Here is a 906,269-nt window from a genome sequence, read left to right on the forward strand (position 1 = left end):
GAGACGCGCGACGGCTCTCTTGCGTTCGCTTGCCGGCAGAAGCGGGATGAGACGCTTCGCAAGCGCGGCGCGGTCCTTGCGGTTTCCCGCGTAGCGCACGTCATCGGTGATGAGGCGGTCGAAGCGCCATTTGTGATCGGCTGGCGTCAGCAGGTTGCCGAAGCGATCGAGAAAGCCATTTTCGAGCGTCGGCGGAATGGACATCTCGCGCCAGGCTTTAGAGGCGTACTTGCGAGCCGCCGTCGTGTTGCCCTCGGCCAACTCGGCCGAGGCGAGAGCGGCATAGCCTGCGCCGGTCTCGGGCGTGTTGTTGGCGAAATAGGCCTTGATGGCGTCGGCGCTGCCGCCATTCATGAACACGGCTTCTTCGAAGCCCTCCCGGATCGTCGAGCGATCCGGCCAATTGGGATGCTCGCGGAGGAAATCGCGAAATTCCTGGGGGTCGCCGAGACCGGCGCGCAGGCGCATCCAGACGACCAGCGTTCGGCCGACGGAGTCGCTGATCTTGCTTTTCGCAGTCGCAAAGTCGTCGAGGTTCTTCGAGCGGATGGCCGAGGCCGCATCGCGTAGGGCGGACAGGTCGCCAGGATCAGGCGAGAGCGACAGCAAAGGGCTCAGCGCCGAATCAAGTTTGCGCTCTTGCGCCTTCTCGGACGGCAGCAGCAGCGGCGCGGGAACCGCCTTCACCCCAGATTCGGCGGGGGAAGGCGCGCCCGTTAACGTGACGCCAACCAAGAAAAGGGACGGCGACAGACCGCAGAGAACGCGGGTGAGGGAGCGAATTCGCGTTCTGGAATTGAGGCTTAGTCGCATTGCTCCCCATTGGGTAAAACGCCCTACTCGCCCCGACCTTGCGGCAAGCTTTACGAGCGCCTAATGTTACAGCGCTTGCGTCGCTAGCAACGATACACCGTATTAAGCGGAATTATGCATGCTGAGGCAAGCGGTTCAGGCCGGACGCATGGCACATACGTACGGCAAGACCGTGGCCCCTGGCCGTATGGCTCGAGTCCCTAATGACGTTGAATTCCTGATCGAGACAGGGGTGCCGCACCGCAGGGTGCCGGTCTCGGTTTTTTCAATCTAAGGCGAACGCATGTTCAGAGGTTCAATTACGGCGCTCATTACGCCGTTCCGCAATGGCAAGGTGGATGAAGCCGCCTTTACGCGGTTCATCGAGTGGCAGATTTCCGAAGGTACGCATGGTCTGGTCCCCGTCGGAACGACGGGCGAGAGCCCGACGCTCGATTATGACGAACACAAGCGCGTCATCGAGCTTGCGGTCGGGACCGCCAAGAAGCGCGTCCCTGTGATCGCAGGCACGGGTTCGAATTCGACCGATGAAGCGGTCGAGCTGTCGCAATACGCTGAGAAAACCGGCGCTGATGCGGTGCTGATCGTGACACCGTATTACAACAAGCCGAACCAGGAAGGGCTTTATCAGCACTTCAAGGCGATCAATGACGCCATCAATATTCCGATCGTCATCTACAACATTCCGGGTCGTTCGGTTGTCGACATGTCGGTCGCGACGATGGCTCGCTGCTACGAGTTGAAGAATGTCGTCGGCGTCAAGGATGCGACTGCCAATCTTGCGCGTCCCTCGCAGGTGCGGTCGGCGCTTGGGCCGGATTTCTGTCAGCTCTCGGGCGAAGACGCGACGGCGCTGGGCTTCATGGCTCATGGCGGCGCGGGCTGCATCTCGGTCGCGTCGAACGTGGCGCCGCGGCTGTGCGCGGATCTCCAGAACGCGTGCATGGCGGGCGACTTCAAGAAGGCGCTTGCCATCCAGGACCGGCTTACGCCGCTGCACGAAGTGATGTTCATCGAGACCAATCCGGCGCCGGTCAAATATGCTGTCTCGCGGCTCGGTTTCGGCACGGCGGACATGCGTTTGCCGATGGTGCCGCTCACCGACGCGTCGAAGCGGGCGATCGATCAGGTGCTGAGCGACCTCGACCTCGTGAGCGCGAAAGCGGCCGAGTGACGACTGTCGGAAAGCGCTGAGTCATGGCATCCAAACGCGACGACGGCACCACGCTTGTCGCCGAAAATCGCAAAGCGCGGCATGAGTACTTCATCACCGATAGCTGGGAAGCGGGTATCGAGCTTCTCGGCTCCGAGGTGAAGTCTCTGCGGCGTGGCCAATCGAATATCGCGGAAAGCTATGCCTCGGTCGAGGACGGCGGGATCTGGCTGATCAACAGCTACATCGCCGAATATCCGGGCGCAGCGCTGTTCCCGCATGAGCCGAAGCGCAAGCGCCGGCTGCTGATGCATGCCACCGAAATTCATAAGATCGGTATTGCGATCGAGCGCAAGGGCATGACGCTGGTGCCCTTGGAGCTTTATTTCAACGAGAAAGGCCGCGCCAAGATCAAGCTGGGCTTAGCGCAGGGCAAGAACCACGCGGACAAGCGGCAGGACGCCGCGAAACGCGATTGGAATCGGCAAAAAGCGCGCCTCATGCGCGAAAAGGGCTGACCTTGTGAGCGGCTGGAACGCGGGCCGCTTCGCTCGCGCTAGCGAAAGGGAAACGCGTTATGGAAGCATATTCGCCCTGGCCCATGCCGACCGATGATGGCGCAGCGAAACATCTGATTGCGGGAACGCGCCTTCCGGATGTGGCGCTGCCTGCCACGCGTGGTGCGATGGTCAACCTCGCGCGCTTTCAAGAGAAAGCGATTGTATTCGTCTATCCGATGACGGGGACGCCGGGCGTTCCCAATCCGCCGGACTGGAATACGATTCCCGGCGCGCACGGTTCGACGCCTGAAGCCGAAGGGTTTCGTGACGCTTATGCAGAATTCGAGCTGGCGGGTTACGAGGTGTTCGGCGTGAGCGGGCAATCTTCGGAGGCGCAGCACGCTTTTGCTGCGCGCGCCGGTATTCCGTATCTGCTGCTGAGCGATGAGAAGCTGGCGTTTGCCGATGCGCTCAATCTGCCACGCTTTGAAACCGGCGGCGTTGCGTATTTTTCGCGGCTGACGATGATTGTCCGCGACGGCATCATTTATCGCGTGATCTATCCGGTCACCAACCCCGCCGGGCATGCGCGGACCCTACTGGAGTCCCTTACGGCAGTTCGTGCCTGATCGCTTCGAAGACAGCGTGAAACATCTCCGTCGTCAGCCGGCCGGTGTTGGTATTGTAGCGTGAGCAGTGGAAGCTGTCGTAAAGGGCGAGACCCGGCGCGAGTTCGTGACGGGCGCCGTGTGCGAACGGAAAAAGCGCCTTTCTTTTTGCAAGCGTAGTGAGTGTCTGATCGTGCGCGATCCGGCCTAGGGCGAGGATGACTTTCAGTTTTGGCAGACTTTCAAGCCGTGCTGCAAAGTAGGGACGGCAGTTTGCAATTTCTGACGGCTCAGGCTTGTTCTGGGGAGGCACGCAGCGTACGGCGTTGGTGATCATGCAGTTGCGCAGGCGAAGACCGTCATCGACGCGAGCGTGATACTCGCCGGTCGCGAAGCCATAGCGGATCAGCGTGCCATAAAGCAGATCGCCAGCGTAATCGCCGGTAAACGGCCGTCCAGTGCGATTGGCGCCGTTGCGACCCGGCGCCAGGCCGACGATCAGGAGGCTGCAGTTTGGCGTTCCAAATGAAGCGACCGCGCCGTTGAACCAGTCCGGCTCCTGGCGCTCGTTTTCAGCTCTGTAGGCAACGAGGCGCGGGCAGCGCGTGCATTTAGGCGGAGCTTCGGGGCCCAATGCCGTTTCGACTAAGGCCGCGCCCATCTTACCTTCGCTCAATTATCGTCTGTCGCTCAGACTTCCTCTTCAGCCAAGTCGTCGTCGCCCAGGTAATTGGTGTCGCGCGGAGACGAAACCTGTCCGCGTGCAGACGGGCCACGTCCACCTTCGCGCGACGTACGGCCGCCGTTGGAGCCGCCACCGGTCTGTGAGCGGCCGACCTGTTCTTCGAGATCGGCGAGGTCGATAAATTGATCGGCCTGACGGCGCAATTCGTCGGCGACCATCGGCGGCTGAGTCTGCAGCGTTGACACGACGCTGACGCGCTTGCCCTTCTGCTGAAGAGCGGCAACGAGACTGCGGAAATCACCGTCGCCTGAGAAAATGACGATGTGATCGAGGTTATCGGCTAGACGCATTGCGTCGACGGCCAGCTCGATGTCCATGTTGCCTTTGACCTTGCGGCGGCCGGTCGCGTCGGTGAATTCCTTGGTCGGCTTCGTCACCATTGAGAAGCCGTTATAATCGAGCCAGTCGATGAGAGGACGAATGGAGGAATATTCCTGTTCCTCTGCCAGGGCCGTATAATAAAGTGCGCGGACGAGGTGCCCTTTTTGCCGGAAAAACCCAAGCAAACGCTTGTAGTCGATGTCAAACCCCAGCGACTTAGCGGTGGCATAAAGGTTTGCGCCATCGATGAAAAGAGCGATACGTTCCGTGGGGTAGAAATGCATTGGTGGTTCCTGAGTAAAATTCCCAACTAAACAATGTTAAAAAATAACGTTGGGATTTTCTACTTCGCTATAGGCTACAGGGACTTGACTGTGGAGCATCGGGACTTGACCGAAGGCTCGAAGTCCACAAGTTTCTACGGCGTAGAATACTATCATTGCTAGGACTAACAGAAGTGCGCCGCAGTCAACAATTGTGACAAATAGTCTACTAAGAGCGTATATTTCCTTCGATGTGCCTATAGAACGTTCGGCCGCGGTTTTTCCTTCTCAGCGCTTGATTAATTCTTTTCGACGTGGCACAGAGGCATCAGCGCGGCGCCGAAAGGCTGTCTCGAACGGCTGTTTGCGCCCAATACGCCCAAAAGAGTGCGGCTGAATTTCACCAAGGGAAGGTTTGCCCCATGGCTCGCGTCACCGTCGAAGATTGCGTCGACAAAATTCCTAACCGGTTTGAGCTGGTGCTTCTCGCCGCTCACAGGGCTCGCGCGATCACGAACGGAAGTGCGATTACGATTGCGCCTGATGACGACAAGAATCCGGTCATCGCCCTGCGCGAGATTGCAGAGCGCACGCTTTCTCCCGACGACATGCGCGAGACGCTGATCTCTTCCATCCAGAAGAATACTGAGGTCGATGAGCCGGAAGCGGTTGCAGCACCGTTGCTGCCGCCGGAGCGTCGCGCGCCGATGCTCGGCCGCGATGACCTTTCGTCCGACACGCAAGTCGACGTCATGACGGAAGAGCAGCTTTTGCGCGGCCTTGAAAGCATGACGCCACTTGAGCCGTCGGCCAACATCGGATCCGGCTCGGGTCCGCGCGAGCGGGATCGCGATCCGCGCGACCGCGGCCGCTGAGCCGGCCAGGAAAGCCTGCTCGCGACAACAGGCTCGCGTCGTTCGACTTTAATCCGTCCTGCGTCTTCGGTTACGCTTGCGCCCAGAAGGAGTGCGGCGGGTCATGATGCGGCAATACGAACTCGTCGAGCGGGTTCTCAAATACGATCCTAGTGCAGACGAGGCTCTGCTCAATCGCGCCTACGTCTATGCGATGAAGGCGCACGGCAACCAGAAACGTGCGTCGGGTGCGCCGTATTTCTCGCATCCGCTGGAAGTCGCGGCCATTCTCACTGATCTCAAGCTCGACGACGCGACGATCGCGACGGCCCTGCTGCATGACGTGATCGAGGATACGGACGCGACACGCTCCGAGATCGACCAGATGTTCGGGCCGGAGATCGGCGGTCTCGTCGACGGGCTGACGAAGATCAAGCGGCTCGACCTCGTTTCCAAGAAAGCCGAGCAGGCGGAAAACTTCCGCAAGCTTCTGATCGCCATTTCGAGCGACATCCGGGTGCTGCTGGTCAAGCTCGCCGACCGCTTGCACAACATGCGGACGCTCGAGCACATGAAGCCCGAGAGCCGCAAGCGGAACTCGGAAGAAACGCTCGACATCTACGCGCCTCTCGCTGGCATGATGGGCATGCAGGCGCTTCGTGAAGAGCTTGAGGATCATGCTTTTCGCTGGCTGCATCCGGAAGCCTATGAAGCGCTGACCGAGCGGCTCGCGGATATGCGCGAGCGCAACGAGGGTCTTGTCGAGGAAATCCGGCAGGCCATTGCACGTAAATGCGCGGATGCCGGGATTAAGGCGGAGACGTTCGGACGCGAGAAGAAGCCGTATTCCATCTGGAGCAAGATGGAGCACAAACAGATCAGCCTCGAACAGCTTTCCGACATCTACGCATTCCGCGTGATGGTCGACACGATCGAGGATTGCTACCGCGTGCTTGGCATCGTTCATACGACTTGGAGCACAGTGCCTGGACGTTTCAAGGACTACATTTCAGCTCCGAAGCGAAATAACTATCAGTCCATTCACACCACGGTTTACGGACCGCGGCACCAGCGCGTGGAACTGCAGATCCGGACGCGTGAGATGCAGCATATCGCCGAATACGGCATTGCGGCTCATGCACTCTACAAGGCTCAGCAGAGCGGCCACATGAATGGGCATGCAGTCGGCGAGGGCGAAGAAGTCGACGACAGCCCGTATGGACGGCTGCGGACGATGATTACATCGCTTCTCGAAGCGGCAAATCCGGAAGAGTTTCTTGAGCATACCAAGCTCGAGTTGTTTCACGATCAGGTCTTCTGCTTCACGCCGAAGGGGCGTCTCATTGCTCTGCCGCGCGGGGCGACGCCGCTCGACTTCGCTTATGCCGTTCACACGGATATCGGTAATGAAGCGGTCGCCGCTTATATCAACGGGCGGCATGTGCCGATTGATACGCACCTGCGCAACGGCGACGAAGTCGTGATCGAAACTCAGAAGGGGCATGTTCGCCCTGCGGCGTGGGAAGCGTTTGCCGTCACCGGACGGGCGCGGGCTGCGATAAGGCGAGCGGCGCGTGAAGCGGAGCGCAAGCGTTTCGTCGAACTCGGGCGGCAGCTCGTGCAATCGACGCTGGCCGGTGTCGAGGTTGATTATTCGGATGAGAAAGTCAGGGCGGCCGCTCCGAAAATCGGCTTCAAGACCGCAGACGAACTGCTTGCTGCCGTCGGGCGCAATGATGTGCAATTGCCCGATGTTCTTTCGGCCGTGCTCCCGCAAGGGCAGACCTTGGGCGATGGCTATAAACCGACGCGGCGGTTTGGACGCGCCCGGGAGCAGGACGGCTGGTTCAATATCGACAAGGTAAACAGCCTTAAGTTCCGGACATCAGAAATCGACAGCATGACAGCGATTTCGATCGGTGGGCCGAGCCAGGAGCTGCCGGTCGCGTTCGAACCGGGCGGCGCGGTGCCCGGTGACCGGATTGTCGGTGTGATGGCGCCAGGCGAGGGGATACGCGTTTTTCAGATCCATTCGCCTCGTCTTAAGGAATACGAGGAAGAGCACTGGATTGATGTCACATGGGACGTCGATCCTGATCGGCCGCAACGTTTTCCCGCGCGAATCAGCGTTACAGCAGTTAATGCTCCCGGGTCGCTTGCCGAGATTGCCAAGGTGATCGGCGAGACCGGCGGCAATATCGACAATATCAAAATGGCTCGCCGCGCGGCAGACTTTACGGTGATGCACATCGAGCTTGAGGTTTTTGATTTGGTGCATTTAAACCACATCATTGCCGGGCTCAGAGCGAAGTCATCCGTCGCAAAGGTGGAACGGCTTTTCGAGTAAGCTAATGTGCGCACGGAATGGGTCGCATAATGGCGCCTAGGAACATAATCGTTTGAACGCAAAGCAACTGGCATTGGTGGACCGCGCAACGTCGTGGTGGAATTCCACGCGGCTGTGGTCGCGTCTGCGCTATTTCTGGCGGCAGGTGCTTCGATTGCGTGCAACGCCCCATGAGGTGGCTCTGGGATTTGCCATCGGCGTATTCACAGCATGCACGCCGTTCCTTGGTGTCCAGACGATTCTTGCCTGCGCTCTTGCGTTGGTGCTGCGCGTCAGCATGCCGGCGGCCCTCCTTGGGACGTTCGTCGGCAACCCGCTAAGCTGGCCGGCAATCTGGAGCGCCTCGTACGTCTCCGGCGCTCTGCTTCTCGGACAAGATCCGACCTATGCCGCCAACCATCTGGGTGAAACGGCCAACGTGCTCGGCGCCACCTTGATGACGCCTTCGCTGCAGACGTTTGACGCCGCCATCGATAATCTCTTGCCGATTGCAGAGCCGATGGTAGTCGGGGGACTTCTCGTCGGCTTGATCGCAGCTATCTTCAGCTATTACCCTACGCGTCGCGCAGTCCGCGTTTTTCAGCGTCATCGCAGCGTCAGTTAGGCAGATCGCAGCTCTTCTTTCGGTCCTTAGGCCAATTTCCCAACAATCGGTGGCACAGCCCGTGGCAACGATACGCAAAGCCTCTGACACAAACACGGCCATGATGCCGGTTCGCGCCCTGCGCCTTGGCGTCAATATCGATCACGTCGCTACGCTCAGGAATGCACGTGGCGGCATTCATCCCGATCCTTTGCGCGCCGCTCATCTGGCGATCGAAGGTGGTGCCGACGGTATCACTGCGCATTTGCGGGAAGATCGCCGCCATATCTCCGATTCCGATATCACGCGGCTCAAGAACGAGCTGACGCGACCGCTCAATCTCGAAATGGCCGCGACGAAAGAAATGCAGCAGATCGCGTTGCGGCACGTGCCGAACGCGTGCTGTCTCGTGCCCGAGCGGCGCGAAGAGCGCACGACCGAGGGTGGATTGGATGTCGTCGGCGCGGCGAAGACGCTGAAGCCGTTTATCGCAAAGCTCAAGGATGCAGGTATCCGGGTCTCCCTGTTTATTGAGCCCGACTTGAAGACGATCGAGTCAGCGGCGAGCGTCGGTGCCGATATCGTTGAGTTGCACACCGGCCGCTATTGCCATCTGGCGCTCGATCACGATGCGACCGGTATGGCGCGCGAATTGGAGCGTCACCGGAAAGCCGCCGCTGCGGCTGCTGCAGCCGGTCTTGAAGTTCATGCCGGACACGGACTGACCTACAACACCGTCAAGCCGATTGCGGCGCTGCCTGAGATCGTCGAGCTCAATATCGGTCACTTCCTGATCGGGGAAGCCATCTTTGGCGGCCTGTCGATGGCAGTCCGGCGAATGCGCGTGCTGATGGACGAGGCACGAGAAGCGATGACAACAGCGCCCCAAGCACGGCGCGCGAAATGATTATCGGCATCGGCAACGATCTTTGTGACATTCGTCGGATCGAGAAGACGCTCGCGCGTTTCGGCGACCGTTTTATTGAGCGGGTATTCACAGCAGAAGAGCGTCGCAAAGCGTTTTCGCGGGCACATGCTGCGCGTACGTTCGCCAAACGCTTTGCGGCCAAGGAAGCGGCCAGCAAGGCGCTCGGCACAGGGTTTCGCGCCGGGGTCTACCTTAAAGATATCGGGGTCGTGAATGCTCCGTCGGGACGGCCGACGCTGGCGCTGACGGGCGGAGCGGCGCGCCGTCTGGCCCATCTCATTCCGACCGGTTTCAAGGCCCGGATCGACGTTACGCTCACCGACGAGTATCCGATGGCGGAGGCGATCGTCATCATTTCGGCTGTGCCGGAAGGTATCGATCTTCCAGGTTGAGCTTTGGGGTTGCGGCAGATTGGTTCCCCAACGGCGATTTTGCTGATGCCAAACGACATCGAGTCGCTGTTTTCCTTACCTTTTAGTCAGATTAGCGCCCGTCATTGCGGCGTTAGACCAAACTCGCTATAGCGGTCCGCTAAAACGAAGCGAGCCCCGGCCAATGCCGCTCGGCGGCGCAAAGGGAGCCCTTTGAATGAGCGTTGGTACGAAGACGTCGAGATCGAGCTGGTCGGAAACCCTCATCATCGTCGTCGAAGCACTCGCTATTGCGATGTTCGTGCGGATTTTCTTTTATCAGCCCTTCAACATCCCGTCCGGCTCGATGAAAGAGACGCTTCTGATCGGCGACTATCTGTTCGTCTCGAAGCTTTCGTACGGATACAGCCGCTTCTCGTTCCCCTTCAGCCCGAACCTTTTTTCAGGTCGCATTTGGGGCGCTGAGCCGAAGCGCGGCGACGTCGCGGTGTTCAAGCTGCCGCGTGATAACTCGACCGACTACATTAAACGCGTGATCGGTCTGCCGGGCGACGAAATCCAGATGCGGAACGGGCAGGTCTTCATCAATGGGCAGGGCGTGCCCAAGGAGCCTGCAGGATCTTTCACGACTTGGGAAGATGGCCGCGAACGGACAATCCCGGTCTTTCAGGAAACGCTTCCCAACGGCGTGAAGTACAACGTCCTCGATAGCGATCCGGATGGCCCGTACGACAACACCGGCGTCTACAAAGTTCCGCCGGGCCATTATTTCATGATGGGCGACAATCGCGACAACTCTACGGACAGTCGCGTGCGGAGCGCTGTGGGCTTCGTTCCTTATGAGAATTTCATCGGGCGTGCAGAGATCATCTTCTTCTCTGCGAAGGTCGACGGGCCGGACGCCATGCATTGGTGGGCACCCTGGAACTGGCCGTTTGACATTCGTTGGAACAGGTTCTTCACTCTCGTGCGGTGACCGCGAAGCGGCATTTGCGCCATGTTGAGACCACGCAAGTTCAAAGAACTGGAAACGAAGCTGGGGTATAAATTCAAGGACCCCGGCCTTCTTGAGCGCGCACTTACACATGCCAGCGTGCGTGGCGGCAAGGTCGCCCGCTCCGATAACGAGCGCCTGGAATTCATCGGTGATCGGGTTCTCGGTCTCGCCATCGCGGAAGCCCTGAACAAGCAATATCCGGAAGCGAACGAAGGCGAGCTTGCCCGTCGCTACAATCGGCTCGTTCGCGGCGAGGCTTGTGCCAAGGTCGCGCGCAACATCGATCTCGGCGTTCATCTTATTCTGTCCGAGAGCGAGGCTGATAGTGGCGGCCGCAACAAGACAACGATTTTGGCCGATGCGGCCGAGGCGCTGCTCGGCGCAGTCTTTATTGACGGTGGTTTTGACAAGGCGCGTGCCGTCGTCACCAAGCTCTGGCAGGATCAATCTGAGCCGGTGCCGGAAGTGACGGTCGATGCCAAGTCTGCGCTGCAGGAATGGGCGCAGGGGCAGGGGCTTGCGCTGCCGCGTTATACCGTGGTGGCGCGCAACGGTCCGGATCACGCGCCGCGTTTTACAGCTGAGGTCTTGATTGCAGGGCGCGCTCCGGCGCAGGGTGAGGGCGCGTCTAAGCGAATTGCGGAGCAGGCGGCTGCCAGCGCGCTTCTGACGCGCGAAGGCGTGGGAGCGCGTGTCGGAGATGTCTGAGAACAACGTATCGACAGAGGCCGGTCGGCGGTGCGGCTTTGTTGCCGTCATCGGTCCGACGAACGCGGGCAAGTCGACCCTCGTCAACGCATTGGTGGGGGCGAAGGTCGCCATCGTCTCACACAAGGTGCAAACCACGCGCGCCCCGATCCGTGGCATCGCGATGGAAGGTAACAGCCAGATCGTCTTCATCGATACGGCGGGTATCTTCAACCCGAAGCGGCGGCTCGACCGTGCCATGGTCGACGCAGCGTGGGGCGGTCTCGAAGACGCCGACGCGGTGCTTCTGGTGCTCGACGCCGCGGCGAGTCTCGGAGAGGATGTCGAAGGCATCGTCGAGCGGCTCAAGTCCGTGCGGATGCCCAAGATCGTCGTGTTGAACAAGATCGACCGGGTCGAGGACAAGCCGAAACTGCTTGAGCTTGCAAAAACGCTCGATGAGCGTTTGTCGCCGGATCGGATCTTTATGATTTCCGCGCTCGAAGGAAAGGGCGTCAAGGATCTGCTGACCTATCTCGCGGGCGTCGTGCCGGAGGGACCGTGGCATTACTCGGAAGACGATGTCACCGACGTGCCGATGCGGACGCAGGCCGCCGAGATGACGCGCGAGAGTATCTACCGCTTCCTGCACCAGGAACTTCCCTACACGACGACCGTTGAAACGACGGATTGGAAGACGCTGAAGGACGGTTCTGCGCGCGTCGAGCAGACGATCTACGTCGAGCGCGATGGGCAGAAAAAGATCGTGCTCGGCAAAGGCGGCGAGACGATCAAGAAGATTTCGAGCGCAGCGCGGCACGGAATCGAGGAAATGGCTGGGCATCGCATTCATTTGTTCCTGTTCGTCAAGGTGCGCGAGAACTGGGAAAGCGATCCGGAGCGCTACCGGGAAATGGGCCTGCCTTTTCCCAAATCCTGAGCAGCCTGCTATGAAGCCCGCATGCAGTGGACGGATGAAGGCATCGTTCTATCGGTAAGGCCGCATGGCGAAACGGCGGCGGTCGTCGATCTTTGGACGCGTGCCCACGGACGGCATATGGGACTGGTCCATGGCGGCCGTTCGCGGCGGCTGCGTCCCATTCTTCAACCTGGCAATCACGTCGATGCCGTTTGGAAGGCGCGGCTTGCCGATCAGCTCGGCTCGATGAGCGTCGAGATGCGACGCGCCTTTGCGGCGGAGACGATGGACGACAGCCAAGCGCTGATGGCGCTGTCATCCATCACGACGCTGACAGCGCTGCTGCCCGAGCGCGATCCGCATCCCAATCTCTATGAGATCACGCTGTTCGTTCTTGGCTTCCTGAACGATCCCACCGTATGGCCGGCTCTGCTCGTCAGGTGGGAGCTGGCGCTGCTCGATGAACTCGGTTTCGGTTTGGATCTTAGCCAGTGCGCGGCGACGGGCGCGAACGATCAGCTGATTTACGTGTCGCCGAAATCGGGCCGCGCCGTTTCGGCGTCGGCGGGTGAACCTTATCGCGACAAGCTGCTGGCGCTGCCGCAATTTTTAACGAAGCAGCGATCGAGCCCGGTAACGGCGCAAGACGTCCATCTCGGTTTTGCGCTGACTGGGCATTTCATCGAAAAGCATCTGTTGCTGCCGAAGGGACAGACATTACCAGCGTCGCGCATGCGGCTTGTGGCGCAGCTCGCGGCCTAGAATTCGAAATCCTTCGGTTTTTTAATGCGGATTTACGCGGTGAGGGCGACGGAATGTCTGCAGCGTAGTCGTTCTTCTTATCGACTGCGGGCAAACGGAAGAGCTTTCGTTTTGGCCTCCAGCCATGAGCGCACCGTCGGGCTTCTTTCTCCATTGGTCAGCCCGGGGTGCCCTGCAACTGGCCTCGCGTGCGACCCACACCGCCCGCCCGGCTAGCGACCGCCCGTTCGGATCCCCCCTCCGAACGGGCTCTCTTGCATCAGGATCCGGAAAGTTTCGGACTTGCTGCCGTTCAAGGACAGAAAAACGCTTTTCTTCAGCAACCGTTCATGCTGATGCGTAGACAACTATTAAAAGCGTTATTGTCTTTCTCACTGTGCATGCGGGAGTACGGTGGGAATTAACGGGACCGCGGTGCGAACTGCGGTCCCGATAGTTTTATGACAGCCTGATGCGGCGCGCGGAGCCCACGCCGCAGAAATCGCAGGCATTTTCCTTCCATTTTCCGACGCCGCTTAAGACGCGATTAAACATCGTTGCTTACGCTTCATGAGCATAGGTCGTGGCGTGGGGGCTTTCGATGGGTGGGTTAAGGTCGCTGCCGATTGACGACATTCTGGAGCGGCAAACGATCGAGTTTGACGACATTCTCCTTTTGAAGCGCGTCTTCTATGAGGACGGCGTCGTCTCGTCGGATGAAGCAAATCTGTTGTTTTCGCTGCAGCAGGGATGCTCGGTGCAGCATGCCGATTGGCCGGATTTTTTCGTCGAGGCCATCGCCGATTACCTCATCATTCAGGAACAGCCGCGCGGGTATCTGACGGCCGCCAACGCGAATTGGCTGATAAGCAGGGTTTCGCGTGACGGCAAGATCCGGTCCAAGACGGAACTCGATCTTGTTCTGAGCGTGCTCGAAAAAGCCCGCTGGGCGCCTGCAAGCCTTTCCAGGTTTGCACTCGAACAGGTCAAGCACGCGGTGCTGACCGGTGGCGGCCCGCTGCGTCGAGGCAAGTCGCTGGTTGCGGGCAAGATCAGCGAGAGCGAAGTCGATCTCCTTCGCCGCATTCTTTACGCCTTTGGCGGCGACGGGCATGTGGCTGTGACGCGCTCCGAGGCTGACGTTCTGTTCGATATCGACGAAGCGGTCGCGGGTTCGCCGCCGAATGCGGTCTGGACGGACCTTTTCGTCAAAGCCATCGCCAATGTGATGATGTCGGCGTCCGGCTACGCGGTCCCATCGCGTGAGGAGGCGCTGCGGCAGGAGGCGAAGCTCGACGAAGATGACGACGAGCAGACGTCTATTCTGTTCTCGCTGCTGTCGATGGTGCACGCGAATCTGTCGTCGATGCAGGATTCCTATCACGACCAGAGCGTGGAAGAGCGGGCGCTTGCGCGGCTGGAGCATCAGCGCATTGAAATCATTACCAACGAGAAGATCGCAGAAGCCGATCCGTCGTGGCTCGTGGGACGCCTCGGCCGCGACGGTCGCCTGACGCCGAGCGAGCGGGCGCTCGTCTCCTACCTTAATCACGAAAGTCCGCGGATACACCCGACCTTTACCGAAGCCGTCTGCCGGCTGGGGGAGGCCGCCTAACAGCCCGATCCGCTATAGTTACTTCGAGACCGCCGGTGAGCCCTCTCGCCGGCGGTTTTGCTATGCGGCAGCGGATCGCACAGGTCCTGGCATTCGGGGTGCCAACGGCGTGTTTACGCGGCGTTGCACACGCTCTAGAACGGCGTGTTGTCTTGCGACAAGCTGAGGCAGCCAAAATATTCACGGGAAGGACCGGGAAGCGCTGATGTTCAAGAAAATTCTGATTGCCAACCGCGGTGAAATCGCGTGCCGCGTGATCAAGACGGCTCGCAAGATGGGCATCAAGACCGTTGCCGTCTATTCCGATGCCGACCGGGATGCGCTCCACGTCGAGATGGCGGACGAGGCGGTCTATATCGGCGCAGCGCCGGCGGCCGAGTCCTATCTGGTCATGGATAAGATCATCGAGGCCTGCAAGGCGACGGGCGCCGAGGCGGTCCATCCGGGGTATGGCTTCCTGTCCGAGCGCGAGGCGTTCCCGCTGGCGCTCCAGAAGAACGGCATCGTCTTCATTGGCCCCAATCCCAAGGCGATTGCCGCCATGGGCGATAAGATCGAGAGCAAGAAGGCGGCTGCTGCCGCGAAGGTTTCGACCGTTCCGGGCTACATGGGCGAAATCAGCGACGCCAAGCATGCCGTCAAGATCGCCGACGAGATCGGCTATCCCGTCATGATCAAGGCCTCTGCCGGTGGCGGCGGCAAGGGTATGCGCATCGCCTACAACGCCCGGGAAGCGGCTGAGGGTTTCGAGCTTGCCCGCTCGGAAGCCAAGTCGTCGTTCGGCGACGACCGCTGCTTCGTCGAAAAGTTCATCGAAAATCCGCGTCACATCGAAATCCAGGTGCTGGGCGACAAGCATGGCAACGTCGTCTATCTCGGCGAGCGCGAATGCTCTATTCAGCGGCGCAACCAGAAGGTTCTGGAAGAAGCGCCGTCGCCGCTGCTCGATGAGAAGACCCGCAAGGCGATGGGTGAGCAGTCGGTCGCGTTGGCCAAGGCGGTTGGTTACGACAGCGCCGGCACGGTGGAATTCGTTGCCGGACAGGACCGCTCGTTCTACTTCCTCGAAATGAACACGCGTCTGCAGGTCGAGCATCCGGTGACGGAACTCGTGACCGGCATCGACCTTGTCGAACAGATGATCCGCGTTGCGGCGGGCGAGAAGCTGCCGTTCAAGCAGTCGGACATCAAGCTGACGGGATGGTCGGTTGAAAGCCGCGTCTATGCCGAAGATCCGTACCGGAACTTCCTGCCGTCGATCGGCCGCCTCGTTAAGTATCGCCCGCCAGAGGAAGGCACGAAGGACGGCGTGACGGTGCGCAACGATACCGGCGTCTTCGAAGGCGGCGAGATCTCGATGTATTACGATCCGATGATCGCCAAGCTCGTCACTCATGCGCCGTCTCGGCTCGAAGCCATCGACGCGCAGTCGACGGCGCTCGACGCATTCTATATCGACGGCATTCAGCACAACGTGCCGTTCGTTTCGGCCGTGATGCAGCATCCGCGCTGGCGGGAAGGCAACCTTTCGACCGGGTTCATCAAGGAAGAGTTCCCCGAAGGTTTCGTCCCACGCGAACCCGAGGGGAAGGATCTCATCACGTTGGCCGCCGTGGCCGGCGCCATCGACCATCTCAGCAATGCGCGCCGTCGTGACATCACCCATCAGATGTCGGGGCAGGCCGTGAGCTTTGCCAAGCGGCGAATCGTCAAAATCGGCTCGGCAACGGTGGAACTGGAGGCGCTGGGCGTCATTCCCGGACCCTATTACGTGTCGATCCTAGGCAAGGACGGACACCCCTCGAAGACGATGGAGATCACATCGGAATGGTGGCCGGGCGAGCCGGTTTGGATCGGAACGGTCGATGGAGCCGACGTCGCCGTCCAGGTCCGTCCAATTCCGAATGGCTTGACGCTGTCGTATCGCGGTATTCAGGCCCCGACGTATGTTTACACGCAGCGGGAGGCCGAGCTTGCCGCGCTGATGCCTGTGAAGGTTCCGGCCGACATGTCGAAGTTCCTACTGTGCCCGATGCCGGGGCTGGTCAAGGCAGTGAACGTGACCGAGGGGCAGGACGTCAAAGCCGGAGATAACTTGGCGGTCGTCGAAGCCATGAAGATGGAAAACATCTTGCGAGCCGAGCGTGACGGCAAGGTCAAGAAGATCGCGGCCAAGCCCGGCGATAGCCTCGCCGTCGACGCAGTGATCATCGAGTTCGCTTAAGATCAAAGACGCGGGCGGCGCTGAAATAAGCCGTTACGTTTGTGAACCGGCCTCAGCCGAGCTTCGCCGCCGCCCGCCTCAGACCTCGCAGAATTGGCTCGTAAGCCTCTTCGTTGCGCGTCTCCGGATAGACCATATAGACCGGATAGACGAATTTCCGAGCCCGCTTCGGCTCTCTCACCCGCCCACGGCTGATCAGTCCCCGCACCATACGCGCGGGGAAATAGCCGGAGCATTCGTTTGCCAGAAGATAGTCGAGGCCCATCGGGCCGAGGTCGAGACTGAGCGCCGGATTGGCATGCTCGGGAAACGCGGCGGCGTGATCCTGAACAAAATCCGTCCCCCAATCGATGAGCAGATAATCGTTCACGCCACGCCGGGCTGAGGGCTTAGCTGAGGAAACGAGCACGAACTCTTCGTCGAACAGATGCTCGATCGTCAGGCCCGGAGGTGGCGACGGACGATACATGATTGCAAGATCGAGCGTGCCTTCGATCAGCCGCTGGCCCAACACTGTGGAAGCTCCTGCTGTTGCCGAGACGGCGATTCCCGGGATCTGAACGCGTAGACCGGCGGCCCATTTCAGCAAAAAACCGCTCCAAAGACTGAGCGGCGCACCAACAGAAATGTGTTCGGGATGCTGATCGGCAAGCGAAACCTGGAGCTGCGCTTGTTGCCAGACGCGCACCATGGCGAGGGCATGTTTCTGGAAGAGCTCGCCCGCTCCCGTCAGTTCTGCTCCTGATTTCGAACGCGTGAAGAGCGGTCGGCCGAGCAAATCTTCGAGGCCTTTGATGCGTGCGGAGACCGTCGATTGGGTGATGTTGAGCTTGCGAGCGGCGTCGACGAAGCTTCCCGTCTCGGCAACAACGAGGAAAGTACGCGCGAGATTGACGTCCATCCGTTGAGATCCTCATCGATGAGGTGTGAAACTCATCTATCGAAATTTCCGATATCACCAAACATCAAATTTCGTTTGTGCATCGCTTTGAATTTCATCAATGTCGAAAACGACCTGACTTGAAGTCTGGTCGACAGATTCTTGTGTCTGTCAACGTTCAAACGGAAGGACGATCGAAAATGGCTAAAGCTGCAAAGAAAGCCGCCAAGAAGGCCCCTGCCAAAAAGGCAGCGAAGAAGAAGAAGTAATGACTTTCTGCCGCGATCGCAGGAGCGGCCGTTTCGACCTTTTGGTTATAGCGGCAGGCGCGATCGCAGTTCTTCTTATGACCTCGGCTGCTCCAGCAGCCACGATTGCCAACCGAGGTGACAAAGAGGTCAAGCTTACCATCACCGAGGACACGTCGATCAAGGACGAAGTTCTCCCAGTAGGTAAGGTGATCGGCGGGGTCTGTCAGAAGAGCTGTATCATCCGCCTCAACGACAATGCGAATGACGAGTACGAACTCGATGGTTCGGAAAGCGTTTCTGTCGAAGGGGGTCTTCTCTACTACGATTCACCCGCAAATGGGGGCGCGCCGCCGGTTGGCAGCGCCTCGGACGAGCGGCAAGGAAAATGACGTAGAGATAAGGTTGCGGCAACGGTAATCGGGCGCTTGTATCCCCCTCGGATGCAGGCGCCTTTTTAGTTTGGCGGACGTTCAGCCGACGTTTGTGCCGGTCCCGGGCTGGGGTGAGATGACAGGCAGATCGACGACCTTCGTCGGTCCGAAGATTTTCTGAAAACTGGTTCGAAGCGCGACGTCCATATCGTACATGGAAACCGGAAGGCCCAAGTCAGCGAGGCTCGTCACGCCGTGATCGCGGATGCCGCACGGGACGATACCGCCGAACTGCGAGAGGTCGGGGTCGACGTTGAGGGCGACGCCGTGGCTCGACACCCAACGGCTGACGTGAAGGCCGATGGCGGCGATCTTGTCCTCGACCTGTTCCCCTTTCGACGATCGGCGAACCCAGATCCCGACTCGATTGCGCCGAATCTCGCCGGTGACGTTGAATTCCGCGAGGGCGTTGATCAGCCACAATTCCAGGCGGGTGATGAAATCGCGGATGTCGCGACCGCGCGTTTCGAGGTCGAGCATGACGTAAGCCACACGCTGGCCCGGTCCGTGATACGTGAACTGGCCGCCTCGGGCGGTGCGGAACACCGGCAAAGCATTCGGGTTCAGCAGGTCTTCATCTTTGGCACTGGTGCCGGCGGTGTAGAGCGGGGGATGCTCAAGAAGCCAAACAAGCTCCCTAGCTGTTCCATCGCGGATTTCGCTCGTGCGTCGGCGCATGACCTCCAGCGCGAAATCGTAATCGACGTAGCCTTCGCTGATGGCCCACTCGACTCGGGCAGGCGTGCCGGCATTCGGAAGTTTCGATGTGAGCGTCTTCACCGTTGACCGCCTGTGACCGTCAAGTCGCGCGTGCCGTGCTAGGCTTTTAAGTAGGTCCAGCAACCTTGCGGCATTCTGTTCTCCATGCCGCATATATAATAATGAGTCTCGACATTTGCGCCTTCAGTGCTTTTCAGGCCAATCTGCCGCTTGCGTTCCGGCAGGGGCTCTGATACGTCGGCGTCTTCGCGGATTTGGGCAGCGCCAATGCCTTTCGCGATTTCCCAGATTTCAGGTCTGGACTGCGGTTGTGGCGGAATTGGTAGACGCACTACCTTGAGGTGGTAGCGCTGGAAACGGCGTGGAGGTTCGAGTCCTCTCAACCGCACCAATAACTTAGCTCATTCCCCTTGAGCTTCGTTTCTGTCAATAGTTGACGTCAACTTGCGTTTTCGGGGTCTCTGCGCCTTCCTCAAGAGGCTCTTTGATGGCAATTCGGGTAGTGCGTCAAACGTCGCGTCGATGACTTCGACAGCCGGTCGGGTCGATTCCGCATCCGCGTGCTCGTAGATCTTCTTCGTCGTCTCCTCGTCCTCGTGGCCGAGCAGGTTCGCCGTGAACATGGTCTGCACCTTGCCGCGCAGCCAAGTCGCAACGGTATGGCGCACGGTGTGCGGCGTCACCTTGGACGAAGGGCGCACCTTGTCCGGGTTGCTTTTGCAGGGAGACGCGATCGTCTCGCCAAGTCCGGCCCGAACGCAGGCCCACGCAAATCCTTCTCGGCATGTCTTCAGCCGCCGGCCGCCGTGCTCAATCACGTGACCGCTCTTGCCCCGGCCTGGGCGGATCTCCTCCAACGCCTCGCGCGCCATCTTCGACATGACGACGTAGCCGCGGCCTTTGCGCCAGGACTTCGACATGGGGTCGTACAACTCTTCGTCGTCAGAAAACTTAATCGTGCCGGCATCGAAGTTCACGCGGTCCCATTCGAGTTCGAGCACCGCGGTATGCCGGGCGCCAGTGGCGAACAAAAGGACGATGAACACATAGATGTGAGGATCGCCGTAGTCTCGCGCCGCCCGAATGAGCGTCCAAGCTTCATCGGGGGATAGAACGCGATTGCGAGGCTTTCCGCCCGATGGAACCCAGACCTTCGGGAGCTTTCCGATCAGGTCGTGTTCGAACGACCATCGGATGCAGGCGCGCAGGCGGGAAAGCTCCGTGTGAACCGTAGCCGGCCGTCGGCCTTTGTCGAACCGGCTCTGCGCATAGGAGCGGCAGTCATCGGTTGTGAGCAGGATGGCCGTTCGGCTTTCAAAGTGGGGCTTCATCGCTACCCACTGGAATTCATAAATGTCGTTGGACAAACCGTCTTTCTTCCGGTCGGCGAGCCACATGTCCCAAAGTTCGCCAATCGTGTAGGCGGCCTGCTGTTTAATGAGTGCGCGGCGCCGCTCGACGAGTGCATCAAGCTCTTTGCGCGCTTCCGCCTCGGGCCGTTCGCCTGCGACTAGCCGCGCCCGCCGCCGCTTGCCAGTGACCGCATCATCCCATTCCGCAATCCACCAAACTCGTTTCTTGGAGTCGGATTGCCGTCGGAGGGTGACGCCGTCGTTTGTGTAAGGTTGCTCTGGCTTTTTTCCCATCGCTCGACTTCCCCCTCGGAAATGCGAGTTCCGCGCCGTTTCCCAATGTAGAATGGATGGAGCTGTCCGGCGTCAATCAAGTTATAGACGTGCTTCGGAGAGCAGCTCCAATGCTCTGCGAGCGCTTTGACCGTGTAGGCCATTTGTCTCTACCTCCTTTCCTTCTTCAGATAGTCAGGCCACATAGAGGGCTACTCTGATGGATTAAGTGAAGTGGTTTGGTTCAAGCTGACAGCGTCGCTTACTGACTCGTTCGAGAAATTCACCTTGGCTTGGTCAAGCGCAGCATCAATCTGGTTGCGAATATTGCGAAGCGCTTCGGCAATAATATTTCGTTGTGCAATGGCATTGCTGACATGATCATCAATGAACGCCGCCACAGGGACGCCATTTCTTGTCAAAAGATCTCTTATTAAACCAATGGCATCGGACGAAATGCACGAGCACACTTCGGGCAGTTGCTCATCTGCGCGGGTGACTTTCTCGGAAGAGTCCGTTGCTCCGCTGTCAGCTTGAACCACATCTTCACTTTCCATCTCACCTATCCTTCTTGCTATGAGACTGGGTCACCAAAGCTCTAATAGCCGCATCAATCGCACCATTCAGAGCATCGGCACATGTTGCAGGTTGTCTAAGGTCGCAATCAAATCCTGCATCGAAAGATTTGTCGTCGAGCAAGTGAGCGGCTGGACCATCGCTGTCAGGTCCAATGCTGGCATGAGCCCACGGGCGCGGCGGAGGTCCAACGGATGCGTCAGCCGAGACGTGACAAGCGCCGACGCTCCACCACCAACCGGGCAGCTCTTTTTCCAATCGTCGGATCGCAGCGAACAGATCGACGAGATTTTCCGGCTGCCATTCCATCCCTCTACTCCCCCTTCGCTTTCAGATAGGCTTCCACGGTATCGTTTTCCCTCTTCGCCAAAGAAGCACCGCGTCCGGCATCAGCTTGACCCATTTGGTATGACGCCGGCAGGCGCAGCAGATGACGCGGCATACCTTTCCGCGCTCAGTCTCTTTGATCTCTCCGGTCAGGACTGCGCTTCCACACCTGCACCCGTGACGTCTCATGATGTCTCCGAAGTGGCTTTCAGATAGGCTTCCCTTACACGGCGGAGATCGCCGAATGTGATTTGGGCAGTAGCGCCAGATATAATCTCGAATGCTCGCTCATCCGGATCATCAGGATCATTGGCGTCGAGTGCTTGAGAGAAATCCGCAAACGGTTCCACTGCTCTTACAAGGTCTTCGAGAAGAGTACGGAGACGGTCAATCTCATCGTCTCGGGCACGACATTTTGCGTTCAGCTCGTCGCGTCCGCCTTGATAGATGACCGGACCCACTCCGAGCGTTCCGCCAAGCCTCTCAAGGATCGTCGTTGTTTCTTCCGTCACGCCGCTTCTCCTTTCGAGGTTTCTGAAGCCTGCTCGACGGCCGTCAAGGCGCATGCAAGAGCGGCCTCTGGCGTTTGGTGCATAAGATCTGGGTCAAGCCCAAACGCGATCCAGCCGCCCGGCGTGCGTTTTCTCTCCATCCCCGGCATGATCCCGACCATGATGCAGCGATAAGTGCCGTCGTCATTCACGTCCTGAATGTGGCCAGCGCGGATTTCGGGATAATACGTTTGTCCGCTGTCCCACGATCGCGCGTACCCTCGCCAGAACGCATCACCCTTCTTCCACGCGGTTGTTTCTTCTGCCATTGGGGATCAGTCCTTATGAGGTGGGGTTGTCGGAGGTAAGACCCTTGCGCTCTGTCATCAGGCGCACGATGTCAGCCTCCAGAGCCCGGCTTTCGTCGAATGAAAGAGAGCGAATGTCGGTGCGGATCGTCTCACTGGAATTGTTCCAGCGCCACTCATCCGTTACCCAGTAACCGCCAGCGCCGTTGTAGCCGTTGATCGTGGTGAAGACGTTCCACCAACGGTCCTCGCCATCCCATTTCCAGCCGTTGCTTTGCTTCGACAAATGCGTGGTGCCAAGGTCGAAACACTCAGGCCGTTCCGTTCGTAGATCGAGCATCATCTCTCCCTGTCGTGGGGTTGGAGGGGATTGGATCATGGGGTGTCGTCTGCGTTTGCGATTTCAAGAAGAACGTCAGCATGACATGGCGCTCCAGGTCGGCACCAGCAGGCGAGGTTCTTGCCGCGTAGCTCCTTTTGAGCGTCGTCTAAAAGGTCCATACCGAACTGCGAATTGATATAATTCTTGTAGCAATAAACGGCCTCGGCATCGCTAGCGCACACGTATTCTTTGAGTCTTGCGCCATCGTCATCGACCATTAAAAACTTGTCACCGACCTTAAACTGATTTCCCCACTTGCCCGGCCGCGTGACCTTCACAGTATTGGGCGGCATCTTCCATCCCTTCGTGCGCTTCAATTGGATACGCCGCGGAGATTCCGTCTCAGGCTTCACTTCATCCCTGCTCATGGCGAGGGGTTCTCCTTGTTGGATGCTCTCTGGGCTAAACCCTCTCGAACGAATGACACTAGGAAGTCACGATATTCTGCTTTGAGATTATGCCACTGTCCGCGACACCACTTCGGAGGTTCGCCAACGCCAATGTATTTATGGCGCGCAGAGATGTAGGCACGAGACGCAATATCCGATGGCTCATCTGCTATAGATTCAAGCCAGCGATTAATTTCCTCAAGAGAGATCTCGTGGCTCATCCCACAGTCTCCTGTGCTTCTATCTGGAGCCTCATTCAATTATCTCGTTTTCATAATCGCGGCTGAGCGGATCGTATTGACGTGGTGCCACAGTCTCCTGTGCTTCTAGCTCCGATAGTTTCGCAGACACGATGGCGTCGAGCAGGGCCAAGCACGCGTTTCCTGCTGGTCGCCGGTCTATGTCGATGCCGGTATCCCAGATGCTGCCCCACGCGATGGGACCGAACTGCTTGAGCAGGCGCTCGCCGTGAACCGGGCAATTGAAATCCGGAACGACCCACGCATCATCTGAGACGCAGCACGTTCCCGTCTTCCATGCCCAGCCCGGAAGAACTTCCATGCAAAGCCCAACGCAAGCACCAAGCCCCTCGGGGAAGGTGGTGAAGCGGGGAAGGTCATTGTCGTCGATGCCGGTTCTTGCCGCGTTCGGAAAAGAGAACAGCCAGCAATCATCGATGCTCAAATATCCGAGAGACGTTCCCCCAATCCGCCAAGCGTGCAACTCAGCATCAAGCTCCCGGCTCGGTCCTTTGGCTTCTCTCAGTCTCCCTTGGAGGGAGCGTAAAGATTCAATGGTGGTCATGCTGCTTTCCTCAAGCTTTCGATATGAGCAATTGCGGCCCGTCCGATGTGCTCTGCATATGCTGAAGTGGCCAGCCTCTCCAGGATCGTCGTTGTTTCTTCCGTCATTATCTCTTTATCCCTCAGTCCGTGTGTTGGTCCCCTTGGGGAAGGGAAGATGAGGACGAGACACAGATCCCGTCCTCATGACTCTGTCAGAGCGCCTCGCCAATGATTTCCCGCTCCAGCGCGCCGAGCTTGCTTCCTTCCTCGATGACGTCTCCGATGAGTGCGACGATCCACCAGCGCTCGCCCCGCCATTCTGGCGGCATCAGCGTGGCGTGAAGAGCCCCAGAACCGCAGAGACGAAGAGGCCCCGGAATTTTCTGGACCATGCCCGGTTCAACAGGACCCCCATCACCGCCATTGCACGGGCGTCCATCGGCGTCCGATCGCCAATAGGCGATCGTCGCCCCGGCCGCCTGCAACACCGAAAGCCTGTCGCGCTGGGCATCCGTCCACTTTTGCGAGAAATACGGAATGCAGGCGCGCCAGTAGTAGCCGTCGCCGGAGCCGGAGCCGTCGCCGGAGCCGTCGCCGTCGCCGTAGCCGGAGCCGTCGCCGTCGCCGTAGCCGTAGCCGTCGACGGCTCCGGCTCCGGCTCCGGAGCTGTCGCCGTCGCCGTCGCCGGAGCCGGAGCCGTCGACGTAGCCGTAGCCGTAGCCGTAGCCGGAGCCGGAGCCGGAGCCGTCGCCCTTCGGGGCTTCGCCCCTCAGTATGGTCACGCCTGCCATCATGGGCTCACCTCACCGCGACCAGGGGGCTTGTTCCCAAGCCTTTACCGATTCATCGGGGCATTCGACGACAGAGGTGATGTCGCGAAGTTCGATATCGGCGCTGGGTCCGACGCGCGCACCTCTCACAGGTCCAATAGCGGCGAGGCCCATGAAACCCTTGTTCTCTGCCGGCCAGTAGAGGCAATTGCGTGCCGCGCGAAGCTTGATCGTCTGGCCTGCGGTCTCTTCGGCATACCCAAAGAACACGCCGCGATGAGATGTCGTGACGAGCACGGCCCGCTCTTTGCCGTTCTTTGCACGATTATGATGGTTGACCATTGTCTGTTTCCTTGCCCCAGAAGATCCGCGAGGCGCCGGCACGCATGGTTACAAAATTAATTTTCAGTGTGCTGAGCCGTTCCCCTAACTTCCTGTCATTGGGAGGTCTCTCCCGTCTTTCCTCTCTGACGTCATCATGGGGTTTCTCCGAGGGCTTTGGAGAGAGCGTTGATCGCGTGTTCGGTCGCATCCCAGCAGCACTTCCGACCGGGAGCAGGAGACAGATTGTTCACGCGCTCGTAATCAAGAACTGTAGCGACGAGGTTATTCAGAGCCTCATAGAGATCAGGCGCTGCTGCTATGAGTTTTGCGTCGTGAAATCCTAAGCCAGTTCTCGGGTCAAAACCGACACAGGCAATGTTTTCATCTTTCAACTTTTCGTCGTTGTAGCGGTTGATAGAATGCCAATCATTTCCGTTCATACGAAAGCGAACGCCACTGACGAACCAGGGCCCCGGCGTAAATCTCGTCTCTTTCTCTGGCATTCCTATAGGTCCCGATCTGGATTTCTTGATCCGAAATACGCAAGCACATCATCAAACTCGTAGAGGTCGCTGGCGTGTCCGCGCTCGACGACGGCGAGAACAACTTTGCGCAGCAGATCATGTGCGCTGACATTGGGCCTGATCGGGCTCGGTTCGAGGTTCTGCAATCCTGCAGATTGCATCGTCTCTCCGGCCAAAAGTGCAGCTTTCCATCCTTTAGGTGCAGGCCAAGGAACACCCCATTTCGCAAGCTGCTCTTTGGTAAAGCCGCCTTTCGCGCTTCGACCGGCTTCAATTTCTTCTTCGGTCATTCCTATAGGTCCTTCTAGCGCTCTAACTTCTTATGGTTTGCAATGATGATCTTCGTCATTGCAGTGACCGCCATCTTCATTGCTTTTGCTGATCCATCTGTTGGGCGAACAGCCCAGAGAGCTGCAGCGAGTTCGTGAGGTTCGGAAATTCCGTTCTCAGCAAACCAGCGCATTTCATTGCGAGACCCAACCCTCTCAACGGAGTCGTGATAAACGCGCGTAATCGGGAGTGCCCAACGGTCGCTCGACCGCATGCCAACACCACGTTCGCCGGTATGGGCCTTGATATGATGAGCTTCACCGGCCGGGGTGCGCAGAGAAATCACGCAGGGGCAAAGCCTCAAAGCGGCAAGGTGATGGCTTGAGTTGCCATCGCGGTCATCGTGCTTGTCGCGAAGCTTCGCCTTCAGCTTGTCGGCTTTCTTGGGCTTCCAGTTGCCGTATTCGTGCTTTTGAAGCGTCATGCGCTCAGAGCCTTCTGTAGAAGGTCTCTCGCGCCGTTGACCTGCACCCTTACGCGCTCGTGGCGACAATCCGAAGATGCTGCTTTGAGAGCCGCTAGAGCGGATGCCATGACGACCTCAAGCTCAAGCTTTGAAATCTCTCCATCGAGCTTCGCAGCTCTTTGCATCTCTCCGTCCATTAAGAGTTCGAGACGTTCTTTGATGGCCTGGAGACGATCAATAGGGTCGGTCATTCCCAGCCTCTCTTCGTTTCGATCTCAGCATCTGTATCGATCATGATGGTACGCACGAGACGCGGTCTGATGGATTGCTCTCTGTCCATTTGATGAGCCCATTCTGAGATCAGAATTGCTGCGATAACGAAGAGAAGGAACAGAGCGAGTAAGCTGGCGTGATGGGTCATTCGGCGGCCTCACGATGTGATCCGAAGCTCTCCATGCGGTCTTCGTATTCGTGTTCGAGAAGTTCGACCCAGGCGCGCGGCATGGCGTTCCATTCGTCGGCGCGCGTCTCGCGGATATGCATCAGCATTTCCCGATTGATCGCGGTCTGGATGTCGTTCTTGATTTCGTTGAAGACCTTGTCAGTGCCGTCCTTCTTCGCCGACGATGAGGACTTGCGCTTGCCGCCGCCGACGAGCGCGATTTGGCCTTCCTCGGTTTCTGACTGAGGCATGCCGTCGAGGTCCATGTCTCCCGTCGGAAGCTTTAGGACGCCGCGAAGAAACTGCTTCTGGCAATAGCTCTCCGCTGCATTAAACGTTTGCGGTCCGAGGATCTGAATGAAAATTGCGCGGCTCAGACGTTCATCGAACCAGGTGTCGTCTTCCGTGGCGAGAACGAATCCGAAATGGAACTTTCCCCATTGCGATACCTTCAACTCGCCGTTGCTGTCCGTCTTCTCGACGCGCTGAATCTCTGGCTGTGACAGTTCCAGCGGAAGGATCGTAAGACCGACCTCGCCGAACTTCCGCGCCACTGCAGCGTAGATGTCGTCTGTAGAGGCGAACTTATAGCCGCCCTGCTTATTGTACTGGGTCTTTGCAACTGCATCGACTGACGCCTGTACGGCGCAAAGCGCGCGCACGATCGATTGCGGAATTTTCTCAATGCCTGTTCCGAATGTCATTTGCCGTCGCCCTTCGATTGCTCTTCAATTGCCGCAAGGAAGCTCAGCAACGGTCCAGTTCGCTCAAGCGCTCCGGCTTCCTTTGCTTCGTTCATGAAGTTCAGTTGCGCTTTGACTAGGTCTTCGTTTGCTTCTTCCAAAGCCTTCTCTCGATTGACGAGATAGGCTTGATGAGTTGACAGACGCTCGGCGTTCTCTGCGATCACTTGCTCGAGTGCGATCTTGGCGCGTTCCACATCGCCTTCAGCAACAACGACACGGTCGTTTGCGCGCTTCGCAGCTTTTGCAGCCGTATCGATTGGAAGACGTTTGACGACCGAAGCAATGAGCCCAGACGGCGGCTCTGTCTTCGGAACAGATGAGAGAACGTCTTTGAAGCTCCAGGAAGGCTTGGTCATTGTCAGCCCTCAACAGGTTCATAGGTCGCCTCGAAAATGTCAGGCTTGCATGGGTAAAGCTCACCCTTGACGCCGCGAATTATCCAATCGTTGAGATCGGCTCTATGATCACCCTCAAGCGTTCTGATGATCATGCATGTTTGATTGTTGTCACCGCGCTGACCAAGCCACGCGCGCTGATTCTCCATAGCCGCAGCTAGCCAACTCGGCAGCGACCCGACGGGTGCAGGAAAGGTGAATTGCCATGCCTCTATAACAACAGGCTTCTTGCGATATTTCATTTTCATCCCCCGAGATACATTGCCAACGCGATCAGAAGTACGAAGCCATTTGCTGCAAAAGCGATTGCGAGTGCTGTTCTGAAGGGTCGCCGTTCCATTCTTCCAGTCCGCTCGGTAAGACGTAAATCACCACGCAAACAACGAATGCGACGGCAGCCGTGAACCACATCAAGTTGCGATCAGAGCGCTCCTGATACGTGAGAAGGCGCTTGTTCTTCCGCATGCACAAAACTCCGAAACTGAAAGGGTTAGTCGTCGCGTCCTGCAGGTCCGTACAGACGATCAAGAATGTAAGTGGCCGCAATGAACACGACGCAGGCGAAGGCAATGCCGACGATGAATGCAGCGATGAGGCTCATTCCGCAGCCTCATCGCGGTTCCATTCCTGCTCACGCGATGAGACGTCAATGTCCCACATCGCGTCTTTGATCTCGCGATCGTAAGCAGCGCGGATTTGGTTTCCGAGATTGTAGGCAAAGAGCATGTCGCCCGTGAAAGGCCCGTTCCCAACCGGCATGATGAAGCGGCGATCTTTCTGGCCATGTGCCAGAGCTTCAACCGTGAACTCGATGATGTCGCCGTTACGGTCAAAATCGAACGACCCTTGGAAGGCGCCACACTCACCGAGTTCAGTCGGATACCCGACGTCATAGAATTCCATTGTTCCGCCGGAGGCGTTCATGACACGTCTCCATTTTGGCGCGTATCTTCGCGCAACACCTGATCGTTGAGAAAGATCAGAAGGTCATCGACGGATGAGAATGCCCAGCGATCTTGGCTCCAGCCTTCGTAACCTTCGCGGCTTGTGAAGCCTTTGTATTCGCTGCCAAGCGTCACGATGAAACCTCCATCTAGCGCAGGCAGAACGTGAAATTCATGTTTGAAAAATTGCCCCTTATCCACCGTGTGCGTCCTTCTTTTGAAGATCAGCCAGACGAGAGCGAGACCCGCGACCCATACACGTCCCTCAATCTCGTTCCCGTCTGGCGTTGTGCTGGCGGTCTGAACCCCCGCTGCCAGCATTCCGAATTTCAAGGGCGCTGCTGCCGAGAGAGGGTAATCAGCATCATTGCGAGCCGCTTGGGGCTCTCGGCAGCAGCATCGACAAGGTTCCGAGTGAGACGGGAGGAAGTGTCAGACATCCGGACTGAGGTCGATGTCAAAATCATTAGCGCAAGATTTACTTGCACGCAAGAATTTCTTGCGGGTGTGGACGAATTTTTTTGAGGGTAGTTGTTGTCCACTGATTTGATGGGGGCGAAAATGGCAGACGATGGCTTTGGGTGTCTGGCAATGGCGGCGCTGTTGGCGGCCGGAGCGTACTTCGCTTATGACAACTATTTTGCCAGCAATAAAGGCGATTACATCACGATTTACGATCAGACGTGCAGCCCGCTGAGCACTCAGCCGAAGCCCCAAACCTTCCGTCAATGCAAGGACGGAGGCGGCTCGATTTTAATATCGTCAGCCTCTTATCGGATAGATTTTGAACATCAGCGCGTGTTTGCGCTCGGCCTATTTCCGATCAGGTACGACAATTGCCAAGTTGCCGACAGGCTCAATTGGGTCTGCCAGTTTAATGATGGGTCAGGATATGTGCAGGTCGGCGATGGACAATACTTGCGAAGCTCTAATCTTTTGACGGAGCAAACGAACTGGTTGCAATACCAGCTCTCGGGAAAATGATCAGCGCAGCTTGCGCCTGTATTCGACCACCACGCCAAGCAGATCGGCAGGATGCGAAGAATTGACTGTCAGCGTCTTATAGTCGGCGTTGGGCGTCTGAAGGTCATATGCGGTGGCGCCAGAACTGTCGGCGCCCCGAGGCACATAAGTTCTTAGGACAAGCGCCTTTCCGGGGAAGCTTACTACGACAGCGTCGTTTTCGTTTGGACCGATTGACGGGTCAACAATGCAAATATCTCCCTCTTGATATAGAGGTTTCATAGAGTTGTCGCCAATAGATACCGCAAAGCATTCCTTTAAAGACTCTGGTACAGCAAGCATATCCACCGCATACGCGCGCAAACTACTTTGGAGATCGAGCGCGGCCCCCGTTTTTAAAATGGTTTTTTCTATGCGTAACAGAGGAATTTTATGCGACTCCGAAGTAACAGTGTCAATGATCTTTGCAGCTTGAGCAAATGGATCTAGAAGTCCGACATCAATTTTCAAAATCTTCGCAACTGCAACAGCGCGCGCTCTTTTCGGGCCGTTCTTGCCGTTGATCCACGCGCTGACTGCCTGACGCGACACCTTCAGCCTACGTGCCAAATCCTCGTGGCTCATCTTCTGAGCGTCGAGGGCGTCGCTGATGATCTTTGCGATGGAAACCATACTCCGCGAATAAAGTTCACGGGGCAAGTGCACAACGCAAGATAATATTGCTCAGTCGTGGACAAGCCGCAAGAAATTCTTGCGGGCAAGAAAATTTCGTGGCATATCGGTTTGCCATGAACGCAATCGCATCAGCAATTTCGAAGGCAGGCGGCTCGACGAAACTCGCGCGGGCCCTCGGCATCACGCGCCAGGCCGTAGAGCAATGGAAGGGACGCGTCGTCCCCCCTGAACACGTTCTCGCAATTGAGAAGCTGACCGGCATCACTCGATACGAGCTTCGCCCTGACATTTACGGACCGCCCCCCACAAACCCTAAGCATCGACCTTCGGAGCGGGCGGCATGACCGAGACAGCTAAGCGAGAGGGTCCTTACGAATGGTGTTCTCGACTTCATCGAGAACTAGATGAATCCATCCGGCAACTGGATCGGCAAATTGCGGCTCAACAGGAGCCTCGTCAGCGTTTTTCCGGATTAGCTCGTGCCGCTTCGAGATTTCTGCCCGGCTCATCCCTGTTCGTTCGTAAACCAGCGCCGTCAGATCCCGGATGAGAATGTCGTGCGCGGTAAGTTTTGCGAGCACCTGCTGCATCGCGTCGTTGAGTGCGTGAATTGCTGTTTGTTCCGGCGTCATAGGTCCCTCCAGTTGAGGGCCTGACCTTACACGAGTTTCTAGTTCAGTTCGCGTTGCGTGAGTTGGCTGGCGGTTACCGCCGGGACGATGCGTTGTGCCTAAGGCTAGCCGCTGGAAACTGGCGGTAGGGTCACCCGCTCCTTGGAGCCTAAGGGCATGCGTTCGACGTCGTCCCTGCCGTAAGCGTTTTGCCGGTGATCTCATACCTCAGGGGGCCGCCGTGGGTCCTACTAACGCAGAGAGACGTGATCGGGGAGATCATCGGTTCCCTTTCGGGGGAGTGACTCATTGGCCCGCAAATCACGTCGCCACGGCACAAAAACTGAGAGCCTCAAACCGGCAGGCTGAGGCTCTCAAACTCACATGGGGGTTTTACTTAGATGACAGAACAGACGCTACACGAAGATGCTGTCAACGGCAACACAGTCAGTGATTTGCATGTCAAGATAAAGGCAATTCTCAACAGCGATCTTTCCGACGGTGGAAAATTTGCGGCCATCGCAGAAGCGATCGGAGCGCGCGGCGCGGAAGAGATCGCAGCCGTCGTCAAGAAGCCGGTGCGCACCGTTGAACGTCACTACGCAGAACTGCGTAAATATCGCCAACTACGCAAATCTGCGGGTACGCAAAACTGCGGTACGCACGACTGCGTAGTCCCGCAAATCTGCGTAGAAAAACCCGCAAATCTGCGTACTGAAACCACGCAAAATTGCGTACCGGACTCTCACGCGCACACGGATATAACTACACGCGCCACTAAGGAACTTCCTTCGGAAGTAGTTATTCTAGAAAATATTACCCCCCTACTTCGTAGGCCCCCATCATCGAAAACCAAGCCTGCAAACGTCGGATCACGAGGATCTCGTTTGCCGAACGATTGGGAGTTGCCGGAGGACTGGCGGCAATGGACCCTCGTCAACTGCCCGTGCTCGACGCCTGAGACGGTCCAGCGCGAAGCCCTGATCTTCGCAAACTACTGGCAATCGCTGGCCGGCCAGAAGGCCACGAAGGTCGATTGGCGGAAGACCTGGCAGAACTGGACGCTGAAAACCTTCGCAACCGCTCCGATCCGTCCGCAACGCGCTCAGGTCGTCAATGCCAGGGTCGCCGCCGGCCAAGCGGAATTGGCGCGTCTCAACGCGAGGATCGCGGAGATGAGCGCATGAGCCAAGTCGTCTTCACGAAGGTCGTAAAACGGCTTCTCAACGTCTTCGGACCGCCAAGCGTTCCCGACCCGGACGCCCTGTACGAAGAATTCGGAAAGGCGCTGAAGGGCTTCTCGGAATCGATCCTCGACGAAGCGATTGACCGCGTGATGCGCGAGCACGTCTACGCCTCCTGGCCATCGCTTGGTGAGTGCGTGAAGCACTGCCGGAACGTCGCCTACGAGCGCTCGCCGCGGTCGGCGCCAGAGCACCAGAAACTTTCCGAAGACCTCGACAAGCCTTCCGTGGACGAGGCAACGGCGAAGCAGTTGATGGCGTCGTTCAATTCATCGCTTCTCGTCGGAAACAGCTTCGATGCCATCGTTGATCGCTGCCCGATTGGTGGGACGGTTGATGTCTCGGCGCCTTGGGGAATGGAAGTCACGGACAAGGATGGAAAGATTGTTCCGATCCGTAAACGCAAAGGGGAAGCAGCATGACGAAAGATCAGGCAATGCAGGTCATCACCGAAAAGATGACGTCGAAGGGCATTTCACAATCGTGCTGGGCATTAGAAAGTTCGCCAGCGCGCCTTGTTTATTTGGCGCCAGACCCGCGCGGCGGAAAGAAAATCGCAGAACTTCCTCTGAAGCGCTCGCTTGAAAAGCGCACAATTGAGCAGCGGATCGATGATCAGGTGACGCCATGACTCAGATCGTCGCTTACGCAAGAGAGCTTGCAGATAATCTCCGCGAGCTGGCGAGCGTCCAGGAACGGGTGAAAGATCTCATCGGATCTGCCAAAGACGCGGGCATTAACGTCCGTGCACTTCGTAAGGTGGCTCGCGAAATGGTTATGGAATCCGACAAGCGCGAAAAGCTCTACGAAGACGAGGAACAGCTTTGTCTTTTCAGAACTGAGGTCGGGTTGACGACGAGATACGCGGAGGCTGCGGAGTAATGGCAATCACCGCACATCAAGCCTCAAACATCCGTATTCTCTGCATCATGGCTTCGATACGTTTGCGATCGCTGCCGAGTTCAATCTCAGCGAGGCGGACGTTTACGGTTACGTGGCAGCTTGGATTGAGAGGAAGGCAAACAGATGCCGGGACATAAGATCAAGCTTCGCGGCTTTAGACTCAAAGACGGAAAACTTGAACGCATACCAGGCTACGGCCTCGATAGCTCAGCCCGCATAAGGCAGAAGAAATCTAAGCGTACGCGTCCAGTGAAAAGGAAACCATGATGGAAGACGCAGCGCTCAGCCCGACACGGGAACAAATCCGACGCGACACATACGAGCCGCCGCGTGTGGACCAGAATACGAACCGGCGCGCATGGCGCAAGATCTCGGTCTTCGAAAACCTCTACAGCCGAGGTGAGATCGATTGGTGCCATCTGAAGGCGGCAGAGAAGCTCGAAAAGACCTGGCATGGCGCTCAGGGCGCCGACGTTCGCATGGGAACGGATGAGGGCGGTGGACATCCCGACTGCGAATATCCTCGCACCTACTATGCCCAGAAGCTCGCACAGGCCCAGCAGATGCTTCGCCCAAGGGAATGGCTGGCCTTGGTAGACATCATCATGGGGGCGTCATTGGAAGACGTCGGCAGGAAGTGGCGCTCTGTAGGGACTGCGAAGATCGCCCGGGCCCAGGGTCTTGTCCTGGTCTATGAAGGGCTCGACGTGCTGGCGGAGTTCTGGGGGCTCACCAATGAAAAAGGGCGAGCCCGGAGACCCGCCCTCTGATTTGCCTAAGCCCTGAGAGCTATCCTCAGTTGCTTGCCGACCTTGGTCAGTTGCAAGTGTGGTTCGATCTCTTGCCGCAACCGGCTCGCCGCTCCTTCGTCTATGCCCAGCAACTGAGACAGTTCCCGGTGTGAGTTGACAGAACCGCCGTTTGCTTCGATTGAATGGAAAAGGCGACAAGAGGAGTCGTGATCCTCAAGTCGCCTGGTGAGCCGTTGTTACGGGCCCATGCGTCAGTTCCTGGCGTATCCCGATCCCTGGACAGGACAAAGGAGGAAGCAAAGAAGATGACGCAGAAAAAATAACCCTGCTCTAGCGAGCATAGGGGAACGGGTGCCAAAAGGCTGCCCGTTCCCATCTTTCTACTACAAACCGGAGGACTCAGCCATGGGCACAGAGTCAATTTCAACAGCCAATTATGCTGCTGTCATCGCGGACCTGCGCGCGAAGCGGGATGAACTTGACCGCACAATCAATATGCTAGAGGCAATGGCTCAAGTTTCTTCACCTGCCGCGCCAGCGTGGAATCTCCTATGATTCCAATCTACTCCATCCGTTGGGTTTGTCAAATGGATAATTGCCAATTTTCGCGGCTCAACTCAGTGACAGAAAAGACTCTGCCTAAATTTGCCTGAACATTCCTTTGCTTGCTGCCTATTGACGTTCGGGCCCAAATCACCGAGACGTTGTGCTATGTTGTGCGTCTTGCGCGAAGAGATCGCTTTGCGACGCACGCTTTCCTGACAATCTGAATCCCCGCTCCGCTCGCGTGATCCTTCACGGGATAGCAACGACACGCGCTCTTGCACCCGAACACGCCCTGTTGGCGAGCGGAGCGGGGCTCCCCAAACCTGTAGCCGCGTCGCGCCGGGCTGCTTCCCTCGCTTAAGCGCGATGTTTTGCCGTGTCTGTCCTCCACTGCCGCGAGGTCGATGCGGAAGGCGCAGGTCCCTCATTCGTAACCAGTCCGAAACTTCACCCTTCCCCCAGGGAGATCGACGCATGGAAAACCCCTCACTTTGGAAGCTGGTCACAGCCATTCCCCGCGGTCTCGCCTTTGTGATCGTGGGCCTGGGATCGTTTCTCGCAACCCAGTGGAAGCAGTACACGCCGTTCGGCCAGATGCTGTGGGTGCTCGCGCTCATCGCCATCTCGGTTGACGCCGGTATCGCCTATCAGTTCGGCTCGACGCTCTCGGTCCTGCACGCGGCAGGCTTTGCGCTTGTCGCACTGGCGTTCTGCATCCTGCCGGACGTCTCGGCTATGGAATTCCGCAAGGGCCGCAAGACTACTGGCGGATGGATCGCGCTTGCCTGCGTTCCGCTCGGCATGGTCGCCTTCCTGACGCATCTGGGCTACTCGGCATCGATCCGCGTCGGTGACTTCCAGCAGTCAGACGTTCACAACGCCAAATACGAAGACACCCGCGATGCTGTGAAGGACGCGGAAGGCCGGATCAAGCAGTTCAGCGACCGCATTTCAGAACTCAAAGCGGCTAACCCGTGGATCACCACGGTATCGGCTGATGGTCTTAAAGCTCAGGAGCCTGCTCTTGAGGAAGCCATTGCGCAGGAATCGCGTCGCGGCGGCTGCGGTCCTAAGTGCCTTGCTCTAAAGCAGAAACTTGCTGACGTCATGGAACAGGCCGGTAAGGCTGAAGAACTCGCCTCACATGAAGCCATGCTGGTTGCTGCCCAGCGTGGCCTCGATAAGGCCCGTGCCTCGGCCCATGACGCAACCTATGTCTCATCGACGGCAGTCAACCACACCGACACCCTGTTCAAAGCCATCAGCTTCGTTCGTGGCCAGTTCACTGAGAACGTGACCATGACGGACCGTGACGTCACGAACACCGGCATCATGGGCGCATCCTCGATTGCGTTCCTCTTGCTGGCGCCGCTCTTCTACCTCGCAGCTGGCCTTAACCGGCGTCCTGGTGTCCTTGATGCCTGGATCCATGGAAAGGAAGAGCCGCAAGACATTTGGCAGCTCCAAGTCAAGCGGAATGAAGCTGCGACGGCTGGCGGCGTTCTTCGAGAGGAATACACGATCAACGATCATCGCGGCGTGAACGAGCTTGCGAGCCGCCTCACGACCAATCGTGATCGAGCTCTCGCAATCCTCAACGGGGGTGCTGCATGAACCTCAACCAGATCGACATCCGACAACTGACGCAGTTCGCGGGCAAGGTTCTTATCGGAATCGGACTGGCAATGTTCTTCTTCAATCTCAACATCGGGTTGGAGATGTTCCGCCATTCCGGTCTTGAGATCGCCGTCGCCGGCTTTCTTTTGAAAGCGATCTGACTTGGCTACTCTCCAGCTTTCGACCGCGGTCAGAAACGCTCGTCTCGACAGCATAGAAGCGACAATCGGCACGAGCCCGGTTCTGAAGATCCTGACCGGCTCGGCGCCGGCCAACTGCGCAGCGGCTGAAACCGGGACGGTCCTCGCGACGCTTGCTTTGCCATCGGATTGGATGGCGGCGGCATCGGCAGGTAGCAAGGCCAAATCCGGGACTTGGCAGGATCTCTCTGCCGATGCCACCGGAACGGCTGGGTATTTCAGGGTCTATGACAATTCCGGAGCGGTTTGCGGCATCCAGGGCGATGTGACGGCGACGGGCGGCGGTGGGGCCATGACGGTCGACAATACGTCATTCGCAGTGGGTCAGAGCTTCACGGTGACGGCGTTTTCTCTGACGGATGGCAATGCCTAATGGCGATCTCAAACCTCATCCATCAGCAAACAACGACGACAGGAACCGGACCTTATACCCTGACTTCTGTCAATGGACGGCAGACATTCAATAATGCGTTTGGAAATGGCTCGGCGACGAACCGCTTCCCGGTCTTCATGCAGAACCAAGCCGCCGCGGAATGGATGCATGCGAAAGGTCATCTCTCAGCAGCAAATACCCTTGTCATCGACACGGTCAAGGGAGGGTCAAACGGTACGAGTGCAGTCAGCTTCTCTGCCGGAACGATTGATGTAACCAGCGCGGTTCCAGCAGAGCATCTGAGTTCCGCAACGGTCAACATCGAAGCTTTTGGCGCCATTCCTGATGGAACGACGGCATGCGATACAGCGTTTGCAGCGGCCTATGCATGGCTTGGATCGTCAGGCGGTGTCATCGAGTTTGGTCCCGGTGACTATCTTTTCGGGTCGCGGATCGCTATTACGCTCCCGAACTCAAGGTATTGCCTAGGCTTAAAAGGTGCGGGTTCCAATCTCACGCGATTGGTCTGGTCAATCAGCAGTGGCGGCATTTCGCTGACGCAAGGCAATGCGCACAATTCCTTCCGTGTGGAAGGGTTTTCGATCGTCACGAAGGCAGCCAATGGGGGAACCGGTTTTGAGGCCAAAGGCAAGACGCAGGTCGCCTCCGAGCCATCACTACTTTGCGATGTTGTCTTCGCTCCAGATGACTATGCGGTCAATACGACAGGTAGCCATTATTGGTCAATTTGCATTCATCTGCAGGGTTGGGGAAACATTTCATTCTATCATTGCTACACGTATGGGCAATGGAAGGTTCCAACGAATAGCGTAACATCCGCTCTGGGACAGGGAATCCGCATCGAAGGCGATGCGACCATGACGGGAAGCGGCAGTGGCTATATCACGATCATCAACTTCTTCGATTGCTCGTTCAGCTATCACGACTACGCGGTTGTCCTCGGTGACTACTGGCAAGGAATTACGTTCAACACCTGCAATTTCAACGGACAGATCGGGACTTCCGGTATATTCCAGAGCGGTAGTACGAGCGGTGTGCTTGCTCTCCTGTGCTGCATTGGATGCCAGTTCAATACGGGAGGATCTCAGATTGATCTCTCAAACGCAGGTGTCAATAATCTCGTCCTCAATGGAAATACGATTGGCGCCTATAATACGAGCACAGTGGGAGCCGCGATCGGACCTGGCTTGAATGCCACGATCGTAGGAAACTTCTTCCTCAACTACGGTTCCAATACAGGCATCGTCGGCGCATCCGGATCCGGTTCCGGTCATGTCATTACCGGGAACATGTTCAAGGGACTGAATACGGGCGTCGTTGCGGCATCTGGGTCATCGGGATGGGTCGTTGGGCTCAATAAGTATCCATCGACAACGACAAAAACCGTGGATTCCGGATCAGCAAATTCATTCGGAACAGCGGCTGCTGGCGCCATGACAGGCGTTGTGCCCTAACTTTATCGCGAAGACATTTCAGTGATCATAGCGTCGCGATCTTCGGCGTCTTCTGCCTCTCTCATGGCAATATAGACATCGCTAACAACGCCCTGCAGATTATTAAGAGGAATAGACGAGAGAGAAATGCCGCTATGCGTGCAGCCGCCTATCAGCTTTTCAAGGCCTGCATTCAAAGCCTCTGTTCCAATTTTCCTATGAATTGATCGCATCAGTAATTTCCCCATGACATGTTCTTTAAATGACAAAGAAATTCATCAATTTTTCTAATGATGTATGGGCGTGAGGAATATAGATCGTTGGCTTTCACCAGGACGAGAATGAACGTCGCTGTTTCTGTGGGTCCATAAATCTTTTCCGCCCTCGAAACATAAGGTGCAAGGCGGCAATCAGTAATGTCCAACATGGCAGAGTACCCCTATTTCGAAAACTGATTATGCATCCTGAAATCGAACGTTTATAGGGCAAATAAATGATCGGCGCACCTATTGGTTTCGCGATTGGCGCGCCGTTGGGGGTTACAACAGGCCTAACTGCCAGCCTTAACGTCACGCTCGGAAATGCCACGCTGGCGTCTACCGGCACGCTTGCTCTTGCAGGCGAAGTCGGAATTGTCCTTGCAGACGCGGTTCTTACCTCAACCGCCGAGATCGACATCATCGGCCAGGAGGGAACGGTCCTTGAAGATTGCGTTCTCTTTGGGCGGTCGCACATAAGGCCGCGCATTCGGCTCGCCTCGGGTCGCTCTCACGGCTACCGCCGCGAAGGAACATCGAGCGGCTCACCTATCAGCCGCATAACATCGACTGGACATCAGCTTTCACGTCTTGCTTCAGGAGGGAGCACATAACCATGATGACGCCCTCCAAATACTTCGTCGGCGGCGCGATCACGCTCACGGCCCAGTTCACCGGCAGCGATGGCAACCTCGCAGACCCGACAACAGTCGTGCTGAAGCTCAAAGCCCCACATGGCAAGCTGCTCACCTACACCTATGGGACAGACGCCAACGTCTCAAAGGCATCGACCGGCAACTATGAGGCCATCGTGACGCCAGATTGTGCCGGACGCTGGTTCACCCGCTGGGAAGGCACCGATGCTCTCGGGAATGTCCTGCCCATTGAAGACTTCATCGCCGTGCAGAGGTCTCGCTTCCTGCATGGCCCAGACTGCTATTGGGATTACTTGTGACAGATCGCAAAGTTGGGCGCCCATCCAAGTACAAACCTGAGTTTGCTGAGCAGGCCAAAAAGCTTGCTGCGCATGGGTTCACTGATGAGGAAATGGCTGACTTCTTCAGCGTTGCTGTCTCAACTCTCTATAAATGGAAGGCGGAACATACAACATTTTCGGAGGCCATAAAAATAGGTGGCGCTCCTTGTGATGATCGTGTTGAGCGTTCGCTCTATCAGCGCGCCAATGGTTATACGATCAAAACTGAGAAGGTATTCAACGACAAGGGCACGATTGTCAGGGCCGATACCTACGAGCATATCCCGCCTGACACCGGTGCTGCGATCTTCTGGCTGAAGAACCGTCGTAAGGATCAGTGGCGCGACAAGACCGAGACCGGGTTTACAGACCCTGATGGTAAGCCGATGGCTCCGATGTTGAATGTCTCTCTCTCCCGAAATCAATCTTGAGCTGCATCCGAAACAGGCCTTAGCGCTTGAGACGGATGCGACAGAGGTTCTTTACGGAGGGGCGGCGGGCGGCGGCAAATCGCATCTCATGCGTGTTGCGGCTCTGTTGTGGTGCTCGGCCATCCCAGGCCTGCAGGTTTACCTGTTTCGCCGGGTTCGTGAAGACCTGATCAAGAACCATATGGAAGGCCCGAAAGGCTTTCGCTCTTTGCTGGCTCCGTGGGTTCTATGCGGCTTCGTTCGTATTGTCGATGACGAGATAAGATTCTGGAACGGATCGAAAATCTATCTCTGTCACTGCAAGGATGAGAAGGACATCTACAAGTATCAGGGCGCCGAAATCCACGTCCTGCTGCTCGATGAGCTGACGCATTTCACCGAGAGCATGTACCGCTTTCTGCGCTCTCGCGTTCGCATGGTCGGCTTGAAGGTTCGTGACGATTGGAAGCGCAGATTCCCGCGCATTCTCGCCGGCGCCAACCCTGGCAACGTCGGCCACCTTTGGGTGAAATCCACGTTCGTCGATGGCACTGAGAGTTACAGCGTTCGGGACATGAGCCCTGAAGATGGCGGCATGAAGCGCCAGTTCATCAGGGCCGTTCTCGACGACAATCCGTCGATGGCCTCCGACGACCCCGGCTATGAGATGAAGCTGCATGGTCTGGGCTCGTCAACTCTGGTCAAGGCCATGCGCTTCGGTGATTGGGACATCATCGAGGGTGCGTTCTTCGATTGCTGGTCAGGCGAGAAGCATATCGTCCGGCCATTCACGATCCCGCCAGACTGGACCAAGTTCATGTCCGGCGACTGGGGCTCGGCTAAGCCGTTCTCGTTCGGATGGTGGGCTGTTGTCGGTGATGACTTTGTCGCTGAGACAAACTTGGGAGCCAAGATCACGCTGCCCCGCGGCTGCATTGTTCGCTACCGGGAATGGTACGGCATGATGCCGGGCAAGCCCAACGTCGGTTTGAAGCTGACGGCAGATCAGGTCGCTCTCGGCCTTCTTGAGCGTGAGCCTGAGAATGAGAAGATCGACTATCGCGTGCTCGATCCGGCGGCGTTTACGCAGGACGGCGGCCCCTCCATTCATGATCGCATGCGGGACGCAGCCCATACGAAGCGCAGGCACTTGGTATTCCGTCGCGCCGACAATGCCCGTGTCTCGACCCGCGGTGCCATGGGCGGATGGGATCAGATGCGCCAGCGCCTGCAGGGGGATGAGGATGGTCGGCCAATGCTGGTGACGTTCTCGAACTGCGTGGACTTCATCCGGACAGTCCCGGCGTTGCAGCATGACCAGTCTCGGCCGGAAGATATCGACACGGATGGCGAAGACCATGCCGGAGACGAGGGCAGATATGCCTGCATGTCGCGGCCGTGGGTGAAGAAAGCGCCGACGCCGACCATGACAAAAGACAAGAGCTACAAATCACTGGCAGATAGCGAGGACGCAGGCGGATGGCGGACGTTGTAACGGCGACAGATGGAGCGGTGGCGCAAGCGCGGCCGTCCTATACGCCCGATCTCGGTCGCATGCGCAAATGGTTCACGGCTTACGAGACCAACAAGGATTTCGAGATCAAGGAGCGCCAGGAAGCGCTGGCCTATTATCACGGTATCGGACAGTGGTCGGAAGCTGAACGCAAGAAGCTGAAGAAGCGTGGCCAAGCGCCGATCTTCGACAACAGGATTGGCCGCAAGATCGATTTCCTCGTCGGCGTCGAGCAGCGCATGCGCCGCGACCCGAAAGGCTATCCCCGGACGCCGAACGATGAGCAGAGCGCGGATGTCGCCACGGCCGGCATGCGGTATGCCTGCGACATCAACCGCTGGGAGTTCATCGGTTCATCAGGCACGCATGATGGCTTGGTCGAAGGCATCGGTGTGATGTTCGTCGGCATCAAGCCATGTGCCGGTGGCCTTGAGCCTGAGATGAAGCACGTCCAGGCCGATCGCTACTTCTATGACCCGCGGTCTATGCGCCCCGACTTCGAAGATGCCAAATACATGGGCCTCTATCTGTGGATGGACATCGACGACGCCAAGGAGAAATGGCCTGCGAAGGCTGATCTGCTCGAAAGCATGATGGACAGCAGCATTGGCAATTCATTGTCGATCTCGGATCAGAACCATCAAACGGCTTGGGCCGACTTTGAACAGCGCCGAGTTCGTGTCGTCGAGTTCTGGGAAAAGCGCATGGTGCCTGCGCCGATGAGCCATCCGGCGTTGATGAATTCCACGGCCATGACGGGTAGCCGCATGGTGATGGGCTGGGCCTACTGCAACTTCGTCAATGAGGTCGATCTAGAAAGTGGCGTGTCGCCTTATATCGACGAGGAAGGCAAGCCCGATTGCCCCTATGTGGCGTGGTCGCCTTACATCGACGAGCGCGGCAATCGTTACGGTCCGATCCGCAACATGAAACCGATGCAGGACGAGATCAACCATCGACGCTCGAAGTTCCTGCACCTCAACTCGACGAAGCAGATGCACACCCGCAAAGGTGCGCTGTCGGATGTCGACGAGGCACGACGCCAGTTCGCCCGTCCAGATGGCATCATTGAGCATGACGGCGCCGAATGGGGCAAAGATGTCGGCATTATTGATCACTCGGCCGATATTCAGGGCCAGTCTGCTTTGCTTGAGCAGGCGCAGTCGGCGCTAGAGAACCTCGGTCCAAACCCAGGGCTCATCGGCAAGGGCGGCGGCATCGCAGATCAGTCTGGCCGCGCGATCCTTGCGCAGCGTGACAGCGGAATGACTGAGTTGTCCCCGGTGTTCGAGCGCAATAGAGACTGGAAGCTGCGGGTCTATCGCAAGCTCTGGGCACGCTGCAAGCAGGCATGGACGGCAGAGAAGTGGATCCGGATCACGGATGAGAACGACGCGCCGCAGTTCATCGGCCTTAACCAGTACGGCATGGACCCGCAGTCTGGCCAGATGATAAGCCAGAACGTCGTCGCCAGGATCGACGTCGACATCATCATGGAAGAAGGCCCCGACGTCATCACCATGAACGAGGAATTGCTGCAGACGCTATCGCAGCTTGGCCCGAATGCCGTTCCTCCCAAGGTGCTGATAGAACTCTCGAACGCCCCGAACAAAGATCGTCTGTTCAAGATGATCGACGAGGCAACGCAGCCAGACCCGATGGTCGCGCAGATGCAGCAGCGCATGGCACGTCTCGAACAGTTGGTACAGGCATCGACGGTCGACAAGAACGTGGCGCAGAGCGAGCTATGGCGTGCTCAGGCCGCGGCCGCCTTGATGAAAGCATCAACGCCTGAAGCACCAAAGCCTGCTGGGACAGATCCGATGGGCAATCCGTTGCCATCGGCACCGCCGCAGATGCCCAATCTGGCGATGGCCGATCAGTTCCTCAGAATGTTCCCGTTCCACTATTCACAGCCGACCATCGAACAGTTCGCGGAAGGCGCCCCCCCGCCGCAGCCGCCTGTCGATCCAGAAGACCAGCAGCAATCGCCCATGCAAGGCGCTCCTGCTCAGCCACAACTCCCGCCGCCAGGTCCGCCCGGTGGCCTACCCGTCAACCCGCAACTCGCAGGAATGTAAATGGATTACGAAGAGATGAAGCTCGAATGCCTGCGTCTTGCCGTTGGGAGCGGGGCGAAGGGCGACGAGGCCGTGACGTTAGCGACGAAGTTCTATGAGCATTGCCGCGGTCGCAATCAGAATGATCTCGTCGGCGGCGGAAAAGCTCGTGTCGTTGGCAAGAATGGCAACGTTCCCGATGCACTCAAGGATTACAAGCCGGAATAAGGCTTGCTGTAGACGTGCGTAAGACTCGCCGGCTCAAGCGGCGTATCGCGACTGTCCGCGCGTAATCGGACAGACCTCGCACCAGCCGGGCGATATCGGCTGCTTTCGTGACCAGCTACGACAAAGCGGAGAGTGACCATGACGACTGAGAAGTCGGCAGATGATGCCGTATTGACTGACGTATTCTCTTCAGGCCGCGACAGGGGAGGCAATGACGCGCCGCCCGCTGCGCCCGAAGCTACAGCTCAATCGGAAACGGTTGCCGAACCGGCAGAGCAAGCATCGGACGCTGAGCCAAAGGGGTACCGAGATCCTTCAACAGGACGTTTTGTCCCTCTCAAAGAGCTGACGACCGAGCGCGAAAAACGCCAAGCGGCGGAAAAAGCGCGTGAGGAAGAAGCTCGCCTGCGCAAGGAATCTGACGAGCGCATCGCTCAGATGGAGCGGCGTTTCCAGGAGATCGAGCGCAATCAGCGGCAGGCCCAAAACCCGCCCCAACCACAGCAGCCACCGCCTGATCCGTTTGTCGATCCGGCCGGTGCCTTGGCATTCGAACGGCAGAACTTCCAGCAAGCTCTGCTCAATCAACGTCTCAACTTCTCCGAGATGATGGCCCGCAACAAGTTCGGCGATCAGGCTGTTGACCAAGCCCTGCAAGCCGCACAGCAGGCAGGCGTCATCAACGAGCAATGGGTAGCGCGCTCGCGCGACTTCTACGGCGATCTCATGAACTGGAAGAAACGCCAGGACGTCTTGAGCCGCGTCGGCGAAGACCCGGAAGCTTACGAGAAGTCGATCGAGGAACGTGTTCGCGCCAAGGTGCTGGAAGAATTGAAGACGGGCAACAGGTCGGTGATGCCGGGACAGGCGCCAGCCGCACAGCCCCAGCCGCAGTTTCCAGGCTCGCTCGCAGATGCGACGGCGTCCGGACCGTCAGCTGGGCATCCACAAAATGACGAAGCCTTGATGGGCACCGTCTTCGGTTCAGGCCGAAAGCGAAAGTAAGCCGCGTTCGCGGGCTTCGTGATCCGCAACCCCTGATCACGAAAGATCACACACATGTCAACGACCACCGTTCTGTCAGGCTTGGAACTGACGAAATGGCGCTCGAAGTTCATCATGGAATACATCCGTGATACCGGCTTCGAGCCCTACATGGGCGACTCGGCGATGGATATCATTTCCGTCGTCAACGATCTCCAGACCGACGGCTACACGATCCGCATTCCGCTGCTCGGCAAGCTGAATGGCGCTGGCGTGACCGGCAATACGTCGCTCACCGGCAACGAACAGCAGATGGATCAGTACTACCAGGATTTGTCCTGGGAATTCCGCCGTCAGGCTGTTCTGGCGACGAAAAAGGACCGCGCCAAGTCTGCTGTCGATTTCATGGCGCAGGCTCGTCCGTCGCTCAAAGACTGGTCAACCGAGAACGTCAAATATCGGCTGATCGAAGCCTTCCACAAGATGTCGGACGGCACGCCGTTCTCGTCGGCCAATGCCACGCAGCGCAACGCTTTTGCTGCCGGCAACTCTGATCGCATCCTGTTCGGGGCCACGCGGGCAAACTATTCCGCAACGCATGCCACGGGACTGACCGCGATCGACAACACGGCGGACAAGCTCAGCACGGCGGTTGGCTCGCTGGCGAAGTTCATGGCGCGCCAGGCACGTCCAATGATCCGGCCGTTTAAGACCGGAACGCAGGGACGCGAATACTACGTCATGTTCTGCCATCCGCTCGGCTTCCGCGATTTGAAAGCCGATACGGTGATGCAACAAGCCAACCGCGACGCCCGCGCTCGTGATGTGGATAGCAACCCGCTCTTCCAGGATGGCGATCTCATCTATGACGGCGTGATCTATCGCGAAATCCCTGAGTTCTATCAGGGCAAGGACGCCGATAGCGGGCTCAATGCCGACACCACGTTCTCGAACGGCTCGATCCAATGCGGCGTGTCGTTCCTGTGTGGTGCGCAGGCGATTGGCTTCGTCAACAAACAGGCAGCTATTCCGACGTCGCGCGCCGACGACGATTACGGCTTCCTGAAGGGCGTCGGCATCGAGTTTGCCGACGGCATCGACAAGCTGCGCTGGAACAACAATCCAGGCGGCATCAACAACGGCAAGGACGTTGGCATGGTCACCGTCTATCACGCGGCCGTGGAATAAGGAGACTGACACATGGCTATCTATACGACATCGCAGTCTCGTGTGAGCGGCAAGGCCAAAGCGCAGGGATCAGCCACCCAGGAGGTTGTCATCCCGTTCATCGTGGCAGTAACCACGGGCATGATCGACAACGCGAATGACGAAGTCGGATTGGCATGGGTGCCGAAAGGCTTCGTTCCGACCGGCATCGTCTTCAATGTCACGGATATGGATACCTCGACGGGTCTCCTGTTCGACGTTGGCGACGACAGCGACGAAAATCGTTGGCTGGCGGCTGTGTCCGGCCAGGCAGCGGCGACCTTCGCTACGCTTGATCCTGCGGCTCTTCTCTACAAGTACACGGATCGCACCCTGATCAAAGCCTACGTCAACACGGCGGCGACGTCAGGTGCAGCCGGTACCATCAAGGGCGTTCTGAAGGGCCTCGTCAACGAAGAGTTCGACACCACGCCGCTTGTGGCGGCCTGATGAACCATAGAGCGGCGGGAAACTGCCGCTCTTTCTTTAGGCAACAGGAGACGAGATGAAGTTCAAATTCATCGGTGAAGAGCAGTCCGAGTTCATGGGGTTCAAATGGTATCCCGGCACGGAACATGATGTCACTGACCCGCATGCGGTCAACAAGCTTTCGAACTCGATTCTGTTTGAGAAGCTTGGTGAGAAACCCGGCCGCAAGGCCAAGCAGGTGAGCGAGAATGGCGACGACAAGAACGCCGACTGAGCTTGCGAAAAACGCACTGCTGGCTCTCAACATCATTGCCGCGGAAGAAACGCCGTCGGCGGCCGACAGCCAGTACGTCATCAACCGCTATACCGATCTCTTCGAAGAGATGATGGTGAATGATGAATTCTACTGGCCTGTCTCTGAAATCCCGGCTGCCGTGTTCGAGCCGCTCACCCAGATCATGGCGCTGATCATCATGCCGGCATTCGGAGAGCCCGTTGATCCGGACTCGATGGATGAGGGGCTGCGCATTCTCCGGCGCCGGCTGCGCCGCACGGTCAACGTCAAGTCCGACGAACTCGCAACGCATTTCGAAGACTTCTGATGGCAATCATTCCTTTCCAGCTCCCGACCGGATCGACCAAAGGCAAGTTCCTGCAGGGCGGCGCCTGCCGGCTGATCAACTGCTACGCCTCTGAGATCGGTCCAGAGGGAAAAGTTCCGCGCGCGATTTATTCCTCCGACGGCTTGCAGGGCTTCTGTCTTTTGCAAGGTGTCCCATCGACGATCGGGTGTCGCGCGGCTCTGAACCTTGACGACGTCGCTCTTTATGTCGTCGCTGGAACGGCGCTCTACAAAGTCTCGCAGAACGGCAATCAGACGCTGATCGGCTCGATGAACATCTCGACCACGGCGCCGGTGTTCATGGTGCGCAACCGCCGCGTTCCGGCCGACGTGACGATTGTCTGCGACGGCCTGATGTACAATTGCCGGAACGACGTGCTGTCCCAGGTCACGGACCCTGATCTTTCCGGTCCGACGTCGCTCGATTACAGCGACGGCTACATGCTGATTACGACGGCGCTCAGCAAGTTTCAGATCAGCGCTATAGATGATGCCACGAGCTGGGATGGATTGGATTTCGCGACGGCAGACGGAAGTCCAGATGCCCTCGTGCGCGTGATCACCTATCAGGCCTATGCCTACCTGATGGGAGCGGAGACCACAGAGGTTTGGCAGGATACCGGTGGGTCGGACTTTGCGTATTCGCGCGCCTACGTCATTCCTGTGGGCATTTTTGGTGCAGCATCGGCGCAGAAGGTCTCTGATTCAATCTTCTGGATTGGACATGACAAAACGGTCCGTCGTCTTTCTGGCGGAGATGGAGCCGTTGTGATCTCGGAACCTGACGTCGAGAACGACATTCAGGCTACAGAGGATGCTTCGACGATCAGGTCTGCGGCTTGGATCGCGAACGGCCGCATGTTTTACATGATCTCCACGCCGGATTGGACGTGGGTTTATGATACGTCCATGAAGCGCTGGCACGAGCGTCAGACCTACGGGCAGAAGAACTGGCAGGTATCCTTCGTTGTCGGGTTCGGCACCAAGATCATAGCCGGTGATGTGGCGTCCGGCGCGCTTTACGAGATGAGTGCGAAGTTCACCGACGATGCGGGCAAGCCTCTAATCTCGAGCGTCGTTCTTCCGCGCGTGCATGCCTTTCCGTATCGCCTGAGATACTATTCGCTCTATCTCGATGTTCAGAAAGGCGTCGGCGTCGGCCAGGGCGCATCGCAGGACGTTGACCCTGAGATCATGGTGGAATGGTCTGACGACGGGGGAGCGACATATAAAGGGCAACGGACGCTGAAAATCGGCCAGCAAGGCAAGCCGATGGTTCGGGTTCGTACGCATCGCCTCGGTCAAGCCGGAGAAAATGGCAGAGACTTCAGAATCTCGTGGTCGGCTAAAGTTGATCGCGCGCTCTATCAGGCTGCGGCCAACGTGCGGCAGGTCGCGGCCTAATGGGTCTGTTCGATCCGCCGCCGCCCGGCAACATGACGACGAGCACGGGAAAGATCAGTGACGCGGCCTATGCCTGGTTCCGATCGTTGGGACAGAGCCTTTCCGGGGCTGTCTCAGGTTTGTCGACTGTGCAGGGTCAAACAGAATCTGGAACGTTCTCTATCTCATTCCCAGTCAATCAAAGCTATCGGGCAAAGATCAACTCGGCTTTTGGATTTACGATCACATCGATCACGTCGCGCTGCGCAAGCGGGACGTGTACTGCGACATGGAATATCAGTGGCACAGACATTACAGCGACACCGAATTCCGTCTCGACATCAGCGAATATCCAAACGCCGACGGGAAACAATGTCGTCGCTGTCGGTCAGAATTTGAATTGTGTTATTAGCGCGAACTCGTCGTGCCAGTATGCGATCTTTGAGATCGCCTATACGAGAACGTGATGGGAATGTTCGCGCGTTGGGACGGCGGACCTGTGACGGTTTCCTACATTGGAACGCAGACCATCTTCACCGGAAGTTCCGGGTCGGTTTCCTTCACGGTTCCAGCGCTAGGTGGCAACCAGTGGGTTGTTGTCACCTGCCAGTTTCTAGGGTCTTCGCGAACTCTGTCGTCAATTGGCGGCGCTGCTGCGACGAAGCTTGTCGAGAGTGCAAATACCGGTGGCTTGGCAGACACGCGATCTCAAATCTGGATCGCAAAACCGGCTGCCGGAACGACAATCGTAACAATCCCCACATCTACCGGCACGGAGGCCTATTCTCTCTATGTCGTGAGCAACCTGATTAATGGTGGAGCAGCAAGCTCTACCGCTGTGACGACGGGTTCTGGGACAAGCCTGTCGTCGCTGTCTGCCCCCGCCGGCTCTGCCGTGATCAGCATCGCCATGCTGTTCTGTGCCGATACTCCAGCGACGGCCTGCACCTGGAGCGGCGGCGTCACCCAGGATGCATTTGGCGGGGCAACAGCTGGGATCAGTGATCTGCGATGGTCGCCGGCGCATGCGTTGCCATCGGTGGCGACGACTTACGGGCTTTCCTTCTCATTCAACGGCGGCGGCTTCACGACCGGTAGCGCCGTTGCCTTGCGGTAAGCACTTCCTCACATAGGACAACAGACCATGGCCTTTTTTGACTGGAACGGATCGCAGGCGCGGTCCGACATCAACAGCGCTTACAAAAAAGCAAACGCGGCGCTCGATCAGGGCTATCAGACGTCTCAGGGCTATTATGATCAGGCGGCATCGAATTATCAGCCATGGGTGACGTCGGGCCAGCAAGGCCAGCAGATGTATGCCGATCTGCTTGGTCTCAATGGCACGGATGCAAGATCCAATGCACAGGGTGTCATTACCTCTGATCCGCTGTGGACCGGGCAGCTTGCATCGGATCAAAATGCGGCTCTGAAAGCGCTCAATGCGCGCGGCCTTGGAGCATCTGGAACGGCTGCCTTAGCCGGCCAGCGCGTTCTTTACCAGAATTATAACAACATCCTGTCCGATTACGCCAACCTCGGCAACCAAGGCCTGTCCGCAGCAGGAAGTCAGTCAAACGTTTATACGGGTCAAGGTGACAATGCCTATGGCTATGGCGCGACGAAGGCCAATAACGCGATAGGGCAAGGGAGTGCGATCAGTCAGACGCGGAACACTGGTCTCAACAATGTGCTCGGCATCCTTGGCACGGGCGCGAAGGCTGCAACCGCGTTTGGAGCACTCTAATGGCCAATTATTACGCTCCAATATCTCAGTTTCGCACCGGACCCGGTGTCAACTTCGAGCCGGTCAATCAGGCGCTCGACGTGATCATTCAACAGCAGAATCAGAACCGACAGTTCGGCTTTCAGCAGAAGGCCTCAGACCGGGCTGACCAGCAGTTGGCATTCGAGCAGCAGCAGGCGAAGCAGGCAACACAACGACAGCGCGTCGCTGATTTTGGCAAGCAGGCCACGGCTGTCGATCAATTGACAGATCCAACGCAGCGGGCCGCCGCATGGCAATCGATCATTCGATCTCACGGCACGCAAGGTCTTTCTCCGGAAGAACTCGACCCGGTTACAGGCCCGAAACTGATGGCGGCTCAGGCTGGTATGTATCTCGATCCCAGAGACAGTCAGGCTAAGGATCTGGAACTTCAGAAAACCAGAGCCGAGATCGGAAAGCTCAATGCGCAGGCGGCTAACGGCGGCAGTGAGTACGGGAAGGCAGGAACGATTGTTCAGGATTCGAACAGGCGGTTTTATTCTGTCCAGTTCGGCGCGAATGGGCAACCCAAGGTCAAACCTCTCGAGTTCGGCGGAGCGCCTGGAACGCAGCCGGGTCAGCCTGGAGCACCACCCGTCGCTCTGACACCGTCGCGCGGCGTCGCTGTCCAAGGCGATCTGATGTACGACAAGGCCACGGGCGGATCTGTTCGCAATGTCGGCACCAACGTCGCCGCAGGCAAGTCGGCTCTAGTCCAGGGCGAGGCGCAGGGCAAGGCTGCTGCGAACCTGCCATTGGCAGAAAATGCAGCATCGCGTGTACTCGGCGCGATTGGCGGGCTTCTGGCTAACCGCCGAGGATTGGACCGCGTCACGGGTACGGTTTATGGGCGGCTTCCAGAGGTAACGAACACATCCAACGAAGCGAAAAATGCCCAAGCATCAATCGACTTCATCAACAGCAACACATTCCTTCAGGCCTATAATGATCTCAGGGGCGCTGGTGCGATCACGGAGAAAGAAGGCGAAGCGGCCCAGGCCGCCTACAACAAACTTCGGTCTCAACAGCTCGGGACAGACGATTATATCAAGGCCGTTCAAGACTATCGTGATCAAGTGATCAGTCTCCTAAACATCGCGCGAGCCCGCGCCCAGGGCGGCAACGTCGTCGGCGTCAGCCAAGGGCAACCAGCCCCACAAGCTCCGGCCAACGGCGGATGGTCTATTAAGAGGCTCGACTGATGGCGACTTACGAGATCACCGGGCCTGACGGATCGCGCTATCAGATCAGCGCACCTGATACTGCGTCGCATGACGAGATCATGGCCTACGTGCAGCAGAATGCGGCGCAGGACCCAAAAGCGGCCGCGGCAGCACCTGATGTCCCTAAGCTTGACGATCTTGCCCAACGGGCGGATGCGCGCGTTGCCAAGGAAGCGGCCGGTGGCCTCGTTCCGCAACCGAGCGTGGCAAGCTATCTGCCGTTCGGTTCCTGGCTCGATGAGGCCTCGGCCGGCATCGATGCAGGCCTGAATGCCGTCACGGGCGGCCGCGTTGGCCAGCCATACGCCGAGGCGAAAGCCTACCAGGATGCACGCCAACGCTATATCGACAAAAACGCCAGTGGCGTCTCCAAAGGTGCGGCCGTCGCAGGCGGTATCGTTGCCAGTGCGCCGTTTGGTGCCCTCAGATTGATGCGTGGAACATCTCTTGTTCCTGAGATCGTCAACGCGGCTGGGACAGGCGCGGTTTACGGCGGAATTTATGGTTCCGGTGAAGGTGAGGGAGAAGACCGGCTCAAGAACGCAGCCATCGGCGCCGGCGTCGGCGCGATAACCGGTGGCGTCGCGGCTCCGATTGCCAGGGGCGTCGGAAATGCAGCAAACTACATCGCAAACCGTGGCGCGCCGCTTCCCGCTCCGCTGCAACCATTCGAGCGTGGCGCCGTCAATCGCGTGGCCGATGATATTGCATCCTCGAACCTGACGCCTGGGGCCTACGCCCGTCAGGCGCGCGAACTCGGCCCGCAAGGCATGCTGCTCGACATGGGCGAGGACCTCAGAGGATCGGCTGAGACGCTCGCAAACACCTACGGGCCGCAGTTGCCCGTCGTTCGGGGCGAACTCAATGCTCGCCGCGCCGATGCGCCGGCACGCATCATATCGGGCGTTGATACCGCGCTCGGACCGCGGACCAATCTCGGCCAAGTCGTCGACCAGAACCTCAGGACCTCCAGAGCGGCCGCGGCACCCTATTATGACGCGTTCCACAATACTTCTATCCCTGTCACGCCCGATATTCGAACGGTGCTCGACAACATTCCTCCGTCCGCATTCAACCGGGCCCAGACCTTGGCGCGCGCCGACGGCTACCGGCAGCAGTTCCGCTTACGCCCGGTCAACGATCCCATGCAGGCCATGACCGGCGTGCAGCGGTTCCATCCCGAACAGGTTCCGACCGGGTTAGAATATGACTATCTGAAACGCGCGGTCGACGATCTGGCGCGCAATGCCGACCGGGGCAGCAATGAAGCCCGCATCTATGGCAACCTTGCCCGTCAGTTGCGGACAACGATTGACGAGCATTTGAGCCCGAATGACCCGACGCAAAGCCCGTGGGCGCTGGCCCGGTCGATTTCCGGCGAAGGCCTGGAAGGGCGAGAGGCTGCGCAGCTCGGTTCCGGTGTTTTTTCAGGAAAGAGAGACCCGAACATTGTCGAGGACGAACTTGCGAACCTGTCGCAAGCTGGCAGGGACATGTATCGCTACGGCGCCAGAAATGATCTCCGGCAGATCATGGGGCGTGCGGCGACGAACTTCGGCACTAATGGCGACGCTCAGGCGCGTCGGGCGCTCAACAGCCAGTTTGCCCGCACGAATCTCGATCAGATTGCCGGGACAGGGCCAGCCAATAATCTCAACAGGCTGATCGACGCCGAAAACCGCATGGCTGAGAGCTTTAATCAGATCATGACGAACTCGGCGACGGCGCGGCGCCAAGCTGGCCAGACGCGCCTTCCGATGGGAGCTGGAGCACCAATCCGGACTGAGGCACCAAGGACGCTCAACGAGGCCGCATTCGCCATCGCGCGCCGGGGTGTCAACGCTCTGATGAACGGGGCGCTAGGCGAGAGGGCAGGGCGGATCATGGCCGATCAGGCGCGGTTGCTCACCGCTCGGGGCGTTGATCGCGATACCTATGTCCAGGCTTTGATGCAGCTTGCGAACCATCGCGCCACGACGGCCGCACAACGCGATACGATTGTTCGGATTCTGAATGCAGTTGCGGGTGGCGCTCGCCAGCCCTTGATTGAAAGCGCAATCGCCGCCCAACCCAATTGAAGAACTTGTGATAGTCGGCGCGGTCCCGTTCATCGCCGACGATATATCCGAGCACGAACGGAAACAGTCCCATCAACACGAATATGAGCCAAGAGCCCGACGTGATCGCGTCTCGGGCCCAGCCTGCATAGAAGTAGCAAAACGTCAGCGTACCGACGACAACGATCAGAGCGGCTATGCCGCCCGGACTAAAGAACGGCTCACGCATCTAGGAAGTTCCCCCATATGGCAGACTCCGTCGCAGTATTTCCTGCAGGCTTTCGCATCACTGACGATTCTACCGGTGAACCGGTTTCCGGCGCTATTCTCTATTTCTACGATGCCGGTACGACGGCGCCGAAGACTGTTTATAGCGATGAGGATCTGATTGTCGAGATCGGGACGGAAATCGTCTGCGATACGCTCGGCTACCCGACGTCCGATGGAGTGAGCACGAAGACTCTGATCTACGTCGGGACAGCACCTTACAAGATCGTCTGCAAAGATGCCGATGATGTGACGCTGTGGGAGCACGATAACGTCAAAGGCGCGATCGTTTCGGCATCGTCTCTCGATATCTCAGTGACGGCAACGTTTCCCGTCGTAACCAAGTCTCTCGATTATTCTGCGGTCGAGGCCGATCAGAACACCACGTTCGCTATCAACTGTAGTGGTGGCGATGTTACGCTGACGCTTCCCTCTGCGGTCACTGTCGGCACGGGATGGAAGATCAAGGTTCAGCATGCCGGGTCAGCCAATCAGGCACTGATCGCCGTGGCGACAGGATCTGGTCAGTTGATTTCCGAGGGCTCAAAATCCTTCGGCGGCGCCTATGCATTGGCGCTCAACGGCGAAGACTGCGAGATCACGTCAGATGGTGGAAATTGGCGGGTTTCCTCGCATACCACTCCCTTTGTTAAGGTCGGGCAGGGTATTATTCCGATAACGGATAGAGTATCGGCAGCTCCATCATCACCTGTCCAGGGGGCGATCTATCTCTCAACATCATCTGCGACTTGGGATGGCGTTTCAGTCTCTAATGGTGATGTTGTCCAATGGTCAGGAGCGGCGTGGGTTCCTTCAACGCCATATGCCGATTGCGGCTGGATCGCATATGTAGCCGATGAGAACCTCTATTATCATTTCGTCGATTCAGCGTGGGTTGCGGGCGCTCTTGTTCCTCCAGCAGATCAAGCGGCAATGGAGGCACTTACTGCAAATCGCCTCGTCACGGCTGACGTTCAGAAGTTCCATCCCGGTCATCCTAAGGCATGGGTAAGCGGGGGCGGAAATCCAGGGAGCATTTCCGTATCGCACAACGTCGCGAGTATTACTCGAAATGGCGTTGGAGATTATAGCTTTACGTTCACAACGCCAATGTCATCAGCAAATTATTGCGTGTTGGCGTGTCTCGGATCCCAAAATCTCATGACTTATGTCGCTGGACTTTCGACAGGCGGCTTTTCGATCATAACAAAAATACCAGGCGGAGTCGCCTCCGACGCGGTTATTCACGTCGCTGTTTTTGGAGATCAATAATGAGAGATCAGGAAAAGTGGGGTTATTTCGCGGTTTTAAATGATAACGGCCACATTGTTGCATGCCACGCACACATGGACCATGCACCGGCTGGATCAAAACCTATTTCTGATGCGGAACGCTCCGAGATCGAAGCAGCTACGACACAGAGAACGACGTCATTACCGGCAATTGTCCAGACATTATCAGAGCCGCCAGATTTAAAGCCCTTGCTCGACAGGATCGATGCTCTGTCGAAAGAGGTCCTGGCGCAGGCTCAGGCCCTTGATGAGGCCAACAGCAAGATTTCCGGGCAGGCCAGTGACATCGCGAAAGTCCGAGAGAATACGGCTAAAGCCATTGCGCAGATGACGGAAGGTATTGGGGAGCAGAAGGCATGAATTTTGCTCGGTTCAAAGCACTGACGGGGGTAGGGGGATGAGCGTGAACGACGAGACGGTCCGCCTAAACAAGTCATTCGAGGGATACCACAAGAAGCTCGATAACGGAGATTGCACTGCCTACCAGACCTATCTCGGCGGCGGTAAATATGACATTCCGACCATCGGTTACGGCACGACCAAAGGCGTCAAGATGGGCATGGTCATGACCGAAGCCGAGGCCACGTCGCGTATGATGGACGACCTGAAGGAAGCCGAGGGATACGTTCAGCAATACGTCACGGTGCCGATCAATGAAAATGAAAAGGGCGCTCTCACGCTGTTCTGCAACAACTGCGGCCCTGCCAACCTCAAGAAGCTCATCGTTCCTTTGAACAAAGGGGACAGAATGGGAACGGCAAACAAGTTCCCTCTGTATGTCAAGGCTCAGGGCCGGACATTGGCAGGACTCGTATCGCGGCGCGCGCGTGAGCAGGCGCTGTTTCTCAAGCCGGTCGAAGCGACGGAAGAACCGGCCATGCCGCAGACGGTCTCCAAAGCGCCCGAGCCTCCGTCTCGGAAATCCGTCGCCGCAGCGGTTATCGCGGCCGGGGCCGGTGTGCAGCAACTGATCCCCGCCGATCCGCTGGGAACCGCTGAAGGCTTCTTGTCGACCGGAACCCGAATTCGCGGCGTCGCGCAGCAGTCTCACGACCTTGGAGGCTGGGCGGTTGGTTTGCCCGGCTGGCCGTACATCCTCGGAGCCTGTGCCCTTGGAGGCGGGCTCTACTGGGCTGTTTGTCATTGGCTCCCATCGAAGCAGGAAACATCATGATCGGACTGATCACATTCGCTGGCACGCTCTGGGGCCGCGTTGCGGTCGCTGGCGGAATCTTCGCTGCGCTCGTTACAGCGTGGCTCGCGTTCGCAGCCCATTACAAAGCCATTGGGGAGTCTCGCGTCCTGGCAAAGATCGAACAGAGGACGAATGAGAATGTCGATAAAGCCCAACGCGCCCGCGCATCGGTTGAAAACCTTCCTGCTGACCAGCTTCGCGATCGCTACCGCCGCGATTGAAGGCGGCTGCTCAAGCATCCCGGTGGATTCTGGCTGCAAGTCGTTCAAGCCGCTCTCGTGGTCAAAGCAGGATACCGTCCAGACGCAGCGGGGCATCGTCGCTCACAATCGCGTCTGGGACACCCTTTGCAAGTGAGGATCTGAATCATGGTTGGAGTTCCGCGCAATCCCAACGGCTATGATCCATATGCCGGATGGGATCTCACAACGCGCCCTGCGATGTTTCCGTTCCTTGCCGAATATACCAACAAGGATACGGGAGAAAAAGCAGGCGGCCTCGCCGTTCCTTCCATGGTCACAGAGCCGTTGAATGCGCTCCTCAGGCTCATCGGTACTCCGAACCATCCAGGGACATTTGCAGCCGGCCCAGATGCAGGAATCGAATGGGACAATCCTGTTCGGAGCCAATATCCCGCACAGGAAGACATGCGGACGCTCCTGGAAACGTTTACAGGAGGGAATGCAACAAGAGGAATGGGGGCAGTCGAGAGAGGGGCGGTGGAAGCCGCTGCGCCGCGTGCGGCAACGTCCATTCTTCCAGACATCGCGCCAGCTATATCGAGGGCCGAGCCGAAACAGCTTCCATTGTTTGGGGACAATATGTTTCCGGCCGATGATACGCCAGGCGGGATTACGCTTTGGCACGGGTCGCCGCATGACTTCGATAAGTTCTCCTTGAACAAGATCGGCAGCGGAGAAGGCAACCAAGCGTTCGGCCACGGTCTATATTTTGCCGAAGACCCTGAAATATCGAAATGGTATGCGCGCAATCTTGCGAGCGACAGCCCGGTTGATCGCGTGATGCTGGACGGCCAAAATCTCTACAACAGCGGCTCTCCGAACAAGGACCTGGCATGGTATTTCAATGACAATGCGTCGCCAGCGCAGGCGCTTAAAAATGCACAATCGGCGGCGGATAGAGCCCGTTCGGATGGGCAATCGCTTACGGCTGCCGCCAATGAGAAAGCCAACCGGAGCAGCAAGGGCTTCATCCTGAGCAACGCACAAAGCAAGCTCCAGGAAGCAGATCGGCACGCTGCCGCGGCGGATCAAATTCAATCTCTTTTGGGCAGCGGTCGCCTCGATACGAAACCGACCGATTACCTATATCAGGTCAAGGTCAACGCCGAGCCCCATCAGTTTTTAGATTGGGAAACGCTCTCGCCGGAAACCCGTCAGCAACTCAAGTCGCCGGAAGGTGCGCAGTCCTATCGAGATCAAGGCTATGCTGGCATCCGCTACAAGGATGCAAATTCACGCGGTATAGAGGGCGGCAATTACAACTATGTGGTCATCGACGATAATCTCGTAAACGTCGTCCACAAGTGGAACGGCAACAATCAGCTCTTCTCCGACAATCTCCCCTCCCTCCCTGGAGCTGTTATAGCAGGGGCGGAGAAGGGACAGCCAAGCATTTTCAACAGGCTGCGCAGCCTATTCCAAAAAAACGCGCCCGACTCCGATGTGACCCGCGCGCAAGAACTTTATCATCAGTACCCAGGAGAAATGTCGGCGCTCCCACCGGACATCCCGAACTGGGTTTTTGTTCCCAAGAACGAATATAACTGGAACAATTACCCAAACCGTTTTTTCGGTGACGACAATGCAATCAAGAAATCTGCGGTCAACATCGGCGATGACCAAGCGCCTATCGGTCCCAATGACCAAAGCTATCTGAATGCGCTCCTGCGCCAACGAAAGGTTGATGACGGATCGCTGTATTCCGATCAGCTACCCTCCATTTGGGGCGCGGCCCTCGCTGGATCTCAGCAGCCCAAGTCTCCCTCCCTTTTCAACTTCTAGTGCTGCGCCTTAAACCCCGGATGAAAGACGCCATGCAAAATGACTTCGACAGAGCCGCCCGACTGGCAGTGGAAACTTCAGATCGAGCGCAGATTGATATGGCTAGAATTCGCTCTCAAAGATCTTCGTGGGAAGAAGACTACGGACGAACGCGCCGATTATCGCTCTTGGTCCCCCAGGGACATACTGATCGCTTCAGCGGGGATAGCCACGGTGATCGGAACCCTGTGCGAAAAGACCGGCCTGACCGGAGTTGGCTCCGCCGTGCTCAAAGCCGTTGCAAAAGCCTATGGCGAGAAATGATGATTTCGCTCTGCCCAGGGACACGGGTGTTCGTGATCTGCGCCGGCATATCGGCGTTCATTCTGATGCGATGAGGTGTTTGCAAGTGCCTCCTTACTTGTGAAAGTTCTTCACGAGAAAGCGCACGGCCTTTTCAAGCTCAGCGCCGTCGTAAACTGTCGGACTACCATCGATAACGCGTAGACGGCGACGGGCTTCCGCTTCATCAATCAGACCTTGCCGACGATCAGAAGCAATCTTCTGCACCGCAATTGTTTTCTCGCGCTCCCGGTCTAGGCTTGCGAACCAGCGCTCGCATTCCGCCTTTGCTTGATCGTATGTCATCCCTCGCACGACAAGCTCCTATCTAGTGACGGCCCGAAGGCCCAAGTGCGCGCATCATGCGCTCTGAAATTCCATGTTCCTTTGCTTCGCGGATAACCGCCGCGTCGCTCTTGTAGTTCTTCGACTTCCAACGCTTGAGCCATGCGTCTTTGACTTCATCGCTCGGCCACTCGCGCTGCTTCCGGCCCACCTTGCGCTTCCCCGGAAGGCGTTTGCCGCCTTGCCTCAGAAGCCGCATTACGTCCTCCGACAAGTCACGCAACTGCTTTACGTTAGTCGATTTGCGGCCCGTCATCACTTCAACAAATGACGCTTGCCGCCCGTGTATCTCTGCAATGAACGCGGACCATTGGGCCGGTTGCCCCATGCCGGTTTTCTTCCGGCTTGCTGGCACCATGTTACCGGCTAGGGCGTACACTGTATCACCTGGACGCACTGCTGATATCGCTTCCCGCCATGTCGCGGGAGACTTGCCCACATGAACGATCCAGGACGCCCCGGCCTTACGCAAATCTCTTTCTTGGGACTCAACTGTCGCTCGCGGATGCGTGAAGACGAGACCCAAATGTGACTTATCCACCTTCATTACGAAATTCGTACAGGAATGCTTGTATTTCGTCAAACGATTTGTTAGTTTATGCACTCCCGGTTGGGCCTACAGTAACGGTGCTGGAACAAGAGGTAGGTTGATACACCCAGCACGACGCGGGATAATTTTTGGAAGGAATACGCCACGATGAGCGAGACTGAGATATTCAAGAAGCTTTCTGGCGGTGCGATTGATACGCTGCGGGCACTCGCTCGTGGGCCAAAGTTTGACGGCGATGTTCCGTCCAAGGCGGGCAGAAACGAACTTGTTGAACTTGGTCTGGCCCGGCGTGATCGGCAGTTCCCCGATGGCCCGTACAAGGGTTGCCAGATGAACGAGCTGACCGAAGACGGGAAACGAGTAGCACTTCGCAATCCTCAGCCACAAAGCTACGCGAGGCACTGATGGCGACGCTAAAGGAGAAGGCCGCTCGGATGCGGCTGGCGATCAACGATATGGAATTGGCTCTCTGCGGAGCGACGTCGCTGATCGACCTTCCCGAGAAATGGGGTGAGCCGCGCCATCGCCCTGAACTCGGCGTCAAACCTCAAATGACGGCCGGCGAAATCTATCAGATTGTTGACGCCTGGCGCGAGCTGAACGCCATCATGAATGACCCCGAATTTCACCCTTCGAACTTTGTCTAGGAAACCCCGGCCATGCCGCTCAATGAACCCGTAGGAAAGCTATGTCGGTGCTGCGGAGAGGGCGAGTATGAATGGCGAGAGAACCCGCAATTACGGATCACCAATGCGGGTGATGAGATAATAGAATGCAACGTCTGCGGCGAACCGCCGATGACATTTGAGGAAGCCGATGAAACTGACGGACAAGCAAGTGAACATCATGCGGTTAGTCCGCAGAAGCACGCCGATAGATGGCTGGTACAAAGTCAGCGAACCCGTGTGGCCTGTCGTCGAGGCCGCACACATGCCATCCGATCTCGTCGAAGCCCGGCAGACAGATGGGGAACACTTCGTTCGCCTAACTGAGAAGGGCGAAACGGTTATGGAATATCTTGTCTAGGAAGCCCCAGCATGACCGATATTGCCGACAAGGTTCAGGAGATGCGCGACAACACGGTCTATGTCGTGCGCAAAATGATGTACGACGATGATGCGTGCAGCCGTATCGTCCCGAGCGATCTGAGGTTGCTCATAGGCGAGATCGACAGGTTGCGCGCGAAGCTTGCCGAGTACGATGAATTGAAGCAATGCATAAAAACGTAAGAAAGGCCGCTTTCCCGTTTGGCAGTACCGGAACGACATAGAGGAATAAGGGTGAAGGATAAGCTGCGATGACCGATGCTTGGTTGCCAATCAGTGAGTTGCCAGAACCTGGCAAGCGTCCAGGTCGCGTGTTCGTTGTCGTCGAGGGCTTGAAAGAGCATAGCGGCAATCTTTGGAAGAGACAGCATGCGGGCATCGCATCAACGCACAATGAAGGATTTGGCGAGCGGGATATGGCCTATATCGAGGAAGCCGGTGACATGGATCAGGGAACCGGCGTCGTGACGCACTGGCTTCCCATTACTTTTCCGCCATTCCCGCAAACTTTATAAATGAAGTATTCAGTTTGGCAGTACCGGAACGTTCTCAAGTCTTTTCAATGCTGATGATCGGGTGACCTCAGTACCCCCATTTAATTGGGTTGTCGTTCCGCCGAAATCGTAGCTTCGTCCAGTCTGCTGCCTTTCTTGCGGTCCGATGCCGACCAAAAAACTCCGGAACAAAATGACCTAAAGGTTCCGAGACAAGGATCTCTTCGCCATAAATGGCCGCCTCCCAGTCGCAAGACGCATCTGGGATCATCATTTCACAGCGACGATACTCCTCCATTTGGAAAGCCCCATCCCGCGGATTTCGAAGAGGGGAGACAAGTGCGATCTTTCCATCTGCCAGAAGTGCCCGCACCGCTTCGTGAACGGCCTGCGGTTTACGATCAATGCTCTTTGTTATGTCGCTCATTGAGAGCGTCTCACCCAATTCGGCAGCGTGATAGAATCTATCCATAACCAACTCGTGGGTAGGAATCTCATTCCTCGCCTGCGCTTTGGCCAAATCCATTTCGAAGGCTCTTAGGCGTTCGACGGCATGGGGGTTATAGGCACTTCCAAACTTGGCGAGCTCGCGCTTGGTGCGCCGGATAGGTGTTTTCGCTGCGTCCTTAATGGCATCAGCAAGATCGAGAACGTCCTGAGAGGTGAGTGCGAACCATTCACCCTTAACGCGACGTGCCGCGAACCTCTCATGCAGAGAGGCTTCAATCTGATGGACATCGAAATCCGGAACAATGGCAACATACAGCGGCCAGCATGTTACGGGGCATTCCGTGCGATAGGTCGGAAAACGGATCTTAAAATCCACAGAAAGCCCGATCTTGAAGAGGCCCAATCCGTCGGCTTCGATCACGTAGATGTGGGCCGTTTTAACAAGGCGTCCCTTGTCCGTCGCTTCGACCTGCACGTCAGACATGAGGTCGAGAAGGATCGGGTCCGGTCTTGCCTCGTCAACTCGCCTTTCGTCAACAGTTGACAGACTGAGCAATCTATCCCCCTCTTGTTCCCTTAATATCCTTGTATTGTACGCTGATTTCCCCTGTTTTCACACCAAAAAACTACCTTGAGGTGGTAGCGCTGGAAACGGCGTGGAGGTTCGAGTCCTCTCAACCGCACCATTTTTATTTGCGCGATGCCGCCCGCCAACCCATCGCGCGGGTTCTGGTTCGAGGAAAGTCCTCGAACCTACACCATATTTATTTGCGCGAAGCGGGCACGCCAGCCCTGTGCGGCGATTTCGGTTCGAGGATGATCTCTCTGAAGCCGCGCCAATGAAGTTCAACTATTTCCGCTTCTGAGCCGCCTTGAGCTTAAGGCGCTGGCCGGGGCGACGTTCGCCCCCTTGGCTCATTTGTATCTCTCTATGTCGCATTTCTCGATTGCCTACCATTGAGACGAGCATGCGCTGTTGCTGCCCTCTACGCCGGAGCAACGGCCCCGGCGCTTCGTCATTCTTGTGGAGAAAAGACGGCAGGCGTCGCAGTGCCTACCAACGGCAAATGCGACGACCATTCCGCCACCAGCAGTGACGGGGACCGCGCCATCCGCCCACCCAACGGCAGTGTCTGCGTCCGTTCCGCCACCAGCACCGATAACGCACATTCTCAACGATGCTCGATTTTGAGGGCTTGATAATCTGAACGCTAGAAACGAGCGCGGCAGCGTTTGCCCGTGGCGCTGCAATGCCGATGAGTCCGGTCATCGCAATGCACAACGAAATTGCCAAAAGCCATTTCCTTTGCATTAGCCATCTCCCTTTTTTGTCGATTTGTTCAATTTTGACTTCGTTGAGTAGTATGTATGCTGAAATTCTTCGTGGCGATTTAATTCGCGCTTTTGGTTTTCGATCAAATCGATTTCGCTGAGGGACGCAGATTTAGATCCCCGGGGGCCATTGCCATGAATGCAGTACGATGCAGCTTGCTCGGCATGACGATCTGTCTGTCAGCGTGTGCTGTTCTGGCTACGGGGTGTGGGGAACAGGCACAGGTTGAAGATCAGCAGCCGCGCCCCGTTCGAACGGTCACCGTTGAAAAGAGTGAACTGGGTGAACTTGTTACGTTGACCGGCCAGGTTCAGGCGGAAAACGAGGCTGCTCTTTCCTTTCGGATCGGCGGCAGGATTATCGAGAGGTTGGCCGGCGTGGGCGACCATGTCGTGCCCGATCAAGTGCTTGCAAAGCTTGATCCTCAGGACGAACTCAACGCGCTTAGATCGGCGAGGGCGGCTCTTTCCGCGGCCGAGGGCCAACTCGTTGAGGCGCGGAACAATTATGATCGTCAGACCCAGCTTTTAACCCGCGGGCATACCACGCGGGTGCTATTCGATCAGGCGCAGCAGAATTTACGCACCGCACAGTCGCGAGAGGACGACGCCCAGGCGCAATTGGAAATCGCGGAGGATCGCGTCAGCTTCACTCAACTTAAGGCGAATGTCACGGGGACCATCACCTCGCGGTCTGCCGAAGCGGGTGAGGTCGTACAGCCTGGCCAAGCGGTCTTTCGAGTTGCGCGCATCGAGGGTCGGGACGCGGTTTTCGATGTTCCAGCGCAAGTCATCCACTCTGCGCCGCCCAATCCCGAAATTACGGTGGCGTTGACGGACAACCCGTCTGTGAAAGTGAAAGGATGGGTGCGGCAGGTCGATCCGCAGGCCGATCCGGTGACGCGCACATTTCGGGTCAGAGTCAGTCTCGTTGATCCTCCGGCCACGATGCGGCTCGGTGCAACCGTCACCGGGAGCATGCGCCAGAAGGCTTCTCCTGGCATGACGATACCGGCGAGTGCGCTGACCCGCAGCAATGGCCAGCCTGCGGTCTGGATCGTCGATCCGGCGAAATTCACTGTATCGCTGCGGAATATCGAGGTTCAGCGCTTCGATCCGGCAACAGTGGTCGTATCGAATGGACTAAGTGCGGGTGACATCGTGGTGACGGCGGGTGTTCAGGCGTTGCACCCCGACCAAAAGGTCAGGCTGCTCGGAGCATCTTCGTGAGTGGACTCAATCTGTCCGAATGGGCGCTGAAGCATCGCTCCTTCACCGTATTCATCATGATTGCGGTGACGTTCGCGGGCCTTTCGTCCTATCTCCGGTTGGGGCGGGCCGAGGACCCGCCTTTTACCTTCAGGACGATGATCGTACAGGCGTCATGGCCCGGCGCCACGATGGAGGACACGCTACAACAGATTACCGAACGTCTCGAACGCAAGCTTCAAGAGACGCGCGACCTCGATTTTCTTCGTAGCTACACAAAGCCCGGCGTAACAACGATTTTCGTTACGCTGAAGGGCTCGACGAAGCCCGCGGACGTTCCTGACATCTGGTATCAGGTAAGAAAGAACATTGGCGATATACGCCATACGTTGCCGGCGGGGGTCGTCGGTCCTGGATTCAATGATGATTTCGGCGACACATTCGGACTGATCTACGGCTTCACGGCCGATGGCTTCAGCCATCGCGAGTTGCGCGATTACGTTGAAGATATCCGCTCGCGCTTGCTGCAGGTTCCGGATGTCTCGAAGATCGAAGTTCTCGGCGCGCAGGACGAGCAGATCTATGTCGAGTTCTCAACGCAGCAACTCGCAGGGCTCGGGATCGACAGGGCGGCTCTGATCGCGGCTCTGCAGGCGCAAAATTCGGTCAGTCCGGCGGGCGTTCTTCAGACCGGAAACGAGAAGCTCATTTTGCGGGTGTCAGGGTCTTTCCGGTCGGAAAAAGACATTCTGGACGTCAATTTCTACGCCAATGGGCGGCTGATCCGGTTGCGCGACATTGCGGAAGTGCGGCGCGCCTATTCCGATCCGCCGCAGCCGATGTTTCGCGTCAACGGCAAGCCTGCGATCGGACTTGCGATAGCCATGCGCGATGGCGGCGATATTCTGAACCTCGGAACAAACGTGAAAAAAGCGGTCGCAGAGAGCATGGCCGATCTGCCGATCGGGATCGATGCGACGCTTGTTTCCGATCAGCCGATGGTGGTGAAAACGGCCATCAACGAATTCACGGAATCGCTGTGGCAGGCCATCGCCATCATCATGGCGGTCAGCATCATCAGCCTCGGCTTTCGACCCGGCGCGGTCGTCGCGCTGTCGATACCCCTGACCATGGCGATCGTCTTTCCGATCATGGAATGGCTGAGCATTGATCTGCAACGAATTTCGCTGGGCGCTCTGATCATTGCTTTGGGTCTTCTCGTCGACGATGCGATGACGACGGTCGACGTCATGACTTCTCGTCTGGCTGCCGGGGACAGCAAAGAGCAGTCAGCAACGTTTGCCTACAAGTCGCTGGCATTTCCAATGCTGACAGGCTCGTTCGTTACGGCTGCGGGGTTCGTACCGATCGGCTTCGCTCAAAGCGCGGCGGGGGAATATACGTTTTCGATCTTCGCGGTCGTGACGATCGCGCTCATCGTATCATGGTTCGTCGCGGTTCTGTTTGCACCATTGCTTGGCGTTTGGCTTTTGAAAAAGCCAGATCCGAATGCGTCTAAAAAGCAAAGCATGGTTCTTCGCATTTTCCACGACGTCCTCATCGGCGCTATGCGCAGACGCTGGCTGACGATCGGGGCGACGCTGGTATGCTTTGTCCTTTCGCTGCTGGCGCTTCCGCTGGTACCCCGTCAGTTCTTTCCGGCATCGGACCGGCCGGAACTTGTCGTCGATCTGGCACTCCCGCAAAACGCGTCGATCTTCGCGAGCGAGCAGGCTGCGACGAAACTGGAGGCGATCCTCAAAGGTAATCCGGACGTTGCGAGCTGGAGCCTCTATATCGGGCGCGGAGCCGTCCGCTTCTATCTGCCGCTCGACGTGCAATTGGCCAACGACTTCTTTTCGCAGGCCGTCGTCATCGCCAAAGATGTGCCGGCTAGAGAGCGTCTCCAGGCTACGCTTGAAAAGAAGCTCGCGGAACAATTGCCGAGTGTGGTAGCTCGCGTCTCGCCGCTGGAACTGGGGCCGCCCGTCGGCTGGCCGGTTCAATATCGCGTGACCGGCCCCGACGTCGAAAAGGTTCGCACGGCCGCTTTGCAACTCGGCGAGATCATGGGAGACGACCCGAATGTGCGGCACATTAATTTCGATTGGATGGAGCCTGCGAGAAAGGTGCGCATCCAGATCGATCAGGATCAAGCCCGGCTTCTGGGTCTCAGCTCGCAGACCTTGGCTGAAGTCCTGAATACGGTCACGACCGGCACGCCGATCACCCAGCTGCGAGACGACATATATCTCGTCAACGTCGTCACTCGCGCCATCGATGAGCAACGGGTGTCGCTATCAACATTGCGCGCATTGCAGTTGCCGGTCGCCAACGGGAGAACTGTACCGCTTGGACAGGTCGCTACTTTTGATTTCGAGCAAGAATATCCCTTGATCTGGCGGCGACAGCGTCTGCCGACGCTCACAGTTCAGGCGGATGTGGCGTCAGGCGTGACACCGGAAGCGGCCGTTGCGGCTTTGGCTCCGGCCGTCAAAAAGCTTAGTGAGGCCCTTCCGAGGGGATATCGGATCGATGTGGGTGGCACCGTAGAGGAGAGCGCGAACTCGCAAGCCTCAGTCTTTGCCAAGGTGCCGTTGATGCTGTTCCTGATGTTGTTGTTCCTGATGGCGCAGCTACATAGTTTCAGTCGCCTGATCCTGGTTTTGTGCATCGTCCCGATGGGGCTGATCGGCATCGTCGCCGCGCTTCTGATGTCGGGGCGGCCGCTCGGCTTCGTCGCGATCCTCGGGATCTTGGCGTTGATGGGCATGATCGCTCGCAATGCCGTCATCCTGATCGAGCAAATCGAAGCGGAACGTGAGGGCGGATGCGACACCTGGGACGCGGTCGTGCAGGGGACGGTCTCGCGCTTCCGCCCCATTATGTTGACGGCGATTTCCACGGTTCTCGGTTTCATACCGATTGCGCCGACCGTTTTCTGGGGCCCAATGGCTTTTGCGATCATGGGCGGTTTGTTCGTGGCGACGATGCTCACATTGATCGTTTTGCCGGCGCTCTACGTTGCGTGGTTCGGCATCAAAGAGCCCGAGCGTGAGGCCGCGGTCTAGAAAGATCCGAACGCCGTGCCGAGAACAATCACGGCCACCAATGCTATGAGCGCGCCGACAATCGCTACCATCACGATATCCAGATAGCTTTCCTTATGCGTCGATCCGCAAACGGCGAGCAACGTGACGACAGCGCCGTTGTGGGGCAGGCTGTCGAGTGTGCCGGCGCCGATGACGGCGACACGATGCAAGAGATCCGGGTTGATGCCCTGCTCATGGGCGATCTTGAGATATGTCGTCCCTAAGGCATCGAGCGCGATGGTGAGGCCGCCCGATGCTGATCCGGTTAGCGACGCCAGGACGTTGGTCGCTACAGCAAGCGAGACGAGGGGGCCGCCTTCGATTCCGAGCACCCAGTCGCGCACCACCGCGAAAGCAGGCAGCGCTGCAACGACGGCACCAAAGCCGACCAAACTGGCGACGCTGAGAACGGGCAGCGCTGAGGCGTTCGCACCGGCGTCCATGGTTTCGCGCAGCTTCGGCAAACGCTTGAGATTCAGGGCGATGAGAACTGCGATGGCGACAGTGAGCGCCGTCACGACGGCCCAAATGCCGCCTACGGCGGACAGAGAGGTCGATCCCCACGCGGGTTCGGCGAGATAGGAGGTGTCGAGGCGCGGCAGCACAAGCATCGACATCAGAAGATTGACGCCGACGACGATGGCCAACGGTAAGACCGCGATGGTAATCGGCGGCGCGTCGGCGCTTTGCGCGCCGTGCTCGACCTCGACGGGATCGAAGGTGCCCGAGGTCGTGGCGCGTTCGCGGATCTTTTCGTCTTTTGCCGCGACCATAGCAGCGGCCGCGGTACCATCATAACCTTCGCCGTTCTTGCGCGCGCGGGCTTCGACCAAAGCCAGCCACCACAGGCCGAAGCCGAGCGTGATGGCTGAGGCGAGGATTCCAAGTCCCGGCGCTGCGAACGGCGTTGTGCCGAAGAACGGCATGGGGATGGCGTTCTGGATGGCAGGCGTTCCGGGCAACATCGACATGGTGAACGTAGACGTTCCGAGCGCGATGGCGGCGGGCATCAGCCGCTTCGGAATAGCGGCGGCGCGGAAGAGAGCGTGCGCCATCGGCGCGAGCACGAAGAAAGCGACGAACAGGCTGACGCCGCCGTAGGTGACAAGCGCGCCAGCCAGAACGACGGCGAGGACGGCCCGCTTAGCTCCCAATCGTTCCGTCATGAAGTCGGCAATTGCGGATACTGAGCCGCTATCTTCCATCAATTTTCCGAACAAGGCACCGAGAAGGAAAATTGGAAAAAACTGCATCACGAACTGTGCTGCGCTGCGCATAAAGGTCTGAGTCCAATGCGCCAACAGCGGTTCTCCGGAAAGGCCGGCAGCAATGATTGCGGCAGCGGGGGCAAGCAGCAGGATGCTCCAGCCGCGATAGGCGAGGTAGATCAGAAGCCCTAGCGCGATCAGAATGCCAAGCAACCCCATCTTTCAGATTCCTTCGAGCAGGACGTCGAGGTTGAGCGTCGAGCGACGACCGAGATCGTGCACGTGGGCTTCAAGGAAGGCTTGCGCCGCTTTGCGTCCTTCATCGCGAAGATATTCGAAGAAAGCCCATTCGGCGTTGAGTTTGGAAGAGGCACCCAGCTCCGCCATGATGTCGTTGCGGACAACGTGCAATCGCATGCGCGCCCATCGCTGGCCCTCACCGTCGCCGGGATCGGCAACCTTGCGGAGGAGCGCCATCATCTTCAACTCCTTGAGTGCCGCCGAATTGAATGAAATTTCGTTCAAGCGGTTGAGGATGTCGCTGGCCGTGCGAGGCACTCCAGGACGTTCGATCGGGTTGATCGGGACAAGGATCGTGTCCTCGGATTCACACTCTTGCACCAACGTCGAGAGTGTCGGGTTGCCTGAGTAGCCGCCGTCCCAATACGCTTCACCATCTATTTCAATCGCTTGAAACAACGTTGGCAGACAGGCAGAAGCGAGCAGGACGTCGGGGGTCACAGCGGCGTTTTTGAAAACCCTGCCGCGTCCTGTGCGCACGTTGGTTGCGGTGACGAAAAGATGAATCGGGGCCTCTGCCAGCACATCAAAATCGATGACCTCGGCAAGGATGTCGCGAAGCGGATTGGCGCCGTGCGGATTGACGTCGTAAGGTGAAACAAGCCGGGACATCAGATCCATGGCGATGTACATGGGCGAGGAATCGAGCGTCCAGCGGCCGAGGAGAACGTCAAGCGGTCCTCGTTGAAATGGGCTGAAGCGTGCTGCCTCGGCCACGCGCCGCCAAAACTGTGCAAGTGCTTCACGAGCGCCGAGCGCGCCGCCTTTATGATGACCATAGACGAGAATGGCGGCGTTCATTGCGCCGGCCGATGTGCCCGACACGCCATCGATCCGGAGCCAGGGCTCTTCCAGCAAGCGATCGAGAACGCCCCACGTGAATGCGCCGTGGGATCCGCCGCCCTGAAGCGCAAGATCTACGAGCACCGGATCACGTTCGAAAACATTGCTGGTCGGCATTGCACCCCCACCATGGTCGTTCGTGATGAACCGGTTTTAATTCGTCCCACAATTCTCGTGCCGAAGCCGAAGCGTTCGGCAATTAACGTGAATGAGTTGCTAGCTTTCGGTGAAGCTTGTGCGGAAGGCAGCCTCCCGGTCAACGATCATGTCACCGACAGGAATGGATGGAGAGAAATTCTTGAAAGTGATATCGCCGCACAAGTAGGAGGCCGACTATGGCTGCCTCACAGAACTCTTATTCAGCCAACGGATGGTGGGTGCTTCTTGAGGCCGATTGCTTCTCGTCGCATTCGCGGATCGAACGCCACAATTTAATTGATTATTTCGCCAAATTTTGCGTCGCCGAAAGCTTGGTGTCGCTGGGAAAAGATGCAGAATTCGTGAAGGAAAGTCTCGTCCTCGATCGACGCGTTCAAATCGCTATCGAAAAAATCGCCTGTCCATTTTGTGCATTCGACATGAACTCTTGCTATAGTCCGCAAACGGGTCTGGGACACTTTGGGGGCAAAAACGCCTATAACCAAGGAGTTCAATGTGATGAAAGTTATTTTGGCAGCGGCTTTTTCCGCGTTCGTCCTCGCTCTCGCCCCTCTTCCTGCATTCTCCGAAGATCAGCAGCCTTCAAACGATCCTACGCGACACAGAATGGGTGATGAAGGAAAACTTCCGGCGACCAACTCCGGAACGACCCGCGTTCCCGAAATGGGCGCAGGAACCGGAGCGAGCAGCGGAACGTCGGGCTCTCACACGATGGGCGATGAAGGCAAACTGCCTGCGACGGGGAATATGAGCACACGAGTGCCCGAGCAGGGTGCCGGTACTCAAAATCAGAAATAGAAATGTGTAATCCGCGCGGGCGGACCAATCGGCCCCAATGTGCCCGGCTAGCTGCGAAGAAAGATCTCGCGGTTTAACTCGGATAAGTCGATGGCCTTTTTGAACCGCGCAATGAGGACTACCTGAGCGGGATCACCGCTCAGGCCTGCTGTTCGCGCCGCCAGCGAAGCGGCGTGTTGCCAGCGATTTTCTTGAAGATCGTCGTGAAATGCGCTTGCGTCTGGAAGCCGACGCTGAGGGCGATTTCGACGAGCGATTCCGATGTTGTGCACAACAGGTGCTGGGCACGTTCGATGCGCTTGTGCAGCACGTAGTCGTGCGGCCGCATGCCGGTTGCGACGCGGAACTGGCTAGCAAAGTACATCCGGCTCATCCCCGCCGCTGAGGCGAGGTCGGCCAGCGTGATCTGCTCCGAGATGTGCGAGTCGACGTACTCAACCACCCGCTTCATGCGCCACTTCGGGAGTGCCGACGGCGCCCTGCGAGCTCGCTGGTCCTGCTCTAATTTGGCGTTAGGCGAGATCGGAAGTTCGAAGAGGCGCGCGACGATCGCCAGGCGCTTTTCATTTTCGGCGTGACGGTCGAGCTTCTCGGGATTGACGCCGGCTTCCACCAATGCCTTGGCCAAGCGATCCAAAATGGCCGGATCGACGTGCTGATGCTGTGCTGTGTTGCCGTGGAAGTCTGAGGTCAATTGGAGCGACATCGCGTAAGACCTTCCCTTTTTCTGACCGCTTCGGTGGCCGGTGTGATTTGGATCAATGCAGATCCGTGTCTGGCCTAGCGTCATGGGAAGGTACGGAAGCGGGCCGTGGCGCTCCATTCTACGAGCGTTTGGGATCCTACATCGTCAGATTAGTCGGCTCATACTTTCGTATGGATATTACGGTTGGGAGTTTAGTGCGAACCGCGCTCGCTGCATGCTGGAGCTTGCTCGCGCCTTTGTTGGGCAAAGGCTTTTAGCGTCGAGGCGGGGTTGTGCGTTTTAGGAATCTATTGTGCGGAGAGAGAATATTCTTTGTCGCGACCATGGCAATGTCGTTTGCATTGGGGGTCGCCCTGGGCTCCCATCCTCGTTAACCGCTTAAAATAAAGGGTTTGTCAGAAGCATCTCTGCCCCGTTGTCCCCCACGGGGCTGTCCCCACCCCCCGGAAGATGTTCTGACGCCCAAGCGCGCCGGCCTAAACGCAGCCGGCGCGCTTTTCGTTTCGAGGGCGCAGTCCGAAAGGCCGATCCGTTACAAACCAGCGTATAATTTAAAACCGAGCGCAAAAGCGGCACGTTGAGTCGGCAAATGCGGTTCAATCCGCGTTAATCTTTCGAAAGGACTGCCGAAGTGTCCCAAAATCCCCTGATCAGCATCATCGATGACGATGAGGCGGTTCGCGTGGCAACCGAGAGCCTTGTGCGGTCTCTCGGCTTCGGGGCAACTACGTTCGCTTCAGCGGAAGAATTCTTGAATTCTGCCCGGTTGCAGGAAATTTCGTGCGTCATCACTGATGTCAACATGCCGGGCATGACCGGCGTGGAGTTGCAGTCGTATCTTCAGGCGCAGGGCCATAATGTGCCGATGATCTTTATTACAGCGTTTCCGGAAGAGCGGACGCGGCAGCGCGTAAATGCTGCCGGCGCGATCGGCTTTTTAAGCAAGCCATTTGACGGCGGCGCTATGATTCAATGCATCGATAAGGCTCTCGGGCGGGACTGCGAACCCACGCGTCACTGACTGTACGTCACTCATGATGCTTCATACTCAATCGGCAGCGGATAGAGATATCCGCTGCCGATTGCATTTCGATCTCTTAGCCCTGGCTTGTGGTCGGAACGGCGACGAAGCGATCGCCCTGTGCCGTCTTCAACTGCATGAGAACGGCGCGCTTGTTCGCGTTCCTAGCCGCACGCAGGGCTTCCTTGACATCGGCTGGCCCGGAGACCGACTTGCCGCCAACGGACAGGATGACGTCGCCCTGCTGGATGCCTTTCTCGGCGGCCTTACCTTCCGGATCGACATTCATCACGACCGCACCATGCGTACCGGCGCCGTCCACCTGATCGGCCGGAGCCAGCGTCATGCCGAGTTTGAAGTCGCTCTCGGAGCCTTGGTCGTTCTGGGCGGTCTTGCCATCCGGATATTTGCCGACGTGAAGGTCGACGCTGTGCTTTTCGCCGTTACGGATGTAGGCGATCTTGATCTCCGAGCCTGGCGATACCGCAGCGATGGTCCGAGCGAGATCGCGGCCGTCTTTGATCTCGTGATCGTTGACGGAAACAATCACGTCTTGCGACTTCAATCCGGCGCGAGCCGCGGGGCCGCCATCCTGCGGTTCATCGACGAGAGCGCCTTTGGCTTCCTTCAGGCCCAGACTGTCGGCGATGTCGGCCGTGACAGGCTGAATGGAGACGCCGATCCAACCGCGGGTAACGTGACCGCTCGAGCGAAGTTGCTCGGCAACGTATTTCACCGTTTCGGCGGGAATGTCGAATGCGATGCCGACCGAACCGCCGGACGGCGAAAAGATCGCCGTGTTCACGCCGACGACTTCGCCGTTCTGATTGAACGTCGGGCCGCCTGAGTTGCCCTTGTTGATCGGGGCGTCGATCTGAATGAAATCGTCGTAAGGGCCGGAGCCGATGTCACGTCCGTTTGCCGAGACGATACCCGCCGTGACCGTGCCGCCGAGGCCGAACGGGTTGCCCATCGCGACGACCCAGTCGCCGATTCGCGGAGATTGGGTTGCGAGGCGGACGTAGGGGAAGTCTCCGGAGCTATCGACCTTCAGAAGCGCAAGGTCGGTCTTAGGATCCGTGCCGGCGACCTTGGCTTTGTAGCGCTTGCCGTCGGTGGTCATGATCTCGACGCTCTTGGCGTGATCGACAACGTGGTTGTTGGTGATCAGGTAGCCGTCTGCCGAGATAAAGAAGCCTGAACCCTGTGCCTGCATCAGGTGCGGTTTTCCGCTATCCTGAGACTGCGGTCCGAACTGGAACGGAAGGCCCTGGAAAGGCGTGCCTTCAAAGGGATTCTGACCTTGTCCAGACTGGCCGGAGTCGGCGACCTGATCGACTTCTTCAGCTTTCACGAACACGGAAACAACGGCTGGTTTCACGCGTTCGACCAGATTCGCAAAGCTCGGAACGGCCTGCTGCGGCGCATTTGATGTGCTGACATCGGCGACCGGCGTCAGTAAGGAACTCGGGGCGGGTTTCTCTGCCGCGAAAACAGCGCCGGCGCCGAGAACGGCAATCATTGCGGCGCAGGCTGCCAATTTCGCCTTGTGGCGCGCAATCACGCGGCCGACACCTGAATGTTGCGGCGCGTTCATGTTGGTCTCATCCATTCGTAGTCTTCCTGATTTTACGAGGTGCAGTGCGGGGGATCGGCACTGGCCCCGGGCTGGGGTTGACGCGAATGTGCCAAAGCCAAGCTTTCCGGAATCCGTCCAATGGCTTAAAAATCAGAAAGTAAAAGCCCTATTCCATTCGGCGCAATTGTTCCGGCAAAATGCGCTGTATATCGTGCAATCGGACAATTTCAGATCGTTTGAGAAAGAAAGCGACCCTCCAGAGCCGCTAGTTTCAACCCATACAGGCGTCGTCCGCAGCGGCGGACGCTCAGGAGAGACGGCAATGGCAAATCGAGTTTATTCGTACAACGAAGCAGCCGAGCACGATCCGATCGTTCTGGCTGACGTCGACGAAGCCGCGGCGGTTTATCCGGATCACGACATCGTTACGCGCCATTTCGACAGGCCGTTGACGATCGGGGATTTCGTCAGCTCGATCGCGGACGGTGCGGATGGACATGGTGGATTGCCGACCTATCTGCGGATCACGCTGCAAGGCGACGCCGCTAAAATTCGCCGGCTGATGGTGGATGAGCCGCGCAAGGCTCGCACATCCAAGCGGGCGTCGCACTAAACCGTTTGCGGTCGAAGCGGTGGTTCTAACCGGGCATTTACCGCTTCGAGATTTCTCGCGCTCGAGCATTCGTCAATTTGATCTATTTCGTTGGCAAATATGCTGCGATGCCCGATGAAAGGGCTGCCAGGAACCCAACAGGTGGAGTGAGCCCCCATGTCTGATCTCGTCGTCATCGTCTATCCGTCCGAGGCAAAGGCCGAGGAAATGCGCACGAAGCTGTTCGATCTTCAAAAAGAGTATCTGATCGAGATCAAGGATGCCGTGATTGCGGTCAAGCACGACGACGGCAAAGTGAAGCTCAATCAGCTCATCAACACGACCGCGGCCGGTGCGCTTTCGGGCGGCTTCTGGGGCACGCTGGTCGGCATGATTTTCCTGATGCCGCTGCTTGGTGCTGCTGTGGGCGCGGCGTCCGGCGCGCTTGGCGGCGCGCTTTCCGATTACGGCATCAACGATGATTTCATGAAGGATCTCTCGGCAAGCCTGCAGCCTGGAAGCGCTGCGCTGTTCGTCGAGATCAAGAAGATGACGGAAGACAAGGTGTTCGAAGCGATCAAGGGCACCGGCGGCGTCGTACTCAAGACGTCTCTAGATCATACGAAGGAACAGGCCCTGCGCGACGCGATCGCGACGCATGCCCCAGCGATGGCTGCAGCGCAGCCTCCGGCAGCCTGACCGGCGGCAGGTACGGCCGCATTGCTGGCATCCTGGTTATTGATAGAAATTCATGATGCGCCGTCCGGATATCTTCGGGCGGCGTATTTGTTTACGCGAAGTGACTAAAGTCCCGCGAGGAGTCGGTAAACTTCCTAATTGAAGATGCTCCAGGGCGAGCTGACGTCCTCATCCTTGGGTTTGGCGCCTTTTCTATATTTCGACGCCGGCATTTTAACGGGCCGGCTATCCTCCACCACGCCATCGATGAGCGTCGGTTTGGTTGCGACCCTTTTATAGCGGGAGGGCGATTTGCGGCGCGGCGCTGCTGCCGAAGCGTTCGCATTTCCCGTTCCCGGTGCGGCTGCCATCGGCCACATGATCGAGCGGGCGACCATAGGGTTGGCTGCTTTTGCTGCGGCTTTGGCGGCCAGCGCCTTCTCGGCCGCGGCGTCATAGGAGGCGATTGTGTCGACCTGGCTCTTCGGCACGAGGTGGACGACCTTATACCCACGGTCGTGCAGTTCTTTCAGCAGGTCAGGAAGCTGTGCCGCCGTCCAGGGATGAATGTCGTGCATCAGGATGATGCCCTTCTTCTGCTTGGCGAGCTGCGAAAGAATATTCTGCTCGACGACCTTTGGGCTGCGTGTCCGATAGTCTTTGGAGTCGACGTCGATCCAAACCGCGCCGATGTTGCGCGATTTCAGATAGGCTTCCGTCTGTTTGGTGGCGTTGAGATAGGGAAAGCGAAAAAGCGGCGCGGCCGGGGTGCCGTTGGCTTTCGAGACGGTCGAGACCGCAGCTTCGATCTCCTGCTTCGCCTTTTCAAACGAGATGGCGCGGATATTCTTGTGAGACCACGTGTGCGTGCCGACGGTGTTGTCGCCCGCCGCGACTTCCTTCACCATATCGGGGTTGGCAAGCGCCATCTGACCGACCATGAAGAATGTCGCCTTCGTGCATTGATCGGCAAGCGCCTTGAGAATTGGTCCGGTGACAGACTTTAGCGGGCCGTCGTCGAATGTCAGGACGACTTCGCCATCGTTGAGAAATTGCTTGGCGCCGGATTTATCACCGCCGATGTCACCGCCACCCGCGGTGTCGATTTCAACGATACGCGACACGCCAAGCTTGGTGGTGTCGCCCGCACATGCGTCGGCCTTGACGGCGGCGCCGGGCTCGATTTCGGCCGACAGCTGATCGTGCGTGGCAAATGCCAACAGCGACGCAACAGCCAGGATATAGACGGAAACGTACCGCATCTCTCTCGCTTCGTTCAGGGAGCCGAAGCGGACTATTATGAGGGCGAATATGAATGATCAAGCAACGGCGATTATCCTCCGCCGATCCTCGGCGCGCTGTTACTGAAGTGCCGCTTTTAGCTGTATTTCTTACGTTTTTGTAAAGCCAAATATGAACGAATGCTGACGATCTGACCTTGCGGGCGCGATTTTGGGCTGACTGGCGATGCGCTGGAGCCCGCTGACAACCTCCGTGATTTGCGTCATAGAGCAGCCCTCTCAAGATCAGGAGGTGGAACGATCGATGGTCAGTGTCAGGCCTGTGGTTGCGAGCGACGAAGATGCGTGGCTCAAACTCTTTCGGGATTATATTGTTTTCTACAAAGCCAGCGTGCCGGACGAGATCATCGCACTGACGTGGCGCCGTCTTCTTAATCAGGAAGACAACATGATGGCGCTGGCTGCCGTCGACGATAGCGGAAACATGCTCGGAATCGCCACGCTGGTCTTCCACCGTTCGACGTGGGCGTCGAGCTGGTATTGTTATCTTGAAGACCTATTCGTCGCACCGGAGGCGCGTGGGCTGGGCGTCGGGCGGGCGCTTATTGAAGCCGTCTACGCGGAAGCGGATCGTCGCGGCGCTGGGCGGACCTATTGGGCGACGCAAGATCACAATGCGACGGCGCGCAAACTCTATGATCGCATCGGAACGCTCACGGAGTTCGTGCAGTATCGGCGATGAGCTGTCGATCGGCGCGTGTTCGCTCGCGCGCCGCTCTCCAAGCGGAGAGGAATCCGCGTGTCTAGACTAGACTGTTGATGTGATCGAAAAGCTCGACCGCTTGCGGATAGGCTCCGAGGATCTGGGACATTTCTCCGGAGAGCTCGCGCAAGCGGGTCTTTTGCGAGATCGTGGGCGTTCCGGCGCGCATCAGAAGTTCGAGTTCCGACAAGCGTTGCTCCAAATGCTGCGTGCCGGATTGGCGCGCATAGAAGCGATGCATTTCGACGATGGCCGGTAGCACGCCGCTATAATCGACAAAGCTTTCGGTCGGTGCCGGACTGGGTGAAGCGGCGCCATTCATCGCACCCGACAACGTCGGCTGCATGCGTTGCTGCGGATGCTGGCGTGATGGCGGCACGGTGTTTTCGGCCGGGTTTTGACGCGGCCTACCACCTGCCGTCTGAGGACTGCGATCGGACGCGCCGACATTGGCGGGGCGACCTGATGGGCCGGCATGTTGCGAGGTATGATCAGGCGCGGGGAGAGCTGCTGGCTGCATCGCGCCGCCGAGATTCTCGATGTGCCCACGATCGAAGTTGACGTTGAACGTCATCGACTCGTCGCCGCGATTGATCTTGTCGGTGAGAATCGTGCGGACCTCTTCGAGAATCGTTCGGTCCGGAGCGGAGAAACGAGACAACACGCCATCCGTCGAAGAGATCAGCAGGTAATGCGTCTTGTCGTCGGGGCGCAGCGCAAGCGCGGCAAAGACGACGGCCAGAAAGCCGAGCAAGACCGTGCCGCCATTAGGAGCCAGCGGCCCCCATGTGAAGTCCGGCCGCATGGAACCCAACGCCATCAGCACAAATAGAAGCGTCAACAGCCAATAGATTGCGGTCGGCCGGTGCGCGACATGCGTGCCCGTGCTGACCGTCGCGATATTGGCGATGGCGATCGTGCGCGTCGGCGTCGATAGCACGCGGCGGTCAATGCGCAGCGAACCGAAAGTTTTGGTCGCAGCCGCGCTCTCTCTGATACGTCCCGAAAATACCATCGAAAACCTGCTCATGGGACTACGTTAATAGTCCGAGCAGAAACATAGTCGATGCGGCAAGGAAACAGAAGCCTTGCACAGATGTCACACACGCGATCAGCCGGCAGGAACATCAAGTTTCCTGGTGAGATCTTCGAATTCTCTACGCAACTCATCGCTTTTGAAGATCTGCTCAAAGCTCGGTGCTTCGAGTTTCTGGATCGCTTCGAAGGATGTCGAGCTTTCGCGAATCAAATTGCGAAGCTGGACGCTGGCTTCGACAGTCTCGTAAGTGTTGTCTGCAATCTTCAGATCGTGAGTCGCTTTGAGACGGGCACCGGCGATCTGTTCGCGTTGCTGCTGGAGATAGCGGCGATACGCCTTTGCTGCTTCATCGGCGACTTGCTGGCTGTCGCGATTCGATTGCAGCGCGCGTGTCTGATCGGGCCGATTGTCGGCCTTGAGCAGTTCGGACGTGCGCTTACGGGCGGCGGCGATGTCGGCGATGATGGTGTCGAGTTTCGGCAGATATTGCGTATCGATCTTGGCGATGGTCGCATCCTGGGCCTGTACCAGCATCGCAAACAGCGCCGCATGCATCGCAAAGTAGCGGCGCGCAGCTTCCATGTTATCGCCCGTGGTGCCAATGAGCTTGGCAAGCTGGCCGTCAATCAGCTTGGCGGCATTGAACACGGCGACGAGCCGGACGAGATCGCCGGAGAGCACGCTATCGAGAAGCAGATCGACCTGTTCTTGCGACAGCTCCACGCCTGCTGATTTCAACGCGGCTGCGATTTCGGCCTTCACGCTTTTGATTTCGGTGCGGTTCGCCTCGATGCGCTTGTTGTTCTCGGTGATCTGATCCTGGAGCGACGAGACGGTATCGGTCAGGATGCCGGGGAAGTCCGCGTCTTTCGGCGCGAGGAGCTGCTTTTCCTTGAGCTTTACGTTCGCGTCTTCAAGCTCGCGAATGTTGTGGCGGAGAAGTTCGACCCGCTTCTGCATTTCAACGACCGGCGCGTTCGTTACGATGCCGAGGGCGGCATCGAGCAGGCCGCGGACCTTGGTGTTGCGGTCCTCGCGGGTTTCCTTCCAGAACGGCGGAATAATGTAGTCGTCGCGGCTCGGCAGCTTTTCGGCGCCTGCGCGCGTGTCGGCTGCGTCGCGCAAGACGTTGTCGATGGCGGCCATCAGCGATTTGGCCTGCTCGTATTGCGGATCGCCATCGCGCGGATCGGAGGCTGCGGCCTTGGCAGCTTCTTCGGCGGCGCTAGGCTTCGATGGCTTTTTTGTTGGATCGAGAGCGTTCGTGGCACCCTCGGCGGCGGTCTTGCCTTCGACGGATTTCAGCCAGTCGGCGATCGCGTCGCGTTTGGCCGCTTGCGCGTGGGCGCCGCTGGAAAATCCCAGCAGAACAACGAGTGCAAGATACCCGGCCGATTTCACAACGAAACTGGGCCTCCGCTCAACCGACATAGCGCCTCCGGCGCGACAATGGCGATGAAAAATCCGGCAAATCAATGGTGCTGGGCTGATGTGGTTGATGCAATCTATGCCGGCAGGAGGTTATCGCCGGGTTAGCGGGCAGCTGCGGCGCGGATCAGGCGGTAAAAGTCTTCGTCGATGCTGCGGGCGTCATCGAGGACGAGCATCTCGGCGAACGGCGGCGCGCTTTTGTTTATCGCCTCCGCCGGCTTGCTGCGATTGCCGCCGGCCGTTCCGAAATTAGCGTAAAGCCGTAACTTTCTCGGTGAAGGGTGGAGCGCAGCGTAGGGCTGCGGCGCGGACATCGTAACCAGCTGCCCGGAGGTTGCAAACACGGTCGCCGGTACGGCGCGCCCGACTTCGCGGAGAATGTGCTCAGCCAGCGGTCGCAGCCCTTTGGCTTCACGCAGCAGAGACTGAATGTCGGTTGCGGACGTCTTGGCCGGCGGTTGAATAGGCGGACGGAGCTTCGGCGCCCGCGGGGGCGGCTCGTCGGTCTGCACGGCGTGAAGATCGCCAGCGTAAATGAGGCGGCCGCCGTTATGATGGATGCGTTCAAGCCAGGACGCCCACGCGAACTGGAAGCCTTGCAGGCGCAGCCAGTCGATGATGTCGTTGCGCTCGGTGTGTCCGCTCTGGGCGATTGCGGTCATCCAGCCCGCGAGATCGCGGCCCGTGTCTTCGGCGAGATTGGCGACGAATTCGCGTTCTTTTTCGGCGTAAGCGGAACTCATGGCGATCTGATATCAGATCCAGCGGCGTGAGCGAGCCTTGTAAGCCAGATATTCATCGCCGAAGACCGCTTCCAGGTGCCGCTCCTCGGGAATGATCTGCAGAATTGTGACAAGAAGGCCAAAAAGCAATGCTGCCGCGACGAACCAGACCGACTTGGTGGTTTCCGCTCCATAGAGAAGAAGCATGACTTCGCCAAGGTAAATCGGGTTTCGGAAGCGGATGAACGGTCCTGACGTGACGAGCTTGGTCGACGCTTTGTGCGGCAGGTAGGTCGTCCGGTGCCAGGCAAGCGTCGCGAAGCCCGACACGATCAAGAGCAGGCCGAAGACGCCGAATGCGACGCCTACCCAATGGCCCGCCCTATCGTCAAGGCCCGGCCAGGGAACGGGGGCGAATACCGTCAGCAGCCAAGCCGCCGCAATGGCGAGTGCGAACAGTACCGGCGGCCAAGGGAACCGTGTCGCTGGCGTCGAGGGGAGGGAGTTGGGCGTCTCGTCGATCATTCGGGGAGATTATCGCCAAATGGCGAGGCGGTCAGCTCGGTCGATCAGTTCTTTGCCTTGGCTTTTTTCGGCGGCAGTATCGTTGGGGCCGGGACATCGTCGATGTCGCGTTTGTTAAGCTCGGCCTCGAGGTCGTAGCTCTTGCACCCCAGTGTCACCAGGCGCTGATTGTACTGGTGGAGCATGTTGAGCTCGGCCTGATATTCGCCGTTGGGATCGACACCGTGCGAGAGGTTGCCGAGTGTCGCCGAAAAGCCCGATTGAATGCCGCGTGCCAGCGCCGACGCTTGTTTGCGGTCGCTGAAGCCGCGCATTTCCATGATTTTTATCTGTATGCGGCCGGTTAGCTGCTTGCAGTTCAGCTTATCCTCGGGCGTGTCCGGCTTCTTCGTCTTGGCGTCGGCAGAGGACGGCGCAGCGACGGCCAGACCAATAAGGAGGGGGAGAACAAAAGATCGCATCGTGCCTCGCAGGGGTTCAATGTGAGAACCATATCATTTCCTGGGCAGCCTCAAGGCAAACTCCCGGTACCCCGGACGAACGGGCGGCATTGACGGCGGCCATGGCGTCGTGTTGCTTCGCGGGTCGGTGTTGGGGGCGCGGGTGCCTCCGTTGCGAGGCGGGGCGTTGCAATGCTGGATATTCGAAAATCGGTTGTGCTCATCGCCGCCGTTGTTGGTGGGCAAGCGGCTCTGGCCCAGGAGGATTTTCCGACGCATTTCGCCTGCGATTTCAACCAAGGTTATGCGTGGACGTATGAAGCCGGAAAATACAAAGCCGTTCCGCCCGCCGATCTCGCTTTCGAAGTCGCGCGTATCGACCTCGAACATCAGACGGCGTCGCTCATTCTTGGCGGTAAGCCCGCCAAAGACCTGAAAGTCGTGCGCGCGATCAACGCCAACCATTTCATCGAAGTCGTCAACGAGGGGTTTCTGAACCTCACGACGATCTACGATCTGGATCCGGCGACCGGCAAATATCCGGCCATACATTCACGGCATTTCGGGCTATTTGGGCAGCCTGTGTTTGCACAGTATGCAGGTGAATGCGTTCCTAAGCCCTGAGCCATGTGGACGGCTCAGTTGCTCTCGCCGTTCGGCTAAGGCAAAAGGCTCGCCATGACATTGAACCTCGTCAAGCTGTGTGTCGGCGTTTCGACGATCGAAGATCTTGCGGCCTGGCAGACCGAGCACCGGCGGCGCAAGAGCCAGGACGGCGTCGATTGTGCCTATCACCGGACATTCCAGACGCCGAAGAGGCAGGCCGAGCTGCTCGACGGTGGCTCGATCTATTGGGTTATCCGCGGCATCATCATGGTTCGCCAGAAGCTCGTCGGTTTCGAAGAAGGAACGAAGGAGGACGGATCGGCATGCTGTACCTTGATGCTGGACCGGACGCTCGTTCCGGTGCGACCAACGCCGCGGCGCGCGTTTCAAGGTTGGCGTTATCTTGATGCTGCCGATGCTCCGCCTGATCTTCGCAAAGGCAAGAAGGATCAGATTGCGGCGATGCCTGCCGAGATGCGCAAAAAGCTTGCCGATCTCGGATTGATTTGAACGCGGAACTTATTCGAGTGATCCATGTCCCGTCCTCCGTTTACGCCGACAATCGAAGCCTTGCCGAAGCTCGTGCCATTCGTCGGGCCGGAAGCGATGGAACGGGCTCGAGGGCGGCCGTTCAAGGCGCGCCTTGGCGCGAATGAGAGCATTTTCGGGCCGTCGCCAAAGGCCATTGCCGTCATGCGCGAGGCGGCGGCAGGCAACTGGATGTACGCCGATCCCGAGAACTACGAATTGCGTGCCGCCATTGCGGCGTATCACAGCGTCCCGATCGAGTGTGTCGTGGTCGGCGAGGGCATAGACGGGCTGCTTGGCCTGACATGTTCGCTGTTACTGACGCCCGGCAGCAATGTCGTTACGACTGATGGTGCGTATCCGACGTTCAACTTTCACGTCAAAGCACATGGCAGCAATGTGCACGCTCTTCCCATGCGCGATTTTCGCGAAGATGTTCCACGCCTGATCGAGACGGCGGCGGCGATCTCAGCGCCGTTAATCTATGTGTCCAACCCGAACAGTCCGATGGGGACATGGTGGACGGCGGATCAGATCGACGCGTTTATCACAGAGTTGCCGCCACGGACGTTGCTCGTTCTTGATGAAGCTTATTGCGATACCGCGCCGATCGGAACCGCACCGGCCATCGATGTCTCCAATCCGCAGGTCGTGCGGTATCGGACGTTTTCGAAGGCGTACGGGCTTGCAGGTGCGCGGATCGGGTATGCCCTCGGTGAGCGCAGCACTATCGAAGCGTTCGACAAAGTGCGCAATCACTACGGTATCAATCGCGTTGGCCAGCTTGGCGCGCGAGCCGCACTGCTCGATCAGGACTATCTCAGGACAGCAGTCTCGCAGATTGCTACGGCCCGCGAGAGGATCGCCGCGATCGCTATCGAAAATGGCTTGAGACCTCTGGCGTCGGCGGCGAGTTTCGTCGCCATCGACTGTGGCGGCGATGGCGCCTTTGCGACGCGCGTCTTGAACGGACTTCTGGAGCGGGACGTCTTCGTTCGTAAACCCGTCGCGAAGGGGCTCGATCCGTTCATCCGCGTTTCGTGCGGGCGAGACGAAGATCTCGATATTTTTGCAGGTGCAATCGCTGATGTCCTCGCGCGTGTGAACGCGTAGCGGCGAGCGCCGCCCTTAATCCTGGGGGACTGTGGATGACGGTGTCCGTTGTTTTGCGACCTGCGCTTCGATGCCAAATATTAAATTGGATATTGCGGCATCGAAGACATCGTCGTCTTTCAAACGCGCGAATATGGGCAGCAGTTTTTTCGTCAACGGCAAACCACTTTGCTCTTCGACTTCGCGCAATGCCTCGGCGCTAGGCTTTTGCAAAAGGCCTCCGATTTCGCCGGCGCAAATGCCGAGAATTGCGGCGTAGGTGGCGAAGCTTAGGGCCGGAATTTCTGCTTCAGGGACGCCGGCATCGAGGAGGGTCTGATAGCATTCCTCGGCCAATTGCAGATCGATCGGCCCACTGGTCCAAAATCTCAAAAGCAGGGGGAAGGCGTTCGGAAATTGTCTCGCGAGATTGCGATAGGCCTTTGCCGTTTCGATGAAGCGAATTTGCCAGGGGAGTTCTCGTTCCGGTGCCTCGACACTGCCTTGAAGACGGTCGGCGACGGCGCGTTCGAGACCTTCCTTGGAGCCAAAATGGTAGCTCAAAGTCGCGACGTCACAGCCGACGGCGCGCGCGGCACAGCGCAGGCTGAAGCCCTCAAGCCCGGTTCGCTCGATTTCCAAAAGCGCAGCCTGGACCAGATCGGCTGCGATCAGCCCCCTTTGCCCTCGTGTGTGAGGTGTTTTCATCAGTGTTGAAATTGTCCCTTGCAGGTGATCAAGTCAAGCGCTATTCCAACACTGTTGAAATGTGGGGATGGGCATGTCGGCCGTCACGGAACGCGAGTTTAGTTCGCGCGAAAGGATATTAAGCCTTGCTGCGATCATCTCTACGTCATTTGGCGTGGGGATCTCGTTTGGCGTCGGTTTTCCGCTAACGGCGCTGACGTTCGAACTTTGGGGCCAGCCGAACTGGCTGATCGGCTTGGCTGGTGCGGTGCCCGGTTTGGCGATCCTGTTGGTGCTGCCGATCGCGCCGCGGCTTATCACCAAGATCGGGCCAGTGAATGCGATCGCGAGCGGCTGCATCATCGGCGCGCTTGGCTTCCTAGCGCTGGGTCTGTTTCAATCGCCGTGGGCTTGGATAGCCACCCGGCTCATCATGAGTGCGGGCTTTGCCGTTCCGTGGCTCGCGGGCGAAACATGGATCAATTCTGTTTCGAAGGAGGAGACGCGAGGGCGCGTGATCGCGGTCTACGCCATCGGCTTCTTTTCCGGTTACGCGATCGGTCCGATCTTTCTGCAGGTGCTTGGTCTCGTCGGTCCGGGACCTTTCATCGCCGGAGCCGCGCTCACGATTTTATCGGGATTGCCGATCGTCTTCGGGCGAAAGCTCGCCCCGGATTTCATTCATGACGACGCGCATAATATCGTCACGGCATTCTGGTCGGCTCCGGGTGTCATGATCTCCGGATTCATCGGTGGTTTTTCGGAGGTGACCATCCTGTCGCTCATTCCGAACGTGGCCTTGGCGGCGGGCTGGAGCCAAGATGCGGCCCTTGCGCTGGTCACGGTTACGACTGTCGGCGGTGTGGCGTTGCAGTTTCCGCTCGGCTGGCTGTCAGACAAGACGTCTCGCTTTGCGCTGACGATTTCTTCCGTAGGCATCTTCATTCTGCTGGCGTTAGCGTTGCCGCTGGCCCTGCAAAACACGATTGCAGCCGTCGTGACGGCTTTTCTGATCGGAGGTGTCATCCTTGGCTTTTATGCGCTTGGACTGGCGACTATTGGCGAGCGAGACGGCGAGGGCGACCTTGCGGCCGTAAACGCTGCTTACATCGTCATGTACCAGTGCGGTTCTCTCGTTGGACCGATCTTTGCGGGCATCGCCATGACCGACCATCCCATCCAGGGATTCGTCGTGATCGTCATCGCGGTCATGGCGATCGCGGGCGCCTTGATGATAAGGGTGGAGTGCAAGGACCGGCGCAACCAGCGGCGATAGCCGTCTGCTGGCGTCCCGATCATGGTTAATTGTTTGTTTGCGTACTGACGCTAGTCTCGCTCAAGCTTCACAATCATGCGTTTTTAGCGAGATTGCCCATGTTCGTGCGATCCGTCCTGTCGTTCTTTTCCGTGCTTGCCTTCGGCGTGATGGCTGCGGCGGCCTTTTTTGCGTTGACTCCTTGGCTGTCGGCCCATGTTCCCGACAGCGTGCGTTCGCTGACCGAAGGTCTGCAATTTGGGTCTTTGGCCGTGGGGCTGGGTCTAGGCTTGACGCTCGGCGCCATCGGCCGCTTCAACTGGTCGGATATCCCGCGCCGGATCGTGACATGGTTTTTGATCCGCGAGCAGAAGTTCTTCTACTATGCGCTCATCGCGATCTGCGCTGGCGTTCTGGTTTTCTATTGAGTTCAAAATGCAAAGAGGCGGCCCGACAGACCGCCTCTCGAAGCATTGAAATGTGGCTCGATCCTCAGACCGAGTAGTACATGTCGAACTCGACCGGATGCGGCGTCATCTCGTAACGCATGTTCTCTTCCATGCGCAGCGCGATGTAGGCGTCGATCATGTCGTCGTTCATGACTCCGCCCGCTTTCAGGAAGTCGCGGTCCTTGTCGAGGCTGTCGAGCGCTTCGCGGAGCGAAGCCGATACCGTCGGGATCTTCGCCAGCTCAGCCGGCGGCAGATCGTAGAGGTTCTTGTCCATGGCGGGACCCGGATCGATCTTGTTCTGGATGCCGTCGAGGCCAGCCATCAACATCGCCGTGAATGCGAAGTAGGGGTTGGCGCCCGGATCCGGGAAGCGGATTTCGATGCGCTTGGCCTTGGGGCTTGAAACGTGCGGAATGCGGCACGAAGCCGAGCGGTTGCGCGCCGAATAGGCCAGCAACACAGGCGCCTCGAAGCCCGGCACCAAGCGCTTGTATGAGTTGGTCAGCGGATTGGTGAAAGCGTTGATCGCCTTCGCGTGCTTCAGGATGCCGCCGATGTAGTTGAGGCACATCTGCGAGAGGTCGGCGTACTTGTCGCCGGCGAACATCGGCTGGCCGCCCTTCCAGATCGACTGGTGAACGTGCATGCCCGAGCCGTTGTCGCCGAAGACCGGCTTCGGCATGAACGTCGCCGTTTTGCCGTAGGCCTGGGCCACGTTGTGCACGACGTACTTATAGATCTGCATGTGATCGGCCATCGTGATCATCGGGCCGAACTTCACGCCGAGCTCATGCTGGGCAGCAGCGACTTCGTGGTGGTGCTTTTCGACGGTGACGCCCATTTCCGAAAGGACTGAGAGCATCTCGGAGCGGATGTCTTGAGCGCTGTCGATCGGCGGGACCGGGAAATAGCCGCCCTTCACGCGCGGACGGTGGCCGAGGTTGCCGGATTCAACGATCGTACCGGTGTTCGAGGGCAGCTCGCTGGAGTCGATCTGATAGCCCATCGAATACATGTCAGTGGTGAAGCGGACGTCGTCGAAGATGAAGAATTCGGCTTCCGGTCCGAAATAGACTTTGTCGCCGATGCCGAGCGACATCATGTAGGCCTCGGCCTTCTTGGCGACCGAACGCGGGTCGCGCTCATAGGGTTGGCCGGTTGAGGGTTCGAGAACGTCGCAGAAGATCGCGACGGTCGTCTGGGCGAAGAACGGATCGACGTGAGCCGTTGCCGGATCCGGCATCAGCGTCATGTCGGAGGCTTCGATCGATTTCCACCCGGCGATCGAAGACCCGTCGAAGGCATAACCATCAGAGAAGACGCCTTCATCGACGCAGCTGACGTCGGCCGTGACGTGCTGCATCTTGCCCTTGGTGTCCGTGAATCGGAAATCCACGAACTTCGCTTCCTTGTCCTTGATGAATTTCAGGACGTCATTTGCATTTTTCATAGACACTCCCATGCCTAGGCATTCCGTTAAAGTTCACGCGTGCCAAATCGTTTAGCCGGTTGAGGCCGGTTCAAGCGTGACAGTCTTTTTTATAGTTCGTTTATCGATCAAATGGCATCGCGACCGGATTCGCCGGTCCGGATGCGAATAGCGTCTTCGATGGACGAGATAAAGATCTTGCCGTCACCGATCCGGCCGGTCTTCGCGGCCTTTTGAATGGACTCGATGGCCTTTTCCAGCATGTCGTCGCTCAAGACGACTTCGATCTTCACTTTCGGCAGGAAATCGACCACGTATTCCGCCCCTCGATACAGCTCGGTGTGACCCTTCTGCCGTCCGAAGCCCTTCGCCTCGATAACTGTGATGCCTTGCAAGCCGATTTCTTGTAGCGCTTCTTTTACTTCATCGAGCTTGAAGGGCTTTATAATCGCTTCAATCTTTTTCATTTTCGCCCCTTAGATCTTGGACAGCATGTCGGTCGTACCCCACGCCTGCCCAGCGGCCCGAAGGCTAGCAGAGGCCGTGCCACCTGCGACGTTCTCGAGAAACATTACATATGTCATTGGCTTAGCGTGTCGTGATGGCTTCTTAGATGGTCAGCCGCTGTTTAGTAAGCCTTAAATGCATGCTGGCTGCACATTTTTTATGCTGATTTTTCTCAACGACGGTGAGTGGCTTTTAGGCGCTGAATTTCCAGGCAGTCGCCGGAGGCGGAGCAACAGCAGGGGTTCAGGTAGCGGATATGAATGAATTGCTGACGACGTCGGAGGCGGGACAAGCCGACCGTCTGGCGGCCGAGGCCGGTGTCGCCACGATCAGCCTCATGGAGCGTGCTGGGCAGGCGGTGGCCGAGGCGGCGCTTGGCATGGTCTGGGGTCCGGACCGGCGCGTGGCGGTGCTTTGCGGCCCGGGAAACAATGGCGGTGACGGGTTCGTTGCAGCCCGGCACCTACGTGACAAGGGTTGGGACGTCCGGCTTTTTCTGCTCGGGGACAGAGATGCGCTCAAAGGTGACGCGGCCGAGATGGCTCGGCGTTGGCCGCTCGTCGTTCGCCCGGCAACCCCGGATGCCCTGCAAAGCATGCATCTGGTCATCGACGCCCTTTTTGGTGCGGGCCTGTCGAGGCCTCTTGAAGGGGAGGCGGCGGAACTCGTTCGCGCCGTCAACGCCAGCGGTCTGCCTGTCCTTTCCGTCGACGTGCCGAGCGGGCTCGATGGGACGAGCGGCGAGGTGCGCGGCGTTGCTGTTCAAGCGCGCCGGACGGTGACATTCTTCCGCAAGAAGCCGGGGCATGTGCTGATGCCAGGGCGGCAGCTCTGCGGTGAGGTTATCGTTGCGGATATAGGCATTCCGGAGCGCGTGCTCGAGACGTTGAAGCCGAAGCTGCACGAGAACGGCCTGCCGCTTTGGGTCGATCATTTCAACTGGCCGAAGGATGGCGGCCATAAGTACGACCGTGGACATGCGGTCGTCGTCTCGGGACCGGCATTGCAAACGGGGGCAGCGCGTCTTGGTGCGCGCGCGGCGCTGCGGGTCGGCGCTGGGCTCGTCACGCTCGTCGGCAACGCTGCTGCAACGGCAATCATCGCGACGCAGATCACCTCGATCATGGTGCGATCGGTTTCAGGCGCCACGGCGTTGTCGGAATTTCTTCGCGATACCCGTCGCAACGCGGTGTTGATCGGTCCAGGCGCGTCTGTTGGGCCAGAGACGGCAGATGACGTTTTGGCCGTGCTTCGATCATCGGCTTCAGTCGTGCTCGATGCGGACGCGCTGACCTCATTCTCGGATACAGGAGAAAAGCCGCGCAGCGAAGCCAGCATGGGATTTCTGGCACGGAACGGCGATAATCCGCATGGTCGCGAGACGCTATTTGCCGCCATCAAGAAACGGCCGGCACCCGTCGCGATGACGCCGCATGAGGGTGAATTCAAGCGTTTGTTCGGAGAGCTTCCGGGTTCGAAGATTGATCGCGCTCGCGAGGCGGCGAAGCTCTCAGGCGCGTTCGTCATTCTGAAAGGCGCCGATACCGTCATCGCCGCGCCGGACGGTCGCGCCGCCGTCAATTCCAATGCGCCGCCTTGGCTTGCCACGGCCGGGTCTGGTGACGTTCTCGGCGGCCTCGTGACGGGGCTTTTGGCCCAGCACATGCCGCCTTTCGAAGCCGCCTGTGCTGCCGTCTGGTTGCACGGAGAGGCAGCCAACGCGTTTGGCATGGGCTTGATCGCCGAGGACTTGCCTGACGTTCTGCCTAAGGTGCTGCAGCGATTGTTTACGGAGCGCGTCTGACCGGATCGGTTGCGTCAGGCGCTGGAACTCATGGCGGTTCGTCCGGCCTGCTTGAGCTGATCGTCGGCATGTAGGAATGCTTCGACTTCCGGCGTAGCGGGTGGGCTGACCTCCGAGACGCCGAGGAGGGACATCAGCCGGGAGATCTCGACGAACTTCTTTTCTTTGCGGTCGTAAAGGCCGCCTTTGAATAAGGCGCGCGTTGCGGGCTGTCCGTCGCGCGGGCCGCCATGGATAACGAAGACCTGCTCCATGACGACAAGTGCCGCGTCCCAGCAGAGAAGCCGCGTTTCGAGGCGGAATTTTTGAAAAGGCCGCAGCTCGCGTTGAAAGCGGATGGTGATTGCGCTGGCGATCGGTGTCCAACGATGGCGCAAAACCAGCCGCCAAAGGCCGGACCGGACGAGCACATCAAGGCGACCGAGATCCATCAGCGTCAGATAGCGGCCGTTGTTCATATGGATCGAAATATCGAGATCGTGCGGCCAGACGCGAAACCACAACTTGGATGTTTCGCTGGGCAGCGAGAGAGGCCCTCGGCGGCGTGCCGTCATTAAGACCCATATCAGTCTGAACCAAAGGTTCATGCGCCGGTTTCCGAAATGTAGGCATTGAGACCTAAGCAGCCTTTACCTATACGTCAACTGCGCGGTCTGCCGCGATCTCATTTGGCGATTGCCCGTCGGCGGGCCACAATGGCACGATATCGCCTGTGCAATTATGAATCGCGAATCTGACGAACCAAAGAGGGTTTGGCTCGGCGCATGAAAAGCTTTCGGGCATTTCCGGTGTGGCTGCTCATGGCTTCGCCTCTGGCGGGGGCACCTGCGCTCGCGGCTGATGCCATCACCGCGCCTTCGCCGGTCGAGGAAGGCGCGACGTTGCTCATTCGGGGCGACGCGGAGAAGGCTGTTGCAACTTATACGGCAGCGCTCAAGGATACAGGGCTGCCCAACGACCGGCGCGCGACGATTCTCAATGATCGCGCTGTCGCCAACGTGCGTCTTGGCGAGACCAAGGCTGCGCTTGAGGACTACAATCGCGCCGTCGAGCTTTTCCCCGAGTATCCGGTCGCATACAACAATAGAGGCAATCTTCTTCTGGCGCTCGGCCAGTTGAAAGAGGCGATGAAGGATTTCGATCGTGCTCTGCTTCTGGCGCCGAGCTTTGCCGCCGCCTATTCGAACCGCGGCAATGCGAGGATGAAGCTCGGCCAGTCGGCTGCAGCGCTGGCGGATTTCACCAAGGCGATCGAGTTGATGCCCGCGAGCGCGCCGCCGCTATCGGGACGCGGACTTGCCTATCTCTCTGTCGGCAAGCCACACGCTGCCATTCGCGATTTCTCGCGCGCCGTCAGCGCCGATGCGCGTTTTGCGGCGGCCTATCGCAATCGAGCAGAGGCGCGCATGGCCGTTGGGCAACGTGACGATGCGATCGAAGATCTGTCTCGCGCCATCGCCTTTGATCCTAATAATGGCGAGCTTTATGTGGTGCGAGGATACGCTTATCTGATCAGCGGCAATGCGGCGTCGGCCATCAAGGATTTTTCGCGCGCCATCGAACTCGATCCCAAATCGAGCGCGGGATACGAAGGGCGCGGGCTTGCCAACGGTGTGGCGGAAGCCTTTGACGACGCGAATTCTGACCTCAATCGCGCGATCGAACTCGATCCGCGCTCGCCGGTGGCGTTCGCGTTCCGGGCGTACATCTATAAGCAGAACGGCCAGCCGGATATCGGCGCCAAGGACGTCGAGACGGCAATCAAACTCGATACCAATTCGCCTGAAGCGCTCTGGGCGCGTGGCGAAATCGAAGAAGCCAATGGCCAGGCCGATACGGCCATTACGGATTTGCGCCACGCCTTGCAGCTTCGTCCGAGCTGGCAATTTGCGTCGGATGCGCTGCAGCGACTGGGTGCGGCGCCAGACGATGTCGAGGACAAGCCGGTGCCATCGCTGGATATCGATAAATGGCATGTCGTGCTGCACGGCAAAGATTATTTCGCAACCAGCGTCGACTATCCGCAAATACGCGTGCCGCTGGAGATGACAGGTGAAGGGCTGCCGAGGCTGTTGTCGTGGGAAGTGCAAAAGCCGCCTTACGCGGGTTACGGCATCCTGCGTTTTTCAGGCGGCACGGTTCACGGGAAAAACGGCCCGGAAGACACCGAGCTTGCCGCGATCATCTATATCGGCGGCGGCAAGGTTTTGGCAATCGAGCCGCATCGGCAGGGTTCGCGCGTCGCGTCGTGGACGTGGGATGGCGATCGTCTGCAGATCGCAAGCGTGGATGGAGTCACCGACGAATATCAACTTCATCCGGTGAATGTTGCGGTCGTCGGCAATCGCGATCAGACGTACGCAGACGGGGCGCGAGCGGAGCGGCAGCAGCGACGCTCCAAGCCGAAATCTTTCTTCCAATTGCTCTTCGGGTTCTGATAGCCAGCGCGTCGCCGCAATGACGGCGGCGCAATGGGGATGCTGCTGATGACCGAGAGCGCGACGATCGTCTGGTTTCGTAATGATCTCCGGCTTTGCGATCACCCCGCGTTGACCGCTGCGGTAAAGCGGGGTGGACCGGTCATTGCGCTGTTCGTTCTCGATGATGCGGCTGCGGGGTGTTGGAAGCTGGGCGGTGCATCGCGGTGGTGGCTGGCGAAAAGTCTGGAAGCGTTGAGCCACGACATTGCGCAGCGTGGCGCACGCCTGATTTTGCGTCGAGGCGATACGGAAAGTATTTTGAAACGTCTCGTCGATGAGAGCGGTGCAACGGCAGTTTACGTCACTCGCGGTTATGAGCCCTGGGCCAAGGGGTTGGAGGAAAAGCTCCATAAGTCGTTCGGTGGATCGGGTGTGGTCTTCAAACGCTTCGGCGGTCGTTTGCTGAGGGAACCGGAAGATTTGCGCACATCGTCCGGCGCAGCCTATCAGGTCTTCACGCCGTTCTGGCGCGTCTTCAGGAAAGAGTTTTCAGCGCCAAAAGCACTGGCGGCGCCACGTCATCTTGGCCCGGTGCCGGACGCGATTGCATCGGACGATATTTCCGACTGGAAGCTCGCGCCGACGAAACCGGATTGGTCGGGAGGTTTGGCTGAGGCGTGGCGGCCCGGCGAGCGTGGCGCGCAGTTGCGTCTTAAAAATTTCGTCAGCGAGGGTCTTTCAAATTACGATGACGGACGCGATCGGCTTAATGCGGAGGGGACGTCGCGACTTTCGCCGCATCTTGCATTCGGTGAAATTTCTCCGGCGGCGTGCTGGCGCGCAGCAGCGGAGGCATCGCATCAAACTCACAGCAGCGATGGCGCCGTCGAAACATTTCTCAAAGAGCTTGCATGGCGCGAGTTCAGTTACGCGCTGCTCTTTCAATTTCCGCAGATGCCGGATGAACCATTGCGCGATGAGTTTGCGGCGTTTCCCTGGGCGAAGTCGTCGGCTAACCTCAAGGCGTGGCAGCGCGGTTTAACGGGATATCCCGTCGTCGATGCCGGAATGCGCGAACTCTGGGCTACGGGATATATGCACAACCGGGCGCGCATGATTGCGGCGTCTTTTTTGACCAAGCACCTGCTTCTACCGTGGACATCAGGCGAGGCGTGGTTCTGGGACACGCTCGTCGACGCCGATCTCGCAAACAACGCTGCGAATTGGCAGTGGGTTGCCGGTTGCGGTGCAGATGCGGCGCCTTACTTCCGTATTTTCAATCCTGTCTTGCAGGGCGAGAAATTCGATCCTGATGGCGACTATGTTCGCCGCTGGGTTCCGGAGCTTCAACGCTTACCCTCTGCCGATATTCACAAGCCATGGGCGGCCGATGCGACGACGCTGAAACGCGCGGGAGTCGCTATCGGGAAAAATTATCCGTTTCCGATCGTGGACCATAAAGAGGCGCGCGCTCGCGCGCTGACGGCGTATGACCGCGTGAAATCGAGCAAGCGAGGTTGAAAATACGAGGCGACTTCCGACATTTAACGTCGTTGCACATGAATCCTTGAAGAGAAGCTTTGCAGGTGCGTGATTTTGAAATGCTCACGACGAACCTCGAAACCGTTTCGTAAGCTAGATGAGCCGCAGTCCTGTACGGGGGGCGATTTATTGGTAATTCCCATTAACGTTGGGGCGTTTTCGCCGTATTATGCGGGCAATAAGCGTATTGCGTAGGGAGCTATCATGTTGCGTAGGATGATGTTGGCGGCAATTTTGTTTGCCGCTCCGTCGGTTGCGGCCATGGCCGCGCCGAGTGAAGCACCGGCGAACGGGGCATCGACGACCACCGAGACGCAGTCGGGCACGACGACATACTTTGGCAAGGCCGAAGGAGCGAAAGAGCCTGTGACCGTCGAGGCGAAGAAGGAGCCGGTCGCCAAGCCGCGGCCGCTTCCGCCGACACTCACCGCATCCATTGATCTTTCTCGGCAAACGATGAGCGTTTCGGTCAATGGCGAGCCGCGCTATCGCTGGCGTATCTCGTCCGGGACACAGCAGTATGCGACGCCGACGGGCAACTTCTACCCGCAATGGACGTCGCGAATGTGGTATTCGAAGAAATACGACAATGCGCCCATGCCGAACGCTGTTTTTATCAACGGCGGCGTTGCCGTTCATGGAACATATCATATGGCTGCGCTCGGCCGTCCGGCGTCGCACGGCTGCATTCGCTTGGCGCCGTCGAATGCCAAAATTTTCTACGATCTCGTTCAGCGCCACGGAATGATGCGCACGCGCGTCAGCGTGCATGGACGCCCGAATTGGGGTGATAACGCCGTCGCGCGTCGCGACTCGCACGATGACGATGATTACGCGAGCAATGGCGGCAGCAGCTCGTTCTGGGGCAACATCTTTGGCGGTCCGCAGTCCGCCAAGGCGAACGGCAAGAAAACACGCTATGTCTATATCGATGGCGTTCGCACGAAGGTCTATCAGGCGAAGGACGGCACGTATTACTACAAGAGGCCGAAAGGGAAGAAGTATTCGGGCTACGCCTACGGCGCAAACTGATACGTCAAACCGTTCCATAATTGAAAAGGCCCGCGATTTGCGGGCCTTTTTTGTTGTCGGCGATTAGAACGGGTTCCAAGTCGGCTGTTCGGTGAACCGAAGGTAGCCGATATTGGCGCCCAGACGCATGCCAACGCCGGATCGAATTGGTGCCATGATAACGGGGCCGCCCTTCAGCAAGGTCACGCCGACGCCGCCGACAAAATATGCCGATCCGTCGACGCCTGTGAAATTCCGATAGATATCGTTCGCATTATCCATGCGGTAGATGAGGAAAAGTGTGCGCGAGCCAGAGGCGCCTAAGTCGGTGCCAACCGAAGGCCCGTGCCAATAAACTTCCCGCGTTCCAGGTTGGGAACGCATAAACAAGGTGCCTTTGCCGAAGCGAAGACCCGCGAGAAACGCGCCGCCGCCTTCGACGCCGAGGACGTAGGCCGTCGGGCGTCCCGACTGTTTGAAGGCATGCTCGATGACGGCAGCCAAGTTCGTCGAAATCGATCCGAAGAACCCGCGCGTGACGTCGCGGATTTCTTCGATCGAATAGCCTTCCTCTTCCGGTGGCGGCAGATTGGGAATGGGTGTCGGCTCTCGCATTGCAACAGCCGGCGGCGGCGTGGCCTCATCCGGGTGTGTGCGCGTGGCCCAGCCTTGAGATGTGTGTGGCGTGGCTTTGACGGCCGGCTTCTTGGCCACAACGGCGGGCGGGGAAGGTTTCTTTGCGGCGGATGCCGCTGGCGGCGTTGCGGGAGAGGGCGCTGGAACGGGAGGGGTGGCCTGCGCTGTCGCCGGTGGCGGAGCGTTGCGCTTTGCTGCGGCGATCTTCTCATCGAGGCGCTTCAGCATATAATCCGACTTCGCCTTGATGACGGTATTGAGTTCGGCCGCCGCCATTTTCAGTTCTTCGAGCTTGGCGCAGTCGGGTTCTTCGCCGTCGGGTATGCGGCCGAGAGAATCGACGGTAAGCAGCAGCTGGCTGCTCTTCTTGTCGAATTCTTCGAGCTTCGGGTCGTCGATGGCGTTGAGAGCCAGATTCTCGTCATCGGTGTCGGGCAACTGCAACGCCTGCTTATAGCGTTTGAGGCGCTCCTGCAGCTTGGGTTGCACTTCGAGCGTCAAGGTTCGCAGACTTGCGCCCGACTGATCGACGGCTGCGGCGAAGTCATTTGCCGTGCAGGTTGCGGCGACGGCGCGCGGCACGTTTGTCAGCAATGCCGCCATCATGGCAATGAATGCAAGCGTCGATCGCATGGCTTTGCAGCTCCAATATCAGTCGCCAGTGCCGGGCGATCGTCGGTCTTGCGAAAACGAGCAGAAGCCGTTGTTACGGTCGTGACGCAGATTTTGCGGCAATGCGCGCCATGAACCGGGCGGTGTCAACGATAATCCGAGTGTGCGTTCCCGATCCTATTCGATCAATGCCATCGGTTGCCGAAACGTCGAACGTGATTTTTCGGCCATCGACAGATTTGACCGTTGCGGTCGCGGTTACCGTATAGCCAATCGGCGTCGGCGAAGTGTGTGTCACATCCAGGTGTACGCCGAGGCTTTCGTGGCCTTGCGGCAGGAAACCATCAAGGCAGTCGACCGCTGCCGCTTCGATCGCGGCGATCAGCATCGGGCTCGCGAAGACAGGCACATTTCCACTTCCGACACGCGTTGCGAGGCGCTCATCAGTGACAAGCATGCTTGCCGTGCCGCTTAGTCCAGCGCGCAACTGCGAAAGATCGGCCATCCGTTACGCTCCTTCTCGTCTGGAACGGCCATTAAGGGGCGTCGCTCGAATGATCAATAGGATTGGTGACGCTCGTAAACAGGGCTAGCGTTAACCAGCTTTTCGGAACGCGCTGCCCAAAGCCGCAGGAGCACGTCTAGCTAATTATGACGTTCGCTCGGTAGAGTTATTCAGGCGATATTCAGGATGGCTGCGTGCTGCTTCGCTTTCGCTCGTTCATGATCGCGTTTTCGATTGTGCTCGCTCTTGCGCCGTTTTCGGGGATTGCGGCGGCGGCGCTTTTGGCCTCGACGCTCGGCTGCGAGATCAATGATGCTGCGATGGAACCGTGCACAGCGCATGGCATCGACTTTGGTCCACTGCTCACGGATTTGTTGCTGACCGCGAGCCTCGGGCAGATCGCATTCCTGATCCTGACGGCCGTGCTGGTCGTCTGGACCGTAATAGAAGTCTTCGCCCTGCTGGCACGGACGTGGCAGCGGGATCGCGGCGCAGTAGTTAAGCGCTAGGGACGGGTGATTTCGAACAGGCCAGGGAAGGCTGATCCCGATGGGCCGATTTCGGAAACCGCAGCGGCGCAGCTTTCGTCAATGACCAGCTTGCATTGGTTCGAGGGATCATCTTGGGCGCAGTGCTTGGCGCGCATCCAGGCGTCGTAAATCTTCTTTTCCTGGGCGTTGAAAACATCGAGTTCGGGGCCGTTGTAAACGGACGGAAGAACGGCCGCTTTGTCCGTCAGCTTGCCGCCGGGGCAGGTTTCAGATGCGCCCAGGGCCTGGGCGTAGCGGGAACCGATGTCGTAAGGCGTCAGATTGGTGGCGGCTATGGCGGTGCGCGTGGCCGTCAGAAGATCCTTGGGCGGATCAGCCGCCGTGGCAGAGTTATCGTCGGCCAGCAGTCCGGCCAGAGCCAGAAAGAGCAGCATGGAAAGGCTTTTTGGCCGCCTCAAGCCCATCGGGATCCTCCAGGCCTTGTTGATTGCCCCGGCAACTTATCGTCGAATTGCAGCGCGTGCGGATGGTGCCGGATGGAAGTCCGCGCGGGCGACGATGCGAAGAATGCCATCAAATGCATATACTTTTTTGTAAGTCGAAGCGATTTGCATTTCGGCAAATCCATCAACCTCATATACCCTATCTTCGCAATTGGCGATCGAAGGCGCTATCCTGTCTTTGAGCTTGCCGGCTGGCGGCGATATCATCGTATTATGGGTTGAGCTTGCCCGTGCGCCGTCCCTAGGAGAGAGACATCACATGACCTCACGCATTGCTTTATATGCGGCTGCGTTCGCCGCTCTTGCCGTCACCGGCGCCAGCCCAAGCTTCGCTCTTTCGACCAAGGAATGCAGCGTGAAATATCAGGCTGCGAAGTCCGCTGGAACGTTGAACGGACAGACCTGGGCGGAATTCCGCAAAAAGGAATGCGCTGGAGCTGCGACGACGACGGAAGAAAAGCCGGCTGCGAAAGTCGAGACGACGAAAGCTGCTTCCGGCGCCATTTTTCCGAAGGCGGTCGATACGAAGTATGCCAAGGAAAGCGCGGGCCGGGCTCGGATGCATACGTGCCTTGATCAGTACAAGGCTAACAAGGCGAACGGCGGCAATGGCGGCCTCAAGTGGATTCAAAAGGGCGGCGGTTACTACAGTCAGTGTAACGCGGCCCTGAAGAAGTAACTTTGCCCGTTCTGCTGCAGACATGACAACGGCGAGATTTTCATCTCGCCGTTTTTCGTTTCGGAGAAGGTATCAGCCCCGTCTCAGCGTTTCATTTCGCGCTCGCGCTGCCAGGACAAAAACAGCACCGTTACGAGTGATGTCAAAAGCATGGTGCCGAGAATAGCGGGCTGGCGCATGAAGGACTGCCAGACGTTGAAGCCTTCAATCCATCCGCCGCGGTTCGTCAGGACGTTATTGAGAACGAGAACCACGAACGCGACGAGCGACGTCAGGGCGGTGGCGATAACGGCTTCGACCAGCCGTTTGGTCAGCCGTGGTACGGATATGGAATTGCGGCCAATAGCGAGTTGTGTCCGGTCCGACATGGTTTGCTCCCGTATTGCTTAGGCGAAGGGGCACGGCGATCGCCACGGAGCCCCGGATTTATTCTCCCTTTCTATCAGATTCGCATCGGCAACGTGGCAGGGGCGAGGCGTTCGCGCATCGTTAGCTTATCAACGAGGTGAGCTTTTCTAGCGCCCGATCCTCAAAGCAAGTTGATCACTATGTTCGCAGCTTCGGCAACATCGTTCAGTGAAGCCGGGATATAATGAGCGGACGTCGCCCATGCTGCGGCTAGCTAGCGACGAACGGGACCGGCGGATTTAAGGCGCGGTTCCAGATCGGAGAGCGTTCATGCTTCGCTTCGTACATCTGCTTGCTAGCACTTTGCTGGTGGCAATCGTCGGTATGTCGGGTGCCGCGACCGCGGCGCCTGGCGGGTTAGCTGCGGTCGCGTTTGGCAAGCCAACCGGTATTGTCCTGACGCATGGCGGAGGTGGCGGCCACTGGGGCGGTGGCGGCGGAGGTCACTGGGGCGGAGGTGGCGGCCACTGGGGCGGCGGCGGCCGCCACTGGCGCGGCGGATACTGGCGCGGTAGGGGCTGGGGTTACGGCTTCTACGGCGGGTATCCCTACTATGGCGGCTATTACCCGTATTATGACGACTATTATTACGATGATTACTACTATCCGGATTATCCGACCTGCTACTACAGCCGCAGGTATCGCGCGCGCATCTGTCCAGGTTATTGATACTTCAGGCCGTGGTGCCCAAATTGTCCGAATGAGTCGGCGGCTTAACTGCCGACCGCAGGAGCATTTAGAAGTTACATGAAACCGATTGCGCGTGCTGTTCTTATCGCTCTGTCGCCGTTGGCATTCGTCGCCACCGAGGCGAAAGCGCAATCGATCTTCGATGTCGAACATGCGCGCGCCATGTACCGTGCCGGCGTCGCCAGCCGGTACGATATGGAGCAGTTGAGACGCTACGGTGCGCCCAGCGGCTTTTACCCACAGTACGGGCCGCCGCCGCCCCGCCGGATTGATCTGCGCCGGCTCTGGTTACGAGAGCGCTATCGCGATCGCTATTACGACTGAGCGGCGGTCTTGAAGGGCGGCCGCAGTTGGCCGATATATGCGGCATGGATAAAAAATCGATGCCGGCCGACGAGGCCGAGTGGCGGAAACTCTTGACGCCGGAGCAATATCGGATCTTGCGCGAAAAGGGCACTGAACCGCCCTTTACCGGCGAGTACCTGCATTCCGAGAGCGATGGAACGTTCACCTGCGCGGCTTGCGGTAACCCGCTATTTTCCTCCGATGCCAAGTTCGATTCCGGTTCGGGCTGGCCTTCGTTTGATGAAGCGCTGCCGGGCGCTATCGAATATCACACCGATACATCTCACGGGATGGTGCGCACCGAGATCACATGTGCGCGGTGCGGATCGCACCTTGGTCACGTTTTCGACGACGGTCCGACGGATAGCGGCAAGCGCTATTGCATCAATTCGGTTTGCCTCAATCTCGATGAAGAGGCACCCAAGCCCGAAAGTAAGTAGTGAGCCTTTTTAAGACGGCTCGCGTGATAGGCAGGCTGTCAGGACTTGCCGTCCGGTGTCACGCGTTTCTGAAAAGCCATCGCGGCAGCGGGAGCGCGTATCTTTCCCTCGTGAATGAAATAGACAAACACGTCGCGTGGCGTTTTCGGGGCCTTGTCCTTTGGCGCCATGACCGGCAGGTCGTCGGGCGTGCCACCGTCGGCCCATATTTTTGCGCGCGCCGCCCACTGATCGAGAGCTTTCGGCTTGTAGGCGGTGGGCACCGTGTCTTGTCCCGTCTGAAGCCGAGCATAAACGAAGTCGGCCGTCACGTCGGCGATGGCCGGATAAGTCGCGTGATCGGCGAAGACGATGCCGACCGCATGCTCGCGGGTCAAGGTAACGAACGACGGCGTGCAAAACGAAGCATGCCGCACTTCGACGGCGTGCTTCAGTGGTCGCTTGCCGACTTTTTTCGGTAAAAGTTCGAGGAAGGCGCCGAAGTCGCTTTCATCGAATTTCTTTGTCGGGGCAAACTGCCAAAGGAGCGGTCCGAGCTTGCCTCCCAGCTCGGCGACGCCGGAATCGATGAAACGAGAGACCGAATCTCCAGCTTCCGCAAGAATGCGGCGGTTCGTGGCGTAACGCGGACCCTTCAATGTGAAAATGAAATCGGGTGGCGTCGCCTTTGCCCAGCTTGCGAACGTCGAGGGTTTTTGCGTCCGATAGTATGTGCCGTTCACTTCAATCGTGGCGAGATGGCGGCTGGCGTATTCCAGTTCTTTCGCGTGCGCCAAGCCGTCGGGATAGAAAACGCCGCGCCAGGGCTCGAATGTCCAGCCTCCGATACCGGCCCGGATCGTGCCGTTGCGGGCTGTTTCGGCTTTGCGCGCCATAGCTGGCCTTCCATATATCGAGGACGGAATCGCCGTGTTCAGCGAATCGCCATAATTCTGGGCAAGTTCTTGTTTTTCCCGCGACCTCGGGGCGCATGCACGGATAATCGCGGGCACGGCATCTCGGCGTTTTTTCGCCGATCATTTATCATTGGTGACAGCGCTTGGGGCAAGCGTTGTAATCTTGCGCCGTTGGGATCAGCATTAGGCACATGACTGCCGAGAACGTGGGGCAAACGGCCGGTCTTTCCATTGCGGGCTTCGTACCTTGGGGTGCGGGCGCGTCGAAGCGCGAGCGGAATTTTTATATCGCGCTGGGCGTCGCGCTTCTGCTGCACGCTTCGTTTTTGATCAGCGCGGTTAGCAGCGGAGGCGCCAAGCGTCTTGGCGCCGAAAATGGAGCGGATGACGCGATCAGCGTTTCTCTTGTAACCGAGCAAGATCTCAAGAGCCGGGCGACGGTCGCCGACGAAGTTTCGCCGCCGCCGGGGCCGATTGCGCCGACGCAGCAGGAGCAGAAGGCCAAGCCCGAGCCTCAGCAGCCGCCGGAGAAGCAGCAACCTCCGACTCCGCCTCAGCAGGAGCAGGCTAAGCAAGAGCCGCAGCCGCCCGAACCGCAGCAGCCTCCGCCGGAGCCGCAGGCTCAAGATACGCCGCAGCCGCCGGATCAGCCGCAACCGGACGTTCCTCAGGATACGGACCCGGCCAAGCCAGACCAGGTCGCCAAGCAGGACGATACGAGCCCGGATAGCCAGCCGCCGGACCTCTTCTCGCTCGACGATCAGGATCCGTCGAAACTGCAAAGCGCGAACGAGCCGAAGCCGAAACCGCAACCCAAAGAAGATACGAAGCGCGCGAACAAGAAGCCGAGTACGAGTAAGGCAGCGAAAAAGTCTTCTTCGAAGGCTCAGAAGAAGGTGGCTGCGCTCGATTTATCGACGCAGGCCCTGGCTCCGAGTTTCAGCGGCGGCGGTGGCGCGGCTGCATTCCAGCGCCCTCCGGGCATCACTCGCTCGGGCCTCAACGATGCTTTCGCGAGGGCGGTGATTCGGGCGCTCCAGCAGACCATGCCGCAGCTCTCGAATACGCTCGGCCGTGTGACCGTTCGAATTTTTCTGTCCGACAGCGGCAACGTGATTTTCGTGAAGATGCTCGCTGGATCCAAGGATCCATCGCTTAATCAGGATGTCGTCTTTGCGGCCAAGCAGACGAGCTATCCTATTCCGCCGGCGGGCTCGAATGAGGCCGACCGCACATTCATCGTGACTTACATCTACGATTGAAGCCGCCGAACTCGATGGTTCGTGGCCATCGCTCGGCTTGCGACAGACCCGCGGAATTTGTCCGCTGTCTTGGTATTACGCGAAATCAGGCAGGCAGCGTCGCGGCAAGCAGTTCTTCGGCGTGTGTGGCCGACGAAATGACCAGTCCGACGACTGTCAGGATGAGGAGAGCTAAGAGGAAGGTCACGTCGGTCTTCTCGCTCATGATCGCTCCAACAGGTTGTTGCGATGGCAGACAAACTGCCAATCGTACGGTCCTGGGCGATCCCGAAGAAGTTTCTTATGACGTTGCCATGAGGCTAAGTTCGACTCAGGCTCGGCCACAATAGCCAAAGTGAAGCAGCGTCACCGACACCCGCTGAGAGTGGCCGTGACGCTGCAGAGCTTCTTTTCGTTATGTGTTTTGGAGAAGGGGGACGGACACTTATTGCTGCTGCACGGCATCCGAAGCCGTATTCGTGCCTCCGAGCTTCATTGGCGCATATTCCGGCGTTTCCCTGCGGCAAGCTCCGAGCGCGAGTGCGGCAATGCATATTCCAAGCGCGACGACTTTCATGATCATCTCCCGTGGTCGATTGCGATTTGTCTGGATACGCATGTGAATGCGGAAGCAACGCCGGAAACGTCGAGCTTGTTCCGTGCTGGGCTGAAGGCAACTGGCGCCAATGGCCTAGCGAATCTTAGCCGTTCGGAAGCCGCTTTGACCGGCATGATTTGAAACGGGCAAATCTTAATGTTCAGGCAAGCATGCTTTCCAATTTAATTGGCATTCTCACAAAGTACGATCGCGAGCATTAAGCGCCAGGCTGTTGTTGCCGATCGTGGAGCTGGTAACGCGCTGATATGTTTCGGATATTTTTTGCGTCTCATGTGCATGTGGCTTGCGCGGCGAAGAGGGAGAACAGATGCTTGTTTTCCTATCGAGAATAATTGCTTTCATCTTCACGCGTTCTGTGTACCTCGCATTAAGGAGGCCGATAGTAGCGTCCGGGCCGTAGCCTCCGCTCATGAGGAGCGGGGAAAATGCTTGTGATGGAACGAGTGACGGGCGAATCCATTCCGGCCGGCGTCGAACGCTCGACGCTTGAAAAGGCAATTGCATCTGGCTTTCCGCTGCTGAAATTTCCTCAGCAGCTCGAAGCGGCCTTTGAACAAGAAGTTGCGGTTCAGCGATGCCGACAGCTCGCGCTGGGCGGGTTGTTCGGGATCTTGCTGTACGACCTGTTTCTCATTCCCGACTGGCTGGTTTCACCGCAGACGTTTTTGACGGCCCTTTGGGTGCGTCTTGGTATGGTGACGCCAATCGCGCTGCTTATGATTGCGTCGCTCTATCTCAATCCGCCGGTGGCGATCCGCGAATTTCTGGTGGCGGCCGGTGGCGTCGTGCTCGGGGCCGGCAGCATTCTATATCTCATGCTCGTCGGCGATGGTGGGCCACTGGATGCACAGCATCAATCGCTCATTCTCATCATCCTCTTCATAACAATGGTGCAGCGGGTGCGATTCTGGTGGGCCATGGCGGCGTGCCTGGCCTGCTTTGCGATGCACGCGGTTGGATTGTCTTTGCTGCCGGCATACACATTCGAGTTTCAGATTTCTGCCAACACCGTGTTTGGATGCGCCGTCGTTCTGACCCTCTTCGCCTCATACGTGCTGGAGCGAGAGACCCGGATGAATTATCTGCTGTCGCTCAGAGGCCGGTTGCAGCGCCAGGATCTCGATGCCAAGAGCCGCCGGGACGCGCTGACAGGGCTTCGCAACCGGCTCTCTCTCGACGAAGCGATTGAGGACTGTGACAGTGCGGATGGCCTCGACAATGAACTGGCGGTCATTCTGCTTGATATCGATCATTTCAAATCGTTCAACGATACGGCCGGTCATCAGGCCGGAGACGTCTGCCTGAAGCGCGTTGCGGGGATCGTGCAGAGCGAGTTGCGGGACTATTCCGACGACGTCTTCCGCTTCGGCGGTGAGGAGTTCGTCGTCCTTTTGCATGGCGTCGATCTGCCGAGGGCGATCAGGATTTCGGAGCGGATTCGAAAAGCAGTGGAGGATGCATCGATCCCGCATCCGGCGCTTGACCTAGGTGAGGTCGTGACCGTCAGTATGGGTGTCGCGTCGGTGGTCCTGAGTCGGGATATCCGCGTAGGGCAGGTAATCGCTGCGGCAGATACGGCGCTTTATTTGGCGAAGCGAAATGGTCGCAACCAAGTGGCGCCGCGGATGCCGGTCGTCGAATTCGTCGAAATGGCTGATCGCAGGCTCTACGCCCACTGAAGTTGTCAGCAAGAGTATTTCGAAAACGCACGAAATGCGCGTGTTTGCGCGCATGCAGGATCAGCTTCCTGATATGCAAGGCTGGCACGAGTTTCGTGCGACATCTCTCTTGCCATGTTGCGTTTGTGTTTGTCGCTCTTGACCAGGGAACAACGCCGCTGCATTTGCGTTTGGGGACGGGATCTCACTTAGAAGGAACACGGATATGAAGAGGGTCGCGGTTTTGGCTGCGGTGGCGCTTGCCTTTTCGTCGGGTTGTGCATTCGCGGTCAGTCAGGCCGTGAAAGACGCATGCAGCGCTGATTATGCTGCTTATTGCAGCCAGCATAAGGTCGGCACGTCGGCGGCAAAGTCCTGTATGCGCGAGCATCGCAAGATGTTGACCGACTCATGCATCCATGCGCTTGGACATTCGAGCGAAGTTACGCAGGCTGATATCGAGCAGTATCACCGCGAGCACGGCAAGTAAGTTTGCCTGCGCGGCCAGGGGTCTTTCGGACAAGCTTTGCGCCCGTCACTGCATCTCGCGGTGGCGGGTTTTCTTTTGGTCTACCGCTTCGTCACCAGCGTACGCGGCTAAGTCCCAGATAACGGCCGATCAGCTTTCTGACGACGGTGCTTGGCAGCTTGCCGCGCGCGAAGTGGTTGAACTTGGCCGTCGGGCCAACCGCATAGCGGAACCGAGGGCGCGGCGCCGCCAGAGCTTTCGCGACGGCCTTGCCGACGTCTGCAGGATCGCCCGCCGACTTGGCGACAAGGGCCTCGACCGTTACCTCGAGGTGCCGCAGGAGCGGCAGGTAGACGCTATCCTTCGGGAGGATTCGCGGCGAGTTCTCCCAGATGCTCGTGCGGTAGGGGCCGGGTTCGATTAGGATGATGTCGATGCCGAAGTGCTCTACTTCGTAGGCGAGTGATTCGGCCCATCCTTCGACGGCCCATTTCGAGGCACAGTAAGGGGAATTGGCGGGCTGGCCAGCAAATGCCGATTCGCTTGAGATGATGACGATACGTCCACGGCGCTGCGCGCGAAAAGTCGGCAGCAGGCGTTTCGTTAGCGCCAAGACGCCGAAGTAATTGACCTCCATGATGCGGCGGACGTCGGTCTCGGGGAGATCTTCGAAGGCACCGCCTGCCGCGACGCCCGCATTGTGCACGACGGCATCGAGTTGCCGATTGGGAAGATCCAATTCGGCGACGGCGCGTTCGATCGACGTTGGGTCGGTTACGTCGAGCTGTCCGACCGTTACCGCTTGGTGCACGCCTGCCGCGACTAGCGTCCTGTCGAGTTCTTCGCGCTTGGCGAGGTCACGCATCGTGGCGACGACGTCCCAGCCCTGCTTTGCGAGTTCGACCGTTATGGCTAGTCCGAAGCCGGACGACGTCCCGGTGACGAGAACTCTTGGCATGGGGCAGGGGCTCCGCGAATTTTTGGTATTGGCGTTTTACGCGACTGCCGGCGTTGAATCGAGGCCGGGCTGTTCCCTGGGGAACAGCGAGGTGGGAGCGGCGCCGGTTATTCCATTCCCCACGACGCCGCCTCGCGGTGTCGGCCGCGAAACGACAAGTCCTGTGTTCCCGCCGGCTCACAGGGGCGTCGTGATGCGGCCGACTCCCCGAGGCGGTTGCGATTGGGCTGGAACTAGTCGAGGAAGGTAACGCGTCCGGTTGCGACGTCGTGCATAGCCGAGACGATCTTGAGCTGTTGGGCTGAGACGAGATCGCGGAGGACGCTGCTGAGGGCGGTCAGCCGCTCCGCGCCTAGGTGGGCATTGGCTGTTGCGACGGCCTGGACGAAAGCCTTGTTCTTCGACGTGCGATCGTCCGGAAAGTCTTTGCTTGCTTCTGCGACCGCGGGCTTGATCCGCGCCAGGACGCCGGTCAGCAGACCGAACTCGACATCGTCGACGGCGCCTTTGATAGCGCCGCATTCGCTATGGCCGAGCACTACGATAAGCTTGGCGCCTGCCAGCTTCGTTGCGAATTCAGCGCTCCCGGCAATATCGTCGTTGATGACGTTGCCGGCCACGCGGGCGCTGAATATGTCGCCGATACGTTGATCGAAAACGAGTTCGGGCGGCACGCGGGCGTCAATGCACCCGATCACGACTGCCGAGGGGAATTGTCCGCCCGCTGTCGCACGGACTTGTTCGATCAGGTCGCAATTGCGCATGTTCTGTGTGGCGAAGCGTTCGTTTCCGGCCTTGAGCTTAGCCAAAGCGTCGTCCGGGCTGGTCGCTGACTGGCGCTCGGAGGTCATGACGGAGCACTGATCGGCGGCGAAAGCCCGATCGACCGCCAGCAGACCGGCGGCTAAGGCGCTACTGCAACAAAAATGGCGGCGCGACAGCATCGAAGCCTCCCTGAAATCAACGGCCGAATCTAACCGGGAAATGCTTAAACGGACACGTCCAAACCGGGCGCAAATTCTCGCTTATTGTCGGCGAGTTGGGCGGCCCGTCTATTTTTGGCGGGATTTCCGTCTCGCGTCTAAGCCAATTCCAGCGGATTAGGGTGTCTGCGGGATTTGCCTTCAAAAAAGGAGCCGGTTTCGAGCAGCAGTTTCTTATGAACGATGTTGGCGTTGACCACGCAGGCGGATTTCAGCGTCAAATCGTTGGCGAAAATCTCGCCGGTGACTTCGCCCACGACAGTGACGGTTTCCGATTTGATCCGGCCTTCGATCACGCCGCGCGCGGCGACCGTGAGGGAGAGACAATTGACTTCGCCGAGGACCGTGCCCTCGATGACGAGGGGGCCGGGATAGTCGATGCCACCTTCGATGGTGGCGGTGCGCGGAATAGTGAGTGTGCGGCCGACGCTCGTGGTCGTCTTGAGCTCACGCATAAAACTCGTACCTGTCCGTAGCTGACACAACTCCCGCTAGCGTCAGCCTGACGGATATTTTCGGCAAATTTCAGGCTTTTCGCACCGGGTACAGGTATCTTGCGTCCGCGGCAGCGGCAACTCATGTGGCAGCGCGCGTCGTTGCCACCGACGTCCTCTTGCGCTCTTTCCGATGCGGTATTAGCAAACGGCCGTAAAGTCGGCGCTCGAAGGGAGAATGGGCTAATGGCGGAGACGACGGATACGAACGCGGCAATCGCCGAACTGAAACGCGAAATCGCCGAGCTTTCGGGATTGTCGCTCGCCACGGGGGTTATTCTTACGCAGCTTCTGCAGAAGATCGTGAGCCGCGAGATGAGCCCGCAGAATGCTGCGACGCAGATCGTCGGCAACGCCCGCGAGGCAATCGAGGGCTTTACATCGCATGTGGAGGTCGATCCGGCGATGAAGAAGCGGGCACTGGAAGCGGTCAAGCAGTACGAAGACCAGATCCGTTCGGTTCTGCCCATCTAGCTTCATTGGCGCGCGGTGACGTGCGGCCTGCGCCCCGGCCGCCGCGCGCTGACACACTTTCTGCCGTCACGTTCTGGCGGGGACTGCCGCCGGAGTGGCAAGCGGTGGTCAGGGACTGCCCGGCCGGATGCGTTTCAAAAAATCCCAAAGCGGTAGTGCTGCCAAGCCGCCGACCATGCCGCCGATGTAGCTCGGCAGCGGGAAGCGGAAGACGGCTTGCCAGATCAGGCCGGCGACCCAACTCGCCACCAGCATGGCGACGATCGTGACGAGCAGGCGTTGCCAGAAGGGAAGAAAGAGAGACATGGGCGGTTCTCAAACGGCTGCGGATCGCTATTTCTCGAATTCTTTGTACAGTGTTTTCATGACTTCCAGCGTGGCCTCGTCCACTTTCTGGCCGCCGATATTGCTCGTCACCACGATGGCGAGATCGTGATCTGGGTCGACTGCGATGGACGCAAAGTTCAGACCGTTAGAGCCATTGTGCGTGAGGATCGGTTTTTCCGTCCAGTCGAATTTTGAAAGTCCCCAGCCGAGCGCGTAGGCTCCAGATTTCGGCGTGCCGGGCTTTGGATTCTTTATCTCCATCGTGACGGCCGGCGCCTCCAAGATTTTCAGCGTCTCGGGTGTCACCAGGGCCGGGCCGCGCTTGCCGCCGCCTGCAATCCATCCAGCCCAGGTCGCGAAGTCCTTGATGCTCATATGTGCCAGCCCGGCTGGACCGAGAGAAGCCGGCAGATCTGCGCTTTCGCCCCATGCCATCGGTGTGATCTCGCCATCGGCCTCGATGCGATGGCCGACCGGCGCGTCGTAGAGGCCAAATGTTGCTTGAGCGCCGAGGCCCGCCGTCGACAGTCCGAGCGGTTCGTAAATCCGCTCGTACATCAGACGCTCCCAAGGTTTGCCCGCCGCTTTTTCGATCATCGCTCCGGCGGTGATGTAGCCGAGGTTCGAATATTGAAACTTGCCGGATGCCGGAAAGCTCGGGTCGTGCTTCGAACCCCAGGCGTCGATCATGTGTAGACGCCAGTCCTTGAGCGTGTGCTCGTAGGCGTCAGCGCTGAAATAAAGTTTGCCGATTTCTTCATTGTCAGTCGGTATGCCGCTCGTATGCGAGAGCAACTCTTTCAGCGTGATGGCAGCGAACTTCGGCTTGAGATTGGGAAGATCGGAGCCCAGAACCTCTCCAATGGTCGAATTCCAACTCAGTTTGCCTTCTTCTACCATCATCGCCGCGAGGGTTGCGGTCATGGCCTTGGTGTCGGATCCGAGGTGATAGCGGTCATCGATCGTGACCGGAATTGTCGTCTCCGCCACACGCACGCCTACCGCGCCAACTGCTACGAGCTTTCCATCTTTAACGACCGCTGCCGCGAGCGACGGGAGTGCATATTTTGTACGGATCGGGTCAAGCAGCGCATCGAGTGAAGTTTCGGCACGGGCGGTTACTGCAAACAGAAGGGAGGCAGCAAGAAAGACGAACGGCATACGCATCAGGGCACTCCAGCTTTCGGTGAAACATAGCCCGTTTCAGGACGGAGTGTCTCAACGGCCGGCTGTTCGTGACGGATTTGGTTGAGCTGCCGTTAAATTTTTGGCCGCCGACGTACTTACCGGGTGGATGGTACAACTCTAATTCGCCGACGGTTTCAGTACCTCAGTTTGGCGACATGGTTTTTGAATGCAGATGATTGCAATAACACGATTTTTCGATCGTCTTTGTTTGGATCGGCATTTTGCCAAAGATGCGTCTGGCGACACCGTGCTATTTCCCTTTGCTCGAACAGGGCGCGGCTATGTATTGACTGCAGACAAAGAAACCGGCGTCCGATGGGCACTGCGCGTTCAGATTATTGCCTCGTGGATTGCCATGCTTTCGTTCTGCATTCTCGGCGTGTGGATGACGATATCCAGCGAGAAGCAGGCATGGCACGATTGGCTTACGATCATGTCGTGGTTTGCCTTTATCACGGCGTACTTGATCTATTCGCGTTTCAGCCTTGTTCGCGGTCTTGCGCGGGCGTGATGAGGTGCGCTGCGCCGACACGCCTCACCGAATGTAGACATAGTATTTCGCTGCCCTATCTCTATTTAGGCGGCGGACGATTTTTCAGACTCATGATGTAGGCGATAACGTCGTTACGGTCGTCCGCATGCAGTACGAAATTCGGCATCGTGGGATGAGATGTGTCCAGCCACACAGCGAGTGCACGTCCGCTCATGCCAGACGTTTGAGCGACACTCGTGAAAGAGGGGGCATCGGCATTGGGTGATTTCGGATTTCCGAAGTCTATCGCATGACACTCAGTGCAGTGCTTCGCGGCGAAATTGTATCCCTGTCGCGCGTCGCCGATCTCCTGGCTGTCGACAGCCGATGGCGTTGAGACTGCGGCGAGCATTGCAGCCGTGGCGAGCCCTCGCATCGTTTTGGAATGCAACTGATGCATGCGGCTTCTCCTCCGTCCATGTTCTCTTATTTCTCGGTTCGAAGTGACATGATGTAGCCGGTGAGATCTCGGATCTCGATGCGCGTCAAATTAAGATTGGGCATCGGCGGGTGTGGCCGCGTAAGCCACGTAGCGAGATGGTCCAGTGTTTGTCCCGGTTGATTGGCGATACCGGCAAACGTCGGAACATCGCTAGGGACCGGAGCGTTCGCCGGTTCTCCAATCAAATGACAGGACGTGCACAGCTTGCGCGCGAGATTGTTTCCGTTCTCGATGTCGGGATGTTTAGATTCCGCTTTGCCGGGCTCTTCTTTCAAGTTCGGCGGCGCATCCATCTGCTGTGCCAAAGCTGAAATCGACAGCGGAGCCGTACAGCCAAACGCAATGACCGCAAATGCCAAAGCTTTAGTCGCAAAAGTTCGCGTCGTACGTATCGCCGATTTCGCCGTCATCTTGCCCCTCAAAATCCATTGTTCGAAATCAATACGATTGTGACATCGGTGCGCTAGGTCATGAATTGACGAAGCGCAAATTGGCCGGGTGGGCAGAGATGATTTATTTGAGTGCGGATTGTCGTGCATTGATGCTGGCGCTGGGCTTCGTCTTTGTAGTGTCGAGCGGCGCAAGCGCAAGCGCGGATGAGCAAGAGGCGGCTAAGGGCTTGGCGATCCTGCAAAAGAACTGCGCGCGTTGTCATGCGCTGGGATTGACGGAAAAGAGCCCGCACGCTCAAGCGCCGCCGTTTCGCGATATCGTCAATCGCTATCCTGTTGAGGATCTCGAGGAATCGCTGGCGGAAGGCATTATGTCGGGTCATCCCGATATGCCCGAGTTCAGCTTCGATCCGGACCAGATTGGGTGGATCATCGCCTACCTCAATAGCCTGAAAGCCAAGGAAAAAGGTAACTAGACGGCTTTTTTTAACGCTGCATCCGTAAGCAGAAGGCCGCCGTGGCCTTCGGTCGCCGATCGGTGTGGAACAGCCCCGCATGTGGGCGCGTTGGCCTTTGTAGTTAGGGCGCGCAAAAAAAAAGCCAGCGCGCCCAGGACATGGAGGACTTCGATGAAGAGGACATTTGTCGCTATCATCGGCGCGGTTTCCATCGCGGCGTTCGCGGCGCCTATTGCGCACGCGGATTCCATTAGTGGTGTCGAAGGCGCCCGCGCCAAAGAGCGCCAGGGCCGCTATCTCAATCGCAGCGACCGCGAGCATCTTCGCCGTTACGGTAACAACGACGACTACGGTTGGCGCGGACGCTATCGCTACTATGATGATGGCTATGACGACTATGATGACGGCCCCGGTGGCGTGAGCGTTTATGTCGGCCCTGGTGGCGTTGGCGTTTACGGTTACTGATCGCTGACGATAGAATCTCAAAACGCGTGAGGCGAGCGGGTAGACAATCCTGCGACGCCTTGCGCGCCTTTGCAAAAGGCGGGGACAATTTTCTTAAATCGTTGTTGGAGCCAACTGGCGTCTGCCGGGGCCTATAAGCACGTCCCCCAAAAAAGTTCCGCCCACAGCGCTGAAAATATCGGCTTTTGACGCGAAAATACGCAGTTTTTCGCTGCTTTATTGCGGCGGATATTTCCTCTGAGATCGTTTCAAAACGTATGCGGCGAGTATCTCTGTATCGCCGTGCAATCGCAGCGGCTTGGTGGGTGTCAAGCTGCGTCATTCGCAATCAAACCGAAGGAGAGACCTCGGGATGAAACGTCTCGCACTTATTTGTTTAATGGCAATCGGAACGGCCATCGGCGGCACGGCAGTGTCAGCCGCGCCTGCATCGACTAGCCTTGCCGGCATCGGAAAAGCACAGAGCGGCGTTGAGCTTGTTCGGCATAAACGCGGACACTGGAAACGCAATCGCCATTATCGCCACAACAATTGGCACCATCGGAGTCACTGGCGGCACAATCGCTATCGTGGTTGGCATCGCTATCATCGCCGTCCGTGGAACTGGCGTTCGCGCGGTTGTGTGATCATCGGACCGGTTTGGATGTGCCCATAAGAGACGCTTGCGTCGCAATGATCGACTGCGTTTTTGTGGAAGAGCCGGGCGCCCGTCCGGCTCTTTTTTATGCGAGTTCTCTCGGTGCCTGCCGTGATTGGTCTAGTTTGTGAGCAGGTGCGCACCGATGTCCTCGATACGCTCGAACATCATATCTGGTTGGAGTGTGCGTAGCTTTTCGGGCGCGGTGTAGCCCCAGGTCACGGCGGCGAAGTCGATGCCGGCAGCGCGGGCGGCATTAAGGTCGCGGGCTTCATCGCCGATCGCCAGAACCTGATGCGGGGCGACACCCGCGCGTTTCATCACGCGGCGGAATTTTCCGGACTTGCCGAAGAGGGCCGCGCTGCAATTGTAATCCGAGAAGAGGGCGGTGTTCTCGGGGCCGAGAACGACTTTCGCATTCTCTTCGTTGTCGGATGAGACCAGCGTCAGCGTGACGCCTCCGCTCTTCAGCGTGCGCAGCATGTCGTCTGCGCCGGGAAAAAGCGAGATGGTGTCGAGCTGCGTCGATTTCAGCTTGCGCATGTAGCGGGCGATCATCGGCAGTTTCCAGCGCGGTACGCCGAGGTGTTTCAGAATTTCGGGGACATCGGCACGGCGCAGCGGTTCGATCTCGTCTTCGCTGACGCGGCGCAGGCGGAACGCATCCGCCACGTCGTTCAGACTACCGATGAACCAGGGGAAGCTGTCGGCGAGGGTGCCGTCGAGATCGAAAATAACCAGCGAATAGCGCATGTGCTAATGACGGCTCCTCTAGCTCCGACCCTGTCTCGGAACGGAGAGGGAGTCAATCGCGCATCACTTGCAGGGTTTTGCGTACGGACCGTGACAGCACCGGCTGCGTATTGTCGCTGAGTGCGAGGGGGCGGGATCTGTCTTTCGTCGGCGTCTTTTGATGGCGCACAGCAAGTCCCCAGCAGGGAGACGGCCGCCATGCGCGTGGGCTCGGAAATGTCGGTTGGCGACAACCAAGCTTCGTGGCGATGCTTAGCTTTTCGATGCCGTAGGGCTCTGGCTGCCAGATATAGCGTTCGCCCGCCGCCTGACGGATGGTCTCAAGCGTTCGCGAAGCGCCTGGAACGTCACGTATAGTGACGGGATCGCGAAAATCCCGATGAACGATGCGAAAATCATTCCGCCGAATACTGGCGTGCCGACATTCCGGCGCGCGAGTTCGGCAGCTCCAACGGCAATGACAAGCGGCAGCAATCCGAGGATGAAAGCGAATGACGTCATCATCACCGGCCGGAACCGCAATCGGCTGCCTTCGGTCGCTGCTTCATGCAATTCGATACCGCGCTCACGCTGCTCTTTGGCAAATTCGACAATGAGAATGCCGTTCTTCGCCGCGAGACCGATCAGCACGACCATGCCGATTTGGCCATAAAGGTCGAGAGTCAGGCCGCCCAACACGATGGCCGCGAATGCGCCGAACACGCCGACGCTGACCGATAACAGAACGGGGACCGGAATGGTCCAGCTCTCATAGAGTGCGACGAGGAACAGATAGGCGAAGAGCAAGGCAAATCCCAAGATGATCGCCGTCTTGCCTTCGGCGCGCTTTTCCTGGAAAGCCGTATCGGTCCATTCCCCCGCGTATCCGTCAGGCAGAGTGCGTGCGGCGACGGCTTCCATCGAGTTGAGAGCTTGACCGGAGGACACACCAGCCGCCGGGCTGCCTTGAATGGTCACCGCGCGGAGATTGTTATAGCGAATGATCGCGGATGGACCGATGACGGGTCGCACTTCCACCAAGCTACGCAACGAAATCATCTCGCCTTTGTCGTTTCGCACATTGATCCGAAAGATATCGTCCACGCTCGTGCGATCGGCAGCGTCGGCCTGCACCTGGACCTGCCACGTTCGGCCGAAAAGGTTCATGTTATTGACGAAGTAGCCGCCAAGGGATGCCTGTAGGTCTTGAAAGACGTCGCTCAGTTTTACGCCCTGGACTTGAACTTTATCGCGATCGATATCGAGGTAGATCGACGGGTTCGTGGCGGAATACGTGCTGAAGACGCGCGAGAGCTTCGGGTCCTGGTTGGCGGCAACGAGAAGCCCTCGTAATACCTGTGCCAAGGCTTTTGGATCGCCGCCGCGGAGATCTTTCAGAACGTATGCGAAACCGCCACCCGACCCGAGACCGATGATCGGCGGCGGCGCCAACGGTACGACAATTCCGCCCACGATCTCGCGGAATTTTGGCCCCAACCGCGCGATCAATGCATTGACACCTTGCGAGCGGTCCTTCCTCTCTGCAAAAGGTTTCAGCGTCACAACCATGAACGCGCCGTTGGCCTGGGAATAGTTATCGATGAAATTGAGGCCGATGACGGACGTAACATCCTGAACGGCGGACTCACTTTGCAAAATTTTTTCGGCCTGCTTCACGACATTGGTGGTGCGCACGACGGATGCGCCTCCGGGAAGCTGCGCGATAACGAATAGCGCGCCCTGATCGTCTTCCGGCAGGAAGCCGGTCGGCGTCACTTTTGACAGTGCGTAAATTCCGACGCCCGAGATCGCCACGAGAGCAAGGCCGGCCAACGAGAACCGAAGCATCCGCGCCACTGCGGCGCCGTACGCATCCCGAATGTAATCGATGCTTCTCATGACGATGCCGATCAATCCTCTGCGCGGCCCATGATGCGGTTTCAGAAAAATGCCGCACAGAGCCGGCGAAAGCGTAAGGGCGTTGACGGCGGAGAGGAACATCGACACTGCGATCGTAACGGCGAACTGACGAAACAGCTCTCCCGAAATCCCGGGAATGAATGCGACCGGCACGAACACGGAAAGAAGGACGAGGGTAATGGCAATGATCGGCGCGGTAATTTCTTGCATGGCGAGTTTGGTCGCCTCTGCTGGAGATAGCTCCGGTCGCTCCTCCATGACGCGCTCGACATTTTCGACCACGACGATGGCGTCGTCGACCACGATGCCGATCGCCAGAACGATTGCGAGCAGTGATACCGTATTCGCCGAATAGCCGATGGCGAGCAGTCCGACGAAAGTGCCGATGAGGCTGACCGGCACGGCGAGCGTCGGGATCAACGTCGCGCGAACGCTGCCGAGGAAGAGATAGACAACGATAACGACGAGAATGAAAGCTTCTATGAGCGTCTTTTGAACTTCGTGAATGGTGTCGGTGACGAACTCTGTTGGATCGTAGGTTACCTTCCAAGCGAGGCCCTTCGGGAACCGCTTCTCTGCAGCCTCGAGTTTGGCCTTGACCTCTTTCAGCGTCGCAATGGCGTTGGCACCGGGGACCTGATAGATCGCGATGACGGCGGCAGGACCGCCGTTGAAAAGCGTTTCGCGGTCGAGATTGGCGGCGCCGAGTTCGAGGCGCGCAACATCGCCGAGGCGTAGAATGGAGCCGTCGGGATTTGTCCGCAGCACGATCTTTTCGAAATCTGAGACGGTATTGAGACGGCCCTTGGTTTGAAGATTGAGCTGGAGCTGCTGCTCGTTCGATATCGGGCGCGCGCCGATGCGTCCCACGGCGGCTTGAATGTTCTGCGCTTGGATCGCGCTGATAATGTCACCCGTTGTGAGGTTAAGCCCTGTGAGCCGGTCGGTCCGGATCCAGGCGCGCATGGCGTAGTCTTGCGGTCCCCACAACGTCGCGTCGCCAACACCTGGCGTGCTTTTGATTTGATCCAGAAGGTTGATCGTCACGTAATTGGAGAGAAAGAGCGGATCGTGCGTGTGCTTCGGCGAGTAAAGCGCGATGACGCCCAGCAACGCTGACGATTTCTTTTTCACCGATACGCCCTGTCGTTGCACTTCGGGCGGCAGGCTCGACAATGCGACCTGGACTCTGTTGTTGACGTTGACGGTGTTAATGTCAGGATTTGTGCCGAGTTCGAAGGAGCAGATGAGCGTATAGCTGCCATCGTCGCCGCTGACGCTCTTCATGTAGATCATCTTGTCAACGCCGACGACCTGCGCCTCGATGGGCTGCGCGACGGTCGCATCGACGACCGCGGAATTCGCACCGGGATAGGTCGTCGTAACCTGCACCTGCGGGGGAACAATGTCCGGGTATTGTGCCAGGGGAATTGCGTAGAGTGCTAGCGCACCCGCAATCGTCGTGACGATGGCGATGACGATTGCGAGCCTCGGGCGGTCGACGAAAATGGCAGAGAGCATTGATCAGCTCCGATCCGTCGTGGACGGCACGGGCGTTGCGATCACCGGCGCTCCAGGTCGAACCCCCTGCAATCCTTCGACGATGACCTGTTCGCCTGCGGAAAGGCCATCTTCGACGACGACGCCGTTTCCGAAATCTCCACCGGTTTTGATCCTGCGAACCGCTGCTTTTCCATCATCGACGACGAAGACGTAAATGCCCTCCTGATCGGCAATGAGCGCAGCTTGCGGAACGACGACTTTATCTTGGGGCGTTCCAGTCTCGACGCCAACGCGCACGAATTGCCCGTCGATCAAAGCACCATTCGGATTGGGGAAACTCGCGCGCACAAGAACGGTATCGGTCGATCGGTTGACCGTGACGTCGACGAAATTGATGGTGCCGATTTGATTGTAAGTGCTCAGATCCGCGAACCGCAGCGTCGCCTTAAGTTTCGTTACATCCAGAGCTTTGCCACTTTGTTGAAGACGCAGAAATTCCCGCTGGCTGACGGGAAATGTCACGTACATCGGGTCCTGGCTAACGATAACGGTCAGCGGCCCGGTGTCCGGACCGACGACATTGCCTTTAGTGATAGTCGACCGCCCGACCTTTCCTGCTATCGGAGCAGTAATAACGGTATATCCGAGGTTGATCTTTGCCGTCTGCAAGTTGGCTTCGTTGATGAGTATCGTGCCTTTGGCTTGCTCATCCGCGGCAAGAGCCTGATCGCGGGCGACAGCGGTGCCGACGTTGCGTTCAAGCAGATCTTTTGCGCGATCGAGCTGGACCTCGGTCAGCACTTTCGCGGATTTGCTGCGCTCCAATGCGCCTTGCGCTTCGCTGACGGCCGCTTTGAAGAGGCCGTCTTCTATTCGAAAGAGCGGAGCGCCAGCGGAGACCATCTCGCCTTCCTTGAATTCGATGGCGTCTAGAAAGCCCGTGACCCGGGCGCGGACGTCAACCCGTTCGATCGCCTCCACTCGGCCGACGAAATCGAGAGCATTGGAGATCGGCTTAAGATCGGCACGAACGACGCCGACGGAAATTTTTGGCGCCTCAGCCTGTTGAGCGAGTGCCAGAGGCGGTGCAATGAAGAGCGCAAGGATGGCGAACGAAGCAAGGCGCATTTCGGCCTCCTGGTTCATGTCGTCAATGCGGTTCAGGGACGAGCTTGAACGCGGGGGCGTTATGCTTCTTGGGTTTGCTGACTTCCCTTTTCGGCAGCTTGATCCTGTCGCGCTTGATGTCCTCATACGGAATGAGACTGAGAAGGTGCTCGATGATATTGAGCCGTGCCTTCCGCTTGTCGTCCGAGTACGCCACATACCAGGGCGCCCATGCTGTGTCGGAGGCTGAAAACATCTCGTCGCGCGCGTGCGTATAGTCGTCCCAGCGGGTATAGGACTTCAGATCCATATTCGAGAGCTTCCAGATCTTGCGGCCATCGTCGATGCGCGCCTCAAGGCGACGCGTTTGCTCATCGGGACTGACCTCGAGCCAGTATTTGACCAGGATGACGCCGGAATCGATGATGGCCTTCTCGACCGAAGGCACGATTCTGAGAAAGCGTTCGACCTGCTTTTCCGAGCAGAAACCCATGACGCGCTCGACGCCTGCGCGATTGTACCAGCTGCGATCGAAGATCACGATCTCGCCGCCCGCCGGAAGATGGGGCAGATAGCGCTGAATATACATTTGAGATTTTTCGCGTTCAGTCGGAGCCGGAAGCGCAACGACGCGAAACACGCGCGGACTGACACGCGCCGTAATGGCTTTTATCGTGCCGCCCTTCCCGGCACCGTCCCTGCCTTCGAACACGATGCAAACTTTTTTCTGCTCGTGGCGAACCCATTCCTGCAGTTTGACGAGCTCGGTATGCAGACGCTTCAGTTCGCGCTCATAATCCTTGCGTTTCAGCTTGAAGTGATTGCGGGGGCGTTCGCTTTCCAAGGTGGGAGCGTCAGCGCTCTTACTGTCTTCCATGTCATTGCCTCAGCAAACCGCGTGCCCCGCCGTCCTTAATGCAATGTAGTGCCCACTGTTGCCGATATTGCGTGCGTTAGAAAGATCCGAACACGGTCTGTTTGGGTAAATTCGTTATTGCGATGCGAACGACTGAACACTGCGGGAGCGCAAACTAGACTTGCGGAGTCAGGAAGAAAGCGATCCCCAGTATGAAGTAGACGGCCAAAAGTTGAACGCCCTTCAACCAATCCGACCGGCCGTCTCCGGCAACTTGTCCTGTTGCGACGACTGCGAGGAACACCGCGAGCACCAAGCCCTTGCCAAACAGCAAGTTCATAGGGGATGGGCCGACGAAAAAGCTTAAAAGAACCAGGACGGGAGCGACAAACAACGCGACCTGAACGCTCGACCCAATGGCAATCGATAGGCTGAGATCCATTCGGTCCTTCAACGCGGCCGTCACCGCAGTCGCGTGCTCGGCAGCATTGCCGAGAATGGCAACGACGAACACGCCGACGAAGAGATCGCTGAAACCGAACGCATGTGCCGTTGGCTCGATCGCACCGACCAGGATTTCGCTGAGCCACGCAATTGCCGCGGTACACGCGGCAAGAACGCCAATCGCCTGGCCGAGTGGCCAGTTTTTTCTATGTTCGCTGTTATTTGATGTGGTCAAGGCCAGAAAGAAGTTGGGGTGAGTCCGCACGGAAAATATGAGAAACAGCCCATAGAGAACGAGAAGCACAATAGAAATAGCGATGCTCAGTGTGCTCTCGCCTCCGCTATAGCGTTCACCGACAAGCGCGCCGTAAGCAGCGGGAATGACGAGCGCTATCGCCGCCAGTGTCAGCATGGTCGCTTGCGCTCGCGCTCCCGCAGCGTTGAAGCGCTGCTCATGATGGCGCAAACCGCCGGCCAGCATGGCGGCACCGAGCACGAGAAGAATGTTGCCGACGATCGAGCCGACGATGGTGGCTTTTACGATATCGTGCAATCCGGCGCGCAACGCTGCGAGGGCGATGATCAGTTCCGCGGCGTTGCCGAAAGTCGCATTGAGCAGGCCGCCCACACCCTCGCCGGCGCGGTCTGCGAGTTGTTCTGTCGCTCGTCCGAGCCAGGCTGCTAACGGTAGAATGGCGAGGGCAGACGCGAGAAATATATATGTGTGCTGATTTGGAGCAAGATACTCAAGCGCCACAGCGACAGGGGCGAAGCACAGCAGCCAATTCCACATCGCTTACTCCTGATGCCGCGCGCGCTATGGCAGCCTATCTTCCCAGTCGACCCAATCGACTGGGATTTCTTTCAGATAGGCGCTGACGGCTGCGCCGATCGTCGGAAAAAACGCTTGTTCGCCGAGTTGTTTCGCCAGACCAAAGCGCTTCAACTTATCTTTTACCGGGTCTTTCAATTCGGCAAAGCACAGCGCGATTCCCGCTTTCTGCAGCGTGCGGTCGAGTTCCGCCACCGTGTCGGCTGCGGTGACGTCGACATTCGTTATAGGTTCGGAGGCGACGACAACCCATCGCGCTGGCGTTGGCGCGGTTTCAACCGCCGTGATCACGCAATCCTGGAACAGTTCTGCGTTCGCAAAAAAAAGAGGCGCGTCCCAACGGAAAAGCACAAGACCCGGAATGCGGCGCGCATCGGGATATCGGCTGATGTCGTGATAGCCTTTGATGCCTTCGGCGCGGCCGAGAACCGCATAATGAGGCCGCCATGCATCCCAGAGGAATTGCCCGAGGGCGATGATGACCGCGAGCGCGATGCCCTGAATTGCGCCAAACACGGCGACGCCGGCGAAGCATACGATAGAAAGCCAGAATTCCCACTTCTGCATCCGATAGATGCGCTTCAGGTCTTGAATTTCAAACAGCCCGATTGCCGAAGCTATGACGACGGCCGCAAGCGCGCTCGTGGGCAAGTTCTGCAATAAGTTGGGTGCGGCGATGATAAGTAAGGCAACTGCCAGCGCGCCAGTGATGCCCGTCATCTGGGTCATTGCGCCCGCGGCCTCCGCGACGGGGGTCCGCGATGAGCTGCTGCTGATCGGAAAGCCCTGAAAAAATCCCGCCGCGAGATTGGCCGCGCCTAATCCGACAAGTTCTTGGTTCGGATCGACATATGTCCTCGTTCGGGCAGCGTATGCCCGCGAAAGAACGCTCGTGTCAGCGAAGGAGATCAAGGCCACGGCGAGGCCACCCGACAGGACCGTCGCGAAATCTGTCGAATAAATCCAGGGAATGCTAAACGACGGCAAACCCTCGGGTAGCGGCCCGAGGACTGAAACGCCGGCACTCTTCGCCAGACCCAGCGTGCCGACGACGGCGGTCGCCCCAATGACTGCTATCAAGATGCCCGGGACAACCTTGCAGCGCTTGAGAAGCAGGATGACAGCCAACGTTGCGGCGCCGATCGCGAACGCGGTCCAATTCGTCTTGCCGCTGGTAACACCATTACCGATCGCAACGATGTCGCGCAGGGGGCCCTGGCTTTCAATCGAAAATCCGAGCAGCTTCGGCACTTGGCTCAGCAATACCGTCAGGGCGATGCCGTTCATGTAGCCATAGCGGATGGGCTTCGACAAAAGTTCGGTGACGAAGCCTAACTTCGCAAGACCTGCCGCGACGCAGACGACGCCGGATACGATCGCCATTGCTCCTGCGAGCGCGACTGCCCGCATTGGATCGCCGCCCGAGAGGGGCAACACTACAGCGAGGATGACGGCAGCAAGGGATGAATCCGGACCAAGAACGAGGATGCGGCTCGGACCAAAAAGGGCATAGACGATCAACGGCACAATCGTCGCGTAGAGACCGTAAATCCCCGGCAAACCAGATGCGACTGCATATGCGATCCCCGCCGGTACAAGCATCGTCGCAAGAACCAAGCCCGCAACGACATCATGCTTTATCCAGCTCGGCTGATAGTGCTTAAGCGTATTCAGGCCCGGAAGCCAACGCTCCGCTGCGCCGCGATTACCTGCCATTTGGGGGCGCAAGATCTGGCGTTGGGTCGGGCTTCGTGTCGCCGTGGGGTCAACGGTCATTCAAGGCCCCGTATGGAGACTGAGCATGCGCTCCAAAATAGGGTACGCCGCTTAAATTTTGCTGCAATAGGTGTGCTGTGCCGTTGCGAAGTCCTTGATTGCCGTCAAGTGCGCGATGGTAGATTGGCGTTAAAAGTTTCATGCAGCGCGCTGGCGATCCGTATGCTGCCCCGTTTTCCATTGTTGATTTTCTTCGGCGTCGGAATATCCTGAACAAACATAGTATGCAGGCTGATCTTTTCGTGAGTTGCCGCATATTTCTTGACGTTCTCAGTCAAAGAAGCGCTCGGTATCACGAGCATGAATCCAAAAAAACATCGGATGTTCGAAACACCATTGAAGTCGGGGGGAATTGAAAAGATCCAAGGAGAAAAGCAATGCCTGGGCTCTTGCGACCGGAAGACCTGAAGATGATTTCGCTCGATGCGGAAACGGAAGAATACAATCGAGAGCGAGACCTCAAGAAAAAGAAAGCGCAGCAAGATAAGGAGCTGCGCGAAGCGTTCATGTCGCGCAAAGTCGCAGAAAAAGCCCTGGCGATTGATCGCGTCAACAATGCCATTCGAATTGCCGCTCAAAATGGCCAGCATCATCTGCAGGTCATCACGTTCCCGTCGAGCTACTGCAGCGACGGCGGCCGCCGCATCAACATTGCCGATCCGGAATGGCCGACGACGCTTACGGGTTTCGCAAAAGATGCGTACGAATTCTACGATACGGAGCTACGCCCCCTGGGGTACAAGCTCCGTGCGGAAATCATAAGTTTTCCCGGCGGGATGCCCGGCGAGGTGGCAATGTCGCTGGCGTGGTAAGCGACGGGCGATACTCTTTTTGTTGGCGCTTTGCGACACGCGTTCCGCGAGCCGGCCGCAAAGCGCGGGGATGTTTCGCGTGCAGGACTACGCCTTCTTGACGAATTCGGACTTGAGGCTCATCTGGCCGATGCCCTCGATCTTGCAGTCGATATCGTGATCGCTGTCGACAAGGCGGATGTTCTTCACCTTGGTGCCCATCTTCACGACATTGCTTGAGCCCTTCAGCTTCAGATCCTTGATGACGATGACCGTATCGCCGTCCTGCAAGGTGTTGCCCGCCGAGTCCCGGTAAACCTTCACGTCTTCATCATCGGACGCGGCGGCCGTTTGCGGGTTCCACTCGTACGCGCACTCCGGACAGACGTAGAGGTTGCCGTCCTCGTAGGTGTATTGCGAGGAGCATTTCGGGCAGGCTGGGAGAGTGCTCATTAAGGTTTGCCTTATTGATTGCGCGTTCCGACTCGCCTGCGGCGAGCCGGCCGGAACGCGCATTTGATGTTGCTTCGTTCCCGCTGGAATAAGGTGTGAAGGACGACGCTGCAAGTATGCGCGTCCGGCCGGCTCTGCGGAGCGGGGCCGGATGGCGCAAATAAAAAACTCTCTCACCCCCGTCTCGCTTTCTCGATTGCCGCGACGTCGATCTTCTTCATCGTCATCATGGCTGAGAATGCGCGCTTGGCTTCGTCGCCGCCAATGGCGAGAGCGTCGGTCAAGACGCGCGGGGTGATCTGCCAGTTGACGCCCCATTTGTCCTTGCACCAGCCGCATTCGCTCTCGCGGCCGCCATTGCCGACGATGGCATTCCAATAGCGGTCGGTTTCTTCCTGATCTTCGGTTGAGATCGAAAACGAGAGCGCTTCGCTGTGCTTGATCCCCGGTCCGCCGTTGAGGCCCATGCATGGAATGCCGACGACGGTGAATTCGACGACGATGACGTCGCCCTCATGGCCTGAGGGATAGTCGCCCGGCGCGCGGATGACGGCGTCGAGGGAGCTGTCGGGGAACACGCTCGCGTAGAAGCGGGCGGCGGCTTCGGCCTCCTTGTCGTACCAGACGCAGATCCGGCTCTTGGACATGACTAGGGCTCCTTTTTGTTTGCGGCTTCCGACTCCGCTTCGCGGAGCCGGCCGGAAGCCGCGACTGATGCTGCGCGACCGGTGCCTTCTTAAGACGGTCTCGGCATTCCCGTTCCGACACATAGATGCGCTTTTTCTTGATTGCGCCGGTGCGACAGTTTTTGATTTGCGCATGGCGACTCCCCTGCGGGTAGCCAGCCGCCATGCGCGAATTTTTCGGCGCGCCGGCCGCCCGGCGCGTCGCGATGGAAGAAACTCCAGGCATGCGCCAACGGCCGGCTCCGCGGAGCGGAGTCGTTTGGCGCCAATCAAAAAGCACGAAGCGGACGGGTTCCGCGGCGTAGGGTCTTCGCAATGTTGGTCTCGGAACCGGTCCGCTCCGTGACAGCCAGAGATCAGGGTTCCGGCAGGCCACTTAATGAAGCGGGATATTCCGCACACGGTTTCTCTCATGCCGTGCGGACCTGCTTTCCGCCTTGACCGCATCGCGCGCGTGACGCGAGCGGGTGAGGCTGCCCCACCCGAGCGCCACGCGACGCCTCGCGCGATGCCCTTGCCGGATGGGTGAGGGGATTATGAGGTGTGCAGCAATACCGGGGATTACTTTTTTAGGAGGGGTCGCAGCGCATTCGGTGTTCCGCGCCCGGCGGCCGGCTCGACGAAGGAGAGTCGCCGGGCGCAATCAAAAGAGAGGGCGGGGATAAGTTTTTTTCTGGGGACCGGCGCGATCAAGGAATGCCGATAGCCGAGCGCAGCGCTTAACGTGTCCGCTCAGCTCTTTGTGCACACAATTCTAGCGTCTAAGCGAAGCGCGATTTGAAATGCAATTAATGTGTAACTTAGTTTTGGGTAGCATGTTGTGAAACCGCTTGTCGTTTATCTCGATACATCGGATCTTATTGCGATGAGGGAGGCCGATCCTGAAGCAATTCCATCTGCCGTATTTCGACGCTTGATGGGATTTAAGAACGACGGAGCGGTAATCTTTCCGATCTCTTTTTTTCAATATTTTGAATATATGCAGGCCGCTGATGCAAAATTCACGGACGATAGATATCAGCGGGCGAGATTTCTATTGGAAGTCAGCGGGGGCTGGTCATTCCCTTACTATGAAGACCTGTTAGATGACTCAGTGCCCCAGCAAGGACCGTATTGGATACCTCAAGAATCTTTAAATATGTTCGACGTTGATGGACTGGCGCGCGATCTGCGCGCACGGGTAATCAAGTTGGTCGCAGAGCGCAACTTAGCCAACCGTCGTGATCGTCGGAAGCTTGCTTCACCAACGGGGTTTCAGGAATTTTTGAGGAATAACCCGTCCACGACGGCGCATGTGCAGGATGATTACAGCGACAAGCTATATTCAGACGTTGTCGCGCGCGATGTCGTGATAAAATACCTTCTGGGCGAGATCGATCGAAATTCGGCAAACGAGATTATCCGTTCACGATCGCTGACTTTCGGATCGGTGTATCATTGGTTTTTTGAGCATGGCAGAAATGATAATCCAATGACCGACAAACTTCGGGAGCTAAAACGTAGGTGGGAGGACAGATTTGAGGAACTACGTTCGGCAATGATGCGGGCAAAGGAGATTGCTCAGGAAGTAGCGGTACTTGAGAAATCGATTGCAAGTGGAGCCGCCGGTCAATTGAAAAGCGACCTCAGACAGGAACTTCTGATCGAGCTTAAGCGCCAAAAAGCATCTGCCAAGAATTTTGCTTCTCGGCCCATACGGTCTCCCCTTGTTGACACCATGCGAAAAGCTCCTGGTGCAAGTGAGCGGTTTCAACTGATTGCGGTTGAGGTATTAAACGCAATAGCATGTGAAAAAGTGCAATTCAAACCATCGCTTCTTGGTGATCTTCTTCATTCTGTTTACCTGCCATTCTGTGACCTATGGCGCGGAGATAGAAGTTTCAGCCACATTTTGTTTACAGGTAAGGTCCCTAATGCAGAGAAAGTTGTTTCGAAATTGCAAGACTTGCCTAGTGAGATCGAAAAGAAACTCGGACGGAACTCCCCGCGTTGACTTAGGCGTTATAGGGCTTAGACGCTAGTGCTTTGCCTCCCCGCATCACGACGTCAGTGCCCTGCACGCCGCCTCAATACCCACTCCCGTCCTTCCGCGTAAACTGCCACTTCCCGTTCGGGCCGAGTGAGGCTTTGAGGTCGTCGCTCGGATAGCTGCCTTCGTCGCCGGGCGTGCGGTCGCCGATCTCGAGATAGACGACGTCACGCGTCGTCCGGTTACGGATGCGACATCAGCCACCTCAACGTCATGCCGACGGAGGTCGGCACCCAGACAAGCAGCAACATAGCGATTGTCGAGGGTTGACTGGATCCCGGCCTACGCCGGGATGACGGTGTGGAGAAGTCTAGGCTCAAGCGGAGAGGGGGTTACTCCGCCGCCTGGCGTTTTTTGTTTGCGCCCGGCGACTCCCGTCCCGGGGGCCGGCCGCCGGGCGCGGCTTTGCTGCGCGCCAGTACCGGCTTCAAATACTGTCCGGTGTAGCTTTCCTTGACCTTCACGATGTCTTCGGGCGTGCCGGCCGCAACGATCGTGCCGCCGCCGTCGCCGCCTTCGGGGCCGAGGTCGATGATCCAGTCGGCGGTCTTGATGACTTCGAGATTGTGCTCGATGACGACGACGGTGTTGCCCGCGTCCGCCAGCTCGTGCAGCACCTCGAGCAGCTTGGCGACGTCGTGGAAGTGCAGGCCCGTCGTCGGCTCATCAAGAATATAGAGCGTGCGGCCGGTCGCGCGGCGGCTCAATTCCTTCGACAGCTTGATGCGCTGCGCCTCGCCGCCCGAGAGCGTCGTCGCCTGCTGGCCGATGTGGATGTAACCCAAGCCGACGCGCGCGAGCGTTTCGAGCTTGTCGCGGATCGACGGCACGGCCTTGAAGAACTCGGCGCCTTCCTCGACCGTCATGTCGAGCACGTCGGCGATCGACTTCTCCTTGAAGGTGACGGCGAGCGTCTCGCGATTGTAGCGCTTGCCCTTGCATTCCTCGCACGTGACGTAGACGTCGGGCAGGAAGTGCATCTCGATCTTGATGACGCCGTCGCCCTGGCAGACCTCGCAGCGGCCGCCTTTGACGTTGAACGAAAAGCGCCCCGGTTCGTAGCCCCGCGTTTTGGCTTCGGGGAGGCCCGCGAACCATTCGCGGATCGGTGTGAAGGCGCCGGTGTAGGTTGCGGGGTTGGAGCGCGGCGTGCGGCCGATCGGCGACTGGTCGATGTCGATGATCTTGTCGAAGTGCTCGATGCCGGTGATCTTGTCGTGCTCGCCGGGGTGGTCCTTGGCGTTGTTCAGCTTGCGCGCGACGGCCTTGAAGAGCGTGTCGATCAGCAGCGTCGATTTTCCGCCGCCGCTGACGCCCGTGATGCAGGTGAAGAGGCCGACGGGGACGGACGCGGTGACGTTCTTCAGGTTGTTCTCGCGCGCGCCGGTGACGGTGAGCATGCGTTTGGGGTCGGGCGCGCGGCGGTTTTTCGGGACGGGGACAAAGCGGGTGCCGGAGAGGTATTCGCCGGTGATGCTTTGGGGTGAGTCCATAATATCTTGCGGCGTGCCTTGGGCGATGACCTTGCCGCCGTGGACACCGGCGCCGGGGCCGATGTCGACAACGTGGTCGGCGGTCATGATCGCGTCCTCGTCGTGCTCGACGACGATGACGGTGTTGCCGATGTCGCGCAGGTGTTTCAGCGTTTCGAGCAGGCGGTCGTTGTCTTTCTGGTGCAGGCCGATGGAGGGTTCGTCGAGCACGTAGAGCACGCCGGTCAGGCCTGAGCCGATCTGCGAGGCAAGGCGGATGCGTTGGGACTCGCCGCCGCTCAGCGTGCCGGACGAGCGCGAGAGGGTCAGGTATTCGAGGCCGACGTCATTCAGGAACTTCAGGCGGTCGCGGATTTCCTTCAGGATGCGCGTCGCGATTTCGGACTGCTGCTTGGTGAAGGTTTTCGGGATCTCGCTGAACCAGACGTTGGCGGCCTTGATCGAGAGGTCGCAGACCTCGCCGATGTGTTTGCCGCCGATTTTCACGGCGAGCGCTTGCGGTTTCAGACGGAAGCCGTTGCAGCCTTCGCATGGGTGCGCCGCCTGATAGCGCGACAGCTCCTCGCGGACCCAGTCGCTGTCGGTTTCCTTGAAGCGGCGGGCGATGTTGCCGATGACGCCTTCGAACGGCTTTTCGGTGGAATAATTGCGCGTGCCGTCCCAGTAGGTGAACGTCACGTCTTCGTCGCCGGAGCCGAACAGGAGCGCGAGCTGGACGTGCTTCGGCAGCTTCTCCCACGGCGTCTTCATCGAGATCTTGTAGTGCTTGGCGAGGCTTTCGAGGGTCTGCTCGTAATAGGGCGATGAGACGCCGGTTTTCGCCCACGGGAAGATCGCGCCTTTTTCGAGCGAGAGCGAGCCGTCGGGCACGACGAGGTCCGGCTCGAAGCGGAGTTCGGAGCCGAGGCCGTCGCAGACCGGGCAGGCGCCGGCGGGGGCGTTGAACGAGAACAAGCGCGGCTCGATTTCGTCGATCGTGAAGCCCGACACGGGGCACGCGAAGCGCGATGAAAACAGAATGCGCTCGTGCGTGTCGTTCTTCGATTTGTTCGCGCCCTCGGTTTCGGCTTTCGACAGTGGCTTGTCGACGTATTCGGCGATGGCGAGGCCGTCGGACAGTTTCAGCGCCTGTTCGAATGAGTCCGCGAGCCGGGTGCCGATGTCTTTCTTCACGACGATACGGTCGATGACGACGTCGATGTCGTGCTTGTATTTTTTGTCGAGCTTCGGCGCGTCTTCAATCGCGTAGACGGTGCCGTTGATCTTGAGGCGCTGGTAGCCCTTCTTCTGCCACTCGGCGATTTCCTTGCGGTATTCGCCTTTGCGGCCGCGAACGACGGGCGCGAGAAGCAGAAGGCGCGTGCCGTCGGGCAGCGCCAGCACGCGGTCGACCATCTGCGCCACGGTCTGGCTTTCGATCGGCAGGCCGGTCGCGGGCGAATAAGGAACGCCGACACGGGCGAACAGCAGGCGGAGGTAGTCGTAGATCTCCGTCACGGTGCCGACAGTCGAGCGCGGGTTCTTGCTCGTCGTCTTCTGCTCGATGGAGATGGCAGGCGACAGGCCGTCGATGTGATCGACGTCCGGCTTCTGCATCATCTCCAGGAACTGGCGGGCGTATGCCGACAAGCTCTCGACGTAGCGGCGCTGGCCTTCAGCGTAGATCGTGTCGAAGGCGAGGGACGACTTGCCGGACCCCGACAATCCCGTGAACACGACGAGCGCGTCACGCGGGATCTCGATGTCGACGTTTTTCAGGTTGTGTTCGCGCGCACCCCGGACGTGGATGGTCTTCATCAGCTCGGAGGCGGGGCGGGAATTGGGTTTTGTCGATTTGGCCATGAGAACCGTCTAGCCGAGGGGTGGCGGGACTGGCAATGGAACCCGACGGCGCGGGGGCAATATGGGGGCGGGGTGCGGCATAAAACAGTCCCGCGACCGTGACGCTTGGCTGTCCGGCTGGTTATTCGGTGGCGTTCTAGGCGGCGTCTGGGGGATTGTCCGGCTTGCTGGCCGGGTCTGGGTCGACGATCGGGGCTGGAGAAGGCGTGTCGAGAGCTACGATCATGGCTCCAGCCGTTTCCCGTGAGCCCTGGACGACGTCGGAGGCTCCGTATTGCTTCAGGTAGGCTTCCTCGGCGTCCGAATGAGCGCGGGCGATGATCTGCAGGCCGGGATTGGCGGCGCGGCCCTGGGCGACGATCTGTCCAGCCTCGAAGCAGTCGGGAATGGCGACGATCAGCGCCCGGGCGTCCTTCAGGTTGGCCGACGCCAGATCGGTGACGGCGTTGGCGGCCACGGCGTCAAGACCGCGAGCTTTCAGCGTTTGGGCAGTGTCGTCCCGGTCGTCCATGACGAACAGCGGGGTGCCGCGTTGGATCAGGCTCTCGCCGATCAAGCTGCCGACCCGACCGAAGCCGACCAGCACGGTGTGACCGGTTTTCGACGTGACGTGCTCCAGCTCCGACGCCGGTTTGGCGGCCAGGGGAACTTGCCCTGGGGCTGGTCCCGCGGGCGCCGGTTCTTTCGGCTTTGGAGGCTCAGCCGCGATGGCAGGCCCGTAGCGTTCGACGGCCAGGAACAGCAGCGGGTTGAGCATGATCGACAGCAGCGCGCCCGCCAGGATCAGTTCACGCCCCTCGACCGGGAGCAATTTCAGCGTCACGCCTAGTCCGGCGAGAATGAACGAGAATTCGCCGATCTGGGCGAGGCTGGCGGCAATCAGCAGCGCGGTGCGCATGCCGTGGCCGAAGGCGAGGACGATCAGCCATGCTGCAAGCGATTTTCCGACAATGATAATCGCGATAACAGCCACGACGCGCAGCGGATTTTCGACGATGATATTGGGATAAAAGAGCATCCCGACCGACACGAAGAACAGCACCGCGAAGGCGTCGCGCAGCGGCAGCGTTTCGTTGGCGGCGCGCTGGCTCAATTCGGATTCGCTCAAGATCATGCCGGCGAAGAAGGCGCCGAGCGCCAGCGACACGCCGAACAGGTTTGCGGCTGCAAAAGCGACGCCGAGCGCGATCGTCAGCACGCCGAGGCGGAACAGCTCGCGCGAACCCGTGTGCGCGATGTGGTGCAGGATCGCCGGAATGAGCTTGCGTCCGCCGAGCAGCATGACGGCAACGAATGCGGCGACTTTCAAAAGCGTGACGGCGAGCGTCATCGCCAGTTCGTTCGGCGAGTGGGCTCCCGCCGCGTTGGCGCTCTCGGTGCTCAGCAGCGGGGCAACGGCGGGCAGGATCACGAGTGTCAGGACCATGACGAGGTCCTCGACGATCAGCCAGCCGACCGCGATGCGGCCCTGATCGGATTTGACGAGACGTCGTTCCTGGAGTGCACGCAGCAGCACGACTGTGCTGGCGACGGAGAGTGCGAGACCGAAGACGAGGCCTGCGCCCAACGACCATCCGAATGTCGTCGCGAGGCCGACGCCCATCGCGGTTGCGACGGCGATCTGAACGAGAGCCCCGGGCACGGCGATGGCGCGCACCGCCAGCAGCTCCGACATGGAGAAATGCAGCCCGACGCCGAACATCAAAAGAATGATGCCGATTTCCGCCAGTTCGTTAGCGAGGCCTTGGTCGGCCACGAAACCCGGTGTGAAAGGGCCGACGGCAACTCCGGCGAGCAGATAGCCGACGATAGGAGAGATGCGAAATCTCTGGGCGATGGCACCGAAAATGAAGGCCAGTGATAGGCCGACGACGATCGTAGCGATGAGCGGGGTATCGTGCGCCATTCCAGATGCGGCACCTCCTGAAGGCCGTTCCTCCAGTTTGCCCGGCTCAAGGCGAAACAATCAAGCCCCGCGGGAATTTAGGCTGGAGATTTCAAAGATGAGGGAGTTGGTTTTAGGGACCAGGTTCTGATGCCAAGGGTGCGGCTTCGTGGGTTCCCCTGTTCATCTCGGCTTTGCCTCGGGGATGACGGTGTTTCCGCGACACCCGTCCCCCCAAACGTCATCCCGGCGAAGGCCGGGATCCAGTCAAACCTCGACACCGAAGATACGGATACTTGCCTGGGTGCCGACCTTCGTCGGCATGACGGTGGTTGATCAGCCCGCGCGATTACAATGAGGACACCCGCCCCCGCGGGGAACGGTGTTCATGCGATGATATTCACGTGGTTGTCAGGATACCGTCAGCATTCAGCCTTGACGGCACGTTAAGCGTCGCGGAAATGAACCGCGGATCGTTATCGATGGGGGCATCACGTGAGCGACGCGCCGTCTCTTCTCAACTTTTCGCATCCGGCTCATCCGGTGAACCGAACGCTGACGGTGGTCAAGCTGCTGGTGCTTGCCGTATCCGTCGCCGCGGCCGTACCGACCGCGCGCAATCTGTATTTCTCCTGGAAGAACGACGTGCCGTTCAGCCAGGTCGATCACCGCCTGGCGCAAGCAGCGTTGCTGGAGAAGAATTTCGACTGCCGGATCGCGTATCGTTCGCTGACGACGCAGGGCAATGCGCAGGTTGAGGTCGGATCGTGTGCGAAGACCGGTGACATCTCGATCCGCGTGAAGAGCGCGGACGGTCAGGTCAACTACGAATGGATTGCATTCGATCAGTTGCCGAAGCCGATTTCGAAAACGGCGAGCCTGTGGGACTTGATTGTATCGCGCGCGGTGGCGGATGAAGCCGCACGGCGGGATGAGCCGTTCAATGTTGCGCAGGATGTGACGGTGCTGTGCCAGGCAAAGTCAGGCGACAACATCATTCGCGTCGTGCAATCCGGCGGACAGTGCACGCGCGAAACCGTTTCGATTTTCCGCGGCTCCGTCGAGAAAAGCGCGAGCGTGCCTTGCGATAAGGCGTGTCCTATTAAGTAAGCGCGTGCGACTCCCCTCCGGGGAGCCGGCCGCACGCGCAGGAGTTTTTTTATTGTGCTCGGGGACACGCATTCCGCGCGCCGGCCGCCGAGCACGGCAGTTTTTTATTTTCGCTTCCGACTCCGCTTCGCGGAGCCGGCCGGAAGCGACGGGACGTTTCACCATTCATCTTTCTGCGGCAGGCCGTCGGCGATGTCGTAGTAATCGGACTTCGAGCCGACAAAGATGTGCTCCTTGATCTTGAGGCCCGTCGGTCTGTCGAGCGTTCCGGCGGTGACATAAATTTCTTCGCTGCCGGGGGACTGCCAAAAGAGATTGCTACCGCAGCGCATGCAGAAGCCGCGGTTGCCGGCATCCGACGACGGATACCAGCGCAGCGTCTCGTCATTCAGCAATTTTAGGTCTGCGGCGGCGCAGCTCGTCATCGCAGCGTAATTTCCACTCGTCTTCGCGCATATCGAACAGTGACACGCGAGGATCGGGTTGAGTTCGCCGCCGATTTCATAGCGGACACCTCGGCAATGGCAGCTTCCTGTGGCGTGAACGGTCATTAGCAACGAATATCCTTCGAACGGCGATGCGGCTCGCAGTAAGATCACTGATATTGCGCGCATTTCAAACATTACCGATGAGAATTGTGATCGCTTTCTCCCTGATGACAACTTGACGACCGGGGTTTTGAGGCACACATTTCTCTTTGTGACGGTGCCGCTCTCGCTAGCTGTTCCGGTAATTGCGTCTCGGCCGAGGGGTCGATGAGCTGCGGAATGGAGACGCGAGCCGCAAGGGCTTCACGTGGTGCGTATGGGTCCCGTGAGGCGCATGTGGAACGTGGTAGGCGTGACGTTGAAACAGATCGAGGAGAGGAGATGACTCCACCGGGTTATCAATCAGGACCTCGAGACTTGTTCACGGGGTCAGCAGCTTGACAAGCGCTCTCGAGATTGTGGCCACGCTTGGCTCAGCTGCACTCGCTGCTACAATTTGGATATCTCACACGAGGGAGGCGGTCCGTGCGGCCGCTAGAGCCTCGCATTCAAAGGCCCGGTTTTAGTCTGGGCGAACCATCGAAGGTAAAAAACACAGCCCCGCGCGAATCCGAGGATTCGGCGGGGTTAGTTTTTGTGTGGTGCTTGGTGAAGTTTTTTGTTGTCGCTTCCGACTCCGCTCCGCGGAGCCGGCCGGAAGCGACGGGCTTGGCGAAACAGTCTTTGCACTTCACGGCGACACGTCACTACTGTCATCCTCGGCGTCAGGCCGAGGATCTATCAGGCAGCTATGCGAGATGAGCTATGGATCCCCGGGACGAGCCCGAGGATGACAGTAGATTGCGCTGCGCTTGGCCGTGGATGACCAGACGCATCAGTCCTTGTGGTTCGTGATCGCGACGAATTTGTCGTCGTTCTGGGCACGGCGTTCGTGCATCAGGAAGTCGTAGTAGCCGCAGCGACCGGAGCCCGGGTATGCGCGGCAGGCGGCGGGGCGCGCCTTATAGATTGTGCAGCAGCGCTTCTTGGTGTCGAAGAACTGGCAGATGCGGCCGTAGTGCTTATCGCGCTGGCGGCGCATGATGTACTTGTGGCCGTGGGCTTCGCGCGTAAAGCGGCGCTTCGCGGTTTCGTATTTCAGGTCGAAATGCTTGGCGAGGCGTTCCACGTCGCGCTTGTTCAGCGCAATGACCGGATACGAACAGCAGTATCCTGGGCAATTCAAACAATTGTACTGAGCCATTGCGGCTTTGGTGCTCCCGCGTGCGCACGCCATCCTCTGGGTAACGGCCTTAGATCATGCGGCGCGGCAGTCAAGACGGCATTCGCGGCGAACGCGACATTCCGGTGAGACCGTGGCGCGATGGGTTAATTTTGCTTGCGCCTAGTGGGGTGGGCGCTATACAGAACAATGAGAGAACATTGCTGTCCCCGCCCGGTCGATTAGGCCGTGGAGAACGATAAATGAAGTGAAGAAGGTGGCGGGGAGAGCCTTTAAAGTCAGAACGATTCCGCGCTATCCGAATGGCGCGTCTATGCAACTATTCATGTCGGCTGGCGAGCATGCCGCCGGTCGTCGCGAGGGGACGCCGTGGCGTTCCTCGCGTTCAGTCACGTTCAGTCAAGGAGACGAGTGAAATGGCAGGGTCGGTCAACAAAGTCATTCTGGTCGGCAATGTCGGCAAGGATCCGGAGATCCGCCGCACGCAGGATGGCCGCCCGATCGCCAACTTGAGCATCGCGACGAGCGATACCTGGCGCGACAAGCAGACGGGTGAGCGCAAGGAAAAGACCGAGTGGCATCGCGTCGTCGTCTTCAGTGAGCCGTTGTGCAAGATCATCGAGCAGTACGTGAAGAAGGGCGCGAAGCTCTACATCGAAGGCGCACTGCAGACGCGTAAGTGGACGGATCAGTCCGGCGCGGAGAAGTATTCGACCGAGGTCGTCATCCAGGGCTACAACGGCACGCTGACGATGCTCGATGGCGCAGGCGGCGGACGCGGCGCGTCGATCGGTATGCAGGAGAGCGGTCCGGATTACGCATCCGACGGCGGTTTCGGTTCGAGTTCGGGTGGCGAATCCCGGCGCGCGTCGGGTTCCAGGAGCGGCGGTTCGAAGCCAAGCTTCGACAAAGCGCTCGACGACGAGATTCCTTTCTGATGGTCGCTTCCGACTCCGCTTCGCGGAGCCGGCCGGAAGCAATGGGCTTGGTGGGGCAGTTTTCGGACGTCGACGCGACACGCGTTCCGCGCGCCGGCCGCCACGCACGGAAGTTCTGAGTTGTCGTTTCCTACTCCGCTTCGGGGAGCCGGCCGTCGACGCGGGCTTGGTGAGGCAGTCTTCAGACAAATGCGCCGGTTACAGAATGGATCCTCGGCCTGAAGCCGAGGATGACATTTTGATAGCGGGAACGCGCCCAACACCGCCATGGCCCGTGATGGCGGCACGTGACGCTTAATGCGTCGCGCCTGCCGCGATCGGCGGCTTGGTTTTGTTGAACTGGAAGGCTTTCTCCGACTGCACCTCGATGAAGAGGTGCTGCACCTCTGGGAAGCGCGTCTTGATGGCCTGCTGCAATCGTGCCGTTACGTCTTCGACCGTTCGTGCGCTGACCCAATCCTCGAAATCGACGCTGGCCGTAACGAGCACATCTTGCGGTCCCAGATGCATCGTCCGGATTTCGTTGATGGTGCGGATCGGTTTGTCAGGTCCGATTTCCTTGGCGATGATTTCATTCAACCCGGCTTGGACTGCGCGCGACGCCGACTCGCCGACGATCAACGAGCGAATTTCGCCCGACATGAAAATGGCAACGAAGCCCAGCACGCAGCCGATCAGAATCGAGGCGATGCCGTCAGCCTGCTCGTAGCCGCCGAAGTCGGCTGCCATCGTTCCGATCAAGGCGATGCTCAGTCCAATCATTGCGGCGCTGTCTTCCAGCACGATCGCGAACAGCGTCGGATCTTTCGATGCGCGTAGCGCGGCAATGAAGCCCAAGCCTGACGGGCCGCGTCGCGTGTTGAATTCTCCAACGGCCTTCCACGTCGAAAATCCTTCAAGCGCCATGGCGACGAGCAGCACGATGTAGACCACGAAGACGTCGTGTATCGGGTGCGGATGGAGCATCTTTTCGATGCCTTCGTAGATCGCGACGCCGGCGCCGAGTGCGAACAGCACCATCGCGACGATGAAGCTCCAGAAATAGATCTCCTTGCCGTAGCCGAATGGGTGGTGCGCGTCGGCGGGTTTTTCGGCGCGTTTGATGCCGAAGAACAGTAGCAGCTGGTTCGAGGTATCGACCAGCGAGTGAATGGCTTCCGAAAGCATTGCCGAGGATTGCGTCCACGCCGCCGCCGCGAATTTTGCGGCGGCGATGCCTAGATTACAGGCAAAAGCGACGACGATAACGGCTTTCGATCCGCCGGTGTCCACGGTTGTTGTCTCCCTCTACGGCACCCTCATGCGTACCCGATAGCAGGGGAATGCGTCCACCCGCGCGCATTGAAGGCCGCGCCACGCGAGCAATAACGGTCAGCCGAAACGTCGTCAGCGGCTGAGGACGTTGCGCTTATTCCAAAGAAAAACGGCCTGTTTCAAACGATCTTTGACAGCGCAACCGAAGCGTGTCTGAGACCATGGGAGAAGCCGAGCGCTACGATCGGTCGCCACATAGTAGCGGCTGATAAGCGGGTAAATGGCCCACGCCATCGCGACACCAACGATCACGTCCGTCACGTAATGCGAGCCGATTGGGACGCACGAGACGAGCATCAGCAGATTAAGCGGCACGAAGAGCCAGCGTAAAATCGGGACCGCCATCCAACCATACGCGAGCAGCACAGCCACAACGGCGTGATAGCTTGGGAACGTCACCAGTCCGGCAAAGTGCAGTTGATGATCGCCGTTGCGCAGCCCGTCCGTAATGCCCGGAGCAACCCATGCGGCAGGCACAATGACGCTCGGAAAATCGGATGATTTGAAATTGAAATGTGCATAGGGGCCGATCGCGGGAGCAACGAGAAAGATGGCGATGGTTGCGGCGAGTACCACGGTGGATGTTGTCATGACGCTGCGGAGACGCTCCGGATCAGCCCAGGCGAGCGTCAGCACCAGAATGATCGGCTGCCATTCGATGCTTGCGTAAGCGTGGCTCAAAATTCTGGTCAGTTCGGGATGGTCACGGAACCAGAATGCCAGCGCCACCCAGTCTATTCCGAGACCGGCGTCGGCAGCGACAAGAATCTTGTCCTGAAACGGAAATGCTGCCGAGGCAAAAATGGCTTCTAACGGCGGCATGATAAGAACGGTTGAAATTGAAAGCGCGGTCGCTTCAACCGCTATAGCGGCCCGCAGGTGGCCGCAGTGTATGAGATAGGCCGTGGCCGCAGCCATTGCCGCCAAACACGCCCCTTGGCGAAGAAAAAAGGCCGGAGGCGGGAACGCGAAATCCGTAATGGAGCAGAGCAGCGCAAGAAGTGCGGCACTTAGAGCTATCAAGATCCAGGCTGGGCGCATGGCGCGCGCCCATACTTTGCTAGCGGAGGGACGAAGTCCGGGAATGCCTTGTTTCAAAGGGCGAGCTGCTGCGGAAATGCGCAATGAATTGGCCATCATCAGCTCAGCAAGTAACGTATCGCTCGGAAACGCGCTCTATACAGGCAAAAATATAAAAGTCGCGTTAAACGCAGATACGCCGGAACGAAGCAATTAATAAAATCGAACGTATTTTTGAGCGTGCAGGTGGGCGCTACCGGCTCTAATTAGACCGCCGCAGTTTCCGTTCTGTGATGTGATTGCTCGCCGCGTACGCGTTTGTGGTCGCCGATTAACCGTGCAAGCCTGAGCGTCGTGTCCGGATCGGTTGCGGGGGAAGAGAATGCAGAAGGGCCCTTATGGTGGCGGCGGGATATTCTTTAAGATATGTCAGCCTTGATGCTCAAAGGCCCGGAAAACTCCGGGCCTTTGTTGGTCTCGCTGTCGGTTTTAGTGGGGCGTTTATTTCAGCGGCACGGGCTCGCTGCTGCGGCCGCTGAGGAGATCGGCAAGGTTGAAGCGATAGCCAACGCCGGCTGAGACGATGAGGGGGTCGACGTCGACCTTGGCGGTGATGCCCGTTCCGCGCCAGTTTGCATCGGTATCCAGCCAGATCTTTTTGACGTCGGCGTTCAAGTACCAGCCGTTTCCGATCTCATAGTCGACGCCGCCCTGGAGGGCGAAGCCGAAGGAGTCGCTCAGGTGCAGATTGCCGCCGAGGTCGCCACTATTGGTATTGAAGTAATGGATGTATTGGAAACCAACGCCACCATACGGCTTGAAGCCCATGATCGGGTCCATATGGTATTGCAGCGTGACCACTGGCGGGAAAGCCCAGAAGTTTCCGAGGTTGGTGCCGTTGATGGCGCCCTTGCCCTCGGCGCTGAACTTGGCGAAGCAACAGAAAAGTTCAGCCGCAATGTTCTTGGTAAAGAAATGGGTGATCGTGAGTGACGGGATCGTTTCCGTGCTGATCTCGGCGTCGGCGCCCGACAATGTGGTGCCGCCGCTATAGACGTGCGCGCCGGAGTCCGGAACGACAACAGAGCCCTCGACACGAACCAAAGTGTCGCCGCTGTAGTCGCCAGCCCGCGCCGATGCCGACGCCGATATCAACGCAAGCACCGTCAACGTCCCTATCCCAAGCCGCCGCATTCTCAATTCCCCTTCTTCAAATTTTCCTGCCATCGCAAAGTCGCATTCGACTCGATGGCTCCCCTTCGAGTTATCGTAGCGTTGTGGAGGAAGGCACAGAGCGCTTTAAGCCTCTCTCCTGATGGGAGTCAGAGTGGCGGCGTGATTGGGTTCGCTGTGACACGAGCGACACGGCATTTATTGATTCACATCAAATGCTACGTCTCGTGACGGTTGGATAACACTAACCGAATGGCCGGATATGCCGGCGCGAGTCGGGCCACATGCTCCCATGACATATGACGTTGCCGCACGATTGACGCCACGCAGTGAAGACCGCGTGCAGTTGGAACCGGGATTAGCGGGGATTGGCAGGCTTCGAAGCCGCGCGCAGTTCGTTCGCCTTGGCAATCGATATGCGCTTTCCTCTCTCGGATCGGGAAATGTCTACGTGGCGGCGAAAGGTGTCGTCGGCATGGAAGGCGGAGCGCCGGGATCGGATGTTCGCGTCATTACCGCGTTATTTTATCCGGGGGACGTTCTCGTTCCCGAGCTGCAGCCGCCGTTGTCGAATTTGGCGCTGGTCTCGCAGCGGCCAGCGGAGTTCTGGAAGCTGACGGCATCGGCATTCGCCGAGGAGGCGGCGCGCGACAGTCAGCTTTGGCAGACGATCTTTGCGCGCATCAACGATCAGAATGCGCGGGCGCAGATGCACGCCGCGGAGATGTCTATTCTCAATTCCGAAGAGCGCGTTGCGGCGTTTCTGATCGAGGCGGGGACGCGGCTCGGCATTTCGTCGGGCGGGATGATCGCGTATGAGCTGCCGCTGTCGCGTTATAGCATTGCCGATTACCTGTCGCTCAATGCCGATACGATCTCGCGGACGTTCTCGGCTTTCAATACGGCGCGGATCATCGAGCGCCGCGGGCGCTTCCAGATCGTCGTGCGCGACTGGCGGGCGCTGATGGAACGCTGCCCGATGAGCGAAGCCATCGTCGCCGCTCATGGCAACGGACGGTTGCCGGTTATCCGCTGACGGGCTTTCTTTCAGCAACGCGATGATTGTTGTCTTTGGTCGCTGGCTGAGATGACCGGTGTGGAGGGCGTTCCACTTCCAAAATCGTTATGCCCGTGGAAGCGACCGTCTACGACGGCCTTCGCCGGGACGACGTTGTGCCTGGGGTGTCGTTGTGCTTTCCGCTCAGTCATGCTCGGGACAAGCCCGAGCATGACATTTGTGGCGTGAAGCGATTACTCGCTGACGGCTTCCTGCGATTCTTCGGCTTCTTCCTCGGTGATGCGCTCGACTGAGACGACCTTTTCATCCGCGTCGGTCTTGAAGATGCGGACGCCCTGCGTGTTGCGGCCGGCGATGCGGATGTCGTGCACCGGGCAGCGGATCAGCTGGCCGCCGTCCGTCACCAGCATGATCTGGTCGTTTTCACCGATCGGGAACGAGGCGAGCAGACGGCCGTTGCGCTCGTTCGCGACCATCGCGACGATGCCTTTGCCGCCGCGGCCCGAGGTGCGGAACTCGTATGACGACGAGCGCTTGCCGAAGCCCCTGTTCGACACCGTCAACACGAACTGCTCGGCAGCCTGCATTTCGGCGAAGCGCTCCGGCGTGAGCGTGATGGCGTCGCCGCTGGCTTCCTCGCCGTCGCTCTCTGCCGGAACGGTTTCGGCATCCTCGGCATCTTCCGAGCGGCGAAGTGCGTTCGCCTGCTTCAGATAGGCGGCGCGTTCTTCGGCGGGCGCCTCGAAGTGATTGAGGATCGCCATCGAGATCACTTCGTCGCCGTCATCGAGCCTGATGCCGCGAACGCCGGTCGAGTCACGCCCTTTGAAGAGGCGAATTTCGTCGGAGATCAGGAAGCGGATGCACTGGCCTTCCGCGCTGGTCAGCAGCACATCCTGGTTCGGTGTCGAGATGCCGACCTGCACGATGCGGTCGCCCTCGTCGAGCTTCATCGCGATCTTGCCGTTACGATTGATGCTCTCGAAGTCCGCCAGAGCGTTGCGGCGGACGTTGCCGGAACGGGTGGCGAAGATCAGCTCAAGGTCGCCCCAGGTGGAGGAATCCTCCGGCAGCGGCAGGATCGAGGTGATGGCTTCGCCTTCTTCCAGCGGCAGCAGGTTGACGAGTGCCTTGCCCGGCGACTGCGGCGACGCAGCCGGCAAGCGCCAGACCTTCATGCGATAGCACATGCCGCGCGAGGAGAAGAACAGCACGGGCGTGTGCGTCGAGGTCACGAACAACTGCGTGACGAAATCCTCGTCGCGCGTCGACATGCCGGAGCGACCTTTGCCGCCGCGGCGCTGGGCGCGATAGGCGGCGAGCGGCACGCGCTTGATGTAGCCCTTGTGGCTGACGGTCACGACGCAGTCTTCGCGCTGAATGAGGTCTTCGTCTTCGACGTCGCCGTCGAAATCCATGATCTCGGTTTTGCGCGGTGTCGCGAATTCGTCCTTGATCGACTGCAGCTCGCCCTTGACGATGTCGACGACGCGGGCGCGCGAAGCGAGGATCGTGAGGTATTCTTTGATCTCGGTCGCGATCTTGTTCAACTCGTCGGAAATTTCGTCCCGGCCGAGGGCGGTGAGGCGGGCGAGGCGCAGTTCGAGGATCGACTTGGCCTGCTCTTCCGAGAGGCGATACGTGCCTTCGGCCGAAACCTTGTGGCGCGGATCGGCAATGAGTTCGATCAGCGGCGTCATATCTTTGGCGGGCCAGTCGCGCGCCATCAACTGCTCTTTGGCTTCGGCGGGCGATGCCGAATAGCGGATGAGCTTGATGACTTCGTCGATGTTGGCGACGGCGATGGCCAGGCCGACGAGGACGTGAGCGCGGGCGCGGGCCTTGTTCAACAAGTGCTTGATGCGGCGCGTCACGACTTCCTGGCGGAAGCTCGTGAAGGCCGAGATGAAGTCCTTGAGGTTCAGGCTTTCCGGGCGGCCACCGTTGATCGCCAGCATGTTGGCGCCGAACGTCGTCTGCAGGTCCGAATATTTATAGAGGTTGTTGAGCACCACGTCGGCGACGGCATCGCGCTTCAATTCGATGACGATGCGGATGCCTTCGCGGTTTGATTCATCCCAAAGGTCGGAGATGCCTTCGATCTTCTTGTCGCGCACGAGATCGGCGATCTTTTCGATCAGCGTGCGCTTGTTGACCTGATAGGGGATCTCGGTGACGACGAGCGCCTCACGGTCCTTGCGGATGTTCTCGACCTTGACGCGGGCGCGCATGATGATCGAGCCGCGGCCCTTGTGGTAGGCATTGAGAATGCCGCCGCGGCCGAGGATGATGCCAGCCGTCGGGAAGTCCGGGCCCTGGATAATTTGCGTCAGGTCTTCGAGACTGACCTCGGGATTGTCGAGGTCGGCGATGCAGGCGTCGATGACTTCGCCGAGGTTGTGCGGCGGGATGTTGGTCGCCATGCCGACCGCGATGCCGCCTGCGCCGTTGACGAGCAGGTTCGGGAATTTCGAGGGCAGAACGGTCGGCTCTTGAATCGTGCCGTCATAGTTGTCGCGATAATCGACGGTGTCGTTGTCGAGGTCATCGAGCATGAAGCCCGCGACCTTGGCGAGACGCGATTCCGTGTAGCGTTCGGCTGCAGGCGGATCGCCGTCGATCGAGCCGAAGTTGCCCTGGCCGTCGACGAGGGGCACGCGCATGGAGAAATCCTGCGCGAGGCGCACAAGCGCGTCGTAGATCGCAAGGTTGCCGTGCGGGTGATATTTGCCCATCACTTCGCCGACGATGCGCGCCGACTTGACGTATTTCTTGTTCCAGTCGAGCCCGAGCTCGTGCATCGCGAAGAGAATGCGGCGGTGGACGGGCTTTAAGCCATCGCGCACGTCAGGAAGCGCGCGGGAGATGATGACGCTCATCGCGTAGTCGAGATAGGAGCGTTTCATCTCGTCCGAGATGGAGATCGGGCGGATGTCGCTCGGCTCGCGGCCGGACGGATTTTCTTCGTCGTTATTGTCGGTCAAAGTCAGCTCTTTCCGGGATGAGATCGGCGGGGGTGATACGCACCAGCGGCCGACGGGAAACCAGTGCTTATACTGTAGCTGAAACGGAAACCGAATGCCACCTGCGCGGCGTCGTGCCACGGCTCCACAGAATTTGAAAAATCTATTTTATATCAAACGGTTATAGAGTCGTGTTTGGCCGTATTGCGATTGCCGCCCTGACGTGCCGGCGAGATCGCGGCGAACGGCGTGGAATGGTGGCAGAATCGGTGCGCCGAAGACTGCGCGGCGCACGCCTCCGCGGACCGCCTGCGGGCGTTTTCGCGATGGCTGACGGCCCCGGCTTTTCACGCGGAACGGCATTTCGTTCATTGCGTTGGCGAAGCAGGAACAAGTTGCAAAAAGCAAAACATCCGGCGCACAGCGTCGGAGGGAGGACTGTCATGCGCGCGATATTTGCTGGCTGTGCAATCGCATTGTCGCCGATGCTGATCGAGACGGCGTTTGCGGCGGAAGAGGTTGGGCCGGAAGCGTTCAATAACAATTGCCGGACCTGCCATTCGTGGAAGGAGGGCGACAATCGCCTCGGCCCGACCTTGCACGGCATTATCGGCCGTAAGGCTGGAACGGCTGAGGGCTTCAATTATTCGAGTGCGATGAAGTCGTCAGGCATCACGTGGGATGAGGCGACGCTCGACAAATTCATCACCAACCCGAATGCGGTCGTTCCCAATAACAACATGAAGCCGTTCAGCGGCGTCGGCGATGCGGCGACGCGCAAACAGATCATCGATTTTCTGAAAAGCAATCCGAAGTGAGGCACCCTTGTCATCCTCGAACGGCGAGCTAGCGAGGCCGTTCGAGGATCCAGCGTGATGTGTGCCGAAGGCCCGATATTGGGTCTCCGACGACTCTTGCGCGGAGGGAACGGCGCCCAGCGGACAATTTTCATCGTATTGTGCGATGTTCGACAGAGCCCTCTGGGCAAGGGGAGGGGCAGAGGCTATTCAGGACATTCCTGAATGGTGAAGGCACATATGGCTCGCATCGGTTTTTATTCCGGCTCGTTTGATCCCGTGACGCTCGGGCATACTGACGTCATCCGGCGGGCTGCGGGGCTGCTCGACAGACTCGTCATCGGCATCGGCGTCAATCCGGGCAAAGCGCCGATGTTCGACGACAACGAGCGCGTTGCTATGCTCGAAGACGAAGTGCGGCCCATCGCCGAGGCGACGAAGACCGAGATTGCGGTCGTGACGTTTTCGGGGCTGGCGGTCGATGCGGCGCAGATGCACAAAGCGTCGATCATCATTCGCGGCCTGCGCGATGGCACCGATTTCGACTACGAGATGCAGATGGCTGGGATGAACGGCGAAATGGCGCCGGAAATCCAGACGGTCTATGTTGCGGCGTCTCCTGCCGTGCGGCACATCGCGGCGAACCTCGTGCGGGCGGTGGCGACGATGGGCGGCGATCCCTCGCCGTTCGTTTCGAAAGGCGTGCTGAAGCGCCTCAAGGCGAAGGCCGCGAAACCTCGCTAAGGCACTCATATGGTGCTGCCGGTCAAAGCCGAACTTTTGAAATTGTTGCGAAAAATTCCGCTCGGCCGCGTAGCCTCATCCGACAGGCTTGCGAGTGAACTCGGAGTTCCCGCTCCACTCGTCGTCATGCTCATGGGGCAGCTTTCCGAAGACGAACGCGATCTTGTGCCTTGGCATCGCGTGGTCGCCAAAGGCGGCGCCATCGGCCGCGGACCGCATCGTGATCAGCAGTTTGCCCGGCTGGTACGAGAGGGCGTGATGGTTTCGCCCGCGGGGATCGTTCAGGACCTCGAACGGCACATGATCTCGGGGTTCGACGACAAGTCTTTGCTTGCAAAGGCACCTGAAGAGCCGTCGAAGATGGGCGGGCGATCGCGCGGCATGAAAGATCGGCCTTAAGGCTAGGCACCGGCGCCGGCACCCAGGCAGCGTAAGGATGCTCTGCTGAAGCTTGTCTGGATCCCGGCCTGCGCCGGGATGACGTTTGGTGTATTGCGCAAATTTATCATTCTCGGGCTCGTCCCGAGGATGACATGAAAAGCGCGGTTGCTCCCAACCACCGTCATGCCGACGGAGGTCGGCACCCAGACAACGGCCAACATGACCGATATTTCGGTTTACCAGCATCCCGGCCTTCGCCTTGTTCGAGAGGCGTCGAATACGTAATTCCGCCTTGTGGGTTGCGGCTTAGCCGTCAAATCGCCATAAGGGCGGCAACACTGCCCGCCGCGGCGCTAGGCGGCCGGGATTGGCCCGGAAAAAGCCTGGCGAAATCATTCATCCACGAGGAACGCCATGGTTCGGTTTTTATCGTTCGTTCTCGCTTCGCTGCTGATGGCGAGCGTGTTTACAGGTTCGACGGCACGCGCCGACGGCGACAAGCTGGTTATCGAGCTCAAGAACGGCAAGGTGGTCATTCAGCTTCGGCCGGATCTTGCGCCCAAGACGGTCGAACAGATCAAGACGCTCGCCAACCAGGGCTTCTACAACGGCATCAAGTGGCATCGCGTCATCGACGACTTCATGGCGCAGACCGGCGATCCGACCGGCACGGGCATGGGTGGCTCGAAGCTGCCCGACCTTCCGGCAGAATTTTCCGATGAGGAGTTCAAGCGCGGCACGGTTGCGATGGCCCGGTCGTCGGACCCGAACTCAGCGAACAGCCAGTTTTTCATCTGCTTCAATAGCATCGGCTGCGCAGGCCTGAAGGGCCAATACACCATCTTCGGACAGGTCATCGATGGCATGCAGTATGTCGACATGATCAAGCGCGGTGAGCCTGGCTCGGGCACAGTGACCAATCCCGACGTGATGCAGAAGGTCTACGTTCAGTAGTTGAATCGCCTTCTCCCTATTGCCACTTGGCAGATTGACGAGGGGCGGCTCGTTATTTCGTGTCGCCGCCACCCCTCAGCTTAGCCCTCTCGCCTTGGACGGGAGAGGGGAAGAAAAGAAAGGAACTTTCCGAAATGGCCGAATACAAAGATCCCGAAAACACGCTTCTGATCGAGACGAGCAAGGGGCCTGTCGTCATCGAGCTTCGTCCGGACTTGGCGCCGAAGCATGTCGAGCGCATCAAGACGCTGGCGCGTGAGGGGTTCTATGACGGGATCGTGTTCCATCGCGTGATCGATGGGTTCATGGCGCAGACGGGTTGCCCGCAGGGTCGCGGCACCGGCGGATCGTCGTATGAGAACCTGCCCGCAGAGTTCAATGCCGAGCCGCATGTGCGTGGCGTCTGCTCGATGGCGCGGTCTTCGAACCCGAATTCGGCCAACAGCCAGTTCTTCATCTGCTTCGACGACGCGCGCTTTCTCGACAAGCAGTACACCGTCTGGGGCAAGGTGATCGAGGGCATGGATAATGTCGATCAGATCAACAAGGGCGAGCCGCCCAAGAGCCCGGACAAGATGATTAAGGTCCGCGTCGCGGCGGACGCTGCCTGATGGCGGTCCCCGGCGATAACGGCGAAGGCGCGCCAGCGGGTGCGCCTTTTCTCATTCCGGTATGGGCTGGGCTTGCGGGTGCTGCAGGCGTCGCGCTTTCGGCCGCGGCGGCGCATAAGGTCGATAGCCCTGTGCTGGCGACGGCCGCGACGGTTCTGACGCTTCACGCGGCGGCGGCTGTCGGGATTTTTGCGGTCGCCATTCGCAGCGCATGTCCGAAGCTTTGGTCGGCGGCGGCGCTGCTGATGCTGCTTGCGGCCTCGGTGTTTACCGGCGAGATCGCGTTTCACACGTTTACAGACAACGCGTCGTTCCGGTTCCTGGCGCCAATCGGCGGCTCGGGGATGATCCTGAGCTGGGTGCTCGTCGCCGTTGCGGGCTTTTGCAGCCGCGGGCGGAATTGATGCGCGCGTGCTCTCCCCAAGAGAGAGACTGAGAGAGCAAATAACTTGCTCCCTCAGGTGTCGCTGCCTGATGGATCCTCGGGACAAGCCGAGGATGCCACGCAAGGATAGGCTGTCGCCTTCAACACCGTCATGCCGACGAAGGTCGGCACCCAGGCAATGGTCAGCCAATGACCTGTTTCTGTTTGGCTGGATCCCGGCCTGCGCCGGGATGACGTTGCAGGGATAATGGTCGCCCGCGACCTTCGTGGACCCGATATTAATGGTGGGGTGTTTCGCGCCTTCCGCCAGGGCCGATGATCGGGTAAGTCGCGCGCATGCGTACCGATCTTTTCGATTTCGTCTTACCAGATGCCTCCATCGCGCTGTATCCGGCCGAGCCGCGGGATAGCGCGCGGCTGCTCGTCGTGCATCCGGTGAAGGGCAGTTGCGCGCGCGACGACGCCGACCTCGAAGACAAAGCCATTCGCGATCTGCCGAGCCTGTTGCAGCCGGGCGATGCGCTCGTCTTCAACGATACGAAGGTCATCCCGGCGGCGCTGTCAGGGGTGCGGGCGCGTGGCGACGTTCGCGCCAAGGTCGATTTCAATCTGACGAAGCGTGTGAGCGACAACACGTGGCGTGCGTTTGCGCGGCCGGCGAAACGGCTCGAAGCCGGCGATCGGGTTCGCTTCGGGCATGGCGAAGATACGTGCATGCTCGGTGCGTTAGATGCCACGGTTGCAGCGAAAGGCGAGGCGGGCGAAGTCGAACTGGCGTTCGATCTGTCGGGCGCGGTGCTCGATGAAGCGATTGCCGCCATCGGTGCGATGCCGTTGCCGCCCTACATTGCGCTGAAGCGTGAGCCCGATGCGCGCGATCGCGACACCTATCAGACGATCTATGCCGACAAGGACGGAGCGGTTGCGGCGCCGACCGCTGGTTTGCATTTCACGCCGGAGCTGTTCGCAGCACTCGATGCGCGCGGCATCTCGCGCCATTTCGTGACGCTGCATGTCGGCGCGGGCACGTTCCTGCCGGTGAAGGCGGACGATACCGATGGCCATAAGATGCATTCGGAGTGGGGCGAGGTTTCGCCTGAGACTGCGGCTGCGTTGAATGAAGTGCGCGCGCGGGGCGGCCGGATCGTGGCCGTCGGCACGACATCGCTTCGGCTGCTCGAGAGCGCCGCGCGTGAGGATGGCACGATCATGCCGTGGTCGGGCGAGACTGCGATTTTCATTACGCCCGGCTATCGCTTCAAGGCGATCGACGTGCTGATGACGAACTTCCATCTGCCGCGTTCGACGTTGTTCATGCTGGTCTCGGCGTTCTCCGGCCTCGGCACGATGCGCGCAGCCTACGGACACGCGATCCACTCTGGCTACCGGTTCTATTCCTATGGCGACGCGAGCCTGCTGTTTCGCGACACGGGCGGTTAATATTGCATCGTCGGCGCTACTTCTCTTGCACAAATCGCATTGCTAAGCTTGGGAGTGCCAATCCCGGCAATCCGCCTCGTTCCTGTGAGCCTCGATGACATCTCATATGCGTGCCCTTCTGCTCCGACTTAGCGCGATCGCAATTCTGACGACGGGCATGTTCTTGTGTGCCGGCGAAAACGCTCGGGCGGAAAGCGCGGCATGTACGTCCGTCGATACGCCACGCTGCGTCGAGAAGCTGCCGACGGGGATCGACATGGCCTACATCGAAGTCGGCCCCGCGGATGGCAAACCTGTTCTTCTCATTCACGGACTGACCGATAGTGTCCGTTCGTGGTCACTGTCGATGGATGATCTTCACAAGATCGACCCTAGCTTTCACATCATCGCCGTTGATTTGCGCGGGCATGGCCAAAGCAGCATGCCGGACGCCAAAGCGTGCGCGCCCGACCCTGAAAAATGCTATCGCATGTCGGATCTGGCAGGCGATGTCGTTGCCTTCATGAAGGCGAAGGGAATTGCCAAGGCCGATATGGCCGGGCATTCGATGGGATCGTTCGTCGTCCAGGAAATCGCGCTCAGCCATCCGGAGATGGTGGGGCATGCCATTCTTGTTGCGACGGGAGCGAAGAGCGTCGGCAATGCGGCGCTTAGCGATTTCGTGCTGAAGCAGACGGTCGAAGGCGCCTGGAAAAAAGCGCTGGAAGCAAAAGGATTGGCGTTTCCTGCCGGCGTTTATGAGTTGACGCCGCTCGATGCCGATCCCAAAGCCATGGAATGGATCGCGGCCAACTGGACGCTCGATCCGGCGGCGCAGCCCACGTTTCTGAAGCCCTATACGCCTGAGACTGCAAAGACCCGTCTGGGAACGTGGATCGGCGCAACGCGCGGGCTACTGGCCCAGGATAATACCGAGCGCCTGAAGAGCATGTCGGTGCAGACACTCGTGCTGTGGGCGACGCAAGACAGCATCTACCTTGCGAAAGACCAGGACGAGATCAAAGCGTCGCTCAAGGAGGCCGCTGCGAAGACGGGGTTGACGTTCTATTGGAAGGAATTCGGTAAGCTGCCGCTGCCTGCTTCAGGGGCGCAGGAGAGCGACATCGGTCACAACATTCAATGGTCGGCGTCGGAAACGGTGGCGAAGGATATCGATTCTTTCATCAAGACCGGCGCGCCGACATCCGATCTAGCGCATAGCGATAAGGCTCCGAATTTCAGCACCATCATCGTCGAGCCCGGCAAGGCCATAGTCGACAAAATCGAAAAATAAAAACGTCCGGACGAGAGCCGGCGCATGAAGAGATTTGAATGCAAACGACTAAGGTTGATACGCCTTCTTCCGAGGTGCCGGAAGGTACTTCGGCTTTCGAATTCCGGAAGCTGGCGCAAGACGGCAAGGCGCGGCTTGGCGAGATTCATACGCCGCGGGGTGTGATCCGCACACCGGCGTTCATGCCGGTCGGCACGGTTGCCACAGTGAAGGCGCTGTACCCTGAGCAGGTGCGCGATGCCGGCGCCGACATTCTGCTCGGCAACACGTATCACCTGATGCTGCGGCCGGGCGCGGAGCGCGTGGCGAAGCTCGGCGGACTGCACAAGTTCATGCGCTGGGAAAAGCCGATCCTGACGGACTCGGGTGGTTTCCAGGTGATGAGCCTCGGCAAGATCCGCAAGATCACGGAAGAGGGCGTGGCGTTCCAATCGCATATCGACGGCTCGCGGCACATGCTGTCGCCGGAGCGTTCGATCGAGATCCAGTGTCTGCTCGGTTCCGACATTCAGATGCAGTTCGACGAATGCATCGAGCTTCCGGCGGAGCGCAAAGAAGTCGAGCGCGCGATGAAATTGTCGCTGCGCTGGGCCGAGCGCTCAAAGCGCGCCTTCGAGATGCAACTTGCGTCAGGCGGTGCGGGGCCGGGGCAGGCGCTGTTCGCGATCGTGCAGGGCGGCACCGATATTCCGCTTCGCCATCGCTCGGCCGATGCGCTCGTTGCGATGGATTTTCCGGGTTACGCGGTCGGTGGTCTCGCGGTCGGCGAGGGTCATGAGGCGATGATCGCTACGCTCGGCGAAACGCTGCCACATCTGCCGTCCGAGAAGCCACGCTACCTGATGGGCGTCGGCACGCCGCTCGATCTGATCGAAAGCGTGCGGCTTGGCGTTGATATGTTCGATTGCGTGATGCCGACGCGGAACGGACGGCACGGCTATGCCTTCACCTGGGGCGGTCCGCTTAACCTTCGGAATGCGAAGTTCGCGGAGGATATGGCGCCGCTCGATGAATTCAGTTCGTGTCCGGCAGCGAAGGATTTTTCGCGTGCCTATGTCCACCATCTGATCAAGTCGGGCGAATTTCTTGGCGCGATGATCCTGTCGTGGGTCAACACCGTGTTCTATCAGGACCTGATGGCTGCGATGCGCGCGGCAATCGCCGAAGGCCGCTTCGACGACTGGGCGGCAGAGACGAAGGCGCGGATCATCGCTTCTCCTCAATCGGCTCCAGCGCCATGAGGTTTTCCTTATGCGCGATGCGCTCGCGATGGATCAGGTAAAGCCCTGAGCCAACGATGACGAGCGAGCCGATAAAACTCCATTGATCGGGCTTGTCTCCGAACACGAAGTAGCTCAGCGCGATCATGCTGATGAGTTCGACATAGATGAAGGGCGTCACCGCCGAGACCGGCGCGAACCGGTAGGCTTGGATCAGCAGGAAGTGACCGCCGCCGCCAAGGGCGCCGAGCAGGAGCAACATCGTCCATATCTCGACGCTCGGGAACCAGATCCAGTCGTGAAAGGCGAACGGAGCTGAGGCAACGAGGCCGACGATCGAGCCGTAGTTGAGCGTGACCAGAGGCGGATCGAACATCGAAAGCTTGCGCGTGACGATCAAGAGCAGCGAATAGGCAAACATCGATCCGAACGCGAAAGCGAATGCCGGTTGAATCGCGGTGAAGCCGGGGCGCACAACGATCAGGATGCCGATGAAGCCGACGGCAATCGCCATCATGCGGCGCCAGCCAACATGCTCGCCGAGCAATGGCACGGCGAGCGCTGCGACGACGAGCGGCGTCAGGAACGTGATCGACAGCGTCTGGTCGAGGCGCAGGTATTTCACGGCCACGAAGTTCAAAAGCGTCGTCAGCACCATCAAGGTCGAACGGGTGAGCTGAAGCTTTACGCTCGCTGTTTTGAAGAGGCTCAGCATTCCCGCGGGGCCGAGCAGAGCGGTGATCCAGAAGATCTGGCTGAAGAAGCGCATCCATACGATCTGCGAGACCGGAACGCCGAGCCGCGTGCCGAGGTACTTCGCGGTCGTATCGAGAACCGAGAATAGGATGACCCCGGCGCAGACGAGGAGGATGGCCTTCAGGCGATCGGGCATCGGAAGATTGCTTCTGCGATAAAGGGTGCACGGCTCAGCCACGCCGGGTAACCGGCGAGCGCCACCATTCGGTTCCGTGTTCGAGGCCCCGCGTCAGCGCGTCGGCGGACGCAGGGAAAGCGTGGCTTATGCGATGCCCGTTAGGACTTGGTCATTGCATCGCGTTTTTTGAGAAGTTCGTCGAGTTCGGCTTGCTGCTCATTGATGCGGTCGGCGGTCAGTTCCTCGTTGGCCGCTCCGGAAAATCCGGCAGCCTGCTCGACGAGTTCGCGAAGGTTGTCGCGGAGGATGGCGATGCGCTGCTCGATTTCGGCAAGGGTCTCGGTGTCGGCCATAGTCATTTCCAATCGTTAGAGGTGGCGCGCATCTCAGGCGCCTAGTTCGTCGGTGATATAGCGCGCCGCAACTTCGGGAGCCACCCGCGTTTCTTGCGGGGCTGCGACCATCCGCCAGAAGGGCTGATAGAATGAGGGTTGCGGGTTCCGAAGGTCGTTTCTATAAGCACGCTTCGGCGCGCGACGTGCCCATCCCCATCCGGTGGATGCGGTGTGGCTTGGGGCCGGGATCAAGCTTGGCAGTGCATTCTGTCTAAGTCATTGATTTGGTGTGATAAAGGGCCCGTAGCTCAGCGGTAGAGCATCTGACTTTTAATCAGAGGGTCGTTGGTTCGATCCCAACCGGGCTCACCACCAGAATCAATGGGTTAGTCTTTTCGAGGCGAGTGCGATCCAGGGGCAGATCCGAGGGGCCGCCGTACCAAGAGTGCTTCAGCGACAGTAATCGCTTATTTCGCAAATCCGGGGCTGTGCCCAACCTAGCCTCGCAGCATGTCGGGCTACAATGCTGAGAAAGCTGCTTTCGGTCAGCGGGTTTACGCTCTTGTCGCGCATGACCGGGTTCGCGCGCGACGTGCTCATGGCGTGGATCCTGGGCAAAGGCATGCTCTCGGATGCGTTCCTGTTCGCGTTTCTTTTTCCGAATTATTTCCGCGCCATTTTTGGAGAAGGGACGCTCAATCCTGCTTTCCTTCCGCGCTATGCAGCGCTTCACGCAAAAGGCGACTTGAACGCGGCTCAGCGTTTCGCCAATCAAGTCTTCACGTGGCAGATCGCTGCTCAGGCGGTGCTGCTGGTGGGCGCGATCATTGCCATGCCGCTGCTCGTGCACTTTCTCGTGCCTGGTTATACAACCGAACAGCTTGCGCTGACGGCCAGTCTCGCGCGCATCACCTTTCCGTACCTTATTCTGACGGTCGTCGCGATTCAGCTATCGGCGATGCTCAACGCGATCGGAAAGTTCTGGGCGGCTGCAGCATGGTCGAACTTTCTGAACTTATCGATGATCGCGACACTGCTCGCATCGAGCTGGTTTCCTAATGCCGCGTACGCTGCAGCGTGGGGCGTTCTGATCGGCGGGTTTTGCCAGCTGGTGTTCATTCTCTGGGCGGCGAGACACGACGGGCTTTCCGTCAGGCTCGCGATACCGCGATGGACGCCGGAGGTCGCTGAATTCTTCAAGGCTCTCGGGATCGTCACGGTCGGGGCGGCCAGCGTGGTTGTGGCGCCGCTCATCGACTTCGTCATCGCCAGCTATCTCGCGACAGGAAGCCGGACTGCCCTTTATTATGCGGATCGTATCAATCAGTTGCCGCTCGGTGTTCTCGGCATCGCTCTCGGGACCGTCCTGCTGCCCGAAATGTCGGTGCGATTGGCGCGAAACGACCGTGCCGGATCCGACAATGCTCAAAATCGTTCCGCAGCGCTAACGTTGCTGCTGACGTTGCCGTTCGCATTTGTGTTCATCGCGATCCCCGACACGATCATGCGGGCGGTGTTCGCGCATGGGGCGTTCGACACGCGGTCGGCGGAGCTTGCGGGATCTGCGCTCGCGGCGTACGGCGCCGGGCTTCCGGCAATGGCACTCGTGCGCATCGTGTCTTCGACTTTTTATGCGCGGCACGACACGCTTACGCCTGCGCGGGCAACCGTGACGTCGATCGTGCTCAATATCATCCTCAAGGTCGTGTTTGTCTGGGGCTTCGGTCTCGGCGTGGCAGGCGTCGCGCTTGGAACTGCGTTAGGCGCTTGGATGAATGTCGCCATACTCACATGGCTTGGCCGGAGCCGCGCACTGTTAGCGATCGAAGAGATTTTCGTCAGAGCGCTGGGGCCTGCACTGTTAGCGGCTGTGGCGGCCGGAGGAGGCGCGTGGTTCGGCGCTCGAATTGGCGCCACCCTTGTTCCGGGGCATTTCGTGGACATCGCTGCGCTGGCCGCTGCTATCGGTTGCTCGGGGCTCGCATACGTTATCGCGGTCGTGATGTTTCGGACGCGTCTTCCGCTCGGAAAATTTGCCGGAGAAGTGCCGGCTGCCGGTCGATCCGAATGATCGAGCATCGCTAGGTGTGGCTTCGTTCGTGCTGATCGACCTCAGCGCAGTCCGGTGGCTGAATTGCCTGCGCGGAAGGCGCGGCTGGAATGTTGCGTGACGCAATCGGACAATTTTTAGGTAAGTCTTCAGTGTAAAGATTAATATGATGGCGCGTCTCGTCCATTCCCTCAGACGCGAAAGCTGGTTTCGCACTCCCCCCGTGCCACCAGCTCAGGCGTCGGCCGTCCCCCCCCCGAAGGCCGACGCCCCCCAGTCCCCCGGTATTACAATCACTTTGCCCCTAGGCGCCGCTCGTCTATTTGCGGCGCGCAAACCCTTTGACAGAAAATCGCGAGTGGCAGATTGTTAGTCCGCGCTGGACGGGGACCCATAACGTCTGGGAGTGTTCCATGCGTAAAGTGATCTTGGCAGCAAGTGTGTTTGCTGGCGTCCTTACTGCTCTTGGAAGTTTCGCTTCGGTCAGTTCTGTTGCGGCTGCGAATTTCGTAGCGCCGATACCTAAACATCAGAGTGTCGCGATGAAGGTCACCCATCGCCGCTACTGGTATCCCGGCTATTACGCGTACTATCCATCTTATCCGGCTTATCCTGCTTACGGGCCCTACTATTACGCGCCGCCGCCGCCGGTCGCGTATGCGCCTCCCGTCGTCTATTATCCTGGCCCTCGCTACTATCCTGGCCCGGCCGTCTATCCACCCTATGGAGCCGTCAGGTATGGGCGTCCGTATGACTCGTTATATGTGGGATGGTGAAGGCGTGTTGAGGCGTCGGCCGAACGGACCAATGGCCGACGCTCTCCATTCGTTTGCTAGTTTGGCCGTTGGTCGCGTTTGGCCTGCGCTCTGGCATTCGCTTTGAGGATGCTGCCGATCTTGGCGCCGGGCGTGCGAACACGTTTTGGCGCGCCACCCTTGTCTTTTTGACCGGCACCCGCCGTTTGTCCGCCAGAGGGATGGTGAGCAAATTTGTTTTCCCGGTGAAGCGCCAGCGCCCGATGTGCCGCTTCGACGTGGTCGGCTTTGACTTCGAGCGCATAGATAAGAGCGCGTTCTTTTTTTACGCGCTTCAGAGCATGGGCGAAGACCTGCTTTCGTCTTGCGGGATGCTCCGCCGTACCTGGAAAGCTCTTGCCGCGTTTGTCCGCGGTGCCTTTGGTCTCGCGACGCTTTTGGCGCGTGAAGGTTTTTTCTTTGTCGCGAAATCCTTCAAGACGCTGCGCCAAGTTCCGAAGCCCGTCTTTGTCGAGATCATAAATTGCCGGGTGATGCGACGACTTAACGACTTCGTATTCGTCGTGGCTGAGAAGGCTTCTTTCGTCCTTGTTTGAGAATGACATGACGCTCACACCCTATTGGTTATAATGCGTGTTCGTATGATAGGTGATCATCAGCATAGCCATGATGATGGCCGAGAAGAGCCCCGCCAGCGCGCCGAGCAAAACGGGCATTTGGCCAAGAACGTCGCCATAAAGGTCGTGTGCCGCCAGGCTTCCGGCAATTGAGGCGATGGCCGAATACGTGACGACAAGACCCGGCACGCGCGTGTCGTCAGCGCCAAATCCGGCGCCAAGAAAAATCACTTTATAGCGGATGATGCTGGCCACCGTGGTTGCAACCAAGCCGGCAATGATCGCAATTGTGCGGGAACTCAATTCTGTGCCGCTCAGCACCAAACCGATGAGCGCGCCGATAGCTGTCGCGACGAGGATAACAATTATGAGGCTGGCGGAGATTGTACCGGGTTTTCGTACTGGCATGACCGCTCCCTATATTTTTTTATTTGAAAAGGCGCAGTCTGATTGGTTTCCAGGCTAGTCAAGGAAGCAGCGCGCGAGCGGACGTGATCCATTCAGGGCGTTGGTAAAGGAAAAGGAAGCGAGTTTCCCATCGCGGCGAAAGCACACGCGTGCTTCGCTATGGTCGACATACAGCCCATTTGGGCATGGGCTTTGCGAGCGGTTAGCGCGCAATTTTAATCAGTTGTCGTCAGTTCGGTGCGGCTCGGACCAACCGGCAAATGCAATGTGGACCAATCAATTAGCATTTGCGGGCGGCGAAAACCGACGTTCGGCTTGTCGTCTGAGTTGGTCGGCTGGGCCGACGAACGTTTACCGGCAGTCCTGCCTTGGGCCGCATTCCCGTGAGATCAGCCATGCAATCCCGTGCATGGACAACTTGCTGGCTGCGCTGCATGACCCGCCGCTCAAATTTCATGAGGCCGCGCGAGCTGCGCGTTTAGCGTTATGGCACTTTGCACGTACAGTTCCGATGAACTCGCCGAGGTTCAGCGCATCCTCCAAGAGATCATTGCTGAGGCTCAGGCGTCCCCGGATAGCCCTGATGTCGAAGAAATCATCGAGCGGCTGTTCGACTTGGCCGATCACGGCGAGCGCGATCCGGAAAAGCTGCGGGCGTCGGTGCTTCGCAAGGCCGCCTAAACCGCTCGTGATGCGCTGTGGCGCAAATCGAATTTCCAACTCGTAGATTAACAGCAGCAGCCGGACGACGCGATCGTCGCCCGGGTCAGACGCCGTCACAGTCGTGGTGCGTGGTGGAGGGGTAACGACGCCTGTTCCATTTGCGGATCATTCGCGGGGCGCCTGCGGCCCTTGATGCGCCGGTTGCGATTGCGTCGGCTGATCCAGCGAGCGGTCGGCCAGCGTCGTCGGGCGTTCGGGATGTCCGAGACCGATGAGGGTTGCCAAAAGGACGACGCCGAATGCCGCGCCTGCGAACATCATGAACCCCGGACCGATACCGGCTTTATCGAACGGATCTTCTATTCGCTGTTGCTGATTGCGCTTCTCAGTGTCGGAAAAGCGCGGGTCTGACCACAGAGCCATGTTTTCCTCCATCGTTTTTATTTTGATACAGAGGATCAACGTGTCGTGGCTGACGGGGTTCCAGCCCTGGCTCTGTGTGCAATGCAAAATCGAAATTAGCGAAGGAAATTGCGCTGAACCGGCATAATGTCCGGTATTCGACGAAAACTTGATTGCGCCCTGCCATACGAAATGCACGATCATTCATCGACGACATCCACTCAAGAATGGTGCGTCGATATACATGCGGTGCGTTTGTTTCTTACTAGGGAGAAAGTTTCATGCGTTGTACCATTTTCATTTTGTCATTCGCCACTTTGTTCGTTGCAGCTTCAGCGCAGGCGCAAACGCCATTGAGCGACGCCGATTGCGAAGCGACGTGGAAAGCAGCAGGCGGAGTTGATCTCACGGCAGACACAGCGAAACCTTTTATCGCAAGTTTCGATCAGGTCGACCTCGACCACAACGGCGCGATCAACTGGGAAGAGTTCAAGGCGGGTTGCGCGAAAGGATTGATCACGAAGTGACCGGCGACGTGCAATATGTTGACCCAATGGCTTTCTGATTTTCTCATAGCCATTGCTCGGAACGAACGCCTTGCGCCGACGGCGTGAAAGGCGTCAATAGACGTCAGCCTTGCTGGGGGAGCTTTTCCTGCCAGCAAGGCTTTCCGGTGCGGTTTCATTTTTATGAGGCACCCATGCCCTACGCCGTGAATGACGACCTGCCGCCGTCGGTGCGCGATCATCTGCCGGACCATGCGCAAGACATTTTTCGTGCCGCTTTCAATTCGGCTTTCGAAGAATACGCCGGCGATGAAGAGCGGGCTTTTCGCGTGGCTTGGGGGGCGGTGAAGCGCATGTACGTCAAGGAAGGCGGTCAGTGGGTTCCGCGCGGCGTTCCGGGATGATCCGGCTTTATAATGGGCAACCGAACTGAAGCTCATGGCGACTGATAATGGCGGCCGCTTTTGCTCACAGAGGTCGAGGATTTAAAATCTGATACTCGCCAGGGCAGCGCTTCCGGTTGTTGCAAGCTAGGCACTACAAAAAAGCCGAACTGAATTTCCCTGGCTGAGATATAAGTCTGGCATTATCCAATCCAGCAGAAACGAGGTTGAGGAAATGCCGACGTATAAAGGTGAGTGCTTTTGCGGAGCTGTAAAGGTAGAGGCGACAGGCGCGCCTGATGCGATGGGCTATTGCCATTGCAATTCGTGTCGCGCGTGGTCGGCGGGGCCCGTCAATGCATTCACGCTGTGGAAGCCGGATGCGGTCCAGGTGACGGAAGGCGCCGAATTCATCGGCATGTATCAGAAGACACCGGTGAGCGAGCGACAGTACTGCACGAAATGCGGCGGTCACGTGATGACCAATCATCCGCCGCTTGGGCTTGTCGACGTTTACGCGGCGATATTGCCGACGTTGGCTTTCAAACCCGAAGTTCATGTGAACTATGCTGAGACGGTTTTGCCGATGAAGGACGGACTTCCCAAGCTCAAGGATTTCCCGAAGGAGTTCGGCGGCTCGGGCGAGGTTATCGCTGAGTGAGGCTCGGCCTTTGCGGCTCGCACTTTAGATGATGAGCGCTCGCTTCGGCGGGCGCTTTTTCTTTTGCGGATGTCGGCTGCAAGCTGCGCGTCGCGATGACGTTCGAAGCGGTGTGTCAGCAAGTCGAGAGAGGCGGCAATCCGCAATACGGCCGCAATGAACATGCGATGAATGTAAGGCGGCGAAACCGGTTCGTGCCGCGGCGGCGCACGGTCTCATAGCATTTCGTTCACGTTGCCCCATTTACGAAACGAAACGCAGCGGCGCCCGAGTGAAACAAATTCCGGGGTGTCTGCGTTCTGCGCTCAGAAGACGGCGGGCCACCCGCCGAAGGAGGAAGAAATGAGAAAATATATCGGGCTCGCCGCCGCGTTGGTTTCGGCTCTGCCGCTCATGACGTTCGCGACCAGCGCTGACGCGGGCGGCCGGCATTATCATGGCGGCTATCACAACGGCTGGCATGGCCGCTATGGACGTGGCTATGGCCGCCATTGGCATCGCGGACGCGGGTATTGGCACAACGGGCGCTGGATTGCGCTCGGCGTCGGTGCGGCGATTGCCGGCGCTGCTGCCGCAAGCGCTTACGATGACTGCTATTGGCGTCACGGCCGCCGCTACTGCTACTAAAGTCTCGGTCTTTTCCGTTCAGACTAATGCCCCGGACCGTCAAGGCCGGGGCATCTTTTTGCCCGACTGCTGCCATCAGGTGCGTATAGCCAGCTTCCTGACGCTGGGTTTTGCACAGCCCGCCTGTGCAATACTCGATTTATGTGGACTTCGTGGCTGTCGACGTTGGCCTAAGGTTCCGCCTTATGCTGGGTTGCCCTCAGTTGTGGGAGGTTGCGTTATGTTTAGCACGAAGTTGGTTGCGTCCGCGTTCATCGTTCTGGCGTCTGCCAGCGGTATCGCGGGAGTCAGCACGTCCGCGCCGGACGCGCTCAAGCCCCAAAACATCCCGATAGCACTCGACAACAATTCTTTGCTTGTTGCGACACTGGCGAACGGCGAAATCCAGACGCATTGGATGCCGCGCACCGCGTGCGAGCAGGTCGAGGCGGCGGTCGCGTCCGGAGACGCTGTAGCCGGTATCAGACCCGACGGCGTGAGCGTCTACATCGCGAAGGCCAACTGCAGCACGCGCCGGATCGAGGTCGATCCTGCCGCTGTCACGCTCAGCAGCGCGTCTCCAATCGAGCAGTGAGCGCTCGGTCGTCGGCTTCATGCAGGGATCAAAGCCGGTTTGCCGGTTAGGCAGGCAATGAGTTCGGCTTCGTCGTGAATACCCGTCCGCCGCAGGATGCGAGCAAGACCGTCACGCGCAGCGGGCATCGAGATGGCAAGCGCTTGGGCTGCGCGGTCAAGCGAGAGACCTTGCGCCAGCAGCGAGAGCAGCCAACTCTCGGCGATGCTCACCGGATGATGGCGCAGGAGCGTTTCGGCGGGTGAACGCTCCGCTGTATCGAACGCTTTGACGAAGACTGCAACGCGCGCGCAGCAAGAGACGCCGACCGGCAGCCTTACGTGCTCGTCGATATGCGCAACCCACACGGCCAAAGATTTCGTTCCGCATCCCTTGATGATGATCGGCGGCCCGCGGCGCGAACAGGTCGAGCGGCCGCGGCCAGCATCGGCTATGGCTTGGCGCAGCAGACTGTTGCCGTGATTTTCGCGGGCGGCGAGTTCGTCTTCGAGACAAAGCAGGGCGCAGCCGTCGAGTAATTTTTCTCCCGCGGTATTCGCGTGCAGGATTTTGCCGGAGCGGTCTGTGAGGATGATGCCGACGCGCATCGGGTCGAACGCCGCCGACTTACAATGGTGCGCGAGCGGCATGTAATCTAGAAGCTGTGCGATTGCGGTCGCGCGGCGAATGTACGGCGCGAGGGCAGAAAATATTGCGATGTCCTGCGGGACGTAGGGGCCGGTAGCGTCCGGGCGCGCAATCATCAGCACGGAGAATGATCTGGCGGACTTCGAGATCGGGACGATGGCGACGTCATCGAGTCCTTCGGGGCGAAGGGTTCTTTTGTGCCAGAGCGAGTTACCCACCTCCTTGCTGCCGAAGAGTGCTCTCGTCGTAAATGCCCTCTCGACTCCAAGCAGCCAGACAGCGGGAAGCGCAGGGCTCAAGGGCGCCGTCGCGACCATTGCCCGTTCAAGACGTGTGCTGACGTTCCAGCTCGCTTCCATGCGTGCGCTGTCGCCGGGTGTCTGGGAAACGATTGCGGCTGCGCAGCCGCGGATCAATCGGGCGGCGCTACTGAGGGCAGTGGCCCAGCGGCTCGGGTCCATCGAGCAATCGTAGATGTTGTTGAGGAAATTGAGGGGGGCGCGAGTAGTAGCGCAATCGACCTCTACCAAAGGCCCCCCCCTGTGATGAAAACATAAACGCTAGAAATCAATAGGTGGCTGCAATGCAGCAATTCTCAAACGGTGCTGCGCTGACCTGCATCACCCATTTGGATAATGAGAAAGAAACTTTTGTCTGATCGTTACCGGAAGTCCACCAATTAATCAGTGTGCAGTCTTTTTTCCGTGCACAGCGCGGATTTGATCGCCGTTTATTGATTTCTTGACATACAAAGTACGGATTGGGATCAGGCGGCCGTACGGCTGGCGTTGTCTGGTCCGTTCAGGATTTTGCGGATGACGTTGGCAGGCTCGGGGCGATTGAAGAGGAAACCTTGCACGGACGTGCATCCGTATTCCTTGACGATGTCGAGCTGCTCGTTGGTCTCGACACCTTCGGCGGTGGTGAGCATGCCGAGCGTTCGGGCGAGATCGACGATCGTGCCCAAGATGGCGCGGGCCTCCATCGAGACGGCGAGGTCGCGCACGAACGAACGGTCGATCTTAATTTTCTGGAATGGCACTTTCGTTAGCGAACTGAGAGATGAATAGCCCGTGCCGAAATCGTCCATCGCGATTTCGACACCCAGATCGCAGACCTGATGGAGGACGTGAGTTGCGCGCTGGATATCCTTCATGATCATCGATTCCGTAACTTCGATGGTCAGACGGTGGCTGGAGAGTCCAGATTCCGCCAGCGCGGCTTTGACGGTTTCGACGAAGCTTTCGGATTCGAGTTCGACCACGCTGATGTTAACGGACACGCTCATATGCTCGGGCCACGACATGGCCTCGATGCACGCCTGACGCAGCACTTTCGCGCCGAGTTCGGCGATCATGCCGATTTCCTCGGCAATCGGAATGAAGTCTGCGGGGGAGGCGAGCCCAAGGCGCGGATGCTGCCAGCGAAGCAGCGCTTCGGCGCCGATAGGCATCATTGTCGTGACGCCGTAGATCGGCTGGTAATGCAGCTCGAATTCGTTGTTGGTGATGGCCTCGCGGATTTCTGCTTCGAGTAAATTGCGGGCTTTGACCTTCGCATCGAGTTCGCGCTCGAACAGGCGGAATGTGCCGCGCTGATCTTCCTTGGCGGCATAAAGGGCGAGGTCGGCCAGCCGGAACAGCTCGTTGGGATCGCAGCTGTCATCGGGGGCCATCGCGATGCCGATGCTGCCGCCGCAGATGACGTCCTTACGGCCGAGGCGGATCGGCTCGTTCAGGATCGTGATCAGGCGCTGGGCGAGCTTGGTGACGCTGGAGGGATGGTCGAGGTCGATCACGAGCACGGCGAATTCATCGCCGCCGAGACGGGCGACCGTATCGCTTTCGCGCAGCGCACCGGTCAAACGGTCGGCAACGACTTGCAAGAGTTCGTCGCCCGCGGCATGGCCGAGGGTGTCGTTGACGACCTTGAAGTTATCGAGATCGAGCAGCAGCAGCGCCATGCGATCGCCGCGCTTGGCACGCGCCATTGCAAGCTGCATGCGCTCGGCGAGGAGGTGACGGTTTGGAAGCGACGTCAGCGCGTCGTGGCGCGCCATGTAGGCGGCTTTGCGGTCAGCCTTGCGGCGTTCCGTGACGTCGATCGCCGCGATCAGGAGGGCGTCGCCGCCCTCGTGAATGAGCGGGCGAACGTAGACTTCGACTTCCATCGAGCGGCCGTCGCGACGATAGTGCTTGAACAGCTGTGCTTCTTCAGTGGGCAGAATGTGCGGGATGCCGTGATCGTGCGGCAGGTTCAGATCGCCGTTTTGAATGTCACGGAGCGATAGCAGCGAGAAATCCTTGCGGGAATAGCCGTAGTGCGCAATCGCGGCGGTGTTGACGGCGAGGATCGCCTGCTTATCGCGACTGACGACGAACATCGGCAGCGGGTTGTTTTCGAATAGCAGCCGGATCGAGGCCTCGCGCTGCTTCATCTCCGTGATGTCGATACGCAGACTGATCAAGCCGCCCTCGCTGGTGCGGCATTCTTCGATCAGATAACAGCGGCCGTTGTCGAGAAGCTGCTCATGCGAGGCCGCTGGGATTTCGAGGTTTTTGATGCGCTCGGCGAGCCAGGCTTCTTCGCGGCCGAACGCCTCCGGGTACATCTGCCGTTCGAGGCCGATCCTCAGCGCTTCCTCAAGGCTGCGGCCGACGGCAATCGTGTCGCGAGCGCGCTGGTAAATCTCAGCGTAGCGCTTATTCCAGGCGACGTAGCGGTTCTCGGCGTCGAGGATGACGATGCCTTCGGGAAGGATATCGATTGCTTCCTTGAGCCGGTGGTGGGCTTTCTCGATTTCGGCATTTTGAGCCGACATCGTATGCTCCTGGGCTCGCAGGTGGTCGTTCAGTTCGTCGCGCAGGGCGATCTCAGCGGACAGACGTTCCTGCAGGCGGGACTGAGAGTCGATCGCTTCGGCAAGCAGCATCACGATCATGAAGACCGTCAGCGTCCTGAGCTGCATGAGCTGAGTGTCGGTCAGCCAGGATACGTCATTAAACTGGATGCCGACGCGAATGCCGGCTGCCGTCGCAACGAAGAGCATCGTCGACATCATTAGCGCTGCGGCCGAGGTCGCGTTGGGGCCGAGCCGGCAGGCGATCAAGACGAGCACCGGCAGAACCACAAAGCCAAGGGGCTTTAATGCGATGACGATGACCATTGCACAGGCGAGCGCAGCGAACAGGGCATAGGCTTCCCATGCTGCGGTGGAGGACGGCGGCCCCTGACTTTCCTGGCGCAAGCGCACGAGCGCCGGCGTTACCAGCAGTAGGCCAAGGAGATCCGCAAACAGCCACGAGCTGAAGACGCGCCAGCTTATAGCCCCCGTCGTCAAGTTCGAGACGATCGAGGCCGCGATGGATGACAAAAGCGCGCCTGCGGCGGCGGCGATCGAGAAGGAGATCAGAAAGCGGACACTGCGGAATTCGAAAGGCTCAGACTCCCTGAGCCGCAGAACGTGGAAAGCCGTACAGAGTTCGATGGTGTTCGTCAGCGCAAAGCCGACATTGGCCGCCGCTCCGCGCAGAGCGAAGTAATTCGCGATGATGTTTGCGACGAGGACGGCCGATAAAATCTGCTGCCGCCGCCACGGACGTTTCGCAAGAACGAGCGCAGCAAGCACGATGCCGTTCGCAGGCCAGATGGTGGCGACGCCGTTGCTGTCCTGGGTGAATGCGGCCGAGAGATAAGCAACAATTCCGAAGATGACGGCCACGGCAACCGCATTGGTGAGGCCTTCGCCATCGGTGATGTGCAGAGTTCTCAATCGAGAGAATGTCCGGACCCCGCTAACCGACATCAGAAATGCTTTCGTTCCCCAACGGACCTATCGTCCGCCTATTCCGATTTTCTCAATTGTTCCGGAATTGCGTTGGAGAGAGAGTTTCCAAAAATAAACGAAGACACTCTCGTTCCATATCACCCGACTTGCGGTCAGGCTGAGGCTTTTAGATTAATTTTGGGTCAAGGGCATGATTGTAGGAGCGCGTGCGGATAAATTTTTGGCGCGAATTTGGAAGGTGTTAGCGCCTACGGCGAGACAAAAGTAAAGAATTGATTCACGAAAGTCGGATGGAGCGCGGCGGGCTGCGGACCGGAGCACTGAGGAGGGCGGCAGGGGCTTTGTCGCCACCCACCCGGGATTGTCGGCGGCGGCCGAACAAACCCTGTTCCTCAAGTTCGATCTTGTAAATCAGCACAGAATACCAGATCGCGCCGATAATGACGCCCAAGGCCAATTGGCCGAACACGATCGGCAAAAGGAACGTCTCGGCGATTGTCACGGCGTAATTCGGATGCCGGATCAGCCGGTAGGGACCGCGGTCGACTACGGGGGCATTGTCGAGCGTAATGATGCGGTGGGTCCAATATCGGCCGAGCGAGCCGATAACCCAATATCGGATGATTTGCAGAATGCCGTAGAGAATTGCGAGCGAGATATAGATTTCCGCGTTCGGCGCAATCAGGAAGAATATGGCTGCAATCCAAGCTAAATGCGTCGTCGCCACGACGGGATAATAGGAGCGGCCGATTTCGCGTGCTCCGGCGGAGAGTAGTCGGCTGGTATTTCGCTGCGAATAAAGTTCTTCGAGACCGCGCTGCGCGAGCAGAAGTAGGGCAGCGATCTGCGGCCAGCCGAGAGAGTCGATGATCATGACGAAATCTCCGAAATGAAAAGCTAGAGGTCGAGCGCTGCGAAATACGCGGAGAAGCCGGGTCCGAACGCGGCGAGAAGATGCAAGCCTTTGTCGTTCTGGCGGATCGCGCGAGCGAGAATGAAGAGCGCGGTTGCCGACGACATATTGCCGAAGTCGCGGAGCACGGCCCAGGAATGAGCAAGATCGGATCGGTCAAGGGTCAGCACATCTTCCGCCGTTTCGAGAACCTTCCGGCCGCCGGGATGAAACAGATAGCCTTTGAAATCGGAGAGTTTCAGGTCATGGCGTTCAAGGAAGGCGTTCGCGACGGGCGCGAGGTTGGCGCGCATCAGGGCGGGCAGTTCGGGGCTCAGCACCACGCCGAAGCCGTCCTCTTTCACGTCCCAGCCCATGATGTGGCGAGTGTCGCGCCAGAGATGTTCGCCGGATGCAATGAGCGCGGGTCGCTGCATACCTGTTCGACCCGAGGGCGCGCGACTTCCGTCGTCGGATGCACGCAAAACGACCGCTGCGGCGCCATCGCCGAATAGCGCTGAGGCAACGAACATCGTCGCGCTGGCGTCATTCGGGCGGATGCACAGGCTGCAAAGGTCGACGGTGATGAAAAGAACATTCCGGCCGGGTTGGGCTTGCGCGAGGCGGGCCGCGCGCGAAAGTCCGGCGACGCCACCGCCGCAGCCAAGACCGAAGATCGGCAAACGTTCGACCGTGGGAGAAAAGTCCAGCCGGTTCATCAGCAATGCGTCGAGGCTCGGGATCGCCAGGCCCGTGATCGTGTTGGTCACAAGGGCGTCGATGTCGGAGAGCTTCAGACCGGCGCGAGAAATCGCTTCGAGAGCCACGCGCTCCATGAGGTCGAGTGCACTGCTTTGATAAGCAGCGGTGCGTTCTTCCCACGAATGCCGCTCGCGATACCATGACATCGGCTGGCACATGTAGCGGTGTGCGACGCCGGTATGAGCGAAGAGGCTGTTCAGGCGCGAGAACTGCGGAAAGACCTCGGCCGCGTTGGCGAGCACATCCTCTTGAGCGTAGCGCCGCGACGGATTGGCCGTGGCAATCGACAGGATCTCGACGGGCAGGGCTGCGGAAGCGCGCGGGAGGCCGAGGCGGAGTTCAGGCTTGTTGATTGGTAGAAGTGTCATGAGCAGACTTTTTCTATGCCGGCACTAAGGCCGAGCGCTGAATGTCCGGCGGCGGGCAACCGGCCCACGCGGGCTGAACGACTGCGGCCGTCGATAGAATTGCGAACAGAAGGATGAGAAACGTCGGTCGCTTCGTTTGCATGACCGTCTCCATCTCTTTGGCAGGAGAAGCCCGGGCCGGCAGCGGGTTCGTGGGCGTTTGTCGATCCGGCGGTCCATCGCGGCTGTTCCCTGGGGAACAGCCTGGCGCGCTCGAAGGGGGGCGTTCGGCCGCAGCACGCGTAAAAAGCCCAAAGTATCGGCGCTAAACCGCGAGCTATGAGCGTGAGACAGTTCGCACTTGCAAAATCCGGGCGCGTGACATCTCGACTTGGAACGATTTCCGTAAGATACGCGGTTACTCCAGTTGCTGCAGCGCACGTTGCGCGATGCAGCGAAGCGAGAGGGGAGGCTTCCGCGTGGAGGCAAACGCCAACGGATTCGACAATGTGAATGCCGCTCCGGCGACGTTGACGCGCGGACAGGTGCGCCTCGTGCTGTTCGCGCTGGCGATGGGCGGCTTTGCGATCGGGACGACTGAATTCGCGGCGATGAGTCTATTGCCGTATTTCGCCGCCACGTTCGGCATTACCGAACCGATGGCTGGGCATGCGATCAGTTCCTATGCGCTCGGGGTTGTCGTCGGGGCGCCGGTGATCGCGGTGCTGGCGGCGAAGTGGCCGCGGCGGAAACTGCTGCTGGCGCTGATGGCCTGCTTTGCCGTCTTCAATGTCATGACCGCGCTTTCGCCGACCTACGGAATGATGGTTGTGTTCCGCTTTCTGAGCGGCCTGCCGCATGGCGCTTATTTCGGCGTGGCGATGCTGGTTGCTGCTTCGCTCGTGCCGCCCAATGCGCGGGCGCAGGCGGCGTCACGCGTGCTGATCGGCCTGACGATTGCAACGATCATTGGCGTACCGGTTGCGACCTGGATGGGGCAGGCACTCGGGTGGCGCGTCGGCTTCGGGATCGTCGGTGTGTTGGCACTGCTGACGGTGCTGCTCGTCTCAATCTTCGTACCGCGCGATGAGCCGATCGTGGGCGCGAGCATGATGCGCGAACTCGGCGCGCTGAAACGGCCGCAAGTCTGGCTGACGCTCGGGATCGGTGCGATTGGTTTCGGCGGTATGTTCGCAGTCTACTCGTATCTGGCGACCACGCTGGTTGACGTGACGCACGTCGAGCCTGGCGTCGTGCCGATCGTGCTGATGGTCTTCGGGCTTGGTATGACGATCGGGACGTTCGTCGCCGCGTGGCTCGCAGACAGGGCGCTGATGGCGACGGCGGGCGGCCTGCTGGTGTGGAGTGCGTTCTGGCTGGCGGTCTTTCCGTTCGCCACCGGGAATATCTACGCCGTATCGTTCGTCGTGTTTATGATCGGCTGCGGCGGTGCATTAGGCGTTCCGTTGCAGACGCGGCTGATGGATGTCGCCGACGATGCTCAGACACTTGCAGCATCGCTCAATCATAGCGCGTTCAACACGGCGAATGCGATCGGGCCGTGGCTTGGAGGATTAGCGATCTCGTACGGGTACGGCTGGAGTTCGACCGGCTGGGTCGGCGCAGTGCTTGCTGTCGGCGGGATGGTGTTCTGGGTGATTTCGGTGGTAACCGACCCCAAACACGGTCAGCACGTCCGGCATCATCTACCCCAGGCCGCGCCCGGGGAGTAGCACAAGGCCGTCATGCCGACGGAGGTCGGCACCCAGACAACGATCCACACATGCAATGTTGCGGGATGTATGGATCCCGGCCTGCGCTGGGATGACGTCATTGTGCGTTTTTTTTTGTCGGGTCAGTTCATGTGCCAGCCGTGGCTGACGATGATGCTTTCGCCGGTCATGGCGTTGGTCTTGAAGGCGGCGAGGAAGAGGGCGACCTCGGCGATGTCGGTCACCATCGTGAATTCCTTGTCGACGGTTTCGCCGAGCATCACTTCCTTGATGACACGTTCTTCCGTGATGCCAAGCTCGTGCGCCTGCTGCGGGATCTGCTTGTCGACGAGCGGCGTGCGCACGAAGCCGGGGCAGATGACGTTTGAGCGGACGCCGTGCTGCGCCCCTTCCTTCGCCATGACGCGGCCGAGACCGAGGATGGCGTGCTTGGCCGCAACGTAGGCCGACTTCAGGGGTGAGGCCTCGTGACTGTGGACCGAGCCCATGTAGATCAGCGCGCCGGACTTCTGCGGATACATGTATTTCACGCAGGCTTTAGTCGTGAGGAACGCGCCATCGACGTGGATGGCCATGATCTTCTTCCAATCGGAGAACGGGAATTCCTCGATCGGGTGCACGATCTGGATGCCGGCGTTCGAGACGAGAATGTCGATGGTGCCGAAGGCTTTCGCGGTTTTCTCGGCACCGGCGTTCACCTGATCTTCGTTCGAGACGTCCATGGCGACTGCGATGGCTTCCTTCTCGCCGCCGAGTTCCTTCGCGGCGGCAGTGGCAGCATCGAGGTTCAAGTCGGCGATGGCGACGCGGCCGCCCGCTTCGACGTAACGCCGAGCGATCTGATGGCCGATGCCGCTTGCGGCGCCCGTGATGAGCGCGACTTTGCCGTCAAGTTTCATTGGGGGCGTCTCCTTATTTCTCTTCGAGGTAGTCGTAGACGACCTTGCCAAGGCCGAGGGTCAGGTCGGCGAGGATGTGTGTCGCGGATATGATTTCGCGCACAGGCAGGTCAGCAATCGGCGCGAGGGCATGGGGGTGCAGATCGAGCGCGCCGGGGCCGCTCCATGCGCCTTTGATGGTCACGTCTTCGAGGCGGTAATCGACGAGTTCGAGAATGCGAGAGCTGCCGTCGACGTGCGGAATGATTTTCAAAAGATAGTTCGGCACGGCGAGCGATTTGGCGACGGTGGCAGGATCGAGCGCCTTGTGCTTGAAGCCCATCGTACCCGTCGCGATGCGAACGCTGCCGTAATCGAGCGTGCCGACGAGTGTGTCGATGTCGGGGCCGAGCGTGGGCTTGGCGAATTTCTTCGGGAAGCCCCACAGCTCGCGGCCGCCATAGATTGGCGGGCCGTCGTTCAGGAACATGGCGTGCGTATAGCCGCCTTCGACGCCGTTGAATTTGACCGGAATGACCTGGCCGGATTCGGTGTAGTCGCCGAAGCCGGTCGAGTCCGGCATGCGGATGAATTCGTATTTAACGATGGGTTCGTCGAAGGTGAGGGGCTCGGGCACAACCTTTTCGAGGGCTTCGCGGTCGGTGCGGTAGGTGATGATGAGATATTCGCGATTGATGAAACGATAGGGGCCGGGAGGGAAGGCAGGACTTGTCAAAGGCATCGCAAAGGCGCGTTTCTTGACGTCCGCAATTTTCATCTGTGTGTCTCCGAAGGCGGTGGCGGGCTGAGTTCTTTCGTAAGATCGAGCACCATCACGCCGTCTTCCGGTTTTTCCCGATTGATCCAAGCGGGGTTGCTGAGCGTGCGCTCGACGTCGTCGATGCCGGCGCGCCAATGCTCGTTCACGGTGTAGCGCGAGAACTCGTAGTCGTTCGACTGCGTGGAATAGACGGCGCGGCGATGAATGAGATGGACGATCGTGATCGCGGCGTTGCAGCTGTGGCGCGTCAAAAGTTTCCAGTCGAACGTTGATTTTATGTCGTCCGGCAGTACGCCGTCGAGGCGGCGCACGGCGCGGCGTAGCTCTTGCAGAAGCTTCGAATAGTCGGTGTTCAAGCGCGTCCGGCTCGAATAGCGGATTTCCTTTTCGCGGGTCTGAACGTCAAAGAGCGTTTCGGGGACGGTACCCTGGGCGCTGAACAGATCGACCTGGAAAATGCACATGTCGGAGCGCGGGAGGCTGCCGTCGAGAACGTATTGCAGAGGCGTGTTCGAGACGATGCCGCCGTCCCAATAGAGCATACCGTCAATAGATACGGGCGGGAATCCTGGCGGCAGCGCGCCGCTCGCCATGATGTGCTCGGGAATGATTTTCGTGGTGGCGCTGTCGAAATAGACCTGATTTCCGGTTGCGACCTCGACCGCACCAACGCTGATGCGCATTTTTCCCGAGTTCAGCAGGTCGAAGTCGACAAGTTCGAGAAGCGTTTTCTTCAGCGGGCTGGTGTCGTAGATGCTGATCGCCTGCACCGTGCCGGGCGGCATGATGACGGCGGGCGGATAGCGCGGATCGAAGAAGCCCGGCGCGCCGGTCGATGCGACGAGCGCGGCGGCGGTCTCGTTGAAGATCTTGCGTGAGGCGTTGTCGGTTGCGAGGGGTGGCAGCAGAAGATGGCTGGAAACCCGGTCCCAGAATTCGCGAAGCCGCTTCACGCGGCGTTCAGGAGGATTTCCTGCGATAATCGCAGAGTTGATGGCGCCGATCGAAATGCCAGCGACCCATTCGGGCTCGAGTCCGGCGGCACATAGCGCTTCGAATGCTCCGCCCTGATAAGCGCCGAGGGCGCCGCCGCCTTGTAATACGAGCACGGTCTTTTCGGTGTTCTTTGCCGCGCTGCCGTTGGGCTGGGCCATGTTTTCTATCTACCAAGCTTGGGGTGGCTATGGAGACGGAGAGGTTGTGAAACCTCGGGTATTTCTCAGGCTCTGCTGCAATGCAGTAGATTGGCCGCAAAGGCAAGGGGGCGAATGTTCGATCTTGCTAAACGTCTCGTAACTCGCGACGTGAAATTTATGAACGATTTGCGTCGCCGTTTAGTGACCGCCGGCACCAGCAGGAACGGGAGCGGGCTTGCGCATCAGAAGCGTGAAGAACCCGGCGGTGACGAACAGCACCGTCAGTGCGAGGAAGAGATCGGCGAACGACAGCACGTTTGCTTGATTGCGGACGATCATCGCCAGCTTTTTCAATGCAGCCATGTCGCCGTCCGCATGCATGGCTTGTGAAAAGCTCTGCTGCATCATCGCCAGCCGTTCTTCCGCGACCTGATGGCCCCATGCGACCTGTTCGTGCAAACGTGCGAGATGCAAGTCGAGCCGCTTGTTCAGCAGCGTGTTGATCATCGCAAGGCCGACAGCGCCGCCGAGGTTGCGCGTGAGATTGAAAAGGCCGGACGCGTTCTTGATCTGCTCCGGGGGGAGCGTGCCGAGCGACAAGTTCGTGATCGGAATCATGCACAGCATCAACGACGAACCGCGCAGGATCTGCGGAACGAGAAGCTCCCAGAAATCCCAATCGGGGGTGATGTAGGACGCGATATAGGTGCCGAGCGCGAAACCCATGAAGCCGGTGAACATCATGACGCGCGGATCGAGAATGCCGGCGAGACGGCCACTGATCGGCGCGGTCAAGAACATCGCGACGCCGGTGACGAACATCGTCTGGCCGATCATCAAGGAGTCGTAGCCGCGGACCTGGCCGAGGTAGACCGGATAGACGTAGGTCAAACCGTAGAGGCCGATGCCCATCGTGAAGCTGAAGGCCGATCCGAACGCGAAGTTGCGATCTTTGAAGGCGCGGAGCTGGACGATTGGTTCTTTCGCGAAGGCGGCGCGCAGAAAAAAGATGACGGCGCCTACGACGGTCAGCACCGCAAACGTCGCGATGGTCTGGTCGTCAAGCCAATCATAGCGCGGGCCTTCTTCGAGCACGTATTCGAGCGAGCCTAAGAACATCGCCATGCCGAACAGACCCATGAAATCGAAGTGATTGAGCAGGGCGTAATTCGGCTTGTCGAAATCGACGAGGAAGAACACGGCCGTCGCGACCATGATGCCGGGCACGACGTTGATCAGGAACAGCCAGTGCCAGGAATAGGTGTCCGTCAGGTACCCGCCCACGGTCGGGCCGATGGTCGGCGCGAGCGTGGCGACGAGGCCGATGATCGGCGAGACGATGTTCTGCTTCGAGCGCGGAAAGAGCGAGAACGCGACTGCGAAGACGCTGGGGATCATGCCGCCACCGATGAAGCCTTGAATGGCGCGGTAGACGATCATCTCGTTGATGGTCGTCGCGGTGGCACATAGTGCGCTTGCTGCCGTGAAGCCGACGGCCGCTGAGAAAAACAGCGCACGCGTCGAGAACACCCGGCCGAGGAAGCCCGACAGCGGGATCATCACGACTTCGGCGATCAGATAAGACGTCTGAACCCACGGGATTTCGTCGGAACTCGCCGAGATGCCGGCCTGGATTTCCTGCAGCGACGCCGACACGATCTGAATGTCGAGGATCGCCATGAACATGCCGAAGACCATGGCGATGAAGCCCGCGAGCTGCCGCGGCGTAACGCCGATCCATTCGAGCTTCTGCGGTTCATCCGCAAATGTGATTGCGTCGGTCATGAGCGATTGCCGGATTGTTTCCGAATAGGTTTGCGGACGGCGCTATTTCTGCGCCGTCTTTTCGGTCTTTGGCGTCGTGCGCGTATCGATGCTAACGACGACCGAGAGGCCGGGGCGCAATCTGCCCCTTGCTTCGGAGGCAGGGATCGCGATGCGGACCGGCACGCGCTGCACGATCTTCGTGAAGTTGCCCGTCGCGTTCTCCGGGGGGAGCAGGGAGAACTGTGATCCCGATGCGGGCGATACGCTTTGCACCGTGCCCTTTAAGTCTTCGCCATCGAGCGCATCAACGGAGATCGTCGCCGTCTGGCCGGCCGCGATCGGCGGCAACTGGGTTTCTTTGTAGTTCGCGTCAACGAAGACCTTGTCGAGTGGCACGACGGCCATCAGCCGCTTGCCGGGCGTGACGTAGTCGCCGACCTGGACGCCGCCGCGATTGCCGATGACGCCGTCAAACGGGGCGCGGATGGTGGTGAACGAGAGATCGCGCTTGGCCTGATCGACTGCGACCTGCAGTTCCTTCGCCGTCTTTTCCGCCTGAATGCGCTGGGCGTGGAGCAGAGCGACGTTGGCATCCGCCGACTGGATGGCGGCTTCGTTCGCGTTCACTTGCGCAATAGCCGAGTCGCGCGAGGCGACCGCGGCATCGAGCGCGGCTTGCGTCGCATAATCCTTGGCGGTCAGGGCCTGAGTGCGCTCATAGTCTGCCTTGGTCTTGATGACGTTGGCTTTCGCCGCATCGAGCTGGGCGCGCTCTTGCGCGGCGTTGGCTTCGGCTGCTTTGATCTGTGCGTCGAAAGTCTTGATGACAGCCATCTGTGTGGCGAGCTTCGATTGCGCCTGATCGAGGGCAAGCTGATAGTCACCTTCATCGAGGTGGACGAGCACTTGGCCTTCCTTCACCGCCTCGTTGTCGACGACGGGGACCTCGGTAACGATGGCGGAGACCTTCGGCGAAATGATCGACATGTAGGCGCCGACATAGGCGTCGTCGGTCGAGATCATGAAACGACCGACGGTGATGTATTGATAGGCGAAGTAGGCAGCGGCCAGCAGAGCAACCGCGCCTAGCCCCATGAAGATCGGCTTGCGGCGTGAGCTTTTGGCGGGTGCTGCGCCTTTGACCGGGGCCTCAGAGCCTTTCTCGCGCGCGGCAGGTGCTTCGGCGGAACGCTCAAATGGCGTCTGCTCGGATTTTTCTGCGGTTGTGGATTGCTGTTCAGCAGGCTTTTGTACGCCGGACACGCCGGGTTGACCGTGCTCTGCCACGGTCGTCGTCGCTTCCGCGTCGTCAGAACCGTTACGCCGAATTGTCAAAACGCTGTTCAAATTATTCCTGGCCATCACGCCCGCCTCGTTCAACGACCAAACGTCACCGCACTGAACCGTTTGGTTCAATTTGTGCTTGACATACAGCGTTCAAAAGTGGATAGCAAGTAGAAACTGAACCGTTTGGTTCGTTTGTTAATATAAATTTACTGAACTTAAGGTTCGGTTTGGGCAGGGTGTGATCGATGGAAGGTTCTCAGTTCGCAAAGTCGGAACGGAAAGAGGAACGGCGCGGCGGCCGTCCGGCGGCGGGCACGGACCCGGCGAAGCGGCGTCAAATCTTGGAGGGGGCGGGCCGGATCTTTTCGGAGCTGGGGTTCGATGCCACCAGCATGAGTGACGTGGCGCGCGTCGCGCAGGTTTCGAAGGCGACGCTGTACGTTTATTTTCAGGACAAAGAACACCTCTTCACCGCGATTTGCGCGGAGCAACGTGATCGCAAGATTGCTGAGAAGATCGCTCTGCTTGACGTCAATCTACCGATCGTCGCTGTGCTGCACCGTTTTGGCGTGGAAATTCTGACGACGATGTCCCAGCCGTTTGTCGTCGCCGCACATCGCATCGTGATCGGCGTGGCGGAACGGATGCCGGAAATTGGATCGGAATTCTATGAGGCCGGTCCGGTGCGCGTCATCGGAGCGTTGGCGGATTACCTCGATCATCACGTCAAAGCCGGTCATCTGGACATTCCTGACACGCGGCTTGCTGCGGCGCAGCTTCTTGAAGTGATCCCAGGTTCGCTGTTCAAGGCGCGGCTCTACGGCGTGCTGAAAGAACCGCCGGCCATCGAGGAAGTCGAGAAGAACGTCGCGTCTGGTGTGGCGCTGTTTATGAAGGGTTACGCGGCAAACAACGCCGCGTAACTAAATTTGGCTGAGGCCTACGGTGGAAGAGGCGGAGCGTCCGCCGCTTCACGCGACGCTTTCTTCAACTCCGCTCGTCTCGGCGAAATCGAGATCGCTCCATTCCGACGGCACACCCGCGATCGAGCGCCAGTCGGGAAGGTTGGCGAGCGTCGGGTCGATATAGGTGTGATGCCAAAGCTGGGTCGCGAGAACGGCAACGAGCCCAAGCTCACCCGATTGGCGCTGATAGCCCCACCAGGAGAGATCCTTGTATTCGTTGCGCCACTTTGCGACGGCTTTCGGATCGAAGTATCCGGCCTTCTTGATCGACTCATCGCTGAGCAGCTCATCGACGTAGGGCAGGCGCTGTTCGAGGAAGAAGCCATCGAGCGGGGCGCGGAACATACCCTTCGGCCGCCATGCGACGGACTTCGGCAACCACTTCTCGGCGACGCGGCGGAGCAGATATTTCTCCGTCAGGCCTTTGAGCTTCCATTTCGGATCGATGCCCGCAAGGAAGTCGAAGACATTATTGTCGAGGAACGGATAGCGCATTTCGACCGATTGGCTCATCGCGATGCGGTCGCCCTTGAGGCTCAGGAGCTGGCCGGGAAGATGGATCTTACCTGCCCAGTACACGCCGCGGTTCACCGGATGCCACTTCGCCGCCCGGCTGCTGTCGGGGTCGATTGCCAGATAAGGATCGTGGTCCGACAGGCCGGCCATCATGCCGGTGCTGTAGAAGCGGAAGCGCGAGGCACCGAGAAGATCGTAGAAACGCTGGAACGGATGCATGCCGCCCGAAGACGTGGCGCACTTGTCGAGATAGGCCATCGCCTCGTCGTTGCAGCCAAGCCAGCGATGGAAATAGCGCTGCATCTTCGGCGGCAGAGTGCCGCCTGAGACCTTGCCCATCATTTCGATGATGCGATCGAATTTGTACCACGGGTAGCCGGCGAGCCATTCGTCGGAACCTTCGCCGGTCAGCGCGACCTTGAAGCCGGTGTCCTTTACTTTTGCGGCGAGCATCATCAAGGCGGTGCACGACGTATCGGTGACGGGTGCTTCAGTGGCGACGAGCAAGCGCTGATAGTTCGAGACGATCTCTTCCGATCCGCAGGCGACGACATACGGGTCGGCGGACAAATGCTTGGAGATGATTGCTGCCTGCTCGGTTTCGTCGAGCTTCGGGTCGCGGATCTTGACGGTGAACGTCGTCGGTGCGGCGCCGAGAATGTCTTTCGCCATCGCGACGACAGTGCTCGAGTCGACGCCGCCCGAGAGATACGAGGCGACCGGAACATCGGCGCGCAGACGACGCTTCACAGCATCGTAGAGGACGCGTTCGAAATCGTTGACGAGCTTTTCCTCATCGGCAAAGCGCGTTTCTTTCCCCATGTCGGGGAAGTCCATCCGCCAGTAGGTGCGCTCGTCGATCGTCGCCTCTTCGCCGACGCGGCCGCGCGAAATGGTCAGGAACTTTCCCGGAGGCAGGATGTTGATCCCTTCGAAGCAGCTCGCCGGTCCTGGAATGGCGAGATAGTTGAAGAGAGCATCGATGCCGCGCGGGTCGGGCTTCGCCTCGACGAGGCCGGTGGCGAGGATCGTTTTGATTTCGGAACCGAAGACGAGCCAGTCGGTACCGAAGCGCGTCGTGCGCGTCCAGTAAAGCGGGCAAATACCGAAACGATCGCGGGCAAGAATGAACTTCTGCTTGCGCTCGTCGAACAGTGCGACGGCAAACTGGCCGTTGAACTTTTCGAACATGTCCTCGCCGTACTGCTCCCACATGTGCGGGAAGAGTTCAGTATCGCAGTGGGTCGTCAGCGTGTGGCCAAGACTGCGAAGCTGCTGACGCCAATCGTCATGATCGAAGATTTCGCCGTTGAAGACGGCAGCGATGGATTTGTCTTCGTTGAAGACAGGCTGCTGGCCGTCGGCAAGGCCGACGATGCTCAAGCGGCGCGAGGCGAACCCGAAGCCGGGGCGCTGAAGATAACCGTCTTCGTCCGGGCCACGATGCAGCATGGCATCGGCGGCGCGCTTCAATACCGATAGCGGTACCGAGCGTCGGCTCTTGAGGTCGATAATTCCAAAAATGCCACACATGGGATCGTCCAAGGTCCTGCAGATGGTCTGGCGGCTTGCTGCTGCCGTCGGGCAGATATAGGGATCTTCGCGTTATCCCAAACCGCCGGATCGGAAGACGCGCTGCAATTCTAAGGCGCCGACGTTAATCAGTTGCCGCGCCGGAAGCTATATTGCCAGTCCGGCGCTCAATGGTGGTTACCATTCGCGACAAATACGCGCGTCGCGAGACTTTCCTAGGCTAGGCGGCCTAATGCAAAGTGTTAGCATACAGGCCGTGGGGTGAAAGAAAGCGGCGGTTGCAATTGTCCCGCGCGCGATTTGTGCAGCAGATACGCTGCTTTTTCCCACTATCGTCCGTTCGTGCTGCTCCGTGATCGCGGTTCATGGTTAGCGCGGAGCGCGTCAGGGTTGCACGAAACACTGTCCGCCATGTGTTCACCGCGGCGATCGCCGAAAAATTCCTGATCATTGGGAGTTATTCGCCGCGGCGGCGGGTCATGAATGCCAGACGTTCGAGCAGGTGCGCGTCTTGCTCATTCTTTATCAGTGCTCCGGCCAGCGGCGGCACGAGCTTTCTGGGATCGCTTTCGCGCAGCAGGGACGGGTCAATGTCCTCGTGCAGAAGCAACTTCAGCCAGTCGAGAAGCTCCGACGTCGACGGCTTTTTCTTCAGGCCCGGCACGTCGCGTAGTTCGTAGAAAACGCGCAGCGCATCGTTGACGAGTTGGTTTTTCAGCCCCGGAAAATGCACCTCCACGATCTGGCGCATGGTGTCGGCGTCGGGGAATTTGATGAAGTGGAAGAAGCAGCGGCGCAGGAAAGCGTCGGGAAGCTCTTTCTCGTTGTTCGACGTGATGAGCACGACCGGGCGGGTTTCAGCCTTCACCGTTTGGCCCGTTTCGTAGACGAAGAACTCCATGCGATCGAGTTCCTGCAGGAGGTCGTTAGGAAACTCGATATCGGCCTTGTCGATTTCATCAATCAGCAGCACGGACCGCTTCGACGCAGCGAACGCGTCCCAGAGCTTGCCGCGCTTGATGTAGTTGGCGATGTCCCTGACGCGTTCGTCACCGAGCTGACCATCGCGCAGGCGCGAAACAGCGTCGTATTCGTAAAGGCCCTGCTGGGCTTTCGTCGTCGATTTGATGTGCCACTCGATCAGCGGCGCATCGAGCGCCTTCGCGACTTCGGCGGCGAGGACCGATTTGCCCGTTCCCGGTTCGCCCTTGATGAGGAGGGGCCGTTCGAGACGGATGGCGGCGTTGACGGCGACCTTGAGGTCGGGCGTTGCGACGTATGCGGAGGTGCCTTCGAAGTTCATGATCCTGTCTTGGCGGGGTTCGGGCGCGTGGGCAAGGTGACCGAAGCGCACTCCTCGGCATCAGACTGTGGGGAGAGGGTGACAGTCGGGCGTCTGCTGATGTGACATAACAATATGTTTTTACTGGAAAAAGTCGGACATATCAAAATTTATCAAGGCTTCGTCTCGTGCTTGACTCGGAGGCCTTCGCGCATAGATAAGGGTCGGCCGGATGAGGCCGACTCAGGTCAGACCTTCGGCGGAGGATGATCGGCTCGAGCGAACGCAGCCTCTGGAGAGGCGGACGATGAGCAAGGCAATCGGAACGAGGGCCGCGAAGTCGAAAGCGGCCGCAAAGAAATCCGCAGCCAAGAGCAGCGGGCCGCCCAAGAATGGGGCCAAGAACAAGGCTTCCCCAGCCGGCGCGTCCACGCCGGCCAAGGCCGCAAAGCCGGCTGCAGCAAAAATTAAGGTGGCAAAGACCGCTACAAAGGGTACGCCGACGAAAGCCGCGACGGGGAAGATCGCCCAGATCGTTCATAAGGCGGCCGTTGGCAAGGTACCGCCGCAGAAAGCTACTCCGGCGAAAGTACCGGCGCGAACATTGGCTGTTGCTAAGTCGACAGCGTCGAAAAAGTCAGAGGGTACGATTAAGAAGATGGCTGCCCGCGTAAAGATTGCAGATATCGTTCTTCCGCCGGATTATAAGCCTTCGGAAAACGAGCCTTTCATGAACGACATGCACAAGGCTTATTTCCGCAAGCGTCTTCTGGATTGGAAGGATGAGATCCTGCGCCAGACGCGTGAGACGCTGGCGATCCTGCACGAAGATTCTGCGCAACATGCCGATCTCGCTGATCGTGCGACGTCCGAAACGGACCGCGCGACGGAGCTGAGAACGCGCGACCGTCAGCGCAAGTTGATCGCCAAGATCGATGCGGCGCTGGGCCGGATCGAAGACGGCTCCTACGGGTACTGCGAAGACACCGGCGAGCCGATCGGTCTGAAGCGGCTCGATGCCCGACCCATCGCAACCCTGTCGGTCGAAGCGCAGGAGCGTCACGAGCGTCGCGAACGCGTCTATCGCGAGGAATAAGACACGCTTTGGCTTTCCGGGATGCGTTGCCTTAGACGCGTTCCGGGACAACCCTTCATTGCTTCTTAAGACTTTGCTCCGACACTCTCGTGCGTTCGCCTATCGGCGTCGCTGACGAGGGTCCCGTCGTGAGAGTTGGAGCACATTTTTTCGGATTGGCATGTATTGCCGTCGCTGCCGTCGGATTTGGCAGCCGCGAGAGCAGCTCCGAGATGCTCAACCGCGCGGGCTTCGTGCACACCGGTTTCACGTATAATCAGGCGAAACCGGCTTCTGCCGCGGCGGCGCAACGCCGCCGTTTGCTGCGGCCTTCGGCTGAGGTCGCCAGCGCGACGCGGCAACTCGACCTCAGCAAGTTGACATTGGCCGATTTCGGCGACGTCGAACGCTAGGCACCAAGGCGTTGCTCGGCCTGACTCGCAAGCTTCCCAATTTGTTTTTGTGCGTGCGCTGAGCGTAGCGCTTCTAAACGTTGCGCTCGCGTGGGACGAGGGCGGGCGCTACCTCGGGGCCGTGACCGAACACCGGCGCGCGGCGGACGGGCGGCGGGACTTCGTTCTGCGCTACGGAGACTGGGCGCGCGGCGGTCGCCTTTATTCCCGTTTCGACCACGACATCGACCGGTCCGCCCGTCAGCAGCAGGTGCTCGACGTCGTCGCGTCTGATGAGGATCAGTTTTCGGCGGCCATCGATGCTGGCGTGGTCGATGACTTCGAGGCGACGCTCGCCCTTCGGCTTAAAAAGAAGGGCGGATGGCGACGTGCCGGTCAAATAGGCCCGCACGAATACGACGGCGCCGGCACTCAGGACGGCCAGTACCGCCAGCATGAAGGTCCAGAAGAAATAGCTTTCCATGTTTTCCCCGCGGCCGGACTTGCCGGCTGTGCCGATAACTCTCGCACGTCAACCAATCGATAGCTTCGAGTTGACTGCATGTTAACTCTCTTAAGCGAAGTCTTATCCAATCGAGTCTCGCCGCACCGTTGCGGCACAGTTGCAGTTGCGTTTGAGTTCCACATCCATGCCCCAATCCCCCGCTTCGATTTTCGAGAATCAGCTAGATTCTCGGCCCATGAAGGATCGCGAGGCGTTGAGGATCGATGCCGCCCCGATCGATCCGCTGAACTCAGCGGAAGGGTTCGGCGGCCTCCTCCCCATGATCATAATCGCGGCTGCGGGCGGCGCAGTTTTGTTCGGGCTGCTCGCGAGCGGATCCGGCGAACCCTTGCTTTTGACCGTCATCGCGCTGCTCGCCATGTTCGGCGCCTTTATGCTCTTTGCGATTGCTGCCGGGCATTTGCGGTTTGGCGCTCGCGTGGTGCCGGGGGATCTTCTCAAGGCGTCTCTGGATTCCGACGATGAGCCGCAGATCATCGCCGAGGATGACGGCACGATTTTGTACGCCAACGCGGCTGTGGATAAAGTTCTGGGCCAGCACGAGGCGGGGCCATTCTCAGCGCTCGAAGCGTCGCTTGCAGGCGACTCGGAGGGCACGCAGGCGTTCTTCCGCCTGATGAAGGCGGCCGAGCGCGGCGAGCCGAGATCGGAAGATGTGCGGTTGCGGCTCGGGTCGGATCGCAACGTCTCCTGGGCAAGGATCACGGTGCGGCCCTTCGCTGGTCCGGAAGGCTTGCTGGAAGGTGGCTTGCGGCAATCGCGGCTCGTCTCGTGGCAGATCGTCGATGTTACGAATGAGAAGAGCCAGGAGACCGAACGCATCGGCCGGCTCGAAGCATCGCTTGCCGCATTCGATGCCATGCCCGCCGGTTTCATGTGGGTCTCGGGCGAGGGCGCGATCGTGCATGTCAACGCCGCGTTCGAGCAGTGGCTCGGCTATCCGGCAGGTGCGTTGAGAGCGCGATCGCTCGGGCTTGCAGAACTCGCCGGCGCGGAAGGCCTGCGTCTATTGAAGCATATGGCGGCCATTCCTGAAGCCGATCAGCGCATCATCGATCTCGATCTGACGCGCAGAGACAGTCGCATCGTGGCGCTGACACTCCTCGTCGAGCCCGTCGCTGGAAACGCCGAGCAGGGCTTTACGATCACGGCGATCAACCGGCAGACGACCGGGCTCGTCGAGCGTGGTCACCAGGACGTCAGAGCATCGCAATTCTTCCAATCGGCTCCGTTCGGCATTGCAGCGCTCGACGCGGAGGGCCGCATCGCCAACTGCAACACCGCCTTCATGCAGATGGTGCTCGACGGCAAGCCGGCGCAGGACGTGCTGGCATCGGAAGCCTTGAGCCGCACGGCGGAGGCGGATGAGCGCTACAAGATCGAAGCGGGTCTTGCGGAAGTTCTTGCCGGACGCGGCAACATTCAGCCGATCGAGATCACAGCGGGCGACAACAAACAGTTCACGCGCCGCCTTTACATGTCGCCGCTGGCAGCGGTGCAAGGCGGCGCAGCTGCTGCGCTCTATGTGATGGACGCGACCGAGCAGAAGACGCTCGAAAGCCGCGTGGCGCAGGCGCAGAAGATGGAAGCGGTCGGCAACCTTGCGGGCGGCATCGCACACGACTTCAACAACGTGCTGACGGCGATCATCGGGTTCTCGGATTTGCTGCTGCAGACGCATCGCCCGAGCGATCCGGCTTATCGCGACATCAAGAACATTCAGTCGGCGGCCAATCGCGCGGCTGGTCTGGTCAAGGGGCTGCTCGGTTTCTCGCGTAAGCAGACGCAGCGGGTCTCGGTCTTCAATGTCGGCGAATTGACGTCCGACATGCTGCCGGTGCTGAAAACGCAGTGCGGCGAGAAGATCGAGCTCAAGACGCATTCCGAGCGCGACCTGTGGTACGTGCGGGCCGACAGCGACCAGCTTTACCAGGTCATTCTCAATCTCGTTCGCAACGCGCGTGACGCGATGCCGAACGGCGGCAAGCTGACGATCAACACGCGCAACGTCACGGAACGCGAAAGCCAGAAGATGCGCGACGTCGTCGGCTTTACACCGGGCGAATACGTGCTGGTCGAAGTGGCCGATACCGGCACCGGCATGAGCCCGGAAGTTATGGCCAAGATCTTCGAGCCGTTCTTCACGACGAAGGGTGTCGGCAAGGGCACGGGTCTTGGTCTCGCGTCGGTCTACGGTATCGTCAAGCAGTCGGGCGGCTTCATCCAACCGGAAAGCGAGATCGGCAAAGGCACGGCCTTCAAGATTTTCCTGCCGCGGCATTTCGTGGAAGAAGGCGAGGAAGTCGCGAATGCAATGCCGGAGTCGATTGCTGCCGCGAAGAAGCAGCTTAAGGCAACGGACCTGACCGGCACCGGCCGCGTGCTGCTGGTCGAGGACGAAGTCGAGGTTCGCCAGTTTGCAGTTCGCGCGCTGAAGCGGCAGGGCTATCAGGTGTTGGAAGCGACCGATGGCGTCGAGGCGCTGGAGATCATGGCCGAGAACGAAGGCATGATCGACATCGTGGTGTCTGACGTCGTCATGCCGGAAATGGATGGGCCGTCGCTCTTCAAGGAGCTGCGCAAGCGCAATCCGTCGATCAAGGTGATCTTCGTGTCGGGCTATCCGAACGAAGCATTCCGCGAGTCGATGGGCTCGGACGATTTTGCGTTCTTACCGAAGCCGTTCTCGCTGCCTCAGCTCGCCGCGAAGGTGAAGGAAGAACTCGCGAAGTAGTTTTCGATGGCGCCGGGCGACTCTCCTCCGGAGAGCCGGCCGCCCGGCGCGAGGCTTGGATTACACCTCGCCCTTGAGGCCCTTCTCGAAGTATTTGTGAATGATCTTGTCCTGGTTTTCGAGCAGCCAGTCGATGTCGGGCTTGAAGTTCATCGCCTTGTGAATGGCGAGCGCGGTCGCCTTGCGATGGATGTCGAACAGGATCTTGTGATCAAGCTTGTCGATCGTCGAGACGACGGGGTTCAGCCACACCGAAACGATGATGCCGAGATCATCGACTTTGTCTTTCGGCAGGTCGCCGGCGCGTACGGCGTCGAGGACGCCCATCGCGGTCGCGTATTGCACGGTGCCCATCAGGATGTTGGTGTAGCGCTCGTTGTCGACCGTCACCTTGCTGACGCACAGCGTCGGCGGACGCACCATCACGTCGGTGTTCAGAAGCGACAGCACGCGGCTGTGGCCCTTTACCTGGTCGCCGAGAAGCGTCGCGAAGGCGGTGCCGAAGGGGCCGTCCATTTCGCCGATCGCGACTTCGGGTTCCGCTGCCGTTCCCGGAGGGCCGCCTGCGACCAGGGCCTCGCCGACGCGAATGCCAAAACGCCCCGACGGGCGCGATGCAATGCTCATATGTCACCACCTTGTGCTCGGTTATCAATTGAGCGCCGAAGCCGACGCACGGGGTGGGCTTAAACCAGAGTGGCCAGAGACGCGCCATAAGTTCTGGTTATGGCGCGTCTCACGGTCGCGATGCGATGGGGGGGCAATCGCACGCGCTAGTCGCAGGGAATTTCGATGACGCTGTCGGCAGCGGCGGAATAGCGGCGGCAGACTTGCGGTGCGGCTGCTGCTGTTTTCGTTGCGGTCGCGGTTGCGTTTGAGGCCGTCGAGACAGGCAGCAGATCGCTTTTCTTGGCGATGTTCGTGGCGTCCGTCGATGCCGTTTGCTGCGCGATCGTTTTCGTTCGTGTGGCTGCAAGCGTCTGAGCCTGCTTTGCGGCTGCAGCTTTCTTTTGGGCGAGCGCTGCGAGACGGGCGCGTTTTGAGGCAAGGGCCGCAGCCTGTGCGCGTTCGGCGCGTAATTCGGCGAGCCGCTTTTCACGCGCTCTCGCAAAGGCTTCTTCGAGATTGCGGCGCTTGTCCTTCTCGCAGGGCTGGGCCGGCTGGCGGCCCTGGTTGCGGAAGAACGGGCTGGCATAGAACGAGCCCATGCCGTGTGCTTCCGCGTTCGATGCGACGGTGCTGGCGACGACCAGAACGGCGATGAGTGTCGAGATCTTGAGCATGGGTGCCTCCCACGAATTTGCGATGGAGGCATCTTGGAGCAGCGCGATTTTTCCCGCTGTTTCGGACGGAACACGTCTGCAAATCGTGCTGGGGTGTTGAAAATAAAAACGCGGCCCGGCCGAAGGACGGCGAGCCGCGTTTTATGAGTGAAGGCGAATGCGAATTACTGGCAGGGCGCCTCGATCACACTGTCGGCTGCTGCCGAATATTTGCGGCAGGTGACGGTCGTGGCGGCCGGAGCGCTCGGTGTCGTCGATGACGTTTCGATAGCGTTCGACGGTGTCTTTTCAACTGTCGTTGTCTGCGCTGAGCTGTCGGTCGTTGTGGCTGCAGGCGTACTGTCGCCCGGGGTCAGCCGGTCGCCCTTTTTGAGCGCGGGCTTGTCGTCGCTCGTCGTGGATTGGGATGCAGTCTCGGCAGCGGCGATCTGGGCCGCTTTCTGTTTCTGCAGCGCGATCTGGCGGGCGCGTTCGCGTTTGACGGCCGCGGCGGCGATGGCGCGCTGGCGGGCACGTTCGCGGGCGGCGATTTCCCGGCGGGCGCGCATTCTCTCGTAAGCTTCCTCACGACGGCGCTCCTCGGCGGCGTGCGCGAGCATGCTGGCGGCCGCCATGCCGCCAAGAAAGAAGCCGAGGCGGCGGCCGGGGCCAGCTTCGGCGGCTGATGTGAACGACGCGGCGACGACGGCGATGGAAATCAGAACTGCGAGCAACTTGGACACGGGCTGTCTCCTTCGGCTTGGGTTGCCAGGAGAGTGCCGCGAGTGGCCGCGACGCGCTGTCCCTAAGGAAACATGTGCGCAAGAGTGAGAAAATTCGGCGCGAGGACTCCACAATGAGAACAAAACGTGATTGACAGATGTGGAACAAAAAGTGTACGTTTATCCTTAATTGATGGCGCGCGGCGCTTGCCATAAGGGATTGAGGGTGACGACATGGAACGGCCGGACTTGACTGTGCTCGAAGGGGGCAAGATGGACAAGAAGCAGGCGCTGGAGCAGGCACTCGCGCAGATCGACAAGACCTTTGGCAAGGGGTCGATCATGCGGCTCGGCGCCAATGAGAAGCTGGATATCGAAGCGATCTCCACGGGATCGCTCGGGCTCGATATTGCGCTCGGCATCGGGGGATTACCGAAGGGACGCATCATCGAAGTCTATGGACCTGAGTCCTCGGGCAAGACGACGTTGGCGCTGCAAGTTATCGCAGAGTCTCAGAAGAAGGGCGGCGTTTGCGCTTTCGTCGACGCAGAACATGCAATTGATCCAGGCTACGCCAAGAAGCTCGGTGTCAAGGTCGAGGATCTTTTGATTTCGCAGCCGGATACCGGCGAGCAGGCGCTGGAAATCGCCGATACGCTGGTGCGTTCTGGTGCCATCGATGTTCTCGTGGTTGACTCGGTCGCTGCGCTGACACCGAAGGCCGAACTCGAAGGCGAGATGGGTGAGGCTACGATGGGCGCTCAGGCACGGCTAATGAGCCAAGCGCTCAGAAAGCTGACAGCCTCGATCTCGAGAGCCAATACGATGGTGATCTTCATCAACCAGATCCGCATGAAGATCGGCATCATGTTCGGCAACCCTGAGACGACGACGGGTGGTAACGCCCTGAAGTTCTATGCCTCCGTTCGCCTCGATATTCGCCGCATCGGCCAGATCAAGGAGCGCGAAGAGACGGTCGGCAACCAGACCCGCGTCAAGGTCGTCAAGAACAAGGTGGCGCCGCCCTTCAAGCAGGTCGAATTCGATATTATGTATGGCGAAGGCATCTCGAAGGTCGGTGAGCTGATCGATCTTGGCGTTAAAGCCGGTCTCGTCGAAAAGTCGGGTGCGTGGCTGTCCTATAACGGCGATCGCATCGGGCAGGGCCGGGAAAACGCCAAGACGTACTTGAAGGAAAATCCCCGCGTCGCGGCGGAGATCGAGCGGGCGATCCGGGCCAATGCCGGCCTCATCGTAGAGAAGATGCTGGCCAATCCGGAAGTCGGCGAGGATGACGGCGAAGAACCCGACGAGGACGGGGTTCTCCCCGACGAATCGGGCAAGAAAGTCGCCAAGGCGAAGCGGTAGAGTTTTGAGTGGCGCCATCCGACTTCCCTTCGGGAAGCCGGCCGTCAGCGCCTGTCGTTCCGCCGCAGGCGGACGGCCTGCCGCAAGGACCGCCCCTTCCTAGACATGCCTCAGGGCCGCCGCTACAACGGCGGCCTTAACCCGTTTCGGGGCTGTGTCCCGGAACATGTTTTTTATCCAGATCAGGCCGAAAGCACCACATGGCTGGCGTCAGCGAAATCCGCGCTTCGTTTCTCGATTTCTTTGGCAAGAACGGACACGAGATCGTGCCGTCGTCGCCGCTCATTCCGCGCAACGACCCGACGCTGATGTTCACGAACGCGGGCATGGTGCAGTTCAAGAACGTTTTCACAGGGCAGGAGACGCGGGCCATTCCGCGGGCGACGACGTCGCAGAAGTGCGTCCGCGCCGGCGGCAAGCACAACGACCTCGACAACGTCGGCTATACGGCGCGCCACCACACGTTCTTCGAGATGCTCGGCAACTTCTCGTTCGGCGACTATTTCAAAGAGCGCGCGATCGAGCTTGCCTGGAACCTGCTGACGAAGGACTTCGGCCTCAAGAAAGACAAGCTGCTCGTCACGATCTATCACACCGACGACGAAGCCTATCGCATCTGGAAGAAGATCTCCGGCTTCTCCGACGACAAGATCATTCGCATCGCGACGTCCGACAACTTCTGGCAGATGGGCGATACGGGGCCGTGCGGTCCGTGCTCGGAAATCTTCTTCGATCACGGAGACAAGATTCCCGGCGGGCCTCCGGGCTCGGCGGACGCGGACGGCGACCGCTTCATCGAAATCTGGAACCTCGTGTTCATGCAATTCGAGCAGATCGCGCCGGGCAACCGCGTTGACCTGCCTCGGCCGTCGATCGACACGGGCATGGGGCTCGAGCGCATCGCAGCGGTGCTGCAAGGCAAGCACGACAACTACGACATCGATCTGTTTCAGCATCTCATCCAGGCGATCCGCCAGGAAGCGACGAAAGTCGGCGCGAAGGAAAGCGCGGCGACGAAGGATTTCGATCACGTCGCGCGGCGCGTTATCGCCGACCATTTGCGTTCGACCAGCTTCCTGATCGCCGACGGCGTGCTGCCGTCGAACGAAGGCCGTGGCTACGTGCTTCGCCGCATCATGCGCCGCGCCATGCGCTATGCGCACCAGATGGGCTGCACCGATCCACTGATGTATCTGCTCGTGCCGTCGCTCGTCCGCGAGATGGGTGACGCCTATCCGGAACTCGTCCGCGCGCAGCCGCTCATCACTGAGACGCTGAAGCTCGAAGAGACGAAGTTCAAGCGCACGCTCGACAACGGCCTAAAGCTGTTGGGCGAAAGCTCGGCGGGTCTCACGAAGGGCGCGGTATTCCCCGGCGACGTCGCGTTCAAGCTCTACGATACGTACGGCTTCCCGCTCGATCTCACCGAGGACGCGCTGAAGCCGCGCGGCATCACCGTCGATACTGGCGCGTTCGATGCAGCGATGAAGAAGCAGAAGGATGCCGCCAAGGCCGCCTGGAAGGGTTCGGGCGAAGCGGCGACGGAAGGCCTCTGGTTCGAAATCAAGGACAAGACCGGCGCGACCGAGTTCCTCGGCTATGACACCGAGAGTGCGGAAGGCATCGTCGCGGCCGTCGTGGCAGGTGGCAAAGAGGCCTCCGAACTTAAAGCCGGTGAGGAAGGCGCGATCATCGTTAACCAAACGCCGTTTTACGGGGAGAGCGGCGGTCAGGTCGGCGACCGGGGCGTCATCAAAGGTCCGAAAGGCACGCTGTTCCGCGTGACCGATACGCAGAAGAAGCTCGGCGATCTGTTCGTGCATTTCGGCAAAGTCGAGAGCGGAGCGTTCAAGGTCGGCGAAGCGGTCGAGCTCGAAGTCGATCATGGGCGGCGCTCGGCGACGCGCGCCAACCATTCCGCGACGCATCTTCTGCATGAGGCGCTGCGGCAGGTGCTCGGCACACACGTCGCGCAGAAGGGCTCGCTGGTTTCGCCCGATCGTCTGCGCTTCGACTTCTCGCATACGAAGCCGATGTCAGCAGACGAGATCAAGCAGGTCGAGGACATGGCGAACGCCGTGCTGCTCGAAAACACGCCGGTCGTCACGCGGCTGATGGCGCTTGACGATGCGCGCGCGACGGGCGCGATGGCGCTGTTCGGCGAGAAGTACGGCGATGAAGTGCGCGTCGTGTCGATGGGTGCGACGCGGCCCGGCGCCAACAAGGCGTGGTCGGTCGAGTTGTGCGGCGGCACGCACGTATCGCGCACGGGCGATATCGGTCTCATTCGCGTCGTCGCCGAAAGCGGTAGCTCGGCGGGCGTCCGCCGTCTCGAAGCGCTGACGGGTGAGGGCGCGCGCGCCTATCTCGATGAGCAGGATGCACGCGTGAAGGAAGCGGCGAGCGTGCTCAAGACACGGCCGGAAGATCTCGTCGATCGCTTGAAGCATCTCGTGGAAGAGCGCCGCAATCTTGAAAAGCAGCTTGCCGATGCGAAGCGCCAGATCGCGCTTGGCGGTGGTGCGGGCGCGGATGGCGCGGCAACGAATGGCGAAGCGATCCGCAATGTCGGCAACGTCAAGCTGCTCGCGCGTACGGTGCAGGGGCTCAATCCGAAGGACCTGCGCGGCCTCATTGATGACGGCAAGAAGCAGGTCGGCTCGGGCATCGTCGCCGTCGTTGGCGTGACGGAGGACGGCAAGGCGGGCCTCGCGGTCGGCGTCACGGACGATCTCGTCAAGACGTGGAGCGCGGTCGATCTCGTCAAGGCCGGTGCGGAAGCACTCGGCGGCAAAGGCGGCGGCGGGCGTCCCGACATGGCGCAGGCGGGGGGACCGGACGGCGCAAAAGCGGGCGATGCGCTAAAGGCCATCGAAGAACGGCTCGCGAGCTGACACTGTCGTCATTTTCGGTCGAGCGCGGCGAAGCGTAATGCTGCGGTGCGGAAGCTTTTTCCCGTTACCTTGCAGGCATTTCACTAATGACCGTCGGAAAAATTGGGTATATACGGCCCGCTTTCGCCAACGAGGAATTTGAAATGTTTCGCATAGGTTCGCTGGCTTTTGCCGCTCTTTTGATCGCCGCCACTTCGGCTTTGGCCGATGATTCAATCGTGAAGCTTCCGGTAACTCCGGCACCTTCCGCGGGGCCGACGATGACGGCTGCGCAGGAATTCTGTGGCGAGGCTTCGGGCAAGGCGGAAGATCTGATTTCGCGCTACACGTCGAAGGCTGGCCTGCAGAAAGTGTACGAGAGCGATCAATACCTCGCGTATTCGGACGATCCGAAGAACGCGACGGTGATGTATACGTTCACGACCAAGAAGAATCCGGCGTATCCGGCTGCTGTCTGCCGCAAGATCGAACACAAGGGCGACAACCTTGTGATCGCGATGAAAGTCGTCTGCGATGGCAACGGCGAGGCCTGCGCGAAACTTCAGAACGACTTCAACGTGATGAATGCGCAAATGCAGGCGCAGGTCGATCAGCAGATCGCGGGCCAGAAGAAATAGTTTTACGTTTGCGCTTGGCGACTCCCCTCTGGGGAGCCGGCCGTCGAGTGCGGGGCTAGACCTGCTTGCTACGGGCGAGCCAGATCGTGTGGCCGCCGGCAGTCGGGTCGTTCTCGACGTAAGTGACGACCTCGAACCCCTGTGCATCGAGTAAAGCGCGGTATTCCTCCGGCGCGAGGCTCGCGTGATAGAGCGGTTCGCCGCCGAATGTGCCCATCGCCACGCCATTCTCCGTTCCGCTCGTGAACATCAGAGCCGCGCCCGGTGCTGCGTGCGCGCTGAAAATCGTGAACATGCGGCGTTGATCGTCCTGGGTCAGATGGAAAAAACTGTCCCAAGCAAGAATGCCGTCGAACGTTTGGCCGAGCGCGAGGGTGCGCATGTCGGCGACGCGCCAGTCGCTTTGTGGAAAGCGGGCTTTGCAGCGCGCGATCATCGCCTGCGAACTGTCGACGCCGTGAACGCGATAGCCTGCGCGAACGAAGAAGCCTGCGATCGGTTCGCCTGATCCGCAGCCGATGTCGAGAATGGAGCCGCCGGCAGCGATCGACGCAAGGAAGCGGTCGAGCCATTCTTTTTCGAACAGGCTTCGCGATCGGACCTCGTCCCAGGTGTGGGCGTGTCTTTCGTAAAGAGCGATGATGTTCGCCGCGTCCGACGTCATGGCGTTGGATGTTTCTCCAATGGCGTCGTCAGCGTTTCACCTTTTCCCAGTCGATAATGGCGAAGTCGGTGATGAGGGCGACGACGCGCCCGTCTTTGTCGTAGCCGAAATAGGACGCGTAAAAGCCGTCACCCCAGCCGCTGGCGAACATCGCAACGTTCGTCTCGCCAGCAGGGAGCATCAGGAAGAAGTTCGGTTTGAGGTGCGCGGCCTTACCGTTGGCCTCGCCCTTGTCCTGCCACTCCTCCCAGGCGTCGGGGTTCGCTTTAAGGACGGATGTCAGCGTCTCGCCGGCTTTTGGATCGTAGAAGGCGCCGGTTCCGGCATCGACCGGATAGCCGAAGATTTCGCCGGCAGCGAGCGTGGACGCGTCTTGGCCGTCGGTCACGGCCATTTTCCATTTCACTGCCGGAGTGTCTGCGAAGTCGATGCGAGCGAATGCGATGCGGCCATCGTTAATGCCGCCGACCGCGATCGCGAGGCGGACCGGAAACGACCCGTTCGGCACCGGCTCGGAAAACGGCAGCCGCGCGTCGATCGAAACGAACGGATCGCAAGCGGCGATCCGGCCGCTCACGATCTTTAGATTGCCGAGTTCGAGGGTGCGAAAGGACGTCGGATGAAGACGTGGCGGCTTGCCTTCATCGGCCTCGTCGACCGTCAAGCGGTACGTCGCGTCGAAGGCGCGGGTGAAGGCCTCTGCGTAGTCGGGAACAGCCGCGGAAGCTCCATGTCCGGCGAGCAGCGTGAACACGGACGAGAGAAACGAGCGGACGCCGGCCACTTTGCTCTCCTCCTTTTCGACGCATCATCGTATCCCGCGCGTTACCATTATGTTGACTTTGCCATCGCTGCCTTCAGGTTTTCATCGACCTTGTCGAGGAAGCCCGTCGTCGACAACCATTTCTGCTCCGGTCCGACGAGAAGCGCCAGGTCTTTCGTCATGTAGCCTGCTTCGACCGTTGCGATGCAGACCTTCTCGAGCGTCTGACAGAATTTCAGAAGAGCATCGTTGTCGTCAAGCTTAGCACGATGGCCGAGGCCGCGCGTCCACGCAAAGATCGATGCGATCGAGTTCGTCGACGTCTCCTTACCCTTCTGATGTTCGCGGTAATGGCGCGTGACCGTTCCGTGCGCGGCTTCGGCTTCAACCGTCTTGCCGTCCGGTGTCATCAGAACGCTGGTCATCAGGCCAAGCGATCCGAAGCCCTGCGCAACCGTATCCGACTGCACGTCGCCGTCGTAGTTCTTGCAGGCCCAAACGTAACCGCCCGACCACTTGAGTGCGGAAGCCACCATGTCGTCGATCAAGCGGTGCTCGTAGGTCAGCTTGCGCTTCTGAAATTCTTCCTTGAACTCAGCGTCGTAAACCTCCTGGAAAAGATCCTTAAAGCGGCCGTCATAGGCCTTCAGGATCGTGTTCTTGGTGGAGAGATAGACGGGATAATTGCGCGAAAGGCCGTAGTTCAGCGAGGCGCGTGCGAATTCGCGGATCGATTCATCGAGGTTATACATCGCCATCGCGACACCGGCGCCGGGGGCTTTGTATACTTCCTTCTCGATGACATTGCCGTCTTCGCCGACGAACTTGATCGTCAGCACGCCCTTGCCGGGGAACTTGAAATCGGTCGCCTTATACTGGTCGCCGAAGGCATGGCGGCCGACGATGATGGGCTGCGTCCAGCCAGGGACGAGGCGAGGGACGTTTTTGCAAATGATCGGTTCGCGGAAGATGACGCCGCCAAGGATGTTGCGGATGGTGCCGTTCGGGCTTTTCCACATTTCCTTCAAATTGAATTCTTTTACGCGTGCTTCGTCGGGCGTGATCGTTGCGCACTTGATGCCGACGCCATGCTTCTTGATGGCGTTGCCGGCATCGATCGTCACTTGGTCCGCGGTCTTGTCGCGATTTTCGACGCTCAGGTCGTAGTATTCCAGGTTAACGTCGAGGTAGGGATGAATGAGCTTGTCCTTGATCAGCTTCCAGATGATGCGGGTCATCTCGTCGCCGTCGAGTTCAACGACGGTGCCTTCAACTTTGATTTTCTGCATTGGATGTCTCGCGGAGCGATTTGAGGACGGTGGATCTTGTTCTATGACGCAGGTGCGCAAAGCTTAATCGCTCATCACGCACTTGCGAAGAGAACCTTCGGCGAAGTGGTGCGTCAGATCAAGACGCGTTTCAAGTCTTGCTCGGCGGCGCCAAGTTCGTTCCACCTGCGCGGCGTGGTTTGTGCTGGGGAACGCCGGAGCGTTCTTGCCTGTCCGCAGGCGTGTCGCGCTGGGCCCTTGACGTGCGCTCCGGAATGACACCCTGTCCTGGCATATGGACGATGCGGGACGCCGGTCGAGTTACCGAGACCCACCTGGAGGAAACGATTGAACGTCGAGACTGAGACTTCGGCAGGCGATGCGCTCCGCATCATGGTCGGCAGCGGCGAGCCTGTGCTCGGACCGCGGGCGACGCGCGTTTGCGAAGTCGTTCACGCCTGTCACGCCGGCTCGATCGATCAAGGGCTTGAAAAGCTCGCCATTCCAGGGCTGACGCGCGATACGCTCGAACCCGTCTTGCAATACTGCGCCAGCCTCACGTGCATCTCGGACGAGGTGACGTGTCCGGGCTGCAAGCGGCGCACGGAAGTTCAGGGCATCGAGACGCTCGATCAATTCGTTCTCAGCAAGAAAGAAGTGATCGTCGGGCATGGGCGCGTGCGCCTGAAGGGGGAGGGGACGGAAACGGTCTCGACGCCATGTCTCGAAACGCTCGCCAAGCAATGGTCGGGTGAGAATTATTGGTTCTGGGCGCGGCGTGTCATTCGCAAGCTGCGTCACGGTTTGCGGCGGGCAAATATGCGCGGCGAGCCGGTGGCGGGCGAGGGCGAGACGCCGTCGGTCATTCTCATGGAGCCGCAGCTTGCCGACAACATCGGCATGGTGGCGCGCGCCTGCGCGAATTTCGGTCTCGACGATCTTCGACTCGTCAGTCCGCGCGACGGCTGGCCGAACGAGAAAGCGCGCATTGCGGCCTCGGGCGCCAATTACATCATTGACGACGCGCGCGCCTATTCCAGTCTCGACGAGAGTATTTCGGATCTCAACTGGATCGCGGCGACGACGGCGCGGCAACGGGATCTGCGAAAGCCGGTCCTGACACCGGAGCAGGCGATCGCCGAGATGCGCACCCGGATCGGCCGAGGGGAGCGGTGCGGGATTTTATTCGGGCGTGAGCGTAATGGGCTGGAGACCAGCGAAGTTGCCCATGCAGACGCTTTGATCATGATTCCTGTCAATTCCCGGTTCGCGTCGCTTAACCTTGCCCAGGCTGTGCTGCTAACGGGATACGAGTGGATGCGGGGGGATTCTGGGCGAAGCCTCGGCCGTGTCACAACCTATGAAAAGCCCCTGACCGAGGGGCTTTACATGGGCCGGGACAGGCCGGCGACGAAAGAGGAACTTATTGGACTATTTGAACATTTAGAACGGGAGCTGGAAGCGAGCGGGTTTTTCAATCCAGCCCACCGCAAGACGGTCGTGTCGCAAAATCTTCGCACACTGCTGACCAGAATGAACGCGACGGAGCAAGAAGTCCGCACCCTTCGTGGCATAGTTGCAACGCTCGCACAGGGCAAAGGAAAGGCCCGAAAAGGGGGGGATTAAGTGCCTTCATATGGCCAAGTTTTGGGCCGAGCGATGCCAAGCCGAGAGGCATACTCGCGATATGCAACGCGGCTGCCCATTGGGTCGCGCCCGAAACGTATTTTTGCAACGAGATAAAAAACGCAGAGGCTCAACTGGAGATGTGGATGAACACGAGGGCGGGGGTTGTGTTGGCGGGCGTGGCAGCGCTGTCGCTGTGGGGATCCACAGTGTCGGCTGGCGCGCAGGAACTCAGTGAGCATGCCGTAAGATCATTCATGGAGTATGCGTGGTCGCTTACCCCGCAGCAGTTCTCCAAGCCGGATGGATCGGTCATCGTTATCGACAAGAACAAGAAGGCGCAGGTCGAGGTCCCGCTCGATGTTGCGCGCCGGGTGATTATGGCTGGCCGCCTTTCGGCCCATGCTCAGATTTGCGACTTGCGCGACGAGCAGGTTCAGAACCACCGTGCCCTGATGCGCCGGGAAGAGGCGACACGGAAGTGGACGCAGCAGCAACTCGTTTACATCAGCCAGTTGCATCTGACGACGCTGATGCTGATGACCGGCCGTATCAAGCTGGTCGAGCAGGAAGGCGACAAGCAAGTCGTTGTCGACGAAAAGAAATCGCCGCCGCAGACGTGTACGCCCGAGCAAAAGGAAAAGGTTAAGGAGCTGATCGAGGCGTACGTCGCCAGCAGCCCGCCGCCGAATTTCGCTCAGGCGGGCCAGAAGCCGCCGGCCGGGGCTCCTCCTGCAGCCGGTGCGCCCGTTTCGACCGGGTCGACGTCCGTCAGCGAGACGACGATCGAGAAGAAATAAGCTTTCGAGGCGGTTCGGGGGCGGTTGACGCGGCTCTCGATGACCGTTATCAAGCACAACCTTCGCGGGCCTTCGGGCCCGCGTTTGATTTCTGCGCACCCGTGGCGGGACTGTCGAAGGTCCATGCCTGTCAAATCCCGAGAGGGGTTAGAGGAGGGGGCGCTCCAATCGGCTCCGGCTCTTCGGCCGGACCATAACTCATGGAGTGCTAGAAGATGACGAAGCGCATTCGCGCCAAGCATAAGATCGACCGCCGCCTTGGCGAGAACATCTGGGGCCGTCCGAAGAGCCCGCTCAACCGCCGCGAGAGCCGTCCGGGCCAGCACGGCGAGCGCCGTTCGGGCAAACTGTCCGACTTCGGCCAGCAGCTCAAAGCCAAGCAGAAGCTCAAAGGTTATTACGGTTCGATCTCCGAGCGGCAGTTCCGCGCCGCTTACGATGAGGCTTCGCGCCTCAAGGGCTCGACGTCCGAGCACCTGATCGGCCTACTGGAGCGCCGTCTCGACGCGCTCGTCTATCGCGCGAAGTTCGTGCCGACCGTGTTCGCTGCGCGCCAGTTCGTCAGCCACGGCCACGTTTCGGTCAACGGCCAGCGCGTCACCGTTCCGAGCTACCGCCTGAAGGTTGGCGACGTCATCGAAGTTCGCGAGAAGGCGAAGCAGATGACGCTCGTGCTCGAAGCGATCAAGAGCGCCGAGCGTGATGTTCCCGATTACGTCAACGCTGACCACGGCAAGCTGACGGCGTCTCTGACGCGCGTTCCTGCTCTGTCGGACGTGCCGTATCCGGTTCAGATGGAACCGAACCTCGTGGTCGAATTTTATTCGCGCTAGTTTTTTGTTTGTCGCTTCCGACTCCGCTTCGCGGAGCCGGCCGGAAGCGACGGACGTATTTCACCACGGCCCTTGGCCGAAGTGGATCGAGTTTCAAAAAGGCCGCCTTTCAGGGCGGCCTTTTTCATGGCCGGTGGCGATGCCGCCTATCGGTTCCGTCATGCCGACGAAGGTCGGCACCCAGACAACGATCCTCAATCAATCTGTTGATGCTTGGCTGGATCCCGGCCTGCGCCGGGATGACGGCAGGTTGCGTTAGGCGGCTGTGCGGCGGCGGGGTTTTGGGCCGGGCGCAATGGAGATGCCGGGGTTGGGCGTGATGGCTGGGCCGCCGCCGTCGCGGCGCTTGCGGCGACGCCGGGATGGCGTTTCAGCGTTGGCCCAGGCGTAGGCGAGCATCGTCATCAGCGCGGATGCGGCAAAGAAATAGACGCCCGGCAGCACTCGCGCTTCGGTGTAGCCCGACGAGTTCACGTAGAAGATCATCAGCGCCAGCACCATGACATCGGTCATCGAATAGCGGCCGATCCATTCCATCGTCGCGAACGATTTGCGGCGAAACTCCTGCGGCATGTCGTGCGCGGTAATGAGCGTCAACAGATAGAAGAGCTTCAGGAACGGGAAGAACACCGACACCGCAAACACAACTGAGCAGAGGAAGTATTCGTTGTTCTCGAACAGCGCGTAGATGATCGTCAGGATCGAGTGCTCGTTGGTCCAGACGTAGACGGTCGTAAAGCGGATCGACGGCATGATCAGGCCGAGCGCGAAGAACACCGTTGCGAGAATAATCAGGAAGCTCAGCGCGAAGTTACGCCACGCGGGCCGCGTTTCCTTCTGGCCGACGTCGGGCTGCGGCAGCACGGGGACGAGTTCGGGCGCGGCGGCCATGCCGTCTGTTCTGATCCAGGCATAGGCGAGGATCATCAGCACGACGGCGGCGGTGAAGAAATAGACGCCGTTGAGGCTCGATGCGTCATAGACCTCCTGGCTCTTGATGAAGAAGATCGTCAGCGCCAGCACGAGCACGTCATGCATCGACCATTTGCCGAGCCATTCGAGGGCGCGCAGCCGCGTCTGGTGGCGGACAATTTCGGCGGGCGGCAATGTCGAGACGAGCAGCAGGTAAAGTAGCTTGGTGACGGGCAGGAGGATCGAGAAGACGAGTACGATGAGGCCGAGGAAGGTCTGGTTGTCCTTCAGCAGTACGTCGACGGTCGAGAGCAGCGAATGCTCGGTCGTCCAGATGCCGAAGCTCGTCAGTTTCAGGATCGGCAGCGTGATGCCGAGCGCGAGGCAGACGCTGGCTGTCAGGATGGTCAGCGAAAGAAAGAAGCGCCTGCCGCTCAGCCACATGACCTGCACGATCGGTCTCCTTTCGCGGCGAAGCGGGCCATGCTCTGCCATGCCATCGAGGCATCATCCGGTTAGGGCAAAATTGAGACACTGCGGGTCAAGTCGCAAGCGCATTTGGAGGCTAGGGATGGGAGAGCAGAACAGGTGAGAGCATGACGGACAGCAGTACGACGCGTGATCCCGCGAAATTCGGTTCCACAGGCAAGCCGCGGGCGCGGGGGCTCGGATTGCCGATGCCAGGTGTAACGGGGCCGTTGAACGCGATCACGGACGTCGGCGGCGTGACGGTCGGCTTCACGACGCTGCGCAATGACGGCGGAAACGTGCACACGGGCGTGACGGCGATCCTGCCGCGTGCGCCGGAAAATCTGGCGCATCCGCTGTGGTCGGGCGTGTTTTCGATGAATGGCAACGGCGAGATGACGGGCGCGCACTGGATCCGCGATGCGGGCTGGTTTACAGGGCCGATCACGATCACGAATACATTCTCAGTCGGGCTTGCACATCATGCGACGCTGAAGTGGATGGCCAAGCGCTTCTCGGCGCTGGGGGAGGATCTTTGGGCATTGCCGGTCGCAGCCGAAACCTATGACGGGTTTCTGAGCGACATCTCGGGGTTTCATGTCACCGAAGCGCATGTGATGGCGGCGATTGATGGTGCGCAGCCGGGACCGGTGGCGGAGGGCTGTGTCGGCGGCGGCACGGGCATGATCGCCTATGAATTCAAGGGCGGAACGGGGACGGCGTCGCGGATCGCGAAGACGCGGCTCGGCGAACACACCATCGGCGCGCTGGTGCAGGCGAACCACGGCATTAAGCCGTGGCTGACGGTGTGCGGGAAGCCGGTCGGCGATCTGCTGCCGGGCGAGCGGGTCTATTCGATGGAGAAGGGCTCGATCATCGTCATTATCGCGACGGATGCGCCGCTGCTGCCGGGACAGCTCGAACGCCTGGCGCGGCGGGCGTCGATCGGCATTGGACGTGGCGGCACGCCGTCGGGCAATTCATCGGGCGATATCTTCATGGCATTTTCGACGGCGAACGATCCGGGGCAATTGCCGGAGCCTGCGGCGTTGACGTTCACGGCCGTCAGCAACGACGATCTCGATGCGGTTTATCTGGCCGTGGTCGAAAGCGTGGAGGAAGCGGTGTTGAATGCGATGCTCGCGGCCGAGACGACCACGGGCAAGCACGGTCGCGTCGTCAAGGCGATCGACACCGAGAAGCTGAAGGCGCTGGTCGTCGGATGAGTTTCGATTTGCGGAGCGATCCAGCGTTCTTCGAACTGCTGACAGGCAGTTATGCGCGGCTCGTCGGCGCGTCGCTGGTGCCGGAGGGCGCAAACGCGCAGTGGCTTTACGAGGACGCGCCGTTCGTCGTCGTGGCGCATAACACGGATGCCGATCCGCGCTTCGTCTATGCCAACAAGCGGGCGCAGGCGTGTTTCGAATATCCGTGGGACGAGTTCATCACGTTGCCGTCGCGGCTGTCGGCGGAAGCGCCGAACCGCGAGGAGCGGGCGCGGATTTTGGAAGCTGTTGCGCGCGACGGGTTCGTGCGCGGCTATCGCGGCGTGCGGATTTCGAAGTCGGGCCGCCGGTTCTGGATCGACGACGGGATCGTCTGGCAGTTGATCGACGCCGACGGGGCAAATCGCGGGCAGGCGGCGACGTTTGCATCGTGGACGGACGTTTGAATTTTGTTCGCAGCCGCGCTCCTTACCGCGCCATAAGGGGAGCGAGTGTCCAGTCGTCTCGCATCGTCATCCCGGCGCAGGCCGGTATCCAGTCAGACAGAAACAGTTTCTGTGCCGATGCTTGTCTGGGTGCCGGCCTCCGTCGGCATGACGGAGTGTATGTTTTGTTTTTGGAGACGTTCGACGAGGATGACGGGACCGCCAAAAACAAAAGCGGAGCTGAAACAGCTCCGCTTGGAATTTCACACTTGATTGCGAAAACTCAGCCGTGGTGGTGGCTGTGGGCGATGCCCTTTTCGCAGATAAGGTCGTGCAGCTCGCCGGCCGAATACATCTCGCGCATGATATCGCAGCCGCCGACGAATTCGCCTTTGACGTAAAGCTGCGGGATCGTCGGCCAGTTCGAAAACGTCTTGATGCCTTCGCGGATGCCTTGGTCTTCGAGCACGTTCACATCTTTGAACGGCACGCCGAGGTGCTCAAGGATCTTCACGGCGGTAGCGGAGAAACCGCACTGCGGGAACTGTTTCGTTCCCTTCATGAACAGGACGACGTCGTTGTCGGCGATCGTCTTGGCAATCACGTCATTGGCGGTGGTGGTGTCAGAGGCCATTCCGGGGCTCCTATCGTGCCGGGGCGGCCGTAGCGGCGCACCCGTGAAAGGTTGAGATGTGGGCGAGAGTTGTCCGATAGTCAATCGGGCGCTTTAGCTGGCGCGCCGGTCATTCGGCCGGCAGGGCGGTTGTCAGCTGCAGGGCATGCAAAACGCCACCCATGCGGCCGCCAAGCGCGTCGTAGACCATCTGATGCTGCTGGACGCGGCTCTTGCCCTTAAAGGCCGCCGAGACGACGTGCGCCGCCCAGTGGTCGTTGTCGCCCGCTAGATCCTTCAAGTGGATTTCGGCGTCGGGAAAACGGGCTTTGATCATCTTCTCGATATCGGCCGCGGCCATCGGCATTGGTGGTGAACTCCCGGTTTGATCGTGATCTGGAAGGTTTTCTGATCTATGGCGCTTCCGATCAGCTCCGGCAAGGGCTTCGATCAGGCAATCTTATGGAATTCTCACGTGATTGCGATTGGACGTTATCGGAGATCAGGTCTATCCCATACGCTATGTGGAGTGAGAAACTCCCTCAAAGTCTAATGGAGGACACCATGAAGACCTGGACAAAGCCTGAAGTTCGCGAGCAGGAAGTCGGCCTCGAAGTGACGTCGTACCTTCCGGCTGAGATCGACCTCATCTAAGGCGATCCGAGCGATTTGAATTTGGACGCGGTGGCAGGAAACCCTGCCGCCGCGTTTTCTTTTGTTAGCTTTTCAGGGTTTTCAAAGGGGTGAGACGCTCGCCACCTGCAGGTGTAGCGAGCGTCTCTGAAACGCCGAGAACGGGGGGAGGCCTCGGCGCAAGCGGACTTTCTTCGATCAGCGGTCGCAGTCGAGCGTGACCTTCACCCATGGAAGGTCGAGCTTGCATTTGCCGTCCTTCGTCTTCGTGAAGACCTTGTCCAGCTCCGTGCCGCCGATCTTCATTTTGCCGAGGTCGCTGCCGCTTGTGTCGCTGTCTTTCGCGGGTGGCGGCTCGTCAGCCTTGGCAGTTTCCTTGGGCGGTGTCTTACCCTGATCGGGTGATGCCGAAGGTTCTTTTGCTTTGGCTGTTGTGTTGGTCGCCGGTGCAGCGGCGTTGGCGTCAATGCCTGTGCCTGGCGACGGAACCGCGCTCTTGCCTGAAGTATTGGCGTTCGGTGTGATCGTAGGTGGGGCGGATGCGTTGGTCGCGCCGCCGTTGTCGGCATTGTTCGGCGATGTGTCGGTGCAAAGCTGAAGGTCGGTCGGCGCCGGCGTCCAGATCATCGTCCGCGACAGGAATTTGAGGCCGGCATAGCCGACAACTTTGAGATTGCCGTTGGAAAGCGGCGTCAGCTCGACATCGTACTTGCGGCCCTTTTCCGGCGAGTAGATCCAGCCGTTGTCCCAGTGGCCGCTGCCCGCGGGCGTGACGTTGCCTATGATCTGCTTGCCGCAGCCATCGTTATCCGTCGACGATTTCACCCAAACGACGTTGCCGCACAGCGCGTTGCCGCACGGCTTGATCTCGACGGCGCCGCGGCCGGTGTCGTCCAACCAGACGCCGACCGGATCGGAGCCGGCAAATGCGTTAGCGAACGTGGCCGGCGCCAGCGACAGGGCGATCGCGGCAGGGGCAATCAACTTTATGATCCGCATGACAAGATCCTTTTCGTAAGATCAGGTTTGCTCTGGATGACCGATGTTGCTGCCGTTGTGCCCTGGATCGTCGGAACCGGAAGTTCCTCCCGGAACACACTGATCGAAACGGCTATCGGCACGGTCGTGGGCTCCTCGCATTCCTTAACGTCCGCCGCGGAAACTTTCGCTGAAACTTTCTCCGCCAGCGCCTGAAACGAACCTCAAAAGCCCGACGTACCGATCATGCAAGAGCGAGAAACAGTCGCAGCTCGATGCGGCGGTCGAGCGTTTCACCGTACTGCGTTCCGGTCGCGCTCTGGACTGAACAATTTTTAACTTTTGAGATCAGGAGCTTGTACGATGAAAACGACGATTTTTGCAGCTTTGCTGTTGGCCCTTTCCGGTTCGGTTGCGCTCGCAGAGGACGGCAATCTCACCACCAAAGCGATGAAAGATCTTCCCGGCACGCATGGCGGTTCGACCGCTACGCCGACGGCCAAGCCGAACTCCGGCAGCCTGTCCGAAGCCCAGATGCAGCGTCAGCCGGGCGTCAACAGCGATAAAACCGGCAAGACCGCGACGCCGAACGCCAAGCCCGAGGACGGCTCTCTTGCTGGCGCTGAGATGGAGCAGAACGTCGGCGCCCATAAATAACATTCGATCTATATTCAAATTTCCACGGGAGCGACGACCTCGGCTGTGTGCTGACGGTCGTCGTTCCCGTTTACGAGGGTGTCTGGGAAGTATCTTCACGCGTTCGCGAGCGTAATCTCAAATTTTAATCACCAATGTTCACCTCCGGTTGCCGTCGGGTGGGCGTGTTTCATGACGATTGCGCGCAATCTCGAATGTTCCAGCCGCGGAGCGAAATATTTTTTTGGGGAAGGTGGCGATACGTAAACAGGCTCGGCCGCATGTCGCCCGAGGCTGCTAAGCGGAAGCGACAGAAAGCAGAATGCCGATTGCGACAATCTTAAGCTTCCATCGCGCCATGCAGTCCTTATGGGACGGCTATATCTTTGCGCCGGACCTCCCGTCGAAACTTTATGGGTAGGTGCCTACGTTTCTGTCGTGTGCCGATAACGCACATAGAAACGGTTAGAACCATGTCCAGCGATTTACTCAAATCCAAACAGCGCATCGGGCAAGCGGTACAGATGGTCCCGGCCAAGAAGCGCGATAAAAGCGAAGGGCCGCTTATTCTTGCGCTTCTGATCGGCGCTTGTGCGGCGCTCGGAATTATCATCGCCGCCAACAGCGAACCTGACGAGACTGTTTCCAATGCCGCGCCGACGCAACAGCTCGATGGCATCCGCCACTAGCAGGGAGGCCTTGTGCCATGCTCGCGATCAGGCATCACGCGCATATCCTGGAATATTGCGTGCTTCACAATACGACGCCGGAAGGCCCGGTGATTGGCCGGCTCGATGGGAGCGATTTTTCGGAATTCGTGTTGGATGAGTTCGGGCGGCGATTTGCCTATTCGGGCGTTGCGCCGCGCCTCAGCAACGGTCAATTCGACGATGCGGCCCTGAAAGACGGCGAATTTATCGTGCCGCCGGGGCTGATCTACAAGTATCGCGGCTACGCCGACAAGAGACGGCGCCTGCTGGGCTTTGCGACGACGACGTCGGCCTAGACCAAGTGAACGTGAGCCAGTCTGTCTGCTTCAGCGATTGATCGAATCGCAGCATATCTTTCCACCGGGATCAAACGCATGGCGCCTGATGGCTGTGGATGCCGCAGCGCGGGGCGGTGCTTGTTCGCTTGGGGGCTGAGATGCGGACGGTTGTTTGCCACTTCTTCAACGAGGAATATCTGCTGCCTTGGTGGCTCGCCCATCATCGCCGGATTTTCGATCACGGCATCATGATCGACTACAATTCGACGGATGCGAGCCGAGACATCATCAAGAAGATGTGCCCGGAGTGGGAGATCTATCCGACGCGGAATGCCTACTTCGACAGCGCCTGCATCGACCGCGAAGTGGAAGACTATGAGCGGACCTGCAGCGGCTGGCGGATGGCGCTGAATGTGACCGAGTTCCTTTATGGCAACGTGGCGCAGCTCGATAAAATCACGGTGCCGGCGCAGCACTTCATCGGCAACTATGTTTTCGTCGAGCCGCAGGGCGGCTATCCGGCGCCGCTCGATCACAGCAGGCCGCTGCACGAGCAGGTGCGCTTCGGCTATTACGAAACGGATCCGCGTCCGTGCGATAAGCTGAATTTCGGGTTGCGGGCCAGCCGCAGCATCCACAATTACCCCATCGCGTATGCGCGCGAGGGCGGCCGGCACTGGTATCAGATGCCGACGCTCGGCGATCTGGCGATCTTCTATTACGGCTATGCGGTGCTCAACGAGAAGGGCATTTCCCGCAAGATGCAGATCAAGACCAAGATGAGCCCGGAAGAACGGCAGGCTCGCGGCGCTGAGCATCCGAACATGGTCACGCCGGAGCGCTTCCTGACCAACATCGAACGCTTCCACCGGCCGCGCTGCTCGGACCTTTCCGGCGTCGTTTCGCGGGTGGCCCGGCATCAATATCCGGCGGAGGCCCCGGTGTTGGCGACCTCCGCCGCATAAGGTTATTTCACGCCGAGCAATTCGACGTCGAAGATCAGCGTGGCGTTCGGAGGGATGACGCCGCCAGCGCCGCGTGCGCCGTAGCCGAGCTGCGGCGGAATGATGAGCGTGCGCTTGCCGCCGACTTTCATGCCAGCAACGCCTTCGTCCCAGCCCTTGATGACACGGCCGGTTCCGATCGGGAATTCGAACGGCTGGCCGCGATCGACAGACGAGTCGAACTTCGAGCCTTTCTTGCCGTCAACATAGAGCCAGCCGGTGTAGTGCATGACGCAGATCTGCCCGGTCTCGGGCGTCGCGCCGGTGCCGACGACGGTGTCTTCGTATTGGAGGCCGGACGGTGTGGTGGTCATTTTCGATCCTTGCGTTTGTGCGATTGCCTGGTTGTTGGGAAGGATGGCGCTCACGATAGCGAGCGTGGCGGCGATGGCCATCATGGTGGGGAAGCGGGCGTAGCGCATGTTGGTTCCTCTATGGGTGCGGCGCCCTTTGGCGGGCATTCGTCTTGTTTTTTCGTTATCCCGGCAAAGGCCGAAGTCTCGACAAACTTCAAAATTCGTTTGCAGGTCGGTGTCGTGGCTGGTCGCCTCCCCGGCCATGACGATTAAGAGATCGTTTTGCCGCGGAGATCGCGTGTTGCGCACGCCCGATTAGGATTGTGCCGCGGCCTTTTTCTGCAGCTCGGCGAGGCGACGCTGGTATTCTTCCTCCATGGCGAGGACGTGCTGATAGACGTTGTCGAGTTCTTCTTTGCGCACCCCGTCTTGGGCTTCCTCGACCCATGTCGCGAACTCTTCGCGCAGCGTAAAGAGTACGTCGAGGGCGCCCTTGATTTCGCTGAGTTCCTGCTGGGATTGCGGATTATCGCCGGTCGCCATGGTCCGTACTTTCCTTCCGTGTCAGCTAGCCAACTCACCCTGCATCAGCTTCGGCAGGAAGCCTTCGTTGGCGCTGCGGAGTTCGGAGAGCGGTAGTGCGCCTTCGCCTTTCAATGCAATGGTGTTGCCAGCGACGCGACCGATGATGCGGGCCGGGAGTTCAAGCAGTCGCGCGCGTTCAAGCACTTCCTCGGCTTTCTGCGGCGTTACCTCGACAACGTAGCGGCCCTGATCCTCGCCGAACCAGACGGCGTGCGCGGGAAGTTTGCCCTCGTAGGCGAACAGTTCGACACCAAGGCCTGATGCTTCGCGCGAAAGACCGTTCTTGCCGCCCGCAAGCGCCATTTCGGCGATGGCGACGAGCAGTCCGCCATCGGCGCAGTCGTGCACCGAGAGTGCGCGGCCTTCGCGGATCAGCGTGCGGATCAAACGTCCGGCCTTAATCTCATCTTCGAGGTTGACCGGTGGGGGTGCGCCTTCGAACTTGCCAGACGCGTATTGCTGATAGAGCGATTGACCGAGGTGGCCTTCCTCCCGGCCGATGACGATCAGCACATCGCCTTCGTTCTTGAGGCGAATGTCGGCGAGCTTCGCTGAATCGGGCACGAGACCGACGCCGCCGATGGCAGGCGTGGGCGGAATGCCGACGCCGTTCGTCTCATTGTAAAGCGAGACGTTGCCGGAGACGACCGGATAGCCGAGCGCGTTGCAGGCTTCCGCCATGCCGCGGCAGCTTGCAACGAACTGACCCATGATCTCTGGGCGTTCGGGATTGGCGAAGTTCATATTGTCGGTGATGGCGAGCGGATCGGCGCCGACGGCGGTCAGGTTGCGCCAAGTTTCGACGACGGCCTGCTTCGTGCCTTCTTCCGGATCGGCGGTGACGTAGCGGGGCGTCACATCGCAGGCGACCGCGATGGCTTTCTTCGTGCCGTGCACGCGGACAACGCCCGCGTCGCCGCCCGGCCGGCCGACGGTGTCGCCCATAACCATGTGATCGTACTGTTCCCAGATCCAGCGGCGCGACGCGAGGTGATGTCCTGCCATCAGATCCTTCAGCGTGCCGAGGATTGCGTTCGGCGCGGGCACCCATTCGGGTAAAATCTTCGCGGGCTTCTTCGGCTCGACATGCGGGCGCGTATACATCGGCGCGGAGTTCGCGAGCACCGGCACGGGCAGATCGGCTTCGACCTCGCCCTTGTGCTTGATGATCATGCGCTGGGTATCGGTCGTGTGACCGATGACTGCGAAGTCGAGGCCCCATTTCTCGAAGATCGCTTTCGCGTCGGCCTCGCGCTCGGGCTTCAGGATCATCAGCATGCGTTCCTGGCTTTCCGAGAGCATCATCTCGTAAGCGGTCATGCCGGTTTCGCGCTGGGGTACGAGGTCGAGGTTCAACTCGATTCCGACGCCGCCCTTGTCGGCCATTTCCGAAGTCGATGACGTGAGGCCCGCGGCGCCCATGTCCTGAATGGCGATGATGCTATCGGTCGCCATTAGTTCGAGGCAGGCTTCGATCAGAAGCTTTTCCGTGAAAGGATCGCCGACCTGCACGGTCGGGCGTTTCTCATCGGACTTCTCGTCGAACTCGGCCGACGCCATCGTCGCGCCGTGGATGCCGTCGCGGCCCGTTTTCGATCCGACATAGACGACGGGAAGGCCGACGCCCTTGGCGGCGGAATAGAAAATCTTGTCCGTCCGCGCGAGGCCGACGCACATGGCGTTGACGAGGATGTTGTTGTTGTAGCCTTCGTCGAAATTCGTTTCCCCGCCGATAGTGGGCACGCCGGTGCAGTTGCCGTAATGCGCGATGCCGGCGACGACGCCTGAAACCAGGTGGCGGGTCTTTGCATGATCGGGGGCGCCAAAGCGTAGCGCGTTCATGTTGGCGACGGGGCGTGCGCCCATCGTGAAGACATCGCGCATGATGCCGCCGACGCCGGTCGCCGCGCCCTGGAATGGCTCGATGTAGGAGGGGTGGTTGTGGCTCTCCATCTTGAAGACGACGGCGTCGCCGTCTCCGAGGTCAACCACGCCCGCGTTCTCGCCCGGTCCCTGGATGACCTGGGGGCCGGACGTCGGCAGCGTTTTCAGCCAGACGCGGGAGGATTTGTACGAGCAGTGCTCGCTCCACATGACCGAGAAGATGCCGAGTTCACAAATCGACGGCTCGCGGCCGAGGATTTCGAGTAGCCGCTCGTATTCATCGGGCTTCAGGCCGTGCTCGGCAACGATTTGCGGGGTGATCTTGCGGGTGGTGGTCGTCTCGGTCATTCAGGATCTCGGGCAAATCTCTTGGGGCGCGCTTGATTTGCGACCGCTTATATGGGGTCGAGGCCGGTTTGTCGCCCTTTGGTTGGCACCTTGCGACTCCGCTTCGCGGAGCTGGCCGCAAGTCGCGGGTTTGCGGCTTCTTTCTTCGCTGGCGGGCGGTTGCGAGCCCTTGTGCGCGACCCGGGACTTAGAATGCTTGGCCTCGATATGGCCCTGGGCCCCAGCCCTTCGCTACGCCCCGGCCGGTATGGCAACCGCCATAGGGTTCACTTCGCGTTCTTGGCGAGCCAGGTTTTCATGAACGCGATTTCGGTTTCTTGGGCTTTGATGATGTCCTCTGCGAGCTTTCGAAGCTCGGGGTCCTTGCCGTATTGAAGCTCGATCTTGGCCATGTCGACGGCACCCTGGTGGTGCGGGAGCATGCCCTTCACGAAGTCAACATCGGCGTTGCCGGTATATCCGACCATCATTGCCTGATGCATCTTCTGCATTGCAGCCTCGAAAGCCTTGGACGACGGCGCGGCGTCGGCGGACGTGCCCATGTCCATCTTCATTTGGCCGCCCATGTTCATGTGGTCCATGGACTTCATGTCCATGTCTTCCGCCAGGGCAGGCGTCACGAGGAAGAAACCGAGGCATAGCAGTCCGGCAATGGTTTTCACGGGGTAAGTGTCCTCCTCGTTTGGATTGAAGTCGGGCCGAATATGGGCGAGCCCGGCGATAAAATAACTGTCGTAGTCGGACGCACTTTATAGCGGCGCATCGCGGTGTTGTCGCGGCCGCCGGCTTCGAGAAATGCTCCGTGCGGATCGCTTCAAAATTTCTGAATGCGATATGAACCGGCTGCACCCTATGCCGCGGCGGCTCAGCGCTGCTGACGGCGCATTTCAGTATTGCGGCGAGATGCCATTTTATTTGGCAGATTCTGCATCCTATATGCTCGTCAAATCGGCAGTGCAGGGAGCGACTGGATCTCCCTCAGCTGCGCATATGATGGGTTAGAAGGTCTACACACATGTCGTCGGGGAAGTTCGAGAGGCGCGCATCGTTGCTCGCGGGTGTTTCGTTCGCAGATGTTTGGCGAGCGGCCAGGTATCACCAACTCGGCGGCCATGGAGAGCATCCGTCGTCGCTCGAAATCGCGCACGCATCGCGCTTTGCGGCGCCGGGGCAGCCTTTTGCCTCTGAGGCAAGTGTTGCCGGTGAGCTCGGACGGGCAGCCGACATCCGGCGTTATCGTCAGGCCGCTTGAGCGATTTCGTCACGTGGAATCGTCCGGCGTTTTTGCCGGCTCGGGGCATTTTGGGGCTGACGGACTATTTTGCGTCGCAAATCAGCCTTCGGCCAAGGTCCGTTGCCCAGTTATGGGGCAGGTTGGCACTTTCCGTCCTACCCGTTCGTACTGTGACCGTTTCGCGCTGCAAAAGGCGCAACACGGACTTGCGGGTATGGGGTATTTTGCTAATCAGCTCAGATGGTTATGTAGTTTCGTGAAACGTGGCGCTACGTCTATCAGCCGTAGTGCGGACTTGAACATCGATCAATGCCGACGGCCCGCGAACTCGCAGTTGAGGATTGTCGGAAGGAATTGAGGGTTCGTTCGCAGAGTAGCGCCTTCGCGGTTGCGAAATCCGGCAGCGGGTTTGTCTCGGCGCTTCCAAGTCCACGCTTGCAAGCCTTCGAGCAAGGGAGGGAGTTACAACTCTCTCCCTTTTTTTATTTACGCTTTAGTTGCTGTAATCATTGAGTTTTCGCGACGGCCCCCGCGACAGAGGCGCGCTGCTGGGCGTGCATGATAGAGCTGCTCGGCGCCCCCTGGCGCAACGCACACGGATCACCTATCTACACTGTAGAAGAAAGCGGCCCGGGGGCTAATCCCGGGAGTTAGGCGGGGTTCTCCTGCCGGCTAGCTCAAAACAGGTGATACTATGAAGGCCATCGTGTTCGCTGTGTTCAACTCGCTGTCGTTCGGCTCTCAGCCGACGCGCAAAAACCAGCGGCGCGGGAACAGCCGCTAATCGAGCGGACTGTTTGACTGCACGGAAAAGGGGCCAGAGGGCCCCTTTTTTGTTTGTGCGCGACGACTCGCGTTCCGCGAGTCGGCCGTCGCGCACGGGGATGTTGCGAAAGCCGTTGCTGAGCCCAGGCGACTCCCCTGCGGGAGCCGGCCGAAGTTTTTTTGGAGGTGCTCGGCGACACGCGTTCCGCGCGCCGGCCGCCGAGCACAGGCTCGGTATCTCACCAATGGCCCGAGAGGGCGGGGGCGGAGCGGACGTTGCGGAAGACGACGTCCGGGCGCAGACGGGGGGCGGACGCCATCGCGATGATCCGTTTCTCCGTCAGGCTTCTGAGCCGACGTGAAATCATCAAATAGACCTGCTTCATACGCATCAGCCGGATGGCGTTTGGCGCCGATGACTGCTGTTCGCGGTCGATCAACTCGCGAATGCGGGCGGCTCGTTCGAGAAGGACCAAGAAGCGACGGGACATAGCTTTCCTCCGGTTCGGAATGTTGGAGGTATGTCCGGTGGAAAAAGTCGAAGCACCGGGCACACCCGATGCGGTCCGACATCGCAGCACCGTTTTGGTGCATGCCAGAGGGGCCCGGCCCCGCAATCTTCCAATGATTTAGGTGCGCTTGTGTGAGGCGCAAGTGGCCGCCCGCAAATGCCACCGAAAGATCACAATTGTGCGGCGACCGCGGCTTTTCGGGCGGCAGCAGCCTTCGGCGCGTGTCATGTTTTGGCGGGGGTCAGAGCGAGCAAATTCCGCAGGGCCGGATTGAGATTGCCGGGCCGCCAGACAAGGACATGCTCGACGGCGGGGGCGTTCTTAAGCGACAGGAACGAGACGCTGGGCACCGTCAGCTTGCGCATGGAATCGGGGACGAGTGCGACGCCGAGATTTTCCGCAACGAGATTGACGATCGTGTTCTGCAACTGCGCTTCAAGGCGAATTGCGGGGACGTAGCCGCCGCTGCGGCAGTAGTCCTCGACGGCTGTGCGCGTCGTCGTTGCAGAATCGGCGGACGTGACGATCAGCGGCTCGCCTTCGAGATCGGAGGCGTTCGCCGTCTTGCGCTGCGCGAGCGGGTGGCTGTCGTGAACAGCGAGGCAGAGCTTCTCGTGAAAGATCGGACGGGTTTCGAGGCCGTGCACGGGACCGGGTGAAAACATGATACCGGCGTCGTAACGCGCGGCCAGCACGTCTTCGACGAGAGCATTCGGCACTACTTCGCGCAGTTTTAGGTCGACGTCGGGATAGGCAGCCAGAAAGCGGCGCGCGAGCGAGGGCAAGACCGTATAGGCGGCGTGCATCATGAAGCCGATGGAGAGGCTGCCGGTCTCGCCGCGGTCGGCGCGTTTGGCGTTATTGCAGGCCTGATCGAAGGCGGCCAGCACAGCGCGTGAATCTTCGAGAAAGCCTTGGCCTGCGCGCGTCAGTGATGCGTGACGCGAACTGCGGTCGATGAGCTTGACGCCCAGTTCCTTCTCAAGTGCCGCGATCTGTCGGCTGAGCGGCGGCTGCGTCAGGTGCAGGCGCTCGGCGGCGCGTCCGAAGTGCAGCGTTTCGGCGAGCGTCACGAAATAACGCATCTGGCGAATGTCGATCATGATACTGAAAAGGTATGAATGGGTTCCAGAAACGGCATTGGATTATATCGAAGCCAAACCGTACGTATAGCGGCCTTTGTTTTCCTCAGAGCCGCATTCGATGCTGTCGACACTTCTGATCGTGCTGCCGATTTTCGCGCTGGTGCTCGCCGGGTGGCTCGCGCGGCGGATCGGCGTGCTCGGCCCGAACGCGACGACGGAGCTCAACCGGTTCGTTGTCTATCTGGCGTTGCCTGCGCTGCTGTTCGACATCACGAGCCACGCGCATTGGAGCGATCTCTGGCAGCCGGGCTTCATCGCTGTATTTGGGATCAGCACGCTGCTGATCTTTACGGTGACGGTTGCCGCGCGTCTGCGATCGCCGCGGCATCTGGCCGATGCGGCGATCGATGGGCTCAATGCCGGATATGCGAATACGGCCTACATGGGCTTTCCGATCACGCTTGCAGTGCTCGGCCAGCAGGCGTTGGCGCCGACGACGATCGCGTCGATCATTACGGTCTGCGTGGTGTTCGCCATTGCGATCGTGCTGATCGAGGTGGGGCTGCAGAGCGAGGCGCGGGCTCTGCATCTCGCGCGCAAGGTCGGCCTGTCGTTGATGCGCAATCCGCTGCTGGTGGCGCCGGTGCTCGGCGCGCTTTTTCCGGCGAGCGGATTGACGGTTCCGGTACCCGTCGAAACGTTCCTGAAGATGCTCGGAGGCGCGGCGTCGCCGTGTGCATTGGTGGCGCTCGGCTTGTTCCTCGCCGCCAAGACCGAGCAGGAAGCCGACATAACGCGCTCGACCGCAATGCTCGTCGGATTGAAGCTTGTGCTGCATCCGATCATTGCGTGGGTCTTGGCGAGCATGGTCTTTCATCTGTCGCCGACGCTGACGCGGACCGTCGTTTTGCTCGCGGCGCTGCCGACGGGAACGGGGCCTTTTATGCTCGCGGAATTTTATGCGCGCGAGGCGGCCGTTACGTCGCGCGTGATTCTCGTTTCGACAATGATCTCTGTTCTAACTGTTTCAGCATATCTCGCGATGTCGGCTTGAAGCTCGCCCGCTGCCAGAAATCATTGAGTTTTTAACTTATTCGCAAATTGTTTCAGATCACAGAATTACCCCGAAGCTGGCTTACAAGCCGTTCAAGCGCGGTTCATTGATCAAAGATCAGAATTGCGCTTCGAGGGACGAAGGGGAACTTCGATCATGAAACGCATTTTTGGCGCGGCTGTTGCCGCAGTCGCGATGACGGGGCTGGTGGCTCCCGCACACGCCGGTGGTGGTGACTTTGCTGCCGGGCTTTTTGGTGGTCTCGCAGCCGGGGCTATCATCGGCTCGACGGCGCGGCCCTATTACTACGATCCGCCGCCGCCTCCGCCGCCTGCATACTACTACGGCGGTGGTTATGGCGGTCCGTGCCATTGGGAACGCGGCCGTCGCTACTGGGATGACTATGAGGGCAGGTGGCGCTGGTCGCGCGTCCGCGTCTGCGACTAGGTTTGTCATTTGAATAACGCCTCTCCCTTAGGGAGAGGCGGACGCGGAGCGTCGGTGAGGGCGCTTCGCGACGATGAGCCTTGGTCCACGCCCATCCCCCCACTTTGGCCCTCTCCCCAACCAAGGTGAGAGAGGAATAAAAAATCAAGCAGCTTCGAGGGTCGAGAGCAGGATGCTTTCGAACACGCGGCGGCCATCGGTGCCGCCGAGAGCGCTTTCGTAAAGACGCTCGGGGTGGGGCATCATGCCGAGCACGCGGCCGGTTTCGTTGGTGATGCCGGCGATGTTGCGCTGGGCGCCGTTCGGGCAGGTCTCGGCGCTGACGGTGCCCTCGCTATCGGAATAGCGGAACGCGACGCGGCCTTCGCCTTCGAGTCGGTCCAGCGTCTCGCTGTCGGCGAAATAGTTGCCTTCGCCGTGCGCGACCGGAACCTTGATGACTTCGTCCTTGCGGTAGCACTTCGTGAAGAACGAGGTGTCGTTCTCGACCTTCAGGAACACGTCGCGGCAGATGAAGTGCAGCGAGGCGTTGCGCAGAAGCGCGCCAGGAAGCAGGCCCGACTCGCACAGGATCTGGAAGCCGTTGCAGATGCCGATGACGGGCGTTCCGGCGTTGGCCTTGGCGACGACGTCTTTCATGATCGGCGAATGCGCCGCCATCGCGCCGCAGCGCAGGTAGTCGCCGTAGGAGAAGCCGCCCGGCAGCACGATGACGTCCGAGGAGGGCACGCTGGCATCGCCATGCCAGACCATCTTCGGCGCAAAGCCCGTAACCCGCGTGATCGCGGTTTCGACGTCGCGGTCGCAGTTGGAGCCGGGAAAGACGATGACGGAAGCGCGGAGCATCCTGGATAGCCTCGGTTGGCGATTTCGATCGCTGGCAGGTGTCGTTGATTGACAGGCTTCAAGTAATGCGACTCCGGCCGCAAGTCCACTTGCGGGGCTGTCACAGTCCTTGAGGCGTTTAAGGCCCGCCGAGCGGCGACTGCTCGCGCTTTTGCTTTTCTACTTCGGCGCGGGAGGCGTTGGTCAGCCGCGTGTCCTCGGCTTTCATCGCATCGACAAGGGCCATGTATTCGGCCTGATTGCCGTAGCCGCATTCCTTGCTTTGCGCCGTCCAGACGCCGGTGACCTGTTTTATGAACTTGCGCAGGACAACGGCGGGGTGGGCGGGTTGGCCCGGTTCGGTGAAGGTGATTTCGACGCGCCAGACGTCCGGGTTTTCAACCGTGACAACATTCGGATTGGCGGCTTCCTGTTTGGCGCCCGGCAGCCATGCGGACCAGTTGCGCAGCGCCTTGAAGCCCATTTGGCAATCGAGATCGGGTGCGGCCGCAGGCTGGGAGAGCGCCGGGCTGGACCCGAGCGCTGCGATGGCCAGCGCGATCCCGAGCGTTGCCCGCATCGTCAGCCGATTTCGTAGCTGTAGTTTTCGATGACCGTGTTGGCGAGCAGGTCCTTGCACATCTGCTCGACGAGGACTTTCGCCTTGGCAGGGTCGGTTTCGGACAGATCGACTTCGATATACTTGCCCTGGCGCACGTCGCCGACGCCGGAGATGCCGAGGCCCTTGATGGCGCCTTCGATGGCTTTGCCCTGAGGATCGAGCACGCCGTTCTTCAGTGTGATTTTGATTTTGGCTTTCATCGTTGTTCCAAATTGTCATTCCGGCCGAGCGTAGCGAAGAGCCGGGACCCAGACGATGAACTCTCGCACTTTTTGATTGAGTGAGCCTGGCTCCCGGATCGGCCTTTCGGCCGTCCGGGATGACAGGTGTGTTTAGTTCGGCTTGCCGTTGATGGGCGCGACCGGGCCGTTCGACGTTGCATTCGAGGCGACAAGCACGGGGCCTGCACCACGCGGACGCGGCGTTTCGGTCAGAACGCCGAGGCGGCGGGCAACTTCCTGATAGGCTTCGAGAACGCCGCCGAGATCGCGACGGAAGCGATCCTTGTCGAGCTTGTCGCCCGACTGCGCATCCCAGAGGCGGCAGCAATCAGGACTGATCTCGTCGGCAAGAACGATCCGCACCTGCTCGTTGTCGTAGAAGCGGCCGAACTCAACCTTGAAGTCGACGAGGCGGATGCCGATGCCGAGGAAGAGGCCGACGAGGAAATCATTGATGCGCAGCGCGAGCTGCATGATCTCGTCGATTTCCTGCGGCGTGGCCCAGCCGAACGCCGTGATGTGCTCTTCCGAGACCATCGGGTCGTTCAATTCGTCCTTCTTGAAGTAGAACTCGATGATCGAGCGCGGCAGCTGCGTGCCTTCTTCGAGACCGAGGCGCGTTGCGAGCGAACCGGCTGCAACGTTGCGCACGACAACTTCGAGCGGCACGATTTCAACTTCGCGGATCAACTGCTCGCGCATGTTGAGACGCTTGATGAAATGCGTCGGCACGCCGATCTCACCGAGCTTCATGAAGATGTATTCGGAGATACGATTGTTGAGTACGCCTTTGCCTTCGATCAACGCGTGCTTCTTCGCATTGAAGGCCGTTGCGTCGTCCTTGAAATGTTGAATAAGGGTGCCGGGCTCCGGACCTTCGTAAAGGACCTTCGCCTTGCCCTCGTAGATGCGCCGACGCTTGTTCATTCCTGGACCTCTGAGGATCAACAGATTGCTCTCACTCATTGCGGTATACAGATCTTCTCACGAGTTCGTACGCTGACGCTGACGCCTTGATTTTCCAACGTGTTTTCTTCATGTCGGGAAAGGAAGGGCGCACCTTTTTCGCGCTCGGATGTCTTGGGCGGACACTAGCCGAACGAGGGGGGCGACACAATGTAGACCATGAGCCGCAGCGGTGCTTATGGTGACTAAACGCCAAGCCGTTGATTTAGCTCAGGGCGCGCGGTAACGCTGCCGTAGATATGCGTTTTGCGGGCAGCTGAAATGCTCGTAGTGCTTGCGGAAATAGAGTTAATACAACCAAGGGTCAGGCGCCGCGGGGCGCTCGGGAGATCAGGGAGCAAACGGACATGACGACCTTCAACGAGCGCGAAAAGGGCTTCGAGAATAAATTCGCTTACGACGAAGAGCTGCGCTTCAAGGCGGAAGCGCGCCGCAATCGTGCTGTCGCGGAATGGGCGGGCGCGAAGCTCGGTCTGACCGGTGATGCGCTCGACGCGTACGTCAAAGAGGTGCGCAAGGCCGACCTTCTCGAGAAGGGCGACGACGATGTCTTCCGTAAGGTCAAGGCCGACCTTACGGCGAAGGGCATCGCGGTCGACGACACCGAGCTTCGCTCGATGATGTCGGAAGCTTTGGCGAAAGCTGTTTCCGATCTCGAGTCGGCGAAGGGTTGAAGTCTTAGTTTGCGCCCGGCGACTCCCGTTCCGGGAGCCTGCCGCCGGGCGCGGACGCTAGCCTAGCTTTTTCAAGAATTGTCCGAACTGCAAAAGACCTTCCGGCCAGGGACCGTGGCCGGAGGCGATGTTGATGTGACCGCTTTCGCCCGCATCGCTGATGGTTGCGCCCCATTTGTTTGCGAGGTGCTCGGCGCGGGCGTAGCTGCAATAGAGATCGTTGTTGGCAACGACGACGTGCGCGGGAAACGGTAATTTCCGTTCGGGCATCGTCTCGAAGCCGCGCGTGCCTTTTTCCGGCGGCCAGCGCTTGCCGCCGGTGTCGGGCCAGAAATCGGCGTGATCGACGTCGGCGGGCGCCACCAGAAAGGCGCCGATGACGCCGTTTTTTCTGAGCTTGTCGGCTGCAAAGACGACGGCCGGCACACCCACGGAATGGGCAACGACGACAACCGGCTGCGTGGCGCCGCCAGCGAATTTCGCGATCCTGTCACCCCAGCTTTCGACGTCCGGGTTCTCCCAGTCATGCTGGATGACGCGGCGCGCCGTCTTGAGATTGCGCTCCCAACGGCTTTGCCAGTGATCGGGGCCGGAATCCTGCCAGCCGGGTACGATAAGAATGTCGATTTCTGATGTTTTCATGGGCGGCTCTGATTAACCGAGAGCGCCGCCGGAGGGAAGAGTGGCGGAGAGGCCGAAAACGGGTTCCCGCGGTGCAGCGGGAATGCGCGGAATTTTTTCCGCGTGATCGGGCAATCGGAAGGCACTCGCGCTGGGAACCGGACGGCAGGCATGACGTTGCCCGGTGACACATAGTCCGTACCGTGAGGAGACGCCCCCCATGAAAGTCGAAAACCTCGAAGACCTATTCAATCATACGCTCGAAGACATTTACTTCGCCGAAACGAAGCTGGTGAAGGCGCTGCCGAAGATGGCCAAGGCAGCGGATTCCGCGCAGCTTGCCAAAGCCTTCATGGGACATCTCGAAGAGACGAAAGAGCATGTCACGCGTCTGGAAGAGGTGTTCACGAAGCTCGGCCGCAAGCCGAAGGCGACGGAGTGCCCGGCGATCAAGGGTATTCTGACGGAAGGCGAGGAGCTGATGTCGGAGATCAAGGATGCCGATACGCGCGACGCGGCGATGATCGCGGCGGGGCAGGCGGCGGAGCATTACGAGATCACACGCTACGGCACGCTCGTGTCGTGGGCGAAGCTGCTCGGCCACAAAGACCTCGCAACCATTCTCGAAAAAACGCTGAAGGAAGAATACGCAGCCGACGACAAGCTGACGAAGCTTGCCGAAAGCAAACTCAACAAGGAAGCGGCGTAAATTCTTTTTCTTTCCGGTCGTTTTTGAGTTGGCAGCATCGGCATCGTAACCATTCGACGTGCCGATGCTGACACATGCGAAAAGCGCATATACTCTGCCCACATATTCCGATTGATGTTTTGAGTTGATGTTGGGCAGGGGCAATATGCGCGAAATTTTCGCGTTGGCGGCGTGCGCCTTTGTGTTGTTGCTCGGCGCAAGAGACGCGCACGCACAATCCGCATCGGTGGTTGAACGCGAGGATGCAGAGCGTTTTTGCCCTCTCGTCTCTAAGCAACTGGCGGCAAAAGCGGCTGAAGCCGTCAAGACGATGAGCCATTGCGAAGTCTACTGTAGCGGATGCGGCTGCAAGGGTGGTCCTGGGTATCGCAGTAACAGCACGGGGCACTGTGTCGGCTGGAAAGACATCGTCTCGGTGTGCGGTCCGCCCCCTCATGCGCGGTGCACGCGAGAATGCGCGCCGGTTGTGGCGGGTTGCGTCGGGCGCGCATGGGTGAAGGTGCTTGCCGCCAAGATGGGTCTTGCAGCTCCGCTGTTTCTTCCTGGAACGAAGAAAGCAGATTCCGCGGATCGTCAGAGTGGAAATCCGGATACAAAGCATAGCGCCCCGGAAACGCTCATGGACCAAAAGGCGGGTGCTGCAACGTCATCTCAGCCTTGCGGCACGAAGAGAACGTGCCGCGAAATGTCGAGCTGTGAGGAAGCGCGCCACTATCTTCGCGACTGCGGCTTGAGGCGTCTTGATGGAGATGGCGACGGCGTTCCCTGCAACAGCCTGTGCCGAGGGCGCTAGAACTTATCGTCCATGGCGAGCGGCGGGGCGATGGGGGCGGAGACGAGATAGAGAACGTAGGTCGCGCCGCCGCTGCCGTTGTGGCGGGTCAGCGTGCCGATCTTCTCGATCTTACCGAACTTGCTCTTGAGCAGCGGAAGATCGACGCGGCGTTCAAGCTCGACGTAGAGCGCGGGCCGGTTGACGACGGTTTCGGGTAGCGAAGGTAGAAAGGCGTAGCGGATGCGCTCGTCGAGCTGCGCGACGGGACTGCGGACTTTGATGGCGGACATGAGCTGGCCTGTCGTGGCGTAGCTGGATGTTGCCAGCCACGCTGCGCCGGTTTCCTCACGTTTCTTTTCGATGGCGTCAGCGAGCGCGGGCCAGCCGCGCATCTGTTCTGTCGGGTCTTTGGGAGAACTGAATAACGGGTGCAGCGCGTGGATGTAGATCACGGAGGTCATCGCAAAACCGAGCGCGAGTGCCGAGATAAACGCGGTGCGGCGCCACGCGACGGGAAGCGCTGCCACACCGAGCGCCGCGCAGATGGCGAATGATGGATAGAGCGGTCCGGGCCAATTGCCCTGCACACGATCGTGCAGCGCGTGAATACAAAAATAGAGCAGCATCGGCACGATGGCCGCGGCCAGCAGAACATCGCTTCGGCTGCGATCCGATATCGCTCGGCGCAGGACGCCGATGAAGCCGCCGAGCGCGAGAAGAGCGATCAGCGGGCTTTCCAGGAGCGCGAAGCCCCCGATCAGTTCGACGAGGTAGCCGACACCCGCTTTACCTTCGCGGCCGACGCGGCCGAACTGCTTGATGAAGGAGACCCAGCCGTGCTCGGCGTTCCAGATCACGACCGGGCTCGCGATCAGTGCCGCCATGATGCCGCCGACCCAAAGTTCAGGCGCACGAAACCATTTCCGATTGTCGGGCGTGGCGAGAAGCCAGAGCAGGATCGTCGCGCCGAGAAAGAGGTTGGTGTATTTCGAGACAAGGCCAAGTCCGGCGAACAGGCCGATGGCAAGCCACCACCTGGCGTTACGGCTGCGGTCGAGTTCGGCTAAACCCCAGACGACGAGACCGGCGAAAAGAACGCTAGGCAAATCCGGCGTGACGATGATGCCGCCGACGGCGAGCAGGGGCATCGCGAGCAGGAACCAGACGGCGCGGCGGCCGATGTCGGGGCCGTAGAGAAGATAGGCCGTTCGCCAGAGTACCGCGGTGCCCAGAAGCAGGATGATCGGTGCGAGCAGGCGGACACCCAACGTGCTGTCGCCTGCGATGGCGCGTCCGGCCCCGATGACCCAGGCGATCATCGGCGGGTGATCGAGATAAGAGAGCGACGGGGCGAGCGACCAGATCCGATAGTAGGCCTCATCGTCGACGAGGCCCGTGAAGCTTGCGATAGCGAAGCGCACCGCCGTCAAGCCGAGCAGGACGGCCAGCAAGACATTGTTCGCGGCGAGACCGTTGCGCGGTCCTGCGGCCGGATGAATTCTGCTCGGCGCTGGCGATGCCGCGACGTCCATCAGCGCCGCCACGTCAACGCTGAGCTTGCTGCGTAATTGAAGACGGCGGCCATCAGTGCACCAGCGATGCCTGCGCGCCACCAGTTCGGATCGTGATTGTAGACGAGATCGGCGACGCCGATGTTCGCCAGCGTGCCGACGCTGCAAACGACATAGAACGTCAGCAGGCCGCTTATTATGTCGACACCTGAAAGGCGGCGATCACGGAACGTCAGGGCATTGTTCAAGAAGAAGTTGAAGGTCATGGCAACGAACGCGGCGAAGATCTGCGCCTCATTGAATGAGGCACGGGCCAAGACGATAGCGCTGCGCAGCGCCGCGAGGTGAATGATGAGGCCCGTTGCGCCGACCAGCGCGAACAGGAAGAAGCGCGGGGGAACGAGGTTGCCGGTCGTTTTTGTAAGCAGGAGGCCGAGGAAGTCGGCGATGACCAGACCGTCGAGCTTCGACTGGCCGACCTTGCGCGGACGGAACACGTAGGGCTTTTCGGAGACGCGAACGCCTGAGGGAGCGGACGCCAGAATATCGAGCAGCAGCTTGAAGCCGCCGGGAGAGAGTTTTGGAGCGATGGTATCGATAATGCTGCGCTTCAACATGAAGAAGCCGCTCATCGGATCGCTGACGTTGGTCTTGAGCAGCATGTTTGTCAGCGTGGTCGCGAGCATGCTCGATACGCGACGCGTCGCCGAGAAGCCTTCGCTGGCATCGCCGGTCTGATCGTAGCGTGTGCCGATGACGATGTCGGATTTGCCCGTCTCGATATCGCGCAGCATGTCGGGCAGGAGCTTTTCGTCATGCTGAAGGTCGGCATCGACCACGGCGACGATGTCGGCGCCGGACGCCAGCATGCCTTCGATCACCGCACCCGCCAGTCCTCGGCGGCCGACGCGACGCAGGGCACGGACGCGGCCATCGTGGGCGCCGATTGAGCGGATGGTGCTCATCGTGCCGTCGGGACTGTCATCGTCGACGAAGATGACTTCCCAGTTGATGCCGGCAAGCGCGGCATCGAGCGCCGAAATCATCGACGCGATATTGCCGGCTTCGCAGTATGTCGGCACAACGACCGACAGCTGTAGGCGCGCGGGTAAATTCGCTGCGCGAGGCGGGCGTTCTGTCTGCGTTTCAGTCATTACCACAGGCGCTGTCCCGTCAAAGGATCTTGTATTTTCTCGCCACGCCGGGCGTCGCGCTTTCGTGCGATCGTCCGAAAGACAAGATAAATGGCTACTACCGTCAGCGCCATCGTTACGCCGGCGAAGATCACGTCGGACAGAAAATGTGCGCCTTGCGATATGCGAATGAAGCCCGCGAGCAGTCCGAAGGCGACGCCGGCTGCGACGAGGGCGCCACCGATAGCAGGAAAAATAAAGGCGGAAGCGAAGAATGTTGCGTACATCATCGATGCTTCACCCGCGACGAACGAGCAATTGCGGCGGCATTGATCCGACCGAACGATGGGCAGGGAATACTTTTTCGAGCCGCCGAACTCTTTGATTTGAACGGGGCGAGCGCGGCCCCAGCCATCCTTCAGCATTACATTGCCGACGAGGCCCGGTCCGAGCGCGAGGCAGGCGGCGAGGAAAAGCCATCGCACGAAGCCGAGGCCAAACACGTCAGACTTCAGAACGGAGGAGGCGATCAAGCCGATCACGTTCACGACGCAGACGGCGATAAAGGAAAAATAGAGGGTGAGGCGGACGTAGTCGGCCAACGTCCTGGGTGCGCCACCGGCGAAGACACCGCCGCCTTTGCCGGAAAAGACGCCGTTGCCGAGGTAGAAATATCCGGATGTTGCGAGATCGAGCTGCGGGTACAGGCAAAACAGCAGACCCGCTACAATGGCGACGATCAGCGCACCCCAGAGCAGGATGGAGACGATATTGCCGTGGGCGTCTCGCTCCTGTCGTCCCAATCCGGATTGTGCCGTCATGATCCTCATCGGGTTCCCCGCCCCTCCGTCAGAGGTTCGCTTAGACTTTCGGTCTCAAGATGTCACGCGGAAGCGTTTCAAAGGCGAATTGGCCTAGGCCGTGCCTTGCTCGATCGGTCGTAGGCGTTCGGCGTCGAGCGCCTCAAAAACGATTTGAACACAGGCGGCTGTGATCGCCATTAGAACTCCGGCGAAGACGACGTCGGACAGGAAATGGCCGCCTTGTGCCATTCGCGTCAGGCCGGAGAGACTGCCGAAGACGATGCCCAGCGTGGCAAATTTTCGCGAACGCGATTTGAACAGAAGGGCGGCAGCGAACATGACGATGTAGATCGAGGAAGCCTCTCCCGAGACGAACGAGCAGTTATAGTCACATTGACCAGAGGGCTGGAACGGCGGCGTGAAGGCCTTCGAGCCGGCAAATTCAACGATCTGGCGCGGGCGGGCGCGGCCCCAATGATCCTTGAAGCCCAGATTGGTGACGACAAGCGGTCCGGTGACCAGACAGAGCGCGACGAACAGCCAGTTCCGCATTGAAAGGTCGAGCCACGGTCTGGCGTGGCGAGCGGCCATCACCAGGCCGACGACCGTCAGTGTGCAAACCAGATAGAAGAAGATCTGGAATGCCAAGCGGAGCAGCAGAAACACGTCGAGCTCATTGCCGATGAAGTGGCGATCGCCGACGTAGAATAAGCGAGCGACGACGAGATCGATGTCGGGTGCGAATACGAACAGTATCATCGCGAGTGCGCCGACCGTCAGCGCGCCGCGGAGCATAGCCGTTGCCGTTACGGGCGGCCGGGCAACGGCTTCGTCACTGTCATCGCCACGCTCATGCCAATCGAACGCAAAGTTCGGCGCCCACATCCCCGACTGTCCTGATTTTCCCCCAAAACTGCGGGTACCGTTATCAGTCGGCGTGTCAGAGGCATGTCGGTTTGATTACGGATTGGTGACAATAGCGAGTGCGCGGCTAGCCGTGTCTCAGGTCACCTCTCCCTTATTAGGGAGAGGTGCTTTTCTTGCCACTTCAAGCCGATCCGAACACGCGCTTGAAGATCGTGTCGACGTGGGCGGTGTGGTAGTCGAGGTCGAACATGGCATCGAGGTCGGCGGGCGAGATTTTCGTCGTCACGTCCTTGTCCGCCTTCAACTCGGCCAGGAAGTCCTTGCCTTGCTCCCAGGTCTTCATGGCGTTGCGCTGAACGAGGGCGTAGGAGTCTTCGCGGCTGAGGCCAGCCTGCGTCAAAGCTAGCAGTACGCGCTGCGAATTGTGCAGGCCGCCGAGCTTGTCGAGATTCTTCTTCATGTTCTCGGGGTAGACGACGAGCTTCTCGATGACGCCGGCCAAACGGGCGAGCGCGAAGTCGAGCGTCACCGTTGCGTCGGGGCCGATCATGCGTTCGACGCTCGAATGCGAGATGTCGCGCTCGTGCCAGAGGGCAACGTTCTCCATTGCCGGAATGGCGTAGGCGCGGACCATGCGGGCAAGACCCGTCAGGTTTTCCGACAACACGGGATTGCGCTTGTGGGGCATGGCCGACGAGCCCTTCTGGCCCGGCGAGAAATACTCTTCGGCTTCGAGCACCTCGGTACGCTGCAGGTGGCGGACCTCGATTGCGAGGCGCTCCATGCTGGAGGCAATGACGCCGAGGGTGGCGAAATACATCGCGTGGCGGTCACGCGGGATGATCTGCGTCGAGACGGGCTCTGGAACGAGGCCCATCTGCTCGGCCACGTATTCCTCGATGCGCGGATCGACGTTGGCGAAGGTACCGACGGCTCCGGAGATGGCGCAGGTCGCGACTTCCTTCCGGGCGGCGACGAGACGTTCACGCGCGCGCTGGAATTCCGCATAGGCGAAGGCGAGCTTGATGCCGAATGTGGTCGGCTCCGCGTGGATGCCGTGGCTGCGGCCGATCGTGATCGTGTTCTTGTGCTCGAAGGCGCGGGTCTTCAGCGCAGCGAGCAGCCGGTCCAGATCGGCGAGCAGCAGATCGGCGGCGCGGACCAATTGCACGTTGAGGCAGGTATCGAGGACGTCCGACGACGTCATGCCCTGGTGGACAAACCGGGCTTCCGGACCGACGTGCTCGGCGAGATGGGTCAGGAAGGCGATCACGTCATGTTTCGTGACTGCTTCGATTTCGTCGATGCGCTTCACGTCGAAGACGGCGGCCGAACCTTTTTCCCAGATTTTTTTTGCCGCGGCCTCGGGAATGATGCCGAGCTTGGCGCTGGCGGTCGCGGCGTGGGCCTCGATTTCGAACCAGATACGGAAACGGGTTTCGGGCTCCCAGATGCGGGTCATCTCGGGGCGGGAGTAGCGGGGAATCATTGAGCTAAATCCTTGATGCAACGCGGGAGGCGTAGCAGACGTGCAACGGCGCATCAATCTCAAGGCTGCCCAATGCCGCCGTCTGGGGGTGAGGGCCGCGCCATTCATGCTGAGATCTCGCGTGCTGCTTCGCAGCTAACGCTTTGCAACAATTCGTGAAGAGTTATCCAAAAGTCGCCCGCGTGCCGCCACGAATTGCTGGGCTAATCGACAGATTACGAGGGTGGCAATTCTGTTTCTTGTTCAGGCTGTATTCAGGGCAGATTAGTCACACTCGCAGAAATCGTCGGTGCACGTTCGAATCTGCCGTTCTTTTCGGAGATGGGTGCGCCTACATTCGAAGACCCAAGGAAGTAATGAGTCGAGGCGTTTTCAGGCGGGCTGGAAAAGCCCCCTGCGCTTCAGAAAGAATCAAAAGCGGGAGACTAAACGGATATGTCGGAACAGATGGGCAGCGGGGATCTTGCTGAATTGGTCCATCAGATGGAGCAATCGGAAGACGATCCGCGCCAGTGCTACGCGCTTGTCAAAGAGAGAATTAGCGAATTCCGGGATTCAGGTCGTGCCGTTCCGGACGAATTGAAGAAGCTCGAAAGGCGCTTCATGACGGAATGCATGCTGGCCTCGCAAGGCCGGTGAGGGACGTCGCATCGCAGGTCCGAGAGAACCTGCTCTCAATTTCATTTGGTCAATACATTTGGAAATGATCGAGGCTGACTGGCGCGAGTGTTCGCGCGAGGCGGCCTCTTTTCTTATGGCTCCTTTTGCGGGCTGACCTTGGCCGCGGCGCGGTCCCGATGGTGGCCGAGCTCTTCTGTTCGATAAAAGTGGGCAAGGCCCGCGGGCGACGCCAGCCTGATCTTCGGCAGGTTGATAGCATCGAACGTCGCGCGGTTGCGTTGGCGGTTCTTTCGGGTGGTGACCGCGATATGGCGGATCATCTCCCATTTCACGCTGTCCTGGCCGCCCTCCAGCGCTCCCACGCGTTCGCGCTCGAACCATGAGCGGCGCAAGTAGCGAAACAGGCTCGTGAGGGTGGAGGCGTCGAGCTGGATGACGCCTGTCGCCCGCGCGAGGCGCTGCGGCAGCAAGCGGGAATAGTTGCCATCCATGACCCAACGCTCCTGCAGGATGGCGGCGTCATGCAGGACTTTGAATTCCTCGTCGGGCCGTTCCTGCCAATCCGTTTGGGGCAGATGGCGAAGCTGGTCCAGATGGACGGGGACAAGGCCGCGCGCTCGCGCGATCGCGGCCGTGAGGGAGGACTTGCCGCTGTTGGACGGACCCATGATGCAGATGCGGGGTCCGAGATCGTCGAGCGTCACTGCCAGGCCTCCGTGATTGCGGTGATACCGCAGCGGTCTGCGCCTGCAAGGAGACGGGCCCGTCAGCTAAAAGATGCTGAGATCACAAGACGTTATGCGTGCCGTCGCAATAGGGTTCGTCGTCGGTGGCCTTGCAGCCGCAGAGATTGAATGTGCCGGTCCGGTCCGGGACGAAACGCAAGGGCTCGAAAGACGTCCCCTCATGCGAGCCGTCGCAGAACGGCTGCGTCTTCGAGCGACCGCAACGGCAATACCAATATTCCTGCCCTTCCGTCAGCTCGACTTGGAAAGGACTCGTTTGGGCGACGACGGCCTCGTCGGACATGGCATGCTCCATTATTGGCTCGGGGGCTCAGGCCCCCTGGCTCGTTCGAAGTTTAGACTCGCTATAAGGTTTGAGCGTGCGGGGCAAGGCTACAGCTGGACGCGGAATAAGCTGAATTTCTGACATCGGTCGTCGGCGCTGCCTAACATCTGGGCGGGCAAAATTATTCGGCAGCCCGGTTGTAGACATCGGCAAAGGCCTGGGCGAAGCTCGGCGCGAGCGGGAGACTCTGTTCATCGGCGCGACGGGGGGGCTTTGCGGCCTGCAGGTGCACGGAGGACCCTCACGATGGCGGCCGCAAGGCCATAGCAGCCCGGACCTCTTACTGCGCGGGGGGACGTTCACATGAGGGGACCATTTCAGATGTCAGATCTGTTTCGGAAGAAACCTGTCGGCTATGACGGTGCCGACTACGGGCTGAAGCGCGTCTTGAGCGCCTTCGATCTGACGCTGCTTGGGATCGGCGCGATCATCGGTACCGGTATTTTCGTGCTGACCGGGCATGCTGCCGCAACTCAGTCGGGGCCTGCGGTCGTGTTGTCGTTCATCGTGGCAGGCGTCGCCTGCGCCTTTGCGGCGTTGTCCTATTCGGAACTCGCGGCTTCGGTGGGTGGCAGCGGAAGCGCCTATGGCTACAGTTATGCGGCGTTCGGTGAACTCATCGCCTGGATCATCGCGTGGGACCTGATCCTCGAATATGGCGTTTCGGTTGCGACAGTCGCTAACGGCTGGTCGGGCTATTTCAATAATGCGTTGACGGCAATCGGGATCGGATTGCCCGAGCAATTCACCAAGGGACCGTTCGACGGGGGCGTGGTCAATATACCGGCGATCATCGTCATCCTTATTTTGATGGTTCTGCTGATCATCGGTGTGAAGGAGACCGCACGGATCAATGCGGCTGCCGTGGGAATTAAGCTTTTAGCCGTTGCGATCTTTGTCGGGGTCGCAGCCTTTAACGTGCATCCGGCGAACTGGTCGCCGTTCCTGCCGTTCGGCTGGTTCAGTCATAATGGGGAGGGGCAGCCGGTGGGCGTTCTCGCCGGGGCTTCGCTCGTTTTCTTCGCATATGTCGGCTTCGACGCCGTTTCGACGGCCGTCGAGGAGGCGCGTGATCCGCAGCGCGACGTTCCGATCGGAATTCTCTCGGCCCTGGCCTTTTGCACGATCATTTACATTATCGTCTCGGCGTTGATGACAGGGATCGTGCCGTATCAATCGCTTAACGTGCCTTCGCCGGCGTCGTCGGCGCTCCTTCAAATCGGGCACGATGCCGCTGCAGGTCTGGTCGCCGCCGGGGTTATTTTCGGACTGACGACCGTGATGCTCGTGCTCTATTACGGGCTGACGCGGATCATCACCAACGTGTCTCGCGATGGGTTGTTGCCGCCCTATTTTGGTGTCGTCCATCCTCGGACACAGACCCCTGTCCGCACGACGGTGTTGACGGGCATCGTGATGGCCGTCATGGCGGGTCTCATCCCGCTTGGCGTACTGGCAGAACTCGTCAATATCGGAACGTTGGCAGCGTTTGTGCTGGTCTGCGCGGGCGTTATTACGCTGCGCACCTCCCACCCCAATCTGCATCGTCCGTTCAAGACGCCGGGGGGCATTATTCTGCCCGCGCTCGGCGTGCTCTCGTGCGGAGCATTGATCGCGTTCCTGCCGTTTGAAACGCACCTGCGCTTTATCGTTTGGCTGGCGCTGGGTCTGATCATCTACTTCGTCTATTCGGTCAAGCACAGTCGCCTCGCGACCGCATAGGGTTAAGGCGTCATCGAATAGTCATATAAAAACCCTTCCGCCGCAGGCGGCGCCGACTGGAAAAACGTCGGCGCCGGGGTTAGGGTCGCGCCGACTCGGCTGCCGGGAGGCCGTTTCGCGCCACCCGGGCCGATACCAAGGACAATCGACAATGGACTGCGACAGTCGCAGTGATGCTTCGCTTTCGCCAGCATCCTCCAGGCGCACCTGATGGCATAGGTGGCTCGGTCGGCTGCGCGGTGGCCGTCAACCGAAAGAGAGCCCGATGCTGCGCAGCTATCGTCGCGAAAACTCACACATCGTCCTGCAGCACGAAGGTATTCCGGCCGACGGTGTAGCTCCCATTCCGGGGCAAGCGGTCTGGATCGATCTTTACAATCCGGCGCCGCAGGACAATCGTTTCGTCGAGCAGCTTTTGTCGATCGATCTGCCGACGCGCGAGGAGATGCAGGAGATCGAGGTTTCGGCGCGTCTCTATCAGGAGGACGGCGCGGAGTTCATGACGCTGACGGCCGCGTCGCAGCTCGAAACTGACGAGCCGATGACGTCGCCGATTACGTTCGTGCTGAAGGGCAGCACTCTGGTGACGATGCGCTACGCCGAGCCCAAGGCGTTCGCCAATTTTGTGACGCGCGCGCAGCGTCCCAACAACGTGCCGGTCGCCAACGGCGAGCAGATCATGATGGGCCTGATCGAGGCGCTGCTCGACCGCATGGCGGACGCGCTGGAGCGGGTCGGCACGAATATCGATCAGGTTTCGCGGCAGGTCTTCCGCAAAGGCAAGATGAAGGCGGCGCCGTCGAGCGACGATCTGCAGCTTGCGATCGAGCGCATCGGCCAGGACGGCGACCTGCTGACGAAGGTTCGCGAAAGTCTCGTCAGCATCAACCGCGTGCTGACGTATCACACCAATGTCGATCAGCAGGTCGACAAGAAGGTGACGAAGGAAGCGAAGGCGCGCACCAAGGTGCTCTATCGCGATGTCGTCGCCTTGACCGATCAGGCGACGTTCCTGTCGAGCAAGGTGAACTTCCTGCTCGACGCGACGCTGGGGCTCATCAACCTGCAGCAGAACCAGATCATCAAGATTTTCTCGGTGGCTGCCGTAGTGTTTCTGCCGCCGACGCTGGTTGCGTCGATCTACGGCATGAACTTCGAGGACATGCCGGAATTGAAATGGCTGTTCGGGTATCCGTGGGCGCTGGCGATGATGGTCGTCTCAGCGATCCTGCCGTACCTCTACTTCAAGCGGCGCAGGTGGCTTTAATGATTGGCATCGGGGACACGCGTTCCGCGCGCCGGCTGCCGATGCCGACGAAATGTCTGAAGGGGAGCCGGCCGGAAGCGCCGGCTGTGTTTCGTCGTCCTTAAGCTGGACAGCGGCGATAACCATCCGCGCGCGAGCCGCTGATCGGGGCACAGCATTATCGACCCTGTCATGCCGACGCAGGTCGGTACCCAGACAAGCATCCAAATTCTCATTGTGAATGGCTGACGGGATCCCGGCCTGCGCCGGGATGACGGAGTGTTTGTAAACTTGTGAGCAGCGGGCGTCCTGGCAGTGTGAGCTAGGACTCGAGCAAGCGGCGCGCGGCTTTGTCGGGGGACATGGTGCCGGAGAGAACGGCGTCGGCGAGAGGGTCGAGGCCGTCCTTGCCGCCGGCTTTGATGCGAGCGGCGACGATGTCGGCGGCGGCGCGGGCGATGAGGTAGCGCGCGCGGCGGCGGCGGCGATGCAGGGCGCCACCCGCAACGACGCGCTTGCCGATGGTATCGAAGGCGTCGACAAGCTGGCCCACTCCGTCGCCGTTGATGGCGCTCGTCTTCAGTACCGGCACCTTCTCGTTTGGCATCGCGCGGATCGACAGCGCGCCGATCAACTGCTGCATCGTCTGTTCGGCGCCCGGGCGGTCGGCCTTGTTGACGACGATGATATCGGCGATTTCGAGCAGGCCCGACTTCATCGCCTGGATATCGTCGCCCAGGCCTGGCGCTGCGATGACGACGCGAATGTCGGCGACCTCCGCGACGTCGATTTCGTTCTGACCGGTGCCCACGGTTTCAAGAAGTACGATGTCGAAGCCCGCGCCGTCGAGGGCGTCGACGATACGGACCGCAGCCGGCGACAGGCCGCCGAGATAGCCGCGTGAGGCGAGCGAGCGGACGAAGACGCCGTCATCATCGAGTGCGGCGGTCATGCGGATGCGGTCACCGAGAATGGCGCCCCCCGAGATCGGGCTCGATGGATCGACGGCGATGACGCCGACGCTGCGACCCTGCTGTCTCAGATGCGCGATGACGGCGTTGACAAGGGTCGATTTGCCGGCGCCCGGCGGTCCGGTGAAGCCGACGACGAGGGCGTGGCCGAGGTGCGGCTGCAAAGCCTGAAGCAGGCCCGGCGCGGCTGCCGATAGGCGTTCGAGCTCGGTGATTACGGTCGCAATGGCGCGGCGCTCGCCGGCCCGCATGCGGTTAACGTAACCGGCGATATCGGCGTCGCTGATGCGGGCGGCTGGGGGAGGTGTTTCTGCGGTCGTCTTGGCCATAAGCGCTGATAAAAGGGAAGCGGCCGGAAGGCAACGGTTAGGATGTTTTGGCAGGCGGTAGTGCACTTCCTCCACAGGCCGGGGCGTGCATTCCCGGACGTCCTATGCAACGCTCGCTTCCAACGGGGGAATGGGGGAGTGAGACGGGTGTTAAACGTCAACCGGGCAGCCGCACCGGCACATGCCGGGTCGGCATCTCATTATCGGACCTGTTCCGGAGAATGTTTTCAATGCCAGCCTAGCGTTTGCTCGTCATCGCGCTTGGAACGAGCCTCTGCCGCAGAAGACAGCATTATCCGATTTCTTCGAACGCGAGCGGCACGTTTTGCCGGTGTTGGCCAAGCTCGACGCGATGCCGAATGTTCGAGTCCTCTATCTGCATCTGCTTCTCTGTGATGAGCTGGTCTGCCGCTACGGCAAGAGCGGACGTCCGCTCTATCGGGACGCAAATCACCTCAACGCTGATGGGCTCGCCGAGCTTGCGAGCTTCTATCCGAAGCTGTTTGCGTCCGATGCGATGGGTTTTGATCGAACAGTCGACAGCGCCTTTTCTTCCGAGATGGCAAGTCGCGGCCTCTAGAACTTCCGCAGCAGCTCCTGCTCTTTGCTCTCCGACGTCGGGGCGGCCTTGCCGAGGATGGTGGGCAGGATCTCTTCCGCCGTATCGACGACTGAGAAATGGACATCCAGTCCGGCGCGAATGAAGGTTTCGGCCTTCATGTGATCGAGCAGGTTCAGGAATGGATTCCAGAAGCCGTTGATGTTGGCAACGACGATGGGCTTGGAATGGCGTCCGAGCTGCGACCACGTCAACTGCTCGACGAGTTCTTCAAGCGTGCCGACGCCGCCGGGAAGCGCCACAAAGGCGTCTGCGCGGTCGAACATCAGCTGCTTACGGACGTGCATGTTCTCGACGACGATCAATTCGTCGACATCCTGCAGCATGTGCTCGCGGCTGCCGAGAAATTCCGGGATGATCCCCGTTACCTTGCCGCCCGCTCCGAGCGCGGCGCGCGCGACTTCGCCCATCAGGCCGAGACTGCCGCCGCCATAGATCAAGCGGATGCCGTTATCGGCGAGCGTCTTGCCGAGCTTTCGCGCTGCGATGGTATAGGCGGTATCGAGGCCTTTGCCAGAGCCGCAGTAGACGCAGACGCCTTCAATCCTGGCGGGCGTTTCAGATTTCAGAGCTGAATTTTGGATGGTCTTGCTGTCGGCCGGTTTCGTGACCGGCATTTTTGTCATTTCGTTCATAAGTATTCCGATCTCAGACGATCTGTCTGCATTATTTAGTGTCGCCGCGCCGCTCTGCCCAGGTGCGCCGGAGGGTGCCACCCTCAGATGTCTCATGTGACCGTTGTGAGCATCCGGTCACGCTTCCGAATCAATCCACGGTCATTACGCCGGGAAGCATGGCGCCGCTACAAGACGTGTGCTTAGGTCCCTTAATATAGGGGCTACAAGGCGATGTTATGAAGGACGGGGAACCTTCAGAAACGGCAGTGAAAACGGCGTTTCGTTACGCTCGAACGGGCGCTGCTGCGGGCCTTCTCGTCTCCGCGGCGCTGTTGGCGTTGCCGCTCGATGCTGCCAGTGACCGGCCGGACGCAGAGCGGGGGCTATCGCTGCCGGTTATCGACCGAAATTTTCGCGCTGTGGTCGCTCTCAATGACGAGGACACGCTGGAGTCTGCGCAGGCCTCGCAGCGCGTGGTGGCGCAGGATGCTCCGGATGAGATACAGGCCCAGGCGGACACTCCGGCGCAGCCCGATCCGAGCGACAAGCAAACGCCGTGGCAAACGCGCGAGCTAGGATTGGTCGATCGCCTGCAGGATTGGCTGGCGCGTGCCAATCGCGAGTTTCAGGGCGTCATCATCCGGCGATTGTCGGTCGCGCCTCCAGGCGGGGGCGGCGACGACATCGCGCGCAAGCTGGAACAGGTAAAAGAGGAAGACGCCGAAACGGCGCGGCAGCATGCAGAGGAGGCCATCCTCGCGGCACAGGCGAAGCGGGCAGCCGACATCAAGCATAGCCAGGAGCTGGCGGACGAAGCGAAACGCAAGGCTGACGCAGCCGAGGCCGAACTGAAGGCCGAGGACGAGGCGGCGAAACGCAAAGCGGCGGCGCTGGCGGAAGCGCAGCGTCGCGAGAGCGAGCGTCTCGAGGCCGAAGCAAAACGTATCGAAGACCAGCAGCGACAGGCGGAAGAGCAGCGCAAGGCCGACGAGCAGAAGCGTCTCGAAGCGGCACGTCTGGCAGCACAGGCGCAGCATGACGCCGAGGAAAAAGCTGCCGCCGAAAAGAAGGCCGCTGACGAAGCGGCGCGCGAGGCGGCTGCGAAAGCCGAAGCTGAGCGTCAGACTCAGGAAGCGAAAGCCCGCGAACTCGCCGACGAGCAGCGCCGTCGTGAGGAAGAAGAGCATCGGCGCGCTTTGGCCGAGGCCGCGTCTGCGAAGGCTGCAGAGGAGAAAGCCAAGCAGGAAGCCGCCGCCCGTGCCGCCGCTGAAAGGCAGCGGGTTGCCGAAGAAGAAGCGCAGAAAGCGCGGATCGCGAAAGAGGCCGAGGAAAAAGCTCAGGCGGAAGCCGCTGCGAAGGAAGCCGCCGAGAAGCAGCGCCTCGCCCAAGAGGAAGCTGCTGCCGCCAAAGTAGCGGCAGAAAAAGCCCAGCAGGAAAAGCAACGGCTCGCAGACGAGGAAGCGGCGAAGGCGGTTGCCGCGAAGGTTGCGGCGGAACAGCAGCGTCTCGCTGAGGAAGAGGCAGCAAAAGCTGCTGCTGCAAAGGCCGCCGAGGACAAGGCCAAACAGGAGGCTGCGGCAAAGGAAGCGGCGGACCGTCAGCGCATTGCCGAAGAAGAAGCCGCGAAAGTGGCTGCGGCGAAGACCGCCCAGGCGAAGACTGCCGCGGCTTCACCGCCTGTCGCCGACCGCCAAACGCCCGCCATCGAGGCGAAGACGCCTAAGGCGCATGCCATCCGGGAGGCCCGAAACACGCACGTTGCGCACGGCCCGGTCGTCAAGCGCTGGGTGCGTCGGGCGCGCGTCCGCCGTGCCGCGCCGAGCCAATGCCGATATGCCGGGCGCAAGGCGTTCGTGCCGGGCCGTTACGTCGTCGCGCGCGGCGATACGCTGTGGCGGATCGCGCTCCGCCACTACCGCAACGGCCTCTATTACATCCGCATCTATCGCGCCAATCGCGACACGATTCGCAATCCGAACCGGATCTATCCGTGCCAGACCATTTATCTGCCGCGAAAGCGGGGGTGATGGACTTTCCAGCCGGTTGACCCTATTTCAGGCCGAATGCAGAGAACTTCCGTCAGCGTGCGCGCGCCCCGAAGCGGGCTTTTGGCGCGCCTTATTCCGTCCACCGAAACATCTCGGGTTTTGAGGGCCTTGTGGCCCTATGTCTGGCCGCAGGACCGGCCGGATCTGCGGCGCACTGTGGTCTGGTCGTTCGTCATCGTCGTCATTGCGAAAGCGGTGACGGTCGGCGTGCCGTTTACGTTGAAGTGGGCGACGGACGCTCTGGTCGCTGCGTCGGGCGGCCATGTCGCATCGAACCAGACGCTGCCGTGGCTCGTCGGTGCGCCAGTGCTGGCTGTGCTGTTCTACGGCATCGCCCGCATCGTGATGGCGCTGTTGGTGCAGATCCGTGAAGGCATGTTCGCGCGCGTCGCGATGCATGCAGTACGCAAGCTCGCCTTGTCGACATTCGAGCACATGCACCGGCTGTCGCTGCGGTTCCATCTCGAACGCAAGACGGGCGGTCTGACGCGTGTGCTCGAACGCGGACGCACCGGCATCGAAAACATCAGCCGTATGGCGCTGATGACGCTGATCCCGACGATCGTCGAGTTCTTCATGATCATCGCAGTGTGTGCGTATGAATTCGACTGGCGCTACATTGTGACCATCGTCGGCATGATCGCTGCGTATCTGTGGTTCACGATCCGAGCGACCGATTGGCGGCTGTCGATCCGCCGCGTGATGAACGAGAGCGACACTGACGCCAACACCAAGGCGATCGACAGTCTGCTGAATTACGAGACGGTGAAATATTTCGGCGCCGAGGGCCGCGAAGCCGGGCGCTACGACAAGTCGATGGCTGCTTACGAGAAGGCGAGCATCAAGACCTACACGTCGCTCGCGGTGTTGAACTCAGGGCAAGCGGTCATCTTCACGATTGCGCTGACGATCTGCCTCGTGATGGCGGCGAACGATGTCGTCGCCGGCAAGGATACCGTCGGGCATTTCGCGATGGTGAACCTGCTGATGTTGCAGCTCTTCATGCCGCTGAACTTCATGGGCATGGTCTATCGCGAGATCAAGCAGGGGCTGACCGACATCGAACGCATGATGGAGGTGCTGGAGCAGAATCCGGAAGTTGCGGATCGGCCGGGCGCGAAGCGGCTCGATGTTTCGGGCGGCGCGATCCGGTTCGATCATGTTCGCTTCGGCTACGATCCTGAGCGCATTATTCTGAAAGACGTATCGTTCGAAGTGCCGGCGGGACAGATGGTCGCCATCGTTGGGCCGTCGGGTGCGGGCAAGTCGACGGTCGGGCGGCTGCTGTTGCGTTTCTATGATGTAACGAGCGGGCGTATTCTGATCGACGGGCAGGACTTGCGCGACGTGACGCAAGCCTCGCTGCGGGCGGCGATCGGCGTGGTGCCGCAGGATACGGTGTTGTTCAACGATACGATTTTCTACAACATCAAGTATGGCCGCGCCGACGCCACGGACGAAGAGGTTTACGCAGCGGCGAAGCTGGCGCAGATCGACGATTTCGTGCGGGCGCTTCCCGACGGCTACGAAACGATGGTCGGCGAGCGCGGGTTGAAACTCTCGGGCGGCGAAAAGCAGCGTGTTGCGATTGCGCGGACGATTTTGAAGTCGCCGCCGATCCTGCTGCTGGACGAGGCAACGAGCGCGCTCGACAGCCATACGGAAAAGGAAATTCAGGACGCGCTCGACCGTGTGTCGAAGGACCGGACGACGGTGGTCATCGCGCACCGTCTATCGACCATCGTGCATGCGGACATGATTTTGGTGTTCGAAGATGGACGCGTTGCGGAGCAGGGAACGCACGTCGAGTTGATCGCCAAGAACGGGCTTTATGCGAGCCTGTGGGCGCGTCAGCGGCAGGCGGAGAAAGCGCGTGAGGATCTCGTGCATGCGCTGGAAGAGGCTGGCGAGCTGCCGCGGCGCTCCGATGTCAACGACGCGTCGTTACTGGAGCGCGCCGAGCAAGAGTAGGCGCTCGGGCAATCGTACTGGCGGAGGAATGGATCCTCGGCATAAGCCGAGGATGACATTTTGGGGTTGGACGGAGATCAGTCTTCGACGACGATCCAGTTGTCGGGATTTGGAAGTTTCGCGCGTTTCGTTTCGGCTTCGTCGCGGGTGGCGAAACGGATAGCGAGCGGGCGGCCGACGAAGACATCGCCGTTTCCGAGATAGGTGTGGCGATTGCCCGGCGCGACCAAGTCGCGCCGCTTCTCTTCAAGCAAATAAGCCATGGGCAATCATCCTCGCGTTTCAGCAGAGGCAGAATAACGCAAAGCCTGCAAAAGTCGCATTGCGTTTGATCATTGCGAGGCCCTGAAATGAAAAAGCTAACCCCGAGATCTGGGGCCGGGAGACCCATCTCGGGGTTAGCACGAGCTTAGCCTTCGGCCCTTCCAGGACAACCTCGGGCTCTACTCGATTCCGTTACGGCGTCACCTTCGCGACTTCGGCGTCGAGACGCTGTTTCGCCTTGCCCGTTGCGACGAATGACTTCACCGCGTCGAGGTTGACGGGCTTGCCGATCTGGACGAGGGCGACCATGCCCATGCCGTAGTGGGGCAGGCATTTGAAAACGTAGAGGCCATCTTTCTCGGCCTTGAAGACGACTTCCTTGCTAAACGGGCCTTTCACTTCCGGTACGTCTGCCGGCCAGATGTTCGGCACGCTCTGAGCGTTGTGGCCCTTGTCGGTCGGGACGAACTTAATGGTGTCGCCGACTTCGGCCTTCACGAAGCCTGGAACGAAGACCATGAGATTGCCGGCGTCGTCCTTGTTGCGCATTTCAATGATGTGCTCGGTAGCGCTGGCGACATGCGGAGTGGAGACTGCAGACAGGGTGATGGCCCCCGCCATCAGAATTTGATGGGTTAGCTTCATGTGTTTCCTCACCCCGGCTTTTTGTTTACGAAAAACGTATAGAATAGGATCGCCGACTTCTCAAGCGCCGTTTTGCCGCGCTCTTTAGGTTGCGCGTCTGACTCCCGGCCGGAACGCGCATATCGGGCGCTGCCAAAAAGACGCGCGGCGCACGGGGGGCGGAAACACTTATCCCCGGTTCAGCAGCGGATGATACAATTCGCTTCAGTCGCCAGCATGGTTTTGAAAGAGCGAGAAACGGTTGAGTACGGATCAATTTCGGCAGACGGTTAAAACGATTCTCGGCGCTCTCTGGCGCGGTACGGTCATTGCGATCTGGACACTTCGCGAGCTTCTGCGGACGGCCTGGAGCATCGTGCGCGGGCCGCTGATAACGGCGCTTAATATTACTGCAGCGCTGATCATCCTTTTCGAAGAGTGGGGATGGCGGCCGCTTTCGAACCTGCTCGGGAGGCTCGCAGCGTTCGCGCCGATCGCGGCGATCGAGCGGTTGCTGGCGCGTCTGCCGCCTTATGCGGCGCTCATTGCGCTGGCCTTGCCAACCTCGCTGTTGCTGCCGCTGAAGTTCGTGGCGATCTGGCTGCTCGCGAATGAGCATTTTCTGTCGGCGACCTTGCTGTTCGTCGGGGCCAAGATCGCGTCGACGGCGCTTATCGCGCGCGTCTTTCTGTTGGTGAAACCGGCGCTGATGCGGATCGGCTGGTTTGCTGCGCTCTTCAACTGGTTCATGCCCTGGAAGGATGCTCTTTATGCGCAGATCCGGGCATCGTGGGTCTGGCGCTACGGTCGTGTCGTCAAGGCGCGGGCGATGGCGGAGGTCCGGAAGGCCTGGGCGGCCGCACGTCCGCAAGTTGCGGCGGTCTGGCGGCGGTGGACGGGGCGGGAGCTGCCCTTTTCTGACGCGGCGCGCAAAAGCGCTGATCTTTCTTCGAAGTGATTCGTGCTTCGCCTGCGCCGGAAGATGAGACGCCTACTGACGGATGGAAAAGTTCCCGCTCTGCGACATGTCGGACCTGATCGGCATCCCCAATGATTGCAAAATGGCAACAGCTCCTCGGCAGGCAGTGGGCAACGATGCTGTTTTTGAATTCCAATGTTGACTGGTTGCGTCAAGTATCTTCTGTTCAGTTCATTGGGCCGGGAGGCAACAGGTTCAATAGCCGGGACGTCGAGGTGCGGGGTCCGGCGTTTGGGGGAATGACGATGGGATCGAAACTCGTGGCCGGCATCTTGCCGGTCTTTGCGCTGGGCACTCTCGTGTCCACCGTCGCCGCAAAGGCTGACGACGCTTCTGCCAACGGCGTGCCGGAGGATTCGATTGCTCACGATTGGGATGATCCGATGCGGGCCTCATTGGCGAAGCAGGGCATCCTCTACGGTGTGGGGTACATCGGCGAGTACTGGAATGTCGCTAAGGGCGGCAACTCGCAGGGCTCGAACTACGACGGCTTGGTTTCCGCGTTTACGGATTTCGATCTCGACAAGATGTTCGGCTGGAAGGGCGGGGCTATTCACGCCAGCGCCTATTACCTGAACGGTGTCGGTCCGGCGACGCAGCGCATCGGCAACATCTTCCCACCGAGCAACATCGAAGGCGACGAGCGGTTGCGCTTGTTCGAGTTGTGGTTCGAGCAGTCGCTGCTGGATGACAAGGTGAAGGTGCGTATCGGTTCGCTGGCAGCCGATAGCGAATTCTTTATCAGCGATACGGCTGCTGTGTTTCTCAACAGCACGTTCGGGTGGTCGGCAGCGACAGCCAACAACATGGCTGCCGGTGGTCCTGGATATCCGCTGGCGTCGCTCGGCGTGCGTGTCCAGTATCAGCCGACGGATAATCTCAACATTCTCGCTGCGGTGTTCAACGGCAGCCCGGCGGATCCGTTTGCGGATGATCCGCAGGCCGACAACCCGCATGGCGTGAACTTCCGTCTGCAGGATGCGCCGCTGCTGATGGTCGAAGCGCAGTATAAATATAACATCGGCATGCCCGGCACGTTCAAGTTCGGCGGCTGGAAGCAGTTCAATCATTACGCGCCGGAATTTCTCAATCCGAACGAGCTGGATACCAGCTCCGGCGTCTATGGCATCATCGACCAGCAGATCTGGAAGGGTGCGCATGATGACGCGGTCAGCGCATTCGTTCGCCTCGGTGGTTCGCCGGATAAGCAGAACCTGATCAACACCTACGTCGATACCGGCATCGTGTTCACTGGCTTCGTGCCGGGGCGCAAGGATGATTCATTCGGCGCCGCCTTTGCCTATGGCCATGTCTCGAACAAGCTGCAGCAGGCTCAGATCGATGATGGCCAGACGGTCATCTCCGACTACGAGTCGGTGGTCGAACTGAACTATACTGCGAAGATCTCGCCCGGCTTCTCGGTTGCGCCTGATTTCCAGTATATCTGGAACCCCGGTGGTCGGGTGCCAAGCGAGAACAATCCGGCCGTGCCGGAGAAAGACGCGGCCGTGTTCGGCGTCCGGACCACGCTCAATTATTAATCTGACTTCTACCGTCTGACTTGCGCCTCCTAGTGCCACAGCGCTAGGAGGCCTTTTCATGAGTAGCACAGAAACAGACCTGCGCCCCATTTTGATTGCCGGCCCGACGGCCAGCGGCAAGTCGGCGCTCGCAATGGCGATTGCGGAGCAGGTTGGCGGCACGATCATCAATGCCGACAGCATGCAGGTCTATCGGGAGCTGCGCATTCTGACGGCGCGTCCGACGCCGGCCGACGAAGCGCGGGTGCCGCATGCGCTCTATGGCTTCGTGCCGGCGCAAGAAGCGTATTCGGCCGGCCGTTTCGTCCGCGATGCGGCAGAGGCGATTGCAAGCGCCCAGGCGCAAGGACGGCGGCCTATCGTCGTCGGGGGCACCGGGCTTTACTTCAAGGCACTGCTCGAAGGGCTCTCACCTGTTCCCGAGATCGATGAAGACGTGCGCGCGCATTGGCGAGCGGAGGCGGCACGGCGCGGTGCAGAGGCGATGCATGCAGAGCTTGCGGAGCGGGATGAAGTCATGGCGGGGCGGCTTCAATCCGCGGATACGCAGCGGATCGTGCGTGCGCTCGAAGTTCTGGAGTCTACGGGGCGGTCGCTGGCCGAGTGGCAAACCCTGAAGGGCGCGCCCGTCTTGAACGAAGCGGAGACTGTGCGTCTGGTGGTTCGCGTCGACCGGGCTGAGCTTCACGCTCGTGCGGATACGCGTTTCGCCGCGATGATGCGCCAAGGGGCGGGCGAGGAGGCTCAAGCTTTGTCCGAGATGCAACTCGATGCCGGGTTACCGGCGATGCGGGCAATCGGCGTTCGGCCGCTGATCGGAGTTTGGCGAGGCGAGATAAGCGTCGAGGAGGCGGTGGCGGCCTCGCAGGCGGAGACCCGTCAGTACATCAAACGGCAGGAAACTTGGCTCAAAAGTCATATGATTTCTTGGATGCCTGTCCATACGAAATATATGGAAAGTTCACTGCGTGAAATTTTCGCATTTATTCACCGTTAGCGTTGACCAAATAGGATCGTGCGCCTAGGTTCCCCGCAATTTCGAAATGTTGGCAGGCGGCAAGCCTGTAGAGGAGTTTGACGATGGCACGCACGATGACCGGCGCGGAAATGGTGTTGACTGCGCTGGCTGACCAAGGCGTCGAGTTCGTTTTCGGGTATCCGGGCGGCGCCGTTCTTCCGATCTATGATGAGCTTTTCCAGCAGGAGAAGGTTCGTCACATCCTGGTTCGCCAGGAAGGCGGGGCGCTGCATGCGGCTGAAGGCTATGCGCGCTCAACGGGGAAGGTCGGCGTCTGCCTCGTGACGTCGGGGCCCGGCGCAACCAATGCGGTGACGGGCCTTGCCGATGCGCTGATGGATTCCATTCCGCTCGTCTGCATCACCGGCCAGGTGCCGACGCACCTCATTGGCAACGACGCGTTCCAGGAATGCGATACGGTCGGCATTACGCGGCCGTGCACGAAGCACAACGTGTTGGTGAAGAACATCAACGACCTCGCTCGTGTTCTGCACGAAGCCTTCCACATCGCGCGTACGGGCCGTCCGGGTCCGGTGGTGGTCGATATCCCGAAGGATGTGCAATTTGCGACGGGCAACTACGTTGGGCCCTCCAACATCCAGCACAAGACCTACCGCCCGAAGCTGAAGCCGGAACAGCAGTCCGTGCGCGAAGCGGTCGATCTGATCGCGAATGCGAAGCGCCCAGTGTTCTATACGGGCGGCGGCGTCATCAACTCCGGACCGAAGGCGAGCCAGCTGTTGCGCGAGTTCGTGCGGCTGACAGGGTATCCGATCACGTCGACGCTGATGGGGCTTGGCGCTTATCCGGCCTCGGATAAGCAGTGGCTCGGCATGCTCGGCATGCATGGCACCTACGAAGCGAATCTGGCGATGCACGACTGCGACGTGATGATCAACATCGGTGCGCGCTTCGACGATCGCATCACCGGCCGTGTGGATGCATTCTCGCCGAACTCGAAGAAGATCCATGTCGATATCGACCCGTCGTCGATCAACAAGAACATCATGGTCGATATTCCGATTATCGGCGATTGCGCCTACGTGCTCGAAGACATGCTGCGTGTGTGGAAGGCGAAGGCGCCGATCCTCGACAAGGCTGCGCACAAGGCGTGGTGGAAGCAGATCGACGGGTGGCGGACGAAAAAATCGCTGTCTTATAAGAACTCCAAAGACATCATCATGCCGCAATATGCGTGTCAGCGGCTCAACGAACTGACGAAGAATCGCGACACCTATTTCACGACGGAGGTCGGGCAGCATCAGATGTGGGCGGCGCAGTTCCTCCACTTCGATGAGCCGAACCACTGGATGACGTCGGGAGGCCTCGGTACGATGGGCTATGGATTGCCCGCCGCGATCGGCGTACAGCTTGCGCATCCGAAGTCGCTCGTCATTGACGTTGCGGGCGATGCGTCGATCCTGATGAACATTCAGGAGTGCTCGACGGCGGTGCAGTACCGTTTGCCGGTCAAGGTGTTCATCATGAACAACGAGTACATGGGCATGGTGCGGCAGTGGCAGCAGCTTCTGCACGGCAATCGCCTATCGGAAAGCTACACCGAAGCCTTGCCGGATTTCGTGAAGCTTGCCGAAGCCTACGGGTGGACAGGCATGCGTTGCGAGCATCCCGCCGATCTCGATGATGCTATAAACGAGATGATCAACACGAAAGGCCCCGTGATCTTTGATTGCCGGGTTGCAAAGCTTGCGAACTGTTTCCCGATGATCCCGTCGGGGAAGGCCCACAACGAAATGCTTCTCGGCGAGAACATCACGGACGACGAAGTCGAGAATGCGATCGGCGAAGCAGGAAAGGTGCTGGTTTGACAAAGCACGGGGGAACAGGTTTCGGAATTTTTGGCGCCGTCATCGCGGTTTTCGCGATGGCACTCCTCGTCATGCCGGGGACGTTGGCTGCCAAACAAACCTGGGACCACGTCGCCAACATCAAAGATGCAGCGCGGCGGCTTGGGGCGCTGCATCAGCGTGAAGGCTCGGCAGGCGTTCTGAAGTTTCTCGACGCCTGCTACCGGACGCAGATGCTTGCCAGCGAGTATTCGCCGGGGCTCGAGTCGTGCTTGGCGCAGGACTACATGCACAGCCAGGTGCTGGCGCAGATCTATGCGCGTATTCCACAAGCAGACCGCGTGCGCATGGGAACTCCGGCGCCGGAAGACATCGCGCGCGGTATGGGCGCCCGCTTCGTCGCGGCGTTCCGGCAATACAAGATTTCGACGAAGCAAGCCGAGGCTCTCAAGAAGATGATCGACAAGGACGGCATGCCGATCTTTCTGAAGGCTGTGTTTCCGCCGAGGAAGCCGGGCGAGGCCGACAGTGACGACACGACGGGCAGCGGCAAATAACGATGTTGAAGCTCGTCATTGGCAATAAGCTCTATTCGTCGTGGTCGCTCAGGCCGTGGCTTGTGCTGTCCCACTTTGACATTCCGTTCGAGGAAGAAATCATTCCGCTGCGGATGCCGGAGAGCCGCGGGCGGATGCTGGAGTTTTCGCCCTCGGGTAAAGTTCCCACGCTTGTCGACGGCGATGTGGCTGTCTGGGAAAGCCTCGCGATCATCGAGTATCTCGCAGAGAAATTTCCGGACTTTGCGATCTGGCCGCGGAACGGCAACGCGCGGGCGCATGCGCGTGCGGTTTCCAATGAGATGCACTCGGGCTTTCAGGCCTTGCGGCAAGCGTGCCCGATGCACCTCGGCGCGCGCTTTGCAACACCACCGATCACCGAGGCTTTGCAGGCCAATATTGATCGGGTCGAAGACATTTGGTCGGAGGCCCGCAATCGCTTCGGCGGCGGACAGCCATTCCTTTATGGGGCGTTCTCGGCGGCGGACGCCATGTATGCGCCGGTCGTCACGCGCTTCGACAGTTATCAAATTCCGGTCCGCGAAGCGACGCGAACGTATATGGATGCGATGCTGGTGCATCCATCGTTCGTTGCTTGGCGCGACGCAGCCCTCGCCGAGCCGTGGAGCATTCCCGATTATGCTGCCGGCCACACCCTCGTTGAAAGTTTTGTTTGAGAACGCAGAGACCGACGATGTCCGAACCTTTAAAGCAGTCGCACTATCCGAGCCCCTCCCGTTCGCAGGAGATCGTGTCGCGGACGCTGTCCGTCGTCGTCGACAACGAGCCGGGCGTGCTGGCGCGCGTCATCGGTCTGTTCGCTGGGCGCGGCTACAATATCGAGTCGCTGACGGTGACCGAGGTCGAGCATGAGCGGCATCTGTCGCGCATCACCATCGTGACCAACGGCACGCCGGCGGTGATCCAGCAGATCAAAACGCAACTTGAACGCCTCGTGCCGGTGCATCGCGTCCGCGATCTGACGGAAGAGGGCGCTTCGATCGAGCGAGAGCTGGCACTCGTGAAAGTCGGCGGCAAAGGCGAGAAGCGCATCGAGGCGCTGCGGCTGGCCGAGATTTTCCGGGCGAAGGTCGTTGATACGTCGACGGAGCATTTCGTTTTCGAGGTCACCGGTAAGTCCTCGAAAATCGAGACGTTCATTCAACTGATGTCGGAGCTGGGCCTCGTCGAGGTTTCCCGTACCGGCATCGCAGCGATCGGCCGTGGCGCCGCAAGCTGAGTTCTTTCCTTCGGCGGCAGTTTCCTTTCTAGATCGGGACGCGCAGCCGGTTCACCGTGCTGGTGAAGAGACATGTCTCACGAACTTTTCCTCTCACTCGTTGCGTTTGCGTTCGTATCGGCGATGACGCCGGGACCGAACAATACGATGTTGCTCGCGTCCGGTGTGAACTTCGGTTTTTTCCGAACGCGCGCGCACATTCTCGGCGTCGTGATCGGCTTTACCGTTCTGCTGCTGGCGATTGCGCTCGGCGTGGGGCGGTTGCTCGTTCTGGTTCCCGGTCTTTATTCCGTTCTTCGCATCGTCAGCGTTGCTTATCTTCTCTGGCTGGCTTGGCGTATTGGAACCGCCGGCGCGACCGATCCGATCGCCAGCGAGGATGCGCGGCCTATGACCTTTCTGGAAGCGGCCTTATTCCAATGGGTCAATCCGAAAGGATGGATGGTTTGCCTCAGCATTGCAGCCAATTACATCACGCCGGATAACCCATGGGCGGATATCGCGACGCTTGCGACCGTCATTACGATCATGTCGACCGTTTCGGCGTCGAGCTGGGCGTTCTTCGGCACATCGCTGCGTCCGCTTCTCAAGGATGAGCGGTCGATGCGTATTTTCAACGTCGTCATGGCCGTCGCGCTCGTCGCGTCGCTATGGCCTATCGTGAAGGAGATGATCTGAAGGTTCGAGGACGCATTTTGGGTTAATTTCGCTATGCAGCATGGGCGAAAGGCTGCGGTGAAATATCCGAGTTTCGGCCTGCCGCCAGTGTCCGCGGGCCGTTGAATCCTCGATCCGATGTCTGTAGGTTCCGCCCAGATTTCAGGGCGCCCGGTTTCAGAACCATCCGGGCCGCCATTGCTTTCAACCCAGCCCGAACGTCGATTTCGACCGGGGAACCCGAGAGGCCGCCCATGCGCGTCTATTACGATCGTGATGCCGACATCAACCTCATCAAATCAAAGAAGGTCGCTATTGTCGGCTATGGCAGCCAGGGCCATGCGCACGCGCTGAACCTCAAAGACTCCGGCGTGAAAGACATCGTCATCGCGCTGCGCAAGGGATCGCCTTCGGCGAAGAAGGCAGAGCAGGCCGGTCTCAAGGTCATGGAAGTCGCGGACGCTGCGAAGTGGGCAGACGTCATCATGATGCTGACGCCTGACGAATTGCAGGCCGATATCTACAAAGAGCATCTTGAAGCCAACATGAAGAAGGGCGCGGCGCTGCTGTTCGCGCACGGCCTCAACGTGCACTTTAACCTGATCGAGCCACGCGAAGACCTCGACGTCGGCATGGTCGCGCCGAAGGGCCCGGGCCACACGGTGCGCGGCGAATACCAGAAGGGCGGCGGCGTGCCGTGCCTCGTCGCGGTGCATCAGGACAAGAGCAGCAACGCGCTCGACCTGTTCCTCTCGTATGCGTCGGCGATCGGCGGCGGCCGTTCGGGCGTGATCGAGACGACCTTCAAGGAAGAATGCGAAACGGACTTGTTCGGCGAGCAGGCCGTGCTGTGCGGCGGTCTCGTCGAGATGATCCGCGCCGGTTTCGAGACGCTGGTCGAAGCGGGCTATGCGCCGGAGATGGCGTATTTCGAGTGCTTGCACGAAGTGAAGCTGATCGTCGACCTCATCTACGAGGGCGGCATCGCCAACATGAACTACTCGATCTCGAACACGGCGGAGTACGGTGAATACAAGACCGGTCCGCGGATCGTGACGCCGGAGACGAAGGCGGAGATGAAGCGCGTGCTCGCCGACATTCAGACGGGCCGTTTCGTGCGCGATTGGATGCTCGAGTGCAAGGCAGGCCAGCCGAACTTCAAGGCGACGCGCCGTATCAACGATGCGCACCAGATCGAGGAAGTCGGCGCGAAGCTGCGCGGCATGATGCCTTGGATCGGCAAGAACAAGCTTGTCGACAAAGGCAAGAACTGATCCGCGACGCGCTTTGGCGCGCAGGAAGGTTTCGTTCGACAGACACACGGCGGCCTTTCGAGGCCGCCGTTTTTTTTCTGTTCTTAGATCCTCGTGGTCTGAACAGGCGAACGCCGTGCATCACAACTGTCGCCTATGTGTCACTTCGTGACGATGGAGTGCCCACGATGCGGCGATGACGGCTTGTTCTATACAAATTTGGTATATAATTGGGCATCGCGGGCTTGTTTTCGCGGGGGATGCACCGGCTGACGCCACAGACTTACAGGATACGTATATGTCTCGATCTAAGTACGTAAGTGTTGCCGCGTCCGTCGTTTTCAGCTCCGTCGCTTCTTCATGGCCGGTCTTCGCACAGACGGCGGAAACCGATCCTTCAGCCGCTGCCGGATCGCCTTCAGTCGGCGCGCCCGATAGTCCCCCTTCCGATTCGCCTCCGACCCCGGACGTGCTGCCGAGCATGGTCGTAGAGGGAAAGGTACAGAAGAAAAAGATTTCGAAAGCCAAAGCGAAGACCAAGCCGGTTCAGGCGGTGACGACGTCACAGCCATCCGCCGCCCCAAAGCCAGCGGGCATCATCAATTCAAGAGCGGGACGGAATACGCCGTACGGTCCCGTCACAGATTATCTTGCTGCGGCTACCGAAACCGGCATGAAGACCGACACGCCGCTTAACGAAATACCGCAATCGATTTCAGTGGTCGGTGCCGAACAGATCCGGGATCAGGATGCGCAGAGCGTGCAGGATGCCTTGCGCTACGTTCCCGGCGTGGTGGCAGATGGCTACGGCCTCGATAGCCGCACCGACGGTCCCATTATCCGCGGCAGCACCGAAGTTCCCGAATATCTCGATGGCTTGCGCCGCACCTTCAGCTATTACACCTACAATTACCGGCTTGAGCCCTATTTCCTCGAACGCATTGAAGTGCTTCGAGGCCCGGCATCCGTGCTTTACGGACAAGCGGCGGTTGGCGGCATCATCAATTCCGTCTCGAAGCGACCGCAGTCCGAAACCGCGGGCGAGATCGGCGTGCAATACGGTTCGTTCGATTTCAAGCAGGTCAATTTCGATCTGACCGGACCGATGACCACGGACGGCAAGTGGTCGTATCGACTAACTGGCGTTGCGCGCGATGCTGATACCCAGGTGAAGTACGTTCCCAACGATCGCTACGCCCTGGCCCCGGCCATCAGCTATCGTCCGGATAACAACACCACCATCACCGTCATTGGAGACTTTCAGCGCGATCGCACGGGCTCCACCGCGCAATTCTTCCCGCACATCGGCACCATCTTCCCCAACGTGAACGGGAAGCACATCAGTTGGGACACGTTCGCCGGGGAGCCGGGCGACCACTACGACACCGACGCCATGGCAGGCACAGTGCTCGTCGAGCACAAGTTCAACTCGTGGCTGAAGTTGCAGCATGCCTCGCGCTACGCCGATATTCACAATGACTACAGCGCCGTCGCTGTTAATTGGGACTATCTCGATGCGGCGCAGGAGGAGCTATCGCGGTATCGCTGGATGTCGATCACCGATACTCAGGTCTTCAACCAGGATACTAACCTCGAAGCTAAGTTCGGAACCGGTCCGCTGGAGCACAAGGTGCTGGCCGGTGTCGACTTCACACACTTCCATGCGACCCAGGGTTGGGATTATGCGTACGACGCGAACCCCGATTTTTCCGAGAGGCCGTTCAATATCTATCACCCTGTTTACGGCCAGGCGAATTGGGTGGGAGCCAATTGCGCGGGTGAAGCGTATGCTTTTACGGCAGCGCCTAAGACACCAGCTTGCGACCGGCAGTCGGTTGTCCAGACCGGGCTCTATGGTCAGGACCAAATTCGTCTTGGGAACTGGCTCGCGGTGCTTGGTTTGCGCCACGACTGGGTGGACAACACGACAAACGGCTCAAGCCAAGCGGACGAGGCGACGACATATCGTGCCGGGCTGATGTATGAGTTTTCGAATGGCTTCACGCCATATTTCAGCTATGCCGAGTCGTTCATACCGGTCGTTGGCTTCGCCCGAACAGGCGCTGCATTCAATCCGCAAGAAGGCCGCCAATATGAGGTCGGCTTCAAGTATCAGCCAGTCGGTTCAAATTTTTCCATCAACAGCGCGATCTACGACATCAACGATACCGGCCGCCTTGTCGCGGACCCGATCAATCCTAACTATTCTGCCCAGATCGGCAAGGCCGAAGTCAAAGGCTTCGAAATCGAGTTGGTTGGCAGGCTGACGAAAAATCTCAAGAGCGTTCTCGGCTATTCGTATACGCAAGCTGAATACGCTGGCGATTACGAGTACGCGGGCAACCAGATCGAATCGATCCCCAAAAATGTTGCGTCGCTTTGGGCGGTCTGGGATTTCGATCAGCCTGGTCTTAAGGGCTGGTCCATGGGCGGCGGCGTTCGTTACATCGGCGCATCGTGGGACGAAACGAACACGATACAAGTTCCGGATGTGACGCTCTTTGATGCCATGATCGCTTATGAAACCGAACATTGGCGCTGGCAGCTCAACGGCAAGAACCTCGAAAACAAGCTGTATTACAGCACTTGTCTCGCTCGTGGCGACTGCTTCATCGGCGAGGCCCGTACGATTACGACCAGCCTGACCTACAAATATTGAGCATTCATCGCGGGTTTTTCCTCTCGCACGATGCGCACCAGGTCGAGGAGGTCGGCGCGAAGCTGCGCGGTATGATGCCTTGGATCGGCAAGAGCAAGCTTGTGGACAAGGGCAAAAACTGATCCGCGACGCGCTTTGGCGCGCAGGAGGGTTTCAAAAAAGCGCGGTGGCCGTCCCGGCTGCCGCGTTTTTTGTTGCGCATTTGATTTCAGATGAAAGTGTCATCCTGGGGCTCGGCCCAAGACTCCGTTTCCATTGAGCGGCAAAGCTTGCGGCCGCCAGCAAATCGTCGAGCGGGCCGCGGCGTGATCTCGGGAGAGCTATGCGGCTGCATCCCGCCTGCGCCGCCCGATGACGTTAGGTCCAAAGTACAGGGATGGAGCGGGAGACTGTCAGCGATAACGCGGAACCAACCCGCACTGCCGCGCTCTTGGGGAGGGTTTACGTGCGGCAGCGCGGGCGGTCCACGTCATTTCCAGCCTTGGCCCTTGCGGGCGCAGGCCGGGACTAACGCGGGCGGCAGAGGAGCGGGGACCTCTGCCGCCCGTTTCCGAATACTGCCGCATACACGGCATCTTCGGATTTGAAGGGGCTCTGACGCAGCGCGACCGCTGCGTGAGCCCGATGGAGTTTCCATCGGGCGGCAGATGATCCCATGGGCACCTCACCGCTCTACAACCCTGGCGCAACACCAGGATTTGAAACCGGCTCAGAGGTGCTGGGAGATCTTGACTGTCGCCCCCCAGCGACGCTGTCGTTAACGGTATATGGCTGTCGAATCTTGGCCGCGTCATGACCAAACTTGGCTCAACAAAAGGCTGACGTGAAAATCTGCGAAAAGAGTCCGGAGCCGAAATCGATCCGAATATCGGCATGTTGAGCATTTGAATTTGCATGGAAGTGGCGCTTTTCGGTTTTAATCAAACCGAGACTTAATTGTGGCTGATGCGGCGGGGATTTTTTCTCCGCGCTGCCTATAAAGAAGGGTGAGAATGCAAGATATGTCCGAAGGCGGCTTTCCGCACGAAAATGGCGTGAAAGTCGTATCGAATTGCATGCTGAAGGTGATCGACGCGCCTTGGCCATTTGCCGAAGAGTATGCAGCGGAGATCAAGGCCAATTGGGAAAAGGCGAAAGCCTTCAATTCGAATTATTTCAACGGCATCGTTTATCTGACGAAAGACGCACGCTCTGTCGGCAGCGAAATTCACGCTACGCTCATTCGGACCGATTTCAAAAGCTATCTCTATTGGCGCGGGCAGGGATTTCCAGAATCCGGCGTTATCGACGGCTTTGGTTCGGCGCTGATTCGCTCGTCCGACGGGAATTTCATGCTGATCATGCAGCGGCCGGGGAACGTCAATCACGGTTTCGCCTATCTGCCGTCGGGCTTCATTGATCAGAACGATGTTCTTCCCGATGGAACGATTGATATCGGCCGCAGCGTCGAGCGCGAGGTCGATGAGGAAATCGGGGAAGCCGGAAGCAGCTTGAAGCGCGAAGAAGGCTTCATCGTTGCGCGGGCAGGCGTACACCTGTGCTTTGCGGTGCCGTTCTATCTTCCGATGACGTCGGAAGAGTTCGTCTCGCGGGTTGCGCGCCACAATGCGACGACGGACGATCCCGAAATCGAGAGCGTCATTCCGGTCGGCCACCTCGACGATCTCGCAAATCTCAAGGTTCTTCCGCATGCGCGTGTGTTACTCGAAGCACTTTTGGTCGGGCGCTAAAGAGCTTTCGAATGGGAAAAAAGGGCTTGGCGCAGGCAAAACCTTGCCGCATGGTGCCGCCGCTCGCGCGGGGTTTGGCTGCGCAGCCGACAGCGGGGAGACCGGCGCGTGGCGCTTAACTATCACGTTCTTGATGTTTTCACGGAGCGGCCGTTCGGCGGCAATCCGGTTGCGGTGGTTCTTGGCGCCGATCATTTGAGCGCCACGGAAATGCAGACCATTGCGCGCGAGTTTAATCTCTCCGAAACGGTCTTCGTGTTGACCTCGACGAGTCCCGGTCACACGGCGCGCATTCGCATCTTTACGCCAACGCGTGAGCTGCCGTTCGCCGGTCATCCGACGATCGGAACGGCGATCCTGTTGGCCGAGTTGCGTGCGCCGCTTGGCAACGGCCATGGCGATGCGATCATCGCGCTCGAAGAGGAAGTCGGCAGCATTCGCGTCGGCGTGCGGATGCGGGGCGGTGGGGCATCGTTCGGCGAGTTCGACGCGCCGAAGATAACGAACCCGATCGAATCGCTTTCCGAACCGGAGCAGATCGCGGCATCGGTCGGGCTCATTCCGGCGGAGATCGGGTTTGAAAATCACAAGCCGACGCTGATCCGCGGCGTTCCAGCGTTTGCCTACATTCCCGTGGCCAATCTCGAAGCGATGGCGAAGGTTCGCGTCGCGCCGCAGCACTGGGCGAGAGCGTTCGGCGACCGCGGGATTTTGGGCGTCTATCTCTACACGCGTCAGTGCGTGCGCACGCAATCGGCGTTTCATGCGCGGATGTTCGCGCCCGACATCGGCGTGCCGGAAGATCCGGCGACGGGGTCGGCGGCTGCAAGCTTTGCCTATGTTGTCCAAGGCTTCGACGCGCTTCCCGACGGCATGCACAAGCGCCCGATCGAGCAGGGCTTCGAGATGGGCCGGCCAAGCGCCATTTCGCTGACGATGTCGATTGTGCGTGGCAAGCTCGACGGCGTTCGCATCGGCGGCTACGCGGTGCGCGTGGCCGAGGGCGTGCTCAAGCTCTGAGCGCCTTGTCATCCTCGGCTTTATGCTGAGGACCCATTTTGATGGGGGTGGCGATGCCCGAGGGATCCTCGGGACAAGCCCGAGGATGACAGTGGTAAGCGGCGATATCTGACATCACAATCTCCTCTCTCCAGTGGGAGAGGAGATCACTTCAGCGCGCCGGCCGCACCATCCGTATCAGCGTGTTGTCCCTCAGCACGTAGTGGTGGAACAACGCGCCAACGGCGTGGAGGCCGATTACATAGTAAAGAGCGTTGCCGATGAACTCGTGGATTTCTTCCAGATTGTGGGAGAGGGCTTTATCCTCACCAACTATTGGCGGAAGTGAAAGCCCGTAGAAGGGCACGGAGTGACCGGCCGCGCTTACCATGATCCAGCCAAGCAGAGGCATACCGATCATTGCGGCGTAGAGGATGAAATGGGTCAGGTGTGCGATGGCGGTCTGCCATACTGCCGGGCGAGGAATGATCGGCGGCGTGCCGTTGTGCGAGCGAATGCCGATGCGGATGATGACCAGCAGCAACACCGTGATGCCTAGCATCATATGAATTGAAGCAAGAAGAGCTCGTGTCTCGCTGCCCTTCGGATAGTAGCCCTTCAGTTCGATGGCGGTGAATACAGCCGCGATCAATACTGCCATGATCCAGTGCAGCGCGATCGCTGACGGAGGGTAGCTGCTAGAGTTGACAGATGAATTTGTGGCGACGGTCACGAAAAATTCTCCACGAAACCTATTGGACTACACCGGCATATAAGCGCTCGGGCCGAATTGAGGCTGATCAATGTTGGCAATGTTTCAAAATTGGATGGCTTGAGGTTATGAAACGGCAAAGCCTGTAAAATCCGTCTCGGCGCCAGTTTGGCCCCCCGCAGCGGCGCGACGGTAGGACAGCTTGATTTTCGGGGGGCAGATCGGCTATTGACGCCAGACTGGACCTTTGGCCGGTTTTCTTGGATTAATTGCCGTTATGGCTTGCGCGACCGACATCGCCGTTTCTTTTGCGCCGCTTTCGAGCACGCGCGGCGGATCTTTTGCGCCCAAGCTCCTGCTTTCGCTTCTCCTTACCGGCCCCTGGGCCGCATGACGCCCGGCTGTCCGCCGGGTTGGTGCCCAGGGGATTGGACGGCCAGGACTTCGAGATTGAGAGCGATCGGTGGCGAGCCCCAGAGGTCGCCCGGCAAAGGATGAATACAATGACGTCCCCAAGCAAAGGCGCTGCGCCCGAACAGCAGCGCGACGACGATAAGATCATCATTTTTGATACAACTCTGCGCGACGGTGAGCAGTGCCCCGGCGCTACGATGACGTTCGAGGAGAAGCTGCAAGTCGCCGAGCTTCTCGATTCCATGGGTGTCGACATCATCGAAGCGGGCTTTCCGATCGCGTCGGAAGGCGACTTCGAGGCGGTGACGGAAATCGCCAAGCTCGCCAAGCAGTCGGTCATCTGTGGCCTGGCGCGAGCGAACTTCAACGACATCGATCGGGCGGGCGAAGCGATCAAGCCAGCGAAGCGTGGCCGCATTCACACATTTATCGGCACGTCGCCGCTGCATCGCCAGCACCAACTCCAGCTCAGCCAAGAACAGGTCTATGAGCGCGTCGTCGCTTCGGTGACGCGGGCGCGCGGCTACACCGACGACGTCGAGTGGAGCGCGATGGACGCCACGCGGACCGAGCACGATTATCTGTGTCGTGTGGTCGAAGCAGCGATCAAAGCCGGTGCGACGACGATCAATATTCCCGACACTGTCGGCTACGCGCTGCCGGAGGAATATTTCGACCTCATCACGATGCTGAAGACGCGCGTTCCGGGCATGGACAAGGTTGTGATCTCGACCCATTGCCACGACGACCTCGGCCTCGCGGTGGCGAACTCGCTGGCAGGTATTCGCGCGGGTGCGCGACAGATCGAGTGCACGATCAACGGTCTCGGCGAGCGTGCAGGCAACGCGGCGCTGGAAGAGATCGTCATGGCGATCCGCACGCGCCACGATCTGCTCTCCTATCACACCGGCATCAAGTCGGAGATGCTGTCGCGGGCCTCGAAGCTCGTGTCGGCAGTCACGAATTTCCCGGTGCAGTACAACAAGGCCATCGTCGGCCGGAACGCCTTCGCGCACGAGAGCGGCATCCACCAGGATGGCGTTTTGAAGAATACCGAGACGTACGAAATCATGACGCCCGAGTCCGTCGGCGTCATGAAGTCGTCGCTCGTCATGGGCAAGCACTCGGGTCGCGCAGCGTTTAAGTCGAAGCTCAAGGAACTGGGCTACAATCTCGGCGATAACGCTATGGAAGACGCCTTCAATCGCTTCAAGGCGCTCGCCGACCGAAAAAAGCACATCTATGACGAGGACATTGAAGCGCTGGTCGATGAGGGCGTCGCGCACATGAACGATGCCGTGAAGGTGACGGCGTTGACGGTCATTGCCGGAACGATGGGACCCCAGACGGCGACGCTGACGCTCGATATCGACGGCCAGTCGAAGACGGTGCAGGCTGTCGGCAACGGACCTGTTGATGCAACTTTCAACGCCATCAAGCAACTGTTGCCGAATAACGCGCGCTTGGCACTCTATCAGGTGCACGCGGTGACCGAGGGGACGGACGCCCAAGCTGAAGTTTCGGTGCGGCTCGAAGAAGAGGGCCGGGCTGTAACGGGGCGGTCGGCCGATCCCGATACGCTCGTCGCCTCGGCGCGGGCCTACGTCGCAGCGCTCAATAAGCTCGTCGTCAAACGCCAGAAAACGGCGCAGGCACAGCAGGCGTTCTAAGCAAAAAGCCCGAATTTCGTCGGACTTTGGTCGGGGCAGCGTGCCACATTCGTAGCATGCTACCCCGCCGGCGCTTGCCTGTGTATGAACATGCTGTGACCGGTAACCATTCGGGCACTCAAGTCGTTCTCGATGGTGGGCGACCTTGATTAACGCCGTACGTCCCATAAGCTGGGCGACATGAAGTGGGCCGGATTCACGGGATGTTTGGTTTAGGTGTCAAAAGAGCTTTCTCCGACAGCATTGCCATCGATCTCGGCACGGCCAACACGCTCGTTTTCGTCGCCGGACGCGGTGTGATCCTGAACGAGCCTTCGGTGGTCGCCATTCGCTCGCGCGGCGGCGTTCGCGAAGTTCTGGCCGTCGGCGAGAAGGCGAAACAGATGCTAGGGCGGACGCCGGAAAGCATCGAGACGATTCGGCCGCTGCGCGATGGCGTCATCGCCGATTTCGTCGCCACGGAAGAAATGCTGCGGCAATTCATCGGCCGCACCAAGTCCCTCGTTGAGTTCATTCGGCCGCGCATCCTGATCTGCGTGCCTGCCGGCGCGACGCCCGTCGAGCGGCGCGCGGTCTATGAAACCGCGATGCTGGCGGGGGCGCGGAAGGTCTACCTGGTCGAAGAACCTGTGGCGGCCGCTATCGGCGCTGGGCTGCCGATTGACGAGCCTAAGGGCTCGATGGTGGTCGATATCGGCGGCGGTACGACGGACGTTGCGGTGCTGTCGCTAGGTGGCGTCGTGCAGGCCAGCTCGATCCGCTGCGGCGGCAATGCGATGGACGAAGCCATCGTGCGCTATGTCCGTCGCCGTCATCAACTGCTGATCGGCGAAGCGAACGCTGAGCGCATCAAGATCGAGGCAGGGTCGGCGTCGCGCGTCGTCAACGGCGAGACGGCCGAGATCGTCATTCGCGGCCGCGAGATTCGCGAGGGTAAGCCCAAGACGGTCACGCTGAGCCCGCAAGATATCGCGGAGGCGCTTGAGCCGCCGATCGAGAAAATTGCCGAGTTCATACAACACACCATCGAGGACCTTCCGCCCGAGATTTCGACCGATATTTGCGAGCGCGGCATTCACCTGTCGGGAGGCGGATCGAAGCTTGCAAAGCTCGATCAGGAACTCGAACGGCGGATCGGCGTCAAAGTTCATGTACCCGAACAGCCGGAGCAGTGTGTGATCTCCGGATCGGCCGCTATTCTGGAAGCGCTCAAGGAGCGCGAGCATCTTTTGATCAAGCCTTGAGTTTGATCGACGTTCGAATTTGAGAGCAGCGGAACCCCTTTATGACGCGCCTCAAGGAAGGTCATGTTTACTTCGGGCGCGGCGATGGCACGGCGTCGCGACGGCGTTTGCGTCCGCTGCTGCTTTTGCTCATTTTCATTTCAACAGCATTGATGCTGCTGAGCCGGCTCGATCACAGCATGCTCGGCGATGTGCGCTGGCAGATCGCGTCGTGGATGACGCCCGTATTCAAGACCGCGATGATACCGGTCGAGCCGATCCGCGAGATGGGGCACGCGATCTCGACGCAAGTGTCGCTGCAAGACGAAGTCGACCGGCTGCGGAAAGAGAACCAGAAACTCGGCAGTTGGGAGTGGCGGGCGCGCCAGCTTGAAGCGAAGCTTGCCGGTCTCGAGGCGATTGCGAAAGTTGTCCCGGAGCAGAAGCTCGATTTCATCACCAGCCGGGTGATCGCCGACTCGAGCGGCGCGTTCGTGCATAACGTCACCATCGACGCCGGGCGCGCGCGCAAAGTGAAATGCGGCTATCCGGTCGTCAATGCCGACGGGCTGATCGGACGCGTCGTCGATATCGGCCCCAATGCGGCGCGCGTGCTGCTGGCGACCGATCTTAATAGCCGCATTCCTGTGGTCGTCGGGCCGAAGGCGGTGCGCGCGATCATGGCGGGCGACAACAACTCGCAGCCGCGGCTGATCTACATTCCAGACGGCGCGAAGATTTCGCCAGGCGATGACGTTTCCACCTCAGGGCAGGGCGGGCTATTTCCAATCGGGCTGCGTCTCGGCGTTGTTGCTGACGGTGCGAAGCCGCGCGTCGCACTGCGCGCCAATCTTGATCGTCTCGATTACGTTAGCGTGCTTTTCTACGACGATCCGTCTGCGCATCTGACCGACGATCTCATGGGCGGCAAGGCTGCAAGCGACGCCGCGGGCACGGTGCCGAAATCATTCGAGAGAGCGGGCCCATGAGGTGGCTGCGGTTCCTGATGCCGGTCGCTTCCGTCGCAGCGCTGACGATCGTTGCGATCCTGCCGTGGGGCCTGCCGACAGTGGATCGCTTCGTGCTCCCGCTGCTGCCGGTCGTCGCCATTTATTATTGGACGCTCGATCGCGACGCATGGCTGCCGGAATGGAGCATTTTTCTAGCCGGGCTTTTGCTCGATGTGCTGACCCAGGGGCCACTCGGCTATTGGGCGCTCGTCTATCTCGTCGCTTATGTCATTGCGGTTTACTGCTCGCGCTTCGCGGTTGATACCACGGCGCTGAGGCTGGCGCTTTTCACCGGCGCGATCATCACCGTAACGCTCTTTGCGTGGCTTGCTGCTTCGGCGTATTTCCTTGCGTTTCTCGATGCTGAACCCTATGTGCGCGGCGCTGGCGTCGCGGTGCTGGCTGCCTCTCTTATCACGCTGTTGCGCCGCGTTGCCCGATCCGCAGGAGCACCCGCCCGTCCCGTTCGACTGACGCGGGGGGATTGATGGCGGACAAGCCTGACGACGATCTGAGGCGAAAGAACCAGTTCACGCGGCGGTCGGTGCTGCTGGGCTGCGCGCAGGCGGCGGGGTTTGGGTTGATCGGCTGGCGTCTCTATGACCTGCAGGTGGCGAATGCACGCCGTTACGCGCCGATGGCGGAAGAAAATCGCCTTAACGTGCAGGTGCTGACGCCGAAACGCGGTCGTATTCTCGATGCATTCGGACGCGTGCTGGCCGACAACGAAGAACTGTTTCGCGTGACGATCACGCCGGCGCTGGCGAAGGACGTCGGCGGCGTCCTGCAGCGCGTCGGACAGATCGTGCCGCTGACGGACGATCGTATCGCGCGGATCATTGCCCGCGCGCGCAAGCAAAACCGCAATCTGCCGACAACCGTCGCGTCGGATTTGTCATTCGATCAGGTGGCGAAGATCAACCTTTATGCGCCGAGCCTTCCCGGCATCAAGACCGATTTCGCCTGGCGCAGGCGCTATCGCGACGGCGCGGCGCTGAGCCATGTCGTCGGCTTCGTCGGTAGCGTCGAGCGCTTCGGCATCGATGATGATGCCGTGATCCGCATTCCGGATATTCGCATCGGCAAGAGCGGCGCAGAGCTCGGTTTCGACGCCGATCTTCGCGGCACGGCAGGTACGCAGAAATCCGAAGTCGATGCTCGCGGACGCGTGGTGCGGAATATCGAGACTGTCGATCCGGTTGCCGGGAGCGATGTGCATCTCACGCTCGACAGCGAATTGCAGCGGCGCGTCGTCGATCGCATGCAGCGCGATGGACTGGCTTCTGTCGTTGTGCTGGACATCGCAACGGGTGCGATCCCGATCATGGCCTCGGTGCCGGGCTTTGATCCGGCGCAAATCGCGGGCGGCATCTCGGAAGCCGATTGGACGAAGCTTTCAGCGTCGGACGACAAGCCGCTGCTCAACCGGGCGGTCGCCGGTCTTTATACGCCGGGTTCTACATTCCTCATCGTAACGGCTTTGGCGGCGCTCGAAGCCGGCGTCGTTTCGCTCGACGAGCCCGTGTCATGCAGCGGTCGATACGAATATGGCGGGCAAATCTTTCGTTGTTCCAATCCGAACGGACACGGCAAGATCACCTTGCAGGAGGCCATCAGCGCGTCATGTGAGGTGTTCTTTTGCGAGATGTCGGCGCGGCTCGGCATCAAGCGCATCGCGCGTGCTGCGCGTGCGATGGGTTTGGGCGCGACGAACAACATCGGACTGCCTGACGAAAAGCCCGGCATCGTTCCGGATCGCGATTGGAAGCGCGGCAATCTCAATGCTGGTTGGCTCGGCGGTGAGACGCTGCTGACAGGCATCGGCCGCGGTTATCTGCAAGTCACTCCGCTGCAACTTGCCGTCGTCGCGGCGCGGATGGCGAGCGGACGTGCCGTCGTTCCGGTTCTGCGCAAGCCTGACAATCCGGCGGCGACGCAAGCGGTTGCGTTTGCCGACCTGCCTTTCCGATCCGCAGATTTCGACGCGGTGCGTGGCGGCATGTCGGCTGCCGTCAACGACACGAAGGGTTCGGCGACGGCGGCGCGGCTTGGTGACGGCAAAGGACCCGTTGCGGGCAAGTCAGGCGTTTCCGAGATCGGCGCGCGCGGGACGGATAGCGCCGACCGATCGAGACGCAATCACGCATTGTTCGTCGGCTACGAGCCCGCAAATGCGCCGCGCTATGCGCTTGCTACTGTCATCGAGCATGCCGGTGACGGCGCGGTAGCCGCGGTTCTTGCGCGCGATGTCCTTGCGCTTGTCATCGACCGTGACGATCACGATCGCAGCAAATCGGGTGCCGATGGCAGCGAGGTTCCGCCGTTGAGTAAGCGCGCGGAGGAGGCGGGGTAATGGAGACGATCTATTCCGCGTGGAATACCGGCCAGCCGCTTCGCATCGGCGCCAAGCTGTTGCGTATCCATTGGCCCGTGATTGCCACGGTGTGCCTGCTTGCGGGAATCGGCACGGCGACGCTTTATTCCGTGTCGGGCGGCTCGTTTGTCCCGTGGGCGGAGCGGCATACGCTGCGTTTTCTCGTCATGCTCGCCGTCGTCGTCATCATGGCGACGGTACGTCTCGAAGTCTGGATGAAACTCGCCTATCCGGTTTATGCGGTGGCCCTGCTGACGCTGGCCCTCGTGCCGTTCGTCGGTGTCGAGGCGCTCGGCGCGAAACGCTGGATCGGGGCGGGCGCGATCTCGTTTCAACCCTCAGAGTTGATGAAGCTCGCTTTGGTGGCGGCGCTCGCGCGCTACTATATGTGGCTGCCGCAGGAAGACGTGCGCCGCGTGCGTTATATTCTCATTCCTCTGGCAATGATCGGCATTCCGGTGCTGCTGACGCTGCAGCAGCCGGATCTCGGCTCGGCAGCGTTGTTTCTGGTGTTGGGGCTGTCGCTGATGTTTCTCGCAGGTGTGCCGCTGCGCTATTTCGCGCTGGGCGCGATCCTGGCCGTTGCGGCGATGCCGGCGATCTGGTCGGGCATGCACGGCTATCAGAAGCGTCGCATCGAGGTCTTTCTCAATCCAGGGATGGACCCACTCGGCGCCGGCTATCACATCATGCAGTCGAAAATCGCACTTGGCGCAGGCGGGATCGCTGGCTCGGGCTTCATGCACGGCACGCAGAGTCAGCTCGATTTCGTGCCGGAGAAGCACACGGATTTCATCGCCAGTATCATCGGCGAGGAGTGGGGTTTCACGGGCATGATGCTGCTCATCGCCATCTATGCGGCGCTCATTCTGATGATGATGCTGATGGCGCGCCGGTGCGATAACCGTTTTGCGCGCTTGGCCATCGCAGGCTCGGCGATGACGTTCTTCATATACGTCTTTATCAATCTGGCGATGGTGACAGGCCTCGTGCCCGTCGTCGGCATTCCACTGCCACTCGTGTCTTATGGCGGGACGTCGATGACGACGCTGATGATCGGGCTCGGCATTGCCATGTCGGCCTATGTGCACGGGCGCGACGGACGGCGCTGAAAGCCGCGGAACTTGCCCGTCCGGTCGTCCGGCGGGTGGTCAAAAAGCCCCATTTTCTCAATCGCGTGGCGAATGTGAGGGAGGGGGGTGGACAGAGCCCGCCAGCGATGCTATGCGCTCCGGTCTCGGGGCCCGTTCGGGCCCCTTCGCCGTCCTTGGAGGCTTCGCGCCTTCGATATTCAGGCGGTGTTGGTACGGGTGATTAGCTCAGTTGGTAGAGCAGCTGACTCTTAATCAGCGGGTCGAAGGTTCGAGTCCTTCATCACCCACCAATCAAAGATATTTCGCGTGAATTCAGCAAGCTAAGTCTTACAATTGCAGCTGATTAAAAAAATTCGCTGATTTTCTCGAGCTTAGGCGAACCGCTCCGGGTTACGAATTGTCCGTGAGGACAGGTCGCCCCTTCGAAGCGGAGCCGACAGCTTTAATCGTGCCCGCGTGTCTCGGGTCTGCTTGCTCTGTAGTCCCGCAAGCGTTCTCGCTGGAACAGGTCAATTTTGACAGCATGTTCAAGTACAGATGACTTAGACCAGCGATGTCCCCCTAGAAGCGTTGTCGGGCCTGCGGTTGTTTTGCTTGTCTGTCTCGATTGCGCACAGAATTTTCTGTAGCGGACGTAGTGTCACGGACATCCATCTTTTAGAGTAGCCGTAAGTCGGAGGTGGCGGCGAATAGTTTGTTTCGAGGTCACGGGGACAGGTGTCATGGCCGCTTTGCAGACTCAAAGTGTTTGCGGTGTCTCGGTCGTGATGCCCGTTTATAACAGTGCACGTTATCTCGACGCCGCAATCGACAGCATTCTGCGCCAGACATTTTCGGATTTTGAATTTCTTATCATCGACGACGGGTCCACGGACGGCTCCTACGAACGTCTTCTGGAATGGCAAAGGCGCGATGAGCGCATCCATTTGATTGGTCGTCCACATCGGGGTATTGTCGCTTGTCTGAACGAGGGACTCGCGGCTGCACAAGGCGCGATCATCTCGCGCATGGATGCAGACGATGTGTCTTTCCCCCAACGCCTCGAGCGACAAGTCGCGTTTCTGAAAGACAATCCCGGCATCGCTGTCGTGGGTTCGGCAATTCGCTTTATCGACATCGACGGAAATCCGCTTTCGACCGCCGCATATCCCACAACGCCGGATGAGGCGATGGTGGCGCTCGATCGGGGAAACGCGCCTGTAGCGCATCCCGCGATTGCGATGCGCCGCGATGCGGCACTCGCCGTTGGGGGATATCGGCCTCTCTTCGATTTTGCTGAAGATTTCGACTTGTGGCTCCGGCTCGTCGAGCACCATCAGATCAGCAATCTGCCGGACGTGCTGCTCGAGTTTCGCGTGCATGGTAAGAACGTCTCGACCACGCGACGTTGGGAGCAGGCACTGGCGGCACATATCGCCAGATTTTCTGCGAAGCGCCGACGAGCCGGGTTTCCGGACCCGGTCGAGGGCGTATCGAATTTAAAGTTGGAGCATCTTGAAGAATTACATCTTTCGGCTGCGGAACGTTCTTCTGTTCTTGCTGATCTGGCCGAAGCCGCGCTGGTTTCGTATGAGGCTGGGAAACGGCATAGCTATCTTCTGCATGCGTTCGATAGTCTCATGGCCAAAGATGAGCTAAAATCCTCACGAGACCGCCGTTCCGCACGAAAGCTCATCGCACGATTGTGGATGACGAGCGCACCATCAGATGCAGCTCGCCTTACGGCGCAGATTACGAGAAAACTCGCAACAGGGCGGGATTTGCGAGCCATGTCAAATCAGGACGCTGTCCATCGCTGGCTTCTGCACGGTTCTGATCCGACAGGGCCGCTGACAGGCGCCCCGCGGGACCTGCTGTCGGCCCAAGGGATGCAGCAGCTCGTGATTGAGGGAGACGCACACGGCGTTCTTCCTATCCTGATGGACAACATCCCCGGCCTCAAAGACAACGACGATTATGAGCTTGCCCGGAACGACGCGCTATCGAGAAGGCGCATCGGTACGACATTCTCCGCAATGCTGCGCATCCACTGCGATGCGATACTCCGTGCGGCCAAAGATCTTCCGCTGACTGTCGTTAAGGGACAAACCTTCGCGCGAGTGCTTTACCCGAAGCCTTCTTTCCGGCCGTTCACCGATATCGATCTGCTTGTTGCGCCGGATGCTGTTCCGGCTATCAGCGAAATTCTCGCAGGCCACGGATTCGTAATGGTCGAGGACGGTCATGATCCCGTACGGCTGGAAACGAAATGGCTCCATCGCGACAACGCGACGTTGATGGTCGAAGTGCACACGAACCTGGTCCATCATCCGAAGTTGAGGTCAGCTCTTTCGCTAGCTTACGAGGACATCGCCGATGGACCGGAGTCGGCCGCTGCTTTAATGACAATTGCGGCCCTCCATGGAGCGTTACATCGGTTCGAACGCCTCCGGCAAGTCGTCGATATCTGCCAAGCCGCCAGGCATCTTTCGACACCTAAAGACGAAGCTCTGTTCGCGCGGATGCTGGACAAGAGCGGGGCAAGATTTGCGGCGGTCGCTGGACTGGAACTAGCTTACAGCATTTTCGGTGAACCGCGTTGCCGGGAAATCGCGCGTGAGATCGGTCCGACGAGATATACTTTTTTTGCGCGGGCACTCGTTGGGCGATCGGCAGTCGTCTCGACAATGAGCAGCGCTCGCTTGTATCATTCCTGGCGACGGCAGTTATTCCGGATGATGCTCATGAAAAGTCGGACCTTCCAAGGGAGGCGTAACATTGCACACCCGGAAGGGGCCTTCGACCCGGCAGACACGTTGGTGCAAAATCGTTTAGAGTGAGGGTATCTCATGCTCCATCGAACTGTTCCCAGGCAAGCCTTCGGGTTCTTTACCGAAGAGATGGACGGCGAAAGCGTTCTGTTTCGTCTCGGCAGGCCTAAGGCCATTCACCTGAACGAGACCGCCGCTTTGATCTGGAAACTGAGCGATGGTACACGGTCGGTCCAGGATCTGATTGATTTTCTGAAAGCCGAATATCCGGATGCGCAGTCCGACGTGGAGGTCGATGTCGAGCGCGCGGTCGCCGACCTGATGCGGGTAGGCGCGCTTCTTTCAACGGAAGCAAAAAGCGCAACGCCTTAGAGAACGAGAGAAGCCGGCGATGACCGCTACAGGACGGAGATGGAGAACTCGCGTTCGATGTCATCGAAAATGCGGTCGGCCGGTCCAGCGCCTAGAAGCTCGCGAAAATGTTCTTTGATCTCGGCGGTCGGTAAGCCGAGCTCGTGAAATCCAAGCATGTAGTTTCTTATCCGGTCTTCCCAGATGTTTCGGTAGGGCGTGCCCATGGGCCGCTGAAAGCGATGGAGCCATCTGAGAAAAGGCAGACAGAGCGTACGTCCTCCGCGTTGCCTGAATTTCTCGTGGATATAGCCTTCCTCACCTCCGAACCCACGGAACAGCGGATTGAAGCCGGGCCAAACAGTGCGTCGGCACGCGAATAAGCCGAGCCCTTGCATGGGAATGTCAAAAGGTGGCGCGTCCACATGGACGGCGCGCTCGTCCGTCCCCCAATAACCGTACATTCCTCCGCGCCAAGCAGGCTCGAAATGTGTCGCCAGTTTTGTTAAGTCATCATAGACGAGGGGGCCTTGGACGAGGTCGCGGGTGTCTGGATTGGTGTCGAAGTAGTCGAGGAGCTTGGCGATCGCGCCCGGCTCGAGGAATACATGACAGTCCATGCACATGACAAACTTGCCGGTTGCTTCTTCGAATACCGCATCCCTGATGGCGGTTCCGGCGCGCGTGTTCGAAGGGACGTAGCGATAGTTTGAAATATGCGTCTCGAGCAGCTTCAGAGATTCCGAGCAGGGGCCGTCCGGGTGATTGTCAACGACCAGAAAGTCCGTCCGGTCGAGGATTTCCGGATGATACATCCGTAGAGCCTGCAGAGAAAAATAGACCCCGTCATAGTCGTCATAGGTCGCCATGCCGATCGTCAGCTTGCGCGGCTCCTTGCGCGGTGTCGGCGCTGGAATGGGGAAAGTCTTTTCCTTCTGGGCCGGTTCGGCGGCTGCGCCTTCGCGTCTTGGAAAAATAGACAGGAAGCGTCGCTTTTGATCGGCATTTTGATTGCCCTCGAGAAGCAGCCTGGCCAGCTCGTCGACTGTTCCGTCGAGCTGGCCAAATTCGCCGTAGCGCAGACCTATAGCCGGAGCTTTCCGTGCTAGTTGCGCGATGGCTCGGAATCCTCCGTCGGGGAGATTGCGGGCATTGAGATTGCATCCAACCAAGCGTGCCAGTGTTTCTGCTGAACTCAGGCTATGGATTTTAAGATCGGATCCCCGCTTGAACTCGGGGAAGATGATAAGCCCGCATTGACTTCTTTCCGTCGGCGATCTGGTCGCCGACTGAGGTCGCATCAGCGTGTGTTCACCGGCTGCGAACGTGATCTCGTTCCGAAAGTTCGGAAACTCCGCGACGCGTTCGGCCGCGCCGGGCTTGAGAACGAGTGCTCGCGGAAATCCCAATAACTTTGCGGTGTCGTCGGTTAAGAGGACGACTTCGTCTGTGAGGTAGTCGAAGCCACGTGCCGAAAACCAAGAAGTCAGGGACGATTTGCCGGCGCCGCTCTCACCGGCCAACAAAATCGCTTTATCGCCCCAGGCTACGGCACCGGCGTGAAGCGCGACCGCGCTTGCTAGGTCCGTCACGAGATCACGGACAACTGCTTCCATCACGAACGTGAGAAGATCGCCTTCGGTCAGGTCCGAAACGGTCTCCGCATTCCTGCTGCTCAGGGAAAAGAGCCCGTCGTCTTGCACAGAAACATCGATAGTACACGCGCGAGCTGATGGCTCGCCCGTGAGGTTATCTTTGAAGATCCATTTGACGGTCGAAGAGATCGCAGGGACACAACGGACCCCGACGATCTGATCATGCAGCTTGACCCATAAGGTCTTTGAAGCAACGGCATCCATAACCGCACCGCAGAACTAAAACTCATGGCATTTTGTTCAGAGGGCCCAGCCGCGTTACGGTATCGGCGCCGCTGTCGTCGTAGTAGTCACTGTCGTTGTTGGAGTGGGTGTGGTTGTTGGAGCGGCTGTCGTCGTCGCAGGTGCAGACGCCGCTGCGTGGGCCGGGACGATCACGCTGTTGACCAGCGGTTTGGTCCATTTCGAGGGCATCATGATGGTCGCGAGAACGCCACCAATGAGCACTGTTCGCATAACCTGTCGTCGATCAAATTTCTTGTCTTCGCTGTCCATAATGGCCCCGCGTTTTTGCCCAAAAAATTTCGACAAATGCATTACGAATTTGTAAATTATAGCCGATTCCGAATGTATAAATGTTGCGTAAAATCTACTTTCCACATTTTTTGAATCGACCTGCTGTCAGAAACAAAGGGGCTATGGCCTAAGAGCGAGGGCTTATATCGGCGGACCCACGTAAATGCTGCGTTGGCGACTGCCCGCAGACGTCGGCTCCCCAGAGCATAGCGGCACAGCGGAAATAAGTCGTCCGGGTTCGGATTTTGCTTCGGCAGCGGCTTTGGTGCTCTGGGCTTTGTAAACGTGCGGCACCCGTGATCACTCTTGACGCCCGCTGACTTCTCTTGACGATATCGAAGTGCAAAACCCAATTGAATTCGTTCGAAATTACGTTGTCTCTTAATCAGCGGGTCGAAGGTTCGAGTGCTTCATCGCCCACCATTTGATTCAACCGCTTAGCCCAAATGCTGCCTTTCATTCCGACTCTGTAGTCAACGTTCCATTCCGACTCTTGTCCGCCGATTGTTCTCGATTTCGGTTGCTTCCGATCCACGCACGGCGGCCTCTTGCAGGGGCGATGCGCTGGGTCTCGGTCCGCTTCACGTAGAGCCTGACTGCTTCCGGAGTTTTGCGCCCGGAAAGCGCCATTACACCTTGTTCGGTGAGTTCGGCATTCGCGAGTTCCGTGAGACCGCAAGCAAATCAATGGGACCGCGGCGAGATGTAGTTCGCCTGCTGTGACGAGCGCCTTGTGGAGTGCATCGGCTTCTTCGCGTGACGCCGGTCGCGTAGCTTGAGCATAGCTCTTGCCGAGGGATTGGCGATGAATTGGGCACCCCTGCTTTTAGATCACGAGTGGCAGGGGCCCAATTCTTCCTTGGCGCGGTTACCGGGCGACGATTTTGACCCTAAGCGGACGTCGCCTATCGCTCACCTGAGATATGCAGTGTCTGTAACTCCAACTCCAATCTGCGCATGGTTCTGCGCTTTTGTGGGCAGTCGCCAACCTTTCACCAATCCATAGATCGCCGGTATCACGATCAACGTCAGTAACGTGGATGAGACCATACCGCCGATCATTGGCACGGCGATACGCTGCATGACCTCAGAACCTGTGCCGGTGCTCCACATGATGGGCAGCAATCCAGCCATGATAGCAACAACCGTCATCATCTTCGGTCGGACGCGTTCAACTGCGCCGACCATGATGGCACGGTAGAGGTCTTCACGCGTGAATTGCCGTCCTTGAAGCAGACATTCCGCCTGGACTTCGCGCTTGGCGTTATCGAGATAAATCAGCATCACGACGCCGGTCTCGGCCGCAACGCCGGCAAGAGCGATGAAGCCAACGGCAACTGCTACCGACAGATTGAAGCCCAGCCACCATATCAGCCAGAAGCCGCCGGCGAGTGCGAATGGCAGAGACAGCATGACGATGAGCGTTTCAGTCAGTCGCTGAAAGTTCAGGTAAAGAAGTAAGAAGATGATCATCAGCGTTACCGGCACGACCATCTGCAAGCGTGCCTCGGCGCGCTCCAGGTATTCGAACTGTCCCGACCACACAAGATAGGTGCCGGGCGGCATCTTCACCTGTGCGTCCACCGCCTTCTTGGCATCGGCGATGTAGCCGCCGAGGTCACGGTCGCGGATGTCGACGTAAACGTAGGTTGCGAGCTTGGCGTTCTCGGTGCGGATCGTGGTGGGGCCGCGGGTAAGTTTAATATCGGCGACTTCCCCTATCGGAACCGTACCATTGCCGCCGGGCAACGAGACCACGACATCCTTCGCGATCGCCTGCGGATCGGAGCGCAGATCGCGTGGGTAGCGGATCGCAACCGTATAGCGCTCGCGGCCTTCGACAGTTGTCGTTATTGGCTCGGCGCCAAGCGCCATCGCCACGACATTTTGCACGTCGGCGACCATCAAACCATAACGGGCTAGCCGCTCTCGGTTCGGAATGATCTCCAGGTAATAGCCGCCCAACGTGCGCTCGGCATAGGCGCTTGAAGTGCCTGGTACAGACTTAACAGCCGCTTCGACCTGTCTTGCGACGTTGTCGATTTCGTCGAGATTATTGCCGATCACCTTAATCCCGACCGGCGTGCGAATGCCGGTCGAGAGCATATCGATCCGCGCCTTGATCGGCATCGTCCAGGCATTGGACACGCCGGGAAACTGCAGTGCTTTGTCCATTTCAGAGATGAGACTGTCCGTCGTGACACCCGGTCGCCATTCTTCCTTTGGCTTGAGATTGATGATGGTCTCGAACATCTCCGTCGGTGCGGGATCGGTGGCCGTTTGCGCGCGGCCCGCCTTGCCATAAACAGACGCCACTTCTGGAAAGGACTTGATGATACGATCCTGCGTCTGCAACAAATCAGCCGACTTCGTGATCGAGAGACCCGGTAATGTCGTCGGCATGTAGAGCAGCGTTCCTTCATTGAGATTCGGCATGAATTCGGTGCCGACCCTGCTCAGCGGCCATATCGAGATCGCGAGAAGGATTGCCGCCAGCGCAATGGTCAGCGTCTTCGCCTTCAGAACACCCTTGATGATGGGACGATAGACCGCGATCAGTGCGCGGTTGATGGGGTTCTTTTCTTCGGGAATGATCCGGCCGCGTACGAAGATGACCATCAACGCCGGCACCAACGTCACCGACAGAAGTGCAGCAGATGCCATTGCAAAAGTTTTGGTGAAGGCTAGCGGCCCGAACATCCGCCCTTCCTGTGCTTCAAGCGTGAAGATCGGAAGGAATGAGACTGTGATGATTAGCAGCGAGAAGAACAAGGCCGGTCCCACCTCGGCAGCGGCCTCGGTGAGGATTTGAATTCTCGGCTTGTCCTTTGGCGCTCGTTCCAAATGCTTGTGGGCATTCTCGATCATGACGATAGCTGCATCGATCATTGCGCCGATGGCAATAGCGATACCGCCAAGACTCATGATGTTGGAGCCTATGCCGAGTACCCGCATCGCAACAAACGCCATCAGGATGCCGACCGGCAACATCAGAATGGCGACTAGCGCACTTCGAAAATGCAGCAGGAACACGATGCATACGGCAGCAACGACGAGACTTTCTTCGAAAAGCGTATGTTTGAGCGTTTCGATGGCCCGGTGGATCAGCTCGGAACGGTCGTAGACCGGCACAACTTTCGTTCCCGCCGGTAGCGAAGGCGCGATCTCCTTCAGTCGCTCTTTGATATTGTCGATAACGGTGAGCGCATTGGCACCATAGCGTTGCAAGGCGATTCCGCTTGCCACCTCGCCGTTGCCGTTAAGTTCGGCAATGCCGCGGCGTTCGTCACCGGTTGTTTCGACGTGCGCGACGTCCTTCAAGAGAACAGGCGTACCGCCGTCAGACTTGACGACGATGTTCTGAAGGTCTTTGACGCCTTTGAGATAACCGCGCCCGCGCACCATGAACTCGTGCTCGGCCAACTCCAGTGTCCGTCCGCCGACATCCATGTTGTTGTCTCGAATGGCATCGCGGACTTTGTCTAAAGGAATATTGAAGCTTCGGAGCCGGCTTGGATCGACGACAACGCTATACTGTTTAACGAAGCCACCGACACTTGCGACCTCGGCGACTCCTTCAGCCTTCGACAATCCGTAGCGAACTTCCCAATCCTGCATCGAGCGCAAATCTGCGAGCGACTTATTCTTGGATTGCAAGGCATACTGATAGACCCAGCCGACCCCGGTAGCATCCGGCCCGAGCGTCGGAGTGACGCCGCTCGGCAGACTCTTTGCTGCGGTATTCAGGTATTCAAGGACACGCGAACGCGCCCAATAGATGTCGGTACCGTCTTCGAAAATGACGTAGACGAACGAGACGCCGAAGAAGGAAAATCCTCGCACCACTTTGGAACGGGGAACTGTCAGCATTGCGGTCGTCAGAGGGTAGGTGACCTGATCCTCGACTACTTGCGGCGCTTGACCCGGGAACTCGGTATAGACGATGACTTGCGTATCGGAGAGGTCGGGGATGGCGTCGAGCGGAAGTGTCTTTACCGCCCAGATCCCTGCCACCACGGCAAATGCGGCTGCGATGAACACCAGCATAAGATTCTTCGCCGACCAGGCGATGAGGCGCGCGATCATTGGCTGGCCTCCGTCGTTTGGTGCGTTTCGAAGCCCTTCAATGCCGATTGCAAATTACTTTCGGCGTCGATGAGGAAGTTGCCGTTGGAGACGACACGATCCCCTTCCACAACGCCGCTCATGACCTCGATATAGCCGTCGCCGCGCCGACCGAGCTTCACTTCTCGGGGCTCATAGCGACCGTTACCGAGATCAACGAGAACGACCTGTCGATTTCCGCTGTCGATCACTGCACTCGACGGCACGGTTAGCGTGGTAGCATTACCGGTGGAGATATCGACGTCGCCGTACATGTCCGGAAGCAGTGCCAGGTCCGAGTTTGGCAGTTCGATCCGCACTGGAATTGTACGCGTCTCCTTGTTCAATTGCGGATAGATGACTGTGACTTTGCCTTTGAATGTGCGGCCTGGACGCGCGCGCGCCGTGACCGTCACGGGTTCTCCTGGCTTCACGCCGTTTATGTCGCCTTCGGCAACATCAGCCATCATCCACACGACCGAAACATCGGCGATCCGGAAGCCAACATCGCCGGCTTTGAAGCCTTGTCCATCGCTCCAGTTCCGTTCGAGGACATATCCGTCAATGGGGGAGCGATACGTGAATGTGTCTGGCACGCTCCGCTCACGCTTCACCTCGTCCATGAATTCTTCCGGCACGCCGAGATTCTGCAGTCGACGTGTGGCTCCGACGACGCCGGCAGGTCCTTTGAGTCCTGGGAGCTCGGATGCTTCGTCAATTTTCGTCCAAGTCTGCTCGATCAACAGGCGCGCGGCTTGGTTCAAGACTTCTTGGCCGAACACCTTAGCCAACGCGTCACCTTTCATGACATGTGTGCCTGTCGTTACCGGTCCAACCGACACGACGTACCCGTCGAACCGCGGCGCCAACACGGCAATGCGTTGCTCATCAAGCTGCACCACACCAGGTGCCTGGATGGTTCTGACCAGCGGTCGTCTCGTTACCGCGACGGTCTCAACGCCCGTACGTTGAATTTTGCCGGCTGAAACCTTGATGGAGCCGTCGTCGCTATCCTCGCCTTCGTAGACGGGAATGTAGTCCATCCCCATCGAATCCTTTTTCGGCACGGGCGATGTGTCTGGCAGGCCCATGGGGTTGCGGTAGAATTTGATTTTCCTGGTGCCGCCGCTGTCGACAGGTTTCGTTTCCGGCTTTGCTGTCGGTGAAGACGATGTCCCGTCTTCACCGACATGAACAGCAATGTAAGGCCTGCCGTCATCGGTCGTTTTGGGTGTCGGCGAATAGAGCGGCTTGCCGTCGGGATCGCGGTAATAAATGACAGGCCGCGATTCCTCGGCGCGCGCTTCGGTAATGACCGCTGCGGGAGTCAGCGGAAGTTTGAGCAGGTTTGTTTGACCCGCCCAAATACCAGCTCCCGTCGCAGCCGCTAGCGCTGCGACGGGAGCCGTTCCCCTTATCAAGGCGTTCATTGGACGGCCTTGACGACGAGCTTGTTTTCGACTGTGCCAGTCTCGCCTTGCACCTTCGCGCCAAGTGAGAGCGCCCATTGGCCGGCCATGCCGAGATCGGTCTTGAACTTGTAGACACCGGGTTCCGTCGACGAAACCGCCTCGATTGGCGCGGTCATCGCTTCCATACCGTCAGGACCCATATCGATACGCTTGGCAAAGATCACAGCGTCAGCGACTGCGCGGCCGGACGGCTTGTGCACGAGCTTCACCGAAATGACGGCAGCGCCCTGCTTCACTTCCTTGTCCAGGAGCTGGAATTCGTAGTCCTTAGTGTCGGCAAGGGCCGAAGCGGCCATGCCCATGAGAAGCGCGACGCCGAGGGCAGCCGCACGCAATGAACGACGTTGCATATTGGTTGTCTCCGATTGTCATTGAGCCCGCACAGGCCGTCATGGCCATGCGTATGAGGGGCACGGCGACGAGCCGCGACCGCACAATCACGCTGACTGCGTGGGCTCAGACGCTCGGAGGTCGAAGTAAGGGCGGGATTTGAGAACCAGCGGTGACCGGCGTAGGCGCAGGCGCCACTCCGCGGCTGACAACATCACGATGAAAATGGGCATCAGAAATCGGTGCCGACAACGGCTGAAAACATTTAACGAGGCAGTTCGCCATCTCGGGGCAGAACTTCTGCGGGCAATGAGGGCAGGACTTGCCGGTTTTGTGGCAAGGCATCGCGTCAGATTGACCGGACATCGTCGTGTCGGCAGAGGCTGTCGCACCGCTTGAGATGGCGAAGGCATAGGTCGCCGTAAGCGGCATGGCAATGAGAGCGCTCAGTATGGCAAGCATACCGAGAATCCCAAACCAGCGCTGAAACAGACGCATCCTCATGGGGTGCAGAGTGCCATACCTCGTCGTGCGCCGCAATAAGGGGAGTGAGGCCGTTCAGTGGCTTTTGCTGACGCAATGCTTATGCTGCGACAGCACGTCGATGATGCGGCATTCCGCGATGCGGCCCTTCGCACAGCTACGGATCATCGTCTCCAGCTCGTTCTTCAAGGCCTGCGCCGAGTTACGGCACGCTCATCATAAAGCCGCCATTTGCCCTCGGGCCTTGGCGCCTCCGGCATCCGGCACTTTTAAAGCCTGTTGCCGCAATGAACCGACCGCTGGAAATATCCTTGGGAGCGCACCTCGATTACATTTTTGCATTAGTGCAGACGGCGGCCAAGGAACATGAGTGCTTTCATGGTGGCGTGTTGCCCCAACACCGACGTATCGCGATGGCCCGCATTGTAGTCATCGATAATTGCTTGAGCGATAATTTCGAAAAGTGATGCAAGCTCTTCATCTTCGACACGGTGTATTTCGATAAGTTCGGTACACGCGAGCCGTATTGCGGCCTTGAGTTCGATCGTTTCGAGATCGCCGCTCATCAGGCGGGAGCAAACGAGCTTCACGACAACACTCCCGTGCAGTTGAAGGCGGGAGCGTATCGATAATCACTCTCAGTCAGCAGAGCCCTTGCTGTGTAACTGCCGATGGTTTCGTTTATCAGAGTGCAGATGGAATGTCAGCTGCAACTCGCAAGTCTCAGCCAACCTGGGGCGACGTATTATTTTTCGCTCTTGTAATGCGATGATTACTACTTACATTGCATTGATCGAGCTTCGCTGAAACCGACTTGGCCTCGCCCGCGGAGCGCGCTTGACCGACGACCTTCCAAAAGAGTCTCGACCAACTCTTCCTGACTTCGTCGGGGGGCAAACGCGTTCATCTAATGAGAAATTTTATCTATGCAAACTGGAACCGTGAAGTGGTTCAATAGCCAAAAAGGCTTTGGCTTCATCCAACCTGAAGACGGCGGCAACGACGTATTCGTCCATATCAGCGCGGTAGAGCGTGCAGGTCTGGGAAACCTAAGCGAAGGGCAAAAAGTCTCTTTTGACGTTGTTGCCGATCGCCGTAGCGGCAAGTCTTCCGCAGATAACCTTCGCGCCGTGTAATGGCATGCCGGAGAAATAGATCGGGCTCGACCACGGATGTACTGGCGATAAGTTCGATCGAATGGACCCGCGCCTGGCTTAGCCGCCAGTTGCGGGTTTTTTGTTTTTTTCGAGCGCGTAGGAGACAAGCTGAATGGCAATGACGCCGAGAAATCCGACCAACACTGCCGCTACAAAGTTGCGCCGGGCTCAAGAAGCGTCGAAGGCAATGAAAGACCATGAAGCGGAGCGGCACGCTGTACGGGCGAAAACGGAACGTCTCCGTGCAGAGCGATTGGCGCGAGAGGCCATCGCCCCGACCAATAAGAAGAAGTCAAAAAGATAACCGCGCCATCAATAAGGAATATCGCGGTAATACACACCTTCCCGTTTCATTTTCCACCAATGCCGCATCTGAAGTGGGCCTATGTAGACACAGTCGCCCATCGCTATGCTAATTTCCAGCTTGTCGCCGCGCGCATCAAATTCGCTTGCCGCCATCGCGAACGCCTCGGCCTCGATATCAAACGACACTTCGCGACCGTCTATTGTAAGCGTGTAGGAAGGAAGCGCCATTTAGCAATCTGCCTTTCAATATGCTTCGTGACCCAATCAAAACTTGATGGCGCCGTAGGATCGGCCGCAACCGGTTGTGGTTAGCTGGATCCTCGGTGATGCTTCGGCAAAGTTCGCGTATCTTCGACCGGGCGAGCAACGTGATAGCCGTAGGACCTCAAGTCCGAGAGTGCTGTCATTGAATCGATGCGGAAAACATCTAGCGCGGCATCCGACATTCGAACTTCATAAGCGCGGCTCCAGTTCTCTTGATACGATGCGGCTGGCGGCAGATCTGATCCACACTTTTGGAGCGAAAAGCCAAGCACGCCGGAATTCCCGCTCGTGAATACGTAGACCATCGGTGCCAGCTCCATATTTCGACAATCCTCAGAAGAGCAACGACGTTCTAGTTGACAGATTTGGAAGTTGCAGACAGGTGGCGTGGTCGACCGGCTCTTGCGAACCCAATTGCGGCCGCAAGAGAATTCAGGGCTTTTTCTTTCCGCTGGTGCTCATCGTCGAGCCAAGTGCGGCGCTCTGGAACCTCGGCACGCCCGGACCTGGCTTCGGTTTGTCCGCCTTCGGTTTCCTAATTTCACGATTGCTTCTTCGCTGACCTTTGGGCATTCGTTCCACACCGGTTTTGAGAAAAAATCACATGGGTTAAACTTAACCGAGGCGGGGCCACCGATAGCCACGGTCCAAAAGCGACAAGTAATGTTCCATTGCCGGTCTGATGTCGGACAAGCGATCAGCACGATAGTCTTTGACCAGATGCTCGACTTCCTCCCAGCTGAAGAGCTGAGAGGGTTTCGATGCCGTGACATTTGCCGATCGGGTTTCTACAACTGCATCATTGTATGCTCTGATGAGGCAAACACTGCGCTCCCGCTCTTCGCTGGAGAGCAGTGCGAAGGATGCTAAACAACTGCTGATATCCGGCATTTGCGCGCTCCAAAATTCCTTGAGCTAAGCCATATCGTCGGTGGAGGCTTGTGGTGCTTCCACCTCGTCGTCATCTTCGATCTCAATTAAAAGATCTTCAGAAGGCGACGGGATTTCTGATTCCTTCTCGGCGCTCTCATCGGCCATTCCCGACTCATCGACGTCGTTTATTGGGACTTTGGCCTGAGGTTTTGTTGGCTCTGGCGGACGTTTGAACCTACCTGGCCGTTGTTTTCCGAGCGTCTCGAAATCGACCCGAACGATCGACGAGGTGTTGGAAATCGTGCCGCAGTGCGGACAAGCTGGCTGCAGGCTCATCAGATCATAGTATCGGCTGCCACAGGTTTCGTTTCCGCAAGTCTGCTTTGTCCCGCGCTTAGTCTGCAGGGCGGATCTTGTGACGACGTGACTTGGGAGCATATTCGTTACCTCTCGCCGGCGTTGGAGCGACGTGCACATGACGGCGGCGAAATGCACGGGGTCTTGAATTCATTCTGCTAGTTGAGAATCCTCGGGTAGGTGAGACTTGAAGACGACTGCCGAACTCCAATTCCAAATTTATCGTCGACAAAAAGCGCCAGCTTACGCGAAAACGAAATCGCACGTGCGTAAGCCACCGCGTGGGCTTTCACTCTGAATGCAAGCAGCGCGAGACCCTGGGAGCCGCGAAATACGGCCCAAGCGCCGTCACTGCGTCGCGTGACGCGAATAAAATCATTTTTCATAGCAGGGCTCCTTACGCGCTCCGGAACAAACAATCCGGAACGGGCTAATGATCAAAGCGATTCAAGCCAATAGCTGTCAGCCTGAGAAAGGCAGCATTGGCAGAGGCCCGAATTCGGGACGGAGCAGAATAATGCCAATGCTTAAGGCGCTGTTGAAGCTCGTGCGCCATATATCAAAATCACAGTAGACCTTTGGCATCGGGATGTCCAACCTTTAATCCCTTCGCCGAACGAGACTACTTCTAACAGTTCGATATGTCGTCAGCAGCTCGCTTGTCAGGCGGAATATCAGGTGATGGCCCGATGTTCAGAAGGCCGGAAGGTTCGAGTCCAAATCCCAATCTTGAAGTGTCCGCTTCGCGTTGGCGGGCGACTATAAAAATCTTGAGTACTAGTTGTCCGCTGGCGGGTGGCACCGTTACTCGGGATAGGATTTTTCAGTGTCGGCATGAACGCCTTCGTGCTGTGGTGCGCCCGGCTGACTAAATAGTATGAACGCCAGCACGTTGCCGGGATCTGACGAGGCGTCGGTGCGATAGGCGGCCAATTTGCCATTCACCGCGGTGGTATACTCGGCGACCACTTCGCCAAACATATTCCGCTGCACGGCGATGGTCTGACCAGCTTTGACGTCCTCGTCGAGCTTTGCGTGAAATTCGACTAAGCCCCCATGCGTAGCAATGATTGGAAACGCGGCGTTGCCAATGAGCATTTTTGCGTCTGCCGCGGTTCGGCCGATAGGCCCGCTAACGACGCCATAATGTTTGAGGACGTTCAAGGTCCCTTCGACGAACAGGGCGATCATATCCCGATCGAGGATGCGCGCCGCTCCGACTTCCGGCGTGAAGCATGGAATGCCGACGTCGACGAACGCGTTGTGCAAGACGCCCGGATAAGCCGCGTCATCCCACATCAAGCCGACGGGATAGAGGTCGGCCATGGTCTTCACGTCGGGGAGGTGGCGATCCCCGATGAGGAAAGCAGCGACTTCCAGACCGGTCGTGCCGGTGTGGAAATCAATCGCCAAGTCGGAGTTCGGTTTCAGGAGGCGATTGAACAAAAGGCCCGCGTGACGGCTTGTGGCGCTTGCGCCGTTCTCGTCTCCCGGCCATTCCCGGTTCATGTCGATGAGATCGGTCCCGCGCCCCGAATTGGGCCAGCGGCGCTGCATGCTTTCGACGGCCGGGCGTGCAATGTCGAGAACGGCCATGACTGTGCCTGACATCTGCGCCGGATCCAGCCGGTCGATCACCGTCTGGACCGTTTGGATCGAGCTCATCTCGTCGCCGTGCACGCCGCTGGTCAGGGTGAAGCGCTTGCCGGGCCGAACGCCCTTGGCAACGACAACGGAGACGTACCAGTGCTGGCCGCCAGGCGTCTCAACGCCTTGGAAATAGAGAAAATGTTTTCGACCCGGTTCGAGGTCGTCGACGTTCAGCCGACTGACAACTTTCTTGCCTTGGATAGACTCGCCCGTGAAAACGGTTTCCGAGTTTGAGCCAACAGTCTTCGCAGTTTCTTCAGAAGCCGCCGCGACAGCGTCGCTGGCGATGATTGCAGAGGTGCCGGCGAGGGCAATCGAATGGGTCATGAAATCGCGACGATCAATCTTGTTAGGCGACATGACAGAGGCCTTTCGTCAGATGGATCCGATAGCTACTGGCAGACCATTTTCGTGTAGCGGCAGGAGAGCGCTGGGAACGGCGGGCGTCAAACGAATTCGCGACGCGACCGTTGCAAAGATTAACCGGCTGTGAAGCTTGGACCCTTCATGAGATCATTGAGACAATGGCTATCGGCCCAGAGTTTAGACCTCGGCAGGTTGGACATGTTGGAGGCAACCTAAAGACATCCTTTGCAATAGGTCTCGCCGAGGCGATCGTCCGTTTCACTTTGTTGCGGGCCGACTTCCGAGTGAAGCCCACGCTCTCAAGGCGTCCAGCGCCGGGCAAAGATCTTGTCCCCACTGCGTCAGTGCGTATTCGACCTTAGGCGGGACTTCCTGATGAATCGTTCGCGCGACCAGACCGTCGCGCTCGAGTTCCCGCAACTGTTGAGCGAGCATCTTCTGGGTGACCTCGGGAATTGCGCGTTCGAGTTCCGAGAAGCGCATCACGGGAGTGGCGTTGAGGTTGAAAAGGATGCGCAGCTTCCACCGGCCATCAATCGCCCTCAGCGCATCTTCGGCAGTGCGCGAAGCATTATCTGTTGGGGCAACGGTATTGCGGCGGGTAAGGGACCTTACTTTTTTGTGCGTACTTGTCATGGAGAAACGATCATCGCTAAGAGGTCCATCGTTAAGCGTTGCGTGCTGTCGATAGGGTCGAAATCCGGCTTATTCGATGCGCGCAATTGGAGGAAGCTTCAGATTGGAGACAATATCCCAAAAATCGACGAACCAACAATGTGACGTCAATCACTCATTCCAAGATGAGGGCGATCGGCTGCACATCGCGGGCAGTATCTGCCGAACAATACGCAGATGGACCTGAAGACGCGATGAGACACGCGGCTATCGAATAATGAGCCGTGGCCTGGAAACGGGAATAACCGGCCGGATCAAGTCAGCAGTACCAACATTTAAATAACGTTCGCCGTCGCGGCGCGCGACTGCGGGCGATTGGCAACCCTCATGGAGGTCTAATGAGCGCCAAAGCCGTTTTCTTAAGTAGCGTTTGCGGTCTGTATCTGATGATCGGTTCCGCCTACGCTGCCGGTCCAACGCAAGAACAGCTGAACAATGCGGAGAATGACGGAGCCAATTGGCTCTATGCCGACCATGACTATCCCGGCCATCGGTATTCGCCGCTCGGTCAGATCAATACGAAAAATGCCGCGGACTTGGCTCAGGTCTGCAGCTACCGCTTCCCTGAGAAGATGCCCGCGCAGACTGCGCCCATCGTGTATAATGGCGTCATCTTCGCAACGACGGCACACTACACGGTGGCGCTCGATGGTGCGACTTGCAAGCCAATCTGGCAGTATCAGTGGAAGCCGCGGGATCACGAAACATTCGTCACGCAGCGTGGTGCTGCGATCAAAGACGGCAAGATCGTGCGCGGCACGGCGGATGGCTATCTCATCGCGTTAGACGCAGAAACCGGCAAGGAAGTCTGGGTCAGGCAGGTCGTCAAACCGACCGACGGCTATTTCTTCAGCATGCCTCCGCTGATTTATGACGACCTCGTACTCATCGGTCCTGCAGGTTCGGAATTTGCCAGCAAGGGCTGGGTCGGTGCGTTCAAGCTGAGCGATGGCGAGCAAGTTTGGAAATTCAACAATGTGCCGGATCCGGGCGAACCCGGTGCCGAAACGTGGGGACCGGATCCAAGCATATTGAAGCACGGTGGCGGCAATCTCTGGACTCCGATGTCGCTGGATGTCGAGAAGGGCTGGCTTTATGTACCCGTCGGTAACCCGGCGCCGGACTTCTTCGATCGGCATCGTCCGGGCGACAATCTCTATACCGGCTCGGTCGTTGCGTTGGATGTCCACACCGGCAAGCTTGCCTGGTATTATCAGGCCGTCCCGCATGACGTGCGTGACTACGATCTAAGTCACGCGTCGCCGGTTTTCACGACGAACATTGATGGCAAGGCGCACACGCTCCTGGCTCTCAACGGCAAGGATGGTCTGCTGCGCGGGTTGGATCGCGACACGCGCACGATTGTCTACAGTGTGCCGTTCACCACGCGCGAGAATGCCGAGGGTGACTTGAAGCCCGAACTTGGACGCGTTTGTCCGGGTCTTCTTGGTGGCCATGAATGGAATGGCGGCGCCTATAGTCCACGTCTGCATGCCTTGTTCATGCCCGCGACCGACTGGTGCAACCACATCGTTCCGGATAAGGAGGCGCCGAGTCCCAAAGGCCAAAACAAGCAAGGTCAGTTCTTCGGCGGAAAGTTCGAGTTTGAGCCTTGGGACAAAGCGCGAGGCTGGGTCGGTGCCTTCGACGATGCGACGGGCAAAAAGCTCTGGCAGTATCAATCTGCGAAGCCGGTGATCGCCAGCGTTGCCGCGACAGGTGGCGATCTGGTTTTTGTTGGCGAGTTGACCGGTGATTTCCTGGCCTTCGACGCCAAGGACGGCAAAGTCCTGTTCAAGCACGATCTCGGCGGACCTGCTGCAGGCGGCGTTGTAAGTTACGCGGTCGGCGGCAAACAATACGTCGGCGTCGTCTCAGGTTTTGTGGGCGGCTATTATCATCAGTTGGCGCCCGCCATCGAGGGCGGCAACCCGACGATTACAGTTTTCACGCTGAAACCGTAACGAAAATCGCTCGGCGCTTCCCTCGGATGCCAAGGTACTTGGAGCGCGGCCGGAGATTTTTCGGCCGCGCTGTTTTTGGGTAGAGATAAAGAAACCTGCGTCGTTGCCTTTGATTAAAGCTCTAGCTTGCTCTTCGTCTTCCAGATTTCACTTCTTATTCGCGCAAGCTTGTAGGCGTCGGGGATCGACAAAGCCCAGACGAAAAGTCCCGCCGCCGCGCGACCGACGAATGATTGGGCCGGCGTCGAGAAATGCCACGTCAGAGCCGCGAGCAGCATCGTGAAGAAGGCAAAGCGCAGTCCTCGTTGCGGTTCGCCGATCGCAACGTGACCGGCGCCTGGTGCTAGGATCGCAAGAGCCAACACAAGATAGGGGTTAAGCGGTCGACGCTCGATCGCAGCAATCATGCGGCCTGCGCCTCATCTGGTGTGTCTAACGAAGAACTGAGATCGCCCAGAGCTGAGAGGAGGCTCTCGAAGATCTTGGGATCGACGCCGGAGCTGTCAAAGCGGCATTGGCGAAAGAGCAGATGTTCGCCGCGTGCGCCTTCGGCGGCCTGCCAGACGAGGCGAAGTCCCCGGGCTGTCACTGCTGCTTCTTTCATCCGAGGATCGGCGAAAATGCGCCGAAGCGCAGGCGCGGAACCGTCGAGCGAGTTTTGCGACGCGTGAGCGCTGCCCTTTGCGAGAATTTCAGCGGCGATGCCGGTCGGTGGATCGAGGACGACGGCATGCGCAGCCGTCAGCGAATAGAATTCGGTGCCGCAAGGTCGAATGAGCAATGAAAATTCCGGAAAATGCGGGCGGGGTTCGATCCGCGTCAATTTCAGCCACAACTGAGGCAATCGACGAATGGTCATCGTATCGGGGACCAGCTCGGCGCGGAGATAGTGTCCGCGGTGAAGTCCTTCAAGCGTCGGGAAGCCGTCGCCGCCGTGTGTGATCTTCGCTTCGGATAGCGCTGCAGCACAACCGTCCAGCAGCGGGCGTCGGGCCGCGATAATCCTTCGGTGCTCCCGCATCGCGACGTTGACGACGATCACGAGGCCGATGAGGGCGAATGTCAGAGATAAGGTCAAGGAATGTCTCCAGCCTGAAAGAGAATGGCGGCGCCGACCGCCATTCCCTTTTTCACCTTCAATAGCCCTGTGGTCGGGGCCATTGCATCGTGAACTGATCTCCACGCCGCACATATTGATAGCGGTGGAAGTGGAACCAGAGCGACGCGACCATGAAGAAGACGAGCATCGCGATGAGCTGGGTTCCATATCCGAGGAACACCGCGAAATATGTTGCCGAGCATAGGATCAGCAACACCAACGCGGGCAATGGGTGGAAGGGATGGATGTAGCCCCGCTTGATCGTTCCGAGTGGCCATTTTCTGCGGAACAGGATCACGTTGAGCGACATGTATGTGTAGCCAAGTAGGCCCGACAGGATCGAGAACGTGATGACTTGGTCGAGCGGCGCGAAGTAGGCAAACACCAGTGCTACCGGAACGAGGAACACGATCGATCGATAGGGTGTCCGGTTCTTCGGATGTACAGCACCAAACCAGGTCGGAAGATAGCGATCGCGCCCCATCGAGAACCACGCGCGGGATGCGTCGTTGATGCAGCCATTCGCCGAGGCGAGTGTCGAAAATACGGTTCCGACGAACAGCAGCACCATCAGCGGCATCGAGCTTGTAAGCCGTGCGGCATCGAACAACGGCGTGACGGCTTGGCCGAGATATTCCCACGGCATCAAGCCCGAGCAGATGTACCACGTCATCGTCGCCGCGATCAGGAGCGTGATGATTCCGGTCATGGTGCCGAGAGGCAATGAGCGCGCTGGTGAGCGAACCTCCTCTGCGGCCTGACAGGTTCCTTCGATGCCGAGGTAATACCACAGGCCAAAATGCAGCGATGCGATGACGCCAAGCCAGCCGTAAGGAAGACCGTTCAACAGGTCCTGATGATGCAGCAGGTCGTTTGTCCAAGGCTTCACCGCTGTAAACAAGATCAGGATCGCGATGAAGGCCACGGCGGTCAGCACCAAGTTCACGGTCAGCGTCGCGTAAACGCCGCGATAGTTGAGCCATGCGAGGAACATGATCGTCAGCACGATGAAGGGCTTATCGTGCACGTCGGCAAACCCGGCCATCGTCCCGACCGTCTGCACGAGATACCCGAGCGTAATAGCATTCGCCGCTTCGAGCATCGTGTAGGCAAACACCAGATAGAGTCCGACGTTGAACGCCATAAGCGGTCCAACGATATGTTTCGCCTGGGCGTACTGCCCGCCGGCTGCTGCGACAGTCGATGTCACTTCGGAATCGATCATCGCGACGCAGGTGTATAGCAAGCCGGCAACCCAACATGCGATAAGCGCCGCGATCATGCCGCCCTTGCCGACGGCGAAGTTCCAACCCATGTATTCGCCGACCAACACGATGCCGACGCCAAGTGCCCAGACATGGCCCGGGCCGAGCACACGCAGCAGAGAGATTTTCTCGCCGTGAACCGCAGTAGACTGTGTCATCGATGGCCCCCTTGGTGCGGCGGATCAATGACAAGCGTGTCGTCGATTTCACCTTCTCTGGATGAGGTCAGAAGCTCTTCATCGTAGGACCTGTCGGTGCTGATCATATCGAAGAGCATCCATAGCCCGAGGATCGCAGACAGAGCCCAGGCCGCGTATTCCAAAAGTACGAAACTATTCATGAGATGCCTCACTTTTTGCCGAAGCGTTCTTCGATGACGTCGCGGTATTCAGTCCGTGAGAAAATGAAGAGCAGGACGAAATACCCGATGATTACGACGGCAGTGACGGCAAGCTCGGCGGTGTTGAAGCTGTAGTCGAAGCGCGATGTGATGAGCGAGGCTGCTGTGTCAGGCGTGAAGCCCAACTTTTCCCATTGAGCCTGTTGCACGGCATTCTGGCCGAGTCCGGCCCATGTCGATTTGTCGGCAACGGGGAGATCAATCTTTCCGCCGCCGGCAAGTTTCAGATAGAGCGGCGTGAACAATGCCGCGAGAACGAGCACGAGAAGAAACAGACTGTCGACGAGCTGGCCGAAGGCAGATTGCTTCGGAGGCTCGTAGTGTGAGTTGGCCACGTTTCCACCTATCAATTCGAATTTGTTATTTTTTCTTGAGGTCGAGGTAGTGCAGGTCGAGACCGTAGATCTCGTCGCGCTCTTCGCTCAGGTGGAAGAGCATCGCGAGGATGGCTGCGGTATTGAAAAGGATGACCAACGCCCCCGCGACGAGGAGCGCGCCGACAACTTCCGATGAGCCCGCGTAATCTTTGATCTCGTAAAAGACGAATGCGTAGAGAAGCCAGAGCACGATAATCGCGGACAGAGACCACATGCGATCGCCGGAGAACTTCCCGGTGATACGAGGGTCTGAATTCGTTTTTTGCATTTTTTCTCCCTTCGCCTCACAGTGCTGCTCGGGTGCAAGGCCGTTGGCGCGCTCTCCCAAACGTTGCGATTTGAGCGTTGCTCCCTGCGACATAAGTGGCGCAGGGGGGCGGCGTTTCGTCAATATTTTTTCGTGATAAGAAACAAATATTCGATGCTGCGATGCGCATGTTCGTGCCGCAGAGCACCAAGCAACTTTAGCCAAAATCAAAATGTTACGCTGCGTGCGCTGCAATGACGTGCCCGGTATTTGAGCAAGATGTTTTATTGAGCGGGCGTCAGCGAGCGTTCATTGGGCGTTTGCGAAGTTATCGGGATGCGAATTTCGCAAGTGCAGGACGGCGGCGGATTTGGGCCTTGCGCTTCTTAGTCAGCCGCTTGATTGGCGTCGGTCGGATAGGAATGAGATGATGATCGCTCGTGCGATCAGTCCGACGGGATAGCGCTTTCTGTTGGCGTTGGGACAGACGCCGACCTGATGAATAAAGAGCGTCAAGTTTTCGTGCGGCTCATTTCCAAGCCTGCAACAAATTCTTTGTTCGGGCATGGGTGCGCTGGGCCCAACGCACCGGCTGTCGGAAGCATCCGTCCATTGTTATCTTCATGCATCGTTGCCTTCTATGCATCGGGTGCTGAGTGCCTCACGCGTATCGCAGCATGAGGCGGAGAGCGCGCGGCGTGCCGATCCACAATCGATTTTTTGACGAGCCGACAGTCGCCGTTGAACGAGCGCTGGCGTCCTCAGTGTTTCTACGGAGGTGTCCAACCGGGGTCTTATCGTTACACGCCTGTTAACGCCCACTGATGACCTGCTCGTACCGGGCAATCGAACAAGGATGCACGTCAGCACACTGCTGTCTTGCTCGCTTCGACAACCGGGGCCGCGCTGCTGAGCGCGGTGAGGGGGTTTCTTCAGGGGAGAATTCAACTTATGAGCTACCGCATCGGCAGAGCGCAATTGGCTCTTTGCACTATGTTTGGTACTGCGGCTTGTGCATCGACTGGTGCCTTCGCCGCGGATCTTTCAATTCCGAACGTTCCCGATGACGAGCAAGTCGTGACGGTCATGCCGAACGGCACTATTCGTCTCGGTGCGATCAAATTGAAGTTCGGGGGCTTCAGCGAATTCGCAACGTTCTGGCGCTCTCGCAACGAAACGGCGGACGTCGGTAGCTCGTTCGGTGGAATTCCATTCGGCAATAGTCCGTTGGCGCATGAGCATGAGACCCGCTTCAGCGCCCGTCAAAGCCGTATTTCGGCGTTGGCCACGGGTGATCTCGACCAATACACGCATCTGTCGATGTATGTTGAGTCGGACTTCCTGGCTGCCGGTACGACGTCCAATTCCAACGAGAGCAACAGCTATACGCCGCGCATTCGCCATTTCTACGGTGCCTACGATAACGACCTGACGGGCTGGCACGTTCTCGCTGGTCAGACGTGGAGCCTGCTGACGACGAATACGAAGGGAATTCAAGCGCGCAACGAAGACATCCCGCTGACGATCGATGCGCAGTACGTCGTCGGCTTCAATTGGACACGAAATCCGCAGTTCCGCGTGGTGAAGGATATTGCTCCGTGGCTTGCGGCCGGCGTTTCTATCGAAAGCCCGTCGACGCAAATCGCCGGTTCGCCTCCTTCGGGCGTCGATGCAAACCATCCGGGCGGATCGCTGCTTAACAGCACGGCGAACTACAGCAACGACATCATGCCTGACGTTGTCGGTAAGTTGGCGTTCGATCCCGGCTGGGGGCACTATGAAATCAAGGGTATCGTTCGTGGGTTTACGGATCGCGTGAACCATAGCAACAACACGATCCTTGCAGGCGGTGGCGGCGCCTCAGCATCGCTGCCGATCATTCCGAAGGCGCTGGAACTGCAGGCGAGCTTCATGGCCGGCAACGGCATCGGCCGCTATGGCGCGGGGCAACAGCCGGACGTCACCTTCAACAGTGATGGAGACTTCGTCGCAATTCCTGCGGTGCAATTGCTGACGGGTCTGGTTGCGCATCCGTTCAAGGGCGACACCATGTATGCCTATGGCGGCCTCGAGCAGAACTTCAAGAAGGTCGATGGCGACGTCGGCTATGGCCTCGATACCGTCAACAACTCAGGTTGCGATATCGAAGGGGGAACGTGCCAAGCGCAAACTAAACGCCTCTGGGAAGTCACGGGCGGCGTCTGGCAGGATATCTATAAGGGCTCGTTCGGGCGTGCCGCTGTTGGTGCGCAGGCCGAGTACATCAAGCGTGAGGCTTTCGATAGCACAGATGGCGGCGCGCCGACGACCGATGACATGATCGTGCTCGGATCGTTCCGCTACTATCCCTTCCAGTAAAGACACTCACCGTCTCTACACTCCAGGCGCTGCTTCGGCAGCGCCTCTTTTTTGAGGGGCTGAGACACACGTCAACTTCCCAAGCGCGAAAACATGCAGCTGCTCGTGCATGTTTCGGAGAACACACGCCGTCAGTATTTACGCGGATGTACGTCTGCGTTCGTCATCTGTCGGACGGCATCGAGCGGAATAACGCTCCATCGGCGATCAAACTAAATTTGTCTGCACGCAATCGAATTGCGCCGGTGGCTACGTTCGCGCTCATGCATTTGCGGCTTGCGAGCACCGAACTTTCAAACTCCCGGATGGAGTGTTCGCAATGCATAAATTTTCACTCGCAGTCTCTGTTTCTTTGCTTGCTCTTGGTTTCGCCACGGCTGCCAGCGCTCATGCCCGGTGCGACGGCGATTTTCAATTCATAAATGGCAGTTGGATCGCAACGCGATATTGCCAACGAGCGGAAGCTGAGCATGTCGCAAGAGCTGAGCACACGCATATCACCCATCATACGGTGAGTTCACGCGACGAGACGCCGGAGGAGTTCTGCCGGTGGCACAACGGTCAAATCGAGACCGATACCTATTGCTCCAGCTACAACGACTGATCCTGTCTCGGAGGGCATCACCGGCGTTGTTTGCAGTTGCAAACGGCGCCGGTCATGCTGAAGCATTCGGTTGCGTCGTAAGGATCAGGCGCTTTCGGTGTTGCCCTGATGCCGATTTTTTTCTGCTCGCATCGGAAGCAACATCTCTTCGAAGCGTACGGCAATCCGCACGAGATCGGCGATGTTGCGAGCGCCCGTCTTTTCCATCACCCAGGCGCGATATGTTTCGACGGTACGTGGGCTGATTTTTAGTGTCAGAGCGATTTCCTTGTTCGAAAGGCCCTTGACGGCAAGATCCATCACTTGCCGTTGACGGTCCGAGAGCTCGTTGACACGGGTCGCGAGCTTGACGGCCTCCTGGTCGTGGTTGCGCTGATTTTCGGTCTCATTAATTGCCGACGAAATGCTTGCGATCAGGCGGTCGGGTGAGAAGGGCTTTTCAATGAAGTCGCGGGCACCCGCTTTTAGCGCTGCGACCGCCATCGCGACGTCGCCGTGTCCGGTAATGAGCACTAGCGGAATCATGGGCCATTTTTTTGCGAGTTCTTTCTGAAGTTCCAGGCCGGACATTCCGGGCATGCGGATGTCGCAGACGACGCATGAAGGAATCTCATTCGCTTGCAAGGCAGAGAGAAACTGTTCGGCCGATGCGAACGAGCATACGCCGAAGCCGTGATTGCTGAGCATCAGAGACAAAGAATCTCGGACGGGTTCGTCGTCATCGATAATCGCGACTGCTGATGCGAGTGTCATGATACAGTACCCCTTGGGAATGAATTTAATCGAATGCGAACGAGGGCACCTTTGCCTTCGTTTTCGAGGATGAGCTCGCCTCCGTGTCCTTCGACAATCGTTTGGCTGAGCGAAAGGCCAACTCCGAGGCCGTCTTTCTTGCTGGACGAACGAATTCCGGATTTTTTCAGATTGAAACCCGGGGGAAAGCCGGGGCCGCTGTCACGAACCTCGATTTCAATGCGGTTGCCGTCGATGTTGTTGGCGCTGATGCTAATCAGTCGATCCTTCGAGGGATCATTTTCGCTCATCGCGTCGATGGCATTGGAAATGATATTCATAAGGACCTGCTCGATCTGCAGCCGATCAACGGCGGCGTTGCGGATATCGCGTGCAACGGTGACCTTTACCGAGGCGCCGGTCCGTTGAAGGTTGGGTTCTAAGAGATCAAGCGCCTCTCGAATTAAAAGATGCGGAGATTGCTCGCCGATCTGCCTGCGTCCCAATCTGATGAAATCGCGAAGGTTGCGGACGACGGCTGCGGTGCGATCCACCTGGCTTGCGACTTTCGAGGCGGCTTCGATAGCGATCTTCCGATCGCCTTCGCCCTTCACGAGATATTCCTGCACCAGCTGAGTATAGTTCGAGATGGCGGTCAAAGGCTGGTTGATTTCATGCGCGATGGCAGTCGTGACTTCGCCGGCGCTGCCCAGGCGGAAGATCTGCGAGACCGAATCCTGGTTGAGGCGCAAGTCCTGTTCGAAGCGGCGACGGTCGGTCACGAGACCGCCGATGGCCAGTCCGGTAAAGGCCAGCACAAGCATCAGCGACTGGTACGTTGTCACGCCCGCAACCTGCGGTCCTGAAATCAGAAGCGCAATGATCAACCCGACCTCTGTCACCACAAGGGCGTAGGTTGCGCCTTTCAGGCCATGGCGCAGCGCAATCCAGATGATGGGGAAGAACATCACGTTGAAGAGCCGAAAATGGGGAAGGCTGCTGAAGCCGAATGCAAAGACGAGCGCGGCGACGATCGCCAATCCTTGGATGCAGGCTTCGAAATTCGGCTTCGGAATTCCGCCGGTGCCTGCGACGATAAGAATGAAGGGTGTGATGATCGAGACACCGATCAGGTCGCTAACGGCGTACCTAAAAATATTGTAAGGAATTCCGGAAGCCGTAAGAACTCCTGAGGCGTAAAGGAGCATTACCGATGCGGTGGCCACGAGGGCAGAACTGATAATCGCGGTCGCCTCGAGGAGCAAAACGTCGCGCAGCGTTCCGAGTCGGATGTCGAATTGCCATCGCGAATGCTGGACCCAGTTCAGCGCGACCGCGTATCCCCCGCCTACGATGATCGGTGAGAGAAGTTGCGCAAGAAGCGGGAGATCGCGGCGCAGAATTATGTCTGAGGCTGCAACGGCAAGTAAGAGGTAAGGCCAGAATCGCCTTCCGAACATAAGGAACGCGGCGAAGGTCAGGCCGATTTCAGGGCTCCACGGCACGATATCGAATGACCGGGTGGATGAGATGATGCTCAGCCATTCCAGTACGACGTAGGCAATGATGTAGGCGGGGCCAATCAGCCAAATCGGGGCAGCTTGCATTCGAGCCATACGATTCGCATGCGTTCTTTCTGTCACCACTACTTGCGACATCGTTCTTTTCCTACGCTGCCTAGCGTCCCGCCACTCCGTACGGGAACGGAGGCTTAGTCACGGACGGTGCGCCACGCAAGCGGACGGCCGGAATTTCCCTCGGTGATAATGGCTCGAATATAGGTTGCTGTCGCGGCGCATTTCGTGCGGCGCGTCGCAACATGACATGATTGTAATCGAGTGCGCGTCTCTGCAATCGGCGAGGTCCAGCACACGGGAAGACTTCCACCGATCGAACGGCGACGAAGCTTGGATTGTGTGCGAGCGAGAGAGCGTCGGGTCGGACGAAATTAGCCGCAGAAACTTCGAGCATCGAACGCAACGCTCGGGGCGGTCGGCTGCAGAAGGTCTGTAACGGCGGAATGAGCCGCCTAGGAACATAGAACGCATGTCGCTGCCAAAATTTTCTTTAACTCATCCGCATTCGGTGGCGGCGATCATCATTCTTATTTGCCTGCTCGGGTTCGGCGCGGTGTCGCGCATGCCGACGGACATTTTTCCGGAAATCAACATTCCAGTCGTCAGCGTCGTGTGGACGTACAGCGGAATGAGTGCGGAAGAAATGCAGGACCGCATTCTCATCAAGCACGAGCGGCAGATGGCGTCGCTCGTTGATGATATCGATCGGATCGAGGCCAACAGCTATACCGGCGTCGGCGTCATCAAGGTCTATCTGCATGAGGGGGCCGACGTCAGCCGCGCCATTACGCAGCTGTCGAGTTGCGCGCAGACTGTGCTCAAGAGCATGCCGCGCAATATCACGCCGCCGCTCATCGTCCGTTATAGTGCTACGGACGTTTCGGTTATTCAGCTCAGCCTCGCGAGTAAATACCTGCCCGACTCGCGCCTGACCGATCTCGGTCAGCAGGTGCTCAGACCCAATCTTGCGGTCGTGCATGGCGCACAGGTTCCCTATCCCTATGGCGGCAAAATCCGCGTCATCATGGTCGATCTCGATCCGCATGCGCTGCAGGCGCGCGGGCTGACGCCGGCGGAAGTTTCCGATGCGCTGGCGAAGCAGAACATCATCGTTCCGTCGGGCGATGTGAAAGTCGGCCAGAATGACTATCCGGTCGCGATGAACAACACGCCCAACGCCATCGCGACGATCGAGAATTTTCCGCTGAAGCAGATCGACGGAAAGACGATCTTCGTCCGTGACGTCGCGCACGTGCATGACGGACATCAGGTGCAGACCAATTCGGTCAGCCAGAACGGCGCGCCGGGTGCGCTGATGCTCGTGCGAAAGACGGGTGGAACATCAACGCTGGACGTTATCAACGGCGTCAAAGCGGCATTGCCTGGCCTGCAGCGGATGATGCCGAAGGGCGTGACAATCAAGGCGATCTTCGATCAGTCAATTTTCGTCAAAGCGGCGTTGAATAGCGTCGTGATGGGCGGCTTGATGGCAGCCGGACTGACAGCGTTGATGATTCTGCTATTCCTCGGCAACTGGCGGCTGACCATCATCATTCTGGCATCGATCCCGCTGTCCATCATCACTGCGCTGTTGATGCTCTGCCTCGCCGGACAGACGCTCAATACCATGACGCTCGGCGGTTTCGCGCTGGCGGTGGGCATTCTCGTCGACAACGCGACGGTGGTGATCGAGAACATCGAGCGTCACGTTGGACTGGGCGAGGAGATCGAAGAGGCAATTCTCAATGGCACCTCGGAAGTCGGCATTCCGACACTCCTTTCAACTCTGTCGATCAGCGTCGTCTTCGTGCCGGTTTTTCTTCTGACCGGCACCGCCAAGTATCTGTTCTCGCCACTCTCGCTGTCGGTGATCCTGTCGTTGTTTGCGAGCTTGTTGCTGTCGTTCACGCTCGTACCCGTGCTCTTCATGTATTTGATGCGGTCGCAGGTCGGAAAGCATGGCGGAGGACACGGCGAAGAGCACAAGCCGTCGCGCTTCAATCCGTTCAGCATAATTCATCGCGGTTTCGAAACCGGCTTCGGCGCTTTCCGCGAGAGGTATCGCAACGCTGTGTCGTGGTCCGTGAACCATCCTATTCCAACGATAGTTTTCTTCGCGGTTCTGCTCGGCGCGACCGTTCTGCCGTTAATGAACCTCGGAATGGATTTCTTCCCGCAGATCGATGCCGGACAGATGCGGCTGCATGTTCGCGCACCGCCTGGGACGCGCATCGAGGATACGCAGAAGGACTTCAGCGAAGTCGAGCAGGCTATCCGCAAGATCGTCGGCAACGATCAGATCGATGTCATTCTCGACAACATCGGCCTGCCGTACAGCGGCATCAATATCGCCCTTAGCGATACGGCTACCGTCGGTCCGATGGATGGCGAAATTCTCGTGTCGCTGAAGGAGAAGCATACTTCGACACCTGCTCATATTGCAGAACTTCGCCGTAAGTTGCCGCGGATGTTCCCTGAGCTTCAGTTCTTTTTCCAGCCGGCTGATATCGTCAATCAGGTCTTGAATTTCGGGCAGCCTGCACCGATCGACGTTCGTATTTCCAGCCGGAACGCGGATAAGGCGTATGCGCTCGCATCCAAGATTGCGCACGATTTAAAGTCGGTGCCGGGCATCGTCGATTCGCATGTCTTCCAGGTGCCCGATGCGCCTGCCATCAAAGTGGACGTCGATCGCACAAAGGCGAGGGATCTCGATCTCGATCAGCATGGTCTGGCAAACGACGTGCTTGTCACGCTCAATTCCAGCGCGCAGGTCTCTCCGAATTTCTGGCTCAATCCGCATAATAACGTCAGCTATCCGCTGGTCGTGCAAACGCCGACATATCGCGTCAAATCAACGAAGGATTTGTGGACGCTTCCCGTTACGGCGCCGAACGGCAAACATTCCCAGCTTTTGATGAATGTCGCCAAGTTCGGCCGAACGAAAGTGCCGATGGTGGTGTCGCAGTTGAATATTGCGCCGGTGTTCGACGTCGACGCCGACGTTCAAGGCCGGGATCTCGCATCGGCAGCCGATGCGATCGACAAGGTGCTTGCGAAAGATCGCCCGCCGGTGACGAGCGGCATCAAGGTGAAGCTTAGCGGACAGATTGAAACAATGCGTCAGAGCTTTGCAGGATTGTTCGGCGGCATGGGCCTCGCCGTCGTCCTGGTGTTTCTGCTGCTGGTCATCAATTTTCAAAGCTGGCTCGATCCGATCATCATTTTGCTGGCGGTACCTTTTGCTCTCGCCGGCATCGTCTGGATGCTCTTCCTCACCGGAACGCACATCAGCGTTCCGGCACTGATGGGCAGCCTGATGTGTATCGGTTTGACGACCGCAAACGGCATTCTTGTTCTGACATTTGCTAATCAGCAGGTCGCGCTTGGGATTGATCCGATGCATGCGGCAATCGAAGCGGGCTACACGCGACTTCGGCCAGTTTTGATGACTGCGGGCGCGATGATCCTCGGTATGATCCCGATGGCTCTGGGCGTGGGCGAAGGCGGAGAGCAGAACGCGCCTTTGGCTCGCGCGGTCATCGGCGGCCTTTTGCTAGCAACGGTCGCGACACTCATTGTTGTCCCGACGATGTATCGGCTTTTGCGCCGTGACACTTCTCGAAAAACCGCAGACGGGAGGATGCCCCTTGCGCACGCTTAAGAAGAGCGAGACTGACGTGAACGCCCTGCAGACGGAGCCTTGCGAGGCTGATCCACTTGCGCCTTCGGACTTTCCGGCGAAGGAAGGGCTCGGCGACGTCGCGAAAGAAGATTATCCGAAATCAACAGGGCGCTGGATGACGATGATCGCGATCGTTGTCGGGCTCGGATTGACTGCCGGCTTTGTCGAGGTTAGCCGAATTAAGGCTCAGGAAGCTGAGAACCTAGCGCAGGAAACGCAAAAGAACGTCGCGATGCTTCCGCTGGTCGACGTTGCTGTCGCCCAGTCGGGACCAGCATTCAAATCCCTTATTCTCCCGGGCGATACTGCGTCCTGGTATCGGACGATACTGTATTCGCGCGTGAACGGTTACCTGGCAGACTGGAAGGTCGATATTGGGGACAAGGTGAAGAAGGGGCAATTGCTCGCCACGATCGACACACCTGACCTAGATTCGCAGTTGGTAGCGGCGCGCGCGGAACTGGAAGCGGCAAAAGCTGAGGCCAAGGTCCGGCAAGCGGATGCCGATTTTGCGAAAAGCAGTTACGATCGCTGGCGTGATTCGCCAAAGGGCGTCGTTTCTGATCAAGAGCGAGAAGAAAAGAAAGCCGCTAACGACAGCAGTCTTGCGAAGCTCAATGCCGCGATTGCGCAGGTGGCGGTCGATCAGGCCAAGGTTGATGGGTTGATGACGCTCACGCAATTCAAAAATGTGACCGCGCCGTTCGACGGTATTATCACGGATCGCCGCATCGATCCCGGCGATCTGGTGACGGCGGGCAGCTCCGCTAATACATCACCGCTTTTCGTTATTCAGCAAACCGATCAAATCCGTATTTTCTCGCGCGTTCCTCAGGGCGTGGCTGAGCGGCTTACGATCGGCTCTCCCGTGAAGGTTATGACCGCAGACGGCTCCGGCCGCGTTTATGAGGGCAAGATCGTGCGCACGACCGGATCGGTCGACCCGCATGCGCGCACGATGCTGGTGGAGGTCGTTCTGCCAAACAAGGCTTATGCGCTTTCACCGGGCATGTACGTCCGCGCCGAATTTCAGGTCGCGCAGTCGAAGAGCGTTGTTGTGCCGGCTGCCGCGATTTTGTTCCGGGGCAAGGGCGCTCAGGTCGCGGTGATCGAAGACGGCCGGGTTGCGTTTAAGAATGTTTCCATCGCGACTGACGATGGCGACAGCGTTGAACTGGCATCAGGCATAAAGGTCGGAGATCACGTGGCGCTCAATATCAACAACCAGATTTCCGACGGCGACAAAGTCGAGGTCAACGGCTCCGGGAAGGCCCAAAGCTGATGATGAGACGGGGGGGACTGAAATTTCTCCTGCCAATCCTAGCCGGGGGGCTTACGGGTTGTGCAGTCGGGCCGGACTATCTGATGCCGCATATCGGCACGCCGGCGATGTTTACGACCGGTAGCCTCGGCGGCAGCTCGGGCGGTGCTGTGTCGGTGGCGCAATCGCAGTCGCCCGCGATCGCCAGGTGGTGGTCGTTGCTTCGGGATCCGCAACTTGAAACGCTGATCCAGCAGGCTGTCGTCGCGAATCCGGATATCGAAGTTGCTGCCAATCACATCCGCGCAGCCCGCGCCAATGAGGTCGCGGTTCGTGGATTGGCGCTGCCGATCGTAGAAGCGAATGCCGCGGCAGGCCGAGGTACCGGTACAAATTCGACGAAGGGACGCGTCGCTGGTCCGTTGAACGCCGGGACGAACACCAACGGGCTCGAAGAGATTACACACGTCGCTGGCTTTGACGCCGCATGGGAGCTGGATCTCTTCGGCAAGAACAGGCGCGCATACGAAGCAGCCCAATATTCGACGGATGTTGCCATCGAACAGAGGCGTGCGGTTCTAGTCTCAGTCGTTGCGGAAGTCGCGAGAGCTTACGTCGAGACGCGTGGCATTCAAGCCAAGATAAAAGCATCGAAAGAGAACGTCGCGCGGGCGCAGAAGATCTTCGATCTGATGAAGACGCGTTTCGATCGGGGCCTGACGAACGAACTCGACGTCAAGCTCGCATCGCGCCAGCTTGCGACGCTCAAGGCGGAACTCGCACCGCTTGCGAGCGAAGAATATGCTGGGTGCGCACGCATTGCGGTTCTGCTTGGAACCTATTCCGGCGGTGTTTGCCAGGAGCTCAGTGCTTACCGGCAGATTCCCACAACGCCGAGCCGTTTGAAAACGGGATTGCCGGCGAGCGTGATCCGCCGTCGCCCGGACGTTCGCGCGGCGGAACGCCAGCTTGCGGTCGAGACGGCGAGGATTGGCGTTGCTGTCGCGGATCTCTTTCCGCGCGTCGAGATTACGGCGGGTGGCGGCTTACAGGGACAGGGTATCGGTGTTGTGCCTGTGGTCACCAAGAGTATCTATTCGGTGGGACCTTCGGTCTATTGGCCGCTGCTCGACTTCGGGACGCTCGATTCGCTCGTGCACATTCAGCAGCTGCAGGCGGATTCGCAGTTCCTCACATATAAGCGCGTCGTTATTTCGAGCGTCGAAGAAGCGAACGTTGCGCTGTCGCGTTATCGCGCGGCGATGGCCACTCTCAGGTCTCTGGGCATCGCTGTCAAGGAGAGCAAGGGCGCGGTCGATCTCGCAACAGAGCGTTATGATCGCGGCGTAACGGACTCGCTCAATGTGCTGGATGCCGAGCGGCAGGATGACGAACTTCAGCTGCAGTATGTCCAGGCGAAGGCCGACGCGGCCACGGCGTTCATTGCGCTCTACAAAGCTCTAGGCGGCGGCTGGGAAATGTTCGAGCAGGATCTTCCTGCGCCGCGTGCAAGGCCCGCTGTTCTTGCCGCGTTCGATCACTTGCACGATCACTGAAAAATGCAGCGATAAATCCTGCAGGCGCCGTGGATGCGCCTGCGGGAGGTTTGCGTCCCTGTTTTTATTTGGTCGTTGTCGCGATTGATTGACCAAGCGGTGCGCGAGACTGACTTTCGCGCAATTTCTCAATCGCGAGCTTATTGGTAATCGCTGCATTGTTCATCGGATCGATGGTGAGAACGCGATCGAAGTCAGCCTCGGCATTTTTCAAGTCGTGGCCGGCGGCGCGCGTATTTCCGCGGGCGATGTAGGCGTTCAAAAACTTGCCGTTAAGTGTGATGGCATAATCGTAATCGTGGATTGCATCCTTCGCGCGACCGAGCGCGCGTAGTGTATTTCCCCGATTGAAATAAAGGGTCGGTTCATTTGGGGACAGCTCAATGGCGCGATCATAGCTTGCTAGCGCGTCCTGCAGATGCCCCTCAGCCTTATATGCGTTCGCTAGGTTGTTGTACGCCCGCGTGCTTAGCGGATCGATATCGATAGCTTTGCGGTCATCTGCAATTGCATGTGTGTAGTCGCGCTCCGAGGCGAAGACGATGGCACGCGCTTCATAAGCGCCGACATCTCGCGGAGCTAACGCGACGGCCTGATCGAAGTCGGCAACGGCCTTCGGAAAGTCCTTCGTGGCAAAATAGGCGAGACCGCGATTGACATACGCAATCTCGACTTTCTGAGAGTCCAATGCGTTACCTTCGATGGTCGCGGTGCATGCAAAGATGTGCAGTGCAGGCGTCGCCGCATCGGCACATTGGTCGCCGCCCGCCGCCCATGCAGATGACGCTGCCGATAGCGACGAGACGGCTATCGCGAGGGCGAACATGTTGATTGATGTGCGCGAGAAGAGCATGGCGTTCGGTCTCCGACGTGTTGGCAATCGGGACAGCGCAGCGGCGATAGAGGATGCCGCTATTGGTTCTCGAACAGCCCCGGAATAATCCCCACGAATGGTCTCCTGCCCACCTGCATCCGGCTTTCCTAGATCCGTATGAATACGGACCAGCTATTACCGATGTGATGTTCCCGGCGCGACGGTTGTGAGACTCTCGCGATATAGCTTTGAGGATATATGCCTCTGGGGGACTGCAATGGGGATAGCTAAAGCGCTTGGGACGACGCTCGTGTTCATGGGAGTCGGCGTCGCTCCGGCTACTGCAGGCGATTTGCTGCAAACATCGGCGAACGGCAGTTCATCTCTTCACGATTTGAATATTCCGTCACCCAGCTATCTCGGCGCGACGTCGTCCGATGAGGACGCAGGGGACGCCATCCAGGACTTCTTTCAGCGTTGGCAGGAAATTGCGCACGCCGCAAAAGCCTCACAGCCGGATTGGATGACACCGCTCGCGACCGTGACGCCGCGGTTAGAACAAGAGTTTCGGTCCGACCAGTTTTTTGAGCAGATGGGAAATGGGGCGCATCAGAATGTCTACGACGGCGGCAAGGGCTTCGAATTCATTCCGACGATGACCAATGAAGTACTGATCAACCTGCCACCCTATGAAGAGCGGACGCATGCCAAACAGGCGTCCGGTTGGGGGGACTGGCCCGCTGTCACCATCAAGCAGCGGCTTATCAGCGCCAACAAAGAAAATGGCGATTACATCGTGTCGGCGTTTTTCGGCGTGCAGGCTCCGACCGGCGACGATCCTTTTACGAACGATGCGTGGGTCGTGACGCCGACGTTGGCGGCGGGCAAAGGCTGGGGCGATTTCGATATTCAGGCGACGGTCAGCGTTCCCATTCCGTTGGAACGCGAAAGTGAAATCGGGACGTCCGTCGTTACCAACGTCGCGTTTCAATATCATCTTGCGAAATATTTCTGGCCCGAATTCGAAGTCAACTATACGCATTGGGCCGACGGCGAGCGAAGCGGCAAAGACCAAGTCTTTTTGACGCCCGGTCTCATTCTTGGTCGTTTCAAACTGTGTGACGACAGCAATCTGATCGTCGGCGCAGGCTATCAGTTTGCGGTTTCGCCGAAGACGACATCCCCGGTTCTCACGCCGACTTACGATAGCAACTGGATCGTCACGACACGGCTTTCGTTCTGACGACGTAGAACTACGGAGGGGCTTGCCGGGTGTTTAATGCCATGCCGGTTTGCTTAATAGTCCCAGCGTTACAGACCTCAACTTTGGCCCCGGCTTTTACCCGAAGTCCGGGGCCTTTTTCTTTTTGAGTTGTCTCAATCGATGTAAAAATTGAGATGCAAGGGCGCCAAGAAAAGACGAGTTGCCGTCAAGGCGGTGCTGCAGCGATTAGCGCGGATACGGGATCGTCGTTTGCAGCCGGCTTTTGCTTGCCTCGGAGGGCGAGCGCTGGTCCCGCGCGGATGGAGAGCGATCCGAATGCGGCGGCCAATTGCGCGGCAGATTATCGGAGACATGGCAATAGGCACGTCTCGCCATATGATGGCAATGGCGGTAGTCGCGCGCATCGACAGGGTTGAGAGTCGCTGCCTTGTCGCCGACAAAAAATGCCGGAGCGTATGAGTTCGCCGCCGCCGATACCGTACCTGCAAAGATGAATGCGAATGCCGCGCAAGCGGCGAGCGAGCGGTTTTGTTTGTGGTTCAGTGTCATTGTCAAAGATCCTTTCGAATGGGTTCACATTTCGGCGGGACGCTTATTTCCATGCGTCATGCGCACCGTGAGGCGATTGTCTTTAGTGGAATTCAGGATGACGGTGTGGACGTCACAGCCGTGGTGATGCGGCGTCCAATATTCGAGATGTTCTGAACCGGCTCCGTCAGCGGTCTCCACGGTGGCTGTTTTGGTCGCCGCCGTCTCGGTGTGTTCGTTAAAAGCCGCTCTAAAATCCTTGAACAGATGAGGCGTGATGCCTTCGATCGTAATGGAACAGACAGTCCGTCCCGGTTGCTGGACAGATTGTGCAAGGACAAGACGTGCTTTGCCAAAGCTTGTCTTGCCGGTCCAGGTTTTCAGTCCAGCCGATGTCATTGTCGGTTGGCCCCGCCAAGGCGTGGCTTCAACAGCGCGGCCTAGAGCACGGGTGTCCTCGCCGTTGGTGAAGCATGTCTCGTCGATGTCCCGAATGAGGTCCGCGATCAGTTTGGCGTGTACAACTTCTCTCGAGAGACGATCGGCGGCGGCTGTATTATCATCGAGCCTCTTTAGTCCAGCTTCGGCGCGTGCGTTTGCGGGCTGGTATTTAAGCGTGGTCTCGAATTGGGTTCTGGCTTTGTCGCTGTCACCTTGTTGCAGAGAGAGAAAGCCTTTCTCGGCGTAGGCGGGTGCATAGGTCGATGATACCTCAAGCACGCGGTCGAAGGCTTTGTTCGCTTCTTCCAACCGCCCTTGCTGCGCCAGGATCAAGCCGCGATTGTAGGCGATGAAGCGATCGTCGGGTCGTATCTTGGCCGCGGTGTCGTAATCCGAAAGTGCTTCGTCGAAGCGCTTGGCTCGAAAATGAAGGCTTCCGCGATTAACTAGAGCGGCTGCGAAATCCGGCGCGCGGGCGATGGCAGCGGTATAGTCAGCGAGCGCCCTATCGAACTCATCCAGCTTGGAATAGCTGTTCGCCCGATTATAGAAGACGCGCGCGTCGTTCGGTTGGAGCTGAAGAAGCACGGAATAGAGCTCCACTGCAGTTTTGTATTCGCCACTGCCGTAGGCACGGTTTGCCTTGTCAGCGAGGTGTTGTGCGCGTTGCGTTTCGATAGCTGCTGTCGACGCCGGTGCGTCATCAGGCGTTGCGCCGAGCGCGATGTGTGAGCTGAAAGCGGTTGCAGTGAGTGCAATTGCTGTGCTCAGCGCCGCAGTCAGGAGTGTCGTCGGCGATATGGCTGGGATCGTCGTTGCGATCTTGGACGCTTGGCGAGCCAAGGCAGCAGAACACGACCTCTCCCTGCCAACAAAAATTGGCATGAGTTTTTCTCCAATAAAGCAAGATGGATTTGCCCGCGCCAGCGGCGCGGAGCGCAATCAATGCACTGGGGGCCGCGCTCTAAATCTGGAGAACAATCGTGCGGCGGTCGCTAAGCGTGGACCGCAGATGGAGCGGATCATCAAACGTTGCGTGTGAGATGGCGCAGTGAAAGCGCGCGGCAAGCAGCTCGCCGGACGTGGGTAGAAGAGCCGGTGCGTAACCACCTAAATTCGCGCCATTCCGGTCAGACGGCTTGGACTGATGCGGTTGTTTGAAAAACGATGCATGCTGAAGCCGGTAATCTGTGCAGGGCTCGGATTCGGCTTGCGCGTGGGAATTCGAGAAGAGAACGAAGTGATCGTTCGATCCGGATTGCGTGTCGTGGTGAAGACGCTCGATCTCGACCGCAACGCTATGGGTGCTGCTCACACACAGAACCAGCGGCAAGCCTGCGACGGATGTCGCGAGCAGGACCGCTGATGTGATCAGATATCTGACGAAGCGAGTGAGCATGCGCTATTTAAACATCTTCCAACTCATATTGCCGCTGGAAAGTGTTTGTAAGATGTCGCATTGGCAATCCCGTCGCGACATATCTTTCGATATGTTGTGAGCTTGCAACAAAATCAATCCCGATACTGCGCAGTACTCTTTCGGTTTGGCCGAAACATTTGGAGGCAGAGTCCATGTGACGGTTCGCTGTCGGCGGTTCAGGGTCTTGACTAAGTAGAGTTTGGACATAAACCTAATCGCGATGCACCATTCGGCAAACCACACCTCAAAATCGTCTCTCGCTGCCACACGCAGCGGACGGTCGGTCGTGTGTGCGTTGCTTGCATTACTTATGATGGCTCTCAGCGGTCCCTTCAGTCTGTCGCATGCGATTGCCGAGCATGGGCATGAGAATTGTGCAGGCCATGGCATCGACGCGAAAAAAACATCGCAAGATTCGGAGGTTCCTCAGGGGCTCTCAGGGCAGCATTGCGTCCTTTGTTTTTCCGTTCAGCATCTGATTTCGAAACCGAGTCTCCCCACCCGCACCGAGGCTATGGCGCCGGTCACCTATACAGCATGGGAAACGCTCGATGGGCCGTTGGAAGGTCCGGGGCCGCTGTTCAAGCCGCCGCGCGTTTAAAGCGCTTTTCAATCGCGATGACGTGGCTGCGCAGTCTCTTTCTGCGCGCCGCGATCGCGTGAACCTCCGTCAAAATCGCAACGCGGCGCCCTAAGCGGTCTCCGCAACACGTGGATTGTTTCGACATGCAGCGAATGCTGATCGCTGGTGGCGGGCGCTTGTGCGCCGCTGCTCTGGCACTGGCCGTGCTTTGCGCGGCTACTTTCGCACCTGGCCTTTCCAGGTTTTTCACCATCTCAAGCGACGCCAAGGCGCACGCGCCAGCGGAGACCAAGGGTCATTCGGAAAGCGGACATCAGCATGACGAGGGGCATGCACATGACGCCGGTGGAGAGGCCGTAAACGAGGAAAACGGATCGGATGCTGCGCACGGCGAAGAAGCCGGTCACGAGCATCATGAGGGCCTCGAAGTCTCGCAGGATCGGATCGATGCCGAAGGCATTGCGTTGACGGAAGCCGGAGCGGGTGTGCTCGATCGGAGCCTGACAGTGCCGGGAACGGTGATCGCAGACCGCAATCGCGTGGGGCGCGTTGCAGCCCAGGTTGTCGGCACAGTGGCCGAGTTGAAGAAGCGCCTTGGCGATGTCGTCGCGAAGAATGAAGTCGTCGCCATCCTGGACAGCCGGGAAGTGGCCGATGCGAAGAGCGAATACATCAACGCGCTTGTCAACGCGAACCTGCAAGAGACGCTCTTCGATCGCGAAAAAACGCTCTACGAGAAGCAGATTTCGGCGGAGCAGCGCTATTTGCGGGCGCAGGCTACCGATACCGAAGCGAAAGTCCGACGAGGCCTCGCGCATCAGAAGCTTGCTGCTCTGGGCGTCAGCGAATTGGACATCCAAACGTTAAAGCAGCGCGGCCAATCCGCAACGAACCTGCAACGTTACGAAATTCGCGCGCCGATCGGCGGGCGCATTGTCGAGCAGCTTGTCGATCTCGGAACACCCGTCGGGCGCGAGGGCGAAGCCAAGGAGCTTTATGCCATTGCCGATCTTTCGGTGGTGTGGATCGAGCTTGCCGTTTCGATCAGTCACCTTCCCGATATCAAAGAGGGACAGAGCGTGCTGGTCAGCGGCAGCCAACCGGCCGAGACGACATCGGGAAAAATCATCTTTACGAGCCCGATGATCAATGAGGAGACGCGGACGGCGCGCGTCATCGCGTCGGTCGAGAATAAGGATCTGGCGCTACGGCCGGGTTCGTTCGTCAACGCGGACATTCTTTTTGGAACGAAACCGGTTGGGCTGAAGCTTCCGAAAACCGCGCTGCAGACAGTCAAGGGTGAGACGATTGTTTATGTCCGCACCGAACACGGCTTCGCAGCGCGCAAAGTGACGGTCGGCGGCACTGATGGCTCGTCTGTTGAGATCGTCGCTGGGATTGAGCCGGGCGAGACGGTTGCGGCGACGAACACGTTCCTGCTCAAGGCCGAGAGCGGGAAATCCGAAGCTACGCATTCGCATTGAGGACGCTCCCGATGATTGCACAGGTGCTTGAATTTTCGGTCCGCCGTCGTTGGCTTGTCATTCTCCTGACACTGCTCGCCGCAAGCTACGGCGTATGGTCGCTTAATCGGCTGCTGATCGACGCCGTTCCCGACATCACGAACAATCAGGTTCAGATCAATACCGTCGCGCCATCGTTGCCGCCGTTCGATATCGAAAAGCAGGTGACGTTTCCGATCGAGACGGCGCTTGCGGGGATACCGGGTCTTGAATACACGCGCTCGCTTAGTCGCAACGGCTTTTCGCAAGTCACGGCGGTTTTTACCGAAAGCACCGATATCTATTTCGCGCGCCAGCAAATCAGCGAGCGCTTGCGCGAAGTGGACGAGCGACTGCCGGCAGATGCTAAGCCGAGCCTTGGTCCGATTTCGACCGGCCTTGGTGAAATCTATATGTGGACCGTGGCTTTCGCGTCCAAAAGCGAACAGATGGGCGAGGTCGGGCCTCAAAGCGATGGCTCTTATGTGACGCCCGAGGGTCAACGTCTGACCAACGATATCGAGCGTGGCGCCTATCTGCGTACGGTCCAGGATTGGATCATCAAACCGCAGATCGCGAGCGTTCCCGGAATCGCTGGCGTCGACGTTATCGGTGGATACGAGAAGCAATATCTCGTGCAAGCGGATCCCGCGCGTCTGACAGCCCTCAATCTTTCCTTTGGTGACATCGTCGAAGCGCTTGAGAAAAATAACGTCAACCGCGGGGCCGGCATTTTCGAGCAAAGCGGCGAGGGGCTTGCGGTTCTCAGCACCGGACGGCTCGAAAACATGCCCGATATCGGCAACGTCGTCGTGACGACGCGTGGCGGATCGCCGGTGAGGATTAAAGACGTCGCGCAGGTCACGATCGGCCGCGAGTTGCGCACCGGCAGTGCAAGCATTAACGGGCAGGAGGCCGTCGTCGGCACGGCGCTAATGCTGATTGGCGAGAACAGCCGGACGGTGTCGTCGGCCGTCAGTAAAAAGATCGACGAGCTTTCGAAGTCGCTGCCACCGGGCATTGCGTTGCGACCGGTGCTTGACCGGACCGTGCTGGTCGATGCCACCATTTCGACGGTCGCAAAGAACCTGCTCGAAGGTGCGCTTCTTGTCGTTGTTGTTCTGTTCGTTCTGCTCGGGAATATTCGTGCAGCGGTTATAGCGGCGCTGGTCATACCCATTGCCATGCTGCTGACGCTCACCGGGATGGTACAGGCGAAGATCAGCGCCAACTTGATGAGCCTCGGTGCGCTCGATTTTGGTCTGATCGTCGACGGTGCTGTCATCATCGTCGAGAATGCACTGAGACAGATTTCTGAGCGACAGCACGCTTTGAAGCGTGTGCTCAGTCTCGATGAACGCTTGGAAACGGTGACCAAGTCGGCGGAGGAGATGATCAAGCCGTCCGTCTACGGTCAGGCGATCATTATTCTAGTTTATGTGCCGCTGCTGACGTTTTCCGGCGTTGAAGGAAAAATGTTCGAGCCGATGGCGGTCACCGTTATCATGGCGCTCATCGCGGCTTTCGTTCTGTCGCTGACATTCGTTCCAGCGGCCATTGCGGTTGCAATCAGCGGGCGTGTTGTCGAGGCCGAGAGCTTGCCTGTTCGGGCGATCAAGAGTGTGTATGAACCTCTGCTTCGCGCGACGCTCAACAGGCCTTTGCTACCGATCATGGTGGGCGTGGCGCTCTTTGCCGGAGCGCTGATGCTGTTCGGACGGCTCGGGCAGGAGTTCATCCCGACGCTTGATGAGAAGAACCTCTCGATGCATGCGATGCGGATACCGAGTACGTCGCTGACGCAATCGCAGGATATGCAGCTTAGAGTCGAAAAAATCGTCAGCTCGTTTCCGCAGGTTTCGCTTGTGTATTCCAAGACGGGCACTGCCGAGGTTGCATCCGATCCGATGCCGCCGAACGTTTCGGATACATTTATTATTCTGAAGCCGGAATCGGAATGGCCTGATCCTTCGCTCAGCAAGCAAGCGCTCGTTGGGAAAATTCAGGAGAAGCTCGAAAAGCTTCTAGGAAATAACTTTTCGTTCTCGCAACCAATTCAGATGCGCTTCAACGAGCTGCTAGCCGGTGCGCGTGGTGATCTCGCCGTTAAAGTTTTCGGCGATGAATTCGGCCAGATGCTGGAGGGCGCAAATGCGATCGCCCGGATTTTACGCGGCACGGAGGGTGCGACGGACGTCAGTATCGAACAAGCTCAAGGTCTGCCGTTCCTTGAGATCAAGCTGAAGAAGAACGAGATCGCGCGGTTCGGATTGAGCGCGTTCGCTGTGCAAGAGGTGATCGGCGCGGCGATGGCCGGGCGCTCTGCCGGGGTGATTTTCGAAGGCGATAGGCAGTTTCCTGTTGTCGTCCGGTTGCCGGACGCGATGCGCGCGGATCTCGAAAAGCTGAAGCACATTCCTGTTGCGTTACCGCCGAACAGCGCAGGCCGCATTGCCACCATTCCGCTGGAACAAGTTGCGAGCTTTGCCGTGACTGAGGGACCGAACCAGGTCTCACGCGAGAATGGCAAGCGGCGCATCGTCGTGACGGCAAACGTGCGCGGGCGCGATATCGCGTCCGTCGTCGCGGAGGCACAAACGAAGGTCGCAGAAGAGGTGAAGCTGCCGACGGGCTATTACATCGCCTGGGGCGGCCAGTTTGAAAATATGGCTGCAGCGCAGCAGCGTCTCGCCGTCGTTGTGCCAGCCTGTTTTCTGCTGATCTTTCTGCTGCTCTATTCCGCCCTTGGCTCACCACGCGATGCCATCCTGGTATTCAGCGCTGTCCCACTCGCTTTGACCGGCGGCGTCATTGCTCTTTGGTTTCGCGACATGCCGTTCTCGGTTTCGGCCGCGGTCGGCTTTATCGCGTTATCGGGTGTCGCGGTTCTCAACGGGCTCGTCATGCTGACATACATCAAGCAACTGATGGCGGCGGGATTGCCGGCGGCGGAAGCAATACGCCAGGGTGCGCTGGCCCGTTTGCGGCCTGTCGTGATGACGGCGCTTGTCGCGTCGCTCGGGTTTTTGCCGATGGCGCTCGCAACGGGAACGGGGGCGGAAGTGCAGCGGCCGCTGGCAACGGTCGTCATTGGCGGGTTGTTGAGCGCAACGCTGCTGACACTGCTCGTACTGCCGGCGCTGTCAATTTGGTTTGGTTCGCGTGCCGCAGCGGCGAAACGGACGCCAACGGCTGTTCCTGCGGCCGCGGAATAGGTGCGGGCTGCAATCAGGCCGTCAACCGCGCCGTCGCTTCGTTATCCTTGAACCAGTTGTAGGCTTCGGTGAGGCCGTCGCGCAGGCCGTAGCGCGGCGTCCAGCCCGTGGCCTTCAGCTTGGAGACGTCGAGCAGCTTGCGCGGCGTGCCGTCGGGCTTCGTCGGATCGGTGACGATCTTGCCGTTGAAGCCGACGACGTCGCATACCAAGCGCGCTAGGTCGAGAATGGTGATGTCTTCGCCCGTGCCGACATTGACATGCTCAGAACCTGAATAGACTTTCATCAAATGCACAACGGCGCGGGCAGCATCATTGACGTGAAGAAATTCGCGTCGCGGTGTGCCCGAGCCCCAGATGGTAATTTCTCCGGCGCCGGACTTCTTCGCGTCATGTACTTTGCGTAAAAGTGCCGGGATGACATGGCTTTTGAGCGGATCATAGTTGTCGCCCGGGCCGTAAAGATTGGTCGGCATCGCCGAGACGAAATCGGCGCCATACTGACGGCGATAGGCTTCGCAGAGTTTCAGCCCGGCGATCTTGGCGATGGCGTACCATTCGTTCGTCGGCTCCAGACTTCCCGTCAGAAGGGCGCTTTCGGGGATCGGTTGCGGCGCGAACTTCGGGTAGATGCATGAGGAACCGAGATACAAAAGCTTCTCGACGCCGCTGCGGAAGGCTGCGTCGATAACGTTCATTTCGATGGCGAGATTGTCGTAGAGAAATTCCGCCGGGTAGGTGTCGTTTGCGAGAATGCCGCCGACTTTCGCTGCCGCAAGAAACACGGCGTCCGGCTTTTCGCGATTGAACCACTCTCTGACGCGCGCTTGATCTCGGAGATCGATCTGGTCGCGACCAACCGTCAGGACGATGCAGTTTTCGTTCTGTAGCAGACGGAGGATCGCCGATCCGACCATGCCGCGGTGGCCGGCGACGAATATGCGCTTGTTGGTCAGATCAAAAGACATCGCTTCCTCGCATGGTCTTCGCACTTGCTATTCGTTGAGGCTATTGCGCCAGCTTTCGCGTTCGAGGAGCGCGAGGTCGGCGGCGACCATTTCTTTAACGAGCTCCTGGAAGCCGACCTTGTGGTGCCAGCCTAGTTCGTTGCGGGCCTTGCTTGGATCTCCGAGCAAGAGATCGACTTCTGTCGGACGAAAATAGCGCGGATCAATGCGAACCAACTCGTCACCGGTTTTGACATCGTAGCCGATCTCATCGACACCGTGGCCCTTCCAGGCGATGGACTTGCCGACTTCGGCAAATGCTAGCCCAACGAATTCGCGCACGGAATGGGATTCTCCCGTTGCTAGCACGTAGTCGCCCGGTTTTTCGTTTTGGACCATCATCCACATGCCTTCGACGTAGTCTTTCGCGTGGCCCCAATCGCGTTTGGCGTCCAGATTGCCAAGATAAAGTGCTGACTGCAAACCTGCGGCGATGCGAACAACGGCGCGCGTGATCTTGCGGGTCACGAAGGTTTCACCGCGGAGCGGACTTTCGTGGTTGAACAGAATGCCATTCGAGGTGTGCATGCCGTAGGCTTCGCGGTAATTGACGGTGATCCAGTAGGCATAAAGCTTGGCGACGCCATAAGGCGAACGCGGATAAAATGGCGTCGCTTCCTTCTGCGGCGTTTCATGCACCTTGCCGTAAAGCTCGGATGTGGAAGCCTGATAGAAACGGACCGAATTCTCGAGTTTGAGGATGCGTAGCGCTTCGAGGAAACGCAGCACGCCCATGGCGTCGGCGTTTGCCGTGTATTCCGGCGTCTCGAAACTTACCTGGACGTGGCTTTGTGCGGCGAGATTATAGATTTCATCGGGCCGGGTTTCCTGGACGAGGCGGATGATGTTGGTTGAATCCGTCAGGTCGCCATAGTGCATGAAGAATGACGTGCTCGCCTCATGCGGATCCTGATAGATTTCGTCGACGCGTTGGGTGTTGAATGATGACGATCGTCGCTTAATGCCGTGGACGACGTAGCCCTTATCGAGAAGAAAGCGCACAAGGTAGGCGCCGTCCTGACCGGTGACACCCGAAATCAATGCAGTCTTGCTTTTGCTCATGCCATTTCCCCCAAGTCCCGCCGAGATTTATGTGGGGTTGTCGCTTTGAGCGCAATACGAATGCGCGAGATTCTTTTTTTGTTTGATCAGTCCGTAGACATTTTTTGGGAGGGCTGAAACGGCGGCACGGTCCGTCCGAGGCTGTTGCGAAGCTTGCAGTTATTTTCGAAACTGATGCCGATGAAATTTGCGGCAGAAACTTACGTCGCTCTCGGTATTCCGAAAGTTATCGGCTGGCGGTCGCTGTATGAACCGGTTGGTGCCCTTCCGTCGCCTTCATGAAGACGACGGCAATTGCTGCGACCACCAGGACGACGGCCATGACATAGAACGCGTCGGAGAAAGCCATGATCAGCGACTGCTGGGCGACAAGGTTGCCGAGCAGAATTTCTGCTTGATGGTAGGCGCGTCCGGAGTCCGGCAAGCTGTGAGCTTCGAAATAGTGCTGCATGCGGGTAAGGAAGGATTGATCCGTCAGATTGTAAGGCGTTACCGACTGACCGATGATATTGGAATGAAATTGTTCGCGCTTGGTGATGATGGTCGCGAGAGCCGCCGTCCCGATCGCGCCTCCAAGGCTGCGCAGCATGTTGAATAAGCCTGACGCAGCTGCGGACTCTTTCGGAGCCACGCTGTTCGTCGCCAGAACCGAGAGCGGCGAAAGTAGGATCGCCTGGCCGAGGGCGCGTACGATGTTGGTATAGAAAAACTGTTGTCCCGCGTCGTTGAAGCTCAAATGCGTATTCATGAAGCAGCTGACTGCGAAGATGCTGAGGCCTGTGCAAACGATCAAGCGGGCATCGAAACGCTGCAAGAGGAAGGGGACGAATGGAATGATGAGCAGCTGCGGAAGTCCGGCCGATGCGAGCACGAGGCCGATCTGTTGGGCGTTGTAGCCCTGGACCTCGTCGAGATACGCCGGAAGCACATAGATTGATCCGAACAGCGCGAAGCCGACGAGTGTATTCGCCAACGTTCCGAGGCCGAAACTCCGTCGAGCGAGCAGGCGAAGTTGCACGGCGGGCTTCTCGACGGTGAGTTCAATGACGACGAAGATCGTCAGCATGACCGCCGAGATGATCGCAAGATGCACGATGAATGGCGAGCCAAACCAATCGTCCTTGTTGCCTTCATCCAGGACGGTTTGCAGGCAGGCGAGACCGATTGCCATTGTCGCGATGCCGAACCAATCGCCTTCCCGCAAAAGGCGAAGCTGCATCGGTTGACGATCGAGCGTCGGGTAAAGCAGTGATAGCATCACCGCGCCGGGAACAAGATTGACGAAGAAGATATAGGGCCAGCCGTATTGTTCGGTGAGAATGCCGCCGATGGTCGGGCCGATGGCGGGGCCGAACGTGGCGGTGAGCGCGAATGCAGCCAAGCCGATGGGGCGCTGGCTTTCGGGGAGCTTTGTCAACACGGCCGTGAAGGCCATCGGGATCATGACGCCGCCGGTGAAGCCCTGGAAGCCGCGCATCACGATCATGGTGCTGAGATTGCCCGCAAAGGCGCAGGCGACTGAGAAGATGAGGAACAGCACGACGTTCGACAACAGGAAGCGGCGGAAGCCAAACACGCGGCTGAGGTAATCCGTCAACGGGATCATGATGATTTCGCCGATCAGATACGAGGTCGAGATCCAGGTTCCATTATCGACTCCGGTGCCGATGCCGCCTTCGATTTCAGGCAGGGACGAATTGACGATCTGGATATCGAGGACGGCGATAAGCGCACCCAACATGCATCCCGAAACTGCGATCCATGTCCGTAGCGAGGCCCGCTCGCTGTCTGGGCTGGCGGGAGCATCGCTCATGGCGCTTGCTTCGTTGTGGGCTTTGCGGACGGCGTTTTGTGGCGTGTGTCGATCGTCGTGATAACCGACATGCCGGGACGCAGCTTGCCGGCAAACGGATCGTTCAGGTCGACGTATATCTTCACCGGGATGCGCTGGACGATTTTCGTGAAGTTGCCCGTTGCGTTGTCCGGTGGGAGAAGAGCGAATTCCTGGCCGCTCGCCGGAGCGATGCTGCCGACATAGCCCTGCACGGTGTTGTCGTCGAATGTGTCTACGGCAATCGTGACCGGCTGCCCGGGGCGGACATCAGCGAGTTCCGTTTCCTTGAAGTTGGCAATGATGTAGGCCTTCTTGAGCGGCACCACCGCAAGCAGCTCGGTTCCGGGTTGGGCATACTGACCGACCCGCACCGTGCGATCGCCGATGATGCCATCTACCGGTGAGGTAATCGTCGTATAGCCTAGGTTGATCTCCGCCTGTTCAAGCGTCGCATTGTTCTGCGAAAGCATGGCCCGTGCTTGCTTGAGTTCGGCAGTCAACGTCGCAATCTGTTTTTTGGCTGCTTCCAGTGCCGCCCTATCTTTCGCAAGCGTGGCCTGTGCCGTGCCGATTTGCGAGGCCGCCTGTTGCTCGTCTTGAACGGAACCGTATCCTTCGTTTGCGAGTGTGCCGAACCGCTGATTGTTCTGTTGGGCGTATTTTTCGGTCGCTTCGTCGGCCTTGATGGTCGCCTCGGCTTCGCTCACGATGGCTTGCTGTTCGCCGATCTGAGCCTGGTCGGTGGCAATGGCCGCTTCCGCCTGTCTGACGCCGGCTTTCGCCTGATCGACGGCCGCCTTGTAATCGCGCTGATCAATGATTGCGAGGACCTGGCCGGCTTTGACGCGCTGATTATCGTCGACGTACAGAGCGGCGATATCGCCGGATACTTGTGGAGCGATGGCGACGACGTCAGCTTGCACATATGCGTCGTCGGTCGAGACTTCAAAGCGCCACCCGGTCCAATATTTCCAGCCGGTATAGATGCCGCTGCCGATAACTGCCGCAGCAACAACAGCGATAAGAATGTGCCGGGGACCGAAGGGTAGCCAATGATGCGATTTTCCCGCCGTGTTTGCAGAATCCTGATCCGGTAAAGCGCTCGGCGCGGGCGCGATTATTTCCCTTGCCGTCGGGACCATGCTTTCAGACTTCGCAGTCTCGTGCGCCATTACGTGCGTCGTTTCGGGTGCCGCCTCGGTTGCGACGATGTCGGTGCCTGCGGTCAACATAGTCCACATCTCCATCTCGGCTCTTGCCAAGATATAAAAGACCACTCGGCAGCTCAGCTATTTAACCTTTGGCGCCGTTGGCCATACGTTTGGAAAGACCAGCTATACGTGTGTTTAATGATGTGCCCGCTTTGCGCCGACGTCGGCGAGAATGAAGAAAAGGGGCGCGCCGTTCAGCGCTCCCCCTCCGAGATGCATCTTCTTTTGTAGGCTTATGTCTTGCGGTTTTACCGGATCACGAAACACTGTGCCGTGCCGGACGTCTTGAAATCACCGTTGCAATGGGGCGATGCGAATGCGCCCGAAACACCAGAGACCAGAAGCGCCACTGCGAGGATTGCGACTTTCATTTTCATATCTCCAATTCACCCAAGCGCCGTTTCGTCCCTGACTGGATGTCGGCGCTGTTGAAAGCGATGCATTGGAGATAAGTGCGGTCGGCGCCCATTCCATAATCTCTTGGTATATGGGGCAGATGGCGTCATGCGATCGTTCGTCGGCGGCATACCGGAACGTTCACTCGGCAGGCTCACCAAATCTCAAGATGGTTTGGTTTAAGCTCTTGCTGCTGCACAGCGGGCGAGGCGACCACCGCCTCGCCGCCCGGCGCTGGTTATGCAGCGGGGAGCAGTCAACCAGCACCGTACCGGGACCGGCTACACATTTGTGTTGTCGGTCTCGGGTTCCTTCATTGGTGCATGGATGAGCCGTTACCCCGCCCGGATCAGCCTCGGCGAGAGGATGCGCAGGAGATGGTTTCCAAGTTTTAAACCTAAGGAAGATTTACGAACACTCGCGCAATTGCTCCGACTGTAGAAAACATAAATGCCGGAGTTGCTGTCGTGCGCCGAGCCAAAGCTGACTCGGCAAAACAAAACGGCACAGGCTCGCTTGTGCCTGCGCCGTTCGCGGGAGGAGAGAGGAAGAGGCGATCAGATGCGAAGCGGCGAAGTTTTGCCGCCTCAGTGCACCGCCGCGATCGCGATTTCCGTGAAGAGAAGCGAAAACAGCAACACGCCAGCAAACATGCCGAAAAAGCTTTGTCCGGTCGGTTTCATTGTTATTCTCCCATTCGGGCATCGTGGCTAATGGAAGTCGTACGCGTCGCTTAGCCACCTTGTTACGAGATGGGGGCTTTCAGTTGGCGAGCAACAGCGTCCTCACGCACTTGTGCGCGTTTTGCCCTTACGGATTGGACAGCTTTCGGATAGGGCCGCCGGGTTTAGAGATTGCGGCTCGGCGATGGGGTTACTCTGCGGCGGCAGCGCTCTTTGGCGGTACCGCTAGCGCCTGCTCTTCATCGCTCGCGCTTGCGGAGACGTGAACGACGCGGTCGTGAAGCTGCAGCAGCGACGAGCGATGGCCGATGGAAACAATGGCCGTATCGGGCAGCTTGTTTCGTATCGCGGTCAGGACGCGCGCCTCGGCGGCCTCGTCGAGCGCAGACGTTGCCTCATCGAGGAAAAGGATATCCGGACGGAGCAGAATGGCGCGTGCAAGCGCGATGCGCTGCTGCTCGCCGACTGAGAGGATATTGTTCCAGCGATCGACGACGTTAAGAGATGGCTCCAGGTGTTCGAGGCCCGTAAGTTTTAGGATGTCGGAGATTTCTTCGTCCGACGGTTGGGCTTCCGTCGCTGGGTAGGTGAGCACGCTATGGAGGGAGCCCAGCGGGAAATAGGGCTTTTGCGGCAGCGCGAGGAGGCGGGCGCCGGATCTGGTGAGGATCTCGCCCGTCGCGTGGGGCCAGTAGCCAAGAATGGTGCGCAGCAACGTTGTCTTGCCGGCGCCTGATGGAGCCATCAGGAGCACCGACTCGCCCGGTTCGATATTGAGATTCACCGAGTTCAACAGCTTCTTGCCGCCGGGCGTCGCAAGCGAAATGCCGGCAAGGCTCAGCACCCCGTTGGCATTCGTCGTGCCCATCGAGACAGCGGATGTCTCGCTCGCGGTCGAGGCGAGCTGCATCTGATCGGAGAAGCCGGAAAGCCGGTCGACGACGGCGATCCATTCCGCCAAGTCGGTATAGGAATTGACGAAGAACGACATCGACGATTGCACCTGGCCGAACGCGCCCGCCGTTTGAGTCATGACGCCGAGCATGATTGCGCCTGCGAAGTAATGCGGGGCCATGATGAGAAACGGCAGCACGACAGCGATCTGATTGTATCCAGTCGTGAAGAACGTCAGAAATTTCTGGCGCCGCATGATGTCGTGCCAGTTGGTGACGATATCGGAGAAACGATCGCGCAGGATATTACGCTCTGCGTTCTCGCCGCGCAGCAATGCGATCTGTTCGGAGTTCTCGCGAAGGTGCACCAAGCCGAAGCGAAAATCGGCTTCGCGCCGCTGGCGACTAAAGTTGAGGCTCGCCAATGTGCGGCCGATGAGATGCGCACCGACGCTGGCCACGAGCGCGAATATGGCTGCGAGCCAGACGAGATAACCATGGGCGCCGATGTGATATCCGGCGATCTGCAGCGGGACTTCGGCTGAAATTCCCCACAGGATGATGCTGAATGAAACGAGGCTCGTGATCGACGACAGGAAGCCGATGCCGAGGGAGAGTGTTCGTCCGATATAAAGCGCGATGTCCTCAGCGATACGCTGGTCGGGGTTGTCGGCTGTCTCGCCGTGAAGACGCATGCGGTAGTGGGTGCTGTTCTGGAGCCAGCGGTGAACATAGCGCTCCGTCATCCAGCGCCGCCACCGGATCTGCAGCCATTGATTGAGATAGAGCTGATAAACCGACGAGATGATGAAGGCCGCGGCGATCACCGAGAATATGGCGAGCTGGTGCCAGAAGGCGCCGACGTTTTTCGTCTGAAGCGCGTTGTAGAACTCGGCGTTCCAGCTGTTGAGCAGGACGGACAGCCCAACCTGGCCGAATTCGATGGCCAGGACGACTAAGAGAAGGCTGCCGCCGATCCAGCGTTCCGCAACGGTGAATTTCAGTCGGGAGCTAATGCGAACGACACCCGGATCTTTCGAGAAGAAGTAGGGCGTCGTCAGTTGCCAAACCGCGCTCAGGCGCGAGCGCGTATCATTTCCCATCACAATTCCACATCACGGTTGCCTTGCATCCTCAGCTGGCCAGCTGCGGTTTTGAACCATCCGCAAGGCCGTGTGGCTCCTCATTTCGTCGAGGGTGGCGCGAGGCACATTTCCGGAGGGTGGCCAGAACCTTAATTATTTGCAAGCGTTGGCGGGATGCCGCGCGACTTGGCTGGGCCGTCAAACGCCGATGCACTCGTGACGCACACAAGCTAGTTTGGGCCGTCCCGAAAATCGTGTACTTGAGTAAGCGATGGGGATGGGGTTCCCCCGATAACCGCCATTGTGGCTGATGACTCCTACGATAGCCGTTTCCGACGGGAGACGGCCGTTGGCTGAAATGCTGAAGAGGAGCCTCATATGAATTTCACGACATGTCTTGTCGTTATGTTCGGCGGAGCTATCGGGACTTTGTGTCGGTATGCCGGGTCATATCTTGCCCTTCCGATCAGCGGCACGCTGCCGTGGGGCACGATCCTTATCAATATCGCCGGGTCATTTATCATAGGCTTTTTCGGCACGCTGACCCTGGCGCATGGGCGTTATCCGGTCAGCGAAGAATTCCGCCTGTTCGTGATGGTGGGGATTTGCGGGGGCTTTACAACTTTTTCGTCATTCAGTCTGCAGACGCTCGATCTCCTCCGCTCGGGCGCTATCGGGCGCGCCGCGATCAACATTGGGTTGTCCGTCGTGCTTTGCATCCTGGCCGTGGCGGCAGGACACTTCGTCGCCGCCTACTTCAACGGCGGCGCAACGGAAATTGCACAGACGACATTGGAAGAAGACGCCTAGGGCGTCTCCTTTCCTTCGGCGCAGTGTGTCAGGTCGCGATCTGGGACTTCGCCAGCGTGACGTTGATGCTGTGCACTGCGCAGCTTTGAGCGAGGTCGGCTTTTTCTCCGGGGTTGAGGACGTTGATATTGGCTCCGGAGGCTGATGCCTTCGGCCATTGGCCTTTGGGTGCCAGCAGCACGCCCGCTGGAACCGCCGATGAAATGCCAACACTCAACTCGATGGAGCCGGTCTTGCTGCTCACCTGCAACCGGTTCCCGGATTCGACGCCGATCGTTTCGGCGTCGGAGGGATTGAGCCAAGCTTCGCACATTTGCAGACGGCGGGCGATCTTGCCGTCATTGGCGTAGCTGCTGTTCATAAGCCATTCGGAGGCAGGCGACAGCATGCGGTATTCGCCCAGAGCCGGACGGCGCTCCGATAGTGGGGCAGGGGCTGACGGCAATCCGGCCTCGACAAATTGCGCGCCGGTCATTTCGATCTTTCCTGACGGCGTGCGATAGTCGTGGGATGCAAACTGAACATTCGGGTCTTCGGGCACGTACATCGTGCCTGCGGCTGCGAGTGTTTTGAAATCGAGTCCTGGGCGCGCTTGGCTCAGAATCGTTTCGATGATGACGCCGTCGGTCTCACGCAGCTCAGGATCGGTGAGACCCATTGCAGCCGCAAGGCGCCGGAAGATCTCCTGATTGGGGAGCGCGTCTCCTAGCGGCGGAAGGGCTGCAACCTGTGCCGAGACGGAATGAGTAAAATACGACATGACGACGTCGTCGAACTCCAGAAAGCTTGCCGCGGGCAGAACGAAATCCGCGTAGTCGGCCGTATCAGTCTGGAATAGATCGACCGTGACTTGGAGAAGATCCTCGCGCCTCAGCGCCTGACGCAATCGCGCCTGCTCCGGGCTCGAGGCTGCGATGTTGTTATTCCAGGTGAAGAGCGCTTTCGTCTCGCCGCTTTCGAGCCGCGCCGCGAGATCCATATGGCTGACGGATTGGGGATCGGCGTTGAGATGCGAAGCGGAAAGATAACCGCCGTCGACGCCTCGGGCGTCCCAGCCGTTGAGATAGAGGAAACCGGCGCCGAGCTTTCCGATGTTGCCTGTCGCTGGTGGCAGCAGGCCCACCGAACGCATGGCGTTGCCGCCGAATGTCTGGCGCTGGAAGCCTTGTCCCATCCATAGCAGCGATGGGCCGTCCGCATAGAGCAGCGCCGCTTTTTCGATGAGGGACGCAGGAACGCCGGTCGTTGCCTCCGCCCAACTCAACGTGCAAGCGTCGAGCTGCGGTTCGATGTCGTCCCAGCCGATACAATGGCGTGCAAGAAAATCGCGGTCGAGCTTTCCGGCCGATTTGATGACGGCGAGCATTGCGAAGGCAAGCGCCGCGTCGGTGCCGGGAAAGAGCTGCAGATGAATGTCGGCCGCTTCAGCCGTCGCGTGGCGGATCGGATCGACGACGATCGTTGGGACGCCGCTGCGCGCTACCCAATGCTCATGGACGTGAGGCGCTGAGGCTGACGGGTTCGCCCCCCAGATCAAGACGCACTTGCTGGAACTGACCGTGCGTGGGTCGAACCCGCGGGTCGATTCCCCGAATGCGAGTTGAAGCGCGACGTGGCCCGCCTTGTTGCAGACCGTGTCAGGGTCGACTTCAGTCGCTCCGATGCGATTGAAGAAACGCAGCGGAAACAGCCCGGCGATCAGCGAGCACGTTCCAGTGTAATGGGTCTGCAGGATGGCTTGGCCGCCGTCGGTCGCGATAATGCTCTGCAGCCGTTGCGCGATCTCCGATATGGCATCATCCCAGGAGACCTCGGCAAACTGTCCCGATCCTTTCGGGCCGACACGCTTCAACGGAGTCGTAAGCCGATCCGTCTTGCTGCGCCACACGCCGTTGTAGGCAATCGAGCACTTGCCGCAAAGCTTGCCGCGACTCATGTCGTGATCGGGATCGCCGACAACCGAGACCGCGCCGTCGCTCGCCATTTTTACGATCATGCCGCACGCGTCGTAACAGTCCCGGGGACACGTTGTCTTGACGATTGCCTGCGTTGCCATTGCGCCGAACCTTCCTGGAAGCGTAGAGCCGCTTTAAATCTAGTCCGGAATTTCAGCGCCGGTAAAGGCTTTCGCGTCGGGCGCACGTTCGGGATTGGCGAGGGGTGATCGGAGCTTAGGTTATGCATGAATGCACCGCACGATGGCGTTTTATCCGGCAGTAGAGGCATCCACGAGCAGGCAGGCTTGCATCGTGTTCTGTGTCACCCGTGAGCCCCAGATGGAGACTGACGGTATGACCCGCGTCGCTCGCAAACGACGACGCGATGATCTCAGGCCTTCGGGACGATTGCTGTGTCCGAGGCGAGCTTCGATGCTTTGCATCTTGGTCGCCTCTGCTCTGCACGAGGTTTTCTGGTGCGGCTTGTCGCAACCGCGCCATGCCATGTGCTGCTATTCTTAGCGGGTTGAGCCGATTCTTTTTTGCCGGGAGCCGTGATGCGGGGACGCTTGGTTTTTCCCGCAGCTTGTCTTGCGTTCTGTCAGCTGCTGTGGGGATGCGCGATCGAAAACGCCGACATCGCCTTGCGTGGGAAGTCGGAACTGGTCGGACTTCGTGAGCGGGACGTTCTGATGTGCGCCGGGCATCCGACGAGCGAGGATAGCATACCCGGCGGCAAGATCTGGATGTACGAACACGGACAGGCGACCGGCGGCTTCACGGTTCAGCCGGTCATTCCGTTGGCAGGAGCGCAACTCTCGGACCCCAACAGCGGCTATTGCCGCGTCCAGTTCCGCTTCTCAGGCGGCAAGGTCGCCGAGGTCTCCTATGCGGGTGCGACGAGTTCCTGGGGCCGCAAAGACGCCGTTTGCGCGCCGATTATCCGCAACTGTCTCGATTATCGGGGACGGTAGGTAGTGCCGTTTCAAGACCAGACCGCTACCTGAACACGCGCGCGGCGAGCGCCTTGGCGACGAGGTGCGGCTTGATTTGGGTAACGGCCGTCGACGCTTTGCCTGAAAAGATGAGCTGAAGGACCTGAGCTTTGGTTTGCTCCGTCAGCTCGAATTCCAGTCCGAAGCCGTTTGCCGTCGATCGGCGGATGTGGGCGTCGACGTCGATGCCGGCGAAGTGGGCGTTGACGGTACTACCGATCGGAAGCGGCGCATTGCCGAGAAGATGCATTCCGCTCACAGATATATCGGATGCGCGATAGACGGCGCTCGAAGTTTTCGCCGACAACCTGACAGGAAGGTCCATTTCGAAGCGCTGACCAGTGCGCCGCTGTTGCTGCTCGCTACAGACGTAGCAGCAGAGCGTGAGCACGACGATGTTATACCAGCTCCAGAAAAGAGCGATGGCGCTCGACTCTGCAAGCGGGCGTGATTGATCCATAAGAAACGCGTGGGCAATGCCGAGCATCGTAACGACGAGGAGCGTGCCGAAGATGCGCAGCAGCGGCCACTGGACGAAATGCCGGCTGCGATCGCCGCCCTTTGCCGTGACTTTGAATTTCTGGCCTTTCGGCTTGACGAGGCCGGAGACGACAGCTTTCAAGACGTCCATGGAACAGAGCATCTGATAGAGGTCCGTCATCAGCGGCAGCACGCGGCCTTCCGTCAACCACGTGAAGATCGCCCACTGCGCGACGAGGAACGGCGCCAGATACCAGATCGCATCAATGACGTTTGCGTGGACGGCCTCTATCCCAAACAGCAGATAGAGAGCCGGCACAATCACACCGAGAAGTCGAAAAAGGTGGGTCGCCGACCAATGTAGGAACGTCTCGCAGAGCATGATGCGATCGACGATCGGCAATTTGTTCCCGAGGCGTAGCGGTCCGCTCGGGCCGCGGCAGATTTGAACGAAACCCAAGGCCCAGCGGCTGCGCTGGCCGCTATATTCGGCGAGGCCCTCGGGTGCTAAGCCCAGTGACAGGGCTTCGTTCAAGTAGACGGTCCGGAAGCCCTTTTCGCGCAAGCGGAGAGAGAGGAGATAATCCTCGGTGACGGAATCGGTCGGAAAGCCACCAATGCGTTGCAGTGCGTCGAAGCGAATGACTGAGGACGTGCCGCAGCAGAAGGCGGCGTTCCAGGCGTCCTTCGAGGCCATGACGATATCGAAGAAAAAGCGCTGCTCATCCGGCCAGACGCGCGTTAGCGCGAGATTGCTTTGCACCGGGTCGGGATTGAAGAAATGCTGGGGCGTCTGGACGACGCCGACGTCGGCATCGAGCGCCAGCGATACAGCGCGTGTCAGAAATGAGGGCAGTGGTACGAAATCCGCATCCAGGATCGATACGAAGTCGGGCTTTTCATCGAGCTTGGCGAGCTTTTTCAGCGCGGCGTTGATGTTGCCGGCTTTGGCGTGGGAATTTTCTTCGCGGGTGATGTAGCCGACGCCATGATGCTCGCAGAGCGCTTTCAGCCAGGCCCGGCGTCCGTCGTCGCAAACCCAGACGCGGAAATTCGGATACGTCAACGCGAGCGTGCCGATGATGGTGCGCTCGAGAATGCTTTCGTCTTCGTTATAGGTGCAGATCAGGACGTCGACTTTAGGCGGCTCGTGCAGGGCTAGCAGGCGCGGGACGTTGCGATCGGCGTCGCCAGAGCGGTTGCGGGTGCGCGTCAGGAACAATTGCGAGATGGTCGCGCCGATCATTGTCAACGCTTCGACGGCTGTGAAAATCACGCCGGTGGTGAAATTGACGGGATTGTCTGCTGAGGGAAGGGTATCGAAAATGCGCCATGACATATATCGCCAGCCAAGTGCGATGCCGAAGAGAATGGCGCAGGTGCGAATGATCGTGTTGTTGCGATTGACCCACGGCAGGATGGCTGTCGCCAGTAGGGCAACAATCAGCGCCGGCAACAGCGCGTCGGCATATCCCATTCCTGCGGCAGCGCTCATTGTGCGGTCCGTCAGTAGAGGCTGCCAGCGAAGACGCTGCCGCCGTCGGCGAACTTGACGAGGCCAGATCGGCCAACCCTGCAATCGAAGCTCTTCGACAGTTCTGGAAACTTGAGGCTGACGTGATAGGGCTCGCGCGAGAGGGCGCTCTGCTGGATTGCAGTATTGGACTCGACTGCAGCGAGACCATTCAAGCCGACCACGATGCCATGCAACTCAGGGCCGCCATCGCGGGGCGTAAACGTCGCCGGTTGGCCGATCGAGAGGCGCTCGTAGGCCGTCTCGCTGACGCTGGCAGTGACGATGGCGCTTCCGCAATCGAGGAGCTTCATCAAATCCTGTCCGGCATTGACGTGCTCGCCCGGGGCGGTGAGCATTTCCCAGACCCGTCCATTGACGCTGGCGTGAATATCGGCTTTCGCCAATTCCGCCTGACGGGCTTGTTCGGCGGCAATCGAAGCGTCTATAGCGGCGAACTGAATTTGACTGCCATCGAGGCGAGCCTGAACGTCGGAAAGTTCAAGGGAAACTTCCATTTTACGCTGCGCCGATTGCGGTGTGTCGTTATAGCTGTCGCCGACGTAGGTTCCATTTTTTGCGGCATTAAGTTCGACGAGAATGCCCTTCTTGTGCTCGATTTGCGCCTGGATGGCTTGCTCAGTTACATGAGCTTCGCCCTGGGCCTTATCGAGGAACGCTTGGCTGGCGGCGTCGGTCTTTCGCAATGCAGCTGCTCGTTTCAGCGCTTCGGAAGCAACCGCGTATTGGGCCTGTGCCGAAGCGATATTGGCATCTGCTTCCCGTACGCGCTGCTCTAGCTGAGCGATGCGCCCGAGGCGAAATCGCTCTTGCTGGGCATTGAGTTCTTCCAGGCTGCTGCGAAGCAGATTTTTCTTAGCTTCGAGCGCGCCAATGTTCGTGCGCAGTTGGTCTCGATCCCGCTGCAGGTTCGTCAGATGTACTGAATCGGCGCGGGTGTTGCGGATCGTCAGGATATTCTGATCGGCGCGAAAAGGACTGCCTATATCCGTGCCGTTTTGCGCCATCGTTACTTCACCTTCGATCGGCGCCCTTATCGTGATGATGCGGGCGTTCACGACGGCTTCGGCGCTGGTCGTGGCAAGAAGGCGCTGAACAGGGAACCATCCGAGCGCGATCGCGACTGCGACGGCAACGAGAGATTTCAGTAGAGTCATCGACCTGACGGCGGGGCGCGACGACAGCTTCGGAGGCGTGTCAGCGGGTGGCTCAGCATCTGCTGCAGGAGGCGGCGCGGCGTTTGGCGCTTGCCATTCGTTTACGACTGACTCGAGATACGCGAGTTGAGCGGTTGCCGTAAATTTATCGTCGGCCAGGGTCTCGGCGTCTGTTTGCTCAGCGCTCGGAAGCTCCGGCGGCGGCGGCTGTACGGCGCGGATCTTCGCGCCGCGGGCAAATGCGGTTCGGCGTTCGACGGGTTGGGAGGACATTGGTACCCACGCAAGCAAAATTGTCTGCGTGGAATGTTACATTCGATATATAAATTAATAATCGCATATTTTCTAAATTAGATATTAAACCGGCAGTAAAAATGATCCGAATAGAGACGATTTTCTGACCGTATATATGCTTATTTAAGCATGTCTGTCTTTTGGTCCTGAGAGGATTGACGTATTTGAATCCGGCCTGAAACGACCGGTGAGGCGACTTTTGGGGACGAGTGCATGCTAACGACGCGATACGCGAAAATTATGATGTGTTTCGTGCTGGGCCTGTTTTGCCTGCTGGTCGCATTCAACAACATCACGGACTACGGAACGAATTATGTGTTTGTGCAGCACGTTCTAAGCATGGACACGACACCGACTGCCAGCGCTCTCAAGTATCGGGCGATAGCAGAACCGCTGCTTTGGCAGATCGCGTATGCCGCCATCATCACGGCCGAGGCGTTGACCGGTATTTTGTTCGTTGCGGGGGCGACGGCGTTGTGGCGTGCGCGTCGCGCCTCTGCCGAAACATTCAATGACGCGAAACGCTATGCTGTTGCTGCGTCCACGCTAGCGTTTCTGATCTGGTTCTTCGGCTTCATGGTGGTGGGCGGCGAGTGGTTTGCGATGTGGGAGTCGCCGGCTTGGAACGGTCAGCAGGCGGCTTTTCGGTTTTATGTCTCCGTGCTCGCCGTCTTGATCTTCGTGAATCAATCCGATCGCGATCTTCCCTGAAACGTTGCCGCGACCGAGGCGGCGTGGCGTCGGTCGCGACTTGAACTCAGAGCAAGTGTTCGGCGACCCGCGTGAGAAGTTCCTTCTTGCCATGCTTTGCTTTTCGTTCAGCGAGCAGCCCCAGATAGTGCTGCAGGACGGCTGCGCCTGCGATCGACGTGACGTCGGCGTGGTCGTAGGCTGGGGCAACCTCTACGACATCCGCGCCGACGATGTCGAGATCGCCTAAGCCGCGTAGGATCATCAGCGCTTCGCGCGATGACAATCCACCGGCGACCGGCGTGCCCGTGCCCGGTGCATACGCCGGGTCGAGGGAGTCGATGTCGAACGTCACATAGGTCTTGGCGTCGCCGACGCGCGCCGCGATGTGCTTCAGGACGCCGGAGACGCCGAGGTTGGCGACGTCATGCGCGTAAAGGATCTCGATGCCGCAATCCTCTGGCGCGTGCGTTCTGATGCCGACCTGGATCGAGCGTTCCGGCATGATGATGCCGGCGTGGACTGCGCGCGCTACAAACGAGCCATGGTCGATGCGTTCCTCCTCGTCGAACCAAGTATCCTGGTGAGCGTCAAATTGCACCAGCGCCATAGGTCCATGCTTTTCGGCGTGTGCTTTCAGCAGTGGCCAGGTGACGTAATGATCGCCGCCGATCGACAGGAGCGTCGCACCAGCTTGAACGATCTCTCGCGCCTGGCCTTCGATCTGCGCGGGTACGTCGAAATGCCGGCCGTAATCGAGCGAGCAGTCGCCGTAATCGACGACGGCCAGCGTTTCGAACGGGTCGGCGTGGAAGGGGTACTGCGGGTCTCCTTCCAGGATCGCCGAGGCGCGGCGCACGCCTTGCGGTCCGAAGCGTGCGCCGGGCCGGTTCGAGACAGCGGCGTCGAAGGGGATGCCCCAAACGGCGACGTCGACATTGCGCAAATCGCGGGACAGCTTGCGGCGCATGAATGACAGCACGCCGCCGTACATCGGTTCGTGCGAGCCGCCCATGATGTTTGGAGCGAAGACGGCCGAGTCGGTTTCCCTCGGGCGGAGCGGAGCGTGGGACGTTTTCGACATTGTTTCTCTCCTGTCTTGATATGCAGGGTATTGAATACTGGGGCGCTGCTGTCGGCGTTATTCGCCGGTCATGAAGCGCGTCCAGATGCGATTGATGTCGCGGAGCGATTTCGGATCGCGGGGGCGGGCGGCAAAGAGCTTGGCCATCATGTCCTTGGGCGGATAGATGTTCGGATCCGACTTGATGTCCGCGGTGACGAACTCCGTCGCGGCGGTGTTCGCGTTCGGATACCAATAGTTGTTAGTGAATGTCGCGATGTTCTTCGACGCCAGAAGAAAATTGATGAACGCATAAGCGTTCTCGGGATGCGGCGCGTCGGCGGGAAGCGTGATCATGTCAGCGAAGATTTCGGTGCCTTCTTTCGGGATCGAATAGCGCACCTCGACGCCTTTCTTGGCGTCGGCGGCGCGGCCTGCAGCGATATAAGCGTCGCCACTCCAGCCGAGCGCCAGGCAGACGTCGCCCTGGGCGAGGTCGTTGATGATTGCGCCGGTTTTGAAGTGACGGATATAGGGGCGAATGGAGTCGAGCAACTTGCTCGCCTTTTCGAGTTCGGCTTTGTCGGTCGTAAACGGATCGAAGCCGAGATAGTTGAGCGTAATCGACATGACGCCTTCAGGCGAGTCGATCATGGCGATGCCGCAGTCTTGAAATTTCGCTGCAAGCTCGGGCTTGAAGATAATGTCCAGGCTGTTGACCGGCGCGTTCTTCATGCGCTTCTCGATCAATGCCGGATTATACATGATGCCGGTGGTTCCATAAGCGTAGGGCACACCGTATTGATTGCCGGGATCTTCAGTCGCGACGAACTTCATGATGTCGGGATTAAAGTCTTTCAGTACGGCGAGCTTGCTCTTGTCGAGCTTCTGGAGCGCGCCTGCCTGGATGAGCCGGCCGATTGACGAGGCGGTCGGCAGGACGATGTCGTAACCGGTTTTTCCGGTCAGGACCTTTGTCGTCATCATTTCCGTCGACTCGAACGTGTCGTAAACGACCTTGTCGTCGGTTTGCTTCTCGAAGTCCTTGATCACGTCCGGCGAGACGTAGTCGTACCAGAAGTAAATGTTGACGTTCTTGTCTTCGGTCGAAATGGCATTTGCCGCAGGCGAAGCTGCGACCAGAGAAAGTGCAATTGCACAAGATGCGAGCAGGCCGAGCCGACGCATGACGTCACCCTCCAGAAAAGGTTGAAGACCGGAATTGCGAATGAATGAAGCAAACGATGCGGCTTGCACGTTGCGGCGACAAACGGTATTTCCTGAGGAATGAGTTGAGTAAAACTCATCTGAAGGCCCGTCTTGCATGCCATTGCCTTCTCTCAACGCGATCCGCGCATTCGAAGCCTCGGCCCGGCTGCTGAGCTTCAAGGATGCGGCGGAGGAATTGAAGCTCAGCCCATCGGCTGTGAGCCGCCACATCCGTACGCTGGAAGATGCGCTGGGCGTTCCTCTCTTCGAGCGCGGGTTCCGTCAGGTGCAATTGACGGAAAAGGCCGTGCATTACGCGCGCCGTCTCGGCGAGGCGTTCAAGATCATTCAGGATTCAACAGAAGAAGTGAGCGCTTACGGTCCGGCGCGGCGGCGCAAGCGCCAGCGGGTGACGCTGTCGATCAATGCGACGTTCATGAACCTATGGCTTGCGGATCGGCTGCCGCAGTTCCGGGCGCTGCATCCGGAGTGCGAGCTTGAGGTTTCGACACATGACGACGCCGGCAAGGGTGGCAATGCGCGGGCCGATCTGCGCGTGCTTTTTACGAGCGACGAGATTGACGATCCGGCGCTGACGCCTCTGCTCAAGCTGATCATCATTCCGGTTTGTGCGCCGTCGCTGACGACCGGCAGAAAGGCGCTCCGAAACCCGCGCGACCTGGCGAAACATCGTCTGCTTCACGAAAACACGACGGCGTGGTGGGAGGAGTGGATCGTCGGAGAGGGTGCCAAGGGTGTTGATCCCAATACGGGGGCGATTTTTCACGATCCGTCGCTCGCCATTCGAGAGGCCGTCAATGGCGGTGGCGTTGCGCTTGCCGATAATATCATGGCTGAAGATCTGTTGGCCCGCGGGCTGCTGGTCGAGCCATTTCGCATTCGGCGGCGCATTCCCAATTGCTACAGTCTTGCCCAGCGATCGGGGGCGTCTTCACATGCCGGGGTCCGTGATTTCCGCGCGTGGCTGATCGCTGAGATCGCCCGGCATAAGGCCGTCATGGGGCTCAATTAGGAGCTGTGATTTGATTCCTGGTGGTGGCCGGAGATTTGTGTGCTCGCTGCACAGCACCAGTGAGACGCACATCTGGACTTAAGTGCACAAGACAAATGCCGGCGCCGAGGTTCTTAGATTCGTAGCGAGCAATACCCGCAGCTTTTGGGGCTGTCGCAAAACCACCACGGCGTGCTCGGTTTTACTGGATCGGGTATTTTGTCGAGCAGAAAATGAGTGCCCGGACTTTCATCGCGTTTGATGTGTATTCTTCATGTGCAATGTTAGCTTTTTCATTCAAGCACCTGATGTGAATAAATTTTTCTTCCGTTTTTTCTAGAGTGCCCGGCGTGCCCAAAAAGCACGCATCCGCTGATCCAATTTCGAGCACGCAAGCTATTGGATTCGTTTCGGAATTTCCGGAAGCGTGACTAGAGTCTTGGAGCTGCAGATTTTCACGGTGCCGAGTTTGGCACTGCCGTCTGCTTCGAATTTCACGCTTTTGGCTCTCGTCGAATTCCGGGGGGAATTTTCTGATGACACGATCTAGGTGGGGATTGGCTGCGGCCGTCTGCACGTTGGTTCTCGCAAGCGGTTCGGCCGCTTCTGCAGGAGAGAAATTTCAGCTTTGGGACGATGACTCTTGGATCAGCTTCGGCGCTGGCATTCGAGGGCAGTACATCTACAACCCGGATGCCAAAAACACCGATGACTTTTCATTGAACAGCGCTCGCATCTACGCCAACGGGCAGTTCACCAAAATCATTGGCTTTACCTACAACACGGAAATTGATCACGCGCCGGACGACACGTCGGACATTTCTCGCATAAGGACGCTCGACGCGATTTTGCGCCTCGAGTTTACCCCGTCGTTCAACATCTGGGCAGGCCGCATGCTGGCGCCGAGCGATCGCGCCAACCTTGACGGTCCGTACTATTTGGGAACCTGGGAATATCCGTTTGTCAGCGCCTACCCCGCGATCTTCGCCGGTCGCGACAACGGCGGCTCCGTTTGGGGCGACATCGGCAAGTTCAAATATGAGCTTGGCGGATTTCAAGGCTGCACGGCCGGAGACAACAGCTGCAGTACGCCAACTGCGAGTGGGCCGTTGTTCGCGGGCCGTTTGCAGTATGACTTCTGGGACAAGGAGTCTGGCTACTACACGTCGAGCGACTACTACGGCGAGAAAGAAATTCTCTCAGTCGCGGTGGTTGGGCAGTATCAAAGCGGCGCGGCAAGCGACGGAACGCACTCCGGCGACTTTGGTGGCTTTAACATTGACGCCTTGATGCAGAAGAAAGTTTGGGGCGGTGACGTCTTCACGCTCGAAGGTGCCTATTACGTCTATGATACGAGCGGCATCGATACATCGCTCCCGACGGGCAATGGCTTGGCGGATGGCACGAGCTACATGCTGCTCACGAGCTATCTCATCAATCAGAAGGTCGGGCCGGGTAAATTCCAGCCGGTGTTCCGCTACCAAGAGTTCGACCAGGATCACGGTCCGGACATCAGCGAATATTCGGTGGGTACCAACTACATCATCAAAGGCCACGATGCGCGCCTGTCCGCTCTCTATTCCCGGCAGAACGTCGACAACGCAGGAGACAGAGATATCGACCGGTTCATAGGCGGTCTGCAGCTTCAGTTCTAAGAAAACACTTCTGCCACTTAGGAGACATGCGCCTTCATCCCTTCTCCCGGGAGGTTCGCATGTCTCCTTTTATTTTTCTGATGATTTAACGAGAAAGACCCTTCATTCATTCTCTGTAAGCCAATCGCGGGACGACCGCCGCCGGTGATTTCTTGTTTGCGAAGCAGGAGGGAAACCGCCATCATCGCCGTCCGCAGGACTTCGAATTTGCGCAAGAGTTGAGTGACGGCTTTGTTGCAGTCATCTCTTGCAGTCGTGGAGCGAGGCTTTATCGTGTTATCCGGTGGCCAAGCAGAGTTGCAATCGCCCGATGTTCGCCAACGCGTTTCAGTCTAGCCTTCCGGCCATCCCCTTTTATGTGCGTGCGAGCGCCGAGGTACGCGGCACGTTCGCGTGCGCCGGGCGCACGACCAAGCTGATCGATACGTTCGAAACCGGTGGCTTGCGCCTCAGAACTCCCAAGGCCGGAGAATGGTGCGAGGCTGTCGTGTTGAATACCGCTGGTGGGCTGGCTGGCGGCGATGAAGCGCGGATGAGCTTCGTTGCTGAGAGTAACGCCAACGTCTGTATCACCACACAATCGGCCGAGAAGATCTATCGCGCGGAGGACAAGCCCGTTGTACTGGCGGCGGACGTTCACGTCGGCGACGGCGCGAACCTCGTATGGATGCCGCAGGAGACGATCCTGTTCGATGGTAGCGGGCTCGAACGTTCGCTGATGATCGAGATGGCCGAGAATGCCTCCGTTCTTGCGGTTGAAAGCACAGTGTTCGGTCGCGTGGCGCGCGGCGAAAGATTGAGTTCGGGTGCATTTCGCGATCGCTGGCGTATTCGCCGCGGCGCTGGGCTGGTATTCGCCGAAGACGTCCGACTAGCCGGCGCGATTTCAGAAATTGCGGCTAAGGCAGCGGTCGGTAATGGCGCGTGTGCGATCGCTACTCTCGCGTTTCTATCGCCGGACGCCGAAGAGTGTTTGCCGATCGTACGATCCGTTGTCGAGACCGACAGTGTCGATGGCGGCGCCAGCGCCTGGAACGGCATGCTGATCGTCCGTCTCGCCGGTCGCGATCCGTTCGATGTCCGAGCCGTCGTCACGGCGGTTTTGCGGCGGTTGTCGCGAATTCCGTTGCCACGTGTCTGGTCGATTTAGCTTAAGAGGGCCGAATGCTTCTAACTCCGCGAGAGAAAGACAAGCTGCTGATCGCGATGGCTGCGGATGTGGCGCGGCGCAGGCTCGCGCGCGGCGTCAAGCTCAATTATCCGGAAGCGATCGCGCTGATCACCGATGCAGTGGTGGAGGGCGCACGCGACGGCCGGTCGGTTGCTGAGCTGATGCAACAAGGTGCGCGTGTACTGACGCGCGATCAGGTGATGGACGGCATAGCGGAGATGATCGAAGACGTGCAGGTCGAGGCGACGTTTCCGGATGGAACGAAGCTCGTCACCGTCCATCAACCGATCCGGGGCGGCAGCGATGCGACGACGATCATCGCGGGCGAATTCATTACACCCGATGGCGACATTGAACTCAACGTGGGCGCGTCTACGGTGACGCTGAAAGTTGCGAACACAGGTGACCGCCCGATTCAGGTTGGCAGCCATTATCATTTCTTCGAAACCAATCCGGCGCTCGAATTCGAACGCGAGAAGGCGCGCGGCATGCGCCTCGATATCGCTTCCGGTACGGCCGTGCGTTTCGAGCCGGGACAGACGCGGGAAGTAACGCTGGTTCCCTATTCGGGAGCCCGAACGGTTTATGGATTCCGCCAAGACGTGATGGGAAAACTCTGATGGCCGCCCGCATTTCTCGCGCCGCTTATGCCGACATGTTCGGCCCCACGACCGGCGACAAGGTTCGCTTGGCCGATACGTCGCTCTTCGTCGAGGTCGAGAAGGATTTCACAATCTACGGCGAAGAGGTGAAGTTCGGCGGCGGCAAGGTCATTCGCGACGGCATGGGGCAGTCGCAGGTGTCCCGCTCACAGGGCGCCGTCGATACGGTGATCACGAATGCGCTGATCATCGACCACTGGGGAATCGTCAAGGCCGATATCGGTCTGAAGGACGGATTGATTGCGGGCATCGGTAAGGCCGGTAATCCTGATGTTCAGCCGGGCGTCGACATCGTCATCGGGCCGGGTACGGAGGTGATTGCGGGCGAGGGCAAGATCGTTACCGCAGGCGCGTTCGATACGCATATCCATTTCATCTGTCCGCAGCAGATCGACGAAGCGCTGGCGGCTGGCATCACGTCGATGCTCGGTGGCGGCACGGGGCCCGCGACCGGAACCAATGCCACCACGTGCACGCCGGGCGCTTGGCATCTTCAGCGCATGATCGAAGCGGCCGACGCTTTTCCGATGAACCTCGGGTTTGCGGGTAAGGGCAATGCGTCGCTGCCGCAAGGATTGGTGGAGCAGGTCGAAGCCGGCGCGTGCGCGCTGAAGCTGCATGAAGATTGGGGGACGACGCCCGCAGCCATCGACTGCTGCTTGTCCGTCGCCGACGAGCACGACGTGCAGGTGATGATCCATTCGGATACGCTCAACGAAAGCGGCTTCGTGGAAGATACGATTGCCGCTTTCAAGGGGCGCACGATTCATGCGTTTCATACCGAAGGTGCGGGCGGCGGCCATGCACCGGATATCATGAAGGTTGCGGGATACGCGAACGTCTTGCCGTCGTCGACCAATCCGACGAAGCCGTTCACCGTCAATACGCTCGACGAGCATCTCGATATGCTGATGGTTTGCCATCATCTTCATGCGTCCATTCCCGAAGATCTGGCATTTGCGGAAAGCCGGATCAGGAAAGAGACGATTGCAGCGGAAGATATTCTGCATGATCTCGGCGCGCTCTCGATGATGTCGTCGGATAGCCAAGCCATGGGGCGTATCGGCGAGGTGATCATTCGCACGTGGCAAACCGCAGACAAGATGAAGAAGCAGCGTGGCGCGCTTCCCGGCGATGGCGAGAACGATAACCAACGGGCGAAGCGCTATATCGCCAAGTACACGATCAATCCGGCTATCGCTCACGGTGTATCGCAGCACATCGGCTCGGTCGAGGTCGGCAAGCTTGCCGACCTGGTGATCTGGTCGCCGGCGTTGTTCGGAGTAAAGCCCAATCTTGTCTTGAAGGCGGGTTCGATTGCCGTCGCGGCAATGGGCGATCCGAATGCTTCAATCCCGACGCCGCAGCCTGTCCACTACCGGCCGATGTTTGCATCCTTCGGCAAATCGCTGACGCGAAGCTCGCTAACGTTCGTTTCGAAAACGTCGCTCGACAAAGGCTTGGCGGATCGACTCAAGGTCGAAAAGAAGCTCGTTCCGGTTGAGAACGTGCGAGAGGGGATTTCGAAGAAGAGCATGGTTCACAATGGCGCTACTCCGCATATCGAGATCGACAGCGAAACTTATCGGGTGACGGCAGACGGCGAGCTTCTTGTTTGCGAACCGGCCAAGGAGCTACCGATGGCGCAACGCTATTTTCTGTTTTGAGGCGAACGATGCTTCGTGCCATTGCATGCGAGCCCCAGGGCGCTCGTCACGGGTTGATCGATGATGAGGTAACGCTCGATTTCGACAATCGCCATCGCCGTCGTTTGGCGATGACGGGAAAAGATGGACTTGAATTTTTGCTCGATCTGCCGCGTGCGCATCGGATTCGACAGGGCGATACGCTCCTGCTGGAAGACGGCCGCAGAGTTCGGGTAATGGCGGCAAAAGAAGAACTTACGGAAATCACGACGACATCGGCTGCCGATCTCGTGCGCGTTGCCTGGCATCTCGGTAATCGCCATCTGCCGGTCATGCTGCTGCCGGATCGCATCCTGATCCGCCGTGATCATGTTATTGAAGATATGGTCCGGCTTCTCGGTGCTTCGGTCGCGATGGTCGAGGCAGCGTTCGATCCGGAAGACGGCGCGTACGCAGGCGGCGGCCATCATCACCACCATCATGACGACGATCACGGCCATGGATGACGTGTCCGAGCGTCAGCATAAAATAGGCGGCGAGCTTTCGTCTCAAGACGCGTCTACGCCGGTCGTGAAGGAAGATAAGTCATCCGATGCGGCTGCGAAGCTGCTGATCTGGCTTTCTCCTGCATTTCCTGTTGGAAGCTTTGCATTCAGTCATGGCCTGGAATGGGCGGTCCAAGCTGGGCAGGTTAGAAACGTCGCCACAGTCATCGCGTGGCTCGATGCTCTTCTTGAGTATGGAGGGTTACGTAATGATGCAATCTTTGCCGCGCATGCGTGGCACGCTGCGATGGTTCGCGACGCGCGTGCGCTCATTGAGGTCAACGAGCTGGCGCTAGCGATGGCCGGTTCGAAAGAGCGGTATTTGGAAACAACAGCGCAGGGTAATGCCTTCGTCACCATTATCCGAGAGGCATGGCGCGCACAGGATTTCGATTGGGGGATTGCGTCGGTACGAGGAGATGTCGCTTATCCGGTCGCAGTCGGCTTGACCGGTGCGGCACATGAGATTTCCCGGCACGAGATGCTGCGCTGCTTCGTGCTCGCCCAGGTTCAAAATCTGGTGTCGGCTGTGATCCGCCTCAGCGTCATCGGGCATACGGACGGACAGCACGCGATTGCGTCGCTGCTTCCCGCGATCGGGCGGCTGGTTCTTGTGGCAGAAACTGCTACCCTCGACGATATCGGTGGCGCCGCGTTTCAGTCGGACATCGCCGCCCTTCGGCATGAAACACAATATTCAAGGCTCTTTCGCTCATGACCTCCTTAGATCACGGACCTCTGCGGGTCGGCATTGGCGGTCCGGTCGGCGCAGGAAAAACAGCCTTGATGGAAGCGCTGTGTAAACAGTTTCGCAGCGAGCTCGATATCATCGCGATTACAAATGACATTTATACCAAGGAAGATGCGTTGATCTTAACGCGTGCCGGTGCGCTGCCGTCGGAACGCATCATGGGGGTAGAGACGGGCGGTTGTCCGCACACCGCTATTCGTGAAGACTGCTCGCTCAATCTCATGGCGATAGCCGAGATGCGCAGCAAGTTTCCGAATGCCGATCTGGTTCTGATCGAGTCGGGAGGTGACAATCTGGCCGCGACCTTTTCACCGGAGCTGGCCGATATAACGATCTACGTGATCGACGTTGCGCAAGGCGAAAAAATTCCGCGCAAGGGTGGTCCAGGGATCACGCGCTCCGATCTGTTGGTGATCAACAAGATTGATCTTGCTCCATATGTGGGCGCGAGCCTTGAGGTAATGGAGCAGGACACCAAGCGGATGCGCGGCGAACGGCCGTATGTGTTTACGAATATCAAGGATGGCAAGGGCGTGAGCAAGGTTGCAGAGTTCATCATTCGCTCGGGCGGCCTGTCGCTGACGAGGCCCACCGCGACCTCAGGCCATTAGCATGCTGGCCAATCCGTTTGACGACCAGCCGACTCGCGGTGTCGCGAAAGCCGTGGCGATGTATGCGTTGCTGATCGCCTCGAACGTCGGTGCATGGGTGTGGGCATTCGCTGCTTTTTCCTATCGGCCGACGCTGATGGGGACGGCGCTGCTCGCCTACGTATTTGGTCTTCGACATGCGTTCGATGCCGACCATATAGCGGCTATCGATAACGTCGTTCGTAAGCTGATGCAGGAGGGAAAGACGCCGTATTCCGTCGGCTTCTTCTTCTCTCTCGGGCACTCGACCATCGTTATTATCGCTTCGATTGTCATTGCGGCCACTGCAGCGGCTATGCAGGGGACGCTTGAAGAGTTTCACGGCATCGGGGGCATTATCGGAACAATTGTGTCGGCACTGTTTCTGCTTGTCATCGGGATCATCAATCTCTTGATCCTGAAGAATGTCTGGGCGGCGTTTCTGCGCGCACGTCGCGGCGAGCGGCTTACGGACGCGGATCTCGAGACGTTACTTGCGGGACAGGGCGTCTTTGCGAGATTTCTGCGGCCGCTATTTCGGGTCGTGTCGCGATCCTGGCATATGTATCCGGTCGGCTTCCTGTTCGGTCTAGGTTTTGACACCGCGACGGAAGTTGGATTGCTCGGAATTTCCGCTGCTCAGGCCGCCCAGGGCATGTCGTTCTGGACTATCCTGGTTTTTCCGGCGCTCTTTACGGCCGGAATGTCGCTGATGGATACGACGGACAGCATTCTGATGACGAAGGCCTATGGCTGGGCGTTCGTCAATCCGATCCGCAAACTCTGGTACAACATGACGATCACGGCGGCGTCGGTCGTTGTCGCCATCTTTATTGGCGGCGTCGAGGCGCTCGGGCTGATCGGGGACAAGCTTGGGCGCACGGACGGGATCTGGGGCGTCGTCAGCGAGTTGAACGACAACCTGACGAATTTTGGCTTCATCGTGGTCGGCATTTTCATGGCGAGCTGGATGATTTCGGCGATCGTCTATCGCGCCATTGGTGTCGAGACGCGAGAACGCTCTGCGCGGTAAATGACACGCGAAGCAATAATCTCGTGTGCTGACCTCAGGGAAGATGGCGGACGGCAGTTGCGGCCGCGGCGGCGCGGTTCTCGACGCCGAGCTTCACGTACACCTGTTCGAGATGCTTGTTCACGGTGCGCGGACTCATTCCGAGGATCTGGCCGATATCGCGGTTCGATTTGCCGCGCGCGATCCACAACAATACCTCGGCTTCACGCGTCGTCAGACCTAGCTTTTCCTTCAGCAGGCTTGCGTCAGCGGATGAGCTTTCTTCGGAAACGCGCATGAGGCGCTCGTCGCCGCTCATGCGGCCGACGAATGAGAGACTGAGTGTTTTCTGCTCTGCGCCGATTGTGAGTGTACTGGACGACGGGTCGCCGCTGCCTTCGATGCGCGCTGCGAGCCATTTGACCACTAGGGATGGGAACGCGAAGCTTCGCTCGTCGAAATCTTCAAATGCGGTTCCGAGAAGCTTGCTCGCCTGCGGTGTCGACCATAAGAGGCGTCCGGCGGAATCGGCGGCGAAGAGGTAACGTCCGGTGGTATCCAAGGCCGCGCGTGCGCTACGCGACATGCGCGCGTTGCCGACATGGACGCGGATTCGTGCAAGAAGTTCTTCGATGATGACGGGTTTTGTCACGTAGTCGACGCCGCCGGCTTCGAGCCCTTCGATGATGCGCTCAGTGTCGCGAAGGCCCGTCATGAATATGATCGGAACGTCTGCGAGCGCCGGCAGTCGCTTCATGCGCCGGCATGTTTCGAACCCGTCCATGTTCGGCATAACTGCATCGAGCAAGATGATGTCGGGGACAATGCGCGCCACAGTTGTCATGGCACGTTCGCCATCAGTTGCAATCAGGACTAACGCACCGATTTGCTCGAGGGCGGCTGTGAGCATTGCGAGCGTATCGGGATTGTCGTCGACGACGAGGACGATCGTTTTCGCTTCAGCGTCAGTCATCGGCGTGCTCGGGCTCGGCGGGCTGTGCGAGGAGCGCCATGTAGCCGCGAAGGTCGAAGGCGCGAATACGATCTCGTGCGGCATTGATGAATACGAGGGAGCCGTTGCCGGCAGCCTCCAGCTCATCGAGCTTGGACTCGATGCCGGAGACAAAGCCGATTTCGCCAAGCCGCATGAGTTCCTCGATTTGACGGGCATCAGGACGGCTTGCGTATTTGATTCCCTGGGGCGGGGCCGAATATTCTGGCGCGCTGGTCGCTGTGACCACCCGGAGGTTCAGCAGCTTTCGGATGTGATTGAGCAGCGTCTGCATGTCGACCGGCTTTGACAGGGCGGCATCGTGATCCGGTACGTCATCGCCACGTGGAGCCTGGTCGCCGATGTTGGCGGACATCATCAGAATTGGAGCGGTGTGGCCAATTTCTCGGAGACGTTTTGCCACCTCCCAGCCGGACATGCCGGGCATCGAGATATCGAGAATGAAAAGATCCGGTGCGCACTCTTCGGCAATGGTGAGCGCGGAGGAACCGTCCGGCGCGGAGATGATGGAAAATCCGACCGGCTCCAAAGCTTCCTTGATCAGCTCGCGATGATCGGTGTCGTCGTCCACGATCAAGATCAGCTTGCGCTTGCCGAGATAGCCGACGATACGCTCCTGAGCTTTTGCGGGCGGACGCGAGTCGGCGACGTGCGCCAGCAGCAATTTGATGCGAAACTGGCTCCCCTGGCCAGGTGTGCTCTTGACTGAAATTTCACCCCCCATGATTTCGACAAGCAGCTTCGTAATGGTGAGGCCCAACCCCATTCCGGGTCTCAGTTTGGCGCGCATGATCTCGCCGCGCTCGAACGGTTCGAAGACGCGTTCCAGATCTGTCTGCATGATGCCGATGCCGGTATCTTGGATTTCGAATTCGGCAACTTGACTGCGATAGGAGACGCGTAGCGCGACGCTGCCCGTATCGGTGAATTTGACGGCGTTCGAAAGCAAGTTGATCAAGATCTGGCGAAGGCGCTTCTCGTCGGTGCGCACCACGGGCGGAAGCGACGACGCGCCTTCGAAGATGAACTCGATCCCCTTCGAATTGGCTTGCAGGCGGAACATGTCTGCAAGCTGATCGAGAAAGTCGCGGATACGGACTTCGCTGGTGGCAAGTTCGAGCCGTCCGGCTTCGACCTTTGAAATGTCGAGCAGTCCGTCGATCAGGCCGGAGAGGTGCTCGGCGCTGCGACGAATGACGCGGACGCCTTTCTGGGCCTTGACGGGCAGCATGTCGTCGACATCGAGAAGCTGCGCATAGCCAAGCACTGCATTGAGCGGCGTGCGTAGCTCATGATTGATGGCGACGACGTAGCGGCTTTTTGCGAGGTTGGCGGCTTCGGCGACTTCTTTCGCCTTATGCAGTGCGCGGTCCGTGCGTTTATGGGCTTCGATTTCGCGGGTGAGCAATGTCGTCTGGCGGGCGGATTCGTCCTGGGCGATTTTGCGACTTTCCTGAGCGAGAACGAAAAGCCAGCTCGCGACGCCCGCGATGATTGCAAGGATCAGGAACGTTGCCCAGAGCGTGCCGGCAATCGCGCCGGCGTCGTGCGGAACGGCCGTCACCGCCAGATAGTGCACTAGCAAAAGCACAAGCCCGAGAATGGTGCAGAACAGCGTGAAGACGCCGAAGAAGTGACCCGTTCGTGAATTGAGCCCCTTGACCAGATGTGGGGGCAGGGCGCCGCGCAGGAGATTGACGAGCTGCACCTGATAGCGTCCGTGCGGCTTGCAGCCGTCGCGGCAGCGGGCGTCGATCGAGCAGCAGAGCGAGCAAATCGGACCCGAGTAGACCGGGCAGTGCGCCATGTCCTCGGGTTCGAATTCGTGTTCGCAGACAATACAACGGATTGCGGACTTCTGGCCCCAGGATGCGCGCGGCTTGCGTGCGAGATAGTATTTTCCGTTGGTCGCATAGGCGATGGCAGGCGCCGTGATAAGCGCTACGATCAAGGCTACCAATGGCGCCAGTGACTGGGCATAGATCCCAAAGGTGCCGCTGTACGAGAACATGGCCGCGGCCGTTGCGATGATCATCGCGCCGACGCCGACGGGGTTGACGTCGTAGAGATGGGCGCGTTTGAACTCGATGCGCTTGGGGCTCAGTCCGAGGGGCTTGTTGATGCAGAGGTCGGCGACGATAGCGCCGAGCCATGCCACTGCGACGACCGAATAGAGACCTAGAGTGTGCTCAAGTGTTTTGTATATTCCAGCCTGCATTAGCAGGAGCGCGATGGCGACATTGAAAAACAGCCATACGATTCGGCCGGGATGGGCGTGCGTCAGCCGTGAAAAGAAATTCGACCAGGCAATCGACCCGGCGTAGGCGTTCGTGACGTTGATCTTCATCTGGCAGAGCACGACAAAGGTTCCTGCCAGTGCGAGAGCCAACTGTGGAGAGTTCGTCACGTAGCCGAATGCGACCAAGTACATCTGCATCGGCTCGCCGGCCTGTGAAACAGGGACGCCGTGCCGGAGACACAGGACGGCAAGGAACGATCCGATCAGGATTTTGATGGCGCCGGGGACGATCCATCCGGGGCCGGAGACGAGGAGGGCGGTCCACCAGGCCACGCGGCCCGTTTTCTCCTTCGGCGGCATGAATCGCAGGATGTCGACCTGTTCGCCGATTTGCGCGATGAGAGCAAAAACAACGGATCCGGCAGCGCCGACGCCCAGCAGGTTGAAGGTTGCGCCCGGCACAAGATCGCCGCGATAGCCGATCCAGGCGTCGAAATTCTCCCGGTGTTGTAATGCAATGATGATGGGCGGGGTCAGCTGCAGCAGAATCCAGAACGGCTGTGTCCAAAGGTGGAACCGGCTGATCCACGTGATGCCGTGGGTGACGATTGGGATGACGACGATGGCGCTGATCACGTAACTGACGGCCAGCGGAAACCCAAAGCAAACGCTCAGCGCGAGAGCCATAATTGCGGCTTCGATCGCGAAGAAAATGAACGTGAAGGAGGCATAGATCAGCGACGTGACTGTCGAGCCAATATAGCCGAAACCGGCACCGCGGGTCAGCAAATCGATGTCGACGCCGTCACGTGCGGCATAATAGGCAATCGGAAGGCCCGTCAAAAAGATCAGGATCGAGACGGCCAGAACGGCCGTAACTGCGTTCGAGAAGCCATAACTTATGGTGATGGCGCCGCCGATGGCCTCGAGCGCCAGGAATGACACTGTTCCGAATGCTGTATTCGCAACGCGCGCAGCGGACCACCGGCGCGCACGTTTGGCGGTGAAGCGAAGCGCGTAGTCCTCCAGGGTCTCGTTGGCGACCCACTGGTTATAGCTGCGGCGAACAGGAACTATCCGAAGCCGGTTAGTCATTCACTCAAATCGCCTCCCCCCGAACGGTAACCATACCGCGCCGCAAAAATGTAGCTGTCGCTGAAACCTACCTCTCACACTCCCTGAGACAAACCTATTTCGATCATGCGGTTGGTTCTCGTCGAGCCGTCTGCCACGCGCGCGGGCGCGCGTAGGCAACCTACGCAGGGGGTGCGGCGCACCATATACGTTAACTGACGTATGTGCTGCGGCGCAAAATCCGTTTCCTATGTTCGCGCGATGTCCGGGGTGGGCAGTTCGAACGGAGGATCTTGATGGCGACGGAAGATAACGGACCTCAATCGCGGCTACGGCGTAAATTGTTGATGGGTATGGCCGCGGCTCCGTTTGCCGGGTTGTTGCCGAAAGCCGCATTTGCCGACGCACCAGCGACGTCGGCGATCAATACGACCGGATTGGCGGTCACCGACAAAGAAGTGACGGTCGGTATTCTTCACTCGGTCACGGGCACGATGGCCATCAGCGAGACGGGTTCGGTCGAGGCCGAGAAGCTCGCGATCCAGCAGATCAACGATGCGGGTGGCGTGCTAGGTCGTCAGATCAAGATCATTCAGGAAGACGGCGCCAGCGATTGGCCGACATTTGCGGAAAAAGCGAAGAAGCTACTCGTCAACGACCACGTCGCGGCGATCTTCGGTTGCTGGACGTCGGCGTCTCGCAAGGCGGTGCTGCCGGTTCTCGAGCAGTACAACGGCATGCTCTACTATCCAACCTTCTACGAGGGCCTGGAGCAGTCGAAGAACGTCATCTACACCGGCCAGGAAGCGACGCAGCAGATTCTGTCCAGCTTGAACTGGATCAACAAGGAGAAGGGCGCCAAGACCTTCTACCTGATCGGCTCGGACTACATCTGGCCGCGCACGTCCAACAAGATCGCGCGCAAGCATATCGAAAACCATCTGACGGGCTGCAAAGTCGTCGGTGAAGAGTACTTCCCGCTCGGCGCGACGCAGTTCAACTCGGTCATCAACAAGATCAAGTTGAAGAAGCCCGACGTGATCTTCATGGACGTCGTCGGCGGTTCGAACGTCGCCTTCTACAAGCAGCTCAAGGCGGCGGGCATCAACCTCGACAAGCAGCTTTTGCTGACGATCTCGGTTACGGAAGACGAAATCGACGGCATCGGCGGCGAAAACATCGCGGGCGCCTACGCCTCGATGAAATACTTCGAGTCGCTGAAGAACCCGAACAACGAAGCCTTCGTTAAGGCGTTCCACAAGATGTGGGGCGACAAGACGGTGATCGGCGACGTGACGCAGGCGGCCTATCTCGGCCCGAACCTGTGGAAGCTCACGGCTGAGAAGGCAGGCAGCTTCGACGTCGACAAAATCGCCGCGGCATCGCCGGGTATCGAGTTTAAGGGCGCTCCGGAAGGCTACGTCAAGATCCACGAGAACCACCATCTCTGGAGCCGCGCACGTATCGGTCGGGCGCGGATCGACGGTCAGTTCGATCTGGTCTACGAGACGCCCGAGCTGATCGAGCCCAATCCGTTCCCAAAGGGCTACCAGTAAGGTCCTTTCCGGCGGGCTTTCGAGTCCGCATCGCTTGAGTGCTTCGCGCCGATACGCACATGCGCGGCGCGAAGCCATCAACGTCCGATACTCCGGAGCGCGCAATGTTCGGCGATTACTCGTTCAGCGATCTTGGTTCAATCTTTGTGATGCAAGGCTTCGCGGGATTGATCCTGTTTTCGGTCTTCGTGCTCATGGCGCTCGGACTGGCCATCATTTTTGGCCAGATGGGCGTGATCAACATGGCGCACGGCGAGTTCATGATTCTCGGTGCGTACGTCACCTGGATGACGTCGGAGTTCTTCAAATCGCACTTGCCGATGCTCTTCGGCGGATACTTTTTCGTCGCGATGATCCTGGCATTCATAGCGGCTGGTGCGCTTGGGATGTTCGTCGAGTGGGCGCTGATCCGACATCTTTATAAGAGACCGCTCGATACCTTGCTGGCTACGTGGGGCCTCAGCCTCATTCTGCAGCAGGTTTATCGCTCTGTTTTCGGCGGCCGCGAAGTCGGCGTCGATCTGCCTGAGTGGATGATGGGCTCCTGGCAGGTGACGGACACCATCCAGATTCCCATCAACGGCATGTTCGTGATGGCGCTGACATTAATCATCACGCTGATCGTCGGCTACATCATGTATTATTCCAGCTGGGGTCGTCAGGTTCGCGCCGTGATGCAGAACCGCGTCATGGCCAGCGCCGTCGGCATCAATACCGAACGCGTGGATCGCTTTACCTTCGGGCTCGGTTGCGGAATTGCCGGCGTCGCGGGGAGTGCCTTCACGATGATCGGCTCGACCGGTCCGACGTCGGGTCAGCTTTATATCGTCGATACGTTCCTTGTCGTCGTCTTCGGCGGCGCTGCCAGCTTGCTCGGCACGATCGCATCGGCCTTCACGATCTCGCAGACGCGTTCGACGCTGGAGTTCTTCACCTCCGGATCGATGGCGCAGGTCATCACGCTTCTTGCGGTCGTCATCATCCTGATGCTGCGTCCACAAGGACTGTTCGCCCTCAAGGTCCGCAAATAGCCGCCGCCGACTTCAGATCCAAGCGCGAGAGCACACTGACATGAACGCCAATCCTCGCTTCTTCTCCCGTTCCGAGTTGGTCGGCCTCGCCGTCCTGGCATTGCTATTGGTTGTCGTGCTGCCGATGACGCTCGATAATTTCCGCCTGAACCTCGTGGCGAAATATCTGACCTATTCGTTCGTCGCGCTCGGCTTGGTGATCTGCTGGGGATACGGTGGCATTTTGAGTCTGGGGCAGGGCGTGTTCTTCGGCATCGGCGGTTACTGCATGGCGATGTTTCTCAAGCTCGAAGCATCGAGCGTCGCCAACACGAAAATCCAGTCGACGCCCGGTATCCCGGACTTCATGGACTGGAACCAGATCACGCAGCTTCCCTTCTTCTGGGAGCCATTCCACAGTTTAACGTTCGCGATCCTGGCCGTGTTCGTCGTGCCGGCGGTGTTTGCATTTATCATCGGCGCGGCGATGTTCAAACGTCGTGTCAGCGGCGTCTACTTCGCGATCATCACGCAAGCGATTGCTGCCATTCTAACGATCCTTATCGTCGGGCAGCAGGGCTACACGGGCGGCATCAACGGCATAACCGATCTTCGCACCTTACATGGGTGGGACATCCGGACCGACAGCGCCAAAGTCATTCTCTATTTTGTTGAAGTCGCGGTGCTGTTCGCCTGCCTGCTGGTGGCGCTGTTCGTGAAGCGTTCGAAACTCGGGCGCATTCTGGTGGCGATGCGCGAGAAAGAGGATCGCGTGCGGTTCTCGGGTTATAGCGTCGCCAACTTCAAGATTTTTGCATTCTGTTTGTCGGCCGTGTTCGCGTCGATCGGCGGCGCGCTGTTTACGCTTGAAGTCGGTTTCATGTCGCCGTCATTCGTCGGCATCGTTCCCTCAATCGAAATGGTCATCTTCGCGGCGGTCGGCGGCCGCATGTCCATCTTCGGCGCGGTCTACGGCACGCTGCTCGTCAACTATGCGAAGACGAGCCTTTCTGAAAGCTTCCCGCAACTTTGGCAGCTGGGTTTCGGCGCGCTCTTCATTGCCGTTGTGCTGCTCTTCCCAGGCGGCCTGGCGGGCGCTTGGAATGACTATGTCCAGCCGACAATCGACAGGCTCTTCTCGCGGAATAAAGGCAAGTCTCTTGCGAGCGGCCAGCCGATCGCAGACGGCGCACCGGCAGAATAGGAGAGCGATATGGAGATCGGTCAACAACCTCGGGATTTCCTGCTCGCTGTCAGTGGGCTGACGGTATCCTTCGACGGCTTCAAAGCGGTCAACGATCTGTCGTTCTATGTCGATGAGAACGCGATCCAGGTCATCATCGGACCGAATGGCGCGGGTAAGACGACAGTGCTCGATTTGATCTGCGGGAAGACCAAAGCGACTTCCGGATCCATCACCTTCCGCGGCAAGGAACTCACGAAGCTATCCGAGAACGCCATCGTGCATGCGGGCGTCGGCCGGAAGTTCCAGACGCCGTCGATCTACGACGATCTGACGGTTTTCGAAAACTTGGAAATCTCTTATCCGCGCGGACGCAGCGTGTTCGGCGCCTTGACGTTCAAACGCGATGCTGCCGTGCGTCAGCGCGTCGAGGAAGTCGCGGAGATGATCTTCCTGAAAGACAAGCTCGGCATGAGCGCGCAGCTACTAAGTCACGGCCAGAAGCAGTGGCTGGAGATAGGCATGCTGCTCATCCAGGATCCCGAGCTTTTGATGCTTGATGAACCCGTCGCAGGTATGAGCGTCAGCGAGCGCGAAAAGACCGCCGAGCTTCTGCATCGGATCATCAAGGATCGTTCGGTGCTGGTGATCGAGCACGACATGAAGTTCGTCGAAGACATCGCGCACAGGGTGATCGTGCTCCATCAGGGCAAAATTCTATCGGAAGGCTCGATGGAGAAGGTCCAGAACGATCCCAAAGTGATTGAAGTCTATCTCGGCCATTAAGGAAGCAATCGACAATGCTGGATATCTCCGATTTCCACGTCGCCTATGGCCAGAGCGAAGTTCTGCACGGCCTCAATCTGTCGATTGCGCCCAATGAGATCGTCGCGATCATGGGCCGCAACGGCATGGGCAAGACGACCATGATGAAGGCCCTTATGGGCATCCTGCCGACGAAGCAGGGTTCGGTGTCGATGAATGGCGCCGACATCACCAAGCTCAAAAGCTACGAGCGTGTTGCGAAAGGTTTGGCCTACGTTCCCCAAGGTCGAATGATTTTTTCGACCATGACAGTCGAAGAGAATATCGAGACGGGGCTTGTAGTCCACGGCGGCAGCAAGGTTTCGCCCGATATCTACGAGCTTTTTCCGGTTCTGCTCGAAATGAAGAAGCGCCGCGGCGGTAACCTGTCTGGCGGCCAGCAGCAGCAGCTTGCGATCGCGCGCGCGCTTGCGACCAAGCCGAAGGTCCTGCTGCTCGATGAGCCAACGGAAGGCATCCAGCCGTCGATCATTCGCGAAATGGCGCGGACGCTTCGGCGCATTCGCGATGAGCGTGGGCTGTCGATCATTGTGTCGGAACAGGTTTTGAGTTTTGCGCTCGATGTCGCCGACCGCGTGCTCGTCGTCGAGAACGGCGAGATCGTACACGACGAGCCTCGTTCATCGGTCGATGAGGGGAAAGTCGCGAAGTATCTCTCAGTTTAAGTCTGAATTCGGGTGTCTGCAGAAATAGAAGGGGCAGTATGAATGACCGAAACGCTCATTAAAGTCGACCTGTCGAAGTCCGCTTATGAAAACGACATGGTTCACAATCGATGGCATCCGGACATTCCGATCGTCGCCTGGACCGAGCCTGGTTCGGACTTCATCATCGAGACGTACGACTGGACCGGCGGCTTCATCAAGAACAATGACGATGCGTCGGACGTGCGCGATATCGATCTGACGATCGTGCACTTTCTCTCAGGCCCCGTTGGCGTCAAGGGCGCGGAGCCTGGCGACTTGCTCGTTGTCGAGATCCTCGATATCGGCGCGAAGCCGGAGAGCAATTGGGGTTTCAATGGCTTCTTTTCGAAGAACAACGGCGGCGGCTTTCTGACCGAGCATTATCCCTCGGCGCAGAAGTCGATCTGGGACTTTGAAGGCATGTTCACGAAGTCACGCCACATTCCAGGCGTGCGGTTTCCGGGACTCATCCATCCCGGCTTGATCGGCTGCTTGCCCGATCCTGCACTGCTCAAGACCTGGAATGATCGCGAAATTCCGTTCGTGGAGGCTAATAAAGATCGTGTGCCTCCCGTCGGCACGGTGCCCTTTGCGCCGACCGCGCACATGGGCCGCCTCAAGGGTGATGCGCGGGACAAGGCTGCAGCCGAAGCGGCGCGTACGGTTCCGCCACGTGAGCATGGCGGCAACTGCGATATCAAGGATCTGTCGCGCGGCTCGAAAGTATTCTTCCCGGTCTACGTACCCGGCGGCGGCCTTTCGATGGGCGACCTTCACTTCAGTCAGGGCGACGGCGAAATCACGTTCTGCGGTGCGATTGAGATGGCCGGTTGGCTGCATCTCAAGGTCGACGTGATCAAAGACGGCATGTCGAAGTACGGGATCAAAAATCCGATCTTCAAGCCGTCGGTCATCACGCCGAAGTACGACGACTATCTGATCTTCGAGGGCATCTCGGTCGACGAGATGGGCAAGCAGCACTACCTCGACGTCCACGTCGCGTATCGTCAGGCCTGTCTCAATGCCATCGAATACCTGAAGAAGTTCGGCTATTCGGGCGCGCAGGCTTACTCGATCTTGGGAACGGCGCCTGTGCAGGGGCATATCTCCGGCGTCGTCGACATTCCGAACGCCTGCGCCACCCTGTGGGTGCCGACCAAGATCTTCGATTTCGATATCAATCCCTCTGCCGCAGGACCGACAAAGTTCCTCGACGGATCGATCCAGATGCCGATTGCGCCCGACGCGTAAGCGCGTTCGAACGTACACGAAAGCTGGGTTGGCTGTGTTGGCCAACCCACCTCAAGGGAGCCGCCAATAATGCCGGTTTACGATTATGATTGTCCCAATTGCGGACCGTTCTCAATTCTACGTTCGATGTCTGAGTTCGAGTTGCCGCACGATTGCCCGGATTGTGGGACCGAGGCGCCGCGAGCGATTTTAACAGCACCCGCCATAGCGGGAATGAGCCGGGCTCGCCGCATTGCAGCTGAGACGAACGAGCGCTCATCGCACGAGCCGCGAAAGTCGAAAGGGCATGCGCCGGGATGCGGCTGCTGCTCCAAGACGAAAGCCAAGCCAAAACAAGACGGCGGGACCGCGATGAAGAGCTTTCCTTCGTCCCGCCCCTGGATGATCAGCCACTAATCCTGCGATTCAGCAGCTGTTCGCGGCGGTTTGTAGGTTACGGATGGATCATAGCCCGACACCAAAGAAGAACGCGAAAACGCCCCGGGGGGCGAACTCGCACGATAGTGGCCAGTGTGCTGTTTCGGATATGCGGCGGCCCGGCGCTTCTCGGTGCGATCGCGATCCGATCTTGGATGTTGGATATCTCAGCTCTGCGCGTTGCCGGACGTCGATGTCAACGAGGACCACAAAGTTTCTGACGGATTGGCTGCGGTGGCACGTCGTGGGGCGCGTCGCGAGCGCCGAGGATATTCCCGCGCTCGCTGCGAAGTGTCTCCATGATGCTTGGAGCGAAGGCATATCTCGATACGATCTCGAAGGCGCCGTCGGCTCCCTCGAAGACTGCATTCGCGAGGGCCTGCTTCAGGTCAAGAAGTGAGCGCCACTATATTTGCGTGCCGACCTTGGACCGCGCATGCCTATAACTTCGCCTTGCGACGCATGAAGTCCGTTATCTGGGCGGCGATAAACGTGCTGTGCGTGGCGATCGCGAAGTGGCCGCTGTCGACGAACTTGATTTCTGCGTCAGGGATATCGCGCTTGAATGCTTCGGCGCCGGGAGGAATGAAAAAGAGATCGTTCTTGCCCCAGACCGCCAGCAGCGGCGGCTTGCTTTCCCTGAAGTATTTCTGCCAAGCTGGGTAGAGCGCAACGTTGTTGCGGTAATCGTAGAAGAGATCGAGCTGAATCTCATCGATGCCTGGCCGCTGAAGATAGGCGTAGTCGAGCATATAGCCGTCCGGAGACACCAAGCCTGCATCGGCGCCGTGGAGATACTGGTCTTTTGTGGCGTCCAGAGTGAGCACGGCGCGCAGCGCGTTGCGGTTTTCAAGCGAAGCGTCTTTCCAATACGCCTGGATGGGTTTCCATGCGTCGCCCAATCCTTCTTCGTAGGCGTTACCATTCTGGGTGATCAGCGCGCTGACACGTTCGGGGTGCGCGGCGGCAATGCGGAACCCTATCGGTGCGCCGTAATCGAACAGGTAAAGTGCATATCTCTTCAAGCCTAACGCATCAGTGAAGCCGTCGATGGTCTTGGCCAGATTGTCAAACGTATAGGTATAATGCTCGCGATCGGGTGCTTTCGTCAGACCGAAGCCCGGCAGGTCCGGTGCGATCAGCCGGAATTGGCCCGCGAGTTGAGGAATGAGGTCCCGGAACATGTGACTGCTCGTCGGATAGCCGTGAAGCAGCAGGATGACTGGTGCATCTGCAGGACCGGCTTCGCGGTAGAAGACTTCGACATCGCCAATCTTCACCGTTTTATAATGAACGGAATTCGGAGGAACGGAATTGCCGAAGGTCACGATGTCTCCCGCATTGACGGCACTCGCGCGCAATGTCAGCCAGGCGGTGGCGGCTGCGGCTCCAAAAATTTTTAGCGCAACTCTGCGATCGGTCTCGGTCAGCATGCTCAACCTCCATTGAAACTAGGTAGGGAGGTAGGCGATCGGCACTCGGGCCTAAAGCCGGAGATGTTGGGAGACACAATTCCAGATTTTGGAAGGGGGACACGGCATTCTCGTGCTTCGCATACCCACGTTTTTGCTAATGGTGCGGGGTAGTCGTGGACGGGGCGTCGAACAAGGCCATATGTTTTGTCGTCTCTCGACTGGGTTTGCGTTCGCCCCGGCATGGTAAATCGTGCGAATTCGCAATGCGTGATCGATATTTGAAAGATTATCGTCGCAGTTGCAGGATATCGCTGCGCTAAGCCACCACCGCATACTTTCATCACAAGCAATAGCGAGGTCTCAATGTCAGACTCTCACCGATCACCGCCACTTGGTTCGTTGGCGCTGATCGCTGTCGTCATCGCAGGCGGCGCGGCAGCGTTCGCCTATACGGCCGGCTGGTTTTCACCACACCGTCTCACTCCGATGAAAATGGTCGAGGCTTTTGCCCCGCCTGGCGGTCCGGCTCTGGGCCATCGCCGTAACCATGCCAAAGGCATCTGCTTTACCGGTGAGTTCGAAGCGAACGGCGCCGGCACCGAAATCTCGAAGGCGGTTGTTTTCGAGAAGGGGGAGTATCCTGTCGTCGGGCGCTTCAATCTAGGTACTCAGGACCCTAATGTAGACGACGCTACTGTTCGTGTGCGCGGCATCGGCCTGCAGATCACAACTCCGGATGGGCAGGTCTGGCGAAGCGCCATGATCGATCCGCCATTCTTCCCGGTTTCGACGCCGCAAGCGTTCTACGATTTGCTGAAAGCATCGAAGGACAAGGCTGCGGACGCGATGAAAAACTTTATAGCGGCCAATCCCGAATTTTCGCATTTTGCTTCGTGGGCGGGTAGCGCGCCGTGGACGGCGAGTTACGCTGAGGAGCCCTACAACAGCCTAAACAGCTTCGTCATGACAAACAAAGAGGGCGAGCAGAAGACAGTTCGATGGGGGATCGTGCCGGAAGCGCAAGTCGTTCCGGTATCGCAGGATGACCTGAAAAAGCTAGGGCCGAATTTCCTCGACGTTGATATCGCCAAGCGTGTTGCGGCTGCGCCTCAACGCTGGAAGCTGGAAGTGATCATCGCAAATCCAGGAGATCCGACGGCAGATCCCAGTAAGGAGTGGCCTGCCGACCGCCGCAAGATCGATGTCGGCACGCTGACGGTTACGAAAATCGAACCGGAGGCGGACGGTCCGTGTCGAGAGATCAACTTCGATCCAACCGTTTTGCCGACGGGCATTACGACATCCGACGACCCGTTCCCGGCCGCACGGTCAGCGGCGTACATGAAGTCATATGATCTGCGTACGGCTGAATCCAAGTACTATCCCCGCACCCCGACTGGAGAAAAGCAATGACCGGAGAAACGCCGCGTTTCAATCCATTGCAGCGCCTTCTGCATTGGGTGATGGCCGTTTGCATTCTAGCGATGCTGTTCATCGGCGTGGGGATGCTCTCGACCGTCACACCGAAGTTTTTGCCGCTGATGGAGACGCACAAATCGCTTGGTGTCGTCATCCTCGTGCTCGTGCTCATTCGGCTTGCGGTACGGTTGCGGTACGGCGCGCCGGCGTTGCCGAAGGATTTGCCGGAGCCGATGAAGCTCGCGGCAGAACTGTCTCACTACGCACTCTATGCGCTGATGATCGCGATGCCGTTGCTGGGATTGGCGCTGTTGTTTACCGCAGACTATCCTGTCGTGATCTTTGGGCGCACCTGGGTTCCACAGATCCTGCCGCAAAGCGACAGTCTTCATACCCTGTTCTGGAACGCCCACTACTATCTGGCGTTTTGTTTCTTCGCACTGGTTTTGCTGCATATCGCGGCGGCGCTCTATCACGCGCTCGTCCGGCGTGACGGCGTGTTTGAGGCAATGGCCTCTGTGTCGACGCATCATCAGTCGGCTCCTGCCGCCGAGTGACGGCGTGAAGCACATCTGAGGACGCGTCGTCCACGAACCTATGATGGGTCTTCCTGCAAATGTCGGCAGGGAGGCCCATCGCATTTTTATATCTCTCCATGTCGAGGCACATGGAATCCCTATGCCGGTGTTCCTAGTTTGATGGCAAAGCGTCCACATTGGAGGCGGCCATGGAAAAAGAGATCGAAAGCGTCCCTGCGGCGTCCGATGTGTCTCCTCGCATTGAGGCATGTGCGGAGTGGTCTGACTGCGAACTCAAGGATGCGCCCGCTCACGCTGTGGATTGGTCGACGCGGACCATCGGCCTGACAGACGATCAGATGCGGAGTGCTGCAATGCTCTTTGGCGTGATCATTCTGCTCTTTGCCGGGATCGGAATCGCTTTAACGGAATTCATGTCGGCTGAACCGCAAGTGGCGCTTATGGATTGCGTTCAAATCGTTGGCGATACCGAGCGACTCGCTTGCTACGATAAAGCGGCAACGCAATCGTCGGCGCCTTTCAAGGGGGGATCGCCCTTTTCCACTTATTCACGACCGGACGTCGATGGTGGCTAAGAGCTCTTCTCTATCCGGCAATCGGTTGCGGGACAGCTGACGCTATCGTCGCTGCGAAATGTCTCGCGTGACGCTCGGAAGAAGTCCTTAGTTCCCGCATTTTGAGGGAAATTTTCCCATAAATTTCAATTCCGTTGCCACGATGCCACGGGAGGGTTGGGAATGCGGCGGCCGGGAAAAAGTCAGCCTGTGCATCGGATTGACCCACCCAACCAAAATCCATTTTGCTGACTTTGGGGAAAATGGTCCGAGTCGAGACCAAAGGGGAAGTTCGCGTTGCGATGCCTGCCAGGGAAGCAGGGGATTGTGATGCGCAGATAAAGGGAACCGGGGGATGATGCGTCAGTTAATGGCTTCGGCCGCGGCTGTGGCGCTGTTCGCAGCCAGCGGAACGGCCGTTGTTTTTGCTCAGGATGCGGGCGGGACGGGGGCAGCGCAGCCAGCGCCTCAGCAAGGTCAGCAGCTTCCTGAAGTCGAAGTTATTCAGGGACAGCCCAAGCCGAAGCCGACGCAAGTAAAGAAGGCCACCAAGCCGAAGGCCAAACCCTCCACCGCGGCGGCGGTGACGGCTCCATCAGCAGCGCCGGATACTACGGGATTTGCGACCGAGAGTTCGCAGGAGTTTGCTGCCTCGCCTGAATCGAACACGGTGAAGATGTCGCCGGTCGGCGGCACGATCCCAGTCGATAAGGTGCCGGGGAGTGTCTATCAGATGAATTCGGAAGCGCTCAAACGTGGCGAGCAGGTCATTCTGCAGGACGCCCTTACGAGCCAGATCCCGGGCCTGATCGTCAATGACCTTCAGGGCAACCAATTCCAGACCAACATCCAGTTCCGTGGGTTTGAAGCATCGCCCGTCAACGGTGTTGCGCAGGGGCTTGCGGTCTATCAGAACGGCGTCCGCATCAACGAATCCTTTGGCGATATCGTCAACTGGGACTTCCTGCCGTCGAACGCGATCAATAACGTTGCCGTTGTCGTCGGCAATCCGGTGTTCGGACTTAACGCGCTGGGCGGCGCCGTCGTTGTCGATATGAAGGACGGCTTCAATTACCAGGGTTGGGACGTCGATACGATGTTCGGCTCGTTCGGACGCAAGCAAGTCTCGACGGAGGCCGGATATCGCAGCGGCAACTGGGCGGCTTACGGCGCCTTCGAGGCCATCGACGATGATGGGTTCCGCGATTTCTCCGACGCGCAAATCCGCCGTGGATACTTCGATGTCGGTGTCAAAGGCGATAACGCCGAGTTTCATTTCAACTTCACCGGCGCAGACAACAATGTCGGCGTGACGGCGGCGGCGCCTGAGCAGCTTCTCGACATCAGCCGCAGCCTGACGTTTACGTCGCCGCAGACGACCGAAAACACGATGCAGATGTACTCGGTCAACGGCAAGGTGCGGGCAACCGATACGTTGACGCTGTCCGGTGTCACCTATTACCGGCATTTCAATCAGAAGCATCTCGACGGTAACCTCTTTGACGATCCCGAAGAGTGCGAAGGCGCCGGCCAAGAGGGAACGCTGTGCTCCGGAGATGATCAGGTTCTCAATGCAGCCAACGGCAGCCCGATCCCGTTTACGGATAATGTTTACGGCTCGATCGACCAGACGTCGCAGAATGCCGATACGGCTGGCCTGACGCTGCAGGCCCAAGAGAACGCCAAGCTTTTCGGACACACGAACCAGTTCATTGTCGGCGTCAGCTATGATCATGGCCGCGTCGCCTATACGGCGAAAAGCGAACTTGGCTTCATGGAACCGAAGTTCGTCGTCGACGGTCAAGGTATCATCATGACCGGTACGGATGATTTCAATCCGCGCTCACTCACGACGACGAACGATTATTTCGGCGCCTACTTCACGAACACCTTCGACATCACTGATCAGTTGGCTTTGACTGTTGGTGGTCGTTACAACTTTGCACGAATCGAGATCGAGAATACCGGCAGTCCGGAAAACGACGAGCTCAATGGCGTCAACAAGTACAACCGCTTCAATCCGTCGGCAGGTCTGACCTACAAATTCTCGCCAGGCCTCAACTGGTACGGCGGATACTCCGAAGCCAACCGCGCGCCGACGGCTGCGGAGCTGGCCTGCGCCGATCCTGAAAATCCGTGCTTGATCGAAAGCTTCTTGACAGCCGATCCGCCGTTGAAGCAGGTCGTTTCTCATACCTGGGAAACGGGCTTCCGCGGCACGATCAAGAACTGGCAGAACCGCTCGCAGTGGGATTGGGGTATCGGCCTGTTCCGTACGCTAAACACCGACGACATCTTCGATGCGGCTTCAACCGATACCGGCCACGGCTATTTCCAAAACGTTGGTAAGACGCTGCGTCAGGGCGTCGAGGCAAATATCGCGTACCGCACACAACGTGTCTTTGCTTACGCGAACTACACCTATACGGACGCAACGTTTGATACGAATGCGATTTTTCCATCACCCAATAATCCGTTGCCGGGCAATGTTTCGTGCGGCGATGCAGGTGGCGGTGGTGATGACGATGAAAACGGACCTGGCAACTGCTTCCTGGTTCACAAGGGCGACAGGCTCCCCGGTATTCCTGCGCATACCTTCAAAGCCGGTGTCGATTACTGGATGACGCAGAAGTGGAAGGTCGGTGCGGATTTGGTGGCTGCCAGCGATCAGATCTTCTTCGGTGACGAAGCGAACCTTAATCGTCCGCTGGCAGGCTATGCGAAAGTCAATCTGCACACGTCCTACGACGTCACGGATCACGTGCAGATCTATGGCCTGTTCGAGAACCTCTTCGACAAAGACTATAATATCTACGGAACGTATTTCAGTGTGGACGATGCCAACGATCTGACGCCGGCAACCGGTGTCACGTTCAATGAGAACAATCCGCGGACTGTCGTTCCGGCCATTCCCTTCGCGGCTTATGGCGGTGTGAAAGTGAAGTTCTAGACTACTCTACCTCTAAGACCTATCCCGAAACTCGATGCGGCGGACCCCAAAGTCCGCCGCTTCTTTGTTTGCCGCCTGGACAGCGACGAAGCACTCAGAATTTACCGTCTGCCATGTGAAACACCGTCAGGCAGATGACGGCGGTGAGAACGAACAGCAGGGTGATGGCGATCTTGTCCATATGAGCACTCCTAATAGGTTATATCGAAGCATCTTCTTTATATGATCGTCCCGCCGGGGAGAAGTTCGGTGGCCGCAGGTGCCGTGAGTGCGGCTGTTACAGCGTTGGCGATTGAAGGCGCGCGCCTATCGCGGTCGCTGCGGCCTAGTCCAAATAGCCGATAATCGCTTTGCGGCCATTGTACCAATTTGCAGAGCGGCGTTCATCAGAGCGCCATGTGCCGGCCGATAAGGTCCAGGACGCCGTGGGATGTCTGCGAAGGAACAAAAAGTGACGGAAATATATCATTGCTCCCCCATGTCACTGGTGCGGTCCGTTCCTACATCTCCCTGCGTTGCACAATACCTAGCCGATGTCGGCTAATTACAGCGGAGGCGATCCCATGAACCGGGAAGAACAGCAACTAATTGAAGATTTGTTTTCCCGCCTGCGCAGCTATGGAGGCTCGGGCGGCAAGGATCCGGAAGCCGAGGGCTTGATCAACGATCTCATTCGCAGGTCGCCGGATGCCCCTTATTACCTAGCCCAGACGGTCATTATTCAGCAGCAGGCGCTCGAGCGGGCGGAAGCCCGTATGCGCGACCTCGAGGAAGCAGCGGCGCGTCAGCCGCAATCTGCGTCGGGGCGCGGCAGTTTCCTTTCTGGTGGATCGGTTCCGTCGGCCGGTGGCCGCTTTGGTGGCCTTGGCGGTTCTGCGCCAGAGCCGCAGCGCGGACCGGAGCCGATGCCGCCTCCGCAGCAGTCGCGTAGCCCTTGGGGCTCTGCGGCCCAATCCGGTGGGGGCGGTGGTTTCCTGTCGTCAGCTCTATCGACGGCAGCAGGCGTCGCAGGTGGCGTTTTCCTGGCGGATGGTATCCGCAGCCTGTTCGGTGGCGGCAACGCCTATGCCTCGGGCGGTGGGACAAACGCCAACGATCAAGCGACCATCGACAGTTTGCAGGATCAGCTGCAAGACGCTCGCGACGATGACAAGCAAGATCAGAAAGACCTTGCTGCGGATGACGCCGAGCTCGATCAGATGCAAGACGCGCAGGATGACGACGACGATACGTGGACAGATGACGACAGCATGGATGTCTGACGTTCCGTACGCCAACTGACGTTTCCGCTCATCGTGCGATGGCAAGTACGATGAGCGGCAACAAAAGTGCAGCAGCGATCCCGCCGATGAACACGGCGCGCTGCCAGGGTTGTTTCAAGATGATTTCGCCCTGCGATGCCTTTTCCGCGGGGTAGGCCGGGGCGTCCGGCTTTTTCGTGGTTTGTGCCATTATCGCCAGTCCGGGTTTCGCGTCGTTATCGGAATAATCCGCAGACGCGCCTTTCGTTGCTTCGCAAATTGAGGATGGCGGATTTCTGCCGCCTGCAGACGGCTAAGCTTCGCTTCGTCCGCACGCTTACAAAAACGTCACACACGCTTTGCGGGAAACATCGGAACCGCCCTGCTGCGGGACCGTTGGCCAAGCAGTTGTCGAGCTGCGTGTTGAAAAGCGCGGCGCGTGGCCGGCGGCAGTGGCCTGAAACAGCAGGCAACCTGAAACACGAAAGCAAAAGGTAGTTGTGATGGCTCAAGAGGACAGAACATCAAAACGCGGCTTTGCTTCGATGGATGAAGCCAAGCAGCGCGAGATCGCCCGGAAAGGCGGCGCAAGCGTTCCCGATCATGAGCGCAGCTTTTCGAAGAATCACGATCTTGCCGTGTCCGCCGGCCGCAAAGGCGGCCATGAGAGCGGTGGCAATTTCAAGCACGATCCGAAGCGCGCCGCTGAAGCCGGTCGAAAAGGCGGCCAGCACTGATGATGTGAGCGTGATTATTGGAGACTATTGCGGGAGGCCGGAGCGATGCTCCGGCCTTGTCGCGTTTCATCGTCAGGCGCTGCTCGAAGCGGTCAACCATTTCGGATTGAACCAACGGTCGGCTGGGCCATCGTACGGGAGACGAGTAACGTCCCAGTGGCTCACATATTTGGCGTAGATGTCCCAGACAGGCGGGCCACCCCCGATGAAGACGACGCGGCCGGCGTACTGCTTCAGTGTTTCTTCGGGGTCCATGTGGGAACGCAGGACAACGAGCGTGCGATCGGTACGTGCGAATTCGGGGACAGCGCCGATGGTTTTCGGCCCGGCCATTAAAACATGGCCGCGGGTGATATCGAAAAAGCGCGCGACATCGGCGATGTATTCCGGATCTGTATTACCCTCCCAGGGGAGTTGGCCATGAAGGCCGAGTTGGCCCGATTGGCCAATCGCGCAGATGACCCGCACGATCGTTTGCTGCATTTTGCACTTCCTTCAATCTGTCGTTCAGCACGCGTCGATCCCACGCAATGGGCGTGGGCGTCTATTCGCGCAACTGCCTTCTCTGTGTGAAATTCGCCGATGGATGTAAAGGCCGCGTCGTCAGCGCAGCAGATAGCGGATGACCCAATCGGACGTGCGGTTGAAGGGGGGGCGTAACAGACCACCGAGGTTCCAGCGGCTTTGCTCGAAGACGCCCTTCGCGTGGCTAAGCGATTTAAACCCTTCGATACCGTGATAGGCGCCCATACCGGACATGCCGACGCCGCCGAACGGCAGCGCGTTCTGAACGTAATGCATCAAGGTATCGTTGACGGTGACGTTGCCTGAGGTCGTGCGTGCGAGAACCTTCAGGCGATCCTCGCTGCTGTTGCCGAAATAATAAAGCGCCAGCGGCCGGGGCCTGTGATTGATGTAGGCGATGGCTTCATCGAGCGTGCGATACGTCACGATGGGCAGAATCGGTCCGAAGATTTCTTCGCGCATGATCGCCATGTCGTCGGTGACGTTCAGGACGATCGCGGAAGGGAGCTTTCGCGTCAGGACAGCGGTTTGAGGTCCAGTCTGGATAACGCGAGCGCCCTTGTTCTCGGCGTCTTCGAGGAGACGGCGGAGACGAGTGTAATGTCTCGCGCTCGCAATGGCAGAGTAGTTCTTGTCGGCGGCGCCGTCGGGATAAAATGCTGCTGCCGTTGCGTCGTAACTGGCGACGAATGATGCAGCGTCTTTCTCGTGAACAAGTACGTAGTCGGGAGCGATGCAGGTCTGACCGGCATTCGCAAGTTTGCCATAGGCGACGCTGCTGGCCGCGGTCTCGATATCGGCGTCTGGCCCGATGAGCGTCGGTGATTTGCCACCGAGTTCCAACGTGACCGGAACGAGGTTTTCGGCGGCTTCCCGCATGACCATGCGGCCGACTTGCGCGCTGCCGGTGAAGACGAGGTGATCGAAGGGGAGGCGCGAGAAGGCGGCGCCAAGCTCCGGGCCACCGGTGACGACGGCCACTTGGTCTTCCGGGAAGATATCACGCAATGTTGATTTCAAGAGTTCGCTCGTCGCGACCGTTAGCTCCGAGGGCTTTAGGATCGCGCGGTTGCCAGCCGCAATTGCGGACAGCAGTGGCATGATGGCGAGCGAGAGCGGATAGTTCCACGGCGACACGATTCCGACGACGCCTAGCGGCTGGTAATGGACGCGGGCGCGACCGGGAATGAAGTGGAGCGAGATGCGCCGTTTCTCTGGCCGCATCCATTTTGCGACGTTGCGGCGAAGGAAGTTGATGGCCTGGATGATGGGAATGACTTCCATGATCCGGGTTTCGTATGCGGACCGGTAGCCGAAATCCTTGCTGATGGCGGCTTCGAATTGAGCGCGGCGCGCGAGCAATGCGCGTTTGAGCTTGCGAAGGTCGGCTCGGCGCTGTGCAGCAGACGGCGGCCCGTCGCGCATGAACGCGGCTCGCTGCTTCGCCAGCAGCGGGCTTAGCAGGAAGTCATCTTTGACCGGGAATTGAGCAGTCATTAATCGGTCTCCAATGTAGACGGTGAGAACATATAGCGATTCAGGACGCTACGTTTCTCCGTCGACACGAGTATGTGGGCTTTCGCCTTCGGCATCGTCCGCCTGCCATCATGCCCAACGACCATACGATCGTGGCGATCTCAAGCGCGCATGATCGAAACGCCGATCGGCACGCTTGTGGACGGGATAGCCGGCAATTTATCCTGCGCGAAGTGGCGCAGCACCCGGGTCAGCCCCCGAACTTCGTAAATAAGCTCCTCGCCAGCAATGCGGAAGCTTCACTCTGAGATTGTTGCGTATTTTATCTGCAACTTTTTGGCGAGCAAGGCTCGGCAGTAGAAAAGAGCGTTGAGGGTACGCGGCCGGTCAAGGCCCCCGGTCTATTCGAGGAATAGCGGCTCAGGGTGCGCAGCGATCAAGCGGCGATGTCGAGCGTGCCGAGAACCCACTTCTCGTACTCATCGCTCAGATCCTGCAGCCACTGCTTGGGCACAGTGTCGATCTTCTTACTGCCGTTGTTCGCGCGGACAGGAAGCGTGACGAGGATCTGCTTGTAGCCATTCTCCATCGGGGGCGAGGAGATCGTGCCGCCGATGTGGCCAATCGAAAGTGCGGCGCGGAGATAGTCGCTGGCGCGCTTCGGCGCGGTGTGCAGTGGTGCCGTAAAGAGCACGCAATCCTGAATCGCACGCTGAGGTTCGCAGTTGCGCAATTCGAACTGGAGTTCCACGCTGGCGTCTTCGCTGTTGTGCGTATCGCTCTTGATGTTGACCTGAACCGTGCTGCCGGACGACGGCCAGAGGCTCATCGGCTCCATCAGCTGAATCATGATCTTTTGCATCGTCGTCGGGTCGGCAGCGACGATCATCTCGGGCTTATCGGCATTGACATAGATCTGCTGCGCGCCAATCTCACGATTGATTGCTTCCGCGCACGACGTCACGATCGAGACGATGTCGGCGTCGTGACCCGGACCGATATCGGCATGCAGCGTTTCGCGTGACAGTTCTTCAGAAAGATCGATGGCGCGCTGGGTTTCTTCGACAGGAATGCGCCAGTGGTCGCGAATACGAAGCTGCGACCAGAGTTTCTGTGCGGACGGGCGCCACGACGTCTCGGCGATCGCATCCTTCAAGTAGTGGTACATCGTCAGGGGGGCGTTGTTATACGGCAGTAGCCCCGAGAGCATCGCAAGATCGTTCATGCGATCGCGCAGCAACGTACGATGCAACGCGCTGAGCTTGTCGCGCAGAAGCATATCGTATTCGTTCTTCAGCAGATAGAACGTGATCGCCTGCTCGATTTCGGCTTCGAGAACGCGCAGGTCCCAGGGTTTCGAGATGTAGCGGAGGATCTCGCCCTTGTTGACCGCATCAATGGCGCTGTCGAGATCGGCGTACGCCGTCGTCAGCATGCGAATGATATCGGGCCGTTCATTGCGGATGCGGTTCAGCAGGCTGACGCCGCTGCGGCCGGGCATACGCTGATCGGAAATGACCAGTCCGATGTTGTGATTGCCGGACAGGATCAAGGTTTCGGCTTCGTCGGCGCTTGTCGCAGTCAGTACATCGTACTTCGCGCCAAACGCCTTCTTGAAGTATTTGACCGCCTGCGGTTCATCATCGACGATGAGAATCTCGACGGGCTGGTCAATACGAAACGACTCCATGGGAGACCTGGTCTTCTCTTTCCGACGCGATCGGCAAGTTGAAACGGAACTCGGTCCACTCTCCAAGACTACTCTTAACACTCAGTGAACCGCCGTGGTTGGCGATGATCCGGTGGCTGACCGCCAAGCCTAAGCCCATGCCTTCGCCGACGTCCTTGGTGGAGAAGAACGGATCGAAGATCTGGCTCTGGATTTTCGGGTCTATGCCGGTGCCGTTGTCGCGGACGGAAACGATGATTTCGTTGCCTTCGACGGCTGTCGTGATCGAGATTTCAGGCTTTCGCTGCTCTTCGACGGTGCGGACGGCCGCCACGGCATTGACGATGAGGTTGACCAGCACCTGCGCGATTGTGGATTGCGATCCAAAGACCTCGCCTTGCGCGGCGATATCTTTCTTTATGGTTATTCCTTTCTGAACGTGTGCGGTGAAGCGGAGCGCGTGGTCAATGGCGGATTCGATATGGAACGGCCGCGGATGCTCGGGGCGGTGGGGCGCCGTGAAGCCGCGAAGGTCGGTCACGACGCGATGAATGCGATCGTAGCCGGCGTGAATGTCCTTCAGCGTGTCGGCGGTATCTGGATCGGATTGAATCGTCGGGTCGCGGGCGGCGAGCTGCAGTGCGGTACCCATGAAGTTCAGCGGATTGCCGATTTCATGCAGCAAACCGGCGGCCATCGTGCCGAGCGCGCTTAGGCGTGCGTTCTGAACGAGGGCAGCCTCGGTTTCACGCAACTGCTGCAAGCTCTGCTTCAACTCGGCGTTGGTTCGGTGCAGGTCGCTTTCGAGCTGGGAAGCACGGATGAGGTTCGCGATGCGTGAGCGGACTTCCAGTCCGCTGAACGGTTTGATCAGGAAGTCGTCGGCGCCGTGCTTCAGCGCGATGATCTTGGCGTCCTCGTCGACGCGGGCCGTCAAGACGATGATCTTGATGGCACGCGTTTCCGCGCGCTCTTTCAGAGACCGGCAAACCTCCAAGCCGCTGACGCCGGGCAGCATGACGTCAAGCAGGATGAGGTCGGGTTTTTCCTGCTTGGCTTTTTCCAGCGCGCTGATGCCATCGGGGGCTTCGATGACGCGATAACTTTCGCGCAGCATCGATACGAGGTAGCGGCGCATGTCGGGCTCGTCGTCAACGACGAGAAGGAGGGGAAGTTCGGATCGTCCGTCGGGCTGGTTGGCGGCGTTTGACGCCGTCGGATCCGACGTCAAGCTGGGGTTCTCGGAAACCATTATTGCTCGCGCGGAAGCTTTGCGGTCGAAGGCCCGCAATGGATCGTCAGCGAGGCGATCAGGCTTCTCTTCGGAGTTGGTCATGTCAAATTGCGTATCCTCTAGGGCGTGAGGAAAACGTAAAACAAATGTCGTGCCGTGGCCCGTATCGCTTGTGGCGGTGACGTCGCCACCGTGGCGGGTCATCAGCTCGCGTACCAATGCCAAGCCGAGCCCGAGACCCTGATGGCGCCGCGTCGCGGAGCCATCGACCTGATAGAAACGATCGAAAATATGCGGAAGCTGCTCGGCCGGGATGCCGATGCCGGTATCTGAGACTTTGACCGTCACGAAGTTTTCTTCGCGGACTGCTGAAATATCGATCCGGCCTTCGGGCGGCGTAAACTTGATGGCGTTGGCGATGACGTTGCTGACGATCTTCTCAAGCGCATCCTGATCGGCGTTGATCAGCAGGTCGCCTGGCGGTTCCTGCAGATCGAGATGAACGCCTTTTAGCGCCGCGAGATGCTTCATCGAGGCAGCGGTGTGCTTCAGGAAGTGGCCCATGTCGATCGGCCTCTTCGCGAGCGTAGCCCGACCTTCCTCCAAGCGAATGAGGCTCAGAATGTCGTTGACGAGGCGCAGCAGTCGCAGCGCGTTGTTCTCGATCACGTCCAGGAGCTGCTGTGACGATGGGCCGAGACGGGCGGCGTCGGACTTCAGCTTTTCGACAGGCGCGAGAATGAGCGTCAGCGGTGTCCGCAACTCGTGGCTGACGTTAGCGAAGAACTGGGATTTGAGGCGGTCGAGCGCCGACAGCTCCTGATGCTGGGACGCCAGCTTGTACTTTAAGCGGAATTCGTTGAAGCGCCGCCGGTAGTTGAAGTGAACGGCCGTGACCGAGATGATGCAGGTCAGGACGAGAAAATAGAGGTTGTTCAGAAGCGTATTGGTGGTGTCGTGGGCGCTCGGCACGCGCGAACAGGCGATGATGTAGATGCCCAGCGTAGAAATGCAGAGCAGGGCCGCTTCGAACGGCTGCATCGGCGCCAAGACGCCGACAGCGAACAGAATAAGAAACAGGCCGTTGTAATAGGTCGAGTTGGCGCCGTCTGTGATGCCGATGATGACCGCGATCGAGGCGACCGCGATCAGCAGGCCCGCCATCGTCAGATAGCGGACGTAGACAGCCGATTTTTCCCAGAAGTGCAGGGCATAGAGAATTGCGATCAGCCCGGCCGCGACGAGGCGAATAACGGTCAGCGTTCCGAGCTGATCGGCATAGGTAATGCGATCGAGCGCAATACCCGCAGGTATGAGGACGATGCCAAGGATGCAGGCGACCTTCGACTGCCTTAGCCGAAGCTCGTGCTCCTCAGCCTCGAAGGCGCGTCTCAGGTCGGTGCGGTCATCCATGCGGTCAGACGAGTGGTTTGTCGATCTCCAGGAATACGTTGATACCCGTGTCGTCTGTATAAATCTTTAGCGGACCGAGATCCGGTGCAAGTCTTTCCATGTCTGCTTCGTCGCGCAGAACCAAGTGCCATTCCATGACGTGCTCCATCAATCCTTTCACAGGGTTTGACGAATGCACATTTGTGACAATCACCCGGCCGCCGGGTTCGCACCACTGGTAGAAGAGGCGTACCAATTTGGTGCAGACGCGATCGGAAAGGTAATCAAAGAGGCCGGCGCAGTAGATGATGTCATAGGTTTTGGCAGCTTCGGGCAGCTCGATGGCCTGCCGAAGAAGCTCCTGCACGGTCTTGAGGATGTAAGTGACCTTCGGCGGATCGTCCTGACTGTCGGTGATCGCCTCGATCTGATTTTGGGCATAGGCAAGCGTCTCGGCATTGAAGTCGAGCAAGTCGAACGAGAAACGCTTGGCTTCCTTGTTGTTGGCAAAGAACAGCTGGAGTTCCTGAACGGGACCGCAGCCGACATTGAGGACACGCACTTCTTTGTTGGCGGCTACCGCGTCCTCGGCGGCCTTCGACAGCATCTTTTCGAGCATATAGATGCGGTTGCGATGGGCTTCCGGCGGGCCGCCGTTGAGCAGCCAATCGTTGATGATCTGGCCGTACGTCGTCTTGCCGCCGCGCTCCTTGCGGAACATCATGTTGACCATTTCGTAGTCGCCCGCATAGCCAAGCGGCTTCGAATAGACGCGATTGAAGAAGGGCGAAGCCATCATCAACGGCAGAAGATCGCGCTGGGCGAGCTGTTTGTGGTTTTCGACTTCGTCGGCTTCGAGCTGTCGGCAGGCCTTTTCAAGCTCAAGGAAGAGCTCGGTGATACGCGGCATCACTGGCGCCTTGATTTCCTCAAAGCGTTCGGCATCGAGCATCGCATTGCCTGCGCCGGGTTCGCCTTCGATGGCCAGGTCGACCTGGTCGAGCCAGAAGCTCAGGTCGCTCAGAAAAGACCGGAGATCGGCGACTTTCAGCTGGTAGTTCGGATCGAGCTTGTTGACTCGTTCCCATTCTTCGACAAAGCGCCCGACTTCCGATCCGAGCCCGGCGGGGTCGGAGATGATAGTGTCGATTGCCGACCATTGATTGACCAGCGTTGCTGAGACAACCACCAAGATGCTCGTTGTAACGACCCCCGTTACGACGGCGTCTCCCTGGTAGACCAGGTTCTTGCCGCGGCGCACCTTAAGGTCGCTCAATACCTCGCTCGTCTGGACGGGCGAAAATGGATTGTAAATCTCAAAAACAATGTTACGCCGCGACAGCTTTCTGAGGGTGCCCCGGAAAATAGTACCTTGGCTACTTCTAAAGGAAACCGTGCGATCAATATCTCGCTCGATGCGCAAGGGGTGTGCTCCTACAACTGAACGATGTGGACTTCGCGAACGTAAGGTTACCACAATCGTTCAGTTTTGCGCCGCGTGATTTAGAAACAGTTGAGATGATTTCTAAGCATCAATGGCTTGGAGGTACATCTTTGCTACGCCTCCTTAGGGAGGCACACCGTGAACGTTGATTTGCACAAATTTTCATCGCTGGAAGTCAGCAGCTCGCCGCCGAAGGCCCAAAGGGCGCTGCGGATCGTCCGCCACGTCTGATGATCCTCCAGAGTGCCAGGCACATCCTTGGCCGGCACGCTGAGCCGCACTTCGTTGTGTGCGGCACCGCAAAAGAGTTCGATCTCAGCCGATGGCGTCGACTGGCGGCCGTTGGCGCCGCTGTTTCGCAGCAGGTTGGCGAGGATGAATTTCATAATCTCGCGCGGCATCCGATAGGTGAAATCGCCGGAGGTAGCGAGCGAGAGGCCTTTGGCGGGCCCTCTTACATTTTGCTCGATCACTTCGTGCAGCGTATCCGCCATGGAGGAGGACTGGCCAGCCGAGGCTTGGACGAGGCCGCGGGCGAGTCTGCCGATCGAATTGGCCATGGACCTGCATTGCTCCACGTCTTGCAAAATTTGCCCCGAGCATGCTGCGATTTTGGACTGACGCAGGCGCGCCGACCAAGATTCGAGGTACGCATTCGTATTCTGCGGCGCTTCCAGCGATCCTTGTCCAGCGAGATGGGCCAAGTGCTGGGCCTCGCTGTGAAGGGATTTCAAAGGTGCGTCCAAACCACCGGCAAGAATGGACAGCAGTGCGAGATTAGCTTCGCTGGCATCGCCGGTTGAGATCGGGCCGACGACGGGTTCTGCAAGCTTGGATGCCGAACGTTCGACGCTCAGCGCGTCCTGCATTGCCGCGCAAAGCTCATCGAGGTTCCAGGGTTTCGGCACGAAGCGGTAGATCGCTGCATCGTTGATGGCGTGCTGCAGATTGTCGATGTTGGCGTAAGCGCTCGTCAGTACGCGGATGGTTGACGGCCAGGACTTGCGGACATCGCTGAGAAAAGAAACGCCGCTGTCGCGCGGCATGCGTTCGTCGCTGACGACGACGGAAATCTCGTCGCCCTCGGACTCGAGAATTTCCATAGCCGCATCGGGACTGCTGGCCGTTCGGACGTTCGCATATTTGCCGACCGACGCCTTGAAGTATTTCAGCGATAAGGGTTCGTCGTCGACAAAGAGAATTGTGGGGTTCTGCTTGTCGCTCGTCTCTGAGCGGTTTGACATGGTTCAAGAGGCCTTGCTTGAGGCGAAGTGTGAAAATGACTTCTGATTTGCGTGCATGCCTTGGATATATATACGTGCCTAGATAATTCAATCTGGCTACTGATATTCAAAATCAATATCGGATTGAATGAAAATTTGAGATGTTGGCAGTCAATCTTAATAGTTTCTGACTGCTATTTTCATAGCGATACAAAATGGAGTTCGGCGTATGGCGGAGGCATACTTCGCTAAGGCGGGCGGAGCCGATGAGCAAGGAACTCGTTAACGTCTGCCTATGCAGCCTGACAGTATCTTTATCTTTTGGAAATTCGGAAATCGCTGTCGTTTCTGCGAGCGCCGACGTGGGCGCTCGCTATCGGAATAGGATCGGGCAGCCGGTCCTCAGACGCTGAGCAGCAGATGTTCTCGCTCCCAAGGGCTGATGACGCGCATGAATTCTTCGAATTCACTGCGCTTCAGGGCCAGATACACGTGGCAGAAACGTTTTCCGAGAATGTCGTGAAGGGCCGTGCTTTCCTCGAAATCGGTCAGCGCTTCGAGCAGGCCGCGTGGTAACTGATGATCGTTGCGGTAAGCGTTACCGACCACGGCTTGGCGTGGTTCAAGCGCATTCTTCATTCCGAGGTAGCCGCACGCGAGGCTCGCGGCGAGTGCCAGATAGGGGTTTGAATCGGCGCCCGCGAGGCGGTTCTCGACGCGCCGGGCCGAGGTGTTGGCGACCGGCACGCGCAGGCCTGCAGAGCGGTTGTCGAAACCCCATTCGACGTTGATTGGCGCAGCTCCATTCGGCACGAGGCGGCGATAGGAATTCACGTACGGGGCAAGCAGGCACATGGCTGCCGGAAGGTACGTTTGCTGACCGGCGAGAAAGTTGAAGAATAGCTTGCTCGGTTCGCCGATCTCCAGCGTGAAGATGTTTTTTCCGGTCTTGGCGTCGACGATGCTTTGATGCACGTGCATGGCGCTGCCGGGCTCATTGGCGAGTGGCTTTGCCATGAAGGTCGCGTAACAGTTTTGCGCGAAGGCGGCTTCGCGGATTGTCCTTTTGAAAAGGAAGACCTGATCGGCGAGGTCGACAGGGTCACCGTGAAGGAGATTGATTTCGAGCTGCGCGGCGCCGCCTTCCTGGATGATGGTGTCGATCTTGAGGTACTGGCGCTCGGCGAATTCGTAAATGTCATCGACGATCTTGTCATATTCGTCGACAGCGCCAAGGCTGTAGGCTTGGCGGCCTGCGCCAGGACGACCGGAACGGCCCGTCGGCGGCTCCAAGGGATAATCGGGATCGGGGTTGGTTTTCGTCAGATAGAATTCGAGTTCCGGCGCAACGACTGGCACCCAGCCTTCCTTGGCGTAGAGATCGACGACGCGCTTCAAGACGTTGCGCGGTGCTATTTCAACCGGACCGCCGCTCTGCCATTGGGCGTCGTGAATGACCTGCGCGGTTGGGCTCGAAGCCCACGGAGCTGGGCGGATGGTTGACAGATCGGGAACCATCATCAGGTCGCTCTCGGCGTAAAGCTCCTGACCGTCTTCTTCGAAACCGACGTAGTCGCCGGTGATAGTCTGATGAAAAATCGATATCGGAAGATGGACCGCATCGAGTTTCACGAATTTCTCAGCGGGCATCGTCTTGCCGCGCGCGACACCTGCAATATCGGGCACTGCACAATCTATTTCTTCGATGCGATGTTCGCGCAGCCAATCCCGAAGTCCTTCAGGAGTGGAGCCGACGCCGAAATCACTTTCCTCGTGGATGGGACGTACTGGTGGGGCGTTCATGGAGCACCTGGGTATTGTTCAACTATATTCGGCTGACGCGTTGTGTTCGGTCTAACGAACGTCATCGCCAAGCGTCGAGGTCATGTGACAGCCATGGCTTTGATAAGGAGGGCTTGCCCTCTAAGTTCAGACATCGGTCAGACGCATTGAGCCGTCGCTCGGTAGGCTAGAAGAGACTTAACCTTTTACATGGGGGGACCTCAATAGCCGCCACGATGACATATCTTATCGCCAAATATCGTTGCCGTCGCCCAATAGGGCGGCGCCCTGACTTGAGATCGGGCAATCGTCCATTGGACGAACGTTTTTCGTTGCGCGTCGCAGTGCAAACAAGAAATCTCCGACAAGCCCCGTTGTGCTTCGCAATTTAAATGCGCAGTATGGTCGGTGTTTAGCAAAACGCTGTGCGAGCGGCGTTGGGTGTGGTCCGGCCGTTTAACGTGGCCGGGTATGGGACTGATCCGTGGAGGATTTCGGATGTTGTGGCTCAGTAAGGCGGCGCGTAGCGTCGCGTACTCTATTGTTGCGGCTGTGGCGACAGTCGGACTCGTTGGCCATCACGCGCAGGCAGCTGATAGAGTCGTAAAAGTCTACAACTGGTCGGATTATATCGATCCTTCGATCCTTACCGATTTCACGAAGGAAACCGGTATCAAGGTCGTTTATGACGTCTTCGACAGCAACGAAGTTCTGGAAACAAAGCTTCTCGCAGGCGGCAGCGGATATGACGTCGTCGTTCCGACCGCATCGTTTCTTTCGCGCCAGATCAAAGCCGGCGTGTTCCAGAAACTCGATAAGGCCAAGCTTCCAAACTTAAAGTACGCATGGCCCGAAGTTTATAATCGTATCGCGCAGTACGATCCGGGTAACGAATACGCCGTCAACTGGATGTGGGGTACCACGGGCGTCGGCTATAATGAAGGCAAGATCAAAGAGCGCATGGCTGATGCGCCGGTCAACTCACTCGATATGATCTTCAAGCCGGAGATTGCCGCGAAGTTCAAGGACTGCGGCATCTATATGCTGGATTCACCGGAAGACATCATTCCGGTTGCACTCAATTACCTCGGCCTCGATCCGAATACGAAAAATCCGGAAGACTTCCAAAAAGTCGAAGATATGCTGCTGAAGATCAGGCCGTATATCAAGAAGTTCCATTCCTCCGAATACATCAACGCGCTGGCGAACGGCGATGCTTGCATGGCGCTCGGCTGGTCGGGCGATATTCTTCAGGCCGCGTCGCGCGCTGAAGAAGCGAAGAATGGCCAAGTCATCAAGTATAATATTCCGAAGGAAGGTACGCAGATGTGGTTCGACATGATGGCGATCCCGGCGGACGCCAAGGATGTCGACGAAGCTCTGACCTTCATCAATTATCTCAACCGGCCAGAGGTCATGGCGAAGGCTTCAAACTTCGTCCAGTATGCGAACGGCAACCTCGGTTCGCAGAAGTTCATCGATAAGAGCGTCCTCGATAACCCGGCGGTCTATCCGGATGCCGATACGATGAAGAAATTGTTCGTCCACTTGACGTGGGATAATAAAACCCAACGTGTCGCCACGCGAATGTGGACGAAAATCACGACAGGCCAATAAGTTCAGGGCCGCGCCAGAAACATACTGGCGCGGCTTTTTCTTTCTTCACTGTCGCCGGTGTCCCGGCGGTCAATTTCGATCGGTTGAAGGGAACTCTCATCATGTCTGTTGCGACTGCTCCATCCCAGGCGAACGCTGCTTCCTCGCAACGTGCAGGTCCGCGGACGGCCGCACCGCAGACCGGGTTCGCGCCGTGGAAGAATCCAGACCTTCCGCCGATGGTTCGCTTCGAAGGCATCACGAAACGGTTCGATGACTTTGTCGCCGTCAATAATGTGACACTCGATATTTATGAGAAAGAGTTCTTTGCGCTTCTTGGGCCTTCTGGGTGCGGAAAGAGTACGCTTCTCCGAATGCTCGCCGGGTTCGAGCGGCCAACCGAGGGTCGCATCATCGTCGCCGGGCAGGACATCACCGACATGCCTCCCTATGAGCGGCCGGTAAACATGATGTTCCAGTCGTACGCGCTGTTTCCTCATATGACGGTCGAGCGCAACATCGGTTTCGGCCTCAAACAGGAGGGGATGCCGAAGGACAAGATCGAAGAGCGCGTCGATGAAGCCATGGGGATGCTTGAGCTTCGTCAGTTCGCGAAACGCAAGCCCAATCAGCTGTCCGGCGGCCAGCAGCAGCGCGTGGCGCTTGCGCGCGCCATCGCCAAGAAGCCGCGCCTTGTTCTGCTCGACGAGCCGCTCGGCGCGCTGGACAAGAAGCTGCGGCAGCAGGCTCAGTTCGAATTGATGCGTATTCAAGAAACGACGGGGACGACCTTCATCATCGTCACGCACGATCAGGAAGAGGCGATGACGGTCGCGAGCCGCATCGCCGTGATGGAGAAGGGCCTTCTTCAGCAGGTCGCGACGCCGGGCGATATCTATGAGAATCCGAAGACGCGGTACATCGCGGGCTTCATCGGCGACGTGAATGTCTTTGAAGGCACCGTCTCGAATGTTTCGGAAGGCTGCGTCGAAATCGATGCGGCGGACGGCTACAAGTTCAAGACAAGAAGTGCAGAGCCCGTGACCGTTGGGCAGAAAGTCGGGCTGGCGCTGCGGCCTGAGAAAATCCGGATCGGGCGTGAGAAGCCCTCATCAGACGTCAACGCCATTCCCGGCAAAGTCGAAGATATCGGCTACCTTGGCTCAATTTCGCATTATCACGTTCGTACGGCTTCGGGCGAACGCATAACGGCGCTTCGTGCCAACGCGGCACACACGGTCGAGCAATCGATCACCTGGGAGGACGGCGTCTGGCTCGATTGGCCGGTCGATGCAGGCGTGGTGCTGACGGGCTGAGGTTGCACATATGCGTTCAAAAACTTCCGATCTGAAGCGCTGGTACGTGATCGGCGCGCCGTTTCTCTGGTTGCTCGTTTTCTTCCTCATTCCGTTCTTTATCGTCTTCAAGCTATCGCTTTCCGATGTCGCGACCGCGATCCCGCCGTACACGCCAACGTTCAGTTGGTCGAAGGGGATCGGCACGTTCCTCTCGCAGCTCGATTTCGAGAACTACACATTTCTTTTCAGCGACTCTCTTTACATCAATTCGTATCTCTCGAGCCTCAAGATCGCGTTCTTTTCGACGATCCTGACCTTGCTTGTCGCGTACCCGATGGCTTACGGCATGGCGCGGGCGCCGAAGTCTTGGCAGCCGACGTTGATGATGCTCGTTATCCTACCGTTCTGGACCTCATTTCTGATCCGCATTTATGCCTGGATCGCGATCCTGAAGCCCGAGGGCTTTCTGTCGTTGTTCCTGATAAAGCTCGGCATCATCAGCGAGCCCTTGCAAATCATGAATACGACGACGGCGGTCTATATCGGCATCGTGTATTCCTATCTGCCCTTTATGATCTTGCCGCTCTATGCCAGCCTCGAGAAGATCAATCCGTCGTTGCTTGAGGCCGCGCAGGATCTCGGCTCGCAACCGTGGCGCGCCTTCTGGCAAGTGACGTTTCCATTGTCGATGCCCGGCGTATTCGCTGGATGCCTGCTCGTTTTCATTCCGGCGGTTGGTGAGTTTGTCATCCCGGACCTGCTTGGCGGCTCGGATACGCTGATGATAGGTAAGACGCTGTGGACGGAATTCTTCAATAACCGCGACTGGCCGTTGGCGTCGGCGGTGGCGGTGCTGCTGTTGCTGGTGCTGATCATTCCGATCGTCCTGTTCCAGCGGCAGCAGGAAATGCAGCGGGAGGCCGGACGATGAAGGGACGCTTTTCCTGGTTCAACGCGACTTCGATCACGTTCGGATTTGCGTTCCTTTACATTCCGATCCTGCTGTTGGTGATCTTCAGCTTCAACGAGTCAAAGCTCGTTACCGTATGGGCCGGATGGTCGACGAAGTGGTACGGCTCGCTGCTTCAGAACCAGGGTCTCAAAGATGCGGCGTGGGTGACCATTCGTGTCGCCATTGTTTCGGCGACAGTCGCGACGGTGCTCGGCACGCTTGCGGCCATCACGCTTGTCCGCATGGGACGGTTCCATGGTCGAACACTTTTTTCGGGAATGATCTTTGCGCCGCTCGTCATGCCGGACGTTATCACCGGCCTGTCGCTGCTGCTGGTGTTCGTGGCGCTGGGCTTCGATCGCGGCTTCTGGACGATCACGATCGCGCACATCACATTCACGATGTGCTACGCCGCTGTCGTCGTGCAGGCGCGCCTGCAGGACTTCGACAAGTCGGTCGAGGAAGCTGCGATGGATCTCGGAGCGACGCCGGTCGGCACGTTCTTTCAAATAACGCTGCCGATCATCGCGCCATCGGTCGTATCGGCATGGTTGCTTGCGTTCACGCTTTCACTTGATGATCTCGTGATTGCGAGTTTCACGACAGGCCCGGGTGCGACGACCCTGCCGATGAAAATTTACAGTCAGGTCCGGCTTGGCGTGACGCCGGAGATCAACGCCATCTCAACGATCCTGGTCGGCATCGTAACGGTTGGCGTACTTTCCGCGGCGTTCTTTACCAAGCGGCAGACGGATCGGGCTGAGCGCGAGCGCCGGAAGGCTTTTGGTGCCACGGGCTGAGTTGCGACGAGCGGGTGGCTTAACGGCCGCTTGGCGGTATTGCTTCTATCCATTGCAAGGGCGGATTCCGATTGCGCGGAATAGGGAGCGGTGCGCGATGCTGGAGATGAGAAGTCGCATTTGTCTTTCGCGCCAGAGCGCGCTAAGCACCGGGCCATCGTGACAGCACAAGATTACATACGTTCCTATTACGCCGCGACGGCCAATGACCAGACGCGCTATCCGGTGCTCGAAGGCACCGTTAAAGCCGATGTCTGCATCGTTGGCGGCGGTTTTTCCGGCGTAGCGGCGGCGCTGACGCTGGCGGAGCGCGGACGGTCAGTCGTTCTGCTCGAAGCCAACCGCATCGGGTGGGGCGCGTCGGGACGCAACGGCGGCCAGATGATCGGCGGCATCAGCGGCGAAGAGGCAATCAAGCGGCAGCTTGGTTCGGCGGGCGCCAAGCTCGTGCGCGATATGCGGTATCGCGGGCATCAGATTATCGAAGAGCGGGTCGCTAAATATAAAATCGCCTGCGATCTGGCTTACGGCTGGATGGAGGTCGCGGCCCGGCCGAAACATATGGATCATATGCGCGCCTACGTCGAAGGCCGGATGAAAGATGGCGACGGCGATCAGATCGAGGTCGTCGAGAAGCATCGGATGCCCGAAGTTCTCGGCACGGAATCCTACTATGGCGGTTACATCGACCGGCGCAGTGGTCATGTGCATCCACTCAATCTGTGTCGCGGGGAAGCAGCGGCGGCGGCTTCGCTCGGCGTCAAGATTTTCGAAGGAACGAAGGTCGTCAATCTGTCGGGCGGCGCAAGGCCCTGGGTTCAGACCGAGCGAGGCCGCGTCGAAGCTGGAACTGTCATCATCGGCGGCGAGATTTTCGAAAAGTTCGGCCAGCCGGGGCTCAAGGGGTTGATGCTGCCCGCGGGCAGCTACATCATCGCGACCGAACCACTGACGGGCTCAGAGACGGCATCCGTCGATCCGCAAAATCTCGCGGTCGCTGACAGTAACGTGGTGCTCGATTATTTCCGGATGTCGGCGGATCGCCGCATGCTGTTTGGCGGCCGCTGCAACTATACCAACCGCGATCCGAAAGATATCGCTGCGGTCATGCATCCGCGAATGGTGCAGGTGTTTCCGCAGCTCAAGAATGCGCGGGTGGAATTCAAGTGGGGTGGGACGATCGCGATCGTCGTCAATCGCGTGCCCGCCGTCGGGCGGCTGTCACCGAACCTTTATTACTTCCAGGGCTATTCGGGGCACGGCGTCAACGCTACGCACATCATGGCCGAAATCGTTTCCGACGCCATTTGCGGTACGACAGAGCAGTTCGACCTGATGTCGCGGATCAAGCATGTGCGGCTGCCGCTGAGCGACGTGTTCGGCAACTACATGCTGGCGCTCGGGATGCTCTACTACCGCATGCGCGATTTGATGTAAGCGCCGCAGCAGCAGCGCCAACTACCAGCGAAGGACGCGCGGTCCGAGCAACGCGCCGAGGCCCGTCATCACCAGAACGCCGATCGAGTACCAGACCGCCAGAAACAGCGGGCTGTCGTCCGGGCAATGCGCTGCATAAAGCGTTGCGGATATGCCTGCCGATAGCAGGCCGCCGACGGCGCCGGCAATGACCGGGTGGGTCGTCGCGCCGTCGCGCAAGGCATAAAGCACGGCGACCAGCGGCGTCAGCGACAGCAGCGGAATGACGATCAGGCAGAAGACGGCGTTGTGTCCGACCATATTGGCGCGCCAGGCATCGCTCGGCAGGGCGAAAAGTTCGAGGAGGACACCGACGGCAAGCACCAGCGGTGCCAGGGCTAGCCACCACATCATTTTGCCCGGCTTAAAGTCCGGCCGCGCCAAGTCGCGAACCAAGAAGAACGCGGGAATGGCGACGCTCAGCGTCAGAACGAATTTGAAAAGGAAGCGCGGCGACGAGGTCACCAGTTCCATGAAGTGATCGCGAATGCCGAACAGACCGTAAAACACGAGGGCCGTGATCAACGTGCCAACGCCGACCGCCGTCGCCAAGGTCTGGGCGACAGGCGGCTCGACGCTTTTGGCGTCGGCAGCAAGGGCTTTGATCAGATCTTCGGTTCTCATATCTTCTTCTCTTGATAGGTCTCCGAGAGGGCCTTCAGGCTTCGGTGCAAAGCGACGCGTACTGCGACTTCCGTCATTCCAAGGCGTTCCGCGACGTCGCGTGCGGAATGCCCATCGATGCTTATGGAACGTACGATATCGCGGTTTTTCTCCGACAGACCATCGAGGATGCGATCCACGTCGCGGGCGTCGATGGAGGCCTGCTGATCGTCGCCTTCGATGTCGAATTCGGTGAGATCAACTGCCACTTCGGGACGTCGGCCGCGACGGCGCAAGTCGTCGATCATCTTGTTGCGCGAGATCGCCGAGACCCAGGGGCCAAGCGGCATCGATTGATCCCACGTATGCCGTTTCAAATGGATGGCAAGCAAAACGTCTTGCACCACATCCTCTACGTCATCACGCGGCACACCGATGCCGGCAAAGCCGCGCCGAACAACCCCTCTCAGAACCATCGACAGTTCGGACAGGAGTTTATGGTAAGCGTTCTCGTTGCCCGCGATCGCCGCGCGCATCAAGGTCGACCACTGAGCGTCTCGAGCCTTTCGGTCCAAAATAGCCCTTCTTCGTCGTCTTCGCTGCTCGTAGAGCAAACGTTACATCGTGAAGAAAATATTTCTGCTGCCGCCGAACAGCATATTTCGACTCCGCGCCGCATATGGCAGGGATGGCATAAACTGCGCAAGGTGACACGAAGCAAAAAACGCACTTTGGGGGTTAGTTAGCGGGCAGCCAAAGCCAGAGAATGGCGATGTAGGTCAGTCCGTGGAGAAGCTGGTCAATCCCCAAGGCCCACCAGAAGCCCGTATCTTTCGGCGTCCAGCCTTCGCGCGCGACGAGCCGCTGTTTCAGCCAATCGATATGATAGTGCAGGAGAAATTCGCCAGCGAGGAGAGCGGCGGCAAGCGGCAGGCCGCCACCCGGAAACAGCCAAAAAACGGGCGCCGTCAATACGATATGGATGAAGGCATGCAGCAGGCCGCCGGGCGCGCCATAGTGCCCTTTCTGCCGGAAAATCCCATCCGATTGCAGGATGAAGTCCGCGACGGCATGTTTCACAAGCAGATAGGTGATCGCGGCAAGCGCCGCGTGACCGGGTGACATGAAGCTCCATCGCTGCCGGACGGCGATGGGCAGACACCGCTCGCTTCGTCCTTTTTCGTGGTTTTTAGCGTAACCGGGCTGTCTGGAATGTCACCTGGGGAACAGGTGGCCTGGGCAACGCGGTGCCGCCCAGGACCAATTTCGGTGTGCAGATGGCGTCTTAATTCACGCGCTGAACTTCGACGAGGTTATCGGAGAACGTCGGGGCGCGGCCTAATCCGCTCCAGGCGTCCGACGAGATGCAATTGACGGAACCATCCGAGCGATTGAGCGACCGCCAATACCCGAGCGTCGCGACGACAACGCCGTCGGGAACGTCATCTGTTACGCGCGCGACGCCTTCGAAGTCGCCGCGGTCGTTGTAGACGCGAACCGGATCACCGTCGCGCACCGAACGCCTCTGGGCATCCCCGGGGGAGATCATCACGAACTGGTCGCCCTGCACTTTAACCTTGTGCGGCTCGTTGGCGTAGCACGAGTTCAAGAACGCGTGGCTTTTCGGCGAGATGATGTTGAGGGTATAGAGTTTGGCGCGTGTTGGGTTCGTTTCGGGCGTTTCGCGCGGCGGTACGAAGCCGGGAAGGGGATCAACAGGTTCGCCCGATTGCTCGCCCTCGTACATGGCGCGGAAGGGACCGGCTACGAAGTTTTTAGCGTCGTGCAACAGGAACTCGACCTTGCCTGACGGCGTCGGGAAGTTGCCGTTGGCGTGTGGAGTGCGGGTGTCGGCTGCCCCGACGTTGATCTTGAAGTAGCCGTGGGTCTTGAAATACTCCATGTCGACGCCGCCCATCTTCGGGTCGGTCCAATTTATGTACTCGGCGCACAATTCGCTGTCGGTCATTTTGAAGACGGGATCGTCGAAGCCCATTTCCTTCGCAAGCATCCGCCAGAGATCGCTCGTCGGCTTGCATTCGCCTGGCGGCTCAACGGCCTTCTGATTGTACGTCAGATAGAAGTGGCCCCACGACCACATCATATCCTCGGCTTCACCTGCCATCGCTGCGGGTAGGACGATGTCGGCATATTTCGCGGTGTCGGTGAGGAAGTGCTCTGCGACGACCGTGAACAGGTCCTCGCGCTGCAGGCCTTCGACAATTTTGTTCGTCTCGGGCGCCTGACTGACCGGATTGGTGCAGAAGACGAAGAGGCTTTTGATCGGCGGATCCAGCTGCATTTCGCCGGTCAAAGCCGCACCGAGACGCAAGTTGTTGACGACGCGGGTGCCGGGTTTGATCCATTCGGGGCGTGCGGCTTTTACCCAATCGATCGGGAAATCCCAGAGCGGCATCTGCAGCAGGCCGCCGCCGACGTGACGCCAGGAGCCGACGAGGGCAGGCAAGCTGCAGACGGCCCGGATCGCTTGACCACCGCCCGCGCTGCGTTCAAGCGCAACACCCAAGCGAATGACGGAGGGCTGCGCTGTTGCGAATTCACGAGCGAATTTTTCAATGTCCCCGGCGGGGACGCCGGTCGTGCGTGCAACGTACTCGGGCGTGAATTCGGCGGCGCGTTCTTTCAGCTCGGGAAAGCCGTAGGTGTGATTGTCGACGTAGTCTTGATCGACCAAGCCTTGTGCGATGATGGAATTGATGAAGCCCATTGCCAGCGCGCCGTCGGTGCCGGGCTTCGGGCAGATGTGCCAGTCCGCGGCTTTTGCCGTGCGCGAGCGATAGGCGTCGATCACAACGAGCTTCGCGCCGCGTTTCTGCGCTTCGAGCACGAACGGCCAATGATGCAGATTGGTCGAGATCGAATTGGACGCCCAGATCACGATGAATTTGGCGTGGACGAAGCTTTCCGGATCAACCGCGCCGGTCGGTCCGACTGTCAGAAGCCATGCCGTCGAGGAGCCCGAGGCGCAGAACGTCTTTTCATTCACGGTCGTGCCCAGGCGATTGAAAAACGGGTCGCCCGAATTGATGCCCTGCACGAGGCCCATATTGCCGAGATAGCTGTAGGGCATGATTGCCTGAGAGCCATGCTCCGCGATGATGTCGCGCCAGCGCGCGCCGATCTCGGAAATGGCCTCATCCCAGGAAATGCGTTTGAATTCTTTTGAGCCTTTGGGGCCGGTGCGTTTCAGCGGATAGAGCAGGCGGTCTGGATTATGATGATGGTCGGCGAAATCCTTGAGCTTCACACACAGGCCGCCGCGGGTCATCGGATGCTGTTTGTTACCGCGAACCTCGACGAGGCGGCCATTCTGGACCTCGTAGACCATTGCGCAGGTGTCTGGACAATCGTGGGGGCAGGCGCCGAAGAATTTCTCCCGCTGCGGTTGCTCGTTCATGTTTCCTCCGTGGAAAGCCCGCCCATTCTTGAGGCGTGTTCTTAACGTGCGTCAGTTTGGCACCGAAGCGACGGAGAGCGCAACGCGAAAGCGTTTTGGCGACAGAGAGGGAAACGCGTTCAGAGGTCGGCGGGAAATAAAAGTGGTCCCGCCATTGGGCTGAATTGGCACGAAAGTCTGAAAGCGCGCCATCTTCTGTCTTCAGATGAATTCACTAGCTTTTCCGGCATGCTAAGACGACAAATTGGGAAGACCGCGTGGGAAGGGTCGCAGGATATGTCGAAGGCGCTATTTCCAGGGCGACGGGTGCTTTGGATGCCCTTGAATCTCGATTGGGCGCCTCCCAGTCGGGCCGTCCAGCACTGTTGCGCCTCAATGGTCGATGCATTGCGATTCGACTGCAAGGACCATGAGGATCCCTTCGCGTGCGCGGATTCGCTGATCGTCTACAATGAGGTCATGAACGAATACGGGCTGATCATCCACGACGGCACGGCATCGTATGTCTTGATCGATCGATGCCCGTGGTGCGGGACGCGCTTGCCGCAGAGCCTGCGGGATGAATGGTTCGATGCCGTCGATGCGCTGCATCTGGAAGATGGCGTGCCACCGCCTGAACGTTTCCTATCGAGCGCGTGGCGCAGGATTTGATCGCGGCTGGCGATCAAGGGACGTCCGGAGCGGCGCAGGCATCCTCGTAGACGTGTATTGCTCCCTCGCGGTCGACAAATATTTCGCTGCCGTCTGCAGCAGTCTTCGAATGTCGCTCGACCGGGACCTTGCCGTGCGCGCCTGGAAGGTCGAGCACGTAGGTTGGCAGCGCCAAGCCTGAGAGGCGGCGGCGCAGTTCGATCATCAGTTGGCGGCCTTCGGCGATCGTTGTCCGAAAGTGCGTGGTGCCCGGGGCGAGGTCACCGTGGTGAAGGTAATACGGCTTCACGCGCAATTCGACGAGGCGGCGCATCAGAGCTTCCAGCGTGTCGGCATTGTCGTTGATGCCTTTGAGCAGCACGGTTTGGCTGACGAGCGGTATGCCAGCATCGACGAGGCGGTCGATTGCGCCGCGCGCCGAGGCGTTCAACTCTTGCGGATGGTTTGTGTGCAAACCAACGAATACCGTCAGCCGCGATGCTTTCAGCGCCGAGATGAGATCGTCCGTCACGCGCTCGGGATCGACGATCGGTACGCGGGTGTGCCAGCGCAGGATTTTAACGTGCGGGATATTTGAAAGCGCCTCCGTGATCTCGCGGACGCGGCGCGGCGAGAGCACGAAGGGGTCGCCGCCGGTCAGGATCACTTCCCAGATTGCCGGCGTTTTCGCGATGTAGTCGAGCGCCGCGTTGAGTTCCGCGGCGGAGAGCGCTTCACCGTTGTCCGGTCCCACCATCTCGCGGCGGAAACAGAAACGGCAGTAGACGGGGCAGACGCTCGCGATTTTCAGCAGGACGCGATCGGCGTAGCGATGGACGACGCCGGGGGCCGGACTTTTGATGCGATCACCGATGGGGTCGTCGCGCTCATGCGGATGCAATTCGAGTTCGCGGGCGCTGGGGACGAATTGGCGGCCGATGGGATCATCCGCAGAAGACGGATCGATCGCATTGGCGATGGCGGGTGTGATCGCAACGGCGTAACGCTTGGCGATATCGTGCAGTGTGGCACGATCTTCGGCGCGGGCGAGGCCCGCGTCGATGAGATCGTCAATCGATGTCAGCTTGCGTTCGATCAGCGTCATTTGGGCGGCCAGATCTCCGTATCGTGATCGGGGTGCTGGTAGGAGACGAGCGTTTTAAGGAACGGCGCCGCGTTCGGGTCTTCGAGCGTCTCGTGCTGCGGAAGACCCGCAACCCAATCGACATAGGGTAGCTTGGCTTCGGTGCCCCATTGGATTTTCGGGACGATTGTTTCTGGGTGATCGAAAGCGCCGATCGCGATTGCAACGCCGTCCGGCGCTTCGTAGGTTAGAGGCGTGCCGCAATCGGCGCAGAAGCCACGCGCGGCCGCGTTTGACGATTGGAATTTTTTCGGTTCACTGCGCGTCCAGACGAGATTGGCGCCGCGCACGCTGACCAGCGGCGCGTAGAAGCTGCCGAACGCTTTCTGGCACATGCGGCAATGGCAGACCGATGCGTCGATGAGTTCGCCCTCGACGCGAAAGCGGACCGCGCCGCATTGGCAACCGCCGGTGTGGATCTCTTTGGTCATCGGTCAATTCTCCCTCTCCCCATTCTCCTGCACTTTAGAATGGGGAGAGGGGACTTTGGCTGAGCTTATTTGCCTGGTTCCGGAAAGGGCGTCCATAATACTTGATCAATTCGCTCGGCGCCGGTGGCGAGCATGACCAGACGATCGAAGCCGAGCGCACAGCCTGACGATGGCGGCATGACGCTCAGAGCTGCGAGGAAATCCTCGTCGATCGGATAACGCTCGCCGTAGATGCGTTGTTTCTCCACCATCCACATTTCGAAGCGGCGGCGTTGTTCGTCGGCGTCCGTCAACTCGCCGAAACCGTTCGCGAGTTCGACGCCACAGGCGAAAAGCTCAAAGCGTTCGGCGACCTGCGGATCACTCGATACGGGGCGTGCAAGCGCAGCCTCCGCGACGGGATATTCATAAAGGATCGTCGGTGCGGGTGACCCGAGGCGGTCGTCGATCTTCTCGACGAGCACGCGGCTGAAGATATCCGACCATGTATCGTCAGAGGCAATGCGAATGCCGGCAGCTTCCGCGGCGGCGGCAAGTACTGCGCGGTCGAGAATGTTCTGCGATATCGCTTCGCGCAGCGGCATCCCGGCGAATTGCAGAAAAGCTTCTTCCAGCGTCAGCGCTTGGAACGGCGCGCCGGGATTACAGGTCTTGCCGCGAAAGGTCCAATTCGAGTGCCTGGCTGCTTCGGAGGCGATTTTCAAGATCGTCGCACAATCGTCCCAGAGCGTTTGGTAGGGCTCGTCGGCACGATACCATTCGAGCATGGTGAATTCCGGGCTGTGCAGGCTGCCGTGTTCGCGATTGCGAAACACCGGTGCGAACGCGAAGATTTTCGTTTCGCCGGCCGCCAGCAGTTTCTTCATCGCAAGCTCGGGCGACGTATGCAGATAAAGTTCGTGCCGGGAAAGATCCGTACCGATCAGATCCGTCCGGAAGGCATGGAGGTGTGTTTCGTTGCCGGGCGACACCTGCAGAATGCCAGGCTCGACCTCGGTAAAGCCTTCGCCCACGAACCAATTGCGGATTGCGGCCTTGATACGGCCCCGCCCGGCCAGAAATGGGCGGCGGTCGGCGTGGCGTTCGGGGCTCCACCAGGGGGATTGCTGCGACATGCTTGCAAATTGGGCGTTCAGGACAGGGTTGCCGCACTTGGCGGCAAGGGGCTAAGCGGGTATGAGACGCGACAGATTCCCTGAAGGCTTCCGCCGGCTGGCCGCCCATGAGGCGGCCGCAGCGCTTTGATTAAAACGGAGACGTACCCGTGGTGAAGGTTATTGCAAGCTCGGTCCGCAAAGGCAATGTGCTCGATCTGGATGGCAAGCTTGCCGTCGTGATGCATGCGGAAAATATCCATCCGGGCAAGGGTACGCCCGTCACACACCTTGAAATGCGCCGCATCGCCGATGGCGTGAAGGTTACCGAGCGCTACCGCACGACGGATCAGGTCGAGCGCGCCTACCTCGACGAAAAAGACTTCAATTTCCTTTATGAAGACGACATGGGCTACAACTTCATGCAGCCCGAAACCTTCGACCAGATCACCATTCCGAAGGATGTGCTCGGCGATCAGGGCCAGTGGCTGCAGGAAGGCATGACGTGCCTCGTGTCGCTGCACGAGGGCAATCCGATCTCGGTGGAACTGCCGCAGCGCGTGACGTTCGAGATCGTCGAAGCCGATCCGGTCGTCAAAGGCCAAACGGCGTCATCTTCTTATAAGCCCGCGAAGCTTTCGAACGGCGCCCGCGTGATGGTGCCGCCGCACATCGGCGCTGGCACTCGCGTCGTCGTCATGACGGAAGACGGTTCGTACGTCGAACGCGCGAAGGATTAGTTTTTGTTTACACCGGGCGCTCCCCTCCGGGGAGCCGGCCGCTCGGCGTGTTTTTTTAAGCCGCGCGTGACGAGAGTTCTTCGGCGCGCTGGGGCGCGACTTCCTCACAAATGACCTTGAACTCGGCCAGATAGTGCTGGCCGAACGACGTCACCATCGCGACGTCGGCAGCGTCGCGGCCGCGCGCGATGACGATGCGGCCGGTGCGCGGAACATTATGGCGCGCGTCGAACGTGACCCAGCGATGGTCGACGTAGGCTTCGAACCAGGCGCTGAAGTCCATCGGAGCCGGATCGGGCGGCACGCCGATATCGCCGAGGTAGCCGTTGACGTATGCCGCGGGAATGTTGAGGCAGCGGCAGAACGCGATGGCGAGATGCGCGAAGTCACGACAGACGCCGGTCCCTTCTTTGTAAGCTTCGAACGCCGTGCGGGTGGAGCGCGCCTGCTGATAGTCGAAGCGAATATGATTGTGTACGAAATCGCAGATCGCTTTCACACGTGCGTAGCCGGGCGGCACGTTGCCGAAGAGTTGCCAAGCGATCTGTGTCAGCTCATCGGTCTCGCAATAGCGGCTGCCGCTGAGGAAGTGCATGGCGTAATTCGGCAGGTCGGCGACGGGAATTTCTCGGGCGCCAAGTGGCGCTTCTTCCTGCTCACCGCTGTCGCGCACCACGGCGCGATAGCTCAGCTTCAGTAAGCCTTTGGGCGCAACGAGGCGCTGAGTGCGGTTGCCGTAAATATCCAGTCCGCGTTCGATAGCGATATCGGGAACGTTGAGTGCATCTTCGTAGATGATATCGCGACGACGGCCGGGGTGGACGTCGAGAAGCAGGAGCAGTGGCGTGGGGGCAGAAACTTCAAGTCCAATATCGTATCCGACATGAATGAGCATAATCGTACGCCCTCGCGACAAACAAGTTTGCCAAAAAACGTCATGCAGCAGTCGAATGTTCCGAAATAAAAGGCTGAGATCTGCACAAATATCCAGCAAAAATGCGCTGTTTGGCGTGTTCAGCCAACAAATCCGGCGCACACGGCCAACTTTAGTTCTGATTTTGCGCCGCGTTTTATTTTGCGTTGAAGATACTCAGCACGCAATCAAATATCCAACCGCAGTACTTTCACGGTCGTTCCGGCATGGAGCGATGGCGCGTCCGCGGGGATTACAACGAGGCAATTGGCGCGCTGGAGAGATTTGACGAGGCCGCTGTCCTGGTTTGTGAACGGCGTGACACGAGCTGGTGACGTCGAAACATCAAGCAAGCCGCGCATATAGTGTTCGCGTGGGCCGTTGGCGGGCACGGGGTCTGTCAGCGCAGCATCGATGGCTTGGAACGGCTTCTCAAGGCCGAGCAGACGACCGATGAGTGGCACGAGAAAAACGCGCGCACAGATCATCGCAGCAACGGGGTTTCCGGGGAGACCGAGGCAGTATTGCAGTTTACCGCCGACGTGACGTGAGCCGAAGAAGAGTGGCTTTCCCGGGCGCATCGCGATTTTGTAGAAGTCGAGCTTAGCGCCTGCGTTCTCAAGTGCCGGTCGAACCAAATCGTGGTCTCCGACGGACGCACCTCCGCTCGTGACCAATACATCGGCATCGCCGGCGGCTGAGATGAATTCTTCAAGCGAAGCAAGTGAATCGCGCGCGATGCCGAGGAAGCGCGCTTTGCCGCCCACCATTTCGACGACGGATGCGAGACCGTATGCGTTTGACCCCGAGATCTGGCCGAGGGCCAAAGGGTTTCCCGGAGTGACCAGTTCATCGCCTGAGGAAAGGATCGCGACAACCGGCTTGCGGACAACAGAGAGTTCACCGTAGCCACAAGACGCCGATATCAAAACATCGCGTGCGGTCAGGAGACGACCGGGTTCGATAAGGCACTCGTCCTTCGCAAAGTCCTGGCCTTTCGGGCGGATGTTGGCGCCGCACTTCGCGGTTTCTAGAACGGTAACGGTCGGGCCTGACGCGGTGGTGTTTTCCTGAATGACGACGGCGTCGGCGTCGTCTGGTACGCGGCCACCGGTAAAAATGCGGACCGCTTCGCCCTTACCAAGAGAACCATCGAAAGGATGGCCTGCACCTGATTCACCGACGAGGTTGAGCGTAGCGGGAACGCTCGCGATATCGTCCGCGCGGACGGCGTAACCGTCCATAGCGGAGGCATCAAAAGGTGGGTTGTCGACTTTTGAAATGACTGGGCTCGCCAGCGTGCGACCGTGGGCACGGAGCAGATCGACCGTCTCGGCGCTGAGCGTCGTGGCGTTTTCAAGGATGCGTTGCAACGCGACGGAAACGGGAAGCAAAGCCATGTGCGTCAGCCGCCTGCCGGGCGGAGACCGGCTTTGTAGGTGCCCGACTTGCCACCCTTTTTTTCTACGAGGCGCACGTCGCTGATGACCATGCCGCGGTCTACGGCTTTCAGCATGTCGTAGAGCGTGAGGCAGGCGACGGAAACAGCCGTCAAGGCTTCCATTTCGACGCCGGTCTGGCCGGATACTTTCACTTCCGACGTGACGCGAATGCCGGTCGGCGCATGCGAGATTTCGAAATCGACGGTCGCCTTCGTGATGGCGAGCGGATGACAGAGAGGGATCAGCTCATGCGTGCGCTTGGCCGCCATGATCCCCGCGATGCGGGCAGCAGCGATGACGTCGCCTTTCTTGGCTGTTCCGGTTTCGACGAGAGCGAGCGTCTCGGGCCGCATCGCGATGAAGCCTTCGGCGACGGCGTGACGTGCGGTGACAGCCTTATCTGATACGTCGACCATGCGGGCGTCGCCCTTGTCGTCGATGTGCGAAAGCTTGCTCATGACACCGGCGCGAGCAGGGTTTTGGTCGCGGCCGTCACGTCGGACTGCCGCATCAGGCTTTCGCCCACCAGGAAGGTATTGACGCCGACCTTTGAAAGACGCGCAAGATCAGCCGGTGTGAAAATACCGCTTTCGCCGACGATGATGCGATCGGCCGGCACTTGCGGCGCCAGATCTTCCGTCGTCTTGAGCGTCACTTCGAACGTTTTGAGATTGCGATTGTTGATGCCGACTAGGCGACAGTCGAGTTTTAGCGCGCGTTCAAGCTCGGCGGCGTTGTGGACCTCGGCGATGGCGTCCATGCCCCAGTCTTTCGCCGCTTCGGCGAGGTCGTGGGCCGTCGCGTCGTCGACTTCGGCGAGGATGATCAGGATGCAGTCGGCGCCCCAGGCGCGGGCTTCGGCGACCTGATAGGTATCGATCATGAAGTCCTTGCGCAGAACGGGAAGCGAGGTTGCTTCGCGCGCCGCCGTCAGGAATTCGGGCGCACCCTGGAACGACGGCCGATCGGTCAGCACTGAGAGGCAAGCCGCACCGCCGGCCTCATAGGCTTTTGCAAGCGCAGGAGGATCGAAGTCGGCGCGGATCAGGCCTTTCGAAGGTGAGGCCTTTTTGACCTCGGCGATGAGCGCCGGTTTCTTTTTCGCATGCTTCGCCGCAATGGCATCGGCAAACGGGCGTACGTGCGGTGCGGAGCGAGCGTATTCGGCAATGACGCGCAGCGGCTTGATGGTCTTCGCGCGCGCGACCTCATCGAGCTTGTATGCGGTGATTTTGTCGAGGATGTCGGCCATGGCTTAGATCCGGTCGTTCGTTACCGCGACGAGGCGGTCGAGCGCTCTAGCCGCGCGACCGCTGTCGATTGAAGCTTCGGCTTTGGCGATGCCGTCCGGCAGCCCATCGGCCTTGTCGGCGACGACGAGCGCGGCGGCGGCATTCAGCACGACGATATCGCGATAGGGGCCGGGCTCGCCCTGCAGCAGCGAATGGATAGCGGCAGCATTTGTGGCCGCATCACCGCCTTTCAGCGCTTCGATAGTGCTGCGCTTCAGGCCCGCGTCTTCCGGCGTCAAGTCGAAGGCGTAGATGTCGCCGTCCTTGAGTTCGGCAACGTGAGTGATGCCGGTCGTCGTCAACTCGTCCATGCCGTCCGCGCCGTGTACGACCCAGGAATGAACGGAGCCGAGCTTGCGCAGCACCTCTGCGATCGGTTCGACGAGTTTGCGGTCGTAGACGCCGAGGATCTGGCGCTTCACTTGCGCCGGATTACACAGCGGTCCGAGCAGATTGAAGATCGTCCGCAGGCCGAGATCGGTGCGGATCGGTGCCCAGGCCTTGAACGAGGGGTGATAGAGCGGCGCCCAGAGAAAGCCGACACCGGCATCGGCAACGGCCCGCGAGACCATGACGGGCGGCACGTCGAGCTTGACGCCGAGGGCTGCCAGAACGTCGGAGGCACCGGAAAGGGATGTCACGGCGCGGTTGCCGTGTTTCGCGACGATCGCCCCCGCGCCGGCCGCAACAAACGTTGCCGCTGTCGAAATGTTATAGGTGCCGCGGCTGTCGCCGCCAGTACCGACGATGTCGATGGCGCCGGGCGGCGCGTCGACCGTCGTCATGCGGCTGCGCATGAACTTGGCAGCGCCGGTGATCTCTTCCGTCGTCTCGCCGCGGACACGGAGGCCCATCAGAAAGGCGCCCATCGCGACAGGAGGGGCGATCCCGGACATCAGCAGGTCGAGGGCCTGTTGCGTGCCTTCGTCACCGAGCGTTTCGCCATCGGCGATGCGGTTCATCAGGCGCTTCAGTTCGCGCGCGGGATTTGTGACGGTGCTGGTTGCTGTCACGGGTCAGGCTGCCTTGCGGCTCTTGGGAGCAAGTCCTGCGAGGTCGAGGAAGTTGGCGAGGAGGGCGTGACCCTGCTCGGAGGCAATGCTCTCGGGATGGAACTGCACGCCGTGCACCGGATGCGACTTGTGCTGCAGGCCCATGATCAAGCCGTCGTCCGTTTCGGCGGTCACCTCAAGGCAGTCCGGAAGTGTCGCCCGGTCGACGATCAGCGAGTGATAGCGCGTGATCTCGAAGCGTTCCGGTAGGCCCTTGAAGATGCCTTTGCCGGTATTGGTGATGGCCGACAGCTTGCCGTGCATCGGGCTTGGCGCACGGACGACGTTGCCGCCATAGGCCTGGCCGATGGCTTGGTGACCGAGGCAGACGCCGAGCAGTGGAATGGTCGCGCCCGCCTTCTTGATGAGGTCGAGGCAGACACCGGCTTCGTTTGGGGTACAGGGACCGGGCGACAGCACGATGGCTTTCGGCTTCTGGGCCAACACCTCTTCGGCGGTAACCTTGTCGTTGCGAATGACGACGCTTTCGGTGCCAAGCTCGCCCAGGTAGTGGACGAGATTGTAGGTAAAGCTATCGTAGTTATCTATCAGGATCAGCATATTGGCCCTTGGTCTGCCGACATCCGACGTGCGCGCTGTCCTTCTAGCAGACCATGACATGCGCGCGACACGGAAAAATATGGATATCAGGACCTTCGTTTCAACGTTTGCAGCGTTCAGGTCTGCGGACGCTTAGGCGCGGTCGCGAGGCGTCAGGAAGGCTTCCAGATGCCCTGAAGCCGGCAGGAGGTCCTGCCAGCTTGTTTGCTCGAACGAGAAAACGGCCAGGGCGCAGGTGGGGAACTTGTCTTCCAGGCGGGAAATGGACTTGGCGTCGCCGGTTCCGGTGAGAAACAGCGCGAGGCCGTGCATGCCTGGGTTGTGGCCGATCATTAGCACCCGTTTGATGCCGGCGGGGACGGCCTTCAGGCGGCTGTAGAGGGTTTCTTGGCTGGTGAGATACAACTGATCGTCAAACGTCACTTCGGCGTCTTTAACGCTGGGGGTAATGAGCGCCAGCGTCTCGCGGGTCCGTTTTGCGGACGAGCAGAGAATAAGCTCGGGAGCGAAATTCAGCTCTTTAAGGGCCGCGCCCATCAACGGAGCCGCCATCCGTCCGCGATCGTTCAGAGGCCGATCGAAATCGTCGATGTCGGTGGCGTCCCAGCTCGATTTGGCATGGCGCAGAAGGGCGAGTGACAGCATTTCGGCCTTGGGCTGGCGTTGTGCGACGAGCGAACCTTATAGCAGGTCGCTCGTGCCGTTAAGCGATAGGCCATAGATTCGCGCCGTCGTCATGACAAGGTCCATCAGCAATGGATTACCTTCTGGCGCCGCTTTTCTGGATCCTGGGTCTCATCGCCAGCATCGTCTGGTGGGTGATCGTACAAGTTTTATGGATCGTGCTGTGGCTGCTGCTGCCGCTGGCGGTCGTCGCATTCATCGGTTTGCGCGTGGCCGAGCGCGTGCTCGGGCAGGAGAAGGTGCGGGGCTGGGTCAAGACCCGGACGCAGCGCTACGGCTCGGCAGCTTCGAAGCGGATGCAGCGTTGGATTTTCGCGCTCGGGGTGCTGCCGATCCGCGTGCTGTTCTGGTTTCCGATCTATGCACTCTGGCACAGCATCGTCAGCCTGCTGTGGCGGCCGAAGTGGTCGCCGTGGCAGCGGGCCTGGGCCAAGCGTTGGAAGGCAGATGCAAAGCCGCGCGGGGCGGGTAAATCAGCGACCTGAATACGGCACGTTCGATGCGCGCGATGCGAAGCGCACGGCTTCTTCGGCGGCGCGAACAACAGCCATGGCCTTATTGATGCATTCCTGTTGCTCGTTCTCGGGCACGCTATCGTGCACGATGCCGGCGCCGGACTGCACGTGGATCATGCCGTCCTTCAGAATGGCCGTCCGCAAGACGATGCAGGTATCCATTTCGCCGTTGGCGGAGAAATAGCCGACGCAGCCCGCATAAGGTCCGCGCTTGCCCTTCTCGAGTTCCGCGATGATTTCCATGGCGCGGACTTTCGGCGCGCCCGACACGGTGCCGGCCGGAAAACCCGCCATCAGCGCGTCGATGGCGTCGTAGTTTTTTTCGTCGAGCTTGCCGATGACGTTCGAGACGATGTGCATCACGTGGCTGTAGCGCTCGATGATGAACTTGTCGGTGACGGTGACGGTGCCTGGCTCGGAGACGCGGCCGACATCGTTGCGACCGAGATCAAGCAGCATCAAATGCTCGGACCGCTCTTTCGGATCGGCAAGCAACGCGGATGCGAGAGCTTTGTCTTCGGCATCGGTGGCGCCGCGGCGGGCCGTGCCGGCAATGGGGCGGATGGTGACGACGCCGTCGCGGGCACGAACGAGAATTTCGGGCGACGAGCCGACGAGCTGCATGTCGCCGAAATCAAGATGAAAAAGGAACGGCGACGGGTTGAGGCGGCGAAGCGCGCGATAGAGCGCGAACGATGGCAGATCGAACGGTGCGGAGAAGCGCTGCGAGAGGACGACCTGAAAGATGTCGCCCGCCTTGATGTATTCCTTCGCCTTCGCGACCATCGCCATATATTCGGCGGGTGCGGTGTTCGATTGCGGCTCTTGCAGCGCGGCGCTTGGGGACATCGTTGATGTCGAATGCGGGAGGGGCGCTTCGAGACGATCGATCGCGGCGGTGATGCGTTTCAGTGCCGTCGCATAAGCGTCTTCCGCTGGGACGTCGGGATGCGGCCGGACGGGTGAAACCAGGATCATCTCATCTTTGACGTTGTCGAAGATCAGCATCAACGTCGGGCGGATGAGTATCGCGTCGGGCACGCCGAGCGTGTCGGGCAGCATTTCCGGCAGGTTCTCGATCAGCCGGACGGTATCGTAGCCCATGTAGCCGAAAATACCGGCGGCCATTGGCGGCAGCGCTTCCGGCAACGTGATGGCGCTTTCCTGCAGCAGGTTGCGCAGCGATTGCAGCGTCGGACGATCGTCGCGCTGGAAGGCATCAGGGTTGGCTTCGGGCGAGCGATTGATTTCGGCGGTGTCGCCGTTCGCTTTCCAGATCAGGTCTGGGGCCAAACCGATGACGGAATAGCGGCCGCGCGCCGAGCCGCCCTCGATCGATTCCAGCAGGAAGCTCATCGCGCGATGCTCGGCGAGCTTCAAGTAAGCTGAAACGGGTGTTTCGAGGTCGGCGATGAGGCGCGTCCAGACGACCTGGGGTTTGCCCTCATCGTAGATGCGCGCGAACGCATCTGCGGGCGGACAGATTTCCGTTGCGGGTAGGGCCGAAAGGACGCTCACGTCATTCTCACTCGTCGCTGACGCCAATTGCCGACTTCAACTCAGCCTCGTTGACGGAGGCGCCGAGCTGTTTTTTCAACGTTTCGGTGTATTCCGTCAGCGTCTGGTTCGCGAGTTCCCGATCGAGCTGTTTGTTCAGCTCATCGGTTTCCGTCAGCGACGCCGGGGGCGCTGGAATGACCTCGGTGACCTTGAAGACGACTTGGGTCGTGTTGTCCGGCGACGGACCATAGCTCGCCTTGCCTTGCGGCAGAGCGAACGCTTGCGTGACGACGCCTTGAGATACGCTCGGCGGAATGGTCTTGCGTGTGAGCGGATCTGTCTTTTCGACCTTGTTCTTGGCTTCCTCCTCGATCGCTGTCATCGGTTCACCGCCGTTGACACGATCTGCAAGCTTTTTGGCGAGTTCGTCGATGAGGCGGTGGCGTTCGGCCGTGATGAAATCGGTTTTGACCTGATCCTTCACGGCGTCGAAAGTCTTTTGCTTCGGTGCATCGGTCGAAAGCACGTTGACCCACGCAAAGCCGTCGTCGCCAAGCTCGATGCCGGCGTCGTCGTTGCTGCTGTCGGGAGCGAAGGCGCGTGAGACGATCTTGCGAAGGTTCGGCGTCTCCATCACGGGCTTGCCGTCAGGCCCCAGCCCGGTGGCATCCGTCGCGGGAATTTCCTTGAACGGCAGCTTCATGCTGTCGGCGATCTCTTTCAGAGATTTGCCGGCGATGCGATTGTCTTCGATCTCGTCGTGCTTGTCCTGCAACTCGGCCTTGGCCTTTTCGGTGGCGAGCTTGTCGCGCACCTGATCCTTGACGTCGGCGAGGGTGCGGGTCACCCCCGGCACGATCTGGGTGACGCGCAGGATGACCGTCGCAAAGCGGCCTTCGACGACGTCGGAATACTTGTCCTTTTCGAGCGAGAAAGCGACGTCGGCGACCTTTGGGTCGATCAGAGACTTTTTCGCGACGAGACCGAGATCGACGTCGGTGTCCTTGGCGCCGGTTTCCTTGGCGATGTCGCCGAACGTCTTCGTGCCGTCTCGAAGGGCTTTCAACGCCGCTTCGGCTGTCGCTTTGTCTTTGAATGAGATCTGCTGGATGCGGCGCTCTTCGGGCGTATCGTAGGTCGCTTTGGACGCTTCATAAGCCTTGGCGATATCTTCGTCGGTGATATTGATCTGCTTCTTCAACGCGTCGACGTCGAGGGTGAGCACCTGGATCTTGCGATACTCAGGCGTCATGTATTTCGACTTGTCCTTGTCGTAGAGTTCCTTGAGCTTGGCTTCCGTCGGGTCGGCAACGGTCACGGCCTCGGGATCGATCTTGACCCATTCGATGACGCGCTTTTCCTGGTTGTAGGCGTGCATCAGATCGAACAGCGGTTTGGGAACCGTCTGAGCTTCGACCATGGAACGGATGATGGCCGCGCGCAGCTCGTCCTTGCGGCGCAGGGAGAGGAAGCCCTGTTCGCTCATGCCGATTTGCTGCAGCAGCGATTCGAAATTCTGTCGCGAGAATTTGCCGTCGGTCTGGAAGTCGGGATCGGACTGGATGCCTTCGACGAGCGTTTTATCCGACATCGCAAGGCCGAGCTGTTTGGCGTGCGCCTCAACGGCCGCTCCGGCAATGAGCTGCGCCAGCACGCGGCGGTCGAGACCGAACGCATGGCCTTGCTCGGCCGTGATGCGGCGCCCGGCCTGCTGCGAGAACCGGTCGAGTTCGTTCTGGAAGGTGCGACGGAATTCTTCGTCCGAAATTTCGGTGCCGCCGACCTTGGCGACGAAGCCCCGGCCCCAGCCGTTGAACACGTCATGGACGCCCCAGATGCCGAAGCTCATGACGAGCAATCCGAACAGCAGCTTGGCGACCCGGGTTTGGGCGCCGCGTCTGAGAGCTTCGAGCATGGGTAATGACGTCCCGTTGATGGAAGCGTGACGCAGCCGCGCGGAACGGCGTAGGGTCAGCAGGCTTCGAATGGCAGTTTCCGCGCGGGGCGCGGGTTGGATGGGCGTGATATGAAGCCCAGGCCGTTTCGGATTGCAAGGGTGCCTCTGATGAGGTTACGGAGTGTTCACTGGGGTGAGCCTCTAAAGAGGGCATGTTAGCGTCCGCAAAACGAGGAACGGCATGGGGAAAACTGGGCGCGGAATTCGGCCTCTGGTTGCGGGAAACTGGAAAATGAACGGCCTGAAGGCGAGCCTCAGTGAGGCGATGGCCGTGCGGGAGGCCCTTCAAGGGCCGCTCGCGTCGCTCCCTGCCGAGGTGATGATCGCCCCACCCGCGACGCTGATTGCCGGGTTTGCGGCGGCGCTGGGGAGCGGCCCGGTGCTGCTCGCCGGGCAGGACTGTCACCCGAAGCCGTCAGGCGCCCATACGGGCGATATCGCCGCCGAAATGCTGAGAGATGCGGGGGCCTCGGCCGTCATCGTTGGGCATTCCGAACGGCGAACCGATCACCGCGAGACGAGTGCAGACGTCAGGGCGAAAGCCGAAGCCGCCCACCGCGCAGGGCTCGTTGCTATCGTTTGTATCGGGGAGACGCATGCGGAGCGACTCGCTGGTTCGACGCTCGCCGTTGTGTGTGGGCAACTCGAGGAATCGATGCCGGAATCGTCCACCGCGGCGAATACGGTCGTCGCCTATGAGCCGGTCTGGGCCATCGGGACCGGGCTGACGCCATCTCCGGACGACGTGAAAGACGTTCATGGAGCGATTCGCGCGCGCCTGGTCGCACAGTTCGGTGCGGAAGGCGAGGTGATGCGCATTCTCTACGGCGGGTCGGTCAAACCCGACAACGCGGCGACGCTGATGGCGGTGGAAAACGTCGATGGCGCGCTCGTCGGTGGCGCCAGCCTTAAGGCGAGCGATTTTCTCGCCATAGTTCGGGCATATGAGAACGTCTGATGCACTTTATTCGCCGAACCATTCTCGTTGCCGTGCTGGTCCTTGCGCCGAGTGCCGCTTGGGCCACGAAGCCGAAGCTCGATCCGGAAACCTGCAACTCTTTGAGGCTTGAGCAGATCAAGTTTCGGCAGTCGGGCATCCTTAACGACATGAGCAAGGGCGCAGCCTGGGGTAAAGCCAACCTGTCGCCGGAACGGTTGCGCGAGATCCAGCACTATCTGGAGCTCGACGAGCAGGTTCAGTTCGGCTGCCGTGATGCGAAGGTAACCGCCGAGGCGAAGCGCGCCAGCGAGGCCGCGGCCCGGATCGAAATCAATTCCGACGCCGATCCGACGGCGCCGGTTGCCAAGGACCCGCCGAAGCCTGGGGCGGCAGGGGCGGACGGCAAGGACACGGCCCCTAAGAAGGCGGCCAAAAAGACCGTTCACAAAAGCAAACCGACGAAATCGTCAAAGGCGAAGAAGGCTGGCGACAAAGAGTCGAATGCCGGCTCGAGCAAGGGGGCGAATGCAAGCTCCTCTGTCGCGGAGGGTGAGGTTTTGCCCTGGGCATCACCTTGAATTGATAAGATATATGACCGATATCCCGTAGCTGCGTCCGAACGGCTTTTCGGCGCGGATTTGAGGACTGGCCGATTGGGCGAGGGTGGTGTATAGCCCGTCGCTCATCGGGTCTCGACCCGAACATTTCTGGAACCGGATTTCATGGCTACCGTACTCCTCGTCATTCATTTGATGATCGCCGCGACGCTTGTCGGCGTGGTGTTGCTGCAGAAATCGGAGGGCGGTGCCCTCGGAATCGGCGGTGGCGGCGGTGGCGGCTTCCTGACGGGGCGGGGCACCGCCAATCTTCTGACGCGGACCACGGCAGGCCTTGCGGCAGCCTTCTTCACGACCAGCATCCTATTGACGTTGCTCGCTAATCATTCGTCGCCGCGCGGATCGGTGTTCGATTCGGTTCCCGGTGCGACGGCACCTGCGAACGGCTCGGCGCCTGCTGCCGGCAAGACCGAGCCGGGCCGCGGCGGTATTCTGGACAAGCTCGAACAGCCGCACGGGCCGCTCGTTCCGCAAAACCAGTAGTTCGGTTTCTGCACGTTTTATGTGCGTGACTTGAGCCTATAGATCGCGAGGGTCTGGACCCTCGCAGTGTTCCCTGCGAATGTGCGCCGGTGTGGGGGACTTGATCATGGTAGATATAAGCATGGGCAGGCTTTCGGCTGTGCTGCGCGCTGCGCGGCTTTTTCCAGCTCTTGCGGTCGCGTCCGGCGTCATCGCGGCTCTCAGTCTTGGGGGATGCGGCTCGAGCTTGAGCGATCTCACTACAGCGTCGGTGACCAATTATGAGGCTGCGAACCTTTTTGCGCCGGCCGGATACAGCATCTCGCAGAATTCCGATGGCAGTCTCCATGTCACCGCTGCCGGTTCGCCGAGCACGCCCGCTGACCGCCTGAATAAGATCGCGATGGCGGCGGCGGCCGATTACGGGGACCAGCAGCACCAGAAAACGTTTACCGCGACGCCGCCGCAGACGACGTTCAAGTGCGGAAAAACAAAAACGACTGACAAAGGCAAGGTTATCGACATCAAGCCGATCGACCTCCGGGTCGTTTCGATCGACGTGACCTACGGACGGGATGGGATTGCGCCCGCGGCTCGGAACTCGAAAGAGACGGCGGCGCAGCTCAAGTCCGAGCTGGCGTCCGAGACCGTTCCTCCCGACGTCCAGGCGGCCGCGACACAAGAGGTCGCCCAGCAGTGCGGACGGAGTTAGAGTGGCCCGTTTGTTTCACTTCTGAGCGTTGCGACCTTTTCTATTGGTGAAGGTGCAAAAAAACCGCTTCCGAATCCGGGGGCGGGTGTGCCACAACCAAGGCCCATGCAGCGGTATATCTTCATCACCGGCGGCGTGGTCTCCTCTCTCGGCAAAGGCCTAGCGTCCGCCGCTCTCGGCGCGCTTCTTCAGGCGCGTGGCTATTCGGTTCGGCTCAAGAAACTTGATCCCTATCTGAATGTCGATCCAGGGACCATGAGCCCCTATCAGCACGGCGAAGTGTTCGTCACGGACGATGGTGCCGAGACGGACCTCGACCTTGGTCATTACGAACGTTTCACCGGCGTGCCGGCGAAGCGGTCGGACAATGTCACGACCGGTCGGATCTATCAGGACATTCTCGCGAAAGAGCGGCGCGGCGATTATCTCGGCGGCACCGTGCAGGTCATTCCGCACGTCACCGATGCGATCAAGAATTTCGTGCTGTCGGGGAACGAGGACGTCGACTTCGTCCTAACGGAGATCGGCGGCACGGTCGGTGACATCGAAGGACTGCCGTTCTTCGAAGCCATCCGCCAGCTCGGTAACGAGCTGCCGCGCGGCGCGTCCGTCTTCATCCATCTGACGCTGATGCCGTACATCCCGTCGGCGGGCGAGCTGAAAACCAAGCCGACGCAGCACTCGGTCAAAGAATTGCGCTCGATCGGCATTCAGCCCGACATTCTGCTTTGCCGTTCGGACCGCGATATTCCGGTCGGTGAGAGGAAGAAGATCGCGCTGTTCTGTAACGTCCGGCCCGAGGCGGTCATTCAGGCGCTCGACGTCGCGTCGATTTACGACGTGCCGCTAGCGTATCACCGTGAGGGCCTCGACCGCGAGGTGCTGCACGCGTTCGGCATCACCGGCGCGCCGAAACCTGATCTGGCGCGCTGGGAAACGATCTCCCGCGGCGTCGCCCAGCCCGAAGGCCAAGTGACGATTGCCATCGTCGGCAAGTACACCGGCCTCAAGGACGCGTACAAATCGTTGAACGAAGCGCTGGTGCACGGCGGCATCGCCAATCGCGTCAAGGTCAGGCTCGAATGGATCGAAAGCGAAATCTTCGAGAGTGAAGATCCCGCACCTTATCTCGAAGGCGTCCACGGCATTCTGGTGCCGGGCGGCTTCGGCGAGCGCGGCTCGGAAGGCAAGATCTTAGCGGCGAAGTTCGCGCGCGAGCGGCGTGTCCCGTATTTCGGCATCTGCTTCGGTATGCAGATGGCGTGCATCGAGGCGGCTCGTAATCTCGCGGGCATCAAGGATGCAAGCTCGACGGAATTCGGCGAAACCAAAGAGCCGGTCGTCGCGATGATGACGGAATGGATGCGCGGCAACGAGCTTGAGCAGCGCCGTCAGGGCGGCGAGCTCGGCGGCACGATGCGGCTCGGCGCGTACGAGGCGTTGCTTGCTGAAGGCAGCAAGATCGCGAGCATTTACAAGTCGAACGATATCTCGGAACGGCATCGCCACCGCTACGAAGTCAATATGCGGTATCGCGCCGATCTGGAGAAGGCGGGCTTGCGCGTCGCCGGAACGTCGCCGGATGGATTGCTGCCGGAGACGGTCGAATACCCGGACCATCCGTGGTTCATCGGCGTGCAGTATCACCCGGAGCTGAAGTCGCGGCCGTTTGAACCGCATCCGCTCTTTGCAAGCTTCATCAGTGCGGCGGTGGTGCAGAGCCGGTTGGTATAAAACATATCGAATTTCTTGTGAATCAAATGCCACCTCTAAGGTCGGTATATAGGCTGAGGATCTCTTCGGCGGCGCGGTCAGCGTCAGGGGATTTCATTCTTATTTTTACTGGCTCTGTTCTAGAGTGAAATGCGTGACGCTCGAGATTGCTCATCAAGGACTGAAATTTTTCGCGTAAGCTCTCAGGCATGTCGTTATTGGATTGAAGAATTAGCAGGTGGGTGAACGCATGTCCGAGACGCTGATCCATTGGACCATCGCCCACTAGAGAGTAAAGGGCTTCCCACAATTTCTTCCGGCTGTAGCTATATTGCGAGCCAGCCTCCAGTCCACCATCTACTCGATCCTGGATGACGTTAGAAATGAAATTGGTAAGCGTGCGGCGTTCCGCGGCTGCCAAATCCTCTAAGCGCTTTCGTAATTTCGGCTCAAGCCTTAGCGGAAAAGGTGTTGGACGAGTGTCGGATTTTGACTTGGTAGCCATGAACGATGTGTCCTCTAAATGGATATCTTTGTGATCCTTTTGGACTCCATTGGCTATCTATGCATCTCCGCCGGAATGTTGTCAAGGTTATTGAAAGCCGCCGCCAATGCTCGTGCGCCAGGCAATTGCGCTTCGCTTTCCATTTTGGCGTCAGTTGCCGCTAAGAGCTTCGCGACCGTGTTGTTGCGGATGGCGACGGGGTTTCGCTCGTAGCCGCCCTGCTGGAAGAAGTTCGATGTTGGAACTTTCTTGCGCAGCGCGTCCGACATCGTGACCATGTCGAAGCCGTTGCCGTCGCCGGTCAGGTTCATCATTTCAAGCTCGGCGGCGGTGAGCGGCGCCGTATAACCCTTCCGTTTCGCGTAGTTGACCGACGTTAAAAGTTTATGGACCTGCAGCAGCGGTCCGACATCGACATCGAGAATGAGCGCGTGGATGGCCAGCCCCTTCGACGTGCGCGCAAGGCGGGCGTGGGCGGACCAGCGATCCGGTACGCTGCGGCTGAAGGCGATCATGCGTTTGAGGGTTGTGATCTTGTCCTCGATCATGGCCTGGCGCGGGCCGTTGGCGTCTCGCGCTTTTGCACGCAACGCCGCGAGGATCTTGTCGCCCGCCTCCGCAAGCAGTTCGATGCTGTTGGTCGTGAGCAGCTGGTTGTAGCCGAGGGCGGTCGTGATAGCACGCGCGCCGGGGCGATCGTATTCGAGTCCTGCCTGCACGGCGTAGCCGCCGTTGCCGCCGGATTCGAAGGCGTATACTTTCACGCACTGCTCTGGCGTTAGGCCTGCCGCAAGCGCTGCGTGCGCGTAGGCGCGGCGGTAAGCATCGTCTGTTGATGGTTGGTCCGGCGTAAAGCCAAAGTATGCCTGCGCTTGTTCCAGGAAGTCGGCGGCGACGGGGACATATTCGCCTTCGGCGCGCGGGCTTTCAGGATTGATGGGCTTCGGCGGCCCGGTATAGTGCGGCGGCTGTTCGAGCACGTAATCGGCGGCAGTTGGTTGCTCGCCATTTCGCTGTTTGGCGATGCGCCGCTTCCGTTTGCTTTCGACGACCGTCCAGTAGGGATCGGCCAACTCGTCATAAGCCGCACGCGCTGCTTTGTAGATTGCCAGCTTCTGCCGGTAATCGGCCATCTGCTGCGTGAGGTCGTCGGCGTGCGCGTTAAAGGGCACAGGGGAGAGCGCGACGAAAGCAACCGCAGCGCTCACGCTCGCGAATGCATTTCGAATTTTGGTCCGCAAGCTGCCCATCGTTCGCACCGTATGTGGATTTGCGCCGTTCATGCCCTCGTGCCGCTGCAATCGCGTGCCCTTCTTTTCCAAGCGGGACATGCCCTTTTCTTATGTTCAGAGTGGATCAATCCCAGGGGGTTTTTATGTTCAGTCGCGAGTCACGAGCAGATACGCGTGCGGAAACGGCACGGCAAACGGCGACACCAGCGGCCCCGCCGCGATTTTCCGGACCGATGGGAATCGTGTCGAATAATCCGAGTCCAGGCTATTCATCCGTGTCCCCTGACCGGCCGACATCTATACTTGGGCCGGATATTTCGATCTTCGGGCAGCAGCTTATCTTAAAGACCAAAGGCTCGCTGCTGATTCAGGGCCACATCGAGGGCGACGTTCACGGTGAGTCTGTGACGGTTGATAATGGCGCACACGTCAAAGGTGTCATCACTGCGCGCACGATTGCCATTCAGGGCGGCGTCAAAGGCGAACTAAAAGGCTCGAACGTCATTCTGCATGAGCATTCGGTGGTGGAAGCCAGCATTGTGCAGGAAAAGCTGACGATCGCCGAGGGTGCGCACTTCGAAGGTAGCGTCAAGAAAGCGAAGGACGCCAGCGAAGTCACGCCCGATCTTTCGTAATCGCGCGTTGCCTTGCGAAACAAAAATCCCGGCGCATCGGCGCCGGGATCGCATGTCGTACAATCGGTTTTCTCAGACGCGCGTTATGGCGTCGTTGCCGGAGCGGCTGGCGCAGCCGGAGCGGTGGCGGCAGGTGTCTCGGTCGTGACCGTCGTCACGTCGAGCGTCAGGATGCCGGTGTAGAGCAGGCCGCCGAAAACGATGGCGAATATGATTGCCGTCGCGAGAGCGTTCAGCACGCGGTTCGAGAACGAAACCAAGTTCCCCACGAGATCGAGGATGAATACGATCACTGCGCCGAGCAGAACGGGTTCCAGCCAAGGATATTTTTCGAACATCTTCGTAGTCCTCACCTATTTATTTTTGCCGCCTCCCGAGTCGCGGCTTGCCGTGCAGCCTTACCATGTCTGATGCGCCGTCGAGGCGACAACGGGTTTTAATGGCATTGTGAGGGGTCCGCCTGACGCTCCAGGAGCACACCTGACTGTCTCCCTGTGGTTATCGGCGACGCGTTCAAACAACCTCAAATAAGTCCGTTTGCAGGTCAGGGTTGTTGCAAAATCGCATTGCAGCGGTGACGCGAAATCGATTGCAGATTCAAAAGCTCAGCGAATGAAATGATATAACGCATCACCATTTCGTGATCACGAAAAGTTTGAGCGGCGTTAGCGAAAAGAGATTGGAATTTTGGCAGTTATCTAACTATGTGAGTTCGCAACAGGAACAAACCTGTCGGAATACGTGGAGGACACACCATGAAGACCTGGACGAAGCCGGAAGTTCGCGAGCAGGAAGTTGGTCTGGAAGTTACGTCGTACCTTCCGGCTGAGATCGACCTGATCTAACGAATTCGAACCTTTTGGTTCCTAAAACGGCGGCCTTGGGTCGCCGTTTTTGTTTTGGGGAACTCGGTGTCGGGGGTCGCGGACGGCCGTGTCGGCGGCTATAACCCTCGCCATGACACAGCATGAGACCCTAAAGCCTGCTCGCGAGGTGCGCGTCAAAGATGTCCGCTTTGCGAATGATGCGCCGATTGCGGTGCTCGCCGGGCCTTGCCAGATGGAGAGCCGGGCGCACGCGCTGGAGATGGCGGCGGCGCTAAGCGAAATCTCAAAGACGCTCGGAATCGGCCTCGTCTACAAATCGTCCTTCGACAAGGCCAATCGGACATCGCTGACGGGGCGGCGCGGCATCGGGCTTGAGGCTGCGTTGCCGGTCTTCGCTGAAATCCGCGAGACGTTCGGGCTGCCCGTCGTGACCGACGTGCATGAAGTTGGGCAATGCGCGGCTGTTGCCGAGGTGGTCGACGTCCTGCAGATCCCGGCATTCCTGTGCCGGCAGACGGACCTGCTCATCGCGGCAGCTAAGACCGGGCGTGTCGTCAAGATCAAGAAAGGGCAATTTCTCGCGCCCTGGGACATGAAGAATGTCGTCGCCAAGGTAACGGGCTCGGGCAATCCGAATGTTTTGGTGACGGAGCGCGGGTCGAGCTTCGGCTACAATACGCTCGTCGTCGATATGCGGGCACTGCCGCAAATGGCGGAAACCGGTGCTCCGGTCATTTTCGATGCGACCCATGCCGTGCAGCAGCCGGGCGGGCAGGGGACGTCGTCGGGCGGAGATCGGCGGTTCGTGCCGGTGCTGGCGCGGGCTGCGGTGGCCGCGGGCGTTGCGGGGTTATTTATCGAGACGCACCAGGATCCGGATAAGGCGCCGTCCGACGGCCCGAACATGGTTGCGCTCAAAGACTTCGGTGCGCTCATTGCCGAACTGCAGGCGATCGACAACATCGTCAAAGCACAAAAGGCCGCGAGCCAGACCTGAAGCTCGCGCCCTTCTGTACGTGCCTAGCTCTTTTGGTTCCGCTCCAGCCGGTTCGGAGCACGACCAAAAGGCTTCGTGTGGTCTTGTCGTGTATCGAGTGACTTCCGTCCGTGCGCCCGGACGGCATGCTTTCTATGCGGGTCGTGACTTCAAGAGTGCTTCAAAGTCGTAGTGGCCTTGGGCATTTCCCTCTTGCCGCCGTTTCCGCACGAGCCGTCGCGATCGGCTTTTGCATCCGCATCGGCGAGAGTATTCGTTTTTCAGGCTTTGGCGGACCAGAGCTCAGTAGCCAACGCATTGACTTGAGCGGGGCTCGTGAGAGCGCCGAACTGTCCGTCCTTCGTGACCATGATGCCGGCAACGCAGGCATGCTGGGCGCAGGAAGACAGCGACGTTCGTCCGACGTTGATGGCGGCGATCGCCATCGACGTCATGAGCAGGCTCATCGTCGAAATGCAGGAGACGTAGGCAAGGGCACGCGAGACAAGTTCTTGGTGCATGGTCAACCTCACAACGCGAGACTAGGGATGACGACACGTTTCACTTGCGGTGTTGGCTTCGGGGCCGGAACAGAACCGGCGGCGAGAGCCGATGTGTTGACAGTGCATCAACCTTGGTTAAGGACGCGTTAAGGCTAACGAAGCGTGAATAAAAAAATCGGGCGGCGCGTCACCCGCCGCGCCACCCGAATAGAGCCGTTGATGGTTGAAAACGAGCGCCCTAGCTTTTCATCTCGGCGCGAATGGCACGAGCGAGGGCGCCGGCGCGTTCGTCAATCAGCTGGGGAATTTCACACGCAATCGGGATGTTCGCCTGCTTCTCCTGGAAGGTGCGAATTTCCCATTTGTATTTTTCCTGCTTGTTCGAAAGCTTTGAAATTTCGCCGGCGGGTCCGCTCGACTCGTCGGTTATGCCCATTTCGTTTTCCGGCGGAAGCTGCAGCCCTTCGGCCTCAATTTCTTTTGCGCGCTCCATCTGGCGTTTATGGAAGCGCTCGATACCCGACATCACGACCTTGCGGTTTTCGTTGGTGCGGGTCAGGACGGCCGAGAAGAGTTCCGTCAGCTTTGCGTCGCGCTGATCAGCGGGAATGCTGGCGGCATACTTTTTGATCGCGGCTTCGGCGTCTTCTTCCTTGATGCGACGCGAGATCAGATACTGCGAAAGCGTGCGGATTTTTTCGTCGTTCCGCCAGCTCTTCGTGTCTGTGATTTCGGGACCATCCCAGATCGTGGCCGCCGACAGCATCGGCACCTTGCGGTAAACGCACGGCCACTCATTCTTGTCCGGTTCATCGGCGAATGCGGGCGATACGGCGGACCATGTCAGCGGTGCCAGCATAACGAATGCGGTTCCCAGGGCGGCGCGACGGAGAAAGTTCATTTTCATTGTCAATCAAACCTCAGGCTGCTCCTCCAGGGCCGCCGCGCCGAGCGATCAACCCTTTCGAGGGATTATAGGCAAATACCGCCGCGGCAAGGAAAACGATCGTGCAGCCGACGACGATGGCAAGGGACACGGTATCGACCTGTCCATATAGCCCAAAGCGGATGAGTTCTACTGCATACGTGAACGGATTGAGGCGGCAGATCTCGAAAAGCGCAGGGCTCGCTTCGCGGATGCGCCACAGCGGGTAGAGCGCGGACGACGCAAAGAACATCGGAAAGATCACGAAATTCATGACGCCCGCAAAATTCTCAAGTTGCTTGATGACCGACGACATCAGGAGGGCCAGGGAGCCCAGCATTAAACCCGCCAGCACGATTGCGGGAATTACAGTTATGTAACCTGCAAACGGCTGGATGAAGTCGGGCAACGAGAAGAGTGAGGTCGTAACGGGATCGGACATGGTCGGGATCACACCGCCTGCCCAGGTCGGCGGATCGTAGAACGTAAAGAGCTTCACATCGGTGATGGGCGGTGGCTCGATGCCCCAGAACCATGCAACCAGCATGAACGCGTAGGCTTGCAGCAGAGCAACACACACGCCGCCGAGCAGCTTCGAAAGCAACAGGAACGAGCGCGGAAACGGACTGACGAGCAATGTCCGCATCGTACCCGTCTCGCGGTCATAGACCATCGATAGCGACGACTGCATGGCATTGAAAAGGAGGATCATCGCGATCAGGCCAGGTGCGATGAACTCTTCATAGAGGACATAGGTCTGGTAGGGCGGGATGATCGAAATGCCGAGCGTCTGGCGGAAGCCAGCGGCAAAGATGAAAAGCCAGATCAACGGTCGAACAAGGGCGGACAGGAACCGTTCGCGCTGATGCAGATAGCGAAGAATCTCGCGCCAGACGATGCCCTTGAAGCAGGCGAAATAACCCGCGATGCCAAGACGGCGGCGCGCGTCGTCCTCGCTGCCGTGATACATGGCGGAAATGTTATCGGGACTCGTGGTCGCCGCTTGCGATGACATCAGGCGGCCTCTTCGATCGTTGTTTTGGTTCCCGTCACCGTGCGAAACGCTTCGCGGACGCTGGACGTTCCCGTCAGCGTCAGGAGCTGCGGTACCGGGCCGTTATAGAGAATGACGCCCTTGTGCAGAATGACGACCTGATCGGTGCGCAAGACTTCGTCCATCAGGTGGGTCGCCCATAAAACGCCGAGCTTTTCCTTGGCGACGAGATCGCGGACGATCTTCAGGACGCTTTCGCGCGAGCCGAGGTCGAGGCCAACGGTTGCCTCATCGAGCAACAGCAGATCGGGACGGTGCATCATCGAGCGCGCAATCTCGACGCGACGGACCTGACCGCCGGACAGCGCGCGGACTTTTTCGTTGGCGCGATCCGCCAGTCCGACGAGCTCCAGCGCTTGTTGCGCGCGCCGTGTCGCCTCGCGGCCAGCGAAGCCATGCAGGGCGGCATGGTACTTCATGTTCTGCATCAGCGTCAGATCGACGTCGAGCGTGCGGCTCTGGAAGACGACGCCGAGGCGTTGCAGCGCCTGCGACGCCCGTCTGCGGACGTCGAACCCGCGAATGAAGATTTCGCCGGTGACGTTGTCATAGAGGCGCGTGATCAACGAGAACAGCGTCGATTTTCCTGCACCGTTGAGGCCCAACAGCACGACGAACGCGCCTTGCTCGACAGTGAGCGAGACGCGATCGAGAACCTTCCGGTCACCGAAACTGTGGCTCACGCCGTTGACGACGAGGGCCGGCGTTTGCTCGGCTTCGGCCGTGACAGTCGATGCCATAATTGTATTCAGTCCTTTTCGTTCGTTACTTCGGCGAGACCACGACGCCCCAGGGATAGCGACCGACCTTGATCGATTTGATCGCCTTCAAGTTGGCAACGTCGATGGCGGTCACATCGTTCGAAGCGCCGTTGGTCGTGAATAAAAGCTTGCCATCGGGGGTGAAGTACATCTGCCAGACGCGCTGGCCAACCAGAATATACTTCAAAACTTTGAACGTCTTCGTGTCGATGACGGCCACGCGGTTGGCTGGGCCGAGCGCGACGAAGGCGATCTTGTCATCCTTGGTGATGCGGATGCCAACCGGCTGGATCGCTTCCTGCTCGATGCCCGGGATAGAGAAGTTGATCTTGGCGATGATCTTGCGATCAGCCGGATTGATTACCGCCACCGTGCCGCCGACCTCAGATGACACCCACAGCTGGGTCTGGGCCGAATTGAACATTGCGACGCGCGGGCGGCTATCGACGAGGACGTTGTCGAACAGCTTGTGCGTGGTGGTGTCGATGAAGTGGGCCATGTTCGTCGTTTCAGACGTATTGACCAGCACTTTGCCATCCGGGCTCATGCCCATGCCCTCGGGTTCGACGCCGACGGGAATTTCGGTGATGACCTTCGAGGTTTGGATGTCGACGACAGTTACGAGGTTGTCGTCCTCATTGGCGATGTAAAGGCGACGCCCGTCGGGGTGCAGCGTGAGCAATTCCGGATCGGGTCCCGACGGAAGAGATTTTATGTATTGGAGCGTTTTTGCGTCGTAGACCTTCACGTCGTTGTCGTCGCTCGTGCAGATGATGATCCACTTGCCGTCATTCGACATGACGATGCCGCGCGGGCGCTGGCCGACTTTTGCGGTCTTGATGACTTCGAGTTTGTCGGTATCGATGACCGAGACGGTGTTGTCTTTTTCGTTGGTGACGTAAGCCGTATAGGCGTCGGCAGGCGTCACGCCGAAAGATGCAATCGCGGCGGTGACCAGCGCGGGCATGAGCGTTGAAAGTCGCGACATTCTAAACTCCGGTTGAGAAATACGCGCCGAATGACGGGCGCGCGAACGACTGCGGATCATTGCGTATAGGTTTTGCACTTGGTCTCCGGCTTATCGATGCCGAGCGTATCGAGCAGACTGAACTGATGCAGGAAACCCGGTTGTGGGGAGACGCTGACAAATATCTTCTGGGTGCTGACGAGCAGCGGTTCGCGGAGCTGGCCGTTCCAGCCGCGGAAGCTAACAGCGACTCCTTTGAAGGCGGCAACGTCGAATTTCGGCGAGTGAATGAAGTCGTGCAGCGTTTTGAAGTCGGTCGACCGCGTCCGTGATGCCGCTTCGCCGACGACACGCGTTGCAATCCAAGCGTCGTAATCGAGCGGTCGCATGATGCGGCCGGTCAAACGTTTGAAGCGGTTTTGGAACTGGGTCGCGCCCCATTGTTCAAGCGCTGGGTGCCAGCTTCCGGGAACGAGGCCCGCAGAGCCGACGATCGGACGCGGAACCCAGGTCCGATAGGGGAAGTAGTCGCCGAAGATCTGGTCTTCGTCGACAACGAGGACGACGTCGTGGTCCTTGGCCCCCTGCATGAATTGCGAGATTTGCTGCTGGATTTGCTCGAATCCGCCGTCGGCGCGGCGGTTGCCGGTGTCGACGTTGAACTTGCGCTCCTCGACGATTTTTGCGCCGAATTTTTTCGCTGAGCGGCGGTAGGCATCGGCCAGAAGCTGGTCGTTGGCGCTCGGGCCGATGACCATCAGCATGTTCGGCCAGCGCTTCCAGACCAGATACTGCACGAGTGCATCGGCCAGCATCGTGCGTGTCGGCGCCGTATGCAGGACATTGGCGCGGCAGTCTTCCTCACGCAGGCGATCGTCCGGGTTGCCGACGTTGAAAATCTGCGCAGGCTTGCCCTTCATGCCATCGGCAAACTTCAAGAGTGAGTCCGGTCCCATGTCGGCGACGATGAAAGAGTTGCCGGCGGCGACCTTGTCGGTCGCCTGCTTGATCAGGTCGTCGATGTCGCTGCCCTCGATGACATCGAGCCTGAAGGTTTGGTTGAGAAAACGGCCCGTCGTGTTGTCGTCGGCGATGCCGAGTTTGGCACCCGCGATGCCGTCATCGGCGTTGGGCTGATCGAGGAGCGAAAGAGGCAACTCCTTTTCCCGGTCCTCTTTCACGTAGAGCATCTGGATAACCGCACCTTGCGGTTGCGATGTCTGCGTCGGGATCGGGATAGGCTGCGGCGTCGTTTGCGCTGCAGCATAATTGCCAAAAGCAACGCTGGCGGCCGCAAAAGCCGTGAAAAAGACGCCGAAAATAGCTGTTTTGGATGACATCAAGCGTATGAAAGGGCCGGGAGTTGCAATGGGCAAATGATCAAACTCCAATTCGCCTCGCAGCACACGGCAGCGAAGCTCTCGGGCGTCAAAGTGTTACTGTGTTGCTAAAAGGGGGCCGTTGGCCGCCTTGTCAAGCTGGAGGCTTTCGCCTCGCGCGTTTGTGACCAGTCATTCTATGCAAACGGCGGGTGAACCTCTTGCAATGGCGGGGGGTTAGCGGGCACCTACAGTCTTAGAGCGCTTCGGCCGGGCGCGATGCTCCTCTTACTGTATGAATCCGCTCAGTTACGTGGAAACGAATGCATATGCCCTTGCTCAAGCGCACTTTTCTCGTCTTTTTCGCATCTTTGTCGATGACGCCCGCAGCTCATGCCGTCACGAAAGCGGCGGTCTTTCCGTTCGATCTTCACGATGCGGAGCAGGACGGACAGCTTATTCCGCAATACAACCCGGAGGATTTGCGGCGACTGAAGCTGATTGCCGACGAGCTTCGCTCGCTGATGCAGAAAGACGGCAAATACCAGGTCGTCGATCTGTCTTCGAAAGAGAAGGAAATCGAGACGGCCGCGCCGTTCAATCAGTGCAATGGCTGCGAAGTGCCGATTGCGAAGGAAGCGGGCGCCGACATTGCTGTCACGGGCTATGTCGATAAGGTCTCAGGCGCGTTGATCAATCTGGCGATCGTGGCCCGCAACACGAAGACGGGCGAACTGACGAAAACGATGTCGGCCTCGATCAACGGCAACTCCGATGATCTTTGGCTGCACGGCGTGCGTTATCTCTGGAGAAACCGGTTCAACGTCGAGGCGACCTCAAAATGACGATGCTCAACCGCCGAGGCATTCTGGCGGCCGGTTCCGCGCTTGCAGCCTCCGTCATGATACCTCGCTTCGCATTCGCGGCCGCTCCAGTGCGCCTAACGTCGGTTAAATTTGGCTCGTTGAGCTGGGTGATCGATACAATCCGCACGCAAGGGATCGACAAGAAACACAAGCTCGATCTCGATGTGGTCGAGGTGGCGAACAATCCGGCGGCGCCGGTGGCGTTGCTGTCGGGCGCCGCTGACGTGATCGTGAGCGATTGGACCTGGGCGCTTCGTCAACGCGCGCGCGGCGATGATCTGAAGTTTTTTCCGTACTCCTCGGCGCTCGGCAGCGTAATGGTCGCCAAGGATAGTCCGATCAAGTCGCTTGCGGATCTCGAAGGAAAAAAGATCGGCGTCGCGGGAACGGGCATCGACAAGAGCTGGATCCTGCTGCGCGCCTATTCGCGCAAGAAACTTGGCAAGGACATTGCCGATTTTGCAGAGCCGGTGTTTGGAGCAGCGCCGCTCGTGTCGGAAGAATTCAAGAACAAGCGTCTGGACGCGGTGCTGAACTTCTGGACCTATGCGGCGCGCTTGAAGGCTGGCGGCGCCGAAGAATTGCTGGCGATGTCGGACGTCATCAAGGGGCTCGATGTGTCGCCAACGCCGGCGCTCGTCGGATTCATCTGGTCGCAAAAGGAGGTTCGCGCTAAGGGGGTGCCGGTTGACGCGCTTCTGGCGGCTGTCTCCGACGCCGACGCGGTGCTGGCGACGTCGGATGCAGCTTGGGAGCGTTTGCGGCCGTTGATCAAGCCCAGCTCAGACGCCGAGCTTGTCGCGATCAGAGACTACTATCGGTCGGGCATCACGCGCTCGTGGGGGCCGGAAGATACCGCGGCGGCGGAGAAGCTTACGAACCTTCTCATTGAACTTGGCGATACGGAACTCGTTGGTGATGGCACCCATTTCGACCAGGATCTCTTCCACACCTAGGCTGATGGCGGCGCCGACGGGTTTCACGGCATCGCTTGAGAGGCTCGCGTGGATGGCCGGGTCGCTGCTGGCGCTGGCTGTTCTCTGGCAGATCATCGCCGTGTACGCGGACAATCGCTATCTGCCGACGCCGCTCGCCGTGTTTGACGTGCTCTGGCGGGAAGGCGCGAACGGCAATCTCTGGAAGGATACATCGGCAACGCTGGCGCGCGTCGCGGTGGCGTTCGTCGTCTCGATGTTCATCGGCACGACGATCGGGATTTTTCTCGGCCGCTACCGGACAGCCGATAAATTTTTCGACGCATGGCTGATCCTGTTTCTCAATCTGCCGGCGCTCGTCACGATCACGCTTTGCTACATCTGGTTCGGGCTGACGGATGCGGCGGCGATCACGGCGGTGGCGCTGAACAAGATTCCGAACGTCGCCGTCAATATGCGCGAGGGCGCGCGCAGCCTGTCGAAAGATCTCGACGAGATGGCGCAGATCTACAAATTCGGCTGGTGGAAGACGTTGCGTCACGTGACCCTACCGCAGCTCGCGCCGTTTTTCGCGGCGGCGGCGCGATCCGGCCTGTCGCTGGTTTGGAAGATTGTGCTGGTGGTCGAAGCCTTCGGGCGGTCGAGCGGTGTGGGTTATCGGCTCAGCATCGCGTTTCAGGAATTCGACGTAAGCACGATCCTGGCGTATGCGCTGGCGTTCATTCTGGTGGTGCAGATCATCGAGTTTGCGGTGTTGCAGCCGCTGCAGGAACGGGTGACCGCATGGCGCCGATGAACGGAGTGAATCGGTCTTCGCCCATACGCGTCGAAGTTCGCAGTAAGGTTTTTCCGGCCGTCGGCAACAGGCCGCCGCAACCCGTGCTGAAGGATATCGCGTTCGAGGTGGCGCCGCGGTCGTTCCTCGTCATCACGGGGCCGTCGGGCTGCGGAAAGTCGACGCTCCTGAACGTCATCGCCGGGCTCGACAAGGATTTCGAAGGCAGCGTCGATCTTGGCGCAGCGAAGGATAAGCTGACCTTTATTTTCCAGACGCCACGTCTTCTGCCCTGGCGGACGGTTTACGAAAACATCGCGCTGGTCCTGCCGGAGGGCGATCCGCGCCACGCAGAAATTCCCGACATGCTCGAGCGCGTCGGGCTGAAGGACGCCATGAACGCTTATCCAGAGCGTCTCTCGCTCGGGATGCAGCGCCGGGCGTCGCTGGCCAGGGGCTTTATCGTGGAACCCCAGATCCTGCTGATGGATGAGCCGTTCGTCTCGCTGGATGATCCGACGGCGATCAGCCTGCGGGCGCTGTTGACCGGGCTCTGGCACCGCCATCCGACCACGGTCATTTTTGTTACCCACGACCGGGCCGAGGCAATTCAGCTCGGAACGCGCATCTTGCGCTTGGCGCCCGGAAAGGCGAGTGTGGCGCAGGATGTGACCATCAACCTGACCGAGGCGCAGCGACACGACCGGGCTGCCGTCCTCGCGGAGCAAAATCGCATCTTCGCGGCCTGAAGGCCGTCGGCGGACCAATCTCGGAACGACGAAATGATTGACGGTTTGAGACGAGGCACGCCAGCCTTTCTCGCCAGCGTGACGACCGCGGGCGAGGCGGAGATCGCGCTGGCCGGCGGTGCCGACATCATTGATTGCAAAGATCCGGCAGCCGGGGCGCTGGGAGCGCTTAGCGCCGCGACGGTTCGTGAGATCGTGGCAGGCGTCGGCGGCCGCTTGCCGGTCAGCGCAACCATCGGCGATCTGCCGCCCGAACCTGATGTTCTGACGAACGCCGCATCCGATATGGCCGCGACAGGTGTCGATATCGTCAAGATCGGCTTTTTCGGCAGCGAGGACCCGCGGCGCGCCATTGCAGCGTTAGGGGCGGCGCATGCGAGGTCGACAAAGTTGGTGGCGGTCCTGATGGCCGACCAGAATCCGGATTTTGCGCTGGTTGCCGATTTGGCGGCCGCAGGATTTTCCGGTGTGATGGTCGACACGGCGGATAAGTCCGCAGGCAGACTGACGACCGTATTATCCGCGGCGCGATTAATGGAATTTGTACGTTTGGCGCGGGACAATCGGCTTTTTGTCGGGCTTGCCGGATCGTTGCGAGAGCGCGACATCGACGTGCTGGCCGGCCTTGGCCCCGACTTGCTCGGTTTTCGTGGTGCGTTGTGTGCTCAGGGGCGCGTGAGCGCCATCGAACTTAGCCGTGTGGTTTCAGTTCGCCGGGCGCTCGATAATGCAAAGCTGTCACTGGCGCGGGAGACGTCCGTCGCATGAAAGACAAGAGAAAGCCAGTCAAATCCAAGGCCGCCGATGTCAGCAACGCACTGAAGCTCAAGAAGGCGACGGCGAAAGCGCGGGAAATCGGCGATACCATTTTTGTCAACGACTTCGTCGTCGATTGCAATGTCGGCGTCTATGCCGAAGAGCAGGGCGTGACTCAGAAGGTGCGGTTCACCGTTGAAGCGCGGCTGGCACCGGACGTGTTCAGCCTCGATGACGAGATGGCCGAGGTGCCGTCCTATGCCGACATCATCGACATGATCGTCGACTTGGCGCGCGGCGGGCATATCAATCTCGTCGAGACGTTCGCCGAACGGATTGCGTCGCGGGTGCTTGTCGATCCACGCATCGCTGCCGTGCGCGTTGCGCTTGAGAAGCTGGAGCGTGGACCCCGGCGCGGCGTTGAAATCATTCGTCCGGCAACGCGTGCTGCTGCGCGCGAGTTTGGCCGTGGCTGAGCGCCATGCGATGAGCGTTCGGCCGCTCGTCATCAAGATCGGCGGCAGCCTAGCCGAGACGGGGCGTCTGGCACCCGTGCTCGCGATGATCGGTGGCGCGCGCATTCCTGTCGTGATCGTGCCGGGCGGCGGTCCCTTTGCCGATGCGGTTCGCCATCTGCAAGCGGAAATGCGGTTCGACGATGCTGTCGCGCATCGTCTCGCCATGCTGGCGATGGAGCAGATGGCGGAATGCATCGTGGGGCTGCAGCCCGGCATGACGGTTGCGCGATCGCTGGACGACATTTCCGAAGCGGTGATGGATGGACAAATTCCGGTCTGGGCGCCGCTGCAGATGATCGGCAGCGATAAGACGATACCCGAGAGTTGGGATGTTACGTCAGATGCGCTTGCTGCGCGGCTGGCGGAATTGCTTGAGGCGCGCCTCGTGCTTTTGAAATCGGTCGGTGCGAGGGATATTTCATCAGCAAAGGACCTGACGCGCGAGGGGATCGTCGATCCGGTCTTTCCGGAAATTGTTGCGCGCGCCGATCTCGGCTGGTCTATCTTCGGGCCAAACGACGACGCCGCGCTGGCGGCACTTCTGACTGGTGAAGGAAACACCTGATGCCTCGGATCGTCGAAACGATCGTTACGACGTTTAACGCCAACGGCGAAGCGCATATCGCGCCGCTCGGTTTGATCGACGATGGCGAGCATTGGGTGATTGCGCCGTTTCGACCATCAACGACGCTTGAAAACCTGCGCATCAATCCGTTCGCGGCTGCGAGCCACACGGACGATGTGCGCGTGTTTGCGGGTGCCGTTACAGGGCGCAAGATCTGGCCGCTCCTGCCGACCCGAACGATCAAAGGCGAGCGGCTTGCAGATTGCGTTTCGCATTGGGAGTTGAACGTCGAGAAGGTCGTTGAGGACGAGCAGCGTCCGCGCTTTCTGTGCACGATCGTCGACGAAGAGATGCATAAGGCGTGGGAAGGCTTCAATCGTGCGCAGGCTGCCGTTCTCGAATTGGCTGTGCTGACGACGCGTCTTCACATGCTGCCGCCGGAAAAGGTGGAGAGCGAGTTGAAGTATCTCGAGATTGCGGTTTCGAAAACGGCAGGCCCTCGCGAAGACGAAGCCTGGGAATGGCTGATGGAGAAGGTTTCGGCGTGGCGGCAAGCGCGTTTCGATCAGAAAACGCCATGACTTCTGCAACAGATGTGAAGGGCGAATTTATCTCGGCGCTCGCGGCGGCTGCCGATGACGGTTCGTTCGCCAAGCTGGCGCTGGGAAAGTTTCGCGGCGAAGGGGACACGCGTAAGGCGGTCGCGACGCTCGTTCTCATAAAGGATAAGCCGCATCTGAAGCTCGTCACCAGCTATCCGCGCAAGGATGAAACGAAGACACTCACCATCGACGAAGGCGTCGAATTCATCGCGGATCTGATCGGTGCGGATTATATGAGTGCGACGCTGTTTACGAACGTGCGGGATGTTCGTCTCGACTACAGCCGCAAAGGTGTGCCGCACCTCAGCACCGGCAAGCCGACGATGACGTCATCGGCGCCGCAAGCCCATGACCGGCAGAAAGCTTATCTCGTTCCGGCAAATCGGCCCTATCTCAAAGGGCTGGAGGTTGCCGATCGCGATGGCCGCATTAAGCCGACGATGCAGGGTAAATATCGCCAAATTTGCCGCTTCATCGAAATTGCAGCGGATCTCATTCCGGAATGCGCGTTCGAAAAATCAACGCCAATTACCGTTGTCGATATTGGCGCAGGCAAGGGCTATCTAACATTCGCGTTTTACGACTATGTCACGACGATCTTGCAGCGCTCATGCCGATTGACGGGCGTCGAGCTGCGCAGCGATCTCGTGACGCTATGCAATAACCTTGCGCGCGATCTTCATTTCGATGGATTGAAATTCGTCGCAGAGGAAGCAGCGCAGGCCGAATCGCCGGTGGTCGATATCGTGATCGCGCTGCATGCCTGCGATACCGCAACAGACGATGCTATGGCATTCGGGATCCATTCGGGAGCGCGGCTTATCCTTTCCGCGCCCTGCTGCCAGCATGAAATTGCACCGCAAATCAAAGATACCGGCGAGGGATTGAAAGGGCTGATCAAATATCCGCTTTTAAAACAGCGCCAAGCTGATCTCGTGACCGATGCGGCGCGGGCGTTGCTGCTTGAAGCCTCGGGCTACAAGGTCCGGTTGATTGAATTTGTTTCGACCGAACACACCTCAAAGAATATTCTGATCGCGGCTGTCAAGTCGGCAACCGTTGATCGTTCTGCTGCACTTCAGCAATTCCGGGCATTGCAGAATACAATCGGCTTCTCGGCACATCATCTCGCATCACAACTCAAGGATGCCGAATAGGCCGTATTGGACTTTTTGGCCTCGCCTCATTTGTTGCTCACTGACATGGAAAGCATGTAAAGGGAACTGAACCGGATTAGCTGTGTTTGTTTCCGGTCACCCCCCAGAATGAGCAATACCCAAGAGAAGGCAGAATTCGATGATTGAAGTTTCCCGTATCGTGCGCCTCGCGTGTGCCGCGACCGCCATTGCGCTGGCCACGGCTGTGCCCGCGAGCGCTGGCCACCGTCATGTGGTCCAAGATGATCCGGCTATCGTCGCTGACAGACTGCATCACATGGGCTTCGTCGAGTGGCGCAAGCTCCGTTGGGACAACGACGGTTACTGGAAGATCGACGATGCCCGTCGCGAGAACGGCCATGTCTATGATCTGATCCTCGAGTCCGGCTCGTTCGATCTCGTTCGTCTGAAGCGCGAACGCGGCTGAGCCTCGTCGGCTTTTTGAGAATTCGGCCGCGGCGGTGACGCTGCGGCCGATTTTTTATGCACCGAGCAGGAGCGCGACCGCGACAGCCGGTGCGCAGCGGGTCGCCCAGGGCTTCTGATCGCCGTCAGATGATTCGATCAGATCGCCGAAAAATTCGGAGGGGAGGCCGAGGCGCATGGCGATTTGCTTTGCGGCCGAAGCGCCTATCCCTGCGGCGATCACGCTTTCGACCGTGCTCCCAGGTCGCGACAGAACTTGCAGCACACCGTCGTGCATCGACCTCAGCTGCTGCTCTTCGATGTAAGCGGCCGAGACCTGCCACGTCGAAAGATGGCGGATGTCCGCGTCGCGTCCAAAACCGCGCGCGAAGCGTTCCAGGCTTTCCTTCTGCGTCTTGCCGCGGCCATCGGCTGTTGCGTGCTGATCGACATCGTCAGGCAGCGTGCCGAGGATGCGGCGCACGTCCGCCATGCTGGCGAAGGCGTCGCGGGCGAGGCTTTGCCATTGTCCGGCGAGTGGCGCACGTGTCGAGACCGACGGCACAGCCGTCCGCGTGAAGCCCGTGTAGACGAGTTCGCCGGTTTGCATGCGCTCGGCATCGCTGAGGCCGAGAGGGCGATCGCAGGCGATGATGTCTGTCGTCGTCGAGCCCATGTCGATCAGGAGCGATCGCGGGCGCAGGCGCGAGACAAGGGCCGCTGTCGCGAGAAAATTCGCGGAGGCGACGGACAAAGGATCACCGGCGGCGACGTTGGGCGCGGCGAGCCCTTTCAATCCCATATAGATTCGAAGTTCGCCCTGTAGTCTTTCGCGCAGATGGTTGAGAATCGCGAGAACACCAGACTCGCGGCTTTCGAAAATCTCGGTTAGCTCCGCCGTCATCGTGATGGCGAAGGCATCGGCGCCGCCTATCAGTGGTGCGGCTTCGCGAATGGCTTTATCCAATTGATCGAGGCCCTGCCAAAGCGGGCAGGCGATCTGGCGGACAGCAACAAGGCGCGTGCCTTCGACGCGTGCGACCTTCAAGTGCGCGCCGCCGACGTCGAGACCGATGGTTACCTTGCTCATTTGGGCCTTCGCTTCCTTATCTCAAGCCGTGATACACTCGCCGGGTGAGGAGGCAAGCGGTGGACGTAATTCCGGTTATTGATGTCGCGCGTGGGCAGGTCGTTCGCGCGGTGAAGGGCGTGCGATCTGCATATCGGCCGATTGAAACCCCGCTTGCGCCGTCGTCCGAACCCGGAGACATCGCGCGAGGTTTGGCGCGCCTCTTTCCCTTCAGAAAGCTCTACCTGGCGGACCTCGACGGCATCGAAGGGCGTGGCCGCAATACGCATATCGTGCCTGTGCTCAGTCAGGCATTGCCGCGTGCGGAAATCTGGATCGACGCCGGGACGGGCTCACGCAGCGCGGCGCGCGCGGTTCTGGCGGCTCCTGTCGCGACGCTCGTCGTTGGAACGGAGAGCATCGAAACGGTGCGCGGCTGGGAGGATATCGTCGCGGAAGCGCCGTTGCGCACGGTTCTCTCGCTCGATTTCCGCAATGGCGAATTCATGGGGCCGGAAGCGATGCTCAACGATGCTTCGCTGTGGCCGTCGCGCGTGATCGCCATGACGCTCGACCGCGTCGGCGCCAACGAAGGCCCCGATCTCAATCGGCTGCACAATATCGTGACGCGGGCCAAGGGACGGCGTGTCTATGCGGCGGGCGGTGTTCGCGACCGCGGCGATCTCGATGAGATTCGAAAAATCGGCGTTTCGGGAGCGTTGATCGCTTCCGCACTGCATTCCGGAAAGATTTCGGCCGACGACCTCAAGGAGATCGCCGGCCGATGAATGTCCGGTTTCAGTGAATTGGCAGGAGCCACTCCAGCCGAAAACAAATCCCAGTTGCGGCCAAGGTTTGTTTTCGAAGTTAACCGCTGTAACGGCCCGAGAGCAGTCTACCCAATCGCTGCAGCAGACCCCCCTTCATGGGAGGGGCAGTCTCATTTTTGTTTTCTACCTGCTGAGGACGGTTTCCGCTTCAAGCCTTCGCACCGAACGGATGCTGGACCGAGTTACGCTGAGCGGTCGCTTCGGCAGCCGTCGGCTTGCCAGCAACAGCGCGCGCGATCGATTCCTTAACGGCGCGATAGTTGTAGTCCTGGATCTTCGCGTCGTCGGCAGCTTCCCAGTGGATGAACACGCCAACGGCGATGTAGAGATCATCAGCTTCAGCAGCCGGGATCACGCCTTCAGCAACCGAGTCCTGAACGGCCTTAGCAACGCCGTACTGAGCCGGTCCGAACATCTGAACGGCCTGACGGGCGTCCTTGATCGTGACCTTGTTGTAAAGGATCGTGTTCGGCTTGCAGGGGAGGTTCGGCGCAATGACGGCGAGAAGAGTCGTGAAGCCGTCCTTGTTGTTCGTCAGGGCGTTGCAGAACGCCGTCTCAGCAGCCGAACCGCGCGGTCCGATGATGAGGTCGATGTGAGCGACTTCGTTGCCGTCGCCGACGAGCGACTCGCCGACCATGACTTTGTTGATTTTGGCCATCAGGGGGGTTCCTCCCACGAATGAAACGATATGGATATGAGCAACAACGCTCCCCCGTCAGAAGTCGGGACTTCGCTGTACTGCTCTGGCGATGAATATCCACGCGCTTAGCGCCCAGGTTGTCATGAGTACCAGCCTCGGCGCGTTGGATCGGCCCGCGGAGTGCGCGGACACGGCGCCTGTATTGCCCTAGGTCACCGGGAGAGACAAGCCCTTAAGTTGGGGCCAATCGCCGTTCAGGTGCGTTTCCGCTCGATCAGCGCGTCGGCAAAAAGGGTCGTGACCACAAAATCGGCAGTGGTGCCGGGATTGAGGCCCTCATGTTTCAATTTTGCGTCGAATTCCTGAAGCGCCGGTAGCGATTTCGCAGTTGCAGCAGGTGACCACTGCGGCCTTAACACGCGTGCTTCGTTTTGCACCTTCGCGGCAATTTCGGCACCGAATTTGCGTGCAATATGCGTATCGGGAAATTCGGCAAGCAGCGCCATATGCAACGTCGTTACCGCTAAAGTCGCATCGCGACCAGATACCGCTTTGGCATCGCGAAATACCGGCAACGCAAAATCGAAAACATCTGCGTACACGCTAATGTAGGCGTTTGCGATGCGGTCACGTTCGGCTGCGAGCTCCATGGCGCCGAGCAACGTCAAATGCTGCGGTTGCGAATGGACGTCGCCCTGTTCGACCTTGCCCATGCCGGCCGGATTGGCGACGCGGATGGCGGCGAATGCATCTTCGGCGTCCTGCTCATCGAGCGACATTAGAATCATGCCAAGGCGACGGCGCAGGCCGACATCGAAGGTAGTCTCGCTCGCAGCTTTCGCGAGAGGTGCGCAAAGCAGCACGATGCCGAGGTTGGTGTTGATGCCCGTTGCAGCGACGCTTGCCTCCGTCGCGCGAAGGATGCGTTTGCCGACGCTCAATTGCGGGTCTGCGATCGGCCCTGCCGCAGCGTTTGCGGCCTGTTCGAAATGCAAAACCTCCATGCCGTGACCGGCGGAGTAGCGATGGACGTTGCCCGGCTTCAGCGCTTCGAGTTCAGCGTTGCACGCGTATAAAAACGCGGCGCTGATTTCGGCAGCGGTTCGGGCGGCTTTCATGAGACTGCTGCGACGGCAGGCACGTGCAATGCCGCGCGATGCGCAACGACTGTTTTCAGAAAGTCCTCGGCGATGGCCCAGGCGATATTAACGTCAGCGACGCCTTGAAGGCCACGCCATGCCGGATTTGAATTTACTTCGAGAACCTGCAATTCGCCCGATGCCGAGCGAATAAGATCTATTCCGGCGTAGTCAGCATCGACTGCGCGCATGGCGGCCATCGAGATGCGAGCCATCTCGTCGTCAGGCTGGTGGACCCGCGCCTTGCCGCCCTGATGGATATTCGTGACCCACGTCGTGCCCCGACGCGTCATGGCGGCGACGACGCGATGGCGGGTCGCGAGCACGCGCCAGTCTTCGTAGAAGCCATCCTTCGGCGGGACGTAATCCTGCATGTAGTACATCTGATCGACTGTCTCGGGGGACGGCAATTCGCTTTGCTGCGCGATCATGCCGATGCCTTTGCCCTGACTGCCGAACAGCGGTTTCAGGACAAGCGGACGGTCGAGACCCTCGGTATATTCGAGGGCATGGGGAAGCGTTTCGCAAACGCGCGTGCGTGGCGTCGGAATGCCGTTCTTGTGCAGAAGAAACGTCGTTTGCGATTTGTCGACACAACGCTCGATCGCGCGCGCGTCGTTCCAGACGCGAACGCCGCTTTCGCGCAGCGCATGCAGAAGGCCTAAGCGAAATGTGATCTGCTCAAGCGTTCCGGCTGAAATCGAGCGGACGAACACGCCGTCAGGCAAGCGGCCCTGAAAGCCCGGAATGTCGATGCCGCTTTCAAGGCCAGTATCGAATGCGCAGTGGGGAAGCGATGAAACGGTGACGCGCGCGCCCATCGCTTCGAGCGAACGGACGATGCGGCGCGCATGCCATTCGCCTCGCCCCTCTTCGATCAGAAGGGCGAGGTGAAGTCCGTCCCCTAGGCCTGGCAGAGTGTCAGGCTGTTTCTCAGCGGAAGCTCGCATCGACGACTCCCGGCGCCAGTTCGCCAGCACGGAAGGTATTGCCTGTTTCGACGTTCGACACCATCACCTGCGCGGGTGAGAACAGCATCGGGTCGATCTTGTAGAAGTCGCCTTTGACGTCGGCGAAGATTTCAGCGAACGGCTTGCCGTACGCTTCGCTGTTGCTCGCGGGGAGGCTTTCGGCGAGACGCTTCGCGTCGCTGTCCGGGCCTTTCACAAAGAGATGAATGCGGCCGCCATAGATGATGGCGTCGTTCGTGCGACCCATCGCCTTGACGAAATCGGGGATGGGTGGCGCGATCGGTGTGGTGCCCATGCCGTCGAGAATGTTCTCAAGCGGAAAATGCAGAGCGTGGGCTTTGTGGATCGCGACTTCGAGAACGCGCGAGGCGATCTGGACGATGCCTGCGAAGCTCCACGTCGTTGCGTAGATGATCGTCAGTCGCGTCGGGTTGATGCCGCAGTTCTCGGAGATCTTTTTGATCGCAGCCGCGGGCGGTGCCTTGTCGCCCTCGATGACGAGCGTCGTCTCAGGATTGCGGTCGGCGTAGCCCAGTTCCTTGAACAACTCTTCGACGCGCGAGACGGCGCGGGCAGGGCCGGAGCCGAGCGCGAAGAAGCCGCTCGCCTCATCCGAGATCGACCAGCCGGCATATTGGCTGCCCAGGCAGGCGATAACCGGATCATTCGACGTCACGACGACGCCGAGGGGCCAGTTCGCAAGCCCGGACGATTGCGTGATCGCCACCTGACCCAGGCCGCCCATGCAGACTTCGCCGAGGCGACGGCCGGCTTCGAGACCGCCGACGACTTTGGCGCCCATATCGATCAGGCGTTCGCCTTCGCTGCCCGTGCTCACGTCGATGCGAAGGGCATCGGCGTCATTCACGATGCTCTCTACGAGCTTGGCGGCGCGTGCCGAGACGCTGGGCTGCTTAACCATCTTTGAAACTCCCGTCAGGTCAGGATTTTGCGTGTCCGTATATCAGGTCTTCGAGTTCCGCCAAGCGCTCACGGGCGAGGGCTTCTGCCGCATCGGCGGTTGGGGCCTCGGCAAACGCCGTCGCGAGAGGGGCGCCGAGAGGAACAAAAGTGCCGGGCGTGCCACGGTCGGTGCTCCAGGCGGGCCACGGAGTATCACCAAGCGTCGTCTCTCCGCGGTCAGCGTGGAGGATCGCCATGGCTTTGGCGGGGGAGGAAAGGCCTTGTTGCGACGATACCGGCTCACCCGTGCAGGCGGCGATATGTTTTGCGAACAAAGAGCCGAAGCGATCGTCGAGAACGTCAAGTGATGCGCCCGGCCGCGGATTTACTTCCAACAGATAAGGCACGCCTTGCGTGGCGATGAAATCGCACGATACGAGGCCGCGCAATTGCAGTTTTCCAGATAGTTCGCGGGCATAGCGGATCATCTCGGTCGATAACGAATCATCGATGGCAGGCGCGGAGACGCAGCCGCCGAAGCGATAGGGGTGTGCGGGTGATGGAGAGATCCATTGCCGGCTCAGAGCGAATGTCGATGAGGCTGTGCCATCCCCCGCGCACAATGCGCCGACGGAGTAGCGCGTGCCGGTCAATCGCTTCTGAAAGTAGCGGCGCGGTTTTGCATGTGGGGTGCCTGAGCAATCGCGAATATGTCGGCCGCCGCTGCCGCCGATGCGCTTCGAGATCCAGGCCGAGATATCGTCCGGCGGTGTGCTTTGCGTCTCGGGGTGCGGGATTGCGAGGTCGTCGAGAAGTGGGAAGAATTTTTTCGGATCTTTGCAGGTTGCGAGCGTTCGCGCATCGCAGCCAAGCAGGCGAAAGCGCGATGCAAGGGCATCGACAAGCCGCGGCTTATCTTCAAGGCCCGAGCCGAGCACGAGGCCAATCGGCGCTGTGGGCGCCGATTGAGAGAGTTCGTTCAAAGCCGCGATCAGCGGCTTCGTGTGGAAACCGGTCTCCATCGCGCCATCAATAACGCGAAGACCTTCCGCGGCATCGCGGGTATCGAGATCGCCGAAAGCGTCGGCGACGAAGGGCCTAAATCCAGCGCGCCGGGCGGACTGCGCGAGGCTCCGCCCGGAAAATGCTGCGATCAGGACAACGTCGCCGCTCAATCTCAAGCCAACCCGACGAGTTTCTTCGACAGCTCGTACGCGTGACGGAAGTCGAGAGACAGCGGCACGTCGGAATCGATCATCTGCTTGAACAGGCCCGATTCACATTTGTACTTGATGTCGCCGATGGCGAGCGGGCCGACGCCGAGCGTTTCGGTGTCGAGCAGCTTCTCGCCATTCATGAACAGCTCCATGCCTTCGACGCCAGGCGGCGGAACGGCATTGACGTCGGCCATGACCAAAAGATTCTTGGCCTTGTGCATGTTCTCTTTCGAGACGACGCGGACGCCAGCGGCGGCGGCTGCGAAGATCACTTCGGCGTTGGCGATGATCTCGCTCTTCTGCTCTTCTGTTTCGCCGGGTACGGGTTCGAGATCGACACCGAAGCGCTCTTTCGAAATCTTCGCGTTCTTGATGACGCGATCGATACCGCGATGTGCAACGAGCTTTACTTCCGCACCTTCAAGAGCGGAGATGATCGAGGACGCGAAGCCGACAACGCCGGTCGCGCCGAATACGGCAACCTTCGTACCTTTCCACGTCTTGCCGAACTTTTCCTTCAGCACCTTCTCGACGCAGGCGACCATCGCAGCGGCCGTGGTGAACGAACCGGCCGGGTCGGCGAAGCACGAGCATTCGAACGGGGGCACCATCGCCTTCTTGGCGGCTTCGAGCATGTCGAGCGCGAGGATTGCGTCCTTGCCGCCCATGAAGAAGCCGGTGCGAACGCCGTAGTTCGGGGGGCGCGAGAAGATGGCGTCCTGGATCAGGCCCGTGACTTCCGCAAGCTCGACGTTGATGTAGGGAATGATCACCTTGTAGCCGGCGTCGGCTGCCATGTTCACGTCGAAGGGGCTCATATGCTTCTGCGGCGCCAGCATGTGCAGGATTGGGGTTGCGTCGCTCATTTGTTCTAATGCTCCGTTCGTTATGAATTGCGCAGCGTTTCGATGCTGGCGCCGGTGTTGCGGCCATGAATGATAAGGATTTCGAGCCCGTCGCGTTTAGCGTCTTCGCCTAAAGAATGATAGAGGCGTTCTGCCGCTTTCTGGCTATCGACGAAGGCGAATCCGGTCGGCCCCCAGGAGCTTTGGCCGATGCCGGTTGCGCCCATGTCTCGCATCCGCGAAGCGATTTCGCCGACTGCCCGGCTGGTCCACGGGCTGCCTCCTTGTTTCGAGGCAAAATGGCCGCCCACGATTTCCTGGATTTCGGTGATGGCCGAGCCAAAGGCCTCGATATCCAATTCCTTCAAGCCGGGAACGAGCTTCATCAGGACGAGGTGGCAAATGTGCGCCGCCTGACGTTCCGGGAAGGGCGGCAGACCAGCGAATGCGGTCGTTTCGGCTTCACCGGAGACGCCTGAGAAATTCGGATCGAGGATCAGCATCACGCGCCAGTCCTTGGGGAAATCCGTGCGCAGCGTCAGCGGGGGCGGGCGGTCGGTTTTGCCTTTGCCGCCATCGATGATGAAACCGCCGGAAGCAAAGGCTTCGAGGCCGATGCCCGAGCGGGCGCCGCGCTCGCCCAAGGAGGCGAGGTCGGCGGGGGAAAGATTGCGGCCCTGGAGGCGGGCGATGGCTGCGCCGACGGCGAGCGCGAGCTGCGTGCCGGAGCCCAGGCCCGCGTGTGCCGGGATGGCATTCGCGATATCGACGGCATAAGCGCCCGACTTGCCGTCGTCGGTATATTTGCGCAGCAGCTTGAGGACACGCCGGCTTTCGGGGCCGGTCGCGGAATTCTCCGTCGACGGGGTTATGGTGAGGTCGGTGCTGGGACGGTCGATGGCGATGCCGATGCTGCCGTAGCGCCGCCCGATCTCGCCATTCAAGTCGAGGAAGCCTAGGTGCAGCCGCGCCGGAGCTGTAACGCGGAGCGCGGCAGAAGTTGCCGGAATAGGCTTCACGTAAACCAGTCCTTTCTTTTGAATTTCCGCCTGTTCAGGCCGTTTGCCATCCTGGCTACGGGGGCGGTAGGATTTCGGAACCGAGTTGTCCGATAATTGGAGGTCGAGGGCAAGATGAGTGCAGAACGCGAAAAACCGATGGCGGAAGCCGATGTCAAGGCATGGCTTGCCGCCAACTTGCCGGCCTGGAAGCTCGAAGACGGGTGGATCCGGCGCACCTACAAGACGGCGAGCTGGAAAGGCACGCTCATGGTCGTCAATACAATCGGCCATCTGGCAGAGGCCGCGTGGCACCACCCGGATATCACCTGTTCGTATGCCTGGGTGGAAGTGCGGTTGATGACGCATTCGGCCAAGGGCATCACGTCGAAAGACCTCGAACTCGCGAAAAAGATCGAAGAGGTCGTGCATTGGCAGCCGGGCAAGGAAGGCAAGGGTCTCGAAGGTACGCCTGAGAGCGATATGCGATTTGCGTACATCAAATACGATTGATCCGCGCATGGGGCTTGAGATGGGAGCCTGAGATGGCGGAGACGAATTGTGCTTCGGCGGCCGTGCAGGGAATGCCGCCGACGCTTGACGCCATCCTGGCGCTCGGCACGAACATGGGAAACCGTGTCGAGAACATCGACGATGCCGTGCGCAGGCTGGAAGCCGACGGTTCGATCATCGTCGTCGCGCGTTCGAAGCTTTATCGCACGGCGCCATGGGGTGATACGGATCAGGACTGGTTCGTGAATGCCTGTATCGGCGTGCGGACTGCGCTGTCACCGCATGAGCTGTTGAAGCGCTGTCAGGCGGTTGAAAACGACATGGGCAGGGTGCGCACACGGCATTGGGGGCCGCGGATTATCGATGTTGATATTCTGGCGATTCGAGATCGTCAGATCCGCGATCCGGATCTTGCCGTACCGCATCCGCTCATCGCGGAACGGGCATTCGTTGTTGTGCCGCTCAGGGACGTCGCGCCTGCGCTCACGATCGGCGGCAAAACGCTCGATGACATGATCGAAGCTCTCGACGCTAGCGATGTGACGCCGCTTCAATAAGCTCTGATAAAAAGAAAGCACCGCGGAGAACCCCTTCCCCGCGGTGCTTTCTGCAGTCGTTACGAAGCACGAATTACTTCAACGTCGCGAGATACGCGATCAAATCGGCGCGCTGCGTTGCATCCTTGACGCCCGGGAAGATCATCTTCGTGCCGGGAACGTCCTTGCTCGGGCCCTGGAGCCACTTGTCGAGCGAAGCTTCATCCCACGTGATGCCCGACTTCTTCAGGGCTTCAGAGTAGTTGTAGCCTTCAACCGAACCAGCCTTACGGCCGATCAAGCCGCCGAGGTGCGGGCCAACGCCGTTCTTGTCGACTTGGTGACAAGCCTTGCATTTCGCAAAGACCTTCTCGCCGGCAGCCGCATCAGCGGCCATGCCAGCGCTCGGTGCAACAGCGATCATTGCGATCGCCAGAACCCACTTGCGCATTTTTGAATTTTCCTTCCCGTTTCGCCTGAGCGATACTTTAGAAACGTTGCAACTCATAGCTCAGTCTCTGGAAATTGGCATTTAATTTCTGAACTTCGCCCGAACAGAATGCCGCACCGACTAGTGAATTAGTCGGATGTCTTTTGCGTCGCAAACACACGTCAAGCGGGCGTTTTCTTACAAATTATTCAGCCGCCGGCGCCTTCACTGGGCTCATGCGCCGATAGACGAACGGCGGCGGCGTCTGCTCGGCGCTTTCGCGTTCGGCGGCGGCCACGAATGCTTCGTGGTAAGGTGAGAGCTTGCACGCCGGATCTGTATTTGCTGCGTCGCCGGTGAAAGCCATGGCCTGGCAGCGACAGCCGCCGAAATCGATTTCTGCGCGCGGACAGCCGCGGCAGGGTTCCTTCATCCAGCTCGTGCCACGATACATCTGGAAGGCTTGGCCGTTAAGCCAGATATCGGCCAAGCGGCGATCCTTAACGTTATCGAAGATAAGTCCCGGAACGGTCTCCGATGCGTGGCAGGGAAGGACGCGCCCCTGTGGTGTGACGTTCATCACGCCGCGACCCCAGCCGCCCATGCAGGGTTTCGGTGTTTTGGCGTAATAGTCCGGCACGACGAAGTCGAAGACCATGACGCCCTTCAGGCGCTCTTTTGCAGCTTCGACGATTTCAGCGCTTTTCAGAACTTGGGCGCGAGTCGGCATCAGCGCGGCGCGATTCTTCAATGCCCACGCGTAGTATTGAATATTGGCGACCTCGATGCGGCCAGCGCCCATCTCGACGGCGAAGTCGATGATGTTCGGCAGGTTCTCGATGTTGAGGCGATGGATCGGCGCATTGATGGTGAGCGGCATCTCAAGCTCGCGCACCCACTTGCCGACTTCGCGCTTCTTGGCGAGGCCGTTTTTGTAGGCGGAGATTTTTTCGGCATTCACATCATCAACGTCCTGGATCGACAGCTGGACGTGGTCGAGGCCCAGGTCCTTCAGGCGTGCGAGGCGATCCCGCGTCAGCGTAACGCCGGCGGTGATAAGATTGGTATAGAGGCCAGCCTTGGCCGCGACTTCGACGATGTCTTCGAGATCCTTGCGAACCGTCGGCTCGCCGCCGGAGAGATGGATTTGCAGGATGCCAAGCTCGGCAGCCTGACGCATCACGTCCTGCCACTGCTCCGTCGTCAGCTCGCTGTTGACGCGATCAAGCTCAAGCGGATTTGAGCAATAGGGACATTGCAGAGGGCAACGATGCGTCAGCTCGGCGAGGAGGCCGACCGGGGCTCGCGCACAAGCCTCGACAACGGGCTTTTCGGAGAATTGCTCCATCGGCGCTATTTCGTTCATGACGTCAGCTCCGTTCTGTTCCTCAAGCAGCTTTGATCACGCCTTTGTCCGAAAGCTCCTGAAGCATGGCTATCGTGTCGATCAGAATTTCCTGCACAGGCGCGTTGTAGTCTTTGGCAAGATCATTCGCGATCTGCTCGACCGAAGTGACGCCGTCACAGCGCTTCAGGATTTCGATGGCGATCGGGTCCGGTTCGAACACGCGTTCCGGTGCCAGAACATGCCAGCGACCGCGTCCGGGATCGTGTCTCAGCTTAATGTGGGGTGGCAGCGCCGGTTTTGAAGCCGGCGCTATAATCACGCGTGTGCGAGTGGTTTCGCTCATCAATCAAGCCTCTGGCCGGAAGGCGCCGGGCGGAATGTGTCCGTCGACGTAGGCATGATAGAGGGCGTCGAGCTGCACCCACAGCACGTTGCACTTGAAGCGCAGAGCTTCGATGCAGGCTTCCTGCTCGTCGCGGGTCTTGGCGTTTTTCAGCACGTATTGCAGCGCGAAATCGGCATCGCGTGGCGCTTGCGTCAGGCGGCGCTTGAAATACGCCATTACCTTATCGTCGATGAAATCGTAGTTTTCGAGCATGCCGACGATCCGCTCTTTGTGGATCCTTGGAGCGAAAAGCTCGGTGAGGGAGGAGGCCACAGCGATGGTCAGCGGCTGTTCGCGAACGAACGTGACATAGGCCTCAACCGCGAAAACCGTGGCGGGAAGAGCGCCGCGGCGCGAGATGACGTATTCGCGGTCGAGGCCCAAGCCGTCCGTCAACACCAGCCAGCGTTCGATGCCGCCTTGCTCGTCCGGCAGCAGTCCATCGTGATCGAGGATGCGATGCGTCCACTCGCGGCGGAGTTCGCGGTCGTAAACGCGGCTGACGAGAGCGGCGTCCTTTCGCGGCACGGCAGACTGATAGCAGTAACGATTCAGCGCCCAGGCCTGCACCTGGCCCTTATTCAGCTTGCCGCCATGCAGCATGTGATGAAACGGATGCAAGTCGTGATAGCGCTCGGGGCCGATGGCGCGAAGTGCTGCTTCAAAATCGGATGTCGACATCGGCGGCTCGTTGCCAAGCCGTTCTGCGGTTTTCTTTTCGAGACTGACCGGGTTCATAGGCGGACCTCCATGCCATCGAAGCCGACTTCCCAACCGGATGCTTCGACGACTTTACGGGCTTCTGAATTTTCGTCCAGGATTGGGTTGGAATTGTTGATGTGGACGTAAATCCGGCGCTTCACGTTGAGCTTGCTCAAGGCGGCGATCGAGCCATCGGAGCCCGACACAGAGATGTGACCCATGCGCTTGCCGGTTTTGTTCAGCAGCCCCTGGGCCAGCATTTCGTCATCGGTAAACAGCGTGCCGTCCAAAAAGATCAGCTCAGCGCCGCGGATTTTTTCCGCCAACGGCGGATCGATCTCGGCGACGCCCGGAATATAAAAGAATGCTTTGCCGGTTTTGGCGTCGGTAATCTTGAGGCCGATCGTGTCGCCATCGCGACTGCCGAAATTGTTGCTGGCGTCGCCCTTCTCAAGGAACAGCGCGATTTTGCCGGGGACCGCGAAAGCTTCAACGACGAGACCGAGATCCTGGCCTGCGCCTTCGAGGCGGGTCGGCTTGTCGAGTTCGAAGGTGATGCGTTTGACCTTATCCGCCGCCAGGACGTCGAAGATCGAGTTGGCGGCGAGCGTCGCGAGCACGCGATCGGAGCCGTAAATCGAGAACGGCTGACCTTCGCGCAGGCTCAAGAGGCCGGTGATGTGATCGACGTCGGCGTTGGTGACGACGACGGCCTTAATGGGTGAAGTTCGCAGCGGACCGGAGCGCGCCGGCTGAAGCTCGGGCGTTTCGTTGATCTGCTGACGAATATCCGGGGAGGCATTGAGCAATACCCAGTTCACGCCGTCAGAACTGACAGCGAGAGAGGATTGCAGCCTTGCCTTATATCCCGCTTCTCCGGCGCGCACTCGCGATGAGTGATAGCCGTTGCAATTCCATTGCGGGAATCCACCCCCAGCGGCGGATCCAAGCACTTTTATAAGCATCGCTGATTTTTTGATTTACGCCGACGGGTCGCCAAAGCCGGCAGCGCTCTCTGTCCTTTTTCGAGAGCCATAAGGCTGCGGCGGCCGATTCGCCAAAAATCGACCGCCGCGCCGGTATCTCACAAGATTTGCGAGACCGAAGACTTCATCTGATTAGATGAGGTCGATCTCTGCCGGAAGGTAGCTCGTGACTTCGAGACCAACTTCCTGCTCGCGAACTTCGGGCTTCGTCCAAGTCTTCATGGTGTTTCCTCCAAGCGGTGAACTGCTTTCCCTACTCAGCAGACCCCGCCGAGGGTCCACTCAATTGGTGCAGGCACTTATGTTTGTGCCGGCCCAATCTGCGGATCGGCCTTTCAAAGTCAAGGCTCGAACCGCCGCCGACCGCAGAAGATCACGTTTCGAGACTTCTTTTCAAATCAATGCCCTTCACGTCTGCGTGTGGGTCTGATCCAGGACGTTCTGTGTGCATGTGCGAGAGGATGATCGGCAGGCTCGGAATGGGTCCGGAGCGGAAGAGGCGTCCCGGCGCCTCCTGTGGAAGCTTCGCGATTTTGGGGCTGGCGCATCCAAATCGGGTGGAATGCCTGGCACGTTAGAATATTATTCTTATATTTGGGGTGGAATGCCGCAGGCATGTAGAAAATTGTTCCAAAATGACGTATGCAAACCAGCGTCGGGCTGGGCCAGTTATCGGATGGTCCGTTAGCCATTGATGGCTAAATGATCGATTAAAGTGATTGGTTCGATCACGAAGATGGGGCTTTCGCTGAGATCAAAGGCGCGTTAGGCCCGCGTCTCAATGTTCCGAGCTGAAGGATTTCGGGCTGAGGGCCCTGATTAAGGAGAGCTTTTTGTGACCGCCACCCCTCTGCTTCCGCGTAACGCGCCGTTTCTGCCGGAAGAGATCGAGATGCTGAACAAAGTGGTTGCGCGGACAACTCCGCAGCAGCGCTCTTGGCTTGCCGGTTTCTTCGCAGGTTTTGAAGCGGCTCAGGGCGGCAGCGCAGGGCAGGCAGTTCCCGCCGCAAGGCCGCGGGCGCCGCTGACCATTCTTTATGCCAGCGAGAGCGGCAACGCTGAAGCATTGGCGAACAAGGCCAAGAAGGCCGCCCAGAAGCACGGTCTCGATGCCAAGGTTTTCGATATGGCCGACGCCGACATGGCGCTGCTGGCCAAGGCGAAGAACATCGTCGTTTTTGCTGCAACCTGGGGCGAGGGCGATCCGCCGTCGCGCGTGGTCGACTTTTATCAGACCCTGATGAGCGACGCGGCGCCACGCATCGACGGCGTGCGGTTCGCGGTTCTGGCGCTGGGCGATACGGCGTATGCGCAGTTCTGTGCCGTCGGTCGGGCCATCGACGCCCGCCTTGAGGAACTCGGTGGCGTGCGGTCGTTCGATCGGGTCGATCTTGACCTCGATTACGCGAAACAGGCGGCGGACTGGACGGAAAACGCGCTCGCGAAACTCGCGCCGAAGGAAGAGGCAGCGAGCGGCACGGTCGTCCATGTGGATTTCGGGGCGGCTGCTCAGTTTGCCGATGACGATGAGCCGAAGTATACGGCCGAGCATCCGCTCGAAGCCGAGATTTCCGCGCTGGTGAACTTGAACGGCACGGGCTCGACGCGCGAGACGTGGCACGCTGAGTTCGCATTCGACGATCCGGCATTCACCTACCAGCCCGGCGACGCGATCGGCATGTATCCGGAGAACGATCCCGCGCTCGTTGACGACGTGCTGCAGGCGGTTGGTCTCGGTTCGGATGCGGCGCTGCTTTTGAAACTGCAGAAATCCTATGACGTCACGACGCTGTCGCGCTCGTTCGTCGAGAACTACGCCAAGCTGACGGGACGCGCTGACGCGAAGGCGCTGCTTGAAGGCGAGGCCTATCCGAAGTTCGCTTCAGATCGGCAGCTCATCGACTTCTTTCAGGCTTATCCGGAAAAGCTGACGGCTGAGCAATTGACGAGCTTGCTGCGACCGTTGCCGGGACGGCTCTATTCGGTGGCGTCGAGCCTAAAGGCGCATCCAGGTGAAGCGCATCTGCTCGTCGGTGCGGTGCGCTGGGAATCTCACGGCCGTGTTCGCAAGGGCGTGTCGTCGACGTTCCTCGGTGAGCGGCGAAAAGTCGGACAGACGGTGCGTCTCTACGTTAAGCCGAACCGGCATTATCGTCTGCCGCCCGATGGGCATACGCCGATTATCATGATTGGTGCGGGCACGGGCGTTGCACCTTATCGCGCCTTTGTCGAAGAGCGCGTTGCGGATGGTGCAAAGGGCAAGAGCTGGTTGTTCTTCGGTGAACGCAACTTCACCAACGATTTCCTGTATCAGCTCGAATGGCAGGACTATCTGGCATCGGGCGATCTTACGCGGATCGACGTGGCGTTCTCGCGCGACCAGCCGGAGAAGATTTACGTGCAGCATCGCCTGTGGGAGCGTCGGGACGATCTCCGCGCGTGGCTCGAAGAGGGTGCACACATCTACGTCTGCGGCGACGAGAAGGGCATGGCGAAGGACGTCGATCAGACGCTCGTCAAAATCCTCGCCGAGCCGCTGAAGGGTGACGAAGAAGCCGGCCGCGCCAAGCTCAAGGAGCTGACGAAGGCTGGGCGCTATCAGCGCGACGTGTATTAAGAATTGAATGTCCCTCTCCCCCATCACAGGGGTGATCTCGGAGAGGGGGAATGCCGGGAACAGTCGAAATGACCGATAAACGCTCGAAGAACGAGTTCATCAAAGAGAAGAGCCATCAGCTGCGCGGGACGCTGGCTGAAGGATTGCGGCAGGTCGAGACCGGCGCGATAGCCGAGGACGATCAGCAGCTCATCAAGTTCCACGGTTCGTATATTCAAGACGACCGTGATGTGCGCGGCGAGCGATCCAAGAAGAAGCTCGAGAAGGCCTACGCCTTCATGATCCGACTGCGCATTCCCGGTGGCTTCCTTGGTGCCAAGCAGTGGATCGGCCTCGACAACATCGCGAGCACCTATGCCAACGGTTCGATGCGGCTGACGACGCGCGAGACGTTTCAGTTTCACGGCGTCATCAAGTCGAACCTTAAGCGGACGATGCAGGGGTTTCACGACATCTGCCTCGATACGCTCGCAGCCTGCGGCGACGTCAACCGCAACGTCATGACGGCGGCGAATCCTGATCTGTCGAAGGCGCATCGGCAGGCTTATGATCTCGGCAAAGCGATCAGCGAGCATCTTTTGCCGAAGACCGGCGCCTATCACGAGATCTGGCTCGACGGCGAGAAGGTCGAAGATAAATCGGGTCCGGCGAAAGAGGATGTCGAGCCGATCTACGGCGTCCATTATCTGCCGCGCAAATTCAAAGTCGTCGTGGCGGTGCCGCCCGACAACGACGTCGATATTTACGCGCACGATCTGGGTTACATCGCTATCGTCGAAAAGGGCGAGCTTGTCGGCTGGAATGTAACGGTCGGTGGCGGCATGGGCATGACGCACGGCGATCCCAATACGTTTCCGCGCACCGCCGATCTGCTTGGTTTCTGCACCCCAGAGCAGGCCGTTACGCTCGCCGAAAAGATCGTGACCGTGCAGCGTGACTGGGGCAACCGCGAGAACCGGGCGCGGGCGCGTTTGAAATACACGATCGAGGATCGTGGGCTCGATAACTTCCGCGAGGAAGTGGAGAAGCGGGCCGGGTTCAAGCTTGGCAAGCCGAAGCCGTTCAAGTTTGCGAGCACGGGCGACAAAATCGGCTGGCGGCAAACGATCGACGGCAAGAAGAGCGCCGATAAGCCCTGGCATCTGACGCTGTTCGTCGAGAACGGCCGAATCAAGGATCGGCCAGGTTTCGCGCTGAGAACGGCGCTGCGTGAGATTGCTGATCTCGGTATTTGCGATTTCGTCTGCACGGCGAACCAGAACGTCATCCTCGCCAATGTGCCGGGAAAATCGAAGGCGAAGATCGAAGGCATTCTGACGTCGCATGGCGTCGAGCTCGGTGTCTCTTCGGGGCTGCGCCGCAACGCTATGGCGTGTGTGGCCTTGCCGACATGCGGTCTTGCTCTGGCGGAGAGCGAGCGGTTCCTGCCCGATCTCGTGACGGCGCTTGAGGAAAGCCTCGATCGCGCGGGTCTGAAGGACGACGACATCGTCATCCGCATGACGGGGTGCCCGAACGGCTGTGCGCGGCCGTATCTGGCCGAAATCGGGTTGGTCGGGCGCAACCCAGGGCTTTACAACCTCTATCTCGGTGCGGCCTTCAACGGTTCGCGGCTGTCGAAGCTTTACGCGCAGGACGTCGACAAGCAGCGGATCGTGTCACTGCTTGAGCCGATCTTCATCAATTACGCAAAGACGCGGAATGACGGCGAGCGCTTTGGCGATTTCGCGATCCGGTCGGGCTATGTGAAAGAGACGACGGCAGGCAATCAGTTCCACGCAGACGTGAAGCTGGTTTGAATTTTTGCTGCGCTTGGCGACACGCGTTCCGCGCGCCGGCCGCCAAGCGCAAAAAGTCGCTTCGATCTTTCTCGGGCCGACGAAGATCGGCACTCAGGCAAGTCTCAGCATGACGAAGGTTGCGATTTGACTGGATCCGGGCCTGCGCCGGGATGACGTTGTTGGTGTGTGCGCTATAGTTTGTGTGCGAGCTGGTAGGCGGCGAAGCACAGGATCAGCGCAAGGAACACGCGCAGCAGCCAATCGGGCAGTAGGCCCGTCAGGCGTGAGCCGATGGCGATTCCGGGGATCGAGCCAACGAGCAGTAGGCCCAGCAGCGTAAAGCTGGCGTTGCCGATCGACAGATGGCCTAGGCCCGATATCAGCGTCAGTGGCACGGCATGGACGATATCGGTCCCAATCAGACGGCGAGTTCTGAGCGTCGGATAGAGCAGCGTCAGGACCACGACGCCGATCGCGCCTGCTCCGACCGATGTCAGAGTTACAATCGAGCCCAACGTCAGCCCAAGAAGAAGCGTCGGCACGTGACGGATTTTAAATTCGGGGGGCTCGCCGACCTGTGCGCGACCGCGGACGACAAGCGGATAAATCAGAATGGCGACGGAACTGATGATCAGGGCCGCGATCAGCGCTTCCTTGATGAACAGGCCGAGAGCCGTGGTGTCGGGATCAAGGAGATGCAGAAGCACCAGCATCGCGAGCGAGCCTGGAACGCTTCCGGCCGCAAGCCATCCGACGAGGCGCCAGTTGACGTTGCCGAAGTTATGATGCGGCCACGCGGCCGAGGCTTTCGTGATGGATGCGAAAAGAAGGTCCGTTCCGACGGCGAGCGTTGGCGGTACGCCGATCTGCGTGATGAGAAATGGTGTCATCAGCGAGCCGGCGCCAACGCCTGTCAGGCCGACAAGAAATCCGACGACGAAGCCGCCAGCGACGACCATGGGCCAGAGAGTGCTGAGATCGAATTCCGGCATGGGATTCCGCAGGGAACGTGACAGTCAGACCTACGCGAGATCGCCGCCGTCTGCAATCTTGGAGTTTCGTTGAAATGGGCTGAGCAGGGCCGTCATCCTCGACTTTATGCCGAGGATGACTTTCAATCGTGATGAAACCTAAAGCCCAGGATCCATGCCGTCGTCGACGGGGGGCGGCGGCTCAATGGCGACTGCGATGCCGGCCGCACGGAGAATGATCGCCACTTCGTTGGCGCGGCGCATAAACTCTTCGCGATCTTTCGAACTCATCGACAGGTCGCGATTGAGGCCGTTCGCCAGCATGTCACGCTTCAGGACGAAGTGACCTTCGGTCGGCTCTTCTGCCTTGGCACTGACGGCCGTCGCGACGCCACCGGCCATCGTTGCTCCGGTTACGGAATCGACGAGCAGCAGCGTGCCGGTTTCCGGCGTTTCGGTGAAGACGTCGATGGCCGCAGCGCGTCCCAATGAGATTTTGGCGATGGCGATGTCGTTGGCACCGCAGCTGCGCGCCGGGCGCGAGGCCATGGTCTCGAGATCGAGAAGCGCCTTGACCTCGATGTTCGAGATCGGAATGAGATCGGTCGACGTCCGCAGCAGATAACCTGCGGTGGGGCTGAAGGCGTCTTCCGACAGCCAAACAAAACGCGCTTCGACGGTCTGGGCAGCGACGGGAAGCATGTCACGCTTCGATAGAACCGCGCCCCGCGAGACATCGATATCGACGTCGAGCTGAAGCGCGACGGCCTGTCCGGCCGAGGCGCTTTGCAGATCACCATTCATCGTGGCGATGCGAACGACTTTGCCGCCAGCGTTGCTCAGAGTGTCGATGACTTCGTCGCCGACCTTGATCGAGCCGGACGTGACGGTGCCTGCGAGGCCGCGGAAATCCTGGCTGTCGCGCAGAACCGTCTGCACGGGGAAGCGGAACACGGAGCCGGCTTCGCTGACGCGGCTCGGCGTCTTCTCCAGGTGCTGGATGAGCGTCGGGCCGGTGTACCACGACATGTTGCTCGACTGGGTCGTGACGTTGTCGCCGAACACAGCCGAGAGCGGCACGGCGGTCGCGTCCCAGAAATTGAATTTCCAGCAGAGCGTGCGGAAGTCGGCTTCGATCTTGCGGAACACGTCTTCCGACCAGCCGACCAGGTCCATCTTGTTGACGGCGAGCACGACGTGCTTGACGCCGACGAGATCGAGGATGGCCGTGTGTCGCTTGGTCTGTTTCTTCACGCCCGAGCGGGCATCGACCAGAACGATCGCGACATCGGCGTGAGATGCGCCCGACGCCATGTTGCGTGTGTACTGCTCATGGCCAGGTGAATCGATGATGACGAAGCGGCGCGTCGGCGTGTCGAAATATTTCCACGCAATGTCGATCGTGATGCCTTGTTCGCGCTCTGCGACGAGGCCATCGAGTAGCATCGAGAAATCGGGGAGGTCGGTGCCAGCAGCTTTGCGGCCCGACTTGCGCACGTTCTCGCGCTGATCCTCGTAAAGGTCGGAAGCATCCCACAGCATGCGGCCGATCAACGTCGATTTGCCATCGTCAACAGAACCGCACGTCAGCAGGTGTGTAATGCCGCCGAGATCGCGCACGAGGTTCGGCACTACTTCCAGGCGCGGCGCCTCGTTGGCGGCGGGCTGAATTTTATGCAGGGCGTGCACCGACATTAGAAATAGCCTTCCTGCTTCTTCTTTTCCATTGCGCCGGCTTGGTCGTGATCGATCAGACGGCCCTGGCGTTCCGACGTCTGCGCGTTGAGTGTTTCGGCGACGACGGCTTCGATCGTTTCGGCATCGGATTCGACCGCAGCCGTAAGCGGGTAGTCGCCGAGCGTGCGGAAGCGGATCTTGCGCATCTCGACTTTTTCGCCGTCCCGCGGTTGCAGACGTTCGTCATCCTGCATCAGGATTTGCCCGTTGCGCACGATGGTCGGCCGCTCGGCCGCGAAATAGAGCGGAACGACATCGAGCTTTTCGCGCAGAATGTAACGCCAAACGTCTTTTTCGGTCCAATTGGACATTGGGAAGACGCGTACGGTTTCGCCGGTACCGAGGCGCCCATTCAACAGGTTCCACATCTCGGGGCGCTGCTTGCGCGGGTCCCACCGATGGCCGGGGGCACGGAACGAGAAAACGCGTTCTTTCGCGCGGCTCGCTTCTTCGTCCCGGCGAGCACCGCCGAAGGCCGCGTCGAAGCCGTATTTGTCGAGCGCTTGTTTCAGGGCCTGTGTTTTCAGCACGTCGGTGTGGATCGAAGGCGCGTGATCAATCGGATTGATGCCGCGCTTGATGCCGTCGTGATTGGTGTAAACGATCAGATCGAGACCAAGTTCACGTGCCGTCCGATCGCGAAAAGCGATCATATCCTTGAACTTCCACGTCGTGTCGACGTGCAGCAGCGGAAACGGCACCGCCTGCGGGAAGAAGGCCTTCCGCGCCAAGTGCAGCAGGACGGTCGAATCCTTGCCGATGGAATAGAGCATCACGGGCTTGCGGAACTGCGCTGCAGCCTCGCGGAAAATGTGGATGCTTTCTGCTTCGAGCAGATCAAGATGCGATGGCGAGGCCGTCATGCCGCGCGGTCCTTCGGTTCGAAACCAGGGTCTTGGGGCTGCGTATGAAGTCCGCATTCTTTGCCGTTCTCATTTTCCCACCACCAGCGGCCGGCACGGATGTCTTCACCCGGTTTGATGGCGCGTGTGCACGGTTGGCATCCAATCGACGGGAATCCCTTCGCATGCAGAGCATTCACGGGAATTTTGTTGGCTGCAACGTAGTCTTCGAGTTTTTCAAGAGACCAGTCAGCGATTGGGTTGAGTTTGATGAGCTTTTGCACAGGATCGTAGCTCGCGAATGGAACATGCGAGCGGCCCTGTGATTGCTCGCGGCGCAAACCCGTCACCCAACCCGCAGCGCCATGCAGCGCGCGATTCAGCGGACGGACTTTGCGAATTTCGCAGCAAGCTTTGCGCGCTTCGATCGAATAGCGAAAACCGTAGACGCCGTCGTTTTCAACCAGCTCTTCGACTTCGGCGGACTCAGGGAACATCACACGGATCTTGATGCCGTACTTGCCTTCGGTATCGAACAGCGTGTCGAGCGTCTCGGGAAAATGCCGGCCGGTGTCGAGCGTAAAGATGTCGATATCCGTTCCGCTCACCGCGATGGCGTGCGTGATCGCCTGATCCTCGATGCCGAGGCTGGTGGAGAAGGAGACGGTACCGTCGACGGCGGCGCGGATCGCCGACAGGCGCTCTTCGAGCGTCGTCAGCTCTGCGAGCTTGTGGTCGAGTTCGGCTGCGAGCGCATGTTGCGTCGCGGAATGAATGTCGGTCGGCTGGCCTGCGGGGGCGGATGCCGGTGCTTCGAACAGCGTCATGAAGGACCTCCGTGTGCCGCTACATAGTGGAAAACTATTCTCCTGAGAAGGCATTTCTATAAATAAGAATAGGATATTATTTCTCAAACTATCGCGAAATGGCCGCGTTCCTTTCTCGCAGTGCTTGAGAATGGCGTTCGCTGCGCCGGCAGCAGCGTGTGGAAATCATTGTCGTCCAGCGAGCCATCCGAGCAAGCCATTTGCTGCCGATGCGGCGGTTGCGAAGGTCCCCTGCAGCAAATAACCGCCGGTGGGTGCTTCCCAATCAAGCATTTCGCCTGCGACAAACAGGCCGGGGCGGTCTTTGAGCATGAGGTTCTCGTCCAGCGCGGTCCAAGCGACGCCGCCAGCGGACGAGATGGCCCTGTCGAGGCTGGTCACCCCCACAACCTGGAGGGGCAGAGCTTTGATGCGGCCGGCAAGGGCCTCGGCGCTGTCGGGTAGCGCGGCATTCCCTTCGCGAAGGAGAGCGACGGCGACCGGATCGAGATGGGCTGCTTTGCGCAGAAAGTTCGTCAGCGTTTCGCCGGAGCGGCGGCGGCCGAGACGTTCGGCGAGAGCCGACTGCGTGAGGTCCGGTTTGAGGTCCACTATAAGTGTCGCGCTTTTGCCGTCGCCAAGTGCGGCGCGGATTTGCGGGCCGAGAGCATAGATTGCTCCGCCTTCCAGGCCGTTTGCCGTGACGACGGCTTCACCCCGGACCGTTGTCGATGCGATAGAGAGCGCAATGCGCTTTAAAGCCAGACCCTCGAAACGCGATTTGAAAACTTCAGACCACGATACGAGGACGCCGCAGTTGGCCGGCTCGAGCGGTGTGATGGCAATACCGGTGTTCCGGAACTGATTAACCCAGGCGCCGTCGGAGCCGAGCTTCGGCCAACTGCCCCCGCCAAGCGCGAAGAGCGCCGCATCGGGTGTGATCGTACGTTGGCCATCAGTCGTTTCAAATACCAGCGCGCCAGTATCGTTGAACCCGACCCAGCGGTGGCGCGGTTTAATGGAAACACCGAGGCTGTCGAGACGCCGTAACCATGCGCGCAACAGTGGCGAGGCTTTCATCGCCTTCGGAAAGACACGACCGCTCGTGCCGACGAAGGTTTGAGCATCAAGGTCGTTCGCCCAGGCGATGAGCCGCTCAGGCGGAAAAGTTTCGACGGCCATTCGGACTTCATCGGCGCTTTCGCCGTAGCGTGTCAGGAACCGTTCGAGCGGCTCGCTATGAGTCAGGTTCAGGCCGCCGCGGCCGGCGAGCAGAAACTTGCGCGCGGGCGACGGCATCCTCTCATAGATAGAGACGCGATGTCCGGCGTTCGCGATGGCCTCGGCGGCAAACAAGCCTGCGGGTCCGGCGCCGATGATGGCGACGTCCTTCGCGTCGACGGTTTTGCTCACCATGTTCCCGTGTTCGCCATCGAGGTCCACGGTTCCTGCGGTGGCAGGGACGTACCCTTCTGCAGGAGTTCGATAGAGATCAGGTCAGGGGAACGCACGAAAGCCATGTGACCGTCGCGCGGAGGGCGGTTGATCGTGACGCCTGCAGCCTGAAGTTTTGCGCAGGTCGCGTAAATGTCATCGACGAGAAATGCGAGGTGCCCGAAGTTGCGACCCGTGCCGTATGGCTCAGGGTCCCAGTTGTAAGTGAGTTCGAGCATCGGCGCTTTCTCATTCAGCGCGCGCTCTTCGTCTTCGGGGGCAGCGAGAAAGACGAGGGTGAAGCGCCCCTTCTCATTCTCCATCCGGCGAATCTCCTTCATACCGAGTGCATCGCAATAGAATTTGAGACTAGCCGCGATATCGGTCACGCGAACCATAGTGTGCAAGTAGCGCATCACTCACCTTTTGCCTGCTGTGTGATCGTCTTAGTGGTCGTGTTGCTCGCGCGAAAAATTCTTCCGTACACGCGAATGCTGCACCTCTGCCACAGTGCGTCCTGAAACGTCTTACAGCGCCCGCTCGCTCGAGATGCGCGATTTCGTCCTGCTGTGGATGAGCATTGGAGATCTTCGTTTTCGCCGTTTGGATCAGCACCATCGAAGACGCGGAAAATCAAGTGCCGATGAACGAATCACTTGGAGGTGATTCGGAGCGCGCGGCGCTATCCACGCATGTGGAGGAAAGTTTGCCGGAGATCGACGCGTGATCGAACCTGGGGAAGAATCAGGATGCTTTTTAATGACGTTTTATCATGCTCTTAGGCGAGTAAACAGGATGTGGATTCAAGCATCACAACCGACGGTCAAGGGGGATGCGCCAAAATATTGCCCCTAGTTCCAGCCAGAGCCGGTGTTATGGTTTCCCACGTTTCGCGGTGGTGTTCGGTGTTTCGTTTCTGAAGAGGGCTCTTCCAGAAGCGAGATGTTCGGCGGCACGGCGCAACGAAAGAGTTATCGTTTGACGCACAGTATATGCGGGGTAAGCAAGTATGGGGGATAATAAACGTCCCGGGCTTTCTGAATTTTTGGAAGTGGGCGGTATCAGCCCAGAAGCGCTCGACGACGCGGCAACCGAAGTTTTTGAAGTTGCCGGAATGATCAAGTGGTTCGACGCTTCCAAAGGCTACGGCTTTATTGTGCCGGACAATGGACTGCCCGATATCCTTCTTCACGTGACCTGCCTCCGGGCCGGAGGTTTCCAGACTGCCTACGAAGGCGCGCGCGTTCATTGCGAAGTTTTGCGCCGTCCGAAGGGCATGCAGGCTTTCCGCATTCTCAGCATGGATGAGAGTTCGGCGATCCATCCGTCGCAACTTCCTCAGCGCACGCATGTCATCGTGCAGCCGGAAAGCGATTGGTGCCGGGCATACGTCAAATGGTTCAACCGCGTTCGCGGTTTCGGCTTCTTGACGCGCGGCGAGGGCACGCCCGATATCTTCTGTCACATGGAAACGCTGCGCCGCTTCGGCTTCACTGAGCTGCGTCCGGGGCAGATCGTTCAGGTTCGTTGGGGTTACGGATCGAAGGGCTGCATGGCCGCGGAACTCAGGCCGGATGGCGTGCCGACGGGGCTGCCGTCTCGTAACTGACGCGAGCAAAATGGCGAATATGGTGCCGAGTTCAACGAAGGGGGCCGCGATCAGCGTGGCCCTTTTTATTTTTCCGCCGCTGTTCGTGGCAGCGTGGCCGTGGATGAACGCGTTCGTCGATCTGGTGCCGCCCGCGCATGCGAAAATGCAGCAGGACACGTTGCGGATCGTCTCCGCCGGGGGCGCCGAGCACGCGTTTACGATCGAGGTCGCGACCACCGAGAAGGAAAAAGCTCTTGGCTTGATGTTCCGGACGGAGCTCAGCGACAACCAAGGGATGCTCTTCCCTTACACCGTCGAGCGCGGCCTTCAGATGTGGATGCACAACACGTACATCCCGCTCGATATGCTTTTCATTCGCGCCGATGGCACCATTACGCGCATCGAGGAACGCGCCGAGCCGCTGTCAGACCGAGTGATCTCGTCGGGGGCGCCGGTTCTGGCTGTGCTCGAAATTCCGGGCGGCGCGTCGGCGCGCCTTGGCATCAAGGCCGGCGACAAGGTGCGTTATCCAATTTTTTCGGGTTCGTGACGCCCGCGGCTATTAGGGATGGTGTGTCCGACCAGCGGCGACTTGACCTTAACGAGCGAAAGCGGCAGATGAGAGCGCAAGTCGGGGCGTAGCTCAGCCTGGTAGAGCATCTGCTTTGGGAGCAGAGGGTCGCGTGTTCGAATCATGTCGCCCCGACCAATATTTTCTGTAGGTTCGCCGAAAGCGCATTTTCATTCTGACTTTCCGGCAGCGGCGCCGTTCTGGCTTTCGGCCTCGGAACGTTCATCATTACTTCCACTTTCGACCCAAGCGCGCCGCTTGCGAGCGGCCATCGTGCGCTGGGTTTCCGTGCGCTTGTACAGTCGCGCCGCTTCGGGCGAAGTGGCTCGCAGGACGTTCTCCGGGCGCTGGTGCCATTCGAAACAGACGAGGGGTACAGCCGCCAGGTGACGCTCTCCGGCTGCCACGAGAGTCTCGTGTAGGGCATATCATTGCGCGTCGCAGGACGCGTGCTGCCCTTCCCGTGGTCCATTTCTACTCCGACGGGAACAACTGCAGCGGCGATATCGACCGATATCGAAGTGCCCGCCGAGAACAGCGGTTCTCCTTAAACCGGCGTTAGGCTATGAAGAACGCTGTATACTTGAAAGGGGGGGATCATGCCACGATGCGAGTGTCCAGCCACCGTTCAGGCCGAGATCAGCAGTTCATTAGCGTTTGCGTATATCTGCGATCTTGTCGGCTATGAAAGTCGCGTCGATCCTCCGACCACGACGTCAAATAAGCCCCTAAGGCTCCCATCACCCCCGCTCCCGAAATGGCGTGACGTTACGATCTCTCTCGATGGCTGGTTGGCGATGGGGAACGCGGCCAAACAAAGCAGCATTTCAGAACCGCATTGCGCCCAAAACCTACCGTTCGCGGATGCTGAATAATGAACGACCATCTATTCTACCTTTTTACGTCCGTCCCGCCGCACTTAGTCGGGGATCAACTTGAAGAACAGCGCCGCATTATCGCTTCGTGGACAGCTGCAGGCTTTTCGCCGGTATCCGTCAATGGGCCATCGGAGATTGAACGGGTTCTTGCCTACGGATTTGATCTCGATATCGAGCCATGCAGCAGCGAGGGCAAGCCGCTTGTCGGCGATATTCTCGACGCCGTTCGTAAGCGATCGTGCCCGCGCGCGGGGATCATTAATTCCGATTGCGCTATTCTTCCCTATCCGAATTTAGCGGCGGTTCTGGCAGACGAATTGGAAGGCGGTCTGCTCTACGCCGAGCGCATTGATGTCGGCGGCGACGACCCTCCGTCTATCGGTAATTGTTACGGGTTTGATGCCTTCTTTTTTGATACTGCGCTGAGCCGCGGTATTGTTGATGGTCATTTCCAGCTCGGCGAAACATGGTGGGACTACTGGTTTCCGACACAGATGGCGGCTCGTGGCGCGACATTGGGGAATATTGATGTACCCCTCATCACGCACCGGAGACACACATCCAGATGGAGCCGTGAACTCTGGCGATTCAATGCGATGCGCCATTGGAGTGAGATGAAGCTAGCGATTGAGGCTAAACAGTTGCCTTCTTTTTCGACGGTCATTTGTGACGAAGAGGAAGGATACTTAACTCGTCTTGCGCCAGCTACGTTCTGCTGGCTGCAGTCTCAGAAATGGCCGCGCCCACTTTCATTTTTACCGCCGGAGTTAATCGGCCTCGAAAACATTCTGCGTGCAGGTCATTATGCCATGCACATTCGCTTGCCGGAAATCCCGGAGACGCGGCCCGCGATCGTTGCCCCTGAAGCACCCAAGAGGCCGAAGAGCATGTTGAGTCGCGCCAACCGCGCCCGGCTGCATTTCCAGCGCCGATTGTTCCGGCGAGAGGCGGCTAGCAGTCAGAATGCACGTTGATTTTTCACATTTCCTGCGTACTTTGGCAGCAGCGGGTCGCGTGTTCAAGTCATGTCGCCCCGACCAAATTGCGATCGTTCTTCGTTTGGACTTTCTCGTCATTGCGGAGCCACTATGACGGCACGGATCTTCAAACCTGCGAAAACCGCCATGCAGTCCGGCGAGGCGCGGACGAAGGAGTGGGTGCTCGAATTCGAGCCGGCCAGCGCGCGCGACATTGATCCGTTGATGGGCTGGGTGAGTTCGCGAGACATGCAAGCCCAGGTTCGGCTCGAGTTCGATACCAAGGAAGAGGCCATTGCCTACGCGACGCGCGTGGGCCTCGCCTACACGCTCAGCGAACCAAAGCCGCGCAAGCCGATCAAGAAATCGTACGCGGATAATTTCAAGTTCGGGCGGACGACCAACTGGACGCACTGATGAGTTGGTGGCGAGCGACGCGCGTTTCGCGAGCCGGTCACTCGCCGCGGGCTTGCTTTGTGACTGCGTACGCCATTGGGCGGAGTAGGCGACACCGTTTCGCGGATCCGGCCGCTCACGCAATCTCGATGGCGCATTTCGCCTATCTCTCAAAACGTCGAACCTCTCTCGCGCGGCGGCACGGTCGCTCGGTGGCGCTACACTGATGCCGTCGCCCTGGCGCAATCGCCTGATCTGGGGCGCGATGATCCTTCTTCTTGTCGTGCTTGCATTCAAGACGCGGGATCACTTCGAGATCTATTTCGCGGGCGTCGGCAAACTTGATATCCGGCCCGTTCCAGGCGACGACACGCTCTATCTAAGCTGGCGCGGAAAGATCGATGCTCCGATGGCGTCACGCATTGCGGAGGCATTCGAGCGCCATAAGGGCGAGGCGCATAAGATCATCTTGTCGCTTTCATCGCCGGGCGGGTCGCTCGATCAGGGCGCGGACGTCGCGCGGCTGCTGGGCAGGATCCGACAGACGCATTCGCTTGTCACGCTTGTGGAAACCGGCGGCATCTGCGCGTCGATGTGTGTGCCGATCTATCTGCAAGGGCAGTTGCGTCTCGCGGCGCCGGGCGCGGAGTTCATGTTCCACGAAGTGGCGTTTCGCGATTTCTTTTCCAAGAAAAGGGATAGTAGCGTGCCGGAAAAGGCGATCGGCTCCGAGACCGATCGCTTCTTCGAGAAATACTTCGAAGCTGCTGGTGTGCCGCAATCGTGGATCAATAGCGTGCGCGCGCAAATGACCGGCGGCCATGAGGTCTGGAAGACCGCTCGCGAGCTGGTCGACGAGCACGCGGACATCGTGCAGCAACTCATCTGAGGCACGGCTAAGCGTCGCGCCTGAGCAACCCTTTGGCCGGGGCCTGCCGGAGGCCCGCAAGCGAGCCCCCGACAGGGAAATTATTTTTCCTAGCGGAACAGCACGGTGGCTTTGCCAAGCGTATTCCAGACGCCCCAGAAGAATGGAATCGCGACCGCGATCCACGCTACGATGGCGCCTGGGCTCACACCGCCGAAGCCGATGCCGTGCGAACCTGTGCTGACGTTTGCCGTCGACTTCGCTGCCTGGAGCTTCGCTACTTCTGCGTCGCTCATCATCCATTTGTCGGCGACCGGGCGAATGAGCGCGTTGGCGATGAAGCCGATGAGCAGGAAACCCGCAAGGATATACATCGTGCGATCGTAGACGAGGGCGCGCGGTACACCTGCCGAGATCTGCGCGTCACGAAGATAGCCGATCACCAGTGGGCCAAGGACGCCCGCCGTCGACCACGCCGTCAATAGTCGTCCGTGGATGGCGCCGACGAATTGCGTGCCGAAGATGTCGGCGAGATATGCAGGCACCGTTGCGAAGCCGCCGCCATACATCGTCAGGATCACGCAGAACGCCGCGACGAACAGCGCGATCGAGCCGGCATGTGCGAGCGTAGGCGCCAATGCATAGAGTGCCATGCCGAGGACGAAAAAGCAGAAGTACGTCGTCTTCCGGCCGATGATGTCGGAGAGCGACGCCCACAGGAAACGGCCGCCGCTGTTGAACAGCGATAGCAAGCTGACGAAGCCGCCTGCAATTCCTGCGATGATCGTGGCTTGCGCCGGCGTCAAATCCTTGAAGGAGACGTCATTAAGGCCGATCAGCTTGCCGGCGAAGATCTCCTGCAGCATCGGTGAGGCCATCGCCAGGACGCCGATGCCCGCCGAGACGTTCATGCAGAGCACGATCCAGATCAGCCAGAACTGAGGGGTCTTGTGGGCATTATCGAGGTGGACATGGCCGTGCGTGATCAGGGCTTTGGTTTGGCTGCTTGGCGGGGTCCAGCCGTCGGGCTTCCAGCCATCCGGCGGCACGCGGTAGCCAAAGGCGCCGCATAACATTGCGATGAGGTAGATGACACCGATCACGGCCATCGACTCTTGAACGCCGACGGATTCAGCGGTCTTGAAATGGTTCATCAACAGGATGGCAATCGGCGAGCCGATCATCGCGCCGCCGCCGAAGCCCATGATGGCCATGCCGGTCGCCATGCCGCGGCGATCGGGGAACCATTTGATCAGCGTGGACACCGGCGAGATATAGCCGAGACCGAGGCCGATGCCGCCGATCACGCCCAGGCCGAGCCAGAGAAGCCACAACTGGTGGAGGTGTACCGCCAGAGCCGAAATCAGGAAGCCGCCGCCCCAGCATAATGCTGCGACGAGTCCGGCCTTGCGTGGCCCGGCGCGTTCCAGCCAGCCGCCGAACACCGCGGCGGATAATCCGAGAAACACGATGCCGAGTGTGAAGGTGACGAGGAGGTCGCTGACGCGCCAGTCGCAGGTTGTCGTGATAAGGGCCTGGGCCAGCGTCATGTCTGGACATGTCACCGGCTTTGTGATGCCGAGCGCTTGCGACAGCGGGAGCCAGAACACGCTTAGGCCATAACTCATGCCGATGCAGAGATGGATGGCGAGCGCTGCAGGAGGTACCAGCCAGCGGTTAAAACCCGCCTTGGCGATGATTCTTTCTCTATCGAGCAATCCCGGAGCGTACGGGTCTGCGGAACTGGCCACTGTCATGCGTTTATTCCCCCAGGTTTATTGGCTGCTTTGGTGCGACCGTTTTTCCGGCTTTTGTGCACCTCGGCTGCGACACAATCAACATTGCACCGCGACGAGCCCCGGAAATTCCATCCTAAATCGTGCAGGGCACAATTGCCCGGAAGGGATCGCACGGGCGTGCGTCCCGGGAAATTCGACCTTCGCCACGTGCCGTCGCAAAGGCGTTTGCTCTTGAGAAAAAATTCGCTACAAAGCGCCTTCTTCGCGACTGCCGCGGGTGTAGCTCAATGGTAGAGCAGCAGCCTTCCAAGCTGAATACGTGGGTTCGATTCCCATCACCCGCTCCAACCGCTCTCCAGGAGTAGCTGCGAAGCGGCTCCGTTAGGCGTCCTGCTCGGAGATCTCGACGCGATCGGGATAGAACGCGACGTGATCCTGGATGGCGCTAACGGCCTCGTAGGGCGCCTCATAGCTCCATACTGCATTCTCGGATGAACCGCCGGGAGCGGAGAGGCTGAAATACGAAGCGTCGCCTTTGTAGGGGCAATACGATGTGTGGGCGGACCTTTGCAGAAACTGCATATCGACATCCGTCCGAGGGATGTATTGGACGGCAGGGTAGCTCGCTTCCGTCAGGACGATCGCGTTCGTGGTGTCAGCGACGACCTTTCCCGCGAACCTGACGAGGACGCGGCGCGGATTTTTCTCAAGCGTTATTGGGTGCTTGCTGTCGGGAATAAGCCGCGCACGGTCTTTCGTTTTGATTGCTGTCATCGTTGCCTCCTTGGCATGACGTAATGAGCAGGGGGGAAAACGCAAGGGATCCTGCGGAGGTGTCATAAGCTTCCGCTCGGCGGCGCCGTAATGGCTTCGCGGATATGAGCAAGCGGAGCCGTTTGCGAGAACATCACCGTGGTTCCTGATGGCGTTACGCCCAAATCGTTCCAAAGCTTGGCAAGATCGGGTGCATAAGGTTTGTCACGCATCTTGGCGTAAAGCTCTTCCATGACCGGGTAGCCGGCTGTCTGGTCGGCGACTTTCAAGATGCGTTCGATGGGCCAGTCCTGATCGTGGGTACCGCCCGCGGCAAGGACTCCACGCATCGCCTGCTGCAACCCGACCTTGTTGTGGCTTCGCTCGCGATACGTGATGTCGGCGAGCAGGCAGAAGATGGCGCCGCCCCAATAGGTCCGACCCCAGGTGTGGGTGCGGTCGAGGCCTTCGTCCCCCTCCTGCGGCAATCCCTTCGGCATGTCCCGAACCATGTCGGCCCAGATCTTATCTGCTTTGAGATCTCCTGCCTGGACGCGGGCAATCGGCTCGACATAAACGGCCAGCCCTTCCGCGAGCCACAGGTGGTCCTGCGAGACGTCGGGTAAGGCGAGATGCACCATCTCGTGCACGGCTTTCCAATCGGCAACCAGATCGTCGTCGGTTGTAAAGTCACCGACGAGAAGCCGGATGGCAGGGCCGCGATAGCCGAACGCCTGCCCGCCTTCGACGCCTTCACCTTCAACGGGAACGATCAAGATCTTCGCGCTGGGTACGGGAAACTTCCCATAATAAGTGGTGACGGCCTTCGCCGAAGTCTTCAGCCATTTGAGAATTCGGTCGTGACTTAGGCGGAGGGGACCAGGTGCAAACGCGATCGTTTGCGTGGCTCCCCCGATATGCAACTTCGTGGCGTGGAGTTCGTCGAAGGCATCGTAGGGCATGCCGGTCCCCCGAAACGCCTGCGATGAGACCGCTGCCGGTGCCGGTGACATCGGGAAGGGGATCAGAAGTCCCGCTCCGAACAGGATCCATTGCCATGTGCGCACAGGTGTTCTCCGAGATGCATAGCCTTCCGCTGCGTGCAGAAGCTACGGACCGCGACGTGCCGGCGTTACATTGGGTTCGTCATGGGGATCTTGGGGGGGGCGACGCCTTTGACAGGAGGGCTGATCGCCAGATTCTATCCCTCGGTATGTTGCCGGATGGACTCTGCCGCCCGGCTGCTTTGAGTTGTCCTGAACGCCCGCGCATCGGTTCGAAAAAGCCGGCCGGCATCTGATGTGCGCGCATAGAAGCGCGGAAAAACAAGGGATTTTCCAAGTTCGCGACGGCGCTCTCTCCGGCGTTAGTCATCGGTATTTTTACGGATGTGCCAGTCCGGCGGGCAGCAGCCCGATGGCACCGGCCGGAATAACGCGTGCGGAGGTTCCGATCTAGCTTTCACCGAAGACGAACTCGATTGCACAGAGAAGGCGGCGTTGGTGGGCGTCATCAGCGACGGCCGATTTCCGGCTCGGGTTTGCGAGCGGCCTTGTGGCCCTGACCAGAGAAAGGTGAAGGCAATGATCAGACTTCCTGTCGCCCTCGTTGTTTCGCTCATTGCGCTCGGTGCCGCGGCGAGTGCCGCGAGTGCGCGAGGCACGTGCTCGGGTGATTTCGAAAATGTCGGCGGAAACTGGATCGCAACAAACTATTGCCAGCGTGTCCACGCCAAACACGTTGCGAGTCAGGAAGGGATGCACCTGACCTCGCATCCCGTGCTAGCCCATGACGAGACGCCGGGTCAGTTCTGTCGCGAACACGTCGACGATAATCGCACCTCGACGTACTGCTCAGAGTATAATGACTGACGGACGCGTTTGAGGTTGACTGAGAGTTTTTGAAAGCGGGTCGGCAAACTGCCGGCCCGCTTTGCGTATCGGCGCAATTCTACCAGCGCAAAAGCCCCGACAGGAGCATTCCGCCGCCGACCACGATCAACACGCCGAGCGAATACCACGTGGCCAGGAACGGGATGCCGTATTCCGTGCAGTGCAGGGAATAAATGCAGGCACCGTAGCCGCCTGCCATGAAACCTGCTGCCGCGCCGGCGACGGCGTAGTGCGTCGGGGCGAGTTGGCGAAGCGCGAGGAAAGCTGCAACCAGAAGTGGGATCGAGAGCGCAACGATTGCCCACGGACAGAACGACGAGGAACTCCCCAGCCAAAGCTGGCTTCGCTCGTCTGGCGGAGACATGAAAAATTCCATGCCCGCTGACAGCGCGACGATTGCGAAGATCGCGGAAAGCAAGGCAAAAGACGAAGTTGCTGTCGCCCCGGGCCGTCCGAGACGCTCCAATGCGAAAAGGCCTGCCGTGCCGATCATGAATGTGTAGCCAGCCTTGATCCAGAACGGCGCGGAATGCATCGCCGTGCCGAGTTCTGGCCGGAGCCCCAGCCACAGGACCATGACCGTCAGCGAAAAGATGATCGAAAGCAAAAGGCTCGCCGTGATGATCCGCGCAACCGAACCGGGCGAGGTCGGGAGGTCGGCGACAAGGCTTCTGATAAGTTGTTCTGTTCTCAATTGATGTCTACTCCGAGGGAGCGGCCGAACTTCCGCGCTGCAAAAGAGCGGACGGCGCTCATAGACGTGTCGTTTAAAAGACATTCGCGCGCGCGGACGCCGGAGTTACATCGTTCAGGCACTTTTTTGAGCACATGCGCGGAAGGGGTACGACGGCCATTCGGATGGGATCGCGAAAACGAACTCCCTTAGGCTGAGATACAACCCGAGTCGAATAGGAGGCCACCCCATTCGCCGGCAAGCGGTGCGGGTATCTCATGAGCAATGTCAGAAAAGTTGTCGGCAATCGACTCGGGCGAAAGTAACCTTCGTGCTGCTTTCAGGTCGTCTTTCGGGCGTCGGAGTTACGATTTGAAATGTTCCTCGCCTATACGGCTATTGAGAGATGACCTACTATGCTCTCAACGGTTCTTAGATGTTCCGCATTCGCATACGTCGGGGTGAGCGCTCGAATGGGTGAAAATTTTCAACTGTGGCCGGCAGGGATGTCGAGCCCGGCACGAACTGGTTGCGCGCGGCAGAATTCGCGGCTGTTTTCTCGGGTGGTCCCCATTCTTGCCGTTGCCGCGACGCTGGCTCTCTCGGGATGTGGGGACAGGAATACCTTCATCCCGCCGCCCCCGCCGAAAATCGAACTGGCGTCGCCGCTGAAACAGAGCGTGACGCGCTATCTCATGGCGACGGGCAACACGGCTGCGGTCAATACGACCACGCTCGTCGCGCGTGTTCAGGGTTTCATCCAGAGCATCGATTATAACGATGGCGACTTCGTCAAGGCGGGCAAGACGCTGTTCGTCATCGAGCAGCAGCCTTATCAGCTTTCCCTGGAGCAGGCCCAGGCCGGGTTGGCGAGCGCTGAGGCGCAAACCAAGAAGTCAAAAGCTGATTACGAGCGTCAAGTCGATCTTGCCGCCAAAAACATCTCCAGCCAAGCGACGCTCGATGCGGCGACCGCGACCTACGACGCTGCGGTCGCGGCGCAAAAGCAATCTCAGGTCAATATCGATCAGGCGCAGCTCAACCTCAGCTATACTGAGGTCAAGGCGCCGTTCGACGGCATCGTGACGGCGCGTGAGGTTTCGCTCGGACAACTTGTCGGCGCGGGAAGTCCGACGACGCTCGCAACGATCGTTCAGCTGCAGCCGATCTACGTCAACTTCTACGTCAGTGAATCGGATGTGCAGTCGATCCGCGATAACATTCGGGCGCGCGCGATAACCGCGGAAGAGCTGAAGAAAATTCCGGTCGAAGTCGGGCTGCAGAGCGAGACGGGGTATCCGCACAAGGGCACGCTCGACTACGCCGCGCCGACCATCACTGCAAATACCGGCACGTTGCTGGTACGCGGCGTTTTCCAGAACGAGAATAAATCGCTGCTGCCAGGGTATTTCGTCAGGGTGCGCGTGCCGCGCGGCAAGGACAACGATGCGCTGCTGGTGCCGGATCGGGTCGTCGGCAGCGATCAGGCCGGCCGCTACGTCTTCGTTGCCAACAAGGATGATATCATCGAGCAACGCAAGGTCGTGCTCGGACAGCAGGTGGGCGATCTGCGCGTGATCGAGAAGGGGCTTGCTCCAGATGATCGCGTCGTGATCTCCGGGCTAATGACGGTCGTGCCGGGCCAGAAGATCGAACCTGTCGTGAAGACGATCAGCGCTCCGGCGCCGGATGCGGACACCGCGCAATGATCTCAAAATTCTTCATCGAACGGCCGGTTCTCGCCAACGTCATTGCGATCCTGATGGTCGTGATCGGCGCCGTGTGCGTGTTCGAACTGCCCGTAGCGCAGTACCCGAACGTGGTGCCGCCGACCGTGTCGGTTACGACGCGATATCCCGGTGCGAGTGCGCGGACCGTCGTCGATAACGTTTCCCTGCCGATCGAGCAGCAGGTGAACGGCGTCGAAGACATGATCTACATGCAGTCATATGCTGCATCCGACGGCACCTACACGCTCACCGTCACGTTCCAGATTGGCACCGACCTCAACGCAGCGCAGATCCTGGTGCAGAACCGCGTGCAGGCGGCGATGGCATCGCTGCCGCAAGCGGTTCAAGTGCAAGGCGTCGTCGTGCAAAAGAAATCGACGTCGATTCTGCAGATTGTGACGTTGACGTCGCCGAACAGCACCTACGACAGTCTTTATCTCAGCAATTATGCGACCATCCGGCTAAAGGACGAGATTTCGCGCCTGCCGGGCGTCGGCAACGTCAATGTGTTCGGTGCCGGGCAATACGCGATGCGCGTGTGGCTCGATCCGGACAAGATGCAGGCGCGCGGGCTCGACGCGCAGGATGTGATCCAGGCGCTGCAGCAGCAGAGCGAGCAGGTGACGGCCGGGCAGGTGGGCATGCCGCCGGTTTCCGGATCACCGTCGTTTCAATATACGATCGACGTGCAAAGCCGCTTCGACGATCCTGAGCAGTTTGCGAATGTCATCGTCAAGACGGGCACCAATGGTGATCTCACGCGCGTGAAGGACGTCGGGCATGTCGTCCTCGGGGCTCAGACCTATGCGCAGTATTTCAATCTCGATGGCAAGCAGGCGGCGGGTCTTGCGATCTTTCTGACGCCGGGCGCCAATGCGCTCAACGTTGCGAAAGAAGTGTCGGACAAGATGAAAGTCCTGGCGAAGGAATTTCCCCAGGACATGATCTACCAGATCCCGTTCGATACGACGCTGTTCGTGCAACAGGCGATCGACGAGGTCTACCGCACACTGATCGAAGCGGCCGTTCTGGTCCTCATCGTTATTCTCGTCTTCTTGCAGGACTGGCGGGCGACGCTCGTTCCTGCGACGACCGTTCCGGTGACGATCATCGGCGCGTTTGCGGCGATGGCCGCGATGGGATTTTCGATCAACCTTTCGACGTTGTTCGCGATCGTGCTCGCCATCGGCATCGTCGTGGATGACGCCATCGTGGTCGTGGAAGGCGCGGCGCATAACATCGAAAAAGGTATGTCCGGCCACGACGCAGCCATCGCGGCCATGAATGCGTTGATGGGGCCGATCATCGGCATCACACTCGTTCTGATGGCGGTGTTTCTGCCGGCATCGTTTCTTCCGGGGCTGACCGGACAGATGTACGCGCAGTTCGCGCTAGTCATTGCGGCGACGGCGATGATCAGCGCCATCAACGCAGCCACGCTGAAGCCGACGCAATGCGCGCTATGGCTGCGGCGGCCGGTACCGCCTGAAGAACGCAATTTCTTTTTCCGCAGTTTCAACGCCGTCTACCAGCGGTTCGAGAACTGGTATACGAAGGTCATCGATTGGATGGTTCACCACAGCATTGCGATGTTCATCATCGCCTTGCTGATTATTTCGGGGGCCGTCTATGGCATGACCCGGGTCGCGACTGGCTTTCTGCCCATCGAAGACCAGGGCTATCTGATTGCATCGGTGCAGCTTCCCGAGGGCGCGTCGCTTGGGCGTACGCAAAACTCGTTGCAGCAGGTCGAGCAAATTGCCGACGCGGTGCCGGGCGTTGAGCGTGTCATCACCATCGCCGGTATTTCGCCGCTCGATAACAGCGCATCGCTCGCCAATGCGGGCGTTGCGTACATCATGCTGAAGGATTGGAGCAAGCGCGGCAAAGACGAGGATCTTGCCTCGCTTTACAAGAAGCTCAACGGCGAGATGGCCGCCATCGAGGATGGCGTCGTGATGGTGCTGCCGCCGCCGCCGATCCAGGGCATCGGCAATGCCGGCGGCTTCACGATGCAGATCGAGCTGCGCGACAGCAGCTTCGATCTCGTGAAACTCGGCAGCGCCGTGGATGCCGTGGTGAATGCCGCCAATACGCAGTCGGGCATTCAACGCGCGTCGACGACATTCCGTGCGACGGCGCCGCAATACAAGGTCACAATCGATCGAGCAAAAATTCAGACGTTGCTGCTGACGACGGATCAGGTGTTCCAGACGCTGGCGAGCTATCTGGGTTCCAGTTATGTCGATCAATTCAACAAGTTCGGACGCATTTTCCAGATCTACGTGCAGGCGGATGCGGATTACCGCATGGAGCCGAGTGAGATTTTGCGTCTCAAGGTGCGCAATCAGAACGGCGACATGATCCCGCTCGGAACGGTGATGAATATTACGCCGATCGTCGGACCGTCGCTCATCAGCCTTTACAACCTCTATCCGTCGGCAACGATCGTGGGCGTGCCAGCGAAGGGCTTTTCGTCGGGTGATGCGATGTCGCTGATGGAACAAGTCGCGGAAAAAACGCTGCCGCCGGGCGTTGGCTACTCGTGGACGGCGCTGTCCTATCAGGAAAAGATCGTCGGCGGTCAGATCTACTATGTCTTCGCGCTCGCCATGCTGCTCGTTTATCTGGTGCTCGCGGGACAATATGAGAGCTGGTACTCACCGCTCTCGGTGCTGTTTGCGGTGCCGCTGTCGCTGGTCGGGCCGGTGTCGGTCATGCTCGGCCTCGGCATCGACAACAACCTCTACGTCCAGATCGGTCTGGTGCTGCTGATCGCATTGTCGGCCAAAAATGCGATTCTGATCGTCGAGGTTGCGCGAGAGTTGCGTGCAGAGGGCAAGAGCATCGCTGTGTCTGCCGTCGAAGCGGCGCGCGCTCGGTTCCGTCCCATCCTGATGACGTCGTTCGCCTTCATTCTCGGTGTGGCACCACTGGTGTTTGCGACCGGCGCTGGTGCGTCGGCACGAAAATCGATCGGCATCACGGTCTTCAGCGGCATGCTGGCGTCGACCCTGCTTGCGGTGCTGTTCGTGCCCTCGATGTTCGCTGTCATCCAGCGCTTCGAAGAGTGGCGTCAGTCTCGCAAGGGGGCTCCGACCAAGGCTGCCGAGGACACACCGCCTGCGGCATAAGCTGCTGCGGCGGCCGCCAGTATGACCTCGCCGCAACTGAACCACGTTCTTGGTCGAACGTGCAATTGCTGCGAGATCGCTGGCCGGGCGATCGGACATTGCCTATTTTAGGTGAAAATGGGCGGCTAGGAGTTTGCTTTCGCAATCTCAAAACAAAGCGTAGAAGTACGTCGGGTACGAGTTCAGAGGGTATTATGGCCAAGTGGCGTCGACGTAGCGAACCGACTGAGACAGTCGAGCCGCGTCAGGAGACTTTCGATGTCCCGCGCTTCATGAAGCTTTGTGGCATGCTGGCGTCCCCCAATGAAGGCGAGCGTGCGTCAGCCGCAGCGAAAGCCTCGGAAATGCTGAAAGCGGCCAATCTGACCTGGAACGACGTCATCAAGGACGCCAAGACACTCAACGATCACATCGCGTTGGGTAATGCGCGGGAAGAGGAACAGCGGGCGCATCGGTTCTGGAAGACGAGCGGCTCGTCCGAACGCGCGAGAGCATAGTCCGCTCCAGCGCGCGCTGGCGTCCGGCGCTCTGTTTATCGTTCCGCCTCGAAGCCTTTGATGGCCCAAGCTGCGGCATGGCCGAATAGCCAGAGGGCAATCGGGGGCGCGAAAAGCAAAATCGGAACTTCGACGAAATCACCGCGCGTGGTGAGGCTGCCTTGTACGCCCTCAAGCAGCAGGTAGATCGTCCAGCCCATGATCCAGCCTGCCGAGACCAGGATCCAAACGCGAAACAGGCCGCGTTTCCAGTTCAATGGGGGAGGGGTGTCCGCCCTCAAATCGTTAGCCGCAGCCCGGCGCGGAATTCCAAAGTTCGGCATATCACCCTCCAGTCTCGAAGGACGCGGGCCGCGCCGATTCCGGCTGCGCTGCGTCCATTCCCGCCGTTCGCCCTTGTCATCGCACAAGAGAGAAAGTGCGCTGGCGGCGCGGACGTTACCACGGCCCATCCCTCTCTTGCACGCCCTACCCTGGCATAGGGAAAGCGAGCGTGATTATGTCGCCGCGATGGCATCGGGCCGCCCGGCGGGCAGATGCTACACTTTCCCGCGGAAAGATACGGTCGGGACAGCCCTTCAGTCTCCAGCGGCGCAGGACGAGCGGTACCAATGGAACAATTGACGAAACTCTCGGTCTTGGATCTCGGCGAACATTTGCTCGGATTTTACGACGGGCGCATTTCGGGCGTGCGTTATTATTCGGACGCGCCGAATTGGCTCGATGACGGAGGGTTTGCGCTCGGCATTTGCAGCTATGCCGTCGTCGATGGGGCGAGTGCGGTCGTTTACGATACGCATCTGTCAATCGCGCATGCGCGGGACATTCGCAACATTCTGGAAGCGCGTGGAGTTCGGGACATCCGCATCGTGCTGAGCCACTGGCATCTGGATCATGTCGCCGGAAACGCCGTCTTCGATGATTGTGAGATCATAGCGTGTGCAAAGACTGCGCGTCTGTTGTCCGAACATAGGGCAGCTATCGAGGCTGGAACGCACGATGGATTGCCGGCGATCGCGCCGCTGGTGATGCCGACAACGATTTTCTATGGCGGCTTGGATCTGACGTGCGGCAACGTTGGCATCGAATTACGTCCGCTCGACATCCACAGCAGCGACGGTGTGGCGATGTTCCTGCCCGGCGATGAGACTTTGCTGGTGGGCGATACGCTGGAAGACACGGTGACGTATGTCGTCGAGCCGGATCGGCTCGCGCAGCATTTGACTGATCTGGAGCGTATGTCGGCGTGGGATTTCTCGCGCATTCTGCCGAACCATGGCGCGAGGGAGCGGATCATGGGCGAGGGCTACGATCGGGGCCTGATCGAGGCGACGCAAACGTATGTCGAGCGGCTTCTTCAAGTGCCCCATGACGAGCGGTTGGCTTCGGTCGCACTGCCAGATTTTATTCCTGAAGCGCTTGCCAGCGGGGCCGTAACGTTCTTCGAACCGTATGAGGCCGTCCATCGCGGGAATGTCGCGAAGGTCCTGGTGCTTCGGCCCGAAGCATCGGCGTAAGCGAGGACGGACGATGGCAAGCGGGCCGCGCATATCGAGGAAGGGGCAGCAATTCGCGCGCAATCTCGATTGGAACCTCGTGCGGCTCTTTCTCGATATCGTGCGTTCAGGGGGGATCAGCACGGCGGCGCGGACACTGAACAAGCAACAACCGACGATCAGCGCCGGGCTGAAGCGGCTTGAAGATCATGTCGGTGCACCGCTCTTTGTGCGCTCTGCCCGCGGTGTCGCGCTGACGCCTGCCGGGCGGTCGCTTCTAAAATCCGCAGCAGAGATCGAAATTCTGATTTCCGGTATGCCGGGTGACGTCGCGCAGTCTTCGGGTCGACTGCAAGGCGTCGTGACGTTGCGCGTGATTTCGGATCTCGTCGCTCCGGCATTCGATCGGGCGATGGTGGCATTCCATCAGCTCAATCCGGAAGTCGAAATCCGTTTCGACATTTCACCGTGGCGCGACGTGGTTTTGTCGGTGAAGGATGGCAGCGCCGATATTGGCATTGCCTGCGACGCGGCGACCGGCATGGAACTACGCCATCGACCATTGATGCGCGAATGGCAACAGCTTTATTGCGGCAAGGCGCATCCAGCCTTCGGTGCTGCGCCGGTTTCGCCAGAGAGCGTTGCCGACGAGACGTTTGTCTTGACCGGAGAAGATGAGCCGGCCGAACTTGCCGCTTTCCGCCAACGCCACCGCTTAGGTGAACGCTCGGGCGGGTCCGCCGAAACGCTGCATGAAGTCAAACGGCTCATTCAGATCGGCATCGGCATCGGCTTTCTACCGACGGTCGTCGCGGCCGAGGCCGTGGAGGCGGGCGAGCTTTGGCCGATGCTGCACCCGGACGTCCTGCCGACTTATCCGGTCTATCTTGTCACTCGCGATGAAAGCCTCAGTCCGCCCGCGCGGGCGCTTCTCGACATGATCGAAATGCACGTGAAAGACGCCGATCCGGAGGATTCGGACGAGGCATAGAGCCATAGATCAAATCTATGGCTCGTATCTGCACTCAACGGCTTCTGAGGCTCGGTCTTCGATGACAGTCTTTTGTCATCGGAGATACGCAGATGGTCGAAATCAAAGATACGCTTGGTCTGTGGGAGCGCTCGCTCATTGCGTGGCCTGACGGGCGGGAGGATCGCACCACGTTCGTCGCGTGGCTCCAGGGACCGACGATGTTTGCGGATCTCAGGCAGCCGGCCGATCGCCCATCGTTTGACGGCGTCTCCTGTCTTAACCATCTCGACTCCCAGCATTTCGAGTGGCTTTCCCGACAGGAAGGATTTGCCGGGATTTTCGTCCTTTCAGGAGAGGCCTTCGAATGGCGTCGTGCGATTGATTTTCAGTGCTCGAGCGACGCGGCAGACGCTGGTTATCTTTCGTTCGCAGACGGCGTCCTGATCGAGCGCGGCCGGGACATCCCTTACATTGAGCATTGGCATCACACGTCGCCGAACATCAATCCGCACTTCGCCATTCGGATGCGCGATGAAACCGGCATCGACGGTTTTCTCGTCAGGGTCGGCGAAATCTTCATGTATGTGCGAAACCGCGCGGTTGTGCTGCCGCACGGTGGTTCGCTGGCCGATCTTGTCAATACGTCATCGCCGGATGCTGCCAGGGCGATGCTCGATTGCGAAATTTCGCTCGGCCGGGTGCGCGATGGGAAGTGGCTGATCGGACGATCGAGTCTGCCGTTCCGTATCGGGGCCGATCTCGCACCTGAGGGCTATGGTGACGGACGCAGCTTGACCATTCACGACGTGTCTTCGGCCGGTGAGCCGTTTGCACGGCGATGGACGATTGCCGACCTCGATGTCGGCGCGGAACAACAAAACATTCCAGGGCAGGGACACGACGAAGGAGCGCTTTCCATTTTCCGCTCGATGACAGGGAGTGCCTGATGGCCATGCGTTCAATGCTTCGACTCGTACTTTGTACCGTCGCCGTTCTTTTTGCGGCATCCATGCACCCAGCACGCGCGGCCGAGCCGACATTTAAAGTCGCTTGGTCGATCTATACCGGATATATGCCGTGGCCCTATGCGCAGCACGCCGGGATCTTGCAGAAATGGGCGAAGAAATACGGCATCAACATCGAGTTGGTGCAGGTTAACGACTATATCGAGTCGATCAATCAATACACGGGCGGCAAGGTCGACGCCGTCGCGGCGACAACGATGGACGCGCTGACCATCCCAGCGGTCGGCGGTGTCGATACGACCATTCCGATCCTCGGTGATTATTCGAACGGCAATGACGGCATCGTGTTGAAGGGTGCGAACAAGACGTTCGCCGATCTCAAGGGCAAGCGGATCAATCTCGTTCAGTATTCGGTTTCGCACTACATGCTGGCGCGGGCGTTTGAAACTCACGGCATGGATCTCAAGGACGCCAAGCTACAGAACATTTCCGACGCCGATTTCGTGGCGGCCTTCCAGACCGATGATGTGGACGCGGTCGTCGCGTGGAATCCCGCCTTCATACAGCTGAAGAAATTGCCGAATGTCAGCGTCGTCTATCAATCTTCAGAGATGCCGGGCGAACTGGTCGATGCGCTGCTCGTCAACACCCAAACGCTGAAAGAGCATCCCGAACTCGGGAAGGCGCTGACGGGTGCGTGGTTCGAGACGCTCGCAGTCATCAAGGCGAACGACGAGAAGAGCAAGGAAGCCCGCAAGTTCATGGCCGATCTCTCGGGCACGAGCGTCGATAGCCTCAATTCGCAGATCGAGACGACGGCGTTCTATTACGATCCCGCAGCTGGCGCGGCGTCGGTCCGGTCGCCCGACATGGTCAAGGCCATGGACCTTGTCCGCACGTTCTGTTTCGATCAGCAGCTGATGGGAACCGGCGCCAAGTCGAAGGACGCGATCGGTATTGCCCTTCCCGGCAAGACGCTCGGCGATGCATCGAATGTCAAGCTGCGGCTCGACGATACGTACATGCAGCTATTGGCTGACAAGAAGCTCTGAAAATAATTGGCGTGGTCGCTAGCTTTAAGAGGAAAGAGATGAGCACGGCAGGTAACTTCTCGAGTATTCCGATCGTCGATGTCACCAAGCTTCGTACGGGCACGCCCGCCGAGCAGATGGTGGTTGCGGAAGAGCTTGGCAAAGCGGCCCGCAACGTCGGCTTCGTCTACGTCACTGGTGGTGGCGTAGATGAGGCCCTCTTCGAGGGCGTTCTCGATGCGACCAAGCGCTTCTTCGCGCTGCCTTACGAAGAGAAGATGAAGGTCTATATCGGCAATTCGCGCAATCATCGTGGTTACGTTCCTGAAGGCGAAGAAGTCTTCGCCTCAGGTTCGAAAGACAAGAAAGAGGCCTACGACCTCTCGATCGATTTGCCCTCGGACGATCCGGATTACGTTGCCGGTAATCCGCTGCTCGGGCCAAATCAATGGCCCGAACTGCCGGGCTTTGCGAAGGCGGTCGACGACTACTACAGCGCCGTTTTCGCACTCGGTCGCGTGCTGCTGCGCGGATTTGCGATGGCGATCGGTGAGGAGCCGACGTTCTTCGATCAATACGTGACCAAGCCGCCGAGCCAGTTGCGCTTGATCCATTATCCCTTCGACTCGAGTGCCGAAGACCGTCCGGGCATCGGCGCGCACACGGACTACGAGTGCTTCACGCTGTTGAGGGCCACGTGTCCCGGCCTCGAGGTGATGAACGGCAAGGGTGAGTGGATCGACGCGCCGCCGGTTCCGGGTGCCTACGTCGTCAACATCGGCGATATGATGGAAATCTGGACGAACGGCGAATTTGCTGCCACTTCGCACCGCGTGCGCAAGGTGCCGGCAGAGCGCTACTCGTTCCCGCTGTTCTTTGCTGCCGACTACGACACGGTCGTGGCTCCGCTGCCGCGTTATGTTGCGGGCGACGCGCCTCAGAAGCAGTCGCTCAAGGCTGGCGAGCATCTCTTCGCGCAGACGATGCAGAGCTTCACGTATCTGAAGGAGCGCCGGGCGCGCGGCGAAATCACATTGCCCGAGGGATCGGCGCCATTGTCGTCGTTCGGGCAGGAAGCGCGTCAGAAATACTGAGCGCGGCGCGCTTCCTGCGTTTTACGGGCGGTCGCGGCTAGCGGGTGATGTTGACCTTCGCAAGGTCGATCAGCTGCTTGGCGCGGCCGTCCAGAACAGCTTTTAGCATGAACATGCTGAAGTGCGTCGCTTCGGCGAGCGTCGCCTTTGGCGGCATGATCATTTCCTGACGAGCGCTGACGACATCGACGAGTGCGGGGCCGTCATGATTGAAGGCTTCGGTTATTGCACTGCGTAAATCCTGCGGGCGCTCGACGCGAATGCCTTTGACGCCCATTGCTCGTGCGGTTGCGGCGAAGTCAGGATTCTTCAAATCGCAGCCTGTATCGGGAAAGCCCGCGGCTTTCATCTCGATCTCAACGAAGCCTAGCGTGCCGTTATTCAGTACGATGACTTTCACCGGCAATTTACTCTGGATCAGAGTGATGAAGTCGCCCATCATCATCGTATAACCGCCGTCGCCGGACAGCGATACAACCTGGCGCTTCGGGAATGCCGATTGCGCGCCGATGGCTTGCAGCATGGCGTTGGCCATCGAGCCATGATTGAACGACCCCAACAGGCGGCGCTTGCCATTCATCTTGAGGTAGCGTGCGGCCCAAGCGGTCGGCGTGCCGACATCGCAGGTAAAAATCGCGTCGTCGGCTGCGACTTCGCTCACCACGCGCGTTACGAATTGCGGATGGATAATCGTGCTCTTCTCGTTTTCGTCGGCGAGGGCGTCGAGATCGCGACGGGCCGTTTTGTAGCTTTCGAGCGCATCATCGAGATGCTTGCGGTCGTCATGGACGGTGAGCTTCGGCAGCAGCGTTTTGATCGTTTCCTTGAGGTCGCCGAGGAGGCCGATCTCGATTGGTGTGCGATTGCCGAGTGCTTCCGGGCGAATGTCGATCTGGGCAACACGAGCGTGGTGAGGGAGGAACTGGCGGTAGGGAAAGTCCGTGCCGAGCATCAGGAGCGTGTCGCAGCTTTCCATCGCGAAATACCCCGACGTGAAGCCGAGGAAGCCGGTCATTCCGACATCGTAGGGATTATCGTATTCAATGTATTCCTTGCCGCGCAGGGCGTGCACGATCGGGGCTTTGAGGCGCTCGGCCAGTTGGATAACTTCGTCGTGCGCGCCAGCGCAACCAGCGCCGCAGAGCAGCGTGATTTTCGAAGAGCCGTTGAGGAGCTTCGCCAGGCTTTCGATATCCGACGGGTTGGGAAGCACAACGGGGCGGCTTCGGTGAGGTCCACTTTGGTGCCGGTGTCGCGAGCGGCATGAGGGCGATGTCGCCGGGTAGCACCACGACCGCAACGCCTTTTTTGGCGACGGCGACGCGCATGGCGCGTTCGAGAATTTGCGGCAGTTGGTTCGGGTTCGACACGAGTTCGACGAAATGGCTGCATTCCCGGAAGAGGATCTCGGGATGCGTGGCTTGGAAATAATCGATGCCAAGCTCGCTACTGGGCAAGTGTGCGGCGATGGCCAGCACGGGTACGCGGCTGCGATGACAATCATACAGGCCGTTGATGAGATGCAGGTTGCCTGGTCCGCAGCTGCCGCAGCAAGCCGCGAGCTCACCCGTCAGCTGCGCTTCGGCGCCGGCCGCAAATGCTGCCGCTTCTTCGTGGCGCATGTGCACCCATTCGATGGTGCCGTGGCGGCGGAGAGAATCCGTGAAGCCGTTGAGGGAATCTCCGACCACGCCGTAGACGCGCTTGATGCCGGCCTGCTGCAATGTCTCGGTCAGAAAGTCCGCCGCAATTCGTGCCATTCTTCACCTCCGGAGATTTCGGCATCAGTTGGGATCGTCGAAGACAAGCGATCGGCGATTAACGTGGCGTTGCATTTAGAAGGCTCTTTCACGACGAGCGCCGACTCGTCAACGAACTGCCTTCACGATGTAGTCTACGAAGGCGCGCACCTTCGCTGCTGGATGGTGACGCGAGGGGTAGTAGGCATTTAGCGGAAAGCGCTCATCGGCCCAATCGGGGAAGAGTTCGATCAGCTTACCGCTTTTAATGTGATCTTTGGCGACGACGGTAAAGACTTGGGCGATGCCAGTTCCTGCGAGACATTCGGTCAACATTGTTGATGCATCACCGAGCAATAAGCGGCTTTTCGTTTTCACGGTCTGAATCTTGCGCCCTTTGTGAAATTCCCAGTCGAAGGGCTGCCGCGTGATCGGATCGCGGTAGTCGATACAGGCATGGCCAGCAGCAAGATCGCTTGGCGTTCGAGGACGGCCGCGGCGTTTCAGATAGCTCGGAGCTGCAACCGTAATCACCTGGAGGTCCACAAGCTTGCGTACAATTAGAGATGAATCGGGAAGATCTCCGAAGCGAACCGCAACATCGATTCCGTCGGCAACGAGATCGCCGATCTGTTCGCGTGTCACACAATCGAGCGATAAGTCGGGATAAAGGTCGAGGAATTTACCGAGCCGCCCCGGCAAGATGAGTTGCGAAACGACGGGATCGATGTTCACGCGCAGGCGGCCGCGCACGACGTTTGTAGAGCCCGATGCGATAGTCGCTGCGTCCTCGATGTTGGCGAGGCTCGGTTTCACCTGCTCGTAGAACCGGCGTCCTTCGTCGGTGAGCGAAACGGAGCGCGTCGTGCGGTCCAGGAGGCGGGCGCCAATACGCGCTTCGAGGCGAGATACCGCGCGGCTGACGCCCGATGTTGTGATGCCGAGCGCGTCCGCCGCTCGAGCGAAGCTACCGCCTTCGACGACTGCGGCGAGAACCGATACGCCGGAGAGCAAGCGTCCGTCGAACGGCATTGCACCTCTGTCCGTTGATTTACAATCAACAATATGTGGACAAGAGCGCACTTCAGTCAACGGCCTACCGCATGAGATCTTTGGCGCGGGTCATTCGATCTGGAGCCAAGAGCTATGTATGCAATCACTGGAATTACCGGGCAAGTCGGCGGCGCGATGGCGCAAGCACTGCTTGATGCGGGACTACCTGTTCGGGCCGTCGTGCGAAACGCCGAAAAAGGTGCGGCGTGGGCCGCAAAAGGGTGCGATGTCGCGATCGCGACGATGGAAGACGCCGACGCGCTCGCCAAAGCCTTCATGGGTGCGGAAGGTGTTTTCATTCTGCCGCCCAACGCGTTTGATCCCTCTCCCGGCTTTCCCGAGGCGCGTGCGGTTATCTCTGCCGTAATGCAAGCTTTGAATGCGGCGCGTCCTGCTCGCGTCGTCTGTCTCTCAACGATCGGTGCACAAGCGCGGCAGCCCAATCTGCTCACGCAGCGAACGTTGATGGAAGAGGCGTTGAGCGCGCTGCCGATGCCTGTCACGTTTCTGCGGCCGGCCTGGTTCATGGAGAACTTTGCCTGGGATATCGCAGCGGCGAGAGACACGGGTGTCTTCAAGTCCTTTTTGCAACCACTCGATAAGCCCGTTCCGATGATAGCGACCGTCGATATCGGCCGGCTGGCGGCGAAGCTCATCCAAGAGCACTGGGAAGGCCGTCGAATTGTCGAACTCGAAGCGGAACGACGCTACAGCCCCAACGACGTCGCAGCTGCATTTGCGAGCATTCTGGAGCGGCCTGTTCGCGCAGAAGCCGTGCCGCGAGAGACATGGGGCTCTCTCTTCAAATCGCAAGGCATGAAGGACCCGATACCACGGATGCAGATGCTCGACGGTTTCAACGAGGGCTGGATCCAGTTTGAGGGCAAACCGTTAAGCATAGAGAAAGGCCCGACAGGTTTGTCCAGCGTGCTGGCTGGGTTGACCTCTGCAGTCGGCTGAAGCGGTTCAGACCCCAATATTTAGGAAATTGGGCCTGCCTTTCGTCGTTAGGCAGGCCGGTCGCGCCGACGGTGTTGTTATTTGGAACCCGAGCGTGTCTTTAGCGTTCAGCAGGCATGGTTTAGCGGGGGTGGACGCATGTCCGGTCTCTCGATGCGGGAATGACGGAATGGCGCGGTTTGTCGGGATCGACCATATTTCGGTGCGTGTGAGCGATTTTGCCCGCTCCAAGTCTTTCTATAGCGGGCTGTTCGATTTTCTCGGGCTGGATGTGCTCGACGAATATGAAGACGCTATGGGGTGGACCAACGGAAAAACGCGGTATTGGATCGGGCAAGCGGATGCCAAGGGTGCTGCCCATAAGCACCGGACCGGAGATGTCGGTCTCCATCATTATGCGTTTGAACTCCGGAGCCGGAAGGATGTCGATGACCTTCAAGACTATTTACGGCGCCACCATGTAACGATCGTGGACCCGGCTGACGTATATTACGACGACTATTATGCCGTTTTTTTCCTCGATCCCGACGGCATTAAGCTCGAGGGCATGAAATACGGCGAAGAGAAAGAGAAGAAACGCAAGAGGAAGACGTAAGCGTCAATTCGTAACGACAGCCTTCTATTGACGCTGCAATCTTGGAACCAATTTGTGTGGCGACGCGTTTCGGACGACCAAATCCGGAACGAGGGGCCGCACGTATGTGCTAGGGGATGGGACATCATGCCATTCACGCCGAACCATGCCAGCTTCGACCGACCGGATAGTCAAGGCAGTGGCTTCGCATCGGCATCGCCGAAGCGTGGCCAGGAGAGCAGGGCAACCGGAACAAGTCTCGCCGAACGCCTGTTCGATACACGCAACCATTCTTTAAAGCTCGCCGAGCCTCTGTCGACGGAGGATATGACCGTTCAGGCTTCGGACGACGCCAGTCCGACGAAATGGCATTTGGCGCACGTGACGTGGTTCTTCGAAAACTTCGTGCTCGTGCAGCATCTCGACGGCTATCGCATCTTCGACGACGACTTCAATTATTGCTTCAACTCTTATTATGAGGCGCTTGGGCCGAGGCATCCGAGGGCGCGCCGCGGGTTGCTGACCCGACCTTCTGCTGAGCGCGTTCTAGCGTATCGCCAGCACGTCGATGAAGCGCTTCAGCGCCTTCTTGCCAGGGACGACGCGCAAAACGGCGAGATTGCCCGACTTCTCGAAATAGGGATCAACCACGAGCAACAGCATCAGGAGCTGTTGCTTACCGATATTCTTGCTCTCTTTGCAGCAAATCCGTTGCATCCGGCCTATCAAGCGGGGCCTACGCAAACCGATGCCAAGGCGCCCGATGCGCTGGGGTGGCTCGACATTGACGGCGGTATAATCTCGATCGGACACGGTGGCGAGGGGTATAGCTGGGACAACGAGCTTCCGCCTCATGATGCGCTCGTTCGGCCATTCAAGCTCGCGGATCGGCTTGTTTCGAATGCCGAATGGCTGGCATTCATCGAAGATGGTGGCTACCAGACCGCATCGCTCTGGCTTGCTGACGGCTGGATGACCGTCAATCGCGAGGCGTGGGACAGTCCGCTCTATTGGCACAAGACGGATGCAGGTTGGGCGCAGATGTCGCTGCAGGGTTTGCGGCCGGTCGTGCCCGCTGAGCCCGTCGCGCATGTGTCATATTACGAAGCGGATGCCTTTGCGCGCTGGGCTGGCAAGCGACTGCCGACCGAGTTCGAATGGGAGGCCGTTGCGCGTGCGCATCCCGAGATGCCGGCACGAAATGCGGATGTCTATCGTCCGTGTGTGGCGGATCCGGTCGGAAACGGCGCGTCGCCGCCGCGGCAACTCTTCGGTGAGGTCTGGCAGTGGACCGCGAGTGCTTATCTCGCGTATCCGGGCTATCGGCCTCCAGAGGGAGCGATCGGTGAATACAACGGCAAGTTCATGGTCGGTCAGCACGTGCTGCGCGGCTCGTCCTGCGTGACGCCCGCCGGGCACTCGCGGCCGACCTACCGCAATTTCTTCTATCCTCATCAGCGCTGGCAGTACCTCGGCTTGCGCCTGGCAGCGGAGATCGATTGATGCGCTACATTCCGACCCTTGAACGGTCGCCGACAGACGTTTCGAAAGCCGACGGAGAATTTGCCAGTGCGGTGATCGAGGGGCTGTCGCTCCTTCAAAAGGAGCTTCCGTGCCGTTATTTCTACGACGCGCGGGGGAGCTTGCTGTTTGAGGAAATCACGCGTCTTCCCGAATACTATCCGACTCGAACGGAAGCGCAGATTCTCCGGGTTGCAGCCTGCGATCTCGTGGCCGATTTTTCGGACGGCAATCTCTTTGTCGAATTCGGCTCGGGTTCGAGCTTGAAAACTGAGATCCTGCTGGATTGTGTCGATGCTGATATCGTCTACGTGCCTATCGACGTATCGGAAACGGCATTGGCAGATGCGGTGGTGCGTCTTGCTCTGCGCTATCCGTCGCTCGAAGTACGGCCGCTGGTGGCAAATTTTTCCGAGATGAAAGGTCTGCCACGCGATCTTTCCGGGCGTCGCGCGGTTGGCTTTTTCCCAGGCTCGACGATTGGCAATTTGGCGCCGGAGGAGGCCGAGGGGTTGCTCGCTGGCTTCAAGCGTGTTCTGGGCAAGCGCGGACGGCTGGTCATCGGCGTCGATCTGAAGAAGGACGAGCAGACGCTCACCCGCGCTTATGACGACGATGCAGGTGTTACGGCGGCTTTCAATTTGAATTTGCTGTCACGCATCAATCGTGAGCTTGGCGGCACGTTCGATCTGGGCGCGTTCAGGCATCGTGCCATCTATAATTCGGATGCAGGCCGGATCGAGATGCACGTCGTCAGCGATCGTGCGCAAGATGTGGCCGTGTGCGGAAGGGTGTTTCATTTTCGCGAAGGCGAGAGCATTCACACGGAGAATTCCTACAAATATACCATTCCGGAATTCCGCGATCTGGCAGTGCGTGCAGGGTGGCACGCAGAACGTGTCTGGACCGATGAAGCCAATCGTTTCAGTGTGCACGAACTCGTCTGATCGTCAGGCAGAGATTTGTTGCATTGCCGATGTCCCCCGTCTTTGCTGCCGCCATTGAACGATGGAGGTGGCGTGGCCTTGCGTCTTCGGAGCGCGACGTATAATCGGAAACCGGTGGCCTGGATCGGGAACCAATGCGGTTCTGGGCCATTTAAGGTCGTATGGGGGAAGGGAGACGCAAAATCGAACCGGCGCCCGCAGGAAAGGGCCAGGTCCTGGCACAGCGTTCGATATTGGTCGTGGAAGACGAAGTTCTTATCCGGCTGCATCTGGCGGAGGAGCTTCGGGCTTCCGGATACAATGTTATCGAGGCCGCGACCGGGGACGAGGCGATAACGCTGTTGTCGAGCGTCGACGACATCGGCTTGCTGTTGACCGATATTCGCATGCCCGGAAATGTCGATGGTATAGCGCTGGCCAACTGGACACGCAGTCAGTTCCCTTCGATCAAAATCGTTCTCATTTCCACGGAAATTCGTGCTGGAAGTCCGGTCGAATTCGATGCCTGTTTTACGAAACCGGTGCGTTTCGTCGAGTTGATCCAATGCGTCCGAAAGTTGCTTCCCGAGACGGAACAGGGCCATTCCCACGGTCGTTAGAGGGGAGTGATTGAACAAGCGACCAAACAGAAAACTCTCGCGACGGTCCTTGTCGTTGAAGGTGCCGTGCTCGTGCGGATGGCGATTGCGGGATACCTTCGTGAGTGCGGGTATCGCGTCATTGAGGCGTCGACGAGCGATGAAGCACTGCTTGTGCTTGATCGCAGTCACATTCGGGTTGACGTAATTTTCAGTGCCGTCGATGTTTCAGGGGCGCTCGATGGGTTCGCGCTGACCCGGTGGGTGCGGAGCAACCGTCATCAGACCAAAATCGTAATGGCAGGTTCTCCCAAGAGCGCATCCGCTGCGGCCGGAAAGCTTTGCGAAGAGGGGCCGCATCTGAAAAAGCCGTATGAGCCACAGGCCGTCGAAGACTATATTCGCCGCTTGCTCGCGCTTGCGCAATCCACTGAGCCGCAGTGAGCGTAAAGGCTTGATCCACCGTTAACAAATTGGCCGCGTTGCATTTCTTGCCATCGCGTGTTGCTATCGGCTGGTGGCAAGCGAGGTGGAATCGGCCGTGGTTCAGACCAGTTGCACTGTTAGCACGCACGCGCTCCCGAAAGCGCCGTGGTATGCGGGATCGTGGGCTGCGGGATTATCCGTCTTTCTGGCTACCGTCGGTCTGATACTCGCGGCCACTTGCCCGGCCGAGGCGCACCATCCCCGCAAGAGCACGGACAAAACTTCTGGTATCTCGATCCCGAATCTTACGCACGGACAGTTGCACGTGCTGACGCGGTATCAATCGGCAATCATGAGCCTTGCGAACCGCCAAGTCCGTCCAAGCCTCGAAGCTCGAACGCTCCAGAATTTCGTTAACCTGCAGCTGGCGTACTGTCTCTGGGGCTTGGTGCCGGGAAGCATTTCCGACGAGGCCAGCCCGTTCAACGAATGCTCGCACGCATATCTTGCCGCGACCAAGTTGCTTTTGGAGCGGCTTCAGCGAGCGGACGACACGCGCGCGAAGGCCGACGCGCTGGCTGACCAGATCAATCTCGCGATGCTGGAAGATGCGACTGCGCTCGAAATTTGCAGCAACAGCTTTGAGCCTTTTAACACCGCGCAGATCATCATGCCGATGTGGGCCGATATGACCTTCAATCCGCTCGGAATCCTGCTCGGCTGTTTTATCTTTGGGGCATCGGCCGGCGGCTTGGCGATGGCTCGCGGCGGCCGTCGGTCAGCTCCGAGCGCGCAGTGATCGAAGGCGGATGCGTCCGGTTTTTCGGCTCGGCGCATTCCAGGCATTGATTAATCGGTGCGCAAATGCTGCTAGTAGCGGCATGACGATACGACGTATCCAGCGGTTTCGAATGCTCGTCGGCGCCCTTGCCATCCTGGGCGCTGCTTTGAACGCGTGGGTTCTAGCGGTCCACATCACATCTGTCGCGCTGACGTCGATGCGAGCCAACGGCGGCGGGGTCGTCATTTGCGGCCAGAGTGGAACCAGGACGGCTCCCTGGTCCGATGACGGTAAGTCGGTCCCACGGAAGCATTGCCCCATTTGCTCAGGCTTGGCGGCGCTACACTTCGGCGTTTTAAGCGATCCAGGTCTCAATGTTCCTCTGCGCGCCACATCCATGCGCGTCGTCTCGGAGACGGCAGAGGCGCACGTTCTCGACCGCCGGCCCGACCGGCTTCTCAATCGCGGTCCGCCATCGCTGCGTGCCTGAGCGTCCGAGCGTTCAGCAGACATCAAGCTCTACGCGCGCAAGACTGTCGCCAAAGGGTGCCGGTCTCGTATCGCTGCCCATAAGGGTCTGGCGGATACAGCGCGTTCCAAACTCAAACATTTAGCATTCGCATTGGAGAACTCATGAAACGGTTGATGATGGCGTTGGCGCTTGTGGTTGCGTGCAGCACGCCCGGAATGGCGCACAAGTTCGAAAAGGACGGCATTGCGATCAAGCATCCGTGGACGCGTGCGACGGCACCAGGCGCCGCGGTGGGCGTCGGTTATCTGACGATCACCAACACCGGCAAAGAACCCGACACGATGATGGGCGGGACGTTCGAAGGCGCAGGCAACGTCGAAATTCACGAGATGAAGATGGACGGCGACAAGATGCTGATGCGTCAGCTGAAGGATGGTCTGGAGATCAAGCCCGGCGAGACAGTCAAGTTCAGTCCTGGTGGCTATCATCTCATGTTTACGGGACTGAAGACGCCGATTGCGCAGGGACCCAACATCAAGGGGTCTCTAACCTTTAAAAAGGCTGGCACGATCGATGTGACCTACAAAGTGGAATCGATCGGCGCAATGACGAGTGGTGACGGAGATCACGGTGCCATGAAAATGGACGGCACGATGAAGATGGACGACACTGATATGAAGCACGAGCACGCGCAGTGATACTGACGTGTGTCAGTTTTCGTGACTTGGCAAGTTTGCGATCGGACAGCGGCGATGTCGGCTCGTTGCTGTCCGACCAATTGTCGTAGTCTAGCTTTTCGATCTCGCAAATTCCGAGTTGCGCTCTCGGGTTTGTTTTCATTCGCAAAATCGATCAAATTGACGGTGCAGTCGCGACGTTTGAGCGCTTGACTTAGACCTCACCGGGTTGTGAACGTCGACGTCATGGGCTGGCTTCGTCGCAATGACTTGACGCGCGGATTGCTGTTTGCACTCTATGTGCTCGCAGCGGCGACGTTTGGCTTTGCGCATAAACCGATCACGCCCGCGTCAAATGTCGACCTCGCCGCGTATGCGTTGCCCGATGGCTCGCTTCCTTTCATTTGCGGAGGAGGCAAGGGCGTGCCGGGCGGTAAGCATGCCTGCTCGGCGTGTGCGGCATGTCTGTTGTCGGCTGCGCCGGGACTCATCACCGAGCACGACAGGCAGCTATCCGTCGCTCAACGCTTTGTCGTTGAGGCGTGGCCTGATGGCTATCGCGCCGATGTCGGCGCCGATTGGCCGCCGAACTTCCGTTCGCGGGCGCCTCCTTATCCTGATGTCTAATTGCTAAGGCCGCGGCGGCGTGGAGTTCAACTCTGCAAAGCTGCGTCGCATCGGATTCAGCATTTGTGAGGCCGTCATGTCTTCGCCATGTGCAACAGCGCATGCGCAGTCACAGAGGGGCTGCGCGCGGGAGCGCGTATCGTTTGTTGTTGTTCCAAATCAGAGTCTAAGCGATCGCGGGGCTTATATGCTCTACGGCGCGCTTAGCGGAGCGGTCGCTATTTTTCAGGCGCCGTTTCTCATGCGAGGTTACTGGCCGGTTACGATGTTTTCCGTCATCGATTTATTGGGAATGGTGTTTGCCATCCACGCCTTTCGGCTTTGCCAGCAGGAGCGGCGGGAGGAAATCGTCGTTGAAGATGGCGCCGTCAACATTCGCCGTTTTGCCTTCGGAAAATCCGTCCGCGAGCTTCGGCTTGCGTGTTATGGCCTGAAGCTTATCCGTTCCGATGATCCTGACTTTGGTTGCCGTCGTCTCGCCTTTTCCGTTCGAGGAAAGCGCGAGGAGATTGCGCGCGATCTCTCGCCAGCGGAGCGGGCAAGCTTTGCCGATGTGTTGTGGCAGAGCCTGCGGCGCTATTCCGTTCCGCTTAGCACCGAAATGGCCTTTGGCTGGTCACTCTTTACCAAAGGGCCGTACGCGCCATGACGTTCGGAGACATCGGGCGCCGCGTGGAGACACGGACGGCCAGAAGCGTGTTGTTGGCGCTGTATGCGCTGGCGTGCGTGTTCTCGGTCAGCATTTCCAAGCCGCATCCCGTGCGGCCACCCATTGATGCAAGCGCGTACGCATTGCCCGACGGATCGCTACCGCCAATCTGCTCGCCAGCGAACAGGGACGGGCATGTCGGCGCGTACGGCGATGCTTGCGGGCTGTGCTGTCTCGCCAAGCTCTCTGGGCTGCAGCCGCCGGGCGCGAGAGATCTCGTGCCGGCCAGAAGCGCCGGCGAACGTCTGGCGATTGCGAATGTCGCATTTCGCGAGCCAGCGCAGCGCTTCGCAGCGTTGGGCGCGCGAGGACCGCCGATGATTTGAAGCACCATTAATCACAGGGAAGCGTCTTCGCAGTCCTAGCCATCGACGTGGCTCGTACGCGAGCGCTCAACAATCACTAGCTTAAGGATTCAGGAAACCCTCATGGACAGCATGCTTGGCATGTATCCGACCTTTTACGTGCCCTACATCGGCACGGCATGGGTCATGGGGATCATCGGCGTCATTCACGTCGTTGCCTCCCACACTTCCGTCGGCGCAGCATTTTTGTTCGCGCTGCTAGAGACGAAAGCCTATCGGGACAAGCAGCCGCAATTGCTCGACTTCATCAAGCGTTACGGTCTGTTTCTTCTGGTCTTCTCCTACATCATCGGGTCGATCACGGGGCCGGGCATCTGGTACGCGATCACAGTCGCGAGCCCTCGCGGGGTCAGTGGCCTCATTCATAACTTCGTCTGGGTCTGGGCAGCGGAGTGGGTCTTCTTCACGGTCGAGGTCATCGGGGCATACGCGCTGGTCTACCTTGTGGGCAAGATTGATCCGATCTCGCATCTCAAACTGACGTGGTCGTTTGCGCTGGCGTCCTGGGGGACGATGCTGCTGATCGTCGGCATCCTGTCGTTCATGATGTGGCCGGGAAGCGATACTTGGTATCAGACGGGTTCGACGAACGACGCCTTCTACAACATCAACTTCTTCGCGCACCTTGGCGTGCGAACGGGTTCGATGCTGGTCATGGCAGCTATCGTCGGCCTGATGGTTGTCCCAGGTGTCAAGGATAAGGCGCTCCGCGCGAGCGTCGTTCGCCTGATTGCGCCCGTGGGCCTCGTCGGCGGCCTCTTCTCCGTCGTCATGTTCCTCTACTATCTGCAGACGCTACCGAACAATGCGCACGTCATGCTGCAGGCGCATCTTCTGCCGGTCTATGCCCACGCCATGATCGGGGTTGCGGCAGTCACGGCCGTCTATCTCATCTCGGCGATGCTTTGGCCGCAGATGGTTCGGCTTTGGGTGGCGGTACCGCTATTCCTGTTCATCGCCATTGTCGGCGTCTGGCCGGAGGAACGCATGCGTGAAAGCATGCGCAAGCCCTACGTGGCCGGGCAGTACATCTATGGCGACCAGGTGATCTCCCGCGATGTTCCGGGCAAGGGCATCGTCGGCGAAGTGGATACCATCGCGGAAAAGGGCTTCTTGAAAGTCCATCCGTTCATTCCGGACCGGTTGCGAAAAATTACCGACAGTAACAAGCTAGAGGTCGGCGAACTGCTGACCAAGATTGCGTGCTCGAATTGTCATTCGCTCGATCCGGGTGCGCCGCTTCGCAGCTTACCCGACATATTCCATCGCTCGACGGATGAAGACATGATCGCAGCGTTCCTCAAGGGACCGCTACGGCACGGCAGCATTCCTTACATGCCGCGCATCGATCTTCCCGACGACGAGATCGGAGCGATCGCGCATTACATCGCCACTGTGGATGCAAAGGCCGGTCCCTTGAAGGAGGACACGACGCCAATTGCAGCCGCCGCGCCTAATCCCGAGACTAAGAAGGAATAGCAGACATGGATGTCGGCACAGTCATAAACACGATGAGGGATCCGGCAGGCGTGCCTGCGACACCCGTCGTGTTTCAAATTCTTGCCGTTGCGACGTGGGTGTTTCACATCGCGTTCGTGATGTTGACGATGGGCACCGGTGTGCTCGCCGTATATGCGTTTTTCAGGCGGGCAACCGGTCCCTTCTGGGAGCAGCTATCGCTGGCGATGACGAAGGTCGCAAAGGTCAGCGTTTCGCTGCTGATCGTGCTCGGCGTTTCGCCGTTGCTCTTCACCCAGGTCATCTATGATCCGCAGTGGTACACGTCCAACGTGCTCTCGGCGGCCTGGGTGATCGGGTTCATCTTCACGCTGATCGTCGGCTATTGTCTTTGGTTCGTTTTTTATGAGGCGAACCACGACGGCGCAAAGCAATACGTAGGCTTCTATGCTGTGATGAGCTTGGCGATTTTCGCGCTCGATGGCTTGATCATGCACGTCCTGGCTTATCAGGCCATCCTGCCCGGTGAGTGGATGTCGTGGTACGCGCCGGGTGGCGTCGTTGATACAAGCGGCACGAAGCTGCACGCAATCGAGTGGGCGCGCTATCTCTTCATCATGAGCCTGTCGGCGCCTGCCGTCGGTCTCTTCCTGCTCGCCTACAGCGAATATCTCACGGTGCGTCGCGATAAGACGCGGGAATACCTCGAGTTCGCTCGCGACCTCGGGCGTAAGATCGCGGCGCGCGGTGCGATCATTTCGGCGCTTCTTGCCGTCTGGTGGCAATTTGACCTCCCGGCTTCGACCGGTCTGCGGTCACAGCCGCTCGGATGGTTGATCCCGGCCGGTCTCGTCATCCTGGCTTGGCTCGCCTCGCAACGGCATCCGCGGCTTCATGGCTACACCATGCTCAGTCTCGGCCTCGTGATGGTCGCTCTGCTCGCGATTTGGCGTGAGGTCATTCGCGTCGCGTACCTGAAGCCGTTCGGCTACAACGCCGACACTTACACGGTGCACGCAGACTGGCCGTCAACGATCCTCTTCTTCTCGACGATCCTTGGCATCGGCAGCTTGGTGGGCGGGTACTACCTGACATTGCTCTACCGTGCAGGCCGGGTTGAGGGCGTCTATACCGCAGAAGCGCGGGTTGATCGGCTTGGCTCGGCGGCCGTCGCTGTCCTCGTTGTGTGGATTGGCGTGTTTTTCGTTTATGGCGTCGCGATCTGGCTTCGCAACGCGTTTCTCGCTTAGGATCGGAGGATACAATGGCGTTGATCAAACAGCGCGCCGTAGTCAGCTATATCGTGGCTGCATGCGCGATCGTTCAAACGGCTTCATACGCACAGGCTGCCGATCTGGCCGCCGGCCGAAAGCGGGCTGAAGTCTGCATGGCGTGTCATGGTGAAAATGGCATCAGCCAGATCCCGGGCATTCCAAGTCTCGCCGGACAGGACAACGACTATATCGTCTCGGCGCTAAAGGCGTATCGAGGCGGCACAGAGCGCACCAATCCGACGATGGCGGAAATGGCAAAGCCTCTGAGCGATGCCGATATCGATAACCTTGCCGCGTTCTGGCATTCGCTCGCCTCGCCGTTGGCGCAGAAATAGCAAACGATCCCGATCCACGGAGAGGCAAGTCTCTTGCATCTTCATGATCCGAAGCGGGGCCGAAATCGCGGATGGCAGTCGCTTTTACAGGCGGCTGCCATTTTTTGTGGCTATTGAACGACAATAGCCGGCCGCTAAGCGCCAACCTGCGCCGTTTTGTCGATCTTCTGACTGGAGATTTTGTAATCCGGCTCTACATCTCCTTGCGATGCCCTCGAAGCGACATCAGCCAAGGAGTTTTTCCCATGACGAACCTCGACCGACGATCGTTTCTCAAGGCGGCGCGCGCCGTTTCCGTTGTTGCGGCAGTTTCTTCCTCTGCGACAGTCAAAGCTTTCGCCGAAACGACCGGGGCCGGTTGGCCGTACAAGCTTCCGCCGCTTCCTTACGCATTCGGAGCGTTGGAACCGAATATCGACGCGCAAACCATGGAGCTGCATCACGACAAGCATCATGCGGCCTACGTCAAGAATCTGAATGCGGCGCTGAAGGATCATTCACAGCTCGCATCGCTTCCGCTGGAAGAGCTGCTCGTCAAGCTCAGCGACGTGCCGGAAGACATTCGCATGACCGTTCGCAATAACGGTGGCGGTCACGCCAATCACAGCATGTTCTGGGAGATCATGGGGCCGCCCGGGGGCGCTGGGCCGGATGGTGAGGTGAAAGCGGCCATCGACAGGGATTTCGGCGGGCTCGATAAGCTACAGCAGCAGTTCAATGCAGCAGGCGGAAAAGTTTTCGGATCGGGTTGGGTTTTCGTCACCGTCGACAAGGATGGAAAACTCGCGCTTGTCGCCAAGCCGAACCAGGACACGCCACTCATGGACGGCGGCCGCGTGTTGTTGGGAAATGACGTTTGGGAGCACGCGTATTATCTCAAATATCAGAACAGGCGCCCTGAATATCTGAAAGCGTGGTGGAACGTCGTAAATTGGAAAGCCGTCGGTGATCGCTATTCGGCGGCAAAGGCCGGCAAGCTCGCCATTTGATTTCACTGTAAAATCGACAAAGCCGTCCGGATGCGTTTCGGACGGCTTTTTGGCGGCTTAATTCAGTCCGAGCTGCGCGCCGATCCAGCTGAGAGCCGCCGCGTTATTGAATGCGATATCGAAGGCAATGCCGGCAAATATCGCCACGATAACGATGAGTACGCGCATGTCGTCCATACTAGGAGCAACGCCGAGTGGAAAACGGTTGTTCCGCTGCGAGACGGGGAACGTCACGGCGTCTTCTTGTTGACCGTTGCGTCGGGTGGAGGTGGTGTCGGGCTGATCGGATATGGCTCAGGCGCTGCCTTTGGCGGTGATGATTGATTAGTTCCTGAGGGTGCGGGTTTGGCCGCATCCACCGTCGAAAGATCAAGGCGCTGCCAATACCAAATGGCCCCAGCGATTATGATGATCGACAGAATGATGATCGGCCACTTCATAGCTTTTATCCGCGCGGCTTTTTCCGCCAACGAACGCCAGGAATGCAAAGTTCCCACCGTGCTTTCGCGAACGTTGTGGCCGGCGCGAGATTAACGCCTGTGGCGGATGAGATGATTTCACGCGGCGCTAACCAAGCGCTCAGTTGTCACGTGTTGTCCTGATTTTTCGGCGTAGATTCGACCTATCGTTGAAGGCAAACAGGAGTTCCCGCATGTCGAAGCGTACCTTATTCGCCGCCGCAATGGGAGCTGCAGCGCTCGTCTCGCTGCCTGCAGTCTCAGAAGCTCATTGCCTCGGTTACAAGCACATGAAATCCGAATTCAACTCTGCGGTCGACGGAACGACGACGATGGTTAAGCGCGTTGCGTATCGCACGGAGGCGTTTGGCCGTCGCATGTTCGGCTGGTTGGATTGCAAGAAATACTAGGACCGGCAAGCGACTTTCGCAGGCCTTCGGGACGCGTTTGAACGGCTGGGTCGTAATGCGACCTATGCCGCCAAGGGCCGAGGCTTGAGCGTGTCGGCAAGCGAGGCGCGGACGCGTTCCTCAAGAGCGACCATGTCGAAAACAGACTCCGAGGCGGCGAGGATTGTCATCACAATTCTCGCCCGCTGCTTATGGTTTGGATCGAGATTCCGTTCGCCACCGTCGATCTCATCTCGAAGTCTTATGTAAAGATCGACAAGCACGCTTCCCGGAAGGGGAGTACCACTATCCATGCTTGAGCTTTCGTTCGATGCTGCAGAGCATGAACGTCGGTGGGTCGCTTTTGGTTGCGTGTGATGGTGCGCGCCGGATCCTCTTCGAAATCTGCGATGCGCTATTGGCTAGGAGATCTTTCTTTACCGCCTGCGACGCGCCTGATCTCTGCTTCCAAGCCGCCAGTCAGCCAGAGTCCGTACATCTTCAAATCTGCCTCCAGCGACCAAAGTGGATTTTCAAAAGCGGCGGGGTTGTTTCGCTCAAAGGCGAAGTGGCCTGCCCAGGCACTGGCGTATGAACCAGTTATGCCTGCGGCCAGGTATCGACCTCGGCCGGTTTTTAGCCATCCGGCAACGCCAAGAAGACCGAGCGTCGTTCCTATCATATGCATCGCGCGCGTCTCAGGCTTGGAATGCGCCTTGAGATAATATGGCCAGAATTCATCGAATGATGCGAACTTCGGCGCGGGCTCTGTTGTCGAATTTCGTTTGCTCAAAGAGCGGGTCGCCATCTCTCTTACCTCCAAGCTGTTATGCTCAATGCCCAAGTGCTGCGGCGATACTCTGGGGGATCGATTTATTAATCGTCCCATGGCTTAGTTCCGTTGCCCGTCCGGGGCAGGCCTCGGATTTGGATCTCGCAATAAGGTCTTTCAGGTCGTCCTCTGTCCTCACGATATAGGGCGACAGGTGCTTGACGACTTTTGCGCTCGCTGCGATGCCCCACAAAATTCCCGTATTAAGCGGCATCGACGTGATGTCTCCTGCCGCGGTGATACAGTTCATCGATCTCGGAAGCGAGTTGATCATCGAATAACTGACGCGGCCTGACTGCAAGAGGGCAAGACGCATCTTTGCTCTCTCGAATAATTCCGCCGTGATCTCGTAGGGTCCCCAGGACTTTACGCGTCGGCCGGCGTGACAGGCCATTTGCAAAGTTTCGGAAAGTGAAAAGTTATGGCCTCGCTCAGATCCAAACGGCTGTACTTTTTTCGTGGCGGGTAGCCAGCTTATTGTCAGCGGGCTGACCACGCCCTTCGCCAAGTCATTTCCGCGATAGAAGCTGATGAATGTATGGGCATGTACTAGATCATCGTCCGGCCCCTGATAGGCCCACACCACCATAAAATAGCGACCATCCAAGCTTGCTGTCTCGGCGGCCCTTCCGAAAGAAACCTGCAAGAAACAGAGCGACAGTACGCAAATCAACGTCTTGAAGAATTTTCCGGTAGAGATCGACATTGTCCCTTCTCTCATCCGCAATGAAGATCCGGTGAGATCATTGAAATCACTCCGCACTTAAATTCGATTGGCCTTAGGAATGTTCCGCCGCAGGCCAAAACGTTGGGTTCGCCTTGGTCGCACATCCAATCTAAGTCTCGAAAATTTTCCTATCTATCCTCTTGAACGATCCAATCGACGAAATTAAATCGCCGCTCGGACGGCCCTGATGTGGCCGTCCCTTGCTCTGGTTGTCGCTTCTGGAAGGAGGATAGCTATGGCGACATTCGACTTCACGCCGATGTTTCGTTCGAGCATCGGGTTCGAGCAAATTCCCGATCTTCTGGCCCAGGCGTTACAGCGCCAGGGCGATGGATATCCCCCGTACAACATTGAAAAAGCCGGGGCCGACGAATTTCGCATCGTAATGGCGGTGTCTGGCTTTTCTGCGGATGATCTTGAGATCGTCCAGGCTGAAAATCGCCTAACGATCAAAGGCAGAGCCGAGAACGACGATCAGAAAATTTACCTTTACCGAGGTCTTGCCGCCCGGCAGTTCGTCCGCGAATTCGATCTCGCGGATTACGTCGAGGTTACAGGCGCGGAGCTCGACAATGGGCTGCTGGTCATTTCCTTGAAACGCGAACTGCCGGAGGCGATGAAGCCTCGGTCCATCCCGATCACGATTGGAAATGGTTCCGACGCGCCGGCGCGCATCGAGAAGAAAGCCGCGTAGATCATCCACTGAGAGGCAGGGATGAGCGTGGTTGCATTCTCCGGCCGTTCAGTTGCGGCCGTTGAGAGCGTGATGCCGGTGGCGACAGGACATGGCGCCGGCATCTCCGCTCGACAGGGACGGCTTTCGGGCCGTCCCTCGTGTCGGATCTTTCCGATGGGAAAGGGATGGGGCCTCGAGATTGAGCGCAATAGCGCTTGGCTCATCGGCTTAGGCATTCCTGGAAGCTGCAGATTCTTCAGATCGCTGAGAGCGGCAATCGCTTTCGCCGAGGCCCGCGGCCTCGACTACCACGTCGTCCGCCCGGCGCGTCTGTTTGAGAGTTATTGGCGTCGCCGCTGGCGGGGCAGGGGACGTGGGCGTGATTTTGGACGCCCGATCGTCTCCAAAGCTTCATCGGACTGATTAGCACGAGAGGGGATCATGCAAGCAATGCTTTCGGGAAAGCGAGTACTCATCGTCAAAGGTTCGCTTCTTGCACCTTGTGCGCTGGAAAAAACGCTGCGTGATCGCAGCGCCAAAGTGATCACCGCTACCAATGTCATCTCCGCATTTTCCATTATTGAACAGGAGGATATTGATGTCGCGGTTATCGACAAAGGCTTGCACAATGAAGCGTTCGATCTTTGCGCTGAACTGAATATGATGGAGGTGCCTTATCTTTTGGCGGACGCGCCCCATGAACTGCAAAGGCCTGTGGTCCAGAGAGGCGCTGCGGCCCGCGTCGTGGCCGACTTAGAAAATATGCTGCGCACGAAAACGTCCGCGCAAGCGCGAGTGGAGTCCAGCTTCCCCGCCGGAAGATTTCCTGCCGCTCGGAGTACGAGCGCGATGGTCGTCCTCGATCCAGAATGGTCTTAAGGTGATGGCGATGTTCGACGATACCCGGCAGAACTGGAGGCGCCTGGACCTTTATCAGCGGTTCGAGCAGGTCATCGTTGTTATTTTGGGCCTGCTCATATCGGTGGTCATTCTGGCGGCTATGGTCAATCTGCTTCGCTCTGTTTGTATCCTCATTGCTGAAGGAGTGATTGACCCTGCGCGTCCGAAGATTTTCCAGTCGCTCTTCGGCATGATTATGATTGTCCTGATAGCATTGGAGTTCAATCACACCATTCTCGGCATCCTCGAGCGTGGGCTTAGTATCGTGCAGGTACGCGCCGTTGTCTTGATCGCGCTCCTCGCCGTCCTCCGCAAATTTATCGTGATCGAGGTCGCAGAAGCGGATGCCATGCTGCTTCTCTCCCTCTCTGCGGCGACGATTGCGCTCGGAAGTGTTTATTGGGCTGTCCGGGAACAGGAAAGCCGGAGCGAAGACCGTCCTAAATGAAAAAGCTGATGATAGCGGTCGAGAGTAGGCCACGGTGGGGGGCGCTGAACCCGGCGACGTTGATCTGACCGAGCAGGGGTGATGGCGCTCAGCGGGCACAAGACACCGCAGGCTGCGCGTCGACGTCGTGCGTGGATCGAAAGCAGACAGAATAGAGAACGCAATGGCGATGCAAGTCAGAAGGGCGTCGATGGCGGAAAATCAGATTGACGACTGTATTGGTCGGCAGGCTTAGCCGATTCTCAAATTGTCACGTTGGATCTGAATACGGTGGGGATCAGAGGGCTGTTCGTGAGCCTTGGCAAGCCAATACGCTGCAACAGCAATGAGAACCAACAGCGACAGACCGGCCATCAGAATTCGAAACTTCATCAGACCTAATCGTGCTGCGCGCCGAGGAGCGGGTGCGTGTCGGTTAGCACCGTCTATAATCCGAAAACAAGTAAAACGAGTGAACAATCCGGCTACAAAAGTCAGAATGGCGCCGCTGTTAGAAAGTCAGAATGACAATCGGAAGCGGGCTAAGTATCGGAAAACATTGGTGCCGGCTGTAGGATTTGAACCTACGACCCCCTGATTACAAATCAGGTGCACTACCACTGTGCTAAGCCGGCGGACCGTTTGAAAATCAATAATTTAGATCCGAGCGAAACTTCAACGCTCGATTTTGTCACGCATTTGTCAGGTCGGACGAGGCCGAGCGAAGGCGCTTGATACAGGAGGTTGGGTGCTGGGTGCAAGTCGACGATGCGACTTCTCCGCTTACGTGCTAGGCTTTCAAAAGTAGAGGAGGCGATCACATGCAGTTCACAGTCGGCTTTAAGTACGACGGGCAGGTTGGGCATGTCGTCGTCGAGGGGGACGATGCCCTTGTAGCGGCGCTCAAACTGAAGGCGGAGCGACCGGCGGCCCGGATTATGTACGTGCGTCCTCAAAATCGGCGCGGTGATGCTCGACATCCTCCGCTGGCGGTCCTGCAGATCAATTGATTTTTGATCACCTGACCGCGCGAATGATTTAGGAATGCGCGCAGCCGCGGCTGGCGCACTCATGCGCAAGCGGCCGCGACGGATATAAGAAGCGGATTTAGCGCGAAAATCCGCAATCGAGAGAGGTTGCCCGCGCGAAACTGAGGGGCGTGGCCTGAAAGCATAAAAAAAAGGAGCGGAGATTATCTCCACTCCCAATCGCATCTCTTAGCGGTTTAGTCCGCGCTCCGTGGAGCGTCAGGGGCACCACCAGATCGGGCCAACGATGATGCAGCCACGACGCTGCCAATCACCCGGACGCTTTTTGTAACGATGCCAGTTGGAGGGCGCCCTGTCATAGCGGTGGCCGGCCCGGTATTTTCTACGGTCGTAGTGATGTTTATTTTTCTTGTAATCGACCTGTTGCAGGTTCGGGAGCGGCGCGAAGCCCGAGGGCTTCGTGACGGTCATCGCTGATGCAGCCGAGGCCAAGCCTACAGTAAACGCTGCGACCAGCGCGATGGTTTTAAGGCGCAAGACAATCTCCGTTTGTATTGTGTTTCCCAAAGACATAGCTGAACGCGTAAAGGGCATTTAAGTTCCGTGGGGGGCAGGTATTTGTTATGACTTGGAGGGTATTGAGCCGTCAGATTTGAAGCGGCGAGCACACCGCCGCCATTTCTGCACGTGTCCGTACTCATGCACTTTGGCAGAGATGTAACGGCTCGGAAGATTTTGATACCGGGCGACGATCGCAAGATGCCCCGTAAGGGATCTTAAGATAAGCTCTGGCAATGATTCTCGAACCTTTGCAGGGCATCGTTCCGCTCTGACTGGAACCACGCAGGAGTTCTGCCAATGCGCTTTAGGTCTTTCATGGCGCTCGCCGTAATCGCAACGGCCGGGGTTGCGGCTGCGCAGCCGGCGTCGGCGTTCGATCTTTTCAATAGCCCGGACCTCCGCGACCGCCCTTATTATCGGAACGACGCGCTTGAGGAGTACTATTCATACTTCTATTCGCCGCGTGGTTATTATCCCTACTACAACTCAGGTGAGTGGGGTCGACCCATCATCCGCCGTTCCCGACTGCAGCTGCCGCCCTATTACGCTGCGTGGGGCGCGCCGAACCGCCGGTACTATCACGTTGAATGGCATCGCCGGCATTATGGCGGCCATCGTCGCGGAGATTGGTGAGCAACGTCTGCTGTTTCGTCACGAAGACAGTTTGCGGCGCCCGGAACACCTGTTCCGGGCTTTGCTTTTGTCAGACCCGCTTTCGGGCGAGGAGCGCCGTATGAAGCGCGATGGCGGCGGCATTGGAGACGTTGAGGCTCGCGAGCGCGTCGTCTGTCGTGATGCGCGCCACGCAATCGCAGGTCTTGCGTGTCAACTCGCGTAAGCCTTTGCCTTCAGATCCCATGACGAGCGCGGTGGGCTTCGACCAATCAAGAGCTTCAATGGTCTGCTCACCCTGGCCGTCGAGCCCGACGATGGTAAAGCCGGCCTCTTTAAGCTCATCGAGCGCTCGGGCGAGGTTGGCGACGAGCGCCACGGGAATGAGTTCTAGCGCACCGGAAGCCGACTTTGCGAGCACGCCATTTAGCGGCGGGCTATGACGGCGCGTCATAACGAGACCGCTGGCGCCGAAGACGGCCGACGACCTCAGGATGGCTCCGACATTGTGCGGATCGGTGACCTGGTCCAGGACAATGAGCGGGCGTCCGTTAGCTGAGGCAGCCAAATCACGCCAATCAGGCTCGGGCAGGGGCTCCGTTTCCAGTGCGGCGCCCTGATGGACGGTGTCGGCGCCAAGGAGCTTGTCCAGGTCGCGCGGGCTGACGTGTTCGACCGGCGGTTTGATTTCGCCAATGGCTTCCCGGATCCGGCGCTCGGCGTTTTCCGTCAACAGCAGGCGCAGGATGCGACGATTGGGATTCTTGAGGGCCGCCTCGACGGCGTGGAGGCCAAAGAGGCGTATGGGCAAGTCTTCGTCGCCGGTACGGTCATCGGTGCGCTGGGATTTGCCGCGAAATGGCGCATTTGGTCCGCGCGAGGCAAACCCACTGGGGCGCTTCTTGTCGCGCCACGGCTTGTTAAAACGTGGTTTCTGCAGGGCTTGGCCTCAACTCTATAGGCGGTGCGTTTCTTTCCGCCTCGGGAAATACTGTTCTTTGCCCGGCCGTGGTTGGGGGCGCAAGAGCACATCGGCGCTTTTCCGATTGACAGGAGCGGCCGTCGTGAAGATAACCCGACGAAAGGCCCTGCCCCGTTTGGCAGGGCGCTTTCATTTCTGGGCCGCGGCACGCGGCTTCGGGGAGAGGTGCCCGAGTGGCTAAAGGGGACGGACTGTAAATCCGTTGGCTTCGCCTACGCTGGTTCGAATCCAGCCCTCTCCACCATACCCCCATCCAAAACAGTTCAAATCAGTCCATATAAACCTCCGAAATCATTAGGATTTTCGGTGGTTTTCTTTGTCGCGCCAGATGGCGCCGAAACCCCGTAATTTTATGCCTGATTTATGCTGGAATTTATGCTTGGCGCCGTAACAGCCGGAAATAAAACTAGTATGGGGAAGACATGGTGGATTGCTCCGTTGAGGCGATCCGTTGGCTCGGTTGGGGACAAGTCCTGGGTGGCCATTGAACCCGATGTTCCCGCGCCCTACCTCTCGACTTAAGCCGAAGCGTGAGGGGGAACCCCGCCGGGCTTTCACGGAAAAAATCCCCGAACCGCTGGCCTCATGCGCGCTTGATTATCGGCACGGAAAGGTCGCGCTAGAGAGGAGGGGCGCATGCTTGTGTTCATCCAGCTCGAAGCCAGCCAGCCAAACGGTGCATGCTACCGTCTCGGCGCCGGGTGCCTGTTGCACCCTGTAATTGCTTCGATGGTAGCTGCATGTTGCGGTTGTTCTAAGTGGAGGGCGTCTCGTTCGCTGGGCGCCCTTTTTGCCACGAGCCTGCGTTTTGGATGGCTGATCACTGAAGGCGGATCTAAGGGGATTGGATGCTTTCCGAGAAGCACTGGCAATGGATTGGCCGGATCGGAGACGCCTATGGGCTCTATAGCCTTGGCGTCGCGATCATCGGCGCCGCTGCAACCTGGCTAGCCGCGTCTCATGACACGCGAGATGCGCTGACGCCCTTGGGTTGGCTCCTATTTTTCTTCGTCGGCACAGGATTTCTAATTATTTGCCTAGCAATTGGAGTCCGCATCGTTTCGCGAGCGCCACAGAAACCAAGCCATGCCGGTACGCCAGAACTACAGCATACTGCTGCAGATTATCGCCGAATACTTGAGGAAGGTTGCGTTGGCGCCGAGGGCGAGTCGGTGACAGTCCAGATGGATGCCGTAAAGAATTCTTTGCCGATCAATTCTGCCGGCAAGAACTATCAAATTATGATTAGCAAATCAGGCGGCACCGGAGTTTGGGTTTATCCGGAAAGCGGGGCCAAAAAGATGTCAACAATTGCAACCTCTGCGGCAAAACGCAGTGAGTTGATTGATGTCCGAACCGCCAGACCACTTCGCGACTCTGGACACCTGACGATAGGGGACCGCGTTCTCGTGGAGATGAGCGACGGATATTTCGTTCAGGCGCTTCTCACCGGCGTCCTATATTACAATGCCGGCGATGATCGAGATGAAGCTCGATTCAAATACAAAGTTTATGAGCCAGGCGAGTTCCTAATACCCGCGCTTTAGATCACGTTTCTAAAAAAGGCTGACCTGCGCGATCTCGTGCGTTGGTTTCGGCAGCGCTGCTGGCGTGCGCTTCTTCTTAGCTGGCGCTGGATGACTTTCGCCCAAAACATGATCGCGAATTCGCGCCATGGCCTTCTCTGCATATTCTTCGTCGCGCTCGATTAGAATCCATTTTCGTTCCGTCGTCTCTGCCGCCAATGCCGTTGTGCCGGAACCCCCAAACGGATCAAGCACCACGACCGAGATGTCTTGGCACGGGAAGCCGCCACAGATGGCGTCGACCATAATGCCGTCTGCCCGAAGGCGCTCGGCGGTGAGGGCTCGAATGTCTCCATAGATTGGTACTCCAACAAACCGCCGCGCCAGAACGCTTTGCGGGAAAGTGTCGATTTCGCAGAAGGCAACCGGCTCAAAATAACCGGATGCTTCAAGCCCGAGACTGAAGCCGCCAATGCCGCTGAAAAGATCGAGAAGTTTTAGTTTCTCCATACACCTCTAGAAGCACGGCGTTGTCCCCACCGCGTGGCCGTTTCGGTGTCCATCCGACACCTCGGAGTCGGCCCTAGCCGCAACGGATTAATCCGTCAACGGATGAATTTCTTGCGTCCTAATTTTGAGTGGGTTGGTGGAGGGTTTTTCCACCCATCTGGCGAGCGTAGGCGCGTAAGCGTCAATGTCCGCTTTGCCGAGAGTGTGTTGCAAAACTCGTGTTGAGGCCGCTTGCGAACCATGATTCCGTTGCGATCGAACGGGTAGCGACCGGGGCGAGCGATGATGGGGCGGGGCAAGTCCGAGCAGGGCCAGTTCTTCTACGAGTTCAATCTCGACGACGTGGTGCCGCCCGACCACCTCGTTCGCAAGATTGACGCCATGCTCGACCTGGGTTGGGTGCACGAGGAACTCGCACCCTATTATTCGCACACCGGTCGGCCATCGATCGATCCCGAGCTGATGATCCGAATGCTCATCGTCGGCTACGTGTTCGCCATCCGATCTGAGCGCATGATCTGTCGCGAGGTCCAGGTGAACCTCGCCTACCGCTGGTATTGCAGGCTCGGGATCGAGGACAGGATCCCCGATCACTCTGCGTTCTCCAGAGCCCGGCACGAGCGCTTCCGTGAGAGCAATGTGCTGCGCCGCGTGTTCGAGCGGGTGGTGGCGATATGCATCGCGGCAGGCCTCGTCGGTGGGGAGGCGTTCTCGATCGACGCGAGCCTGATCAAGGCGGACGTCGACAAGCACAAGCGGGCTCCCGGCGATCAGCCGATCGACTGGCCGAAGGCAGAAGAGGCTTCGCATGCGGTGCGCGAGTACCTTGCTTCACTCGACGCGGCGCGTTCCGAGGACGACGGTGGAGATGGACCCAGCAGTGGCGAGAGCGACGGCGGTCGCGGCGGCAAACCGCCGAAGGCGGTGTCGCTGACCGATCCGCAGGCGGCTTGGGTCGCGCGCAAATGCATGGACCCATTCTTCGCCTACGACGCGAACTATCTCATCGACAACAAGCTGGGCATCATCGTCGACGCGGAGGGCACGCGTGCCAACCGTATTGATGAGATCGCTGTCACTGAGATCATGATCGAGCGTGTCGAGCGCCGTTTCGGCCTGGCGCCGGAGCGCCTCGCCGGCGATACCGCCTATGGCGCGGCAAAGCTTCTGAAGTGGCTTTGGGACAGAGGTATCGCACCGCACGTGCCCGTATGGGACAAGTCGAAACAGACCGACGGCCGCTTCACGAAGGAGGACTTCGTCTTCGATCGCGACAGGAACGTCTACATCTGTCCGGCCGGCGCCGCGCTCACTCATTCAGGGATCGTCGATCAGGGGCGCATTCTTCCCTACCGGGCGAGCAAGAACGATTGCTCCATCTGCACGCTCAAGTCTCAATGCACAACGGCGGTCGCCCGCAAAGTCTCCCGCGACATCGACGAAGACGTCCGCGATCAGGTGCGCGCGCTGGCCAACACCGAAGCCTTCCAGGTCTCGCGACGCGAGCGCAAGAAGGTCGAGGTAAGGTTCGCGCACATGAAACGCATCCACAGGCTGGATCGGCTGCGCCTCCGCGGCCTATCGGGTGCGAAGGACGAGGTGCTGCTCACCGCGACGGCACAGAACCTGAGGCGGCTCGCAAAGCTCATCTGGCGACCGCCGCAACCAATCGTCGGCATGCCAGTGGCGTAGGTGTCGAGTGCACGTGAGGCTTTAGCTATGTGTCAACCCAGCCGACCCTGTAAGGGGCCAGCGGAAGCACGGGCGGATTAAAAACAACGCCGAGCCACACGATGGAAGCCCGCCGGTTTTGCAACACGCTCCCGAGAAAGCGGACATCAGCATTTGTCCCGGCGATAGTTTGCGATCTCTGATAAGGTCCGATGGATAGCAAAAGGCAGACTTCATCGCTTTGTCCGCTTAGTGTTAAATCAACTGCCGCAATTCCAGGGTCTTTTCAATGAACGACGGTTGGTGTTCATAATCGAACATCATCGGCTTTCTGGCGTCTGGACTGCTGCAGCCTTGAGCAGCCCGCTTTCCCGGGCCACGCCGGAACGACTTGTTTCGCAGTCGTTAAAACCCTTACAAATAGCGGGCATGGTAGCTGGCCGAATGCTAGACGAATGGAGACGACCCTGGAATTATCCGCCAGCGAACGCGCTCAGCGCATTTTCTCGTTCGGGTGCTACAGGTTGATTCCTGGTCGGCAGCTTCTCCTTCGAGACGGTGTCCCAATTCCTCTCGGTTCACGCGCGTTGAGCCTTTTGACCACGCTGGTGCAACGCAGCGGCGAGTTGGTGACGAAGGAAGAGCTCATAGCCGCCACGTGGCCAGACGTTTTCGTGCATGACAGCAATCTCAAGGTAAATATGTACAGTCTGCGACGCTCCTTGGGCGATACGCAGAAGCGGCCGACTTATGTAGCCACGATTCCGGGCAGAGGTTATCGGTTTGTGGCTGCTGTTCAAATGAGCATGTTCGATATCGCGGACCCGCTTCCTATGGCAGCCGCGGGACCCAACAAGCTTCCAGGCCAAAGCGACATCATTGGTCGAGAGCGAGAAATCGCAGAGCTTCTAGGCCTTCTACGCACGAACAAGCATGTGACGATCGCGGGCGCCGGCGGTGTGGGCAAAACGACAGTTGCGATCGAAGCGGCCCGTGCCTGTGAAGAGAATTGCGCGGACGGAATATGCTTTGTCGATCTCTCGACGGTCGACAGCCCGACGGCTGTTCCGACGGTCCTCGTGGACGCGCTCGGAATTCGCGGCAATCCAAGCGATAGCCTCGCCGCGGTGCTGGACCATCTTCGTCGGCGCCACATGCTGGTTGTTTTGGACAACTGCGAACACATCCTCCCTGCTGCATCGATTTTCGCTCAAAGACTGATTTCCGAACAGGGATCGAGCACACTCCTCGCGACCAGCCGCGAGCCGCTCGCGACGTCCGCTGAAAATGTTTTCTGGCTAAGGCCTCTTGATTGCCCGCCCGACGACGACGGAATGATTGCTGAGGAGGCACTGCGGTTTCCGGCACTTAATTTGTTTGTGAGGCGGGCATCGGAGGCGAGCGAATATAAATTGATCGATGCCGATTGCGGCGCGATTGCGCAGATATGCCGTTCGCTCGACGGGCTTCCGCTTGCCATCGAACTGGCTGCGGCAAAGTTGGAGACCAACGCGCCACAAGAATTGCTTGCCGCCCTCGGCGAGCATCTCAACTTTAACAATCAGCATAACGAAGGGGTCCATTCGCGCCAGGAGACGCTTCTGGCGACAATCGACTGGAGCTTCAGGCTCTTGTCGCCCGACGAGGCAATGATCTTCCGTCTCGTTTCTGTTTTTGCTGACGCATTCGAACTCGATGATGTGGTCGACATCGCAATTGCGGCGGGTTTGAATCCCGCCGCCGTTACCATCGGCTTAGGCGGCCTCGTTGCCAAATCTCTCGTTACCGCGCACGTGAGAGGGGCGGGACTGCGTTACCGGCTGCTGGACAGCACCCGGCGCTATGCAACACAGCGGCGCCACGAGGATCCGATTGAGGCACAGGCGCGCCTCTGTCATGCCCGGCGGATGCTCACGGTCTTCGAGCAATCCGATGTGGAATGGGATTGGCGCGAAACTTACGACTGGACTCGTCGCTATCGCGATCGCCTCGCCGACCTGCGCGCGGCACTCGCCTGGGCTTTTGGTGAAGGGTGCGAGCCGGAACTCGGCATTAGGCTTACCGTAGCCGCGATTCCGTTATGGTTTGAGGTTTCACTTGTCTCGGAAGCGCAAGCCCAGGTCGAGCTGGCACTCGACGCTGCAGATACCTTCCCGTGCGATGACGTATTGAAGGCAAAGCTGGCGTGCGCTCGGGCATGGAATCTCGCCTACTCACGCAAGGTCGTCCCCGAGCTGCAGGAGGCTTGGATTGCTGCGATTGATCTCGCGAAACGCTCCGGAAATGTTGGCCTTATTCTGCAATCCGTATTGGGGCTCTCTCTGTATCTGCTTGAGACTGGATCGATTCCCGAGGCAATCGAGAGCCTAAAGGAGCTGGGTAATATTTCCTCACGTCACCGAGATTGGTCGGTTAGTCCCGAATACGAACGGGCAATGGCCCTCGCGAGGGCCTATTCGGGGCATTTGGCGGAAAGCCGGGAAGTCTTCGATCGGCTTGCCTTGACCTATGCGCAGCCCGATCGGCGATCGCGGATGGCGGGCTTCCAAGTGGACCGCTATATCGGGATACGATCCCTCCTTCCATTTGTCGCGTGGATGAACGGTCACCCGGACTACGCGGCAGCAACTGCGCGTGACGCGGTGGAGAAGGCCGGTAGCCTTGGGCATTTGGTCTCGCAATCCAATGCAATTGCTATGGCTGCGTTACCCGTCTCACTGTGGAACGGCGACCTGGTGTCGCTCGACCGCTACCAAGCTCGATTGAAATCCATTGTCGAGCTGGAGAACATAGCGATCTGGGTTCCGGATCAGCAGTTTCACGAAGCTGCGCTTCGAGAGCTACGAGGCGAGCAGCACGCCGTCGACGATTTGCGGACGGCGATCGAGGGGATTATCGAGTCCGGTCTCTGCTCTCGTATCGGTATGAAACTTGGCATCCTGGCCGATGCGCTGACCCGTCAAGGCAGGTTAGATGAAGCGAGCAACGCGCTAGCCAGAGCGTTCCATCATCAGGCTTCGCAGGGCGAACGTTGGTGCTGCTGTGAATTGCAGCGGATTGAAGCGTCAATCCTCCGTCGCGGCGGCGAGTCCGCCCGTTCGGAGAGGTTACTTGAAGTCGCGCTGGATGAGGCTCGCGAGATAGGCGCCGTGTCGTTCGAATTGCGCATCGCGAGCGATCTTGCGAGCCACCATCTCGAATCGGATCGCTACAGCGATGGACTCGCGTTGCTCGATCCCGTCTATCGCAAATTCAGCAAGGGCTTCACTACAAAGGATCTAACAACAGCCTCGCAGCTTTTGCATCGACTGAACGGCCGTTTAGGGTAACGGCACGGTACCACAGGGGAACTTGGCGGAGACAGAAGTGATGGAGGGGGACGGAATATCGCCGCGATTGAGGGCTTCTCCAGTTCGGGACAAGGTGACGGTAGCGCCCGCGGACGCGCAGGGAGTTCGGGCAAGAAGCGATGCGCTCCATCCGATATTCATCATGGCCGGCGCGACAGCAGCCCAGCTGATCGGCGGATTGTCCGCGCAGATGTCGCCGTTAGTGATCGATGGGTTGATGAAGGGACTTTCGCTATCGGAACGAGATGCCGGGTTTATTCTCACCATTGAACTCGTCACTCTCGCTTTGACTGCGATGGCGATCGCGCCTGTGCTTCCGAGAGTATCGGCGCGACGAGCGAGCCTCTTCGCCGTTACGCTGACGTTGCTTGCCCAAGGCGCATCCATCTTCAGCACGTCGTGGGCGTCGCTCGTTTTATTGCGCAGCGTCGGCGGCGTCGGCGAGGGCGCCCTTTGGGCGATATCGCTCTTTATCGTAGCGTCCCGCTCCAACAATCCGGACAAAGACTATGGCTACTTTACTGTTGTCTGGGCGCTGGGGAGCATTGCGCTCTTTGCCATAGGAGCCGAGGTTACCGCTGCCTTCCAGCATCGCGGCATTCTTGCTCTTATCGCGCTTGTCGATCTGGCCCTCGCTCCACTTCTGTTTTTAACGCCGGATACGTATCTCAGCCGTGTCGACGGGGCTGCGCCGAATAGAACAGTTCAATCCTCGTTACCCGGACTGATGACGCTCGCTGCGATCGGCCTTTTCCTGACGGCCGGTGCCGCCGTATATGCTTTTAGTACGTCATTGGGGGAGCGCGCGGGTCTCGATGCCCGAGCAGTCGCATACACGCTTACGATCGCCTCCGCGCTGGGCCTTGTGGGTGCCGGTACTGCTACTGCTCTTAACGTGCGCTGGGGACGAGGATTGCCAATTTCGGCCTTCTGCATCGGCTTCGCTTTCGCGGTGCTCACGCTCTGCCTCTGGCGCGACCCGACGGCCTATGTCGTCGCTCTTGTCGTGTCGGTCATCATTTACAATTTTTCGACGCCTTACCTTTTTGGACTTGCGGCCGCGCTCGACCGCAGCGGTCGTTGGGCGGCGGCGGGCGGGTCGGTCTATCTCCTCGGCTTCGCTGCGGGCCCACTACTCGCCGGAACAGTGATCGCGACTGCCGGCTACCTCGGCCTTGCAACGATCTGCGTTGCGATTACGATTATCGTTTGGGTACTCACTATGATCGTCAATCGGCGTCTTGGTACAATCGGTTCTTGAGCACGCTCCCTTTCACAGGCCGATCAACGTCACTCCGACACCGACCAATCCGGCGGCTGCAGCTTTCCTCTCCAGTTCGGGTCTTGAAAGGTCTTCTCGACCCCACTGAGGCGCTATGAGGCTCAAGGCGACGCCGATGATGAATACGAACACGCTCGTCGTGCTGCTGATTGCTTGAACGATGCTGAGAGGCGCAATCATGAGGGCATACCGCATGCCAAGGCTGCCCAAGAGATTGACGGTTTCATTCACAAGATTAATCCCCACTACGGCTCTTGCATTCGCTCGCACCATCTGGACGAGCTCTCTCCGGAATGTGCCGACGAACAGCAAGCAGCAGCCGAATATCGCCTCTCCGAAAAACATCCAGAATGTCGTCGGCCAGAAATTTCCGGCCACAGAGAAAATCTTGAAGATTAGAGAGCTCAACGCAGCCATCGCTGCGCACAGCAACATGAGCGCCGCGAGGCCGTGATGGGGGCGACCTGCGCCGACGGTCGCTACGACCAAGGCACCGGCAATAGTCAAGAGCGATCCCAGCAACTGCATTCCGGTGAGTTGCTCCCCCAAAACTCCGAACGCGAGTGCCATGCCGAACAACGGTGAGGCTTGGAAGAATGGAGCAACCACTGAAGCCTCATTGTACTTCAATGCCATCAAATAAAAGAGGATAGCCGACATCAGCATTCCCCCCGATAGCGTCATGACAGCAGCAGTCCGGAGATCGACATTCAATATCCGGGGGTCGATGAGTAAGAAAATCGGGAGTGCCGCGACATTGACGAGCCCGGTGAAGGCCAACGAAACCGCTGGATGGATATCTTTGAAATATTGATCGAGAAGATATTTATCGAGATGCGTGGAAATTGCCCAAAGCAACGGGCCCGATAATGCGAACAAGAACGAGTAAAGCGACATGAGGTCCGTGGCTCCGGCGGGCGCCCTCTTTGTATCAGGCGCCGTCCATTAAACTTCATCACTGGGCGCTCGTATTTGGATCGCTCGACGATGCCGGGGGAACTAACGCCGCAACCGCGGCCCGGGCGACGGCATTGTCCTGCTCAACTGTGCCTGCGCTGGTTCCGACCGCGCCGACGATGGTCCCATCGATCGTAACTGGAAGGCCGCCGCCGAAAATCACAACCTTGCCGGAATTGCTTTGGTGAATGCCGAACAGAGGTTTTCCCGGAGCCGCCAGAGTTGCGAGCTCCGCAGTCGATTTATCGAAAATTCGAGAGGTCACAGCTTTGTCGATTGCGAGATCGATGCTGCCTATGAGAGCTCCATCCTGACGAACAAAAGCAAGTAAGTGTCCTCCGGCATCGACCACGGCGATGTTGTAGGCAATTCCCAGGCGTGTAGCCATTGCCTCACCGGCAGACGACATCCGCTTCGCATCCTCAAGCGTCAGAGTTTGATAGGATCTAGGCATCTCGTTCTCACTTGCGGCGCGCCTCGTTGGCTCCTCGTCTTCTGTGTGAGCATCGTGTGCATTGTCACGCTTCGGGCGTGTGTCCGGGCAAGAGCCGGTGCACCTAAGCTGGGGCAAGCGGGTTAAGGGCGCCAGTTAATCTAGGTAAAAAAGCCGCCGAGCGAGCAGTCTGATAGGGGGATTCCCTTCATTACAGGCAGCAATCGCACGATTTAACCCGGTTTAACCGGTCGCCGTTTTGTTTCTGGGGTACATTCGTCGCGATTGGAAATGATCTGAGGAGCAACCGAGGGCGCTTTCTACACACGCAACTCATTCGTCCGAGAGAGCTCAGAGCAACGGCCGGTCCGATGTGATTTCATCAGCAGCAGAAGCTCGCCGTCATAGAGATAAGCCATAGAAGTCCGCCCGACCTCGTGGCTGCGAATTCTTCAATCGAGGAGAAGGCTGTGACGCTGCATGTCCTGTTCATCGTCACTAACGCGGCTGTCCTCGGTCCGCGCAGTCGTAAGACTGGTTTTTTCTTCGCCGAGGTCGCTCACCCGTTTGATGTGCTCGACAAGGCTGGTATAGCGATCGAGTTCGCCTCACCCGCTGGTGGATGGACTCCTTACGATGCCTATGATGAGAAAGACCCCGCGCAAAAGGGGTTTTTTGAGAGCAAAGCGTTCCGTCGGTTGAATCGCAGCCGAAAGTTGTCCGAGGTGGACGCCGCGGACTACGACGCTATCCTCGTGCCCGGCGGACTGGGGCCGATGGTCGACATCCAGCACAATGCGGACGTCCAGAAGGCCGTCGTACGCGCCTGGAGCACGGGCAAGCTCGTGACCGCGGTTTGCCACGGACCTTGCTGCCTTCTCGGCGTGGATCTCGGCGATGGCGCGCCGTTCGTGCGGGGCAAGAAGCTAACGGCATTCTCGAAGAAAGAAGAGCACGATTACGCTCGTGAGGATGTGCCCTACGAACTCGAGGACGCGTTGATAGCAGAGGGTGCCGAGTACTCATCTACAGACAACTGGCAGCCTAAGGTCGTCGTCGATGGTCGTCTCATCACCGGTCAGAACCCTGCTTCGGCGGGACCACTGGCAAAAGAATTGCTCACCGCCCTCGGACACACCAACCAAAGGGAGATGACATGATCGAGATTACGGTCAACGGCACAAAGCACCAGGTCGACGTTATCCCCGAAATGCCTTTGCTCTGGGTGTTGCGCGATGAACTTGGTGTCACGAGTGCCAAGTATGGATGCGGCGTGGCTCAGTGTGGGGCCTGCACGGTGCACATAGACGGAAGCGCTGTTCGCTCCTGCCAAGCCCACATAGGCGATGTTGCGGGAAAGGCAATCACCACGATTGATGGGGTGGATAAGGGTGAGCAGCATCCAGTGCTCCAAGCCTGGATTGAGCATCAGGTTCCTCAATGCGGCTACTGCCAAACTGGGCAGATTATGCAAGCCATTTCGCTTCTTGAATTGATCCCGAAGCCGACCGACGAAGATATCAATGAGGTGATGTCAGGAAACCTCTGCCGCTGCGGAACATATCCGCGTATCCGTGCGGCCATTCACTCTGCCGCTGCAAAAATGGCGGAGAAGTGAGATGGGCGAGGTTCAAAACCTTTCACGCAGGGCTTTCGTTTTCGGTTCTGCGGCTGTCGCGGGCGGAGTCGCCTTCGGATCGTATGCGGCTGCCGAAGCCATCCTCATGACTTCAAGCGGCAATCCGTTAACAGCTGGGCTTGCGCCAGATGCCGTAACTTTCAACCCATGGGTGGAAATCAGCCCTAATAAAATTACGTTGATCGCGCAGCATGCCGATATCGGTCAAGGCGTTGGCTCCGTGCAACCTTACATGATTGCCGAGGAAATGGACCTCGATCCAGGCCAATTCGAAATCAGGTTTGCTAGCCCAAGTCCTGCTTATTTCAATACCGGTTTTGCGGATGAATTCGCACCATTTCTGGCGGCAGACCAAAGTCCAGCGGCAGAAAAAGCTCGAGCCGATACGCTCGAGTACTTGAGAAAAACAGGGCTTCAGATGACGGGCGGTTCGAGCACCGTGCCCGACACATATGAAAAACTTCGGGTCGCCGGCGCGATTGCGCGAGAGACTCTAAAAGCCGCGGCGGCGAAGCGTTCGGGCGTCACTGCCGGTGAGCTTCGCACGCAATCCGGCCATGTTATCCTGCCAGACGGAACCAAAATCCCTTACGTGGACCTTTCGGCGGACGCCGCGAAAATCCCGCCTATGGTGAACGCCGAACTACGCGATCCGTCTAAGTGGCGAATGCTGGGCAAGCCCATGACGCGACTCGACGTTCGATCGAAAGTGACTGGCGAGATGAAGTTCGGGATCGATATGAAAATGGACGGGATGGTTTTTGCCTCCGTCAAGCTAAACCCGAACAAGGGTCAACCTTTGAAATCGTACGACGCCAGCAAGGCTCAATCGATGCCGGGCGTAAAGAAGATCCTGGAAATTAAAAATGGTGTCGCTGTCATCGCAACAAATAGCTGGTACGCGATGCGAGCTGTCGAGGTGATCGATTGCGAGTGGGCACCCTCTGCGTATCCTGCCGAGCAAGCCGATCATTGGAAAAACCTAGAGAGTTCGTTCAAGCCGGAGTTTTTGGGAAAGGAGTGGCGCAAGGTCGGTGATATCGAGACGGGATTGAAGGGTGGTACACACGTTGAAGCCGAGTATCGCGCACCATACGTGGCACACCAGCCCCTCGAGCCGCTCAACGGCATCGGCCTCTTCAAAGACGACAAACTGGAATTATGGTTCGGTCATCAGAGCCCACAATTGGTCCAGAACGTTGCGGCTGACGCGATCGGCTTGAAGCCGGAAAAGGTGACTTTTCACAATCAGTGGACCGGCGGCAGTTTCGGGCACCGGCTTGAATACGGGAACGTTCCGGTGTTGGCCGAAATCGCAAGCCAAATACCCGGCACACCGGTGAAACTTATCTTCTCGCGCGAAGAGGATTTCCGGCAGGACATTCCCCGACAGATTGCAATCGCCCGTCACTGTGGGAGTGTCGACGGGAATAAGATCGTCGCCGCAGATCTCAAATTGGCGTCGACCGCTCCCTTGAACGGCTTGCTGGAGCGAAGCCTCATACCATCGAAGGATCCCGACGCCCAATTAGCCGCCGGCCTGTGGAACGTGTATTACGACATTCCGAATTTTCGGGCAACGACCTACGAAGCCAAGGGACTTTCGCCATGCACGACTTGGCGATCAGTGGGAGCCTCCACCGCTGGCTTCTTTACCGAGAGCTTCTTTGATGAATTGCTGCATGTAGCCGGTCTCGACCCGCTCAATGCGCGCATCGAGATGTGCACTGTTTCTACGCATCGCAAGGTGTTGGAAGCGGTAGCCGAGATGTCGGATTGGAAGGGTCCGATCGGCAATGGCAAAGGGAGGGGGGTGGCATTCGTCGAGTCATTTGGCACGGCGACCGCGGAAGTTATCGAAGTCTCGGTGACCGATCGCGGCATCAAAATCGAGAACGTTTGGGTTGCTGCCGAAGTCGGTAAGGTCGTCGACCCGGTCAACTTTGAAAACCAAGTTCAAGGCGGCGTCGTATGGGGATTAGGTCACGCAATCAATTGTGAACTTACGTACGCAAACGGCTCCGTGCAGCAGACCAACTACAATCATCACGAGGCGATGCGGATCTATCAATGTCCGGTCATCCACGTTCGTGGATTGGAAAACGGACCGAAGGTCAGGGGCATCGGAGAACCGCCAGTTCCGCCAGCAGCGCCGGCGCTTGCAAACGCCATATTCGCTGCGACCGGGAAGCGTATCCGGGAAATGCCGTTCAACAAGTTCATCGACTTCGTATGAGGGCCGGTTATGAAAAGAGCGTGGGTCGCGATGGCCTTGGCCACTTCATCTATGGCCGCGCTGGCGGGATATGTCTTTGCCGAAGGCGAAACGAACAAGGATGCTCTGCCGGCTGGAAGTGTCAGCCGCACCGACGGCCTCGAAGCGTGGAAGCGCATCGAGGCGGTGGTCACGCATCCTCGTTGCGCCAACTGTCATGTTGATGCCAAAGCTATACCGATTTGGACGCCGGCAGGCGAGAGCAAGTCTCGCGTTCACGGTATGAACATCCATGGCGGAGAAAGTCGTATCGGGGCTGAGGCGCTGGTTTGCCAGACCTGCCACGTAACCTCGACGGTGCCCAATGACGCCGCGCCGGCGCCGCCGCACGCCGGCATCGACTGGCAGCTTGCGCCGGTCGAATTCATTTGGTTCGGCAAAAGCGGCGCGGAGATTTGTGCGCAGCTCCGGGATCCGAAGCGCAATGGTGGCCGCGACGCTGCGGGACTTCTCGCGCACTTAAGGCATGATGCATCACTGAATGGATTTATTCCCCGAAGCTGGGAGCCCACGGGGCGTCCGATCCCACCGGGGACGTTTGAGGATCATGTGAAAGATATGGCCCTCTGGGGAGCTGCGGGGCAGCCGTGTCCCGACTGATCAGAAGGGTGAATCGGCCAGCCGGGTCCCCACAACTCTACTCGCGCCGCTAAGGAACTGCTCAAGCATGAAGATATGATGTCTGCTCTGGGCCAGAAGCAGAAAATTACGCAAACCCGATTACTTCTGCTCTTCATTCGAAAGCAGACCTGCACAAAAACGCGTTCGGCCGCTTTGTGAAGCAGAGTTAAATGTCCGCAAATGGGATAAAGCCGACGCTGTCTGACTTCCGCAAAGCAGAGATAGCGTTCATCGGTGGAGTACGTCAGCAGGTATTTTCGCAGTTTTTGCGGATGTCTGCTTTGGCTAAAGACCGGCCTTCTGCTTCGGTCTCAATGCAAGCAGATTCCCTTGATAGCTGGCCAGGGCACATAGATGGTCGCAAATCCGGCTAGGGCTAAGGCCATGCCAGCTGTGAACCGCACAGGCCATTTGGCGTTTATCGTGCGCAGGAAGGTCAAACCACTCGCGGCAGCAAAGACAGCCGGTAATGTGCCAAGCCCAAATCCGGTCATGAATAGAAATCCGTGAGGGGCAGAGCCTGTCAGCGAAGAAAAGAATACCGCCCCGTAGAGCATCGGACAGGCATTGAGCCCCCACGCGACGCCTAACACGTATGGTCCGGCCGTTCGCCTCGTTCTGAGTGGCGCAGCGATCGTATCAAACCCTTGGGCGAGGTAAGACACTCCGCGGTCCAGGAAAGAAAGACGCGGCATAGCACCGGCAAGAACGAGCCCCATCCAGATTAGAGAGACGGCGGCAGCCCATTGCATGATCTCGAAGCTTATTCCGCCTCGGCGTGCTGCAAGTCCGGCGCCGATCGCGCCTCCGACTGCGCCTAAGGTTGCGTACGTCGTGATGCGGCCAGCCTGCATGATGGCCAATTGCCGATATCGCTCTTTGGGTGTCGGTGCGTCGAGCAGCAGCAACGCGCCGCACGCTATGCCACCGCACATCGCCGCACAATGAAGAGCGCTCGCAAGCCCGAATGCGAACCCCGATATGAGCAGCGACTCAGGCATGGCGGTCCGTAGGTTCTTCCTGCACGGCCGTGTTCGCAGGCTCTCCATCATCCAGGGCGCGCCAACCGGCACCCTCCAGATCTTCGAACTGGCCGTTGCGCAGCGCCCATAAAAAACCGCCAAGTCCCATGAGACCGAGCGTCAATGCTGCGGGTATAAGCCACGCGAGAGATGTCATGCGCTCCTCCTGACTGACCGCAGACGAAGTTTCTTTGTCCTGAGACGGAGCGCGTTTGTGGTTACGACAATCGACGATGTCGACATAGCGAGCGCAGCGACCAAGGGCGTCACATGTCCGAGCATCGCAATCGGAACGAAGACTGCGTTGTACCCAATCGCGATCGCAAAATTTTGCAAAGCCATTCGGCGTGCCGCCTGCGCAACCTTCAGTGTTTCGATAATCGGGCCCAAGCGATCGCCTTGAAATACGGCATCTGCTGCGGCCTGACTGATATCCATGCCCGAGGCTGGCGACATCGAGGCATATCCCGCCGCCAGTGCCGGGGCATCGTTCAGTCCATCACCAACCATCAGAGTTTTGTGACCATTCGCGCACAAATCGCCGATGCGCTGAAGCTTCTCGGATGGGCGCAGCGCTCCCTGCCAATCGGTTATTGCGCACGCAGCCGCGGCACGCGCGACGGTTTGCGGCCGGTCGCCTGACAGCAATTCGACGGCATAGCCGGCATCTCGCAGTGTTTCGACCGTCTCACGCGCGTCGGGCCGAATGCGATCGATGAAACGGAAGCCGATCACCGCTTCATCGGCAGACCTATACCAGAGAGAGGCCTCGACATTCTGATTGATAGCGGCGCCGGCCCAATGCGCCGAGCCGAGCCGCTCTTCGCGTCCGTCCCCGACATATGAAAGCCCGGAGCCCGGAACCTCGCGGACGCCCTCGATCGCGTTGATGGCGATCCCGCGGTCACGCGCGGCGCGAACGATGGCTTGCGCATAGGGATGTCGGCTCGCAGCTGCGAGTGAAGCAACACGGGCCAGAAGACCGGACTCGATATTCTGGTCGTCGGCCAGCACAATCTGCTCAAGCGTCAACGTACCCGTTTTGTCGAAGACCACGCCGTCGATTTCGCCCAGCCGCTCGAGACCATCGGCCGCCTTCACGATGACGCCGCGACTGAAGAGCCTGCTGATCGCCGCGACCTGAACCGCAGGCACCGCGAGCGCCAACGCGCACGGGCACGTTATGATCAACACCGCGATGGCGTGAGTGAGCGAAACTTCCCATCCGCTTCCAAGCATCATCCACATCGTGAACGTCAATAGCCCGAGAACGTGAACGGCTGGTGCGTAGAGCTGAGCCGCCCTGTCGGCGAGCCGCACATAGCGACCGCGGCTTTGCTCGGCCGAGAGCATCAGGCGACCGATTTCGGCGAGCAACGTGTTCTCATCTGTGACGCTGACACGAATGTGCAAAGTTCCGCCGCCGTTGACGGTGCCGGCGTGAACGTGAGCGCCCGACGTGACGCTCCGCGGTACGGTTTCGCCGGTGATCAAACTCTCGTCGACTTCGCTGACGCCTGAGACAACGATGCCGTCGGCAGGGATACGCTCTCCAGCGGCAACGGCGACGCGCATACCAGGCAAAAGGGTGCGTGCGGGAAGCAAGCGCACCGAGCCGTCTTCGGAAACCACGGTCGCGCTCATGGCGCGAAGGCTCAGCAGATTTTCCGCGGCCCCTCTGGCGCGCATGCGCATGCTTTCGTCAAGCGCCCGGCCGATTAAAAGGAAGAAGACGAGTGTCGTCGCGGCATCGAAATAGACTTGGTCGGAGCCGCGTATCGTCTGGAATAGGCTCATCGCCGTCGCGAGGATGATACCGAGAGTGATCGGCACATCCATGTTGAGGCGGCGGGCGCTCAGAGCCGAGAAAGCCGAGCGGAAGAATGGCTGCCCGGCATAGGCGATGGCTGGCAGGGCTATAAGCGCCGATACCCAATGAAAGAGATCGCGGACCGAGCTGTCCATATCGGACACTTCGCCCGACCAGACAGACACGGATAGCAGCATGATATTGGCCGCTGCGAATCCTGCAACGCCGAGGCGGGGAATGAGCTCGCTCGTTCGCCCGCGCGAGGCGGACGTTTCGGCGCCTTCGACAAGCTCCGCGGCTGTGTAGCCTACGGCCTTTAACGCCGCGACGAGCTCAGGCACATCGGGACTCGAGCCGTCCGTCTGACGGCAGAGAGTGACCGTGACGCGGCGCAAAGCGAGGTTGGCTCGGGACGCTGAAACGCCTCGAACGCTTCTCAGCGCCGTCTCTACGGTGTGGATGCATGTTCCGCAGACGATATCCGGGACAGACAACGTTATCGTCTCGACGTTCGCCGTTGTGTTATCAGCCGGCGCGCGTCGTTGCGGCGATAGTGAATTGATCAGGGCTGCTTCCATAGCCGCACCTTGGATCGATAAACGACGCTCTTTTGGCCGGTATCGCCCTGGCTGACGAACAAGGAAACGTCCCAGTTACCTTCGGCCAAATTCGGCAATGTGACCGTGTAGACTCCCTCTCCAAGGGAGGCGAGAACGAGATTGCGATCCGCCACGTCCGTGGCGGGACGGCCGATGCTTCCGCTGATTTGCAGATCGTCGATGCTACGTCCCTCGCGATCTTTCAGCGTGACACTGAAGACACCGGTGGCGCTGTCGAATTTTGTTGCTTCCGTCCAACCGAGCTCATCCTGCCGGCGCTCGTCGGCGATGCGCTGGTTGTAACGCAGGCCCGTCCGGTAAGCGTCAGGCGTGTCGCCTCCGAAGGTCGAAATGGCATCGTAGATCATCACGCTGTCGACCGCAGTGACGGTGACAAAGAAGGCAATCATGCCGAAAAGCACGTGCCAGCCATTGATCCCACTTCGTACCGGAAGGGCTTGTTTCATGGCAGCTTGTTTCATGACGGTGGCCCGCTGAACGTCGTCGAACGTGAAGTTGTGTGACCTGTTGCAGTGTCCGTTACAGTAATCGTGATGGGTGTCGAATCTCCTTTGAGTTCTCTCCGTTCCGATGGCTCGATCAAGACGAAGAACTTCACCGCCCGAACCTCCGCGGGTTTGACGTCGATCACCGGGTCCTGTTCGTCGAATTCCACGAACTGGAGCTGGGCTCTCTCGAGACCTAAAACGGAAATTTTGAAATGCCGTGTCGCTTGGAGCTTGTTGGTGATCTTCACCGTATAACCATCGCGCAGACCGCCGTCGCTCAGCGTAACGAACAGCGGATTGCGATCGGGCGCGACACTTAGCTGTGTATCGGCGCGATTGAGCAGCGACCAGACCATCAGGCCTCCGACTGCAACAATCAGGACCGAATAGAGGATCGTTCGCGGCCGTACGATCCGCCATCCGTCACGAGGACCTTTGGTAGCGTTCGCAAGGTTGGCAGCCGTCGTATAGGCGATCAATCCGCGCGGACGACCCACGCGATCCATGATCTCGTCGCATGCATCTATGCATAGCGCGCATTGAATACACTCGAGCTGCGCGCCGTCGCGGATGTCAATGCCCGTCGGACAGACGGCGACGCAAGCCTTGCAGTCGACGCAGTCGCCCCTCCCTTCCCAGCTTTCATCGCGCTTATGTGATCCGCGCGGCTCGCCGCGAACCTCGCGATACGAAATGAAGAGGGAATCGTGATCTAGCATTGCTCCTTGGATGCGTGGCCACGGGCACATGTAGATACAGACCTGCTCCCGCGCAATGCCACCAAGTATATAAGTCGTGAAGGCGAACACGCCGACAAAAGCATATGCTATTGGCGAAGCAGTCCCATGCACGAGCTCGGCCGCGAGCGTCGGCGCGTCGCGAAAGTAAAAGACGAAAGCCCCTCCTGTCGCGATAGCAATGAACCCCCAGGTCAGATGCGTCGCCGCTTTCTTCCAGAGCTTTTCGAATGACCAGCCGCTCTGATCGAGACGCAGGCGCGCATTGCGGTCGCCCTGCCAGAACCGCTCGACAGCGATCATCAGATCCGTCCAGACTGTCTGCGGGCAGGCATATCCGCACCACATGCGCCCAGCGATTGCGGTCACAAGAAAAAGCGAGAGGGCCGAGATAACGAGCAGCCCCGTCACATAATAGAATTCCTGCGCCCAGATCTCGATCGGTCCGAACAGCAGGCGCTGATTGGCAAAGTCGAGCAGAAAAGCTTGATTAGGAAGGCCCGGTCCACGATCCCATCTGAACCACGGCAACATGTAATAAACGCCGAGCGTGAGCCCTAAGGCCACCCATTTGATGGCGCGGAAGGTGCCGTGCGCTTCCTTCGGATATATCTTTCGATGTGATGCGTAAGCGCTTGTCTTGGACGCAGCGGCTTTCGCGCCGGACGATCTGTTGTCCGTATCAGCTATGAACTTGTTATGTTCGCCCATCATCGTCATTTGGGCGCCTCATGGCCCTCTTCCTTATGTTCGGCCTCGCCCTCGTCGTCTTTTTTCGGCTCGGGTTTTCCGCCGCCGAGCGAATGGACGTAGAGCGCGACCATCTTGATATCCACGGGATCCAGGCGACCGTTCCACGCCGGCATCATGCCGCCACGGCCGGTCTCGATGCTACGCACGACCGCTTGCTGGCTGCTGCCATAAAGCCAGATAGCATCGGTTAGATTCGGCGCACCGACGTCGGTGTTGCCTTTGCCGTCGGCACCGTGACACGCCGCACAGTTGTCTGCGAATAGCGCAGCACCTCGCGAGGCGGCCGCGGCATCGACATCAAGATGCGAGAGCGAACGAACATAATTGGCGAGGTCGCGGATCTGAGCTGGCTCGAGGATCTTGTCGAGACCGAACCGTGGCATAGCCGTATAGTGGGTTTCGGGATCGCCGGACCTTGCGCCGTGCGTAATCGTCTTTTGGATGCTTTCAAGATCGCCGCCCCACAGCCAATCGTCGTCGTTGAGATTGGGATACCCAATGGCGCCTTGCGCACCACGACCGTGGCATGGGGCGCAGTTGTCGCCGAAAATCGCGGCGCCGCCATCGCGAGCGAATTCGAATAGCTCGGGATTCTTCTTTATGTCGGCAATCGGCATCGCGGCGATCGCGGCGCGATATTTATCTTGCGCTGCCTTTGCTGACGCGACGTCTTTTGCGACCTCACCGCGCTGGCTGTAACCGAACAACCCCTTCGTATAGCCGTTTAGCATCGGCCAAGCCGGATAGACGAGCCAATAGCCGAACGCCCAGACGATACACGCGTAGAACGTGTAGAGCCACCACCGGGGTAGTGGCTTGTTGAGCTCCATCAGGTCGCCGTCCCACACGTGTCCCGTGGTTTCGGCGCCCGTTACTTCGTCGATGCGCTTCTCGCTCGCCATGGGCTGTCACTGCTTTTCTAGCTTGTCGTCCTGATCGATTGCTGCTTTCGCCACGTGCTCGAACTTTGCTTTGTTGGACGAGCGAAACGCGTAGACGAATGCCGCGACGAGAAGAGCCATGAAAATCGCCATCGACACGAGTTGCGAGACGACCTGTGCTTCATCGTAAGTCATGGTCTCACCGCAAGTTGGGCCCGCTGGCGTCGAATTTCGTGAAATCGACAAGCGTGCCGAGCATCTGCAGATAGGCGACGACGGCATCGAGCTCACTCGGCGGAACGTCATCGCCGGGCTGACCGTCGAACCTTCTGACCTGCGCCTTCGGATAGCGTTGAACCAGCGCCTTCGCTCCGGTTGTATCGGGAGAGATCTGAGCGAGGACGTCGGCCTTTGCATTGGCGATCATGTCGTCGCTGTAAGGCACCCCGACCTCTTGCAACGTCTTCATGCGCGCGGCGATGTTGTCATAGTTGAGGGGCGTTTTTTCCAGGAACGGATAGCCCGGCATAATGGAAGCGGGAACGACCGAGCGTGGATCTCGCATGTGCTCGACGTGCCAAGCGTCGGAATACTTCCCGCCAACGCGGGCGAGGTCCGGACCGTTACGCTTCGATCCCCATTGGAACGGGTGATCGTACATGCTTTCGGCGGCGAGCGAGTAATGGCCGTAACGCTCGATCTCGTCGCGCAAGGAGCGGATCATCTGGCTGTGGCAGTTATAGCAGCCTTCGCGCACGTAGATATCGCGGCCAGCGAGTTCCAACGGCGAATACGGGCGCATGCCTTCAACCTTTTCGATGGTCGACCGCAACATGAAGAGCGGTGCGATTTCGACGATGCCTCCGATAGAGACGACGATCAGCGCGCCAATCAAAAGGATGAGGGAGTTCTTCTCAAAAATAGCGTGGTTCATGGTTTGCTCCCGTCACTCAGCCGGCACGGCGACAACGCCGGGACGAAGTTCGGGAGCGGCCGCCACGCCAGGCTGATCCTTGATATCGACGGGTTTGTCGCCTCTGATCGTGCGCCACACATTGTAGGCCATGATCAGGCCCCCGAGCAGGAAGAGCGCTCCCCCCGTTGCACGGATCACGTAAGGCCAATGAAGGGCCTCGACCGTTTCGATAAACGAATATTTGAGGAAGCCGAGGTGATCGTAGGCGCGCCACATCAATCCCTGCGTGATGCCGGCAACCCACATCGACGAGATGTAGAGAACGATGCCGATCATCGCGAGCCAGAAGTGCCATTCGACTAAACGCATCGAATAAAGACCCTCGCGCTTCCATAGCCAGGGAACCATGCAATAGACAGCACCGAATGAGATCATGCCGACCCATCCAAGCGCGCCTGAATGCACGTGCCCGATGGTCCAATCCGTATAATGAGAAAGCGAGTTCACGGCCTTGATCGACATCAGCGGCCCTTCGAATGTCGACATACCGTAGAACGCGACGGAGACGACGAGAAGCCGGATCACGGCGTCGGTCCTAAGACGATCCCAAGCGCCTGAAAGCGTCATCAGGCCATTGATCATGCCGCCCCATGACGGCATCCACAGCATGATCGAGAACGTCATGCCCAGTGTCTGCGCCCACTCGGGCAGAGCCGTATAGTGAAGATGATGCGGACCGGCCCAGATATAGAGAAAGATCAGCGACCAGAAGTGTACGATCGATAGCCTGTAGGAATAGACAGGCCGCTCGGCGCGCTTCGGAATGAAATAATACATGATGCCGAGGAAGCCCGCCGTCAGCAGGAAGCCGACCGCGTTATGCCCGTACCACCACTGTGTCATTGCGCCTTGAACGCCGGGGAACAGCGGATAGCTTTCTGAGCCCAACAGCGAAACCGGCAGCGATAGATTGTTGACGATATGCAGCATCGCGATCGTCACGATGAAGGCGAGATAGAACCAGTTGGCGACGTAGATGTGAGGTTCTTGGCGCTTTCTGAGCGTGCCGAGAAACACGAGCAAGTACGTGACCCATACGATCGTCAGCCAGATATCGGCATACCATTCGGGTTCCGCGTATTCCTTTCCCTGCGTGATGCCGAGCACATAGCCCGAGGCGGCTATCACGATGAAGAGCTGATATCCCCAAACGACGAACCAGGGCGCCCATCTGCCGGGAAGCCGCGCGCGGCACGTTCTCTGTACGACATAAAGCGATGTTGCGATCAGCGCGTTGCCGCCGAATGCGAAAATGACGGCGGACGTGTGCACAGGTCTAAGCCGACCAAAATTCGTCCAAGGCAGATCGAGATTGAGCGATGGAAAAGCCAGCTGCCATGCAAGGATATCGCCAACGAGAAAGCCTATGACTCCCCAGAACACGCAAGCAATCGTCGCGACACGAATGGGTCCGTCGAAGTAGCCTGATACTTTTTCTTGTCGAGTGGTCGGGTGAGAAAGGATGTAAAGGGCTGCGGCTGCGCTCGCACCTAGAAGAAAAAGCCCATGCAGACGCATACCGCCATCGACACCGGCAATGGCCAAAATCAATCCAACAATCGCAAAGAGCAGAGCCGCTCCAAGAGCCGGCATGTCGTTGACGCTGGATCTTCCGCCCGCCGTGTTCTCCACGGTTATCCTCCCCGCTTCCAGTCCGTTGGACGCGGACGTTATTTTTGACTAGCCTATTTGCTTGATCATTCCTGCGGGACTGAGCCTTGACTTGCGTCAAAGGGGGCGGAGCCCACTGGCGAGCTGCGTCTAAAAACTTCCCTCAGCGCAGCATCAAGCGTCGACCCTTGCGGGGCGGCACTGGCAGCTCGGTCATCGACAAAACGCGGGCCTATGCTTTGCATCACTAGAGATGCTTATCCTGTGAACCTCTGCGCTTGCCACGCTGACGAAGGTAAGTGTCTGCTGGTGAGCCCTCGTCGGACATGTCAGATCGTGACTTCCATAGCGCAAGCACGGTATGCTCCAATGCTTGGAAAAGTTGCGAAGCAGCGTCGCACCACTCACGACCTCGAAAACACTCGATGTCCGCAGTGATGCAAAAAATCGATTGTCGGTGCGCCGGAAAGGCTTCCGCTTTGCCCCCGAAAGCGGAGATCCGTGTTCGTGTGAATGCCCGCCTGGTCGAGCATCAAGTCGATGTCGGCTAATGGGATAAAGCGGCGGTGTCGAGATGCCGTTTCCGCAGGCGAACCTTCGAGTTGAGGAGGTAAGTTCTCATCACGCTCCGGTTTGTGGACTAATTTGTGGATCGGAGCGGAATAACAGGAAATAATATAATGAAATCAAAGGCAATTGGCGGAAGCCCTCTCCACCATAGGAATGTGGACCGAGATTAGGCGGCCTGTACACTAACGTCGGAAAAGCCGAGATCGCAGACATCGAATTGGCTTTCCGCCTTGTCCCTGAATGCCGATAACGAAGTGGCTGGTCTTCTATGCGAAAACCGACTTTGGTAACCAGATGAGATGCGCCCAAGCTAGTAAGCCCCCCTGTAATGTACGGCCCTGCTTATCGCCGCTTCGCGCTGAGGTAGCTCGTGAGCGCCAGCATGATCATAATCTCGACTGTGAAATAACCCGCAAAGAAGCTCGCCATTTCGCCGAAGGCTTCCAAGGGGAGCAATAGCCGACCCAATGTAAGTGCGACGCCGATATTTCGAACTCCGCTTTCGATCACAAGGACATCACGCTCCGCGGCAGTGAGTTGAAATCCCGACATCCAACCGCAGAGCATGGCCCCAAGGATGAACATCGCACCGATCAGGAGACTTGGAGCGAGGACTGCCGATTCTTGTGTTGCTGAAATCGTGAGAATGAGCACCAGAAGAACGAAGGCGAGAGATATTTTGCGAAGTAGCGTACCACTGGTCTCGACTTGGTTCGGACACACCTTTCGGAGCAACATGCCGCCGGCCATCGGCAAGATCATCAACGCGAAGAGCTGGAGAAGAATTGTGGACATCGGCACGGCTCGGATACCAGCGCTTGTTCCGACGAATGTTTGGAGAACTTTCATCCAAACTGGAATTGTAATGAGCGAAAGCACTGTACCGAACGCGGTGATCGATGCTGATAGCGAAACATTCCTGCGTGCGAGATAACAATAGAGATTCGAAATCCCTCCGCCGGGACTGAGCGCAAGCGAAAGCATGCCAAAGGAAATTGCCGGAATGCTTGAATAAGCCGCGGAGATGAGCAGAGCCATCGGCGGCAGAAATGCCAGCTGCCCGATCGCGCCCAAGAGCAGAGCGCGAGGATGCCGGACGGCCGTCGTTATATCGACAGCCATTATCTCGGTGCCTGCTACCAGCATCAGGAACGCAATTGCCGTGGGCACACCGAAATCTGTCAGCAGAGGGAGCATCGGATCTGAATTTTGATGGCGCTATGCCTAACAGCAATTGCAACATTTGAATCATTGTTCGTCTTCGTAGGATTGAAGCACGTCAGCATCGAGAACGCGTACTTTGCGGTAGAAAATCTCTATCGCGCCCTGGTCTGCGAGGTCCGCCAGGCATCTCCGCGATGTTGCGCGCGTCACGCCGATGAGCTCTGCTAGTTCATCCTGAGTGATCTCGACTTCCTGTGTGGTGGTCGCAAGCCGTAGCAATTGTCTGCACATACGTGCCCTGACTGTCAGAGACAGCGCTTCCGATAAATGCACGATCGCCGCTGCAGTGTTGATTGCGCTAAGAAAGTAGAAGCAGCGCCAATGATCGGGAACGTCATTCAAATGTGCCGAGATTGCCGAACTCGGCAGATGGAGAAGCCTGCTCTTCGTGCCGGCCATTAAGGAGATGAGGCGAGATCGTCCCGTGAATTCCGCGTTGTCGCCGACCCAGAAGCCAATTTCGGCGCGGTGGATAACTACTGCCTCCTTCGCAGTGAGCGGAAATGTTACCCGGAGGCTCCCTTCCGCCAATCCATAGATGCCGTCGGATGGATCCCCTGCATGGTAGATGAACTGCCCAGGGTCGTACGTCCGCCATCTCCCGGCGCGCTCGACCCATTCGCAAAACTCCTTAGGCTGAGTGGTGAGCCAGCCAACCGAATCAAGCGGCGCCAATTTCGATAAGGATTGCGATCGACGATGCGTAATGGCCCCTCTCCATTGCAAAGATTTTTATAAAATGCGGTGCGATCCTATGTAACGAGTCCCATTGTTAAAGGGCTAAATGGAGAGTTACCTGCAACGACTGTTATCTTTTGTTTGTTCAATTCGCCCCCCTGTCGGGATGTTGATGACGCGCCGCAAAACAATGCGCTGTGGCAGAATTCCGAGCGCGATATTTCTTCTTAATTGGTTCATTTTATCCAGTTGAGCATTTTTGAATATGTTTTGATCGCGTCGTGTGGGCGGGTGATCGGAGCACAGGCTGATCGCCAGCTTTGGGGGGCTCGAATTGGAGAGCCCGTCGTGAAATTGTTTCAGTACTTTGTCGGCATTGGTCGTCCGGCAAAGCATAATCTGACCGGATGCAAATTTGCGAGCGCGACTTCGAGTTTGGTGAGGTCGCGGTTGAAAAATTTTTATTGTTATGGCCCGAGCGTGACGGTGTGCTCGGACGGCAAGACAAAAGCAAAAAATCTGAACCAGCCGAGCGACGGTGTCTGAGACGCCGCCGCAAATTGTTGTGACATCACGAGGTGCATTATGCGTAAAACGGACGTTCAACCGCTTGATCAATGGGGCTGCTTTGAGCGGCCGCGGGGGTCCAAAAGACTAGTATTTCTTGCGTCTATGATCGTCACAGCGGTGCTTGCTGCGGTGGGATTGATGTCTCCAGCGTCTGCACAAGTTGCCACGCCCAATATTGTCCTGATCCTTTCAGACGACTTTGGCTACGGAGATGGAGGTGCATACGGCGGCGGCGAGAACCGCGGCATGCCGACACCTAGCCTCGACCGCATGGCGGCCGAAGGCATGACATTTCTGTCTTTCTATGCGCAGCCAAGCTGCACGCCTGGCCGTGCCGCGGTCCAGACCGGTCGCATTCCGAACCGTAGCGGCATGACGACGGTGGCGTTTCAGGGCCAGGGCGGGGGTCTTCCGCACGCCGAGTGGACGCTGGCGTCGGTGCTGAAAACCGCCGGCTACAGGACCTTCTTCACCGGTAAATGGCACCTCGGCGAAGCTGATTATGCTCTGCCCAACGCGCAGGGTTACGACGAGATGAAGTATGCGGGCTTATATCATCTCAATGCCTACACCTATGGCGATCCGACGTGGTTTCCGGACATGGACCCGGAGCTGAGAGCGATGTTTGAACGCGTGACAAAGGGGGCGCTGTCGGGGAATGCGGGGGAGCCCGCGAAGGAAGACTTCAAGATCAATGGTCAATACGTAAATACGCCTGTCATCGACGGCAAGGAGGGCGTTGTTGGTATTCCGTTTTTCGATGAATATGTTGAAAAGGCTTCGCTCGATTACCTCGACCGCAACGCTAAATCTAAAGAGCCGTTCTTCATGAGCATCAATTTCATGAAGGTCCATCAACCGAACATGCCGGCTCCAGAATTCGAGCATAAGTCTTTGTCGAAGACGAAATATGCCGACTCGGTCGTAGAGAACGATACCCGCATCGGTCGCATCCTGGACAAGATCCGCTCCCTCGGTCTCGACAAAAATACATATGTGTTCTGGACGACGGACAACGGCGCCTGGCAAGACGTCTATCCCGACGCCGGATACACCCCGTTCCGAGGCACGAAAGGAACTGTTCGCGAGGGCGGCAATCGTGTTCCATCACTTGCGTGGGGGCCCGGGATCAAAGCGGGTTCGAAGAATTCCGATATTGTCGGCGGCTTGGATTATATGGCGACATTCGCCCATCTCGCCGGCATCGCGAAACTTCCCGACAAAGATCGCGAAGGCCAGCCGATTATCTTCGACAGTTACGATATGTCGCCGATCCTCTTCGGGACAGGCAAGTCGGAGCGCAAGTCCTGGTTCTATTTCACTGAGAATGAACTGACGCCAGGTGCAGTCCGCTTTGGCCATTACAAGGCCGTCTTCAACCTGCGTGGCGATGACGGCGCAACAACCGGTGGTCTTGCAGTCGATTCGAATCTCGGCTGGAAGGGCGCCGAAAAATACGTCGCCATCGTACCGCAAGTGTTCGACATCTGGCAGGATCCGCAAGAGCGTTATGATGTCTTCATGAACAACTACACCGAACATACCTGGGTCATGGTGAGCATAGGTGAAGAAATTCAGAATCTGATGAAGACTTATCTTCAATATCCGCCGCGTAAAATGCAGAGCGAAGGCTATACCGGTCCACTCACTCTCTCGAACTACGAAAAATTCCAGTGGGTAAGAGAAGAACTCAAAAAGGACGGTATCAGCATTTCCATGCCGACGGGCAACTAACGCTGAAAGCCAATCGATGGGTGCGCTTCGGATCCCGTCGACTTGAGCCAGAGCGCAGCGAGGAGAAGTTGGAGAGGGTGGTTCACCCCGACTTCTGTGCACCCCCGTGTAACCTCCTGCGTTCTGGCTCATCCATCACGAGCAGGTAGATTTGGAAAACATGCGATGCGTCTCGCGTTCTATGCTTTGCTCTGTGCGTTTTTGTCGATCCGACCGAGTTTTGCGGATGATGCACTGCCATCTTGGAACGACGGGCCGACGAAGCAGGCGATTGTTTCATTCGTACAGCGCGTAACAACCAAGAGCTCACCCGATTACGTGCCTCCGCCCGAGCGGATTGCGACCTTCGATAACGACGGGACGCTGTGGGCCGAGCAACCGATGTACGTTCAGCTTGCCTTCGCTCTGGACCGCGTCAAGGCCTTGGCTCCCCAGCATCACGAGTGGAATGACCAGGAGCCCTTCGCTTCGCTTCTGAACGGCAATTTAAAAAGCGTGATCGCGGGCGGCGAACACGCGATCGCTGAGATCGTGATGGCAACGCACGCCGGCATGACATCGAATGAATTCGAAAAGATCGTAACCGATTGGATTACGACGGCGCGTCATCCAAAGACGGGCAGACTCTACACAGAAATGGTCTACCAGCCGATGCTTGAATTGCTCGCATATCTTCGCGCCAATGATTTCAAGACATTTATTGTTTCAGGCGGCGGTATCGAGTTCATGCGGCCCTGGACAGAAAAGATCTATGGTATTCCCCCCGAGCAAGTCATCGGCTCGAGCATCAAATTGAAATTCGAGATCCAGAACGGAAAGCCGGCTCTTGTACGACTGGCCGATATTGATTTCATCGACGACGGGGTGGGAAAACCCGTTGGCATCCAGAAGCACATCGGCAGGCGCCCGATTGCGGCGTTCGGCAACTCCGATGGCGACCTTGAAATGCTGCAATGGACAACCAGCGAGCAAGGCGCGCGTTTTGGGTTGATCGTCCACCACACCGACGCCGTACGTGAATGGGCCTATGACCACAATTCTTCATTTGGTCACCTCGAAAAAGCGCTCGATATGGCGACATCACAGGGGTGGATCGTAATAGATATGAAAAACGATTGGAAAACAATTTATCCGCAGGATTAGCACGCCAAAATGAGTGAAAGATGAGAGTCGTATATTCGCTTTTCCTGCTTCTACTCCTCATCGCATTCCCGTCGAGTGCGCTACGAGCCGATGAGCAAAAGTTCTCGAAGCAACAGCTCGATCAGATGCTGGCGCCGATTGCGCTGTATCCCGACGACCTGCTGTCAAATGTTTTGATGGCGGCGACGTATCCGCTCGACGTCGTTGAAGCTGAGCGCTGGCGGAGCGCCCCTGCCAATTCAAAACTGCAAGGCGACGCTCTCGTTGACGCGCTCAAAAGCGAAGATTGGGACCCGAGCATCAAGGCGCTCGTGCAGTTTCCAGATGTCTTGAAAATGATGAGCGACCAGCTTGACTGGACAAAGAAGCTTGGCAACGCGTTTCTCGCACAACAAAATGAGGTTATGGACGAAGTGCAGCTGCTTCGCCAGAAGGCCGACTCGAGCGGGCATCTCAAAAGCAATTCGCAGCAGACGGTGACCCAGGATGACGGCGCGTATGTCATTCGGCCTGCGGATCCAGACACCGTGTACGTGCCGGTTTATGAGCCGTCGGTCGTTTACGGGTCCTGGTGGTATCCGGATTACCCACCCTACTATTGGGGGTATCCGGGCGCGACCTTCATCAATGGTTACTTTTGGGGAGCGACGGGCGTCGCCATCGCGGGCGGCATTTGGGGCTGGAACCGTTGGGACTGGCACAATCACCGCATCGACGTCGATGTGAACCGCTGGAACCACATCGACGTCAACCGCCGCAACATCAACAACAACGTCTGGAAGCACGATCCCAATCATGGAAGGCGTTCCGGCCACGACAAGACCATCGACCGCGCGCGCATTGACGATCGGCTGAAGAATTCCGATCACAAGGCGCTCGACAACAAATTTACGCCTGGGAACAAGCCGCGCCCTGCCGATCGCCCGCTCGACAAGGGAAAGATCGGTTCTGGTAACGTCGGCAAAGACAGGGTCGGCAAGGCGAAAGTCGGAAAACCCAAGGCTGCTCCGCGCCGCACGTCAGGTCAGAAGAAAGTAGCAAAACCCGGGAAGAAGCCAGCGGCTCGCGCTCATCGCGGTGGCGGCGGCAGAGGACGCAAACGACGTCGTTGACGGCTTCGCCGTGTGTAGAAGAACCTGTTGAGGTCGACTATGGCGCTTGACTATTTTGCATTAGTGATGCTGATCGTCATCATCGCTGTCGTCGTTTATGGCGTGGTTGCGGTCTATGGCGTTCCATACCAGATTGCCAAGGCGCGCCATCATCCTCATCAGGACGCTATTCGGGCTGCTACCTGGGCGAGTCTGTTCACGCTTGGCGCGCTTTGGCCCTTTCTGTGGATCTGGGCCCTGATGTATGACCCGGAGCGCGGCTGGGGCAACACGGTAGGCCTGGCTTCGGATGAGACATCGAAGGCCATGGCGAGGCTTGATGCGCGCATATCGGCTCTCGAAAAAACGCGGCAGGAGGGTTGATGGCTCTCCTGCTCCTTCTTGCGTACGCCGCAATTTGCATCATCGTATTCAAGCTGCTTCGCGTTCGCGTCAACGAATGGACGGTTACCACCGCATGCCTCGGAGGCGCGGTCGTCGTCGGCGGCATCCTGCTCGGCATGAACTACAACCACCCGTTCACGACGGACGGTCGCTTGTATTTCTATACGACGCCGATTATTCCGACCGTCAAAGGGCACGTGATCGATGTCGCGGTTCAGCCGAACGTTCCGTTGAAGCAAGGCGATCTTTTGTTTCGTATCGATCCGCGACCGTATCAGTATGCCGTCGACCAGAAGAAAGCGCTGCTCGCCGAGGCCGAGCAAAACGTCAAGCAGCTTAAGGCATCCTTGGATCAGGCGACGGCGGGCGTTGAAAAAGCCCAGGCGCAACTGGCGCTCTCCCAGGAAACCTACAATCGCCAAGCCGATCTTCTGAGCAAGGAGGTTGTATCGCAGGCGGCCGTAGATAAGGCGACGCGCAACCTCGAGGCCGCACGGCAGACGCTTGTCGAAAGCCAGGCCGCCGCAGAGCGTGCGCGCTTGGCATTCAGTTCGGAGATTGGCGGCGTCAACACGACGGTCGCGAGCCTGCAAGCCGACCTGGCGAATGCAGAGTTCAATCTGTCCGAAACGAATGTCGTCGCTCCGACCGACGGGTATGTGACACAACTCATGCTGAAGCCCGGCATGACAGCGAGCCCTTTGACGCCGACGATGGTGTTCATCCACGCCGATAGGAACTCGCTAATGGCATCGTTTCCGCAAAACGCTTTGCAGCGTGTCGAACCGAACGATGAGGCAGAGGTCGCGTTCGATGGCATACCCGGCCAGGTTTTCCGCGCGAAGGTGTTGGTCGTGCTTGATGCGATTTCGCAAGGCCAGCTGGAGCCGACAGGAGCGCTCCTCAACCCGCAGGACCGGAGCGGCGAGCGTGGTCGGGCCGTCGTGAGATTTAAAGTGTTGGACGATCTTTCGGCTTTTCAGTTGCCCGCCGGGTCCACCGCGCAGATCGCAGTCTACACAGATCATTTAGCGACGTTTGCTATCATCCGGCGCGTTCTCCTGCGGATGAAGGCGTGGTTGAATTACGTGGTATAGTTGTCGGAGGATTCGGTTGCGCTGATACATTCCATCATCGAGGCTATGCGACGACCCCTGTCCGCGCACAAATGGATAAGTCGCATAAGCGGCTCAAGCTTGGCATTTCTGACAGCCGTCGCAATTCTTGCTACCGGGAACGGCCGCGCCGAGGAGCAGCGACAGCAGCCGGCAAAAGCGGCTGTGGCGGAATTTGTCGGCTCAACGGAGTGCGCGAGCTGCCATAAGGCGGAGCATTCCGACTGGATGTCGTCGCAACATCATGCTGCGATGCAGCTTGCGAACGAGGCGGCCGTCCTCGGCAACTTTGCCAATGCGAAGTTCGCCAAAGACGGAAGCGACACTACATTCTTCAAAAAGGGAAATACATATTGGGTTCGGACCGAAGGGCCCGATGAAAAACCCGGAGAATTCGAAATTCGCTACACCTTCGGCGTCTACCCTCTGCAGCAATACCTGGTCGAACTTCCCAAAGGGCGCCTGCAAGCGTTCGGCATCGCGTGGGACACGCGCCCGAAAGAGGCTGGCGGTCAACGCTGGTATGATCTTTATCCGGACCGCAAGCTCAAGGCCGGCAATCCCCTGCACTGGACCGGCATTGACCAGAACTGGAATTATCAATGCGCTTGGTGTCACTCGACGAACCTGCAGAAGAATTACGATCGCTCTACAGGCGCATTTAAGACGACGTGGTCCGAGATCAGTGTCGGTTGCGAGGCCTGCCACGGGCCGGCGTCGAAGCATCTCGAATGGGCAAAATCCGGCGCCGGCGCCTCCTACGATCACGCAGGCTTCGCGTTCAGTCTCGATGAGCGAAAAGGCGTTGGCTGGCCCGTGGATTCAACCGGCCAGGCGCATCGCTCGCAGCCGTTGAAGTCGCAAAAGGAAATAGCTGTCTGCGCCACGTGTCATTCTCGCCGCGAGCAATTTTCTTCGCTCCCGGAGGATATCGGACGGCTTTTCGACGCCTTCCGACCAACTTCTCTCGAAGCTGGGTTATATTTTGCTGACGGACAGCAGCACGACGAAGTTTATACTTACGCCTCGTTTCTGCAGAGCCGCATGCACGCAGCAGGCGTCACGTGCGCCGACTGCCATAATCCGCATTCTGGAAAAGTGCGCTTAGGGGGAAATGCGCTCTGCGGCCAGTGCCACGCGCCGGAACGTTTCGATGTGCCCGCGCACCACCATCACCTCGCTGGCGCGAGCGGATCGAAATGTGCGTCGTGCCATATGCCGACAACGACCTATATGGGTGTCGACGCCCGCCACGATCATTCGATACGCATTCCCCGTCCCGATCGCAGGATCGGCCTTGGGACGCCGAACGCATGCAGTCAATGTCACACCGACAAATCCGCGGCCTGGGCGCGCGATGCGATCAAGGTGTGGTATCCGACCGCGAACCCTGGAGCCCAGACTTTCGCTGAGGCGCTGGCGCTAGGTAATCAAGGCGCGCCTGGCGCCCAGGTCGCGCTTCAGGATATCGCAACATCGCAAATTGCCTCTCCAATCGCCAAGGCGAGCGCTCTCGAGCGATTGAGCCGTTTTCCTTCGTCTTCCGCCATCGAGGTCGCAAGCCAAGCGTTAAAGAGCGACGATCCGATGGTGCGATCCGCCGCCGTCGCCGTTGTCGCTACGACGGACGATGCGACGAAAGTTCGACTGCTTGTTCCGCTGCTGAAGGATCCGACTAAGATGGTTCGGATGGATGCAGCAAGTGCTTTGGCGGGGAGGCCCGCAAGCACATTGGATCCGGCCGATCGTCCGACATTCGAAAAAGCCCTCCAAGACTACGTCGACGCTCAAATGTTCAACGCGGAACGTCCGGAAGCCTCACTCAACCTTGGAAATCTTTACAGGACACAAGGCAAAATCGATGAGGCCCGCCAAGCCTACGAACATGCCATTGTCATTGGCCCCTCATTCGTCGCGGCCGCCGTTTCTCTGGCCGACTTGATGCGATCTTCGAACGATGAGCAAAGCGCCGAAGCCTTGTTGCGACGGACACTGGACGCAAACCCCAACTCCGGACCGGTTGAGCATGCACTCGGACTCAGTCTCGTTCGCCAACACCGCGCGAACGACGCGATCATTTATCTTTCGAAAGCTGCGACCGATGCCCCTGACGATTCGCAGTACAGTTATGTGTTCGCTGTCGCGCTTCACGATACGGGAAAACCCGCCGACGCTATCGAGACTTTGAAAGCAGCACTCTCCCGCCATCCATACGACCGGAATCTCTTGTTGACCTTGGCGGCCTATGAGTATGAGCGCGGCAACAAAGCCGACACGGTGAAATATTTGACACTCCTTCGCCAACTCGAGCCGGAACGCAACGATATCGCGCAAATGCTTAATTCAATCTCTCGATAAGCGAACGGCACAGGAATGCGCGGGGAGCATTGGACATGATCGTGCAAAACTTACTCCGGACCAAGGTCGTGCCGATCTATCGTCGAAAGGGACGTGCGCAATCTCAGCATCAAGGTTGATGTGCGATATAGATCGATATGACAGTGCCAATCGGACAGAGCGCGGGGAATACTCAGGCCACATCAAACGCGTTTTTGTGAGGCGTGGCCGTCGATGTCCAAAGATCATTCGAAAGCGGTCGTGGCTGTATGGCGCGGCTGATTACTGTCAACGAACCGCAAGAGTCCACAATTGGGACCGACGGTCGATTGACCCTCAGCTGTTCGCATTCTGACTCAATGGTTTGAAAGCAGCCATCTGCCTACCCGCGCTTCCGGCCAGAAGCAGACAAAAAAGGACTTCATCTTCTGTCGAGCGGGAATTCAGAAATGCAGGGTTGATCCTATGACTGGTCCCTGTTGAAGAACATCGTACTTGTAGAGCGTACCGCCAGAACCTTGCGAGTAGTCCACCGACAACGCGCGATAGCCGACGTAGCCATCAAGCACATAGCCGCTCAGGAGGCACATCTGCCAATTGTATGTTGCCAAAACCTGCCAAGAAAAGTCGCTGCCGACGCCGAAGCCGCCGAAGTCCGCACGCACAACGAGTTCGTCGCCGGATGCGAGTTTGTTGCGCAGCCGCGCGCCGACAAACGGATCAACCCAATCGACCGCGCCTGACCGCTCTGTCTCCCGCACAAATGGGTCGAGCACGAGCGACCCCGTGAGGTCAGCCTCCTGGTGCCAATATCTGCCACCTGCCAAGAGATCGAAAGCGGACGATCCCGATACGACAGGATTTCTCCCGCGCCAAACTTCATATGCGCCGCCGAATTCGACTGTCACCTGCGTATAATCGGCTGAAACATCGGCCTGCAGCGGGCCGCCACGTCGCCCATTGAACCCCTTCGAGCCGTCGACCGATGCGTAAACGACGTCGTTGAAAAGGCCGATCGGTCCGTTCCGTGCCTCCGCGTAGCTCATCCAAGCGGGCAGCGTCGACCAATCAAGATGTCCCAAAATATCGGATGGATCGGCAGCTACATTGAAATTTTTGCCCTTAACCGTCGTGCTTCCCGACATCCATGGTATCCAGCCGTAAGTGGTGAATGTCAGAGACCACTGTGGATCGATAGGGGGCTTCGGTGAGGATCCGAAATCCGCTGCGGATGCGCTGACCGGGCTAAGTGCCATTGCGAAGAACAGGACCGCGCCGTGACTGCATTTCATTTTTGCCCCACGGAAAGATAGGAATTTTGATTAACTGAGTATACTCCGCTTACGGTTCAATGACTGTGATGCTTTTGCTGCAACCCGCAGTATGCCTGCGATCTGCATGCATTAAAGAACTGGAATGCGATCTGAAATCCACACACGGCGGCCGCTAGGCACTCCTGCCAAGGGATTTCAGGCCCGGTGGCCGTCCGTGAACGCGCATCTCGGTCAACCTTTTTCACTGGCGAAATTTCCAACTCGCATCGAGAATTGATAGTGCCAAAAGTAGACATGCGGCCATCATCTTAAGCCGTTCCTTCCTGGAAGTGCTTCAAAGCTTGGGCAACGACAGCTCAGGATGCGGTCGGCCCTAAAATGTGGTTCGACGGCTGTCGATGGCGAAGACAGCCGGACGCCCAAGATTCGTTATTCTCGCCCAGGGGTACCTCTGCCCGGACACGCGTTGAAATGTGATCAAGAGGCGGCGCCAAGCAGAAGGGGGGGAAATGCTTAGCGCCTCCTCGAGGCTCGCACGGGGGGATCAGCGGAGCACCTTTTTTGCAAGGGCGAGATATTCTATGCGAGGTATCCACTACTGACTAAGCCGGATTTTATTATCTCAATTGCGGTACGTGTGCCGGTCTCAATTTACTGCAAACATTCTCGCACGAATTGAATCCGCCCGAGTGGTTCGAGCTTTTTTGCGTCGGCTTGCTTTCGGCACTCTTTTAATTTGTCGACCTTCTCTTCCAATCTCTGGACCAAGGTCAAATCCTCCGAGACTGGTCCGTCTGCGGAAGCTTGCATGGCAGCCTCGAACTTTTTGATGTCGTCGGGGGACAGATGCGGTCGATCCACATTGATCGTCAACTTGTTGAGTTTGGCAGTCAGCGGAAACGGCGGCTTGTAATCGGCGTCGTTTACTCCGGTCAGGGTATCTGAGCCGATATCGAAGCTCTCGTCCCATTGAAGGATCATCGGCAAAGTTCTCTCCATTGTCTGGCTGGCGACAACGTTGCCGTCAACCTTCAGAATGCCGGTGCCGGAGCGGCCTACGCCGGAGAAATTGTTGAATGCCAGCGTACCAGGACCCAACCCATCGTATTTGAAGTCGAACTCGATCACATGTCTGCCGGGCGTGAGCGGATCAGGGCCTTCCCATTTCAGGCGTTTGAGGTCGACTAGATTCCACAACCAAACCGGTTTGCCGCCGAGCAGATAGAAGCCGTAACCGCCGAAACGGCCACCGGAGGTTAGAATCATACCTTCGGCGCCGTCTTGCGGAACGTCGATGTCGGCAGTCACCGTGTAGGATGTATTGAGCAACAGCGGAGAATCGCCCTGAGGCAGGCCGGTCATCGGTCGCGTGTAAACAAATTCGGTGCGCCCAGCCGTGATATTCGGACGGGGCGCAACAATGCGCGCGGCCACCGAGGCGTCGAGCGGGAAGACTTGGTATTTCTTTGCTTCCGCGACAAACTTCTCACGCATCTGTGCGACTTTCACAGGGTGTTTTGCAGCGATGTCGTCAGCCTGGTTGAAGTCCTTATGTAGATCATAGAGCTGGAACACTTGGTTATTCAGTGGATCGGGGTTGGCAGGGCCAAAGGCCTCCCAAGGTGCTCGGTTGACCTTTGTGCTGAGCAGCCAGCCATCATCGTAGAGCGCCCACTGCCCCATCATCTCGAAGTACTGCGTCTTGTGTCGCGACGGCGCGTTCGCGTTCTTGGCATCAAAAGTGTAGAGGAAGCTTGTTCCTTCAATCGACTTTTGCTTGATGCCGTCAACCGTTTCGGGTGCGCGGATGCCGGCCGCCTCAAGAATTGTAGGCACGACGTCTATGACATGCATGAATTGCTCACGCAGTCCCCCCTTGTCCTTTATGCGCGCCGGCCACGACACCACCATGTTTTGATTGATGCCGCCAAGTCTCGAAGCATTCTGCTTGAACCAGTCGAACGGCGTGTCAAAGGCCCAAGACCATCCGGCCGACATGTGATTATACGTCTGCTCGGTGCCCCAGACATCATAGAACTTCATTTGTTCTTCAGCAGGGATTTTGTTGAGGCCGTTGAAGAAGGCGACCTCGTTGGGTGTTCCCAATGGTCCACCTTCGGCGCTCGTGCCGTTATCACCGTTGATATAGATGATGAGTGTGTTGTCGAGTTTACCGAGATCATCGAATGCCTGCACCACCCGACCGATCTCATGGTCGTTGTAGGCTGCATAGGCGGCGAAGACTTCGACCTGGCGTATGAAGAGTTTCTTTTCGACGTCACTAAGCTCGTCCCACGGCTTCAAGACGTTAGTCGGCCATGGCGTCAGTTGAGCATCTTTCGGAACCAACCCGAGCCTCTTCTGATTTTCGAAGATGCGATCGCGCAGCTTGTTGTAGCCGTCGTCGAACAGGTGCATCTCATGAATCTTGTCCACCCACTCCTTCGTCGGATGATGCGGTGCGTGGGTGGCGCCGGGCGCGTACTTGATGAATATCGGCTTGGAGGGATCGGTCTGGTGAATTCGTGTCATGTAGTCGATGGCATCGTCCGCCATGCCCGTAATCAGATTCCAGCCGGGCTTTCCTTCAAATGGATAAATCTGCGTGGTGTTGCGGAATAGGTTCGGCTGCCACTGGTTGGCGTCTCCGCCGACGAAGCCATAAAAGTATTCAAAGCCAAGGCCGGTCGGCCATTGGTCGAACGGCCCAACCTGACTGGCTTCGAAGGCGGGCGTATTGTGGTCCTTGCCGAACCATGCCGTGGCGTATCCATTGTCGAGCAGAATGCGCCCGATGGTCGCCGAATCCTTACCTATGATGCTGTTGTAGCCAGGAAAACCTGTCGACTGTTCGGATATGACGCCGAAACCTGCCGAGTGATGATTGCGCCCAGTGATGAGGGCGGCGCGCGTCGGTGAACACAGCGCGGTGGAGAAGATCCGATCATAGCGAAGGCCCTCTTGTGCAATGCGGTCCATCGTAGGGGTCGGAATGACGCCACCAAAAGTGCTCGGCACCCCGAAGCCGGCGTCGTCTGTGATAATCAGCAGGACGTTCGGCGCGTTCTTCGGAGGTACGATGCGAGGTGCCCACCACGGCGTCGATTGCAGAGCATCATCCTTGATGACGCCGCCAAATCGAGGGTCCGGTGACGGGAGCCGTTTACCATCGATCGTAGTCGTCGCGTCGGGCGATCCGGGTACGCCAGTGGTCCCTTGGGACATTGCAGCGGTAGGCCCGACCATAAGCCCGCAAGTGACGGCAGCGAATAACCAACTACGCTTCATAACTGCGTCTCCGCGCTGGAATTCACGCTTCAGGTTGTGGTCCTCGTGAGCTATGTATCATGAACTTTGCGCGTTCGACCTTGCAGATTCGGCCATTTCATCATGAAGCAATCTCATTCCCGGCGCGGCGCGAAAACCGTAAGACGCCAGAAGGTTGTGACTGCCAGCCGTTCCCCTAAGCCTCGTACAACCAGCGACTTGGCCATGAGCAATCTCGGTGAAGTCCGCGTTGGACCGATCATGGCTATTCCGGCGGTATTGCGGGAGTTCGGAGTAAAGCCGCAACGCGCATTCTCTGTCGCTGGCATTGATCCACGGATCTTTCAGAATCCGGATAACCGCATTCCACTTGAAGAGATAGGCCGCCTCCTAGAGGTCTGCATAGAACTCACCGGTTGCGGCCACTTTGGCGTTCTAGTTGGCGAGCGTTTTGATCTTCGATCATTCGGCGCCTTGGGCTGCCTTCTTCGCAACTCCGCCTCAGTCGGCGATGCGCTTCGCAGTCTCGTGCTTCATCTACACGTGCACGATAGAGGTGCGGCGCCGGTACTATTGGCACCCCATCCGTCGAAAATTATTCTCGGATATTCGGTCTACCGCAGCGAGACGCCGGCGATCCCGCAAATATACGATGCTGCAATTGCTATCGCTTACAAAATACTTCAGGAACTTTGCGGTCCCGCGTGGAAGCCGCAAACCGTCCAATTCTCGTATCGCAGGCCGAGCAATATAGAGCCTTACCGGCGCATTTTTCAGTCGCCTGTCCGCTTTGGCGCCGAGGTGTCAGGAATTGTCTTTCCTGCCTTTTACCTCCAGCGACCAATCTCGGATGCCGACCCAAGTCTGCATGATATCCTCGTGGCGGCTATGGAGAACGCCGCAAACGGTCGACTGAGTTTGAGTGAGAAGGTGCAAGAGGTACTTCCTCAAATGGTGCTCGGGGGCACTTCTGCAGCGAATGTTGTTGCACGTCTTTTTGACATGCCCGAACGGACGCTTCGAAGGCGTCTGGCAACGGAAGGGAAGAACCTGCAACACCTTGTCCAGCAGGCCCGCTTCGAACTTGCGCAACAGATGCTGAAGAATACCGAACGTCCAGTGACAGGCATTGCAGCCTCTCTGCGCTATGAGGATGCGAACGCCTTTTCCCGTGCTTTTCGGAAATGGGCCGGTGTCAGCCCCCAACAATGGCGACTAGCCGCGTGCCCTGCTTAACCAAAACAGACAAGCCTGGCTTGATCGGCAGAACGGCCCGAAAAGTGTCTTCCGCTACACCCTCCGTGGACGGCGCGGTGGAACATGGGCCTTGGCGCCTGCGTTGCCATCGAAGTCGACGAATCCAGAAATGCCGATCCAGCAAGGTGTTGAGGCGGCACATCAACTTTCTGCTTGATGCTACTCCCGCGCTCGGAATATGGCGCTGCTTGCCAGAAAACAGAGCAGGGTATCCTCCGCCATGACGCGACGCTTCGTGCCTGCACACTTTCGTCTTGCTATCCGCCGGTCGTTCAGCGGCAGAGGTCTTTTCGCTGACGAACGCATACCTGCAGGATCATGCGTCATCGAATATCTCGGACGCCCTGCCACCGCCAAACAGATGAAAGAGAATCGCGGAAAGTACCTTTTCTGGACGAGCGAGAGGAGCATGATTGACGGGAACATACCGGCGAATACAGCTCGCTTTATCAACCACTCCTGCGCGCCGAATTGTGAGGTCGATATCCACAAGCGTCGCGTGTATGTCTTTGCCCTCCGCGACATCGCGCCCGGCGAAGAGCTTTCTTACGATTACGGCGAGGAATATTTTGAGATGCATTTGGCGGGAAGCTGCCGCTGCACCAAGTGCTCCCCATTATGAATTTCTGCAAACCGCGCCACCCGCGAATGGCGAGGGCTCCACTAATTCCACTATGCGCTGATCCTTACCATAAGGCCTTTCGATCCGCCAGTCGGAGGGGTCGTGCCTGCTGTACGCGCGGTACTGCCCTGATGTCATGCAGGGCATCTAGCGGCCGATGGCACGCAGGTTTTATGGCCTTCGCGCATTAAAGAAGTGACGCGCCGATTGAACGCGCCTGCGCGGGCGGGAAGGGGTTCGCTATTTTGCCACAATTTTGGACTTTACAGTCCAATCTAAAAAATGAGCATGCGTCTGTTTGGTGGTTTGATCCGAGATGCGCAGAAAACAAAAAATTCACGTAAGCAAACGCGATGCGATCATGGACGCAGCGGCAGATCTCTTTGTCTCGCATGGGTACGACGGCGCTAGCATGGAGATCATCGCTGAGGCGGCCGATGTCTCGCGTCAGACGATCTACAATCAGTTCGAGAGCAAGGAGGCGCTGTTTCGCGCCATTATTGACAATCTTGTAGATGAGTTCTTGGCGCCCCTGGCTAAGGCGAGCCGACGCGTGAGCGTTCGCGAGACGCTGATTGCGTTTGCCGAGCACACTCTTGATCTGTTGGTCCAGCCTAAATTTGTCGGCCTCTATCGCTTGACGCTCACCGAGACCACGCGGTTTCCAGACTTCGGTCCTTCCGTTTACGAGGCTGGTGCGCTCCGAGCGCAGGAGACGGTGGCGCTATATCTTCGCGAGCAGGCACAAAGCGGCAATCTTGAATTGGCCGATCCCTTCCTCGCTGCTGGTCAGTTTATGGCACTGGTCGGTCGGGATACGGAACTCAAAGCGCTTTTCGGGGTCGAATCCCACCTCTCTTCCCAAGAGATGCGGCGGCGGGCAAAGGCCGGTGTCGACGTGTTCTTGAAGGCGTATGGGACACGGGGCGTGGTCCTGCCATCCAGAGTTCCAAAGACGGCTCGAAGATCATTGCGACTGAGGTAGGCGATGTTTTCGAGGGGGGAGAGCAAAGGTGACCGGAGCAGGTTCGTAGTGCACGCTACGTTGCTTTTGGCCGCGATGCTTCTTGCTTTTCTCAATGCTGGTTGCGCAGCGACGCTTCCTCGCATCACCGTTCCAGAGACGCTAGTCGACGAAGCTCATCTAAGTGGAATGGAAGGTGTTCGCATTTGGGGAGATGCGTCTGAGGAATCTCTGCGGCAGCTGGTGCGGGCGGAGGCTCCCAAAATGCAAGCCCTCATGCAATCGCGCACGCGTCAGGGCGAACGTCCTGTCATCAATATCGCTGCTATATCGGGCGGTGCCGACGATGGTGCATTCGGAGCAGGACTTTTGGTTGGCTGGAGTGATGCTGGCACGAGGCCCGATTTCGATCTCGTCACAGGTGTGAGCGCAGGGGCGCTGATCGCTCCGTTCGTATTTCTTGGACGGCGGAAGGATGCTGAGCTCCAAGATATTTTCACCAAGTATACGCAACAGGACATCTTCACGAAAAACGTCATATCCGGGTTGGTTGGGGGCCCGGCTTTAGCTGACAGTTCTCCTCTTGCGCGTCTTATCGCCAGATATGTCGACAAGGAATTCCTGCGTGAAGTCGCCCGTGAGCGGGCTAAGGGGCGCATCCTCTTGGTCGGAACAACGAACCTCGATGCGCAGCGTCCAGTGCTTTGGGACATGGGACGCATTGCGATGAGTGATAGTCCTGAAGCTCTTGGTCTGTTTCGGAATGTCTTATTGGCCTCCGCCTCTATTCCCGGCGTCTTTCCCCCTGTGCACATTCAAGTCCGTGCGGACGGCAGGACGTATGACGAGATGCATGTCGATGGTGGCGTGACCCAGCAGGTGTTTGTGGTGCCGCCTTCTTTGTCGCTCAGAAGTGCCGGACAAGGATCAAAGCCATTGGCCAGACGGGTTTTCATCATCCGAAATGGCAAGATAAGTCCCGAGTGGCAACCCGTGGAGGCGAACACGCTATCCATTACGGGGCGCTCGATCTCAACGCTCATCAAGAACGAAGGCCTCGGCGATCTCTACCGCATCTATGCGACCGCCAAACGCGATCACATGGACTTCAATCTCGCAGCTATCCCCGCAAACTTCGAAATGAAAAGTCCGGCGCCGTTCGATCAAAAGTACATGCGAGCGCTCTATGATGTCGGTTATCGCGCGGGACGCCTCGGTTTTAAATGGATGAAGGCACCGCCGGGTCTTGAAGAACAACCCATCTCCCAGACAAAAGCTCGAGATTTAGCTGTGTCTACGAACAATTGAGGACCACGAATGACGTCAGCAATAGCATTGAGGTTTGCCAAGCAATTTGCGGCGGCAAGCTTCGTCTTTTTTCTCGCTTCCCCTGTATTTGCCCAGGTCCCGGGTGGTCCGCCGGTCGTCGGCTATGTCGTTGCTGAAAAGAAGCCGGTCACGCAGATCCAGGAGTTCATCGGGCGCATCGAAGCCGTCAATAAGGTAAATGTCGTCGCGCGTGTCTCTGCGGAACTTGAGGAAGCGCCGTTCAAGGAGGGCACAGAAGTCAAGAAGGGAGACATTCTTTATCAGCTAGAAAAGCCGCCCTATGAAGCGGCCGTTGAAAGCGCGAAGGCATCTGTCGATCAATTCCGTGCGCTCCTTCGCAACGCCGTTTTGACCACGGAGCGCTATAAAAAACTTTTGTCCAGCCCTGCGGGCCAGCAATCGAGCGTCGATAGTGCGCTCGCACAGCAGCAATCTTATGAAGCGCAGATGCTCGGCGCCCAAGCGCAGCAAAAGACGGCTGAGATCAACCTCGGCTATACCACCATCCGATCACCAATCGACGGTAAGGTTGGACGCATCGCTGTCACGGTCGGAAATATCGTGGGACCGACTTCGGGCACGCTGACCACCATCGTCAGCCAAGACCCAATGTATGTGACGTTTCCGGTCCCATCGCCGACGCTGCTCGAGCTCGGACGAATGTACGCACCAAAGGGAGGCTTCGACGCGGTTGTTCTTCGTATCCGACTACCGGACGGCACTCTCTACGCTGAAAAAGGAAAGCTTGATTACGTCGATCCTTCGGTCGCAACCAATACGGACACCGTCACGGTACGGGGAACCATTCCCAATCCGCTTCGCAAGTCTGGAAATGAATCGCTTCGCCCGTTGATTGATGGAGAATTCGTCACTGCTCTCGTCGAGGGCGTCGAGCCGGTCGTCGCTCTGGCAATTCCAAGGTCAGCGGTCTTGTCCGATCAGCAGGGCGATTACGTTTACGTTATCAGCGCTGACAATGTCGTAACCCAGCGACGAATTCAACTTGGCCAGTCGACGGCCGCCGTCGCGATGATTTCTGCCGGACTGAGTGAAGGGGAAAAGGTCGTAACCGAAGGCATCCAGCGCGTTCGCCCCAATCTCAAAGTCGCCCCGCAGCCTGCCGGGCCCGATCCAATCAAAGCGAATGGTCAATAAGCCATGTTCTCAGCAATCTTTGTCGACCGGCCTCGGCTGGCGATCGTCATCGCCATTGTCATCACGATAGCGGGCGCGCTTGCAATATCGCGTATTCCCGTCGCGCAGTTCCCCGACCTTGTGCCGCCTCAGGTGCAAGTTTCGACGACCTATCCGGGTGCCTCCGCCAGCGTTGTCGAAGCCGCCGTCGCCCAGCCGCTCGAATCCCAGATCGTCGGCGTCGACAAGATGCTTTACATGAAGTCGAACAGCGGCAACGACGGCAGCTATAATCTGACGGTGTCATTCGCGCTCGGGACAGACCCGGACATAGATACGGTGAACGTCAACAATCGCGTGCAAGCTGCGCTGTCGCGTCTGCCGCAAGAGGTTCAAAAGCAAGGCATCACCGCGCAGAAGCAGTCATCGGCTATTCTTCAATTCATATTTCTCTATTCCGAAAGCGGTAAACAGGATCCGCTCTTTATCACCAACTACGCCACGATCAATGTTCTCGATCGCTTGAAGCGGATCGAAGGCGTCGGGCAAGCGAGCCTTTTCAGCACGCAAAATTACTCAATGCGCATTTGGTTCGACACGCAGCGTCTGACGAACCTCGGTTTGCAACCATCCGATATCGTATCGGCCATCGAAGCACAGAACGTTCAGGCACCTGTCGGGCGGATCGGTGCTCAGCCGGCTTTGGATGATCAGCAGTTCCAGATGAATGTGCAGACCCAAGGACGTCTCGAAACGCCGGAGCAATTTGGCAATATCGTCGTCCGCGCGAATCCGGATGGGTCGGTCTTGCGCGTTCGCGACGTTGCTCGGACCGAGCTTGGAGCGCAGAACCTCGATGTCGGTTCGCGATTGAACGGCAAGCCCGCGGTGGCAATCGCAATCTATCTGTCTCCTGGCGCCAATTCCGTTCAAACGGCGGCCCGCGTCACGGCAGCGCTAGAAGATATGTCGAAGAGCTTTCCTGAGGGCCTTAAGACGCGCGTGGTCTATGACACGTCCGAGTTTGTAAGCGACACGATAGATGAAGTCATCCGCACAATCGGCGAAGCATTCGTGCTGGTCATTCTCGTCGTCTACCTGTTTCTTGGAAGTGCCCGCGCGACCATCATTCCGGCGATTGCTGTTCCCGTCAGTCTGATTGGTGCGTTTGCCGTTATGCTGGCGCTCGGCTATTCGGCCAACACCGTTTCGCTTCTCGCAATGGTGCTTGCTATCGGCATCGTCGTCGACGACGCGATTGTGGTGGTTGAGAATGTGGAACGCGTGATGGAGGAAGAGCCTGAGCTTTCGCCAGCCGAAGCGACGAAGAAAGCGATGGCGCAGATCACAGCGCCGGTGATTGCCATCACGCTTGTTTTGCTGTCGGTATTTGTGCCCATCGCCTTCATTCCGGGACTGACCGGAGAACTCTTCCGACAGTTTGCCGTCACGATCTCCGCCGCCATGGTTATATCGGCGCTCAATGCTTTGACGCTATCTCCAGCGCTCTGCGCCATCGTGCTCCGACGCTCGGAGAAGCGCGGCCCAATGGCTTATGTACTGCGCAGCATCGATCACGTCCGCGATGGCTATACGGCCGTCGTTCGTCGCCTTGTGCGCGTTTCGATTTTGAGCCTTGCAGCAGTGGCTGCGGCTGCAGCCGCCGTCTTCTTCGTGGCTAAAGAAACGCCGACAGGATTTGTGCCAGAGGAAGACCAGGGGGCCTTCTTCATTATGATCCAGCTACCGGATGGAGCCTCGGTCAATCGAACCACGGAAGTCGTCGAGCAGACTGAAGCGATTCTCAAGCGCTATCCCCAGGTTCAAGATAGTCTCGCAATTGTTGGTTTCTCCTTGCTGGACAGCGGGGCACAGCCAAACTCAGCATTTATGGTCGCTCGTCTCAAACCCTTCGCCGACCGCAAGACAGCAAAGGATTCAGCGCAGACATTGATTGGCGAAGTGACGATGGCCGCGCAGCAAATAAGCAGCGCTCAAATCTTTGCATTCAACGTCCCGCCCATCATCGGGTTGTCGACGAGCGGTGGCTTCGAATATCAGCTCGAAAATCTCGAAGGCGCTGATCCCGCAACCATGGGCAACGTGATGCAAGGTCTGATCGCTGCGGCAAACCAGGATCCGCGATTGCAGCGCGTGTTCTCGACCTTCACGGCATCCAATCCATCGATCTATTTGAATATCGATCGCGATAAGGCGCAGGCCCTTGGCCTGGAGATCAGCGACATCTTTTCCGCACTGCAGTCGACATTGGGGGGTACCTATATCAACGACTTCAATCTCTTCGGCCGGGTCTGGCAGGTCAATCTGCAGGGCGAAATTGCCGATCGCAGCAATATCGGAGCTATCTGGAAGATCTTTGTTCGCAATAAAACAGGGCAGATGGTACCGCTGCGCTCAGTTGCAAACATTTCGACAGTTCTCGGTCCACAGACCATAGGTCGTTACAACAACTACAGGTCGACCACCATCAATGGCTCGCCGGCGCCGGGCGTAGCTTCCGGCACTGCGCTCGAGGCAATGACGGAGGTTTCCGCCAAGACGTTGCCGCCAGGCTATAGTTTCGAGTGGACCGGGACAGCGTATCAGGAGCACCAAGCGCAGGGGCAGACAGCGATTGTCTTGGCGCTTGCGGTGCTGTTCGCTTTTCTGTTCCTGGTCGCGCTTTATGAGAGTTGGATGATTCCTGTGCCGGTATTGTTGTCAGTCACGGTTGGCGTACTCGGTGCCTTCCTCGGCATCAAGATCGCGGGCTTGTCCCTCGACGTTTATGCGCAAATCGGCCTCGTCGTCCTAATCGCACTTGCCGCGAAAAATGGCATTCTCATTGTCGAGTTCGCCAAAGAGCGTCGCGAGCACGGCGACACCATCGAGGACGCGGCGGTGCTGGGAGCCCAGATGAGATTTCGTGCCGTTATGATGACGTCGATCGCGTTCATCCTCGGTCTTTATCCGCTCGTTATCGCGACGGGGGCCGCGATGATCAGTCGTCGCGATGTCGGAACTCCCGTGTTTGCAGGAATGCTCGGGGCAAGCATCGTCGGCATTTTTCTCATTCCGATGCTTTATGTGCTCTTTCAAACAATCCGCGAGCGCGTCAAGCGAAGTAGGAGTTCCGTTGTGGAATCCGCACAGAAGCCATAACCATCTTGACGGTCTTCCGTTGATCGGGAGAGGGACGACATTTAAGTTCAGCACGATGACGGATGCTAATCTTTTTCATCGGGCGATGACTGCAGGTGGGACACTCTGGTCCGCGTGCTCTGAAAACACCAAAGACCGCTAGGTCGACGGCGGTGAGAATATCACCGCCGTCGTTGCTTCTTTTGCACTTTGGTCACGCCACAGCGGGATTGGTGTTGTTCGTTGATACACAGACACCGACGTCCCAGGCCATTTTGTACGCGATCGCCAGTGCGTACCATGGAAGTAATAATAACGATCGTTCCTAAGGCGAAATCCCCAGTCGAAATTGCAAACGTGCGCTCTTTCCTTGCAACTCGTCAGGACTTAATTATTTTTGCGTGTCTGGAAATCCAGCGAAATTCTACGCCAGAGATTGTGGTAACTCGATAGATATACCGGTCGCCATATAAATTAGTGAAGCCGGCTGCTTTACCTATGAGCTGCTCTAAATGCTCTCCATCTTCGGATGAAAGAACGACGTAGGCTGGGTTGGTGAAGGCGATGAGCTTTAGCGCCTGCGCGATTTCCCTCGCAGCTTTTGAAATTTCTTGTGACAGCATTTGTTACGCTTTAAATCCTGAGCGAAATGCAACGAGAGCGTTGGTGCTTTTGATCGAGAGAAAGAAACTGTTTAGTTTGTTCTTCCGGAATTTGATGCCTAACGCATCGTAAAGAGTTCTTGGTGGAACCGCTTCTCGACCGGGAATTGATGATCTGCAAAATCCCGGCGCAAGACTTCTCCAAATCCGACAGGTCCACAAAACCAGATGCTCGCAGCTGCCCATCCGGGAACTTCCGCACGGATGCGGTCGGCGTTAAGACGTCCGTGGCGCGCGTCGACAAGAAAATGCAGGCGCACGCCGGCAGCCTCAGCATCCGCTCTCAGCTTGCGCTCCGCTACCTGATCGTAATCGGCAGTGGGATGAAAGAGATCGATATTTTGAGGTGAAGGCGCGTGGCCATCGGCGCGCAATTTGGCGAGGTATTTCATTCGCGCGATAAAGGGTGTGATGCCGATACCTGCGCCGATCCAGATCTGGTGCGGGCAGGTGTCGTCGAAAGTAAAGCATCCATATGGACCTTCAATTCTCACCTCCTGCCCTACGACAAGCTTGTCTTTGATCCGTCGCGTGTGATCGCCAAGCTCTTTGACGATAAAATTGATATGATGGTTCGCATCATTCCATGCGGACGCGATTGTGTATGGGTGCGCGCCCTCAGAGGGATCCGATACAACGAAAGCGAATTGGCCTGGTTTATGGCCTGCCCACCCAGAAGGGACATCGATCTCGGTCTCAAGAACCCGAACTCCGGGATAATACTCAAGAGACGCGATGCGGCCCTTCGCCTGTCGCCCGACCCCGATGCGCCTTAGAAGAACGATGACAGCTGACCAAACACCGCCAACAATCAATAATGCCGCGACAATACCGATTGGAGAAGACCAGTAAGAGAATTTGATAAGTACGGCGGAATGGAACGCGAGCACCAGAAATGCGAGAGCAAGGAGTTTGTGAGTCTGATAGAAGAAACGGTAAGGGATGCTGCGGATTAGGGCGATGGCGATGAGAATCACTGCCGCATAGAAAGCCCATTCCCCGAGTTCCTCGGCGTTATGGCGAAGTGTTAAAAGAATCTGTTCGATTTGGTTGGCCGCCGGAGGTCGTGGCCCGCGGACAGGTCGTTCAAGAAGTCCGAAGCCTACGGCCCATTTGGGACCCTTTGCCCACAACCAATGTGATATGGCGAGAACCAATGCGCCAATACCGAGCCATTTGTGGAGACGGTACATTTTATCGAGACCGCCGAGCCATGGCTCAACCCATCGCGGACGGAGCGAGAGCATCATGGCTACGCTCATGCATCCGACGGCGAGAACGCCCGTGTATTGCATCATCAGGGAGCGGAGGCCGAAGAAGTCTTTCGTTGTGAATGCCGCGGGCTCGGCGAGTATCCACAACGCCGTCAGCGCCGTGAGGAAGATCCAAAATGTGTATTTGATTGTGCGCATGGTGCCGAAAGTATGAAAGCATTTCTGCAAGCGGTGCTTGACACCTGTCAATGCTGCTGCGGTTTTTCATTCACGCAATCGATTTACGTGGTTCTGCCTGTTCACTCATTTCAACACTCGCATTTGCTTTACGGCCGCGGGAAATTCGATCGAGTTTGAGGAACCTATTCGGTCTTGGCGCGGCGTATCGGAAAGCGGGGGCCAATTCACAGGTAGCCTGTCGCCCTTGTGGCAGTAAACACGCGTGTGGATGTTGTGGCAGTGGCGATAGCTTCGAGCATCTGCAAGCCGAGTGAACTTTTCGGAAGTTGTCCTTTCCGTCAGCGTTTCGACAATTGAAGCTCTTGCCATGTCAAATCTGCCATTGGCGAAGCAAAGACAGGCGGTTATCGCAAATAACTGTAGAGCAGGGATACTGCGCATATTTAATGTCCCTTTAGTTTAGCAACATTGCATTTGGATTCAGGCGCGGAAGATCGATCAGAGGGGGGTGTCGAAATCCTGCGGTGCGGAGAAAGGAAATGATGAAATCGACGCGTTTGCGCGTCCGGCAGATTGAGCGCCCACACCGCCAGAGCCCAGACGCCGCCGACGAAAAGGGCTGGCCCGACAAGGGTCAGGATGGTTTCGGTAAAAAAGCTGACGCTCATCGCTTGCTCCCTTTGTTAGGGATAGCCTCGTTGGCTGATGCAAGCGGCTGGAGCCGGGCAAAGCGCTCAACGGGTTCAATCCAAAAGAGCATGTGAAAAATGGGCATTCGTTGTGCGATGGCTTCCAGAATATCGTCGGCCTCGGCACGCTCGAGAACGGCGCTTATGAGATGTCTTTTGACACGGCCGCGCACGCGCTCATTCACTGTCGTGCCGGTGAAACCAAAGCTATGTCCCTCAGCTTCCCATGTCGTGAAGCCGGGCATGGGCGGATCGCGCGAAAGCATTAGTTCGATGATGTTGTCGATGGCATCGGGCGGGCAGACGAGCGTGAGTTTGCAAAGGGATTTGTCCATGAGAGCTGTCCGGTGAGATTGGTGGAGCGTGTTCCGGCTACTCCGAAACGTTGAAAGAGGATCGGCAGCAAAATGAGAGTCAGCGCCGTCGATGTTGCTAGGCCGCCGATGACGACGATCGCGAGCGGCTTCTGGATCTCAGAGCCCGGCCCATTCGCAAACAGCAGTGGGACGAGCCCAAATGCGGCAATACTGGCCGTCATCATCACCGGCCTAAGCCGCCGAAGCGCGCCTTCATATACGGCCTCGCCAATGCTCGCGCCGGCTGCCAGCAGCTCATTGAAATGGGTGACGAGGACCAAACCATTCAGAACGGCTATGCCGAGAAGGGCGATGAAGCCGACCGAAGCAGGCACGGACAGGTATTGACCAGAAACCCAGAGCGCAAGGACACCGCCGACGAGAGCAAACGGCACGTTGGCGAGGATAAGGAGCGATTGGCGAAGCGAGCGCAGAGTTGCGAAGAGCACACCGAAGATGAGCCCTAGGGCTATCGGAACGACGATCGTCAGACGGGCGGCGGCGCGCCGCTGATTTTCGAACTGACCGCCCCAGACGAGATAATATCCTTGGGGAAACTGTACCTGGGCTGCGACCGCCCGTTGTGCATCATCGACGAATCCAACGAGATCGCGGCCAGTGACATAAGCCTGAACAACGGCAAACCTTGATGCGTTTTCGCGATCGATTTTGACTGGTCCAGCAACGCGCTCAAGCTTTGCAACATCGCCGACACGAATGAGGCCGCCGTCTCCAGTCGCGAGCTGCGTTGCGGCGAAGATCTCGGGAGCATCGCGAACCTCCCGTTCGCCACGTATGATGATGTTTGTTCTGCGCCCGGGCTCCGCGACGATCCCTGCGGAAGTCCCCTCGAGTGTCGAGCGGAGTTCATCTTGCAGCTTCGTTGCCGAAAGCCCCGCACTACCCGCTAGGAGCCGGTCGACATTGATTTTCAGATAGTCAACAGTATCGTTTGCGACCGTAGAGACTTCTGCGGCGCCGGGGACCTTGCTCAACGTCTCTTGAATTTTACCAGCAAGATCGGACAGTGTTTTCAGGTCTGGACCAAAAATCTTGATGGCGAGGTCGCCGCGTGCACCCGTCAGCATCTCGTTGGTTCGCATTTCGATCGGCTGCGTAAACGCGAATTCGTAGCCTGGTACGTTCACCATCGCCTCGCGGAGCTGTTTGAGCAGCCAAGACTTGTCGGGAACTCGCCATTCGCTCTTCGGCTTGAAGACCATGAACGTATCGGTCTCATTGAGCCCCATGGGGTCGAGGCCCAGTTCGTCCGAGCCCACACGCGCGACGATGCGTTCGATCTCGGGGACTTTCTCCTTGAGGACGCGCTGGATCTGAAGGTCGCCTTCAATGCTGGCCTTGAGATTGATGGAGGGATGCTTCGTGATCTGCATGATCACCGCTCCCTCATCCATGGTCGGCATGAATGATTTTCCGATCGCGCTGTAAGCAATTCCGATAAGACCTACGCCCGCCGCCGCGATCAGATAGACCGGCAGCGGGAAGGCGAGGCAGGCGGCCAGCAACGCGCGATAGCCTCGATTTAAAAGCCGCATGAGTAGCGGCTCGGAATGGGATCCGGCTTTCAGTGCCAACGAGCAAAGAACCGGGATCAGGGTCAATGACAGGATGAGGGAGCTGCTCAGCGCGAAAATGATTGTCAGCGCCACTGGCCCGAAGAGTTTGCCCTCAAGTCCCTGTAGTGACAGCAGCGGCAAGAAGACGAGGCAGATAATCAGAATTCCGGCCGCGACGGGCACTGCAACTTCGATCGCCGCCCGATAGACCGTATGCAGCTTCGGAACGCTTGCCGGTTCTCTGTTGTGCTGCAAATGCTCGACTGTGTTTTCGACAACGACGACTGCTGCATCCACGATTAAGCCGATGGCGATCGCCAGGCCGCCGAGGCTCATCAGATTTGCGGACATGCCAAACAGCTGCATCATGACAAAAGTCATAAGAGCTGCGAACGGCAGGGTGATTGCGACGACGAGAGCCGCGCGGAAGCTGCCCAAGAAGGCAACAAGCAGAACCACCACGAGCACTGTAGCTTCGATCAGAGCTTTCTTGACGGTGCCAACCGCGCTGGAAATCAGATCGGAGCGGTCATAGAAAACGTTGATCCGCACCCCTTTGGGCAGGCTGGGGCCGAGATCAGCTAGTCGTTGCCGGACGGATTTGACAATGGCGCTGGCGTCAGCGCCGCGCAGCGATAAAACCAAGCCTTCAACAGCTTCGCCTTTTCCATCTTCGGTCACGGCACCGTAACGTGTCAGGCTGCCTACCTCGACTTTCGCGACATCGCGGAGGCGCAACACGCGGTTGCCGTCGCGTTTGAGAATGATCGCCTCAAGATCTTTAGGGGTTTGGACGGCCCCCTGGACGCGTACGACAAGCGCTTTCTCGCCTTCGCTCAATCTCCCCGCACCGTCGTTGCGATTGTTCGCTTCTATGGCCTGAGCAATATCCGAGACGCCGAGACCGGAAGCCGCCAAAGCTGCGTGATTGGGTATGACTTCGAACGTTCGGACTAGGCCGCCGAGTGCATTGACGTCAGCAACGCCGGGAATTGTCCGAAGCGCCGGACGTATCGTCCAATCGAGCAGGCTTCGCCGCTGTTCGAGCGATAGGTCGCCACCTTCGATGGTGAACATGAAGACGTCCGAGAGCGGGGTTGAGACTGGTGCGAGGCCGCCTGTGACGTCCGTTGGCAAGTCGCCGCGAATTCCCGCCAAGCGTTCCGCGACCTGCTGGCGTGCCCAGTAGATGTCCGTCCCGTCCGCGAAATCGAGGGTGATATCTGCGATGGCGTATTTCGCGGCAGATCGCAAAACGACCTGTCCTGGAATTCCCAGCAGTTCCATCTCGATCGGCGTGATGACACGTGTCTCGACTTCTTCCGGCGTCATGCCGGGCGCTTTGAGAATCATCTTCACCTGAACCGGCGAGATGTTCGGGAAAGCATCGATTGGGATCGTTCGAAACGCGTAGCCTCCCGCCGCGGCGACGAGGCCGAACACCAACAAAGTGAAGGCTCTTTGCGTGAGAGAGAACTCAATAAGACGGCGAAGCATTCTTTTAGTTCCCGGCCGAAAGACGTTCGAGCTGGGGCAGCCCGCTTGCCGCTACCTGGGCGTCGCTTGTGATCGAACCCGAGATCGTGGCGATGCTCGAGGATTTGCCGCGCAATCGCACCGGAACGACTGCGAACCCGCCTTGGCTGCGGACGAATACCGCTGCCTGTTCACCTATCCGGACAACAGCCGAAGCCGGAACGTTCACGGCTCCCGTGACGGTTGAGCGTTGAATAGCTACCGAAACAATCTGGCCGGCGAAGAGGTGAGAGTTGGCCGGAATCGCCGCGAACATCACAGCCGAACGCGTGGTGCGATCGAGAGAGCCTCCTACGGAAACCACCCGGCCCTCGGGCCCGTTGGCTATCTGTACGATATCACCGGGCTTCACGAGCGCGATGATGTCCACGGGCACTTGGACCTGCACCCACAACTCGTCGCTTGTATCGATGGTCGCGACTCCGGCCATCGCCTCGACTTTTTCACCAGGCATGACGAGCGTCTCGGCAACCGTACCGTCTGCTGGCGCAGGAATGGTGTACTGTCCGTTCTCGCGAGTGATTATTCCGTTCAGCGCCGTCGCGCGCCTATGCTGGTCAAGGACGGCGCGTACTTTCGCCACTTGTGCTTCGGCTTCATCCGCCAACGTTGGATTCTGGAAATTCTTGTCGGCGAGCGCGCGCCTTCGACGTGCGATAGCTTCGGCTGTTTGCAATTCGGCTTCAGATTGCGCGAGCTGGCTTTGGGCATCAAGTAGCTCACGACTGGAAACCGTGATCAGTGGATCGCCCTTCCTCACGCGCTGACCCGGAAGCACGTGCACCTGTGTAGTCGTTCCCGCGAATGGCGCTGCCGCAACGAGACGGGAATTCAGAGGAGGAACGACGGTGCCTGGCAGAATAGCTATCGTCTCCCTGCTTGCCGGCTGGGCAGGCTCGACATGGATATTGAGATTTCGGATCTGCTCTTCGGTAATTCGGACGTCCTTTGCGTAGACGCTTACCGGCGATATAAGTGCAATAAATGCAAATATCTGGGAGAGGACTGTTCTTCGGTCCATCGATGAATCCTTTCACGGCGATGCCGTGCGCGGAGACATGCGGTGCCGAGCTGAAAAGAAGCTGAATTGAACCTGCAGCAAACCTGACGACACTTTTTCAGGTTCGTTTCAGGCTGACTGTGCTAATTTTTCTGCAATGTGCAGGAGAAGCCCATTCGCATTTTGCTAGTCGAAGATGATGACGAGATCGCCGACCGCCTCGTGACAGGACTTGGGCGATCGGGATTTACCGTCGAGCGCGCCGACAACGGCAGCGATGGCTACGCCATGGGGATCGAAGATGAGTATGCTGCGGCAATACTCGATCTCGGCCTTCCGCAGATGCAGGGTCTCGACGTTCTCAAGCGCTGGCGTGCGAGCGATTGCAAGATGCCTATCTTGATTCTCACGGCACGTGGGACATGGGCCGAGAAAGTCGACGGTCTTAACGCAGGGGCGGATGATTACATCACGAAGCCCTTCCACATCCCAGAGGTCGCGGCACGGCTCAAGGCGTTGGTCCGCCGGGCCTCGGGAATTGCAAGCCCGGTCATAGTCCATGGCGGCCTCTCGCTCGATACGGCTTCAAGCCGCGTCCTGCTCGATGGTGAACCTGTCGAATTGACAGCGAGCGAACTCAAGATGCTCACTTATTTCATGCACCGCATCGGCCGCGTCGTATCGCAGGCCGAGCTCATCGACCATCTCTATGCTCTGGAGGATACTCGGGAGTCGAACACCATCGAGGTATACGTCAGCCGCTTGAGGCGGAAGCTCGGTCCGAACGTCATTACGACGTTGCGCGGGCTTGGCTACCGGATGGATTGAAACGGCATGACCAGTTTGAAACGCCGGCTGATCGTTGCTGCGACGCTTTGGATTGCCATTGGCATGATTGCGGCGGGCTTCGTGCTCTCGGGCGTCTTCAAACGCCATGTGACCAATCAGGTTTATTTGGAAATCTATGAGCACCTCGACGAACTTGTCCATTTGACGGACTTCAAACTCACCGGGGCGCCACAACTCAAGCGCGGCCTAAGCGATGTTCGCTACGATATCCCGATGTCCGGTTACTATTGGGAAATCACGAAAGCAGGTGATGTTCTTGCAAGGTCTGCCTCTCTCAATGGCAAACAGCTTTTAATTCCAGCGAATGATGCGGCAGACCTTGGAACGCGGACCAGCGCTGTCGTGGGGCCGTCTGGAACTGTCCTTATTGCGGAAAGGGCTGTCTCAATATCGCCCGGCGCTCGTCCGATACGCTTTGTTGTCGGGACGGATCAGCGACATGTCGATGACGTCGTATCCCGATTTCGCGGCATCCTGTCGTGGTCGCTTGCGGTGTTTGGACTTTCGATGATCCTTGGCGCCGCGCTTCTGATCTTGTACGCAATGAAGCCGCTGGATGCATTACGAACGGCTCTTGCGAATGTGCGAACCGGTGCTGCCAAAAAGCTTGAGGGCACGTACCCTTTGGAAGTTCGCCCGCTGGTGGACGACCTCAATGCATTGCTCGTGTCAACCTCAGAGTTGATTAAGAGAGCCCGGACGCAAGCAGGTAACTTGGCGCACGGATTAAAGACGCCTCTCGCTGTTTTGGTGGATGAGGCTTATCGCATTGATGAACAAGGACTGCCGCAATCGTCGGCGACAATCCTGTCCCAGTGCCGCAAGATGCAAACACAGATTGACTATCAGATCGCCCGCGCGCGCGCCGTCGCTTTGCGTTCGGTGCCAGGGACTGTAGCTGAAGTTCACAAGGCTGCAGAAGAAGTCGCTAGAGCCCTTGACCGATTGTACCGGGAGAGCGGCATAGAGATATCGAACGACGTTTCGAAGGGGTTATTGGTCTCCTGCGATCCGCAAGACCTGAACGAGATGTTGGCGAATATCGTCGATAACGCGTGCAAACATGCCAACTCGCATGTTCGCATCTCCTGCGATGGGCGGCCTTCTGACAAAAGCTTTAGCTTGTGTGTCGAGGATGATGGAAAAGGGCTTCCGCCTGAGGCATTTGAGGTTGTTTTCGAAATCGGTGAACGATGGGATTCCCGTGAGGCCGGTTCCGGACTTGGACTTTCCATCGTCCGCGATTTGGCAGAACTCTATGGCGGCAATATCAAGTTGCAGAAATCAGGCATGGGCGGCCTTGGCGTTGTTCTGACGCTTCCAGCCGCGTTGCAAGTCGATGTCGCGCCCCTCACGTAGTTCTTTCTGGAAGGGACTTAGAACGGTCGTCGGCGAAAACAGCTAGGCACAGTAACGTGTGTGGCGATCGCGATGTCTATCACGAGATTGCCATCTAAGGCGTCTAGTCAGCCGGATTTGCCGAATGGAAAAAAAGTCAACGACCGACGTCCTTTCAATTCCAGTTCAGGTTTCTGAGCTGCGAGCATCGCCAGCCGTAATAGGCGCAATCGCTTCTGCACCGGAGTTTCAAAGTCGCTTTGGGTCTTTCGCGACTGTGGGAGCCGATCTTACTGTCCAATGTGGGACGCGACGCTCGGCGCTCGTGAGATTTAGATCTCTGGCAGCCCCGCAATGCGCAGGCCCTCTGAGAAGACGTCGACGTCTTGCTGGCGGCGAATGGATAACCAATCCTTTAAATTTGAAATGCGGAGCGATGGATCCAGCTCCCGAAGCTGAGCCATTGCCTGTTGGGCTTCGCCCACCCGTCCGGAAAGCGCTCTCGTCGCCGCGATGAGCCCGATCACCATAAGAAAACTCGGCAAGTTTCTGTAGGACAATTCCGCCCAGCGAGACGCTTCCTCAATACGTCCCGCAAAGAGATGCGCCATGCCGATTCCCGCCTGCATACGATAGAGTTCGGGATCCAATGGACTGAGCCGCATGGCGCGCTCGAAATGCGCGATGGCGCTCTCGCTTTCACCGTGCCAGGTTCTCAGGAAGCCGCCGAGAAACCAAGCCGAGGCAAGATTGGGATTGAGAAAGACCGCGCGGTCGAGGAGGGCAATCCCAGCGTTCAGATCGCCTGCAAGATGGGCCAAGGCATGGGCGCCGCGTGTTATGGCGATAGCATCGTCGCGTCCCAATTCGACAGCCCGATGTGCTAGTCGCGTTCCCTCTGCAATTTCCGTATCGCGATCCGCACACCAACCATTGATCTTGCGCCAAAAATAGCACCAGCCCGCCATTGCATACGCGGCCGCATAATCGGGGTCGAGTTCAATGCTTTTTCCGAAGAGTGGAAGGGCCAGTTCAATTGATTCTCGCGTTCCGCGATGCACATGGGCAAGGCCGCGCAAATATAAATCGTAGGCATTGAGGCTGGCCGTCGGCTTGCGTTTCGCGCGTTCGATTTCAGCAAGTTCGACGTGCGGGCCGATTGCTCCGGCGACGCCGGCCGCGATGCGATCCTGAAGCTGGAATATATCGTCGAGCGTTCCTTCAAAACGCTCTGCCCAGAGTTGTGATCCGGTCGTTGCATCTATGAGCTGGCCGGTGATGCGAATGCGGTCGGCCGCCTTACGCATGCTGCCTTCAAGTACATAGCCAACGCCGAGTTCTCTCCCGATTTGCTTAACATCGAAAGCGCAGTCTCGATAAATGAAACTTGAGTTGCGAGCGATCACGAACAGCCAACGCACGCGCGACAGGGCCGTGATGATCTCTTCGACGACGCCGTCTGCGAAATACGCTTGTTCGGGGTCACCGCACAGACTTTGAAAGGGCAAAACGGCAATCGAAGGTTTGCCGAGATTAGAAAGTTCGGAGGGCGGAAAGCCGATCGGAAAATCCGCTGAAGCAGCTGTAGAGCCGTTCGGCGGCTTGGCTTCCCTTACATCGCCGATAAAGCGAAATCCCTTGCGCGGGATCGTCTTCACGAGCTGCTGAGCGCTTCCGGTATCGCCGATTGCCCTGCGGACGGCATTAATATGGCTGGTGAGCGTCGATTCCGAAACAATTCGCCCGGCCCAGACGGTATCGAGCAAGTCGTCCTTGCTCACGACGCGATCACGGTTGCGGAGAAGAAAAAGCAGGAGATCGAAGACTTGCGGGCCGAGGGCAATGGCTTGCGATGCCCGCGTCAATTCCCGCCGCTCCGGATCGAGCACGCAATCTCTGAAAAGAAAATGCACGTAAGCGCTCCATCCAAGCCGCACAACGCGAACTCCCGCACGCTCTGATACGCACGGTCTGCGAAAATGGGCGCATTGCCTTCAAAGTCGAGCTTGGACGGATTTTCAAGAGAAACTCAAGCCTTTTTCAAGGTGCCGGCAAAGTCGTCGTGGCCGCGTTCCGGCATTCTCCGCAAAGACAGCGACGGATGCGCTGCGCTTGATTTGGAGAGCCTTTATGAAAATCGTGGTCATCGGCGGAAGTGGGCTCATCGGGACGAAGCTTATTCGTCATCTTCTGGAAAAAGGACACGAAACCATCGCGGCATCGCCCAACACAGGCGTTAATACCATCACGCGAGAAGGACTTGCCGGGGCATTGTCTGGCGCACAAGTTGTCGTCGACGTCGCCAATTCGCCGTCGTTCGAAGACAAGGCTGTTCTTGAATTCTTTGAAACGTCGGGACGCAATCTTCTCGCCGCCGAGGCTGCGGCCGGAGTTGAGCATCACGTGGCGTTGTCGGTCGTCGGTGCTGACCGCCTTCCTGAAAGCGGTTATCTTCGCGCCAAAGTTGCACAGGAGGCGCTAATCAGGGCCTCCAAAATTCCGTTCACGATATTGCGGTCCACGCAATTCTTCGAATTCGTCGCTGCCATCGCCCAATCGGCGACTAAGGATAACGACGTTCATTTGTCGCCGGCGTTTCTGCAACCCATCGCCTCGGACGACGTGGCGCGGGCACTGGCTGATCTTACTGTCGGAAAGCCGGCGAACGGTATCGTCGAGGTGGCAGGGCCGGAAAAGGTCCCACTCGATGAAATCGGCCGTCTCTATCTCTCCGCGACGGGCGATCGCCGGCGGGTGATTGCCGACGTCCATGCTCGTTATTTTGGAACCGAGCTCAACGACAAATCCTTGACGGCCGACGACAACGCGATCCTCGGACAGGTCCGCTTTGTGGATTGGTTGGCGCAGCGGTCTGCAGCATGAACGTTATCCCTCCGTTGTTGTCTCCGTCTCATTCAACGCATAGAAATCAAATCGATATGCTGAAAATCCTTTCTCTTGCCGTTGCCGTCGCCCTCGGCGTTGTCGCGATAGCGAACGGCATCTTCATGCTTGTTGCGCCGGAGAATTGGTATTTCGCCGTGCCAGGCGTCACGACGACCGGGCCCTTCAACCAGCACTTCGTGCGGGACATCGGACTGATCTTCGTTTTCATCGGCGGCGCGTTTCTTCTCGGTGTTGCGCGAGCCGATCTCCGGATCGTCTTTTGGGCTGCGCCGTCACTCTGGCTCGCCGGGCACGCACTCTTTCACTTCTGGGAAGTTGCGGTTGGCATCTGCTCAGCTTCCGTCATTCCTAGGGACTTTCCTGCGGTGACCCTGCCGGCGGTCCTCGGCCTTTCAATCACCACCTGGGCGATGACCGAGAAGTGTTCGAAACGCGTCTTAGGAGCCAAAGGCGGTCAGGCGATCAGCAAACTCTAGCGCGACGCGCTGAAGGTCTCGCGATTGAACGACTGCACGTGCCGTCATCCTGCTCCGCTATCGCCGAAACTGCTCCAGTGAAGCACGCTTCAAATCTACGAGAAGTTGCCGCGCAGCATGTACACGGCGCACGCGGATCTCGTGAACAGCGGACTTTTGTCTTTCATCATCGCCTGACATTTCACGAAAGACGTCACATTTCTTTCAGGAGACCAACATGAATCTGCACAATCCACTGCAACCCGGTAATCGGATTTCCGAAGAGCTTGTTCCCTCGCGTTACGCTGTGCGTGTCGGCGACATTGATGTGCTTGTCATCAGCGATGGAGTGCTCCCGCTACCGACGGCAATGTTGGGACCCAACGTCGCGGCAGCAGACAGGGCTGACTGGCTGAAAGACATGTTCCTGCCGCCAGATGCTTTCGACTGGGCGCTGAACGCGGTTGTGGTCCGCAGCGGAGGAAGGACGATCCTCATCGACGCGGGTTTAGGATCCGATCCGGACTTGCACCTGCCTCGCGCAGGGCAACTGATCAAGCGACTGGAAGCCGCCGGCATCGATCTTTCGACCGTGACCGATGTGGTACTGACCCACATGCACATGGACCACGTCGGGGGACTGCTTGTGGACGGAGTGAAGGACCGGCTGCGTCCTGACCTGCGGATCCATGTTGCTGCCGCCGAGGTTGCGTTCTGGAAGTCGCCTGATTTCTCTCGTACCGCGATGCCTCCGGGTTTTCCGGACGCGCTTCGGGTGGCTGCCCAACGGTTTGTGCAAGAGTACAGCGGTCAGCTACAGCAGTTCGATGAGGAGCAAGAGGTGGCGCCGGGAGTAATTATTTATCGCACTGGCGGCCACACTCCCGGACACAGCGTGGTTCGCTTGGCATCTGGCGGCGATCGGCTGATGTTTGCTGGCGACGCCATGTTCGCGGTTGGGTTCGAGCACCCAGACTGGCACAACGGGTTCGAGCACGACCCAGAGGAAGCAGCCCGCGTCCGCATCCGTCTTCTGCGGGAGCTGGCAGAGACCGGCGCAATGCTGGTGGCCACTCATCTTCCCTTTCCGTCCGTTGGCCGGGTGGCGGTAGATGGTGATGCCTTTCGATGGGTACCGCTCTTCTGGGATTACTGATGGCTTGTCAGGCTAGAGCCGAACGAGTCCGTGTTCATTAGATGAACTGGCTGATCGGTTGCGGTTCCCTCCGTGCAGCCGACCGACCTGGGAAGCAGCCGCCAGTCTGCTTCTTTCAGGCTGCGCGTGCCGCCGTGGCCGCCCTCTTTATCTCGTCTCTTCGGGCTGGCGATTGTAGATGTCGTCGGTGCGCTGAATATCGTCCTCGCCGAGGTACGATCCGATCTGCACCTCGATGATCTCGACGGGAACCTTGCCGGGGTTCTGCAGCCGGTGCCACTGCGTCGCGAAAATGTAGACGCTCTCGTTCTCGCGAACGAGCTGTTCCTTATCGCCGATCGAAACCTGCGCCGTGCCCTGCACCACGATCCAATGCTCGGAGCGATGATGATGCATTTGCATCGACAGCTTGCCGCCGGGCTTGACGTGCAACAGCTTGACCTGGAAGCGCGGTCCGATGTTCAGCGTCTCGAAGTAGCCCCACGGCCGATAGTTTCGCAGGTGCTGTTCCTGCTCCTTGCGGTTCGACAGCTTCAGGCGCTGCACGACTTTCGAGACGTCCTGCGTGCGGGTCTTGTCGGCAACGAGCAGCGCATCCGGTGTGTTGACGATGATGAGATCGTTGAGCCCGATCGTCGACACGATCGACTTCTCTGAGTGGACATAGCAGCCGGATGTATCTTCCAGCACGGCTTCGCCCTTGATGAAGTTGCCCTTGTCATCGCGCGGCGCGATATCCCACAGCGACGACCATGAGCCGACGTCGTTCCAGCCGACATCCATCGGCAGGATCGCGGCCTTGTTCGTCTTCTCCATCACCGCGTAGTCGATCGAGATGTTCGGCGACGCCGCAAAGCTCGGCTTATCCAGCCGGAGGAAACCGAGGTCTTCGCTGGCGCCCGCAAGTGCTGCGCGCGCTGCGTCCAGAATGACCGGCTCGTAGCGTTCGATCTCGGCGAGGAACGTCTTGGCATTGAGCGCGAAGATGCCGCTGTTCCAGAAGTAGGAGCCGTCCGCCAGATAATCTTCGGCGGTGGCGCGGTCGGGCTTTTCGGCAAAGCTCGCAACCTCGAAAGCGTCGCCGTCAAATCCTGACAGCGCCGCGCCGCGCTTGATGTAGCCGTAGCCGGTGTGCGGCTCCGTCGGCGTGATGCCGAAGAGAACGAGCTTGCCCGTCTCGGCCACGGCGGCAGCCCGCCGGATGTTCTCTGCAAAGAGCGCCTCGTCGCCGATGACGTGATCGGACGGCATGACGGCGAGGATCGCATTTGGATCGTCACGCAGCGCGATCAGCGCCGCAACTGCAATCGCCGGCGCCGTATTGCGCGCGATCGGTTCAAGAATGATGGCCTTAGGCTCGATGCCGGCGCGGTCGACTTCCTCGCGCACGAGAAAGCGATGATCGTTATTGCACAGCAGGATCGGTGCTTCGAAACCGGCCTTCTGCGGCAGGCGCGCTAACGCCGAGCCGAGAAACGACGTGTTCTGACCATTGAAGAAACGAATGAATTGCTTCGGATACATCGAGCGCGACAGCGGCCAAAGCCGCGTACCCGAACCACCCGACAAGATCACTGGATAAATGGTGCTCATGAAATAATTCCTTCTCTCCGGCGAGCCGTGTCCACATTAGAGTGCAGGATAGCTGTCAACTAATTGACCTGGTTAGCCCAGTCGCGATGCGTTCAGCCAATTGCTCAGAAGCTGGTCCTCTTGGGGCGAAAAGGAAATTATTGACGAAGTCCATCTCCCGCCGGGAACGTGACCAGTCGAGAGCTTTGCGGTCCTGCAGCCGGTCCTCGAACGCGTCGATCGGATGAAGCGCATTTTTGTAAATATAGTAGCCAGCGTAATTGCGCTCTTCGAAGAACTCGCGGATGAGGGCAATTTGACCAGGAGCGACGAGCGTCTCGATCTCGATTAGGAACGTGGGTGAGTTCGCCTCGATGAATTGCTTTGCACCGCAAAGAACGTCGTATTCATGGCCTTCGACGTCTATCTTTACGAAGCCGACATCATGGCCTGCCAGTTGGTCGAGCGTGGCGGTCGTAACTTCGGTGACGTCTGTTGAACCGTTTTGAGCAGTTTGCTCGAGGGTTGAGTGCCCTGTTCCTTCGGAGGGAAGAAAGAAAGGGCGCGTTTGATCGGCGGCCGAAGATGCGGCCTTCTCGACAATTGTCACATTGTCTATGCCCTTGCGGCGAACAAGTTCTTTCAACAGCCGCGCCACTTCGTGATGCGGCTCGAATGCGATGACGAACTCAGTATGTTTCGAAAGCAGGATCGTATAGCGGCCAAGGTTTGCGCCAACATCTATGCTCCCACGATTGGGATCGACGATGTCGCCGATGATGTCCTCTTCTCTCTCAGCAAATTTATCATGAGCCAAATATCGATCATGCATGTGTACCGGCGCGAGCTTCCACGCTAGGTGCGAAAGTGTCGTTCTCAGACCATTCTGCATATTACACTCCTATGACTGGGGGGATGGCGTGCGTACTTGGTAAGGATCGTGTGCGCGGTAGACAGCAACCAAAACGTACATCAGTGCCAACGCGAGGGCGCATCCGTAAACGCCGCCGGTCCAGATGCCTGTGGGCAGGAATACGGCAGTGAGCAAGGCGGAAAGCAAAGTGCTTTTCATGAGCAACGGATCGCGGCTCCTGCAGTAGAGACGCAATGCCCCCATCTCGGCGATGATCCGTGCGAGCGTCGCGGCGAGCAAGAGCCAAAGCAAGGCTTGGTATTTGATAAGGAGGGGGCGGTCTAGATAAGGCACGATGAACCAGACCACGCATGCAGCAGCCAATCCGAGGAGCGTCGCCTCCATAAGGGCGCTCCGCGTGGTCTGAATGTCGAGATCTCGGAATGCATCATCGTCTCCAGCCTGAAAAGCAGACACGAGGTGAGGCCGTGCAAATGACATAAGCCCAGAATTCACGAGATTATATATGGCCGTTCCGACTTGCCAGAAAAAGAAGTACACGCCAGCAAGTTCGAGTGACAGGAACGCGCCAACGAGATAGCGGTCGAGATAGATTGTGGCTGTCGATGCCAGACTATTTCCATAAAGAAGTGCGGATGCGCGAATGGATCGGCGAACCCGCTCAATAGAGGGAAGGTGAAATGCCGAGAGATGGGATCGAAGAAACAATGTGATCAGAATCGTCGCGGCTACGCTGCCGCCCAGCCAGAATGCCGACAGCGCATATATCGTGCGCCAGGCGGGCTCGAAGTATGCAGCAACTATGAATGCGATCGGCCACGATGTCGAAAGGACGCTCAGCACCACATTTGCCGCAAATGGGCGCCGGAGCTGAATCAAAAAGTCATAGCCGTCCATAACCAAGTGTTCGCCTGCCACGAGGCCAACAACAATAACAGCGAGCCAGGGGATCACGTCCGCCATCGCAAGTGCCGCGGCGATCATGAGCGCAAGAGCGTACAAGATGACGTACGGCGAAAAGTATCCCGAAATGAGCAGCGACTGTTCGGTGTGGCTGACGTCTGTCAACTCGCGCGCCACTTGGCGATTTAAACCGAGGCGAAGAACGATCGGCAAAATTGCGACTTGCCCCTGAAGCAGACCATATATACCGAGATCGGTCAGCGACATGAGTTTCGCGATGAACAAGCCGAGAAGGAACTTGCTCGCAATGCCAGATATGCGCATCGCAAACACGCTAAGCCGCAACACTGGCGATGACATTGTGAGTGACATCAGTTCTGACGCTGCTCCGTCGGATCGCCGTGAATGAATTGGGCGGCCTGTGCTGACAAAATTTCCAACTGAGGTCGTGGAGACCCGTCCTTTGCTGGCGAAAGATTCAAAGGATAGTCGTCGGGCCACCAGTCGCCGCCGGCCCACGCGGCCCAACCCATCCAAACATCACGGTTGTCGCGCATGGTGACACAGATGTTTTTCAAAGCGGCCAACGATTGCGGGTCACGACCGGCACCAAACTCTCCAAGAAATGCTCTAATTTCGTTTGCGCGGGCCCAAGTCTGGAACTTGTGCAATCGGTCTGATCCCACGTCGGGTCCCACAACATCCCCGGTCTTCCCCGAGGAGTCTTGATCAAGGTACTGCTGGACCTCAAGCACGAAGTTTCTTTCCGGATCGACGACCTCCGCCATCAGGTCATTTCCGGAAGAAAACCAAGAATGGGCTCCGGTGTAGTTCACGCCCGGAACAAAGACGAGTTGCTTTGCTTGGCTCGCTCGTATGGCAGCGAGCGCAACATTGGCTATCGGCAGCCAATTATACGCGACAATTCCAGTTGGCTCGTTCATCAATCCAAAGATGACCGAGTTGTCATCTTTGAACGCGGCAGCGAGCCGCCCGCAAAAGTCGGCGAAAGCTGCGGCGCTCACAGCTTCCGATCCGATGACGTGTGCTTCCTTCCAGTCGTCGGTCTTAAGGCGGCGCTGCGCATAATTATGAGTGTCGAGAACAACTTTGAGGCCGGTAGCTCTCGCGGCGTCGACGGACGCCTTCAGGCGTTCCAACTCTTGCCGATCTAAATCCGAGTTGAGTCCCGGCTGCAGGCGTTCCCACCGAAAAGGCAGACGCACGAGATTGAAATTCCGCGCGGCGAAATAGGTGAAGCTCTCCTTCGAAGGATACGAATAGTCGGTACCATATTTTCCCGGTAGCTTTCCGAATTCACCGCCGGCGATATTGACCCCCGCGCAGTAGGCGGGAGAATTTTCCGACAGCGCCGGTGCGTTCAAAGCCTGCGCGGCGATCGCAGCGGCGCCCGTGGCGATCACAGTTCGGCGCGTTGGTTTGAGAACCATCTTATGCTCCTTTTAACGCGGGAATTTGATTTCTCTCCGCGTCGCCCCCCGCCTGGAGGGCGCCTTGGATGAACCACAGGAGCGCGGCGGTTTTTATCGTCAGAAGCGAATAGCTGACCAACATGGACAGGGTGAGGTAGATACAGAGCGCGTGCGTAAAGCGAACCTGCTCCGTCGTCTTTTCGGAGACATGCCACGCGATGAAAGTCCAAAGCAGGATGAGGCCCGGGAGAGATTGCGTCACAATAAGATAGGCAAGGCCGCTATCAACCGTGGAGTTGACGAATTGTTCGGAGATCCCAAGAAGGTCCGGAAGTTCGAACCGATGAATGATTTCGACCGTTCCGGCTAGTCGCCCTGCGAAATCGTCCTCTCCAGATTTTAGTCCGAAGAGACCGGCGGCAGAAAATAACGTAAGCCCCGCCAGCGGAAGGTAGATGATCGCGGAGTACGGAGGCAGGTACGGCGTCACAAACGCTGCCGCCAAAATAATGACCGAGGCGAGTACAGCGAGCCGGCCGTCGCAGCCCATAAGCAATAGGACGGTCGTGACTGCGAGATAGATTGTGGCAGGCAAGCCAATGCGGCGAAAGCATGAGGTCGTAAACGCGACGATTATACTGCAATAATTTCCCAACGATACCGGCTCGAGAAATATCGATGACATCCGCAGTTCGTTGACCCATGGAAAATAGCGCGCATTCGGACGCGTGGCGCTGACGAAGAGATCGGAGTTCGAATTGTAGAACTGATCGGCGCGGGTTCCGCGGGTGTTTATGTAGTATTCCTGAATTTTGAAAATTGCCGAGTGAATGTCTGGCAAGAACGACTCGAGCAGAAAGACAGCAAGCACTGCTGTTTGGACGAACAGGACAGTGCGCACCAGATAGCGTTCTGAGGATGCCATTCCCAGGAGCAGAAACACGGGGATAATCATCACATCGCGGATGTATTTGGGTTGCAGCTCTCCGGTGGCGATGGCGCGAACAACACCGAACAGGAAAATGAGACTCATTACGACGACGATAGGCGCCATCTCAGGTCGCCATCGAAGCAGTGCAACCGCGAGCGCAGTCGCAGTCAGCATCCCCTCGACGAGCATGACGAGGGATGGCGTGAGCGCCATCACGTTGGCATTCACGACGGCCAGCCCAGCGTTGAACATGATGGCGGCGATTACGATGGCGGATGGGGCAACGTCCAGCAGCCAGCTGTTTGCTAAGCCGGATGAACGAAAATTCGCATTGCTGTTCGATAGGCTGGTTACGTCGCTCATGGCGCGAAGCCGGTGCGACGGTCGCGAGTGGCAAGATGCAAGAAAACAATATTTCCCACTACATAACGAGAGAACAGCCGGCGAGGCTCGAGCGCTAAGCGATACAACCACTCGCATCGGGCACGGCGAATCCAACCTGGTGCCCTTCTCATGCGTCCAGACGCGAAGTCAAAAAGGGCGCCGACGCCGAGCTGAAGTGGTACCGGGAGATCATGGCAGTGCTTGTCGATCCAGATTTCTTGAAGTGGATTTCCCATGGCGACGAGAAGTATGTCGGCTTTGGAGGTCTTTATCTCGTGTCGTACAAGTTGGATGTCTGTCTCTTGCGACAAATATCCGTCGCGGGCTCCGACGATCGAGTGGCGCGGATATAAAGCGGCAAACCGGGCGGCGGTGGAGCGGACAATTTCCGGGCGCGCGCCCAGCAGGAAAATACGCAATTTATGCCGCGTATTGGTCAGATAGTGCGGGACAAAGTCAGTTCCGTTCAGATTGGCGGGAAATCGTCTGCCGAACTTCATGCGGCTGGCGATATCAACACCGAAGCCATCGTTGAGAACAAGAAAGCGTCGTAGCGCCTTACGTAAATCGGGATTTCGTGCCGCTAGGCGAAGCGTGTGAGCATTGGCAAATGCTATGCGCTGTTGAAAATTCTGGGCGACGGCCTGATCCAACGCATCGACGGCATCATTGCGCGACATCACGCTGATTTCAACGCCTAGCAGTGTGCGTGTCTTGTGACCGACGACACGCTCATATTCGTTACGATACAATTGCTCGACCTGTGCCCAATCGTAAGGCGCTGCTGCCGCTATAGCTGCAGATCGCAGTTCGGTGTAGCGCTCGGAAGATGTCCGCATGAATCTGAGAAGATTATCGGCTGCTACTTCTGGCTCGTCGAAATTTGTGGGAAGCCCGACGCCGGCGCGTCGCAGGATCGCTTCGAAGCTTGGAATTTCATTTGCAATCGGTATGAGCCCGGCAGACATGGCTTCGACGAGCGTCAGCCCAAATCCTTCATACTGGGACGCCGACGCGAAGAAGCTGCAGGTAGAAAGTTCATCGGCAATCTCTCCGTCATTTCGGTCGGTCAGAATTTTGATGCTGCCGTCGCGCAAGCCGTCGGCGCAGGCCGCCTCGATAATGCGTAGCATTCCGTCACTATCGTTTCCGATCAATACGAGACGGGCATCCGGGATCGCATGGCGAACGCGGTCAAATGCGTTGATGAGGTTCAGAATGCCTTTGTGCGCCGCGAATCTACCGAAATACGCGATCTTAGGTTGGTATTCTCGACTTGAGACATCTCTGAATTTTTGGATGTCGACGCCATTTTCGATCGCTACAACACGTTCACCCGCGATTGTGCGGAAGGTCTGAGCGTCGTTGTCGCTGCAGGCGATGACGCGACGGTAATTGCGGAGCGAAGACTTTGTGATGGTCTTGAAATAGAAGCGCTTCAGGTGTTGCGCAAACGTCGTGTGGAAGAACCCCCCATGGGTCGTCAACACCATTGGTTTTTTGTGCCATGGCGCGGTGGCTGATAGAAAATCCGCAAAGAAGTCGACACCGTGAACGTGAACTAAGTCGAAATCTTCAAGGTGCGACAAAACTTGCGGCGCAAGTGGGTAGCGCCGTGAACCACGAAAGGGAATGCGCCTAACAGGAATATCTTCAACGCAATCGCGTGAAGGAAGCACTGTGTCGAGATCTTGAAAGCGGCGGTTGAGAGTGAGAACCTCTGCTTGCAGCCCAGCTCTCAGTTGGGCGCGCGCTAACGCCAGCACCATATTTTCGAGGCCGCCCACGGCGGGATGAAACTGACGAACGACATGCAATACACGCATGGACAACCTCCTAGAGCCACCGGGACGATCTCAAGCTGACCGCAAAACCTCCAACGGAGCCTTGTTGATGATGACGCCTGCTGCACGGATGCCAACCGCAGGCGACGTTTTAAGCGCCCGCATGAGTGTGAAGGTCGATGTGGATCCCCACTCCGCAACGATTACGCAGACATCGAGTGAAGTCGCGACGGCCTCGGCATCCGCGTGGTTTGTAAGCTCGGGCAGATCACAGATTATGAGATCATAGCTGCCGCGCGCGCTGGTGATCAGCTTGTCCAGCTCAGGTGATGCCATCAGCACAGCGGGCCGCACGTCATCGGAAATGCTGCGTTCGCCCAGAAAATCAAAGCCGAACTCGGTCGTCGTGACATTGTCGACGAGATCCGTAGGGTTCTTCAATGCGCTCAGCAATTCTGTTGTCGGCGTGCCGGTCAGTCCGCGCGCAAGTGCGGGTCGATGAAGGTTGCCGTCCATTAAGAGAACGCGTGCGCCGCCTTCAACACCGAGCACCGCGAGGTTGAATGCGAGCGTTGATTTTCCCTCGCCGTTGCGCGTTGAGGCGACGCCGACAACACATGTGCCGTTATTGAGGTTTTCTCGCAGGCGTAGAAGAATACTGCGCAATCCGTCCTTGTCGTCATGCAAAAGAAGTGGCGGTTCAGCGCCGTTCTTTGGATACAGTTTGCGGCCGGGCACAAGCGAGACTACGCCAAGTACAGGTAATCCCAGGCTGAGCTCCAAATTTTCTGGAGTGCGAACAGGACGTAGAACGAACTCGCGACGGGCAGCAAATGCGAGGCCAATGAAGCTGCCACCCAAAAGTGCTGCAGCAAGTATCGCCGTACTGAAGGTGGGCGAAGTGCGTGATGCGCTCGCCCGCGTGAGAATTCTTGGTCCCGTCGCGGCCATGGGCTCGGCGTTGAGCGCGTTGGCGTACTCACTAAGAGTCTGCTGATGAAGCGAGCGATAGGTGCTTGCTAAGGCTTCGAGCTTTTTGCGTTCGACGGGTCTGCTGGGTCCTGCCTGTGCCTGTTCCTCTGCGGTAGCCGCACGTTCTTGCAACGTATCGAGGCGTTGCTGCAGCTCCTGCACCGCTTGTTTTGGCCCATTTCCGATCGTTTTTTTGTAATCCTCAATGTAAGCATCAAGCACGGCATTTACGAGCTTCGCGGCGTTATATGGATCGCGCGACGCAAGCGTGATTCTGATCGCGGATCCCAATGCCACGGGAGATACGGTTAGAAGGTCCTTGATCTTTCCGATCGTCTTGAGTCTTTCGGCATCCGTTTCCGCGACAGATGACATCTGTTGCTGCTCGCTACCGGCGAGGGATGTTGTCAAAAGAGCCGGCTCGGAAAACGCCGGACCGTTCGCTTCACCCCAAAACGCGAGCCTGTCGAGTGTTTCGGAAATAATGTGATCGCTTTTGATTGTCTCGATCTGAGCCGCGACGAAACTTTCTCGTGCATCGGCATCCGACGCTGTGACGCTTGCGTTCAACGATGGCAGCAAGACTTCGCCCGTCACGACGTGGCGGCGTTCCTCAGTGCCAAGCGCTAAAGCTCCTGCAGCGAAGCCTAAGAGTGTCCACGTAATGATTGTTCCACGGCGCCATCTGATAGCAGCGCGCCATGCGGATAAAGGTATCTGGCCGTGAGATGGAACGTTAATGCGATGCATCAGGTCGCGTCCGACTTTTACACGTCTAGAGCAATGACGTCAGCGGATGGTGATAAGTAGACAACGCATCGAGCGCGTTCGCGGAAGCGAACAAAACGTCGCATTACATAGTATTTTCATGAGAGTAACATTGAGTGCGTTGCACCATAATTGTGCCTCATGGTCAGTGGAGAGGTTGCCTCTCGATCGGCAACTCACTTGCCTTTCACTCATCTGGATTGCCGTTAGTGCGCAGTCCAATCGAACCAGTCAGTGTGCGGAGACGGTATCGATGGCCTTTCTCAATCGTCCTCAGTCTTTGTCTTTTTCCGGTGCCGAACTTGCGTCGTCGCCGAGCGCCAACACTCTTGGAATTCAACTTGCAATTAAGCGCGCGGTCGATGTTTTCGCCGCGTCAACACTGATCGTTGTGGCGTCGCCGATCCTTCTTGGAGCGGCGCTGGCAATCAAACTGACATCGCGCGGACCGATCTTGTTCAAGCAATCTCGCTACGGTTTGAACAACGAGCTTTTCGGTATCTACAAATTTCGCAGCATGCGAATTGATTTGGGGGATGCCACAGGCGTCAGACAAACCAAAGCTGACGATCCGCGCGTCACAAGTGTTGGAAAAATCCTTCGCCGCACCAATATCGATGAATTGCCGCAACTCTTCAACGTTCTGTTCGGCGACATGTCTCTTGTCGGACCTCGTCCGCATGTTCCTGGAATGCGTGCGGGCGGTCTACTCTATGAGGAGCTTGTTCCTCATTACTTCAAGCGTCATCGCATGCGTCCCGGAATTACCGGCTTGGCTCAAATCAATCGATTAAGGGGCAGCACGACGGACGCAAAATTCGCCAAGGCGCGTATAGAATACGATCTCGCCTATGCTGAGAGCTGGTCTCTTTTTCTGGATTTTCGGATCCTTTGGCAAACTTTCAAATCTGAGGTGTTCCGCGGCACCGGGAGCTGAGGCAGCAGTTGATGAAAAAAATGCGTTTTGTTTTTCTATGTCTGCCGATCCTTCTGTCTACGACGAGCGCAAGCTTTGCTGACGATAGCTATCGTATTCAGCCTGGCGATAGCATCGAGTTTAGCGCGGCCTCGGCACCTGACCTCAAGACGCGCGCGACAGTCGACATCGATGGGCAGATCAATTTTCCCCTCGTTGGGGAATTAAAAGCCCAGGGCATGACTGTGTCTGAGCTCCAAGCGAAGGTTCGCAGTGAGGTATCCTCACAAGTTCTCCAACGCCGTTCGAGTGATGGCCGCCAACTCTCAGTGATGTTGGCGGCTGATGAGATATCGGTCGTTATCGCCGAATATCGTCCGATCTATGTTAATGGCGACGTCTCGCAGCCCGGACAACAGTCATTCAGGCCCGGAATAACCGTTCGCCAAGCTATTGCTCTCGCGGGTGGCGTGGATGTCATGCGTTTTCGAGCGCAGAATCCACTTTTGGAGGAAGCCGATTTCCGAGCAGACTACGACGCCCAGTGGACGCTGTTTGCTACGCAGCAAGCGAAGATTCTGCGGTTGAAAGCGGAACTTGCAGGGAAAGCCAACTTCGATCCCAAGGCACTCCAGGCAACGCCGATCTCTGCGAGCAGTGTGAAGAATATCGTTGACCTAGAGGAGGCTCAGCTCTCTGCACGCAATAGCCTCAACAAGAAGCAAAGCGACTACTTGCAGTCAGCGATAGCGACCGAAAACGATCGTATTTCGGCACTCTCTCAACAAGAGGACAAAGAGAAGCTTGGTGTCCAGGCGGATACTGAGGAATTGGAGCGCGTAAAGGAGCTGTTCGGACGACAAACGCTGCCCATCACGCGGGTCATCGAAGCTCGTCGCACAATTCTCCTGTCATCGACGCGGTATCTGCAAACCGTAGCGCAGCGAGGCGTCTCCGAAAGGGATCGAGCGGACTTGGCCGCACAACTTCAAAAGCTCCCTGATGAACGACGCCAAGGGATTCTGACGGAATTGCATGATGCGCAGCTTGAATTGAGCCAAACGCGCGCGCGATTGCAAGCTCTTGGCGATAAGCTGATCTACACAGGGCTTGTTCGATCCCAACTTGTGCGAGGAAATGGCGGAGAGCCCAGCATTCTAATTCATCGGAAAACGGATGCCGGCGTCAGTAGCCTCAAAGCGTCACAAGATGAGGAACTGAGACCGGGCGATGTCGTTGATGTTGCGCTGCGCTTCCCCGAGAGCAGTGCGCCTGCTCCGCAAACCGATGAGAAAAGATCAGAATAGTGCTGCAATTTAATCAAAACGTGCGTGAGCTGAGATCGCCTCGTTGGTCGATCGGCGAAATCGCGAGCGTGCTTAAATACCAGCATAGCATAATCATCATTAGCGTGATTGGCTGCCTTTCCGCGGCGCTGTTATTTCTCGCGGTTACGCCCAAAAAGTATATCGCGACAGCGGTTCTTCTTACCGAAACCCGACAGGCTCCCGATGACGACGCGGCATCGAGCGACGCTGTTGTCGACAGCACGGTTATTGAATCGCAAATGGAGGCAGTCCGCTCGGGAAGCCTTGCGTTGCGGGTAATCGACGAACTCGGGCTCGCTGACGATCCTGAGTTCGGCAAGCCAAGACCAGGCTTTCTTTCGCGGTTGCTTGCTATGTCTCCGATTGGCAAAAGTCCGGCGCACAAAGCGAATCCACGCGAGATCGCACTAGACAATCTTCAAGCGAAATTGAAGATCGAGCGCATCGGGCGGAGTTACGTCGCGGAGATAGACGCGACGTCCATCGATGCGGAGAAAGCTGCAAAAATTGCGAACGCAATTGCCGACGGCTACATCGAAGAACAACTTGGCGCGCGTCAGGAATCGCAACTGCGCGCTAATAAATGGATGCAAGACCGTCTCGTGGTTTTAAGAGATCAAGCAACGCGCGCTGAGAAGGCGGCGCGAGATGCGACTCTAACCGGTTCCAGTCCGGGTCAGACGGCAGCGTCGGGTGTAGTTCCCGCCGACAACGGAAAAGCGTTAGATCTGGCTGCCAAAGCAAGAATAGCGCGGGCAGGGTACGAAGCCTACTTGAACCGTTACACCCAGGCGCTGCAGCTTCAGAAAGTTGCAATTCCATCGACTTCCGCCCGCGTGCTAACCAGAGCCATTCCACCGAACATTCCCGGTTCGCCGCGCACCACGCTCGTGTTGGCGCTGTCGTTGATTGCCGGCTGCACGCTGGGGACGCTCGGCGCCTTCGGCGCAGAGTTTGTGCAAGCTCCAGTGCGGTCGCGATCACAGTTGTCGACAGCGCTTGGAGTACGAGTCTTCGAGCCGCTTCCGTTATGTAAAGTGCGTACCGGCCTATTCGGTCGCGACAAAGGGATGCCGATTGTACTCGTCGGGAATTCCGGGATCGGCGCGAATGCTGCCGAAAATGAGCTTAGGAAAATCAAGATCGCGCTCAGTCAGTTTGACTTGCAGAAGCCAACTCGCGCGATTGGCGTGACCTCACCGAAATCTCATGATGGCAAGACGACGATTGCGTACAATCTCGCTTTGCTGTCTGCCCAATCTGGAAGTCGAACGCTACTGATCGACGCCAATTTGCGCAATCCGACATTGGCGAAATGTTTCTGCGAGCGAGACGGAGAATTATTTACGAAGTTCATTACAGGCGTAGACGAAGCACTCACGGTCGTACGCTTGGCGGACAATCTGAGCTTTGTGGGGCAGAATAATTTTGCAATACCAGCGCACCCCGCCGATATCCTGAGTTGCGACGCCATGCATCAAGCGCTGCAGCGAGCTCAAGGAAACTTTGACTACATTATCATTGATCTTCCGGCGATGCTCGATCATGTCGATGCGCGCGCCATCGCACCGCTTTTAGATCGCGTTCTTATGGTGTGTCGCTGGGGCAGTCCGATTGCCGATTTGGAGCGGTGTCTTGAGAACGCGGAGGTGATCTCAAGCCGCTTGCTTGGCATCGTGATTAATAAATCTCCGGAGACCCGGAGCAGTGGTTTCGTCCGTCCGATCAAGAAACCCGAACAATCCGACGGAACCGTCGACCGTGTGGAAGCGTGAAAGGTGCTGAACTGAGCGTTCTTTGCTTCAACGATTTTTTCAGCGCCAATCTTGGTGATCGGCTGCTTGGTCGATGTCTTCATGCAGCCTTGCGATCCGAACTGGATTGCGGTGTTGATGGTTGGGATATCGACGGAAAGAGCGGACCCGAGGGCGAACCGGCTACAGCGGCATGGTCTGCAAAAGATGTGGTTCGCACGCTTGTTCCGCGTCGTCTCAAGACGCAGCTTAACGTGCGTCGTGCGCGCAGCCGGCTGCTGTCTCAGTGGAAGACGGCTGTGCACCAGCGACCGGTGTCCGCGATTGTCGTCGGAGGAGGTCATTTAATTACTGCGACGACTGAATACTTCCCCGTGCGTCTCAACGCTGTCGCTGAATTTGCGCGCGAACTGGGTGTCGGTATCCACATACACTCCGTGGGCGTATCCCATCCCAATACGTGGCAGCAGGCGGCCGGCAAACAATTGCACCGCTTTCTGCAGGATGCTCCCATCGCAAGCATAAGCGTGCGTGACGAACAATCGGCCGATCATCTCGTCGCTACCGGCTGGCGAAAGGAAAATATCCGGATCGCGCTTGACCCAGGCTTGCTTGCGGCAAGGACTTTCGAGATTGGGAAGCGCTCGCCCCGTCAGCGTCTTTGCGTTGGGCTTGGCATCATGTCGCCCGCGGTCGTGAGGGCTGTTCGCGATGCGCCGACTGGGATTGACGATGCTTTTTGGGTCGCCGCTGCGGAGCATTTGGTTGCTGCCGGTGTGGACGTCTATCTATTCACGACCGGTGAGGTCGGTGACATCCGTGCGGCACATCGCTTGGGGTCGAAACTCAGCGAACGTGGCATAGCGTACGATGGTTCCGCCATCGCTCCCAGGGACGACGCCGATTTGGTCAGTCGTGTCGCTGGTTTCGACGCCATCGTGGCGCAGCGCCTTCACGCCTCGATCATTTCCTACGCAGTCGGAGTTCCTTCGGTGGGACTTGGATGGGATCCCAAAGTTCGCGGCTTTTATCGATTGACGCGGCGCGTGGATTACTTCTTCGACGACCGAGATGCACAGCCTGATGATATTTCGGTGCGCGTTCTGCAGGCCGCACAAAGTGGTTTAGATGGAGGCCTACGTGATCATCATATCGCTACGTGCGAAGATGGAGTCCGCTCCCTTGCAACTCTGATCGCAAAGGGGAATTGACGTGCGGGTCGTCCATGTATTGGCGGGTAGGCCCGACAACCGGTGCGGTGTCCTCGATTACACGACGAGATTGGTCGATGCGCTTTCACAAATGAATGGTGCAACGGAATGTGCGCTCGTCGATCGATGGTCGCTTAAAGAGACGCTGCGGGTCGCCAGCGCATATCGACAAGATGTTATCCATATACAGTACCCGAGTATGCAAATGGGCAGAGCACCATGGTGGGGGCTTTTGACCTTTTTGTGCAGAAACTCTGTGGTGACGCTGCACGAGTTTCGGATATTCAGTGCGGCGCGCAAACTTTATTGCCTGCCAATTGCTGTGGGGGCAAAGCAGATCATCTTTTCGAATGCCGAAGAACGGCGCGCCTTCCTCTCGTTGTATCCTTTTGCGGAGCGTGTGTGCACGGTCGTTCCGGTGGGCAATAACATACCGGTTCATGCCGTTCGCCGAGAGAACCGGCCGCGACGTTTGATCTATTTCGGGCAGATAGGGGAAAATAAGGGCCTCGAGCGTGTCATCGAAGCCGTAGCCGCGCTGCGTGCACAAGGCTCAGACATTCCTGTTGCATTCATTGGAGCTGTCGTTGATCCGGCTTCGCCAACTGTGGCATTTGTCCGTGCGAGTGCCCAAAAAAACGCAGTCGATCTTCGCCTCAACTTGGACAGTAGAGAGGTATCACAGGAGCTGGCGCAAGCTAGTCATGCCTATCTCCCGTTCCCTGACGGCATCACCGACAAGCGGGGGTCTGCATTGGCTTGCCTGAAGCACGGCGTGACCGTACTAACGACGCATTCCGTACAGACGCCCGATTGGCTGCGTGTGGTTACAACTCATTGTTCTGGGCCGCTCGATGCTGTGGCGCACGTCATGGCACCAGAGCCTCCCGTCATTGACGCCGCAGCACTTGCCAACGGCTTGGCAGAACGCGAGTGGCCCGCTATCGCAACCCGCCATCTGGATATTTACGGCAATCTCGCCGCCCGCGGGTGAAGCAACCGCTGAGCCGCCTCTCGTTCAGTGCTACCATCGATAACGCAAGCTGCCGATTACGGTGCGGCCCTGGTCGAGATAGCAATAATCAGACGAGCATACGTCGACACGCTTGTCGGCAATATTATTGATGTTCAACTGCAAACGAGCGCCGCGCAAGGTCGGGTCGAGACGGGCGAGATCGTAATGCGACTCCATATCGAAGAGCGTATGTCCTGCGTTCTTGAATGTGTTCTCATCATTGCCGAAGCTCGATCCGATATAGCGGACGCCGAGGCCAAATCCGAGCCCAGCCGCCGGTCCTGACCGGAGCGTATAATCGCCCCAGAATGATGCGGTGTTGAAGGGAATGCTCGAAAGGACATTGCCTTCGTTGCCATTTGCATTGTCTTCGATACGCATGTCGACATAGGAGTAAGAGGCCAAGAGGCTCAACCCGTTGTCGAGTGTGGTTGTGCCCTCGATCTCGAAACCACGTGACCGCAGCACCCCGGTTTGGACGGAGCCGCATTGGGTGACGCCGTTGATATCCGCGCATTGGTCTTGGACGCCATCCGTTTGCTGAATGTCGAAGACGGCAGACGAGATGGATGCGTTGTAGCCCGGTACGAAATACTTGAAGCCGACTTCCTTCGATTCCGACTTTGAGGCGTTGAACGGTTTGCCGGTAATGAAATCTGTCCCGGAGTTTGCGACGAAGCCTGTACCGTATGCGATGTAGGGTGCGAAGCCAGAGTCGAAGAGATAGGTGAGCCCGGCGCGGCCGGTCCAGTCTGCATCGCTTTGCTTGAGATCGTCGCCGTCCGTGTTGGTGTCGGTCGTAACCCAATCGTGGCGGCCGCCCAGGGTCAGCACCCACCGGTCGAGCTTGATCTGGTCCTGCAGATATGTGCCGGTCAATATCTGATCCTGATGCGTCACCGTTTGGATCGCGGGCGCCGGGATGCGTGTCTGGCCATAATTGTAATTGATGAGGGGAGGGACGATGCCGCCATCTTCGATGGGTTCGCCGTAGCCCTCGCCTTCCTTGTACCAGACATATGCAACATCCACGCCCGTCAACACGACGTGCTTCAGCGGACCGGTCGAGAAACGAGCTTCCAACTGGTTGTCGGCAACGAAATTGTTCACGTCGCTGAGAACGATGCCGTTCGCGCGGCTCCAGACATTCGGTTCGATCTCGTCGACGATATCGATGTATCTTCCCGTCGATGACAGATGTGAATAGCGCGCTTTCTGACGGAAGGTGAAAATGTCGTTGAAGCGATGCTCGAACTCATAGCCAATGCGCTCTTGCGTCTGGTCGAAGAGCTGAAAATTCGGGTCGCCGGACCAGATGTTCGTTCGATGCGCGTGGCCGGAGCTATAGTCATTGTACCAGGCCGTGTTGGCGCCGGTCGTAGCATCCATGTATTCGCCGAGCACCGTCAGCTTCGTGTCCGGATCGAACTTGAACGTGACGGCCGGTGCCAGATAGAGGCGATCGTCAGGCGTTCCCATGAGCTCGGTATCGCTGTCGCGCACAAGGCCGGTAAAGCGATAAAGCACATTATCGCCAAGTGTGGTCGGGCCGGAGAAATCGAAGTTGCCTTGGTAGCGATCGTAATTGCCGATCTGCACCTCTAGCTCGCGAAAGGGCGTTTCGGTCGGGCGCTTCGTGTACATATCGACAATGCCGCCGGCGTTGCTCGAGCCGTATAACGATGCTGTCGGACCGCGAAGAATGGTGATGCTGTCGAGGCCATAGGGTTCGGTGCGGAACTGTCCGAAGCCGCTGCTCATCTGACGCAAGCCGTCGCGATAGATGCCGGTGTACGTTGCGTCGAAGCCGCGAATATTGAAGGTGTCGAAACGCGGATCGTAGCCGGAAAGATTGGTCCGGATGCCGGGCACATATTGGATTGCGTCGCTAAGATTCTGTGGAGCGCGATCCTCAATCTGCTTGCGCGTCACGGTCGAGATCGACTGCGGTACTTCGATCAAAGGCGTATTCGTTTTCGTCGCGGCGAAGCTTTCCTTGGCGACGTAGCCGTCGATTGCTGAAAGGGGCACGCTCGATCCGTCGCTCAGTGGAGGCGGAGTCTTAGGGGCATTCGTTTTCGTGATCTGCGACTTTGCCGCCGCAGTCTTCGCCGGTTTGGAAACGGATTTCTTCGCAGCAGGCTGCTTTTGGCTTTGGCCCTGAACCACGATTTCCGGCATCGGAACGGGCACGGTTTCTTGTGCGCGGACGGCAGGCGCCGCTAGAATCGAGGACGCAGCAACACTTAGCGCCCGCATGCGGGCGCTTGGCCATTTCGCAAACATTGTCTTCCCCCACACAACTGGAACGCGATTGCCACCCCGCAATCACGTCCAATCAGAACACGCTAGCGACACATTCTTTACTTTTCAAGTCAATATTTGTCGGGGTACAATCGTCTTCGTTTGCAATGATGCGGCAGGGAGGCGAAGTGCGCGGCTTACTCGTTATTGTCCATAGGTGGGCCGGTCTCTTCATTGCAGCTTTTCTGTTTGTGGCCGGTCTCACCGGAGCCGTGATCTCTTGGGATCACGAACTCGACGAATGGCTCAATCCAGATCTTTTCGAAGCGAAGCTGGGCGGGCCGCCGTTGCCGCCGTTCGAACTTGTGGCGCGTTTTGAAGCGGCGAATCCGCAGGCGCGCGTCACCTATTTTCCGCTGTCCTACGAGCCAGGAAAAACGGCGGGACTATTCATCCAGCCGCGAGTCAATCCGGCGACGGGGCGCCTCTTCGAACTCAACTACAACCAAGCTTATCTCGAACCGGCGACAGGCGAGGTGAGGGGTGAACGCTATTGGGGCCGGATCTCGCTGGATCGCCGGGACATTCTCCCCTTCCTCTATAAGCTTCACTACTCGATGCACGTTCCGGACTTCTTCGGGTTCGACGGTTGGGGAATCTGGTTGATGGGCATCGTCGGCATCGTCTGGATGTTCGATTGTTTCGTCGGCCTTTGGTTGACGTTCCCGCAGTCGAAGCGGGGGGCTACCAGCCTGATTGCCGTCTCATCGCCGCATCGGGAAAAAAGCTGGCTTGGCCGCTGGGCGCCGGCGTGGCGCATCAAGAGAAATGCCAGTGCCTATCGCCTGAATTTCGATGTTCACCGGGCCTTTGGGCTGTGGACTTGGCTCTTTCTTTTGATCCTCGCGTTCACCTCGATCTCGATGAACCTTGGCGATGAGGTCGTGCGTCCCGCTCTCTCCAAAGTGTTTTCCTTGACGCCGGACGTCGGGGAATCGCGGACCCCGGCTCCGATCGACAAGCCCATCTCACCGCAGCTGTCGTTCGCGTCCGTTTTGAATATCGCAGCAGCCGAAGCGGCGAAGCGCGCGTGGCAGGAGCCGCTGGGAAGCACGTTCTATAATCAGCAGACCGGCATCTACAGCGTCTCGTTTTTCGAAGCCGGCGAAGAGCACGGCAGCGGCGGAATGGAGCCGAAAACCCTCTATTTTGATGGCAAGACCGGCGCCATGCTTGGCGACAGTATTCCGTGGGCCGGGACAGCTGCCGACATTTTCATGCAACTCCAATTTCCTCTGCACTCCGGCCGCATAGCAGGCCTTCCCGGCCGCATATTGCTGTCGCTCATGGGGCTCGTCGTTGCCGTCTTGTCGCTTACCGGCATTGTCATCTGGTTCAAGAAACGGCTGGCGCGCATGAAGAGAGTTGAGTACGGCAACGCGGCCGTCGGTGCGACAGGGGCCGGATATGTCCATGTGCTTACGTCTGGAAGCTATCGCTTTATCGGTAGCCTGGGAGATGAGAACGGGCTGCGTCTAGGTTTAAGTGAACTCGGCGAAAAAGCGGCGCTTCTGAGCGTCACGCGCGGAGCGTTGCCTTTGGGACGTATCGCGCTTCTGTCTTGGGAAAGTTCGTTCTTGCTCGTCGTCGTGATCATCGTCGGTGTCCGGCGGATGCTTTATCGCGGTGGCCGCCTTGGCATACGGACGGGGATGCTGTTTCGGAGCGTAGGCACCGTGCTTTTCAGTCGAAATTTCTGGCAGGCCGGCATGCTCGATGCATCTTACTACGTGCGCCATGTTCGATTGCGCGTCATGCGCGCCAAAGAATAGAGCTTTGGTGATCTAAAAGGGATTTCACGAATGCTCTTCTTTTCCTCGCCACGCGCCTAAGACGATCGTCTCTGAAGGGTACCCGCTCTTACTGGTAAGCAGACATCGTCGATGATGACGATCATTTAGGTGCTCAAGCCTGGATGAGGTTCGCTAAAGGGCGGCCCGGAATTTCCGGACCGCCCTATGGCGCTTTAATGAGCGAGGGAGCCTGCGTCAGATGTTTAGCGCGGCTGTTCGTTGAGGACACGTTGAACGTCTTCCTTCAGAATGTAGACAGACACCGCGAGCAGCACGAGATCCTTCAGAAGAAAGGCCGAATTAATTGTCATCGCTGGAAAGCCTCCGGCGCCGGCATCCCACGCGTCAGGCACGAACGGCAGGACCGTGAAGGTAGCGATAAAGGTGAAGGTCGAACCGAGGGCGCCGAGCATGCCAAGTTTCTTGTTCCAGAAACCCAGAAACAGCAACGTCCCAAAGGTCCATTCGGAGGCGCCGAGAAAGACAGAAGTGCCGTGGATGCCCAAAACCGGAATGGTCCAGAAGATAAACGGCCCGTGGGTGATGATGGGCAGCAGCCCTCTGATTTCTGCTTCGAACCATTTATCGTACCCGAACCATGCGAAGATGATCACCATTGCAGCGCGGAGCAGGTTGTAATCGAGTTTCAGTAGCCCTGTGCGGCCGAGAAGCTGAGCGATGACGTTCATTGGATTTCTCCTCAATGGAATAGAGCCAGTTACGAGGGGAAGGCTTCCGGGATCGCATCTGGCTTGATGTCGATGAAAGTCATCATAGTCGGATCTGTGAGATTGATAATGCTCATATGGCGCGATTATATGCTCGATCGTCTCATCTGAGGTTTGTGATGACGCATATCGACTGGTTAAGCAGTTTGCTGCACATCGTGCCGGTTAGCGGCCGCGCCGAGCACCGTTGTTTCTTCGCGGCGCCCTGGCGGCTCGAGTACGAGCCATCGGAAACAGGCGAAATCCCCTATCACGTCGTCCTTGCTGGATCGGCTCGTCTTGAAGGAACGGATGGCGAGCCGTCTCGCACGCTGAATGCCGGCGATATCCTCTTGTTGACGCGTGGGCCAGCACATGTCCTGCACGATGGTGGAGGCCAAGCCGCCTCGCCAATCCGACAGAAGATAGGCGCGACGATTACGATCGACGAAAATGATGGTCAGGGTGAGCGGCTCGACATGCTCTGTGGCCGCTTCCTCTTCTCCGCAGAGCACGCACGCATAATCCATAATTATCTACCGCCGCGACTGGTTGTCAGCGCGGCGGAACACTCAGCGAAAGCGACGAAGCTCGGGGCGCGAGCCCGGCTCGCCAACCTCGTGGGATTGATGCGATCGGAATCGGCCGAAGAGAACCTTGGGGGCCAAGCTATGCTTGGTGCTTTGTCGGCTGTGCTCTTCACCCTCGCACTGCGACTGGCGAGCGAGGACCAGGCTGCTCCTAGCGGGTTGCTCACGTTGGCGGGACATCCGCGTCTAGCGGGCGCCTTGTCGGCTATGCTCGCCGATCCAGGTCATCCCTGGACGCTGCCGGAACTCGCCGACTTATGCGGAATGTCGAGAGCCACGTTCATACGTCAGTTCCAACAGAGCCTCGGCCGTTCCGCTATCGAGCTTCTCACCGATGTGCGCATGACGGCGGCCGCGAACGCGCTGAGAGCAACGTCCATATCGGTCTCGGCGATTGGCGAGGATGTGGGCTATCAATCCGAAGCCGCGTTCCAGAGGGCGTTCAAGCAGCACGTCGGTTTGACGCCGGCACAGTACCGACGGCAGGCAGCGAGCGAAGGCAAGAGTTCGAGATGATCGTCGAGTTCGCCAACAGATTGCGAGTTTGGTCCCTGCCGTCAAACGCGCAATTCGTTTTGGGGTTGAAGTCAAGGATGACGGCGAGAGCGGTGAGAGATCGACATCTGACGCAATTCGCTCGTTAGCGGATATGGTCGGCGAATTCCCAAAAGCTCTGATGCCGAGCAGTGAGCAAATCCTTTTTCCCGCTTTGAACTATGCGCATGTTCGCTGGATCGAAACTGCATACCAAGGCAAATGCCTCTGATGGCGTACCCGACAGCCATATCTCAAATTTGTCGCCGCGCTTTAGCAGCACGGCCAAAATTTTCTCGCACTCGCCGATCATCTCGACATAGAGGGGAGCGAATTCTCCTGGCGACAGCGGGATAAGGGTGGTCGGGTTGCAGTCCCAGAACCCTAGATAGCGCTGGATGACACTACGGCTGTTGTGTTGTGTTGTGGTGAACCGTGATAGCCGCGACAGAACCACTTATCTTGCAGACTCTTCGGCACCTCATAGACGTTGTGGATCTCGTTGATGGTCACACCCTGATTGGCGAGATGCAGCACTTGGCTATTCATGTGGGCGTAAAGATCCCGCTGCTCGCGCAGTACCTCCTGAATCCGCTCGTTGCCCCAGCGAGGCCAATGATGTGAGGCGAACATGACTTCAGCTCAAGATCATGGCTGACGCTGGTCATGTCGCGTCGGACATGGAGCGGTTTCAGTTTCTCGATACACAGGACGAGTTCGACAGCATTCACGCGTCATTGCTGCGTCAGTCCAAATTGAACAACAACTACGGTCTCTACGAGGTGATCCCTGGCATCTATCAGGTCCGCGGCTTTGACCTCTCCGACATCTCTTTCGTTCAGGGCAAGACCGAATGGATCGTCTTCGATCCACTGGTGACCACGAAGTGGTGCGCTCGGCGTGGAAGCTTTTTCAAGATCACGTTGGTGAAAGTCTTCCCGTCTCGGCCGTGATCTATTCTCACACACACGGCGACCACTGGGGCGGGTGCGCGGCATTGTCGAGGAAGCAGATGTGCGATCCGGGAAAGTTCCCCTGATCGCTCCCGTCGACTTCATGGATTACACAGTCTCTGAAAACGTCTACGCCGGTAACGCCATGAACCGACGGCTGTTCTACCAGTATGGCCTCCTGCTGCCCGCCAGCCCGCATGGCTATGTTGGTCAGGGTCTCGGACAGGCGGTGTCTGCAGGTGCGACGGGCTGATTGCACCGACGAGGTACGTCGAAAAGGACATCGAGGAGTTCGAGGTCGATGGCGTCAGAATGGTGTTCCAGAACACGCCGAATACCGAAGCTCCTCGCGAAATGAACACCTACATCCCAAATATGAAGGCGCTCTGAATGGTAGAGAACGTCATCGCATCGCTGCAAACAAAAAATTTGAATCGAGCCTTATACGATCTGCTTCTCTTCGGAAGTAGACATCCGGAATCAACGCGATGGATTATTCGCATTATCGGCTAAAACTCCCGGTGCGTTCGGATGCTCTCGCGTGACATTTCGACCAAGCTATTTCTCGACGATTGGCAGTTCGATGCACTGTATAAGCCCGGTCGATGTACCATTTTTGATCTTAATCCGTCCGTGAGATCGCGAGATAATTTCGCGTGCAATCGTCAATCCGAGGCCTGAGCCGGGAATATTCTTGCGACGCGCCGGATCCACCCGGAAGAACGGCTCGAAGATGTTGTCCATGAGATGGGCAGGAATGCCCGGGCCTTCGTCCTCTATGACAATATGCGCAGTCCCCAATGCCATCTGCATTTTAACGCGAGCGCTGAGACCATGCGTTGCGGCGTTGATGCTTAGATTGCGAAGCGCGCGCCTCAGCGCCAAGCGGTTGGCGGAGACCAAAGCCGGTTCGCTCGATTGAAGTGTTATATCGTGTCCCTGGTCTTGGAGTTCGCCGACAATTTCCTCGATGAGGGTGTCGAGACGGACGTCCTCGGGCATTTTCCTACCCGTTTCTTCTCGGACGAGTTCAATCGCGCTGTCCGCAATGCCCTCGAGTTCCTCGATATCCTTGAGCCACATTGCGCGATCTTCGTCGTCGGCAACAAACTCCGCCCTCAACCGCATACGAGTGATCGGTGTGCGGAGATCGTGACCGGCGGCAGCGACGACACGCATGCGGCTTTCAATTGCTGCTTTGAGGCGCAGTGAAAGTGAGTTCAGGGCCTTAGATGCAGCTTTTACCTCGGCCGGTCCCTCGACGGGTAACTCCGGAAAAACGTCGTCCGATCCGACCGCCTCTACCACTTGCTCCAGGAGCACTAGAGGCCGAACCATCCGATTTGCTACGAAAACCGCAATGGCCGTTGCTCCAAATGTAATGAGTGCAAGCCAAGTGAGGATAACACCCCATATTCCGCTTCGTGGTGGAAGGTCGGAAATGGGCATCAAGAGCCACCGCCCGGTTGCTAACGGAATCGAGACGACATCGGGGGAATCCGAATTGAGCCTGGACACCGAAGCAGCGAGGTCCGAACCGCGCTTTCGAAGCTCCTCGCGCAGCCAGTCGGTCATTTCTGGCGATATTTGTCCCTTCGCTTGCTCGGCGGCCCACACAACGTCATTCGGAACTTTCTTCGCCATTTTTTCAAGCATCAGTACCTGCTCGGCGATGGGGCCCATCGTTTGGTGAGTCCCCGGCGGTCGCAGCAGGAAAAGCAAAACGCCTGTAAGAGCACCGACGACGAGCACGATCGCAACGACGAGGAGAAGCGCAATTTTCGTTCGCAACCTGTTCATGGCCCGGTATCGCTCACCTCAACTTTAGCGGCGAACTGGTACCCACCGTTTCGGACCGTCTTGAACAGATTCGGCGCGCCCGCATCACCGAGCTTGCGGCGCAGGCGGCTTACAAGCACGTCAATTGAGCGATCAAGAATTTCACCGTCGTTACCGCGCGTCAGGTCAAGAAGTTGGTCGCGAGACAAAAGGCGCCCCGGACGATCGAGGAACGTTTGCAAGAGATCAAACTCCGCGCCCGTCAGCACGATTTTGGCGCCGTCGGGCGCCAAGACGTTTCTGAGGTGGGGATCGACCGAAAAGCCATCGAAGTGATAGGTTCTATTCGCACGGCTCTGCGCGATCGGCTCCGATCGTCGGCGCAGCACCGCCCGAATCCGTGCGACAAGCTCGCGGGGATTGAATGGCTTGCCGAGATAATCATCGGCGCCGATCTCAAGCCCAATAATGCGATCGACGTCTTCCTTAAGCGCCGTCAGCAGGATGATGGGTATGGTGGATCCAGTTGCTCTGAGATCCCGACAGATGTCCAATCCGGAGCCGTCGGGCAGCATCAAATCGAGAACGACAAGATCAACGTGTTCGAGTGACAGTTTCTGCTCGAGTTCACGTCGATTGGACGCCAGCGGGACTTCGAACCCTTGGTCTTTCAGATATCGCGCCAAAAGGATGCGGATTTGCGGATCGTCGTCGACGACGAGAATGCGGGTCGTTTGCGGCATCACCAATGCGGTCTCTTCTTCGAACCCCGGATTAGCGATACGCGCGGCAATTGCGAAGCGCAAATTGTAGCAGATCCCTCTTTGCGTAAGAGGCTAAAGCAGATCGCGACGAAATGAACGATCTGGCATTTGTGCATAGAAACATTGAGCAACACTTCGAAACACCTCGACACGCCCCTTCTGCTACGTTGATCACGACAATCACAGGGGGCCGCGCGGGCTGTTGCAAGCCTCTTATCGCGCGGTGCGAGAATGACTCTTGTTCGGCGCCAATATTTGGCTTTCGCGGCACTGGTAGCAACATTTTCTGTTTCGACAGAAGTTAGGGCGGAAACACTTCTTGAGGCTTTGAAGGCGGCTTATCAGTATAATCCGGGCCTGGAAGTCGTCCGCGCCCAGCAGAGAGCAAAGGACGAAGATATAGCGATAGCCAATGCGGGGTATCGTCCAGACGTATCGTTCTCTGCCAATGTGGGTAGGCTCGGTTCGAAAGTCGTCACACCGACGGCAACGGGCCGATCTACTACTTCGCCGCGGGGGTATTCGGTTGATGTAACTCAGCCGGTATTCACGGGATTTCAGACGAGAAACGCCGTCAACGTTGCTGAGGCGAATGACCGCGCCGGGCGCGAAACGTTGCGCAGCACAGAACGGCAAGTTCTCCTCGATGCGGTCACAGCCTATGGCGATGTCACCCGCGACCAGAATCTTGTGACGCTCAATGAAAATAATCTCAAATTTCTTGATGCTGAACTCAGAGCCCAGCGAGACCGAGCTGCGGTCGGCGAGGTTACAAAGACCGACGTAGCGCAATCCGAAGCGCGCCGAGCGCTTGGACAAGCCGATCTCGATCTTGCGCGTGCGAATCTGAAGTCAAGCAGAGCTGTGTTCCAGCAAGTGATCGGGCATTTTCCCTCGCACCTTGTGGAAGCCGATCCAAATAACAGGCTTATTCCTCGGTCTGTGCGAGATGCTGTAGCGATAGGCAATAAGGAAAATCCTGACGTCGTCCAGGCCCTTTACGCTGAGCAAGCGGCTCGTTTCACTGTCGATCAAACGCGCGGGAAACTCTTGCCCCAGGCGCAGGTCGAGGCAAGCTACTCCGACAATTTCGACGCCACGGACAGCACGGATCCCGAAGAAATCTATGACGAGGAAAAGTCTGCTTCAGTCGTCGGCAGCGTAGCTGTCCCCCTTTATGCCAACGGCGGCAAAGTTTTTGCCGATATTCGCCAGGCGAAGCATAATCACGTCGCCGCGCTGCAGAAAGTTGAAATTGCCCGCGCATCCGTGAAGTCTGAGGTGGTGCAAGCATGGTCGAACCTGCAAAGCTATCGTGCGCAGGCCAAATCCGATAAGGCATCTATATCCGCGAATACCACAGCATTAAACGGAGTTCGCGAGGAGGAGCGTGTGGGGCAGAGGACGGTTCTCGACGTTCTCAATGCGCAACAGGAATTGCTGCAGTCGCAAGTGTCTTTGGAAACGACGAAGCGAGATATCCTCATCGCGTCATACACGCTCATCTCCGACATCGGCCGCCTTAGCGTCTCCAGGCTTGGTGTTGCGACCGTCGTATACAATCCCGAAGTTCACTATCAGGAGGTGCGAACGAAAGCGTGGGGCACCGATATCACGCACGATGACTCGCGCAGTCTTCCGACGAAATGACGACCGCGAATTATAGATCCGAGAAAAGTGCGGTAAAGGAACTTTGGCCTACTCCAGGCCACGTGATATCTGTGCGGATAGTTGAGCTGTTGGTCGCTCACATTTCTCTTTCTTCGCATCGCGCTAGTCACAAGTCCTCGACAGCGCAAATTGTAGCAGGTCGCCGTATCTGCGAGCGCCAGCAATGTTGAGACACAAAAAACCTGCCCGTAGAAATCTTCAGACGCATAACGTCGGCATAGCGAAATACGATCGGGCTACATCTCTCGCGTTGGGAAACGCAACGCGCAGATTGTGATCCTGTCTGTCGCTTTTGCGTGCGGGAGTTCCAAAACAATTTTCGTTCCAAGACATCCGTCGGAAGGGTGGGTAATCGTGGGGGTGACATCGGATGAGGCGAGCAGACAGCGCCAGTTGTGCATCGTGCTCGGCGCGAGCCTTTTGCTGAGCCTCTCGGCTTGCAATTCGAACAAGGAGACCACGGCCGATAATGCTGTTTTGCCGCGTAGCGAGGTGAGTGTCGTTACGCTTCATCCCCAATCGGTAGCAATTACTGCAGAACTACCCGGACGCACCACCGCGTCGCTGACGGCCGAAGTACGTCCGCAAGTCGGCGGCCTGATCGAAAAAAGACTTTTTCGGGAAGGAAGTGAGGTCAAAGCCGGAGACGTTCTCTATCAAATTGAGCCGGCGAGCTATCAAGCCTCCTACGATAGTGCGCTCGCTGCTCTTCAGAAGGCCGAAGCGACCGTCCCGAGTGCCCAATCCAAGGTCGATCGCTATCGGGGTCTGGTGAAGCAAAATGCTGTGAGCCAACAGGATCTGGATGATGCCGTGGCGACTCTTGCTGAGGCAAAAGCCGACGTCGCTGCTGCGAAGGCGAGCGTTGAAACGGCAAAAATCAATCTCAACTACACGAAGATTACTGCTCCGATATCTGGGCGGATCGACAAATCGTCGTTGACGCCGGGAGCTTTGGTTACGGCGAGCCAGACCACACTGCTCACGACGATCCGTACGATCGATCCGATCAACGTCGATGTGACTCAGTCTGCCACGAATCTCATCAATCTTCGCCAAGCTATTAAGGCCGGACGAATCCGAGTTTCCGGCAAGGATGTCCAGGTCAAACTGAAACTCGACAATGGCACGTTCTATTCATATCCCGGCACGCTCGAGTTTTCAGAATCCTACGTCAATGAGACAACAGGCACGTTCACCGCACGCGCCGTCTTTCCAAATCCAGAACGCCTCTTACTGCCGGGAATGTATGTGCGGGCCATTGTTGAAGAGGGGATCGCCGAGAATAGCTTTCTTGTGCCGCAGCGGGCGGTAACCCGCGATGTCAAGGGGGAGCCCATTGCGATGTTCGTCGGGCAGGACGGCAAGGTCGAACCGCGTGTGCTTTCGATCGGCCGGAACGTTGGGAACAACTGGCGTGTCGAGTCGGGCCTGAAGGACGGCGACAAAGTCATCGTCGAAGGAATTCAGCTCGTGCGAGCAGGCCAAGACGTAACACCTGTCGAAGTCACGATTGACGACACCACGGGCGAAGTGCGCGAACGCCAGCAAGGCTCCTTGGAAACCGGCGCCCGCATCAATTTTGCGCTTGGGCAGGCCGCTCATAGCACGACGCAGCGGGATTAGTCGGGGCCGTGATGTCTGCTTTCTTCATTAATCGGCCGATTTTCGCTTGGGTCATTGCCATCGTCATCATGCTCGGTGGCCTGCTCGCCCTGAATTCTCTCCCGATATCGCAGTATCCTCAGATTGCCCCGCCAACGGTGCGCATCAGCGCGACCTATGCCGGTGCCGATGCTCAGACCGTCGAGAACTCGGTGACGAAAGTTATCGAGCAGGGCATGACCGGCATCGATAATCTCGACTACATGACCGCAACTTCGACGTCGACCGGGGCTGCGCAAATTACACTGACATTCACGAACGCGGCCGATCCAGATGTCGCGCAAATGCAAGTGCAAAATAAGCTGCAACTTGTGCAAGCGCAGCTGCCGAGCGTCGTCCAGAGCAACGGAATAACTGTTACGAAATCCTCGACTGGATTTCTCATGGTCGTCGGGTTCGTCTCGAAAGACGGTAAGCTCAGCTCTGAGGAGCTGTCGGATTATGTCGATAGCTCACTGACCGACACGCTGCGCCGCGTAGATGGTGTCGGCGAAACGCAGCTTTTCGGCTCGGCGTTCGCGATGCGCATTTGGCTCGATCCCGACAAGCTCGCTAAATACAAACTCATGCCCGGCGATGTCGCGGCGGCGATCGAAGCCCAAAATACGCAGGTTGCCGCCGGACAGCTCGGAGGGCTTCCGGCACGCAAAGGCCAGCAACTCAATGCAACTGTGACGGCCCGCAGCCGGTTGGAAACGCCCGAGCAGTTCCGCAATATCATATTGAGCAGCGCCACCGACGGATCGCTCGTGCGCCTGAACGACGTCGCAACAGTTGCGCTCGGCGCTGAGGACTATACGACGTCGTCGCTCTATAACGGCATGCCAGCAACAGGCCTCGGAATAAGTCTGGCAACCGGCGCGAACGCAATAAGCACTGCGGAAGCCGTTAAAAAAGCAATCGCCAAACTTGCTCCGACCTTTCCGCCTGGCGTGGATGTCGTCTACCCCTATGACACGACACCGTTCGTAAAGCTGTCGATCGAAGACGTCGTAAAGACCCTTCTCGAAGCGATCGTTCTGGTCTTCGTCGTGATGCTGGTATTTCTGCAAAATTTACGCGCTACTTTCATTCCGACCGTAGCCGTTCCTGTCGTTCTTCTTGGAACGTTCGCCGTCCTTGCCGCGTTCGGGTATTCGATCAACACCCTCACCATGTTTGCCATGGTGCTTGCGATCGGACTTCTCGTCGACGATGCCATCGTGGTCGTCGAGAATGTCGAGCGCGTCATGCGTGAAGAGGGGCTTTCGCCAGCGGACGCAACGCGCAAATCCATGGGCGAGATCACCGGGGCTCTCATTGGCATTGCAACGGTCCTGTCAGCTGTCTTTCTGCCGATGGCGTTTTTCGGCGGATCCGTTGGCGTGATTTACCGGCAGTTCTCGGTCACGATTATTTCCGCAATGGTCCTGTCGGTTCTCGTTGCACTTATTCTAACGCCGGCGCTTTGCGCAACTATTCTGCGCCCTCATAGCAAGCCCAACAGATTTGCTTCCTGGTTCAATCGTACGTTCGATTTCGGTGCGGCAGCCTATCAAAGCGGTGTCGGCGGTATAATTTCACGGCCGTGGCGGTTTATCACGATTTTCTCGACAATTACCGTCGCGATGGGATGGATGTTCGTGAAGCTCCCGTCATCATTTCTGCCGGAAGAAGACCAAGGCATCATCATCACGAGCGTCCAGCTGCCTGTTGGCGCGACTCAGGATCGGACCCTGAGCGTTCTCTCGCAAGTTACAGACCATTATCTCAAAGATGAGAAGGACGCGGTCGATGGCGTCATGACGGTGGTCGGTTTCGGATTCGGCGGACAGGGCCAGAACGTCGGCATGGCGTTCGTCAGTCTGAAGGATTTCGCTCTGCGCAAGTCGCCTACGCTCAGTGCAACTGCCGTAGCCGGTCGCGCGATGATGGCATTCTCCAAGAACAGGGATGCTCAAATCTTTGCCCTGAACCCGCCAGCGATCCAAGGAATGGGAAACAACAGCGGCTTTGATCTCTATGTGCGCGACGTAACAGGTGCGGGGCATGAAAAGTTGATGGCCGTGAGAAATAAGCTCATTGCACTTGCTTCCCGCAGCTCGCTCCTCTCGGGAACCCGTCCCAACGGTCAAGAGGACACCCCCCAGTTCTCCATTGACGTCGATGAAGACAAAGCGAGCGCGTTGGGGCTCGGCATCGGCGATATCAACACGACGATAGCAACAGCTTGGGGCAGTAGCTATGTGAACGACTTCATCGATCGAGGGCGAGTTAAATCAGTCTATCTGCAGTCCGCGCCCGATTTTCGAATGCAGCCAGACGACCTCAACCGGTGGTATCTGCGCAATTCATCAAGCGGTATGGTCCCGTTTTCGGCGATTGCCGCGAGCCATTGGACTTTCGGTTCACCGCGGCTTGAACGTTACAATGGCGCTTCGGCCGTTGAGATACAGGGATCTCCGGCGCCAGGGGTGAGCTCGGGCGATGCGATGGATGAAATCGACAAGCTGACGAGCCAACTACCCAGTGGCTACGATCACGAATGGACAGGGATCTCCTATCAGGAGCGGCTTTCCGGGAGCCAGGCCACTTCACTCTACGCGATTTCAATTTTGGTCGTCTTCCTCTGCCTGGCAGCTCTCTATGAGAGCTGGTCAATTCCCTTTGCCGTGATGCTGGCGGTTCCTATTGGCGTCTTCGGGGCTCTCCTGGCGGCGTTGCTCTTCAATCAAACGAACGACGTCTATTTCAAAGTCGGATTGCTGACGACGATCGGCCTTGCAGCCAAGAATGCAATTCTGATTGTGGAATTCGCCATCGAAAACCAAGCCCGTGGCATGGAACTCGTCGAAGCGACAAGAGTGGCTGCAAAACAGCGGCTTCGTCCAATCCTCATGACGTCCTTCGCGTTCATTCTTGGCGTCACGCCGTTGGCGATTGCATCAGGCGCGGGATCGGGTGCGCAGAATGCCATCGGCATCGGTGTTATGGGCGGAATGATCGCAGCGACCGGGATTGGAATCTTTTTCGTTCCGCTGCTGTTCGTTGTCGTTCGTCGAATTTTTGGGCGGAAGGGGACGACGGATACGACGAAGGAGAGCTTAGGCCGTGTGTAAAGCATTGGGGGAACGCAGCCGGAATGCTCAAAAAATTGGGGACCTTATGACGATTAGCTTCATCGTGCGCTCATGGCGACGTATACGCCTGCGCATGGCGCTGCTCATGTTACCCGGCTTTCTTGCTGGTTGCGCCGTTGGACCCGATTACCAAACACCTTTGCTGCTGTTGCCCACGCAATGGGGGAGTGCCAAGCAGGCGCAGCGCAATGCACCGCGCCTCAACAATTGGTGGTACGGCTTGCACGATGCGACATTGAATGACCTCATGGAGCAGGCGGTTGCGGGAAATCTCGATGTCGCGACAGCAAAAGCGAACATCCGTGAGGCTCGTGCCACCCTTCATCAGGCGCGCGGAACTCTCTTTCCGGTCATCGATGGTGTGTCATCTTCAACCTGGAACGAAGCATCATCGGATGGATCGACATCTGGCGTTTCGACTTTCAGCCGGCAATTTGAGAAAGGTTTTGACTCAAGCTGGGAGATCGACGTTTTCGGCGCCAACCGTCGCGGGCTAGAGGCCGCAGTTTACGGAAGCGAGGCCGCGGACGAACAGCTTCGCGCTACTTTACTGACGCTTGTCGGGGATGTCGCGTCCTACTACGTCGATGTCAGGGGCTATCAGGAAAGAATAGCACTTGCGAAGCGCACGGCTGCTTCGCAACGCTCAACGGCCGGGCTAACCCGCGCCAAGTTTCAGGCCGGAACGTCTTCGGCGGTCGATCTTGCGAACGCGGAAGGCCTTGCCGCTGGTACCGAAGCAAACATTCCCGAGCTGCAAATCAGTCTCGCGGAATCGATCCATCGTCTCTCGGTTCTAACAGGACAGCCTCCGTCAGCATTGAGCGCGGGGCTGAATAAGGCTGCACCTGTTCCCAGTGCCCGCTTGAATGTCCCGGCCGGAATTCCGGCAGACGTTTTGCTGAATCGCCCGGACGTTCGTCTCGCCGAGCGTCAGCTTGCGCAATATACGGCTAAAATCGGCCAGGCCGAGGCGGCCCGTTATCCAAGCGTAAGTCTCACCGGCGACATCTCGACGTCGGCGACGCATTTCGGCGATCTCTTCAAAGGCTCGACGATCAGCTGGGCTTTCGGTCCCTCGGTTACTGTCCCGATCTTTCACGGCGGTCAGCTCAAAGCGGCAGTCGAATTGGCCGAGGCCGAACGAGATACGTACTTCATCGCCTATCGCTCGTCGGTCTTGACAGCCCTAGAGGATGTCGAGAATTCGCTCGTCGGACTTTCGCAGGAACGCGTGCGCAATCGTAAGCTGTCTGAATCGGCGAAGGCTTATCGGCAAGCCACAACTCTGTCACGGGCGCTTTATCAATCGGGGTCGACAAGCTTCCTCGATGTCCTCGATGCGGAGCGATCGCTGTATTCGGCTGAGGATACGCTGATTGAGAGCAATGTCTCGATCGTCAAAGATTATATCTCGTTGAACAAAGCTCTTGGTGGCGGCTGGAACAAACCCGTGGACGCATCCCAGCCGGAAATCATCGACAGGAATACGGGGCCCCACTTTGCGTATAGATCGTGAGTTTACAGTTGCGGCCCCGGACCAACGCATTCGCCGCATCCTCATTGCGTCGGTTCTAATTGTAGTTGCTGCTGCCGCGGTCTTTGTCAGCACTAAATACCTTTCGACTGGCCAAAGGTCGAACGTCATGACTGCTGCGGTCGTGCGTGGGGACATCGAGGAAACCGTGCTCGCGACCGGAACGCTCAAGCCCGTCAAGCTTGTCGCCGTAGGCGCACAGGCGTCGGGCCGCATCACATCAATCAAGGTCGCTCTCGGGCAGACGATCAGGAAAGGCAGCCTGATTGCGGAAATCGACTCGATGACTCAGTCGAACGCACTTCGCACGGCGGAAGCCAATCTCGAAAATATCCGAGCGCAGCGTAGGGAGAAGGAAGCGACGTTGGTCAACGCCAAATCCTCGCTTGCTCGGCAGATAAAGACTCTAGCGCAAAATGCATCATCCCAAGCCGATTACGATTCTGCGGTCGCCGCTCTCGATACGACTACCGCACAGATAGCGGCCCTCGATGCCCAAATCACAGAAGCCGAAGTTGCCATCGAGACGGCGCGCGTCAATCTCGGATATACGAGGATCACCGCTCCAATAAACGGAACCGTTTTGTCGATCGTCTCTCAAGAAGGTCAGACAGTAAACGCAACGCAATCAGCTCCAACCATCGTCATCCTCGGGCAACTCGATGTCATGACCGTGCGCACGGAGATTTCCGAAGCCGATATCGTCAAGGTTGAGCCGGGACAGTCCCTTTACTTCACGATCCTCGGTGACCCCGATCGCCGATATGAGGGAAAGCTTCAATCCATCGAACCCGCGCCGGAGTCGATCACAAGCGATTCGAGCTTCAGCTCATCGTCTGGGGAATCGAGTTCTTCAAGTTCCTCGTCATCGAGCTCGTCGTCGGCCATCTACTACAACGGCGTGTTCGATGTACCCAATGCCGACGGGCATCTGAGGACCTATATGACCGCCGAAGTCCACATTATCCTGGGGCAGGCCAAGAACGTTTTAACGGTGCCATGCTCAGCAATCACGAGAAGCGCCGACGGATCCTACTCAGTCGCCGTCATCGATACCAACGGAACGATTTCAAAACGCGCCGTTGAGGTGGGGCTGAATGACAAGGTCGTGGCCGAAATCAAATCAGGCCTGAAGCTTGGAGAGCGCGTTGTCACGGGCGAACTTTCCGCCGATGCGTCGACCACAAATTTAAGGCCGGGACCGCCGCCGCCGATGGGTTTTTGAGATCATGACGGAACCGCTCATCGAATTGCGAAAAATTCGACGCGAATATCCATCGGGTGACGGTGTTATCGCGGTGCTAAAAGATGTCGATCTCACGATCAATCGTGGCGAGATGGTCGCGATTATGGGCGCTTCCGGCTCCGGAAAATCCACGCTGATGAATATCCTCGGCTGTCTCGATCGACCGACATCAGGAAGTTATCGGATCGACGGCCGAGAAACTTCATTGCTAAACAGCGACGACCTCGCAGCCCTGCGCAGAGAACATTTCGGCTTCATTTTTCAGCGATATCATCTTCTCAGCGATTTGACAGCGCTCGGCAATGTCGAGATGCCAGCAATATACGCTGGTCAACCTGTGCAAGCGCGCCGATCTCGAGCGCTTCGGCTTCTCACCGACCTAGGAATGGAAAAACGCGTTCATCACCGACCTGGCCAACTGTCAGGCGGGCAGCAACAACGGGTGTCGATTGCGCGCGCGTTGATGAATGGCGGTAACGTCATCCTTGCAGATGAGCCGACTGGAGCGCTCGACAAGCACAGCGGCGAAGATGTGCTTCGTATTCTTGGCGACTTTCACGCCGCCGGGGAGACGGTAATCATCGTCACGCACGACCTAGCTATTGCCCAGCGGGCGGAACGCATCGTCGAGATTAGCGATGGTGAAATCGTGTCCGACCGCGCTAATCCGAAGGCTGGCCCGGTCGTCGCAGAAGGACTTCGCCAGGCATCGGATACCGCTGAAAAGCCTCTCCAAGAGACGACACGTCTGTCCGATCTGGCACGCGTTCGCGAAGCGTTGCAAATGGCAATTCTCGCGATGAAGGCCCACAAGCTTCGAACATTTCTGACGATGCTTGGCATTATCATCGGGATCGCATCCGTTGTGTCCGTTGTTGCATTGGGTCAGGGTTCGCAGCAACGTGTTCTCGCCAACATATCGAGTTTAGGGACGAACACGCTCGAAGTTTTCGCGGGTAAGGATTTCGGTGATACGCGTTCGGGCAAAATTACGACTCTGGTGGTCGCTGACGCCGACGCGCTCGCGAAAAATGCTTATGTCGCAGCCGTCACGCCGACGGTTTCAACTTCAAGCACCGTGCGCTTTGGAGCGATAGAGGCATCTGTGCTCGTCAACGGCGTCGGAGACCGCTATTTTCTTGCCAGGGGAGCAAAGCTCGCCGCAGGACGATTTTTCGATGCCGACAGCGTCCGCCAGAGGGCGCAGGACGTCGTCATCGATGAAAACACCCGCAAGACTTTATTTGGGAGCGGTGACGTCGATCCGCTCGGGAAAGTCCTTCTGATCGGCAAAGTTCAATGCCGGATCGTCGGCGTGATGCAACCGCAGCAGGGAGGATTTGGATCGAGCCAGAATCTTTCCCTGTATTTGCCCTACACGACGGTTCAAACGCGATTTCTCGGTAGTTCATCGTTACGCAGCATAACGGTGAAGGTTGCCGATGATGTATCGACCAATCTCGCGGAGCAAGGCGTCACCAAATTTCTTATCCAACGGCATGGCACAAAAGACTTCTTTATTTTGAATACTGACGATATTCGGCAGACGATTACGAGCACCACCAAGACGCTAACGCTTCTGATCGCAGCCATCGCGATCATCTCATTGATCGTTGGTGGCATCGGCGTCATGAATATTATGCTCGTATCGGTGTCAGAACGCGTCAGCGAGATCGGCGTGCGGATGGCTGTCGGCGCCCGCCAAAAGGACATTCTTCAACAGTTCTTAATCGAAGCCGTTTTGGTTTGCCTGATCGGAGGGTTTCTTGGGATTATGTTGGCGTTGGGCGTTGGTGGCGCGTTCAATCTGCTGAGCGGAAATTTCCAGCTCATTTATTCCACAGCGTCCATGCTCATCGCCGTCTTGTGCTCTAGCCTCATCGGGATCGTGTTCGGCTACCTTCCAGCGCGGAACGCCTCGCGACTTGACCCGGTTGTTGCGCTCGCAAGGGTTTGATAAGGGTTAGGAGGTGAGCAAATGAACGCGGCTGTCGTCAAACGCAGAGCCTTGTTTCCGCTCCTACACTTCGGCGGATCGCAATGGCGATGCGCGATGCCCATTGTTCCGGCGTTCCAGGCATAGTGACTCGTATGTTGAAGATCGGTGGCCGGTCGAAGCGGCTCACTGACGCCGTTTTTAGCCGATCTACCCAAATGATATAAGCGCTGCGATGTGCTTGAAAAGCATCGCGTATATCTTCCGTTTCGCAACAGAGATTCGCGATGACGAATTGTCCTGACTTGGCGACTTGATCGGCGACCCAACCCAGATGGCGTGCGATTTCGATTGGACAAGTCAGCTGCGCTGAGGCCGCAAACTCGTTCCCTTCGAACGTTACCGCCGGCAGCTTAGAAGCAAGTGTTCGCGCAAGCGTCGATTTTCCGGAACCTGGCGGACCAATGATTAGAATTTTGCGCATGCGATAACAGCCCAACCCAACATCTAAGAGATTCTGAACAGGGTATATAAAGAAACGGTTGGATGGTAATTCGGTTTGGTATCAGAATGTTACGAAGTATTTCTCTTCGGTCTCAGATGCGCACGTGAAAGCCGGCGGATATGCCCGTAAGCGCAGTTAGATAGGCCGTCAGATAATTATAGGTTGCCAAAGGTCAGCAGCGTCTGCTCGCTTATGCGAGCATGAGCCGCCGTTGGCGGATCACCGCCGTCAGGTCTACGTTAAATAGGCGAATTTATCGGCAACGGCCGGCGTTTTTCAAATGATAGGCCGGGAACAACCAACCAGGCGCGTGGAAGGCGCCAATGTCGCGTCAAGACCGCCTCTGGCCCATCGCGTCATTTGTCGGTTGTCCGCTTTTGATCTGCTTGCCGACGTGACGCGGCGCGTCCGAACGGCATCGACTTTCGATAACGGGCGTCCGCTTTCTCTGGAGGCTGTGTGAAAACGCGCGCATTCTGATGAACCAATGTACGATTCCCGTGAGCTTGAGCGGGAGGATCGAATGGGTCGGTTTATCGAGGGTGCGGATCGGACACAGTCAACGCTTCTGCCGGAGGCGATTGACGACTACGTCGGCGAGGAAAACCCCGTCCGTGTGGTCGATGTCTTCGTCGATGCGCTTGATCTGGCGGCGCTCGGCTTTGAGGGCATTGTTCCAGAAGAGATGGGCCGCCCGAGCTACCATCCGGCAACGATCCTGAAGATCTACATCTACGGCTATCTCAACCAGGTGCAGTCCTCGCGTGGCCTTGAGCGCGAGTGCCTGAGGAACCTGGAGCTGATCTGGCTCACCGGGCATCTGGCGCCGGATTTCAAGACCATCGCCGGCTTTCGCCGCAACAACGGTCCCGCAATCCGCAAGGTATGCCAGCAGTTCGTCGCTCTTTGCCGCGGCCTCGATCTTCTGGACGCCGGCATTGTCGCGATCGACGGCATCAAGTTCAAAGTCGTCAATGCCAAGACGAAGAGCTTCACGCGAGAGAAACTCAAGCGGCGCCTTGGCGAGATCGATGATGCCATCGAAAGGTATCTCGTCGAGCTCGACCGTGCCGACGAAGTGGTTGGCAAGACCGGCATGTCGGTTCCCGATGGTCGCATCGCGCGCGCAAACAAGAAGCTGGCCTACTGCGGGCGAGAAGCTAATGCTTTGAAGACCATCGAGCAGCGCATGGACAAAAGCGGAGAGACGCAGGTTTCTCTGACCGATCCCGATGCCCGCGCCATGGCGACGACGCGCCGGAAACCTCGCGTCGTCGGCAACAACGTGCAAAGTGCCGTCGAGACCAAGCATCACCTGATCGTCGCGCACGAAGTGACGAACCATGGTTACGATCGTGATGCCTTGGCGATGATGGCACGTGCGGCGCGTGAGGAGATGTCCAGCGACGACATCGAGGCGATTGTTGACAAGGGCTATTGATCGTTGCGTGTGAAGAGGTCGGCTTCCCGGTCACCGTGCCCAAGCCGCACACATCCAACGCAGCCGCCCATGGACGCTTCGATCGAGCTGACTTCACCTATGTTGCCGGCGAGGATGCCTACGTCTGTCCGGCCGGTGCGCGGTTGACGTACCGCTTCACTAATACAGAGGCCGGCAAGACGCTGCATTCTTACTGGGCAGATGCGTGCGGAAGCTGCGCCATCAAAGGCCGGTGCACCACCAGCAAGCAGCGCCGCGTTCGTCGCTAGGAGCACGAGGGCGTCCTCGAGCGCGTACAGCAGCGGCTCGACGATGACCCCAACAAGATGTCGTTACAGTGCCAAACGGTCGAGCACCCGTTCGGGACGATTAAGGCGTGGATGGGAGCACCCCCCTTCAAGATGAAAACGCTGAAGCACGTTGCGACAGAGAGGGCGCTGTACGTCCTAGCCTACAAACTGAAGCGGGTGATGGCGATCCTCGGCGTGCCGAAGCTGCTCGGGGCGATGTGAGGGTCAGCGGGCCACCTCGGCCGTGTTGGTAGGTGGGTCCGCTCCTTCGTTCTCACACAGCCTCCCGAGCAAGCTGACTTCAGACAACGCACGAAGCCATTGCCTGGAGCCATCATTGGAAAGTCGCCATTGCCTCAAGAAGCGGACTTCGGTCACCTGTCGCTAAGGGCCAGCAGGAAATATGTGCTTTGGCAATGAGTCTGCACTGCAATACTTCGTTACATTTCCTAACGGTCAGGAAATCTGGTTCGCAGTTCGGAGCATTATATTTCGGACATACAGACTGAGTCATTCCGCATCTTCGCCTGAGCCCGTTTGTGCGTTTTCACGCTTTGAAACTTCTTCGAAGGGCAAGGCGTGAGAAAAAGGTGAAGCGTGTCATCTTATTCAGAGCGCATCGCGATTTTCATCGACGGACCAAACCTCTATACTATGGGGCAAAGTCTAGGATTTGAAATCGACTTCAAACGCTTCCTTGCCGTCTGCAAACAAAACCGGCGGCTGATTCGAGCATTGTATTACACCGCGCTATCCCACGAACAAGAATATTGCGCGGTGCGTCCTCTGGTGGACTGGCTCGACTTTAATGGCTTCTCGACGGTCACGAAGGCGGCCAAAGAATTCTTGGACGGCAACGGTCACCGCAAGATCAAAGGAAATATGAATATCGAGTTGGCCGTCGACGCCATGAAGCTCGCAATAAACCTCGATCATATCGTGATCGTGTCAGGGGATGGCAATCTGCGCTATCTGGTCGAGGCCTTGCAACACATGGGCAAGCGCGTCAGCGTGATGTCGACCTTAGCGACCCAGCCTCCGATGATCGCTGACGAATTACGGCGGCAGGCGGATCACTTTATCGATCTGGCGGACCTCGAAAAGGAGATCGCACGAACAAAAAATATCAGAAGAAAGACCTGATGCGCGCTATCGGCGTAATCTCACAAGCTGCGCGGCAGCTGTAGTGTCGCCAGCAAACCGCCGTCACGAGGGGAATTGAGTGCAATCGTGCCGCCCTGCGCAGAAATGATATCTCGGGCGATGGCCAATCCAAGCCCCACGCCGCCGGTTTCCCTGTTGCGAGATTGTTCAAGCCGCTGGAAAGGCTGAAAAGCTGTCTCAATTAGTTCATCCGGAATCCCGGGACCGTTGTCCCTCACAGTGACAACGACGTGCTCGCCATTCAGCCGAAGCCCAACGTGTGCGGACTCTCCGTATTTCACTGCGTTGTCGACGATATTCATGAACGCTCGTTTGGTCGCAATAGGCTGACAGGCGGTGAGCAGATGATCCGGACCTTGGTAGTAGACGCATGCGCCCGCATCCAAAAAATTATCGCAAATCGTGATAAGCAATGCGCCGAGGTCCACCCGCTCCGCCTTTTCGCGTTTCAAGTCGTCACTCGCGAAAGCGAGCGTCGCCGAAAGCATCTGTTCCATCTCTTCGACATTCTTGACGAGTGCGTCCTTGCTCGGGCTGTCAGCCAATTCCTCCGTCGTCAGGCGAAGTCGGGTTAGGGACGTTCGAAGATCGTGCGATATGGCAGCGAGCATGTGCGTCCGCTCATCGACGAAATTCTTGATGCGGTTTTGCATCTCATTCAGTGCGCGGCCGACAACCGCGAAGTCTCCCAGCTTCTTTGTATCGATCGGAGTGGCGTTCCGATCAATCCCAAGCCGTTGGGCGGCGCTAACAAGATCATCGATTGGAGACAGCGTGCGCTTGGCTGTCCAAATCGATAGGAAAGAGATTAGAAGGATCGCGCCGGCGGCGGTGATCATCGGTGGACTAAAAAGCGGACCCAATCGTGGAGGACGTTGCGACTCGATGTGCAGCCAGCTGCCGTCAGATCCTCGAACCAAAATACTGAAGCCGCCGATGATGGGAATATCCGGTTCATCGTTGGCCAAAACACCGGTCGGCAAATGTTGCTCGAATCCCGCTGGTACGAACTGAGTATTCTCGTTGTCTCCCGGAAATGCGGGACCTCCGCGCGCCTCGATTGAGACGCTTCTGACGGTTCCGCTCAGGCTTGCACGCAGCGAACGCTCCAGCCGGATAAAGAATTCAGGCACAACGCGCTCTGGGCTTGGTGGCTCCATACGTATCTCGTCCCACGAAATGAAAAGATGCAGCTCGTCGCTGAGCGTTTTGGCGACATCTTTGCGACGCGTCGTCTCGACGTCGAAGATTTTCTTCGTTGCTTCGCTCGTTTCAGAAATCAGCCAGCGCGCGCTGTAGATCGTTTGTGTGGGAGGCGGCAAAAAGAAGAATGTCGCCGCATTGAGCCCCTGCAAAAGAAGCAGTGCGGTAAGCATCGTGAGTGCAATGCGCGTGCTGAGGCCGACCCGAAATTTTCGCATGGGGGTTGCTTTCAATCGCGCGTCGCTTCGCTGTCGATCGGGGCGGTGAAAATATAACCGCCGCTGCGAACGGTCTTGATGAGCGTCGGTTGCGCGGGATTGGATTCGATCTTGCGCCGCAGTCTGCTGAGCTGGACGTCGACTGTGCGATCAAAGGGCGTGCTGGAGCGTCCGCGCGTCAGGTCGAGAAGTTGGTTTCTGGTCAGGACTTGCTGGGGCCTTTCGACAAATGCGAGCAGCAAATCGAATTCTCCCGCTGTAAGATCGACGAGGACATTATCCGGATTTCTCAGAACCCTTCTCACCGTATCGAGATGCCAACCGTCGAACACGTAGATGCTCTGCGTAACCGGCTCTTCTTTCGAAAGAGCGTTCTGCGTTCTGCGAAGAACCGCACGGATACGCGCAAGAAGTTCGCGCGGACTGAATGGCTTTGTTACGTAGTCGTCAGCACCGATTTCCAGACCAATAATGCGATCCGTCTCGCTCGACATCGCAGTCAGCAATACGATCGGAATCGGCCGGGTCGCTCTTAGTCGTCGGCAAAGAGACAAGCCGTCCTCGCCCGGCATCATGATATCGAGAACGATAAGATCGAATTTCCCCACCTCAAGCGACTTCCACATCGCAATATCGTTTCCGGCTTCTGTGACGCGAATGCCGTTCGAGACGAGAAAGCGAGCTAGGCCGGTGCGTATCTGTTTATCGTCGTCGACTAGCAGGATATGGGGAGATGCAAACAACTTATCGCCTTTGGGGTTCTAACTGGCATTCTATCTTCTTTATTGCTTGGTCAGCCACACAACAATCTCATTTCTGTAACGGACCGTTACAGTTCGAAGTGTCCCCGAAATCCAAACCTCCCTTCGCTCTGTTAGATACGGCGCAACCGGTGATCGCGAGAGCTTTGAAAGCTTTTTGGTGATCCGCCGTGAAGCTGAGGAGGTTGTCGTGTCCAGGAATAAACGATCCGTCATCGTAGTGACGGCTGCCGCCGCAATGTCACTCGTCTGTGGCGCCGCCATCTATTCGAGTGCGGCCGCAGAGCCAACCAGCAAAATGCCGCCGCAGCAGCAAATGGCGATGGGGCCCGGTATCCATGGAATGGGCGACAAATTCCCGGGTTGCGGAATGTTCGCGTCCATGCCGCCGCCCCCGCCGCCGCATGGTCCTCGTCCCTTGGCTTCGCTTCTGTCCGAAGCTGAGACCGAGATCGGCATTCGTGTCGAACAACTTGATGCTTGGCGCGACTTTACAGACGCGTTGCTGAATGTCGCCAAGCCGCCTCGTCCCGGTAAGAAAGAGCCGGAACCGGCGGCGGGTGATCAACAAAAGCCCTTCGCGTTCGCTGAGAAAATGGCAGATGACGCGGTCGCGCGCGGTCACGATGCAGAAGCCCTCAAGAAAGCTATCGAAGCTCTTCGGGCAAAACTCACGCCCGAACAGTTGACCAAAGTTAGTGCAATAGAACAGCGCATCATGCCTCCGCCGCACGACGGACCGATGCCGCCGCCGCCTTTCAATCTCGTTCCGCCTCCGGGTTTGGGTGGCGGGAACGGACCTGACGGTCTGCATCCCGACCCGTTGTGAGCGGAGATGCTGGGCGCGGAGCTTCCTATCTCTTCGCGTCCAGCACATTTGAGGAGACGGCGATGACACGCTTTTACGAAATCGGATTGCTGCTCACACTGATGTTTCTGTTCTTTGTTATCGCAGCGACGAGTGCACCCGTCTGATGTCATTTAGCAAAATGAATATGGAACCAAAAAATATGAATCGGCAGCTTTTGCTGAACGTTCAGCCCCGGACGGCGTCCGAGCAATTGGCTCTAAGCCTCATACGCGACGGTGCATTGAGGGAAGAGGAGTTTTTGGAGATGTCGGCGCTGTACCCGAGATGGCAGGTCTATTTGTCGTTGCGCTTAAGAAGGCTCGCGCATTCTTGGGGGCTGGAATTGAGGTTTTAGCAGCTTGATCTTCAGTTTAGGCCATAGATCAGTTGCTGTCGGCGAAGATTTTTGGAACGTGACATGAAACACATGTTTTCCCGACGGCAGGCCGTACGTGGATTGTTGTTCGGCTCTGCGGCCATCAATCTCATCGAAAAACCAACTGCAGCCTATGCCGCTGAGAATTCGCCCGTTGGGCCTCCAGGAGAGTGCACGCTTTTTCCGCAAGCGATCGAAGGACCCTACTATTTCGATCGCAAACTTGTTCGCTCCGATATCCGTGAAGGGCGGCCAGGGCTAAGCACGAACATGCTGCTCACTGTGATCGATGCAACGACATGCAAACCCATGACCGGCGCTCGTGTCGATGTCTGGCATGCTGATGCGTGCGGCGTCTATTCGGGCTATGCGCATCAGGGCGATGATCGCCGGATATCTACGACGGACGAGATCTATCTGCGCGGCACCCAAGCGACAGATGAGAAGGGAAGGGTTCTATTTCATACGATCTATCCAGGCTGGTATCCCGGCAGGACACCACATATCCATGTCAAGGTGTTTCTCGACGAACTTACGCTTGTCACCGGTCAGATTTACTTTCCCGATGATTTGAGTAAGAGAATTTATCGCGAACAGGTGCCGTATAAGCAACGGCCCAATCCCGACACTGACAATAACTCGGACTTCATTTTCAAGGAAGGCAAGCGCGAAGGTGGCGGCATCGTCTTCACCATCGACGAGACGCCAGACGTGTTGACGGCATCACTGGTTATCTCGGTTGACCGCACCGGGGCCGCAGCAAAGAGTTCAATGGGCTGGGGACCTTATCTGCGTCAACTCATCGGCCTGTAAACCAGTGCCCACACGCGGAGATCTTTGAGGCACACCACGGCATCTTAGGCGGCCGTTACGAACGTGTTTGAGACACGCGCGCGTTACGCCGGTTGACTAGCTGGCATTCTTTCCATGCTGGCGTTCGCCTCCGGAACCGGAAAACTCGAGACTGGTTTCGATAACCTCATAGGCCCAGCTCCGAAGCCAGTGCTGTTCGGTTCGGCGGTAATGCTCGCCTAAATTACGCCGTGACACACTCAGTTACACTTCGACGCGCGAAGTTCATCCTTCCTCGGTGTCGATGAGCTACAAACACCAGCGTAGACGCATACATGCCGGTTACTCAGTCGTCTTTCCGGCATGAACTTCTACGCGGGTCTGCCGTTCGCTTCTGTCCCCCACTACCCCGACAGGAGCGGGGCAAGCGGCAGGCCCGCGTTTTTTTGCGCGTTGGCTAATTCAACAAACATAATCCGGAGAGCTTTCGGACTTTTGATCCGTGTTTCAAGCGCATTGATGTTCGAGCCAAGCGAGACGCGGACACCGCCGGAATCCACGGCACCTGCAATATCCGCGTGCGATTGGCAGAAATACCTTTCTGAGACGTCAGCTTTCTCTGCAAAGCGGTGTCGACTTAGAACCCGTTGGCGAAACGGGCCGTGTGAAATTTGTACGAAACGTCGGTGGACGACTCCTAAGTCGGCTTTGCCGGGAGGCTGTGTGAAAACGCGCCCATTCTGACGAACTATTGTACGATTCTCGCGAGCAAACGCGGGAGGATCGAATGGGTCGGTTCATCGAGGGTGCAGATCGGACGCAGGCGACGCTTCTTCCCGAGGCGATTGACGACTACGTCAGCGAGGAGAACCCTGTTCGTGTGGTCGATGCGTTCGTCGACGCGCTCGACCTAGCGGCGCTCGGCTTCGACGGTGTCACCCAGAGGAGACGGGCCGCCCCAGCTACCACCCGGCAACGATCCTGAAGATCTACATCTACGGATATCTCAACCAGGTGCAGTCCTCTCGTGGCCTCGAGCGCGAGTGCGGGAGGAACTTGGAGCTGATCTGGCTCAAGGGTCGCTTGGCACCCGACTTCAAGACGATCGCCGACTTCCGGCGCGACAACGGTCCAGCCCTTCGCAAGGTATGCCAACAGTTCGTCGCCCTTTGCCGCGGCATCGATCTCCTGGATGCCAGCATCGTCGCAATCGAAGGGAGCAAGTTCAAAGCTGTCAACGCGAAGACGAAGAGCTTCACGCGCGAGAAGCTGAAACGTTGCCTTGGAGAGATTGATGCGGTCATCGAACGGTATCTCGTCGAGCTTGACCGTGCTGATGAGGTGTTGAGCAAGACCGACATGTCAGTGCCGATGGCTCGGCTTGAGCGTGCGATCAAGAAGCTGGCCTACTGCAGACGAGAGGCCAATGCCTTGAAAGCAATTGAGCGGCGCACGGACAGCAGCGGAGAGACGCAGGTCTCGTTGACCGATCCCGATGCCCGCGGCATGGCGACGACGAGCAGGAAACCCCGTGTGGTTGGCTACAATGTGCAAAGTGCAGTCGAGACGAAGCATCACCTGATCGTCGCGCACGAGGTGACGAACCTCGGCTACGATCGAGACGCCTTGGCAATGATGGCGCGTGCGGCGCGGGAGGAGATGTCCTGCGATGACATCGAGGCTGTCGCCGACAAGGGCTACCACAAGGGTGAGGAGATCGTGGCGTGCGAGGAGGCCGGTATCCCGGTCACTGTGCCTAGGCCGCACACCTCGAATGCAGCCGCCCATGGACGCTTCGATCGAGCTGACTTCACCTATGTTGCCGGCGAGGATGCCTATGTGTGTCCAGCCGGTGCGCGCCTGACGTACCGCTTCACGAACACCGAGGCCGGGAAGACGCTGCACTCGTACTGGACCGATGCCTGTGGAAAATGCGCCATCAAAGGCCGGTGCACCACCAGCAAGGAACACCGCGTGCGTCGCTGGGAGCACGAGGGCATCCTAGAGCGCGTTCAGCAGCGCCTCGACGATGATCCCAACAAGATGTCGCTACGGTACCAGACCGTCGAGCATCCCTTCGGGACGATCAAAGCGTGGATGGGCGCCACTCACTTCAAAATGAAAACGCTGAAGCACGTCGCTACCGAGATGGCGCTGCACGTTCTGGCCTACAATTTGAAGTGGGTGATGGCGATCCTGGGAGTGCCGAAGCTGCTCGGGGCGATGTGAGCCCCAGCGGGCCTGACCGGTCGTGTCAGTAGGTTGGCCGCTCCTTCTTTCTCACGCAGCCTCTCTGCTTTGCAGACTTGGCGCGACTGAAAGCCAAGACCAGATTTTGGTGCGAGGGATTTCACATCTGACTGGCCCTGCCGCCAAGCATCGAGATGTTTGTTCAGGAGCGCCGCACGTTCGATCGCCGCGGCACAATCCATGCTGAGCGTCTCTCGACGCAGCGTGCAACCGGCGACGTAATCTCGTTTGTGCGGAGCCCAGTAATACGCGACACTACCATTTCGGAGCCGTTCGACCTGCATGTAGCGAGGTCAAGACGGTTTTTCGCATGTCGTTCTAGAGCACCTCCGATGCATCTGTGATGCGGTCTATACGAGCGGACAGCCGATCAATCGTTTTGTCGGTGGGCGCCGGCATCCTGTTCACTGCTATCCTGCAAACGGGTGGCTGGCAGATGTCGCATGCACTGCTCGTCGCCTCCTCAGCCTCGGTGTCTTTGTCGGGGCACGTGTCATCGGTCAGGGAGCCGGTCACATGGCACTCGTAATCGCCGCTCTTGCTGCGGGCGAGACATACAACTTCTTCGCGACCGGAGAGCGGACGGTCATCGAGCGCGAGGCGGGAGTGGACCCTTTGCGGGCCCTCGCCAAGCACAACGCGGCGGTCCGGAAGCTCGCTGCGCTCGAATGGGGGCGAAGGTTCGAGGCCTTCATCGCCTACCATTTATATTAGTCACTTACGATTTTGATCGCCATTGCGAGCGTCCCGAGAGGCTCTATGGGTAGAGACCAATTTGGTTTTTGTCCGCGCGTTAGTTGAGATAAGCCCTAAGAAACGCTCGAAGCTCACGAATTGATTGAATCGGATTGAAGTCCTTGAGGATCATCGCTCGTGCGAACACGCCGTCGAGATACGTTGAGATGAAGCTCGCGGTCTCATCGACATTTACTTTGCGAAATTCGCCGCTCTTGATTCCGTCGGCCAGCATCTGGAGTGCCCTACGCCGCGCTCCGGCCAGTCCAGGCGCTGGCCGACGACGGCCAAGTTCTAACTTAATCCGTGATGAGGCCAGACCGTATTCTGATAGGTTGACCAATTGCTGGGGCCGCTGTTCGGGGTGCTGCCGCGGCGGCGTTTTCCAAAGTTTCTCTCGTATCGCGGTCGTGAAAATATCGCCCCTTTTGTTTGGCCTGTCACTGATGAAACACTTGGCACCGCACTCCACGTGGGGATGATCTTGCTCAGGTCTCGGTGCGGGCGATGGAACTTTAGGACACGAAGAGCATCGCTGCGGCAAAGCCTCGTAACAGTACGTTACAATTTGCGAATTTAGAGAAATCGCGCAGGCCAATTTTCCGCAGAGAAACTCCCTTGATCTGTTCATTAAAATTTTTCTCGTAGAGGATGATCGATTGAGATCGCAAGAAAGGCGAAGCTGCGCGAGTTCAATCTAAGTCTGGAAAGAAGGTAATGCGAAAAATCCTCATCATGGGCCTTCCCGGCTCCGGCAAGACGACCTTGGCATCTTTGCTCGCTCCAAAACTCTCGGCGGTGCACTTAAATGGAGATGCGGTTCGAGAACATCTTAACCGTGACCTCGCTTTTGATCTCCCTGATCGGATTGAACATGCGCGCCGCCTTGGCTGGCTATCGGACCAAATCACCAAAGCAGGGCATTTCGCAGTAGTAGATTTTGTTTGTCCAACTGAAAGCACACGAGGCGCATTCCAAGCAGAAAAGTCAGCATTTATTGTCTGGGTCGATCGCATCAGGGCGGGGCGCTTCGAGGACACGAACAAGATATTCGAAGCACCATCAGTCTACAATATTCGAGTGTCCAGTCAGGGAGCGCCTGAGCAATGGGCAGCACACATCGTTTCAACGGTTCGAATGGCGATCATGCAGACAAGTAAATTCGCAATTTGAGGGTTGCGACAGCAGATGCTTCAAAAATCATTAAATATCTAGGCAAGAGAAATTTGCACATGCGTCACCACTTGCTGATTGCAGGCACCGGCAGGGCGGGCACGAGCCTCCTCGTGCGTATACTCGATGCGTGCGGATTAGAAACTCAGCTCCGGGGGCGGTTCGGTGATATAGGCTGGGACGAAAGTGCTCAAGCTGGTCTAGAAAGTATTCCTGTCCTTGGAGAAAATCAGCCGTACGTGGTCAAATCGCCTTGGAGTTACCAATTCATCGATGAGTTGCTCCGGCGCCCGGATCTGAAGTTAGACTGCGTATTTCTTCCGATCCGAAATTTAGCTGAGGCTACGGCAAGTCGTATTACTCTGGAACTTCAGCACCGCTATCAGACTTGGGAAGCCGCGACCGAGTTGCACGAGAGCTGGCGCGAATGGGGCGTCGTGCCAGGTGGATTGACCTATTCGTTGGAGCCCATCGATCAGTCCCGATTGCTTGCACATTCTCTGCATCGCATGATTGAAGCCCTGGTCAGGCACGACGTTCCCATAAAGTTTCTATATTTTCCAAAGTTCGCCGATGATTTGGAATATTTGTACCGGTGTCTAAAGGGTGCGCTGCCGACCGAACTTTCTTTTTCGGAATTTCAGCGTCGAGTGGTGCCAGTCATTAATCTGCAAAAGATACGAGCCGGTTGCGAATTGCGAGCTGAAATAGAGGTTGTTTCAGATTGTCATCCCGATCGCTTTGTGGAAAGCGAGGGACTACCGTCGTTCGGTACGATTGATAACATCAGTCTCAAAAGAGAACTCAAGTCATTGCGAAATGACCTCATCCGCATCACGGGTGAGCGAGACAAGTTGATTGCTGCCGAACAGCAACGATTACGGCGCTCTTTCAAGCAAGTTATCGTCAGACGGCTTCGCAAAATTGCAAAGTTATCGGATAGACTGCGCGAGTGTGTGCTAAGCTCTAAATAGAGCCGTCGTTCCGGGTCAACCTGACGCTCTAAACGAGGACGGAATTCTAGCCTTTCAAACCGTCAAGTCGGGTTTCGGCGCGAACGTGGAGTGATGCACAGACGATAGACTTTCATGAGCCGATACCACGACTGAATTGCTGAATATTTGATGCCTGTCCATCCTCCAGTAAAATGATGCCTGAAAATATAATATTTGAGAAAATTTATCTGAAATTCAACGGGCAACCTAAGTGCCAAACTCAAAGAAGTACGACTTTTCGCATTCTCAACGAGAAGCCAAGTTCGCTCATCCAACTTCGTTGCTAAATGGGCAAACGAGCGGATGGAGTGGTGATGGATTGAAGCCTTGAGTCTTCCTACAGCAAAATCCCCAGTCAGAACGGAATCATGAATGGGCGAATTTCGGTAGCGCACAACTCGCCGGTCATAAAGTCGGACATACCGATGATCGCGGGGCCAAAAGCGTGGTGCGGTGGCCCCAGGATACACTAGATCTATAGGTATGCTATATGCTCGCCGAGCTGGCGCTTTGTGCTCGAAAAGGCGCCTAATTTCTTCTTGCAAGGCGAGCGTTACGACTTCGTCCGCATCTAGATTGAGTAGCCAGTCATTTCGGCAGATGTCTTCGCCAAAACGCTTTTGTCCGCCAAAGCCTAACCAAGGTTGAGAGATAACTTTACATCCCGAGTTACGCGCGACAGCTAAAGTATCGTCTGTTGAAGCACAATCGATAACAACGACAACTTCATCTACCCACGATTGAACAGAATGAATTGCGTATTCGATACGGTCCGCTTCATTCTTAGCGATTATAAAGCATGACACCGGTAGTCTCTTCATCGCGGCCCCCCTAATATGGGCTGCGCTGCTAGCCAGCCGCTTCGATCGAAGTATGACTAGCCGAACTCAAGTTTGTAACATTTTGCTACTCCCCGAACGCGTCTTCGACAGTTGGAAGTCAAATTGAAATGCAATGATACAAAGTGAAATCTGTCTGTGTAGATAGGAAGCGGATGATCGTTCCTGTAAACTCCTAGAAGGCGTCCTGGCTAGGTCGCCTATGCGGCGATCTCGCTCTGCGGGATTGATCAGGCTCCAAGGTTTGTATTTTGAGAATTGTACGCAATCTAAGCGACTGTCCCGTCATACCGAGGTTTTGAGAAATAGCCGCCGGAGAGTTCATAGTCCGAGCTATGCACATTCTTCGATTAGGAAGACAGGTTCTCTGCGTTGCATTTAGCTATAGAGCGCTCGCTTCCTAAGGGAGAAACCAAGACCATCAGATTGTGGAACTAGCGGCTCGGTGTCTCCCTTGGTAAGGGTTTCATTATCATTGGAGACGGAGCATTTGCCCTGCTCGATCGCGAGACGGCGACGACAGGAATTCAGGACGCTGGGCCGCCAAAAGTTCGCATTGCAGCTGGTAGCCGTCGGCCATCGCTAAATCGTCGACCATCCTAAGCGTCTCTTCAGTCAGACGGTCGAGCGTGTTCTGGGCGCCTCGAGTCGCCGATATCGCCTCGATGTGCGCTGGCGCTCCATCAGACAGGGCGCCTTCGCGCTTGAGCGCCTTTCTCAGATCCGCTCCCGCTTTTCTGATTTTCTGCCGCATGTCGCTAACCCGTCGGCCGCCTTGCCTCATCGGGCTTAATTCGCTTGGCGGCTTGGCCGGCTTAGAATGCGGCTTCAGCTCATCGATCGGCGTTTGCGACGTAAAACCTGCCGATCAGATCCATCGGTGAAAACCGCAACGTCGCCGTGGTGCGTGCTGCGCGGCCGCTATGTTGATGAATGGCCGAATTTGCAAAGGCTGAAAGGCGTAAAGCCCGCGGCGTGCTCGACCTGATGTTGCAGTTGAGGCCAAGGGTCTCTAGCACTTTCGCAGCGAGTAGGCTGATCGGCTTGGAGAGCAGGAAGTGACGGGGGGCGGTGCGCCGTGAACCGAAATCAGACGACAGGCCCGACGTTCGGCTATACGCTCGGCGAGGAAATTCTGTTTAACGATCATTCCCAGCGATTCGGCTTGGCAGCAGTGCGTCGGACCTTTGGAGAACAGGATAAGCGTGCGGCAGTCACGATAAGGCTATCAAGAAGCTTTATGTCGCGGAGAAGATCGAGATGAAGCGCCGTCGCTTGAATCTTGTCGAGGCTACCCGATTGCATTATTTACATTTCCTCGATCACTTGGCGAATGTAATCTACGTATTTTCCTTTACCGAGACTCGCGAGCCAGTGCTCCATTTCGGAAGGTTTAAGATAGCCTAGGCGAAGCGCGATTTCTTCGGGGCACGCAATTTTGAGGCCCTGGCGTCTTTCAATGGTTGCGACGTAATCGCCCGCATCCATCAGGCTCTCGAATGTTCCCGTGTCGAGCCATGCGAAGCCACGACCCATCTTTTCGACGTGGAGCGCATCAAGCGCTAGATACATTTCATTCAACGTCGTGATCTCGAGTTCGCCACGTGCCGATGGTGTAACGCGTGATGCGAGGTCAGCGACGCGCTCATCGTAGAAATAGATGCCAGTGACGACCCAACGCGATTTTGGACTCGTTGGCTTTTCGATGATGGATAGCGCTTTGCCAGAGGCGTCGAACGTGACGACGCCATAGCGTTCTGGATCGGCGACTTCGTAAGCAAAAATTGTTGCGCCACTGTCGCGGTCTGCGGCGGCGCGCAACATGTCGACAAGCCCATGGCCGTAGAAAATGTTGTCACCGAGGACGAGCGCGCAGCGGTCGCCGCCGATGAAGTCGCGGCCGATGATGAAAGCCTGCGCCAGCCCCTCTGGTGCGGGCTGGATAGCATAGCTCAAGCGGATACCGAATTGCTCACCTGAGCCGAGCAGACTTTGAAACAAGGGCTGGTCGTGCGGCGTGGTGATGATCAGGATGTCGCGAATGCCAGCGAGCATGAGCGTCGACAGCGGATAATAAATCATCGGCTTGTCGTAGACAGGAAGAAGTTGCTTTGAAACCGCGAGGGTCAACGGGTAGAGGCGTGTGCCGCTTCCTCCAGCGAGAATGATGCCCTTCAATGTGCTCATGCTGTTGAATCGAAGCCCTGTTTCGGACGTTGCGGTGTTTCGTCATGACGTGCGCCGATCATCCGATCGAGAGCCTCCGATAACGCATCCTGCCATGGGCGGAGCTTTATGCCGTAGACATGTGAAAGCTTGTCGTTGGAGAGCACAGAATAGGCGGGGCGGCGGGCTTTCGTCGGATAGGCGCTTGTTGGTATTGGATGGACGATTGCTTGGGGTCCGCCTCTTCGGGCTGCTCCGTCGATGATTGCGCGGGCGAACCCGTACCAGGACGTCTCACCGCTGTTTGTTGCGTGAAATGTGCCGAAGCATTTGGGGCTTGGCGACAAGGTGCGAAGATGACTGATGATTTGGCAAACCGTCGTGGCGAGATCGAGAGCGTAGGTCGGGCTGCCGCGCTGATCATCGACGACGTTAATCTCGGGTCGTTCGTGATTGAGGCGCAACATCGTCTTCATAAAGTTTGATCCAAACGGACTGAAGACCCAAGCCGTGCGCAGAATGATATGCTTGGGGTTGGCTTCGGCGACGAGGCTTTCACCGGCGAGCTTGCTCTCTCCATAGACACCGAGCGGAGACACTGTATCAGTCTCGACGTACGATGCGCCTTTGCTGCCATCAAATACATAATCGGTCGAAAAATGAATGATTGGAGCGCCGATCTCGGAGGCGGCTTCGGCGGCAGACTGTGCGCCCACTGCGTTTATTGCGAAGGCGGTCTCGGATTCATCTTCCGCCTGGTCGACGGCCGTATAGGCCGCGGCATTGACGATGAAATCGGGCAGCGCTGCCCGGATTGCCTCAGATACCGAAGATGGATTGCGAAGATCGGTCTCCGGTCGTCCGATCTGCACAACGTGATATCCGGATGCGCTCAGAGTTTCGTCGAGGGAACGGGCGACTTGGCCGTTGCGGCCGAGGACCAGAATGGATTTTCCGTCAGATGTCACGCGGAATTATCCGCAAGCTGAGTTTCGTTGATTGGCGAATTATCAATCAGGCCGAGCCTGGTTCCGGAATAGACGTTTTCGCGCAGAGGACGCCACCACCACGCATTATTCAAGTACCAGTCGACGGTTGCGGCAATGCCAGTCTCGAACGTTTGGTCGGCGCGCCAACCTAATTCCGTTTCGATTTTTGTTGGATCGATGGCGTATCGCCTGTCGTGACCGGGGCGGTCGGGCACGAAGGTGATGAGATTTCGTCGCGCGATATCGCCTGGGGAGCGATCGTCAACGAGGTCGCATATGCGCTCCACCACCGCAATGTTTTCAACCGGCGCGCGACCGCCGATATTATAGGTTTCGCCGGTGCGACCGCGCTCGAGAACAGTCGCGAGCGCCTTCACATGATCCTCGACGTAAAGCCAATCGCGTACGTTGCGGCCGTCGCCATAGACGGGTAGCGGTTTGTTTTCGAGGGCATTGAGAATGATCAGCGGGATCAGTTTCTCGGGAAAATGATAGGGACCATAGTTGTTCGAGCAGTTCGTAATCAGCGTCGGCAGGCCGTACGTCTCGTACCAGGCGCTGACGAGATGATCTGATGAAGCCTTGCTGGCGGAATAAGGTGACCTTGGATTGTAGGCGGTGCTCTCCGTGAAGAAGCCGTCACCGTCCAGGCTGCCGTAAACTTCGTCGGTGGAGACGTGCAGGAAGCGGAACGTTTCTCGAAGCGCTGGGGGGCGTTCGCTCCAATATTTCCTGGCGGCCTCGAGCAGGACGTGCGTTCCCAAAACGTTGGTAGAGATGAAAGCCGCAGATGACGAAATTGATCGGTCGACATGAGACTCGGCGGCAAGATGCATGACCGCATCGGGCCGGTATTCAGCGAAGATGCGATTGATGCTGTCGCCGTCGCATATATCGGCTTGAACGAAGTGATAGTTGGCTCGGCTTGAGACCGAAGCGACCGATTGTAAATTAGCAGCGTATGTGAGTTTGTCGACGTTCAGCACGTCCCAGCTGCGCTCATGCACCAGATACCGGACTAATGCGGATCCGATGAAGCCAGCTCCGCCTGTGACGATGACTCTCATTTTTTCCCTCAGAGTTGCAGGATGTGCATTAGAATTCCCCTGAAACATCGTTGAATAACGGGAGTCTTGCATCCTTATCCGATAGAAATGCTTCGGTGGTGGTTACGGGCCAGGCGATATCGAGCTCGGGATCAGACCATAAAATGCCACCTTCGGCTCCAGGCGCGTAATGAGATGAGACCTTGTAGACCACTTCGGTATTTGTCTCCAGCGTGCAGAAACCATGCGCAAAGCCATTCGGAATATAAACTTGATGGCCATTTTCTGCCGATAACTCAGCGGAGACGTGTTGTCCGTAAGTTGCGGATCCTGGCCTCAGGTCGACCGCAACGTCAAAGATTCGCCCCTTACTTACCCGTACTAACTTTGCCTGCGTGTGCGGTGGTCTCTGGAAATGAAGGCCTCTGACCGTACCTGCCTTCAAGGATAGTGACATGTTGTCTTGCAAAAAGACGTCGTCGATGCCGACGTCCCGCAATGCTTTGGAATTATAAACTTCAACGAAAAAGCCCCTAGCGTCATTGAAGCGTCCTGGTCTAATCAGAGCTACGCCTGGAATAGAAAGCTCAACTACTTCTAGCATTAGCTCGCTCGATAATGAAAAGGAGACACAAGAACTTGCTCGGTCATTTCATGCCCAACAAAAATACTCAATACGGTATTTGCTCTTTGCGAATGTCTCGACAAGCTGATCGCTTGACCCTTCTTAATTGGCGGTCTGTCCAGCATCACGGGCTATGGTCTACGTTAGAATCTGGTCGTCATAGATTGGCGGCTGGGCCGGCCGGAGCGTAGGTTGGGCCAGATGCCAGAGACATGATCGCTTCTGACGTCAGGTTGCGGTCTGCGGCGATTTCTCCTTGCCTATTGCGACTGCACTTCAAGGGCGCCCACGGCGTTGTTCGCGTCGGCGCCTTAGATTCCGGCTAGAGTTCTCGTTTGACTCGGTGTGTGCCCAATTTCCTGTCTGGTAGATCCGCGTGACGAAGTCGTCGAAATCAGGGTGGGTGATCGACTATCTTAATAGCAATGTAATCTAGATAATTTGCTCGTAACTGCTTCATCTCGGACCCGATCAGGTCGTATTCATTTTTTCAGCAGCTGCGTGATGCAAGGTCATTCTGCGGCCGAATTAGCACGGTGACAGACGAAAGCGCGCCACCTCGGCGTGATCGACGGCCGTATGGGCTGCCGCGTTGATGTTGAAATTCGGCCGTGCCGTCAAGACAACTTCGTCAAGAAAGCGGGCGACTTGGCCTGTTGGGCTCGAGTGTGCAAAAAACTTGTGCGAAGCCGCGGGGAATGCACAACTGTAGAACTTTCCTAGCCGAAAATTCAGCGGTAACGTGCTGCCATATGTCGAAGATTGCCGTCGTAAATCGACCGGCCGCGTCGAAGATGCGTCCGCGGCTAACGCACACGAGCTTCGCCTGCGCGTCGGGGATGGACCGAAAATGCGGGCCGTGAATCGTGCCAGCCTGGGAGGAGAGCGAAAAATTGCCCTGCACGAACGGTTCTTGAATACCCGCTCGCGAACTAAGCAATGATCAATGCCCTGTAGCAGAGATATGCTGGTCGGCCACTTTTTGGGCCGACTTTCCTTCTAGCAGTTTTCCTTTGCTATCCTTTCCTAGAAAAGCACCATCAACGCGCTGGGGCCTCAAAAACGCCAAGTCCGGTATTGCGGCCGGAGAGTCGTCGCGATTGGGCCACACCGAGACGGAAACACATGTGGACCAAGAAGGGAGCGTGGTACCCTCCCTGGCAGATTTTGATTATATCCTAAGAGGCTGCCCGCCGGTGAGATTTACGTAGAACGAGCTTAGTACTGTCAGCGTTGTTGCGCATGCGGATGCGTTCGTTGACTTTGGCCCTTGTACAAATCAACGTCTTTGGGCGTTGCGCAAGCCAGCGCGGCGGTCAGTCGTGAAAGCAGAGAGAAGCGGATGCCGACGCAGTCGACGACGCCTACAACCCTTGATTTATTGAAACGCCTGGCACGCGAGAATGGCCGGGAGTATGCCCCGCGATACGCCATCGCCATCGTTTGCATGTTGCTTGTCGCGGGTACGACGTCTCTAAGTGCTTATGTGCTGAAGACCGTTATCGACACGATCTTCGTGAATCAGAACCGCGAAGCGTTGATCGGCATTACGTTCCTTATCGTCGGGATTTTCATCGCCAAGGGTGTTGCAGCCTATTTCTCTGAGGTCATCGTCGGCAACATTGGCAACCGTCTCGTGGCGGATACGCAAAAACGCATGTTCAACCACATGTTGAAAGTCGATGTCGCCTTCTTTCAACAACACAGTTCGAGCAATCTCGTCACCCTCATATCTTATAATGCCAGCGCCGTGCGGGACATGCTGACGCTTGTTTCGTTGAATGTGGGTCGCGACTTGTTCACGATCGTGGGTCTCGTTTGCACGATGATCGCGCTCGATCCCGTTCTGTCGGCGATCGCGCTGATCGGCGGTCCTGTCGCTGCGATCTCATCGCGCAAGATGGTGGCGCGCATTAAGAAAGCGACGAAGGGTGAAGTGCATTCGATGGCGGGGATCATCCAGGCGACGCGTGAGCTCAGTCAGGGAGCGCAGGTCGTCAAATCCTTCCAGCTTGAGAATACGATGCGCGGTCGGATGTTTAACGCCATCGAAGCCGTCCAACGACTGTCTAACAAGATGCTGCGCATCCAAGCCGGCGTTAACCCTTTGATGGAGGCTATCGGTGGCTGTGCTGTTGCTGCCGTCATTTTCTACGCCGGCTGGCAAAATCTCTATCATGGCGCAAGCCCTGGCCAGTTTTTTGCGTTTATCACAGCCTTGCTGATGTGCTCCGATCCAGCGCGCCGACTTTCGCGTGTTCAACTGCAACTCGCCTCTGCCTCGATTGGTGTGCGGATGATGTATGAGATCTTGGATACGCCGGCGCGAGAGGACGAGCCACCGGGCAGGCCTGAGCTTTACGTCAAAGGCGGCGAGATTGCGCTTCGTGACGTCGCTTTCAGATATGTGGCGAACAAGCCGGTCATTGAGCACATGACACTCTCCGTGCCTGCGGGAAAGGTCACGGCGCTGGTTGGTCATTCCGGCGGCGGTAAGACCACAGTTTTCTCGCTCCTCCAGCGTCTGCGTGTCCCTGACGCCGGCACCATCGAGATCGATGGCCAGTCGATTGCAGACGTTTCGCTGAAGTCGTTGAGGCAGAACATCTCGGTCGTCGGCCAGGATGCTTTCCTGTTTGAAGGTTCGATCATCGATAACATTCGGGCCGGCCACGAAACGGCTTCTGAAGAGCAGTGCATCGAAGCGGCCAAAGCAGCGAGCGCACACGAGTTCATCAAATCACTGCCGCGTGGCTACGATACGCAGGTCGGCGAACTTGGCGCACAAGTCTCGGGCGGTCAGCGTCAGCGCATTGCCCTGGCACGTGCCTTTCTGAAGAATGCGCCGATCATTCTGTTGGACGAACCGACGTCTGCGCTTGACAGTGAAACGGAAGACGTCATCCAGCGTGAATTGCGACGCTTGACGGAAGGCAAGACGACGCTCGTGATCGCCCATAGGTTGTCGACGATTCTTCATGCTGACTTGATCCATGTGATCGAAGCCGGTCGTGTTATCGAGAGCGGTACTCATGAGCAATTGATGGTCGCCAGCGGTGCCTACAGCCGTCTGTTCAAGCTGCAGTTCGCAAAATTTCTCGAAACGAAGAAACCGCTTGCTGAAGCTATCTAGGCGTGACAGCTCGCTGCGTTGGGACTATCGCACGCGCGGTGGCAAAGAGATGTTTACTGATTTAATTCTGGTTTAACGAGAGAAAGAGGACCGGAATCTACGATCGCTTCCGTGCCCACCACACGGCGAGGTCCTAACTTCGGCTTACTCTTTTCAATGACGCAGAGGGAATTCAGAAACTTCACCGAATGAAGCGATGACAAAATATTATCGCCGATTGAAACATCGTATTTTGACTTGAAGCCTTCGAGTAGGTCGTCTTGCGATTGTGACTGCCAATGCTCCACGTTCAAAAAATCGGTGAGGGCCTTGAATAGCTCCATCGACGATGTGGGATCGCCGAGGCCGCCTTCGAATTGCGACCAGTAGCTGCAGTGTAAATCTTCGATGATGAATATCCCACCGCTATTAAGTATGGGAAAGTACTTTGCGAAGGTCCGTGTGATGTCACTCGATTTATGTGATCCGTCATCTATAATGATGTCGTATGTTGTAGCTTTCGACGTTATCCTTCTAAATGCTTCGTCCGAGTTGGCGTCCCCAACGGCGACAGAGATTGCAGGGTCAGAAAATTTCAGTGAGGCGCACTTTTCGTTGATGTCTGAGCCAACTATAGCTTTGGCGTTCGAAAAATATTTCGCCCAAATCTCAAGGGAGCCACCGTTCTGAATTCCGATTTCCAGCATGGTGATGGGGGCGCTTTGAAAGCGCGAAAACAAGCTCTCGTACTCAATCAGGAAGCTTTCCCATTTGTCGCTGACCTTACCTTCGTGCTTGGCTACGACGTCGAGCAAAGACGGTACCTTCGGAGGTGTCTGTTTGATATTGGACCAACTGCTCATTGAATTTCCTCAAGCGACCTTGAGCCATCCGCTATCTGTTGAACGTACTTGCTGACGCCCTAGTCTTTGTTGCCGTGCAGCGTTTGGCGCGTTCGCTGTTACAAACCACGCTGCGTAAATAGGAGAGGGACAGCCTTGTTGTCGAATACTGCCGCCGACGGACGTTATTGATTATCAAATCCTTGACACATCTTCGGTCTCCACGGCGTTCTGGTCAACCGTATGTATGCAGTTAGTCATAGGCCATGGTTATGCAAGAGGCTCATGATGCCTCGCTCGATCGCGATGTTTTATCTGGCACGTCTTGTCTAGGAGACGCTAAGTTTGAACGGTTTTTAGCGCCGTAAAAATGCAGCTTGCCGGCGTCGATCGTGAGACAGCTACCATTGTAAGGGATTTGCCTGTCCCGCAAAAAAAGCATCTCTTGAACCCAATTTTTCTGGACAAGACTTCTCGATTATCTATGCGGCGGATAATACCGGATGACATATACGTAACTATCGCGTGGCTGGGCGAAGTCTGCCGGGGACGCGATCGAGAGCATTCTCAGTTAGGGCCAGAAGAGCTTCGAAGTTCTGTTCTTTGAGAATGCGTCGGCGTCTTTGCTTCGCAAAATCGTTGCAGAACTGTACGATGCTTATCGCTCATTGCCGGGTCTGCCGGTTACCGGTCGCAGCGCGTTCGAGATAGTGAGGGCGATAACGTCGTGCTAATCGTTCGCGATGATATCGGAGTTGTTGGTGATTCAAACGCTCGGGAACTGCAATTTGATAATCAACTTTTTTCTCTAACAATTTTTTCCACGCAACTATTCTCCCCGATCAGCTTCTCGGTGAGTGGCGGGCGATGCCAGCCACGAAATTTTGACGATCCGAGATTTGCACTCGGCTGGTTGAGCCGTTCCGTGCAAGCCGGACAGAGCGAGCGAGTCCATTTCTCAGGGGTACTGCCCCAGCAAGGCTGGACCGGTCCAATACCGAAGACTGGCATGAAGCTTTTCAAAAGTTGAAGGGTGATCTTGGTAGCCGAGGCGACTAAGCGTGCGGCCAGCTTTTAGCCACAAGTCAGCGTGCTGCTTGGCGCTGAAGTAATTCTTCCAGTCACCCACGATGCCCTTGCGATAGTGACTATTACGGTTTTCCTGGCCCGGTGTGCGGCCGGCCATAGCTTGGAAGCTGGCCTTTTGGAGTGCGGACTTGATCTCCGTGTCCGAAAAATCCATTCCGTGGAAAGTTAACAGGGAGCGAAGCGTTTCTTCCGGATTCTGGACAAGATCCTCAAATTTGGCGCTTGGCACGGAAGAATCCGCTACCCAGGCCAAAGCATCATTATAAACGGGCAGTGTTGTTGACCACTTTACGATATTCCGGTAATTGAACGCAGAACGCTCATCTACGTGTTTCAGGATAGGGTTCTTCGTCTTGAAGCGAGGATCAAGGTACGCTTTATGGAAATACTCTGATACCAACGCGTCACGAATATCGCGGTAAATATAGAATGGCCGAACGTTTAGACGCGCGATTTCTGCGCATACTTTCTCCGAGTGTCGAAGGTGAGTGTACATCACCTTACCTGGGCCGAGTTTCTCGAGTTCGTTGACGCGTATCCCAGTGATGCCATGTGCTCCCATGTCGAATTTCTCGATTCCGGGCAGCGCGGCCAGAATGTTGTTGAGCCAGTTCGAACCCGACTTTCCCAGCGTGATAACTAGATATCGGGGCTCCATACTTCTGCATCCTTTTCATATCGTTTGCCTCTATCGGCGCCTAGCTGCGCGGGTTTGATCGTGCTGGTACGTCTGGTCTGGGGACGCGCGCGATCTTACCCGCTATCAGATTGCAATCCGGCTGAGAGAGATAGTCTGTTCGGCTACGCCTCATGGGAGTTGTCGAGTATAATGTCCTTTTTGCGCATACAGTGATTCGACCGGCGCAAGTGAGGGCCGCTCTGTGGAAAGCGGGGAAAGATGGCACCAGAGGATGCCATCGTTAGGCCGAAATTTATCCTCGGTGGCGATCTGACACTTCAGATCGGTGAATTTTGACGCTATTGATAGCGAGGGACTGATCTTCAAGTGGCGGTATGCATTGGAGCACGAGAGGTGACGTGCCGTTATAGTTCATATATTTCAATAGATTATTGGGCTCTTTTTTTGGGGGCGTCTTAGGTGTTGGTTACGAAGGCGGGGCAATGAAGGCTGTTATTTTAGCGGGTGGGTTAGGCACACGACTTTCAGAGGAAACGGCGGAGAGGCCCAAGCCGATGGTCGAGATCGGCGGCCGTCCGATCCTCTGGCACATTATGAAAATCTACTCCAACGCGGGCATCAATGACTTCATCATTTGTCTGGGGTATCGCGGATATTTTGTGAAGGAGTATTTCGCCAACTATTTCGTGCATCTCAACGATGTAACGATCGACATCAGTGGCAACTCTGTCGACGTTCATAGCCGCCGCGGTGAGCCGTGGCGCGTCACGCTTGTGGACACCGGCGCAGATACCATGACCGGTGGGCGTCTCAAGCGCGTGGCTAGCTATCTCGATGACGAAACGTTTCACATGACTTATGGCGATGGCGTCGCCGACATCGACCTTCAACAGCTCATGGATGTTCACGAGCGTGCCGGTCGGGAGGCCACGGTAACGGCTGTTCGCCCTCCGGGGCGTTTCGGTGCGTTGAATCTGGATGGTGAGCACGTCAAGGGCTTTATCGAAAAGCCTCTTGGCGACGGCAGTTGGATCAACGGCGGATTCTTTGTGCTGGAACCAAGTGTCATTAAGCGCATCGGGGGCGATGAAACAGTGTGGGAAGACGCGCCGCTTGCCGGGTTGGCCGCTGATGGACAGCTTTCAGCGTATCGTCATCACGGATTCTGGCAGCCAATGGATACGCTTCGAGACAAAAGACACCTGGAGCAGCTTTGGCAGTCCGGACAGGCCAAATGGAAAAGCTGGTGACCCCAAATTCCAGTTTTTGGTCCGGGAAGCGCGTTCTTTTAACAGGTCATACCGGCTTCAAAGGCGCGTGGACAACGCTTTGGCTTGAGAAATTAGGCGCGAAGGTCTTCGGTTTGGCACTTGAGCCGATCACCGATCCCGCGCTTTGGAATCTTCTGGGCAGGCCGTTGGGTGACGCCAGCATCGCGGACATTCGGGATCGGCAGGCTGTTCAGCAGGTCTTTGATGCTGCACAGCCGGAGATCCTCATTCATATGGCAGCGCAGGCACTGGTGCATCCATCATTCGAAAGGCCGGCAGAGACGTTCGAAGTCAATGTGATGGGGCTCGCGAACGTACTTGATGCGGCTCGCAATACTGCGACAGTTCGCGCGATCGTCAACGTGACGAGCGATAAATGCTACGAAAACCGCGAGCAGATCTGGTCGTATCGGGAGACGGATCCGATGGGAGGTTCGGATCCCTACAGCGCCAGTAAGGGCTGTGCGGAACTGCTTACGACTTCCTATCGCCGTTCGTTCTTTAATAAGGCCGGCGGCGCGCGCCTCGCGTCTGCTCGTGCAGGCAACGTCATTGGTGGCGGCGATTGGTCCGCCGACCGACTTGTTCCTGACTGTGTTCGAGCGTTTCAAGTGGGCGAGGTCCTGAAAATTCGAAATCCACTCGCGACCCGACCCTGGCAGCACGTTCTCGAGCCGATAAGCGGATACCTGCTATTGGCTGAAGCTCTTTATGAAGATCATCCCGGCATGGCGGAGGGATGGAATTTCGGTCCTCCCGATAGCGACGTCTGGACAGTAGAGCGCGTCGCAAACCATTTGACGAAAGGTTGGGGCGCTAGCGCGACTTGGCAGTGTGACGAGAAGCACTGGCCGAAAGAGTCTATGCTGCTGCGCGTTGATGCTACGAAAGCGCGGGTGCGCCTGAATTGGAACTCTCGTCTCAATGTGGCTGAGGCATTGGACTGGTCCCTCGATTGGTATAAAGCCGTCGCGCGCGGCGAATCTGCTCGCGAGGTGACGTTGCGACAGCTTTCAGAATATGAAGCCCGGGAAACTGCAACCTAATGATACACAAATGTCGTTTTTGCGGTGCGCCGCTTCGCACGACCTTCGCTGATCTCGGCATGGCACCGGTGGCCAACGATTTTGTGTCTCTCGAGCATGCACTGGCGATGGAACCATTTTATCCCTTGCACGCCTACGTTTGCCGCGAATGTTTCCTGGTGCAATTGATCGACTTCCGTCGGGCGGACAGTTTGTTCACGGACGAATACGCATATTTTTCATCCTATTCGGAGAGCTGGCTGGAGCATGCCAGGACTTATGCAACGGCGATGATCGCGTCTGAGAAGCTCACGAACGATTCGCTTGTCGTCGAGCTTGCTTCGAACGACGGCTATCTTTTGCAGTATTTCAAAAGAGAGGGCGTTTCAGTTCTTGGTGTTGAGCCGACCGTCAATACGGCCCGCGTGGCCCTTGAAAAGCACGGTATTGAAAGTGAGGTTGCTTTCTTCGGTAAGGAAACTGCGCTTCGGCTTCGTGAGCGCGGTGTTCAAGCCGATGTCATGGCTGCAAACAATGTTTTGGCGCACGTTCCGGACATCAACGACTTTGTCTCGGGGTTTTCGATCGTTTTAAGGAAGGGAGGCGTCGCGACCGTCGAATTTCCTCATCTCCTACGCCAAATTGAGAACCATCAATTCGATACGATCTACCACGAGCATTTTTCGTATCTCTCCTTTTCAATCGCACGACGGATCTTTGCTGCTCATGAGATGAGGGTCTACGACGTCGCCGAACTGACGACACACGGCGGTTCTCTGAGAATTTTTGTGTGCCACGACGACGATCAAACTCGGCCGGATACGCCAGCAGTCGCTGCAATGTTGGAGCTGGAGAGAGTTCATGGTCTGGGGCAGCTGAACACCTACGAACGGTTTGCCAAAGACATCGTGACCATCAAGTGCGATTTGCTGGATTTTCTAGTGAAGAGCAAACGAGCGGGCAAAAGCGTTGCTGCGTATGGAGCGCCAGCAAAAGGCAACACGCTCTTGAACTATTGCGGCGTGAAAGCCGATATGATCGACTTCACCGTCGATCGCAGCCCTTACAAAGCTGGTAAGCTTTTGCCTGGTTCTCGAATTCCGATTCTGGCTCCAGAAGCTATCGCCGAGCGTAAACCCGATTACGTCTTGATCCTTCCTTGGAATCTTAAAGACGAAATCATGCAGCAGATGGCGCATATCCGCGATTGGGGAGGCAAGTTTGTTACTCCCATTCCCGATATCAGGATTTACGATTGATTTTTGAAGAAACACGCATTTCCGGAGTGTGGCGAGTAAGCCTGGAGCGTCATGAAGACGCTCGCGGTTATTTTGCGCGTACCTTTTGTGCGGATGAGTTCGCGAACCATGGCCTTGCTGCAAATTTCGAGCAGCACAGTGTTGCTAGCAACGTCAAGCGCGGCACGCTACGGGGTATGCATTTTCAATTCCCGCCAAATGCCGAGATAAAATTCGTTCGATGCGTTCGCGGCGCCATCTATGACGTTGCGATAGATCTTCGGCCTGACTCACCGACTTACCGGCAGTGGGTGAGCGAGATTTTGTCGGCCGATAATGGCGTTGGTCTCTATGTTGCCGAGGGAATTGCTCACGGCTATCAAACGTTGACTGACGATGCGGATATCCTCTATCAAATCACACCAAAGTTTCGGCCGGGGTTTGGCCAAGGTGTTCGATGGAACGATCCAGTTTTCGGAGTGGCTTGGCCAATAAGCGATCCGATCTTGTCGGAGCGCGACGCACAATATCCCGATTATAAGCTGTGAGGGTTCTTCTTACAGGCGCAACGGGGTTCATTGGTCGCCAAGTGCTTCGTTCGCTCGTCGATGATGATATAGACGTTGTCGTAGCCTCCCGGTCACATGATCAAAAATCAGATCGCTACCGCGTCGAGGGTGTCGATCTGCTCGACAGGAGATCGGTGACGGATCTAATTTCACGGACCAAACCTACTCATTTGCTGCATTTGGCTTGGGACGTAACGCCCGGTCAGTTCTGGACGTCTCCAAACAATATTCTTTGGACGACGGCGACGCTTGAGCTCATGCGGGCATTTGCAGAAGGCGATGGCCGTCGTGCGGTTTTTGCTGGGACATGTGCAGAATATACCTGGGATCGTCCTCTGCTGGTTGAAACAGGGCCGACCGAGCCCGCAACATTCTATGGCGAAATGAAAGACGTCACGAGGCGTGGTGTCTGCGCTATCGGCAAGCGATTCGGCATCCCGACGGCATGGGGACGACTCTTCTGGCTTTATGGACCACACGAAGCGCCTGGGCGCCTCGTGTCGGATGTCGCCGCTGCACTTTTATCAGGCAGACCGGCTCTGTGTAGCGATGGCCTGCAAAAACGTGATTATCTGAACGTCGAAGACGCTGGTAGGGCATTCGTGGCTGCCCTAAAATCGGATTGGCATGGGGCTTTCAACATCGGATCTGGAAGGGCGGTGCCGGTCCGCGATATCATTTTAGAGTTGTCTCGTGAATTGAAACGCGAGGATCTTGTCAGATTGGGTGCCAAGCCGAGCAACCCCAATGATCCGCCGGAGATAACGGCGGATGTCGGAGTCCTTCGAAATGCCATTGGTTTTTCGCCCCGATATTCATTCGAAGAAGGCATTAGAGATACCGCGAACTGGTGGCGAACAAATTTTAGGTTCGCTCACGGCTGATCGGAGCTGATCGGCCCGCGGTTGAGCTCAATATAGATATTAGCGAGGGGGACGTGGTCGAAACAACGGCAAGCATCCAGAATGTTTCGGGCTTCGCCGCGGCAAAGGCGGCCAATGGATTGCGGATCCATTTGGATCCGCTTTCTGACAAAAGATTTCGTTTTGTCGATCGCATGCCGATCAAAATTAGCGGCTGGGCGATTGATCCGCGTACGAGTAGCGCAGTGAAAGTGCGTGTCCACATCGGAAAGCGGGTTCACGAAGCCGCTGCGGTTGCTCGAGACGATCTTCCAAAGGATATCGTTGTCGATAAATCGCAAAAATATGGCTTCGAAGTCGTGGCGAAAGTTCCCTTCGGTATCCACCGACTAAAAGTGGAATTTGTCGACTCCGCCGGCCGCAGCGTTTTCGAACCCTCACTTCTATTCATCCGAACGGAGTTGAAATTTCTCAGCAAGTACCGTGTGAGCCGTCGTCACAGGGCACGAGTCGAGGAATTTTTCCGAGATGCGGAGCTTGAAGAAATTCGCCGCCATATCGCGATCATGCTGGTCAGGCCCGTATTCTCGATCGTTGTTGATGCGAGGCGGAGCGCGAAGGGGCTCGATGCTACGCTACGTTCCCTCAAAGAGCAGCTCTATCAGAATTTGGAGGTGAACCTGTTGACGGCGGCTGACGATAACGCTGTCGCGGAAACTCAAGGTCTCCATATCAAACGCCTGAAGACAAACGATCTCGAGAAATTAAAGGGCGATTTTGTTATATTCATCGATAGCGGCACAGTGCTCGATCGCTACGCGACATACGAATTTGCTAGTGCGATAAATGCCTCTCCTGATCTCGATTTGATTTACGCTGATGAATCCTGGGGTAGGGGAAGGCGCAGTGAGTCCTTTATCAAACCGGATTGGAGTCCGGACTATCTCGAAACGTTCAACTACATAGGATCTTGTGCTTGCTTTCGCCTGAGCCTGGCGCGGCAATGCTTCAAATCCGGCAACGCCTACCATTTCGTGCTACGCTTCACGGAGTTGACGTCAAAGATACTCCACATTCCGAAAATTTTGTGCAGCCACAAATTTTCGCGAGCGGCAACCACTGAGGATACGGAGGCTAATCGCCGTGCCCTCGGAGATCGGTTCACGCGTACCAAGAGAGGCGGTGTCGTTTCGGTGCAGAAGTCGGAAAAGGGAGGGCATTATTACACTCATAAACTCACCCTTCAAAGACAGCCTCTTGTCTCGATAGTTATTCCGACTGCTGCAAAAATTATCGAGGATGAGGGACGCAGAATAGATCTGATCAAGAACTGCGTCGGACAGATCAGGCAAAAATCGACCTACAAGAACATCGAGCTTATCATTGTCGATAATGACGATCTGAGTTCAGAACGGGCTGCCGAAATTCGAGAACTCGAGGAATGCAGGTTCATTACCTACCGGAAGCCTAAGATCAATATCGCGAGTAAGTTGAACCTTGGGGCGTCAATCGCTAGGGGTGAATTCTTGCTGCTTCTCAATGATGACATCGAGCTGATCAATCCCGATTGGATTGAAAGAATGCTTGAGCATTTTGAGAAGCCTCATGTCGGTGTCGTTGGGGCCAAGCTGCTTTATTCAAATCGGACGGTGCAGCATGTCGGTGTCGTGCTCGCCAGAGGAAATCCCGATCATGTCAGCCGTTTCTCTAAGCGCACGGATGAAGGATACTTCTTCTCCGCAGTGGCTGCGCGGAATTTCCTGGCCGTAACCGGTGCGTGCATGATGACGCGACGCAGCGTGTATGAAAGCGTCGGTGGGTATACGGAAGATTTGGCGATAAGTTTTAATGACGTCGACTACTGCCTTAAGGTGGGAAAACTAGGTCTTTTCTCAGTATGTGCGCCACAAGCAGAATTATATCATTTGGAGTCGCGCTCGCGTAAGGCGGTTCTCAATCCAGATGAGTGGTTATATTTCCACACCCAATGGGCCGACACGATAACGATCGACCCATTCTATAATGAGTTCGGTCTTGCGATTAATCCGCCGACGTTCGTACCTGCTTCGAACAAGCGTTTCTTCTGAGGAGATGTGTAGATGCCTGCTTTGTCGAGCGTTGCGCTTTGCTGCCTCTTAGATGGAGCGGCCGACGACTGGGCGGAGTCTGCGTCTCGCTTTCTTCAGTCCTATCAGCAATTGTCGGCAGGGCGAGATCATACTTTTTATCTTTTGCTCTTCGGCTTTTTTGATGACGAGAAGCTACAGCGAGCAAGAAGCAAGTTTGGCGGCATTGCGCATGCGGAAATTATTGTTTCCGGGGACGGCACCGGTTTCAAAATATACCGTGAGGCTGTAGGCAAAGCTCCCGAAGACTTGCTCTGTTTTATCGGATCAGATTGTGAGATTCTCGGCGACCTTTGGCTGGCGAAGCTTGTCACCAATTTGGAAATGCCCGATGTCGGGCTCGTAGGCGTTGCCGGCTCGTACCGTTCGCGGATACCGCCGAGCTCTCACATTTTTCCCAACATTCATTTGTGTACCGATGTTTGGGCCATTCGCAGAGGTTTGCTTATCAATATTTTGCGCGATGGCGCTTTGGAAGGGACCCCCGATAGAGAAGCGTTAGAGAATGGTCCGGCGAATTTGACGGAACGAGTCACGGCGATTGGGAAAGAGGTTTTGGCGGTCGGGCGCAACGGTAGAGGGTATGGCCCGCGATGGTGGCCAAGAAGCGAAACTTACTATCGCGGTACCCAGTCGAATTTGCTGATTTCTACAAGACGTTCTCGCGCGTTCAATGCGATGCCTTGGAACGATAAGCTTCTTGCGGCCCAGGAAGTGTGGGGGGTCTATCTCGACGACAGCAGCATGAATTTGTTGCGATAGCTTTTGCCATCAGTTCTTTATGAAAATACCTAACTTAGCGACGACATCACCTAACTTCCGAATGCGACGGCGAACGATCCGCCGTTCCACGAGTTTTTCCCATAAGTCCAAATAGCATTTTTGATCTCTCGTTTTATGAGACGAGATGAGCTGGCTGCCGACTTGAAGTGTTTGAGCCCTCAAATTCTGCTTTTCGTCGGAAGAAAATCCGGCACGCGCCTTTTCTGGCCCCTTCGTTAGGCGCCGTATGAATATCGCCTGAGGACATCCGATGAATGTTCCTGCCAGAGCTGCATGGAGGAGAGCGAGGTGATCCCATCCCCAGAGAGACGGTGCATTTGCACTCGTCCAAGCTGCGGCCTCCTGCGCGAAATGCGTACGCCAGACGCCATAAAGCCAAGCCGGGTGCGCATCTGAAATTGCTTTATCTGATGGCACTGTGCCAGCCGCTATAGAGGTTATTCGATCTTCTCTATTCGGTTTGACAGTACGGCAATTGGGAATAGCCAGTATGGCGCCCGGCGCGGCTTTGAGCCCGTCTATTAGTGTTTCGAAGTAGCCGGGGGATGAAAGGTCATCGTAGGCGCGCCATGCAAAATAGGGTGTCTCGGCTTGTGCTACAGCGTCGGCGAAGTTTCGCAGTGCTCCGATATTTGCCGGTCGCTTTACAAGCCGAACGCGCGAATCCTTTTCACTCCAAGCCGTCGCGATTTCCGCGCTGCGATCGGTCGAAGCGTTGTCATACACGACGACGCATACCTTGATCAATCTGTCAGCCAAGCTGTTTGCCAGGGCCTCATCGAGAAACCTCTCACCATTATATACTGGGAGAGCGATGGTGAGTTCTGCCTGTTCAGTCACGATCGTAACCAACCTTGCTTGCGCCAAAACCACCAGCGATTGGCACGATCAAGAAAATGCGTACGCGAAGCATGTGCATCGGTTCCCCAGGCCTTCGCTGCCAATTTCTTTTTCTTGCGCAATGAAGCGATTGCGTAGGCGTATGTTCTGTTATCAGCAACCAGTAACTCTTGTTGCTGGTCGATGCGGAAAACTGGGATAGTGGGCCAGGCCTCCGGTTCTATTAAGCGACCTGAACGCGTAACAATTCCGCAGCCACCTCCGGCTTCTGCGATTTTGCGCATGATCGATTGGGGGCCAGCCTCGAAGCGCAGGCAGTCTGACCTTGTTTTTGCCGGTGGCTTCAGCGACAAGCAGAATTCCCTGCCCATCATTATTCCGTTGGTGCGAATGTGAGCGTTGGGGAAAGGGGTTGATTGATTGACAACTTCGAAACTGCCAGTTGCGCCAACCAAGCAGGGGGAGGTGAGTGAATCGTAACCCCTCTCGTAGATTTCCAGCCATCTGTCGCCGAGTAAGCGTGAATAAGAATTAAAGAAAAGGACTCTGGGCGTGTTTGCGAGCTTGGCCCCTTCGAGATAGGCATGGATATCATATCCATCGTCGGAAATTATATGACATTGGATTGATTGCACATCTTTTGGCGCAGCTGTGCGGAACTGCTCGATGTCTCTTGCTGTCGACTGTGAGAGCCCGCCCTTGGCAAGTATGATTAGGTCAAAAAAAGCGCCCGCGTTGTGCGCAGTAAGAGAATGTTTGAACGCACGGAACCATCGTGGATGATTGACGTGACGTAAGAGATAGAAAACGGTCGTACTCTTTGCCATCGACGGGGTGCTTCTAAAAGGGTGTATCGAATTTTAGGAGCTAAACAGCCGTTTGGTCTGAAACAGGATTTGAGAAATAAAATCTGTTTCCCGGGGCGCGTTTACGCACGGCAATTCTATTTCTCCAGTTTTCTTTTCGGAGGCATCGATGCCCCAAGTCATTTGGGAGACGATGTGCCGTTTACGCGGCTTCATCGCATCAAACGCTCGCGTTTGATTGTCTAGAAACAAAAGATTGCGCTGCGTGCCAAGTCGAAATGTTTCGCTGGTCTTCCAGGTGTCGAGATCGAACGTCTTTCCGTCTCTACCAACGATGAGGGCTCGTAATCCGTCGGTGAGTAATTTTTGTGTCAAACTATTTGGCCCGCTTTCAAATGCATAGGCAGCTGGTTTAGTTCGTGGGATATCATCCCCCAAGCATTTGAGAAAAAGGTGTCGGGCTACCAAGAATCCATTTGTGCGAATGTGAGGATTGGGGAAGGCGGGAAAGTCTTCGTACGGCGACTGCGTTCGGCTCCAGTAAACATCAAATTCATGGTCTAAGTTCGAGCTGTGGGCCTGCGCTTGCCCGGTCGGCTTCCCAATCAACGCATCTTTGATTTTCTGGAACCGCGATCGCCTGCTCTTCCGAAAGAGGTCCTTGCCCACGATCGGAGCCCATTTGAGACGAAACTGCTTGTCAAAGACGACGCCTTGGCCGCTCAGCCAAGCGATTTTGGAGACGATTTGAAAGCCGTCTTTCAGGCTCTCGAACGAACCCGTTCCGCCCGCAATTCCAACCCCCGGCTTGGCTATGGCGTCGCTTAGAAAACGTAGCCAGTTCGGCTCAGCGATTTCGGTATGCGTGTTAAAGAAACAGAGCATGGGATGCAACAACACCTCGGCAGCATGTGCATATGCTGTGATATCGATGCCATCATCGGCTATGGAAAGGTACCTTGTTGTCTTGGGGAAGTTTCCTGTCACATGGCTCGGCGGTTGGCTGCCTTCGGCGCTTGATTTCCAGATAACCACGAGGTCGTGCGGTTGGCCGCTTGAGTTCTTTGCATAAGACTCCGCGAATCTTTCGATAGATGCCCTTGGTTCGGCTTCTCTCGCCAGATAGATGACCGCAGTTTGATGACCCATCGGACTTGTCTTGGGTTAGGATTTTTATCGGCGGTTTTTTACCGATTACAATTTAGCCGTACAAGGGTTGTGTGCTAAACATACACTAGTACTGATTTGGCGCTGTTCTAAGTGTAACAGATTGTGTGGGACTGGCCGGCGCCAGGGGGCTTGGGACAGTTGAGGATTTTAGCTAAAAGAGTTTTGGGTCCATCTGGTTGAGGCCCAGAGCAGACGTAGGGCTGCTCTGACCTCATCAGCGAAGGGTTCCAGACCCACTTCGGCTGTGGCTTGCGGTCTTCGAGAGCATCGAAGCCGTCTGCTCGTATAGCGATTGAGCTGGGCGTAGAAGGTCGTCTTGGGGATGCCGATCTTGTCGAGCTTTCGTCCGACGGGCAGATGCGCGGTTTTGGCAATGCGGTGATTTTGAACTTCGGTGTCCTCCCTATCCGCGATCACGCTTTTTTGCAGTGGGGGTAAGCGTGATCTCGGCCAAGACCTCCTCGGGCCAGGGAGGGGCGCGGAGCAACTTGCCCTCATCGGAGGTCGATATCGCTCGAATGCAGTGCCATAATTGATAACAAAAAGAGATTCGCGGTTCTTAACATGAAACGCGTGAAATCATAATTGTGAGCGCGCAGCTTCGCCCACTAAATTTATTCTTACTCTCTTCCTATCTAAATAAGTCGAGAGAATCGCATTTGTTTGGCTGAAGTTCTGGTCGGTGGAGGGAGTATGAGTCGAGCGGCGGTGGGTTATCTCGCAAGGGCGGCTGAAGGGCCAAGCCCGATCAGGGCTTTTTTAGATTCATACAATCGCTTTTCAAGCGGTTATCCGCATAAGCTCTACATCATTGCCAAAGTGAAAACCAGTACTGATCAACTTTCGTGGTTGGTCGACTTATTGCGGTCCGTTCCTCACCAACTCATCCCCTATGACGACGATATCGGTCGGGATATCGCGGCTTATCTCAGTTCATCCAAGCAGATGGATGGAGATCTTCTTTGCTTGTTCAACACATTCAGCCTCATCAATGGATCGGATTGGCTTGCAAAGCTTGTGGCCGCGTACGGCAATCCGAATGTCGGTCTTGTTGGAACTTCCGGCTCATACGAAAGCCTATGGACCGACAGCATCATTCTCAACCGTCTCGATGTTCTCATGAACGAGGCGGCGTTTGATCGAGAGTTGATCACGAATTGGGCCCCCCTTCATAAATCTGCGGGAAAGTTATTGCGCAGGAGGTACAAACGCTTTCTTCGATTTTTTCAGGACCGCTATTATAAACTCCCGTCAGTCAAGGAGAGGCTCGCCAAATTTCCGCCGCCGTATAAAGAGGGAAATCCTTTAGAAAAGTTATTTCCGCCGTTTCCAAATCCGCATGTTCGCTCGAACGGATTTCTCTGCTCTAAAAGCTATTTTCTGAGTTTTCCCGACCCCGAGCCGCCGACCTCCAAGATGGGGGGGCTCATGTTCGAGAGTGGATATGGTGGTTTGTCTCACAAAGCGCGGATGGAGGGAAAACGGCTTCTAGTGGTTGATCGACGTGGCCAAACGTATGATATCGAAGATTGGGTGCAGTCTGCGACATTTCGTTTTGCGACGGCTGAAAATCTGCTGGTCACCGATAATTCCACAGCCCACTTCTATGCGCTTGCGCAGCCGACGCGCGATATTTTCGGCCAACTCACCTACGGTGGACATTTGCTCGGCGTTGAACTCGATCCTAATTTCACAAAAATCGCCATCTGACGGCTGGAACCGCGAAAATAGGTCATGGACAAAGGCTAAGTTTTCCAGATCACTGAATTTAATAAATTTCAACTCGCTCACTATTCTCTGCAAATTGTTTCCTGGTGCTCTCAAATCAGCCATCTGGGCAGTGACCTTGACCCCCGAGTGCTCAGCCAGCGGCCCGCTGGGTCTTGCCCTGCGGTATGGCCGGGGGCATTCGCATCCCGAGTGTACGCTTCCGGCCGCCATGCTTGCGGACCACAAGCCGCTTCTCCCGCTAGATGGAGAAGAGTCTCTTGTGGTTCTCGGTGAAGCTCTCTGACCGCAGCAGGTGCAGACGCCGGTAGCCGAACCGCCGGCGTTAAGCCGCCAAGGCTTTAAGCGCATGCGCAGCACCGTCGTCACTTCGTCGCCGATAGCGATAAACCTTCGGCGCAAGCACGATCGGGGTCCACGCGCGGCGTTGCGAGAGGTTCTTCGATCGTTCACTCACGGCAAACGTCCTCGCGGCGAGCGTCAGAAGTTTTTTGTCAGCAGCTCTTTGAGGTTGGCATTGTCGAGCATTTGCTCGGCCAACAGGTTGTTCAGTTTGCGACTCTCATCCTCATGCAGCTGCTTGGCCTCCGAAACCTCGAGCCCGCGGTATTGCGACTTCAAGGCGTGGAACGTCGCAGAGGAGAGGCCATGCCGGCTTCCTGCTCACGCATGATGCAGATGATCCGCTCCTGCGAAAATCTGCCCTTACGCATCATCTGTCTCCTTCTCGGATCGATGAACTCTAGCTCAGATCGGACCCCCCTGCCGGGGGACAAGATCACTAGTTCCACGGCCTGCATCGGCTATCATCCGACGAAGCACGTCGACAAGCTGCTCGCCATGTTGACGGGGCACGACCGAGACGCGTCGCCCGAGCCTGCTGTCCCGATGGATCAAGGGGCCGACAGCCGTGAACCCTCCAACCCGCGACGGCCTTCATGCCCGTTGGTGCAGGTAGTCCACACGATCATGCCCGGTTGCCGGGTCGTCGGATAAACGTATCCGTCTGGTGAAGGGCGTCTTGGGCGAGGGTTAGGACACTGGTCTTGTCATGGCAGGAGTTGTTCCGCGGGAATGTCTGGACCTATATCCTCAGGGCAATACAATGTTATTGCTGAGGAAGTTGGAGGCGATCGTCGCCGATGTCTCCGGTAGTCGAAGGTCATCACACTGCGTGGCACCAGATCGTGTCCGGCAGGCCGATGCAGAACGGCGAGAGCTTCAACGGTAGGATGCGCGACGAACTTTCTGAGAGCGTTTTCTTCGGCCTCGATCATGCTCGCAGCATCATCGCGCCAGGGGTGGAGGACTACAACACCGAGAGGCCACACTACTTACTCTGCTAGCAGACCCCGCCGGCCTTCGCTGAGGTTCCTCAGCGCCCGCCGGTTCTCCGGTTGTCCAACCCACGCCGTACGTTGCAACAGAAACAGCCAAGCCTTTAATCGCGGGCAGGTCATAGGATTCAATCGTGCACCGCTTAATTTCGCGGCATCGCCTGTGTATGTGCGCGCCGCGAACAAAGCAGGTGTTAGACGCGCAGTGATTGTCCAAGCGACCAGTCTAGCGGGAGAAGTCGTGGATACCAGTTGAGCCAGAATCCACCGGTATCTTTTAATACGTAAAGTGGGTTGCCATCGCTGATTAATGTCGGTAGTTGGGTAGGCGAAGATGTTGCCCGCTATTACAACGATGGATGTTGTGAAGTAGGAAGGCAATCGATTTTCAAGATGCGACAGACTCTGGACTGGGAGGCAAAGATATTTTTGGCCTACGTAAAGGCAACGGCGGCTTCGCGTGGTGCGAGTTCGGGTCTGTAGCGCACGGGCGATAACGCGGTCCCAGTAACTTATCGGCAATGCAGGTTTAAGCGTGCTTTGGTTGTAGCCTTCGGCCTGCGAGTGCAGAAAGCCGCCGCGGCATAGCGACCCGAACAGAGCGGAATTATCTTGGGGACGCAGACTTTGTTGAGCGTAAGCCGCGACTGGCGGATACAAGGTCTCGGCGTCCCCGATGATCTTTAGCTTATCGGATGTGGAATACCTCATTCGTCGCTTGAGTATGCAAGCGGTTCCAAGAGCGACCTCGGCAATGACTTCCTTGAGTTAGCGAGCCTTAGTCCGAAGCGTCGTGATCTCGTCGGATGTTGACTTGCAGAAGTATCATCCGCGAGCCGCTTCCTGCCGACTTCGAGAAACTCTTTGGGCTGTCGATACGATTGGTTCTGGCGATACTCTCTTTGCGATAGATCTAGACAGACAAAATGCAGAAGGTTGTGTCGCAGCCCTGCGAGATCGACGAAGCCGGATAGTCATGAACAAATCTGATTGTATGGCACTGGAGTTCGACAGTAGGATGGGAATATTTCAGTGTATCTGGTAGTCAATAGGGCTCCGTATCAAGAACAGGGTGGCTGATTGCGATTTGCATTTTGAACAATTGTCGGCGTTTCAGAAGGCACACGAAGATTGCAGTTGAAGCCATTCTTCAAGGTGTTGCCATATAATGTAGTCGACATCTCAACCTTTCAAATAAAGTTTGAGTTTGAATGCTGACGTGGGAGCGGTTTGCTGTTTACAGGCTGACAATTGCAGCCTTCAAAAAAAAACATACGCTCAGAGGTGGGATCTCTTGCTCATGGTGAGGAAGCTCGAGCCAGCTAGCAAGTTTTGATGTGTGTCATATTTTTGCTTGCAACGGATGACGAGGGTTGCCGATAGATGTCTGCACGAGAGTTTCAAGATCGGCCGCGATTAATGCTAAAATTGCGGGCCCTTTGGCGTCATCCATTTAATTCTCAAAAACGCAAGCGATATCGCTTTAAATGTACGCGCGGCGGGGCTTGGTTGGAAAACCACGGTTGTCCCATAGCAGGTCCCTTAACTCGATCATCAGAATTTCCCTCGGGACTACCTGAAGAGAGTGCCGCCGGTCTTCTGCCGTGGGTAACGCTTCTTCGCTTCATCTTGGATGAAACACTGGCAAGCCAACCTGCATTGAACGTCTTAGTCCCAGGCCTCGCCAGAAAGAATCTTTCCGGAGGCCCCAATACAGCCATAATTCTTGCCTGTCAGTTGGCCCGCGCTGGCGCAAAAATTCGACTGATCTCAACACAAGCGCCAATTGATTCGGATGCCGAACTTTTCTGGAAACATGCTGCGCTTTTACATGGTCATGACCCACGATCCTATAACATAGAGCTTGTCGATGCGACGACACCCAATCAACCCGTCACGATTGGCTTCAACGATATCTTCCTTGCTACTGCTTGGTGGACCGCGCAGGCGGCGAAATATGCCGTTCTGCATCTTCGACACAAAAAATTTGTCTATCTTATTCAGGACTACGAACCGCTTCTGCACCAGGCATCTACTGAACAAGCGCTGGCGTCAGAAACATACGGACTCGATCACCTGCCGGTGATCAATACTACTCTTCTTCGTGACTATCTTATTGAGAACAGGATTGGTTTATTCGCGCAAGGAGAGTTCGCGGCGCGTGCCATAGCCTTCGAGCCTGCAATCGATCGGCAGCTTTTCCATCCGGACAAGAGTGCAGCGCCACCGAACGGAAAAAAACGCTTGTTAATGTACGCGCGGCCCAACACGGCTCGTCGCAATTTATTTGAACTCGGTGTTGCTTCCTTGCGCGTGGCCGTGACTAAGGGGTTAATGAGCCCCGACGAATGGGATTTTCTTGGAATGGGCGAAGCCTTTGACCCAGTGCCGCTAGGCCTGGGGGCCACGCTGGAGCCTTTACCGTGGCAAGGCTTGGCCGGATACGCCAAACAAATGAGGGAGAGTGATCTCTTGCTCTCTCTTATGATGTCTCCTCATCCGAGTTACCCGCCGCTTGAGATGGCGTCATGCGGCCGTCAGGTCGTCACGACAACGTTTGGTTCTAAAACTGCCAATCGACTGAAGGAGATCTCCCCAAATATAATAGCTGTTGAGCCAACCCTTGAAGGGCTCTGTGATGCCCTTGAACTCGCTCTCAAACGCAAACCCTCGAACGGGGCGATCGCATTCCCTCAATCTTGGGACGAGAGTTTTGCGCACGTGACGCCCACGTTGTTTCAAGCGCTTCTCCAACTCCAAGGATCCCCTCATTTCGAGCCTCAGCTGGAAGCAGGGATAGACGCGAGCAAAATTTTTCCCGGCTTCCGGAGCTGGGTCTCTGATGACTACGGCATGTATCGACGCGAGATGCTGAAAGAGCGCTCGGCGCTCTACGCCGAAGCAGACCCTTCTCTTCTCAGTCTAATTACGCCCGTCTGGAATACTCCCGCTCGCTATCTCCGGGAATTGGCAGAAACGGTGTTCGCACAAGACTGTGGGCTAGGCTTCGAGTGGCTCATTCTCGATAATGGCTCGCAAAATACGGATACACTCGATTGCTTGCAGAAAATTGCAAATCACCAAGCGGTTCGTCTCATTCGAGTGGAGCAAAACATTGGGATTGTGCCAGCACTTCGCCGACTGCTGGAAGAAGCGAAGAACCGTTACGTCGTGCCACTAGATAGCGACGATCTTCTGACACCCGATTGCCTTAGGATCATTACATCTGCTCTGAAAGCCAATAATTATCCCGCCGCAGCTTATTCTGACGAAGATAAGATACTTGGTGAACATAATCGGGACCCTTACTGCAAACCCGATTGGGACCCAGTATTATTTATTAACTCGTGTTATATTGCGCATGTCTGCGCTATCGACCGACATGTCGCGGTCAACTTAGGGTGCTATACAAACCGTAATTGCGAGGGTTCTTCAGACTGGGATAGCTTCACTCGATTGTTCCTTGCTGGTCATGAACCTGTTCATATACCCGAAATCATCTACACGTGGCGCATGCATCCGCGATCCACGGCGCTCAATATTCAGAGCAAAAACTATATTCATGACTCGCAGAAAAGCGTCTTGGAGACATTTGTTCGTGGGCGTGGCTTGGAATCTGAATATAAGATCGATTTTTCACCATTGTTTGACGAAACGCCCGACTGGCGCCTCGTCAGAACCAACGACGTTGCAAAACCAATCACTACCTTACTAGTGGGTCGCCAATCGCTCAAACTCCCACAATCAAGCTTTGTTGGACACGTAGTCAAAGCGCTCGGAAATGCGAACTTGGCTTCGTTAATGGACCATGCAGCAGCGTTGGCACAGGAAGGGCGACTGCTGCATTTGCTCGACTGCGAATGCAAAATCGAGGACGACAGTTGGTCAGACGAAGCAATGGCTATGTTCGAGCTCTTCCCCGATGCAGTAATGGTTGGGGGCCGCATTTCATTGAATGGGGTCATTACTGCTGCGGATAGCTATTTTGGGTTCGATGGGATATGCGGTTCGCCCAATATCGGCAGATCCGTCAATGACCCTGGCTATTTTGCGCAGCTCCTTAAGCCGCACACCGCTAATGCCGTGCCTATCGAACACTGTGTAATCAAGCCATCTTTCCTTCTTGAATGCTTGCCCAACCTCGCTCGAGCTGGCGTGACTCTGGAAGCGCTACCTAAGTGGCTAGGCGCTGCGGCACGGAAGCAAAACAAGCGATGCATCTACTCTCCATTCTTCCATGCATCGTCTCAAAAGAAGCCAGGTTCTGTTTCTCTTGTCGAAACCGCGGCGTTTCAATTGGCTCATGCCGACCTTCTTCCCGAAACGTCGCTGCTCTCATCGCGACTAGGGCTAACCCGGGCCTCAGCATATCAACCGACTTGCCGCGTAGAACGCTCGGGGCAAGAAAAAAACCTGCACCAATTGCCCAGCCTCAGTTATCCGGATAAGCACGCCGCAGAGCTAATGGCACGGCAGGCGATTGCTTCCCCCTTGCGGTCTCGGGAGCAGGCAGATATTTCGATCCTCACTACCGTCTATATAAAGACCGATGCTGAGCTGTTGCGTAAAACCGCGGCCACTTTGCTTACCCAAACTCAGCCGTTTCGTGAGTGGATTCTCCTGGCTCACGGGCCTATTCAACCGGCCGTCGCAGAGTTTTTGGAAAAACTCTCGGAGGATAGGCGTGTCCGCGTCCTGAAAAAGGAAAATAACCTAGGTATCATAGGTGGCATGCGCCAATGCCTCGTTGAAGCGTGTGGCAGATATTGCATGCCAATTGACGCAGACGATCTTGTCACGGTTGATGCTATAGAAATAACTTGGGCGGCATTTATGGGCGTCGAACAGCCCGAATTTGTGTATTCAGACGAAGACATCCTCTACGAAGGCACTCTAACTTCGCCGATCCGGCGTACGTCATTCGACCCAATTCTAAATGATACAGATTCGACGATTTGGCATCTGTGCGCATTCTCTCGCCGTCGCGCATTGGAGCTGGGAGTGTATACCGACCGTAAAGCAGAATATTGCCACGACTGGGATACTGCACACCGCTTCGCGTCCAATCCGACAAGGATCCTGCACATCCCGCATGTTCTCTACCATTGGCGGCACCATCGGGCGTCATCGAGCAACAGCGGAGATCTGAATGAAGGGTCTTTGAACTCAGTACGCGAGATCTTGTCTGTCATCCGAAAGAAACAGGTTAAGCCGGAACGATATTTTGTAGACTATTATCCAGCAAATCGTGGGGTAGAACAGCTCTCTTTGCGCCGAGTGAAGACTGACCCCCAGACCATCTGCTTAATTTATCTTACGACGTCGAATTCGTCAGAGAGCACAGATCCGACGCTCCCAATTTCATTTCCGTTATCGGAGCGCCACCGGGTACACTTAGATGTCGATGGGCGGATACCAGTCGCAACTTTAGAACGTGTGCTCTCGGCGTCAAACTCTGAACTTTTCGTTTTACTTCACGAACGTTTCCAACCGAGCCATGAGGAAGGCGCTTGGGAGGCAATGCAGATCTTTGAATTGCATGAAGATGTAGCGGCAGTTTCGGGGAGGTTGCTCAACCGAAGAGGGGTTGTGATTGGTTGTTGCGATACTGCGGCAAGGGAAAATTCGGAAGATGAATGGCTCGGTCGCGATCGAACCTACGCCGGTTCGCAAGCTTTAGCTCTCAAATGCCACGCCGCCCGAACTGTCGTTTCGGAATTTGCATTCCTCAAGAGAGATTTGCTGAAGGAGACGATCAAAAATTTAAGGGGCTCCCTCGCTCTCAATAGGCTGGGTGCAGCTCTTGCTCGCACGGCATCCGATCAGAAGCGACTACTCGCTTACTCGCCTCTGTGCGAAGCTATCGAGCGGGATATCACTGCTGAATCAAAAGAAGATGTTTGAGCATCGTGTTGGCAACAATGAGCGAGAAGTTGTCTGAATCCTTACCTAGCTACTGCGTAGTCGTAGTCTCGAGAATACTCGATTGGATACATAGGCCTTGGCACGTCTCGCGGTGCTCGTTGCGGTACGCCGCAGGTTGGATTCCCCTCTTAGCCTTTCGCACTCTTCGCTCAGTCCTTTGCACATCTGCGTCATTTCTGCGAGTTTGATGCCCAATCTTTGTACCTCTCGTTTCAACGCCATTCGATCTAGTGTCGCAAAGTCTGGCAAATCGGCACTCGCGCTGAAAGCCGAATGAAGCTTGTCACCCCCTTCCGTCCCTATGCGCACAAGTTTGCTATCAAGCACCGGTTGTACTCGGCCAAGAAACTCATCCAAACTGATTTTGGTCTGGATGATATCTCCGAGTGCACGATAAAGATATTCAGGTTCAGAGACAAACCGCGGAAATGCAAGGAACTTTATTGGAACCTCGTTTCTCGCCAAAGGCTCGATCAATTTATAAAATGAGTGCGCGAGAACTCGTGCTTGATCCAGGGGTTCCAAGGAATGCACCATTCCCCCAGGTGCAACGCCCCAATCCGCCCAAGGAGTCTCCAACAATAAATCTGGAGACCCGTGTTTATACCGATGCTGCAATTCCAATACGACGCGACTAGCGGTAGCATCAGCAAGGTTACGTATCGGGATCAAAACAGCATCCAGCTTTATTTCTGGGCGCTGCAATATCTCTTCTATAAACTGGTAACTCCAGGGCGATTTGAGTACGTACGGCTGATTTTCTGCCGAGAGCGGAAGACTTTCGAGGCCAGCGTTTGCATCTGGATCCCAAAATATTGCGCCATGCTTGTTTGATATTTCTGTCTCGAAGCCACAGGCATCAAAAATGCGCACTAGCAAGCTCGTTCCAGCTCGTCCAGTACCTGCAATCAATAAGTGATTTCGCAATTCCGCTATCCTCCCCGCGAGACACGAAGTTAGGCTAATGCATAGCCTCCTCAGTACGCGAAAAACTGAGGCGATAGCGTAACCTCGAGACGATCAATATCCGTCGCCTACTGCGGGCAGGTCTACTGCCTCGAAGCCCTTCATCCACATCTTAGATGACACTATTAGCTATCGGGTGTGGTTTTAGCATCCGATTACCACCGACTGGGCTCCCGAAGGGGAGTGCGGGGCCTGCCTATCATCACTGTGCCGAAGTATAAGTTAGAACCCGGCCGTCGTCGGCTAGCTGTCCGGCGTGAGGGTTTTGGAACAGAGGATTTTAGCTAAGAGAGTTTTGGGCCCATCTGGTTGAAGCTCAGAGCAGACGTGGGGCTGCTCTGGGTCGGCGTCGTCCAATCCTAAGGCTGCAAGGCGAGATTGAGCGTCGGGGTGACGTTGGGGGCGCTCATCAAAGAGCAAAGCTTCCACGCCACGTTGCAAGAAGTCGTCGAGCACCGTCGAGAGAAGCCCAACCAGGAACCTTGAGTTAAGCAAAATCGGGATACCAGATCACTTTTTTTAGTAGGGGGTTCTCAAGCGTGATCTCGGCCAAACTTCATCGAGCTTAGGCGTCTCGGCTGGGGGCATCGCTCAGAAACTCTATTCCCGATGCTCGAAGGACTTCCTTGAAGCCAGCAAGAAGCGGCTTGCTGGCGATACGGCGCGCGAGGCGCCCTCCGATGAGTCAAGATGCACCCTTGCGGCAGGGTTCGGCGATGCAGTTCCGCGCCCCGCAGGCTTCCAAGGACGATGCAATCTTCTCCTCGGCCGAGGAACTGTCGCCGGTGGCTGCCAAATATTTTCTGACGGTCTGTTCCGCGCTCTGCGGAGCTTGCTGTTTCCCGTGCTGTTTCATCGTGTTCCTCTCTGGGGTTATGATGAGCCGCAAATTCCCTCTTATGCAATCGGCTGGATCCCAGTCCAGAGAAGAGCCGGAATTATAAAGCGTAGCTGGTTTGTCGCCATCTGGCAGGCAGAATGGTAACGAAATGCGCCATCAATATCTTAAGTGCTTAAGCAGTTCTGTCATTTTGGACATCCGTATTTCCAACTGAACGTGGAATGGTCCAATCTACGGTAGCAATCGGCTTAAACCATCAGGAGACACTTGGTTTCGATGCGCGACTCTTGAACGGTTGAATATTTCGGACGGTGTGCGACCGGACGGACGCTGAATCGCTCGATCTACGTCTTGCCCGTTTGGGTTTCGACTTCCGGCGAAGGCCGAGCCTGAGCGCGGGCGTTCAATCGATAGTTCGCGATGTCGTTGCCTGCGATATGGCAAATTCCCAAAACTCTCAGGAAAGAAGGAATAACGCCACCGTCGCGACGAGAAACTTCGTCATAATCGATGATCGTGAGATCTCCGAACTCCTGGCGGAACGGATCCAGACGGGTATCAAAATCGATCAGCCATGTATTAGGTTCCACATACGCAAAGGACTGATCGTCAATAACCGGTGGCGCCGGAATATTTTTCATCTCCGCCGCATAGCTTGCGAGCCATTCAGCGGGAGCACGTTTGTATGCAATGACTGACACATCATCGAGCCCGATGAGATCGCGAAGACGGCGGAATTCGTCAGGGAAGCGAAGATATGAAAGTCCCTCGGCTGAGAACAGAATTGTATCTGTCACGGCCTCCGCCTTAAATGTATTTATTTCTGAGATGACCGCATCGCGGTATGCTTTCGAGACAGGTTGGCCCATCATCAACTTGAACGGCGTCAAACGATCGTCGCGAATGGACAAAGTGTGAAGCTCGACGTGATTTTGAGGGATGTGACGGCCCCGAAAAAAGGAGATGCCGGCGGCCGTCAATGTCTGCCGGTGATCTTGGAGATACTGCTGTATTGAAGTTGTCCCGGTCTTGTGAATGCCGATGTGCAGGATTGCGCGCATGGCCGTGCTGTCTCTCCTATTTCTCCTCGAATTTTAACGTGAATGCCAGGATGATCGCCTTCCGAAAAAAAACTGCTATCTTATAGACCTCTTTTCGCGGCTAAGCGAATAAACACCCAGCATCACTTGAGGATAACCAGTGATCAACGCATCAGCTAACTTCGAGGCGCTCACGCGTGTCTTGGATAAGATTTCGAGCCGGATGGCAATCGCGCGCTCGGCACTGGTTGGTGGCGGTCCCTCATTGAATGCCCTGTGAACCAGCCCAAAGCAATTTGTTCGCGTTTCTATCTGAAACCGGCACCGTGGCGGCCAAACTCAAGAGGGCAGGAGGTTCCGCATGCTTGTGGTGCTCGACGAATTCGCGTAAGTCTGCCAGACGATCGTCGTTGCTCGATGGCTCAGATCTGGCGACATCCTCCACTACCTTGCCGATCTCCTCGTCAGGCATGGTCCGGCGGAATACATCCGCTCTGACAACACCCACGTCAGGTACTTTGTAGGAGCCTACCCTGCGGTCGTGGCCCGCCCACGCGTTTGCTGGCAGCAGCCACCGTTCCGCAGTTAAATTTCTAACTCCACAGTAAGAACAGGGCAACCGTCCTTGGCCTACCGCGTTTAAGGACGAATACGACTGGCTGCGCAATTTCCGAGGTGACCTATGGCCGACATCGTCATCGTCAATCCGCGCTTCAATACATCGTTTTGGGGCATGGAGCATTGCATGGCGATGCTCGGCAAGCGAGCCAATCTGCCGGTTGCGTGCCTGCCTCTGCTTGCGGCACTAGTCCCACGACACCATCAAGTCACGATCATTGACGAGAACGTTGAAGAGCTCGATTTTGAGCGTTTGGAACAAGCGGACATGGTGTGCATCACCGGGATGTCCGTCCAGGGCGCGCGTGTTCGCGAGATCCTGGAGGAGCTTAACACCCGCAATATCTTCACAGTCGTCGGTGGACCCATGGCAACGGTCGAGCCGGAAGAGCTTGAGGAGCTCGCTGATGTTATTTTCGTCGGCGAGGCGGATGTGACATGGCCGCAATTCATCAAGGAGTGGGAATCCGGCCGGCATGCATGTCGCTACGAGCAGCTTGAGAAAACGGACATGACCTCGCTCCCGCTGCCGCGCCTCGACCTGCTGAAATCGCAGCACTACATGTTCGGCAGTATGCAGATTTCTCGTGGTTGCCCATTCACATGCGAGTTTTGCGATATCATCGTTACATTCGGGCGCAAGCCTCGTCTCAAGGGAGCTGAGCAGGTGCTTGCGGAACTGGATGCCTATTATCGCGCGGGCATTAAGATCGTCTTCGTTGTTGACGACAACCTCATCGGCAATAAAAAGGCCATCAAACCGATGTTGCGCGAGATTGCCGAGTGGCAGGAAGCACATTCCTATGCGCTCACGCTCTTCACGGAAGCTTCGCTCGATCTGGCCGAAGACGAAGAGCTGATGTGCCTGATGGGCCGCGCAGGTTTCCAAAGCGTCTTCATTGGTATTGAAAGTCCAGATGAAGCTTCGCTGAAAGAGACAAAAAAAATGCAGAATGTCCGCGAGCGTGCCGGCACGCTTGTCGAGCGCGTCAGACGCATTCAGGATCATGGGCTAGATGTCTGGTGCGGAATGATCGTCGGGTTCGACAACGATAAACCGCAGGCTTTCGAGGTTTTGCCCGGCTTTTTGGCGGACGCGCGCATCGCGAATGCCCTTATTGGACTCCTTCACGCGATTCCAACGACACCACTCTTCGAGCGATTGAAATCGGAAGGCCGGTTGAATGACGATGCCGGCAGTGATGCGTTTGGCACCAATGTCATTCCATTGGGAATGTCGCCGGCCATGCTGCGTGACGGGTTGGTGCGCGTGACCGAGCAGTCCTATTCGGCGAATGCCTACTTCGAGCGCCTCGACAAGTTGTTCGTCGAAGGCGGCTTCAAGTTTGCGGTTCACCAATTGCCCTATTGGCGAACCAATCGCTTGGCTTGGTTGTGGAGTTGCGTTCAAAATTACATCATGTTCGCCGTTCTAGCGGTCCGTCTGGTTCACCAGGTCGAAGATGCCACTATTGCACGCCGTTATCGAACACAATTGCTTCGTGTCTTTAGGAGGCGAACGCTCGAGCCGCAGCTCCTGTTTACGTATGCGATTAAAACGGCCATGCATCATCATTATGCGACGATCACAAAAAGTCTTGTAGAGTCCGATGGTGGGCCGGTGCCGGAATCGGTACGTTCGTTCTCTCGCGCTGGGTCGCGGCGTCAAGGGCCGCAGCAGCCCTTAGCGATCAATCGCGTCGCATGAACCTTGAGAGATCGGCTCTTCGAAAAGAGCGTGTATGCTAACGCCCAGAATGTCTGATTTCTTTGGTGGATCGGATGCGGGGGCTATCGTGAAGGAAACCGCTGACGAGAGATTCGGCCAGATCTCATCACGGCATCTGCTAACCCAATAGTGGGGACGGGGTAGGCCAGCGCATCGTAGAGGTCCATGAGCAAAGATTCGCTTCAGCGGGTACAAGCCGCCTTTCAGCGCGTCAAGTTCTTTCCGGAAATATCAAAGACGAGTTTGTTGCTCTGCGTGCTTTGCGCAATCTCGTTCCCCGAGGCGATCCATGAGATTGAGCGCTTACGCGCGAACCAGATTCACAAGGCAGCCACAAAACGGACATAAGCCGCGATCCCTAGCAGGATGATATCCCTAGGACTCCTGGACGCTTGCCGCATAATCCTCTAAGGGCGCTTGCGAACCACTTTCAAGGCCAAGGGAGACGCGACACGAAAACGTTGTTCGCGATGGCAGAGTGACATTGATCAGACTAAAGAAGCAGGGAAAGGCATGCCAAACCGAGATTGTGCCTTGAGTGCTTCAATTATGCCCTGTATCTGACATCAGATTTCCTACTAATAATCTTTCATTCACGACGAACATTCGTTTGCCTGCGGCGGCTGGGCAAACGTGCAACGTCAATGACGATCGTCCTATTCTGAATTCGTGACGCCCAAAGAAATCTGCGGCGTCTTGGTTTCCTGTCGCCGTAAGTGTGAAAAATGATCGATCAACGCAAAAGAAATATAGAAATCGATCAAGCCATCGGAAATCGCATTCGCGCGATCCGCATATCCAACGGAAAAACGCAAGACGACCTTGCGAACGCCGCGGACATGACGCTTGCGGACTATTCGCGAAGCGAAGCGGGCGAGCGCCGGTTTAATGCGGTTGAGCTTTTTGCCATTTCGCAAGCCCTTGGCGTCGGGCTTGCTGACATCGTCTCAGCGCTTGAACGCTAGTGCGCTAAGGATTTATGGCGCACGGACAAGGCGTCTATTGCCTCCGCAGTCTGAGAGATCAATAGAGAAAGCCGATCTCGCTGCATTTGGTTGCGTTTTTCCCACGCAACGTCCAGAGCCTTCATTAATGTGTCGAGAACTGAAAGGAGCGACGTCAAAACCTCGTCCTTTTCCTTTTGCGCAATTATCTGCCCCATAACGCCACTCAACTCCCCGCATTGGCGCATGCCAAAATTCAATTCACTTGACTATTCAGGTCCATGAAAACGAATTTCGTGACAAACTCATTTCACTCCCCGTTAAGCATAGTCCAATTGGCCAGTTCCGACTAGACCATCTGTGATTTTATTTCCGAACTGACGCAACCAAAATTTGCCTCAGAAGTATTGTTATCTTATCGGAATCTGGACGATGGGGGATGATATGAACACGACGCACGTCGATCGATTAGTGGGCAATCGCCTCAAATATATTCGCACTAATCACAATCTTTCAGTCAGCGAACTGGCTCTGTCGGCCATGTTATCCGTTGACGAGTACAAAAGCTCCGAAGCGGGGGCTCGCAGATTTCGTGCGGCAGAGCTGTTTCGAATTGCTAAGAAGCTCAATGTCAGCATGGCGGACATTCTAACGGTCCTCGACCGTTCGTCGAGTGCGGTCGTCGATGAGAACCGCTAACGCTTTCAAAAGCGCTTTCTTCCGCTCGTACATTTCGCCGTCGCTGCGCTCTTGCGCATTTGCGAGACTTTCCAGCAGCGCATCGAATGCGTCGAATAGGGGTTGATTGGCCTTCTCGCGTTCGTCGCGGCGTCGGTCATCCATCGGCACGGGCTCATCAGACATAACTCCAGAAGGGCTACGCGATATATCGGCAACCGTTCCCGCTCCGGACAATCGCGAAAAACTTATCCCCGCTGTCCGCACTCGTGAGAGAATGTTCGCGACGCCTTTGTGGGAGGATAGCATTTGCCCAGTAATCCTTTGAGACTGCTAGAGATATGCGAGGAATTGGCCGCCTTCTCTAGCCATGAGCATGCATTCTTAGATGTCGAGTTGCGGTTGGCCGTCGCCAGAAAACTTATCGCCCATAAAAGAAGAATTGACTGCACGTTGAAGCTGCTCGGCGCGCTTGATGAGCCGATGCGCGTCCACGGGCTTTCCCCTCGCCGTTCATAAAGTGATTAACTGAAGATCGCGCTGAGGATGTCGGCCCTTGGACATCTCACCGCAACCGCAACTCTGAGCGGGAGCAATTTTGCGACCGACTCGTACTGCGTCGTTGATTTGGATCAATGTCGTTGCGATATTGTCGGGCTCGTCAGCACTCTTTGAGGAGAAGACCATTGTGAGTTGGAGAAGCGCCGAGCTCACCCCGGTCCTAGCTCCCTCGATTTGCAGCCAAATTTTCAGTACGGCGTGTGCGATAGGAAAAAGGTATTCAGGACCTATTACGATCATTTGGATTTTGCTGGCCGCAAACGGAAGCATGGCCGTCAGTGCGTCGAGTATTTTTTTTAAAGCGGTCCGAATGGTCTCGTCTATTCCAATCGCCGCGGAATGAGAGGGTACCGCTTCAATTATAAGCGCATCAATGCTGCCGAACCTTTTTCCTATTTTTTTGAAATATTCCCTTTGCGTCTGAGGAGTATTTCCCGGTGCTTTAAGACAGCAGACGTTCGCGCATCCGCGGTAGAGGCTTTTGTCAATTGATAAGCGGTCGCTTGTGGACGCAATAACAAGCTGCCCGCTATCCTTCGAGACGAGTCCGGCGATGCCCAATGCGTAAGGGCTCACGGGATCATACATTGCCACAACATGCTTGGATTGATGTGCTGTCATCCTGGCGCCCGCTACTGCTGATTGCGCCGAGGCTATACAGCCATTGCGATAAACTCAATATGTAAACAATCTTTGCGTGTGGATTGGTGCTGCGCAATGTTAATGGAGAAGCCAAGCCAGACCTAGACCCACAGCGGCGAATGCTGTCCCTATACGGTCTTGGATCAATCGGCGGTCGTCCGCCGTAGTAGGGGATTGCTCGTAGCCTGATGGCATCCGGTCTTCAGCCTCTGGCCTTCCGCTTCCAGCTACTTTGCGATCCGTTCGACCGCGTCTTTGACCTCGCCGCCGAAAGGGGGATGGTTACTCCTCGTCCTTCGTTCACGAGATCCACGAATGCCGTCAAAACGAAGCTATCATGCCGTTCCCCAAATCCTATCCCCGACACCAGAATGTCTTTCCCCGCCATCAGAGTGCCCCGATTTATGGGAGTTGCGGACCCAGGCGCGATTTCTTTCTGCAGCATCGTCACAAACTGAGGTAATTGGTTCGTTCCAAGAATGGTCAGGGCCGTTTGACGCTTCGGGTATTTTGATGGGAAGCGCCTGCCGTACTGGCGGCGGCGATCGATGAGGCGCTTTACCGCCATAAGCTTTCGGTCGCGAAGAATTTTCTTTTCGTAAGCGCGTGTGAGCGCTTTCTGCAAGCCGACATCGTCCGATTCCCTATCTCAATCGCGACGCTAATCGGGATCTGTCCGGCTTCCACCGGGGGCGGCAGCCATAGTCGGTTGAATGCTCATATCCTGAGGGAATTATCTAACTCCCATGCATTGCTTTTTTCACAGAGAGGCAAAGACAATTCGCTGCGACCGGCTTCATCCGGCAACGGATCGCGGTTCGACAGAATCACCGTTCTGTTCACTGCGGCAGTTGTAAGCGTGCGCCGCACTGCGGCTCTCCGAGCCGGTGCAAGGTCGGGTGAACCAATGCAAGCTGCTGCTCATTCCCTGATTTTGGTGGCTGGTTTTCGGAGCGGTGGTTCATTGAACTCTTCTTCCGTGTCAGGATTGAAAACTTGACTGGGCGACGGCTTGTTCTGTTGATGCGATAGTGCCCAGTATTTGGCCGCATGTTCCAGCGGATTTGAAATTTCTTGGCTATGCCAATAGGCCGGTTCATCGCCGCTTCTGTGCAATTGATCGTGGTGGGTAACGCAAAGCGGCACCGTAAACTCATCAGAGACTTTCAGTGACATCGCTCGCGATTGAGCAAAGCGCAAGTGATGCGCCTGCGCTGGGCGTCGACCGCAGATCAGACAAGGCTGGCTTGCCACAAATGCCAGGTGCTGGCGATCGCGGATCCGCTTTTCTTTTGGCAGAAGAAAGGAGCGGGGAGGACGCCCATCTGAGATTGGATGTCTCTCATCGGCGACCGGACTCGATTGAAGCTTGTCTGTCGTTAGGCGGCGGGCCCGATCTTTCAGGGTGCTAATAATTCTCTGATTAAGCTCGCCTCCATGAGGATCGGCAGCGAGCACTTTCATCGTGGCGGCATTAAGGGCCCACAAGGTATACAGATCGTCTATGGTGGCCACTTCCTCAGCTTGGCGAAGCACTTCCTGGCTGAAGGCTAGTGGATCAGTAAAGCTGCACTCTTTGCCGCTCAGGCTGACGACGATGAGTTCGGGCTTGGTGCCTTTTCGCCAACGCTTCTTGCTTCTCGTGACGTGCGTTTGCTCAGGATCGTAGAGTGCCAGCCCAAAGGCATTGCCGAAAGTCGCCAGAGCCCGTTTCGTCGCATCTGTTTCGGCCGACTTGATCGCCACATCGTGGGCGATTTCCGGCTGCGCTGATCGTCCGAGCCCGGTTCCAAAACCATCGCGGATCGTCACGGTATCGCCGCTCCTGACTGTGACGCGGACGCGAGTCGAATAAAGACAAACGGTTTGTCCGGATCGCTGGAGCGTCCAGTGACAGTGCGGAGCAAGCGTCTGGCGATCCCACTGTGCGAAGCCAAAGATACGATTGGCTTCGGCAATGACATGCCATCCTTCGAGATAGGAAAGGCGTTCGCCGTCCATGGCTCGTGTTTTCACGTGACGCCGTTTCAATTTTGCCTTGAGAAGCCGTGTTTGTTCGTCGCTAAATGTCATGTTGAATTACTCGCTACGCAGATTATTTAATCCTACCTTCCATTGATATGTGTGATCGTCAGTTGTTCGGCTGACCAACATATTGCTGCCTGTACTCTCGCTTTTTACACGACGCTGCATTGGCAGTGCCGAACTCGCCTCGGATCTTCGCGCGCCGCTAGTCGGCTTCTGGGGAAAGGGCCCTCAGAAGGGCCTCTTCCTTGCCCGAGAGACTGTATTGAGATCGCCTACTGCGCACCGCGCCGTGGGCCAAAACGACTTTTTCCAGGCGCCTGTACTGTTCATCGGACAAATATAAGACCAGAGGTCTTGTGCCAGCGGGTTGCAGGGCAAGATTTCTTGCGAGGTCTTTTGCCGTCATTTGTTCCGCAAGCTCGAGCAGTTCGTCCTTATTTGAGAAAGAGATGTAGTCGCTCAGGATTACGAGCTTGGGCCATCCCAGTGTGAGCAGCCGTTCTTCGTCCAATTCCAGTTCTTTGAAGGTGCGAGCTATCCGCGCCATGTAAGCAGCGTCGCGACGCTCTATTCCTAGGAGCTTAGCAACGAGAGGAAGTTGCTGGGGATGTTCGTCCTCGATCTGGCGAAGAGACTGGGCGACATCAATCAGGCCGGATCCGGCGAGAGTGGCCATCAGGTCGGTTTCAATTTCAGTTTTGTTGCTCACGATTGTGCACTCTTTGAAGGTTATGGGTGCAGATGATCGTAGAGCTTTGGCGGCCTAAGTCATTGAAAAAGCGAATATTTACTGTAGAAATTATGGTGTCTCGCTATGGGGTGCCGGGTCTGTTGTCCTGCAAGACTGCATCAGTCTCTTCATCCTCGTAACTTCTTCTCGACCGAGCTTTCTAACCTGAAAGGGTTCTGCTTGCGCCAACGGTTGGGGTTCATGCTCCGGCGGCGGCAATTGCGCCACGACTTGCGATGCTTCAAACGCGTTGAAGCGCGCTGATGGTTTCAGTCTCTGCCGGGCTTTTTGCGGTGGGCTTGATCCCGCTCGCCGCTATCGGGTTGCGATACTCGCTCTAAATGTTTCGTCGCCGAGTTGTAAGGTTTTGCCCAGAAGGTCCTGTCAGGTGCTCAGGGGGCAACGTGCTTTTCATCCAGGTTAGATGCGCCTTGCATGCGGTGCGGTTTGTTGATGTGTTGATTTAGCTCATCTTTGATGTTTGTCGAGGTTGCGCTTCAGCCAGCTTTTGAGCATGCGTCGACAACGACAACGACAACGACAACGACAACGACAACGACAACGACAACGACAACGACAACGACAACGACAACGACAACAGGGCGATCGGAAACAACGAACGCGGCGCTGCCGGCGATGTCGACGAGGTTCTTCCTTTGCGTAAGGAAGCAGGGACGGGGATATAGAGCAGGCCGCGGGAGCCCGCTCCACTATCAGTTTCCTAAAGCGAGGCGCCTACTCTGGTGTCTTATATGCGGTTATCGGTGTTAGGATTGTACCCTTCGAAGGGTCGAGATCGGTCCGCGATGCTTCATCTTGTTCCCTCGCACTCAGTTGTGGCGGTGGCGCATCTTGCGGGGCGCGTGGTGCAGGTTCGTCATAGCAAATGCGTGTGTCCGAACCTAATGGCTGTGAGAACTGATAGCCGATTTGTCCGCGCTTAAATCCTTCGCGGTGCTGCCAGTCTGCGAGTTCTTCAAGCTCCTTGTTGTTCTTCCGGACTTCTTCCGACAAGTCAGCCTCGTATTGCGAAAGTTTTTTCAATCCATCGGTTCGCAATATCATTTCGAGAAGGTCTGTGAACCACTGTCTTCTCTCCGGATCAACCGAAGTGTTCACGTCGGCTACTTCTTCGAGCGAGGCAAAGAATTGATCCTTAAATCGGTGCATTCTTTCCAAGCCGTATCTTAATTGCGTCGCACGTCTCACCATGTCGAAATGCAGAGGGAGATATGGCTCGTGCCTCTCTATCATCTCATCGTGGAATTGGTCGTAATGTTTGAGGCTGCGCCGCGGTGCCGTTGAATTGTTTTGACGGAAATCCGTCTTCAGAATTGCGATCGCTGTTTCCTTATCTGTCCGCTTCGTTCGGCGCGACCTAGCGTGTTGCCCTTGCCGGCTTGCTTTGTAGGATTTGCGTTTTTGAGGTGATGCCATCAGCTACTTCCTTTGCGAATCTGCTGTCTAGCTTCACATATTCGCAAGATGCTCACCGTCGCGGCAGGCCCTTATGTGGTTAAAATGGAAAGCCGTATCAAGCACCCGTCTGCGCCGGGCGAAGACGGCAATGATGGCTATTAACCTTAACGTGGAGATCGCTTCGCTAAACCCGCAGTCGTTTGTGAGCCAGTGGCGAGATGCCCTCGATTCACAGAGCCAGTCGGGCAAGCGCGATGAATAGAGGTGATGAATAAAGATGGAGGCCGTAGGGGTATTTTGGATGTCCAGTTCGAAAAGATACTTGGTTGAAATTGTTGTGTGCCGAAAAGCATTTAGCTCAATTTTCATAGCCAAATAAAGATGTCTCTTTGGATGTCCAATAGGGACAATTGGTCATGAATTTGGCTATGAAATTAGCCCTTGGAGACATACCAAGGACCGGACAGCTCGGTTCTTGCAGCGCCAGCGTGCTCGCCTTCGTCGTCGACGCTATCGGCGCGGGGCGATACGGCAGGGCACCCGCTGGATGATACCGGCTTCTTTTTCCTCTTAGAGCTTAGCCGTGCCGAGCCAAGCGTCTTGAGGCCGGCACGCTCAAGCTCTAGCCTTGGCTTCGATCTTGATTTTTTTGGTGAGGGGCAGGTCGTCATGTCTGTCGATACATCGGGCGATTATCTGAGCCGTGTCGAGCGTGCCTACCAGGGCGAAGTCTACGGCGAGGCGCTCTATCGCGGCATTGCGGAGGCTCTCGATGATCCGGAGCGGGCGGAAAAATGGCGGGTGCTAGCCGAGCTTGAGGTCGTGATCAAGGCCCGCATGCGCGATCTGGTGGCGAAGCTCGGCGGGGATACGGCCGAGAGCGAGGTCTTCCGGCAGAAGGGCGTCAATAATGTGCAGAAGTACGTCAGCCTGCACTGGACCGACTTCATGGCGCTTTACAGCAAGGAACTGGTGCCGGTCATCGCTCGCTATGGCGAGCTTGAGCAGCTGTGCGCTCCCGAAGATGCCAAGACCTTACGATTTCTGACCGAGCACGAGGTCGTTACGAAAGCCTTTTGTGACCTCGAGCTCGCAGGGCAGCCGGACATTTCGATTGCGCCAACAGTGGCCCTTATCGCGGCGATGCGGGCAGCATAATCCGCATGGGCGATATGTAGCCGGTTCAATGCGTTAGGTAGTCCTCGGACCTTTGACCAAGGCAGCCGTTGTGACATGTCGTAATTAGCAAAATTCGCGTCTTCCCTGGAAGGCCGATATTCGGCGCGGTCGTCTAACTCTCTGTCCGTGCCCGAAGAAGCCGCGCCACGTTCGCGTCGGGCCATATCGTCGGGGAATTGCGATGAAGAAGGACTACTCGATCTGGTCGCTTTTCGCGAAAGGTCTCGGCCACAACGAAGGCTGGGATCCAGCGTGGCGCAGCGCGGACCCTAAGCCCTCTTATAACGTCATAATCGTTGGTGCCGGCGGGCACGGGCTTGCGACGGCCTACTATCTGGCGAAAGAGCACGGCATTCGCGACATCGCCGTCATCGAGAAGGGATATCTCGGTGGCGGTAACACGGCGCGCAACACGACGATCGTTCGTTCCAACTATTTGTGGGACGAAGCAACGATGCTCTACGAGCATGCGTTGAAGCTGTGGGAAGGTCTTACCGAGGATCTGAACTTCAACGTGATGTTCAGCCAGCGCGGCGTCTTCAATCTCGGGCATACACTGCAAGATATGCGCGACATCGAGCGGCGCGTGAACGCGAACATCCTGAACGGCATTGACGCGCAAATGCTCGACACAGCGCAAGTCAAGCGGATGATTCCGATCCTCAATACGTCGAAGAACGCACGTTACCCTGTGCTTGGCGCGAGCTATCAACCGCGCGCCGGCGTCGCGCGCCACGATGCGGTGGCGTGGGGCTTTGCGCGAGCGGCCAGCAAGTATGGCGTCGACATCGTCGAGAATTGCGAAGTCGTCGGCATGGATATTGTCAACGGTCGCATTCAGGGACTTGAGACGACGCGCGGTCCGATCCGAGCCGAACGGGTCGGCTGCGTGGCTTCCGGCCATTCCTCCGTGCTGGCGAAAATGGCTGGCATCCGGCTGCCGATCGAAAGTCATCCGCTGCAGGCATTCGTATCGGAATCGATGAAGCCGGTGCTCGACACGGTGGTTATGTCGAATGCGGTTCATGGATATGCAAGCCAGTCCGACAAGGGCGAGCTTGTCATCGGCGCGGGTATCGATTCCTATACAAGTTATACGCAGCGCGGCAGTCCGCACATCATCGAGCACACCGCCGCGGCGATCATTGAGATGTTCCCGATTTTCTCGCGCGTTCGGATGAACAGACAGTGGGGCGGCATCGTCGATACGACGCCGGACGCCTGTCCCATCATCAGCAAGACGAAAGTAAAGGGCCTATACTTCAATTGCGGTTGGGGCACGGGCGGCTTCAAGGCGACGCCAGGCTCCGGCAACGTCTTCGCGCACACGATTGCGAAAGACGATCCGCATCCGCTTAACAAGGCCTTCAGCCTCGATCGCTTCGCGACGGGACATCTGATCGACGAGCACGGCGCCGCTGCTGTCGCACACTAATTCGGGATAATTCGATGTTCGTTCTGTTCTGCCCGCACTGCCAGGAAAAACGCGAGGAAGAGGAGTTCGGGTATGCGGGCGAAGCATTTCGCATTCGCCCGCCAACGCCTGAGACAGTCAGCGATGAAGCCTGGGGCGACTACCTCTTCATGCGGACCAATCCGAAAGGCTGGCATTGGGAGCTGTGGTCGCACGCAACCGGGTGCCGGAAGTTTTTAGTTGTGAAGCGCAATACTGCGACGAACACCATAGCAGGCTCTTGGACGCTTGCCGAAGGCCGCAAGGCCTATGATGCGGAAGGCGGCGCGCAATGACGGATTATCGCGTCAAGCATGCCAATGCCCGTGTCGATTTCGAGCGCCCGCTGTCGTTCTCGTTCGATGGCAAGTCCTACACCGGATATGCTGGCGATACACTGGCCTCGGCGTTGCTGGCCAATGGCGTGCGCATGATCGGCCGCAGCTTCAAGTACGGGCGGCCACGCGGCATTGTCGGCGCTGGACCGGAAGAGCCGAATGCGCTGACGCAGGTCGAGACTGGCGCGCTGACGATTCCAAATCTCAAGGCCACGCAGGTTGAGCTGTACGATCAATTGATCGCCCGGCGCACGACCGGCTATCCGACCTTGGAGTTCGATCTCAAGAGTTTCTGCGGGCCTTTCGCGCGCTTCATGCCCGCAGGCTTCTACTACAAGACGTTTCAAAATCAGAAGCTCTGGCCGCGCTTCGAACACATCATCCGGCAGGCTGCGGGTTACGGCTCGGCGCCGGAAGAGGCCGATAGCGAAAGCTACGATCATCGCAACAGCCATGCCCAGGTCGTCATCGTCGGCGGCGGAGCCTGTGGGTTGCTGGCGGCGCTCGATGCCGGGCGCGCGGGGCTGGACGTCGTGCTTCTTGATGAACAAAACGAGCTGGGTGGATGGCTATTGTCATCCCCGAACACGGTCATCTGCGGTGAATCGGCGGCCGCGTGGCTGAAGGCGATCATCGGCGAGCTGCAGAGCCTCGCCAATGTGAAGGTCATGACGCGGACAAGCGCGTTTGCTCTTCATGACATGAACCTGATCATGGCCGTCGAGCAACTTCAGGATCATCTGCCGTTGAAAGACCGCGATGAGGCGAAGCCGCGGCAGAGGCTGCATCGCATTCGGGCAGAACGCATTCTGCTGGCGACAGGCGCCATCGAGCGGCCGCTGGTGTTCGGCAACAACGATCTGCCGGGTATTCTGACGGCCTCGGCTTTGACGAGCTATCTCAATCGCTATGGCGTCGCGGTTGGCAAGCGCGTGCTTTTGCAGACGAGCAACGATTACGCCTACCAAGGGGCTTGCGATCTGGCGCGCGCCGGGTGCTCGGTCGTGCTTGCCGATACGCGAATGCAGCCGAACACCACTTGGGAGCAACGCGCCCACGCAGCAGGTGTCGATGTCCGACCGGGATGTGGGATTGCGGTGGCGCATGGCGGTATGGCGGTCAAGGCCGCGCAACTCGTGAAGCTCGACGGCAACCACAACGCCGTTGCAGGGCAGGGCGCGTCGTTCGAGTGTGATGCGCTGGGAAGCTCCGGCGGTTTATCACCGACAGTGCATCTTTATTGCCATGACGGCGGCCGTCCATATTGGGACGAAAGCAAGCTGGCGTTCGTCGCGCCTGCGATGGGGCGTACCGCTGCTGGTATCTATTGTGCCGGCGCGATCACGGGAACGTTCGGACTGCAGGCGGCCCTGACGGAAGCCGAAAAGGTGACGGCTGCATTGATTGCCTCCTTTGGCGAGGAGCCGGCCGCCGAAACGCGGAGCCTGGAAACCGATGAGCCGGAGGCCACACCGGCGCGACGGATCTTCCGTGTTCCGGATGGCATGCCGGAAGGACATGGCAAGAAGGCGTTCGTCGATTTCCAAAATGATGTGTCAGCGGCCGATATTCATCTTGCCGTGCGCGAGAACTATCGCTCGATCGAGCACATCAAGCGCTATACGGCCCTGGGGTTCGGGACGGATCAAGGTAAGCTATCGAACGTCAACGGTTTTGCAATCGCAGCGGATGCGCTCGGCAAAAGTATTCCTGAGGTTGGCACGACGACGTATCGTCCGGCCTACACGCCAGTAACGTTCGGAACGCTGGCCGGCGCGAACGAGGGTGAGACGTTCGAGCCACGGCGCACGACGGCGATGCATGCTTCGCACGTGGCGCGCGGTGCGGTGTGCGAAGACGTTGGGCAGTGGCTCCGGCCGCAATATTTTCTTCGTCGCGGCGAAGATCAGGACGCTGCCGTGCGTCGGGAATGTCTGGCCGCTCGCCGCGGCGTCGGCATCATGGATGCCTCGACGCTCGGCAAGATCGACCTTCAGGGTAAGGACATCCGCGAATTCCTCAATCGCGTCTATGCGAATGCGTGGACGCAGCTCGCGCCGGGCAAGTGCCGTTACGGCTTGATGCTCGATGAGAACGGCATGGTAATGGACGACGGTGTCACGGCGTGCGTCGCGGACGATCATTTCCTGATGACGACGACGACGGGAGGTGCTGCGCGCGTGCTCACGTGGCTGGAGAACTGGCACCAGACCGAGTGGCCAGAGCTTGATGTCTATATGACGTCGGTCACCGATCATTGGGCGACAGCCGCCGTGGTTGGGCCGAAGAGCCGCGAGGTGCTGGCGAAGGTCTGCACTGATATCGATCTTTCGCCGTCGGCATTCAAATTCATGGACTGGCGCGAAGGGACGGTCGCGGGCGTTCCGGCCCGCGTGTTCCGGATCAGCTTTTCGGGCGAGCTGGCATTCGAAGTGAATGTCGATGCAAGCTATGGCCGTCATGTCTGGGAAGCGCTGATGGCCGCGGGAGACGAATTCGGCATCACGCCCTATGGCACAGATGCCATGCACGTGCTGCGCGCCGAGAAAGGTTTCATCATCGTTGGCCAGGATACGGACGGTTCGCAGACGCCATTCGATCTGGACATGGCATGGGCCGTGTCGATGAAGAAGCCGTTCAGCTTTATCGGCAAACGGTCGTTTGCGCGCAGCGATACGGCCGCGCCGAACCGCAAGCAGCTCGTCGGTTTGCTGACAGATGATCCGACTGTAGTTCTGGCCGAAGGGGCGCAAATCATCGAGCAACCTGATGTGACGCCGCCTGTCGCGATGTTAGGTCATGTGACGTCGAGCTATTTCAGTGCCGAGCTTGGCCGGTCGATAGCAATGGCCGTCGTGCGCGATGGCATCAACCGGCGAGGGGACGACGGTCGGAGCGCCGGGCGCGATACGTTGTTTGCATATGCAGGCGGCAAGACGCACAAAGTGAAACTGGTGTCACCCGTTTTCGTCGATCCGAAGGGAGAGCGGCAGAATGGCTGAGCCGACCATGCAATCGCCGCTTCATGCTTTCGATCTTGCGGCTCAGGCGCAGCCCGCTGACGACGTTCGCGGTGTGTGGGCGAATGAAATTCCGCTGCTGGGGTATGTCAGCCTGCGGGGCAACTCCGCAGATCCGGCCTTCGTCGAGAAGGTGTCGACGGCGATCGGCGTTCCGCTTCCGGTCGATCCGTGTACGTTCACCGTGGCTAATGGGGTGAAAGTGCTGTGGATCTCGCCGGATGAGTGGATGGTCGTTTGCGCACGGTCCCGGCTGGGTGAGCTGATTGCCGCCCTCAAGGCCGGTCTTCAGGGGATCAGAAGCCAGGTCGCAGACAATTCTGGCGGGTGCACACAGGTTCTGCTTCAGGGCCTGAACGCGCTCGACGTACTTCAGCACGCCAGCGTTTACAATTTTGCGGCCTTGCAGCCTGGACGGGTTGTCGGGACGACGTTCGGTAAATCATCCGTCTATGCCTATCGTTCGGGCAATGGCTTCTGCCTTTTAATGCGCCGCAGTTTCGCCGACTATATTTGGCGCTATCTTGCCCGCGCCGCGGCGCCGTATGGACTGGGGATTGCCGCTATCGAGGCAACGGGCCACGCCGGGGATGGAGTGGCAGGATGAACTACAGCGTCTTCGAAGTTTTTCGCATTGGGATTGGCCCATCAAGCTCGCATACGGTCGGGCCGATGAGCGCAGTCAACAGTTTTATCGCGGAGCTTCGGACGGCGAACCTGATGCACTTGGTTGAACGCGTTGTCGTCGATCTTTATGGATCTCTGGCGTTGACGGGCGTCGGCCACGCGACCGATTTTGCCGTCATCGGCGGTTTGCTCGGCGAAACGCCGGAAGACGCGGACCCTGCAACGCTGGCGCAACGCGTCGATGATGTCCGGCGAACGAAACGTCTGGCGTTCGGCGGTGAAGGCGATATTGCCTTTACACCCGAAACGGACCTTCTGTTCCATCGCGATAAGATGCTCAGCGAGCATCCGAACGGTATGATCATCGAGGCGTTCGACGCGCTTGGCGTTTCGCTCTACCGAAACACCTATTTCTCAATCGGCGGCGGTGCCGTTCTCGATAAGGCGGCGCTGATTGCAAGTCGCAGCACGGATGAGGTTCCGCATCGGCCAGTGCGCTATGCCTTCAGTAGTGCGAAGGAGCTTCTCGCGCTCTGTCAGCGCCACAACCTGACGATCGCCGAGATCGTCTGGCGCAATGAGCTTGCCTACCAGGACGAAGCTGCGACCCGAGCCAAGGTTTTGAAAGTCTGGCAGGTGATGAACGATTGTCTGCAGCGCGGGCTTGCGACAGAGGGCGTTCTGCCTGGTGGTCTCAGAGTGAAGCGTCGTGCCCCGGCGCTCTATCGGCAGGCGAGCGATGTCGATGGTAAGCTCACGGCTGATTTTCGCGCGATGGATATGGTCAGCGCTTTCGCCATAGCCGTCAACGAAGAGAACGCGGCGGGCGGGCGCGTGGTGACGGCGCCGACCAATGGTTCGGCAGGCGTCATTCCGGCGGTGCTTGCCTATTATACGCGCTTTTGCGATGCGGCGCCCGATGCCGACGCCCGTGACGATCATATCGTCACCTTCCTGCTGACGGCAGCGGGCATCGGCATGCTCTACAAGAAGAACGCTTCGATTTCTGCCGCAGAGATGGGCTGCCAGGGTGAGATCGGTGTCTCTTGCTCGATGGCGGCCGCCGGGCTTGCCGCCGTTATGGGAGCTACGGCAGAGCAGATTGAGAACGCGGCCGAGATCGGCATGGAACACAATCTCGGCATGACCTGTGATCCGATCGGCGGCCTGGTGCAGGTGCCGTGCATCGAGCGCAACAGCATGGGTGCGATGAAAGCGATCAACGCCGCGCGCCTCGCAATGATGGATGACGGCGGGCACCTCGTTTCGCTTGACGCTGTGATCGAGACGATGCGGCAGACCGGTCACGATTTGCAATCGAAATACAAAGAAACGTCGCTTGGCGGCCTCGCCGCGACGGTCGTTTATTGTTGACGCGAAGCGGCGCAAGGATCAGGCGATGGCGGCTTATCCGCATATCTTCACCCCGATCAAGCTCAATCAGCTGACATTGCCGAACCGCATCTATTCGACGGCGCACGCCGAGGTCTATGCGGATGCAGGCGGCATGCCCGGCGACCGTTACATCCGCTATTACGAAGAGAAGGCCAAGGGCGGTCTCGGCATGGCGATCTGCGGCGGGTCGAGCCCTGTTTCGATCGACGTGCCGCAAGGGGCGTGGAAGCCCGTAAATCTGACGACGGATCGCGTGATCGAGCCGATGGCGCGTTTGGCCGACACGGTTCATCGCCATGGCATGAAGATCATGATCCAGGCGACGCACATGGGGCGGCGTTCTGCTTATGCAGGCGACCCCTGGCCGCATCTGGTGTCGCCGTCGGGTGTGCGCGAGCCGGTGCATCGCGGCAATGCCAAGGCAATCGAGATCGAAGACATTTGGCGGATCATCGGCGATTTCGCAGCAGCCGCGAAGCGCGTGCAGAAGTCGGGTTTCGACGGGATTGAGATTTCAGCCGCGCATCAGCAACTCATTGATCAATTCTGGTCACCACGCACCAATATGCGAACGGACGAATGGGGCGGCAGTCTCGCCAATCGCATGCGGTTCGGGATCGAGGTGTTGCAGGCCGTGCGTGAAGCTGTCGGCCGTGACTATTGCGTCGGCATGCGCATGTGCGCCGATGAGTTTCATGACGACGGCCTTGATCACGAGACGCTGAAGGAAATTGCGCAAGCCATGTCCGAGACGGGGCTTATCGATTTCATCAGCGTCATCGGCTCGGGCGCCGATACGCACAACACGCTTGCCAACTGCATGCCGCCGATGGCGTTACCGCCTGAACCGTTTGTGCATCTGGCGGCGGGCATCAAGTCGGTCGTGAAGGTTCCGATCCTGCATGCGCAGGGCATTCGCGATATCACACAGGCCGAGCGAATTCTGGCAAACGGCATGGTCGATATCGTCGGCATGACGCGCGCGCATATTGCCGATCCGCACATCATGAAAAAAGTGCGCGAAGGCCGGGAAGATCAGATCCGCCAATGCGTGGGCGCCAACTATTGCATTGATCGCATGTATTCGGGATCGGATACGCTGTGCGTGCAGAACGCGGCAACATCGCGCGAAGCCACTATGCCTCACATCATCGCGCCGACAACTGGCACAAAGCGGCGTGTTGTCGTGGTTGGCGCCGGGCCGGCTGGACTTGAAGCGGCGCGCGTGTCGCGGTCGCGCGGACATGACGTCATTTTGTTCGAACGGAACCAAACTGTCGGCGGGCAGATCAATCTCGCATCGAAAGCACCGCAGCGCGAGCAGATGGCAGGTATCGTTCGTTGGTTCGATCTCGAAACGAAGCGGCTTGGCGTCGATCGCCGCCTTGGCGTTGAGGCGACGCCCGAAATGATCGTCGGCGAGCAGCCGGATATCGTTGTTCTGGCGACGGGCGGGCGAAGCCATGTCGAGCAGGTAGAAGGGTGGGGCGCGGCCGAAGGACTGTCCGTCAGCGCCTGGGATATTCTTTCCGAGAAAGTGCCGCCTGCTGAGAACGTGCTGGTCTATGACGGTATCAGCACACATGCGGGTTTCGGCACGGCAGACTTTCTTGCGAGCCGCGGCTGCACGGTCGAGATCGTGACGCCGGACGTTAAGGTCGGCGATGATGTCGGTGGCACGACGTTTCCGATCTTTTATCGCCGTATGTATGCGCAGGGTATCATTCCCACGCCGAACTTCTGGCTCGACCGTGTGTATGCGGAGGGGAATAAGAAGATTGCGGTTCTGCGCAACGAATATACCGACGAGCTTGAAGAACGCGTGGTTGACCAGGTCGTCATCGAGAACGGCATAACGCCGAACACGGAGCTTTACTGGTCGCTGAAAGAGAAGTCGATAAACCGCGGTCAGGTCGATCTCAACGCACTCTATTCCAATACGCCGCAACCTGTGCTGAGCGACCCGACGGAAGGGGACCGTTTCGTGCTGTTCCGCGTGGGCGATTGCGTGTCGATGCACAACATCCACGCGGCGATCTACGACTCGCTCCGGCTCTGCAAGGATTTCTGATCGTGTCTGTCGCGCCTGTCATCACCGTGCTGTTTTGGGTGTCGGTGGTGACATTGGCGCTCGGTATAACGCGCCGCGCGTTGCTGTGGCGTGCAGGACAGCCGGCCACGGTTGCATGGTCGGGATTGTTTGCCGTTCCGAGGCGCTACTTCGTCGACCTTCACCACGTCGTTGCTCGCGAGCCCTACATTGCGCACACGCACGTTGCGACAGCAGGCGGCGCGGTGCTCGCAATCGGGTTAGTTGCGATCAATTATGGGCTGGGGATTTATTCGCGGCTTCTCGATTGGGGCATCGTTCTGGGCGCCGCCGTGATGCTTGCCGGCGTCTATTGCGTTTGGCAACGGCGGCGGAATCCGCCATCACGTCTGTCACGCGGTGCCTGGGATCGACTGCCGTTCACGCTTGCAGCGTTCGCGCTGGGGCTGCTCATTGCCGTGGCTGTTCCGCCGGGAATGCTTTCGGCTGCGATTGCAACGCTGGCGATATTTTTTCTGCTTATCGGCTCCGCCGAGTTGGTTCTCGGGATCGGCTTTGCGGAGCCGATGAAGCACGCTGTGGCGGGGCTTCTGCATCTCGCGTTTCATCCGCGGCCTGAGCGGTTCTCGGGTGTCCGATCAACGGCTCTCAAGCCGTTGCATCTCGATGAACGCGAATATGGTGTCGACGCACCGACTGATTTTCGCTGGAACCAGCTCTTGAGTTTTGATGCCTGTGTTCAATGCGGAAAATGCGAACAGGTATGTCCTGCTTTCGCTGCGGGGCAACCGCTCAATCCGAAAAAACTTATTCAGGATCTCGTCTGCGGGTTCTCGGGCACAAGCGACGTGAGTTATGCGGGCAGTCCCTACCCCGGCATCGCGATTGGTACACATCGCGGTGCGCCGAATGACGCGATCGTTCCGCAGCTTATCGAGGCGCAAACGCTTTGGTCGTGCACGACCTGCCGGGCCTGCGTCGAGGAATGTCCGATGTTGATCGAGCATGTCGACGCGATCGTCGGCATGCGCCGGAGCTTAAACCTGACGCAGGGCGATGTCCCTGGGACGGCGCCGGAGATTCTCGCCAATTTACGCGAGACCGATACGCAAGGCGGCTACGCAAAAACAACGAGATACAACTGGGCGATTGACCTCGACGCGCCGACGGCTGAACCTGGGAAGCCGATCGATCTGTTGCTGTTCGCCGGGGAGGGCGCTTTTGACATGCGCTATCAGCGGACGCTTCGTTCGCTGGTGAAAATTCTGAAAGTTGCTAACGCGGATTTCGCCGTGCTCGGCGAAGATGAGCGGGATAGCGGTGATACGGCTCGTCGGTTGGGGGATGAAGCAACGTTTCAATCCCTCGCCCAAAAGAACATCGCGACGTTGGCCAAGCTCGATTTCAAGCGCATCGTGACGGCAGATCCGCACGTGCTGCACAGTCTTCGCAACGAATATCCGGCGCTTGGCGGGCGTTACGTTGTCGTACACCACACCGCTCTGATCGACGAGTTGATGGAGCGTGGCGCATTGCAATTGGTCGAGCGGCAAGATGCGGGCGCACTTACCTATCATGACCCATGTTATCTCGGTCGCTATAATGGCGAGTTCGAAGCGCCGCGCTCGGTTCTGCGAAAGCTCGGTGCGACCGTTCGAGAGATGGAGCGCTCCGGGTTTCGCGCGCGGTGCTGCGGCGGTGGCGGCGGTGCGCCACTGACCGACATCCCCGGCAAGCTGCGCATTCCGGATATGCGCATGGATGATATTCGCGCTATCGGCGCCGAAGTTGTGGCTGTGGCCTGTCCGCAATGTACGGCAATGCTGGAGGGTGTGGCTGGCGATCGCGCGGAAGTGCTCGATATCGCGGAACTCGTCGCGGCTTCGCTGGAGGAACGGCCATGAGCGGGGCGAAACGGGTTGATCCGCGCCGTCCGTATCGCATCGGACCGAACGGCCTGCGTAGGATCGTTCTCGGCGAGACCGGTGCGGGGGACCTCGCCGTTGGCGCTTCACGAAATTCGGAAGCGCCTCGGGCGAAACCTTTGCGGACCCAAGTCGCCGCCACAAGTTGGCATATGGCCATCGCGCATGCCTATCAAGGACGGCTCGACGACCATGCCCGAGAGGCGATTGCAGCCGCTGCCATTCTCGCGGCGTCGGAGAAGGGCGTGATTGCCGTGATTCTCGGCGCCTTTCATGAGAATGCGGCGGCGCTGGGCGCTGATAAGGTCGTGATCGTGGACGATCTCGATGCCGCCCGCTTCGAACCTCGGCGTGAAGAGGGTGTGGTCGAAGCGCTCATCAATGATTATCAGCCAGAGCACATTTTCCTGCCTGACAACGCGCTGGGTGATGGCGATCTCGGGCGACGGCTGATTGCGAAGCTTCGTGCTTCTGCAGCGACACACGTTTCAGAAATCGACGACAAGCACGTCGCCGTCGGGTGGTCCGGCGGTGGGTGTCTTGCGGATGCGCCGCTGCCGCGTTTCGTGTTGCTGCAGGCAGGCGCGGTTGATAGCAATCTGCCCTTCCTTGGTGCCGGAGAAGTGCTGTCCGCGCCGTTGGCTGCCGACGTCAAGGACGTGTGTCGCGATCTCGGGCTTGAAGCGACGGAAATGGGCTCTATTGCACTGGAGGAGGCGGACTTCATCGTTTCGGCGGGTAATGGCGTGACGAACGTGGCGACGCTCGAAAAGCTGGCGGGCTGCTTCGATGCGGCGGTGGGCGCCAGTCGCGTTGCGGTAGATGATGGGAAGTTTCCGCGCAGCAAGCAGATCGGCGCGTCGGGCAAAACCGTGACCGCGACGACTTATATGGCGGTTGGCATCTCGGGCGCCGTTCAGCATCTGCAGGGTATCAAGGCGTGTCGTCATGTGATCGCAATCAACAGCGATCCCGGTGCGCCGATAATCAAGCGCGCGGATTTAACGGTGGTTGGTGACGCGGAAGAGGTGATGCAAGCTTTGATCGCGCGCGTCGGGCAAGCAAGAACTCAGTCGGAAACGCCGGAGGGGCAGGTATGAGCGCGCCCATTTCCGTCGCGGTACTGGTTTCGGCCGGTCGCCATCCGGTGAGCGGTGCGGCGCGCGCCTGTCGCGGCGATACGGTTGCCATGGCCGTTGGCAAGGCTTTATCCGGCGATGCCTTACGCATCGTTCACGCCGGAGAAAAAGAAGACCCCGCACTCAAGGATTACATGGCGCTCGGAGCCAGCAGGATCGAGGTGCTGGAGGGGACATCCGGCGGTGTTTCGATTTCGGCGCTGGCTGCGGCGTTGAGAAACTCCGACATCATCCTGACGGGGAGCCGGGCAGAGCAGGGCGCAGGCAGTGGTCTGTTGCCTTATGTTCTGGCCGAGGCGCTCGGGCGGCCGATTATCTCAAATGCGCTCGAAGTTAAAATTGAAGTCGGCGCGTCGGGATGCGGGGCAACGATCCGCCAGTTTCTGCCGAAGGGACAGAGGCGGCAGGTGGCCTGCCCGTTGCCGGTCGTTGTCGCCGTGCATCCCTTGGCGCCTGTGCGTTTGAAATATGCCTATGTGCGCCGTGTTTCCGGAAAAATCGTGCCTTTGCCGAGCGCTGGTCTGGATGAGAGCGTGATGCTCCAGCCTAGCTGGGCAGTGGAAGCCGAGCCGCGTCATCCCCAGCGTCTTAAGGCCCAGGAAAAAAAGGCGGCACACGCTCGATTGCTCTCAGCGATCGTGTCTGAGGTGAAAGGCGGTGTTGTCGCTTTTGAGGGGACATCCGTCGATAAAGCACAAGTGGTGCTGAATTATCTGAGAGAACATCGCCTCGTTGATTTTTGAGCTGAGCCCCTGCAATGGGAGGACCACATGCAATTATCAAATGAACTGCGGTCCCTGATAGCCAGACGGCGACCGGGCTATAGCCTGGAAGCGCCATTCTATCAGAGCAAGGAAATTTTCGATCTCGATATGGAGGTCATTTTCGGCGGGACGTGGATTTACGTCGGCTGCGAACCTGACATTCCCGAGCCGGGTGATTATTTCACAGTTCCGATCGGAAAGACGTCAGTCGTCGTGGCTCGTGACGACGACATGTCGATCACGGCGTTTCACAACGTGTGCCGCCATCGCGGCGCGCGCCTTTGCGACGGAGACAAGGGCAGCGTTGGCAATGTCGTTTGTCCTTACCATCAGTGGACTTACGACCTGCGCGGCAATCTGATCCACACGGAGCACATGGGCGATGACTTCGACCGGAGTAAATTCGGTCTGAAGATGGTCCATGTCGGGAATGTTGCTGGGCTGATCTTCGTTTGCCTTGCGGACAATCCGCCTGTCGACTTCGAGCAGATGCGGCGCGAGATGGAGCCCTATATTCTTCCGCACCGCATCAGCGATTGCAAAGTCGCGTATGAGGAAGATCTCATCGAGAACGGCAATTGGAAGTTCACGATGGAGAACAATCGCGAATGCTATCACTGTAAGGGCAATCATCCGGAACTTACTATTTCGCTCTATGAGTTCGGATTCGGGTATCAGCCATCCCCTGAGAATGCAGACGATGTGCGCGCGTTCAAGGATCTGACGACGCGCGAGCATGCAAGGTGGGAATCATGCGGATTACCGTCCGTTGAATTGGAGTTTCTCGACAGCAGGGTGACAGCGTTCCGAACGGAACGGCTTCCGCTCGATAAGGCGGGAGAATCCCAGACGCTCGACAGCAAGGTTGCGTGCAAGAAATTGCTCGGCGATCTTTCTCTGCGCAATCTTGGTGGCCTGTCGTTCTGGACACAGCCGAATTCGTGGCACCATTTTATGAGCGATCACATCGTGACGTTCAGCGTGCTGCCGATCGATGCGGAACGTACGTTGCTGCGGACGAAGTGGCTCGTTCATAAGGATGCCGTGGAAGGGCAGGACTACGATCCCAAGGCGCTCAGCGCTGTTTGGCACGCTACCAATATGCAGGACGGAGCGCTCGTCGAGAGGACACAGGTCGGTTCGTATAGTGCAGCCTATGTTCCTGGGCCTTATTCGCCTTATACGGAAGAACTGGTCGAGAAGTTCATGTCCTGGTATTTCCAGCGGCTTCGGACGGCAACCGGACATGAATCGGCGACCGTCAGCCCGTTTGCCGCGAGCGCCTGAACGACATGAGCGAGATGCAGGACAGGCTCGGCCCGGCGCAGTGGGATGCCGTGCCGGGCAAGTGGAATTCTGACGAAGACGATGTGCTTGTCTGCACGCATGTTCGGGCGGAAACGCATGACGTCAAAAGCTTCTTGTTTCGCACGCCGACGGCAAAGCTGTTTCGTTTTCGTCCAGGGCAGTTCATCACCCTCGAACTCGAGATCGATGGCGAGACGATCAATCGCTGCTATACGATGTCGTCATCGCCGACGCGGCCTGACACGCTGTCGATTACCGTGAAGCGCGTGCCGGGCGGCAAGGTTTCGAACTGGCTCCATGACAATCTGAAAGCTGGCGTTGCTATCAAAGCTTTCGGACCCTCCGGCGAATTCAGTTGCACGTTGCACGCAGCACCGAAGTACCTATTCTTGTCCGGCGGGTCCGGTGTCACGCCGTTGATGTCTATGTCACGTGCGCTTTACGATCTTGGCGAAGATCGCGACGTTGTTTTCGTTCACAGCGCGCGGACGCCGCGGGACATTATTTTCCGCAATGAACTTGCCACTATTGCGCATGGGATGAACCGATTTCGAACGGCATTCGTTTGCGAAAATATCGGCGAGCAACGCGACTGGAGCGCGCCGACAGGCTTTCTGACGCTGCCGCTCTTGAAGTCGATGGTACCGGATCTGTCAGAGCGCGAAATCTTTTGCTGTGGCCCTGAAGCGTACATGGCGAATGTTCGCGCTATGCTGGCGGCCGCCGGTTTCGACATGGCACGCTATCATGAAGAAAGCTTCTCGTTCGAACGATTAAGCCCGGTTGAGCAAGAGGAAGTGCAGGCGGCCGTTGCGGCAGAATCTGTGCCGAGCGTCGGCTTCAAAATCGAGTTCACCAAGTCGGGCCGCACGATTGATTGCCGTCCCGATCAATTCATTCTCGAAGCGGCGAAGGCCGCTGGCCTGCGTCTGCCATTTTCGTGCAGCAAAGGTGTTTGCGGTACGTGCAAAAGCAAGAAAGTCGACGGTCAGGTGGTGATGACACATGGCGGCGGCATCCGGCAACGCGAGGTCGATGCGGGCATGATCCTGATCTGCTGCAGCAAGCCGCTCAGTGATGTAACGATCGAAAAATAACTGAGGTCGTGGGCAGCGCCTCCGCCGGAAAATCAATCTGAACGGCGCAGAATGGCCTGCAGTACGTCTCGGACGCCGATCGAACCGACGAAGCGGTCGTCATCATCGAACAGTGCAACCGGAGCTGTGCCCGATTTATGCATCGCGAGGATCACGGTCTTAAGGCTGGTACCGGGTCTTGCCCAGTAGACTGGTGAGAACTCGTCGGACGGCGTTTCTTCGATTTCGCCGCACGTCACCCAGCTTGCTTGTTTTCCGCGGCATTCGGCGGCTTCAACTTTGCCCGTGCCGTCGATCCTAAATTTGGTCGTTTGCCGCCGGTCGAGCCAGAGCCAGTTGTCGCCGGCTGTTTCAAGGTCGCGCTTGTCGCGCATGACGTTCCAGGCCGTCAGCACGGACAACGGATTGACGTTAGCGATGAAGTCGCGGACGTAATCGTCGGCTGGGTTAAGGACGATGTCTTCCGGCGTCCCCGACTGTACGATGCGTCCGCTTTCCATGATGGTAATGCGGTTGCCGATCTTGAGCGCTTCTTCAAGATCGTGGCTGACGAAGATGATCGTTTTCTTGATGGTCTTTTGAAGCTGCAGCAACTCATCCTGCAGCTTGGTGCGGATCAGCGGATCGAGCGCGGAGAAAGGCTCGTCCATTAACAGGATTGGGGCGTCCGTCGCAAAGGCGCGAGCGAGGCCGACGCGCTGCTGCATGCCGCCTGAAAGTTCGTGTACGTATTTGTCGGCCCAGCTATCGAGCCCGACGAGATGGAGTTGGCGATCGACGCGCTCCTTGAGTTCGGCGGCCGGAACGCCTGCCAGCTCCAAGCCAAGGCCGGCATTCTCGCGCACGGTACGCCACGGCAGCAGCGCGAACTGCTGAAACACCATCGCGACCTGATTCTGTCGCATGTGGCGGAGGGTTGCTGCATCGCAGGTTGCGATATCGACCATGCGGTCGCCGTCCTTCACCAGGAGCGAACCACGCGAGACCTTGTTAAGGCCGTTGACTGCGCGCAGGAGGGTCGATTTCCCGGAGCCGGACAGGCCCATCAGAACGGAAATCTCGCCCTCGTTGACCGTCAGGTTCGCACCGGCGGCGCCGAGCACGGCTCCCGTTTTGGCGAGGATCTCAGCCCGCGTCGCGCCGGCATCGACCATAGCGAGCGTGCGGGCAACGTCCTTGCCGAAGATGATATCGACGTTTTTGAAATCGACCGCGACGCTCATTTGCGGACCTCCGGTTTAATGGCAAGGACGCGATCAAGGATGATGGCGAGGATCACGATTGCAAGGCCGGCTTCGATGCCCAGCGGAATGTTGCGGTTGGCCAACGCGCGGTTGACCGGATTGCCGAGGCTTGGTGCACCGATCAGCGTGGCGAAGACGACCATCGACAACGACAGCATGATGCATTGGGTGAGGCCGGCCATGATGGACGGAAGCGCTGCGGGCAGCTCCACCTTCCATAAGAGTTGGCGTTTCGTGGCGCCGAAACTTTCTCCGGCTTCCAGCATCGGCTTGGGGATTGAGGTCAGGCCTAGATACGTCATGCGCACGGGGGCGGGCATAGCGAAAATGATCGTGACGATCAGCGCGGGCGCAGCACCGAGGCCGAACAGGATCAGAATGGGGATGAGGTAGACGAAGGTCGGCATCGTCTGCATCAGGTCGAGGATCGGCTGTGTGATGCGCCAGACGTGAGGTTTATGCGCAGCCCAAATTCCGATGGGCACGCCGATGATCATTGAGAGCGCGGTGGCCGACAGAACCAGCACGAGCGTCTGGACTGTCTCTTTCCACAAGCCCTGGTTCAGAATGAACAGCAGGCCGATCAAAACGCCGACGGCGAGAACGGCGGAACGCCGAAGCCAATAGGCGAGGCCGGCGAGAATAACCGCCAGAACGAGAGGCGGGATTTGCAGCAGGAAATCGGACGTTCCGTCGACGAACGTCTCGAGAACCGTCGATATGGCATCGAAAAACCACTGAAAATAGTCAGTGACGAAGTCGAAGATCGCTTTGCCGAATTGTCCAACCGGAATTTTCCAGGCAGTTACAAGCTTCGATACGGGGTCCATCTGCGCCATTCCCAGTGCTCAAGCTTCATTCGGCAACGGACGGCCGCTTGTGAAGCAGCCGTCCAGTCCTTTGCCGGGCGGATAGTGACAGGACCCCTACTTTGCGAGGTAGGCCTTCAGCGCAGCCTGTGGGTCGCCACCATCGAACGTGGTTACGCCTGCCAGCCACGGTGTTACGGCTTCAGGATTTTTCTTGAGCCATTCGAGCGCGGTCGCCTTTGGATCGGCACCGCTTTTCAGTACCGGCTCCATCATAGCGCCTTCCATGGCGAGATTGAATTTTTCGTTCTTCAGGAACTTGGCGACGTTCGGGCATTCTTTTTCGTAGCCGGCGCGAACGTTGGTGCTGACGGTTGCAGCGCCGAAACCGGAATCGCCCATGCCGTCGAGGTAGTGGATTTTCATGGCGCCCATGACCGGGTGGGGTGTCCAGCCGAGGAAGACGATCCACTTCTTCTTCTTCATGTCCTTTTCGGCTTCGGTGAGCATGCCCGCTTCGGAGCTTTCGACCAATTCGAAGCCCTGGAGGTTGTTCTCCGGCTTGGCGATCATTGTGCTGATGATGCGATTACCGTCGTTGCCAGCTTCGATGCCGTAGATCTTGCCGTCGAACTGATCTTTATGGGCGCCGAGGTCTTTAAGGCTTTTGACGCCCGCGTCGGCGACGTAGTCGGGGACGACGAGACCGTAACCGGCGTTATCGAGGTTGACGCCAAGCACCTCAACGGACTTGTCGTCGATGTAGGGCTTGATGTCGGCGGTCATGCTGGGCATCCAGTTGCCCAGGAACACGTCGATGTCCTTGTTTTTCAACGAGGCGTAGGTGACGGGAACGGAGAGCGTCTTGACCTCGGGCTCATAGCCGAGCGCTTCGAGAATGTTGCTGGTCAGTCCGGTCGTCACTTGAATGTCGGTCCAGCCGACGTCGGCGAAGCGGACTTTTTTGCAAGTGGTACTGTCGGCAGCGTGCGCCGCTGTTGCGGCCAGGACGAGGGCAAAAGTGGCCCCAATCGCTATGCGTGTCATGACAACTCCTGTTGTTGGCAATGGCAGGCGTGATGGACAACAGTCCGCTTGCTGGGGATCTGAAATCGGATCGCCCTTCTGTCGGTTGCCTGTTGAAGGCGCCACCCGGCGTGGGCGACCCCACCAGCTAATAGCAGCGGCGGGCTATCTATTTTTGCAATTGCGACGCGATCTAGCGCTTACGCGCCTCAGGCTACACTCCTTTCGCGAAGGGTGTCCATTTGATCCTGCGTAAATCGACGGTCTTCCGGTGCTCGCGAGCGCCGATCTAAATCGAAGGGACGCGTGCGCGCACCACAGACTTACGCTGTCGTGGCAGCGGCGGCGCGCTGAATTCGGCTGGGACCGTCTGGGGCTGGCGTTCGCTGCGCGGCGTGCGTCCGTAAAGGGCCCGATATGATTTGCTGAAATGGCAAGTCGATTGAAAACCGCAGGAAATAGCGATCTGCGTGATCGACATTTGCGATTGCACTAGCAGCTCGCGGGCGCGCCGGAGACGCAATTGCAAATAGTACTTTGTCGGTGTCGTTTCGAGCGAAACCTGGAACATGCGCTGGACTTGGCGCAAAGAAAGGCCCGCCAATTTTGCCAATTCGACAGCTGTCAGCGGTTCTTCGAAATTGGCTTCCATGAGTGCGGCGATGTCCACCAGCGCACTGTTGTTGTATCCCAGGCGCGCCGCCATCGGGATGTGCTGGCGGTCGAACCCGTCGCGCACGCGTTCCAGAATGAATTGGTTGGAAATATCGGCAACCAGCGTTTTACCGAATGCGCTTTTCACAACGGAGAGCATCAAGTCGGCGGGCGCTATCCCGCCCGTGCAGGTGACGCGGTCGCGGTCGATAACGAAAAGCTCTTCCTGGAACTGCACGCGTGGATGGAATTCGCGAAGGCCCGCCATGTTTTCCCAATGGACGGTGCATTTGTAGCCGTCGAGAAGGCCGGATTTCACGAGCGCGTAGGTGCCGGTGCACAGGCCACCAAGCACGATGCCATCGTGCGATATCCGGCGGAGAAGATTGATGAGCTTGTCGCTGACGTATCGCTCGACGTGCGTGCCGCCGCAGACGAGTACCATATCGAGATCGCCGGCATCATCGTAGGTTTTAGCGTCGGCGAAAGACAGGCCATTACTGCAGGACGTCGGCTTGCCGTCGACGGAAAGGATGGTCCACGAATAGTGGTCCTGCCCGCTCAAACGGTTGGCCATTCGCAAAACCTCGATCGCACTCGAAAGCGCGATCATGGTGTATTCATTCAGTGTCAGAAACCCGATCCGACGGATCGTTCTGAGTTTCGACGGAACCTCATTCACGCAGCAAAAGCTCCCGGATGCTCCGCAAATCTATGGCCTCCGCTTCTAGTCAAAGACTGAGGCGGGGTGATCGTTACGCCTGAGTATGACATCGAGCAGATCATGAGAAAATCTTAGCACCGCGCCGTGTTTTGACAAGTTCCAGAAAGTTCAATTCCTGCCGCAGAAAGAGGCTTTCGGTGCTGCAAAAGAAGGCGGTTGCAGCGCGAGATCGTTCGACTTTCGTCGGTCTTCCAGTGCGGTTTCGACTGTCGCGGGGGATAACATTTGTGTCGTATCTGACAATGCTTTCAGGCCTCTGGACCGGCATAGCGTGATGGGTGATCGGCGCAGGTTTTGGCGCCGGAAGTTGCTGCGAGCGAAGGGTGCCGCGCTCGGTTTGCAGCATGGGCAAATTCAATGAGTGTGGTCGATGGCGAAAGTTCTCCAAAACTATATCGGGGGCCGTTTTGTTGCGGCATCGGACGGGGAGACGTTCGCGAATGTCGATCCGGCGACGGGCGAGTTGATTTCACAGGTCGAGATCGCGCTTGCGCCTGAAATCGATGCTGCGCTGCAATCAGCAAAAGAAGGACTCGCTCGCTGGTCTGGCATGTCCGGTGCGGAGCGTGGGCGTGTTCTGAACAAGGCGGCACGGATTCTTCGCGACCGCAATCGCGAGTTGGCCGAGATCGAGGTTCGTGACACCGGCAAGCCAATTCAAGAAGCGGAAGTCGTCGATATCGTCAGCGGTGCCGATTGCATCGAATATTTCGCCGGGGTGGCGGCCACGTTGCACGGCGAGCAGATCGCACTGAATAATGCGTTCGTTTATACCCGCCGCGAACCGATGGGAATTTGTGTCGGTATCGGGTCATGGAACTATCCGATCCAGATCGCGTGCTGGAAGTCGGCGCCGGCGCTGGCATGCGGCAATGCGATGATCTTCAAGACGTCGGAGATGACGCCGACGACCTCCGCCAAGCTTGCCGAGATCTACACGGAAGCAGGGTTGCCAGATGGCGTCTTCAATGTTTTGCACGGAGACGCACGCACCGGTTCAATGCTGACGACAGATCCGCGCGTTGCGAAAATCTCGCTGACCGGTTCGGTGGGCACTGGCAAGAAGATCGTAGCTGCGGCGGCCGCTACTTTGAAGCGTACAACGATGGAGCTCAGCGGCAAGTCGGCACTTCTTGTGTTCCAGGACGCTGATCTTCGGCAGGCCGTTTCCGCGGCGATGCTCGGAAATTTTTACACGCAGGGCGAAATATGCACGAACTGCACGCGCGTGTTTGTCCACGACGACATCTACGATGCCTTCGTCGATATGGTGGTGGAGCGGACGAAAAAGCTGCGCATCGGTTTGCCACTCGATCCTGAAACACAAGTAGGGGCGTTGATTTCGCGGCCGCATATGGAACGGGTCTTGAGTTTCATCGAGGCCGGAAAGGCGGAAGGCGCACGGCTCTGCTACGGTGGCGAACGAGTTGATGAGGTTCCGCTCGATCGCGGCAACTATGTGCGTCCGGCCGTTTTCACCGAGTGCACGGACGAGATGAGCATTGTGCGAGAAGAAATCTTCGGGCCGGTCATGTCGGTTTTGCGGTTCCGCGACGAGGACGATGTCATAGCGCGTGCGAATGCGACGCGCTTCGGATTGGCCGCGGGGCTTTTTACGCGCGATCTTGCACGCGCGCATCGCGTCGCTGCGCGCCTCGAAGCGGGCATCTGCTGGATCAACAACTATAACATCACGCCCGTCGAGATGCCGTTCGGCGGCATCAAGGAGTCGGGCTTCGGCCACGAGAACGGCCAGGTCGCCATCGAGCACTACACGCAGTTGAAGAGCGTCTATGTGGAACTGGGCGATGTGCAGTGCCCGTACGAATGACGCATCGTCAGATTAAGACAGAAAGACTGAGGTCCAAGGAACGATGAGCAAAACCCAAGACTTCGACTACATCATCGTCGGTGCCGGGTCGGCGGGATGCGTCCTTGCCAACCGCCTGACGGAAGACGAAGGGGTTCGCGTTCTCGTTCTCGAAGCCGGGCCGCAAGACAACAGCATTTTCATTCATATGCCGTCGGCGTTCGCGTATCCGCTGGCCGGCACGAAATACAACTGGTGGTACGAGTCGGAGCCGGAGCCTTATCTCGATAATCGGCGGATGTACTGTCCGCGTGGACGCGTCGTCGGTGGCTCGTCGTCTATCAACGGCATGATCTATATTCGAGGTCATGCCTTCGATTACGACGCTTGGGCGCGTCATCAGGGCTTGCAGGACTGGTCGTATTTCAACTGTCTGCCGTATTTCAAGAAGGCCGAGACGCGGCTCAAGGGCGGCGATAAGTATCGCGGCAATTCCGGGCCGCTTTATGTGACGACTGCGCCGTGCACGAATCCGCTTTACGATACCTTCATTGAGGCAGGCCGGCAGGCGGGCTATCCGGTGACCGAGGATATGAACGGTTACCAGCAGGAAGGCCTCGGCCGCATGGACATGACGGTCTACAAAGGCCGTCGCTGGAGCGCCGCTCAGGCGTTTCTGCGGCCAGCGCAGAAGCGTGGCGGCGTTGAACTCAAGGCGAAAACGCTCGTCACGCGCATCCTGTTCGAAGGACGTCGTGCCGTCGGCGTCGAGTTCAGCCATGGCGGCAATCTGCAGTCGGCGCGCGCAACGCGCGAGGTGATCGTCAGCGGCGGCGCGATCAATTCACCGCAAATCTTGATGCTGTCGGGTATTGGCAATGCGGATGAATTGAAAAAACACGGCATTCCGGTCGTGCAGGATTCGCCGGGCGTTGGAGAAAACCTGCAGGACCACATCGAGGCCTACGTCCAGTACGAATGCACCAAGCCGGTTTCGATTTACAGCGCCAATAATCCGCTGGCAAAATTGAAGATCGGCATCGAGTGGCTGCTGACGGGGAAGGGCCTCGGCGCGACGAACCATTTCGAGTCCGGCGGTTTTATCCGCAGTGAAGCCGGCGTTTTGCATCCCGATCTACAATATCACTTCTTCCCGATGGCCATCAGCTACGACGGCACGTCGGCGGCGAAGGGGCATGGCTTCCAGGCGCATATTGGGCCGATGCGACCGACGAGCCGGGGCTATGTGAAGCTTAAATCAGCCGATCCGCGCGAGTATCCAAGAGTACTCTTCAACTACATGCAGACGGAGCAGGACCGCAAAGAGATGCGGGCGGGCATCCGTTTAACGCGCGAGATCTTTTCGCAGCAGGCCTTCGACCAGTACCGTGGTGCCGAATTGGCGCCGGGGCCATCCGAAACGAGTGACGCCGCCATCGACGCCTTCATCCGTGCGAAGGCCGAAAGCGCCTATCATCCGTCATGCTCGTGCCGGATGGGAACCGATGAGATGGCCGTCGTTGACGGTACGGGCAAGGTTTATGGCGTCGAAGCATTGCGGTTGGTCGATGCGTCGATCATGCCGGATGTCGTCAGTGGTAACCTCAACGTGCCGACCATCATGATGGCCGAGAAGCTGGCGGATGCAATCCGTGGACGGCCGCCACTGCCGGCGGAAGAGGTGCCGGTGTGGTTCAATCCGAACTATCAGACACAGCAGCGATAAGCCAGGGTGCTGAAAGCTCGGCAAGCGCCCTAGTGCTTGCCGACGTCCCCGAAGGGTGAAGCGGCGCCGGTTTGCCGCAGCAACAGCACGAATGGAATAAGCAACAGGAAGCTCAGCGTTACGAAGCCGAAGGCTTCGATGAAGCCGATCATTGTCGATTGGCGTGTCAACTCATAGCCCAGAATCTGCATCGCACGCGGATCGGTTGGCAACAGTCCCGTCGAGTTAAGCCACATGTGCAGGGCGGGATTGTAGGGATTGATCCCGGCCGAGAGGGTCTGAAGGTTCTCGTGCGTCGCGCGCGTCAGAATCGTTGCGCCTATCGCGATGCCCAGCGAGCCGCCAATCGTACGTGCGATGTTGAAGATGCTCGCGGCCTGATCCGAAGCGTTTTTCGGTAGCGTTTGATAGGCGAGTGTCGAGAGCGGCACGAAGATCATGCCCATGCCGATGCCTTGGACGATGCTCGGCGCGATAATCCAGAAGCGATCGACGTCGAGGTTATATGTCGTCGTCACGTAGGTTCCGGCGGCGGACAGTGTCAGTCCGACGAATACCAGCCAGCGGGAATCGATGTGCTGGATCAGCGTTGCGACCACGACCATGCCAATGGCGACGGCGATACCGCGCGGCGCCATCACCAGACCGGCGGTGCTTGCCGGATAGCCGAGCAAATGTTCCAGGAACAGCGGCTGCAGCGCGATGGTGCTCAGCATGCCGACACCGAACGCCATGATCAGGAATGTCGACGTCGCCAGATTGCGATCTCGCAGAAGATTGAGCTTCAGGATGGCGTCCGGCCGATTGAAGCTTCGAACCGTGAACCAGGTTAGGCATGCGAAGGATAGGAGCGCGAGGCTGACGATCATTTGCGATGCAAACCAGCCTTCGCTGTTGCCGCGGTCGAGCAGCATTTGCAGGCTGCCGACACCGATTGCCAGGAGCGCAGCGCCGAGCCAATCAATCGGCGAGCCCGAATGGGGCGTCGCTTTGATGTAGGCGGAGATCAGAAGCAGGTTGATGATGCCGATGGGAAGGTTGACGTAGAATACCCATTGCCAACCGAGGTGGTCGGTGATGAAGCCGCCGACCGTTGGCCCCATGATCGGGCCGAGCAGGACGCCGATACCCCAGATCGCCATGGCCTTGCCGCGCTTCTCCGGCTCGAAACTGTCGACCATCGTCGCTTGTGAGAGAGGGACGACGCTTGCCCCGAATGCACCCTGAAGCAAGCGGAAGATGACCATCTGCATCAGTGAATGCGATTGGCCGCACAGCATCGAGGACACGACGAAGCCTGCGACGCTGACTGTCAGCACGCGTTTTCGGCCGAAGCGCTCAGCGAGAAAGCCGCTCATCGGAATGACGATGGCTTCGGCGACGATATAGGACGTTAAAACCCAGGTGATCTGATCGGGCGTCGCTCCAAGGGTGCCCATCATGTCGGGCAGGGCGACGTTGACGATGGTCATGTCGAGAATGACCATCAGCACCGCCAGCAGCACCGCGAGCGAACTCAGCAGCCTGCTCGGTCCGGCGGCGGCGTCGGCTGGGGCCGCGACCTGATTATTTGGTGGCACTACCCGCTCCATCGGACGTGGTGTCGATGGTTACAGACGCAGACGCGCCGACGCCCAGCGGCAGGTCGCCAGATTCGACCGTAAGGGCGATCCTGACGGGAAAGCGCTGGACGACCTTGACCCAGCTGCCCGTCGCATTTTCCGAAGGCATCAGCGAGAACGCCGAGGCGCTGGCGCGGCTCACGGCTTCGACCTTCCCGGTCAACTTTTTCGACGGATCGCTGTCAAGCCACACGGACGCCGTTTGGCCGGGCTTGATGCGGGCAAGGTCGGTTTCCTTGAAATTCGCATCGACCCACCACGTCGAGGTATCGACGAGCGGGAAGAGCGGTACGCCGGCTTTCGCGACTTCGCCGGGCTGGACGCGGACTTTGCCGACCGTGCCGTCGACCGGCGCCTTGATCGTCGCGTGCGAAAGTTCAGCATTGGCTTCGGCGACGGCGATATCGGCCTCTTCAGCATTGCCTTTGGCGGCTGCGGCCTGGGGGCCGGTCGCCTGGGCGGCTTGCTGCTTGGCGATGTCGCGGCGAATTTCAGCGCGTTTGAGGGTAGCGCGGAAAGGCGCTTGATTGAGCTCGATCAGAACGTCGCCTTGCTGGACGGTCGAGAATTCCTTGACTTTCACGTCCATGATGAGGCCTGTCACCAACGGCGTGATCTGGATTATATTGGCTTCGACCTGGGCGTTGTCCGTCGATGGATAGAGCGTTTCGTGCTGCCAATAGGCGTAGCCGGCAGCGATGAGGGCGAGGAGACAGACAAAGCTAAGAAGGCCTATGCCCCGCTTCGAAAGCAGCGGCTTTTTATCGGAAGGCGTGACCTGGCCACCGTTGGCCGGTGGCTTTTTTTCTGGCAATCGGTCTTGCATTGGCTTCTTCCGTTTATTCGAAGGCTGCAACTTCCGTAGTCCTTTTGCAGTTGCCAGGAACGGGAATGTCTGCCGCAACAGGCAAAATGGGCACGCACGCCGTCCGACGCCCAATCACGGTATACGACTGGCCCGGCCGAAATATTGAGCTTTTTGATTGCCGCCGGCGCGGAAGTCTATCCCGACGCGGCGCACAAAAAGAGACAATCGATGCCCCCTCTACAGGCTCTTAGGGGATTTGTCACCAACGCGACGATTACGCGTGCCGGGTCGCCGAAATGTCGCGGTAGTGGGCTTTCGGGCGAGGCCCGCCGTTTATCTTCGGCTGGCGCTTTCAACCTGAAAAACGGTCGGCTTTACGGATTCGTTCCGGCAGTTTCCGCTGGATCGGAGGCGGGACAGGGCCGGGTGGGGCAGCGTTAACGGTCGTTCCAGGATGCGTGCATCATCAGAAACCGAAGTTTTAACCGGTCGAAGGAGCTAGGCCCCGACGTTAACGGATCGGGAGCGATTGGGGGCGCAATAATCGGTTCTCATTCCTAAGCTGACTTTAAAAACCATCCGTATTGCAAAAGGATACTCCCGTCGTGATCGTTTCGGGGCGATTGGATGAGGCTGAGGCGAGATATTCCCGTCTCTTAGCGCAGCGCACGAAGACACTTCAGGAATCGGAGGACGTCGATAAGCGGTTGGCCACGCTTATTTGCCAGGAGCCGATCGTTGAGTTGATGACGAAAAGCCAGCGGCTTTTCTTCGTGAGCCGTGGAATCTCCGACGTCGGTGTGGTCTATCGTGTCTTCCGAACGGAGCTGTCGGCTATCATCGGCGAGGAGCCGATCGGGTTTTGCGATATCGTAAAGCCGAAGAACGGCATCTGCGTCATCAGCAGCGCCGAGGTTTCGCGGTCTTGTCAGCGCAAAGGTATCGCGAGCGCAGTGTACGATCTTATCACGGCCGATATGTCCAAGATCGGCGGCCTGCTTTGGCCGGTCTCACCGAAAAATATGTCGGACGCAGAATTCAAGGTTTGGTGGCGGCGTTCGCCCGCCCTGGTCTTTTATTACCCGCATCGAAGCCGACTAGGCCTCAGCCGTCGCGCTGAATTCGAAGAGTTGTTCGACGAGACGGTGAACCTGGGCGTCTGGGATCGACTTCTGTCGCATAGCTCGGTGCTGATGGCTCGCATGCGGCGGTCTTGGCGCCTTGGCTGCTTTCGCCGCTGACGATCCGAGCATATGATCGGGTGTAGTCACAGGGCATCTCTGCGCGGGGCAGCCGTTCCGTCGCCGGCCGTCGTTCGACTATGCCAATGCCTATTCCGGTCAGTCGTACCGGTTCTGGGCGCTCGCAAGTATGCGTTCCGCTAAGTCGAGGGCCTCCCGCACCTTGGTTGAGATGACGCAGCGTTTCTGAAGCTCGTTGTCGGCAAACTTCAGGGCGTCCCGAAGCTGCTCAATAACCCCCAATGCGGTAATATCGTTCGGCAGACGTTCGTGTGCGTTCATTGTGGTTCCTCCCGGCCCCTTATTCTGGGAGGCAATATCTTTCTCGCGGCAATTTCAAGGAATAGCCGCCTGCATGTGTCGGAGCGACCCTCAGGGCAATTCGCACGGGGAATGTCATGGCATCGCCGATAACGGCCGTGCTTGCAACCTACCGGGCCGCGGACCGGCAGAGCCACTTTGAAATCGATCCGTGCCGCTACGCAGGCGTGCCAAGATTTGGGATCGTTTCACCACCAGCCAAACATTGATCGTTGGCGAGGATAGGCCCGGCGCCCGTAGCGATCATAGCCGTAGTAGTAGTAGTCGGCGCTGTCGCTCATGAAATTATCGTTGCGGAAGAACTGTTTCGGCCGCTTCTTGATGCCGCCCTGAGGTTCCGTGCTGATGAGGACGATAAAATCTGTGGCTTTTCCGGTTTCCTTGCTCATCGGTTCGTCCGAGACGATCAGCGACGATCCCGGCCATACGGCGCTGCTCAACCTGGCGGACACATCCGGCGAGATAGTGATGCGATCGAGTGCTGCGCTCGCTTCGGCCACGTTGGTCGGGGGAGGCGTGCCAGCATCGTTGAGCCTATACCTGCGGTCTTCGTTAAACGCATAATCGGCGTTGTCGTTGTGTTCGAGCGAAACAGCCGTCCAGCTCACGTCCTTGCCGCCATTTTTGTATCCAACCGCCGTGAAGACGTGCGTACCGATAGGCTGTTGCGGATCGGCGATGGTGACGGGCGCGTCGAAAACGGGCTCATTGCCTTGACGGACATAGAGCCGTTGCGTCTTCAGGCTTATGAAGACGGAGATCGGCAACGCCTTGCGTTTGGCTTCATTGAGAACGGCAACCGCCTGATCTCGTGCCGCTAATGCCGGGGCGGCCTGATCTGTTGCCTTCTGCAGTTCGGCCTCAGCGGCCTGCAAAGCTTCCGTGGCCGTGGCAACTTTTGCAGCAGCTTCATCGGATTTCTTGGCGGCGCGTTCTTTCTCTGTTGTCCATTTCTTCTTGAGCTTATCGGACTTGGCGTTCGACAGGCGCTTGTCGATCGCGGCCAAGCTGCTGTCGGCAGACTTTTTGGCCGCTTCGGCTTTGCGCAGCGCTTTCGCGGCCCTGTCTCGCGGCGCCTTCTTGTCGGCGATGATCTGCTCCATCTCCTTGGCCTGATCGAGGGCGGCGTCGGCAAGGATCTGCTTGCCGTCGGCGATTGATTTTAGGGCATTGAGTTCCACTTGGCGTTCCGGCCATGCGCGGAGGTCGGGAGAGAACGTCGGGCTGGAATCGGGATCGTTCACGATCGGATCCTGGTACGACATCGGGATGGCCGTCGCGGTCTGGACGGATTGCAGCGGCGTCGGCTTCATCAGCAGCGGGTGAGAAATCTCGACCGGCGCAACGTCGTCGTAAGCAACAACGACACGCATGCCGAGTTTCGTCAGCGGGAAAAGGCGCTGGGCAAAGCTGTCGGGCATGCGAACGCAGCCATGGGACGCGGGATAGCCAGGCAACTGACCGGCGTGCAGGGCAATGCCTGACCATGTGATCCGCTGCATGAAGGGCATCGAGGCGTCATCGTAGAGGTTCGAATAGTGTTCTTCTTCTTTTTGAAGAACGCTGTAGACGCCGACCGGAGTTTCGTAGCCGTCGCGGCCGCTTGATACCCGGCCGCTCATGGAGCCACCGTTTGCGTCGTAGACCGTGACGCGTTGATCTTTGATGGAGACGATCGCGATGACGGGAGGGCCGGATAGGGTTTCCCGGGCCGTCTCTTCGATAGGGCGCTGATTGCGTTTTCCGGCGTCTGCGGGGGTGAAGGCGGCACTGATGGCCAGGGTTGATAACGCGATGGTTGCCAACCGGACGATCGAACGCTTCCACTGAAGACGCAAACTGAACATTTGTCAGACCTTAAATATGCAGCTGATGCGAGAAAACAGAGGCCTCCAACATAATCTCAATCAGGTTGCCTATTGATTAGCGCATGCTCCGTAATCGTTGTCTCTGCCAGGGCGTGTGGCTCGAAAACCTCAGAATACAGGTTAACGGCCAATCAAGACCATCGCTTGACGGCCGATAGGGAAAGCGCCCCAGAACGAAAAGGTTCGGGGGCGCTGGCCAAAATGGGTATCAGTTGCGCTCAATAATCCGGGCAGGCCCAGCGATGATAGCGGCTGCTCCACCAACAATCATCGCCATAGTCGTCATCATAGTAGCCGTCATCATAATAGAAGTAGGGATAGCCGCCGATGAAGAAGCGGTGACGGTGGTGATGACCGTGTCCATGTCCGTGATGGAAATGGCGACCGTGATTTAGGTTCGCGCGGGCCAGAGACTGGGTGCGGACGTGCGATCGTCCCGCCATGTGTCCACCGTGAAAGTGACCGCCGTGGAAGCCCCCGAAGCTGCCACCATGGAATCCACCACCATGGAACCCTCCGCCGCCAAAACCGCCATGAAAGCCTCCGCCCCCGAAGCCTCCGCTGTGACCTCCGCCGCCACCGAAGCCCCCACCGTGGCCGCCGCCACCACCGCCTCCAAACCCGCCACCGCCACCGGCGTGCACTGGGATGAGGAATCCTTGAACGTTGCCTGACGTCAGGGTTGTTAGTGGCGTTATTGGTCCCGCCACCGCGGCGCAGGCGCCGGCAGCCAAAGCGAAAGCTCCGGCGACCAGCGGAAATAAGAATCGTTTTGACATTGCTGTCTCCTTGATCAGATGCGAGTGCATTCGGCCTTCGTGCCGTCGAGTGGCGGGGCCTTCGCGCGCAGGTCTGAGGATTCAGGGACGTGCGTGGGGGCGCGGCTGCGTCGGATCGGGAAGGCCGACGAACGGAACGTCTCTCCGTTAGCCATAAGGTAGGAAGAGGTGGCCTGGTTACCTGTTCCCAAGGGAACAGCCCGCGCATGGGGATTGATGTCGAGATCAAAGGATCGCGGCCGAGCGTATCATTTTGCGGCACACAATTACGTTATCTTTGCCGTGCCGATTTTGTTTTGTGACCCTTTTCTATTCTACGGATGCCTCCGGCGCTTTCATTTACCAGAGCCTCACTGGCATGCGCGTATGCCCATTTTGGCAGTTGGCGGGTACGCGGTTTGCGCAATGATTGAGGAAACGGGTCGAGCCCGATCCATTTTCGAGAAGGATGCTTCGGCGCCCGTGTCGGAGTGGGCGCCTCGGCTGAGGTCGCTGTTTTTCGACCGTCGTGGCAACGCCTCAAGGCCAAAATTGCTATTCGCCGTCGCATGCGCCGACGCCCTGTCGGTGATGGCCGCTTGGCCGCTGGTCAACTTACTCCTTCATCAATCTTTCACGCCGACGTGGCGCAGCTTCTGGGCGACGGTCTTTGTGGCCGGGTTGTTCATTGCCGCGCTGCGCGTGCAGTGGTCATATACAATTCCATCTCTCCGCAAGTTTGTTCAGCAAGTCTGGAAAGTGCTGATTTCCGTTGCCGTCGTCTCGCTCGCGATATCGGGTGTGATTTTTCTTGCGGGTGAGACATCGGTGTCACCGGAGGACGTCGGTGGATGGATGGAGCTGTCAGCCGTCCTTTTGTGTTTCGTGCGTTTCGTTGCGGCGTTGGTGGCTCGTCGGTTGACACGCGCCGGCCTGCTGGTCCGCCGAACGGTCATCGTTGGCGGCGGTAAGGATGCGGAGCACCTTATCCGCGAGTTGAACAACGACCCGGACAATCACTTGTGCATTCTGGGTATCTTCGACGACCGGCAAGATGATCGCTCAGCCGGCGACTTCGGAGGTGTCGCGCGGCTCGGGACATTCGAAGACCTGGCAGACTTCTGCCGCAAGTCGAGTGTCGATCTCTTGATCGTTACGGTGCCGGCGCGCGCCGAAGAACGTTTGATGCAGATTCTCGACAAGCTGTTCGCATTGCAAGTCGATGTACGGATCTCGGCGCTGAATTCAAAGCTCCGGATCAACTCGCGAGCCTATAGCTTCATCGGTCAGGTGCCGATGCTGGCGGCGATGGACAAGCCGCTCGGCGACTGGGATCATATGCTCAAGGCGGTCGAAGATCGGCTGATCGGTTCGCTGCTGTTGATTCTGGCGTCGCCAATCATGGCGATCGTCGCGATTGCGATTCGTCTCGAAAGCCGCGGACCGATTTTCTTCCGGCAGAAGCGGTACGGATTCAACAATGAGCTGATCGAAGTCCTGAAGTTCCGCTCGATGTATGTCGACCAGCAGGACGCCACGGCGAGCAAGCTCGTTACGCGCGACGATCCGCGTGTCACTCGTGTCGGGCGGATCATTCGGCGCACAAGCCTCGATGAACTGCCGCAGCTCATCAACGTTGTGCAGGGGCAGATGTCTCTCGTTGGGCCGCGGCCGCATGCAACGGGTGCGCGCGCGGAGCGAGATCTCTACGAGAATGTCGTGCGGGGCTATTTCGCGCGCCACCGCATGAAGCCCGGTGTTACCGGCTGGGCACAGATCAATGGCTGGCGCGGGGAAACCGATACCCACGAGAAGCTTGTCCGGCGCGTCGAGCACGACCTCTATTACATCGACCATTGGTCGGTGCTGCTCGATCTTTACATCATCGCGATGACGCCGATTTCATTGCTGACGGGCAAGAACGCTTACTAGCGTTTCGTCGTGAGCCTGATCGACCTTTTGGCCTAGTCCGAGATCTCTCGCGCGGCGGGAAAATATGTGGCGATGCACAAGGATGCCTCTTCAGCGAGGAAATGGCGCGTAGCAGCGCGAGTATTACGACCGGCGCAGATGGCTTGCGCAATCATGCCTGTTTGCTAGCTTGGTAGGAATTCGGCGTTCGCGCCGCGCTCGCGCCTGCAGGAGCCTCGCATTTTTAATTTTGTCGGACAGGGACGAGCGACCATCGCAGCGATCTTGGCTATTGTCGCCGGTGTTGGCTTCGCTGTGACGTCTGCCAACGCGCAAGAAGGGCCGCCGGTCGATACGGCGCTGGTTGTGTCTGTCGACGTGTCGAACTCCGTCGACGAAGGCCGCTATAAGCTGCAGATGGAAGGTATTGCGAAGGCGCTGGAAGATCCCGGCGTCATCGATGCCATTACCGGCGGTTCGGCGGGCGGCATTCTGTTTTCCATGGTGACGTGGGCCGACACACCGTCGTTCGTCATTCCGTGGATCAGGATTGCGAACAAGGCTGATGCCTTGGCTGCGGCGAAGCGCGTGCGATCCCTGCCGCAGCAGGGCGGCGAATTCACATGCATGACGCGGATGCTGCGATCTGCGAACGACAAGATCGTGCCGCAGATTCCCGCGAAGGCGTCGCGCATCATCATCGACGTTTCGGGCGACGGCCCCGACAATTGCAATGCCGAGGAGCCGATCGACAAAGTCCGCAATGAACTCGTCAGCAATGGCGTGACGATCAACGGATTGCCGATCTTGCTCGACACGCCCGAGGATTCAGCGCTGCTGCCGAAGGCCGTTCCGGGAGGGAAGCCACCGCTCGAACAATGGTATCGCGCGCACGTTATGGGCGGTCCGAGCAGTTTCGTGCTGCCGGCGCTGGGTTACGGTGATTTCGAGCGGGCGATCCGGCAAAAGTTCGTCATCGAAGTCAGCAGCGTGGCTTCGCAAAAGTATTCGGTCGCCACGTCCGGCCGATGATCGAGACGGCTGATAATCAGGCCGCTTGATAGCTCAGATTTTATCTTCGCTGGTCGGACCGCAATGCCAGCGCTTAACAGTCCAGCCGGGATGATCTGCAGACCATCGGGCGAACTGTGGCTGGGCATGTGCCAAGCACGTTCTTGCGTCGACGTCCGCATCAATCGGGATTTTATATTCGCGGCAGACGTTTGGATCGTTCGTCAAGCAAGCCGACAAAATGAGGGCGATCATGGCGAGGTTCCCGGGCGATGCGTCTTTGAAGCGTCATCATACTGAGACGCTCCGCACCGGGAATCCGTTTCTTATGTCGGCCGACCGCAAAGGGCGGCAGCTTAAGCCGCCGGCAACAGGATTTCGCCCCGTCCAATTGTAGCGGTGTCACCGCCAATCTTCTGGACAAACAAGGGCATGGGCTTAGGCGCGAGATGGCCAAGCGTTTCCTTCAGATAGCGGGCGATGACGCGCAGGATCACGAGATCGTGTTTGCCGCAATCGACGAACGTCGGCAGCAGGCTTTCGACGCTCGGGCCGATCAGTGTGCCGCGGCGCATCATAAGACCGGGTTCGGCACCGAAGCCGCCTTCCGCCCAGATGGTGCCGCCGATCATACGCGAACCGGCGCCAGGGCCGGTCTTGCCTTTGACGACGATAACGCCACGACGCATCTTGTCTCCGGCGCGGGCGCCAATGTTGCCTTCGATGACAACGGTACCGCCGAGCATGCCGAAACGATCGCCGGTCGCGACGCCGCCGAGATTGTCTCCGGCGTTGCCGGAAACGAGGATCATGCCGCCGGTGGAACCCGACGCCAGATAGTCACCGACATTGCCGCGAACTTCGATCTTGCCGCCGGTCATCAGGCGCGCCGCGAACGAGCCGATGTCGCCGACGACGCGGATCGTGCCGCTATCGAGGCCGCCGCCGACGAAATCAATCTCTGACGTTGCGCCTTCGATGGTCAGGGTATCGCCGACGCTGCCGGAAATATCGAATGCATCGCCGAGGGCGACGCCGCCTTTTTCGATGCCGACATTCAGCTTGCCGATCTCGTGGGACGATAGCGCGGCGAGCTTGGCGGGCGTGATGCCGTCGAGAGTGATCCGCTCCGTCGCGGGCGCCTTGAAGCGCAGCGTGAGGCCGCTCATCAGATCAGATCCTTCAGATGATAATGATGCTGTCCGAGCTTGCCGCCGTAATTGCCGGCGGTGATCCGCGTAACGCCGCGGCTGGCGCCGACATCCGTCACGGCTTTGAGACCCGCGTGCATGGCATCGGCGACGGCTTTGGACGTCAGACCGTCGATGACGATTTCGAGCACGGCGAGGGTATCGGGCGATACCTCACTGTGCTTGATCGTGCCGCGCAGCGTCGGGCAGAACGCGTCGTTAGACGAAGCGTGCATGCCGGCGTATTTCGCGCCGACCTTCGAGCCCGAACGAACAATGCCACCGGGGAACGGCGTGATGACGTCGTCGATCTTGGCGATCTCTTCGACAGCGTGTTCGGCCGTTTCGAGCAGGCCTTTGCGGTCGCGGCCGACGATCAGCATGTTGCCGCCGCCCACTGCATCCGTCGTGACGCCGGTGTCTTCTTCGATGATGAACTCACCGTCCATCACAGGTACGCGCCAGTAGCGGCTATCGCCGAGTTTTTTAGCCGTCTGATAGCCGTCGCCGAATAGACGCGTGCCTTTTCCGAGAGGCATCGTCTTTTCGGCCTTGAGGCCCGCATAGCAAGCCGAGCCGGGACTCGTCAGCACGCACTGGCCGATACGATTGCGGACCTGCGGGAGCAGGGCGTCGGGCGAAAATCCGAAGATCAGGATGCGAACGCCGGGACGACCATCAGGCGTTTCGTCCTCCGACAGTTCCTTATCGATACCGCATTCAGCGCCGGCACCGATAACGGAGGTGCCGAAGCCTGTCGCAACCGTCGCTGCGATTTTGGCCCACTTCATCGAGTCGGCCGTGATGATGATCCCGGTGCCGCTCATGCCGAAGGCTTCGGCGAACGTATCGTCGATCGAGATACCGTTAACGGTCTTGCTCATGCTACGCGCGCCCCGGTCGGTTGGATGATCAGCGAGCCGCGGCCACCATTGATAATCTCGTCATCGGAGAGGCGGAAATTATCCATGCGGATCGTGTGATAATCTTCGAAGTAAGGTTTGAGAGATTTTTCGATCGACGGATCGTACGACGGCCGCGCGACGTGCGTTGCGCCGTTGATGACCTTGATGATCTTGCCGTTGCGCACGATGAGCTCGCCGTTCTTGAAGAGCAATTCCGGCGTCGTGAACATCGCCTCGCGGTCGGGATTATCGTCATAGACCGTGATGTCGGCCCAGGCGCCGACGCCCAGGTGACCGCGATCCTTCAGGCCAAGGCTGCGAGCCGGACCGGCGCGCGTCATGATCGCGATCTCGTAGAGCGAATATTCGCGATCGAGCGAGGCCAGCGTCGAATACTTCAGCGCGTCCGGGTTGATCTTCTGCATCATGTCGTTGCGGAAGGCTTTGTCCATCAGCAGGCGAATGAGGTGCGGATACCAGGTGAATGGACCGCCGTTCGGATGGTCTGTTGTGAGGAACAGGCGCCACGGATCGTTGACCAGCAGGAACAGCTCCAGACCGATCGCCCACTGCAGCGCGTTGACGAAGCTCTTGTCGCGATACTTGAACGGCACGACACCGCAACCGGCGTCGCACTCGATGTCCATCACGACCCACTTCTTCGGTGTAGCCGAACGAGACGTCACGAACTGGCGCATGGAGTCACCGGATGCCGTGCACGTCTGGCCGAACATGACCTGACCGACGTCGCACGAGACGTTCGGATTGTCGTTGATGGCTTCGGCGATGGGGGCGGCGGCCGACGAGAACTTGAGATCGCCTTCAGTGCCGTAGCTGTGGAACTGAATGTGCGTCAGGTGGATCGGCAGGCCTTCCGCGCCTTTGATCGTATCGAGCGTCGTTTCATAGCCGCCGGGCACACCGAGGTTGCAGCCGTGGATGTGCAGCGGGTGGACGACGCCGAGTTCTTTCAGGCCGCGCGCCAGCGTCACGATGATGTCTCGTGGAGTGACGCCGTAGTAGACGTGCTTTTCGTTCAAGTCGAGCTTACGCTGATTGAACTTGAAGGCGCTGATGCCGCCGGGATTGACGACCTTGACGGCGATCGCCTGCGCGGCGTGCATCGTCCAGGCGATGTAATCCTTGATCGCGGAGAAGTCTTTCTTGCCTGCGAGCTGGCGCAGGAAGAAGTCATCCGAGCCGAGCATGACGAAGGCGCCCTTGTCGATGATCGACGTGTCGGCCATCTCCATGTGCGCCTGGCGGGCGTTGGCAGGCAGCATCGCAGGCTCGAATGCCGCAGTGTAGCCCATCTCGGCGTAGCGATAGCCGGTCAGCATCGTCGACGGAACGGCATGGCCGACGCCCGCGCGCGTCAGATCGGTGCGTGCAACGGTGTCATGCATATGATCTTCGGGCAGCATCATGCGGGCGATCGTCATCTTGCCGCCGCCGATGTGCGAGTGAGGGTCGATGCCGCCGGCCATGATCACTCTGCCATGGAGCGCGTATTCATGCGCGACCTTGGCATTCGGATCCGGGGAGACGATGCGGCCATCCTCGATGAAGATATCGCGGACTTCGCCGTCGACCCCATTCGCGGGGTCGTAGACTTTGCCGCCGGTGAGCTTGATGAGCATTCGCGATCTCGGAATTGTGCCTTAGAGGGCAGCTTCAATTTTTTCGAGGACGTCAGCCGCGCGCGGAAGCGTCGACTGGCGAAGTTGTCTCAACGGCAGTGAGACGACATTGTCGACGCGCACCATTGTGCCGGCGTGATCGACGCCCGGCGTTCCCACCGGAATATAGACCTTCGGTGTGCGCGACGGCTTGATGCCAGGTGCGCCGAGGAAGATCGTCGGGACGTCCGTCTCAGGCTCCGTAATGTTCGACGAGAACGACGAGAGCCACAACAGGAGATCGCCTTCTTTCGCCGCGAGCAAACGGTTTGCCGAATAGCGCTCGGGGTCATAATCCGGTTTGCCCGATGCATATGATACGCGCAGAGGGAAGCCTGACTGCCAGCTGCACACCGCGCCGGCGGACGTTGCGCCGTCATGGCCGCCAAGAGAGAGGCCGGCGAAACGCGATGTCAGGTTGATCTCTTTGACGAACTCGGAGATCGCCTGGACGGTGAGATCAGCGTTCGGGAAGGTCAAGCTCGGCGGCGCCCAGATGATGACGCCGTAGCTCGCTGCCTTACAACGCGCGAGGAGATCTTCGACAGCGGCGCGCGGCAGATCACCGATGCTATCGCCCGAGACGGTGCCGCCCTTGTTCATGGCGCGCATGGCGTCGAGAATTTCGGCGATGCGATCGGGCTCAACGGGCAACGACAGAACTTCGCCGATGCGTTTGCCTTTTACTGCGGACTGGTCGAGCTGATCGCCAAGGAACACAACGGTCCGCTTCGGCGGATCATCGGCAAACATCGAGGCCTCGTTGCACACGATGCGCTCGAAGAAGCGCGGGTGATGCTGATGGATATCGCTACCCGCAACGATGAAGAGATCGGCGCGGTTGCGGGCTTCCGTCAGCGTCGTCAAAACCCAGCCCGTCGATTGGAGCACACGGAAATTGCGATACTGTCCATCGCTCAGTGCGTGATCAACGATGCCGCCGCCTTTTTCAGCGAGGGCGATGGCCGCGCGAATGCCGTCGACGTCGGTGCCAAGTCCGCCGAAGATCGGCAGACGGCTCTCATTGATGAGGCGGGCAGCGGCAGCGACGGCTTCGTCGAGCGTAACGTCCTTGCCATTGATCTGCGGTTTCGGCTCGCTGAGCGGCCGCTCGAAACCAGCAACAGATTTTACGCAGCCGTTCTTGAGGACTTTCAGTCCATCACCGGAAGGGCCGATATCGAGATCATCGCAAAGGATGCCACAAAACGGGCAGGCGACGTTCTCAAAATGGTTCGCGCCGTTCCTCGACTTTTCGGATTCCAAATCGAGCTCCTCATGGACCCAGAGCCTCTCGGCCGCGGGATTCGACCAAAGTACGCCGGCGCAGGTAAAACAACGCGACGCTAACGGTCAAGCACAGCGAAGGGGCAGATCGAATGCGACACATTTTGCCGTCTTTCCGTCCATCCTGAACACGCATAATGTCCGCCCGCTCGTTGTCGGGCTCAGGGCTGGGTCCCACACCAGAAATCTCCGGAGGAAATGCATGCTGAAACGCTTGGTGATCGCCGCAACGATCGTCGGACTGGCGCCGCTCTCGCTCGCTGGGGCAGCTTGGGCACATGGTCCGAGCCGCCAGAAGGTTACGGAAACAATTGAGATCAACGCGCCCGTCGACAAAGTCTGGAAGGTCGTCGGTAACTTCCAGGACATGAGCTGGCTCGGTATCGTCGCCAAGACCGAAGGCAAGGGCGGCAACGAAGTTAACGCCACGCGGACGCTCACACTCAAGAACGGTGGTACGGTCGAAGAGATGCTCGACAAGTACAACCCGGAAGATCACATGTACGCCTACGAGATCACGAAGGTCGATGTGAAGGTTCTACCCGTCAACGATTACTCCTCGCACATTACGGTTGAAGCTGACGGCGCCGATAAGTCCACGGTGACGTGGTGGGGTGGTTTCTATCGCGGCTACATGCTGAACGATCCGCCGCCGAACCTGACGGACGAAGTGGCGCTCAAGGCCGTGACTGACCTCTACAAGCAAGGTCTCCAGGACCTGAAGAAGAAGGTCGAGAGCGGCGGCTGAGTGCGTAAAAACGCACATAAATTGCGCCTTTTGAAACTTGGGCAAGGCCTGATCGCGGTATGCGCGATGGCCTTGCCCGCGTCGGCGCACGAAGCACTGTTGACGGATCAGACGTCCGATACGCTGTCCTTTGTCGATCTCGATACGATGAAGGAAACGGCGCGGCTGACCGTGACCGGCAAGCCTGCCGGCATTGCGCTTTCTCCCGATAAGGCGACGGCTTACATCACGGCGCCCGACAGCAAGGAGCTGATCGAGGTCGATGCTGTTGCGCGCAAGGTGAAGCGGCGGCTTTTCCTAGATGGCGGACCACTCGGAATTGCTGCCAATCCGGTGCGGCCGGAAGTCTACGTCGCCGACTGGTATACGCATAAAGTTCGCATCATCGATACGAAGAGCCTGACCGTTGTTGGGGAGGTCAGGGTTGGCGACTCACCATCGGGGCTCGCCGTGACGCCCGACGGAAAATTGCTCGTGTCTGCGGATCGCGACAGCGATGCGATTTCGATTGTTGATGTTGCGAGCCGTAAGGTGCTGGCATCAATTCCGGTCGGCAAGCGTCCTTTCGGCATTACGATCGACGCGCGCGGCGAGCGTGCCTATACCGCGAACGTGAAGAGCGACGACGCAACCGTCATTGATATTGCAGCGCGGAAAGTCGTTGGCAGCGTCAAGACGGGGCGTCGGCCATATGCTGTGGCGCTTGCGCAGGGGAATGGGTTCGTCACGGACCAATACGGAGGGACGGTTACGGTTTTCGATCTGGCAACGCTCGCTCCGGTCAAGCGGATCGACACGTGCGATCATGCGGAAGGTATTGAAGCCGATGCCGGGGAAAAGAATGTTTACGTCTCATGCTGGGGTGAAGACGTTTTGCTTCGCATCGATCCCGTGAAGCTCGTCGTTACGGGGAGGGCAGCCGTCGCTGACGGGCCGCGCGCCTTCGGTAAGTTTCTTCGTTAAATTTTGTAGGGTTACCGGCTTGTAAGTTGTGAGTTGCCGTTCTTCCGGCAACTTTCGGGATGTTTTGCAACCCGGCAAGCGGCCCTGCGGTGTTTGGCAGATTTCTCTCAATCTCTGTTCAAGCGATCCATGTCCCGCTAAATAGCCGGGAAAAATTACCTAGACGATCTAGGAGGATCGCCCTTTATGTCAAAGTTTTCATTCCGTTATGCCGGTCTGGCAGCTCTTGCGGTAATGTGCATGGCGTCGGCCAGCGTATCGGCGGAGGAAACTCCAAAGCCGGCCGACATTCTGTTCGAACGGCCTCACATTGCGTCCGTCGCGCCAGGTACAAACCTAGTCTACAAATTCGAGCGCGCACCATCGGATCCGAAGACTTTAGGGCCCGGCTTTTCCGATAACATTACGCTGACGGTCGAGAGCGATGGCGCTCCGGGCAAAAAGAACGTTCGGCTGCAGATCTATTCGGGTGACCGCGCGAGGGATCCGCAAGAAATCACCGACATGGACGGCAATCCGCTGCTCGTCGTCTATCTCGACGATGCGGTGGCGCATTTCAGGCTTCTTGCCGGTGGCGACGGCGCCTATCTCAAGAACATGTTCAAGAAGAGCTTGGCGCAGGACGCAAAGATTGCGCCGGTGAAGATCGACTACAAAGGGCAATCCGTCGATGGTTTTCGCGTGAGCCTCACGCCCTATATCAACGATCCGGCGAAGGCACGCATGAACGGCTTCGAGGGCTCGGTCTTCACGATTGCGCTATCGGACAAGATCCCGGGCTATTTTGCGAAGATGGTTTCGGACTATACGAACAACGACAAAAAAGGTCCGTCGCTCAAAGAGACGTTGACCCTTGATGGTGTAGGAGACGTCAAATGAAAAGCCGTCTTGTGAATGTCGGCGTGAGCGGTTTTCTCGCGATTGCGGCGATTCTCGTTCCAGGTTTCACGACGCACTTGTGGGCGCAGGAATTGCCGGCCAACGACTATCCGACCGTTGCACGCGCCGACTATGTTTACGCGTGCATGGCCGTCAATGGTCAGACGCGGCCGATGCTCGAAAAGTGCTCGTGCTCGATCGACGAGATCGCAAACATTCTGCCTTATGCGCAGTATGAAGAAGCCGAGACGCTCATCTCAGTCGGCCTGAAGGGCGGCGAGAACGTCGCGTGGACCCACGCGCCGGAATTCCAGGAAAAGGTCAAAAACCTGCGCCGCGCGCAGGTTGAAGGCGAATTGCGCTGCTTTTGATGTTTGTGCCCGGCGACTCCCCAAAGGGGAGCCCGCCGCCGGGCACAGCATCGTCTTTCATTCCCACTCAAGCTCGGTGTAGGCCGCTGTGACGTTGCGCGGATTGTGCTCGTCGAAAAGGGCCCATTTATCCCGCTCGGACTGAGCCGCAGTCGCGACGGCCTGTTCGAGCGTTTTTCCGTCCTTGATCATCTTGCGGACGTCGGTTGCCAAGACTGTCAGGTAGCGCTGCACGGGCAGGATGGCGTCAGGCCACGTCATGGACTTTGGCCCGTGGCCGGGGACGGCGCGCTCGGCCTTTTCCTGCATCAATTCGGGAATGAGCTTGAGCCAGCCGACGATCGAGCCATCGAGCGTCGGAATGTGCCCCGAGAACAAGAGATCGCCTAAAAAGAACGTCCCGGTCGGTTGGTCGTGGATCGTCAAGTCATTGTCGGTGTGAGCTGTCGGCCGGGCCTTGAGCGTCAGGACGCGCCTGCCAAGGTCGAGTTCGAGAGTGTCTTTGACGAGCACCGTCGGCGGGATGATTTCGGTGCCTTTAAAGGCGGCTTCGCCGAGGCGCTCGCGGGCATTCGCCAGATAGCTTTCCTTACGCGCGTAAAGTGCGGCGGGAAGCTTGTAATGGCCCACGAATTCCAGGTTCGACGCCTTGAAGGCAGCATTGCCCATCACGTGATCGGGATGCATGTGCGTGTTGATCACGTAGCGAATGGGCTTGTCCGTGATCTGCTTGATGGCGGCGTGGAGATCGCTTCCCATAGCGAATGATCCGCTGGTGTCGATGACGGCTGCCGCCTCCGAGCCGACGATACAACACGGATTGGAGATATCGCCCCGGTTGGCCTTGTTCACGAGCTGATATTTGCCGACGTGAACGAAAATTCCTGGAGCGATTTCAAGAACTCCGATCCGTTCAGCCTCGGCGCGCGAGATCTGGGGCAGGAGGGGCAGCAGTGCTGTCAGCGCAGCGCCTCGCAGAAAGTCTTTTCGGGAAGGTTTTCCAATGGGGAAGGGATAATCGATCATGCATGCGAGCCAGTTGATTACGGCTCCTAGTATGCGCCTCTTTCCGCGGCATTTGAATTTACGCCCTTCACGAAAGCGCGAGTTTTTGTGATCGGATGCCGCGATTTTCACATTCGGGAACAATTAGACGTGCAGCGCACCATTTTTGCTGCGCCGCAATTTTCCCCCATAAACACAGGGGTTTTTTGGGTCAGAAGGGTTGTCCTAATTTGCCGCACGAGAATGATCGTCGCACTTCGTGTTGCGGCTTGAAAAAAAAAGTGTCTACATGCCCCCCGTTCACGCGGACTACCGGTTTCTACACGGTTTCGTGAAGACTCCTGCTGCGGCCGGGCAAAGACGGGAAAAAATCCCGCAAAACCTGAGATCGGAGTTGGGAGATATCGGCAGTCCGCGGGATCGACTTGCAAGCGTGGCAAGACATTTGTCTTAAACGGAGGAAGCGCGATGCGCAAAAGTGCATTCGCATGCGGCTTGCTCGCAACTGCCGCATTCTCGGCGTCCGCATGGGCGAACGAGGATGTGATCAAGTTGTCGAGCAATCCGAATAACTGGGCGCAACAGTCCGGTGACTATGCTGGTACCCGCTACTCAAAGCTGGACCAGATCACGACCGAAAACGTCGGTCAGCTGAAAGTGGCTTGGACGTTCTCGACGGGCGTTCTTCGCGGCCATGAAGGCGGCCCGCTCGTGATCGGCGACGTGATGTACCTTCACTCGGCGTTCCCGAACATCGTCTATGCTCTGAATCTCGCTGACGAGCAGAAGATCATCTGGAAGTACGTGCCGAAGCAGGATCCGTCGGTTATTCCGGTCATGTGCTGCGACACGGTCAACCGTGGCGTGCAGTACGCTGAAGGCAAGATCTTCCTCCATCAGGCTGACACCGCTCTCGTCGCTCTCGACGCGAAAACGGGTAAGGAACTGTGGAAGGTCGTCGACGGCGATCCGAAGAAGGGCGAGACGGGCACGGGTGCTCCGCTTGTCACGAAGGATAAGGTGATCATCGGTATCTCGGGCGCTGAATTCGGCGTTCGCTGCCACGTCACCGCCTACGACATCAACACCGGTAAGAAGGTGTGGCGCGCCTACTCGATGGGTCCCGACTCCGACATCCTCGTCGATCCGGAGAAGACCATGTCGCTCGGCAAGCCGGTCGGTAAGGATTCTTCTCTGAAGACCTGGAACGGCGACCAGTGGAAGATCGGCGGCGGTTCGACCTGGGGCTACATGGCCTTCGATCCGGACCTCAACCTGATCTACTACGGCACGGGTAACCCCTCGACCTGGAACCCCGCTCAGCGTGCGGGACCGGATGGCAAGCCGATCGATCAGAAGTGGTCGATGACGATGTTCGCTCGCGACGTCGACACCGGTATCGCCAAGTGGGCCTACCAGATGACGCCGTTCGACGAGTGGGACTATGACGGCATCAACGAGCCGATCCTGGCCACCCTCGATATCAAGGGTCAGGAGCGCAAGGTTGCGGTTCACTTCGACCGTAACGGCTTCGGCTACACCTGGGACCGCGTCACTGGCGAACCGCTCGTTGCCGAGAAGTATGATCCGGTCGTCAACTGGGCGACTGGCATCGATCTCGACAAGTCGAGCCCGAACTATGGCCGTCCGATCCGCGTGAAGAAGTACTCGACGTTTGCGAACGGCGCGGACTTCAACACGAAGGGCATCTGCCCTGCGGCTCTCGGTTCTAAGGACCAGCAGCCAGCGTCGTACTCGCCGCTGACGAAGCTGTTCTACGTGCCGACGAACCACGTCTGCATGGACTACGAACCGTTCAAGGTCTCGTACACGGCTGGTCAGCCTTACGTCGGCGCCACGCTTTCGATGTTCCCTGGCCCGGATAAGCCGGAGCGTATGGGTAACTTCATCGCTTGGGACGCAACGAAGGGTAAGATCGTCTGGTCGAAGCCTGAGCAGTTCTCGGTGTGGTCAGGTGCTCTGACGACGGCCGGCGGCGTTGCCTTCTACGGCACGCTCGAAGGCTACTTCAAAGCCGTCGACCAGAAGACCGGCAAGGAACTGTTCAAGTTCAAGACGCCGTCGGGCATCATCGGCAACGCCATGACCTATGAGCAGGGTGGCAAGCAGTACGTTGCCGTGTTCTCGGGCGTTGGTGGCTGGGCCGGTATCGGTCTCGCCGCTGGCTTGACGAACCCGACCGATGGTCTCGGCGCCGTCGGTGGCTACGCTGGCCTCTCGGAGTACACGAACCTCGGTGGCTCGCTCACCGTGTTCGCTCTCCCATAGGCTCGAGCCTAGACATAAAGGAGCCGGTGCGGGGCAACCCGTGCCGGCTCTTTGCCGTGAAAATTGCGCCGAATTAATGCAGTGGCCGAAAAAACATCTTTCAAGAAAATGGCACAATCTGCTACGAGGGCGACAATTTGTAATAGTCTAACAGGCAAGTTTGCGCAGGTATTTATCCCGCGCACTGTTCTATCGGACAGCAACAAGGGGTCCATTTGGAAAAAGGGCTCCATAAAAAAAGACCAATGGGCGGTGGCGACCCACGCAATTCAATCCAGGAGAAGAGGATCCTCGTGAACAAGTTGATTAAGACACTTGCAGTCGTATTGATGACGTTCGGGGCTGCAGGCGCTGCCGCTGCGAAGGAGCAAACGAAGACTGACGAAGCACACGCAGCGGCTCCCGCTGCGAAGCTGATGCAAGTTGCGGAAGATGCCGCTCCCAATCCGGACGATCCGAACGCCCCGCCTCCGGGCTCGCGCAAGCCCGATGGCGATGCCGTCTATCCGAACCCTGTCAGTGAACTGGCGAAGAAGGATGGCATCAAATTCGAAGACGGCCGTTATCGCAACAAGGACGGCGATCCTGTGCCGGTCGTAACGAAAGACTACATGGTGGACTGGGGTACCTGGAACGGCTTCCGTCGCTATCATGACGCCTGCCACGTCTGCCACGGTCCGAACGCTTTGGGCAGCACGTTTGCTCCCGCTCTCGCCGACTCGCTGAAGACGATGGATTACAATACCTTCATTGCGACCGTTTCGAGTGGCCGAAAGGTGAACCGCGGCGGCACAGAGTTCGTCATGCCGTCGTTCGGCGAAGACAAGAACATCATGTGCTACATCGACGATATCTACACGTACATCAAGGCGCGCTCGACAGGGGCAATGCCTCCGGGTCGCCCGAACGGCCGTGAAGACATCTCGCCGGAAGCCAAAAAAGCTGCCGACGACTGCACCGGCTGAGGTCTGGAAGTTTTTTCCGACCTTCTCATATGAGAAGCCTGCGCCGCGCGTCGGTGTCGCGTGATGCAGTCCAGGACTATCGGCATTTCAATGGATCGGGGGCGGGTCGCGAACGCGACGTGCCCCCAGTCCATATCAAGGGCCGCGACGTTCACGCCGCCATAACAAAAAGGTTACTCACGTGAGGAAACAAGCGCTCAAGATTTCGAACTTCTCAGCGCCGACTTTGGCGCTCGGAGTGATCGCGACGACCGTGTCGATGGTCTTTGCATTCGCAGGTGCGGCGCAGGCCGCTGAAACTCCCAAGGCCGACCTCGTCAATCGTAAAGAGCTTCGCGTCTGCGCGGACCCGGCCGATCTTCCGTTTTCGGACCAGAAAGGCGAAGGCTTCGAAAACAAGATCGCAAACATTATCGGCGACGAACTGAAACTTCCTGTCGTTTATACGTGGTTTCCCAAGGCAACGGGCTTCATTCGCATGACGCTCAACGCCAAGCGCTGCGATCTGGTGATCGGTTGGGGGCAGGGCGACGACATGGTGCTCAACACCAACGCCATTTATCGTTCGACCTCGGCGCTCATTTACAAGAAGGGTACCGGCCTTGATGGCGTTGAATCGCTCAGCGATCCGCGTCTTCAGGGAAAGCGCATCGGCATGCAGCAGGGCTCGGCCGGCGCTACGCTCGCAGCGAAATACGGACTGATGGCCAACGTCCACGGCTATCCGATGATCGTCGATCGCCGCTATGAAAACCCGGCTGAAGACATGATGAATGATATCCGTAAGGGTGACATTGCAGCCGGTATTCTGTGGGGACCGATGGCAACCTACTGGGCGAAGCGCGATGGCGAGCCGCTGGTTGTCGTCCCCCTCGTCAAAGACAACGGTGCTGCACGTATCGCGTTCCGCATCACGATGGGCGTGCGCAACGGCGACGACAACTGGAAGCGGCGACTCAATGAGGTGATTCGCAAGCGTCGCGCCGACATCGACAAGGTGCTGCTCGACTACGGCGTGCCGTTGCTTGTCGATGATGATACATCGACCGAGATGGTCACCAAGCCGCGACAGTCGGAAACCGATCTGCCGGCGCCGTCGAATGCGGCCGCGACGACACCAGCACCAGCGGCTGCGACGCCCTAAACAAAACGCATTAGTGATATCGGCCCCGCTCGTCGTTTGGCGATGGTGCGGGGCCTATTCTTTAGGCTGCAATTGGAGTTCCGCGGATGCCGCTGAAATCGGCCTTGCCAAAGTTTCTGGCGGCGGTGATCGCGGCATCAAGCACGTTCGGCAGTCTTGCCATCGGCTCCGCCGATCGCGTGTTGGCCGAAGACGTCTCCGGGCCATCGCCCGTCGGCCCGCCGCCGCCCGAACCGAATAGCTATCGCACCGACAAATATCGTTCGCCGGTGCCGTTGACGCTGAAGGGCGCTACTGTCCTATCAAGCAGCCAGGCCATGAAAGTCTGGTCCGAGGGCCACACGGTATTTATCGACGTTTATCCGCATCCGCCGAAGCCCGCAGGGTTGCCGCCCGGTACGATCTGGCGGGAGACAACGCACATGACGATTGAAAATGCGGTCTGGCTGCCGAATGTCGGCTATGGGGCGCTGTCATCTGGGTATGAGAATTATTTCAAGCACAATCTGGAAAAGCTCACTGCCGGGGACAAGGCAAAACCGCTGGTCTTTTTCTGTCTCCGAAACTGCTGGATGAGCTGGAATGCCGCGAAACGGGCGCTGAGTTTCGGTTATACCAATGTCTCATGGTTTCGCGATGGTACTGACGGTTGGCAAGAGATCGGCGGCCTCGTCGTCGATGCGCACCCGCTGCCTTAGAATTTCGGATTGAAATCTCCGAATTCGTCACCGGCGGATTTCCTTCGGCGGCGGCCAATAATCCATTGACTTCAATGTGTCGCACCTGCTGCGAGACAAGACGTGAAATTCTGCGCGCGTCAGTCAGTCCACGTTCATTGGTGGTCCAGATTTGGGTTGTCATACAACGGCGTGGGGTGGCGTATTGCAGATCTCTGCTTAAATTGCCTTGAGCGTGCGAGGGTACCGCGACAACGGGGGACGATGTGACACTGAATGAACTGGCAATCTTGTTGGCCGCGTTGGCGCTTGCTGCTCCGCTTGCACGGTGGCTCGGCATAGCCGCTGTGCTTGGCTATTTGGTTGCCGGGGTCATTCTCGGTCCTTACGGAATTGGGCGCATGTTTTCCGTGCAGGACGCCGAGCAGGTTCTGCACTTCGCCGAATTCGGCGTCATTCTATTGCTTTTCCTAATCGGTCTGGAGCTTCGTCCGCGGCGACTATGGGCCATGCGTCAGGCCATTTTCGGGCTCGGAACACTGCAAGTCGCCATTACAGGCCTTGCGCTGGCGTGCGTCGGCATTTTCTTCCTGGGCAGCGAATGGCAGCCGTCGCTGTTTGCTGGGACGGCGCTGGCGCTGTCTTCGACAGCATTTGCACTTCAGGTGATGGAAGAGAACGGCGAGCTCTCGACCCGGCACGGCCGTTTAGGGTTCTCCATTCTGTTGTTTCAGGATATCGCGGCCATTCCGCTGATCGCTTTGGCGCCGTACTTCGCCGTGTCGGCAGTTAAGACTCATACTGGGATCGATTATTTTGCGCTCGCGAAGGGCTTGGGGACGATCGTTCTGGTCGTGGTCGTAGGTCGGTATGTTCTCGATGCGTTGCTGCGCCTCGTGGCCCTGTCGCGCGTCAAGGAAGCGATGACCGCTGCAGCGCTGCTGACGGTCGTCGGTATTACCCTGATCATGGAAGCTGTGGGGCTTTCAGCCTCTCTCGGTGCTTTCATCGCTGGCGCGCTGCTCGCAGAGAGCAGCTATCGACATGAGCTTGAAGCCGACATTGCGCCGTTTGAGGGCTTGCTGCTTGGCATCTTCTTCACCGCGATCGGCATGTCGCTCAATCTCGGGCTGCTGATTTCGGCGCCGGCACTGATCATATCGGCAACTCTCACCCTGATCGTGGTCAAGTCGGTCATTCTGTATCTGCTCGGACGCTGGCAGGGGCTTGACTCGGGACCGGCGCGACGGCTTGCGTTCGCGCTTTCGCAAGGCGGTGAATTCGCATTCGTTTTGCTGTCGGTTGGGCAAGCGGCGGGTGTGCTAGGCAGTGGCTCGTCGCAGATCATGGCGGTCATCGTAACGCTGTCGATGGCGATGACGCCGCTGTTGCTGGGCGTCGACCGGCTATTTTCGAAGAAGTCGAAGGTCGAGATGCGGGCATTCGATCCGCTGCCTGACAACGATGGGCATGTGGTGATTGCTGGCTTCGGCCGGTTCGGCCAGATAGTGGCCCGCGTGTTGCGCGCCAAAGGCGTGCCGTTTACGGCGCTCGACATCAGCGTCGAGCAGGTGGATTTCGTCAAACGGTTCGGCAACAAGGCCTTCTATGGCGATGCAAGTCGGCCGGAAGTGCTGGAGGCTGCGCAAACCGACAAAGCGAAAGCCTTCGTGTTGGCCATCGACGATGTCGAAGCGTCGATGCGTGCGGCGGAAATCGTCAAGACGCATTATCCGCATGTGCCGATCTATGCACGAGCGCGGGATCGAATGCATGCCTACAGGCTGCTCGATCTCGGCGTTGCTGCGATGCGGCGCGAGACGTTTCTGGCCTCTCTCGATCTCACAAGAACGCTGATGCTTGGACTAGGGTATTCTGAGCGTGTGGCGAACCGCACCGTGCAGACGTTTCGCGAGCATGACGAGCGGCGTCTGAACGAGGATTACAAGCTCGCGACCGATGTCGAGAAGCTCTTGGAACGGGCTCGGACGTCTCAGGCCATGCTCGAAAAGCTCTTCCGCGAGGACGAGGTCGAGGAGGCCAAGTTGGCGCAGGCTGAGAAGGCCCAACGCGACGCCAAGGGCCAGCGGGAGAGCAAGGTCAAGGCGGGCGGTATCGCGTCCTGAGCGTGACACTTGGTCCGTCGCGGGGCGGCGGGGCCTGAAACGCCCTGTTTTTTGCCGTGCGCTACCCTTGCGCGCGCGGTAGACGCCGCTGCAATCCCCCGGTAAATGTCCCACCACTTTACAGCGCGCCAGCGGCGCTTAGCGGAACGGACTTAAGTAAGATAATGAGCAAAGCTCAAGTCGTGGCGGAGACATCCTCAACGCCGAGCCTCGAGGATATGGCTAACGCCATCCGCGCGCTCTCGATGGATGCGGTTCAGGCTGCCAATTCTGGGCATCCGGGCATGCCGATGGGGATGGCGGACGTTGCCACGGTCCTCTTCACCGAAGCGCTGAAGTTCGACGCCGGCGCGCCACAGTGGCCCAACCGGGATCGTTTCGTTCTCTCGGCTGGTCACGGTTCGATGCTTCTTTATTCGCTCCTCTATCTTACCGGCTATCCGGAAATGACGATCGAGGAGATCAAGAATTTCCGGCAGTTCGGATCGAAGACGGCGGGCCATCCGGAATATGGTCATGCACCAGGCATCGAGACGACGACGGGGCCGCTGGGCCAAGGCATCGCCAATGCGGTTGGCATGGCGATTTCGGAGAAGCTGCTCGCGGCGCGGGTCGGCTCAGATCTTGTCGATTACCACACTTATGTCATCGCCGGTGACGGCTGCCTGATGGAAGGCATCAGCCAGGAAGCGATCTCGCTGGCCGGGCATTTGAAGCTCGGCAAGCTGATCGTGTTCTGGGACGACAACTCGATCACCATTGACGGCGCGACGAGCCTTGCCGTGTCGGACAGCGAGGTGAAGCGCTTCGAGGCGTCTGGCTGGAATACGATCCGCGTCGACGGTCATGACGCGGCGGCGATTTCAGCGGCGATCAAGACGGCAAAGGCCGATCCTTCGAAGCCGTGGTTAATCGCGTGCAAGACGCAGATCGGCTATGGCTCGCCGAACAAAGCTGGAAAATCGTCGGCGCATGGCGAAGCGCTGGGCGCGGATGAGATCAAGGCCACGCGCGCGCAGCTTGGCTGGCCATACGAAGCCTTCGAAATCCCTGAACACATCTTGTCGGCGTGGCGTGCTGTCGGAAGCCGCCATGCGAAGATGCGTGACGACTGGACGAAGCGCGAAGCCAAAGCGGATGACGCGACGAAGGCGCTGGTCTCGGGGCGCGATCTCAAGGCCACAGTTACGAATGCGATCATCGCCGCGAAGAACGATTTCGCGGCCGACAGCGCCAAGCGCGCGACGCGTGTCTGGTCGCAGATGACGATCGAGCGGCTCATTCCGGTGCTGCCTGAGGTCATCGGCGGCTCTGCGGATCTTTCGGGATCGAATGGCACCCGCACGAAACATCATGTGTCCGTTACGCCCGACAACTTCGCGGGCAACTATATGCACTATGGCGTGCGCGAGCACGGCATGGCAGCAGCGATGAACGGCATCGCGCTGTCGGGCTCGTTCGTGCCTTATGGCGGCACGTTCCTCGTCTTTTCCGATTACTGCCGGGCTTCGATCCGTCTCTCGGCATTGATGCAGCAGCGTGTGATCTACGTTCTGACGCACGATTCCATCGGCCTCGGCGAGGACGGGCCAACGCATCAGCCGGTCGAGCATTTGAGCGCGCTGCGCGTCATTCCGAATTTGCACGTTTTTCGTCCGGCCGATGGCATCGAGACGGCTGAGTGCTGGGAGTTGGCTCTCGTCACGGCCGACACACCGTCGGTGCTGGCGCTTTCACGCCAAGCCGTACCGAACCTTCGCACCAAGGGCGATCAGAACCTCAGCGCCAAGGGTGCCTACGTGCTGACACCGACGGAAGGCGCGCGCGACGTGACGCTTCTCGCAACCGGTTCAGAAGTTGGTCTGGCGGTCGAAGCCGCTGCAACTTTGGCAAAGGATGGGGTCAAGGCTGCGGTGGTTTCGATGCCGTCGTTCGAGCTGTTCCGCGCCCAGCCCGAAAGCTATCAGAACGAAGTTTTGGGAGATGCACCGCGTATTGCGATCGAAGCAGGCGTACCGCAGAGCTGGTACGAATGGCTGCGCAAATCGGATGTGTTCATCGGTATGCATGGGTTTGGTGCTTCGGCGCCGGCCTCGAAGCTTTACGAGCACTTCGGCATTACCGCGGCGCATGCGGTCGCGGCTGCGCGCAAGGCGATCGGAAAAACTTCGTGATGCACTGAAACGCAGGCGCAGCGCAAACCGTAATGGTGTCTTGATGAACCTCGATAAGTTGAAGACGACCGACGGCATCGACGTCGCAGGAAAGCGCGTGATCGTGCGGGCAGATCTGAACGTTCCGGTCAAGGACGGGAAGGTGACCGACGCGACGCGTCTGGAGCGCGTGCTGCCGGGCGTGAAGGCGCTGGCTGATCGCGGGGCGAAGGTTATCGTCATCTCGCATTTCGGACGGCCGAAGAACGGACCGGAAGCGGACTTGTCGCTGCGGCCGATCGCAGACGCGATGCAGCAGCTTCTGGGGCGGCAGATTGCATTCGGGCCGGACTGTATCGGGGAACAGGCACAAGCGACGGTCGGCGCGCTTAAGAACGGTGACGTCGCGCTGCTCGAAAATCTGCGCTTCCACAAAGGCGAAGAAAAGAATGATCCGAAATTCGCCGAAGAGCTCGCGAAGCTCGGCGACATTTTCGTGGGCGATGCTTTTTCGTGTGCACATCGCGCTCATGCATCTACGGAAGGACTGACCAACTTCCTGCCGTCTTTCGCAGGTCCGCTGTTGATGGAAGAAATCAACGCACTCAGAACGGCGCTGGAAATACCGCAGCGCCCGACGGCGGCCGTGGTCGGCGGGGCGAAGGTGTCGACTAAAATTCCGGTTTTGACGAACCTCGTCGCGAAGGTCGACAAGCTGATCATCGGCGGCGGCATGGCGAATACGTTTTTGCAGGCGTCCGGCGTGATGGTCGGCAAGTCGCTTGCGGAGCCTGAATTCGATGCGACGGCGCGCGATATCATGACGGAAGCCAAGCAGAAGGGTTGTGAGATCATTCTGCCGGTCGATGCCGTTATCGCGCGCGAGTTCAAAGAAGGTGCGGCGAATGAAGTGGTGGCGGTCGACGAGGTGCCGTTCGACGCTATGATATTGGATGTTGGTCCAAAGTCCGTTGCGCGCACCACCGATGTGCTTGCAGCGTCGAAAACGCTGCTATGGAACGGTCCGCTCGGCGCTTTCGAAATTTTGCCGTTCGGAGAGGGCACATTTGCGCTGGCGCGCGCTGCCGCGGAATTGACGAAAGCCGGTAAGCTTGTGTCGGTTGCCGGCGGCGGCGATACGGTCGCCGCCTTGAATGCTGCCGGTGTGACGGACGATTTCACGTATGTCTCGACCGCGGGCGGCGCGTTCCTCGAATGGCTCGAGGGGCGTGAGTTGCCCGGCATCGCGGCGCTCACGCGCGAGAAAGTGCATTAGCCCGCGGGCAGTTTGAAAGAAGGCAGCATGCTGGCAGATGTCCATATCTACCTCGGTGTCGCGCTCGCGGGACTGGTAAGTTTTCTCTCGCCATGTGTGTTGCCTCTGGTGCCCCCTTATCTGGGTTACATCGGCGGCACGACCCTCGATCAGCTGACAGGGGAAGACAAGATCGACCGGCGCGTCTGGTTGCGCGTCGTCGCGTCCGCTGTTTTCTTCGTGCTTGGCTTTACGACCGTGTTCGTCAGCCTCGGTGCGGGTGCAAGCACTATCGGTCAGGTTTTGCTGTCCTATCGAGCGGCGCTCGGAACTGCGGCCGGCGTCGTCATCATCCTGTTCGGCTTGCACTTCCTTGGCATCTTGAAAATTCACGCGTTCTATAAGGAAGCGCGCTATTCGGCGGCCGAGATGGAGGCAAGCTTCTTCGGTGCTTACATCATGGGGCTTGCGTTTGCGTTCGGCTGGACGCCGTGCATCGGGCCCGTGCTCGCAACCGTGCTGACGCTCGCAGCGAGCGAGAACAGCCTCGCGACCGGCGTCAAACTGCTTTTGATCTATTCGCTGGGGCTCGGGGTTCCGTTCATTTTGGCGGCCGTCGCTGTCAGGCCGTTTCTCGGCTTCATGCAGAAGTTCAAACGGCATTTCGTGACGCTCGAGAGGGTGATGGGGTTGCTGCTCGTCGTGACCGGCTTGCTGTTCGTGTTCGGCGCGCAGAACTGGTTCAGTCAGTGGATGATCGAAAACTTTCCGGCACTCGGCAGGATTGAATCCTACGTTACGCCGGCCGATCTCGGGGCCGAGATTTTGAAACAAGGGGCGCACTGAACGCTGTCGATGCCATGAGCGCTGAAACGCCTCCGATTGCGCTGACGATTGCTGGCTCGGACCCGTCGGGCGGCGCCGGCATTCAGGCCGATCTCAAGACGTTTGCTGCGCTCGGCGTTTACGGCGCCAGCGTCATAACGGCGTTGACGGCGCAGAACACGACCGGCGTATCTGGTGTGTTTGCGATCCCTCCGGATTTCATCGCAGCCCAATACCGGTCTGTCGTATCGGATCTTTCGGTTGGCGCGATGAAGACCGGCATGCTCGGAGATGTTGCGACCGTCGAGATTGTGGCGTCGCTTCTAGGAGAGACGGGCGCCGCGCCTGTCGTCGTTGATCCAGTCATGGTGGCGACCAGCGGCGATGTGCTGCTGAAGCCGGATGCCATTGATGCCGTGCGCCACGCACTAATTCCGCGCGCGAGCCTCATCACGCCCAACCTTCCCGAGGCCAGCCGTTTGCTCGATCGTCCGGAAGCGACGACCGAGGCTGACATGCGCGGACAAGCCGAGGCGCTTATGCAGTTCGGCTGCGGGGCTGTTCTGCTCAAAGGCGGCCATGGGCGCGGGGAGGATGTGATCGATATGTTGTTCGACGGCAAAACGCATGCGTCGTTTCGTAGGCCACGTATCGTCACAAGCAATACACACGGCACGGGCTGTACATTATCGGCGGCGATTGCGGCCGGTTTGGCTCTCGGCAAGCCTCTCGATGCGGCTGTCGCCGATGCCAAGGACTTCGTTTGGGGCGCGTTATCGTCGGGTTCGCACTTGCATGTTGGAAAAGGTCGCAACGGTCCGATCGACCACAATTTCGCACTCAGAAAACTGTAGGCTGATTTTCGGGGTTCAACGTTTTTGGGTTTCCAATATGCGATCTGTTGCGAGGGCGCATCGTCCAGCACCGACTCGCCTGCTGCGTAAAGAGTCAAGTCTTGCACCATCAGTAGGACTTTGGCAGCTTGCGCGCGATTTCGGTGGCACGTCCGCCGCTTAAGGACTCCGGGGGGAGCGCCAAGCGACGTTTCGAGGGATTGAGACTCGGCTTGGCAAGAACCGGTCCGCTTCGGCGGGCCGGTTTTTTGTTGCCCAGGAAGCACAGCGCTTAGGCATCAAATCCGAACACTGAGTTTCATGTTTGAAACCCTGATGTGGCGCGGAGGCGATGCAGCTATTGTGGCATTTGTGGGGAAGGCGCTGAGTCGTCCTGGGGGTCACGAATGCTGTCTTTGAGCAAAATCAACATAATAAAAAATGCGTGCCGCCTTTTGGGAATTAGCTCGGCAGCCGTGCTGGCGCACATAGGCACGGCTTCCGCCGGCGGTTTCGATATTCACGAGCAATCGACCGTGTTTCTGGGTTCGGCTTCGGCAGGGTCGGCGGCAGGCGGCAGCCTCGGCTCGATGTTTTGGAACCCGGCGGCGACGGCCCAGTTTCCGGGTTTGAACACTGAATCGTCCTACACATTGATTCTTCCCTACGCGAATGTGGACGTTAGCAATCCGTTGGTTGGCTCCGGGAGCAGCGGCAACATAGGCATCGATGCGGTGAGCGGTGCAAGTTATGCCGCCCTCCAGATCAACAAAGACCTCTGGGTTGGTCTCGCGCTGAATTCGCCGTTCGGCCTTGCGACGAAGCCCGATAACGTGAACTATCCGGGTTCCTATCTCGGCGTGACGACCAAGCTTTTGACGATCAATGCCAACCCAACGATCGCCTATCGCATCGCGCCTGGAATCACGATCGGTGCTGGACTTCAAATAGAATGGGCGCAGGCGAAGCTTCAATTCCGCGATCTACTGACGCAAAAACTCGATAGGTTCGGCGGGGCGGATTGGGCATTCGGAGGTACCGCGGGTGTCACCCTTGAGCCATTTACCGGGACAACCATTGGTCTCGGCTATCGATCCCAGCTGACCCATAACATTGATGGATCCTTCAGTGCCCTTGGCGGCCTGCCGGGGACCGCTACGGTCAACCTTCCAGATATCGTCACTCTCAGCGGGCGGCAGGTCATAACGCCGACGACGCGGCTGCTCGGTACCGTAGAGTGGACGAACTGGAGCCGATTCAAGAACCTCCCGCTATCGTTGCCATCGATCGGGGGTGGGCTCAATCTGCCGACGAACTGGGCTGACGGCTGGTTTTTTTCAGTTGGTGGAGAATACGACTATACGCCCTATTTGACGTTGCGAACCGGTGTCGCCTACGAAATGTCGCCCATCGATTCTGCGACGGGGCGGATCGTCCAAATTCCAGACAATAATCGCGTTTGGCTGAGTGTCGGCGCGAGCTATAAATGGACCGAAGCAACAACGTTCGATATCGGCTATTCGCACATCTTCATTCAGGACGGCGGTGTAGACATTAGTACGCCGGAAGGAACAGGCACCCTCGCCCCACTCCCAACCTTGGAATTCAAAGGCGAATCGCAAGCTGCGGTCGATCTTGTCTCGTTCGGCATGCGGACGAGGTGGTAAGATCAGCCAAGCCACAAAAAAGCCGGGCATGGAGCCCGGCTTTTTTTGTGTCACTATGCCCGGCAGCTAATCGGCCTCATCAACCTGCAACTCGTGCAGGATGCTTTCGAGAACGCCTTCGAGTTTGTTAGCCGATGTTTCAAGTGCGCTCGCGGCGGCGACGACGCGGTTCGATTGGGCGGCCTGCGATTGGCTCATGGCATAGAGCTTACCGGCATTGCGGGCGATTTGCTCGCAGCCTTGCGGATCAAACGGATTGGCCTGGAGCGACCAGGCGATATCGTGAATGTCTTCGGCAGCCTTGAGCATGGCATGTGTCGGCAGCACGCTTTCATCCATCGTCGGGCGTGCCAGGAGGGCGGCTCGGGTCTCGGCCATCTGGGATCGGACGACTTCGATTTCGGCCTTGAGCTGGCCGAGCAGCGCCGGCGGCTCGCGGAGGGAGCCTTGTAGACGGCGAATGGCGTCTTCAAGCAGGGCGCTGTCCAGGCGGCGCGCGCGGCGGCCGTGCTCGGCCAGGAACCAGCGTCCGCGAGCGGTTTCGAGCAGTGTCGCCTCAATGGCGCGGTATTCGGTTTCAATATCGTCGGTAACGGGCGAAGTGAGAGCCTGCATGCCAGTTGTGCTCCGCAAAAAATCGCCTCAACGGGTATGCGATTCGCAAGTGGCGAAGACACAACCTCCGGCTGAACTAAACAGGACTTATCGGGCAGCGCTACGCCTTCCGCGTTATAGTGTGGCATGAGCATAGAGATGCGAGGACGGGCATGGTCAGCGGGGATGACGCAAAGCGCAATTTCGCGATGCGCGTCGCGCTATTTTACGGTGCGTTGTTCGTCTTTTACGGCATGCACACGCCGTTTCTTCCAGTCTGGCTGAACTGGCGCGGACTGTCTGCCGGCGAGATCAGCACGGTAATCGCGGCGCCACTGTTCCTGCGTGTGTTCGTGTCACCCGTGGTTGCGATGGCAGCAGATCGGAGTGGAGCGCATCGCCGGTATCTGGTGGTGCTTGCGTGGCTGACGATCGCGCTGGTGTTGGCACTGGCCGCATCATCGTCGTTCTGGCCGGTGCTGTTGTTCGCGATTGCCCTGATGCTCTGCAACTCGACGATCATGCCGCTGATCGAGACGATCGCGGTGACGGGTGTTCGCCACCGTGGCCTGGACTATGGGCAAATGCGGCTGTGGGGATCGCTATCGTTCGTGGCGGCAAATTTTATCGGCGGGTTGGTGATCTACGCTTTCGGCGGTGGAGCCGGTATTTGGCTGATTGCGTTCGGGTGCGTTCTGACTGTTGCTGCCGGACATTTCCTGTCTCCCGACGAGCGATTTGAAGATGCGATCAAGCCAGCGCTGCCGTTGTGGCGGTCGTCCGTGTTGCACGATCTCCTAAGCCAGAAGCAATTTTGTTTGTTTCTCGTGGCGGCTGGTCTCGTTATGGCTGCCCACGCGGCGTTTTTCACATTCGGAATTCTGCTTTGGGAAAAGCAGGGCCTTTCGGCTGCTTGGTGCGGAACGCTGTGGGCCGTCGGCGTCTTTGCCGAGGTCATGCTGTTTTCCGTTTCCGGACGGGCGGTCGCGCGGATTGGATCATTACGCATGATCGCGCTTGCCGCGTTGGCGTCGATTGTGCGTTGGTCGGGGATGGCGTTCGAGCCGCCACTTGCGATGCTTATTCCGCTGCAATTGCTGCATGGCGCGACCTATGGCGCTTGCCACATCGGCGCGATCCACTTCATCCACGAAAACGTGGCGCGCGATAAGCAGGGCACGGCGCAATCACTCTACGCGACAATGGCTGCGGGTGTCGCGCTCGGTGCGGCGACGCTGGTCGCTGGATGGATCTACGTGCGCGCCGGGTCGCTGTCATATCTCGGGATGGTCGCGATCTCGATGGTGGCGCTTGGCGCAGCGCTTTGGCTGCTCCGCAACCGCAGCGGCTCGACGATGGCGGCGGCGGATCCAGTGTAAGGCGGGTTAGCCCCACAGCTCAGGGCTTGGCGGCTGAACGATGCCGTTGTCGATGCGCAGGCCGTGCTCGCGATCCCGCGCCAACAGAAGCGGGCCGTCGAGGTCGATCCAGTCGGCATACGGTGCCAGCAGCATCGCGGGCGCAACGGCGAGTGATGTTCCGACCATCGAGCCGATCATGATCTTGAGACCGTTGCGGCGTGCTTCTGCGACGAGGCTGATTGCACCTGTCAAGCCGCCCGCCTTATCGAGCTTGACGTTCACGGCGTCGTAGAGACCGATGAGATGCGGGATATCGTCGGCGGTATGAACGCTTTCGTCGGCACAAATAGGGACGAGGTGGGGAGTGTCGCGGAGGATGCCGTCCTGACTGGCGGGAAGCGGCTGTTCGATCAATTCGATGCCACATTCAGCAGCGACTGCGAGCAGGGATGTCAGGGTTTCTGCGGTCCAAGCTTCGTTGGCATCGACGACGAGATGCGCGTCTGGGCGGACCTGCCGGACGGCGCGCATGCGTGCGTCGTCGCCGGCACCGCCGAGCTTCAGCTTCAAGAGCGTGAGAGGGGCAACGCCAGCGGCTTTTGCAGCCATCTCCTCAGGAGCGGCGAGACTCAAGGTGAAGGCGGTGACTTTCGGCGCGGGTTCGGGAAGAGCAGCGCGCTTTGAAACCGGAACGCCGGTCTGCTTGCTTTCGAGGTCCCAGAAGGCGCAGTCGAGGGCATTGAGGGCCGCGCCGGGTTTCAGCTCGTGAAGCAAGTCGGCGTGTGTTGAAAAGCGGTCGGCGGCTGTTCGGATGGCATCGAGGACGCCATCGACTGTTTCGCCATAGCGGCCATAGGGCACGGCTTCACCGCGGCCTCGGTGCGTGCCGTCCGTTATTTCAACGACGACGACATCGGCCGCGGTTTTCGCACCGCGTGAAATGACGAAGGCTTCCCTGAGTGGCCATGCCTCGTGTCGTGCTTCGATGCGGACAGGCGACATGCAGACAGGCGACATGGCGGCCTTTGCCGGTTAGCGAATCCGGCCAACCGCGTGCGCGAGGAAGAGATAGACGCGGCCGGTATCGGACACGAGGTGGCTTTGGGCCGTGCGGCCCGACGGGTCACGCGTGTCGGCTTCCTTGATGATCCGTTCGAAGTCGGTGAGGTACCGGAAGATCGACTGCGACAGGTCCGCGTCGGTCTGGGCGCGGGCTGCGATTTCGTCGAACAGCATACGCGCTTCCGGAGCGTAAATGCTGCGGACCAGGACGTTCCTCTGACCCGCGCGAATGCGGTTCCAGATGGCGCCGGCCGTCTGCGGATCGAGCGCGCGGGAGATCATACCGACGTCGAGGCGCACCGGAGCGGCCGAGTGAGGGGGAGCCGAATGCGGTGGAGGTGCAGGTTCGGGCGCTGGCGGAACGTTGCGGACCGGCGCGTGGTCTTCTTCGTGCGAGGCGCGGGCAAGGAGATCGCCGAGCGACCAGCCCTCGCGTTGATCCTGTTGGACGCTGGTGCGGCTGCGGCTCGGCGCATTTTCCTGTTGGATGAGCGCGGAGGTCAGAGACGGTGTCGGCGCGAGACGCGCGGGCGCGGGAGCTGGTTCAGGGCGCATGATTTCGCGAGGTGCGTTGGCGCGCTGGGAAATTTGCGTCAGCTGTTCGATGGCGCGCAACTGATCCTGCAGGGCGCGGCGCATCGATTCTGCCGTCTCGCGCGTCGAAGTCGGGAGGCGAGAGGCTTCTTCGCGGATGCGGGCCTGCTCGCTCGCCAGGGTGGCGGCGGCCTCGGCTGCCCGGAGGCGGGTTTCTTCGGATGCCGATGAGAGGCGGGTCGATAGCGTTTCGAATTCGCGAGACAGTTCGCCCGATACGTTCTGGAAGCGATGACGGAGATCGGATAGCGCGCGATCGCTCTGGGCCTCGGTCTCATGCTTGACGCGATCGAGTTCGGCCATCAAGGCGCGCGAGCGGCTCTCGGCGGTGTCGCGCAGCTCCTCGGCAATGGCACGGGCCTTGAGTTCGATATTTTCGAGCGAGCCTTCGAGGTTCGACGAATAACCGGCGATGGTGCGGCCGAATTCGTCGGCTTTGCCGGAGAGGCGATCAATGGTGTGCGAAAGCTCGGCGTGCCGCGTCTGCAGCGTCGACTCGATGCGAAGGTTGGCAGTGTCGAGGACGTTGGCGGCTTTGAGGATCTGCTCGCCCTGGTTCTCGAAGCGGTTGGTGACGCCGTGGATCTGCTGGAACAGATTGTCGGCGACGTCCTGCAGGATGCCCGACTGTTTCGAAAGCCCGTCGATGGCCTTCATCGTCTGACGCGTGATGTTTTCGCTCGTCCGGCGGACGGCGTTGATGCCGTTTACGACGGAATCGTCGAGTTCTGTCGCCTGCTGCGCAATCGTTTCACGGAAGGTCTGCGAATGGAGCTGCAGGGCGTTCGTCAGCAGAGACGCCTTTTCGCTGACCGCGTGGTCGATGGCAGTCGTCGAGCGCATGATCTGATCGTCGAACAGCTCAAGCCGCTTCTGGAAGGCTTCATCGAGCGAACGCGTGCGTTCGACAAGCTGGATGTCGAGGGCTTGGGCGCGGTTCGACAGCGTGGTGTCGAGCGCGCGCGCATATTCTTCGAAAACGGTCTGGAGGTTTTCAGTGCGGTTGCCGAGCGTCGTGTCGAGGGTCTGCATGTAACCGTCGAACGTTGCGCGCATCTGTTCGGTGCGGGCGCCAAGCGCGCTCGAGAAGGCGGTGGTGTAGTCTTCGAGAACCGACTGAAGCTGTAGCGTGCGCGAACCGACGGCATTCTCAAAACGGCCCGTCGCGGTGGCGAGCGAGCCTTCAAGGTTGGCGAGGTTTTCGCCGGCGTTGGCGATGATGCCGCGGAGAGTTAGCTGTTGTGTCGAGAGCTTCTCGATCAGCGTCGGAATTTCGGTGCCGAGCGTTTTCAGCGTTTCGGTGACGTTGGTCGAAGTGTCGAGAAGCGCGTGGCGTTCGCCACCGAGCTCGTTGATCAGCTCGCGGATGCGGCGCTCGTTGTGCTCGTAAGAGCGTTCGAGTTCGGCGACGTGATTGTGCACGAGTGCTTCAAGTTCGCCGGCGCGACCAAGGGCGCGGGACACGGCGTCGTTCATAAACGAGACCTGACGGCGGACTGCCTGGCCCAGGCTCGCAATCGATTGTTCGGCCGTGCGGTCGGGCTCGGCGAGGCGAATGGCGACTTCGCTCATCGTCGCGGATTTAAGTGCCAGCGATGCGATGTGCCACGACAGAAGGGCTAACAGCCAGATGATGGCGATCGGCGCGATGATGGCGGTCGCGGTGTAGAACGTTGTCGGATGCAGCAGGAGCGACGACAGGGGCTCGCCTGCCTGCCATCCGGGTGCAAGCGTCAAGGCGCCAACGATCAGTCCGACGACGGCCCAGACGGCGCTGCCGATGGCGGCGTAACGAAAGACCTTGTTCGACGGCTTCTGTTCGAGCGCATAGATCAGGCCGCCGATGCTCGGGATGTCGTCGTTGGCGGCGATTTTACCACGGACGGGTCCTGCCGGACGGCGGCGCGCGACGCGGCGGGCTGGCGGCTCGGTCGTGGGTTCGTCTGCTGGCTGTTCTTTGTCGGGCGGCGGCATCGGCGCCGGCGCGGGAAGAGCTAATGCTGCGGCTGTCGCGGCTGGCGCCTGGGCGGCATCGATTGAAAGCAGCGGCGGGGGAAGGGAGGGCGCCGGTCTTGAGGCAGGCTCCTTGGCGTCTGTCGCGGTTTGCGCATCGCTAGGGATGCCGTCCAGGGACGGTTCGACGGGCGGTGTTCTGCCCGCAATAGCCATGAGTTTCGCAATCTGATCTTGCGACATTGCGCAATGTCCCCCACTCGATCCGGTACGCGGCACAAGCCCGTGCGCTTCAGGCCACCGGAACTCCCATTCGCACCCTATAAGAGTTTTAATTGCCCGCAAAATGGAAAGACATGCGTAACCATAAGAAATGTCTATGCATCTTAGGGGGTTAGCGAATTGGGACCGATAATACGGCCGGATTGCGGCGGCAGGCGCTCCTCCGATGCGGCTGCGGCCTCACGTCGTAGGTTAAGTAGCCGTTTATGACGTTGGCCGAAACACTCCGGTCCGATTTACCCAGAGTTATTGCGGTTCTGCGACTATTCTATCCCCAAAAGTTGCGGCCGGGATGGCGGGAATGCGCCGTTCTGACCGCCATCGGTTTAGGTGTGACGTATGGATGCTCCGCGGGCTCGATCGTATGATCTGCACACCCCGGATAGAAGCGACAGGCCGATCGACGTGCCGGTCGATCTCGCTCATCTGAGGCGATATACCCTTGGAGACAAGGCTCTTGAGGCCGAAATTCTCGGGCTTTTCCTCGCGCAGCTGCCTGAAACCATTGCCTCTCTGAGGTCGGCAGAGACTGAGCGGGACTGGAAAATCGCGGCGCATGCCCTCAAGGGATCGAGCAGGGCTGTTGGAGCGTGGCGGATCGCTGCGCTGGCGCAGGAAGCGGAGACGCTTCCGGCGAACATGAAGACCGGTGCTTGGTCCAAGGCGATCGCAAAACTTGAGGCCGCCGCCGCCGAAGCCAGTACCTTCGTCAAGGAAACGGCGTGTAAAGCCTAGCGGTGAGCCGATCTTCTGTGGCCCTCCCGCCGCATCCCCCGCGTTCGGCTTGAAATACTAGCGGCGTCCAATTAAGTGTGCCCGCTAACCAACGATCCCCATCCGTCTGAGGTCGTTCTCAACGGCCCATTCAAGCCTCAAGGACACACGCGCAACCATGACGAAAATTACGTTCATCCAGCCTGACGGCGAGAGTCAGACGGTGGAAGCGGAAAACGGTCTGACCGTCATGGAAGCAGCGAAGCTCAACGATATTGCTGGGATCGAGGCAGAATGCGGAGGCGCGTGCGCCTGTGCGACCTGTCATGTCTACGTTGACGACGCTTGGCGCGACAAGGTCGGCAAAGCGAGCGACATGGAAGAGGACATGCTGGATTTCGCGTTCGACGTGCGCGAGGGCAGCCGCTTGTCTTGCCAGATCAAGATCTCCGATGCGATCGACGGTCTGGTCGTCCGCGTGCCCGCAAAGCAGTTCTGATCAAAGACATTCAACGGACGATCGTGATGGCCGAAACGATTTCTATTGCATCCGCTTCTTCCGAAGTGAGCGCTCCAATCGAGACCGATGCCGTTATCATCGGCGCAGGTCCGTGTGGGCTCTTTGCCGTGTTCGAATTAGGCCTTCTCGATATCAAGGCGCATGTTGTCGATATTCTTGATCGGCCTGGCGGTCAGTGCGCCGAGCTCTATCCGGAAAAGCCGATCTATGATGTCCCGGCGCTGCCTATCGTGACGGGACAGGAATTGACCGAACGGCTGATGGAGCAAATCAAGCCGTTCAACCCAGTCTTCCATTTCAGCGAGCGTATCGACGGCTTGAAGAAGCACGCCGACGGCCGCTTTCACCTCATTACGGATGCCGGCACGGAATTCATTGCCAAGGTCGTCGTGATTGCAGCCGGCGGCGGATCGTTCACGCCGAAGCGCCCGCCGCTCAACGGCATCGAAGACTTCGAAGGCAAGTCGGTCTTCTATTCGGTGCGCAAGATTGAATCGATGCGCGGCAAGGATATCGTCATCGTCGGTGGCGGCGACAGCGCGCTCGACTGGACGCTCAACCTTGCTCCAGTCGCAAAGAGCCTAACACTGATCCATCGCCGCGACGAATTCCGGGCAGCCCCTCATTCCGTCGAAAAAATGCGCAAGATGGTGGAAGAGGCGTCCGTCCGGTTGATGATCGGGCAGGTGACTGCGCTCGAGGGGGCAGACGGGCAGCTGTCGGCGCTCGAAGTAAAAACAGCCTCAGGCAGCGAAAAAATTCCCTGCACGGCCATGCTGCCGTTCTTCGGTCTGACGATGAAGCTCGGCCCTGTCGCGGATTGGGGCCTCAATCTTCACGAGAATCTCATCCCCGTAGATACCGAGCGTTTCGAGACGAGCGAGCATGGCATCTTCGCCATCGGTGATATCAACACCTATCCGGGCAAGCTGAAGCTCATTCTGTCGGGCTTCCACGAGGGGGCGCTGATGGCGCAGGCCGCACAACGGATCGTCTATCCGGACAAGAAGGTGATGTTCCAGTATACGACGTCGTCTTCGAGCCTGCAGAAGAAGCTCGGCGTGAAATAACGTTCGCTGCCGCCCACGCTCAGGCGTGGGCGATTTCCAGAAATCCAAGGGCAAGCAGGACGACGGCACCGGCAGCGACGATCAATTTGCCGCGGCGCGTCGGGGCAGCGGCGCCCATGACCAGCGCCGCAATCAGAATTGCTGCAGATATCAGATTGATCGGCACTAGCGCGGCAGGTCCGATGGAGCCGCGAGCTTCAGGATACGTGAGGCCGATCCAGATGCTGACCGCGACTGCGAGTATCAGCGCGCCGGTGAGCCGCGGCCAGAGTCCGGAGTTCGGTTTCTCTATGCCGGCCAGAGCCAATGCGATGAGAGGGACCACGATCAGTACGACGCCGGTTGTCCCCTTGATCGCGATTTCAGCCCATAGAATCTGTTGCACGCATGCGCTCCGAGAAGCGTGACTGCGGTATTACTGGAAGACTTCCTTCATCTTCTCGCTGGTTTCATCGCCGGTGCCGCTGTTTCCGAAGCCGCTGAACAAGCCGCCGCTGTCTTCTGGCGCTTCGGAGGGAGGAGGCGTGTAATCGCCGGCAAGATTGCGATTGAGTGCTTCCTTAATCCGGGCCGTGCGATCAGGCGTGCAGTAGTCTTCTTCCTGCTCCTTCGCGGAGATCGCCTTCGTCACGCCGTTGAATGCGGTGTCGTAGACGTTGGATAATTTCTCGCCCAGCGTGGGTGCGGATGCCGTTTCGTAGGCGAGGTATTGGCTCTTCAGTTTGCCCGGGTCGAAATTGTAACCGCATTTCAGGGCACGGGCCGAGGTCGCGGCGACGCCCATGGCGCGGGCGACGGGATCGTTCGGGTCGCGGTTTTCTTTTGCCGTGCTCGAGCCGCCCAGAAGCGAACCGGTGGTCGGCAGTTTCGGCAGCGAGGCGCCGCAGCCGCCGAGAGCTACGGTCGCGGCCACAATCAGGATCAGTTTGGCGTTTCTCATTGGGAATGTTCCCCCCACCCCCGATATCGCATTTGAGATGGCCTAGTCGCCGCAGCCGGTCAATGGCCCAGGCGCCATTTCCCACGGTTTGAGACAAACGAGTCGCAATACAACTTTAAGGGTCATCGGCCACGAGTTGGGCCGAAACGGGGCGTCAGCGCATCAGGGCGCGCATACCGGCGTCAAGGCCGTCGAGCGTCAACGGATACATGCGTCCGCCAAGCAGCTTGCTCACGATGCCGATCGAGGGTGTCCAATCCCAGTGGCTTGGATCCACAGGATTGAGCCAGATCGTGTGCTTGTAGATGTCAGCAACGCGTTTCAACCAGACCGCACCCGGTTCTTCGTTCATGTGCTCGACAGAGCCGCCGGCAACGGTGATCTCGTAGGGGTTCATCGAGGCATCGCCGATAAAGATCACTTTGTAGTCGGCCGGATAAGTGTGCAGGACCTGCCAAGTGTCGATCTTGTTGGTGTAGCGACGGGCGTTATCCCTCCAGACGCCTTCATAGAGGCAGTTGTGGAAGTAATAGTATTCGAGATGCTTGAACTCCGAGCGGGCCGCTGAGAACAGTTCTTCGACTTCCTTGATGTGATCGTCCATCGAGCCGCCGATGTCGAAGAACATGAGGAGCTTGACGGTGTTATGCCGCTCGGCCCGCATGCGAATATCGAGGTAGCCCTTTTCGGCGGTGCCGCGGATGGTGCCGTCGAGGTCCAGTTCGGACGCAGCGCCCGTTCTGGCGAACTGGCGCAAGCGGCGTAGGGCAACCTTGATCGTGCGTGTGCCGATTTCCGCCGTACCGGCCAAGTCCTTGAACTCGCGCTTGTCCCAGACTTTGATCGCGCGGCGATGGCGGCTTTCCTTCTGGCCGATACGGACGCCAGCCGGATTGTAGCCATACGCGCCAAAGGGCGACGTGCCGCCGGTGCCGATCCATTTGTTGCCGCCCTGGTGGCGTTCTTTCTGCTCGGCGAGGCGCTTCTTCAGCTCCTCCATGATCTTGTCCCAGCCGCCGAGCGCTTCGATGCGCTTCTTGTCTTCTTCTGAGAGGTGAAGCGTGCTCACGCGGCGTAGCCATTCTTCCGGAATCTCGGCTTCGGCGGCGTCGGGCAGGCTTTCGAGGCCCTTGAAGACATGGGCGAAGATCTGATCGAAGCGGTCGAGATTGCGCTCGTCCTTAATGAGCGTGGCGCGCGCCAGATAATAGAAATCTTCGACGTGGCCGCCTGCGATGCCCGAGCGTACGGCATCGAGAAGGGTCAGATATTCCTTGAGCGTGACCGGCAGTTTGGCTGTGCGCAGCTCGGTGAAGAAGGCCTGGAACATGGGGCGAAACTAGGTGTTTTGGGGCGTCGAGACAATGAGCGGAGCGCCGCAAGCACGTTCTGACGCAAAGAAGCCGCCCAAAGGGGCGGCTTCTCGTATTTCGATCGTCTGGCTTCAGATCAGAAGTTGATCAGAGCGCCCATACCGACGTAGTCGAAGTTGTCGTAGGCAAGACCCTGGGTGTTGTTATCGTCATAGTCGAGGTGACGATACTTAACCCAGATCGACATGGCAGCCGCGTCGATTTCCTGAACCACGCCGAGACCCCAGACCTTCGTGGTATCTTCGGTCGCGCCGAGGAGGCCCAAGTTCTCAGACTGCGAGAAGACACCCGAGCCCTTGATGTGCTCGTACTCGCCGTAGAGCACCGTGTGGCCGAGCGGAACCCAACGTTGACGGATACCGCCCTTCAGGTAGTAGGTCTCAGACTGGCCAGAGCCGCTGAAGTCGTAGGTGTCGTGGCCATAAGCACCGTATGCGAACAGGCCCGTCGGGATGTGTTCGACATATGCGCCAGCCTGGAAGTACTGCTGGGTCGCGTTGTTCACGAAACCACCAGAGAAGCCGTTGAGGGCCTCGTCGGTGCTTTCAGCGTAAGACGCAACGGCAGCAACCTTGAAGTCATGCCATTCACCGGCGTAACGCGTGGTGATGGCCCAGATGTCGTCTTCACCCCACGATGCGGACACCGAGAAGCCGCCAAAGGTCGGCGAGTCGTAACGAACGACGTTGCGCGGAACGCCGAAGCAGTCACCCCAGGCGCCGCCTGCGCTCTGGCAGTAGTCGCCGCCCCAGTGTCCAAAAAGGCCACCAGTGTTGGTGCGAATGCCGAAGCTGTTGACGTCGAACGCCACCCAGTTGGCAGGAACGAGCGAGCCCGAACCGTCAACCAAGATCGCTGAGTTGTCAGCTGCGTCGGACTGCTTACCGACCGAGACCTTACCCAGCTGGTCGCTCTTGATGAACCAGAACGACTGCAGCGTCGAGACGCCGTTGTGCGTGCCGGTCAGAGCGTTAACGCCATCAGGCTGGCTTTGGCTGGTCGTCAAGCTGTCGGAGCCGATGGCTTCGATGTGCAGAACGTAACCCGCTGTCCAGCCCGGCAGGATTGTTGCCTGGCCGGTGAACTTCACGTGGCTGCCGAGCGTGGAGCCCAAGTCCGTGACGTAGGCATTCGACTCAGCGCCGTCGTCCCACCACATGACCTGCTGGCCAACCCAACCCGACACCGTGAGCGAGACCTTGCGGTTGCCCTTGCGCGCCGTGGTCGCTTCCAGTTCTGCAATGCGCTCTTCTAGATCTGCGCAGCAGTTGCCGCCCAAGTCTGCCGCAGAAGCGTTCGTCGCGGCGAAACCGCCAGCGAGGACGCCTGCAGCGACCAAAGCGCCTACCCTCATCTTCCTCATTCTACCTTCTCCCGTCTTCAATCACTTCTAGTAGTAGACGCGGTACTTGGCGTTCGCCGTATTGTCGGCCGCATCAAAAGCGATCCACGGCGGAACACCTACCAAGTGACTTCGCCGCTTGCCGGGAAAGTCCGTGATTCGTGGGTTGGCAACAATTGCGGTTTGCGAAACGACCGCGACGAATCCGACAATGTGGCGCAGGGGCAACTAGCCGGATTGTTGGGCAGATGCTCGAAAACTAGCCTAAATAGCTGTTTTTGAAGGCATTATTTTTGTGCGGGCCATGGAAGACGCACTGTGGGTTTTCCACGCATCAGGGAATTCATATGCACACAAATAAAAAGGCCGCCCGGCGAGGGCGGCCTTCAATTTCGATTTTGTGGCTTTGGCCGGGGATCAGAAGTTGATCAAAGCGCCCATGCCAACGTACTGGAAGTCTTTGTAGCCAATGCCGAGATCGTTGTTGTCGCTGTAATCGAGGTGACGGTACTTCACCCAGATCGACATGGCAGCCGAGTCGATTTCCTGGACAACGCCACCACCGATGACTTGCGTGCGATCGTGGGTTGCATCGAGGCCACCGAGCAGGTTCTCCGACTGGGAGAAGACGCCCGAGCCTTTGATGTTCTCGTATTCGCCGTACAGGATCGTGTGGCCAAGCGGCGTCCAGCGCTGGCGGATACCGCCCTTGCCGTACCACGTCTCCGACTGACCCGAGCCAGCGAAGTCATAGTCGTCGTGGCCATAAGCACCGTATGCGAACAGGCCCGTCGGGATGTGCTCGACATATGCGCCAGCCTGGAAGTAGCGCTGGGTCGCGTTATTCACGAAACCACCCGAGAAGCCGTTGAGGGCCTCGTCGGTGCTTTCAGCGTAAGACGCAACGCCCGCAACTTTGAAATCTGCCCATTCACCGGCGTAACGCGTGGTGATGGCCCAGATGTCGTCTTCACCCCACGATGCGGACACCGAGAAGCCGCCGAAGCTCGGCGAGTCGTAACGAACGACGTTGCGCGGAACGCCGAAGCAGTCACCCCAGGCGCCGCCTGCGCTCTGGCAGTAGTCGCCGCCCCAGTGGCCGAACAGAGCGCCGCTGTTGGTGCGGATGCCGAAGCTGTTGACGTCGAACGCCACCCAGTTGGCGGGGACGAGCGAGCCCGAACCGTCAACGAGGATTGCTGCGTTGTCAGCCGCGTCGGACTGCTTACCGACCGAGACCTTACCCAGCTGGTCGCTCTTGATGAACCAGAACGACTGCAGCGTCGAGACGCCGTTAGACGTGCCGGTCAGAGCGTTCTTGCCGTCAGGCTGGCTTTGGCTGGTCGTCAAGCTGTCGGAGCCGATGGCTTCGATGTGCAGAACGTAACCCGCTGTCCAGCCCGGCATGATCGTCGCCTGGCCGGTGAACTTCACGTGACTGCCGAGCGTTGAGCCGAGGTCTGTGACGTAGGCGTTCGACTCAGAGCCGTCGTCCCACCACATAACCTGCTGTCCAACCCAGCCCGACACGGTGAGCGAGACCTTGCGGTTGCCCTTGCGTGCCGTCGTCGCTTCCAATTCTGCGATGCGCTCCTCGAGGTCTGCGCAGCAGTTCCCCCCGAGATCAGCTGCCGATGCACTGCCGGTTGACAGGCTGCCCGCAATCAGGCCTGCCGCCGCCAGGGCACTCAGACTGTACTTGTTCATAGAACTACTCCCGTCTGCTTCGACTTGAGGAATGACAGGCAGGAGCGCCAGCGCCCGGCCCAACACTCTTCTTTCCGTGGTGTTATTTTACCCGTCCTCAAACCCGTCTTTGCGGCCAACGGGTTTCCCCCCGAATCACCGCTCAGGGTTATGTTTTAAGCAGATCTGATTCGGTCGGGGAATAGTGGACGGGCGTTCCGCTGTGGAATTGCGGGGATTTGTGACGGAAAAGTCACGAGCGTTGATGCTGCCACACGGCGGTCACGGGCCGACCTAAATTCGGACGAAGTGACTTCCTCGTCATGCCGGCGGGGAAGGAAAAATCACTGGTGATTCATGTGGTCGCCATGTGGATAAACGGCGTCCGCATGTCCATTCTTTGACCGATTTTGAGGACATCGTCGAGATGCAAAGGCCGAGATTATTACCAAAAGCGCCGACAGGTGTGTCACGACAACCATTTCCGGCTGGGTTGCCTAACTCGCGAGCACGAAGCGTTCATTGCGCTGGCCCTGGAAGGGATCGGTGCGTCTGAACGCGTGGCGAAATCAGTCCTGCATGGCGTCGAGCAAGCAGGCTGACGTCGATGAGCGCTTTGCCGTTTATCCACCCCAAAAAAGCGAGTCCAGCTTCGGCTGATCCGGCTGCGGGGACCTTTAAGCCCACCACCGCAGGGTCGTAAATCGGCGGAAGCGCGAACAACGCGATGTGGACAGTGACAAAAAAACTGTCTGAGGAAATCGACCTGCTTGCGGACCAGCAGGGACGTCGACCAGAGGGCTTTCCCGATGTAGGCATCCGCGTCTGACGTCTGGGACTGCCGTAGCCAAAGGCTGGGTATGAGCAACCTATGGCCGCAGACGGTTGACGAGGAAAATCCTTCGAGGGGATTTTATTGGTGGTTTTGCCCGGTAGAATGCAACGAATGGCGGGTTGCTAACTTCATAATTCGTTGACGAGAAAGTCACACGCCAACGTCTCGCGAGTGGAAAATCTGCCACAATCGGTGGATAGCAGTCGTGGACTGTTCGTCAGTGCTGTCTCGCGATAGCGTTGCGGCTGGAACGTGCGCGCCTCGAGGTTTGGCTGATATCGGAAATGACAGGAAAAATCGTCGATCGCCGGGTACTGCTTGAGAAGGCGGTCGCAGGAACTTTTGCCATGGGCCTCGCCAAGATGGCGTTGGCTGTAACGGATGCCTATGCGGATGGGGCGTCGCCGGCGCCACAACAGAGCCAGCAGGGGACGACCTTCGGAACGACGACGGTAAAAACCGAGGCCAAGCGGCTTTCGGACCAGCCGTTCGTCAAGCCGACGATGGATCTGCCGCCGCCGTTCAATAAGCTGAGCTACAGCCAGTACCGCGATATCCGCTTCCGGCCGGAGAAGGCGATCTGGAAAGGGGATCATCTCGATTTCCAGATCCAGCCGTTTGCCATGGGCTGGCTCTATGACGTTCCGGTCGATCTGTGGATCGTCGACGCCGGTAAGGCGGTTCGACTGGTTGCGGACAACAAGCTGTTTTCGTTTGGGCCGCTGATTGGTCCGGGCCCCGATGCGGCGCCGTTCGGATTTTCCGGGTTTCGTATCCACGGGCCGATCAACCGGTCCGACGCTTTCGATGAGTACACGGTCTTCCAAGGCGCGAGCTACTTCCGAGCCGTGGGCCGTGGGCAGGTCTACGGTGCATCGGCTCGCGGCCTGGCGCTCAATACCGCGCAGCCTGGCGGCGAAGAGTTCCCATTTTTCCGTAGCTTTTGGATTGAACGGCCGAAGCCGATCGCAACCGAACTGGTCATCCATGCGTTACTCGACAGTCAGTCGACGACCGGCGCCTACCGGTTTGCGATCTCGCCGGGAGAGACGACGGTTATGGATGTTGAGGCAACTTTGTATCCGCGTGTTGCCCTGAGCCATGTCGGGATTGGTCCGCTCACGAGCATGTTCTTCCATGGACAGTCGAGCCAGCGGCGGGTCGAAGACATTCGCCCCGCTGTTCACGACAGTGAAGGGCTCGCCATGATCAATGGTGGCGGCGAGCGGCTGTGGCGGCCGTTAAACAATCCGAAGACCCTGCAACTCAGCGCCTTCATGGACAAGGACCCGAAGGGCTTCGGGCTTTGGCAGCGCGACCGCGACTTCCACAACTACGAAGACCTCGAAAGTCATTTCGAGCGTCGGCCTTCGGTCTGGGTCGAGCCGGAAGGTCCGTGGGGGGAAGGGTTCGTCGAGCTTGTCGAGATCCCCATCGAAGATGAGATTCACGATAATATCGCCGCCTATTGGAAACCATCAAAGCAATTGGCAGCTGGCGGTCCGCATCTCTTTAACTACAAGATCTACTGGGGCAGGGATGTCCCGGAAGCCTGGGCCGGCGCCCGCGTCGTCAAGACGCGTGTGGGAAATGGCAAAAAGCCAGGCATCATTGTTTTCGTCATCGATCTGGCAGGACCGTCGGTCAAGGACGCGAAGGATCTGCCAGCCGTGGATTTGTCTGCGAGCGCTGGTCAAATTTCCAACATCAATGTCCAGCGAAATCCTGAAATCTCCGGCGTTCGTGTCTCGTTTAATCTGGCCACGGGCGACAATGAACTCATCGAACTTCGTTGCGTTCTGAAGGCAGGCGATCAACCCGTCTCGGAGACCTGGCTCTATCGATGGACAAAGCCGTAAACGAGAACTTCATAGGCGAGATGCCGGAAGTCACATCGTATTCCAAAACATCGCCCGACGCGGGACCGTGGCGGCATTTGCCGCCGACGGCGCCGCTCGATATGCCGACGCAGGATTTTTCCACGCCGGCGCACGCGAGCACTGAAGTTCGGCGGCGCGGATATTGGGTGCCGCGTACGGCGATCTTTGCTGGCGCTGCAGTGCTGACCGCCGCCTTTGGGCACGAGCTGTTCAGCATCCTGTCGTTCGTCGTCATCACGCCGGTCCAGTTTCTCTTTCTCATTCTGTCGACGATCGCGTTCGGATGGATCGCCATCGGCAGCCTGAGCGCGGCGTTGGGATTTCTGCCGCTGTTCATCGGCGAGCAGCCCGATACCATCGAGCCGCCGCCACCGTCGTCGCCACTGACCGGGCGCACGGCGTTACTGTTTCCGGTTTATCACGAAGACCCCGCGCGGATCGCGGGTGCGATCGAAGCGATGGTGCGTGAACTCGCAGACCTCGGCCGCAATGACAATTTCGACGTGTTTGTGCTTTCCGATACGCGTGGCGACGAGGATGGCGCGAAAGAGGCGGCCGTCTATCGGGCGCTTGCGCTCGAACTCGACGATATCGCGTCGGTTTACTATCGCCGCCGGATGAAGAACACGGCGCGCAAGGCTGGAAACATCTCCGACTGGGTCGAGCGTTTCGGGGCCTCTTATGAGTCTTTCATTATTCTCGATGGCGACAGCGTGATGTCGGGCGGCACGCTCGTTTCGCTGGCCGCTGCGATGGAAGGCGATCCCAAGGCAGGCCTCATTCAGACCGTCCCGCGTCTGGTTGGTGGTGAGACGCTTCTGCAGCGCCTGCAGCAATTCGCGTGCAACACCTACGGTCCGGCGGTAGCCGCGGGCATTGCGTTCTGGCATCGCGACCAGGGCAACTACTGGGGCCATAACGCGATCATTCGCACGGCGGCGTTTGCCTCGGCGGCTGGGCTGCCTGACCTTCCCGGGCGCAAGCCGTTCGGTGGTCACATCATGAGCCATGATTTCGTCGAGGCGGTTTTGCTGCAGCGCGCGGGCTATGGCGTGCACATGATGCCATCGCTCGAAGGGTCTTACGAAGGCATGCCGCCGAACATCATCGATGTGGTGGCGCGCGACCGGCGCTGGGCGCAGGGCAACCTCCAGCATCTGGCCATCGTTTCGCAGCCGGGGCTGACGCCGATGGGCCGCCTGCATCTCGGCATGGGGGCGGCTTCCTATCTGATTTCGGGCGTCTGGGCGATGTCGCTCATCGTCGGTGTCGTGCTGGCGCTGCAAGGCCAGCAGATGATTCCGAGCTACTTCCGCGACGACAAGACGTTGTTTCCAATCTGGCCGACGATCGATCCCGGCGCTGCGTTGCGTCTGTTCATGGGTACGATGGTCGTTGTTCTATTGCCTAAGGCCCTCGGCCTGCTGCTCGCCTGGAAGCAGATGCGCAAGGAGCGGAATTTCTTTGGCGCCATTCGGGTGACAATCGGGGTGCTGATCGAGACGGTCTATTCGATGCTCATCGCGCCGATCTTCATGGTGACGCAGACAGTCGGCGCCGCCGAAATCCTCGCCGGACGGGATTCCGGATGGAAGCCGCAGAAGCGCAACGATGGTGCGATCACGTTTGACGATGCGATGTGGTTTGCGCGCTGGCAGACGGCCATCGGCGGCATCGTCGGGGCCATCACATACACGGTTTCCCCGGCGCTTCTCGCCTGGATGTCGCCGGTGATCGGCGGGCTCATTCTGGCAGGACCGGTAAGCTGGCTGACGTCACGCCGTGCCGGTCCCATCGAGCGGTGGGCGCTGGCGACGAATGAAGACCGCAGGCCGCCGCCGGTTTTGGTCGATGCCGGGCACAGGTCGCGCGATTGGGAACGGAAGATGACGACGCCCGGCGCACTCAGTCCGCTGCCGGACGCTGCAGCGGCCTAGCGAGCCGTCCTCTCGCAGATGCTCTTGCCTAGCCTTCGGCCTGCTTGTCAGCGCCACGCAGCGAACGGACCAATTCGTTGAAGATCTCGCGCACGCGTAGGGGTTCGGAGTCGAGGTAGGGGAGCGGCCGGATCACCTCGACGGCAACTACGCCCAGGCGTGAGGTGAGCGCACCATTGAACGCGCCTTCGCCGAGACGCCGCGACAGTCGCCGCAGCACATCTTGTCCGACGAATTGGCCGAGCAAGTCATCCGTCATGGCGATGCCGCCGGTCGCGATGATGTGGCCGATGACGTTGCGTCCGAGGCGGAGGGCGCCAAGAAGACCCGGGCGTCCGCCATAAAGACTTGCGATCGCGCGGAACATGCGAACGTTCTCGACAAGCACGTAGCCCATCGCAATCCCCATGATGGGAGAAAGCGCGGTCACGGTTGCGACGCGTTTCGCGGATGCCAGGATGACCTTGCGGGCTTCGCCGTCGAGCGGACGCAGCAGCTCGCGATCCGATAGGCGAAGCAATTCGCCGGGCTCTAGAACATCGCCGGAATGGTCTTTGACCCGCGCCAAACCCCAGGAAAGATCGGGACGGCCGCGGTAATGGGCGAGCAAGGCAGAGACGGCTTTGCGTTCGGCCGCGACATCGGGCTTGGCGAGCGTCGCGCGGACGAGGGAACGCAGTTTTGCGAGGCGTGCAAGGCGGCGGAACCCGAGGAGTTCGCGCAGAACGATGCCGAGCAACGCCAGTCCAATAATGACCATGAGGCCGAAGGCGACCCAGCCGATCCAGTCCTGGCGTTCGAGCGCGATGGAAACGAAGCGCGTGAACCAGAGTCCTGCCGCAATCGATGCTAGCGCCGCCATTGCCGAAAGCATGACGCTGCCGAAGCGGAAGCCACGATTGATATCGTTGACCGACAAACGCCGCGCGGGAACGTCCGAACGCCGCGACGTCACGGCGCCGCCGTCGCGAATGTCGTCGGCGGTGAAGTCCGTATCTTCGGTGATGTCGTCTGCCTTGAAGACACGGGGTTTTCGCGGCGGCGGAGCGTTGTCCTCGAAGCTCATGAGAGATAGTCCGAGATCAGGAAATCGAGTGCGCGGTCCAACCGGATATGCGGGAATGCGGCTGGTTTGCCGTCGGGCAGTGTATCGATGAGCTTCGGCGGTGCGAAGCGGACGAGTTCAAGAGAGGCCGATTTTGCGTGGCGCGCCGCGTTCAGCGCAGCGGCCGGGTCGGCGGGAAGGTCGCCCGGAAAGATTGCGGCTTCGGCCGTTCCGTCGAACGTCACGGTGCCGATGCGTTCGCCTTTGATCGGTGTGCCGCGCAGACAGGGTAGGCTTTCGCCGCCTTGCTTGGCGGTTGCTTCGCGGGTGGCGCGCAGGGCTGACAACGCAAGCGCATGAACGCCCGCACCTTCGGTCTGGGCGCGCTTCACTGCTTCGTCGACGATTTCTTTCAGGATGGCTTCGAGCCGGTCGTGACTGGAGGCGGGCAGGTGGTCGGCCTTTGTCGCCGCGAACAGGACGCGGTCGATACGCCGTCCGAGGAACATCGAAAGCCACGAGTTGGCGCCTGGGCGGAACGCGCGCAAAATATCGGTCATAGCGCGTTCGAGATCGCCGACGGCGTCGGCTCCGCGATGCAGCGCTGTCAGCACATCGACCAGCACGATCTGGCGGTCGAGCCGGGCGAAGTGATCATTGAAGAACGGTTTGACGACAGATGATTTATAGCTCTCGAAGCGGCGCATCATCATCGCGGCGAGAGAGCCACGGGGCGGGCGTTCTTCAGACGTCAGCGGCATCGGAAAGAACGTCAGCAGGGGTGAGCCGTCGAGTTCGCCCGGCAGCAGGAAGCGGCCGGGGGCGAGTGTCGATTGGGCGCCGCTGTCGCGCATGGCGCGCAGGTAAGCCGTGAAGAGCTTTGCGCCGGTGATGGCGATCTGCTCGTCTTCGGCGGCGGCCGGATCGGTGCCGGCGAGAAAATCCAGAAACGGCTTGGCATACTCGGCGCGCGACGGCGAACGCGCGAGTGCCAGGGCACCAGCCGAGAAAGCGCGGAAGTCCTGCTCCAGCATCGGCAGGTCGATCAGCCATTCGCCGGGGTAATCGACGATATCGACGTGCAGCTTCGAATATCCGGCGAGGCGCTTAAGAGCGTAAGCCGAGCGGTATTCGATGGTGACGCGCAACTCCGAGATGCGCCTGGTGCTTTCGGGCCAGCGCGGCGGTGTTGCGAGCAGGTCCGCCAGATGCGCCTCATAGTCGAAGCGCGGAATGCTGTCGTCGGGCTGGGGTTCGAGGTAGGCGCGGACGATGCGGTGCTCGGCGTCGGCGGCGAAAAAGGGCAGGCGGCCGCCGCTGACGAGATTACGGACGAGCGCCGTAATGAAGACCGTCTTGCCGGCGCGGGACAGGCCCGTCACGCCGAGCCGGATCGACGGCGTCAGGTAATCGGTCAGGCGCGCCTGCGCATCTTTGATGAGAGAATATGAGATATCAGCCAAGAGGTGCCGCGTGTCGCCAATGAAAAAGGGGCCCGGAAAGGCCCCCCTTTAAGTGGCGTAACTTGCAGGTCGCGACAAGACGTTTCGGGCGCCTGTCTTGCGCCATATCAAGTGCTGCGGCTCAACCGTAGAAAAAGACGATAACGCCTGCAGCCATTACCGCGACGGCCATCAGCATGATGGCGCCTGAACGCAGAAATTCGGACACGGCCTTTCTCCTTTGCCAAGTCCCCCACAACCAGTGTTGGAAGGACCATAGGCTCAAAGGTTTGAATAAGCCCTGACGCGTAGGTTCAGGCGGCGTTCATGGAAGGAAACCGGCGGTTCAGGAGGGAAGTCAGGCGTCGTGGGCCTTGCGCACTTCGAATATTTCCATGATCCGGCAGCCGCGATGGGGGCCGTCGACCACGAACGTCCATTTGCCCTCGGTGAAGGTGTCGCACATCTTGACGCCCTTCACCAGAATCCAGTGGCCTTCCTTACCCTTGTGAATGGCCAAAATGTAATAGGCCCAGGCACTTCTGGGTTTTTGCATCCACGTCCAGAACGTCGGCCGTTCTTTCCTGGCGCGGTGCATGTGGCTTTCTTTCAGCTCCATGCGGTAACCGAAATAGGCGAGCGCGGCTTCGACCTCGTCGGAATAGGTTCCGCGCACGACCGGCTTGCGGTGCGGAGGCAACTCGCGACCTTCGCGAATAACATCTTCGATCTTCGAAATGCCGTAGCCGGTGATCGCGGAGAGCACATACGGACCGCAAAAGGCCACGCGGCCGGTGTCGTTATTTGCCGCGCCGAGACTCGACGACGGTGAGCCGGTTGAAAAGCGATCGGTCATGGGGAAAATGCCCTATACAAGCAACGACGGGATGCTCGACCGATACGGTTAAGCAAACGTTAACGACAGGAGCCCGATCCACACCCATGGCAGACCGCGTCAACGTCTCGTTCTTTCAGGAATTGATGGCCACAGTTGCCGAGCAGGGGCGGGCGCTGCTGCCGAAAGCGCTGTTCCGCGACAGCGCCGGTGAATCGATCGAGGTTCTGTCGCGGGCGCTGATGTCGGGACGGGGCGAAGCCTCAGGCGTTGCAATCGCGCGGCAGCTCCTCAATCAGCTCAAAAAGGCGAGCAGCGAAGAGCGGCTGGCGTTCTATCATTTTCTCGCCGAGGACCTGCAACCTGACGCCGCCGACGTCGCCGAAGCGGCGCGGAATTACCTCGACAACCCATCGGAGAAAACGCTCGGGCGGCTGCAGAGAGCCTCCTACAGCCCGAGACTGGAATTTTTCCGGCGGCTCAACCTGGCGCCGGGAGCAACGGCTGAAATTGTGGCGCTGCGGGCTGACCTTGTTCGTCATATCAAGTCGGACGAGGGGCTGGCTGCCGTTGATCGCGATCTCGAACGACTGCTCGGCTCATGGTTCAACCGCGGCTTTCTCGTGCTTCGCCGCATCGACTGGCAAACGCCCGCGGCGATCCTGGAAAAGATCATTCAATACGAAGCGGTGCACGAAATTCGCGGCTGGGATGACTTGCGCCGCCGTCTCGATCCGAAGGACCGGCGTTGCTTTGCGTTCTTTCATCCGGCGCTGGTCGATGAGCCGCTGATCTTCGTCGAAGTCGCGCTGATGCGCGATACGCCCGATGCGATCTCGACCGTGCTCGACGGCCGTTCAACCGACGATGATGCGCCACCGACGACGGCGGTGTTCTATTCGATCTCAAACTGCCAGGAGGGCCTCAAAGGCGTCTCGTTCGGCAACTTCCTTCTGAAGCAGGTGGTCGAAGACCTGGCGAGGGATGTTTCGACATTGAAGACGTTCGTGACGCTATCGCCGGCGCCGAGTTTCGCGCGTTGGGTCGATCGTGCGCTGGCAAGCGGCAGCGACGTGCCGGTCAGCGCCGAGGACCGCAAGGCGCTCACGCGCCTGCGCGATCCGCGCTGGGTCGAGGATGCCGTCAAGGATGCACCCGGCACGGACGAACTGAAGTCGGCGCTGATGGGGCTTGCCGCCTATTATTATCTCTCTGCGCGCTCGAGCGATGAACGCCCCGTCGATCAGGTTGCGCGCTTTCATCTCGGAAACGGCGCGCGGCTCGAACGGCTGAACTGGCTGGGCGATACATCCGAAAAGGGGCTGCGTGAGGCGCACGGCCTGATGGTCAACTATCGCTACGATCTTGCAGAGATCGAGCGCAATCACGAGGCATATGCAGATCAGGGAACGGTCGCTGCCTCACGCGCCGTTCGCGGGCTTCTGCGGCCGCTGGCGAAGACAAAAGGCCTTGCTGCAATGCCAGAACTACTGGCGCTGCCCGGTGTTTCGAAGACGAAGCGTGTTCGCGGCGAGGAACCGCAATCCTAGTCGCACGGCGCGGCCGGGGCCGCCAAGGAGGCCCTTGTAAAGGCTATTTCCCCGTGCAGTATGGGTGCAAAGTATTGCGCTCTGCGCTGATATTCGGCTGCCGGATCGTAATGCAATTGTCATGATGAAGGTCCGCGATGCGCTACGATCAAAACGACCGGGAAAGCAGCAATATCGAGGACCGTCGCGGTCAAGACGGCGGCGGTGGCGGTTTTCAGTTTCCGGGCGGCAATGGCATTCAAATTCCGATCGGCCGCGGTGGGTTCAGCATCACGACGCTGCTGATCATCGGTGCGGTGATGCTGTTCTTCGGCATCAACCCGCTCGACGTTCTGCTTGGACCGAATAGCCAGATTCAGATGCCGCGACTGCCGCAGACGACAGAGCGGCCCGATCGTTCGCCGTCGAACATTCCGGGTTTACCGGGATCGCAGTCGAAGACAGCCAACAACGACGATGCCGAGAAGGAGTTTATCGGCAAGGTTCTGGCCGATACCGAGGATGTCTGGACGTCGGTGTTCAAGAGCTTCGGCCGCAATTATCCCGATCCCAAGCTGGTCATTTATAATGGTGCCACGCGCACGCAGTGTGGCGTCGGCCAGACGGCGATGGGACCGTTCTATTGCCCGCTCGATCAGAAGGTCTACATCGACCTTGCGTTCTATGATGAGCTGAAGCGCCGCTTCAACGTGGCCGGAGATTTTGCGCAGGCTTACGTCATCGCGCACGAGGTTGGTCACCACGTCCAGAACCAGCTCGGCATTTTGCAGAAGGTGCAGGAGCTGAAGGAGCGCGCAGGCGACGAAGCGACGGCCAACCAGATTCAGGTTCGGACCGAACTGCAAGCGGACTGCCTGGCCGGTGTGTGGGCCAATCTCAACGATCAGATGAAGAAGCGATTACAGCCGGGCGACGTCGAAGAGGCGCTCAACGCTGCGTCTCAGATCGGTGATGATATGATCCAGAAACGGATGACGGGTCGCGTCGTGCCCGATGCATTCACGCACGGCACGGCAGCACAGCGCGTCCACTGGTTCAAAGCCGGTCTGGAGTCGGGTCGCATGGATGCGTGCGATACGTTCAACACGGCCAGCCCGTAACTCGCCGAGCGCATGAAAAAGGGCCGTCCCGGACGGCCCCTTTTTTTGTGTGCGGGCAACCAAATAGAGAAAGCCCGCCGCTTTCTTGTAGACGAGTTTTAGAGCACGTTGCCGCGATAATCGCTGACCTTGCAGCTGATCGATTGTGCCAGAAGCTCTTTGCAGAGCTTACGTGCTTCAGCCTTCGACTTTACCGGTCCGGCAATCAAACCGTAATTCGGATTGCCCGCGGTACCAACGTCGGCATAGCGGGCTTTCAATTGGCTGAGCTGCTCGGGGTGAATTTGCGACAGAGCTCCCCAAGTGATCCGTAGACCGTCGATCGAAGGATCGGTTGCGATCTGGATGCCGTAGGGGTGCGGTGCCGGTTTCACGACGGCCGGACCGAACGAAATCGGCTTGTTTGCGGACTTCTTATCAACGCTGCCGGTTTCGATCGGCGCGCCGACGCGTGGCGTCGAGTTGATGATCTTCGGCGGAGCAGGGCCGCCATCTGCGTCATCGACCGGGGCGGCGTCCGTGCCTGTGGGCTGGTCGGCCGATGCGGTGGTCGTGACAGCCGGCGCCTGGGCAACGCGGATCTTGTCGTCAAGCGCTGCCACTTGCGAACTCAGTTGCTCGGTGTGGGTCGCTTGCGTCGCGACATCGGCTTTGACCATCGAAATATCGCTTTCGATCTTGCTCAGCGACGCTTTCAGGGTCTCGACGTCCGCGGAGACCTTCATGACGGTCGTCTCGGCTGCGTGCTGACGGCCATGCGACAGATCGGGAAGGAGCTGCGGCGCAAAAAAAGCGATGCCAAGATATCCGAGGCCTGCAACACCGAGTACGGCCCAAGCGGCCGAATAGGGCGAAGCGTTGGCTTTCGGGCGCATCGGCTTATCGGTTGCGGGCTTCGTCATGGCGTGTGTCGTCCTACTGCCTTGCGGGTGCTCCGTGTGGCCGGAGCTTCCCCGAATCATTTTCACTACGTGGATGAGGTTGGTTCGGCCTTGCGGCTGCCGCAATGGCATGGCGGGGGAAACATGCGCGAAGCTGTGGACGAAGGCCGAGATGCTGCAGATCGGCTATCCGTCAGTAAAACCACGGCAAAGCGGCTGTGGCGGCATTTGGTCAAGCCATCTTTCCAAGGCGACTGAAGCGGTTGCGGATGCAGGCCTTGCAGCGCATGGAGGGCAGGCGGTATGGCAGGAGCGGGCTGTGCGCGCGGGCATCTTGGCGTTCGCGTTCAGACCCAGGCTGTAGTTGAAACGCAAGGTCATCCATGAGTCCCCGGCCCTGTCTCTATGTCGTGCTTGCCGCTGGCAAGGGCACACGGATGAAGTCGTCGCTGCCAAAGGTGCTTCACAAGATTGCCGGGCAGTCGATGTTGGCGCACGTTCTTGGAACGGCGTCCTCGACCGGCGGCAGATTTGCTGTCGTGGTAGCTCTCGGTGCTGAGGCCGTTGCTGCAGAAGCGAAACGGCTCGTCCCGGATGTTCAGATATTCGAGCAGGCGAACCAACGCGGGACGGCGGATGCTGTGCTGGCGGCCAAACCTGCGTTTCTGGATAGCAAAGGCCTCGACGTTATCGTGCTGTTTGCCGATACGCCGCTCGTCCGGCCGGAAGTGATCGCCGAGATGCGCGATGCTCTGGATGGTGGTGCTGGGATTTCGGTGCTGGGCTTTCGACCGAAGGACCCCACGGGCTACGGCCGGTTGCTGCTCGACGATACTGGCGCATTGACAGCGATCCGTGAGGAGAAGGACGCGAGCGATGCGGAGCGAAATATCGATCTCTGCAACTCAGGTGTCATGGCCTTTCGAGTGCCGGATCTTGCCGGTCTGCTGGCGCGCATCGGCTGCGACAATGCGAAGGGCGAATTCTATCTCACAGACGCCGTGGCGGTCGGTCGCGAGGCCGGTGTGCGTGCGACGGTTGTCGTATGCGACGAGCACGATGTCGTTGGCGTCAATAGCCGAGAGCAACTCGCGCAGGCTGAAGCGATATGGCAGCGGCGTATGCGTTCGAAGTTCATGCGCGACGGCGTGACGATGATTGCGCCGGAGACGGTTTGGCTGAGTTTCGACACCAGGATCGCGGGCGACGTCAGGATTGAGCCGAATGTCATATTTGGGCCAGGCGTCACTGTCGAAGAAGGTGCCGAAATACTGGGGTTTTGCCATGTCGAAGGGGCAGTCGTCGGCAAGGGTGCCAGACTTGGCCCATTCGCACGGCTGAGGCCGGGAGCACGTCTCGGTGAGAATGTTCACATCGGCAATTTCGTCGAGGTCAAGAATGTGACGCTCGGGGCAGGAGCCAAAGCAAATCATCTCTCTTATCTGGGCGATGGTAGCGTCGGCGCGGGGGCGAACATCGGCGCAGGCACGATCTTCTGCAACTACGATGGCTTTAACAAGCAGCTGACGGAGATCGGAGAGGAAGCGTTCGTTGGGTCGAATTCGTCGCTTGTGGCGCCGGTAAAGATCGGGAAGGGCGCCTACATCGGTTCAGGAAGTGTCATCACCAAGGATGTCAGCCCCGGCGCGCTGGCGCTGGAGCGGAACGTGCAGGAGGAGCGACCGGGGTGGGCAGAGAAATTCCGCATCATGATGTCCCGTCGCAAAGCAGCGCAAAAAAAGTAACTGTTAACCAGTTTCGGAATTTGCGTGCGTTCGTCAGGTGCGACGCTTTGAAATATACTGTGATTTGAGAACGTCCTTAACCGGCTTCATCGTCGGATACGGGGAAGCGCATTCGGGGGACCGGTCCAATGTGTGGGATCGTCGGAATTCTCGGGAAATCGTCGGTTTCGACCAATCTGGTCGATGCCCTGCGGCGGCTCGAATACCGTGGATATGATTCGGCCGGCATCGCGACGGTCGAAGGCACAGGTATTGAGCGCCGGCGTGCCGAGGGCAAACTTCGCAATCTCGAAAAGCGGCTGATCTCTGAGCCGTTGGGGGGTCGCACAGGCATTGGCCATACGCGCTGGGCGACGCATGGACGTCCGACGGAGCGCAATGCGCATCCGCACATGACGGGCAAAGTGTCTGTCGTCCATAACGGCATCATCGAGAATTTCCGCGAGCTGCGGACGCAGCTTGAGGCGAAGGGCCACAAGTTCGAGACCGACACGGACACCGAAGCCGTCGTTCATCTCATCACGGAAGAGATGGATCGAGGTGCGAAGCCCATCGAGGCCGTCCGCAATGCTTTGCAGCATTTGCAGGGGGCTTTTGCGCTCGGCATCATTTTCGCGGGCGAAGAGGATCTGATGATCGCGGCGCGAAAGGGTTCGCCGCTCGCAATCGGGCACGGTTCCGGCGAAATGTATCTCGGTTCGGACGCCATCGCCCTTGCACCGTTCACGGATGCAATCACTTATCTTGAGGAAGGCGACTGGGCTGTTCTGCGCCGTTCGGGCGCCGAGATCTTCAATATCGACGGTGTCCGCGTTGAGCGGCCGCTCGTCAAAGCCGTTGCGAGTTCTCTGTTGATCGACAAGGGCAACTATCGCCATTTCATGGCGAAGGAAATTCACGAGCAGCCGGAGGTGATTTCGCACACGCTGGCGAATTACCTCGACATGACGGCTGGGCGCGTTCGTTTTCCCGATCTCGGCGTCGATCTATCGACGATCAGCCGGGTTACGATCTCGGCGTGCGGCACGGCCTATTATGCCGGGCTCGTCGCAAAATACTGGATCGAGCGGTTCGCGCGCGTCCCGGTCGATATCGATGTCGCGTCCGAAATGCGTTATCGCGAGGCGCCGCTGCCGGAAAACGGCCTGGCGGTCTTCGTTTCTCAATCCGGCGAGACGGCTGATACGCTCGCGACGCTTCGGTACGCGAAGGCCAATGGCCAACGTATTGCGTCCATCGTGAACGTCCGGACGTCGACGATCGCGCGCGAATCACATGCCGCGTTGCCGACGCTGGCAGGGCCGGAAATCGGGGTTGCGTCGACAAAAGCGTTCACTTGCCAGCTTTCGGTTCTGGCTTGTCTCGCAATTGCGATCGCCCGGGCGCGGAACACGATCACGGCTGAGCAGGAGGCATCTCTCATCAAATCTTTGATGGAAGTGCCCCGGCATGTGGCGTCCATTCTGAGGAGCGATGAGGCCTACCTGGCCGTCGCTCACGAACTGGCAAAAGCGGACGATGTGCTGTACCTGGGGCGTGGGTCGAGCTTCCCCATCGCCCTCGAAGGCGCGTTGAAACTCAAGGAAATTTCTTACATCCACGCCGAGGGCTACGCCGCTGGTGAGCTGAAGCACGGTCCCATCGCGCTGATCGACGAAAGCGTGCCGGTCGTCGTGGTGGCACCGGAGGACGAACTGTTCGAAAAAACGGTTTCGAACCTTCAGGAGGTTGCGGCGCGGGGCGGGCAGGTCGTCCTGATTTCGGATGCCGATCCGGATAAGGCCGGATGTAAACTTGCCGGGCATATCCCGATGCCAAAGGTTGACCCATTTGTCGCGCCAATGATCTATGCTGTTCCTACTCAGCTCATCGCCTATCAGACGGCGGTGCTGATGGGGACCGACGTTGACCAACCCAGGAATCTGGCGAAGTCAGTTACGGTGGAGTAGCCCAAAGCCGGCGCATTGGGGGTGGGGGCCCTTAATTCGCCTCGTTCCGCTGGTTCAATTATCAGCGCGAAGGGAGGGTTACGCCACTTCAGAACGTGACCATTGGGGAAGGTACGGGAGATGACGCAATTCCAAGTGCTCGCGCGCCAGGCGGCGCTCGCTGCTACTGTGGCGTGCGTATTTGCAAGCACCCTTGCGGTTTGGCCGTCTATCGGCGAGGCGCGTAAGGCAAAAGCAGCGAGCGGGCCTGCAGGTCCGTCGGCGCAAGGTCCGCAGGCTGGTGCGGGTGGCGATGCCGCTCAGAAGGCTGCCGAGACCGAAGCGGCCAAAAAAGCCTATGATGCCGGCCTCAAGGCTTATGCCGCCGGGAAATTCAAGCCGTCGATCGAACAGCTATCGGTGGCGATTAAATCCGGCAAGCTGTCGTCGCCGGAATTGGCCAAGGCAATGTTCACACGCGGCCGGGCCTACAAAAAGGACAATCAAGCAGGTCTGGCGATTTCCGATCTCACAAGCGCGATCTGGCTGAAAAACGGATTGAGCCCCGATGAGCAGAAGTCGGCGATGGCCGAGCGGTCAGAGGCCTACAGCATGGCCGGCCTTTCGGATACCGGCAGCCGACCCGACCAGCGCGTTATCGGCACACCTGCCGTCGCTTCAGCACCGGCGTCGAATGTGACTGCGAATGCAGCGCCAGGACCGAACGCCGGTTCCGCAGGGCTGTCGGCCGCGGCCGTCGCCGAGGCCGCCAATGCCCAGAAGGCAGCCGCCAATACGGACGCGGCGTCGGCTGAGAGCACACCTTCGCCCGTCAACGGCGAAACGACACTTCAGTCTGCAGCTGCTGGCAATATCGCCGGGACCCCGGCAAAGCCTGCGTCATCGGGCATTGCGGGCTTCTTCGGCTGGGGACAGTCGTCCGCGCCGCAGTCACAACCGGAGCCCGCGCCTGTCGCAGCAGCGCCAAGCACAGGATCGTCATTCACTCAGACGGTCACCGCCATTCCGGGCAATGTGTCCGGTTTCTTCTCAAACATATTCAGCGGCGGCGGCTCGTCAACGCCAGCGCCAGCGCCCGCAGCACCGCCACCGGCTGGCGTGACGACGGCATCGACCGTTGCGGTTGCGCCCGAGACATCAAGCTGGAGCAGTGCGACGACTGTTGCAAACCACGGCCAACATGACGTGATCCGCGCCGAGAAGGCATCCTATTCGCGAGAAGCGCAACCTGTTGCTCCTGTCGTGACGAAGGGCAAGTTCAAGATCCATATCGCGGCGCTGCGCTCGAAGGCTCAGGCCGATGCGTTGGCTCAGAAGCTCATGGCGGAGCACGGCGCGGAGCTTGGCAATCATCGGCCGGTCGTCGATTCCGCAGTGATTGGCAGCATGGGCACCTTCTATCGGGTCCGTATCGGCGGCTATGCTTCGCAAGCCGAGCCGCGAAGCCTCTGCAACAAACTCAGAAGCAGTGGCCTTGACTGTCTGGTCGTGACAAACTGAGGGATGCCCGTCCCTCCGTCGGGTTTGATGCTCGAGTAGGAGAGAATGGTTCCTCCCCCGGTTGATCCTGAGCACGATGTCCGTCGCGTGATGGGCGTTACGCCGTCCGACGCGCAATTGACAGCGGGCCTCAAGCGCCTTGCGAGCGACAGCGGAAAAACAGGCTGGCGGCTCGGCTCGCGTTTTCGCAACGCGTTCCTGACGGGCCTCGTCATCGTCGGCCCCGTCACCATTACGCTTTGGCTGATGTGGGGCGTGATCCATTGGATCGACGCCTGGATCAAGCCGCTCTTGCCGACTTGGTTCAATCCCGACACCTATTTGCCATTTCCGGTTCCGGGCTTCGGGCTGGTCATCGCCGTTTTCGGTTTGACACTCATCGGCGCGCTCGCTGCAAACCTTCTCGGCCGTGCGCTGGTGTCTTCCGGCGAACTGATGATGTCGCGCACGCCGATCGTCCGTAACGTTTACGGCGCGCTTAAGCAGATCTTTGAGAGCGTGATCTCGACGACGGGTCCGAGCCAAAGCTTTCAGAAGGTGGGGATGATCGAATTCCCCTCGAAGGAGATCTGGAGCCTCGTGTTCGTGACGGGCGAGACGACCGGCGAGATCAAGGACGTGCAACCCGGCGGTGAGGGCGATCTGTTGACCGTCTTCATGCCGACCGGCATCGTGCCGCCGACGGGCTTCATCTGTTTTGTGCCGCGCTCGAACGTGGTGTTCCTGAACATGACGGTCGAGGAAGCGGCCAAGATCATTCTATCGGGCGGCATCGTCATGCCGAATACCGAGCAGGAAAAGCTCAAGCTTCTTGCTGAGGCTGCCGCGAAGAAAAAATCACGCTTCCGGCGCGGTGGCGACAAGCCGGCTGCTTAGATATCCGATTAACCCTCCCCCTTGCGGGGAGGGTGGCGCAAAGCGCCGGGTGGGGGGCTGCGATCAAGAGCCGATAGCCCCCACCCCTAACCCCTCCCCGCAAGGGGGAGGGGAATTTTGATGACGATCTTGAACGTTCGGACGCGGTGAGCGCTTGGGTGTCTTCGGCCGATCTAGGCAGCACGAAACAGTCGGACGGCTTCGTCGCATTCGAAGAGGTAGAGCAGCGTGCGCAGCGCTTGGCCACGCGGCGAGACGAGGTTCGGGTCTTTTTCGAGTATCAGCACCGCGTCGTCGCGTGCCGCTTCGAGGAGGGCATCGCGTCCTGGAACATCGGCGATACGGAATCCCGGGTCACCGCTTTGGCGCGCACCGAGAATTTCGCCGCCGCCGCGCAGCTCCAAATCCTTTTCCGCGATTTTGAAACCGTCTTCGGTTTCTTCCATCATCTTGAGGCGTGCTTCGGCGGTCTCGCCGAGCGGCGATTTATAAAGCAGCATGCAGAAGGATTCCCGCGCACCGCGGCCGACGCGTCCGCGCAACTGGTGCAACTGGGCGAGGCCGAAGCGCTCGGCATGCTCGATCACCATGATGTTGGCGTTCGGCACGTTGACGCCGACTTCGATAACGGTAGTTGCGACGAGAATTTTGAGCCGGTTCGCGGCGAACGCGGCCATCGTCTCGTCTTTCTCTTTTCCGCTCATGCCGCCGTGGAGCAAGCCCACCGTGTCGCCGAAGAGTTGGCGGAGATAGGCATAGCGTTCTTCCGCTGCGGCGAGATCGGTCAGCTCGGAGCTTTCGATCAGCGGGCAGACCCAATAGACCTGCGCGCCTTCCTCAAGCTGTACGCGGATGCGGTCGATCAGACGTTCGAGCAGTTCGAGCGGCGCGGCCTTGGTGACGACGGGTTTGCGTCCGGCAGGCTTCTCGGTGAGCTTCGAGACGTCGAGGTCGCCGTAATGGGTCATCAACAGTGTGCGCGGAATGGGCGTGGCGGTCATGACGAGGACGTTGGTGTCGCCATTCGTGCCTTTCGACTGCAAAGCCATGCGCTGGTGGACGCCGAAGCGATGCTGCTCGTCGATGACGGCAACCGCGAGATCCTTGAAGATCACATCGGATTGAAACAGCGCGTGCGTGCCGACGAGAATGTCAATCTCGCCCGATGCCAAGCGCGAGATGACCGCGTCGCGGGCTTTGCCCTTTTCGCGGCCAGTGAGAAGCGCAAGGCGCAGCCCGGCGGCGTCAGCGAGCGGCGCGATGGTGTCGATATGCTGACGGGCGAGAACTTCCGTCGGCGCCATCATCGCAGCCTGGGCGCCCGCTTCCACTGCGACCGCCATCGTCATCAGCGCAACGACGGTTTTGCCGGAGCCGACGTCACCCTGCAGCAGACGCAGCATGCGGTGGGAAGCTGCGAGGTCAGCCGAAATTTCTTCAAGCGCGTTCTTCTGTGACCCGGTCAGCGAGAAGGGAAGCGCGGCGGCGATTTTGGCGCGGATTTCGCCGTTGCCCGACAACCGGCGTCCGCGCTCGGTCTTCAGGTTGCGGCGGACGAGTGCGAAGGCGAGCTGTCCGGCCAGAAGCTCGTCGAAGGCGAGGCGCTGCCATGGTGCTGCGCCGCTCGAAACATCCTGCGCATCGCCGGGGCGATGGACGCGGGAGATTGCGTCCCTGAAGTTCGGCCAGTCGCGCGCCTTCAGCCAATGGGCCTCTTGCCATTCGGGAAATTCGGGGACGCGATCGACGGCCTGACGTGCGGCTTTCAACGCGATCTTTCCGGAGAGGCCGGCGGTGAGCGGATAGACAGGCTCCAGCATCGGCATCTCGTCGCGGGCTTCCGGCGAGACGATGTAATCGGGATGGGACATCTGTAGGTTTTCGCCGTAGCGTTCGATACGTCCGGAGACGAAACGGATTTCGCCGACGGGAAGCTGGCGCTCGATGAACTTGTGCTCGGCGTGGAAGAACACCAGATCGATGCGACCGGTCTCGTCCTCGCAGGTCACTTTGTAGGGCGCCTTGGTGTTTCCGCGCGGCGACGGCTTATGTTTCAGCACGCGGAGTTCCAGGGTGACGATGGTGCCGGGGATGGCCTCCGTCAGGCGCGGCTGGCTGCGGCGGTCGATGACGCCGGTCGGCATGTGCCACAGTACGTCGATGACCCTGGGTTCGCTGATGCCGGGGGGCAGGGCCAGGCACTTCTTCAGCAGCAGGATCAGGCGGGGGCCGATGCCGCCGAGCGTCTGTGCCGATGCGAAAAGCGGGTTCAGGAGGGCTGGTCGCATCGTCGAAAGGGGCCTGCGGTTGTTCGAATTCGCGGCCGCGCCCTAAGGTCGCGGCAATAAGCATCGTCCGCCGCGCTAGGCGAGCCAAGCTGCGGGCGCTATACGAGCCCTTCGCGAATGACGCACCGTGACGGCCGGCCGGCACTCCGTCAAGCTGCCGGCAGCGCTTTATACCATTGCCATGCAACCTGAGCTGCATATGACCGACGAACTTGAAACGCGCAGGCGGCGGGCGTCGTACCGCGCGCATCACCGCGGCACGAAGGAAATGGACGTCCTTGTCGGACGTTATGCCGATGACCGGCTGCCGGGCTATTCTGGCGACGAGATCGCGCGCTTCGAGCGGTTTCTGACTATTCCCGATCCGGCGCTGCAGCAATGGATCTTCTCGGGCGAGGGTTTTGCGGGCATCGAGTTCGAAGATCTTGTGAATGACATTCGCGCCTTTCATGGCCTGAGCGCCGCGGCGAGCTAAGACGAGTTGATGACGACAGACGTTCAAAATTCACGCGCAATCTTTTCAGGCGTTCCGGAAGGCTTCGACGGCCGCGTCATCGCGGACGTGACGAAGGCCGCGCGCTCGGGCGATCTGCCGGGCATTCATCTGCACGTGGCGCGCGACGACCGGCGGCTCGACGAGCTGCAGGCGGCGGTGGCGTTCTTCGCGCCCGACGTTGCAATCGTGCCGTTTCCGTCGTGGGATACGGTGCCCTACGACCGCACGAGCCCCAATCCGGAGATCGTCTCGAAGCGCATCACGGCGCTCGGCAAGCTCGCGGTTGGGGGCCGCAAAAAGCCGACGCTGGTGCTGACGACCGTCAATTCGATTTTGCAGCGTGTACCGCCGCGCAGCTTCATTCGCGGCGCGGTGAAGACGATTGCGCCGGGGCAGCGGCTCGATCCGGCCGATCTGATCCGGCGGCTGGAGTCCTACGGTTACGACCGTTCGAGCACGGTGATGGAGCCCGGCGAATACGCGCAACGTGGCGGCATCGTCGATCTTTATCCGCCGGGACGCAGCCTGCCGATCCGGCTCGATTTCTTCGGCGACCAGCTGGAGACCATCAAGGCGTTCGATCCCGAGACGCAGCGCTCGCAGAAGCCGGTGCCGAAATTCTCGCTGATGCCGGTCAGCGAAGTGGCGTTCGGCGAAGCGGCGACGGCGCTGTTCCGCACGCGCTACGTCGCGCTGTTCGGCGGCAACACGGGCGACGATCCGCTGTACGAAGCGGTCAGCAGCGGGCGCCGCTATGTCGGCCAGGAGCACTGGCTGCCCCTGTTTCATCCGAACCTCGAGACGCTGTTTGATTACCTCCCGGGTGTCGGCATCAGTTTCGATCATCTGGCCGATGAAGCGGTGCAGCGGCGCTTCGAACAGATCCGTGAGCACTATGAAGCGCGCGTCGACTCGCTCGAAGGCCAGCGTTTCGGCGCGCCGCCGTACAAGCCGGTGCCGCCCGATCAAATGTTCCTCGACGGCAAGGACTGGAAGGCGGCGCTCGATGCGCGCACCGTTTCGCGCCTGACGCCGTTCGACGATCCGGGCACGACGAACGTCTATCAGATGCACGGCAAGCGCGGGCGCACGTTCGCGGCCGAGCGCGCCAATCCGGACGCGAACGTCTTCGATGCGGCGGTCGGGCATATCCGGCGCGTTCAAGGCGACAACCGGCGCGTCATCCTTGCATGCTGGACGCCGGGCGCGCGCGAACGGCTCATCACTCTGCTTGAAGATCATGGCCTGAAGGACACCGTGAAGGTCGACGACTTCGCTGGCGTGCAGGCGATGCGCCCCAAGGAGACGGCGTTCGCGGTGTTCGGCATTGAGGAAGGCTTCGAGACGCCGGACTTTGCCGTCATCGCCGAGCAGGACATTCTGGGCGACCGGCTCGTGCGGCAGCGCCGCCGGGCGAAAAAGGCCGCTGACGTTCTCACCGAGGCGACGAGTCTTTCGGTCGGCGATCTCGTCGTGCACAGCGATCACGGTATCGGTCGCTTTCATGGGTTGCAGACGATCACCGCGCTCGGCGCGCCGCACGACTGTCTGGAACTGCATTACGCGGGTGGCGACAAGCTGTTCCTGCCCGTCGAAAACATCGAGCTGCTGTCGCGCTACGGCTCGGACGAGGGTGACGCGCAGCTCGACCGTCTCGGCGGCGTCGGCTGGCAGACACGCAAGGCCAAACTCAAAAAGCGGCTGCGCGAGATTGCCAACGAACTTATCAAGATCGCAGCGATGCGGGCAATGCGGGAAGCACCCGTGCTCATTCCGCCGACCGGCGCTTACGATGAATTCGTCGCGCGCTTTCCTTACGAGGAGACGGAAGACCAGGCGGCGAGCATCGATGCCGTTCTTGCCGACATGGCGTCAGGAAAGCCGATGGACCGCCTTGTTTGCGGCGACGTCGGTTTCGGCAAAACGGAAGTCGCCATTCGCGCGGCGTTTACTGCTGCAATGAACGGTTTGCAGGTTGCGGTCGTGGTGCCGACGACCTTGCTGGCGCGGCAGCACTACCGCACATTTGCGCAGCGCTTTCAGGGCTTGCCGGTGACGATCGCGCAGGCGTCGCGCATGGTCAGTGCGAAGGACCTCGCCGAGGTGAAGGCGGGACTGAAGTCGGGCAACGTCGACATCGTTGTGGGCACGCATGCGCTGCTTGGCAAGGGCATCGACTTCGCACGGCTCGGACTACTCATCATCGACGAGGAGCAGCACTTCGGCGTCAATCACAAGGAACGCCTAAAGAAGATGCGCGAGGACGTGCACGTGCTGACGCTGTCGGCGACGCCGATCCCGCGCACGCTGCAACTTGCACTGACGGGCGTGCGCGAACTTTCGCTCATCACGACGCCGCCGGTCGACCGCCTCGCGGTGCGCACGTTTATTTCGCCATTCGATCCGGTGATTTTGAAGGAAGCGCTCAGACGCGAACGCTTCCGTGGCGGCCAAACGTACTACGTCGCGCCGCGCATTTCTGATCTCGACGACATCGCGGAATTCTTGCGTGAAGCGGTGCCCGATCTGGCGTTTGCGCGCGCTACGGGGCAGATGTCGCCGACCGAACTCGAAGACGTCATGACGGCGTTCTATGAGGGCAAATACGACATTCTACTTTCGACGGCGATCGTCGAGTCCGGTCTCGACGTGCCGAATGCGAATACGCTGATCGTGCACCGCGCCGATATGTTCGGCTTGGCGCAACTTTACCAGCTTCGCGGACGCGTCGGCCGTTCCAAGACGCGCGCTTACGCGTACATCACGACGCCGCCCGATAAAAAGCTGACCGAGGGCGCGGAGAAGCGGCTCAAGGTTCTGCAATCGCTCGATACGCTTGGCGCGGGCTTCTCGCTGGCATCGCACGATCTAGATATTCGCGGCGCAGGCAACCTGCTCGGCGAAGAGCAGTCGGGTCATATTCGCGAGGTCGGCTTCGAGCTCTATCAGTCGATGCTCGAGGAGGCGGTCGCGGCGATGAAGGGCGGCGATCTCGAAGCGGACGACAAGTGGAGCCCGGAGATCCAGCTCGGTACGTCGATCATGATTCCGGAAAGTTACGTCACGGATCTACAACTTCGCCTCGGTCTCTATCGGCGTTTGTCGAGTTTCGAAAAGCGCTCCGAGATCGATGCGTTCGCAGCGGAATTGGTCGATCGCTTCGGTCCGCTGCCGGACGAAGTCGGCCATTTGCTCGACGTCATGGAGATCAAAGGGCTTTGCCGTACGGCGGGAATTGCGAAGGTCGATGCGGGTCCCAAGGGCGCCGTCATCACGCTTTACAAGGGGCGGTTTGCGAACCCCGAAGGACTCATCTCGCTCGTGCAGAATTCACGCGGGCTTCTCAAGGTGCAGCCCGATCAGCGGCTCGTCTATCGCTCGGATTGGGACTTGCCAGAGCTGCGTCTCAAGGGCGTGCGCGCGCTGGTGCAGCAGTTCGCCGACCTCGCCGCGAAAACCAAAAAGGCGGCTTAACCTGCCTTATGCGGGATCTTTCCTCCTCGTCATGCCGGCGTAGGCCGGCACCCAGACAACGATCCGCATCCGTTATTCAGAGGCATGACTGGATCCCGGCCTTCGCCGGGATGACGGCTATTTGGAATGGATGGCGGGACGCCTTGTTACAGTCATCCTCGGGCTTGCCACGAGGATCCATCCATCAGTAAGCGTATTGCACGATGGATACTCGGCATGAAGCCCAGGATGACACTCGGTGACTGCTTTGGGACTGAATGGGGCACGGCATTTGCCGCCCCCTCACCCTAACCCTCTCCCCGAGGGGAGAGCGGAAGTTTGAGCGCCTTCCGCTGCACCTTGCCGTTGGCGGTGCGGGGGAGTTTGTCGACGAAGACGATTTCTTTCGGCACCTTGTAGGCAGCGAGGCGTTCGGAGGCGAAGGCTTTGACGGTGTCGGCGTCGATTTTCTCCGCATCGTTGCCGACGACGAATGCGCCGATGATCGATACATCGCTCCGTGTGCGGAGTTCCGAACACGCGACTTCGGCCACGCCGGGGCAGGCTGCGAGTGCGGCTTCGATTTCGAGCGGCGAGACGCGATAGCCGCCCGCGTTCATCAGTTCGTTGGCGCGGCCCAGATGCGTGACGTAGCCATCGGCGTCGATGGAACCGAGATCGCCGCCGACGAACCATTCGCCGCGCATGACTTCAGCTTCCTCGTCTGGGCGGTTCCAATAGCCGAGCATCAGGCCGGGATCGGTGCGATGGACGGCGATCAGGCCTTCGTCGCCAGTCGGCAACGGTTGATTACCGCCGTCCGCGGGAAGGATTGCGATGCGGCGTCCAGCTTGCGGCTTGCCGACGGTACCGGAGCGATAGGGCACGTCTGGACCTGTCGAGATGTACGTCGAGATCTCGCTCATGCCGAGGGCTTCGTAGAGCGGCAGGCCGGTGGTTGCGGTCCATTCTTCGATCAAGCCGGGCGGCGGCGTTTCGCCGGCCGTCAGTCCGTGGCGAAGCTGGCCTAGGGTGCCGCGTTCGGGGCGCGCGTATTTCAGAATTTGGCGATAGACGCCGGGCACGGCGGCGAACAGCGTCGCGCCGGTTGAAGCTATAAGGGCTGGCCAAAGCTCGGGCGCCTTATCGCCGGTACAGACAATGGCCGTTGCGCCGTTCGCCCACGGGTCGGTCAAGCCGACGCCAAGCGTGAACGTCCAGTTGAAGGCACCTGCGTGCAGCATGCGGTCATCGGGCGTGATGCCATACCAGCCCTGATACATCGGGCGGCGGCCGAGAGCGGAGCGCTGTGCGTGCAGCACACCCTTGGGTTTCGACGTCGTGCCGGAGGTGTAGATCAGGAATGCGGGATCGTCGGCGGCGGTCGGTGCGTAGTCGGCGCGCGTCGGTCCGCGCATCAGTAAAGCGACGTCAGCGGATGTCAGGACGATCGCGCCAGGCATGATGTCATCGGTGAGCGGCGACGATGTTGCGATCGCCGTGGCGCCGCTGTCTTCGAGAAGCGATTTCAGTTCCGTTGCCGTCAACTGATCGGACAAGGGGAGAGCGATGAAGCCGCCGGCCATCGCCGCAAAGAACAGCAACGCCGATTGGCTGGAGTTACCAAGGCGAATGGCGATCCGGTCGCCGGGCTTTAGGCCGCGCTCTGCCAGTCCTGCTGCGAGGCGCAGGATAGCGTCTTCGATCTCGGCGAACGTCCAGCTTTCCTGCGGCCGTTCGGGCGTCGCGGTATCGTAGACGAGCAGCGCCGTTTTATCGGGCGTGCTGCGTGCGGCCCGACCGATAGCGTATTCCGCCATGTTGAAGGGCGTGCCGTCTAACGGTGTCATTTCGGCTCGGTCCACCATGTGTCGACGGAATAGCCGAAAAGAGGTGTCTTGTCGGGATGCTTGAGGCGCGCCCAATAGGGCACCCATTGGCGCGGCGTGTAGAACAGCGGCACGACGTAGTCGCCCGACAGCAGGACGCGATCCAATGCGCGTACGGAAGAGACAAAATCCGTTTCGGTGTTAGCGGCGAGCATGGCGTCGATCATCGCGTCGGCGGCTGGGTTTCTGACGCCGGCGAAATTGAACGAGCCCTTTGCGTCAGCCGTTTTTTCCGACCAGCGGAAGAGCTGTTCGTTGCCGGGAGAGAGCGATGCGTACCAGGTGTTCTGGATCATATCGTAATCGAATTCGGTCAACCGCGCCTGATACTGGGCGCTATCGACGAGGCGGACGCGCGCCTGGATTCCGAGCGGCGCGAGGCTTCGCGCGTAACTAAGAAGCAGCGCCTCCTGCGCGTTGCTGTTGGCAAGAATTTCAAAAGAAAGAGTCTGGCCGGTCTTGCCGTTGATCATGCGGCCGTCTTTCAGGACCATGCCCGCCTTTTTCAAAAGCGCAAAGGCTGCGCGTTGGGTCGGGCGGTCCTGGCCGCTGCCGTCAGTCGTCGGGAAGCGATAGGTGCCAGCCATGATCTCGGGCTTAACGGCATCCGGATACGGCGCGAGCAGCTTTTGTTCGTAAGCGTCGGCGGGATGGCCGGTGGAGGCGAGATATGAACGCTCGAAGTAGCTTTCGGTGCGCTTATAGAGACCGTTGTAAAGCGTGCGGTTGCACCATTCGAAATCAAAAAGCATCATCAAAGCGTGCCGGACCATGGGATCGGCAAAGATGGGCCGGCGGGTGTTGAAGACGAGCGCTGTCATGCCTGCCGGTAAGCCGATGTCGAACTCAGCTTTGATGATACGCCCGTCGCGGACGGCGGGGATATTATAGCCCGTGGCCCAGCGGCCCGGATCTTCTTCCAGGCGCAGGTCGATGTTACCGGCCTTGAAGGCTTCGAACATGGATGAGGCGTCGCGGTAGTAATCGAAGCGGATCTCGTCGAAGTTGAAGCGGCCGCGATTGACGGCAAGGTCCTTGCCCCAATAGTTCGGGTTGCGCTGGTAGATGATGGAGCGCCCGGCGTCGATTTTCGACACCGTGTAGGGGCCGGAGCCGACGAGCGGCGTCATCGAGGCAGCTTCGAATTTCTCCGGCGTGGTCGCGTGGGCGGCGAAGACCGGCATCAGGCCAAGGATGAACGGCAGTTCTCGATCGCTGGCGTCTTCGAACGTGAAGCGAACGCTGCGATCGCCGATCTTTTCGGCCTTTGTCACCTTGGCGAAATAGGTCCGGTGATTGGGGCGGCCTTTGTCCTTCAGCAGCTGAAACGAGTTGAGGACATCTTCGGCGGTGACCGGCTGGCCGTCGGAAAATCGCGCGGCTGGGTTAATGGCGAACGTCACGGATTTGTGGTCGTCGGCGATGTCGATCGTCTCGGCGAGCAGGCCATAGAGGGTGAAGGGCTCATCGAGGCTGCGCGCCATCAGACCTTCGATGACAAATTCCCGAATGCCGGATGCGGGCGTGCCGCCGACGATCAGCGGGTTGACGTTTTCATAGGAGCCGAGGACGCCGAGCGTCAGCTTGCCGCCTTTCGGCGCGTTCGGATTTACGTAGGGGAATGCCGTGAAATTGTCCGAAAAGAGCGGTTTTCCGTGCAGTGCGACGGCGCTAACCGGAGCGGCCTCAGCGCTCCAGCCAAGCGTGACCACGAGCAGCAGTGCGAGAGAGAATTTCCCAAATGACATTCCAGGCACCAGAAAGCCGTCCACGTGTTTGGTAAAGCGGGATAATTCCCGGCACTCAAGATGCCCATCGAATAAGCCGTGGGCATGTTCTAGCGGCGGTTTCGACCTGCTGTCCAGCTTGTCGCAGTTGCAGAGCGGCCACGTTTGAGAAGGCTGCGGAAAAGCCCCCAATAGGGGCTCGATCCGGTCACGGGATTGCCGTATTCGGAGCCTTACTCGGCTCAGGAACGGCAAGAGGTATATGCCGGGTCTGCGCGAGCTTGCAATGTCGAGCAAACGGCGCGGCGACTTTGAGGGGACGAACCGGCGGGGCTGGTTCAAAACAAGCGAGGATTTTTACGTTGATGGCAAACGCAGTATTGCGCACGGGCGGTAGGGCGCTCGTTTCAGCCGTTGCTATGTTGGCGGTAATCGCTGCTGCGTCCGCCGGCGCTCAGGCCGCGGACGCCAAAAAGGCGCCGGCGCCTGCGAAGACCGCCGCTGCTAAACCCCAAAGCGCATGGGTCAAGCTTTGCGAGAAGGCGCCTGTCGTCACGAAGGGGCCCGACGGCAAGGACGTCAAGACCGAGAAGTCGCTCTGCCTCACGCATCATGAGCGTCTCGACGGCAATACCGGCATGGTTCTGGTTTCGGCGGCGATCCGCACCGTCGAGGGCTCGCCCAAGAAGTCGCTGATGATCATGGTGCCGCTCGGCATGGCCATCCCGCCGGGCATTCGCGCTGCCGTTTACACGAAGGCCCAATGGGCCGCTGCGTCGAAGGGCGAGAAGATCGACGAGAAGCAGCTGAAGCCTATCGAGCTGCGTTATGCGCTCTGCCATCCGGCCGGCTGCACGGCCGAGACGGAAGCGACGCCTGAGATCTTGAAGGAAATGTCGACGGGCGGCGGCATCATGGTTCTGGCCATGAACGCTGCGGCACAGCCGATCGGCTTCCCGGTTCCGCTCGACGGCTATAACGAAGCCGCTGCAGGTCCTCCGGTCGACAACAAAAAGTACGCCGAAGCTCGCAGCCAGCTGATGGCGCAAATCCGCCAGCGTCAGCAGCAGGCGGCCGAGAAGTGGAAGGCCAGCGAGATGAAGAATCTGCCGCTCGATGGTCCAGGCGCACCTCCGATCGAGAAGGCGCCGACGACGACGAGCTCGACGAAGAAGTAATCGTCGGACGAGCGTTACTCTAAATCGAAACCGCCCCGATCCTGTCGGGGCGGTTTTTTGTTGCGTGGGTACGGGATGCGGTTCCAGGCAGGCAGCGGTTGCCTCTCTCGGACTGACGCCGAGGGCGCTCTCTCCTTGGCGAGAAGTGGCAGGGCGCTTCGAGGGAGGGCTTGAGCCTTCAGAGCCGTCTTACGCTGGATTCCCGATCGGCTTCGCAGGCTCGTCCGATCGAGAATGACGATGTTACGAAGACGACGTTAGGTGAGAGGGGTCAGTTATTCGCTTCGGGGCGAAGCCGATAGCCGCCGTTGCCGTCGATGATGAAATGATCTTCGATGTCGGGATGGCGCAGCGGCTGCTGCGTATCGTCGAGCAGCAGGTTCTGCTCGGACACGTAGGCGAGGTAGGTCGTCTCGGCGTTCTCGGCGAAGAGGTGATAGTAGGGCTGGTCCTTGTGAGGGCGGACCTCTTCAGGAATCGACAGCCACCACTCTTCGGTGTTCGCAAACTCCGGATCGATGTCGAAGATCAGTCCGCGGAACGGATAAAGCCGATGGCGGACCACCTGACCGATCGAGAACTTCGCGTGCTTAATGTCACTCATGGCGTGAATGTGTGGCGGTTGCGGTCGTGGCGCAAGCCCATATCCGCGCCCTAGAGGTCGCCATAAAGTGCCGCGCGCTCGGCGTCTTTCGAGGCCACGATCTTGGCCAGATCGACGATGACCTTGGCCTGTTTCCAGGTGGCGTCGTCCTGCATCTTGCCGTCGAGCATGACGGCGCCGGTGCCGTCCGGCATGGCGTCGAGGATGCGCTTGGCGAATTTCACCTCGGCCGGATCGGGGGAGAACACGCGTTTCGCGATTTCAATCTGGGTCGGGTGCAACGTCCAGGCGCCGAGGCAACCCTGGAGAAAAGCGTTACGGAACTGGGCTTCGCAGGCGGCGAGGTCGGAGAAGTCGCCGAACGGGCCGTAGAACGGCTTCAGGCCGTAGGCGAGGCAGGCGTCTACCATCTTGCCAACGGTGTAGTGCCAAAGGTCCTGCTGGTAGAAGGCGCGCGGTGCTGACGGATTGTCCTTCTGGGCGTCGGCCAGCACACCGTAATCGGGGTGGCCGCCGCCGACGCGGGTCGTCTTCATGCCACGGGAGGCGGCGAGGTCGGCCGGGCCGAGGCTCATGCCGTGCATGCGCGGCGAGGCTGCGGCGATGGCTTCGACGTTGTTGACGCCTTCAGCGGTTTCGAGAATGGCGTGGATCAGGATCGGCTTCTTGACGCCGTGCTTGGCTTCGAGCTGGGCCAGAAGCTGGTCGAGGTAGTGGATGTCCCACGGGCCTTCGACCTTCGGTAGCATGATGACGTCGAGCTTGTTGCCGACGGCGGCGACGATTTCGGTGACATCATCGAGAACCCAAGGCGAATTCAGACAGTTGATGCGGGTCCAGACGCCGGTTGCGCCGAAGTCGTTGTCGCGGACCATCTCGATGAAGCCTTTGCGGGCGTTCTCTTTCTGGTCCATCGGCACGGCGTCCTCGAGGTTGCCGAGTACGACGTCGACCTGGGACGCCAGGTCTTTGATTTTGGAGCGGATTTTCTCGTTGTGCGGCGGCACGAAATGGATCATGCGCTCAAGCTTCACAGGCAGCGTGCGATAGGGCTCCGGCGCGCCAATGGCGAGGGGCGAAAAGTGCTTGGCGGGCGTGCGCGTCGAAGCCATCGGCAGCTATCCTGTTCAAACGTTTGGAGGATCGTGCATCCTTTAGGGGACGTGCGGCGGCTGTCAACTCTTTGAAGGCGCCTTGCGACTCCTCTGCGGGGAGCCGGCCGCAAGGCGCGCCACACACGCTCGCCGCCGCGTGCTTGTCGCACCGGCGGGAAAATCGGACACGGAGCGCGCCGGCACCTGGTGCCGTTCTCGTTCCGAAGAATGAAACAGCGCCTTGGCGCGCTCCGCAGCTGGGATTCTGATCGACCGGTCCGGCATGGGAGGTTCCTTACTCCTCCGACGGTTGGTACCGTATTCGCGCGGATCACCGGACGGTTCGCTCCGTTCGGGCCTCGGGCCGTTACCCCCTTGTGCCGCAAACGTTCGACCAGCCGCTCACCCCCAATCTCCAAACGGTCTCGAGACTGTCCGTCGTATCTTCGAGGCGAGGTGGGGTTAGTATGCGGGCTGCTGGGAACGCGGGGATAAGTTTTTTCAAGACAGCCCGCTTTGCGGTTCAGCTTTGACCAGTCCTGAGATTAGCGGAAACAAGCGGCGCCGCGCCGGCGTAATTCGCGAAGGGGAGGAGCCATCGCGTGACCATCAATGTTTACGAGGGCAGAAGAACAGCATTGCTGCCGCTCTTTCGGCTTGCCGACGAGTCCGACAGCCAAATCGAAAGCTACTACCGTTTAGGCACAATTCTCGCTGCATTCGATGGAACGTCCATTGTCGGCATGGCGCATTTCGTCGAGGAAATGGATTATATCGAACTCGTGAGCCTCGCGGTTCGCGCCGAGTTTCAACGGCAGGGTTTCGGCACGCGCTTGATCGAAGCCGTCGTTTATCATTGTCGTGCGAATAAGATTGGCCGCCTGATTGTCGGCACGGGCGCGTGGGAAACCGACAACATCAATTTTTATCTTCGTCGCGGTTTCCGGATAATCAACGTCAACCGGGGCTTCTTCAGTCCAGAAAAAGGCTATGCTGACGGACGGCGCGATCAGGTGCAGCTGGAAATGTCGATTTAGCTGCAACGAGAATGCCGCATCATGCCCGAAGGTGCGCCGATGATCGACGTCACAAACCAGCCGCCGCCGCTCGAAAATTACAATCTGCTGTCGAGCGACACGGTGCTTGGCGAGGCTTTGGCGCGCGAGAACGCAGGCTGGGCGGCCGCGCGTCTCGCGATGCTCGGGCGGCAACTTGGGACGCCCGAGATGATCGCGGCAGGCTCGGACGCCAACCGCCACGTGCCTGAGCTCAAGATTTATGACCGTTATGGCTATCGTCTCGATGAGGTCGACTTTCATCAGAGTTGGCATAAGCTCTTGGGGCTGGCGCTGGAGGCCGGGCTGCACACAGCGCCGTGGGCCGAGCCGCGGAAAGGTGCGCATGTCGCGCGCGCTGCTGGCTGCTTCATGCTCGCTCAGATCGAGAGCGGGGTCTACTGCCCGGTGTCGATGACGTATGCGTCAGTCGCCACGCTGAAACACGCGCCGGCCATCGCGGATGAATGGCTGCCGAGGATTTACTCGCGAACATACGATCCGAGTTTCCGGCCCGTTGCGCAAAAGACCGGGGCGCTGATCGGCATGGCGATGACGGAGAACCAGGGCGGCTCGGATTTGCGCGCCAACGTCACGCGCGCGGAATTCTATCGCAGCGTCGGGACGCGTCGTCTCTACAAGTTGAGCGGACATAAGTGGTTCATGTCGGCGCCGATGTGCGATGCGTTCCTTGTGCTGGCGCAGACGGCCGCTGGTCCGACATGCTTTCTCGTGCCGCGCTGGACGCCCGATGGCGTGCGTAATGCGATCCACATTCGACGGTTGAAAGACAAGCTCGGCAATCGTTCGAATGCGTCGAGCGAAGTGGAGTTCGAGGGCGCGCACGGGGAGCTTCTGGGAGAGGAAGGGCGGGGCATTCCGACCATCATCGAGATGGGCAATTATACGCGGCTCGATTGCGCCATCGGAACGTCGGGGCTGATGCGGCAAGGATTGGCGCAGGCGATCCACCACGCGCGGCACCGGCGGGCGTTTCAGAAGTTTCTCGTCGATCAGCCGTTGATGGCGAACGTGCTGGCTGGCCTTGCGATCGAGTCCGAGGCCGCGACCGTGCTGACGATGCGGCTTGCGCGCGCCTACGATGAAGACGACGAAGCTTCTCTCGCCTATCGGCGGATCGTGACACCGGCGACGAAATTCTGGATCTGCAAGCGTGGCCCGGCGTTCGCGGCTGAGGCGATGGAAGTGCTCGGCGGCAATGGTTACGTCGAGGAATTCAATTTGGCGCGCATCTATCGCGAGATGCCGCTCAATTCGATCTGGGAAGGTTCGGGCAACATCATGTGCCTGGATGTGCTGCGGGCGTTGTCGCGGTCGAAGACGGCGATGGACATGCTAGAGGGTGAACTGCGCGAAGCTGCGAAGACCGATCGCAGGCTGGCGGCGTTCGTTACAAAGCTTCAGGAGAGCGCAGGGCGCCTCGATGAAGCGCAGGCACGGGTGTTCGTTCGCAGCCTGGTGCTGGCCTTGCAGGCAGCGCTGCTGATCCGGCACGCGCCGAGCCAGGTCGCCGAGACGTTCTGCGCGACGCGTCTTGCGGGCGAGGCAGGCGGCGCGTTCGGATTATTACCGGCGGGAACCGACACCAGGGCCATCATCGAACGCGCGGCCCCGGCGTTGAATTAAAGCGTCCGCTCAGCCTTTCGGGTCGGGCGTGGATGATGCATCCGCCGACGCCGAAGGATTTGCGGCAGGACCTGCCGTCTCTGCAACCTGCGGCAGTTCCTTGGCGAGGGCTGCCAGGATGGCATCGACAGGAATGCCGAGCGACTTCGCGATCTGCTGGACGTGCTCATCACCGAGCGCGGTCTTGATCTGGTCCGGCGTGATCGGCAGGCTGTCCTTGTTCTTGTCGAACCACGACTGCACCTGATCGCCGAAACCGGCGCTTTGCAATTTGGAAAGGATCGTCTGCAGGCCTTCGTTGCCGAGAACGCCCTTGATGAGATCGGGAAGGGCCGCTTGCTCGGCTTGTCCAACGAGATTGCCGACAACTCCCTTCAGCGCGTCGCTCCAGGTCATGCATTGCCCTTTCTGTTGATAATTTTTGCCGATGGCGGCTGCAAATTCTACGTGCATTAGCGGGGGCGAGTGCACGCGTTTCGTGCAGGAAACCAAACTCACAGTATACCAAAACTGTGCGACATTGCCGTAAATGCTGTCTAGGAAAAACGACCTATTAACGAATGGCATAGGAGGGTTTCGGCGGCCGGCGATTCACCATATCGCCACATGATGATCAAAGTTCGTGGCTACCTCGCACTCATGATCGTGAAAACCTCAATCGCCCCCTTGAGACATCGCAGCCTGCGTCTCGGCTGCGTGAGCCTCGCCGCCCTCATTGCCGCCACCGCCGCTGCCCGTGCCGACGACTGCACGGACGTGACGACGACGGCGCTCACGACGTTTCAGCCGTGCGAAGGCTACAGCGTGGAGCTTGACCTCAGCACGCCGTCGGACTTGCCGCAGCCGAAGAAGCCGGCGCCGAAGTCGGATGGCATCCCTTGGATCGCGACCGACACCAACGATATTCCGGCGTCATTCAGCACGACGGATACCGGCGTTTCAGTGCGGACCAGCCTTGGCACCTTGCGCGATTACAACAAGCGCAGCGCGTCCGTGACGCTGGAGCAACCCGCATTCGGCGAGACCATCAAACCCGACTTCGCAATGCCGGCGGCGCCGATCGAACGCAAGACGCCGCTCGACGTTTGGACCAACGTCGATCTCAACGGCTACAACGGGTCGCCCGATCAGTCGACGCGGACGGGGCTGGGCGCCGACTATAATTTCAACAAGGCGGCGAAGGTCGGCGTCTCGATCGAGCGCGGCGATACGCGTAACTACGGCACGCCGGGCGTCGTCGCGGATCAGAAGGCTTCTGCCTACGTGACCTTGCAAGCGACGCCGCTGCTGAGCTTCGACGCGCGCACGCAATGGCAAACGGGGAACGCCGAATTCGCGGAGTCGACAGGCGCCGACGAGCGCAGCTCTTTCATCCTAGCGCCGAAGATCAATCACGACTTCAAGCTCGACGATGGCTCGAAGCTTTCGCCCTATCTGAGCTATCAGCGCGAGTTCGATCTCTCGACGTCGCACAAGGACGGCATCGACTCTTCGTTCGATGCGACGCAATCGGTCGGCGCGGGTGTGACCTACACGGATTCAAGCGCGTACTCTCTGAGCGTTTCGGCCGGGGTCGATAATTTCGGCGTTGCGGATGAAGCGCAGAGCGTATCGAGCAAGTTGCAGTTGAACGTGCCGCTCAACAAATAGCGGAGCGCATTTGGCTTCGTCCCTTGGCGTCGTGCTTGGATGCCGTTTCCACATCTGCATTGCTGCACGATCGATCCTCGGCATAAAGCCGAGGATGGTGGTGGGTCGAGTTCGCTTGGTCGCGAAGTCGCGCTTTTACAGCGGCGCCTTGAAGACGAAGAACGCGCCGAGGGCGATGAACGCAAAGCCGACGGCGTGATTGATGGTGAGGGTTTCACCAAGATACGTGACGGAGAAGATCGAGAAAACCGTCAGCGTGATGACTTCCTGCATGGTCTTCAGTTCGGCGGGATTATAGACCGCGCTGCCGTAGCGGTTGGCGGGAACGGCTAAGCAGTATTCGAAGAAGGCAATGCCCCAGCTCACGATGATGACAAGCCACAGCGGCTTGTTCGTAAATTTAAGGTGACCGTACCAGGCGAAGGTCATGAAGACGTTCGACATCGTCAGCAGGACGATGGGCAGGAGCGACTGAGGGATCATCGGCTGTCCGTTATGGGCGCGTTGCAGAATGCACATTCGAGGCGTTTGTTCCCTCGAAGTCTACCGCCTACGACGGATCACCAAAAAACGGAACCGGAAATAATCCGCACGCGTTCACGCCTCAGTTGCACGTGACGAGGTGGATGGATGTCTCGCAGCATTCAGGAAACGGTTCCGAAGCTCCTTAAGACGCTTTGGGAACTCGAGAAGGACTTACGTAGCGCTGCTCAAAACAGCGTCGTGCTGCGCCGGGATGAAGCCAAACGACATTTGGCGGACGCGCGGCGCAATCTCGATGCGCTTCTCAGCCTCGCGCAAAATGCTCGTCCAGACGAACCGGCGCGACATGACGAGCCGCACCGCGACGTTCCGGACGAGCCGCTTCCCACACCAACGGTCAAGCATTGAGGAGAAAAGAATGGCACGCGATCTCATCCTTTGGTTCGCCGGCGTTCCGCTGGTTGTCATCATCGGTCTGCATCTGTTCGGCTTCCTGCACTAAGCGCCGAGAGGCTGAACGCACAAACCCAGAGCGCACGCTCTGGGTTTTGTTTTGTTCGCCGCTCACGAACCATCAGCTTATGCTTGAATCGTCGGCAGCGTCGTCTTTCGCCAGCATGACGGCGACGTGCCGGTTCAGAGCATCTGATGCAAGCGTCGGGAGAAGGGCCGCTCCGATCGGTCCTTTCGAGGCGTCATAGACCGTTCGCATCTCGCCGTTGCCGTTCCATACGATCAGCGCAAATCCAGCGACGTCGTTGCCGACGGCTTCGATGGCGGCTTCGCATTTCGCTAGAAGTTCGGCGCGTGCCAGTTCGGCATCGCGCTCGGCGCGCAGCAGTCTTTCAGCATCGAGATCGACGAGATCGGTCATGGTTTGCATCCATCAAGCCTATTCTCCTATGCTAACGCGCTGACGGGGGAAGCGGTTCTTTTGGGCCCTTTTTGCCGGAAAAGCAGCCATGCGTTTGAGGGCTTGACTAGAATATTGGGTCAGGCATTCTCCTTGGGCCGCGAAACGGAGGCACCGGGCTCGGCCCGGTAGATTGTGAAGGTGTCGGCCGGACGACATCGTATACAATCGAGGTCGTCATGCATTCCGGTACCATTCCCGGCGGTGTGCACGCGAACGCGTGGACCGCATCTCCTTCCCCCTACTGTCTTTCTTCCGAACAAACCTATTCAGGGACGCACACGTTCCTGAGGTCGCCGCGCGTGAAGCAGGCGAAGGCGGGTGATTTCGCTGTCCTCGGTGTGCCGCTCGATATTGCGACGTCGAACCGGCCCGGCGCACGATTGGGGCCGGATGCGGTTCGGTGCGCATCGGCGCAACTTGCCGAGCTCAAGGCGTATCCGGGTGGCTTCAATCCACTGAGCTATGTGAATGTTGTCGATCTCGGCGACGCGTGGCTCGATTACGGCTTTCCGCAAACGATTCCGGCTGCCATTGAAGATGCGGCGACGAAGGTGGTCGAAACGGGCGCATTCCTGTGCTCGCTGGGTGGCGATCATTTCATCAGCTATCCGCTGCTGAAGGCGCACGCGAAGGTGCACGGCCAGCTGACGCTCATCCATTTCGATGCGCACACAGATACGTGGACGCCGCGAGTCGGCAGGGACGGCAGCGTCGAACTTAATCACGGCACGATGTTCGCCCAGGCGATCGACGACGGGCTGATCGATCCGGCAAAGTCGAGCCAGATCGGCATCCGGACGTGGGTGGACGATCCGAAAGGCATGAACATTTTCGACAACATGGTCGTCGCCGATAAAGGTGCATCGGCCGTCGCGTCGATGGTGAAGGCGCTCGCCGGCGACAATCCTTGCTACCTCACGGTCGATATCGATTGTCTCGATCCGGCTTTCGCGCCTGGAACCGGCACGCCGGTGACTGGCGGGCTGATGCCGCGGGAGCTACTCGCCATGTTGCGACAACTCGATGGTTTGAAGATCGTCGGCTGTGACGTCGTCGAAGTAGCTCCGTCTTACGATCAAGGCGGCGTCACGGCGTTGGCGGCCGCAACGGTCGTCTATGAGCAGGCGTGCCGGGTCGCGCGGCAAAACGGGGCCGTCGCGGCCTCATATCCGGTTCCGCGCGTCGGAAACGCTCCCGACTGACATTGGCATCGTTTGCATACGGATGACCCGTTTCGCCGGGAACAGCGGGAGGCTGCTGCCTGCCGCTATGTCTCCTCGTCACGAGAGCCGTGGTGGCTCTCTTTTTCAGCGACGAGAAGGAGGTTTCCCATGGCGTCTTGGACCTGTGTGCTGCGGACCGGCACCCGTTCGGCAGGCGTCTCGATCATAGCGCTGGCTACGGCCACACTGCTTGCGAGCAATGCCAACGCCGTCAGTCTTCGGGTGCAGATCGCGTGTGCAACCGACTATTATGCGCATTGCAGCGCCTATAGTCCGAACAGTCCGCAGGTACGGTCGTGCATGCGAGCCGTCGGTGCCGGGCTTTCGAAGCGATGTGTCGATGCGCTGGTTGCGGCAGGCGAAGTGTCGGCCAAAGAGGTCGCTCATCGGCGCGGCATCTCCGAGACGGCGGCGCGGTAAAATTTTCCGGTATCTCAAAGGCGTTTTGGGCGCGCTCGGCGGCGGACGATGCGCGTGTGCGAACGGGTGGCAATGAAATTTTAACCATGGCGACGAAATGATTAAGCCACTGTTCAATTCGCACTCTGGGAAGTCATGTCGTTGCTTGCCGTCTCGCGTGAACCGGCGTTCGCGTCGCCAGTTGTCCCCCCTTTCCTTGTCTCGCTGCCGCCCATTAGGGTGCAGCCTCGAAAATCAAAACTGCTGAGCGTGCCGCTCGAAGAACTGCGGCCGACGCAAATGGCGGTCGGCATGCGGGCTGTCGCCGCCAAGCGCGATAAAGTGGAGCGGCGGGCGCGCAACAACCGCAAGCTCCGCCGCTTTCTGGAAGACCGGCCGATCCCGGCCGTCCGCGGGCCGAACGACGATCTCTTCATTATCGATCATCATCATTTGAGTCTGGCGCTGCTCAAAAGCGACGTCGAAGAGGCGTTCGTGACGGTGGTCGGCGATCTTTCGCATCTGCCGCGCAAGAGATTTTTGCAGAAGATGGCCGAGCTCGGATTGCTGCACGCTTATGACGGGCATGGCCGTGCGGTCGCTCCGACGAAACTGCCCGAGCGGCTCGATGACATGCGGTGCGATCCGTACCGGGATCTGGCGTGGTCGGTGAGAGGGGCGGGCGGCTTCGCCAAGACGGGCAAGCCCTATGCCGAATTCCGATGGGCGGACTTCTTCCGCACGCGCATCCCGCGTTCGACGGTCCGGCGCGATTTTGACTATGCACACGACCGGGCCATGTGGCTTGCCCGGTCGCGAGAGGCGGCAAGAATGCCGGGTTACATCGGCCGCTGAACGGCCAACGCCGCAGATCAGTGGCGCGGTGTGTTGAAGCTGAACTCGAACTCGTCGTTCATGTTCTGCATGTTCTGAGCTGCTTGGCGCCAGTCGGCTCCGGCTGCCATGCCCGGCGGCGGTTCGATCTCGCCCTGGACCTGATGATGATGGTCCTGCTGATCGATGGCCTGAACAGGCTGAGCGGGTCCGCGAACCGGCAGCGCGCAAAGACGGGACGCCAGTTCCTGAAGTTCGCCGAGGATCGCTTCGCGGCGAAGCTCATGCTGCAGTGAGACGTTGCGGACGTCGCGCAGCAACTGCTCGTCGACGCGGCGTAGCGCATCGGACAGCGTGCGGACGAAGTCCTGCTCGGTGCGGGCATTCTCGGCGAGGCGGCTCAACATTTCTTCGACGTTTTTGGAAAGGTCCGTCATCGGTTTCTCCTCGCAGGGTTGTTGAGCCTTAGTAGACCAAACCGATTGATTCGCATGGCTAAAAAATGTTGCAGATATACTCAACGAATGATCTATGCACAGCTTGAGTCGTCGGCATGCGGACTTTCGTCGTGGTTCGTTTGGATGGCAGCGAGCAAATTAAAAGCGCCCCGCACGAGATGCGGAGCGCTATTTTTTCCGGGAAGATCAAGCCGTCGCAGATCGCGCGTTAACACCGCCGCGTAAGGACGATGCGTCTGGCTTCAGCCGGTGACGTCATCACCGACAAGGTAAGAGCGAGCCGCGACTGGCGATCGATTACGACCGCGTCAGCGTCAAGCCTGCAACACCCGCTGAGAGATTGAGACCCGTCTGGCCTTCGACGCTGACCGGCTGGAGTACGACGGACTGATTCGAGCCGCCGACGAGAGCGTTGGCGCTCGCACCGATCCCAACGGCCGCGCCCGCCGTGACGCCGCCGTAGCTTCCTTCAAGAGCGTCGCCCGGCATGGCGTTCGTGCCGCCGAGAACCGTCCAGACGAGCGTGCTGGCGCCGGTGAAGCCGATGTCGACGCCGACCTGGGTGATCGTCGCGTGATAGGGGAACACGCGTCCGCTGACCGCCGTCGTGAATTCGCAGTTCATGCTCTCTTTCGAACCGAAGATGAGGCCCACGCCACCATGGCCGTGGCAGGTCAACGTGCCGAGCGCGACCTTCGGGTCGGCTGATGCGGGCGAAACCGTTGCGAGCGCTGCTGCGAGGAGCGCGGCGCTGCCTGCCAACAGGCGCAAACGGATGGGCGAAAGGGTCATTGTCGTCTCTCCTGACATCGCTCGATCGTTCGCAGCCACTATTGGCCACGGACGACGCAGATAAGAAAACTCAAAACGGTCGGATATTTCGAGCCCCGTACTGACACTGTGAGGTAGCTTCCTAAAGGCACCCTACAGTGGCTGCAACTGATGTGGTGCAGACGTACCTCGGATGGAAGCGGACGCCAATTGATGCTTATCAATTAGACGGATGACGTCTCGGATAATTGACTTTTTATGCGCCGTTCAATCTTGAGCGAGTCGGGATGCCTACTGCGGTTCCAGCATCTCTTTCAATTCCTTGGTGCGCCGCAGCGTCTTGTCGGTCATGCAACCGAGAATCGCGGAGGTGGCACCGGTGCCGTTGGTCCATACCTGCGCCATGACATCCTTACAGTCGGCATCGCGGTAGGCGATCCAGGCGCGCTGTGAGCCCCGCAGCGCCTCTTCGAAACTTTTTGCGTCGTAGGGCTTCTCAAGGTTGCGGGCGCGGGTGACCTTCAACGCCGAAGCGTAAGCCGCGTTCAGGGCCTTGTCGGCGGCTTGATACTCCTTGTCAGCGCAGAAATTGATTTCGACGGTCGATTCCGCTTTGGCGCAATCGATCGGTTCATCGGCTGAGGCGGGTGCGGCGAACGCGAGCGATGAAACTCCGACGATCATGCAAAGCGTTCTGGCGTCGAGATGCGGCATGGGGCGAACTCCGGGCGGCTGTGGTTCCAAGTCGATGTGTTAGACGGAGCGGCGCCCTATCGGAAGGCTGTCGGAGCGAAGATTTCGGCAGCATGGCGAATGAAACGTTTTCTCTGCAATTGCCGTCTTTTACCGTAACCCCCACATTGTCTGGGGATGAGAGATCCGATGCGTGCCGAAGCTTACAGCTATCGCGACGATGCGGCTGTGCCGCCGTTCGACGACACGCGTCCGATCGTAATTTTCGATGGGCTCTGCGTGCTGTGCTCGGGCGGCGTGCAGTGGATGCTTGCGCGCGATCCCAAGGGCGAGAGCCGCTTCGCAGTCATTCAGGATCCGTTGCCGCAAGCGCTCTATCGGCATTACGGCCTCGACGCGGCGGCGTTCGATACATTCATGGTTCTCAGGGACGGTTTGCCCTATACGCGGTGGGCCGGTGTTCTCGCGGCGGCGCGGACGCTGCCGCAACCGTGGCGGTTCCTCGGTTTCGCCGGGCGCATTGTTCCCGATGCCATTGGCGACCGGATCTACGATTGGGTCCAGCGCAACAGACTGAAGTGGTTCGGGGAGCGGCAGGCGTGCCGACGTCCGACGCCGAGCGAGACCGCTCGCTTTCTGACCGAGCCATGACGGTCGTTTTTCGTTTGAATAATGGAGGTAACGATGAGCTGGCTGACCCATAACGATCCTATTCCGGGCGACCGGCGATCTTGCGATGCGGTGGAGCAAGTGATCGTTCCGCGGGCGCGCGATCTCGGCGGCTTCTCGGTACGCCGTGCTTTGCCTTCGGCACAGCGCCAGATGGTCGGGCCTTTCATCTTCTTCGATCAGATGGGACCGGCGCAGTTCATTGCGGGGAAGGGGATCGACGTCAGGCCGCATCCGCACATCGGGTTGGCGACGGTGACGTATCTTTTCGACGGTGAGATCACGCATCGCGACAGCCTCGGATCGGCGTTGTCCATTCGGCCCGGCGAGGTCAATCTGATGACGGCGGGCCGCGGCATCGTTCATTCCGAACGTACGGGGCCTGAGGCGCGCGCCGTTGGGCAAGACCTGTTCGGAATCCAGTCGTGGATGGCGCTGCCCAAATCGCACGAAGAGACGGCGCCGAGCTTCGTGCATCTCGACGTCGCCGCGTTGCCTCGGCTGGAAGGCGATGGAAAGCGCGTGCGCATCATCATGGGCAGTCTTTACGGCGAGACGTCGCCTGCCGAGTTTCCGCACGCCTCGTTCTATGCGGAAGCAATGCTGGCGCCGGGCGCAGTTCTGCCGCTCGATCCCGATTACGACGAGCGTGCCGTTTATATCGCGTCGGGCCGCATTGATATTGCCGGGCAGTCGTTCGATGCCGGACAGCTTCTCGTTTTCAAGCCGGGCGACCGGATTTCCATTCTTGCGGAGTCGAATGCACGGCTCATGCTGCTCGGCGGAGAGCCGATGGATGGGCCACGGCACATCTGGTGGAATTTCGTGTCGTCATCGCAGGACCGCATCGAGGCGGCGAAAGACGAGTGGCGGCAAGGCCGTTTCGACATCGTTCCCGGCGACGCAGAGGAATTTATTCCGCTGCCGGACGACCGCTAACTGGATTCTCATCTTAAAGTTCCGCGCGTGGCGATATTTTTCGAATAAAGCAACGTGTTAGCTGCGGTTCACTTGCGGGTCGCAAATCCGGCGGCAGTGACGCCCATATTTCATCCTGAGTTGGTGCTCCGTGGTGGGTGCGGATCACACCGTTTGCCGTTTCGCAGAACCGCATTTGGGTGGGCGGTGTGAAGGGACAAGCGAACTCGTGAAGCAACAATCTCGGGAGACCAAAATGCGAAACTTGTTCCTAGCCGTTGCCCTGGCGTTGGGCCTTGGCTTCGCTGCGACCGGTGCTCAGGCTGCGGCCGTCGGCGGCAACGTCGCTGCGATCGATGCGGTTGCAAAGAGCGGCAATAGCGCGGTCGAGAAGACGTACTACCGGCGCGGATATTACGGCCGCCATCGCTATTGGCGTCGTGGCTATTACGGCTATCGCCCTTATTGGCGCCGCCGTTACTACGGGCGTCCGTACTACTACGGTTATCGTCCGTACCGCCGTCACTGGCGCCACGGTTACTACAATCGCTGGTAATCGGACCTAAGTAGCGATCTCTCTCAGGGGGACGGGACGAGCTTAGCCTCGTCCCCTGTAGGGCGCGACGCCTTGATCGGGCAGCCAGATGTCCGCCGGCGCCGCGCCTGTTTGCCAGAAGACGTCAATCGGAATGCCGCCGCGCGGATACCAGTAGCCGCCGATGCGCAGATATTTCGGCTTGATGAGCGCGGCGATGCGCTTGCCGATCGCAACCGTGCAGTCTTCGTGAAACGCGCCGTGATTGCGGAACGCGGCGAGGTAAAGCTTCAGCGACTTGCTCTCGAGCAGCCATTTTCCCGGCACGTAATCGATGACGAGATGGGCGAAGTCGGGCTGGCCGGTCACCGGACAAAGCGAGGTAAATTCCGGCGCCGTGAAGCGGGCGAGATAATCCGTATCGGTATGCGGATTGGCAACGCGCTCAAGCTCGGCTTTCTCAGGGCTGTCGGGAATGCCGACCTGTTTGCCGAGCTGCGTGACGTCCGGCTTCGATGCCGCCATGGCGCGTTACTCCGCAGCCAGGCGCGTTTCGGGCGCGGGCCCACGGTAAATGCAACCCTCGTTGCAGCTATCGCGGTGAACTTCGACCTGGGCCAAACCGGGGATGCGGTTGGCGAGGCGGTTCCAGATCCACATGGCGATGCGTTCCAGCGTCGGCGCTTCGAGGCCATCGATCTCGTTCAGCATGCGGTGGTCGAGCGCGTCTTCGGTGTCGGCAAGCGCGGCGGCAAGCTCATCGAAATGAAAGATGTAGCCCGTTTTTGGTCCGGGTTCGCCGTCGATGACAATGCGCGCACGGAAAGAATGGCCATGCACGCGCGAATTCGGCGAGCCTGGCGGTGCCGACGGCAGAAAATGGGCCGCCTCGAACCGGAATTCCTTATAGATCTGCATGGCGCTCAAATAGGGGATTTTCCCGGCGTCCGCCACCCCCGGTAGCAGGCCAAATCCGCGCCAAACGGGCGCGGAAAGCCCGAACGTTAAGGGATTCCGAGCAATTTGTGGGTCTGCACCGACAGCCGCCAGGCCGGATTGGCCTTGCAGTAGGCGATAGCGGCTTGGGTATTTGCAACTTGATCGGGGCCGTCCATCGGCTGGAGGAACCGCTGCTCGAAGGCGAGATCGAGGTATCCGGCCGGATCAATGCCCGTTTGCGGGAAGACGAGCTTCAACTCGTGGCCGTGGCGCTGTTTCAGGTCGGCGCCTGCTTTCGGCGAGACGCAGATCCAGTCGATGGTATCGAGCGCGGGGAGCGTGCCGTTCGTCTCCATGGCGATGCGGAAGCCTTCGGCGTGGAGTGCATCGACGAGGTCCTGATCGACCTGCAGCATCGGCTCGCCGCCGGTTAGAACAACGAACTTCGGCGAATCCGTTGTGGGCATCGCGGCGTCGCGGCAGGCACGGGCGAGAACTTCGGCCGTGTCGAAGCGTCCGCCGCCTGGGCCGTCCGTACCGACAAAATCGGTATCGCAGAATTGGCAGGTGGCTTTGGCGCGGTCCTGCTCGCGACCGCTCCAGAGATTGCAGCCGGCGAACCGGCAAAACACCGCAGGCGTCCCGGCGTTCGCGCCCTCGCCTTGTAGCGTATAGAAGATCTCTTTGACGGCATACATGCCGGATACCTACGGCGCCGGGGGCGCCAGTCAAGTGCGACTTATCCAAGTCTCAGAGGGGGCAATGGTGACCGAGCAGCGCACCTATCGCTATTTCGACCTCGTGATGGTCGCCTTTGTCGTCGTCCTTATATGCTCGAATTTGATCGGGCCGGCCAAGGCCGCGACCTTGACGCTTCCGGTCATCGGGCCGGTAACGTTCGGAGCAGGCGTGCTGTTCTTTCCGATCTCCTACATCTTCGGCGACGTGCTGACGGAAGTTTATGGTTATGCGCGGGCGCGCCGCGTGATCTGGGCGGGTTTCGCGGCCCTCATTTTCGCGGCGGTGATGGCGGCCGTTATCGTCGCGCTGCCACCCGCACCTGGGTGGCCAAACCAGCACATCTACGAAGTCGCCTTCGGCAATACGTGGCGGATCGCGGGCGCTTCGATGATCGCGTATTTCTGCGGCGAGTTCGTCAATTCTTATGTGCTCGCGAAGATGAAGGTGCGCAGCGAAGGGCGGCACATGAGCTGGCGCTTCGTGGCGTCTACCATTGCGGGCGAGGCGGTCGATTCCTCGCTGTTCTATCCGTTAGCGTTCTACAACTCCGGGATCATGCCGAACGATCTCGTGCTGACGCTGATGATCTCGCAGTTCGTTGTGAAGACACTGGTCGAGATCGTGTTCCTGCCGATTACGGTGCGCGTGGTCGCCGCGTTGAAGCGGGCGGAGAACGAGGACTATTTCGACCGCCACACTGATTTCAATCCGTTCAAGCTGGACGCGTGAGGGAGCTTCATATTGGCTGACGAAAGCATGTCCGCAGGAGAGCATCACGCCATCATCGACGTCGCGACGATGGCGTCGATGAGCGGGCTGCAGTACCTCGAAGCGATGATGCGCGGTGACGTGCCGAGAATGCCGATCGAGGCCACGCTCGGGTTTCAGATCGTCGAGGCGGAAGAGGGACGGACGGTGTTCGAGTCCGAGCCGCAGGTCGGACATTACAACGCCATCGCGACCGTGCACGCGGGCTACACGGCTACGCTGCTCGATTCCAGCATGGCGTGCGCCGTACTTTCGACGCTGCCGAAAGGCACGGGCTTTACGACGATGGAGTTCAAGATTTCGCTGCTCAGGCCGATGACGAAGGATACCGGCCTCGTGCGTGCGGAAGGGCTCATCATGAGCCGTGGGCGGCGCGCTGCCACGGCTGAGGGACGTTTGACGGACAAGCGCGGCAAGCTCATCGCGCATGCAACGACGACGTGTCTGGTTTTCAGTTTTTGATGTTTGTTATCCTCGGATTTAGATCGGAGATGACCTGTTCTAGGTTTACGCCGTCTCTTCAATATCGTCATGCCGGCGTAGGCTGGCACCCAGACAATGATCGACATTTGCGGGGCTGCGGTTTGCCTGGATTCCGGCCCGCGCCGGGTTGACGTTGTTCTGCCTCGATATAAGGCCGGATCATTCTAGCGCTTCGGCGATGGCCTGAAGCTCGGCTTCGGGCGACGGGAAATCTTCATAGGCATGACCGGAGCCACGGTACCAGTAGCGGCTGTTGAAGCCGTCGCCTTCGATTTTGTGCAGAATGGCGTGCAGCCAGCGATGCATCGGATCGCGCTCGTCGCGCTGGGCAATCTGATGGGCGCCGTCCCAATCGCCTGCGATGGCGAGATCGACGGCGCGTTTCAGGTCTGCTGAGACTGCCATTCGATCCAGCCTTTCGCGCGCAGCTCGCACGCCGGGCAGATGCCGCAGCCGTACCCCCAGTCATGACGGTTGGTGCGGTCGCCCATGTAGCAGGTGTGCGTATCCTCGATGATGATCTTGATGAGATCGTCGCCGCCGAGTTCGGACGCCATCGCCCAAGTTCCGGCCTTGTCGATGAACATCAGCGGCGTTTCGATGGTCATCGGCGTTGCAAGGCCGAGCGAGATCGCCTGCGCGAGCGTCTGGATCGTTTCGTTGCGGCAGTCGGGATAACCGGAGAAATCGGTTTCGCACATGCCGCCGACGAGGGTGGTGATGCCGCGCCGGTAGGCCAGTGCTGCAGCGTAGGTGAGGAACAAGAGATTGCGCCCCGGCACGAACGTCGTCGGCAGGCCCGTCGCCGCGAACGTGATCTCGGTTTCGCGTGTCAACGCCGTGTCACTGATGCTCTGTAGGGCAGGAAGATCAAGCACCGCGTCAGGCCCGAGCCGCCCGCCCACCTTTCCCAACTTCGCGAGCTTGTCGCGAACGACGTGGCGTTGGGCAAGCTCGACGCTGTGGCGCTGGCCGTATTTGAACCCAATCGTTTCGACGCGGTCGTAATGCGCAAGCGCCCAGGCGAGGCAGACGGTTGAATCCTGGCCGCCGGAGAACAATACGAGCGCGGATGTTTCAGGTGTCGTCATGGGGTACGATCAGAGGCTCTTGCCGTCATACAGCGTCGGTTTCAGGGACGCCGCGTCGATCCCGTCAAGGCAGCGGACGTTGACGGCGACCATCGTCGCGCCGCCCGGTGTGGTGCCGTAGGAGTAGGAGCCGATGCCGCATCCCGGGCAGAAGGTGTGGTGGATCACCTTCTTGTTGAACTGGTACTCAGCCTGTGCGTCTTTGTCCGATAAGAGGGAAAAAGCGCTCTCCGGCACGAAGCCCATGATGGCGCCGCGCTTCTGGCAGAAGGAGCAATTGCAGATTTTCAGGCCTTCGAGGGCCAGCTCCGCCTCAAAACGGACGCGGCCGCAGTGGCAACCTCCGGTCCACTTCTTCGTTTCCGACATTGGTATACCTTGGTTCTCGGGTAAATGTCCTTTCGGGTAGGCGTTCGACTGCCCGCAGGGACTTTGCCTTATTAGCGATTGCGGCTAAAACCCGCCCGAACCTGTCACACCCGTCGTCTCTCGACAAGCCAACCAGAAAATATCGGAAACGCTCATGACCGCCATCGTTGACATCATTGCCCGCGAAATTCTCGACAGCCGTGGCAATCCGACAGTCGAAGTGGATGTGGTGCTGGAAGACGGCTCGGAGGGACGCGCAGCGGTGCCATCGGGCGCTTCGACGGGCGCGCATGAAGCCATCGAGCTGCGCGACGGGGACAAGGCGCGCTATCAGGGCAAGGGTGTGCAGAAGGCGGTCGATGCGGTCAACGGCGAGATCTTCGACGCGCTGTCGGGTATGGACGCGGAAGATCAGCGCGGCATCGACGCGGCACTGATCCAGCTCGACGGTACGGATAACAAGAGCCGTCTCGGCGCCAACGCGATCCTCGGCGTTTCGCTGGCCGTCGCCAAGGCTGCGTCGATTGCGAACAACCTGGCGCTCTATCGCTATGTCGGCGGTGTCAATGCGCACATCCTGCCGGTGCCGATGATGAACATCATCAACGGCGGCGCACATGCCGATAACCCGATCGACATTCAGGAATTCATGATCATGCCGGTGGCAGCGGAGACCTGCGCCGATGCGATCCGGATGGGTTCGGAAATTTTTCAGACGCTGAAGAAGAACCTGCATGACGCCGGCCTCAGCACATCGGTTGGCGATGAAGGTGGGTTCGCGCCAAACCTCAAAAGCGCTGACGAAGCGCTCGGCTTCATAACGAAGGCGATCGAGAAGGCAGGATACAAGCCGGGCGACGACGTGATGCTTGCGCTCGATTGCGCTTCGACCGAATATTTCAAGGGCGGCAAGTATGAGCTTGCCGGCGAGGGCAAGGCGCTCGACAGCGCGGCGAACGCCAAATACCTCGAAGATCTCGTCAACCGTTTCCCGATTATCTCGATCGAAGACGGCATGGCAGAAGATGATTGGGCCGGGTGGAAGATCCTGACGGATCTTCTTGGCAATCGCGTGCAGCTCGTTGGCGACGATCTCTTCGTGACGAACACGAAACGGCTTGCGGAAGGCATCGCGAAGGGAACGGCCAACTCGATCCTCGTGAAGGTCAACCAGATCGGCTCGCTCTCAGAAACGCTCGACGCCGTCAGCATGGCGCAGCGCGCGGGTTATACCGCCGTCATGTCGCATCGCTCCGGCGAGACCGAAGATTCGACGATTGCGGATCTCGCGGTGGCGACGAATTGCGGTCAGATCAAGACGGGATCGCTGTCGCGTTCGGATCGTTTGGCAAAGTACAACCAGCTCATCCGCATCGAAGAAGAGCTTGGCGATGTCGCCGTTTATGCTGGACGATCAGTAATTAAACGTGCCTCAGCATAAACTTTAGGGGCCGTTTTTTCGAACATTAGGGAACCGAGGGCGTTTTTCACCGACTTTCCGTCACTTTCGCTTGCGATCTTCTATGCTGATTTGATGTCGGAACGTTTTGCCCCTCGCGAGCGTTTCTGCCGCGAGTAAGAGGGTGGGTTAGTAATGCGACAATCGAGAGTATTGGCTCAGCAGGCGATTGCTCGCCCGCGACGGGTCGAGAATTTCCGGCGTAAATCGTGGACGCCACGAACAGTTCGCAGGTCCGTGCCGGTCGAGATTTCGGAACCGGCTGTTGCGAGCAACTATATTCCGGGCGAGTTCGAAGAGCCGCAATCGCCACTCTTCGTGGCGGTGAAGCGTACCATCTGCCTGACCTGGGACGTCACGATTTTAACAGCACTGTCGCCGTTCTTCGCAATCTGGTTTCTCTATCGTGGCGCGAAGCGATTGACGGATGCGAGGCCGCAAAAAGGCTGACGCCTACGTCTTCATGCAAGCCATTTGTTAAAGCCCCGCGTCGGGGCTTTTTCTTTGTTGGAACTGTCGCGCTGTCAGGTCGTTTGCCTCGCAAAGGAGAGCTGCGACATGAAACATTTAACAGCGATAGCCCTAACTCTGATCGCCGCTCCTGCTGCATCAGCGTTGGCACAGGACAACACGCTGCCGGAAAGCATGCGCATCCAACAAAGCGTGACGCAGCAGAACGCCAACGATCCGAACATGCCCGCCAACCGCGGAAGCTCGCAGCCGACGACGGAAGCGCCGGGCAGCGCGGCTGGACCGGTGGAACGGCATCGGCTCGATCCGGCGGCACCCAGTCCGCAACGACTGCAGATTGAAGACGGCACCAGCGCCGCGGTGCGCAATCCCGATGCGGACACGTTGCACCCGGGACCATCTGGATCGTCTTACAACACGATCATGCGCGGAGCCCCTTCGACAAGCGGGACGAGTACCGGGACCACCGGCATCGGATCATCGCCGGGAACGGGTGCGTCAAGTGTCGGCGCGGGTGCAGGTGGGAGCGCTGGTGATGCGGGCGGCAGCGCAGGCGGCGGAGCTTCGGGCGGCGGCCACTAGTCCATTTGCGAAGGATAATCATGGCAACGCAAGCAAAATCAAAACCTCAGCGCACGGCGCAACAAGGCCGCGACATTCAGGATGAGGTCGATCTCCTGGATGCCAAGGAGGCCGGGCAGGAGAAAAAGAAAAAATCAAAGCCGGTCATGCAGGCGGGGGCGCGCGAATACCCTTCGCATTTTCCGGCGCAGCATCAGGAAAAGTCCGGCGATGAAGCCGCGCTTCAACTTGCGCCGATGTATGATGCGCCGGGATATCAAGGTTCGGCGAAGCTCAAGGATCGCGTCGCGTTAATCACCGGCGGGGATTCCGGCATCGGCCGGGCTGTCGCCGTGCTGTTCGCGCGGGAAGGCGCCGATGTCGCGATCTGTTACCTGGAATCGCGCAACGATGCGCTCGACACGAAGGAAGCCGTCGAAAAGGAAGGACGACGCTGCCTACTGATCGAAGGCGATGTGTCGGATTCCAAATTTTGCGAAGATGCCGTCGCGCAAACGGTGAAGACGCTCGGCAAGCTCGACGTGCTCGTGAACAACGCGGCTTTCCAAGAGCACACGTCGGATATTCTCGACCTCAGCGACGAGCATTTCGATCGGACACTGAAGACAAATCTCTACGGCTATTTCTACATGGCGCGGGCTGCCGTTCCACATATGGCGCCAGGCTCCGCGATCATCATGACGGGATCGGTTACCGGCATCGAAGGCAGCAAAGAACTGCTGGATTATTCGATGACCAAGGGCGGCATTCATGCGTTTACGCGTTCGCTGTCGTCTCAACTCATAGAGCGCGGCATTCGCGTCAACGCCATCGCGCCGGGGCCGGTGTGGACGCCGCTCAACCCTGCCGATCGTCCGGCCGAGGATGTTGCCAAGTTCGGAACATCGGCGGCGATGGGGCGCGCGGCACAACCGGAAGAGATCGCGCCCGCGTTCGTATTCATGGCAGCGCCCTGCTGCTCAAGCTACATCACGGGCGAGATACTTCCCGTCATCGGCGGTTATGGCGCTTAACGACAACGCGCTTACTGCCGATGTTTCTTGTGGCTCGGTGTTGCCGGAGTCGGCGCCGGGGCCGGCATGTTTTTGAGCACCAGATCGATGTCGATCGGTTTGCAGCCGCCGGTGCGCAGCATCTCGTTCACGGTATCGGCGTCGCGACGTAAATTAGCGATTTGCGCATAGCTGTCCGGATCGACGTGCGTGTTCGAGCTGAACAAGCTGAAAACGGTGTTGGTCGGTCGCGCGGCTTGCGAGGCCTGTAAGGCTCGAATTTTTACGAGCTGGTCGTTGACGAATTTTGTCGGCTCGGCGCAGGGATCGCTGTTGGCCGTGGAAAGGCTTTGCGGCTTTTTGTGTTTGGCCCAGGCGTCTGTGGGAGGCGAGAGCCATCCTGACAGCACGGCAGCGATGACACCTGCAATCGCAAACCTGACAGCCGATCTTAATCTCATCTCAATAGCATCTCGCAGCGGGATCGTTCGCACGACAGCAATGATGCGCGAAATATGCCGTGAGTGGGACGCGCAGATAACAAACTTCCAGTTTTATGACATGCGCGCCCGCGGTGTCCGTTTGTTATGATCGATTTGATTCTGCGGTGCCGCTCGAAGGGGGTGCCGCGCGCCGAACGGCGACTGGCAATGTTATCGTAAAGGCCATCTTTGATGAGCATGCTCGGATGGATCCATCGGCGCGAACGCAAACCGGATGCGGAGGTGACGCCAACCCCGGTGCAGACGCCCGTCAACAAGCGGCCGAAGATCGATCCTGAAGTCGCCAGAGAGCGGGCGCGCAAAAATAGCCCGTGGCGGTACGACGACGGCCCGTCACGCCGTCCGGTCGGCGGCAAATAGGGCCTTTTACCTTGTCGGCCCGCGCGTTGTGGTATCGCGGGGCTGGCATTTGCTCGATGTGGAACGTAGTGTCTCTCCCGGGGAGTTGGGGGCGTTCCGGTATGCTCGTGCGTGGTCTCGTCGGGCTTCTATACAACACTTTGACGTCCTGGCTGGTGGGCCGGGGAGTGTGGCGATGAGCGTTACGATTGCGATCGCCAATCCGAAAGGCGGCGTCGGCAAGACGCTGACGACGATGATGCTGGCCGATGGGCTGGCGCTTTCCTACGGCGCTCGCGTGCTCGTACTCGACATGGATCCGCAGGCCGGGGCGACCAAGGCGCTGCTTGGCATCGACGCGGAGCAGGAACTACGCGAGAGGCGGATCGGCCTTGGCGCCATGCTTCAGGCCTTTGCGCGCGGACGCGATATCCGTCTTGCTTCGCATCGGGTGGCGGCGAGCGATCTCGTCGAGCTTCAGGACCGTGAAAAAGGTTTTATCGATATCGTGCCGTCGAACCATGAGCTGCTGGGCGACATGGCCGACTTCGAACGTTCTGCGCACCGGAAACGGCGGCGCGACCGCCTCGATGTGCAGCTTGCGAAAGCTCTGCGCGCAGAGTTGAATAAATTCGATGACGAATACGATGCCGTTCTGGTCGATTGTCCAGCGGGGCCAGGACCGCTCGCGCTGGCGGGCATCCGGCTGGCGCATCATATCCTGGCGCCGACGAGCCTTGAGACGAACGCCTATTCGACGCTGACGGACTTCCTGAAGTTCATTCTCGCGGACGATCTCGATCTTGCGGCGCAGGTCAAGGTGCATCCGCTGATTACGCAGTATCAGGCGACGAATTCTCTACAACGCGAGATGCTCCAGCACATCAAAGAAGGGCTGGCGCATCTCAACGCGATCTCCAGGCCGGTGCCTTATACGGCGGCTCTGCAAAACGCTGCCGCGCATCCGGGGATGGGCAACCTGCGGACGGCGCGGCAGAAATACGGCAACGCATTGCCAGATGTCGTGGCGCTGACGAAGGCGGTTGTCGAGCGCGTGAGCGCAAATAGCTGATAGTCGGTTACTGAGTGGATCAGCGACCATTTGGGGATGCCGGAGCCCGATGCGCGCGCTATAAGTCCGGCTATTCGAGCCAAGGTCGGATCGCCCTTCGGCTTTGGGTTTTGATAAGTGAGGGGACCAATCATGCTGATCCGTTTCCTGGGATACCTGCTGATTTCGCTGGCGGCAGTCACGACGCCGGCGCTGGCGCAGCTCAAGCCCGGTGACAAGGCGCCTATGTTCAAGGCGCAGGCGTCACTCGGAGGCAAGCAGTTCACGTTCTCCCTGCCTGAGGCGCTCAAGAAAGGGCCCGTCGTCGTCTATTTCTATCCGAAGGCTTTCACGTCGGGCTGCACCGAGGAGGCGCACGATTTCGCTGAGGCGATGGGGCAGTTCCATGCTTTGGGAGCTTCGGTGATCGGGATCAGCAACGACGACATCGCGACGCTCAACAAGTTTTCGACGTCGGAGTGCCGCAGCAAATTTCCGGTGGCGGCCGACAGTGGCCAGCGGATCATGACAGCTTACGACTCGGTGATGATGGGCTTCATGCCTTATGCCAGCCGCACGTCTTATGTCGTGACGCCGGACGGGCGGATTTCCTACGAGTACACGGCGCTAGATCCGTCGCAGCACGTGAAGAATACGTTGGCGGCGGTCAAAGCCTGGAAGACGAAGCACCACAGCTAAATGCGATCGCACTCGCGGCGATCAGACGGTGCTTCGGGAGGGGCTGGCTGCCGGGCGGCGGTCAGCCGTAAGGGCCTTCCAGGGCGCCCAATTCTTCGAGCTTGGAACGGATCGCGACCACGAGTTCCTCGGGATGCGCGCGGCCGTTCAGCTCGATTTCGGCATTCAGCGGCGGCTCGTAAGGTGCTGAGACGCCAGTGAACTGCGGAATGAGGCCCTGCCGCGCCTTCTTATAGAGTCCCTTGGCGTCCCGCTGCTCGCAGACGGTGAGGGGCGTGTTGACGAAGACCTCAAGAAATTCGCCGTTATCGAAGATCTTTCGTGCCGTTTCCCGGTGAGAAAGGAGCGGCGAGATCAGCGACACAATGACGATCAGTCCGGCGTCGACCATCAACTTGGCGACTTCGGCGATGCGGCGAACATTTTCGGCGCGTCCCGCTTCGGTGAAATCGAGGTCGCTGCAGAGGCCGGTACGGCAGCGGTCGCCGTCAAGCACGAACGTGTGCTGGCCGGAGGCATGCAAGGTCTGGTCGAGAAGATTGGCGATCGTCGTTTTGCCTGCGCCGGAAAGCCCGGTGAACCACAAGCAACAGGCTTTCTGCCCCTTAGCGTCGGCCCGATCGTCTTTGCAGACGGCTGTATCCTGCCAAAGCAGATTCAAAGCGCGATCTCCGCGCAAACTTTCCATGCCGATTTTTCTCATGGCTCCCCCCGGAGGTCACGGCCCAGGCTTCTGGGCGACCGCACGCCTCCAAGATAATCGTCATTGGACGGCTATGCCGAAAGATATAGGCTTTTTTGCACATCTATATCTTGCTCAGTAATAAGCTCGTCGAAGCGGTGCGGGGAGGCAACAAAAATCGCGCCCGGAGATACCGACGGCGACCATCTGACAGACTTTGGCGCGTCTCGCTCTACCAGCGGCGGCGTGGCGGATGCGGCGGCCGCGGGGGAGGCTGGCAATACGGCTGCGGCATGAACGCGACCTGCGGTCCCCACTGAGGGAACAGTCCGAAGTAGGGCATCGGGTACGGCGGCGCGTAGTAGATGCCGTTTTCCTCGTAAACGTAATTATAGGGGCGGGCGAGCAGGACCGGCGGCGGAATTGGCGTGACGAAAGCTTCTTCCGGCGGGGCTTCCTCGCCGCCGAAGTCGGCAGCGGACGCCAGTGCGGGCATAAAAACGATGAAGGCGGCCGCGAGGATCGGCAGAATTTTCATGGCTTGCAAGCGCTCGGTCCGAATGTGGCTCATTGCGATCTTTGGTCGGAATGGTGCGAGCGCTGTTCGCTACTTCAACGAAGCGCGCGGCCTTACAACTTGGGATCGCGATAGTCGTGAGCATTTTCGGGGACGCCGTGTAACGAACAGTTAAGACGGCGAAAAATCTTTTTTCCGGCTTGGGTGCAGGCCGCGTGCGGAAATCTTCCGCGGATTATGTGTCCGGACGAAGCCTGTCAGTCGAGCTTGCGCGATTTTGAGAGGAACTCCATCGTCTTTGGGTCGGGACCATTGCAAAACGTGAACAGTGCCCGCGCGTAAATGCTTTCGTGTCCAGTGACGGCGGCGAAGAGCGTCATCGAGGAATGGAATTTCAGATTGTCCGGATTGCCGAGAATCTGGAGGAGCGAATCGTATCGGTGTTCGAGGATCAGCGCCGTCATTTGTGCAAGTCGCGGACCGAGCACCGGGTGACAGACATAGGCGAGCGCTTCCTCGTAGCTGCCAATGCCATATTTCTCCGACATGGCGCTGGAGCCTAATCCGCGCATCTGCGGAAACGTGTACCACATCCAATGGGATTGCTTCTTGCCGGCCGTCAATTCGCTGACGACGCGCTCGTAGGTGTGCGCCTGAGCACTGACGAAACGTTCGAGGTCGAATGGATCGCGAAGGTCTTGCATGGTCTCACCGCAGAAGCCGGTCGGCGCCGTGCGCAGGATTTAGCGTCGTTACGACAATCCTGAGGCGGCAGCAGCGGACGGTCCGGAAGCGTCAGATCGACAAAAGAGAAGCTGAAAGCGAACGTGAAAATCGGCGTCAGCGCTGCGCTTAGAAGGCGCAGCCTGTTGTTCGCAGTTGCGAGATCGTCGGCATTTCATTGGTCATCGTCTGCTCCGGAAAATGGCATGCTGAAAAGTCATAAAAGCCCCGCTCTTATAGGTGGTGCTCCGTATTCGCACAAATATTTCCCGGCCGTCTTTCCAAAGGAAGTTTCAGGCGAAGGCTGCGGCGCTCGATGAAACGGTCGTCTGCGGATCAGCTTGATATTTCGCGAGAATTTTTGGGCTCTTCGTCAAGGGTCCCGAGAGCAAAGGTGCCATCGCGGAGCGCCTATTGTGGATGCCCCGTGCTTGCGTATGGTCGCGCGCAAATATGAAGGGATATCGGAATGGCGCGCGCTGATGCCTTGCAGGCATCCTCTCCAAAAATCACCAAAGCCATCATCTGCGCATTTTGTACCGGGCTCATCGGCATTGGGCTCGCGCGCTTCGCCTATACGCCGCTGCTGCCCGCGCTCGTCGATGCGCACTGGTTTGCGCCGGCCGCTGCCGCGTATCTCGGCGCGGCCAATCTCGCCGGCTACCTCGCTGGCGCCGTGCTCGGGAGGCCCATTTCCGCACGCCTTTCGAGCGTCGCGGTGTTGCGCGCCATGATGGTCCTGGCGACGGCCGCCTTTTTCGCGTGCGCGTTGCCGCAGGGCTTTCTGTGGTTTTTCGTATGGCGCTTTGCTGCGGGCTTTGCGGGCGGAGCGATGATGGTTCTCGCCGCTCCGATGGTGCTCGCGCACGTTCCGCCTGCGCGGCGCGGATTGGCGGGCGGGATGATCTTCATGGGGATCGGCGCCGGCATTGCGGCGTCGGGAACGGTCATTCCTTTCCTATTGCAGTTCGGAGTGCAGGCCGCATGGATCGGCCTTGGAGTGCTGTCGTTCGTGCTGACGGCTATTGCCTGGAGCGGCTGGCCGGATGGGCCGGGTCATGTGCCGACGGCCCCATCGGGGCATATTCATCCGCCGCGCCTCGGTGCACTCCGCGCGCTTTATGTCGAGTATGCGCTCAATGCGGGTGGGTGGGTGCCACACATGATTTTTCTCGTCGATTTCGTGGCGCGCGGATTAGGGCAAGGTGTGAAAGTCGGTGCGGAGTTCTGGGTCGCCTTCGGACTGAGCGCGACGGCCGGTCCGATTCTGGCTGGGCACATCGCGGACCGTATCGGATTTAGATCGGCGTTGCGCTTGGCGTTCAGCTTGCAGATCTTCGCAATCGGTCTGCTCGTGTTCGATGTGACCAGCACGCCCTGGCTGTTTCTGTCGAGCATCATCATTGGTGCGTTCGTGACCGGAACCGTGCCGCTGGTTCTCGGGCGCATTCACGAGCTTCTGCCGCATCATCCGGCCGAGCAGAAGGCGGCCTGGAGCGTTGCGACCGTGGCGTTTGCGCTATGCCAGGCTGCAGCCGCTTACGGATTTTCATTCATCTTCGCACATAGCGGCGGCGATTATCGCATTCTGTTTGTTATCGGCATGATTGCGATGTCACTGGCGCTCGTCATTGATGTCGGCGGGACTTTCCGGGAAAAGGCAATGCGCTAGGCGGCAAGGGCTCGCGTATCGCCCGCAAGGCGTTGGCCGAAAAATACTGCCGTTCATATTCTGCGCACTTCGTTTGGCTGCCAATAACTGCTTTGGGAAAGCCATCGGGACGCGTAGCTTCTCCTCGCGGACATGTCCGGCCGTCGGGAGTTGCAATGATGCAGACGATCGTGACAGCGCTGCTCTGGTTTTCCGCCATTGGGTGCGCCGTGATGGGCGGCGTTTACTTCGCGTTTTCTGCATTCATCATGGCGGCGTTAGGCCGGATCGACCATGCAGCGGGGATTGCTGCGATGAATGCCATCAACACGGACATTTTAAAATCGCTGTTCATGCCGCTGTTCTTCGGCACTTCGGTCGCCAGTTTGGCGTTAGCGGTTCTGGCGTTGTGGCATTGGGGAAACGAGGGCGCCGCTCCGATGTTCGCGGGCGGCGTGATCTATGTCGTCGGCATGTTCATTGTTACAATTGTCTTCAATGTACCGCTAAACGACGCTTTGTCGGCTGCAGATCCGATGACGGCATCGTCAGGGGGCGTTTGGAAGCGGTACGTGTCCGATTGGACGATATGGAACCACGTCCGTACCGCTGCCTCGATTGCAGCGAGCACGCTGTTCATTTTCGCCCTGATGGCGTGGAATGCGCGTTCGGTCTAAATATAATATCGTCAGCTTTTTAAGCGTTATTTTCATAATATCCGAATACGGAATATCAGAGAACTGTTGGTGATATCCTAACGCTTTCTCAATGCCGGCGGCTTAGAATACCTTTTCAGAATACGGAATGAATTTTGTCGTGACGCGGTGGGTCACTGATTTGATGCGCGACAGCGATATTCCAACGCGCAGTATTGATTTGCTTCTGTCTCGACGCTCCGACAACGGCGGCCTCGCCGGGATTTCGCATTTCGATTGGCCGTCGTCGGGGCTGCCGCCGTTTCAGGACTGGCCCACGGCATTGAGCATGGCCGCGCGGCTTGTGGCCCACGCGTCCGTACCCATGGCATTGATGGTCGGACGGGAAGGTCACCTCGTGCCGAATGCGGCGGCGACCGTGCTATTCAGCGAATTTACACGCGGTGATTTCCTCGGCCGGCCGGTCGAAGAGGTTGTCGGGGAAGGGGCGAAATTCTACGCCGACGTTCTATCGCGCGTGTTCACCGGCGAAAGCTGCAGCTTCCATGATCAGCCGATGCGTCTCGTGCGCAACGGCCAATGGGCGACGCGCTGGTTCAATCTGCATTTCACGCCGGTCGCCGATGCGCAGGGACAGGTGCTGGGCGTGCTTGCAATCGCGTCGGAGGTTACGAGCCATGTCCAATGCGCGCGCAAACTTCGGGAGTCGGAGCAGCGGCTGAAGCTTGCGCTTGAATCGTCCGGTATGGTCGGCGTCTGGGACTTCGACGTCAAAACGAATATCAGCACGGCCGACGCCAACGTGGCGCGAATGTATGGATTGTCCGCCACTGGCTGTGTCCGCGGTGTCGATGACGGGCATTTCATACGCGCGATCCATAGCGGTGACCGCGCGCGCGTAGAGGAGACGCTGCATACCGCCATCGAGACGCGGACCTCTTATCGCTGCAAGTATCGTGTCCTGCCGCATGGCGGAGCGCTGCGTTGGGTCATTACGTCGGCCAAGCCTGTCTACGACGACCGCGGCGACCTCGTGCGCATGTCCGGCGTCGTTGTCGATGTGACCGATCAGATGGAAACGGCGTCGGCGCTGGCGCAGAGCCGCTTTCAATTTGAAACCCTGACGGAAGCGCTGCCGCAAATCGTATGGAGCTGCGATGCCGAGGGACGGCACGATTATTTTTCAGCGCGCTGGAGCGAATTTACAGGGATGCTCTCACACGAAATCAGCGAAGATACCTGGAAGATGCTGGTCTATCCGGCGCACTGGGATATGGTCCGCAAGAAGTGGGGCGACGCGATTGCAACCGGCACGCCTTACGACATCGACTATCGGTTCCGTCATCATTCCGGAGAGTATCGGTGGCTTCGCGTCATGGCCTTGCCGATACGGGACGACGAGGGAAACATCACGCGATGGTTCGGCACGAGCACCGACATCCATGACTCCTACCTCGCGGCGGAGGAACGCGCCCGGCTCACAAAAGAGCTGGAGCGCATGGCGACGGAGGATCAGCTTACCGAGGTGTTGACCCGGCGCGCTTTCATCAATAGCGCCTCTGCCGCAATAGCGCAGGCCTCAGCACACGCCGCACCCGTCAGCCTGCTGATGATGGATCTCGATCACTTCAAGTCGATTAACGATGAGTATGGCCATCCGTGTGGCGACCAGGTGCTGGCCGCTGCGGCAAAGCGGATCAAGGCCTGCGTCAAGAAACAGGATCTCGTCGGCCGATTGGGTGGCGAGGAATTTGCCATTCTGCTCAGCGGTTGTGGGGCGCGTGAGGCGAAGGCCGTAGCAGACAGAATTTGCGGGGCGCTTGAGGCCAGGCCGATCGCAATGGAGAACGGTCTCAGCGTTGCCGTGACGGTCAGTGTGGGGGCGACGACGCGATCGGCGCCGGACGACGATTTGGCGTCGCTACTTCTCGTTGCCGACAAGGCGCTCTATCAGGCGAAAGCGGCGGGTCGTAATCGCTCGGTCTTTCACGAGAGCGTAGCCGACCAAGCCTAATCGGCGCGAATGCGCGCCTCATTTCAGGAATAATTACGCAAAAACAGTCTGTTATATGGGTTTCGCGCCGCGCGAAGCCGCGATCCCCCGCGACCAAAAAGTTGTCCATTATGACTTTTAGGATAGCTCTCTCGGTGTGACTTGCCGATAATGTGATCTAAGCTGCTCAGTCTATCCGACGTCGAGCTATCACGGGGGGAAGTCTGGCATGCCGGAGCCGTTGCTCATCCATATCCACGTGCCGAAATGCGCAGGTACGACGGTTGAAAAGCATTTGGCGTACGAGCTGGGCCATTCGGGCGTGTGGTTTGCGCCGAAGCGGACGCGGCAATTTCCGCTCGGTTGGTTCGGTCGAAAATACAACGATAAGCCGCCGGCGCCGCTCGACCAGATCAAAGCCTTATCCGGGCATTTCATCGGCCGCTCGATCGAGGAGCAGTTCAAGGACCGCAAAATCGTTCGCTCGATCATTCTTCGCGAGCCCGAAAGCCTGATGCTGTCCTATTACAATTATCGCATGATCCGGTACATCCAGCAGGGACTGCGGCCCTATGGGTTCTCGCTGTTTTTGCGGGCAACGCGCCAGAACTTCATTTCGCATTTCCTCTTGGACCGCTGGCTCGAACTTCCGTGGCTGGATCTGGTGCGACTGTCGGATCAGCAGAAGATGCGTCTGCTCGACGAAGCGTTGGCGTCTGTCGATCATATTGCTCCGATCAGCGAGGCGGACGACCTGGTTCGCAAAATCTCGGCCGAACTCGGTATCTCGCCGGTGGCTAAACGGCAAAACACGACTGAGGACGGAAAAGCAAAGGCCGGTTGGACGATGGTGCGCCATGGCGATCTGTCGGAAGCTGAGCGCGTCGAGCTTAAATCGCGCACACAGCTTGATCGTTATCTGTGGCGACGGTGGGTGCTGAAAGAAGACGTCAGAGTTGCCCCCGATCTGCAAAGTCAATTCAGGCGCTCGGAGCTTCTGAGACCCCGCTATCAATGCGAGCGGCGCCTTGCCCGTTTGTTCGGGTAAGAGAAGAAGAAATGCTTGATACGCTCGAACGCATTGCCATCGAGGCCGGCACACTCATTGCCAAAATTCGGCAAGGTGGCGCCAACGTTATGACCAAGTCCGACGGCAGTCCGGTGACGGATGCCGATCAGGCGGCGGAAGATCTGATCGTGCGCGCGCTGCAGAGGGTCGCGCCGGATATTCCGATCATCGCGGAAGAATCTGCCGCTTCTTGCGTTGCAGATCATTCAACAAGCCGCGCGCTGTTTTTTGTCGATCCGCTCGATGGGACAAAAGAGTTCATTCGTGGCAGGCCGGATTATACGGTCAACATCTGCCTCGTCGAAAACCGGAAGCCGAAACTCGGCGTCGTCTTCGCGCCGGCGCGTGGCGAGTTGTTTAGCAGTGACGGCTTGGCATCTTACCGGTCCGCAATTTTGCAAGATGCTTCGATTGGTGAGCGCTCGCAAATTCGCGCGTCATGTGGAGATGGCCGCCTAACCGCCGTCGCGAGTGCTTCGCACGGAAATGTGGAAACGGAAGATTTTCTGCAGAAGCTCCCGGTCGATCGCAAGGTCTCGGTTGGCTCGTCTTTGAAGTTCTGTCTCGTGGCGATGGCGGACGCTCATATCTATCCGCGTTTCGGTCGGACGATGCAGTGGGACACCGCGGCGGGGGATGCGGTCTTGCGCGGTGCCGGTGGCTGCACGCTGACGTCGGACGGCAGAGAACTCGAATACGGCGTGCCGTGCGCGGCAGACGGGTCTTACGACAATCCGCATTTCATCTCGTACGGCGGCGATGCGGAGACCCTGCGGACGCTGCTGCAGAATTGCAGCGGCGTGATCGACGCGTAGCATCGCTCGCTCCCAGCACTTACCTTCCCGGCGGATGGGGCATCGGCTCGGCCGGATCGTCAATCGGGATCGGCGAGGGCTCAGGCGGCTTGTTCGGCTCAGGTGGCAGCGGCGGTAACTCGCCCGGCTCTTGCGTCGGGAAAGGGATGGTCGGGGGATCGTTGCCGTTTTCCATATTGGATTAAGGCGTCCGGCTGAGAATTCGTTCCCCCGTTCCTTCAACGTTCGAGCTAATGCCCGTTTGCCGGGGCGGTGTCTGCAGAAATACGATCCAATTCGCCCATCGCATCGTCCGGCAATTGCAGCTCTGCTGCCGCCAGATTTTCGCGAAGGTGCGCCAGCGATGACGTACCGGGGATCAGCAGGATATTCGATGCCCGCCGGAGCAGCCATGCGAGCGCGACCTGCATAGGCGTTGCGCCGAGACGGGCGGCGACTGCCGACAATTCCGACGACTGCAACGGTGTGAAGCCACCGAGCGGGAAGAAGGGCACGTAGGCCACGCCTTCAGCGCCGAGCTGGTCGATCAGGGCGTCGTCGTCACGGTGCGCGACATTGTAAAAGTTCTGGACGCAGACGATGTCGCAGATCTTGCGACTGTCTTCGATTTGCTTGCGTGTGACATTGCTGAGGCCAATGTTGCGGATCAGTCCCTCTCGCTGAAGGTCGGCAAGCGTAGAGACTTGCTCTTCAATCGAGCCCTCTGCGGGTCCATGCACGTCGAGCATGCTGCGGAAGTTGACGACATCAAGCACATCGACGCCCAGATTGCGCAGATTGTCGTGCACGGCTTGGGTCAGCTCTTTTGGTGAGAGCGCCGGGATCCACGAGGCATCGTTACCGCGGCGGGCGGCAACTTTCGTCACGATCACCATGTCGTCCGGGTAGGGGCGCAGCGCTTCGCGGATCAGTTCATTGACGACGTGCGGGCCGTAAAAATCGCTGGTGTCGATGTGGTTCACGCCCGACGCAACGGCCTCGCGCAAAACGGCAATGGCTTGGGCACGGTCTTTTGGCGGACCAAAAACGCCGGGGCCGGTCAGCTGCATGGCACCGTAGCCGAGGCGCGTTACGGTGCGGTCGCCGAGTTTGAAGGTGTCGGAAGTGTCGAGGGTGGTCATGGGCGTCTCCTTATCGTGCTGCGCGGAGATATAGCGGTTGTTTAGCATGCGATAATCGACAACAATCCGGACAAGCTGTACGGAATTTCGAACAATGGCCGTTGACCTTGCAGATCTGAACGCGTTCGTCGCGGTGGCGCGGGCAGGGGGCTTTCGGGATGGCGCCCGGGCGAGCGGCGGGAGCCCTTCGGGCCTGAGCGACGCGGTGCGTCGGCTGGAAGTGCAGCTTGGCGTCCGGCTTCTCAACCGGACAACCCGGAGCGTGGTGCCGACGGATGCTGGCCGCAGCTTGTTGGAGCGGCTTACACCTGCTCTCAATGAGGTCGAAGCCGCGCTCGATGTCGTCAATGTTTTCCGCGACCGGCCTGCGGGCACGCTGCGCCTCAACGTGCCGGTGAGTGCGGCGCGGCTCGTGCTGCCAAGGATCGTTCCGCCGTTCCTCGCCGCCTATCCGGACATCAAACTTGAAATCATTGCCGAGGACAGTTTTGTCGATGTGGTTCAGGCTGGCTGCGATGCGGGCATTCGCTACGATGAACGGCTCGAACAAGATATGATCGCCGTGCCGATCGGTCCCCGCGTACAGCGCTTTGCGACGGCGGCGGCGCCTGCGTATCTCGACCGTCACGGAAGACCTTCGCATCCCCGAGATTTGTTGCGCCATGCTTGCCTGCGCGGGCGGTTCGCGAGCGGCTCGATGATGTCCTGGGAATATGAGCGCGAGGGGGAGGTTATGCGCGTTGATACAACTGGGCCAATGATCGTCCAGGCGGGCGGCATCGTCGATCTCGCGATCGATGCTGCGGTCGCGGGTTCGGGCGTCATCTATCTATTCGAAGACTGGCTGCGGCCGTATCTGGACAGCGGTGCGCTGGAACCGATCCTCGAACCTTGGTGGCAAGCGTTTTCCGGGCCGTTTCTTTATTATCCCGGCAGGCGTCTCGTGCCTGCGCCGTTGCGGGCCTTCGTGGATTTCATCAAAGCCAATTAGCTGCAAATGCTCGGCTCGGTCATTCTTTCGACCCAGTTTTGGCATTACTGATCGTTTCGCGGGATTCTGAAACATATTGCGCCGGCAATCTAAATGCCGGGCGTTTGAGCGCATCCGGAGCCCGCCATGCCACCTGTTTCTCCTTCCGACGCCGAGCTTGTCGATCTCGAATACGACGCCAGTCAAACGGTTTGGCGCAGAGCCGAGCCGGATCGCGGCACGGCGCTGCTGCAGATTTTCGACGGCGAATTCAGGACGGCGCTTCGGCAAATGCACCGGCACGTCATTCTGCGCAACGCGCTGCGCCGTCCGCAGAACCTGGCGCAGATCCTGCTCTTCATTGGGGTTGGCGGCGGCTTCGCGGAAGTTCTGCCCGTTGACGATATTCTTGCCGACGTCGTGAAGGAGGCGGCAGCGGGCGACGGCGATCTTATGATCCTGTGCCACTGGAACGTCGACCGCGACGATAGGCCGGTTTTTCCCCATCAGCCTGGGCGCCTGATGGAGGTGCGGCGTATCCTGAAGCTCGAAAGTCTGCGCCAACAATCGTCGAACTTGGTGGCGTGGGTCGACGACTGTGTGGCCGAAGCCGACCAGAAGGGCGGAACGTGGCTTAAGCGACGGGCAGATGACATCGGCCAACGTCCGACGAAACGGCTGGCAGCCTTTTAGCTTGCAAAGCTGATATTGCGACGGCCGGTCAGATCGTTTCCGCCTCGCGATTGGTGGTCAGCTTCGGCATGAGGCGGACGTAGACGAGTTCGCTCAAAAGCTCGATCAGCGTCTGGGTCACGATGATCGCCGGAAGAACCGGCACTGCGCCGGGAATGGCAAGTCCGAGCGGCAGGATGACGAGCGAATTGCGCGTCGCGGCGCTGAACGCGACGGCGCGTCCTGCCGGTGCCTCAAGCTGAAACAGGCGTGCGATGCGCCATCCGATGAGCGGGGCGAGGATCGCGAAGGCGACATAGATCGGGACGACGCTCAGAGCTTTGTCGATGGCAGGCCCGAGCTGGGGCACGACCGCCGCGACGACAATAAAGAGAACGATGGCGGTGGCCGGAACGGGCAGAACTCCGAAGATAGAGGACAGGCGCGCGGCGGTAGCGTTGCGGGCGGCCCAGTACTGAAGAAGAGCCGCAAACGCCAGAGGAATGGCGATAAGCCAGATGAAGGCGTGCACGAACGGTCCGGCATGGACGAGGTCTGCCACGCGCGCTCCGAGAAATAACTGGAGGTAGATGGGCAGCAGCAGCATCTGCACGATGAGCAGGACGGGCGTGGCGGCTAGCAGCAGGCGGGCGTCGGCGCGACCGAGATGCGAAAACGTGACGACGTAGTCGATGCAGGGACTGAGCAGGACCAGCAGCGCCCCGAGCCTAATCATCGGATCATCGGGAAGGATCTGTACGAGAAGCGCGACGAGCAGCGGCATCGCGACGAAATTCGTGAGGAGTAGCGCGGCAAGAAACCGGCGGTGCGCGAAGGCCACGCCAAGATCGGCTAAGGGGACCTGTAGGAAGGTGAGGAACAACATCGCGGCGAGTGCGGGATTGATGCTGTCTTCCAGAACATCCGTCCCGCCGACAGTTAGAGCAAGCATTGCGGCCAACGCGACGGCGGCGAAATAGATCGAGACCTGCCGGCTTTCCAGTATCTCGCGGAGTTCAGCCAAAACTATTTCCCCACTTCACTCCAGGCCCGAATGAACCCCGTTCGCAAGTTCGATCGTGCCCACATTGCCACGCGTCATACGATCAGAGAACGTGGTCGATCGCCCCAAAAGACGGAGCTGCGGGGGCGACACTTGTGCTTTGGGAAAAGCGCAGTCTGAAGCTTTTCGCGAAAGAGCATTTATTGGCAACGTCCTGGAGATGGCCGTGGCTGGTGCGGCCTTTCAGGAAAGTGCACTCGCCCGGAACGGGTTAGATGTCAGCGCGTACCAATGCGTTGGTGTCGCAGCGAGAAACCGGCAAAATAGCTACGTCCATCATTCCCTGTTGCGGCCGGTTGCCACCGGGCGCGTGCATTCATTCAACGCGCGGAAGGGAAAAGAGTTCAGTTCACTGTTGAATAAGCACTGTCTGCGGGCTGGGAACAGGAGGGAAGGCAGCAACGTTAAAGCGCGACGCTTCCTCTAACGTCCGATATTTCATCCGATGCCGTTACTCGCAGATTCGATACGAAGTTTGTCTGCCACGCTCGTAACGGCGGCCCTCATTATTGCGGCGCTCGTTTTGGGCCGGGATATCCTGGTGCCTCTCGCGCTCGCAGGCATATCCTGCTTCGTGCTGGTGCCTATCGTCGTTTTTCTCAAGAAACGTGGCATTCCCCAAGGCTTTGCCGAAGGCACCGTCTTGCTTGTCGTGGTTGTGTGCATGACGGCAGCCTCGATCGGTTTGAGTTCGCAACTTCTCTCGCTCGCGGCCGATCTGCCTCAGTACCGCACGAATGTGCTGGAGAAAGTCAGAAGCATCGTTGGCTCCTCCGTGCCCAGCGGTCTTGTTGGCCGTGCCATCGATGCGGTCGAGACGTATCAGCGAATGATCAATAACGAACTTCAGTTCGGGGTCACTTATCCTGAGTCTCAACCGCCAGCAGAGAATGCTTCGGGTAAGGACGGCGGCAAGGTTCAGGTCGTCAAGGACGACAGCGAAAGCACGGCGCTCTACGGCCTTCGCATTCTCGCCGAGCCGCTGACACAGGCGGCCTTGACGTTCCTGTTCACGCTTTTTCTGCTGATGCAGTTTCGCGACCTGCGAGACAGGATCGTGCGCATTTTCGGCGTCGAGCATATAACTGAAACGACTGCAGCGATGTCGGATGCCGGCGATCGGCTCATCGCGCTTTTTACCGGACAGGTCATACTCAACGCATCGTTCGGGACGTTCGTCGGTCTGTCGTTATTTGCTCTCGGAGTTCCGAATGCGCCGCTTTGGGGTGTGATGGCGTTCGTCATGCGGTTCGTTCCGTTCGTTGGCTCCTACGTCGCGGCCATTCCGCCGATATTGTTGGCTGCGGCCGTCGATCCAGGCTGGACGAAAGCTCTTCTGACACTCGCGATATTTGCTATCGGCGAACCTATCATGGGGCAGGTTCTGGAACCGTTGGTTCTCGGACGGCGAGCTGGCCTATCTCCCTTTGCGATGATTTTGGCGACGAGCTTTTGGACGCTCACCTGGGGTCCCATCGGCCTCGTTTTAGCCGCGCCTATCACGCTCATCCTGGTGGTGCTGGGCAAATACGTGCCCGACCTTGAATTCATAACGGTGCTTCTCGGTGATGAGCCGCCGTTATCCGAGCAGCAGAACCTTTATCATCGACTCTTGTCGAGCGATGTATTCGCTGCGACGGAACAAATCGCCGAAGCTGAAGAAAAGGCCCCTTACGCGGAAGTTTTGGACAAGCTCGTCTTTCCGGCGCTGGCATTAAGCGCCCGGGATCGGCGGCGTGGTCGTCTGGACAAGGAAGCGCTGGCGGAACTCTCGAGCACGATTGGCGCCATCGCGGAAAAGTCCAAGCCGGAAAAGTCCAAGCCTGAAAAGTCCGATAAAGATCCCGTTATGGTGCTCGTCCCCGTGCGGGGAGAATTCGACGAGCTTGCGACCCGCTTTGCAGTCTCGGCGATTAATCGGGATCACCCGGGCCTGACGTGTGCCATGAATGAAGCTTCGGGGCTGACGGCTTTGGCCTTTCTGGCGGATATCGGTTACGCCGACTTGCAGAAGATCGTGCTTATGACGGTCACAGGGCTTGCCGAAGGCGGGATACGGATACTGGTCGATCGTGCCCGCTCTCTATTCCCAGGCGTCGAGGTCGTTCTGCTCGACGTCTCGTCAAGGCAGCTCTCTCTGCCTTCGTCACGCGACCGTTTCGTCGCTCCCGAGATATTTACCTCGTTTGCGCGGTTTACGAAATCATTGGAACATTCTCTCTCAAACTCTTCGAACACCGAGCCGCAGACCAGTCGAGAAGTCGCTCCGGTTTCACATTAACCGCGTGCGGACGGTTTGGCTTTCGCCATACGGAACCGTCGCGGATTTTCCGGCGTTACAGTGCGCTATCAATTGATAAGGAGGCGCAAAATGGGCGCACTGAAAGGAAAAATTGATACTGCTGTTGGCAAGGCTAAGGAGAAGGTCGGCTATGCCGTCGGCTCCGATAAGCTTCAGGCCGAGGGCGCGGCTCAGGCCGTGAAAGGTAAAGTCGAGACCGCCGTATCCGACAAGGTCAATAAGGTTCGCGATGCGGTCGATAAGGCGACCGACAAGCTGTAAGGCGACCAAGGGTCGGGGGGATCGTTATCAAATCCCCCTCGATCCAAATTGTGCGCAACCACGTTTTCCAATTGCTAATGCGGTAGGGGAATTACGCTTATTTCAGCCGTCCCGTTTGTGTTCACACAGCTGATTTGTGCGCGCTTCGTCTGCACGACAACGGTCCCTTCCTCGTCCTCGCCATCCTCTATGCTTGCTCTATCCCAGCACTTTTGTAGCGACGACGAGAAATCATCGCTGCCGAGATCGAGCGAAGTCCCGATATCGGCTAGCAGCGCGCTATAGGCAGCAAGGTCTCCACCGTGCCACTCCGCATCGAATGAGAGTACCTTATTTCCGCAGGAGACCGTTATCCGTGCGGGTGGAGCTGCACTCTCTAGGTAGAACGCATCGAAATTATCCGTGACGTGCGTTCGTTGTTTCAAAGTCAGGCCTTTTATTTGTGACTGTACATTGGAGAGACGATCCCCGCAGGTATCGGCGAGGACCTCCGATGTCGCTCCGGCCAAACAAAGCGTCGAGAGAAAAAGCGTTCTGCAAAGATCGGCGAACATGTGAAGCTCCATCGCAATCCAATCTCTTTGTTATGAGCTTCACTCCGCTCTGTAACGAGGACAAAAGATCATGGCTTCCCGACAGCCCGTCGGTTTGGAATATTTCCGCAAATTTCGGTTGCCCATGAGCAACTTTGATCTCCCTTCGGCGTTGCAGTGCCGATTGTGTACGCAATGTTTGCGGGTTAGAAGGAACAATTCCTTTGAAATTATTTGAATGCCAGAATTGTGGGCAGGTTCTTTTTTTTGAGAACACGCATTGTGAGCGCTGCCACCTTCAGGTCGGATATCTTCCGCCCCAGGAGACCATGAGCGCCGTAAAACCCAACGGAAGCACGTGGATCGCGCTGGCCGACAATCAGAACCAATATCGATACTGTGCCAATTGGGAGCTTCATGCCTGCAATTGGCTGGTCAACGCCTCTTCCGCAACACCTTACTGTTCGGCCTGCGAGCATAACCGAACGGTTCCCGATCTGTCTGACCCGATCAATGTTTCACGTTGGCATCGTATCGAAGAAGCAAAGCGTCGCTTGATGTACACGCTGCTAAGACTTCGCCTCCCGGTGCCGACGACAGCGAGTGGCGATCCCGAGCCCTTGCTTTTTGATTTCCTAGCATCGGCTCCACAAGCCAAAGTTCTGACGGGCCACGACAATGGCATCATCACGATTTCGCTTCTGGAGGCGGACGATGCCGAACGTGAGAAGCTGCGCACACATCTTCATGAGCCTTATCGGACGCTGCTCGGACATTTCCGTCACGAAGTCGGTCATTATTATTGGGATCGGTTGGTCAGGGATGCCGGAAAGATCGAGGCATTTCGTGAAGTTTTCGGCGACGAAACGCTCGATTACGACGCCGCTCTGCAGGCGCACTATCAAAACGGTGCGCCTGCGAATTGGCGGGAAAATTTTGTCAGCGCCTACGCGACCATGCACCCGTGGGAAGATTTCGCTGAAACCTGGGCGCACTACCTGCACATAATCGATACGCTCGAAATGGCGCATACGTTCAATTTGCGGATTTCGCCGCGACTGGCGGCTACAGAAGGCTTAAGCGCAACAGCGGATCGCGATCCTTATGCCATCGCCGATATGGAAACACTCATGAGCGAATGGATACCGGTTACATTTGCCGTCAACAGCCTCAATCGCAGCATGGGCCAACCGGATCTCTATCCGTTTGTGCTCTCGCCAGCCATCATAGGCAAACTCGCGTTCATCCACCGCCTCGTCAAAGACAGGGAAGCGGAAACCGAGCGCAAGAGCGATGAGGAGGCGGCGTCGCCACGGCCTGGAATTCTTCGCCGGATCTTCGTCAAGAATTGATGGGTGCGGCGATTGTGCGTCTGCAACTGCCGATCTAGAAGTCCGTTCAAGCTCCCGATCCCGATATCGCCAAGCAGAGAAAGTGAGCCGATAGTCTCTGGCTCTGCGAGCGCGTGCTGCAGAGCCAGAGAATTTAGAGCATCAGTCGTCGTAGCCAGTCAGGACTTCGCCGGTCGCCGGGTTGGCATGACCTTCGATGCGCACGCCTGCGGCATTCGTCGCATCGAACTCGTAAACGCCGTCGTCGGCTTCGATCTTCGTCACCTGATAGCCCTGAGACTTCAGCTTCTGGATCACTTCGGAGACGGAGAGCCACTTATCGGCCGGCACGTTGAGCCGATACTTGTGGTCGTCGGCCTGCGCGGATGCTGCAAGACCGAAGATGATCACTGCAACGGGAAGAACAAGGTTACGGGCCTTCTGCATTGTAAAAACTCCTGTGTTTTGCCAAACCGTTGTCGGTCGAGCGTGACCTTGCCCGAGGCGCGCTGACGCCGGTCTGATCGCATCTGTCAGGAGTTTGTCAGCTCCGATCCTGCACGATGCTCACGCCATGGAACCCGTCATGAAGCGCCTTATCGTCCTGTCTCTGACCGCACTCACGCTGTTGTCCGCCGGTACGCTCACTGCGATTGCCGACGATGACGACGAGCGCGATCATGAGATTGCCCGCAAAGCGTTGAGCGAGGGCCGCATTCGTCCGTTGACGGACATCATGGACGAATTGAAGGCACAGTTTCCGGGCCAAATCGTAGGTGTCGAGCTTGAGGTCAAAAAAACAGGAGCTTTCGTTTATGAGTTCAAGATCCTGACGCCTCAGGGCAAGCTGAAAGAGGTCAACGTTGACGCGGCGACGGCAAAGATCCTGACGATTGAGGATGACGATTGATGCGCATTCTCATCGTCGAGGACGAACCCAAAATTGCAAAAAGCCTTGCAACGGCCTTGACCGCTGCGAACTACAGCGTCGATGCCGTTCACGACGGCGAGGATGCCTGGTTTCGTGGCGACACGGAGAATTACGACCTCGTGATATTGGATCTCGGCCTGCCAAAAATCGACGGGCTTTCCGTGCTCAAGCGCTGGCGCGCAGCGGGCCGAATGATGCCTGTTCTGGTTCTGACGGCGCGTGGTGCATGGATGGAGCGGGTCGAAGGCATTGATGCCGGCGCGGACGACTATCTCGTCAAACCATTCCAGATCGAGGAATTGATCGCCCGCGTTCGCGCGCTCATTCGCCGTTCGGTGGGGCAGGGGTCGGCGCTGCTAACGGCAGGCAAGCTTTCCGTCGATACCCGGCAGATGCGCGTTCTTATCGACGGTGCGTCGGTGGCGGTATCGCCGCTGGAATACCGGTTGATTTCCTACCTCATCCATCACAAGGGACGCGTCATTCCTCCGGCGGAACTGATCGAACATCTTTACGGCGACGACGACGCGCGAGATGCCAACGCGCTCGAAGCCGTGGTGACGCGATTGCGCAAAAAGCTCGGCCAGGATTTGATCGAGACCCGACGCGGCTTCGGTTACACCGTTATGGAAGTGCCGGCATGAGCGTGGGTTCGCTTCGCCTCAGATTGCTTGCTGCTGGCGTCCTGTCGATCTTGCTCGCGCTTGGCATTGCCGCTTTCGGTCTCACGGAATTGTTCAAGCGCCATGTTGAGCGCCGCGTCGATGCGGAGCTGACTGTTTACTTGAACCAGCTCGCAGCGGGGCTGACGCGCAAGCCGTCCGGCGAATTGGGGCTTGCGCATCGCCCGTCTGACCCACGGTTCGAAGAACCGCTGTCCGGGCTTTATTGGCAGATCGAAGGAGGATCGCCGGCGGACGATCTGCGATCGCGATCGTTGTGGGACACGGTTCTGTCGCTTCCGCCCGAAACCAATGTCGCCGATGTTTCTCGCAGGTACGAGATTGTTGGCCCACAGAACGCGCAACTTTACCTCCTTCAACGGTACATCGAGTTGCCCGATAATATCGGGGGCTCGAAAGTTCGGATCGCGGTTGCCGTGGACTCTCGGGAAGTCGGCCAATCGGTGCGAAGTTTTGCGTCTGAGCTCGCGCCGTTTCTGCTGATCATCGGTGCGCTACTGGTCGCGGCATCCTGGATACAGGTTAGTGTCGGTCTGCGTCCGCTGTCGACCATACGTGGCAGGCTTTCGAGCATTCGCTCGGGCAAACAACAGCGGCTTGGCGGTGCGTTTCCGAAAGAGGTGAGGCCGCTCGCCGAGGAAATCGACGCGCTGCTCGACGAGCGGGAGAAGGCGATCGAGAAAGCGCGGGGGCGCGCCGCAGACCTGGCGCATGGGCTCAAGACGCCGCTGCAGGTTCTGAATGGAGAAGTGACGCGGCTCGAAGAGAAAGGCGAGACGGGCATTGCGTCGGATATTTCCTATCTCGTCAATCTCATGCGCCGCCACATCGACCGCGAGATTGCGCGCGCACGCATTTCTTATGCCAACAGCAACGCTTCAACGAACGTCAGGACGTCAACCGAACAAATCATACGTGTCGTCGAGAAGACGCCACGCGGGCAGTCCTTGAGCTGGACGATTGATGCGCCGCCCGATCTGGAAGCGCGCATCGATGCCGTCGATCTGGCTGAGTCGCTCGGTAACTTGCTCGACAACGCGGCGCGCCACGCCAAGGAAAAGGTTTCCGTGAAGGCGCGCGCCGAAATGCAGAGTATCTCGATTTCCATTATCGACGACGGTCCGGGCATTGAAAAGGAACATCAGGCGGCGATGCTGATTCGCGGACAGAGACTCGATACGCACGTTGGCGGTGCCGGTCTCGGATTGGCGATCGTCACCGACATCGTCGAGGCATGGGGGGGAAGCCTGACGATCGAGAACGGCACGGTCGGCCTCATCGCTACGCTGCGTCTTCCTGCTGCGACGAACGATTCGGGCGCCTGAGGGGTTTCGGACTCCGCCGCTGCAAAGCTCGGCCAAAGAAATTCGCGCGGAGATTGCTTCAGCACGGCTGGACTCGCCCTCGGCCGGTGGACTGATCAGCAAAGTCACGCTGACTGGCTCTAGTCTTACAATTCTGTGGCTTTGATGCCGCAAAATCACTGCGAAGCATTGTGCTTCCTCGGCACACGAAAGATGCCGTGGAGGCTCATCCCATGCATACGAAAGACTTTGCGAGCGCGCTTCGGGCTTTCGCCGCGATTGCCGACTTTGATCGCTCATACGAACTGCATCGACTCGCAGCCGTACTGGATCGCGGTCGTGACGAGACCATCGCCGCTCGCGTCAAGCGCATGTCTCCATCCGAGCAGTATCCGGGGCGACTCAAGGAAACGCTCGACGCTATTGCCGCCGGACTTCACGCCAGCGGCGCCGTCAAGGCGAGTTCGTCCGTTCGCGAGCTGTTGAAAATCTTTACAGGTCGGCCCGGCGCTTCAGTCGACGATTTTTGTACGGCGATCTGCCTTCCGCCTGCGCCGCAAGGCGTGGGCGCGCGCCGCTTCAAAAGCCAAAATGCGGCGCTTGCAAACGATATCTGCTCGGAGCTTACGCCCTACATCGATGATGCCGACGTTTTCCGGACTCGTCTCGATGCGTTGATTGCAGCAAGGCCGGCAGGGATCGCGACCTGGACTCTCGTCGCCAATCGACTGGTCGGCAATAATCGGACGTACCGGGATCGCAAATCGGCGGTTAGGGCGATCTTGAATTACATCGAAGCGAGGTCTCTGATCGCGCCTCTGGCACGTGGGCTGGAACTGGCGGGTCCGCAATGAAGTCATCTGCAGGTCACGCCGGGTGGCGTTCTGACGAAATCGACGACCTATGAGCTTTGCTGCAATGGGTAACGCTCAAGATCAGATCTCCAAAGTCTCGCAAGTGACGCTCGCCTTCTGGATGATGAAAATCCTGGCGACGACGCTGGGCGAAACAGCTGGCGACTTCCTCTCGATGTCGCTTGATCTTGGCTATTATGTCGGCCTTGCCATTACCTTTGCGATCCTACTGGTGTTACTTTTTCTGCAAGTCAGAAGCGAAATCTACCGTCCTCTGCTTTTTTGGTTCACGATCATTGCCACGACGACGGCCGGCACTGAAATTTCTGACTTTATGGACCGCTCGCTCGACCTTGGATATCTCGCGGGCTCCGTTATGCTCGCGACAGCTTTAGTGTCGACGTTGGCAATTTGGCGCTTTCGCGAAGGTTCGCTTCGAGTCTACCCCATTCGCGGACGCGACGCCGAAATCATGTTCTGGGCCGCGGTCCTGTTCTCCAACAGTCTCGGCACGGCGTTCGGCGATTATCTCGTCGATGATGCGGGTCTCAGTTTCATCCAGGGCGCGCTGGTGACGGCCGGTATTATCGGAGTTGTCGCCCTCCTTCATTATTTCTCTCGTATCAACGATGTCATCCTGTTCTGGATCGCCTTCGTTTTTACGCGTCCCTTCGGCGCGACATTCGGTGATTTCTTGACGAAACCCGTCGGCAACGGCGGCTTGAGCTTGCCGCGTGGGCAGGCATCGCTGGTGACGTTGGGACTGCTGCTGGCCATTCTTTATCTGTCTCTCGACCGACGCCGGCCGCACGTTTCGAAGCGCGGGTGAACGGTCGCCTTTTACTTACAGTTCTGAGACGTTCCGGCCGTAAAGGCTGCATGGAGTTTTGCCCAATGTGTACTCGCGAATAGGGGGGAGTATTCAGATTGCCGTTGGACAATGCAGAGGTGTGGAAGTCAAATCAGGCGTCCGCTTCGGATGTGGCATGTGCGCCGGCCAAAGCGATGCTTTTCGGCGCCGTTGCGTTCGGCATCTGCTTGATGATTTTCTATCTTGCGTATCCGCGCTTCGATCTCTCGGTGAGCCGAGCCCTTTACGTGCAGCCCCATCGCTTCATCGGCAGCGAATCCCTGTTCTTTGGCAGTCTTCGTAACGGATTTTCGACGTTGTTTTGCGCCGTCTGCGTGCTCGCCGGTGTCGGCTGCGTCGTCTCGCTGATCAGCATGCGCAAACGCTGGCTCGGTCTTTCCGCCAGTCAATGGCTATACCTTGCGGTATGCCTTTTGGTAGGGCCGCTTACGATCGCGAACCTCGGCTTCAAGGATCATTGGGGGCGGCCGCGACCTAATCATGTCATGGAATTCGGCGGATCGAAGATCTATGCGCCGCCCCTGAAACCATCGGATCAATGTAGCCGGAACTGCTCGTTCTTTTCAGGCGAGGCCTCGTCGATCTACATCATTTGCTTTGCCGCCGCTTTTCTGTTTCCCGCCGATGCTGCATTTTGGACGCTGAGCGGCATCGTTCTGGGAACGCTCGCGGGGTTCGTGCGCATGGCCGAGGGCGGACATTTCCTGTCCGACGTCGCGTTTGCCGGCGTATTCATGGCGCTAACGGCATCGGCCATTCATATGTTGTTTGCAGTTGTCGGCGGTCGATACTCAGACTGAAGAAGAAAACCATATCTCGACCAGCAAGCCGGGTTCATTGTCGGCGAGCGTAATGCGCGCTCCGTGCAAGTCGGCAATCGCCGCCACGAGGCTAAGGCCCAATCCATTGCCTGCCGTGGTCCGGCTCTTTTCCAGCCGATACAATCTGCGAAAGACGTTTTCGCGCTCTTCAGCGGGAATTCCTGGCCCAGTATCGCGAATGCGCACGACGGGACAGTCGCCGACCTTCGTGACTTCGACGCTGATGTCAGCTGGCTCCTGGCAATGGACGATTGCGTTCTCTATGAGATTGAGGAAGAGCTGGTTCAGAAGGCGGTGGTCGGCGTGCACGATAAAAGATCCCTCCGCCGCGATGAGAGGATGCAGGCGGTGACCTCGCTCCTCCGCGACCGCCTCCAACGCATCGACGATGTTGGTTAGCATGGGTTTGAGATCGACATCGGCAAATCTGTTTTTGCGGGCACCGGCTTCGATCTCCGAAATGCGCATTAGGGCATCGAAGGTTTCAGCAATGTTGTCGATCTCTGCGATCGAAGCGTCGGCCGCTTCCCGATAGGCCTCGATGCTATCGCCGCCTGAGCGCACGTGCTCCAGCCTTTGGCGCATACGGCTGATCGGCGTGCGCAAATCGTGCGCGATATCGACGGAGAGTTGGCGCAAATTTTCGAAGAGACGTTGCAGGCGGTCGAGGGCGGCGTTGATGAGCGCCGCAACGTGATCGATGTCATCCGACGCGGATACTCGCGGCACTCTGCGGTCAAGCGCACCGCTTGCCACGGCATTCAAGGCTTCCTCCATTTGCCCGATGCGTCGTTGCGCCCGGCTGCCGAGGAACCAGCCTCCGATAATCGCGCAGATCACCGACAGCCCGATGCCCCACATCAGGCCGTTGAGTTGCAGTCTCTGCGCATCGCGGATGTCGCCATTGCCGTCGCCAACAAACAGATAACCGCCGTTGATCGTCGTCCATCGCCCAATCACCGCATCGCTCGCCCTGTGAGGAGACCAGTCGCCGAGAAGATTCAAGTCCCTCCAAGGAATGGTCCGCCAGCCCTCGAACCGTTCGAGAGACGCTACGTTACCAGCGATGCGTTTTCCCGAGCTGTCCGTCAGGAGATAAATGTCTTCATCAGACTTCGCGACACGGGCATGGCTTTCGATCATCGCCGCGAGCTCTTGAAAGCCGTCGCTTTCTTTCCCTTGGACGTCGATCAGCGTTTTACGAACCTCGTCGATGTGCGCACGCAGATGCGCCGTCAATTGCGTGCTGAGGGAATAATAGAGCGCGGAGAAAATTACCGAGTTGACCAACGTAATGATCACAACGACCAGGGCGGCCAACCGAAAGGCGGTGCCGCGGGTTAGCCTATGCCGCATCAATGATGTATCCCAATCCTCTCACTGTACGGATCAAAGGCGGATCTCCGGGGCGTTCGATCTTCAATCGAAGCCGACTAACATTGGTCTGGACGATAGAAGTCTTCGTGTCGCGTTCCAATCCCCACATCTCTTCCAGCAGCATGGATCGCGTGACGACGCGCCCGCGATTGCGAAGGAAAATTTCGAGCAGCTTGAACTCGCGCGGTTGCAAATGAATCTCGTCGTTTCCTCGGCGGATTTGCCGCCGGATGAGGTTCACTTCCAAGGTGCCGATCCGGAAGGTGGCGTCCTGCTTGGGACCGGGGGGACGGCGGCCCAAGGCTGTAATGCGCGCAAGCAGCTCGCCGAGAGCGAAAGGCTTCACAAGGTAGTCATCAGCGCCGCTTTCCAAGCCTTCGATGCGATCCTCGATGCCTCCCACTGCGGTGAGCAGAATGATGCCGGACAGCACGTCGGCGCGCCGAAGGCTTTGCACGAGGTGCAGTCCATCGAGGCCCGGCAACATCCTGTCGATGACAAGAACATCGAAGGTTTCAACCATCGCCGCCTTGAGTCCCTCGGCGCCGTTGGTGGCAACTACGACGTCGTGTCCTTGGCCGATCAGGCTCTCACGTACGATCCTCACTGTTTCCTGATCGTCTTCGACGAGAAGTATGCGCATTAGATCGACGTCGTTGTTATCATCATAGCCACGAGCACCCCAAACCCTGGACCTCTGAGGGCAGCGTGACGCAATTGCGGTAGGAAAGTCACGATTTTGTATGCTTTCGGGGAAAGGCCCCCAACAGGGCGCCGCTTGCTGTCGTTTTTCGCCCAGAAATTCTAGCGGCCATCGCAGTCACGCTTGATTTACCGAGCGATTTCCCAACGGATGTCGAGCCCAGCGCCTGCATTAGCTTGATGCGAGGCGTCAATTAACACCAAGGACCGATATGGTTTTCCAGGAGGCGGAGAACGATCAGCGTAACGCCTTTTTATGTGATATGCGATGGTATTGGGCTCGTTAGGCATTCAGCACTGAGATGATTTTGACGGGACAAAATCATGAACCAGTTCATGCGTCTAACGGCCGTTCCCAGTCTGCATCTATACGCCTTGAGTCACTTGCCGCCTATGGGCCGGTGTCACCAGCATCAAGAGAACGCCAGCAATCAGGATGAGAATGCTGGCGAATTGGAATGTGGCGCTAAACGGAATGTCCTGCTCTTTCAGCCAGCCCCCCACGTAAGTCATGACACCGCCGGCAGTCGTGCCAACAAAATTGAGTAGGCCGTAGGCCATCGCCCGGCAACGCGGGTCCACGACCGTGCAGGTCGCGGGCATCAGATTGGCGTCCAGAAAACCTTGGGACATGCCCGTAATCAGCACGCATGCGAGAATGACGGGGATGGACTGCGCAGCTCCGAGCGCGAAGAGGAAAGGTGAGGCGATCAAGAAGCCGAACGCAGGGACAAGAGCCCGCGCCCGCAAATTCCGCGCCGCCCACCAATCCGAGAGACTGCTCGCAATTAGCATCCCGGTGAATGCCGCGCCGTTGAAGGTCATTGGCCCGTAAACGGGCGCCAATGCCGAACTCACGCCCAGTTCAACGCGAAAGAACTCGGTCAGCCAATTGCGAACGGGCCAATAAGCGGCGCCGTTGAGCAGGTTCATCAAGAGCAGCAGGCGAAACCCTTGAGCCGACAGGAGGAACCAAAGTGAAGCTCCTTCGGGAAACGAAGGAGCTGCATCTTCTGGAGAGTGGGGATAGGCGTCTTCCGTCTTCTGCGGAAACAGGATCAAAAGGACGAGGGCATAAGCGACGCCGAGCGCTCCCATCGCAAGAAAAACGGTGCGCCAGCCGAAAATTTCGGCCGTGACTCCACCAAGGCCGCCGAGAATAGAGCCCACATAGACGCCGCTGAGATGCAATCCGGTGGCGCGGCTGCGTGTCGGCCCCCGGTGGAATTCGACGATGAGCGAAACGGCGGCTGGCATGTAGAAGGCTTCGCTGATGCCGAGCGTTGCTCTTGTCAGGAGCATTCCTTCGAATGAGGTGACGACGCCACTTAGAAACGTCGCCGCCGACCAGATGAGGAGGCTGGCCATCACGATGGGTCGCTTCCCCACGCGGTCGGCAACATATCCGGCAATTGGCGAACAGATGCCGTAGATCCATAAAAACATGGAAGACAGCAGACCGAATTTCTCATCGCCGATTTTGAGGTCAGCTTTGATCATTCCAGGCATCGCGACGACAAGCTGCCGGTCTAGATAATTCAGCAGACAGACGACCCACAGCAAGCCGACAATTGTCCACGCCGCTTGGCTCGTCCGAAGTGTCATGCCCCCACCCAGTGTTTAAGCCGTTGTTCCCTCAGTCCTCTGGAACGCGACGCCAGCTTGGCGATTTACGGAATAGGGCAGGCAGCTGGCGGAGGGGGTGTCCGCTCTATAACCTAAGTAAGGCGTTGATCTCAAACGAATTCATTGTCGGCTTTGAAATGGCATCCCACATTTCCACCCACATGCGGATGCTGATGCGCGTTTTGTGTTTTAGGCGATGGTGCCTGCTACAGCCGCTACTATTGCTACAGTTTTGAAGCGCCGTCAGGTGTCAAAACTGTCAAAACCGCCAAAACTATCGGAGCCGGTAAGCGACTGCGCGCTTATCCTTGCCCCCGCTGCGATCGCGGTTCACCAATTTCGTGCAGCCATTCTTTTCGAGCATCTTCGGCAGGCGCACGTCGCTGATCGCGGGCCAATCGAACTCGGCCACTATAGCATCGTACACCCGGCGTAGTTGAGCGTATGGCACCTCGTTGGGCAGATGCCCCAGCGCGGCTGCTTCCTGCATGAGACTGACGAATTGCGCGCCGGCTTCCTCGAAACTTCTCGGCGGAACGCGCGAAACATCCGCGATGAACCGAAGCCGCTTGCCATCCCCGGACGCCAGCTTCACGGCAACGACGCCTCTCGCGGCGGGCAGGGGTTGGAAGGCCTCCGGGCAGGGGTTGGGCACCGGTTGGGCAGGGGTTACGGCAATCGTTGCCAACGCGTTATTGGCTTTAAATTCCGGGCTGTAGCGTCCAGCACGGGAAGCCACGCTGGCAGTGGTTGGGATAGGGTTGGGCAGGAGTTCGGAAGGCTTACCATAACCGGTGCCCAACCGGTGCCCGCCGACCATCGGCATCAATGCCGCGAACCAACCGCCGAGTGAAATCATCGTCCGTCTTTTTCGAAGTCATCATGCATATTGGCGATAACGGTAGGCACCGATAAGGCCGGATCGTCCTGGCAGCGCTTTCGTACAGACGCCACGATACCGTTTGAGTCGGTTGACGACCCTGTAATGCCTTTTCCTCTGTTGGCCGCCTCCAAATTCAGGCCGCTCCAAAAGCCCAGTATCCACATTCGCCAGCCTTCGGAATAACCCGCTTGCAGGAAGGTCCCACAGCTCAAAGGCACGGGGCCTGTCAGCCAAACTCGGCCATCTCGTGCCGACGCAGAAAGCGGCGCCGCTAGCAAAGCGACGGTAAACACTTGGCATCGAAAGCCTGTCACTTGCGTCCCCTTCTCGAGCCTGGAGCATCTTCAGCCACATCTATCACGCGATCAACCACGCTTCTTCAAGGCCTGCCCGGCCAGCTTGTGCTGTGCAAATGCGATCACTTCAGCGTCGCGAGGTTTGGGGATGTAGACGCTGCTGAGGACCTTGAGTGCGTCTTCGTATCGACCACCGCCGCGCTTGAATGCCTCGATGGCCTTCTGAAGCTTCTCGTCCATCTATTTCCGCCCCTTCTGTTTGCGCGCTGACAAAGCCTCAGCGACCAATTCTCGGATGATGCTCGATCGGTCCGGCGCGTCTAGGCGGCTTGCGGCGAGCGCATCCACCTCTGCCAGAAGAGCGGGAGGAAACCGCACGGCGACTTGAGCCTGACGTTCCGACGCGGGCTTAGATGGCCGCCCAGGCCCAGATTTACGCGCAACCATGTCATCAATTCCGACTTGTTCCATGTGCGTAAATATATGTCAGACAAATAATTACGTCAAGTCTATTGCATTTCGTCTATTATTGTCTTACATTTATTTACAGACGGCACGGTGGCCCGACCCAAGCAGAACCCGGAAAAAAGCCAGAAAGAAGCAGCCGAGAACCGAGGGGAAGGACGACCACCAGCCCGAACCGAACCCCGAGAAGGGGAACGGCGAAGCTATGACTGAAAACGAAAGCGGCCCCGAGCGGTGCGTCAACACCGAACGAGGCCTTGATCTCAACCTTCTCTAGAAAGGCCAAAATCCATGCCAACTATATCGCTAATCCCATTGCTCGTCACGCTCTCACCCGTGTTGCTCGTCGGGGTGCTGACGTTGATCCCCAGCTTCAATCAAGAAGAGGGGGCGAGCCGATGAATTTCCTCAAAGACGGTCGCGCTCTCGCCCTTGTGGCGGGCGTGATGTTCGCCCTCGGTGGGCTGACCATCCTCCTCGATAAAGAACTGACCTCGCCACTGGGGTGGCAGTCAGGGCAATGGCTCACAATCCTTACCGTGGCCGGCACAATTTCTGCTGGCCACCTGATGGCCGATGCGGTCCGCGCTCGTCACTGGTTCGCAGCGATCGGCTTTTTGGTGCTCTTCCTCTCAGGGACGGCGCTCGTGGTGTATTCCTCGGTTGGCCGACAGGCTGAGACGCAGGGCACCACGACGCTCTCTGTCGAGGACACCAATAAGAAGATCGTCGAGAAAAACGAAGACCTGGAAGCGGCAAAGCAACGGAAAGCTTACGCAGATAGCCAGGTTCAGAAGGAAGTCGGGCGCGGCGGTTGCGGCCGGAACTGCCGAGATTGGCAGAGGAACGCCAAAGACGTTGAGATCGTGATCGAGCAGCTCGAACGCGAAATCGCCGCCCTTGGACCTCAGAAGCCCGTCAACGCGAAAGCAGTCGCCATGGCAGAGATCGCCATGCTGCTGCATGTTCCGGGAACGAAAGATCAGATCGTTGCGGCGCTTGTGTTGCTCATGCCGTTCGCGACGACCCTGTTCTTCGAGGTCGGTTCGATTGTCGCATTCGGGTTTGCCTTCCGGACTTCACGGAAGGTCGAAGCGGTCCGTCCGGCAACCTCGGAAAGCTCGGTCCCCGTTCCGGCAAACGACAAAGCGGTTTCCGAGAAATCGACTGGCATTCCGGGAAATCCCCCAGCGCCTCCGAAAGGACCTCGGCGGAGAGGCCGGAAAGCCGATAAGACGGTCGTTGATTTCTCGGAACGCTTCCGCGAACGAAACGGCCGAGCACCATCGGGAGGCGAGATCAAAGCCGCATTCCCGGAATTGCCGACGAGCACGGCTTATGACTATTCACAGCGGGCACGGATGTCGGCGTAACATTCTCGGAATTGTCGAAGCCCGGTGCCTCACGGTGCCGGGCTTTTTTGTGCCTTCAGAAGATGCTCGTCTGCAGCCCGACAACGGGCAGCACATCGGAATGGGGAAACCTCAACGCCCCCTCGATGTCGTCCACCTCAACGGTGATATACCTGTGCTTGCGCTTCACCTTGCCGAGCATGAAACCATCGCCGAACGAAACTAGGGTCACCACGAGATCGCCCGCACTGTACGGTTCGTCCCTGCAGGCAACGTAGAAGCTGCGGTCATGTTCGGTGAATTTCATGTCACCCCAATGGCGCTCTGCGATCTCCTTTGTGATTTTGAACATATGGAACGGTTTGTCCGATGAATTCTCAGGCATTGCCTTCCTCCACGTCAGACGTGTCATCCTCATCATCTGGCCAAGGCGTACCCGTCAGAGCTTCAAGCCACGTCGCTACCGGCCGTTCGTTGGAGCATTGGAGAAGCCATTCCTTCAGGTGCTTGGCTTGCAGCCCAACGTCGGCCCTTGTTACGGGCGGCACAGAAAGGAAGGTGAGAAACTCGTCACTCTCTGCCTCCGAAGCTTCAGCTGCAGCATCATCGAATGCCTTTAGCCCCACCTTCTCAGCTGCCGCATCAGTAGCTAAGTGGCACTGACGCGCGACCTCGACGGCATGTGCCAGTCCCGCATCTGACGGATAGCGGACCGCTTCTCGCTCAATCCCGATAAGGTTGATCCCGCCATGCGAGCAGAATTTCGCGGCGCGGCCAGTCAGAAGCTCGGCCGGAATTTCCGGTTTGATGGCGGCGTATCTATCATAGGCCGTGTGGAGGGCGGCTTCCGCCTCGCTATAGTCCCTGACGAGCGCCTGCCACTTTGCAAACGCCGCGGCTATCTTAGGCGAATACTCGCCCGGCCCATCAATGGCAACGGATCCCGCATTCGCACCGCTTACGGTTGCGATCACTGGAACGGTTGAGGCAAGAGCAGGAACAGCGCCGGCCATTAGGGCAAGCGCATTGCGACGTGAATGCTTTTCCATGCCGTCTCTCTTTCGGGTTGAGGATCAATCCGATTTTCGCCGCATCCTCTTCAATGCCGCGGCGGCATAGTCCAAACAGAATGCTTCAATCGCATCCTGCATCGTTACGCCATTTTCCGCCGCAGTGACCTTCATGGCCGAGCGAAGTTCCGGGTCGATCCAAATTGTAAGTTGCACTTTATCCTGGCGCGACGGCGGCAGATCCTTGGCCATATCCTGCTTCTCAAATTGCATTGGAGATGGCCTTGTTTAGCACGTCAGTCGTGACCAGCAATTACTACATGACATCATGTCTATGTCGAATGTTTGGCGTTTCCCGAACGTCAGGGCAGTGATTGAGTGCCTGTGCGGATGGATAGGAATGTTCGAACGGCCACGGTCGCAAGCTCTTCGGCGTCAAGATCGGATACGTTTCCGGCGGAGACAACAACCGTTGCAAGGTACTCGCGCGCGGCTTCACGTTCTCTCTCGGGCACCGTGGCTTCGACTTGCAGCCATGCGGCTTCGAACGCCGCTTGCAGACGCTCGACATCTTGAGGGTCAAATGCACCGGTCTGAACAATTCGACGTGCGCGCATGGCCCAGCTCCGCTTCCGGCGGCATTAAAGGCCATGTCGCGGTGGTGTCAACGCCCTCATCAGGGCGGCAAATATCCGTACTCGGTCCGGGTCACAACAATCTGACCGGCTTTCACCTCGTAACGCCGATCAGCATAAACCGTTTTGTTGATATTGTTTCCGTCTGCCCAGCGCCATTGGCGCGTGGCAATCGCGAATTCCGCGCGAACCGTCCAATTGACGATGATGCCAAGTTCCTTGAGACGCGCGAACTGGGCTTTGCGGAAACGCTTTTGATCGGCTGCGAGCCGTGATGCTGTCTTGTCGTCGATAGTCATGGCATGCCTTCGTGTGATTGGCTGCCTTCCCATGCTCCCGGTGCTACTCTGGCGGATGAGAGTGAGGGCTGCAAATCACGAACAGTGTCGACGAGGGGCCGGCGTAAGGAGGTCGTGGCTGTTTGATTATGCTGTGAATCAGTAGATCTCAGCCTTCCCCCGGGTCGAACAAGATGCTGAAATCTCGCGACCGATTCACTCAAGCATTTTCATCAATTTTGCGGCGGGAGGAAATCACCTTGGAGCCCAAGAAAATCAATACTTTAGCACCAAAATACGGCTCAAAGGAAATCACCTCCCAGCAGCAGTCGTTGCCGCTTGAAATCGAAGCTAGCCGAGATGCAGGAGGTATTGGCATGGGTGTGCTTTCCGATGGCACGCCCTATCTCAATCAACGAAGTCTGGCAGCTCTCTGCGGCGTTGAGAATGCACACATTGGCTACATCAGCAGTCAATGGAACGAACAGCAGCTAAAGCCTCGCATTCAGCGGATTAAGCAGATCCTTTCAAAGATCGGGGTCACACTGCCGTCGGCACACTTTGAAGTGCCCCACAAAGGCATCATGCACTTTTGCTATCCGGCAGATGTGTGCTTGGCGGTTCTCGAATACTACGCGTTTGACGCGGGCAAAAACTGCCAGGAGCAGGCGCGCGACAATTACCGATTGCTCGCTGGAACCAAACTCCGGGATCTCATCTATAGCCAAGTCGGATACGATCCGACTGGCCGTAAGAAGTTCGACAAATGGCACGAGCGGATCGCGCTTAATTACCAGTCAGCCCCTGCCGGCTTCTTCCATGTATTCAACGAGGCTCACACCGTCATCTATGAATTGATCATGGCCGGCGCAGAAATTGGCGAGCGCTTCGTCGTTGATATCTCTATCGGCACGCATTGGTCAAAGCACTGGGCTGAGCATGGCCTAGAAGAACGCTATGGCAACCGGGGAAAATATCCTCATCGATATCCGGAAAGTCATCCGCAAGCGTTGTCGAACCCACAAGAGTCGTGGTGCTACCCGCTCGAAGCCCTTGGCCACTATCGCTCATGGCTTCAAGATGAATACTTTGCTCAGGGAAAGTTCGCGAACTACATCTCTGGCAAAGTGAAGCGAGGGGAGCTTCCGCCGTCAATCGCTCAATTGGCTATTACTGCATTGGTTCCGCCGCAGATCGGAACCCAATAAATTGTCAGGCTTGTCCTGGATATTAACTGTAGCGATCTCCTTTTTTGAAGTGATCAGGTGGGGTTAGCGGGTTGAAGCAGTAGGCACAGGATCAATTGACTGCTTAGGGGCGCACGCATTGTTTTCACGCAAAACGCTTTTGGTCGTTGGAGCTGGAGCAAGTAGCGAGGTTAAACTGCCTGTCGGCGAGGAACTCGCGAACGAGATTGCAAGCCTACTACGCTATAAGTTTGATTTCGGGCGCCTGGAAACCGGCGACCCAACTTTTCTCGACCATCTTCGCCGTTTGCTGCAAGACGGCGGTGTGGTCAATGACTACCTCGCCATAGGGCGGCGAATGAGTGAGGGTATACGCAATTGCGCTTCCGTTGATAATTACATCGACGTCTATAAAGATGATGAGCGAGTTGCCATCCTAGGTAAGGCTGCGATTGTCTACCTTATTTTGCAGGCGGAAAGCACAAGTTTACTATCGACAAAGCGTGGGCGGAGCGGCGAGGAGGGGATGATTTTCGAACCGCTCTATAAGACTTGGTACGCGAAATTTGGGAGACTTCTTCGAGAGCAAGTATCCCAGAGCGATCTCGAAAAGATATTTAATAACCTGACGATAATCTGCTTTAACTACGACCGATGTATTGAGCAGTTTCTCGCCTTCTGGATCAAAAGCATCTACAGCGTCGAACTCAACCAAGCGCATGACTTGGTCGATCGACTGCGCATCCTACGGCCATACGGGTCAGTCGCTGCAATCACGGGACAGAATTGCGTTGCTTTTGGATTCGATAAAGACCGGATCAGCCTCTCACCGCTTGTCAAAAACATTAAGACATACACGGAGCGCGTCGAAGATGCAGAAATCCTTTTATCGCTGCGCTCAGCAGTAAACGAGGCAGCAACAGTCGTATTTCTTGGGTTTGCTTTTCATCCTCAGAACCTTGCGCTCCTTGCAAACGACAAGCCCACAACGGCAAAAAGAATATTTGCAAGCGCTTATGGCTTCTCGAAGCCTGATGCGGAAAATATTCAATTGCGGTTGGCTAAGCTTTTTCATCAAACGGAAACTGTGTCGCGTTCGAAAATTATTGTACGCCCAGACCTAACCTGTAGCCAACTTTTCGACGAATATCGTTTATCTCTCTCTGCGTGAATTTCAATGCGGCCACGTTGCCGCGAAAAGCACCACAGCACTCGCAACGCAGAAAAACCTCAAAACGGGATTTTCTAGCGTGCGACGGATGGCTGGCGGCATCACATTTCCCTCCGTATCGATGGCGCCGTCAGAGCCCGAACGCCGAGCGTTATTGCCTCATCATATGAAAATTCTTCCGCTTGGTGCTCAACGACCGCACCGAGACTTCGATACTCGCCATCGTCGGTTTGCGCGATCAGAATGCCGGACCGATTGATAGTCATCGCTGCCACGCGCTGGCTGGCCGTCTTCTCTTTCTTCAGGCGCTCAACCGCCGCTGCGACTTCAGTTTCAATGAGCGGCCGGACATCATCGGCGGTGAGCGCCGGAATCGAAGCAACGGCTTCCTGAACGCGCTCGTCAATGAATGGCGTGACGGCATCGACCGTGCGAGCGATGATCGCGTTTTCGTCCACATGGGCGGCCACTCCGCGCAAGGCGATGGCGTCGATCCGGCCATCGAGGCGATCGAAAACCCGCTCGACCCGCTCCTGGCGTTCCAAGACCGGCGCGATCTCCCTTTCGATATACGTATCGACTGCCGCGACGATGTCTTCACCGAATTTTTTCCCATCGAATGTCGAAGCATTGACGCGCTTTGTCAGCGTCTCGATTTTTTCCGTGAACGGCTTCAACTCCGCGGCGACGAACTCGCGGATCACGGGCGCAATGTCGCGCATGAGGTTAGATATTTCGTTCAGCGTCATGATTTATCTATTCCCCAGCCTACGCCTCCCGCCGGCCATCAGGTAGCCGGCGGGAGGCTCGATCACCGCCGCCGCCCGGAAAGTTGCGACCGCGATTCACAATCACCTACCTCGCTTCGCACGGCGCAGATCTTCGGCCGTCAGGCGGACAACAATGCTGACGCCGCATTTGCGTTTTAGCTCGTCGATCTCTTGGCGCTCGCGATCCGTCAGCCCGTGCGGCCGCTTCACTCGAAGCGAAATAATCTCTCTGCGTTCTTGCGGCGTCAATCGCGGTGACGGCGATGACTTTGCATCGACGCGAACAAGGCGCCCCGGCATCGAGGGTGACGATGCCGGGGCGCTCTGCCGCGCGGTGCGCCCGCTCGAACGTCCGCGCGCATCGAAGGACTTAAGGATTGCAAGTGTCTTCGCGTCCATGCCCTTACCGACACTTGCTATAACGGCACCGGCATTTGCCGGAATTGGAACCGTGCTCAATTCAATGATTTCTACTTCTTCGTAATCGATGCCACCCGCGGCGTTGAAGGCCCATTTTTGCGGTCGAAAACCGATGCTAACTGCGCGGACAATTCCCGTTTCCACTTCCGCCCACGCCATGTCGGTCCTGTCCTTCAACGCACCAGGCTCAACAATCGTTGGAATCTCTGCGGTGAACTCGATCCCGTCTTTGGTCGGCCTCTTGAATGTGACCGTTCCGATCGGCTGCGAACTGTCGTGCCCACGAAGCAGGGCCAAAGGATTTGCGAACTTAGCGCCGAGTGGGGCGATGGTATCGCCCATCCGATCGACGGCGTTAGTTGTTGCCCAGCCGCTGAATGTCCGTGCGCCGCTATCCAGGCGCTTGAGCTGGACAAGAGAATAGGCGCGTTTGACGCTATCCATTAGTTGATTTCTCCATTGACCATCTCAGGCGCCACGCGTTGCAATATGGCGTTCTCTATCGCCCGAGCGAGGTTGATCGTGAATTCACCGCGCCGTTGCGGATCACGGAGTGCATCCGGGGCATGGCCGGCAGCTTTCCATTGCTCAACCATCAAGTTGTGAAGCTCGACAATCTCGGCATCCGAGAGGATCTGACCGTGCATCCATGCCCCCGACTACAATTCTGCAAATCATTCTACGCGAACGCGACGGACGAAGCGGTAACGCGTTACACTGACGATGCTCCGTCGATGATCGCGCCCCTGACGAACCGTTCCAAGGCGTCGCGAACTGCGGCCCTGTCATCGGCAAGCTCCGGGCAAAGGAGGCCGAGTTCGACAAGCAAATCCTCCGTCTCGGCCGCCGGCAATTGCAGGGTTACGCAAAACTCACCCGCGTCTATGCGGCGTCGATGTCGGGTCACGCGTTCGCGGCTCTGCGATCGGCGGGTGTCTTCGGGCAGTGAGATCGCGGTTGTGACGAGGTCATTTGCCATCGGTTTTCCCCCGAAGGTACGCGCCTGGTACGCAGATGCGTGCGCTGCGTACTGAATTTTGATTTCGGCTCGTCTTTGGATTTTTCAAAAGGAGAAAATCTCTTTTAAATTTCGTGGCTTGGCCGTTTGATTTCACGTCGCCGTTTGATTTATTTTTCATAGGCGGGAAAAAAATCTGCGAATGTTTGGGACGCGGGTGCGAAACGTAATAACTTCGTATAGCATACATTATACGAAGTTATACGATGTGATGCGGGTCCTTAATTCGTTCGATCTTCGGGCGGGAGATCAGAGTCATCACAGAGGCCGTAGCGACGCGCGACAGCCAGAAAGATCTGGTCTCCCGTTTTCTCGTCGCAATTGATGCCGCCGTGCTTGTTCAATTCGAGCCTGATTTCGCGCGCGATCGTCTTGATCAAATGAGGCCGTGCACCCATTTCGACGGCGGCAATCTCGAAGTCCTCGTCGGCAAATTCTGTCATCTGGCCATCAGGCAGAATAAAAGCGCCCATCAGTGTACCGCCTTTTCGGGTTTGTCCGTCTCGTTCTCGATCTCAACGATGGCCTCGCCAATCTTGTCGATCTCGGATCGGTCCGGAAACCGGCCGAACTTTTGGATGAAGAGCCCAACCCCCTGCATCAGCATGTCCTGCATTCGCCCGACGCATTCGGCTCGCTCCAACAGAAGCGCCCTAATTTCTTCCTTCACGGCCGCGATGATCTTTTCGCTTCGTTCGTCGAGTGCCACGGTCAATGCCTCCGAGCGGTGGGGTTTGCGATGCCGAAATAATCGCTGATGGCCGCAGCCAGGAGCAGGGCTTCCGCTTCATCGGGCGGTCTGCCGAAGTGCTCATAAAAAGCTTGGAGGGCTCGCCGTGTCGTGAGTTCGATTGTGGTCATGTGATGCCCCCTAAAACGGAATGATGTCATTGAGAGCAGCGGGCGCCTGCGGCGCCGGCCGGCCATCATTTGCCGACGCCTGGTGATCAGGCTTTTGCTTCGCAGGTTTGTTCCGACCGATTACTGACGTGCCGACCGGCTCAGCCTTAGACGCTGCCACGCTGAGGCCAGAGCGCTCCTCGTTCGAAGCCGTGCGCCAGCGGTCCAGTCGAATGCTGCCTTCGACATAGAGCTTCGAGCCCTTGTCGATCGAGGATGCAAGGCGCTCGGCAAGCTCACCGAAAAGCGCACAGCGGACGAACTGAGCAGTCTCACCATCACCTACTGCCAGGCGGACGGAGGTCCAGGGCTTGCCGGCGGCACTTGTCTTTAGCTCCGATCGCTCCATTACCCGGCCGATGAATGCGCATTCAATGTTTCCGTTCATCTGACGGTCCTTCCTATGAGACGCGCACAATTCATGTTCTGAGAGAGCTGCATGCTACAGTTGCTACAACTGCTATCGTTGTGTTCCAGAGCGGCTGGCTGTAGCGGGAGTAGCGGGTGTAGCATGGGGGTCTGCAAAAAACTCATGTCCGGATCTCCCACACCTTCCGGCGTGTCTTACCCTTGATCTCCCGCGGTCCTTCGATAGATCGGAGATGCCGGTGCTGTTCCAGGATGGAGATAATCCGACCCGCCTTTGTGGTGTCGCGAATTGCGTTCGGACCGTGCTGCACAAGGTCCGTAACGCTGATGTATCTTTCCCCGGCCGCTTTCCATTTATCGCGCATCCATTGGCTGATTTGATCTGCCTCGACTAACTCGGCATTGACGCTCGCTGCGTTGCGCAGCCGCAGAGCTGTTTGTGCGTAATAGGTGGCGAGGTCGAAGCCGCGCTCCATCGTCTCCCGGTCGATTTCACGCGCATTCAGATCAGCGTAGACGGTGAGGATGCCGGCAAGCCGTGTGGCATGTTCCAAAAGCTTGTTAGCGAGCCCCGCGATTGGTCTCAAATCCCCGTCTGGACCGACACGACGCTCGATCTCATTTGCGAACGTGATCCAGAGTTGACGCGCATCAGGACTTAGGACGAGAGCACGAGGCGCCAACTCGTTGCGCGTTCCTGGTCGAAGGTTGGGGGGTGCTTTCAAAAGCTCGGTGAGCCTTTGATAGTAATCATCGAGCGCCGAATTGTGCCCGACATCGCGCTCACGCCAAAGACGTTGACCTTGCGTCGAATCTGGAGCGGCCGGAAGAAACCTCCAAATTAGCCCTTGGTCGCTCAGCGTCCGATCATTGTAGAACTGCATGCCGGCATCGGGCTGGATCTGCAGATGTAAGGAGAGACGCCTGCCTTCGCCAAACGTCGCGCCCTCAAGTGCTCGTGTCCGAGAAAACGTTCCATCATCCCATATTAAGGACATCGTGGCGCCAGTGCTGAGCTTGGCTTCATCCTTGAGAGCATGACCACCAGTGAAGACGCCTCCCTCAGTGGCGAAGACACCAATAGACGGCTGTCCATCTATGAGAAGTTTAGTCATTCCTTCGATCGTTATGTCGCTTACGATCAGGAACGGCTGAAGAGGCATAGGCGGCTCAGGCCCTAGCGCCGCGATCGCTTTTTCCTTCGCGGGATAATCCAGCTTTTTGTCGTTTGAGATTTGTCGAGTTTGAGCCTCCCACGCTTTGCGCTTTGCGATGCAAGGCCCGAGTTCTTCACGATACGTCTCGACTAACTCCCGTTGGCGCTGCTTGGTCGGTTGAGTGGCGAAGTTGTCGATTGTTGTTTTGCGCTCCCCAGACTCCGCGATGCCGATGAGGAAGACGGAGATAGGCTTTTCCTGGCCAGTCGGGAGAAGCACGTTGACATGCGCCTGACCTGCATGAGCAGCGGCGGCAATTACAGCATTTGCCGCTAACGCGAATGGACCCTGTGTCGCCGCTTGTATGGCAATCGCCGCGTGCTTGAGCGGGCCAAGTGCATCTTCTGGATATGAATTGGCGGCCGGCAGGGGCCGCGTCAGCGGCAACGGCTCATCGTCTTCAATTGCCGGCGTCGCAGATTGCGCAATAGGAGTGGCTGCCTTCGCTCCCCTCTCGCCCTTCCACCCCAGCGCTGCTGGCTCTATCCCCATTCGCTGGCAAAGCCATCGCGCCCCTGATGCCGCATCACGTTCGTTTCCGAAGCGCATGACAGCATCGATCGCCGTGAGGCCATGTTCTTCGCCGTGATCGGAGATCCCGGACGGATGATACGAAAGGTCTTCTTCAAGGTTTCGCCCCAACGCCTGGCTGGTTACACGCCAAGCGCCGGTCGCTTGTTTGCGTGCAGTCGGGTGCAGAGCGGGCACCCAAGCGTCGAGACGCTGAAGAGCGAAGCCATTCACGTTAGCGAAGAAGTCTCCGCCAGCAATGATTTGCTGCAAATAGACAGGCGCCGCAGTCTTCGATGGTTTCGCAGTCGATGCCGCAAGTTCTGAGAGATGTGCGAGTGTATTCGGCGCCGACGCGACTATGTTCGGCGTACCGTCTATTTGATCACCCGTGAACGTGAAGTAGCGTCCGGCGGTATAGACTTCGACGCGAATGTCATCCCTTTTGATCGTCGGCGCTTTGCCCAGCGCTAAGAGGTGAACACCTTCTCCCGAAGGGGAAATTTCGCCATAGGTTTCGCCAAGTTCGATAGTTGCCGCGGCCAGTGAAGAAAACGAACCGCTGTCGGAGATGCAGTGATCGAAGTCGATGCCTGTCAGCCCAGCGGCCTCAAGCATTATGCCAACGCCAGCATGTCCACACCGATGCATTGTGGCAACCGCTTCATCATAGGTGGCAAGAAACGTCGGGTCACTTTGCCATTTTCCCATTCGGCCGGTCGTTGCGGAGTGAGGCGGCTTCGTCCACCGGCCATCTCGAAGGATGAAATTCCAGGTGCACCAAACTCTCTTGGTCCCCAGATGTTGGATTGCGGGCGGCAGCGGTGCGTCTGCGAACTTGTACGCAGGCTTCGGCGGTATTGAGAGCTTCGCCTCGTGATCGAGGCCATTTGAAAGTGCTTGCACGATGTCGAACCTTTTGAGGTTTCGACAGCACCGCTCTTGCGGTTAAGCCCGGTACAGACTATAATCCGAAGCTGTCATCTTTGGTCGGATGATGTGAAATTCAGGTCGTGCGGCTTAGGCTGTTACGGCCTTTTTCTTTTCCGCACATGCTCATGCTGCGGCCTCAGCGTCACGAGAACGCGGCGATTTTCTCGGCTCCGCAATCGGACGGCTTTCGATCCATTGGTTGACGGCGCTCTCCCGCCAACGCACACCCTGAGTTCCGATGCGAACGCCCGGAGGGAACTCACCGGCCTTCAGCATCTTGTAGAATTTCGACATCCCGCAGCCGATGCGATCGATCACTACCTTGCCGGGCAGAAGGCGGTCGGACGAGCTTGCGTGTGAGTTTTCCATTTCGATCCTCGCGTTTGCATATCGATGCAAATCAGTGTGCGAGGATGATGAGAGTGAATTGAAATCACGTCATCGGGGGAAATTACATCAATTGTGAAACAAAATGTTTCACGTATTATGATAATAAAATCAATTGCCTGACAAGATTTCCGCAAAGCGACGCGCTAGACATTGACCCTTATTTATTGAGAGTTCCATTTTCGTTCGAATTTTCACGGGCACGATTTTTCTTCTTTGTCGATCGCAACAATAAGCGACACCGATTACATAACTCGTTCGCTGATTTCGGTTTAAACTCGGAAGGCAAAACAGGATATACAGCTCTTAAAAAGCGGAACATCGGACCATCGAGGGTTTCGCGGTCGGCCCCCCACGAGCCACGCAATTGCCCTCCTGCGCGCTGATAAAGTAGCAGCAGATGTCTTTCGAAATGCCGACCCTTCTTCCAGATGCGAAAATATGTTTGGTCATCATCGAACCGGAAGAGATTTTCGTATGTCAAACAGAGGTCAAGGAACTGATTTCGCCATTGGCGGATAAGCCTAAGCCTGATCATCTTCTCTAGCTCATCGAAGAATTCTGGCGATAGTTGCGTTCGATCGTAAGTCCGTGAAATGCGCTGGATACGCGCTCTTTGTCTCGAATTCATCAGCCTTTCGCTCCGCAGTATTTTGCCCAAGCATTCATCAGAGACCGTCTCTTCTCCAACAGCTTGCCGCGTCGGTAGGCGGCTTCCACCTTGCTATCGATCGCGTGAGCGAGCGCCATCTCTGCGACTTCACTCGGGAAGTCTGTTTCCTCGCTGCACCAATCTCTGAACGAGCTGCGAAAACCGTGGGCTGTCGCATCGACCTTCAAGCGCCGCAACAGCATCGTCAGCGCCATATCGCTGAGCGGTTTTCCTCTCGTCCTCTTGGAGGCAAAAACAAACTCTGCGTTGGGTGCGAGCCTCTGAGCCTCTTGGATGATCTCAATGGCGCGAGGCGATAGCGGAACGATGTGCTCGCGCTCCGCCTTCATGCGCGAAGCAGGGATCGTCCACAGCTTTGCCCTGAGATCGAACTCTAAAGGCGGAGCGCCACGCACTTCGCCAGAGCGAGCTGCAGTCAGGATCAGAAATTCGAGAGCCAGCTTTATGATGGGATCATGATCGTCCGCGCCGCGTAGCTTCGTCAGAAACGCGGGGAGATCAGCGTAGGGGAGGGCTGCAAAGTGTTTGACGGAGCTGCCTTGCTTGGGAAGGCCGATAGCAGCGATCCGGCAAGGATTTTCGCCGCTCCTATGTCCCGCCGCAGTTGCGTGATCCAAAACCGTTCGAAGGCGCTGAAGAACCCGCCGCGCCGTTTCGGCCTTGTCGGTCCAAATTGGCATCAGAATTTTGAGAATGTCGCCTGTCTCGACTTTGTTGACAGGGCGCTTACCGATCACCGGAAAAGCATAGGCCTCAAGCGTGTTGAGCCATTGATCGGTGTGCTTTCCATTGCGCCATGTCTTTAGGTTCGCTGCATGAACGATCTTCGCGCAATCCTCGAACGTCGGCACGCCCTGCCGCTCAGCGCGTCTTACAGCCACCGGATCAAGGCCGGCCTTGGCCTTCCTACGAATCTCATGCGCCAAATCGCGGGCTTCGCTAAGGCTGACAACCGACGTTCCACCAAGCCCGATATCCCGGCGCCGGCCATTGGTTTGCACCCGCAACACCCAGCGCGATGCGCCGGATTGATCGACGACAAGCATGAGACCGTTGCCGTCGCCATATCGGCCGGGCGTCCGCACCTTCTCGACGAAGAGGGCAGTCAGCCCCTTTTTCTTCCGTGAAACAGGCCGAATGTCATCCTGAATGGCCATGCGCTTCCCCCGAAGCTGCAAATCACCTGTCCCACGTTTTATCCCACAGTTTGTTGCGGATTGGAATGGAAGAGTGCGGAAGAACGCGCAAGAGTGTGGAAACTCAAAAGCCCAATGTTTGCTGGCTGTTTTCAGGAAATTCGGAGCGTAATGGAAGAGTATGGAAGAGTGCGAAATAAGGGTTCTGGCGGAGGGGGTGGGATTCGAACCCACGGTGGACTTGCGCCCACGCCGGTTTTCAAGACCGGTGCCTTAAACCACTCGGCCACCCCTCCAGGACCCACTGCGAGGAGGCCCCCTGGGAGGCGGCCTCGATGCGTATTGTCCCCGGATCGCCCCTCCTAGCGGGTTCCGGCGCCGGCCTCAAGCCCCGGGAGCCCCGCGCTTAACCTGATCCTAAGCAGCGTTTGTCATCATTCCAGCAAGCTTCGGCCATTCTCGCCGTGTGTAGTTGCGGTGTGGGTGCGCTTGGGCGGGCGTAGCGTATCGAGTTGGGTTTGCGTACATGGACAGGGGCCTTTACGGGAGGCTTGCCTGCCGGCTGATGCTGGCAGTCAGTGCCGCGGCGCTTTTGAGCGCCTGTTCGAGCAGCCCGTCGCCGCAATCCCTAACCGGCGTCAATCGCTCCACCTTCACGGAAGACGAATACGGCGTCAGCAGCAGTCCGCGGGTTGCGTCGGGTCGTGTTGCGAAGGGCGGCGGCAAGTTCAAACTTGGTTCGCCCTACAAGGTGGCGGGCAAATGGTACGTTCCCCGCGATAATCCGAATTACGACGAATACGGCGTAGCTTCTTGGTATGGCGCTGATTTCCACGGCCGCCGGACCGCGAACGGCGAGGTGTTCGACGCCAACGCGCTGACTGCGGCACATCCGACGCTGCCGCTGCCGTGCTATGCTTATGTGACCAATATTGACAACGGCCGGACGGTGCTAGTGCGCGTCAACGACCGCGGACCGTATGTCAACGATCGCCTGATCGACATGTCGTATGCGGCGGCCAAGCAACTTGGATTTGTCGGCAAGGGGCGTGCACGCGTCCGCGTGCGGTATGCCGGATTGGCGCCGCTCAATGGCGACGACAGCCGAGAACGGCACTTCCTGGCGCAGCAGAACAACCAGCCGTATCAGGGCCAGCCTTCGCCCGCGCGCGAATATGCGGCGGCCGAGACGAATGCCTCCGACTTGCCTGCAGATGCATCCGATCGGTGGGACCCAAACAGCTATCGCGCGGCGCTCGCGGGCAAGCCCGTGCCGCCAGCACCTGCTCCGGCCCAGAGATCACGGCGCCAGTTGGTGCAGACGGCGAGTATCGGCGAGCCTGATTTTACGCAGCGCATGTCTTTGACGGCCGCGCCGCAGCGTCAGCCGCAACCTGAGCCCGAGCCGTTCGACGCCCCGCAGCCGTTTGCGCCGGCGCAGACTTCGGCCGATAACGGCGACGCCTATCAGCCCGTATCGGCGTACGACGAGCCTGCGAGTAGCGGCTATTCCGGAACCGCGTATGTGCAAGTCGGCATTTTCAGAGATCGCTCCAATGCCGAGAGACTTAGGCGTGAACTTGGCGCTTTGGGTCCGGTGGAAGTAGCGCCTCTACAAGCCGGCAACGGTATGCAAGTCTATCGCGTCCGCGTTGGGCCTTTCTCGCAGGGCGAGGCGTCGCGCGCCCAGAGCCGCATTGCGACATATGGTGTCGCGAATACCGCGATCGTGATGGATTAAGCGGCTCATTGCACAATTCCCGTTAACCCGGCGTTGACCATGTCTCGATGCAGTCGGATACTTCGGTTTCCATCAGTCGGGTCGTCTAGCCAGGCGGCATCACACGGAAACGATTCGAGCGATGTGGAAGACGCGGAGCATTTGTCTCGTCATTGTTGCGATCGCAGGGCTGCTTGCGGTCGTGTTGCAAAATGCGGAAGCCGCTGAGACGGGGTTCGCGACCAAGGCACCGCATGCCATGCTGATGGACGCGGAAACGGGCGCCATCCTCTATCAGCACAACGCCGACGAGCTTTTCCCGCCAGCGAGCATGAGCAAGCTGATGACGCTGGAGGTGCTTTTCCGCGCCATCAAGGAAGGCCGCGTTAAAAAGACCGACGAATACAAGATGAGCGTCAACGCCTGGCGCAACGGCGGCGCACCGTCGGGCACGTCGGCGATGATGGTGCCGGTCAATACGACGGTGACGGTCGATGAGCTTATTCAAGGAGTCGCGGTTCAGTCGGGCAACGATGCCGCCATGTGCATCGCCGAGAACATGGCTGGAACCGAAGGCGCGTTTGCGCGGATGATGAACGAGGAGGCGCGACGGATCGGCCTCAAAAAATCAACGTTCGGCAATTCGACGGGACTGCCTGATCCCCACCAGCTGATGACGGCGCGGGAGCTTGCCATTCTGGCGCGCTACATCATCCGCGAATATCCGGACTTCTACCCGGTTTTCAGCCAGAAGGAATTTCGCTACCGCCAGCATCGCTTCATCAATCGCAATCCGCTGCTGTTCTTGAACATCGGCGCCGATGGCATGAAGACCGGGCATATCGCGGCTGCCGGCTATGGCCTCGTCGGCTCGGCCGTTCAGGACGGCAAGCGGCTGATCGTCGTCGTCAGCGGGCTGGAGAAAGCGGATCAGCGAAAGGACGAGGCTGCGAAGCTTCTGACGTGGGGCTTTCAGTCGTTCAGCGCGGTCAAGCTTTTCAACGCGGGTGAGATCGTCGGGCAAGCGCGCGTCTGGGGCGGGAAGACTTGGTATGTACCGCTCGCCGCCAAGGGCGACGTTATGTTTACGATGCCTAAATATCCGGCAAATCAGCGGATCTCGGCAGAAATCGTCTATAAGGCGCCCCTGAAGCCGCCGGTGAAGAAAGGCGATCAGGTCGCGACGCTGCGTATTTCGAGTTCAAGCAGCGCATCGGCCGAAGTGCCGCTCTATGCTACGGAGGACGTTTCGAACGGCGGGATCGTCCGCCAGGGCGTCGACTCCCTTGTGCTAATGGCCTTGCGCCGGCTGGCACTCTAGATTACGCCCGCCGAAAAGCAGAGGCGAGCCATGAAGCGCGGAAAATTCATCACCTTCGAAGGCGGAGAGGCCACCGGAAAATCGACCCAGTCGAAGCGCCTGGCCGAACGGCTGGAACGCGCCGGCATTCCCGTGATAGTCACGCGCGAGCCGGGCGGCACGCCGGTCGGCGAGGATGTGCGCGCCCTTATCATGAAGGATCGTCCGACCGATCCGGTGACAGAGCTTCTGCTTTTCGCCGCGGCGCGGGCCGAGCATATGACGTCGGTGATCCGCCCAGCGCTCTATGACGGCACGTGGGTGATCTCGGATCGCTTCATTGATTCAACGCGCGTCTATCAGGGCAAGCTCTATGGTCTGGAGCGCGCCTTTATCGAGCAACTGGAAAAGTTCATCGTGGCGCCGGACTACCCGGACTTGACGTTGATCCTTGACCTGCCTGCGAGCGCGGGGATCGAGCGGGCGGAGCTGCGCGGCACGCTATCGCGCTACGACGCCGAGCGCATCGAAACGCACGAGACGCTGCGCGAGGGCTTCCTCGAAATCGCCGAGCAGGAACCGCAGCGCTGCGTGCTGATCGACGGCCATCTGCCGGTGGCGAGCGTCGAGACGGCCGTGTGGCAGGCGGTTACCGCGCATCTGCTCGCTGAGGCCGATTGATGGCGCGTGCGCCATTGGGGGCTGACATCGAGGCGTTGCCGGAAGCGGATCGGCTCGATGATTTTCCGCACCCGCGCGAGACGCGCGCTCTCTATGGCCAGGACGCAGCGCAAGAGGTGTTTGCAGAAGCACTCGCCGGCGGGCGCATGCATCATGCGTGGTTGCTCGCGGGGCCAGCCGGTATCGGCAAGGCGACGCTCGCTTATCTCGTGGCGCGTGCGGCGCTCGCCGAACCCGACGAGCGCGATATGTTCGGGCAGGGTCTCACGATCGAACCGGACTCGCGGACGGATCGGCAGGTGCGCGCGCTTTCGCATCCGGCGCTGTTCGTCATCCGGCGGCCGTACGATCAGAAGACGAAGCGCTTTCCTCAGACTATCCCGATTGACGAAGTGCGCAAGCTCAAAGGCTTTCTGTCGCTCAGCTCGGGCGACGAGGGCCGGCGCGTCGTCATCGTCGACAGCGCCGATGAGCTCAATCAGAACGCGGCCAACGCGCTTTTGAAGTCGCTCGAAGAGCCGCCGGGGCGAACGATCTTCCTGCTCGTTACGTCGGCGCCGGGACGGTTGCTCGCGACGATCCGGTCGCGGTGCCGCGTCATTGCGATGCTGCCTCTCTCGGACAGCGATCTGAAGCGCGCTGCTGCGCAGGCGCTGACGGCGGCGGAGATGGCGCTCCCGGAAGAGCATGACTGGGACAAACTCTTGCCGCTGGCAGGTGGCAGCGTCGGGCGGGCGCTCATCCTGCTCGGCGGCGGCGGGCTTGGCCTGCAGGCTCGTATCGACCATATCCTCGGGGGCCTGCCGAAGCTCGACCTCAGAACCGTGCACGGCCTTGCGGATGAGCTACAACCCGTAGCCCAGGACCGGAAATTCCAGCTCTTCATGGACCTTTTCCAGGCGAGCCTGGGGCGGCTGATCTCGGCAGCTGCGACGGGCGAGGGGGCGCCGCGCGACGTGGAGCTGGCGGCCCGGCTGATCGGGCCTCAGCGCCTTGCGACTTTTGCCGAGCTATGGGAAACACTGGCCCGCGACAAGGCTGACACCGTTACGCTCAACCTTGACCGCAAATCGCTCATCCTCGGAAGTTTCGCGCGCCTCGAGGCAGCGAGCCGCGGCTGAGCAGGGCGCGCACGCGCGCCGCGGCTGACACTGCAGAAAGAATCCGAAAGTGGCGGAAAAATATTACATCACGACGCCGATCTTCTACCCCAACGGCAAGCCGCATATCGGTCACGCGTACACGGTGATCGCGAGCGATACGCTCGCCCGGTTTGCGCGTCTCGACGGCCGCGACGTGTTCTTCCTGTCGGGCACCGACGAGCACGGTCTGAAGATGAAGCAGACTGCCGACAAAGAGGGGATCACGCCGCTCGCGCTGGCTGATCGCAACTCAGCGATCTTCCGCTCGATGCTGGAGGTGCTCGGGACCTCGAACGACGAATTCTTCCGCACGACCGAGCCGCGCCACTACAAAGCCTGCCAGGCAATCTGGGAGAAGATGGCCGCTAACGGCGACATCTACCTCGGCAGCTACGGCGGCTGGTATTCGGTGCGCCAGGAAGCCTATTTCGATGAGAAGGAAACGACCGTCGGCGAGGATGGCGTTCGCCGCGAGCCGCTGGGGTCGCCCGTCGAGTGGACGGAAGAGCAGAGCTACTTTTTCCGCCTGTCGGCCTACCAGGACAAGCTGCTTGCCCACTACGAGAGCCACCCGGAATTCGTCGGGCCGCCTGAGCGCCTGAACGAAGTGATGAGTTTCGTGAAGTCGGGCCTGAAGGATCTTTCGATCTCGCGCTCGACATTCGACTGGGGCGTGCCGGTTCCGGGCGACGACAAGCACGTCATGTACGTGTGGGTCGATGCGCTGACGAATTACATCACGGCCTGCGGTTATCCGGACGAGACGAATGCGAAGTGGCGCTACTGGCCGGCCGACGTGCACGTCGTCGGCAAGGACATCGTGCGCTTTCACGGCGTCTACTGGCCTGCGTTCCTGATGTCGGCGGGCGTTCCGCTGCCCGAACGGGTCTTCGCCCACGGGTTTCTGTTCAACCGCGGCGAGAAGATGTCGAAGTCGGTCGGCAACGTCGTCGATCCGTTCGAGATGGTCGAAACGTTCGGCCGCGATGCCGTGCGTTATTTCTTCCTGCGCGAAGTGATGTTCGGGCAGGACGGCAGCTATTCGGCCGACGTCATCGTCAACCGGATCAATGCCGATCTCGCGAACAACCTCGGCAATTTGGCGCAGCGCTCGCTGTCGATGATCTTCAAGAACTGCGACGGCGCCATTCCGCAGCCGGGCGCGTTCAGCGAAGCCGATGAAGCGATCCTCACTGCGACGGACGGGCTCTACGTCACAGTACGCGCGGAGATGGAACGGCAGAGCATCACCAAATATCTCGATGCGCTCTGGACGGTCATCGCGGATGCCAACCGTTACTTCGCGGCCGAAGAGCCGTGGGCAAAGAAGAAAACCGATCCGGCGCGGATGGCGACGATCCTGTACGTCACGGCTGAATGCGTGCGCCAGTTTGCGATCCTCATTCAGCCGGTGATGCCGGAAAGTGCGGCGAAACTGCTCGATCTGCTGGCGGTTGCGCCGGAGGATCGCACGTTCGCAAGTCTCGGGGCCACCGGACGCCTGAAGCCGGGGACGAAAACCCCTGAACCACAAGGCGTTTTCCCGCGCTACGTCGCGCCGGAGGAAAGCAAGGCGTGAGCGGACAACGCGCCGCACGGCGCGGCGCGGCCTGTAGAGAGTAAAACGACCTGATGCTTGTCGATCATCATTGCCATCTCGATTTTCCCGACTTCGCGCCGGAGCTTGATGATGTCGTTGCGCGGGCGCGCGCAGCAGGCGTCGGCACGCTCGTCACGATCTCGACGCGGATCCGCGAGTTCGACAAGCTGAAGGCGATTACCGAGCGTTTCGACAATGTCTATTGCTCGGTCGGCACGCACCCGAACAACGCGCATGAAGAACTCGACATTCCGCTCGAACAGATCATCGCGCTGTCGAAGCATCCGAAGGTCGTTGCGATCGGGGAGGCAGGCCTCGACTATCATTACGATACCTCGACGCCCGCCGCACAGGCCGAAGGCTTTCGCCGCCACATCGCTGCGGCGCGCGAGACGGGCTTGCCGCTCGAAATTCACACGCGCGATGCCGACGAGGATACGCTCGCCATTCTCGAAGAAGAAACCGCCAAGGGTGCGTTTCCGGCCGTGCTCCATTGCTACACGGGTGGACGGAAGCTCGCGATGCGCGCGCTTGAGCTTGGGCTTTACGTGTCGTTCACCGGCGTGATTACGTTCAAGAACTCGGAAGGCTTGCGCGAGATCGTGCGCGACGTGCCGCTCGACCGGCTGCTCGTCGAAACGGATGCCCCGTTCCTTGCGCCCATCCCGTTTCGCGGCAAGCGCAACGAACCGGCTTATGTCGTGCGCACCGCAGCGGCGCTGGCCGATGTGAAAGGCGTATCGCCTGACGAGATCGCAGCCGCAACGACGGCGAATTTCTTCCGGCTCTACAGCAAGGCGAAGCCGCCGAAATCCATTCCTTCCATAGACGGCGGGTCTGCCGCAGCATGAGCTACAGATGCACGATATTGGGTTGCGGCTCTTCCGGCGGCGTGCCGCGCATTGGCATGAACTGGGGTGCGTGCGATCCTGAAAATCCGAAGAACCGGCGGCTGCGCTGCTCGGCTCTGATCGAACGCACGGGATCGGGCGGACGGACCTCAGTTCTGATCGACACTTCGCCTGATTTTCGCGAGCAGATCTTGTCGACGCGTCTTACCGCGCTCGACGGCGTGCTCTATACGCACGATCATGCCGACCACACGCACGGCATCGACGATCTGCGCATGGTCTCCTTTTCGATGAAGCGTCGCGTCGATGTTTATTTCAACAAGGCGACCGGCGATAGCTTGAAGTCGCGCTTTTCATATTGCTTCGAGACGCCGCCCGGATCGGCTTACATGCCGATGCTCAACGGTCATGAGATCGACGGCGTAACGCCGGTCGCAATTGCGGGCGGCGGCGGCACGATCACCGCACGGCCGATCCAGCAGCATCACGGTTCGATCCTGTCGCTCGGCTACCGGGTTTCCAATCTCGCGTACTCTCCGGACATCAACGACATTCCGGCGGAGTCCCTTCCACTGCTCGAAGGGCTCGACGTCTGGATCGTCGATGCGTTGCGTCACGGCGTGCACGAAAGCCATTTCAGCGTGAAGCAGGCACTGATGTGGGCCGAGCGCCTGAAGCCGAAGCGCACGATCCTGACGCACATGACGAGCGAACTCGATTACGCAACGCTGGCGCGCGAACTGCCGGCGGGCGTCGAGCCGGCTTACGACGGCATGATGATTTCATTTACCTGAGGAAAAGGGCGGCGAGAACGCCGCCTGACGTCATCGCCAAAGGCCGTAATCATCCCATTTCGCTTCGGGGATGAGGCCACCTAGCTTGTACGTGAATGTTTTCGCCCGCATCTGGTCGGGCGTGACCGTGCAGGTGAAATCGAGAAAATACCAGCGGTTGTTGGCGCGCACCGCGCCGCCTTTCGCGGTGACGACGTTGTCCTTGAATATAGCCGGCTTCTGAATGGTCGTGGTGACGCGATCGATGCCCTTCAAATGACTGCCCTTGCGGACGGCGTCGATGCCGCGAAGATTGCAGACTTGGTGCGCACGTTCTTCCGGCTGAAGCTCCTTGAGCACGCGGTCCATCGAAGCATCCGCCAACGCCGTTTGCGTGCTGCCTGCAAACGTAAGCAACAATACAAGACTTCTCTTCGAGAGCATTCCCCTGACTTCCCCTTTGAATTCCCCATCAGTCCGGAACGACCGGAAGCGGCCCCCCGACCGCGATCGTCAAAACGCGCGTTGATGTGACCGTAATGAGGCAACATCCGTCACTGCAGACCTCGCCTGCGCCGCGTGACGGAGGTTTCAGCGATGTTTTGGGAGTCTAGGGACGGCAGCTGTCGAAAAAGTAAATATGGCGCTCGCTAGGCTAATGGCTCGCGCCATTCGCGGAAGTTTATGATCCCGCCGTTTCTTTCGCACTGCGGCGATGCGAGTTCGAGAAAGAGCGGAACAAGATCTTCGGGAGGGGGAAGAGTTGCCGGATCTTCGCCCGGAAATGCCTTGGCGCGCATCTGTGTGCGCGTGGCACCAGGATTGATCAGATTGGCTTTGACGGACGTGCTCTGGAGTTCGGCAGCCCAAGTTTTAACGAGCGCTTCGAGCCCAGCTTTCGACGCGGAATACGCGCCCCAGTAAGCGTATTTGCCGCTGGCGGCGCCCGACGTCACGAACACAGCCCGGCCGGCATCGGAACGCTTCAGCAGCGGATCGAGCGTGCGGATCAGACGCCAGTTGGCGTTGAGGTTGATGTCGATGGTGGAGAGAAAGCCTTCGTCGGTCGTGTGGCCGAGCGGGGAGAGCGGGCCGAGGATGCCGGCGTTGGCGATCAGAATATCGAGGCGCTCCCAGCGCTGATAGATCGTTGGCCCGAGCTGATCGACCCGGTCGCCTTTTTTGAGGTCGAGCTGAAGAAGGGTCGCGGCGCCGCCAAGTGCCCGGATCTCATCGTCAACCGCTTCGAGCCCGCCGAGCGATCGCGCTGCCAGGATAACGTGAGCTCCGGATTTCGCGAGGCCTAGAGCAACGGCGCGGCCGATACCGCGGGATGCGCCGGTGACGAGCGCAATGCGCCCTGAGAGGGGAGTGTCCGTCATGTGTCACTCTTCAAAAGCAACGGACGGACAGGCCGCCCTCATCAGCCGACTTCGGCGAGAAGGGATAGCTGCCTCGGAATGGCTTCGCCACCGTAATCGGTGAGATTGGTCGGGTAATCGCCAGTGAAGCAGTGATCGGTGAACTGCGGCGCACGGTTATCGCGGCCTTCAAGACCGATGGCGCGATAGATGCCGTCAACCGACAGGAAGGCAAGGCTGTCGGCTTCCATGAAGTCGCGCATTTCGTCGAGCGACATGTTGGCGGCGAGCAGGTCTTTCTTGCTCGGCGTGTCGATGCCGTAGAAATCCGGATGCGTAATCGGTGGCGAGGAAATCCGCATGTGGACTTCGGCTGCGCCAGCGTCGCGGATGAGCTGGACAATTTTCTTCGACGTGGTGCCGCGCACGACGCTGTCGTCGATCAGGACGACGCGGTTGCCGCGAATGACGCCGGAGTTCGCCGAGTGCTTGAGCTTGACGCCCAGCTGGCGGATGCGCTGCTCGGGCTCGATAAAGGTTCGGCCGACATAGTGATTGCGGATGATGCCGAGTTCGAACGGGATGCCGCTCTGCTGGCTGAAACCGATAGCGGCGGGCACGCCGGAATCCGGGATCGGCACAATGACGTCGGCGGCGGGCGCGGATTCGCGCGCCAGTTCGATGCCCATGCGCTTGCGGATATCATAAACGGTCTGGCCGCCGACGATGGAATCCGGACGGGCGAAGTAGATGTATTCGAAGATGCATGGACGCGCCGGGCGCATCGGGAAGGGGCGGTGGCTTTCGAGGCCCTCGTCCGTGATGACGACGACTTCGCCGTTATCCACTTCGCGCAGGAACTCGGCGCCGACCATGTCGAGCGCGCAGGTTTCGGAGGCGAGCACATAAGAGGTGCCGAGGCGGCCGATGACCAGCGGGCGGATGCCGATCGGATCGCGGACGCCGATCATCATGTCATTGGTCATGCAGACGAGGGCGTAAGAGCCTTCGACCTGCCGTACCGCATCAACGAGGCGTTCGACGATGCGGCGCTTCTTGGAGCGGGAGAGAAGGTGAAGAATGACTTCCGTGTCGGAGGTCGACTGACAGATGGCGCCGGATGAGATCAGTTCGCGCCGAAGCGTCAGAGCATTGGTGAGGTTGCCGTTATGGGCGACTGCGAAACCGCCGGTATCGATGTCAGCAAAAAGCGGCTGGACGTTACGGATGAGGGGATCGCCGGTTGTCGAGTAGCGATCGTGGCCGATGGCCATGCGGCCTTTAAGGCGGGCGAGAACTTCAGGTTTCGAGAAGTTGTCGCCAACGAGCCCCATGCGGCGCTCGGAGTGGAAGTTGCGGCCGTCGTAGGAGACGATGCCGGCTGCTTCCTGGCCGCGATGCTGCAGGGCGTGAAGGCCCAGCGCCGTGATCGCCGCCGCATCGGGATGGTCGAAGATGCCAAAGACGCCACATTCTTCGCGTAGACGATCATCGCCATAGCGCGTGAACGTGAGGCCATCGATTTTCGTCGTCGCGCCGCCTTGCTGTGCCATAAGGCACCTCCCGCGATTGAGCCGCCCTGCTCCGCCCGATACGCCGGGTAACTAAATTCCGAACGTGCCGTCGCCGCTGACGCTAGCCGCGTCACGCGAGCGTCATATAGTACCGTTGGCCATTGATGACCAGCGCGACTGAACGACCCTTTTGCTCAAGAAATCCTTGCTGTCCAGGCTGTTCGTTTGGCGAAGCCGGTGGCGGCGTCGCGGACGGTTGCGGAATGACCTGCAGAAGGACATTGCGGATCGATTCACCCGTCGCCTTCACATACGGCCTAAAAAATGCATCCCGAACAAGGGGATGCTGCTTTTCTTTCTCAGGCGAAATGAAGGCCTCATAGGCCATGTAGGGTATGACGAAGAGAAGAAAGCCGCGCAGGATGCCGAAGATGAAGCCGAGAACCCGGTCGATCATGCCGACCTGACTATCCAGAATTGCATCGGAGATGCGCGCGGTAATCAGGTGCACGATGATGAGGACGATGAGGGCAACAGCAACCGCCACGCCGACTGTCGCGATTTGCGGTGGCAGGCCGGTCTGGGTTGCGAGATCGGCCGTCATCTCCTTCTTCGTGGCGAAGATCCAGTAGCCGACGCCAGCAGCGGAAATCCAGGAGACGATCGACAGCAGCTCGCGCGCGAAGCCCCGGTACATCGCAAGAAGACCGGATATGAACGAGACGGCGATCAGCGCCAGGTCTAGGTAAGTGAACGGGCCGACCATGGCCGTATCCCCTCTTTGGTCGCGTGCTCCCCGAGCATGAGACTCGCCCCAAGAATCAGTCGCATGACGCAGTAGCGTCTGCAAGCGACTTGAGGTGTGCGATGCGGGAAAGCGACAGCTTCATGCCCTGGACATCGACGTCGCCGTTTTCCGGCAGAACCGCCTGTCCAAATCCAAGTTTTGAGGCCTCTTTCAGGCGTGGTGTCATCATGGCGGCAGCGCGGACGGCCCCCGACAGCGAGACCTCGCCGAAATAGACGGCGTCGCGCGGCAAGGCAATGCCGGAGATGGATGACAAAAGCGCCGCGGCGGCGGCGAGGTCGGCGGCCGGTTCGGTAATCTTCAGTCCGCCAGCGACGTTTAGGTAAACGTCATGGTTGGCGAATGAAACACCGCAGCGGGCATCGAGCACGGCGAGCAGCATGGCGAGACGGTTACTATCCCAGCCGACGACGGCGCGGCGCGGGGTGCCGAAGCCCGACGGCGCAACGAGCGCCTGAATCTCGACGAGGAGCGGACGCGTGCCTTCGACGCCTGCGAAGATCGCCGAGCCGGGGCTGCGGCTGTCGCGATCGCCGAGGAACAGCTCGGACGGATTGGCGACTTCCTGTAAGCCGCCGCTGACCATTTCGAACACACCGATCTCGTCTGAAGGACCGAAGCGATTCTTCACGGCGCGCAGAATGCGATAGGGCATGCCGCGATCGCCTTCGAAATACAACACGGTGTCGACCATGTGCTCGATGACTTTCGGCCCGGCGATCTGGCCGTCCTTGGTCACGTGGCCGACGAGCAGCATGGCCGCTCCCGCCATCTTGCCGTAGCGGATCAGCGACAGCGCTGCGGCGCGGACCTGGCTGACGGTGCCAGGCGCAGCATCGAGCGTATCGGCCCAGAGCGTCTGGATGGAATCGATGATGATGAGATCCGGCGCCTTGCCGTCACCTAGCGTCGCCAGGATGTTCGACAGGTTCGTCTCGGATGCGAGGCCCACGGGCGCGTCAGCAAGGCCGAGGCGGTTCGCACGCAGACGGACCTGAGCAATGGCTTCTTCGCCGGAAAAATAGAACGCGCGGCCGCCGCTGCGGGCGAGGTGGGCTGCGACCTGGAGCAGAAGCGTCGATTTGCCGATGCCTGGTTCGCCACCGATGAGAATGGCCGAGCCCGGAACGATGCCGCCGCCCGTCACGCGATCAAGCTCGGCGATGCCGCTGGAAAAGCGCGGCGCTTCTTCAGCTTCGCCCTTCAGCGTTTCGAGCTTGATGACGCGGCCTTTGCTCTGACGCGTGACGCCTGCGCCGGGCGGCGGACCTGCGTCCGTCTCTTCAACGAGCGTGTTCCATTCACCGCAGGCGGTGCACTTTCCCGCCCAGCGCGACGCAGTCGCTCCGCAATTCTGGCAGACATAAAGGGAGCGCGAGGGCTTTGCCATGGCGCCTACGGATTCTCATCAAGATAGAGGCGCGTGAAGCGGTTGCCGAGGCGTGTCAGGATTTCGTAGCCGATGGTTCCGGCTGAGAATCCGGCGTCCTCGATCGTCAGACCTTCAGCAATGAGTTTCGCGAATTCGCCGGGCATGGCGGCACCGTCAGGCAGATCGGTGACGTCGACGGTGATGAGGTCCATCGAGATGCGGCCAACGATCGGCGCCAAGTGGCCGCTGATGAGAACGTGTCCGCCGGGGCGGCCATCCGGCGCGCTGGCGTTGCGCGGAACACCATCGGCATATCCGGCGGCAATCGTGGCGATACGGCTCGGGCGCTTGGCGCGCCACGTCGCAGAGTAGCCAACCGTTTCACCGGGGGCGACGTCGGCGACGGCGAGAATGCGCGCTGCAACGGTGACGGCGGCGTGTACCGGCGCTGGGGCGATTTGCGATGCCTGTCCGCCGTAGAGCGCGTAGCCGGGCCTGACGAGATCGAAATGATAGGACGGCCCGAGCATCAAACCATCGGAGGCAGCGAGGCTTCGCGCCACGCCGGGAAACAGCGCCGACAGCGTCTCGAACGTCAGCAGTTGCTCGCGATTTTTCGGATCGCGTGGATTATCGGCCGAGGCGAGATGGCTCATCACCAGGTCGAGTTCGATGCCCGCCATCATCGACGGTTCGGCGACGAGACGGCGAACGTCGCGCACGGGAAGCCCGAGGCGATGCAGGCCGGTGTCGATGTGAAATGCTGCGGGAAGCCGTTCGCCCCGCGCGCGGCAGAGCGCCGACCAGGCGACGACGTCATCGAGCGTCGATAGCACCGGCTTCACGGCGAGATGCGCGAACGCGGCGGCAGTGTTTCCGACCAGACCGTCGAGCGCGTAGATGTCGGCATCCGGCGCGATGCGGCGTGCCGTTTCGGCTTCGCCCGGAGTCGCGATGAAAAAAGCGGTGCAGCCCGCCCGCGCAAGCGTTGCGATGACGCGTTCGGCGCCAAGCCCGTACGCGTCGGCTTTGACGACGGCAGCGCAACGCGCCGGCGCGACCTTATCGGCCAGTGCCCGCCAGTTCGCAGCGATGCATCCGAGGTCAACGGTGATCGTTCCCGTCGCCCTTGCTACGCTCTCGGGCATTCGCGCATTGACCGTCATCTCACGTTCCCACCCCGGCTGCGATCCGGGCCCCTCTAGTGCTGGGGCAGCATATAGTCTCGGGCCAGATTGCCAAAGCGCGTGAATTGTCCTTCGAAGGACAGCTCGACCGTGCCGACAGGACCGTGACGCTGCTTGCCGATGATGACCTCGGCCTTGCCGGAGGCTGCGCTCATCTTCGTCATCCAATCGGCAAATTCGGGCGTTCCTTCGGCAGGCTTTGTGCGCTCGATGTAATATTCCTCGCGGAACACGAACATAACGACGTCGGCGTCCTGCTCGATGGAGCCCGATTCGCGAAGGTCGGAAAGCTGCGGGCGCTTGTCTTCGCGCTGTTCGACCTGACGCGAAAGCTGCGATAGCGCGATGATCGGAACCGCCAGTTCCTTGGCGAGCGCCTTGAGGCCAGTGGTGATCTCGGTGATTTCCTGCACGCGGTTGGCGCTGCTGCTCGCTTTCGAGCCGGCGAGCAGCTGAAGGTAGTCGACGACGAGAAGGTCGAGGCCATGCTGGCGCTTGAGCTTTCGCGCGCGGGATGAAAGCTGCGCGATGGTGATGCCGCCGGTCTGGTCGATGAAGAGCGGAATGCGCGACATCTCGGTCGCAACTTCCGAGAGCTTGCGGAACTCGGCCTCGTCGATCATGCCGCGGCGGATTTTTTCCGACGACACCTCGGCCTGTTCGGCGAGAATACGGGTGGCCAACTGCTCGGACGACATTTCGAGCGAGAAGAAGCCGACGATACCGCCGTCGACGGTATGCATCGAGCCGTCGGACTGACGTTCGCCACGATAGGCCTTGGCGACGTTATAGGCGATGTTTGTTGCAAGCGCCGTCTTACCCATCGAGGGACGACCGGCGAGGATGATCAAGTCGGAACGCTGCAGACCACCGAGCTTGTTGTCGAGATCGGAGAGACCGGTCGATGCGCCCGACAAATGCCCCGCGCGCTGGAACGCGCTGTTCGCCATTTCGATGGCGGTGGTCAGCGCTGATTTGAAGGTCTCGAACCCCTTGCCGTACTTGTTCTGCTCGGCGAGCGAGTAGAGACGGCCTTCGGCTTCTTCGATCTGGGCGCGCGGCGCATGATCGACGGCGCTGTCGTAAGCCGTGTTGACCATGTCCTCGCCGATGATGATCAGCGAGCGCCGGGTCGCGAGATCGTAGATCGTGCGACCGTATTCAGCGGCGTTGATGATGGTCGTGGCGTTGGCGGCGAGGCGGCCGAGATACTGCGGAACGGTCAGGTTCGAGTCGATCGGTTCGACGTTCTCGAAGAACGTCTTCACCGTGATCGGCGTCGCGGTCTTGCCGGCGTGGATGAGGGTGCCGAGCGTCTCGAAGATCCGGGCATGCAGCGGATCGAAGAAATGGTCGGGTGACAGGAAGCCGGAGACGCGATCGAGCGCCTCGTTGTTGACGAGGATCGCACCGAGAAGCGCCTGCTCGGCTTCAATGTTATGCGGCGGCTGACGGAAGGTCAGCGGCTCATTGGCCGAGACAACCTGTTTGAGTTTCTCGGTGGGGAGGACTGCGGGATCTGCCATGCGCCGGAAGCTAACCGATTCCGGGTCGCGACCGGGAGATTGTGCTCATGCAACCTGTGAAGCATCCCCGCTATCAACACGCTCCCGACAGGGCGCTGCAGAAGTGCTTGGCCGTGTTAAACTCGCAACGGCCAAGCAGTCCACAGGAGCGTGAGATCCTCAGGCCGATTCTTCGGCTTCGTCCTGCGGCGCGGCGCCTTCTTCGAACGCGGCGTCCGGATTGAAGGTCTCGAGTTCGAGGGCCTCTTCCTTGACGACGGCAACGTCTTCGCCGCGGGCCTGCTTGTCAGCTTCGTCCTGCGAGCGGGCGATGTTGAGCGAGATCGAGCAGATGACTTCCGGATGCAGCTGGACGGTCGCTGGCGTGACGCCCAGCGTCTTGATCGGCTTGTCGAGGATGATCTGGTTGCGGTCGACGGTGAAGCCGCCTTCGGTGATGACGGCTGCGATGTCGCGCGTCGAGACGGAGCCATAAAGCTGGCCGGTGTCGCCGGCGGCGCGAATCAGAACGAAGGACTGACCGTTGAGCTTGGCGGCGACGGCTTCGGCATCGGCTTTGTGGGCGAGGTTGTCAGCTTCGAGCTGAGCGCGGCGGCCCTCGAACACCTTCTTGTTGTCTTCCGTGGCGCGCAGCGCCTTCTTCTGCGGCAGCAGGTAATTGCGGGCGTAGCCATCCTTGACGTTGACGATGTCGCCCATCTGGCCGAGGCGGCCAATACGCTGAAGAAGAATAACTTGCATGTCTTTCATAGCTCCTGGTTTGAAATTGGGGGATTGCGATTTTCAGTTCGGCGCTTCCGGCGGCTTTCGTGCCGACCGGTAGCGGAAGACGGTTTCGGCGAGCCCCGTGATGGCGAGCAGCAGACCGAGGTGAGGGATGAAAAGGACTCCGATATAGAGAGCCGTCAGGATGAACGTTCGCCACTGCGAGCCACGCGTGAGCGAATGGATGAGCGCCAAGCCAACAAGCGCAAACGCCAGCGTGAAGGGCGCCGCAAAACCGGCGGCGAACAATCCTGGCATGCCGCCGACGAAGCTCAGTCCGATGGCGATCAAAAGTGCGAACGTCGCTCCCGGCGGCAAGGCGAATGCCGCGAAATCGGGCCACGGCCGCTGCAGCCGTCCGGATGCCAGCGTGATGCGGCCTGCGAGCCAAAGATTGATGAGGATCGTTCCCATTGCGAGAATGCCCAGCGCCCAAGGCAGGGAGTAAAGCGTCGAGCGGGTGATCTCGTCGATTTCAGACGCGCCGATTTCTGGAGCGCCGGGAATTTGCGACAGCTCCGTCTTGACGAAGCTTTCGACGACCGTGCGGAGCAACTTCGTCAGCGTATCGACGTCGCCGCCCATCAGCATCAGCGCCAGGATCGTGAAGCAGCCGGCGAAAATGGCGGCGGCGATGGTGATGCGGCCGACAGGATACCATTCGCGCTCGCCGTCATTCTCGCGGCTCAGCAGCGCGAGGCGCGTGCAGATGACGGCCGGCAGTGCGGTGCTGATGGCATAGACTTCGGCGGCGAGGGGGTTGGCCATAAGCAGCACGCAGGTCGTCGCGGTGATGGCGGCAATCGACGCGGCGATCGGGCCGAGACCAAGCCCGGTCAGATAAAGCGAGAGCGGCGTCAGCAGAAAGAGGACGATGCGGAGCAGGAATGCGCCCGTCGTCGCGGAGGCGAATACGACTGCGGAAATCAGGCCCGCGGCAAGGGCAAGTATGAAAGCGTTCGTCGGCATCTTCTTTTGCTGTCCCGCATCGGAGCGGTTAGAGCCAGATCCGGTTGCCCGTCCTGACCCAACTTCTTGGTTTGTGTCTTCCGACTCGCATTCTGCGAGCCGGCCGGAAGACACGGACATTTTCTTCGCGCCTCTCGACTCCGCTTCGCAGAGCCGGCCGGGAGGCGCGGTGGTTTGGTTTGCGTCTTCCTACTCTGCTTCGCGAAGCCGGCCGGGAGACGCGTTTGATGTCGCTCCAGGCGAGCGGCGCAACGCGCCGGCCCACCCGGATGCAGTTTACTTGATCACGTACGGCAGCAGGCCGAGGAAGCGGGCGCGCTTGATGGCGCGGGCCAGCTCACGCTGCTTCTTGGCCGAAACGGCCGTGATGCGGCTCGGTACGATCTTGCCGCGCTCGGAAATATAACGGCCGAGCGTGCGGACGTCCTTGTAGTCGATCTTCGGTGCGCCAGCGCCCGAGAACGGACAGGTCTTGCGGCGACGCTGGAAGGGACGGCGTGCGCCGCCGCCAGTGGAAGCGATTTCAGCCATGGATTAGCCCTCCGAACCGTTATTGGACTGACGCGGGCCGCGGGGGGCCTCGCCTTCACGCGGGGGACGCGGGCCGCGCGGGCCATCGCCGTCACGCGGGGGGCGCGAACGGAACGTCGAGCCGCCTTCACGGCCGCCGCCGAAGCCGCCACGGTCGCCGCGCGGGGGACCGCCACGGCCACCGAAGCCGCGATCACCACGATCACCGCGTTCCTCGCGGTCCTGCTTGCGCATCTGGACGCTCGGCTCGGTTTCGAGTTCTTCGACGCGCACCGTCATGAAGCGGATGACGTCGGTGTGGAGGCCCATGCGGCGCTCCATTTCGGTCACGGCCGCTGACGGGGCTTCGATATTGAAGAAGGCGTAGTGCGCCTTGCGGTTCTTCTTGATCTTGAAGGCGAGGTTCTTGAGACCCCAGTATTCCTGCTTCGTGATCTTGCCCTGGCCTTCTTCGACGACGCCCTGGAATTCCTTCATCAGAGCTTCGACTTGGGCCTGGGTCACGTCCTGGCGCGCCAGGAAGGTATGCTCGTAAAGCGGCATACGATTGGCCTTTCGGTTCGAGTTATAACGTCTTGCGACGTCTTATCTTTCCATCGGCGCAAAGCCCCAAAAGACCCGAGAAAGGCCGATCTGGCACCAAATAGGAGAAGACACTGGGGGACGGCGCTCGAAAGCCCCTCTCGAGATGCGGATGGTTAAGACGCCAGCGCAGCCCAAGCCCCCGTTCAGCCTCCTGCCGAACGGAAAGGCGGCCTTATACAGCATTTTCAGGCCGGGGCAAGTCAGGACAGATGCCGTCCAGCTCGGACAGGAAAGCTAGGCCAATGCCGTGCCGCCCTGCCCAAAAATGTGGCGTCCATGCAACTTTGAAATTTGACAGTCAACAATCATCGACGGTCACGGCGCAAACACGGGAATCATGTCCTAAAGGGGATTGCCGGGATCGATCCGGCGCGTCGAGGGAGACCAACGACATGAAGTATGCAGCTTACACTGAAGAGACGATCTGGGCGGTCGCGGACGATGAAGAGACCGCCCGTGAAGAGGGCGAAGAGAACATGGCCGAGAATGGCGTGACGGACACGTCAGCGCTTAAGGTCGCGCCGATCGACGACAACCTCGTCGAAGCGCTCGAGGAAGCCGAAGAATCCGGCGCCGACGTTCTATTCGATCTGATCGACGGCGAACTTTGCGAAGTCGAGACGGTCGAAGGCTAACCGTTTAGCAGGCGTCTCGCGGCAGGCCACGTCTCCCGTCGCCGGAGCGAACGGCGCCTTCTGGTTCTATTTTCGGCGTTTTTTCGATTGCGCATTTGAGCGTCGCGGCTTCGCGGCGCTTTTTTTTGGCAACTCGTCCAGGCGGTAAGCCATTGGCAATCTGCCACATTCGTCGAGCTTGCCCGGCGGCTTCGGTCGGCCCATGTCATCTTGAATGACAACCAGCCGAGGCAGATTTGATGGATGATATTCGCGAAACGCCGCATGGAGGCGCGACGCCGACCGAGGTCCGGCCAATCGACCCAGGCGTCAAGATCGGACACGTTCATCTGAAGGTCGCGGATCTCCAGAGGGCGCTTGACTTCTATTGCGGCGTTCTCGGCTTTACCCTTATGCAGCGTTTCGGCAGCCAGGCGGCCTTCATTTCGGCTGGCGGCTATCACCACCACATCGGCCTCAACACCTGGGAAAGCCGGGGAGGGACGCCGCCGCCTCCGGGCACGACGGGGCTTTACCATCTCGCTGTGCTCTATCCGACACGGGTAGCGCTGGCCGATGCCTTGCGGCGGCTGATGGCGGCTCACGTCCAGTTGACCGGAGCCTCCGACCACGGGGTCAGCGAGGCGCTCTACCTCGATGACCCGGACGGCAACGGCGTGGAACTTTACTGGGACCGGCCGGAGGCCGAATGGCCGCGCGACGCCGACGGCAATATTTCCATGTTCACGAAGGCCTTGGATCTGAGAGCCCTTTTGCGGGAACCGGCACCCAACGCGTAATGGCTTGCCGCCGGCAACGGGCTGGCGCGGCGGTTGGCGGAGCGCAGCGTCTCTTGACACCGGATGGGCGGGCGTGGACTAAGGCCGCCCAATATCTGCGTGCACGCAGGTCATTCCCAATTCCAGCCCAGGGAGCACTTTCTCCACGATGGCACGCGCTTTCGTTTTTCCAGGTCAAGGCAGCCAGGACGTCGGTATGGGCAAGGCGCTTGCCGATGCCTTTCCCGTTGCTCGCGCCGTATTCGAAGAAGTCGACGATGCGCTAGGCGAAAAGCTGTCGGCGTTGATCTGGGAAGGCCCGAAAGAAACGCTGACGCTGACGCAGAATGCTCAGCCCGCGCTCATGGCGGTATCGATGGCCGTCATGCGTGTACTCGAAAAAGAGAGGGGCGTATCGCTCGCAAGCAGCGCGAAATTCGTCGCCGGGCATTCGCTCGGAGAGTATTCGGCGCTCGCCGCGGCCGGTGCATTTTCTTTGTCGGACGCAGCGCGCCTCTTGAGGCTGCGGGGACAGGCCATGCAGAAGGCTGTGCCGGTCGGCGTCGGCGCGATGGCAGCGCTGCTCGGCGTCGGCATCGATGTGGCGGAGAAAGTCGCTGCCGAAGCTGCCCAGGGCGACGTTTGTCAGATCGCGAACGACAACGAGCCGACGCAGGTCGTCCTGTCCGGGCATAAGACGGCGCTCGATCGCGTGCCGGAAATCGGCAAGAAATTCGGTGTTCGGCGCGCGGTACCGTTGCCCGTGTCCGCTCCCTTCCATTGCGCGCTGATGCAGCCCGCCGCCGACGCGATGGCGGAAGCACTCGCGTCCGTGACGGTCAACAAACCTGTTGTTCCAGTCGTCGCAAACGTGCTGGCGGAGCCGATTTCCGATCCGGATGAGATCAAGAAGCGGCTCGTCGAGCAGGTGACAGGCACGGTCCGCTGGCGCGAATGCGTGGCGTTCATGGCGGCTGACGGCGTCACGGATTTCTATGAGATCGGCGCGGGCAAGGTCCTCGCAGGCCTCGTTAAGCGCACGGCTCCGAGCGTCAACGCTTCGAGCCTCGGCACCCCTTCCGATATCGATGCGGCGCTCGCCGCACTCACTTCATAAGGAGATTTGAATGTTTGACCTGACCGGCAAGACCGCCCTCGTCACGGGCGCGACGGGCGGACTTGGTGCCGAGATCGCACGCGTGTTCCACAAGGCTGGCGCGACAGTCGCGATCTCGGGACGCAAAGTCGAAGCGCTCGATGCGCTCGCGAAAGAGCTCGGCGACCGCGTGCATGTGTTGCCGTGCGATCTTGCGGACCGCGTAGCCGTCGCGAAGTTGATCGACGATGCCGTGAAGGCTCTGGGCGGTCGTCTCGACATTCTCGTCAATAATGCCGGTCTCACCAAGGACAACCTGTTCATGGTGATGAAGGACGATCAGTGGGATGACGTCATCGCGGTCAACCTGACGTCGACGTTCATGCTGTGCCGGGCCGCATCGCGCCACATGATGCGCTCGAAGACGGGATACGGGCGGATCATCAATATTGCGTCTGTTTCCGGCGTTTTCGGCAATCCGGGGCAGGGCAACTACGCAGCCTCGAAGGCCGGTATGATAGGTATGACCAAATCGCTCGCGCGCGAGGTCGCTTCGCGTGGGATTACGGCGAACTGCATCGCGCCGGGCTTCATCAAGACCAACATGACGGACGTGCTGACGGATAAGCAGAAGGGCGAGATCGCCCAGATGATCCCGGCGCAGCGCTTCGGCGATCCGGTGGACGTGGCTGCCGGGTGCCTCTATCTGGCTTCCAACGAAGGCGGGTACATCACCGGCCAGACGCTGCACATTAACGGCGGCATGGCTATGGTGTAATCAACTCCAGCCTATGATGGTAAACGCCGAGAATGCTTGATTTATCGGCGACTTTACGATTGAAGGTTCGGCTGTCGTCGGCTGCGTCACCACGTGCTTTGCAATGCTGGTGAAGTGTGTTAACGACACCACGGTTTTGAAACGTGAAAAACACGTTATCGGGACGGCACGAAGAGCTGGGGACAACTCGGCGAAGTGCTTCGTGGGGACGGTGCCTAAGCGGAAGACTCACGCTAGGGCGACTAAGGAAAAAGACTTTTATAACGGGGCGAACCCCTATCCGAACAGGCTACACTTCCCGTAAGTTGATATCCTGTCATGCGGTTTATAGCGGGTTCTGCAGGGCGAACAGGCGGGCCAGAAAAGGCCGCCAAAAATTAGAAAGACACGAGGATTAACGATGAGCGATGTCGCAGAGCGCGTGAAGAAAATTGTCGTAGAGCATCTTGGGGTCGAGGCCGACAAGGTCACCGACAATGCCAGCTTCATCGACGACCTTGGCGCAGATAGCTTGGATACCGTTGAACTCGTGATGGCGTTCGAAGAGGAATTCGGCTGCGAAATTCCGGACGATGCCGCCGAGCACATTCTGACGGTCGGCGATGCCGTCAAGTTTCTCGAGAAGAACGCGAGCGCGGCTTAAGCAGCCCTCTCACGTCTTAGATTTGTCCCCGGCGTAATTGCGCCTTCTGGGCAGAATTTAATGGGGGCTGGGTCACCAACCGGCCCCCTTTACGTGCCCAGTGTGGATCTCAAACAGCAACAGCGAACAAGAACAACATCGATGCGCCGTGTCGTTATTACAGGAATGGGTCTCGTCACTCCGGTCGGTTCAGGCGTCGAAGCGTCGTGGACCAATCTGCTTGCAGGACAAAGCGGAGCCCGGCGCGTCGAGGAATTCGAAGTTTCCGATATCACCTGTCAGATCGCGAATTTCGTGCCGCGCGGCGCGCAGTCCGAGGGCAAGTTCAATCCGGACGATTGGATGGAGCCAAAAGAACAGCGCAAGGTCGATGACTTCATCGTTTACGCCGTTGCGGCTGCCGATCAGGCGATCACGGATTCGGGCCTGAAGTTCCAGACGCCCGAAACGCAGGAACGCGCAGGCGTCCTGATCGGCTCGGGCATTGGCGGCCTTTCGGGCATCGCCGATACGTCGATCCTGTTGAAGGAGAAGGGGCCACGGCGCGTTTCTCCGTTCTTCATTCCAGGCCGTCTCATCAACCTCGCGGGCGGCTACGTCTCGATCAAGCACCAGCTCAAAGGTCCCAACAACGCCGTCGTCACCGCGTGTGCGACTGGCACGCACGCCATCGGCGATGCGGCGCGGATCATCGCGCTCGACGATGCCGACGTAATGATTGCGGGCGGCACGGAAAGCCCGATCTGCCGCATTGCGCTTGCGGGCTTCGCGGCTTGCCGGGCGCTGTCGACCGGATTCAACGACAACCCGACGAAAGCCTCGCGGCCTTATGACAAGGATCGCGACGGGTTCGTGATGGGCGAGGGCGCTGGCGTCGTCGTGCTCGAAAGCTACGAGTATGCGAAGGCACGCGGCGCGAAGATTTACGCCGAGATCATCGGCTACGGCATGTCGTCGGATGCCTACCACATCACGGCACCGGCCGAGGATGGCGACGGTGCCTATCGCTGCATGAAGGCCGCTTTGAAGCGCGCTGGCGTCGATCCGAGCGAGATCGATTACGTCAACGCGCACGGCACCTCGACGCCAATGGGCGACGAGATCGAGCTCAAGGCCGTCGAACGTCTGTTCGGCAACAGCAGCGGCAAGCTTGCGATGTCTTCGACGAAGTCGGCGACTGGGCATTTGCTCGGTGCAGCCGGTGCGATCGAGGCGATTTTCTCGGCGCTCGCCATCCGCGACAATATCGTTCCGCCGACGCTCAATCTCGACAACCCATCGGTCGAAACTGCGATCGACCTTGTGCCGCACAAGGCACAGAAGCGTGATATCAATATCGCGCTGTCGAATTCGTTCGGCTTCGGCGGCACGAACGCTTCGCTGGTTCTGCGCCGGGTGGCTTAAAACCGCGTTCTAATACGCGTTTTCGCCACATTTTACGGTGAGCGTCCGGCGCGGGTGGGGGATGGAGCGCTGGGTTTTGAGGCAATGACCTCGTGCACCGCGCTCCTTCAATGACGGTGCTCGCGGTAACATGAGTCAAAATCGGAAGCGTTCGGACGGAATTAGAACGTCACGAACAGCCGGGGCGCGAAGTCCTGCAGAACGGCTGGAGCCGGGGCGCGCACCGAGCCGTCCGCGCGGCGTTCAAGCGCGCGAGCCTTCGCGGGCGCTAGGCGGTATCGTGCGGGCCATCAGCAGCGTGCTGACCGTCGCCCTCGTGCTCATGGTGCTCATCGGCGGCACGTCGTTCCTCATTTTCCATCAATTCGAAAGCCCTGGTCCGCTGCCTCAGGAGCGCACCGTTATCATTCCCAAGGGCGAGGGGCGCATTGCGATCGCCGAACGGCTGGAGCGCGAAGGCGTCATCACGAACCGTTGGACGTTCGTCGGCGGCTATCTGCTTCAAGGGTTTCTCGGCGGCCACAAGGGCGGCGAGCTGAAAGCCGGCGAGTACCAAATCAAAGAACACGCCTCGATGCGGGACGTGATCGACACGCTCGCGGAGGGCAAGTCGATCCTCTACAAAACGACGATGCCTGAAGGGCTGACGAGCGAGCAGATCGTCGAACGCCTGAAAGCCGAGCCGAACCTCAGCGGTGAGATCTCGAGCGTGCCGCCGGAAGGGACGCTGCTTCCCGATACCTATTATTTCTCGAAGGGTGCCTCGAGGAACGAGATTCTCGACCGCATGCGGGTCGGCATGGAGAAGGCGTTGGGGCAGCTCTGGGATGAGCGCGATCCCGATCTTCCCGTGCGATCGACGGATGAACTCGTGACCTTCGCGTCGATCGTCGAGAAAGAAACGGGGCGCGCCGATGAGCGCGACCGGGTCGCCGCCGTTTTCTATAACCGTCTGCGCAAGGGCATGCGGCTGCAGTCCGATCCGACGATCATCTATGGTATCGTCGGCGGCCAGGGCGCGCTCGGCCGCGGCATCACCAAGGCGGATATCGAGACCAAGTCGCCCTACAACACGTATCAGATCAACGGACTGCCGCCGGGGCCGATTTGTAATCCGGGGAAATCGGCGCTTCTTGCTGCGCTGCATCCAGCGAAAACGAGCGATCTTTATTTTGTTGCCGACGGCACGGGCGGTCACACGTTCTCGGAGACTCTGAAGGAACACAACAACGCCGTCCAGAAATGGCGGCAGGTCGAGAAGCAAAAAGCTCAGGACGCAGCCGATCAGGACGACGATGCTGCGCCGATCCCAACTGCCAAAACCGCAAAAGCCAGCGCGTCCAAAGGGCAGAAATCGGCGAAGGCAACGACGCCGGCCTCAGGGGCGAGCGACGGCGATGGCGACGACTCTTCGCCGTCAGATACAGCTACCGACGCCTCCGGCATGCCGCTTCCTGTCCGCAAACCGAAGCGACAGTAACCTTCAGCCGGACGAGCCATCAGATATAGTTGGCGGATGCGATCCGAGCCGTTAAGTTGCGGCCCGCGTAACCCACCCGTCGGCGAGACATTCCCCTATGACCATATCCAGCATGACGGGATTTGCCCGCGTCGACGGCATGACCGATGGCCTCGCCTGGACGTGGGAGGCTCGCAGCGTCAACGGCCGCGGGCTTGATGTCCGCTTACGCCTGCCGCCGGGCTATGAAGCTCTGGAGCTGCCGGCGCGCGAAGCTGTCGCCAAGCGGCTGGCGCGCGGGAACGTCTCGATTTCGCTGAGCCTCGAAAAGCAGCAGACGAACGGCTCGGTGCGGTTGAACGAAGCGGTGCTTCAGGATGTTATCAAGGCCGCCGAGCGCGTGACGGCGCTGTCGGGGGCATCGGCGCCCGATGCGGCCCAGCTGATGATGATCAAAGGCGTTCTGGAGGCGGCCGACCAGATGGCTGAAGCCAGCGACGTTCGTGCGGCGCGGGAGAGAGCGCTCCTGAAGAGCCTTGAGGCTGCGCTCGACAAACTCACTGAAGCTCGCCGCGCCGAGGGCACGCGGTTGCACGACATCGTCATTGAGCAGCTCGTTCAGATCGAGCGGCTGGAGTCGGAGGTGCGCGCCTCGCCGTCGCGCACGCCGGAGGCCATCGTCGCGCGTCTCAAGGATGCGATTACCCGCCTGTTCGATACGACGGCGCCGCTCGATGCGGAGCGCCTGCATCAGGAAGCCATGCTGCTCGCAACGCGCGCCGACGTTGAGGAGGAACTGCAGCGGCTTTCGGCGCATGTGTCGGGCGCACGGGAAATTCTGGCGGAAAACGGCGCGGTCGGCCGCAAGCTCGATTTCCTGGCGCAAGAATTCAATCGCGAAGCTAATACGCTGTGCTCGAAAGCCAATGCGGTCGACGTCACCCGGCTGGGTCTACAACTCAAAACGATTATCGACCAGTTCCGCGAACAAGTGCAAAACGTCGAATAACATGAGCAAGAACGCGGAAGAGAAACCTAGTGGCGCAGCCGAGCCGCACATCGCGCGCCGGGGACTGCTTTATATCGTCTCGTCGCCATCGGGCGCGGGCAAGACGACGCTGGCGCGTCGGGTGCTGGCGGCGGACGCGAATGTCGAGATGTCGGTTTCGGTGACGACGCGCGCGCCGCGGCCCGGCGAACAGAACGGCGTCGACTATCATTTCGTCGATCACGCTGCATTCGAGCGGATGAAAGAGCGCGACGAGCTGCTCGAATGGGCGCGCGTGTTCGACAACTATTACGGCACGCCGCGGGCACCGGTCGAAGCCGCCATTCGCAGCGGCAAGGACGTGCTGTTCGACATCGACTGGCAGGGCGCGCAGCAGCTTTCCGAGAAGATGCCGGGCGATGTTGTGCGCGTCTTCGTTCTTCCCCCGTCGGGCCATGTGCTCGAAGAGCGGCTGAAGACGCGGGCGCAGGATCCGCCGGACATCGTTGCGAAGCGCATGGCGGCTGCATCGTCCGAGATCAGTCACTGGCCGGAATACGACTACGTGATTGTGAATGCGCACGTTGAAACGAGCGTGGCATCGGCGCTCGCAATCCTGTCCGCCGAGCGGCTGAAGCGCGGGCGGCTGCTGGGGCTCTCGGAATTCGTGCGGACCTTGCAAGTGGCGCTCTAAGCCGTCGAAGCTTCGCTTTCGTCAAGCACCAGAGCCAATCGTGCAAAATCCGCAACCGACAGCTCTTCGGCGCGGCGTTCGGGTGCCAATTGCGCACGCTGCAGAAGCAGTTCGGGAAACGCGGTGATCTGTTTGAGGCTCGAACGCAGCATCTTGCGGCGCTGTCCGAAGGCGGCCGCGGTGACGCGTGCCAGCGTTTTCACGCGACAGGCGGGCTGCGGCGATGCGATGGGGCGAAACTCGACGATGGCGGAGGAGACTTTCGGTGGGGGCGTGAAGGCTTCGGGCGGCAGGTTCATCACGATCCGAGCTTCCGTGCGCCACTGCGCCAGCACCGAGAGGCGGCCGTAGGCTTTTGACTTCGGTTGCGCAACGATGCGCTCGGCGACCTCGCGCTGGAACATCAGCACCATGCGGTCGTACCACGGCGGCCAAGGTTCCGTTTCGAGCCAGTTCACGAGCAGTAGCGAGGCGACGCCGTAAGGCAGGTTCGCGACGATCGACGCAGACGGGGCATCGCCGAGCAACTGCCGGCAATCGACGTCCAGCGCGTCGGCAGGATGGACATCGAGGCGGCCTGGATAGCTCGCCGAGACCTCGGCGAGCGCGGGCAGACAGCGGTCGTCACGCTCGATGGCGATAACGTGCTTTGCACCTTCCATCAGAAGAGCGCGCGTCAGTCCGCCGGGGCCGGGACCAATCTCTACAACTGTTCGTTCGCTCAGGTCGCCGGCGAGGCGCGCGATCTTGCGGGTGAGGTTGAGATCGAGCAGGAAGTTCTGGCCGAGTGACTTCTTGGCGTTGAGACCATAGCGCTCGATGACAGTGCGTAGGGGCGGGAGGCCATCTGGCCCATTGGCAGCGCTCATGGTGTTGCCGCAGCGCGGCGGCGGGCGCTCATGTCAGCTGCGAGCTTCAGCGCAGCCTTGAGGCTCGACGCGGAGGCGACGCCTTTTCCCGCAATCGAAAACGCCGTGCCGTGGTCAGGCGAGGTGCGCACGAAAGGCAATCCGAGCGTAACGTTGACGCCCTCGTCGAAGGCGAGCGTCTTGATCGGGATGAGGCCCTGATCATGATACATCGCGAGCGCCGCATCGTAGGTCTTGCGGGCGGCCTCGTGAAACATGGTGTCGGCGGCAGTGGGACCGGTCGCGTCGATGCCCTCGGCGCGCAGTCGCTCGACGGCAGGGCGGACGATGTCGCGATCTTCCGTGCCCAGGGTGCCGTCTTCGCCCGCATGCGGATTGAGGCCGGCGAGGGCGAGGTGTGGTTTCTCGATGCCGAAGTCGCGCTGCAAGGCGGCGTGGACGATGCGCGCCGTGCTGACGATCTTATCGGTCGTGAGAAGAGAAGGAACGTCCTTCAAAGGCACGTGGATCGTCACAGGCACGACGCGAAGCACGGGCGCGGCGATCATCATCACGGGTTCGGCGCGCTCGGACGGCCAGAACTCGTTTGCGAGCGCGCCGAGAAATTCGGTATGGCCGGGATGCTCGAAGCCTGCTTCGTAGAGAACCGACTTGGCGATCGGGTTGGTGACGACGGCTGCGGCGCGACCTGCTGCAACGTCAGCCACCGCCCGGCGGATCGCTTGGATCGTCGCTTCGCCGTTGGCGACGTCGGGGCTGCCTGCGATGGCAGGCGCCGACAGCGGAACCGGAACGACGGGTAGGGCATCGGGGAAGACCAGCGCAGCCGCACCGGCATTCGCAACCGGCATGATTGCGGTTTCCGGATCGAGGGCTGAGGCGCGGGCCTGTGCGCGCATCAGCTCGATATCGGCATAGATCGCAAAAGGCGGAATCGCGTCGGCGGATCGGTCCTGCCAGGCGCGCAGCGCCAGTTCGGGACCGATACCGGCAGGGTCGCCCATCGTCAGGGCAAGGGGAGGCATGGGGATAGGGGGCAGCTTGTGTAAATCCGAGTGAGGGGGCGCCTGGCCCTCTACTTGGAGCCGACGTCGATACGGTACTCGATGTGGGCATCCTCACGCAAATCCTTGAGATAGCGCTTGGCCATCAGCTCGAACTCTTTCTGCTTCAGCTCGCCTTCGGCCTGGTTGCGCTGGACCTCAGACGCCTTGACGGCATCGCGACCGCAGACGACCCATAGCTCAATGGCGCCGTTGTTCACGGCCGGCGGCAGCATTTCGCCATTGGCAGCGTTAAGGAGCAGCGTGCGGGTCGGTTCAGGGATGGTCGCGGGCCGCTGCTTGCCGAGGTTTTCGAAGCGGGCGCCGGTGACGCCCATTGCCGCCTGCGCCGTCGACTGGCAACCGGTGAATTTCTGCCGGATCTTGTCGGCGTCCTGGATGCGCGCCGCGATGCCGTGCTCTTCGATCTTGGCCGGCATGGCGATGCGGATGCGCTGAAGCTGCAACTCGATATCGTCGTTGGCGGATGTGGCCGAGGCGACGAGCTTATCGACGTCCCGGTTCGACACGTTGATCAAAGGCGCGAATTTTTTCTTCACGACCTCGTTCCAGGACAGCGTTGCACGGATGCGGCCCTTGATGGGTTCGAGGCTACCGCCGATCTGCTTCTGGAACTGCTCGACCGTCATCTTGTTGCGTTCGGCGATGCTCTTGACGATCATGTCGACCTGAGAGTCGTCGATCGTCACGCTTTGGCGTTTTGCTTCCTGCGTCTTGAGGCGGTCGTCGATCAATTCTTCCAGAGCTTGCTTTTTCATCGCCGGCAGGGCCGATGCGCGGGCGCTTTCGAAGGCCCGGCGCTGCAGGCTCATGCCGTATTCCTTCTTGCGTTGCTCGAAGATGGCGATGATCTGCTCACGCGATTTACCTTGGTTGTCGCGCGCCGTCTGCTGCAGGATTTCCTTCAAGTGCTCCGACGTTCTCGGGTCCTTGATGATGGCTTGGAAGTTGGCTTTCGCCTGGCTCTGAATATTCGTGCCGCTGAGCATCATGGCGCGCTGGTCAACTTCATAGCCGGTGATCGGCTCGTCGTTGACGAGGGCGACGATCGAGCGCTGCTCGGCCGTGGGCGGGCCGGACAAGTCGCGGCTCGCCGTGGCGGCGCTGCCGGGATCGATGGATTTCTTGCCGTGCCGTTTCTGGCCCTTGCCGGTGTCGGGCAAGGTATCGCCAATCGACGGCTTCTGCGTCGCCGCAGAGGTACCATCGCCGGTCACGGCGACCGTTCCGTTCTGAGCTGCGGCCGAGATCGAAAAGGCGATGCAGGCGGCAGCCGCCAGCACACAGCGTCCGATGTTTCCGGATCCCAGGGTTCCGGATAATCCTGCAGTCATGCTCCGTCTCAGCGGCATGCGTTAACGACACCCTGTAGCGTTCGATTCGGCCACGTGGAGCATAGCTCGGCCCCACCTGTTCAACCGGCCTTATCCACATGAAGAGTGGCCAAAATCCGGTTTTCGCGCTGTTTTCGAACTCAAGGTTCAGGACCAGCGCGAACAGGGATCAGTTGGTGCGCTGGTCGCCACCCAAATTGAAGTCGGTTCCCGTCGAGGTCGCGAAGTCGCCGAGGTGCTTAAACTCGAAGCGCAGCATGATCGTCTGATCAGGCTCGATCGATTCATCCGAGTAGTTCGACTGGATGTAGGACGCGGTCAGGGCGAAGCACTCGTCGACATACTTCAGGTTGATGCTGTCGTAGCGGAAGTTGCCTTCCTGGAGGTTGTAGCGAGACGATCCGCCGATGCTCCAGCGGTTGGTGAGCTGCAGGGTGGCTGCCGCCAATACTTCCTCTTCGCGTGAGAGCGTCGCGATGGTGTCTGGGTTTTCGGGATCGGTGAAAAGAGCGTCGGCATCGTAGGAGTAGCCGGCCTGGACCGACAACGGACCCCAGCTCGTGATCATGGAGGAATCCATACGCTTCAATGCGAAGGTCGACTGATCGAAGCGGCTCTGCGAGATGATGCGGAAGTTGCTCAGCGGCGCAAGGTAAGCACCGATCACGTAGTCCGAGCGATCGGTCTCGAGGCCATTATAGGGATTAAAGACGTAGTTGCCGTCGGCATTGCGGCCAGGGTTGAGATAAATGTTGTCGCCCGACAGATGATAGCTCTGACCGGCAAGGAAACGGGCATAGCCGCCGTCGTTGGACTGGAACGTGTACTGCAGACCGGCATTGACGCGCGTGCCCGTCTCGATGCGGTCATAGCCCGAGAATTTCGAGGTCGAGAACAGGTTGGTGTCGTCAAACACGAGGCTCTGCGCGTCTTCATCGGGTAGACGGCGCTGCGGAATGCTCTCCTGGTGCGCCACGATCTGGCCGATCGGCTCGATGATGTGCGTGCCGGCGGCGTTTGTCGCGGCCCAGGGATAAGACACGGTCATGCCGCCGTCGACGACGCCGCGCGTTACGGTGTCGGAGAAAACCTGGGACGACGCGACTGCGGTGCCGGCTTGGTTCAGCACAACGCTTTGAGGGTTCGTCGCGTTGTCATACTGATAGACGTCGCCACGGATATCCGCGAACGGCGTGTAGCTGATGCCGATGGCGTCCGTCAGGCGGCGGCGCCATTTGAGTTCGCTGACAATGCGGTTGACGTTCTCATCTGTCTGGCGGCCGGTCATTGGATCGACGAGGGCGCCATCCGCGCGCGTGAAGCTCAGGATGTTGGTGTTCCACCTGAGCTCGCCGCCGACCACAGGGTCCTTGAAGACATAATTGTAGTCGATGATCGGGTGCGTGTAGCTCTCGGTCTGCTGCGTGTCATTCGTGAGCAGGCCGCCGAACTGATAGAGCTTGGCGCTGAAGTAATTGCGGTCGGACTGGCCGGTCAAATAGATCTGGTTGACGCGGTCTGTGACGAGGATGCTGTCGAGCTTATAGAAGCGGCGGAACTGGTCGTCGCTTTCCACGATCGCGTCCCAGCCGAACTTCCACCAGCTCGACAACGAGAACTGACCGTGCGTCTCGACGCTGCCGCGCAGGCCATCGAGATCTTTGTTGTCCGCCGGCGCGCCTGGGAGATCGCGATAATTTTGGTCGATGCCCGCGAGACGAACATTGAACTGGCCGTTGGCCAGCCGTTGCCGCCACTCGGCCTTCATCATCAAGCCCTGATCGCTGAAATAGATTGGCTCGAGCGTCGCGTCGTAGTTCGGCGCCAGGTTGAAGAAATAAGGGATGCCGGTGATGTAGCCGAGCGTCGAGGAGTGGCCGTAGTCAGGCGTCAGGAAACCCGATTTCCGCTTCACGGTCGGGTCCGGGCTCTGGAAGTAGGGCAGGTAGAAGATCGGCTGGCCGTAGATCTCGAAGTAGGCGTCCTGGTAGGTGAGCGTTGCGGCCGACTGATCGTGGATGATGCGCGTCGCGCTGATACACCAGAGCGGCGGAGTACCACCGTCGCTTTGGCACGGCGTGAAGCGGCCGTTGTGGAACTCCGTGATGTTGCCTTCGCGCCGGGTCGCGCGGTCAGCGGAGATGTGAGATTTGTCCTTCGACGTGATCGAAAGCGCCGATACGAAGCCGTCACGGAAGTCGTCGGTCAGGGTGTAGCGATCAGCGTGGACGATGTTGCCCTGAGGCTCTTTCAGCGTAACGTTGCCGATGGCCGTGAGCGTGCCAGCGCTTTGATCGTAAACGACTTCGTCGGCGGTCAGGATGTAGTTGTTGTAGAAAATCTCGACGTTGCCGCGTGAAATGACGCGGTCGCCCGATTTGTCATAGATCAGCTGATCGCCCTGCAGACGCATGGGCTGGGCGCGGTCGAGATTGGTGTTGATCTTGCCGAAAATCGCACTCGGCGAGTTGGCCGCGCCAAACGATGAATTGGCGGATGATTTCTTTTTGCTGCCACCCACCGTTCCACTGGGATCAGTGACCTGCGCATCGTAGGTTTGAGCGCCCGCACGTGGGGCGAATTCGGTAGAGGCGCTGACGAGCGTCAGGACGCACAGAAGCGCACGAGCGATCCCGCCCACCTTCCGGTGGCGAGAACCCTCGCGTGACGACCCGCAACCCTCATGCGGTGTCCGCGCTTCACGCATCACTCAGCCATCCTCCTGGTGCAACAGCACCGTAGTCGAGATGATCAGAATAAGGATCACAGGCACCCACGCAGCGACCCACGCCGGCGCAAGCCCCGCGATCCCAATTTGCCTCGCAATTTCCGAGAACAAGAAGAAACTAACCCCACCGATCATCCCTGTCGTAACCATAGTCTGGATGCCACCAGAGCGGAATGACCGCAATGACACAGTGGCCGCCAAAAGGACCATCGCCATGCACAGGAGTGGACGGACCAGCAGCGACTGATATTGAACGCGCAAGCGTTCCGTCGAAAGTCCAGCCTTATCAGCGGCTTCTATGAGTTCAGGCAGGTCCCAAAACGAGACCGAAAAAACGGTGCCGAGGGCCTCTTGTACACGGTCCGGCGTCAGGTAAGTGGATACAAGGTACGACTTGAATTTTTCCGGCTGCTGGCCGAGGCGTGAAACCCATGCATCCTTAAGGTCCCAGTAGCCGTCTTTGAGCTCGGCTTCGCTGGCGTCGACACGCTCTGAGAAGTGCCCCTGACGATCATAAGCGAGGATCATCACGCCTGTCAGCGTCAGGCCACGGTTCGAAGCCGCTGCGGCGCCGAGAACTGATTCCCCATCGACGCCATCCTGTCGGATCCACGAGCCACCGCCTTGGGCTCGTAAGAGGTTGTTGTCGTTGCCGAACGCTTTGGCAAACACCTTTTCGGATTTGGCTCGGCCTTTGGCGGCCAGCGGGTTGTAGACCGTAACGCCCAGCACGCCGACGACGAGGCCGACGATCAGTCCCGGCACCAGAAATTGCCAGACGGACATGCCGCCCGCGCGCATGACGGCGAGTTCGCTTTTGCGATTGAGGTGGAGGAGGGCGGCCAGCGCGCCGACGAGCACGGCGAACCCGAGCAAGAACTCGACATAGGCTCCGAGACGCAGCATGGCGATCAGGACGAGCGTGTGTGCCGGGACGTTGCCGAACTTGCTCGATTGGCGGAGCAACTCGACAAAGTCGATCATGAAGATGAGCATTGCACAGACCGCGAGCGTCGAGGTGATCGCGACCAAAAACATCTTGGCAATGTAACGCCAGAGTATGAACGAGTTCCTCATGACGCGAATTTCCGGCGCGGCATGACAAGGCGAATGATGTTGGCCCAAATGGCCGCGCCGGTATCAAGGAACAGTCCAACGATGCGGGATGGACGGCGTTGCCGATCAGCGCGCTTGATGACGATCAGAGACAGGATGATTGCTGAAATCGGCGTCCCGTAGAGGAAAAACAGCATCGTCGGATTGCGCGCGACGGCGCTGTTCAACGCCAGGCCTGCCATCCGGCATGCCGCGCCGAGCAGGAAGGTGAGAACGAGGCTTTGCATTCGGCTCGAACGGGTTGAGCGCGCTTGGCCGACAAAAGCGATGATCAGGAAAGCGAATGCGATCGGGTAAAGTGGACTGACGAGACGCTCGTTGATTTCGGCACGGAACTGTCCTGCCTGGGATTTATAGAGCTTGCTGTCCGGGTCGGGGTGTACCAGCTCATTCCAATAGCGCTCGCGGGGCTTCAGCTCGCCCGAGCCATCGCTCTGGGGTTCGAACTGGTCGAGATCGACGATGTATTTGTCAAAGGCGATGATCTGCGGCGGGCCTTCGGCATCTGAGCGGCGAATGATGTGGCCGGTCGTCATGACGAGGTAGGCGGTGCCGTCCTGCTTCACGATGGTGCCGTGCTCGGCGAGGTAGGTCTGCGATTGCGCCTTGTTGCGCGTGTCGTTCATGACCAGACCCAAAAGCTCGCCGTCTGCGGACCGGTCGCGGATATGAAACATCAAATCTTGCTCGGGGCTTGAAAAGCGGCCGGGCTGAATGACTTGTGTCAGCAGATCGCTGCGCACCTGGACCATGTACTCGCGCAGCAAGCGCATGCTCCACGGCTGCGCGAAGTGGCTGACCAGGGCCAAGAAAATGCTGACGAGGAACGCCAGGAGGAGGAGGGGGCGGGCCACCGTCCATACCGTCGAACCTGCCGCGGAAAGGACGATCAGCTCGCTGTCGGTGTTCAGCCGGTTGAGGGTCTGAAGGGCGCCGATCAGCAGCGAGAACGGCGCGATGATCGCCATGAGGTTCGGTACCGCGAGAGACGTGACGCGGACGAGCATCCAGGTGTCCTGACCCTGGCTGGTCACGACGTTGAACTGGCGCAGAGCCAGCGCGATCCAAACGATACCGGTCAAAGATATGAGAATGAGCAGGAACGAACTCGCCGCCTGCCGGAACACATATCTTGAGAAAATTCGCATGCCTTAGCCGTCCCCGCTTCCGTCACCCGACAGAAGCTCCCCCCGCTGTCACCGCCGGCTTCCGCAGTGATCCCTTCCGGCTCCCATACCACAGTGGCAGAATTTCGGCTGTTCAGAGTTGTCCCGCCGTGCGATATATTACAAAAAACCTACTTGCATCGCAGATAGTTAGGCCGTTTGAGGGCCTTAGCCGGAATTGCCTGCACAACGGCTTGCTTGCCACGCCTTTGCGAACGACTAAGTTGTGCGCGGCCATGCTGCCCCGTCCCGCCCGCCTTGACCAGGCCCGCGAGTCGTCCCGTGGATCGGCGTCCGCGTCCAGCCCCTGCTTTTCTCATCCCGGATCGGGATCTCATCTTAACTTGGAGTCGTCTTGAAAATGTCCGATCGCTTCGAAATTGCCTTTGCGCCTCTCAGTGCCGAACCGGAGACGGTGACCGTCGTATTCGCGGGCGATGGACTGGTGCTCGGCACGCGGGCGCGCGAGTTTGATACGAAGTCCGCAAGCGCGATCAGCAAGGCTGCTGCAGCTGCCGACTTCAAAGGCAAATACAAGTCGTCGATCGAAATTCTGGCGCCCGCAAAGCTCGGAATTGACCGGCTTATTCTCACCGGCCTCGGCAAGGCCGGTGCGCTGACCGAGCAGCAGGCCATCGATCTTGGCGGCGCGGTGCTGGCAGCCATCCAAGCGCGCAAGGGCAACACAGCATGTGTGATCGTCGACGTCGAAGGCACCGAGACGCTGTCGGCGGATGAGATCGCGGCGCTCATTGCCCAAGGCGCCATGCTTCGTCACTACAACTTCAAAAAGTACATGACGAAGAAGTCCGGCGATGAGAACGCGGACAAGGATGGGCTGAAGAAGCTCGTCATCCAGGTGCCGCATCCGGACAAGGCGAAAGCTGCCTTCCAACCGCTCAAGGCCGTCGCCAACGGCGTCAACCTAGCGCGCGATCTCGTCAACGAGCCGGCCAACATCCTTGGTCCGGTCGAACTCGCAGAGAAAACGAAAGCGCTCGAAAAGCTCGGTGTCGACGTCGAAATTCTTGATGTGAAAGACATGGAGAAGCTTGGCATGGGCTCGCTGCTGTCGGTCGGCCAAGGTAGCGTGCGGCCGTCGCGGCTTGCGGTCATGGTGTGGAACGGCGCCAAGGGATCGAAGAAGCAGAAGCCGATCTGTTTCGTCGGCAAGGGCGTCGTGTTCGACACCGGCGGTATCTCGATCAAGCCCGCGGCCGGCATGGAAGACATGAAGGGCGACATGGGTGGCGCAGCAGCCGTGATCGGGACGATGCACGCGCTCGCCGAACGCAAGGCCAACGTCAATGCCGTCGGTCTCGTCGGCTGCGTGGAGAACATGCCGTCCGGCAACGCGACCCGTCCGGGCGATATCGTCACCTCGATGTCGGGCCAGACGATCGAAGTCATCAATACGGATGCCGAAGGCCGCCTCGTGCTCGCCGACGTGCTCTGGTACGCGCAGGAGCAATTCAAGCCGAAGCTCGTCATCGACCTCGCGACGCTGACGGGCGCGATCATGGTGGCGCTCGGCAAGGAGTATGCGGGTCTGTTCTCCAATGAGGACAAGCTCGCCGATGAGCTCCTGGCGGCGTCACGTGCGACTGGCGAGAAGCTATGGCGGATGCCGCTCGATAAAGCCTTCGACAAGGCGATGGATTCGAAGAACGCCGATATGAAGAATGCCGGCGGCCGCTGGGCCGGTGCAGCGACGGCCGCGGCCTTCCTGCAGCGCTTCATCCAGAAAGATACGCCCTGGAGCCATATCGACCTTGCCGGCACGGCGATGGACGGCAGCCGTAACGACATCAACCAAAGCTGGGGCGCCGGCTGGGGCGTGCGGCTGCTCAACGCGTTCGTCGCGGAGCATCACGAAAAGGGTGAGAAGTAATTTTCAGCGGCCGAGCCAATTCGGTTCATCTGAGTTGGTTCGGCACTTTGTATCATTTTGAAACACATACATCTCCTGTGCTTTGTTTCCATAATACATATTATGCGAAATTTATGTGGGATGCTGGAACGGTCGATTGCTGGCCCCGGCTCGATTTCAATCGGCGCTGAGAACTGTCGACTTCCGATACCAGAACGGAAATGGCGCTCCGATGATGAGCATGACGAACGCCAGGATTGCGTTGCGCAGCGGACGCCTTTCAAAAGCGGTGCTCTCAATCGAGGTGTAACCCGGCACAGGTTCGCCGCTCGCAATGAGGCGCTGGGCATCGGCAAGGTCATCTTCGCTGACCAGGAAAGATACGCCGCCGTAGAGGATCGCGAACTGCGGCGCTTGGCAAACGATGTCCTTCCCTGCAAGGACGAAGCGAATGCCGTGGGCATCGAGCAAGCTCTCGATGACAATCGCCTCCGGCAGCATCAGCGTGGTATGCGCGATCCGAAGCGGCATCGTTGTCTCTCGCGGCTAAGGTTCCCTTCGTTCGAGCGTTCGAATGCCTTCGGCGATCAAGACCGCATAAAGCGCCAGCACGAAGCCCGACAGCATGTTGACCGATACGACGGCGCCGATGGCTTGTGCCAGAGACGGATCGAACACCCAGGACAGCATTCTGACGACGATATCGTCGAAGCTCTGTTTCAAGAGGAACAGGAACTCACTCGCCTGCTCCATGGTCGGCTTCGCTGGCAGATCGAACGTGGCGCGCGTTGCGAGTTCGGTGATGCCCGGCGCGGGAATGAACGTCAGCCCCGCGGAGAAGACCAGCCCGAGCGGCGCGGCGAGACGGAAGTAGCCCCAACGCAGCGGCCGGGCCTTCAGGCGGTCCATCAGGAAGCGGACGACCTGGACGCCAAGAAAGAGTGAAACGGCGAAGATGATCGCGACCAGTTTCAGGCGCTCCTGATCGGTGCCGAGAAACGTCAGCAGGCCGACGACGCCCGCCAGGATCGCCTTGGTGACGGACTCGATCACGCCGACCGCGACGATGAAGATGATCGAGCGGCCCGGCGTGCGGTCGAAGTAAAACGGGAACTCATACTTGAGGCGCGCGATTTCGAGCGCGGCACCGACGGCCAAGGCAATCAGCGCCGTTCCGGCCGCAAAGATCAAGGGCGCGGTGAAGCCTGCCCAAGCGACGGCGCAGATCGCCGCCAGCTCCAGCACCATCGTCAGGCCATTGAAGAGAATGTGCATGGCCGTCCCTCATCCCCGTACAAAGACTAGCAGACGCCGTGGCCTCAGCAAGCTCCGGCGGCGAAGTCTGTGCCCCTCGTCTTCTGGTCGCAGACGGCGTCGGTAGCCCGATGGCGTGTGGTCGATTAGTGTCCGGCCCGACCACATAGAGGACGGACATGGCGAACACCATGAAACCTTCGCGCGATATTGCGCGGCTTATCGAGATCATGGCGGCGCTGCGGACGCCCGTCACAGGCTGCCCCTGGGATCTCGAACAGACGTTCGAGACGATTGCGCCCTACACGATCGAGGAAGCCTACGAAGTTGCAGACGCCATCGAGCGACGCGACCTTGCCGACCTCAAGGATGAGCTTGGCGATCTCCTGCTTCAGGTTGTCTATCATTCCCGGCTTGCGGAAGAGCAAGGCGCGTTTGCTTTCGGCGATGTCGTCGAGGCCGTGACGAAGAAGATGATCCGGCGGCACCCGCACGTCTTCGGCGACGGCAGCGCGCGCGATCCGTCTGCCGTCAAGGCGACTTGGGATCAGCTCAAGGCGGAGGAACGCGCCGAGAAAGCAGCGGAGCGGGCGCGTCTCTCTGGCGGCAATACAACCTCTGCGGACGGGCCCGTTACGCTGGCCGACGTGCCCCCGACCCTCCCTGCTTTGACGCGCGCAACTAAGTTGCAGCACAAAGCCGCGAAGGTCGGCTTCGACTGGCCGAACCTGCTGCCGGTGTTCGACAAGCTGAAGGAAGAGATTCAGGAATTTGAAGAGGTCGCCCTTCCCCACGATCCTCGTGGGGAGTCTTTATTGGCGCCCGGCGACTCTCCTGCGGAGAGCCGGCCGCCGGGCGCAGCGCCTTCCGGCCGGCTCGCGGAACGCAAGTCGGAAAGCGCGATCAAAGAAGAGTTCGGAGATATCCTGTTCGTGATGGCGAACATCGCGCGGCATCTCGATATCAATCCGGAGGATGCGTTGCGCGGGGCGAACCGGAAATTTATCCGCCGTTTCGCCCACATCGAAAAGGTGCTGGCGGAACGCGGCAAGACACCGTCGCAATCGACACTCGAAGAGATGGACGCGCTCTGGGACGAAGCGAAGGCACTGGAGAAAAGCTAACGTCCGTTTGACGCGCGGATGTGTTGCGCGATGTGTTCAGGGCGGAAACCCAGACCCAAGACACGAGCAGTAAAGCGTGACAGAAACGGAAACGTCTCCACGAGCCGGACAAACCCCGGCGGCTTGAGCGGCCCTGTTGCTTTGAGGGCTTTCGAAATCACGCTGTTCTGAATGGCAAGCTGCAGGCGTTGGGTTGCGACAGTCGGAAATGTCCGGCGCGATTGGATCACTCGCAAATCGCTCATCTGCAGATCGCCCTCTTTCAAAGGCTGCCACAGGCGGTTAGCGGCTGCGACTGCATCCTGAACCGCGAGATTGATGCCGACGCCGCCAATCGGGCTCATGGCGTGCGCCGCGTCGCCGATGCAGAGGAAGCCGGGCTTCGACCACGTCTTCAGGCGATCGACGGCAACCGTCAGCAGCTTGACGTGATCCCAATCCGGAATGTCGTTCGCACGCGCCGGGTCGAATGGAAGAAGTGCGCCGACCGATTTGCGAAACGCTTCAAGACCGGCGGCTCGTGTCGCCGCGTCGCCGCCTTTCGGAATGATATATGCACACTGCCAATAGTCGCCGCGCGGGATCATAATGAAGATGTGCCCTCCCTCGAAGCGCCCTGCCACATCCGCCGCGTCGGTCGGAAGCCGCGGCAGGCGAAACCACATCACATCCATCGGTGCGCCGAAATTTTCCGGCACAAATCCAGCGGCTGCACGCAGCGTGCTGTTACGGCCGTCGGCTGCGACGACGAGATCGGCTTTGATCGTGAGCGGACCCGAAGGCGACTTCGCCGTGACGCCCGTAACGCGGTCGCCGTCGTAGATGAGTCCAGTCGCCTCCGTGCTCATCTTCAGATCGAAGCCTGGATAGGTGCGGCCCTTCTCGGCGAGGAAATTCAGAAAATCCCATTGCGGCATCAGAGCGATGAATTTCGTCGTGATCGGCAGATGGCTGAAGTCCGCCATCTCGACGCGCGTATCGCCGAACTGCATGAAAAGGCGCTGCACTTCCTGATGCGGAAGCTTGAGGAATTCGTCGAGCCAGCCCAGCTCTTCCATCATGCGCAACGTCGAGGGATGGATCGTATCGCCGCGGAAATCGCGGAAGAAATCGGCGTGCTTTTCGAGAACGCAGACCTTCACTCCGGCACGCGCCAGGAGTACCCCGAGCATCATGCCCGCCGGGCCGCCGCCGGTCACGCAACAGGTCACGCGCTGATCCATGAGGATCGAGCTTATACGGATATTCCGTTCTTGCGAAGCTGCCCGATCACGCGATCTTTCTTTTCGCTCGGAATTCGGAGGCGCAGTTCAATACCGCCATCCTTGCGAGCTTCGCGGGCGAGTACGTCGGTCGTCTCATGCAGCCAGTTGAGCAGCGCCCCGGCGCTTCCCGGCACTATGACGTCGATGATCTCGTCGGAGGCGCCCAGGCGCGTGTCGATGGTTTCGAGCAGCGGCGCCATCCCCTCCCCTGTCTCGGCGGAGACGAGGACCGGTGGGCGGGCATTGCGCTGGACTTCGTGTTGTAGCTCGGAGCGGCGATCGCTCGAAAGCAGATCGATTTTGTTCCAGACTTCGAGGATGTTGCTTTCGATCGGCAGCGTGTCGATGCCAAGCTCAGACAGCACCTTCTCGACATCCTGCGCCTGCGCTTCCGTTTCCTCATGCGCAATGTCGCGAACGTGGAGAATGAGATCGGCTTCGACGACCTCTTCTAGCGTGGCGCGAAACGCGGCGACGAGCATGGTCGGCAAATCGGAGATGAAGCCGACGGTATCCGATAGGATGATGCGGCGCGCGCTCGGCAGCTTCACTTCGCGCATGGTCGGATCGAGCGTCGCGAATACCTGATCCATCGCAACGACGCCGGCGCCAGTGATCTTGTTGAAGAGCGTCGACTTGCCCGCGTTCGTGTAGCCGACGATGGCGACGATTGGATACGGCACCTTGCGCCGTCCCTTGCGATGCAGGTCGCGGGTTTTGACGACTTCAGCAAGGTCCTTCTTGATCGCATCAATGCGATCCTGAAGCATGCGGCGGTCGAGTTCGATCTGAGCTTCACCGGGGCCGCCGAGAAAGCCGCCGCCGCCGCGCTGACGTTCCAAGTGCGTCCAGGCGCGAACCAGTCGGCCCTTCTGATACGTCAGATGTGCAAGCTCAACCTGCAACACGCCTTCCCGTGTTCGCGCACGTTCGCCGAAGATTTCGAGAATGAGTCCGGTGCGGTCGAGAACTTTGGCGTTCCACGCCTTCTCGAGATTGCGCTGCTGCACCGGCGTGATGTTGTAGTCGACGACGACGAGGCCGATTTCAAGCTCGGCAACGCGGTCCTTTATTTCCTCGACTTTGCCCGAGCCTAGAAGCGTGGACGGACGCGGCTCGGCGATCGGCACGACGGCCGAGTCGATGATGTCGAGGTCGATCGCCTTCGCGAGACCGACAGCTTCCGCCAGTCGATTTTCAGGACTGTGGATCTGCGCATCGGCATTCGCGACCCCGCGCGTCTTCAACGGACGCTTCAGCGCGGGCACGACGACAAGCGTTCGCGTCCTCGGTGCCCGCGTTTCTTCTGAGGCTTTTCGACGTTTGCGCTTTCCCTCGCCCTCGCGCCGTTCGTCTTCGCCGTTTTCAGGGCGCGCGATCAACCGGCTCCGCTCTCATCCTGATCGTTGAGATTGACCGGACCGCCCGGCATGATCGTCGAGATCGCGTGCTTGTAGACAAGCTGGGAATGGCCGTCGCGACGGAGCAGGACGCAGAAATTGTCGAACCAGCTCACGATGCCTTGGAGTTTCACGCCATTGATGAGGAAGATCGTCAGAGGCGTTTTATTTTTGCGGACATAATTTAAAAAAGTGTCCTGCAGGTTCTGAGGTTTTTCGGCCGCCATTGTTGTTGTCCGTTTTTATCTCGACGTCTTGCTAGGCGTCTTGTCTGAAACGTGGGGCACTGTCACGTTTGGAAAGCAACGAAGCGCCGCAACGGTTTCGATTTTCACCGGGGGTGCGATGACGATCGAAGCGACGGCACTCTACATCCATTGATGCTTCGCACAATGCGGCAACGTTCGCACTACCCCTCTGAAATTTCAGCAACATGATGAAATCTCAAGCGTAGCTGGCGCGCCAGTGGGCCTGGACGGCCGTCGGCTACTGGACTGCCGTCAATATTGACCACCGGCATGACGATATTCGTAGCGGACGTCACAAACGCTTCCCGGGCGCGCAAGGCTTCCTCTTTCCCGAAGGTGCGTTCTTCGATTTTCAATCCCTCAGCCTTGGCGACGTCCATGACGGTAGCGCGGGTGACGCCGGGCAGAATATGGGGGCCGAGCGGGCGCGTAATCAGCGCTCCATCAGACGATACGATCCAGGCGTTGCTCGATGCGCCCTCTGTCACATTCCCATCGGCATCGACGAACCAGGCTTCTTTGGCCCCATTTCTGCGCGCCTCATCCTTGGCGAGCACCGCAGGAAGTAGCATCACGGTCTTGATATCGCAGCGGCCCCAGCGATTGTCTGGAATGGTTTTAACGGCGATCCCCGTCTTGGCGAGTTCGGCCGACCAGCCCTTGCGTTGGGCGCGCGCCAGAATGACGAGGGTCGGGACGGTTCCCTCTGGCGGCAGGGCAAAATCCCTCGGGCCGGCGCCGCGTGTCACCTGCATATAGACGATGCCGTCGCGGATGCGGTTACGGCTGATCACCTGTCTGATCACCTGCATCAGTGCCGCGTCAGACATTGGCGGTGCGATGCGAAGCTCCCGCAGGGACCGGGCCAGCCGGGCGAGATGGCGGGTTGCATCAACCAGATGGCCATCGAGCACCTCGATGACCTCATAGATGGAATCGGCAAATTGAAAGCCGCGGTCCTCGGCGTGGACTGCGGCTTCCGCATAGCGCTCGTAGGCGCCATTGACGTAGACGATGCGGGTCAAGCGCGCGGCTCCTAGGAGGCGGAACGCAGATCGCCGCTCCGCTGCTCGGACGAGACGCCCAGCGCCCGAAGCTTGCGGTGAAGTGCCGAACGCTCCATGCCGACGAACTCCGCAGTGCGGGAAATATTCCCACCGAAGCGGTTGATCTGCGCCAGCAGGTATTCGCGCTCGAAGATTTCACGAGCTTCGCGCAACGGCAGCGACATCAGATGCTCGGCCCCGCCGTTGACGGGCAGCGGCACGTTCGAACCGATTTCTTCAGGCAGCATGTCGGCCGTGATCGCCGCGCCCGCTTCGCCGCCTGCAAGGATCAACAGGCGCTCGACGTTATTGCGCAACTCGCGGACGTTGCCCGGCCAGTCGTGCGCCTGCAGCACCGCGATAGCGTCTTCGCCGATACGGCGCGGCGCGAGGCCCGATGTCTGCGCGACCTGCCCGATGAAGTACTGGATCAGTTCGGGAATATCTTCCCGGCGCTCGGCGAGGCTCGGCACGCGAAGCGTCACGACGTTGAGACGATGATAGAGATCTTCGCGGAAGCGGCCTTCGCGAATGTCCTGCTCCAAATCGCGCGAGGTCGACGAGATGATGCGGACATCGACCGACACCTTCTGCGAGCCGCCAAGACGCAGGAACTTCTGCTCGACGAGAACGCGCAGGATCTTGCCCTGCGTTTCCATCGGCATGTCGGCGACTTCGTCGATGTAGAGCGTGCCGGTGTGGGCTTCTTCGAGCGCGCCGACCTTGCGTGGCCCACCGGTGCGGTCCTCGGTTCCAAACAGCTCCTCCTCGACGCGATCTGGCACCATGGCGGCTGCATTCAGCACGACGAACGGGCCGTCGGCGCGGAGCGACTTCTGGTGCAGCACGCGGGCCGCGAGTTCCTTGCCGGAACCCGACGCGCCGCGCAGCATGATGCGGCTGTTGGTCGGCCCGGCCTTGTCGATGTTGTTCTTGAGCTGATTGATCGCGGGCGACTTGCCGATCATCTCGGCCGAGACGACCGAGCGCTCTTTCAGCTCTTTCACTTCGCGCTTCAACTGCGAGGCCTCGAGAGCGCGCAAAGCCACAAGCACGAGGCGGTCGGACTTGAACGGCTTCTCGATGTAGTCGTAAGCGCCGCGCTTGATCGCGGTCACGGCCGTTTCGATGTTGCCGTGTCCGGAGATGATGACGACGGGAAGATCGGGATACGTCCGCTTCATCACCGTCAGAACCTCGAGGCCGTCAAGGCGGCTGCCCTGCAGCCAGATGTCGAGGATGACCAGATGCGGCTTGCGGTCTTCGATGGCGCGCAGGGCCTCGTCACTGTCTCGCGCAAGGCGTGTGCGATGGCCCTCGTCCTGCAGGATGCCCGCGACCAGATCCCGGATATCGGCCTCGTCATCGACGATCAAAATATCAGCTGACATTGCTGCGCTCCTGGGGGGTTAAAGCGTTTCATATCATGCTCCGCCAACGGCATGTGCTGGAGAGCGCATGGGCTCGGCTGAAGTCACTTCAGAAGGTTTGGTTTTCAGAGGCAATGTTAGACGGACCAAGGCGCCGCGCGTGCGCGTCTCGGTCAAGGGTGCATCCTCAAGTGCTAGCGTGCCGCCGTGCTGTTCGACGACCTTTTGCACGATTGCGAGACCGAGGCCAGTCCCCTTCGCACGCGTCGTAACATACGGTTCGAGAAGCTTGGCGCGGTTTTGCTTCGGCAGGCCGATGCCGTTGTCGATAACCTCGATCGCGACACGATCCGCCGACGGAACAAGCCGGACCTCAATGTGGCCTTTGTAGTCGGGCGGCCGCCCTTGCGCTTCGCCATAGGATTCGATGGCTTCAGCGCCGTTCTTGATCAAATTCGTAACGGCTTGCGAGATAAGCCGCAGATCGAAGTGAGCACGGATGGGTTGATTGGGGATTTCGAGCTTGAAGTCGATATCCTTGTTGCCTTCGCGGAAGAGCACGGCGGGCTCCTGCACGGCGAGGCGCAAATCCTGGTCGGCCATGACGGGTTGCGGCATGCGCGCGAACGACGCGAACTCGTCGACCATGCTTTTGATCTGACCGGTCTGGCGTTCGATCGTCTGCGTCAGCGTTTCGAACAGGTCGCGGTTGTCGTCGATCTGCGTCCCGAACTTGCGGCGCAGGCGTTCGGCTGCAAGTTGTATCGGCGTGAGCGGGTTTTTGATCTCGTGCGCGATGCGCCGCGCGACATCGGCCCACGCACTCGTCCGCTGTGCCTGCACAAGCTCGGAGATATCATCGAACGTCACGACAGAGCCGACGTCGCCCTCATCCTCTTCCCGCTCGTGGGTAATGCGGACGGCGAACGTGCGCTCCTCATCGCCGATCTGTTTCTTGATTTCGTGCTGACCTTTATTTTTCAACCCTTGCTCATCGACAGGAGCGAGGACGGGTGCGAATTCGGGAACGACGTCGGTCAGAAGCTTGCCGACGGCTTCGACACTTTGCGTTCCGAGCAGGCGCTCGGCGGCGCGGCTCAGAAGTGTGATGCGATCGTTGCTATCGAGGCCGATGACTCCGGCTGAAACGCCCGACAGCACCGCCTGGATGAAATTCCGCCGCTCGGTGAGCTGCGCGTTGGTCGTGACGAGCGCGTCCTGCTGGGTTTTCAACTCTCGCGTCATCAGGTTGAAGGTGTGCGAGAGACGGCGAAGGTCCCCCTCCCCGCGCTTCTCAGGCAGCTCGATTTCGAGATTGCCGCGCGAGACCTCTTGGGCGCCGGCGATCAGCCGACGGATCGGGGCGACGAAACGGCCTGCGAACCACATGCCGACCCAGATGGCCGCCAGAAGCGACGTCAACGAGATCATGAAATAGATCAGCCCGTGGGCGACTTTGAGACCGCTCTTGGCCTGGCGCAGGCGGGAATATTCGTAGACGTTCTGCTCGGTACTTTTGAGATGCTGGATCACCTTCGGGCTGACACCGCGGGCGACGTAAAGATAGCGGCCGGGCATCGAGTCGATCTTGGCGATGGCCGAGATCCGATAATCGCTCGACGGCCGCGAGAGTGCCACCTGCCCGGCTTCCGCCTGCTGGATGGCCGATGGCGGCGGCACGACGTACGGCAGCTTCGGATCGTCGAGCGCGAGCACGATCGGCACGCCGTCGGAATCGATGATGTAGGCCGACGTCAGATCGCGCAGGCCGGCCTGACCGATAAGGAATTTCTGGAAGGCGTCGGGGTCGTCCTTGAGGGTTGCGGCCTCTCCGTTGATGTCACGGACCATGTTGACGATGTCGGTCCGGATGATCTGGCTGTGCTCGTCGACGTAGGCGCGGGCAACGTCATAAGAGTTTTCGACGATGGCGCTGGTGCGGCCCGAGAACCAGCCGTCGAGCGAGCGAGAGAACGTCGTCGTTGCGGCGACGGCAAGCAGCACCGCGGGCAATGCGGCGATCAAACTGAAGAGCGCCACGATGCGGGTGTGCAGGCGGGCGCCGGGTATCCTCTGCTTCCACGCGCGCCGGAGGCCCAGAGCCTGCCACGCGATGGTGCCGAACATCGTCAGGATCAGAACGGCGTTGATGGCGAGCGCACCCCAGACGTATTCGTTGCGGGGAGCAATCGCCGTCAGCCCGGTCAAAATCATGTAGCTGACGAGCGCGGACGTCAGCGACAGCAGGACGACGCCCAATCCAAACCAAAACGCACGGTCGGATGGATTGAGTGGGGTCGTCCCCTCATCCATGAGCGCAGCCATAGCCTCTCGGTCGCCCATAGCGTCAGGATCGCGCACGGCATCGCGATCGCCGCGAGCGATCGTGTCAGCTTTGCCATTGCTGTTGCCGGCGCTCATCAAATTACGACCAAGTCTGCTATCGCTATGAATTCGTTTTCTAATTTTCGTTCGATAGAATTCGTGCGCGACGTTGCCTAACGCTGTGCGTCGCCTGCTGGCGCGCATGGAGCGGCGATCCCGCATCACGTCGGGAGAAACAACAACGTAACTGTGACATTTTCGCGACGGGTGTGGCGCAGTTCAAGCGCCAAATTTTCCGTTACCGGCTGCCTGTGGATAACTTCGACGCCGTTTCCGGCCGAGGACGTCAGCCCTCGACCGTGCGGAATACCCTGATGTTGAGGTCGCGAATGCGGGCGCGGAGCGTGTTCCGGTTGAGCCCAAGAAGCTCGGCCGCCCGGATCTGATTGCCGCGCGTCGCCGCCAGCGCGGCACTTAGCAGCGGCTTCTCGACGTCGCGGATGACGCGGTCGTAGAGGCCCGGCGGCGGCAGGTCGTTGCCGAAGGACGAGAAGTAGCGCGACAGGTAGCGCTCGACCGCCTCGCCGAGGTCGCCGCTCTCGGGCTGCCCACCGATGGGCGGCGCAACGGCAGAGCCTGCAAGCTCCTGCTCGACGATCTGTGCTGTCAGCGTGTCCTGCGTGTAGAGCGCGACGAGACGACGGACGACGTTCTCAAGCTCTCGAACGTTACCCGGCCAAGGATGCGCCTTCAGGCGTTCGATGGCCGCGCTCTCGATCGATTTCTGGCCGAGGCCCTCGCGTGCGGCCTGACGCAGGAAGTGGCGGACAAGATCGCCGACGTCTTCAAGGCGCTCACGCAGCGGCGGCAGGCGGATCGGCACTACGTTCAGGCGATAGAACAAGTCTTCGCGGAAGAGGCCCTGCTGGATCTGCGTTTTGAGATCGCGGTGGGTCGCGGCTATGATGCGGACGTTGGTCTTGATCGGCGTGCGGCCGCCGACCGTCGTATATTCGCCCTGCTGCAGAACACGCAGCAGACGCGTCTGAGCTTCGAGCGGCATGTCACCGATCTCGTCAAGGAAGAGCGTGCCGCCTTCCGCCTGCTCGAAGCGGCCGGGCGTGCGCGTCTGGGCTCCGGTGAAGGCGCCCTTCTCGTGGCCGAACAGCTCGCTCTCGATCAATTCGCGCGGGATGGCGGCCATGTTGATCGCAACGAACGGACCGTGCCGGCGCTTGCCGTAATCGTGCAGCACGCGGGCGACGAGTTCCTTGCCCGTCCCGCTCTCGCCGTTGATCATGACGGTCAGATCGCTCTGCGTCAGGCGGGCGAGAACGCGGTAGATGTCTTGCATCGGCAGCGAACGGCCGATCAGCGGCAGCTCGTCGGATTCGCGCTCGGTCGCCGTCGCCTGGCGTTTGCGGCCCGGTTCCGATAGCGCCCGTGAGACGACGGCCACGACCTCGTTGAGATCGAACGGCTTGGGCAGATATTCGAATGCCCCCTTCTCCGCCGCAGTCAGCGCCGTCATCAGCGTGTTTTGCGCGCTCATGACGATGATGGGCAGATCCGGACGCAACTTTTTCATGCGCGGGATCAGGTCGAACGCATTTTCATCGGGCATCACGACGTCGGTGATGACAACATCGCCCTCGCCCTGACTCACCCAACGCCAGAGCGTCGCCGCATTCCCGGTTGCACGGGGGGCGAAGCCGGCGCGCGCCAGTGCTTGGTTCAACACCGTGCGAATGGCGGTATCGTCGTCGGCGATCAGTATGGTGCCTCTGGCCATCAAGTCTCTCTCGTGGTCGGCACGGCCGCGGGACGTGTGCGCTGCATCGGAAGCAGCACGCGGAATACCGTGCGTTTTGGTTCGCTTTCACATTCGATGATGCCGCCGTGATCGGCGATGATCTTCGCGACAAGGGCGAGGCCCAGTCCGCTGCCGGATGCCTTCGTCGTGACGAACGGATCGAAGAGATGCGGCTTCAGGTGCTCAGCGATGCCGCAGCCGTTGTCTTCGATCTGGATCATCAACGGCAGGCTGACGCGCGTATCGGAGCCCGGAAGCGACAGTCTTACGCCCGGACGAAACGCCGTCGTCAAGATGATGCGACCGCCATCTGTCTTTTCACCAATAGCCTCGGCGGCGTTCTTCAGAAGATTGAGGAAGACCTGAACGAGCTTGTCGCGATTGCCAAGAACAAAGGGCAGCGACGGATCGTAGTCTTCGACATAACGGACGTTGCGGCCGAAGCCATGCTCGGCGATGCGGCGCACATGGTTGAGGACGTCATGGATGTTGACGGCATCCTTGCTGATTGGACGCTCGTCTCCGAACACTTCCATGCGATCGACGAGATTGCGAATGCGATCGGTCTCGGAACAGATGAGCTGCGTCAAAGCGCGGTCCTCATCGGACAGTCCCGGCTCCAGCAGCTGCGCCGCGCCGCGAATGCCGGACAGCGGGTTCTTGATCTCGTGCGCCAGCACGCCGGCCATGCCGGAAACGGAGCGGGCCGCGGCGCGATGCGTCAACTGTCGCTCGATCATTTGCGCCATCGAGCGCTGCTGCAGCATGAGGAACATGTTGCGCGGCTCTTCAGGGAGCGGACCGCCGTAGATGTCTACGAGCTTGGCGCCCGAGAAGCGCGGGGTCGCGACTTCGATACCGTATTCGTTCACAGTTGCGCCGGTCGCCTGCACCTGCTCGATGAGGCCCAGCAGCGGACAGCCGAACGCGACGATCTCCGAAATTCGGCTGCGCGTGAGCGTCGTCGCGCTCATCGAGAAGAAGGATTCCGCTGCCGAGTTCGCAAACACGATCGACTGATCGTTGGCGATAACGAGGATCGGGTGCGGAAGCGCACTCAAGAGATCTTCGCAATCGACGATCGGTCCTGGTGGTGGCGCCGCGGAGGCGCGTTCGGATTGGCGTATCGACGCCGACTTGCTGCTCATGCCGCGAGAGACTCCGTACCAGAGTAAAAGGATTTAAGACCATCAATCACGCGCTGCGGTTCAAGCATCACACAAAGCTTTCCCCGCCAGGATTTGACGACTGCGTCGCTGGCCCCACTCGACGCCAGATACCAACCGATGTGCTTGCGCGCGTTGCGCAGGCCCAGCTCCCTGCCGTAATGACCGAGCATCATTTCGAAATGCTCGATCGCAATGTCGCGCTGTTCGTCAAGCGCCGGGTCGCCAGGGTCACGGCCCGATGCGAGAGACTTGGCGATCCGTCCTGGCATCCACGGCGCGCCGTAAGCGCCGCGTCCGACCATCACACCCTTTGCGCCGGAAGCTTCCAGTGCCGCGCGAGCGTGGTCGGGCGAGAGAATGTCGCCATTGACCAGGACGGGAAGCGAGGTGGCGTCGACGACGGCGCGCACCGCGCGCCAATCGGCAGCGCCGGTGAAGAACTGGCAGCGCGTGCGTCCGTGCACGGTGATGAGCTTGATGCCTTCGGCCTCGGCGCGGCGCGCAAGCTCGCCAGCGTTGCGGGTCTTGTCGTCCCAGCCGAGACGCATTTTCAGCGTCACCGGCACCTTGACGGCATTGACGACGGAACGAATGAGCGACTGGGCATGATCGAGATTGCGCATCAGCGCGGAGCCGGACAGCTTGCCTGTCACTTCGCGTGCTGGGCAGCCCATGTTGATGTCGATCACGTGGGCGCCTTTGCCTTCGGCGATCTTCGCGCCTTCGGCCATCCAGTGTTCCTCGCGCCCGGCGAGCTGAATGACGAACGGCGTTAAATCACGACCTTCCACCCGCCGCAGCACGTCGCGGCGCGCCTTCGCCAGTTCCTCGCTCGCGACCATTTCAGATACGACGAGCGTCGCTCCAAGACGGTGAGCAAGGCGGCGAAACGGTAGGTCTGTTACTCCGGACATGGGCGCCAGCACTGCGGGTGGCGCGCCGTTTACGATGTTTTCCAGCATACGGTCCTAGAGAGACGGCCCCATCGACTGCCTATTCATTGAGCAGAACGATCGTCTGCCGTGAGTTTGGGCAGACTAGGCAAGGAGGAATGATTTCGCAAGGGCGAACAATACATTTACAATTTGCCCATTTGACGCGGTCTCACCCTGTTCGGCTATGAAATTGGGCATAGCACGCCCGCCGTCAACGTCGCGGTTGCAAGGCGAGTGTTGCGAAAGTGCTCGCCAACAGGCAGGGAGTTGCAGCCTGACTTTCGGGCAGCATCCTGTTCTTGGGGGAGGTTTGTGTTGCGCATCGCCGCTTTAATCGTCGCGGCCGGACGGGGAACGCGCGCCGCCAGCCAAGGCGCGGGTCCGAAACAATATGCTCAGATTGGCGGCAAATCCGTCCTCGAACGGGCGATCGCCATCTTCGCGGGCCACGCCGAGATCGACGAGGTCAAAGTCGTCATTCACGCGGATGACGGTGAGTTGTATCGGCTTGCGACCTCTGCCGGCGGTGGGACGAAGCTTTCCGAACCCGCGATGGGCGGCGCCACGCGGCAGGCTTCGGTCCTTCGGGGTCTTGAAGCCCTCGCCTCCTCATCGCCGCCCGACCTCGTTCTGATCCACGACGCGGCGCGGCCGTTCGTTTCGGCTAAGACGATTTCGAAGGTTATTGCCGCACTCGGCGGACGGCCAGGAGCGCTGGCAGCTCTTCCCGTCACCGATACGCTGAAGCGCGCGGCCGACGGTATCGTGACCGACACAATCGCGCGCGATGGTCTCTGGCGGGCACAGACGCCGCAGGGATTTCACTTTACACCGATCCTGAACGCGCACCGCAAAGCGGCCGAGCAAGGCATCGACACATTCACCGACGACGCGGCAATTGCGGAATGGGCCGGGCTCGACGTAGCTATCGTCGAAGACTTAAGCAGCAACATCAAAATCACGACAGCAGAGGATCTCGACGTGGCGGACCGGCAATTGACGAGCGCATTGGAACCGCGGATCGGGAGCGGCTTTGACGTGCATCGCTTTTGCGAGGGCGATCACGTCTGGCTCGGCGGCATCAAGATCCCGCATACACACAAGCTCGAAGGCCATTCGGACGCCGACGTCGTATTGCACGCATTGACCGACGCTTTGCTCGGCGCCATCGGCGACGGCGATATCGGTCAGCACTTCCCACCGTCCGATCCGAAGTGGAAAGGCGCGGCATCGAAGCTCTTTCTTGAAGACGCTGTTCGACGTGTGCGCGATCTTGGCGGCCGGGTAGGCAATGTCGATATTACGGTGCTCGCCGAAGCGCCGCGCGTCGGTCCGCATCGCCCGGCCATGCAAGAGCTGATCGGTGGCGTGCTCGGACTTCCCGCACATCGCGTCGGCATCAAAGCGACGACGACGGAGCAGATGGGCTTCACCGGACGACGCGAAGGCATCGCCGCCATGGCGACTGCGATGGTCTTCTTACCCGCGGAGACAACATGAGCGACAAGCCGCAGCAGTCTTCATCAGACATCGCGACGAACACTGCGCTGCGGTTGACGGTCCGAAACGTGGCCGTCTTGAACCTCACCTATTTCGGTATCGAGTTTGCGGTAGCGCTGGCGATCGGCTCGGTCGCGTTGTTTGCCGACAGCGTCGATTTTCTCGAAGACGGCGCAATCAACCTGCTAATCCTTGCCGGGCTCGGGTTCACGATAGCGCAACGGGCCAAGCTCGGAATGGTGCTGGCTGTCATTATCCTGGTGCCGGGCCTCGCGACGCTCTGGACAGCGTGGCAGAATTTTTCAAGCGGCCTGGTGCCGGAGGCTATATCGATCACGGTCACCGGCATCGGCGCGCTCATCGTCAACTCAATATGCGCATGGATGCTGGCGCCGTTCCGGGCCGCGGGCGGCAGTCTGACGCGCGCAGCGTTCCTGTCGGCGCGCAACGACGTGGCGGCCAACATTGCGATTATTGCGGCGGGTCTGCTGACGAGCATCACACACTCGCACTGGCCCGATCTGATCGTCGGCCTCGGCATCGCCGCGATCAATGCTGGTGCAGCGCACGAAGTCTATGAAGCGGCTCGCGAAGAGCACGCGCAGTCACGCTCCTGACAGCGGTAGATATCCACAAGCGCAGGTGCGTCGAGTTGCAGCTGCGCGCATGGGCAACACCACAGCCGCAGATGCTGCTTTGCAACGGCTTTCGCCATTGACCCTCAAGGCAGAATCGCGGCATCAAATGAACACGTGGTTGTATTGCCACGATCCACACGAGAGTGCCCATACGGGAGCCGATATGAACATCATGCCCCAAAATCTCGACCGCCAGCACGTCGACGCAGCCATCAGCACTATTGCCGAGGCTCAAGCCGAGATGTGCTTAGCGACCCGTGTTCGTCAGCTCTCGCGTATCGTCACGAGGGTCTACGATGATGCCTTGCGCCCACTTGGCATCACCGCAAGCCAATACACGCTGCTTGCCCAGCTCGCGTCTCGTGACGGCATCACCGCCGTCGAGATCGGCCACGAACTCGACATCGAGAAGTCGACACTGTCCCGCAACTTGAAGCGCCTGCTCGCGCTTGGCCACATCGTCATGGATCCGCCCGCCGGACGACGGGGACGCGGTCTGCACCTTACGCCCAAAGGTCAGGCTGTTCTGAAGGATGCCTATCCGATCTGGCAGGATGCCCAGAAGCGTACTGTCGGTGCCATGGGGACTGACAGCAGGTCTGTACTCGACAGTCTGCTTTCGCATGCCGAGGTACTCGCGGCGGCCTGATCAGCTGGGCCGTTTGCACATTCTCCTCTCTCTAGTTAGCCTTTAGGGGGGCGCTTCATCGGAAGCGCTCCCTATTTTCTTTTTGGAATAAGCGACGAGGCCTCCAGTGTTCCCGGCAGACGTCCTCACCAACGCCAAGCATCTCATCGACATCCTTCGCGATCAGAATCGAACGCTGACGACGGCCGAGAGCTGCACGGGCGGGCTCGTGGCTGCGGCCATCACCGCCGTTCCCGGCTCCTCCGATGTCTTCTACGGCGGGTTCGTGACCTATTCGAACGACGCCAAGGAACACATGATCGGCGTCGATGCTGAACTCATCAAGCATCACGGCGCGGTCAGCGAGGCCGTCGCACACGCGATGGCAGAGTGCGCGGTCAGCACGACCGGCGCCGATCTCGCGGTTTCGATTACGGGCATCGCCGGTCCCGGTGGAGGAAGCCCGCACAAGCCGGTCGGGCTGGTTTACATCGCCATCGCGTCGGTATTTGATGCTCCACGCGTGGAACGGCACATGTTCGGCGAAGCCGGCCGCGACGAAGTACGCTTAGCCAGCCTCAGGGCGGCATTGAGACTGCTCGAAGAGGCGGCCAAATGAGCGAATGTCTGGGTTTGCGCAACCGATCCATCGGCGCGATCGCCGTGGCTATGTTCGGTGCCCTGCTCGGAACTACCTCAGTCTTCTCGCCGGTTTGGGCGGCCGATCTTTCGGCACGGGATATTTCGATCCTGCTGTTCCGCGCCGCGCCCGGTAGCCACCCAGCGCTCAACAACCGCAATCTGATGCGGCTCGATCTCGCATCGCTCGATTTCAAGAAAGCCGATCTTCGGCAGGCCAATCTGTTCGGCACGGACCTGACCGGCGCCAATCTCTCCGGTGTCGATCTGAGCGGCGCGCGGCTCGACCGGGCAGTCATCATCAGCGCGCGCTTCGACGGCGCCACTCTCGATGATGCGTCCCTCATGCGGCCGGCGACGACGTCAACGCTCGTGCCTATTCCGCGGGAGGCGCCGAGCCTGAAGGGCGCTTCGCTCAAACGCGTGAAGTTCTTTGGCGATTTTTCCGGGTCCGATTTTTCCGGCGCCGATCTGACGGATTCGGTCTGCGCGCCGATCAACAGGACCGGTTTCATCGAACATCTCTGGCGCTCGGTTTTCGTCAGCGCGAATCTCTCTGGCGCAATCCTGACGCGAGCCAACATGGACCGCTCTCAGTTGAGCTTCGCCGTGCTCAAAGGTGCGATCCTGCACGCTACCCAGTTGCGAGGAGCCGATCTTTCCGGCGCCGATCTCAGCGGCGCCGACCTCTCCGGAGCGGACCTGACGGACGCGGACCTGACCGATGCCAACATCACCGGCGCCGATCTGTCCGGCACACGGCTTCACGGCGCAATCGGGCTCGAAAGCCTCAAGGGGCTGTCGCTCGCCAGAAACTCGGACAAGATCATTCGCTAGATGCGATCTTCGGCTGCGTTGCCGTAGATCTTGGCGGCCCGTTCCTCGAAGGCCTGCGTGAAGCGGCGGAATGCCTGATCGAACATCGAGCCCATCAGCACGCCGAGCAGCTTCGAGCGGAACTCGTAATCGATGAAGAAATCGACCGCCGAGCCCGTTGCGTCGTCGATAAAGCGCCAGCGATTGTCGAGGTGCTTGAAGGGACCGTCGAGATAGCTGACGTCGATGCGCAGCTCTGCCGGGTTGGTTACGACGCGCGTGGTAAAGTTCTCGGCGATGGATTTATAGCCGACGCTCATGCGCGCCGTCAGTTCCTCCCCTTCCCCTTGCGGGCGGCGTGAGAGGACGGTCAAGCCGGTGCAGAGCGGCAGAAATTCCGGATATTTCTCGATGTCGGCGACGAGCGCATACATTTGCGCGGCCGAGAAGCGTGCGTGGCGCTGGGATGAAAAAGACGGCATGGCGGCGCTTATGGCACACGATCAGATAAGATGAAAATGCGCATGACGTCATAGCTGCGCGAGGCGCTTCCCGCCCGGTCACAGCAGTGGCGATCACTTAAGCGATCAGCCGGGCCAGAAGGACGACGATGATGGCGCCAATGGCCGCAGTAATGATCTCAGTGACGAGGGCGTTGCCGATGCCGAGATTGATACCGAGCGCCTTGAACAGATATCCGCCGACGAACGCGCCAATGATGCCGGTGATCAAATATCGGATCAGGCCATCACCGCCGACCACGAGCGAGGCCAAGAAGCCGGCAACGATGCCGATCAGGGCGAAGACGATCAAATCGCGGGTTTGGCTGTCCATCCGGCTCTCCGACGACATTTCCAGTGCCAGCAAGCGATCATCAACTGACCGGCTTGCGACGTGGTGCTTTAGACGTGGCAGCGCGCGCCTAAATATTGATTGAGCAGGTCATTGTACTTGTCAACGTTGGCACGCTGACCGGCGCTGAGCTTGCCGCCGTTGCTCGCGCGTTCCACCTGCGCAGGCACGCCCTGAGAGTCCAGGCGATTGAGTTCGTTACGGATGGATCCGCACGACTGACCCGGTGGCAGCGGTCGCGCACCTGGATCGCCGTTTCCTCCGGCCGCGCCTCCGCAACCTTGGAGCGCCCCCGTCAGGACGGTCACAAGAACAACCGCTAGACTACCCCGCATTATCCGTCTCGCTCGCGTAAGTTCTTTTGGAAGTGAGAAGGAGCCCCTGCCCCCGCAATGGTCGCAAAGACCACAGCTCGATAGCCTTCGCAATCCCCCGTGGCGTTCCTGTGGCGGTGCAGCAGCACTCACCAATTTGAAAATAGCCCCAGGGGATACACTCTGCGCCAGCGCAGGCCCCGTTTTCCGGAGCCCGCCGTGGGCGCTGCGCGATCATCGGCTTTCAGGCAAACTTATTTATTTGCCGCTGCCGTCTGCTGCGTGGGTGCTTGCGCCGCAGCCTGGTTCGGGACTGACGGGCCGCACCGGGTCTGGAATTGCTCGTAGGCTTTGTTGAGTTCGGCCTGTTTCTGCAGCGCCGTGCGCTTGACCGAGACCTTGCTCGTCTTGCCGTCTGCCGCCTGCTCGAGCCGATTGATGGTGCCGTCAGCTTTCAGCGTGTTGATCTGGCTTGCCAGCGAGACGCACACAGGGTCCGTCTTCGCAGCGGTCTGCTGGGGTGTGATCGAGCCCGTCGAGAGATCAAAGCCCCCGTTCGCGCAGCCGCCGACCAACGCTGTTGCAACGACGATCATTCCGACTTTGCCAAATGATACCGCAGTCATCGACCCACCCCCAGAAGTTGCACGCCGGCAACTTAACGCGCACGTCTCGTCTGCTTAGCGGCTGGGCGGAAGTGTGCGCAAGCTGGGTGGGGCCGGTCATCCCCTAGCGAAACTCTGCCGCCAGACCGAAGGTGTGGACATCGGCGCTCTGGCGCAACTCGGCAACACTCGATTCACGTCGAACCGAAAAGGAGGGGTATCTCTCGGTGGAATGCGTCAGTGTGTGACGCGGCGGCGCATCTTGCCGTAGCTCGCAAGCTCGCTCTGCGGGAACGAGGCGTTGAAGCCTTTGCGGAGGGCTTCGATGGAGTGTTCCTCACCGAGTTCTCCGCTCAGCGACGCAGCATGGGCAATGTGATGGCCGATCTGCGCAAGGACGCGCCCCCACTCTTCCAACTGGGGACCAAAGGCCTCGCCATTGAGAGCCACCGCCAAGGCGCCGTCAGCGACCCAGGCCCGAATCAATTCGACCGCCTGTTCGGCTTCGGGAACCCCGTCGGGCACATCCAGCTCAAGGAGCGGATCCGAATCGTTAAAGTCAGACATCGTCGACGGACTCCTTGATTACGATCGCGTCGGCAAATTTAGCCACCACACACGTCACGGCTGACTATCGCTATTACTCACACTTGTGAGCCACAACGATATTGCAAGTTAGTAGTGAACTACGGTCTTTATCGGGCGACAACTATTTTGTCGTCGGGGCGGACGTAACCGAGTACGTCACGCGCGGTCTCTTCGACGATATCGGCGTTCGGAATTTCCGGCGACAACAACGCGACGTCGTGGCGAAGCCGCGTCCGAACTGTTTCGAGACCCTTGATTTCGAAGTCCAGCAGTGCGGAGCGATCCTTCAGCTCGGCGCGCGCCTCAAGGCCGTGCTGGCCATAACGAATATGATACGAAAAATAGGCCGTGAGCCCGAGGCATGCGAGCGTCACCGAAAGCTGTTTGAGGAGCCAGATGGCTCCGCGGCGTCGCGGCGGACTCGCGTAATGCACGCGCATTTCCCTGAGTGAGAACGGATCTCGTTTTTATAGGGAGATGCCGATTAAGGCAGGGTAAACCGCTGGGCGAGTGTCGCAGGTCCGCCGGCCGGACAGCCCGCGAAATCGAGGCGCTGCTGGCGCTCGTCCCGAATTGTCAGAAGCGGTGCTTCACGGTGCCGTGGATCATCAGATCCCGCTTCTCGTCGTCATCGGGCGAGTTGGGAAAGTCCGGTGTCGAGCGGTTGTTTTCTTCCTCGACGGCGCCGTAAAGGAGATCGAGGCCGAAGTCCATTTTCGGAAGCGTGCCGATCTTGCCGAGACCGGGAATGCGGATTTCGGTGCCGGTATCGGCTTTGGCAGGTGCAGAGTCTTCCTGCTCCTGCGCCTTGGGTGCATCAGGCACAGGGACGCCACCGGGGATTGCGCCCCGCTGTTCTTCCATGGCGATCACATTAGTGCTGTGCACGGCGGCAAGAGCCGCAAGTACCAAGAGCACCAGTCCTAGCCGTTTCACAAATACCCCGCGATGCCTCGCAAGCATGCACATGAGCTACTGATGCGCGGTAGATAGCAGAAACTCAATGGCAATATCCCAGGTTGTCTGGCTTCCCATCCGTTTCTCGGCAATCCTGTTGTAAGGTCGCCATATCGCCTGTTTGTCACAGGTCGAGGGGAAATTCCGGTAATGTATTTAAGCATTTCCTAGAAGAACAAAAAGGGGCCGCCCGACGGCAGCCCCAAGCATCTGTTCGCAAACGGGAGAGAGCGATCAGAACCTCATAAGTGCTCCAGCGATGACGGCATCGAAGGCATCGACACTCGTCGAGACACCAGCCGTGTTGGCAATATCGCCGTCAGCGTGACGATACATGACATAGAGGTCCATGGCCGCCGGCTCGATATTCTGGACGACACCAGCAGCGTAGAAGTTCAGGTCGGTTGAACCCAAAGTTCCGTTGCCGGCGCCGACGTTGGTGATGCTGATGTTGTTCTTGCTGCCACCATCATCATGACGGTATTCGCCGAAGATCGTCGTCTTGCCGAGCGGGATGAACTTCTGCTCGATACCACCCTGAATGAAGTACATACTGCTCGTCGCCTCGGTGCCGGGCGCATCCAGATCCGCAACGCGCTGGTCGCGATTCTGGCCGTAGCCGCCATAGACATAGAGACCCGTCGGAACGTGCATGACGGTCGCAGCGGCACCGAACAATTGGCAATCAGTGGGCGCGGTCTTCGTCGAGCAACCGATATTTTCGTCGGAGTTTTCGCCGTAACCGACCTTGGCGAGAACCTGGAAGTCGCCCCATTTGTTGGTATAGTTCAGCGACATGCCCCAATCGTCGTCCTCACCCCACGAGGCGGTCAGCGTAAAGCCGGCAATCGTCGGAGAGTCGTAGCGGACGACGTTGCGGCGACCGTCCTGGCCAACCGTGCCGTTGTCAATACCTTGCATAATGGCGTTCGAGCCGTTCCACGTCAGAGAAGACGAACCCTGAGTTGTCGGGGAACCGCCAATGAACGCGCCGTTGTGACGAAGAGCGAAGTTGCCCTGATAAACAGCGGCCGCCTGAGCGTCCGAGAAGTTACGCGTGTTGGCACCATCAGCGTCATCGAGCACGTGGTACATTGCCGTGCCGTCCTGACCGACGGTGACTTTGCCGAGGTCTTTGCTTTTGATGAACCAGCTGCTCTTACGCACCGATACCGAGTTGTTGCCGGTACCGTCGGCGTTGTTCTGGCTCCAGCCCGAGGAACCCGAGGAGTTTGCGCCAAGGATACCAAGCTCCAAGGTGTAGCCAGCCGACCAACCCGGAATAATCTGAGCTTCGCCAACGAAGCGGACGCGGCTCTGTTCGAGCTTATTGGTGCCGACGTAAGCATTGCTTTCGGTGCCGTCGTCCCACCACATGACGCTTTCATTGACCCAGCCAGAAACCGTCAGCGAAACTTTGCGGTTACCTTTGCGAGCGGTCGTGGCTTCGAGTTCAGCCACACGTTCTTCAAGATCGGCGCAGCAGTCGCCGCCCAAGTCGGCAGCAGCGGCCGGCGTAATGCCTGCGGCGACGAACCCGAAGGCCGCCAGCAAAGCCCAACGGCTGCTTGATAATTTGAATACCGAATTCATCGGTGCCCCTCTATTTTTACAGACCCCAGATAACTGACGGCACGCAATCCCCTAGCGCGCCGGGCGTTTTTCGCCAGTTTTGCCCGCAGTGCGTCTAAGCCATGTGGACAACTTAAGTGTCTGCTAACCGGTCTATTTAACAGTTGCGTGACAGTTGGCCGTCACAATCGTTGCTTTGCTGCAACATCTGGCCCTTTGGACCGTTTCTGTGCTTCAATAACAACACTTCCGGGACCTAAAGCATGGCTGGACAAGACATTTTTGACGTTGCTGTCATCGGAGCAGGTCCTGCCGGACTTGTCGCAGGCGCCGCATGTGCGATGTCCGGCCTCCGTACGGTGGTTATCGGGCCACCCTCCAACCCGCTCGATCGGAGGACCTCGGCGCTGTTCGGCGGCTCTATCGAGCTGCTGAAAAAGCTCGATATTTGGGCGCGGCTGCAGGCTCATTCCGAGCCTATCACCGGCATCCGGATTGTAGATGGAAGCAAGCACCTCCTGCGGGCGCCGGAGGTGCTTTTCGAGGCGCGTGAGGCCGGATTTGAAGCCTTTGGCTACAACATCCCCAATGTGCCTCTGACGGAGGCGCTAGAAGCGGTCTGCCAAGGCTCGACGACGCGCATTCCCGTAGCCGTCAGCCGGATCGACATCGGTTCTGAGAACGTCACGCTGACGTATCGCGATGACGCGACGATCACGGCGCGGTTGGTCGTCGCCGCCGATGGCCGTCGGTCGGCAGCCCGTACAGCGGCGGGCATTGACGTTGCATCATGGACCTACCCGCAATCTGCAATTGTAGCGACATTCCATCACCAGCGTGACCATCACGGCGTCTCGACCGAGTTGCATCGCCCCGTCGGCCCTCTCACGGTCGTGCCAGGGCCGGGCAAAACCTCGAACCTCGTCTGGATCGAGGAACCGGAAGAAGCGAAGCGCTTGCTGGCGCTTGATGATTCGGCATTCGAGCACGAACTGGGACAGGCGCTTAAGGGGCTGCTCGGCTCCATCTCCGGCTTGACGCCAAGACAAGCTTTTCCGCTTTCCGGCCAGAGCGCACGGATACTGGCGAAAAACCGGGTCGTGGTCGCGGGCGAAGCCGCCCACGTCATTCCACCGATCGGCGCCCAGGGCCTCAACCTCAGCTGCCGAGACGCGGCAACTCTCGCCGAGATTGCGGGAGAGGCTAAAACCCGGGGCGAGGATATCGGCGGCGACGCCGTGCTCAGCCGGTACGACAGTGCGCGGAAGGCCGACATCGGAACCCGGATCTTCGCGATCGACCTGTTGAATCGCTCGCTGCTAAGCAGCCACATTCCGGGCGTGAACCTTGCCCGTGGGCTCGGCCTCTTTGCGCTGGCGTCAAGTTCGACCCTAAGGACCCAGGTGATGCGCGAAGGCATCCTCCCGTCCGCTTCGCGGCCCGCTCTGATGAGTGGCGGGGAAATGTGACCGCCGAGGCTTGACGGCCAGCGGAGCGCAGGGGCATCTCGCTGCGGCATTCGCCATCAGGATAAGGAACCGGGAACTGTCCTCGACGGAAATTTCGCCACTGCGCGATCTGCAGTTCAGGCTGGAATACGGCCTGCTTCGCTTCATCGTCGGCATTGTCCGCTCGGTGCCGCTCGACACGGCGACGCATATTTCGGCGTGGTGTTGGCGGCGGCTGGCGCCGAAGATCAATCCAAAACGGCACAAGCGCGCCCTCGATAATCTGAAGATCGCCTTTCCCGAGATGTCGGACGAAGAGCGACTGACGATCGCCCTGCGTCACTGGGAGAATCTCGGCCGCGTCATGGCCGAGACGATGCGGATCGACCAGATCATCGCCGAACCGTCGCGTCTGACGATCAAGAACCCAGATGTCTTCAATCGCTATGCGAGCAAGCTCGGGCCGATCGTCGGCGCATCGCTGCACATGGGCAACTGGGAGCTGGCGATTTGGCCACTGACGATCGCAGGCGCCAATCCGGCGTGCGTCTATCGCTCCGTCAACAATCCTTACATCGACCGCTACATTCGCTATCAACGGCGCGACCTCTATCCGGGCGGACTATTCGGCCGCGGCAAAGTCGAAGGCGATCACGGCGAGAGCCAGAAGACGGCGCGCGTGATCATGGATTACGTCCGCAACGGCGGGCGGCTCGGTGTCGTGTGCGATCTTTGGGACCGGACCGGTTTGCCGGTTCCCTTCTTTGGGCACGACGCCCGGACCGTCACCATTCCGGCGATGATCGCCCGGCGCGTCGGCGCGCGCATCTGGATGTCTCGCTGTATGCGCGTCGGCAACGACAGCCGCTTCGAGATCGAGCTGAAAGAGCTGCGCATTCCGCGCACGTCCAATCATGGCGAAGACGTCAAATGGGCAACCGCCGAGATGACGCGCCAGTTCGAGGAATGGGTGCGCGAACTGCCCGAGCAATGGATGTGGTCCAACCGCCGCTGGAATTAACCGCGCTGGCCCACCACGGCTTTTTCGGAACTGCATGGGCGACGAGAGCGTTTTTTGAGGTTGTGCCTCAACGGAGCGCGGAATGAACGACGCCCTGACGCCATTACGCCTCTTTGTCGTTGCCATGGGGCTTCTGCTGCCAACGATCGCCTTGATTCCGCTCGGCAGTCTTTGGCTTTGGCAGCACGGCTATCTTATTCACTGGGCCGTTGCGACGCTCATCTGCACGGCGCTGGCCTTCGTATTCGAGCGGCGAACGCTGGGTCGACCGCCAGCGCGCACCGCGGATGTTTCTGAGGTTCAAGAGGTGTTGCCGCCTGAGACTGCGGATGTTGCCTCAGATATTCGCAGCGACGCGATGTCGGCGGTCGATGTGTTTGCGAACGACTCTAACTCGCGCACGATCTCGACCTGGAACGACCTTCTGAATACCGGCCTAGAGACGGTCGAGATCGTTGCTAAGGTTTATCACCCAGCCGACAAAGACCCTATGCTGCACTTTACGGTGCCGGAAGCGTTGACTCTCGTCGAACAGGTGAGCGCAAGGCTGCGGCCTGTGTTCGAGGGAACGATCCCGCTCGGCAATCGACTGACGGTGGCGCAGTTCGCGCAGGTCTATCGCTGGCGCGGAATTTATGACGTTGCCGGGCGCGCCTGGTCGGTGTGGCGCGTGGCGCGCATGGTCAATCCGGCGACAGCGGCAACGTACGAAATGCGCGAGCGTTTATCGAAATCGCTGTTTCAGTGGCTGAAGGGCACGATCTCCGAGCGGCTCGTGCGCGCCTATATTCACGAGGTCGGTGCGGCGGCGATTGATCTCTATAGCGGCGAGTTGAGAAAAGAAGCTCAAACACGAAAAGCGGATCTGCGATCGCAGCCGACCGCCCCGCGCAAATAAATCCACCGAGCGATCGCTTTTAAATCGATCTCTCGGCGGATGAATTTCTTAGCTGTCGGGTGGTCGACGACGGTGTTCGTCGTTACGACTTCCACAGCGCGCCGATGACGAAGCCGACCGCTGCTGCTGCAAGCAACGTCGTCACAGGCTGTTCCTTGACCGACTTGTCGATTGCACCCTTCACGTTGCCGGCGACTTCGCTGGCTTGCTGCTTGGCCTGACCGGCCATTTCCTGAGCACGATCGGACGCGTCATCGTAAGCTTGTTTCGCTTTGCTCTTTAGATCTTCAACGCTGCCTGATCCGTACTGAGATGCGGATGACGTAGCCATTTGGGGGGTACTCCGTTTGTTGCAACATCGACCGTGCAACGCGAACGGAGAGTGGAAGGTTTCATGGCAAATCGGTGAGCAATGTCCGAACGCTGTATTCCAACTAAGCTGGGACTTTGCACGAGGCACTTTGATTATTGCGTGGCCAGGATGGCGGGTTCCGCGGCCACGACGTTAGGGCAACCGAGTCAACGCATCGCCATTCCGACTTATGTCCGAATGGCGATGCGAATTATTCCGTTACCGCATATCCGGTGGAACCGCTTCCTTTGCCAACGCCGTTAGTGCCTCATCGAGGCCAAGCACGGTCTGGTCTTGCGAACCGAGGCGGCGTACGGAAACCTTCTTCTCTTCCGCCTCGCGCTTGCCGACGACGAGGATGACCGGAACCTTGGTCAGCGAATGCTCGCGGACTTTGAGGTTGATCTTCTCATTGCGAAGGTCCGTTTCGACGCGCAGGCCCAGCGCCTTCGCCTTCTCTGCGACTTCGACCGCGTAATCGTTCGCGTCCGAGACGATCGGCGCGACGACGACCTGCAGCGGCGCGAGCCACAGCGGGAAGTGTCCGGCGAAGTTCTCGATCAGAATACCGGTGAAACGTTCGAGTGAACCGAAGATCGCGCGGTGGATCATCACCGGCGTTTTCTTCTCCGACTTCTCGTCGATATAGAACGCGCCGAGGCGGCCCGCGAGGTTGAAGTCGACCTGCGTGGTGCCACACTGCCAGTCGCGGCCGATGGCGTCACGCAGCACGTATTCGAGCTTCGGTCCGTAGAACGCGCCCTCACCCGGCTGGATCTCGGTCTTGATCTGATCGTTCGAGCGGCGCTTCACTTCATCGAGCACGTCGCTCAGAGCCTTCTCGGCTTTGTCCCAAAGCTCATCGGAGCCGACGCGCTTTTCAGGCCGCAGCGACAGCTTGATGACGATGTTTTCGAAGCCGAAGTCTTTGTAGATCGAGAGCAGCAGATCATTGATCTTGAGGCATTCCTCCATGATCTGATGCTCAGTCAGGAAGATATGCGCATCGTCCTGCGTGAAGTGGCGCACCCGAAGCATGCCGTGCAGCGCGCCCGACGGCTCATAACGATGTACCTTGCCGAACTCGGCGATGCGCAGCGGTAGATCGCGATAGCTCTTCAGACCGTTCTTGTAGATCTGGACGTGGCCGGGACAGTTCATCGGCTTGCAGCAGAACACGCGCTCATCGGGAAGCACGGTCGTAAACATGTTCTCGCCGTAGTTCTCCCAGTGACCCGAAAGCTCCCAGAAGTGCTTCTCCATCATGTCCGGAGTGTTGACCTCGGTATAGCCTGCGCGCGCCTGCTGACGGCGCATGTAGGCGATCAAGGTCTGGAACAGGGTCCAGCCTTTCGGATGCCAGAAGACGGAGCCCGGCGCTTCTTCCTGGAAGTGGAAGAGATCCATCTCGCGGCCAAGCTTGCGGTGATCGCGCTTCTCGGCTTCTTCGAGCTGATGCAGATAAGCTTTCAGTTCATCCTCGGTCGCGAACGCGGTGCCGTAGATGCGCTGAAGGACCGGCTTGGTTGAATCGCCGCGCCAATAGGCGCCTGCGAACTTCATCAGCTTGAACGCTTTGCCGACTTGGCCTGTCGACGTCATGTGCGGGCCGCGGCAGAGATCGAGCCACTCGCCCTGCTTGTAGATCTTGACGTCCTGGTCTTCCGGAATGGCGTCGACAAGCTCGACCTTGAAGTACTCGCCCTTGTCCTTGAAGAACTCCTTCGCCTTGTTGCGCGACCAGACTTCCTTCGTAAAAGGCGCGTTTTTGGCGATGATCTCGCCCATGCGCTTTTCGATCTTCGGAATGTCTTCCGGCTCGAACGGCTGCTGCTTGGCGAAGTCGTAATAGAAGCCGTTGTCGATCACGGGGCCGATGGTCACCTGAGTGCCGGGCCAGATCGACTGCACGGCTTCGGCGAGAACGTGCGCGGCGTCGTGCCGGATCAGCTCTAAGGCTGCCGGATCGGTGCGCGAGACGAAGTTGATCGACGCATCCTGATTGATCGGATCGGCAAGGTCGGCCAGCGCGCCATTGAGCTGCATGGCGACGGTACGTTTCGCGAGCGAAGGAGAGATCGACTTGGCGATTTCGAGGCCCGTGGTTCCCGCTGCTACCTGGCGCTGCTTGCCGTCTGGGAACGTAATGGTGACGTCTGTCATCGTGGCCTCCTTTGCTCACTCGCCGCATACGGACGCGGCGTAAGACGATTTTCGATTGCGCTAATGGGGTGTGGGCGCGTCCAAGTCAAGCTGCGGCATGATCGAAAGCGAAGTCTACCGCCAGCGACCATAGCGCCAGGGCTGGAAGGTGTGTTTGACATCGCGGATGTCCGGCACGGGGTCGACGCCATGGGTGCCACCCGGTCCGCAGCGGACGAACCGCGACAGCGTCAGCCAGAAGCCGCGCCAGGCGCCGTTCAGCTCGATCGCCTGCAGCCCGTATTCCGAGCATGTCGGCCAATGGCGGCACTGGCCACCAACCAGCCATTTGAAGGTGTAGCGGTAGACGTGGATCGGCGCTTTCAGCAGCGTTTTGGCAAGCCTCGAACTCATGTCCGAAGCAGAGCGCGTTTCCACAGCGCTATGCAAGTGCGACGCTCTGATGGCCCGCGCCTCGCCTTACGGCGTCGGGGTTGCAGGAGCCGCGGGGGCCGGCGCGGCAGGCGTCGCCGGTTGGGCAGCCTTCGCAGTCTCAAGGTCCTTCTGAAGCGTCGCGATCTGACCCTTGAGGCTGTCGATCTCACCGCGAAGCGCAGCAGCTGCGGATTCGGCGTCGGCTTTCGCCTTATTGGCGGCTTCCAGCTCGGCCTTGACCTTGTTCGTCGCGTCGTCGGCCGTGGCGAGCTTGGCTTTCATTTCCTCGGCGGCGCCCTGGAGCTTGGCCTTCAGGTCGTCGTTTTCCTTGGTCACAGCCGTGACCTTGTTGTCGAGTTCGGAAACCTTGCCCATTGCCGTTGAAACGTCGGCCTTGCTTTCGTCGGCCTGGCGCTGGGCATCGCTGACGGCGGCCTTCAGGCGGTCGATCTCGTCTTGCGACGACTTTCTGACATCGGCGGCATCATCGACGGCCTTTTGCAGCGAGGTGACCTCTCCCTGCAGCGCCGACACTTGAGCCTCAGCCGACGTCTTCTGTTGCCAGCCATAGATCGCCACCAACGCCAGGATCGCGATAACGATCCATTTCAGTGCGCTGGTCGATGAGGCAGCACCCTCTGCGCGCGTGCCACTATCGTTATCCTGCGCTGACATCTGGATCTCCCGTTGTGCTCTAAGGTCTATTTTTTTCCAGCCGTTGCACGCCAGCCAATGCTTGGAGACGCGCCGGTTTCTTTCTTCGTTTTTGTGACTAACGAACCGACCGTTCGATGCGTCTTCTACTCCCAGTTTTTCTCAAACCGAAAGCCCTTCCAGCAAGCCGGGGGAAGAAAGATTCCGCCGAGTTGTCGAAATGGCTCGCCGCATCGATCCGGGGTGCAGTCGCAGAATATACAGCACGCCGGCTCGCGCCCGTCGATTGGGCGTACGGGCGTCGGTCAGAAATTTAGAGGAAAAATTGCGGTCAAGGTTAGCGTTCTGCCTGGACGTCGGCGCTCGCTCGCACCTCGGCATCCTCGAGCGCCTTTTCGACCGCATCGAACACCAGAAGTGTTGATGCATGTCGGGCCTTGTAGTTGCGGACCGGCTCAAGAACGGCGAGATCCGCCCAGCGCCCGGCGGGCGGCGGACCACCCTCCTTCAACATGGCGCGCATTTCCCGGCCGATGCGGCGAAGCTCATCCGGCGTCGAGCCGACGATCTCCCGCCCCATGACCGAGGCCGAGGCCTGACCCAGCAGGCAAGCCTTCACCGACTGGCCGAATTCGCTTACATGCCCGTCTTCGAGCTTTACGTCGACAGTCACGGTCGAGCCGCAGAGCTTGGAGTGTCCCGTGGCGCTGCCGTCGGGTTCGGTCAGGCGGTCGGTATGAGAGATACCGCCCGCGAGCTCCAGGATGCGCGTGTTGTAGATCTCATCGAGATTGGCCATAGCGATCTTCGCGTCTTCCGGTTCTCAGGATCCGTCTTTCGGATCTTTGGGCCGCGACCGACCCTCGTCCAAACGTTCCGGTCGCCGTATATAAGCCGAGCCGGTATCGAATGCGAGATGCGGCCGTTCGCCAGCTGCGTCAGTGGGCCGTCGAGCGAAAAACGGACTTTCCCTATGTGGCGTCGCGGTCATCACATATGCGCTTTTCGCTCAGGTGCATTGTGATGACGAGATGGCGCCGGAGAACTAAAGCGGCATGACCGAGACGATAGAGACGACCCATTCATTCAAGCCGAAGTTCAGCGCCGAGGGGCTCATTCCGGCGGTCGTAACCGATCACCGGTCGGGCGACGTGCTGATGTTCGCCTACATGAATCAGATGGCTCTCAATGAGACCATTGCCAGCGGCATTGCACATTTCTGGAGTCGCTCGCGCGGCAAGCTGTGGAAGAAGGGCGAGGAAAGCGGCAACCTTCTCAAAGTCATAGAGCTGCGGACGGATTGCGATCAGGATGTCGTCTGGGTTTCCGCCGAGGTGCAGGGCGACGGGGTTGCCTGCCATACGGGTGAGCGGTCGTGTTTCTACCGGCGCGTCGTAAAGCCGGATGGGACAGACGCCGCCGCGCTGGAGTTCGCTCCCCTCCCCGCACCTAAAACTCCGACCGCCTGAACCTGACGCTCTCATCACGTGTCGCCGGTCCGGCGTCCCGTTTGCCATGCTCGCGTTCATAACTTGCTTACCTCTTGGTAGCGGGACCTTAATCGGCTGGCGATAACGTCGCAGCGGATGTGTCGGCAAAAACCATCGCCGGCAGAGGGTGCGTATCGGGAGTGCCAATCATGCTTGGCAGGACGAGCGTGAGGATCGGATTAGCACTGGGTGGGGGCGCCGCGCGCGGATGGGCGCACATCGGCGTTTTGAAGGCTCTCGAACGCCATGGCATCCGGCCCGACGTTATTGCCGGAACGTCGATCGGAGCCGTCGTCGGCGGCTGTTATGCTGCCGGTCATCTCGACCAATTGGAGCGCTGGGCGCGTGAACTGACGCCAAAGCGCATCTTCGGATATCTGGATTTCAATTTCGCCGGCACGGGCCTCATCAGTGGGCAGCGGCTGTGCAGCCGGCTCGAGCAGCAGCTGGGCGACCGCAACATCGAAGATCTCGAGACGCGCTTCACTGCGGTCGCGACCGAGATCGGCACCGGGCATGAGCACTGGCTGTCCCGCGGACGGCTGGTCGACGCGGTGCGCGCCTCCTATGCGCTACCGGGCGTGTTCAAGCCGGTGAAGGTCAACGGGCGGTGGCTATTCGACGGCGCGCTCGTCAACCCGATCCCCGTTTCCGTCTGCCGGGCTCTGGGCGCGCGCTACGTCATCGCTGTCAATCTGAATTTCGACATCCTCGGCCGCGGCAGTGTCATCTCCTCGCCCGAAGCGATGTTCTCGGAGGCTGACGAAGAATTGCGGAACGCCGCGGCAGCCGAAACGGTTGGCAAGAAAGGCGTCCGCGGGCTCTTGCAGCGGCAGATCCTCGGCAAAGGCGACGGCGCACCGGGAATATCAACCGTCATGGTCGATGCGCTCAATATCGTGCAGGACCGGATCGCACGTTCGCGTCTCGCAGGCGATCCGCCCGACGCGATGCTGTCGCCGCGATTGCAGGAGGTCGGACTATTCGATTTCCATCGCGCGGAAGAAGCCATTGAACTCGGCATGCAGGCCGTCGAACGTCAACTCGACGACCTGATGCGCGAGATCGAGGTCTGCGAGCCAAAGCGGACGCGTACGGAGGACAAGCGCGTCGCCATCCAGCAGGACCTTCAGCCCGTCGCCAAGTAATCGCGCATGGCGGTGACTTCGAGCTGGACCTCAGCGATATGATGTTTGACGACGTCGCCGATCGAGATGATGCCGACGAGTTCGCCGTCTTCGAGGACAGGCACATGGCGGAAACGGCCTTTCGTCATCGTCTCCATGACGCCGTCAATCGTGCAGTCGCGCGTGCATGAGATGACGTCGCGCGTCATGCCGTCGTTCGCGGTCATGGCGAGCGCCTTCGGCCCATGCTCGGCGATGAGGCGAATGAGGTCGCGTTCCGAGATGATCCCGGCGAGTTTGTTGTTCTCGAGGATGACGATCGCGCCGATCTTGCGGCTCGCCAGACGTAGCGCGATTTCCTGAAGGGTGTCGGCGGGCGACGCGGTCATGACGCTTCTGCCCTTGGACTTCAATATCTGTCCGATAATCATAAAATCAGCCTCCGTTTGCGGAACGCTGTTCCGAACTGGAAACGTGGTCGCGCGCTTGCGCGTCACTTAGAGGCCCGCAAGCTAGCGCGGTCTCCCGCCGGCATTCCGCTGCGTTTCACACCCAATGAGATCCGCTCTGACGGCGGATTAATGCAGGAAGGCTGAGGCAATTCTTACGGGATTGCAAGCTTTCATTCGAGATCTGCAGCAGGCGGTAAATCATTTTGCATCGCGGGATTATCTGAACGGTCAAATAAACCAAATGCGAAAAGTCCGAACAGGTAGCCGCCGATGTGCGCCTCCCATGCGATCGCACCGGCCTCGCCCATTTTCCCGAAGCCGATTATCGCCAGAAGATTGATGGCGACGAACACGATCGACGACAGAACGATGCGGCTGTCTCGCAGCGCACCCATGATCGTCACGGCTGGAATGGCTGACGGGTTGTGGCGCAACAGATAGCCCTCGCCGCGATCGAGAGCGTTAAAGAGAAACCGCATCACGCCGCCCATCATCGCCGACACAGCACCCGACGCACCGATGACCGGAGCTGCCAATCCCGGATTGAAAAGCAGAAACAGCAATGCGCCGCAGATGCCTCCGCAGATCGAGAATATGATGAACCGCAAACCGCCGAGACGCGCGCACAGCACCGAGCCGAAGGCCAACAGCCAAAGGCCGTTGAAAGCGATGTGCGTGATGTCGGCGTGCACGAGCATGTGCGTCACGAACGACGTCACCTCGGCGACGCTGCCTCCGGGAATCTGATCGGCGAAGCCTGAGTACCGCGCCGGAATGAATGCGAGCGCCAGCACCCACCACGAATATTGCTCGGGCGGCAGCATGGACAGCGCAACGTGCACCGCAATCAACACGGCAAGGATGCCGAGCACGGCGCCCGGCACGTTAAACATTGGTTCTCGGTTCACGACTTCGTCCCACTTTGAGGCGATTCAGTCCGTAGCGACTGAACGGCCGTTGTTACCGGTTCACGCAAAAGCGGGCAACTGGACGGGCGAAACGCGGTTTTCGCTGCTTCGACGCGCGCTGGCATGAACGATGCTCATTCGACTGCCAGGGAGCCTTCGCGCTCCGAAATGGAACGGCGGGGGTCTGGGATGTCCGCCACCCAACAGAAAATTCAGGGTCGTAACGCGTGAGCATGCAAGAAGCCGTCAGCCAGTCGCTCTATTCATATTGGGACGCTCTCCGGGGCAATCGCCCGGCGCCGAAGCGTTTCGAGATCGAGCCGTCGCGCATCGCGAACAATCTTCCCGATACGTTCATTCTGGAGCGCATCAACTATACCAATGCGCGTTTCCGGCTCGCGGGCACACGGATTACCGATGCGCTCGGCATGGAGCTGCGCGGCAAGAACCTGTTCGAAATGTTCGATATCGGCGATCGGCGAACGTTGCAGAACCAGATGGAGCTGATCGCGTCGCGCTGCGCGGTCGGTCTGTTCCATATGTCCGCCGAAAGCGCCGACGGGAAGTCGACGACATTCGAGGTGCTGATCCTGCCGCTGACGCACACGAGTGATACGGTCGAACGCTTTCTCGGCTCTGTCGCCTCTCGAGAGAAGCCGGAATGGCTCGGCTCCGTGCCGCTGACAAGGCGGAAGCTCGTTCATCACGAGATCGTCTGGCCGAGCCGCGCCGCCTCTGAGGACGAGAGCGACTTTCAATATCAGGCACCCATCCTTCACACCCGGCGGGAAGCACGCATCGTGCGCTCGGCGCGGCGGCAGTTCCGCGTCTTCGACGGTGGGCTCAGCCTTTCCGGCGACGAGCGGTAATCTTCTTTCAATACATAATCTTCCGTTGCCCGCACCCGTCGAATTTGGTGCGCCGATTAGAACTTCATTAAGGACCCCACCCGCATAGTTCATGCGGGTGGTTTTCGCTCATTTCGCAATGTTCGAGAGCACGCCCGGCAGCAATTTCTGACGGCAGTTCAAAGGTCGGCCATGGCCGTGCATACGAGCATCATCCGTGACGTCCTGCATCCGACCGATGCCATCTTGGCCGGCGACATGCGCAAACATCGCCGTGTGCCGCTTTCGCTTGCTGGCCGCTTCATGCGCGCAGACCGCAGCGAATACACCTGCCAATTGAAAAACGTTTCCGTCGGCGGCGCAGCCGTTACGACCGCGCATCTACCTGAAGTCGGTGAGCGCGTCGTCGTCTACTTCGATCATCTGGGCGGATTTGAGGGCGTCGTCGCAAGAATTACGCCGGATGGTTTCGCATTCGTTTTCAAAGTCACGGAGCACAAGCGCGAAAAGCTCGCCGCGCAGATTACGTGGCTCATCAATAAGGATGATTTCCCCGGGGCTGCCGGTCGTATCCATGAACGTGTCGGAACTCGCGGGCGTCGTACGACGTTGAGGGTCGAAGACGGGGTCGTTATCGACGTGGAATTGCTCGATCTTTCAGCATCCGGCGCTTCGATTGCCACGCCTGCGCGGCCACCTATCGGCAGCTTCGTGGTTGCCGGAAAGACCCGGGCGATCGTCCGGCGTCACCACGAGCATGGAATTGGTTTGCAGTTTCTGTCGCTGCTGTCGCCGGAGGCGATGCGCGACAGGTTCCCTTGACGTTTTTGCGTTGGTTGTGTGATGCCGCAAATTGCTCGCCGAGTTGCCAAAATCGTTAAGTTAAATTTTTATACGAATTTAGCTCGAATGCTGCGGTGGGCATTCATGCTAAAACCAGCTGTGTCGCGTACTGTATCGTACCGTGTTCGAGGGCGTTTCATGAAGTACGGTAGCGTAGCCATCTCGGTGGCAGTGTGGTTGTGTGGTGCGGCGTTGCCGGCGGCGGCGCAACAGGTCGCGGTTATCAGTCCCGCGGTGCGTGCACCAGAGTTCATGCGTATTTATGGCAGCTCGCAGCCCCCTTATGGGTTTGTGGCCTTCTGCGAGCGGATGCCTCAGGAATGCGTCGTCACATCTTCCGACGACGCCCGGTTCCGGGCGACGCCACAGGCGTTGAGCGAGCTCGACGAAATCAACCGTTCGGTCAACCATGAGATCGAACCGGCGACGGACCAGGAAGTCTACGGCGTCACCGAATACTGGACGATCCCGAAGACGCGCGGCGACTGCGAGGATTACGCGCTCCTGAAGCGCCATCGCCTGATCGCCAGCGGCTGGCCGTCCGGCACCTTGCTCATGACAGTCGTGCGTGACGAGAAGAACGAAGGCCATGCCGTGCTGACCGCGCGGACGACGCAGGGCGACTTCATTCTCGACAACAAGATCGACGTCGTACGGCTCTGGAACCAGACGCCCTATCACTACGTGATGCGGCAGTCGTACCTCAACCCGAAGGTCTGGGTGTCGCTCGATCCGAACGATGCGGTCACGCCGCCGGCGCTGTCGGGCGTGCAGTCCGTCGATCCGTCAATGTTCGACGGCACGCCGGATTTCCCCTGAGGTAATTCCCTTCAAAATCATCAGAAACACTTACAGGCCCGGCCCCAGCCGTCCCCCGACCCAAACCGGACCTGTTCAGCGGGCCGCGCGCTTCCCCAGACGCCGGTCCGCATTTTTTTTGTGCGATTGCCCAAGCTCAGTCCTGAAGCGTCAGGCCTTCAGCGTAGCGGCGCCAATTTTTGACATAACGGCGGGCAGCGCCGCCGAAACGCTCGACTTCCTCGTCGGTCAACTCGCGGACGATCTTGCCGGGCGATCCCATCACGAGCGAGCGTGGCGGAATTTCCTTGCCCTCGGCGATCAGCGTCTTGGCGCCGATCACACACTCCTCGCCGATCTTGGCACCGTTCATGATGATGCTGCCGATGCCGATGAGGCTGCCGCGGCCGATTGTGCAGCCATGCAGCATCGCCATGTGGCCGACCGTGCAGTCCTCGCCGATCGTCAGCGGAAAGCCCGGATCGGTATGCAGAACGGAGCCGTCCTGCACGTTCGAGCGCGCGCCGACGGTGATCAGCTCGTTATCGCCACGCAGAACCGCGCCGAACCAGACGCTCGACTCTTCCTCGAGCTTGACCTTGCCAAGTAGGACGGCGTTTGGCGCGACCCAGAACGAGCCGATTGGAGGCGTTACGACACCTTGGCCATCGAGCGTGTAAAGCGGCATGGGACGGTTCGGCCTCAGACGCCTTCCAGATCCATGTCCAGGATCGCCATCTGGAACTGGTAGGACGTCTCGCCCTCCTCGACCTCGCGGTACAGCGTGGCGATGAACTCGCCGTTGACGAAGACCTCAGCCATGTCGTCTTTCTTTGGCTGCGCCTTCACTTCAAGCGACGCCGCTCCCAGCGTTTTACGCAAGTAAGCCTGCAGGCGAGCGAGCTCTTCCTTTTTCAATGTCTTGTCTCCTGAATGATCTTTTTAAAGTCCGCCGAAATCATCAACCCAGCCTTGCTCCATCGAGCGGGCCGGTTCGGCACAGCCGGCGCTGCCGACAATTTTGGCGGGCACGCCGGCAACTGTCACGTTCGGCGGAACCTCAGAGAGAACAACCGATCCGGCGGCGACGCGTGAGCAATGCCCGACCTTGATATTGCCGAGCACCTTGGCGCCGGCGCCGATCAAGACGTTATCGCCGATCTTAGGATGGCGGTCGCCTGTCTCCTTGCCGCTGCCGCCGAGCGTGACGGCATGCAGGAACGAGCAGTTGTCGCCAACCACCGCCGTCTCGCCGACGACGAAGCCGGTGGCGTGATCGAGCATGATGCCCTTGCCGAAGCGCGCCGCGGGGTGAATGTCCACGCCGAACATGCGCGACGACTGGCTTTGCAGGTAAAGGGCAAAGTCGCGACGACGGCTTTTCCAGAGCGCGTGCGCAAAGCGATGCGTCACCAGTGCGTGGAAGCCTTTGAAATAGAGAAGCGGGTCGAGATAGCGCGTGCATGCCGGATCGCGGTCGTAGACAGCCTGGAGATCGGCACGGAAGATCGTGCCAAGCTCGGGTTGCTCGGCCAGCACGCTCAGAAACGTCTGCGAAATGAGACCGGCGTCTACGTCCGTGTGGTTCAGCCGCTGCGCCAGGCGATGGCACACTGCCTCCTCCAGAGCCTGATGGCTGAGCACGGTCGCAAAGATGAAGCTGCCGAGCGCGGGCTCGGCTTTCATCGCGGCCTCGGCCTCGGTGCGGATCTGCGCCCAAATCGGGTCGACGACTTGGACCTTTGAGATCGCTGTTTTGGTATTCGACACGGGCAGCCTCTGGCTCGAAATCAGGTCCGTTAGCAATATGTTACCGCAGGCGATTAGCGTCCACACAGACGGCGGTCAATCGACCTCGCCGTAAAACTTATACACTTTCCGGCCGCCGCGTGCATCTGCCGCCGTGGAGCCCGTTTGCGACGCCTGCAAATGCCAATTAAATGGCCGCAAAGATCGAAAGGATACCCGTTTATGGCAGATGCGGCCGAAGTCGCCAACCCGACATTGAGATATGCGAAGGAGGGTGCAATCGCCTGGATCACGGCCGACAATCCGGCACGGATGAACGCCCTGACGGCTGCGATGTGGAAGTCCATCCCTGACGCGGTGGGTGCGGCCGTCGACGATCCGGAGGTGCGCGTCATTATCGTGCGCGGCGCGGGCGATAAGGCCTTCTCGGCCGGCGCCGATATTTCTGAGTTCGAAACCTCACGCACCGGCGATGCCGCCAAGATTTACGACACCTTGAACGATGCCGCCTTCAATGCGCTGATCGGATGCCCGAAGCCGACCATCGCGATGATCCATGGCTTTTGTCTTGGCGGTGGTCTCGGTCTCGCGCTCTGCTGCGACATGCGCATTGCCGACGATGCAAGCCAGTTCGCCATTCCAGCGGCCAAGCTCGGCATCGGCTACAATGCGCGCTGGGTGCGGCCCATCCTGGCGGCCGTGCCGGCAGCGCGCGCCAAGGAGCTGCTATTTACCGGACGGCGCTTCCGTTCGGCCGATGCGGAGGCTATGGGGCTTATCTCGCAACTCGTGCCGAAGGCGGAGCTGGAGACGACGGTGAAAGCATTGGCCGCGGAGATCGCCGCAAACGCACCGCTGTCGGTCGCAGCGGCGAAGAAAGTGATCGACGAGATCTCGCGCCATCCGGAGCATCCCGACATGGCAGCTCTCGACGCCGCTATCGCCGCATGTTTTGCAAGTGAAGACTACGCTGAGGGGCGCCGCGCTTTTCTCGAAAAGCGCAAACCCGAGTTCAAGGGCAAATGACTTTGACAATGCGCATCAGACTGTCTGCTCTCATCGTTGCGTCACTCGCTGTTTCCGCACATGCGAGGGCGGCCTTCGCGCGCGACGATGTTTTGCAGCACGCGTGCTATTCACCGGCGCTGCTTGCGGGCGTGCCGGGCGAGGAGAAAGTCTCGCGCGGCGTCCACACCTACGATGCGCCGATCAAGATCGCCGGTTTCACTCAGGCTCCGCCGGTTCCCGAAGCGCTGCGCGGATCGATCCGGCGCGTCGACGTTCCAAAGGGCGAAAAGGTCATCGCACTGACGTTCGACCTGTGTGAGCAGCGCGGCGAGATTGCAGGCTACGATGGGCGCATTTTCGATTATCTGCGCGAACAGGGCGTAAAAGCCACCTTTTTCGCTGGCGGAAAATGGATGGTCTCCCATCGCGCACGCACCGAACAGCTGATGACCGATCCGTTGTTCGAGGTCGGCAATCATACTGAAACACACGCGAACCTTCGGCTATTGAACGAAGCGGCCATCCGGCAGCAGGTGCTCGCGCCACAGAAAGCCTATGAGGATGCGCGCGCCGATCTCGCCTCGAAACAATGCGTGGCGGCGTCCCCCGAGGACATGCGCAGCATTCCCGCGCAGCCGACGCTCTTCCGCTTCCCCTACGGCACGTGCAATCCCGCCTCGCTCAAGGCTGTGAACGACGCCGGGATGCTCGCCATTCAGTGGGACGTCGCGACGGGCGATCCCGATCCGCATGAATCGGCCGAGCGTATCGCGGCAGCGATGGTGAACGAAGCGAAGCCCGGTTCGATCATCGTCAACCATGCGAACGGGCGTGGATGGCATACGGCAGATGCGCTGCGCATCGCGATCCCGAAGCTCAAAGCCAAGGGCTACACGTTCGTAACCGTCAGCGAACTGATGACGATGGGCAAGCCGGTGATCAAGTCGGAGTGCTATGATCGCAAGACCGGCGACGTCAATCGCTACGACTTCCTGTGGGCGCTGAAAAAGCCGTTGAACGCCAGCCCGAAGGCCGGCGCGAAGGTTGCCTACACGCCGCTCGCAGCGAAGAAAGTTGCGGTCAAAAAGAATACCAAGCCGGTTGCTCGCGCGGCAGGGCAATCAGTGAATTGACATGACAGCTGCGATCGCGTTTCGGCCAATGACATCGGAGAGCGCCGAGTTGCTTGGTGCGCCGCTCGCTGCGATCGATCCGTGGGCGCACTATCGCTACACGTCTGAAGCCCTCACGACGTTTTTGCGCGATGACGACCACGACGCGCCCCGGCTCGAAATTCTTGTCGACGGCACTCTCGCCGGAGCGTTCAGCATCCGTCGCACGTGGTTGCGCGGACCGTATCTGCAATTTCTGGGGATCCTTCCGCAGTTCCAGAACAAGGGCGTAGGTCACGCCGTTCTGTTGTGGTTCGAGGCCGAAGCCCATCGGCTGCAGGCGCGGAACATCTGGGTCAGCGCTTCCGAGTTCAACGTCCGGGCCGTCGCCTTTTACGAACGGTTCGGGTTCGTCCGCATCGCGACGCTCGAAGGGCTCGTCGCGGAAGGCACCAACGAAGTTCTTTTGAGAAAACGGCTAATAATCGGTTGATCCGAAGCCGTTGTTACGTTGCATAGACTGCGAGTCGAACGGCATTCCGAAAGCCCCGCAGCGCGCTTCGCATCAGGCGTCCGGCAGGATGCAAGCAAAATATTTTGGGATTATTTTTGTGCGTTGCATTGGCGTAGGCGCCGACGTGTAAGCGTCATTCTTCGATCACAATTGGTTACCGCGTTCGGCGCCGCTTCGCTAAAAACAGCTCTTTTAGCGGCATTTTCGTTAACTCCCAAATCGCGGGCGGGAACCGCTTTTGCTTCCGGCGGTTTGCGTTCGGAGCGATGCAACAGCGGTGACAGTTTCGCGACGGTCAAACGCTCTGCGGCGCAAAATGCTTTTTTCTTGTCAGCGACGCGGACTGCTAGGTAGCGTCCGGCCTGCGCTTCGAAGAGGGAAGCGAGGCGAATTCAGAAGCATCTCGACCTCGGAGGTGTGACATGAGTCTGCAAGGCGGTCTTAACGTTCTTGCCGTAGGAATGTCGTTTGGATTCGTGATTTTGGTCGTGCTCGGGACCTTTTGAGAGCGACCGTCTGGAGGAAATGCCTGAAACAGTAATCCCACGCACGATGCTCCAAGGAGCCAACGAGACGGGGGACTATTTCTGGGATGTCTGGCGCGAGCCAAACGACCATACGGCGCGGGTACACACCGCGCCGATTTTTTTGGCGAACGCAACGTCCAAGCTAATCAAGCGGCAGCGTTGACGGAACCTGTTCTTTCGTAGTTCAGGACCGGTGCCAGCCAGCGCTCCGCCTCTTCGACCGTCCAGCCTTTACGCGCGGCATAGTCTTCGACCTGGTCGCGCTCGACCTTGCCGACGCCGAAGTAATGGCTTTCCGGATTTGCGAAGTAGAGGCCGGAAACGGACGCGCCCGGCCACATCGCGTAGCTTTCCGTCAGCGTGATGCCGGTTTGCTTTTCGACGTCCATCAGCGTCCAAAGCGTTGCCTTCTCAGTGTGATCAGGCTGCGCCGGATAGCCAGGTGCCGGGCGGATACCTTGGTATTTTTCAAGGATCAGATCGTCGTTCGAGAGCGTTTCGCTCTTGGCGTAGCCCCACAACTCGCGGCGCACCTTCGCGTGCATCGCTTCGGCAAATGCTTCGGCAAGGCGATCGCACAAGGCCTTCGTCATGATGCGCGTGTAATCGTCGGTCTTCTTAACGTGGCGCTCGATCGCTTCTTCCTCGCCAAGTCCTGCGGTGACGGCAAAGCCACCGATATAATCGGCGAGCCCCGTCTCTTTCGGCGCGATGAAGTCGGACAGCGCGGTGTGCGCACGATTGCGCGAAGGATCGCGCGCGATCTGCTGGCGCAGCGTATAGAGCGTCGCCGTCTGCGCAGCGCGCGTATCATCCTGGTAGAGCGCGATGTCGTCGCCGATGCTGTTCGCAGGCCAGAAGCCGACGACGGCGGACGCCTTCACCCATTTCTCGGCGACGATGCGCTTCAGTAACGCCTGCGCATCATCGAAGAGTTTCTTCGCTTCAGAGCCGACCTTGTTGTCAGTCAGGATCTGCGGATAGCGGCCTGCAAGCTCCCACGTCTGGAAGAAGGGCGTCCAGTCGATATAGGGCACGAGCGACGCGAGCGGATAATCGGCGAACGTGCGTGCGCCGAGGAAGCTCGGCTTTACGGGCTTGTACGCGTTCCAATCGATCTTGAACTTGTTATCGCGCGCAGCTTTCAGTGTGATGCGTTGCTTCCTTGCTTCGTTCGCAAGGTGCGCTTCGCGGACTTTCGCATACTCAGTTTTGATATTCTGGACGAACGGCGTCTTCTCCGTGTCCGACAACAGGTTCGACACGACGCCAACCGCGCGGCTGGCGTCGAGCACGTAGACGGCCTGCCCGCGATGATAGTTCGGATTGATCTTGACGGCCGTGTGCACCTTGCTCGTCGTCGCGCCACCGATCAGCAGCGGCACGGAGAAGCCTTCGCGTTCCATCTCGGCGGCAACAAAGCACATCTCGTCGAGCGACGGCGTGATGAGGCCCGAAAGGCCGATCATGTCGACCTTCTCTTTCTTCGCCGTCTCGAGAATTTTCGCAGCGGGCACCATAACGCCGAGGTCGATGACCTCATAGTTGTTACACTGAAGAACAACGCCGACGATGTTCTTGCCGATGTCGTGGACGTCGCCCTTCACCGTCGCCATCAGGATCTTCCCGGCGGCGGGCTTGGCTTCAAGGCCGGAAGCTTTCTTCTCGGCTTCCAGGAATGGCTGCAGATAGGCGACGGCCTGTTTCATCACGCGCGCGGACTTCACCACCTGCGGCAGGAACATTTTGCCTGCGCCGAAGAGATCGCCGACGACGTTCATGCCCGCCATCAGCGGGCCTTCGATGACGTGCAGGGGCTTGTCGGCCTTGGCGCGGGCTTCTTCCGTGTCGATCTCGATGAAATCAGTGATGCCGTGAACAAGCGCATGCGTAAGGCGTGCCTCGACCGGTGCCTCGCGCCAGGACAGGTCTTTCTCTTTCGCCTTCGTGCCAGAACCATCGCCTTTGAACTTCGGAGCGGCTTCGAGCAAGCGATCCGTTGCATCCGGACGTTTGTTGAGGATCACGTCCTCGCAAAGCTCGCGCAGCTCGGCGGGAATGTCATCGTAAACCGTCAGCTGACCGGCGTTGACGATGCCCATGTCCATGCCGGCCTGAATGGCATAGTAGAGAAACACCGAGTGCATCGCTTGGCGCACCGGCTCGTTGCCGCGGAAGGCGAACGACAGGTTCGAGACGCCGCCTGAAATGTGCGTCAACGGCATCTTCTCTTTGATCTGGCGCGCTGCTTCGATGAAGGCGATGCCGTAACCGTTGTGCTCTTCGATGCCGGTTGCGACGGCGAAGATGTTCGGGTCGAAGATGATATCTTCCGGGGGGAAACCAACTTTCTCGGTCAAAATTTTGTAGGCGCGTTCGCAAATCGAAACCTTGCGCTCGATGGTGTCGGCCTGTCCGGCTTCATCAAACGCCATGACGACGACGGCCGCGCCGTAGCGCAGGACCTTGCGCGCATGCTCCAAGAACGGCCCCTCGCCTTCCTTCAGCGAGATCGAATTGACGATCGGCTTGCCTTGCACGCACTTCAGACCCGACTCGATGACGCTCCATTTCGAGCTGTCGATCATGATCGGCACACGGCTGATGTCGGGTTCAGACGCGATGAGGTTGAGGAACGTCTCCATCGCTTTTTCGGAATCGAGCAGGCCCTCGTCCATGTTGACGTCGATAACCTGCGCGCCCGCTTCAACCTGCTGGCGCGCAACGGCGAGTGCGCCGGCATAGTCGTTCTGCTCGATCAGCTTGCGAAACTTCGCGGAGCCCGTGACGTTTGTGCGCTCACCGACGTTGATGAACGATTGCGCTGCGTTGGCTGTGGTCATCAGTCGAATTCCATTTTGAATTGGCAGAAGATAAATGTGCTAACGGCTTTCATGCGAATGCCAGCCAACCCTTGATGGCAAGTCCGCGGAAGATCGGCGTCAGGCGCTTGAAACCGGCGCTCTCAAGCAGCTCCTCTTCGCGCTGCTCAGACACGACCGAGACTTTCTTGAAGTTCTCGGCATTGCTCGCAGCAACTTCGGCTGATATGCCGTTGCGAATGGCATGGCGCTTCCAGATGCGGCGAAGCAGCTCGGTTTGGTCATCGCCGGCAACACCCACGCCGTCAACGACGGCAAACGGCGCGCCCGGCTTCAGCCGCTTATAAATGGCCTCGAAGAAGGCCAGTTTCGCGCCGTCGTCCGGAACAAAATGGGCGGTCAATATGCACGTCGCAGCGTCGAAGTTTTTTTCTGCGAGATTGTCGATGGTCGTCGCATGCACCTTACTGCGCAAACCGACGGGCGTTCGGCCAAGACGCTTGTGCGCCAATTCGACCATCGGCTCATAGGTATCGACGCCGACGAACGACCAATCCGGATTGTTCAGTCCAAGGCGCAAAATTTCTTCGCCCCCACCCGCGCCGACGACCAAGATTTTGGCCGGCCCTTGCGGAATGAGTTCAAGAAGCGCGGATTCGACAATCGCGAAGATGGCTTGCCGGCCGGGAATGAATTGCTCGGCCAGCTTCGCGTAGTCATCGAGATCGGGCAGCTTCTGATCTTCGAATTTCAACGCTGTCATTGCATCATCCATGTACGAACGGTTCGAGGCCGGAGAGGCGCAAGCGCGGTTCGACTTTCGTGATCGTGCGCGGCTTGTAGCCTTTCGCGTGGCTCGCGATGTGGGCGATGTGATCGGGCGTCGAGCCGCAGCATCCACCAACGACGTTAATCAAGCCATCCGCCAGCCATGGCTCGATCTTGCAGGCCATATCGTGCGGGTTCTCGTCATACTCGCCCATGGCGTTGGGAAGACCCGCATTCGGATAGGCCGAGATGCGAACGTCGGCGACATGCGAAAGCTCGGCGATGTAGGGACGCATCAGCTCCGCGCCGAGAGCGCAGTTGAGGCCGATCGAAAACGGCCTCAGATGCCGCATCGAATACCAAAAAGCTTCCGCCGTTTGTCCTGAGAGCGTGCGGCCCGAACGGTCGGTGATCGTTCCCGAAATCATGACCGGAAGTTCGAGATCCTTTTCCTCGAAAACTTCGAGCGTCGCGAAACCGGCGGCTTTCGCGTTCAAGGTGTCGAAGATCGTCTCGATCAGGATGATATCCGAACCGCCGTCGATCAGCCCCCGCACCTGCTCTTTATATGCATCGCGCAACTCATCGAAGTTGACATTGCGAAAGCCCGGATTGTTGACGTCCGGCGAGATCGACGCGGTACGGTTGGTCGGGCCGACGGCGCCTGCAACAAAGCGCGGTTTGTCCGGCGTCTTCTTTGTCCACTCGTCCGCCGCGCGGCGCGCGATCTTCGCGGCCTCGACGTTGATCTCGTAGGCCAGGTCTTCCATGTGATAGTCGGCCAGCGAGATACGCTGCGCATTGAACGTATTCGTCTCGATGATATCGGCGTTGGCGCGCAGATACTTGCCGTGGATCTCTTCGATGATCTCCGGCTGGGTTAACACGAGCAGATCGTTATTGCCTTTGATGTCTTTCGAATGATCCTGAAAGCGCTCGCCGCGATAGTGGTTTTCGCCGAGCTTATACTGCTGGATCATCGTGCCCATGGCGCCGTCGATGATGAGGATGCGTTCGCTCGCAGCCTTTTCCAGCGCGGCCCAACTTGGTTTCCGTCTCATGTCACGCCTCGACTTTCCGAATGTGATTACGCCGCGTTGGCGTTGGCCGCTCTCGCCGCGCGAAGGCCAAGAAGATGGCAGATCGCGTAGACGAGGTCGGCACGGTTCAACGTATAGAAGTGGAATTTCTTGATGCCCTCGTCGACGAGGTCCATCACCTGCTCGGTCGCGACGGCGGCGGCGACGAGATGCGACGTCGCGCTGTCGTCTTCGAGGCCTTCGAAGCGGCGCGCGAGCCATGACGGGACCGTCGCCCCTGCGCGTTTGGCAAAGCCTGCGACCTGCTTGAAGTTGTGGATCGGAACGATCCCAGGCGAGATCGGTACCCAGATGCCTGCCGCGCGCGCCCGTTCGAGATAACGCAGGAAATACGCATTGTCGAAGCCGAACTGCGTGATGATGCGATCGGCGCCGGCATCGACCTTGGCCTTGAGATTATCGAGATCGGCTTCGATCGATTGACTTTCCGGATGCTTCTCCGGATAGCCCGCGACCGAGATTTCAAAATCCGCGATGCGCTTCAACCCCGCAACAAGATCGGCCGCATTCTGATAGCCGTCTGGATGCGGCTCGTACTTCGTGCCCGCGCCGTGGACCGGATCGCCACGCAGGGCGACGATGTGGCGGACACCTTCGCTCCAATACTGGCGCGCGACGGCATCGACCTCGTCCTTCGTCGCGTCAACACAGGTAAGATGAGCGGCAGGCTTCAGGTCCGTTTCCTTGAGGATGCGCGTGACGGTCGAGTGCGTGCGTTCACGTGTCGAGCCGCCGGCACCATACGTCACCGAAACAAATTCGGGATGCAGCGGCGCAAGGCGCGAGATCGCAGACCACAGCGTCTCTTCCATCTTTTCCGTCTTCGGCGGAAAGAATTCGAAGCTGACGACGATGTCGCCCGAGCCGAGCAGCTTGCTCTTGCGTTCGCTATTTTGTGCCATCAGCGTGCTCCCTCGCGCACGTCTTCAACGGGTGCGCTTATCTTTGTAATCGGCATTTGCGTGACCGGACGTTCGGCAAGCCAGACCGTGACGGTCAGCATGTCGTCGCGGCCATCGGCTTTGGGTGTCAGGTCTTCGACAGATTTCGGCGCCAGGCCGGCATCTTTCAGCCAGCCTGCTACTTGCTCGTGGGTAAAGCCGAGGCGTTCGTGAGCCTCGCGCGTGCGCAAGAATTCGAGCTCGTGCGGTGCGAAGTCGACGATCAGCAGCTTGCCGCCCGGCGTCAGCACGCGCGCCGCTTCGCGAATGGCGAGCGCCGGATCGGACAGAAAGTGCAGCACCTGATGCATGACGACGGCGTCGGCCTGTGCATCCGCCAGCGCCAGCGAATAGATATCGCCGTGGCGAACCTGCGCCTTGCCGCAGCCCTTGGCGTTCAGGTTGGCGCGCGCGTAGGTCAACATGGTTTGATTGACATCCAGACCCAGGCCGCGCTCGAAACGGTCGGCGAAAAGTTCGAGCGTGCGGCCGGTGCCGGTGCCGAGATCAACGAAGAAATCGAAAGTCCCATCGCCTAGCGCCCGGCGCATCGCGGCCTCGACGTCATTTTCCGCGACGTGAAGCGTGCGGATGCGGTCCCAGTCGGCGGCATGTTCTTCGAAGAAAGTCTGCGCGACCGACTCGCGTTCGCGCTTCAAGGTCTCGGCGCGCTCGCGGTCACGGCGGACGGAGGCTTCCGAGGGATCCACATCGGCCACGAGGCGCAGCGCCAAGCGCCCGCCCGGCTGGCGATCAGAAATATGAAAGTAGACCCAGCTGCCGTCGCGGAAGCGCTCGATCAGGCCCGCCTCGCATAGCAGCTTCAAGTGGCGGCTGATGCGCGGCTGGCTTTGCCCGAGGATCAGGGTCAGATCCTTGACGTTCAGTTCGCCGCCAGCGAGCAGCAGGAGAATGCGCAGACGCGTCGGCTCGGCGGCCGCCTTCAGCGCCGCCACCAAGTCAGCCGTTCGCATTTCCTCTGAGCTGGACATGCGCGGGAAGATATAAAGATATGTTTATATGTCAAGGGGCGTTTGGTGGTCGCGAAAACAGTACGGTGCTTAACCGCCTTTTAGAGAAATTTACCATAAGGTCGCCGGCAGTGCTCGCGCGGGGGTTGAGTTGCGTCATGCAGCGTTGTGGTTTTGAAGTCATTGAAGTCTCAGGCGATCCCGGTTGCCTTCCGATCACGATCCGACAGACAAATTCGAAAATGGCGAAACTGCCCGGCCTCTTGCTGATGACTGCGCTGGCGGGCTTGATCGTGCTGCCCCAGCTCGGGTTTGCGGTTTACGCACTTACCTCCGCGGATGTGCGCCGCGCCCTGGTTTCGAACCCGGTTGTGGCCATCGAGTTGGCGCTGGCGCTGGTCTTCTGGGTCGGCCTGATCATTTGGCCGCTGCGCAACATATTGATCGCGTTGATTTCCAGCCGTCTGGTCGATATCCGCGAAGGAAGCGTGAAGGTCGTCGACCGGACGCCGTTTTCGACGACGCTCTGGGATATGCCGTTGGCGAGTTTCGAGGGCGTCGCGCTACACACGCGCACGTCGCTGTCGGGCGTTCGCCAGGAAGCTGTATTGGTGCATCCGAATAAAAATCGCAGCATCATTCTGATGGCGGCAGATCGAATCGGTGGAACGGAATTCGATAGGCTTTGTCAGGCGTTGAGCCTTCCCGTCGTGTCGGCGGGGCGGCTCTACGATCTCGGCGATAAGCCTCGCGAACGACAAAATGCTGTGGCCGCATAGCCATCCAGCATTGTTTTGACGTGATTGTTGCCTCTGTAGCGTGACGAGAGGCTTGTTTCGATAGGGCGACAGTAGCAGAATCGGCCAAGAGCCCCTGCTACTTCGGGATGGTTTTGGGGACGACGAATGCGAGGGTTTGAGATGGGGTGGGCAATTTCACAGCGAATTCGCTCCGCCAGTTGGCTGGCTGTTTTGTTTGTATGTTTTGCAGGCGTTTCCGCGAGCGGCGCTCGCGCTGAATCTCCTGCCGTTTATATGCAGCGTGTCCAGAATGAGCTCATGTACGCGCAGCGTCAGGGCGGCATTTCCGCTTACGCCAACGTGCTGCGCCGGCACATGGATGTTCCCAACATCGGCCTGACGGCGCTCGGCCCGCACGCGCGGACGCTGCCGAAGGCCGATCGGCCTGCCTACTACAACGGCATGATCAACTTCATCGCGAAGTACGCCGCCACGCAGGGCCCGAAATACATCGTCACCAGCGCCGTCGTCACCGGACAGGGTCCGGGCGATGCGGGCGGCACGAACGTCGACAGCCACATCACGCTGTCTGACGGCTCGGGCTACGATATTCGCTGGCTCGTGATGAAAACCAAGGAAGGCTATAAGGTCCGCGACGCGCAGGTTGTCGGCTTTTGGATGACGACCTTCCTGGATGACCTCTTCCAGAATTATATCACCGAGAACGGCAATAATCCGCGGGCACTCGTCCTGGCGCTGAGCCGCTAAGACAATACCGTTCCATTCGGGCAGCTTTGGCATCTGACATTGCGCCAATTGCCCGGAAGTGTGCTTTTCAGGCGTCGCTCTTCGGGCGACGCCTGTTCTTTATCGACATCGGCGCTGTTCGCCCCATTTACGTCCAGCTTTGCATCGACAAAGCGCCGCACCCTTGCATCGCCATCGAGCATAGGGGAGCAAAAAGCCCGCATACGTTCTATATGAAACGCGGGTTACGTTGGTGGTGGGGATGGAATTGGGGTCCAGGTTTATGACGTTTTCGAAATTGCGTTTGGCGCCGGGAATGGCTCTCGTCGTCTCGATGTCTTGCTTTTGTGTGTCTCAGGCGCAGCCGGTCTGGTGCCAGGAACAGGATCAGCAGGCTCCCGCCGAGGGCGAACAGACCGCACCCGAACAGACCGCACCCGAGCAGGCCGCCCCGGCAGACGGCGGTGCCGCGGCGCAGCCCAGCGGCGACAGTGCAGAACCATCAGCCGCGCCGTCGGAGCAAGCTCCTGCGGATAGCGGGACGGAAGCGCCGCCTGCCGACAGCGGCGCAACAGAGGCGCCAGCTCAGCCCGAGCAACCAGCAGCAACCGAAGGCGCGCCTGCGGAAGGCGGTACCGCAATCAACGCCAGTCAAATTCAGATCGGCGCGGCGGTGTTCGGCTCAGATGGCGCCAAGATCGGCGAAGTCAACGGCGTGAAGTCTGACGACAGCGGCAAGGTGCAGGAAATTCTCGTCACCGATGGCATGCCCGCGGGCATCAACGCCAAAGTCTTCGAGGTTCCGGCCGACAAGATCTCGAGCGTCGCGGACGGCGTGAAGCTGTCGCTCACTTCGGAGGAAGCCAAGCAGCTTCCAATCATCGACAACAGCAACGGGTGAAGCTTTCGATTGTGGCTTCCGACTCTCCTTCGTCGAGCCGGCCGGAAGCCACATTTCCCCTTCCCTATCGCTCGAACCGCTTGAACTTGATGCGGTGCGGTTCGACGGCCTGATCGCCGAGACGGCGCTTCTTGTCTTCTTCGTAGTCGGCGAAGTTGCCTTCGAACCATTCGACATGGCTATCGCCTTCGAAGGCGAGGATGTGCGTGGCAAGGCGGTCGAGGAAGAAGCGGTCATGCGAGATCACCACGGCGCAGCCGGGGAAATCTTCGAGTGCCGCTTCGAGCGCGCCGAGCGTCTCTGTGTCGAGGTCGTTCGTCGGCTCGTCGAGCAGCAGCAAGTTGCCGCCCTCTTTCAGGAGCTTCGCGAGATGCACGCGGTTGCGTTCGCCGCCTGACAGCATGCCGACCTTCTTCTGCTGGTCGGCACCCTTGAAGTTGAACCAGCCGCAGTAGGCACGGCTCGGAACTTCCTTCTTGCCACCGAGCAGCATCTGGTCGAGGCCGCCGGAGATCTCCTCCCAGACGGTCTTTTTGTCGTCGAGATGGGCGCGTGACTGGTCGACGTAGGCGATCTTCACCGTGTCGCCGAGGCGGATCGTTCCGCTGTCGGGCTGTTCTGCCCCAGTCAGCATCTTGAACAGCGTCGTCTTACCGGCGCCGTTCGGACCGATGACGCCGACGATGCCGCCGGGCGGCAGCTTGAACGAGAGACCATCGATCAGCAGGCGGTCGCCGAAGCCTTTCGTCAGGCCGTCGGCTTCGATCACAACGCCGCCAAGTCGCGGGCCTGTCGCGATTTGGATCGAGGCGCGGCCGTTCTCCTCGCGGCCGGCTTCGTCAGCCAGCTTCTCATAAGCCGTGATACGGGCCTTCGACTTGGCCTGACGGGCCTTAGGCGACGAGCGGATCCATTCCAACTCGCGCGAGAGCGCCTTCTGCTTGCTTTCTTCCTGGGCCTTCTCGGTCGCCTCGCGTTTGGCCTTCTGTTCAAGCCAGCCCGAGTAGTTGCCCTTCCACGGCACGCCCTGCCCGCGGTCGAGTTCGAGCGTCCATTCGGTGATGTTGTCGAGGAAATAGCGGTCATGAGTGACGAGGATCACGCAGCCCGCGTATTCCTTCAGGTAGCGTTCGAGCCAGGCGACGCTTTCGGCGTCGAGATGGTTGGTCGGCTCGTCGAGAAGCAGAATATCGGGCTTCGACAGCAGGAGCTTCGTCAGCGCAACGCGACGCTTTTCGCCGCCCGACAGCTTCGTGACGTCGGCATCGCCCGGCGGCGAGCGCAAAGCATCGAGCGCCTGTTCGACCTGGGCGTCGAGGTCCCAGAGATCCTGGGCGTCAATCTGGTCCTGAAGAGCCGTCATCTCGTCGGCAGTCTCTTCGGAATAGTTCGCCGCGATCTCGTTGTAGCGATCGAGGATGGCTTTTTTCTCCGCGACGCCTTCCATGGCATTGCCGAGCACATCCTTTTCGGGATCGAGTTCCGGCTCCTGCGGCAGATAGCCGACCTTGATGCCGTCGGCGGCCCAGGCTTCGCCCGTGAAATCGTCGATCCGGCCAGCCATGATCTTCAGCAGCGTCGATTTACCAGCGCCGTTGAGGCCGACGACGCCAATTTTGGCGCCCGGCAGGAACGACAGCGAAATGTCCTTCAGCACCTGCTTCCCGCCCGGATAGGTCTTGGAAAGCTTATGCATGTGATAAACGTACTGATGTGCAGCCATGAACGGCGCCTCTATGACCTTAAGTTCGAGGGATTTGATCGGCCTTCTAGCCGATTGCGGCGGCTTGCTCAATTATATCATTGAGCGCGTGCGCGACGTGCCGCGGCCGGGTACCCCGGATATATAGGGACGCGTTTCCAAAAGAGGACAGGGATGGCGGATCAGATCCCCGAAAACGGTAAAGTGCCCGAAAATGGCAAGGCATCGAAGCCGAAAATAGTCTGCTCCTTGACGGGCAAGGAATATTCGCGCGGCGCCGTGGTCAGTATTGCGACGGTTATGCCCTCGCTGGTCGAGCGCATACGTAAAGATTACCCCGACCTGAAAGACGATGCGTTCGTTTCGCGCAAGGAACTTGATCGCTATCGCACGCTCTACGTGACGGAACTCCTTCGGGATGAATCTGGCGATGTCAGCGAGATCGAGAAGCAAGTTGCGGAAAGTCTTGCAACGCATGAAACGCTTGCCGAGAACGTCGAAGAAGAATTTTCGGCCAAGCGTTCCGTGGGCGAGATCTTATCGGACGGCTTGGCTCAGTTCGGCGGCAGCTGGACGTTTCTCATCGTGTTTGCCGCGTTCCTCGGCATATGGATGCTTTACAATTCCTATCGCGCCGGAGCAGCGTTCGACCCTTACCCCTATATTCTGCTGAATCTTATTCTTTCAACGATCGCAGCTGTTCAGGCTCCGATCATCATGATGAGCCAGCGGCGACAAGAAGAGAAAGACCGGCTGCGCTCGCTGAACGACTACCGCGTCAATCTCAAGGCCGAGCTGGAAATTCGCCACCTGCATGAAAAAATCGATCATCTGATCAATAAACAATGGCAGCGGCTGGCAGAGATTCAGTCGTTGCAGCTCGACAAATTGGCGGAGCGCAGGAAGTAGCGGGCTCTTTGGTTTGAGCTTGGCGACTGACAGTCCGCGAGCCCACCTCCCGCATGGCTTTTTGGGGTGCAGGCGACTCCCCTACAGGGAGCCGGCCGCCAGCACATTGTCACCAAGCCGGGTTCTTGACCCCGGTGAAGAAGTAGACGCCGAGGCCAATCGTAAAAACAAGCCAGCCCCACAGGACGTGCTCGATATAGACGGCCCAGAACGAGCGCGAGCGTTCGTAGCGCCACGCGAGCAGCAATCCGACGACGAACGTTCCGCCAACGGCGATCCAGTTGCGGAACAGGACATGGCCGAAGCCGAACGCCAATGCGTTCGCGAGAATGAGCGTCCAGCGTGAGTTGAACAGCACGCCGTAGCGGTGAAAGAAGAAGACGCGATAGGCGAACTCCTGCGCTAGGACCGACGTGAACGGATAAAGCACCATGATCTTCAGCCAAAGTCCGGGGCGCTCGGCCGCGAGGGAGAACAACCTGTCAGGCATGATCGCCGCGACGAGCCCGGCCACAACGAGACTTCCAATTGCGAAGATCAGGAAGATCGAAAGAAGCGTGGCGCGGTCGGGCCAGCGTGCCAGTTCCTGTTTCAGGCTGTAGCTTTTGTCGAAATAGAGAAACGCGATGAAACCGGCGAGCACAGGCGGGAGCGCATAGAACAGCGGCACACGGTAATCGAATACGGCGATGCGCATTAGCATCGGCAGCCCGATGTAGATGAGGCCGAATTCCAGCCATAGCTGCAATCGACGCGCGTCGGAGAGCGGCGGAATGGCAGCGCCATCATCGACAGTTCCGGCCGCCGTTATCCTGCCGGTGGCTCCGATGACGTCTTTTGTTAGGAAAGAGGCTGTCATCGAAACTCCCGCGCTGAACGGCTTAGGATCGGGTGGCGTTGACGAGCCCCGGCAGCATCGCGGCGCGCTTCAGCCAGCGCCTGCGAATTTCGTCGGCGATCGTGTCAGCGGAGTGAAGCGGCTTATAGCTCCACATTGATAACGGGCCGCCGGCAGCTGGCAGCGCACGGGTTGCTCCGTAGGCCGCAAGGGCTGCATGGAAACGGTCGAACTTCGGACTACCGCCCGTCGGTGAGAACAGGAAGATCGGACGGCCAGTGGCGGCGGCCTCGCAGATCATGCTGACGCTGTCGGCGGTGATGACGAAAGCATCCGCTTGCGCGAGGAAGTCCGGATAAGGGTTGGGACCGTCCCCGTTCCAGAAGATGGCAGGCTTACCGGCCATGGTCTGTTGAAGGCGCTTGGCCAAGCGTTCCGGCGTCCGCCGCGAGGTGGTGAGCATCAGACCGGCGCCGTTGTCGATAAGCGCGCCGAGGGAAGCCACGAGGCGCTCTTCGTCAGCGTCCGTGTAGTGATAATCGCCGTTCGGGCCACCGATGAGGCAGGCGATCCGAGGCGTCGGCAGCGCAGCGATCGCGGCAGGAATATTGGCCCTCAATGCTTCGAGCCGAGCCGGAGAAAACCGGTGCGGCGCAGTCAGCGTCGTGACGACGTTCGGACCGCGGCGGCTGTCATGCTGCGGCACCCAGATGAGGTCGGCGCTATTCGGACCGGTCTTTGGGTCCATCAGGATGACTGTGTATGTCTGCAGCCCAGCGTGGCGCCGCAGCGCGCGGATGTAGGGAATGGTCGTCCGCCCGGTGGCGAACGCGAACGCTGGCCACGGCGGACCCAGCGCGCTGCCGTTCTTGCCCATGCGCTCCCCTGCCGGAAGCGGTCCCCACGGCGCCATCAGCTTGTATATGCCCGAAAGGTTACTGCGCTTGACGATGGCGTTCAGGCCGAGCGCTTCGACGACGCCCTGACACTGAGCTTCGTGGCCAGCCTTGCCGTCCGAAAAAATCCACGCGGATCGGCCGGTAATCACCGGGGGATCGCTATCGGCTGGGATCAGGTCAGACACGACTGCCATTCCCGCTCATCGACATCGCGCTTATGCCGGAACGGCATTTAAAGAAATTTGCGAAACTTTGCGCGCTGGGGACCATTCCTGATATTACTCTAACGTTTCCTGCGACGGCGCGGTCATGGCATTAGAACTCGACGAAACAGACTGGCGAATTTTGCGAGAGCTGCAAGCCGACGGCCGCATCACCAACATTGCGCTTGCCAATCGCATCGGTCTTTCAGCTCCGCCCTGCCTGCGCCGCGTTCGGGCGCTCGAAGAAGCCGGGCTTATCACACGTTATACCGCGTTGGTGGACGAAGTGAGGCTCGGATACGGGCTGACGGCCTTCGCCATGGTCCGGCTGCACAATCAAGCTGAAGCGGACCTCCACGCCTTTGAGAACCGCATTCTCGGCTGGCCCCTCGTCCGTGAAGCCTACATGCTGTCCGGCGAGAGCGACTTTATACTGAAATGCATCGCGCGCGATCTGCAGGGGTTTCAGAATTTCGTGCTGGAAGAATTGACGGCAGCGCCCAATGTCGCAAGCGTCAAGACATACCTGACGATCCGGCGTGCCAAGCGCGAACCCGGCGTTCCGATCAGCGTCGCGGGGCCTGAGGGGACGTAACCGGGCGCGACGTATTTTGGAGGGTTGATGCGGACCTTTTCTGAATGGACGTCTTGGACGGCAAAAGCTGTCCTCCTTTCGATAATTCCAAGCACCTCAGTTGCCGTCGCAGCGACGTCTGACGAACTGTTCAATACTTATTTCGGCAATGTGCTCGGCGGACTCCCCTGCTTCGCCCAAACGTTCGACGATAGGGCGCTGGCCGCCAATCCACAGCAGCGCGTGCGCAAGATCGAAATAGATCTTTCCAAGGCGAACACCGACGGCACACCGAACACGCCGGATCGCTTCACGCTCGGGTTCGCCGTCATGCTGACGTCGGGATCGGACTGGTTCGGCCAGCGAGCAAACTGTCAAACCAACGACGACGATTTCGAATGCTATCTCGAAAGCGACGGCGGCATTTTCAGGCTCACCCCGAAGAAAGACGGTCTGAAACTCGTGACCGGCGACGACGGTATTTCTGTTGATGGTGGCGATTCCGAAGTCGAGCTGTCCGGCAAGGACGGCATCGACAAGACGTTCGACCTTGTGCCGTCAAAAGAGGAATGCCAGGACGCCGCGGCGTTTTTCGAAGGCGGCAACGACTAGCCGACCTCGAACGTCTGCTTAGCTTCAGGCAGGCGGGCTTAGGCCCCACTTCACCTGCAGGATCTCAAACGTGCGGACGCCCTTCGGCGTGGTGACGTCGACGCTTTCGCCCTTCGACTTGCCGATCAGCGCGCGGGCGATGGGCGAGGAGATCGAAATCTTGCGGTCGCGCAGATTGGCTTCGGTATCGCCGACGATCATGTAGCTGACCTTCTCGCCGGAATCCTCGTCTTCCAGCGTCACGGTCGCACCGAACTTGACGGTATCGCCCGACAGCTTGGTGACGTCGATGATCTCTGCACGGTTGATCTTATCTTCGATCTCGGCGACGCGGGCCTCGTTCAGTCCCTGCTGCTCTTTGGCGGCATGGTATTCTGCGTTTTCGGAAAGATCGCCATGTGCGCGGGCTTCCGAAATGGCCGCGATGATACGCGGGCGCTCGACGGCTTTCAGCCGCTGCAATTCCTCCTCAAGGCTCTTGTAGCCCTCAAGCGTCATCGGCACCCGTTCCATCATCTTCTCCAACGTCTCAATCAATTGCGGGGATGGCCCCGACACACGCTAACAGTAAGCTTGGCAATTAGGAAAGCAATGAAGGGGCAGCCGATCTCGGGTGCCCCGTCTGGTCGGCGAACGGCTTAGCGATGCGCGAAAGCCTGCAACGGAGCCACGTCCAGGGTGTCCGATGCCAGTGCTTTGATAGCCCGTGTAACCGCTACCGCCCCCGCCAATGTTGTATAGTAGGGGATGTGGTGAAGCAAGGCCGTGCGCCGGATGTCCTTGCTATCGCTCAGAGCTTTCGAACCCTCGGTTGTATTAAAAACGAGGTTGATATCGCCATTTTTGATGGCGTCTACGATGTGCGGACGGCCTTCCAGAACCTTGTTGATGGCATCGCACTGGATGCCGTTCGCTTCCAGGAAGCGCTTGGTTCCGCGGGTCGCGACGACCTTGAAGCCCATGGCGGCCAGCTCCCGGACCGGGGCCACGACGCGGGATTTATCGCTTTCTTTGACCGAGACGAACACCGTGCCCTTGGACGGGAGTTTCTGCCCGGCGCCGAGCTGGCTCTTGCCGAAGGCCATCGCGAAGTCGTGGTCGATGCCCATGACTTCGCCCGTCGAGCGCATCTCAGGTCCCAAAATAGGATCGACACCGAGAAAACGCGCGAACGGGAAAACCGCCTCTTTGACCGCAATATGCGTGTAGGTCGGTTTCGCGAGTTTGAAATCTGCGAGCGGTTTGCCAGCCATGACTTCGGCCGCGATCGAGGCGATCGGCAGGCCGATGACTTTCGCGACGAACGGCACCGTGCGAGACGCGCGCGGATTCACTTCGAGAATAAAGACCTGTTCGTCCTTGATGGCGAACTGCACGTTCATCAGACCCACAACGCGGAGCGCCAGAGCGAGCTCGCGGGCTTGGCGTTCAAGCTCGGCGACGATGGTCGTCGAGAGCGAGTGTGGCGGCAGCGAGCAGGCGCTGTCGCCGGAGTGGATGCCCGCTTCCTCGATATGCTCCATGATACCGGCGACGAACGTATCCTTGCCGTCGGACAGGCAATCGACATCGACTTCGACAGCGTCGGTCAGATAGCTGTCAATCAGCAGCGGGCGCTTGTCGGAGACGACGAGTTCCGACGGCCTATCGAGCGTTGCCGACAGGCGCGCGACGTAACGGTCGACTTCGGCGCCGTCGTGTACGATCTCCATCGCGCGGCCGCCGAGCACGTAGGACGGACGGATGACGACGGGATAGCCAATTTCTTCGGCAATGCCGCGGGCGGCTTCCGGCGTCTTGGCGATGCCGCTCTTGGGCTGCTTGAGGTTGAGCTTATCGATCAACGCTTTGAACCGGTCGCGGTCTTCGGCGAGATCGATGGCGTCGGGCGACGTGCCGAGGATCGGAACCCCTGCCTCTTCCAGCGCGCTGGCGAGCTTCAGCGGCGTCTGGCCGCCGAACTGCACGATGACGCCCTTCAGCGAGCCTTTTCGGCTTTCGACGCGGATGATTTCGAGCACGTCTTCGGCGGTCAGCGGTTCGAAGAACAGCCGGTCGGACGTGTCATAGTCGGTCGAAACGGTCTCGGGATTGCAGTTGACCATGATCGTTTCGAAGTCGGCGGCCGTCAGCGCGAAGCAGGCGTGGCAGCAGCAGTAGTCGAATTCGATGCCCTGGCCGATGCGGTTCGGGCCTCCGCCAAGGATGACGACTTTATCCTTTGCGCTCGGATCGGCTTCGCAGACGGGATCGCCGCTGAGGCCGGTTTCGTAAGTCGAATACATATAGGCCGTGGGCGATGCAAATTCGGCAGCACACGTATCAATGCGCTTGAATACGGGCGTGACGCCCAGATCCTTGCGCAGCTTGCGGACATCGGTCTCGCTGACCTTTCCGAGCTTCGCCAAGCGCGCATCGGAGAAGCCTTGCGCCTTCAGCGCACGCAGCTGCGGCGCAGTCTTCGGCAGGCCGTGCGCGATGATGCGCGCTTCGGTGTCGGTGATCGCCTTAATCTGGCTGAGGAACCACGGGTCGATTTTGCAATACTGATGGATCTCGTCGAGCGAGAAGCCTTCGCGGAAGGCCTGCGCGACTTTCAGAATGCGGTCGGAGGTGGGGCGCGAGACGGCGGCGCGGACGACGTTCTTGTCGTCGCCCTGCCCTAGGCCTTCGAGCTGGATGTCGTCGAAGCCGGTCAGGCCCGTCTCCATCGAGCGCAGCGCTTTCTGCATGCTCTCGGCGAACGTCCGGCCGATGGCCATGGCTTCGCCCACCGACTTCATCGACGTAGTCAGCGTCGTGTCGGCACCGAGGAATTTCTCGAACGCGAAGCGGGGAATTTTCGTGACGACGTAATCAATCGTCGGCTCGAACGACGCGGGCGTGGCGCCGCCGGTGATCTCGTTCTGAATTTCGTCGAGCGTGTAGCCGACGGCGAGCTTCGCCGCGACCTTCGCGATCGGGAAGCCCGTCGCCTTCGAAGCCAACGCAGACGAGCGCGACACGCGCGGGTTCATCTCGATGACGATCAGGCGGCCGTCTGCCGGATTGACCGCGAACTGAACATTCGAGCCGCCCGTCTCAACACCGATCTCGCGCAGGACGGCAATCGAGGCGTCGCGCATGATCTGATATTCTTTATCCGTCAGCGTCAGTGCCGGTGCGACGGTGATGCTGTCGCCGGTGTGCACGCCCATCGGGTCGATGTTTTCGATCGAGCAGATGATGATGCAGTTGTCCGCCTTGTCGCGGACGACCTCCATCTCGTACTCTTTCCAGCCGATGACGCTTTCCTCGACGAGGACCTGGGACGTCGGCGAGGCATCAAGGCCGCGGTCGATAATCTCGAAATATTCCTCGCGATTGTAGGCGATGCCGCCGCCCGTACCGCCGAGCGTGAACGACGGACGGATGATCGCCGGCAGGCCGACGTGCTCAATGGCGGACGCCGCCTCGTCGCGATTGTGCACCAGACGGGAGCGCGGCGTTTCGAGCCCGATCTCTTCCATCGCCTCGCGGAACAGCTTGCGGTCCTCGGCCTTGTCGATGGCCTCAGCCTTGGCACCGATCAACTCGACGCCGTAGCGATGCAGAATGCCTTGCTTGTGCAGCGCCAGCGCGGTGTTGAGTGCGGTCTGGCCGCCCATCGTCGGCAAGATGGCGTCGGGCTTTTCCTTGGCGATGATCTTGGCCACGACTTCGGGCGTGATCGGCTCGATGTAGGTTGCATCGGCGAGGTCCGGATCGGTCATGATGGTCGCCGGATTGGAATTGACCAGGATGATCCGATAGCCCTCGTCGCGCAGCGCCTTGCAGGCCTGCGTGCCGGAATAGTCGAACTCGCACGCCTGGCCGATGACGATCGGGCCTGCGCCGATGATAAGAATGGATTTGATGTCAGTGCGTTTTGGCATGCGGCGCAAAAATTTGGCCGAGGCTCGCGGGGTGACGCGGTCGGCTCAGGGGTGGATGGAACGACGGGCTAAGGGGGCCTTATAGGCAAAGCATCGTGCCGGGGGAACCCCCGAAAATATCGCGCTGCGACGTTCTTCGCCTCAAAAGCAATTTAAGCTGTTTTTACTTTGTCATATTCCGTCCGTTCGCCGGGCAGGAACACGGTCAAAAGTCCGAGCAATGGCAGATACGAGCAAATCTCGTAGACGTAGCCGACCCCTTTGGCGTCCGCGACAAGGCCAAGCACCGCTGCGGCGATGCCTGCGATACCGAACGCTGCACCAAAGAAAATGCCGGAGATCATGCCGACTCGCCCGGGGATAAGCTCCTGCGCGAACACCACGATGGCCGGAAAAGCCGACGACATGATCAGGCCGATGACGATCGACAGAATCACGGTCCAGGTGAGATCCGCGTAGGGCAGCGCCAGAGAAAACGGCAGCGAGCCCAGGATAGAGAACCACATCACCATCTTCGGGCCGAAGCGGTCGCCGAACACGCCGCCGAGGATCGTGCCGACGGCGGACGCTCCCAGAAACGCGAACAGCATCAGCTGCGACGTCTGCACGGAAACGCCGAACTGATGGATGGCATAGAAGGTGTAGAAGCTCGCAAAGCTCGCGGTGTAGATATTCTTGGAGAACATCAGTGCAGCGAGCACCGCCAACGCGACGGCCGTGCGACCGCGGGAATGAATGAGGCCAGGGCCAAGCGATGCGCCCTTGCGCTTCGGCGCGGCGCTTGATGCCCATTCGCCGACCTTCCACAAAATCACCATAGCGACCAGCGCGATGGCTGCGAACCAGGCGATGCTCGGCTGTCCGCGCGGGACGACGATGAATGCCGCGGCCAACGGGCCGATCGCGGTGCCGAAGTTGCCACCGAGCTGAAACAGCGACTGGGCGAAGCCGTGGCGTCCGCCCGATGCCAGCCGGGCGATGCGCGAGGACTCGGGATGGAAAATCGCCGAGCCGACACCCACCAGCGCAGCGCCGATCAGCAAACCGAGGTAGCTGATGGTGAAAGCCAGCAATATGAGACCCGCAAACGTCGAGCCCATCCCGACGCTGGTCGAATAGGGAACCGGGCGTTTGTCAGTGAAGTGACCGATGAACGGCTGCAGCAGCGAGGCCGTGATCTGAAACGCCATCGTCAGCAGGCCGATCTGCCAGAAATCAAGCCGGTAGGTGGCCTTCAGCATCGGATAAATGGCGACGAGCAGCGACTGCATCACGTCGTTGAGCATATGGCTGAAGCTCACGGCGAGCAGGACGGCGAGAGAGGCGCTGGCGACCGGCGCGCGAAGCGCGGCGCGGGATGAATCGATGACGGTCATGGGAATCTCCGGACGGGCTTCTAACGCCGGAGCACGCGAAACACATCGCGCACGCCGGCATGGCAGCCATCCGGCCGCGCATGGGCGTGCACATCGTTCTGAAAAGTGCGGAAAGTCCCGCTACTTGCCTTCAGCAGGCGCCGGTGTCGCAGGCTCTGGCGCCTTGTCCGGCAAAGCATCCTTCGGCGGCTCGATTTTCATGTCGATCGGGAACGAATAGGTCGTCTTGAAGATTGGCTTGTCTTCGTGACCCGGCGCAAGCAGCGCATTGCTTGCCGGCAGACCCGTCAGCGCGTCGACGTAGAACATACGGAAGGCTTGGTTCTGCGGCGAGCTTGAACCTTTCTCCGGCTCGCTTTCGAGCTTGTAGGAGAGCACATCGCGGCCATCGATCTGCGCGCGGCCTTTGCAGGAGTAATCGCCGACGTCGGTCTGCTGTCTGACGACGGTGTCGTCCATCTGCTCGCGAAGCTGCGCTGCAATCTGTTGCGGCACCGGCCGCCAGCCGCTTCCTTGGTCCGCCCAGGCGTGGTCACCAACCAGTATGAGTTGCGTGGTCTTGTTGGTGAGCTTGTCGGTCACTGTCTGACGCATCCGGTCAGGCAGAACGTAATCGACCTGCATCGACGTCGGACCGTTCTCCGTGATCATCTGGGTGTCCATACGGAACCACGATGATTTGCGCAGCTTCTGGAGCGCGGCCGAAACTTCGTCGCGACATGGATTGGCGTTCGGCTTTGCAGGCGCCGTCGGCGGGACTTGCGCCGCCGCGTCACCCGCGAAAACGGCAACTAAAATAAGAGCAAATGCACTGCGGCGCATGGAAATATCCCAAACGAAGCCGGATAAGCGGCGTTAATGGACCTTTTGCACCGGCGCGTTTTGAGGCGCAACGATGTTGATGTCGGTCGGATATGAATATTTGACCTCGCGCAGCGGCTTGGCGTTTTGGGCCAAGGTGGCGATGACATTATAAGCCGGCAGCCCGGTCTTTGGATCGACGTAGATCGTGCGCGTCATGATCTTCGCGCGATCTGTCTGCGGATGCGTCTTGTCTTCGAAGCGGTAGCCGACAAGATCCTGGTTCTCGTACTTCACCGGGCCGATGCAGTCGTAACCTTCGAGCTTGCTCGGCCGCGCCAAAGCTTCCGCCACTTCGGCGACGATCGACTGGGTGAACTGCGGCTGCAGTTCCTCGAAGCTGCCACCCGAGCCGGAGAATGCCCGGTTGTCGACCAGCATCGTCTGCTGCTCACCCGGCATCGCGGGCGACGTGACTGTCTGGAGCATCCTGAGCGGCGGCATGTAGTCGATCCGCATGTGGGCCTCGCCTTCGGCGGTTTCCTGCGAAAATTCGACCCGGAAGGCTTTCAACGATAGCTGCTTCCTGATGGCGCTAAGAACATCGGCCGAGCAATCCGTTCCGGCGGCGGCTGCCGGGGTCGCGACCGCGAGTGCCGCGACGGCGACAAAGAAAAGGCGCATCAAATTCCTCCCAGATTTTTTCCTGGGTTATAAGCAAATTTGCCGCAGACGCGACCTTAAAGTTCAGCAAGGTTGATGAGTGTGCGCCATAAAAACGAGCAGCGGCGCGTTCCGGCTATTTCTTGCGCATTTTCTCGCACGGATCGCCACGCTCGGCCGGTTGCGTGAAAACGATGAAGTCGGCTGCCGGCAGGCCATCGGGATCGCGCGGCACATAGGTATCTGGATCGGTGTTGTCCGTCTCAACCTCGACGAACATCACCGACACGACTTTCTTCTCCGGTGTCCGCTTTCGGAGGTACCACGGCACGGCGCGATCAGTCCGGGCGTGGCCCGTTCCGGCGATCAGAATGGCGGAGCCGTGCTGCTGCGAGGCTTTCAAGGCAGCATCGGCCAGATGCGCGTCGCGATACCGCTGCGCGAACGCCATGCCGTCGAACGCTTCCTTCGGCAACGCGCCGCAATGGGCATCCTCGATTTCCTTGATGGACGCGGCGTCGAACTTCGCACCCAGCGGAACATCGAGCGCAAGGCGCTTGCTAGCGTCGGCCGCCCCTGCCCCGTCTTTCGCCGCCTTCATGATTTCGGCGCGCGACACGTCGCCTGCATAGAACGGTCGCTTGGCGGCGATCACGGTTTCGAACAGCGGATCGTAGAGGTCCGGCCAGTTCGACTTCTGCCAGGCGACGGCGAGCTTGAAGTCGGCGACGGTTACTTTCTCGCCGCTGCGCTGCTTGGCGGTAAATTTGTCGATGCCGGGTTGCTGATCGTCACGAAGCTGCTCGAACACGATCGCGGTTTCGTTCGAAGGCTCCGACAGCGCAAACTCACGAATGGCTGCCGCCTGCAAGAGATGGTGCGTGGCGTTGTCATGCATCTCGCCGAGGATCAGGACGCCGCCGGCCGAGAGCGCAGCCGTCACGGCCGCATCGAGACGTTGCCATTGATCGTCCGGACACGGCGTTTTGGGATCTTCTGCCTCCGGCCGGGCGGTGGCGTAGATTTGCCCGCAGAGCGGATGGGCGCATGATTTCGATGTCTGCGCGATCTCTTTCAAAAAGGGACCGCGCCTGGCTGACGAACAGGCGTTCGCGTCGGCGGCCCAGCCGATCAACAGCAGGGCCGCAGCGATAAGACGATGGACGACGTGCATTACTTTCCCAGGGAGCGAGCCCCTCAGCGTTCGCGGCTCGTCGGCAGCCCCTTCTGCTCGCGCATCATGTTGACGAAGCGCGTGAAGAGATAGTGGCTGTCCTGCGGTCCGGGCGATGCCTCGGGATGGTGTTGGACGGAGAACACGGGACGGCCTTCGAGGGCCAAGCCGCAGTTCGAACCGTCAAACAGAGAAATGTGCGTTTCAATGACACCATCGGGCAGGCTGTCGCGATCGACGGCGAAGCCGTGGTTCATCGACACGATCTCGACCTTGTTGGTCGTGAAGTCCTTCACGGGGTGGTTGGCACCGTGATGGCCCTGATGCATCTTCTTCGTCGTCGCGCCCAGCGCGAGGCCCAGCATCTGATGTCCGAGGCAGATGCCGAACACCGGCTTGCCGCTGTCGACGAGCTTCTTGATTTCCGGGACGGCGTATTCGCCAGTTGCCGCAGGATCGCCGGGACCATTCGACAGAAAGACGCCATCAGGATTGCGCGCCAGGATGTCCTCGGCCTTTTCCTTCGCGGGAACGACGGTGACCTTGCAGCCGGCGGATGCGAGGCAGCGCAGAATGTTTCGCTTCAAACCATAGTCGACTGCCACGACATGGAACTCGGGGTTTTCGTTGCGCGGGTAGCCCTTGTTCCAGACCCAGCGCTGCTCATCCCAGGAATAGCTCTGACCGCTCGTCACTTCCGGGACGAGGTCGAGGCCCAAGAGCCCGTGCCAGGACTTGGCCTCGGCCTTCAGCGCTTCGATATCGAACTTGCCATCGGGATGATGCGCAATGACGCCGTTCGGCATGCCGCGCTCGCGGATGCGTGCGGTCAACGCGCGGGTATCGACACCAGCGATGGCGACGATGCCGCGGGTCTTCAGCCAGGCATCGAGATTTTCAGCGGCGCGATAGTTCGACGGGTCAGTGATGTCGGCGCGCAGGATGCAGCCGCGGACGCCTGAGCGCGATGCAAGGTTCGACGTCTCGGTATCTTCCGGATTGGCGCCGACGTTGCCGATGTGGGGAAAGGTGAAGGTGATGATCTGACCGGCGTAGCTCGGATCGGTCAGGATTTCCTGGTAGCCGGTGATGGCCGTGTTAAAGCAGACCTCGCCGACGGCCGTCCCCGTAGCACCAAGGCCGCGTCCGGCGATGACGGTTCCGTCATCAAGCACAAGGCGTGCGGTTAGAGGCACTTCTGTCCAGGGTTCAGGTGCGGTCATCTGTCGTCCATTCAAGGAATTGCAAGCGCGGGTCGCTCGTCGCGGCGGAACCTAGGGGAACGGCTTTACAACGTCAATTCCGGACACGGCAAGAAAGTCCGTGCTTTGTTAAAGGCTTGCCCCAGCCTGCGCGCAGACCGTAAACCAGCCCTTCGACCTCAAGGAGACCTACCCATGCGCGCGAAGATCAACGCAGACATCAAAACGGCAATGAAAGCCGGCGAAAAACAGAAGGTGGGCACCCTCAGGCTCATCAACGCGGCCATTCAATCCGCTGAAATCGAAGCGAAGAAAGACCTCGACGACGCGGCGATCCTTGCGGTCATGACCAAGATGGTGAAGCAGCGGCGGGATTCAATCGCCCAATATACAAGCGGTGGCCGTCCGGAGCTGGCTGCGACAGAGCAGGCCGAGATCGACATTATTGAAGCATACCTGCCGAAGCAGATGGACGATGCTGCCGTCACGGCGGCCATTGCCGAGGCCATCAAGGAAACGGGTGCAGCGTCGCCCAAGGATATGGGCAAGGTGATGGGCGCGCTCAAAGCCAAGTACGCCGGGCAAATGGATTTTCAGAAGGCCAGCGCGGCAGTCAAGGCGGCGCTAGGCTGATCGCCGGCTAGAAAAAGACATACATATCCTGTCATCCTCGGGCCAAGCTCGAGGATGACACCTGCGACGGGAATGCCTAATGCGTAGGCACTGTGGAAAGCGGGTATGGCTTTACGCAACAAGGCGTTGAATAGCCGGGCTTCTGAGCGAATCACCTATTGATCAGTCCGCTGCGGGCCTTCGCAAGAAGGTGCGGCGCAGCCCGTCGCTCTCCTGAGGCCTTATTACGCGCATGCGCTTCAGTCCAAACTTTCTGGATGAGATCCGGTCCCGGCTGTCGGTCAGCCAGGTGGTCGGCCGGAAAGTTGCGCTGAAGAAGGCGGGCCGGGAATTCCGCGGGCTGTCGCCATTCAAGGCTGAGAAAAGCCCGTCATTCTTCGTCAACGACCAGAAGGGTTTCTATCACTGCTTCGCGTCGGGCGAGCATGGCGACATCTTCACCTTCGTGATGAGGACGGAGGGGCTGGAATTTCCCGAAGCGGTTGAGCGCCTCGCGGCGGAAGCGGGCGTGCCGATGCCGAAGCAGCCCGAGCGTAACATCGAGCAGGAAGACCAGCGCGAACGCCTTTACCGGCTGCTCGACGCATCAGCGGAATTCTTCGAGACTTCGCTGCGTGCGGGTCCCGGCGGCGAAGCGCGCCGCTATCTCGAAAAGCGCGGACTGGCTGCCGAGACGATCCAAAGCTTCCGGCTTGGCTTCGCTCCAAATTCGCGGACGGCGCTGAGTGCGTTTCTCAAAGGCAAAGGCTTTTCCCCCGCCGACATGGCGACGGCGGGAATGTTGATCGCCGGGGCCGATATTCCTGAGCCTTATGACCGGTTCCGCAACCGCGTCATGTTCCCGATCCTCGATCTCAAAGGGCGCGTCATCGCGTTCGGCGGCCGCGCGCTCGATAAGGACGCCCAGGCCAAGTACCTTAATTCGCCCGAGACGCCCCTCTTTCATAAAGGGCACATTCTGTTCAACGCCGCCCGCGCCCGGTCGGCAGGGCACGACAAGAACCGTGTCATCGTCGTTGAAGGCTATATGGACGTCGTGACGCTTAGCGAGGCCGGTTTCGGCGAAAGCGTTGCACCGCTTGGAACGGCGCTGACGGAAGATCAGTTGAAGCTTCTGTGGCGTATAGCACCAGAACCGATCCTTTGCTTCGACGGCGACAGCGCCGGACAGAAGGCGGCTAACCGTGCCGTTGAGGTCGCCCTGCCCTGGGTCAAGCCGGGTCACAGCGTGGCTTTTGCCTTTCTACCGAATGGCCTCGACCCGGACGATCTGATCCGCCAGCAGGGCGCGTCCGCGATGTCGGAGGTCCTGGAAAAAACACGACCGCTGATCGACGTGCTGTGGGAGCGGGAGCTTAACGCCCAGCCGACGACCACGCCCGAGCAACGGGCGGCTTTGGAAGCCCGGCTTGGAGCACTGACCAACTCCATCCAGGATGCGGCAGTCCGCAACCATTACGCGCGGGAGCTTCGCGACAGGTTGTATCAGCTTGGGCGTCAGCGCTCGCCCATGCGCGGCGGTGCGGCTTCGGCGGGACGCTTTGACGGTGGCAAGGGCCAAGGGTCCTATGCGCGGCCTGTGGCGGCGCCCGACTGGCGCCAGCGCGACCGCACCCGGCTCGGGGGTGCATCCAGCGAGCGGCGCTTTGCAAGCCGGCGTGACGTGGTAAATGCCCTGCCCCTTGCCAGCCCGGAACTCACTAGCCATTTTCAGAGCATATCTCCGCGCGAAGCTCTGATCATGAAAACCCTTCTTAACCATCCGTGGTTGATTGATGAGTATTCCGAGGCGATTGCGGCGATCGAGTTTGCCGCGCCAGCGCTTTCGGTGCTTCGCGACGAAATTTTAGGGGTTCATGCACGCCAAAATTCACTTGACAGCGCAACTTTACGCACCCAATTGAGCAAATCGGGGGTTGCAAAGGTGGTGGACCTCGTCGCGCAAACGATTACGCACGCCAGCGACCGTTTTGCCGAGCCCGATGCCTCCGCCGCCGATGTCGAAGCCGCCTGGCACCATATTCTGGCGTTGCATCAGCGACAGGCTGCGCTCGGCGTTGCGCTGAAAGCAGCTGAGGAGGCTTGGTATCGGGATTGCACAGAAGAGGCCGAGATGCGCCTTCTCGACATCAAACGCCAGATCGCCCGCGAGGCGGCGATGGATCAAATGGACGAAGAGTTCGAGCAACCCGACGACGACGCTTCTGAGGTAAAGCGCGCTGGATAGGCGCGTATTTCGCATTCCGGCTTCGGCGCGCTGCGGCAGGCAGCAGTTCGGAGCCTAAATCAGAATTGAGCCGTTTCCGTGCGGAAGCGGCGCAGACGACAAGGAACGAAAATGGCACGCGCCCAGCAGGCAGTCCAGAAGACAGAAGACAAAGATCAGGCCGCCGATGCACCAGAACGCGACAGCCCCCTCCTCGATCTTTCCGACCAGGCGGTCAAGCGTCTTCTAAAGTCGGCGAAGGCTAAGGGCTACGTTACGCTCGATCAGCTCAACTCGGTGCTGCCGTCGGAGGAAGTTTCATCCGATCAGATCGAGGATCTCTACGCCACCCTCTCCGATATGGGCATCACTGTCGTCGAGAACGAGGAAGGCGAAGAGAAGGAAGAAGGCGGCGAGGACCTCGTTGACGAAGAAGAAGGCCGTTCGCTCGTCACGCAAAGCTCCTCCGCGCTGACGAAGTCGGAAGGCAAAGCCGAACCGGCAGAGCGTACCGACGATCCGGTGCGTATGTATCTGCGCGAGATGGGTTCGGTCGAGCTGTTGTCGCGCGAAGGCGAAATCGCCATCGCGAAGCGCATCGAGGCCGGCCGCGAAGCGATGATCGCCGGTCTTTGCGAAAGCCCGCTGACGTTCCAGGCCATCATCATCTGGCGCGACGAACTCAACGACGGCAAGATTTTGCTTCGCGACATTATCGACCTCGAAGCAACCTACGAAGGGCCGGAAGCCAAAGAAGTGCCGGCGATGTCCGGCGAAGGCGAGGAATCCGAGGGCGAGCAGGAATCGCAGTCGGGCGAAAGCGATGACGAGGACGAGTTCGAGAACGCCATGTCGCTTGCGGCGATGGAAGCCGAACTCAAGCCGAAGGTTCTCGAAACCTTCGATCAGATCGCAGGCACCTATAAAAAACTGCGCAAGCAGCAGGACAAAAAGCTCGAACAGCAGCTCGTCGGCGAGCAGGGTTCGCGCCAGCAGCAGAAAGCTTACGAGAAGCTCCGCGACGAGATCATCGTCGACGTGAAGTCGCTGTCGCTCAACAACAACCGTATCGAAAGCCTCGTCGAACAGCTTTATGCGATCAACAAACGCCTCATCGGTCTCGAAGGCCGCTTGATGCGCCTCGCCGACAGCTATGGCGTGCCGCGCCAGCACTTCATCGACGAATATTACGGCAATGAACTCGACCAGACGTGGCTCGACCGCGTTGCCAACAATGGCAAGAAGTGGGGCCAGTTCGTCAAAGTGGAACGCGCCCAGGTCGAACAGATCCGCGCCGAGATCCATCAGCTCGCAACCGAAACGGGTCTGGAGATTCCGGAATACCGCCGCATCGTGAAAGCGGTGCAGAAGGGCGAGCGCGAGGCCCGTCAGGCCAAGAAGGAAATGGTCGAAGCCAACCTTCGTCTCGTCATCTCGATTGCGAAGAAATACACCAACCGAGGCCTGCAGTTCCTCGATCTCATCCAGGAAGGCAACATCGGTCTGATGAAGGCGGTCGATAAGTTCGAATACCGCCGTGGCTACAAATTCTCGACCTACGCGACATGGTGGATCCGGCAGGCGATCACGCGTTCGATCGCCGACCAGGCGCGCACGATCCGTATTCCGGTGCACATGATCGAGACGATCAACAAGATCGTCCGCACCTCGCGCCAGATGCTGCACGAAATCGGTCGCGAGCCGACGCCGGAAGAGCTGGCGGAAAAGCTCGCGATGCCGCTCGAAAAGGTGCGCAAAGTTCTGAAGATCGCGAAAGAGCCGATCTCGCTCGAAACGCCGATCGGCGACGAGGAAGATTCGCACCTCGGCGACTTCATCGAAGACCGCAACGCGGTGTTGCCGATCGAAGCGGCGATCCAGTCGAACCTGCGCGATACGACCACGCGCGTGCTCGCCTCGCTCACGCCGCGCGAAGAACGCGTGCTGCGCATGCGCTTCGGCATCGGCATGAACACGGACCATACGCTCGAAGAAGTCGGCCAGCAGTTCTCGGTCACGCGCGAACGTATTCGCCAGATCGAAGCCAAGGCGCTACGGAAGCTGAAACATCCGAGCCGGTCTCGGAAGCTGCGGAGTTTCCTGGATAACTGATCCAGAATTTCAAAGGGCCGCGAAAGCGGCCCTTTCTCGTTTTGGGCACTCTCCACGGGGCACCGGAACGCCGTCACGCGTTCGAATGTTTTTCCAATAGTTTATCGAACTTTCGGGCATTTGCTGCTTATGCTGAACTTCGTTCGCTACTAGCGAAAACAGAGGTCTTGTCCCTTCTTTAAGTCGCCGTCATTGTTATTGAGACTGAACAGCCGGGAAAATCGGCTGCGGCGAGGTCAAAAACCTCAGCTTTTCCCGGATTTGAGCTGTACGGCAGCCCCATAAGAATTGGAGGAAACCGTGTCCCAAGTTCAGGAGAATGCCGGCGGCATCCGAAGCGAAAATTGCCAAGCGATCACCCCCCATCTCGTCTGCGCGGGGGCGGCTGACGCGATCGACTTCTACAAAAAGGCATTCGGCGCCGAAGAAGAAATGCGGCTGGTGGGTGCCAACGGGAAGCTGATGCATGCTGCCGTTCGCGTCGGTAACGCCCGCTTCATGCTGGTCGACGAGTTGCCGGAATGGGGTTCATCTTCGCCGATCACGCTCGGCGGCAGCCCGGTCACGATCCACCTCTATGTCGCCGATGTCGACGCATTCGTCGAGCGCGCCGTGAAGGCCGGTGCGATTCTGCGCATGCCGGTCGAAGACATGTTCTGGGGCGACCGCTACGGCATCATCGAAGATCCGTTCGGGCACAAGTGGTCGGTCGCGACGCACAAACGCGATATGAGCGAGCGCGAAATCAAAGAGGCGATGAAGAAATTCATGCCGTCGTCCGACCACGCGTCCTGAGCCGATCGCACTACTCGATCTTGATGATCTCGGCCTCGCCCGCGCCGGCCGTGACGGTGTCGCCAACGGCTTTTTCCATCAGCGCCTGGGCGAGCGGAGAAACGTAAGAGATCTTGCCTTTGGCGGGATCGGATTCGTCTTCGCCGACGATGCGGAATTTCTGCACGCGGCCGTCGTCGCGCTCGAGCGTGACGGTCGAGCCGAACGAGACGATGGAAGCGTTCGCCGGCGCGGCCTGGACTTCGGCCGTCGTCAGCCGCTGGTTCCAATAGCGCAGATCGCGTGACGTCCGTTGGATGGCATCACGATCTCCGGAGCGCTGGCCCTCGGCCAGCTCATCCTGAAGGCGTTCGACCTCGGCCTGGATCAGCGCTAAGCCTTCCGGGGTGACGAGGTTGCGATGCTCGGACACGAGCTTCTCGGGAAGCTCTTCGACGGCATCGGATTCTCTGACAAATGCTCTGCTCATTAAACCAATATAAGCATTTTCCGAGGCCGGTACCAGAATGCGGCAATACCAGCAAACATTGACCCTTAACACCCGTGGACAGGGTCTGTCCGAGTTTACGCTCGACGTGGTGCAGATCGTCAGCGACGCAGAGATCGAGGTGGGACTCGCGCACATTTTCTGCCGCCACACGTCGGCGTCGCTGCTGATCCAGGAGAACGCCGATCCAGACGTGCAGCGCGATCTCGTTGCCTTCTTCAAGCGCCTCGTACCGGACGGCGATCCGCTCTTCATTCACCGCTCGGAAGGCGCCGACGACATGCCGGCGCACATCAAGAGTGCGCTGACGCAGACGACCCTGACGATCCCGATCGCCAACGGGCGGCTGATGCTCGGGACGTGGCAGGGCATTTACCTTTTTGAGCATCGCGCGCATCCGCACGACCGACAGGTCATCGTGCATGTGATCGGCGATTAACGTCTGCGCTTTGGCATCAGCCTGAAACATCTCTAGCTTAACGGTGCCGAGACTGTCCCCCTCCCCTTCCTCCAAAGGAGTGCCCCGATGCGCCTGCCTCTGATCCCGCTGGATACGCTGACGCCCGAGCAGAAAACGCTCTATGCCGACATGAAGAACGGCATCCAGAACAACTTCAAAGGTTTCACCGCGATCAACGAGACCGGCCAGCTTATCGGGCCATGGAACCCGTGGCTGCGCTTTCCGCAGTTCGGCGGCGCGGTGTGGGAGTATACCAAGGCGATGTCGGCATCGCCGAAGCTACCGCGGCAGGTGCGCGAGATCGCCATTCTCGTCACCGGCACGAAGTTTCACGCGGCGTATGAACTCTACGCGCATGTGCTTGTCGCGGAATTGCGCGGGCTTCCCGACGAAAAAATCACGACCATCATTGCCGGAAACCGGCCGAACGATCTGACGGAAGAGGAAGCTGTCGCCTATGATCTGGCGTCGAGCCTCGTGACGGGGAGCACGCTTCCGGCGTTGACATATAACCGCGCCGTCGGCGCATTCGGTGAGGATGGCGCGGCGGAGTTCATCTATCTCGTCGGGCTTTATTGTGCAGTCTCGGTCATCCTCAATGGCTTCGACGTGCCGTTGCCTGACGACGGAACCGCGGATTGAGCGTTCTCAATCCAATCGGTAATTGAAGCTCACAGACACGCGCTCGGCTTTGGCGTGATTGACCGGCACTTCATGGCGAAGCCAGCTTTCCCAGAGCAGCAGCGTGCCCGGCGCGGGCGCGACTGAGACGAACGTTCTGTTCTTGTCCTTCGCCGAGGGCTTCTTCGGCGGGGCTGCCATCTGCATCGCCAGCCGTGGGTCTTCGTATTTGATAGCGCTCGCGTCCTTCGGCACCGCGAGATAGAGCGTGCCGCTGATGACCGAATGAGGGTGAATGTGCGCCGTGTGATAGCCGCCGGGCTTCAGGATGTTGATCCAGAGGCTGTCGAGCACGAGGCGGCGGCCGTCGAAGTCAAATTCGAGCGTCCGGCCAAAGGCCGCGACCTGGCGATCCAGCACCGCGACAAGATCGGCAAAGGCCGGATGCCGATCGGGGAGGTCGTTGAGTGAGGCATAGGATGTATATCCAGGATAATCATTGGCTTTCGACCATCCCTGCCCCGCCCGGTCGGCGGCAGCGATTTCGTGAGCGGCATCCAGAAGCTCGGCCATGAGCGCGGATGTCGCGCCGCGCTGGAGCTCCTCACGGTAAACGTGGGTGACGAAAAGCTCTTGAATGCGTGCCATGATCTCTTTCCGGATGGAAGGTGAAATGTCGCGTTTACCGCAGCATCCTTGCGCATGGAAGGCCGGGACCCGACCTGCTAAGACCCCCGGCAGATCGAATCGAAAAGCCCACCGGAGAACGACCGATGTCCGAGACGTCCGCTGAATCTGCGGCCCGCGCCGCAACCGCCGCCCTCATCCGCGACTACTATGAGGCTTTCAACCGCGGCGATACCGACGCGATGCTCAAATTTCTGACCGACGACGTCATTCACGACGTCAACCAGGGCGAGCGCCGTCAGGGCATCGAGAAGTTCCGCGCCTTCAATGCGCGCATGACGCACAACTACAAGGAAGAGCTGAAAGACATCGTCGTCATGGTGTCGAAGGACGCAACGCGCGCTTCCGCCGAATTCAACGTGCACGGCATTTACAAGAACACGGAAGAAGGTCTGCCCGACGCGGTCGGCCAGAAGTATGTTCTCCCGGCCGGCACGTTCTTCGCCATCCGCGACGGCAAGATTGCGCGCGTCACCACCTATTACAATCTGACCGACTGGATCGCACAGGTCGCAGGCTAAGGACTAGAGAGCGAATGGCCGCTGACGAAAAGAAGAAGCTCGAGGTCAAATCGGTGACAGGAGCGGATATCCTTCCGGTCCTGTCCGATCTCAGCCGCCTGCGCATGATCGTCTTTCGGGACTGGCCTTATCTCTACGAAGGCACGCTCGAATACGAGCAGAAGTATCTTGAGAAGTTCGCCAAGGCGAAAGGCGCGGTCGTCGTCTGCGCCTATGACGGAGATCAGATGGTGGGCGCTTCGACCGGCGCGCCGATGATCGAGCATGCCGACGAGTTCGGCGAACCGTTCAAGAAAGCGGGCTACGACATCTCCAAGATCTTCTATTGCGGCGAGAGCGTGCTGCTCAAAAGCCATCGCGGCCACGGCCTCGGCCATGCGTTCTTCGACGGACGCGAGGCGCAGGCGAAGAAGCTCGGCGGCTTTGAATACTCGTCGTTCTGCCGCGTCGTTCGGCCTGAAGACCATCCGTTGAAACCGGCGGATTACGCCCCACTTGATCCGTTCTGGAGAAAGCGCGGCTATGAACCGGTCGACGGCATCGTCGCCACCTACGACTGGCAGGATATCGACCAGACCGCCGAAACGACCCACGACATGCAATTCTGGATGAAGAAACTATAAGTTTGCGACTTCCGACTCCCCTGCGGGGAGCCGGCCGGAAGCCATTATTTCGTTGCGGCTTCCGACTCCCCTGTGGGGAAGCCGGCCGGAAGCCGCAAACGTGAGGACGCGATGACCGCCAAGAAGACACTCAAAGTTGCGAGCTCTCAGTACCCGATCGGCCAGCCGAAGACGCTTGCCGAATGGGAAGAGAAGATCGCGCTTTGGGTGAAGAATGGCGCAGCGACGGGCGCAGAGCTTCTGGTCTTTCCGGAGTACGCGGCGATCGAGCAGGCGGCGTGCTTCGGTCCGGAGGTCTATAGCGACCTGCAGGCGACGCTTGCCAAGGTGGCAGAGATCAAGGACGCGCGCGTTCAGTTTCACGTCGATCTCGCCAAGAAGCACAAGGTGCATATCCTCGTCGGCTCGGGACCTGAGAAGACCGCAGACGGGTTGTTCGTCAACTCGGCGCAGCTCGTCACGCCGAAGGGTTCGGTCGGCGTGCAGGAAAAGCTCGTCATGACGCCGTTCGAAAAGAACTGGGGCGTGACGGCGGGGAAGACGGTGCGCGTGTTCGAGACGTCGATCGGCACGTTCGGCATCGCGATCTGCTACGATAGCGAATTCCCGCTGATCTCTCGCGCGATGGCGGAAGCTGGCGCGCAAGTGTTGCTTGTGCCGTCATGCACGGAGCGCGTCTCGGGTTATCACCGGGTGCGCACCGGCTCGATGGCGCGCGCGCTCGAAAACACCATTGCGGCCGTGCAGAGCCCAACCGTCGGCGATGCGCCGTGGTCTCCGGCTGTCGACTTCAATGCCGGTGCAGCCGGCATTTACGTGCCGTCCGAGCATGGCATTTCCGATACGGGCGTGCTTGCGCAAGGCACGCTCAACGCGGCCGAGTGGGTCGTCGCCGATATCGACATTGCGCGGCTTACGCATTTGCGCGTTTCGGCCGAGATGCACAATTTCGGCGATTGGTCGGTGCAGCCCGGCGCTCCGACGCCAAAAGTCGACGTCGAAGTCGTGAAGCTGATTTAGTTTCGGCTTCCGACTCTTCCTTCGTCGAGCCAGAAGCTTTTTTGTTTCGGCTTCCGACTCCCCTCCGGGGAGCCGGCCGGAAGCCGATTTCTTACTTCAATGCCCAGGTGATCGTCACACGCGCTTCGAGCGTGCTGGTGCCGGCTTCGATGGGCACCGAGGACGTGGCAGCTTTCGCGAGCCGCGGTGCGTACATCACCGGGCCGTTCGACGAGGTCTCTTCCGAAATCTGTATCACGTCGCCGACGTCGGCACCCGCAGCTGCGGCGAGAAGCTTGGCACGGCGCAGCGCATTGGCGACGGCTTCCTTGCGCGCGTCGTCCTTCAGAGCATCTTCTTTCGACACCTCGAAGGCGAGGCCCTGAATCTGGTTGGCGCCTGCGCTCACGACATTGTCGAGGATCTCGCCTAGCTGATCGAGCTTGCGAACCAGAACGATCACCTGATTGCCGACGCGATAGCCGCGCACCTTCGGTGGCTGGCCCTCTTTATAGTCCATCACCGGCTCGACGTTGAACGAAGCCGTCTGGATATCTTTCGGGTTGATGCCTTTGCCTTTCAGCTCGTCGATGATCTTCGTCATCGTCTCGCTGTTCTTCGTTAACGCGTCACGCGCGGTCTCGGCTTCCGTCGAAACGCCGGACGTGATGCGCGCGCGATCAGGCTCTGCCTCGGCCGTGCCTGTCGCCGAGACGGTAATTGTCCGTTCCAATGGTTTATCGTCCGCGCGCGCCATGGCGGGCGAGAACATCAGCAGCGCGACTATGCCGCCGATTGCGAGAGCCGAAACAATATCTCGAGGACGCAAAGCGCTAAGCATGGGTGTCTCCGCCAGTTTTTCCTCGCTGGCTATAGTCGTTTCGAGGACAAATGAAGGCGAAATACTGTCGTTCGGATGAATGACACGTCGCTGGCCGTTGCAAAGCGGGGCTCGCCGCCTTGCGACGCCCAGATCTCCTGCTATAGCATTTGTAGCCATTGGGCCGGACCGGGCGGCGTTCATGGCTTCCCAAGGACTCCGAGACGGTCAGAATGGTCGATACCAAGCCGCGCGCAGACAGTGACATCAGAAACCATGGAGACGATATTCGCCAATCGTTCGGCGCGGATTTCGTGGTGATCGGTTTTTTCACGCCCAATTACGAACCCGCGGCGTCGGCGTTCTCTAAAAATCTCATCCAGCATCGCATCTCGCACCATCTCTATGCGCGCCCTGTTCTTGGCGACAGTTGGTATTCGCAGACGCGGCAGAAGCCGACGGTCATGGCGGATGCACGCCGCAACTATCCGGACCGGCCGCTGATTTTCATGGACGTCGATTGCACCGTCCGCGGCGACATTAGCGGCATCCTGCAATCGCCCGGCGATCTTGCCATGCGGACGAAGGGCACGGCGCTTGGCACAACGCGGCGCGCCTTGAAGCCCACGACGCGCGTGCTGCTGCTTCGACCCACGGCCGGCGCAGATGCGTTCATTGCCGCCTGGGAGGCGGGATGCCAATACGCCGGTAAGGGAGACTCCGCGGAAGCAATTCTGATCGAGGTGATGGGCGACAGCCCCGAACGCTATGCCGTCGGCACGCTCCCGCTCAAGTATGCCGGAATTGAGTTGCATGACGCGCCGACCGACGCCGTCGTCGTGCACGACAGCATTCACGATCAGACGCGTCCGGCCTGGACATTGCGGCGGGCGTTGCAGCGCTATTTCCGGGCGGGGCGGAACACGGCCTACCGGATCGCGACGGGGCAGACGTACGATGAGCGCTACGGCAAACGGGGCGCCCGGAACCGGACGAAATAGCCTCGCTAGCGCTTGCCGGGCGGCGACAGAATGCCTGACACAAAATCGTCGTTGAGGCTGTCCGCCCGGCGAACATCTGGTATGAGAAGCACCGCGTGGGCCCGTAGCTCAATGGTTAGAGCTGACGGCTCATAACCGTCTGGTTCCAGGTTCGAGTCCTGGCGGGCCCACCATCTGATTTTTCCCGCAAGACATTTCAATAGGTTGATCGGACGCTAGCCAATCTTCGGGTCAATGCTAGCCAATTTTGTTTCGGACTCGTTCTCAGCCCTTGTCCTTGACCTTCTTCATTCCGGCCTCTGCCGCCTTCTCTTTGTTGTATTCGCGGATGTAGCGCTCAACGACGGATAACGACTGTCCGGTGATCGCCATGATCTGCACCGTTGAGCATCCGCTTTCTGCCAATCGGCGGCAGCAGGCCTTGCGCAAGCCGTGAGGCGAACTGTCTGGAGGAAGTCCCGCCTCCTCTGCGGCTTCACAGACTAAGTTGCTGAACGACTCCTCGGTGTAGCCCTTGCCGAATTTGCTGACGACATAGGTCAGGTTCCCCGAGACTGTCTTTAGGTGCTTCTCTAGAGTTGCATGCACAGGAATGCTGACCGTAATCGTCTCGCCGCTCTTTTTGATTTTGACGACGTGACGGTTGCCTTGCCGGTGTTGGCGACCAAGTTTGCACGCATCGCTGCGCCGTAGTCCGGTGTGCAGCAAAATTTCGAGCGCAAGGCGTTGCGACGTGCCTTCCTTCCAGTGTTTGCGATAGCTGGCGATGTCTTCCTCGGTCCAAGTCCGATAGCCCTTTTCCTTGTGATTGATCTTCGAAGCCAGAAGCATCGGATTGTCGTCGCGGTAATCCCACTTGACGGCGAGCGCCATCAGCATCAGGAGACGCTTGCGGAGCTTGTGGGCTTGGGCTGTGGACGTTTTCGCGAGCGTGCCAAGGATTGTATCCGCATGCTTCGCCTTGAAGCCTTTGACGGAAAGGTCGCCATAATGCTCGCGGAATATTTCAAGCTGATTGCGGTAGGTGCTTTGCGTTGATGCCGCCAGCGATGTGAAGGCTGATGAAGCGTAATAGGCCACGATCAAGCTATTCATCGTGCCGCTCTTGACGCTGGCAACACCGGCTTGCTTAGGCTCCTGTGGGGTCGCCATTGCCTTGTGATAGGCTTGCATGAAGTCCGGCGAATGAATGGGACCGGGCAACGCGACTTGAGGCTGTCCAGGACGCCGCAGATACGCGCGGGTTTTGCCGCGATTGTCCGTGTAAACGTGAACGTACTTAGGCCTTTTTAGGCGGATTGCCATTTAGATGCTCGTCCCAATCGGAGATGAGTTCGGGCTGATCGACTTCTGACGGATTTCGGCACACCACCCGGAAGCCGCTATCGTCAGAGCAATGTTTGACGTAGGCAACGTCTTTCCCTGCATCTTCGACCGCGGAGACAAGGAATTTCACGTCGGACTTGGTGTAGGTTCGTTTCTTACGCGGCATCCGGCTCAATTCCCCAATCAGCCTTGATACGTGCATCCACGGCAGCATGGTGCCTCGCAGAGCACTCGGCGTACTCTTGTGCGTGGGCCGCGTATTCTGAAGGCGATACGCAGAACCTTAGAAGCTCGTCCACAAGGTCGAGAACTTCGTCCGCCACCAATTCTGCGCTGCCATCGACGAGCGTATGGTCTCCGTAGGTGAGGCTGTAGACTGAGGCACCCCAAACGTCTTTGCCGTCTTCTTTGATGATGAAGCCTAAACCAGCGACAACGGCAATTTTCTGCTGACTTGCGGATCGCATAGCCGCGAAAA

The 906,269-nt window shown here is 58.8% G+C and carries 878 protein-coding genes, 9 tRNA genes, 8 pseudogenes and 1 riboswitch (2 of these 896 running past the window's edge); of the genes and pseudogenes, 464 read left to right on the plus strand and 431 right to left on the minus strand.

Translation table 11 applies throughout. From position 1 onward, the window contains the following. On the minus strand, positions 1 to 687 hold the beginning of the coding sequence (locus tag HYPMC_RS05360; RefSeq protein WP_244420985.1) for a lytic transglycosylase domain-containing protein. It extends 1,407 nt beyond the left edge of the window; 687 of the gene's 2,094 nt are visible here — the first part of the coding sequence; it begins with the start codon at positions 685 to 687; its stop codon lies beyond the left edge, outside the window. 409 nt (positions 688 to 1,096) lie between these two features. On the opposite strand from HYPMC_RS05360, the gene dapA reads away from it, so the two are divergent. From dapA to HYPMC_RS05375, 3 genes are read left to right on the plus strand one after another with little or no spacing between them, the layout of a single operon-like run. Beyond that, a complete protein-coding gene (dapA, locus tag HYPMC_RS05365) occupies positions 1,097 to 1,987 on the plus strand; it encodes a 4-hydroxy-tetrahydrodipicolinate synthase (RefSeq protein ID WP_013946804.1) in 891 nt (296 codons plus the stop codon). A 23-nt stretch (positions 1,988 to 2,010) separates the two neighbouring features. Next, entirely contained in the window at positions 2,011 to 2,484 is a 474-nt protein-coding gene (smpB, locus tag HYPMC_RS05370) for an SsrA-binding protein SmpB (protein ID WP_013946805.1), read from the plus strand. 59 nt (positions 2,485 to 2,543) lie between these two features. After that, positions 2,544 to 3,095 carry a peroxiredoxin gene (locus HYPMC_RS05375; RefSeq protein WP_013946806.1) on the plus strand — a complete coding sequence of 184 codons (552 nt, stop codon included), beginning with the start codon at positions 2,544 to 2,546 and terminating at the stop codon, positions 3,093 to 3,095. On the opposite strand, the gene HYPMC_RS05380 is transcribed toward HYPMC_RS05375, so the two are convergent. Together HYPMC_RS05380 and HYPMC_RS05385 are read right to left on the minus strand one after the other, a co-directional pair. Continuing rightward, positions 3,076 to 3,735 carry a uracil-DNA glycosylase gene (locus HYPMC_RS05380; RefSeq protein ID WP_013946807.1) on the minus strand — a complete coding sequence of 220 codons (660 nt, stop codon included), beginning with the start codon at positions 3,733 to 3,735 and terminating at the stop codon, positions 3,076 to 3,078. The genes HYPMC_RS05375 and HYPMC_RS05380 overlap by 20 nt on opposite strands. A gap of 29 nt (positions 3,736 to 3,764) precedes the next feature. Then, entirely contained in the window at positions 3,765 to 4,424 is a 660-nt protein-coding gene (locus tag HYPMC_RS05385) for an NYN domain-containing protein (RefSeq protein WP_013946808.1), read from the minus strand. Between the two features lie 401 nt (positions 4,425 to 4,825). Between HYPMC_RS05385 and rpoZ the strand changes: the two genes are divergently transcribed. From rpoZ to HYPMC_RS05440, 11 genes are all read left to right on the plus strand, one after another. Further along, positions 4,826 to 5,278 (plus strand): DNA-directed RNA polymerase subunit omega, encoded by a 453-nt coding sequence (gene rpoZ / locus HYPMC_RS05390; protein ID WP_013946810.1) that lies wholly within the window; start codon positions 4,826 to 4,828, stop codon positions 5,276 to 5,278. 103 nt (positions 5,279 to 5,381) lie between these two features. After that, positions 5,382 to 7,604, plus strand: coding sequence for a bifunctional (p)ppGpp synthetase/guanosine-3',5'-bis(diphosphate) 3'-pyrophosphohydrolase (locus tag HYPMC_RS05395; protein ID WP_013946811.1), 2,223 nt, complete (start codon positions 5,382 to 5,384; stop codon positions 7,602 to 7,604). A 52-nt stretch (positions 7,605 to 7,656) separates the two neighbouring features. Next, on the plus strand, positions 7,657 to 8,208 hold the full coding sequence (locus HYPMC_RS05400; protein ID WP_013946812.1) for a DUF2062 domain-containing protein: 552 nt from the start codon (positions 7,657 to 7,659) through the stop codon (positions 8,206 to 8,208). Positions 8,209 to 8,311: 103 nt separating this feature from the next. Beyond that, complete coding sequence (locus HYPMC_RS05405) at positions 8,312 to 9,094, plus strand: pyridoxine 5'-phosphate synthase (RefSeq protein WP_041300749.1); 783 nt, start codon at positions 8,312 to 8,314, stop codon at positions 9,092 to 9,094. Then, the gene (acpS, locus tag HYPMC_RS05410; RefSeq protein WP_013946814.1) at positions 9,091 to 9,507 is read left to right on the plus strand and encodes a holo-ACP synthase; all 417 of its coding nucleotides are present in this window, start codon (positions 9,091 to 9,093) and stop codon (positions 9,505 to 9,507) included. The genes HYPMC_RS05405 and acpS overlap by 4 nt, the downstream gene beginning before the upstream one ends. A gap of 196 nt (positions 9,508 to 9,703) precedes the next feature. Further along, entirely contained in the window at positions 9,704 to 10,462 is a 759-nt protein-coding gene (lepB, locus tag HYPMC_RS05415) for a signal peptidase I (protein WP_013946815.1), read from the plus strand. Between the two features lie 21 nt (positions 10,463 to 10,483). Beyond that, a complete protein-coding gene (gene rnc, locus HYPMC_RS05420) occupies positions 10,484 to 11,191 on the plus strand; it encodes a ribonuclease III (protein ID WP_013946816.1) in 708 nt (235 codons plus the stop codon). Continuing rightward, a complete protein-coding gene (gene era, locus HYPMC_RS05425; protein WP_041299753.1) occupies positions 11,184 to 12,110 on the plus strand; it encodes a GTPase Era in 927 nt (308 codons plus the stop codon). Before rnc ends, era begins: the two co-directional genes overlap by 8 nt. A 21-nt stretch (positions 12,111 to 12,131) precedes the next feature. Then, on the plus strand, positions 12,132 to 12,851 hold the full coding sequence (recO, locus tag HYPMC_RS05430; protein ID WP_013946818.1) for a DNA repair protein RecO: 720 nt from the start codon (positions 12,132 to 12,134) through the stop codon (positions 12,849 to 12,851). A gap of 580 nt (positions 12,852 to 13,431) precedes the next feature. After that, positions 13,432 to 14,445 carry a hypothetical protein gene (locus HYPMC_RS05435; RefSeq protein ID WP_013946820.1) on the plus strand — a complete coding sequence of 338 codons (1,014 nt, stop codon included), beginning with the start codon at positions 13,432 to 13,434 and terminating at the stop codon, positions 14,443 to 14,445. Between the two features lie 205 nt (positions 14,446 to 14,650). Next, a complete protein-coding gene (locus HYPMC_RS05440; RefSeq protein WP_013946821.1) occupies positions 14,651 to 16,669 on the plus strand; it encodes an acetyl/propionyl/methylcrotonyl-CoA carboxylase subunit alpha in 2,019 nt (672 codons plus the stop codon). A gap of 52 nt (positions 16,670 to 16,721) precedes the next feature. Here HYPMC_RS05440 and HYPMC_RS05445 read toward each other — a convergent pair whose 3' ends face one another. Further along, positions 16,722 to 17,570 (minus strand): LysR family transcriptional regulator, encoded by an 849-nt coding sequence (locus HYPMC_RS05445; protein WP_013946822.1) that lies wholly within the window; start codon positions 17,568 to 17,570, stop codon positions 16,722 to 16,724. A gap of 247 nt (positions 17,571 to 17,817) precedes the next feature. On the opposite strand from HYPMC_RS05445, the gene HYPMC_RS05450 reads away from it, so the two are divergent. Continuing rightward, complete coding sequence (locus HYPMC_RS05450) at positions 17,818 to 18,189, plus strand: hypothetical protein (protein WP_013946824.1); 372 nt, start codon at positions 17,818 to 17,820, stop codon at positions 18,187 to 18,189. 81 nt (positions 18,190 to 18,270) lie between these two features. Here the strand turns inward: HYPMC_RS05450 and lipB are convergent, their stop codons facing one another. Further along, positions 18,271 to 19,011, minus strand: coding sequence for a lipoyl(octanoyl) transferase LipB (gene lipB / locus HYPMC_RS05455; protein ID WP_013946825.1), 741 nt, complete (start codon positions 19,009 to 19,011; stop codon positions 18,271 to 18,273). 244 nt (positions 19,012 to 19,255) lie between these two features. On the opposite strand from lipB, the gene HYPMC_RS05460 reads away from it, so the two are divergent. Next, positions 19,256 to 19,342, plus strand: a tRNA-Leu gene (locus HYPMC_RS05460). Between the two features lie 10 nt (positions 19,343 to 19,352). On the opposite strand, the gene HYPMC_RS24540 is transcribed toward HYPMC_RS05460, so the two are convergent. The 20 genes and pseudogenes from HYPMC_RS24540 to HYPMC_RS05560 form a co-directional block, all read right to left on the minus strand. Then, on the minus strand, positions 19,353 to 20,597 hold the full coding sequence (locus HYPMC_RS24540; protein ID WP_013946827.1) for a site-specific integrase: 1,245 nt from the start codon (positions 20,595 to 20,597) through the stop codon (positions 19,353 to 19,355). A 44-nt stretch (positions 20,598 to 20,641) separates the two neighbouring features. Further along, a pseudogene (locus HYPMC_RS24975) lies at positions 20,642 to 20,740 on the minus strand (hypothetical protein); the annotation flags it as partial. 48 nt (positions 20,741 to 20,788) lie between these two features. Continuing rightward, positions 20,789 to 21,133: a hypothetical protein gene (locus tag HYPMC_RS24125; protein WP_013946829.1), complete on the minus strand. Its 345-nt coding sequence runs from the start codon at positions 21,131 to 21,133 to the stop codon at positions 20,789 to 20,791. A 531-nt stretch (positions 21,134 to 21,664) separates the two neighbouring features. Continuing rightward, positions 21,665 to 21,991, minus strand: coding sequence for a hypothetical protein (locus tag HYPMC_RS05480; protein ID WP_041299761.1), 327 nt, complete (start codon positions 21,989 to 21,991; stop codon positions 21,665 to 21,667). Then, positions 21,988 to 22,299, minus strand: coding sequence for a hypothetical protein (locus tag HYPMC_RS05485; protein WP_013946833.1), 312 nt, complete (start codon positions 22,297 to 22,299; stop codon positions 21,988 to 21,990). The genes HYPMC_RS05480 and HYPMC_RS05485 overlap by 4 nt, the downstream gene beginning before the upstream one ends. A 13-nt stretch (positions 22,300 to 22,312) precedes the next feature. Further along, positions 22,313 to 22,618 carry a hypothetical protein gene (locus tag HYPMC_RS05490; RefSeq protein ID WP_013946834.1) on the minus strand — a complete coding sequence of 102 codons (306 nt, stop codon included), beginning with the start codon at positions 22,616 to 22,618 and terminating at the stop codon, positions 22,313 to 22,315. A gap of 35 nt (positions 22,619 to 22,653) precedes the next feature. Continuing rightward, a complete protein-coding gene (locus tag HYPMC_RS05495; RefSeq protein ID WP_013946835.1) occupies positions 22,654 to 23,028 on the minus strand; it encodes a DUF4326 domain-containing protein in 375 nt (124 codons plus the stop codon). Between the two features lie 273 nt (positions 23,029 to 23,301). Next, on the minus strand, positions 23,302 to 23,853 hold the full coding sequence (locus HYPMC_RS05500) for a hypothetical protein (RefSeq protein ID WP_013946837.1): 552 nt from the start codon (positions 23,851 to 23,853) through the stop codon (positions 23,302 to 23,304). A 193-nt stretch (positions 23,854 to 24,046) separates the two neighbouring features. Beyond that, positions 24,047 to 24,628: a hypothetical protein gene (locus HYPMC_RS24455; protein ID WP_013946838.1), complete on the minus strand. Its 582-nt coding sequence runs from the start codon at positions 24,626 to 24,628 to the stop codon at positions 24,047 to 24,049. Positions 24,629 to 24,637: 9 nt separating this feature from the next. Continuing rightward, positions 24,638 to 24,946 (minus strand): hypothetical protein, encoded by a 309-nt coding sequence (locus HYPMC_RS24460; RefSeq protein ID WP_013946839.1) that lies wholly within the window; start codon positions 24,944 to 24,946, stop codon positions 24,638 to 24,640. Between the two features lie 134 nt (positions 24,947 to 25,080). Further along, positions 25,081 to 25,431 (minus strand): hypothetical protein, encoded by a 351-nt coding sequence (locus HYPMC_RS05515; protein WP_013946840.1) that lies wholly within the window; start codon positions 25,429 to 25,431, stop codon positions 25,081 to 25,083. 2 nt (positions 25,432 to 25,433) lie between these two features. After that, a complete protein-coding gene (locus tag HYPMC_RS05520) occupies positions 25,434 to 25,742 on the minus strand; it encodes a hypothetical protein (protein ID WP_013946841.1) in 309 nt (102 codons plus the stop codon). A 14-nt stretch (positions 25,743 to 25,756) separates the two neighbouring features. Further along, entirely contained in the window at positions 25,757 to 26,206 is a 450-nt protein-coding gene (locus tag HYPMC_RS05525; RefSeq protein ID WP_013946842.1) for a hypothetical protein, read from the minus strand. Further along, entirely contained in the window at positions 26,203 to 26,439 is a 237-nt protein-coding gene (locus tag HYPMC_RS05530) for a hypothetical protein (RefSeq protein ID WP_013946843.1), read from the minus strand. The genes HYPMC_RS05525 and HYPMC_RS05530 overlap by 4 nt, the downstream gene beginning before the upstream one ends. 166 nt (positions 26,440 to 26,605) lie before the next feature. Beyond that, entirely contained in the window at positions 26,606 to 27,334 is a 729-nt protein-coding gene (locus HYPMC_RS05535; RefSeq protein WP_013946845.1) for an ERF family protein, read from the minus strand. Further along, positions 27,331 to 27,732 (minus strand): hypothetical protein, encoded by a 402-nt coding sequence (locus HYPMC_RS05540; protein ID WP_013946846.1) that lies wholly within the window; start codon positions 27,730 to 27,732, stop codon positions 27,331 to 27,333. The genes HYPMC_RS05535 and HYPMC_RS05540 overlap by 4 nt, the downstream gene beginning before the upstream one ends. A gap of 2 nt (positions 27,733 to 27,734) precedes the next feature. Further along, the gene (locus HYPMC_RS05545; RefSeq protein WP_013946847.1) at positions 27,735 to 28,013 is read right to left on the minus strand and encodes a hypothetical protein; all 279 of its coding nucleotides are present in this window, start codon (positions 28,011 to 28,013) and stop codon (positions 27,735 to 27,737) included. A gap of 31 nt (positions 28,014 to 28,044) precedes the next feature. Then, on the minus strand, positions 28,045 to 28,236 hold the full coding sequence (locus HYPMC_RS05550) for a hypothetical protein (RefSeq protein ID WP_013946848.1): 192 nt from the start codon (positions 28,234 to 28,236) through the stop codon (positions 28,045 to 28,047). A gap of 132 nt (positions 28,237 to 28,368) precedes the next feature. After that, positions 28,369 to 28,695, minus strand: a complete 327-nt coding sequence (locus HYPMC_RS05555; protein ID WP_013946849.1) for a hypothetical protein — start codon at positions 28,693 to 28,695, stop codon at positions 28,369 to 28,371. Continuing rightward, positions 28,692 to 29,036, minus strand: coding sequence for a hypothetical protein (locus HYPMC_RS05560; RefSeq protein ID WP_013946850.1), 345 nt, complete (start codon positions 29,034 to 29,036; stop codon positions 28,692 to 28,694). The genes HYPMC_RS05555 and HYPMC_RS05560 overlap by 4 nt, the downstream gene beginning before the upstream one ends. A gap of 240 nt (positions 29,037 to 29,276) precedes the next feature. Between HYPMC_RS05560 and HYPMC_RS05565 the strand changes: the two genes are divergently transcribed. Beyond that, the gene (locus HYPMC_RS05565; RefSeq protein ID WP_157135402.1) at positions 29,277 to 29,699 is read left to right on the plus strand and encodes a hypothetical protein; all 423 of its coding nucleotides are present in this window, start codon (positions 29,277 to 29,279) and stop codon (positions 29,697 to 29,699) included. Here HYPMC_RS05565 and HYPMC_RS05570 read toward each other — a convergent pair whose 3' ends face one another. Further along, the gene (locus HYPMC_RS05570) at positions 29,700 to 30,350 is read right to left on the minus strand and encodes a LexA family transcriptional regulator (protein WP_013946852.1); all 651 of its coding nucleotides are present in this window, start codon (positions 30,348 to 30,350) and stop codon (positions 29,700 to 29,702) included. A gap of 98 nt (positions 30,351 to 30,448) precedes the next feature. On the opposite strand from HYPMC_RS05570, the gene HYPMC_RS05575 reads away from it, so the two are divergent. Beyond that, the gene (locus HYPMC_RS05575) at positions 30,449 to 30,697 is read left to right on the plus strand and encodes a helix-turn-helix domain-containing protein (RefSeq protein WP_244420986.1); all 249 of its coding nucleotides are present in this window, start codon (positions 30,449 to 30,451) and stop codon (positions 30,695 to 30,697) included. Between the two features lie 9 nt (positions 30,698 to 30,706). Here HYPMC_RS05575 and HYPMC_RS05580 read toward each other — a convergent pair whose 3' ends face one another. Beyond that, positions 30,707 to 30,985, minus strand: a complete 279-nt coding sequence (locus HYPMC_RS05580; RefSeq protein WP_013946854.1) for a hypothetical protein — start codon at positions 30,983 to 30,985, stop codon at positions 30,707 to 30,709. A 380-nt stretch (positions 30,986 to 31,365) separates the two neighbouring features. Here HYPMC_RS05580 and HYPMC_RS24130 point away from each other — a divergent pair, with 380 nt between their 5' ends. The 9 genes from HYPMC_RS24130 (at position 31,366) to HYPMC_RS05625 (ending at position 38,074) form a co-directional block, all read left to right on the plus strand. Then, the gene (locus HYPMC_RS24130; RefSeq protein WP_013946856.1) at positions 31,366 to 32,151 is read left to right on the plus strand and encodes a hypothetical protein; all 786 of its coding nucleotides are present in this window, start codon (positions 31,366 to 31,368) and stop codon (positions 32,149 to 32,151) included. Then, entirely contained in the window at positions 32,148 to 32,630 is a 483-nt protein-coding gene (locus HYPMC_RS05590; protein ID WP_013946857.1) for a hypothetical protein, read from the plus strand. Before HYPMC_RS24130 ends, HYPMC_RS05590 begins: the two co-directional genes overlap by 4 nt. Next, entirely contained in the window at positions 32,627 to 32,839 is a 213-nt protein-coding gene (locus HYPMC_RS05595; protein ID WP_013946858.1) for a hypothetical protein, read from the plus strand. The genes HYPMC_RS05590 and HYPMC_RS05595 overlap by 4 nt, the downstream gene beginning before the upstream one ends. After that, positions 32,836 to 33,090, plus strand: a complete 255-nt coding sequence (locus tag HYPMC_RS05600) for a DUF2312 domain-containing protein (RefSeq protein ID WP_013946859.1) — start codon at positions 32,836 to 32,838, stop codon at positions 33,088 to 33,090. The genes HYPMC_RS05595 and HYPMC_RS05600 overlap by 4 nt, the downstream gene beginning before the upstream one ends. Positions 33,091 to 33,374: 284 nt before the next feature. Beyond that, positions 33,375 to 33,881 carry a hypothetical protein gene (locus HYPMC_RS05605; RefSeq protein ID WP_041299778.1) on the plus strand — a complete coding sequence of 169 codons (507 nt, stop codon included), beginning with the start codon at positions 33,375 to 33,377 and terminating at the stop codon, positions 33,879 to 33,881. Positions 33,882 to 34,883: 1,002 nt separating this feature from the next. Then, positions 34,884 to 36,023, plus strand: coding sequence for a hypothetical protein (locus HYPMC_RS05610; RefSeq protein WP_013946864.1), 1,140 nt, complete (start codon positions 34,884 to 34,886; stop codon positions 36,021 to 36,023). Beyond that, positions 36,020 to 36,187 (plus strand): ethanolamine utilization protein EutD, encoded by a 168-nt coding sequence (locus tag HYPMC_RS05615; protein ID WP_013946865.1) that lies wholly within the window; start codon positions 36,020 to 36,022, stop codon positions 36,185 to 36,187. Before HYPMC_RS05610 ends, HYPMC_RS05615 begins: the two co-directional genes overlap by 4 nt. 1 nt (position 36,188) lies before the next feature. Then, on the plus strand, positions 36,189 to 36,599 hold the full coding sequence (locus HYPMC_RS05620; protein WP_013946866.1) for a hypothetical protein: 411 nt from the start codon (positions 36,189 to 36,191) through the stop codon (positions 36,597 to 36,599). Continuing rightward, positions 36,599 to 38,074, plus strand: a complete 1,476-nt coding sequence (locus tag HYPMC_RS05625; protein WP_013946867.1) for a hypothetical protein — start codon at positions 36,599 to 36,601, stop codon at positions 38,072 to 38,074. The genes HYPMC_RS05620 and HYPMC_RS05625 overlap by 1 nt, the downstream gene beginning before the upstream one ends. Before the next feature lie 2 nt (positions 38,075 to 38,076). Here the strand turns inward: HYPMC_RS05625 and HYPMC_RS05630 are convergent, their stop codons facing one another. Continuing rightward, complete coding sequence (locus HYPMC_RS05630) at positions 38,077 to 38,301, minus strand: hypothetical protein (RefSeq protein ID WP_041299781.1); 225 nt, start codon at positions 38,299 to 38,301, stop codon at positions 38,077 to 38,079. A 245-nt stretch (positions 38,302 to 38,546) separates the two neighbouring features. Between HYPMC_RS05630 and HYPMC_RS05635 the strand changes: the two genes are divergently transcribed. The 22 genes from HYPMC_RS05635 (at position 38,547) to HYPMC_RS05745 (ending at position 58,247) form a co-directional block, all read left to right on the plus strand. Beyond that, a complete protein-coding gene (locus HYPMC_RS05635; protein WP_013946870.1) occupies positions 38,547 to 38,924 on the plus strand; it encodes a hypothetical protein in 378 nt (125 codons plus the stop codon). Between the two features lie 2 nt (positions 38,925 to 38,926). Then, positions 38,927 to 39,265: a hypothetical protein gene (locus HYPMC_RS05640; RefSeq protein WP_013946871.1), complete on the plus strand. Its 339-nt coding sequence runs from the start codon at positions 38,927 to 38,929 to the stop codon at positions 39,263 to 39,265. Continuing rightward, complete coding sequence (locus HYPMC_RS05645; protein WP_013946872.1) at positions 39,262 to 39,717, plus strand: helix-turn-helix domain-containing protein; 456 nt, start codon at positions 39,262 to 39,264, stop codon at positions 39,715 to 39,717. Before HYPMC_RS05640 ends, HYPMC_RS05645 begins: the two co-directional genes overlap by 4 nt. Beyond that, the gene (locus HYPMC_RS05650; protein WP_013946873.1) at positions 39,689 to 41,191 is read left to right on the plus strand and encodes a phage terminase large subunit; all 1,503 of its coding nucleotides are present in this window, start codon (positions 39,689 to 39,691) and stop codon (positions 41,189 to 41,191) included. Before HYPMC_RS05645 ends, HYPMC_RS05650 begins: the two co-directional genes overlap by 29 nt. Beyond that, the gene (locus tag HYPMC_RS05655; RefSeq protein ID WP_013946874.1) at positions 41,176 to 43,290 is read left to right on the plus strand and encodes a hypothetical protein; all 2,115 of its coding nucleotides are present in this window, start codon (positions 41,176 to 41,178) and stop codon (positions 43,288 to 43,290) included. Before HYPMC_RS05650 ends, HYPMC_RS05655 begins: the two co-directional genes overlap by 16 nt. Continuing rightward, positions 43,291 to 43,497 carry a hypothetical protein gene (locus tag HYPMC_RS05660; protein WP_013946875.1) on the plus strand — a complete coding sequence of 69 codons (207 nt, stop codon included), beginning with the start codon at positions 43,291 to 43,293 and terminating at the stop codon, positions 43,495 to 43,497. It begins immediately after the preceding gene. A 138-nt stretch (positions 43,498 to 43,635) separates the two neighbouring features. Then, entirely contained in the window at positions 43,636 to 44,502 is an 867-nt protein-coding gene (locus HYPMC_RS05665; protein WP_013946876.1) for a hypothetical protein, read from the plus strand. Between the two features lie 54 nt (positions 44,503 to 44,556). After that, on the plus strand, positions 44,557 to 45,669 hold the full coding sequence (locus HYPMC_RS05670; protein WP_013946877.1) for a DUF4043 family protein: 1,113 nt from the start codon (positions 44,557 to 44,559) through the stop codon (positions 45,667 to 45,669). Positions 45,670 to 45,681: 12 nt separating this feature from the next. Next, positions 45,682 to 46,137 carry a hypothetical protein gene (locus HYPMC_RS05675; RefSeq protein ID WP_013946878.1) on the plus strand — a complete coding sequence of 152 codons (456 nt, stop codon included), beginning with the start codon at positions 45,682 to 45,684 and terminating at the stop codon, positions 46,135 to 46,137. A gap of 55 nt (positions 46,138 to 46,192) precedes the next feature. Further along, positions 46,193 to 46,390 (plus strand): hypothetical protein, encoded by a 198-nt coding sequence (locus tag HYPMC_RS05680; protein WP_013946879.1) that lies wholly within the window; start codon positions 46,193 to 46,195, stop codon positions 46,388 to 46,390. Next, the gene (locus HYPMC_RS05685; protein ID WP_013946880.1) at positions 46,365 to 46,718 is read left to right on the plus strand and encodes a hypothetical protein; all 354 of its coding nucleotides are present in this window, start codon (positions 46,365 to 46,367) and stop codon (positions 46,716 to 46,718) included. Before HYPMC_RS05680 ends, HYPMC_RS05685 begins: the two co-directional genes overlap by 26 nt. Then, entirely contained in the window at positions 46,718 to 48,142 is a 1,425-nt protein-coding gene (locus HYPMC_RS05690) for a hypothetical protein (RefSeq protein ID WP_013946881.1), read from the plus strand. Before HYPMC_RS05685 ends, HYPMC_RS05690 begins: the two co-directional genes overlap by 1 nt. A 445-nt stretch (positions 48,143 to 48,587) precedes the next feature. Further along, positions 48,588 to 49,238: a hypothetical protein gene (locus tag HYPMC_RS05700; RefSeq protein ID WP_013946883.1), complete on the plus strand. Its 651-nt coding sequence runs from the start codon at positions 48,588 to 48,590 to the stop codon at positions 49,236 to 49,238. A gap of 27 nt (positions 49,239 to 49,265) precedes the next feature. After that, positions 49,266 to 49,865 (plus strand): hypothetical protein, encoded by a 600-nt coding sequence (locus HYPMC_RS05705; protein WP_013946884.1) that lies wholly within the window; start codon positions 49,266 to 49,268, stop codon positions 49,863 to 49,865. Continuing rightward, positions 49,865 to 51,088: a hypothetical protein gene (locus tag HYPMC_RS05710; protein WP_013946885.1), complete on the plus strand. Its 1,224-nt coding sequence runs from the start codon at positions 49,865 to 49,867 to the stop codon at positions 51,086 to 51,088. Before HYPMC_RS05705 ends, HYPMC_RS05710 begins: the two co-directional genes overlap by 1 nt. Beyond that, the gene (locus tag HYPMC_RS05715) at positions 51,088 to 53,187 is read left to right on the plus strand and encodes a hypothetical protein (RefSeq protein ID WP_013946886.1); all 2,100 of its coding nucleotides are present in this window, start codon (positions 51,088 to 51,090) and stop codon (positions 53,185 to 53,187) included. Before HYPMC_RS05710 ends, HYPMC_RS05715 begins: the two co-directional genes overlap by 1 nt. A gap of 225 nt (positions 53,188 to 53,412) precedes the next feature. Continuing rightward, the gene (locus tag HYPMC_RS05720; protein WP_013946887.1) at positions 53,413 to 54,705 is read left to right on the plus strand and encodes a DUF2793 domain-containing protein; all 1,293 of its coding nucleotides are present in this window, start codon (positions 53,413 to 53,415) and stop codon (positions 54,703 to 54,705) included. Continuing rightward, positions 54,705 to 55,085: a hypothetical protein gene (locus tag HYPMC_RS05725; protein ID WP_013946888.1), complete on the plus strand. Its 381-nt coding sequence runs from the start codon at positions 54,705 to 54,707 to the stop codon at positions 55,083 to 55,085. The genes HYPMC_RS05720 and HYPMC_RS05725 overlap by 1 nt, the downstream gene beginning before the upstream one ends. Before the next feature lie 37 nt (positions 55,086 to 55,122). Continuing rightward, positions 55,123 to 55,899, plus strand: a complete 777-nt coding sequence (locus HYPMC_RS23120; RefSeq protein WP_013946889.1) for a lysozyme — start codon at positions 55,123 to 55,125, stop codon at positions 55,897 to 55,899. Next, the gene (locus tag HYPMC_RS05735) at positions 55,896 to 56,141 is read left to right on the plus strand and encodes a hypothetical protein (RefSeq protein WP_013946890.1); all 246 of its coding nucleotides are present in this window, start codon (positions 55,896 to 55,898) and stop codon (positions 56,139 to 56,141) included. Before HYPMC_RS23120 ends, HYPMC_RS05735 begins: the two co-directional genes overlap by 4 nt. Before the next feature lie 219 nt (positions 56,142 to 56,360). Then, positions 56,361 to 57,944, plus strand: coding sequence for a hypothetical protein (locus tag HYPMC_RS05740; protein WP_157135403.1), 1,584 nt, complete (start codon positions 56,361 to 56,363; stop codon positions 57,942 to 57,944). Positions 57,945 to 57,983: 39 nt separating this feature from the next. Beyond that, the gene (locus tag HYPMC_RS05745; protein WP_013946892.1) at positions 57,984 to 58,247 is read left to right on the plus strand and encodes a hypothetical protein; all 264 of its coding nucleotides are present in this window, start codon (positions 57,984 to 57,986) and stop codon (positions 58,245 to 58,247) included. A 93-nt stretch (positions 58,248 to 58,340) separates the two neighbouring features. Here the strand turns inward: HYPMC_RS05745 and HYPMC_RS05750 are convergent, their stop codons facing one another. After that, the gene (locus HYPMC_RS05750; protein WP_041299785.1) at positions 58,341 to 58,571 is read right to left on the minus strand and encodes a hypothetical protein; all 231 of its coding nucleotides are present in this window, start codon (positions 58,569 to 58,571) and stop codon (positions 58,341 to 58,343) included. Positions 58,572 to 58,593: 22 nt separating this feature from the next. Further along, positions 58,594 to 58,809 carry a hypothetical protein gene (locus tag HYPMC_RS24465; protein ID WP_013946894.1) on the minus strand — a complete coding sequence of 72 codons (216 nt, stop codon included), beginning with the start codon at positions 58,807 to 58,809 and terminating at the stop codon, positions 58,594 to 58,596. A gap of 498 nt (positions 58,810 to 59,307) precedes the next feature. Between HYPMC_RS24465 and HYPMC_RS05760 the strand changes: the two genes are divergently transcribed. The 5 genes from HYPMC_RS05760 (at position 59,308) to HYPMC_RS05780 (ending at position 60,721) form a co-directional block, all read left to right on the plus strand. Next, positions 59,308 to 59,565 carry a hypothetical protein gene (locus tag HYPMC_RS05760; protein ID WP_041299789.1) on the plus strand — a complete coding sequence of 86 codons (258 nt, stop codon included), beginning with the start codon at positions 59,308 to 59,310 and terminating at the stop codon, positions 59,563 to 59,565. Then, complete coding sequence (locus tag HYPMC_RS05765; protein ID WP_013946896.1) at positions 59,565 to 59,807, plus strand: hypothetical protein; 243 nt, start codon at positions 59,565 to 59,567, stop codon at positions 59,805 to 59,807. The genes HYPMC_RS05760 and HYPMC_RS05765 overlap by 1 nt, the downstream gene beginning before the upstream one ends. Before the next feature lie 169 nt (positions 59,808 to 59,976). Next, positions 59,977 to 60,186: a hypothetical protein gene (locus HYPMC_RS05770; protein WP_013946897.1), complete on the plus strand. Its 210-nt coding sequence runs from the start codon at positions 59,977 to 59,979 to the stop codon at positions 60,184 to 60,186. An 11-nt stretch (positions 60,187 to 60,197) separates the two neighbouring features. Further along, positions 60,198 to 60,389 carry a hypothetical protein gene (locus HYPMC_RS05775; protein WP_041299792.1) on the plus strand — a complete coding sequence of 64 codons (192 nt, stop codon included), beginning with the start codon at positions 60,198 to 60,200 and terminating at the stop codon, positions 60,387 to 60,389. A 68-nt stretch (positions 60,390 to 60,457) separates the two neighbouring features. Beyond that, positions 60,458 to 60,721 (plus strand): hypothetical protein, encoded by a 264-nt coding sequence (locus HYPMC_RS05780; protein WP_013946899.1) that lies wholly within the window; start codon positions 60,458 to 60,460, stop codon positions 60,719 to 60,721. Between the two features lie 67 nt (positions 60,722 to 60,788). Here HYPMC_RS05780 and HYPMC_RS05785 read toward each other — a convergent pair whose 3' ends face one another. Next, positions 60,789 to 61,706 carry a GIY-YIG nuclease family protein gene (locus HYPMC_RS05785; RefSeq protein ID WP_013946900.1) on the minus strand — a complete coding sequence of 306 codons (918 nt, stop codon included), beginning with the start codon at positions 61,704 to 61,706 and terminating at the stop codon, positions 60,789 to 60,791. 911 nt (positions 61,707 to 62,617) lie between these two features. On the opposite strand from HYPMC_RS05785, the gene HYPMC_RS05790 reads away from it, so the two are divergent. Both HYPMC_RS05790 and HYPMC_RS05795 read left to right on the plus strand, forming a co-directional pair. After that, positions 62,618 to 63,712: an efflux RND transporter periplasmic adaptor subunit gene (locus HYPMC_RS05790; protein ID WP_013946903.1), complete on the plus strand. Its 1,095-nt coding sequence runs from the start codon at positions 62,618 to 62,620 to the stop codon at positions 63,710 to 63,712. After that, the gene (locus HYPMC_RS05795) at positions 63,709 to 66,762 is read left to right on the plus strand and encodes an efflux RND transporter permease subunit (RefSeq protein ID WP_013946904.1); all 3,054 of its coding nucleotides are present in this window, start codon (positions 63,709 to 63,711) and stop codon (positions 66,760 to 66,762) included. The genes HYPMC_RS05790 and HYPMC_RS05795 overlap by 4 nt, the downstream gene beginning before the upstream one ends. Here the strand turns inward: HYPMC_RS05795 and HYPMC_RS05800 are convergent. Continuing rightward, positions 66,759 to 68,210: a GntP family permease gene (locus HYPMC_RS05800; protein ID WP_013946905.1), complete on the minus strand. Its 1,452-nt coding sequence runs from the start codon at positions 68,208 to 68,210 to the stop codon at positions 66,759 to 66,761. The genes HYPMC_RS05795 and HYPMC_RS05800 overlap by 4 nt on opposite strands. Positions 68,211 to 68,213: 3 nt before the next feature. Beyond that, the gene (locus tag HYPMC_RS05805) at positions 68,214 to 69,251 is read right to left on the minus strand and encodes a patatin-like phospholipase family protein (RefSeq protein WP_013946906.1); all 1,038 of its coding nucleotides are present in this window, start codon (positions 69,249 to 69,251) and stop codon (positions 68,214 to 68,216) included. A 218-nt stretch (positions 69,252 to 69,469) separates the two neighbouring features. Here HYPMC_RS05805 and HYPMC_RS24135 point away from each other — a divergent pair, with 218 nt between their 5' ends. Next, the gene (locus HYPMC_RS24135) at positions 69,470 to 69,907 is read left to right on the plus strand and encodes a hypothetical protein (RefSeq protein WP_013946907.1); all 438 of its coding nucleotides are present in this window, start codon (positions 69,470 to 69,472) and stop codon (positions 69,905 to 69,907) included. 323 nt (positions 69,908 to 70,230) lie between these two features. Here the strand turns inward: HYPMC_RS24135 and HYPMC_RS24545 are convergent, their stop codons facing one another. Next, positions 70,231 to 70,797 (minus strand): helix-turn-helix domain-containing protein, encoded by a 567-nt coding sequence (locus tag HYPMC_RS24545; protein WP_013946909.1) that lies wholly within the window; start codon positions 70,795 to 70,797, stop codon positions 70,231 to 70,233. 631 nt (positions 70,798 to 71,428) lie between these two features. On the opposite strand from HYPMC_RS24545, the gene HYPMC_RS05820 reads away from it, so the two are divergent. Continuing rightward, the gene (locus HYPMC_RS05820) at positions 71,429 to 71,818 is read left to right on the plus strand and encodes a response regulator transcription factor (protein WP_013946911.1); all 390 of its coding nucleotides are present in this window, start codon (positions 71,429 to 71,431) and stop codon (positions 71,816 to 71,818) included. A 76-nt stretch (positions 71,819 to 71,894) separates the two neighbouring features. On the opposite strand, the gene HYPMC_RS05825 is transcribed toward HYPMC_RS05820, so the two are convergent. Further along, complete coding sequence (locus HYPMC_RS05825; protein ID WP_013946912.1) at positions 71,895 to 73,430, minus strand: Do family serine endopeptidase; 1,536 nt, start codon at positions 73,428 to 73,430, stop codon at positions 71,895 to 71,897. Between the two features lie 289 nt (positions 73,431 to 73,719). On the opposite strand from HYPMC_RS05825, the gene HYPMC_RS05830 reads away from it, so the two are divergent. Both HYPMC_RS05830 and HYPMC_RS05835 read left to right on the plus strand, forming a co-directional pair. Continuing rightward, positions 73,720 to 74,010 (plus strand): hypothetical protein, encoded by a 291-nt coding sequence (locus HYPMC_RS05830; RefSeq protein WP_013946913.1) that lies wholly within the window; start codon positions 73,720 to 73,722, stop codon positions 74,008 to 74,010. Between the two features lie 156 nt (positions 74,011 to 74,166). Further along, positions 74,167 to 74,688: a DUF1269 domain-containing protein gene (locus HYPMC_RS05835; protein WP_013946914.1), complete on the plus strand. Its 522-nt coding sequence runs from the start codon at positions 74,167 to 74,169 to the stop codon at positions 74,686 to 74,688. A 134-nt stretch (positions 74,689 to 74,822) separates the two neighbouring features. Here HYPMC_RS05835 and HYPMC_RS05840 read toward each other — a convergent pair whose 3' ends face one another. After that, the gene (locus HYPMC_RS05840) at positions 74,823 to 75,929 is read right to left on the minus strand and encodes a polysaccharide deacetylase family protein (RefSeq protein WP_013946915.1); all 1,107 of its coding nucleotides are present in this window, start codon (positions 75,927 to 75,929) and stop codon (positions 74,823 to 74,825) included. 283 nt (positions 75,930 to 76,212) lie between these two features. Between HYPMC_RS05840 and HYPMC_RS05845 the strand changes: the two genes are divergently transcribed. After that, on the plus strand, positions 76,213 to 76,650 hold the full coding sequence (locus HYPMC_RS05845) for a GNAT family N-acetyltransferase (RefSeq protein WP_013946916.1): 438 nt from the start codon (positions 76,213 to 76,215) through the stop codon (positions 76,648 to 76,650). Positions 76,651 to 76,711: 61 nt separating this feature from the next. Here the strand turns inward: HYPMC_RS05845 and HYPMC_RS05850 are convergent, their stop codons facing one another. The 5 genes from HYPMC_RS05850 to HYPMC_RS05870 form a co-directional block, all read right to left on the minus strand. After that, on the minus strand, positions 76,712 to 77,701 hold the full coding sequence (locus tag HYPMC_RS05850; protein WP_244420987.1) for a proline-rich domain-containing protein: 990 nt from the start codon (positions 77,699 to 77,701) through the stop codon (positions 76,712 to 76,714). 81 nt (positions 77,702 to 77,782) lie between these two features. Then, entirely contained in the window at positions 77,783 to 79,141 is a 1,359-nt protein-coding gene (locus HYPMC_RS05855; RefSeq protein ID WP_013946918.1) for a hypothetical protein, read from the minus strand. Between the two features lie 101 nt (positions 79,142 to 79,242). Further along, positions 79,243 to 79,884: a hypothetical protein gene (locus tag HYPMC_RS05860; protein ID WP_013946919.1), complete on the minus strand. Its 642-nt coding sequence runs from the start codon at positions 79,882 to 79,884 to the stop codon at positions 79,243 to 79,245. 12 nt (positions 79,885 to 79,896) lie between these two features. Next, on the minus strand, positions 79,897 to 80,388 hold the full coding sequence (locus HYPMC_RS05865) for an isoprenylcysteine carboxylmethyltransferase family protein (RefSeq protein WP_013946920.1): 492 nt from the start codon (positions 80,386 to 80,388) through the stop codon (positions 79,897 to 79,899). A gap of 44 nt (positions 80,389 to 80,432) precedes the next feature. After that, entirely contained in the window at positions 80,433 to 80,849 is a 417-nt protein-coding gene (locus HYPMC_RS05870; protein ID WP_013946921.1) for a hypothetical protein, read from the minus strand. A 171-nt stretch (positions 80,850 to 81,020) separates the two neighbouring features. On the opposite strand from HYPMC_RS05870, the gene HYPMC_RS05875 reads away from it, so the two are divergent. From HYPMC_RS05875 to HYPMC_RS05885, 3 genes are read left to right on the plus strand one after another with little or no spacing between them, the layout of a single operon-like run. Next, positions 81,021 to 81,452 carry a hypothetical protein gene (locus HYPMC_RS05875; protein ID WP_013946922.1) on the plus strand — a complete coding sequence of 144 codons (432 nt, stop codon included), beginning with the start codon at positions 81,021 to 81,023 and terminating at the stop codon, positions 81,450 to 81,452. A gap of 54 nt (positions 81,453 to 81,506) precedes the next feature. Next, positions 81,507 to 81,944 (plus strand): DUF1489 family protein, encoded by a 438-nt coding sequence (locus tag HYPMC_RS05880; RefSeq protein ID WP_013946923.1) that lies wholly within the window; start codon positions 81,507 to 81,509, stop codon positions 81,942 to 81,944. Positions 81,945 to 81,968: 24 nt separating this feature from the next. Further along, complete coding sequence (locus HYPMC_RS05885; RefSeq protein WP_013946924.1) at positions 81,969 to 83,075, plus strand: pyridoxal phosphate-dependent aminotransferase; 1,107 nt, start codon at positions 81,969 to 81,971, stop codon at positions 83,073 to 83,075. Positions 83,076 to 83,090: 15 nt separating this feature from the next. Here HYPMC_RS05885 and HYPMC_RS05890 read toward each other — a convergent pair whose 3' ends face one another. Continuing rightward, positions 83,091 to 83,762: a TetR/AcrR family transcriptional regulator gene (locus HYPMC_RS05890; RefSeq protein WP_013946925.1), complete on the minus strand. Its 672-nt coding sequence runs from the start codon at positions 83,760 to 83,762 to the stop codon at positions 83,091 to 83,093. A 73-nt stretch (positions 83,763 to 83,835) separates the two neighbouring features. Here HYPMC_RS05890 and HYPMC_RS05895 point away from each other — a divergent pair, with 73 nt between their 5' ends. Beyond that, positions 83,836 to 85,017 carry an MFS transporter gene (locus HYPMC_RS05895; protein WP_013946926.1) on the plus strand — a complete coding sequence of 394 codons (1,182 nt, stop codon included), beginning with the start codon at positions 83,836 to 83,838 and terminating at the stop codon, positions 85,015 to 85,017. Positions 85,018 to 85,115: 98 nt separating this feature from the next. Further along, positions 85,116 to 85,424 carry a hypothetical protein gene (locus tag HYPMC_RS05900; RefSeq protein ID WP_013946927.1) on the plus strand — a complete coding sequence of 103 codons (309 nt, stop codon included), beginning with the start codon at positions 85,116 to 85,118 and terminating at the stop codon, positions 85,422 to 85,424. A 64-nt stretch (positions 85,425 to 85,488) separates the two neighbouring features. Here HYPMC_RS05900 and glnA read toward each other — a convergent pair whose 3' ends face one another. Next, positions 85,489 to 86,898, minus strand: a complete 1,410-nt coding sequence (gene glnA, locus HYPMC_RS05905; protein WP_013946928.1) for a type I glutamate--ammonia ligase — start codon at positions 86,896 to 86,898, stop codon at positions 85,489 to 85,491. A gap of 107 nt (positions 86,899 to 87,005) precedes the next feature. After that, positions 87,006 to 87,344 (minus strand): P-II family nitrogen regulator, encoded by a 339-nt coding sequence (locus HYPMC_RS05910; protein WP_013946929.1) that lies wholly within the window; start codon positions 87,342 to 87,344, stop codon positions 87,006 to 87,008. Positions 87,345 to 87,640: 296 nt separating this feature from the next. Here HYPMC_RS05910 and HYPMC_RS05915 point away from each other — a divergent pair, with 296 nt between their 5' ends. Beyond that, positions 87,641 to 89,188 carry a bifunctional ADP-dependent NAD(P)H-hydrate dehydratase/NAD(P)H-hydrate epimerase gene (locus HYPMC_RS05915; protein ID WP_013946931.1) on the plus strand — a complete coding sequence of 516 codons (1,548 nt, stop codon included), beginning with the start codon at positions 87,641 to 87,643 and terminating at the stop codon, positions 89,186 to 89,188. 14 nt (positions 89,189 to 89,202) lie between these two features. Here the strand turns inward: HYPMC_RS05915 and HYPMC_RS05920 are convergent, their stop codons facing one another. Then, positions 89,203 to 89,775, minus strand: coding sequence for a thioesterase family protein (locus tag HYPMC_RS05920; protein WP_013946932.1), 573 nt, complete (start codon positions 89,773 to 89,775; stop codon positions 89,203 to 89,205). 177 nt (positions 89,776 to 89,952) lie between these two features. Between HYPMC_RS05920 and HYPMC_RS05925 the strand changes: the two genes are divergently transcribed. From HYPMC_RS05925 to HYPMC_RS05935, 3 genes are all read left to right on the plus strand, one after another. After that, complete coding sequence (locus HYPMC_RS05925; RefSeq protein WP_013946933.1) at positions 89,953 to 91,626, plus strand: tetratricopeptide repeat protein; 1,674 nt, start codon at positions 89,953 to 89,955, stop codon at positions 91,624 to 91,626. 48 nt (positions 91,627 to 91,674) lie between these two features. After that, a complete protein-coding gene (locus tag HYPMC_RS05930) occupies positions 91,675 to 93,129 on the plus strand; it encodes a deoxyribodipyrimidine photo-lyase (protein WP_157135404.1) in 1,455 nt (484 codons plus the stop codon). Positions 93,130 to 93,354: 225 nt separating this feature from the next. Next, positions 93,355 to 94,182: a L,D-transpeptidase gene (locus HYPMC_RS05935; protein WP_013946935.1), complete on the plus strand. Its 828-nt coding sequence runs from the start codon at positions 93,355 to 93,357 to the stop codon at positions 94,180 to 94,182. A gap of 63 nt (positions 94,183 to 94,245) precedes the next feature. On the opposite strand, the gene HYPMC_RS05940 is transcribed toward HYPMC_RS05935, so the two are convergent. Together HYPMC_RS05940 and HYPMC_RS05945 are read right to left on the minus strand one after the other, a co-directional pair. After that, entirely contained in the window at positions 94,246 to 95,430 is a 1,185-nt protein-coding gene (locus HYPMC_RS05940; protein ID WP_013946936.1) for a DUF1134 domain-containing protein, read from the minus strand. 73 nt (positions 95,431 to 95,503) lie between these two features. Continuing rightward, on the minus strand, positions 95,504 to 95,914 hold the full coding sequence (locus HYPMC_RS05945; protein ID WP_013946937.1) for a thioesterase family protein: 411 nt from the start codon (positions 95,912 to 95,914) through the stop codon (positions 95,504 to 95,506). A gap of 194 nt (positions 95,915 to 96,108) precedes the next feature. Here HYPMC_RS05945 and HYPMC_RS05950 point away from each other — a divergent pair, with 194 nt between their 5' ends. Beyond that, on the plus strand, positions 96,109 to 96,423 hold the full coding sequence (locus tag HYPMC_RS05950) for a hypothetical protein (protein ID WP_013946938.1): 315 nt from the start codon (positions 96,109 to 96,111) through the stop codon (positions 96,421 to 96,423). Here HYPMC_RS05950 and HYPMC_RS05955 read toward each other — a convergent pair. Next, positions 96,420 to 96,839 (minus strand): hypothetical protein, encoded by a 420-nt coding sequence (locus HYPMC_RS05955; protein ID WP_050976754.1) that lies wholly within the window; start codon positions 96,837 to 96,839, stop codon positions 96,420 to 96,422. The genes HYPMC_RS05950 and HYPMC_RS05955 overlap by 4 nt on opposite strands. A gap of 328 nt (positions 96,840 to 97,167) precedes the next feature. On the opposite strand from HYPMC_RS05955, the gene HYPMC_RS05965 reads away from it, so the two are divergent. Then, complete coding sequence (locus tag HYPMC_RS05965) at positions 97,168 to 97,587, plus strand: hypothetical protein (RefSeq protein WP_013946940.1); 420 nt, start codon at positions 97,168 to 97,170, stop codon at positions 97,585 to 97,587. 83 nt (positions 97,588 to 97,670) lie between these two features. Here HYPMC_RS05965 and HYPMC_RS05970 read toward each other — a convergent pair whose 3' ends face one another. After that, entirely contained in the window at positions 97,671 to 97,955 is a 285-nt protein-coding gene (locus HYPMC_RS05970) for a hypothetical protein (RefSeq protein WP_013946941.1), read from the minus strand. A 310-nt stretch (positions 97,956 to 98,265) separates the two neighbouring features. On the opposite strand from HYPMC_RS05970, the gene HYPMC_RS24470 reads away from it, so the two are divergent. The 3 genes from HYPMC_RS24470 to msrB all read left to right on the plus strand — a co-directional run bounded on the left by HYPMC_RS24470 (position 98,266) and on the right by msrB (position 99,470). Continuing rightward, the gene (locus HYPMC_RS24470; RefSeq protein WP_013946942.1) at positions 98,266 to 98,664 is read left to right on the plus strand and encodes a hypothetical protein; all 399 of its coding nucleotides are present in this window, start codon (positions 98,266 to 98,268) and stop codon (positions 98,662 to 98,664) included. Between the two features lie 78 nt (positions 98,665 to 98,742). Beyond that, positions 98,743 to 99,009, plus strand: coding sequence for a hypothetical protein (locus HYPMC_RS05980; RefSeq protein WP_013946943.1), 267 nt, complete (start codon positions 98,743 to 98,745; stop codon positions 99,007 to 99,009). A 44-nt stretch (positions 99,010 to 99,053) separates the two neighbouring features. After that, a complete protein-coding gene (gene msrB / locus HYPMC_RS05985) occupies positions 99,054 to 99,470 on the plus strand; it encodes a peptide-methionine (R)-S-oxide reductase MsrB (protein ID WP_024275596.1) in 417 nt (138 codons plus the stop codon). Between the two features lie 38 nt (positions 99,471 to 99,508). On the opposite strand, the gene HYPMC_RS05990 is transcribed toward msrB, so the two are convergent. After that, positions 99,509 to 100,345 (minus strand): DUF72 domain-containing protein, encoded by an 837-nt coding sequence (locus tag HYPMC_RS05990; RefSeq protein WP_013946945.1) that lies wholly within the window; start codon positions 100,343 to 100,345, stop codon positions 99,509 to 99,511. A 212-nt stretch (positions 100,346 to 100,557) separates the two neighbouring features. Here HYPMC_RS05990 and HYPMC_RS05995 point away from each other — a divergent pair, with 212 nt between their 5' ends. The 4 genes from HYPMC_RS05995 (at position 100,558) to HYPMC_RS06010 (ending at position 104,374) form a co-directional block, all read left to right on the plus strand. After that, positions 100,558 to 101,628, plus strand: a complete 1,071-nt coding sequence (locus HYPMC_RS05995) for an energy transducer TonB (protein ID WP_013946946.1) — start codon at positions 100,558 to 100,560, stop codon at positions 101,626 to 101,628. A gap of 370 nt (positions 101,629 to 101,998) precedes the next feature. Next, complete coding sequence (locus HYPMC_RS24145) at positions 101,999 to 102,346, plus strand: hypothetical protein (protein ID WP_155831194.1); 348 nt, start codon at positions 101,999 to 102,001, stop codon at positions 102,344 to 102,346. Positions 102,347 to 102,660: 314 nt separating this feature from the next. Beyond that, positions 102,661 to 103,905: a diguanylate cyclase gene (locus tag HYPMC_RS06005; RefSeq protein WP_024275600.1), complete on the plus strand. Its 1,245-nt coding sequence runs from the start codon at positions 102,661 to 102,663 to the stop codon at positions 103,903 to 103,905. A gap of 205 nt (positions 103,906 to 104,110) precedes the next feature. Continuing rightward, positions 104,111 to 104,374, plus strand: coding sequence for a hypothetical protein (locus tag HYPMC_RS06010; protein WP_013946951.1), 264 nt, complete (start codon positions 104,111 to 104,113; stop codon positions 104,372 to 104,374). Positions 104,375 to 104,465: 91 nt separating this feature from the next. Here the strand turns inward: HYPMC_RS06010 and HYPMC_RS06015 are convergent, their stop codons facing one another. The 3 genes from HYPMC_RS06015 to HYPMC_RS06025 form a co-directional block, all read right to left on the minus strand. Next, on the minus strand, positions 104,466 to 105,311 hold the full coding sequence (locus HYPMC_RS06015; protein ID WP_013946952.1) for an SDR family NAD(P)-dependent oxidoreductase: 846 nt from the start codon (positions 105,309 to 105,311) through the stop codon (positions 104,466 to 104,468). A 233-nt stretch (positions 105,312 to 105,544) separates the two neighbouring features. Then, complete coding sequence (locus HYPMC_RS06020) at positions 105,545 to 106,255, minus strand: carbonic anhydrase family protein (RefSeq protein ID WP_013946953.1); 711 nt, start codon at positions 106,253 to 106,255, stop codon at positions 105,545 to 105,547. Between the two features lie 137 nt (positions 106,256 to 106,392). After that, the gene (locus HYPMC_RS06025; protein WP_013946954.1) at positions 106,393 to 106,749 is read right to left on the minus strand and encodes a polymer-forming cytoskeletal protein; all 357 of its coding nucleotides are present in this window, start codon (positions 106,747 to 106,749) and stop codon (positions 106,393 to 106,395) included. A gap of 225 nt (positions 106,750 to 106,974) precedes the next feature. On the opposite strand from HYPMC_RS06025, the gene HYPMC_RS06030 reads away from it, so the two are divergent. Continuing rightward, positions 106,975 to 107,262 (plus strand): hypothetical protein, encoded by a 288-nt coding sequence (locus tag HYPMC_RS06030; protein ID WP_013946955.1) that lies wholly within the window; start codon positions 106,975 to 106,977, stop codon positions 107,260 to 107,262. Between the two features lie 108 nt (positions 107,263 to 107,370). Here the strand turns inward: HYPMC_RS06030 and HYPMC_RS06035 are convergent, their stop codons facing one another. Beyond that, positions 107,371 to 107,568, minus strand: a complete 198-nt coding sequence (locus tag HYPMC_RS06035; protein WP_013946956.1) for a hypothetical protein — start codon at positions 107,566 to 107,568, stop codon at positions 107,371 to 107,373. Positions 107,569 to 107,595: 27 nt separating this feature from the next. Then, entirely contained in the window at positions 107,596 to 108,756 is a 1,161-nt protein-coding gene (locus HYPMC_RS06040) for a serine hydrolase (RefSeq protein WP_013946957.1), read from the minus strand. Between the two features lie 187 nt (positions 108,757 to 108,943). Between HYPMC_RS06040 and HYPMC_RS06045 the strand changes: the two genes are divergently transcribed. Further along, entirely contained in the window at positions 108,944 to 109,288 is a 345-nt protein-coding gene (locus HYPMC_RS06045) for a hypothetical protein (protein WP_024275601.1), read from the plus strand. 61 nt (positions 109,289 to 109,349) lie between these two features. On the opposite strand, the gene HYPMC_RS06050 is transcribed toward HYPMC_RS06045, so the two are convergent. Together HYPMC_RS06050 and HYPMC_RS06055 are read right to left on the minus strand one after the other, a co-directional pair. After that, positions 109,350 to 109,709, minus strand: a complete 360-nt coding sequence (locus tag HYPMC_RS06050; RefSeq protein WP_013946959.1) for a cytochrome c — start codon at positions 109,707 to 109,709, stop codon at positions 109,350 to 109,352. 26 nt (positions 109,710 to 109,735) lie between these two features. Continuing rightward, a complete protein-coding gene (locus tag HYPMC_RS06055) occupies positions 109,736 to 110,161 on the minus strand; it encodes a hypothetical protein (RefSeq protein WP_013946960.1) in 426 nt (141 codons plus the stop codon). Between the two features lie 98 nt (positions 110,162 to 110,259). Here HYPMC_RS06055 and HYPMC_RS06060 point away from each other — a divergent pair, with 98 nt between their 5' ends. Together HYPMC_RS06060 and HYPMC_RS06065 are read left to right on the plus strand one after the other, a co-directional pair. Beyond that, entirely contained in the window at positions 110,260 to 110,619 is a 360-nt protein-coding gene (locus HYPMC_RS06060; RefSeq protein ID WP_013946961.1) for a c-type cytochrome, read from the plus strand. A 153-nt stretch (positions 110,620 to 110,772) separates the two neighbouring features. Further along, entirely contained in the window at positions 110,773 to 111,066 is a 294-nt protein-coding gene (locus HYPMC_RS06065; protein WP_013946962.1) for a hypothetical protein, read from the plus strand. 757 nt (positions 111,067 to 111,823) lie between these two features. Here HYPMC_RS06065 and HYPMC_RS06075 read toward each other — a convergent pair. The 7 genes from HYPMC_RS06075 to HYPMC_RS06105 all read right to left on the minus strand — a co-directional run bounded on the left by HYPMC_RS06075 (position 111,824) and on the right by HYPMC_RS06105 (position 121,151). Then, the gene (locus HYPMC_RS06075) at positions 111,824 to 112,456 is read right to left on the minus strand and encodes an HAD hydrolase-like protein (protein WP_013946964.1); all 633 of its coding nucleotides are present in this window, start codon (positions 112,454 to 112,456) and stop codon (positions 111,824 to 111,826) included. 252 nt (positions 112,457 to 112,708) lie between these two features. Next, positions 112,709 to 115,876 (minus strand): efflux RND transporter permease subunit, encoded by a 3,168-nt coding sequence (locus HYPMC_RS06080; protein ID WP_013946965.1) that lies wholly within the window; start codon positions 115,874 to 115,876, stop codon positions 112,709 to 112,711. 3 nt (positions 115,877 to 115,879) lie between these two features. Then, positions 115,880 to 116,986, minus strand: coding sequence for an efflux RND transporter periplasmic adaptor subunit (locus HYPMC_RS06085; protein WP_024275603.1), 1,107 nt, complete (start codon positions 116,984 to 116,986; stop codon positions 115,880 to 115,882). Positions 116,987 to 117,008: 22 nt separating this feature from the next. Next, the gene (gene ppk2, locus HYPMC_RS06090) at positions 117,009 to 117,842 is read right to left on the minus strand and encodes a polyphosphate kinase 2 (RefSeq protein WP_013946967.1); all 834 of its coding nucleotides are present in this window, start codon (positions 117,840 to 117,842) and stop codon (positions 117,009 to 117,011) included. 154 nt (positions 117,843 to 117,996) lie between these two features. Next, a complete protein-coding gene (gene cax / locus HYPMC_RS06095) occupies positions 117,997 to 119,058 on the minus strand; it encodes a calcium/proton exchanger (protein WP_013946968.1) in 1,062 nt (353 codons plus the stop codon). 24 nt (positions 119,059 to 119,082) lie between these two features. Then, on the minus strand, positions 119,083 to 120,873 hold the full coding sequence (locus HYPMC_RS06100; protein ID WP_013946969.1) for a SulP family inorganic anion transporter: 1,791 nt from the start codon (positions 120,871 to 120,873) through the stop codon (positions 119,083 to 119,085). Between the two features lie 104 nt (positions 120,874 to 120,977). Further along, positions 120,978 to 121,151 carry a hypothetical protein gene (locus HYPMC_RS06105; RefSeq protein ID WP_157135405.1) on the minus strand — a complete coding sequence of 58 codons (174 nt, stop codon included), beginning with the start codon at positions 121,149 to 121,151 and terminating at the stop codon, positions 120,978 to 120,980. Between the two features lie 99 nt (positions 121,152 to 121,250). Between HYPMC_RS06105 and HYPMC_RS06110 the strand changes: the two genes are divergently transcribed. After that, on the plus strand, positions 121,251 to 121,685 hold the full coding sequence (locus tag HYPMC_RS06110) for a hypothetical protein (RefSeq protein WP_013946972.1): 435 nt from the start codon (positions 121,251 to 121,253) through the stop codon (positions 121,683 to 121,685). 87 nt (positions 121,686 to 121,772) lie between these two features. On the opposite strand, the gene HYPMC_RS06115 is transcribed toward HYPMC_RS06110, so the two are convergent. Together HYPMC_RS06115 and HYPMC_RS06120 are read right to left on the minus strand one after the other, a co-directional pair. After that, on the minus strand, positions 121,773 to 122,117 hold the full coding sequence (locus tag HYPMC_RS06115; RefSeq protein ID WP_013946973.1) for a zinc ribbon domain-containing protein YjdM: 345 nt from the start codon (positions 122,115 to 122,117) through the stop codon (positions 121,773 to 121,775). Positions 122,118 to 122,290: 173 nt separating this feature from the next. Further along, on the minus strand, positions 122,291 to 122,764 hold the full coding sequence (locus tag HYPMC_RS06120; RefSeq protein WP_013946975.1) for a VOC family protein: 474 nt from the start codon (positions 122,762 to 122,764) through the stop codon (positions 122,291 to 122,293). A gap of 859 nt (positions 122,765 to 123,623) precedes the next feature. Here HYPMC_RS06120 and HYPMC_RS06125 point away from each other — a divergent pair. After that, on the plus strand, positions 123,624 to 124,796 hold the full coding sequence (locus HYPMC_RS06125; RefSeq protein WP_013946976.1) for a hypothetical protein: 1,173 nt from the start codon (positions 123,624 to 123,626) through the stop codon (positions 124,794 to 124,796). Between the two features lie 368 nt (positions 124,797 to 125,164). On the opposite strand, the gene uvrA is transcribed toward HYPMC_RS06125, so the two are convergent. Both uvrA and ybaL read right to left on the minus strand, forming a co-directional pair. After that, complete coding sequence (uvrA, locus tag HYPMC_RS06130) at positions 125,165 to 128,167, minus strand: excinuclease ABC subunit UvrA (RefSeq protein WP_013946977.1); 3,003 nt, start codon at positions 128,165 to 128,167, stop codon at positions 125,165 to 125,167. Between the two features lie 136 nt (positions 128,168 to 128,303). Continuing rightward, on the minus strand, positions 128,304 to 130,073 hold the full coding sequence (gene ybaL / locus HYPMC_RS06135; RefSeq protein WP_013946978.1) for a YbaL family putative K(+) efflux transporter: 1,770 nt from the start codon (positions 130,071 to 130,073) through the stop codon (positions 128,304 to 128,306). A 474-nt stretch (positions 130,074 to 130,547) separates the two neighbouring features. Here ybaL and HYPMC_RS06140 point away from each other — a divergent pair, with 474 nt between their 5' ends. After that, positions 130,548 to 131,162, plus strand: a complete 615-nt coding sequence (locus tag HYPMC_RS06140; RefSeq protein ID WP_013946979.1) for a hypothetical protein — start codon at positions 130,548 to 130,550, stop codon at positions 131,160 to 131,162. Between the two features lie 158 nt (positions 131,163 to 131,320). On the opposite strand, the gene HYPMC_RS06145 is transcribed toward HYPMC_RS06140, so the two are convergent. Then, complete coding sequence (locus HYPMC_RS06145) at positions 131,321 to 131,713, minus strand: GFA family protein (protein ID WP_013946980.1); 393 nt, start codon at positions 131,711 to 131,713, stop codon at positions 131,321 to 131,323. A gap of 811 nt (positions 131,714 to 132,524) precedes the next feature. Next, the gene (locus tag HYPMC_RS06150; RefSeq protein WP_013946982.1) at positions 132,525 to 132,893 is read right to left on the minus strand and encodes a YkgJ family cysteine cluster protein; all 369 of its coding nucleotides are present in this window, start codon (positions 132,891 to 132,893) and stop codon (positions 132,525 to 132,527) included. A gap of 395 nt (positions 132,894 to 133,288) precedes the next feature. Here HYPMC_RS06150 and HYPMC_RS06155 point away from each other — a divergent pair, with 395 nt between their 5' ends. Next, a complete protein-coding gene (locus HYPMC_RS06155; protein WP_013946984.1) occupies positions 133,289 to 133,810 on the plus strand; it encodes a single-stranded DNA-binding protein in 522 nt (173 codons plus the stop codon). 294 nt (positions 133,811 to 134,104) lie between these two features. On the opposite strand, the gene HYPMC_RS06160 is transcribed toward HYPMC_RS06155, so the two are convergent. From HYPMC_RS06160 to HYPMC_RS06170, 3 genes are all read right to left on the minus strand, one after another. Beyond that, positions 134,105 to 135,082: a cation diffusion facilitator family transporter gene (locus HYPMC_RS06160; protein WP_013946985.1), complete on the minus strand. Its 978-nt coding sequence runs from the start codon at positions 135,080 to 135,082 to the stop codon at positions 134,105 to 134,107. A gap of 114 nt (positions 135,083 to 135,196) precedes the next feature. Then, a complete protein-coding gene (locus tag HYPMC_RS06165) occupies positions 135,197 to 136,042 on the minus strand; it encodes a phosphatase PAP2 family protein (protein WP_050976756.1) in 846 nt (281 codons plus the stop codon). A gap of 603 nt (positions 136,043 to 136,645) precedes the next feature. Beyond that, positions 136,646 to 137,338, minus strand: a complete 693-nt coding sequence (locus HYPMC_RS06170) for an OmpW family protein (RefSeq protein WP_013946988.1) — start codon at positions 137,336 to 137,338, stop codon at positions 136,646 to 136,648. A gap of 271 nt (positions 137,339 to 137,609) precedes the next feature. Between HYPMC_RS06170 and HYPMC_RS06175 the strand changes: the two genes are divergently transcribed. Continuing rightward, positions 137,610 to 138,353, plus strand: a complete 744-nt coding sequence (locus HYPMC_RS06175; RefSeq protein WP_244420988.1) for a Crp/Fnr family transcriptional regulator — start codon at positions 137,610 to 137,612, stop codon at positions 138,351 to 138,353. Between the two features lie 215 nt (positions 138,354 to 138,568). On the opposite strand, the gene gyrA is transcribed toward HYPMC_RS06175, so the two are convergent. Then, on the minus strand, positions 138,569 to 141,319 hold the full coding sequence (gene gyrA, locus HYPMC_RS06180) for a DNA gyrase subunit A (RefSeq protein WP_041299816.1): 2,751 nt from the start codon (positions 141,317 to 141,319) through the stop codon (positions 138,569 to 138,571). Positions 141,320 to 141,741: 422 nt separating this feature from the next. Here gyrA and HYPMC_RS06185 point away from each other — a divergent pair, with 422 nt between their 5' ends. From HYPMC_RS06185 to tgt, 9 genes are all read left to right on the plus strand, one after another. After that, positions 141,742 to 142,116 (plus strand): cytochrome c family protein, encoded by a 375-nt coding sequence (locus HYPMC_RS06185; protein WP_013946991.1) that lies wholly within the window; start codon positions 141,742 to 141,744, stop codon positions 142,114 to 142,116. A gap of 219 nt (positions 142,117 to 142,335) precedes the next feature. Further along, entirely contained in the window at positions 142,336 to 142,839 is a 504-nt protein-coding gene (gene coaD, locus HYPMC_RS06190; protein ID WP_024275619.1) for a pantetheine-phosphate adenylyltransferase, read from the plus strand. 9 nt (positions 142,840 to 142,848) lie between these two features. Further along, positions 142,849 to 143,238, plus strand: a complete 390-nt coding sequence (locus tag HYPMC_RS06195; RefSeq protein WP_013946993.1) for an MGMT family protein — start codon at positions 142,849 to 142,851, stop codon at positions 143,236 to 143,238. Positions 143,239 to 143,634: 396 nt separating this feature from the next. Further along, positions 143,635 to 144,174, plus strand: coding sequence for a peptidylprolyl isomerase (locus HYPMC_RS06200; protein ID WP_013946994.1), 540 nt, complete (start codon positions 143,635 to 143,637; stop codon positions 144,172 to 144,174). Between the two features lie 134 nt (positions 144,175 to 144,308). Next, positions 144,309 to 144,785, plus strand: a complete 477-nt coding sequence (locus HYPMC_RS06205; protein ID WP_013946995.1) for a peptidylprolyl isomerase — start codon at positions 144,309 to 144,311, stop codon at positions 144,783 to 144,785. Then, the gene (locus HYPMC_RS06210) at positions 144,785 to 145,189 is read left to right on the plus strand and encodes a DUF423 domain-containing protein (RefSeq protein ID WP_013946996.1); all 405 of its coding nucleotides are present in this window, start codon (positions 144,785 to 144,787) and stop codon (positions 145,187 to 145,189) included. Before HYPMC_RS06205 ends, HYPMC_RS06210 begins: the two co-directional genes overlap by 1 nt. Before the next feature lie 317 nt (positions 145,190 to 145,506). Then, on the plus strand, positions 145,507 to 146,610 hold the full coding sequence (gene queA, locus HYPMC_RS06215) for a tRNA preQ1(34) S-adenosylmethionine ribosyltransferase-isomerase QueA (RefSeq protein ID WP_013946997.1): 1,104 nt from the start codon (positions 145,507 to 145,509) through the stop codon (positions 146,608 to 146,610). Between the two features lie 94 nt (positions 146,611 to 146,704). Continuing rightward, positions 146,705 to 147,883 carry an alpha/beta fold hydrolase gene (locus HYPMC_RS06220; protein ID WP_013946998.1) on the plus strand — a complete coding sequence of 393 codons (1,179 nt, stop codon included), beginning with the start codon at positions 146,705 to 146,707 and terminating at the stop codon, positions 147,881 to 147,883. Between the two features lie 38 nt (positions 147,884 to 147,921). Then, positions 147,922 to 149,124 (plus strand): tRNA guanosine(34) transglycosylase Tgt, encoded by a 1,203-nt coding sequence (gene tgt, locus HYPMC_RS06225; protein WP_013946999.1) that lies wholly within the window; start codon positions 147,922 to 147,924, stop codon positions 149,122 to 149,124. Here tgt and HYPMC_RS06230 read toward each other — a convergent pair. Together HYPMC_RS06230 and HYPMC_RS06235 are read right to left on the minus strand one after the other, a co-directional pair. Beyond that, positions 149,090 to 149,995, minus strand: a complete 906-nt coding sequence (locus HYPMC_RS06230; protein WP_013947000.1) for a DMT family transporter — start codon at positions 149,993 to 149,995, stop codon at positions 149,090 to 149,092. The two genes, tgt and HYPMC_RS06230, sit on opposite strands and share 35 nt — an antisense overlap. A 140-nt stretch (positions 149,996 to 150,135) precedes the next feature. Continuing rightward, a complete protein-coding gene (locus HYPMC_RS06235) occupies positions 150,136 to 150,330 on the minus strand; it encodes a hypothetical protein (protein WP_024275621.1) in 195 nt (64 codons plus the stop codon). Between the two features lie 279 nt (positions 150,331 to 150,609). Between HYPMC_RS06235 and HYPMC_RS06240 the strand changes: the two genes are divergently transcribed. The 3 genes from HYPMC_RS06240 (at position 150,610) to HYPMC_RS23950 (ending at position 153,138) form a co-directional block, all read left to right on the plus strand. After that, positions 150,610 to 150,684, plus strand: a tRNA-Lys gene (locus tag HYPMC_RS06240). Positions 150,685 to 150,835: 151 nt separating this feature from the next. Then, the gene (gene murJ / locus HYPMC_RS06245) at positions 150,836 to 152,383 is read left to right on the plus strand and encodes a murein biosynthesis integral membrane protein MurJ (protein ID WP_013947003.1); all 1,548 of its coding nucleotides are present in this window, start codon (positions 150,836 to 150,838) and stop codon (positions 152,381 to 152,383) included. 392 nt (positions 152,384 to 152,775) lie between these two features. After that, complete coding sequence (locus tag HYPMC_RS23950; protein WP_013947005.1) at positions 152,776 to 153,138, plus strand: hypothetical protein; 363 nt, start codon at positions 152,776 to 152,778, stop codon at positions 153,136 to 153,138. Positions 153,139 to 153,194: 56 nt separating this feature from the next. Here the strand turns inward: HYPMC_RS23950 and HYPMC_RS06255 are convergent, their stop codons facing one another. Then, positions 153,195 to 153,722 (minus strand): hypothetical protein, encoded by a 528-nt coding sequence (locus HYPMC_RS06255; RefSeq protein ID WP_013947006.1) that lies wholly within the window; start codon positions 153,720 to 153,722, stop codon positions 153,195 to 153,197. Positions 153,723 to 153,734: 12 nt separating this feature from the next. After that, complete coding sequence (locus tag HYPMC_RS06260; protein WP_013947007.1) at positions 153,735 to 154,142, minus strand: hypothetical protein; 408 nt, start codon at positions 154,140 to 154,142, stop codon at positions 153,735 to 153,737. 486 nt (positions 154,143 to 154,628) lie between these two features. Between HYPMC_RS06260 and HYPMC_RS06265 the strand changes: the two genes are divergently transcribed. Next, complete coding sequence (locus tag HYPMC_RS06265) at positions 154,629 to 154,823, plus strand: hypothetical protein (protein WP_024275625.1); 195 nt, start codon at positions 154,629 to 154,631, stop codon at positions 154,821 to 154,823. A gap of 147 nt (positions 154,824 to 154,970) precedes the next feature. Here HYPMC_RS06265 and HYPMC_RS24150 read toward each other — a convergent pair whose 3' ends face one another. Continuing rightward, positions 154,971 to 155,228, minus strand: coding sequence for a hypothetical protein (locus tag HYPMC_RS24150; protein WP_155831198.1), 258 nt, complete (start codon positions 155,226 to 155,228; stop codon positions 154,971 to 154,973). Positions 155,229 to 155,488: 260 nt separating this feature from the next. Between HYPMC_RS24150 and HYPMC_RS06275 the strand changes: the two genes are divergently transcribed. The 5 genes from HYPMC_RS06275 (at position 155,489) to HYPMC_RS06295 (ending at position 157,958) form a co-directional block, all read left to right on the plus strand. Then, the gene (locus HYPMC_RS06275; RefSeq protein ID WP_013947010.1) at positions 155,489 to 155,734 is read left to right on the plus strand and encodes an EF-hand domain-containing protein; all 246 of its coding nucleotides are present in this window, start codon (positions 155,489 to 155,491) and stop codon (positions 155,732 to 155,734) included. A gap of 173 nt (positions 155,735 to 155,907) precedes the next feature. Next, the gene (locus HYPMC_RS06280) at positions 155,908 to 156,117 is read left to right on the plus strand and encodes a ChaB family protein (protein ID WP_013947011.1); all 210 of its coding nucleotides are present in this window, start codon (positions 155,908 to 155,910) and stop codon (positions 156,115 to 156,117) included. A 214-nt stretch (positions 156,118 to 156,331) separates the two neighbouring features. Further along, entirely contained in the window at positions 156,332 to 156,757 is a 426-nt protein-coding gene (locus tag HYPMC_RS06285; RefSeq protein WP_013947012.1) for a GFA family protein, read from the plus strand. Between the two features lie 342 nt (positions 156,758 to 157,099). Further along, a complete protein-coding gene (locus HYPMC_RS06290; RefSeq protein ID WP_013947013.1) occupies positions 157,100 to 157,384 on the plus strand; it encodes a hypothetical protein in 285 nt (94 codons plus the stop codon). A 220-nt stretch (positions 157,385 to 157,604) separates the two neighbouring features. Then, positions 157,605 to 157,958 (plus strand): hypothetical protein, encoded by a 354-nt coding sequence (locus HYPMC_RS06295; protein WP_024275627.1) that lies wholly within the window; start codon positions 157,605 to 157,607, stop codon positions 157,956 to 157,958. Between the two features lie 17 nt (positions 157,959 to 157,975). Here the strand turns inward: HYPMC_RS06295 and HYPMC_RS06300 are convergent, their stop codons facing one another. From HYPMC_RS06300 to HYPMC_RS24865, 5 genes are all read right to left on the minus strand, one after another. Further along, positions 157,976 to 159,115 (minus strand): PAS domain-containing protein, encoded by a 1,140-nt coding sequence (locus HYPMC_RS06300; RefSeq protein WP_013947015.1) that lies wholly within the window; start codon positions 159,113 to 159,115, stop codon positions 157,976 to 157,978. 236 nt (positions 159,116 to 159,351) lie between these two features. Next, positions 159,352 to 162,357, minus strand: a complete 3,006-nt coding sequence (locus HYPMC_RS06305; protein WP_024275629.1) for an EAL domain-containing protein — start codon at positions 162,355 to 162,357, stop codon at positions 159,352 to 159,354. A gap of 292 nt (positions 162,358 to 162,649) precedes the next feature. Then, entirely contained in the window at positions 162,650 to 163,246 is a 597-nt protein-coding gene (locus HYPMC_RS06310; protein ID WP_013947017.1) for an isoprenylcysteine carboxyl methyltransferase family protein, read from the minus strand. A 23-nt stretch (positions 163,247 to 163,269) separates the two neighbouring features. Continuing rightward, positions 163,270 to 164,394 (minus strand): type III polyketide synthase, encoded by a 1,125-nt coding sequence (locus HYPMC_RS06315; protein WP_013947018.1) that lies wholly within the window; start codon positions 164,392 to 164,394, stop codon positions 163,270 to 163,272. Positions 164,395 to 164,407: 13 nt separating this feature from the next. After that, positions 164,408 to 164,536 carry a hypothetical protein gene (locus HYPMC_RS24865; protein ID WP_013947019.1) on the minus strand — a complete coding sequence of 43 codons (129 nt, stop codon included), beginning with the start codon at positions 164,534 to 164,536 and terminating at the stop codon, positions 164,408 to 164,410. Positions 164,537 to 164,852: 316 nt separating this feature from the next. Between HYPMC_RS24865 and HYPMC_RS06320 the strand changes: the two genes are divergently transcribed. Beyond that, the gene (locus tag HYPMC_RS06320; protein WP_013947020.1) at positions 164,853 to 166,106 is read left to right on the plus strand and encodes an MFS transporter; all 1,254 of its coding nucleotides are present in this window, start codon (positions 164,853 to 164,855) and stop codon (positions 166,104 to 166,106) included. 122 nt (positions 166,107 to 166,228) lie between these two features. Here HYPMC_RS06320 and HYPMC_RS06325 read toward each other — a convergent pair whose 3' ends face one another. From HYPMC_RS06325 to HYPMC_RS06345, 5 genes are all read right to left on the minus strand, one after another. Next, the gene (locus tag HYPMC_RS06325; protein ID WP_013947021.1) at positions 166,229 to 167,005 is read right to left on the minus strand and encodes a 3-hydroxybutyrate dehydrogenase; all 777 of its coding nucleotides are present in this window, start codon (positions 167,003 to 167,005) and stop codon (positions 166,229 to 166,231) included. Positions 167,006 to 167,018: 13 nt separating this feature from the next. Then, positions 167,019 to 167,762, minus strand: a complete 744-nt coding sequence (locus tag HYPMC_RS06330; protein WP_013947022.1) for an acetoacetate decarboxylase — start codon at positions 167,760 to 167,762, stop codon at positions 167,019 to 167,021. Then, positions 167,759 to 168,919: a patatin-like phospholipase family protein gene (locus HYPMC_RS06335; protein ID WP_013947023.1), complete on the minus strand. Its 1,161-nt coding sequence runs from the start codon at positions 168,917 to 168,919 to the stop codon at positions 167,759 to 167,761. Before HYPMC_RS06335 ends, HYPMC_RS06330 begins: the two co-directional genes overlap by 4 nt. A gap of 180 nt (positions 168,920 to 169,099) precedes the next feature. Next, positions 169,100 to 170,686, minus strand: coding sequence for a DHA2 family efflux MFS transporter permease subunit (locus HYPMC_RS06340; RefSeq protein WP_013947024.1), 1,587 nt, complete (start codon positions 170,684 to 170,686; stop codon positions 169,100 to 169,102). A gap of 42 nt (positions 170,687 to 170,728) precedes the next feature. Beyond that, positions 170,729 to 172,030, minus strand: coding sequence for an HlyD family secretion protein (locus tag HYPMC_RS06345; protein ID WP_013947025.1), 1,302 nt, complete (start codon positions 172,028 to 172,030; stop codon positions 170,729 to 170,731). Between the two features lie 170 nt (positions 172,031 to 172,200). On the opposite strand from HYPMC_RS06345, the gene HYPMC_RS06350 reads away from it, so the two are divergent. Next, positions 172,201 to 172,878 carry a TetR/AcrR family transcriptional regulator gene (locus HYPMC_RS06350; protein ID WP_013947026.1) on the plus strand — a complete coding sequence of 226 codons (678 nt, stop codon included), beginning with the start codon at positions 172,201 to 172,203 and terminating at the stop codon, positions 172,876 to 172,878. 48 nt (positions 172,879 to 172,926) lie between these two features. Here HYPMC_RS06350 and asnB read toward each other — a convergent pair whose 3' ends face one another. Then, complete coding sequence (gene asnB, locus HYPMC_RS06355) at positions 172,927 to 174,969, minus strand: asparagine synthase (glutamine-hydrolyzing) (protein ID WP_013947027.1); 2,043 nt, start codon at positions 174,967 to 174,969, stop codon at positions 172,927 to 172,929. Between the two features lie 457 nt (positions 174,970 to 175,426). Continuing rightward, on the minus strand, positions 175,427 to 176,272 hold the full coding sequence (locus HYPMC_RS06360; protein ID WP_013947028.1) for a MoxR family ATPase: 846 nt from the start codon (positions 176,270 to 176,272) through the stop codon (positions 175,427 to 175,429). Between the two features lie 637 nt (positions 176,273 to 176,909). Here HYPMC_RS06360 and dksA point away from each other — a divergent pair. Both dksA and HYPMC_RS06370 read left to right on the plus strand, forming a co-directional pair. Beyond that, complete coding sequence (gene dksA, locus HYPMC_RS24980; RefSeq protein ID WP_050976864.1) at positions 176,910 to 177,347, plus strand: RNA polymerase-binding protein DksA; 438 nt, start codon at positions 176,910 to 176,912, stop codon at positions 177,345 to 177,347. Positions 177,348 to 177,502: 155 nt separating this feature from the next. Next, positions 177,503 to 177,739: a hypothetical protein gene (locus HYPMC_RS06370; protein WP_157135406.1), complete on the plus strand. Its 237-nt coding sequence runs from the start codon at positions 177,503 to 177,505 to the stop codon at positions 177,737 to 177,739. Positions 177,740 to 177,812: 73 nt separating this feature from the next. On the opposite strand, the gene HYPMC_RS06375 is transcribed toward HYPMC_RS06370, so the two are convergent. After that, the gene (locus HYPMC_RS06375) at positions 177,813 to 178,202 is read right to left on the minus strand and encodes a flagellar biosynthetic protein FliO (RefSeq protein WP_013947031.1); all 390 of its coding nucleotides are present in this window, start codon (positions 178,200 to 178,202) and stop codon (positions 177,813 to 177,815) included. 217 nt (positions 178,203 to 178,419) lie between these two features. On the opposite strand from HYPMC_RS06375, the gene HYPMC_RS06380 reads away from it, so the two are divergent. Beyond that, positions 178,420 to 180,978 (plus strand): PAS domain-containing sensor histidine kinase, encoded by a 2,559-nt coding sequence (locus HYPMC_RS06380; RefSeq protein ID WP_244420989.1) that lies wholly within the window; start codon positions 178,420 to 178,422, stop codon positions 180,976 to 180,978. A 60-nt stretch (positions 180,979 to 181,038) separates the two neighbouring features. On the opposite strand, the gene HYPMC_RS06385 is transcribed toward HYPMC_RS06380, so the two are convergent. The 3 genes from HYPMC_RS06385 to HYPMC_RS06395 form a co-directional block, all read right to left on the minus strand. Beyond that, positions 181,039 to 181,605 carry a formaldehyde-activating enzyme gene (locus HYPMC_RS06385; RefSeq protein ID WP_013947033.1) on the minus strand — a complete coding sequence of 189 codons (567 nt, stop codon included), beginning with the start codon at positions 181,603 to 181,605 and terminating at the stop codon, positions 181,039 to 181,041. 146 nt (positions 181,606 to 181,751) lie between these two features. Continuing rightward, positions 181,752 to 182,261: a hypothetical protein gene (locus HYPMC_RS06390; RefSeq protein ID WP_013947034.1), complete on the minus strand. Its 510-nt coding sequence runs from the start codon at positions 182,259 to 182,261 to the stop codon at positions 181,752 to 181,754. A gap of 164 nt (positions 182,262 to 182,425) precedes the next feature. Next, the gene (locus HYPMC_RS06395) at positions 182,426 to 182,983 is read right to left on the minus strand and encodes a hypothetical protein (RefSeq protein ID WP_013947035.1); all 558 of its coding nucleotides are present in this window, start codon (positions 182,981 to 182,983) and stop codon (positions 182,426 to 182,428) included. Positions 182,984 to 183,196: 213 nt separating this feature from the next. Here HYPMC_RS06395 and recA point away from each other — a divergent pair, with 213 nt between their 5' ends. The 3 genes from recA to HYPMC_RS06410 all read left to right on the plus strand — a co-directional run bounded on the left by recA (position 183,197) and on the right by HYPMC_RS06410 (position 187,841). After that, on the plus strand, positions 183,197 to 184,330 hold the full coding sequence (gene recA / locus HYPMC_RS06400; RefSeq protein ID WP_013947036.1) for a recombinase RecA: 1,134 nt from the start codon (positions 183,197 to 183,199) through the stop codon (positions 184,328 to 184,330). A 200-nt stretch (positions 184,331 to 184,530) separates the two neighbouring features. Further along, positions 184,531 to 187,224, plus strand: a complete 2,694-nt coding sequence (gene alaS / locus HYPMC_RS06405; RefSeq protein WP_013947037.1) for an alanine--tRNA ligase — start codon at positions 184,531 to 184,533, stop codon at positions 187,222 to 187,224. A gap of 143 nt (positions 187,225 to 187,367) precedes the next feature. Beyond that, positions 187,368 to 187,841 carry a hypothetical protein gene (locus HYPMC_RS06410; protein WP_041300770.1) on the plus strand — a complete coding sequence of 158 codons (474 nt, stop codon included), beginning with the start codon at positions 187,368 to 187,370 and terminating at the stop codon, positions 187,839 to 187,841. A gap of 55 nt (positions 187,842 to 187,896) precedes the next feature. On the opposite strand, the gene HYPMC_RS06415 is transcribed toward HYPMC_RS06410, so the two are convergent. The 3 genes from HYPMC_RS06415 to HYPMC_RS06425 are packed head-to-tail and all read right to left on the minus strand — an operon-like array spanning position 187,897 to position 190,557. Next, the gene (locus HYPMC_RS06415) at positions 187,897 to 188,505 is read right to left on the minus strand and encodes a class I SAM-dependent methyltransferase (protein WP_013947039.1); all 609 of its coding nucleotides are present in this window, start codon (positions 188,503 to 188,505) and stop codon (positions 187,897 to 187,899) included. A 28-nt stretch (positions 188,506 to 188,533) separates the two neighbouring features. Beyond that, entirely contained in the window at positions 188,534 to 189,289 is a 756-nt protein-coding gene (locus HYPMC_RS06420; protein WP_013947040.1) for a DUF4241 domain-containing protein, read from the minus strand. 47 nt (positions 189,290 to 189,336) lie between these two features. Next, a complete protein-coding gene (locus HYPMC_RS06425; RefSeq protein ID WP_013947041.1) occupies positions 189,337 to 190,557 on the minus strand; it encodes an NADP-dependent isocitrate dehydrogenase in 1,221 nt (406 codons plus the stop codon). A 327-nt stretch (positions 190,558 to 190,884) separates the two neighbouring features. Between HYPMC_RS06425 and HYPMC_RS23135 the strand changes: the two genes are divergently transcribed. The 3 genes from HYPMC_RS23135 to rpsD all read left to right on the plus strand — a co-directional run bounded on the left by HYPMC_RS23135 (position 190,885) and on the right by rpsD (position 193,795). Continuing rightward, on the plus strand, positions 190,885 to 192,162 hold the full coding sequence (locus tag HYPMC_RS23135; RefSeq protein WP_013947042.1) for an RNA methyltransferase: 1,278 nt from the start codon (positions 190,885 to 190,887) through the stop codon (positions 192,160 to 192,162). Between the two features lie 146 nt (positions 192,163 to 192,308). Further along, entirely contained in the window at positions 192,309 to 192,962 is a 654-nt protein-coding gene (locus HYPMC_RS06435; protein ID WP_013947043.1) for a hypothetical protein, read from the plus strand. 215 nt (positions 192,963 to 193,177) lie between these two features. Beyond that, a complete protein-coding gene (gene rpsD, locus HYPMC_RS06440; protein ID WP_013947044.1) occupies positions 193,178 to 193,795 on the plus strand; it encodes a 30S ribosomal protein S4 in 618 nt (205 codons plus the stop codon). Between the two features lie 255 nt (positions 193,796 to 194,050). Here the strand turns inward: rpsD and HYPMC_RS06450 are convergent, their stop codons facing one another. Continuing rightward, entirely contained in the window at positions 194,051 to 195,151 is a 1,101-nt protein-coding gene (locus HYPMC_RS06450) for a paraquat-inducible protein A (RefSeq protein ID WP_024275638.1), read from the minus strand. 152 nt (positions 195,152 to 195,303) lie between these two features. Between HYPMC_RS06450 and HYPMC_RS06455 the strand changes: the two genes are divergently transcribed. Both HYPMC_RS06455 and HYPMC_RS06460 read left to right on the plus strand, forming a co-directional pair. Beyond that, positions 195,304 to 196,401, plus strand: a complete 1,098-nt coding sequence (locus HYPMC_RS06455; protein WP_013947047.1) for a P1 family peptidase — start codon at positions 195,304 to 195,306, stop codon at positions 196,399 to 196,401. Then, positions 196,398 to 196,847: an MEKHLA domain-containing protein gene (locus HYPMC_RS06460; protein ID WP_013947048.1), complete on the plus strand. Its 450-nt coding sequence runs from the start codon at positions 196,398 to 196,400 to the stop codon at positions 196,845 to 196,847. Before HYPMC_RS06455 ends, HYPMC_RS06460 begins: the two co-directional genes overlap by 4 nt. Positions 196,848 to 197,109: 262 nt before the next feature. Here HYPMC_RS06460 and grxD read toward each other — a convergent pair whose 3' ends face one another. After that, positions 197,110 to 197,460 carry a Grx4 family monothiol glutaredoxin gene (grxD, locus tag HYPMC_RS06465; protein ID WP_013947049.1) on the minus strand — a complete coding sequence of 117 codons (351 nt, stop codon included), beginning with the start codon at positions 197,458 to 197,460 and terminating at the stop codon, positions 197,110 to 197,112. Positions 197,461 to 197,569: 109 nt separating this feature from the next. Continuing rightward, complete coding sequence (locus HYPMC_RS06470; protein ID WP_013947050.1) at positions 197,570 to 197,806, minus strand: BolA family protein; 237 nt, start codon at positions 197,804 to 197,806, stop codon at positions 197,570 to 197,572. A gap of 197 nt (positions 197,807 to 198,003) precedes the next feature. Between HYPMC_RS06470 and pqqA (HYPMC_RS06475) the strand changes: the two genes are divergently transcribed. Beyond that, a complete protein-coding gene (gene pqqA, locus HYPMC_RS06475; protein ID WP_013947273.1) occupies positions 198,004 to 198,093 on the plus strand; it encodes a pyrroloquinoline quinone precursor peptide PqqA in 90 nt (29 codons plus the stop codon). A 177-nt stretch (positions 198,094 to 198,270) separates the two neighbouring features. On the opposite strand, the gene HYPMC_RS06480 is transcribed toward pqqA (HYPMC_RS06475), so the two are convergent. Then, positions 198,271 to 199,071, minus strand: coding sequence for a DUF2147 domain-containing protein (locus HYPMC_RS06480; protein WP_013947052.1), 801 nt, complete (start codon positions 199,069 to 199,071; stop codon positions 198,271 to 198,273). A 342-nt stretch (positions 199,072 to 199,413) separates the two neighbouring features. On the opposite strand from HYPMC_RS06480, the gene HYPMC_RS06485 reads away from it, so the two are divergent. From HYPMC_RS06485 to HYPMC_RS23140, 4 genes are all read left to right on the plus strand, one after another. Beyond that, positions 199,414 to 199,707 carry a hypothetical protein gene (locus HYPMC_RS06485; protein WP_013947053.1) on the plus strand — a complete coding sequence of 98 codons (294 nt, stop codon included), beginning with the start codon at positions 199,414 to 199,416 and terminating at the stop codon, positions 199,705 to 199,707. 452 nt (positions 199,708 to 200,159) lie between these two features. Continuing rightward, positions 200,160 to 200,375, plus strand: coding sequence for a hypothetical protein (locus tag HYPMC_RS06490; protein WP_013947055.1), 216 nt, complete (start codon positions 200,160 to 200,162; stop codon positions 200,373 to 200,375). 17 nt (positions 200,376 to 200,392) lie between these two features. Next, positions 200,393 to 200,692, plus strand: a complete 300-nt coding sequence (locus tag HYPMC_RS06495; RefSeq protein WP_013947056.1) for a hypothetical protein — start codon at positions 200,393 to 200,395, stop codon at positions 200,690 to 200,692. 140 nt (positions 200,693 to 200,832) lie between these two features. After that, positions 200,833 to 201,639: a glycosyltransferase family 2 protein gene (locus tag HYPMC_RS23140; protein ID WP_013947057.1), complete on the plus strand. Its 807-nt coding sequence runs from the start codon at positions 200,833 to 200,835 to the stop codon at positions 201,637 to 201,639. Between the two features lie 2 nt (positions 201,640 to 201,641). On the opposite strand, the gene HYPMC_RS06505 is transcribed toward HYPMC_RS23140, so the two are convergent. From HYPMC_RS06505 to HYPMC_RS06540, 6 genes are all read right to left on the minus strand, one after another. Further along, on the minus strand, positions 201,642 to 202,076 hold the full coding sequence (locus HYPMC_RS06505; RefSeq protein WP_371199591.1) for an FKBP-type peptidyl-prolyl cis-trans isomerase: 435 nt from the start codon (positions 202,074 to 202,076) through the stop codon (positions 201,642 to 201,644). A 213-nt stretch (positions 202,077 to 202,289) separates the two neighbouring features. Further along, a complete protein-coding gene (locus tag HYPMC_RS06510; RefSeq protein WP_013947059.1) occupies positions 202,290 to 202,517 on the minus strand; it encodes a hypothetical protein in 228 nt (75 codons plus the stop codon). 21 nt (positions 202,518 to 202,538) lie between these two features. Continuing rightward, the gene (gene purL, locus HYPMC_RS06515; protein ID WP_013947060.1) at positions 202,539 to 204,791 is read right to left on the minus strand and encodes a phosphoribosylformylglycinamidine synthase subunit PurL; all 2,253 of its coding nucleotides are present in this window, start codon (positions 204,789 to 204,791) and stop codon (positions 202,539 to 202,541) included. Positions 204,792 to 205,057: 266 nt separating this feature from the next. Then, positions 205,058 to 205,453, minus strand: coding sequence for a DUF305 domain-containing protein (locus tag HYPMC_RS06520; RefSeq protein ID WP_013947061.1), 396 nt, complete (start codon positions 205,451 to 205,453; stop codon positions 205,058 to 205,060). Positions 205,454 to 207,029: 1,576 nt separating this feature from the next. Continuing rightward, entirely contained in the window at positions 207,030 to 207,281 is a 252-nt protein-coding gene (locus HYPMC_RS06535) for a hypothetical protein (protein WP_013947063.1), read from the minus strand. 245 nt (positions 207,282 to 207,526) lie between these two features. Further along, positions 207,527 to 208,405: a LysR substrate-binding domain-containing protein gene (locus tag HYPMC_RS06540; protein WP_013947064.1), complete on the minus strand. Its 879-nt coding sequence runs from the start codon at positions 208,403 to 208,405 to the stop codon at positions 207,527 to 207,529. A 100-nt stretch (positions 208,406 to 208,505) separates the two neighbouring features. Between HYPMC_RS06540 and HYPMC_RS06545 the strand changes: the two genes are divergently transcribed. Beyond that, positions 208,506 to 209,441: an AEC family transporter gene (locus HYPMC_RS06545; RefSeq protein WP_013947065.1), complete on the plus strand. Its 936-nt coding sequence runs from the start codon at positions 208,506 to 208,508 to the stop codon at positions 209,439 to 209,441. A 156-nt stretch (positions 209,442 to 209,597) separates the two neighbouring features. Continuing rightward, positions 209,598 to 209,888 carry a hypothetical protein gene (locus HYPMC_RS06550; protein ID WP_013947066.1) on the plus strand — a complete coding sequence of 97 codons (291 nt, stop codon included), beginning with the start codon at positions 209,598 to 209,600 and terminating at the stop codon, positions 209,886 to 209,888. 144 nt (positions 209,889 to 210,032) lie between these two features. On the opposite strand, the gene purQ is transcribed toward HYPMC_RS06550, so the two are convergent. The 4 genes from purQ to purC all read right to left on the minus strand — a co-directional run bounded on the left by purQ (position 210,033) and on the right by purC (position 212,483). Beyond that, the gene (gene purQ / locus HYPMC_RS06555) at positions 210,033 to 210,734 is read right to left on the minus strand and encodes a phosphoribosylformylglycinamidine synthase subunit PurQ (RefSeq protein ID WP_013947067.1); all 702 of its coding nucleotides are present in this window, start codon (positions 210,732 to 210,734) and stop codon (positions 210,033 to 210,035) included. A 118-nt stretch (positions 210,735 to 210,852) separates the two neighbouring features. Further along, positions 210,853 to 211,293, minus strand: coding sequence for a hypothetical protein (locus tag HYPMC_RS06560; RefSeq protein ID WP_013947068.1), 441 nt, complete (start codon positions 211,291 to 211,293; stop codon positions 210,853 to 210,855). Positions 211,294 to 211,295: 2 nt separating this feature from the next. After that, entirely contained in the window at positions 211,296 to 211,535 is a 240-nt protein-coding gene (purS, locus tag HYPMC_RS06565) for a phosphoribosylformylglycinamidine synthase subunit PurS (RefSeq protein WP_013947069.1), read from the minus strand. Positions 211,536 to 211,667: 132 nt separating this feature from the next. Next, positions 211,668 to 212,483 carry a phosphoribosylaminoimidazolesuccinocarboxamide synthase gene (gene purC / locus HYPMC_RS06570; protein ID WP_013947070.1) on the minus strand — a complete coding sequence of 272 codons (816 nt, stop codon included), beginning with the start codon at positions 212,481 to 212,483 and terminating at the stop codon, positions 211,668 to 211,670. 386 nt (positions 212,484 to 212,869) lie between these two features. On the opposite strand from purC, the gene HYPMC_RS06575 reads away from it, so the two are divergent. Next, a complete protein-coding gene (locus HYPMC_RS06575) occupies positions 212,870 to 213,196 on the plus strand; it encodes a DUF1476 domain-containing protein (protein WP_013947072.1) in 327 nt (108 codons plus the stop codon). A 57-nt stretch (positions 213,197 to 213,253) separates the two neighbouring features. On the opposite strand, the gene HYPMC_RS06580 is transcribed toward HYPMC_RS06575, so the two are convergent. Beyond that, positions 213,254 to 213,838: an alpha/beta hydrolase gene (locus HYPMC_RS06580; RefSeq protein ID WP_013947073.1), complete on the minus strand. Its 585-nt coding sequence runs from the start codon at positions 213,836 to 213,838 to the stop codon at positions 213,254 to 213,256. A gap of 199 nt (positions 213,839 to 214,037) precedes the next feature. Here HYPMC_RS06580 and HYPMC_RS06585 point away from each other — a divergent pair, with 199 nt between their 5' ends. Together HYPMC_RS06585 and HYPMC_RS24985 are read left to right on the plus strand one after the other, a co-directional pair. Continuing rightward, positions 214,038 to 214,526 (plus strand): ferritin-like domain-containing protein, encoded by a 489-nt coding sequence (locus tag HYPMC_RS06585; RefSeq protein WP_013947074.1) that lies wholly within the window; start codon positions 214,038 to 214,040, stop codon positions 214,524 to 214,526. Between the two features lie 619 nt (positions 214,527 to 215,145). Beyond that, a complete protein-coding gene (locus HYPMC_RS24985; protein WP_371199592.1) occupies positions 215,146 to 215,319 on the plus strand; it encodes an excalibur calcium-binding domain-containing protein in 174 nt (57 codons plus the stop codon). On the opposite strand, the gene HYPMC_RS06595 is transcribed toward HYPMC_RS24985, so the two are convergent. The 5 genes from HYPMC_RS06595 to purB form a co-directional block, all read right to left on the minus strand. Beyond that, positions 215,316 to 216,833 (minus strand): glycosyltransferase family 39 protein, encoded by a 1,518-nt coding sequence (locus tag HYPMC_RS06595; RefSeq protein ID WP_013947076.1) that lies wholly within the window; start codon positions 216,831 to 216,833, stop codon positions 215,316 to 215,318. The genes HYPMC_RS24985 and HYPMC_RS06595 overlap by 4 nt on opposite strands. Further along, positions 216,833 to 217,966, minus strand: a complete 1,134-nt coding sequence (locus HYPMC_RS06600; RefSeq protein ID WP_013947077.1) for a glycosyltransferase family 2 protein — start codon at positions 217,964 to 217,966, stop codon at positions 216,833 to 216,835. The genes HYPMC_RS06595 and HYPMC_RS06600 overlap by 1 nt, the downstream gene beginning before the upstream one ends. Further along, positions 217,966 to 218,775 (minus strand): phosphatase PAP2 family protein, encoded by an 810-nt coding sequence (locus tag HYPMC_RS06605; protein WP_013947078.1) that lies wholly within the window; start codon positions 218,773 to 218,775, stop codon positions 217,966 to 217,968. The genes HYPMC_RS06600 and HYPMC_RS06605 overlap by 1 nt, the downstream gene beginning before the upstream one ends. A gap of 84 nt (positions 218,776 to 218,859) precedes the next feature. Next, positions 218,860 to 219,633, minus strand: a complete 774-nt coding sequence (locus tag HYPMC_RS06610) for a phosphatase PAP2 family protein (protein WP_013947079.1) — start codon at positions 219,631 to 219,633, stop codon at positions 218,860 to 218,862. A 163-nt stretch (positions 219,634 to 219,796) separates the two neighbouring features. Beyond that, positions 219,797 to 221,104 carry an adenylosuccinate lyase gene (gene purB / locus HYPMC_RS06615; RefSeq protein ID WP_013947080.1) on the minus strand — a complete coding sequence of 436 codons (1,308 nt, stop codon included), beginning with the start codon at positions 221,102 to 221,104 and terminating at the stop codon, positions 219,797 to 219,799. Positions 221,105 to 221,539: 435 nt separating this feature from the next. On the opposite strand from purB, the gene HYPMC_RS06620 reads away from it, so the two are divergent. Continuing rightward, positions 221,540 to 221,743 carry a hypothetical protein gene (locus tag HYPMC_RS06620; protein WP_013947081.1) on the plus strand — a complete coding sequence of 68 codons (204 nt, stop codon included), beginning with the start codon at positions 221,540 to 221,542 and terminating at the stop codon, positions 221,741 to 221,743. Between the two features lie 113 nt (positions 221,744 to 221,856). Here HYPMC_RS06620 and HYPMC_RS06625 read toward each other — a convergent pair whose 3' ends face one another. Both HYPMC_RS06625 and HYPMC_RS06630 read right to left on the minus strand, forming a co-directional pair. Further along, the gene (locus HYPMC_RS06625; RefSeq protein WP_013947082.1) at positions 221,857 to 222,429 is read right to left on the minus strand and encodes an ATPase AAA; all 573 of its coding nucleotides are present in this window, start codon (positions 222,427 to 222,429) and stop codon (positions 221,857 to 221,859) included. An 82-nt stretch (positions 222,430 to 222,511) separates the two neighbouring features. Further along, on the minus strand, positions 222,512 to 222,754 hold the full coding sequence (locus HYPMC_RS06630) for a CDGSH iron-sulfur domain-containing protein (protein WP_013947083.1): 243 nt from the start codon (positions 222,752 to 222,754) through the stop codon (positions 222,512 to 222,514). Between the two features lie 363 nt (positions 222,755 to 223,117). On the opposite strand from HYPMC_RS06630, the gene HYPMC_RS06635 reads away from it, so the two are divergent. Together HYPMC_RS06635 and corA are read left to right on the plus strand one after the other, a co-directional pair. Next, positions 223,118 to 224,518, plus strand: a complete 1,401-nt coding sequence (locus HYPMC_RS06635) for an amino acid permease (protein WP_024275650.1) — start codon at positions 223,118 to 223,120, stop codon at positions 224,516 to 224,518. A 265-nt stretch (positions 224,519 to 224,783) separates the two neighbouring features. Further along, positions 224,784 to 225,785 carry a magnesium/cobalt transporter CorA gene (gene corA / locus HYPMC_RS06640; RefSeq protein WP_013947085.1) on the plus strand — a complete coding sequence of 334 codons (1,002 nt, stop codon included), beginning with the start codon at positions 224,784 to 224,786 and terminating at the stop codon, positions 225,783 to 225,785. Between the two features lie 301 nt (positions 225,786 to 226,086). On the opposite strand, the gene meaB is transcribed toward corA, so the two are convergent. After that, entirely contained in the window at positions 226,087 to 227,064 is a 978-nt protein-coding gene (meaB, locus tag HYPMC_RS06645; protein ID WP_013947086.1) for a methylmalonyl Co-A mutase-associated GTPase MeaB, read from the minus strand. A gap of 181 nt (positions 227,065 to 227,245) precedes the next feature. Between meaB and HYPMC_RS06650 the strand changes: the two genes are divergently transcribed. Continuing rightward, on the plus strand, positions 227,246 to 227,644 hold the full coding sequence (locus tag HYPMC_RS06650; RefSeq protein WP_013947087.1) for an SGNH hydrolase domain-containing protein: 399 nt from the start codon (positions 227,246 to 227,248) through the stop codon (positions 227,642 to 227,644). On the opposite strand, the gene HYPMC_RS06655 is transcribed toward HYPMC_RS06650, so the two are convergent. Then, positions 227,641 to 228,318 carry a TIGR00730 family Rossman fold protein gene (locus HYPMC_RS06655; RefSeq protein ID WP_013947088.1) on the minus strand — a complete coding sequence of 226 codons (678 nt, stop codon included), beginning with the start codon at positions 228,316 to 228,318 and terminating at the stop codon, positions 227,641 to 227,643. The genes HYPMC_RS06650 and HYPMC_RS06655 overlap by 4 nt on opposite strands. Positions 228,319 to 228,566: 248 nt before the next feature. On the opposite strand from HYPMC_RS06655, the gene HYPMC_RS23145 reads away from it, so the two are divergent. Beyond that, the gene (locus HYPMC_RS23145) at positions 228,567 to 230,327 is read left to right on the plus strand and encodes a LysM peptidoglycan-binding domain-containing protein (protein ID WP_157135407.1); all 1,761 of its coding nucleotides are present in this window, start codon (positions 228,567 to 228,569) and stop codon (positions 230,325 to 230,327) included. Between the two features lie 36 nt (positions 230,328 to 230,363). Beyond that, positions 230,364 to 232,319, plus strand: coding sequence for an ABC transporter ATP-binding protein/permease (locus HYPMC_RS06665; RefSeq protein WP_013947090.1), 1,956 nt, complete (start codon positions 230,364 to 230,366; stop codon positions 232,317 to 232,319). Positions 232,320 to 232,396: 77 nt separating this feature from the next. Here HYPMC_RS06665 and HYPMC_RS06670 read toward each other — a convergent pair whose 3' ends face one another. Continuing rightward, complete coding sequence (locus HYPMC_RS06670) at positions 232,397 to 232,582, minus strand: hypothetical protein (RefSeq protein WP_024275651.1); 186 nt, start codon at positions 232,580 to 232,582, stop codon at positions 232,397 to 232,399. Between the two features lie 193 nt (positions 232,583 to 232,775). Continuing rightward, the gene (locus tag HYPMC_RS06675; protein WP_013947091.1) at positions 232,776 to 233,228 is read right to left on the minus strand and encodes a pseudoazurin; all 453 of its coding nucleotides are present in this window, start codon (positions 233,226 to 233,228) and stop codon (positions 232,776 to 232,778) included. A gap of 241 nt (positions 233,229 to 233,469) precedes the next feature. Between HYPMC_RS06675 and HYPMC_RS06680 the strand changes: the two genes are divergently transcribed. The 12 genes from HYPMC_RS06680 (at position 233,470) to HYPMC_RS06735 (ending at position 247,669) form a co-directional block, all read left to right on the plus strand. Then, positions 233,470 to 234,165 (plus strand): hypothetical protein, encoded by a 696-nt coding sequence (locus HYPMC_RS06680; protein ID WP_013947092.1) that lies wholly within the window; start codon positions 233,470 to 233,472, stop codon positions 234,163 to 234,165. 266 nt (positions 234,166 to 234,431) lie between these two features. Continuing rightward, positions 234,432 to 235,727, plus strand: coding sequence for a carbohydrate porin (locus tag HYPMC_RS06685; RefSeq protein ID WP_024275652.1), 1,296 nt, complete (start codon positions 234,432 to 234,434; stop codon positions 235,725 to 235,727). A 58-nt stretch (positions 235,728 to 235,785) separates the two neighbouring features. Next, positions 235,786 to 236,724 carry a tRNA (adenosine(37)-N6)-dimethylallyltransferase MiaA gene (gene miaA / locus HYPMC_RS06690; RefSeq protein WP_013947094.1) on the plus strand — a complete coding sequence of 313 codons (939 nt, stop codon included), beginning with the start codon at positions 235,786 to 235,788 and terminating at the stop codon, positions 236,722 to 236,724. 83 nt (positions 236,725 to 236,807) lie between these two features. Continuing rightward, the gene (locus HYPMC_RS06695; protein WP_013947095.1) at positions 236,808 to 238,574 is read left to right on the plus strand and encodes an acetolactate synthase 3 large subunit; all 1,767 of its coding nucleotides are present in this window, start codon (positions 236,808 to 236,810) and stop codon (positions 238,572 to 238,574) included. Continuing rightward, the gene (locus tag HYPMC_RS06700; RefSeq protein WP_013947096.1) at positions 238,571 to 239,110 is read left to right on the plus strand and encodes a hypothetical protein; all 540 of its coding nucleotides are present in this window, start codon (positions 238,571 to 238,573) and stop codon (positions 239,108 to 239,110) included. The genes HYPMC_RS06695 and HYPMC_RS06700 overlap by 4 nt, the downstream gene beginning before the upstream one ends. 2 nt (positions 239,111 to 239,112) lie before the next feature. Continuing rightward, positions 239,113 to 239,787: a glutathione S-transferase family protein gene (locus HYPMC_RS06705; RefSeq protein ID WP_013947097.1), complete on the plus strand. Its 675-nt coding sequence runs from the start codon at positions 239,113 to 239,115 to the stop codon at positions 239,785 to 239,787. Between the two features lie 17 nt (positions 239,788 to 239,804). After that, a complete protein-coding gene (gene ilvN / locus HYPMC_RS06710) occupies positions 239,805 to 240,350 on the plus strand; it encodes an acetolactate synthase small subunit (RefSeq protein WP_024275653.1) in 546 nt (181 codons plus the stop codon). Between the two features lie 72 nt (positions 240,351 to 240,422). Continuing rightward, positions 240,423 to 241,028 (plus strand): LysE family translocator, encoded by a 606-nt coding sequence (locus HYPMC_RS06715; protein WP_013947099.1) that lies wholly within the window; start codon positions 240,423 to 240,425, stop codon positions 241,026 to 241,028. A gap of 233 nt (positions 241,029 to 241,261) precedes the next feature. Beyond that, a complete protein-coding gene (gene ilvC, locus HYPMC_RS06720) occupies positions 241,262 to 242,281 on the plus strand; it encodes a ketol-acid reductoisomerase (protein WP_013947101.1) in 1,020 nt (339 codons plus the stop codon). A 277-nt stretch (positions 242,282 to 242,558) separates the two neighbouring features. After that, a complete protein-coding gene (locus HYPMC_RS06725; RefSeq protein WP_013947103.1) occupies positions 242,559 to 244,919 on the plus strand; it encodes a TonB-dependent siderophore receptor in 2,361 nt (786 codons plus the stop codon). 992 nt (positions 244,920 to 245,911) lie between these two features. Further along, positions 245,912 to 246,649, plus strand: coding sequence for an NUDIX hydrolase (locus HYPMC_RS06730; protein ID WP_013947105.1), 738 nt, complete (start codon positions 245,912 to 245,914; stop codon positions 246,647 to 246,649). A 108-nt stretch (positions 246,650 to 246,757) separates the two neighbouring features. Continuing rightward, complete coding sequence (locus HYPMC_RS06735) at positions 246,758 to 247,669, plus strand: PhzF family phenazine biosynthesis protein (RefSeq protein WP_013947106.1); 912 nt, start codon at positions 246,758 to 246,760, stop codon at positions 247,667 to 247,669. 151 nt (positions 247,670 to 247,820) lie between these two features. Here HYPMC_RS06735 and HYPMC_RS06740 read toward each other — a convergent pair whose 3' ends face one another. Beyond that, complete coding sequence (locus tag HYPMC_RS06740; protein ID WP_013947107.1) at positions 247,821 to 248,381, minus strand: cytochrome b; 561 nt, start codon at positions 248,379 to 248,381, stop codon at positions 247,821 to 247,823. 482 nt (positions 248,382 to 248,863) lie between these two features. Between HYPMC_RS06740 and HYPMC_RS06745 the strand changes: the two genes are divergently transcribed. The 9 genes from HYPMC_RS06745 to HYPMC_RS06785 all read left to right on the plus strand — a co-directional run bounded on the left by HYPMC_RS06745 (position 248,864) and on the right by HYPMC_RS06785 (position 259,267). Continuing rightward, entirely contained in the window at positions 248,864 to 250,444 is a 1,581-nt protein-coding gene (locus HYPMC_RS06745) for a 2-isopropylmalate synthase (protein ID WP_013947108.1), read from the plus strand. Between the two features lie 203 nt (positions 250,445 to 250,647). Then, positions 250,648 to 251,688, plus strand: coding sequence for a rod shape-determining protein (locus HYPMC_RS06750; RefSeq protein ID WP_013947109.1), 1,041 nt, complete (start codon positions 250,648 to 250,650; stop codon positions 251,686 to 251,688). A 41-nt stretch (positions 251,689 to 251,729) separates the two neighbouring features. Then, the gene (gene mreC, locus HYPMC_RS23150) at positions 251,730 to 252,656 is read left to right on the plus strand and encodes a rod shape-determining protein MreC (RefSeq protein ID WP_013947110.1); all 927 of its coding nucleotides are present in this window, start codon (positions 251,730 to 251,732) and stop codon (positions 252,654 to 252,656) included. Continuing rightward, positions 252,653 to 253,165 (plus strand): rod shape-determining protein MreD, encoded by a 513-nt coding sequence (gene mreD, locus HYPMC_RS23155; RefSeq protein WP_013947111.1) that lies wholly within the window; start codon positions 252,653 to 252,655, stop codon positions 253,163 to 253,165. The genes mreC and mreD overlap by 4 nt, the downstream gene beginning before the upstream one ends. Then, the gene (gene mrdA, locus HYPMC_RS06765) at positions 253,165 to 255,030 is read left to right on the plus strand and encodes a penicillin-binding protein 2 (protein ID WP_013947112.1); all 1,866 of its coding nucleotides are present in this window, start codon (positions 253,165 to 253,167) and stop codon (positions 255,028 to 255,030) included. The genes mreD and mrdA overlap by 1 nt, the downstream gene beginning before the upstream one ends. Beyond that, a complete protein-coding gene (rodA, locus tag HYPMC_RS06770; RefSeq protein WP_013947113.1) occupies positions 255,030 to 256,163 on the plus strand; it encodes a rod shape-determining protein RodA in 1,134 nt (377 codons plus the stop codon). The genes mrdA and rodA overlap by 1 nt, the downstream gene beginning before the upstream one ends. 196 nt (positions 256,164 to 256,359) lie before the next feature. Beyond that, positions 256,360 to 256,435: transfer RNA gene (locus HYPMC_RS06775), tRNA-Lys, on the plus strand. A 432-nt stretch (positions 256,436 to 256,867) separates the two neighbouring features. Further along, positions 256,868 to 258,964, plus strand: coding sequence for a glycosyltransferase (locus HYPMC_RS23160; RefSeq protein WP_013947114.1), 2,097 nt, complete (start codon positions 256,868 to 256,870; stop codon positions 258,962 to 258,964). A gap of 9 nt (positions 258,965 to 258,973) precedes the next feature. Then, complete coding sequence (locus HYPMC_RS06785) at positions 258,974 to 259,267, plus strand: PqqD family protein (protein WP_013947115.1); 294 nt, start codon at positions 258,974 to 258,976, stop codon at positions 259,265 to 259,267. A 26-nt stretch (positions 259,268 to 259,293) separates the two neighbouring features. On the opposite strand, the gene HYPMC_RS23165 is transcribed toward HYPMC_RS06785, so the two are convergent. From HYPMC_RS23165 to HYPMC_RS06820, 5 genes are all read right to left on the minus strand, one after another. Further along, positions 259,294 to 261,105 carry a glycosyltransferase gene (locus tag HYPMC_RS23165; RefSeq protein ID WP_013947116.1) on the minus strand — a complete coding sequence of 604 codons (1,812 nt, stop codon included), beginning with the start codon at positions 261,103 to 261,105 and terminating at the stop codon, positions 259,294 to 259,296. 1,224 nt (positions 261,106 to 262,329) lie between these two features. Next, positions 262,330 to 265,503 carry an efflux RND transporter permease subunit gene (locus HYPMC_RS06800; RefSeq protein WP_013947119.1) on the minus strand — a complete coding sequence of 1,058 codons (3,174 nt, stop codon included), beginning with the start codon at positions 265,501 to 265,503 and terminating at the stop codon, positions 262,330 to 262,332. After that, positions 265,500 to 266,951, minus strand: coding sequence for an efflux RND transporter periplasmic adaptor subunit (locus tag HYPMC_RS06805; RefSeq protein ID WP_013947120.1), 1,452 nt, complete (start codon positions 266,949 to 266,951; stop codon positions 265,500 to 265,502). The genes HYPMC_RS06800 and HYPMC_RS06805 overlap by 4 nt, the downstream gene beginning before the upstream one ends. After that, a complete protein-coding gene (locus tag HYPMC_RS06810; RefSeq protein WP_013947121.1) occupies positions 266,948 to 267,343 on the minus strand; it encodes a FixH family protein in 396 nt (131 codons plus the stop codon). The genes HYPMC_RS06805 and HYPMC_RS06810 overlap by 4 nt, the downstream gene beginning before the upstream one ends. An 804-nt stretch (positions 267,344 to 268,147) precedes the next feature. Then, the gene (locus HYPMC_RS06820; RefSeq protein WP_013947123.1) at positions 268,148 to 268,396 is read right to left on the minus strand and encodes a hypothetical protein; all 249 of its coding nucleotides are present in this window, start codon (positions 268,394 to 268,396) and stop codon (positions 268,148 to 268,150) included. Positions 268,397 to 268,732: 336 nt separating this feature from the next. Here HYPMC_RS06820 and HYPMC_RS06825 point away from each other — a divergent pair, with 336 nt between their 5' ends. After that, positions 268,733 to 268,942 (plus strand): cold-shock protein, encoded by a 210-nt coding sequence (locus HYPMC_RS06825; protein ID WP_013947124.1) that lies wholly within the window; start codon positions 268,733 to 268,735, stop codon positions 268,940 to 268,942. A 333-nt stretch (positions 268,943 to 269,275) separates the two neighbouring features. Here the strand turns inward: HYPMC_RS06825 and HYPMC_RS06830 are convergent, their stop codons facing one another. The 6 genes from HYPMC_RS06830 to HYPMC_RS23615 all read right to left on the minus strand — a co-directional run bounded on the left by HYPMC_RS06830 (position 269,276) and on the right by HYPMC_RS23615 (position 273,415). Then, positions 269,276 to 269,497, minus strand: a complete 222-nt coding sequence (locus HYPMC_RS06830) for a hypothetical protein (protein ID WP_013947125.1) — start codon at positions 269,495 to 269,497, stop codon at positions 269,276 to 269,278. 651 nt (positions 269,498 to 270,148) lie between these two features. Continuing rightward, complete coding sequence (locus tag HYPMC_RS24155; protein WP_013947128.1) at positions 270,149 to 270,424, minus strand: hypothetical protein; 276 nt, start codon at positions 270,422 to 270,424, stop codon at positions 270,149 to 270,151. Positions 270,425 to 270,448: 24 nt separating this feature from the next. After that, positions 270,449 to 270,883, minus strand: a complete 435-nt coding sequence (locus tag HYPMC_RS06845; protein WP_035575761.1) for an FYDLN acid domain-containing protein — start codon at positions 270,881 to 270,883, stop codon at positions 270,449 to 270,451. A gap of 38 nt (positions 270,884 to 270,921) precedes the next feature. Beyond that, positions 270,922 to 271,149: a DUF2188 domain-containing protein gene (locus tag HYPMC_RS24990; protein WP_013947131.1), complete on the minus strand. Its 228-nt coding sequence runs from the start codon at positions 271,147 to 271,149 to the stop codon at positions 270,922 to 270,924. Positions 271,150 to 271,567: 418 nt separating this feature from the next. Beyond that, on the minus strand, positions 271,568 to 272,773 hold the full coding sequence (locus HYPMC_RS06855) for a succinylglutamate desuccinylase/aspartoacylase family protein (protein ID WP_013947132.1): 1,206 nt from the start codon (positions 272,771 to 272,773) through the stop codon (positions 271,568 to 271,570). A gap of 264 nt (positions 272,774 to 273,037) precedes the next feature. Then, a complete protein-coding gene (locus tag HYPMC_RS23615) occupies positions 273,038 to 273,415 on the minus strand; it encodes a helix-turn-helix domain-containing protein (RefSeq protein WP_013947133.1) in 378 nt (125 codons plus the stop codon). A 377-nt stretch (positions 273,416 to 273,792) separates the two neighbouring features. Between HYPMC_RS23615 and HYPMC_RS06865 the strand changes: the two genes are divergently transcribed. After that, entirely contained in the window at positions 273,793 to 275,418 is a 1,626-nt protein-coding gene (locus HYPMC_RS06865; protein ID WP_013947134.1) for a PQQ-binding-like beta-propeller repeat protein, read from the plus strand. 113 nt (positions 275,419 to 275,531) lie between these two features. Here HYPMC_RS06865 and HYPMC_RS06870 read toward each other — a convergent pair whose 3' ends face one another. From HYPMC_RS06870 to HYPMC_RS06895, 6 genes are read right to left on the minus strand one after another with little or no spacing between them, the layout of a single operon-like run. Continuing rightward, positions 275,532 to 275,825, minus strand: a complete 294-nt coding sequence (locus HYPMC_RS06870; RefSeq protein WP_013947135.1) for a hypothetical protein — start codon at positions 275,823 to 275,825, stop codon at positions 275,532 to 275,534. Beyond that, the gene (locus HYPMC_RS06875; RefSeq protein ID WP_013947136.1) at positions 275,822 to 276,496 is read right to left on the minus strand and encodes a hypothetical protein; all 675 of its coding nucleotides are present in this window, start codon (positions 276,494 to 276,496) and stop codon (positions 275,822 to 275,824) included. Before HYPMC_RS06875 ends, HYPMC_RS06870 begins: the two co-directional genes overlap by 4 nt. Before the next feature lie 58 nt (positions 276,497 to 276,554). After that, entirely contained in the window at positions 276,555 to 277,940 is a 1,386-nt protein-coding gene (locus HYPMC_RS06880) for an APC family permease (RefSeq protein WP_013947137.1), read from the minus strand. Beyond that, a complete protein-coding gene (locus HYPMC_RS06885) occupies positions 277,937 to 278,122 on the minus strand; it encodes a hypothetical protein (protein WP_024275664.1) in 186 nt (61 codons plus the stop codon). Before HYPMC_RS06885 ends, HYPMC_RS06880 begins: the two co-directional genes overlap by 4 nt. Positions 278,123 to 278,130: 8 nt before the next feature. After that, the gene (locus HYPMC_RS06890) at positions 278,131 to 278,517 is read right to left on the minus strand and encodes a hypothetical protein (RefSeq protein WP_013947139.1); all 387 of its coding nucleotides are present in this window, start codon (positions 278,515 to 278,517) and stop codon (positions 278,131 to 278,133) included. Positions 278,518 to 278,542: 25 nt separating this feature from the next. Next, positions 278,543 to 278,827: a hypothetical protein gene (locus HYPMC_RS06895; RefSeq protein ID WP_013947140.1), complete on the minus strand. Its 285-nt coding sequence runs from the start codon at positions 278,825 to 278,827 to the stop codon at positions 278,543 to 278,545. Positions 278,828 to 279,757: 930 nt separating this feature from the next. Here HYPMC_RS06895 and HYPMC_RS06900 point away from each other — a divergent pair. Then, positions 279,758 to 281,164: a hypothetical protein gene (locus HYPMC_RS06900; RefSeq protein ID WP_013947143.1), complete on the plus strand. Its 1,407-nt coding sequence runs from the start codon at positions 279,758 to 279,760 to the stop codon at positions 281,162 to 281,164. 688 nt (positions 281,165 to 281,852) lie between these two features. Here HYPMC_RS06900 and HYPMC_RS06910 read toward each other — a convergent pair. Then, positions 281,853 to 282,521: a response regulator transcription factor gene (locus HYPMC_RS06910; RefSeq protein ID WP_013947145.1), complete on the minus strand. Its 669-nt coding sequence runs from the start codon at positions 282,519 to 282,521 to the stop codon at positions 281,853 to 281,855. Next, complete coding sequence (locus HYPMC_RS06915) at positions 282,518 to 284,116, minus strand: MASE1 domain-containing protein (protein WP_244420990.1); 1,599 nt, start codon at positions 284,114 to 284,116, stop codon at positions 282,518 to 282,520. The genes HYPMC_RS06910 and HYPMC_RS06915 overlap by 4 nt, the downstream gene beginning before the upstream one ends. 430 nt (positions 284,117 to 284,546) lie before the next feature. Between HYPMC_RS06915 and HYPMC_RS06920 the strand changes: the two genes are divergently transcribed. The 3 genes from HYPMC_RS06920 to HYPMC_RS06930 are packed head-to-tail and all read left to right on the plus strand — an operon-like array spanning position 284,547 to position 290,579. Next, positions 284,547 to 287,741 (plus strand): efflux RND transporter permease subunit, encoded by a 3,195-nt coding sequence (locus tag HYPMC_RS06920; protein WP_013947147.1) that lies wholly within the window; start codon positions 284,547 to 284,549, stop codon positions 287,739 to 287,741. Then, complete coding sequence (locus HYPMC_RS06925) at positions 287,728 to 289,044, plus strand: efflux RND transporter periplasmic adaptor subunit (protein ID WP_013947148.1); 1,317 nt, start codon at positions 287,728 to 287,730, stop codon at positions 289,042 to 289,044. Before HYPMC_RS06920 ends, HYPMC_RS06925 begins: the two co-directional genes overlap by 14 nt. Next, positions 289,044 to 290,579, plus strand: a complete 1,536-nt coding sequence (locus tag HYPMC_RS06930; RefSeq protein ID WP_013947149.1) for an efflux transporter outer membrane subunit — start codon at positions 289,044 to 289,046, stop codon at positions 290,577 to 290,579. Before HYPMC_RS06925 ends, HYPMC_RS06930 begins: the two co-directional genes overlap by 1 nt. A 64-nt stretch (positions 290,580 to 290,643) precedes the next feature. Here HYPMC_RS06930 and HYPMC_RS06935 read toward each other — a convergent pair whose 3' ends face one another. Continuing rightward, positions 290,644 to 291,432, minus strand: a complete 789-nt coding sequence (locus HYPMC_RS06935) for a tetratricopeptide repeat protein (protein WP_013947150.1) — start codon at positions 291,430 to 291,432, stop codon at positions 290,644 to 290,646. Positions 291,433 to 291,670: 238 nt separating this feature from the next. On the opposite strand from HYPMC_RS06935, the gene HYPMC_RS06940 reads away from it, so the two are divergent. Further along, positions 291,671 to 292,636 carry a transporter gene (locus HYPMC_RS06940; RefSeq protein WP_013947151.1) on the plus strand — a complete coding sequence of 322 codons (966 nt, stop codon included), beginning with the start codon at positions 291,671 to 291,673 and terminating at the stop codon, positions 292,634 to 292,636. Between the two features lie 207 nt (positions 292,637 to 292,843). Here the strand turns inward: HYPMC_RS06940 and HYPMC_RS23170 are convergent, their stop codons facing one another. Both HYPMC_RS23170 and HYPMC_RS06950 read right to left on the minus strand, forming a co-directional pair. Continuing rightward, positions 292,844 to 293,167 (minus strand): hypothetical protein, encoded by a 324-nt coding sequence (locus tag HYPMC_RS23170; RefSeq protein ID WP_013947152.1) that lies wholly within the window; start codon positions 293,165 to 293,167, stop codon positions 292,844 to 292,846. 24 nt (positions 293,168 to 293,191) lie between these two features. Next, positions 293,192 to 294,472 carry a tetratricopeptide repeat protein gene (locus HYPMC_RS06950; RefSeq protein WP_013947153.1) on the minus strand — a complete coding sequence of 427 codons (1,281 nt, stop codon included), beginning with the start codon at positions 294,470 to 294,472 and terminating at the stop codon, positions 293,192 to 293,194. Between the two features lie 286 nt (positions 294,473 to 294,758). Between HYPMC_RS06950 and HYPMC_RS24160 the strand changes: the two genes are divergently transcribed. The 3 genes from HYPMC_RS24160 (at position 294,759) to HYPMC_RS06970 (ending at position 300,307) form a co-directional block, all read left to right on the plus strand. After that, on the plus strand, positions 294,759 to 294,953 hold the full coding sequence (locus HYPMC_RS24160) for a hypothetical protein (protein WP_157135408.1): 195 nt from the start codon (positions 294,759 to 294,761) through the stop codon (positions 294,951 to 294,953). Between the two features lie 780 nt (positions 294,954 to 295,733). Next, a complete protein-coding gene (locus HYPMC_RS06965; protein ID WP_013947156.1) occupies positions 295,734 to 297,074 on the plus strand; it encodes an efflux RND transporter periplasmic adaptor subunit in 1,341 nt (446 codons plus the stop codon). Positions 297,075 to 297,085: 11 nt separating this feature from the next. Further along, positions 297,086 to 300,307: an efflux RND transporter permease subunit gene (locus HYPMC_RS06970; RefSeq protein WP_041299838.1), complete on the plus strand. Its 3,222-nt coding sequence runs from the start codon at positions 297,086 to 297,088 to the stop codon at positions 300,305 to 300,307. Between the two features lie 13 nt (positions 300,308 to 300,320). On the opposite strand, the gene HYPMC_RS06975 is transcribed toward HYPMC_RS06970, so the two are convergent. The 6 genes from HYPMC_RS06975 to HYPMC_RS06995 form a co-directional block, all read right to left on the minus strand. Then, positions 300,321 to 301,274 (minus strand): GDP-L-fucose synthase, encoded by a 954-nt coding sequence (locus tag HYPMC_RS06975; protein ID WP_013947158.1) that lies wholly within the window; start codon positions 301,272 to 301,274, stop codon positions 300,321 to 300,323. 27 nt (positions 301,275 to 301,301) lie between these two features. Continuing rightward, complete coding sequence (gmd, locus tag HYPMC_RS06980; protein WP_013947159.1) at positions 301,302 to 302,375, minus strand: GDP-mannose 4,6-dehydratase; 1,074 nt, start codon at positions 302,373 to 302,375, stop codon at positions 301,302 to 301,304. A gap of 226 nt (positions 302,376 to 302,601) precedes the next feature. Next, complete coding sequence (locus HYPMC_RS06985) at positions 302,602 to 304,188, minus strand: DHA2 family efflux MFS transporter permease subunit (protein WP_013947160.1); 1,587 nt, start codon at positions 304,186 to 304,188, stop codon at positions 302,602 to 302,604. Beyond that, positions 304,185 to 305,441 (minus strand): HlyD family secretion protein, encoded by a 1,257-nt coding sequence (locus HYPMC_RS06990; protein WP_013947161.1) that lies wholly within the window; start codon positions 305,439 to 305,441, stop codon positions 304,185 to 304,187. Before HYPMC_RS06990 ends, HYPMC_RS06985 begins: the two co-directional genes overlap by 4 nt. A gap of 227 nt (positions 305,442 to 305,668) precedes the next feature. Further along, the gene (locus HYPMC_RS24870; RefSeq protein WP_256380112.1) at positions 305,669 to 305,791 is read right to left on the minus strand and encodes a hypothetical protein; all 123 of its coding nucleotides are present in this window, start codon (positions 305,789 to 305,791) and stop codon (positions 305,669 to 305,671) included. 898 nt (positions 305,792 to 306,689) lie between these two features. Next, a complete protein-coding gene (locus HYPMC_RS06995; RefSeq protein ID WP_013947163.1) occupies positions 306,690 to 308,495 on the minus strand; it encodes an ABC transporter ATP-binding protein/permease in 1,806 nt (601 codons plus the stop codon). 246 nt (positions 308,496 to 308,741) lie between these two features. Then, positions 308,742 to 308,804, plus strand: a riboswitch (Fluoride riboswitch). A gap of 51 nt (positions 308,805 to 308,855) precedes the next feature. Between HYPMC_RS06995 and crcB the strand changes: the two genes are divergently transcribed. Then, on the plus strand, positions 308,856 to 309,287 hold the full coding sequence (crcB, locus tag HYPMC_RS07000) for a fluoride efflux transporter CrcB (RefSeq protein WP_013947164.1): 432 nt from the start codon (positions 308,856 to 308,858) through the stop codon (positions 309,285 to 309,287). A 28-nt stretch (positions 309,288 to 309,315) separates the two neighbouring features. On the opposite strand, the gene HYPMC_RS07005 is transcribed toward crcB, so the two are convergent. Further along, positions 309,316 to 311,343, minus strand: a complete 2,028-nt coding sequence (locus tag HYPMC_RS07005; protein WP_013947165.1) for a molybdopterin-dependent oxidoreductase — start codon at positions 311,341 to 311,343, stop codon at positions 309,316 to 309,318. A 438-nt stretch (positions 311,344 to 311,781) separates the two neighbouring features. On the opposite strand from HYPMC_RS07005, the gene HYPMC_RS07010 reads away from it, so the two are divergent. After that, on the plus strand, positions 311,782 to 312,198 hold the full coding sequence (locus HYPMC_RS07010; protein ID WP_013947166.1) for a hypothetical protein: 417 nt from the start codon (positions 311,782 to 311,784) through the stop codon (positions 312,196 to 312,198). Between the two features lie 25 nt (positions 312,199 to 312,223). On the opposite strand, the gene HYPMC_RS07015 is transcribed toward HYPMC_RS07010, so the two are convergent. After that, the gene (locus tag HYPMC_RS07015) at positions 312,224 to 314,194 is read right to left on the minus strand and encodes a glycosyltransferase (protein ID WP_013947167.1); all 1,971 of its coding nucleotides are present in this window, start codon (positions 314,192 to 314,194) and stop codon (positions 312,224 to 312,226) included. A gap of 11 nt (positions 314,195 to 314,205) precedes the next feature. Next, positions 314,206 to 315,663 carry an HlyD family secretion protein gene (locus HYPMC_RS07020; protein ID WP_013947168.1) on the minus strand — a complete coding sequence of 486 codons (1,458 nt, stop codon included), beginning with the start codon at positions 315,661 to 315,663 and terminating at the stop codon, positions 314,206 to 314,208. 234 nt (positions 315,664 to 315,897) lie between these two features. Between HYPMC_RS07020 and HYPMC_RS07025 the strand changes: the two genes are divergently transcribed. Beyond that, on the plus strand, positions 315,898 to 316,395 hold the full coding sequence (locus HYPMC_RS07025; RefSeq protein WP_013947169.1) for a DUF2165 family protein: 498 nt from the start codon (positions 315,898 to 315,900) through the stop codon (positions 316,393 to 316,395). A 46-nt stretch (positions 316,396 to 316,441) separates the two neighbouring features. Here the strand turns inward: HYPMC_RS07025 and speB (HYPMC_RS07030) are convergent, their stop codons facing one another. Both speB (HYPMC_RS07030) and HYPMC_RS07035 read right to left on the minus strand, forming a co-directional pair. Continuing rightward, on the minus strand, positions 316,442 to 317,458 hold the full coding sequence (speB, locus tag HYPMC_RS07030; protein ID WP_013947170.1) for an agmatinase: 1,017 nt from the start codon (positions 317,456 to 317,458) through the stop codon (positions 316,442 to 316,444). A 57-nt stretch (positions 317,459 to 317,515) separates the two neighbouring features. Next, positions 317,516 to 318,625: a polyamine ABC transporter substrate-binding protein gene (locus HYPMC_RS07035; RefSeq protein WP_013947171.1), complete on the minus strand. Its 1,110-nt coding sequence runs from the start codon at positions 318,623 to 318,625 to the stop codon at positions 317,516 to 317,518. A gap of 136 nt (positions 318,626 to 318,761) precedes the next feature. Here HYPMC_RS07035 and HYPMC_RS07040 point away from each other — a divergent pair, with 136 nt between their 5' ends. The 9 genes from HYPMC_RS07040 to HYPMC_RS07085 all read left to right on the plus strand — a co-directional run bounded on the left by HYPMC_RS07040 (position 318,762) and on the right by HYPMC_RS07085 (position 327,750). Further along, positions 318,762 to 319,679, plus strand: a complete 918-nt coding sequence (locus tag HYPMC_RS07040; RefSeq protein ID WP_013947172.1) for a LysR substrate-binding domain-containing protein — start codon at positions 318,762 to 318,764, stop codon at positions 319,677 to 319,679. 515 nt (positions 319,680 to 320,194) lie between these two features. Next, a complete protein-coding gene (locus HYPMC_RS07050; RefSeq protein WP_013947174.1) occupies positions 320,195 to 321,313 on the plus strand; it encodes a porin in 1,119 nt (372 codons plus the stop codon). Between the two features lie 310 nt (positions 321,314 to 321,623). Further along, on the plus strand, positions 321,624 to 322,463 hold the full coding sequence (locus HYPMC_RS07055) for an urease accessory protein UreD (RefSeq protein WP_013947175.1): 840 nt from the start codon (positions 321,624 to 321,626) through the stop codon (positions 322,461 to 322,463). 14 nt (positions 322,464 to 322,477) lie between these two features. Next, entirely contained in the window at positions 322,478 to 323,104 is a 627-nt protein-coding gene (locus HYPMC_RS07060) for an urease subunit gamma (RefSeq protein WP_013947176.1), read from the plus strand. Then, entirely contained in the window at positions 323,104 to 324,813 is a 1,710-nt protein-coding gene (ureC, locus tag HYPMC_RS07065; RefSeq protein ID WP_013947177.1) for an urease subunit alpha, read from the plus strand. Before HYPMC_RS07060 ends, ureC begins: the two co-directional genes overlap by 1 nt. A gap of 110 nt (positions 324,814 to 324,923) precedes the next feature. Further along, positions 324,924 to 325,298, plus strand: coding sequence for an urease accessory protein UreE (locus tag HYPMC_RS07070; protein ID WP_348623894.1), 375 nt, complete (start codon positions 324,924 to 324,926; stop codon positions 325,296 to 325,298). Beyond that, complete coding sequence (locus HYPMC_RS07075) at positions 325,291 to 326,055, plus strand: urease accessory protein UreF (RefSeq protein WP_197022722.1); 765 nt, start codon at positions 325,291 to 325,293, stop codon at positions 326,053 to 326,055. Before HYPMC_RS07070 ends, HYPMC_RS07075 begins: the two co-directional genes overlap by 8 nt. After that, positions 326,052 to 326,699 carry an urease accessory protein UreG gene (ureG, locus tag HYPMC_RS07080; RefSeq protein ID WP_013947180.1) on the plus strand — a complete coding sequence of 216 codons (648 nt, stop codon included), beginning with the start codon at positions 326,052 to 326,054 and terminating at the stop codon, positions 326,697 to 326,699. Before HYPMC_RS07075 ends, ureG begins: the two co-directional genes overlap by 4 nt. Position 326,700: 1 nt before the next feature. After that, positions 326,701 to 327,750 carry a HoxN/HupN/NixA family nickel/cobalt transporter gene (locus tag HYPMC_RS07085; RefSeq protein WP_013947181.1) on the plus strand — a complete coding sequence of 350 codons (1,050 nt, stop codon included), beginning with the start codon at positions 326,701 to 326,703 and terminating at the stop codon, positions 327,748 to 327,750. A gap of 34 nt (positions 327,751 to 327,784) precedes the next feature. On the opposite strand, the gene HYPMC_RS07090 is transcribed toward HYPMC_RS07085, so the two are convergent. Continuing rightward, positions 327,785 to 328,702 carry a DNA-binding response regulator gene (locus HYPMC_RS07090; protein WP_013947182.1) on the minus strand — a complete coding sequence of 306 codons (918 nt, stop codon included), beginning with the start codon at positions 328,700 to 328,702 and terminating at the stop codon, positions 327,785 to 327,787. Continuing rightward, positions 328,695 to 332,075: an ATP-binding protein gene (locus HYPMC_RS07095; protein WP_013947183.1), complete on the minus strand. Its 3,381-nt coding sequence runs from the start codon at positions 332,073 to 332,075 to the stop codon at positions 328,695 to 328,697. The genes HYPMC_RS07090 and HYPMC_RS07095 overlap by 8 nt, the downstream gene beginning before the upstream one ends. Positions 332,076 to 332,350: 275 nt before the next feature. Between HYPMC_RS07095 and urtA the strand changes: the two genes are divergently transcribed. From urtA to HYPMC_RS07135, 8 genes are all read left to right on the plus strand, one after another. After that, the gene (gene urtA, locus HYPMC_RS07100; RefSeq protein WP_013947184.1) at positions 332,351 to 333,610 is read left to right on the plus strand and encodes an urea ABC transporter substrate-binding protein; all 1,260 of its coding nucleotides are present in this window, start codon (positions 332,351 to 332,353) and stop codon (positions 333,608 to 333,610) included. Positions 333,611 to 333,714: 104 nt separating this feature from the next. Beyond that, a complete protein-coding gene (gene urtB / locus HYPMC_RS07105; RefSeq protein WP_024275675.1) occupies positions 333,715 to 334,641 on the plus strand; it encodes an urea ABC transporter permease subunit UrtB in 927 nt (308 codons plus the stop codon). Positions 334,642 to 334,681: 40 nt separating this feature from the next. Continuing rightward, a complete protein-coding gene (gene urtC / locus HYPMC_RS07110) occupies positions 334,682 to 335,824 on the plus strand; it encodes an urea ABC transporter permease subunit UrtC (RefSeq protein ID WP_013947186.1) in 1,143 nt (380 codons plus the stop codon). 9 nt (positions 335,825 to 335,833) lie between these two features. Then, a complete protein-coding gene (gene urtD, locus HYPMC_RS07115) occupies positions 335,834 to 336,589 on the plus strand; it encodes an urea ABC transporter ATP-binding protein UrtD (RefSeq protein WP_013947187.1) in 756 nt (251 codons plus the stop codon). Between the two features lie 14 nt (positions 336,590 to 336,603). Beyond that, on the plus strand, positions 336,604 to 337,293 hold the full coding sequence (gene urtE, locus HYPMC_RS07120) for an urea ABC transporter ATP-binding subunit UrtE (protein ID WP_013947188.1): 690 nt from the start codon (positions 336,604 to 336,606) through the stop codon (positions 337,291 to 337,293). A 42-nt stretch (positions 337,294 to 337,335) separates the two neighbouring features. Next, entirely contained in the window at positions 337,336 to 338,565 is a 1,230-nt protein-coding gene (gene fmdA / locus HYPMC_RS07125) for a formamidase (protein WP_013947189.1), read from the plus strand. Between the two features lie 69 nt (positions 338,566 to 338,634). Then, entirely contained in the window at positions 338,635 to 338,961 is a 327-nt protein-coding gene (locus HYPMC_RS07130) for an FmdB family zinc ribbon protein (protein WP_024275676.1), read from the plus strand. A 214-nt stretch (positions 338,962 to 339,175) separates the two neighbouring features. Then, entirely contained in the window at positions 339,176 to 339,382 is a 207-nt protein-coding gene (locus tag HYPMC_RS07135) for a DUF768 domain-containing protein (RefSeq protein ID WP_157135409.1), read from the plus strand. A gap of 40 nt (positions 339,383 to 339,422) precedes the next feature. On the opposite strand, the gene HYPMC_RS07140 is transcribed toward HYPMC_RS07135, so the two are convergent. After that, positions 339,423 to 340,415, minus strand: coding sequence for an alpha/beta fold hydrolase (locus HYPMC_RS07140; RefSeq protein WP_013947191.1), 993 nt, complete (start codon positions 340,413 to 340,415; stop codon positions 339,423 to 339,425). A gap of 345 nt (positions 340,416 to 340,760) precedes the next feature. Here HYPMC_RS07140 and HYPMC_RS07145 point away from each other — a divergent pair, with 345 nt between their 5' ends. The 5 genes from HYPMC_RS07145 to HYPMC_RS07165 all read left to right on the plus strand — a co-directional run bounded on the left by HYPMC_RS07145 (position 340,761) and on the right by HYPMC_RS07165 (position 347,121). Further along, entirely contained in the window at positions 340,761 to 341,810 is a 1,050-nt protein-coding gene (locus HYPMC_RS07145; RefSeq protein ID WP_013947192.1) for a catalase family peroxidase, read from the plus strand. Beyond that, positions 341,807 to 342,373 carry a cytochrome b gene (locus tag HYPMC_RS07150; RefSeq protein ID WP_013947193.1) on the plus strand — a complete coding sequence of 189 codons (567 nt, stop codon included), beginning with the start codon at positions 341,807 to 341,809 and terminating at the stop codon, positions 342,371 to 342,373. The genes HYPMC_RS07145 and HYPMC_RS07150 overlap by 4 nt, the downstream gene beginning before the upstream one ends. 170 nt (positions 342,374 to 342,543) lie before the next feature. Further along, entirely contained in the window at positions 342,544 to 342,930 is a 387-nt protein-coding gene (locus HYPMC_RS07155) for a hypothetical protein (RefSeq protein WP_013947194.1), read from the plus strand. 334 nt (positions 342,931 to 343,264) lie between these two features. Continuing rightward, a complete protein-coding gene (locus tag HYPMC_RS07160) occupies positions 343,265 to 345,859 on the plus strand; it encodes a TonB-dependent receptor (protein WP_013947195.1) in 2,595 nt (864 codons plus the stop codon). A 563-nt stretch (positions 345,860 to 346,422) separates the two neighbouring features. After that, on the plus strand, positions 346,423 to 347,121 hold the full coding sequence (locus HYPMC_RS07165; RefSeq protein ID WP_013947197.1) for a DUF2076 domain-containing protein: 699 nt from the start codon (positions 346,423 to 346,425) through the stop codon (positions 347,119 to 347,121). A gap of 28 nt (positions 347,122 to 347,149) precedes the next feature. On the opposite strand, the gene HYPMC_RS24475 is transcribed toward HYPMC_RS07165, so the two are convergent. Further along, positions 347,150 to 347,311 carry a hypothetical protein gene (locus HYPMC_RS24475; protein ID WP_013947198.1) on the minus strand — a complete coding sequence of 54 codons (162 nt, stop codon included), beginning with the start codon at positions 347,309 to 347,311 and terminating at the stop codon, positions 347,150 to 347,152. Positions 347,312 to 347,603: 292 nt separating this feature from the next. Between HYPMC_RS24475 and HYPMC_RS23625 the strand changes: the two genes are divergently transcribed. After that, complete coding sequence (locus tag HYPMC_RS23625; protein ID WP_013947199.1) at positions 347,604 to 347,837, plus strand: general stress protein; 234 nt, start codon at positions 347,604 to 347,606, stop codon at positions 347,835 to 347,837. A gap of 72 nt (positions 347,838 to 347,909) precedes the next feature. Here HYPMC_RS23625 and HYPMC_RS07180 read toward each other — a convergent pair whose 3' ends face one another. From HYPMC_RS07180 to HYPMC_RS07210, 7 genes are all read right to left on the minus strand, one after another. Beyond that, on the minus strand, positions 347,910 to 348,320 hold the full coding sequence (locus HYPMC_RS07180) for a dihydrofolate reductase (RefSeq protein ID WP_013947200.1): 411 nt from the start codon (positions 348,318 to 348,320) through the stop codon (positions 347,910 to 347,912). A gap of 120 nt (positions 348,321 to 348,440) precedes the next feature. Then, positions 348,441 to 349,859: a coniferyl aldehyde dehydrogenase gene (locus HYPMC_RS07185; RefSeq protein ID WP_013947201.1), complete on the minus strand. Its 1,419-nt coding sequence runs from the start codon at positions 349,857 to 349,859 to the stop codon at positions 348,441 to 348,443. A 415-nt stretch (positions 349,860 to 350,274) separates the two neighbouring features. Beyond that, entirely contained in the window at positions 350,275 to 351,528 is a 1,254-nt protein-coding gene (locus HYPMC_RS07190; RefSeq protein WP_013947202.1) for a response regulator, read from the minus strand. Then, positions 351,509 to 354,154 (minus strand): ATP-binding protein, encoded by a 2,646-nt coding sequence (locus HYPMC_RS07195; RefSeq protein WP_013947203.1) that lies wholly within the window; start codon positions 354,152 to 354,154, stop codon positions 351,509 to 351,511. Before HYPMC_RS07195 ends, HYPMC_RS07190 begins: the two co-directional genes overlap by 20 nt. Positions 354,155 to 354,158: 4 nt before the next feature. Further along, positions 354,159 to 355,409, minus strand: a complete 1,251-nt coding sequence (locus tag HYPMC_RS07200; RefSeq protein ID WP_244420991.1) for a class I SAM-dependent methyltransferase — start codon at positions 355,407 to 355,409, stop codon at positions 354,159 to 354,161. A 281-nt stretch (positions 355,410 to 355,690) separates the two neighbouring features. Beyond that, positions 355,691 to 356,821: a response regulator gene (locus HYPMC_RS07205; RefSeq protein ID WP_013947205.1), complete on the minus strand. Its 1,131-nt coding sequence runs from the start codon at positions 356,819 to 356,821 to the stop codon at positions 355,691 to 355,693. Positions 356,822 to 357,202: 381 nt separating this feature from the next. Further along, positions 357,203 to 358,603, minus strand: a complete 1,401-nt coding sequence (locus HYPMC_RS07210) for a glutamine synthetase family protein (protein WP_013947206.1) — start codon at positions 358,601 to 358,603, stop codon at positions 357,203 to 357,205. A gap of 477 nt (positions 358,604 to 359,080) precedes the next feature. Here HYPMC_RS07210 and HYPMC_RS07215 point away from each other — a divergent pair, with 477 nt between their 5' ends. The 5 genes from HYPMC_RS07215 to HYPMC_RS07235 all read left to right on the plus strand — a co-directional run bounded on the left by HYPMC_RS07215 (position 359,081) and on the right by HYPMC_RS07235 (position 364,665). After that, positions 359,081 to 360,199 (plus strand): polyamine ABC transporter substrate-binding protein, encoded by a 1,119-nt coding sequence (locus tag HYPMC_RS07215; RefSeq protein WP_013947207.1) that lies wholly within the window; start codon positions 359,081 to 359,083, stop codon positions 360,197 to 360,199. Between the two features lie 101 nt (positions 360,200 to 360,300). Beyond that, positions 360,301 to 361,494 (plus strand): ABC transporter ATP-binding protein, encoded by a 1,194-nt coding sequence (locus HYPMC_RS07220; protein WP_013947208.1) that lies wholly within the window; start codon positions 360,301 to 360,303, stop codon positions 361,492 to 361,494. A gap of 10 nt (positions 361,495 to 361,504) precedes the next feature. Then, complete coding sequence (locus HYPMC_RS07225) at positions 361,505 to 362,407, plus strand: ABC transporter permease (RefSeq protein ID WP_013947209.1); 903 nt, start codon at positions 361,505 to 361,507, stop codon at positions 362,405 to 362,407. Then, positions 362,404 to 363,228, plus strand: a complete 825-nt coding sequence (locus tag HYPMC_RS07230; protein ID WP_013947210.1) for an ABC transporter permease subunit — start codon at positions 362,404 to 362,406, stop codon at positions 363,226 to 363,228. Before HYPMC_RS07225 ends, HYPMC_RS07230 begins: the two co-directional genes overlap by 4 nt. Before the next feature lie 159 nt (positions 363,229 to 363,387). Next, positions 363,388 to 364,665: an FAD-binding oxidoreductase gene (locus HYPMC_RS07235; RefSeq protein WP_024275686.1), complete on the plus strand. Its 1,278-nt coding sequence runs from the start codon at positions 363,388 to 363,390 to the stop codon at positions 364,663 to 364,665. Positions 364,666 to 364,686: 21 nt separating this feature from the next. On the opposite strand, the gene HYPMC_RS07240 is transcribed toward HYPMC_RS07235, so the two are convergent. The 4 genes from HYPMC_RS07240 to HYPMC_RS07255 form a co-directional block, all read right to left on the minus strand. Further along, positions 364,687 to 365,328: an NrsF family protein gene (locus tag HYPMC_RS07240; RefSeq protein ID WP_013947212.1), complete on the minus strand. Its 642-nt coding sequence runs from the start codon at positions 365,326 to 365,328 to the stop codon at positions 364,687 to 364,689. Then, positions 365,325 to 365,882, minus strand: coding sequence for a sigma-70 family RNA polymerase sigma factor (locus HYPMC_RS07245; protein WP_024275688.1), 558 nt, complete (start codon positions 365,880 to 365,882; stop codon positions 365,325 to 365,327). Before HYPMC_RS07245 ends, HYPMC_RS07240 begins: the two co-directional genes overlap by 4 nt. A gap of 163 nt (positions 365,883 to 366,045) precedes the next feature. Next, the gene (locus HYPMC_RS07250) at positions 366,046 to 366,432 is read right to left on the minus strand and encodes a DUF3307 domain-containing protein (protein ID WP_013947214.1); all 387 of its coding nucleotides are present in this window, start codon (positions 366,430 to 366,432) and stop codon (positions 366,046 to 366,048) included. Between the two features lie 160 nt (positions 366,433 to 366,592). Next, complete coding sequence (locus HYPMC_RS07255) at positions 366,593 to 368,725, minus strand: molybdopterin-dependent oxidoreductase (RefSeq protein ID WP_013947215.1); 2,133 nt, start codon at positions 368,723 to 368,725, stop codon at positions 366,593 to 366,595. A gap of 276 nt (positions 368,726 to 369,001) precedes the next feature. On the opposite strand from HYPMC_RS07255, the gene HYPMC_RS07260 reads away from it, so the two are divergent. Then, entirely contained in the window at positions 369,002 to 369,376 is a 375-nt protein-coding gene (locus tag HYPMC_RS07260; protein ID WP_013947216.1) for a hypothetical protein, read from the plus strand. A gap of 13 nt (positions 369,377 to 369,389) precedes the next feature. On the opposite strand, the gene HYPMC_RS07265 is transcribed toward HYPMC_RS07260, so the two are convergent. From HYPMC_RS07265 to epmA, 3 genes are all read right to left on the minus strand, one after another. After that, positions 369,390 to 370,460 carry a lysine-2,3-aminomutase-like protein gene (locus HYPMC_RS07265; protein ID WP_013947217.1) on the minus strand — a complete coding sequence of 357 codons (1,071 nt, stop codon included), beginning with the start codon at positions 370,458 to 370,460 and terminating at the stop codon, positions 369,390 to 369,392. Then, the gene (locus HYPMC_RS07270) at positions 370,457 to 370,930 is read right to left on the minus strand and encodes a GFA family protein (protein ID WP_013947218.1); all 474 of its coding nucleotides are present in this window, start codon (positions 370,928 to 370,930) and stop codon (positions 370,457 to 370,459) included. Before HYPMC_RS07270 ends, HYPMC_RS07265 begins: the two co-directional genes overlap by 4 nt. 65 nt (positions 370,931 to 370,995) lie before the next feature. Next, the gene (epmA, locus tag HYPMC_RS07275; protein ID WP_013947219.1) at positions 370,996 to 372,045 is read right to left on the minus strand and encodes an EF-P lysine aminoacylase EpmA; all 1,050 of its coding nucleotides are present in this window, start codon (positions 372,043 to 372,045) and stop codon (positions 370,996 to 370,998) included. 149 nt (positions 372,046 to 372,194) lie between these two features. Between epmA and efp the strand changes: the two genes are divergently transcribed. Next, on the plus strand, positions 372,195 to 372,764 hold the full coding sequence (efp, locus tag HYPMC_RS07280; RefSeq protein ID WP_013947220.1) for an elongation factor P: 570 nt from the start codon (positions 372,195 to 372,197) through the stop codon (positions 372,762 to 372,764). A 55-nt stretch (positions 372,765 to 372,819) separates the two neighbouring features. On the opposite strand, the gene HYPMC_RS07285 is transcribed toward efp, so the two are convergent. The 7 genes from HYPMC_RS07285 to HYPMC_RS07315 form a co-directional block, all read right to left on the minus strand. After that, positions 372,820 to 373,659 carry a transglutaminase family protein gene (locus tag HYPMC_RS07285; protein ID WP_013947221.1) on the minus strand — a complete coding sequence of 280 codons (840 nt, stop codon included), beginning with the start codon at positions 373,657 to 373,659 and terminating at the stop codon, positions 372,820 to 372,822. A 206-nt stretch (positions 373,660 to 373,865) separates the two neighbouring features. Continuing rightward, complete coding sequence (gene glp / locus HYPMC_RS07290; protein WP_013947222.1) at positions 373,866 to 375,077, minus strand: gephyrin-like molybdotransferase Glp; 1,212 nt, start codon at positions 375,075 to 375,077, stop codon at positions 373,866 to 373,868. A gap of 5 nt (positions 375,078 to 375,082) precedes the next feature. After that, a complete protein-coding gene (gene moaC / locus HYPMC_RS07295) occupies positions 375,083 to 375,577 on the minus strand; it encodes a cyclic pyranopterin monophosphate synthase MoaC (RefSeq protein ID WP_013947223.1) in 495 nt (164 codons plus the stop codon). Beyond that, a complete protein-coding gene (gene trpC, locus HYPMC_RS07300; RefSeq protein ID WP_013947224.1) occupies positions 375,574 to 376,371 on the minus strand; it encodes an indole-3-glycerol phosphate synthase TrpC in 798 nt (265 codons plus the stop codon). The genes moaC and trpC overlap by 4 nt, the downstream gene beginning before the upstream one ends. A 3-nt stretch (positions 376,372 to 376,374) precedes the next feature. Next, positions 376,375 to 377,373: an anthranilate phosphoribosyltransferase gene (gene trpD, locus HYPMC_RS07305; protein WP_029670921.1), complete on the minus strand. Its 999-nt coding sequence runs from the start codon at positions 377,371 to 377,373 to the stop codon at positions 376,375 to 376,377. A gap of 54 nt (positions 377,374 to 377,427) precedes the next feature. Further along, positions 377,428 to 378,024, minus strand: coding sequence for an aminodeoxychorismate/anthranilate synthase component II (locus HYPMC_RS07310; protein ID WP_013947226.1), 597 nt, complete (start codon positions 378,022 to 378,024; stop codon positions 377,428 to 377,430). Positions 378,025 to 378,156: 132 nt separating this feature from the next. Then, positions 378,157 to 378,669, minus strand: a complete 513-nt coding sequence (locus HYPMC_RS07315; RefSeq protein WP_013947227.1) for a histidine phosphatase family protein — start codon at positions 378,667 to 378,669, stop codon at positions 378,157 to 378,159. Positions 378,670 to 378,779: 110 nt separating this feature from the next. Here HYPMC_RS07315 and HYPMC_RS07320 point away from each other — a divergent pair, with 110 nt between their 5' ends. Then, complete coding sequence (locus HYPMC_RS07320) at positions 378,780 to 379,193, plus strand: hypothetical protein (protein WP_013947229.1); 414 nt, start codon at positions 378,780 to 378,782, stop codon at positions 379,191 to 379,193. Here the strand turns inward: HYPMC_RS07320 and trpE are convergent. After that, on the minus strand, positions 379,182 to 380,741 hold the full coding sequence (gene trpE, locus HYPMC_RS07325) for an anthranilate synthase component I (protein WP_013947230.1): 1,560 nt from the start codon (positions 380,739 to 380,741) through the stop codon (positions 379,182 to 379,184). The two genes, HYPMC_RS07320 and trpE, sit on opposite strands and share 12 nt — an antisense overlap. Before the next feature lie 7 nt (positions 380,742 to 380,748). Beyond that, entirely contained in the window at positions 380,749 to 382,638 is a 1,890-nt protein-coding gene (locus HYPMC_RS07330; protein ID WP_013947231.1) for a SurA N-terminal domain-containing protein, read from the minus strand. A gap of 223 nt (positions 382,639 to 382,861) precedes the next feature. Here HYPMC_RS07330 and tpiA point away from each other — a divergent pair, with 223 nt between their 5' ends. The 5 genes from tpiA to HYPMC_RS07355 all read left to right on the plus strand — a co-directional run bounded on the left by tpiA (position 382,862) and on the right by HYPMC_RS07355 (position 387,145). Continuing rightward, entirely contained in the window at positions 382,862 to 383,638 is a 777-nt protein-coding gene (tpiA, locus tag HYPMC_RS07335; protein WP_013947232.1) for a triose-phosphate isomerase, read from the plus strand. Continuing rightward, the gene (locus tag HYPMC_RS07340) at positions 383,638 to 384,198 is read left to right on the plus strand and encodes a hypothetical protein (RefSeq protein ID WP_013947233.1); all 561 of its coding nucleotides are present in this window, start codon (positions 383,638 to 383,640) and stop codon (positions 384,196 to 384,198) included. Before tpiA ends, HYPMC_RS07340 begins: the two co-directional genes overlap by 1 nt. Before the next feature lie 144 nt (positions 384,199 to 384,342). Next, positions 384,343 to 384,720, plus strand: coding sequence for a preprotein translocase subunit SecG (secG, locus tag HYPMC_RS07345; RefSeq protein WP_013947234.1), 378 nt, complete (start codon positions 384,343 to 384,345; stop codon positions 384,718 to 384,720). 106 nt (positions 384,721 to 384,826) lie between these two features. Next, on the plus strand, positions 384,827 to 385,411 hold the full coding sequence (locus HYPMC_RS07350) for a hypothetical protein (protein ID WP_013947235.1): 585 nt from the start codon (positions 384,827 to 384,829) through the stop codon (positions 385,409 to 385,411). 105 nt (positions 385,412 to 385,516) lie between these two features. Then, on the plus strand, positions 385,517 to 387,145 hold the full coding sequence (locus HYPMC_RS07355) for a CTP synthase (protein ID WP_041299854.1): 1,629 nt from the start codon (positions 385,517 to 385,519) through the stop codon (positions 387,143 to 387,145). Positions 387,146 to 387,167: 22 nt separating this feature from the next. Here HYPMC_RS07355 and HYPMC_RS07360 read toward each other — a convergent pair whose 3' ends face one another. After that, positions 387,168 to 387,629 (minus strand): hypothetical protein, encoded by a 462-nt coding sequence (locus HYPMC_RS07360; protein ID WP_013947237.1) that lies wholly within the window; start codon positions 387,627 to 387,629, stop codon positions 387,168 to 387,170. Between the two features lie 53 nt (positions 387,630 to 387,682). Then, positions 387,683 to 388,960 carry a hypothetical protein gene (locus HYPMC_RS07365; protein WP_013947238.1) on the minus strand — a complete coding sequence of 426 codons (1,278 nt, stop codon included), beginning with the start codon at positions 388,958 to 388,960 and terminating at the stop codon, positions 387,683 to 387,685. 143 nt (positions 388,961 to 389,103) lie between these two features. On the opposite strand from HYPMC_RS07365, the gene HYPMC_RS07370 reads away from it, so the two are divergent. Continuing rightward, positions 389,104 to 389,496: a polymer-forming cytoskeletal protein gene (locus HYPMC_RS07370; RefSeq protein ID WP_244420993.1), complete on the plus strand. Its 393-nt coding sequence runs from the start codon at positions 389,104 to 389,106 to the stop codon at positions 389,494 to 389,496. Positions 389,497 to 389,579: 83 nt separating this feature from the next. Here the strand turns inward: HYPMC_RS07370 and HYPMC_RS07375 are convergent, their stop codons facing one another. Continuing rightward, positions 389,580 to 389,834 (minus strand): hypothetical protein, encoded by a 255-nt coding sequence (locus tag HYPMC_RS07375; protein WP_013947240.1) that lies wholly within the window; start codon positions 389,832 to 389,834, stop codon positions 389,580 to 389,582. 417 nt (positions 389,835 to 390,251) lie between these two features. Between HYPMC_RS07375 and pqqA (HYPMC_RS07380) the strand changes: the two genes are divergently transcribed. Together pqqA (HYPMC_RS07380) and kdsA are read left to right on the plus strand one after the other, a co-directional pair. Next, complete coding sequence (gene pqqA, locus HYPMC_RS07380; RefSeq protein ID WP_013947273.1) at positions 390,252 to 390,341, plus strand: pyrroloquinoline quinone precursor peptide PqqA; 90 nt, start codon at positions 390,252 to 390,254, stop codon at positions 390,339 to 390,341. Positions 390,342 to 390,453: 112 nt separating this feature from the next. Then, a complete protein-coding gene (gene kdsA, locus HYPMC_RS07385; RefSeq protein ID WP_041299857.1) occupies positions 390,454 to 391,320 on the plus strand; it encodes a 3-deoxy-8-phosphooctulonate synthase in 867 nt (288 codons plus the stop codon). Between the two features lie 260 nt (positions 391,321 to 391,580). Here kdsA and HYPMC_RS07390 read toward each other — a convergent pair whose 3' ends face one another. From HYPMC_RS07390 to HYPMC_RS07415, 6 genes are all read right to left on the minus strand, one after another. Continuing rightward, entirely contained in the window at positions 391,581 to 391,820 is a 240-nt protein-coding gene (locus HYPMC_RS07390) for a hypothetical protein (RefSeq protein WP_013947242.1), read from the minus strand. 220 nt (positions 391,821 to 392,040) lie between these two features. Beyond that, complete coding sequence (locus HYPMC_RS07395) at positions 392,041 to 392,703, minus strand: hypothetical protein (protein ID WP_244420994.1); 663 nt, start codon at positions 392,701 to 392,703, stop codon at positions 392,041 to 392,043. A gap of 19 nt (positions 392,704 to 392,722) precedes the next feature. After that, on the minus strand, positions 392,723 to 393,697 hold the full coding sequence (locus tag HYPMC_RS07400; RefSeq protein WP_085941679.1) for an ABC transporter permease: 975 nt from the start codon (positions 393,695 to 393,697) through the stop codon (positions 392,723 to 392,725). A gap of 44 nt (positions 393,698 to 393,741) precedes the next feature. After that, a complete protein-coding gene (locus HYPMC_RS07405) occupies positions 393,742 to 394,521 on the minus strand; it encodes an ABC transporter ATP-binding protein (protein WP_013947245.1) in 780 nt (259 codons plus the stop codon). A 25-nt stretch (positions 394,522 to 394,546) separates the two neighbouring features. Then, on the minus strand, positions 394,547 to 395,530 hold the full coding sequence (locus HYPMC_RS07410) for a YVTN family beta-propeller repeat protein (protein WP_013947246.1): 984 nt from the start codon (positions 395,528 to 395,530) through the stop codon (positions 394,547 to 394,549). A 56-nt stretch (positions 395,531 to 395,586) separates the two neighbouring features. Then, positions 395,587 to 396,849, minus strand: coding sequence for an ABC transporter substrate-binding protein (locus HYPMC_RS07415; RefSeq protein WP_024275698.1), 1,263 nt, complete (start codon positions 396,847 to 396,849; stop codon positions 395,587 to 395,589). A gap of 308 nt (positions 396,850 to 397,157) precedes the next feature. Here HYPMC_RS07415 and HYPMC_RS07420 point away from each other — a divergent pair, with 308 nt between their 5' ends. From HYPMC_RS07420 to HYPMC_RS07465, 10 genes are all read left to right on the plus strand, one after another. Next, positions 397,158 to 397,673, plus strand: coding sequence for a DUF3280 domain-containing protein (locus HYPMC_RS07420; protein WP_244420995.1), 516 nt, complete (start codon positions 397,158 to 397,160; stop codon positions 397,671 to 397,673). Then, positions 397,670 to 398,650 (plus strand): ABC transporter substrate-binding protein, encoded by a 981-nt coding sequence (locus tag HYPMC_RS07425; RefSeq protein WP_013947250.1) that lies wholly within the window; start codon positions 397,670 to 397,672, stop codon positions 398,648 to 398,650. The genes HYPMC_RS07420 and HYPMC_RS07425 overlap by 4 nt, the downstream gene beginning before the upstream one ends. Continuing rightward, a complete protein-coding gene (locus HYPMC_RS07430) occupies positions 398,613 to 399,425 on the plus strand; it encodes an ABC transporter permease (protein ID WP_024275700.1) in 813 nt (270 codons plus the stop codon). Before HYPMC_RS07425 ends, HYPMC_RS07430 begins: the two co-directional genes overlap by 38 nt. Continuing rightward, positions 399,422 to 400,153 carry an ABC transporter ATP-binding protein gene (locus HYPMC_RS07435; RefSeq protein WP_244420996.1) on the plus strand — a complete coding sequence of 244 codons (732 nt, stop codon included), beginning with the start codon at positions 399,422 to 399,424 and terminating at the stop codon, positions 400,151 to 400,153. Before HYPMC_RS07430 ends, HYPMC_RS07435 begins: the two co-directional genes overlap by 4 nt. 33 nt (positions 400,154 to 400,186) lie before the next feature. Further along, the gene (locus tag HYPMC_RS07440) at positions 400,187 to 400,921 is read left to right on the plus strand and encodes a (5-formylfuran-3-yl)methyl phosphate synthase (RefSeq protein ID WP_013947253.1); all 735 of its coding nucleotides are present in this window, start codon (positions 400,187 to 400,189) and stop codon (positions 400,919 to 400,921) included. After that, on the plus strand, positions 400,918 to 401,385 hold the full coding sequence (locus tag HYPMC_RS07445) for a dihydroneopterin aldolase (RefSeq protein ID WP_013947254.1): 468 nt from the start codon (positions 400,918 to 400,920) through the stop codon (positions 401,383 to 401,385). The genes HYPMC_RS07440 and HYPMC_RS07445 overlap by 4 nt, the downstream gene beginning before the upstream one ends. Continuing rightward, positions 401,378 to 401,992: a uridylate kinase gene (locus HYPMC_RS07450; RefSeq protein ID WP_024275701.1), complete on the plus strand. Its 615-nt coding sequence runs from the start codon at positions 401,378 to 401,380 to the stop codon at positions 401,990 to 401,992. The genes HYPMC_RS07445 and HYPMC_RS07450 overlap by 8 nt, the downstream gene beginning before the upstream one ends. Further along, a complete protein-coding gene (locus HYPMC_RS07455; RefSeq protein ID WP_013947256.1) occupies positions 401,992 to 402,573 on the plus strand; it encodes a DUF447 domain-containing protein in 582 nt (193 codons plus the stop codon). The genes HYPMC_RS07450 and HYPMC_RS07455 overlap by 1 nt, the downstream gene beginning before the upstream one ends. Beyond that, on the plus strand, positions 402,570 to 403,751 hold the full coding sequence (locus HYPMC_RS07460; protein WP_013947257.1) for an SAM-dependent methyltransferase: 1,182 nt from the start codon (positions 402,570 to 402,572) through the stop codon (positions 403,749 to 403,751). The genes HYPMC_RS07455 and HYPMC_RS07460 overlap by 4 nt, the downstream gene beginning before the upstream one ends. 139 nt (positions 403,752 to 403,890) lie before the next feature. Further along, entirely contained in the window at positions 403,891 to 404,178 is a 288-nt protein-coding gene (locus HYPMC_RS07465; protein WP_024275702.1) for a hypothetical protein, read from the plus strand. Between the two features lie 54 nt (positions 404,179 to 404,232). Here the strand turns inward: HYPMC_RS07465 and HYPMC_RS07470 are convergent, their stop codons facing one another. Then, positions 404,233 to 405,246, minus strand: coding sequence for a hydantoinase/oxoprolinase family protein (locus HYPMC_RS07470; RefSeq protein WP_013947259.1), 1,014 nt, complete (start codon positions 405,244 to 405,246; stop codon positions 404,233 to 404,235). Between the two features lie 59 nt (positions 405,247 to 405,305). Here HYPMC_RS07470 and HYPMC_RS07475 point away from each other — a divergent pair, with 59 nt between their 5' ends. Continuing rightward, entirely contained in the window at positions 405,306 to 406,013 is a 708-nt protein-coding gene (locus tag HYPMC_RS07475) for a HisA/HisF-related TIM barrel protein (protein WP_013947260.1), read from the plus strand. A gap of 190 nt (positions 406,014 to 406,203) precedes the next feature. Here HYPMC_RS07475 and fae read toward each other — a convergent pair whose 3' ends face one another. The 7 genes from fae to HYPMC_RS07510 form a co-directional block, all read right to left on the minus strand. Continuing rightward, entirely contained in the window at positions 406,204 to 406,716 is a 513-nt protein-coding gene (gene fae, locus HYPMC_RS07480) for a formaldehyde-activating enzyme (protein ID WP_013947261.1), read from the minus strand. A 236-nt stretch (positions 406,717 to 406,952) separates the two neighbouring features. After that, complete coding sequence (locus HYPMC_RS07485; protein ID WP_013947262.1) at positions 406,953 to 407,816, minus strand: triphosphoribosyl-dephospho-CoA synthase; 864 nt, start codon at positions 407,814 to 407,816, stop codon at positions 406,953 to 406,955. Then, on the minus strand, positions 407,813 to 408,787 hold the full coding sequence (locus HYPMC_RS07490) for a RimK family alpha-L-glutamate ligase (RefSeq protein ID WP_013947263.1): 975 nt from the start codon (positions 408,785 to 408,787) through the stop codon (positions 407,813 to 407,815). Before HYPMC_RS07490 ends, HYPMC_RS07485 begins: the two co-directional genes overlap by 4 nt. After that, entirely contained in the window at positions 408,771 to 409,730 is a 960-nt protein-coding gene (mch, locus tag HYPMC_RS07495; protein WP_013947264.1) for a methenyltetrahydromethanopterin cyclohydrolase, read from the minus strand. The genes HYPMC_RS07490 and mch overlap by 17 nt, the downstream gene beginning before the upstream one ends. A gap of 19 nt (positions 409,731 to 409,749) precedes the next feature. Then, positions 409,750 to 410,886: an ATP-grasp domain-containing protein gene (locus HYPMC_RS07500; protein WP_041299861.1), complete on the minus strand. Its 1,137-nt coding sequence runs from the start codon at positions 410,884 to 410,886 to the stop codon at positions 409,750 to 409,752. A 2-nt stretch (positions 410,887 to 410,888) separates the two neighbouring features. Then, positions 410,889 to 411,794 (minus strand): NAD(P)-dependent methylenetetrahydromethanopterin dehydrogenase, encoded by a 906-nt coding sequence (locus HYPMC_RS07505; RefSeq protein WP_013947266.1) that lies wholly within the window; start codon positions 411,792 to 411,794, stop codon positions 410,889 to 410,891. A 20-nt stretch (positions 411,795 to 411,814) separates the two neighbouring features. Beyond that, positions 411,815 to 412,792 carry a beta-ribofuranosylaminobenzene 5'-phosphate synthase family protein gene (locus HYPMC_RS07510; RefSeq protein WP_013947267.1) on the minus strand — a complete coding sequence of 326 codons (978 nt, stop codon included), beginning with the start codon at positions 412,790 to 412,792 and terminating at the stop codon, positions 411,815 to 411,817. Between the two features lie 114 nt (positions 412,793 to 412,906). On the opposite strand from HYPMC_RS07510, the gene HYPMC_RS07515 reads away from it, so the two are divergent. Beyond that, positions 412,907 to 413,284, plus strand: a complete 378-nt coding sequence (locus HYPMC_RS07515) for a 4a-hydroxytetrahydrobiopterin dehydratase (RefSeq protein ID WP_013947268.1) — start codon at positions 412,907 to 412,909, stop codon at positions 413,282 to 413,284. Positions 413,285 to 413,316: 32 nt separating this feature from the next. Beyond that, positions 413,317 to 413,841: a 2-amino-4-hydroxy-6-hydroxymethyldihydropteridine diphosphokinase gene (gene folK / locus HYPMC_RS07520; RefSeq protein ID WP_013947269.1), complete on the plus strand. Its 525-nt coding sequence runs from the start codon at positions 413,317 to 413,319 to the stop codon at positions 413,839 to 413,841. 73 nt (positions 413,842 to 413,914) lie between these two features. Here folK and HYPMC_RS07525 read toward each other — a convergent pair whose 3' ends face one another. The 6 genes from HYPMC_RS07525 to pqqA (HYPMC_RS07550) all read right to left on the minus strand — a co-directional run bounded on the left by HYPMC_RS07525 (position 413,915) and on the right by pqqA (HYPMC_RS07550) (position 417,893). Beyond that, the gene (locus HYPMC_RS07525; protein ID WP_013947270.1) at positions 413,915 to 414,271 is read right to left on the minus strand and encodes a cytochrome c family protein; all 357 of its coding nucleotides are present in this window, start codon (positions 414,269 to 414,271) and stop codon (positions 413,915 to 413,917) included. 184 nt (positions 414,272 to 414,455) lie between these two features. Further along, positions 414,456 to 415,616, minus strand: a complete 1,161-nt coding sequence (gene pqqE / locus HYPMC_RS07530) for a pyrroloquinoline quinone biosynthesis protein PqqE (RefSeq protein ID WP_013947271.1) — start codon at positions 415,614 to 415,616, stop codon at positions 414,456 to 414,458. A gap of 22 nt (positions 415,617 to 415,638) precedes the next feature. Continuing rightward, a complete protein-coding gene (gene pqqD / locus HYPMC_RS07535) occupies positions 415,639 to 415,941 on the minus strand; it encodes a pyrroloquinoline quinone biosynthesis peptide chaperone PqqD (RefSeq protein WP_024275707.1) in 303 nt (100 codons plus the stop codon). 3 nt (positions 415,942 to 415,944) lie between these two features. Beyond that, complete coding sequence (pqqC, locus tag HYPMC_RS07540; RefSeq protein ID WP_024275708.1) at positions 415,945 to 416,721, minus strand: pyrroloquinoline-quinone synthase PqqC; 777 nt, start codon at positions 416,719 to 416,721, stop codon at positions 415,945 to 415,947. Next, positions 416,718 to 417,650 (minus strand): pyrroloquinoline quinone biosynthesis protein PqqB, encoded by a 933-nt coding sequence (gene pqqB / locus HYPMC_RS07545; protein ID WP_013947272.1) that lies wholly within the window; start codon positions 417,648 to 417,650, stop codon positions 416,718 to 416,720. The genes pqqC and pqqB overlap by 4 nt, the downstream gene beginning before the upstream one ends. A 153-nt stretch (positions 417,651 to 417,803) precedes the next feature. Further along, positions 417,804 to 417,893, minus strand: coding sequence for a pyrroloquinoline quinone precursor peptide PqqA (gene pqqA, locus HYPMC_RS07550; protein ID WP_013947273.1), 90 nt, complete (start codon positions 417,891 to 417,893; stop codon positions 417,804 to 417,806). Positions 417,894 to 418,506: 613 nt separating this feature from the next. Here pqqA (HYPMC_RS07550) and HYPMC_RS07555 point away from each other — a divergent pair. Next, complete coding sequence (locus HYPMC_RS07555) at positions 418,507 to 420,288, plus strand: sulfite reductase flavoprotein subunit alpha (protein ID WP_013947274.1); 1,782 nt, start codon at positions 418,507 to 418,509, stop codon at positions 420,286 to 420,288. Between the two features lie 68 nt (positions 420,289 to 420,356). Beyond that, on the plus strand, positions 420,357 to 422,087 hold the full coding sequence (locus tag HYPMC_RS07560) for an NADPH-dependent assimilatory sulfite reductase hemoprotein subunit (RefSeq protein WP_041300787.1): 1,731 nt from the start codon (positions 420,357 to 420,359) through the stop codon (positions 422,085 to 422,087). Positions 422,088 to 422,260: 173 nt separating this feature from the next. On the opposite strand, the gene HYPMC_RS07565 is transcribed toward HYPMC_RS07560, so the two are convergent. The 6 genes from HYPMC_RS07565 to gloA form a co-directional block, all read right to left on the minus strand. After that, on the minus strand, positions 422,261 to 423,061 hold the full coding sequence (locus HYPMC_RS07565; protein WP_013947276.1) for a sulfite exporter TauE/SafE family protein: 801 nt from the start codon (positions 423,059 to 423,061) through the stop codon (positions 422,261 to 422,263). Between the two features lie 138 nt (positions 423,062 to 423,199). Further along, positions 423,200 to 424,735, minus strand: coding sequence for a GTP-binding protein (locus HYPMC_RS07570; RefSeq protein WP_013947277.1), 1,536 nt, complete (start codon positions 424,733 to 424,735; stop codon positions 423,200 to 423,202). After that, on the minus strand, positions 424,735 to 425,640 hold the full coding sequence (cysD, locus tag HYPMC_RS07575) for a sulfate adenylyltransferase subunit CysD (RefSeq protein WP_013947278.1): 906 nt from the start codon (positions 425,638 to 425,640) through the stop codon (positions 424,735 to 424,737). Before cysD ends, HYPMC_RS07570 begins: the two co-directional genes overlap by 1 nt. Beyond that, on the minus strand, positions 425,637 to 426,446 hold the full coding sequence (locus HYPMC_RS07580; protein WP_013947279.1) for a phosphoadenylyl-sulfate reductase: 810 nt from the start codon (positions 426,444 to 426,446) through the stop codon (positions 425,637 to 425,639). The genes cysD and HYPMC_RS07580 overlap by 4 nt, the downstream gene beginning before the upstream one ends. A gap of 165 nt (positions 426,447 to 426,611) precedes the next feature. Next, entirely contained in the window at positions 426,612 to 427,841 is a 1,230-nt protein-coding gene (locus HYPMC_RS07585; RefSeq protein WP_024275711.1) for a TIGR03862 family flavoprotein, read from the minus strand. Next, positions 427,835 to 428,275, minus strand: a complete 441-nt coding sequence (gloA, locus tag HYPMC_RS07590; protein WP_013947281.1) for a lactoylglutathione lyase — start codon at positions 428,273 to 428,275, stop codon at positions 427,835 to 427,837. The genes HYPMC_RS07585 and gloA overlap by 7 nt, the downstream gene beginning before the upstream one ends. A 164-nt stretch (positions 428,276 to 428,439) precedes the next feature. Between gloA and HYPMC_RS24165 the strand changes: the two genes are divergently transcribed. From HYPMC_RS24165 to HYPMC_RS07605, 4 genes are all read left to right on the plus strand, one after another. Beyond that, positions 428,440 to 428,586, plus strand: coding sequence for a hypothetical protein (locus HYPMC_RS24165; RefSeq protein WP_155831205.1), 147 nt, complete (start codon positions 428,440 to 428,442; stop codon positions 428,584 to 428,586). A gap of 282 nt (positions 428,587 to 428,868) precedes the next feature. After that, entirely contained in the window at positions 428,869 to 429,468 is a 600-nt protein-coding gene (locus HYPMC_RS07595; protein WP_013947282.1) for a cold-shock protein, read from the plus strand. A gap of 55 nt (positions 429,469 to 429,523) precedes the next feature. Continuing rightward, positions 429,524 to 430,000 (plus strand): DUF192 domain-containing protein, encoded by a 477-nt coding sequence (locus HYPMC_RS07600; RefSeq protein ID WP_035576113.1) that lies wholly within the window; start codon positions 429,524 to 429,526, stop codon positions 429,998 to 430,000. Positions 430,001 to 430,082: 82 nt separating this feature from the next. Beyond that, a tRNA-Pro gene (locus HYPMC_RS07605) sits at positions 430,083 to 430,159 on the plus strand. A 32-nt stretch (positions 430,160 to 430,191) separates the two neighbouring features. Here HYPMC_RS07605 and HYPMC_RS07610 read toward each other — a convergent pair. Beyond that, entirely contained in the window at positions 430,192 to 430,428 is a 237-nt protein-coding gene (locus tag HYPMC_RS07610) for a hypothetical protein (protein ID WP_024275712.1), read from the minus strand. Between the two features lie 467 nt (positions 430,429 to 430,895). Here HYPMC_RS07610 and HYPMC_RS07615 point away from each other — a divergent pair, with 467 nt between their 5' ends. From HYPMC_RS07615 to HYPMC_RS07625, 3 genes are all read left to right on the plus strand, one after another. After that, a complete protein-coding gene (locus tag HYPMC_RS07615; RefSeq protein ID WP_013947285.1) occupies positions 430,896 to 431,873 on the plus strand; it encodes a hypothetical protein in 978 nt (325 codons plus the stop codon). Positions 431,874 to 431,987: 114 nt separating this feature from the next. Then, positions 431,988 to 432,293, plus strand: a complete 306-nt coding sequence (locus tag HYPMC_RS07620; RefSeq protein WP_013947286.1) for an ETC complex I subunit — start codon at positions 431,988 to 431,990, stop codon at positions 432,291 to 432,293. 205 nt (positions 432,294 to 432,498) lie between these two features. Further along, positions 432,499 to 433,161: an ATP-dependent Clp protease proteolytic subunit gene (locus tag HYPMC_RS07625; protein ID WP_013947287.1), complete on the plus strand. Its 663-nt coding sequence runs from the start codon at positions 432,499 to 432,501 to the stop codon at positions 433,159 to 433,161. A gap of 89 nt (positions 433,162 to 433,250) precedes the next feature. Here the strand turns inward: HYPMC_RS07625 and HYPMC_RS07630 are convergent, their stop codons facing one another. Beyond that, entirely contained in the window at positions 433,251 to 434,897 is a 1,647-nt protein-coding gene (locus tag HYPMC_RS07630) for an OFA family MFS transporter (protein ID WP_013947288.1), read from the minus strand. 255 nt (positions 434,898 to 435,152) lie between these two features. Here HYPMC_RS07630 and HYPMC_RS07635 point away from each other — a divergent pair. Continuing rightward, positions 435,153 to 435,226: transfer RNA gene (locus HYPMC_RS07635), tRNA-Gly, on the plus strand. A 34-nt stretch (positions 435,227 to 435,260) separates the two neighbouring features. Here the strand turns inward: HYPMC_RS07635 and HYPMC_RS07640 are convergent. Next, on the minus strand, positions 435,261 to 435,653 hold the full coding sequence (locus HYPMC_RS07640) for a DUF427 domain-containing protein (protein ID WP_013947289.1): 393 nt from the start codon (positions 435,651 to 435,653) through the stop codon (positions 435,261 to 435,263). Positions 435,654 to 435,715: 62 nt separating this feature from the next. Next, a complete protein-coding gene (locus tag HYPMC_RS07645; protein ID WP_013947290.1) occupies positions 435,716 to 436,699 on the minus strand; it encodes a hypothetical protein in 984 nt (327 codons plus the stop codon). A gap of 516 nt (positions 436,700 to 437,215) precedes the next feature. On the opposite strand from HYPMC_RS07645, the gene HYPMC_RS07650 reads away from it, so the two are divergent. Then, positions 437,216 to 437,503: a hypothetical protein gene (locus HYPMC_RS07650; RefSeq protein ID WP_013947291.1), complete on the plus strand. Its 288-nt coding sequence runs from the start codon at positions 437,216 to 437,218 to the stop codon at positions 437,501 to 437,503. A 79-nt stretch (positions 437,504 to 437,582) separates the two neighbouring features. On the opposite strand, the gene HYPMC_RS07655 is transcribed toward HYPMC_RS07650, so the two are convergent. Then, positions 437,583 to 438,218 (minus strand): NrsF family protein, encoded by a 636-nt coding sequence (locus HYPMC_RS07655; protein ID WP_013947292.1) that lies wholly within the window; start codon positions 438,216 to 438,218, stop codon positions 437,583 to 437,585. A gap of 452 nt (positions 438,219 to 438,670) precedes the next feature. Between HYPMC_RS07655 and HYPMC_RS07660 the strand changes: the two genes are divergently transcribed. The 3 genes from HYPMC_RS07660 (at position 438,671) to HYPMC_RS07670 (ending at position 443,558) form a co-directional block, all read left to right on the plus strand. Continuing rightward, a complete protein-coding gene (locus HYPMC_RS07660; RefSeq protein WP_013947293.1) occupies positions 438,671 to 439,906 on the plus strand; it encodes an efflux RND transporter periplasmic adaptor subunit in 1,236 nt (411 codons plus the stop codon). Continuing rightward, a complete protein-coding gene (locus HYPMC_RS07665) occupies positions 439,903 to 443,061 on the plus strand; it encodes an efflux RND transporter permease subunit (RefSeq protein ID WP_013947294.1) in 3,159 nt (1,052 codons plus the stop codon). The genes HYPMC_RS07660 and HYPMC_RS07665 overlap by 4 nt, the downstream gene beginning before the upstream one ends. Positions 443,062 to 443,255: 194 nt before the next feature. Beyond that, on the plus strand, positions 443,256 to 443,558 hold the full coding sequence (locus tag HYPMC_RS07670) for a hypothetical protein (protein ID WP_013947295.1): 303 nt from the start codon (positions 443,256 to 443,258) through the stop codon (positions 443,556 to 443,558). Between the two features lie 35 nt (positions 443,559 to 443,593). Here the strand turns inward: HYPMC_RS07670 and HYPMC_RS07675 are convergent, their stop codons facing one another. Continuing rightward, positions 443,594 to 443,881, minus strand: a complete 288-nt coding sequence (locus HYPMC_RS07675; RefSeq protein WP_013947296.1) for a hypothetical protein — start codon at positions 443,879 to 443,881, stop codon at positions 443,594 to 443,596. Positions 443,882 to 444,169: 288 nt separating this feature from the next. Here HYPMC_RS07675 and HYPMC_RS07680 point away from each other — a divergent pair, with 288 nt between their 5' ends. From HYPMC_RS07680 to HYPMC_RS07700, 5 genes are all read left to right on the plus strand, one after another. Continuing rightward, positions 444,170 to 445,075, plus strand: a complete 906-nt coding sequence (locus HYPMC_RS07680; RefSeq protein ID WP_013947297.1) for an MBL fold metallo-hydrolase — start codon at positions 444,170 to 444,172, stop codon at positions 445,073 to 445,075. 13 nt (positions 445,076 to 445,088) lie between these two features. Beyond that, positions 445,089 to 446,045, plus strand: a complete 957-nt coding sequence (locus HYPMC_RS07685) for a LysR family transcriptional regulator (protein WP_013947298.1) — start codon at positions 445,089 to 445,091, stop codon at positions 446,043 to 446,045. Between the two features lie 92 nt (positions 446,046 to 446,137). Then, positions 446,138 to 446,974 (plus strand): hypothetical protein, encoded by an 837-nt coding sequence (locus tag HYPMC_RS07690; RefSeq protein ID WP_013947299.1) that lies wholly within the window; start codon positions 446,138 to 446,140, stop codon positions 446,972 to 446,974. Continuing rightward, on the plus strand, positions 446,974 to 448,044 hold the full coding sequence (locus tag HYPMC_RS07695; RefSeq protein ID WP_013947300.1) for a putative urea ABC transporter substrate-binding protein: 1,071 nt from the start codon (positions 446,974 to 446,976) through the stop codon (positions 448,042 to 448,044). The genes HYPMC_RS07690 and HYPMC_RS07695 overlap by 1 nt, the downstream gene beginning before the upstream one ends. Before the next feature lie 38 nt (positions 448,045 to 448,082). Beyond that, on the plus strand, positions 448,083 to 449,117 hold the full coding sequence (locus HYPMC_RS07700) for an isopenicillin N synthase family oxygenase (protein WP_013947301.1): 1,035 nt from the start codon (positions 448,083 to 448,085) through the stop codon (positions 449,115 to 449,117). 37 nt (positions 449,118 to 449,154) lie between these two features. Here the strand turns inward: HYPMC_RS07700 and poxB are convergent. Together poxB and HYPMC_RS07710 are read right to left on the minus strand one after the other, a co-directional pair. Continuing rightward, positions 449,155 to 450,877: pseudogene (poxB, locus tag HYPMC_RS07705) on the minus strand (ubiquinone-dependent pyruvate dehydrogenase). Between the two features lie 108 nt (positions 450,878 to 450,985). Beyond that, a complete protein-coding gene (locus HYPMC_RS07710) occupies positions 450,986 to 451,888 on the minus strand; it encodes a LysR family transcriptional regulator (RefSeq protein ID WP_013947304.1) in 903 nt (300 codons plus the stop codon). A 114-nt stretch (positions 451,889 to 452,002) separates the two neighbouring features. On the opposite strand from HYPMC_RS07710, the gene HYPMC_RS07715 reads away from it, so the two are divergent. The 16 genes from HYPMC_RS07715 (at position 452,003) to HYPMC_RS07790 (ending at position 464,602) form a co-directional block, all read left to right on the plus strand. After that, entirely contained in the window at positions 452,003 to 452,869 is an 867-nt protein-coding gene (locus HYPMC_RS07715; protein ID WP_013947306.1) for an NmrA family NAD(P)-binding protein, read from the plus strand. Between the two features lie 169 nt (positions 452,870 to 453,038). Then, positions 453,039 to 453,464 (plus strand): VOC family protein, encoded by a 426-nt coding sequence (locus HYPMC_RS07720; RefSeq protein ID WP_013947307.1) that lies wholly within the window; start codon positions 453,039 to 453,041, stop codon positions 453,462 to 453,464. 126 nt (positions 453,465 to 453,590) lie between these two features. Then, entirely contained in the window at positions 453,591 to 454,946 is a 1,356-nt protein-coding gene (gene egtB / locus HYPMC_RS07725; protein ID WP_013947308.1) for an ergothioneine biosynthesis protein EgtB, read from the plus strand. Continuing rightward, the gene (egtD, locus tag HYPMC_RS07730) at positions 454,946 to 455,911 is read left to right on the plus strand and encodes an L-histidine N(alpha)-methyltransferase (protein WP_013947309.1); all 966 of its coding nucleotides are present in this window, start codon (positions 454,946 to 454,948) and stop codon (positions 455,909 to 455,911) included. The genes egtB and egtD overlap by 1 nt, the downstream gene beginning before the upstream one ends. A 239-nt stretch (positions 455,912 to 456,150) precedes the next feature. Continuing rightward, positions 456,151 to 456,510, plus strand: a complete 360-nt coding sequence (locus HYPMC_RS07735; RefSeq protein ID WP_244420997.1) for a response regulator — start codon at positions 456,151 to 456,153, stop codon at positions 456,508 to 456,510. A 6-nt stretch (positions 456,511 to 456,516) separates the two neighbouring features. Then, positions 456,517 to 456,933, plus strand: coding sequence for a response regulator (locus HYPMC_RS07740; RefSeq protein ID WP_013947311.1), 417 nt, complete (start codon positions 456,517 to 456,519; stop codon positions 456,931 to 456,933). 97 nt (positions 456,934 to 457,030) lie between these two features. Further along, on the plus strand, positions 457,031 to 457,714 hold the full coding sequence (locus HYPMC_RS07745) for a hypothetical protein (protein ID WP_155831206.1): 684 nt from the start codon (positions 457,031 to 457,033) through the stop codon (positions 457,712 to 457,714). Positions 457,715 to 457,796: 82 nt separating this feature from the next. Beyond that, positions 457,797 to 458,186, plus strand: coding sequence for a DUF2946 family protein (locus tag HYPMC_RS07750; protein ID WP_210160623.1), 390 nt, complete (start codon positions 457,797 to 457,799; stop codon positions 458,184 to 458,186). Between the two features lie 143 nt (positions 458,187 to 458,329). Further along, positions 458,330 to 458,866, plus strand: coding sequence for a copper chaperone PCu(A)C (locus tag HYPMC_RS07755; RefSeq protein WP_013947314.1), 537 nt, complete (start codon positions 458,330 to 458,332; stop codon positions 458,864 to 458,866). Positions 458,867 to 459,076: 210 nt separating this feature from the next. Next, positions 459,077 to 459,472, plus strand: a complete 396-nt coding sequence (locus HYPMC_RS07760; RefSeq protein ID WP_024275721.1) for a hypothetical protein — start codon at positions 459,077 to 459,079, stop codon at positions 459,470 to 459,472. A gap of 76 nt (positions 459,473 to 459,548) precedes the next feature. After that, positions 459,549 to 460,121 carry a DUF2244 domain-containing protein gene (locus tag HYPMC_RS07765; RefSeq protein ID WP_013947316.1) on the plus strand — a complete coding sequence of 191 codons (573 nt, stop codon included), beginning with the start codon at positions 459,549 to 459,551 and terminating at the stop codon, positions 460,119 to 460,121. 23 nt (positions 460,122 to 460,144) lie between these two features. Then, a complete protein-coding gene (locus HYPMC_RS07770; RefSeq protein WP_155831207.1) occupies positions 460,145 to 460,507 on the plus strand; it encodes a hypothetical protein in 363 nt (120 codons plus the stop codon). 102 nt (positions 460,508 to 460,609) lie between these two features. Then, positions 460,610 to 462,025: a cytochrome c gene (locus HYPMC_RS07775; RefSeq protein WP_013947318.1), complete on the plus strand. Its 1,416-nt coding sequence runs from the start codon at positions 460,610 to 460,612 to the stop codon at positions 462,023 to 462,025. A gap of 5 nt (positions 462,026 to 462,030) precedes the next feature. After that, complete coding sequence (locus HYPMC_RS07780) at positions 462,031 to 463,254, plus strand: hypothetical protein (protein WP_013947319.1); 1,224 nt, start codon at positions 462,031 to 462,033, stop codon at positions 463,252 to 463,254. Positions 463,255 to 463,268: 14 nt separating this feature from the next. Continuing rightward, a complete protein-coding gene (locus HYPMC_RS07785) occupies positions 463,269 to 463,613 on the plus strand; it encodes a c-type cytochrome (RefSeq protein WP_013947320.1) in 345 nt (114 codons plus the stop codon). A gap of 245 nt (positions 463,614 to 463,858) precedes the next feature. Continuing rightward, positions 463,859 to 464,602: a superoxide dismutase gene (locus HYPMC_RS07790; protein ID WP_013947321.1), complete on the plus strand. Its 744-nt coding sequence runs from the start codon at positions 463,859 to 463,861 to the stop codon at positions 464,600 to 464,602. A gap of 57 nt (positions 464,603 to 464,659) precedes the next feature. On the opposite strand, the gene HYPMC_RS24170 is transcribed toward HYPMC_RS07790, so the two are convergent. Then, positions 464,660 to 464,836, minus strand: a complete 177-nt coding sequence (locus HYPMC_RS24170; RefSeq protein WP_155831208.1) for a hypothetical protein — start codon at positions 464,834 to 464,836, stop codon at positions 464,660 to 464,662. Beyond that, on the minus strand, positions 464,833 to 465,042 hold the full coding sequence (locus HYPMC_RS07795; protein WP_013947324.1) for a hypothetical protein: 210 nt from the start codon (positions 465,040 to 465,042) through the stop codon (positions 464,833 to 464,835). Before HYPMC_RS07795 ends, HYPMC_RS24170 begins: the two co-directional genes overlap by 4 nt. Before the next feature lie 212 nt (positions 465,043 to 465,254). Between HYPMC_RS07795 and HYPMC_RS07800 the strand changes: the two genes are divergently transcribed. After that, the gene (locus HYPMC_RS07800) at positions 465,255 to 465,470 is read left to right on the plus strand and encodes a hypothetical protein (protein WP_013947325.1); all 216 of its coding nucleotides are present in this window, start codon (positions 465,255 to 465,257) and stop codon (positions 465,468 to 465,470) included. A 62-nt stretch (positions 465,471 to 465,532) separates the two neighbouring features. Here the strand turns inward: HYPMC_RS07800 and HYPMC_RS24175 are convergent, their stop codons facing one another. From HYPMC_RS24175 to HYPMC_RS07810, 3 genes are all read right to left on the minus strand, one after another. After that, positions 465,533 to 465,763: a hypothetical protein gene (locus HYPMC_RS24175; RefSeq protein ID WP_013947326.1), complete on the minus strand. Its 231-nt coding sequence runs from the start codon at positions 465,761 to 465,763 to the stop codon at positions 465,533 to 465,535. A 101-nt stretch (positions 465,764 to 465,864) separates the two neighbouring features. Then, entirely contained in the window at positions 465,865 to 466,257 is a 393-nt protein-coding gene (locus HYPMC_RS07805; RefSeq protein WP_013947327.1) for a DUF962 domain-containing protein, read from the minus strand. 25 nt (positions 466,258 to 466,282) lie between these two features. Next, entirely contained in the window at positions 466,283 to 466,987 is a 705-nt protein-coding gene (locus HYPMC_RS07810; RefSeq protein ID WP_013947328.1) for a hypothetical protein, read from the minus strand. Positions 466,988 to 467,243: 256 nt separating this feature from the next. On the opposite strand from HYPMC_RS07810, the gene HYPMC_RS07815 reads away from it, so the two are divergent. The 3 genes from HYPMC_RS07815 to HYPMC_RS07830 all read left to right on the plus strand — a co-directional run bounded on the left by HYPMC_RS07815 (position 467,244) and on the right by HYPMC_RS07830 (position 469,032). Then, positions 467,244 to 467,702, plus strand: coding sequence for an Hsp20 family protein (locus tag HYPMC_RS07815; protein ID WP_013947329.1), 459 nt, complete (start codon positions 467,244 to 467,246; stop codon positions 467,700 to 467,702). Positions 467,703 to 468,125: 423 nt separating this feature from the next. Further along, positions 468,126 to 468,563, plus strand: coding sequence for a hypothetical protein (locus HYPMC_RS07825; RefSeq protein ID WP_013947331.1), 438 nt, complete (start codon positions 468,126 to 468,128; stop codon positions 468,561 to 468,563). A 10-nt stretch (positions 468,564 to 468,573) separates the two neighbouring features. Then, positions 468,574 to 469,032, plus strand: a complete 459-nt coding sequence (locus HYPMC_RS07830) for a phosphate-starvation-inducible PsiE family protein (RefSeq protein ID WP_244420999.1) — start codon at positions 468,574 to 468,576, stop codon at positions 469,030 to 469,032. Positions 469,033 to 469,571: 539 nt separating this feature from the next. Here the strand turns inward: HYPMC_RS07830 and HYPMC_RS07835 are convergent. Next, positions 469,572 to 469,646, minus strand: a tRNA-Thr gene (locus HYPMC_RS07835). Positions 469,647 to 469,832: 186 nt separating this feature from the next. On the opposite strand from HYPMC_RS07835, the gene HYPMC_RS07840 reads away from it, so the two are divergent. Further along, positions 469,833 to 470,021 carry a hypothetical protein gene (locus HYPMC_RS07840; RefSeq protein WP_024275726.1) on the plus strand — a complete coding sequence of 63 codons (189 nt, stop codon included), beginning with the start codon at positions 469,833 to 469,835 and terminating at the stop codon, positions 470,019 to 470,021. Positions 470,022 to 470,258: 237 nt separating this feature from the next. On the opposite strand, the gene HYPMC_RS07845 is transcribed toward HYPMC_RS07840, so the two are convergent. Further along, on the minus strand, positions 470,259 to 470,537 hold the full coding sequence (locus HYPMC_RS07845) for a hypothetical protein (RefSeq protein WP_013947333.1): 279 nt from the start codon (positions 470,535 to 470,537) through the stop codon (positions 470,259 to 470,261). A gap of 321 nt (positions 470,538 to 470,858) precedes the next feature. Here HYPMC_RS07845 and HYPMC_RS07850 point away from each other — a divergent pair, with 321 nt between their 5' ends. Then, on the plus strand, positions 470,859 to 471,194 hold the full coding sequence (locus HYPMC_RS07850) for a hypothetical protein (protein WP_013947334.1): 336 nt from the start codon (positions 470,859 to 470,861) through the stop codon (positions 471,192 to 471,194). A 70-nt stretch (positions 471,195 to 471,264) separates the two neighbouring features. Here HYPMC_RS07850 and rlmB read toward each other — a convergent pair whose 3' ends face one another. Beyond that, a complete protein-coding gene (rlmB, locus tag HYPMC_RS07855; protein WP_013947335.1) occupies positions 471,265 to 471,984 on the minus strand; it encodes a 23S rRNA (guanosine(2251)-2'-O)-methyltransferase RlmB in 720 nt (239 codons plus the stop codon). Between the two features lie 330 nt (positions 471,985 to 472,314). Here rlmB and HYPMC_RS07860 point away from each other — a divergent pair. Continuing rightward, positions 472,315 to 472,399 (plus strand) — tRNA-Tyr (locus HYPMC_RS07860). A 604-nt stretch (positions 472,400 to 473,003) separates the two neighbouring features. After that, positions 473,004 to 473,702, plus strand: coding sequence for a hypothetical protein (locus HYPMC_RS07865; protein ID WP_013947338.1), 699 nt, complete (start codon positions 473,004 to 473,006; stop codon positions 473,700 to 473,702). A gap of 9 nt (positions 473,703 to 473,711) precedes the next feature. Here the strand turns inward: HYPMC_RS07865 and HYPMC_RS23180 are convergent, their stop codons facing one another. Continuing rightward, positions 473,712 to 474,191 (minus strand): DNA cytosine methyltransferase, encoded by a 480-nt coding sequence (locus HYPMC_RS23180; protein WP_013947339.1) that lies wholly within the window; start codon positions 474,189 to 474,191, stop codon positions 473,712 to 473,714. A gap of 282 nt (positions 474,192 to 474,473) precedes the next feature. Here HYPMC_RS23180 and HYPMC_RS07875 point away from each other — a divergent pair, with 282 nt between their 5' ends. The 4 genes and pseudogenes from HYPMC_RS07875 to HYPMC_RS07885 all read left to right on the plus strand — a co-directional run bounded on the left by HYPMC_RS07875 (position 474,474) and on the right by HYPMC_RS07885 (position 480,473). Next, positions 474,474 to 475,883, plus strand: a complete 1,410-nt coding sequence (locus tag HYPMC_RS07875) for an IS1182 family transposase (RefSeq protein WP_013947340.1) — start codon at positions 474,474 to 474,476, stop codon at positions 475,881 to 475,883. 434 nt (positions 475,884 to 476,317) lie between these two features. Beyond that, positions 476,318 to 476,635 (plus strand): annotated as a pseudogene (locus HYPMC_RS24645) (transcriptional regulator); the annotation flags it as partial. A 726-nt stretch (positions 476,636 to 477,361) separates the two neighbouring features. Further along, positions 477,362 to 479,191, plus strand: a complete 1,830-nt coding sequence (locus tag HYPMC_RS24650) for a hypothetical protein (protein WP_244421082.1) — start codon at positions 477,362 to 477,364, stop codon at positions 479,189 to 479,191. Positions 479,192 to 479,354: 163 nt separating this feature from the next. Continuing rightward, complete coding sequence (locus HYPMC_RS07885) at positions 479,355 to 480,473, plus strand: MFS transporter (RefSeq protein ID WP_035575772.1); 1,119 nt, start codon at positions 479,355 to 479,357, stop codon at positions 480,471 to 480,473. 12 nt (positions 480,474 to 480,485) lie between these two features. Here the strand turns inward: HYPMC_RS07885 and HYPMC_RS07890 are convergent, their stop codons facing one another. Both HYPMC_RS07890 and HYPMC_RS07895 read right to left on the minus strand, forming a co-directional pair. Next, a complete protein-coding gene (locus HYPMC_RS07890; protein WP_013947344.1) occupies positions 480,486 to 481,391 on the minus strand; it encodes an EamA family transporter in 906 nt (301 codons plus the stop codon). 58 nt (positions 481,392 to 481,449) lie between these two features. Next, entirely contained in the window at positions 481,450 to 481,905 is a 456-nt protein-coding gene (locus HYPMC_RS07895) for a heme-binding protein (RefSeq protein WP_013947345.1), read from the minus strand. Positions 481,906 to 482,354: 449 nt separating this feature from the next. Here HYPMC_RS07895 and HYPMC_RS07900 point away from each other — a divergent pair, with 449 nt between their 5' ends. The 4 genes from HYPMC_RS07900 to HYPMC_RS07915 are packed head-to-tail and all read left to right on the plus strand — an operon-like array spanning position 482,355 to position 486,398. Further along, entirely contained in the window at positions 482,355 to 483,044 is a 690-nt protein-coding gene (locus HYPMC_RS07900; protein ID WP_013947346.1) for a type 1 glutamine amidotransferase domain-containing protein, read from the plus strand. Further along, a complete protein-coding gene (locus HYPMC_RS07905; RefSeq protein WP_013947347.1) occupies positions 483,041 to 483,502 on the plus strand; it encodes a (2Fe-2S)-binding protein in 462 nt (153 codons plus the stop codon). The genes HYPMC_RS07900 and HYPMC_RS07905 overlap by 4 nt, the downstream gene beginning before the upstream one ends. 1 nt (position 483,503) lies before the next feature. Further along, positions 483,504 to 485,759, plus strand: coding sequence for a xanthine dehydrogenase family protein molybdopterin-binding subunit (locus HYPMC_RS07910; RefSeq protein WP_013947348.1), 2,256 nt, complete (start codon positions 483,504 to 483,506; stop codon positions 485,757 to 485,759). Between the two features lie 9 nt (positions 485,760 to 485,768). Continuing rightward, positions 485,769 to 486,398 carry a hypothetical protein gene (locus HYPMC_RS07915; RefSeq protein WP_013947349.1) on the plus strand — a complete coding sequence of 210 codons (630 nt, stop codon included), beginning with the start codon at positions 485,769 to 485,771 and terminating at the stop codon, positions 486,396 to 486,398. A gap of 332 nt (positions 486,399 to 486,730) precedes the next feature. Here HYPMC_RS07915 and HYPMC_RS07920 read toward each other — a convergent pair whose 3' ends face one another. The 11 genes from HYPMC_RS07920 to HYPMC_RS07970 all read right to left on the minus strand — a co-directional run bounded on the left by HYPMC_RS07920 (position 486,731) and on the right by HYPMC_RS07970 (position 497,786). Continuing rightward, positions 486,731 to 487,420 (minus strand): sulfite exporter TauE/SafE family protein, encoded by a 690-nt coding sequence (locus tag HYPMC_RS07920; protein WP_041299878.1) that lies wholly within the window; start codon positions 487,418 to 487,420, stop codon positions 486,731 to 486,733. Then, positions 487,413 to 487,598, minus strand: coding sequence for a cbb3-type cytochrome oxidase assembly protein CcoS (gene ccoS / locus HYPMC_RS07925; RefSeq protein ID WP_013947351.1), 186 nt, complete (start codon positions 487,596 to 487,598; stop codon positions 487,413 to 487,415). Before ccoS ends, HYPMC_RS07920 begins: the two co-directional genes overlap by 8 nt. Continuing rightward, the gene (locus HYPMC_RS07930; protein ID WP_013947352.1) at positions 487,595 to 489,829 is read right to left on the minus strand and encodes a heavy metal translocating P-type ATPase; all 2,235 of its coding nucleotides are present in this window, start codon (positions 489,827 to 489,829) and stop codon (positions 487,595 to 487,597) included. The genes ccoS and HYPMC_RS07930 overlap by 4 nt, the downstream gene beginning before the upstream one ends. Continuing rightward, entirely contained in the window at positions 489,814 to 490,317 is a 504-nt protein-coding gene (locus tag HYPMC_RS07935; RefSeq protein WP_029670929.1) for a FixH family protein, read from the minus strand. The genes HYPMC_RS07930 and HYPMC_RS07935 overlap by 16 nt, the downstream gene beginning before the upstream one ends. An 11-nt stretch (positions 490,318 to 490,328) precedes the next feature. Beyond that, positions 490,329 to 491,816: a cytochrome c oxidase accessory protein CcoG gene (gene ccoG / locus HYPMC_RS07940; protein WP_013947354.1), complete on the minus strand. Its 1,488-nt coding sequence runs from the start codon at positions 491,814 to 491,816 to the stop codon at positions 490,329 to 490,331. Then, positions 491,813 to 492,751, minus strand: a complete 939-nt coding sequence (gene ccoP / locus HYPMC_RS07945; RefSeq protein WP_013947355.1) for a cytochrome-c oxidase, cbb3-type subunit III — start codon at positions 492,749 to 492,751, stop codon at positions 491,813 to 491,815. Before ccoP ends, ccoG begins: the two co-directional genes overlap by 4 nt. Before the next feature lie 6 nt (positions 492,752 to 492,757). Then, on the minus strand, positions 492,758 to 492,925 hold the full coding sequence (locus HYPMC_RS07950) for a cbb3-type cytochrome c oxidase subunit 3 (protein ID WP_013947356.1): 168 nt from the start codon (positions 492,923 to 492,925) through the stop codon (positions 492,758 to 492,760). A 4-nt stretch (positions 492,926 to 492,929) separates the two neighbouring features. Further along, positions 492,930 to 493,664: a cytochrome-c oxidase, cbb3-type subunit II gene (gene ccoO, locus HYPMC_RS07955; RefSeq protein ID WP_013947357.1), complete on the minus strand. Its 735-nt coding sequence runs from the start codon at positions 493,662 to 493,664 to the stop codon at positions 492,930 to 492,932. 12 nt (positions 493,665 to 493,676) lie between these two features. Beyond that, positions 493,677 to 495,299, minus strand: a complete 1,623-nt coding sequence (ccoN, locus tag HYPMC_RS07960; RefSeq protein WP_050976869.1) for a cytochrome-c oxidase, cbb3-type subunit I — start codon at positions 495,297 to 495,299, stop codon at positions 493,677 to 493,679. A gap of 930 nt (positions 495,300 to 496,229) precedes the next feature. Next, the gene (locus tag HYPMC_RS07965) at positions 496,230 to 497,084 is read right to left on the minus strand and encodes a bile acid:sodium symporter family protein (RefSeq protein ID WP_013947359.1); all 855 of its coding nucleotides are present in this window, start codon (positions 497,082 to 497,084) and stop codon (positions 496,230 to 496,232) included. A 51-nt stretch (positions 497,085 to 497,135) separates the two neighbouring features. Continuing rightward, positions 497,136 to 497,786, minus strand: coding sequence for a Crp/Fnr family transcriptional regulator (locus HYPMC_RS07970; RefSeq protein WP_013947360.1), 651 nt, complete (start codon positions 497,784 to 497,786; stop codon positions 497,136 to 497,138). A gap of 711 nt (positions 497,787 to 498,497) precedes the next feature. Between HYPMC_RS07970 and HYPMC_RS07980 the strand changes: the two genes are divergently transcribed. The 6 genes from HYPMC_RS07980 (at position 498,498) to HYPMC_RS08005 (ending at position 506,205) form a co-directional block, all read left to right on the plus strand. After that, entirely contained in the window at positions 498,498 to 500,093 is a 1,596-nt protein-coding gene (locus HYPMC_RS07980) for an arylsulfatase (RefSeq protein WP_035576123.1), read from the plus strand. A 165-nt stretch (positions 500,094 to 500,258) separates the two neighbouring features. After that, positions 500,259 to 501,236 carry an HAD family phosphatase gene (locus HYPMC_RS07985; protein WP_013947363.1) on the plus strand — a complete coding sequence of 326 codons (978 nt, stop codon included), beginning with the start codon at positions 500,259 to 500,261 and terminating at the stop codon, positions 501,234 to 501,236. Positions 501,237 to 501,256: 20 nt separating this feature from the next. Continuing rightward, positions 501,257 to 502,348, plus strand: a complete 1,092-nt coding sequence (locus HYPMC_RS07990; protein WP_013947364.1) for a DUF3300 domain-containing protein — start codon at positions 501,257 to 501,259, stop codon at positions 502,346 to 502,348. A gap of 39 nt (positions 502,349 to 502,387) precedes the next feature. Continuing rightward, positions 502,388 to 502,711, plus strand: a complete 324-nt coding sequence (locus tag HYPMC_RS07995) for a DUF3302 domain-containing protein (RefSeq protein ID WP_013947365.1) — start codon at positions 502,388 to 502,390, stop codon at positions 502,709 to 502,711. Then, positions 502,711 to 503,829, plus strand: coding sequence for an HlyD family secretion protein (locus HYPMC_RS08000; protein ID WP_013947366.1), 1,119 nt, complete (start codon positions 502,711 to 502,713; stop codon positions 503,827 to 503,829). Before HYPMC_RS07995 ends, HYPMC_RS08000 begins: the two co-directional genes overlap by 1 nt. Positions 503,830 to 503,928: 99 nt before the next feature. Beyond that, positions 503,929 to 506,205 (plus strand): tetratricopeptide repeat protein, encoded by a 2,277-nt coding sequence (locus tag HYPMC_RS08005; protein WP_013947368.1) that lies wholly within the window; start codon positions 503,929 to 503,931, stop codon positions 506,203 to 506,205. A gap of 422 nt (positions 506,206 to 506,627) precedes the next feature. On the opposite strand, the gene HYPMC_RS23185 is transcribed toward HYPMC_RS08005, so the two are convergent. Both HYPMC_RS23185 and HYPMC_RS08015 read right to left on the minus strand, forming a co-directional pair. After that, entirely contained in the window at positions 506,628 to 507,476 is an 849-nt protein-coding gene (locus HYPMC_RS23185) for a hypothetical protein (RefSeq protein WP_013947369.1), read from the minus strand. 633 nt (positions 507,477 to 508,109) lie between these two features. Then, entirely contained in the window at positions 508,110 to 510,746 is a 2,637-nt protein-coding gene (locus tag HYPMC_RS08015) for an arylsulfatase (protein ID WP_013947370.1), read from the minus strand. Between the two features lie 240 nt (positions 510,747 to 510,986). On the opposite strand from HYPMC_RS08015, the pseudogene HYPMC_RS24995 reads away from it, so the two are divergent. The 7 genes and pseudogenes from HYPMC_RS24995 to HYPMC_RS08045 form a co-directional block, all read left to right on the plus strand. Then, positions 510,987 to 511,559 (plus strand): annotated as a pseudogene (locus tag HYPMC_RS24995) (AraC family transcriptional regulator); the annotation flags it as partial. Between the two features lie 165 nt (positions 511,560 to 511,724). Beyond that, positions 511,725 to 511,961: pseudogene (locus HYPMC_RS25000) on the plus strand (helix-turn-helix domain-containing protein); the annotation flags it as partial. A gap of 241 nt (positions 511,962 to 512,202) precedes the next feature. Then, complete coding sequence (locus HYPMC_RS08025; RefSeq protein ID WP_013947372.1) at positions 512,203 to 512,604, plus strand: SET domain-containing protein; 402 nt, start codon at positions 512,203 to 512,205, stop codon at positions 512,602 to 512,604. A gap of 361 nt (positions 512,605 to 512,965) precedes the next feature. After that, complete coding sequence (locus tag HYPMC_RS08030) at positions 512,966 to 513,589, plus strand: TetR/AcrR family transcriptional regulator (protein ID WP_041299884.1); 624 nt, start codon at positions 512,966 to 512,968, stop codon at positions 513,587 to 513,589. Between the two features lie 243 nt (positions 513,590 to 513,832). Beyond that, complete coding sequence (locus HYPMC_RS08035) at positions 513,833 to 514,876, plus strand: patatin-like phospholipase family protein (protein WP_244421001.1); 1,044 nt, start codon at positions 513,833 to 513,835, stop codon at positions 514,874 to 514,876. Between the two features lie 9 nt (positions 514,877 to 514,885). Then, entirely contained in the window at positions 514,886 to 516,052 is a 1,167-nt protein-coding gene (locus HYPMC_RS08040; protein WP_013947375.1) for an efflux RND transporter periplasmic adaptor subunit, read from the plus strand. Positions 516,053 to 516,055: 3 nt separating this feature from the next. Further along, positions 516,056 to 519,193 carry an efflux RND transporter permease subunit gene (locus HYPMC_RS08045; RefSeq protein WP_013947376.1) on the plus strand — a complete coding sequence of 1,046 codons (3,138 nt, stop codon included), beginning with the start codon at positions 516,056 to 516,058 and terminating at the stop codon, positions 519,191 to 519,193. A gap of 359 nt (positions 519,194 to 519,552) precedes the next feature. Here the strand turns inward: HYPMC_RS08045 and HYPMC_RS08050 are convergent, their stop codons facing one another. From HYPMC_RS08050 to HYPMC_RS08070, 6 genes are all read right to left on the minus strand, one after another. Beyond that, positions 519,553 to 519,795, minus strand: a complete 243-nt coding sequence (locus tag HYPMC_RS08050; protein ID WP_013947377.1) for a hypothetical protein — start codon at positions 519,793 to 519,795, stop codon at positions 519,553 to 519,555. Positions 519,796 to 519,893: 98 nt separating this feature from the next. Further along, entirely contained in the window at positions 519,894 to 521,246 is a 1,353-nt protein-coding gene (locus tag HYPMC_RS08055) for a ferric reductase-like transmembrane domain-containing protein (RefSeq protein ID WP_024275744.1), read from the minus strand. A gap of 425 nt (positions 521,247 to 521,671) precedes the next feature. Then, positions 521,672 to 521,896, minus strand: a complete 225-nt coding sequence (locus HYPMC_RS23635) for a hypothetical protein (protein ID WP_013947379.1) — start codon at positions 521,894 to 521,896, stop codon at positions 521,672 to 521,674. Further along, on the minus strand, positions 521,893 to 522,183 hold the full coding sequence (locus tag HYPMC_RS08060) for a DUF3240 family protein (RefSeq protein ID WP_024275745.1): 291 nt from the start codon (positions 522,181 to 522,183) through the stop codon (positions 521,893 to 521,895). The genes HYPMC_RS23635 and HYPMC_RS08060 overlap by 4 nt, the downstream gene beginning before the upstream one ends. Beyond that, positions 522,183 to 525,347 (minus strand): efflux RND transporter permease subunit, encoded by a 3,165-nt coding sequence (locus HYPMC_RS08065; protein ID WP_013947381.1) that lies wholly within the window; start codon positions 525,345 to 525,347, stop codon positions 522,183 to 522,185. The genes HYPMC_RS08060 and HYPMC_RS08065 overlap by 1 nt, the downstream gene beginning before the upstream one ends. A gap of 4 nt (positions 525,348 to 525,351) precedes the next feature. Next, the gene (locus HYPMC_RS08070) at positions 525,352 to 526,407 is read right to left on the minus strand and encodes an efflux RND transporter periplasmic adaptor subunit (protein ID WP_013947382.1); all 1,056 of its coding nucleotides are present in this window, start codon (positions 526,405 to 526,407) and stop codon (positions 525,352 to 525,354) included. Between the two features lie 153 nt (positions 526,408 to 526,560). On the opposite strand from HYPMC_RS08070, the gene HYPMC_RS08075 reads away from it, so the two are divergent. Both HYPMC_RS08075 and HYPMC_RS08080 read left to right on the plus strand, forming a co-directional pair. Continuing rightward, on the plus strand, positions 526,561 to 527,214 hold the full coding sequence (locus tag HYPMC_RS08075; RefSeq protein WP_024275746.1) for a response regulator transcription factor: 654 nt from the start codon (positions 526,561 to 526,563) through the stop codon (positions 527,212 to 527,214). Between the two features lie 6 nt (positions 527,215 to 527,220). Next, the gene (locus tag HYPMC_RS08080) at positions 527,221 to 528,594 is read left to right on the plus strand and encodes a HAMP domain-containing sensor histidine kinase (RefSeq protein WP_013947384.1); all 1,374 of its coding nucleotides are present in this window, start codon (positions 527,221 to 527,223) and stop codon (positions 528,592 to 528,594) included. Positions 528,595 to 528,905: 311 nt separating this feature from the next. On the opposite strand, the gene HYPMC_RS08085 is transcribed toward HYPMC_RS08080, so the two are convergent. Then, positions 528,906 to 530,486, minus strand: a complete 1,581-nt coding sequence (locus tag HYPMC_RS08085; RefSeq protein WP_024275747.1) for a winged helix-turn-helix domain-containing protein — start codon at positions 530,484 to 530,486, stop codon at positions 528,906 to 528,908. A 217-nt stretch (positions 530,487 to 530,703) separates the two neighbouring features. On the opposite strand from HYPMC_RS08085, the gene HYPMC_RS08090 reads away from it, so the two are divergent. From HYPMC_RS08090 to HYPMC_RS08100, 3 genes are all read left to right on the plus strand, one after another. After that, the gene (locus HYPMC_RS08090; RefSeq protein ID WP_013947386.1) at positions 530,704 to 531,456 is read left to right on the plus strand and encodes an SDR family oxidoreductase; all 753 of its coding nucleotides are present in this window, start codon (positions 530,704 to 530,706) and stop codon (positions 531,454 to 531,456) included. 56 nt (positions 531,457 to 531,512) lie between these two features. Further along, entirely contained in the window at positions 531,513 to 531,956 is a 444-nt protein-coding gene (locus HYPMC_RS08095) for a hypothetical protein (RefSeq protein WP_024275748.1), read from the plus strand. 217 nt (positions 531,957 to 532,173) lie between these two features. Next, positions 532,174 to 533,091: an MBL fold metallo-hydrolase gene (locus HYPMC_RS08100; RefSeq protein WP_013947388.1), complete on the plus strand. Its 918-nt coding sequence runs from the start codon at positions 532,174 to 532,176 to the stop codon at positions 533,089 to 533,091. A gap of 147 nt (positions 533,092 to 533,238) precedes the next feature. Here the strand turns inward: HYPMC_RS08100 and HYPMC_RS08105 are convergent, their stop codons facing one another. The 7 genes from HYPMC_RS08105 to HYPMC_RS08135 are packed head-to-tail and all read right to left on the minus strand — an operon-like array spanning position 533,239 to position 542,541. After that, positions 533,239 to 534,684 carry a mannose-1-phosphate guanylyltransferase/mannose-6-phosphate isomerase gene (locus HYPMC_RS08105; protein WP_013947389.1) on the minus strand — a complete coding sequence of 482 codons (1,446 nt, stop codon included), beginning with the start codon at positions 534,682 to 534,684 and terminating at the stop codon, positions 533,239 to 533,241. Positions 534,685 to 534,739: 55 nt separating this feature from the next. Then, on the minus strand, positions 534,740 to 535,555 hold the full coding sequence (locus HYPMC_RS08110) for an FkbM family methyltransferase (protein ID WP_013947391.1): 816 nt from the start codon (positions 535,553 to 535,555) through the stop codon (positions 534,740 to 534,742). Positions 535,556 to 535,564: 9 nt separating this feature from the next. After that, on the minus strand, positions 535,565 to 536,812 hold the full coding sequence (locus HYPMC_RS08115) for a lipopolysaccharide biosynthesis protein (protein ID WP_013947392.1): 1,248 nt from the start codon (positions 536,810 to 536,812) through the stop codon (positions 535,565 to 535,567). Next, positions 536,812 to 537,891, minus strand: a complete 1,080-nt coding sequence (locus HYPMC_RS08120) for a glycoside hydrolase family 5 protein (protein WP_013947393.1) — start codon at positions 537,889 to 537,891, stop codon at positions 536,812 to 536,814. The genes HYPMC_RS08115 and HYPMC_RS08120 overlap by 1 nt, the downstream gene beginning before the upstream one ends. Before the next feature lies 1 nt (position 537,892). Continuing rightward, positions 537,893 to 539,167 carry a hypothetical protein gene (locus tag HYPMC_RS08125; protein WP_013947394.1) on the minus strand — a complete coding sequence of 425 codons (1,275 nt, stop codon included), beginning with the start codon at positions 539,165 to 539,167 and terminating at the stop codon, positions 537,893 to 537,895. After that, a complete protein-coding gene (locus HYPMC_RS23190) occupies positions 539,164 to 541,014 on the minus strand; it encodes a WecB/TagA/CpsF family glycosyltransferase (protein ID WP_013947395.1) in 1,851 nt (616 codons plus the stop codon). Before HYPMC_RS23190 ends, HYPMC_RS08125 begins: the two co-directional genes overlap by 4 nt. A 30-nt stretch (positions 541,015 to 541,044) precedes the next feature. Then, positions 541,045 to 542,541 carry a polysaccharide biosynthesis tyrosine autokinase gene (locus HYPMC_RS08135; protein WP_041299888.1) on the minus strand — a complete coding sequence of 499 codons (1,497 nt, stop codon included), beginning with the start codon at positions 542,539 to 542,541 and terminating at the stop codon, positions 541,045 to 541,047. A gap of 283 nt (positions 542,542 to 542,824) precedes the next feature. Between HYPMC_RS08135 and HYPMC_RS08140 the strand changes: the two genes are divergently transcribed. The 5 genes from HYPMC_RS08140 (at position 542,825) to HYPMC_RS08160 (ending at position 548,915) form a co-directional block, all read left to right on the plus strand. Next, complete coding sequence (locus HYPMC_RS08140) at positions 542,825 to 543,649, plus strand: sugar transferase (RefSeq protein WP_305728235.1); 825 nt, start codon at positions 542,825 to 542,827, stop codon at positions 543,647 to 543,649. 20 nt (positions 543,650 to 543,669) lie between these two features. Beyond that, positions 543,670 to 544,935: a polysaccharide biosynthesis/export family protein gene (locus tag HYPMC_RS08145; RefSeq protein WP_172636509.1), complete on the plus strand. Its 1,266-nt coding sequence runs from the start codon at positions 543,670 to 543,672 to the stop codon at positions 544,933 to 544,935. Continuing rightward, positions 544,935 to 546,731 carry a polysaccharide biosynthesis tyrosine autokinase gene (locus HYPMC_RS08150; protein ID WP_013947400.1) on the plus strand — a complete coding sequence of 599 codons (1,797 nt, stop codon included), beginning with the start codon at positions 544,935 to 544,937 and terminating at the stop codon, positions 546,729 to 546,731. Before HYPMC_RS08145 ends, HYPMC_RS08150 begins: the two co-directional genes overlap by 1 nt. Positions 546,732 to 546,820: 89 nt before the next feature. Next, positions 546,821 to 547,921: a polysaccharide pyruvyl transferase family protein gene (locus HYPMC_RS08155; RefSeq protein WP_157135413.1), complete on the plus strand. Its 1,101-nt coding sequence runs from the start codon at positions 546,821 to 546,823 to the stop codon at positions 547,919 to 547,921. Between the two features lie 70 nt (positions 547,922 to 547,991). After that, entirely contained in the window at positions 547,992 to 548,915 is a 924-nt protein-coding gene (locus HYPMC_RS08160; RefSeq protein ID WP_157135414.1) for a hypothetical protein, read from the plus strand. Positions 548,916 to 548,945: 30 nt separating this feature from the next. Here the strand turns inward: HYPMC_RS08160 and HYPMC_RS08165 are convergent, their stop codons facing one another. Continuing rightward, entirely contained in the window at positions 548,946 to 551,222 is a 2,277-nt protein-coding gene (locus tag HYPMC_RS08165) for a TonB-dependent siderophore receptor (protein WP_013947404.1), read from the minus strand. 146 nt (positions 551,223 to 551,368) lie between these two features. On the opposite strand from HYPMC_RS08165, the gene HYPMC_RS08170 reads away from it, so the two are divergent. Further along, positions 551,369 to 553,012: a PepSY domain-containing protein gene (locus HYPMC_RS08170; protein WP_013947405.1), complete on the plus strand. Its 1,644-nt coding sequence runs from the start codon at positions 551,369 to 551,371 to the stop codon at positions 553,010 to 553,012. A 224-nt stretch (positions 553,013 to 553,236) separates the two neighbouring features. Here the strand turns inward: HYPMC_RS08170 and HYPMC_RS08175 are convergent, their stop codons facing one another. Continuing rightward, a complete protein-coding gene (locus tag HYPMC_RS08175) occupies positions 553,237 to 553,722 on the minus strand; it encodes a YkgB family protein (protein ID WP_013947406.1) in 486 nt (161 codons plus the stop codon). A gap of 158 nt (positions 553,723 to 553,880) precedes the next feature. Between HYPMC_RS08175 and HYPMC_RS08180 the strand changes: the two genes are divergently transcribed. Continuing rightward, on the plus strand, positions 553,881 to 554,846 hold the full coding sequence (locus HYPMC_RS08180; RefSeq protein ID WP_013947407.1) for a cupin domain-containing protein: 966 nt from the start codon (positions 553,881 to 553,883) through the stop codon (positions 554,844 to 554,846). A 124-nt stretch (positions 554,847 to 554,970) separates the two neighbouring features. Here the strand turns inward: HYPMC_RS08180 and HYPMC_RS24660 are convergent, their stop codons facing one another. Both HYPMC_RS24660 and HYPMC_RS25005 read right to left on the minus strand, forming a co-directional pair. Continuing rightward, positions 554,971 to 555,321 (minus strand): alkyl sulfatase dimerization domain-containing protein, encoded by a 351-nt coding sequence (locus HYPMC_RS24660; protein WP_013947408.1) that lies wholly within the window; start codon positions 555,319 to 555,321, stop codon positions 554,971 to 554,973. Beyond that, on the minus strand, positions 555,249 to 555,497 hold the full coding sequence (locus tag HYPMC_RS25005) for an alkyl sulfatase dimerization domain-containing protein (protein ID WP_371199579.1): 249 nt from the start codon (positions 555,495 to 555,497) through the stop codon (positions 555,249 to 555,251). Before HYPMC_RS25005 ends, HYPMC_RS24660 begins: the two co-directional genes overlap by 73 nt. A gap of 17 nt (positions 555,498 to 555,514) precedes the next feature. On the opposite strand from HYPMC_RS25005, the gene HYPMC_RS24665 reads away from it, so the two are divergent. The 3 genes from HYPMC_RS24665 to HYPMC_RS25015 are packed head-to-tail and all read left to right on the plus strand — an operon-like array spanning position 555,515 to position 556,070. After that, positions 555,515 to 555,817 carry a hypothetical protein gene (locus HYPMC_RS24665; RefSeq protein WP_013947409.1) on the plus strand — a complete coding sequence of 101 codons (303 nt, stop codon included), beginning with the start codon at positions 555,515 to 555,517 and terminating at the stop codon, positions 555,815 to 555,817. Further along, the gene (locus HYPMC_RS25010) at positions 555,814 to 555,903 is read left to right on the plus strand and encodes a hypothetical protein (RefSeq protein ID WP_371199580.1); all 90 of its coding nucleotides are present in this window, start codon (positions 555,814 to 555,816) and stop codon (positions 555,901 to 555,903) included. Before HYPMC_RS24665 ends, HYPMC_RS25010 begins: the two co-directional genes overlap by 4 nt. After that, positions 555,879 to 556,070, plus strand: coding sequence for a hypothetical protein (locus tag HYPMC_RS25015; protein ID WP_371199581.1), 192 nt, complete (start codon positions 555,879 to 555,881; stop codon positions 556,068 to 556,070). The genes HYPMC_RS25010 and HYPMC_RS25015 overlap by 25 nt, the downstream gene beginning before the upstream one ends. Before the next feature lie 305 nt (positions 556,071 to 556,375). On the opposite strand, the gene HYPMC_RS08200 is transcribed toward HYPMC_RS25015, so the two are convergent. Then, complete coding sequence (locus HYPMC_RS08200; RefSeq protein ID WP_013947410.1) at positions 556,376 to 557,617, minus strand: ATP-binding protein; 1,242 nt, start codon at positions 557,615 to 557,617, stop codon at positions 556,376 to 556,378. Next, positions 557,614 to 558,339 carry a response regulator gene (locus HYPMC_RS08205; RefSeq protein WP_041300804.1) on the minus strand — a complete coding sequence of 242 codons (726 nt, stop codon included), beginning with the start codon at positions 558,337 to 558,339 and terminating at the stop codon, positions 557,614 to 557,616. The genes HYPMC_RS08200 and HYPMC_RS08205 overlap by 4 nt, the downstream gene beginning before the upstream one ends. 252 nt (positions 558,340 to 558,591) lie before the next feature. Between HYPMC_RS08205 and HYPMC_RS08210 the strand changes: the two genes are divergently transcribed. From HYPMC_RS08210 to HYPMC_RS08235, 6 genes are all read left to right on the plus strand, one after another. Then, a complete protein-coding gene (locus HYPMC_RS08210; RefSeq protein WP_013947412.1) occupies positions 558,592 to 560,010 on the plus strand; it encodes a TolC family outer membrane protein in 1,419 nt (472 codons plus the stop codon). Between the two features lie 375 nt (positions 560,011 to 560,385). After that, positions 560,386 to 561,657, plus strand: coding sequence for an efflux RND transporter periplasmic adaptor subunit (locus HYPMC_RS08215; RefSeq protein WP_013947413.1), 1,272 nt, complete (start codon positions 560,386 to 560,388; stop codon positions 561,655 to 561,657). A gap of 11 nt (positions 561,658 to 561,668) precedes the next feature. Continuing rightward, entirely contained in the window at positions 561,669 to 564,794 is a 3,126-nt protein-coding gene (locus tag HYPMC_RS08220; RefSeq protein ID WP_013947414.1) for an efflux RND transporter permease subunit, read from the plus strand. A 46-nt stretch (positions 564,795 to 564,840) separates the two neighbouring features. Next, a complete protein-coding gene (locus HYPMC_RS08225; protein WP_050976765.1) occupies positions 564,841 to 566,334 on the plus strand; it encodes an efflux transporter outer membrane subunit in 1,494 nt (497 codons plus the stop codon). 28 nt (positions 566,335 to 566,362) lie between these two features. Further along, entirely contained in the window at positions 566,363 to 567,577 is a 1,215-nt protein-coding gene (locus HYPMC_RS08230; protein WP_041300806.1) for an efflux RND transporter periplasmic adaptor subunit, read from the plus strand. Positions 567,578 to 567,581: 4 nt separating this feature from the next. Then, entirely contained in the window at positions 567,582 to 569,555 is a 1,974-nt protein-coding gene (locus HYPMC_RS08235; protein WP_013947417.1) for a MacB family efflux pump subunit, read from the plus strand. Between the two features lie 37 nt (positions 569,556 to 569,592). Here HYPMC_RS08235 and HYPMC_RS25020 read toward each other — a convergent pair whose 3' ends face one another. After that, on the minus strand, positions 569,593 to 570,033 hold the full coding sequence (locus HYPMC_RS25020) for an AAA family ATPase (RefSeq protein WP_371199582.1): 441 nt from the start codon (positions 570,031 to 570,033) through the stop codon (positions 569,593 to 569,595). 529 nt (positions 570,034 to 570,562) lie between these two features. On the opposite strand from HYPMC_RS25020, the pseudogene HYPMC_RS08245 reads away from it, so the two are divergent. Together HYPMC_RS08245 and HYPMC_RS08250 are read left to right on the plus strand one after the other, a co-directional pair. Continuing rightward, a pseudogene (locus HYPMC_RS08245) lies at positions 570,563 to 571,992 on the plus strand (IS1182 family transposase). Positions 571,993 to 572,367: 375 nt separating this feature from the next. Continuing rightward, on the plus strand, positions 572,368 to 572,913 hold the full coding sequence (locus HYPMC_RS08250; protein ID WP_013947423.1) for an NYN domain-containing protein: 546 nt from the start codon (positions 572,368 to 572,370) through the stop codon (positions 572,911 to 572,913). A gap of 20 nt (positions 572,914 to 572,933) precedes the next feature. Here the strand turns inward: HYPMC_RS08250 and HYPMC_RS23195 are convergent, their stop codons facing one another. Together HYPMC_RS23195 and HYPMC_RS08260 are read right to left on the minus strand one after the other, a co-directional pair. Further along, positions 572,934 to 574,355, minus strand: a complete 1,422-nt coding sequence (locus HYPMC_RS23195) for an ATP-binding protein (protein WP_013947424.1) — start codon at positions 574,353 to 574,355, stop codon at positions 572,934 to 572,936. Positions 574,356 to 574,366: 11 nt separating this feature from the next. Continuing rightward, a complete protein-coding gene (locus HYPMC_RS08260; RefSeq protein ID WP_013947425.1) occupies positions 574,367 to 575,098 on the minus strand; it encodes a response regulator in 732 nt (243 codons plus the stop codon). 208 nt (positions 575,099 to 575,306) lie between these two features. Between HYPMC_RS08260 and HYPMC_RS08265 the strand changes: the two genes are divergently transcribed. The 4 genes and pseudogenes from HYPMC_RS08265 to HYPMC_RS08290 all read left to right on the plus strand — a co-directional run bounded on the left by HYPMC_RS08265 (position 575,307) and on the right by HYPMC_RS08290 (position 580,098). Beyond that, positions 575,307 to 575,945, plus strand: coding sequence for a Spy/CpxP family protein refolding chaperone (locus HYPMC_RS08265; RefSeq protein ID WP_013947426.1), 639 nt, complete (start codon positions 575,307 to 575,309; stop codon positions 575,943 to 575,945). Positions 575,946 to 576,384: 439 nt separating this feature from the next. Then, the gene (locus HYPMC_RS08275; protein WP_013947428.1) at positions 576,385 to 577,155 is read left to right on the plus strand and encodes an intradiol ring-cleavage dioxygenase; all 771 of its coding nucleotides are present in this window, start codon (positions 576,385 to 576,387) and stop codon (positions 577,153 to 577,155) included. 766 nt (positions 577,156 to 577,921) lie between these two features. Beyond that, positions 577,922 to 579,363, plus strand: a pseudogene (locus HYPMC_RS08280) (IS1182 family transposase). Between the two features lie 537 nt (positions 579,364 to 579,900). Next, entirely contained in the window at positions 579,901 to 580,098 is a 198-nt protein-coding gene (locus HYPMC_RS08290; protein ID WP_013947433.1) for a hypothetical protein, read from the plus strand. A gap of 79 nt (positions 580,099 to 580,177) precedes the next feature. On the opposite strand, the gene HYPMC_RS24180 is transcribed toward HYPMC_RS08290, so the two are convergent. Beyond that, positions 580,178 to 580,354, minus strand: coding sequence for a hypothetical protein (locus HYPMC_RS24180; RefSeq protein WP_157135415.1), 177 nt, complete (start codon positions 580,352 to 580,354; stop codon positions 580,178 to 580,180). 482 nt (positions 580,355 to 580,836) lie between these two features. Between HYPMC_RS24180 and HYPMC_RS23645 the strand changes: the two genes are divergently transcribed. Next, on the plus strand, positions 580,837 to 581,292 hold the full coding sequence (locus tag HYPMC_RS23645; RefSeq protein ID WP_013947435.1) for an adenylyl-sulfate kinase: 456 nt from the start codon (positions 580,837 to 580,839) through the stop codon (positions 581,290 to 581,292). 59 nt (positions 581,293 to 581,351) lie between these two features. Then, on the plus strand, positions 581,352 to 582,266 hold the full coding sequence (locus HYPMC_RS08300) for a hypothetical protein (protein WP_013947436.1): 915 nt from the start codon (positions 581,352 to 581,354) through the stop codon (positions 582,264 to 582,266). Positions 582,267 to 582,328: 62 nt separating this feature from the next. On the opposite strand, the gene HYPMC_RS23650 is transcribed toward HYPMC_RS08300, so the two are convergent. The 7 genes from HYPMC_RS23650 to HYPMC_RS25025 form a co-directional block, all read right to left on the minus strand. Further along, entirely contained in the window at positions 582,329 to 583,108 is a 780-nt protein-coding gene (locus HYPMC_RS23650; protein WP_013947437.1) for a glycosyltransferase family 2 protein, read from the minus strand. 490 nt (positions 583,109 to 583,598) lie between these two features. Then, entirely contained in the window at positions 583,599 to 583,880 is a 282-nt protein-coding gene (locus HYPMC_RS08305) for a hypothetical protein (RefSeq protein WP_013947438.1), read from the minus strand. 554 nt (positions 583,881 to 584,434) lie between these two features. After that, the gene (gene rfbA, locus HYPMC_RS08310) at positions 584,435 to 585,304 is read right to left on the minus strand and encodes a glucose-1-phosphate thymidylyltransferase RfbA (RefSeq protein WP_197535973.1); all 870 of its coding nucleotides are present in this window, start codon (positions 585,302 to 585,304) and stop codon (positions 584,435 to 584,437) included. Positions 585,305 to 585,309: 5 nt separating this feature from the next. Next, on the minus strand, positions 585,310 to 586,260 hold the full coding sequence (gene rfbD / locus HYPMC_RS08315; protein WP_013947441.1) for a dTDP-4-dehydrorhamnose reductase: 951 nt from the start codon (positions 586,258 to 586,260) through the stop codon (positions 585,310 to 585,312). Next, complete coding sequence (gene rfbB / locus HYPMC_RS08320; RefSeq protein ID WP_013947442.1) at positions 586,257 to 587,348, minus strand: dTDP-glucose 4,6-dehydratase; 1,092 nt, start codon at positions 587,346 to 587,348, stop codon at positions 586,257 to 586,259. Before rfbB ends, rfbD begins: the two co-directional genes overlap by 4 nt. 28 nt (positions 587,349 to 587,376) lie before the next feature. Continuing rightward, on the minus strand, positions 587,377 to 587,931 hold the full coding sequence (gene rfbC, locus HYPMC_RS08325; protein WP_013947443.1) for a dTDP-4-dehydrorhamnose 3,5-epimerase: 555 nt from the start codon (positions 587,929 to 587,931) through the stop codon (positions 587,377 to 587,379). A gap of 652 nt (positions 587,932 to 588,583) precedes the next feature. Then, positions 588,584 to 588,892 (minus strand): dTDP-4-dehydrorhamnose 3,5-epimerase family protein, encoded by a 309-nt coding sequence (locus HYPMC_RS25025; protein WP_013947444.1) that lies wholly within the window; start codon positions 588,890 to 588,892, stop codon positions 588,584 to 588,586. A 402-nt stretch (positions 588,893 to 589,294) separates the two neighbouring features. Here HYPMC_RS25025 and HYPMC_RS08330 point away from each other — a divergent pair, with 402 nt between their 5' ends. Continuing rightward, entirely contained in the window at positions 589,295 to 591,085 is a 1,791-nt protein-coding gene (locus HYPMC_RS08330) for an ABC transporter ATP-binding protein (RefSeq protein ID WP_013947446.1), read from the plus strand. 53 nt (positions 591,086 to 591,138) lie between these two features. Here HYPMC_RS08330 and HYPMC_RS08335 read toward each other — a convergent pair whose 3' ends face one another. Together HYPMC_RS08335 and HYPMC_RS08340 are read right to left on the minus strand one after the other, a co-directional pair. Next, complete coding sequence (locus HYPMC_RS08335; RefSeq protein ID WP_013947447.1) at positions 591,139 to 591,927, minus strand: class I SAM-dependent methyltransferase; 789 nt, start codon at positions 591,925 to 591,927, stop codon at positions 591,139 to 591,141. Positions 591,928 to 592,864: 937 nt separating this feature from the next. Further along, positions 592,865 to 593,653 (minus strand): sulfotransferase domain-containing protein, encoded by a 789-nt coding sequence (locus HYPMC_RS08340; RefSeq protein WP_013947448.1) that lies wholly within the window; start codon positions 593,651 to 593,653, stop codon positions 592,865 to 592,867. 464 nt (positions 593,654 to 594,117) lie between these two features. Here HYPMC_RS08340 and rfbF point away from each other — a divergent pair, with 464 nt between their 5' ends. Genes rfbF through HYPMC_RS08375 form a run of 7 tightly spaced genes read left to right on the plus strand, consistent with a single transcriptional unit; the run spans position 594,118 to position 601,489 of the window. Beyond that, a complete protein-coding gene (gene rfbF, locus HYPMC_RS08345; protein WP_013947450.1) occupies positions 594,118 to 594,885 on the plus strand; it encodes a glucose-1-phosphate cytidylyltransferase in 768 nt (255 codons plus the stop codon). Further along, a complete protein-coding gene (gene rfbG, locus HYPMC_RS08350) occupies positions 594,870 to 595,952 on the plus strand; it encodes a CDP-glucose 4,6-dehydratase (protein WP_013947451.1) in 1,083 nt (360 codons plus the stop codon). Before rfbF ends, rfbG begins: the two co-directional genes overlap by 16 nt. Next, positions 595,952 to 597,190, plus strand: coding sequence for a class I SAM-dependent methyltransferase (locus HYPMC_RS08355; RefSeq protein ID WP_013947452.1), 1,239 nt, complete (start codon positions 595,952 to 595,954; stop codon positions 597,188 to 597,190). The genes rfbG and HYPMC_RS08355 overlap by 1 nt, the downstream gene beginning before the upstream one ends. After that, positions 597,187 to 597,717 (plus strand): dTDP-4-dehydrorhamnose 3,5-epimerase, encoded by a 531-nt coding sequence (gene rfbC / locus HYPMC_RS08360; protein ID WP_013947453.1) that lies wholly within the window; start codon positions 597,187 to 597,189, stop codon positions 597,715 to 597,717. Before HYPMC_RS08355 ends, rfbC (HYPMC_RS08360) begins: the two co-directional genes overlap by 4 nt. Then, the gene (locus HYPMC_RS08365) at positions 597,714 to 598,622 is read left to right on the plus strand and encodes an NAD(P)-dependent oxidoreductase (protein WP_013947454.1); all 909 of its coding nucleotides are present in this window, start codon (positions 597,714 to 597,716) and stop codon (positions 598,620 to 598,622) included. Before rfbC (HYPMC_RS08360) ends, HYPMC_RS08365 begins: the two co-directional genes overlap by 4 nt. 53 nt (positions 598,623 to 598,675) lie before the next feature. Further along, positions 598,676 to 600,688, plus strand: coding sequence for a glycosyltransferase (locus HYPMC_RS08370; RefSeq protein ID WP_013947455.1), 2,013 nt, complete (start codon positions 598,676 to 598,678; stop codon positions 600,686 to 600,688). A gap of 12 nt (positions 600,689 to 600,700) precedes the next feature. After that, the gene (locus tag HYPMC_RS08375) at positions 600,701 to 601,489 is read left to right on the plus strand and encodes a hypothetical protein (protein ID WP_013947456.1); all 789 of its coding nucleotides are present in this window, start codon (positions 600,701 to 600,703) and stop codon (positions 601,487 to 601,489) included. 9 nt (positions 601,490 to 601,498) lie between these two features. Here the strand turns inward: HYPMC_RS08375 and HYPMC_RS23205 are convergent, their stop codons facing one another. Genes HYPMC_RS23205 through HYPMC_RS08390 form a run of 3 tightly spaced genes read right to left on the minus strand, consistent with a single transcriptional unit; the run spans position 601,499 to position 604,305 of the window. Then, complete coding sequence (locus HYPMC_RS23205) at positions 601,499 to 602,350, minus strand: glycosyltransferase (protein WP_013947457.1); 852 nt, start codon at positions 602,348 to 602,350, stop codon at positions 601,499 to 601,501. Next, on the minus strand, positions 602,347 to 603,177 hold the full coding sequence (locus HYPMC_RS08385; protein ID WP_013947458.1) for a hypothetical protein: 831 nt from the start codon (positions 603,175 to 603,177) through the stop codon (positions 602,347 to 602,349). The genes HYPMC_RS23205 and HYPMC_RS08385 overlap by 4 nt, the downstream gene beginning before the upstream one ends. 33 nt (positions 603,178 to 603,210) lie before the next feature. Next, the gene (locus HYPMC_RS08390) at positions 603,211 to 604,305 is read right to left on the minus strand and encodes a hypothetical protein (RefSeq protein ID WP_013947459.1); all 1,095 of its coding nucleotides are present in this window, start codon (positions 604,303 to 604,305) and stop codon (positions 603,211 to 603,213) included. Positions 604,306 to 604,989: 684 nt separating this feature from the next. Here HYPMC_RS08390 and HYPMC_RS08395 point away from each other — a divergent pair. Continuing rightward, a complete protein-coding gene (locus tag HYPMC_RS08395) occupies positions 604,990 to 606,036 on the plus strand; it encodes a hypothetical protein (protein WP_157135418.1) in 1,047 nt (348 codons plus the stop codon). Positions 606,037 to 606,379: 343 nt separating this feature from the next. Here HYPMC_RS08395 and HYPMC_RS24875 read toward each other — a convergent pair whose 3' ends face one another. Beyond that, a complete protein-coding gene (locus tag HYPMC_RS24875) occupies positions 606,380 to 606,511 on the minus strand; it encodes a hypothetical protein (RefSeq protein WP_256380116.1) in 132 nt (43 codons plus the stop codon). A gap of 706 nt (positions 606,512 to 607,217) precedes the next feature. On the opposite strand from HYPMC_RS24875, the pseudogene HYPMC_RS25030 reads away from it, so the two are divergent. After that, positions 607,218 to 607,516 (plus strand): annotated as a pseudogene (locus tag HYPMC_RS25030) (transposase); the annotation flags it as partial. A gap of 1,258 nt (positions 607,517 to 608,774) precedes the next feature. Continuing rightward, positions 608,775 to 613,295: a glycosyltransferase gene (locus HYPMC_RS08410; RefSeq protein ID WP_013947466.1), complete on the plus strand. Its 4,521-nt coding sequence runs from the start codon at positions 608,775 to 608,777 to the stop codon at positions 613,293 to 613,295. Positions 613,296 to 613,340: 45 nt separating this feature from the next. Here HYPMC_RS08410 and HYPMC_RS23665 read toward each other — a convergent pair whose 3' ends face one another. Beyond that, positions 613,341 to 614,189, minus strand: a complete 849-nt coding sequence (locus HYPMC_RS23665; protein ID WP_157135419.1) for a hypothetical protein — start codon at positions 614,187 to 614,189, stop codon at positions 613,341 to 613,343. A 773-nt stretch (positions 614,190 to 614,962) separates the two neighbouring features. Between HYPMC_RS23665 and HYPMC_RS08425 the strand changes: the two genes are divergently transcribed. Continuing rightward, positions 614,963 to 615,226, plus strand: a complete 264-nt coding sequence (locus HYPMC_RS08425) for a hypothetical protein (RefSeq protein ID WP_041299914.1) — start codon at positions 614,963 to 614,965, stop codon at positions 615,224 to 615,226. A gap of 241 nt (positions 615,227 to 615,467) precedes the next feature. Here HYPMC_RS08425 and HYPMC_RS08430 read toward each other — a convergent pair whose 3' ends face one another. Then, positions 615,468 to 616,184, minus strand: coding sequence for a hypothetical protein (locus HYPMC_RS08430; protein ID WP_013947468.1), 717 nt, complete (start codon positions 616,182 to 616,184; stop codon positions 615,468 to 615,470). A gap of 661 nt (positions 616,185 to 616,845) precedes the next feature. On the opposite strand from HYPMC_RS08430, the gene HYPMC_RS08440 reads away from it, so the two are divergent. The 3 genes from HYPMC_RS08440 to HYPMC_RS24880 all read left to right on the plus strand — a co-directional run bounded on the left by HYPMC_RS08440 (position 616,846) and on the right by HYPMC_RS24880 (position 620,153). Further along, the gene (locus tag HYPMC_RS08440) at positions 616,846 to 618,489 is read left to right on the plus strand and encodes a B12-binding domain-containing radical SAM protein (protein WP_013947470.1); all 1,644 of its coding nucleotides are present in this window, start codon (positions 616,846 to 616,848) and stop codon (positions 618,487 to 618,489) included. A 746-nt stretch (positions 618,490 to 619,235) separates the two neighbouring features. Beyond that, on the plus strand, positions 619,236 to 619,475 hold the full coding sequence (locus tag HYPMC_RS08450; RefSeq protein WP_013947471.1) for a helix-turn-helix domain-containing protein: 240 nt from the start codon (positions 619,236 to 619,238) through the stop codon (positions 619,473 to 619,475). A gap of 423 nt (positions 619,476 to 619,898) precedes the next feature. After that, positions 619,899 to 620,153: a helix-turn-helix domain-containing protein gene (locus tag HYPMC_RS24880; RefSeq protein ID WP_013947473.1), complete on the plus strand. Its 255-nt coding sequence runs from the start codon at positions 619,899 to 619,901 to the stop codon at positions 620,151 to 620,153. Here the strand turns inward: HYPMC_RS24880 and HYPMC_RS24680 are convergent. The 6 genes from HYPMC_RS24680 to HYPMC_RS24185 form a co-directional block, all read right to left on the minus strand. Further along, positions 620,103 to 620,297: a hypothetical protein gene (locus HYPMC_RS24680; protein ID WP_244421083.1), complete on the minus strand. Its 195-nt coding sequence runs from the start codon at positions 620,295 to 620,297 to the stop codon at positions 620,103 to 620,105. The genes HYPMC_RS24880 and HYPMC_RS24680 overlap by 51 nt on opposite strands. A gap of 348 nt (positions 620,298 to 620,645) precedes the next feature. Then, entirely contained in the window at positions 620,646 to 621,314 is a 669-nt protein-coding gene (locus tag HYPMC_RS08465; protein WP_013947475.1) for a hypothetical protein, read from the minus strand. A 223-nt stretch (positions 621,315 to 621,537) separates the two neighbouring features. After that, on the minus strand, positions 621,538 to 621,960 hold the full coding sequence (locus HYPMC_RS08470; protein WP_013947476.1) for a hypothetical protein: 423 nt from the start codon (positions 621,958 to 621,960) through the stop codon (positions 621,538 to 621,540). Between the two features lie 296 nt (positions 621,961 to 622,256). After that, positions 622,257 to 623,408 (minus strand): RAD52 family DNA repair protein, encoded by a 1,152-nt coding sequence (locus tag HYPMC_RS08475; protein ID WP_013947477.1) that lies wholly within the window; start codon positions 623,406 to 623,408, stop codon positions 622,257 to 622,259. Between the two features lie 157 nt (positions 623,409 to 623,565). Next, the gene (locus HYPMC_RS08480; RefSeq protein WP_013947478.1) at positions 623,566 to 624,072 is read right to left on the minus strand and encodes a hypothetical protein; all 507 of its coding nucleotides are present in this window, start codon (positions 624,070 to 624,072) and stop codon (positions 623,566 to 623,568) included. A 756-nt stretch (positions 624,073 to 624,828) separates the two neighbouring features. After that, the gene (locus HYPMC_RS24185; RefSeq protein ID WP_013947479.1) at positions 624,829 to 625,530 is read right to left on the minus strand and encodes a hypothetical protein; all 702 of its coding nucleotides are present in this window, start codon (positions 625,528 to 625,530) and stop codon (positions 624,829 to 624,831) included. A 651-nt stretch (positions 625,531 to 626,181) separates the two neighbouring features. Between HYPMC_RS24185 and HYPMC_RS08495 the strand changes: the two genes are divergently transcribed. The 12 genes from HYPMC_RS08495 (at position 626,182) to HYPMC_RS08550 (ending at position 641,807) form a co-directional block, all read left to right on the plus strand. Beyond that, the gene (locus HYPMC_RS08495; RefSeq protein ID WP_013947481.1) at positions 626,182 to 626,670 is read left to right on the plus strand and encodes a hypothetical protein; all 489 of its coding nucleotides are present in this window, start codon (positions 626,182 to 626,184) and stop codon (positions 626,668 to 626,670) included. Between the two features lie 202 nt (positions 626,671 to 626,872). Continuing rightward, positions 626,873 to 628,126 (plus strand): sarcosine oxidase subunit beta family protein, encoded by a 1,254-nt coding sequence (locus tag HYPMC_RS08500; RefSeq protein ID WP_013947482.1) that lies wholly within the window; start codon positions 626,873 to 626,875, stop codon positions 628,124 to 628,126. Positions 628,127 to 628,140: 14 nt separating this feature from the next. Then, positions 628,141 to 628,440: a sarcosine oxidase subunit delta gene (locus HYPMC_RS08505; RefSeq protein WP_013947483.1), complete on the plus strand. Its 300-nt coding sequence runs from the start codon at positions 628,141 to 628,143 to the stop codon at positions 628,438 to 628,440. Next, complete coding sequence (locus tag HYPMC_RS08510; protein ID WP_013947484.1) at positions 628,437 to 631,484, plus strand: sarcosine oxidase subunit alpha family protein; 3,048 nt, start codon at positions 628,437 to 628,439, stop codon at positions 631,482 to 631,484. Before HYPMC_RS08505 ends, HYPMC_RS08510 begins: the two co-directional genes overlap by 4 nt. Next, the gene (locus HYPMC_RS08515; protein WP_013947485.1) at positions 631,477 to 632,109 is read left to right on the plus strand and encodes a sarcosine oxidase subunit gamma; all 633 of its coding nucleotides are present in this window, start codon (positions 631,477 to 631,479) and stop codon (positions 632,107 to 632,109) included. The genes HYPMC_RS08510 and HYPMC_RS08515 overlap by 8 nt, the downstream gene beginning before the upstream one ends. Continuing rightward, entirely contained in the window at positions 632,106 to 633,503 is a 1,398-nt protein-coding gene (locus tag HYPMC_RS08520) for an L-serine ammonia-lyase (protein ID WP_013947487.1), read from the plus strand. The genes HYPMC_RS08515 and HYPMC_RS08520 overlap by 4 nt, the downstream gene beginning before the upstream one ends. Before the next feature lie 25 nt (positions 633,504 to 633,528). Then, positions 633,529 to 635,595, plus strand: a complete 2,067-nt coding sequence (locus tag HYPMC_RS08525) for an NADH:flavin oxidoreductase (RefSeq protein ID WP_013947488.1) — start codon at positions 633,529 to 633,531, stop codon at positions 635,593 to 635,595. Then, entirely contained in the window at positions 635,595 to 637,478 is a 1,884-nt protein-coding gene (locus HYPMC_RS08530) for a (Fe-S)-binding protein (RefSeq protein ID WP_371199593.1), read from the plus strand. Before HYPMC_RS08525 ends, HYPMC_RS08530 begins: the two co-directional genes overlap by 1 nt. Next, positions 637,475 to 638,599, plus strand: coding sequence for an electron transfer flavoprotein subunit alpha/FixB family protein (locus tag HYPMC_RS23955; RefSeq protein ID WP_013947490.1), 1,125 nt, complete (start codon positions 637,475 to 637,477; stop codon positions 638,597 to 638,599). The genes HYPMC_RS08530 and HYPMC_RS23955 overlap by 4 nt, the downstream gene beginning before the upstream one ends. Then, complete coding sequence (locus tag HYPMC_RS23960) at positions 638,596 to 639,381, plus strand: electron transfer flavoprotein alpha/beta-subunit (RefSeq protein WP_013947491.1); 786 nt, start codon at positions 638,596 to 638,598, stop codon at positions 639,379 to 639,381. Before HYPMC_RS23955 ends, HYPMC_RS23960 begins: the two co-directional genes overlap by 4 nt. A gap of 27 nt (positions 639,382 to 639,408) precedes the next feature. After that, positions 639,409 to 640,689 (plus strand): aromatic ring-hydroxylating dioxygenase subunit alpha, encoded by a 1,281-nt coding sequence (locus HYPMC_RS08545; protein ID WP_013947492.1) that lies wholly within the window; start codon positions 639,409 to 639,411, stop codon positions 640,687 to 640,689. A gap of 5 nt (positions 640,690 to 640,694) precedes the next feature. After that, a complete protein-coding gene (locus tag HYPMC_RS08550; RefSeq protein ID WP_013947493.1) occupies positions 640,695 to 641,807 on the plus strand; it encodes an FAD-binding oxidoreductase in 1,113 nt (370 codons plus the stop codon). 32 nt (positions 641,808 to 641,839) lie between these two features. Here HYPMC_RS08550 and choV read toward each other — a convergent pair whose 3' ends face one another. The 4 genes from choV to HYPMC_RS08570 all read right to left on the minus strand — a co-directional run bounded on the left by choV (position 641,840) and on the right by HYPMC_RS08570 (position 646,222). Beyond that, the gene (gene choV / locus HYPMC_RS08555) at positions 641,840 to 643,030 is read right to left on the minus strand and encodes a choline ABC transporter ATP-binding protein (protein ID WP_013947494.1); all 1,191 of its coding nucleotides are present in this window, start codon (positions 643,028 to 643,030) and stop codon (positions 641,840 to 641,842) included. Further along, on the minus strand, positions 643,027 to 643,881 hold the full coding sequence (choW, locus tag HYPMC_RS08560; RefSeq protein WP_024275816.1) for a choline ABC transporter permease subunit: 855 nt from the start codon (positions 643,879 to 643,881) through the stop codon (positions 643,027 to 643,029). Before choW ends, choV begins: the two co-directional genes overlap by 4 nt. A 96-nt stretch (positions 643,882 to 643,977) precedes the next feature. Next, a complete protein-coding gene (gene choX / locus HYPMC_RS08565) occupies positions 643,978 to 644,907 on the minus strand; it encodes a choline ABC transporter substrate-binding protein (RefSeq protein WP_013947496.1) in 930 nt (309 codons plus the stop codon). 268 nt (positions 644,908 to 645,175) lie between these two features. Beyond that, entirely contained in the window at positions 645,176 to 646,222 is a 1,047-nt protein-coding gene (locus HYPMC_RS08570) for a GlxA family transcriptional regulator (RefSeq protein ID WP_013947497.1), read from the minus strand. Positions 646,223 to 646,634: 412 nt separating this feature from the next. On the opposite strand from HYPMC_RS08570, the gene betB reads away from it, so the two are divergent. Both betB and betA read left to right on the plus strand, forming a co-directional pair. Further along, entirely contained in the window at positions 646,635 to 648,095 is a 1,461-nt protein-coding gene (betB, locus tag HYPMC_RS08580) for a betaine-aldehyde dehydrogenase (RefSeq protein ID WP_013947498.1), read from the plus strand. Between the two features lie 43 nt (positions 648,096 to 648,138). Further along, positions 648,139 to 649,800, plus strand: coding sequence for a choline dehydrogenase (betA, locus tag HYPMC_RS08585; protein WP_013947499.1), 1,662 nt, complete (start codon positions 648,139 to 648,141; stop codon positions 649,798 to 649,800). Positions 649,801 to 649,829: 29 nt separating this feature from the next. On the opposite strand, the gene HYPMC_RS08590 is transcribed toward betA, so the two are convergent. Together HYPMC_RS08590 and HYPMC_RS08595 are read right to left on the minus strand one after the other, a co-directional pair. Continuing rightward, positions 649,830 to 651,380 carry a DHA2 family efflux MFS transporter permease subunit gene (locus tag HYPMC_RS08590; protein ID WP_244421004.1) on the minus strand — a complete coding sequence of 517 codons (1,551 nt, stop codon included), beginning with the start codon at positions 651,378 to 651,380 and terminating at the stop codon, positions 649,830 to 649,832. Next, positions 651,367 to 652,248, minus strand: coding sequence for an HlyD family secretion protein (locus tag HYPMC_RS08595; protein ID WP_013947501.1), 882 nt, complete (start codon positions 652,246 to 652,248; stop codon positions 651,367 to 651,369). The genes HYPMC_RS08590 and HYPMC_RS08595 overlap by 14 nt, the downstream gene beginning before the upstream one ends. A 566-nt stretch (positions 652,249 to 652,814) precedes the next feature. On the opposite strand from HYPMC_RS08595, the gene HYPMC_RS08600 reads away from it, so the two are divergent. Continuing rightward, positions 652,815 to 653,471 (plus strand): hypothetical protein, encoded by a 657-nt coding sequence (locus HYPMC_RS08600; protein ID WP_024275819.1) that lies wholly within the window; start codon positions 652,815 to 652,817, stop codon positions 653,469 to 653,471. Positions 653,472 to 653,570: 99 nt separating this feature from the next. Here the strand turns inward: HYPMC_RS08600 and HYPMC_RS08605 are convergent, their stop codons facing one another. The 3 genes from HYPMC_RS08605 to HYPMC_RS24190 all read right to left on the minus strand — a co-directional run bounded on the left by HYPMC_RS08605 (position 653,571) and on the right by HYPMC_RS24190 (position 656,439). Beyond that, entirely contained in the window at positions 653,571 to 653,753 is a 183-nt protein-coding gene (locus HYPMC_RS08605) for a hypothetical protein (RefSeq protein ID WP_013947505.1), read from the minus strand. Positions 653,754 to 653,980: 227 nt separating this feature from the next. Next, the gene (locus HYPMC_RS08610) at positions 653,981 to 655,639 is read right to left on the minus strand and encodes a L,D-transpeptidase family protein (protein ID WP_013947506.1); all 1,659 of its coding nucleotides are present in this window, start codon (positions 655,637 to 655,639) and stop codon (positions 653,981 to 653,983) included. 239 nt (positions 655,640 to 655,878) lie between these two features. Next, positions 655,879 to 656,439, minus strand: a complete 561-nt coding sequence (locus tag HYPMC_RS24190) for a hypothetical protein (RefSeq protein ID WP_155831217.1) — start codon at positions 656,437 to 656,439, stop codon at positions 655,879 to 655,881. Positions 656,440 to 656,970: 531 nt separating this feature from the next. Here HYPMC_RS24190 and HYPMC_RS08620 point away from each other — a divergent pair. Further along, the gene (locus tag HYPMC_RS08620; protein WP_244421005.1) at positions 656,971 to 658,350 is read left to right on the plus strand and encodes an undecaprenyl-phosphate glucose phosphotransferase; all 1,380 of its coding nucleotides are present in this window, start codon (positions 656,971 to 656,973) and stop codon (positions 658,348 to 658,350) included. A 264-nt stretch (positions 658,351 to 658,614) separates the two neighbouring features. Then, positions 658,615 to 659,361: a DUF1194 domain-containing protein gene (locus tag HYPMC_RS08625; RefSeq protein WP_013947510.1), complete on the plus strand. Its 747-nt coding sequence runs from the start codon at positions 658,615 to 658,617 to the stop codon at positions 659,359 to 659,361. 335 nt (positions 659,362 to 659,696) lie between these two features. On the opposite strand, the gene HYPMC_RS08635 is transcribed toward HYPMC_RS08625, so the two are convergent. The 4 genes from HYPMC_RS08635 to HYPMC_RS08650 are packed head-to-tail and all read right to left on the minus strand — an operon-like array spanning position 659,697 to position 664,380. Further along, the gene (locus HYPMC_RS08635; RefSeq protein ID WP_013947511.1) at positions 659,697 to 660,509 is read right to left on the minus strand and encodes a formylmethanofuran dehydrogenase subunit C; all 813 of its coding nucleotides are present in this window, start codon (positions 660,507 to 660,509) and stop codon (positions 659,697 to 659,699) included. After that, positions 660,509 to 661,414 (minus strand): formylmethanofuran--tetrahydromethanopterin N-formyltransferase, encoded by a 906-nt coding sequence (fhcD, locus tag HYPMC_RS08640; RefSeq protein WP_013947512.1) that lies wholly within the window; start codon positions 661,412 to 661,414, stop codon positions 660,509 to 660,511. Before fhcD ends, HYPMC_RS08635 begins: the two co-directional genes overlap by 1 nt. After that, on the minus strand, positions 661,411 to 663,075 hold the full coding sequence (locus tag HYPMC_RS08645; protein ID WP_013947513.1) for a formylmethanofuran dehydrogenase subunit A: 1,665 nt from the start codon (positions 663,073 to 663,075) through the stop codon (positions 661,411 to 661,413). The genes fhcD and HYPMC_RS08645 overlap by 4 nt, the downstream gene beginning before the upstream one ends. Positions 663,076 to 663,096: 21 nt before the next feature. After that, positions 663,097 to 664,380 (minus strand): formylmethanofuran dehydrogenase subunit B, encoded by a 1,284-nt coding sequence (locus tag HYPMC_RS08650; RefSeq protein ID WP_013947514.1) that lies wholly within the window; start codon positions 664,378 to 664,380, stop codon positions 663,097 to 663,099. 223 nt (positions 664,381 to 664,603) lie between these two features. On the opposite strand from HYPMC_RS08650, the gene HYPMC_RS08655 reads away from it, so the two are divergent. From HYPMC_RS08655 to HYPMC_RS08670, 4 genes are all read left to right on the plus strand, one after another. Further along, the gene (locus HYPMC_RS08655; protein ID WP_013947515.1) at positions 664,604 to 665,149 is read left to right on the plus strand and encodes an SRPBCC family protein; all 546 of its coding nucleotides are present in this window, start codon (positions 664,604 to 664,606) and stop codon (positions 665,147 to 665,149) included. Then, complete coding sequence (locus HYPMC_RS08660; RefSeq protein WP_013947516.1) at positions 665,150 to 666,112, plus strand: YncE family protein; 963 nt, start codon at positions 665,150 to 665,152, stop codon at positions 666,110 to 666,112. It abuts the gene before it with no gap. A gap of 186 nt (positions 666,113 to 666,298) precedes the next feature. Beyond that, a complete protein-coding gene (locus HYPMC_RS08665; protein WP_013947517.1) occupies positions 666,299 to 666,991 on the plus strand; it encodes a hypothetical protein in 693 nt (230 codons plus the stop codon). Then, entirely contained in the window at positions 666,988 to 667,362 is a 375-nt protein-coding gene (locus HYPMC_RS08670; RefSeq protein ID WP_013947518.1) for a hypothetical protein, read from the plus strand. The genes HYPMC_RS08665 and HYPMC_RS08670 overlap by 4 nt, the downstream gene beginning before the upstream one ends. Positions 667,363 to 667,419: 57 nt before the next feature. Here the strand turns inward: HYPMC_RS08670 and HYPMC_RS08675 are convergent, their stop codons facing one another. Continuing rightward, positions 667,420 to 668,388 (minus strand): quinoprotein relay system zinc metallohydrolase 2, encoded by a 969-nt coding sequence (locus tag HYPMC_RS08675; RefSeq protein ID WP_013947519.1) that lies wholly within the window; start codon positions 668,386 to 668,388, stop codon positions 667,420 to 667,422. A gap of 447 nt (positions 668,389 to 668,835) precedes the next feature. Here HYPMC_RS08675 and HYPMC_RS08680 point away from each other — a divergent pair, with 447 nt between their 5' ends. The 10 genes from HYPMC_RS08680 (at position 668,836) to HYPMC_RS08725 (ending at position 682,301) form a co-directional block, all read left to right on the plus strand. Further along, positions 668,836 to 670,656 (plus strand): methanol/ethanol family PQQ-dependent dehydrogenase, encoded by a 1,821-nt coding sequence (locus HYPMC_RS08680; protein ID WP_013947521.1) that lies wholly within the window; start codon positions 668,836 to 668,838, stop codon positions 670,654 to 670,656. A 293-nt stretch (positions 670,657 to 670,949) separates the two neighbouring features. After that, entirely contained in the window at positions 670,950 to 671,621 is a 672-nt protein-coding gene (locus tag HYPMC_RS23700) for a c-type cytochrome, methanol metabolism-related (RefSeq protein ID WP_244421006.1), read from the plus strand. Between the two features lie 181 nt (positions 671,622 to 671,802). Further along, complete coding sequence (locus tag HYPMC_RS08690) at positions 671,803 to 672,765, plus strand: substrate-binding domain-containing protein (RefSeq protein WP_013947524.1); 963 nt, start codon at positions 671,803 to 671,805, stop codon at positions 672,763 to 672,765. Between the two features lie 86 nt (positions 672,766 to 672,851). After that, positions 672,852 to 673,463: a PQQ-dependent catabolism-associated CXXCW motif protein gene (locus tag HYPMC_RS08695; protein ID WP_013947525.1), complete on the plus strand. Its 612-nt coding sequence runs from the start codon at positions 672,852 to 672,854 to the stop codon at positions 673,461 to 673,463. Between the two features lie 245 nt (positions 673,464 to 673,708). Further along, a complete protein-coding gene (locus tag HYPMC_RS08700) occupies positions 673,709 to 675,568 on the plus strand; it encodes a monovalent cation:proton antiporter-2 (CPA2) family protein (RefSeq protein WP_013947526.1) in 1,860 nt (619 codons plus the stop codon). Between the two features lie 164 nt (positions 675,569 to 675,732). Then, entirely contained in the window at positions 675,733 to 677,742 is a 2,010-nt protein-coding gene (gene tkt, locus HYPMC_RS08705; protein ID WP_013947527.1) for a transketolase, read from the plus strand. Between the two features lie 43 nt (positions 677,743 to 677,785). Further along, positions 677,786 to 678,997, plus strand: a complete 1,212-nt coding sequence (pgk, locus tag HYPMC_RS08710; RefSeq protein ID WP_013947528.1) for a phosphoglycerate kinase — start codon at positions 677,786 to 677,788, stop codon at positions 678,995 to 678,997. A gap of 27 nt (positions 678,998 to 679,024) precedes the next feature. Beyond that, the gene (locus HYPMC_RS08715) at positions 679,025 to 679,822 is read left to right on the plus strand and encodes a cytochrome c biogenesis CcdA family protein (RefSeq protein WP_013947529.1); all 798 of its coding nucleotides are present in this window, start codon (positions 679,025 to 679,027) and stop codon (positions 679,820 to 679,822) included. Positions 679,823 to 679,836: 14 nt separating this feature from the next. Further along, positions 679,837 to 680,655, plus strand: a complete 819-nt coding sequence (gene thiD / locus HYPMC_RS08720) for a bifunctional hydroxymethylpyrimidine kinase/phosphomethylpyrimidine kinase (RefSeq protein WP_013947530.1) — start codon at positions 679,837 to 679,839, stop codon at positions 680,653 to 680,655. A 455-nt stretch (positions 680,656 to 681,110) separates the two neighbouring features. Then, the gene (locus HYPMC_RS08725) at positions 681,111 to 682,301 is read left to right on the plus strand and encodes an OmpP1/FadL family transporter (RefSeq protein WP_244421007.1); all 1,191 of its coding nucleotides are present in this window, start codon (positions 681,111 to 681,113) and stop codon (positions 682,299 to 682,301) included. 66 nt (positions 682,302 to 682,367) lie between these two features. On the opposite strand, the gene HYPMC_RS08730 is transcribed toward HYPMC_RS08725, so the two are convergent. Further along, positions 682,368 to 682,916 carry a hypothetical protein gene (locus tag HYPMC_RS08730; RefSeq protein ID WP_013947532.1) on the minus strand — a complete coding sequence of 183 codons (549 nt, stop codon included), beginning with the start codon at positions 682,914 to 682,916 and terminating at the stop codon, positions 682,368 to 682,370. Positions 682,917 to 683,068: 152 nt separating this feature from the next. Between HYPMC_RS08730 and HYPMC_RS08735 the strand changes: the two genes are divergently transcribed. Then, the gene (locus HYPMC_RS08735) at positions 683,069 to 684,274 is read left to right on the plus strand and encodes an MFS transporter (protein ID WP_013947533.1); all 1,206 of its coding nucleotides are present in this window, start codon (positions 683,069 to 683,071) and stop codon (positions 684,272 to 684,274) included. A 6-nt stretch (positions 684,275 to 684,280) separates the two neighbouring features. Here HYPMC_RS08735 and dgcA read toward each other — a convergent pair whose 3' ends face one another. Both dgcA and HYPMC_RS08745 read right to left on the minus strand, forming a co-directional pair. After that, complete coding sequence (gene dgcA, locus HYPMC_RS08740) at positions 684,281 to 685,273, minus strand: N-acetyl-D-Glu racemase DgcA (protein WP_013947534.1); 993 nt, start codon at positions 685,271 to 685,273, stop codon at positions 684,281 to 684,283. Between the two features lie 15 nt (positions 685,274 to 685,288). After that, entirely contained in the window at positions 685,289 to 688,108 is a 2,820-nt protein-coding gene (locus HYPMC_RS08745; RefSeq protein ID WP_013947535.1) for a hypothetical protein, read from the minus strand. 378 nt (positions 688,109 to 688,486) lie between these two features. On the opposite strand from HYPMC_RS08745, the gene HYPMC_RS08750 reads away from it, so the two are divergent. From HYPMC_RS08750 to HYPMC_RS08760, 3 genes are all read left to right on the plus strand, one after another. Further along, the gene (locus HYPMC_RS08750) at positions 688,487 to 688,882 is read left to right on the plus strand and encodes an Hpt domain-containing protein (RefSeq protein WP_013947536.1); all 396 of its coding nucleotides are present in this window, start codon (positions 688,487 to 688,489) and stop codon (positions 688,880 to 688,882) included. Between the two features lie 157 nt (positions 688,883 to 689,039). Next, positions 689,040 to 689,360 (plus strand): 2Fe-2S iron-sulfur cluster-binding protein, encoded by a 321-nt coding sequence (locus HYPMC_RS08755; RefSeq protein ID WP_013947537.1) that lies wholly within the window; start codon positions 689,040 to 689,042, stop codon positions 689,358 to 689,360. Between the two features lie 26 nt (positions 689,361 to 689,386). Then, positions 689,387 to 690,451 (plus strand): NAD(P)/FAD-dependent oxidoreductase, encoded by a 1,065-nt coding sequence (locus HYPMC_RS08760; protein WP_013947538.1) that lies wholly within the window; start codon positions 689,387 to 689,389, stop codon positions 690,449 to 690,451. 19 nt (positions 690,452 to 690,470) lie between these two features. On the opposite strand, the gene HYPMC_RS08765 is transcribed toward HYPMC_RS08760, so the two are convergent. The 5 genes from HYPMC_RS08765 to HYPMC_RS08790 form a co-directional block, all read right to left on the minus strand. Further along, the gene (locus HYPMC_RS08765; protein ID WP_013947539.1) at positions 690,471 to 690,836 is read right to left on the minus strand and encodes an ABC transporter permease; all 366 of its coding nucleotides are present in this window, start codon (positions 690,834 to 690,836) and stop codon (positions 690,471 to 690,473) included. A gap of 30 nt (positions 690,837 to 690,866) precedes the next feature. Further along, the gene (locus HYPMC_RS08770) at positions 690,867 to 691,391 is read right to left on the minus strand and encodes a hypothetical protein (RefSeq protein WP_013947540.1); all 525 of its coding nucleotides are present in this window, start codon (positions 691,389 to 691,391) and stop codon (positions 690,867 to 690,869) included. 154 nt (positions 691,392 to 691,545) lie between these two features. Then, positions 691,546 to 692,721, minus strand: coding sequence for a VWA domain-containing protein (locus tag HYPMC_RS08775; RefSeq protein ID WP_013947541.1), 1,176 nt, complete (start codon positions 692,719 to 692,721; stop codon positions 691,546 to 691,548). A 119-nt stretch (positions 692,722 to 692,840) separates the two neighbouring features. Further along, entirely contained in the window at positions 692,841 to 694,127 is a 1,287-nt protein-coding gene (locus HYPMC_RS08780) for a porin (RefSeq protein ID WP_013947542.1), read from the minus strand. A gap of 396 nt (positions 694,128 to 694,523) precedes the next feature. Next, positions 694,524 to 695,813, minus strand: coding sequence for a porin (locus HYPMC_RS08790; RefSeq protein ID WP_013947544.1), 1,290 nt, complete (start codon positions 695,811 to 695,813; stop codon positions 694,524 to 694,526). Between the two features lie 1,098 nt (positions 695,814 to 696,911). On the opposite strand from HYPMC_RS08790, the gene HYPMC_RS08800 reads away from it, so the two are divergent. Both HYPMC_RS08800 and mdoH read left to right on the plus strand, forming a co-directional pair. Further along, the gene (locus HYPMC_RS08800; protein ID WP_013947546.1) at positions 696,912 to 698,486 is read left to right on the plus strand and encodes a glucan biosynthesis protein; all 1,575 of its coding nucleotides are present in this window, start codon (positions 696,912 to 696,914) and stop codon (positions 698,484 to 698,486) included. Further along, a complete protein-coding gene (mdoH, locus tag HYPMC_RS08805; RefSeq protein ID WP_013947547.1) occupies positions 698,471 to 700,444 on the plus strand; it encodes a glucans biosynthesis glucosyltransferase MdoH in 1,974 nt (657 codons plus the stop codon). The genes HYPMC_RS08800 and mdoH overlap by 16 nt, the downstream gene beginning before the upstream one ends. Before the next feature lie 28 nt (positions 700,445 to 700,472). Here mdoH and HYPMC_RS08810 read toward each other — a convergent pair whose 3' ends face one another. The 3 genes from HYPMC_RS08810 to HYPMC_RS08820 form a co-directional block, all read right to left on the minus strand. After that, on the minus strand, positions 700,473 to 701,510 hold the full coding sequence (locus tag HYPMC_RS08810) for a YcjF family protein (RefSeq protein ID WP_013947548.1): 1,038 nt from the start codon (positions 701,508 to 701,510) through the stop codon (positions 700,473 to 700,475). Continuing rightward, a complete protein-coding gene (locus HYPMC_RS08815) occupies positions 701,507 to 702,952 on the minus strand; it encodes a YcjX family protein (protein WP_013947549.1) in 1,446 nt (481 codons plus the stop codon). Before HYPMC_RS08815 ends, HYPMC_RS08810 begins: the two co-directional genes overlap by 4 nt. Positions 702,953 to 703,289: 337 nt before the next feature. Beyond that, the gene (locus HYPMC_RS08820; RefSeq protein WP_013947550.1) at positions 703,290 to 703,787 is read right to left on the minus strand and encodes a hypothetical protein; all 498 of its coding nucleotides are present in this window, start codon (positions 703,785 to 703,787) and stop codon (positions 703,290 to 703,292) included. An 86-nt stretch (positions 703,788 to 703,873) separates the two neighbouring features. On the opposite strand from HYPMC_RS08820, the gene HYPMC_RS08825 reads away from it, so the two are divergent. Both HYPMC_RS08825 and HYPMC_RS08830 read left to right on the plus strand, forming a co-directional pair. Next, positions 703,874 to 705,316 carry a malonyl-CoA decarboxylase gene (locus HYPMC_RS08825; protein WP_013947551.1) on the plus strand — a complete coding sequence of 481 codons (1,443 nt, stop codon included), beginning with the start codon at positions 703,874 to 703,876 and terminating at the stop codon, positions 705,314 to 705,316. 137 nt (positions 705,317 to 705,453) lie between these two features. Next, positions 705,454 to 706,416 carry a neutral zinc metallopeptidase gene (locus HYPMC_RS08830; protein ID WP_013947552.1) on the plus strand — a complete coding sequence of 321 codons (963 nt, stop codon included), beginning with the start codon at positions 705,454 to 705,456 and terminating at the stop codon, positions 706,414 to 706,416. A 98-nt stretch (positions 706,417 to 706,514) separates the two neighbouring features. Here the strand turns inward: HYPMC_RS08830 and HYPMC_RS08835 are convergent, their stop codons facing one another. Next, on the minus strand, positions 706,515 to 707,318 hold the full coding sequence (locus HYPMC_RS08835) for an SPOR domain-containing protein (RefSeq protein WP_013947553.1): 804 nt from the start codon (positions 707,316 to 707,318) through the stop codon (positions 706,515 to 706,517). Positions 707,319 to 707,680: 362 nt separating this feature from the next. Here HYPMC_RS08835 and glmU point away from each other — a divergent pair, with 362 nt between their 5' ends. The 4 genes from glmU to HYPMC_RS08860 all read left to right on the plus strand — a co-directional run bounded on the left by glmU (position 707,681) and on the right by HYPMC_RS08860 (position 713,367). After that, positions 707,681 to 709,042 (plus strand): bifunctional UDP-N-acetylglucosamine diphosphorylase/glucosamine-1-phosphate N-acetyltransferase GlmU, encoded by a 1,362-nt coding sequence (gene glmU, locus HYPMC_RS08845; RefSeq protein ID WP_013947555.1) that lies wholly within the window; start codon positions 707,681 to 707,683, stop codon positions 709,040 to 709,042. A gap of 128 nt (positions 709,043 to 709,170) precedes the next feature. Beyond that, positions 709,171 to 710,991, plus strand: a complete 1,821-nt coding sequence (gene glmS, locus HYPMC_RS08850; protein ID WP_013947556.1) for a glutamine--fructose-6-phosphate transaminase (isomerizing) — start codon at positions 709,171 to 709,173, stop codon at positions 710,989 to 710,991. 120 nt (positions 710,992 to 711,111) lie between these two features. Continuing rightward, complete coding sequence (locus HYPMC_RS08855) at positions 711,112 to 712,491, plus strand: SPOR domain-containing protein (protein WP_013947557.1); 1,380 nt, start codon at positions 711,112 to 711,114, stop codon at positions 712,489 to 712,491. A 45-nt stretch (positions 712,492 to 712,536) separates the two neighbouring features. Next, positions 712,537 to 713,367, plus strand: a complete 831-nt coding sequence (locus HYPMC_RS08860; protein WP_013947558.1) for a DUF502 domain-containing protein — start codon at positions 712,537 to 712,539, stop codon at positions 713,365 to 713,367. 173 nt (positions 713,368 to 713,540) lie between these two features. Here HYPMC_RS08860 and recG read toward each other — a convergent pair whose 3' ends face one another. After that, the gene (gene recG, locus HYPMC_RS08865) at positions 713,541 to 715,655 is read right to left on the minus strand and encodes an ATP-dependent DNA helicase RecG (RefSeq protein WP_013947559.1); all 2,115 of its coding nucleotides are present in this window, start codon (positions 715,653 to 715,655) and stop codon (positions 713,541 to 713,543) included. 127 nt (positions 715,656 to 715,782) lie between these two features. On the opposite strand from recG, the gene HYPMC_RS08870 reads away from it, so the two are divergent. Both HYPMC_RS08870 and mfd read left to right on the plus strand, forming a co-directional pair. Beyond that, positions 715,783 to 716,130 (plus strand): succinate dehydrogenase assembly factor 2, encoded by a 348-nt coding sequence (locus HYPMC_RS08870; protein WP_013947560.1) that lies wholly within the window; start codon positions 715,783 to 715,785, stop codon positions 716,128 to 716,130. 9 nt (positions 716,131 to 716,139) lie between these two features. Beyond that, positions 716,140 to 719,625, plus strand: coding sequence for a transcription-repair coupling factor (mfd, locus tag HYPMC_RS08875; RefSeq protein ID WP_013947561.1), 3,486 nt, complete (start codon positions 716,140 to 716,142; stop codon positions 719,623 to 719,625). Between the two features lie 287 nt (positions 719,626 to 719,912). On the opposite strand, the gene HYPMC_RS08880 is transcribed toward mfd, so the two are convergent. Together HYPMC_RS08880 and HYPMC_RS08885 are read right to left on the minus strand one after the other, a co-directional pair. Next, positions 719,913 to 721,454, minus strand: coding sequence for a class I adenylate-forming enzyme family protein (locus HYPMC_RS08880; RefSeq protein ID WP_013947562.1), 1,542 nt, complete (start codon positions 721,452 to 721,454; stop codon positions 719,913 to 719,915). Continuing rightward, positions 721,451 to 723,241 carry an extracellular solute-binding protein gene (locus HYPMC_RS08885; protein WP_024275833.1) on the minus strand — a complete coding sequence of 597 codons (1,791 nt, stop codon included), beginning with the start codon at positions 723,239 to 723,241 and terminating at the stop codon, positions 721,451 to 721,453. The genes HYPMC_RS08880 and HYPMC_RS08885 overlap by 4 nt, the downstream gene beginning before the upstream one ends. 344 nt (positions 723,242 to 723,585) lie before the next feature. Here HYPMC_RS08885 and HYPMC_RS08890 point away from each other — a divergent pair, with 344 nt between their 5' ends. After that, positions 723,586 to 724,398, plus strand: coding sequence for an invasion associated locus B family protein (locus HYPMC_RS08890; RefSeq protein WP_013947564.1), 813 nt, complete (start codon positions 723,586 to 723,588; stop codon positions 724,396 to 724,398). Positions 724,399 to 724,669: 271 nt separating this feature from the next. On the opposite strand, the gene hspQ is transcribed toward HYPMC_RS08890, so the two are convergent. After that, positions 724,670 to 725,002 (minus strand): heat shock protein HspQ, encoded by a 333-nt coding sequence (gene hspQ / locus HYPMC_RS08895; RefSeq protein WP_013947565.1) that lies wholly within the window; start codon positions 725,000 to 725,002, stop codon positions 724,670 to 724,672. Between the two features lie 50 nt (positions 725,003 to 725,052). Beyond that, positions 725,053 to 726,114 (minus strand): CoA ester lyase, encoded by a 1,062-nt coding sequence (locus HYPMC_RS08900; protein ID WP_013947566.1) that lies wholly within the window; start codon positions 726,112 to 726,114, stop codon positions 725,053 to 725,055. 584 nt (positions 726,115 to 726,698) lie between these two features. Between HYPMC_RS08900 and HYPMC_RS08905 the strand changes: the two genes are divergently transcribed. Together HYPMC_RS08905 and HYPMC_RS08910 are read left to right on the plus strand one after the other, a co-directional pair. After that, positions 726,699 to 727,133, plus strand: coding sequence for an N-acetyltransferase (locus HYPMC_RS08905; protein ID WP_013947567.1), 435 nt, complete (start codon positions 726,699 to 726,701; stop codon positions 727,131 to 727,133). Between the two features lie 21 nt (positions 727,134 to 727,154). Then, complete coding sequence (locus tag HYPMC_RS08910; protein ID WP_013947568.1) at positions 727,155 to 728,798, plus strand: isovaleryl-CoA dehydrogenase; 1,644 nt, start codon at positions 727,155 to 727,157, stop codon at positions 728,796 to 728,798. Positions 728,799 to 728,807: 9 nt separating this feature from the next. On the opposite strand, the gene HYPMC_RS08915 is transcribed toward HYPMC_RS08910, so the two are convergent. Continuing rightward, entirely contained in the window at positions 728,808 to 729,194 is a 387-nt protein-coding gene (locus tag HYPMC_RS08915) for a YidB family protein (RefSeq protein WP_024275836.1), read from the minus strand. 210 nt (positions 729,195 to 729,404) lie between these two features. Between HYPMC_RS08915 and HYPMC_RS08920 the strand changes: the two genes are divergently transcribed. Further along, a complete protein-coding gene (locus HYPMC_RS08920; RefSeq protein ID WP_013947570.1) occupies positions 729,405 to 730,448 on the plus strand; it encodes a hypothetical protein in 1,044 nt (347 codons plus the stop codon). 135 nt (positions 730,449 to 730,583) lie between these two features. Here HYPMC_RS08920 and HYPMC_RS08925 read toward each other — a convergent pair whose 3' ends face one another. Continuing rightward, positions 730,584 to 730,931, minus strand: coding sequence for a DMT family protein (locus HYPMC_RS08925; protein WP_013947571.1), 348 nt, complete (start codon positions 730,929 to 730,931; stop codon positions 730,584 to 730,586). 147 nt (positions 730,932 to 731,078) lie between these two features. Here HYPMC_RS08925 and HYPMC_RS08930 point away from each other — a divergent pair, with 147 nt between their 5' ends. Further along, a complete protein-coding gene (locus HYPMC_RS08930; protein WP_013947572.1) occupies positions 731,079 to 731,339 on the plus strand; it encodes a hypothetical protein in 261 nt (86 codons plus the stop codon). A gap of 166 nt (positions 731,340 to 731,505) precedes the next feature. Here the strand turns inward: HYPMC_RS08930 and HYPMC_RS08935 are convergent, their stop codons facing one another. Continuing rightward, positions 731,506 to 731,814, minus strand: coding sequence for a hypothetical protein (locus HYPMC_RS08935; protein WP_244421008.1), 309 nt, complete (start codon positions 731,812 to 731,814; stop codon positions 731,506 to 731,508). 209 nt (positions 731,815 to 732,023) lie between these two features. Between HYPMC_RS08935 and speB (HYPMC_RS08940) the strand changes: the two genes are divergently transcribed. The 3 genes from speB (HYPMC_RS08940) (at position 732,024) to HYPMC_RS08950 (ending at position 734,324) form a co-directional block, all read left to right on the plus strand. Beyond that, the gene (speB, locus tag HYPMC_RS08940) at positions 732,024 to 733,049 is read left to right on the plus strand and encodes an agmatinase (protein ID WP_013947574.1); all 1,026 of its coding nucleotides are present in this window, start codon (positions 732,024 to 732,026) and stop codon (positions 733,047 to 733,049) included. Positions 733,050 to 733,178: 129 nt separating this feature from the next. Continuing rightward, entirely contained in the window at positions 733,179 to 733,490 is a 312-nt protein-coding gene (locus tag HYPMC_RS08945; RefSeq protein ID WP_013947576.1) for a hypothetical protein, read from the plus strand. A 249-nt stretch (positions 733,491 to 733,739) separates the two neighbouring features. Further along, positions 733,740 to 734,324 carry a ParB-like protein gene (locus HYPMC_RS08950; protein WP_157135421.1) on the plus strand — a complete coding sequence of 195 codons (585 nt, stop codon included), beginning with the start codon at positions 733,740 to 733,742 and terminating at the stop codon, positions 734,322 to 734,324. 17 nt (positions 734,325 to 734,341) lie between these two features. Here the strand turns inward: HYPMC_RS08950 and HYPMC_RS08955 are convergent, their stop codons facing one another. The 3 genes from HYPMC_RS08955 to HYPMC_RS08965 form a co-directional block, all read right to left on the minus strand. After that, complete coding sequence (locus HYPMC_RS08955; RefSeq protein WP_013947578.1) at positions 734,342 to 734,740, minus strand: hypothetical protein; 399 nt, start codon at positions 734,738 to 734,740, stop codon at positions 734,342 to 734,344. 318 nt (positions 734,741 to 735,058) lie between these two features. Beyond that, positions 735,059 to 735,553: a DUF992 domain-containing protein gene (locus tag HYPMC_RS08960; protein ID WP_013947579.1), complete on the minus strand. Its 495-nt coding sequence runs from the start codon at positions 735,551 to 735,553 to the stop codon at positions 735,059 to 735,061. Between the two features lie 270 nt (positions 735,554 to 735,823). After that, positions 735,824 to 736,246, minus strand: a complete 423-nt coding sequence (locus tag HYPMC_RS08965; RefSeq protein WP_013947580.1) for a lysozyme inhibitor LprI family protein — start codon at positions 736,244 to 736,246, stop codon at positions 735,824 to 735,826. 168 nt (positions 736,247 to 736,414) lie between these two features. Here HYPMC_RS08965 and HYPMC_RS08970 point away from each other — a divergent pair, with 168 nt between their 5' ends. The 3 genes from HYPMC_RS08970 to HYPMC_RS08980 all read left to right on the plus strand — a co-directional run bounded on the left by HYPMC_RS08970 (position 736,415) and on the right by HYPMC_RS08980 (position 738,368). Further along, positions 736,415 to 736,876 carry a thiol-disulfide oxidoreductase DCC family protein gene (locus tag HYPMC_RS08970; protein ID WP_013947581.1) on the plus strand — a complete coding sequence of 154 codons (462 nt, stop codon included), beginning with the start codon at positions 736,415 to 736,417 and terminating at the stop codon, positions 736,874 to 736,876. A 33-nt stretch (positions 736,877 to 736,909) separates the two neighbouring features. Then, positions 736,910 to 737,833: a pirin family protein gene (locus tag HYPMC_RS08975; RefSeq protein ID WP_013947582.1), complete on the plus strand. Its 924-nt coding sequence runs from the start codon at positions 736,910 to 736,912 to the stop codon at positions 737,831 to 737,833. Positions 737,834 to 738,068: 235 nt separating this feature from the next. Beyond that, positions 738,069 to 738,368: a hypothetical protein gene (locus tag HYPMC_RS08980; protein WP_013947583.1), complete on the plus strand. Its 300-nt coding sequence runs from the start codon at positions 738,069 to 738,071 to the stop codon at positions 738,366 to 738,368. A 42-nt stretch (positions 738,369 to 738,410) separates the two neighbouring features. Here the strand turns inward: HYPMC_RS08980 and queF are convergent, their stop codons facing one another. The 3 genes from queF to queE all read right to left on the minus strand — a co-directional run bounded on the left by queF (position 738,411) and on the right by queE (position 739,984). After that, entirely contained in the window at positions 738,411 to 738,872 is a 462-nt protein-coding gene (gene queF / locus HYPMC_RS08985; RefSeq protein WP_013947584.1) for a preQ(1) synthase, read from the minus strand. 6 nt (positions 738,873 to 738,878) lie between these two features. Further along, positions 738,879 to 739,265: a 6-carboxytetrahydropterin synthase gene (locus HYPMC_RS08990; protein WP_013947585.1), complete on the minus strand. Its 387-nt coding sequence runs from the start codon at positions 739,263 to 739,265 to the stop codon at positions 738,879 to 738,881. Between the two features lie 86 nt (positions 739,266 to 739,351). Continuing rightward, positions 739,352 to 739,984, minus strand: coding sequence for a 7-carboxy-7-deazaguanine synthase (gene queE, locus HYPMC_RS08995; RefSeq protein WP_013947586.1), 633 nt, complete (start codon positions 739,982 to 739,984; stop codon positions 739,352 to 739,354). A 64-nt stretch (positions 739,985 to 740,048) separates the two neighbouring features. Between queE and HYPMC_RS09000 the strand changes: the two genes are divergently transcribed. Together HYPMC_RS09000 and HYPMC_RS09005 are read left to right on the plus strand one after the other, a co-directional pair. Continuing rightward, positions 740,049 to 740,756, plus strand: a complete 708-nt coding sequence (locus HYPMC_RS09000; protein ID WP_013947587.1) for a queuosine precursor transporter — start codon at positions 740,049 to 740,051, stop codon at positions 740,754 to 740,756. A 12-nt stretch (positions 740,757 to 740,768) separates the two neighbouring features. Then, the gene (locus tag HYPMC_RS09005) at positions 740,769 to 741,257 is read left to right on the plus strand and encodes a PaaI family thioesterase (RefSeq protein ID WP_013947588.1); all 489 of its coding nucleotides are present in this window, start codon (positions 740,769 to 740,771) and stop codon (positions 741,255 to 741,257) included. 180 nt (positions 741,258 to 741,437) lie between these two features. Here HYPMC_RS09005 and HYPMC_RS09010 read toward each other — a convergent pair whose 3' ends face one another. The 3 genes from HYPMC_RS09010 to HYPMC_RS09020 are packed head-to-tail and all read right to left on the minus strand — an operon-like array spanning position 741,438 to position 742,738. Continuing rightward, on the minus strand, positions 741,438 to 741,683 hold the full coding sequence (locus HYPMC_RS09010; protein ID WP_013947589.1) for a hypothetical protein: 246 nt from the start codon (positions 741,681 to 741,683) through the stop codon (positions 741,438 to 741,440). Then, entirely contained in the window at positions 741,662 to 742,369 is a 708-nt protein-coding gene (gene queC / locus HYPMC_RS09015; RefSeq protein WP_013947590.1) for a 7-cyano-7-deazaguanine synthase QueC, read from the minus strand. Before queC ends, HYPMC_RS09010 begins: the two co-directional genes overlap by 22 nt. Positions 742,370 to 742,378: 9 nt before the next feature. Continuing rightward, positions 742,379 to 742,738, minus strand: coding sequence for a GFA family protein (locus HYPMC_RS09020; RefSeq protein WP_013947591.1), 360 nt, complete (start codon positions 742,736 to 742,738; stop codon positions 742,379 to 742,381). A 154-nt stretch (positions 742,739 to 742,892) separates the two neighbouring features. Between HYPMC_RS09020 and eno the strand changes: the two genes are divergently transcribed. The 4 genes from eno to HYPMC_RS09040 all read left to right on the plus strand — a co-directional run bounded on the left by eno (position 742,893) and on the right by HYPMC_RS09040 (position 746,263). Beyond that, on the plus strand, positions 742,893 to 744,179 hold the full coding sequence (eno, locus tag HYPMC_RS09025) for a phosphopyruvate hydratase (protein WP_013947592.1): 1,287 nt from the start codon (positions 742,893 to 742,895) through the stop codon (positions 744,177 to 744,179). A gap of 153 nt (positions 744,180 to 744,332) precedes the next feature. Next, positions 744,333 to 744,647, plus strand: coding sequence for a hypothetical protein (locus HYPMC_RS09030; RefSeq protein ID WP_013947593.1), 315 nt, complete (start codon positions 744,333 to 744,335; stop codon positions 744,645 to 744,647). A gap of 108 nt (positions 744,648 to 744,755) precedes the next feature. Next, the gene (locus HYPMC_RS09035) at positions 744,756 to 745,250 is read left to right on the plus strand and encodes a hypothetical protein (protein ID WP_013947594.1); all 495 of its coding nucleotides are present in this window, start codon (positions 744,756 to 744,758) and stop codon (positions 745,248 to 745,250) included. 20 nt (positions 745,251 to 745,270) lie between these two features. Then, positions 745,271 to 746,263: an SDR family oxidoreductase gene (locus HYPMC_RS09040; RefSeq protein ID WP_013947595.1), complete on the plus strand. Its 993-nt coding sequence runs from the start codon at positions 745,271 to 745,273 to the stop codon at positions 746,261 to 746,263. Positions 746,264 to 746,274: 11 nt separating this feature from the next. Here the strand turns inward: HYPMC_RS09040 and HYPMC_RS09045 are convergent, their stop codons facing one another. Then, positions 746,275 to 746,703, minus strand: a complete 429-nt coding sequence (locus HYPMC_RS09045; RefSeq protein WP_013947596.1) for a hypothetical protein — start codon at positions 746,701 to 746,703, stop codon at positions 746,275 to 746,277. Between the two features lie 213 nt (positions 746,704 to 746,916). Here HYPMC_RS09045 and HYPMC_RS09050 point away from each other — a divergent pair, with 213 nt between their 5' ends. From HYPMC_RS09050 to HYPMC_RS09060, 3 genes are all read left to right on the plus strand, one after another. Continuing rightward, positions 746,917 to 747,105 carry a hypothetical protein gene (locus HYPMC_RS09050; RefSeq protein ID WP_013947597.1) on the plus strand — a complete coding sequence of 63 codons (189 nt, stop codon included), beginning with the start codon at positions 746,917 to 746,919 and terminating at the stop codon, positions 747,103 to 747,105. 175 nt (positions 747,106 to 747,280) lie between these two features. Next, positions 747,281 to 748,156, plus strand: coding sequence for a ParA family protein (locus HYPMC_RS09055; protein WP_013947598.1), 876 nt, complete (start codon positions 747,281 to 747,283; stop codon positions 748,154 to 748,156). Positions 748,157 to 748,288: 132 nt separating this feature from the next. Continuing rightward, complete coding sequence (locus HYPMC_RS09060; protein ID WP_013947599.1) at positions 748,289 to 748,834, plus strand: peroxiredoxin; 546 nt, start codon at positions 748,289 to 748,291, stop codon at positions 748,832 to 748,834. Positions 748,835 to 748,895: 61 nt separating this feature from the next. On the opposite strand, the gene cysC is transcribed toward HYPMC_RS09060, so the two are convergent. The 3 genes from cysC to HYPMC_RS09075 all read right to left on the minus strand — a co-directional run bounded on the left by cysC (position 748,896) and on the right by HYPMC_RS09075 (position 750,737). Beyond that, positions 748,896 to 749,537, minus strand: coding sequence for an adenylyl-sulfate kinase (gene cysC, locus HYPMC_RS09065; protein ID WP_013947600.1), 642 nt, complete (start codon positions 749,535 to 749,537; stop codon positions 748,896 to 748,898). A 211-nt stretch (positions 749,538 to 749,748) separates the two neighbouring features. Continuing rightward, positions 749,749 to 750,087, minus strand: a complete 339-nt coding sequence (locus tag HYPMC_RS09070) for a hypothetical protein (RefSeq protein ID WP_013947601.1) — start codon at positions 750,085 to 750,087, stop codon at positions 749,749 to 749,751. 203 nt (positions 750,088 to 750,290) lie between these two features. Continuing rightward, entirely contained in the window at positions 750,291 to 750,737 is a 447-nt protein-coding gene (locus HYPMC_RS09075; protein WP_013947602.1) for a DUF1810 domain-containing protein, read from the minus strand. A 488-nt stretch (positions 750,738 to 751,225) separates the two neighbouring features. Between HYPMC_RS09075 and HYPMC_RS09085 the strand changes: the two genes are divergently transcribed. The 5 genes from HYPMC_RS09085 (at position 751,226) to cysQ (ending at position 756,940) form a co-directional block, all read left to right on the plus strand. After that, positions 751,226 to 752,428: a YbfB/YjiJ family MFS transporter gene (locus tag HYPMC_RS09085; protein WP_013947603.1), complete on the plus strand. Its 1,203-nt coding sequence runs from the start codon at positions 751,226 to 751,228 to the stop codon at positions 752,426 to 752,428. Between the two features lie 155 nt (positions 752,429 to 752,583). After that, positions 752,584 to 753,084 carry a DUF1772 domain-containing protein gene (locus HYPMC_RS09090; RefSeq protein ID WP_013947604.1) on the plus strand — a complete coding sequence of 167 codons (501 nt, stop codon included), beginning with the start codon at positions 752,584 to 752,586 and terminating at the stop codon, positions 753,082 to 753,084. Positions 753,085 to 753,211: 127 nt separating this feature from the next. After that, positions 753,212 to 755,077 (plus strand): sensor domain-containing diguanylate cyclase, encoded by a 1,866-nt coding sequence (locus tag HYPMC_RS09095; protein ID WP_013947605.1) that lies wholly within the window; start codon positions 753,212 to 753,214, stop codon positions 755,075 to 755,077. A gap of 208 nt (positions 755,078 to 755,285) precedes the next feature. Next, positions 755,286 to 756,104, plus strand: coding sequence for a hypothetical protein (locus HYPMC_RS09100; RefSeq protein ID WP_013947606.1), 819 nt, complete (start codon positions 755,286 to 755,288; stop codon positions 756,102 to 756,104). An 11-nt stretch (positions 756,105 to 756,115) separates the two neighbouring features. Continuing rightward, positions 756,116 to 756,940, plus strand: a complete 825-nt coding sequence (cysQ, locus tag HYPMC_RS09105) for a 3'(2'),5'-bisphosphate nucleotidase CysQ (RefSeq protein WP_013947607.1) — start codon at positions 756,116 to 756,118, stop codon at positions 756,938 to 756,940. Positions 756,941 to 757,170: 230 nt separating this feature from the next. Here the strand turns inward: cysQ and HYPMC_RS09115 are convergent, their stop codons facing one another. Further along, the gene (locus HYPMC_RS09115; RefSeq protein WP_013947609.1) at positions 757,171 to 758,061 is read right to left on the minus strand and encodes an aldo/keto reductase family oxidoreductase; all 891 of its coding nucleotides are present in this window, start codon (positions 758,059 to 758,061) and stop codon (positions 757,171 to 757,173) included. A gap of 94 nt (positions 758,062 to 758,155) precedes the next feature. Between HYPMC_RS09115 and HYPMC_RS09120 the strand changes: the two genes are divergently transcribed. Next, a complete protein-coding gene (locus HYPMC_RS09120; RefSeq protein ID WP_013947610.1) occupies positions 758,156 to 759,052 on the plus strand; it encodes a LysR family transcriptional regulator in 897 nt (298 codons plus the stop codon). Positions 759,053 to 759,178: 126 nt separating this feature from the next. After that, a complete protein-coding gene (locus HYPMC_RS09125; RefSeq protein WP_013947611.1) occupies positions 759,179 to 759,724 on the plus strand; it encodes a hypothetical protein in 546 nt (181 codons plus the stop codon). A 28-nt stretch (positions 759,725 to 759,752) separates the two neighbouring features. On the opposite strand, the gene HYPMC_RS09130 is transcribed toward HYPMC_RS09125, so the two are convergent. After that, entirely contained in the window at positions 759,753 to 760,727 is a 975-nt protein-coding gene (locus HYPMC_RS09130) for an arsenic resistance protein (protein WP_013947612.1), read from the minus strand. Between the two features lie 514 nt (positions 760,728 to 761,241). Between HYPMC_RS09130 and HYPMC_RS09135 the strand changes: the two genes are divergently transcribed. Both HYPMC_RS09135 and HYPMC_RS09140 read left to right on the plus strand, forming a co-directional pair. Then, entirely contained in the window at positions 761,242 to 763,047 is a 1,806-nt protein-coding gene (locus tag HYPMC_RS09135) for an AI-2E family transporter (protein ID WP_244421009.1), read from the plus strand. A 90-nt stretch (positions 763,048 to 763,137) separates the two neighbouring features. Continuing rightward, positions 763,138 to 763,329 (plus strand): CsbD family protein, encoded by a 192-nt coding sequence (locus tag HYPMC_RS09140; RefSeq protein ID WP_013947614.1) that lies wholly within the window; start codon positions 763,138 to 763,140, stop codon positions 763,327 to 763,329. A gap of 74 nt (positions 763,330 to 763,403) precedes the next feature. Here the strand turns inward: HYPMC_RS09140 and HYPMC_RS09145 are convergent, their stop codons facing one another. Beyond that, entirely contained in the window at positions 763,404 to 763,883 is a 480-nt protein-coding gene (locus tag HYPMC_RS09145; protein WP_155831220.1) for a hypothetical protein, read from the minus strand. A 203-nt stretch (positions 763,884 to 764,086) separates the two neighbouring features. Here HYPMC_RS09145 and HYPMC_RS09150 point away from each other — a divergent pair, with 203 nt between their 5' ends. After that, a complete protein-coding gene (locus tag HYPMC_RS09150; protein ID WP_041299962.1) occupies positions 764,087 to 765,214 on the plus strand; it encodes a putative zinc-binding metallopeptidase in 1,128 nt (375 codons plus the stop codon). A gap of 141 nt (positions 765,215 to 765,355) precedes the next feature. On the opposite strand, the gene HYPMC_RS09155 is transcribed toward HYPMC_RS09150, so the two are convergent. Continuing rightward, positions 765,356 to 765,640: a PepSY domain-containing protein gene (locus HYPMC_RS09155; protein ID WP_013947617.1), complete on the minus strand. Its 285-nt coding sequence runs from the start codon at positions 765,638 to 765,640 to the stop codon at positions 765,356 to 765,358. A gap of 139 nt (positions 765,641 to 765,779) precedes the next feature. On the opposite strand from HYPMC_RS09155, the gene HYPMC_RS09160 reads away from it, so the two are divergent. The 6 genes from HYPMC_RS09160 (at position 765,780) to HYPMC_RS09185 (ending at position 770,636) form a co-directional block, all read left to right on the plus strand. Beyond that, entirely contained in the window at positions 765,780 to 766,103 is a 324-nt protein-coding gene (locus HYPMC_RS09160) for a PepSY domain-containing protein (RefSeq protein WP_013947618.1), read from the plus strand. After that, on the plus strand, positions 766,103 to 766,768 hold the full coding sequence (locus HYPMC_RS09165; protein WP_013947619.1) for a response regulator transcription factor: 666 nt from the start codon (positions 766,103 to 766,105) through the stop codon (positions 766,766 to 766,768). Before HYPMC_RS09160 ends, HYPMC_RS09165 begins: the two co-directional genes overlap by 1 nt. Further along, positions 766,765 to 768,132, plus strand: coding sequence for a HAMP domain-containing sensor histidine kinase (locus tag HYPMC_RS09170; protein WP_013947620.1), 1,368 nt, complete (start codon positions 766,765 to 766,767; stop codon positions 768,130 to 768,132). Before HYPMC_RS09165 ends, HYPMC_RS09170 begins: the two co-directional genes overlap by 4 nt. Before the next feature lie 212 nt (positions 768,133 to 768,344). Beyond that, entirely contained in the window at positions 768,345 to 768,965 is a 621-nt protein-coding gene (locus tag HYPMC_RS09175) for a hypothetical protein (RefSeq protein WP_013947621.1), read from the plus strand. 49 nt (positions 768,966 to 769,014) lie between these two features. Continuing rightward, complete coding sequence (locus tag HYPMC_RS09180; protein WP_013947622.1) at positions 769,015 to 769,794, plus strand: membrane protein; 780 nt, start codon at positions 769,015 to 769,017, stop codon at positions 769,792 to 769,794. A gap of 98 nt (positions 769,795 to 769,892) precedes the next feature. Then, positions 769,893 to 770,636, plus strand: a complete 744-nt coding sequence (locus HYPMC_RS09185; protein WP_013947623.1) for a phosphatase PAP2 family protein — start codon at positions 769,893 to 769,895, stop codon at positions 770,634 to 770,636. Here the strand turns inward: HYPMC_RS09185 and HYPMC_RS09190 are convergent. The 5 genes from HYPMC_RS09190 to HYPMC_RS24480 form a co-directional block, all read right to left on the minus strand. Further along, complete coding sequence (locus tag HYPMC_RS09190) at positions 770,628 to 772,013, minus strand: HAMP domain-containing sensor histidine kinase (protein WP_013947624.1); 1,386 nt, start codon at positions 772,011 to 772,013, stop codon at positions 770,628 to 770,630. The genes HYPMC_RS09185 and HYPMC_RS09190 overlap by 9 nt on opposite strands. Beyond that, positions 772,003 to 772,677: a response regulator transcription factor gene (locus HYPMC_RS09195; protein WP_013947625.1), complete on the minus strand. Its 675-nt coding sequence runs from the start codon at positions 772,675 to 772,677 to the stop codon at positions 772,003 to 772,005. Before HYPMC_RS09195 ends, HYPMC_RS09190 begins: the two co-directional genes overlap by 11 nt. A gap of 425 nt (positions 772,678 to 773,102) precedes the next feature. Then, a complete protein-coding gene (locus tag HYPMC_RS09200; RefSeq protein ID WP_013947626.1) occupies positions 773,103 to 774,341 on the minus strand; it encodes an MFS transporter in 1,239 nt (412 codons plus the stop codon). Between the two features lie 295 nt (positions 774,342 to 774,636). After that, on the minus strand, positions 774,637 to 775,221 hold the full coding sequence (locus tag HYPMC_RS09205; RefSeq protein WP_013947628.1) for a hypothetical protein: 585 nt from the start codon (positions 775,219 to 775,221) through the stop codon (positions 774,637 to 774,639). 389 nt (positions 775,222 to 775,610) lie between these two features. Continuing rightward, positions 775,611 to 775,781, minus strand: a complete 171-nt coding sequence (locus HYPMC_RS24480) for a hypothetical protein (protein ID WP_013947629.1) — start codon at positions 775,779 to 775,781, stop codon at positions 775,611 to 775,613. Positions 775,782 to 776,404: 623 nt separating this feature from the next. Between HYPMC_RS24480 and HYPMC_RS09220 the strand changes: the two genes are divergently transcribed. Then, entirely contained in the window at positions 776,405 to 777,379 is a 975-nt protein-coding gene (locus HYPMC_RS09220) for a hypothetical protein (RefSeq protein ID WP_013947632.1), read from the plus strand. 55 nt (positions 777,380 to 777,434) lie between these two features. Here HYPMC_RS09220 and HYPMC_RS09225 read toward each other — a convergent pair whose 3' ends face one another. The 5 genes from HYPMC_RS09225 to HYPMC_RS09245 all read right to left on the minus strand — a co-directional run bounded on the left by HYPMC_RS09225 (position 777,435) and on the right by HYPMC_RS09245 (position 779,302). After that, positions 777,435 to 777,743, minus strand: a complete 309-nt coding sequence (locus HYPMC_RS09225) for a hypothetical protein (RefSeq protein ID WP_013947633.1) — start codon at positions 777,741 to 777,743, stop codon at positions 777,435 to 777,437. Next, a complete protein-coding gene (locus HYPMC_RS09230) occupies positions 777,736 to 778,407 on the minus strand; it encodes a hypothetical protein (RefSeq protein WP_013947634.1) in 672 nt (223 codons plus the stop codon). The genes HYPMC_RS09225 and HYPMC_RS09230 overlap by 8 nt, the downstream gene beginning before the upstream one ends. Positions 778,408 to 778,431: 24 nt before the next feature. Continuing rightward, on the minus strand, positions 778,432 to 778,620 hold the full coding sequence (locus tag HYPMC_RS09235) for a hypothetical protein (protein ID WP_157135506.1): 189 nt from the start codon (positions 778,618 to 778,620) through the stop codon (positions 778,432 to 778,434). A 110-nt stretch (positions 778,621 to 778,730) separates the two neighbouring features. Then, the gene (locus HYPMC_RS09240) at positions 778,731 to 778,985 is read right to left on the minus strand and encodes a hypothetical protein (RefSeq protein WP_013947636.1); all 255 of its coding nucleotides are present in this window, start codon (positions 778,983 to 778,985) and stop codon (positions 778,731 to 778,733) included. A 59-nt stretch (positions 778,986 to 779,044) separates the two neighbouring features. Then, positions 779,045 to 779,302 (minus strand): hypothetical protein, encoded by a 258-nt coding sequence (locus tag HYPMC_RS09245; protein ID WP_013947637.1) that lies wholly within the window; start codon positions 779,300 to 779,302, stop codon positions 779,045 to 779,047. Positions 779,303 to 779,475: 173 nt separating this feature from the next. Between HYPMC_RS09245 and HYPMC_RS09250 the strand changes: the two genes are divergently transcribed. Continuing rightward, complete coding sequence (locus HYPMC_RS09250; RefSeq protein WP_050976774.1) at positions 779,476 to 780,489, plus strand: hypothetical protein; 1,014 nt, start codon at positions 779,476 to 779,478, stop codon at positions 780,487 to 780,489. 118 nt (positions 780,490 to 780,607) lie between these two features. After that, on the plus strand, positions 780,608 to 781,639 hold the full coding sequence (locus HYPMC_RS09255) for a hypothetical protein (RefSeq protein WP_013947639.1): 1,032 nt from the start codon (positions 780,608 to 780,610) through the stop codon (positions 781,637 to 781,639). Between the two features lie 101 nt (positions 781,640 to 781,740). Here the strand turns inward: HYPMC_RS09255 and HYPMC_RS09260 are convergent, their stop codons facing one another. From HYPMC_RS09260 to HYPMC_RS09310, 12 genes are all read right to left on the minus strand, one after another. Continuing rightward, complete coding sequence (locus HYPMC_RS09260; RefSeq protein WP_013947640.1) at positions 781,741 to 782,388, minus strand: hypothetical protein; 648 nt, start codon at positions 782,386 to 782,388, stop codon at positions 781,741 to 781,743. A gap of 102 nt (positions 782,389 to 782,490) precedes the next feature. Beyond that, the gene (locus HYPMC_RS23215; protein ID WP_013947641.1) at positions 782,491 to 783,273 is read right to left on the minus strand and encodes an HK97 family phage prohead protease; all 783 of its coding nucleotides are present in this window, start codon (positions 783,271 to 783,273) and stop codon (positions 782,491 to 782,493) included. Next, positions 783,273 to 783,476 (minus strand): hypothetical protein, encoded by a 204-nt coding sequence (locus tag HYPMC_RS09270; protein ID WP_013947642.1) that lies wholly within the window; start codon positions 783,474 to 783,476, stop codon positions 783,273 to 783,275. Before HYPMC_RS09270 ends, HYPMC_RS23215 begins: the two co-directional genes overlap by 1 nt. Positions 783,477 to 783,541: 65 nt before the next feature. After that, on the minus strand, positions 783,542 to 783,808 hold the full coding sequence (locus HYPMC_RS09275) for a hypothetical protein (RefSeq protein ID WP_041299975.1): 267 nt from the start codon (positions 783,806 to 783,808) through the stop codon (positions 783,542 to 783,544). A 260-nt stretch (positions 783,809 to 784,068) separates the two neighbouring features. Beyond that, positions 784,069 to 784,320, minus strand: a complete 252-nt coding sequence (locus HYPMC_RS09280; RefSeq protein WP_013947643.1) for a hypothetical protein — start codon at positions 784,318 to 784,320, stop codon at positions 784,069 to 784,071. After that, complete coding sequence (locus HYPMC_RS09285) at positions 784,320 to 784,556, minus strand: hypothetical protein (RefSeq protein WP_013947644.1); 237 nt, start codon at positions 784,554 to 784,556, stop codon at positions 784,320 to 784,322. Before HYPMC_RS09285 ends, HYPMC_RS09280 begins: the two co-directional genes overlap by 1 nt. 2 nt (positions 784,557 to 784,558) lie before the next feature. Continuing rightward, the gene (locus HYPMC_RS24195; protein ID WP_013947646.1) at positions 784,559 to 784,708 is read right to left on the minus strand and encodes a hypothetical protein; all 150 of its coding nucleotides are present in this window, start codon (positions 784,706 to 784,708) and stop codon (positions 784,559 to 784,561) included. 10 nt (positions 784,709 to 784,718) lie between these two features. Continuing rightward, entirely contained in the window at positions 784,719 to 785,135 is a 417-nt protein-coding gene (locus HYPMC_RS09290; protein ID WP_013947647.1) for a single-stranded DNA-binding protein, read from the minus strand. 142 nt (positions 785,136 to 785,277) lie between these two features. Further along, positions 785,278 to 787,461: a YfjI family protein gene (locus HYPMC_RS09295; RefSeq protein WP_041299977.1), complete on the minus strand. Its 2,184-nt coding sequence runs from the start codon at positions 787,459 to 787,461 to the stop codon at positions 785,278 to 785,280. A 438-nt stretch (positions 787,462 to 787,899) separates the two neighbouring features. Continuing rightward, on the minus strand, positions 787,900 to 788,145 hold the full coding sequence (locus HYPMC_RS09300) for an AlpA family transcriptional regulator (RefSeq protein WP_013947649.1): 246 nt from the start codon (positions 788,143 to 788,145) through the stop codon (positions 787,900 to 787,902). Positions 788,146 to 788,793: 648 nt separating this feature from the next. Continuing rightward, positions 788,794 to 789,993, minus strand: coding sequence for a site-specific integrase (locus HYPMC_RS09305; protein ID WP_013947651.1), 1,200 nt, complete (start codon positions 789,991 to 789,993; stop codon positions 788,794 to 788,796). Between the two features lie 185 nt (positions 789,994 to 790,178). Beyond that, a tRNA-Ser gene (locus tag HYPMC_RS09310) sits at positions 790,179 to 790,268 on the minus strand. Positions 790,269 to 790,498: 230 nt separating this feature from the next. Between HYPMC_RS09310 and HYPMC_RS24935 the strand changes: the two genes are divergently transcribed. The 7 genes from HYPMC_RS24935 (at position 790,499) to HYPMC_RS09345 (ending at position 798,060) form a co-directional block, all read left to right on the plus strand. Further along, complete coding sequence (locus tag HYPMC_RS24935) at positions 790,499 to 791,713, plus strand: septal ring lytic transglycosylase RlpA family protein (protein ID WP_013947652.1); 1,215 nt, start codon at positions 790,499 to 790,501, stop codon at positions 791,711 to 791,713. Between the two features lie 121 nt (positions 791,714 to 791,834). Further along, complete coding sequence (locus HYPMC_RS09320; RefSeq protein ID WP_013947653.1) at positions 791,835 to 793,013, plus strand: D-alanyl-D-alanine carboxypeptidase family protein; 1,179 nt, start codon at positions 791,835 to 791,837, stop codon at positions 793,011 to 793,013. A 30-nt stretch (positions 793,014 to 793,043) separates the two neighbouring features. Then, positions 793,044 to 793,673 carry a dTMP kinase gene (gene tmk / locus HYPMC_RS09325; RefSeq protein ID WP_013947654.1) on the plus strand — a complete coding sequence of 210 codons (630 nt, stop codon included), beginning with the start codon at positions 793,044 to 793,046 and terminating at the stop codon, positions 793,671 to 793,673. After that, positions 793,673 to 794,794: a DNA polymerase III subunit delta' gene (locus HYPMC_RS09330; RefSeq protein WP_013947655.1), complete on the plus strand. Its 1,122-nt coding sequence runs from the start codon at positions 793,673 to 793,675 to the stop codon at positions 794,792 to 794,794. The genes tmk and HYPMC_RS09330 overlap by 1 nt, the downstream gene beginning before the upstream one ends. Before the next feature lie 49 nt (positions 794,795 to 794,843). Next, positions 794,844 to 796,394: a methionine--tRNA ligase gene (metG, locus tag HYPMC_RS09335; RefSeq protein WP_013947656.1), complete on the plus strand. Its 1,551-nt coding sequence runs from the start codon at positions 794,844 to 794,846 to the stop codon at positions 796,392 to 796,394. A gap of 53 nt (positions 796,395 to 796,447) precedes the next feature. Next, the gene (locus tag HYPMC_RS09340) at positions 796,448 to 797,266 is read left to right on the plus strand and encodes a TatD family hydrolase (protein ID WP_013947657.1); all 819 of its coding nucleotides are present in this window, start codon (positions 796,448 to 796,450) and stop codon (positions 797,264 to 797,266) included. Further along, the gene (locus HYPMC_RS09345) at positions 797,263 to 798,060 is read left to right on the plus strand and encodes an MBL fold metallo-hydrolase (protein ID WP_013947658.1); all 798 of its coding nucleotides are present in this window, start codon (positions 797,263 to 797,265) and stop codon (positions 798,058 to 798,060) included. Before HYPMC_RS09340 ends, HYPMC_RS09345 begins: the two co-directional genes overlap by 4 nt. Before the next feature lie 30 nt (positions 798,061 to 798,090). Here HYPMC_RS09345 and HYPMC_RS09350 read toward each other — a convergent pair whose 3' ends face one another. From HYPMC_RS09350 to rpsF, 11 genes are all read right to left on the minus strand, one after another. Further along, entirely contained in the window at positions 798,091 to 798,483 is a 393-nt protein-coding gene (locus HYPMC_RS09350) for a DUF930 domain-containing protein (protein WP_013947659.1), read from the minus strand. Between the two features lie 206 nt (positions 798,484 to 798,689). Further along, complete coding sequence (locus tag HYPMC_RS09355; RefSeq protein ID WP_013947660.1) at positions 798,690 to 799,421, minus strand: SDR family NAD(P)-dependent oxidoreductase; 732 nt, start codon at positions 799,419 to 799,421, stop codon at positions 798,690 to 798,692. 41 nt (positions 799,422 to 799,462) lie between these two features. Then, positions 799,463 to 800,953, minus strand: coding sequence for an amidophosphoribosyltransferase (gene purF / locus HYPMC_RS09360; RefSeq protein WP_013947661.1), 1,491 nt, complete (start codon positions 800,951 to 800,953; stop codon positions 799,463 to 799,465). A gap of 91 nt (positions 800,954 to 801,044) precedes the next feature. Beyond that, positions 801,045 to 801,680 (minus strand): CvpA family protein, encoded by a 636-nt coding sequence (locus HYPMC_RS09365; protein WP_013947662.1) that lies wholly within the window; start codon positions 801,678 to 801,680, stop codon positions 801,045 to 801,047. A 55-nt stretch (positions 801,681 to 801,735) separates the two neighbouring features. Beyond that, positions 801,736 to 803,112, minus strand: a complete 1,377-nt coding sequence (radA, locus tag HYPMC_RS09370) for a DNA repair protein RadA (RefSeq protein WP_013947663.1) — start codon at positions 803,110 to 803,112, stop codon at positions 801,736 to 801,738. 5 nt (positions 803,113 to 803,117) lie between these two features. Next, positions 803,118 to 804,260, minus strand: coding sequence for an alanine racemase (gene alr, locus HYPMC_RS09375; RefSeq protein ID WP_013947664.1), 1,143 nt, complete (start codon positions 804,258 to 804,260; stop codon positions 803,118 to 803,120). Positions 804,261 to 804,295: 35 nt separating this feature from the next. Then, complete coding sequence (locus HYPMC_RS09380; RefSeq protein ID WP_013947665.1) at positions 804,296 to 805,807, minus strand: replicative DNA helicase; 1,512 nt, start codon at positions 805,805 to 805,807, stop codon at positions 804,296 to 804,298. A gap of 159 nt (positions 805,808 to 805,966) precedes the next feature. After that, the gene (rplI, locus tag HYPMC_RS09385; RefSeq protein ID WP_013947666.1) at positions 805,967 to 806,548 is read right to left on the minus strand and encodes a 50S ribosomal protein L9; all 582 of its coding nucleotides are present in this window, start codon (positions 806,546 to 806,548) and stop codon (positions 805,967 to 805,969) included. Between the two features lie 42 nt (positions 806,549 to 806,590). Further along, positions 806,591 to 807,541 (minus strand): DUF2232 domain-containing protein, encoded by a 951-nt coding sequence (locus HYPMC_RS09390; RefSeq protein WP_024275868.1) that lies wholly within the window; start codon positions 807,539 to 807,541, stop codon positions 806,591 to 806,593. Between the two features lie 276 nt (positions 807,542 to 807,817). Continuing rightward, positions 807,818 to 808,072 carry a 30S ribosomal protein S18 gene (gene rpsR, locus HYPMC_RS09395; RefSeq protein WP_013947669.1) on the minus strand — a complete coding sequence of 85 codons (255 nt, stop codon included), beginning with the start codon at positions 808,070 to 808,072 and terminating at the stop codon, positions 807,818 to 807,820. Between the two features lie 3 nt (positions 808,073 to 808,075). Continuing rightward, the gene (rpsF, locus tag HYPMC_RS09400; protein ID WP_013947670.1) at positions 808,076 to 808,615 is read right to left on the minus strand and encodes a 30S ribosomal protein S6; all 540 of its coding nucleotides are present in this window, start codon (positions 808,613 to 808,615) and stop codon (positions 808,076 to 808,078) included. Between the two features lie 434 nt (positions 808,616 to 809,049). Between rpsF and HYPMC_RS09405 the strand changes: the two genes are divergently transcribed. From HYPMC_RS09405 to gmk, 9 genes are all read left to right on the plus strand, one after another. Then, entirely contained in the window at positions 809,050 to 809,292 is a 243-nt protein-coding gene (locus tag HYPMC_RS09405; protein ID WP_013947671.1) for a hypothetical protein, read from the plus strand. A gap of 239 nt (positions 809,293 to 809,531) precedes the next feature. Continuing rightward, complete coding sequence (locus HYPMC_RS09410; RefSeq protein WP_013947672.1) at positions 809,532 to 810,071, plus strand: VOC family protein; 540 nt, start codon at positions 809,532 to 809,534, stop codon at positions 810,069 to 810,071. Positions 810,072 to 810,219: 148 nt separating this feature from the next. Next, positions 810,220 to 811,167 carry an ACP S-malonyltransferase gene (gene fabD, locus HYPMC_RS09415; RefSeq protein WP_013947673.1) on the plus strand — a complete coding sequence of 316 codons (948 nt, stop codon included), beginning with the start codon at positions 810,220 to 810,222 and terminating at the stop codon, positions 811,165 to 811,167. Positions 811,168 to 811,177: 10 nt separating this feature from the next. Further along, on the plus strand, positions 811,178 to 811,924 hold the full coding sequence (gene fabG, locus HYPMC_RS09420) for a 3-oxoacyl-[acyl-carrier-protein] reductase (protein WP_013947674.1): 747 nt from the start codon (positions 811,178 to 811,180) through the stop codon (positions 811,922 to 811,924). A gap of 400 nt (positions 811,925 to 812,324) precedes the next feature. Beyond that, positions 812,325 to 812,567 (plus strand): acyl carrier protein, encoded by a 243-nt coding sequence (locus HYPMC_RS09430; protein WP_013215676.1) that lies wholly within the window; start codon positions 812,325 to 812,327, stop codon positions 812,565 to 812,567. Positions 812,568 to 812,708: 141 nt separating this feature from the next. Beyond that, the gene (gene fabF / locus HYPMC_RS09435) at positions 812,709 to 813,971 is read left to right on the plus strand and encodes a beta-ketoacyl-ACP synthase II (RefSeq protein WP_013947676.1); all 1,263 of its coding nucleotides are present in this window, start codon (positions 812,709 to 812,711) and stop codon (positions 813,969 to 813,971) included. A gap of 280 nt (positions 813,972 to 814,251) precedes the next feature. Next, positions 814,252 to 815,451 (plus strand): endolytic transglycosylase MltG, encoded by a 1,200-nt coding sequence (gene mltG, locus HYPMC_RS09440; protein WP_244421010.1) that lies wholly within the window; start codon positions 814,252 to 814,254, stop codon positions 815,449 to 815,451. A 97-nt stretch (positions 815,452 to 815,548) separates the two neighbouring features. Next, the gene (locus HYPMC_RS09445) at positions 815,549 to 816,439 is read left to right on the plus strand and encodes a YicC/YloC family endoribonuclease (RefSeq protein WP_013947678.1); all 891 of its coding nucleotides are present in this window, start codon (positions 815,549 to 815,551) and stop codon (positions 816,437 to 816,439) included. Between the two features lies 1 nt (position 816,440). Continuing rightward, a complete protein-coding gene (gene gmk, locus HYPMC_RS09450; protein WP_013947679.1) occupies positions 816,441 to 817,112 on the plus strand; it encodes a guanylate kinase in 672 nt (223 codons plus the stop codon). Here gmk and rsmA read toward each other — a convergent pair. From rsmA to lptF, 6 genes are all read right to left on the minus strand, one after another. Next, positions 817,109 to 817,981, minus strand: coding sequence for a 16S rRNA (adenine(1518)-N(6)/adenine(1519)-N(6))-dimethyltransferase RsmA (rsmA, locus tag HYPMC_RS09455; protein WP_013947680.1), 873 nt, complete (start codon positions 817,979 to 817,981; stop codon positions 817,109 to 817,111). The two genes, gmk and rsmA, sit on opposite strands and share 4 nt — an antisense overlap. Continuing rightward, complete coding sequence (gene pdxA / locus HYPMC_RS09460; protein WP_013947681.1) at positions 817,978 to 819,006, minus strand: 4-hydroxythreonine-4-phosphate dehydrogenase PdxA; 1,029 nt, start codon at positions 819,004 to 819,006, stop codon at positions 817,978 to 817,980. The genes rsmA and pdxA overlap by 4 nt, the downstream gene beginning before the upstream one ends. 50 nt (positions 819,007 to 819,056) lie before the next feature. Beyond that, positions 819,057 to 820,379 (minus strand): peptidylprolyl isomerase, encoded by a 1,323-nt coding sequence (locus HYPMC_RS09465; RefSeq protein WP_155831222.1) that lies wholly within the window; start codon positions 820,377 to 820,379, stop codon positions 819,057 to 819,059. A 169-nt stretch (positions 820,380 to 820,548) separates the two neighbouring features. Continuing rightward, complete coding sequence (locus HYPMC_RS09470) at positions 820,549 to 823,086, minus strand: LPS-assembly protein LptD (RefSeq protein WP_013947683.1); 2,538 nt, start codon at positions 823,084 to 823,086, stop codon at positions 820,549 to 820,551. A gap of 3 nt (positions 823,087 to 823,089) precedes the next feature. Then, complete coding sequence (gene lptG / locus HYPMC_RS09475) at positions 823,090 to 824,184, minus strand: LPS export ABC transporter permease LptG (RefSeq protein ID WP_013947684.1); 1,095 nt, start codon at positions 824,182 to 824,184, stop codon at positions 823,090 to 823,092. Next, complete coding sequence (lptF, locus tag HYPMC_RS09480) at positions 824,181 to 825,371, minus strand: LPS export ABC transporter permease LptF (RefSeq protein ID WP_013947685.1); 1,191 nt, start codon at positions 825,369 to 825,371, stop codon at positions 824,181 to 824,183. The genes lptG and lptF overlap by 4 nt, the downstream gene beginning before the upstream one ends. Before the next feature lie 379 nt (positions 825,372 to 825,750). Between lptF and HYPMC_RS09485 the strand changes: the two genes are divergently transcribed. Continuing rightward, on the plus strand, positions 825,751 to 827,280 hold the full coding sequence (locus tag HYPMC_RS09485) for a leucyl aminopeptidase (RefSeq protein ID WP_013947687.1): 1,530 nt from the start codon (positions 825,751 to 825,753) through the stop codon (positions 827,278 to 827,280). Between the two features lie 156 nt (positions 827,281 to 827,436). Here HYPMC_RS09485 and HYPMC_RS09490 read toward each other — a convergent pair whose 3' ends face one another. Beyond that, a complete protein-coding gene (locus HYPMC_RS09490; RefSeq protein ID WP_013947688.1) occupies positions 827,437 to 827,790 on the minus strand; it encodes a hypothetical protein in 354 nt (117 codons plus the stop codon). Positions 827,791 to 827,805: 15 nt separating this feature from the next. Continuing rightward, positions 827,806 to 828,534, minus strand: a complete 729-nt coding sequence (locus HYPMC_RS09495; RefSeq protein ID WP_013947689.1) for a hypothetical protein — start codon at positions 828,532 to 828,534, stop codon at positions 827,806 to 827,808. Between the two features lie 158 nt (positions 828,535 to 828,692). Here HYPMC_RS09495 and mazG point away from each other — a divergent pair, with 158 nt between their 5' ends. Next, entirely contained in the window at positions 828,693 to 829,637 is a 945-nt protein-coding gene (gene mazG / locus HYPMC_RS09500) for a nucleoside triphosphate pyrophosphohydrolase (RefSeq protein ID WP_013947690.1), read from the plus strand. Here mazG and HYPMC_RS09505 read toward each other — a convergent pair. The 9 genes from HYPMC_RS09505 to dusB form a co-directional block, all read right to left on the minus strand. After that, on the minus strand, positions 829,634 to 830,860 hold the full coding sequence (locus tag HYPMC_RS09505) for an FAD-dependent oxidoreductase (protein ID WP_013947691.1): 1,227 nt from the start codon (positions 830,858 to 830,860) through the stop codon (positions 829,634 to 829,636). The genes mazG and HYPMC_RS09505 overlap by 4 nt on opposite strands. An 11-nt stretch (positions 830,861 to 830,871) precedes the next feature. After that, positions 830,872 to 832,170, minus strand: coding sequence for a GTPase HflX (gene hflX, locus HYPMC_RS09510; RefSeq protein ID WP_029670970.1), 1,299 nt, complete (start codon positions 832,168 to 832,170; stop codon positions 830,872 to 830,874). 110 nt (positions 832,171 to 832,280) lie between these two features. Then, positions 832,281 to 832,529: an RNA chaperone Hfq gene (gene hfq / locus HYPMC_RS09515; RefSeq protein ID WP_013947693.1), complete on the minus strand. Its 249-nt coding sequence runs from the start codon at positions 832,527 to 832,529 to the stop codon at positions 832,281 to 832,283. Positions 832,530 to 832,711: 182 nt separating this feature from the next. Further along, positions 832,712 to 833,575 carry a D-amino-acid transaminase gene (locus HYPMC_RS09520; protein WP_013947695.1) on the minus strand — a complete coding sequence of 288 codons (864 nt, stop codon included), beginning with the start codon at positions 833,573 to 833,575 and terminating at the stop codon, positions 832,712 to 832,714. A gap of 11 nt (positions 833,576 to 833,586) precedes the next feature. Then, the gene (locus HYPMC_RS09525; RefSeq protein ID WP_013947696.1) at positions 833,587 to 834,987 is read right to left on the minus strand and encodes a sigma-54 dependent transcriptional regulator; all 1,401 of its coding nucleotides are present in this window, start codon (positions 834,985 to 834,987) and stop codon (positions 833,587 to 833,589) included. A 33-nt stretch (positions 834,988 to 835,020) separates the two neighbouring features. Continuing rightward, the gene (locus HYPMC_RS09530) at positions 835,021 to 837,387 is read right to left on the minus strand and encodes a PAS domain-containing sensor histidine kinase (RefSeq protein ID WP_024275873.1); all 2,367 of its coding nucleotides are present in this window, start codon (positions 837,385 to 837,387) and stop codon (positions 835,021 to 835,023) included. A 250-nt stretch (positions 837,388 to 837,637) separates the two neighbouring features. Then, positions 837,638 to 839,083: a nitrogen regulation protein NR(I) gene (gene ntrC / locus HYPMC_RS09535; RefSeq protein WP_013947698.1), complete on the minus strand. Its 1,446-nt coding sequence runs from the start codon at positions 839,081 to 839,083 to the stop codon at positions 837,638 to 837,640. Then, positions 839,083 to 840,252, minus strand: coding sequence for a nitrogen regulation protein NR(II) (locus tag HYPMC_RS09540; protein WP_013947699.1), 1,170 nt, complete (start codon positions 840,250 to 840,252; stop codon positions 839,083 to 839,085). Before HYPMC_RS09540 ends, ntrC begins: the two co-directional genes overlap by 1 nt. Next, on the minus strand, positions 840,249 to 841,235 hold the full coding sequence (gene dusB / locus HYPMC_RS09545) for a tRNA dihydrouridine synthase DusB (protein WP_013947700.1): 987 nt from the start codon (positions 841,233 to 841,235) through the stop codon (positions 840,249 to 840,251). The genes HYPMC_RS09540 and dusB overlap by 4 nt, the downstream gene beginning before the upstream one ends. A 288-nt stretch (positions 841,236 to 841,523) precedes the next feature. Between dusB and HYPMC_RS09550 the strand changes: the two genes are divergently transcribed. The 5 genes from HYPMC_RS09550 (at position 841,524) to HYPMC_RS09570 (ending at position 845,450) form a co-directional block, all read left to right on the plus strand. After that, positions 841,524 to 842,708: a bifunctional 2-C-methyl-D-erythritol 4-phosphate cytidylyltransferase/2-C-methyl-D-erythritol 2,4-cyclodiphosphate synthase gene (locus HYPMC_RS09550; protein WP_024275874.1), complete on the plus strand. Its 1,185-nt coding sequence runs from the start codon at positions 841,524 to 841,526 to the stop codon at positions 842,706 to 842,708. Continuing rightward, positions 842,705 to 843,325: a cation transporter gene (locus HYPMC_RS09555; RefSeq protein ID WP_013947702.1), complete on the plus strand. Its 621-nt coding sequence runs from the start codon at positions 842,705 to 842,707 to the stop codon at positions 843,323 to 843,325. The genes HYPMC_RS09550 and HYPMC_RS09555 overlap by 4 nt, the downstream gene beginning before the upstream one ends. A gap of 184 nt (positions 843,326 to 843,509) precedes the next feature. Next, positions 843,510 to 843,995: a MarR family winged helix-turn-helix transcriptional regulator gene (locus HYPMC_RS09560; RefSeq protein WP_024275875.1), complete on the plus strand. Its 486-nt coding sequence runs from the start codon at positions 843,510 to 843,512 to the stop codon at positions 843,993 to 843,995. Between the two features lie 106 nt (positions 843,996 to 844,101). Then, positions 844,102 to 844,593, plus strand: coding sequence for a CinA family protein (locus tag HYPMC_RS09565; protein ID WP_013947704.1), 492 nt, complete (start codon positions 844,102 to 844,104; stop codon positions 844,591 to 844,593). Further along, positions 844,590 to 845,450, plus strand: a complete 861-nt coding sequence (locus HYPMC_RS09570) for a pentapeptide repeat-containing protein (protein ID WP_013947705.1) — start codon at positions 844,590 to 844,592, stop codon at positions 845,448 to 845,450. The genes HYPMC_RS09565 and HYPMC_RS09570 overlap by 4 nt, the downstream gene beginning before the upstream one ends. Here HYPMC_RS09570 and HYPMC_RS09575 read toward each other — a convergent pair. The 8 genes from HYPMC_RS09575 to HYPMC_RS09610 form a co-directional block, all read right to left on the minus strand. After that, a complete protein-coding gene (locus HYPMC_RS09575) occupies positions 845,447 to 845,911 on the minus strand; it encodes a type II toxin-antitoxin system RatA family toxin (RefSeq protein ID WP_041299988.1) in 465 nt (154 codons plus the stop codon). The genes HYPMC_RS09570 and HYPMC_RS09575 overlap by 4 nt on opposite strands. A 97-nt stretch (positions 845,912 to 846,008) precedes the next feature. Continuing rightward, positions 846,009 to 846,263, minus strand: coding sequence for a GlsB/YeaQ/YmgE family stress response membrane protein (locus HYPMC_RS09580; RefSeq protein WP_013947707.1), 255 nt, complete (start codon positions 846,261 to 846,263; stop codon positions 846,009 to 846,011). Between the two features lie 68 nt (positions 846,264 to 846,331). After that, positions 846,332 to 846,616, minus strand: coding sequence for a hypothetical protein (locus tag HYPMC_RS09585; protein ID WP_013947708.1), 285 nt, complete (start codon positions 846,614 to 846,616; stop codon positions 846,332 to 846,334). A gap of 233 nt (positions 846,617 to 846,849) precedes the next feature. Next, positions 846,850 to 847,221, minus strand: coding sequence for a hypothetical protein (locus HYPMC_RS09590; protein ID WP_013947709.1), 372 nt, complete (start codon positions 847,219 to 847,221; stop codon positions 846,850 to 846,852). 216 nt (positions 847,222 to 847,437) lie between these two features. Further along, positions 847,438 to 847,767 carry a DUF5076 domain-containing protein gene (locus tag HYPMC_RS09595; protein ID WP_013947710.1) on the minus strand — a complete coding sequence of 110 codons (330 nt, stop codon included), beginning with the start codon at positions 847,765 to 847,767 and terminating at the stop codon, positions 847,438 to 847,440. A gap of 128 nt (positions 847,768 to 847,895) precedes the next feature. Further along, complete coding sequence (locus tag HYPMC_RS09600; protein ID WP_013947711.1) at positions 847,896 to 848,222, minus strand: septum formation initiator family protein; 327 nt, start codon at positions 848,220 to 848,222, stop codon at positions 847,896 to 847,898. 142 nt (positions 848,223 to 848,364) lie between these two features. Beyond that, the gene (locus HYPMC_RS09605; protein ID WP_244421011.1) at positions 848,365 to 848,724 is read right to left on the minus strand and encodes a hypothetical protein; all 360 of its coding nucleotides are present in this window, start codon (positions 848,722 to 848,724) and stop codon (positions 848,365 to 848,367) included. A gap of 255 nt (positions 848,725 to 848,979) precedes the next feature. Then, positions 848,980 to 850,338: a porin gene (locus tag HYPMC_RS09610; RefSeq protein WP_013947713.1), complete on the minus strand. Its 1,359-nt coding sequence runs from the start codon at positions 850,336 to 850,338 to the stop codon at positions 848,980 to 848,982. Positions 850,339 to 850,580: 242 nt separating this feature from the next. Here HYPMC_RS09610 and HYPMC_RS09615 point away from each other — a divergent pair, with 242 nt between their 5' ends. The 3 genes from HYPMC_RS09615 to HYPMC_RS09625 all read left to right on the plus strand — a co-directional run bounded on the left by HYPMC_RS09615 (position 850,581) and on the right by HYPMC_RS09625 (position 853,684). Then, positions 850,581 to 851,786: an FAD-dependent monooxygenase gene (locus tag HYPMC_RS09615; RefSeq protein WP_013947714.1), complete on the plus strand. Its 1,206-nt coding sequence runs from the start codon at positions 850,581 to 850,583 to the stop codon at positions 851,784 to 851,786. 10 nt (positions 851,787 to 851,796) lie between these two features. Then, entirely contained in the window at positions 851,797 to 852,786 is a 990-nt protein-coding gene (locus HYPMC_RS09620) for a lysophospholipid acyltransferase family protein (RefSeq protein WP_024275880.1), read from the plus strand. A gap of 82 nt (positions 852,787 to 852,868) precedes the next feature. Beyond that, a complete protein-coding gene (locus tag HYPMC_RS09625; protein ID WP_013947716.1) occupies positions 852,869 to 853,684 on the plus strand; it encodes a hypothetical protein in 816 nt (271 codons plus the stop codon). Between the two features lie 82 nt (positions 853,685 to 853,766). On the opposite strand, the gene HYPMC_RS09630 is transcribed toward HYPMC_RS09625, so the two are convergent. From HYPMC_RS09630 to HYPMC_RS09650, 5 genes are all read right to left on the minus strand, one after another. Continuing rightward, a complete protein-coding gene (locus HYPMC_RS09630) occupies positions 853,767 to 854,015 on the minus strand; it encodes a YqjD family protein (protein WP_013947717.1) in 249 nt (82 codons plus the stop codon). Between the two features lie 240 nt (positions 854,016 to 854,255). After that, positions 854,256 to 856,199, minus strand: coding sequence for a threonine--tRNA ligase (gene thrS / locus HYPMC_RS09635; protein WP_013947718.1), 1,944 nt, complete (start codon positions 856,197 to 856,199; stop codon positions 854,256 to 854,258). Positions 856,200 to 856,313: 114 nt separating this feature from the next. Next, positions 856,314 to 856,592, minus strand: a complete 279-nt coding sequence (gene yidD / locus HYPMC_RS09640) for a membrane protein insertion efficiency factor YidD (RefSeq protein WP_013947719.1) — start codon at positions 856,590 to 856,592, stop codon at positions 856,314 to 856,316. Between the two features lie 66 nt (positions 856,593 to 856,658). Further along, complete coding sequence (locus tag HYPMC_RS09645) at positions 856,659 to 857,288, minus strand: hypothetical protein (protein ID WP_013947721.1); 630 nt, start codon at positions 857,286 to 857,288, stop codon at positions 856,659 to 856,661. 316 nt (positions 857,289 to 857,604) lie between these two features. Continuing rightward, positions 857,605 to 858,066, minus strand: a complete 462-nt coding sequence (locus tag HYPMC_RS09650) for an iron-sulfur cluster assembly scaffold protein (RefSeq protein ID WP_013947723.1) — start codon at positions 858,064 to 858,066, stop codon at positions 857,605 to 857,607. 256 nt (positions 858,067 to 858,322) lie between these two features. On the opposite strand from HYPMC_RS09650, the gene hisI reads away from it, so the two are divergent. Further along, positions 858,323 to 858,736, plus strand: a complete 414-nt coding sequence (gene hisI / locus HYPMC_RS09655) for a phosphoribosyl-AMP cyclohydrolase (protein ID WP_013947724.1) — start codon at positions 858,323 to 858,325, stop codon at positions 858,734 to 858,736. Between the two features lie 170 nt (positions 858,737 to 858,906). Continuing rightward, a complete protein-coding gene (locus tag HYPMC_RS09660; protein WP_013947726.1) occupies positions 858,907 to 859,905 on the plus strand; it encodes a patatin-like phospholipase family protein in 999 nt (332 codons plus the stop codon). Here the strand turns inward: HYPMC_RS09660 and HYPMC_RS09665 are convergent. Further along, the gene (locus tag HYPMC_RS09665; protein ID WP_013947727.1) at positions 859,887 to 860,315 is read right to left on the minus strand and encodes a CBS domain-containing protein; all 429 of its coding nucleotides are present in this window, start codon (positions 860,313 to 860,315) and stop codon (positions 859,887 to 859,889) included. The two genes, HYPMC_RS09660 and HYPMC_RS09665, sit on opposite strands and share 19 nt — an antisense overlap. 191 nt (positions 860,316 to 860,506) lie before the next feature. Then, positions 860,507 to 861,244 carry a rhomboid family intramembrane serine protease gene (locus HYPMC_RS09670; protein WP_244421012.1) on the minus strand — a complete coding sequence of 246 codons (738 nt, stop codon included), beginning with the start codon at positions 861,242 to 861,244 and terminating at the stop codon, positions 860,507 to 860,509. 233 nt (positions 861,245 to 861,477) lie between these two features. On the opposite strand from HYPMC_RS09670, the gene HYPMC_RS09675 reads away from it, so the two are divergent. From HYPMC_RS09675 to HYPMC_RS09685, 3 genes are all read left to right on the plus strand, one after another. After that, the gene (locus HYPMC_RS09675; protein ID WP_244421039.1) at positions 861,478 to 862,113 is read left to right on the plus strand and encodes a PAS domain-containing protein; all 636 of its coding nucleotides are present in this window, start codon (positions 861,478 to 861,480) and stop codon (positions 862,111 to 862,113) included. A 171-nt stretch (positions 862,114 to 862,284) separates the two neighbouring features. After that, positions 862,285 to 862,914 carry a PilZ domain-containing protein gene (locus HYPMC_RS09680; RefSeq protein ID WP_013947730.1) on the plus strand — a complete coding sequence of 210 codons (630 nt, stop codon included), beginning with the start codon at positions 862,285 to 862,287 and terminating at the stop codon, positions 862,912 to 862,914. 159 nt (positions 862,915 to 863,073) lie between these two features. After that, the gene (locus HYPMC_RS09685; protein WP_013947731.1) at positions 863,074 to 863,754 is read left to right on the plus strand and encodes a transglutaminase-like cysteine peptidase; all 681 of its coding nucleotides are present in this window, start codon (positions 863,074 to 863,076) and stop codon (positions 863,752 to 863,754) included. A gap of 136 nt (positions 863,755 to 863,890) precedes the next feature. On the opposite strand, the gene HYPMC_RS09690 is transcribed toward HYPMC_RS09685, so the two are convergent. From HYPMC_RS09690 to cysE, 3 genes are read right to left on the minus strand one after another with little or no spacing between them, the layout of a single operon-like run. Continuing rightward, complete coding sequence (locus HYPMC_RS09690) at positions 863,891 to 864,421, minus strand: gamma carbonic anhydrase family protein (RefSeq protein ID WP_013947732.1); 531 nt, start codon at positions 864,419 to 864,421, stop codon at positions 863,891 to 863,893. A gap of 14 nt (positions 864,422 to 864,435) precedes the next feature. Next, positions 864,436 to 864,651 carry a DUF3126 family protein gene (locus HYPMC_RS09695; RefSeq protein ID WP_013947733.1) on the minus strand — a complete coding sequence of 72 codons (216 nt, stop codon included), beginning with the start codon at positions 864,649 to 864,651 and terminating at the stop codon, positions 864,436 to 864,438. A 24-nt stretch (positions 864,652 to 864,675) separates the two neighbouring features. Further along, positions 864,676 to 865,503 (minus strand): serine O-acetyltransferase, encoded by an 828-nt coding sequence (gene cysE / locus HYPMC_RS09700; RefSeq protein ID WP_013947734.1) that lies wholly within the window; start codon positions 865,501 to 865,503, stop codon positions 864,676 to 864,678. A gap of 201 nt (positions 865,504 to 865,704) precedes the next feature. On the opposite strand from cysE, the gene HYPMC_RS09705 reads away from it, so the two are divergent. Genes HYPMC_RS09705 through HYPMC_RS09715 form a run of 3 tightly spaced genes read left to right on the plus strand, consistent with a single transcriptional unit; the run spans position 865,705 to position 868,095 of the window. Continuing rightward, positions 865,705 to 866,508: an enoyl-CoA hydratase gene (locus HYPMC_RS09705; RefSeq protein WP_013947735.1), complete on the plus strand. Its 804-nt coding sequence runs from the start codon at positions 865,705 to 865,707 to the stop codon at positions 866,506 to 866,508. Beyond that, positions 866,505 to 867,623, plus strand: a complete 1,119-nt coding sequence (locus tag HYPMC_RS09710; RefSeq protein ID WP_013947736.1) for a polysaccharide deacetylase family protein — start codon at positions 866,505 to 866,507, stop codon at positions 867,621 to 867,623. Before HYPMC_RS09705 ends, HYPMC_RS09710 begins: the two co-directional genes overlap by 4 nt. A 1-nt stretch (position 867,624) precedes the next feature. Further along, on the plus strand, positions 867,625 to 868,095 hold the full coding sequence (locus HYPMC_RS09715; protein ID WP_013947737.1) for an N-acetyltransferase: 471 nt from the start codon (positions 867,625 to 867,627) through the stop codon (positions 868,093 to 868,095). A 694-nt stretch (positions 868,096 to 868,789) separates the two neighbouring features. On the opposite strand, the gene metH is transcribed toward HYPMC_RS09715, so the two are convergent. The 5 genes from metH to HYPMC_RS09740 are packed head-to-tail and all read right to left on the minus strand — an operon-like array spanning position 868,790 to position 875,248. Beyond that, positions 868,790 to 871,486: a methionine synthase gene (gene metH / locus HYPMC_RS09720; RefSeq protein WP_024275883.1), complete on the minus strand. Its 2,697-nt coding sequence runs from the start codon at positions 871,484 to 871,486 to the stop codon at positions 868,790 to 868,792. Between the two features lie 49 nt (positions 871,487 to 871,535). Continuing rightward, positions 871,536 to 872,228: a class I SAM-dependent methyltransferase gene (locus tag HYPMC_RS09725; protein WP_157135422.1), complete on the minus strand. Its 693-nt coding sequence runs from the start codon at positions 872,226 to 872,228 to the stop codon at positions 871,536 to 871,538. A 4-nt stretch (positions 872,229 to 872,232) separates the two neighbouring features. Next, positions 872,233 to 873,294 carry a homocysteine S-methyltransferase family protein gene (locus HYPMC_RS09730; RefSeq protein ID WP_024275884.1) on the minus strand — a complete coding sequence of 354 codons (1,062 nt, stop codon included), beginning with the start codon at positions 873,292 to 873,294 and terminating at the stop codon, positions 872,233 to 872,235. A gap of 26 nt (positions 873,295 to 873,320) precedes the next feature. Continuing rightward, positions 873,321 to 874,235: a methylenetetrahydrofolate reductase [NAD(P)H] gene (gene metF, locus HYPMC_RS09735; protein WP_013947741.1), complete on the minus strand. Its 915-nt coding sequence runs from the start codon at positions 874,233 to 874,235 to the stop codon at positions 873,321 to 873,323. Then, positions 874,235 to 875,248, minus strand: a complete 1,014-nt coding sequence (locus HYPMC_RS09740; protein WP_244421013.1) for a metalloregulator ArsR/SmtB family transcription factor — start codon at positions 875,246 to 875,248, stop codon at positions 874,235 to 874,237. Before HYPMC_RS09740 ends, metF begins: the two co-directional genes overlap by 1 nt. Before the next feature lie 155 nt (positions 875,249 to 875,403). Here HYPMC_RS09740 and HYPMC_RS09745 point away from each other — a divergent pair, with 155 nt between their 5' ends. The 3 genes from HYPMC_RS09745 to HYPMC_RS09760 all read left to right on the plus strand — a co-directional run bounded on the left by HYPMC_RS09745 (position 875,404) and on the right by HYPMC_RS09760 (position 877,633). Further along, positions 875,404 to 876,024, plus strand: a complete 621-nt coding sequence (locus HYPMC_RS09745; protein ID WP_024275885.1) for a hypothetical protein — start codon at positions 875,404 to 875,406, stop codon at positions 876,022 to 876,024. Positions 876,025 to 876,303: 279 nt separating this feature from the next. Further along, the gene (locus HYPMC_RS09750) at positions 876,304 to 876,753 is read left to right on the plus strand and encodes an ABC transporter substrate-binding protein (RefSeq protein WP_244421014.1); all 450 of its coding nucleotides are present in this window, start codon (positions 876,304 to 876,306) and stop codon (positions 876,751 to 876,753) included. A gap of 262 nt (positions 876,754 to 877,015) precedes the next feature. After that, positions 877,016 to 877,633, plus strand: a complete 618-nt coding sequence (locus tag HYPMC_RS09760; protein WP_024275887.1) for a PRC-barrel domain-containing protein — start codon at positions 877,016 to 877,018, stop codon at positions 877,631 to 877,633. Between the two features lie 64 nt (positions 877,634 to 877,697). On the opposite strand, the gene ettA is transcribed toward HYPMC_RS09760, so the two are convergent. Further along, the gene (ettA, locus tag HYPMC_RS09765; protein ID WP_013947747.1) at positions 877,698 to 879,356 is read right to left on the minus strand and encodes an energy-dependent translational throttle protein EttA; all 1,659 of its coding nucleotides are present in this window, start codon (positions 879,354 to 879,356) and stop codon (positions 877,698 to 877,700) included. Between the two features lie 153 nt (positions 879,357 to 879,509). Between ettA and HYPMC_RS09770 the strand changes: the two genes are divergently transcribed. Then, positions 879,510 to 880,244: a DUF1003 domain-containing protein gene (locus tag HYPMC_RS09770; RefSeq protein WP_013947749.1), complete on the plus strand. Its 735-nt coding sequence runs from the start codon at positions 879,510 to 879,512 to the stop codon at positions 880,242 to 880,244. A gap of 109 nt (positions 880,245 to 880,353) precedes the next feature. Here HYPMC_RS09770 and HYPMC_RS09775 read toward each other — a convergent pair whose 3' ends face one another. Together HYPMC_RS09775 and HYPMC_RS09780 are read right to left on the minus strand one after the other, a co-directional pair. Next, positions 880,354 to 881,103: a CPBP family intramembrane glutamic endopeptidase gene (locus HYPMC_RS09775; protein WP_013947750.1), complete on the minus strand. Its 750-nt coding sequence runs from the start codon at positions 881,101 to 881,103 to the stop codon at positions 880,354 to 880,356. Positions 881,104 to 881,125: 22 nt separating this feature from the next. Continuing rightward, positions 881,126 to 882,175: a mitochondrial fission ELM1 family protein gene (locus tag HYPMC_RS09780; protein ID WP_013947751.1), complete on the minus strand. Its 1,050-nt coding sequence runs from the start codon at positions 882,173 to 882,175 to the stop codon at positions 881,126 to 881,128. Between the two features lie 115 nt (positions 882,176 to 882,290). On the opposite strand from HYPMC_RS09780, the gene HYPMC_RS09785 reads away from it, so the two are divergent. Together HYPMC_RS09785 and HYPMC_RS09790 are read left to right on the plus strand one after the other, a co-directional pair. Beyond that, positions 882,291 to 882,779, plus strand: coding sequence for an Lrp/AsnC family transcriptional regulator (locus tag HYPMC_RS09785; RefSeq protein ID WP_013947752.1), 489 nt, complete (start codon positions 882,291 to 882,293; stop codon positions 882,777 to 882,779). Between the two features lie 27 nt (positions 882,780 to 882,806). After that, positions 882,807 to 883,370, plus strand: a complete 564-nt coding sequence (locus HYPMC_RS09790) for a hypothetical protein (RefSeq protein WP_013947753.1) — start codon at positions 882,807 to 882,809, stop codon at positions 883,368 to 883,370. Positions 883,371 to 883,394: 24 nt separating this feature from the next. Here the strand turns inward: HYPMC_RS09790 and greA (HYPMC_RS09795) are convergent, their stop codons facing one another. From greA (HYPMC_RS09795) to carA, 7 genes are all read right to left on the minus strand, one after another. Beyond that, positions 883,395 to 883,883 (minus strand): transcription elongation factor GreA, encoded by a 489-nt coding sequence (greA, locus tag HYPMC_RS09795; RefSeq protein ID WP_013947754.1) that lies wholly within the window; start codon positions 883,881 to 883,883, stop codon positions 883,395 to 883,397. Between the two features lie 125 nt (positions 883,884 to 884,008). Continuing rightward, on the minus strand, positions 884,009 to 887,284 hold the full coding sequence (gene carB / locus HYPMC_RS09800; RefSeq protein WP_013947755.1) for a carbamoyl-phosphate synthase large subunit: 3,276 nt from the start codon (positions 887,282 to 887,284) through the stop codon (positions 884,009 to 884,011). Between the two features lie 152 nt (positions 887,285 to 887,436). Continuing rightward, entirely contained in the window at positions 887,437 to 888,660 is a 1,224-nt protein-coding gene (locus HYPMC_RS09805) for an MFS transporter (protein WP_013947756.1), read from the minus strand. A gap of 120 nt (positions 888,661 to 888,780) precedes the next feature. Next, the gene (locus HYPMC_RS09810) at positions 888,781 to 889,482 is read right to left on the minus strand and encodes a hypothetical protein (RefSeq protein ID WP_013947757.1); all 702 of its coding nucleotides are present in this window, start codon (positions 889,480 to 889,482) and stop codon (positions 888,781 to 888,783) included. A gap of 33 nt (positions 889,483 to 889,515) precedes the next feature. Further along, positions 889,516 to 890,145, minus strand: coding sequence for a hypothetical protein (locus HYPMC_RS09815; protein WP_013947758.1), 630 nt, complete (start codon positions 890,143 to 890,145; stop codon positions 889,516 to 889,518). A 115-nt stretch (positions 890,146 to 890,260) separates the two neighbouring features. Next, positions 890,261 to 891,298: a ChaN family lipoprotein gene (locus HYPMC_RS09820; protein ID WP_013947759.1), complete on the minus strand. Its 1,038-nt coding sequence runs from the start codon at positions 891,296 to 891,298 to the stop codon at positions 890,261 to 890,263. Between the two features lie 23 nt (positions 891,299 to 891,321). Continuing rightward, entirely contained in the window at positions 891,322 to 892,521 is a 1,200-nt protein-coding gene (gene carA, locus HYPMC_RS09825; protein WP_013947760.1) for a glutamine-hydrolyzing carbamoyl-phosphate synthase small subunit, read from the minus strand. Positions 892,522 to 892,695: 174 nt separating this feature from the next. On the opposite strand from carA, the gene HYPMC_RS09830 reads away from it, so the two are divergent. The 4 genes from HYPMC_RS09830 to HYPMC_RS09845 all read left to right on the plus strand — a co-directional run bounded on the left by HYPMC_RS09830 (position 892,696) and on the right by HYPMC_RS09845 (position 898,246). Beyond that, the gene (locus tag HYPMC_RS09830; RefSeq protein ID WP_013947761.1) at positions 892,696 to 893,133 is read left to right on the plus strand and encodes a GatB/YqeY domain-containing protein; all 438 of its coding nucleotides are present in this window, start codon (positions 892,696 to 892,698) and stop codon (positions 893,131 to 893,133) included. Positions 893,134 to 893,365: 232 nt separating this feature from the next. After that, positions 893,366 to 895,360, plus strand: coding sequence for a DNA primase (dnaG, locus tag HYPMC_RS09835; protein WP_013947762.1), 1,995 nt, complete (start codon positions 893,366 to 893,368; stop codon positions 895,358 to 895,360). Positions 895,361 to 895,471: 111 nt separating this feature from the next. After that, positions 895,472 to 897,451 carry an RNA polymerase sigma factor RpoD gene (gene rpoD / locus HYPMC_RS09840; protein WP_013947763.1) on the plus strand — a complete coding sequence of 660 codons (1,980 nt, stop codon included), beginning with the start codon at positions 895,472 to 895,474 and terminating at the stop codon, positions 897,449 to 897,451. Between the two features lie 300 nt (positions 897,452 to 897,751). Further along, positions 897,752 to 898,246, plus strand: a complete 495-nt coding sequence (locus HYPMC_RS09845; protein ID WP_013947764.1) for a VOC family protein — start codon at positions 897,752 to 897,754, stop codon at positions 898,244 to 898,246. Positions 898,247 to 898,256: 10 nt separating this feature from the next. Here HYPMC_RS09845 and greA (HYPMC_RS09850) read toward each other — a convergent pair whose 3' ends face one another. After that, a complete protein-coding gene (gene greA, locus HYPMC_RS09850) occupies positions 898,257 to 898,715 on the minus strand; it encodes a transcription elongation factor GreA (RefSeq protein ID WP_013947765.1) in 459 nt (152 codons plus the stop codon). A 37-nt stretch (positions 898,716 to 898,752) separates the two neighbouring features. On the opposite strand from greA (HYPMC_RS09850), the gene HYPMC_RS09855 reads away from it, so the two are divergent. Further along, the gene (locus tag HYPMC_RS09855) at positions 898,753 to 899,172 is read left to right on the plus strand and encodes a secondary thiamine-phosphate synthase enzyme YjbQ (protein WP_013947766.1); all 420 of its coding nucleotides are present in this window, start codon (positions 898,753 to 898,755) and stop codon (positions 899,170 to 899,172) included. 87 nt (positions 899,173 to 899,259) lie between these two features. Then, positions 899,260 to 899,835: a carboxymuconolactone decarboxylase family protein gene (locus HYPMC_RS09860; protein ID WP_013947767.1), complete on the plus strand. Its 576-nt coding sequence runs from the start codon at positions 899,260 to 899,262 to the stop codon at positions 899,833 to 899,835. A 6-nt stretch (positions 899,836 to 899,841) separates the two neighbouring features. Here the strand turns inward: HYPMC_RS09860 and HYPMC_RS09865 are convergent, their stop codons facing one another. Then, positions 899,842 to 900,462, minus strand: a complete 621-nt coding sequence (locus HYPMC_RS09865; protein WP_013947768.1) for a TIGR02466 family protein — start codon at positions 900,460 to 900,462, stop codon at positions 899,842 to 899,844. 125 nt (positions 900,463 to 900,587) lie between these two features. Here HYPMC_RS09865 and HYPMC_RS09870 point away from each other — a divergent pair, with 125 nt between their 5' ends. The 3 genes from HYPMC_RS09870 (at position 900,588) to HYPMC_RS09880 (ending at position 902,665) form a co-directional block, all read left to right on the plus strand. Further along, positions 900,588 to 901,022, plus strand: a complete 435-nt coding sequence (locus HYPMC_RS09870) for a ketosteroid isomerase-related protein (RefSeq protein WP_013947769.1) — start codon at positions 900,588 to 900,590, stop codon at positions 901,020 to 901,022. A gap of 14 nt (positions 901,023 to 901,036) precedes the next feature. After that, entirely contained in the window at positions 901,037 to 901,645 is a 609-nt protein-coding gene (locus tag HYPMC_RS09875) for a hypothetical protein (protein WP_013947770.1), read from the plus strand. Between the two features lie 111 nt (positions 901,646 to 901,756). Beyond that, positions 901,757 to 902,665, plus strand: coding sequence for a carbon-nitrogen hydrolase family protein (locus tag HYPMC_RS09880; RefSeq protein ID WP_013947771.1), 909 nt, complete (start codon positions 901,757 to 901,759; stop codon positions 902,663 to 902,665). Positions 902,666 to 902,756: 91 nt separating this feature from the next. Here the strand turns inward: HYPMC_RS09880 and HYPMC_RS09885 are convergent, their stop codons facing one another. Then, complete coding sequence (locus HYPMC_RS09885) at positions 902,757 to 903,485, minus strand: SIMPL domain-containing protein (protein ID WP_013947772.1); 729 nt, start codon at positions 903,483 to 903,485, stop codon at positions 902,757 to 902,759. Between the two features lie 212 nt (positions 903,486 to 903,697). On the opposite strand from HYPMC_RS09885, the gene HYPMC_RS09890 reads away from it, so the two are divergent. Beyond that, positions 903,698 to 904,465 carry a hypothetical protein gene (locus HYPMC_RS09890; RefSeq protein ID WP_013947773.1) on the plus strand — a complete coding sequence of 256 codons (768 nt, stop codon included), beginning with the start codon at positions 903,698 to 903,700 and terminating at the stop codon, positions 904,463 to 904,465. A 97-nt stretch (positions 904,466 to 904,562) separates the two neighbouring features. After that, positions 904,563 to 904,638, plus strand: a tRNA-Ile gene (locus tag HYPMC_RS09895). A 91-nt stretch (positions 904,639 to 904,729) separates the two neighbouring features. On the opposite strand, the gene HYPMC_RS09900 is transcribed toward HYPMC_RS09895, so the two are convergent. The 3 genes in view from HYPMC_RS09900 to HYPMC_RS09910 are tightly spaced (each overlapping or abutting the next) and all read right to left on the minus strand, a layout consistent with a single transcriptional unit that may run on beyond the window. Then, a complete protein-coding gene (locus HYPMC_RS09900; protein ID WP_013947775.1) occupies positions 904,730 to 905,770 on the minus strand; it encodes a tyrosine-type recombinase/integrase in 1,041 nt (346 codons plus the stop codon). Continuing rightward, a complete protein-coding gene (locus tag HYPMC_RS09905; protein WP_041300000.1) occupies positions 905,745 to 905,957 on the minus strand; it encodes a hypothetical protein in 213 nt (70 codons plus the stop codon). The genes HYPMC_RS09900 and HYPMC_RS09905 overlap by 26 nt, the downstream gene beginning before the upstream one ends. Continuing rightward, a protein-coding gene (locus HYPMC_RS09910) for a hypothetical protein (protein WP_157135423.1) crosses the window boundary here: on the minus strand, positions 905,947 to 906,269 show its 3' portion. Its footprint extends 64 nt past the window's final position; only the last 323 of its 387 coding nucleotides appear in the window; its start codon lies beyond the right edge, outside the window — the gene reads right to left on this strand; the stop codon is at positions 905,947 to 905,949. Before HYPMC_RS09910 ends, HYPMC_RS09905 begins: the two co-directional genes overlap by 11 nt.

This window comes from Hyphomicrobium sp. MC1, from assembly GCF_000253295.1.
Classification (GTDB): Bacteria; Pseudomonadota; Alphaproteobacteria; order Rhizobiales; family Hyphomicrobiaceae; genus Hyphomicrobium_B.

Bases quoted from the DNA above. Each gene is read 5' to 3' on its own strand.
- dapA (WP_013946804.1), top strand. From the start codon at position 1,097: ATGTTCAGAGGTTCAATTACGGCGCTCATTACGCCGTTCCGCAATGGC.
- smpB (WP_013946805.1), top strand. From the start codon at position 2,011: ATGGCATCCAAACGCGACGACGGCACCACGCTTGTCGCCGAAAATCGC.
- HYPMC_RS05375 (WP_013946806.1), top strand. From the start codon at position 2,544: ATGGAAGCATATTCGCCCTGGCCCATGCCGACCGATGATGGCGCAGCG.
- HYPMC_RS05380 (WP_013946807.1), bottom strand. From the start codon at position 3,735: ATGGGCGCGGCCTTAGTCGAAACGGCATTGGGCCCCGAAGCTCCGCCT.
- HYPMC_RS05385 (WP_013946808.1), bottom strand. From the start codon at position 4,424: ATGCATTTCTACCCCACGGAACGTATCGCTCTTTTCATCGATGGCGCA.
- rpoZ (WP_013946810.1), top strand. From the start codon at position 4,826: ATGGCTCGCGTCACCGTCGAAGATTGCGTCGACAAAATTCCTAACCGG.
- HYPMC_RS05395 (WP_013946811.1), top strand. From the start codon at position 5,382: ATGATGCGGCAATACGAACTCGTCGAGCGGGTTCTCAAATACGATCCT.
- HYPMC_RS05405 (WP_041300749.1), top strand. From the start codon at position 8,312: ATGCCGGTTCGCGCCCTGCGCCTTGGCGTCAATATCGATCACGTCGCT.
- acpS (WP_013946814.1), top strand. From the start codon at position 9,091: ATGATTATCGGCATCGGCAACGATCTTTGTGACATTCGTCGGATCGAG.
- lepB (WP_013946815.1), top strand. From the start codon at position 9,704: ATGAGCGTTGGTACGAAGACGTCGAGATCGAGCTGGTCGGAAACCCTC.
- rnc (WP_013946816.1), top strand. From the start codon at position 10,484: ATGTTGAGACCACGCAAGTTCAAAGAACTGGAAACGAAGCTGGGGTAT.
- era (WP_041299753.1), top strand. From the start codon at position 11,184: ATGTCTGAGAACAACGTATCGACAGAGGCCGGTCGGCGGTGCGGCTTT.
- recO (WP_013946818.1), top strand. From the start codon at position 12,132: ATGCAGTGGACGGATGAAGGCATCGTTCTATCGGTAAGGCCGCATGGC.
- HYPMC_RS05435 (WP_013946820.1), top strand. From the start codon at position 13,432: ATGGGTGGGTTAAGGTCGCTGCCGATTGACGACATTCTGGAGCGGCAA.
- HYPMC_RS05440 (WP_013946821.1), top strand. From the start codon at position 14,651: ATGTTCAAGAAAATTCTGATTGCCAACCGCGGTGAAATCGCGTGCCGC.
- HYPMC_RS05445 (WP_013946822.1), bottom strand. From the start codon at position 17,570: ATGGACGTCAATCTCGCGCGTACTTTCCTCGTTGTTGCCGAGACGGGA.
- HYPMC_RS05450 (WP_013946824.1), top strand. From the start codon at position 17,818: ATGACTTTCTGCCGCGATCGCAGGAGCGGCCGTTTCGACCTTTTGGTT.
- HYPMC_RS24540 (WP_013946827.1), bottom strand. From the start codon at position 20,597: ATGGGAAAAAAGCCAGAGCAACCTTACACAAACGACGGCGTCACCCTC.
- HYPMC_RS24125 (WP_013946829.1), bottom strand. From the start codon at position 21,133: ATGGAAAGTGAAGATGTGGTTCAAGCTGACAGCGGAGCAACGGACTCT.
- HYPMC_RS05485 (WP_013946833.1), bottom strand. From the start codon at position 22,299: ATGGCAGAAGAAACAACCGCGTGGAAGAAGGGTGATGCGTTCTGGCGA.
- HYPMC_RS05490 (WP_013946834.1), bottom strand. From the start codon at position 22,618: ATGCTCGATCTACGAACGGAACGGCCTGAGTGTTTCGACCTTGGCACC.
- HYPMC_RS05495 (WP_013946835.1), bottom strand. From the start codon at position 23,028: ATGAGCAGGGATGAAGTGAAGCCTGAGACGGAATCTCCGCGGCGTATC.
- HYPMC_RS05500 (WP_013946837.1), bottom strand. From the start codon at position 23,853: ATGACCACCATTGAATCTTTACGCTCCCTCCAAGGGAGACTGAGAGAA.
- HYPMC_RS24455 (WP_013946838.1), bottom strand. From the start codon at position 24,628: ATGATGGCAGGCGTGACCATACTGAGGGGCGAAGCCCCGAAGGGCGAC.
- HYPMC_RS24460 (WP_013946839.1), bottom strand. From the start codon at position 24,946: ATGGTCAACCATCATAATCGTGCAAAGAACGGCAAAGAGCGGGCCGTG.
- HYPMC_RS05515 (WP_013946840.1), bottom strand. From the start codon at position 25,431: ATGCCAGAGAAAGAGACGAGATTTACGCCGGGGCCCTGGTTCGTCAGT.
- HYPMC_RS05520 (WP_013946841.1), bottom strand. From the start codon at position 25,742: ATGACCGAAGAAGAAATTGAAGCCGGTCGAAGCGCGAAAGGCGGCTTT.
- HYPMC_RS05525 (WP_013946842.1), bottom strand. From the start codon at position 26,206: ATGACGCTTCAAAAGCACGAATACGGCAACTGGAAGCCCAAGAAAGCC.
- HYPMC_RS05530 (WP_013946843.1), bottom strand. From the start codon at position 26,439: ATGACCGACCCTATTGATCGTCTCCAGGCCATCAAAGAACGTCTCGAA.
- HYPMC_RS05535 (WP_013946845.1), bottom strand. From the start codon at position 27,334: ATGACATTCGGAACAGGCATTGAGAAAATTCCGCAATCGATCGTGCGC.
- HYPMC_RS05540 (WP_013946846.1), bottom strand. From the start codon at position 27,732: ATGACCAAGCCTTCCTGGAGCTTCAAAGACGTTCTCTCATCTGTTCCG.
- HYPMC_RS05545 (WP_013946847.1), bottom strand. From the start codon at position 28,013: ATGAAATATCGCAAGAAGCCTGTTGTTATAGAGGCATGGCAATTCACC.
- HYPMC_RS05550 (WP_013946848.1), bottom strand. From the start codon at position 28,236: ATGCGGAAGAACAAGCGCCTTCTCACGTATCAGGAGCGCTCTGATCGC.
- HYPMC_RS05555 (WP_013946849.1), bottom strand. From the start codon at position 28,695: ATGAACGCCTCCGGCGGAACAATGGAATTCTATGACGTCGGGTATCCG.
- HYPMC_RS05560 (WP_013946850.1), bottom strand. From the start codon at position 29,036: ATGCTGGCAGCGGGGGTTCAGACCGCCAGCACAACGCCAGACGGGAAC.
- HYPMC_RS05565 (WP_157135402.1), top strand. From the start codon at position 29,277: ATGGCAGACGATGGCTTTGGGTGTCTGGCAATGGCGGCGCTGTTGGCG.
- HYPMC_RS05570 (WP_013946852.1), bottom strand. From the start codon at position 30,350: ATGGTTTCCATCGCAAAGATCATCAGCGACGCCCTCGACGCTCAGAAG.
- HYPMC_RS05580 (WP_013946854.1), bottom strand. From the start codon at position 30,985: ATGACGCCGGAACAAACAGCAATTCACGCACTCAACGACGCGATGCAG.
- HYPMC_RS24130 (WP_013946856.1), top strand. From the start codon at position 31,366: ATGACAGAACAGACGCTACACGAAGATGCTGTCAACGGCAACACAGTC.
- HYPMC_RS05590 (WP_013946857.1), top strand. From the start codon at position 32,148: ATGAGCCAAGTCGTCTTCACGAAGGTCGTAAAACGGCTTCTCAACGTC.
- HYPMC_RS05595 (WP_013946858.1), top strand. From the start codon at position 32,627: ATGACGAAAGATCAGGCAATGCAGGTCATCACCGAAAAGATGACGTCG.
- HYPMC_RS05600 (WP_013946859.1), top strand. From the start codon at position 32,836: ATGACTCAGATCGTCGCTTACGCAAGAGAGCTTGCAGATAATCTCCGC.
- HYPMC_RS05605 (WP_041299778.1), top strand. From the start codon at position 33,375: ATGATGGAAGACGCAGCGCTCAGCCCGACACGGGAACAAATCCGACGC.
- HYPMC_RS05610 (WP_013946864.1), top strand. From the start codon at position 34,884: ATGGAAAACCCCTCACTTTGGAAGCTGGTCACAGCCATTCCCCGCGGT.
- HYPMC_RS05615 (WP_013946865.1), top strand. From the start codon at position 36,020: ATGAACCTCAACCAGATCGACATCCGACAACTGACGCAGTTCGCGGGC.
- HYPMC_RS05625 (WP_013946867.1), top strand. From the start codon at position 36,599: ATGGCGATCTCAAACCTCATCCATCAGCAAACAACGACGACAGGAACC.
- HYPMC_RS05630 (WP_041299781.1), bottom strand. From the start codon at position 38,301: ATGGGGAAATTACTGATGCGATCAATTCATAGGAAAATTGGAACAGAG.
- HYPMC_RS05635 (WP_013946870.1), top strand. From the start codon at position 38,547: ATGATCGGCGCACCTATTGGTTTCGCGATTGGCGCGCCGTTGGGGGTT.
- HYPMC_RS05640 (WP_013946871.1), top strand. From the start codon at position 38,927: ATGATGACGCCCTCCAAATACTTCGTCGGCGGCGCGATCACGCTCACG.
- HYPMC_RS05650 (WP_013946873.1), top strand. From the start codon at position 39,689: ATGTCTCTCTCTCCCGAAATCAATCTTGAGCTGCATCCGAAACAGGCC.
- HYPMC_RS05655 (WP_013946874.1), top strand. From the start codon at position 41,176: ATGGCGGACGTTGTAACGGCGACAGATGGAGCGGTGGCGCAAGCGCGG.
- HYPMC_RS05660 (WP_013946875.1), top strand. From the start codon at position 43,291: ATGGATTACGAAGAGATGAAGCTCGAATGCCTGCGTCTTGCCGTTGGG.
- HYPMC_RS05665 (WP_013946876.1), top strand. From the start codon at position 43,636: ATGACGACTGAGAAGTCGGCAGATGATGCCGTATTGACTGACGTATTC.
- HYPMC_RS05670 (WP_013946877.1), top strand. From the start codon at position 44,557: ATGTCAACGACCACCGTTCTGTCAGGCTTGGAACTGACGAAATGGCGC.
- HYPMC_RS05675 (WP_013946878.1), top strand. From the start codon at position 45,682: ATGGCTATCTATACGACATCGCAGTCTCGTGTGAGCGGCAAGGCCAAA.
- HYPMC_RS05680 (WP_013946879.1), top strand. From the start codon at position 46,193: ATGAAGTTCAAATTCATCGGTGAAGAGCAGTCCGAGTTCATGGGGTTC.
- HYPMC_RS05685 (WP_013946880.1), top strand. From the start codon at position 46,365: ATGGCGACGACAAGAACGCCGACTGAGCTTGCGAAAAACGCACTGCTG.
- HYPMC_RS05690 (WP_013946881.1), top strand. From the start codon at position 46,718: ATGGCAATCATTCCTTTCCAGCTCCCGACCGGATCGACCAAAGGCAAG.
- HYPMC_RS05700 (WP_013946883.1), top strand. From the start codon at position 48,588: ATGGGAATGTTCGCGCGTTGGGACGGCGGACCTGTGACGGTTTCCTAC.
- HYPMC_RS05705 (WP_013946884.1), top strand. From the start codon at position 49,266: ATGGCCTTTTTTGACTGGAACGGATCGCAGGCGCGGTCCGACATCAAC.
- HYPMC_RS05710 (WP_013946885.1), top strand. From the start codon at position 49,865: ATGGCCAATTATTACGCTCCAATATCTCAGTTTCGCACCGGACCCGGT.
- HYPMC_RS05715 (WP_013946886.1), top strand. From the start codon at position 51,088: ATGGCGACTTACGAGATCACCGGGCCTGACGGATCGCGCTATCAGATC.
- HYPMC_RS05720 (WP_013946887.1), top strand. From the start codon at position 53,413: ATGGCAGACTCCGTCGCAGTATTTCCTGCAGGCTTTCGCATCACTGAC.
- HYPMC_RS05725 (WP_013946888.1), top strand. From the start codon at position 54,705: ATGAGAGATCAGGAAAAGTGGGGTTATTTCGCGGTTTTAAATGATAAC.
- HYPMC_RS23120 (WP_013946889.1), top strand. From the start codon at position 55,123: ATGAGCGTGAACGACGAGACGGTCCGCCTAAACAAGTCATTCGAGGGA.
- HYPMC_RS05735 (WP_013946890.1), top strand. From the start codon at position 55,896: ATGATCGGACTGATCACATTCGCTGGCACGCTCTGGGGCCGCGTTGCG.
- HYPMC_RS05740 (WP_157135403.1), top strand. From the start codon at position 56,361: ATGTTTCCGTTCCTTGCCGAATATACCAACAAGGATACGGGAGAAAAA.
- HYPMC_RS05745 (WP_013946892.1), top strand. From the start codon at position 57,984: ATGACTTCGACAGAGCCGCCCGACTGGCAGTGGAAACTTCAGATCGAG.
- HYPMC_RS05750 (WP_041299785.1), bottom strand. From the start codon at position 58,571: ATGACATACGATCAAGCAAAGGCGGAATGCGAGCGCTGGTTCGCAAGC.
- HYPMC_RS24465 (WP_013946894.1), bottom strand. From the start codon at position 58,809: ATGCGGCTTCTGAGGCAAGGCGGCAAACGCCTTCCGGGGAAGCGCAAG.
- HYPMC_RS05760 (WP_041299789.1), top strand. From the start codon at position 59,308: ATGAGCGAGACTGAGATATTCAAGAAGCTTTCTGGCGGTGCGATTGAT.
- HYPMC_RS05765 (WP_013946896.1), top strand. From the start codon at position 59,565: ATGGCGACGCTAAAGGAGAAGGCCGCTCGGATGCGGCTGGCGATCAAC.
- HYPMC_RS05770 (WP_013946897.1), top strand. From the start codon at position 59,977: ATGAAACTGACGGACAAGCAAGTGAACATCATGCGGTTAGTCCGCAGA.
- HYPMC_RS05775 (WP_041299792.1), top strand. From the start codon at position 60,198: ATGACCGATATTGCCGACAAGGTTCAGGAGATGCGCGACAACACGGTC.
- HYPMC_RS05780 (WP_013946899.1), top strand. From the start codon at position 60,458: ATGACCGATGCTTGGTTGCCAATCAGTGAGTTGCCAGAACCTGGCAAG.
- HYPMC_RS05790 (WP_013946903.1), top strand. From the start codon at position 62,618: ATGAATGCAGTACGATGCAGCTTGCTCGGCATGACGATCTGTCTGTCA.
- HYPMC_RS05800 (WP_013946905.1), bottom strand. From the start codon at position 68,210: ATGGGGTTGCTTGGCATTCTGATCGCGCTAGGGCTTCTGATCTACCTC.
- HYPMC_RS05805 (WP_013946906.1), bottom strand. From the start codon at position 69,251: ATGCCGACCAGCAATGTTTTCGAACGTGATCCGGTGCTCGTAGATCTT.
- HYPMC_RS24135 (WP_013946907.1), top strand. From the start codon at position 69,470: ATGGCTGCCTCACAGAACTCTTATTCAGCCAACGGATGGTGGGTGCTT.
- HYPMC_RS24545 (WP_013946909.1), bottom strand. From the start codon at position 70,797: ATGTCGCTCCAATTGACCTCAGACTTCCACGGCAACACAGCACAGCAT.
- HYPMC_RS05825 (WP_013946912.1), bottom strand. From the start codon at position 73,430: ATGGATGAGACCAACATGAACGCGCCGCAACATTCAGGTGTCGGCCGC.
- HYPMC_RS05830 (WP_013946913.1), top strand. From the start codon at position 73,720: ATGGCAAATCGAGTTTATTCGTACAACGAAGCAGCCGAGCACGATCCG.
- HYPMC_RS05835 (WP_013946914.1), top strand. From the start codon at position 74,167: ATGTCTGATCTCGTCGTCATCGTCTATCCGTCCGAGGCAAAGGCCGAG.
- HYPMC_RS05840 (WP_013946915.1), bottom strand. From the start codon at position 75,929: ATGCGGTACGTTTCCGTCTATATCCTGGCTGTTGCGTCGCTGTTGGCA.
- HYPMC_RS05845 (WP_013946916.1), top strand. From the start codon at position 76,213: ATGGTCAGTGTCAGGCCTGTGGTTGCGAGCGACGAAGATGCGTGGCTC.
- HYPMC_RS05850 (WP_244420987.1), bottom strand. From the start codon at position 77,701: ATGAGCAGGTTTTCGATGGTATTTTCGGGACGTATCAGAGAGAGCGCG.
- HYPMC_RS05855 (WP_013946918.1), bottom strand. From the start codon at position 79,141: ATGTCGGTTGAGCGGAGGCCCAGTTTCGTTGTGAAATCGGCCGGGTAT.
- HYPMC_RS05860 (WP_013946919.1), bottom strand. From the start codon at position 79,884: ATGAGTTCCGCTTACGCCGAAAAAGAACGCGAATTCGTCGCCAATCTC.
- HYPMC_RS05865 (WP_013946920.1), bottom strand. From the start codon at position 80,388: ATGATCGACGAGACGCCCAACTCCCTCCCCTCGACGCCAGCGACACGG.
- HYPMC_RS05870 (WP_013946921.1), bottom strand. From the start codon at position 80,849: ATGCGATCTTTTGTTCTCCCCCTCCTTATTGGTCTGGCCGTCGCTGCG.
- HYPMC_RS05875 (WP_013946922.1), top strand. From the start codon at position 81,021: ATGCTGGATATTCGAAAATCGGTTGTGCTCATCGCCGCCGTTGTTGGT.
- HYPMC_RS05880 (WP_013946923.1), top strand. From the start codon at position 81,507: ATGACATTGAACCTCGTCAAGCTGTGTGTCGGCGTTTCGACGATCGAA.
- HYPMC_RS05885 (WP_013946924.1), top strand. From the start codon at position 81,969: ATGTCCCGTCCTCCGTTTACGCCGACAATCGAAGCCTTGCCGAAGCTC.
- HYPMC_RS05890 (WP_013946925.1), bottom strand. From the start codon at position 83,762: ATGAAAACACCTCACACACGAGGGCAAAGGGGGCTGATCGCAGCCGAT.
- HYPMC_RS05895 (WP_013946926.1), top strand. From the start codon at position 83,836: ATGTCGGCCGTCACGGAACGCGAGTTTAGTTCGCGCGAAAGGATATTA.
- HYPMC_RS05900 (WP_013946927.1), top strand. From the start codon at position 85,116: ATGTTCGTGCGATCCGTCCTGTCGTTCTTTTCCGTGCTTGCCTTCGGC.
- glnA (WP_013946928.1), bottom strand. From the start codon at position 86,898: ATGAAAAATGCAAATGACGTCCTGAAATTCATCAAGGACAAGGAAGCG.
- HYPMC_RS05910 (WP_013946929.1), bottom strand. From the start codon at position 87,344: ATGAAAAAGATTGAAGCGATTATAAAGCCCTTCAAGCTCGATGAAGTA.
- HYPMC_RS05915 (WP_013946931.1), top strand. From the start codon at position 87,641: ATGAATGAATTGCTGACGACGTCGGAGGCGGGACAAGCCGACCGTCTG.
- HYPMC_RS05920 (WP_013946932.1), bottom strand. From the start codon at position 89,775: ATGAACCTTTGGTTCAGACTGATATGGGTCTTAATGACGGCACGCCGC.
- HYPMC_RS05925 (WP_013946933.1), top strand. From the start codon at position 89,953: ATGAAAAGCTTTCGGGCATTTCCGGTGTGGCTGCTCATGGCTTCGCCT.
- HYPMC_RS05930 (WP_157135404.1), top strand. From the start codon at position 91,675: ATGACCGAGAGCGCGACGATCGTCTGGTTTCGTAATGATCTCCGGCTT.
- HYPMC_RS05935 (WP_013946935.1), top strand. From the start codon at position 93,355: ATGTTGCGTAGGATGATGTTGGCGGCAATTTTGTTTGCCGCTCCGTCG.
- HYPMC_RS05940 (WP_013946936.1), bottom strand. From the start codon at position 95,430: ATGCGATCGACGCTTGCATTCATTGCCATGATGGCGGCATTGCTGACA.
- HYPMC_RS05945 (WP_013946937.1), bottom strand. From the start codon at position 95,914: ATGGCCGATCTTTCGCAGTTGCGCGCTGGACTAAGCGGCACGGCAAGC.
- HYPMC_RS05955 (WP_050976754.1), bottom strand. From the start codon at position 96,839: ATGCTGCTCTTTCTGGCTCTGGCCGGACTGCTGGCCGACGATAACTCT.
- HYPMC_RS05965 (WP_013946940.1), top strand. From the start codon at position 97,168: ATGACCTCACGCATTGCTTTATATGCGGCTGCGTTCGCCGCTCTTGCC.
- HYPMC_RS05970 (WP_013946941.1), bottom strand. From the start codon at position 97,955: ATGTCGGACCGGACACAACTCGCTATTGGCCGCAATTCCATATCCGTA.
- HYPMC_RS24470 (WP_013946942.1), top strand. From the start codon at position 98,266: ATGCTTCGCTTCGTACATCTGCTTGCTAGCACTTTGCTGGTGGCAATC.
- HYPMC_RS05980 (WP_013946943.1), top strand. From the start codon at position 98,743: ATGAAACCGATTGCGCGTGCTGTTCTTATCGCTCTGTCGCCGTTGGCA.
- msrB (WP_024275596.1), top strand. From the start codon at position 99,054: ATGGATAAAAAATCGATGCCGGCCGACGAGGCCGAGTGGCGGAAACTC.
- HYPMC_RS05990 (WP_013946945.1), bottom strand. From the start codon at position 100,345: ATGGCGCGCAAAGCCGAAACAGCCCGCAACGGCACGATCCGGGCCGGT.
- HYPMC_RS05995 (WP_013946946.1), top strand. From the start codon at position 100,558: ATGACTGCCGAGAACGTGGGGCAAACGGCCGGTCTTTCCATTGCGGGC.
- HYPMC_RS06005 (WP_024275600.1), top strand. From the start codon at position 102,661: ATGGAACGAGTGACGGGCGAATCCATTCCGGCCGGCGTCGAACGCTCG.
- HYPMC_RS06010 (WP_013946951.1), top strand. From the start codon at position 104,111: ATGAAGAGGGTCGCGGTTTTGGCTGCGGTGGCGCTTGCCTTTTCGTCG.
- HYPMC_RS06015 (WP_013946952.1), bottom strand. From the start codon at position 105,311: ATGCCAAGAGTTCTCGTCACCGGGACGTCGTCCGGCTTCGGACTAGCC.
- HYPMC_RS06020 (WP_013946953.1), bottom strand. From the start codon at position 106,255: ATGCTGTCGCGCCGCCATTTTTGTTGCAGTAGCGCCTTAGCCGCCGGT.
- HYPMC_RS06025 (WP_013946954.1), bottom strand. From the start codon at position 106,749: ATGCGTGAGCTCAAGACGACCACGAGCGTCGGCCGCACACTCACTATT.
- HYPMC_RS06030 (WP_013946955.1), top strand. From the start codon at position 106,975: ATGGCGGAGACGACGGATACGAACGCGGCAATCGCCGAACTGAAACGC.
- HYPMC_RS06035 (WP_013946956.1), bottom strand. From the start codon at position 107,568: ATGTCTCTCTTTCTTCCCTTCTGGCAACGCCTGCTCGTCACGATCGTC.
- HYPMC_RS06040 (WP_013946957.1), bottom strand. From the start codon at position 108,756: ATGCGTATGCCGTTCGTCTTTCTTGCTGCCTCCCTTCTGTTTGCAGTA.
- HYPMC_RS06045 (WP_024275601.1), top strand. From the start codon at position 108,944: ATGCAGATGATTGCAATAACACGATTTTTCGATCGTCTTTGTTTGGAT.
- HYPMC_RS06050 (WP_013946959.1), bottom strand. From the start codon at position 109,709: ATGCATCAGTTGCATTCCAAAACGATGCGAGGGCTCGCCACGGCTGCA.
- HYPMC_RS06055 (WP_013946960.1), bottom strand. From the start codon at position 110,161: ATGACGGCGAAATCGGCGATACGTACGACGCGAACTTTTGCGACTAAA.
- HYPMC_RS06060 (WP_013946961.1), top strand. From the start codon at position 110,260: ATGATTTATTTGAGTGCGGATTGTCGTGCATTGATGCTGGCGCTGGGC.
- HYPMC_RS06065 (WP_013946962.1), top strand. From the start codon at position 110,773: ATGAAGAGGACATTTGTCGCTATCATCGGCGCGGTTTCCATCGCGGCG.
- HYPMC_RS06075 (WP_013946964.1), bottom strand. From the start codon at position 112,456: ATGCGCTATTCGCTGGTTATTTTCGATCTCGACGGCACCCTCGCCGAC.
- HYPMC_RS06080 (WP_013946965.1), bottom strand. From the start codon at position 115,876: ATGCTCTCTGCCATTTTCGTCGACCGCCCGAGGCTCGCAATCGTCATC.
- HYPMC_RS06085 (WP_024275603.1), bottom strand. From the start codon at position 116,986: ATGCGCCTTGCTTCGTTCGCCATCCTTGCGCTCTTCATTGCACCGCCT.
- ppk2 (WP_013946967.1), bottom strand. From the start codon at position 117,842: ATGGAAGACAGTAAGAGCGCTGACGCTCCCACCTTGGAAAGCGAACGC.
- cax (WP_013946968.1), bottom strand. From the start codon at position 119,058: ATGTGGAATTGGCTGCTGTGCTTCGCCCCTGTCGCTGTGGCGCTTGAG.
- HYPMC_RS06100 (WP_013946969.1), bottom strand. From the start codon at position 120,873: ATGACCGTTGACCCCACGGCGACACGAAGCCCGACCCAACGCCAGATC.
- HYPMC_RS06110 (WP_013946972.1), top strand. From the start codon at position 121,251: ATGCCTGGGCTCTTGCGACCGGAAGACCTGAAGATGATTTCGCTCGAT.
- HYPMC_RS06115 (WP_013946973.1), bottom strand. From the start codon at position 122,117: ATGAGCACTCTCCCAGCCTGCCCGAAATGCTCCTCGCAATACACCTAC.
- HYPMC_RS06120 (WP_013946975.1), bottom strand. From the start codon at position 122,764: ATGTCCAAGAGCCGGATCTGCGTCTGGTACGACAAGGAGGCCGAAGCC.
- uvrA (WP_013946977.1), bottom strand. From the start codon at position 128,167: ATGGCCAAATCGACAAAACCCAATTCCCGCCCCGCCTCCGAGCTGATG.
- ybaL (WP_013946978.1), bottom strand. From the start codon at position 130,073: ATGGCGCACGATACCCCGCTCATCGCTACGATCGTCGTCGGCCTATCA.
- HYPMC_RS06145 (WP_013946980.1), bottom strand. From the start codon at position 131,713: ATGACCGTTCACGCCACAGGAAGCTGCCATTGCCGAGGTGTCCGCTAT.
- HYPMC_RS06150 (WP_013946982.1), bottom strand. From the start codon at position 132,893: ATGGCTCAGTACAATTGTTTGAATTGCCCAGGATACTGCTGTTCGTAT.
- HYPMC_RS06155 (WP_013946984.1), top strand. From the start codon at position 133,289: ATGGCAGGGTCGGTCAACAAAGTCATTCTGGTCGGCAATGTCGGCAAG.
- HYPMC_RS06165 (WP_050976756.1), bottom strand. From the start codon at position 136,042: ATGGCTGCGGCCACGGCCTATCTCATACACTGCGGCCACCTGCGGGCC.
- HYPMC_RS06170 (WP_013946988.1), bottom strand. From the start codon at position 137,338: ATGCGGCGGCTTGGGATAGGGACGTTGACGGTGCTTGCGTTGATATCG.
- HYPMC_RS06175 (WP_244420988.1), top strand. From the start codon at position 137,610: ATGACATATGACGTTGCCGCACGATTGACGCCACGCAGTGAAGACCGC.
- HYPMC_RS06185 (WP_013946991.1), top strand. From the start codon at position 141,742: ATGCGCGCGATATTTGCTGGCTGTGCAATCGCATTGTCGCCGATGCTG.
- coaD (WP_024275619.1), top strand. From the start codon at position 142,336: ATGGCTCGCATCGGTTTTTATTCCGGCTCGTTTGATCCCGTGACGCTC.
- HYPMC_RS06195 (WP_013946993.1), top strand. From the start codon at position 142,849: ATGGTGCTGCCGGTCAAAGCCGAACTTTTGAAATTGTTGCGAAAAATT.
- HYPMC_RS06200 (WP_013946994.1), top strand. From the start codon at position 143,635: ATGGTTCGGTTTTTATCGTTCGTTCTCGCTTCGCTGCTGATGGCGAGC.
- HYPMC_RS06205 (WP_013946995.1), top strand. From the start codon at position 144,309: ATGGCCGAATACAAAGATCCCGAAAACACGCTTCTGATCGAGACGAGC.
- HYPMC_RS06210 (WP_013946996.1), top strand. From the start codon at position 144,785: ATGGCGGTCCCCGGCGATAACGGCGAAGGCGCGCCAGCGGGTGCGCCT.
- queA (WP_013946997.1), top strand. From the start codon at position 145,507: ATGCGTACCGATCTTTTCGATTTCGTCTTACCAGATGCCTCCATCGCG.
- HYPMC_RS06220 (WP_013946998.1), top strand. From the start codon at position 146,705: ATGACATCTCATATGCGTGCCCTTCTGCTCCGACTTAGCGCGATCGCA.
- tgt (WP_013946999.1), top strand. From the start codon at position 147,922: ATGCAAACGACTAAGGTTGATACGCCTTCTTCCGAGGTGCCGGAAGGT.
- HYPMC_RS06230 (WP_013947000.1), bottom strand. From the start codon at position 149,995: ATGCCCGATCGCCTGAAGGCCATCCTCCTCGTCTGCGCCGGGGTCATC.
- HYPMC_RS06235 (WP_024275621.1), bottom strand. From the start codon at position 150,330: ATGGCCGACACCGAGACCCTTGCCGAAATCGAGCAGCGCATCGCCATC.
- murJ (WP_013947003.1), top strand. From the start codon at position 150,836: ATGCTGAGAAAGCTGCTTTCGGTCAGCGGGTTTACGCTCTTGTCGCGC.
- HYPMC_RS23950 (WP_013947005.1), top strand. From the start codon at position 152,776: ATGCGTAAAGTGATCTTGGCAGCAAGTGTGTTTGCTGGCGTCCTTACT.
- HYPMC_RS06255 (WP_013947006.1), bottom strand. From the start codon at position 153,722: ATGTCATTCTCAAACAAGGACGAAAGAAGCCTTCTCAGCCACGACGAA.
- HYPMC_RS06260 (WP_013947007.1), bottom strand. From the start codon at position 154,142: ATGCCAGTACGAAAACCCGGTACAATCTCCGCCAGCCTCATAATTGTT.
- HYPMC_RS06265 (WP_024275625.1), top strand. From the start codon at position 154,629: ATGGCACTTTGCACGTACAGTTCCGATGAACTCGCCGAGGTTCAGCGC.
- HYPMC_RS24150 (WP_155831198.1), bottom strand. From the start codon at position 155,228: ATGGCTCTGTGGTCAGACCCGCGCTTTTCCGACACTGAGAAGCGCAAT.
- HYPMC_RS06275 (WP_013947010.1), top strand. From the start codon at position 155,489: ATGCGTTGTACCATTTTCATTTTGTCATTCGCCACTTTGTTCGTTGCA.
- HYPMC_RS06280 (WP_013947011.1), top strand. From the start codon at position 155,908: ATGCCCTACGCCGTGAATGACGACCTGCCGCCGTCGGTGCGCGATCAT.
- HYPMC_RS06285 (WP_013947012.1), top strand. From the start codon at position 156,332: ATGCCGACGTATAAAGGTGAGTGCTTTTGCGGAGCTGTAAAGGTAGAG.
- HYPMC_RS06290 (WP_013947013.1), top strand. From the start codon at position 157,100: ATGAGAAAATATATCGGGCTCGCCGCCGCGTTGGTTTCGGCTCTGCCG.
- HYPMC_RS06295 (WP_024275627.1), top strand. From the start codon at position 157,605: ATGTTTAGCACGAAGTTGGTTGCGTCCGCGTTCATCGTTCTGGCGTCT.
- HYPMC_RS06310 (WP_013947017.1), bottom strand. From the start codon at position 163,246: ATGATCATCGACTCTCTCGGCTGGCCGCAGATCGCTGCCCTACTTCTG.
- HYPMC_RS06315 (WP_013947018.1), bottom strand. From the start codon at position 164,394: ATGACACTTCTACCAATCAACAAGCCTGAACTCCGCCTCGGCCTCCCG.
- HYPMC_RS24865 (WP_013947019.1), bottom strand. From the start codon at position 164,536: ATGCAAACGAAGCGACCGACGTTTCTCATCCTTCTGTTCGCAATTCTA.
- HYPMC_RS06325 (WP_013947021.1), bottom strand. From the start codon at position 167,005: ATGAAACTTGACGGCAAAGTCGCGCTCATCACGGGCGCCGCAAGCGGC.
- HYPMC_RS06330 (WP_013947022.1), bottom strand. From the start codon at position 167,762: ATGAAAATTGCGGACGTCAAGAAACGCGCCTTTGCGATGCCTTTGACA.
- HYPMC_RS06335 (WP_013947023.1), bottom strand. From the start codon at position 168,919: ATGGCCCAGCCCAACGGCAGCGCGGCAAAGAACACCGAAAAGACCGTG.
- HYPMC_RS06340 (WP_013947024.1), bottom strand. From the start codon at position 170,686: ATGACCGACGCAATCACATTTGCGGATGAACCGCAGAAGCTCGAATGG.
- HYPMC_RS06345 (WP_013947025.1), bottom strand. From the start codon at position 172,030: ATGGCCAGGAATAATTTGAACAGCGTTTTGACAATTCGGCGTAACGGT.
- HYPMC_RS06350 (WP_013947026.1), top strand. From the start codon at position 172,201: ATGGAAGGTTCTCAGTTCGCAAAGTCGGAACGGAAAGAGGAACGGCGC.
- asnB (WP_013947027.1), bottom strand. From the start codon at position 174,969: ATGTGTGGCATTTTTGGAATTATCGACCTCAAGAGCCGACGCTCGGTA.
- HYPMC_RS06360 (WP_013947028.1), bottom strand. From the start codon at position 176,272: ATGAACTTCGAAGGCACCTCCGCATACGTCGCAACGCCCGACCTCAAG.
- dksA (WP_050976864.1), top strand. From the start codon at position 176,910: ATGGCTGCCCGCGTAAAGATTGCAGATATCGTTCTTCCGCCGGATTAT.
- HYPMC_RS06375 (WP_013947031.1), bottom strand. From the start codon at position 178,202: ATGGAAAGCTATTTCTTCTGGACCTTCATGCTGGCGGTACTGGCCGTC.
- HYPMC_RS06380 (WP_244420989.1), top strand. From the start codon at position 178,420: ATGAAGGATCGCGAGGCGTTGAGGATCGATGCCGCCCCGATCGATCCG.
- HYPMC_RS06385 (WP_013947033.1), bottom strand. From the start codon at position 181,605: ATGAGCATTGCATCGCGCCCGTCGGGGCGTTTTGGCATTCGCGTCGGC.
- HYPMC_RS06390 (WP_013947034.1), bottom strand. From the start codon at position 182,261: ATGCTCAAGATCTCGACACTCATCGCCGTTCTGGTCGTCGCCAGCACC.
- recA (WP_013947036.1), top strand. From the start codon at position 183,197: ATGGAACGGCCGGACTTGACTGTGCTCGAAGGGGGCAAGATGGACAAG.
- alaS (WP_013947037.1), top strand. From the start codon at position 184,531: ATGGCTGGCGTCAGCGAAATCCGCGCTTCGTTTCTCGATTTCTTTGGC.
- HYPMC_RS06410 (WP_041300770.1), top strand. From the start codon at position 187,368: ATGTTTCGCATAGGTTCGCTGGCTTTTGCCGCTCTTTTGATCGCCGCC.
- HYPMC_RS06415 (WP_013947039.1), bottom strand. From the start codon at position 188,505: ATGACGTCGGACGCGGCGAACATCATCGCTCTTTACGAAAGACACGCC.
- HYPMC_RS06425 (WP_013947041.1), bottom strand. From the start codon at position 190,557: ATGCAGAAAATCAAAGTTGAAGGCACCGTCGTTGAACTCGACGGCGAC.
- HYPMC_RS06435 (WP_013947043.1), top strand. From the start codon at position 192,309: ATGAACACGAGGGCGGGGGTTGTGTTGGCGGGCGTGGCAGCGCTGTCG.
- rpsD (WP_013947044.1), top strand. From the start codon at position 193,178: ATGACGAAGCGCATTCGCGCCAAGCATAAGATCGACCGCCGCCTTGGC.
- HYPMC_RS06450 (WP_024275638.1), bottom strand. From the start codon at position 195,151: ATGTGGCTGAGCGGCAGGCGCTTCTTTCTTTCGCTGACCATCCTGACA.
- HYPMC_RS06455 (WP_013947047.1), top strand. From the start codon at position 195,304: ATGACGGACAGCAGTACGACGCGTGATCCCGCGAAATTCGGTTCCACA.
- HYPMC_RS06460 (WP_013947048.1), top strand. From the start codon at position 196,398: ATGAGTTTCGATTTGCGGAGCGATCCAGCGTTCTTCGAACTGCTGACA.
- grxD (WP_013947049.1), bottom strand. From the start codon at position 197,460: ATGGCCTCTGACACCACCACCGCCAATGACGTGATTGCCAAGACGATC.
- HYPMC_RS06470 (WP_013947050.1), bottom strand. From the start codon at position 197,806: ATGCCGATGGCCGCGGCCGATATCGAGAAGATGATCAAAGCCCGTTTT.
- pqqA (WP_013947273.1), top strand. From the start codon at position 198,004: ATGAAGACCTGGACAAAGCCTGAAGTTCGCGAGCAGGAAGTCGGCCTC.
- HYPMC_RS06480 (WP_013947052.1), bottom strand. From the start codon at position 199,071: ATGCGGATCATAAAGTTGATTGCCCCTGCCGCGATCGCCCTGTCGCTG.
- HYPMC_RS06485 (WP_013947053.1), top strand. From the start codon at position 199,414: ATGAAAACGACGATTTTTGCAGCTTTGCTGTTGGCCCTTTCCGGTTCG.
- HYPMC_RS06490 (WP_013947055.1), top strand. From the start codon at position 200,160: ATGTCCAGCGATTTACTCAAATCCAAACAGCGCATCGGGCAAGCGGTA.
- HYPMC_RS06495 (WP_013947056.1), top strand. From the start codon at position 200,393: ATGCTCGCGATCAGGCATCACGCGCATATCCTGGAATATTGCGTGCTT.
- HYPMC_RS23140 (WP_013947057.1), top strand. From the start codon at position 200,833: ATGCGGACGGTTGTTTGCCACTTCTTCAACGAGGAATATCTGCTGCCT.
- HYPMC_RS06505 (WP_371199591.1), bottom strand. From the start codon at position 202,076: ATGATGGCCATCGCCGCCACGCTCGCTATCGTGAGCGCCATCCTTCCC.
- HYPMC_RS06510 (WP_013947059.1), bottom strand. From the start codon at position 202,517: ATGGCGACCGGCGATAATCCGCAATCCCAGCAGGAACTCAGCGAAATC.
- purL (WP_013947060.1), bottom strand. From the start codon at position 204,791: ATGACCGAGACGACCACCACCCGCAAGATCACCCCGCAAATCGTTGCC.
- HYPMC_RS06535 (WP_013947063.1), bottom strand. From the start codon at position 207,281: ATGTCCCGTCGCTTCTTGGTCCTTCTCGAACGAGCCGCCCGCATTCGC.
- HYPMC_RS06540 (WP_013947064.1), bottom strand. From the start codon at position 208,405: ATGATCGACATTCGCCAGATGCGTTATTTCGTGACGCTCGCCGAAACG.
- HYPMC_RS06545 (WP_013947065.1), top strand. From the start codon at position 208,506: ATGCTGTCGACACTTCTGATCGTGCTGCCGATTTTCGCGCTGGTGCTC.
- HYPMC_RS06550 (WP_013947066.1), top strand. From the start codon at position 209,598: ATGAAACGCATTTTTGGCGCGGCTGTTGCCGCAGTCGCGATGACGGGG.
- purQ (WP_013947067.1), bottom strand. From the start codon at position 210,734: ATGCTCCGCGCTTCCGTCATCGTCTTTCCCGGCTCCAACTGCGACCGC.
- HYPMC_RS06560 (WP_013947068.1), bottom strand. From the start codon at position 211,293: ATGCGGGCAACGCTCGGGATCGCGCTGGCCATCGCAGCGCTCGGGTCC.
- purS (WP_013947069.1), bottom strand. From the start codon at position 211,535: ATGAAAGCCAAAATCAAAATCACACTGAAGAACGGCGTGCTCGATCCT.
- purC (WP_013947070.1), bottom strand. From the start codon at position 212,483: ATGAACAAGCGTCGGCGCATCTACGAGGGCAAGGCGAAGGTCCTTTAC.
- HYPMC_RS06575 (WP_013947072.1), top strand. From the start codon at position 212,870: ATGACGACCTTCAACGAGCGCGAAAAGGGCTTCGAGAATAAATTCGCT.
- HYPMC_RS06580 (WP_013947073.1), bottom strand. From the start codon at position 213,838: ATGAAAACATCAGAAATCGACATTCTTATCGTACCCGGCTGGCAGGAT.
- HYPMC_RS06585 (WP_013947074.1), top strand. From the start codon at position 214,038: ATGAAAGTCGAAAACCTCGAAGACCTATTCAATCATACGCTCGAAGAC.
- HYPMC_RS24985 (WP_371199592.1), top strand. From the start codon at position 215,146: ATGGACCAAAAGGCGGGTGCTGCAACGTCATCTCAGCCTTGCGGCACG.
- HYPMC_RS06595 (WP_013947076.1), bottom strand. From the start codon at position 216,833: ATGGACGTCGCGGCATCGCCAGCGCCGAGCAGAATTCATCCGGCCGCA.
- HYPMC_RS06600 (WP_013947077.1), bottom strand. From the start codon at position 217,966: ATGACTGAAACGCAGACAGAACGCCCGCCTCGCGCAGCGAATTTACCC.
- HYPMC_RS06605 (WP_013947078.1), bottom strand. From the start codon at position 218,775: ATGAGGATCATGACGGCACAATCCGGATTGGGACGACAGGAGCGAGAC.
- HYPMC_RS06610 (WP_013947079.1), bottom strand. From the start codon at position 219,633: ATGTGGGCGCCGAACTTTGCGTTCGATTGGCATGAGCGTGGCGATGAC.
- purB (WP_013947080.1), bottom strand. From the start codon at position 221,104: ATGATTCCCCGCTACTCCCGCCCCGAGATGACCCGCATCTGGGAGCCC.
- HYPMC_RS06620 (WP_013947081.1), top strand. From the start codon at position 221,540: ATGTCGGAACAGATGGGCAGCGGGGATCTTGCTGAATTGGTCCATCAG.
- HYPMC_RS06630 (WP_013947083.1), bottom strand. From the start codon at position 222,754: ATGTCCGACGAGGCCGTCGTCGCCCAAACGAGTCCTTTCCAAGTCGAG.
- HYPMC_RS06635 (WP_024275650.1), top strand. From the start codon at position 223,118: ATGTCAGATCTGTTTCGGAAGAAACCTGTCGGCTATGACGGTGCCGAC.
- corA (WP_013947085.1), top strand. From the start codon at position 224,784: ATGCTGCGCAGCTATCGTCGCGAAAACTCACACATCGTCCTGCAGCAC.
- meaB (WP_013947086.1), bottom strand. From the start codon at position 227,064: ATGGCCAAGACGACCGCAGAAACACCTCCCCCAGCCGCCCGCATCAGC.
- HYPMC_RS06650 (WP_013947087.1), top strand. From the start codon at position 227,246: ATGCCGGGTCGGCATCTCATTATCGGACCTGTTCCGGAGAATGTTTTC.
- HYPMC_RS06655 (WP_013947088.1), bottom strand. From the start codon at position 228,318: ATGAACGAAATGACAAAAATGCCGGTCACGAAACCGGCCGACAGCAAG.
- HYPMC_RS06665 (WP_013947090.1), top strand. From the start codon at position 230,364: ATGCAGAGAACTTCCGTCAGCGTGCGCGCGCCCCGAAGCGGGCTTTTG.
- HYPMC_RS06670 (WP_024275651.1), bottom strand. From the start codon at position 232,582: ATGGCTTATTTGCTTGAAGAGAAGCGGCGCGACTTGGTCGCGCCGGGC.
- HYPMC_RS06675 (WP_013947091.1), bottom strand. From the start codon at position 233,228: ATGAAGCTAACCCATCAAATTCTGATGGCGGGGGCCATCACCCTGTCT.
- HYPMC_RS06685 (WP_024275652.1), top strand. From the start codon at position 234,432: ATGGGATCGAAACTCGTGGCCGGCATCTTGCCGGTCTTTGCGCTGGGC.
- miaA (WP_013947094.1), top strand. From the start codon at position 235,786: ATGAGTAGCACAGAAACAGACCTGCGCCCCATTTTGATTGCCGGCCCG.
- HYPMC_RS06695 (WP_013947095.1), top strand. From the start codon at position 236,808: ATGGCACGCACGATGACCGGCGCGGAAATGGTGTTGACTGCGCTGGCT.
- HYPMC_RS06705 (WP_013947097.1), top strand. From the start codon at position 239,113: ATGTTGAAGCTCGTCATTGGCAATAAGCTCTATTCGTCGTGGTCGCTC.
- ilvN (WP_024275653.1), top strand. From the start codon at position 239,805: ATGTCCGAACCTTTAAAGCAGTCGCACTATCCGAGCCCCTCCCGTTCG.
- HYPMC_RS06715 (WP_013947099.1), top strand. From the start codon at position 240,423: ATGTCTCACGAACTTTTCCTCTCACTCGTTGCGTTTGCGTTCGTATCG.
- ilvC (WP_013947101.1), top strand. From the start codon at position 241,262: ATGCGCGTCTATTACGATCGTGATGCCGACATCAACCTCATCAAATCA.
- HYPMC_RS06725 (WP_013947103.1), top strand. From the start codon at position 242,559: ATGTCTCGATCTAAGTACGTAAGTGTTGCCGCGTCCGTCGTTTTCAGC.
- HYPMC_RS06730 (WP_013947105.1), top strand. From the start codon at position 245,912: ATGCAAGATATGTCCGAAGGCGGCTTTCCGCACGAAAATGGCGTGAAA.
- HYPMC_RS06745 (WP_013947108.1), top strand. From the start codon at position 248,864: ATGACGTCCCCAAGCAAAGGCGCTGCGCCCGAACAGCAGCGCGACGAC.
- HYPMC_RS06750 (WP_013947109.1), top strand. From the start codon at position 250,648: ATGTTTGGTTTAGGTGTCAAAAGAGCTTTCTCCGACAGCATTGCCATC.
- mreC (WP_013947110.1), top strand. From the start codon at position 251,730: ATGACGCGCCTCAAGGAAGGTCATGTTTACTTCGGGCGCGGCGATGGC.
- mreD (WP_013947111.1), top strand. From the start codon at position 252,653: ATGAGGTGGCTGCGGTTCCTGATGCCGGTCGCTTCCGTCGCAGCGCTG.
- mrdA (WP_013947112.1), top strand. From the start codon at position 253,165: ATGGCGGACAAGCCTGACGACGATCTGAGGCGAAAGAACCAGTTCACG.
- rodA (WP_013947113.1), top strand. From the start codon at position 255,030: ATGGAGACGATCTATTCCGCGTGGAATACCGGCCAGCCGCTTCGCATC.
- HYPMC_RS23160 (WP_013947114.1), top strand. From the start codon at position 256,868: ATGGCCGCTTTGCAGACTCAAAGTGTTTGCGGTGTCTCGGTCGTGATG.
- HYPMC_RS06785 (WP_013947115.1), top strand. From the start codon at position 258,974: ATGCTCCATCGAACTGTTCCCAGGCAAGCCTTCGGGTTCTTTACCGAA.
- HYPMC_RS23165 (WP_013947116.1), bottom strand. From the start codon at position 261,105: ATGGATGCCGTTGCTTCAAAGACCTTATGGGTCAAGCTGCATGATCAG.
- HYPMC_RS06800 (WP_013947119.1), bottom strand. From the start codon at position 265,503: ATGATCGCGCGCCTCATCGCCTGGTCGGCGAAGAATCTTATGCTGGTG.
- HYPMC_RS06805 (WP_013947120.1), bottom strand. From the start codon at position 266,951: ATGAACGCCTTGATAAGGGGAACGGCTCCCGTCGCAGCGCTAGCGGCT.
- HYPMC_RS06810 (WP_013947121.1), bottom strand. From the start codon at position 267,343: ATGCAACGTCGTTCATTGCGTGCGGCTGCCCTCGGCGTCGCGCTTCTC.
- HYPMC_RS06825 (WP_013947124.1), top strand. From the start codon at position 268,733: ATGCAAACTGGAACCGTGAAGTGGTTCAATAGCCAAAAAGGCTTTGGC.
- HYPMC_RS06830 (WP_013947125.1), bottom strand. From the start codon at position 269,497: ATGGCGCTTCCTTCCTACACGCTTACAATAGACGGTCGCGAAGTGTCG.
- HYPMC_RS24155 (WP_013947128.1), bottom strand. From the start codon at position 270,424: ATGCCGGATATCAGCAGTTGTTTAGCATCCTTCGCACTGCTCTCCAGC.
- HYPMC_RS06845 (WP_035575761.1), bottom strand. From the start codon at position 270,883: ATGTGCACGTCGCTCCAACGCCGGCGAGAGGTAACGAATATGCTCCCA.
- HYPMC_RS24990 (WP_013947131.1), bottom strand. From the start codon at position 271,149: ATGAAAAATGATTTTATTCGCGTCACGCGACGCAGTGACGGCGCTTGG.
- HYPMC_RS06855 (WP_013947132.1), bottom strand. From the start codon at position 272,773: ATGTCGCCTAACAAGATTGATCGTCGCGATTTCATGACCCATTCGATT.
- HYPMC_RS23615 (WP_013947133.1), bottom strand. From the start codon at position 273,415: ATGACAAGTACGCACAAAAAAGTAAGGTCCCTTACCCGCCGCAATACC.
- HYPMC_RS06865 (WP_013947134.1), top strand. From the start codon at position 273,793: ATGAGCGCCAAAGCCGTTTTCTTAAGTAGCGTTTGCGGTCTGTATCTG.
- HYPMC_RS06870 (WP_013947135.1), bottom strand. From the start codon at position 275,825: ATGATTGCTGCGATCGAGCGTCGACCGCTTAACCCCTATCTTGTGTTG.
- HYPMC_RS06880 (WP_013947137.1), bottom strand. From the start codon at position 277,940: ATGACACAGTCTACTGCGGTTCACGGCGAGAAAATCTCTCTGCTGCGT.
- HYPMC_RS06885 (WP_024275664.1), bottom strand. From the start codon at position 278,122: ATGAATAGTTTCGTACTTTTGGAATACGCGGCCTGGGCTCTGTCTGCG.
- HYPMC_RS06895 (WP_013947140.1), bottom strand. From the start codon at position 278,827: ATGCAAAAAACGAATTCAGACCCTCGTATCACCGGGAAGTTCTCCGGC.
- HYPMC_RS06900 (WP_013947143.1), top strand. From the start codon at position 279,758: ATGAGCTACCGCATCGGCAGAGCGCAATTGGCTCTTTGCACTATGTTT.
- HYPMC_RS06910 (WP_013947145.1), bottom strand. From the start codon at position 282,521: ATGACACTCGCATCAGCAGTCGCGATTATCGATGACGACGAACCCGTC.
- HYPMC_RS06915 (WP_244420990.1), bottom strand. From the start codon at position 284,116: ATGGCTCGAATGCAAGCTGCCCCGATTTGGCTGATTGGCCCCGCCTAC.
- HYPMC_RS06920 (WP_013947147.1), top strand. From the start codon at position 284,547: ATGTCGCTGCCAAAATTTTCTTTAACTCATCCGCATTCGGTGGCGGCG.
- HYPMC_RS06930 (WP_013947149.1), top strand. From the start codon at position 289,044: ATGATGAGACGGGGGGGACTGAAATTTCTCCTGCCAATCCTAGCCGGG.
- HYPMC_RS06935 (WP_013947150.1), bottom strand. From the start codon at position 291,432: ATGCTCTTCTCGCGCACATCAATCAACATGTTCGCCCTCGCGATAGCC.
- HYPMC_RS06940 (WP_013947151.1), top strand. From the start codon at position 291,671: ATGGGGATAGCTAAAGCGCTTGGGACGACGCTCGTGTTCATGGGAGTC.
- HYPMC_RS23170 (WP_013947152.1), bottom strand. From the start codon at position 293,167: ATGACACTGAACCACAAACAAAACCGCTCGCTCGCCGCTTGCGCGGCA.
- HYPMC_RS06950 (WP_013947153.1), bottom strand. From the start codon at position 294,472: ATGCCAATTTTTGTTGGCAGGGAGAGGTCGTGTTCTGCTGCCTTGGCT.
- HYPMC_RS24160 (WP_157135408.1), top strand. From the start codon at position 294,759: ATGCTGAAGCCGGTAATCTGTGCAGGGCTCGGATTCGGCTTGCGCGTG.
- HYPMC_RS06965 (WP_013947156.1), top strand. From the start codon at position 295,734: ATGCAGCGAATGCTGATCGCTGGTGGCGGGCGCTTGTGCGCCGCTGCT.
- HYPMC_RS06970 (WP_041299838.1), top strand. From the start codon at position 297,086: ATGATTGCACAGGTGCTTGAATTTTCGGTCCGCCGTCGTTGGCTTGTC.
- HYPMC_RS06975 (WP_013947158.1), bottom strand. From the start codon at position 301,274: ATGTCTTTTGATCTGACCAACAAGCGCATATTCGTCGCCGGCCACCGC.
- gmd (WP_013947159.1), bottom strand. From the start codon at position 302,375: ATGAGCAAAAGCAAGACTGCATTGATTTCGGGTGTCACCGGTCAGGAC.
- HYPMC_RS06985 (WP_013947160.1), bottom strand. From the start codon at position 304,188: ATGAGCGATGCTCCCGCCAGCCCAGACAGCGAGCGGGCCTCGCTACGG.
- HYPMC_RS06990 (WP_013947161.1), bottom strand. From the start codon at position 305,441: ATGTTGACCGCAGGCACCGACATCGTCGCAACCGAGGCGGCACCCGAA.
- HYPMC_RS24870 (WP_256380112.1), bottom strand. From the start codon at position 305,791: ATGAAAGTCGCAATCCTCGCAGTGGCGCTTCTGGTCTCTGGTGTTTCG.
- HYPMC_RS06995 (WP_013947163.1), bottom strand. From the start codon at position 308,495: ATGGGAAATGATACGCGCTCGCGCCTGAGCGCGGTTTGGCAACTGACG.
- crcB (WP_013947164.1), top strand. From the start codon at position 308,856: ATGAATTTCACGACATGTCTTGTCGTTATGTTCGGCGGAGCTATCGGG.
- HYPMC_RS07005 (WP_013947165.1), bottom strand. From the start codon at position 311,343: ATGGCAACGCAGGCAATCGTCAAGACAACGTGTCCCCGGGACTGTTAC.
- HYPMC_RS07010 (WP_013947166.1), top strand. From the start codon at position 311,782: ATGCGGGGACGCTTGGTTTTTCCCGCAGCTTGTCTTGCGTTCTGTCAG.
- HYPMC_RS07015 (WP_013947167.1), bottom strand. From the start codon at position 314,194: ATGAGCGCTGCCGCAGGAATGGGATATGCCGACGCGCTGTTGCCGGCG.
- HYPMC_RS07020 (WP_013947168.1), bottom strand. From the start codon at position 315,663: ATGTCCTCCCAACCCGTCGAACGCCGAACCGCATTTGCCCGCGGCGCG.
- HYPMC_RS07025 (WP_013947169.1), top strand. From the start codon at position 315,898: ATGCTAACGACGCGATACGCGAAAATTATGATGTGTTTCGTGCTGGGC.
- speB (WP_013947170.1), bottom strand. From the start codon at position 317,458: ATGTCGAAAACGTCCCACGCTCCGCTCCGCCCGAGGGAAACCGACTCG.
- HYPMC_RS07035 (WP_013947171.1), bottom strand. From the start codon at position 318,625: ATGCGTCGGCTCGGCCTGCTCGCATCTTGTGCAATTGCACTTTCTCTG.
- HYPMC_RS07040 (WP_013947172.1), top strand. From the start codon at position 318,762: ATGCCATTGCCTTCTCTCAACGCGATCCGCGCATTCGAAGCCTCGGCC.
- HYPMC_RS07050 (WP_013947174.1), top strand. From the start codon at position 320,195: ATGACACGATCTAGGTGGGGATTGGCTGCGGCCGTCTGCACGTTGGTT.
- HYPMC_RS07055 (WP_013947175.1), top strand. From the start codon at position 321,624: ATGTTCGCCAACGCGTTTCAGTCTAGCCTTCCGGCCATCCCCTTTTAT.
- HYPMC_RS07060 (WP_013947176.1), top strand. From the start codon at position 322,478: ATGCTTCTAACTCCGCGAGAGAAAGACAAGCTGCTGATCGCGATGGCT.
- ureC (WP_013947177.1), top strand. From the start codon at position 323,104: ATGGCCGCCCGCATTTCTCGCGCCGCTTATGCCGACATGTTCGGCCCC.
- HYPMC_RS07070 (WP_348623894.1), top strand. From the start codon at position 324,924: ATGACGGGAAAAGATGGACTTGAATTTTTGCTCGATCTGCCGCGTGCG.
- HYPMC_RS07075 (WP_197022722.1), top strand. From the start codon at position 325,291: ATGGATGACGTGTCCGAGCGTCAGCATAAAATAGGCGGCGAGCTTTCG.
- ureG (WP_013947180.1), top strand. From the start codon at position 326,052: ATGACCTCCTTAGATCACGGACCTCTGCGGGTCGGCATTGGCGGTCCG.
- HYPMC_RS07085 (WP_013947181.1), top strand. From the start codon at position 326,701: ATGCTGGCCAATCCGTTTGACGACCAGCCGACTCGCGGTGTCGCGAAA.
- HYPMC_RS07090 (WP_013947182.1), bottom strand. From the start codon at position 328,702: ATGACTGACGCTGAAGCGAAAACGATCGTCCTCGTCGTCGACGACAAT.
- HYPMC_RS07095 (WP_013947183.1), bottom strand. From the start codon at position 332,075: ATGACTAACCGGCTTCGGATAGTTCCTGTTCGCCGCAGCTATAACCAG.
- urtA (WP_013947184.1), top strand. From the start codon at position 332,351: ATGGCGACGGAAGATAACGGACCTCAATCGCGGCTACGGCGTAAATTG.
- urtB (WP_024275675.1), top strand. From the start codon at position 333,715: ATGTTCGGCGATTACTCGTTCAGCGATCTTGGTTCAATCTTTGTGATG.
- urtC (WP_013947186.1), top strand. From the start codon at position 334,682: ATGAACGCCAATCCTCGCTTCTTCTCCCGTTCCGAGTTGGTCGGCCTC.
- urtD (WP_013947187.1), top strand. From the start codon at position 335,834: ATGGAGATCGGTCAACAACCTCGGGATTTCCTGCTCGCTGTCAGTGGG.
- urtE (WP_013947188.1), top strand. From the start codon at position 336,604: ATGCTGGATATCTCCGATTTCCACGTCGCCTATGGCCAGAGCGAAGTT.
- fmdA (WP_013947189.1), top strand. From the start codon at position 337,336: ATGACCGAAACGCTCATTAAAGTCGACCTGTCGAAGTCCGCTTATGAA.
- HYPMC_RS07130 (WP_024275676.1), top strand. From the start codon at position 338,635: ATGCCGGTTTACGATTATGATTGTCCCAATTGCGGACCGTTCTCAATT.
- HYPMC_RS07135 (WP_157135409.1), top strand. From the start codon at position 339,176: ATGTCAACGAGGACCACAAAGTTTCTGACGGATTGGCTGCGGTGGCAC.
- HYPMC_RS07140 (WP_013947191.1), bottom strand. From the start codon at position 340,415: ATGCTGACCGAGACCGATCGCAGAGTTGCGCTAAAAATTTTTGGAGCC.
- HYPMC_RS07145 (WP_013947192.1), top strand. From the start codon at position 340,761: ATGTCAGACTCTCACCGATCACCGCCACTTGGTTCGTTGGCGCTGATC.
- HYPMC_RS07150 (WP_013947193.1), top strand. From the start codon at position 341,807: ATGACCGGAGAAACGCCGCGTTTCAATCCATTGCAGCGCCTTCTGCAT.
- HYPMC_RS07155 (WP_013947194.1), top strand. From the start codon at position 342,544: ATGGAAAAAGAGATCGAAAGCGTCCCTGCGGCGTCCGATGTGTCTCCT.
- HYPMC_RS07160 (WP_013947195.1), top strand. From the start codon at position 343,265: ATGATGCGTCAGTTAATGGCTTCGGCCGCGGCTGTGGCGCTGTTCGCA.
- HYPMC_RS07165 (WP_013947197.1), top strand. From the start codon at position 346,423: ATGAACCGGGAAGAACAGCAACTAATTGAAGATTTGTTTTCCCGCCTG.
- HYPMC_RS24475 (WP_013947198.1), bottom strand. From the start codon at position 347,311: ATGGCACAAACCACGAAAAAGCCGGACGCCCCGGCCTACCCCGCGGAA.
- HYPMC_RS23625 (WP_013947199.1), top strand. From the start codon at position 347,604: ATGGCTCAAGAGGACAGAACATCAAAACGCGGCTTTGCTTCGATGGAT.
- HYPMC_RS07180 (WP_013947200.1), bottom strand. From the start codon at position 348,320: ATGCAGCAAACGATCGTGCGGGTCATCTGCGCGATTGGCCAATCGGGC.
- HYPMC_RS07185 (WP_013947201.1), bottom strand. From the start codon at position 349,859: ATGACTGCTCAATTCCCGGTCAAAGATGACTTCCTGCTAAGCCCGCTG.
- HYPMC_RS07190 (WP_013947202.1), bottom strand. From the start codon at position 351,528: ATGGAGTCGTTTCGTATTGACCAGCCCGTCGAGATTCTCATCGTCGAT.
- HYPMC_RS07195 (WP_013947203.1), bottom strand. From the start codon at position 354,154: ATGGATGACCGCACCGACCTGAGACGCGCCTTCGAGGCTGAGGAGCAC.
- HYPMC_RS07205 (WP_013947205.1), bottom strand. From the start codon at position 356,821: ATGTCAAACCGCTCAGAGACGAGCGACAAGCAGAACCCCACAATTCTC.
- HYPMC_RS07210 (WP_013947206.1), bottom strand. From the start codon at position 358,603: ATGAACGCCCCACCAGTACGTCCCATCCACGAGGAAAGTGATTTCGGC.
- HYPMC_RS07215 (WP_013947207.1), top strand. From the start codon at position 359,081: ATGTTGTGGCTCAGTAAGGCGGCGCGTAGCGTCGCGTACTCTATTGTT.
- HYPMC_RS07220 (WP_013947208.1), top strand. From the start codon at position 360,301: ATGTCTGTTGCGACTGCTCCATCCCAGGCGAACGCTGCTTCCTCGCAA.
- HYPMC_RS07225 (WP_013947209.1), top strand. From the start codon at position 361,505: ATGCGTTCAAAAACTTCCGATCTGAAGCGCTGGTACGTGATCGGCGCG.
- HYPMC_RS07230 (WP_013947210.1), top strand. From the start codon at position 362,404: ATGAAGGGACGCTTTTCCTGGTTCAACGCGACTTCGATCACGTTCGGA.
- HYPMC_RS07240 (WP_013947212.1), bottom strand. From the start codon at position 365,328: ATGAGAACCGAAGATCTGATCAAAGCCCTTGCTGCCGACGCCAAAAGC.
- HYPMC_RS07250 (WP_013947214.1), bottom strand. From the start codon at position 366,432: ATGTCACCCGGTCACGCGGCGCTTGCCGCGATCACCTATCTGCTTGTG.
- HYPMC_RS07255 (WP_013947215.1), bottom strand. From the start codon at position 368,725: ATGAACGAGCAACCGCAGCGGGAGAAATTCTTCGGCGCCTGCCCCCAC.
- HYPMC_RS07260 (WP_013947216.1), top strand. From the start codon at position 369,002: ATGTCGAAGGCGCTATTTCCAGGGCGACGGGTGCTTTGGATGCCCTTG.
- HYPMC_RS07265 (WP_013947217.1), bottom strand. From the start codon at position 370,460: ATGACGCTGATCGAACGCAAGCTGACATCGATTGACGATCTCATCGAC.
- HYPMC_RS07270 (WP_013947218.1), bottom strand. From the start codon at position 370,930: ATGACCAAAGAGATCCACACCGGCGGTTGCCAATGCGGCGCGGTCCGC.
- epmA (WP_013947219.1), bottom strand. From the start codon at position 372,045: ATGTCGCAGCAATCCCCCTGGTGGAGCCCCGAACGCCACGCCGACCGC.
- HYPMC_RS07285 (WP_013947221.1), bottom strand. From the start codon at position 373,659: ATGCTCATTCATGTCGGATACGATATTGGACTTGAAGTTTCTGCCCCC.
- glp (WP_013947222.1), bottom strand. From the start codon at position 375,077: ATGGCTTTGCTTCCCGTTTCCGTCGCGTTGCAACGCATCCTTGAAAAC.
- moaC (WP_013947223.1), bottom strand. From the start codon at position 375,577: ATGAGCAAGCTTTCGCACATCGACGACAAGGGCGACGCCCGCATGGTC.
- trpC (WP_013947224.1), bottom strand. From the start codon at position 376,371: ATGGCCGACATCCTCGACAAAATCACCGCATACAAGCTCGATGAGGTC.
- trpD (WP_029670921.1), bottom strand. From the start codon at position 377,373: ATGAACCGCATCGCCGATGGCGAAACGCTCGGTGACGAAGGCACGCAA.
- HYPMC_RS07310 (WP_013947226.1), bottom strand. From the start codon at position 378,024: ATGCTGATCCTGATAGATAACTACGATAGCTTTACCTACAATCTCGTC.
- HYPMC_RS07315 (WP_013947227.1), bottom strand. From the start codon at position 378,669: ATGCTGTCACTCGCCCTTCTGCGCCATGCCAAATCGAGCTGGGACGCC.
- HYPMC_RS07320 (WP_013947229.1), top strand. From the start codon at position 378,780: ATGGATTACCTTCTGGCGCCGCTTTTCTGGATCCTGGGTCTCATCGCC.
- HYPMC_RS07330 (WP_013947231.1), bottom strand. From the start codon at position 382,638: ATGCTCGAAGCTCTCAGACGCGGCGCCCAAACCCGGGTCGCCAAGCTG.
- tpiA (WP_013947232.1), top strand. From the start codon at position 382,862: ATGGGGAAAACTGGGCGCGGAATTCGGCCTCTGGTTGCGGGAAACTGG.
- HYPMC_RS07340 (WP_013947233.1), top strand. From the start codon at position 383,638: ATGCACTTTATTCGCCGAACCATTCTCGTTGCCGTGCTGGTCCTTGCG.
- secG (WP_013947234.1), top strand. From the start codon at position 384,343: ATGGCTACCGTACTCCTCGTCATTCATTTGATGATCGCCGCGACGCTT.
- HYPMC_RS07350 (WP_013947235.1), top strand. From the start codon at position 384,827: ATGGTAGATATAAGCATGGGCAGGCTTTCGGCTGTGCTGCGCGCTGCG.
- HYPMC_RS07355 (WP_041299854.1), top strand. From the start codon at position 385,517: ATGCAGCGGTATATCTTCATCACCGGCGGCGTGGTCTCCTCTCTCGGC.
- HYPMC_RS07360 (WP_013947237.1), bottom strand. From the start codon at position 387,629: ATGGCTACCAAGTCAAAATCCGACACTCGTCCAACACCTTTTCCGCTA.
- HYPMC_RS07365 (WP_013947238.1), bottom strand. From the start codon at position 388,960: ATGTCCCGCTTGGAAAAGAAGGGCACGCGATTGCAGCGGCACGAGGGC.
- HYPMC_RS07375 (WP_013947240.1), bottom strand. From the start codon at position 389,834: ATGTTCGAAAAATATCCTTGGCTGGAACCCGTTCTGCTCGGCGCAGTG.
- pqqA (WP_013947273.1), top strand. From the start codon at position 390,252: ATGAAGACCTGGACGAAGCCGGAAGTTCGCGAGCAGGAAGTTGGTCTG.
- kdsA (WP_041299857.1), top strand. From the start codon at position 390,454: ATGACACAGCATGAGACCCTAAAGCCTGCTCGCGAGGTGCGCGTCAAA.
- HYPMC_RS07390 (WP_013947242.1), bottom strand. From the start codon at position 391,820: ATGCACCAAGAACTTGTCTCGCGTGCCCTTGCCTACGTCTCCTGCATT.
- HYPMC_RS07395 (WP_244420994.1), bottom strand. From the start codon at position 392,703: ATGAACTTTCTCCGTCGCGCCGCCCTGGGAACCGCATTCGTTATGCTG.
- HYPMC_RS07400 (WP_085941679.1), bottom strand. From the start codon at position 393,697: ATGTATCACGGCAGCGAGGACGACGCGCGCCGCCGTCTTGGCATCGCG.
- HYPMC_RS07405 (WP_013947245.1), bottom strand. From the start codon at position 394,521: ATGGCATCGACTGTCACGGCCGAAGCCGAGCAAACGCCGGCCCTCGTC.
- HYPMC_RS07410 (WP_013947246.1), bottom strand. From the start codon at position 395,530: ATGTCGCGACTTTCAACGCTCATGCCCGCGCTGGTCACCGCCGCGATT.
- HYPMC_RS07415 (WP_024275698.1), bottom strand. From the start codon at position 396,849: ATGTCATCCAAAACAGCTATTTTCGGCGTCTTTTTCACGGCTTTTGCG.
- HYPMC_RS07420 (WP_244420995.1), top strand. From the start codon at position 397,158: ATGCCCTTGCTCAAGCGCACTTTTCTCGTCTTTTTCGCATCTTTGTCG.
- HYPMC_RS07425 (WP_013947250.1), top strand. From the start codon at position 397,670: ATGACGATGCTCAACCGCCGAGGCATTCTGGCGGCCGGTTCCGCGCTT.
- HYPMC_RS07430 (WP_024275700.1), top strand. From the start codon at position 398,613: ATGGCACCCATTTCGACCAGGATCTCTTCCACACCTAGGCTGATGGCG.
- HYPMC_RS07435 (WP_244420996.1), top strand. From the start codon at position 399,422: ATGAACGGAGTGAATCGGTCTTCGCCCATACGCGTCGAAGTTCGCAGT.
- HYPMC_RS07440 (WP_013947253.1), top strand. From the start codon at position 400,187: ATGATTGACGGTTTGAGACGAGGCACGCCAGCCTTTCTCGCCAGCGTG.
- HYPMC_RS07445 (WP_013947254.1), top strand. From the start codon at position 400,918: ATGAAAGACAAGAGAAAGCCAGTCAAATCCAAGGCCGCCGATGTCAGC.
- HYPMC_RS07455 (WP_013947256.1), top strand. From the start codon at position 401,992: ATGCCTCGGATCGTCGAAACGATCGTTACGACGTTTAACGCCAACGGC.
- HYPMC_RS07460 (WP_013947257.1), top strand. From the start codon at position 402,570: ATGACTTCTGCAACAGATGTGAAGGGCGAATTTATCTCGGCGCTCGCG.
- HYPMC_RS07465 (WP_024275702.1), top strand. From the start codon at position 403,891: ATGATTGAAGTTTCCCGTATCGTGCGCCTCGCGTGTGCCGCGACCGCC.
- HYPMC_RS07470 (WP_013947259.1), bottom strand. From the start codon at position 405,246: ATGAGCAAGGTAACCATCGGTCTCGACGTCGGCGGCGCGCACTTGAAG.
- fae (WP_013947261.1), bottom strand. From the start codon at position 406,716: ATGGCCAAAATCAACAAAGTCATGGTCGGCGAGTCGCTCGTCGGCGAC.
- HYPMC_RS07485 (WP_013947262.1), bottom strand. From the start codon at position 407,816: ATGAAAGCCGCCCGAACCGCTGCCGAAATCAGCGCCGCGTTTTTATAC.
- HYPMC_RS07490 (WP_013947263.1), bottom strand. From the start codon at position 408,787: ATGCGAGCTTCCGCTGAGAAACAGCCTGACACTCTGCCAGGCCTAGGG.
- mch (WP_013947264.1), bottom strand. From the start codon at position 409,730: ATGGTTAAGCAGCCCAGCGTCTCGGCACGCGCCGCCAAGCTCGTAGAG.
- HYPMC_RS07505 (WP_013947266.1), bottom strand. From the start codon at position 411,794: ATGAGCGACGCAACCCCAATCCTGCACATGCTGGCGCCGCAGAAGCAT.
- HYPMC_RS07515 (WP_013947268.1), top strand. From the start codon at position 412,907: ATGAGTGCAGAACGCGAAAAACCGATGGCGGAAGCCGATGTCAAGGCA.
- folK (WP_013947269.1), top strand. From the start codon at position 413,317: ATGGCGGAGACGAATTGTGCTTCGGCGGCCGTGCAGGGAATGCCGCCG.
- HYPMC_RS07525 (WP_013947270.1), bottom strand. From the start codon at position 414,271: ATGCGCAAGTGGGTTCTGGCGATCGCAATGATCGCTGTTGCACCGAGC.
- pqqE (WP_013947271.1), bottom strand. From the start codon at position 415,616: ATGAACGAAATAGCGCCGATGGAGCAATTCTCCGAAAAGCCCGTTGTC.
- pqqD (WP_024275707.1), bottom strand. From the start codon at position 415,941: ATGAGCGAAACCACTCGCACACGCGTGATTATAGCGCCGGCTTCAAAA.
- pqqC (WP_024275708.1), bottom strand. From the start codon at position 416,721: ATGAACCCGGTCAGTCTCGAAAAGAAAACCGCAGAACGGCTTGGCAAC.
- pqqB (WP_013947272.1), bottom strand. From the start codon at position 417,650: ATGCTTATAAAAGTGCTTGGATCCGCCGCTGGGGGTGGATTCCCGCAA.
- pqqA (WP_013947273.1), bottom strand. From the start codon at position 417,893: ATGAAGACTTGGACGAAGCCCGAAGTTCGCGAGCAGGAAGTTGGTCTC.
- HYPMC_RS07560 (WP_041300787.1), top strand. From the start codon at position 420,357: ATGACCGATAAACGCTCGAAGAACGAGTTCATCAAAGAGAAGAGCCAT.
- HYPMC_RS07565 (WP_013947276.1), bottom strand. From the start codon at position 423,061: ATGCCGGAATTCGATCTCAGCACTCTCTGGCCCATGGTCGTCGCTGGC.
- HYPMC_RS07570 (WP_013947277.1), bottom strand. From the start codon at position 424,735: ATGTCGGTGCACGCCCTGCATAAAATTCAGCCCGCCGCCAACGAGGCG.
- cysD (WP_013947278.1), bottom strand. From the start codon at position 425,640: ATGACGGCCTCGCCATCGCATCTTGATCTGCTCGAAGCAGAAAGCATC.
- HYPMC_RS07580 (WP_013947279.1), bottom strand. From the start codon at position 426,446: ATGACGCTGTTCGAAGCACCGGCATCCGCCCCCGCAGGCCAGCCGACC.
- HYPMC_RS07585 (WP_024275711.1), bottom strand. From the start codon at position 427,841: ATGGTGAGCAAAACCGTCGACGCGAAGGACGTCGCCATCATCGGCGCC.
- gloA (WP_013947281.1), bottom strand. From the start codon at position 428,275: ATGCGCTACTTGCACACTATGGTTCGCGTGACCGATATCGCGGCTAGT.
- HYPMC_RS07595 (WP_013947282.1), top strand. From the start codon at position 428,869: ATGGGGGATAATAAACGTCCCGGGCTTTCTGAATTTTTGGAAGTGGGC.
- HYPMC_RS07615 (WP_013947285.1), top strand. From the start codon at position 430,896: ATGAACGACCATCTATTCTACCTTTTTACGTCCGTCCCGCCGCACTTA.
- HYPMC_RS07620 (WP_013947286.1), top strand. From the start codon at position 431,988: ATGACGGCACGGATCTTCAAACCTGCGAAAACCGCCATGCAGTCCGGC.
- HYPMC_RS07625 (WP_013947287.1), top strand. From the start codon at position 432,499: ATGCCGTCGCCCTGGCGCAATCGCCTGATCTGGGGCGCGATGATCCTT.
- HYPMC_RS07630 (WP_013947288.1), bottom strand. From the start codon at position 434,897: ATGACAGTGGCCAGTTCCGCAGACCCGTACGCTCCGGGATTGCTCGAT.
- HYPMC_RS07640 (WP_013947289.1), bottom strand. From the start codon at position 435,653: ATGACAGCAATCAAAACGAAAGACCGTGCGCGGCTTATTCCCGACAGC.
- HYPMC_RS07650 (WP_013947291.1), top strand. From the start codon at position 437,216: ATGATCAGACTTCCTGTCGCCCTCGTTGTTTCGCTCATTGCGCTCGGT.
- HYPMC_RS07660 (WP_013947293.1), top strand. From the start codon at position 438,671: ATGGGTGAAAATTTTCAACTGTGGCCGGCAGGGATGTCGAGCCCGGCA.
- HYPMC_RS07665 (WP_013947294.1), top strand. From the start codon at position 439,903: ATGATCTCAAAATTCTTCATCGAACGGCCGGTTCTCGCCAACGTCATT.
- HYPMC_RS07670 (WP_013947295.1), top strand. From the start codon at position 443,256: ATGGCCAAGTGGCGTCGACGTAGCGAACCGACTGAGACAGTCGAGCCG.
- HYPMC_RS07675 (WP_013947296.1), bottom strand. From the start codon at position 443,881: ATGCCGAACTTTGGAATTCCGCGCCGGGCTGCGGCTAACGATTTGAGG.
- HYPMC_RS07680 (WP_013947297.1), top strand. From the start codon at position 444,170: ATGGAACAATTGACGAAACTCTCGGTCTTGGATCTCGGCGAACATTTG.
- HYPMC_RS07685 (WP_013947298.1), top strand. From the start codon at position 445,089: ATGGCAAGCGGGCCGCGCATATCGAGGAAGGGGCAGCAATTCGCGCGC.
- HYPMC_RS07690 (WP_013947299.1), top strand. From the start codon at position 446,138: ATGGTCGAAATCAAAGATACGCTTGGTCTGTGGGAGCGCTCGCTCATT.
- HYPMC_RS07695 (WP_013947300.1), top strand. From the start codon at position 446,974: ATGGCCATGCGTTCAATGCTTCGACTCGTACTTTGTACCGTCGCCGTT.
- HYPMC_RS07700 (WP_013947301.1), top strand. From the start codon at position 448,083: ATGAGCACGGCAGGTAACTTCTCGAGTATTCCGATCGTCGATGTCACC.
- HYPMC_RS07710 (WP_013947304.1), bottom strand. From the start codon at position 451,888: ATGCCGTTCGACGGACGCTTGCTCTCCGGCGTATCGGTTCTCGCCGCA.
- HYPMC_RS07715 (WP_013947306.1), top strand. From the start codon at position 452,003: ATGTATGCAATCACTGGAATTACCGGGCAAGTCGGCGGCGCGATGGCG.
- HYPMC_RS07720 (WP_013947307.1), top strand. From the start codon at position 453,039: ATGGCGCGGTTTGTCGGGATCGACCATATTTCGGTGCGTGTGAGCGAT.
- egtB (WP_013947308.1), top strand. From the start codon at position 453,591: ATGCCATTCACGCCGAACCATGCCAGCTTCGACCGACCGGATAGTCAA.
- egtD (WP_013947309.1), top strand. From the start codon at position 454,946: ATGCGCTACATTCCGACCCTTGAACGGTCGCCGACAGACGTTTCGAAA.
- HYPMC_RS07750 (WP_210160623.1), top strand. From the start codon at position 457,797: ATGACGATACGACGTATCCAGCGGTTTCGAATGCTCGTCGGCGCCCTT.
- HYPMC_RS07755 (WP_013947314.1), top strand. From the start codon at position 458,330: ATGAAACGGTTGATGATGGCGTTGGCGCTTGTGGTTGCGTGCAGCACG.
- HYPMC_RS07765 (WP_013947316.1), top strand. From the start codon at position 459,549: ATGTCTTCGCCATGTGCAACAGCGCATGCGCAGTCACAGAGGGGCTGC.
- HYPMC_RS07775 (WP_013947318.1), top strand. From the start codon at position 460,610: ATGGACAGCATGCTTGGCATGTATCCGACCTTTTACGTGCCCTACATC.
- HYPMC_RS07780 (WP_013947319.1), top strand. From the start codon at position 462,031: ATGGATGTCGGCACAGTCATAAACACGATGAGGGATCCGGCAGGCGTG.
- HYPMC_RS07785 (WP_013947320.1), top strand. From the start codon at position 463,269: ATGGCGTTGATCAAACAGCGCGCCGTAGTCAGCTATATCGTGGCTGCA.
- HYPMC_RS07790 (WP_013947321.1), top strand. From the start codon at position 463,859: ATGACGAACCTCGACCGACGATCGTTTCTCAAGGCGGCGCGCGCCGTT.
- HYPMC_RS07795 (WP_013947324.1), bottom strand. From the start codon at position 465,042: ATGAAGTGGCCGATCATCATTCTGTCGATCATCATAATCGCTGGGGCC.
- HYPMC_RS07800 (WP_013947325.1), top strand. From the start codon at position 465,255: ATGTCGAAGCGTACCTTATTCGCCGCCGCAATGGGAGCTGCAGCGCTC.
- HYPMC_RS24175 (WP_013947326.1), bottom strand. From the start codon at position 465,763: ATGGATAGTGGTACTCCCCTTCCGGGAAGCGTGCTTGTCGATCTTTAC.
- HYPMC_RS07805 (WP_013947327.1), bottom strand. From the start codon at position 466,257: ATGGCGACCCGCTCTTTGAGCAAACGAAATTCGACAACAGAGCCCGCG.
- HYPMC_RS07810 (WP_013947328.1), bottom strand. From the start codon at position 466,987: ATGTCGATCTCTACCGGAAAATTCTTCAAGACGTTGATTTGCGTACTG.
- HYPMC_RS07815 (WP_013947329.1), top strand. From the start codon at position 467,244: ATGGCGACATTCGACTTCACGCCGATGTTTCGTTCGAGCATCGGGTTC.
- HYPMC_RS07825 (WP_013947331.1), top strand. From the start codon at position 468,126: ATGCAAGCAATGCTTTCGGGAAAGCGAGTACTCATCGTCAAAGGTTCG.
- HYPMC_RS07830 (WP_244420999.1), top strand. From the start codon at position 468,574: ATGTTCGACGATACCCGGCAGAACTGGAGGCGCCTGGACCTTTATCAG.
- HYPMC_RS07840 (WP_024275726.1), top strand. From the start codon at position 469,833: ATGCAGTTCACAGTCGGCTTTAAGTACGACGGGCAGGTTGGGCATGTC.
- HYPMC_RS07850 (WP_013947334.1), top strand. From the start codon at position 470,859: ATGCGCTTTAGGTCTTTCATGGCGCTCGCCGTAATCGCAACGGCCGGG.
- HYPMC_RS07865 (WP_013947338.1), top strand. From the start codon at position 473,004: ATGCTTTCCGAGAAGCACTGGCAATGGATTGGCCGGATCGGAGACGCC.
- HYPMC_RS23180 (WP_013947339.1), bottom strand. From the start codon at position 474,191: ATGGAGAAACTAAAACTTCTCGATCTTTTCAGCGGCATTGGCGGCTTC.
- HYPMC_RS07875 (WP_013947340.1), top strand. From the start codon at position 474,474: ATGATGGGGCGGGGCAAGTCCGAGCAGGGCCAGTTCTTCTACGAGTTC.
- HYPMC_RS07885 (WP_035575772.1), top strand. From the start codon at position 479,355: ATGGCCGGCGCGACAGCAGCCCAGCTGATCGGCGGATTGTCCGCGCAG.
- HYPMC_RS07890 (WP_013947344.1), bottom strand. From the start codon at position 481,391: ATGTCGCTTTACTCGTTCTTGTTCGCATTATCGGGCCCGTTGCTTTGG.
- HYPMC_RS07895 (WP_013947345.1), bottom strand. From the start codon at position 481,905: ATGCCTAGATCCTATCAAACTCTGACGCTTGAGGATGCGAAGCGGATG.
- HYPMC_RS07905 (WP_013947347.1), top strand. From the start codon at position 483,041: ATGATCGAGATTACGGTCAACGGCACAAAGCACCAGGTCGACGTTATC.
- HYPMC_RS07910 (WP_013947348.1), top strand. From the start codon at position 483,504: ATGGGCGAGGTTCAAAACCTTTCACGCAGGGCTTTCGTTTTCGGTTCT.
- HYPMC_RS07915 (WP_013947349.1), top strand. From the start codon at position 485,769: ATGAAAAGAGCGTGGGTCGCGATGGCCTTGGCCACTTCATCTATGGCC.
- HYPMC_RS07920 (WP_041299878.1), bottom strand. From the start codon at position 487,420: ATGCCTGAGTCGCTGCTCATATCGGGGTTCGCATTCGGGCTTGCGAGC.
- ccoS (WP_013947351.1), bottom strand. From the start codon at position 487,598: ATGACATCTCTCGCGTGGCTTATACCCGCAGCATTGACGCTCGGTCTC.
- HYPMC_RS07930 (WP_013947352.1), bottom strand. From the start codon at position 489,829: ATGGAAGCAGCCCTGATCAATTCACTATCGCCGCAACGACGCGCGCCG.
- HYPMC_RS07935 (WP_029670929.1), bottom strand. From the start codon at position 490,317: ATGAAACAAGCCCTTCCGGTACGAAGTGGGATCAATGGCTGGCACGTG.
- ccoG (WP_013947354.1), bottom strand. From the start codon at position 491,816: ATGACGATGATGGGCGAACATAACAAGTTCATAGCTGATACGGACAAC.
- ccoP (WP_013947355.1), bottom strand. From the start codon at position 492,751: ATGGCGAGCGAGAAGCGCATCGACGAAGTAACGGGCGCCGAAACCACG.
- HYPMC_RS07950 (WP_013947356.1), bottom strand. From the start codon at position 492,925: ATGACTTACGATGAAGCACAGGTCGTCTCGCAACTCGTGTCGATGGCG.
- ccoO (WP_013947357.1), bottom strand. From the start codon at position 493,664: ATGAACCACGCTATTTTTGAGAAGAACTCCCTCATCCTTTTGATTGGC.
- ccoN (WP_050976869.1), bottom strand. From the start codon at position 495,299: ATGCCGGCTCTTGGAGCGGCTCTGCTCTTTGCGATTGTTGGATTGATT.
- HYPMC_RS07965 (WP_013947359.1), bottom strand. From the start codon at position 497,084: ATGCTCCCTCTGCTGACAGATTTCGGTGTGCCCACGGCAATTGCGTTC.
- HYPMC_RS07980 (WP_035576123.1), top strand. From the start codon at position 498,498: ATGTCTCCAGCGTCTGCACAAGTTGCCACGCCCAATATTGTCCTGATC.
- HYPMC_RS07985 (WP_013947363.1), top strand. From the start codon at position 500,259: ATGCGTCTCGCGTTCTATGCTTTGCTCTGTGCGTTTTTGTCGATCCGA.
- HYPMC_RS07990 (WP_013947364.1), top strand. From the start codon at position 501,257: ATGAGAGTCGTATATTCGCTTTTCCTGCTTCTACTCCTCATCGCATTC.
- HYPMC_RS07995 (WP_013947365.1), top strand. From the start codon at position 502,388: ATGGCGCTTGACTATTTTGCATTAGTGATGCTGATCGTCATCATCGCT.
- HYPMC_RS08000 (WP_013947366.1), top strand. From the start codon at position 502,711: ATGGCTCTCCTGCTCCTTCTTGCGTACGCCGCAATTTGCATCATCGTA.
- HYPMC_RS23185 (WP_013947369.1), bottom strand. From the start codon at position 507,476: ATGAAATGCAGTCACGGCGCGGTCCTGTTCTTCGCAATGGCACTTAGC.
- HYPMC_RS08015 (WP_013947370.1), bottom strand. From the start codon at position 510,746: ATGAAGCGTAGTTGGTTATTCGCTGCCGTCACTTGCGGGCTTATGGTC.
- HYPMC_RS08025 (WP_013947372.1), top strand. From the start codon at position 512,203: ATGACGCGACGCTTCGTGCCTGCACACTTTCGTCTTGCTATCCGCCGG.
- HYPMC_RS08030 (WP_041299884.1), top strand. From the start codon at position 512,966: ATGGACGCAGCGGCAGATCTCTTTGTCTCGCATGGGTACGACGGCGCT.
- HYPMC_RS08035 (WP_244421001.1), top strand. From the start codon at position 513,833: ATGCAAGCCCTCATGCAATCGCGCACGCGTCAGGGCGAACGTCCTGTC.
- HYPMC_RS08040 (WP_013947375.1), top strand. From the start codon at position 514,886: ATGACGTCAGCAATAGCATTGAGGTTTGCCAAGCAATTTGCGGCGGCA.
- HYPMC_RS08045 (WP_013947376.1), top strand. From the start codon at position 516,056: ATGTTCTCAGCAATCTTTGTCGACCGGCCTCGGCTGGCGATCGTCATC.
- HYPMC_RS08050 (WP_013947377.1), bottom strand. From the start codon at position 519,795: ATGCTGTCACAAGAAATTTCAAAAGCTGCGAGGGAAATCGCGCAGGCG.
- HYPMC_RS08055 (WP_024275744.1), bottom strand. From the start codon at position 521,246: ATGCGCACAATCAAATACACATTTTGGATCTTCCTCACGGCGCTGACG.
- HYPMC_RS23635 (WP_013947379.1), bottom strand. From the start codon at position 521,896: ATGAGCGTCAGCTTTTTTACCGAAACCATCCTGACCCTTGTCGGGCCA.
- HYPMC_RS08060 (WP_024275745.1), bottom strand. From the start codon at position 522,183: ATGCTTTCGCGCGATCCGCCCATGCCCGGCTTCACGACATGGGAAGCT.
- HYPMC_RS08065 (WP_013947381.1), bottom strand. From the start codon at position 525,347: ATGCTTCGCCGTCTTATTGAGTTCTCTCTCACGCAAAGAGCCTTCACT.
- HYPMC_RS08070 (WP_013947382.1), bottom strand. From the start codon at position 526,407: ATGGACCGAAGAACAGTCCTCTCCCAGATATTTGCATTTATTGCACTT.
- HYPMC_RS08080 (WP_013947384.1), top strand. From the start codon at position 527,221: ATGACCAGTTTGAAACGCCGGCTGATCGTTGCTGCGACGCTTTGGATT.
- HYPMC_RS08090 (WP_013947386.1), top strand. From the start codon at position 530,704: ATGAAAATCGTGGTCATCGGCGGAAGTGGGCTCATCGGGACGAAGCTT.
- HYPMC_RS08095 (WP_024275748.1), top strand. From the start codon at position 531,513: ATGCTGAAAATCCTTTCTCTTGCCGTTGCCGTCGCCCTCGGCGTTGTC.
- HYPMC_RS08100 (WP_013947388.1), top strand. From the start codon at position 532,174: ATGAATCTGCACAATCCACTGCAACCCGGTAATCGGATTTCCGAAGAG.
- HYPMC_RS08105 (WP_013947389.1), bottom strand. From the start codon at position 534,684: ATGAGCACCATTTATCCAGTGATCTTGTCGGGTGGTTCGGGTACGCGG.
- HYPMC_RS08110 (WP_013947391.1), bottom strand. From the start codon at position 535,555: ATGCAGAATGGTCTGAGAACGACACTTTCGCACCTAGCGTGGAAGCTC.
- HYPMC_RS08115 (WP_013947392.1), bottom strand. From the start codon at position 536,812: ATGTCACTCACAATGTCATCGCCAGTGTTGCGGCTTAGCGTGTTTGCG.
- HYPMC_RS08120 (WP_013947393.1), bottom strand. From the start codon at position 537,891: ATGGTTCTCAAACCAACGCGCCGAACTGTGATCGCCACGGGCGCCGCT.
- HYPMC_RS08125 (WP_013947394.1), bottom strand. From the start codon at position 539,167: ATGAGCGACGTAACCAGCCTATCGAACAGCAATGCGAATTTTCGTTCA.
- HYPMC_RS23190 (WP_013947395.1), bottom strand. From the start codon at position 541,014: ATGCGTGTATTGCATGTCGTTCGTCAGTTTCATCCCGCCGTGGGCGGC.
- HYPMC_RS08145 (WP_172636509.1), top strand. From the start codon at position 543,670: ATGCGTTTTGTTTTTCTATGTCTGCCGATCCTTCTGTCTACGACGAGC.
- HYPMC_RS08165 (WP_013947404.1), bottom strand. From the start codon at position 551,222: ATGTTTGCGAAATGGCCAAGCGCCCGCATGCGGGCGCTAAGTGTTGCT.
- HYPMC_RS08175 (WP_013947406.1), bottom strand. From the start codon at position 553,722: ATGAACGTCATCGCTCAGCTTCTCGGCCGCACAGGGCTACTGAAACTC.
- HYPMC_RS08180 (WP_013947407.1), top strand. From the start codon at position 553,881: ATGACGCATATCGACTGGTTAAGCAGTTTGCTGCACATCGTGCCGGTT.
- HYPMC_RS25005 (WP_371199579.1), bottom strand. From the start codon at position 555,497: ATGTTCGCCTCACATCATTGGCCTCGCTGGGGCAACGAGCGGATTCAG.
- HYPMC_RS24665 (WP_013947409.1), top strand. From the start codon at position 555,515: ATGGCTGACGCTGGTCATGTCGCGTCGGACATGGAGCGGTTTCAGTTT.
- HYPMC_RS08200 (WP_013947410.1), bottom strand. From the start codon at position 557,617: ATGAACAGGTTGCGAACGAAAATTGCGCTTCTCCTCGTCGTTGCGATC.
- HYPMC_RS08205 (WP_041300804.1), bottom strand. From the start codon at position 558,339: ATGCCGCAAACGACCCGCATTCTCGTCGTCGACGACGATCCGCAAATC.
- HYPMC_RS08210 (WP_013947412.1), top strand. From the start codon at position 558,592: ATGACTCTTGTTCGGCGCCAATATTTGGCTTTCGCGGCACTGGTAGCA.
- HYPMC_RS08220 (WP_013947414.1), top strand. From the start codon at position 561,669: ATGTCTGCTTTCTTCATTAATCGGCCGATTTTCGCTTGGGTCATTGCC.
- HYPMC_RS08225 (WP_050976765.1), top strand. From the start codon at position 564,841: ATGACGATTAGCTTCATCGTGCGCTCATGGCGACGTATACGCCTGCGC.
- HYPMC_RS08235 (WP_013947417.1), top strand. From the start codon at position 567,582: ATGACGGAACCGCTCATCGAATTGCGAAAAATTCGACGCGAATATCCA.
- HYPMC_RS23195 (WP_013947424.1), bottom strand. From the start codon at position 574,355: ATGCGAAAATTTCGGGTCGGCCTCAGCACGCGCATTGCACTCACGATG.
- HYPMC_RS08275 (WP_013947428.1), top strand. From the start codon at position 576,385: ATGAAACACATGTTTTCCCGACGGCAGGCCGTACGTGGATTGTTGTTC.
- HYPMC_RS08290 (WP_013947433.1), top strand. From the start codon at position 579,901: ATGGCACTCGTAATCGCCGCTCTTGCTGCGGGCGAGACATACAACTTC.
- HYPMC_RS24180 (WP_157135415.1), bottom strand. From the start codon at position 580,354: ATGCTGGCCGACGGAATCAAGAGCGGCGAATTTCGCAAAGTAAATGTC.
- HYPMC_RS23645 (WP_013947435.1), top strand. From the start codon at position 580,837: ATGCGAAAAATCCTCATCATGGGCCTTCCCGGCTCCGGCAAGACGACC.
- HYPMC_RS08300 (WP_013947436.1), top strand. From the start codon at position 581,352: ATGCGTCACCACTTGCTGATTGCAGGCACCGGCAGGGCGGGCACGAGC.
- HYPMC_RS23650 (WP_013947437.1), bottom strand. From the start codon at position 583,108: ATGAAGAGACTACCGGTGTCATGCTTTATAATCGCTAAGAATGAAGCG.
- HYPMC_RS08305 (WP_013947438.1), bottom strand. From the start codon at position 583,880: ATGCGGCAGAAAATCAGAAAAGCGGGAGCGGATCTGAGAAAGGCGCTC.
- rfbB (WP_013947442.1), bottom strand. From the start codon at position 587,348: ATGAGAGTCATCGTCACAGGCGGAGCTGGCTTCATCGGATCCGCATTA.
- rfbC (WP_013947443.1), bottom strand. From the start codon at position 587,931: ATGCTAGAAGTAGTTGAGCTTTCTATTCCAGGCGTAGCTCTGATTAGA.
- HYPMC_RS08330 (WP_013947446.1), top strand. From the start codon at position 589,295: ATGCCGACGCAGTCGACGACGCCTACAACCCTTGATTTATTGAAACGC.
- HYPMC_RS08335 (WP_013947447.1), bottom strand. From the start codon at position 591,927: ATGAGCAGTTGGTCCAATATCAAACAGACACCTCCGAAGGTACCGTCT.
- HYPMC_RS08340 (WP_013947448.1), bottom strand. From the start codon at position 593,653: ATGGAGCCCCGATATCTAGTTATCACGCTGGGAAAGTCGGGTTCGAAC.
- rfbF (WP_013947450.1), top strand. From the start codon at position 594,118: ATGAAGGCTGTTATTTTAGCGGGTGGGTTAGGCACACGACTTTCAGAG.
- rfbG (WP_013947451.1), top strand. From the start codon at position 594,870: ATGGAAAAGCTGGTGACCCCAAATTCCAGTTTTTGGTCCGGGAAGCGC.
- HYPMC_RS08355 (WP_013947452.1), top strand. From the start codon at position 595,952: ATGATACACAAATGTCGTTTTTGCGGTGCGCCGCTTCGCACGACCTTC.
- HYPMC_RS08375 (WP_013947456.1), top strand. From the start codon at position 600,701: ATGCCTGCTTTGTCGAGCGTTGCGCTTTGCTGCCTCTTAGATGGAGCG.
- HYPMC_RS08385 (WP_013947458.1), bottom strand. From the start codon at position 603,177: ATGGCAAAGAGTACGACCGTTTTCTATCTCTTACGTCACGTCAATCAT.
- HYPMC_RS08390 (WP_013947459.1), bottom strand. From the start codon at position 604,305: ATGGGTCATCAAACTGCGGTCATCTATCTGGCGAGAGAAGCCGAACCA.
- HYPMC_RS08410 (WP_013947466.1), top strand. From the start codon at position 608,775: ATGTCTGCACGAGAGTTTCAAGATCGGCCGCGATTAATGCTAAAATTG.
- HYPMC_RS08425 (WP_041299914.1), top strand. From the start codon at position 614,963: ATGAGTCAAGATGCACCCTTGCGGCAGGGTTCGGCGATGCAGTTCCGC.
- HYPMC_RS08430 (WP_013947468.1), bottom strand. From the start codon at position 616,184: ATGCGCGCAATCCTGCACATCGGCATTCACAAGACCGGGACAACTTCA.
- HYPMC_RS08440 (WP_013947470.1), top strand. From the start codon at position 616,846: ATGGCCGACATCGTCATCGTCAATCCGCGCTTCAATACATCGTTTTGG.
- HYPMC_RS08450 (WP_013947471.1), top strand. From the start codon at position 619,236: ATGATCGATCAACGCAAAAGAAATATAGAAATCGATCAAGCCATCGGA.
- HYPMC_RS24880 (WP_013947473.1), top strand. From the start codon at position 619,899: ATGAACACGACGCACGTCGATCGATTAGTGGGCAATCGCCTCAAATAT.
- HYPMC_RS24680 (WP_244421083.1), bottom strand. From the start codon at position 620,297: ATGGATGACCGACGCCGCGACGAACGCGAGAAGGCCAATCAACCCCTA.
- HYPMC_RS08465 (WP_013947475.1), bottom strand. From the start codon at position 621,314: ATGACAGCACATCAATCCAAGCATGTTGTGGCAATGTATGATCCCGTG.
- HYPMC_RS08475 (WP_013947477.1), bottom strand. From the start codon at position 623,408: ATGACATTTAGCGACGAACAAACACGGCTTCTCAAGGCAAAATTGAAA.
- HYPMC_RS24185 (WP_013947479.1), bottom strand. From the start codon at position 625,530: ATGGCATCACCTCAAAAACGCAAATCCTACAAAGCAAGCCGGCAAGGG.
- HYPMC_RS08495 (WP_013947481.1), top strand. From the start codon at position 626,182: ATGTCTGTCGATACATCGGGCGATTATCTGAGCCGTGTCGAGCGTGCC.
- HYPMC_RS08500 (WP_013947482.1), top strand. From the start codon at position 626,873: ATGAAGAAGGACTACTCGATCTGGTCGCTTTTCGCGAAAGGTCTCGGC.
- HYPMC_RS08505 (WP_013947483.1), top strand. From the start codon at position 628,141: ATGTTCGTTCTGTTCTGCCCGCACTGCCAGGAAAAACGCGAGGAAGAG.
- HYPMC_RS08510 (WP_013947484.1), top strand. From the start codon at position 628,437: ATGACGGATTATCGCGTCAAGCATGCCAATGCCCGTGTCGATTTCGAG.
- HYPMC_RS08515 (WP_013947485.1), top strand. From the start codon at position 631,477: ATGGCTGAGCCGACCATGCAATCGCCGCTTCATGCTTTCGATCTTGCG.
- HYPMC_RS08520 (WP_013947487.1), top strand. From the start codon at position 632,106: ATGAACTACAGCGTCTTCGAAGTTTTTCGCATTGGGATTGGCCCATCA.
- HYPMC_RS08525 (WP_013947488.1), top strand. From the start codon at position 633,529: ATGGCGGCTTATCCGCATATCTTCACCCCGATCAAGCTCAATCAGCTG.
- HYPMC_RS23955 (WP_013947490.1), top strand. From the start codon at position 637,475: ATGAGCGGGGCGAAACGGGTTGATCCGCGCCGTCCGTATCGCATCGGA.
- HYPMC_RS23960 (WP_013947491.1), top strand. From the start codon at position 638,596: ATGAGCGCGCCCATTTCCGTCGCGGTACTGGTTTCGGCCGGTCGCCAT.
- HYPMC_RS08545 (WP_013947492.1), top strand. From the start codon at position 639,409: ATGCAATTATCAAATGAACTGCGGTCCCTGATAGCCAGACGGCGACCG.
- HYPMC_RS08550 (WP_013947493.1), top strand. From the start codon at position 640,695: ATGAGCGAGATGCAGGACAGGCTCGGCCCGGCGCAGTGGGATGCCGTG.
- choV (WP_013947494.1), bottom strand. From the start codon at position 643,030: ATGAGCGTCGCGGTCGATTTCAAAAACGTCGATATCATCTTCGGCAAG.
- choW (WP_024275816.1), bottom strand. From the start codon at position 643,881: ATGGACCCCGTATCGAAGCTTGTAACTGCCTGGAAAATTCCGGTTGGA.
- choX (WP_013947496.1), bottom strand. From the start codon at position 644,907: ATGACACGCATAGCGATTGGGGCCACTTTTGCCCTCGTCCTGGCCGCA.
- betB (WP_013947498.1), top strand. From the start codon at position 646,635: ATGGCGAAAGTTCTCCAAAACTATATCGGGGGCCGTTTTGTTGCGGCA.
- betA (WP_013947499.1), top strand. From the start codon at position 648,139: ATGAGCAAAACCCAAGACTTCGACTACATCATCGTCGGTGCCGGGTCG.
- HYPMC_RS08595 (WP_013947501.1), bottom strand. From the start codon at position 652,248: ATGCAAGACCGATTGCCAGAAAAAAAGCCACCGGCCAACGGTGGCCAG.
- HYPMC_RS08605 (WP_013947505.1), bottom strand. From the start codon at position 653,753: ATGAACGCACACGAACGTCTGCCGAACGATATTACCGCATTGGGGGTT.
- HYPMC_RS08610 (WP_013947506.1), bottom strand. From the start codon at position 655,639: ATGTTCAGTTTGCGTCTTCAGTGGAAGCGTTCGATCGTCCGGTTGGCA.
- HYPMC_RS24190 (WP_155831217.1), bottom strand. From the start codon at position 656,439: ATGTCAAAACGATTCTTATTTCCGCTGGTCGCCGGAGCTTTCGCTTTG.
- HYPMC_RS08635 (WP_013947511.1), bottom strand. From the start codon at position 660,509: ATGAGCGGCCTCACGCTGCGCTTCAAGGCGCCCGCGACGGAGCGGATC.
- fhcD (WP_013947512.1), bottom strand. From the start codon at position 661,414: ATGAGCAAGACCGTTAACGGTATCTCGATCGACGATACGTTCGCCGAA.
- HYPMC_RS08645 (WP_013947513.1), bottom strand. From the start codon at position 663,075: ATGCTCATCAAGCTCACCGGCGGCAAAGTCTACGACCCCGCGAATGGG.
- HYPMC_RS08655 (WP_013947515.1), top strand. From the start codon at position 664,604: ATGCTGAAACGCTTGGTGATCGCCGCAACGATCGTCGGACTGGCGCCG.
- HYPMC_RS08665 (WP_013947517.1), top strand. From the start codon at position 666,299: ATGTCAAAGTTTTCATTCCGTTATGCCGGTCTGGCAGCTCTTGCGGTA.
- HYPMC_RS08670 (WP_013947518.1), top strand. From the start codon at position 666,988: ATGAAAAGCCGTCTTGTGAATGTCGGCGTGAGCGGTTTTCTCGCGATT.
- HYPMC_RS08675 (WP_013947519.1), bottom strand. From the start codon at position 668,388: ATGATCGATTATCCCTTCCCCATTGGAAAACCTTCCCGAAAAGACTTT.
- HYPMC_RS08680 (WP_013947521.1), top strand. From the start codon at position 668,836: ATGCGCAAAAGTGCATTCGCATGCGGCTTGCTCGCAACTGCCGCATTC.
- HYPMC_RS08695 (WP_013947525.1), top strand. From the start codon at position 672,852: ATGCCGCTGAAATCGGCCTTGCCAAAGTTTCTGGCGGCGGTGATCGCG.
- tkt (WP_013947527.1), top strand. From the start codon at position 675,733: ATGAGCAAAGCTCAAGTCGTGGCGGAGACATCCTCAACGCCGAGCCTC.
- pgk (WP_013947528.1), top strand. From the start codon at position 677,786: ATGAACCTCGATAAGTTGAAGACGACCGACGGCATCGACGTCGCAGGA.
- HYPMC_RS08715 (WP_013947529.1), top strand. From the start codon at position 679,025: ATGCTGGCAGATGTCCATATCTACCTCGGTGTCGCGCTCGCGGGACTG.
- thiD (WP_013947530.1), top strand. From the start codon at position 679,837: ATGAGCGCTGAAACGCCTCCGATTGCGCTGACGATTGCTGGCTCGGAC.
- HYPMC_RS08730 (WP_013947532.1), bottom strand. From the start codon at position 682,916: ATGCAGGCTCTCACTTCGCCCGTTACCGACGATATTGAAACCGAATAC.
- HYPMC_RS08735 (WP_013947533.1), top strand. From the start codon at position 683,069: ATGGTCAGCGGGGATGACGCAAAGCGCAATTTCGCGATGCGCGTCGCG.
- dgcA (WP_013947534.1), bottom strand. From the start codon at position 685,273: ATGTCGCCTGTCTGCATGTCGCCTGTCCGCATCGAAGCACGACACGAG.
- HYPMC_RS08745 (WP_013947535.1), bottom strand. From the start codon at position 688,108: ATGTCGCAAGATCAGATTGCGAAACTCATGGCTATTGCGGGCAGAACA.
- HYPMC_RS08750 (WP_013947536.1), top strand. From the start codon at position 688,487: ATGGATGCTCCGCGGGCTCGATCGTATGATCTGCACACCCCGGATAGA.
- HYPMC_RS08755 (WP_013947537.1), top strand. From the start codon at position 689,040: ATGACGAAAATTACGTTCATCCAGCCTGACGGCGAGAGTCAGACGGTG.
- HYPMC_RS08760 (WP_013947538.1), top strand. From the start codon at position 689,387: ATGGCCGAAACGATTTCTATTGCATCCGCTTCTTCCGAAGTGAGCGCT.
- HYPMC_RS08770 (WP_013947540.1), bottom strand. From the start codon at position 691,391: ATGAGAAACGCCAAACTGATCCTGATTGTGGCCGCGACCGTAGCTCTC.
- HYPMC_RS08775 (WP_013947541.1), bottom strand. From the start codon at position 692,721: ATGTTCCAGGCCTTCTTCACCGAGCTGCGCACAGCCAAACTGCCGGTC.
- HYPMC_RS08780 (WP_013947542.1), bottom strand. From the start codon at position 694,127: ATGAGGAAGATGAGGGTAGGCGCTTTGGTCGCTGCAGGCGTCCTCGCT.
- HYPMC_RS08790 (WP_013947544.1), bottom strand. From the start codon at position 695,813: ATGAACAAGTACAGTCTGAGTGCCCTGGCGGCGGCAGGCCTGATTGCG.
- HYPMC_RS08800 (WP_013947546.1), top strand. From the start codon at position 696,912: ATGACAGGAAAAATCGTCGATCGCCGGGTACTGCTTGAGAAGGCGGTC.
- mdoH (WP_013947547.1), top strand. From the start codon at position 698,471: ATGGACAAAGCCGTAAACGAGAACTTCATAGGCGAGATGCCGGAAGTC.
- HYPMC_RS08810 (WP_013947548.1), bottom strand. From the start codon at position 701,510: ATGAGCTTCGAGGACAACGCTCCGCCGCCGCGAAAACCCCGTGTCTTC.
- HYPMC_RS08820 (WP_013947550.1), bottom strand. From the start codon at position 703,787: ATGACCGATCGCTTTTCAACCGGCTCACCGTCGTCGAGTCTCGGCGCG.
- HYPMC_RS08825 (WP_013947551.1), top strand. From the start codon at position 703,874: ATGGCAGACCGCGTCAACGTCTCGTTCTTTCAGGAATTGATGGCCACA.
- HYPMC_RS08830 (WP_013947552.1), top strand. From the start codon at position 705,454: ATGCGCTACGATCAAAACGACCGGGAAAGCAGCAATATCGAGGACCGT.
- HYPMC_RS08835 (WP_013947553.1), bottom strand. From the start codon at position 707,318: ATGACGAAGCCCGCAACCGATAAGCCGATGCGCCCGAAAGCCAACGCT.
- glmU (WP_013947555.1), top strand. From the start codon at position 707,681: ATGAGTCCCCGGCCCTGTCTCTATGTCGTGCTTGCCGCTGGCAAGGGC.
- glmS (WP_013947556.1), top strand. From the start codon at position 709,171: ATGTGTGGGATCGTCGGAATTCTCGGGAAATCGTCGGTTTCGACCAAT.
- HYPMC_RS08855 (WP_013947557.1), top strand. From the start codon at position 711,112: ATGACGCAATTCCAAGTGCTCGCGCGCCAGGCGGCGCTCGCTGCTACT.
- HYPMC_RS08860 (WP_013947558.1), top strand. From the start codon at position 712,537: ATGGTTCCTCCCCCGGTTGATCCTGAGCACGATGTCCGTCGCGTGATG.
- recG (WP_013947559.1), bottom strand. From the start codon at position 715,655: ATGCGACCAGCCCTCCTGAACCCGCTTTTCGCATCGGCACAGACGCTC.
- mfd (WP_013947561.1), top strand. From the start codon at position 716,140: ATGACGACAGACGTTCAAAATTCACGCGCAATCTTTTCAGGCGTTCCG.
- HYPMC_RS08880 (WP_013947562.1), bottom strand. From the start codon at position 721,454: ATGACACCGTTAGACGGCACGCCCTTCAACATGGCGGAATACGCTATC.
- HYPMC_RS08885 (WP_024275833.1), bottom strand. From the start codon at position 723,241: ATGTCATTTGGGAAATTCTCTCTCGCACTGCTGCTCGTGGTCACGCTT.
- HYPMC_RS08890 (WP_013947564.1), top strand. From the start codon at position 723,586: ATGGCAAACGCAGTATTGCGCACGGGCGGTAGGGCGCTCGTTTCAGCC.
- hspQ (WP_013947565.1), bottom strand. From the start codon at position 725,002: ATGAGTGACATTAAGCACGCGAAGTTCTCGATCGGTCAGGTGGTCCGC.
- HYPMC_RS08900 (WP_013947566.1), bottom strand. From the start codon at position 726,114: ATGGCTTCGACGCGCACGCCCGCCAAGCACTTTTCGCCCCTCGCCATT.
- HYPMC_RS08910 (WP_013947568.1), top strand. From the start codon at position 727,155: ATGCCCGAAGGTGCGCCGATGATCGACGTCACAAACCAGCCGCCGCCG.
- HYPMC_RS08915 (WP_024275836.1), bottom strand. From the start codon at position 729,194: ATGACCTGGAGCGACGCGCTGAAGGGAGTTGTCGGCAATCTCGTTGGA.
- HYPMC_RS08920 (WP_013947570.1), top strand. From the start codon at position 729,405: ATGATGATCAAAGTTCGTGGCTACCTCGCACTCATGATCGTGAAAACC.
- HYPMC_RS08925 (WP_013947571.1), bottom strand. From the start codon at position 730,931: ATGATCCCTCAGTCGCTCCTGCCCATCGTCCTGCTGACGATGTCGAAC.
- HYPMC_RS08930 (WP_013947572.1), top strand. From the start codon at position 731,079: ATGTCTCGCAGCATTCAGGAAACGGTTCCGAAGCTCCTTAAGACGCTT.
- HYPMC_RS08935 (WP_244421008.1), bottom strand. From the start codon at position 731,814: ATGCAAACCATGACCGATCTCGTCGATCTCGATGCTGAAAGACTGCTG.
- speB (WP_013947574.1), top strand. From the start codon at position 732,024: ATGCATTCCGGTACCATTCCCGGCGGTGTGCACGCGAACGCGTGGACC.
- HYPMC_RS08945 (WP_013947576.1), top strand. From the start codon at position 733,179: ATGGCGTCTTGGACCTGTGTGCTGCGGACCGGCACCCGTTCGGCAGGC.
- HYPMC_RS08955 (WP_013947578.1), bottom strand. From the start codon at position 734,740: ATGACGGACCTTTCCAAAAACGTCGAAGAAATGTTGAGCCGCCTCGCC.
- HYPMC_RS08960 (WP_013947579.1), bottom strand. From the start codon at position 735,553: ATGACCCTTTCGCCCATCCGTTTGCGCCTGTTGGCAGGCAGCGCCGCG.
- HYPMC_RS08965 (WP_013947580.1), bottom strand. From the start codon at position 736,246: ATGCCGCATCTCGACGCCAGAACGCTTTGCATGATCGTCGGAGTTTCA.
- HYPMC_RS08970 (WP_013947581.1), top strand. From the start codon at position 736,415: ATGCGTGCCGAAGCTTACAGCTATCGCGACGATGCGGCTGTGCCGCCG.
- HYPMC_RS08975 (WP_013947582.1), top strand. From the start codon at position 736,910: ATGAGCTGGCTGACCCATAACGATCCTATTCCGGGCGACCGGCGATCT.
- HYPMC_RS08980 (WP_013947583.1), top strand. From the start codon at position 738,069: ATGCGAAACTTGTTCCTAGCCGTTGCCCTGGCGTTGGGCCTTGGCTTC.
- queF (WP_013947584.1), bottom strand. From the start codon at position 738,872: ATGGCGGCATCGAAGCCGGACGTCACGCAGCTCGGCAAACAGGTCGGC.
- HYPMC_RS08990 (WP_013947585.1), bottom strand. From the start codon at position 739,265: ATGCAGATCTATAAGGAATTCCGGTTCGAGGCGGCCCATTTTCTGCCG.
- queE (WP_013947586.1), bottom strand. From the start codon at position 739,984: ATGTATGCCGTCAAAGAGATCTTCTATACGCTACAAGGCGAGGGCGCG.
- HYPMC_RS09000 (WP_013947587.1), top strand. From the start codon at position 740,049: ATGGTGACCGAGCAGCGCACCTATCGCTATTTCGACCTCGTGATGGTC.
- HYPMC_RS09010 (WP_013947589.1), bottom strand. From the start codon at position 741,683: ATGGCAGTCTCAGCAGACCTGAAACGCGCCGTCGATCTCGCCATCGCA.
- queC (WP_013947590.1), bottom strand. From the start codon at position 742,369: ATGACGACACCTGAAACATCCGCGCTCGTATTGTTCTCCGGCGGCCAG.
- HYPMC_RS09020 (WP_013947591.1), bottom strand. From the start codon at position 742,738: ATGTCGGAAACGAAGAAGTGGACCGGAGGTTGCCACTGCGGCCGCGTC.
- eno (WP_013947592.1), top strand. From the start codon at position 742,893: ATGACCGCCATCGTTGACATCATTGCCCGCGAAATTCTCGACAGCCGT.
- HYPMC_RS09030 (WP_013947593.1), top strand. From the start codon at position 744,333: ATGCGACAATCGAGAGTATTGGCTCAGCAGGCGATTGCTCGCCCGCGA.
- HYPMC_RS09035 (WP_013947594.1), top strand. From the start codon at position 744,756: ATGAAACATTTAACAGCGATAGCCCTAACTCTGATCGCCGCTCCTGCT.
- HYPMC_RS09040 (WP_013947595.1), top strand. From the start codon at position 745,271: ATGGCAACGCAAGCAAAATCAAAACCTCAGCGCACGGCGCAACAAGGC.
- HYPMC_RS09045 (WP_013947596.1), bottom strand. From the start codon at position 746,703: ATGAGATTAAGATCGGCTGTCAGGTTTGCGATTGCAGGTGTCATCGCT.
- HYPMC_RS09050 (WP_013947597.1), top strand. From the start codon at position 746,917: ATGAGCATGCTCGGATGGATCCATCGGCGCGAACGCAAACCGGATGCG.
- HYPMC_RS09055 (WP_013947598.1), top strand. From the start codon at position 747,281: ATGAGCGTTACGATTGCGATCGCCAATCCGAAAGGCGGCGTCGGCAAG.
- HYPMC_RS09060 (WP_013947599.1), top strand. From the start codon at position 748,289: ATGCTGATCCGTTTCCTGGGATACCTGCTGATTTCGCTGGCGGCAGTC.
- cysC (WP_013947600.1), bottom strand. From the start codon at position 749,537: ATGAGAAAAATCGGCATGGAAAGTTTGCGCGGAGATCGCGCTTTGAAT.
- HYPMC_RS09070 (WP_013947601.1), bottom strand. From the start codon at position 750,087: ATGAGCCACATTCGGACCGAGCGCTTGCAAGCCATGAAAATTCTGCCG.
- HYPMC_RS09075 (WP_013947602.1), bottom strand. From the start codon at position 750,737: ATGCAAGACCTTCGCGATCCATTCGACCTCGAACGTTTCGTCAGTGCT.
- HYPMC_RS09085 (WP_013947603.1), top strand. From the start codon at position 751,226: ATGGCGCGCGCTGATGCCTTGCAGGCATCCTCTCCAAAAATCACCAAA.
- HYPMC_RS09090 (WP_013947604.1), top strand. From the start codon at position 752,584: ATGATGCAGACGATCGTGACAGCGCTGCTCTGGTTTTCCGCCATTGGG.
- HYPMC_RS09095 (WP_013947605.1), top strand. From the start codon at position 753,212: ATGAATTTTGTCGTGACGCGGTGGGTCACTGATTTGATGCGCGACAGC.
- HYPMC_RS09100 (WP_013947606.1), top strand. From the start codon at position 755,286: ATGCCGGAGCCGTTGCTCATCCATATCCACGTGCCGAAATGCGCAGGT.
- cysQ (WP_013947607.1), top strand. From the start codon at position 756,116: ATGCTTGATACGCTCGAACGCATTGCCATCGAGGCCGGCACACTCATT.
- HYPMC_RS09115 (WP_013947609.1), bottom strand. From the start codon at position 758,061: ATGACCACCCTCGACACTTCCGACACCTTCAAACTCGGCGACCGCACC.
- HYPMC_RS09120 (WP_013947610.1), top strand. From the start codon at position 758,156: ATGGCCGTTGACCTTGCAGATCTGAACGCGTTCGTCGCGGTGGCGCGG.
- HYPMC_RS09125 (WP_013947611.1), top strand. From the start codon at position 759,179: ATGCCACCTGTTTCTCCTTCCGACGCCGAGCTTGTCGATCTCGAATAC.
- HYPMC_RS09140 (WP_013947614.1), top strand. From the start codon at position 763,138: ATGGGCGCACTGAAAGGAAAAATTGATACTGCTGTTGGCAAGGCTAAG.
- HYPMC_RS09145 (WP_155831220.1), bottom strand. From the start codon at position 763,883: ATGTTCGCCGATCTTTGCAGAACGCTTTTTCTCTCGACGCTTTGTTTG.
- HYPMC_RS09155 (WP_013947617.1), bottom strand. From the start codon at position 765,640: ATGCAGAAGGCCCGTAACCTTGTTCTTCCCGTTGCAGTGATCATCTTC.
- HYPMC_RS09160 (WP_013947618.1), top strand. From the start codon at position 765,780: ATGAAGCGCCTTATCGTCCTGTCTCTGACCGCACTCACGCTGTTGTCC.
- HYPMC_RS09165 (WP_013947619.1), top strand. From the start codon at position 766,103: ATGCGCATTCTCATCGTCGAGGACGAACCCAAAATTGCAAAAAGCCTT.
- HYPMC_RS09170 (WP_013947620.1), top strand. From the start codon at position 766,765: ATGAGCGTGGGTTCGCTTCGCCTCAGATTGCTTGCTGCTGGCGTCCTG.
- HYPMC_RS09175 (WP_013947621.1), top strand. From the start codon at position 768,345: ATGCATACGAAAGACTTTGCGAGCGCGCTTCGGGCTTTCGCCGCGATT.
- HYPMC_RS09180 (WP_013947622.1), top strand. From the start codon at position 769,015: ATGAGCTTTGCTGCAATGGGTAACGCTCAAGATCAGATCTCCAAAGTC.
- HYPMC_RS09190 (WP_013947624.1), bottom strand. From the start codon at position 772,013: ATGCGGCATAGGCTAACCCGCGGCACCGCCTTTCGGTTGGCCGCCCTG.
- HYPMC_RS09195 (WP_013947625.1), bottom strand. From the start codon at position 772,677: ATGCGCATACTTCTCGTCGAAGACGATCAGGAAACAGTGAGGATCGTA.
- HYPMC_RS09200 (WP_013947626.1), bottom strand. From the start codon at position 774,341: ATGACACTTCGGACGAGCCAAGCGGCGTGGACAATTGTCGGCTTGCTG.
- HYPMC_RS09205 (WP_013947628.1), bottom strand. From the start codon at position 775,221: ATGATTTCACTCGGCGGTTGGTTCGCGGCATTGATGCCGATGGTCGGC.
- HYPMC_RS24480 (WP_013947629.1), bottom strand. From the start codon at position 775,781: ATGGACGAGAAGCTTCAGAAGGCCATCGAGGCATTCAAGCGCGGCGGT.
- HYPMC_RS09220 (WP_013947632.1), top strand. From the start codon at position 776,405: ATGAATTTCCTCAAAGACGGTCGCGCTCTCGCCCTTGTGGCGGGCGTG.
- HYPMC_RS09225 (WP_013947633.1), bottom strand. From the start codon at position 777,743: ATGCCTGAGAATTCATCGGACAAACCGTTCCATATGTTCAAAATCACA.
- HYPMC_RS09230 (WP_013947634.1), bottom strand. From the start codon at position 778,407: ATGGAAAAGCATTCACGTCGCAATGCGCTTGCCCTAATGGCCGGCGCT.
- HYPMC_RS09235 (WP_157135506.1), bottom strand. From the start codon at position 778,620: ATGGCCAAGGATCTGCCGCCGTCGCGCCAGGATAAAGTGCAACTTACA.
- HYPMC_RS09240 (WP_013947636.1), bottom strand. From the start codon at position 778,985: ATGCGCGCACGTCGAATTGTTCAGACCGGTGCATTTGACCCTCAAGAT.
- HYPMC_RS09245 (WP_013947637.1), bottom strand. From the start codon at position 779,302: ATGACTATCGACGACAAGACAGCATCACGGCTCGCAGCCGATCAAAAG.
- HYPMC_RS09250 (WP_050976774.1), top strand. From the start codon at position 779,476: ATGCTGAAATCTCGCGACCGATTCACTCAAGCATTTTCATCAATTTTG.
- HYPMC_RS09260 (WP_013947640.1), bottom strand. From the start codon at position 782,388: ATGACGCTGAACGAAATATCTAACCTCATGCGCGACATTGCGCCCGTG.
- HYPMC_RS23215 (WP_013947641.1), bottom strand. From the start codon at position 783,273: ATGGATAGCGTCAAACGCGCCTATTCTCTTGTCCAGCTCAAGCGCCTG.
- HYPMC_RS09270 (WP_013947642.1), bottom strand. From the start codon at position 783,476: ATGCACGGTCAGATCCTCTCGGATGCCGAGATTGTCGAGCTTCACAAC.
- HYPMC_RS09275 (WP_041299975.1), bottom strand. From the start codon at position 783,808: ATGGCAAATGACCTCGTCACAACCGCGATCTCACTGCCCGAAGACACC.
- HYPMC_RS09280 (WP_013947643.1), bottom strand. From the start codon at position 784,320: ATGGGCGCTTTTATTCTGCCTGATGGCCAGATGACAGAATTTGCCGAC.
- HYPMC_RS24195 (WP_013947646.1), bottom strand. From the start codon at position 784,708: ATGACCACAATCGAACTCACGACACGGCGAGCCCTCCAAGCTTTTTAT.
- HYPMC_RS09290 (WP_013947647.1), bottom strand. From the start codon at position 785,135: ATGAACGGAAACATTGAATGCGCATTCATCGGCCGGGTAATGGAGCGA.
- HYPMC_RS09295 (WP_041299977.1), bottom strand. From the start codon at position 787,461: ATGCTTGAGGCCGCTGGGCTGACAGGCATCGACTTCGATCACTGCATC.
- HYPMC_RS09300 (WP_013947649.1), bottom strand. From the start codon at position 788,145: ATGGAAAACTCACACGCAAGCTCGTCCGACCGCCTTCTGCCCGGCAAG.
- HYPMC_RS09305 (WP_013947651.1), bottom strand. From the start codon at position 789,993: ATGGCCATTCAGGATGACATTCGGCCTGTTTCACGGAAGAAAAAGGGG.
- HYPMC_RS24935 (WP_013947652.1), top strand. From the start codon at position 790,499: ATGGACAGGGGCCTTTACGGGAGGCTTGCCTGCCGGCTGATGCTGGCA.
- HYPMC_RS09320 (WP_013947653.1), top strand. From the start codon at position 791,835: ATGTGGAAGACGCGGAGCATTTGTCTCGTCATTGTTGCGATCGCAGGG.
- tmk (WP_013947654.1), top strand. From the start codon at position 793,044: ATGAAGCGCGGAAAATTCATCACCTTCGAAGGCGGAGAGGCCACCGGA.
- HYPMC_RS09330 (WP_013947655.1), top strand. From the start codon at position 793,673: ATGGCGCGTGCGCCATTGGGGGCTGACATCGAGGCGTTGCCGGAAGCG.
- HYPMC_RS09340 (WP_013947657.1), top strand. From the start codon at position 796,448: ATGCTTGTCGATCATCATTGCCATCTCGATTTTCCCGACTTCGCGCCG.
- HYPMC_RS09345 (WP_013947658.1), top strand. From the start codon at position 797,263: ATGAGCTACAGATGCACGATATTGGGTTGCGGCTCTTCCGGCGGCGTG.
- HYPMC_RS09350 (WP_013947659.1), bottom strand. From the start codon at position 798,483: ATGCTCTCGAAGAGAAGTCTTGTATTGTTGCTTACGTTTGCAGGCAGC.
- HYPMC_RS09355 (WP_013947660.1), bottom strand. From the start codon at position 799,421: ATGACGGACACTCCCCTCTCAGGGCGCATTGCGCTCGTCACCGGCGCA.
- purF (WP_013947661.1), bottom strand. From the start codon at position 800,953: ATGGCACAGCAAGGCGGCGCGACGACGAAAATCGATGGCCTCACGTTC.
- HYPMC_RS09365 (WP_013947662.1), bottom strand. From the start codon at position 801,680: ATGGTCGGCCCGTTCACTTACCTAGACCTGGCGCTGATCGCCGTCTCG.
- radA (WP_013947663.1), bottom strand. From the start codon at position 803,112: ATGGCAAAGCCCTCGCGCTCCCTTTATGTCTGCCAGAATTGCGGAGCG.
- alr (WP_013947664.1), bottom strand. From the start codon at position 804,260: ATGACGGTCAATGCGCGAATGCCCGAGAGCGTAGCAAGGGCGACGGGA.
- HYPMC_RS09380 (WP_013947665.1), bottom strand. From the start codon at position 805,807: ATGGCAGATCCCGCAGTCCTCCCCACCGAGAAACTCAAACAGGTTGTC.
- rplI (WP_013947666.1), bottom strand. From the start codon at position 806,548: ATGCAAGTTATTCTTCTTCAGCGTATTGGCCGCCTCGGCCAGATGGGC.
- HYPMC_RS09390 (WP_024275868.1), bottom strand. From the start codon at position 807,541: ATGCCGACGAACGCTTTCATACTTGCCCTTGCCGCGGGCCTGATTTCC.
- rpsR (WP_013947669.1), bottom strand. From the start codon at position 808,072: ATGGCTGAAATCGCTTCCACTGGCGGCGGCGCACGCCGTCCCTTCCAG.
- rpsF (WP_013947670.1), bottom strand. From the start codon at position 808,615: ATGCCGCTTTACGAGCATACCTTCCTGGCGCGCCAGGACGTGACCCAG.
- HYPMC_RS09405 (WP_013947671.1), top strand. From the start codon at position 809,050: ATGAAGTATGCAGCTTACACTGAAGAGACGATCTGGGCGGTCGCGGAC.
- HYPMC_RS09410 (WP_013947672.1), top strand. From the start codon at position 809,532: ATGGATGATATTCGCGAAACGCCGCATGGAGGCGCGACGCCGACCGAG.
- fabD (WP_013947673.1), top strand. From the start codon at position 810,220: ATGGCACGCGCTTTCGTTTTTCCAGGTCAAGGCAGCCAGGACGTCGGT.
- fabG (WP_013947674.1), top strand. From the start codon at position 811,178: ATGTTTGACCTGACCGGCAAGACCGCCCTCGTCACGGGCGCGACGGGC.
- HYPMC_RS09430 (WP_013215676.1), top strand. From the start codon at position 812,325: ATGAGCGATGTCGCAGAGCGCGTGAAGAAAATTGTCGTAGAGCATCTT.
- fabF (WP_013947676.1), top strand. From the start codon at position 812,709: ATGCGCCGTGTCGTTATTACAGGAATGGGTCTCGTCACTCCGGTCGGT.
- HYPMC_RS09445 (WP_013947678.1), top strand. From the start codon at position 815,549: ATGACCATATCCAGCATGACGGGATTTGCCCGCGTCGACGGCATGACC.
- gmk (WP_013947679.1), top strand. From the start codon at position 816,441: ATGAGCAAGAACGCGGAAGAGAAACCTAGTGGCGCAGCCGAGCCGCAC.
- rsmA (WP_013947680.1), bottom strand. From the start codon at position 817,981: ATGAGCGCTGCCAATGGGCCAGATGGCCTCCCGCCCCTACGCACTGTC.
- pdxA (WP_013947681.1), bottom strand. From the start codon at position 819,006: ATGCCTCCCCTTGCCCTGACGATGGGCGACCCTGCCGGTATCGGTCCC.
- HYPMC_RS09465 (WP_155831222.1), bottom strand. From the start codon at position 820,379: ATGACTGCAGGATTATCCGGAACCCTGGGATCCGGAAACATCGGACGC.
- HYPMC_RS09470 (WP_013947683.1), bottom strand. From the start codon at position 823,086: ATGCGTGAAGCGCGGACACCGCATGAGGGTTGCGGGTCGTCACGCGAG.
- lptG (WP_013947684.1), bottom strand. From the start codon at position 824,184: ATGAGGAACTCGTTCATACTCTGGCGTTACATTGCCAAGATGTTTTTG.
- lptF (WP_013947685.1), bottom strand. From the start codon at position 825,371: ATGCGAATTTTCTCAAGATATGTGTTCCGGCAGGCGGCGAGTTCGTTC.
- HYPMC_RS09485 (WP_013947687.1), top strand. From the start codon at position 825,751: ATGTCCGATCGCTTCGAAATTGCCTTTGCGCCTCTCAGTGCCGAACCG.
- HYPMC_RS09490 (WP_013947688.1), bottom strand. From the start codon at position 827,790: ATGCCGCTTCGGATCGCGCATACCACGCTGATGCTGCCGGAGGCGATT.
- HYPMC_RS09495 (WP_013947689.1), bottom strand. From the start codon at position 828,534: ATGCACATTCTCTTCAATGGCCTGACGATGGTGCTGGAGCTGGCGGCG.
- mazG (WP_013947690.1), top strand. From the start codon at position 828,693: ATGGCGAACACCATGAAACCTTCGCGCGATATTGCGCGGCTTATCGAG.
- HYPMC_RS09505 (WP_013947691.1), bottom strand. From the start codon at position 830,860: ATGGATCAGCGCGTGACCTGTTGCGTGACCGGCGGCGGCCCGGCGGGC.
- hfq (WP_013947693.1), bottom strand. From the start codon at position 832,529: ATGGCGGCCGAAAAACCTCAGAACCTGCAGGACACTTTTTTAAATTAT.
- HYPMC_RS09525 (WP_013947696.1), bottom strand. From the start codon at position 834,987: ATGTCAGCTGATATTTTGATCGTCGATGACGAGGCCGATATCCGGGAT.
- HYPMC_RS09530 (WP_024275873.1), bottom strand. From the start codon at position 837,387: ATGAGCGCCGGCAACAGCAATGGCAAAGCTGACACGATCGCTCGCGGC.
- ntrC (WP_013947698.1), bottom strand. From the start codon at position 839,083: ATGGCCAGAGGCACCATACTGATCGCCGACGACGATACCGCCATTCGC.
- HYPMC_RS09540 (WP_013947699.1), bottom strand. From the start codon at position 840,252: ATGAGCAGCAAGTCGGCGTCGATACGCCAATCCGAACGCGCCTCCGCG.
- dusB (WP_013947700.1), bottom strand. From the start codon at position 841,235: ATGCTGGAAAACATCGTAAACGGCGCGCCACCCGCAGTGCTGGCGCCC.
- HYPMC_RS09555 (WP_013947702.1), top strand. From the start codon at position 842,705: ATGAGCGACAAGCCGCAGCAGTCTTCATCAGACATCGCGACGAACACT.
- HYPMC_RS09560 (WP_024275875.1), top strand. From the start codon at position 843,510: ATGAACATCATGCCCCAAAATCTCGACCGCCAGCACGTCGACGCAGCC.
- HYPMC_RS09570 (WP_013947705.1), top strand. From the start codon at position 844,590: ATGAGCGAATGTCTGGGTTTGCGCAACCGATCCATCGGCGCGATCGCC.
- HYPMC_RS09575 (WP_041299988.1), bottom strand. From the start codon at position 845,911: ATGCCGTCTTTTTCATCCCAGCGCCACGCACGCTTCTCGGCCGCGCAA.
- HYPMC_RS09580 (WP_013947707.1), bottom strand. From the start codon at position 846,263: ATGGACAGCCAAACCCGCGATTTGATCGTCTTCGCCCTGATCGGCATC.
- HYPMC_RS09585 (WP_013947708.1), bottom strand. From the start codon at position 846,616: ATGCGGGGTAGTCTAGCGGTTGTTCTTGTGACCGTCCTGACGGGGGCG.
- HYPMC_RS09590 (WP_013947709.1), bottom strand. From the start codon at position 847,221: ATGACTGCGGTATCATTTGGCAAAGTCGGAATGATCGTCGTTGCAACA.
- HYPMC_RS09595 (WP_013947710.1), bottom strand. From the start codon at position 847,767: ATGTCTGACTTTAACGATTCGGATCCGCTCCTTGAGCTGGATGTGCCC.
- HYPMC_RS09610 (WP_013947713.1), bottom strand. From the start codon at position 850,338: ATGAATTCGGTATTCAAATTATCAAGCAGCCGTTGGGCTTTGCTGGCG.
- HYPMC_RS09615 (WP_013947714.1), top strand. From the start codon at position 850,581: ATGGCTGGACAAGACATTTTTGACGTTGCTGTCATCGGAGCAGGTCCT.
- HYPMC_RS09625 (WP_013947716.1), top strand. From the start codon at position 852,869: ATGAACGACGCCCTGACGCCATTACGCCTCTTTGTCGTTGCCATGGGG.
- HYPMC_RS09630 (WP_013947717.1), bottom strand. From the start codon at position 854,015: ATGGCTACGTCATCCGCATCTCAGTACGGATCAGGCAGCGTTGAAGAT.
- thrS (WP_013947718.1), bottom strand. From the start codon at position 856,199: ATGACAGACGTCACCATTACGTTCCCAGACGGCAAGCAGCGCCAGGTA.
- yidD (WP_013947719.1), bottom strand. From the start codon at position 856,592: ATGAGTTCGAGGCTTGCCAAAACGCTGCTGAAAGCGCCGATCCACGTC.
- HYPMC_RS09645 (WP_013947721.1), bottom strand. From the start codon at position 857,288: ATGTCAGCGCAGGATAACGATAGTGGCACGCGCGCAGAGGGTGCTGCC.
- HYPMC_RS09650 (WP_013947723.1), bottom strand. From the start codon at position 858,066: ATGGCCAATCTCGATGAGATCTACAACACGCGCATCCTGGAGCTCGCG.
- hisI (WP_013947724.1), top strand. From the start codon at position 858,323: ATGACCGAGACGATAGAGACGACCCATTCATTCAAGCCGAAGTTCAGC.
- HYPMC_RS09660 (WP_013947726.1), top strand. From the start codon at position 858,907: ATGCTTGGCAGGACGAGCGTGAGGATCGGATTAGCACTGGGTGGGGGC.
- HYPMC_RS09665 (WP_013947727.1), bottom strand. From the start codon at position 860,315: ATGATTATCGGACAGATATTGAAGTCCAAGGGCAGAAGCGTCATGACC.
- HYPMC_RS09675 (WP_244421039.1), top strand. From the start codon at position 861,478: ATGCAAGAAGCCGTCAGCCAGTCGCTCTATTCATATTGGGACGCTCTC.
- HYPMC_RS09680 (WP_013947730.1), top strand. From the start codon at position 862,285: ATGGCCGTGCATACGAGCATCATCCGTGACGTCCTGCATCCGACCGAT.
- HYPMC_RS09685 (WP_013947731.1), top strand. From the start codon at position 863,074: ATGAAGTACGGTAGCGTAGCCATCTCGGTGGCAGTGTGGTTGTGTGGT.
- HYPMC_RS09690 (WP_013947732.1), bottom strand. From the start codon at position 864,421: ATGCCGCTTTACACGCTCGATGGCCAAGGTGTCGTAACGCCTCCAATC.
- HYPMC_RS09705 (WP_013947735.1), top strand. From the start codon at position 865,705: ATGGCAGATGCGGCCGAAGTCGCCAACCCGACATTGAGATATGCGAAG.
- HYPMC_RS09710 (WP_013947736.1), top strand. From the start codon at position 866,505: ATGACTTTGACAATGCGCATCAGACTGTCTGCTCTCATCGTTGCGTCA.
- HYPMC_RS09715 (WP_013947737.1), top strand. From the start codon at position 867,625: ATGACAGCTGCGATCGCGTTTCGGCCAATGACATCGGAGAGCGCCGAG.
- metH (WP_024275883.1), bottom strand. From the start codon at position 871,486: ATGACCACAGCCAACGCAGCGCAATCGTTCATCAACGTCGGTGAGCGC.
- HYPMC_RS09725 (WP_157135422.1), bottom strand. From the start codon at position 872,228: ATGACAGCGTTGAAATTCGAAGATCAGAAGCTGCCCGATCTCGATGAC.
- HYPMC_RS09730 (WP_024275884.1), bottom strand. From the start codon at position 873,294: ATGAGACGGAAACCAAGTTGGGCCGCGCTGGAAAAGGCTGCGAGCGAA.
- metF (WP_013947741.1), bottom strand. From the start codon at position 874,235: ATGGCACAAAATAGCGAACGCAAGAGCAAGCTGCTCGGCTCGGGCGAC.
- HYPMC_RS09740 (WP_244421013.1), bottom strand. From the start codon at position 875,248: ATGCGAACGGCTGACTTGGTGGCGGCGCTGAAGGCGGCCGCCGAGCCG.
- HYPMC_RS09745 (WP_024275885.1), top strand. From the start codon at position 875,404: ATGCAGCGTTGTGGTTTTGAAGTCATTGAAGTCTCAGGCGATCCCGGT.
- HYPMC_RS09750 (WP_244421014.1), top strand. From the start codon at position 876,304: ATGTACGCGCAGCGTCAGGGCGGCATTTCCGCTTACGCCAACGTGCTG.
- HYPMC_RS09760 (WP_024275887.1), top strand. From the start codon at position 877,016: ATGACGTTTTCGAAATTGCGTTTGGCGCCGGGAATGGCTCTCGTCGTC.
- ettA (WP_013947747.1), bottom strand. From the start codon at position 879,356: ATGGCTGCACATCAGTACGTTTATCACATGCATAAGCTTTCCAAGACC.
- HYPMC_RS09770 (WP_013947749.1), top strand. From the start codon at position 879,510: ATGGCGGATCAGATCCCCGAAAACGGTAAAGTGCCCGAAAATGGCAAG.
- HYPMC_RS09775 (WP_013947750.1), bottom strand. From the start codon at position 881,103: ATGACAGCCTCTTTCCTAACAAAAGACGTCATCGGAGCCACCGGCAGG.
- HYPMC_RS09780 (WP_013947751.1), bottom strand. From the start codon at position 882,175: ATGGCAGTCGTGTCTGACCTGATCCCAGCCGATAGCGATCCCCCGGTG.
- HYPMC_RS09785 (WP_013947752.1), top strand. From the start codon at position 882,291: ATGGCATTAGAACTCGACGAAACAGACTGGCGAATTTTGCGAGAGCTG.
- HYPMC_RS09790 (WP_013947753.1), top strand. From the start codon at position 882,807: ATGCGGACCTTTTCTGAATGGACGTCTTGGACGGCAAAAGCTGTCCTC.
- greA (WP_013947754.1), bottom strand. From the start codon at position 883,883: ATGGAACGGGTGCCGATGACGCTTGAGGGCTACAAGAGCCTTGAGGAG.
- carB (WP_013947755.1), bottom strand. From the start codon at position 887,284: ATGCCAAAACGCACTGACATCAAATCCATTCTTATCATCGGCGCAGGC.
- HYPMC_RS09805 (WP_013947756.1), bottom strand. From the start codon at position 888,660: ATGACCGTCATCGATTCATCCCGCGCCGCGCTTCGCGCGCCGGTCGCC.
- HYPMC_RS09810 (WP_013947757.1), bottom strand. From the start codon at position 889,482: ATGCGCCGCAGTGCATTTGCTCTTATTTTAGTTGCCGTTTTCGCGGGT.
- HYPMC_RS09815 (WP_013947758.1), bottom strand. From the start codon at position 890,145: ATGCGCCTTTTCTTTGTCGCCGTCGCGGCACTCGCGGTCGCGACCCCG.
- HYPMC_RS09820 (WP_013947759.1), bottom strand. From the start codon at position 891,298: ATGCACGTCGTCCATCGTCTTATCGCTGCGGCCCTGCTGTTGATCGGC.
- carA (WP_013947760.1), bottom strand. From the start codon at position 892,521: ATGACCGCACCTGAACCCTGGACAGAAGTGCCTCTAACCGCACGCCTT.
- HYPMC_RS09830 (WP_013947761.1), top strand. From the start codon at position 892,696: ATGCGCGCGAAGATCAACGCAGACATCAAAACGGCAATGAAAGCCGGC.
- dnaG (WP_013947762.1), top strand. From the start codon at position 893,366: ATGCGCTTCAGTCCAAACTTTCTGGATGAGATCCGGTCCCGGCTGTCG.
- rpoD (WP_013947763.1), top strand. From the start codon at position 895,472: ATGGCACGCGCCCAGCAGGCAGTCCAGAAGACAGAAGACAAAGATCAG.
- greA (WP_013947765.1), bottom strand. From the start codon at position 898,715: ATGAGCAGAGCATTTGTCAGAGAATCCGATGCCGTCGAAGAGCTTCCC.
- HYPMC_RS09855 (WP_013947766.1), top strand. From the start codon at position 898,753: ATGCGGCAATACCAGCAAACATTGACCCTTAACACCCGTGGACAGGGT.
- HYPMC_RS09860 (WP_013947767.1), top strand. From the start codon at position 899,260: ATGCGCCTGCCTCTGATCCCGCTGGATACGCTGACGCCCGAGCAGAAA.
- HYPMC_RS09865 (WP_013947768.1), bottom strand. From the start codon at position 900,462: ATGGCACGCATTCAAGAGCTTTTCGTCACCCACGTTTACCGTGAGGAG.
- HYPMC_RS09870 (WP_013947769.1), top strand. From the start codon at position 900,588: ATGTCCGAGACGTCCGCTGAATCTGCGGCCCGCGCCGCAACCGCCGCC.
- HYPMC_RS09875 (WP_013947770.1), top strand. From the start codon at position 901,037: ATGGCCGCTGACGAAAAGAAGAAGCTCGAGGTCAAATCGGTGACAGGA.
- HYPMC_RS09880 (WP_013947771.1), top strand. From the start codon at position 901,757: ATGACCGCCAAGAAGACACTCAAAGTTGCGAGCTCTCAGTACCCGATC.
- HYPMC_RS09885 (WP_013947772.1), bottom strand. From the start codon at position 903,485: ATGCTTAGCGCTTTGCGTCCTCGAGATATTGTTTCGGCTCTCGCAATC.
- HYPMC_RS09890 (WP_013947773.1), top strand. From the start codon at position 903,698: ATGGTCGATACCAAGCCGCGCGCAGACAGTGACATCAGAAACCATGGA.
- HYPMC_RS09900 (WP_013947775.1), bottom strand. From the start codon at position 905,770: ATGGCAATCCGCCTAAAAAGGCCTAAGTACGTTCACGTTTACACGGAC.
- HYPMC_RS09905 (WP_041300000.1), bottom strand. From the start codon at position 905,957: ATGCCGCGTAAGAAACGAACCTACACCAAGTCCGACGTGAAATTCCTT.